The organism is Halobacillus litoralis (assembly GCF_004101865.1).
Lineage (GTDB): Bacteria > Bacillota > Bacilli > Bacillales > Halobacillaceae > Halobacillus > Halobacillus litoralis_A.
Window position 1 is genome coordinate 2,117,747 of sequence record NZ_CP026118.1, and the last position, 922,746, is coordinate 3,040,492.

The window sequence follows — 922,746 nt, forward strand, 5'->3', positions numbered from 1 at the left end:
CATCTCTGGGTTATTTATCTAGTGCTTCACCAGATTTTTTCGCGATACGAACTTTCTTACCGTCCTCGACTTTGTAGCCAACGCGTGTAGGCTCTCCAGTTTTAGGATCGACAGGCATTACGTTAGATACGTGGATCGCTGCTTCTTGTGTCAAGATTCCACCTTGTGGATTCTCTTGAGAAGGTTTGGCGTGTTTTTTCACTTCGTTCACACCTTCAACAAGGACACGATCTTTCTTTGGATAAGCTTCAAGGACGTTACCTTGCTTGCCTTTATCCTTACCAGTAATAACAATTACTTTGTCACCTTTTTTTACGTGCATTCTTCGCGCACCTCCTTAACAAGGCATTTCATTCAGACTTTATAATACTTCTGGAGCTAGAGAAACGATCTTCATGAATTTAGCATCACGAAGTTCACGAGCAACCGGTCCAAAGATACGAGTACCGCGTGGACCTTTATCATCACGTACGATTACTGCTGCGTTTTCATCAAAACGGATGTAAGAACCATCTTTACGACGTACTCCACTTTTAGAACGTACAATAACGGCTTGTACTACTTCACCTTTTTTAACAACGCCCCCTGGTGTTGCCTGCTTCACAGTAGCAGTGATGATATCACCAATGTTAGCTGTTTTACGACCTGATCCACCCAAAACTTTAATGGTTTGGATTTCACGAGCACCAGAGTTATCTGCGACTTTCAGACGCGACTCCTGTTGAATCATACCATGTAACCTCCCTTCGGAATAACTCCGAGCGAACTTTAATTAGATAATAACAGACTCTTCAACAACTTCTAGCAAACGGAAACGTTTAGATGCGGATAGTGGACGAGTTTCCATGATGCGAACGACGTCGCCATTTTTCGCCTGGTTGTTTTCGTCATGTGCTTTGAATTTTTTAGAATACTTTACACGCTTGCCGTAAAGCTTGTGGAACTTATAAGTTTCTACTAGTACTGTAACGGTTTTATCCATTTTGTCAGATACGACACGGCCAGTATAAACTTTACGATTATTACGTTCAGTCATGTGAGGGTGACCTCCTCTCATCTATTAGTTATTTACGCCTAGCTCACGTTCACGAGCAACAGTTTTCATACGAGCGATGGACTTACGAACTTCACGGATACGTGCAGTGTTCTCAAGTTGACCTGTTGCCAATTGGAAGCGTAGGTTGAAAAGTTCTTCTTTAAGAGACTTAACTTTTTGTTCAATTTCGGCAGTGGTTAATTCACGGATCTCATTAGCCTTCATTGATTTCACCACCAATTTCTTCACGTTTTACGAATTTCGTACGGATCGGCAGTTTGTGTGAAGCAAGACGCAACGCTTCGCGTGCAACCTCTTCTGATACACCTGCGATCTCAAACATAATTTTCCCTGGTTTCACAACAGCTACGAAACCTTCTGGAGCACCTTTACCGGAACCCATACGTACTTCAAGGGGTTTAGCAGTATAAGGCTTATCAGGGAAGATTTTAATCCAAACTTTACCGCCACGTTTCATGTAACGAGTCATCGCAATACGCGCTGCCTCAATTTGACGGGCTGTGATCCATGCAGGATCGATTGCTTGCAAACCATATTCACCAAAAGCTACTTCAGTACCGCCTTTTGCACGGCCTTTTAAGCTAGTACGGTGTTGACGACGATATTTAACACGTTTAGGCATTAACATAATGCTTTTCCCCCTTCCTTACTTGTTAGTTTTAGTTGGAAGGACTTCTCCACGATAGATCCACACTTTAACACCTAGTTTACCGTAAGTGGTGCTTGCTTCTGCAGTGCCGTAATCGATATCTGCACGAAGTGTGTGTAGTGGTACTGTTCCTTCACTGTAATATTCTGCACGAGCGATATCCGCGCCACCTAGACGACCAGATACTTGGGTACGAATACCTTTAGCCCCTGCACGCATAGCGCGTTGGAGTGTTTGTTTTTGAGCACGACGGAAAGATACGCGGTTTTCCAATTGACGTGCGATATTATCGGCTACAAGTGTAGCATCAAGATCTGGCTTCTTCACTTCAACGATGTTGATGTGAACGCGTTTACCAGTCAGTTGGTTAAGTGATTTACGAAGTGCTTCCACTTCAGAACCGCCTTTACCGATAACCATTCCTGGCTTAGCTGTGTGCACAGTAATGTTTACACGGTTTGCTGCGCGTTCAATTTCAACTTTTGAAAGAGCAGCATCTTTAAGACGTTTTTCAACATATTCACGAATTTTGATATCTTCATGCAACAAGTCTGCGTAGTCTTTGCCAGCGTACCACTTGGATTCCCAATCGCGGATGACGCCTATACGAAGACCTACAGGATTAATTTTTTGACCCACTGATTATCCCTCCTTTTTTTCTGATAGGACCACTGTGATGTGGCTAGTACGTTTGTTGATTTGGCTTGCACGGCCCATTGCGCGGGGGCGGAATCGTTTAAGAGTAACGCCTTCGTTTACAAACGCTTCGGAAACATATAGGTTTTCCGGGTCCATTTCATAATTGTGTTCTGCGTTAGCGATCGCAGAGTTAAGAAGTTTCTCAACTACTGGAGATGCGCCGCGTTGTTTAAGATTAAGTGTCGCTATCGCTTCACCTACATCTTTTCCTCGAATTAAATCAATTACCAAACGAGCTTTACGAGGAGCGATACGAACGGTTTTAGCAACTGCTTTAGCTTGCATTAGAGTGCCTCCTCTCTATATTAACGTTTTGTTTTCTTATCGTCGCCAGAGTGTCCCTTGAACGTACGGGATGGCGCGAATTCACCAAGTTTATGACCTACCATGTCTTCAGTAACATAAACTGGCACGTGCTTACGACCGTCATAAACGGCGATTGTGTGTCCGACAAAGTTAGGGAAGATAGTAGAACGGCGAGACCATGTCTTCACGACCTGGTGTTTATTATCTTCGTTCAACTTTTCGACTTTTTTCATTAAATGATCATCTACAAAAGGTCCTTTTTTCAGGCTGCGGCCCATGAATAAACCTCCCTTCGTGATTGAGAGACGGGTTTTACTGCCCGCCCGACAATCCCGTTATTTTTTACCACGTCTACGTACGATATATTTATCAGACGGCTTGTTGCGTTTTCTCGTCTTGTATCCAAGAGTCGGTTTACCCCATGGAGATACAGGAGAAGGCATACCGATTGGCGCACGTCCTTCACCACCACCGTGTGGGTGATCACTAGGGTTCATAACAGAACCACGTACTGTAGGGCGTTTACCTTTCCAACGAGAGCGTCCTGCTTTACCTACACTGATAAGTTCGTGTTCCAGGTTACCGACTTGCCCGATTGTCGCACGGCAAGAGCTTAGTACCAGACGAACTTCTCCAGATGTAAGACGGACTAGCGTGTATTTTTCTTCACGACCAAGGATTTGTGCTGAAGCACCTGCAGAGCGTACAAGCTGGCCCCCGCGTCCTGGTTTCAATTCTACGTTGTGTACAATTGTACCAACTGGAATATCTTTAAGTTGAAGAGCATTACCAGGTTTGATATCTGCACCTTCACCTGAAATGATTTCCGTACCAACCTTAACTCCTTTTGGAGCAAGGATGTAACGCTTTTCACCATCAAAGTAATTGATTAGTGCAATGTTAGCGGAGCGGTTCGGATCGTATTCGACTGAAGCAACGCGTCCAGGTATTCCATCTTTGTCACGCTTAAAGTCGATAATACGATACTGACGCTTATGACCTCCGCCCTGATGACGAACTGTCAGCCTACCCTGGTTGTTACGTCCACCCTTCTTGTGAAGTGGAGTGATAAGGGAGCGTTCAGGTTTGTCAGTTGTAATTTCAGCGAAATCTGATACTGACATGTGTCGACGACCGTTTGTAATTGGTCTGAACTTTTTAATCGCCATCTTTATTTCCCTCCTTCTTTAGTCAATTAGTTATTTATACTTCAAAAAATTCTAGTTCTTCACTGTCCTGAGTCAAAGTGATAACTGCTTTCTTACGATCAGAACGATAGCCGCCGTAACGACCCATACGTTTGAATTTACCTTTAAGGTTCATTGTGTTTACAGAAGCAACACTTACACCAAAGATTTCTTGCACTGCGTTTTTAATCTCAGTTTTGTTAGCTTTAGGGCTAACTTCAAACGTATATTTCTTTTCTCCCATAAGATCAGCAGACTGTTCAGTAATGACAGGGCGCTTAATGATATCGCGTGGTTCTTTCATTATGAGAGCACCTCCCCTGCTTTTTCAGCTGCTTCCTTCGTTAGAATCAGCTTGTCATGCGTTAGCAAGTCTAACACACTTACTTCTTCTACAGGAAGACTTTTCACTGTAGGAATGTTATTAGAAGAAAGAGCTACATTCTCATCTTTCTCTGCAGTGACGATCAATGCCTTCTCGTTGACTTTTAGTGCATTAAGAATGCTTGCAACTTCTTTAGTTTTCGGAGCGTCTAGAGAAAGACTCTCAAGAACAATGATATTGTCCTCTTTCACTTTTGAAGAGTAAGCAGACTGAAGCGCTAATCGACGTACTTTTCTAGGCATTGTATAGTTATAGCTGCGTGGTGTAGGACCGAATACAACTCCACCACCTACCCATTGAGGGGAACGGATGGATCCTTGACGCGCACGGCCTGTACCTTTTTGGCGCCATGGTTTACGTCCACCGCCACTAACTTCAGAACGTCCTTTTACTTTGTGTGTGCCTTGACGAAGATTCGCGCGTTGCATCAACACAGTCTCGTGTAATACGTGAGTATTGGGTTCAATACCAAAAACGGATTCGTTCAGTTCAAATTCTCCAACGTTAGAACCGCCTTGGTTTAATAGTGCTACTTTAGGCATGACATATCCTCCCTTCGTTTAATTATTTGCTAGCCTTAATTGCACTTGTAATCTTAACGTAAGATTTTTTCGCGCCTGGTACATTACCTTTGATTAGCAGTAGATTGCGCTCAGCGTCAACTTTTACTACTTCAAGGTTTTGTAGTGTTACTTGTTCGCTACCCATTTGTCCTGGTAGATTTTTTCCTTTGAATACTTTTGATGGGTCAGCACCCTGTCCCATAGAACCTGAAAGACGTTGGAAACGGGAACCGTGAGTTTTCGGCCCAGTAGACTGGTTGTGGCGCTTGATAACACCTTGGAAACCTTTACCCTTAGAAGTTCCTGTAACGTCAATTGCGTCACCTGCTTCAAAAATATCAACTTTAACCTCTTGACCAATTTCATAGTCATCAAGGTTTGTATTACGGAATTCACGAATGTAGCGCTTAGGTGTTGTGTTTGCTTTCTCAGCGTGCCCTTGGGCAGCTTTTTTCAAACGATTAGACTTTTCATCAGCAAAACCTAGTTGAATCGCTTCGTAACCGTCATTTTCAGTTAACTTCTTCTGAAGAACAACGTTTGGTTCAGCTTGAACTACTGTTACTGGGATCAACTCGCCATTTTCTGAGAAAATTTGAGTCATGCCGACTTTGCGTCCTAAGATTCCTTTCGTCATCCGTTACACCTCCTATTATCTATCATTTTTTATTTATAGTTTGATTTCGATATCCACACCAGATGGTAGATCCAAACGCATTAGTGAATCAACAGTCTGTGGTGTTGGATTAACAATATCGATTAGACGTTTGTGTGTACGCATTTCGAACTGCTCACGAGCATCTTTATACTTGTGAGTGGCACGAAGCACCGTATAAATAGAACGCTCTGTAGGAAGCGGAATCGGACCAGATACCTCAGCTCCGGAACGCTTCGCTGTGTCTACGATTTTCTCAGCGGACTGATCAAGCACTCTATGATCATACGCTTTTAAACGAATACGAATTTTCTCTTTTGCCATTATTTTCCCTCCTTCTTCGCCCATTTTTGAAATAGACATTCTCCGCGAAAAAAACTTGACTACCCGCCATGGCAAAGGGGCCGGGTGTGTCAACAACCTTTCGCATCATCGCCTTTTATGACCAACATTATTCATTATATAGAAGAAATGTTGCCATTGCAAGGGTAAATCCATAAATATTTTATCTACGGACACTTAAAACATTATACTAATGACTCCGAATAATTTCAAGGATAAATTCATTCTTCGTGTCAGTAATGCATTGAATTTCTTTTCCTTAGGTCATTTTCTCCAAAAAGCCATCCTACATTAAAACAAACCTTTGATGTTATTTCAACAATGCTGTACCAGACCTCCATACGAGGCATGGGATGCGGACCATTTTTTCATAGAACACAAGATATTCAAAAAAATTTCCCGAGACCATAAAAAAAGCGAGCAATAGCCCTGAAGACTATTACTCGCTTTTCATTTATAACACTGAAATTATTTAGTGATTTCAGATACTACGCCAGAACCTACTGTACGTCCACCTTCACGGATAGAGAAACGAGTTCCGTCCTCGATCGCGATTGGGGAGATAAGTTCTACAGTCATTTCAACGTTATCCCCAGGCATAACCATTTCTACGCCTTCAGGAAGTTGGATGACACCAGTTACGTCCGTAGTACGGAAGTAGAACTGTGGGCGGTAGTTAGAGAAGAATGGAGTATGACGTCCACCTTCGTCTTTAGCCAATACATAAACTTCAGATTTGAAGTTCGTGTGTGGAGTGATAGAACCAGGTTTAGCTAGTACTTGACCACGGTTGATGTCTTCACGGTTAACACCACGAAGAAGCGCACCAATGTTGTCGCCAGCTTCAGCATAGTCAAGAAGCTTACGGAACATTTCAACACCTGTGATTGTAGTCTTACGAGCATCTTCAGCCATACCGATGATTTCGATATCGTCACCGACTTTAACTTGTCCACGCTCAACACGACCAGTTGCTACTGTACCACGACCAGTGATAGAGAATACGTCCTCTACTGGCATCATGAATGGCTTGTCAGTGTCACGGTCTGGAGTTGGAACATACTCATCAACTGCATCCATAAGGTCATAGATAGCTTGCTCATATTTCTCTTCACCTTCAAGAGCTTTAAGAGCAGAACCGCTGATTACAGGTACATCGTCACCATCAAAGTCATATTCAGATAGTAGGTCGCGAACTTCCATTTCTACTAGTTCAAGAAGTTCTTCATCGTCTACCATGTCAACTTTGTTCAAGAATACAACGATTGCTGGTACACCTACGTTTTTAGATAGCAGGATGTGCTCACGAGTTTGTGGCATTGGACCGTCAGCTGCAGATACAACTAGAATCGCGCCATCCATTTGAGCAGCACCAGTGATCATGTTCTTAACGTAGTCAGCGTGACCTGGGCAGTCAACGTGGGCATAGTGGCGGTTCTCAGTTTCATACTCAACGTGTGCAGTTGAGATAGTGATTCCACGTTCGCGCTCTTCTGGTGCACCGTCGATCATGTCATATGCCATTGCTTCACCAGAACCTGATTTCTTGTGAAGTACTGTAGTGATCGCAGCAGTTAGAGTTGTTTTACCATGGTCAACGTGTCCGATAGTACCAATGTTAACGTGGGACTTGGACCGGTCAAATTTTTCTTTACCCATTGTATATTTCCTCCTTTAAATAAATACGAATTTAGTTTGAACATTTATTTGCAAGTCCGGAGTGAACGAGAGCCACTCCTGAACTTACAATACAAGTTATATCTCAACTTGTCTAAAAAATCAATTATTGACCAGAATTTTTCTTGATGATTTCCTCAGAGATACTCTTCGGAACTTCTTCGTAATGGTCAAAGTGCATTGTATAAGTTCCTCTACCTTGTGTGTTGGAACGCAACGCTGTTGCATATCCGAACATTTCAGAAAGTGGAACGAATGCTTTGACTACTTGTGCATTACCACGAGTTTCCATACCTTCAACGCGTCCACGACGGGAAGTTACGTCACCCATGATATCGCCCATGTATTCCTCTGGAATAACAACTTCTACTTTCATCATTGGCTCAAGTAGAACTGGCTTACACTTGTTCTTAGCTTCTTTAAGTGCCATGGAAGCAGCAACTTTAAATGCCATTTCATTGGAGTCGACATCGTGGTAAGAACCATCATACAGAGTCGCCTTGATGTCTACCATAGGGTAGCCAGCTAATACACCATTCTCCAAGGATTCTTTGATTCCTTGTTCTACGGATGGAATATACTCGCGTGGTACAACACCACCGACAATCTTATTGACGAACTCATAACCAGCGCCTTCTTCGTTAGGTTCAAATTCAACCCATACGTGACCGAACTGTCCACGACCACCGGATTGGCGTACGAATTTACCTTCAACTTTTGCACTTGCGCGGAAAGTCTCACGGTACGCTACTTGTGGAGCACCAATATTCGCTTCAACTTTGAACTCACGCTTAAGTCGGTCTACGATGATGTCAAGGTGAAGTTCACCCATACCAGCGATAATCGTTTGACCTGTTTCCACGTTTGTCTCCGTTTGGAATGTTGGATCTTCTTCAGCAAGTTTACCAAGTGCGATAGACATCTTGTCTTGGTCAGCTTTAGACTTAGGTTCGATAGCGACAGAGATAACCGGATCAGGGAATTCCATGGATTCAAGAATAACAAGACTCTTTTCATCACAAATTGTATCACCTGTACCAGTATCTTTAAGACCTACGGCACCTGCAATGTCCCCTGCGTAAACAGTGGAAATCTCTTCACGAGAGTTGGCGTGCATTTGCAGGATACGACCTACACGCTCACGCTTATCTTTCGTAGAGTTCTTCACATAAGAACCGGCACTTAGTGTACCAGAGTAAACACGGAAGAAAGTCAGTTTACCAACATAAGGGTCTGTAGCGACTTTAAAGGCCAATGCAGAGAAAGGCTCTTTGTCGTCTGCCTTACGTACAACACCTTCATCTGTTTGAGGTACATGTCCTTCAATCGGAGGCACATCTAATGGAGATGGCAGATAATCGATAACACCATCAATCAGAAGTTGAACACCTTTGTTTTTGAAGGCTGAACCACAGAATACTGGATAGAAGTCAACGCCTAGAGTAGCTGTACGGATTGCCGTTTTAAGCTGCTCGTTAGTGATTTCTTCTCCCTCAAGGTATTGCATCATCAAGTCTTCATCAAGTTCCGCTACAGATTCTACAAGTTTGCCGCGGTACTCTTCAGCTTGCTCTTTGTACTCCTCAGGAATTTCGCGTGCTTCTGCACGAGTTCCTAAGTCGTCCATATAATAGTAAGCTTCCATTGTTACAAGATCGATGATTCCTTCGAATTCATCTTCTGCACCTATTGGAAGTTGGACAGCTGCTGCGTTTGCTCCAAGGCGGTCTTTCAATGTGCCTAAGGAGTAAATGAAGTCAGCACCAATTTTGTCCATCTTGTTTACAAATACGATACGTGGAACACCATAAGTGGTAGCTTGACGCCACACTGTTTCTGTTTGAGGCTCAACACCTGACTGAGCATCAAGTACAGCCACAGAGCCATCAAGTACACGCAGGGAACGTTCAACCTCAACAGTGAAGTCTACGTGTCCTGGAGTATCGATGATGTTGATACGGTGATCTTTCCACTGAGCAGTCGTAGCGGCGGAAGTGATTGTGATTCCGCGCTCTTGTTCCTGCTCCATCCAGTCCATTTGGGAAGCTCCTTCGTGAGTTTCACCAATTTTGTGGATACGTCCTGTGTAGAAAAGAATACGCTCTGTCGCCGTTGTTTTACCAGCGTCGATGTGAGCCATGATCCCGATATTCCGAGTCTTTTCCAAGGAGAACTCTCTAGCCATGAATCTTTCTCCTTCCTGATTGAACATTTATTTTTTTGGTGATTACCAACGATAGTGAGCGAATGCTTTGTTCGCTTCTGCCATCTTGTGCATTTCTTCACGACGCTTCACTGATGCACCAGTGTTATTAGCTGCATCTAGAATTTCGTTAGCCAAGCGTTCTTCCATTGTTTTCTCTCCGCGTAGACGCGCATAGTTAACAATGAAACGCAAGCCTAGAGCCTGACGACGTTCTGGGCGAACCTCAACAGGTACCTGGTAGTTGGAACCACCTACACGACGAGCACGTACTTCCAATACTGGCATTACATTCTTCATCGCTTGATCAAAAGCTTCCATAGCTTCATTTCCGCTACGCTCTTGAACTAGTTCAAAAGATTTATAAAGGATTTTTTGAGCTTTCCCGCGCTGACCGTTAACCATGATTTGGTTAATCAAGCGAGTGACAAGCTTAGAGTTGTACATCGGATCTGGTAACACATCACGTTTAGCTACTGGACCTTTACGTGGCATATGTTCCCCTCCCTTCCTTAGAGAAATTATTTAAGCGATATCTGCATATCGATTATTTTTTAGCTTTAGGTTTCTTCGTACCGTATTTAGAACGGCCTTGCATACGTCCTTCAACACTTGCTGTGTCAAGAGCGCCACGTACAACGTGGTAACGCACACCTGGCAAGTCTTTGACTTTACCGCCACGGATAAGAACAACACTGTGCTCTTGTAGGTTGTGGCCGATACCAGGGATATAGGCGTTAACCTCAAGCTGGTTGGTTAGACGAACACGTGCATACTTACGTAGGGCAGAGTTCGGTTTCTTAGGTGTCATTGTACCAACACGTGTGCAAACACCACGTTTTTGTGGAGAAGAAAGGTCAGTCATACGCTTCTTATAGCTGTTGTAACCTTTGTTCAAAGCTGGAGAGTTTGACTGTTTCGTTTTGCTCACGCGTCCTTTACGTACCAATTGGTTTATTGTTGGCATGTTTGTATCCTCCCTTCATTTTTAATACCACACATCCAGGTGGTTCATAAAAAGGCAAAAAACAAAGCTTTCGCGCTTTAACGCCAAAACTTTATTGCTTTATCGCCACTGTAGCCGCGCCAACATCAATACCACATGCATTCCCAAGCTCCTCCATTGAAGAAACTCTTGTATGGGGAATATTCAGTTGCTTGGCCAGTTTAGCTACTTTTAGTGTCATCGACTGATCTGCATCGTCTGCCGTTATGACTTCATCCACTTCACCATTCTTCATGGCTCTAAGTGTCTGTTTGGTTCCAATGATTATATCGGACTTAGCCTGTGCTACTTTTTCATAAGACATCTTCATATCCTCCAAAGTAACAAGGATAAATGGAAGCACCTTGATTATAGTATCACTCACCCAAATGCATGTCAACTGCATTTGGGTGAGTTTTTTAGTGCTTCCTTCTTTTTTACCCTTTGTTATCATCTAAGCTTATTTATTTAGGAGTGTGTGACTTCCTCAGTAGTTGATGGAACCTCTTGCTGCTTTGCTTCAGACTGAGCTTGGATTTTCCGGTAACGTGTCATACCGGTACCTGCTGGAACAAGCTTACCGATAATAACATTTTCTTTCAGTCCTAGCAATTCATCGCGCTTACCTTTGATGGCTGCATCTGTCAGGACACGTGTAGTTTCCTGGAAGGATGCTGCGGATAAGAAGCTATCCGTTTCAAGTGACGCTTTGGTGATACCAAGGATAACCGGACGGCCGACTGCTGGTTGTCCACCCTCGATAAGGGCTTTTTGGTTAGCCTCTTTGAATTGGTGGATTTCAAGAAGTGAGCCCGGAAGTACATCCGTATCTCCGGAGTCAAGGACACGTACTTTACGAAGCATTTGACGAACCATTACTTCGACGTGTTTGTCGGAAATTTCTACCCCTTGCATGCGGTAAACTTTCTGTACTTCTTTAAGCAAGTATTCCTGAACACCATCAAGCCCTTTGACGGTCAGCAATTCTTTAGGATCAATTGAACCTTCTGTGAGTGGTTCACCAGCTTTAACCTCATCACCCACAGACACTTTCATACGTGCACCGTATGGAGCTGTATAAGATCTTGACTCAACAGAACCTTGAACGAGGATTTCCTGTTTTTCTTTCACTTCATTAACTTCATGAACAGTTCCGTCGATCTCAGTTATAACAGCCTGACCTTTCGGATTACGCGCTTCTACGATCTCCTGGATACGTGGAAGACCCTGTGTAATATCGTCTCCGGCTACACCGCCTGTGTGGAAGGTACGCATTGTAAGCTGGGTACCTGGTTCACCGATGGATTGTGCAGCAATAATTCCAACTGCCTCACCAACTTCAACTTCATCACCAGTTGCCAAGTTACGGCCATAACACTTCTTACAGACGCCGTGCTTCGTATTACATGTGAATGCAGTACGGATGACAATCTTCTCGATACCTGCTTCAACAATTTGTCGAGCTTTATCTTCGTAAATCACTTCATTCCTTTCAGCAAGTACAGCACCACTTTCAGGATGTGTGACTTTTTGGAAGGATGTACGTCCGATCAAGCGATCGAGCAACGGTTCTATTACCTCTGAACCTTCTTTAAGAGCGGAGACCGGTAATCCTCTGTCCGTTCCACAGTCGTCGTCCCGTACAATGACATCCTGCGCCACGTCTACAAGACGACGTGTCAGGTAACCTGAGTCAGCTGTCTTCAGCGCGGTATCGGCTAGACCTTTACGTGCACCGTGTGTCGAGATGAAGTATTCAAGTACTGTCAGACCTTCACGGAAACTTGATTTGATTGGAAGTTCGATGATCCTACCAGCCGGGTTGGCCATCAGACCACGCATACCTGCAAGCTGCGTAAAGTTAGATGCGTTACCACGTGCTCCTGAATCACTCATCATGAAGATTGGATTTCGCGGATTCAATGAGTTCATCAGACGGTTTTGAATATCATCTTTAGCTCCGGACCAAACTTCAATAACACGATCGTAACGTTCTTCTTCTGTAATCAGACCACGACGGAATTGTTTCAGAACTCTGTCGACTTTTTCTTGAGCTTCATCAAGAATTTTCTGTTTCTCTGGAAGTACGACAACATCGGATACACCTACTGTGATACCCGCCTTAGTGGAGTAAGCGAATCCAAGGTCTTTCATACGGTCGAGCATCTTGGACGTTTCACTAATAGAGAAACGTTTGAAGACTTCAGCGATGATGTCTCCCAAGATACCTTTCTTGAATGGAGAAACCTCTTCGCGTTTAGCAATCTCATCACGAATATTCGTACCGTTTTCCACAAAGTAGTGGTCAGGTGTTTTAATCTCTAAGTTTTCTTTCGTCGGTTCATTGATATAAGGGAAAGAATTCGGCAGCATTTCATTGAAAATCAACTTACCGACCGTAGTCAGAAGAAGCTGCCTGTTCTGTTTCTCTGTGAATGTCTCATTATTCAATGAACTAGCTTGTACAGCCACACGTGTGTGAAGGTGGGCATAGCCATTTTGATACGCCATCAATGCTTCATTCAAGTCTTTGAAGAACATTCCTTCACCAATTGCACCTTCACGCTCCAAGGTCAAGTAATAGTTTCCTAATACCATGTCCTGGGAAGGCGTAACGACTGGTTTTCCATCCTTAGGATTAAGGATGTTCTGAGCAGCCAGCATCAAGATACGAGCTTCAGCTTGAGCTTCTGAAGATAGTGGTACGTGCACGGCCATTTGGTCCCCGTCAAAGTCAGCGTTATATGCTGTACATACAAGCGGGTGCAAACGGATCGCGCGACCTTCGACAAGTGTCGGTTCAAAAGCCTGGATTCCTAAACGGTGCAGTGTCGGTGCACGGTTCAGCAGAACAGGGTGTTCTTTGATGACATCTTCTAAAACATCCCAAACTTCATGATGGACACGCTCAATCTTACGCTTCGCAGATTTGATATTATGGGCTAACCCTCGTGCGACGAGTTCTTTCATTACGAATGGCTTGAACAATTCCAGCGCCATTTCTTTCGGAAGTCCACACTGATACATCTTCAGGGATGGACCGACAACGATAACCGAACGACCGGAATAGTCTACACGCTTACCTAGAAGGTTTTGGCGGAAACGACCTTGTTTACCTTTCAACATGTGAGAAAGGGATTTGAGTGGACGGTTTCCTGGTCCTGTAACAGGACGACCGCGGCGGCCATTGTCGATAAGAGCATCGACAGCTTCTTGAAGCATACGCTTCTCATTCTGCACGATGATCGTCGGCGCACCTAGATCCAACAAACGCTTCAATCGGTTGTTACGGTTGATTACTCGACGGTACAAATCATTCAAGTCAGATGTCGCGAAACGGCCACCGTCAAGTTGAACCATTGGCCGTAATTCTGGCGGGATAACCGGCAGAACTTCCAGGATCATCCATGAAGGTTCGTTTCCTGAGTGACGGAACGATTCAAGCACTTCAAGGCGTTTGATTGCACGTGTACGACGTTGACCTTGAGCTGTCTTGAGTTCCTCTTTCAGTGTATCTACTTCCCCGTCCAAATCAATATCGTAAAGCAGTTTACGGATGGCTTCTGCCCCCATAGCAGCTTGGAAACCTTGACCGAATTTCTCACGGTAGGAACGGTATTCTTTTTCAGATAGCAACTGCTTCTTCTCAAGAGCCGTTTCACCAGGTTCCGTTACAATATAAGCGGCAAAATAAATGACTTCCTCTAGTGCTCGAGGGGACATGTCTAATACAAGACCCATTCGACTAGGGATACCTTTGAAGTACCAAATGTGAGAGACAGGGGCAGCTAATTCTAAGTGCCCCATGCGCTCACGGCGTACTTTCGCTTTAGTTACTTCAACACCACAACGGTCACAAACGACACCTTTATAGCGGACACGCTTGTATTTTCCACAATGGCATTCCCAGTCCTTCTGCGGACCGAAAATACGCTCACAGAATAACCCGTCTTTTTCTGGTTTCAACGTACGATAGTTGATGGTTTCTGGCTTCTTGACCTCACCGTAGGACCAAGAACGAATCTTATCCGGTGAAGCCAGGCCGATTTTCATATACTCAAAGTTATTTACATCTAGCAAGGGGCCTACCTCCCTTTTAGTATCCACGTTCTACCCTAAGCTTAGAACACGAACTACAGCAGTGTTTCTATCTTAATCGTCTAAGTTCAAATTCTCGGATTCTTTGGTCTGTTCTTCTTCGATATCTCGCATTTCGATCTCTTGCTCATCACCAGATAGAATCTTAACGTCCATTCCAAGACTTTGAAGTTCTTTGATCAGAACTTTGAAAGACTCAGGGACTCCCGGCTCTGGAACATTATCACCTTTGACAATCGCTTCGTACGTCTTCACACGTCCAACAACGTCATCCGATTTCACTGTCAAGATTTCTTGAAGTGTATAGGCAGCACCATAAGCCTCTAGTGCCCATACCTCCATCTCACCAAAACGTTGTCCACCGAATTGGGCTTTACCACCAAGTGGCTGTTGCGTAACTAGTGAGTACGGCCCAGTAGAACGTGCGTGAAGTTTGTCATCAACCATGTGTGCAAGTTTAATCATATACATGACACCAACAGATACACGGTTGTCAAACGGCTCTCCTGTACGTCCATCATAAAGGATCGTTTTCGCATCACGAGACATACCAGCTTCCTGCAATGTCTCCCATACGTCTTCCTCTCGCGCACCATCGAAAACCGGTGTAGCGATTCTTTCTCCAAGTAAGCGAGCAGCCATACCCATGTGCAATTCTAGTACCTGACCGATATTCATACGAGATGGAACACCAAGTGGGTTCAACATGACATCAACCGGTGTACCGTCTGGTAGGAAAGGCATATCTTCTTCTGGAAGAATCTTAGAAATAACACCTTTGTTACCGTGACGTCCGGCCATCTTGTCACCTTCAGAGATTTTACGCTTCTGAACGATATAAGCACGAATCAACTGATTGACACCTGGAGGAAGTTCGTCCCCGTCTTCTCTGTTAAAGATCTTGACGTCAAGAACGATTCCGCCTGCTCCGTGTGGCACACGTAGAGAAGTATCGCGAACTTCACGTGCTTTCTCACCGAAGATAGCGTGTAATAGTCGTTCTTCGGCAGATAATTCAGTTACACCCTTAGGGGTTACTTTACCTACAAGAAGATCACCATCACTTACTTCTGCACCGACACGGATAATACCTCGATCATCTAAGTCGCGGAGGGCATCTTCACCGACATTTGGGATGTCACGTGTGATTTCTTCCGGTCCAAGCTTAGTATCACGAGCTTCTGATTCGTATTCTTCTATATGAATAGAAGTATATACGTCATCTTTCACGAGACGCTCACTCATGATGATGGCATCCTCGTAGTTGTAACCATCCCATGTCATGAATGCGACAAGTGGATTTTGACCAAGAGCGAGTTCTCCCATATCCATAGAAGGTCCATCAGCAAGGATTTCCCCTTGCTTGACGCGGTCGCCTTTAGAGACGATCGGACGTTGGTTATAGCAGCTCCCTTGGTTAGAACGGATGAATTTCTGCAAACGGTAGCGGTCTATATCTCCTTCTACCTCTTTGCCATCCACCTCGGCAATACGACGGACGCGAACTTCTTTCGCTTCCACACGTTCGACGACTCCCTCGTGTCTACAAATGACAGCAGCACCAGAGTCTTTACCTGATACATATTCCATGCCCGTCCCTACAAGTGGTGCATCCGGTTTAAGCAACGGTACTGCTTGACGCTGCATGTTTGCACCCATTAGGGAACGGTTGGAGTCATCGTTTTCCAAGAAAGGAATACACGCTGTCGCCGCAGATACAACCTGCTTCGGAGAAACGTCCATGTAATCTAAACGATCACGATTCACGACTGTATTCTCACCGCGGAAACGGGCGATGACTTCTTCATCGGTAAAGGCACCGTCATCTTCAAGCTTCGCGTTTGCCTGCGCCACCACGTAATTATCTTCTTCATCTGCAGTGAGATAATCGATTTGGGCCGTTACCTTATTGGTATCCGGATCGACACGACGATACGGTGTTTCAATGAAACCAAATTCATTTACTTTTGCGTACGATGATAGAGAGTTAATCAAACCGATGTTTGGACCCTCAGGAGTTTCAATCGGACACATACGACCGTAGTGGGAATAGTGTACGTCACGAACTTCAAAGCCTGCACGTTCACGAGTCAAACCACCGGGTCCTAATGCAGAAAGACGGCGCTTATGCGTTAATTCTGCAAGAGGGTTCGTCTGATCCATAAACTGTGAAAGTTGCGAACTACCAAAGAACTCTTTGATGGATGCAATCACAGGACGGATATTAATCAATTGTTGCGGTGTGATTGAGGAAGTGTCTTGGATAGACATACGTTCACGAACCACACGCTCCATACGGGATAAACCAATACGGAATTGATTTTGAAGGAGTTCTCCGACTGAACGAAGACGACGGTTACCTAGATGGTCGATGTCATCTGTTCCACCCACATTGTGCAACAAGTTAAAGAAATAACTGATAGAAGAAAGAATGTCGGCTGGAGTGATATTCTTCACGTCACGGTCAATATTTGCATTGCCGATCACATTGATAGAGCGCTCACCTTCTGGATCTGTGGGGTCGACGATTTTAACGGACTGGACTTGAATTGGTTCTTCAAGAACACCCTCAGCCGGTTCCAATGATTCCTCGCCTAAATTCCCCTCTTCATCATCAAAATGAGGTATCAATTTGTTTAAGAGACGGCGGTCGATTTTATCGCCTTTTTCTGCGATGACTTCGCCGGTTTCTTCATCCACTAACGTTTCCGCCAATGTCTGGTTGAACAAACGATCTTTGATATGAAGCTTTTTGTTCATTTTATAACGTCCGACTCTAGCTAGGTCATAGCGTTTCGGATCAAAGAAACGGGAAACGATTAAGCTTTTCGCGTTTTCTACCGTTGGTGGTTCACCAGGGCGCAGACGCTCATAAATCTCTAATAAAGCTTTTTCTGTGTTTTCCGTATTGTCTTTTTCCAACGTGTTCTTAAGGTATTCGTTATCACCGATCAAATCAATGATTTCCTGATCTGTGCTGAAACCTATTGCACGTAATAGAACGGTGATTGGCAATTTACGCGTACGATCGATACGAACATGAACCACGTCTTTTGCATCAGTTTCAAACTCCAACCATGCTCCGCGGTTAGGGATAACCGTAGCGGTATATCCTCTCTTGCCGTTCTTATCAATCTTTTTGTTGTAGTACACACTTGGAGAACGAACAAGCTGAGAAACAATAACACGTTCAGCACCATTGATTACAAAGGTACCTGTGTCTGTCATCAGTGGGAAATCACCCATGAATACTTCTTGTTCTTTCACTTCGCCCGTCTCATTGTTTAATAGACGTACTTTCACACGAAGTGGTGCGTTATATGTTACATCGCGATCCTTTGACTCATCGACTGGATACTTTGGTTCGCCAAGGCTGTAGTCTACAAACTCCAATGATAAATTGCCTGTGAAGTCTTCGATTGGAGAAATATCCTGGAACATTTCTTTCAAACCTTCTTCCAAGAACCATTGGTAGGAAGCTGTCTGAATTTCAATCAAATTCGGCAACTCTAATACTTCACTGATGCGTGCATAACTTCTGCGCTGGCGGTGTCGTCCATATTGAACTAGTTGACCTGTCAACTGATTCACCCCTCAAATCAAGCATATTAATAACGAAAAAAGGGTTCGGCAAGACATGCCGAACAGGCTTGCGGTTGATCTTGCCACAAGCACTATTTAAACATTCGCCTTAGAGCAAATGGTGATTCTTCATTTCTCTCTAACGTTAGACAAAAAAGAAAAAGGCTTTTCATACATAAAAACCTCATTTACTTTCAGTGTTCGATTTTACCATTCTGGACATCTATCATCTTTTTTATACATGATTGCTAAAAAAAGACTTGACAGCGTTCAGACACATTGGCATTTTTCAATACTAGCACAACTGATAGGGCTAGTCAAACCTTATAGCCTTCAGGATGTAATATCCCTTTTGCTTTTCTACCACATCTACATTACCAAACAACTCTTCTAACTTTTGTTTAGCAGACGGCGCCCCTTGTTTTTTCTGAATGACTACCCAAAGCTCTCCTTGCTCAAGCAAAGCTTCTTTCGCCTCTTCAAACATCATATGGACGACTTTCTTCCCTGCGCGTATAGGAGGATTCGTTATAATAGAAGCAAATCGACGATCCTTTACCCCCTGCAACCGATCACTCTCCTGCACAGTAATATTCGTTATGCCATTTTCAACTGCATTTTTGCGAGCTAAATTCAATGCGCGGTCATTCACATCGACCATCATTACGTGTCGATTGTCAAAATCTTTAGCTATGGCCAGTCCGACCGGGCCATAGCCACAACCTAAATCAAGAAAATCTCCATCTACATCCGGTGCAAGAAAAGCTTCGACCAACAAGCGCGAACCAAAGTCCACTTCCCGCTTAGAGAAAACAGCGTGATCCGTCGTGAATTCAAATTCATGACCCCTTAACTGGAAGGCCCACGTTTTTTCTTCACTATCTGTTGATGTTTTCTTTGAGTAATAATGCTCCGACATAAACCGAACACCTTCTTTTTTTATCGTTAAGAAAAAGAAAGCCCGCCGATAAATCAGCGAGCTTTACTTTAGGAATTCTCTTACTTAAGTTCGACAGTTGCGCCTGCTTCTTCAAGCTGAGATTTGATCTCTTCAGCTTCTTCTTTAGCAATGCCTTCTTTAACTGCACTTGGAGCTCCATCAACAAGCTCTTTCGCGTCTTTAAGACCAAGACCAGTGATTTCGCGTACTGCTTTAACCACTTTGATTTTAGAGCTTCCAGCAGATTCTAGCATTACGTTGAATTCAGTTTGTTCTTCAGCAGCTTCGCCACCTGCAGCAGGCGCGCCAGCAGCAACTGGAGCTGCAGCAGATACACCAAATTCATCTTCAATTGCTTTAACTAGGTCGTTAAGCTCAAGAACTGACATTTCTTTGATCGCTTCGATAATTTGTTCGTTAGACATGAGAAATTTCCTCCTTAGATTTAATGGATATAATTTAAACGAACGCTAACTTACGCGCTTTCTTCTTCTTTTTGATCCGCGATCGCCTGCGTAGCATATGCGAAGTTGCGGATAGGCGCTTGTAGTACGCTTAGGAACATAGATACAAGACCTTCGTAGTTTGGAAGGTTTGCAAGTTCTTTGATTTGTTCAAGAGTTGCAACTTGTCCTTCAACTACTCCACCTTTAATTTCAAGGTTATCGTGATCTTTAGCGAAGTTGTTAAGAATTTTTGCCGGTGCTACTGCATCGTCTTCATGGAATGCCAAGGCTGTCGGGCCTTGAAGCACTTCATTAAGCTCACTAAGTTCAACTTCGTCTACAGCACGGCGCGTCATTGTGTTTTTATACACTTTGAACTCAACGCCCGCTTCACGCAATTGACTTCGAAGTTCTGTAACTTCTGATACATCAAGACCGCGGTAATCTACTAGTACAGCAGATTTACTATTGCGGAACTTGTCAGCCAACTCAGATACAACCTGCTTCTTTTGTTCGATAACACTGCTCATCGTTCCACCTCCTATTGACTTTTCATCATACCGCTTGAAGGTTTTATTAATAAAAAGTACCTCCATGCAGACATGGAGGTACGTATGATAGAACAGGGCAGATCAGCGCTGCTCTATTTATTCACACACCTCGGCAGGAAATTAAGTGGCTTACCACACCTGCTGTCTACGGTACAACGTATTCATTTATACAACGCTACTAATTATATAATGCTGGTAGCGGAAAGTCAACAATAAATTTATTACTTCGTGTAACCAGAAACGTCTACTTTGATTCCAGGTCCCATCGTAGATGAAACAGCAGCGTTACGCATATAAGTCCCCTTAGATGCTTGAGGCTTAGCTTTAACAAGCGTGTCTGTAATAGCTGCGAAGTTTTCAGCCAGTTTTTCCTGATCGAAAGATGCTTTTCCGATCGGAACGTGGATGTTAGCAGCTTTATCAACGCGGTATTCAACTTTACCTGCTTTGATTTCATTTACTGCTTTTTCAACTTCAAAGGTTACAGTGCCTGTTTTAGGGTTTGGCATAAGACCTTTTGGTCCAAGCACACGGCCCAATTTACCAACTTCAGCCATCATATCAGGAGTAGCTACTACGACATCAAAATCGAACCAGCCTTGGTTGATTTTGTTGATCAGGTCTTGTTCACCTACGTAGTCAGCACCTGCTGCTTCTGCCTCTTTAGCTTTTTCACCTTTAGCAAAGACAAGCACACGCTGTGATTTACCTGTACCATGCGGAAGCACCATTGCACCGCGGATTTGTTGGTCCGCTTTCTTAGGGTCTACACCCAAACGGAATGCTGCTTCGACAGTTTCATCAAAGTTTGCTTTAGCTGTTTCTTGAACAAGCTTGATCGCTTCTTGTACATCATAAGCTTTTGTACGCTCAACAAGCTTTTGAAGTTCTTGTTGCTTTTTCGTTTTTTTAGCCATTATTAATTTCCTCCTCGTTGTGGTTTTAACGGATTTTCCTCCCACGAATAAAGGTTGCGAAAGAGTCACAAGCTCCATTTCCGCAACCTTTTCCTATCTCCAAATGACGCTGTGGGATTAGTCTTCGATTGTGATTCCCATGCTGCGCGCAGTACCTTCGACCATACGCATTGCAGCTTCAACGTCAGCAGCGTTCAAATCAGGCATTTTAGTTTCTGCGATTTCGCGAACTTGATCGCGCTTCACAGAAGCTACTTTGTTACGGTTCGGTTCACCAGAACCTGACTCGACTCCAGCCGCTTTCTTGAGAAGAACAGCAGCAGGTGGAGTTTTTGTAACGAATGTAAAGGAACGGTCCTCATAAACCGTGATTTCAACTGGAATAATCGTACCAGCTTCTTCCTGGGTACGAGCGTTAAACTCTTTACAGAAACCCATGATATTAATACCCGCTTGACCTAGTGCCGGTCCTACTGGTGGCGCTGGGTTTGCTTTACCCGCAGGGATTTGAAGCTTTACTACATTAATAACTTTTTTAGCCACGAGACACACCTCCTTAAAGTCCGTGATGTGGTAATAGGGTTCTACCCCTCCCACTCATTGCGCTAAGCAATAGCCCCTCTCGCCGGGGCGCATATAGAACATAAAAATTCTAGCATCTTTATTTCCATTATGCAAGGGGGAATAGAAAAATCATAATTTTTCGATTTGAGTAAAGTCTAACTCTACCGGGGTTTCACGGCCGAACATGTTGACATGAACTTTCACTTTCTGTTTGTCAGTATCGATATACTCGATCGCACCTGTGAAGTTGGCGAACGGCCCCTCGGTCACCTTAACGCTTTCCTTCACCTCAAAGTCTATCTCTGCTTTCGGTTGTTCGTTCATGCCCATACGTTTAAGAACCGTTTCGACTTCTTCTTCCAGGAGAGGGATCGGCTTTGAGCCGGATCCAGTAGATCCTACGAATCCAGTCACACCCGGTGTGTTGCGTACGACATACCAAGAGTCGTCTGTCATGACCATCTCAGCTAACACATAACCAGGAAACACTTTCTTCTTAGCGATTTTCCTTTTTCCATTTTTTATCTCTGCTTCTTCGTCCTCAGGGACAAGGACACGGAAGATCTTATCTTCCATTCCCATAGATTCAACACGCTTCTCAAGGTTCGTTTTCACTTTGTTCTCATAACCTGAATAGGTGTGTACAACATACCATCTTTTTTCCATTATGATAGGACAAGTGCTTGCCCTTCCCTCCCTTATATTTAAAGTTTTTAAAATTATTCCAACATGAAAAAACCCGCTGAACGGGTTTTTGTAAGTCTATCTCCTATTATAGCATAAAAACCACTCTACTATTCTTTAGCGATGAGTTCAAGCACCTGAGAAATCCCGAGATCTACAATAGCAAAGAATACAGCTACGAAAGCCACGGTGAAAAGAACAGTGATCGTGTATCGAGTCAATTCCTGACTCTTAGGCCAACTCACCTTCTTCATCTCTCGAGCTACATTCTTGAAAAACTTAAACATGCTGTAATACCCCCAAATTTGCGCCTGCCGGCTTCCTTCTCTATTTCGTCTCACGATGTAACGTATGCGATCCACATTTCTTACAAAACTTGCGGACCTCAAAACGTTCGGACTGATTGGATTGATTTTTATATGAACTGTAGTTTCGACTTAAACATTCCGTACAGGATAGTATAATTTTTTTTCGCATTCGTTCCGTCCCCTCATTCTTCGAGGTTTACATACTTACTAAATGTAGCACTCTTGCCGGGGGCTGTCAATCTGACATTCATAGAGTGATTTCATTGATTTCCAAATACTTCTCGAGTTTCCGCTTCACACGTTGTAAAGCGTTATCAATAGATTTTACGTGTCTATCCAGTTCTGCCGAAATTTCCTGATAGGATTGCCCGTCCAAGTAAAGGGTGAGGACCTCTTTTTCCAGGTCACTTAACAATTCCGACATCTTCTCTTCCATGTCAGAAAATTTTTCTTTGTTTACAATTAATTCTTGTGGGTCGATTGACTTTGAACCACCTATGACATCAAGCAACGTTCGATCCGACTCTTCATCATAAATAGGCTTGTCCAAAGAAACGTAGGAATTCAAAGGGATGTGTTTCTGTCTAGTGGCGGTTTTAATTGCGGTAATAATTTGACGGGTGACACATAATTCTGCAAAAGCTTTGAAAGAAGAGAGCTTCCCCTCTCTATAATCACGAATGGCTTTATAAAGACCGATCATACCTTCTTGCACAATATCCTCACGATCTGCACCAATAAGAAAGTATGTTCGAGCTTTAGCGCGAACAAAATTTTTGTACTTATTGATTAAATAATCGAGCGCTTGGACCTGACCTTGGTTAATTAGTTCTACGACTGCCTCGTCATCAAGCTGGCTAAGATCCAACTCGCTGGTGCTTTTCTCTGTTTGTAAGATGCTCACACAGGATCCCTCCGACCGTGCTACCTCAATATAGAAATATTATACAGCAAGTTTTTGATAAGCGTCAACAAGTTGTCAGAATTATTTATCTCCTCGGCGCCATTTCTCAAAGAGCTCCCTAACTTCTTTTTTTATCGGTATCTTCGATTGATATTGGATTTGATTATGGCTCTCTACGTCCTTTTCAATCTGGTTTTCTATGTTTTTCACTTCAATATAAAGTTCACGGGCGGATTTACGAAAGGCCCCTTGTCCGAAAATTGTCCTTTGTTCAGCATAGTCCGAGGTTGCCACATATACTTGTGTGCGCACATCATTCAACTCACCTGCCAATTTTTCGATCCGTTCGTCAGCTGTCTCATTTTCTTTTGTGAAAATAACTTCAACTTTATAATTTTTCCGCTTTTTTTCAACTCCCCGGACGTGGTAAGCATCAAAAACTACCATAATCCGATCCCCGGTATATGATTGGTATTCAGCCATCATCTCTATGAGCAGATCACGGGCTTGGCCGAGCTCTGCTTCTTTCAACTTTTGAAGTTCCGGCCATGCACCAATCATGTTATATCCATCGACTATTAAAACATTCATAAGTTATTCACCAACAGGGTTACGCTTCCTGAAGACTTCATACATCAGTAGAGAGGCAGCAACAGAAGCATTCAGGGAGGTAACTTCTCCTGCCATGGGTAAACTCACAGTCCAGTCGCATTTATCCTTCGTCAAGCGGCTCATGCCTCGACCTTCACTTCCAATAACGAGTGCGATCGGCATCTTTCCGTCAAGCTGACGGTAATCCTCAGTCCCAGCTGCATCTGTACCGACCACCCAGACAAAACGTTCTTTCAATTCATCAATCGTTCGAGCTAAATTCGTAACCCTGGCTACAGGGATATATTCAATAGCTCCGGTTGATGTCTTAGCGACAGTAGCTGTCAAAGCAACAGAACGCCGTTTCGGAATGATGACACCATGTGCTCCACTCGCATCCGCTGTCCTTAAAATCGATCCTAAGTTGTGAGGGTCTTCGATTTCGTCACAAATGATGAAGAAAGGAGCCTCTCCCTTTTCCTCCGCTTTTGCAAATAAATCATCCAAATCGCTATAATCGTAAGCTGCTACAGAAGCGATAATTCCCTGGTGGTTCCCATCCACCAATTGGTCTATTTTTTTCTTCGGTACCTTTTGAACAAGTACACCTTGTTCTTTCGCTAGTTGTCCCAGTTTCTTATAAGCTTGGTATTGAAGGTGCTCAGACACCATCACTTTATTAATCGCCCGCCCGGACCGTATGGCTTCCTGGACAGGGTTTTTCCCAATGATCCATTCTGTATTCATTTATACTCCGCTCCTTTCTTCTACATTTTTTATCGCATGGTTGATGAGTGTTTCCAGCCGTTCTGTTTGACCTGATAAATAAAGAAATCCTAACACCGCTTCAAAAGCAGTGGAATAACGATAGGTTTGTACATTCGTATTCTTCGGAACGGAACCTGATTTCGCATTCCTCCCTCGACGGAGCACCCCTTCTTCTTCCTCTGTCAGCAACTTCTCTTCTTGCCAAACCTGAACGACCTTTGCTTGAGAGACAGCCGATACGAATTGAACGGCAGCCTGATGAAGGTGTTGCGGCTTGACTTCTCCGGACTTTAAAAGGTGGTGTCGCACATAAAGCTCGTAGACGGAATCGCCCATATAGGCGAGAGCGAGACTTTTCATCTGTTTGACGTTTGTCATAGCCATATCTTCAGCCCCGCTTCCATCTCGTCCCTTGAGACGTATCCTCTAGAATGATGTTTTTATCTTTCAATTCATCACGGATTTGGTCTGCCCTTTCAAAGTTACGGTCTTTTCGAGCTTGCTTACGTTCTTCGATAAGAGCATCGACTTCTTCATCCAATAATTCATCTTGAACCACAAGTTCAAGTCCAAGAACACGAGTAAGTTCTTCAAATGTTCTCTCAAACGCCTCCAGCACTTTATGGTGTGTTTGCTGCTCCTGCAAGTAGAGGTTGGCATTCTTAGTTAAATCAAATAACACTGAGATAGCATTCGCTGTATTAAAGTCATCATCCATTTCTTTGATGAATTGTTCTTTGAACCCATCAATTTTAGTGATCCAAGCACTTTGCCCGTCGTCCAAGCTTAAACTTGTCTGTTTACGATGTTTGATGTTTTCGTAGGCATTTTTAATACGATCGAAGCTGCTCTTCGCACCTTTTAGCAATTCATCGCTGAAATTGATCGGATGTCGATACTGTACGCTCAACATGAAGAACCGAATGACTTGTGGGTCATGTTTCTTCACAAGGTCATGAGCCAAAATGAAGTTTCCTAAGGATTTAGACATTTTCTCGTTATCGATATTGATGTATCCGTTATGCATCCAGTATTTGGCGAAAGACTGCCCGTTGTGAGCTTCAGATTGGGCGATTTCGTTTTCATGGTGTGGGAAGGTGAGGTCTTGACCTCCTGCATGAATGTCAATCGTTTCCCCTAAATATTTTTTAGCCATAGCCGAGCACTCAATGTGCCAACCAGGACGTCCGCCGCCCCACGGACTATCCCAGGATATTTCTCCATCTTTTGCTTCTTTCCATAAAGTGAAATCCAGAGGGTCCTCTTTTTTATCTCCCACTTCAATTCGTGCTCCTGATTGAAGTTCATCGACGGATTGCTGGGACAGCTTCCCATAATTGTCAAAAGAACGGGTGCGGAAATAGACATCTCCTCCCGCTTCATATGCATAACCTTTCTCTACCAAACCATTGATGAAGCTGATGATCTCATCCATGTTTTCAGTCACTCGAGGGTGATCGACAGCTTCTTTGACCCCGAGGGCCCCGACATCCTCTTTATAAGCTGTGATGAAACGGTTGGCAATATCTGTGACACCTTCCCCCATTTCGTTAGCAGCCTTGATTAATTTGTCATCTACATCTGTGAAGTTGAGCACATAATGGACGTCATAACCACGATACTCAAAATAACGGCGGACTGTATCGAAAACGATGGCGGGGCGGGCATTCCCTATATGAATATAGTTATAAACTGTAGGCCCGCATACATACATTTTCACCTTACCCTCTTCCAGTGGTTGAAACGGCTCTTTTCTGCGAGTCAAAGTGTTATATATATTAATAGCCATTCTGGTTCACTCCTTTTTCTTCTTTTAGTTCTTCACGTAGCTGGCTGATCTCTTTCTCGAGATAGTCCAGGCGGTCATAAACCGGGTCAGGCAATTTGTGGTGATCCAAATCTTTCTTCTGAACTTTCTTTCCATCTTGAATGACGACGTGCCCCGGTATCCCCACAACAGTTGAATTATCGGGAACGTCTTTCAAGACAACAGAGCCTGCGCCCACTTTGGAATGCTCCCCTATGGTGATAGATCCGAGCACTTTCGCCCCTGTAGCTACCAATGAATTATCCAAAAGTGTCGGATGTCTTTTTCCCTTTTCTTTTCCCGTTCCCCCAAGTGTTACTCCTTGGAAGATCGTAACATTGTCACCTATCTCACACGTTTCTCCAATGACGACCCCCATGCCGTGGTCGATAAAAAATCGGCGCCCTATTTTCGCTCCAGGATGAATTTCAATCCCAGTCAGAAATCGGCTTAATTGTGAAATGATCCTTGCTAAAAAGAAAAACTTCCGCTTGTGACAAGCATGAGCCACCCGGTGCGACCAAATGGCGTGTAAACCGGAATATGTCAATATCACTTCAATATAAGAACGAGCAGCAGGATCCTGGTCGAACACCACATCGACATCTTCTTTAAACATTTTTAAAAGCCCCATACTTGCTCCCCTCCTTCATTTGAAACAAAGCGGTTCATCAGATAAAAAACGCGCCCCTGTGCACATTGGCACAGAGACGCGTCAGGCGTGGTTCCACTCTGTTTGGGAAATAATAAGCTCTCTTTCCCCACTTCACCCTTGCTAACGGAAGGTACCCGCTTCAGCATACTACATTCAGCCAAAGACTCCGAGGTGCATTTCAAAGATTTCTCTTAGAATCACTTCCAGCCAAAGGTGATTCTCTCTGGGTAAGAGAGGGATCTTTTACTTCTCCTCATCAACGTTTCGTATAGGTATCTCTACTATATGATATTATCTCCCGTATGTGAACGAATTAAGCTTGTAATTTATTCAATACATCGTTTAAGCGGACGGTTACTGTCTCTAAACCAAGTAAATGAATCGCATTCGGCAGCTCCGGTCCATGAGTCTGTCCAGTGGTAGCTACTCGAACGGGCATGAACAGTTTCTTACCTTTGTGGCCAGTTTCCTTTTGCACTGCTTTTATTTGAGCTTTGATATTTTCTGGTGTGAATTCTTCTAGCTCCTGGAGATTTTCCTTGAAAGTTTCAAGTACTTCTGGCACTTGTTCACCTTCTAATACTTCCATCGCTGCATCATTATATTCAATTTCTTGTTTGAAAAACAAATCCGTGAGTTCTACGATTTCAGCACCATAGCTCAATTGCTCCTGGTAAAGACCAATCAATTCCCTGGCCCATTTGCGGTCCTCTTCTGTCATCCCTTCAGGTAAACGCCCGGCTTCCACTAAATGAGGAAGAGCAAGGTCGACTACTTTTTCAAAATCCGAAGCTTTGATGTATTGATTGTTCATCCACTTCAATTTCGCTGCATCAAACACAGCCGGAGATGTAGACAGACGATCTGCATCAAAGATTTCAACCAATTTTTCCTGTGTGAAGATCTCTTCTTCGCCTACCGGTGACCATCCGAGCAAAGTGATGAAGTTGAACAAAGCTTCTGGCAAGTAACCAAGATTCTTATACTGTTCGATAAATTGCAGAATATGCTCATCACGTTTGCTTAATTTTTTACGGTCTTCATTAAGGATCAGGGTCATGTGGCCAAACTTAGGCGGCTCCCATCCAAAAGCTTCATAAACCATCATTTGCTTAGGAGTGTTAGAGATATGCTCTTCCCCGCGTAGTACATGAGTGATGTCCATCATGTAATCGTCGATCGCTACAGCGAAGTTATAAGTGGGTGTCCCGTTTTGCTTAACGATGACCCAATCTCCAAAGTCACTGGATTCGAAGGTGATATCTTCTCTAACAATATCATTGAAGGTGTAGGTGTGGTTTTCTGGTACACGAATACGGATGCTCGGTTCGCGACCCTCCGCTTCAAACTGGGAAACTTGTTCCTCGGTCAGGTCACGGTGAGCCCCTGAATATTTAGGTGCTTCTCCGCGGGCCATCTGGGCTTCACGTTCAGCTTCCAGTTCTTCAGACGTCATATAACATTTATAAGCAAGCCCGCGTTCGAGCAATTCATCTACGTGTTTTTTGTAAATATCAAGTCGTTCCATTTGGCGGTAAGGTCCATATTCACCACCTAAATCGGCACTTTCATCCCATTCGACCCCTAACCATTTCAGGTAATTGAGCTGACTCTGTTCTCCTCCTACTACATTTCGCTTTTCATCTGTATCTTCAATACGGATCACCATCTTACCACCCGCGTTTTTAGCATACAGATAATTGAACAGGGCAGTTCTCGCATTACCTATGTGGAGGTTCCCTGTTGGACTTGGCGCATAGCGCACACGAACTTCGTTTGACATAATCGTTCCCCTTTCCTGTTTCCGGTCTATATCCTTGACTTATTTTATCATTTTTTGCTTACTATTGCTGTTTATTTTGCAATAGGACGACAGCTTGTGCAGCAATTCCTTCTTTACGGCCAGTGAACCCTAATTTTTCAGTAGTTGTCGCTTTTATATTTACCCGACTTTTTTCTGTGCTTAGCAGACTTGAAACATTTTCTCTGATCTGTTCGATGTAAGGTGCCATCTTCGGTGCTTGAGCAATGACTGTACAATCGATATTTCCTAGTGAGTATCCACGATCTGAAACAAGCTGCCACACATGCTGTAGGAGTTCACCTGAATCAGCATCTTTGAATTCAGGGGCTGTATCCGGAAAATGTTTGCCGATGTCCCCTTCTCCGATGGCTCCTAAACAGGCATCAGCAATAGTATGAAGTAATACATCTGCATCTGAATGGCCTAACAATCCTTTTTCATAAGGAATTTCTATACCGCCGATTATGCACGGGCGCCCCTCTGCCAATTGATGAACATCATAGCCCTGGCCGATACGAAACATAGGGAAATCATCTACCTTTCCATTACGTTGATTATTCAAATACGCTTCCGCCTTATGTAAATCTTCAGGCGTCGTCAATTTTATATTCTCATAACTCCCTTTTACAATAGCGACTTCTTTATTTAAACGCTCAACTAAAGAGGCATCATCTGTGCCATAGTATCCGCGTGTTTTGGCTTGTTGATGCGCCTCATATATCAATGGAAAAGAAAACGACTGAGGAGTCTGCGCGGCCCACAGAGAATTTCGATCCAGGGTTGTTAAACGCTCCCCTGTTCTTTGTTTAATAGTATCTGTAACCGGCACAGCCAAAAGCGCTGCTTCCTTTTCAGACGTCGTTTCAGCTAATTCATGTAAAAGTTCCCTGGAGACAAATGGACGTGCGCCATCATGGATGAAAACAGGAAGCTCGACTCTGTGCACCGCAGATAAACCCGCAAAAACACTATCCTGCCTTTCTGCTCCCCCATCTACTAAACGGATGTCTTTCTTTATCGGGTAGTCGATGAAAAGCTGTTCCATTTCAGAGCGTTCTTTTTCATTCGTTACGAGCACAATTTCTTTACACCAGTCATCCAGATCGAAAATGGACAGAGTATGAATGATCAACGGCTTTTGATCAATCATTAAAAACTGCTTATTACGACCCGCCAGCATCCGCTTCCCTTGGCCAGCCGCCAGTATAATAGCTGTGTAGTTTGTCATAATATCCATCCTAAGCTGATTTCGGCTTATAAATAATAACTTTATAAAACAACAAAAGCGATAACACACTTGTTATCACTTTTGTCATTCTCTATTTGTTTATACCGTTTTTACAAGGCTTTTTCAAGTGATTTCGGTTTCGCAAAAATCATTCGGCCAGCCGAAGTCTGTAAGACACTCGTGACAACGACATCGATTGTCTTTCCGATATAGTCTTTACCTTCTTCAACGACGATCATTGTTCCATCGTCCAGGTAGGCAACCCCTTGATTTTGCTCTTTACCATCCTTAATGACTTGAATCTTCATCTCTTCCCCTGGAAGAACTACTGGTTTAACAGCATTTGCGAGATCATTAATATTCAAGACTTGTACATTTTGAAACTCGCACACCTTGTTCAAATTGAAATCATTTGTAACGACGATACCATTCATAACCTTGGCTAATTTCACAAGTTTACTATCCACTTCCTGGATTTCCTCAAAATCACCTTCGTAAATCTCCACGTTTACAGGGAGGTCTTTCTGCAGACGATTAAGAATGTCCAATCCACGGCGGCCGCGGTTTCTTTTCAACCCATCAGAAGAATCTGCAATATGCTGCAATTCTTCAAGTACAAATTGAGGGATCACAATCGTACCTTCTAGAAAGTGCGTCTCGCAGATGTCCGCAATCCGGCCATCGATAATTACACTTGTGTCAAGAATTTTACGTTTTGGAATTAAAGCAGGATCAAGACTGGAGCTCTCTTGGGAAGATCCTTCCCCTTCGAGACTCTTCTCTTTTTTCGAAACTAAATTCAGGAATTCATCTTTACGCTTGAATCCTACTTGAAAACCGAAGTAACCTAGTAAAAATGTCAAAAAGATCGGTACAACCTGGTTAACTACTTGAATCTGGATATCTTGTACAGGGATATTGATCAAATAAGCAATAATTAGACCGACAATCAGACCTAGACTACCGAATAACAAATCAGCTACCGGTGCCCGGACTAAAGTGTCTTCCACCCATCGTAGAAAGTCCACAATATAATCCACGACCCAAAAAGTTAATAAAAATAATATAAGTGCTCCTAGTACGGCCCCCATAACAGATTGAATCCAATTCTGCCAAGTAAGCCCCATGGTTGTAAACAGCTCTGGAAAATAGAGGTAACCGATCGTCCCACCGGTTATAACAATAAACAACTGTACAATTCGTTTAAGCACTTGTATTCACCTCCTCAATCACAGTATGACCAAACCTAACAACCATTAACCATATAAAAAAGGAATGATGGTTTCTAACTTAGCATAACTTCCAATTTAAGTCAATCGACAAAACAATCATCATATCACAAAGCATTTAAATAAGTCAATTTTCTTAAATATGTCGATCTACGAACAGCTGTTCCTGGATGCGGTCTAAGCCATCCCTGATTTTCATTGCTCTTATTTCTCCCACTCCATCCACTTCTACTAATTTCTTAGGAGATGCTTGGATCAAGTCATCCAATGTGCCGAACTTTTCCACCAAATGAGAGATGATCAAAGGAGGGAGCCGCGGGATTCTACTAAGAATCCTGTAACCACGCGGGTGGATCGCATCAGTCATCTTGACATTTGGTGAGTAGCCTAGCAGTTTCAGGACATGCTCATCTGACAGCAATTCTGTATTTGAAACCTCCTGCATCTTCTTTAAAATATAATACGGCTCATAATCCGGACGCTTACTATAGTCTTTCAGCAAGAGGCTCGCTTCTTCTTCAATATTGGATACGAGTTCAGTTAATTGAAGTTGAATCAGCCTTCCTTCCGTCCCCAATTCATTTACATAGTTCAGAATTTCCGTTTTCGTCCGTAACACCATTTCCACCCTATGGACCACTTGCACCACTTCAGAAAAGGAAACCATATTTTCAAATTCCATGGCCCCAAGATTCGTCACACTTTGATCTAAGACATTTTTATACTTCTCTAATGTTTGAATCGCTTGGTTAGCTTTCGTCAGGATGACCCCAATATCTTTAAGAGAATATCGCAGTGACCCTTTATAAAGCGTTATGACGTTGCGCCGCTGTGAAATGGCAATTACAAGTGCTCCTGTTTGTTTAGCTACCCGTTCAGCAGTCCGGTGACGCATTCCTGTTTCTGTTGATATGATCTCCGGGTCAGGCATCAATTGGGCATTCGCAAAAAGAATCTTCGTGCCTTCATCGTTCAAAATGAGCGCTCCATCCATTTTCGCTAATTCATAGAGGTGAGCAGGGGTGAAATCGGATTGGATATGGAACCCGCCATCAACAAGGTCACGCATGCCATCTCCGTAGCCCAGTACTATCAAGCCACCCGTCTTCGCCCGGAGGACGTTATCAATTCCATCTCGTAACGGCGTCCCGGGTGCCACAAGTTTAAGGATTTCTCCGATTCCGTTTTCTTTCATTTCATGCCATTCCATTTATGCGTCCCCCAATGTGACCTTCATCGCTTCCTGTACAGTACTGACACCAATCACCTCAATATCAGAAGGCGGTGTCCATCCACCTATATTCTTCTTCGGGATGATGACACGCTTGAATCCTAATTTCGCCGCTTCCTGTACCCTTTGTTCAATCCTTGCGACTCTCCGGATTTCACCTGTCAAACCGACTTCGCCGACAACGACATCATCACCGTTTGATGACTGATCACGGAAGCTTGAAGCTATACTGATCGCTACGGCCAAGTCAATGGCAGGCTCATCCAGCTTCACTCCTCCTGCCACTTTCACATAAGCATCCTGGTTCTGTAAAAGAAGTCCAGCTCTTTTCTCCAAAACGGCCATCAGTAAGGGAACACGACTATTATCCAAGCCGGTAGCCATACGTCTGGGATTCCCATAAGCAGTCGGTGAAATAAGTGCTTGGATTTCGACCAGGACAGGGCGTGTACCTTCCATTGAAGCGACCACAATCGATCCAGCCGCACCCTGGGACCGTTCCTCTAAAAAGATTTCAGAAGGGTTCAGGACTTCTTCTAATCCTTTCTCTTTCATTTCGAAAATGCCCATCTCATGGGTACTTCCGAAGCGGTTCTTCACACTTCTTAAGATTCTGAAGGTATGGTGCCTTTCACCTTCAAAATAAAGAACTGCATCCACCATGTGTTCCAGCAGCCTTGGACCCGCGATGGAGCCTTCTTTAGTAACATGCCCAACGATGAAAATTGGAATCCCTTTATTTTTTGCCAGCCTCATCAAGTGGCTTGTACACTCTCTTACTTGAGAAACACTCCCTGGCGCAGACGTGACATCTTCCTTGAAAATCGTCTGGATTGAATCGATGACGACGAATTTCGGATTTATGTTTTCAATTTGATTACTTACATCTTGTAGATTGGTTTCTGATAATACGTACAGGTCATCTGAAGTTATTTTCAACCGTTCTGCCCTCAATTTCGTCTGCCTGGAAGATTCTTCTCCAGATATATATAAGACTGGAAAATCCTTTCTGGCAATCTGTGCAGACACTTGAAGGAGTAAGGTTGATTTCCCGATACCCGGATCACCACCTATCAAAACCAGTGAGCCGGCCACGATCCCACCACCAAGCACGCGGTTAAATTCAGGCATGTCAGTAGGTAAGCGGGGTTCTTTATCAGATTTGATCTCTGTTATTTTTTCTGGTTTCGTAGTTGCGGAAGTGGAGCTTGTCTGGAATACATGACGTGAATTCGCCGCTGGTGCACTCATTTCTTCAACAAGTGTATTCCATTGCTGACACCCTGGGCATTTCCCCATCCATTTCGGTGTCTCATACCCACATTCCTGGCAAACGAATTTTGTTTTTCTTTTTGCCAAGATAAACGCCTCTATTCTTATAAGTTTATACGAAAAAGATTGTGAATAAGTTTCATAGTCATATCATTTGTATTAAATTACTCTTGCTTAAATCATAGCGGAAGAAGAAAAAAATCGGAAGGCAAAACACCTTCCGATTTTCAGATTATCACTTGCAAGTGACGTTTATTCAGTTCGTTGAAGATGACTCTTCTTGCTTGCGAACAACGAAATTCTTTTCATCATCCACATCGATCGTCACTTTTTGCCCTTTAGCGATATTCTCTTTTAAGAGCTCTTCAGATAATAAATCTTCCACATTTTTCTGGATGGATCGACGAAGCGGACGGGCTCCGTATTCAGGGTCGAACCCTGACTCGGCAATATGCTCAATCGCTTCATCTGATAATGTGAAGTCAATTTCTTGTTCAAGCAGACGTTTTCTCAGCTCTTCTGCCATTAACGTCACAATGTCGTTCATGTGTTTTCTTTCTAAGGAATGGAAGACGATTGTTTCATCGATACGGTTCAAGAATTCTGGACGGAATGCTTTCTTAAGTGCATCGGTAACTTTAGATTTCATATCTTTATAATCCTGGTTCTCTTCACCCATAGAGAATCCTAGATATTTATTCTGTTTCAGCTCTTGCGCACCTACGTTGGAAGTCATGATCAATACGGTATTACGAAAATCGACCACGCGTCCTTTAGAATCAGTCAAACGCCCATCTTCAAGTACTTGCAGTAAAATGTTGAAGACTTCTGGGTGGGCTTTTTCAACCTCATCCAAAAGGACGACAGAGTATGGTTTGGTGCGAACTTTCTCTGTCAGCTGTCCGCCTTCTTCATAGCCGACATAGCCTGGAGGTGATCCTACAAGGCGTGATGTGCTGTGTTTTTCCATATATTCAGACATGTCGATCCGGATCATGGCGTCTTCTTCACCAAACATACTCTCCGCCAGTGCACGGGCAAGCTCTGTTTTACCTACACCAGTAGGTCCTAAGAAGATGAAGGAACCGATTGGACGTTTCGGATCTTTCAAGCCAGCGCGGGCGCGTCGAATCGCTTTAGAAATCGCTTTGACTGCTTCATCCTGGCCAATTATACGATTGTGAAGCGTATCTTCCAAATGAAGCAAGCGCTCACTTTCATCTTTGGTCATTTTAGAAACAGGGACACCTGTCCATGTAGATACAACTGAGGCGATATCCTCTACTGTGACTTCAGAGTCTTCCTGCCCTTGCTTTTCTTTCCATTCATCTTTCGTTTTTTCCAATTCATCTCTCAAACGTTGTTCACTATCGCGAAGCGAAGCAGCTTTTTCAAACTCTTGGCTTTGAACGGCTGCATCTTTCTCCTTACGAACCTCTTCAAGCTTTTGCTCAAGCTCTTTCAGGTTCGGCGGAGCCGTGTAGGAGCGTAAGCGGACCTTCGATGCTGCTTCATCAATCAAGTCAATCGCTTTATCCGGAAGGAAACGATCCGTAATATAACGATCGGAGAATCGGACAGCTGAATCGATGGAATCGTCCGTAATTGTTACACGGTGGTGTGCCTCATAACGGTCACGGAGTCCTTGTAAAATTTGTACGGATTCTTCAAGATTCGGCTCATCCACTTGAATCGGTTGGAACCTGCGCTCTAGTGCTGCGTCTTTTTCAATATATTTACGGTATTCATCAAGCGTGGTCGCTCCGATACATTGCAACTCTCCACGTGCTAGAGAAGGTTTTAAGATGTTGGACGCATCGATAGCACCTTCTGCTCCTCCAGCCCCTATCAAAGTATGCAATTCATCAATGAATAAGATGATGTTGCCAGCTTGACGAATCTCCTCCATGACTTTCTTCAATCGATCTTCGAATTCGCCACGGTATTTTGTGCCTGCAACAACTGTTCCCATATCCAACGTCATTACACGTTTGTCACGTAAGATTTCAGGTATCTCATTGTTCATGATTTGCTGAGCAAGCCCTTCTGCAATTGCCGTCTTACCAACACCAGGTTCACCGACAAGAACCGGGTTGTTTTTCGTACGACGGCTCAACACTTGAATAACACGTTCGATTTCTTTGCTTCGGCCGATGACAGGGTCAATGTTACCCTCTTTGGCAATTGCTGTTAAGTCACGCGCCAATGAATCAAGTGTAGGTGTATTCGCATTAGCAGCCTGAGCTCCTGAGCTGCCTCCACGGCGATTTTGTCCACCTGTAGACTCATTGTTGCCAAGTAGCTGCAACACTTGTTGACGTGCTTTATTTAAACTTACACCAAGGTTATTTAATACTCTAGCTGCAACGCCTTCCCCTTCACGAATAAGGCCGAGGAGGATGTGCTCTGTGCCGACATAAGAGTGTCCAAGTTTACGTGCTTCATCCATAGACAGTTCGATGACTTTCTTAGCACGAGGCGTATAATGGATGGTTTGAGAAACTTTCTCCCCTTTTCCAATCAGCTTTTCCACTTCTTGCTGAATCTTTGAAGATTCGAGACCAAGGGCAGTCAATGCTTTGGCCGCAATCCCTTCACCTTCACTTACTAATCCAAGCAAAATGTGCTCTGTACCAATATTGTTATGTCCTAAACGCACCGCTTCTTCTTGAGCTAGCGCCAATACTTTTTGTGCTCTTTCTGTAAATCGCCCAAACATCATGGACATTCCCTCCTAACAATTATTCTTCACTCTCTAATTGAAGTCGTTCTCTGATTAAAGAAGCTCTTCGTATATCCCTTTCCTCAGGGTTTAGCGTAGCTTCAGCATATTGTTGTAAAAACCCAGGCTGAGTCAAAACCATCAATTCATTTAAAATAGTGCGTGGAATATGGTCTATGAAACCTAAATCAATTCCTAAGCGTAAGTCAGATAGACATTTAGCTGCCTCCTTAGACTCTATGATTCGACTATTCTTCAAAACACCATAGGAGCGAAAAATACGGTCTTCCAATTGAATGCCGGATCCCCTCATAAGAGCATCCCTTGCACGTCGCTCCTGGTCAATCAGTTGTTTGACGACACTGTGCAAATCTTCCACGATATCCTCTTCTGATTTACCTAAAGTGATTTGATTCGAAATTTGAAAAATACTCCCGACTGCTTCACTACCTTCTCCATAAATGCCCCTTACCACTAATCCAAGTTGATTGATGGCTGGAGTCATACGATTGATTTGCTGGGTCATGGATAAAGCAGGGAGATGCATCATCACCGACGCTCTCATCCCCGTACCTACATTTGTAGGGCATGAAGTCAAGTAACCGCGCTTTTCATCAAACGCGTAATCAATTTTATCTTCAAGCCAATCATCAAGTTGAGAGGCCTGCTCTAAAGCTTGATCCAACTGAAAGCCTGGGAAATATAACTGTATGCGAATATGGTCTTCTTCATTAATCATTATAGAAACTTGTTCATTTTGAGAAATAAGTGTTGCTGATTTATCCGATTTTTCAGCAAGGTGAGGACTGATCAAATGTTTCTCAACAAGAACTCTTTTTTCAATTGGTTGTAATGCTTTCATTTGGACCATTTCAAAATCTTTATAATCTCTAAAGGATCGCTTCTTGAATTCTTGACTGAAGAAATCTAAAACCTTATCTAACGAATCCTCAGAAGCTATGATCGGGAAAGGATATTGTGAGAAGTTACGAGCAAGACGTATGCGGCTGCTCATGACAATATCGCTATCTGGACCCTCTTGTTTCATCCAAGGACTGATCGCCTCATTCATAAATTGCTGTAAAGACACTACTCATCACCATCCTCCCCTTTATGAAGTTGGCCCTCCAGAAATCTGATCTTATCTCTAACTTTCGCTGCCTCTTCGAATTCTTCCTGCTCAATTAATTGTCGAAGATTTAATTTATATTCTTCCACTTCTTTTCTCAGATGCAGATTGCCGCCTTCACGTTTAGGAATCTTACCATCATGGCTTGTGTTTCCGCTATGAACTCGCCTCAATATCGGATTCAATCGTTCATCAAACGTTTGGTAACATTCCGCACAACCGAATTTACCGATGCGTGCGAATTCTTCATAGGTCAGACCACAATTCGAGCATTTCAATTGTGTTTTTTTCGGGTATGCTTGCGAACTTTTATCTTTCAAGGGGGAAGGCGCTTCAGAATGAAAAAGACCTGAAAGGAGGTCATTCAAAGTAAAGTTCTCTTCTCCATAGTTCATGTACCCATTTTCCTTCGCACACTTTTCACACACATGGACTTCTGACTTTTGACCATTGACCACTTGAGTCAAATGTACTGTCGCTTGACGCTGGTGGCATTCCTGACACTCCATATGAACCTCTCCCTTCCCTCTCAACATTTATATTTAAGGGTGAACAGCATTGCGGTCATAATCCGCGTCCTTACTTCATCCCTTAACGGTAAAGGAAATGCAAGTACATCACGGTCAATGACACTTTCCATAAGCTTACCTTCCCGTGCTGTAATGATTTCATAGTCAACAAGTCTTGCCAAAATATCTATAGCCTTAGTTTGAGAGACACGAGGGTGGATCAACTCCATCACTTCTGAAATCATGTCTGAATCCTTACGATGTTGGACGCGGCTGATGCGGATATACCCGCCTCCTCCACGCTTACTTTCTACTATATAACCTTTTTCCACAGTAAACCGTGTTTTAATCACATAATTGATTTGAGACGGTACACATTGAAACCGCTCTGCAATTTCACTACGTTTGATTTCTACCGCCTGATGATTTTCATCTAAAATACCTTTTAAATAATCTTCTATGATGTCTGATATATTCCGCATTGTCCCTCCCCCTCTTTTGACTTTGACTATCTTTGACTTTAATTTTATTATACTCATTTATTTTTGTCACGCAACTAAATTGTTTATGAAGTTCATATCTTATATGTTTCCCCTTTTCATTATGAAATAAAACAAAAAAACTGCACAGTTTCACTGTGCAGTTAGGAACGATGGCCAAATTGCTGGACACCCTCTATATCGATCAATTGCTCTAAAAGTGCTGTACGATCAAAATCCTGATGTTTATCCAGCTCTATTACAATCTTCTTTTTCTCAGAATCCAATGCGACAATATCAAATTTTCTAACATGCAAACCAAAACGGTCAAATACCGCCAGAACGATATTAATCTGGAGATCTTTATCGATTGTAAAATGGAAAACATTCTTTCGGTTGCCATTGAACTTTTCCTTTTCTACCTTGTTCAGGAATACCAGACTTAATAAAACTAAAATTGTTGTCACAGTTGCTACATCATACATACCGGCTCCTACCACCAAACCGATCCCTGCTACTGTCCATATAGAAGCAGCAGTCGTAAGACCCCGGATTGTCATTCCATTCACGATAATTGTCCCGGCTCCAAGAAAACCGATGCCACTGATAACATAAGAAGGTATACGTGCAGGATCAAAGCGCACTTGATCATATTCATCTATAAATTCCTCAAAGCCGTAAAGAGAGAGCAGCATCATTAAACATGCTCCTACACCTACGAGAATATGCGTTCTAAAACCTGCAGAGTGATTCTTCACTTCTCTTTCAAAACCGATAAGACCTGATAAAATCAATGCAAAAAAAAGCCTGAATATGAATAATAGAATATCTTCATGGAAGAAATAAGTCCAATCCATATGTGCCCCTCCTTTCTTAATATATATGTATAAACGTACAGATATAGAAAAAACCAGAAGGATTAACTTCTGGTTTCTTTCAAATGACGTGGCGGCGTCCTACTCTCACGGGGATCGACCCGACTACCATCGGCGCTGAAGAGCTTAACTGCTGTGTTCGGCATGGGAACAGGTGTGACCTCTTCGCCTTCACCACCACATCAATATAAAGTTTGAGGTGAACCCTCAAAACTGGATAAGGAAACATCATCATCGAACGCACATCGACTTTTCACGAACGAAATATCTATAGATAAGTCATCGATCCATTAGTATCCGTCAGCTCCACGTGTCACCACGCTTCCACCTCGGACCTATCAACCTCATCGTCTCTGAGGGATCTTATTTGCTTAAAGCAAAGGGAAATCTCATCTCAAGGTGGGCTTCATGCTTAGATGCTTTCAGCACTTATCCCGACCACACGTAGCTACCCAGCGATGCTCCTGGCGGAACAACTGGTACACCAGCGGTGTGTCCATCCCGGTCCTCTCGTACTAAGGACAGCTCCTTTCAAATTTCCAACGCCCACGACGGATAGGGACCGAACTGTCTCACGACGTTCTGAACCCAGCTCGCGTACCGCTTTAATGGGCGAACAGCCCAACCCTTGGGACCGACTACAGCCCCAGGATGCGATGAGCCGACATCGAGGTGCCAAACCTCCCCGTCGATGTGGACTCTTGGGGGAGATAAGCCTGTTATCCCCGGGGTAGCTTTTATCCGTTGAGCGACGGCCCTTCCATGCGGTACCGCCGGATCACTAAGCCCGACTTTCGTCCCTGCTCGACTTGTAGGTCTCGCAGTCAAGCTCCCTTGTGCCTTTACACTCTGCGAATGATTTCCAACCATTCTGAGGGAACCTTTGGGCGCCTCCGTTACTCTTTGGGAGGCGACCGCCCCAGTCAAACTGCCCACCTGACACTGTCTCCGGACCGGATCACGGTCCTGGGTTAGAATGTCCGTACAGCCAGGGTAGTATCCCACCAGCGCCTCCACCGAAGCTAGCGCTCCGGCTTCCAAGGCTCCTACCTATCCTGTACAAGCTGTACCAACATTCAATATCAGGCTACAGTAAAGCTCCACGGGGTCTTTCCGTCCTGTCGCGGGTAATGTGCATCTTCACACATAGTATAATTTCACCGGGTCTCTCGTTGAGACAGTGCCCAAGTCGTTGCACCTTTCGTGCGGGTCGGAACTTACCCGACAAGGAATTTCGCTACCTTAGGACCGTTATAGTTACGGCCGCCGTTTACTGGGGCTTCGGTTCAACGCTTCGCATACGCTAACGCATTCCCTTAACCTTCCAGCACCGGGCAGGTGTCAGCCCCTATACTTCGCCTTACGGCTTCGCAGAGACCTGTGTTTTTGGTAAACAGTCGCTTGGGCCTTTTCACTGCGGCTCCTCGGCAGAGGAGCACCCCTTCTCCCGAAGTTACGGGGTCATTTTGCCGAGTTCCTTAACGAGAGTTCTCCCGCTCACCTTAGGATCCTCTCCTCGCCTACCTGTGTCGGTTTGCGGTACGGGCACCTCTTTCCTCACTAGAGGATTTTCTTGGCAGTGTGAACTCAGGAGCTTCGGTACTAAATTTCCCTCCCCATCACAGCTTGACGTTGCCGGACGGATTTGCCTATCCGACCGTCTCACTGCTTGGACGCGCTCATCCAATGGCGCGCTCTCCTTATCCTCCTGCGTCCCCCCGTCGTTCAAACGGAAAGGAGGTGGTACAGGAATATCAACCTGTTGTCCATCGCCTACGCCTTTCGGCCTCGGCTTAGGTCCCGACTAACCCTGAGAGGACGAGCCTTCCTCAGGAAACCTTAGGCATTCGGTGAAAGAGATTCTCACTCTTTTTTCGCTACTCATACCGGCATTCTCACTTCTAAGCGCTCCACCAGTCCTTACGGTCTGACTTCACGGCCCTTAGAACGCTCTCCTACCACTGATCGTAAGATCAATCCGCAGCTTCGGTGGTGTGTTTAGCCCCGGTACATTTTCGGCGCAGAGTCACTCGACCAGTGAGCTATTACGCACTCTTTCAATGATGGCTGCTTCTAAGCCAACATCCTGGTTGTCTAAGCAACTCCACATCCTTTTCCACTTAACACACACTTTGGGACCTTAGCTGGCGGTCTGGGCTGTTTCCCTCTCGACCATGAACCTTATCACCCACGGTCTGACTCCCAGAACAAAGTCGTTGGCATTCGGAGTTTGACTGAATTCGGTAACCCGATAGGGGCCCCTCGTCCAATCAGTGCTCTACCTCCAAGACTTTCTATTCTGAGGCTAGCCCTAAAGCTATTTCGGAGAGAACCAGCTATCTCCGTGTTCGATTGGCATTTCACCCCTACCCACACCTCATCCCCGTAATTTTCAACTTACGTGGGTTCGGGCCTCCAGTCAGTGTTACCTGACCTTCACCCTGGACATGGGTAGATCACACGGTTTCGGGTCTACGACCGCATACTCACTCGCCCTATTCAGACTCGCTTTCGCTGCGGCTCCGCTTCTGCTGCTTAACCTCGCATACGGTCGTAACTCGCCGGTTCATTCTACAAAAGGCACGCCGTCACCCATTAACGGGCTCCGACTACTTGTAGGCACACGGTTTCAGGTTCTCTTTCACTCCCCTTCCGGGGTGCTTTTCACCTTTCCCTCACGGTACTGGTTCACTATCGGTTACTAGGAAGTATTTAGCCTTGGGAGATGGTCCTCCCGGATTCCGACGGAATTTCTCGTGTTCCGCCGTACTCAGGATCCACTCCGGAGGGAGAAAGATTTCGACTACAGGGCTGTTACCTGCTCTGGCTGGCCTTTCCAGGCCGATTCGTCTATCTTCCTCCTTGGTAACTCCGATGGAGTGTCCTACAACCCCAGAAAGCAAGCTTTCTGGTTTGGGCTGATTCCGTTTCGCTCGCCGCTACTCGGGAAATCGCATTTGCTTTCTCTTCCTCCGGGTACTTAGATGTTTCAGTTCCCCGGGTGTGCCTTCCTATACCTATGTATTCAGTATAGGATACTGTTCCATTACGAACAGTGGGTTTCCCCATTCGGAAATCTCCGGGTCAAAGCCTACTTACGGCTCGCCGGAGCATATCGGTGTTAGTCCCGTCCTTCATCGACTCCTAGTACCAAGGCATCCACCGTGCGCCCTTATTCACTTAACTATCTTCGTGAAAAGACGTTGATTACAATTTCGATGTTTGATGTCTTGTCATCACTAGCGTCATCGTTAGATGACCACTATTGATTCCTTATCCAGTTTTCAAGGTTCACAGATTGAAAGATCGTTTGATCTCTCAAAACTGAACAACCAACCAAGTACGCTTCCGTTCTAAATCCTTAGAAAGGAGGTGATCCAGCCGCACCTTCCGATACGGCTACCTTGTTACGACTTCACCCCAATCATTGGCCCCACCTTCGGCGGCTGGCTCCATAAAGGTTACCTCACCGACTTCGGGTGTTGCCAACTCTCGTGGTGTGACGGGCGGTGTGTACAAGGCCCGGGAACGTATTCACCGCGGCATGCTGATCCGCGATTACTAGCGATTCCGGCTTCATGTAGGCGAGTTGCAGCCTACAATCCGAACTGAGAATGGTTTTATGGGATTTGCTACACCTCGCGGCTTCGCTGCCCTTTGTACCATCCATTGTAGCACGTGTGTAGCCCAGGTCATAAGGGGCATGATGATTTGACGTCATCCCCGCCTTCCTCCGGTTTGTCACCGGCAGTCACCTTAGAGTGCCCAACTGAATGCTGGCAACTAAGATTAGGGGTTGCGCTCGTTGCGGGACTTAACCCAACATCTCACGACACGAGCTGACGACAACCATGCACCACCTGTCACTTGGTCCCCGAAGGGAAAACCCTATCTCTAGGGTGGTCCAAGGATGTCAAGACCTGGTAAGGTTCTTCGCGTTGCTTCGAATTAAACCACATGCTCCACCGCTTGTGCGGGCCCCCGTCAATTCCTTTGAGTTTCAGCCTTGCGGCCGTACTCCCCAGGCGGAGTGCTTAATGCGTTAACTTCAGCACTAAGGGGTGGAAGCCCCCTAACACCTAGCACTCATCGTTTACGGCGTGGACTACCAGGGTATCTAATCCTGTTTGCTACCCACGCTTTCGCACCTCAGCGTCAGAAACAGACCAGAGAGTCGCCTTCGCCACTGGTGTTCCTCCACATATCTACGCATTTCACCGCTACACGTGGAATTCCACTCTCCTCTTCTGTCCTCAAGTTCCCCAGTTTCCAATGACCCTCCACGGTTGAGCCGTGGGCTTTCACATCAGACTTAAGGAACCGCCTGCGCGCGCTTTACGCCCAATAATTCCGGACAACGCTTGCCCCCTACGTATTACCGCGGCTGCTGGCACGTAGTTAGCCGGGGCTTCCTCGTTAGGTACCGTCAAGGTGCCGCTCTATTCGCACGGCACTTGTTCTTCCCTAACAACAGAACTTTACGATCCGAAGACCTTCATCGTTCACGCGGCGTTGCTCCGTCAGACTTTCGTCCATTGCGGAAGATTCCCTACTGCTGCCTCCCGTAGGAGTCTGGGCCGTGTCTCAGTCCCAGTGTGGCCGATCACCCTCTCAGGTCGGCTACGCATCGTTGCCTTGGTGAGCCGTTACCTCACCAACTAGCTAATGCGCCGCGGGCCCATCTGTAAGTGATAGCCAGAGGCCATCTTTCAACTTTCCTTCATGCGAAGAAAAGTATTACCCGGCATTAGCCCCGGTTTCCCGGGGTTATTCCGATCTTACAGGTAGGTTGCCCACGTGTTACTCACCCGTCCGCCGCTCGTTCCACGAGCTTCACCCCCGAAGGGGATCCACTCGCTTCCCGCGCTCGACTTGCATGTATTAGGCACGCCGCCAGCGTTCGTCCTGAGCCAGGATCAAACTCTCCATAAAAGTTAGTTTGACTTGCTCATTTGCACACCGAATGTGCTTGTTTCAATTCTCTTCTTTATAAGAAGAAATATCTTGACGTACTGGTTGGTTCGTTCAGTTTTCAAAGATCAATAAATAATGGTGGAGCCTAGCGGGATCGAACCGCTGACCTCCTGCGTGCAAAGCAGGCGCTCTCCCAGCTGAGCTAAGGCCCCATCTGATTGGGAATGGTCGGGAAGACAGGATTCGAACCTGCGACCCCTTGGTCCCAAACCAAGTGCTCTACCAAGCTGAGCTACTTCCCGTTAAAATGGCGCGCCCGAGAGGAGTCGAACCCCTAACCTTCTGATCCGTAGTCAGACGCTCTATCCAATTGAGCTACGGGCGCATATGTGTTTTTTGGTGCCGAGGGCCGGACTCGAACCGGCACGGTGGAAACCCACCGCAGGATTTTAAGTCCTGTGCGTCTGCCAATTCCGCCACCCCGGCTTGACAATTTATGTTCGCAATCTTGTTGTTCGTATAAGTAGCTCTATTAAAATTAATGGAGCGGAAGACGGGATTCGAACCCGCGACCCCCACCTTGGCAAGGTGGTGTTCTACCACTGAACTACTTCCGCTTAAAGTGCGGGTGGAGGGACTTGAACCCCCACGCCGTGAAGCACTAGATCCTAAATCTAGCGTGTCTGCCAATTCCACCACACCCGCAAGACATGGTGAGCCATGAAGGATTCGAACCTTCGACCCTCTGATTAAAAGTCAGATGCTCTACCAACTGAGCTAATGGCTCTTAATGTAATAAGCACTTTAAACTATGATTTTTCATTTTTAAGTTAGCATCAAGCAACTCATGGTGCCGGCCAGAGGACTTGAACCCCCAACCTACTGATTACAAATCAGTTGCTCTGCCAGTTGAGCTAGGCCGGCTAACTTAAAAAGAAATGGTGGAGGATGCAGGGCTCGAACCTGCGACCCCTTGCTTGTAAGGCAAGTGCTCTCCCAGCTGAGCTAATCCTCCGGGTTTTATTAAAAGCTTGGCAGCGTCCTACTCTCACGGGGATCGACCCGACTACCATCGGCGCTGAAGAACTTAACTGCTGTGTTCGGCATGGGAACAGGTGTGACCTCTTCGCCTTCGCCACCAAACCTTTTTTCAAGGACAAGATATATTATATTGTCCTTTCGTGAAAATTTCAAGGGAAAAATAAAAGTTTTTTATAAACCCTCAAAACTGGATAAGGAAACATCATCGTCGAATGCACATCGACTTTTCACGAACGAAATCTCTATAGATAAGTCATCGATCCATTAGTATCCGTCAGCTCCACGTGTCACCACGCTTCCACCTCGGACCTATCAACCTCATCGTCTCTGAGGGATCTTATTTGCTTAAAGCAAAGGGAAATCTCATCTCAAGGTGGGCTTCATGCTTAGATGCTTTCAGCACTTATCCCGACCACACGTAGCTACCCAGCGATGCTCCTGGCGGAACAACTGGTACACCAGCGGTGTGTCCATCCCGGTCCTCTCGTACTAAGGACAGCTCCTTTCAAATTTCCAACGCCCACGACGGATAGGGACCGAACTGTCTCACGACGTTCTGAACCCAGCTCGCGTACCGCTTTAATGGGCGAACAGCCCAACCCTTGGGACCGACTACAGCCCCAGGATGCGATGAGCCGACATCGAGGTGCCAAACCTCCCCGTCGATGTGGACTCTTGGGGGAGATAAGCCTGTTATCCCCGGGGTAGCTTTTATCCGTTGAGCGACGGCCCTTCCATGCGGTACCGCCGGATCACTAAGCCCGACTTTCGTCCCTGCTCGACTTGTAGGTCTCGCAGTCAAGCTCCCTTGTGCCTTTACACTCTGCGAATGATTTCCAACCATTCTGAGGGAACCTTTGGGCGCCTCCGTTACTCTTTGGGAGGCGACCGCCCCAGTCAAACTGCCCACCTGACACTGTCTCCGGACCGGATCACGGTCCTGGGTTAGAATGTCCGTACAGCCAGGGTAGTATCCCACCAGCGCCTCCACCGAAGCTAGCGCTCCGGCTTCCAAGGCTCCTACCTATCCTGTACAAGCTGTACCAACATTCAATATCAGGCTACAGTAAAGCTCCACGGGGTCTTTCCGTCCTGTCGCGGGTAATGTGCATCTTCACACATAGTATAATTTCACCGGGTCTCTCGTTGAGACAGTGCCCAAGTCGTTGCACCTTTCGTGCGGGTCGGAACTTACCCGACAAGGAATTTCGCTACCTTAGGACCGTTATAGTTACGGCCGCCGTTTACTGGGGCTTCGGTTCAACGCTTCGCATACGCTAACGCATTCCCTTAACCTTCCAGCACCGGGCAGGTGTCAGCCCCTATACTTCGCCTTACGGCTTCGCAGAGACCTGTGTTTTTGGTAAACAGTCGCTTGGGCCTTTTCACTGCGGCTCCTCGGCAGAGGAGCACCCCTTCTCCCGAAGTTACGGGGTCATTTTGCCGAGTTCCTTAACGAGAGTTCTCCCGCTCACCTTAGGATCCTCTCCTCGCCTACCTGTGTCGGTTTGCGGTACGGGCACCTCTTTCCTCACTAGAGGATTTTCTTGGCAGTGTGAACTCAGGAGCTTCGGTACTAAATTTCCCTCCCCATCACAGCTTGACGTTGCCGGACGGATTTGCCTATCCGACCGTCTCACTGCTTGGACGCGCTCATCCAATGGCGCGCTCTCCTTATCCTCCTGCGTCCCCCCGTCGTTCAAACGGAAAGGAGGTGGTACAGGAATATCAACCTGTTGTCCATCGCCTACGCCTTTCGGCCTCGGCTTAGGTCCCGACTAACCCTGAGAGGACGAGCCTTCCTCAGGAAACCTTAGGCATTCGGTGAAAGAGATTCTCACTCTTTTTTCGCTACTCATACCGGCATTCTCACTTCTAAGCGCTCCACCAGTCCTTACGGTCTGACTTCACGGCCCTTAGAACGCTCTCCTACCACTGATCGTAAGATCAATCCGCAGCTTCGGTGGTGTGTTTAGCCCCGGTACATTTTCGGCGCAGAGTCACTCGACCAGTGAGCTATTACGCACTCTTTCAATGATGGCTGCTTCTAAGCCAACATCCTGGTTGTCTAAGCAACTCCACATCCTTTTCCACTTAACACACACTTTGGGACCTTAGCTGGCGGTCTGGGCTGTTTCCCTCTCGACCATGAACCTTATCACCCACGGTCTGACTCCCAGAACAAAGTCGTTGGCATTCGGAGTTTGACTGAATTCGGTAACCCGATAGGGGCCCCTCGTCCAATCAGTGCTCTACCTCCAAGACTTTCTATTCTGAGGCTAGCCCTAAAGCTATTTCGGAGAGAACCAGCTATCTCCGTGTTCGATTGGCATTTCACCCCTACCCACACCTCATCCCCGTAATTTTCAACTTACGTGGGTTCGGGCCTCCAGTCAGTGTTACCTGACCTTCACCCTGGACATGGGTAGATCACACGGTTTCGGGTCTACGACCGCATACTCACTCGCCCTATTCAGACTCGCTTTCGCTGCGGCTCCGCTTCTGCTGCTTAACCTCGCATACGGTCGTAACTCGCCGGTTCATTCTACAAAAGGCACGCCGTCACCCATTAACGGGCTCCGACTACTTGTAGGCACACGGTTTCAGGTTCTCTTTCACTCCCCTTCCGGGGTGCTTTTCACCTTTCCCTCACGGTACTGGTTCACTATCGGTTACTAGGAAGTATTTAGCCTTGGGAGATGGTCCTCCCGGATTCCGACGGAATTTCTCGTGTTCCGCCGTACTCAGGATCCACTCCGGAGGGAGAAAGATTTCGACTACAGGGCTGTTACCTGCTCTGGCTGACCTTTCCAGGCCGATTCGTCTATCTTCCTCCTTGGTAACTCCGATGGAGTGTCCTACAACCCCAGAAAGCAAGCTTTCTGGTTTGGGCTGATTCCGTTTCGCTCGCCGCTACTCGGGAAATCGCATTTGCTTTCTCTTCCTCCGGGTACTTAGATGTTTCAGTTCCCCGGGTGTGCCTTCCTATACCTATGTATTCAGTATAGGATACTGTTCCATTACGAACAGTGGGTTTCCCCATTCGGAAATCTCCGGGTCAAAGCCTACTTACGGCTCGCCGGAGCATATCGGTGTTAGTCCCGTCCTTCATCGACTCCTAGTACCAAGGCATCCACCGTGCGCCCTTATTCACTTAACTATCTTCGTGAAAAGACGTTGATTACAATTTCGATGTTTGATGTCTTGTCATCACTAGCGTCATCGTTAGATGACCACTATTGATTCCTTATCCAGTTTTCAAGGTTCACAGATTGAAAGATCGTTTGATCTCTCAAAACTGAACAACCAACCAAGTACGCTTCCGTTCTAAATCCTTAGAAAGGAGGTGATCCAGCCGCACCTTCCGATACGGCTACCTTGTTACGACTTCACCCCAATCATTGGCCCCACCTTCGGCGGCTGGCTCCATAAAGGTTACCTCACCGACTTCGGGTGTTGCCAACTCTCGTGGTGTGACGGGCGGTGTGTACAAGGCCCGGGAACGTATTCACCGCGGCATGCTGATCCGCGATTACTAGCGATTCCGGCTTCATGTAGGCGAGTTGCAGCCTACAATCCGAACTGAGAATGGTTTTATGGGATTTGCTACACCTCGCGGCTTCGCTGCCCTTTGTACCATCCATTGTAGCACGTGTGTAGCCCAGGTCATAAGGGGCATGATGATTTGACGTCATCCCCGCCTTCCTCCGGTTTGTCACCGGCAGTCACCTTAGAGTGCCCAACTGAATGCTGGCAACTAAGATTAGGGGTTGCGCTCGTTGCGGGACTTAACCCAACATCTCACGACACGAGCTGACGACAACCATGCACCACCTGTCACTTGGTCCCCGAAGGGAAAACCCTATCTCTAGGGTGGTCCAAGGATGTCAAGACCTGGTAAGGTTCTTCGCGTTGCTTCGAATTAAACCACATGCTCCACCGCTTGTGCGGGCCCCCGTCAATTCCTTTGAGTTTCAGCCTTGCGGCCGTACTCCCCAGGCGGAGTGCTTAATGCGTTAACTTCAGCACTAAGGGGTGGAAGCCCCCTAACACCTAGCACTCATCGTTTACGGCGTGGACTACCAGGGTATCTAATCCTGTTTGCTACCCACGCTTTCGCACCTCAGCGTCAGAAACAGACCAGAGAGTCGCCTTCGCCACTGGTGTTCCTCCACATATCTACGCATTTCACCGCTACACGTGGAATTCCACTCTCCTCTTCTGTCCTCAAGTTCCCCAGTTTCCAATGACCCTCCACGGTTGAGCCGTGGGCTTTCACATCAGACTTAAGGAACCGCCTGCGCGCGCTTTACGCCCAATAATTCCGGACAACGCTTGCCCCCTACGTATTACCGCGGCTGCTGGCACGTAGTTAGCCGGGGCTTCCTCGTTAGGTACCGTCAAGGTGCCACTCTATTCGCACGGCACTTGTTCTTCCCTAACAACAGAACTTTACGATCCGAAGACCTTCATCGTTCACGCGGCGTTGCTCCGTCAGACTTTCGTCCATTGCGGAAGATTCCCTACTGCTGCCTCCCGTAGGAGTCTGGGCCGTGTCTCAGTCCCAGTGTGGCCGATCACCCTCTCAGGTCGGCTACGCATCGTTGCCTTGGTGAGCCGTTACCTCACCAACTAGCTAATGCGCCGCGGGCCCATCTGTAAGTGATAGCCAGAGGCCATCTTTCAACTTTCCTTCATGCGAAGAAAAGTATTACCCGGCATTAGCCCCGGTTTCCCGGGGTTATTCCGATCTTACAGGTAGGTTGCCCACGTGTTACTCACCCGTCCGCCGCTCGTTCCACGAGCTTCACCCCCGAAGGGAATCCACTCGCTTCCCGCGCTCGACTTGCATGTATTAGGCACGCCGCCAGCGTTCGTCCTGAGCCAGGATCAAACTCTCCATAAAAGTTAGTTTGACTTGCTCATTTGCACACCGAATGTGCTTGTTTCAATTCTCTTCTTTATAAGAAGAAATATCTTGACGTACTGGTTGGTTCGTTCAGTTTTCAAAGATCAAAATGTTGCGCGCCGCTTCAAAACAGCGACTTAACTAATATACCATGTCTAGTCGTTATCGTCAACAACTTTTCATGAATTATTTTGTCAGCCGTTTGCGGCTCGCCGCCTCTCTTAATGCGACAAATAATAATTTACCATGGTTGTGATAGTAAAATCAAGACTATTTTTATTAAAAAATTATTCTGACGATTATCAAGATCACATAATCATGAAACTCACCCAAGCGACCTTTCATAATGTAAAAGAACCCCCGTGAAATTCGGGGGCTCTCTTTATTAATCACGATGCCTCATTTGCGGGAACAGTAACACGTCACGGATAGATGGTGAATTGGTCAGCAGCATCACTAGACGATCTATACCAATGCCCAGCCCCCCTGTAGGTGGCATTCCATATTCTAATGCTTCCAGGAAATCCTCATCCATCATATGAGCTTCATCGTTACCTTCTTCTCTTTCTTTCAACTGAGACTCAAAACGCTCCCTTTGGTCAATCGGATCATTAAGTTCAGAGAATGCGTTCGCATGCTCGCGCCCAACAATGAAGAGTTCAAAACGGTCTGTGAATCGCTCATCTTCAGGATTCTTCTTAGCTAACGGAGAGATTTCAATCGGATGACCATAAATAAAGGTTGGTTGTATAAGCTTTTCTTCAACCCGTTGTTCGAAAAACTCATTAACGATATGACCGAATGTCATTGTTTCTTTAATCTCTATGCTGTGTTCATCAGCCAACTCTTTAGCCTGTTGATCCGTCATCTTCTCCCAGAAGTCTACTCCTGTGTACTCTTTAATAGCGTCTACCATATGCAGGCGCGTCCATTCTGGCTCCAGATCAATTTCTTGATCATTATAGTTCACTTTCGTCATGCCAAGGACTTCTTTAGCGATATGAGCCACCATGTTCTCTGTAAGGTTCATGATGTCATGGTAATCAGCATACGCTTCATAAAGCTCTATCATTGTAAATTCAGGGTTGTGACGTGTAGAAATCCCTTCGTTACGGAAAACTCGGCCAATTTCATACACTTTCTCCAGTCCACCTACAATAAGACGCTTCAAGTGAAGTTCAATCGCGATGCGCATATAAAGCTGCATGTCCAGAGCATTATGATGTGTTATAAACGGACGAGCAGACGCCCCTCCTGGAATTCCGTGCATAAGAGGAGTCTCTACTTCCAAGAAGCCTAACCCATCTAAATAACGGCGCATAGACTGAATTATTTTACTTCGCAGGACAAATGTATCTCTGCTTTCAGGATTTGTAATCAAATCTAAATAACGCTGGCGGTAACGTTGCTCAACATCTTGTAAGCCGTGGAATTTTTCAGGAAGTGGACGAAGTGATTTTGTAAGTAGTTGAAATTCATCCGCTTTAACCGATAGTTCCCCTACTTTTGTTTTGAACATCACTCCGGTAACACCGACAATATCGCCGAGGTCAGCTGAATTAAACAACTCGTATGCTTCTTCACCGATGCGGTCTTTCCGGATGTAAAGCTGGATTTGGCCCGTAAGATCTTGAATGTGAGTGAACCCAGCTTTGCCTTTCCCGCGTTTTGTCATGATGCGACCAGCGATTGTTGCTGGAAACTGCTTTTCTTCGAGTTCTTCTTTTGTATATTGATCATATTTTTCTTTAAGTTCTTCTGCATAGTCAGTACGCTCGAATTTATCACCAAAAGGGTCAACGCCTTGTTCACGATGGGCATTCATCTTATCTCGACGCACCCGCATGTGTTCATTGAGTTCTTCTGTCATTGCTATCACTCCATCCCTGAATTAATTTTAATGCTCAAACCGTCACAATAACAAAAACTGCCAGCATAGCACTGGCAGTATCTAACTATGGTTTAGTATAGAAAAGTCCTTAAGTCGTGTCAACGCTCAAAAGGTGAAGGATCTCACATTCCGACTTCTATCTCATTACGAAGTCTTACGGGATGTTGAGCATCGTCTTTCCAGTTTCTGCTTGGTTGATACGATGAGCGGGTTGGACCTTTTCTTTCAGACATTTCAAGTACGAGGACGCGTGTTTTCACAGTTCCATGATGGCCACTTTTTCATTTTTCAAATGAAGCAAGCGATCCATGTGAAACATATCCACATCTCAAACGCTTCCCCACTCTCTAATGCTTTCTACTTCCGTTGCTGGTAGATGTCCCAGCACTTCTGCAACTGTCTGCTTTATATGAGGAAGGACTACGTCAGCATCCAAGTCCGCCAACGGGACCATTACGAACGCCCTTTCCTGCATATGAGGATGAGGGATCGTAAGACGTTCTGCTTTCATATTTTCATGATTATAGAGCAAAATGTCAAGGTCTATCGTTCTCGGCCCCCATTTAACCACTCTTTTTCTTCCTAACTCTTGCTCAATCCCTTGGCAATAGTCCAGTAAGTGAAGAGGCGGTAAATTTGTCTGTACCTTGATGACCATATTCAAAAAATCGTTTTGTTCTTTATAACCTACAGGTGCCGTTTCATACACAGATGACTTTTTGGTCACCTGGATATCATTATGTTCATCCAACAGGGTAATAGCATCTTTCAGAAATTCTTCTCTTTTTGCTATGTTGGACCCCAGCGCAATATAAGCAGTGTTCATGAAGGCCGACTCCTGTGAATTTCTATAGCGACGGATTTGTAATGACCCGGGATCGGAGGATCAGGCTTGTACACTTTCACTAAGCATGCATCTAACATGAGGAATTGTGCAAATAACTCTTGTGCAATTTGCTCAGCTACTGATTCCACCAAGTGAAAGGCCTTCCCCTCCACAATCTTCTTCGCCACTTCATAAATGGCCCCATAATCAATGGATTTGGTCATATCATCCGTTTGAGCTGCTGGTTCCAAATCCAGCTCCAATTCAAGGTCAACATAAAAACGCTGTCCTAATTTATTCTCTTCCGGAAACAATCCGTGATAACCCCAGAATTCCATTTGGTTTACATAAATTTTATCCATCCGTCTCATCCTTTCCGAGCATAGCATCCATCATTTTCGTCATTCTTACGATCGGTTTCACATCATGAACTCTTACGATTTGCACCCCTTGGGCTACACCGTAACATACAGTTGCTCCTGTCCCCTCCATACGTTTATCCTTAGGCAGGTCCAGAACTGTTCCAATAAAAGACTTCCTGGATGTCCCTAACAGGATCGGATAGCCAAGTTCGTGGAAATCCTTCAGACGGCGCATAACCTCAAGATTATCTTCCTGGCTTTTAGCGAAGCCGATCCCGGGATCTAAAATGATCTTCTCATCATCCACTCCAGCATCTTTAGTAATCTGGATACTTTCCTCCAAGTCCTTTTTCATATCATCAATGAGAGAGGAATAATTTTGGTCTGTTCGATTATGAGTCAAAATGATCGGCACTTTATATCGGGCTGCCACTTTGGCCATTTGCGGTTCTTTCCGCGCCCCCCATACATCATTGATGATTGAAGCCCCGGCTGCCACTGCTTGCTCAGCAACTTCTGCTTTATAGGTATCGATGGAAATCGGAATGCCGACAACACCTTTTATTGCTTCAATAGCAGGTAAAACACGGCTGAGTTCTTCATCCACGGATACCGGGGCATGACCAGGACGTGTGGATTCCCCACCAATATCAAGAATATGAGCTCCTTGCTTTTCCATTTCCACGGCTTGGTTAACTGACTTATCTATATCAAAATAAAGACCTCCGTCAGAGAACGAATCAGGGGTCACATTCAATATTCCCATCACGAGCGTCTCTTTAGTCAGGTCATATGTTTTATTAGTTGTTTGTAGTTGAAAGCCCATCCTTGCTCCCTCGTTTCGTTAATGACTCTTTCACTATTTTACATCATTTTCAGATACTTATCATTAGCGCAAGCACCATGCTAACTCCAACAACTTTTCTAAAGCCTACAGAAGCTTATTTCATAAATTCCTGAACAAACAAAAAACTGCACCCAAAGCGGGTGCAGTTCTCACGATCAAGCGTATTATTCTTCGTCTTCAAATTGATAAAGTGGCGTAGATAGATAACGCTCCCCATTACTAGGGATGACTGCCACAACTTTTTTACCTTTTCCTAACTTTTTCGCCACTTCCTTAGCTACGTGAATAGCAGAACCTGACGAAATTCCACCTAAAATTCCATCTTTCCTCGCTGCTTCTCTTGCAGCTGCAAAAGAATCTTCTTTAGAGACTTTGTACACTTCATCGTAAATCTCTGTGTCTAATATACCAGGTACGAAACCTGCCCCGATTCCTTGAATTTTGTGTGGACCAGGATCTCCTCCAGATAAAACGGCGGACTCTTCTGGTTCAATCGCATAAATTTTTATGTCAGGATACTTTTCCTTTAATACTTTCCCAGCGCCAGTTATCGTTCCGCCTGTGCCGATACCTGATACGAAGGCATCCAATTGATCGCCCATTTGTTCGACGATTTCCGGACCTGTCGTCTTTTCGTGTACTAAAGGATTCGCTTCGTTATTAAACTGCTGAGGCATGAAATACCCTTGATTATCTTGTAATTCAGTCGCTTTTTTAATAGCGCCTTTCATTCCTTCACTACCAGGAGTAAGAACTAATTCTGCTCCATAAGCACGTAGAAGGTTTCGACGTTCCTGACTCATTGTATCCGGCATTACAAGGACCGCTTTATAACCTTTTGCCGCCGCAACCATCGCCAGGCCGATTCCCGTATTTCCACTCGTAGGTTCGACAATCGTATCCCCATCCTTCAGACGACCTTCTTTTTCGGCCTCTTCAATCATTGAAAGAGCAATACGATCTTTGACTGAGCTCCCCGGGTTCATATATTCCAATTTCAAATAAATTTCTGCGCTGTCATCCTCAGCACTACCGTTCAATTTTACCAAAGGTGTTTGACCTACTAATTCAGTGATATTGTTTACGATTCTCATACATCCACTCCTAAAACCAAGTATTTTTATAGGATTTAAACCTAATGTACTTAAAATCAAAGCAATTGTCAAACATTTCAATCTTCTTAACGGAAAAAATCTATTGAATAAGATTCTAATAAATGACGAAACACAAGTCCCGTCATTTATTATTAAAGTCTTAAGTTTATTTTATGAGGTAGAATCTGAATCATTGGATTTTAATCCATTCAAATCAGGCACGTCAAATAGATATTCTTCATTACAAAAATGACACTTGGCTTCTGCCCCCTGATCCTCTTCAATCATTCTTTGGATTTCTTCATCCCCCAGACTTGAAATGGCCACTTCTACGCGTTCACGTGAACAACGGCACTGAAATTTCACTGGCATGGTGTCTAAGATTTGGACATTCTCTTCTCCAAGAACTGTGTGTAAAATTTCTTCTGGAGTGTTTCCATCCCTCACCAATGAGGAAATGGCAGGCATCTCAGTCAATCTTTTTTCAATTTCGCTTGTGGTTTTTTCGTCAGCCCCTGGCATCATCTGAACGATAAAACCTCCGGATGCGAGGATTGAATAATCGGTATCTACAAGGACACCCGCGCCTACAGCTGATGGGACTTGTTCTGAGTTAGCAAAGTAATAAGTGAAATCTTCACTGATCTCACCTGAAACCAGTGGCACCTGTCCGGTGAAGTGATCCTTCATCCCCAAGTCTTTAACGACACTCAGGGTGCCTGATGTGCCTACAGCCCGGGCTACATCCAGTTTCCCTTCAGCATTCAAATCAAAATCGACATGCGGGTTTTTAACGTACCCTCGGACTTCCCCTTTGGAGTTCGCATCTGCGATAATCGCCCCGATTGGTCCATCCCCTTCAATTTTTATCGTTATTTTATCGTCACCTTTAAGCATGGCCCCCATCATGGCACTGATCGTCAACGTTCTTCCGAGAGCGGCTGATGTTGTGGTCCATGCGTCCTGTCTGCGTCTTGCTTCCTCAACAGTTTCTGTAGACTGTACTGCATAAGCTCTGACCTGTCCATCATAGGCCAGTGCGCGAACTAAATAATCTGACATTGTTGATCATTCTCCTTTAAAAACTTTTTTCTCTTTGTTGCGCTGGTATATTTTATGAAGACCTTTAAGGGTTAAGAAAGGATCTACTTGATCAATCGTTCTCGACTGTCCGGCAATTAAATTAGCCAGCCCGCCTGTAGCAATTACGGTAGGGGGTTGATCTGAAGTTTCCTTCATTCGGCGCACCACTTCATCCACTTGGCCGACATATCCGTAAAAAACCCCTGATTGCATAGCCTCCACTGTGCTTTGGCCAATGACGTGTTCCGGGCTTTTGATTTCAATTTTCGGAAGTTTCGCGGCTTTTGCATACAGAGCTTCCATCGAAATGTTTATTCCCGGGGCAATAGCACCACCGACATATTCACCGGCCGGATTAATATAGCAGTAGGTTGTGGCTGTACCAAAATCAATAATGACTAAAGGTAATGGATACTCATCGATAGCTCCCACCGCATTGACAATCCGGTCAGCCCCGATTTCGTCAGGGTGAGGATATTGCATCGGCAAGCCATGATCAACAAGACCTTCCCCAATAATCATGGGCTGCTTTTTAAAATAATAACGAGACATCCGGTCGAGTGCAAACATAATAGGCGGCACAACTGAAGAAATGATGACACCATCAATATCTTCAAATTTAAGGCCCTCATGGTCCAGCAATGATTTTATCAGCATTCCGTATTCATCTTCAGTTTTATGACGATCAGTTTTTATTCTCCATTGGTATTGCAGCGATTCGTTTTCAAATACACCTAAGACAGTATTGGTATTTCCCACATCAAGGACAAAATTCATAAATATAGCCTCCCGTGTCATTTCCTTCGGCTACCATCATATCACAAGCACCCCTCATTTCGCTCTATAGACACATAAAAAGCCACACCACCTTAAGAAAAAGGCTGGTGTGGCTTCCCTATGATTTAAGAACGACGATCTTCTGAATCTGTCGAGTCATTCTCGTCTTGTGATTCTTCATTTTGATGAGTTTCTTCTTCAGAATGCTCACCTGTTTGTTCCTGTTCTTCTTGTCGTTCATCTTCTTTGGATTGAATGTTCACACGTACATCTTCGTCTGTAGAAGATGTATTATTCTTGATTTTCGCATTGTTTTTTCTTGCGATTTCTTCAAGTTCATCATCCGTAGGAAGACGTCCTTTATCGAACAAGGAGCGGATTTGAGTCGCATCTAAAGTTTCGACATCTAACAATGTCTTCGCGGTCAATTCCAGCTTGTCTTTATTTTCAGTCAAAATCGTTTTCGCACGGTTGTAACAATGATCAATGAAGTTCTTCACTTCCTGATCGATTTCATAAGCAATCTGATCACTATAATTCTGTTCATTCTGGATGTCCCGACCTAAGAAGACTTGACCTCCAGAGTTGGAACCGAACTGTAACGGACCTAGTTTTTCACTCATTCCATACTCTGTGACCATCTTACGAGCTATACTGGTTGCACGTTGGAAATCGTTATGAGCACCTGTACTTACTTCACCGAACATAACCTCTTCTGCGACACGACCACCGAGAAGACCTGTGATCTTGTCGAATAGCTCAGGCTTAGTCATGAAGTAACGATCTTCTTTTGGAAGCATGACAGCATATCCGCCAGCTTGTCCTCGCGGAACAATCGTAACTTTATGAACCATATCCGCATCATCTAGCACCATACCTATCACCGTGTGGCCACTCTCGTGGTGAGCAACAATGTTACGCTCTTTCGTAGAAATGACACGGCTCTTCTTAGCTGGTCCCGCAATAACCCGGTCAATGGCTTCATCCACATCATACATATCAATCATCTTCTTATCTCCACGAGCAGCTACAAGAGCAGCTTCGTTCAGTAAGTTTTCTAAATCGGCACCTGAGAAGCCAGGAGTACGAAGAGCGATCGTCTTCAGATCAACATTTTCAGAAAGCGGCTTATCCTTCGTATGAACCGTAAGTACAGCTTCACGACCTTTGACATCCGGGCGGTCCACTGTAATTTGACGGTCGAAACGACCAGGACGCAGAAGCGCCGGGTCTAGGATATCTGGTCGGTTTGTGGCTGCAATGATGATTATTCCTTCATTGACTCCAAAACCATCCATTTCCACAAGCAGCTGGTTCAACGTTTGTTCACGCTCATCGTGTCCTCCACCAAGGCCGGCGCCACGTTGACGACCAACCGCATCTATCTCATCAATAAAGATGATGCCCGGGGCATTCTTTTTCGCGTTTTCGAATAAATCACGGACACGTGAAGCACCGACACCGACGAACATTTCAACGAAGTCAGAACCACTGATAGAGAAGAATGGTACGCCAGCTTCACCAGCAACAGCACGGGCTAATAACGTTTTACCTGTACCAGGCGGTCCAACTAATAGAACACCTTTCGGAATACGGGCACCTACAGCAGTGAATTTACGAGGATCTTTCAAGAAGTCAACGACCTCAACAAGCTCCTGCTTCTCTTCATCTGCTCCTGCTACATCCTTAAAGCGAACTTTCTTCTTCTCTTCTGAATACATCTTCGCCTTACTCTTACCAAAGTTCATCACACGACTTCCGCCACCTTGTGCCTGGTTAAGCAAGAAGAAGAATAAGATGAAAATAATGACGAACGGAATGATTGATGTCAGGAAAGTCACCCATGCACTGGGTTGCTCTTCCTCTTCGACACTTAGCACGCTCTGTTCTTGAGCGGTTTGTGTAATATTTGATATGACTTGATCATTTGCAGGAATTTTCGCTATGAAGGTTTCCCCTTCTTCAGCACCTTCCTCATGACCAGTGACACGAATCACCCCATTGACAGGCTGAATGGTCATTTCCTCAATTTCACCATTGTTTAATTTATTGTAGAACTCATTGACATTATATTCAGTTTGCGCATCACCTTGACCTCGGAATAGACCGACCACGCCGATTACTACGAGGAAGATAAGTAAGTAAAATATAGTGTTACGAAATATCCGGTTCATTGCCTACCTCCTCCCAAACGAGAAAAACTATAGTAAATACTACCATAACAAAAACGGACGACACAACTAATTACCCTTAAAACAAGTGTGTTGAAACCCATGGCTCCAAACCTTTCATTAACCACCATAAACTTCAGGTTTCAATACCCCGACATATGGCAAGTTTCGATATTTTTCCTGATAATCCAACCCATAACCGACTACAAATTCATCAGGGACTTCGAAGCCTACTGTATCCGCTTTAATATCAGCAGTACGGCCTGTCGGTTTATCTAGAAGTGTTACGATTTTAATCGAATTCGCTTTACGATACTTGAACAAGTCGACAAGGTATGCAAGCGTACGTCCACTATCAATGATATCCTCTATGATCAGAATATCTCTTCCTTCTACTTTAGTATCAAGGTCCTTAACAATTTTGACTTCTCCTGAAGATTCCATACCTCCGTGGTAACTGGACACATCCATGAAGTCCATTTCTAAATGGGTCTCCACTCTTTTTAAGAGATCGGACATGAATGGGGTAGCACCTTTCAAGACTCCGATTGCCAATGGGAACCGCCCGTCATATTCTTCGCTCAGCAGAGCTCCCAGTTCCTTGCACTTTTCCTGGATCTCCTCTTCAGAAATCAAGACCTTTTCCATTTCATTATGCATGATTGCTCCTCCTACGTGTCTGCTTTGTTTTTATATTGTAACCGAAGCCATGGACCTGAAGACAGGTCGATAAGAACCCCGCCTTTTTTTAAACCGACCACCCATAAGATTTCTCCTGTTTGATCTGTCACAATCGGCCATGTATCACGCAATCTTGCAGGGACTTTTTGATCGATAAAAATATCTTTCACTTTTTTCGATCCTCTCATCCCTTTTAAGCGCATTCGATCGCCATCTTTTCGTGTGCGAACCACTAGAGGCAGCTTTACGTGATGGGAATCACATAGGTGTACATACCGACCTGCAGATTCGCACTCTTCTGTCCACTCTGCAATTACTAACGAACCATCAGGCAGATTTGCCTCCTCCCCTGGTTGGAAGGTGTATGAGAACGCTTCTGGTTCCTGCGCAGCGTGAAAAGATAATGTGATTTCATCATAGGCTCGTGTCACTTTTAAACCTTGCGGAAAATCCAAGGTTGCGTTCGGTTTTTCATCACTTAAAAGGTTCATGAACATTTCTTCATGCAAATAAGAAATGTCTTCGTTTTGCTTCATATACAGATAGTTCAATATTAGATGAAAGGCTGTCCTTTGTAAAGCAAGCGGGAATGTTTTAAAAGATCGATTTGAAAATTGTACGAATTTCTCAACATTTGAAGAAAAATGAACGGTTTTCAGGACTTCTTGCGCCTGCTCTCTTATGTATACCCTTTCGTCTCTGACCCTTTCACTCCACGCCTGCATATGTTGATGGAATTTAGGATTTTGTTCTTTCATAAAAGGCAAGACATGCCGGCGGAAAGCATTGCGAGTATAATCTGTCTCTTCATTCGTTGGATCAATTCTTGCTTCGATATGGTGAGTTGCAAGGTAGGAGGCGATCTGAGCTTTGGAAACTCCCAACAACGGACGAATGATTTCACCGTTAGCAAACGGTCGCTTTACAGGGATTCCGTGGACCGCTTCCGGGCGGGCACTTCTCACAAGCTGCATCATGATTGTTTCAGCCTGATCATCCCCATGGTGACCCATTGCGAGCTTATCAGCCTGATACGTATTCATCATCTTTTCGAAAAAAAAGTAGCGGAGGGTACGTGCAGCTTCTTGTGTCCCTTTCCCTGATTCTTCTTTATACGAATTCACATCCACTGAAGTTCCGACAAATTCTACATCCCATTTATTACAAATGTTTTCGACAAAATCAAGGTCTTCCATGGATTCCTGCCCCCGTAATCCATGGTCAACGGAAAGCGCGATAATTTTCAGAGGCATTGTCTTTCTTAAAGAACACAAAAAATGAAGAAGGGCGATTGAGTCCGGCCCTCCAGATACAGCAACGAGTACTTTATCATTCGGTTCTAGTAGTTGGTGTTTTGAGATGAACGTATGGATAATCCGATCCATTTGACGTTCCTCCTGTCTGAATCAGTCTATCTCTACTTATCGTATCACTCTTCTAACGTTCTGCAAAAGAATACCTATCAAAACCAAAAACTAAAAATCGAAAAACTGAAAGCTAACCCAGCCACTATCGATAAAGCTGTCAATTCCGCACCTTCTGCTTCCCCGCTGCCGCTCCTTTTCCTAATACGAGATGAGGGAAGCGGTTTCTGCCGCTTCATTAGAATATCAGACAATCCGGTTTTCATCTCTGATGCATTCTTGAACTTTCCTTTCCAGCACTGCTGGATAAAGCGCCGATAAGGTTTGAGCAGGGATGAAGCAGCCAGTTTCGTTTCTAATTTTTTCAAAGGATGGGAACTTTTTTCGAACCTTTGCGGATAAGCCATTTCCAACATGATCATAGTTACAGCGAATAAGTCGTACGAAGGTTCCGCTTTTCTCGAACCCATCCCCCAATATCCTCGATCATAGAACTCTGTATATTCTTTAATGGCTCTTCCGACAGACGTCACCCCTCCTACATCAATCCAACGGACACGGGAGGAGGACATCAACAAATTATCTGTCTTCAAATCCCCGAATACATACCCTTCTTTATGGAGGTTTTCTAGATCCGATAACAGCTGAACTGTACAAATTCCCACCCATTCTTGTGTTTTCCCCTTTAAAAATTGAGGGAGCGGTTTACCGTCGACATATTCCATGATATAGAATGGATAAGTCTTTCCTGTGCCATCCACCCAATCATCTACATCAACAAAATAAGGTCCAAGCTTCACCCCTTGGACCTTGCTGAATTTCTTGAGCATATTTACTTCTAACATCATTCGAGAGCTATCTTCGCCAACCTTAAGGGCATACGTATCCCCTTGATGGGAACGGCACTTAAAAACGGTGCCGCACGCCCCTGAGCCCAGCTTTTTGATTATGGTATATACATGCCCATTCCACTTACCCCTCACAGACATACCAGGTGAAAGGTTAAAAGCCTGTTTCTTCATAAGGATCTTCCTCATCTCGTATGCGCTCAAGCAAAGGCATTCCTGCAAAACTGTATAAAGCTTCTTTCAACGCAGGACCGGTCGGGGTGTACCCGCCACTGTTCAATTTTGAGAATATACCGTGGATTTCACCAAGCTCCGGAGTCCAATCCACCATTTGGCGTATCGTTTTCTTAGGATCAGGAAAAGCATACACACTAAATTGATTTGAACCTGACCTTGCATTCAAACTCAGGGAAAGATCGAATAATGCTTCCTTCACGGTCGGGAGTTTATGATGCATACTGGCGCTCGTATCGACTAGGACAAGCACTTCAAGGTCACACTGCTCCCCTAACTCATCCACAACTTCAACTACTTCCCCTCTTTGTTCAGGTGGAAGTTCTTCGATTGTTTGATTTTTCCCTAAGATCTCTTGTAATTCTTTATTAACGACACCTTGAATCGTTTGGGTCATGGCTTGTCTCGTCACCATTTGTACGGTTTGGGACAAACTTTTCTGATATACAATTTGGCTGACGCCTCCACCTGCCTCGGCAATCGCTTCAACTTCTTCAAGCCCTTGTGGCCTGCCATTTTGCCGATCGTCAAGAACGCCAATCACATTGACCGTTATTCCCTGGTTACGAGCAAGGGCTGCTACCACAACCGGGTCTTCTCCATGGTTCGAGCATCCATCCGTTAACAAAAGAATCTGCTTCAATCGGCCTGGTTTCATATTATTCATCCCTCCTGTTTCGTTGCTTCCATCTTCGCCGAAAAGGAGGAAATCTATACTTTATTCTAGGCCTCTTTTTTCTCTGCAGGAATCGATGTCCACTCCGGCATATACCGATCGATCCGTGCGACAATAATTGTCATATCGTCATCTATTGATCCAGACTGAGTCCTTATTACCTCTTCTAATAAAAGATCAGCCATCATTTGTGGGTCTTTTGTGGAAATTTCCCTGATTTTCCGTTTTAACCACATTTCCACATTTTCAATTTGTTTGGGTCCTTCCAAAATGCCATCACTCATCATAAGAAGGAAGTCTCCTGCCTTGAGTTGCTCACTCGTCATATCAACGTCGACTTCCGGAATGATCCCCATCGGTAAATTACCAGCTTCAACTGTGAATATCTGCTCCCCTCTTTTGATAAAGCTTGGTGTGCTTCCAACCTTAACGAACTTAGATGTAGCTTGATGGAGGTCAATTACGGCTAAATCCAGTGTAGAAAAGATTTCATCATTCGTTCTTAATGAAAGAATCGAATTAATAGACTGAATCGCTACAGACTCCTGAATACCCGATTGCAGGATTTGCTTCAACAGCCGTAATGTTTCCATACTCTCTTCATGTGCGCGTTCACCATTACCCATCCCATCACTGATGGCCAGGGCATATTTGCCCCTTCCTAATTCCATCATTGTAAAGCTGTCCCCTGAAATGAACCCGCCTCCTTTAGCCGCATGGGCGACTCCAGGCTCAATAGAATAATGTTTTGCAGAACCAAACGTCAAATAACACCTACCATGTGGATATGGAGAGATTTCTTCCATTGTAACGACGATCGTCTCTCCTAATATATCCGACAAGACTGGTGCGATGACTTTCGCTCCTTCCCCACGATAGTTGTCAATCTCCACGACCAATTCCAAGTCCATATTTCCTGCATCCAAAGAATAGATTTCCAGTTTTTCTATCACCATCCCCATCCGCTCTAAAGCGTGGTAGATCACTTGCTCTTTATGCTCATGGTGCTCTCGTTCCTTAACAATCTCTTCTGCAAATTTATTCATGACATCTGAAACGCCTTGAAGCTGCTCCGCTACAAATTTACGACTTTCTAAAACCTGGCGCTTCAGTTCTTTATTTGCATGATAAAAAGATAGTTCATGATTCATCGTATCAATCAACTTTTGTGATTTCACACAGTGTTGATCGACGTTCTTTCTGAGCATCCTGCTCGGCTCTCCTTTCTCATCCAGTTCAGACATCAAATCTGTCATCAGATCGTGAGTGTCATCGAATTGCTTGACCCAGCACTTTTCTTTTTTGAAGCAGGACTGGCATGTTTTTTCAGTCACATGGCTTAGAAAATAATCTATTTCTTCTGCTTCTCCACTCTCCTCCTTAGGGGATTCTAAATGGGTGAAACTTTTGGATAATGCATGAAAAACATCAGAAAATTTACCAACTCTGACTGCCGTGACATCACGTACCTTTTGTAAGTATTTTTGTTGTTCCGAATGATGTTCATCTGTACCCGGAATATACCTGGACAACTGTTTGACCCAAGAATTAGGTGTCAGCATAAACAATGCAACCGCCCAGGCGGTAGCCCATAAAGAAGCAGGCAAGTCAGCGCCATTGCTTACATAAAAGCCGATCAGCAGTGTACCGACGATAAGCCCTGCACTGACTCCGGCTTTTTTTCCTTCTTTTAATAACCCTCCTAACAAGCCTGAAAATGCAAGCAGGCTCATTTGATAGATATGATCCATGTTTGATAAGCTCAGCACGAGTCCTGTCACCACCCCTACCGTTGAACCGATAGCTGCTCCCGCTGTAAAGGCAAGCAAAATAACTAAATATCTAGCAAAAACGTCGACCACGGCCACACCCTGGATCTGCCAGCCGATCATGCCTGTTAATACAGAAGCCAATAATATAATCAAACAAACAATTTCTTCATTTTTCAATGAAGGCTGAAATCGTTGTGGTGTTAAAAGAGGAATACTCTGCATAAAGATAAGTACAAGGATAAAACTGAGCACTCCTTCTGCAAACATCAAAGTAAGTTCGTACAGCTGCCAACGATCCAGTAAAGCCAAACTGGCCGTTCTCGGAATTAAACTGGCCAGTAGCGCTAGCGTCGGCAGCCATCTCTGGGGGTGACTTGTTTTGTGCAGCGCCAGGCTTAAGAGCAAAAAAGTCGTGGAAGCCCCCACAACGAAACCCGCATGGCCGTAGCTGTATGTAGAAGCCCCGGCTGCCATTACAATCGTTACGGGTATGACGAGAGGACGCTTCAACCACCAGATCACCGCGAGGAATGCGACTCCAAAAGGGGCCATGGATGATAAAATAATGGCTCGCCCCAACAATAAGGCCAACACCATATGGAACACCCCTTTGTTCGCCATAAAAGAAAATGCACCGAACGAAACCTTTTGTAACCCTTGAACGATTCCTGACCCTCGTACAGCTGCTTGACGACTTCCTCGTTTTGAAACTGTTCCTAACATCATCATCACTCCTTCTTTGTGAACCCTATTAAACCACATGCTGGACAAGCATTTTGTCAAAACAACAGGAGAGCAGAAACAAAAACTTCGATAGTTTTCACAGAAACAAAGGCTCTTTCTACAAATTAAACCCCGGCCACACCCTTATGTCTCCAAAAAACTCCCTCATTCCCTAGCGAAATAGACAGACTAATCTGATATTTTTATTTTTTGTTGACAGTTTTTTTTTCATGGTGTACTATATTCCTTGTGACTTTGAGAAAACATTTTCCAACATGGCGGTGTAGCTCAGCTGGCTAGAGCGTACGGTTCATACCCGTGAGGTCGGGGGTTCGATCCCCTCCGCCGCTACCATTTATTTTTTTCATACATATAGGCCCGTTGGTCAAGTGGTTAAGACACCGCCCTTTCACGGCGGTAACACGGGTTCGAATCCCGTACGGGTCATCGGAAACATTCTTGTCCTAAAAAGTGCCGCATTCTCATAATAGAGAATGCGGCACTTTCTTTATATCCATAAGCATACGAAAAAAACAGCTGCTGTACTTTTTATATAATGGGAATAGCTCCTCCTACTATGAACTATTCAATTAAAGCCCCCCACATCCGGAAGACTCAGTTTCGAGGCTTTTGTATGTGGAGATGGTAGCTGGGAAAACGGATATCGCAAGGGACCGATGGGGTGGAAACATCTCCGGATGCTCTGCTTCAATGACCGAGGGGGCTTGCCAGTTCCCCCGCAGGAAAGCGAGTTATTTCAGAACCATCCCTATACCTTATTAGGTAACGAACCCCCTCACCTCGGAATCGAGTCTTCAACAATCTTGCACCTTTAAGTAATAACAATAGAATTAAAAAAGAACAGATCCAAAATGGATCTGTTCTTTTATATGAAAGACGCGCACCTTTTACTCATTGTCCTAGACAGCAAGCTATCCTCTTTTAGAACCTCGACCTCCACGTTTGGATTCCGTGTGCTTTTTCAATGATGCCAGACGTTCGTCGCTATCCTTAATAAAATTGTTCATCTTTTGTTCGAATGATTCAGCCGGTTTACGAGGTTTAGACGGACGACGGCTTCGGTTGTTTTCTTTTGCTTTTTTTATGGAGAGTCCGATCTTTCCATCATCTCCGACATTGATGACTTTCACTTCCACCTGGTCTCCCTGGCTTAAGTGTTCATTAATGTCTTTAACATAGTTGTCGGCAACTTCACTAATGTGAACCAGCCCCGTCTTACCATCTGGAAGCTCGACGAACGCTCCGAAATTAGTGATTCCCGTTACCTTACCCTGCAGCTTGCTGCCTACTTCAATTGACATAAAAAAATTGCTCCTCCTTAAAATTTCGATAAAAAAAGTATCGTTCCTATATATTATATATAAGCTTTGAAAAGAGTGTCAATATGACGGGTCCTCATTAGGCATTTTAAAGATGATTTCTCCCTCTTTGGAAAAGAAATAATTCGTCCTCGCAATTTGCAATACGTATTCCTCGTCATTCAGAAGTTCAATCTCCTGCTCTAAACCTTTTTCCTCTTCCTTCAAAGCACTCATTTGTTGTTGTAGTTGTTCGTATTGCTCATGTTTTTCAGAGTACAAAGCTTGTTGTTTCATGTGATACATCACCATGGAGCCACTAACAACCGCCACTAACAGGGCAAACATAACAAGACGGCGAATTAAGCGCTTCTTTTTTCTTTGATGTCTGTCCAGATAGGCATCGTAGTGCTTCATGTATGTAGAATCCAGACGTGCTACCGACTCCGACTGTCCCTTTGCCATGTGCGTTTGGCCTCCTTTACTTTTGGATTCGTTTCATCCAGTTCTTCATTGTATTCTTTATTTTATCCAAAAAACCTGCTAAATGCCTTAAGTAAATTTTCATGTTTTTCGGCAAGAACCGCCAAATGACCTGAAAAAACACCCGGATTGGATAAAATATGACAAGAAACAATATAATGATACCCTTTAAAAGTATCTTATAAACGCCAAGAAGTAAAGAAATAATAAGTAAAATGATGGTTTTCGAGGGGAGAAAAAATAAATAATAAATCATCTTTCTTAAAAACCTCAAAATAGTCATACAAAGACGTACCCAAACTTCAAGCGTTCGTAAGTAAAGGTTCTGAAACAACGCACGGTAGGCAGCAAAACCACAGACAATCGCCACAAATACATACACTCTCAATTCCCCATAGTTAGCCAAATACAACAAATAAAAAAGAAAAGCGGCCTGAAAAAGCCAGAATCCCAATTGAAAAACTATTTCAAACCAGCTTCTCTTGTTCCTTTTGCGGAATAGCCTTTCGAACGTATCCAACGCAGCACCGACGAACAAACCTCCACCGAGCATGGATAGAATGGTGATGAACTGAGTGGTCAAAGTCATTTGAAGAGCTTGCTAAATAGTCCTTTAGCTTTCTCCCCTTGATGCTCGTCCAAGTAGGTCATTTCATATATTTTCCCCTTGATTGACACGACACCTGAATCCAAATCCAGATTTTTCATCTGCAAATTATTACCCCGTATCACAAGATAACCCATCGATGTTTGCAGCAAGAACTCCTCACTATCAAAGCTGTCCACTTCTTTCACACCTGAAATTTCTATATTTCTTCTATTCCATATCTTAACATTATGCTCAACCGGTTGCTCACTCCGATTCCCTTGAACCTTCTCGAATCCTTCCATCACATACCAGCCTCCTTCTCTTGTACAAACTATGAAAAAAACAAGAGAATTAGAACACCGAATGCGGAAACGCCTTGGTCACCCCCGACAAGCTTAAGCAAACCTTTGAAGTGACGGTTCTTTGTCACAGCAAAGGGCTTGCTTAAGACCTCGAGGGGGTAGGCGTTGTAGCTGGATGAAACAAATGCGAAAGCGCCTTGAGCAGCCTCGACAAGTTTAAGAACATCCATGTAGTGAAGCGGTCTTCCTTCACAGAATGGATGGACTTAAAACCTCGAGAGGCTAGGCGCTGTAGCTGGATGAGCCAAAAGCGGAAGCGCCATGTCAGCCTCGGCAAGATAAGAACATCCAGGTAGTGAAGCCCGCTTATACAGTCCAATATTTTCACCGTGTGATATGATTTCTTACTTCACAAAAAACCACAGCCCTTTTCAAGCTGTGGTTTCCGTACTATTCAATTCTGGTTGACCGGTTCTTCTTTTTTTATTTCATAAAGCGTTGCCGCTTCATTCTTATTCACGTTTTCTTTCAAGGATTTCACTTCAATCGTCAAAACCTTTTGTCCGAATTGAATTGTCAATTCATCACCGATAGCTACATTACTTGCTGCTTTGCTTTGTGCTCCATTTATACGAATACGACCTTGATCAGCCACTTCTTTTGCCAGGGTGCGTCTCTTGATCAATCTTGAAATTTTCAGAAATTTATCCAAACGCATCATTTATTCCGCTCCTTTATTTTTTGCTTTCGCTTGAACCCACAACTCTTCTAAAGAATCCAACTCGTAATCTTCCAAAGACCGTTCATCTTTAGCTGCTTCCTTTTCCATCGAAGATAGCCGAGTCCTGAATTTTCTATTCGTACGTTGAAGGGCATTTTCACTACTGATCTTATAGTGCCGTGCTAAATTAGCAATGGCAAATAACCAATCACCGAACTCTTTCTCCATTTCTTCCCGGTTTTCAGAATCACGTGCTTCTTGGAATTCCCGCCATTCTTCTTCTACTTTTTCAAGGACGGGGTCGACAGTGTTCCAATCAAATCCGACTTTTGCTGCCTTCTTCTGCAGCTCCTCCGCTTGCAGGAGTGCCGGAAAACTTTCAGGCACTGAACTTAGGATAGAGAGAGGCTGTCCACCTTTTTCTTGTTGTTTGATAGCATCCCAGTTGGTAATGACTTCATCGGCATTTTCCACATTGGTTTCTCCGAATACGTGCGGGTGACGACGGATCATTTTCTCCGTTATCGATATAATTACGTCATCGACTGTAAAATATCCTTCATCTTCCCCAATTTGACTATGCAACATTACCTGAAGCAGAACATCTCCCAATTCCTCAACCATATGATCATCGTCTCTGCGATTAACCGCATCAATGAACTCATACGCTTCTTCAATCATATATTTCCTCAGGGATTCATTGGTTTGTTTCCGATCCCATGGACAGCCTTCGGGGCTTCTTAATATCCGAATGACTTCCCTTAATCGGAAGAATTGGTGGTTGAGTTGATCTTTCTCTACTGGAGGGATATAAACACTTGTCAGGTTGTCTATTTCAACATTCCGATCCAGTTCTTCCAAAGGGATGGTCATGATTTTTTCCTGATCACTGCCTGCTGCTGTGACGATGGTCACAGGATAATCAGGAGTAAGGTCTTCAAGAAGTGTCAATTTCACTTCAGAAGCAATCATCGAATCGTAGACCTGGCATAGTATCGTATGATTTAAATATTGTAACTGCTCACGGCGCATATCTGTCGCATCGATAAACTGAAACCCTTCGACAGGATCAATTTCCAGAGCTGTGAAGGTAGCATCCAAAAAGCTTTGACCACCTTGGATATCGAGCTTTATCATACCGGCCTCTCTTTGTTCGATCAACAATTGGACCGTCCGCTCTGCTAACATCGGGTGGCCAGGGACGGCATAAAGGATATCCGCTTCTTGAGAGGCACGGACCAGCTGATTGACAATTTCCATATATACATCACCAAATTGATGGTGGGCTTCATAAATTTCATCAAAGCTCTCCCATGCCACTCCTTCATTTTGTAACTCTTGAATGACAGGGTGTTTACTTGTCCGAACATAAAGAGGAGCTTCTGTCCTGATCAGCTCTCGATATACACCGAGCGGTAGCTGATCCATGTCGGCCGCTCCAAGACCGAGTACTTTAATGGTATTCATTACTTCATTCCTTTCGGCAATAGTTTTATGAATTGTTCATGAAAAGGTAACATTTCGACTTCATTATTGGAAAAACCCCCGAGACGAAGCAAAAGGATCAAATAAATCATTGCTCCCACACCGGTAAGGATTAAAAGATAAATCAATAAAGTAAAGCGATGGTCAGGGAACCAAAATAATTGCACAAAGGTGCTTAGAATTTGTAACCCGATAACCATCCCCATGGTTGAAAAGACAATCGGCACCAAAGGTAAGGATAACCATTTTCGTATAGAGATTTCTTGTCTTAAGATTACGACATTTCCAACCAAAACAAAAGTAACAGCCATTATAGAAGCTAGCGCAGATCCATATAACCCTAATGAAGGGATCAATATCAGGTTCCCTGCTGTTTTCACTACGAGTCCACCTAATACTACCAGAGCTGTTTGTTTTACATAATCGAGCCCTTGCAGAACAGATGACATCGTAATCGAAATTGAACTGCCTACAATGACAAGCATCAACATTCGCAAAGGACCTGTCCCCTGTGAATCCTGAAAAAAGGCCTCATTTATCAACGGAAATAGAAAAACCAAACCAGCTGTAGCCCCAAACGCAATCATGACTGTGACCTTCACAGCACTTAAAATGGCACTTTCCACTCTCTCAAAGTCGTTGTTCAATCGTTTTCTTGTGACAGAAGGGATCAAAGCTAATGCGATGGAAGAAGCAAGTACCGTACCTAACTGGATCAAAGGCTGTCCGCGATCGAATATTCCTTTCAATAAACGAGCTGAATCGATTCCCACTTCTGTTTTCACAAGACTTGGAACCAATGTGAAAGCGTCCACGAGCTGCAAAGAAAGCAATAACATATAGTTCAGGCAAATAAACACCCCATAGAAGAAGATTGTTTTCATATAGGATGTAGTACCTTTCCAACGGTCCCATGTCCATACCCGTCGACTTTTCCTTAGCCAGCTTCCTAATAATAAAGCCGCTCCGACAGCACCTGATATAGATCCCCAAGCAGCACCGATGCCTATCGAATAAGCATCCTGTCCTCTTGCAACGAGAACGGATGTGGTAATGATGATGGTAACACGAAAGATTTGTTCAACAATTTGGGATACAGCCGTAGGGGCCATATGATTCTTCCCTTGAAACACACCACGAAAAAGAGAGACGAAAGGCACCATTAAAAAAGCAAAAAAGGAAGCTTTGATAGAAGGAACCAGTTTTTCATCTCCCATGATTTCAGCGATTCCCGGCGCTTGTGTATATCCTAAAAGGAAAATCAGCCCGGATGCTCCCATCAACCAGAAGAAAACCGGAAAATAAAAAGAAGGGATAGACAGAGGATTTCTGTTTTCCTCTAGTTCAGAAACCAGTTTTGAAATAGCAGCAGGAAATCCATACAAAGATAAAATTAAAGCCATGCCTAAAATCGGGTAAACTTGCTGGTAAATATAAAATCCCAGATCCCCTGTTAAATTCTGCAACGGGACGCGATACCCTGCGCTTATGATTTTGCTGAGCAAACCAGCAAACGATAATATAAGTGCTCCCTGGAGTACGGAACGATTACGAGATTTGGTCATTTTGGACCCTTTCTAATTATATGTATTCAGAGCATTCATTATATCATATATAAAGGCCAGATCCCTTACCCGCACGGACCTGACCTACGTTATTACTCCATTTGTTTAGCTAAAAAGCTTGCTGCTGTCTGCACAGCTTTTGTTGTACTTTCATCAAGCGGGGGACCTTCTTTATTGAACGCGACGACACATCCTATAGGATCTCCCTGGGCGATAATAGGATAGATAAGGTATGATATGACATCTTCTTCTTGCCCTCGGATAAACTCTACTGGATCCGGGTGCTTTTCGAAGGACATGCTTCTAGCATCCATGACCTCTTCAGCCTTTGCGCCAATGGATCGATTCATATAATCCTTCTTAGCACTGCCGGCCACTGCTATATACTCATCTCTATCGCAAATCAACACAGGAACTTCTAAAGATTCACTAAGGGCTTCTGCATATTCTTTCGCAAAATCACCCAATTCACTTATTGGTGAGTACTTTTTCAAAATCACTTCACCTTCACGGTCTACGAAAATTTCCAGCGGATCTCCTTCTCGTATCCTCAACGTACGGCGAATTTCTTTCGGGATAACCACACGACCTAAATCATCAATACGACGAACAATACCAGTTGCTTTCATTCTCTATGCTGCCTCCTTTTACTGTGATGACTTCCTTCCATTCTCCTGATGAAGCGCAAGCAGAATAAGCGGGTGATTAAGGATAGTATGATTCAGCAGAAAAAACCTATACGTCCTTTGTATGGATTTTTTCATAAAAAATGTAAGATTTTCACGCGAGGTAGCATGATCCTGAAAAAAAACTCGGGATAAAGCACGTAATGGAGGTCTATTTGCATATTTAATAAGGTCATCACCCTCATAAAGATGATGACCTTAGGGTCTGGCTGAAAATAAAGTGGTGCTGGCCACGCCGAAAATCAACATCCGCCGGTAACCTCTTTTCAAAGCAAAACCCCATCCTTATCGGATGGGGTGTTCATTAAGCTGTAGTAGTTTCTCTCATCATTTCAGGGAGCTTACTGATAAATTCCTCCACGATTTCGTAGCGTTTCCATTCACTTTTGCGGTCCCAGGTGATCGTTGCTTTCAACTGGCTGTCTTCTGTCCCGAGTTGAACCATCCTTCCGTATTGATTGGCGAATTCAAACAGTTTGGATCCATCGATTTGCTGACTTTGTTCGGATTCCATCAACATTTCGATTTTCTTTTTCTTCTCTGTGACAGATTCGATACGGGACCTCTTTGCATGTAAACGTATAGATGAAACACGGAACAAATTTTCTACTTCTTCTGGATATTCCCCGAAACGATCGATTAATTCATCTCTAAGGTCGTGGATATCCTCCAGAGATTCAATCGCTTGAAACTGCTTATACATATCTATTTTCTGTTTTTCATCAGCAATATAGTCATCTGGAATATAAGCATCCACCATCATGTCCAGTTCAGGCTGGAAAGGCTGGATCGCTTCAGGTTCCTTGCCTTGACGTTTCGCTTCTATAGCATCTTTCAACATTTGCGAGTACATGTCGAACCCTACAGAATCGATATACCCGTGTTGCTGGGCCCCTAGTAGATTTCCGGCTCCACGAATAGATAAGTCACGCATGGCAATTTTAAATCCAGAACCAAGCTCAGTAAATTCCTTGATTGCCTGGAGTCTTTTTTCCGCTACTTCCGTTAATACTTTATCCTTTTGATATGTGAAGTAAGCATATGCAACCCGATTAGAGCGCCCTACTCTACCTCGCAACTGGTACAACTGGCTAAGGCCCATACGATCCGCATCATAAACGATAAGCGTATTCACATTCGGGATATCAACGCCTGTTTCTATGATGGTCGTACTGACAAGGACATCAAACTCCCCTTCCAGGAAGGAGAACATGACATTTTCCAGTTCGGTTTCGTTCATTTGGCCATGAGCAAAGGCCACTCGGGCTTCAGGCACTAAAGCAGATATCTCTTGGGACATCCGTTCAATATTCTCTACACGGTTGAACAAAAAGAACACCTGTCCGTCTCGAGCCATCTCTCTTTCCACTGCTTCTCTGAGAAAAATCGGGTTGTACTCCAACACATAGGTCTGAATCGGGAAACGGTTAGCAGGCGGTGTTTCTATCACTGACAAATCCCTTACCCCAAGCATCGACATATGCAAAGTCCGGGGAATCGGTGTGGCAGTCAATGTCAGTACATCGACATTATGCTTCAATTGTTTGATTTTTTCTTTGTGTTTCACCCCAAAGCGCTGCTCTTCATCCACGATCAATAAACCTAAGTCCTTGAACTGGACATCCTTGGAAAGAATACGGTGTGTGCCGACTACGACATCCACCAAACCTTTCCGCAAACGATCAGTCGTCTCTTTTTGCTGTTTCTTCGTCCTGAAACGGCTCATCAAGCCTATATTAATACCGAAGCCCTGGAAGCGCTCCTGCAGGGTTTCATAGTGTTGTTGAGCAAGAATGGTCGTCGGCACCAGCAAGGCTACTTGTTTACCTTCCACAATGGCTTTAAAGGCTGCTCGAATCGCAACCTCCGTTTTACCATAACCTACATCACCACAGAGCAATCGATCCATGGGCTGGATACGTTCCATATCGGTTTTGATTTCTTCAATACAGCGGACTTGGTCTTCTGTTTCTTCGTATGGGAAAGCCACTTCAAAATCTCGCTGCATCTCTCCATCCTCCGTGAAAGCATGCCCTCTAGAAGCTTCCCGCTCCGCATAAAGCTGGATTAAGTCGTCCGCAATATCCTCTACCGAAGATTGGACTCGGCTTTTCACTTTTTTCCATTCGCTTCCGCCAAGTTTATATACTTTCGGTTCCTTACCTTCTGATCCTACATATTTTTGAATCAGATCAATTTGATCGATCGGCACATAAAGCTTATCGTTACCTGAGTATTGGACCATAAGAAAGTCTTTATGGTTGCCGCCCATCTTCAAGGTTTCAATCCCTAGATATTTACCGATGCCATGGCTCGCATGAACGATATAATCGCCGACTTTCAATTCTTGATAGTTCTTGATCCGCTCTGCATTCGTAAGTTTTTGCTTCCGTTTCGGTTTGGCAGTCCGTTTCTTGAACAATTCGTTTTCAGTAAGTACAGCAAGCTTATGCATCGGCCATTCAAAGCCGCTGCTGATATTCCCTGTGATAATCGTAGGTTTGACTAAAGGAAGACTAATTTCTTCTTTAGCGATAACTGCTTCCATCTCATAATCCTCAAGAACGCTCTGTATCTTTTCCCTTCTGTTTTCATCAGGCGCAAGTATGATGACTGAATAATCCTGCTTTATCCAGCGGTCCATTTCATTTTTCAATAAGTTCATCTGGCCGTGGAATTGCTGCATTTGACGACTTGATATATTGACGACATTCTGAGGCTGAGTATTGGGAATATGACGCATGAACACAGACAGATATAAACGAGGATGCTCCATTTTTGCCCAGGCGTCCTGCCAATCAAAAGATATATTGAGCTGACGTACTGTTTGATTGACTTCCAGTAAGCTTTGATGCCACTCTGCCTCTTCTTGATCTAAACGGTTGGCTGTTTCCTGAATCCGGCTCATCTCATCCAGCACCATGATACCGCTTCCAGGTAAATAATCTAGTAAACTCACAGGTTCTTCATAGAAATACCCGATATATTTATACATTTCCTGGAACCGGTCCTGTTGCTTCAACCGATCCAAATCATGCTCAATTACTTGGTTCAACGTTTCCTTTGCTTCTGGCTTTGTCAACTTTTTCAGGGAATGACCGAGGGCCTCTTCCAGCCTGTGATACGCACGTGTGAAATCTTCCGCTGTTAAAAGCAACTCTGTAGCAGGACCGATGGTAACTGCCTCCACCTTTTCATGGGAGCGCTGTGTTTCTGAATCGAATGTGCGGATCGAATCTACTTCTGTATCAAACAATTCAATACGGTAAGGGAATTCAGCGGTAAGTGGATAGACATCCATGATTCCTCCACGCACGGAAAATTCCCCTGGTGTAGCTACCATTTCCGTCCTTTCATACCCCATACTTACAAACCGTTCCAGATAAGTATCCAAATTGATTTCTTCTCCAACACGAAAAGGGAGCTGATTATGCTCCCAGTATGCTTTCGGTGGCATCATCCGTTTCAGGGCAGCCACAGGTGCGATTAATATTCCCGATTCTTGATTCAACCATTGACTAAGTGCGTCGATCCGTTGACTTCTAAGCTCCGGACTAGCAACCGCGATTTCCGAGGCAATCAGCTCGTTGACTGGATAAAGGTGAACTTGATCACTGTCGGTCAATTCTTGCATATCTTCATACAATTGTTGGGCTTGGATCAGTTGATGAGTGACTAAAATCACTGGTCTTTTCAAAGACTCTTGCAGCAATGATAGAAGTACACTTCTTGATGCTCCCGATAAACCGGCAACCATCTGTTCTTTCATCCCTGACCGGAAACCTTCGACAACAGAATGAATATCATCCTGTGGATATAGATAATCCTTAATACCTTGCATAACGAACTCCTCCACCATCCCGACCTTCGATAATCCAAAGGCAAAGATTTAATGAATAAAAAAATCTAACTCATGATAATGTGGATGCTCATCCAGAGATTCTTTGCACGAATCGCAAATCGTCCTTATGTCCATGTTACCACTTGTTGTCATATGGACCATTTGCTGTTGGTCTTCATCATTTAAAAGGTCGAATCCCAACTGTGATACATCCACTTTCTTAGCGTCTAATTCACCGACTTGGTTTTGACAATGACGGCAGAAATAACGAATTTTCATATCCATCCTCCTAGAAAAGGTGATGGTATGTAGTTTCTCCGTCATAGTTGACTGTTATACGATGACAAATCTGGTTCACTTTACGTTGTAGTCATTCATGACCTCGTTGAATGAGTACGTTGTCCAGGCTCCACAAGCATTTGTCGCTTGTTGAATACTTTCTCGAACAGCATCTTTTTCTTCTGAAGTAAAGCTGCCTAATACATGGTCAATAACGGATTTCGATCCTTCAGGACGCCCCACGCCTATGCGGAGCCGTTTGAATTCTTTCGTACCTAATTGCGCAATGATACTCCTTATGCCGTTATGGCCGCCGTGACCGCCTTTTTTCCGTAAACGGATCTTTCCCGGCGGCAAATCAAGATCATCATAGATGACCAGTACATCTTCCAGTTCAATATCGAAATAATCCATTAATGGACGCAATGATTCACCAGATAAGTTCATGTAAGTTTGCGGTTTCAATAATATGACCTTTTCACCGTTCACCCGCTCCATCGTGTACATCCCACTGAACTTCTTCTGGTTCAATGACCAGCCATTTTTAGCAGCTAGTTCATCAATCACCATGAAACCGACATTATGCCGGGTCTGTTCATATTTTTTCCCTGGATTACCAAGACCAACAATACACTTCATACATAACTTCCTTTACTGGATTGTTCTATTTCTTTATTATATCAAAGCTATAGCAAAAATATTGTCAAAACACGTTCGATTCTAATAAAGATATGGCTTATGTAGTACATGACATACTCTGGCCGGGTTTTAATAATTTATATTAAGAAAAAGGGCGGGCCTTCTTGGCCACGCCCTTTCCGAATCATTCAATTCGATTTATTACTTATCAGATTTCTCTTCAGAGTCCTCTTCCTCATCGTCTGATTTTTCATTGATGACTTCAGGCTCTGCATCTGCATTATCTGTGTCTGGCTCTTCCGGCATTTCTTCCGGAGGAGTGACGGAAACGATTGTCGTATTGTCATCTTCAGTGATTTCATACTTACGTGCCTCTTTCAAGTCACTAACCATTACACTGTCACCGATATTCAGTTCAGAGATGTCGACAACGATTTCCTCTGGAATGTCTGCAGGTTTCGCACGGACAGCCACTTCATAAAGAGGTTGTTGTACGACACCGCCTTCTTTAGAGCCAGCGGCTTCTCCTTCAAGATGTACAGGGACTTCAACGTCCATCTCTTCTGACATGTCAACGATATAGAAGTCTGCATGAATCAATTCATCCTTCAAAGGATCGACTTGATATTCATGAAGCATAACATCTACTGTATCTTTTCCTTCGATATTTAGGGAGATGATTGCGTTCTTCCCTTCATCACGAACAGTTTTAAGTAGCTCTATGCTGTTAACAGCAACCGTCATCGGTTCTTTATTCTTCCCGTACACGACACTCGGGACTTCGCCCTCTAAGCGTAAATCACGCGTAACGGATTGTTTGAGATTTTGCCTTTGATTTGCTTTCAAATTAATAGCCAAATTAATCAACCTCCAGTAATTTACCAATCATTTTTATCAATTTCCCGTTTTTCACAAGAGTTAAACCTGAAATCTGAAATTTTAGTCGAACAAAATACTAATGGATTGACGTTCATGAACGCGGATGATGGCTTCACTAATTAAACCGGCAACGGATAGTTCAGTGATTTTATCACTTGTTTTCTCTTCTCCAAGAGGAATTGTATTAGTAACGACTAATTCTTTAATCTTAGAATTATCGATCCGCTCAATGGCTGGACCAGAAAGGACCGGGTGTGTACAACAAGCGTACACATCCTTGGCTCCATTTTCAACTAAGGCGTTGGCTGCAAGAGTAATCGTTCCTGCTGTATCAATAATATCATCAATTAGAATAGCTGTCTTGCCTTCGATGTTACCAACGATATTCATCACTTCAGAGACGTTCGGACGCGGGCGACGTTTATCGATTATGGCAATCGGTGCTTTCAAGCGGTCAGCCATCTTACGCGCACGTGTTACACCGCCATGGTCCGGAGAAACGATGACCACATCCTCAAAGTTCTTTTCTTCGAAGTAATCAGAAAGGATCGGAACTCCGACCAGGTGGTCGATAGGCAAGTTGAAAAAGCCTTGTATCTGCGGGGCGTGAAGGTCCAGCATAAGGACACGGGAAGCTCCAGCTGTCTCCAGCAGGTCCGCCACAAGCTTAGCCGTAATGGGTTCGCGAGCGCGCGCTTTACGGTCTTGTCTGGCATAGCCATAATAAGGCATGACGATATTGATCGTTCTCGCAGAAGCCCGCTTCAAAGCGTCAATCATAATCAATAATTCCATGATATGCTGATTGACTGGCTCACAAGTAGATTGGACGACATAAACATCGCAGCCACGGATACTTTCTTCGATATTAATTTGAATCTCACCGTCACTAAAGCTCGTGACTGTACATTCACCAAGGTCTACTCCGATGTTATCAGCTATTTCTTTCGCCAGTTCAGGGTTTGAGTTCAGTGAGAATACTTTCAGTTTTGAATCCTTATAGCCAGTTGCCATGGATGGAACCCTCCGTTAATCTTTTTTAATGGATTTCATTTTACTCGCATAGCCTTCTTTGTTCGTCTGTCTTGAACGAGCTATGGACAACGCTTCTGACGGAACATCCTCGTTAATGGTAGAACCCGCAGCCACATAGGCTCCTTTTCCAACTTTCACTGGCGCAATCAAGTTCGAATTACAGCCGATGAAAGCATCATCTTCTATTGTTGTCAGGTGCTTGTTTTCTCCGTCATAATTCACTGTTATTGTACCACATCCGATGTTCACACCACTTCCGACATCTGCATCACCTATATAACTCAGGTGTGATGCTTTACTGTCTTCACCAAACGATGCTTTCTTCACTTCGACAAAGTTACCTACTTTCACATTATTACCTAATGTGGACTGCGGACGTATGTGGGCAAAAGGTCCGATTTGTACACGTTCCCCAATACGACTATCAGCTGCGACACTTTGTTTAATGGTTGTTCCAGCACCAATGTGGCAATTTGTGATGGTCGTGTTCGGTCCGATCAAGGCATCATTTTCTATCGAAGAAGTACCTTCAATCACACAACCTGGATAGATGACGACATCTTGACCAATCGTAACATCAGGCCCGATATAGGATTGATCAGGATCTACCAATGTAACCCCATTCTTCATATGTTGCTCGTTTATCCGTGATTTCATCAGTTTTTCAGCTTTTGATAGGGCAACACGGTCATTTACACCTAGCGATTCGGAGAACTCAGGTGTTTGATAGGCACTGATGGTTTCTCCCTGGTCTTTCAGGATTTCAATAACATCAGGCAGGTAATACTCTCCTTGCACATTATCGTTTGAAACATTTTTCAATGCATTAAAGAGCGTGGCATTGTCAAAGCAATACGTACCTGTGTTGATTTCTTGAATTGCCCGCTCCTCTTCGGAAGCATCTTTCTGCTCCACAACACGCTCAACTTGCCCGTTTCCTCCACGGATGACACGGCCATATCCATGAGGGTCTTCAGCGTGAGCCGTCAAAATTGTCGCTTTCGCTTTTTCATCGTCATGATGATCCAGCAATTTTTGAAGGGTCTCCCCTGTTAAAAGAGGGGTGTCTCCACAGACGACAACTGTTGTTCCTTCTTTATCTCCAAGGATCTCATCAGCCTGCAGAACGGCGTGTCCTGTTCCCAACTGCTCTTCCTGGACAACATAATGGCTATCTTTACCAAGTTGATCCTGAACTTTCTCTGCTCCAAAACCTACTACAGTAATTAACTCTTTCAGATCTAATGTATTTAATTGGTCGACAACGTGCTGAACCATCGGCTTCCCGCATACAGAATGCAAAACTTTGTATAGTTTTGATTTCATACGAGTGCCTTGGCCAGCTGCTAGCACGACAGCATATCGGTTAGTCATGAACGTACCTCCATCCTAATTATCCACCTTGAATCATATCTTAAACCAATGTCGATTTCAACAATTGAGGAAAAAGGTAAATTACGGATCATTTCCTGTATTTTAACAAAACAAAACCGCAAAGCCATGATTATCCACGGCAAATTTATGGTTGATTTATATACACCCGTGAATCAAAAAAAGAGCCTAACCTGTTAGGATTAGACTCTTGTTGCGCTTAAGTATTAGGAAGCTCCTGCTTCTTCAAATTCAACTTCCGCTTCTTCCTCTTCACCTGCCCGGTGGTAGGCTTCAAGTACAGCATCCTGGATTTTTCCGCGTGTACCGGAATTAATCGGGTGTGCAATGTCTCTGAACTCTCCATCTGGTGTGCGCTTACTCGGCATCGCTACAAACAACCCATTGTTGCCATCAATCACCCGTATGTCATGGACCACAAACTCCTGGTCTAAGGTAATAGAAGCAATTGCTCGCATTCTTCCATCAGTATTAACGCGTCGCAGTCTTACGTCAGTTACTTCCATTAAGATTCACCACCTTTATAACAAAAAGAACTTATGTACACAAATTCCACAAAACGGGAAAAATTCCTGCTAATTTTTCTAAAAATTTTTCTATTTAATAAATTCAGGTGATGAAAAGGGAGAAAAAAGCCCTCATACAAAAGGATGAGGGCTTTACACATATTATAAAAAAATCAGATATTATCCAATAGGTTCCCTGGGCGGACTTCAATGGAAAACTTCCGGTCGTCAGCGTTTACAATTTGTACAACGGAAAGATATTCTTCTACCACACGATCTTCCTCATCATCTTCTGCTTCCGCCAGTACACCGATCCCGGCAAGCTCTGCATCAAATTCCTTCAATAGGTTGCGCATCCCATCGATTGTTCCTCCCGCTTTCATGAAATCATCAATGATACATACACGAGATCCTTGTTCCAGAGATCTCTTCGTCAAGACCATGGTTTGAATCTTTCTAGTTGAGCCTGAAACATAATTAATACTAACCGTAGAACCTTCAGATATTTTAGGATCGCGCCGTGCAATGACGACAGGTACATTCAAGTAGGAAGCCACGGCATAAGCGAGCGGAATCCCTTTAGTCGCTACAGTCATTACTACGTCGATTTCCTTATCGCGAAAAGCAGAAGCGAAGAGACGGCCGATGTTTCGTGTCGTTTCCGGATCTCCTAATAAATCACTCATAAACAAGTAACCACCAGGGAGAAGTCGAGCGGGGTCCTGCAATCGTTCACAAAGTTCACTTACGAATGAATGACTGGACTCCTTTGAAAATTGAGGGATATATTTCACCCCTCCAGCGGCCCCAGCGATTGTTTCTAAATATCCAATACCTTCATGCTGAAACATTTTATTGATGATACCGAGATCTTCACTGATCGATGATTTAGCCGCTTCGTATTTTCCTGAGAAAAAAGGAAGGGAAATTAATTCCCGGGGACGATCAAGAATGAAATGGGTCATCGCGACAAGCCTCTCACTTCTTTTCATAAAAGGGACACCTCAAAATCCGAATATTTTAATTAAATATAACAAATTTGTACGGTTTTTTTCAAGTGTTTTCTCGATATCCAAGCATTCTCACCATATATACTTCCGTGCAAAAGCCCTTCAGGCTGTTATAAATCCTTTGCGCACGGGCATCTTGTTCAACAAGTGAAAAAACAGTCGGTCCGCTGCCACTCATGAGAACCGCATCGGCTCCCGCTTGCTTCATCTGGGTTTTGATTTGCCCCACTTCCTCATGCAAGGCCAAAGTGACTCCTTCCAGTGTATTTCCGACGTTTGCACAAATCCCCTCATAGTCACCATTCTTCAATGCCTCTACCATGGCTGTTGTATTCGGATGTTCCGCTCCATCCAAATCCAGATTCTGATAGATCGATTGGGTCGATACACCGATAGTTGGTTTAGACAGGACCACCCAGCAAGGCGGGGGAGCTTGCATCGACTGGATCTTTTCCCCTCTTCCAGTTGCAAGGGCCGTGCCTCCATAAACACAGAAAGACACATCTGAACCTATTTCCGCTCCAAGTCGAGCCAGTTCATCCATACCAAGCCCAAGCTCCCACATACGATTTACACCGCGCAGCACAGCTGCCGCATCACTGCTGCCTCCTGCAAGCCCAGCGGCGACAGGGATATTTTTTTCAATGAAAATCTTCACCCCTTTCTCCACACCGAAGCGGTCTTTCATTAGTTTAGCCGCTCGATAAGCCAAGTTGCGTTCATCGTTAGGTACAAACCTGCTTTCAGATTCAACACTGATTTCAGAAGGTCGAGGAGTCAATTCGATGCGATCAGCTAAATCCACTGTCGTCATAACCATTTCCACTTCATGAAAACCATCTGATCGTTTATGTAGGACATCCAAAGACAAATTTATCTTCGCAGGAGCTTTTTCAAGTATCTGCATGTAAGCACCTCATCTCCAAGATTATCTTAGAGCATTGTACCATATTTAGAATTACAAGGAACGCCTGGGTGTGAACCAATGATCAATTCCATGGAAAATGAACCTTTATAATTCAAAAGAACCCCTCGATGCAGGAGCACCAAGGGATTCTTTTTTAGTTCTGGCTTTTCACCATTTGTTCTTCTGCCATTTGTATTGCTCGTTTCACCATATTACCTGCATCACGTGTTGTAATGCCGCCCCAGCCATCTTTCTCGACCTTGTCGTAAAACCCAAGTTCTTTCGCGATCTCTTCTTTCAACGAATCGGACATCATACTTCTTTTACGTCCCATCGTATTCAGCTCCTTTCGCTTTCACTTAGTTACGACAAGCTTAGTATGTGACATTTCGTGGATCAGCAACAAGGTAGTTGTATGTAAAGATGGTAAGAGTTACTTGTGTAACTCTTACGGATAAAGCCAAAAATAAAAAAGCAGCAAACGGAAGGTTTACTGCTCAAGTGCCATAGTTTGTAAATCGTCGAAATTCAATTCGACTGTCTCTGTAAGAACATCTGCATAGCTGTACGATACACGTTCAAAAGCATTTTCGTCTTGGTCAAGCTCAACAATGAATACGGCCGGATATGTTTCTGCCAATATACCAGAACGCTCGATCGTTTTACGACGTCCACCGTTCGCTTTTAATGTTAAACGTTTACCAATTTGCCCTTCTAGGGATTGCTTAATTTCTACTAACGTTTTAGCCACTGCACTCCACCTCACTGTATATAAGCTTATCACACCAAATGGACAAAGTCAAATAAAATTATTAATTATACCAATAGAGCAAAAACATTGCAACAGAATGATATAAATAATATTTCTCAGTTAGGTTATCCAGTATTAGGAAAATTATGCGCGCTACATATAACACAAAGAACAAACGCCCTGCACCTTGATAACCATGCGCACCTTCATATTTTTCCCTCGCGGTAAAGGGAGAAAGAAAATCCGGTTGATCACGGCGAAGACCTCCCCATAATTCAGGTCAAGATACCAAAGGGTTAAGTGCTTGAATGAACACATGGATCATGCTGCGCTAAAGATTTACAATCAATTTTATTATGATAAAGAAAACCGTTGCCCATTAAGCGACAACGGTTACGTTTCCTCTTGATCTTTTGTATAGGGAATACCTATCCGCAGCAAGCCCTTTGTTTCTACACCGCCTAAACCATCTTCACCACTGATTGTATTCCTGATGACTTCCCAAATATTGATGTGATCCATGAATGAGGTGTAGGCCACACGGGCAGCCACATACACAGGATCTATAGCATGGATATTGACTCTCGCAGGTGAGCTTGCAAAGTTAGCCCCAGCTCTTATGATTGATTCAAAATGGGACTGACAGGCTCCTGCAAAAATAACCAGCTGATCAAAATTCGGGTAATGTTGTCGGATGTTCCTCACCGCTTCGACAAAGTAACGGGAGTGTCGATACGATTCCAGCTCCCTAGTGGTTCCTTTTGCCTTTGAATACGCGTCATGCCCAGTCAAAACGACAATTTCCGGACGCACCTTTTCAATTAGAGGCAGGACTTGGTCAGGCATTTCTTTTTCATTTAAATATTGACCATGTACTTGCAATCCCAATTGTTCATATAAAGCAATACACTTCTTTAAGAAAAGAGGATCCCCATCAATATGAAGGATTCTTGGAGGGATTTGAAAATAGTTAGCTTCTTTACCAGTGGTGTAGCCACTTCCAGCTTCCGCCTCTCTTTTCTCTTTCAAAAGTCTATAATCTTGCCGAAAAAGACGGTACGAATAAGCTTCCTGTTCATCCACTTTATTTTTTCTGCGGTGAAATTCAGCACCGGTCACTTTTTCCAAATCATCGAGAGGGGCGTCGGCTTCTAGTCGTATATGCTCTCCCATGAGCTTGACGATAGAGGCAGCCTGTGTTTTCACTCGGAAGATTATATCGTGCTGATAAGACTTTCGTGTAACGAGATCTCCACTTGATATCATCATTTCCCCACCTCATTCCAAACACTACTGTAGTGTATGTGAGAAAATGGGCATTGTGTCTGGAGTCTACAGAAAATTACTTATAAAGAACATTCGCAAGTGATGCAAACTCTTCCATTGCCAACGACTCTCCGCGGCGAGATGGATCAATCCCCACCTTTTCAAGACGATCACGGATTTCCTGCTTATCCATTTCTCCTTTGAAATGACGTGCCAAGTTATTCATCAGCGTTTTTCTCCGTTGACCGAACGTCGCTTTAACTACATCAAAGAAGAATTCTTCATCCTCCAGTTGAACAGGGGGCGCCGTCCTCATTTCAAGATGGAGCACCGAAGAATCCACATTTGGCTGCGGCATAAAGACCGTTTTCGGGACATTCAACACCACTTCCGCCTCAGTATAATACTGAACAGCGATGGAAAGGGATCCGTAACTTTTCGTATTAGGGCTTGCCGCCATACGATCCGCCACTTCCTTTTGAATCATGACGGTTATGCTATCGATGGGCAAACGATCCATCAATAACTTCATCAGGATCGGTGTCGTAATATAATATGGCAAATTCGCAACGACACGTACCTGCTGCCCCTGTTCAAAATGCTCTTTAATGACACGCTCTACATCTGCTTTCAAAATATCCTGGTTGATTACGTTGACGTTATTGTGACCCTCTAACGTCTCTTCCAAAATCGGAAGAAGCCTCTGGTCGATTTCAAACGCTACAACACGATCTGCATGCTGGGCGAGCTGTTCTGTCAGCGCACCGATCCCAGGGCCAATTTCAATCGCACCCACGGTTTGATCAATTCCTGCTTCTTCAATAATATTCTTAAGAATATTTACATCGATAAGAAAATTCTGCCCTAAACTCTTTTTAAAAGAGAAACCATATGTCTTTAAGATTTCCTTTGTACGCGTTGGTGTCGCCACTGCTTTACTTTTCATCTCTTTCCTCCTGCATGATCTTCTTCATAGTTTCTTCAAGCTGATTGGAAGTGACATGGAACATATTCAAACGCCGGAGCAGTTGCTTGCCGTTCGTCTTTCCTATTCTCAGTTCAACCCCTAGTCTCCCGCGGAGTTTGGATGAGTTCATACCACCGATGAGCCCGAAATCCACCAAATCCTGTTTGGTTATTTCTCCTTGAGCTGCATCTACCAGCTCATATACGGAGGCTAAGGCTGTACGAATATCAGAAGTACTCGCATGTTCAATACCGATTCCTTTATCCTGCTTCGAGCGTGCCTGATCTTTTGGCAGAAAAGCGTGCTTGCAAGCAGGAACATTCTGGTCAACTATATGCCTGATTCGTTCTCCTGGATAATCAGGATCCGTGAATATTATGACTCCTCTTTTTTGCTGTGCGTGCTTAATCTGTTCAAGAACCACCTGATCAATCGCTGATCCATTCGTTTCAATCGTATCCGCATCGACAGCAGACTTTATTTTAGCTGTATCATCTTTTCCTTCTACAACGATGATCTCTTTGATTTTCAAGTTCTTTTTCCTCCCGTATCGCCTACCATAATCTTTCCATAGCATACCACGAGTTCATACACGGAAAAAAGCAGAGGAATGAATCCTCTGCTGCCTTTGATTAATCCAATATTTTCACTTTTACATTCTTACGCCCGAAACTTTGAGCCTGGCTTTTGGATGAAACAAACAAATCTATGCGCTTTCCATTGATAGCGCCACCTGTGTCTCCTGCGACGGCATAACCATAGCCCTCAACCCATACACGACTTCCTAATGGAATGATGTTCGGATCGACAGCAACCACCTTTTGGTTAGGATTAGCTTTTAAATTGATGCCTGTAGCCGTGATGCCGGAACAGCCGCTGCAATTCGCTGTATATGCAGTTGCGTGCATATATAATGTTTTTGCACCATTTGTATCTCCTCTGGAAACTGTGGTGGATGTCTGGCTGGCAGAACTTGATGATGAACCAGCTGAACTTGATGATGGTGAAGAGCTTGCGGAAGCTGTGGCCGTCGGTGCTTTTTTCTCAACTTTGGTACCAAGAGCGACAACTTCTTTTTGGCTTTCCTTCTCCACATTTTCCTCAATCAGCTCGCGGCTTGTTTCTTCCCCATTTTTAATAATCACTTCATATTCCTTCGTGACCAACCCTTTTTCACCTGTAGCTACGATTTCCTTTTCACCTTTAGGTAAGGAGTCGTCTTTACGCGTTTCAACAGTGTAGTCAACCTCTTCTTCTACGATATCCGTCACTTTTTCCACTCTGGTAATCGTAAGTGGTTGATCTTTGGATAAAGGATCTTTTTTTGTAAGATTCATTTCATCCAGTTCATTTAGGGTGATTTCCTGATTTTGAAGAAATTCCTCGACAGTTGAAGCAGTGGTCCAAACTTTTTGTTCTTCTCCGCCATCCTCAAAGGTGACTTGAATGGCTTGATTAACTTCAATATCCATTCCTTGTTCAATCGGAGCGTCTGCTGAGTGGGAAAGTTCATCCCGCTCTTTGAATTCAAGACCCTCCTCACTGAGGAATTCACCTACCGTTGAGGCTGTTGTGTAATATTCTTCTGTATTGGTACGATCGATGGCTAGATTGATAGACTTAGATGCTATGTAATTGACATCCATTCCATACTCAACCGGATCGGATAGTTTATGTGATAGTTCATCATGTTGTTGTACCGTGACTTCTAGTTCAGATAATAGATCTTCGATAGTATTAGCATGAGTGCGAATTAATTCTGTCTGACCATTTTGAGTCACTTTTACTGAAGCTTTCGTAGCTTCATATGAAACGGTTACTAAAAAGGCGATACATAGGACTGCGATCACAGATGCCCAAATCAGTGTATGACTTATGGCTGATTTCAACATATTCCCTATTTTCATCCTTTAGCCTCCTTTCTTAAGCACGCGTTTTATTGTAGTCATGTGACATTTTGATGTCAAACAATTCTCCTCAAATAAAAAAAGGAGCCAGTTGAATATCACTGACTCCTTCATTATGCTATTATACCTAGTTAATTAACATAACAGGCATGTTACAATTCCCATACAAATCCTTCGCTTTTGTAACATTCCTACCAAAGCCCCCTATGTTACGACTTAATACCGAAAAACTCGAGAGCATTCGACGTTGTCACTTGACTGACCTCTTCATAAGAAACACCTTTCAACTCAGCGATTTGTTCGGCAACCAGTTTGACATAAGCTGGTTCATTTCTTTTTCCACGATTCGGATGCGGGGCAAGAAAAGGACAATCCGTTTCAATGAGTAAATTATTTAAATCCACTGCTTTAGCGACCTCTTTCGGTAATTTCGCATTCTTGAAGGTGACTGGGCCCCCTAAAGAAATCATGAAATTCATATCCAAGCACTCCTTAGCTATATCTACCGGACCGCTATAACAGTGCATGATCCCGCCAACTTCTGAAGCTTCTTCCTCTTTTAATACCTGCACGATGTCCTCTGTCGCTTCCCTGTTGTGGATGATAATCGGCATCTTTACTTTTTTCGCAAGGCGGATTTGCTTTCGAAATACTTCTTTCTGTGTCTCTTCAGGGGATTTGTCCCAGTGATAATCCAGCCCCATCTCCCCGAGCGCTACAACTTTCGGATGGGAGGATAATTCTTCTATCCATTCGAGATCTGCATCCGTCATATCAACCGCATCTACCGGATGCCAACCAACTGCTGCGTAAATACGTTCATTGTTTTCAGCTATTTCTATCGCTTTTGGAATTGTTTTTCGGTCGAATCCTACGACTGTCATGTATTCAACACCAGCATCCTGGGCCCGTTGAATTGTTTCTTCTAAATCTTCTTCAAACTGGTCAGCATTCAAGTGTACGTGTGTATCAAAAAGCATATTTGAACCCGCCTTTCTATTCTTCATGGATTTATTAAGCTTTCGGATCGGTCCCTTGCCATTCAGAAGAATGCTCTTGTTTTAACAATAAGAAAACCTCCATTAATCACATAGTACTTTTTCCGAAATGGATGCATCCATACTTGTATAGAGATCCCTGAACGATGGAAAAGGGAAAGCGCTGTAAGAGCTTTCCCTTTTCCTATCCCTGTTATTTAACTTTCGTGCCATTACTCAATGTCTGATCGACTGAAGCTAACGCCAACTTCCCGTCATCTTCACCAGCCAAAATCATGCCTTCAGACAATTCCCCGCGTAACTTCACTGGTTTAAGGTTAGCTACACATATGACCTTCTGACCGACAAGTTCTTCGGCTGAGTAATGTTCTGCAATACCTGAGACGACTTGGCGTTGTTCAAATCCAAGATCCAGTTGAATCTTCAAAAGTTTATCCGTCTTCTTCACTTTATCCACTTTCAAGACTTCAGCTACACGGAAGTCCAGCTTCATAAAGTCATCAATCGTCACTTCTTCTTTCTGATCTTTCTTTTGCTCTATATTTTCTTCCTTTTGCGGTGCAGGCTTTTTCATCATGTCCTTGATGATTTGAGTTTCTTCCTCTGCATCCAGCCGAGGGAAAATCGGTTGACCCTTTTCAACGTGAGTTCCTGTTGGAATCGCACCGAATTCACTTAAACTGTCCCATGCCTTATTTTGACTATCCTTGATCCCGAGCTGTTGGAAGATACGTTCAGGCGTCTGGGTCAAGAATGGTTGGAGCATGATAGCTGTCTGTCTTAAGGACTCGGCAAGGTGAGCCATCACATTTCCAAGACGCTCTTTTTGATTATCATCTTTGGCAAGTACCCATGGTTGTGTTTCATCAATGTATTTGTTTGTACGGCTGACAAACTTCCATAGATCGGCCAGAGCTACAGAAAACTCCATATTCTCAAGTGAATCTTCCACAGAGAGTCTTGTCTCTTTAGCTAATTGTTCAAGGCTCTGATCATATTCATCTTCCCCAAGCTTAAGTTCAGGTATTTCACCATCAAAGTACTTGCTGATCATAGCTACCGTACGGTTCAAGAGGTTTCCTAAATCGTTGGCAAGGTCATAGTTCGTACGCTCGACGAATGCTTCTGGTGTAAAGACACCATCTGAACCGAACGGCACTTCGCGAAGAAGGTAATAACGCAGCGCATCTAAACCATAACGATCACTTAATTGGACAGGATCGACGACGTTCCCTTTTGATTTGGACATCTTCCCGTCTTTCATTAAAATCCATCCATGTGCGAAAACTTTCTTCGGCAGTGGCAGATCCAAAGCCATCAACATGATCGGCCAGTAAATCGTATGGAACCTGACTATTTCTTTTCCGACAAGCTGAACATCTGCTGGCCAGAATTTTTGATAACGTTGATTGTCATCAGTATCGTAGCCCAATGCTGAGATATAGTTACTCAGTGCATCAATCCATACATAAATGACGTGCTTTTCATTCCCTGGAACCCCAACGCCCCAGTCGAACGTCGTACGAGATACAGCAAGATCTTCTAAGCCAGGCTTTATGAAATTGTTGATCATTTCATTCTTACGGCTTTCCGGTTGAATGAACGTAGGATTCTTTTCATAGAATTCAAGCAGCTGGTCGACATAGTTGCTCATTTTGAAGAAATAAGACTCTTCTTTAACCTTCTCCACTTCACCGCCGCAATCCGGACAATGTCCATCCTCTAATTGCCGTTCTGTAAAGAATGATTCACATGGCGTACAATACCATCCTTCATATTGATCTAAGTAGATGTCGCCTTTCTTCATCAAGTAATCAAAGATTTTTTCGACAACTTTCTTGTGACGATCTTGTGTGGTACGGATGAAATCATCATAGGAAATGTCTAATTTATCCCATAGCTGCTTAATACCGCTCACAATATCGTCGACATATTCTTGTGGAGGCACGCCCTTTTCTTCCGCTTTCCGCTGGATCTTCTGGCCATGTTCATCTGTTCCTGTAAGGTACATGACTTCATATCCTCTTAATCGTTTGTAGCGGGCCATTGCATCCCCCGCTACAGTCGTATAAGCATGTCCAATATGCAAATTACCGCTAGGGTAGTAAATAGGTGTCGTAATATAAAACGTCTTATTTTCCTCTGGCATACTGTTCCCTCCTCAAATCTTTAATCCATTACCAATAAGGTCATGGTATCATTCTATCGATTTATCTTCTTTATTTCCATTCCTAACATTAAAATATACCGAATTTTAAGTAATACTGTCAAAAGAAGTGGATATTTACATTTCACATATGTAAATACTTTGGTAAAATATAATGTATAATACCCAATTGGTTAAACCAACCAATTATGGGACAGATAGAGATAGGAAGTATAGGTATAGGCCTGAAATAAATGCTCATTTCCAGCATTCCACATACCTTACCTGGTATAACTTACTGGAAATCCTTTCCCTACTATTAGGAATTGACACGTCTGGGAATGGTTGGTACTATAATGTCGAGACATATGTCGAATCATGACGATAATACTTTTGATTGAGGGGAGACAAAAAAATGAAATCTACAGGTATCGTACGAAAAGTCGATGAGCTTGGTCGGGTAGTTATCCCGATTGAACTGCGTCGCACATTGGGAATTAATGAGAAAGACGCTTTGGAAATTTATGTCGACGATGATCGCATCGTCCTTAAAAAGTACAAGCCTAACATGACTTGTCATGTTACGGGGGAAGTTTCAGATGAGAATTTGAAACTGGCGAATGGCAACCTGGTGCTAAGTAAAGAGGGCGCCCAAATGTTACTGCACGAACTGCAAGACAACCTAAAATAAATAATTATAGAGATAAATAATTAGACGATTGACTGGTTAATAGAGAAATCAAAAAGACATATGTTCTAAACGAACCCCTTGCTGTCCACAGGCCTGACAGTAAGGGGTTTTTTATTGAAATGCTGTTCAGTTGGATTCCCCATCGACGTGATAAGCTTGATAGACATCCCGTTTCGGAAGCTTACGGTCTAAAGCCGTTTGCTTAATAGCTTGTTTGTTTTTCAACCCTTCTTTTTCCATATAGTGCACGACGTGATCGATCAATGATAAGTGTGCCCACCAGTACTCTTCCTCATGCTCCCCTTCTTCTGCACCTTCTAATAGAACACAAAACTCTCCCCGCAGTTCCCCTTCATTTGCCCATGCTGCCAATTCTTCTAAACTTCCTCGCACATACTCTTCGAAACGTTTCGATAATTCCCGGGCCAATGTCGCCTTGCGTGGACCGAAGTGTTCTTGAAGATGCGCCAGCATGTCCTTCAAGCGGTGAGGAGATTCATAAAAAACTAACGTAGCCTGAATAGACTCAAGCCGCTTTAGAACTAGAGCACGCTCTTTTTTCTTCCGTGGTAAAAAACCACAAAAGTAGAACTCCTCTGTAGACAGACCAGAACCGGCCAATGCAGGTAATGCAGCATTCGCACCAGGCAATACAACCACTGGAATATCTTCCTCGATCGATCTCTGGACAAGATCTGTACCCGGATCAGAAATACCGGGCATCCCTGCATCACTGACAATTGCTATGTCATCTCCATTGAGAAGACGATCGACTAAGTGTGGGCCTTTCGTATGTTTGTTGTGTTCATGATAACTGACGAGCGGCGTGACAATCTCAAAATGGTTGCATAGTTTCTTTGTATTTCTTGTATCCTCTGCACCAATGACATCCGCATCTTTTAATGTCTTGACAGCACGGAAGGTCATATCCTCTAAATTCCCTATAGGGGTAGGGACAACATACAGAGTTCCGGTTTCTGATTGTTCCTTAAAGCTCTTTTGAATTTTCATCTTCCTTAGCCCCTCCTTTCTTGCAATTTAAAATCCACCGTTCTTTTCTTTCTCTTGTCATCTGTTTGAGTCGATACTCTTGCTGTAAAGCTTCTGACTTTGTCGCATAGGTTTGAAAAGCTTCTAAAACCAATGGACCGCGGCCTCTCGTGTACTTGGCACCTTTACCAACGCGGTGTTTCTCCAAACGAGCTTCTAAGTTGTTCGTGTACCCTGTATATAAGCTGCTGTCTTTACACCGTAGCATATACACAACGTGTTTATTCATAAAGAATTTCCCTTAATTCTTTTGTATATTCATCATTTTGTGTCAGGGCATATAGAGGAGGGAGGATTTTAAGACCGGATTTACCATCACGAACCCCTTCAATCAGTAAAATATTCGCCTCTTTTCCCTCCTTCGGGTACACAAGACGCATGCGTTTAGGCTCCAGTTTATATTTTCTGAATAATTCAATGATTTCCACCATCCGCTCAGGTCTATGAACCATTGAAACCTTCCCCCCTGATTTTGTTAACTTACTGCAAGATTGAATCACTTCCTCAAGTGTACAATGAATTTCATGGCGGGCTATCGCTACATGTTCATTCAAGTTTTGTTTATCTGTCTGAGGAGTAGGAAAGTATGGAGGATTGCATGTGACAAGGTCAAATTTCCGATTGCCATAATAAGCAGGCATCTCTTTCAAATCTCCTTGAATCACTTCAAGCTGATCCCCTAAATCATTCAATTCAATGCTTCGCAAGGCCATATCATAGAGACGTTCCTGAATTTCAACTCCGGTAATCGGAACGCTCGATCTCGTTGATAGAAAAAGCGGAATCACTCCATTACCTGTACACAAGTCGAGAATCTTTCCCCGGGTTTTAGGTACATATGTAAAATCTGCTAATAAAACAGCATCCAATGAAAAAGCGAAAACACTAGGGCTTTGGATGATCCTCATATTTTCCTTAGCTAGCAAAAAATCAATTCTTTCATCACCATATAATTGAACCATCTATGTTGTTCCTTTCTATCTATTAGCTATTACTTTATTTTTCATGTGTTAACCATTGGTAAATTAAGTATTGATAACCTTCCCTAAAAGCTCCCTTATGTTGAATACTCAGTTTCGATACATTTGGTTGTGCGAATAGGGGATGGGAAGCTACTCGCTTTCCACGGGGAAGACGGCCTCCGCACTCGTTGACACTCCCTGTGAGGCCTAGCTCCTTCTCTCGCGGGAGTCTCGTCATTCCCCTTCCAATCCACCTGTATCTTGGGTGAACGGACATTTCCATAAAAGAAAGTGTGGCATGTCACCCATCCGAATGCTTTTATATCAGGTTCTATGCGCCAATAGATACTTATATTCCCGCTCCATTAAAGGTGGACATAGCATGTGATTTCGAGAAGAGTATACGGCAAAGGGGCTGGGGGAACGGCGAGACTCCTGCGGGATGAGCGGGATAGGTGAGACCCCGGAAGGCGACAGCCTGAGGAGGCTCAGCACACGCCCGCGGAAAGCGAGTTGTTCCCCGCAGCCCCTAGAGTCTTCACGACAGTCTCGAAATCGAGTCTTTGAAAAATCGTTCTGTCCAGAAGCTTTTTGCCAATAGCACTTAGATATAAAGAGAGCCCTTCCTCGGACGAGCAAGGAAAGGCTTGGACCTGGGATTATTTCTTTTTATTCAAGAAAGACAAGCAAAACAAACAATCTTCATCTCTAGGACTGCCAAAATGCAAATTACAAATATGAAAGCCTTCTTCATAGAGTCTGGCAAGGTTATCGTATCCTTCACCAACCACAGCACCTTTGTCCTGCTTAGAATCTGTATGTGAGGAAGTTTGCGCTTTCTCATTTTCTTTCTCTAATCGTTGTCGCAAATGATGATTTTCAAGCGATAAATGCTGGTTTTCCTCCAACAAATAAGCAAGCTGCTTCTTCAAATCGCCAAGCTGTTCATAGAGCTCTCCGATTTGACTTTCAAAATATGATACTTGTTCAAATATGGCTTTCTTCTTCACGCTTGACTCCACCCTTTTATTCTGAGGCTTCTGTTTGAAGGACTCCTTCGTCGATCAACTCTTGTAAAGAGTATTCAAGGACCCGTTCTTTATCGCGGAATTCAACCTGGACCATACGTTCCAGCATATTAAGACCGACAACCTTTCCTTTACCGAAGGAAGTCGCAATGCTTTCACCTAGGTCAGGAAGCTCTTTTTTCGCACTTTCATAATCATCATTCTCGTACTTGAGACAACACATCAGTCGACCACACAAACCAGAAATTTTCGCTGGATTCAAGGATAAGTTCTGATCTTTGGCCATTTTTATAGAAACAGGTTCGAAATCACCTAAAAAAGTTGAGCAACAAAGCATTCGGCCACATGGACCGATTCCACCCAGCATTTTCGCTTCATCCCGCACTCCGATTTGCCGAAGCTCGATCCGGGTCTTGAATACAGAAGCTAAATCTTTAACAAGGGTACGGAAATCTACCCGGCCATCTGCCGTAAAATAGAATATGACTTTATTACGATCAAACGTATATTCAACATCAACAAGATTCATGTCCAACTTATGTTCGCGAATTTTCTTTTCGCAAACCCGGTAAGCTTCCAGAGCGTTGTCTTTGTTTTCATCCACCGTTACTTTATCTTTATCATCTGCTAATCGGATGACTTTCTTAAGAGGTAAAACAACGTCTTCTTCATCTATGGATTTATTAGCAATGACAACTTTTCCGAATTCGATCCCGCGAACGGTCTCTAAGATGACATAGTCTTCTGTAGTCATTTTCAGTCCGCCTGGATCAAAATAATATATCTTACCTGCCTGTTTAAATCGGACACCTACAACTTCGATCATTCGATCATCACCTCTGTAGTTGAAGGGTAAGTTGTTCCATCACTAAATTAGGATGGGCATTTTGATTTATCTTTCGTTTCGCCTCAAGAATATTGGATAAACAGCGTGCAGCTGATTGACGTGACCATCTCATGGAGGCTTGGCTCAGCTTCTCTCTCTCTGTTGTGAATATGATGTGCTCTTCCCGGTCCAAATAATGATTAATTACATCTTGGAACCAAAGCATCAACACGTCGAGACCACGTTGCAACTGGGTGCGTTCCTTAAAATGAGGCATCCACTGATGATTGATAAACAAAAGTCCTTCATTTGGTTTATTTTGAAGCACTTCAATTAATTGTATCACTAATTTTCGCACATTCGCAAACCACTCATCTTCATTCATGGCAAGTGCGTCTGTCAAATTGTTCGTCAAAGAAGCCAGGAGTTTGGCATTTGATGCCGATACCCCTTCTTCTATTAATTTTTCTTCGACCCGTACTGGGTTCAATGGTTGAAAAGCGAGAAGCTGACAGCGAGAACGGATGGTATCCAATATCGCTGGCCCACTTTCCGTCAATAGCATTGCCGTCGTCTGTTGACTTGGTTCTTCTAAAAATTTCAATAAGCGATTGGAAGCATTGACGGTCATTTTTTCTGCGTCTACGATAATGTAAACTTTTTTATTGGACTCAAGCCCTGTATATGTGAATTCTTTTTGTAAGTGCAGAATTTGATCTTTTTTTATGGATTGTCCATCAGGTTCAATCCAATGAAGATCCGGATGGTTACCCGAATCGATGCGATGGCAGTCACGGCAATTTTGACAAGGACTGCCCCCATCTCTATTTTTGCAAAAGATACTTTTGGCAAAAAGAATGCTCATCTCTCTTTTTCCTGTGCCACGGTTCCCTTGAAATAGATAGGCATGGGAAATCCGGTCTTTCATAAAACTGTTCATCAACATTTGGGCAGCCAGTGGCTGGATTTGTTTCAGTTCTGTCCATGTCTGCATACTCATTCCGTCCTTACGTATATAAATTGATGAGCAGCCCTTTGATTTCTCCTATGAGACCGAGCAAATCCACCGATCGGCTTTCCTGGTCCATGACGGCCTCTGTCAATTCAGCCAATTTTTCATCTACGGATTCGACGATGGTCAATTTTCGTGTTTGCCCATGTTGGTTCCAACTGTGTGAGTGCTTTAGATTCATTCCATATTGCACAGATTCCTTAACAAAATCTCTGATCAACCGTTTATATTTTGCTAAATCACGAAAAGAGCGAAAACGAGCGACTCGTTCTCCTTGTGTAGTAATGCTCTTCATTAATTGGTTCAACTGCGTCTCTTGAAGTTGACGGGTCTGAGATTGAACCATGGCATCAAAGTTCGGCTTCCCTTGCATTTGCCGGGAAGCCTGTTTTTGTGCACCATCTATTTGTGTACGCATTTCCTGACTTATCTTCATAGGTGAATCCTTCCTTAATTAAAACTGAAAAAAGGAATCGACGGGCAGGATGAAGACCGTAGCGCCACCGACTTCCACTTTCACCGGTTTTGGGATGTATGAATCTGCATTTCCACCCATCGGTGATATTGGAGCTACCATTTGTTCTCTCTGACTGCAGTTCTTTTTTATTATATCAAGTGCGTCATCGACCTCATCATCGTCACAACCAATCATGAATGTGGTATTGCCTTCCCTTAGAAAACCACCTGTGGTAGAAAGTTTTGTCGTTTTGAAATCATTTTCCGATAACGCTTCCGTCAAACGGTTGCTATCCTTATCCTGAACGACTGCAATGATCATTTTCATTCGAACATACCCTCCTATTGGGTGTTTTATCCTATTATAACAAAAGGAAGGAACCTATGATGACAAGTAAGTATGCAAAACTTGTAAAGCATCCTTCTTTACGCTTTCAAAAGACTGTCCTGCTTCTATGATACGTATTCGCTCAGAATACTGTGAAGCAAGCTTTTGATAGGCTTCATAAACCTTTTCATGAAATCCTATATGTTCCAGATCCAGGCGATTCTGCTCCCTGCCCTTGTTAGCAGTTATTCTGGCCAATCCATCTTCCGGCTTAATATTGAACAGAAGTGTGAGGTCAGGCATAGAATTCTCAATAGCAAAATCGTTGATTTGATGAACTTCATCTAAACCTAATCCACGGGCCACTCCTTGATAAGCCAGACTGGAATCGATGAAACGATCACATAGCACTATTTTGCCCTCTTCTAACGCTGGAACCACTTTTTCCACCAGATGCTGCCTGCGTGCAGCTGCATAAAGTAAAGCCTCTGTACGTCCATCCATTTCCATATGAGAGGGATTTAAGATGACTTCACGGATTTTTTCAGCAATCCGGATACCTCCAGGCTCTCGTGTCTCCAGCACAGGATATCCTTCTGCTCTCAGTTCTTCCCCTAGCTCACGAAGCATGGTTGATTTACCTGCCCCTTCGCCACCCTCAAACGTTACAAACAAACCCTTCACAAACATTCTCCTTTAAACACTCGTAACCCTTGTTCAATGTTTACATTTTGAAAACGCGCGCCCTGATCTATAAGCGACAAAACATGTTCATAATGTATTTTTGAAATGCGTTCTCCTTTCATAAGCAAAGGGATTCCCGGAGGATACGGAATGATGGCCTCAGCAGCTATGCATCCCACAGCCTGTGACCATCCCATCTGTACATCCTTCATCCTTTGCATATCTGCGTAACCCATTTCTAATGTTTGAATTTCTGGAAACGATATATTAACTTCTCTTATTGTAGCATTGTTTGAAGTGTTTTTTAATCGCGAATCAACGGAATCGAGACGGCGTTCCAACTCTTTACGATCAAAACTCGGTTCCAGCCCAAGGATTAACAGTACCTGATGAGAAGTAGCCAATTCAGGGACAACTTGTACTTCCTCTAAAAAACGCGATAATTCAAACCCAGAAACTTCATCTACTTCCAGCGTCAATTTCAAAGGGTCGTCGTATTTCCCGATAGGAAGCAATCTCCATGTTGAGGTAAAAGAACCGAACGCCTTTCTTACTTCTTCAATAAATGAAAAAAGTGTAAGTCTCTCCGCTTCCCCCCATCCTTCCATAAAAGCTCTTGCCAAGTCGAGACTTGCCATTAAAGGATAGGATGGACTGCTGGATTGGACCACCTGTAAGTAGTGACGGATCAAGTTGATATTGACCCGATCCCCTTTCACATGCAAATAGGAGGCCATTGTCATCGCCGGGGCCATTTTATGAGCAGATTGGACAACAACATCTGCGCCAGCAGCCATAGCGGAGGTGGGAAAGGATCCATCTAAATGAAAGTGGACACCATGTGCCTCATCAATTAACAAGGGCAATTTATGAGCATGAACGAGATCAGCTATTTCATTCAATTCATAGGCACGCCCAAAGTAGTCAGGATAAGTCAACAAAACTCCTTTACTATCAGGGTGTTCCTCTAAAGCTCTTTTCACACTATCCCGAGAGACCTTGCTATATCGCTTAGTTTCCTCTTCATAGAGGGGAGATAGAAATATCGGGCGGGCACCGGCCAATTCTATACCATTCATCACAGATTTATGACAGTTTCTTTGGATGATAATCTTCTCCCCAGGTTTACATACCGATAAAACCATCGCTAAATTCCCAGCGGTTGATCCATTCACAAGGAAAAAAGTTTCATCACTTTCAAAATAGCTACTGGCCAGATCCTGAGACTCTTTGATCACACCTTCTGGCGCATGCAAATCATCTAACCGTCCAATTTCTGTTCCATCTAATTCAAGAATGGAGTGGAAACTTGATTTTGCATTGTTCGAGAATACCTTTCCATATTTATGACCTGGGACGTGGAATGAAATAGGGTCTCCCTTTATATTTTCACTGAGTGCCTCATATAAAGGCGCACGGCTGTAAGTCACTTCAAACACCTTCTTCCACCCTCAAGCGTACATAAAAAGAATGACACAAGCAACACAAGTGGCGGTCTTCACCAGATAATGGATAAGAGAGAATCATCCATTATAGAAAAAACACTTCACCCCAGACCGGGATGAAGTGGCATTCAATCATAGCTGCTACGCTACTTTAAGAAGGAATCATAGATTTGTGAGCTTTGGCCATCCGTTTGACGAAATATTCATACCTTGGGTCATCGGCAGGAGTACCAATCATTTCTGCCTCACAAGCTTCACAAATATAAACTCTTAACAAATAAATGCCCTCTTCCGTTTCTCTGGAACAAATGCTGCACTGATCTTTTCTACTCATTACGATCCCCTCCTTTACTATTACTTTCTAGCGAACTTTACTAGATTTACTAATAGTATCTCCCAATCTATCAACCTTATACATATGAAAAGAAAGTTTATGGAGGAAAATTCAGAGAGTAAGTCATCGACAGTTGAATATCTGCTGGGTTGATGGGCATTCCACACAGAAAACCCCTTCAGGAAATTCCTGAAGGGGTTAATAATGACGTGGCGGCGTCCTACTCTCACGGGGATCGACCCGACTACCATCGGCGCTGAAGAGCTTAACTGCTGTGTTCGGCATGGGAACAGGTGTGACCTCTTCGCCTTCACCACCACATCAATATAAAGTTTGAGGTGAACCCTCAAAACTGGATAAGGAAACATCATCATCGAATGCACATCGACTTTTCACGAACGAAATCTCTATAGATAAGTCATCGATCCATTAGTATCCGTCAGCTCCACGTGTCACCACGCTTCCACCTCGGACCTATCAACCTCATCGTCTCTGAGGGATCTTATTTGCTTAAAGCAAAGGGAAATCTCATCTCAAGGTGGGCTTCATGCTTAGATGCTTTCAGCACTTATCCCGACCACACGTAGCTACCCAGCGATGCTCCTGGCGGAACAACTGGTACACCAGCGGTGTGTCCATCCCGGTCCTCTCGTACTAAGGACAGCTCCTTTCAAATTTCCAACGCCCACGACGGATAGGGACCGAACTGTCTCACGACGTTCTGAACCCAGCTCGCGTACCGCTTTAATGGGCGAACAGCCCAACCCTTGGGACCGACTACAGCCCCAGGATGCGATGAGCCGACATCGAGGTGCCAAACCTCCCCGTCGATGTGGACTCTTGGGGGAGATAAGCCTGTTATCCCCGGGGTAGCTTTTATCCGTTGAGCGACGGCCCTTCCATGCGGTACCGCCGGATCACTAAGCCCGACTTTCGTCCCTGCTCGACTTGTAGGTCTCGCAGTCAAGCTCCCTTGTGCCTTTACACTCTGCGAATGATTTCCAACCATTCTGAGGGAACCTTTGGGCGCCTCCGTTACTCTTTGGGAGGCGACCGCCCCAGTCAAACTGCCCACCTGACACTGTCTCCGGACCGGATCACGGTCCTGGGTTAGAATGTCCGTACAGCCAGGGTAGTATCCCACCAGCGCCTCCACCGAAGCTAGCGCTCCGGCTTCCAAGGCTCCTACCTATCCTGTACAAGCTGTACCAACATTCAATATCAGGCTACAGTAAAGCTCCACGGGGTCTTTCCGTCCTGTCGCGGGTAATGTGCATCTTCACACATAGTATAATTTCACCGGGTCTCTCGTTGAGACAGTGCCCAAGTCGTTGCACCTTTCGTGCGGGTCGGAACTTACCCGACAAGGAATTTCGCTACCTTAGGACCGTTATAGTTACGGCCGCCGTTTACTGGGGCTTCGGTTCAACGCTTCGCATACGCTAACGCATCCCCTTAACCTTCCAGCACCGGGCAGGTGTCAGCCCCTATACTTCGCCTTACGGCTTCGCAGAGACCTGTGTTTTTGGTAAACAGTCGCTTGGGCCTTTTCACTGCGGCTCCTCGGCAGAGGAGCACCCCTTCTCCCGAAGTTACGGGGTCATTTTGCCGAGTTCCTTAACGAGAGTTCTCCCGCTCACCTTAGGATCCTCTCCTCGCCTACCTGTGTCGGTTTGCGGTACGGGCACCTCTTTCCTCACTAGAGGATTTTCTTGGCAGTGTGAACTCAGGAGCTTCGGTACTAAATTTCCCTCCCCATCACAGCTTGACGTTGCCGGACGGATTTGCCTATCCGACCGTCTCACTGCTTGGACGCGCTCATCCAATGGCGCGCTCTCCTTATCCTCCTGCGTCCCCCCGTCGTTCAAACGGAAAGGAGGTGGTACAGGAATATCAACCTGTTGTCCATCGCCTACGCCTTTCGGCCTCGGCTTAGGTCCCGACTAACCCTGAGAGGACGAGCCTTCCTCAGGAAACCTTAGGCATTCGGTGAAAGAGATTCTCACTCTTTTTTCGCTACTCATACCGGCATTCTCACTTCTAAGCGCTCCACCAGTCCTTACGGTCTGACTTCACGGCCCTTAGAACGCTCTCCTACCACTGATCGTAAGATCAATCCGCAGCTTCGGTGGTGTGTTTAGCCCCGGTACATTTTCGGCGCAGAGTCACTCGACCAGTGAGCTATTACGCACTCTTTCAATGATGGCTGCTTCTAAGCCAACATCCTGGTTGTCTAAGCAACTCCACATCCTTTTCCACTTAACACACACTTTGGGACCTTAGCTGGCGGTCTGGGCTGTTTCCCTCTCGACCATGAACCTTATCACCCACGGTCTGACTCCCAGAACAAAGTCGTTGGCATTCGGAGTTTGACTGAATTCGGTAACCCGATAGGGGCCCCTCGTCCAATCAGTGCTCTACCTCCAAGACTTTCTATTCTGAGGCTAGCCCTAAAGCTATTTCGGAGAGAACCAGCTATCTCCGTGTTCGATTGGCATTTCACCCCTACCCACACCTCATCCCCGTAATTTTCAACTTACGTGGGTTCGGGCCTCCAGTCAGTGTTACCTGACCTTCACCCTGGACATGGGTAGATCACACGGTTTCGGGTCTACGACCGCATACTCACTCGCCCTATTCAGACTCGCTTTCGCTGCGGCTCCGCTTCTGCTGCTTAACCTCGCATACGGTCGTAACTCGCCGGTTCATTCTACAAAAGGCACGCCGTCACCCATTAACGGGCTCCGACTACTTGTAGGCACACGGTTTCAGGTTCTCTTTCACTCCCCTTCCGGGGTGCTTTTCACCTTTCCCTCACGGTACTGGTTCACTATCGGTTACTAGGAAGTATTTAGCCTTGGGAGATGGTCCTCCCGGATTCCGACGGAATTTCTCGTGTTCCGCCGTACTCAGGATCCACTCCGGAGGGAGAAAGATTTCGACTACAGGGCTGTTACCTGCTCTGGCTGGCCTTTCCAGGCCGATTCGTCTATCTTCCTCCTTGGTAACTCCGATGGAGTGTCCTACAACCCCAGAAAGCAAGCTTTCTGGTTTGGGCTGATTCCGTTTCGCTCGCCGCTACTCGGGAAATCGCATTTGCTTTCTCTTCCTCCGGGTACTTAGATGTTTCAGTTCCCCGGGTGTGCCTTCCTATACCTATGTATTCAGTATAGGATACTGTTCCATTACGAACAGTGGGTTTCCCCATTCGGAAATCTCCGGGTCAAAGCCTACTTACGGCTCGCCGGAGCATATCGGTGTTAGTCCCGTCCTTCATCGACTCCTAGTACCAAGGCATCCACCGTGCGCCCTTATTCACTTAACTATCTTCGTGAAAAGACGTTGATTACAATTTCGATGTTTGATGTCTTGTCATCACTAGCGTCATCGTTAGATGACTACTATTGATTCCTTATCCAGTTTTCAAGGTTCACAGATTGAAAGATCGTTTGATCTCTCAAAACTGAACAACCAACCAAGTACGCTTCCGTTCTAAATCCTTAGAAAGGAGGTGATCCAGCCGCACCTTCCGATACGGCTACCTTGTTACGACTTCACCCCAATCATTGGCCCCACCTTCGGCGGCTGGCTCCAAAAAGGTTACCTCACCGACTTCGGGTGTTGCCAACTCTCGTGGTGTGACGGGCGGTGTGTACAAGGCCCGGGAACGTATTCACCGCGGCATGCTGATCCGCGATTACTAGCGATTCCGGCTTCATGTAGGCGAGTTGCAGCCTACAATCCGAACTGAGAATGGTTTTATGGGATTTGCTACACCTCGCGGCTTCGCTGCCCTTTGTACCATCCATTGTAGCACGTGTGTAGCCCAGGTCATAAGGGGCATGATGATTTGACGTCATCCCCGCCTTCCTCCGGTTTGTCACCGGCAGTCACCTTAGAGTGCCCAACTGAATGCTGGCAACTAAGATTAGGGGTTGCGCTCGTTGCGGGACTTAACCCAACATCTCACGACACGAGCTGACGACAACCATGCACCACCTGTCACTTGGTCCCCGAAGGGAAAACCCTATCTCTAGGGTGGTCCAAGGATGTCAAGACCTGGTAAGGTTCTTCGCGTTGCTTCGAATTAAACCACATGCTCCACCGCTTGTGCGGGCCCCCGTCAATTCCTTTGAGTTTCAGCCTTGCGGCCGTACTCCCCAGGCGGAGTGCTTAATGCGTTAACTTCAGCACTAAGGGGTGGAAGCCCCCTAACACCTAGCACTCATCGTTTACGGCGTGGACTACCAGGGTATCTAATCCTGTTTGCTACCCACGCTTTCGCACCTCAGCGTCAGAAACAGACCAGAGAGTCGCCTTCGCCACTGGTGTTCCTCCACATATCTACGCATTTCACCGCTACACGTGGAATTCCACTCTCCTCTTCTGTCCTCAAGTTCCCCAGTTTCCAATGACCCTCCACGGTTGAGCCGTGGGCTTTCACATCAGACTTAAGGAACCGCCTGCGCGCGCTTTACGCCCAATAATTCCGGACAACGCTTGCCCCCTACGTATTACCGCGGCTGCTGGCACGTAGTTAGCCGGGGCTTCCTCGTTAGGTACCGTCAAGGTGCCGCTCTATTCGCACGGCACTTGTTCTTCCCTAACAACAGAACTTTACGATCCGAAGACCTTCATCGTTCACGCGGCGTTGCTCCGTCAGACTTTCGTCCATTGCGGAAGATTCCCTACTGCTGCCTCCCGTAGGAGTCTGGGCCGTGTCTCAGTCCCAGTGTGGCCGATCACCCTCTCAGGTCGGCTACGCATCGTTGCCTTGGTGAGCCGTTACCTCACCAACTAGCTAATGCGCCGCGGGCCCATCTGTAAGTGATAGCCAGAGGCCATCTTTCAACTTTCCTTCATGCGAAGAAAAGTATTACCCGGCATTAGCCCCGGTTTCCCGGGGTTATTCCGATCTTACAGGTAGGTTGCCCACGTGTTACTCACCCGTCCGCCGCTCGTTCCACGAGCTTCACCCCCGAAGGGGATCCACTCGCTTCCCGCGCTCGACTTGCATGTATTAGGCACGCCGCCAGCGTTCGTCCTGAGCCAGGATCAAACTCTCCATAAAAGTTAGTTTGACTTGCTCATTTGCACAGCGAATGTGCTTGTTTCAATTCTCTTCTTTATAAGAAGAAATATCTTGACGTACTGGTTGGTTCGTTCAGTTTTCAAAGATCAAAATGTTGCGCGCCGCTTCAAAACAGCGACTTAACTAATATACCATGTCTAGTCGTTATCGTCAACAACTTTTCATGAATTATTTTGTCAGCCGTTTGCGGCTCGCCGCCTCTCTTAATGCGACAAGTAATAATATACCATGGCTATTCATACGTTGCAATACTTTTTTATAAAAAATTGTATTACTAAATAGATTGAAAGATTGTATTCTTTCATCCACTTGTCGCGGAATCCCTTTTACAGCAATGGGGTTGAAAACAAAAGCTGCAAAGGTTTGTATTTTATTATTTCCTGAAAAACTAAAAAGACGAGGCTCAGCCCCGTCTTTTAGATGATCCATAAATGAATCGCTGTGAGTGACAAAACACCCGGTACTCCTAGAACAGCTGAGACAGCTGCAGTGAATCCGTTGATTGGAACATGAAGACCGAATTGTGCACCAAACAGATTAACGAAAAACAATAGAATGACAGCAACAATCACCCGTGTCATCACTTGTCCTACAAACTTGAGTGGTTTGGATGGCAAACCGATGATTAATAAAAATGGTATCGCTAAACCCAGTAAAAGAATGACAAGAACCGGATCCATAAAAAACCCCCTGTCCATGAAAACTGTTTCTAAAAACAGTATATGTCCATGGACAAGGGTTTAACACAAGAGTTAGGATAGTGCATTAATTTCTCTGAATCTTGCTTCTCTTAATAGATAGAAGTATTTCGCTTTCACGAGGGCTAAATCTTTCAAACCTTCTTCACTCGGCTCGATGCTTTGTTCAATAATCGCGTTCAAGGTTTCCCATTCGTACTTCATCTTCTTTATATTCATAAGAAGTTCTTTATCCATCTCTTTCTTGATCCCTTTTTTTCTACCGAGCAATCCAACCACCCTCTTTAAAGTTCTCGGCGGCCTTCCAAAGCTTTGGATAAGGTCACTTCATCTGCGTATTCTAAGTCTCCCCCCACCGGTAAACCATGGGCGATCCTTGTCATACGAATGCCTGAAGGTTTAACAAGGCGTGAAATGTACATTGCAGTCGCTTCCCCTTCAATATTAGGGTTAGTTGCAAGAATCAATTCTTCCACCCCTTCATCCTTCAAACGGTTGATCAGGCTGGAAACATTGATATCCTCAGGACCGATACCATCCATAGGGGAGATCGCTCCATGAAGAACATGGTACTTCCCGCTGAATTCTTTCATCTTTTCCATTGCAATGACGTCTTTTGGATCTTGGACTACACAAATCAGGGTTTGATCTCTAGATTCATCCTGGCAAATAGAACATGGGTCCTGATCAGTGATATGCCCACATGTCGAGCAGTGTGTCAGCTCTCTTTTTGCACTCACTAACGATTTGGCAAAATCAAGTACGTCATCTTCTTCCATTTCTAACACGAAAAAAGCCAGGCGCACAGCCGTCTTTGGACCGATTCCTGGCAGTTTCGTAAAACTGTCAATCAGTTTTGATATTGGTTCCGGGTAATACATGAAAATTCCTCCTAGAACATTCCTCCAGGCATACCTTTCGTGAATTGTCCCATAGTATCATTCGTTTTGTCGTCTACTTGTTTCAATACATCATTGGTTGCTGTAATGATTAGATCCTGCAGCATTTCCACGTCGTCTGGATCTACAACCTCTTCAGAGATAGCAACGTCTGTAATTTCCTTTTTGCCATTGGCTGTCACTTTCACCATTCCGCCACCAGCGGAAGATTCGAAGCTCATTTCATAAAGCTCTTCTTGAGCCTTCATCATTTTCTTTTGCATTTTTTGCATTTGTTTCATCATATTGTTCATGTTTCCTCCACCTTTCATGGAGCATTCCTCCTTTAAAATAAGTAAATTATTCTTGCACTTCTATCAAATCATCTCCGACGAGTTTACGCGCTTCTGAAATCACCGGATCTTCTTCATTGGACTGTTGAGATGAGGAGACCTCTTCCCCATCCTCTTGATTTTCCTCATCCGGGGAAGTCTTTTGTTTGCGCACATATTCTTCTCTGATTTCCTGCCAATTAGGTTCCGGAATCGGAATGATGGTCAATGGTTTCCCTATGAATTCGGTGAGCAAGGGTTCGATCGTCTTTTGATGTTCCAATGCTAAAGAGCAGTGGATATCATAACGGAAAGCCAAAACAAGCGCTTTAGGAGAAGCAGCTCTTGGCTTACTGTTCAACAGGGTAGCATGAGCAGGCGCATTGCTTTGCTTTAATGCCTCCATATAATCAGCCCAACGATTTTGTACATTTTTAATTTCTTCTTTGGAAGCTTCATTCAATACTTGCCTGATTCGTTCATACGGAACATTATACCCTTTTCTTCCGGATTTTGCAGGGGCGCGTTTTTGTTTCGGTTGAGGAGAAGTTTGAGTTTCCTGACCTCTTTCCTTCAGGGCCGTCAACTCCTTCTCCAGTTCATCGATTTTTCTGGATAATTGTTCAACAGCTTCCGATTCAACAGGTTGGCCTTTAGCCGGAAGACCCTGAACCTCTACCATGTTAAGCATAGCAATTTCTATGAAGACTTTCGGGCTGGTCGTCCATTTCATTTCCTGCTGACACCGGTTCAACTCCCGAATGGCCTGTTGAATCCATCCTGGCGACAATTCGGCAGCAAGGGACCGGAATGCTTCGTCCGGAAGGGCCCGTTCCAAATTATGCTCCAGATCCGGTGCACTTTGAAACAGCAGCAAATCTCTTAGGTAATAAATCAAATCAAACACGAACCGCCCTGGATCTTTCCCCTGTTGGATCAACACATCCACCGCTTCTAAAGCGGTCTTTGCCTCTTGTTGAAACAGAGCTTGTACGACGCTGGTCAACTTTGCTTGTGATACTGAGCCGGTTACAGCCAGAACATCGTCAATGGTCACTTCTTCTTCACTATAAGAAATAGCTTGATCCAACAAACTCAATGCATCACGCATTCCGCCTTCAGCTGTCAGCGCAACAATTTCCAGCGCCTCTCTTGAAATCGCAATCCCTTCCACGGAGGTTATTTTCTCCATCCGTTCAATCATTGATTTTTGAGAGATTCTTTTGAAATCAAAACGTTGGCACCTTGAAATAATCGTAAGCGGGATCTTATGAGGTTCTGTGGTAGCTAAGATGAAAATGACATGTTTAGGTGGTTCTTCCAGTGTTTTAAGTAAGGCATTGAAAGCTCCCATTGAAAGCATGTGAACTTCATCAATGATATATACTTTATAAGGTACCGCGCTTGGTGCATATTTCACTTTATCTCGTATCTCACGAATTTGCTCAACACCATTGTTAGAAGCCGCATCAATTTCAATGACATCTGAAATCGAACCATCTTGGATTCCGATACAAGCATCACACTCATTACACGGTTCCTTCGCAGGGGAACGTTCGCAGTTTACGGTTTTAGCAAAAATCTTCGCAGCACTCGTTTTCCCAGTCCCTCGTGGTCCTGAGAATAAGTAAGCATGGGAAAATTTATCCTGTTCAATCGCATTTTGCAGTGTACGTGTAATATGCGTTTGTCCGACGACACCCTCAAAGTTCCTCGGGCGCCAAACACGATATAAAGCTTGATAGCTCATAAAACCGTTCTCCCTTTTTAGTCTCCATTCCATTATACCTGATAAGAGGTTGTGATGTGAACCTTCAGGAATAATAGAAAAGAGCCGTTATGACGTAATCATAACGGCTCCCTCATCAATCTATGTGCCAAACATTCACTTCTTATGTAATGCCGTGCACCCACCGTCGATGGCGTGGCCCCAAGCGTTACTTATGGTTATGGCTCGACCCAGGCACTCCCGCGGCACACGAGAGAGTCAGCTTACTGCTGCTTCCTTCCGGACCTGACAGGGTTCGCTGGTTCCCGTTGCGCAGGACCTGGGTGTCAACACCACTCACATAAGGCAGACCTTGAGGCCGCACCACCTTGGGTGGGAATTCGGCCTCGCTATAGCGGATTGCGAGTGCAGGGCACCGCTACCTCCCCGCTTAGCACGGCATTAACAAGTATAGCGACTTTTTTAGAAAAATGCAATGGTTTCAAGCTGTTAATTATTACTTGAAGGCTTGTTTTTCTTACGAAGGCGCAGTTGGCGGAAAAAATCAGAAAGCATTTCCCCACACGTTTCTTCCATTACTCCAGGAACCACTGTTGATTTATGATTAAAGCGGTCGTCCTCCAATAAGTTCATGAGTGTCCCTGCACACCCTGCTTTCGGATCCTTAGCTCCATAAACGACGCGAGGAATCCTGGATTGCAAAATCGCCCCCGCACACATTGGACAAGGTTCTAAGGTCACGTACAACGTGCAATCTTCAAGTCTCCAACTACCAATTCGCTGATTTGCACGTTCAATTGCTATGAATTCAGCATGAGAGGAAGCCAGTTGGGAGGTTTCTCTTTGGTTATATCCTGAAGCGATCACTTCATCTTCCAATACAATAACAGCTCCAATAGGAACTTCCCCTTCTGCTTGCGCTTTTCCAGCTTCCTCTATAGCAATCTTCATATAGAAATCATCGTTTTTCATATAAGATCCCCTTTATATTTAAATCCTTTACAATATCAGTCTGGAGTTTTTCACAGTTAACTCCCTTATACACTTAGTTCGAGATGTTGGATAAATGGATCAAAACTGAGTCTTCTAAAGACCTGCCCTATGATTGAAGCATTATCTCATGAAAAATAACAACAAAATTTAACATAGGATGATTTTAAGAATAATTATGTTTTCCTGTTTCATACATTGATAAAGATGAGAAAGGAGTGAGGCCCATGCAAATCCATGTCGTTCAACAAGGTGATTCAGTCTACTCTATCGCTAGTCTTTATGAGAGTACCCCAAATGCGATCATTGAAGCAAATGAACTGGAGACCCCCGGAGACCTTGTCGTCGGGCAGGCGATCGTCATCCCGATCGTGGGTCAATTTTATTTTGTTCAACCAGGTGACAGTTTATATACGATTGCTCAACAATTCAATACAACCGCAGACCAGCTCGCTCAAGTGAATGGAATACAGCCTGGTGGAGTATTACCTGTAGGATATCGTTTGTACATTCCGGAACAGCCTCCGACACCAATCTCTACAAACGCCTACATTGAACCTTTCGGAGGAGAAGTCTCAGATATATTGGAAGCTTCCGCTGAAACTCGGGCTCCAAAACTCAGCTACTTGGCACCGTTCAGCTATGAAATCCAAGAAGACGCATCTTTGAAGGCACCACCGTTAAATAATTTCAAAGAAATCGCTCAGCAAAACGACGCTTCCCTTATGATGGTTGTTACGAATTTAGCAGAAGATGGCTTCAATGCTGAGTTGGGCAAAAAAATCCTGACTAATGATACCTTGCAAAATACACTGCTGGACAATATCATCCAGACGACTAAGCAAGTGGGATTTAAAGATGTGCACTTTGACATCGAGTTCTTACCACCGGAAATGAAGGAGAATTATAATCAATTTCTCCGTAAAGCCAAACAGCGTTTATCAGCAGAAGGTTTGCTTATGTCCACTGCACTTGCACCTAAAACAAGTGCCGATCAACAAGGAGCCTGGTATGAAGCTCATGATTATAAAGCTCACGGGGAGATTGCGGACTTTGTCGTGTTGATGACCTATGAATGGGGATACAGTGGTGGTCCGCCTCGAGCCGTTTCTCCGATTGGACCTGTTACGGAAGTTGTCGATTATGCTTTAACCGAAATGCCTGCTGAAAAAATTCTTTTGGGACAGAATTTGTATGGTTATGACTGGACGCTTCCCTATGAGCCTGGAGGAGAATTCGCTAAAGCCGTCAGCCCGCAGAGAGCTATTCAAATTGCACGCGAGAACAATGTCCCTATTTCTTACGATGAAGAAGAACAGGCACCTTATTTCACCTACACAGACGGATCAGGGAATGAACATGAAGTCTGGTTTGAAGATGCACGATCAATTCAACAAAAGTTCAACCTTATCAAGAACCGGGGACTCCTTGGGATCAGTTACTGGAAACTCGGTTTATCTTTTCCTCAAAATTGGCTCTTACTAAGTAGTCAGTTCAGTATCGAGAAGAGCTGATAAGAGGTGCAAATGTTCAAGCGCTTTGGCGCTACCTTCTTTGACAGTGAAAGCCGCTCCAGGAAAACCCTGTAAGCGGCTTGTTCATTGTTGTCGTATGAACCCGATGTGTTTCGAATGCCATTCTGCTTCTTGATAAGCTTCTTCCAGACCTTTCTCTGAAATTTCTTTTTTAGAGACGATCCGATAAGGAATTCTCACTTCAAAGGGTTGTTCAAAAGGAAAAGGGTGGACAGAGACATGTGTTTCATCTTCCCAATGGGCAATCATCCCTGCCGGAGCAAAATCAAAGGACTGTCTGAACCCGTTTTTGAACCATGCAACTTCTTCATCTTTAGGAATGCCAGCATCTTGCATACACACGTATAGAGACAAGTCATCGCAAAACTGCAGCCTGCGAAAATGAAGGTCGAAGATATCGTAAGGGACATCCATTTCCATCAGTTCGAACAATTCCCGCTGGCGATCTTTCTCCTCTGATAAGAAATTAATGACGAGTGGATCCTCACTGTCTTCAGAAAAGAAAGATACATAATGCTTGCTGCAAAGGATTCCAGCATATAACGATTGACTCGCCACTTCACTGATGCCCCGTTGGTACGCTTCCAGTTTTTCTTTCACTGGATAATCAGTAAAAGAATAGGGGCGCTGCTTTTCTTCATTCCACAGAGGGTGATCATCTAAAGGTATCCAGGCCCGATCATGCTGGCGAATCGCCCAGTCAGCTTCTTCTCTTAATTTGGAACGAAGCAAAAAATTTTTCTTCCAATTGAAAACAAGCAACCCTGATATGTAAGCATGTTCGTGCTGTGGAATCATTATGAAATGGTCTTCTTTTTCATTGACGATCATAGCTCTTTCCTCCTCCATCTATCTCTGAAGCTTATATTACATGAATGTTCACCGAGAAATGACTTCCTTCCAATTATAAATCAAATGATCCATCTACTCCACAGGACAGCGAAAAGTTAACTGAAAAAGGCCTCGGTAAGGCTAAAAGAATAGAAAAGGAGCCACGAGGAGAATTCCCCGTGACTCCACCGTCTTTCATTTTTATTTCAATAGCTTTAAAGCTTCGCGGTTAAATGCAGGAATGTCATCAGGTTGACGGCTGGTCACCAATTGGTCCTGACAAACAACGACTTCTTTGTCCTGATAATCGACACCCGCATATTCCATATCTACAGCAATGGATTTGAACCCTGTAGCTTTACGACCTTCAAGAGTTTTAGCAGTAATCAATAGTTGAGGTCCGTGACAGATTGCGAAAACCGGCTTCTTTTCATCCATGAAGTGTTTAACGAATGAAACGAACTTTTCATCACCACGTAAAATATCTGGAGAAAAGCCCCCTGGTATTAACAGTGCATCAAAATCATCTGGTTTAACATCTTCAATGGACGTATCGATTTTGACTGTCGCATCGCCCTGTTTACCTGTGACTTCTTTTCCCGCTTCCCATTCAATATTCGTTACTTCATGTCCTTCATTTTTGAAAGCTTCTGCAGGCTGGGTATATTCCACATCTTCAAACATCGAAGTCATGACACAAGCAATCTTACTCATATCTAAATCATCTCCTTGAAATGTTTGTTATTCTATCGGAACACATAGGATGTCTTCCCCCGTGTAATGATTTTAAACCTGTCCATTTCAAAAAAATGGTTATTGATAATCTTTCATGGAAAATTGCTGGAAGGTCGATTCCTTTTGATTTCGATAGATTTCCTTTCCTGCAATCGTATTGATGATATGCACATTTCTATGGACTGATAACCCTAAGTTGGTGGCTCCAGCTCCATGGGAATGGACAAGGTTCGTCAATGTGAAAAAGTGATGATCCCGTTTGTCGTTGAATACTAATTGATAATCACGGGAGACTTTATACATCAAATCATCTTCCCACTCGATCTCATCTCCAAAGCGATCCATGAACCATGATGGAATGTGGGGTTTATAGCCTGTCGCCAGAACAACTTTATCGCTAGGATACGTATACTCGATTTCTTCCTGCCATTGCCTGCATTGAAGGTGGTAACCATCTTCGCAGGCTTCAATCCCTTTGATTTCCGTCATTGGTTGAATAAGCACCTGGCTATCCTTCATCCCTGCGGTCCGGTGATACAGCTTCGTATACAGCCGCGTCAAGGTATCGGGGTCAATTCCTTTGCGGAGAGGGCCAAGCGTATCCAGGGCTTCGTTCCTTTGCTTGAAATTCAATTGATGAAAATAATCCACAAAATCAGGGGTGAACATTTCTTGTGCGAATTTGGCTGTATCTAACTGGAACAGACCTCCGGATCGCGTCAACAAGCTCAATTTCATATCGTGACGTTCCTGCTCTTCCAACAAATCTAAAAATACTTCCAATGCACTCTGCCCTGAGCCCACAATCGTGACATGCTTCGCCTTCAACAAATGGTCCTTTTCAAAAAGATACCGGCTCGTGTGCAACACATCTTCATTAGGCAGGCTTTCCATACCATCCAACATCAAAGGATCATTTCCTGTACCCATCACCACATGCTTCGCTTGGAAATATTTTTGTTTTCCTGTCGCTTTCTCCTCCACGACTACCTCATAATGCGGCACCTCTGCCTCTTTTTTATCAAGCACATCAACCACCGTATGACCGAAATGCAATCCGCTCAACTGCTTGGCCACCCATTGCATGTAATGATTGTATTCTTCTCTCGGGACTTCAAAATGGCGATGAAAAAAGAACGGGAACATCCGGTCATGCTCGTGTAAATAATTCATGAACGTATAGGGGCTCTTCGGGTCACCGAACGTTACCAGATCAGCCAAAAAAGGAACCTGTAAGTCCATCTTCTCAATCAGCATACCTGGATGCCAGATGAATTCCGGTGTACTTTCAAAAAAAACGGCATCAATTTCATCTGTTTGATCAATCAACGCAGCTAAGCCTAAGTTAAATGGACCGATGCCGATTCCGATCACATCATATATATTCTTTTCCATTAAATCACTTCCTCTACAACATCACTTTTCCCTATGATGACTTGTTTGATTCCTTCCAAACCTGCTCCAAGACGATTACCAATACGGTTCCTACTAATAATCCGTTGCTTAATAAATTCTGAAGAAGACCTGGAACCCCTTGGAAAACTTCAGGTGGTAGGAACATTAATCCGATGCCTAACAGGAAGGAGATTCCTAATATCGTCAAACGCCTTTCATCTAATGGCTCACTTGCAATATTCGATAAACCGAGCCCCATCAATTGCACAAAAGTTGCTAACAACGCCGCATTGGCCACTGGAGCGGGGATTCCTGAAATAAAACCGACCAAAGGTGGAAAGAACGAGAAAACCACCAGCAACAACGAAGCAAATAAAAACGGGGATTTTCCCTTTTGACCCGTCAACTGCATGAAACCTGACGAAGAGGCTAGTGAAACATTGGCTATAGAAGAGAACAATGCTGAGATGCCATGGTTCAACCCTAAAAATCCACTTCCCCGGTTGATTTGGTCATATGTAAAATCGGGTTTCCCAGAGATCGTATGGCTGACGGCAATGACGGAAGCAACAAGATTCGATAAAAGAATAACAGCTGTGATAAAGCCTAAGGGAAGGGCTCCCCAGGTGAAATCAGGCGTCCCCCAAGCAAAAAGTTCAGGCATTGCAAACCCATCGATTTGTGGAGAGGTTGTCTTTCCTCTATCGAGCAGGATGACATACAATAACCACCCCACAACGATACCTATCAACACAGCGAAACTTTTCAACCAGCCTTTCCCGATGATGGACAAGCCAATTACTAGCAAGAGGGTCAAAAAAGCAACAGATGCTTCCATAGGGTCGATCACATCACTGGATTGTTGAATCCCTATCATGCCTTCCAAAAAAGTCCCACTCAACTGAACGGTCAGCAAAAACAAAAAAGCTCCAGTTACAAGAGGAGTGAACACATACAAAACTCGATGAGATAAACGGAAAACTCCAAACATCAATAAAAAAATACCTGTCCAAATCATAGTAGCTTCTAAAACTTGTAATGTCTCTATGTAACTATCACCCGACTGAGCACCCGTATAAGCCATGACAGCAAATATACTGATCCACAAACCTGCCGGACCTTCCATAATCGGAAGACGGTGTCCGAACACCCCTTGTAGAAATGAGGCTGCTCCTACCACAAAGAAGGTGCGCTGCATCAACCCGGCGACTTCATTGAAATCAAGTTCAAAAATTGAACCAATGACAATGGGGAGTGCAACCGCATTGGCTAATAAAAATACAAACCATTGGATCGTTTCGAGTGATCGGTCGAATAAACGAACATCTTTAATTTTCATGATAATCTCCCACCTGAATCCATACTCATACTTTATTCCATCCATAGCTTACCACACAGATCGAAGAGGTGTCCGTATAAATGTTCCTTGTAAGTTTCACGTGAAACATGAAGGTAAATGTAGAAAAGAGCACAGCCCCATGGACTGTGCTCTGATCGATTATTCTTCTAGAGTTGACGTATCGCCTGTCGGTAAACCGAGCTCCCAAGATTTCAATAAACGGCGCATGATCTTACCGCTCCTCGTCTTAGGGATAGTATCTTTGATTTCGATTTCTCTAGGTGCTGCATGAGCACTTAATCCCTTCTTCACAAACTGGCGGATGTCTTCTAAAAGTTCATCCGATTGTTCATAACCATCTCTCAAGGTAACGAAGGCTTTAATTATTTCACCGCGTTCAGGATCTGGTTTACCGATGACACCAGCCTCTGCCACCGCTTCGTGTTCAATCAATTTACTTTCTACCTCGAACGGGCCGACTCGTTCTCCTGATGTATTAATGACATCATCAAGGCGACCCTGGAACCAGAAGTACCCATCCTCGTCTTTATATGCACTGTCACCAGATACATACCATCCGTTCAAGAAATAACTTTCATACTTCCCAGGGTTCTGCCAAACCGCACGCATCATCGATGGCCAGCCTTCTTTTATGGCGAGATTCCCCATTTGGTTCGGTGGAAGTTCATTTCCTTCATTATCGACAATCGCTGCCTCAATTCCCGGAAATGGTTTACCCATAGAGCCTGGGCGCATATCCATTGCCGGATAATTACAGATGAGCATACCACCCGTTTCTGTCATCCACCATGTATCATGAATACGTAAATCGAAAGCAGAAAGCCCCCATGTAACAACTTCAGGGTTCAGTGGTTCCCCGACACTCAGAATATGCCGCAATGAAGAAAGGTCATGTTTCTTCGCTTCTTCTTCACCGGCACTCAACAGTTTTCTGAAAGCTGTCGGAGCGGAATACCATACAGATATGTTCTTCTCTGCAATGGTTCCATACCAATCATCCGGGCTGAAGCGGCCGCCTCGCACAACGTTCGTAACACCGTTCAACCACGGAGCGAAAATTCCGTAGCTGGTTCCTGTCACCCAACCTGGATCAGCAGTGCACCAATAAACATCATCCTCTTTCAAATCAAGAACCCATTTTCCTGTCTGATAATGTTGAATCATTGCATTATGAACATGATATACGCCTTTCGGTTTACCGGTAGAACCTGAAGTATAGTGAAGGAGCATACCATCTTCTAAATCTACCCACTCGATATTAAATTCATCAGAAGCCTGCTCCATTTCCTCATCATACGAAATATAATTACCCGGGGCGTCTCCGCCAACAAGCACAATCTGTTTCAAATCAGGCAATTCATCTGTTGGGACCCGGTCTAAGAGATCCGGTGTCGTAATCAACATCGTCGCTTCACTATCTTCAAGACGGTCTCTTACCGCCTGTTCCATGAAAGCCTCAAATAAAGGACCTGCAATAGCTCCCACTTTCAAGATGCCAAGGAAAGCCGCATAAAACTCAGGACTTCTCGGCATAAAAAGGAAGACACGATCGCCTTTTTCTATATGGTGTTTTTTCAAGACATTTGCGAATTGGTTACTTTTTAATTTCAAGTCTTCAAATGTTAACGTTTCTTCCCTATCAGGTGCGGAGTAAATCAGAGCGGGCTGATTCTTTTTATCAGGGTTTTCGGCATGGCGGTCGACAGCCTCATAAGCGATATTCACTTTTCCTGTCTGATTCCATGTGAAATTCCCCTTTACATCATCCCATTTAAAATTTTCATATGTTTCTTTGTAGTTTTCCATGTTGTGATTGCCTGATCGAGCTGGAATTGGTTGCATGTCCATTAAATCACCTCATAAGAATGTTTTTTGTAAACGTTTTCTGATTGTGGCATAAGAAAGCTCTGATACTTTCAGAGTCATTGAAACGATTTTTTTGAATGTTTTATGAATTAACTCTATTGTAGGGGAATTTTGTTTATTTTTAAAGAGATATGGCCTAACATTTACAGAATTAGGCCATGGGGATGAGAAAAATTGACAGACTTATGCCCCGTTAATATAATGAATGGAGCGTAACAGAGGTTTCTTAGCCCATCCCTCTATAAAAAACTAAGGATGCCGTTTTTCAAAAGCCGCAGCCCTTAGCCGCTGCGGCTTTTTAATGTACACGATATTATTAAAAAGGAGCATACATCATGCCAGGACGAAATGATAATGAATTGGATTTGTCGCTTCTCGGAAATCAGGGGACCGGTTATTCTTTCGAGTACGATCCTGATGTACTGGAAACTTTTGATAATCAGCACCCGAACCGTGATTATTTTGTTAAATTCAACTGCCCAGAATTCACGACCCTGTGTCCTAAGACCAACCAGCCGGATTTCGCAACCATCTACATCAGTTATATTCCGGATGTGAAGATGGTCGAAAGTAAATCGTTGAAGCTTTACCTGTTCAGCTTCCGTAATCATGGGGATTTTCATGAAGACAGTGTGAACACGATCATGAATGACTTAATTGACTTGATGGACCCCCGTTACATTGAAGTATGGGGGAAATTCACACCACGTGGTGGTATTTCTATCGATCCTTATTGTAATTATGGAAAGCCGGGAACGAAATTTGAACAAATGGCCGATCATAGAATGATGAACCACGATTTGTACCCGGAAACAATCGATAACAGATAACCTACCCGCAAGCAGCTTGGAATAACAGAAACAAGCCACGTTCTCAAGGAGATCGTGGCTTGTTTTCATCTCATGAAACTCTATAGGGTGAGAAAAATTAATGCCGTTCAACTAACAGATTGTTATTTTTTATCATTTTTATATTGCATGTAAACCGCTTGGGTCACAAGGAAGTCTTCCATACCGTGCCTGCCGTCTGCTCCGCCAAGACCTGATTTCCTCATACCAGCATGGTAGCCTTGCACCGCTTCAAAATTCTCACGATTGATGAATGTTTCCCCGAACTTCAATTCATTTACGATCCTCATTGCTTCATTCATATCCTCTGTATAAGCGGAAGAGGAGAGACCAAAGTCTGTATCATTTCCCTTTTCAATGGCTTCATCAAGGGTTTTGAAGGTCGTAATGGGAATTACAGGACCAAAAATCTCTTCCTGCATGATTTTCATGTCATGTTCGACATTCGTCAAAATCGTAGGTTTATAGAAATAACCTTTTTCAAGATCTCCCCGCTCACCGCCTATTTCTACAGACGCCCCATTTTCTACAGCCTCTTTTACCATTCCTTCTACTTCTTCCAGACGGTCTTGACTGACAAGTGGTCCTACATCTGCTTCTTTATTTTCACGTGGATCACCAAGAGTCAAAGATTCAAACTGGTGACGTAGCTTGGATATGAGCTCTTCGGCCACACTTTCATGGACATACACCCGTTCAGCATTTGTACATGCCTGTCCATTGTTGGCGAGCCGTGACGTCGTAATACTATCGACAGCCACATCCAAATCAGCATTTGCTGTAACGATTGCAGGGGCTTTCCCTCCAAGCTCAAGGTTAACCTTCGTAATATTCTGTGCCGCCGCTTCCATTACTTTTGTACCCGCAGGGACACTTCCTGTCATGGAAACCATGTGTACATCAGTGTGAGAGGCAAGAGCATTGCCGATCTCTGACCCAGTACCGGTTATGAGATTGTATACCCCCTTGGGGATATCATCCATTTTATGAATGATTTTGGTGAACTCCATTGCTGTATTCGGGGTCTGTTGGCTTGGTTTTAATACTAATGTGCACCCTGTAACCAAAGCTGTTGCAACTTTCCTTGCTAAAATGAAGACCGGGAAATTCCATGGTACAATACCCGCAACGACCCCAATTGGTTTTTTATAAATAAAAATATTTTCATTTGGACGATCACTGGGGAGAACTTCACCTTCAATTCTTCGCGCCCATTCGGACATGTAACGGAAGTAATCGATTGCTAAATCCACTTCACCGCTCGCCAGTTCATAGTCTTTTCCTTGCTCTTCCTGCAGTAAATCAATAAACGTAGCACGGTTTGCTTCGATTTCATCTCCGAGCTTCCTGACGATTTTCCCACGTTCAATATTCGGAGTCAGCTCCCATCCTTTTTGGGCTTCCGCTGCTGCCTGGACAGCACGTTCAACATCCTCCGTCGTCCCTTTTGGAGTTTTAGAAATGATTTCTTCTGTCGCTGGGTTGAGGATGTCAATCCAGTCAGTACCTGTCGAATTTGTATATTCACCGTCAATATATAGTTGATGTTCTTGCAAAATCATGACCTCCTGTAACTGTTTACCAATCCCTTTCCACCTGATAAGTGAAATTAAACAAATGAGTGCGTTAGAATAGATGAGAACAATAAAGAAAAGGATGATTTTATTATGAAAAAAGAGAATCAAATGTTTTGGATATTAACCTTCATCGGCACAGCGAACATTATTGCTGCCCTTGCATTATTTTTTTCTATCCAGGATCCCATGATCTCAGTCATGCTGATTGCTTCAGGCATCCTGTTGGTGATTGGTGGTTATGCAGACCGTAACCATAGGAGAAAACATAAAAAAAAGCCCTGAAATATCAGGACTTTCCTCACCATTCCAATATAAATCCTTTCACCTTCTTATCATTGCCTAGATCATCCTTTTGGTTCGCTTCAAAATAGGGGTCGTCTACATCGAAATGGTAGGTGATTGTTTCAGGATCAAGATAAAGCTTGTATTCCAAATCTGTGACCTTATGTAAGGTAATGTCAGCTACTGTCGTCTGATTCGCCTCTTCATCAATAAGTAAAATATCAATGTGATCATAACCTTGTGTGATTAGTCGTTCATTTAAATCCATGTGTACCTCTCCCTCGTCCATTTATTCTATTTATCCATACCCTGGATCACTCTGGTAAAAACGTTGGATTTTATGTTAAATTTTTGTGAATCTTCAATATTGACCTCCTCCCACATAAGCTCCCTTATCTGGAAGACTCAGTTCCGAGGTATCTGGGAGTGCGAATGGGTCTTGGAAGCTACTCGCTTTCCGCGGGGAAGACGGCAAGCCTCCTCGGGCTAATAACTGAAGTGACCCCCAATAGTTGGACACTTATCCAACGCTAATTTAAGGGGGACCTCCATTGAAACGATTTACGAAGGAAGACAAACTCACAGCTGTTCGTCGATATACCGAAGAGACAATAAGCTATCGTCACCTAGCACATCAGGTTGGCGTAGACCACTCTGCCCTACGGTACTGGGTGAGATTATATGAGTACCATGGTGATCAAGCCTTCTCAATCCCCTATACAAACTATTCTTCAGACTTTAAACTGAAGGTAATTGAATGTATGGACGATGAAGGATACTCCATTCGCGAGGCCTCTGCCCTCTTCCATATCCCGGATTATTCGATGGTCCGAAGGTGGTTGAAAAAATGGCAGAATGGCGGTGTGGAAGCCCTTGCGTCCAAACGAAAGGGGAAGGTTCCAGTGCCACAAAACAAGAATCAAAAAGCCAAGAAGCCATTTAAATCGGTAGAGGAAGAATTGGAATACCTACGAATGGAGAACGCGTATTTAAAAAAGTTGAAAGCCTTAGTCGAAGAAGAGGACCAGAATACCAAAGACAAAAAGCCCGGATCGTCTTCGAACTAAGGCATGATTACCCCGTGAAACAGTTGGTAGGTGTGGCGGGACTATCACGCAGCACGTACTACCATCAAATCGGTCAGATGGAGAAACCGGATCTAGACCTGGACCTGAAAGAAGAAATCCGAAGCATTTTCCACCAAGAAGATGGGACATATGGCTACCGCCGCATTCAAAATGAGCTTGAAAATCGAGGGACACCTGTAAACCATAAGAAAGTGTATCGACTGATGAAAGAGATCGGTCTACGTTGTCTTGTGCGTATGAAGAAATATGTGTCTTATAAAGGCCGTGTCGGAGAGATAGCGGATAATATCTTAAGTCGAAACTTCACGGCAGATAAACCGAATCAAAAGTGGGTCACGGACATTACAGAGTTTAAGCTATTCGGCCAAAAGCTTTATCTCTCCCCGATTCTTGACCTTTATAATGGCGAAATCGTTACGTACACGCTTGGAACACGCCCGACCTATGACCTTGTCAGAGAGATGTTGGAAAAGGGGCTCGAACGCCTAGAGTATTCCGACGAATTACTTATGCATTCCGATCAAGGCTGGCATTATCAGATGGCCCCATATCGCAACCGTCTCAAAGAGGCAGGCATTACCCAAAGTATGTCCCGCAAGGGCAACTGTCACGATAATGCCGTGATGGAGAACTTCTTCGGCCACATGAAATCGGAGTTTCTTTATCACAAAGAATTTGAGAGTGTAGAACACTTCAAGCAAGAGCTGTCACGTTTTATGGATAAATATAACAACCACCGAATTAAGTCTAAACTTAGAATGAGTCCAGTCCAATACCGTGAAAAATATCAAGCAACGGCCTAATTACATAGTGTCCAATTTTAAGGGGTCAGCACAGCAAAGCCTGAGGAGGCTCAGCGCGCCCCCCACGGAAAGCGATCCGTTTCCTGCAGCCCCTAAAAACTCCATAACATCTCGGAATCGAGTCTTACGCAACCCTTCCATTTAATGGAAGGGTTTAGCTAAAAAATAAAATGCATACGATGGACACAGCTGCTTATGTAAAAAGCGGGAACAACTTCCCGCTCGTACTTATTAATACCCGTAACCACGGCCACCTACATAAGATGCACCAATGATGATCAAAAGGATGAACAATACAACCAACAGTGCGAAACCGCCACCGTATCCTCCGCTCATTTAATTCCCTCCTCTCTAACTTACTTTACTACCATATTCAGCTGGAACATGGAGGGAAGGGCAAATGCGGATTTTTGATTTTTTTCTTCTACTTATGCACACATTTAATAATGAAAGACACGCCTTACTGCTAACCAAGCGAAGTACAAAGCTTGAGCAAAAAATAATAGTCCCCATAAAGGTGCAGGTAAAAATTTTGTAGCCCGAGCTAAATTGGCTGCGTCTCCCGCCTGCCCTGGTGAAATAAAGCTGATCCACATGATTTCAAAAGCACTTGTAACCGATTCAACAAGCACGAGAGATGCTAAGAAAAGGAGAACATACTGGACCACCGTCTCATGACCACTCCTAAGCAGCCAAATGAAACCCGCCCCAAACGTAACAATCCAAAACAATCCGTAAACATTCCGAACCCAAAAGAACAAATTGACAGCCAAAAAAGCTAATAGGATATACACCATCCATTTATATTGGCCTCTCCAAATTAAGAAAAAGAAGACAAAAGCAAAGAAAGAAGCAAAAATATAACCGGCCATACTCGTCAACACTTGACTGAGCCACGATGTATGACCAGTCATAGCCGTTCCTGAAGTGTTAGGGAATAGTGATATACGCCTAACCTCTCCCCCTGTTACTAAAGCCATCAGCGAATGCCCACTCTCATGAATCATTGTGTTCAATATAGCAAAATACTTCCCTACGACCGGGAGTTGTGTAAGGATAAGGGCAAGTACAATCGCAATGATGATTTGCAGTTTCATATTTTCACTTCCTTTCTGAAATTATTTCGATTTGTTCATTATTAAAAGTGATTGTACCATCATAGTAAAAATGTAACATTCTAAGGAGAATCATAAATGAAGAAAAATTTTCTCATGCTATATTTTTGTGCCATAACCTTATCGCTTGCCGGCTGCATGAGCAACACGGAGGAAAACGAAATCACAATAGCAGCTGCTTCCAGTCTTACAGATGTTCTCGAGCAAGCCATCCCTCTCTTTGAGAAGGAGTATGACATAGAAGTGAATCTTCTTTTGGGTGGTTCCGGGAAACTAGCCAGACAAATTGAGCAAGGAGCTCCTGTAGATGTGTACCTTTCTGCAGACCGGAGATGGATCGAAGACCTTGAGCAAGCAGGAATGGTCGAGACTGATTCTTACGTGGAATACGCGACCAACCGCTTAGTACTGGTCGGATCCAATACACAGGAAGAATCTCTTGTATTCAGAAAATTGAATTCCCTCTCCAATGATAAGCAACTCGCGATCGGCAATCCAAAAAGCGTCCCTGCAGGTACATATACGAAACAAGCGATGGAAAAGATTCAAGTATGGGAGCAATTAAAAAAACAGGTGATTTTTGCGAGCAATGTTCGCCAGGTCCTTACATATGTAGAAACTGATGAAGTTGATTATGGAATCATATATGCAAGCGATGCAGAAATCTCTGATAATGTGAAGGTTTTGGATGAAGTCGACAATCAACTACACGATTCTATTATTTATCCAGGAATTATCACTTCAAAAAGCCGGTCTAAGGAAAAATCCAAAGCTTTTTTATCTTTTTTAAATAAAAAACAGATACAAGGAATCTTTAAGAGTTATGGGTTTATGAGTGTCGCTAACAGGAGCATGGTCGAATGAGTTACAGCCCTCTTTTTCTCTCACTAAAAGTTGCCGCTACTGCGACAATCATTGTTTTTGTGATTGGCACCCTATCAGCCAGACTCATTACCCGGCGGTTATTTCCCGGGAAAAGTCTTTTGGAATCCTTAATCTTACTTCCTCTTGTCCTCCCGCCCACAGTCATAGGATTTGGATTACTTTTTTTATTCGGGAACAATGGAATTATCGGAAAGTTATTGATGGATTGGTTCGGATGGCAAGTCGTCTTCTCCTGGACAGGAGCTGTGATCGCTTCTGCTGTCGTGTCCTTTCCATTGATGTACCAAAGTGCTGCCGCAGCTTTCTTGAATTACGACCATGACCTTGAAAACAATGCCCTCACCTTAGGAGCATCAAAGCTCAAAATATTTTTCAGTATTTCTTTCCCGCTAGCCTGGCCAGGTCTTTTAGCTGGGCTCGTCATGGTATTCGCTCGTTCGTTAGGAGAGTTTGGAGCTACTCTCATGATAGCGGGCTATATTCCGGGAAAAACAGACACCATTCCGCTTGCTATTTATTTTGCTGTAGAAGCCGGTCGTATGGAGCAGGCTTTCATGTGGGTCATCATCATTATCGCACTTGGCTTCAGCGCGGTTTTATGGTTGAACATGTGGAGTAGGCGAAAAATACGAAAGCCCTATCAATAAGTGTAGAATATTATTTCCTGGTCAATAAAAAAGCTGGAACTCCTATGAGTTCCAGCCAGCGCCCCCGGCAGGATTCGAACCTGCGACACACGGTTTAGGAAATCGTTTTGGTTAGTATTTGGTCGTTTTTCGGTGTCTGTTTTTGCGTTTTTTACTGGGGTGAGCAAAAATAAGACCGTGTTTTATCTGTTGTTGTATTTCTTTATCAACATTAAGTTAGCCGTTTTTCAGTCATAATAGTCATGAGTTCACCTGAATTAATAAAGTTATACTTATTGCTGTTCAAGCGAGGGTGCGGGCTACATATCAATATAAACTTATGGATTTGAATTAATTGTAATAATCTGAGAAAATAATCCTGTTACTAATCTACCAAAACTTGGGAGGAAACTAAATGAAAGATGTAAATGAATTAATTAAAGAATATGATATCCCGATAGTTGAAATCGATGAAAGAGACTACTGGTTGGTGAGAACCCAAGCTGGAGAATTCCATGAAGAGTTCTACTTTGATAACTTCATTGCTATAGGCTGGAATGAATTTAATAATATGAAAGATTTCGAACAGCCCGTTAATGAAGACTATATGAAATCTCTGATTGCCAAACAATACAAAGAATCCAAACAACCCGGCCTCATTTACAACCAAATCAAACGTTTTTTTAATGAATTAAGTGTCGGTGACTTAGTAATGATACCAACCATGAACTCCACTCACATATCCTTTGGAAGAATAACTTCACCACCGTATATTGCTGATGTTAACGAAACGGATATAGATGAAGGTTCTTGCCCTTTCCAAAAAAGAATGGATGTAGAATGGATTAAAACTGTAAAAAGATCGAACCTTGACCCTTACTTATATAAAATGATGCATTCACATCACACTATTAATAAAGCTAATGAGTATGCAGCGTTTATAGATAGAACATTACACTCTTTTTATCTAAAAAATGGTACAGCTCACTTAGTGATAGATATAAAGAAGAAAGACAACTTAAGTGGTTTAGACTTTTTTGAATTCGGAACCAACATAATAAATTTGCTGCCTGAAGTGGAAAAGTTAGGTTTTATTTCTGAAGACTTCAATAAGAGAAGAGATGTAAAGGTGAAATCCAACGTACAATCTCCCGGAATAGTAGAATTTATATCTACTGTGCCAGGCGCTATTCTGGGTATTGGTATCATTTTGACTTTTGTTGTAGGTGGTAAAGTTAACGCCAGCTTCACTAAAGAAGAGACAAAAGCTGGCGCAGAATCAAAAGGACTTTTCGGACTCTTCTTAGAATATAAAAAGCAGAAACAAGATCACGAACTTGAAAAGCTAAAACTAGAGCAAAATAAATCAATGGAACGTGTTAATGCCGAGTTACCAGAAGAACTAAAAAATCTCCCTGCCAATGGTGAGCAGGAAGATCAAGATGAAAACTCTTCTTCATAAGGAGAAGAAATTACAACGAATTTATTAATAATGAGTAATGAAGTTACACTGAAGACTATAAAATTCAATGGAAAAACACCAAATAAAACTTGGTCAAATATAGGGAGTAAGCCAATAGAATAGTTTTGAACAAAATACAAGACCCCATATATCGTCATAAACATTCCGCTTAAAGATAAATAATGCAAAAGCTTGTATTTCACCATTCTGGCACCTCCTTATTTAGAGTATATATAATGGTTGCATATTATACAACAATTATTGTAAAGTATGCAACCATTTATTTATTCGTGAATCAAAATTAAGTTGTAAACCATAATTAAAGTATTTTTACGTTTATTATCACCTCAAATTTTATCAAGGTATGTAGCTTGTCTTTCACTCCGATACACTTTACACCTTTCATTTGCGAATCCAACTTAAGAACTTTGACCTTTATTTTGGATATATCAAACCCGTTGTGATATTGAATTTCGACTGATAGTCCATTTTTCAAAGCACGCTGAAGAGAATATCCAATCTCTTCCCATTGCTGCTCATCTAGAATCGGTTTCTCAATCCGCACATCCTCTTTCCAGACTTGCTTGATCATCTCCACATGCTCCGGCAACATTAGCGATGTCCACTTGAGCGTACCTCGATCACGGTTGCGATTATCCATTGACTACACCCTTCCTCTCTTGGTAAGGATGAATGAAAGAATTCCGTTTTTACTGAACGAACGTACCTGATTCCGGTTATAACAATAAGCGAGGATATGATTTTCACGGACTTCTACAACGCGGATTTTCCGTTGAGTCATGTTTCCTTTCCCATCTACATAGATCATCTCAAAAATCTTCTTAGTATCAGCAGCACGATTCAATATTCCCATCATTTATCGTCACCCCCCTTTTGTACGAACGTTTGTTCTATTAATGTATATAATATCACACGAAAAAAAGAAGTAAACTGGAAAATGGAGGAGTTAACATGCAGACCTTTAAGGATTTGGAGCTGGAGATTTTCCAAAATGATCATGCTCAAAAAATAAAAATGAATGAACTATGGTTGGAAGAACAAATGATGTTACACCCTGTGCTTGATGTGAATGGGGACCCTGTGATTTTATCCATGAACTTTATGGGAATACCTGTGGAATTTAGTGAAGATGTAGAGGGTTTTGAGCTAATGGTTGATACATAAAAAAAGCCCCACCTACGGAGGGGGCGGGGTGAATCCAATTCTGTGTGTACAACCACAAGCTATGCTTGCAATCACAGACATTATATATTTTATTTCCAAATTATCGAAAATAATCCCTATAATAAAAAAATGTTCAGACAACATATGCACTCCCCTTTTGTTTAAATGTTTAGTAAACCATATATTTCAATCCTTCTTTATTGCTATAATTGTGATGGAAGGAGGGGGTAGCAATCTGGTCAATTAAAGTAATTTTGATGCAATTTTTATTGCTCTTTACGCTGGTGTATAGTCCAAATGAAAAACTAGAAAGCATCTCTGTTGTCTATTCAACAGACACTACGATAACAGCGACTAGCCAATTATCTGGACAGCAAGCAATAAAGAACAAATCACCCTCTCTCTTTCCTGTTACTACTGACCCACCAGATCCTTCATTTTATTTAGACACCCCTATTTCCTTAAAAGAAGAAAAGGGAGTCAGTCAAGCAAAAAATATATATGATGGAAATGGTGAAGTCCTTGGCTTTCTAATACCAGTGCAATATCAATCCAACTATACATAACTCCCCCAAAAGTTCGCACAAACTTTATTAAAGAATAAAGGGGAATGAAATTGAAAAATACAAAAGAAGTACTGGAATACGTAATAATAAACCTCGCTATATATATTTGTTTTTTTGGTGGGATTTATTTTTCCGGTGTATTTGCTGGTGTGGAGTGGAGTTCTTACTGGATCGACTTTTCGTGGAACATGTTTAATATAGAAGAGCTAAAACAAATTATCGGATTATAAATTGGATGGTGCCCTTATAATGGGCACTGTCTTCCTTTTAAAAATTAATAAAAATAGAAGGAGAATCATTTTAGGATGTTTTTTGATGCTTTCGGCACAGATGCTTTTTTATTACTCACTGCCTTTTTACTTTTTAGTGGGATATTCGCTGCAAAATTTTCTAATAGGTGGGGCGTTCCTTCACTTATTTTGTTTATCATTGTAGGGATGTTTGTAGGAAGTGACGGGTTAGGCATTGTATACTTCGATAATGCAAGTTTAGCGCAGGTAATAGGGGTTTTTGCTTTAGTGATTATCTTATTTGAAGGTGGACTTCATACAAAGTGGGCAACGGTTCGCTCCGTAGCTCTTCCCTCTGTATCACTAGCTACTCTAGGAGTATTGTTAACCTCCTCGTTAATCGGATTTTCTGCTTATCTAATATTTGATTTAACTCTTTTAGAAGGAATGTTATTAGGGGCTATCGTAGGTTCCACGGATGCAGCCGCCGTATTTGCTACACTAAAAGAAAGAAATATTAAAGCTAAAATGGGAGCTACTCTTGAGGCTGAATCTGGCACCAATGATCCCATGGCTGTGTTTTTAACCTTATCCTTTATAGAGTTGATTACTATACAGGATCAATCGATTTGGATGCTAATTCCTACATTCTTTCTGCAAATGGGACTTGGGTTAATCATGGGAATACTTATTGGTCGGCTAGCTTCCTTCTCAATTAACCGAATTAAACTAGGCTCAAGTGCACTTTATCCTATTTTATCAGTGGCTTTTGCCCTTGTTACTTATGGTGTAACAGCTTTCATTGGAGGAAGTGGCTTCTTAGCAGTATACATTGCAGCATTAGTTATTGGCAATCGAGAATTAACTTACCGTTATTCCATATTCCAATTCAACGAAGGGTTTGCATGGATGGCTCAAATTATTATGTTTATAATTTTGGGGCTCTTAGTGTTTCCGGAGCAACTTTTCTCCTCTAAGGTCATCCTAGATGGATTGATATTATCTGTGTTATTAATCCTAGTAGCTAGACCAATTGCTGTTTTCCTTTCCTTAATAAAAATGAATTACTCATTTAAGGAAAAGCTATTTATTTCCTGGGCGGGTTTACGAGGTGCAGTTCCAATTGTTTTAGCAACGTTCCCTATAGTCGAAGGCCTGGAAAATAGCCAAACGATCTTTAACATTGTATTTTTCATTGTCTTAACTTCAGCATTAGTCCAAGGGTCAACTATTTCTTGGGTTGCGAAAAAACTTAAATTGGTAGGGCCCAAGAAAGATGTACCTCATCACTCTATTGAATTGATATCCATGGGAAAAGTAGCCGCGGAAATGATACAATTTCAAACTAATGAAGAATCAGCAGTAGTAGGAAAAAAACTGCGTGACCTTTCTCTCCCTAATCATTCAAATGTAAATGCTATTATTAGGGATAACCAGATCATCACTCCCTATGGAGAAACAAAAATCCAAGCCGGGGACTTTTTATACATTCTTGTAGAAACAAAATACAAAGAACTGTTAACAAAAGAGCTAGAAAAAAAAGTTAAAATGTCTTCTACCATTTAAATGTAAATACGAAAAATAAAAGCAGCTGATAATCGGTAGACTATCAGTTGCTTTTTGTATCTGAAAAACTTAAGTAGGAGAAATTCCGAGAACCCTGATAATACGCAACTAAATCTATGTTGAAACTTTCCGATATTTAAAATACTACATCAATTTAATGTGTTAAAGCTTCTTAAAAACATGTCGTTATTGGTGAAGTGCTTAATGCATAGTTTGTTTATTTTAGAATAATAGGAGGGTTTCATGTGGAGGAGTACACGTTGCAAGATATTTCTAACTATGTGGAGAAAAGTCCTAATATTGTCGAACAGTGGTTTGAGGAATTAAAAAATAGACTTAACCACAATCCTTATATGGAAAATGACGAACACGTTTATGATGGGGAAGATCTAAAGATTATTCAATATATAGCAGAACAAAGAGAAGAAAGAGTTCCGTACGAGGAAATATTTAATAAGATATATTCAATTTTCGCTATTCGCACAAAAGCGCAAACAACAACGGATACAACTTATATGTTCGAACAGTCAACCCAAGGTTTAGGAAGAGATCCCGAGACCCTTTTTTACGAGATTGCTCAAGATAATGAGGTTATACATATTTTTAAGTACCACTCCCTTCGTGTTATGTTCCTTTCAAGTATGTTAGCCAAAAGAATGGACTGTTATGATGAGGACTTACGTATAGCTTCTATGTTACATGATATCGGTAAAATGGGAATAGCTAAAAACATTCTATTGAAAACAGAGGAACTTAGTGAATTGGAGTTCACTATTATACAAAGTCATTCCCATGTCGGGAATGTGATTGTTCGAAAGCACCTCGGTTTGACAAGGGCAGCAAGGTTTATTAGGGATCATCATGAAAGGTGGGATGGGAATGGTTACCCCAGACGACTATTAGGGGATGAAGCAACTATACAGGAACGTATAATTGCTATATGTGATGCATTTGACACAATGACTATTGATAGACGCAACTATCAGAAAGAAACCCTCAGTTACGAAGATGCTGTAAAAGAGTTACAGAGATGTTCTTGGACTCAATTTGACGGAAATTTAGTAAACGTTTTTATTGGAATGATCGAAGAGGGAATAAAAATTCCTGAATATATGTTACAAGAATTATAAGTGAAGGCTTTCCAGTCAGAAAAAAAGGCTCCAGATTATTCTGGAGCCCTTACCACCTACACCTATTCCGTGCATGTCTCTTACGTTTTTTTCTCTATTTAGATGGTGAAACCATTGTATCATTCATTGTAATTTTATGGTGATTTATTATTTGTTTTTATCAAGATATACTTTAGCATCTTTAAATGCTTTATCATAAGCTCGCACAGCAAAAGCTACTGCCTCAGCACGTGTAACTTTTTGGTCTGGTTTGAACAAATCATTTCCGACACCTACAGTAATTCTTGCTTTCTTAGCCTTTGTTATCTCTTTCTGGAGCATTGAACCTTTTTCTACATCCTTAAATCCTGTTTCCTTCAAATTTTTCTCCATTTGCTTTTCACCCTCCTGCGCAGCAGTATATTTGTCCATAGCTGCGTTTATGTGTTTTTGAGTGTTAGGTCCAAAAATTCCGTCCTCTTTAATCCCTTGCTCCTTCTGGAATGATTTCACGGCGTCCTCGGTAGCTGGACCATAAGATCCATCAAGCTCTCCCTTATAATGGCCCAGCTCTTTCAAGTCGCGTTGAGTCTCCAAAACTTTAGCACCAGTATCGCCACGCTCAAGCCAGTTTTTCTCCGTAACATTGGCACCTTTCCAAGCAACATTAAAGTAATCGCAAATCCCCCGTGCATGTTCGGTGGCAGTTTCTATTTGATACGATTCTTTAATCATCAACAATGCCTCGCGTGGGTCGTCCATAAAACCGTTTTCCGTCAATACGGCAGGAATGTTTGTCTCCCGTAGGACATGAAAGTTATTCTCTTTAAAACCACGCCAGTCTTGTTTTGTCCCCTGTTTAAGATACTTTGCAAGGCTGCGGGCAAGGTCCCCGCTTTTGTATTTCATGTTACCTAAATATACATGGGTGCTAATCCCGTCCGCTGTTGAGTAATCAAATTCAAAGCTCATAGCATTAAAGTGAATAGAAACGTAAATATCGACGTTATGACGATTAGCTGCGTTGGTCCGATTTCTTAATGATGTATCCGCGTCGGTCGGCGCGATAAGCAAAACTCTAAAGCCATGCGCTAAAAGCATTTCAGTTAAGAAAGCTACAACTTTCCGGTTAAATTCATTTTCTCGAATGTATCGGCCGAGCTCCGTAATGTAAGGCGTTCGTTTTCCTGGTGTCCCCATTCCATGACCATCATCCAGAGCCACTGTCTTTCCATTCCATTTACCTTCCGGCTTCAATAACTTAGCCATTTACTTCAGCCCCTTTTTTTGAAGTTCCTTTTTCTGCTTCTTGGCTTTTTTACTTACATAGGTGTTTTTCCAAGCTGCATAAATACCGACTGCCAACATACCTCCAGCCACAAGCGCAGTCACAAACGCACTAATACTCGCTTCCGTAAGCCATTCATACCGTATATTTAGAGTAGCCAAAAAACCCATGATTGCTGTCAAAAAACCTCCAACAAGTGTTGCTACTTCTTTGATTTGCTCTTTCATAATTAGCCTCCTATACTGATGTATTGAGATAAGAAAACAATCACTGAAATTGCCACCGCAATCCAAGCGGGAAGGTTTCGTTGCCAGTTATCTTTCTGTTTGATGATTCGTTCTACATCGTCTCTGTCAGCCTTTTTCTCCATTTTTTTGTCCCATTCTTTAATGTCTTTCTTATTCTGCTTGGAGACTCTATCAGCTTCATTAGCTACTACCTGTGTTTCTTCTACTTTCTTTTTCATATCCAGCACGTTGTCCAACTTTTGATTTTGTTGAGCAAGCGACACTTTTACATCCATGAGTATAGTCATGAATTTCTCCATGTCCTCCACTTCCTTCTGTTCTGACATGTTGACCCCCCTAACATACAAATAATTCTATTAAAAAAGACTCACCATATCGGTGGGCCGGCATTTTACTTCTTTTATTGGATAAGAAAAAGAGACCTTCCTAAATGGAAGATCTCCCTTTTCGTTTTTCTTTTAAGGTTTTTCATCGATATAACGTTCGCCCATTGGTGTAAGTCTTGGGCTGCCTACCAATCCATCTTTAGTAGATTGGAGGCCTGTAATATAACCATCTTCTTGGGTTTCTGATAAAATTTTGACAAATTCCTGTTTACTCAAACTGAACTCTTCGTGAGAAGGCGACTTCCCAGAATCTATAGTTTTTAAAACGGAATTTCTTACCTCTCTTCTTTTACTTCCTTCCATTAAATCACTCCCTTCTGCCATCTAATTCGACAAAAGGGATTATTTTCCTTCATTCCTATACATTCCAATACTTAACTGACCCCATCCATTAGTTATTCAAGCATAAAGGAATTCACCAGTGTTCAAATCTATTAAATCCCCCAGAGAAATGGACGATTTGAATTGTTCTCCATATTCACCATTGCGAGTTTGTTTGTCGTATTTAAATGGAATATTGTAGTATCGACCTGCTTTAGTTTTAGGTACTAGCCCATGCTTAATTAAAAATTGTGCTAAACTTCTAAGGTCCTTTTCTTCATCGGTAGAATACCAGATAATAACCCATGAGCCATCTTTCGAGTTTGGGTTGAGTCCAATTGTATTCAGGTCAGTATGTTTAATTAATGGAGTAATACCTTGTTTGATTGCCTTAAGAATTAATTCTTGCATTTCATTTGAAATGTCACCTTTTCCATAGGTCATAAATTTACCTACATTATCTGTCTCTTTGAATGCAGGACTATGGACAGTGTTTATCCCGTAAAAACACCATCCCCCACGTCTATAACTCACTAATTCATCTTTCATAAATACTCCCCCTCATTTCATCTAGATTAATGGTTCACCCATTCAATTTAATTCGACAAAAGGGAATGTTTTCCTGCATAAAAAATACACCTCAAAGGGTGCTATGAGATTGCGTATTCTTCTCCAGTAATATCCTGATATTGATCCTCTGTAAGCCATTCATATTCTACAAAGTCACCTACATCCGAATTGTCGTATAACCCCATCTGGTAATAAGTCTTAATTGCATTGAAATACATAAGGTCCCTCCTATATTAATTAATTCCATTTCGCGCCAGCTTTAAAAGCAAATCAGAGTTTAGGGCTTTCGAATCCTTTAGTTGCTGGCCTTGTTCTGCCATTGTCTTCAGGTGCATGGCATTCATTTGAAGAACTCCTAAAACGTCTGTCTCCAATTTTTCTTTGTCGGCTTTCAGCTGGTCGAATTCCTTTAACTGGATTGCCGGGCGATCGGGTAAAAACTTTTCCTCGGACCAGGTTTCTGTTTCAGGGTCGTACTTTTTCCACAGGTAATCCTCGTCCATACGGGGAATTTCCACTAAATTAGACGCGTTTATTTCCCGCATAACACTTTTGACACCTGTGCAAATATTCTCAGTGTTTAACTCAGCATAATTTATCATTATTCGCCCTCCTTTAAGGTAATTCTACGACGAACCAATTTACCGTTAGTCCTATGGAAGTCGCGCCTGGTGTATATGTCTCGAAAGTTACTGTCGTGCTGTCAGTAATAATACCCCGTATCAAGTTGTAGTGGGTAGTAGCTGCGCCTGAAACCGAGTCATGTGAAAAGAACAGCATCGCTTTTGCAGGGTCTATACTGCCTATACTAATATCAAACGGGCTGACGTCCGACGACATAGTAAAACTACCCGATTGTACGTTTACTTCGTTTTCAAATTCAATAACTTCGTATGAAATCCGTGCGCCCTCTCCCGACCCGTCACGTATAAATTGAAGACCCGTGTTGCTGTCCGTAATAAAACGAGCTCTTATTAGATGAGTGTCAGGACCCCAATATCCGTCAATAGCGATGCCTGTAATCCTTATGATGGATTTGCTCGTATCAACTGCTGATACACTTGCACCTTGCAGGCTGGTTACTGATGGCATACCTACCATCCCGCGCTGTATGCTCTTGATTGCGCCTGTCGTGATTCCGTTTACGCCGTCCGCCAGTTCCTGGAACGTTGGTACCCCGTTACTATCGGCGTCCGCGACTGATCCCCCTTTGCCAATAACGGCGTCGCGGACCTGTTGCTTCCCGTTACTGACAGATTGCTTTAAATCATCGACGTCGACGTTTTGCGATTCGACTTTCACCCAGGGACCCCAGGTGTTCGCGTCACGATCGCCTAGTCTCTTAAACACAGCGCCTTCGGAAGCATCATACTGATATGCGTACTGATGGGCAGCTGGTGAAGACGGGTACATTCTGTAAGTCACAATGCCTACGAAAGTGCTGCCCATCCCTGTAAAGCCGTTATCCGCGTCATTGGATAGTGCATGAGATATTCCGTGCGGGAAGTCCCCAGGGGGTGTACTTTCGTTTATTACTTTGTACCCCAGGTACTGAACATGAAAGTCCTCTTTCTGTTCGTGCTTATCAACTTTTTCTTGCACGCTTGACCAGGTAGACCAGGAAGCGCCCCCGTCAGCGCTTCTTCTGTGATAGCATACGTTATTTGAACTAGTTATCATCTGCATAATATAAGAAGACGTTGCCCGTACCACGACGTTTATAATGCCGTGTTCCCCGTCGGGCTTATTTGAAGCAGCATTTGTATAAGCATGCCACCCGTTTTCTGTAAGGTTGTTTAGGTCCCCATCGTAATAACCTTTTGCTGCCCCGTCGTCTTGTGTAAGTTTAAAGACCTGGGTTGCGTCAGCTTTCGCCTGGGCGCCTGCGGTTGTCTCGACTCTATCTTTGATCCATACGATGCTTTCCCCTGCTGTAACTGGACTGTTTGTACTAGACATTAACTCAAACCCATTATGGTGTCCTATTTTTACTACATAAGCTTTGACGCCATCCCGTTCAAACGTCCAATCATGAGTACCTTTATCATACTTAGCATTAAAGGATAGGTAAGTGGCATAATCAGAAGTTGTCCCATCTTGCATGTATCTCATAAATCCAAGAGAACCTGGGAGTACATTACTATCATTGAATATACGGTCAAGTTCTCCTAATGCAATCTCTGGAACATCTAACCTTCCCACCATTTTATCCCCTGTTTTCTTAACTCTTTCATCGGCTTTCGCCTGGGCGCCTGTCGTTGTTTCGAACATATGCCATTCAGACCATTCTGCATCTGTGAAGTATCGGGAAGCCATTTCCTCTCTCCTGATTGCCAACTGAAAAATATTTCCTGACCTCTCTTGGACTAACAATACACCATACTCTAAAAAACCCGGTGGGGGATTTAGGGCGTTATCCCCTGCCCCCTTATACCATCCAGGTGTTATTGCTTGATTATAGTCTTTGTCGGGGACATCTTTTGTTTCTTTATTCATAGAAGCGTCAATCGCCGCTTGTTCGGCTTTGTCTGCTTTCCCCTGGGCACCATCCGTTGTTTCGATTTTCTGCCAGTCGTTCCAGGTCCCCGAATAACAATCACGATAGAATAATCCCTTATTTGAAGTGGAAGCGATAAAATAATACTGTACCCTGTAACTGTTATTTACTTGTTGGTGGATAAGATGACCGTTAGCACTTAAAGGCTTGTTTGTAGCATCATTTCCCGCGTAGTAAAAACCTGTTTTAGTAACAGTGTTTAAGTCGTCAGAAAGGGTAACGGCACTTGTACCTAACCCGAAGCTTTTCGCCCAGTCTTGCACAGCGTCCGCCTTATCCTGGGCGCCATCCTTTGTTTCGACGTTCGCAGCTGGCGGGATTGCGTTCAGCTTCGTTTTATCGTTCCCTGACATAAAGCCCGACACTGACGTCGTCGCGGTACTGTGCCCGTGACCCGTAGGAGAAGCCCCGACCTGCGCCGCGGTTACTTCATGTGGATTCTGTTGGTCCTGATTATGAGAATCAAAATCTGCTTTTGATGCTTGCTGAACATTATCTACATTACTTAAACCTACTTGTGATTTGGTAACCTGATGGGGGTTCGTTTGATCACTTTTATGATTATCCAAATCCTGTTGAGAAGCTGCCTGTTCAGATAAGTCTTTCAAAGCAAAGTAAGACGTTGAAAAGAACCAGTTGAAATATTCTGCTGCTGGCTTTTGTGCTTCCTGCCAACCATTGGTCCGTAAACTCTCAGGTGGTTGAACACCAGCTGCTCCCCAATCAGGAAGCGTTGTAGTAATAGGCAATGATATCCCTCCTTAAATCGGTAAATCTTCATTAGATGCTGGAACAAAGGCAGACCCAAGGTACCCTCCTGTATCAGGAGAATCAACACTTGAGAATCCAGCTGTGGCATCGGTTTGTATATCAGTGGATCCAAATTCAAATGTTCCAGAAAGTTCAATGGAATTGACTTTCACACCAGCTGAAACCGTCCGTTGGATGATTCTCGCAAACTGATCGGCAGGTAAGCCAACCTCATTCAACCTTCTTAACGGGACTTGAATAACACTTATCCCTGCGGGTCTTGGGTCAACTTCATCCGCCCAAGTCTCTTGTATGGAAACATCTGATGGTTCTGAATCCAATGCCAGTGAAAGGACTCGGATGATCGTATTAATATCTCCTGTAGACAGATTACGAGCTATCTTCGATTTCAATAAAACTCTGTACACTTCATCTGTTGCTACACCGCGTGGCTGTAAAACGTTTTCCCCAATAAGGTCTAGGGCGATTCCCTCTGCATTGTCGATGAGTCGCCATTCTTTGATGCGCTGATTGGTAAACTTCAAGTCCTCTAGTTGTTCTGAAAAGATCGTGAAGATCTTTCCAATGTTACTGTCCTCTTTCTTGGCTAGTGAATCCGCAAACTTACTGAGTATCGAAGAGACTTTATACATTAAGCGTCACCTCAATGTAATCAACATCTGTTTGAGCCACTTCTTCTGGTCCAACAGCGATATTGCTCTGCACATAGGTAGTATTATCCTTGGACAATTCAAGGGTCAGATCTTCCACACCCTCTACCTGAAAAACTTTCGCTATGAGTCTGGAGTAAATAACATCATCACCCATGTTCAACCCACTATATAGGGCTCCGCTATTATCCTCTCCTCCGATAAATTGAACGATTGTACGGCGTATCCGGTCAGCTCCATCAGACGGAAAAGCAGCTGACTTTGCAATGGTGATTCGTGAATAAATGGGAATCTCAACAGCTCGTGTAAATCCAACCGTGTGAGACTGTCCACTTTCATCCAGAACCTGTCTAGTTGTTTCTCCATAAGGACGTATGCCACCGGCTTTCGTATTAAAAATCGTTTCCGCAATGACTTGATCATCTCCACCTAATACAAAAGCTTGTATGGAATGAGGAGGTTGACCATTCACGATTTCATTTTCATAGTTTTCTATGACAGTCGCCGCTCGAATGTCTGGCATTTCTAATAGTCTTGCTCGAATGGACGGGACCGTCGCTGCTCCCAACCCTTCAATAGAGATATCGCGACGTTGTCGAACCTCCAGGTCTGTTTCCTTCTCTCTGCCTTTCGTGGTCGGTTCCTCATTGATTACTGCCTCTACATTGGCATCAGGATTTACAATGGTATTGATTTCTCCTGCTGCCACATTTCCTACGCGTCCCACTTCCAAAGCTCTTATTCTGGCAATACCTGTCCCCAGATCATCTAAAGTGATATCCTGCACGGTTTCAAAAAACACATCGGAAGGGGTAGATACTTGAAACCCTTGCTCAACTGTATATCCAGCCGTACCCGTCAACGTCACCTCTCCTTCAGCGAACTGTGCCAGGTTCCGGGTAATCCCGGAATAGGGAAGCAGACGATCCAAGTTTACTCCAGTGGCTTGGTTAGGGTGGGCCGAATGGTAAACGTCCTCATTATCCTTCCAAACCAATGACAGAAACCAAGCTATCAGCATAATAAAAAGCCCGACAGGAGAAGTTTTCGAGAGGTTGATTTTCTCTCCGAATAGTTCTCTTGCCCGGCTTTGCATTTCATCTAAGATTTCATCATAGGTCTTGCGCCTATACCCCTTCTCATCAAGCATTGACACTCACCTCACTCTCTATCTGTTCATTCGTTGAAGTTGTCACCTTGAAATGAATATAGACAACCCGTTTCTGTCGATCCTGGTTGATTGCAATATGATCAATGGTTTGCACTCTCGACTCTTGGCTAATGGCTTCAATAACCGCTGCACGGATGCGCGTGTCAGATGGCTTATCCAACAGAGCATTGAAATCAAGCCCCATCTCTGGATCCAGAAACCACTCACCTTTGTTGGTAGATAGTATAAGGGAGAGGGACTGTTTGATTTCTTCAGCTCCATCAATTTCTACCATATCCCCGTTTTCTAAAAGTAGATCGCCGCTTTGATTCAGAGCGAATGTTTTCATGAAATCACTCCTATAACGACCGCGTCTCTTAAACGGAACCACTTTGAAACTTCCGGATAGGTTTCTTTCCCGGAAGAAATGTCATCGATAGCTCTTTGGTTAACAGCTACTTGAACCACTTGCCCTTTGTGTAATACCGGATGATAGGTTTTCTCTACCCCATCGACTTCATATTGATGAAAAAGCACAGGGACACCTTCCAGAACACCAAGAGAGGTAGGTTCCTTTCCCTTTTCCTTTGTCTTAAATAAAGGCTGCAGTTTAGCTTCTCGATTACTCTTATCGTAATCGATCACCCGACAAGGGAGGCAGGTGTTGATCGATAACAAGATATTTCTTTTTAACTCACTATAAAACTTGATATCATTCATAAAATCACTTCCAATTCTGTGACTGAGCTGTCATTGGACCATCGGTGTTTCCCTTTACGGACGTAATAAGTTCCATCAGCTGTACTAGACTCAATCCGGATAACAGATCCAGTCGTAATCCGATGTTGTAACAAACACTCGACAGTATAGCCTTTAACCGTTTCTCCATCTCCCTCTTCTTCAAAATAGGCGGGCGTTCCAATCAAACCTGTTTCTGATGTAAGAAGAAAGGATGCCGGTTGCTTGGACTGAAGAGGACGGATAAAGGACTTTCCCTGATTGATATAAAAAATAGCCCCACAGTCCTTGGCAATGTGAGAAACTTCGGCAGCAATTTCCCCATCCACTTCATAACCTTTGGCATAGGCTTTATCTTTGGGTAGCTCTAACTTAGAGTCCAGTTTCAGCAAAGAAAGCAAATCCCTCAATATTTGAGAAGCTTTGATGTTTTTCTTATAAGATTTATTGACCGTCTTCTCTGCATCAAAAGGAGGCTTATCGAGAATTTTCACCGTCGTTTCCTTATCCACCCCAGGTTTCGTCGTCACTTTTGATATATACCCGGACAGCACCAGGCCAGTATCTCCTTTATAACCGGCATTGATATAAACCCTTTGGTTCTTTTTAATTTCGTTCAGAGTTGAATCTAATAAATTATAGATTGTAATCTGACTTTCATCAGGCTCCGTATCATTATCAAAAGGAACATCAAATGTGATATCAAATTCTTCACTATTGAATATCCTGTTATCGATTCCCACTTCAGCTCTTCTTCCGTAATATTTCATTGGTTCATCACCATCAAATATACGGTTTCGTTCAAATTGTCATAGGTTACTTGATGCTCGAGTCCAGCTTCATCTTTGGGAACGATGGTAGGGGCAGGGAACCGATCATCATAAACATCTTGAAATAAGGGAAGACCATAGACGATTTTCTCTGAAAGAGCTAGGGTTTCTTCCCCTCGATACAAGTCCAATGTGAAAAAGTCATGCGTTTCATTGTACCGGACTTCCAAACCGAATAACTCAATACCTAACTGGATTGAGAACCGATAGGGAATCTTCTCTTTTTCAATGGGGATATATTCAAAATTCACCGGTATCCCTCCTTATCCAACCCTCATTTTCACACCAATAGGAATTACTCTCGCCGGCCATGGATTCCATTTTTCCAATTGCTTCACCGATGTTCCATACTTTCTTGCGCATCCCCAATAGGTGTCCCCTTTACGAACTACATGATATTTCTTTCTTGTATTCGGATTCTTCGTTTGCTTTCTTCCTTCGTTGGTCACAGGCTTGGATGATTTTTGATAAGAAGACTCGGCCAGCTGGATCTTCACCAACTTCATCGAAAAAGCGAACCCATTAGCATTCTTGCTGTCTGTATCTACATCGAAACTTTCAATGACGATATTAGCCATAATGCGCCGGCCTTCATATTGCAATAGAGTCCCAACTTCCTGCCAGGACTCTAGCTTTGAGATTAATGTTTCGACTTCCTCGTTGGTCGGTCTAACCAATATCCCCCGTAAAGAAACGCTTTTAGGGCTGACGGATACATGATCCGTAATGGATTTCCCTTCTCCCTTTTCGACGGGGTGACGGGTTACGGAACCATCATTTGGGTAGCTTTCAGAACTCACATGAAGTTTTTCCCCTTGCAGTATAGCTTTTCCCTGCATGATTCATCACCCTTCCCTATGAAAGCCTAAACGGTTAATCAGGCTTTCAAATTGTTCTTCGGACATTTCTTTAAACAAGCCCTTGAGTTGGGCAATCACTTCTTGATCTACTTTAGCGTTCGTATCAATATTGACTACGAACTGAGGACTGAATACAATTTGCCCTTTTCCACCGCTGGAGTTATGGCTTTCATCAATGGATGGATTATACCCCAGCTCATTATTCGCTTGCCCCAACAGGTTGTTTGCTCTCTTTCTTTTACTCGGCTGAGTAGGGATAACATATTCTTTCCAACCATTTTCAGCTAATTGAGCTGACTGGTGATATCTTGCAACACCGCCGTTGGCATAACCGCGATTCGGTGGAATAGGTACGCCGTTCTTACGCACTTCATAGTGAAGGTGAGGACCTGTGGAACGTCCGGTGCTACCTAATGTACCGAGAACATCACCACGACTTACCATTGACCCGACACGAGCCATCGCTCGCTGCAAGTGAGCATAGAAGTGAGTGTAAATCCCTCGCTGAACTTTAACGAGATTACCAAAACTACCGCCTGGACCGCTATGGATTACTCGACCAGCTGACTGGGAACGAATGGCCGTTCCAACTGCACCACCATAGTCATCACCTGCGTGAAGCTTATATTTTTTAAGAATGGGATGGAATCGCATGCCGAAGCTACTGGTTTTAACAAGGTCTCCAAAACTGACAGGGCCACCTGTTTCTTTCATTTTCTTATCTACAAAATCCACTATTTTATCTTTGATCAGGGTAAAAGCCCCGGTTCCCATCTGGCCAAGAGCTCCGTCCATCGAAGGAAAGGATACTCCTAAACGATTGAGGACTGATGAAACTAACTTGCTTGGATTCTTCATATAATCCCATACATCCAGAGCTATATTCTTCACACTACCTATAGCATCGCCAGCTTTACTTTTAAGCCATGAAGCCCCTTTACTAATAGTGTTCGTGAACACATTCCCTTTCGCATACGCAGGAGCCATTTGATTGGCAGAAAGAATTTTTTGTGTGTCTTTTCCGTTGATGACTTGAGTCCCTTTAGGTAAATTCATCAGAGTATCTGAGGCAGGAGATAAACCAACCTGACCAGCAGGCGTTTTATAAAGCTCCTGCATTCCTCCATCACCTAGTATGGCAGGACCGCCTGGGTGATAAGGGGTTCCTTTGGCATATTCAGGTGGAGTCCATTTAGGAATCTCCCAAGAGATACCGAGTTTTCCCATGATCCATCCAATACCGCCGAGAGCTCCATTTATAATTTTTCCGAAGCCTCTAGCCAAACGATTACCAAAGGCTTTAATACCTTCCCATGCTTTACCAGCCATGTTTTTAATGCCTTGGCCTATTTTACCTGGAAGGGCTTTGGCTCCTTTTACAATGTCATCCCAAGTATTGCTCACTGACTCTTTCAGTTTTTTAAATAATCCTTTAGCTACAGAAAGCATGCGCGTGAAACCCTTGGAAACAAAGTTTTTAGCTGAATTGACTCCTTTGGTAAATAGTTTTTTTATTGTAGTCCATAACGAAGAAATTATAGACCTGAAACCACTAAAGAACGCTTTTCCTGCACCAAGAATCTTCCCGAACATCTGCAATTGAATGAAGTTCCAAATAAAACGTATAGCGCCGGAGAACATCTGCTTGATACCTTCCCACATTTTCGAGAAGTTCCCAGTGAACAATCCGGAAAAGAATTTCACCGCACCCATGATAAAGTCTAATGCTCCAGAGATTACACCTTTGATGTTTCCCCAAACGGACTTGATCAAAGCTGAAATAACAGGCCATATAAACTTCATGGTCGCCCAAACACCTTTGAGTACAGCGCCAATTACCATAGCCACATTCTTAATCGACTGTATAATCATTGCGCCATTTTCATCCCAAAAGCTAGTCACTTTATTAATTATGTTTTTAACGAATCCCCATACTGTATCCAGTCCACTTGCTACGGTGGTTTTGATAGTTTCAAAGGTGCTAATTAAATTCTTTATAGTCTGTGGCCCAAAGCCAAGACGCGCTAAAATACTAACAGCCTTTCCATTGTTCCCATTAAACACGGCTAAGGCGGATTGGCCGACCGACTTTAATGTCGAAAAGCCAGATTTGACTTGATCAATAGTTGACCTGATTGAACTACCAAAGGAAACAATGCCCTTAATTGTGTCCGTATCCATGCCAAGTCTGGACAACATACTTACGCCTTTGCCTTCTTCACCTCTGATAATGGCAAAGAAGCCTTTGATACCTTGCACAACATTATCTACGCGGTTACGGAAACCATCCAGGTGTTTATAAGCTGCAACAAATGCACCTACAAAAATGGCGATTCCTGCAGCCACAGCAAGGACGGTTCCAAGCATAGCCCCTAATCCAGTTACCAAAGGACCAATCACCGGCCACATGGAAGCCATGGCTACCTTCATACCTGCGAAGAGCCCAATACCAACAGCCATAGGCGCAAGTATCAAAGTAAGAACAGGAATTAACATCATGAATCCTTGAATGACCTTAGCAAGCATTGGATAGGCTTCGTTAAATCGAATGACCAGGTCAGCAACCGTATCAATAAACTTATATACTTTGGTCATAACTGCTGAAAACACTTCTACCATTGGTTGGAATGCTTGGCGGACACTTGATGCCATCTCATCAAATGCCGCCGCGTAGGCCGGGATGCTATCACGCGCAGCTTTATGAAGTCCTGAGTAGAACAGAGCTGAAGCTGCTAAGGCTGCAAGAGCCACCATCTGATAGCGCATCATCCCGCGATTAATCAATTGAATACGGTCCTGCAAAGCTTTCATGTTGGCATTAGGTCCTAGTTGTTTCAGAGCCATTGTGGCCGCATTACCTTGCTTAGCGATATTGTTCAATCCACCAGAAACCTTCAGAAAGGGTTTATTTAACTTGAGCATCGCGCTCCCCATATCATCATAGGCTTTGGTGATTTTCTCTGACTGTGTACTTCTAGCTTGGAAAACACCGACCTGCTGAACAATGCTTTTACGTAATGCAATGTTATTGTTAATCATCTTGTCTGTTGCTTTCTTGTGCTCTTTACCAAGGTCTTGAACACTCTTCATAAAGTCTGCATTCGTGCCGGAATAGTTTCCCATCTCACTGGAGAGCTTCCACATGTCATGCTCAACGTTGCGAATTTCTCTGCGATGTCCCACTAGGGCATTGTTATTCTTAATCAAGTCTTTTCGCATGCTTACACTCATGTCAGCCCAATCGTCCGCAAACTGATAGGCTGAAGCTCCCGCAGTCTTTGCTAACTGACGCATTTCCCTGCTCTGCCTTCCAAGAGCGTCATTGGTTGCTTGAGTTTCCTTAATCATTTTCCTTTGCTCTCGTTGATACTGGCTAGAGAAGCTTTGGGTTGCTCTTGAAGCCCCTGCTGTAGTTTTATTAAACTCGTTTAATTCTCTGTTGATTTGTTGCAAGGGGCCGTTATTTACCCCAAAGCTTAAGGTAAGGTCTTTCAATTCCACGTCCTCACCCCCTTCCTACTTTGATATAAATGATTAAGATTCCATCGAACTCTTTGTAGCTTCATCTTTTAAATCAATAGCTGCATTCGCTTCAAGCAGCTGTTCCTTACTCATCTCAATCGCCTCGGAATAAGAAATGATTTTTTGAACAATAGGCCGCCAAAACCATTGTTTCTTTTTCACAAGGTCTCGGTAATATTGATCATCCTTCTCAGAATCACTTTCCAGACCTAAGAAACGTCATGCCTTCTTGGATAACCTCTTCCATCCCGTCATGCTCATCAAAGTATTCGAACGATACTTGAGGCTCAACGATAATATTTTTGAACAGTTCATCAGCGATTTTTTCACTTGATGGAACACCGTTTTCATTTACAGCGCGGTCTTGAATTCTCATTTGTTCACGGCTTCCTGGATGTTGGAATGTGTACTCGACACCTTCAATTGTTACGGTTTTCTTAGTACCTAATTTAGCCATTTTAAAAATCTCTCCCTCATAATGAAATTGAAGAAAGGCAGCCCTATTGGACTGCCTGCTCCCATGATTGATTTTCTTTTTTCTACCCATTCACATCACTCCACAGAGTAATCAAACACTACAATGGTGAATTCACGGTTGGATGCTTCCTTTCCGTAAGAAAGGTTCGCGGGTCTCTGGATGCGTGCTTGTGACCCTCCGGCTTTCTCCTTCGGCTCGTTGTTGTTAATAGCATAGACCGGGACCATGCGTTTCTCTTTCGCAATCCTATTCAAGAATGCAACATATGGACTTGTCTGCTGAAGAACGACTGTAGCTGTGTGAACATCGTTATTCGTCTCAGAAACAACTACATCCTTCGGGTTCGCACCCACGGAGTAACTGAAACTCTCCCCCTCGGCTGGTTCAAAAGAGATGAAGGTATCTGAGGATAAACCTGTTATTTGGACATCATCGACGAGTAACTGAACTTTCTGGGAATCATACGTTCCTACTTGTGGCATCTATAACCCTCCTCTTAATAGCTCACTGAGCCAGTGATTTTTCCTTCATGAATCGCTCCCGCAAGCTGAAATTCAAAATTCCCGCCTGTATAAACGCGGTTTTTACGATCCTCTGCGGTCGATTGTGCGCTGGAACGGAAATTTGTAGAGTAAACCCCATTTCCGTTTCCATCATCCGCAATGATCCCCTGGCTAAATCCTTCTTTCAATACAGATAAGGTACCAGCTTCCAACTGTGCAATACCTGAATCATCATAAGGAATTTTCCCGGCTTGGTTGGTTATCTTCTGTACTCGGTTCTCGATGTTAGCGACCACCCAATCTAAGCCATGCACAACGTCGATATACTCTCCAGAAAGGACCTTGCCTTCGGATGTAACGCTTTGGCCTGCCTTCTTCACGTAAGCATAACCATTCGCATCTTCAATGGCTGTCAATTCATCAGCTGTCAATGCTTGAGGTGTAATCCCTGTGAGCGATTTGCTCTTCCAGGTAATCGATCCAACCGGTTTACTTCCGTTCTCCCCTATATGAGCAGCATCAATATGTTCATCAGCTGGGTGTACGGCGAAGAATGAACGCTCATATTCCGTAACCAGTGTTGTAAGGTCATCAACACTTGCAACTTGTGCTGAATAGAGTTTCGGATAACCTCCCGCCTCAGATCCTTCAATGACATCAGCAATAGCTGTCATTTCTGTCACATCAGTTTCGGTTGTGATGAGGAAGTACCAATCATTCCCTAAGAGTGAGGTAACAAGTGCTGAAGCTGTCGTAGGACCATCCACTGCAGCTGAGTCATAACCAGCTACCGCGAATCGTTCTGGTCGATTCTCTTGATTTAAGAGCGCCTGGGCTTTTTGATAAAGAGGTGAAGTATCTTCTACGCTCTCTGCCAGGGCTTCTAGGGTTAAAAATTCTTGATAAGCTAAACCACCCGTAATCTCGCCGACAATGAGAGGTTTCCCAAAGCCCACAAGACCGAGTGGTTGTTGTAAGTTGATATTCACTTGAAAGTCATTCAGTGGCATCATTTACCCTCCTGTTATAGTGGTATTTTCGATTGAATCAATCGGGTAGGTGGATGCATCAATATAATTGAATCTTACATCCAATCCCTGCCGTCGAACGTAATGATCAACGAGCATCATGCTTCTGTTCTGTATCGGAGAAACCTCTGTCACAGCTACACCCAATTGATTTAGTAAGTCTCTTCCGACTCTTTGAAAGAATTCAGCAATTTTATAGGAAGTCTCAATCGCTTCATCCCTCGAATCGGAATGAGCATTGAAGGAATAGGATGTCCCCACTTGATTCGCATAGGTCTTCATAAAACCTTCATCTGTATCCTCAAAAGTAATGGAGTCATGACCTTTACGGTTATTATCTGTTGTGGTGCTATAAACGACGTAAGGATAATCAGGAATTTCTCCATCGTCATCATCAGGAATAACAGGGATTCCTAAGAATTTATAAAGCTCATTTGTAATGGTATTCCGCGTTTCTACTGTCATCATGGAGACCCACCACCTCCTTTATCAATCCCTTTTATGATGTAAACCGAGAAGTCAGCATAGACCCCGTGATTCTTCACGTCAAAGACACGATAGTCCTGCCCCTCAAAATAAATGTGATCATTCTTTTTTAGTCTCTGAGGGTGTTGAAGGTATAACTTACGATCTTTCTCTGTATAGCGCCCCTGTGTATCGAAACGCATGTCATCATTGGAGAGAGGGACGATAATTCCTTCCAAAGTTTCAGGTGGCAAGTCAGCTCCTGGAACCCATTGCCCTCCATTTGAATGATCTCGATAGCCTTCACTTTTCTTAATAGCTTCAAAAGGAACTTGGAAAGAAGCAAAGACTTCATCGAAATAAAAGATTTGTTGCCCCATCAGCTACTCACCACCTTCCAAGTAATCCGTTGAATGAGCCCTCCACTATCTACTAACGGGCTTGTGGACCCTTTATTTTTCTTCGTTAGAGAAGAGTTCTCCGGGGAGCTAATGGATCTGATCTTTGCTTGAATGTTGGCCGCCACTTCCGCCCCTAATTGCTCATACATTTGCTCAACCGTTATTTCAAAGGCGAAAACCTTATCTATTAACCGTTCCATGAGACTTGTCCAGTCGCCTTCCTTCTCATCAAAGCTAGCCCGAATGAAAGAGCGTTCTGGAATCTTCACCTGTTCTTTAAGAATGAACATGGGTGTCAGCTCTCCATTTTCACTTGTGGCTAGTATTTGTGTGCCTGGTGGTCGGAACAACCCCTCAATTTCTGAGGCACTTCGTCCTTCTGAAGCTGGTAATGGAAGTGTGAGGAACTTCTTCTTCGCTTTGATCGTCATCCCATATTCATGAACATTCGCAATCATGGCATAGAACGAATCAGCCTCAGCAAAAATCCCAACCTCTATACGATAGCGACCAAGCTCCTCTATAACCTTCTGGAATTCAACGATATTGTCTTCATGAACAGTGACCCCTGCGTTATTCATAAACTAAAACACCGTCAATTTCAGAGAAGGGCGGCTGGTGTATTTCTTAATCAGTCGCGCAAACTCTTGGCCGTAAGGGGTTGAATCTAGACCGACACTTTTCACACTGGTCCGATTACTGTCGGAAAACGTTTGGGACATGCCATCGACCTTTTGTGAAGAAACTCTCCGTACATTAAGAGATGCCAAGTGAGCTGCAAGATATCGTTGGAGTCTTTCCTGATATTTTTCAGGAATCTTCTCCTCATCAAGCTCAGCCTTGGCATCCTCAATATATAAATTCAGGTCAGTATCCGATAAGCTCCGCAAGTGTTTGGCAATACTCCGGATTTTTTCAGGAGTCGTATCTTGGGCCATTACTCATCATCCTCGCCGTTTTCACCTTCACCCTTTATTTCTTTCAGTTGCTCCTCGATGGCATCAAGGACTGTTTTACGATCATCGTTCTCTTTCCATTGCTCCAGAAGATCCACAGAGAAGGTGTCCTCAACCATTTCAATCGCTTGAGTGGCATTCATATCCACTGTGCTTTTCACATCATGAGCAACAATTTCATCCTTCTCAATTAAGCTCTTGATGATTTTATGGTTACTGAACTTTTTCCAATCCTGTTCACTGACATCATTACTACCAGGAACAAGCATGACACCTTCTGCATGACGAACGTACTTGCCTTTGTTTTGGACTAACATATTAAATTCCATCTCCTCTCACGATTGCCATTGGATAACGGACGATGATACCGCCTGTTCGTTCTTCCAACGGCACCTTATAGTTCGGGAACTTATATTCTTGCGGGTGACGTTTGATATCCATAGGAATCAACAGTTCAACCACTGTTGGAGAACTATCGAACACTAGGAAGCTATCGGTATCTCCATCTCCGACTTTTTCAAGGTCAGAAGTATAGTCGATTTTAGAGAACCAGCTTTGGCTACGGAGATATTGTAGGACCGTTTGGCCAGTGTACTCGTTATACTCCTTCTCCAGTTCTTCCATAGCACCTGATGTAACAATCAGAGTGTCCGGTGTATGACCCGGAAGCTTATTAACAGCTGCGCGTGCCTTACGTAGATCAGCTACAATTTCACGGCCTGTCTTATCTTTCCACGATGAAGAATTACCGGCTTCATTATTCGCAACAGCCATGGTCTGGATGCCTTCTGCGTTGGTTACACCAAGAATTTTATGCTTTGTGTCACCCTTCCAAGCAATCTTGTTTTCTTTCTCAGAGATAGCGCGGCGTGCCGTGGCAGCTTTCGTCGTCTCGACTGGTTGGCCGGACATTTGAGCTTGTCGAAGCTCCTGGACCGAAAGACGGAACGCTGCGGCAATAGAATAAATTTGTTCTGTGTGACGTTCCATATCTGCATCAACCAACGGAATATCGTCGGCACCTGGAGCTAATACCTTTGCTGCCCCTGAACGCTTGATAACGTCATAGCTGTAAGTCTCTGCCCCTTCTGGCACATCTGATTTCACATTAAAAATCGTTCTTGCTTTCAATTCCTCTTTGTTAATTTCATAGATTGTATTGTCAATTGCGTTTAAATCCTGTGGACGGATCAATGCATCATTACGGATGGTCATGTTACCTTCACTCCTTTATTTTTATGGTAGGTTGATTTCGAGTTGTGCCAGTTCACCGGCAAGAGCTGCCGTTTTAAACGTTGCTGTAGGGAAAGCCACTACGGTGGTTGTCGCTGTACTATCAGGACGGAAGTTACCAGTCGTATTATCAGCCACAGCTTTATCGCCAATGTTGACATCCTCCTCTACTTCGACCCATAGAACCCCTTTACGGACAACTGCGACAGGAATTTGAGCCTTATAAAGCTGATCGTTGGCATTTGGGTTCTGCCAATCACTTGGCTCTTGGGCAAGTGCCAGACCGATAGGGGAGCCTCCCGCAAACACATTAACAGTCTCTCGATCTGTTCCTAGTTGAACAGCAACCCCATAAGGGATATCCTCCGCAGCTGCTTTCGTTTCTGCTGAGTAATCCTGGTAGTTTGCTAGTTTACCTTTGCCTTGAGCCTCTGGCATGTACTTGTTGTATTCTGTAATAGCCATTCTTTCTCACTCCTCATGTGTTTTTATTTTGAATCACGTAAGTTAAGGCGATCTTGACGTTGCTTATCCAAGTTCCCAGCTGAATCATTAGTGCCTTTCATTTGGTTAGGACCAGTACTTTGAAATCCATTGGACTGAAGAACACTTACCGTGCCATCAAACCGAGCATTCACATACTCATCTGATTTATCATCAGCCTTGAAGTTCCCATCCGCCTTCTGAATGACAGCAACTTTAATGTCTTTATCACTCTTGGTTGTATAATCGAAATCTTCCTCAAGGTAATTACGCGCTGAATCAATAAGAGAAAGACGGGCATCAACAGCCTTTTGCATGTCTTCTTGAGAAGGGCCGGATTTCTTAGCGTTCTCAAGTTCTTTTTCCAAGCCGTCCATCTTCGTTTTATTCGCGTCCACGGTTCCTTGCAGTGTGTCACGTTCTTTTGTGACGGAATCTAATTGCTGTTCTTTGCTTTCAAGTGCGTCAATACGAGACTTAACAGCACTATCAACCTCGTAATCTTTATTATCAATCTTGATTGTTGGCATATTGCCACCTCCATTATTTGAGTTGTTATCATCTACTTGCCATGCTGCTGAATCCTTGCGCCATCCAGAGGAATCACCTTTAATAGCAGCTTCTGGTCCTACACGTCCCTGATCAACGATAGCAATATGGTTTACTTCCACATTGGTCTGTCGGAACTGATAATTTTTACTGTTATACGTTCCATCCTCAGCCACAAGGTCAGTCATGAACCCTAAGCTGATTTCTCGCTTTCCATCGAAAATCTTATTGATCAATTCCTCATCCGTAATCGTAAAACCAACCATGACCCCTCCACCTTGAACAGAAGCGTCGGTATGAGACATTCCTTTGCCATAAGCTTTGATGTTCTTCATGTTGACAGGCTCATTAGGGTGGTCGTCAGTGACGGGCTTTGCATTACAAGATTGGACTGTACGATCGGAAAATATGTCTTCAGGATGCTTCAGCTCATGTTGAATGGAGCCATCCTCTCGACCATATGGGTAAACCCCCGGCTTTGTGACGATGGCTCTAACGGTCAAGTAACCTTCATCTGTTTCGTTGTAATCTTTGATAAAGGCCCGGTCAAAACGCTGTTTCTTACTCAATGTGTCACCCCCTTTCAAGCACTAAAAAAGCCCACCATATATGATGAGCTTAAAATTTATTCAATTACTGGGTCAGCCGTACACCGACAATTGTAGTCTGTTCCCGGCCATATCTGGCGACCCTTAACAGTTGCACCATCTTTCCAGGTAAAGACATTGCCATCTAAATCAGCGTGAGTATCCCTGACACGTTCATCGTCGCTGTCTTTCCAAGTAAACCTATGAATGCCCGCTTGCGTGTGCCTGGTCCTTGTCAGATCACCAAGAATGCTTCCAGACTGATCCCGAGCAATGAACTTCGCTCTGGACTTACTGACACCTGATGCCCTCGTGATTTCAGCAGCCATTTCATTGATGGATTTCCCACGCCTCACACCCTGAACAACAATCGTCTGGATTTTATCGTGATACTCTTGATCAATGCTTTTAATCCAACTGACATTTTCACTTACTGCTGATTCCATAAAGGACTCCAACCATGTTTCACGCCCTATTGGGTCAATCCCGAGCACTGTGCCCAATTGGTCGCGGAAGGTATCCCGTTGGAAAGCGTTTATGGATTTCACAAAACGACTTGCCAGCTTATTAATCGATTCCCCTGATAAGATGAATTGGGTTGAGAACTCTCTTGCCTTTTGTAAAAGGTTAGTGATCTTAGCAAGAATGTTTTCTAAATCAACGACAAATAGACCGCTATCCATCTGACGGCGGTATTCGTAAATCAAAGGCTTAATTTCGTTGATGAAAACTTTTCTTACGTTTTTTCTGTTTTGATCAACCAGTTTATTCATCCCTCGATAGTAGCTGACTGAAATCGCCGTAGGAAATGAACTCTGGGGCATCTTAGGTTGATTGGCCATGACTATCCCTCGCGTCTCGAATACTCTTCTCCAATTCAGTCATTTCATCTTCACTGAAATCAAGCTCAGCACTTAAAGAAGCTCCCTTGAAACGCTTTTCTCGCACTTCATCAGGTGTAATGACTTGATTCTTCAGATAAATCGCATCTGTTTCAGCAACCTTCTTACGAATTTCAGCATCCGATTGACTATCCAGCTTCCAAAGTGGATTGAAGCTAAAAGACCAGTCGATATTGTCTGGATCTTTTCCTCCGAACTCCTCTGATTGAAGCAAGAGTCTCAACAAATATTCAATCTTGGGTCGGACAAAGTTTTCCTGGATACCAGCGATTCTTGCATAGTAGTTCAAACTGTCATATTGAGCTCCTGTTAGTGTTCCAGACTGTTGCCCTAGTATATGGCTTTTGGGCATTCTGGCAGACCCAGCAAGTGCTTCCCATACGAATTCAAATAGATGGTTAATTCCAGCTACATTTGTCGATTCTTTTTCGAGCTCTTCTTCGGTGCCAATAATGGCCAGGGCCTCTGTACGGAACATATAATCTAAGATCATTTGAGCTTCTCGTCGTTCCTCTGAACTCATACTTTCAACATCAGTTGATTTATATTTCTTGAAAACAAAATCATAAAGAATCTGTCCAGTGGACCATGCAGCTGTATCAAATAATGTAATGTACTTATACATAGGCTCTAATCGACTTTGCCCCCAGTCCATGTCCTCAAGCTTTTGCGTTTGTAAATGGAGTATTCGGTCCCGATGGACCTCCTGCTCCTCTCGCTGGTCTGAATTCTTAATAGAAAAAGATTTTACATTGCCGAATTCAGGAGAGAAAACGTCATCAACAACATTCATCTTGGAAACCTTCCGAGATGAAAAAGGATGTAGATAGTCAACTGACTTTAGTCGTGCTGATTCTACTGGGTCACTCAACTGGAAATCTTGGCTTTCTGTTAGCCCCAAGGCCGTAAACCCATCCCCGCGGAGTCTCTCGTATCGAACCATGTTTTGAAAAGCTTCCTGTGTATTTAAAGCTCTCAATTTCAATTCCAACTTAGCCTTTAATGCCTGGTCTTCAATGTTCAATGTGATCCATTCACGAGTCGCATCCTCAGCAGGTATATCTATGATGTTTTGAATAATCTGATCGTTAGCATACAGATTGGTGATATCTTCGGGTGACAGGCTTTTACCTTGTTGAGGAGATTGCCTCATCAATACATCCCGTGACCCGCCTTTTTCTCCCGCTTGAAGAAAATCTTTTTTCACTTTTCGTGCTGCTTTAGCTCCACCTATTGTCATCACCTCCCATAAAGTTTTTTATAACGTTCTTTAATAGACAACTTATATTTGCTAACTAAGATTGTATTAACGAAATACCTGTCGCTATCCATGTGGTGGTCATTGGCTTTTACTGGCTTGTCTTCGCCACGATCTGCTGCTTTCTTGTCCCAGATATATGAAGCATACTCCCTGAATGTCTCGGTGCAGGATAAGTCGTACATAATCTCTCCATTAATCAAAGCGTTGGCCACATTTCGAATGCCTTCTAACACATCATTTTTAGCCTCGATAACTTTGAAGCTATTCTTTTTAAGTAAAGCAATGAAAGAGGATGCGCTTGGATCCACAACAACACCTGCTGGTTTAATATCATCGAGAAAATCAATTAAATCCTTGAGGTATTCCTGGTCTGTTTTTTGCTTCTTTTCTTCACGCCCGTCATAGTGATATTCTTTGAGCTTATACCACACATCATGACGGAAACCCCATAACCCAAATGCCGTAGGGTTTTGAGTACCATAGTCAATCGATACATAATACTTTTTAAACTGGGTGTAAGGAACATCGAGAGAGTGTTTATCCTTATCAAACATGTCATAGATAACGCCCTCAGCAAGGACCCAAAGACCAAGGATATAGCGTTGATAGAAAACCCCCGCATATAAACGTTTGAAACGTTCTTTTACTTTTTCAGATAGCGAGAGGTTATCATCCATTGTAAAATGAAGATGAAGTAAGTTCTTTTCTTCGATGGCATCCAGATAATCGGTTTTAAACCAATGATAAGGTCCAGCTGGGTTACAGTTGAACCAGAACTTAGACCCTTCCACCGAGCATCGTGCTGTTGCTTGGCTAACAAAAGATTGAGGCATAAGGGCCACTTCATCAAAGAACATTCCAGCAAGCGTTATCCCCTGGATAAGATCTTGACTGGATTCATCTTTCCCGCCAAACACATAAAAGTAATTGGATACTCCTTTATAAGTGATGGTGAGGTAATTATCAGCTCTATGGTCCTTCACAACGTATCCTCTGGATTTGAGCATACGTTTCAGAGGTGTGATTACATTTCTTCTGAATGAACCTATTGTCTTACCAGCCATCCCCAGGTTTTCATCTTCAAAGGTTTCCATTGCCCACATGACATAAGATAAGGACATGACAACCGTTTTACCTGCACGGACGGACCCATCGCAAATGATTCCATCTCTATCTTTGACTGGTGATTCTTTACGCCACCAGGTCAGAACCTTCATCTGCTTTTTAGAGAAAGGTTTAAATTTAAAAGGTGCCGGCTTCTTTTTCTTAGCTGTTATCTTAATCATCGCCCCACACCTCTGTGGTCTTATCGTCTAATGCATCGATGAATCCATCATCTTCATACTCTTCCTCTTCACCTAACACTTTCGTTTTCTCCAACTCTACTTTATCCCTTTGCAGAGCAAGCTTCTCTTCTTCCAGTTTCCGCTTGTAATGGTCAGGCAACAAATCAAAGTACTTCTCTAATTTTTCTAAAGCCCACTTTTTATCGATGAGCTTAACGCTAACGCCTTCTCTTCCCTGTTTAACCTCTGAAATGATGGTACCGTCTACCTCTTCACTGTTCTTAAAGTACATCTCATTATAAGAATCAACTCTCGGAACAATATCTTTAACCGATCCATCTTCATTCATAAGGACATCCCTTTTACCTGTTTGAACATCCTTCCTGGTGAACGTTACATAATCGGTAATATCAGCGAAGGCTATCTTCACATAATAGTTGAGGACATCCTTTGCGTTAACGAATAACTCTGACTGAAGATCTTCTTTTAATTCACGGATATATGCGGAAACCTTAACATTCTTTAACAGTCTGCTCCCTTGTACGTGAGCTGTATCTTTCCCATATCCCGCCTTAATAGCAGCCATTGTCGCATTAAAGCTTTTAACATAATGCATACAAAAAAGCCTTTGCTTATCAGTGAGTTCATCACTTTGCGAAGGCTCTTCATCAGGTGTAGCATCACGTATTCGATTCGTCTCTTTCTTTTTAGTAACGCTCCTTTTCGGATTAGTAACGTTACCATTCATTTTCTCGTCCCATTTGTCTTGGCTTTTCCACTTTCGAACTTGGGAAGGTGAGCAATCTAATTCATCGGCTATGTCTTTTAATTTACGTTCACCATTGCTTGTCTTCCAAATCTCAAAAGCTTTATCTCGTCGTGGATCTCTTTTCCTTGGCATTACCTCATTCACCCACCTCCACTGCTATTCTTTTTGTTTTGTAAGCATGAAAAAAGCACCCCGTAATGGAGTGCTGTGATTCACCTCGGCATTTCTTGTTTATATTTTGAAGTAAGTATCTCCATTAAAATAAAGTGCAAAGTGACTTCTATAAGATTTTTGAGGTCTGTGACATCCTTATCAACCCATTTTCTTGTGTAATGAGCTTCGTCATTACCAATCCATGAGGCTCTGTTCGCGATATCTTTCAATGAATCATTTTCCACATCCTGATTTAAGCATTGTGATAAAGGCTTTTTTCTTGTTTTTTCTTCATCTTTCTCCAAATGTTTAATTAGATAATCTTTTATCAAAAACTCTAACGATTTTCTATATCCTAAGCCTGCTATTTGATCAAGATTATCTGCTTCTGCCTTTAACGCTTGATTGTATATATTAGTAAATAGAGGTGACAATTCTTCTATATCACTTTCGAATTCTCTCCCCTTGTATTCTTTAGGCCCAATGCCTATCAAATCATTTCCGATAAACTTTCCTATAAAAAAATTATTGCAGTTATTATTTGGACATCTAAATAAAATTTGTGACTCTTGTCCATAACTTAATGAGTAGTGGATCTCTGGAGTTACTGATTTATGGCAAACAGGACAAACATCTGGAACTGTTATTCCCTTACTATTATAGGTTGTAGAATATTTCTGGTGTATAGAGTTTGCAGTATGATGATAAAAATGCATCTTTTCCATCTCATCCCCTCCCTTTGAACTATTTCGACAAAAGGAAGCATTTACCTTTTACATTCCCCATATTTCTGCTGATATATAAAGTGCCATTAACGAAATTCCTATAATAGCAACTATACTGAGAACTACCGAGATATCTTTTAATAACCCTTTCTTCATAGTGGTTAAAACTGTTATACAAATAGTGCCTACTACAATAGCAGTTATCGCCATTATAATAAAAGGACCGGTAACCTCCCACAACTCATTCCAATTAAATAAATCAATTGGTTCCATCTCTGCATTCATATAACGCACCTCCAACTTATTTATCGGAGGATCTTAAATCATTTGTAATATAAAAAAAGCACCCCGCAATGGAGTGCTTTTATTCACCGTCATTTGTAGGTAAGTAAGAAAGCATATAACTATAAACATCATATAGAAAATGAAAATGTTTTTTATAAGACATCGCGCCTGTAACTGAAACATATGCTTCGTGAACCGCTTTACTATACGGGCTGAATAACTCATATTCTTGATATGCTTTACTTATTCTGACCAAATCATTATTTTTATACTCCGTTTTTAACTCTTCACGCAGTTCTTTTGCTACTTCTAGACTTCCTTTTTTATCATACTCGTGAATATCCATGCCTTTTTTCGCCTTAGACATAAAGTATTTCATTTTTTCAACTACTTCTTCATCAGTAACATCTTTATATCCGTCGAACATTGGTTCATTCAACAAAAACACCTCCCCCTACTATCATTCTATCAAAATAGAAGGTGTGGTGCCCTCAGAAATGATCCCCCGCAAGGGGGGTTTACTTAATAATTTATTCATGTTTTCTGGCCAGGGAGTTCCACCTAGCCGACCTCCCTTCCATTTTACACAGCTGACTTTTCAAGATTCAACTCATGCAAGAAGTGGCATTTTTGGCATATTTGGCACAACATAGATTCTTTTAACTCACGAACTTTGTTCCTGTTTAAGCTCAAGTGATCAGCTATGGATCGGTAGCTCATGCCCTCCATCATGCAATCAAGAATAATCATTTGTTTTTCGTTATCCAAATAATCCACCATGATTTCTACAGCTTCTGTTTTGCGGTTAAAAGCTAACCAACGTTTATAAAGCCGCAATTCTCTAGCGTCTAAAGCTTCCACCTCTGCTTTACTCTTGATACTCGTGTTCGGCTTTGGAAGGGTAGCCTCAATACCAAACTGTTGAACTAATCCAGTAGAAGGGGCTTTTGAATATCCTCCCCAAATAATGGTTTCCAGCCGATCAACTTCTTTCTTTCTCCAGTGGTATTCATATATTAAATCCTCAATCTGTTTCTTGTTCATAAGACCCCTCCTATTTTTGTTTTATAGCTCCACCACGCCCTCTTCTGTACGTTGGGCGGTTTATCCCCATAAGTTCTTCAATATCGCGCTGACTGTATGATTCTGACTTTCTCTTGCGCTTTTTCTTAGGTGATGGGGTCTTGATGTTATTTTTGCGCTTATACTTACTAAGTTGATCACGCAATTGCTGGCTCATTGGACCTCTCCTTTTCAAATAAAAAAGAGCACCAACTACAGCTGCATGGTTGCAACTTGTAATCAGTGCCCTGGTTGTTCCAGTAGCATATTAAATTACTGTATCCTCATCTTCTTTGTACCAATGATCGCCGTATTTCTCTTGTCCAACTCTCATAAGATGCCAATAATTCTTCCGGTGCCTATCTGATTCCGTTTTAAGATTTCTTATCCGTCTATTTAAAGCATCTACTAAGTGGGGTTCTTTGCTGCTAAATGCTTTATCTGTTTCTCTGGAAAGTGATCTTATCAATGAGTTTTTCAGTGTTTCTTCGTCTTCTCCCAAATCTTGTTTCTTCGCCCTCTTAACCGAGCACCCATTAACATAAACCCCAATGTGAGAAGGTACCTCTTCCCTGACTTTCTCGAATAATTCTTTAGGCATTACATAATAGTTGTAATGACCGCAGAAGGTCTTTTTGGACTTACTCCTAAAATCAGATACAGATACTTTCACTTCATAGCAACGCCATATTCCATTAGTATCATATGTCATGTAATCAACTCGCTCATTTCCAAACCACCCTATGGTGACTTCAAAACAACCAAATACCCCCTGCTTTTTAGTGGCTCTATATATTTCTTTTTCAAGCTTTTCGGTGAGTTCTGTTTTAGCGATGATCATCACCCTCATTTCTTTGTATAACTAATTTCGTATAGCTGAGGCTTTCCGTTTTGCCAAGTGATGGTCTGTTTGCCGAATCCGTCGCCTGGAGTGTCTACTTTTTCAAGCACTCCATCTACTACCCGGTAAACAGCGTTTTCCATCAAATCTATTTCAGCCGTCGTTTCTAGTTTTCTCGCTGCATCAGCCAATGTATAAGCCCCCTCGATTTATGCTATAATGAGATTGTCAGATTACATTGTAGCCGGGGCTTATGCTCTGGCTTTTTTATTATGTTAAAATAGTGAAATTCTGCTACTCTAAGATTAAGGGTGAAACAAAAGATAGATAACTATTCGACGTAAGGGTGACTACATGCCGACTGCATTAATTATTGATGATTCTACATTCATGCGGAATTGGGTAAGACATATCTTAGAAAATCAATCCTTTACTGTAGTAGCAGAAGCTAATAATGGTATTCTTGGGGTGGTACAATACAAAACCTACTCCCCAGATATCGTGTTAATGGATGTTGTTATGCCTAAAATGAACGGTGTCCGGGCGTTAGAAATGATCATAAACTTTGACCCACAGGCTAAAGTGATCATTTCATCTTCGCTAGGTGACAGCTACTTAGTTGATCAATGTGCTACTATAGGCGCTTATGATTTTATCCAAAAACCTTTTTTTGATAGGCTTCCAAGCATCTTAGACAACATCATATGAGTTTCACCCTAGTGCCAGGACATATCAAATGTTCTGGTATTTTTTGTATAAGCTTTTTACATTTTGTTTATAATCTTTAGTGTGACTCACTTACTTCCATCTCTTCCTAATAAGCACTTGATCGGGTGAGTGAGTCCTCCTCTAATCAACAGCCGGGGCTTTGCTCTGGCTTTTTTTATTTGTCTCTAATTTCAAAAAATTTCTTCCTTGCTTCAAACCAGGAGCAACCTTGCTGCCTCTGGATCATCTTCACGTACTCGGCAAAGAGCCGCTGATCTGCTACGAAAGCCTGTGAGTTCATCTTCTTATTGCATTCCAGTGGTGACTTCACAGATTGAGGCACTTCGATTTCTACGGATTCAAATAATGCCATTTGTTCCATCATCATTCCTCCTTTTCTTACTCCCACATTTACGAGTTTTAAAATCTCCCTGTTTATTATTCGACATGCAGGGTATCCTCTTAGAGCAGTCCAATATTTCCGCGTAATGTGGAAAACCCTAGTACCAGAGCATGCACAGTGCTCTGGTTTTTTTGTATAAATTCCTTTAAGGGTCTTATTAAATTTCTGTTACTCACTGTAATAAGCTCGGATTACTCCCAATTGTTTCTGGATATACTATTTTATATCTCACTAAAGAGCGGTGATAAAAATGGAAAATACATTAGGATGGATCGTGATATTTTTCCTAATTTTAATAATAGGGGTATTATTAGTTTTAGGGATAAGAAGTAAATAACTCTCACCTTTCATATAGACACTTCACTTATTTCGACTTCTACCCTCGGCTTGGAGCTGTACCACTTGCTGATCGTAAACTCGACCACCTGACTGTCATCGTTCCAGATGACTTTATTTAGAGCATCTTTGATTCCCTTGGCATAGTTATCGACGTCAGGCTTAGTCACTGGACGGTATAATCCTGCCTCAGCCTCTGCTGTACGCTTCTTTGAGAAGCTCTTGAGCAATGGTTTATAAACTTTCACTCGGACGTTCAGTGGCCCTTCTAGTAAATCTGAGGGGGCATGTTGAGAAGCGACCAACCCGACATATTGTTTGAAGTCCTTTGATTTCTTAGGATCATAGAGAACCGTTTTGCCTCTGCTTGTCCTACCAGATCTCGGTCTTCCTTGAGCAACCGGTTCTCCTAGTACCGTAAATTGAATCATTTCAGCACCCCTTACAGTTCTTGAAATAGCGATTGTTGGATAAAACCTTTCTCTGCAGCAACCGGATTAATCCATAAGACTTCATTTCTACTAGCTCCTGCCTCAGCTTTTGCAACCATATACTCTTTTCTCCAATCACCTAATAACCCGTTATACAAGTCATTTTCGTAACCTGACAGCAAGCATGGACCAGGATGCTCTTTAAGTGCTTCCAGTAGTTCAACATGATCTTGGTCAGTCATTTCGTGTCTATAACTAGAAGTGGTCCTTGTTGAAAGCAAATACGGTGGGTCCGCATAGATAAGCACGTTTTTCCTTTTGTACCTTTCAATCAGTTGTAATGCTGGCTGACATTCGATTTGAACGCCTTTCAACCTTTCAGCAACCACTGCAATCTTCTCAGGGAACTTCAGCCACTCCCTTCCTGGCATAGGACCATTACTTTCAATCATGCTACGCCATCCTGTTCGATGGGAGGTTTTGCCTCCCCGACCCTGCCATAATCGAACGATCAATCTTCGCGCTCGTTCCAAATTATCTTCCGCTTCGAGGTAACTGTCGTAATATTCCTCTCTACCATGGGGAGTCAGGCTAATAGCTCTAGCCAAATCTTCCGGCTGTGCTCGAAGAGTCTTGAATAAATTGACCACTTCTCCATCAAGGTCGTTTATAGTCTCGAGCTCGCTTCTGTTTTTGGTGAAGAGAACAGCCCCACTTCCGAAGAATGGCTCCAGATATGTTTCATGGTCTGGCATATTACTAATAATCCAATCGGCCATGCTCCATTTGCTTCCTGGATAATGCAAAATCCTTGGTATACTCATGAAATCCACCTCACTAATCTTCCAAATTCACTTCCATTTGACTGGAAAATTTGCACTTTAAATTGATGTGTATCTGCTCCAACTCTGTCAAAGTCATGTCTTCCGTTTGCTTACCGACACGATCTTCTGAATATCCCATCGTCCAAAGCTTGTGTATAAGGTGCTGTCTTCGTTCCTCTACTCCTGCGGTTAATCGGGTTGGTGATAGATTCATAGATAAACCTCCTCAGAACCACTTATTTTGATCACTCGTAACATCCACTTCCATCGCCCTGGCCAATGCCAATTTGCTCACCAATTCTTCATAACTGAGTCCTTCTACATCCTTGAACCCCATACCATGCAGTTGCTCGATTACGTGCTTAGTTTTGATGTCTAACTCGCTGACTTTCACAACTCACACCCCCTAGCTCCCAACGACTCTAAGCTTTGATTTTGACTGCAGAACCTCTTGGGCAGTACATTCGCCATTTTTTATATTTTGAAGATCCAATTCTGTTAAACCGTATCTGGAAAGGGAGCCTTCCGAAATTTGTTGGAGCGAACGATTTAACCGGATACCTAAATTTAAGATTCTTGCATCATCATCCAGGCTCGATTGAGTTTGCGAAGAATTGTTTTGGTCCTGTTTATCAAACCAATCAGGAATGATGTCTTTAGAATTATTGCTGCTAGACGAATGTTTCTGATCCATTTTTCTTTGGAACTCAGCATCGTTAGCTGCAACGTCATCCAGCGTTCGAATTCCTTGGTTATACCAGTTATTTAATATCTTCTCGATGTAAGCCCAGCGTCTTTGATTTTGCTCACATGATTTTGTAATAGCCTCGACCACTAGATCATCACCCAAGTCATCTATAAATGAATTAATTTTCTCGATCACCGCAGGTGGTAATGGACCGATGTTTTTTTGGTAATGGTCAAATGCCTTCACTTTCTGAGACTCTTTATTATTATTAATTCTTTTAATGTCTTTATCTTTAATGTCTTTAATAATGTCTTTAGAGAGCCGTTGCACCTTAGAGAGAGAAGGGATTTGCCCATGTGGAAGTTCTTGTTTTAAGAACTCCGAGGTTCTTATTTTAAGAACTTTTTTTGTTTCAAAGTTCTTATTTTGAGAACTTTTCGCGTCTTCCGAGTTCTTGTTTTGAGAACTTTTTTGTTCTTGTTTTAAGAACTTTTCACTCAAATTCAACCTTAAAATTTCTTTGAACTGTTCCATCTTCCAACCTTTTCTTGGTGTAATAATCCACTTTTCATAATCTTTGTTAAATGTGAATTCATTCGTCGATCGATCCCAGTAAATCACTCTGCAGGTTTCAAGATGTTCAAGTTCAGAAGTCACATTCTGTTTACTTACTCCACACAGGGCGAAATCTTTCAATTTTGGTATAACCGCCGACTTTTTATTACACCCATAGGATAATCTCCATATCATGTGGAGGATTGCGGTCTGTCGCTTTGAGAAGTCTCTACGGATGACTTCATCTATAATTTCATTGGCAATTTTGATATAACCATTCTCTGTTTGCGGATTAGCCACTTAACTGCCCTCCCTCTTGATAATGGCGTTCATTTTCTCAATCCGAACCAAGTCCCACCCTGGGTGAGTGTTTCGGACATAGCCGCCAACATATGTCTTAAACATCCGACCAGGGTCCTTGGATTCTTCAACCATCCATACATAGCAGTAAGGGATAGCGATTTTACGTTTGTTCAGTCTACTCATGGGACGTACACGGGCTTTCCGGTCAATGCTTGTATCTCATCTTTAAATCGTCTCTCGTCGCTATTGTTGTCGCTCAAATGGAGCAACCATATCTCTCTAACTTTCTGTAGATCATTCGCCTCCAGGAACTCTTTAACGTTTTTTAAACTGAAGTGCGAACGTAGTAATCTCTTTTTCATCATCTTTGGAATTCGACCATCTGCAATATTCTTGTTAAGTATGTCTAGGCTGTAATTACACTCACAGAGGATATGTGTGAGGCCTTTGAACTTGTAGCGAATGTAATAGGTATCTGTAGCGAATAGGAGCTTGTCTCCGTCCTCATTCGCAAGCAGAAAGCCTAATGGTTCAGCTACATCATGTTCAACCTCAAAAGGTAAAATGGTCCAGGTTCCAACGGTGAATGATTCTTTTGCGTTGATAGTCTTTACTCGGTGTCCCTCAATACCGATTGCCTCTGCCGTTCCCTTTGACATGTAGCAGTTCTTTCCGTTCTTGAGCATGTCCGGGACTCCAGCGCAATGATCCTTGTGTTCGTGAGTAATCAGGCAAGCTTTTATTTTCGAAGTCTGAAAATCTAATTTCCTCTGTATCTCTTTGAATTTAATTCCTGCTTCAAGGAGCAAGGGGGTTTTGCCATCTGTTATGTGATAGCAGTTCCCCTTACTGGATGAAGCGAGGGCTTTAACTTCAATCATTAGAATGACGGTCCATTCGTCGTTTGAGCTTCTTTCTGTTCAAAGTCCATAGCTGCTTGTTCTAAATCATCGTCTGGTTGATCGGAAGGTTGTTCTGGTTCTTGCTCCGGTTCGGGTTCGTTGTATTCAATATCAATCACGTCCCCATTAGCATTGTTGCTGATTTCTTCTTCTACTTGAGCTTCTTCCGCTGATTCATCCGTTTGATTGAAGTGATCAATGACAAGACTGCCATCATCACTAGAATTAATAAACTTCTTACAAGCACGGTTAATGACGGTTTTCTTTGCCATCTCCTGTTTGAATTCATCATGAGTGCTACCTTTTTTCTCTTCCTTCTGATCTTTGCCCCACATTTGAGACTTGCTCCAAGCCTGCCTGATTTCGTCCATAGTCATTAGTTCGTAATAAACTTGATCATTTGGCAAAACGATTACTGCATAAGCTCCATCAATTTTTTCTTTGTCGATATTTCCAAATTTTTGTTTGTGGGTTAGATTTGTGATTTTTCCATGTTTCATTTCATAATCAACTTCGTCACCCTTATAAATGACATTTGCATCAATGCTCTGAGCCCCTGTTACTCGTTTGGTTACGGCCATGGTCCCAAAGTAAGACCGTTGAAATGTAAGAGAATGACCATAAGCGATAAAATAACCTTGGTTTTTGGCAGGGTTTAATCCTTGGACGACCATGTTGAGTAAGCTATTGGCCACACTATCTTTGCTACACACTTCTAAAACTGGTCGATATCCGTCCTGTTTACCGGTCTTTATTTCTTGCAGCTTAAGCCAAGCACTCTTCATAGCGTTTTCCGGACTATAGTTGGTAGGAAAGTGAAGCTCTCCCTTCTCTTGAAATTGTTTGACTTTACCAGCTACCACATCGACCGTATCTTTCTTAATCATTGCTAGTTCTTGTTTGTTTTTACTCAATTACACCAACTCCATTTCTTCTGCATATTCGACTCTCAAATTCTTATCTGGCTCACTTACCACTAAGCTGATCATCTGGCTGTCTAGGTTAATTAGATCAGTGACAGCTTCCGCATTATCAATGAAGATTGGAACTTGGATTCCGTAATGATCAGACAACGTATTGATGATGTCTAAACCGACATTGATTCTTGCTGCGTTATTTAATCCGGAACTGTAAGGAACGCCATCAAATAATGTTTCACACGTTTCCTCAAGACCACCGTTGATGTTCTCCTTGAATAACTTGAAGTTCGCCTGGTCGAATCTCTCATTGATTTTGCTTGTTAATAGATTCACTTTAGATCGAATGAATTCTTCGGTTAGATATAGCTGCTCTTCTAATTGCTCGTATTCTTCACCAAGCTTCTCCTGTTCAGCCTCCAGTTCTTTTACTCGCTTGTTACTAGATTCAATCTGAACAAATTTCGCTAGGTCTTGATCAATAGCGCTCTTTTCTTGTCGAAGGGCCTCAAGCTCCGACTGAGCGACACTGACCGACTCTTGAACATTGCTTCTTAACTGCTCAATCTCTTGATCAACAGCTTGCTTTTCTTCTAACTTCGCCTTGTACTCTGGAAGCTCCTGATAGTCGGTGGTGTTTGACTCAAGCTTCTGAAGCTCTTGCTTCACTTTCTCCATCTCTTCTTGTTTGGTCTGAAGCTTCGTTTTCAAATCCTCTAAGGTAGAAGAGAGAGTTTTGTTTTCGTCCTCCAAGGATGCGACTTGTTCTTTCTTCTGCCGACCTTCTTTGTTGATGGATTCAAGCTTATTCGCTTTCTTCTTATTGAAATCAGCTTTAGCATTTTCATGAGCTTCTTTGATTTGTTCTTCTGGTAGTGACTGACCACATGTTGGGCAGTTTTCTTCATGTTTAGATTCAAATCCCATAGCATTTTCTGCGGTATATTCATCACGAAGAGCTTCCATTTCATTTTCTAATTTTGTTTTCTGCGCTTGGTTATTCTTCATTTTGTATTGCGTTTGGTCGATCTCTCGCTGAACGTCATCGATCTCTCGGGCAAGAGAATTAAATTCATTTCGTTTACCACTCGTTTTGTTGTGGTTCAGGTCAGCTTGTTTGTTTTTGATTTCAAGCAGCTGGCCTTCAATCTCACGAGACTGTGTTTGCTTTTCACTTACTTGGCTACCATTCTTAATGCGATTGATTTCTTCTTGCTTTTCGTCAATTTGTGATTGGATATAAGTGAGTTCATCGTTTAAATCCTGGCGATTCAGTTCACTTACATCGGGTTTGGAACGGTTTACTTCATCGATTCGAACAGGAATGCGTTCAAGTTCCTGGTTGATTTCTTTTCGTTTAGCTGCAATGACTTTCTTGTGATCTTCAATGCTTCGACCATCTAGAATTTCTAGTAATGTCTCAAGCTTGGGATTGCTTTTAACAACCTCTTTATCACTAACTCTTCCAGCAATCTTTAAGAGGATTTCGCGACGTTTGGTCCAATGCATTTGTTCATTGAAGTAACCTGGATTAGTAAGCAATTTAAATGTTTCCTCTGCCTCTTCTTTCTTCTTAGCGCCGACAATCCCCAACACTCTTGCTTCAAAATCACTCTTTTTAGAGGGAACTTCATCAATGAAATAATCTGTCGTATGTCCGGTGAAATCTTTTCTTGCTGATCCTCGTTTCTTTGTCCACTTCTCGTAATAAACTTTACGAAGTTTCAATTCTTTTCCATTAAGCTGGAAAACAGCTTCAACTTCATGCTCCAGGTTGTGAATCTCCTTACCTTCTTCATCGAGGTTTTTGATAGAGAAGTCTTTCTTGTTCTGACTATCCTTTCCAAACAGTAACCAAGTGAAAGCATCGAACAATGTTGTCTTTCCGGTGGCGTTATCTCCAAAAATTTTCACATCTTCTCCATTAGGATTTACAACAAATTGAGTCACACCCTTGAAGTTTCTAAGCGATAGTAAATTCAGTTTTAGATTTCTCAATACCAACACTTCCTTTCAGGTTTTTATATTCATTTGTTAAGGCGACCAAATCTTCTTTAGTGTCTTCTGGATCATTCGCAATCATCTGACATAAGATTGCGTATCTGACTTCCACAGGAACGTCGTTCCGTCCCGTACGTAACTGCTCAGCATAGAAATTCATAAGGCCCTCCTTGTCGTTTTCTTAGATTTAGGGCATAATAGTTATTAGTTATTTATATTTAAGAGCTTGTTATAGTCATCTGGACGGCCATCCAGGTGGCTATTTTTGTGTTTCAACTTCCATTTCTTGTTCATCTAATCCCTCCTAACCACTCGTACACATGGCGTAATATAGAAATCCAAAAGCAATCACAAACATTATCAAGAAGGCTACATCCAGTTTTGTAAGTGGCCTATTCATGTGCTTTCTTCACAATCGCTACAAGAATGCCTTGATCCTCTAGTTCAATGACAACCTTTTTAAGCTTCTCCTGGTTTAGCTTTCTTTCTCTCAAAAAGCCGAGCTGTTCTAACGAATATGTGATGTTATTTCCTATAAAAAGTGCTTGATCGAAATTCCCCTGAGCAATGGCTTCATCCTGCCTTTTCCTTAAGTCATATAAACAACGCAACTCATTCGCTGCCCTTCCAGCGTCCTTCGGTAGATAGTTGTCCAAGTTATTCATGACATCATGTATCCTTTCGATTGAAGTTTTCGTTCGTGATTCTTCCAAAGCTCCGTCCAGCTCAATCCATATTCCTCACAGAGGGTAGCTACATAAGTGATGGATGCTCCTATGACATCGATATGTTCAAGGGCAGATCGCTCAATGTCCTGTATTTCGAATGACTGAGCAAAGGATGGGTTCCTGGTTAGATGAACCTTTTCCATCGCTTCCAGAGCCTCTCTTAACTCTTCCATCGCTTTCTCTCTTACTGCTGATCGGTGAAGGTCTACGGCTGGGCCGTCCAACTTAGTAACTCCCCACCCTGTGTATTCTTTAGATGCTTCCAATGCCAACCATGGATTGTTATACGTTTTTGTGAAGTGCTGCAGAGTGGAAGGTGGTATTTTGCGTTCACCATTCTCCTGCTTGGCTACATACTCTCTGGATTGAAACATGTCCATGGATAATTGTTGTTGAGTCTTGCCACTCTGGACCCTGCCCTCTTTCAACATTCTTGCAGCTTTACTTTCCTTCAATTTCATCCACTCCTTTTGTACCGAATCAGGTACCATAATTTGGTTTTACAGGTGCTATTCTTAAGTTGAGTTAAACGATAGATAATTTTTTGCTAGACTTAATGTCTTTTGGCGACCAATCTGTATGTTCGTCTAGCCATAAGAGTAATTGGGCCGTATTGATTTTCGGATGACCCATATCCCGAGTAACTGGAAAATTAGCGCTGTTAATCAGTTGTGAAGCTTTTGCGTGACTAATGCCCATCAATTCCTGAAATTCTGTTTTGGTAAGAACAGGTGGTAACTTTTCTTTCAGAGCATGGCGTTCTATCGCTTGATCAACAGCATCATTTATCATTTGTTGAAGTTGATCCGTATCAAGTGTGACTTTCAACATTTAACTCACCTGCCTTGGTAACCAGTTTTCAATATAGTTAATGGCCGATTGGAGGTCCTTCCGTTTTACGTCTTTATAACTGGCAACTCCAAACCGATCTTTAATTTCTCTGTAAGCTTCACGGAATAACCGGCTAGCTTCTCTCTTATCGTTAGTAAACTCATACACTCGTCGCGCAACACCTTTTTGTAAACGACGTTGTTCTCCATAATCAAGAGTGATTTGTTGGTCAACTTTTGTTTCTATTTGATGTAATTTTTCATCCATTTGATCTTGCCTTTCAGAAGTTTTAATCGTTAATTTCATAGATTGAATAATAGATTGTTTTTCATCTAATACGTGAACGTTGTTTTGTACTTTCTCTCTCATCTCATGAAATTCTTTGATGTATTGTTCTTTGAATCTTGTAGCATTCGTTCCGGTGTATCCCATAACCAAAAATGTGAACCCTTGCTCTGACATGAAATACTTTGGATACTCACGTTCTTGACTATTGATGTATGTTGACTCGGCAAAATTGCCGACCCGAAACTCTTCACTGCAATCAAGTTCTCTAATATCCCTCATTACTCGGGCATGTTCTTTTCCGAATGATTCAGCCACGATTAGGCTATCTGTAACTGGTTTGTTGTTTTCTATAAAGACTAATTGATTCATTAGATGACCTCCCGAGATCTATTTTGTTCACCTCTAGTTAACTCGCTATCTAAAAAAATATAATCAGGACTAGATTTGAACACTTTTGCTATCTTTACAGCTAACTCGTAGGTTAGTCGGCGCTTGCCGTTCTCAATCATCCAATAGTATTCCTTGGATATTTTGACTTGATCGGCAACTTGTTGGTAAGTCATTTTTTCATTGGTGCGAATTTCTTTTAATTTCTCAAGCGCCATATGGCTTCCCTCCCTTCGGTTAACTTGAGGTTAACTATAGTGTAATTAACTTGATGTTAACTTTCAAGTGTTTTAGACAAAAAAATTCCTAATTAGTTAACTAGGTTCAAATTAACTATGAGTTAACTTATAATAAAATCATCTACAGGAAGTTATATAAAAAGGGGTAGACCTACTATGGACGGCAACAGGTTAAAAGAATTGAGAAGAGAGAAAAAGTTAACTCAGGCTGAATTAGGAAAAATCATACATGTCTCCAAGGTTTCCATTTCAGGCTACGAAAGCGGTGATAGATCTCCTGATACTGAAAACTTGAGGGAGTTAGCTGATTTTTTCGGGGTAACTACTGACTATCTACTTGGCAGGTCTGAGGACCCGAATAAAACAGAAGAAGAGGAGTTCAATGCTTTTGCGAACAATCCAGATTTACAAAAGTGGTACAAGGAACTGCCGAAATCAAAAGAAGAAGATTTGCAAAAGTTAAGGAAAATGTGGGAAATTATTAAACAAGATAAGAACAACTGATTTAAGGGGTTTTGATATGGGGGATAACAAAGAAAAAGACCTAGATGTTGTATCAAGAGAACTGAGTATAGAGCATGATCAAGTGTATATGTTAGATCATGGAGGGGTAGTTGGGCAGACTTTAAAGAGTGGATGGGTTGCAGCTACAAATACGGGGGTTTTTGTGTACAACCTTAAAGATTCCGATCTTTCCAGTGACTATAAATATGTTGAATTGATAGACTATACCCTCTGGGAAGACATGGTTGAGAGCACCGTTGACTACTATCTACTAAAAGCTCATTTACAATTAAATGAGAAAACTTATGTTATCAATGGAGATGCAAAAGGATTTGCTCGAATGGTTCAAGACAAATCTGGAGTTAGTGTCACTAAAATCGAAAGACCTTTTTCAAGAAAATTTCTTGGCTTTAGGTCGAACAAGCTTTGGAAAAAGGCTACTGTTATATCGACATACATAGTTACAGCTATCCTATTAATTGGTCTATTTTTTGGGCAATCTGAAGACAAGAACGATTCTACACAAAGCGTAGCCAAAAGTTATGGTGATGTTGAATCAACTGAAACTGATAACAAACTTCAAGAAAACAACAATAAAAACACACCCTCAAACACAACTAACGCCTCAGATGATTCCAAAAGTGATTCAACAAATAACATTAAAGAGGAAGCCTCATTCCCTGAGGATAGTGAAGAAGCTACGGTTACACGAATTGTTGATGGGGATACCATTGAAGTGAATATTGATGGAGAGGAACAAGGTGTTCGCTTGCTTCTGGTGGACACCCCGGAAACAAAGCATCCAAACCTACCTGTACAAGACTACGGGCCAGAAGCAAGTAAATTTGCGAAAGATACTTTGAGTGGAGAAGAAGTCCACATAGAATACGATGGTCCTAAAACAGATAAGTACGGAAGACTGCTTGCTTACATTTGGATTGATGGAACTACTTTCAATAAAATGTTACTAGAAGGCGGATATGCTCGATACGCTTATGTTTACGACCCTCCATATACTCACGCAGAAGAATTTCAAGCTGCTGAAGCCTCTGCAAAATCGCAAAACCTTCGTATATGGAGTGAAGAAGGATACGTTACAAAAGATGGATTTCTTCAGAAAAAGAAAGTCCCTCAATCCACAGTCCCTACGGCTGGTGATTTAGAATTCGATCCTAATGGTCCTGATAGAAATTGTGGCGATTTCAGCTCACAAGAATCAGCGCAAGCCTTTTTTGAAGCAGCTGGCGGTCCTGAAAAAGACCCGCATCAATTAGATGGTTCAGACGGGGATGGCTTAGTTTGTGAAAGCTTATAAGTATTGACCCTTTCAAAGGGTCTTTATTTTCACCCGTAAACCGAACATACGTTCTAATAAAACATGAAAGGGTGTTCACATGTATCAATACACACTATTAGAAAGCTATATAAAGGATCTTCTTTTTTCAATGTGCGTTCTTGTTCCAAATCAGCTTACAATGGAGCGATTAGCAAAAAGAGCGAAGATTAAACTCCACTATATTGATGATTCAAGTGTCGTCTCATATTACGATGGACAGGTTCATATATTTATTGATTCAAGGTTGTCTATAGAAAAACAGTGGGTGGATTTTTGCCATGAGTTTTGCCACGCAACAACACACTTTGGAGATCAGATGAGATTACCTAAGTCGTTTGTTGATTACCAAGAAGCGAAAGCTCGTAACTTTGCCATGCACATGGCCGTTCCTACGTTTATGCTTATAAAAATGAAATTACCATTTAATATTGTTGATGCAGCATATATCGTTGCAGAAACGTTTGGGGTCCCACCTAATTTCGCTTTAAGAAGACTTCATCATTTTGAAAATCAAGTACTAAGTGCTGAAAGCTACGATCGATTCCGTAAATCTGTACCAACATATTGCAACCTTATGAATTATGGTACAAGTGAGGAGGTATAACCGATGGCAGACATTTATAAAACCGCCGATGGATACGGTTTTCGGGCAAGCATGGGAAAGGACCCAGTCACTGGGAGGTATATTCAAAAGCGATTCAGTGGATATACCTCTAAAACTCAAGCCAGACAAGAAAAGAAACGGATCGAATTGGAGGTGAAACAAGGGACTTACCTGGTGGATCAGGATATAACGCTAGGAGATTTTTTGAAGGAGTGGCTAAATCATAAAGGCAAACATGTCACAGAAGGGACTATGTCTCATTACCGACCTTATATCAACAAACACCTAATCCCTTATCTTGGTCATGTGGAAATAGGCAAGCTCAAGCCTTCTCACATCCAGCAGCTCTATGATTATTATGTAGAAGAAGAACTCCTTACCAATCAATCTATTAAGCACATGCACCGTGTTTTACACAATGCTTATAACACAGCAATCAAGTGGGAGTACGTAGCCAAAAACCCGTGCTTAGGTGCAACTCCACCTGCCCCTGAAAAACGAATGATGCAAACATGGGATGAGGTAGACATTGAGACTTTTCTAGAAGAAAACAAAGAGCACCGACTCTACACGTTTTATTTATTATCACTTTCTACCGGAATGCGTAAAGGGGAATTGCTGGGGCTGACCTGGAACAATATCGACTTTACGAATAACATGTTGGCCGTAACCCAGGCTATAAGAAAGAAAAAAGGTGGAGGGTATGAGATTGGGAAGGTGAAAACAAAACACGCCGAGCGCACGATCTCACTATTCGATCACGTTAATGAAGCATTGAAAAAACATAAGAGAGAGCAAATGGCATACAAAATGAGCAATCGTCAGAGTTACAAAGATGCGGACTTAGTTTTTGCCACCAGCAATGGCACGCATTTTAATCCACATAACATTCAACGCTATTGGATGAAGTCTCTGGAAGAGTCAGCAGTTAAAACGATTCGCTTTCATGATATGAGACATACTCACGCAACTCTTTTATTGAAGATGGGGGTTCACCCCAAAGTTGTCCAGGAACGTTTAGGCCATTCATCAATCACTGTGACCTTGGACTTATATTCTCATGTTATGCCAAACATCCAGAAGGAAGCAGCCACTGACTTTGGAGAGAAGATATTCGGTCATGCAAAAACGAAAAATGACTCGCTTTAAATGCCATTTAGCCAAATTTCAGCCAAAGCATTCAAAACGAGCCAATCTACTATTGGGGTGTATAGGGTAAATCCCTTGAGCCCCAAAGCTTTTATATAGCGCCCCCGGCAGGATTCGAACCTGCGACACACGGTTTAGGAAACCGATGCTCTATCCCCTGAGCTACGGGGGCAAGAAACGTACGTATAATATTATACAAAACATACCAAGAATTGAAAAGGAAATGCTACTTAAAAATCTTCCTCTCCTGTTACTTCCGAGGAATCTATATGGTAAAATGTTATTTGTCTGTCAAAATGAATCGTATTTTGTTGTATCCGCAGTGACCAAAGATAACGTCACTGATGCTTTCTGATTTGAGTTTGAAGGAGGAAAAGAGATGGGAGATCTACCTTTCATATCCGTTGAAGGGCCCATTGGGGTTGGGAAAACGTCTCTGTCTAAAAAGCTCGCCTCCCAGTTTGGTTTTCATTTACTAAAGGAAATCGTTGAGGAGAATCCGTTTTTAGGCAAATTTTACGATAATATCGGGGAATGGAGCTTCCAGACAGAAATGTTCTTCTTATGTAACCGTGTGAAACAATTAGAAGACATTGACCGAAAATATTTACAGTTTGGGAAACCTGTTGTCGCTGACTATCATATTTCGAAAAACATGATCTTTGCCCGCCGTACTTTGCGGGAGGATCAATTTGATAAGTACTCGCAAATTTTTGATATATTAACACATGATATGCCTAAACCGAATATGGTCGTCTATCTTCATGCGAGTTTAGATACCCTGCTTGAACGTATTCGTATGCGCAACCGTGATGTAGAAGCTAATATCCAGCCTTCTTATCTGGAACAGCTTTCCAGAGACTACGAAGCTTTCATGAGTCATTTCGAAGCGACTCATCCTGATATTCCAGTCATCCGTTTGAATGGAGATCATATTGATTTTGTAAAGCATCAAGACGATCTTAATTATATTGTTGAGCAAGTGGCGCAGCATTTAAATAAAGGAGAAGTTATCAAATGAACGCACGTGAACGCTATGGTATACCACATGACAGTGTCATAACGATCGCAGGGACTGTCGGAGTCGGTAAATCGACGATGACGAACGCTCTCGCAGATGCCCTGAACTTCCGGACGTCCTTCGAAAAAGTGGAGACCAACCCTTACCTCGATAAATTTTATCAAGATTTTGAACGTTGGAGTTTTCACCTGCAAATTTATTTCTTAGCTGAACGTTTCAAGGAACAAAAGAAAATCTTTGAATATGGCGGCGGCTTCATCCAGGACCGGTCGATCTATGAAGATACAGGGATCTTTGCTCGTATGCACTATGAGAAAGGGACAATGTCGGAAACGGATTATGTGACCTACCGCAACCTTTTCGACGCTATGGTGATGACCCCTTATTTCCCCCATCCAGATCTATTGATTTATCTGGAAGGATCGTTCGATGATATCCTAACACGTATTCAGGAACGAGGCCGTCCGATGGAACAAGAAACCCCTGTCGAATATTGGGAGGAAATGTTCAAACGTTACGAAAATTGGATTGATAATTTCAATTCCTGCCCTGTGCTTCGCCTGAATATCGCTGATTATGACGTTTTAAATGACAAATCCAGTATTGAGCCGGTTTTGGAAAAAGTCGGACATTTCATCCAACAATCACGCAAATGGCGTTCTAGTCATTTGCTGACTTAATTGTAAAGGCTGCAGCAGATGCTGCAGCCTTTTATCATGAATGTTTCTGTTGAAACTCTTTCAGCATCTCCCGGTGGCTCCTAATCACCTGTTCCGGGAAATAGTCAGGGTGGATAAACTGAAATTGTAAAGATTCATCAGGGTCCATTTGATAATCACCATGGAACTCTTTCGTATAATAGACAGTAGTGACTACATAAAACTCATCACCGTTAGCTGCCTTTATAAACTGATTTTCCCCTGAGTACACATTCATCAATTGAAGATTTTCTACTTTCAGCCCTGTTTCTTCATAAACCTCACGCTCAGCTACCTCTTCCGTACTTTCCCCTAGCTCCATAAGGCCACCCGGGAGCCCCCATGCTCCATAAGGGGAAGTTCGTTGTTGAAGCAGTACCTTTCCCTCTTCATCGCTGATAATCACCACAGCTCCTACAAATATGAGCGGTCTATGGCCTACAATTGCCCGTAAATCCTCCACATACCCCATATGTACCTCCTGTTAATAGGCTAAGCCCACTGTTTTCTTGATCCTAGACTCATTTTGCAACGATGCGAGGAGAAAGTGTGCGACATCTTTCCTGTTGATCTCTTTTCCACCGTTGGGCAATCCCTCTGACATACGGTATTGTCCCTTAAGATGCCCATCATTCAAGCGCATAGGTCGTGCAATCGTGTATTCCATATTTGCAGCCAAAATCAGATTCACAGCTTTTCTATGGTCTGCTAGCACATTTTTTAAAATACGCTGGGACATCCATCCCAAGACACCAGGGATCTCATTATAAATTCCAGCAGAAGCCACATATAAAATACGTTTCAGTCCGTGTTTTTGCATTCCGCTTAAGATATTATCTGTCATTTCTTCAAACACTGTAGATGGTTTCAAACCTTCAGTTCCTAAGCAGGATACGACTACCTTATGACCTTCAATGGCTGCCACTACTTCATCTTCATGAAGAGCATCTCCCTGAATGACGGCCAGATTATTATGTAAGATCCCGAGCTTCTCGGGTGTTCGTGCAAAAGCGGTAACAGAATGCCCTGATTGTAAAGCTTGTGTTACAAATTCTATTCCTGTTGCTCCCGTTGCTCCGAATACAATGATATTCACACAAATCCCTTCCCTTCTTATGTCATCAATCTCCTCTATTATAACGGCAATTCCGATCCAGTGTCTCCCATTCGAAAAAAGGTGATTTATCTTAATATTAAATGATAAATTTATTCAACAAACGTGCAGGATACTGGAAGACTTGTTTCCAAGATATTGTGTGGAGAAAGGGGCATTGGGGAACGAGTCGCTTTCCGCGGGAGTCTCCCCGTTCCCCAACGCCCCTTGCGATATATGCTTCTTTGTAATCGGTCAAAACTAGTCCTGGCCGGGAAGGTGGAGATAATGCTCAAATACCCATGGTAGAGCCTTTTCCAGTAGTCTTCCTTATGATTTAGAAAGATGGTTTCGTGCCTCTAATCATGGGAATTGGGTCTTGGAAATGGTGAGACTCCTGCGGGAAAGGATAGACTGGCAAGACCCCGCAGAGCTTTAGCTCGAGGAGGCTTGCCGTCTTCCCCGCGGAAACCGAGCCATTTTCCAAGACCCCATTTATCCAAGCAATAGCAACGAAACCGCTCTTACAGATAGGGAGGCGTTTGTGGTATAGAAGACAATAAAAAAAATCGTTACACAATGTAACGATTTTTGTTCTATAAATCTCCAATATTATGCGCTATTGTTGATAATAAAATGGCGGAGGAGGAGGGATTCGAACCCCCGCGGGGCGTAAACCCCCTGGCGGTTTTCAAGACCGCTCCCTTCAGCCAAACTTGGGTACTCCTCCGTGTGACCGACAATAAATATAATATCATGGCCATCTTCTACCGTCAATAAAATTCAATGATTTTTTTGAAAAACTGTCGAATTATGCGATAGGTTCCGGTTTCCTCCGTTATTATACAAAGGCTCCAATCCGAAGTCAATACCACGACTTAGGACAAAACAGGCACCCAGGCAAGCCGCCAAACTTAAGTCCATCCTTAACGTGAAAACATTAAAGAGGGGCTTAAGACCTTGAGAGGCTAGGTATAAAAGCGAAAACAAAGCCGTGTTTGGAAATCAAACACGGCTTTGCTCTATATTATTTGATTATTTCTTTCCCGCCCATATAAGGCTGTAACGCTTTCGGAACGGCTACAGATCCATCTGATTGTTGATAATTTTCGAGAATTGCAGCTACTGTACGGCCAATCGCTAAACCGGAGCCATTCAATGTGTGTACAAATTCCGGCTTTCCTTTATCTTCACGACGGAAACGGACGCCTGCACGACGTGCTTGAAAATCTTCGAAGTTTGAACAAGAACTGATTTCCCTGTAAGTCTCCTGGCTCGGGATCCATACTTCAATATCGTATTTTTTTGCTGCTGTAAAACCTAAATCCCCTGTACACATACTCATGACACGGTATGGAAGTTCTAATTGTTGCAGAACTTTTTCAGCATGCCCCGTCAATTCTTCTAAAACATCATAGGAATCCTCAGGCTTAGCAAATTGGACGAGCTCTACTTTATTGAATTGGTGTTGTCTGATCAGTCCTCTTGTATCACGACCGGCAGAACCTGCCTCAGACCGGAAGTTTGTACTGAAGGCAACAAACTTTTGCGGAAGATCTTCGACAGACAAAATTTCTTCGCGGTAAAAGTTTGTCACGGGAACTTCTGCCGTCGGGACGAGGAAGTATTCCCAGTCCTCAATTTTGAAGGCATCTTCCTCAAATTTAGGAAGCTGCCCCGTACCAGTCATTGCTGTACGATTGACCAACTGAGGAGGTAGCATTTCCTGATAGCCATGCTCATCTGCATGAAGATCCATCATGAAGTTCAACAATGCACGCTCCAAACGGGCACCCAAACCTTTATAGAAAACGAAACGGCTTCCTGTCACTTTTGCCGCTCTTTCAAAGTCTAAAATCCCTAAGTTTGTCGCTAAATCCCAATGTGGTTTCGTCTCAAAGTCAAAAGAAGGGGTATTTCCGACTTTTCTTGCTTCAACGTTATCTTCTTCATCACCACCGACAGGTACACTCTCATGAGGGATATTCGGTATTGATAGCAGCAAGGTTTCTAATTTTTCTTCCACTTCCTTCAGTTCGGTATCCAGCGTTTTGACTCGATCACCGACTTCTCTCATTTCTTTTATTTTTTCGTCCGCATCTTTTTTCGCTTTTTTCAACTGGGAGATTTCTTTAGAAACTTCATTACGGCGAGCTTTTAACTCTTCTGATTCCTGAATCAATTCTCTGCGTTTACTGTCAAGATCTCCAAATGCATCCAGATCAGAAAGATCTTCACCGCGATTTTTCAATTTACCTTTTACTTCATCAAAATTCTGACGTAAGTACTTCATGTCTAACATGGACTTTCCCTCCTAAAATTGAATATAAAAAACTCCCGCCCCTTATGAAAAGGGACGAGAGTTTTTTTATACTTCCCGCGATACCACCCAAGTTGAAGGTACAGATGACCTTCCGGCTTAACTCCTAACGGTGAGCACCGGTCCAACTTACTGTGTTTCAGCTGGACACTCAAGGATGGATTCACACGGCTTTTTCATCAGTTTCCACCAGCCACTGACTCTCTTAAGAAAAAGGGACATGCTACTAATTCCTATCATCGCGTTAAATATTCTTGTTATGTTACATAAGATTAGCGGATTTAAAATTATAATGCAAGTGTTTTTAGAGAGTTCTCCACCATTTTGACAAAATGAGCCGTAATTCGATGGTCATCCGTCAATTCTGGATGGAAAGAACAAGCTAAATACTGATCTTGCTGTGCGGCAACAATATGACCATCATATCTAGCTAAGACTCGGGTATTTTTACCGACACCTTCAATATAAGGAGCACGGATAAATACTGCATTAAAATCTTCTGCTACACCCTCAATGTTCAGTTCAGCCTCAAAGCTTTCACGCTGACGACCGAAGGCATTGCGACGGACAATGATATCCATGACACCGAGGTGTACATCATAGGATCCATCAATCTCAGAAGCAAGTAAAATAAGTCCTGCACAAGTGCCAAATATCGGCTTTCCTTGTTTACCGAACTGACGAATCGGCTCCAGGAAATCATATTTGTCAATGAGACGACGCATGGTTGTGCTCTCGCCTCCAGGGATAATCAGGCCATCAATTTCTCCAAGCTGTTCTTTCCGTTTGACGACGATGCCGGTGGCACCTGCCGCTTCTACTGAACGAACATGCTCACGGAAGGCTCCTTGAAGTCCCAATACACCGATTGTTGTCATGATGCATATCTCCTTTTCTTACTGGCTGCGGTCCTGCATACGTTGTTCAGGAGTAAGAGTGGACATTTCCATCCCTTTCATCGCTGTACCCAGACCTTTGGACAGTTCACCAATCAATTTATAATCATCATAATGGGTGGTAGCTTCAACAATAGCACGGGCGAACTTCTCCGGGTTATTGGATTTGAAAATTCCAGATCCAACGAATACACCATCTGCTCCCAATTGCATCATAAGGGACGCATCAGCAGGTGTAGCAATTCCTCCAGCAGCAAAGTTAACGACAGGCAGACGTCCTTCTTCACGGATTTCCATAAGAAGATCGAATGGCGCACCGTTTTCTTTTGCAAATACCATCACTTCATCTTCTGACAAGCCACGCAGGTGACGAATATGAGATTGGACCTGGCGCATGTGACTGACAGCTTCTACAATATTGCCCGTTCCAGGTTCTCCCTTTGTTCGCAGCATTGAAGCACCTTCACGGATACGGCGTGTCGCCTCTCCCAGGTTACGGCATCCACAGACGAAAGGAACAGTGTAATCGTCTTTTTTGATGTGATATATTTCGTCCGCAGGCGTAAGAACTTCACTTTCATCGATATAATCTACACCCATCGCTTCAAGCACGCGTGCTTCGCTGATGTGGCCGATACGCGCTTTCGCCATGACTGGAATGGAAACAGCATTCATCACTTCTTCTACAATTGTAGGATCTGCCATACGTGCAACTCCACCTGCAGCGCGGATATCCGCTGGTACACGTTCAAGAGCCATTACGGCTACAGCTCCTGCTTCTTCAGCTATTTTTGCTTGTTCTGCATTTACGACGTCCATGATGACGCCACCTTTTTGCATTTCTGCCATCCCACGTTTGACGCGATCCGTACCTGTTTGTGACATGATATATTCCTCCCTAAAAGCTATATATTTTAAGTATTTTTGTGAATCGAATGATAGATTCTTATACTCTATTGTAACGCATTACCCCACTAAATCCTACTAAATATATTTGAGTTTTTGTTAGAACCAGCCTTTAACCATATCTACTGCGCCAGTGAATATATCACTGAAGAACTCACCGATTCCACCTAGCATCAGCATAAACCAATTGGATTTTTCGACAGCTCCTGTAGTTACGATATCTACCGACTGTTTCCCATTCGGTAAAATATTTCCATAGCTCTCTTCACCAGTGTAGACAAGCGTGGCTGTTCCTACTTTCTGCCCCTTTTCTACTGGTGCGACTAATTGTTCTTCGGATAGCGAATAGTCGATTTCATATTGATCTTCTTCTGCTTTTTTCACAAGTGTGCTTAATGCTTCATTTGTCTCAATGGATATTTTGTCTTCTTTTCCTTTAGTGACGGGGAGAGTGGATTGATCTTCGAGTTGTTGCGCTGCAGGGTAAAGTTCCTTATGTTCAAACTGGTTGAATCCATAATCCAAAAGTTTCCTGGTTTGCTGGAAACGTGAAGCCCTTGATTCAGACTTCATCACCACGGAAATGAAACGTTGACCGTCACGTTCAGCTGTTCCTGTAAACGTATTTTGAGCAAGTTCGGTGTAACCTGTTTTCAATCCATCAATCCCTTCATAAGAGAATTGATCAAGATTACTTCCTGGCATGCCTGGAATCATCCAGTTCCAGTTTGTTATAGTTTGACCATCAAATTCAGCAGTAGGCTGACTGGAAAACTCTAAAGCTTCTGGATAGTCATTAATCAGATGATAAGCAAGAAGTGCTGCAGACCGAGCTGAAAGCATGTTCGTAGCATCAGGCTCTGTCCCTTCTGGGTAGTTATCTCCCAAGTGCGAATTATTCAATCCGGTAGCATTGACAAATTCATAGTCCGGCAAACCCATTTCTTCTGCTTTTTCATTCATCATTTTTACAAATTCACTCTCAGAGCCGGCAATTAACTCTGTAAGTGTGATCGTCGTGGCGTTATCTGAATTGATTGCCATCGCTTCATAAAGCTCACGAACGGTATAATCTTTATTCATTTTTAAACCGACACCCGAAAATTCAGGGTTCGCAGATATTTCATAAGCATAAGGACCGATTTCTGTAGTGGTTTCCCAACTGATCGTCCCTTCTTCTATAGCTTCCATAACTAAGTACTCTGTCATCATCTTTGTCATACTTGCAGGAGGTAGAGTCAAATCTGCCTCTTTCTCAAATATAACCTTTCCTGTTTCAGCATCGACGAGAATCGCTGATTTTGCTCCTACTTCAACCGTGCTTGCATATGTATGTCCAGGATTCGTGGATACCGCAAACAAACTTAGGAGCAATGCCAGCGTTATGGCCATTGATGCTTTAAATCTTTGTGTCAACTTTTTCAACCTCCACCCTTATATTATACACCCTCGTTATTTTATCACATGCTTATATAAAAAAATAGACAGGGAAAAGTCCCTGTCTATTCTTTCTTTACCAGGTCAAACGGAGTAGTTTGGTGCTTCTTTTGTGATCTGGACGTCATGGGGATGACTTTCGCGTAAACCAGCACCGGTAATTCTGGTGAACTGGGCATCCGTTCTTAAGGCATCGATGGTCGCTGTTCCACAATACCCCATTCCTGAACGAAGGCCACCGAGTAGCTGGTGGATCGAATCGGAAAGTGGTCCTTTGTATGGCATGCGACCTTCAATTCCTTCTGGAACCAGCTTTTTCGCCTCTTGTTCGCTTTGGAAGTAACGGTCTTTGGAGCCTGATTCCATTGCTCCTACAGAGCCCATACCGCGATACACCTTGAAACGGCGTCCTTGGAATATCTCTGTTTCTCCAGGGCTTTCTGATACTCCTGCCAGAAGACTGCCGAGCATGACTGCATGCCCGCCTGCTGCCAGGGCTTTGACGATATCTCCAGAAAATTTGATCCCGCCATCCGCTATGATCGATTTGTTGTGTTTTTCTGCTTCTCTTGCACAATCATTAACAGCAGTAATTTGCGGCACCCCGACGCCTGCAACAACTCGAGTGGTACAAATCGATCCAGGACCGATGCCGACTTTGACAACATCCGCTCCTGCTTCGATCAACTCACGTGTCGCTTCTGGTGTAGCCACATTTCCCGCAATGATATTTACACCAGGGTGGCGGTCTTTAATGCGTTTCACCTGGTCTATCACTCCTTGGGAATGTCCATGAGCGGTATCGACGACGAGTGCATCCACCCCTGCATCTACCAATTTATCTATCCTTGTCATCGCATCAGCTGTCACACCTACAGCAGCTCCGCACAATAAGCGGCCTTGCTCGTCCTTTGCTGAATATGGAAATTCGATGACTTTTTCAATATCTTTAATGGTGATCAATCCTTTAAGGATTCCTTGATTGTCCACCATCGGCAATTTTTCGATTTTATATTTTTGAAGTATTTTTTCTGCTTCATCAAGTGTTGTGCCAACAGGAGCCGTTACAAGATCTTCACTTGTCATTACATCACTGATAGCCATTGAATAATCTTCGATGAAACGAAGATCGCGGTTTGTAATAATGCCGACGAGCTTCTGATCATCTACATTATTTACAATAGGAACACCTGAAATCCGGAATTTCCCCATCAAATGCTCTGCGTCGAAGACTTGATGCTCGGGTGTCAGAAAGAATGGGTTGGTGATGACACCACTTTCAGAACGTTTCACCCGATCGACATGTTCCGCTTGTTCCTCAATCGACATATTTTTGTGGATGACACCAAGACCACCTTGACGAGCCATCCCGATAGCCATAGCTGCTTCCGTAACAGTGTCCATACCGGCGCTCAAAATCGGCATGTTCAAACGTAATGTCGGTGACAACTCTGTAGCCAAAGACACATCACGAGGGAGAACATCTGATTTCGCAGGCAAAAGCAACACATCGTCAAACGTCAAACCTTCTTTAGTAAACTTGTCTTCACGCATGTTTGACCTCTCCTTTTCTTCGTTCAAATAGTTTGGGTAAAAGTGGGTAAAATAAGTGGTAAATGAACAGACACCATTTCTTATTGTTATTTACAATACGACAATGATTGTGCTTTTTCAACCATAAATAATTGGCATACACTTCCTATCAACACGGAAAGGAGAGAGGAATATTGGCAAGTGATGATACTATATTGACTTATCTTCAAGTTACCGCACACACACGGCCGTTTTTATCCGCTTGTTATGACAAAATCAAGCATTCAAAAGCAGAACATCATGCTTATAACAATGCAGAGCGTTTCGTTTATGGTCTTACCCTGGGTCATGATTACTGGTCCACGGCCCTGCATACACCATTAAGCGTCAAGCCTCTCCTTTTCTACTACGGGCTGAACCACTATTTAAAAAGCTGCCTGCTTACAGTTGATCCCGGGTATCCGGCTACAGCAAAAGTATTGGCTCACGGGTTATCGACGAGGAAAAGAAAAAAGCAGCACTATCGATTTTTAGAAGACGATATCCGCATTCAACCACATGGACTCTTCCCCCATGCGGCTCACCACCTTTTCCAGTTCACATCCACAAAAGATAAAATCTCCATGGATGAGCTGTTACGTCCGTTGGCATCCATGGATAATATCTATCAATTGAAAAAATCCCCCCCTTTGGAAATAGAGGAGGATTGGCCTGAGTTATTGAGTTATTTTGCTGTTTTATACAACTTGAGCATGCTCGTCCGTTATGAAGGAGAGTGGTGGGGCGAGATGGAGCAGATGAAAGACCGTGAAGATTATGTATTCATCGTCCATTTCCTTAATTCTGCTGCTGGACAAATCCCATCTATGGTTTCTGCATGGCTCACTGATCAGTTCTCATCCACCCATTGAATCAATGAGAGAATGCTCAGTCGTACACTTCTTCTATGTGTAAATACAGATGCTCTTTCAAATGAAGGATTTGACCATCTTCCTCTAGGCGGATCATTGGCCGGGTCGGATGGTTGCTTTCCACAAAAATAATTTCCGCAAGACGGCTGTCTGATAAGCGGATGTTTGTCCCTGTCGAGTAATTGGTCATTTCTTTGACGAAAACACGGATGATTTTATGATCATAACGCCCGAACTGTTCCTGGAGGATTTCTTCTAATACTTTATAAGGGGACTGTTTTCGGCGGTACAAACGCTCTGATGTCATGGCATGGTACATATCACTGACGGCGATGATTTGACTGAAATCATGAATTTTTGATTGTCCTAACCCTAATGGATAGCCTGTGCCATTCAACCGTTCATGGTGTTGAAGGATGGCTATTTTGGCTTGCGCGCTCAAGGTAGGAACTTTCTCAACATTACGATAGGAATATGTCGGATGGTTTTTCACCTGTTCAAACTCTGCCTCTGTCAGTGCGCCTTCTTTCCAGGTGATCTTCTCATCTAATTTCGCCATTCCGCTATCACATAAGACTCCTGCTAATCCGACCTGCATCCACTCGCCATAATTGTAGCCCATCTTAGAAGCCAAATATCCTGATATCAAGCCTATCGCCACACTATGGTGGTAAATATAATCATCACTAGAAGTGTAATGATGAAGCGTAAAAACATCCCGTTCGGATTCAATCACTTTCTCTAATAGAGGGACCATTACTTTCCTGACCGCATTCATATCTATAGGAGAACCTCCACTCCAATCGGTGAACCACTTCTTATAAGATTGCACAGCTTCTAAATATTGATCATGGAAAGAGGGAGAGGGTTCTTGGATGTGTGTTTCAGTAGAAGCGGTAGTCTCCTGACTTTCCATTCGTTCCATTGGATTGAAAGCAGTACCATCTGTTTGTTTATTCGAAACGTCGACAGACTCAATTTGAAACTTTTTCAAAACTTCGATATGTATTGCTTGTATGGTCGTATTTTTTGGCACGATCGGCCTGTTGGTGCGTCCCATCACATCTTTAGTAACTAAACACCCGGGCACAAGTTGAGCAGGGCTCACTCTCATGGAATTCTTCCACCTTTCCTATGCTAATCACAGTCTATGGAGGTAAAAAAAGCCGCCTGCCGCTATTAAACCGACAGGCGACTGTTATTCAAATCTTCTTATGATTCATCTGATTCGTCATTTTCTTCAGTGTTGGAGGTATCTGCTTCGATGGTGTCACCAGATTCCTGACTGGATTCCAGTTCTGCCTCTTTCTCCAAAGCCTCTTCTACGATTTCATCTTCTTCTTTTTCAGACTCTACCCGGGCTACGGTAGCAACTTCTTCGCCATCGCCCAGTCGTATCAAACGTACACCTTGAGTGTTACGTCCTGTTTCAGAGATACTTTCCAGCGGCATCCGGATCAAAACACCGCTAGCTGTGATGATCATAACATCCTCTTCACCATTTACAGCTTTCGTTGCGACAACCTGCCCATTTTTATCGGTCAAGTTACACGTAATGATCCCTTTACCACCCCTGTTAGTGATTCTATAATCACTTGCAGGCGTACGCTTCCCATAACCTTTGCTTGTAACGGTCAGTACCTGGAGGGAATCATCAAGTATTTCCATCGAAACGACCTTGTCGTCATTCCTTAGAGAAATACCTTTGACACCGGCAGCTGTTCGTCCCATCGTACGGATTTGATCTTCATTGAACCGTATCAGGTAACCATTTTGAGTACCGATCATGATATCCTTCGCCCCGTCTGTCAAACGCACGGAAATTAATTCATCATCTTCCCGTAAACCGAGAGCAATCAATCCTCCGCGGCGGATGTTGGCAAATTGAGACAGCGTCGTCCGTTTCGTGATTCCATTCCTCGTAGTGAAGACGAGGTACCAATCATCGACGAAGTCCTCTACGGAGATGACGGCATTAATCCACTCATCCCGTTCCACGTTCAACATGTTGATGATAGGAATCCCTTTTGCCGTCCGACTGAATTCAGGGACTTCATACCCTTTTGCTTTGTATACTTTCCCTTTATTCGAGAAGAACAGGAGCGTGTTATGGGTTGAAGTGGATAAGAGATGTTCCACGAAGTCTTCCTCATGTGTCCCCATTCCTTGCACACCACGTCCCCCTCTTCGTTGAGAACGGTACGTATTGGCAGGCAAGCGCTTCACATATCCCTGGTGGGTTACTGTCACGATGACCGTCTCTTCAGGAATCAAGTCTTCGTCTTCGATAAAGTCTGTGCCACCTAGAATAATTTCTGTTCGCCGCTCATCGTTAAAGCGTTCTTTGACATCCACTAGCTCTTCACGGATGATTTCAAGCACCTTTTCGTCATCCGCTAAGATCGCCTTCAATTCAGCAATCAAGTTTGTGATTTCATTGTACTCATCTTCAATCTTCTCCCGTTCAAGCCCTGTCAAACGCTGCAAGCGCATATCAAGAATCGCTTGTGCCTGTTTCTCAGAAAGGCCGAAACGTTCCATCAGACCCGTGCGGGCGATGTCCGTCGTTTGTGATTCGCGAATCAATGAAATGACCTCATCCAAATGATCGAGTGCAATTCGCAGACCAGCTAAAATGTGAGCCCGGGCTTCTGCCTTTCTCAGCTCATACTCTGTCCGTCTTCTAATGACGACTTTCTGGTGATCGAGATAATGCACGAGACACTGCTTCAGGTTCAATACCCTTGGATGTCCATTCACAAGAGCTAACATATTGATGCCGAATGTAGATTGTAAGGCCGTCATTTTATAAAGATTGTTTAAAAGGACGTTCGGGTTGGCATCACGTCGCAGTTCAATCACTACACGCATACCATTACGGTCTGATTCATCACGCAAATCAGTGATCCCGTCGATTTTCTTATCACGGGCCAGGTCCGCGATCTTTTCAACTAGACGGGCTTTGTTGACTTGATACGGTAATTCCGTAACGATCAGGCGGGATTTTCCATTTGCCTGTTCATCAATTTCGACATCAGCCCGGACCGTAATTGATCCTTTTCCTGTTTCATAAGCTTTACGGATTCCGCTCATTCCGAGAATTTTACCAGCTGTCGGGAAGTCCGGTCCGTAAATATGGTTCTCCATCAATTCCTGTATCGTAATATCAGGATCTTTACTTAACGCAAGAACGGCATCGATCACTTCCCCTAATTGATGGGGTGGGATATTGGTTGCCATTCCGACTGCGATTCCGGACCCGCCATTTACGAGCAAGTTCGGGAATTTGGCAGGGAGTACGATTGGTTCTCTTTCCGTACCATCGTAGTTGTCATCATAATCGATGGTATCTTTATTGATATCACGGAGGATTTCCATCGAAATTTTTGACATTCTTGCCTCTGTATAACGCATAGCTGCTGCTGCATCTCCATCGACTGAACCAAAGTTCCCGTGACCATCGACCAGCATATAACGATAGTTGAAGTCCTGAGCCATACGCACCATCGTATCGTACACAGCGGAGTCGCCGTGAGGGTGGTACTTACCAATAACCTCACCTACGATACGGGCAGATTTTTTATAAGCTTTATCTGAATGCATACCAAGGTCATGCATCGCATACAATATTCTTCGGTGTACAGGCTTCAAGCCATCCCTAACGTCTGGGAGGGCACGTGCGACGATGACACTCATCGCGTAATCCAAGAAGGAAGTACGCATTTCTTGGCTGATGTTTATTTCCTGTACGCGCGGGCGTTCGGGTTGATCCACCATTCTTTTTTACCTCCTAATTGCCTTTAAGGAGGAGAAGGACTTGATTCCCTTCTCCAATCTATTCCTTCACGTCAAATGACGTCTATGATGCTTAACATTCGATCGGATCAAACATCAAGGTTTTGTACATATTGAGCATTTTCCTGAATGAAGTTACGTCTTGGTTCGACTTTGTCCCCCATCAGGATATCAAACGTTTCGTCTGCTCCGATCGCATCTTCTAAGCTGACTTGAAGCATCGAACGTGTGTCAGGATCCATCGTAGTTTCCCAAAGTTGTTCAGGGTTCATCTCTCCAAGACCCTTATAACGCTGAACGCTTGGTTTAGGCGACTTCGATAGTTCAGCAAGTTTCGCATCCAGCTGTTTATCACTATACGTATAGTTAATCGCTTTTCCTTGCTGAATCTTGTAAAGCGGTGGCTGGGCAATATAGATGTACCCTTTTTCAATCAATGGCCGCATATAACGATAGAAGAACGTCAACAGTAAAGTCCGGATGTGCGCCCCATCGACATCAGCATCCGTCATAATCACGATTTTATGGTAACGGGCTTTGGAAATATCGAAGTCCTCTCCGATCCCTGTACCTAATGCTGTGATTATCGCACGGACTTCATTGTTCGATAAAATCTTGTCTAACCGCGCTTTCTCTACATTGATGATCTTACCTCTCAAAGGTAGGATAGCTTGGAAATGACGATCCCGCCCTTGTTTGGCTGAACCACCTGCTGAGTCACCCTCAACGATGTAGATTTCAGATATTTTGGCATCTTTTGATGAACAGTCCGCCAATTTACCTGGAAGGTTGGATACTTCTAAAGCACTTTTCCTTCGTGTCAGTTCACGTGCTTTCTTAGCTGCCATACGAGCTCTTGAAGCCATCAGTCCTTTTTCCACGATGGTCTTCGCCATGTTCGGATTTTCGAACAGGAATCTGGAAAATTTCTCTGAAAACAGCGCATCTGTAACCGTACGGGCTTCACTATTTCCAAGTTTCGTTTTCGTCTGCCCTTCGAATTGGGGATCCGGGTGCTTGATGGAAATGATGGCAGTCAAACCTTCACGCACATCATCACCAGTCAAGTTCGGATCGGTCTCTTTGAACATGTTGTTCTTTCGCGCATAGTCATTTATGACACGAGTCAGCCCTGTCTTAAAGCCTGATTCGTGCGTTCCGCCTTCATACGTATGAATGTTGTTTGCGTAAGAATAAAGATTGCTGGCAAATCCATCATTGTACTGCATAGCGATTTCAATCGATATATCCTCTTGTTCGTCTTCTAAGAAAAACGCCTCGTGCAACGCTTGACGCGTGCGGTTCATATGCTCGACGTAGGATAAAATTCCGCCCTCATAGTAATATTCGACTGGATCTTCGTCGGTGCGTTTATCTTCGATCGTGATGGTCAATCCTTTATTCAAGAATGCGAGCTCACGTAATCGATTGGCTAATGTTTCGAAATTATATTCTTGAGTCTCTGAAAAAATTTCAATATCAGGAGTGAATTGAATCTTTGTTCCGGTTTGATCAGTCTCTCCGATCACCTTCAAGTCTTCCTCCGGCACTCCGCGATGGTACGCCTGGTAATGAATCTGGCCATCCCGATGGACAAATACCTCCAGCTTTGAAGATAATGCGTTCACCACAGATGCACCCACACCGTGAAGTCCGCCGGAAACCTTATAACCGCCGCCCCCGAACTTACCCCCTGCGTGAAGCACAGTAAGGATGACTTCTACGGCTGGACGACCGGTCTTTTCTTGAATCCCGACAGGAACTCCTCGGCCATTATCCGTAACAGTAATGCTGTTATCTTTCTCAATGGTGACTTGAATTTGATCGCAAAAACCGGCCATGGCCTCATCGATACTATTATCGACAATTTCCCAAACTAAATGGTGAAGACCCTTCTCGTTCGTTGAGCCGATATACATTCCGGGTCTCTTCCGGACGGCTTCTAAACCTTCCAGTACCTGTATCTGACTTTCATCATAAGCCTGCTGTTCTTCGATAATATCTTCCTTCATGGTACTCACCTACATTTCTCAAATGGTTTTACGTGGATTTTCTTACGCCAAAATCTATCTTTATTTCACCATTCCGTTTCTTCCGAGAAATCTTCCAATTTATTTAAAGTGGTCATCATGTTAGCCCGTTTCTTCAAGGTGAAAACAGAAAGCGGACTAAAATAAATCACATCATTCGTTATGACGATTGCTTTCGCCTCGTGATCTTCCGTTTCAATCACACGTCTATCTTTCCGTTGATTAAAGATCATCTCCTCAATGATTGAAGAGGAGGATATCAAACTATGATCGATAATGGCTACGACATCCTTCGACTGGATCACATGATCATCCCCGATGTGAATGAACAATCTCCCACCTCATTTCTCTATGTCTATCGTTCCTTCACTGACACGGAAGATTTCCGCTTGTTCAAGGGCTTCATGTTCAATTCCGTCAATGCTGGTAGTAGAGACGAAAGTCTGCACTTTCCCTTGAATCGTATGAAGCAAATGTGACTGCCTGTAATCGTCCAATTCACTTAGTACATCATCCAATAGTAATATCGGATATTCACCTACTTCACTATGAATCAATTCAATCTCCGCAAGTTTCAAAGACAGCGCCGTCGTCCGCTGTTGACCTTGCGAGCCATAAGTCTGTACATCTTTTCCGTTCACATAAAAAACAAGGTCATCCCTATGCGGACCAGCTAAAGTGGTCCCACGTTCAACCTCTTTTGATTCTATATCCAGGAATTTATCAGTGTATGTTCTCTTTATTGTTTCCAAATTCATATCCTCTGATACTCTTACACTCGCATCATAGGCGATTTCCAGTTTTTCCAATTGACGACTGATCCCCTTATGGATCGGAGCCGCCCAAGAACGTAGCAGCTGGAGGAACTTGAATCTGCGTTCAACGATTGTCGTCGCATGCTCGATCAGTTGTTCTGTCATGACTCCGAGCATCGTCCGATCAGCCCCTGGTTTCCTTTGCAGGTCTTTCAATAAATGATTTCGCTGCCTCAGAATTTTTTGATACTGTCCTAAGTGATAAATGTAAGTAGGCTGGATCTGACCGATTTCCATGTCAATAAACCGACGACGCACCTGAGGGCTCCCTTTGACAAGATTGAGATCCTCAGGTGCAAACATGACCACATTCAAAGCACCGATATAATCGCTGAGGCGCTTTTGCTCAATATGATTTAACTTCGCTTTTTTCCCTTTCTTGGAAATGATGATTTCCAAAGGAAAACGACGATTCCGTTTATAGATAGTCCCTTTTATTTTACCATACTCTTCATCCCACTGTATCAATTCTTTATCCCTGGGAGTACGGTGGGACCTCGCAAAGGCTAAAACATAGATCGCTTCCATCAAATTGGTCTTACCCTGGGCATTTTCACCAATGATGACATTGATCTTATCGTCGAATGTCAAAGAAAGCTGATCATAATTTCTGAATGATCGCAATGACAATTCATGAATGTGCATAGGCGCTTCTTATAACCTCATCCTTCTTGGACAACTGTGAAGCTGCCGAATTCTTCTATTTCTACTGTATCTCCCAGGTACAGTTTACGACCACGACGATTTTCAAGCTCTCCATTTACAAAAACTTCAAATTCAGCCAGGAAAATTTTAACCATTCCGCCTGATTCGACAATATTCGCTAACTTTAAAAATTGTCCCAATGGAATGTATTCCGTAGTTATCCCAATTTCTTCGCTCATATTTATTCACCCTATTCCATGAATTCACCTATCTTTCATTTTACTAAAGATAGGGCCGTAAAGAAAGTGCAAGTGACTTAAAGTGAAATTTCGTTCATTCTTCACCAAAAGTGAGGGGCCTTGGTTGTTGATTTTTTATTATTTTTATATTTCTGGTCAGAGAGAAAAGAAAGAAGATGCCATTATAGAATCCATAACAGCATCTTCTTAATCTTGTTTATATTCGTCTCATACTTGGCCGATCAATACGTACGTACAGGTAAAATCAATTGCAAAATTTGTTCATCATCTACAGGACGAATCAAAAATGGCCGCATAGCTCCTGTGAATTCAACTTTTACTTGATCATAATCAACTGCTTTCAATGCATCCATCATGTACTTCGCGCTGAAGGAAATTTTCAGATCTTCCCCATCGACATCATTCGCTAATACTTCTTCAACCACATTCCCCACTTCTGGAGAATTCCCTGTGATTTCTAAGTGATTGTTCTCTTTCGTCATCAAACGTACCACATTGTTTCGGTTTTCTTTCGATAGCAGGGAAGCCCGATCGACAGACTGCAACAATTCCTTCGTGTCTATCTTCACAATGGTTTTGCTCTGCTCTGGAATTAAACGGGATGTTTCAGGATAGTTTCCGTCCAGTAAACGGGATAAGAAATATAAATGTTTGGTACGGAAAAGTACTTGATTGTCCGTGACACTGATTTCAATGGTGTCTTCAGAATCATCAAGGATTTTGTTCAATTCCGTTAAACTCTTCCCTGGAATGACCACGGCAGGTAAAGATTTACCTTCAGGTTGTTCCAAAGGAATCTTGCGGGATGCAAGACGGTGACTATCGGTCGCAATAAATTCCAGTTCACCTTCTTCCATACGGATGTGGACACCTGTAAGAATCGGTCGCGTTTCTGAAGTGGATACAGCGAATACCGTTTGTCGGATTAAATTCTTCAAAAGGTCAATTGGTAATTCAAAGCTCTCTTCTGTATGCAGTTGTGGTAACTGCGGATATTCTTCTGGATCCTGCCCATTCAAGTGAAATTCTGCATTTCCTGAGCGAATCGTTATATTCCTTGTGTTATCACTTTCAATTTCCACCGTGTTTTGAGGCAGTTTACGAACGATGTCCGGGAAATATTTTGCTTGGAGCACGATACTGCCAGGTTCGATATTTTCCACATAAACAATACCATCTTCTTCTGTGGGGATAAAAGATTCAATAGAAATATCTGAATCACTACCGGTCAATTTGATACCCTCTTCTGAAGCCTCGATTTTCATTCCCGTCAAGATTGGAATTGTCGTTCTCGAAGATATAGCTTTCATTACGTTTTGGACGCTGGCGATCAGTTGGTCCCTCTGGATTACAAATTTCATTTCAATACACTCCTCCTAATGAGCATATATTTAATTATTTTTTATATAAAATATAGTAATAGTACTAGTATGGCCTGTGGAAATGTGGATAACGGAAGTGAAGACTGTCAGTTCTAGGTTATCCACATGTGCATAAGTTGTTGATGAATGTGTACCCTTTATACACATTATCCACTAGTGAGTTTTCAGTTGTTCTTTGATTTCATCTAGTTCTCTTTGCAGCTGCTGATCATCTGCTACCATTCTTGATATTTTTTCATGAGCATGGATGACTGTCGTATGATCCCGTCCTCCAAACTCTTCCCCGATTTTTGGCAATGAAAAGTCAGTCAGTTCTCTTGAAAGGTACATCGCAATCTGACGAGGGAAGGCGACGGATTTCGTCCTTTTTTTAGCAGGGAAGTCTTCCAATCTCACATTGTACTTCTCTCCTACTATCTCTTGTATACCCTCAATCGTTATTACTTTCGGTTTTGAACTAGGAATGATATCTTTCAACGCTTCAGCAGCTAATGAAGCATTGATATCCCTGTTGATCAGGGAAGAGTAAGCAACCACACGAATAAGCGCCCCTTCAAGTTCACGGATGTTGGTATCGATTTGATTGGCGATGTAAAGCATCACTTCATTAGGGATATCCAGGCCTTCTGCTTTAGCTTTTTTGCGCAGAATCGCAATCCTTGTTTCTAGATCAGGCGGCGTAATATCTGTAATCAGTCCCCATTCAAATCGCGAACGTAACCGGTCTTCCAATGTAGGAATTTCTTTTGGAGGCCGATCACTTGAGATGACGATTTGTTTGCTTTCTTCATGGAGTGTATTGAATGTATGGAAGAACTCTTCCTGTGTTTGTTCTTTTCCAGCTAAGAACTGGATATCATCAATTAAAAGCACATCGACACTGCGGTATTTATTACGGAAGTTCACCGCTTTATTGTCACGGATGGAATTGATGAATTCATTGGTGAATTTTTCTGATGATAAATAAACGACTTTCGCATTAGGGTTGTGATCCAGTACATAGTGGCCGATGGCATGCATGAGGTGGGTTTTACCCAGTCCGACGCCCCCGTAAATGAACAGTGGATTATAAGCTTTGGCAGGTGCTTCAGCCACAGCTAAAGAAGCCGCATGAGCGAACCGGTTCCCCGAGCCAATGACAAATGTGTCGAAGGTGTACTTCGAGTTCAGCATGCTTTGTGGTGATTCCTCATTGCCATTGTTTTTGACATTCGGTACATTTTTCGATGAAAGTTTTACATCTTCCAATGATTCCTCTTTAGATTCCGGTATGATGAACTTCGTATCCAGTTCCGCGCCCGTCACTTCATATAAGGTCTCTGTAATCAAACCTTCATATTGATTTTCAAGCCAATCTCTGGCGAATTCATTCGGAGCAACGATCGTAAGCGTATTTTCATTAAGAGAATCAGCTTTTGTCGCTTTCAACCAGGTCTCAAAACTCGGCTTACTGATTTTCTCTTTAATTTGATCCAACGTATTCGTCCATAATTCATTGATGTTCTCCAAATTTTTTCACCCCTTTCTATTTCAGTGGAAAACAAAAAAACCTTTCGTTCTCTTTTTCGAACGTAGCAAAAGGATCGAAAGGCGTTCGTATAAGGTTTGTATAATATTCTACGATAAAAAACCTCTGATCGGATGTGGATGTCCGAGGGTTGATTTCACTAGAGTTCTAGATAGTTATTTTCAGTATCCACATACTTGTGCATAATCACATAAACAAGCGTGTTAACAACTGTCCACATGTTATCCACACTCTGTGGAAAAGATTTTTAGTCTTCAGAAGTCAGTCACGGTTAAACACAAATATGATACCAAATAAAACGGCTTGTTGCAATGGTTCGCTTTAACTTATCCACAATTATAACAACTTGTAGACAATCTTCATCCACAACAGTAGATTTTGTGATTTTCTTGTCGATAATTGCTGTGGACAGTCGTATCCACAAGAAAAAATTATACACAACATCTGTGAATGTTCGCTAGGGGATGTTTTGTTCGCCTTTTATTATGGAAGATCCGAACCTTTGTTATAGTACAGGGCTGTTATATAACGCTGTGATCCTTATCTATTGGATGTAGAAAATGAATGTTGACAAAAGGGGAGTATTTTGATTATACTAATCGGGACTGCCTTTTAGATTATGTATTATTGGAATTTTTCCCAGGAGGTGTATATATAATGAAACGCACATTTCAACCAAATAACCGTAAGCGCAAAAAAGTACACGGCTTCCGTGCACGTATGAGCAGTAAGAACGGTCGTAAAGTTCTTGCACGCCGTCGCAGCAAAGGAAGAAAAGTTTTATCAGCATAGGCCACTGAAAACAATCAGTGGTCTTTTTTTCAGTATAAGGTGACAGGAGCAGGGGCGGATCTAACGTCCCTCTTTTGTTTTGAGAGCAGCCGAAGGTCTTCAGAAGGCACCGGCGCTTTTCTAATGTCCAGCTCCAACGCCCAGCCCCTCGCGACACAAGTCGATGATCTCCGTGAGGAAAAACCACCTCACTGCGAACCTCGTCTTATGCGTGTCGGGCCTATCAAGGCGTTTGCGCTTTTCTAATGTCCAGCTCCAACGCCTAGTCCCTCGAGACATAAGTCGATGATCTCCGTGAGGAAAAACCACCTCACTGCGAACCTCGTCTTATGCGTGTCGGGTCTATCCAGGCGTTTGCGCTTTTCTATAGTGGAGGGTGTTCGATGAAGAAAGCTTATCGGATTAAAAAAAATGAAGAGTTTCAAAAGGTTTTTCAAGGTGGGCAATCATTCGCTAACAGGCAATTGGTCCTTTATTATATGGAAAAAGAGGACCAGTCCCATTTCCGTATCGGTTTATCTGTGAGTAAAAAAATTGGCCCGGCGGTATTGCGGAATCAGGTGAAGCGATATTTAAGGCAGGCCTTCCATGAACTTGAAGACCATATACAGCCTCGTTATGACCTGGTCATAATAGCAAGGAAACCGACGAATCAAATGGGTTTTCATGAAATAAAACGAAGCTTGCACCATGTTTTATCAAGGTCCAAGCTATTAAATAAAAAAATTAGACTGTAATCATATAGAATTATGCTGGGAACTAATGCTAAACTTATGAATGTCATGTAGTATGTAGTATATTCAAAGGTTAGTTTTTTAGCTTAAGAGCGATTCAGTAAGGAGGAAGGAACGTTGCGTAATAAAATGTTAACCCTGCTTGCGATGGCAGGTTTGCTTACGTTCCTATCCGGGTGTATGGATGTGAACCAGGACATCACCACGGATAGTACAGGATTCTGGAATGAGTACATTGTTTATCCATTGTCGAAAACTTTGTTGTTTTTCGCTGATTTCACAAATGGAAGCTATGGTTTGGCGATCATTATCGTTACCATCATTATCCGCGTGTTACTTTTACCATTGAACGTGAAGCAATTGAAGAGTTCAAAAGCCATGCAGGATATCCAACCAGAACTGAAAGAATTGCGTGAGAAATATTCATCAAAAGATGCTCAATCACAACAAAAACTGCAACAAGAGACGATGCAGCTTTTCCAAAAAAATGGAGTCAATCCATTAGCGGGCTGTTTACCGATTATCGTGCAAATGCCGATTCTGATCGGTTTCTACCATGCAATCATGAGAACTTCGGAAATTCAGACTCATAATTTCTTATGGCTTGAATTGGGACAATCAGATCCATTCTTAGCGATATTGACAGCTGCGACCACATTCCTACAACAGAAATTAATGATGGCTGGCGGAGCGGCGGCACAAAATCCGCAAATGCAAATGATGCTTTATATCATGCCGCTTATGATTGGTACCTTTGCCTTCTTCTTCCCATCAGCGTTGGCGTTGTACTGGATTGTCGGTAACATCGTGATGATTCTTCAAACCATTTTCATTCGTAAACCTATGATGAAAGATTCGACGGGAGGAGCAGGCGAGTGAAGCAAATAACTGCTACGGGAAACACAGTTGAAACGGCCATCCAATCAGCACTAGAGCAATTACAGACATCAGAAGATCAGGTGGATGCCGAGATCATTGATGAAGGTAAAAAAGGATTTCTTGGCTTTGGTACAAAACCAGCCATTGTTAAAGTATCGATTAAGAAAAATCCGGTGCAGGATGCCGAAACATTCATCTATGAAGTAGCAGAACAAATGGGCGCTCCTGTTCAAGTGAACACCGAAATCCACCAAAGAGAGATCTATATGGATTTAGAAGGTGAAAAGATAGCCATGCTTATTGGAAAACGTGGTCAAACGTTGAATTCACTCCAATACTTAGCTCAATTGGTCGTCAATCGTGAATCAGATATTTTTTACACAGTGATGCTGGATGCGGAAGGATATCGCGGTCGCAGGAAAGAGACCCTGGAAAACTTGGCTCAACGTCTTGCTGAAAAAGCGATCCGTACGAATCAAGAAGTCAAGCTCGAGCCGATGCCTTCCTATGAAAGAAAAATTATTCATACAGCCTTACAAGATCATAAAAAAGTGAATACGGATTCTGATGGCAATGACCCCAGGCGGCATGTCGTCATCCGCCCTTCTTAATGGTGTCACCCGAATACTTCTGTCAAAATACATTGGCAGAAGTATTTTTTTTGAGCTGCTATGAAATTATTAACTGCCCTCAAGTATTTCGGATTAAGATTTCAGCGCTCTTTGTCCGAAGACAGGGGCCCGTATCGCTCTATTAAAAATTGGGGAAAATGAAAAGAAAATCAATTATACACATGTGGATAATTGATGAGCGCATTTTTATACCTTATCAGGGTGTTGATATCTTTTCAAAACACGTGGCGGTGTGGTAAGGTAGTATGTTAGTGACAACAATAAAAAATTTAATTGTGGATAACTATAGATACGTAATATTTCAGGAGGTGAGTGCGTGTGGAAACGGATACGATAACTGCGATTTCGACTCCGATGGGTGAAGGTGCGATTGCTATTGTCCGTTTGAGTGGACCAGAAGCGGTTAAGATTGCTGCTGATCTATTTAAAGGGAAAGATTTGAACAATGTCGATTCCCACACAATGCATTACGGAAAAATTATTGATCCAGAGACGGGTGAAATGGCGGAAGAAGTGATGGTATCCGTCATGCGTGCCCCGAGGACATTTACAAGGGAAGATATCGTTGAAATCAATTGCCATGGCGGCTTAGTTTCAGTGAATCGTTTGTTGGAGATTGTACTCGCAAGTGGAGCACGATTGGCTGAGCCGGGCGAGTTCACTAAGCGGGCGTTTCTCAATGGACGGATTGATTTATCTCAAGCTGAAGCGGTCATGGACTTGATTCGGGCAAAAACAGACCGGGCAATGAATGTCGCTCTGAAACAGATGGATGGACGCTTATCGAAGCTTATCCAGGAATTGAGACAGAAGCTGCTTGAAACATTAGCTCATGTAGAAGTGAATATCGATTATCCTGAGTATGATGATGTCGAAGAAATGTCTCATGAGATGATGGAAGAAAAGACGAAAGAGGTCCATGAAGAAGTTTCCCGTTTATTAGAAACAGCAAAACAAGGGAAGATTCTTAGAGAAGGGTTAGGAACGGCGATCATCGGCCGGCCTAATGTCGGAAAATCTTCGTTGATGAATGCTCTGGTTCATGAAAATAAAGCGATTGTGACTGAAATCCCTGGAACGACCCGTGATGTCATTGAAGAATATGTTAATGTCAGAGGTGTGCCACTAAGGTTAGTCGATACAGCGGGCATCAGAGAAACGGAAGACATCGTCGAGCGTATTGGTGTTGAGCGTTCAAGGCAGGTGTTGAAAGAAGCTGACCTCATCCTTCTTGTGTTAAACTATGGGGATGAATTGAATGAAGAAGATGAGAAATTATTTGAAGCGATTAATGATATGAATGTCATTGTCATCGTCAACAAGATGGATTTAGATCATAAATTAGATATCGATCGAGTGAAGCAACTAGCGGGAGAGCATCCTGTCATCACAACTTCATTGATTCATGAAGAAGGGATTGACCAATTAGAGAAAGCTATTGGTGACACATTCTTTGAAGGAGATTTGGACGCTGGTGACATGACGTATGTATCCAATGTCCGGCATGTCCAATTGCTCAAGCAGGCGAAGCAATCACTTGAGGATGCACAAAGCGGAATGGAACTGGGTGTGCCTCTTGATGTCGTCCAGATCGATGTGACGAGAACATGGGAGATCCTTGGTGAAATTGTCGGTGAGACCGTACATGAGAGCTTGATCGATCAGTTGTTTTCACAGTTTTGCTTAGGAAAATAATCAACAAAGGAGAGACATCCAAATGACTTATGATGCAGGGCATTATGATGTAATTGTAATAGGTGCCGGTCATGCTGGAGTAGAAGCAGGACTTGCTGCTGCAAGGCGTGGAGCGAAAACGCTTATGCTATCTTTGAACCTTGACCTTGTTGCTTTTATGCCATGTAACCCGTCAATCGGAGGGCCGGCAAAAGGGATTGTAGTACGAGAAGTGGACGCTTTAGGCGGTGCAATGGGGAAAGTCATTGATAAGACACACATTCAAATGCGTCTTCTCAACACTAGAAAAGGACCAGCAGTAAGGGCATTACGTGCTCAAGCGGATAAGCCCCTTTATATAAAAGAAATGAAGCAGGTCCTTGAAAATCAGGAAAACTTGACCCTTCGTCAAGCTATGGTAGAGAAGGTCTTAGTGGAAGATAATCAAATCAAAGGGGTCGTTACAGAGACAAAGGCTGCTTATTATGCCCCTTCAGTAATCGTAACTACAGGTACGTTCATGCGCGGCAGAGTCATCATCGGAGATTTATCTTATGAGAGTGGGCCGAATAACCAGCGTTCCACCGTTTCCCTTTCAGAACAGTTAGAGGAAATGGGCATCGAAATGGTCCGTTTCAAGACAGGGACGCCGATGCGTGTGAATAGTCATACCATTGACTACTCAAAAACGGAAATCCAGCCAGGGGAAGAGGAGCCTCGTTCCTTTTCTTACGAGACCACAGAATTTATTACAGATCAAATTCCGTGCTGGCTGACATATACGAATGAAGAAACGCACAGAATCATCAATGATAACCTGGGACTTTCAGCGATGTATTCAGGGGCGATCAAAGGAACGGGGCCACGTTATTGTCCTTCGATCGAAGACAAAATCGTACGTTTCAATGATAAGCCACGCCACCAAATTTTCTTAGAACCAGAAGGAAGAGATACCGAGGAAGTCTATGTGCAAGGACTTTCCACTTCTTTACCTGAATTCGTTCAAAATGAAATGATGCGGACAGTTCCAGGTCTTGAGAAAGCAGAAATCATGCGCGCTGGTTATGCGATTGAATATGATTCTGTCGTACCTACACAACTGTGGCCGACGCTCGAGACAAAACAAATCGAGGGGCTATTCACGGCTGGTCAGATCAATGGTACCTCCGGCTATGAGGAAGCAGCTGGCCAGGGACTAATGGCTGGAATCAATGCCGCCGCGAAAGCATTGAATTTAGAACCGTTGATTCTTGATCGTTCTCAAGGTTATATCGGTGTCATGATCGATGACCTTGTGACGAAAGGAACGGGAGAACCATACCGCCTGCTGACCTCCCGTGCTGAGTTCAGATTGATGCTCCGCCATGATAACGCTGACCTTCGATTAACGGAAATCGGCTATCAATTAGGTTTGATTCCTCAAGATCGTTACGAACGCTTCCAGGAGAAGAAACGTTTGATTGAAGAGGAGAAGAAACGCTTGGACAAGGTCATCTTGAAAGAAACGGATGAAGTACAAGCCGTCATCGAAGAAGCGGGCGGATCCAAGCTGAAGGATGCTGTAAGAGCGATCGATCTTCTGAAGCGTCCAGAGATGAAATACAGTCACCTTGAGAAAGTGACACCTAGTGATGTGACACTGCCGGAAGATGTCAAAGAGCAAGTGGAAATCCAGGTGAAATACAGCGGGTATATCAAGAAAGCCCTGGAACAAATCGACCGTATGAAGAAAATGGAGACGAAGAAGATTCCAGATGACATTGATTATGATGCCATCAATGGACTTGCGACAGAAGCGCGCGACCGCTTAAAAGCCGTCCGTCCATTATCGGTCGGTCAAGCGTCCCGTGTCTCAGGTGTCAATCCAGCTGACGTATCGATTCTCCTTGTCTATATCGAACAGGGTAAAATTGCGCGCGTGTCTGGCGAATAATTTGAAAGGATGGACTTATGGATACAAACACCTTTCTGGAAGCTCTGCAAAAACAGGGTATTGTACTGGATGAAAAACAACAAAACCAATTCCACCGTTATTTTGAGATTTTAGTGGAATGGAATGAAAAAATGAATCTCACAGCGATTACCGATCAAGAAGGGGTTTATCTAAAACACTTCTATGATTCTCTGACTGCTGCCTTTTATTATGATTTTAACGATCAACCGATCCGGATTTGTGATGTGGGAGCAGGAGCGGGCTTTCCAAGTCTTCCATTGAAAATCGTCTTTCCCCATTTGAAAGTGACGATTGTCGATTCTTTGAAGAAGCGTATCACATTTTTGAACCACTTAGCCCATGAATTGGAATTGGATGATGTCGCTTTTTATCATGACCGTGCCGAAAATTTTGGTAAAAACGCAGATTTTCGGGAAGGATACGACCTTGTTATGGCCCGTGCTGTGGCGCGAATGTCCGTACTAAGTGAATTGTGCCTTCCACTGACAACAAAAGGCGGTCACTTCATTGCAATGAAAGGGCCTAATTTGAATGAGGAAATGGAAGATGCGCAGGTCGCTATCCAAACCGTTGGCGGGGAAGTAGTGGATGTACACACCTTTGAACTGCCTGAAGAAGGTAGTGAACGGAATATCGCGATTATTGAAAAACGGAGAAAAACACCGAAGAAATATCCGCGAAAAGCGGGCACACCAAACAAAACACCGATTCAATAAGCACCTTAATCCTCTCCATCTTCAGATGGAGAGGATTTTTCATAGCCTCAGTTAAAAGTGACCTATTCCCCAAACTCGCAGGATACTTGAAGACTCGATCCCAAGATACTGTGTGGAGAAGGGGCGTTGAGGAAAGAGTCGCTTTCCACGGGAGTCCGTCGATCCTCCTCGAGTTCTTCGGGTCCTCACCTAGAACTCTTTTCCGCAAGAGTCTCCCCGTTCCCAACGCCCCTTGCAATATAGGTTTCTTTGGAATCGGTCGAAACTATTTTTAGCCTGGAAGGTTGAGATAATGCTCAAACACCCATGATAGAGCCTTTTGTAGTAGGATCCTTTTATGATCTGGAATGTTGGTTTCGTTCCTCCAATCATGGAAATAGGGTCTTGGAAATGGTGAGACTCCTGCGGGAAAGGATAGACTGGCGAGACCCCACAGGGGCGCAGCCCCGAGGAGGCTTGCCGTCTTCCCCGCGGAAAGCGATCCATTTCCAAGACCCTATTTCTCCAAGCGAAAGCAACGAAACCGAGCTTACAGATAAGGGACTTTAAAGAAAAGAGGGAGAATATGAACCTTTTAGTAATATCCGATACGCATATGCCTGAGAAAGCACGACAGTTACCAAGGCGTTTAATAGAGGAGCTGCCTGCTGCTGACATGATTATCCATGCAGGAGATTGGAAGAGTTTAGATATTTACGAACAACTGAAAACCTACGCGCCTGTTGTTGGTGTTTATGGCAATATCGATGAAGAGGATATCCGCGGAGTCTTCCCTTATAAACAGAAAGTGGAATGTGAAGGGTATACAATCGGGATCGTCCATGGGCATGGAGAAAAAAAGACTACAGAAAAACGCGCTCTCGAGGCGTTTGAGGAAGTGCCTGTCGATTTACTCATTTTTGGCCACTCCCACATACCTGTTCTCCGTTACTTTAAAAAAACACTCCTGTTCAACCCTGGTTCTGTAACAGACAAACGCAGGCTGCCTTTCTATTCTTTCGGGAAAATCACCTTAGAGAAAGACTGCTTACACGCAGAACACATCTTTTTCAAAAAATGAAGGAAAAAATTTTCTTTATTCAATTAACCTTATGAAAAGGATTTTCTTTATTGGGGTAAAAGAGTTATAATAGGGTATGAAAGCGCTATTAATAATAGATCGAAAGGGGATTTCAATGAAACAAGGTTTATTTCAATTAGATGGGAAAGTTGCAGCCGTTACAGGAGGGACCCGGGGCATTGGTCGTTCAGTCGCAATCGGATTGGCAGAAGCAGGGGCAGACATCGCTTTGCTGCAGCGCAAGCCCGATCAAACCGATGTGAAAGAGGAAATTGAATCTCTTGGAAGGACATGTCATATCATTGCTTGTGATCTGAATGATGCAGAACAAGTAAAAGGTGCGATTCCTTCAGTTGTTGAGACTTTTGGAAAAATAGATATTCTTTTAAACGCGGCAGGAATCCAAAGGCGTTCAGACGCTGTAGACTTCTCAGAGGAAGACTGGGATGAAGTGATTAACATCAACCTGAAAACCACATGGGTACTCTGTCAGCAGGCAGGAAGGTATATGGTTCCACAGGAAAGTGGCAAAATCATAAACTTCGCGTCATTACTATCCTATCAAGGAGGTATTCGGGTACCTGCCTATGCGGCTTCAAAAGGCGGTGTTTCCCAATTGACGAAAGCCCTGTCGAATGAATGGGCTCCCCATCATGTGAATGTCAACAGCATTGTGCCAGGTTACGTTGCTACAGATATGAATACGGCCCTCATCAATGATGAAAACCGTAACCAACAAATCCTTGACCGTATCCCAGCAGGCGATTGGGGTAAACCGGAAGATTTCATAGGTGCTGCTGTATTTTTAGCATCAGATGCCTCTCAATATATCCATGGTCATCAACTAGCTGTAGATGGTGGCTGGCTGGGCAGATAAAAAAATTCCGTATCACTAATAGTGATACGGAATTTTTTGTAGTGTCACAAGTCCGTTCATTGGCTCATACTCTCCAACCGTCGATCAGCTGGAGGTGAACATACCGCCATTGATATGAATGAACTGGCCTGTCATGTAGGTGGAATCATCAGAGGCAAGCAGGACATAGCTGCCGACATGCTCCACCGGTTGTCCAGGACGTCCCATCGGTGTGTTGGTTCCGAACTGCTCCACTTTTTCATCAGAAAATGTTGATGGGATCAATGGAGTCCAAATTGGTCCTGGGGCAATGCCGTTGACACGAATTCCTTTATCCACGAGCTGTTTAGCCATGGAGCGGGTGAATCCGACCACAGCTCCTTTTGTCGCGGTGTAATCAACCAGTTCCGGGTTACCGACATATGGATTCACGGAAGCGGTGTTTATAATGGAGCTACCTTGTTTCAAATGTGGAATCGCTGCTTTGGTCAAGTGGAACATTGAATAGATATTTGTTTTGAATGTGCTTTCTAACTGCTCGACAGAAATGTTCAATATATCATCGGTCGGGTGCTGTTCGGCAGCATTATTGACGAGTATATCCAACTGTCCCAATTCATCGACCGTCCGATTCACGGCATCAATACAGACAGATTCTTCACCTACATCTCCCGGGATCAAAATCGCACGGCGGCCTTGAGCTTCCACTTGCTTCTTTGTATATTCAGCATCTTCGTGTTCTTCCAGATAAGAAATAGCTACGTCAGCGCCTTCTTTGGCATACCCAATGGCTACAGAGCGGCCAATACCACTGTCGCCACCGGTAATGAGCGCAACTTTACCTGCTAATTTATTTCCACTTTGATAATCATCGTCCGCCTGTAGCGGAGAAGGGTTCATCTTACCTTCCAATCCTGGCTGTTTTTCCTGTTCCTGGCCTGGTTGTCCTTCAGTTTGTCGATTGTAACGAGTCATACCCAAACTCCTCCTCAATTGATGATTTGTAAAGTCTCATTCCACCATTTGGGATTTTTCAAACGCAATCAATGTAAGCCCAAAGCTTAAGAAAATAAGGAAACCCCCCTCATGATGTTGAATGAGGGGGATTTTTGCTGAGTAAAAGTCGTTTGATTACAAGTCCTATTATGATGCCTGGTATGAGAAATAATATCGGCAGCCATACAGGTCCGAGTTGGGTGCCGGCAATTTCAAAAACGGGAGAAAAGATGAGTCCTACTGTTACGGTATAGGCAGAAAATGCAAAAGGTAAATAGGCGTAAGGAGGATGCTGTGCTTCAGCAAAGCGATAAGCATCCCAAACAGCGAACATATACACACATGGATAAAACATGAGCCATTGATAGTCCGTCACTTCAATTGCTTGATTGATTTCCCCGGTAAAGCTGAACATGATGGCCATGTTGAACGAGCTGTTGAGGTTAATGATGACTTCTAAAATGATGAAAGCAATCCCCTTCAGAACATGACCGTTCAAAATTTGACCGAACCCTGGAAAGGCGATGCTCCATAACAAAATCTCTAAACGTTTTTCATTCATATATATTCCTCTTCCGCTAAAGGTTATTGGATGAGTTGCTGCCTGTCTGGTGCTTGAGGCGGTTCTTCAAACCAGCCATTTTTGATCATGATATCCATTCCATCTTTAGCATACATAGCAATATCAACAGATAATCTTTGATAAGTGAAGATGAGGTCATACCGTAAACTTGCTGATGATGCTGTTGCATAATTGCCATGCCCAGCGGAGCTTAATACGCCGATCAAGTAAATCATCAATCTGTCTGAAAACACTGGGTCTGTAGCCATCGTTAGGAAATTAGAAGAAGTCATCGGAGTCTGAATACCGGACTCGTCCAGTACACTTGAGAAAAGTTTGCGGTGTTTAATAGAGAGATTCTTTCCTTCTCTCATATATTTTTTAATGGTTTTATTCTTGCCTGTTTGAGCAAACCCCTGACAGATCACTTCACCGATTGAATTCGTTTTATAGTTTTCAAATAAGTGGGAGATTTCAATGGCATTCAACGAACGTTTATTGAATGGATGTAAATAGCTTTTTCCTTTGACATACTCGATTTGGTCCTGGATTTCCACTTGGGGAGCCCTTACATATAAGCCTTTATTCATTCCTAGCTCGACACATTGGTTATAAAGGGTGCTCTGTCTTTCTATTCGGTTAGTGAAAAAATCCCTTACCTCTTCACTGGCTGAGGTTCCTAAAGATAAACTGGCGGAAGTTAGCCCTACTTTCCCAAGGTGTTCAAGGAAATTGAGGATAAAGGCATCCGTAAATAACTTAGGGGCGTTTGGATTCAAATCTTCTTTTCCGTATCCGTCAGGAACAGGTAAGTGTTCGTCTTTAAAGATCTGCGTACATTGACTGACTCCATTGTTTGCAGTTTGCTTCGCTACTTCGAGAAGGGGATGAATCTCATCATCTTCTAAAGTCTTCTCAAAATAATCAAGTAGGGGAAGTGTCATACTATTTTCCATGTATTGGGTCCACAACACTCCGATTTCATTGGCTGTCAGTATTTTTTGAGACATGGTTCGATTCCTCCTGAGGTGATGATTGCGTATTACGCTGGCTGACTTCCTCTTTGTAAAGCATAAAAAAGGGTAAGCACATTAAATTGACAATGAATGTGTAAATGAAGAGCTTTGCCAGCCAATCAATAACAAAAAAAGCCGCTGTAAACATGGCAATAAGAATGATGAATGGACTGATATAGGCATATAGCATTTTCGTCCTCCTTGTTTCTCTGTCTATCTTTTCCGAACGGGTATAAATTATTACTTGGTGCAGAAAATATAATAGAAATTTCTTTAAGCATTAGATGTCTGACCCTCAAGTAAGGAGTTTGTCATGTGGAAATGGAAACAGAAGCCTAAACAACAGAAGAAGCGGTCAGAGGGGAATTCAGCTAATCAAGAATCCTTGGAGTCTTTCCTTAAGACTCTGGGTGGATCTGATGATTTTGTGCGTTATCAATTATCAGGAGATACTTCTTGCACGATTTCTTATATTAAAACGATGAATGAACCAAAATTCATCAACCAGCAGGTACTGCCTCTCCTTAAAAATACTCATTTACATTCTTTAGAAGAAATGCAACGGAAAATACCGATAGAAAAAGTAGAAGTAACCGATCAATTGGATATTATAAGAGAGAAAGTAATGATCGGCTCTGTAATGATTCAACTAAAGGAATTAGATGAAAAAGTGTTACTGATTCCTGCTACTTCTATAGAAGCAAGGGATGTAGGAATTCCTGAAGTGGAATTCAGTGTTGTCGGTCCTAAAGAGGCTTTTGTTGAATCATTGGATACGAATTTGAATTTAATTCGAAAGCGTCTCCCTCTTCCACAATTGACCATCAGTGAATTGAATATTGGAAAAGTGACAAAAACCCGTGTTTCTGTTGTCTATATTGATGGAATTGTTGATCCTGTCAATGTGGAAACGGTAAAGCAGCGTTTGAATGATATCGAGTATGACCAAATGATTGACAGTTCATTTATTACACAGATGATCGCAGATAATTCCAATTCTCCTTTCCCGCAATTATTAGATACAGAAAGACCAGACCGGGTAGTCGGAACACTTGTGGAAGGCAAGGTCGCCATTCTGGTGGATGGGTCTCCACATGCTTTAACATGCCCGACTACGGTTGTGGAATTTTTCGGGGCAGCGGATGACTATTTCTTACCATGGCATTTAGCCTCTGCTTTTCGCTTGATCCGATTATTTGCCGTCATTTTCTCCGTATTGAGTACACCTTTGTATGTAGCGATATTGACATACCATCATGAAATGATTCCGGGCGAGTTGATGGCGACAATTGTTTCCTCTAGGTCGGACATCCCTTTCCCTCCGATCCTTGAGGTCATCGTTCTTGAGCTTACCATTGAACTGCTGAGAGAGGCGGGAGCACGGCTGCCGACGAAAATCGGTCAAACAATCGGTATCGTAGGTGGTATCGTTATCGGGACAGCTGCCGTTGATGCTGGTCTTACGAGTAACGTCCTATTGATTATTGTGGCTTTAAGTGCCCTGGCATCCTTTACGACGCCTGTCTATCAAATCGGTAATACCATTCGTCTGATCCGTTTTCCTTTTATCATTGGAGCCCAATTGTGGGGCTTGATCGGAATTTCCATGTGTATGGTCTTTTTCATTGGACATCTGATTAAATTGCAATCGATCGGCAGACCCTTCTTTGAACCGATCTATCCACTAAGGATTCTCGATTTGAAAGATGCATTCATCCGTTTACCATTCAGTAAACAGACGGAACGCCCTATCCTGATGCGTACACAGGACTCGGGAAGGATGGATGGCAAACGTGCCAAGGCAAAGAGGGATATCGATGAGTAAACCAAAAGTCGAAAGCGGATTGAATATACCAGAAAACTATTTGGTCACGCCTGCCTATGTATTTTTTCTAATACACGCGATGCAAATTGGTGTCGGAATTCTTGGATTTGAGCAATTTCTTGTCGAGAAAGCAGGATATGACGCGTGGATTGCCTTGCTGGTGGCCGGCGGGATTCTTCACGTAATCCTTTGGATGATCTATCGCCTCTTACAAAATGGAGGGGGCGATATTGTCGAAATTCATAGGAAGGTGTTCGGCAAATACTTGGGAGGATTGTTAAGCATGATTTTTTGCGCTTACTTCCTTCTGTTGACGTTTACAGTCATCGTCACGTTCATAGAAGTCATCCGAGTATGGATGTTCCCAAGTCTCCATGTGTGGGTTTTTGCCTTCATCTTAATTTTACTTGTGTATTACTTAGTGACTGGAGGATTCCGTGTTATTACAGGCGTTTGTTTAATTAGCGTCGCCATCGGTCTTCCACTTCTTTTATTGAAATTCTTCCCGGTGCAGGCAGGGCATACAATGACGATTTATCCAGGAATCAGTCACAGCTTTACAGACATCATGGGAGCGACAAAAGCAAGCGTGCTCAGCTTCCTCGGTCTGGAATTTCTATTGATTTATTATCCATTCATTAAAAATGCTGAAAAATCGAAGAAATGGGCGCACATGGGAGTCTTTTATACAACAATGATTTATTTGATCAGTATGATCGTTACCTCTGTTTATTTCAGTGAGGCACAATTGCGACAGGTCACATGGGGGACGATTTCAGCCTGGAAAATTGTCGAATTCCCATTTATTGAACGTTTTGAATATGTAGGGATTGCCATGTGGTTATACGTGATCTTACCGAACGTCTGTCTCGGGCTGTGGGGGGCTACACGTATTCCAAAACGTGTTTTCAAAATAAAACAGAAGTATGTTTTGCTGGCTTTTTGTTTTGTTCTTTTTTTAGGCTCAGGACTAACTGGGGGCAGAGCGTTCATTAACACACTTAACAATTTTTCTAGTCAAGTGGGAATGTATATATTATTATACGTCCCTGTCCTTCTGGTCTTAAAGACTATCTCAGATAAAGTGAGGAAAAGAAATGAACAATAAGACCCGTTTGCTGCTAAGCATAGTTCTGTGCTATCTGCTGGTAGGGTGTATGCCCAATCAAAGTGTCGAGGAAAATGCCATTATTGAAATTGCCGGCTACGACCGCGGTGAAGAGGAAAAAATCGAAGGAACCGTCTCCATTCCACAATATGGACGTGATGAAAAGAAAACCTCTGCTTCAGAGCTTTATTTGAGTGTGAGGGCAGATTCAGTCAAAGATGTAGAAAAGGAAATACAAAAGCAATCTTCAAAACCAATCACTATTGGAAAATTAGCCGTGACTTTATATAGTGAAGAGCTTGCGGAAGAAGATATTTCTGATATCATCGATGTTCTCAGTCGGGATCCGAGGTTGAGCCGTAACATGTATATCGGCATTGCCGAAGGAGAGGCGAAGTCGTTGATTGAGGGAGGATATACCCAGGACGAAACGACATCAAAATATTTACAAGGTTTGATAGAGAATAATATGCATTTCAATTTTCCCAAAACGAGTTTACACGATTACTTGTATGCCTATTATGCTGAAGGAATGGATGGGTACCTTCCTATTTTATCGAGAAAGAATGATTATGTGGAACTTTCAGGAATTGGTTTTCTCAATAATGGAAAATTAGTAAGGAAAATTCCCGATTCTGATGTGTTTGTTTTTAAAATGATGAAGGAGAATTTCAAAAAAGGGATGCAGGATTTGGATTTCAAAGAAGGTACCATCCTAATGGACAACATCGGCTCACACGTAGAATATCGTTTGAAGGGGACAACGGATCAGCCGGAGTTCGAAATTGATGTAAAGATGAAGGCTGTCGTTAATGAGATGGTAGGTATCCACCAGGATATCAATGAGGGTTTAGCGAAAGAAATGGAAGAAACCTTTAAAGACTACTATCAAAAGAAAGCGAATGAGATGATTCAGATGTTCAAAGAAGAAAAAATCGATCCACTCGGCTTAGGGCATTTTGCTAAATCCCGTAGAGAAAGCTTTGACTTGAAGAAATGGGAGGATGCTTATCCTGAGCTGCCTGTAGATGTGAAAATTTCTGTTGATATTACTGAATATGGGATATTTTCTTAAACAAACTTGAATTCATCCAATAGTCGATGGAGCTGGACAAGTTGTTTTCCCCAACCCTCCTCAGTCCATTACGGTAACGAACCTCTCTTTTCTAAAGTCGACTCTTCCACATAACAAGGTTAGATAACATAAGAAAGAGGCGCTCTTCGTGGCGCCTCTTTCTTATGTGAAGTATTCCAATCTTGCCTCGGGAAAGTATTGATCGATGTATCCGCCGAGGGTTTGTTTCATGTCTTCCTGTTCATCATTTTGGTAGACATACTTACCAATCCCGTATTTCCCCCACTTGTATTTCCGTTTTTCTTCATCCATCTCAAGTTTTGACATGGGATAGTTTTTCTGGATGACTCGTTTCGCCGGCTTTGTGAAACGGTGTTGAATAAGCTCGAAGGTCAAATCTTTCGTAGCATAATCCGGAAGTCGATCGTGTAATTTTTCGAAAAGGATGCGATACCCTTCCTTCCAGTCCTCGTATAAGTAAATAGGTGCAATGATGAAACCTAATGGATAGCCGGCCTTTGCGACTTTTGCTGCCGCTTCAATGCGTTCATTCAAGCGTGAGGTCCCGGGCTCTAGATATTTAATCACATAATCAGCATTCATACTGAAGCGGAACCGTGTCCTACCGTTGTGTTTGGCATCAAGCAAATGATCGACGTGGGCGAATTTTGTCACAAAGCGAAGCCTGCCATTTTCGGATTCGCCGAAGTACTCGATCGCCTGTTTCAAGGAATGAGTGAGGTGGTCGACTCCTACAATATCTGAGGTGCAGGAAGCTTCGAACCTTGTCTCCTCTGGTGCGCGTCCCTGCATATATTTTTCTGCTGCATCAAATATTTCTTCTACATTTACGTAGGTGCGGATATATGGTTTGCTGCCCATCGTTGTTTGTAAGTAACAATAGTGGCAATGCCCCATACAGCCTGTTGCAAGCGGGATAGCATACTCGGCAGAAGGTTTGGACGTATCGAATTTGAGTGTTTTCCGAACACCGACGACAAGGGTTGATTTAGCCGTCCGATATTTTTGGAAGTCGTTTTCACCAGGCAGATTACGAACCTGATTATGTGAAGTTGTTTGACGGATTTCGATGCCCATATCGTCGAATTTTTCTTTCAAATTTTGGCCTAAGGGGTATTCAAGAGCCCTAGGTTCCATGTACACAAGTTCAGGTATAAAAGGTTTTACCACAGCTCACCCTCCGATTCTGCTCCGCCGCCAAAAGCATCATGGTAAGCACGTTCTGCTTCTCCTTCTGAGGCATAGACAGCGATGTTTTCATCGAGAGGAAAATAGGTTTCATATAGAAAAAGAGCCAGTTCACCAGCACTTTCCGGACTGTTGACGACTGCTGCTTCCTGGACATTAGCAACATCATACGTATGTGGATTGCGGTAGATGACATATACGATGTCACCTGCTTTGAAATTTTGTTGAATATCCATTCCATCACCTGCTCTTTTATTTTTGCCAAAAGGTATACGAATGCTTTTGACCATTTGTGCTCATCTTTCCACAAAGTCCGACTTTTATTACATTTTTTCATTTCCAAAAAAGGATCCCCTCATTCGAGCGTAGAAGTAGGTGTGGGATTACATATGAAAAGGAGTAGAAGTCTATGGGAGTCACACTACATACTGAACGTCTGGATTTACAGCCTTTTACCAAGGATTTGGCGCAGCAAGTTACTGAGCTGGCGGGTGATGAAGCAGTGGCAGCAACGACATTCGTCCCCCATCCCTACACACTGGAGGTAGCGGAGGAATGGATTGCCGAGCACGCAAATTGGATTGATAGTAGAACCGCTTTTACTCTGGCGATGATTTTAAGAGAGACGGATGAGCTTGTCGGAACGATGACTTTGCGGGTCGATCAGAAGCATTCGAAAGGGGAGCTTGCTTATTGGGTCGGAAAACCTTTCTGGAATAAAGGGTATGCATCCGAAGCGGCTCGAAAAATAGTTGAATTCGGTTTAAACGACCTCGATCTACACAGAATCTGGTCTGCAGCGATAGCTACGAATCCTGCCTCAACAAAAGTGATGCAAAAAGCCGGGCTTAGTTATGAAGGAACATTGAAACATGACCTCTACCACCGGGGGGAATATAAAGATATCGATGTGTATGGATTAGTGAAACAGGAATAGAAATGATTGTTTCATGTGAAACATGATAAAAAAGCGAGGTCCTTTTTTGGTTGTAAAGGACCTCGCTTTTACTGTTTTTGCTATGAAAAAATGTTGGTGTAAGACTCTAGGGCGGGCTTATGGTCGCTTACTTCTTCGGTTTGATCGGAATCGAAGTTCCTATCAAGGCAATGACAGTACAAGCGATGAACATCTGCGTGAATCCTGTAAAATCCATGCCGCTGACTGTCGTGAAAATGAAAAGCTCGAACAATGAAACGATGGAGAATATTGAAGTATAATAATGTGGAATTTTTTAACATGTACTGTATCATCCTTAAAATTCATCAAACCGTTTATTTCTCCAATGAGTACAGCTTTCCTTCTTTTTGATTGGTTTAGATTTTGTTTGCTTTATGTGAAATAATTCCTCATTTGATTTGAGTAAAGGGAAATCAGCTTGCTTCCCATGCCCCTTTTCAAAGACCTCCTACAGAAAATTCATACGTACCCCTATGAAGAAGCTCCCTGCATTATTCAGATCGGCATGTTTGCACTGGAGTAGTAGAAGTTATAAGCTGATAGTTAAGGAGTTTACGAGAAAATATATCGACTCGATTTGTCATGAATAGTCACGAAAAAAGGTCGTTGAAATCGCGGAATTTTGCCTTTTATGCCCTCGGAATCAGATTTTTTCGACAAAAAGGTCCTATAATTCTTCTTTCTTCACGATACTTTTACTAGAATAAATATGATAAAATGAATAAAGAAATGGAAAACGGCATACGTAGGCGCAGCAGCCAAAAAGCCTGCGGCGCTTTTTATATTTCAATATACAGGATTAAAACGAGTGCAAGCGTATGCTCGATCGTATAAAGGTGGTGTCTGATCGTGTTACATCCTTTTGGTCGTTTATTCGGGCTAGGGGAAAAACCGGATTCGGATAATGACAACAATGAAGAAGAAGGCTACAACCCCGATGAAGTTGTACAAGTTCCAGTAGAACGTGTGCAGCCAAACCGTTACCAGCCTCGAGCGATATTTAACAACGAGAAGATTAGCGAACTCGCCCAGACGATACATACGCATGGGATGATTCAGCCGATCGTTCTCCGTCGGTTAAATGAAGATGAGTTTGAATTGATTGCTGGTGAACGCAGGTGGAGGGCCGTCCAGTCCCTTGGATGGGAAACGATTCCTGCGATCATCCGTGACATGAATGATTCCCAAACAGCCTCAGTCGCTCTCATTGAAAACCTGCAGCGGGAAGAGTTGACGGTAATTGAAGAAGCGATGGCCTATTCGAAGCTGATCGAACTCCATGAGCTTACCCAGGAAGCACTGGCTCAACGCCTCGGAAAGAGTCAGTCGACCATTGCGAATAAGATTCGCCTCTTGAAGCTTCCAGACTCCGTCCAACAGGCGATTATGGATAAAAAGATTACAGAACGCCATGCTCGTGCTTTGATCGGTTTGAAAGATCCACAGCTCCAGGAAACGATCCTGACAGAGATTATTGAAAAACAGCTGAATGTGAAGCAAACGGAAGAACGGATTGCGAAGCTTAGTGATCCTAAACCGAAAAAGAAAAAGCCGACGCTCAAAGGCGTCAACAAGGATATGAGAATTGCTATGAATACGATTCGCCAGTCCTTGAATATGGTGACAGACACAGGTGTTGATTTGGAAACAAACGAAGAAGATCATGAGGACTACTACCAAATCACTATCAAAATACCGAAGAAAAAATCATAGCTTCTTTTCCCCATCTTTGACTGCGTGTGAAGATGGGATTTTTTTAAGTCATTGGGCCTATGTTTTCAATTAAATGGTAAGATGGTAGAAAAGAGAAAGAGTAGGTGACATCATGGGAAAAGTGATTTCAATCGCTAACCAAAAAGGGGGCGTCGGTAAAACGACGACGGCGGTCAATTTGAGTGCTTGTCTCGCTTACTTGGATTATAAAGTTCTTTTAGTGGATATTGATCCCCAGGGAAATGCGACCAGTGGGGTGGGTGTTGATAAAGGTGAGATGGAACAGTGTATTTATAACGTTCTCGTAGATGGTGTGGAGGCCAGACAAGTGAGGACTTCGACCCAAGTGAGTAATTTGGATGCGATTCCTGCCACCATTCAACTCGCTGGTGCTGAGATAGAGCTCGTTCCCACCATTTCCAGAGAAGTACACCTGAAGAAATCCATCGACCAAATCAAGCATGAGTATGATTATGTCATCATCGACTGCCCTCCTTCGTTAGGTTTGCTGACGCTCAATTCCTTGACTGCTTCTGACACCGTGTTAATTCCCGTCCAATGTGAGTATTACGCCCTCGAAGGTCTCAGCCAGCTGCTCAACACGGTCCGCCTCGTACAAAAACATTTGAACAGGCAATTGATGATTGAAGGAGTTCTTCTGACCATGTTGGATGCCCGTACAAATCTTGGGATTCAGGTCATTGAAGAAGTGAAAAAATATTTCCAGGACAAAGTTTATCGCTCGATTATTCCTCGTAATGTACGGTTGAGTGAAGCGCCGAGTCATGGGAGACCGGCGATTCTTTACGATGCGAAGTCCAGAGGAGCGGAAGTCTATCTAGAACTAGCAAAGGAAGTGATCGTGAATGGAGAGAGGGTTAGGTAAAGGTCTTGGTGCTTTTTTCAATAGTTCGGAAACCATTGATGAAGAACAACTCCAGGAAATAGCAGTAAAAGATTGCCGCCCCAACCCTTATCAACCTCGTAAGGAATTCGATAAAGAAGCGTTGAGCGGCCTGAAGCAATCGATTGAAGAACACGGCGTTCTTCAACCTATTATCGTCAGAAAAAGCATTAAAGGCTATGAAATCGTCGTCGGGGAGCGCAGGTACCGGGCAGCTCAATCCGCCCGTCTTGAAACCATTCCCGCTCTCGTCAAGGACTTGACTGACGAACAGATGATGGAGCTTGCTTTGCTTGAAAACCTGCAGCGTGAAGACTTATCCCCTATTGAAGAAGCGCGTTCATATGAATCGTTGATCAATGAATTGAATGTGACCCAGGATATTCTCTCGAAACGTTTAGGGAAAAGCCGTTCCCATATCGCTAACCTGATGCGTTTGTTGTCGTTGCCGCAGGAAGTGACATCTAAGATCGATGATGGAAAATTGACGATGGGCCACGGGCGTGCTCTGCTTGCCTTAAAGGATAAAGAGCAGCAATCCAAACTCGTCGCCCGTATTGAAAGAGAGTCTCTTAACGTCCGTCAAGTTGAACGAATCATCAATGAAATCAATCAAAACAAGAACCCTAAGAAACAACCTGCTCCTAAGGATATTTTTTTAAAAGAGCGGGAAGAAAATTTGAAAGAACGCTTAGGGACAGCTGTGAAGATTCATAAAGGAAAGCGTAAGGGAAAGATCGAAATTGAATTCATGAATGAAGAGGATTTGGAACGGATACTTGAAATGTTCGATGATAAAGAGTAATCGTCAAGCAGCCTGTGGCTGATGCATTCTTGTTTGTAAAACGGATGGAACTGGAGAGAATCATATGGTTTTATTAGGAACATTAGTGAATGGGTTATGTATAGTCGTAGGCACCCTATTAGGGCTGTTTTTTACGAAAATCCCTGAAAAATTCAAAGAAACGGTGATGAGCGGGGTCGGTCTCGCTGTAATGTTGATCGGTCTTCAAATGGCTTTTGAAACAGATAACATCGTCATCGTCCTGCTCAGTTTACTTAGTGGAGCGATCATCGGCGAAGCGATTCATTTGGAAGATAAATTGGAGTACATAGGACGCTGGATCGAACGGAAATTCACGAAACCTGAACAAACATCCAGCATTGCCCAAGGCTTCATTACTGCATCATTGATCTTTGTCATCGGTGCCTTAGCTGTCATCGGCGCCCTCGACAGTGGATTGCGAAATGATCATGAAGTGTTGATTACCAAAGCGATCATCGATGGCTTCGTTTCCCTTGTGCTCACCTCTACACTGGGAATCGGCGTCATTTTTTCCGTGATTCCTGTCGTGCTTTACGAAGGATCGATCGCCCTTTTGGCAACACAAATCAACCGATGGGTCCCACAGGAAATGCTTGATTTATTCATCATTGAAATGACGGCTACAGGTGGTTTGTTAATTGTCGCCATCGGTATGAATTTATTGAAAATCACCAAAATACGTGTCGCGAACCTCCTCCCATCTTTAGCTATGGTGGGGATTGTACTGGCGATCGCCCAATGGTTCTAAGATGCGTTTATTGAATGCTTTTTTTAATGGGATATTTAGAGGTAGTGAAGGTTTGGAAAGGCGATTTTTCCATTTTCACCTGTCGACGTTTGGCCGCTGTCAATTGAATGGCAGCGGCTACTTTTGCGGCCATCTGCATGACCACGTGCAGCCTTGTGTTTTGTAGGACAACATGCTCCATGAAACCACTGACATTGACCATTCCGCTGATATGCAGCTGACCTACTGGCGGAAGGTCTTTTTTTAATGCCGATCCAGGGGTTAGGGAGCCTTTTCCTAAAATAACGGAACCTACAGAAGAGGATTTTCCTAAACAAGCGTCAATAGCCAGAATATATGGATTCGGGTGGTGTTTCCTGATGGTCATCAGCCGCTCCTTCAAGTTCAATGCATGTAAAGGATCCTCCAGCGTCCCATAGATATGGAAGGAATCGATCTGTTGATCGCGAAGCATCGATCCTACCAGTGGGCCGAATGAATCCCCAGTGGACCGGTCTGTGCCGATACAGGCAACGATAATTTCTTTTGAAGGGGGAAGCCATTCCTGTAGATAGCTGCTTAATGTATCGCTCATAGCCGGATCATCGGTGCTGACACGCTTTTCTTCTTTAGAAAACTTGTCCTTGAAATTCATAGCTTCTCCTCCAGACACATAGTAGTAACAGTATATAAGGTTGTCCGTCGTTCTATACGTGACAAATACATAGATGTGGAGGAACGGTCATGGTAAAAGCAGGATTCAAGTGGATGTTCTTGATTATAGGGACGATGATTGGAGCCGGTTACGCATCAGGGAGAGAACTATGGCAATTCTTTGGACAAGATAGCAGTCTCGCGATCCTTTTGTTCTCGCTCATGTTCATTTGTTGTTGTAAAGTGATCATGGATATAAGCTTCAAAAAACAAACGGGACACTACCTGCCTGTTCTGAAGGCAGTAGTCGGTAAGCATTTGACCGGGGTTTATGATTGGATGATCATCATCTATCTCTTTACGACGACCGTGATCATGTTGGCAGGCAGTGGGGCGACATGGCAGGCATTTCACTTCTCCTATCGGTTCGGTGTATTGGCAATGGTTATTCCCCTGGTCCTTCTGTTTGTATGGGATGTGAAAGGGATTGTCGCGGTGAACAGTTTTGTGCTGCCACTATTGATTTCCGGGCTGTTGTTCGTCCTCATTTTATTCATAACCGACCAGGACCTTTCCTTGTTCGGTCATGTGCATGAAATGGGGAATTGGATGGCTGCCTTCCCTTTTACGGCCTTGAATATCCTTCCCCTCATTGCAGTGTTAGGGGCGATCGGGAATCAAGTGCGGCATAAAGGGGAAATATGGATTGCCAGTCTCGGGAGCGGTTTGACTCTTGGAGCTGTATCTTACCTTTATAACAATAGTCTGATTCAAATTTCTGAAGATATCATATTGTATGAGATTCCGCTTTTTGCGATATTGAAACATTACCCATACGAGATGATGATCTTCATGTCAGCCATGCTTTGGATCGCTATTTTCACCACTGCTGCTTCAGGAACACTCGGTCTTGTTACCAGATTCAGAGATTACCTCAAGCAGCCGCTGTGGATTTTAGCGCTGGCTGTCATTGCGATCATGCTGCCTTTTACTTCTTTCGGGTTTTCTACATTGATTGAATACCTGTATCCGTTATATGGATTGCTTAATTTATATGTTTTGACCTCTCTTCTCCTATACCCTATTCTTTCGAGATTCAAAATTCGCTAGAAACCTGTTAAAATGAATGTCATATTCATAGATGTACAGGAGGAGAAGCAGTGGGTGATGCTGAAAAAGTGGTAGAGGATGCCAAGTCGCAGTGGGATGGAATTGTCAATTATGTCACAGGTGCTGATTTATGGATTACTATTAGCCTCGGTGCCATTAAAATCTGTTTGATTCTATTTATATCCTTTTTGGTTATTCGAATCGGCAGAAAGGTCATAGCTCGATTTTTTGCTAATAAAAAACGCGGCCCTTTTCAAATCACTCAGCGGCGTGAAGCGACATTGAACAAACTCGTACTGAACACCATGTCTTATGTCGTCTATTTTGTTGCGTTCATCATGATCCTCGACACCTTCACTCTGGACATAGCAGCACTTCTGGCAGGTGCGGGAGTAGCTGGGTTAGCGATCGGTTTTGGTGCTCAAAACCTTGTCCGGGATGTCATCTCAGGGTTTTTCATTATTTTCGAAGACCAGTTTTCCGTAGGGGACTATATCCAGACATCTGGAGTCGAAGGTTTTGTCGAAGAGGTCGGTTTACGGACTTGTAAAGTGAAAGCATGGACAGGTGAAGTCCATATATTACCAAATGGGAACGTTACACAGGTGACCAACTTCTCGATTCACAATAGTATTTCAGTAGTAGACGTGAGCATCGCTTATGAAGAAGATGTGGAAAAAGCAGAAAAAGTCATCTTAGCTTTAATGGAAGAATTACCTGAACGGTATGAATCCATGCTCAAAGTGCCAGAATTGTTAGGGATTCAAAACCTGGGGGCATCAGATGTCGTCATGCGGATCATTTGTGAAGTGCATCCAATGGAGCACTGGGCGATGGCGCGTGCGATCCGGAAAGAAGTGAAGAACCGTTTAGATGCTGAAGGAATTGAGATTCCATTCCCGCGTATGGTTATGTATTCACGGGAAGAAGAACCAAGCAGTAAGCAAGGTGCTGATGAATAAGGAGGGGACTGCGGATGACTGAAAAAACTTACCATTTAAATGACGTCGTACAAATGAAGAAACCTCACCCATGTGGAGAAAACCGCTGGAAAATCATTCGCATGGGTGCTGACATCCGTATCAAGTGTGTAGGGTGTGGTCATAGCGTTCTAGTACCGCGCCGCAAATTTGAAACGAAGCTGAAGAAAGTGCTGGAAACAAGTGAATGATACCCATCATCCTTCCGCCCTGCGGTAGGATTCTTTTTTTGTTTAATAAAGGAGAGCTGTTTCAGGGGAGCTACTGAAAAACCCTTTACCATCTTGAGGAGCTGTTAACGTTTGTTGTTGCTTCTCACGAATCACTTGTCGGTGGATGCTTGCCGCGGGCCCGGCCTCAGCTAACTTGGTCAAGAAGATCACTTGACCAAGTGGATCTTCGGCTCGCGCTGTTCCCGCAGGCGTCACCACCGACCGCTCATCGTGGAAACAACGTGGCCTATCTAAAAAGAGTGACTTTCATTAATTTATAAAATAAAATCGCTATCATCCCTCTTTTCCAGAAGAAGTGCTGCGCGACTGACCAAAATCTGGACGGTTTAGTGTAGGTGGTTGGAGAAAATAACTTCACTGACTAGAGATGATAAAGAGCGGAAAAAAGGACGAACAAGCAGTTTTCAACAATGAGCGATCGAATTATTTAATTTTTCCCGGCAGAAGCAGGGAGAATCTTCGGGGAGACCTGTCTATTCTTGTTTTTGCATAGGTTGTTATTTTCAAGTACAGTATCTATAATTGAAATGACTGACATACATGTATGTAAATCCTTAAGGAGTGAAAGTCTTATATGGCACTAACAGCAGGAATCGTAGGTTTACCGAACGTAGGGAAATCTACGTTATTTAACGCAATTACACAAGCAGGCGCTTTGTCGGCCAACTATCCTTTCGCTACCATTGATCCGAACGTAGGGATCGTGGAAGTTCCGGATCCCCGGCTCGAGAAGTTGACCGAGCTTGTCAAACCGAAGAAAACCATTCCAACAGCTTTTGAATTCACTGATATCGCCGGCATCGTCAAAGGGGCGAGTAAAGGGGAAGGACTCGGGAACCAGTTCCTATCTCACATCCGTCAAGTCGACGCCATTACTCACGTCGTACGTGCTTTTGAAGATGAGAATATCACACACGTTTCCGGCGAGGTCGATCCGATTACAGATATTGAAACTATCAACCTTGAATTGATATTAGCTGATCTTGAAACAGTCTCCAAGCGCATGGACAGAGTGGCAAAAATGGCTCGTCAAAAGGACAAAGACGCAGTAGCTGAATATGCCGTTCTTGAGAAGATCAAAGATGCTTTGGAGGCAGAAACACCGGCACGTGCTGTTGAGTTCAGCAGTGACCAGCAAAAGATCGTCAAAGGCCTTCATCTACTGACTTCGAAGCCGATCCTCTATGTGGCTAATGTGAGTGAAGATGAAATAGGAGAAGCAGATAACGATAAAGTGAAGCAAATCCGTGAATTTGCTGCAAAAGAAAGCGCAGAAGTCATTGTGGTCTGTGCTAAGATTGAATCTGAAATCGCTGAACTTGATGGCGAAGAGAAGGATGAATTTCTGGAGGACCTCGGTATCGAGGAATCCGGTCTGGACCAGCTTATCAAAGCCACTTATAATTTGCTGGGCTTAGCCACTTACTTTACTGCAGGCGAACAGGAAGTAAGGGCTTGGACATTCAAAGAGGGGATGACCGCCCCACAAGCGGCAGGGATCATTCACACGGACTTTGAACGTGGATTCATCCGTGCAGAGACAGTCTCCTATGAAGACCTCGTAGACGCGAAGTCCATGAGCGTGGCTCGTGACCGTGGTCGTGTCCGTTTAGAAGGTAAAGAGTATTTAGTTCGTGATGGCGACGTTATCCATTTCCGTTTTAACGTATAAGCAGGGATCCTTCCGTTTAAAGGTTGTAATTCTTGGACAACTTTGATACAATACTAAATTGTGAGTAATTAAACGAATTACTCCTTGCTCCTTTCAAAGAAAAGGAGCCGTCAAGTCCATAAGGAGGTGAAAACGGATGAGTAGAAAATACGAAATCATGTATATCATCCGCCCAGATATCGAGGAGGAAGCGAAAACATCTGTCAAAGATCGTTTCAGCACAATCCTGACTGATAACGGAGCGGAGATTGAAGAAGTTAAAGAAGTTGGCAAGCGTCGTCTTGCTTACGAAATTAACGACTACCGTGATGGGATCTATGTAACGATTGATTTCACAGGTACACGTGATGCAATCAATGAATTCGACCGTCAAGCGAAGTTCACGGATGATATTATCCGCCACATCGCAGTGCGTGAAGATGACAAATAAGGAGTGGTTCTGATGTTGAATCGTGTCGTATTAGCCGGCAGATTGACGAAGGATCCTGATTTACGCTATACGCCAAACGGAGTAGCCGTCGCCAACTTTACAATCGCCGTCAACCGCCCATTTTCCAACAACCAGGGAGATCGCGATGCCGATTTCATCAACTGTGTTGTTTGGAGACGAGCGGCTGAAAACTTAGCTAACTTTATGAGTAAAGGCAGTCTTGTCGGAGTCGATGGACGCTTACAGTCCCGAAGCTTCGATAATCAGGAAGGCAAGCGTGTGTTTGTAACAGAAGTAGTTGCAGATAGCGTACAATTCCTAGAATCCAAAGGTTCTTCCCAGGGCGGAGGAAATCGTGGAGGTTCAGGATTCCAATCAAATCAGAATCAACAACCATCAGGAAATAACTTCGGTTCCAATAATAATGATAACAACAATCAACGAAATGAAGACCCATTCGCAGACAATGGGGAACCTATCGATATATCAGATGATGATCTACCATTTTAAAAAGGAAGGGGTGAATGCTACATGGCACGTCGTGGACGCGGAAAACGTAAAAAGGTGTGTTTCTTCACTGCTAACGGAATCACACACATCGACTTTAAGGATGTTGATTTGCTAAGACGTTTCGTTTCTGATCGTGGAAAAATTCTTCCTCGTCGAGTAACAGGAACTTCTGCAAAGTATCAGCGTAAATTGACGAAAGCTATCAAACGCTCTCGTCAGATGGCTCTATTACCATACTCTACTGAATAGTAGCGTAAACAAAAACCGCGAAGTCTTATTTAAGACTTCGCGGTTTTTTTGTTTATACAGAAATTCCAGGTCCTGGTCTCTCTGAGGGTTGGCTTTAGCTGTATAAATGAGTGAACGTCGATTTATTTGCTCTTGCGCCGAGAAATCGAATCAGCTTTCCCCTTGTCAAAGCAAAAAGCCAGCCTTCATCAGGCTGGCTTTTTCGTGTTCCCGGTTGCGTGCTGGTTCTTTCCAGTTTGTGGTCCTATTCACTCCAGCCCCATTAATTCGCGTAATTCTTCTTGATTGGCTAGTAGGTCTTTTAATGTATACCCGTCCAGGACATTCAAAAAAGCACGTAAAGCTTCGTGCAGAGCATGCTTTAGCTTACAGGCTGGTGTGATGACACAATAATTCGTGGCACAGTCGAAGCATTCCAGTAAATGAAAGTCATCTTCCATCGCCCGGACGACACTTCCTACATTGATCTCTTCAGGATTTTTGGCTAACCTTATACCCCCAGAACGGCCACGAATGGTTTCTATCAATCCCAATTTGTTCAACTCATGGATGATTTTCCCCAAATGATTTTCAGATATATGAAAGACTTCAGAAATCTCTTTTTTGGTTGCAAGTTCTCCCTCTCGTTTAGATGCCGTCAAAATCAGTACTCTCAGGGCATAATCTGTATATTTTTTTAAGCGCATCAGCTTTTAACCCTCATTCTTGTTTTTTTTCATCTTATCATAAGAACGGGTTTGTGTCTTAAAAGGGATATGGACTTTAAATTGTCACAAAAGGTGTATTTATAATATTGCTTTTAAGAGTTGAATATTTATATAATAAAGGTGTATTTAAAATACATCTTTAAAGGGGTTTTCATATGTCTGCAAGTGTAAAAAAACCATTAAATGAGACCACGATTAAAACAATCAAAGCAACGGTACCTGTTTTAGCGGAGTATGGGGAAGCGATTACGACCCACTTTTACAAACGCTTGTTTGAAGATCATCCTGAACTGAAAAATATATTCAATCAAACCCATCAACGGGCAGGGGAACAGCCGAGGGCGCTTGCCAATACGGTATATGCTGCGGCTCAACATATCGATCATTTAGAAGTGATTCTCCCGAGAGTGAAACAAATTGCAGAAAAGCATGTGAGCTTGAATGTCCAGCCTGAACACTACCCGATTGTCGGAGAATATTTATTGATCGCGATCAAAGAGGTGCTTGGCGATGCGGCTACCGACGATATTATAGAAGCATGGGGCGAAGCTTATGGCGTTATTGCACAGGCATTCATCAACGTAGAGGAAAATTTATATGAGGAAACTGAAAAACAAGCGGGGGGTTGGACCGGGTTCCGGGATTTTAAAGTGATTGACAAAGTGGAAGAAAGCGAAGAGATTACTTCCTTCTATTTGGAACCTTCTGATGGAGGTGTACTGCCTATATTTAAGCCGGGTCAATATTTGACGATTAAGGCAAAAATCCCCGGGGGCTCCTATGATCATTTGCGTCAGTACAGTTTATCTGATGCACCTGGAAAGAATTACTTCCGCATTAGTGTAAAAAGAGAAAGTGGTACGGGAAATCATCCTGATGGGATTGTTTCTACGTGGCTGCATAATCATGTGAACAAAGGAACATACTTACCTGTCAGTGCTCCTGCGGGTGACTTCTATTTAGACGATCATACTGAGAGGCCACTGGTGCTGATCAGTGGAGGGGTAGGATTGACTCCCCTTATGAGCATGTGGAAATATGTCCAGCAGGCTCAGCCTGAACGTGAGGTCCACTATATTCATGCGGCTAGAAATGGAAATGTCCATGGACTTAAACAAGAGCTGAAGAATACAGAGCACTGTACTTCCCATGTCGTCTATGAGCAGCCGAGTGAAGAAGATGTTCATGAAGGCTTATTTGAAAAAGAAGGATACATTGATTTGGAGTGGTTGAAAAAGATTGCCCCATATGATGCAGATTTTTATTTCTGCGGCCCAGAAGGGTTCATGAAGGCTGTATATCATTCACTAATAGAATGGGAAGTCCCAAACGACCGCATTCATTACGAGTTTTTTGGTCCCCAAGGTGACTTACAAATATAGAACAGTACTATTCTCCTGAATCAGATTTGCTGAACCTATAATAAAAGAGTCGTAGCGCCGTTCCATGGGCGTTACGACTCTTTTAATGTTTGGGTAGGGTAAAGTCGACGGTCGAATTTTTCAATGACGTTCATAAATACATGGATGATAGGGCCGCTCATCAAAGTGATCAACAAGGTACCAATGCCGATTGCTCCTCCGAAGAAGGCAGCGAGGATGACGAGTACTATACTGATAAGGGCTCGTGAAATGGAGACGTTCCACCCTGTCAGTTTTTTTACGACAAGCATCATCCGATCAAATGGATTAGGGGCGAAATCTGCTTGTAAATTCAAGGCGATTCCGAAACCGGCAATCACCATGCCGCTCATGACACAGATGAATTGTGGGAAGAACAGGTCAGGATGGATCGAGTCTTCGATGGTAAACACCCAGAAGTCGATACCGGCGCCTGTTAACAATGAGGTTGCTAAAGCTAACAGTTCCGGACGCCTTCTTTCGGCAACCGCATTGAAGACGATCATGCTGAATCCCACGACGATTTCCCAGCTGCCGATTGTCAACCCGAATGTCCGGTGAAGGCCGACGAGGAGAGCATCAAATGGAGAAGTCCCTAAGCTGGACTGGATGGTCAAGGCGATGCCCAGTGTCATGATCATTATACCGATTGTGTAGTAAAAGGCCCTGTGGTAGATTCGCTTCAAAAGATCTGCCCCCTTTTTTTCCGAGTTTCATACCTTAAGAGACTATACCGCGAAAGAGGGGGGATTTTCAAGGAATAGACTGTAAACATAAGGAAAGGGGCAGGAATCATATCCTGCCCCTCACTAAACCTTCTATTATTCTTCTACATGTGCCCACTTGAATTCGAATTCAGGGCCGGTAGCTGTCGTGAAGACACCTTTGATCGTCGGACGGAATAGTTGTGCTTTCGCGTCTTGGTACATTGGTGCTACGGCAGCATCCTCTTCAAGCAGCATTTTCTCCGCTTCAAGGAATGCTTCAAAACGTTTCTCTGGATCCTGTGCATATTCTCCATTCGCCTTATTGATCAAGGCATCATATTCTTCGTTGGAGTAGTTCATGTTGTTGTTTTGTCCACCAGTCAAGTACATGTTCAAGTATGTGTTCGGGTCGACATAGTCAGGACCCCATGTGGCAGCTTCCATTTCGAATTCAGAAGCATTGTCACGGCGTACACGCTCTTTGAAAGGTACTTCCATCAATTTGATGGTCAGACCTTCAAGGTTTTCTTCCAGTTGGTTCTTGTAATAGGCGAGAACGTTTTTCGAAGTACCTGTATCATCACCTAACAGTTCGATGGTAACAGAATCTGTTCCGAGTGCTTCAAGAGCTTTCTGCCAGTGTTCTTTTGCTTTCTCCACGTTGGATTCGACAAGAGGTCCCTGTGCATCCCGGAAATCCTCATCACTATCAGGCATGGATACGAAGTTCGATGGTACATATCCTTCAGCAGGTACAGAACCATCATTCAGGATGACATCGACTAATCCCTGACGGTCGATAGCATAAGAGATAGCTTTACGGGCATCCACATTCGCCAACGCTTCGTTTGCTTCCTGATTGAATTTGAAGAAGTATAAGTATGGTTTCTCTGCAACATTGAAAGCTTCATTCGTACGGTATTGGTCGACGAATTCGGCATTCAACTCTGTTTGGTCGATTTCACCTGATTCATAGAGGTTGACCCCTGTAGAAACTTCTTTAATGACTTTGGAATTGATCGTTTCAAGTTGAACTGTTTCTGCATCCCAATAAGAGTCGCTCTTTTCAATTGTCCATCCTTCTCCATGGTTCCACTCTGTCATTTCAAATGGTCCGTTAGAGATGGTGTATTCAGCTTCAGTAGCGAACTTTTCACCTTGTTCTTCCACATAGGATTGGTTCAATGGCATGAAAGTGATGAATACAGTCATAGATTTGAAGTATGGAACAGGTTTTTCAAGTTCTACCTTCAATGTTTTATCGTCTACAGCAGTAGCACCGAGATCTTCCAGTTCTGCTTCACCATTACTGATTTCAGCGGCATTTTTAATGATGCCTCCAAGGAAGTAAGGACCATATTCAGAACCTACCTCTGGATCCACCGCTCTTCTCCAGGCATATACGAAGTCGTGTGCCGTTACAGGGTCACCATTTGACCATTCAGCATCACGAAGTTTGAAAGTCCATGTAAGACCATCCTCACTGACCTCAGAGCTTTCAGCCATTCCATCTGTCAATTGGCTGTTCTCATCTAAACGGTAAAGACCTTCATAGGTTTCGCCCGCCCATTGGAAACCGACGGAATCGGTGATCAATGATGGATCCATACTTGGGATCTCACTTTTCGCTGTTACAGTAATCTCCTGTTCGCCGGAAGCACTTCCTTCATCCGACCCCTCAGTAGTGTTTTCTTCCCCTGTCTCTGTTGATGTTTCGCTGTCGCCTCCGCTACATGCGGCAAGAACAAGAACGAACATCAAGGCCATAAATATCCAGAGATGTTTTCTCATAAGTAATTTCCCCCTATTTAAAATTTTCAAAATATAATTACTTTTTGAATTATACAGATAAAAAAGAAAAAAATCAAAGTCCTTTAATAGAGAAAAATATGAAAAAAACGACATAATACGGAATATTCTAATTTAATTGACATCATTTCTTCTTTTGATAGGATTAGAGAATATCATTTCTTTTTCTAATGCACTAAAGAGTTTAAATAGGAAAAAGAGTCATTTATACAGAGGAGGTCTAGTAGAAATGAAGCGTGAATGGGATTTGTTACACACTCCGGGTCCGTCACCTGTTCCACCCAGTGTGGAACGGAGCATGAATCAACCGATGATCGGTCACCGTGGTGGGAAGTGTAAAGAGCTGATGAATGATATCGCTCCGCGGTTAAAGCCCATCTTCGGTACATCCGGAGAAGTGCTAGTGGTAACAGGGAGCGGGACATCTGCTCTGGAAAGTTCTGTCGTCAATATCACTCAACCCGGAGATGAAGTCATCGTCGTAGTGGCTGGAGCCTTTGGAGATCGTTTCGCTCAAATTTGTGAAACTTACGAGCTTGAAGTGAACAGGATCGATGTCCCATGGGGCGAAGCGGTGGAGGTAGACCAAATAGAGGCCGCGCTTCAAGAACGTCCACATACGAAGGCTGTATTTCTGACTCATTGTGAAACTTCCACAGGAGTTATGCACCCGGTGGAAAAAGCAGCCAAGCGCGTGAAAGCGACCAGCTCTGCTCTTGTGGTCGTTGACGGAGTTTCTTCTATCGGAGGAGCTGGAGTCGATATGGATCAGTCTGGAATCGATATCTTAGTTTCTGGTTCGCAGAAAGCCATGATGCTTCCTCCTGGTTTAGCGTTTGTCGCTGTGGGAGATCAGGTATGGAATGTCATTGATGATAATCCCCGCCCTCGTTTCTATTTGGATTTACGATCATACCGTAAACAATTGGAAGGAGGTCAAACGCCATTTACTCCGGCTCTGTCTTTATTGTTTGGCCTGCAGCAAGTGCTGGATTTGTTAGAGGAGGAAGGGTTAGACCACGTTTTTGATCGTCACCAAGTTATGAAAGAAATGACGAGGGAAGCATGTCGTGCCCTTAACTTGCCGCTGCTTGTCACGGATGAAGCTGCCTCTTCAACAGTAACTTCCATTCGTCCAGATACATTCGAAGCAGAGCAATTGAGAAAATTGGCAAACGAAGAATTCGGTCTGATTTTAGCTGGAGGTCAAAAGCATCTGAAAGGTGAAATCTTCCGAATCGGTCATATGGGGTACAGCCGTCCTTCCAATGTACTGCAATATATCGGAATTATTGAAATCATCTTGAAACGCTTAGGCCATGACTTTGAACAAGGAGCGGGGGTCGCCGCTGCGCAGGAAGCCTATTTGAAACGGACGAGGGAGGAATAGCCATGTATCGCGTACTAATTAGTGATCCATTAAGTGAAGATGGAATTAAACCTTTGTTAGAAGCCGCTGATGTAGAAACAATTGTCGATCCTTCTATGTCTCATGAACAATTGCTGGAAGCGGTGGGATCCGTTGATGCAATGATTGTGAGAAGTCAAACACAAGTGACCAGGGAAGTTATTGAACATGCGCCTCACTTGAAGATTATCGGACGCGCAGGTGTAGGTGTGGATAATATCGATGTAGAGGCAGCTACAGAAAATGGGATCGTGGTTGTGAATGCACCCGATGGAAATACGATCTCTACTGCAGAACATACAATGGCGATGCTCATGTCGCTTGCACGAAATATCCCTCAAGCTTATCATCAACTCCAGCAGAAGCGGTGGGAACGTAAGAAGTTCGTAGGGGTAGAATTGAAAGACAAAGTTATTGGCATCGTAGGGTTCGGCCGTATCGGACGTGAGGTCGCCCAGCGTGCCAAAGGCCATCGCATGAAAGTGATAGCATTCGACCCCTTCCTTAATGAAGAGAAGGCGGAAAAAGCGGGTGTGAAGCATGGGACCTTGGAAGAAGTGCTTCAACAGGCTGACTTCCTGACTGTCCATACCCCATTGATAGATAAAACGAAGCATTTGATCAATGAGGAAGCGATTCAAAAGATGAAAACCGGGGCAAGAATCTTGAACTGCGCCCGTGGTGGAATCATTGAAGAGAATGCTCTATATGAAGCAGTTAAATCCGGGAAAATTGCGGGTGCAGCTTTGGATGTGTTTGAAGAAGAACCGGCAACAGATCATCCATTGTTATCCTTACCAGAAGTCATTGCAACTCCGCACTTAGGGGCGAGCACGATAGAAGCCCAAGAAAACGTAGCGACAGATGTCAGCTACGATATTATCGAATTATTGCGGGGGGGAACAGTGAGGAACCCGGTCAATCTTCCTGCTGTCTCTTCGGAAATGATGGAAAAGCTCTCACCGTACTTTAAACTCTCAGAGCAGCTGGGTGTCTTCTTATCACGCGTAGTCGCAGGTACTTTAGAGCGTGTCCAGGTTTATTACAGTGGAGATCTGCTTGATGTCGATACGATGCCATTGACCCGGATCGCGGTCAAAGGGATTCTGAAGCGGCACCTCGGCAGCCGTGTCAATGATGTGAACGCCTTTAAGACAGCAGCGGATAAAGGGATCACCATCAATGAACAAAAATCCACCTCTACCCAAGGATTTACAAACCTGATAACCGTAGAAATAGAGTCAGATCAAGAAACTCGCACTATTGCAGGGACGCTGTTGAACGGTTTAGGGACCAGAATCGTCCAATTCGATCATTATTCCATTGACGTGGTCCCTGAAGGACATCTGATTGTCATTCGTCATACCGACCAGCCCGGAGCAATCGGCCGGGTCGGAAGTTTGCTTGCTGAACATCAAGTGAATATTGCCACGATGCAGGTCGGGCGTACGAATGAAGGCGGAGAAGCTGTGATGGTCCTGAGCGTAGATAAAGAAATCGAAGGGGATTGCCACGAGAAACTAGCCGATATTGCAGACATCAGCCAGGTTCAATGCTTGACGCTGTAAGGTGAAATTAAAATAATAAAAAAAGCTCAGAGTTATTATTTTATAACTCTGAGCTTTTTTCTGTTTTATTGATTTCAGCTACTAATCAAGGATCTCTTCAGTTTGTTTAAAACGACATTTTCCCGTTCGATCCATCCGTTGCGTTCATTGTGCTTAAGAATTTTTTCGTTTTGCGTTATGGCAGCATCAATGGTTAACCAAACAGGGGTGAAATTCTGCTTTGCTTCATACCCATCCAGTTGTTGTTCACTCACTTCGCCAGCCCAATCACAAAGGTAATAATGGGAATTCATTTGGAAGACCGCTTCTTGTTCATGGCGATCGATGTGTCTTTCGGTGACGACTCCGATTTTATCCTGCATGGTACAGCCTGAGCATCCTGTTTCTTCTGCAATTTCACGGACGAGGGCATCTTCGTGCGCTTCTTTTTGTTCTACGCCGCCGCCTGGAAGTTTGTAGTCGCCTTTGTTTGAATGGACCATCAAAAGTTTTCCGTTCTGAATGATGACTCCCCTGACGGCTTCCCTTTGAATGAGTTTACAGGAGTTTATCTCTTTTTCCGTGAGCCCGACAACTTCGTTGAATATCATCGCTCTAACCCCTTCGATTGGGAATTATATTTTTTCCGAGAAACGAAACGTTTAAATCAATCAATCGGGTGAACGGTCGCTTTTCGCCGGGAGAAAACATGAACTTCTTCGTAGCCTGCTGATTTTGCCAGGTCAATGGCCTCCTCATAACGATAGCCAATGTGCTCTGGTTTATGGGCATCTGAACAAAGAACGATTCCAACTCCTTCTTCTTTGCACATTTGGAGAAGGGCAGGGTCTGGGTAGAGTTCTCCGACTGGTTTCCGCAACCCTGCTGTACTGATTTCAATACATGTATTTGTAGAAGCAAGGGCCCTGGCCGCACGACGATACTGTTCATGTAGAAATTCTTCATCATCCGGGCGGTAGCCGAAAACTTTGATTACGTCGATATGTCCGACAAAATCGAAAAGCCCTGATTCAGCAAGAGTGACAACACGGTCGAAATATTGGCGATAGACTTCTTTCAGGTCTCTTTTTTCATATTCTTCACGATAAATAGCTAAATCAATGCCCCATTCATCAATCCAATGGACAGATCCAATCACATAATCAAAAGGGTGTGAAGAAATGAAGGTTTCCATTTCTTTCTCTTTTCCCGGCATATAATCCATTTCGATTCCCATTTTAATAGGAAGACCCTCTTTTTCCGCTGCATCAAACATGTTCTGATAAGTTTGGAAATCAAGGGTCCGCCGATTCTCGACCCATGGGTTAGATAGGATTTCATTTGTTTCCTGAAAAAAGTAGGCATGCTCAGAGATCCCTAACTCGTCAATTCCTTCTTCTTTCGCTTTTCTTATGTAGGTTCTTAGATAGTCGACATTCAAGTCTCCGGTTTCTGCCATATGGACATGATAATCAGTTCTCATGGTCGGCCTCCTCTTTCGAATTTCATTCATCATATCAAACACCGGCAAAAATCACCAAAACATAGCAGGAGGAAACATTTAAGGCGAGATGTTATCGATGTGTGTATGTTAAAATAGGGAGGTTAGCAACAGTGCGATAGAAATAGAGGTGCATTAACGATTATGAATGATACAAGAAGATTGACTGAAGGGGCTTTAATGACCGGCATATATCTGCTATTGTTATTGTTAATTATTTTCATGCCGTTTGTTGGATCCATTGGATTGATGGTTCTGCCAGTCCCCTTCGTCTATTATAGTTACCGCCACGGGTGGAAGGCTGGAGCCCTTATGTTGGTGGCTGCAACCATGTTTACTTTCTTTTTTGCGTCCGTCTTTATAGTTTTCACTTTACTTGCCGGGTTCGGCGGGCTGTTTTTAGGAGGGGCTTTGTATCATAAGCGTTCATCCTATGAAGCTCTCGCAATTGGATCGGTAGGGTTCATCATAGGACTTGTGACGACTTTCCTTATCACGCAATTGCTTCTTGGTGTCGATTTGATGGAAGAATTTAACAATAGCATGAATCAGGCCTTTTCGACATTTGAGCGGTTGTTTTCTGGTATTCTAGAAGGAGAAAGCATGGAAGCGGAGATGGCGGATTTTCGGGAATTGATCGATTTTATCCCGGATATCATTCCAAGCATCCTCGCGATTGCAGGTGTATTGATGGCTTTTGTCAGCCAATGGATCACCTACAAGTTGATCAACCGAATTGAAAATAAGCAGCTGAAATTCGTCAAATTCAAGAACTTCAAGCTGCCGACCTCCGTATTATGGTATTACTTTGTCGCTTTGATTTTGAATTATGTGACGATGGACAGTGATGGACTTTTATACTTAGCTGCCATCAACGTGTTCATACTGACAGGCGCCCTTTTAGTCATCCAGGGCTTCTCTTTCGTTTTCTTTTACGCATCTATGAAGAAATGGTCCAAAGCGATACCGATTCTGATTGTCGTATTTTCCCTCCTTCTCCCTCAGATTCTCATGTATCTTGTAAGAATCTTAGGTATAATTGATATAGGATTTCCATTGAGGGAACGTATAGAAGAGAAAAAAGAGAATTAGCTCGGAGAAGATGGTAGGAGCTGAATGCAATGCCGAATATTTTTAAAAAGCCAACGATGAGTGGACACTTATGGATCATTTATGTGATCTCTTTACTTCTGCTCGGGTTCATTTGGTATTATCAATGGACACTGGGACTGCTGATGACGTTGTTTTTAGCTGCGTCTATTTTCTACAGTGTCCGGACAGAACAGAATATGATCAATGAAACAGAAGAATATATATCGACCCTCTCCTACCGCGTGAAAAAGGTGGGAGAGGAAGCCCTGTTGGAAATGCCCATCGGAATTATTCTGTATAGCGAAGATTATATGGTGGAATGGGCCAACCCCTACATGAACAAATTTACAGAAGAGGATACCATCGTCGGATCTTCTTTGAAGAAATTGTCTGATCAGCTGATTCCTTCCGTTAAAGATGATGAGGATGAAGTCTGGATCAATATTGACGGGTATAAACTCCAGACGATCATCAAAAAGAAGGAACGGTTGCTGTATTTGTTCGACCGGACGAAACAAACGGAAATTCATAACCTGTACAAAAACGAACAAACGGTGTTATCGATTATTTTCCTGGATAATTATGAAGAAATCACTCAAGGGATGGACGATACGGCGAAGAGCCATATCAACTCTCAAGTGACTTCCATATTGAATAAATGGGCCGGAGACTTTGGCATTTATTTAAAACGCACGTCCCAGGAGCGGTTCATAGCTGTCATGAATCAGGAAATCCTTTATACGTTGGAAAAAGCCAAGTTTGAAATTCTTGATGATGTCCGTGAACTGATTACAGATCAGAACGTACCATTGACCTTGAGTTTCGGAATCGGTGTAGGTCCTGTGAGCCTGCCGGAACTGGGTGAATTGGCGCAATCCAGTCTGGACCTTGCCTTAGGGCGTGGCGGTGACCAGGTCGCAATCAAAGATGATTCAGGTAAAGTCCGGTTTTATGGCGGGAAAACGAACCCGATGGAAAAACGCACGCGTGTAAGAGCTCGTGTCATCTCCCATGCCATGAAAGAATTGGTGCAGGAAAGTGAGAAAGTTCTGATCATGGGACATAAATCACCCGACATGGATTCGGTCGGAGCTTCGATCGGGATTTTGAAAATCGCTCAGGCCAACGACAAAAAAGCAGCCATCGTCTTAGATCCTGATGAGATCGATACAGGAGTCCAACGGATGATTGAAGAGATCGAGAAAGATGAAGATTTATGGCATTACTTCATTACACCTGATGATGCCTTAGAAATGGTAACAAATGAGACGCTGCTGGTAATTGTGGATACTCACAAACCTTCCATGGTCATTGAAGAGAAATTACTTTCGAAGACGGAACATGTCGTCGTCATCGACCACCACCGGCGTGCAGAAGAATTCATTTCAGACCCGACACTCGTCTACATGGAGCCATACGCTTCTTCGACGGCAGAGCTGGTGACAGAGCTGCTTGAATATCAACCGAAGAAATTGAAGTTGTCGATGCTGGAATCCACCGCCTTGTTGGCGGGAATCATCGTTGATACAAAGAGCTTCACATTAAGAACTGGTTCTAGAACTTTCGATGCCGCCTCTTATTTACGTTCGAAAGGGGCAGATACTGTCCAGGTTCAAAAGTTCATGAAAGAGGATTTGGATGTGTATGTGCGGAGAAGCAAATTGATTGAGAAGGCGAACATCTACCGCGATGGCATAGCAATCTCTACCGGTGACAGTGGGGAAACTTATGGTCCTGTCATTATCGCGCAAGCAGCAGACACATTACTGACTATGAGCGGAATTGTATCTTCTTTCGTCATCTCGGAACGAAAGGATGGGCGTGTCGGCATCAGTGCCCGGTCGCTCGGGGACATCAATGTTCAAGTCATCATGGAAAAAATGAACGGCGGTGGTCACTTGACAAATGCGGCGACCCAGCTTGAAGACACAACGATTGAAGATGCTCGAGCATTGTTGCAAGATATAATTGACGAGTATTTTGAAGGGGGAGACGAAGAATGAAAGTAATTTTCAACACGGACGTCAAAGGTAAAGGTAAAAAAGGAGAAATCAAAGACGTCAACGACGGTTATGCACGTAACTACCTGCTGAAAAACAACCTGGCAGTTGAAGCCACGAAAGGCAACATTCAAGCGCAAAAAGCGAAGGATGCAAAGCAGGAGCAACGGGCACAGGAAGAAGTGGATGAAGCTGAGAAACTGAAAGAGCAATTAGGCAGCCTTGAAGTGAAACTATCAGCGAAATCCGGTGACAATGGCCGTTTATTCGGTTCCATTACAAGTAAACAAATTGCAGAACAATTGAAGAAATCACATGACATCAAAATCGATAAACGTAAAATCGAGCTTGATGACCCGATTCGTACGTTGGGCTATTCAAATGTACCTGTGAAGCTTCACCCAGAAGTTACAGGGACGATTCGCGTTCACATTGAAGAAAAGTAAGCTCTTTGTATCAACAAGCGCCCAATCCATGCTTTTGGATACATTGGGCGCTTATGTTTTTGTCAATCAGGCCTCGGTAAGCTGTTGTTCTTCACAAGTACGAAACGGGCTATGAAAACCATTCACAAATGGAAAAGATCGTTTGGTACGGGAGCTGAAATTGAGGCGTGTGCGCTTAAGAGTCAGAGGAGGAAAGCTAGTGAGTGAAATGTGGAATGATCGTACCCCGCCTCATAATATAGAAGCAGAACAGGCGGTTCTCGGTGCGGTCTTTTTAGAGCCTGAAGCAATGTCATCAGCCGCGGAGTATTTACTTCCAGAAGATTTTTATCGAGCTAGCCATCAGCGCATATTCGAAGTAATGCTCACCCTTTCAGATAAAGGGGAGCCGATCGATCTGGTTACCGTAACCTCGGCTCTCTCGAACAATAAGGTGTTGGAAGAAGTCGGAGGGGTTTCCTACTTAACGGATATCGCAAACTCTGTTCCTACCGCTGCCAATATTTCCTATTACACAAGTATCGTCAGCGAAAAGTCTACGCTGCGAAGTTTGATCCGCACCGCGACGAACATCGTAACCACCGGTTATGCAGAAGAAGAAGAGTTAGAAGATGTGCTCAACTCTGCAGAGAAGGATATCCTTGAAGTTTCCCAGCGTAAGAATTCGAGTGCCTTTAAAAGCATCAAAGATGTTTTGATCGATGTTTATGATAATATTGAACAATTACACCATAATGACGGAAATACAACGGGAATTCCCACTGGGTACCGGGATCTCGATCATATTACATCAGGGTTCCAGCGCAATGATCTGATTATCATCGCCGCTCGTCCTTCCATGGGTAAGACGGCCTTTGCCCTCAATATTGCTCAGAATGTCGCTGTGCATACCGATGAAAATGTCGCCATCTTCAGCTTGGAGATGGGTGCCGATCAACTGGTATCCCGTATGCTTTGCGCAGAAGGGAATATTGATGCCCAGCGCCTTCGTACCGGGAATTTAGAAACAGAGGACTGGAACAAGCTGACGATGGCAATGGGAAGTCTGTCCAACGCAGGGATTTACATTGATGATACACCAGGAGTCCGGGTCAGTGAGATCCGTTCCAAATGTCGCCGCTTAAAGCAGGAACACGGTCTTGGGATGATTTTGATCGACTATATGCAGTTGATCCAGGGGAATGGAAATTCAAAAGAAAACCGTCAGCAAGAGGTTTCCGAGATTTCCCGTTCCTTAAAAGGATTAGCCCGTGAATTGAATGTTCCGCTAATCGCTCTTTCTCAGCTTTCACGTGGAGTTGAATCAAGGCAGGATAAACGGCCGATGATGTCCGACTTGCGTGAGTCCGGGTCAATTGAGCAGGATGCGGATATCGTCGGTTTCTTGTACAGAGATGACTATTATGATCAGGAATCAGAAAACCAAAATATCATTGAAATCATTATCGCTAAGCAGCGTAATGGTCCAGTGGGTAACGTCGAGCTTGCTTTTGTGAAGGAATACAACAAGTTCGTCGACCTTGATCACAGGTACACAGATGCTGATGTGCCGCCCGCTTAGCATGAAAATGAAGACGCCCGATCAGAAATCTGACCGGGCGTCTTTTTTATGATCAACACTGCCCATCACGCCTCCCGGAGAGTCACGCTGGACAGTGGGTGATCTTAATTCAACCATTGATAGATTTTATAAGCGACTCCGTTTTGATCGTTTGTTCGGGTGATGGAATCACTTGCCTTGAGGACGCTCTCTTTGGCATTCCCCATTGCAGCAGTCTGACCAGCGATGGAAATCATCGACAGGTCATTCGGACTGTCACCGATAGCCGCTGTATTTTCAATCGGGATATCTAAATAGTCGGCCAGCTTTTGTAAGGCTGATCCTTTGGAAGCGGACCTGTGTTCGAGTTCGAAATTATGATCGGCTGAACTGACGATCGTTAAATTTTGCGACGACTGAAATTGTTCCCAGCCTTCCTGCAGTTTTTCCTCATCAAACGAAAAGGCGAGAACATTATAAACAGGGTGGTGTGCTTCGATAATATCTTTGTAGGAATCGATAGAAAAAAAGCCAGTTTGACTGAACTGCTTTTCAAGAGCGACCTCGAGCCTCTCGATATCTGAGTGAGGGTTTGCACTTCGAATGCGATCGAGCTCGATCTGAAGCAGTTCCTGGCCGTTCTGGGGTGTCAGGATGGAGGAGTCACTGAATACCTCGTAGTAAAACTCCTTAGCTTCAAGCCACTTCAAGATTTTTTCCGCGTCTTCTTCCTCGATCGGCACAGCATCAAATAAGGAACCGTCCGGTTGATGGATGGTCGCTCCGTTCGCCCCGATCACCCATGTATCAACAGGTAAATCCGCGAAAATTTGCCTGACATCAAATTCAGCCCGTCCAGTCGCAATGACGATTTCTACGTCTCTCTCTTTAGCATATTGGATAGCTTTTATGTTTTCCTCGCTGATTTGGTTTTTACTATTCAATAAGGTTCCGTCCAAATCGATGGCTATCAAGTCCATAGGTCTGACTCCTCCTCTTCCGTTACAATCAATTCTACATTGAATTTCTCCAACTGCTTTTGAAAATCCTCATTCGGGAGAAGGTCTGTAATGATGATGTCTACATCATTGAGGCTGGCAAATGAAAAGAACTCAGTGATTCCGAGTTTCGTATGGTCTGCCAGAACGATGACTTGCTCTGCCTGCTGCATCATGTTTCGTTTCACCATACCATCCTCTTCGTGACCAATGCTTAGCCCTTGCTCTGAGATGCCTACAACCCCTATGAAAGCTTTGTCGACATGATAGCTTTTCAAGCGTTCAATTACAGAGGAACCATAAAGAAATTGATGCTCCTTCTGGAGATACCCTCCGAGCAGCTGGATGGATACGTCTTCAACGTTTGATAAAATTTCTGCCTGGTGAATCGAGTTTGTGATGACTGTAATATCCATCGGTCTCATACGATTCGCACATGCCTGGACAGTTGTGGATGTGTCTAGTATGATTTTGTCCCCTGTTTGAATTAAAGAAGCAGCTTTACTGCCGATTTGCTGTTTCTCAAACGACACTGTTTTCAACCGATTTGTATAATCCTTGATCGCATTATGAGAAGTAGGCAGAATCGCCCCGCCCCTCGTACGCACAATTGCTTTTCGCTCTTCCAATTTAACTAAGTCTCTTCGTGCTGTATCCCTGGATATGTTGAACATCTCGCACATTTGATCAATGGATATACGACGATTTTCCTTTAGAAACTGGATGACTCCAATCAGCCGCTCTTCTTGGTACATGTGGAGGTCTCCTTCCATATCTCACCTTTTGTAAGTGATTATAAGTCATTATATAATTAAAATCAATTATAACTAAGTTTTCTTAAGTTTTTATAATTGTCATACGATTGTAGTATAATCGAACGATATGTAATCCGATTTATTTATCGTTCGGAAATAGCGTTGACTTTACAAAGGTAAATTGGTAAACTGACGTTGGAAATCATATAAAACAAAAATTTGGCGGAGGTGCCTTATGTCTTCAGTAGTAGTCGTCGGAACCCAATGGGGGGACGAAGGAAAAGGCAAGATTACCGATTTTCTTTCACAAAATGCCGAAGTAGTCGCCCGTTACCAGGGTGGAAATAATGCTGGTCATACAATTAAATTTGATGGAATAACTTATAAACTTCATTTGATTCCTTCTGGGATCTTTTTTGATGATAAAACCTGTGTATTAGGGAATGGGATGGTCATCGATCCGAAAGCCATGCTTGAGGAATTGAAATACCTTCATGATAAAGGCGTATCAACGGACAACCTGCGCATCAGTAACCGGGCTCACGTGATTCTCCCTTATCACTTGAAACTGGATGCTTTGCAGGAAGAAGAAAAAGGCGCCAACAAGATCGGCACAACGAAAAAAGGAATCGGCCCAGCTTATATGGATAAAGCGGCCCGTACTGGAATTCGTATCGCTGACTTGATGGATAAGGAAAGCTTCCGGGAGAAGCTCGAGCAGAACCTGGCTGAGAAAAACCGTCTTTTTGAAAAGGTTTATGAAACAGAGCCTTTCACGATTGATGAAATCTTAGAAGAGTATTACGATTATGGTCAACAAATCGCTCAATATGTATGTGATACATCTGTTGTATTGAATAACAGCCTTGATGAAGGCCGCCGCGTCCTGTTTGAAGGAGCTCAAGGTGTGATGCTGGATATCGATCAAGGAACCTACCCATTTGTCACTTCCTCCAACCCTATTGCAGGTGGAGTGACGATCGGTTCTGGTGTCGGTCCTTCTAAAATCAAGCACGTCGTAGGGGTTTCTAAAGCTTATACGACACGCGTCGGGGATGGCCCATTCCCAACCGAACTGGAAAATGAAACCGGCGATCAAATCCGTGAAGTCGGTAAAGAATACGGAACGACTACTGGCCGACCGCGCCGTGTTGGCTGGTTTGACAGTGTAGTGGTCCGTCACGCACGTCGTGTAAGCGGAATTACCGATCTATCCTTGAATTCCATTGACGTACTAACTGGAATTGAGACACTGAAGATATGTACCGCTTACAAATACCAGGGTGAAATCATGGAAGAGTTCCCTGCGAGTCTGAAGGTTCTTGCTGAATGCGAACCTGTATACGAAGAGATGCCGGGGTGGACGGAAGATATCACAGGGGCAGAATCATTGAGTGACCTTCCGGAAAATGCTCGTCACTATATCGAACGTGTGTCGCAGTTGACCGGCATTCCCTTGTCTATTTTCTCAGTTGGTCCAGACCGATCTCAAACGAACGTAGTACGCAGCGTATATAGCGAATAATAATCAACGCCTGGCTGACATAGTCAGGCGTTTTTTGTCATCAAGGAAATGTGGTATCCATCATATTCTAAAGCAAGAAACAGGAAGGGTGTTTCACGTGAAACGAATTTGCGTTTTTGCCGGATCAAGTCAGGGCAATGATCCAGCCTATTTAGAAAAGACCCAAATGCTCGGCAAGTTGTTTGCCGAGAAAGGGATTGAGCTCGTTTATGGAGGCGCGAAAAGTGGTTTGATGGGTGTGCTGGCTGATGAAGTTCTGAAAGGCGGGGGAAACGTGACCGGTATAATGCCTACCCGTTTATTTGAAAAAGAAATCATTCACCCTGATATCACCAAAATGGTTGAGGTCGAGACGTTACATGAGCGGAAATCGAAGATGAGTGAGCTTGCTGACGGGTACATCGCTTTACCTGGAGGCTTTGGTACATTTGAAGAGCTGTTTGAAACAATCAGCTGGGCCCAGATCGGTATTCATACGAAGCCGGTGGCCCTTTATAATATCAAAGGCTATTATACCCCGTTGGTCAATCTTATTGATCATGCTATTCAAGCGGGGTTTGTTCCGAAAGATAACAGAGACCTAATCATCAATTCTGATCATCCAGAAAAGCTGTTGGAGCTTATGCATCATAAAGGGTAACAGGATTATTATCCGATCTAACCTTACTGGTAATGTTAAAGTTTGTTGTTGCTTCTCACGAATGGCTTGTCGGTGGATGCTTGTCGCGGGCAATGCCTCAGCTAACTTGGTTTAAGAACACTTGACCAAGTGGATCTTCAGCTCGCGCTCTTCCCGCAGGCGTCACCACCGAACGCTCATCGTGGAATCAACAGAAGCCCATCTAAAAAGAGTGATTTCCTTTGATTTATAAAAGAAAATCACTCTGCGTGTACAAGGTCAGGTGGCGATATTCACCGTCAATATCAAAACGAATACTAAAGCTCATGGAGAAGTAAGTGCACGAATGCGCCCTCGAAATTAAAGAAGCCGAGTTGAACGAAAAAAACGTCCCACTCGGTTTTTTTTATTTGATGCATAACTCAAAAAGTTGCAGTTCTTCAGAGGCTTCGTTTAAACACGAGCCTTTATCCTAATGAATTGATAAAACAACTTAATTTTATAAAAATGAAATGAAAATAATCGCAAACAAATTAGCAATAAAATGGGAAATAGCACTTATCCAAGCATTGTTTGTTTTGTGAAATACGATGCCATACAAAATACTATTTATAAAAATGAAAAAACCATCATAACTGACTACTAAAATATTACCGAAAGTAAAATGACCGAGCGTGAATAGGATAGAGGTCAAAATTAATGTTGGAGTTATGGGCAACCATTTGCTCAATTGCTTTTGGAAAAACCCCCGCCACGCAATTTCTTCACCTAAGGCTAAAATGGCAATTTGAAGTGTCAGCAATAAAAGAGTACCTAAAGAGACAGTAAATTCTGTTCTGCCATAAACCCTCTCTATGAATTCAGGTAAGAACATGGCTGCCAATGTAATAGAAATACCATTCATAATCAAAGGTAAAACAATCCAAAGCCAAATTGATTTGTCTTTTAAATTTTTACTAATAGCTATTATATTCAGACCATTATCAGAAGCTGCGTTTTTCTCTAAAACCCTATTGATAAAGAAAAGAGCAATCCCGACAACAACTGAGATTCCAGCAATACCTAATCCAATAAAGCTGGAAAGAGAGAAAATCCCCATAGCCAGCATTGCAATTACACATATCTTTTTATTCCTAGACAAATTCCTCTCCCCACCCTGAAACCCTAAAGTTAGTCTTTTCTTGTTTATATTTAAGATCCTAATTGATTCAATACGAGCTATGTAAATTCCATCTCCAATATTAACATAAAATTACAATTCACCTGTATGATTCTCACTATTTACAAACTAAACCAAATCATAATTCATAGTCATTATGTCAATTAGGCTGCAATTCTTCGCTATTTCATCTGATGATACGCAATAAATGGTGAATAAAAATATAAGAAAAGACCAAACCCCTATACGATTTGGTCTGCAAATTAGTATGCTGTTTTGCAAGAGTCCCATCCAAACGGAACTACTAATTAATGAAAGACAGACTAGACTTTATACGTGAATGGTTTTAACAAATGCAAGACCGAGATAACGGTAGGTCACTTCAATTCTTTCTATAGACGTGTCTTCCGTTATACTAAGACCATAAATTTTCATAGGAGACTGACTTGCTGCTGCAGCCACTTTTTTTGAATCGAGAGGAGAGGTGTCAGGTCCTAAAGAGATCGTTTCATAATCTTGTAATCCTTTTTCTTCGTATAGTGCGTAAGTATCTGTAAGCATAAAACCTTTTTCTGAATCACTGATTTGCAGTTTGATATTGGATGGCGGTTGATTGTCGTTGATGGAAACATTTGTTATTTGAATGCTTCCTACTAGATTCTTGTTGCCCACCGCTACAATAACTGTATGTTTGTCTTCTGTCGTACCGATCGACCCATAAGCCAGAGGGGGGTTGATTTTTAAGTAACCGATGAAAGAGATCAATAAAAGAATGAGAACATAGGATACATAGCGTAATATCCTCTTCAAGTGGACCCTCCTTTCTTTATAAGATATTTATGATAGATAAAAAGCAATGATGTGGCCAAACTGATGATCTATGAAAATTCTATTGCGTCTATGGGGGACATGTGGTACGATAGTTATCGTTGCAGTAAACAAGTAAAGCACACTGGTCCGGTAGTTCAGTTGGTTAGAATGCCTGCCTGTCACGCAGGAGGTCGCGGGTTCGAGTCCCGTCCGGACCGCCATTTTTATTATAACACTCGCTTTGGTCGAAAACACACGTTATGTGGCGGCTGAATAACTTTATTAAAGTCGAAGTTTGAGAGAAAGCTGTTGTAGGGTTTTGTGAGTACTTCACCGAAAATTTCACTGTTATAATGGCTCGGTAGCTCAGTCGGTAGAGCAACGGACTGAAAATCCGTGTGTCGGCGGTTCGATTCCGTCCCGAGCCACTATTGAAAAGCCTGCGGTATAAATCCGCAGGCTTTTTTCGTCGTTCAAAGAATTAGAAAATAGCAGCACTGAGATGAGATTCGTGCTATGGAAAAACTCCTTACTTCGAAGGTTTGCTTAAACCTGTGGCGGCTGATCAGTAAGCTAACGTGTTTTACGTGGTGATGAAGTTATTCATGTTGGAAATTATATCATTTTGAGGAAAAGTTTAAAATGATAACCAAAATCATTGAATAAAGTTTAAATGAATAGCATTCTGTTTTTTTAATTTTTGTTACACTCCTGCAATATAATAATTACTTTTTACACTAAAAGCATAATAAAACCCCTGATTTTTCGTAATTTTGGTAAGTAAATTATATATTTATTACATCGATTGAATTTATGTTTAATCTAGGATTTTGCTATGATAAGTTAAATAAGTGAAACTATAATTATTATAAATATATATATAGATTAACAATTTCAGGAGGATTTGGGGAATGTGGAAAAAAACAGTTATTGTAGCTTTGCTTGTTATCATCCTTAGTGTAGGGACGGTTTATGCGGAAAATTCTCTTCAAACGGTTTACCACGTTTATGTTGATGATAAACCGATAGGAACGGTAGAAAATAAAGAGACGGTGAATTCCTTTTTAAATGATTATAAGAATGAAGCGGAAAAGAATCATGAGAATTGGGAATTGACCATTGATGAGAAGGTAACCTTTGAATCTGAGAAGGTTTTTTCACCTGCAAAAGAAGAAGATAAGGTTATAGAAGCGTTGAGAAAAGAGGTTTCTCTTGCGGTGGAAACGGTTCAATTGAAAGTCAGTGATCAAACGGTTGCCCATCTGCCTAATCAAGAGAAAGCCGATCAAGTCGTGAAAAAATTAAAAGAGACACATGTGAAACCGGAAATTCTTGAAAAGGTCGAAGAACGGAAAATGGAAAATGAGGCGGTAGAGGTTTCTCAAGGGGAAGAGTCTGTAGTGGATGTATGGTTAACATCTCCTCTTTCATTTGAAAAGAATAAGGTAGCCCCAACGCAAGTCAACACTGTGGAAGAAGCTGTATCGAGAATACAAAATGGCGAGAGTTTCTCCAAGGAATTGACGAAAAGCGATTTTATGAAGACTCACTCCACTGCAGATGATCTCCTTGATGCTAACAATGGGCCCCTGACTGATATCATCGTTCAAAAAAAAGAGCGAGAGGTCATAAAACTCGAACATAAAGTAGAAGTTAACAACACGGACAAACTTTATGAAGGTGAAAAGAAAGTGGAGCAAGAGGGGAAAGACGGAGAGAAAGAAATCCATAAACAAATAACCATAAGGAATGGCACCAAGGAAAAAGAAGAAACATTGAAAGAGGAAGTAATCGATGAACCAGTCAAGAAGGTCATTCTGAAAGGCACAAAAGAGATTCCTTCGAGTGGAACAGGCGATTTTGAGTGGCCGGCAGTTGGCGGGTCGATTACGAGTAAGAAAGGTGAGCGATGGGGCAGAGAGCACAAGGGCATTGATATCGCAGGTGTAGAGGACCGCACCATCAAGGCCTCCGATCATGGCGAAGTGAAGGTTGCTGAATTTCAAAGAGGATTCGGCAATAAAGTGGTGATCGACCATAAAAATGGATATGAAACGGTCTATGCCCACCTTTCCAAAATCGATGTGGAGCCTGGTCAGACAGTTACTCGTGGAGAATCCCTCGGGGTGATGGGGACGACAGGTAACTCTACAGGGGTCCATCTTCACTTTGAAATTCATGAAAAAGGAAGCGTCAAGAACCCGTTATCCTATGTATCGAAATGAATATCTCCGCTATGAATTTTTTCATAGCGGTTTTTTTCTTTTTATAGGGAAATGGTAATAGTGGGAAAAGCTTTTAGATGAAGTAAGACATTTGCCATTAAATGAGTTAAAATAAGAGAAAGAATAGAAGACGAGGAAAAGGATGTGACGGAAGATGGCGCAAAAAATCCTAGTGGTAGACGATGAAAAACCGATTGCTGATATATTGAAGTTCAATTTAGAAAAAGAAGGTTATGAAGTTGTCTGTGCCTATGATGGGGACGATGCTGTCGTTAAAACAGACGAAGAAAATCCAGAACTGATTCTATTGGATATCATGTTACCTAATAAAGACGGCAATGAAGTTTGCCGGGAAGTAAGAAAAAGACATAACATGCCGATTATTATGCTGACGGCTAAAGACGCAGAAATCGATAAAGTGCTCGGTTTAGAAATGGGGGCCGATGACTATGTAACGAAGCCTTTCAGCAATCGTGAATTGATTGCAAGGGTGAAGGCGAATTTGCGTCGTCAACAACATGAGCCTGAAGATGGTGCTCAACAAACCAAAGATATCACGATTGGCCGTTTAGCGATTCACCCTGATGCTTACACGGTCACCCGTGACGGAAATTATATTGAATTGACACACCGTGAGTTCGAATTATTACATTACCTTGCACGCCATATCGGACAGGTTATGACACGTGAGCATCTGTTGGAAACGGTGTGGGGATATGATTACTACGGTGATGTTCGTACAGTCGATGTTACAGTAAGACGTCTACGAGAGAAAATCGAGGAGAGTCCGAGCAATCCGATTTGGATCGTTACACGCCGCGGTGTAGGCTATTACTTGAGAAATCCAGAGCAGGATTAGCGTTGATGAAAAAGGTTGGTTTTTTTCAGTCGGTCAGGCTGAAATTGATTGTCGTGTACATTTTACTTCTTTTATTAGGCATCCAAGTGATTGGTGCCTATTTTGTTGATCGGTTGGAAACACAGCTCACCAGCAACTATACAAGCTCGGTGCAGGGTCAACTGAACTCACTTGCCTTCAGTTTACAAAGTGCGTTCAATACAGAGCGTAATGAAGATACAACTACTCTGGCAGCGGATGCCCAGGGACTGATCAATGACTTCGGTAGTGGAAACGAAGATATACGGAAACTTCAGGTCATTGATAGTAATCCTAATATTATTGCTTCCATCAGCCGGGATCAGGACGACCAATCGGTGATCGGGAAGAAAGTGACCGATTTAAGAATTACGAAAGTGTTTTTGTTTGGTGACCCCACAGAACCGAAAGAAATGCTTGATGAGACAAATGAACGGGTTTATGTAGGCTCGAAACCGATTGCGGATGAAACAGGGAATGAAGTTCTCGGGGTTCTCTATTATGAAGTCTATATGTCTGACATTTATAAGCAGCTCCAAGCAATCAATAGTATTTTTACAAAAGGGACGTTCCTCGCTATTGCAGTGACTGCCTTGCTTGGTATTTTGGTGGCAAGAACGATCACGAGACCGTTGACTCAAATGAAGAAACAAGCGCAAATCATGGCGACCGGAGACTTCTCGCAAAAAGTGGATGTCAAAGGAAATGACGAAATCGGACAGCTTGGCATTACCTTCAATGATCTGAACGACAAATTGAAGTTAGCCCAGGCTACAACAGAAGGAGAACGGCGAAAATTAAGTTCTGTTCTGTCGAATATGTCGGATGGGGTCATTGCTACGGATCGTCTGGGTGCCATCATCTTGATGAATGCTCCCGCCTCGAAACTGATTGGTCAATCATTTGAAGAGGTCCAGGGTCAATCGTTGGTGGATGTGCTTGATTTGAATGATCAAATTGAGGACATTGCTGAAGTGGAAGAAGCAGGATCGATGATTATCGACTTGAGCAATGAAGATACCCACTTATTATTGAAAGCGAATTTTTCTGTTGTTCAGGATGAAAATAATGAAATGAACGGTTTCATATCGGTGATCAGTGATGTAACTGAACAACAGCGGGTCGAAAAAGAAAGGCGGGAGTTTGTTTCAAACGTGTCTCATGAACTCCGAACCCCATTGACTACGATGCGCAGTTATATTGAAGCTTTAAATGATGGTGCGTGGCAGGATCCTGAAATTGCCCCAAGGTTCCTGGGTGTCACCCAGAATGAAACCGATCGGATGATCCGTCTGGTGAATGATTTATTACAGCTCACGAAGATGGATCACAAGGAGACGAGTCTTATGAAAGAGCGGGTGGAATTTGTCAGCTTTTTCGATAATATCGTCGATCGGTTTGAAATGAATAAAGATGAAAAGATGAACTTTATCCGCAGTATGTCGAATAAAAGCATGTATGTTTGGATGGATAAAGATAAAATCACGCAAGTGTTAGATAATATTATTTCCAATGCCATCAAGTATTCACCTGAAGGTGGCACCATCCGTTTCGCTGCTCAATCCACGAAAAAGCAGCTGCGGGTCAGTGTCACAGATGAAGGGATCGGCATGCCGGCGGATACGGTAGATAAGATCTTTGACCGCTTCTACCGTGTTGATAAATCCCGTGCAAGAGAAATGGGAGGCACAGGCCTGGGTCTGGCTATTGCCCGGGAAATGATTGAAGCTCACCATGGGAAGATTTGGGCGGAAAGCCAAGAAGGTAAAGGCACAACAGTTCACTTTACTCTCCCGCTCATGAACCAGAAGCGGAGGGGACAGTCATGAATATAGAAACGATGAAGTCTGTCATTTTAGTAATCTTGATTGCTTTCAGTCTGGTTTTGTCGGTCGCGTTGTGGAATTATCAGCCGGAGACTGAAACGGTGGATGATGATGGGCTAATTGAAGATACCCAATTGGATGAAGACATTGGTGGCGAACAAACGATACCCGGTCTCGTCATCCCTGATCAAGTTGTCTTCCACGAAGAAGGGACCTCTTACTCTTTCAAAGATTCAGATGATGAATGGTCCTTTTTTCAACAAATCCAGGAATGGGAATTATCAGCGATGGACTTGAATCCGGATCCTATAAACTTTGAAAATCACGAAAATGCTGTCGAAGTTATTTTTCCTACTACAATCCCGCTGCAGACAGTGGGCGATCTGTTCATGGCAGATCGGGAACTGTTGGGGAATACGACTCAGTCCTTTGATCGGATGTTCTTAGTCCATCATGCAAATGATCAACCTCCGACATCCTATGAACTGTGGTTTGTCGATTCTGAGGGAGATGGGGATATTGCTAAGTTGCAGGCGACCATATCAGCAAGCGCCGGGGAGCGGGCGTTAAGTGTGTTGAGTAATAAAGACGAACTCCAGGAGCAGGTCCGGGTGGCAGATGCCTTTGGTAATGAGGAAACAGAAGGGATGGGGGCTCAACATATTTACCTTCCTAAAGAGGAAGTTTCCATCCCGAGGGTTGTACTCCAACAAACAGAGTCCATCCCGGTTACTCCGTTGCGAAATGACCTTTTCCCATCTCCGGATCTGGTGTCTATTTATAATACGAACAGTGGAGCAAGACGAGCCAAAACTGCTGAACGCCAGCTGGATGCTATTGATGAGCGGCGGATGGAATATGTGGTGATGATTCCTAATAGTGCGAATTCGAGCAATTTGGGGAGTTATGAGTTACTCACGAAAAGTGTTGAAGATGTGAACAGCCATTTAGGCTGGACCAATGATTTTCGGTTGAATGAATTGTTGTCGTACCAGAACTTGAATCAGGTGCAGTATCGTATGTATCATAATGACCTGCCCATCATGGAGAACCAGGATACTACAGGGTTAGCGAATATATTACTCAGTTATGAGCAAGGGGAGATCCAAACTTATAATCGTCCACTGATCAAGTTCGAGTCGGTGAATGAACAAGTTCTGGGGAACATTCCCTCTGGTGAAGAGGTACTGGAAGATCTCCAGCAGTCGGGAAATTATGACCTTGAAGACATTCAAGGTCTTGAAATAAGATACAAATTGGAAGAACAGAATAACAGGTTAGTGTTCAATCTGATACCGAAATGGTATATCCAGACCAGCACAGGCAGTTGGAATGAGTTATATGGTGAAAATCTGACAATGCAGAATGAAGAAGTTTCGTAACTAAGGAGGCAGCAGAGATGCAGTGGGGTCAAATAAAAATATTGTTCATTCTCAGCTTTCTGGTTCTCGATCTTTTTCTCCTGCAGCAATTTTTATCTAAGCAGAGTGAAGATGAATTAGGGCAGATTTCGACTGTCGCTGAAGATATTGAAACAGCTCTGGAAAACAATGACATCACTATAGCGGAGGATGCGATTCCTGAGGTGACCGAGGTGGCTGGGCTGAAATCCAAAGAAGGTGGATTTTCCGAAGACATTTTATCTCAGATCGAGGAAATCGATGACAGCGAGCAACAGGTGGAAGTTGAGAATGACCGTGTACTGAAGGTGACTCTTGATGAGCCTGTCGAGGTGAACGAGGATAACATCATAAACAAAGTGAATTCCATCGTACCCTTTGGAGCTCAATACTCGTATTGGGGCTGGAATGAGGAGGAAGGGACTGCTTTGTTCTTCCAAATCGCTAATGATCGAACCGTGTATTTTAATGAGGGCGGCTATTTACTTGTCAATATTGCCGATGGTGAGATTACAGGTTATGTAGCCACATTACTGAATTTTTCAGATACTGAGGAGGACACGGCGGTTTCGAGTCCTGAGCAGATCATTGCTCCCTTGAGTGCGATTAACACATTGTACACAGCCGGTTATATTGAAGAGGGAGATGAAGTTACATCAATGAGTGTCGGTTATCACAGCAGCTTCAATTTAGTCCCGGGTGAAGAGAATGGTCCGCAGGTATTTGCGCCGACCTGGAAAGTAACCGTCAATGACGAAAAGAATCTGTTCCTCTATGCGATCAGTGGGACATTTATTGAGAGTGATGAAACTGGATTCATCGAAGATTTAATCGGGAAGTATGATGTGATCCAGGGGGAAGTTGAATCAGATACAATAGAGGAGAACGAAACGAGTGAAACAAATTAAATGGAGTGTATTGAATGACCTTGAAGTTTAGTGTGCTGGCTTCGGGCAGTACAGGAAATGCTTTTTATATAGAATCAGGGGAAGAAAAGATTCTGATAGATGCAGGTTTGAGTGGAAAGAAAATTGAAGGATTATTGGAGCAGGTCAATGTAGACCCCCATTCCTTGTCTAGAATTTTAGTGACGCACGAGCATAGTGATCATATCAAAGGACTTGGAATAATGGCTCGTCGTTATCACCTGCCGATTTATGCAAATGAGAAGACGTGGGATGCGATGGAAGGACAATTGGGGAAACTGTCACTTGATCAAAAGTTCCATTTCTCTATGGAAGAAACGCAGACCTTCGGGGGAATCGATGTGGAGTCTTTTGCTGTTTCCCATGATGCAGCAGACCCGATGTTTTTCACGTTCCACCAAGATGGAAAAAAGGTGGCGCTGGTCACTGATTTAGGGTATGTATCAGAACGGATCAAGAAGACGGTTGAAGGTGCGGATGCTTACATCTTTGAATCGAATCACGATGTCAGCATGCTCCGAATGGGGCGTTACCCATGGAATGTGAAACGGCGTATCCTCGGGGACTCAGGACACGTCTCCAATGAAGATTGTGCCCTCGCCTTGACAGATGTGATTACAGATCAGACCAAACGTATCTATTTAGCGCATTTGAGTCTTGATAACAATATGAAGGACCTTGCACATATGTCTGTAAAGAACGTGTTGGAAGAACGCGGTTTCGAACTCGGCACCCGTATTCAATTGCATGACACCGATCCTAAAGAAGCAACGCCGATCTTTGAGGTTTAAATGCTGTTAAAAAGTGAAGAATAAGGAAACAATACCTAAGAAACTATGAGGAACGAAAGAAAGGTAAGGTGAACAGGCGTGGGCTATTATGATGATCATTCACCAGCCACTCGACAAAAGAAGCATCGCCGGCGCTGGGTCATGCCGACAATCGTCGGGGGGATCCTGGGGGCTGTGCTTGTCTTGTTGGCTCTTCCTGCTCTAGTCCAAACAGAATTGTTACCGTATGACATTACGATTCCAGAAGACGAAAGCGGCCTCGTCCAGGACGATCAAAACCTGACAGGGAACACCACCAAAAACGTGGAACTGGATGTTAAGACACAAATCACCGACGTTGTGGAAAAAGTCACCCCTTCAGTTGTGGGTGTCGTCAATATCCAATCTCAGGAGAACTTTTGGCAGCAGAACAATTCGTCTCATCAAGGAGGAGTAGGTTCTGGTGTCATTTACAAAAAGGAAGATGGAACAGCCTATGTTGTGACGAACAATCATGTCATTGAAGGAGCCAGTGAAATTGAAGTCGTCCTTGCTGATGAAACACGGATTAAAGCACAGCTGGTAGGGAGTGACGTCTTCACTGATTTAGCCGTATTGAAAATGCCTAGTGAACAAGTCAAACATGTAGCTGAGCTTGGGAGTTCAGCAAATTTGAAAGTTGGCGAACCGGCGATCGCCATTGGTAATCCACTCGGGTTAAGCTTTGCAGGATCGGTGACCCAGGGGATCATTAGTGGGAAAGAACGCGCGATTCCCCAGGACTTTAATGGAGATGGGTTGGATGATTGGCAAGCAGAAGTCATTCAAACAGATGCGGCTATCAACCCAGGGAATAGTGGGGGAGCCTTAATCAACATTGATGGTCAACTGATTGGAATCAACTCAATGAAAATCGCTCAATCAGCTGTCGAAGGTATCGGTTTTGCGATACCGATCGATGCAGCGGAGCCGATCATTGAAGAGCTTGAAAAGCATGGACAGGTGAATCGTCCATATATCGGTGTAGAAGCCTATGGTCTCAACGAAGTACCTACCTCTGAATGGGACAGTACCCTTAACCTTCCAGAGGACGTAGAGGGAGGCTTATATATCCGTAGCATTCGTCAAATGTCCCCAGCTGCAAAAGCAGGATTGGAGCCCCTTGATGTCATCACAGAGCTCGATGGTGAGCCCGTAGAAAATATCATTGATTTACGTAAATATTTGTACAATGAGAAAGATCCGGGTGATGATTTAGAGATCGCTTATTATCGTGATGGAGAACGTAATACAACTACGATTACCCTCGGTTCCCAGGAATGATGTATGAAAGAAAAGAGTATCCTCTTCAGGGTACTCTTTTTACGTCAAAAATCGACTTTATTCGTGAAATTCCCCCTTCATGTTGTCCACAGGCTGTGAATAGTTTTCTGGATAAGTCACATATATGGTGGCGAACATATTTTCTACCACCATATAGCTTAGAGTGTTGTGTATATGTGGATAGATTTTGTGGATAACCTGTTTATAGCTCGGGGATAGCTGTGAATATCAGAATATTACCAAGTTTTGTGCATAAGTCTGTGGATGATTGTGGGTAACTATTATCGTTAGTAGTTAATTTTCCACATGTGCACAAATTCAAACGCTTTTTTTGAAGGCATATAGGCTGAGAAAGATATTTTTCCAACGCTATATTTTGTCTAATTATAACGTCTTTCGATACTTCGTTGGCTGCGGGTGGGAAGAACCGATGTGCTAGGGTGTTATTCCATTGATAATCCCTGCGTTATTGGTGAATCGTTAGGAATTTCGAGAGGGCTTCCTTTCCATATTCAGCCCTGGTTTCGTACAATAGGGGTAAAGAGGAGGGGGATACATATGATTGATTTGAGAAGTGATACTGTAACAAAGCCGACTATGGCCATGCGGCAGGCCGCGTTGGAAGCAGAGGTCGGGGATGATGTATATGAAGAAGACCCGACCGTGAAGAAATTAGAAGCGAAGGCTGCAGAGATGTTGGGAAAAGATGCGGCTTTATTTGTGACGAGTGGAACACAGGGGAATCAGATTGCCGTTTTGACTCATTGTAATCCTGGCGATGAAGTGCTTCTTGAAGCGAATGCCCACCTTTTTTTATACGAAGGAGCCTCGATGTCGGCTCTTGCAGGCGTCCAACCGCGGACGATAACAGGGCAAAAAGGTGCAATGGATCCTGCAGAGATAAAGACGGCTATTCGGCCGGATGATATCCATTTCCCTGAGACAGGATTGATTTGTTTGGAAAACACTCACAACAAAGCAGGAGGCACAGTGGTTCCGCTAGAAAATATGCAAACCATATACGAAATTGCACGGGAGCACTCGATTCCGGTTCATTTAGACGGAGCCCGTCTGTTTAATGCCTCAATTGCGTCGGGAATTTCCTTGAAGAGCTACGGGGATCAGACCGATACGATTCAAGTCTGTTTATCAAAAGGTCTCGGAGCTCCTGTAGGTTCGGTTATTGCTGGATCCACAGATTTTATCAGGAAAGCGCGTAAATGGCGGAAAAGGCTTGGTGGCGGGTTGCGTCAGGTCGGAATGATCGCAGCCCCTGCTTATGTCGCCCTCACGGAAATGGTCGACCGATTAGCTGATGATCATGAGCATGCGCGACGTTTAGCTTCCGGATTAAGTGAAGTGAAAGGTTTGCAGGTGGAAGAGGTCGAAACAAACATCGTCCTTGCTCATGTGGGAGGTACGGGAAGGACAGCCGCTGAGTTTCTGGAAGAGTTGAAAGTCGATGATATTCTTGCAGTCCCTTTTGGACCTGAAACTGTTCGTTTTGTCACCAATTACGATGTAAATGAAGCAGCTATTGAAACAGTGATTCACCGTATTCAATTACGATACAAAGACGCATAAATCATTGTTCGAAGAATAGAATGATAAAAATAGCCTCCCCTCATGTGAGAAGGATTCCAATGGTTCAGTCGGGGTTATGAGATATGAATAAACCTTTGGAGGTGGCTTCGATAGCGAAGATCCAGGGAAGTCAGCAAGTAAAGAAACGTCCATCCGTTTATGACGAAGGCTTCGCTGAAATGTTTGATAAGGACCGGTTTGTGGATGGTATCCCGCTTGATGAGCTGGGCAGGCACTTGAGAAGAACGAAAAAGTATGGAAAATTGAATCGCAGGCAAAAGTGACAAAACCCCCATGGCCCATGGGGGTTTTGTTCTAATACCGGAAATTAAACCTGTGAATATCATATGCTTCAAAAGCCGACTAAGGTGTTTATACTTTGCTTATCCTAGAGGCTGAGGGACAGGTACTGGTTCATTTGATTGAGCTTCTAATCCAGCTTTGTTAAGAAAATTCCAGGGCTGGTTGAAATGTGGTTGGAAGAAAAAATCTGTATAAGCAAGTTCGTCGATGGTCATTCCTGATTGAATGCAGACGCTCATCGTATTGATGGATTGAGTGACATCTGCTTTAGAAATCACCTGAGCACCAAGGATACAGCGAGTTTGAGGGTCGATGGCCACTTTTAACTTGACGTTTTCAGATGTCGGCATGAAAGCAGGGCGGTGGGTATCTTCAATTGTGATGCTTTTCACATGCATGCCTGTAAGTTTGACTGATGTTTCAGTCAATCCAGTAGATGCCATGTTCAAATCGTAAATGTGAAGTCCGGATGTCCCTTGTGTCCCGACATGCTTCATAGTCGGCTCCATCAAATTGCGAGCGACGAGCGTTCCCATACGAACAGCATTGGTAGCGAGCGGGATATACGCATGCCCACCGGTCGGATTATATTTCACAGCACAGCAGTCCCCCGCAGCATAGATGGATGGATCACTTGTCTGCATATACTCATCTACTTTGATTGCGCCGTTTTCAAGCATGTCGATTTTTCCTCTTAATAAATCGGTATTCGGACGGAAACCAACACACATGATTACGAGGTCTGTCTCATAAGCCCCTTCATTTGTTATGACTTTATTTACATGCCCTTCGCTACCTTCAAAACACTTCACGGTTTCATTCATGCACAAAGTGATGTTGCGTGTCTTTAATTCTTCTTCTACGATATTCGTGAATTCTTCGTCTAAATATTTATTCAGGATACGATCCGCCCCATCTATGAGCGTCACTTCTTTTCCTGCTTTTTCGAAAGCTTCGACAAGTTCAACACCAATATACCCCGCACCGACGACCGTTACTTTTTGGGCATGCTGGGAACGTTCAATGATCGTATTAGCCTGGTGGTAGTTTTTCGCTAGTAAAATATTTTCGAGATCAATGCCTTCAATAGGAGGTGTAACAGGCCAGGATCCTGTCGTGATCACTAATTTATCGTAATGATCGTAGATTTGTTCTCCTGTTATAAGGTTGATGGCTGCAATCGTTTTGCGGACTGGATCAATCTTTTTCACGTCATGCTGCACCTTCATCGTCACACCAAGCTTTTGCAGCTGTTCTGGAGAAGAATAGAACAACCCCTCTGCGTCATTAACGACTCCTCCTACATATAGAGCCAGACCACAAGATAAAAATGATACATTATCGTTCCGTTCGTAAACCGTGATGTCGGCTTCAGGGTATAAGTTAGCCATATTTGTGACCGCAGCTGTACCTGCGTGTGTACTTCCGATAACAGCAATTTTCATGAGTGGTTCCTCCTTGGTTTTTCATGCGGAATATTTTGTGAAACATTTCACATGTTTAATATAGTTTTATTATATAGGCGGAAGAGAAAAGACACAACCCCTTTTGATCAATGTTTCACAAAATAATTCAACCCGGAATGTTTTGGCTATTGGAACTTTATTCCACCTCAGGTCATCCAGATTCTGGATGACCTGAGGTGACAAGAAAAGGTAATTTCTATCCGTGTATGGTAAATTATAAGAATGGTAGTACGTTAGAAGGGGGAATGGAAATGGATGTACGTTTTCAAGTGGGGAAGCAGAGGTTCAACTTCCGGTCTGCGGGGATCCTGATCGAGAATGGTCATGTATTATTACATAAGGAAATCAGTGCTCCTCACTGGGTTCTTCCTGGAGGAGGCATAGAGATGGGCGAGCCTTCGGAAGAGAGTATAGTGAGAGAAATGAAAGAGGAGCTCGGGTACGCTGTGAAAGCCGGACATGTCCCCTGGATCGCTGAGAATTTCTTTGAATATGAAGGCGAAGCGATGCATGAATTAGGATTCTACTATATACTTACCTCTCCTGTTTCACATTTTCAGGAAGGTGTCTTCCATGGTTTAGAAGGAGAACGGTTGATTTATCAATGGCTGCCGATTGATCGTCTGGAAAACTATGAACTTATGCCTCCTTTCCTGACCGGGGCCTTAAAGGACATCCCTGAAGCAACGAAGCACGTGCTCGTCCAGCGTTGAAAACCATCTTTGTTCTAAGCTAAATGACCAGCTCGTACAATAGCATGAGTGCATATATTGCGGAGGTGAAGAAGTGAAGAAAAGGTTCGTCATCTGGACGCTGATTTTGTTCAGCCTTTATGGTCTCTTGCTGGGCCTGTATTTTTTCCAATGGACAGGTGTCGGTGTGCCTCCGGCTTATGAAGGGACGGCGGCCGATCCTGCAACCTTCATGACCGATCGGGAATTGCAGTTAAGTCAGGAATATTCAAGGTATCAGAATTTCCTCTCCTTTCTCGGAGAGCCGCTTGAATGGATCATTTACCTTGGGGTGATGGTGTTTGGAGTATCGCTGGTCTTCAAAAATTTCGGCGAGCGGATTTCACGATTTTCTTTTGTGCAAATTCCGATGTTCGTCCTGCTGCTCTCCACACTGACCTCGATTTTACTTTTTCCACTGGACTATGCCAGGAGGTGGCTGTCGGTCGAATACGGAATCTCCACGCAAAGTTTTTCCAGCTGGATGCGTGATGAGCTGATCGGCTTCTGGGTCGGCTATGTGATCATGGCTCTATTGATTACGGTGTTGTACTTCTTAATGAGGAAGTTCCAGAAGCGCTGGTGGCTGTTCGCGTGGGTACTGATGATTCCGTTTCTGATCTTCATGATGTACCTGCAGCCTGTCGTCATCGATCCTCTTTATAATGATTTCACGGAGCTTCAGGACAAGCAGCTGGAAGAAAAAATCCTCACCCTTGCTGATGAAGCGGAAATTCCGGCTGAGCGTGTCTATGAAGTGAACATGTCTGAGAAAACGAACAGTATGAACGCTTATGTGAACGGAATCGGCTCAAATTTGCGCATTGTACTTTGGGATACGACACTGGAGCGGCTCCAGGACAAGGAAGTTTTATTCATCATGGCCCATGAAATCGGTCACTACGTGATGAACCACTTGTATTGGAATTTGGCTGGTGTCATTGTCGCCACATTCTTCGGTCTTTATTTCACCTATCACTTGATGAAATGGTCTGTGCGGAAATGGGGAGGCAAGTTTGGTTTTTCGAAGATTTCGGACATTGCCACCCTGCCATTGTTTTATTTGATCTTAACGATACTTTCTTTTGTGTCCAGTCCAGTGGAATTGGCGATATCCAGAAACGCCGAAACGGATGCAGACAGGTATGCGATTGAAATGACACAGGATCCTGAAGCTGCCATCGGCTCCTTTCAAGAACTCACTGTCAACGGGTTGAGTGATGTGAACCCGCCGGCACTCGTGAAATATCTCCGGTATGGCCATCCGACGATGATGGAGCGGATCCACATGCTCGAAAGCTATCAGGATGTAGAAATCAAAAAAGAGTGAGTAGTCATATGGTATTTAATTCCACCTCAAGTCATCCAAATAATGGATGACTTGAGGTGACATTTTTTACATGCCTTCCGGTTATCGTCTAGTAAGCGGCGGCGGCTTCTGATAAACTTTGATTAACACTGTAAACGCTATCAGACAATCGGATGTTCAGGAGTGTGAGCCGATGCTTTCTTTATTAGAAGACTATCGTAACAATGTACTGGAAACACTTTTCGGAAATGTTGAGCACTGTATCGTCGTCGTAGATCCAGAAGGAAAGGTTTCATATATGAATGAAAGCTACTGCCGCTTTCTGACCGTAGATCAAGAGGTGATTACGGGACAGCATGTGACGGATGTGATTGAAAACACACGGATGCATATCGTCGTCGAGACAGGAAAAGAAGAAATGGCCGACTTGCAGCAGATCCGGGGCGATTATATGGTCGCTCACCGCATCCCTTTATGGGAAGACGGGGAAGTGATCGGTGCCCTCGGCATGGTTCTGTTCCGCGACACCGATGAATGGAAAATCATGAATTCCCATATTAAAGACCTCCTGCTCGAACTTGAAACGTACCGCAGTCAAATGCAGCAGCAGAACGGAGCCAAATACTCGCTGCATGATATCATTACCAGCTCCCCAGAGGTTCTGCAATTGAAGGAAAAAATCCGTAAAACAGCCCATAGTGATGTTTCCGTCTTATTGCGCGGGGAAAGCGGGACAGGCAAAGAGCTGTTCGCTCACAGCATCCACCATTTGAGTGAACGCAGCACGAAACCTTTCGTAAAAGTGAACTGTGCGGCTATCCCGGAGCACCTGATCGAAGCGGAGCTTTTCGGCTATCAAGAAGGCGCATTTACTGGTGCAAAAAAAGGTGGAAAGCCAGGGAAGTTCCAGCTCGCTCACGGCGGGACGCTTTTCCTGGATGAGATCGGCGATATGCCTCTTCATGCGCAAGTGAAAATATTGCGAGCGCTGCAGGAAGGCGAGGTAGAAGCGGTCGGAGCGGTCCATCCGCAAGAAGTGGATGTCCGGATCGTCGCTGCTACTAATCAGTCACTGGAGTCGATGATCAAGGAACAGCGTTTTCGTGAGGATCTCTTTTACCGCATCAATGTCGTTCAAATCGACATCCCCCCACTCAGAGAACGGAAGAACGATATCAAGATTCTTTCCAAATACCTGCTGCAAAAAGTGGGCGACCGTACAGGGAAACGCGTGCAGGGTTTTTCTCAGGCAGTGGATAATCTTTTTCAAAAGTATCGCTGGCCGGGGAATGTGAGGGAACTTGAAAATGTCATCGAATCGTCCGTCCACATGACCGATAATGAAACCATTGATTTTAGAGACCTCCCTCATCACCTCCATCCGGATGGCCCAGTCACCTCTGAAGGCCAGTCATTGAAAGAAATCGTCGAGCAAACGGAAAAACGAGCTGTCCTTAAAGCATTAGAAGAAACAGATGGCGACAAGAGTGCCGCTGCAAAGCAGCTGGGCATCGGAAAATCGAGCCTTTATGAAAAAGTGAAAAAGTATGATCTCTGACCATTCCAGAATTCAAGAAACCATTCCGAAATTCTGGAATGGTTCTTTTTTATGCATTTATGTAAGGGTTTTCATTTTATCCATCTTCACGATTCCAGAATTCCGGAATACGATTTCACAAATTGTTCACAAACCTTATTACAGCAATACCATTAACTTGGCATGAAACTTGCTTGTATAAAGGTGAAGGGAGTTGAAGACTCATGAAACAAATGTACTCATCATTTCATGAAGCTGTAAAAGACATTAAAGACCATTCAACAATAATGGTAGGAGGATTCGGCCTTGTCGGGATTCCAGAGAACCTGATTCTCGCTCTCGTCGAATCGAACGTCAAGCATTTGACGGTCATCTCCAACAACTGTGGAGTCGACGACTGGGGCCTTGGCCTGCTGTTGAAAAATAAACAGATTGATAAAATGATCGGCTCTTATGTAGGGGAAAACAAAGAATTCGAACGGCAGGTCCTTGCAGGGGAGCTGGAGGTCGAACTGACACCACAAGGGACTCTCGCAGAGAAAATCCGTGCAGGAGGGGCCGGGATTCCAGCCTTCTATACACCAGCAGGCGTCGGAACCCCGCTAGCTGAAGGAAAAGAAGTGCGCAATTTTGACGGGAAAGACTATCTTTTACAAGAAGGTTTAACCGCAGACTTCAGCCTCGTTCGTGCTATGAAAGGCGACCGTCACGGGAACCTCGTCTATAACAAAACAGCAAGAAACTTCAATCCGATGATGGCAGCAGCTGGAGCAGTAACCATTGCTGAAGTCGAAGAACTCGTCGAGCCGGAGGAGTTGGCGGCAGACGGTATCCATACACCGGGCATTTACGTGCAGGGATTGATCGAAGGCAAGCAGGAGAAGCGAATCGAGCGCTATACGGTAAGAACAAACGCATAAACAGGAGGTAGATGGACAATGGCAGTAAAGATGGACAAAGCAGCAATCCGCGAAATGATTGCAAGACGAGCAGAGCAGGAAATTGAAAGCGGTTTCTATGTCAACCTTGGCATCGGCATGCCGACAATGGTCGCGAACTACATTCAGCCGGAGAAAGAAGTCGTCCTCCAATCGGAAAACGGCCTCTTAGGCATCGGACGTTCCCCATATGAGGAAGAAGTCGATCCGGACTTGATCAATGCAGGAAAAGAAACAGTGACAGCAGCACCAGGAGCCGCTTATTGTGACAGTGCCGAATCCTTCGCGATGATTCGCGGCGAGCATATCGACCTTGCAATTTTGGGCGGTATGGAAGTCGCGGAAAACGGCGACCTTGCCAACTGGATGATTCCCGGAAAAATGATCAAAGGCATGGGCGGGGCGATGGACATCGTCCACGGCTCGAAAAAAGTGGTCATCATTATGGATCACGTCAACAAACATGGCGACCCAAAAATTTTGAAGACATGCAAGCTGCCACTGACAGGGAAAAGTGTCGTCGACCGCATCATCACTGATCGAGCGGTCATGGATGTGACCGAAGCGGGTCTCGTGCTTGTAGAAATCGTCGAGGGCTGGTCGGTTGATGAAATCAAAGCCTCGACAGAAGCGGAATTGATCATCAGTGAAGAACTTATGAAAATACACAAATAAGGGGGAAGGCAAATGGTAGAGAATAAGGTCGTGTTCATTACAGGTGCAGCGAGTGGCATCGGCTATGAAATCGGTACAGAATTCGCCCGCAATGGTGCCAAAGTCGTTCTCAGTGATATTCAAGAGGAAAAAGTGAAACAAGCAGCCGCGCGTCTGACTGAAGAAGGATTGGAGGCGATCGGACTCGTTTGTGATGTCACAAAGGAAGACCAGATCCAAAGTGCGATCGACGAAACGGTGGAGAAGTTCGGTCGGCTAGACGTCCTCGTCAACAATGCCGGCTTGCAGCACGTCGCTTCGATTGAGGAATTTCCTACTGAGAAATTCGAACTGATCACGAAAATCATGCTCGTCGCCCCATTCATGGCAACAAAGCATGTGTTTCCGATTATGAAAAAACAAGGCTTCGGCCGTATCATCAACATGGCGTCCATCAACGGACTGATCGGCTTTGCCGGTAAATCAGCCTACAACAGTGCCAAGCACGGCGTGATAGGTCTCACGAAAGTTACCGCACTTGAAGGCGCGGAAGATGGCATTACCGTGAACGCCATTTGCCCGGGATATGTCGATACACCGCTCGTCCGCAATCAGCTCGAAGACCTCGCAGAAAACCGCGGCGTTTCTTTAGAAAAAGTACTCGAAGAAGTCATTTATCCGTTAGTTCCGCAAAAACGGCTGTTGGCCGTCCAAGAGGTCGCTGACTATACGATGTTCCTGGCAAGCAACCAGGCGAAAGGTGTTACTGGCCAGGCAGTAGTCATCGACGGTGGTTACACTTCTCAATAAACGAAAGGGGATGTTTCACATGAAACCAGTGTATATCTTAGAAGGAGCACGCACACCATTCGGTACGTTCGGCGGTGCATTGAAAGACGTGGACCCGACCGAATTAGGAGTGACAGCAAGTAAAGAAGCATTGAAACGAAGCGGTATTTCCGCCGATCACATTGATTTGACTGTGATGGGGAATGTCATCCATTCTTCACAAAACGCACCATACCTCGCGCGCCACATTTCCCTGAAAGCAGGTGTGCCGATGCCGAGCCCGGCACTTGCCGTCAACCGCCTGTGTGGATCTGGCATGCAATCAGTCATCTCGGCCGCTCAGTCAATCCAGCTCGGAGAAGGAGAAACCGCCCTCGCTGGCGGTGTCGACAGCATGAGTCTTGCCCCGTATGCCTTACGCGGCAGCCGTTTTGGTACAAAGCTTGGTGCGCCAAAAGTTGATGACATGCTCTGGGCAGCACTTACGGATGAATATATCGGTGCCGGCATGGGTGTGACAGGAGAAAACCTTGCCGATAAATACGAGATTACTAGAGAACAACAGGATGAGTACGCTACACGCAGTCACCTGCTTGCAAGCGAAGCCCGTAAATCCGGCAGATTCGAAGACGAAATCTCTCCCGTCGAAATTAAGACAAGAAAAGGAACGAAAGTAGTCGATCAGGATGAGCACATTCGCGAAGAGACTAATCCTGAGGGGCTTGCCAAGCTGAAACCAGCTTTCAAAAAAGGTGGTACGGTGACAGGTGGAAATGCGAGTGGCATCAATGATGGCGCAGGCGCCGTCGTTTTAGCAGGTGAAAATTTTGTAAGCGATCATAATGTGAAGCCGGTCGCGAAAATCATCTCCTGGGCTGTCGCAGGTGTCGACCCTAAGTATATGGGCATCGGTCCAGCGCCAGCGATTCGTCAGGCGCTGGAAAAAGCCGGACTAACCCTTGATGACATGGATCTCGTCGAAGTGAACGAAGCATTCGCCTCGCAATATTTAGCAGTCGAAAAAGAACTCGGACTTGACCGTGAGAAAGTGAACGTCAACGGTGGAGCGATTGCGCTCGGTCACCCGGTCGGAGCCAGCGGTACGCGTGTGCTGTACACGATGATCAAAGAATTGAAACGTCGCGAAGGCCGCTATGGTGTCGCATCACTCTGCATTGGCGGCGGTCAAGGCATCGCCATGGTCGTCGAAGCTCAATAAATAATAAGGAGGAAAAACTATGCTCGGAATTTTTCTCGGACTTGCCGTACTGATGATTCTCGCCTACCTGGGCTGGTCTATCATCTGGGTGGCGCCCATCGCAGCTGGTGTTGTCGCCATCACCGGTGGTCTCGACATACTGGAAGCCTATAAAGATACATATATGGGCGGTTTCGTCGCATTCGCGAAAGACTGGTTCCCTGTCTTCATGCTCGGGGCCATCTTCGGAAAATTGATGGAAAACACAGGTATGGCCCGATCTGTCGCTGTCGCTATGACGAAATTGATCGGGACTCAGCGCGCGATTTTGGGAGTACTCGCATCAGCGGCCGTATTAACGTACGGCGGAGTCAGCCTGTTTGTCGTTGTTTTCGCTGTCTATCCACTGGCTCTGTCTTTGTTCCGTGAAGCGAACATCAGCCGTAAGCTGATTCCGGCTACCGTCGCTTTAGGTGCCTTCACATTCACAATGACAGCCCTGCCAGGGTCACCACAGATTCAGAACCTGATCCCGATGGAATACTTCCAGACGTCTGCAACCGCAGCGCCTGTGATGGGAATCATCGCAGCCATCATCATGGCAGGTGGCGGTTACTTTTACCTGAGGTGGCGTGAGAAGAAGCTCGTCACTCAAGGAGAAGTCTTTACAGAACCGAAAGAGAAAAAAGAAATCGACCAACCCGATGAAACACCGAATTTCTTCCTGTCGCTTTTGCCATTATTGACTGTTCTACTAACCTTGAATCTCTTAAACTGGGATATCGTCACAGCACTGATCTCAGGCATTGTACTGATCATGCTGCTTAACATCACGATGTTCAAGAAATTCATCCCATCGATGAACAGCGGCGCGAGCGGTTCCGTCATCGCCATCATCAACACCAGTGCCGCAGTAGGATTCGGGACCGTCGTCCGTGAAGTCCCGGGCTTCGCCAATTTGACCCAACTGCTGATGGGCGTCAAAGGCAACCCGTTGATTTCAGAAGCGATCGCTGTCAACGTGCTCGCAGGTGCCACCGGCTCTGCATCGGGCGGGATGGGCATCGCCCTTGAAGCGCTCGGATCCAAATACTATGAAATCGCACAAAACTCAGGCATCAGCCCGGAATCCTTCCACAGAATCGCCTCGCTATCCTCTGGCGGCTTAGATGCTCTGCCACACAACGGAGCGGTTCTTACGTTATTCGCAATTACAGGTATGACGCACAAAGACAGTTACAAAGACATCTTCGTAGTAGCCGTCCTCATCCCGGTCATCTCAGTCGCTTTCGTTATTTTGCTGAACACGATTGGAATTCTGTAAGAGGGTCACTGTTTATTTGTGAAATTTACTGATATTTTCCACCTCAAGCCATCCAGATTCTGGATGGCTTGAGGTGGTTTATTATGTAAACAGCAATCATTAAACAGATGAGGGCATCTAATTTATGGATGCCCTCATCTGTTTGTTATAAAAAAGCTATCCTTTTAAAAGTCGAACTCCTTTTTAGTGCTATTTATTTTTTCTGTTGAATGTCTTTTCTTTGATTGATTTAAAAGTCTTGGACGAATTGTCCACGGTCTTACCTATCACATCCGACCCTTTCTCGGATACTTTTTTAACGATACTTCCGGAAGAATCCACCGTCTTTCCGACCAAGCCGCCTTCACCTGTAATCGACTTAATGATCTTGCCGGAAGTGTCGACCGTATTATGAATGAAGTCATTGGCTTCTTTGGATATCCCTTTTATAAACCCATCATCTTTCTTGTTTGGCTGCTCATTTTCCTTAGAGTTCTTGTCGAATTCAGTCATGCTGTCATCTCCTCTTTAGGAATTTAATGGTTTACCATCTCAATCTATGAAGGAAATGACGATCTATGATTAGATTCCATTTTATGGATGACTTGAGGTGGATTACATCGCTTTGTGGGAAACCACTTCATGGTACACTAGAGACAAATTAAGTGTAACGGAGGAATATAGCGTGAAGATTACAATAGTCAGTGTCGGGAAATTGAAAGAGAAATATTTGAAGCAGGGCATAGAAGAATACGTCAAACGTCTTGGCCCCTATGCCAAAGTCGATGTCGTCGAAGTCCCGGACGAAAAAGCACCGGAAAATTTGAGTGAAGCGCAAATGGAAGAAGTAAAACAAAAAGAAGGCGAGCGCATCCTTGCGAAGATCTCCCAGGATGCTTATGTCATCACACTGGAAATCGAAGGCAAGCAGCTCACCTCTGAAAAGCTCGCTAAGAAAATGGACGAGCTTGCAACGTATGGAAAGAGTAAAGTCGCGTTTGTGATTGGTGGTTCACTTGGTTTGAGTGATGAGGTGCTGAAGCGTAGTGATTTCGGGTTATCATTTTCGAACATGACCTTTCCTCATCAGTTGATGCGGTTGATGCTTGTTGAGCAGGTGTACCGGGCTTTTAAAATTATTAGAAATGAACCGTACCATAAATAAGTAAAAGTGCCTTTCCTGGTCATTTAGGGTATTGGGGGGAGGCACTTTCTAGTTCGCGTAATGTCCACGACCATAAGAATCCCCTCCTAAAAAAGAGAGAAAAGCCCAAACGGCTCTCCTCTCTTGTGAAAATCTAAGATTAATTCAGTTCAAAAGAAAAGAATTACCTAAGAAACAGAAAAACCTTCCTGTTCCGTCACTCCTCCATGTTCTTCCGTAAACTCATCAAGAAGCGCACGCACTTCATCGGTTGAGTGTGTGCTCATCAGCTGATTCCTCAATTCACTCGCCCCACGGAATCCACGGACGTAAATCTTAAAGAAGCGGCGGAGCGGTTTGAAGATCCGGGGTTCCAGTTCTTCAGAATACTTATCATGAAGATCGATCTGTAGCCTGAGGAGGTCGAGCAGTTCTTCACTGGTATGTTCTTTCTTCTCTGTTTCGAAAGCGAACGGGTTATGGAAAATTCCCCGACCGATCATTACGCCGTCCACGCCGTATTTTTCTACGAGTTCAAGTCCCTTCTGACGGTCAGGAATATCTCCGTTGATCGTCAGAAGCGTCTCAGGGGCTACTTCATCACGAAGTTTCTTGATCTCCGGAATCAGCTCCCAGTGTGCATCAAAATTACTCATTTCCTTTTTCGTACGGAGATGGATGGAAAGGTTGGCAATATCCTGTTCCAGGAGATGTTTCAGCCAGTCGTGCCATTCATCCACTTCCGTATAACCAAGACGGGTTTTCACACTGACGGGTAGACCTCCCGCTTTAGATGCCTGGATGATTTCTGCTGCGACATCCGGTCGACGGATCAGCCCGCACCCTTTTCCATTCGCTGCAACATTCTGCACAGGACATCCCATATTGATATCCACGCCACGAAAGCCCATTTCGGCCATACCAATACTCATTTGGCGGAAGTTTTCAGGCTTATCTCCCCAAATATGGGCGACAATCGGCTGTTCATCTTCCGTGAACGTCAGACGCCCCCGCACGCTGTCTTTTCCTTTGGGGTGGCAGTAGCTTTCCGTATTCGTAAACTCTGTAAAAAAAACGTCAGGTCCTGCTGCTTCACTCACGACATGGCGAAAAACAACATCCGTAACGGCTTCCATAGGTGCCAAAACAAAAAACGGACGCGGCAACTCATGCCAAAAATTATCTTTCATAATATATCTGAACCCTTTCCTTAAGGGAAATCATATTCCCAAAGTTAAAAAGTAAAAATGTCTATTTTATATCCATTACCAGTTAGGCTGGATTTCAACCATTATATACTTTAATAGTATCAAACGAAAAGTGCAAGAGAATGAAACCTGTTTTGAAGGAGGCCTTTATTTAAATGAATTCTGTACCCACCACCAAAAAGAGGACGGGACCCTGCGGCAACTGGAGGAGCAGGTATGGCATTTGACTACAGTTGAGGTTTTATTATGACTTTTGTTAGATGAATTGATTATTATTAAGGTGTCGAGAGGAACCAACAAAACTTCTAGAAAAAAGCTCATTCCTAAAAAATTTAAGTTTGAGAATGAAAAAAGCGTGCACCAATGGAGTGGTCATTGATGCTACGCTTTTCTTTTTTACTCACCTGGTGGAAAAATGGTAGTCATCCCCGCCTCTTCGGTGAAGATTTTGACTGAATAATGTCATTAAGGTGCTTTGAGAGTGGACAGGGGTGTATCTTTTTATGAACCGATTTTTCTATACTCTTCCGCCATCGGCATTTCCTTCACTTGGGTAAAGGTGCTGATGATGACCACGAGGAAGACGTTACATATCAGTCCCAGGATTCCTGGGTTGATGTCCAGAGGCTGACTTTCAGCAACAAGTTGGTAGTAGTAGTTCACTACAGTACCTGCTATGAGGCCTGTGATGACTGCCGGTGCAGTGACACGCTTCGAATATAAAGCGGCATAGACGCCAGGTGCGAATTGAACGATTGATCCGTATGCGCCTAACAAAAGAGCGATGAGACCTTGACCACCGAATACAGTGATGAAGTAGGCAAGACCACCGATAACAAAAACACCGATACGCATGATAAGCAACGTCTTCTTAGATGATAGATCCCTTTTTATATTTCTGACAAACCCGTCTGTAAATTCTAGAGAGGCGCTGTGTGTAATAGCATCGGCGGTACTCATCGCGGCTGCAAGGGCGCCCGCTCCCACGAGACCATAAACCCAACCAGGAAGACTGAGAACGGTCGTAATCAAGAAAGGCAGAATCTCATCAGGCGAACCGATTTGGGAGGAATCGATAACATTTACAGCAGAAAAACCGACAAATAGTAACGGAATCAAGAAAAGGGCGAAAACTGGATAAACCAGTACTGTTTTCTTAATGGTTCGAGCTTTAGTGGCATAAGATTTGGAGAATAAATGGGGCCACATGAGAAATCCGATGGTGGATACCAAAATAGTTGTGGTGTACGCCATAGCTGACATGGTCGATCCTTCTGCTCCGATTTGAAGAAAACCTGGATTCGTTTCTGTTAAGTTGGCAAACATTTTCGGTACGCTTTCATGAAGCTGGTTGACAATAGTAAGGCCGACGGTCCAGGAAATGACGATCATTAGTATCCCTTGGAAAACGTCTGACCAGGCAGCAGCCCGTAACCCTCCTGTTGCTACATAAACAACAACAATTCCATAAGATAATAGGGCACCCAGCCAAAACGGGATTCGACCTTCTGTCATAATGTTGAATATGTAAGCCATCCCTTTCATTTGTGTAGCCAAGTATTGAATGGAAGCAAGTAAAGTGATAATTCCAATCAACATTGCTAATACACGGCTGGTATAGCGTTTTTGAAGGAATCCAGAAACCGTGTAGATGTTATGTTTGCGGCCGATTTTGCCAATCTTCGGCCCGATGATATACCAAGGAAGGATGGCGAAGGCGGTGTATGTGATAATATATAACGCTGGTGCTCCGCGAGAAAACGCCCATCCTGGTGCGCCTAAGAAAGAAAAGGCACTGAATACGGCGCCCCCCATTAAGAACCACATAACGAACAGTCCAAGGTTACCTCCAGCTACGGTGAATTCTTCTAATGATTCTTTATCTTGCTTTCGACCAGCCATAATTCCAATGAAAAGGGCAACAACGAGATACCCGATCATCATGATCATTGCAATTTGCCATTGACTCATTTACTTAACCCCCTCTTCGTCTTTATCTGGATCGATACGATATAAAAATAAAACGATGATGAAAGTGATGATTATCCAGAAAATCACCCAAAAGACAGAGAAAGGAAGACCAATGATGAATGGGGTTTCTTTGTTTCCGATTGAAAACAAAGGGAAGACCATCAGCAAAAACGGCGCAAGCAGCGACAAACAGTAAATTTTAACAAATTTCTCCTTTGTCAATGAACATCCTCCTTTTGTTTTTGATAAGCTATCTCACCATTTAGAATAGTCATATCGACATTTACGTTAAGCAGATCTTCTGGGGGACAGCTTAGAATAGGGCGGTCAAGTATGACAAGATCTGCAAGTTTTCCGATTTCAAGACTTCCTTTTTGGTCTTCTTCAAAACTGGCATAAGCTCCCGCCCAGGTGTAAGCTCTAATCGCCTCTTCAATGGTTATAGATTGGTCCGCTCCTACGGGTTTCCCGCTTTTACTTTTTCGATTAACGGCCGCATAAATGCCTAATAATGGGTGTGCACTTGTAATCGGGCTGTCTGATCCGAGAGCGAAAGGAATTTGAAGCTCTTTGAAGCTTTTCAAAGGGAACATGTTCTTGACTCGATCTCCGTAGTCTTTCAAATACCCGTCCCCGAATTCATAAAGAAATGCTGGGTTAGGAATGGGTATGGATCGGGTGACTTTTACTTTTTGTAAAAGGTCGTTAGGAGTGAATCCGGAATGCTCAAGACGGTGACGATGGTCATCTCTTGGTTGAGAGGCGAGAGATTCTTCAATCGTATGAAGAAGCATTTCGACAGCTTCATCTCCCATTGCGTGGGCAGTGATTTGCCAGCCGGCACGATGGGCAGCACCCAGGCTACCTGTCAGGGCATGTTGATTCATGTATAAAATTCCGGAATCCTCCAGGTTGCTGGTGTATGGTTCTCGCATTTTACAGGTCGGCCCGCTACTACTTCCGTCTATAAAGACTTTGGCAGGACCAACTTTGAAGCGCTCATCGCCAATACCTGTACATATGCCGCTGTTTATTCCTGCCTCGACCATCGCAGGTGACTCATACAACGAGCCGTACAAAGCGTACACCCGCTGTTTGATTTTGTTTTCATCCACCGCTTTTTGAAGATAACGAATATGTTTTGTTCCATAGCCTCCTGCATCATGAACACTAGTAATTCCGTATTTAAGGAAATCATCTGAGGCTATTTCTAATCCTTGCATTACTTCTTCTTCGGAATAATCAGCGAGTTGGAACATTTTCATGTGAGCAGCTTCTAGTAAGAGTCCTGACAATTCTCCATTTATTTTATGGAATGTACCTCCCGGCGGATCAGGAGTTTCGTTAGTCAAGTTCGCCAGTTCAAGCGCTTTACTGTTCACACAAGATATATGACCGCATGTCCTTACGACAATAATGGGGTGGGAAGTGGACACTTTGTCCAAGTCCCATCTCGTCAGGTGTCTTTTCTCCGCCAAATAATTTTGATTATAGCCCCATCCTCTGATCCATTCTCCTTCTGGAGCGTACTCAGCGACGTCTTGTAATTTATCCTGCAATTCTTTGATACTTCCAACCGTTTTGCAATTCACCCCAAGCTGATTGGTTCCATATAATTCGAGGTGTGCGTGGGCGTCAATGAATCCCGGCAATAGGGATCGACCATCTAAATCTATGATCTCTGTGTGTTCGTCGGTTATGTTCATTATCTCCGCATTGCTGTCGATGCGAAGAATAAGGGAATCCTTAATGGCGATTGCTTCAGCCACGCTGCCAAAAGTATCCGAAGTAAAAACTTCGCCGTTCACAAAAGCTTTGGTCGCTTTCATTGTTCTCCCTCCATTTTAATTAAGCAATTATTACTCTATTATGGTAGAGCAATTTTCTACCTTTTTAATTATCTTTCAACTATGTATTGGATCTGGTTAAGGGTGATTCTGCTGCATCAAAGCCGGCGAAAATCATGCCTTTGTGTATTCGAAGGAATATCGATTTTTATCGCAGGTGTGCAATTTCCGACAAGTATACCGGACTTACATAGCAGTGAAAGCCACTATCATAAGGTTCGGATTGGCTATAGGAACCGATCTTTATTCGAGAATGCTAAGTGATAAACTTCTGCATCGCCATTTTCTACTTCAATTAACGTAATGAAATGTTTTGTCTGAATTTACCCCTGATATCTAAAAGGTTATACCTCCTTGTGTTTTCTACACTATATCAAGTGCTTAATTATCTGACAATTAACATAACGTAAAAGGATTTTTGATAATTCTGTTAATTAAACGCCTTTTTGTTTTCTGTTGCGATATGTAATGGAATAAACACGGAATAAAGGAAATACGTGTAGGTCCCCTAAGTAAATCGAACCTCCTAATGATAAAATTATTAAAAAAAAGAACTAAACCAGGTCATTTAACTATTGAAAGACTAGTGAATATGATTAAGATAACAGGAAACGATACACACCAAAGAACCCGGCCGCCTAATGGAGGCGGCCGGGTTCTTTAAAGTGGGCCGGGGGTTCCCGTTAACCCCTCTGTATCCGTGGAGCATGCGAGCTCTTACTAATACTATAAATACTGCCCAGTATAAGAATACCCAGTCTTACCCACTTCAACCGGAGTACCTTCGGCGATGACTTCACCACCGGCTTGACCACCTTCAGGTCCTAAATCAATCACCCAGTCGGACGCTCTGATCAGCTGCGTGTCGTGCTCTACTGTGATGACTGTATTGCCGGCTTCGACAAGTCTGTTCAACAGATTCATCAATTGCTGGACGTCGCTTGGGTGCAGGCCGGTCGTCGGCTCATCCAAGAGGTAGAGGGTGGTTTTGTTCGTTTTTTTGAACAGTTCTTTGGCGAGCTTCAGCCGCTGTCCTTCTCCGCCAGATAATGTTGTTAACGACTGGCCGAGTTTCAAATAGCCTAAACCTACTTCCATCAACAATTCGAGGATCCGTTTGATTTCTTTTTTGTCCTTGAACAGCTCGACGCTTTCCTGGATCGAGTGTTCGAGCACATCATGGATGCTCTGGTCGTTATAAATGACGGATAGTACTTCCTGCTTGAAGCGCCGGCCGTGACAGACAGGGCAGGTGACTTGCAGATCCGGGAAGAACAACATGTTTGTTGCGACATATCCCATGCCTTCACAGTTTTCACAGCGCCCACCTGCTGTATTGAAAGAAAACTGTTTAGCGGTCAGATTTTGTTCTATTGCTGCCGGTGTTTTGGCGAATACGTTCCGGATTGCTGTAAACAGATCGGTGTAAGTGGCTACATTGGAACGTTTCATGCGGCTGAGCGGGGATTGATCGACCGTTACGATTTGGTCGAAGTGCTCTAATCCCGTCACTTGCTCACATCCGCTACGAATGTTGTCATTTCCTTTCGCAAGGGCGCCGAATACGAGTGAAGACTTCCCTGATCCAGATACACCTGTTACCGATATGAGACAGCCGATTGGGAAGGAAACGGTAACATCTTTCAAGTTATGAAGGGTGGCTTGATGGACGATGATTTCTTTCCCGTTCCCTTTTCGGTAGCTTTCCTTCTGTTTCTCGCCTCTCCGTAGGTATTCACCCGTCAGTGAACCTTCTATTCCTTTCAGCTCCTGCAATGTGCCTTCACCGACAACTTCGCCTCCAAAACTTCCTGCACCAGGCCCCATATCGATGATGTAATCCGCCTGCTTCATGACATCGACGTCATGTTCAATGACCAGCACGGTATTGCCGACATCACGCAGTTCCTTTAAAACGTGGACTAGACCGGCTACATCTTTCGGGTGCAAACCGAGTGTTGGCTCGTCCATGACATAAAGGACGCCGGTCAGCGCGGAGTCAAGCAATGCGGAAAGCCGTAAACGCTGTGCTTCTCCTCCGGACAGGGTGATGGACTGCCGGTCCAGAGTCAGGTAACCTAAGCCGGTTTTGGTGATTCTCGTAAGTTTTGTCTTCAAGTCTTCCATAAAGATATCGACGAACTGATAATTCTCCTCGTTATTCGAAGATTTCACTTCTTCGACCCATCGCAGCATCTCCTCAAGTGAATGATTGGCAAGTTCAGGAATTTTAACTCCAGCTACCGATACGTGCCGGCTTTCTTCATTCAAACGATCGCCATGACAGTCTGGGCACGTCTCTGAGTAAAAGTACGCCTTCGCTTCAGCCGATGCCCCCGACTTTTCCGAGAAACGTCTCCACATGCCGGTCAGGACGCCTTCAAACTTTCCGTCTCCTACCGTTTTTGGTGTTTTGATTTCTGGGAAAAGAGCTTTGACTTCATCACTTTCCACACCATAATACAAAATGGCACGCTGACCTTCCGTGTAATCTCGTAAAGGGAGGCGGTCATCGAGCGGTACGTTGTAACGGGCCATCGCTGTTTTCACTACTGGAATTTGATAATCGGCATAGCGGCCTTTCCAAAGATCGACGGCTCCATCTTCTAACGAATGTTCCTGATGAAAGACAGTGCTTTGATCGATGTTGACGACTTCTCCGAGACCTTTACACGTGGTGCATGCTCCTTCCGTTGTATTATAGGAAAAATGAGTGCGGGTCAATTTTTCCATGCGGTGCTTACAGTAAGGGCAGTAAATGAACTCTTTAAAGCTGTTTTCCTCCCGCTCGATATCCTCTTCACGAAAGACGGGCTCGATTTCCGTCTGGCAGGCTGAACATAATCTCATCCCTAATTTCTCATAAATCATTCGCAGGCTTGTATACATGTCGGTTACTGTACCGACGGTTGAGCGGGGATTTTGATTGGTGACATGCTGAGTGATGCTGATGGCCGGGGATAAGCCTTTGATAGAATCGACTTTCGGCTTCTCAATGCCTTGCATCCCCATCGATTCGAGATACTGGCGCTGGCATTCCTTAAATAACGTATCTACGGCCAAGGAAGACTTCCCCGAGCCGGATGGTCCCGTCAATACGACGAGCAGATTTTTCGGAATCGATAAGGAAATGTTCTGCAGATTGTGTTCCTTCGCTCCTTGAATGACAATCGAATGATCCAAAATCATCCCTCCTTTTAGTTTCTGATTTAATCATATAACATTTATGCAAGTGATAAGGTTGGACTTTATTATATATATGATTCTAAGCGATATACTTGAATAACCTTCTCGTGGTGCTTAAGGGTTTTTTTACAATGTTTGCTTCGCCGGACGATTTCGTATACGGTACATACATAACGATAGGGGAGGACAGCCAGATGACTCTTTACCGGCCGATAGATATCGCAAGAGAACTGAAAATCAGTACAAGTGCATTACGCCATTACGAATCCTGGGGACTGGTCCCTGAGCCTGAACGGGGAGATAACGGCTACCGACTGTATACAGAGGTCCACCTCGCCTATTTCCGCTGCCTGCGCGCCTTGTTTTTCGGGTTCGGTTCAGACGTTGCCCGTACAGTGCTTCATCATATTCAGAAGCAAGAAATGGATGCAGCCTTTTGGGTAGTCAATCACCAGCAGTCCCTCCTCTATGAAGAAAAGGTGACGGCCGATCATACGCTTAAGCTGCTAGAGAATATGGAGCTCCCCTCAATCCAGCAAACGAAGCTGAAAAAATATATGAGAATAGGCGAAGTGGCTGATTTCACCGGCGTCAATCCTTCCGCTATCCGTCATTGGGAAAAGGAAGGCTTGTTTACATCTGTCCGGAATCCAGAAAACGGATATCGTCTATTCACCCCTACGCACGTCCGGAAAATACTGCTCATCCACACTTTGCGCAATACCGTCTATTTCCTCGACCATATGAAGGAGTACGTCAATGCAATCGAACAGCAAAGCGTCGGACAGGCTAAACGAGTCACTGAAAACGCCGTTCTGCAAATCAATGAACGGCTCCGCAAGCAGGTTACAGGAATTTATGAATTAGTGGCGCTGTGCCGCCAATTGGAGTTAATGTGAATTTTCCATAGAAGGATTTTAAGAAGGATAAAATGTATCTCGTGGCATCTTAATACATTGGTTTCTTAAACGAGACCATTGATATAACAGGAAAAAATAATCTTTTTATCTGTTTTATCATCTCAATGAGGAAAAAAACGTAAGTTATCATACCCTGGTTGAAGTTGAGAAGCATTTATCATTGTTTTTAATCCAGGTTCTCTTTAGGTTTTTCTTTATGCTTTCTGTCTTTGACCTCCGTAAAGATGTTATCTGCCATACTTGTTTGAGTTTGTGGCGTTATATTCTGAGAATGTGATTGATTTGCTTCAATCAGCGATTTGAGCATCTCAATATCCTCTTTGGTAGCGTATTGCTTGTCAGACTTTAACATATATCCTAACTGACCGTTCGGTTCTATTGTAGCCCATTGTATATCAGCGAAATTTTGAATTTTTTGTTGTCTCATTCGTACTTCAAGCATATCAACCGTTAATCGCAGCTTCTTCAAATTGTTTTCATTCACTTGGCCGTTTTCAACGACTAGAAGTGATTTACCATAAATAAACGTCTCAAGAGCATTGTATTTCAAAGCAATATACTCAATAAAAAGAAGAGTAATGACCATTAAAAATGTGATCACCATTGTAATCCAAATGTTCCTGTCGCCAACCGGTTGAATAATTAATGACCCTACAGCTATCATCATGACAGTCTGAGCAACCGTAAGCTGTGAGATTGATTTTCTTCCAGCTAAACGCAAAATCAGGACGCCTCCTATGACCACTACACTCGCTTTCCATAAGAAGTGAAAGTCCACAAGCAACTCCCTTTCCGAACAATCATTTTTGTTTCGTGCTTTTTTTCTTCTTTTCTATATTTTCTATGGTTTCTCCTGGGGGAGATTATATAACCTGCTCTTAGGGTCATATATTTTCTGAGATGGCCAGAGTCCATGATGTCCTGAGAATAGATAGCTGACTAAACAAGCAATAAAAAAGTACTCTAACCCTTTCCCATCAAACATCTCCATTGCCAGCAGGAAGGCAGCTATAGGGGTGTTCGCACCCCCGCAAAAAACCGCGATTAATCCTAAAGCGGCGAGAAATGACATGGGTAAGTCAATGAACGAGTGTAAGGCATTACCTAATGTTGCCCCGATGAAAAATAAAGGGATGGCTTCTCCGCCAACAAAGCCGCTGCCCAGGGTTACTGCAGTAAATACCAGCTTCGCCAGAAAAGCAAAGGGTGGAACATCTTCACTAAAAGATTGTTGCAGCATATCTAATCCCCGGCCATTATAGTCTTGTGAACCAACAATTATTGTTAATACTACAATGATGATCCCTCCAAAAAAGGCTCTTTTCATATGGTTTTTCTTAAAAAGTTTCTCGGAGAAATTTTGGATTCCGTGTCTCAACTGACAGTATAAAACACTTACAAGACTGAAAATAACAGATATAAGAATAACTTTTAGAACCGTAATAATAGATATATCTGGTATGGTTTGTATTATAAATTCTTCATGTTTATGGTCCCAGGCTGCTGTAGTGATATAGTGGCCGACAAAGCTGGCTGTAAGACAAGGAACAATGGCTTCAAATTTCAGTTTTCCTAAAGCAGCCATTTCTATGCCAAACAGAGCACCAGTTATGGGCGCTCCAAAGGCAGACCCAAAACCAGCACTTATACCGCTCATAATTAAAATTTTCTTGTCGAATTTGTTTACCTTGAAAAATTTGTTGACCGCTGCTGCTACACTCCCTCCCATTTGGACAGCTGCGCCCTCTCTCCCTGTTGAACCGCCAAATAGGACTGTGATGAACGTTCCGAAATAGACGATTGGCCCCATTCTCCGCGGTACCTCTTTTTTTCCATGCACGGAATCGATTACGAGATTATTTAATTCAGCAGTGTCATTCAAAGTATTATTGAAAAACACCTTTCCGTAGTTCATATATATGTATCCGATGATCATTCCTCCAAAGAGAAGAAGGAAGATAAGCCAATCTCTTTTTAATCGTAGATCATCTCCTAGGTAATCGTTTGTCTCTAATAGGAAGGTAGTTGCCGAGCCAACAATGATCCCGATTATGCTTCCAAAGAAAATCCATTGACCAAGGACTGAAAAAAAGCTTTTATACTTTAACGGCACAGAACAACTCACCTCATCTCTAATCCTTTAAGAGTGTCCATTTTATTTTTGCCCATTATATTATAATTATTAAAAGGAGCTTCAATAAGGGGATTAACGACCAGGAGTGGTTTATGAATTAGCCATGCGGCTAGGGCATCTATTTCAAACAATGTACCGGCTGTTGTTGTGGCTTATTGTAGACGATACGCAAACAAAATGCCGGATTGAGTCAACAGCATTCCCATCAAACCAGATACGATAAAGGTGAGTGTGCTGACGTTGATTCCGATAGGTGAGCAGCTTCTGGATGGCGAATGATAAGTTCCAGCATGTGGTTAATGGCGCCGGGGGTCAGGCAAAAAAATAAAGGTCCTTCAAATGCTTATAAATGTTCCTGAAGGTAAAAGGGACCAAGGGTGATTAATTTGTAAGCATGTACGGCTTTCATTATAATTAAACTTAAAGTTAAGAGGAGTAAGGAGTTTTAAAATGAGTAAGCAAGATGAGGTCTCTCAGAAAATTATCGATAAGTCACTGAGGCTTTTTAATACAAATGGAATTCATACGACTTCTATCCAAGATATTATGAATGAGACCGGTTTACCTAAAGGAGCCATTTACAGAAGGTTTAAGAATAAAGATGAAATCGTCTTAGCCTCATATGCAAAAGCAGGATTAATCATAGACTCCTTTATGCGGGAATCAATTGAAAATAAGAACACTGTTACGGAAAAGGTTATGGCAATATCAAATATCTATTTAGATGCAGTGGATAACCCGCCCATTGAAGGAGGATGTCCTATGCTGAACACTGCTATTGAGAGTGACAGCAATTTTCCAGAACTGAAGACGATGATGGCAGAGGCTTTTCAACAAATGATTTTGTTCGTTGAATCTTTACTTCGTGAAGGTATAGAGAATGGAGAATATACGACTGAGATGGAACCACGTTCTTTGGCCTCCCATTTATTGTCATCAATGGAAGGGGCGATCATGACGAGTCGGCTTTCATTAAGCAATGAGTATGTGGAACATACAATAAAATATACAGAAAGGCTGTTAGCTACCTACACGAAGTAGGTGTCAATAAATAGACATATTCATTCAATTGGTTTTTCACAGTGATTAAGTTACAATAAAACCAGACCGGACGGTCCGGTCTGGTCTGGTTTTATCATGAATAATGAGGTGTCCTAATGAATGTTCAAATTATGCTGTTTGAAGGATTTGATTTATTAGATGTCGTAGCTCCTTATGAAGTATTTTCTGCAGCTAATCAGTTTACTGAAGAAGAAATCGACGTTCGTTTTGTAAGTGTAGACGGGGGAGGCGATGTTTTAAGCGGTATAAATGATTTCCCTTTTAAAGTGGAAGGAAAACTGGATGCATCTAAAAAAGGGATTGTGCTTGTACCGGGATCATCAGGGTCAATGGTCGATGGAGAAGCTGATTCCATACCAATGAAGCTTAAAAAAGCATCTGAAACAGAAATGGGAGATTTCATTAGGAATGCCGTTAATGATCCGGAAATGACTGTCACTTCCGTCTGTGGTGGCTCCTTGTTAATAGCAATGACAGGATCTATTGAAGGGCGGAATGTCGTCACACATCATATGGGCATGGATTTACTATCGGCAACAGGAGCAAATGCTGTGAACGCTCGTGTCGTAGACGATGGGGATATTATTTCTGGAGCAGGAGTAACTTCTGGTTTGGATCTTGCTATCTATGTTGTGGAAAGAGAACTTGGTCCTAGGATTGCCTATGAAGTGGAGCAGTTGTTTCAATATGAGAAGAGAGGGATCGTATGGAAGAATGAAGGCGCTTTGCCCATGGGCTATAACTCCTCAAAAAGGAATGACGAAGAACTTACGGTGACTGAAACTCATGAATCCCATCCACTTCAAGAGGAGATTGAAGGGACGTGGGAAGTCACCATTTCGACTCCTATTGGAGAAATAGATGTAACCTATGAATTAGAAATTAAAGATAACAAGCTCATTGGAATCGCAGTTACGGATGGTGATCAATCGGAACTGGAGAAAACAGAAGCCATCGGTAACAGGTTGAAGTGGAAGCAGCAGGTCAAAAAGCCAATGAAAATAAATTTGAATTTTGATGTCTCGATTAATGGAACTACCCTTGAGGGGCAAGCTAAGGCAGGAATGATCTCATCCAAGTTAAAAGGGTCTAAGGTATTTAACAAAGGAGCAGTATGAAAAGAAGAAAGTCTTTAATTGTAATCCTGTCTTTGGTTTCTGTGATGTGGGTTCTGCATACGGCATCAAAAAATTTCATAGTCGATCCTGCATTCACTTCTTTTTTGGACAAAAAAGAGATAGATTTAGCTGACGAAGACCTATGGATCGTGATGATCAGAATCCATATCACACTTGCAATCGTTGCTTTAATGACTGGTCCATTAGGTCTTTCAAAAAGAATTAGAAATAATAATCCTTACTTGCACCGGTGGAATGGCCGTATCTATATCTTGGCGATCCTGTCAAATATGGTACCTGGTTACTATGTTGCCATTTATGCGAATGGCGGTTTGCTGAGTGTGATGGTTTTTGGATATTGAATACATTATGGCTTCTTACAACAGTAAATGGATACCTGAATATAAGGAGAAGAGAAATCGCTCAACATAGAAAGTGGATGTTAAGAAGTTTTTTTCTGACCTATGCAAATTTAACCATCTATATTGTTGTCGCTATTTTTCATAATGGGCTTCACTTTGACTATGGTATTTCTTATATCGTTGCTGTTTGGTCATCATTCACTATCAATTTAGTACTAGCAGAGTTTTTTATTCGAAAATCGAACATCTAATTAAAATGTAAAGAGGTTTAACGATGAGCTATATTTTAGAAAATATCGGTTTGTTTCAGACGATTCATCGCAGCTCTTGGATATTTATTTTCACATTGTTTTTCATAACTTATTTCTTATACGGGTTGAATAAAAGCAAAGCCGCAAACATGACGCAAATGTTCTTGCGATTATTTTTTATAGTGATGTTATTTTCAGGGGTTTCATTAGTGATCGCTTATGATTTTGATCCGTTTTACGTAACCAAAGGATTGATTGCCATAATCATGATGGGGCTTATGGAAAGCAGTAATGTGAGGAGAAAGAAAGGGGGACAGAGCAAATCCGCTTTTATTGGTGGCAGTGTTTTATTAGTGTTGGTTGTATTGATGGGTTTTAGAGTAATAAGCTTCTGAAATTTCTCTGCTTTACCAAAGCGAATGAATCAAGAAAGGAGGCTGATTTCATTTAGAATAGATATTAATAATTCAAATAAAATCTGGGCAAACTCTTCCTAGAGGTGATGATTATGGGTAAGGAGAATTTAAAGCTCACTGCTGCAGAGATAGGGACATTGTGGGGGCAGTATGTGAATGGAACGGCCGTCGATACTGTAAACAAATATATGGTAACGATCATAGAGGACAAAAAGATAAAAACACTTTTCGAAGATGCAATAAAGACGTTTGGGAAACAGAAAAAACAACTGACAACATTTATTGAAAACGAGGGGTTTCCAGTTCCGGTCGGGTTTTCTGATTCAGACCTTAATAATGGCGCGGAGAGGTTGTTTTCAGATATCTTCTGTTTGCACTATTTACATATTATGACGCTGCATGGTTTGTTGGGACACACAACGTCGCTCAGTTCTTCAGTAAGAAAAGATTTACGCCATTTTTACGATTCTTGCGATGATGATGCAAAAAGAATGTATCATCAAACAACTGAATTACTGCTGGAAAAGGGTCACTTTCAACGAGATCCGTCCTTTTACCCGGAAGACAATCCGGAATTCATCCAAGATCAACAATTTCTTGATGGTATGTTTGGTGACAAGCGCCCATTAGCCGCAACTGAAATTATCGCTTTATCTCTTAATATCAAAAAGAAGATATTGGAAAAGTCACTTTCCATTGGATTTAGCCAGGTCACGCAATCAAAAGAGGTAAGAAAATTTTTAAAGAGTGCCCAAAATGCATCTGACCAGCAAATTCAAGCGCTAGGTAAAAAACTGAAAGGTGATAATCTACCTGTTCCAATGTCTTGGGAATCAGAGGTGACTGTCTCTCAGGATGCTCCTTTTTCGGATAAGTTAATGTTGTATCATATGGGGTTCTTATTACAATCTTCTCAATCCTACCATGGAGCAGGTCTTGCATCTGCCATGCGAATAGACCTCGTCGCGACTTATGAGAAGATCATATTGAAAAACATCATGATTACAAAAGAATGGTTCAATGTAATGGCAAAAAATAAGTGGCTGGAGCAAACACCTCTAGCTCCAAATCGTCTGGAAATTGCAAAAGACAAATAAAAGTTTCCTGCTCTCTGATTAACTTTGAGGGCAGGATTTTTTGTGTGCTCACAACATTCCTATATAATATAGAAAGTATACTTCCATCTCACAACTAGAAAGAAGGATCACACGTGCCAAAGGTCTTCACTATTATTTTGCAAATCATAGGATTATACGTAATCTATCTATTCGGAACACTTATTCAAAACACCTTTGACCTGTTCATTCCAGGCAGTGTCATCGGTTTGATCGTCCTGTTTGCACTCCTGTCTCTGAAAATCATCTCGGATCGCTGGCTTAAGCAGGGAGTAGGATTCATGATTACCCACCTTCCGTTTTTCTTTATCCCAGCCACGGTCGGGGTTATGAGCTATGCCTATGTATTCGAAGGGAAAGGTGCAATCCTAATTCTCATCGGCTTGTTGAGTACGGCTTTAGTGATGGGGATTTCAGGATTTGTCGCTCAGTGGATGGCGCGAAGGAGGGAGGCAGCCCATGAATGAAGTTCTGACAGCTGTACTTATGATCGGGCTGACGATCCTCTTCTACCAAGGGGCGTTATTCATTTACCGTAGATTTCGCCGGATCTATACCGCCCCGATCATCTTATCGACACTGGCGATCATCGCTTTGCTGCTTTTATTCCATCTTCCATATGAAACGTACATGACAGGGGGCAAGTGGATCGATCATTTGCTTGGTCCGGCGGTGGTTGCGCTTGCTTATCCGCTTTATCAATACCGTGATGTTTTGAACAGAATGCTCCTGCCGATTTTGACAGGGACGTTGATTGGCGCGTTCGTCGGGGTTACTTCTGGACTTCTGCTCAGCAAGTGGGCCGGGTTCAGTGAGTTGATCATCCATTCCATCGTTCCTAAATCGGTGACGACACCTGTCGCAATGTCGATTGCAGAATCAAGCGGCGGCGTGATGCCCCTCGCAGCTGTGTTTGTTATGATTGCAGGCATTGGCGGGGTGCTGATACATCCTGTGGTGATGCGCTATGCCCGTCTGACCCATCCACTTGGAAAAGGGGTCGGCATGGGAAGTGCCTCGCATGCGATCGGGACAGCGACTTCGATGGAACGGGACCCGCTCGAGGGCTCTGTCAGCACCATTGCGATGGTGTTGAGTGCCGTCATCGTTTCGGTCTTAGCTCCGGGGTTGACGTTGCTTCTTATGTAAAAAAAGTGTCTGCCCTCTTGTGTGAGGGCAGACACTTTTTTCTGTCAATATATGTTTTCCTAGCGAATTCCAATTCTTCTTAAACATAAGATTCTACTGTTCCCTCTATGGTTTTAATCGATCAGATTCAATTAAAGAAAGCTCCCAGCGAATAAACTCTTCAGAGGGAGAAGAATATTCTTGATTCACATCGAATCCTCCTTTACAATTAACATGAGTCAAATCGTAATGACTATGAATTAACTATACTGATATTAACTAGAACATAAGAATCGACGTCATAGAAAGTGTATAGTTCATCTATGTTTGAGTAATAAAATGATTCGTAATCATTACTATTTTGTGAGGGGTATCGAATGAGTAAAAATAAGATAGTAGAAATGAAAAATGTATCTTTTAAATATGATAAAGAATGGGTAGTCGAAGATGTGAACTTCACTATCAGGGAGGGCCAATTCCTTGGATTGGTCGGTCCGAACGGTTCAGGAAAATCTACTTTGATTAAGCTGATTCTTGGACTTAATAAGCCTGCTAAAGGAAGCGTGCACGTATTTGGCCAGCCTATTAAACAATTTAGGAACTGGAAAGAAATCGGGTATGTATCACAAAAATCGAACAGTTTTAACTCCGGTTTTCCTGCAAGTGTTTTGGAAGTAGTGAAATCAGGTCTTGTCTCAAGACTCGGTGCCTTCCGATTTTTCAAACGAGAGCACACACAAAAAGCGCTTGAGGCGTTAAAGGTTGTTGAAATGGAAGATTATGCAAACACCAATATTGGAGAACTTTCGGGGGGCAGCAGCAAAGAATATTCATTGCCCGTGCTCTTGTTAGTGACCCTTCCCTATTAATTCTGGACGAGCCGACAGTCGGAGTCGATGCGAAACATGTCACGGAGTTTTACGATTTGTTGGCAAGGCTGAATCAGGAAAATGGGATCACCCTTCTTTTGATCACGCATGATATAGGTACAATCACCAAACATGCGACCCACGTAGCTTGTATGAATAAGACCATCCATTTCCATGGTGCATCAGAGGAATATGATCAATTCAGTGATCAGGATTTGACGCGGATGTATGGCCACAATGTCCAGCAACTCACTCATAATCATGAGCATGGGGAGGTGTCTTCCTGATGTTTGAGAGCTTTTTCCAATATGAATTTTTGCAAAACGCGGCAATCACAGGTATTTTAATTGGTCTGGTTGCACCCTTGCTTGGAGTGTTTATCGTTGTTCGGAGGCTTTCTTTAATTGCAGATGCTCTTTCCCATATTACATTGACGGGAATAGCGGCCAGTCTGTTATTAGAAAAGAGAGTATCCGGAATAAATGATTGGAATCCCGTTTATATGGGGATGGCCTTTTCAGTTATAGGGGCTGTTTTAATCGAGCGCTTAAGAAAAGTGTACAAGCATTACGAAGAGCTGGCGATTCCGATCATCCTGTCTGGCGGGATTGGTTTAGGAGTGATTTTGATTTCTCTGGCCGACGGTTTCAACACGGACTTATTCAGCTATTTATTCGGAAGTGTAACCGCTGTGAGCCGGTCGAATATGTGGACCGTTTTAATCATTACTTCAATCGTATTGTTGATCGTCCTCTTGTTTTATAAAGAACTGTTTGTCTTATCGTTTGACGAGGAACACGCATCGATTTCAGGTGTCAGTGGACGTTGGGTTCACCTTTTATTTATTTTGATGGTAGCTTTAGTGATTGCTTCCTCTATGCAAGTGGTAGGAATCCTGCTGGTTTCGGCATTGATGACTTTGCCGGTAGCTTCTGCTTTACGCCTTTCTACAAGTTTTAAGCAGACGATCGGATTATCTGTATTATTCGGTGAAACCTCTGTCATTATCGGTTTGTTTTCGGCTTATCACCTCAGCGTACCACCTGGGGGCACGATTGTTATGACAGCGATTCTCATTCTGATTTTGACTATAGCTTACAAAAAAGTGAGTACACAATTCTCGATAAAGGGTGAAGCATTATGAACTTGAATACAGCTATCCAAAAGCTAAAAGAAAAAGGGTATAAGCACACCAGACAGAGAGAACGGATGCTGGAAATTTTTGTTAATCAAGACCAATATATCGCTGCAAAAGAAGTTCTGAAAATGATCCAGGAAGATTTTCCGAGTGTAAGTTTCGATACGGTATATAGAAATTTATACCTTTTGACAGATGAGGATCTACTGGAAGCGACAGAGCTTCACGGGGAGAAACATTTCCGTCTGGCCTGCACTTCCAACGGCCATCATCACCATTTCATCTGTACGTTTTGCGGGAAAACCAAAGCTGTCGAGTTCTGCCCTATGCAAACCATGGATGATAAATTGGAAGGATACCAGATTGAAAATCACAAATTTGAGATTTACGGGGCATGTCCTCAATGTCAGTAAGCCGGTGTAATTTAACCGGCTTTTTTTAGAAGATCAAAAAGTAATCAGTACTATTTACAATTAGTAACCATTACGATATAATCGTTGAGAAATGAAAAGGGGGAGAAGAATGTTTAAAAGAACTTTAGGCATAATCAGTCTAGCTGCTCTCATTTTTGTGTTAGCTGCATGTTCAGATAAAGAGGATAATAGCAGTGAAAACTCAAGTGAAGATTTAAAAATATTTACAACAGTCTATCCTATGCAGTTTTTTGCTGAGCAGATCGCAGGAGACCAGGCTTCCGTAGAATCGATCTTGCCAGCTGGATCAGACCCACATACTTATGAACCGACGAGCAAAAAGATGGTAGAAATTGCAGAGGCTGATGCTTTCATTTATAACGGAGCTGGTTTAGAGTCCTATGCAAAAAAAATCTCAGAATCAATTCAATCCGAAGATGTCAAAATATTAGAAGCTTCAAAAGGGATTGATTTAGAAGAACACGTCCATAACCATGAAGGAGAAGAAGGCAATCATGAGGACGACGCACACGCTCATGAAGATGAGGGCAACCATGAAGAAGAACATGAGGGACATGATCATGGGAATCAAGATCCGCACGTCTGGCTTGACCCTATCCGCTCAATCCAACTAGCTGAGAATGTCAAAGATACCCTTGTGGAGCTTGAACCTGAACAAGAAGAGACATTCAACAAAAACTTTGAAAAGCTTAAAGAAAAGCTAAAAAATTTAGATCAAGAGTACCATGCACAACTGGAAAGTTTACCTAAGAATAAGATCATCGTCTCGCATTCCGCTTATGGATACTGGGAGCAAGCTTATGGAATTGAACAAATCGCCGTTTCTGGCTTGAGCCCCACCAATGAACCATCACAGAAAGAACTGCAAACAATCATAGAGAAAGCTGAACAGCACAATTTGAATCATGTTTTTTTTGAACAGAACGTAACACCTAAAGTTGCCGATGTAGTTAGGAAAGAAATAGGGGCAGAAACCTTACGTATTCATAACTTGTCTGTGTTGACAGAGGAAGATATTAATAATGAAGAGGATTACTTCACGCTTATGGAGTATAATTTAGATCAATTAACAACAGCCTTAGCCGGGTCATCCCCCTAATAGAGATGGTAATGCCCCGCATCAGTAGGTTTAATGCTATGATCACTAAATCCAATATAATTGCGCATGGAAATCAACCAGTCCTGATAGATATTTTAAAAACATCGATCTTGGTAACAAAAGTGTACAAATAGTATAAGGAGAGAAAGCAATTATATTAAAACCTTAATATAATTGCTCTCCTCATGAAAAAAGTGTCTGTACTCCCGCAAGAGAGTCAGACACTTTTTTATCGTCTAGGTAATTATAAACATTAAACTATGAGTAACTTATCATCGTGCCTGGGCGCTTACTCACTTGGTTTCACTTCTTCGGCCAGATGAAGTGGCTGATGGCGATTAAAAAATCGATCCCCAGGACTAGTGTCCAAAGTTTGAGCACGCTTGATAACGCTTCTGTCCGTACAGGGTCATCAATAAGAAAAATCATGCTGGCAAGAAAGGCGGCCCCGATCACATAGGCAACAACATGACGCACCCAGCCTTTAAAGTAGTGCTTGGCATGGGAGATGCCAGAAAGTTTTTCAGGACGCGGGCCCTGTTTTGTTATGTAATACTGAAACCTTACATCTGCCCACTCAATCATGCTCTTTCCGAATGCTACGGAGACTCCGATATATATAGCTGCAATTGCGTGGGCCATTGTGGCTGTCGCCCCGTTCCCCAAGTCTACACTCGTCGTCACTAATAAAATCAGATCAATCACGGGAGTCAATGCTAACAGGAATAGCCCCAGCTTTTTCCGTTTGAAAATATAACGTGTGACGAGTCCTGCAGCAATCACTACCCAAAACCCGATCTCACTTGCGACAATCATCCAGGCAACAAAATCCATCTTTCCACCCCATTCTAAATCAACTATATTCAAGTTTAGATATATGCTGGATTACTTTCAAGATGAATACGTATCAACTTAGTTAACAGTTTCAAAGGTAATGAGAATCAGACTAAGTTTCCTTATGAATTTTTCCTCATGCCGCGCCAAATGAAGGAACTCAGCATGTAAACTTCTAAGTGCGAGGCCTTGCAACCAGCGCGTTCTTTACTATTTCACTAAAATCCGGCGATAATGGAGTATAAACCGAGAAAGGTGATCGCTGATATGAATTTTGCAGACAAATTAAAACAGAACAGAAAAAACAAAGGCTGGTCTCAGGAAGAATTAGCGGAAAAATTATTCGTGAGCCGGCAGTCTGTTTCCAAATGGGAAAACGGGCAAAATTATCCGAGTATTGAAATCATCATTCATTTAAGTGATCTGCTCGGTGTAACCATTGATGAATTATTGAGGAGTGATGAAGAATTGAAGGAAAAGGTGATTAACGACAGCAAGCAGTTGGCCCACCCAAGGCTCAAGGCGTTCTTTGATGTCACTTTTTTAATCGGGGTAGCACTTTTGATCGCAAAAATATCTGTTCTCATTGTGAATAGGACCACGTCGTTAGATATCCCTTTGTTCGGCGGGTCTTTTGTTTGGAACTTTGGACCTTTGGTTCTCATGGTGGCTGCAGGGCTCGGCGCAGAGTTTGTTAAAGATAAGTATATAGAAGACTGACTTTATCCTATACAAATTTGAAGGCAGTATTCGGGACAAGTCACAATTAAAGAGTCTTACCGATATTGCATATTGAGTGAAGCTTTTAGATTTGCCCAAGCTTCTAATAAATCAAGGCCCTTCAGGGGGGCCTTTTCCTATCCTAATGCGACATCCAGTGTCATCATCAAAGCAAATCCGACCATTAAACTTATTGAGGCTATCTGCACATGGCCTTTTTCCTGGGAGCCAGGGATGATTTCTTTGGCTACAACAAAAATCATAGCTCCTGCTGCAAAGCTTAAAGCGTAAGGAAGGAGGGGCTGGATGAAAATCACAGCCAGTGCTCCTGCGACAGCCGCGATGGGCTCTACCGCTCCAGAGGCCTGTCCGTAGAAGAAGCTCTTCTTCTTAGACATTCCATCCCTGCGTAATGGCAGCGAAACTGCGGTACCTTCAGGGAAGTTTTGGATCCCGATCCCGAGGGCCAAAGCGATGGCACCTGAAAGGGATCCTGTGGAAAAATCGACAGCTAAGGCACCGAAAGCGACACCAACTGCAAGACCTTCAGGTACATTGTGGAGGGTGATGGAAAAAATCAGCAGAGATGTTCTCCGTTTGGCCTTTTTATCTTTTATTTCGTGTAAGAAGTTGTCATTCTTCTCTAATACCGGCAATATTTGATCGACCATCATCAAAAACAAGCCGCCTAAAAGAAACCCTATTAAAGCAGGAAGCCATGAGGGCGTCCCGTTTGATTCAGCCATTTCAATTGCAGGGGCAAGCAGGGACCAGAAGCTGGCAGCAATCATAACTCCTCCGGAAAAAGCCAGCATCCCATCCATCGCTTTCTGGTTTTGTTTCTTTCCTATAAAGACGAGAGCTGCTCCGAGAGCTGTCATTCCCCAGGTGAAAAGGGTGGCTGCTAAGGCTTGTAGAACTGGGTTTAAATCAGTGAAAAAATCCATCATAGTGAAGGAACTCCTTTTGCATAAGCGAAATGTTTTTCCTTAGTGCAAAATTATATGCCTGTATCAAATGAATTGTCAATTGTTCTGTTTAAGTACAATTGAGGGAATATCTATTCCGAGTCTCTGTTCTTGTTGAATGAATGAAGGATGAACATAAGGATGAGATAGGCCCATAAGGCAATGACCAGTGCTCCAATGATGTTGAATTCATCGCTCAAGTATGGACTCACTAAAATCACAGCTAAAAGGTACAGGAAGCGAGCGATATCTTTATTTTTAGCTCTGCGTGAAATTCTTTTATCATCACTCAGCTGATTGCAGCCTCTCCTTTTATTCTATACTTCACTATAGTAGTACCTCCGGTGATGAAGGGGCTCAATTATGTATATCAAATAACTGATGGCTTCTTATAATCTATTGATATTGCGGATTTCTCCGGCGGTATAACCTGCCCAGGCACCGATAATCGGAGTAGCATCAAGAGGGAATTCCAATCTTACAGAGTCAAATTCCATGACCAACAACACTACTGTAATACCAATAGTTAAAACACTAATCAGTACAGTTCCCAGGGTTTTCTGTCGCTTCCAGCGCTTTTCCCCCAAATGGTCTTTATCGAAGGAAAGTACACGCTGTGTGGACTTGGTACCGATTGCGTTTCCTGTTATAAGGGTACACCATGAAGTCGCGGTAATGATCCAGAAAACCACGCAGCATAAATTAAAAATGAGGGGGGCCGTTCCGCCGTTCTCTGCATAAAAACCAAACGAAACAACTATCAGCAGCATCACTAAATTGTACAGAATTAAGTGCTTCTTTTTCAGACGCTTTATTTCCTGTATCTCCCATTTTTCTTCATCCATTTTACCCCTCCTTTACTTTTGGCTATAAAATCCCGCTTGGTTATAATTTTCAGATCCTGATAAGGGGAGTCCCTTATCTTAATTAATTAGACTTAGGTAGTGATTTTTAACATCTTGCAGGACGCTATATAGGTCAAAGGATGCTTCAACGGCAATATATAAGGCAATAATACTCGCTGATACCCCTACTATTGTGCCCCCACCTTTAAGTGAGTCTCTGTTCTTCTTATATATGAAAAACGAAATTCCTGCCACAATTAATATGTATGATAACGATATTATTAGTTTTGAAAGGATCACTTTACTATCACTTACAGCCCTCATGAAATTTTGTAATTGTTCTTCATTGTTTCGATTTGCTTCAATAATGGTTAGATCTTCTTTGTAACCAACCTTCCATAAAAATGTATTTTTCTCTTTTGTTATGGTGTACTCATAACCCATCACTTTACCATCACCAATAATGCCTGAATATTCTTGTGTGTCTTCTTCCCCCTTCGTACAAGCTGATAATAGTAAAATGAAACATAACCATACAACCTGGATATATTTTTTTATGATTTCACCTCCTTTTAATGAGGACTTTATACTGATTTACGGATAAAAACCAATGACATTTAATATAGCAGTTCCGACACACGTTACAATAATACCGGTTATAGTCGTCACAACCACGGTTTTGAGGTCTCTTGCCTCCACCCACACCGTAATTCCGATAATTATTGTAAAAAGTATACCGAAAAATAATGAAGCGACTGGATTTGTGGGGGTTATCCAATCAAACCAACTGATCGAACTCATTATTAACGCCTCCATTCAAGTTAGAATTGCTGTCACCTTGAAACAATGTTATGGCGTTCTTCATGATGCTTGATGGGATTGTGATCTATCAGCTTTTTTTATGGAAATTCGATAAGGATCGCTCCTGCCATATCACTTTCCTTTTCCTCTTTCTATCGATAGGATCCGTTCACTCTTCTGGAGTAACTCTTCATTTAATTCCTGAATGCTGGCCCAAACCCTGGATTTGTATGGGTCGTCCTCAGGAAGAGAAACGGGGTGCCAGCTTCTGTACGGCTCCAAACAGACTTTGTGAGGGGACGGATGTTGGTTTTCATCCCCTTCATATGTTGTTACTTTGTATGCCTTCCCTCCATAAAGCTGTATGATATTTCCTATGCGTATTTCACTGCCAGGTTCTTCGTGGAGTTTTGCATTCAATAGTCTTTGTAATAATTTTTTCACTACAATAAAAACCCCTTTCTCATAACGGAAACAAGTGGAAAGTTCAGAGCAGTTTTTTGTTTTTCCTTTCTCTTCCGAAGAAATGGTAAAAACTTATTTCAAACAGAATAAACGCTGCTACCAATGCTCCTATATAGGGAGACGGGGAATCAATCGCTAAGAAGATAGTTAAACACAAAGCAAATGTCAATAATCCGGTGAGTATTGAGTATTTCATATGTTTCTTACCCATCCGAAAACCCCCCTTTGTATTCATTACGTATTGATGTTTATGAAGTTTCAAAAGGATTCCGGGTTTACCGTATCAACTGTTCTCCTTTTTACGGTTAAGGAAGAGAAGGAGCTTTATGATTGAATACCCGACGACCCCACCTGTGATTACGAACACCCATTGATCCCAGTCGAATCCATCGTTGCTTATCACCTCAGCGATTGTAAGACCGACTATGATTCCAACTAATAACATGAGAGACGACCTTAGATTTGCGTTCATGACATCCACCTTATCTTTATCCAGGGCGACAACATAGCCGTCCCAGCCTTTACTATCATCCAACTCTTTGGAAATACGTTCATAGTTATAAAGCGTTGATTGTTCCGTTCGATATTTTCTCTGGACTGGATCCCTTTGTATGTATCTAAACTCCCTTACAGCACACCCTGGAAATTCCCTTGATATGTTCAGCTGATGCTCTTGTAATAGCGATCATCTTTTCATCCCTCTCGTCAATGTCTATTCCAATTATTTCAAACTAACGATGGTCCGGCAATTCTTTTGTTAAGTAAGATTCCGAATGACGCTCTGAATTTATTGCATTGCTTTCCCCATGATAATAGGGCAGACGTAATAAACTTTCCGATAATTCGAGGTTATTCAAAATCATCCGGAAATTATAACATTTCCATGAAGTCGTGAGAGAAAGAGGGCCCCTGGCTGGTTGCTTCAGCGGATATTTTAATTTTGGGATAATAGTGATAAAATGGGTGTTGGATTAAAACGAATTGGAAAGATGTGTAACCAGGTCGAATCCTGTTTTGTGAGTGTACCTCTGCGGGAGCGACTCCATCTTTCCTGCAAAAATAGGGAGTATGAAAAGGGAAATGAGTAAACAACATACGAAAACAGACGTCATTTTAATTGGTGCAGGAATTATGAGTGCAACCTTGGGGTCACTCCTTAAAGAATTAGTGCCGGATTGGAAGATTCGAACTTTTGAAAAGCTTGAATGTGCCGGCGAAGAGAGTTCGAACGTATGGAATAATGCTGGAACAGGGCATGCGGCTCTATGCGAGCTGAACTATACGAACGAACAAGCGGATGGCTCCATCGATATCAGTAAAGCGATCAAAGTGAATGAACAATTTCAGGTATCCCAGCAATTCTGGTCTTATCTTGTGAACAGCCATATGATTCGTAATCCACAGGAATTCATCAGGCCATTGCCCCACATGAGTTTGGTGCATGGCAAACAAAACGTCGAGTTCCTAAGAAAGCGTTTTAATACAATGGCCGAGAATCCACTGTTTCAGGATATGGAATTTTCCGAAGACCCGGAACAGCTGAAGGAATGGATCCCGCTGATTATGAACAACCGTACATTAAATGAGCCGATAGCAGCCACAAAAATCGATTCTGGTACGGATGTCAATTTCGGTGCCTTAACTCGGAAAGTGTTTGACTATCTGGAAGACAATGAGCTTGAGGTCAACTACAAGCACAGCGTCGAGGATATTAAACGGACCAGCGACGGGGCTTGGGAAGTGAAGGTGTACGATAACGAACACGGAAGAATCGAATATCATACAACAGATTTCGTCTTTATCGGCGGTGGAGGCGGCAGTCTGCATTTGCTGCAAAAAACCGGTGTGCCTGAATCGAAGAATTACGGCGGCTTCCCGGTAAGCGGACAATTCATGGTATGTAACAATCCGGACGTCGTAGCCAAGCATTATGCGAAAGTTTACGGAAAAGCCAAAGTGGGTGCTCCGCCAATGTCCGTGCCGCATTTGGACACACGGTTTATCGATGGTAAAAGGTCACTATTGTTCGGGCCATTTGCCGGGTTCTCACCGAAGTTTTTGAAAACCGGTTCTATGCTGGATTTGGTAACATCTGTGAAACCGGATAACCTCGTTACGATGCTCGGTGCAGGTGTTAAAAATGTTTCCCTGACCAAATACCTGATTGAGCAGGTGATCGCTTCTAAAGATAAGCGCATGGAGGATATCCGTGAGTTCATCCCTGATGCCAAAAGCGAAGATTGGGATCTGGTCGTAGCGGGGCAGCGGGTGCAAGTCATCAAAGATACAGAGGATGGTGGCAAAGGGACCCTCCAATTCGGTACTGAAGTTGTCACCGCGGCTGATGGATCGGTCGCTGCCTTGTTAGGGGCTTCACCGGGCGCGTCCACTGCTGTGCACGTCATGCTTGAAGTCATCGAGAAGTGCTTCCCGCAGCATGTGAAAGATTGGGAACCGAAAATAAAGGAAATCATTCCTTCTTACGGTCTGTCTCTATCTGAAAACCCGGAACTGCTTCGGGAAATCAAGAAATCAACAGCTCAGACACTGGGCTTAGTGGATCAAGAAAATGAACGGCATACCACATAATTGAACAAGGGAGTATGTTCGGCTTTAGCAGACGAACATACTCCTTCTTTATTATTTCCGTAGACAGTAAAAGGAGCAAGCTATGGTACAAAGAAAACTATTAACAGCTTTAATCACGTTTATCATATCGGTGGCGTTTTATAGTGTTTATTTAAAGGGACCCGCACCTATTTTATTTGTTGCAATTTTTTGCGGAACACTTTTATCAATCACTGTTGGATATATAGAAAAGAAGATAAAATTTCATAGTTTTCCGCTAGGACTTATTCTACATAGTATTATAGCTTTTCTATTAACGGCTACCTTCCTTAAGGAGCATTATTTCCAAGTAACCTTTTATTTTGCTTTGCCCGTTGCTGTCGGATATTTTTTAATTGATGAAGTATTAAGGGCTAAACTTTCAAGTAAAGCACCTTAGTAGTTCATTCTCTTTTGTCCACTTCTTCATAAGGGGCTTTTCTATGTGATTCTACAGGTGCATGATTGCTATAGTCTCTATTCTTTCCACTATATATATCACTTGTTGGAGTATATTCCTGTCCTTTGGAACCCGAAGTTTTTCCTTTAATTGCGAATTTAATCACACTGATTGAAATTGCACCAATGATGACTCCTAAGATTATCAAGTTCATTAAATACAGCCTTTCTATGCTTATAGTTAATTATTTTCATATTTTAACATACACATCGTGAAACATATTTCAGAGGAAAAGTTAACAAGGGATTGTTGTCCTGGGTGTATAACGGTTATTCCGTTTTTATCATTAAGTAGTATTAACTGAATTATCATTATCGAAGTCAGCATTTTATGTTGGCTTTTTATTATGCTGCAAGGAGTTAAGATTGAAGTGAGTAATTATGGATCAGGAATATGATGCACATGAGAAGTTACGAATGAGTCTGTTTATGATACCCTTTATTTGTTAGTATTTTCCTTTATAGGGTGAGTTAAAAATTGCTATAAAGCTAAGGAGGCACCGAATGCATAAAATATATTTATCGATAATCGTGTTTCTTACTTTAGTTTTAGTTATCGTATTAACCACCTCCAGTGACAATCTAAATAATGTAGAACCAATAGACAACGCAGAGGAAAGAAAGGGAGAAAGGTCAGAACAAACTGGAGTTCCCGCTGAATCAATCAAAGAATATTTCTTAGAAGTTGAACCTAAAAAAGATATTTATAAAGAATGGGATAGTGCGGCAATACAACTGGATAAAGTTCCAGAGGATGAAAGGAAAGAGTCTGCCGCAGGATTACTTTTAGAAGCAAAAAAATCAGTAAATGCAGATGGATATATTGCGGTACCTACGCTGGAAAACTTGAATAACTTCTTTGCTCCAAGTGATCAACAGCTGAAAAAATTAATTAAAGAAAATGATGGTGTACTGCCTATTAGAATTAATAAAACCCATATTCAGTTGAAGCAAGCTGGTGAACTGATAGAAGACGATAGAATAAGTGATCAATTAAACCAAATCAATGAGGAGCTAGTAGATATAGAAATTTATAATAAAGACACTCTTTATGATTTCAGTGTAGCTTTTGATAGATATAAACATTGCATCAAGAACGTTTTGCAAATAACCAGCTCTATTCAATAATACGGGAAAGTTGAAAGTTGACAGAAAATATCAAAATGGGGGGTATAGTGGATATGACGCCAAAACATATCATTGCAGTTTCTGCTAATATTACTAACCAGAACGGAGAAACTCTTTTAGTCAAGACACACTGGCGATCAGATACTTGGGAAACTCCCGGCGGACAGGTGGAAGAAGGGGAGCCTCTTGATAAAGCTGTATCCAGAGAAGTATTGGAGGAAACGGGAATAGTCATCTCACCTGTTGGAATAACAGGAGTGTATTACAATGCTACAAAACATCTATTATCTGTCGTGTTTAAGGCAAAATATATAAGAGGGGACATAAAAATTCAACCAGAAGAAATTAAAGAGGCTGAATTCATTAAACTTACTGAGGAAAATATAGATTATTACATAACTCGTCCCCATATGAAGTCGCGCACCATTGATTGTATGAAAGCCACAAACACCATCCCTTATGAAACGTGGGAGATGAATCCATATAATCTGGTAAGTAGATTATTTTAATTAAGCAAGCGATCTTATTTATCTCTATCGTTTTTTAATGGAAAAGATCCAATATTGTTAGCGGGAAGAAGGAGGTATCCAAGATCATTCTAGTAAACCCCAGCAACATAAGAGGGCATATAAATATGTTGTTCTTATTTTTCTTTTTATATTATTCCAATGATAAATAGCGGGATTTTTATATTAGCAGGTTATTTAAAGGGGAGAAAGTCTATGGAAATAAGAAAAGTCATTTTAAAAACCAAAGATATTAAAAGCATGAAACACTTTTATACCGATACCCTTGAAATGCCATTAACAAAGGACACTGAAGAAAGTTTTCAGGTTGCTGCTGGCTCCAGTCTATTGGAATTCACCTCAAGTAAAGTTGAAGGCGACCCATTTTATCACTTTGCTTTTGATATTCCATCAAATAAGTTCAGAGAAGCAAAAGCCTGGGTGGAAGCTAAAGTGGAGTTAAATGATGAAGATGGAGAAGATGAGGCGGATTTCCCTCATATTCCTGCTCATTCTCTATATTTTTACGATCCTGCTGGAAATATTGTGGAATTCATCTCCCGCCATTCCAGCGCAGATAAGAGTGAGAAACCTTTTTCACGTAGGAGTATTCTACGTATTAGTGAAATGAGTTTAACTGTAGAGGATGCCATAAAGACTGGCCAAAAGCTTATAAATCTGGGGCTCAAAGAGCGTGATAACACCCCAATCAATGATTCATCCCTCAATTTCATGGGCAAAAGTGCAACCGGTTCTTTCCTTTTGCTAATACAGCCCGGGAGAAGGTGGATTTTCTCTGATAAAATATCAGCCGTTTTCCCTGTTGAGATCACGTTAGATACTAACGACCGAATCGTAGTAAAAGATAATAATGAAACCGTCGCTAAATCCACTTGTTGATTTTTTTTTAATACTTCATCCTTTATCCAGTAAGTTTAAAAGACACGAAATAAAGAAATCCTTTGAAGGTTACATTAGGTATCGCACACTAATATATATATAATGATGATTAAAAAAAATAGACTCACGCTAAATATAATTTTACTAGCTATTTTCTTGCCGCTCCATTGCGCTTCGATCCCTCTGATTAAGGACATTAAGAAAAATGTGGTGAGGAGAAAAAACGAAGAATGCGTTACCTCAGTGAATGCTACTAATAAAAGGTAAATAGTCCCTGCTACAATTATTAATACATCAATATTCCGTGTCATATTCAACCTTTTTTCCATAATAACCCTCCATTTTCAACCTGATTCTGAATAATTTTAAAAGCAAAATCAGTGGATTGCAAACTTCTCAATAATTCTTGAGAAGTTGGTGTTGAAACAAATAGTAGTTATCATGCGTATTTATAAACAAGGCGTACCTTGGTTAGAAATAGTGCGAAGGTGAGGGCGGTTGTATGTTGAGATTTGTTAATGATTTAGCTGGAGCGATCTATGATGCATTTAAATTTATTATAAAGTCCATGAGTTATTTATTTGCAGGAGCGATGATTGTAGGTGTTCCAATGTATCTGATCGCATGGTTGTTTGAAATGTATGCATAACATTGTTCAGTATTTAATTAACTGTACCTAAAGCAATATATTGAGATTATCTAAATGAAATTGGATATACTTTGAAGACTTCATCCCAAAAATATGAAATAATGAAAGCGGATCCAAAAGGGGGAGGATGAATATGAAATTTCCTAGTCAAGAAAAGCTTGAGAAATATGCAGACTTAGCCTTGAAAACAGGAGTCAATTTGCAAAAAGGTCAGAAGTTGATGATCAACTCTCCTATCGAAGGTGCTGAATTCACACGGGTGATTGCTCAAAAGGCCTATGAAATGGAGGCGGAAGATGTACATATTAACTGGACAGATGATGCATTGACCAGGATGAAATATGAATATGGTGGGCAGGAAACTCTTTCTGAAGTTCCTGGGTGGCAGCAACAACAGTACACGTATTTTGCTAAAGAAGGTGCTGCGATTCTCTCTGTGATGGCCAACGATCCTGATCTTCTTAAAGGGATGGATGCCGGAAAAGTAGCAGCGGCTAATAAAGCAAGAGCAGAAGCGATGTCGGAGTTCCGTCAACATATAATGAGCGACCGTATTCAATGGTCGATCGTCAGTATTCCGATCCCTGCGTGGGCTCAGAAAATTTTTCCGAACGAGAGCAGTGAAAAGGCAGTGGATAAGCTTTGGGACCAAATTTTCAAGATTGTTCGAGTTGATCAGGAAGATCCTGTTGCTGCCTGGGAAGAGCACAACAAAACGTTGCTTAAGGCAAGACGGTATTTAAATAAGAAACAGTACAGCAAGCTGGTTTATAAAGCCCCAGGGACGAATTTGGAAGTGGAGCTTCCAAAAGACCACATTTGGAAAGGTGGACGCAGGCCCCTCGCTACGGGAAACGAGGATATTCAGTTCAACCCTAATATTCCAACCGAAGAGGTCTTTACCGCTCCTCATAAATACGGAGTATACGGAAAAGTTTCCAGCACCAAACCGTTAAATTACGGTGGGAATCTTATTGAAAACTTCTCCCTTACATTTGAAGGAGGTAAAGTTGTTGACTTCAATGCTGAAGAAGGGGCAGAGACGATGAAACACTTGCTGGAAACCGATGAAGGTTCGCAACGCCTTGGTGAGCTTGCCCTTGTGCCGCACGAATCACCAATTTCTCAATCAGGATTGATTTTTTACAATACACTTTTTGATGAGAACGCTTCTTGTCACTTAGCTTTAGGGAAGGCTTACCCGAATAACGTGAGTGGCGGTTCTGATATGAGTGGGGACGCACTTGATCAAAATGGAATCAACGACAGCTTATCTCACGTAGATTTTATGATGGGTTCAGCCGAACTTGATATTGATGGTGTTTTGGAAGATGGAACACAGGAGCCGGTAATGAGAAATGGGAGCTGGGCCATTTCATTCAACGAATAAGAAAGGGAATGCTGCTAATCATTGATTTAGCAGCATTTTATGTGGCTTTTCAGGCATTAATATGTGTAGGGGTTTTGCGGAAGAGAAAGGGGCAGCACAACTTTCAATTTCAGATGGTGCGCTGCATTTTAGATGTAACATTCTTCTTTACTCGACCCCTCTAAAAGCATCCTTTTTAATATTTCGTTTTGAAATATGCTTTTCCTTTAAATAATTGGTCATGGATTCCACCATGGATTTCGGACCAGAAACAAAGTATTGAGCATTATTGTTATGTGAGGCAATGAATTCATCGATATAGGAGTACATATCATTTCTTGTACTGAGATAGTGTACATCTATTGAAGTATTACGAGCCAATTCATCAAGTTCATCTTTGTAGAGGTGTGCTTCCTGACTATCTACATAGAGAAGTTCACTTGGTTTTCCTCCCCTGTTCCCTTCAGCCTCTAATTGCTTTAGGATAGCCCGGAATGGGGTGATGCCAATACCGCCTGCCATGAATAGTCTCGGGGTCTCGTCCTTCAAGTAAAACGATCAAACAGGACCAATCATTTTGATTCTCATACCCTCTTCAAGTTCTAAGAGGGCTTTTTTAAATTCGCTCGGCTCTTCATCTATCCTTGTTGTAATTCTAACGACACCTTCCGAAGGGGATGATGCCACACTGAAAGGGCGAATAGAGTCCTTCATTTTCTTATGCGTGATGGTGAATAACCCATGCTGTCCCTCATTCCAAGATAAATCCTTACCCTTTTCAAATAGAAAGGTGTAAACACGATCAGATTCTTGATACCTCTTAATAAAGGGGAGTTCTGTTTTAGTGAAGATGGATAATTTATCTTTTAAAAAGCTCATTCTCATATCCCTCCTTTATGTTGTGAATCCATAAAGTGCTTATGATTCTTCTAATACGGTTTTCAGCTGATCCACCATACTTGCCCAGCCATATTTCGCACCCATGAAGGCTTGGTTTTCTTCCTCGAATCCTGTGTGATCAAGATGTAAATAAGTTGTTTCGCCTTCTTGCGTTAATGTCCATGTGACAATAGTGTCGATTGGACCGCCTACCCATGTGTAAGATAGTTTGTGAGGCTTGTCCACCACCAATACTTCACTATCTACAACCAGGTCTATTTCCTCATTTCGGAATTGACATTTATAACCCTCGATCGGCTTGAAGTTATTTTCCATAACCCACTGGGCCAGCGTCTCAGATTGTGTTAAAGCATTCCATACTTTATCAATGGAACTCTTAAACTGAAAATCTAATGATAAATTTGCCATGTTTTATTCCTCCAATATATTTTTGAGTATGCTTGCTCTTTCATTCCAGAACTTCTCATAGAAAGCCAACCAGTCTTTTACTTCCTGTAAGGGTCCTGGGTTCAACTTGAATCTTGTTTCTCTACCTTTTTTACGGTTAACTACTAAATTGGCTTCTTTAAGGACTGTCAAATGCTTAGAAACAGCAGTCCGACCCATCTCAAAATGAGGCGTCAGTTCGTAAAGAGGCAGATCCTCATCTGAATCGGCTAACAGACGTATCAACTTTCGTCTTGTTGGATCTGCAATAGCTACAAAAACGTCACGTTCCTGGTGTGTGCGGTTCAAAACCCTACCTCCTCATCGTTTTATATGACACCAAACAGTGCCTTAATTATATGACACCATAGAGTGTCTAGTCAAGTTTATAGGAAACCGATACTAATCGTGAAAACAAACCATCTGTATTACGTAATATATAAAATTATCCGATAAATCGATTAAATTAAATCCTGGTGCATGGTCTATCGCTATCCTGATTGAGTATGGCTGGGTCAGGCAATTGATAATAATAGTTCCTTTTGCAATAATATGGTAATGAGATGCTCGGTTTTGATGAAGGGGAGAAAGTCTGTGAATCCTGTTAAGAAAGCGTATGGATATGTAGTACGGTATAGGAATGGAAAACCGCAATTGTTAGTCTTCCAACATCCGTTCAAGGAAGCGGGAATTCAAATTCCTAAAGGTACATATGAACACGGTAGTATCAGCGATCTACATATCTGTTTCAATTTTACTATTTACATTAATAGGCATAGCGCAAAGTTTACCAGCTGTTCATTTCAGTTATTCCAATAGTGTCGTTCCATGGTTACCGTGGCTTACACTTGGTTTGGGTATCTATTCAATTGTTGATAATAAAAAAAGATAAGGTTGCTACATAAAGGGTGAAATACTTGTGTGGATCTCGATAAGAGTTGTTTGATGGAGGATTCCGGATGTTTTTATTAGCAGCTACAGGTGGTTTGAATGTTGGAGATATGATAGCCTAGCTATTTTTCTTCGTTATTTTGATTTCTATAGTAGTAGGAATTGTTACATTTGTTGTGATGGTTAAACAGAGAAAGAAACAATTAAATAGGATAGAGGAAAAGTTGGATCAACTCATCCGAAGAGAAAAATAGGTTTTATTGAAAAGGCTGTACATAATGGATTGTTCGTTTGTAAAACACCTTTCAAAGGATACAGCAAACATGGCCGGAGAAAGGAAGGGAAAATTATGAAGAAGTTTGGGTTATTTGTCCTGATCCTTATTGTTACCTCATGTCAATCGGGAGAAAACTCTCAAGATACGCTTTCACCTGAGGATGATCGTTCTGAGGAGGCAGCACCGCTTGAAGAAAAGTACCTAAATGCAGTGTTGAAGGAAACAACTTTTACATTTCAAGGGGAGTCTTATCCGGCAAACTATCATGTGACCTGTTTAAACGAAACGGCATGTGAAGCACCTTCCACAAATAATATTGAGTCATATACAGAGTGGAAAGAAGAAGTGGATCCGGTCAAGATTCCTGCGAATATAGGAGATGAAGTAACCATCGACTTTCCTGAAGATGTGCCTGACCCTGAGCGTCTTAACATTCAAAAACAGCAAGGTGCAACAGGAAGAGATGAATCAATGGAAAATAAAACGATTGAAATCATGGGGAAGGAAGGCACGGATATCATTTACATTGTACGCGCTGAATGGTTTGAAGGGGAAAAGAAGACAGCTGGAGTACAGTTTGCCTTCATTGTTCCGGCTCCGGAAATTTCCTGATCAACCTTAGGAGTTGCTACAGAAAAAGTAAATTGTTAAGATTAACTATAAAGGTTGTTCTATCTAAAAAAAGGAGACATAGCTGATATGGGTCGATCAAAAAAGAAAGACGCAATACTTCAAGTGGCTGAACGATTATTTTATGAGCATGGGTTCCGCGGGGTAGGATTAAAGCAGATTATCAAGGAAGCCAATGTAGCCACCATGACGATCTACAATCATTTTTCATCAAAGGATAATTTGGTGGAAGAAGTACTGAAGCAGAGAGAAGAACGTTATTGGTCTTACTTGGATGCACACGTGGAAATGGATTCTGATTCTCCGTTTATCCTTGCAGTGGAAGCCCATGGTCGCTGGCTGAAAGAGCAATCTTACAGAGGATGTATGTTCTTGAGGGCCATTGAAGACTATGCAGGTACTGATAATGAGATAGAAAACATAGCAAGAGGTCATAAATCCAAATTACTTCAATATTTTCAACTGCTAGCTCAAAGGAAAGGAAAAGACAACGAACGGGATTTAGCACACCAGTTTACATTGCTGCTGGAAGGTACGACATCAATGACTACCTTGGTAGGAGCAGAGAAGGCAACAAATCATTCGATTGCGATGGCGAGGACACTTGTCCAACATACATCGTAATTTTTTTACCTGTATATTAGAAAGGTCGTTCTATATAAAAAGTAAGGCGAGGTGGAGATTATGAAGTTTTCGAAGTTAGTGTTACCTGGAGTTACCATGATTGCGGTCACCTATGGCTTGGCAAGGTTCAGTTTTGGACTGCTTCTCCCTGAGATCAATCGAACACTTGAAATGTCCGAGCTGGTATCAGGGCTGATCTCTTCGCTGTTTTATTTAGCGTATTGTTTCACCATCATCCTATCCACGGTGATCACTACAAAAGAAGGGCCAAGGAGGATGATCCTTTCAGCTGGACTTTCTGCTTTTATCGGACTGCTGTTCATGTGCATAGCTACAAATGTATGGGTCCTTGGGTTAGGAGTGTTATTAGCTGGAGGAAGCACGGGTCTGGTATCTCCTCCCTATGGCGCGGCGATAGCGCTTTGGATTAAAGAGGGTGAGCAAGGCAGAGCAAATACCTGGGTCAATTCAGGCACTAGTTTCGGTATAGCCCTATCTGGATTAGGAGCGATTTTATTAACGCCGCACTGGAGACTGACGTATTTGATTTATGCTATCGTAGCATGCTTGATGTTGGTGTGGAATTTTCAAGTGATTCCTAAAAAGGAAACGGGTTCCTCGAAGTTGATGTTGAAGAAAGGGGACCTCGCTATACGTGGGGTGAAAGGGGCCGTCCCATTAAGTTTAGCTTCTCTTTTGCTGGGAGCTTCCACAGCGGCCTTCTGGACATTTTCCAGATCATTCATTGAAGTGGCTGGGGATTATAGTGATTTACAGCTTTCTGGATTTTGGGTCACTATAGGGATGTTTGGTGTATTAGGTGGGTTTTCCGGTTCTTTAATTGAAAGAAGAGGTTTGTCATTTTCTTATAAGTTAGGAAGTTTGGCGATCGGATCAGCATCGATTATCCTAGCTGTTACGTCTGAGAATTGGTTATTGTCATACTTATCGGCGGGAATTTTTGGTTGTTCCTATATATTTTTAACCGGTGTTCTTATTGTCTGGGGAATCCGTGTGTTTATTAAGAATGCCTCCTTAGGGATCGGTGTGCCGTTTCTGCTTTTAGCGGTGGGACAAGTCCTCGGTTCTATACTTGCTGGCTTGTTTATCGGAACTTGGGGATATGCCATTTCTTTTATGCTTTACGGAATGGTCGGCATTGCAGCTGCCCTTATGGGTCCAAATGAAGAGTCAAAAAGATAGATTTTATGTAGAAGAGGGGATGCCCGGAAGGTTAGCGAGATAATATAAATATTGACTTTTTTCAAAAAAGCGTTGCAAAACGACATTGATGTCGATATAATGAAATCAACAAAAAGACATTGGTGTCGTTTTAATGAGGGGGTCTATCAAATGCAACGTTTAATGAAAAATAAAGGGTATATGACGCTGATGTCCGCACAAGCGATTTCAAGCATCGGCGACTGGCTCAGCATTGTCGCGATCATCACACTGGTCGGCTTGAAATGGGATGCATCTCCACTGGAGGTTTCCTTCGTCTTTCTCTGTCTGGCTGTGCCGATGGCCTTGTTCGGTCCGGTGGCTGGTATCATCGCCGATCGTTTCAGCCGGAAGACATTAATGATTGTTTCCGATGTTGTAAGAGCAGTGTTGATTCTGATTTTGACCATCGCTACATCGCTTTGGATGGTGTACGCAACATTGCTTACAATCGGTATTTTTTCTGCTTTATTTATCCCTGCGAAAAATGGCAAGCTGAAGGAAGTAGTGCCTGAGAAAGACATGAAAGGAGCGATGTCGATCACCTCGATGATCGATTCGTCTACGAAAATCCTCGGTCCGCTCATCAGTGGATTGCTTGTCACTATAGTCGGTGCCCAGCAGGTGTTCATTATCGATTCGGCCACCTTCCTTGTCTCAGCTGTCATCTTGTTGTTCGTGCCGAATGCGGTTAACCTTGAAACTGAAGAAATCGCAACTGAACAGGGCGCATTTAAAAAAGAGTTCGCCCTCGGATTTTCTTTCCTCAAGTCCAACCGTTTTATGATGACGGGTCTGATCCTGGTAGGGCTCAGCCTCTTGATACTTCAGTCAGCTGATTCGCAGTTGATCGTATTGATTAGAGAATTGACGTATGCCTCTCCTGATTTGTTCGGTTATCTTGTGACAGGATCCGGCCTGGGCATGTTCGCAGCTGGTTTTCTACTGGCGAAAAAGACGGACTACAAACCCTATCCCCTCATGCTTCTCGGAGTCTGTGGGATTGGATTAAGCTTTGGGGTTATGGGAGCGCTGACCCATTACGATCTCAGCTATTCGAGCATATGGGGACCAGCTTTAGGTTTTACCGCTGGATTCTCTGCCAGCCTGATTTTCGTACCCTTCCAGGCAACAGTGCAAGTCAACACTCCTGTCCATATGACGGGCCGCGTTTTCGGCGTCATCAACAGTGTCATGACGACAGCTACCATCATTGGACCGCTGCTCGGGGGCTGGATCGCAACGATCATCGGGGTTATTCCGACCTTCACGATTACGGCGAGCCTCCTTGTAGTCGTTTCACTGATAGGATTTTTTACAAAACGAAAAGTAGAGCGAGGGATTACAGATGTCTCCACGAGTAAGCAAGGAACACCTGAAGCAACGACGAGCTGACATTATGGAAGCCGCTACCAGAGTTTTTATTGAACACGGCTATGAGCATACGACGATGAAGCACGTCATGGAAGCAGCAAATGTGAGCCGTGGCGGTCTCTATCAATATTTTTCAAACAAAGAGGACCTGTTTGAAGCACTCCTTGAAGAGGGGCTCACCGACGAAGCTGAAGAAACGGAACTTTCTCTTGAGAAGACGGATTCCTACTGGACATTGCTGATGGAGTTTCTATTTGGAGAGGGTGGGAAACCGAATGCCGGTATGGACCCGCTCGCTCCAAGCAAGCTCGAATTCTTCATCACCGGCCGCAACGATGAACGCCGCCGCGCTTATGGTGAAAAAAGGTATGAACTCGGACTCGGCATTTACAAAGAAATCATCCAGGCGGGGCAGAATTCCGGGGAATTCAGTGATAAATTTGACAGTGAGCTTATCGCCAGGTCGATCATCACCTTTGTCGACGGGCTCGCTCTTGATCATGCGATTTTGCCGCAGGAGAAGATGAAACTTGAAGAGCAGTCTATTTTGTTCGTAGATTATTTGAAAATGGCGTTAGAAGTATCCTCCTCTTGATGAGGGGGATTTTTTGAAGGAATACTTATGATTTCGAGGTTGTTTTTATTAGTACCTGACTCCCGCTATGCTAACGACTTAGCACAAGGGGGGTCAGGCGTGAACAAGGATAGAAATTAAAAATTAAATTCGTCAGGGTCTGGTCCACTTCGAAGGTTTTCATTCAGACCGTTCAATTGCTTCATTTCATCTTCCGGGAGTGAGAAATCATACAGGCTGATATTCTCGCTGATTCTTGAAGGGGTCATAGACTTAGGTATAGTAATGACACCATGTTGGAGATCCCAGCGAAGGATGATTTGTGCCGGTGATTTACCGTGTTTCTCAGCAAGCTCAAGTATCTGTTCGTTGTTTAACAGTTCGGCATTCATGAGAGGAGACCATGCTTCTACTTGAATATTGTGTGTTCGGCAATACTCTCTGACTTCCTCCTGTGTTAATTTAGGGTGAAACTCGATTTGGTTAATTACGGGTGTTACCTCTGCCTTTTGGAGAAGGCTTTCTAAGTGATACACTTGAAAATTACTCACACCGATGGACTTCACCCGTCCTTCCTTGTAAAGGTGCTCAAGCGCTTTCCATGGCTCAAGATATTTGTCCTGCCCTGGCCAATGGATTAAATAAAGGTCCAGATAATTTAGGCCCATTCGTTCAAGGGTTTGTTCATAGGCCGTAATCGTTTCATCATAAGATGAATGCTCATTCCACAATTTGGATGTGATGAATAGCTCTTCTCTTGTCACGATTCCTTGTTCAATGGCTTTACGGATGCCATTTCCCACACTGCTTTCATTCCCATATATAGCGGCGGTGTCAATGCTGCGATAGCCTGAACGTATGGCTGTTACGACAGCATCTTCGAGGGCCTCTCCTTCTTCTACCCGGAAGACACCATAACCGACTTCCGGCATCTCTATACCATTATTTAATTGAATGTACTTAACTCCCATGATGTAAGCTCCTTTTCTTTATACATGAATAAGACCGGTTGGCCAACTCGCGTCTTGTTGAATAATCGTAAATCATAGCATCACGATTGAATAGTAGGCACTTTCATGTTCCATAGGTACTTTTAAGTAACATTCAGTCACTGGCGCTGTTTGGAGGGCCGGCTTCTATTGAAAAAATGACTTATTAATACGCTGTGTTACCTTTTCATAACTGAAAAAACCTTCATGCCATCGCATGAAGGTACAGATTTTCTATATTTGTTGCAGCTCGGTTTCTTCTAATAGAACTTCCGATTTATCAGGGTAAGTGTTCTCAATATGCTGCTCTCCCCAGGCACACAGCATATCCAAAGCAGGCATCAATGACCAGCCATAGTCTGTCAATCTATAAATAACTTTCGGTGGTACTTGATTGAATACAACCCGGTCAAGGACACCGTCTTCTTCTAATTCTCTTAATTGCTGTGTAAGCATTTTTTGAGTGATTCCCGGCATCAAACGTTTTAACTCGCTTGTTCTCCGTTCGTTTTTAATCAGGTGACAGAGGATGACAACTTTCCATTTACCACCTATGACTTCAAGAGCGGCTTCTACTGGGATATTGTATTTTTTCATTAAAATCCCTTCTTTCGTTAGATTACAAACCACAATACTAAACAAACTAACACAGCTATAATCCTTAATCCAATTTTGAGCTTAATACTTATAATAAGGTTTCTACATAGTAAATACAACAGAAGCGCAGGTGCTAGATATAAAAGGGAGCTGCGCTTTCCTGCGTGGCTAAAGGAAGTAGATTCACAAAAAAATGAGCGATGAACGCTTGGTATGACTTAAATGTTACTTTGAGGTGCCTACGTGACTTTAAAGTGCGTACTTCTATTAATTTCCACGCCCTTTTATAATCAGGCTTACAGATAAAGCGAAAGGCGCCTTCGTGAATATCTGAAGTTTGAAAAATAAAAGGAGGCTGCTCTTATGAGTACGCAAACGGCAACAGTGAACAACACAAAGGCCAAAGGGGGCACCGCAGCTCTACTTGCCCTGGCCATCAGTGCCTTCGGAATCGGGACGACAGAGTTCGTTCCGATTGGTTTGCTTTCAACGATTGCTGATGATTTATCTATATCTATTACCCTGGCAGGATTATTAATCTCAGGTTATGCCCTCGGTGTCGCAGTTGGTGCCCCGGTATTAACAGCTTTGACAAATAGGATGAACCGCAAGTCCCTTTTAATGGGGTTAATGGCGCTGTTTATTGTTGGAAACTCCGTGGCTGCTATGTCCACGAGTTTCAGTCTATTATTAGTTGCGAGGTTCATAACCGCATTTTCACATGGTATATTCTTTTCCATCGGCTCAACGATTGCGGCTGATTTAGTGCCGGAGCATAAACGGGCCAGTGCGATTGCTTCTATGTTTACAGGATTGACAGTCGCCACAGTAACAGGCGTCCCTCTGGGAACGTTCATAGGTCAAGCCTTTGGATGGAGAGCCACATTTGCAGGGGTCGCTCTGTTAGGAGTGATCGGAATGATCGCAAGTGCTGTTCTAGTTCCAAAAAATTTGAAAGAAGCACCACCTGCGAAATTCAGTGAGCAAGTGAAGATTCTGACCAATAGCCGCTTGATGCTTGCCTTTCTCATTACAGCCCTTGGCTATGGAGGGACGTTCGTTGCATTTACGTACCTCACACCACTCCTTGAAGATGTTACAGGTTTCAGTTCAAAGTGGGTAAGCTCCATTTTACTTCTGTATGGGGTGGCTGTAGCCATCGGAAATATTATAGGAGGAAAAGCATCCGATAAAAATCCTCTGAAAGCTTTATCAACCATGTTCTTATTACAAGCGATTATCCTATTTATCCTGACTTTCGCGGCTCCCTTTAAGTTCATTGGCCTTGTGATGATTTTTCTCATGGGCTTATTCGCTTTCATGAACGTATCCGGATTGCAGGTTCTTGTAGTGAATCTTGCTGAAAAATATGTACCATCAGCGGTAAATGTGGCATCTGCTTTGAATATCGCCGCTTTTAATATCGGAATTGCGATCGGTTCTTTTGTCGGGGGTCTGATTGTCGATCATTTAGGGCTGATCCACACGCCGTGGATCGGAGCGGTTATGGTAGTTGGTGCTGTCTTCTTAACAGCCTGGCTGCGCGGTCTTGAACGAAAAGCGGTACAAACTATAAAATAAATAAGTTTAAAACAAATGTCCCCCACCGGAGAGCAATGACCTTTCTCTAAAGGGGGATATTCATTTACATATATTAACAAATAAAATTGTAAGAAAAATTAAAACTTTCTATTTTAAAAACGCTTTCACTGTGATAAACTTTCACTAAATCGATTTAGTAGAACGGTTTAGTAAACCGATTTAGCTTAAAGTTGGAAATAGGTAGATGGATCGCTTGTTATCCGATATTTTTTTAATTATTTATGTAAGCGGTTCCTGTGATGATTGAGTTACTTATAAAGAACAGACAAAAAGAAATTTCTATTAAGGAAAGCAGGGGTAGTCATGAATGATGTAATAACCATAGGTGATGCAATGATCACTTTTGACCCTTCCACCACTGGTCCGATGAGACATGTCAGTTCTTTTACAAGGAAAGTTGGAGGCGCTGAATTGAATGTCGCCATTGGCTGTGCACGATTAGGGCTCAAAACTGGATGGATCAGTCGACTTGGGAAGGATGAATTCGGGCGTCACATCTATAACTTCACCAGGGGGGAAGGGATCGATGTTTCTGAAGTAGAGTTGATGGAAGGGTTCCCTACCTCGCTTAACTTCAAAGAAATAGGTGCAGATGGTTCTGGTAAGACATTTTATTACCGTCACCAGTCGCCTACCTCAACACTGACTGCTGAATCATTGAATGAGGATTATTTTCGAAATGCCCGCTTATTACACATTACGGGCGTATTCCCGGCTGTTAGTGACAAAAACATCGAAGTCATCGATGCAGCTATTTCGTTAGCTGAAAAACATGGTGTCAAAATTGCTTTAGACCCGAATATCCGTTTGAAATTATGGAGTGAGGATAAGGCGCGGACAACATTATTGAATTGGATGCCGTATGTGGATTACTTACTTACAGGGTTGGATGAAGCTGAGTTGTTATTTGGGACAAGAGAAATTGGAGAAATTACTGAACATGCCAAAAAGTATGGCCTTTCCCATCTATTCTTGAAGCTGGGTGCAGAAGGTTCTATGGTATGGACCCAGGGAGAACTGATTGAAAAGCCTGCTGAAGAAGTTGAAATGATAGCGGATACAGTAGGGGCGGGAGATGGATTCGATGCAGGAGTCATTTATGGTCTCTTGAATGATTGGAATTCAGAACGTATTCTCACTTTCGCAAATAAGATCGGTTCAATGGTGGTCGGAGTGTACGGAGATAACGAAGGCTTACCTTATATGGATGAAGTATTGGAGAAGCTAGGTGAGAAAACATTGATAGAAAGGTAGATGACTGGCTTCTCACTAAGAGGAGCGATGATTCAACTTAGAAAGGAAGTAGTGGTTATGGCGGATGTAGTCCTCCAGCAAGAAAATCTTAAGTCTTTAGTTGTTGAGAAGTTGATGAGTGCAAAAGTGAGTGAAGCACATGCGGAAGTCGTTGCAGATGTCCTTATCCACGCTGATTTGAGGGGGGTAAGCTCTCATGGAGTCTTAAGAACAGAACATTATGTAAAAAGAATGGCAGAAGGTGGAATGAATCCAGACCCTCAGTTCAATGTGAAACGTAAAGGTTCAGCAGGAGCCATTTTTGATGGCGACAATGGCATGGGCCATGTAATTGCTAAAGAGGCGATGGACGAAGCTGTCAAACTATCGAATGAAAGTGGGATTGGTATTGTCGGAGTAGTAAACAGCAGTCATTGCGGGGCATTATCTTACTATGCGGAACAGGCAGCTAAAGAAAACACGATCAGCATGATTATGACTCACACGGATAGCGCGGTCGTACCCTTTGGAGGGGCAGAACCTTACTTTGGTACAAATCCAATTGCATATGGCTTTCCAGCTAACAAACATAAACCGATCATCCTTGATATGGCAACAAGCAATGTTGCACTTGGCAAGGTATTGCACGCGAGAGAAACAGGCAAGGAGATCCCAGATGATTGGGGGGTTGATGGTAAAGGTGCACCAGTCACCGATCCGAATCTAGTCAAACACTTATTGCCGGCAAGTGGACCTAAGGGGTATGGCTTAGGACTCGCGGTTGACGTCATGACAGGAGTTTTGACTGGCTCAGCTTTCGGTCCGAGCATTTCAGCCATGTATGGTGATTACAACAAATACCGCCAGTTGAGTCATGTCATCGTAACGATTGATGCAGGGTTGTTTATTGATAAAGAGGTGTTTCTCGAAAATATTGACAAGATGGTTGATGAATTACATGCGGTCAAACCTGCGGAAGGCTTTCCTTCAGTGATGGTACCTGGGGAGCCTGAGCAATTGAAAGAAGAGGCTCGCAGGCAAGAGGGGATTCCGGTTCCAAAAAGCATCTATAACTACTTGAAGTCTTAGTGGTGGAAGGTTCACCTTTAAGTATAGATAAAACCCAAGGAGGTATTTTAAATGAAAAAAATGTTGAGCATTATGACAGTTAGTATGTTGGCGATGGTATTAGCAGCTTGCGGCGGAGATGAAAGCGCTTCAGGTTCAGGGGATACGGTCACTTGGAAACTGGGACACTTGTCAAATGAAGATCATCAATGGAATAAAACAGCTGAAAAGTTTGCTGAGCTAGTGGATGAGAAGACAGATGGCAAGCTGCAAATAGAAATCTACCCGAATGAACAGCTAGGGTCTGAAACAGAAGTGTTGAATGGTATTGAAGCTGGGACAGTCGACATGACAATCTCTGGTGAAACGATGCAGAACTGGGCTCCAGAAGCCGCATTAATGGCAGCACCTTACGCGTTCAAAGGAGAAGACCACCTGAAAAGTGTTGTCGAGGGAGATATTGGGGCAGATATTGAAAGTAGTATTAAAGAAAATGTTGGTGTTACACCACTTTATTACCACATGCGGGCACCACGTAACTTGACATCAAACGAGCCAATTGAAACACCGGCTGACTTGGAAGGTTTCAAAATGCGTGTACCAAACGTACCACTATTCATGGATACATGGGAAGCTGCAGGTGCAAGACCTCAAGTCATGGACTTCAGTGAAGTGTTTACTGGTTTGCAGCAAGGAGTTATCGACGGGCAGGAGAACCCGGTTGACTTGATCCAAAGTGCAGGATTTTCTGAAGTACAAGACTATGTCAATAAGACCGAACATGTTTATTCTTGGATTTATGTTGTCGTAGGTAACGAGCAATTTGAATCATTAGATGAAGAAACGCAAAAAGCTGTGCAAGAAGCAGCAGCTGAAGCACAATCCTTCGGTATGGATCTATATAAATCTGAAACTGAAAAGATTACTCAAGAGCTGAAAGATGCAGGCATGGAGTTCGTGGAAGTTGATCAAGCTGCATTTAGTGAAGCTATGAAACCAGCCGTAGAGAAGAGTTTGTCAGAAGAACAGCTTAAGTTGTATGAAAGAATCGTTGAAGCTGGGAAATAATCATGACCTGGCAGCCATTCTTCCATTTAATGGAGGGATGGCTGCCCATTCTAATTAAGAAGGGTGAACAACATGAAAGCTGTTAACGTCCTTAGTCGTTTATTGAAATTATTAACCATTGTAACTTTCATCGCCCTGGTGATTGTGGTGCTTATTCAAATTACAGGGCGTTATTCTCCATTTTCTTTTGTTTGGACGGAAGAACTTTCGCGTTTTCTATTTATTTATGCAATAGCTTTTTCGGCCCCGGTCGCGATGGAGAAGCGGGAATACGTCAGAGTGGATCTACTCTTGAATTTCCTTCCGACACAACTCAAAAAATATTATGACGCTGCCATCTATTTAGTAATAGGTGCATTTTCTGCATTTTTAATTACTCACTCGTATGACTTCGCTTTACTAGGACGAAACCAATCATCTGCTACCTTAATGATTGAGATGTATTATGTCAATCTGAGTATGATGATTACATTTATCCTGTTAGCGTTATATAGCTTCTTGAACATTTATGTAGTATTAAAGGCTAATCAGAAAGAAGGTGTACAGCAATGATGGCGCTCATCTTATTTATCTCATTCTTAATTCTTATCTCTTTAAGTGTCCCGATTGCCTTCAGTCTGGGTATTTCCTCGCTGATTTATATTTTGATTGCAGAAATACCATTGAATATCATCCCCCAAAAAATGTTCGGGGGAATCAATTCATTCACGTTGCTTTGTATTCCTGGGTTTATTCTAGCTGGTAACTTAATGAATGCAGGTGGAATCACCGAACGTATCATCCAATTTACGAACAATCTTGTAGGCCATATAAGAGGTGGTTTGGGTTTGGCGAACGTCGGCTCCTCTATGGGGTTTGCCGGGATATCCGGAACCGCACTTGCAGACACAGCAAGTATCGGGTCTGTCATGATCCCTGCGATGAAGAAAGAAGGGTATGATTCTTCGTTTTCTGTTGCTGTCACATCATCTTCGTCAACGATCGGACCAATTATCCCGCCATCACTTCCTATGATCATTTTAGGAACCTTGGCAACTGTGTCTATCGGTGATTTGTTCTTAGCGGGAACGATCCCTGGAATACTTCTTGGCATCAGCCTTATGATATTGACTTACATCATATCCAAGAAGAAAAATTATCCTAAAGGAGAGCGTCAACCCTTATCTGTCATCGCTAAGTCTTTTTCTGGAGCCTTCTGGGCACTGATGATGACCTTCGTTATTTTGTTCGGTATTCTCAGTGGTTACTTCACACCTACAGAAGCTTCGATTGTTGCTGTGGTATATGCATTAATTGTCGGTCTGTTTGTATATCGTGATCTGAAAATAAAAATGATTCCAAAAATATTCTTGGATTCTATGGTTACTACAGCCGGCATTATGATATTGGTTGGTTTTGCCAATCTCTTCGGGTGGATCCTTGTAAGTGAACAAATTCCTCAGTTAGTGGCAGATACGATTCTAGCTATATCTGAAAATCCTATTGTCGTGATTCTCTTGCTGAATCTATTACTGTTATTTGTCGGTACTTTCATGGAAACGATCGCAGCCTTAGTTATCTTGTTCCCCGTGCTCCTGCCAGTAGCAACCCAGATTGGTATGGACCCTGTTCATTTCGGAGTGTTGATGGTGTTGAATCTTATGATCGGTTTATCTACTCCGCCTGTAGGTGTTTGTCTATTTGTCGCTTCAAGTATTGGTAAAGTATCCATCGGCAAGGCATCCAAAGCGTTATTGCCATTCCTGGGCGTCAGTTTATTAGTGTTATTACTTGTTAGTTTTGTTCCACAATTGACACTGTTTTTGCCTGGATTGTTTGATTAATGAAAAGGAGGGGCTGAATTGAAAGCTATTCAAGTGAAAGAACCTGGTACTTTAAAAATAGTAGAAATGGAAGAACCTCAAATAACTAATCCTTCAGAAGTGAAAATTCGTATGAAGGCTATGGGAATCTGCGGTTCAGACATGCATATTCTTCATGGGGAAAATCCGTTTGCCAGCTATCCAAGGGTGATTGGACATGAAGTAGCTGGAGAGATTGCAGAAGTCGGTGAAGCGGTCACTGAATTGAATGTTGGTGACAAGATAGTGATAGAGCCGATGACATCCTGTGGTGAATGTTACGCTTGCCAGCAAGGACGTCCTAATGTGTGTGAAAAGGTTGAAGTTTACGGTGTCCATCGTGAAGGCGGAGGACGCGAAGTGATGATCATGCCTGAACACTTAGTCCATAAAGTGGATGATTCTCTGGATTGGCCGGAAATCGCCTTGATTGAGCCATTTACCATTGGGGCTCAATCGATCTACCGTGGTCATGTCCAGGAGGGAGACCACGTCTTCATCATCGGCGCAGGGCCGATCGGCTTATGCTGTTTGAAAATGGCCAAGCAGGCGGGTGCAAAAGTAGCTATTTCTGATTTCAATGAAAAACGCCTTGCCTTCGCAGAAAAATGGGGGGCAGACTGCCTCATCAATCCCCATAAGGAAAGCGTAGAAAATCAAATTTCCAAGTGGACAGACGGAATGGGCGCCAATGTAGTGATCGATGCGGTCGGTTTTCCGCAAACAGTGGAGCAAGCCATCGCTGTAACCTCTGTTGCGGCAAGGGTGGTTGTACTTGGATTTGATCAAAAAATTTCAGAAATTGCCCAGGTGGAGATTACGAAAAAAGAACTGACTATATGCGGGTCACGCTTACAAACTCATCGTTTTGCTCCAGTCGTGGACTTGTTCAATTCCCGAGAATTAAATGTGGGAGACCTGGTCAGTCACCAATATGATTTGAATGAAGCGGAAGAAGCTTTCCAGCTGATGGAACAAGCTCATCCAGAAGTGAGAAAAGTCGTCATCAAGCTATAATCACTCAAAAGTAGCTATGAATGATAGAGAAGGAGTGAAGAATTTATGAAAATGACTATGCGTTGGTTCGGGGAAGGAAACGACCGTGTTTCATTAGAAGATATTAAGCAAATCCCAGGTGTCGAGGGTGTCGTCTGGTCCTTGCATGATGTCCCTGCCGGTGAAGAATGGCCGATGGATAAAATCAAAGAAGTTAAAGCGCAGGCGGATAAACATGGTTTTAATATCGACGTTGTAGAAAGTGTCAACGTTCATGAAGATATTAAGCTCGGTCTTCCTACAAGAGACCAATATATAGATAACTATATTAAGACAATAGAAAAGCTTGCAAAGGTTGGTGTGAAGGTTATCTGTTATAACTTCATGCCTGTGTTCGATTGGACGCGGACGAATTTGTTCGAAGAAATGGATGATGGATCGACCGCACTTTTCTTTGAGAAGGAAAAGATTGAAAACATCGATCCTATTGAGCTTGTAAATAGTATATCGGAAAATTCCGCCTATACGATGCCAGGCTGGGAACCTGAACGACTCGAGCATCTGGCTGACTTGTTTGAACAGTATAAGGATGTGACAGAAGAAGATTTATGGGCGAATTTACAATACTTCTTAGAAAGAATCATACCTGTCGCGAAAGAAAACGACATTAAAATGGGGATTCATCCGGATGATCCACCTTTCTCTGTTTTTGGATTGCCAAGAATCATTACGAACAAAGAAAATTTGCAGCGATTCTTGAACCTTGTAGATGATCCATACAATGGCTTGACTCTATGCAGCGGTTCCCTCGGAGCCAATCCGAATAACGATGTACCTGACATGGTGCGTGAATTCGCGGATAGAGTTCACTTTGCCCATATAAGAAATGTGAAAATCTATGAAAACGGGGACTTTATCGAAACCTCCCACAGGACAAAAGATGGATCAGTCGATATTTACGATGTAGTGAGGGCCTATCATGAAAAAGGGTTCAATGGTTATGCACGACCTGATCATGGCCGTCATATTTGGGGAGAGGAGTGTCGTCCAGGGTATGGACTCTATGACAGAGGTTTAGGAGTTATGTATTTGTGGGGCATATGGGACTCCTTGGAAAGAAATGAAGGAAAGGACAATGTCTAATGATACTCAATGAGAATTTGAAAGGTAAAGTAGCTGTCGTAACGGGTGGTAGCGGTGTCCTTTGTGGAGAAATGGCAAGAGAACTGGGCAGACAAGGAGTAAAGGTGGCTGTCTTGAATCGCAGTATCGAATCAGGAAAACAAGTAGAGCAGGACATTAGGTCAGAAGGCGGCACAGCATTGGCATTGTCTTGTGATGTCCTTGATATCGAAAGCGTCCGGCAGGCAGAAGAGAGAATTACGGAGGAGCTTGGAGTTTGCGATATTCTCATTAACGGTGCTGGTGGCAACCATCCTGATGGTACGACAGCGAACGAAACCTTGAAGGAAGAGGATCTCGATAAAGCGGATTTATCCACTTTTTTTGATATGACGACAGAAGGGTTTCAGTTTGTCTTCAACCTCAACCTAGTCGGAACGTTTATACCAACGCAAGTATTTTCGAAAAGAATGATTAACCGCGAAGGGGCGACGATTATCAATATGTCCTCCATGAGTGCTCCCTCTCCAATGACAAAGGTCCCTGCTTACAGTGCAGCGAAAGCAGGTATTGATAATTTCACCCAGTGGCTGGCCGTACATATGGCGGACGTTGGAATCAGAGTGAATGCAATTGCTCCCGGTTTCTTTCTTACTGATCAAAACCGGGCGTTACTGACCAATGAAGATGGTTCATTGCCAGAGCGTGCTCATAAAATCATCAGCCAAACCCCTAAGCAACGATTTGGAAAACCTGAAGACTTGCTTGGAACTTTAATCTGGCTGGCTGATGACGAGATGTCTGGTTTTGTCACAGGTATCACGGTCCCTGTGGATGGTGGATTCCTCGCGTATTCCGGTGTGTAAAAAATAGATTAAAGGAAGGAGGAAGATATCATGAATAGAAATCTTTTCGACCACATGTTATCTTCAGGTATTGTTGCTGTCATCAGAAAAGTGGATCCAGCTAAGGTGAAGCCCCTTGTTCGGGCATTTATCGACGGGGGAGTGACAGGAATAGAGATTACGATGGATTCGGAGGATGCCCTGCGGGTCATTACGGAAGTGAAAGAGGAGTTTGAAGAGAAAGCAGTCATCGGTGCTGGGACGGTAATGAATAAGGAACAGGCAGAAAAGGCGATTTCAGCAGGTGCTGACTTTATATTTGCTCCGATTTTATGTAAAGAGACAGTCGAATACACAAAAGAACAGGGTGTTATTATGATCCCTGGTGTATTTACTCCGACTGAAATGCACCTTGCAGATCAATGGGGAGCGGATATGGTGAAGGTTTTCCCTGCCAATGTGCTTGGGCCGAAGTTCCTGAAGGATGTCAGCGGACCTTTAAGCCACATCCAAATGATGCCAACTGGAGGCGTCAATCTGAATAATCTTCAATCCTTCATGGAGGCTGGTGCGGTGGCTGCGGGAATAGGAGGTTCTCTCGTTAATAAATCGTTGATCGAAAGTGAGAATTGGACAGAACTTCAAGAACTGGCAGAGCAATATGTGGAGAAAGCGGGCTTAGTCAAGGTTTAAGGGGAAATGCCTTATCATCTCTCCAAGTTATAGGGGGCTCATGGCAAGACAGCCGCATCCTCGTTTCTGCCCTTGATAACTGAATAGGGGGAATAAGTGGATGGAGTCGCCCTTCACTTGTATACTCTAATAATAGGTGGGCTAACCGAATTTATTATACGGAATATATTTAAAGATATGGAGAGTTCAAATGAAAACGGTGACTATTTCCGATGTTGCTACACACGCAAAGGTATCAAAGAGCACAGTTTCTCAATATTTAAATAAACGATATGACTATATGGGTGAAAAGACGAAACAGAGAATTGAACTAGCAATTGAAGAATTGGGTTATCAACCTAATATTGTTGCACGAAGCCTTAAACAGAAATCTACAAAGACGATCGGAGTGATTGTAGCAAATATTCTACACAACTTCACAACAGAAGTAACAAGGGCGATTGAGGATGTATGTATCAGTTCTGACTATCACACCATCATATGTAACGCAGATGATGACCCTGAAAAAGAAAAGCATTATATCGAAATGCTACGAGCGAAACAAGTAGATGGGCTGATCATCTTTCCTACAGGTGATAACAGAGGATTATATGAAAAAATGCTCAAGGATCGCTACCCTGTCATCTTTTTAGACCGCAAAGTGGAAGATATTCCTATTTCATCGATCTTATTAGATAATGAGATGGCTTCAGGCCTGGCTGTAGAACACTTCGTTCAAAAAGGTTACAGTCGTATCGGCATGATAACCACTTCTATCATCAATCACATCACGCCGAGGTTAGAACGTATTCAGGGTTATGAAAAAGCCATTCATAAAGAAGGGCTTCCTTTTGTTGAAGAGTATGTGAAAAGTGCGGAGCCTACGAATATTCAGCGGGTGCTTGAAGAGTTATTGGACTTAGAAGAACCTCCTGAAGCAATCCTCGCCGGAAATGACCTTGTATTGATCGAAATATTGAAATACGCAAAACAAAACGGTATGAAAATTCCTGAAGACCTGGCTGTAATTGGTATTGATGATGTTTCTTTTGCCAGCTTCTACACACCAGCGATTACAACGGTGGCCCAACCAACATTTGAAATAGGAAAGATGGGGGCCGAAGCTTTACTGGATAAGATCAGGAATAACAAAGTAGAAGATGAACTTCTAAATTACAGATTCGATCCCCATTTGATGGTCAGAGACTCAGTTTAGAGAAAACATATGAGGTGTTAGGTTGAATTTGCAATAACAGAGATTACGAATTATTTTTGTTTGAAGAGAAATTCCCAGATGACAGTAGCTGGAGGAATTAATCCTCAATACCGCAGGTTTCAGCGTAACCCCACAACGGTCATGGTAGGAATTGTAATCATAAAGCACGAAATCCTGTCCGTCATTGCTTTCAAATGAAAGGAGAGATAGAGTACCTATGAAGCACATCATCCAAACAGTCTCCTGTGAAATTCAAAGTGTTTTAGATAAAGTGGATACAAACAAGGCTGAGGAATTAGCTGAAATGATTTCCACAGCCACTCGTATTTTCGTCTCAGGCGAAGGACGATCTGGTTTGATGGGGAAAGCTTTCGCTATGCGGTTGATGCATAGTGGGTATGAAATTTACGTAACAGGAGAAACGATTACACCAAGTATTGAAAAAGATGATTTATTAATTATTATTTCGGGATCAGGAGCCACCTCATCACTTCTTCAATATGCAATAAAGGCTCGTGAAAGTGGGGCACGTGTCGCTTTGGTGACGACAAATCCTCAAGCAGTTATTGCCGATAATAGTGAAGTAATAGTTGAAATCCCTGCTGCCACTAAAAAACGACTCCCAAATGAACCTGAAACCATTCAGCCTCTTGGAAACCAATTTGACCAATCGGTTCACCTTCTCTTAGATGCCATTATTATTTATATATTAGAAAGATACCAGCAAGATTCTCATGAACAGATGACCGCCCGGCATACGAACTTGGAATAAATACGTTTTGAATATCTTTTCCTGTCTCCTCAGACACTTTCGGATATCGCTGTCTATCTTTCCTGAGGAACCCCCCCCCCACTTTACAAAAGTGAATGAGTGGGAACAGGAAGCTGCAGATGTTCCACGTGAAACAAAAGAAATAATAGAGCGCTAAGTGAATATACTCTTGTGTGGATTTTTTCGGGGTAAAAATCATAGTTCAGAATAATTTGTCACTTTCTGGTTCTTCCTGTATAGTAGAATTTAAAATCAAATACATTGTTTCTTATCCAGAAAGGTGGAGGGACTGGCCCGGTGAAACCTTAGCAGCAGACTTTCGATAGTACTGTGCTAATTCCAGAAGCGATTTGCTTGGAGATAAGAAGAGAAAATGATTCGTATTCCATTCAGCCCCTCTTCTTATATAGAAGAGGGGTTGTTTTTGTTTCATGTGAAATCATAAATCATAAGGAAGGGATGAGTCCATGTCAGTATCAACAGAAAGAAATGTGAAGAGAGCACCATTCAAAGGAGATCATGTCGGCAGCTTTTTACGTCCTGAACGTCTCAAACAAGCACGCGCAAAGCAGGAGAGAGGAGAGATTACAGAACAGGAATTAAGAAATATTGAAGATGAAGAGATTATTAAATTAGTAGAAAAGCAAAAGGAAGCGGGTCTGAAAGCTGTAACGGACGGAGATTTCCGGCGCAGCTGGTGGCACTTCGACTTTCTTGAAGGACTGGATGGGGTCGAAGGGTTTGAGGCTGAGCGCGGATTGAAATTTGATGGGGTGGAAACGAAAGCGCGCGGAATCAAAGTGACAGGGAAAGTGGGTTTCACCGATCATGATATGATAGAACACTTTCGTTTTCTGAAAAAGAACGCCGGGGATGCGGTCGCCAAATTAACGATCCCAAGCCCTAATATGCTTTTATTCCGAGCGGAGAGGGAAGAGGGTATTTATGAAAGTGATGAAGCCCTTGTCGATGACTTGATTGCTGCCTACCAAGGGTTCATACAGAAAATTTATGAGGAAGGATGCCGCTATCTTCAGCTTGATGATACATCATGGACGACTTTCTTTTCTGAAGAAGGACGCACATCCATCGAAGAGAAGGGAAAAAATCCAGAGGAAGTGGCAGAACTGTGTGCACGTGCCATCAATGAGGCGATAGCAAACAGACCAGCGGACATGCTCATCACAATGCATATCTGCCGGGGGAATTTCCGTTCCACCTTTATGACAAGCGGCAGTTATGAGGCGCTTTCTGAAACGATTTTCGGAGGATTGGATGTCGATGGGCTGTTCCTTGAATTTGACGATGAACGCTCTGGAGGTTTCGAACCCCTTCGTCATGTCCGGCGTCCAGACCTTTCGATCGTTCTCGGCTTGATCACCTCCAAATTCGGTGATTTGGAAGACCCGGAACGAGTGAAAGCGCGTATCTTGGAAGCGTCCGATTATGTAGCAATGGACCAATTGTGTTTGAGCCCACAATGTGGGTTTGCATCAACGGAAGAAGGAAATGAAATTACTGAACAACAGCAATGGGGTAAAGTACGTCATGTGGTGAACATTGCCGACGAAGTGTGGAATGAAGGGTGAATGATGTTTTAAAAACCTTTCAGCCGGCTACACATAGAATGTACCGTTAATTGGTAGATGATTTATCTTTCTATAGTTGGTTATGCAACTATAGGTTTTCTCAAAGGAGGAATAGATTCATGAAATCACTAGAGAATGCACTGAAACATAAAGTAGGACTAGGTACCGCACCTTTAGGCAATATGTTCCGGGACGTGCCGGAAGAAGAAGCCCAGAAAACAATCCAAACCGCTTGGGACCAGGGAGTGCGCTATTTTGATACCGCACCTTTTTATGGCGCTGGTTTAGCAGAGATCCGGGTAGGTGAAGTGTTATCGAAATATAATCGTGATGACTATGTGATAAGCACAAAAGTAGGTCGTTACATGACTGAAGAAACAGAAGAGAATGAAGGTCTGTTCGAACATGGCCGTAACAATCAAGTCATCACAGATTACACGGAAGAAGCAACGAAAAGGTCGATCGAACAAAGTCTGGAACGTCTGCAAACCGACCGTTTGGACATGGTCTTCGTTCATGATGTTTCTCCGGATTTCCATGGTGATGCATGGACCGAAAAGTTTGAAGAAGCTAGAAAAGGAGCTTTCCGCGTGTTGTCCCGTCTTCGGGAAGAAGGTGTCATCCGTGCCTGGGGACTAGGTGTCAATACGACAGAACCGATTGAACGTGCGATGGATCTGGAGGAAACAAAACCGGATATCTGTTTATCTGCTACGCAATATACCCTTTTACAACACGAACAAGCATTACAGGGTATGATGGCAAAGGCTGAAGAAAACGATGTGGACATTGTGGTCGGAAGCCCTTATAACTCCGGGGTACTGCTTGGCGGTGATCATTATAACTATGAAAAAGCGGGCGATGACATTATTAATCATGTCAATCAACTGAAGGAAATCGGTGAAAAATACAATGTTCCGTTGAAAGCTGCTGCTCTTCAATTCTCAACAGCTCACCCGGCAGTCAAGTCAGTGATTCCTGGCTCCACACGTCCGGACAGAATTAAAGAAGACCTAGAAATGATCCAAATGGACATTCCGAAAGATTTCTGGAATGAACTTGTGGACAAGGGCTTTGTTTCTGCTGATGCTCCTCTGCCACAATAAGAATTGAATAGTAAAGCAACCGAGTATGAAATCGCTGGGATTTCATACTCGGTTTTTTGTGTGGAGAAGATCGATTTTATTGCTTTCCCTCATAATATTACTGACCCCTTTCAGCAGTATTTATGGATGGGAATTGTTAAACGGTTTGACAGACGTAATGTATTTCTCTATAATTCGAAATATGTCGAATTATAATAATGAAAACTTAAACAAATTCAGCGAAATTTTCAAAGCCCTATCCAATGTTCACCGGCTCAATGTTTTTCTATATTTAGCTGAACACTGTACTCCAGGGGAATCCAGTACCGACAAAGAAATGAGGATGACGGTGGGTGAATTAGGAGAAGGATTAAATATCGCCCCGTCTACTGTTTCCCATCACCTTCGGGAATTAAGGCGTGCTGGGTTGATACGGATGGAACGGAAAGGTAAAAATATTGAGTGCTGGGCAGAACAAAAAACAGTAGATCAGATGGTTATGTTTTTTCAAAACTCTAAAGGGGGGGAATAATTTTTTGAATAACAATTCGATATATTTCGAATTATAGAATTGAGGGGGTTTAGTTAGATGTTTCAATTATTGTTAAGCGGCCTTATCATTGGTGTCGTTTCATCGCCCACGTGCCCAAGTAATGGGGAGGAAATTAAATACGGGACCAAATATGGTTTTTATTCTGCATTGATAGTAGGAGCTGGGGCCGTCGTAGGAGATGCTGTCATCCTTGCGGCGATTCTTCTGTGGCTCATGCCCTTTGCTGACTCGAACTCTATGATTATTACATTTCTTTGGCTCTTTGGCAGTGCTGTACTTTTCTATGTAGCCTGGGGAATCTTTAAAGAAATCAAAACCGTAGAAGGGGTGGACCCAAAGGCAAAAAGCATAGGAGTTAAATACCCTTTCAAGCATTATTTGAAGGCCTTTTGGACAGGCGCAGCCATTACCACATTTAATCCATTTACTGTGTTGTGGTGGATGGGCTTGCTTACTCCTATCATGAATGATGGGGAGAGCATTTCTATGATTTACCCTCTTGCAGTGCTGTCAGGGGCATTATTTTGGTTTGTTTTGTTAGCGGTTCTTTTATATCTTGGTGAAAAATGGTTGAATAAAAGAAGGAGACAGGCGATTCTGCTGATAAGTGGATTAGCTGTACTCGGCTACAGCATTTATTTCTTATATCAATTCATTATCCAGGTCTTTCATGTGTAATGAAAAGGGAAATTATATATTTTACGTTAGTAATCCTCCTGCTAATTAGGGGGATTTCTTGTTGGGTGAGTAGGAAAATTCCATAGCCGAGCCTATCGAAGCCTTAAGATATCCATTTCGCGCCCCATTTATCGAGCTTATCAAGATGCTTGCACTTTTTCTGAATTTAAAAAACTTATCAAAAAATTTGACACTTGAACCCTTGCTATTAAGGCTTTCTTTCAAATCAAATAAAAATAGAGATTCCTCACCCTCTTGTAAAACGCTTTCATGTAGTCTACAATAACACTAAATCGATTTACTAAACCGATTTAGTACAATAGGAATGTGGAGATTAGTTATGAAAACCGTAACGATTGGTGATGTAGCGGCACAGGCAGAAGTGTCGAAAAGTACCGTATCCCAATACTTAAATGAACGATATGACTATATGGGGGAAAAGACGAAACAGCGCATTCAAGATGCGGTTGAAAAGTTGGGATACCAGCCGAATATCGTTGCGCGAAGTCTTAAACAAAAGTCAACAAAGACGATTGGTGTCATTGTCGCCAACATTTTGCACAATTTCACCACAGAGGTGACACGGGCTATCGAGGATGTATGTCACGAATCCGATTTTCACACGATTATCTGTAATGCTGATGACGATCCCTTCAAAGAGAAGCATTATATTGAAATGCTTCGTGCAAAACAGGTGGACGGACTGATTATTTTCCCGACAGGTGATAACCGCGACCTCTACCAAAAAATGTTGGACGGCTCCTACCCAGTTGTTTTTATGGATAGGGAGTTGGAAGGGGTGGAAATTCCTTCTGTTCTGCTTCATAACAGTAAAGCGGTTGCCCTTGCTATAGAGCACTTTGTTGAACAGGGCTACCGACGAATTGGTATGATGACAACCTCCCTAAAGCATCACACCACCCCAAGGATAGAGAGGGTGGAAGGATATAAGAATACTTTGAAAAATAATGAAATCCCCATCCATGACGAGTACATCATCAGCGTAGATTCTCAAAGTCTCCAAACAGAATTAGAAGAACTGCTTCATTTGGAAAAACCACCAGAAGCGATGCTTGCCGGTAACGATTTAGTACTTATTGAAACGCTTAAATATGTGAAACATAAAGGTTTGAGAATACCGGACGACCTTGCTGTCATTGGGATTGACGATGTATCCTTTGCTAGTTTCTACACCCCATCAATTACAACGGTCGCACAGCCGACGTTCAAGATGGGGAAGGCAGGGGCGGAACTGCTTCTGAATAAAATCCAAATGAAAAAAGAGATAAGGAATTCATCCCTAAGGTTTGAACCAACGTTAATGGTCAGGGATTCTGTATAAAGAAAATCGGTGGGCTCACTAGAAGACACTACCGGCCCAGACAAAAGTTAAGGGGGAAGAAGAATGAAGGATATCATAACTATTGGTGATGCGATGATCACCTTTGATCCAACAACAAATGGTCCACTAAGGAATGTTCACTCATTTGAAAGAAAAGCAGGAGGGGCCGAGTTTAATTTTGCCATAGGCTGTGCCCGCCTTGGTCTCGATACTGGTTGGATCAGTCGATTAGGCAAGGATGAATTCGGCAAATTCATTCGGAATTTTGCCAGAGGAGAAGGAATCGATGTTTCCGCTGTCAAGCTAGTGGACGGTTATCCAACCTCTCTTAACTTCAAGGAAATACGCGAAGATGGAAGCGGAAGCACCTTCTATTACCGAGCTGATTCACCAACAAAAACTTTAACTGAACAAACACTGGATGTCGACGCGATAAGGCAAACGAAAATCCTACACATTACTGGTGTTTTCGCAGCCATAGATCCAGAGAAGAACCTAAGGCTGCTGAAACGGGCCGTAACGATTGCCAAAGACCATGGCGCACTCGTATCGTTTGATCCCAATATTCGTTTAAAGCTTTGGGGTAGGGAAAAAGCGAGACAGTCGTTGTCACAGCTCCTCCCATATGTAGACATTATCTTGACCGGAGTAGAGGAAGCAGAACTTCTTTTCGGTGTCAGTCAACCAGATCAGATTGTAGCCGCCTGTGAACGTTATGGTATTTCGACCGTTGCGATCAAGCAGGGAGAGAAGGGAGCCTTTGGCTATATGGGGGGAATATCCATGACGATGCCCCCGCGCCTGCCGAAAAAGGTAGTAGATACAGTTGGTGCGGGAGATGGTTTTGATGCCGGATTTATTTATGGGGTGCTTCAAGGCTGGTCATTAGATAGAACGCTGAATTTTGCAAATACGATTGGATCGATGGTCGTTAGTGTTTATGGAGATAATGAAGGGCTCCCTGAACTGGATGAGGTACATATTCAGCTTGGAGAAAAAGAGTACGTCGAAAGGTAGGGAAGAAGATGAATTTACAGCTTGCTTTAGATCGAATGTCTGAAAAGGATTGCTTCCAAGCTATCGAGGACACGAAGGAATTCATCGACTGGATTGAAGTGGGGACAGGAGTTATTAAGGAGTATGGTATGCAGATTATCAGGGATATAAAGAAAGCGTTCCCACATATGACCCTGGTTGCCGATATGAAAACATGCGATGCAGGAAAACATGAAGCTGCACAAGCATTCGAAGCGGGAGCGGATATCACAACCGTGATGGCATTCTCCGCGGATCAGACGATTAAAGACACGTTAAAAGTGGCTGAAAATTATCAAGGGAGAATCATGGTCGACTTGCTCGGAGTTAAAGAGGAGACTAGGATTCAGGAACTATCCGGCTTAGGAGTTGGTCTTGTCAGCCTTCACTTTGGAAAAGACATGCAGGCATCGGGAGAGATGGCCGAGGAGGATTTGTTTTCACTTGTAAAGAATCATCCCCACTTCGATATTGCCGTTGCCGGAGGGATTAATTTAGACTCTCTTCCTTCCATACTGGATAACCGACCGGACACTTTAATAGTGGGCAGTGGTATTACGAAGAATACAGACCGCCATGGGGCCGCCTCAGAAATGAAAGGAATGATGATGAACCATGAAGCAAACCATTCAAACCGTCAGTGAAGAAATTCAGCACGTGCTTTCCAATGTAAAAGAACACGAAGCAGTAGAACTTGCTAATCAGCTCCTTTCTGCTCAAAGAATATTCGTTTCAGGAGAAGGACGTTCGGGGTTTATGGGCAAGGCATTCGCCATGAGACTCATGCATGCCGGGTTTACCGTTTATGTGACAGGCGAAACCATCACCCCAAGTATTGAAGGAGGAGATTTGCTGGTTGTGGTTTCTGGCTCAGGTTCTACCAAGTCCTTGCACCAATTCGCTTTAAAAGCTAAAGAAGCTGGTGCGGTGGTAGCAGCTGTTACTACCAACCTGCAATCAACAATCGCTGAAGTTAGTGACTGTACACTGGTTATTCCCGCAGCAACAAAAAAGCGGCTGGCAGAGGAACCTGAAACAATTCAGCCGCTTGGCAATCAATTTGATCAATCCGTACACCTGGTACTGGATGCAGTGATTATCCACGCGGTTAATCAACAAGAAGGGAAGACCCATGAACAAATGGCGAATCGTCACGCAAATTTGGAATAGGGGGACAGGGCACGAACCGGCTGGAGAGGCAAATTTAAATGATTTGCCACATTTGGCTAAGGCGTACATGGAGAATTCAGAAGCTATTAACGGGAAGGTTTTCTATTAATTGTAAGCGGATTCAATCAAATTAAAGGAGGAATACATGATGAAAAAGTCTTTATCACTTTTGTTAGTTATGATGTTTGCGGGTGTATTCGCGTTGGCAGGGTGCAGTGGAGATGAAGAAGCAAGTGGAGCGTCTGGAGATGGGAAACTGAAAATCATCGCCGCCCACAATCAGACGTCCCCCGACAACCCTTATCAAATTGGCATGGAAGCATTTAAAGAATCTGCAGAGAAATCTGATGCTAATATTGAAGTTGAAGTGCACGCAGGCACTTTAGGAACAAGTGAGTCTGAACTTGTCGAGAAGTTGAAACTCGGAGCGGCTGATGTTGTGTTAGTATCGCCTGGGTTCATGACCAAAACAGGAATAGATGAAATTGACCTTTTTGCACTTCCTTATGTATTCGATAGCTATGAGCACTGGGAAAGCGTTGTAGATGGAGAAGTGGGAGAAGAGATGGAAAGCATCATTAACGAAAAATCAAATAATGACTTCAAGCTCCTTGGATACTGGTCGGCAGGCGTTCGTCACTATTATGGCAAGAAACCTTTGAATTCTATGGAAGATCTTGAAGGTTTGAAATTCCGTACCCAAACTTCTGGGGCAATCGCTGACTATTGGGAACAGACGGGAGCCGTACCGACTTCTGTTGCCTGGGGAGAATTATACCAGGGACTTCAGCAGGGTGTTGTTGATGCCTCCGAAAACTCTTACCCGTACTTCGTTCAGGAAAACCACCATAAGACAGATAACGGAAAATATGTGACAGAAACAGCACACGACTACACCACTCGTTTCTTACTGATCAATGGCAAGAAATTCGAAAACTATTCAGATGAACAGAAGGATGCGATTATGAAAGCGGCAGAAGCCTCTGTTCAAAAAGAACGCGAAGCAGTGAATAAGCAGGAAGAAAAATACAAGCAACAGGCTATCGATGATGGGGCAGTAGTAAACGAAATAGACCGCCAGCCATTTATTGACCTTGCCAAACCACTTTTAGAGGAACGTGCAAAAGAAATCGGAGCTCAAGATCTATTGAATAAAATTAATGAAATGAAGTAAGAGAAGCGGAGGCTTGGGGCATCTCAATGGTGCCCTTCCCTTTTCACTTCTTGAATAAGGAGGTTTCATCAGTGATTAAATGGCTTGAACGAATTCAGTTAACAATTGGGGTCCTGTTTCTCGTCACTTTTTTCGTCACGATTATTATACAGGTCATGACACGTTTCACAGGTGTTTCAGCTATTTGGACAGAGGAAGTAGCAACTTATTCGTTTATATGGTCTGTTTTCATGGGAGCAGCTGTCATGCTGAACAGAAGGGAACACTTCCAGTTTGACTTCCTATTGAAGAAGTTAAAAGGAAAGGGCAAGAACAGTCTATATCTTATCAATGATGTGATTTTACTAGCCTTCAGTTTCGCCATCTTTTATTACGGAATTCAGGCTGTCCAAAACTTTTGGGCATACGAGTGGGTCTCACTGGAGTTTATGAAGATGGGATATGTATGGATTTCCGTACCGATTATGGGAGCGACCATGTTCATTTACACACTTGCACATATTCTGCGAAACGTTAAAAGCTTCAACACAAGGGAGGTTGCAGAATGATCGGTCCACTATTAGTTTTTCTATTCATTTTATTGATGATCATCGGTATTCCAATTGCTTTTGTCATTGGGATTGTTGCAATGATCGGTATTATCAATGTTCCATATATCCCAGAAGTTACAGTGCCGGTCAAAATGCTGAACGGCCTTGATTCATTTGTTCTGTTAGCTGTGCCTTTATTCATTCTGGCAGCGAATTTGATGAACAGGGGACAAATCTCCCAGAAATTGATCGACTTTTCGTTATCACTCGTCGGTCATATTCGGGGCGGCCTTGCGCATGCTAATATTCTTGTATCGATGCTGTTTGCCGGAGTTTCCGGGGCTTCCCAGGCTGATACAGCAGGTGTCGGAAAAATTTTAATCCCAAATATGAAGAAGCAGGGATATGATACCGGTACAGCTGTCGGAGTTACGGCTGCATCTTCCACCATCGGGGTAATCATTCCGCCGAGTATTCCGATGATCATCTATGCTGGACTGACAAATGTTTCCGTAGGAGCACTTTTCCTTGTTGGAATCATTCCAGGTATTCTTATCGGTTTAAGTATGATGGTAATTGTTTATTTCTTAGCGTTGAAACGCGACTATCCAACCTATCAAAGAGCTTCTATGTCCAACTTCCTGAAACAGTTTTTGAATACGATACCGGCGTTAATGACTCCGGTGATTCTGATTGGCGGGATTATTACAGGAATCTTTACAGCTACAGAAGCGGCTGCGTTTGCTTCTATTTATACAGTCATTATCGGTATGTTTTACTATAAAACGTTGAAGCTGAAGGATTTCCCCAAGGTTTTTGTAGATACATTGACACTAAGTTCTTTATCCTTGTTCGCCTTGGCTGCGGCTAATGCCCTTGGTGAATTGATGAGTTACTACCAATTGTCCCTTTGGGCGGAACAATTCTTTGCTAATAACATTAGCAGCAAATGGGTCTTCTTGTTGATTATCATCGCCTTTTTCCTTTTTGTAGGGACATTCATGGATGCCATCCCTGCTATGATTCTGTTCATTCCGGTCGTCCTGCCTGTTGCGATAACGTTTGACATCAGTCCGATCTTACTTGGAATCATTACCATTATGACGTTGGCAGTGGGACTGGTAACCCCGCCGTATGGACTCTGTTTATTGCTGGCTGCGAAAATTGGGAAGCTTCCCATTGAGAAGTCTTTCAAATCCGTGATGCCGTATATCACGGTGGTTGTAGTCGTCCTTCTTATCGTTGCTTTCATCCCTAGTATCGCGTTCTATATACCAGAAATGATTAATCCTAGTCTGTTTTAAGAGAGAGCTCTTCCTTTAGAGGGAGAGCTCTTTTTTGGATATCTATGGAGTTTTGAACATTGAGAATGGAATGGTCGTTAGAGCAGATTAGGAGGGATTCAGTTGAACTGTGCAGAATGGCTATAAAAGTCCAGTGATATTTTTGAAATAGGTTTGTGTTGTGAGAGGGTTCAATATACAAGTGTTTAGTATATGAAAGGGTGATAGTTATGTTTATTAGATTCTTTTTAATAATGACTCTTGGCATTTTGGTGACAGGATGTGAAAACAAGGAAGATAAGCAGTATGAACTAAAGACTTTCATTGAGAAACAAAAGCCGATAGGAATTATAGATATAAGAGATGATTCCCAGGTTTTCAATGCAAATGAAGAAGCAAAAACCAGTCGTGAAACGAAAGTAAAAGAGTTCATATCAATCGTTGAAAATATTAAATTAAAGAAGATCAAAAAAGATCGGATAAGTGAATGGAAGAAGGAAATGAATAGATATTCCAGTGAAGGAGAATTGCTTGATATTGTTATCCAAAATAAAAACAATAAGTATTCTACTTTATTTCTGCAATTAACTAGTGATGGTAAGGGAATGGCAGTGAATTTTGAAGATGGGGGGTCTACAGATGTAGCATTCAAAGTTGAAAATGGTAAACCTGAGACATATGAAGAAGTTTATGATTTTTATAAATCCATTTACGAAAAAAAGACGATAGAAGCAGGAAGCTGATGTTGACTAAATCTAAGGTATAGCAGTATCCCTCCCTGTATAAAAAGCTCCCCGCATTATTCAATCATTCTTGGGTTTAAGTACTGTGCGTTGAGACGGAACGCGAGCGGTCGTGACAACTTGAGGATGTAAGATATAAATTTTTCCATCAATTTCAAAATGATAATTTCCATTGTATTTTGCTTCTTTTCCTCTCCGATGCAATTCTATCTCAATAGCCTTTACATATTTATCATAATCTTTGTACCATTCATCCAAGTGAAATACGATATTGCCCTTCTGGTACCCCGAAGATTTATAGGCGAAATATCCAATAAGCAAAAATGGAGCAAAGAGAACAATAAACATAAATATCTCCAAATGTGCCCCTCCTTTCACCTGTCATACGAACGAATGAGGTGTAAGGTTTCATTGGAAAGAGCGATCATTCATGTTTATCAGTCAGCCCAGACTCCATTTCTATGCATTGATTCCGTATGTTAACCCCGTTCTTTTCATAAAACCATCGTGAATCTATTAATGGAAGTAGCGTGATTAAATCACAATGATTTATTAATAAAAGGGTAGATTTTAAAATGTTTAGAGTCTACCCTTTTCCTTAGTGTGTTATTAAATAAGCCCCTCCTGTACCTGAAGAATGGCTTCAGAAAAGCAAGCTATTTAACACTCATGTTTAAGTAATTCTTCTTTTCTCCACTTCCCCCAGGCATAACCTCTTAATTCTCCGTTTTTACCAATAACACGATGGCAAGGAATTACAATCGCCAAAGGATTATTGCCAACAGCCTTTGCAACTGCCCTCACAGCATCAGGCTGTCCTATAGCCTTTGCTAAAGCAGAATAATTCATGACCGTCCCGTGAGGTATATCAAACAAACTGTCCAGTACTTTCTTTTGAAATTTACTTAAGTCTAGAGAGAGCTCTAAGGTAAAAGACGTTCTTATTCCCTTGAAATACTCTTTCAGTTGATGAATGCAAGATAAGATATGTTCATTGGGATTATTGCTATCAATTTCATCAACAAACTTTATGCTTATTAAACCGCGATTTGTACTTCTTATCTCCATAGTTCCTAATGGAGAATGGTAATATGCTTTAAAAACCTCCATAATTACACTCCCTTTTCGTTCTTTAATAGTAAGTATAACGAGGGATATGGTCGATGACTTTGGTATTATTGCTATCTAATTTCTTTAATGATAATCAATGAAAACTGTATGATAAACTGATTGAAGAGGTGATTCATTTTGAACGAGGAGTACTGGAATGCTATACAAAACTGTGACGTAAATTTTGATGACGAATTCTATTATGCCGTAAAATCAACCCGTATTTTTTGCAGGCCGTCATGCAAATCGAAACTTCCTAAAAAACAGAACGTAAGGATCTTTCTAAATAAAACCGATCCTATCAAGAACGGGTATCGTCCATGCAAGCGCTGTCGACCTGACCTTCAAAAATTTTTGCCACTTCAAGAAGAAATGGTTGATAAAGCAATAAGTTTTATCAACATTCATTTTAAAGAAGACTTAAATCTAAAAAATATCGCGCAAAGCATTCACGTAAATGAATTTTATTTATTGAGGGTTTTCTCAAGGAAAGTTGGAATATCACCTACGCAATACGTTCGAAAGAAAAGAATAGAGGAAGCGCAACGTCTGATCAAAACCACAGACCATTCTATTACTGCAATTTCCCTGAATGTCGGCTTTAACAGCCCTTCACATTTTTCCGTTGTTTTTAAAAAAGCTGTAGGAAAGCCTCCCTCCCAATTCAGAAATAAAGAAATCTAACTCATTTCCATTCTCCCTGACGAATTACTTAGCAATTTTTTTAAGGTAATATAAATGACTTTCTATGACACTATAAACAAGTCGTTTATAAGGGGAAAGAAAATTGAAATTATATTGCGCTTTGATTGGGCTCAGCTTAATTTTGGGTTCATCTTTTGTCTTTATTGAATATTTAATCAGGTCATATGGTGTCTATGGTGTCTGGATCACCGTTTTCATCAGATGTTTAGCAGGTTCGGTGACTTTGCTTCCGGTATGGTGGCTTAGGAACAGGAAACATGATCAGATCATTCTATGGAAAACTTTAAGAAAGGAAACAGATCTACATAATAATTCAGTATGGTTACTACATTTTCTTGAAACTGCTTTTTGATCGGTAAATGATATAATTGATATAGAATCGTTCATAATAGGAATACATTCAAGGAGGGAAATACATGGGAGTTTTTTCAGAATATTTAGCAGGTATCGATCATCCTGACCATCGCGACCGTGCAGAGGAAATCTTTGCGTGGATTACGGATGAATTCCCGAATTTAGAAACACAAATCAAGTGGAATACGCCAATGTTCACCGATCACGGCACGTTCATTATCGGGATTGACCATGCCAAGCATCATATGAGCTTTGCACCTGAACCGGCAGCTATGACACATTTTGCTGAGGACATTAAGCAAGCTGGCTACAGTTCTACCAAAGGGTTGTTTCGGATTAAGTGGAACGAGCCGGTGAATTACGAGTTGCTTGAGAAAATCATCGCCTTTAATATTCAGGATAAAGCAGACCATACGAGTTTTTGGCGGAAGTAGCAATAAACCTTATGCACTTTCATATAGAGTTCTTAAAGATAGGAATGGGAGGGGGAGGTTGAAAATACATGTTGAATAAGGACAATCAATACATTAAAAGCCTTGATTTGAAATCAGAAAATATAAATTCATATGGGTCTTTCCCTTTCCACTTGCCTGTAATTAGAAATTTCACGGAATTGTTCTTTCATCCTAATGTCACCTATATTGTTGGAGAGAACGGCATGGGAAAATCCACTCTCCTGGAGGGGATTGCTATAAAATACGGGTTCAATCCTGAGGGAGGCACACTCAATTTCAATTTTTCCAATTATGATTCCCATTCGATCTTAGATCAATATTTACGGTTGGCTAAGGGCGTGTATAAACCTGAAGATCATTTTTTCTTCAGGGCTGAGACGTATTATAATCTAGCGACGAACATTGAGGAATTAGATGAAGATGGTTCATCAGGGCCGAAGATCATCGATTCATACGGTGGCCAATCATTACATAAGCAGTCTCATGGCGAATCTTTTTTCGCTGCATTTACGAACCGTTTTCAAGGGAATGGTTTATATATTCTGGATGAGCCGGAAGCAGCCTTATCCCCTTTAAGGCAGATGTCTATGCTTTCCAGGATTCATGAACTGGTTGAGGAAGGTTCCCAGTTCATAATCTCTACTCACTCCCCGATTATCATGGCCTATCCAAGCTCGAAAATCATCCAATTGAGTGAAGAGGGAATGAAGGAGACGAACTTAGAAGATACGGACCATTACAGGACAATGAAGCAGTTCTTTGAGGATAAGGATCGATTGCTCCATCATCTATTCCAATAGGTTATACAACTCAGCGGCTCTCTTTGTCTATAAAAAAAGAAAAGGCTGGGACAAAAGAATTTTTTCTTTATGAATCAATTAATGCATACTTCGCTCCGGCAACATACTACGCTTTCCGTGGGCACGGCCTCAGCCTCCTCAGAAAGCAAAGACCGCTTTCTTCCGGGGTCTTCGCCTCGTGCTGTTCCCGCAGGAGTCTGCGTATGTTGCCTACGCTCCATTTGATTCATTCTACGCTATTGTTCGTCTTTTCCAGTGGCAGTTATCATTTTGTCCCAGTCTCTTTTGCCGAGCTATTCTTCAGCAATAGGAGAGGGCTCCGATTCTTGGCCGCTTTCCCCTACGGTCGTTACATAATATTGAAACTCAGAAGCTTCTGGATCGGCATAGGATTTTCGTTCATGGCGTGAAATACTCGCTACTTTTTCAAATGATTCTCCGTCCTTGCTGCGGTATACACGATAACCAGCCACATAATCTTCGCGGACGGCGTGCCAGGTTATAAACGTGCCTTGGACACTTACGTTTGCGGGCGCATCTATTTCTTCTTTTTCTGGGACGGGTTCTTTCAGCGTAGAGTAAACCACAAGACGATCCTGGTGGCCGCCGCGGTCACGTACGAACTCTCCGGTACAGGTAATCAAATTCAGGCGTTTTTCATCGGTTTTCCCAAAAATCTGTGTGATTGGAGATTCCTCCATCGGATAACTTTCCAACTTTTCTACGACGTAAGTTTTCGCTTCCCCTTCATCGTTCTTCACCGTTATCTCATCGCCTTTTTTCAGCTTCTTCAAATCATAAAAAACAGCAGGTCCTGTACGGCTGTCCACATGGCCGGCGATGACTGCGTTGCCTACATTCCCAGGCTGTGTGCCAGGCTCGAACCACCCGGCTTTTTGAGGGGATTCCGGCACTCCCATCTCACCGTTATCTAAAACGCCGACTGCTCCAAGAGGTGCGTCCACTTCAATCGATGGGATTTTGATATGGGTAGGGACGATCCCTGTATCTGCTTGTTCCTCATTTTTGATGACATCTCCAGATTTTAAAGACTGGCTGTTGTTCAGCACGGTGAATTCGCCATCTAATATCTCTTTTTTATCATCTGAAGAAGCTGATAGTTCAGACGCATATTGTTCTGCATTTTCCACCCGAACAACGTCAGGGTTGGATTCAGAGTCGGACCACAGAGCGAAAGCATTCATTTCATAAGCCACCATGAGTAAGGCAGCTATGCCCAGCACTGTAAAGTATAACTTCCAATCCAGCTTCATCGCTCATCACCTCTTTTGATAGAAAAGAAGAAGAGAGAGTATTCTCTCCTCTTCCGTCTTTAATTTACTGGTTCACTTTTTTACGATAAACCAAACCTGCTGAGGCAGCAGCAAGGATACCAAAGGCGATCCACATCCAAGCTGTTACACCTTGATCACTTGTACCGCCCATACCTGTATCAGGCATAGCTTCCGGCATCATTTCTCCACCGAATTGATCCGGCTTTTGTTTGACGATCGCATCGCCTAATGTTTCTCCAATGCCGAACATGAATCCATATCCTTCACGGAAAGAATCATAAGTTGCTGAATAATCTCCCTCTACATAATGATTGAATGTCTGCAGAACATCTTCTTCATGAGCCCAAATGGCTGCGGTCGCGTCTTCCTCGGAAAGGTTGCCTTCCGTTGCAGTTCCTAGGAAAGCACCGAAATCTTCAGCAAACATTTGCAGGCTCTGTTCAGCCATTTTTCTTGCTTCTTCATCTTCTTCAAGGGTTGCTGTTACAAGATTCGATTGTGCATTAATGTGATCCTGCTGCCAAACTTTCTCAAACTGTTCAGCACCTTCGTCGCCATAAATGGAAGCGATAGCCGTTTTAAAATCACCTGTATGCTGGTTTTCTGCCCATGTCACAAAGTCATAGTCATCTGCCTGGTTGAAGCCTTTCTGCATCTCCAGTGTAGCGAGGGCAAAGTGCTCAGAGGCTAGTGCATTTAGATTGGAGCGCAAATCCGCTGCTTTTGAATCGGCTTTGGTTTGGGCGAATTCATCTGGCATTTGTGTCACAATCGCAGTGGATAGAGCTTTACTAATACCGAACATGCGGTTGAATCCTTCACGGAATGACGTATAAGCTTTTTCGTATTCTTCATTTACATAGTGATCAAAAACGCTTAAGACATCTTGTTCATGGGCAGCTAGAACTTCTTTAGCTGCTTCTTCAGAAAGGTTGCCTTCTGTTGCTGTAGCCAAAAAGCTTCCGAACTCATTTACAAATTCGTCTACTTCCGCTTCAGCCTTCTTACGGGCTTCCGGATCATCACTTTTCGCTGCTTCCACAAAGCCATCAGCGTAGTCGTTATGAACACGGAAAATATCCTCGAATTGCGCAGCCGCTTCTTCGCCGTATACAGAAGCGATGGCCGGGGTCATATCGGCAGCATTCTGGTCAAGCTTATCCCAGACTTCATCTGCATCTGGTGCGTCTTCATACGATTTCATCATATAGGTAGTCGCCAGTACAAAGTGTTCCGATAAGAGCTGATCCAACGATGATCTCAAGTCTGCTGCCGGCGTCTTCACGGTTGCACTGTCGTTTGCCATGGCTAATGATGGGACGAGAAGTACGAGGGCCATGAAGGTTACTAGAATTCTTTTCATTTGTTTCATGTGACACTCTCCTTTGAAAAAATTTTGTTTGTTTACTTTTCCTGTACAGCTATCGAAAAAAAGTGATCATTGGATCACTTTTTTGAGAAATTTATTAAAGTTTCTGTAAAACCTTCAATTGAATCTTTATGTGTTGGTATTAAACGTAGATGGTTTATTTAAAAACGGTACTTTTCACCGAAATTTTCCATGCATCCGTTTACAAGTGTTTATAAATAGTAAAGGAAAGGTATTTTCCTTACATGGACTAAAAGATCAAAGATAAAGGAGAATGTGCGATGGATATTCATAAAAGACAGGTCGGCGGTCAGCCGGAACAGACGCAAGCACGCCAGCCGGGGATAGAATCTGAAATGGATCCTCTTCCCGTACAACCGCTCGATTACAAAGGGAGCGATAAGCTGCTTGATCAAGTTGCTTTGATTACAGGCGGAGACAGCGGAATTGGCCGTGCCGTTGCCATCGCTTATGCGAAGGAAGGCGCGCATGTGGCGATCAACTATGTAGAGGGAGAAGAAAATGATGCAGAACAGACGAGGGAGTGGGTCGAGCAGGAAGGCGTGAAATGTTACTTGATTCCAGGAGATATAACCGAGGAAGAAACTTGTAGGGAGCTGATTGAAAAGACTGTGGATCACTTCGGTCAACTCGATATTTTGGTGAACAATTCAGCGGTTCAATATCCGACTGAGGATCTTCAGGATATTTCCTTTGAACAGTGGGATAAGACGTTTAAAACGAACATCTACTCGATTTTTCATTTAACTAAATTCGCGCTTCCGCATTTAAAGGAAGGGAATTCAATCATCAATACCACTTCCGTCAACCCTTATAAAGGAAATCCCGCACTCATTGACTATACGGCAACAAAAGGAGCGATTGTCGGCTTTACCCGGAGCATGGCAGCCAATCTCGTGGAAAAAGGAATACGTGTTAATATGGTGGCTCCAGGCCCAATTTGGACACCACTTATCCCTTCTACTTTTGATGGAGAGAAGGTGGGCGAATTTGGAACCGACACGCCTATGAACCGTCCGGGACAACCATCAGAGTTAGCCTCCAAAGAAGGTTCTTATATGACTGGCCAGTGTATTCATGTCAATGGCGGTCAGATTATGACATCGTAGACAGGGAGGAGGATTAGTGTGAATATTAATGGATTGGCCGACCGGGATGTCCAGCGTAAAGTCAATGAATACTTTCAAAAGGCAGATGTCATCCTGAGTGATGATGAAATCCAGTCGATCGAGGTGAATGATTTTGGACTCAATCGGTTGGATGAGCTGGGACTTCAGCTATTTGTCTATATCAATACAGATCGCTACTGTGCGAAAGAATGGGTGTTATTCCCGCGTCAGACTTGTCCGGAGCATTATCATCCTCCGGTGACCGACGGAGATCCCGGCAAGGAAGAAACATTTCGAGTGAAATTCGGGACGGTCTACCTGTATGTAGAAGGAGAGACAACGAAACATCCTAAAACGCAGCCGCCGGACCAGGACCGCGATTATTTCACCGCTGCCCATGAAGTTGTCCTTACAGCAGGTGACCAGTACACAATCCCGCCGAATACACGGCACTGGTTCCAGGCCGGAGAAGCGGGGGCTGTCACGGCGGAATATTCATCCCCAAGCACCGATGATCATGACATTTTTACACATGCGGATATATAAGAAAAAGCAGGGCCTTAGAGGTCCTGCTTAATAATTGCCGATGATAGGCATAAAAATCCCGGAGTTGGTTCAACCAACTCCGGGATTTATCTTAATCTCTCAACCTATCAGTTGCGAATCAAGTAATCAAACGCACCAAGTGAAGCATTCGCACCATCACCCATAGAAATAATGATCTGATTGTGCGGGCTGTCTGTCACATCTCCGGCTGCAAACAAGCCAGGGACATTCGTGGAGCCTTTTTTATCGGTTATAATTTCACCGATTTTGTTGGTCTCAACGTCTTCGTCTAACCATTCGGTATTCGGTACAAGCCCGATTTGGACGAAGACACCTTCAAGCCCGATATGCTGCTCCTGCCCTGATGCACGATCGATGTACGTGATGCCATTGACGTTGTCTTCACCGGTGATCTCAGTCGTCTGGGCATTTGTTTTGACTGTCACGTTCGGAAGACTGTTCAGACGTTCTTGCAGCACATCGTCTGCTTTCAATGTGTCAGCAAATTCGAGCACAGTGACATTTTGCACGATTCCAGCAAGATCGATGGCTGCTTCGACGCCGGAGTTCCCGCCACCGATGACAGCGACATCTTTACCTTCGAACAATGGACCGTCACAGTGTGGGCAGTAGGCGACACCTTTGTTCTTGAACTCTTCCTCGCCTGGGACGCCGATTTGACGCCAGCGTGCGCCTGTCGAGATGATTGCACTCTTACTTTTCAGGACGCCGCCATTGTCGAGTTCTACTTCGAACATGCCATCATTCTTTTCTAATCCTTTGACACGCTGGAGGTTCATGATATCGATCTCATAGTCCTTCACGTGCTCTTCAAGGCTTGTTGCGAATTTCGGGCCTTCGGTGTTTTTGACACTGATGAAGTTCTCAATCGTCATCGTATCAAGGACCTGACCGCCGAAACGTTCCGCTACGATTCCGGTACGGATGCCTTTACGTGCGGCATAAATCGCGGCACTCGCACCAGCAGGTCCGCCGCCGACAACGAGGATGTCATAAGGATCACGGTTTGTGAATTCCTCTGGATCCGGTCCGTCACTGATTTTCGCGACGATTTCTTCAAGGGTTGTGCGACCGCCATTGAAGAATTCTCCATTAAGGTAGACAGATGGAACCGCCATGACATTGTTGTTTTCCGCTTCCTCTTTAAAAGCAGCACCGTCAATCATCGTGTGGCTGATGCCAGGGTTCAACACACTCATGATATTCAGAGCCTGGACGACATCCGGGCAGTTATGGCAGCTTAGACTGACATAGGTCTCGAAATGATACTCCCCACTGATGTTTTGGATCTGCTCGATCATCGTTTGATCGACTTTCGGAGCGCGTCCGCTTACCTGCAATAAAGCAAGGACTAGGGAAGTGAATTCATGACCAAGCGGAACACCAGCAAAAGTAATGCCTGTAGTCTCTTGAGGACGGTTCACGCTGAAGCTTGGTGTGCGGTTCAGTTCTTTATTTTGTACAGTGATTTTCGGTGACATGGAGGCAAGCTCATCGGTGAGAGCCAGCATGTCGCGGGAGACGTCATCGTCTCCCGCGCTGACTTTCAACTCGATGTCACCTTCTAAAAGCTTAAGATATTCTTCTAGTTGCGCTTTTATTTGTGCATCGAGAACCATATTTGTTTCACTCCTTAAATTTTACCAACTAAATCAAGGCTTGGCGTAAGTGTTTCTTCGCCTTCTTCCCATTTCGCAGGGCAAACTTCGCCTGGATTGTTGCGTACATATTGTGCGGCTTTGATTTTACCGACAAGGTTATCTGCATCGCGGCCGATTCCGCCTGCGTTGATTTCTACTGTTTGGATGACGCCGTCTGGATCGATGACGAAAGTACCACGATCAGCAAGGCCGTCTTCTTCGTTCAATACGTCGAATTGACGGGATAGCTGCTGGGATGGGTCACCAATCATCGGATATTTGATTTTGTTGATTTTTTCAGAGCTGTCGTGCCAGCCTTTGTGTACGAAGTGCGTATCTGTAGAAACAGAGTAAACTTCAGCACCAAGGTCTTTTAAAGTTTCATAGTTATTTTGAAGGTCTTCAAGCTCAGTCGGGCATACGAAAGAAAAGTCTGCCGGGTAGAAGCAAACAATGCTCCACTGGCCTTTGAAATTTTCTTCTGTTACATCGATGAAATCTTCACCATCTTTGAATGCTTTTGCCTGGAATGGTTGTACTTCTTTTCCGATTAGAGACATAATAAAATTCCTCCTGTAGTGTTTGTTGATCAGCTACGCTCTTTTGCGCAACTGTTTATAATAATTCTAATCCAGTAGCTATTATTATATAAAATCTGATGTTTGTCAACATATACGCAACTTTGTCGAAAATTCACCTGTCGGTCCCTTTTGCGGGTTTTTAAAATTATCGAGTGAGAATTTCTTAAAGCTGGGTCATTATCATTACGCTCATGGGAGTGAGAGAAGCTTTTCTATTTGAGTCCTAAATCCCTCCCAAGTCCCGTTCACGAATAGAAAGGCAGCTAAACCCTTTTTCCGTGTAAAAGAGCTTTATGGGAGGGTGAAGTGATATTTGAAACGCTTATGAATTTTTTCTTCCTATTCCGACCATCCCCTCATAAGATATAACCATGAGCAGGAGAGGAGGAACTTCCATGTCTCGTACAATCTCCCGTGGTAATAACCTGATCTTCCACACAGACCCTGGCGGACAAACCATTCGCGCTGGAAAGTGGGTGGATGTGACAAAATCATACCCGGACGGCATAAATGTGAGTCCTTTTTATACAATCAGGGTATTTGGTGGAAATCGCGTGGTGTCAGAAGGCCCCGTCACCTTTAAGCTGATTATGAAAATCGATCAGGTCAGTTTTTTAATGTTGGATACCATCACCGTTTCTCCTGGTGAACAGTTTACCAAAACATATGACGTTCCCGGAACAGGTCTTGCGATTAAAGCTGAAGCTGATGTTGGAGGCGGCATTGATGCAGTAGATGTAGCGGTATTCGGATATAAGTTTTAACATTTTTGAGACAGGGAGGAGAGGCCCTGTTTTTTGTTGTTATTAAAGTGGTCATCTACAAAAAGTTTTGTAAATGACCTGTTTTTTAGTCCATCAATTCGATCGTATAGGAACCGCGATCTGTGAGCAGGGAAAATTTTTCATTTTGAAATTGGTACTGTGTCGAGTCTTCGAGAGGTATTTCATAATAAGGTGAAGGGAGTGGCTGTGCGTTCTGCGGTTCGGTCGCAAGTCGTCCTCTTCCATGCAGGTACAAAGAATGCATCGGTTCATACTCATCGATTCTTCTTGTGTCAGTGGAGTATGATATTTCTTCTATATTCATGATGATGGTGTCCTCGTCACGAAGTTCATTTTTCGTTACTTTGACAGTTTTACCACTCCATAACTGCAGCAATTGGTTGAATTCTTCGATTGTCAAGATTTGTTGTTCACTCATCTGAATCCCTCCTGTATTTATAATTTCCCGGGCATCATGAATCATACTGTCCCGTGATATAATTTATCCAATGGTAATATATTGGAAAAGACACCATCCCATTTTTTACTCAATAAGGAGAGTTACATATGAAAATCACCAGGCTCTTGATCTGTATTGCTTTCATTTTTATACTGACTGGCTGTGTGCAAGGCGATTACGCGTTGAAAATCAACAAGGACGGCAGTGGGGAGAGTACCATTACTGTCGGGATAGAAGAAGAGGCTTATGAACAAATCGGAGGCCGCGGCGAAGGAATGGTCGACTCTGTCAATAATGAACTCGAGTCCCGGGGATATACCATCGAACCGTATGAAGAGGATGGCCATGTCGGTTTTGTCGCGGAAAAAACTTTTGACGACGTACGAGACATGGAGGTACTCCCTGTCACAGCCGGCCTTAGTGAAATGGGGGCAGCAGCCTCAAGCGGAGGATCGCCTATAGAGATGGAGACTTCCAGTGGTCTCTTTTTTACAACTTATAAAGTAAAGGGAGAAATCGACCTTGAACGGACGGGGTTATTAGGAGGTATGCAGCAGCTGGTGGCCAATCAGATGGACCTCACTTTCACGCTCGATTTGCCGATCTCACCAAAGGATCATAATGCCGATCGGACAGATGGCAAAAAGCTACAGTGGGATATCGATACAGCTGGTGAAACAGAGGCGATGGTGGAAGTAGCCGTCCCGAACGTCCGAAATATCATCGTGGCTGTAGTCTCCGGTCTCCTGGTTTTGACGCTGTTCGGTTTCTTAATTGTCCGAAAGCGTAAGGCTGTCTAATCGCTCGGTAACCTTTTGGTGGTTGTTTTATTAGAAAAGGGAATAGCTTGAGTTGGCCATGGGCGGGAAAGTCTTCATGGGCTTAAGAAGATAAGAGGGGAATTGTCGGATTGTTCATCTTTCCATTATTCGACAGAATCAGTTATATTATAGAAAGAAGAAACAGCCTTGAACGTGGTTCCATTAACTATCAGCGCTTGCGTTCAGAGTCCTGCATCGACCAATCAATATGGAGGGTGAATCATGGAATCACTTATGAAAAAGTTGAATAAACCGCTTGTCCTAATTACTGCCTTTTCCATTGTCGGTGCAGGTTCTTCTTTTACGGTTGCACCTGACCAAGCAGAGGCGAAGAGTTGGAAGTATGAACTTGGTCAAGCGGAAAATCTGAAATATCCAGAGAGGATAGTGGCGGGTGTGTTCAAGACTTTACGAAAAGAGACACGCGGTCCGCTCCCTTTCTCAGAAGCTTTGCTTACAATTGACAAAATGAATAAGGTGGAAGTGATGGACAATTACTTGAATCGCACCGGTAAAAAAGTGAAACCTGAGGAGATCCGTGACATTGTAAGTCAAGTGTACGGTATTGATTTGAATACCATTTCGGAACTTGGAGCAGGTAAACAAACGAGCGCCTATTCAGATCATGTTTTTGAAAAAGTGGAAAAGGGTTTAAAAGCAGATGTGTCCGTGGCCACTCTTATGAGCTTGAGCAAGAAAGAAATCATGGATTTGTATTGGGCTGGTTTCGAAGGGCAAATGGATGGGGCGGACATGCGCCGGATGATCAATGAAGTCTTCGGTATCAACTTGGAGGGCATCGCCAACCTTGAAGGCTCCGGTGTATCGCTTTTTTCTAAAGAACAGTGGATTTCCCAATATGAACGTGATTTGTTTGTCGTCCATACAGGGTTCACCGATGTGGATGTATGGGTGTATCCGACAGAATATTTCAAGGAACAGACAGGGCTTACCGAGCTTCCGCAACAATTGAAAAACAAACTGAGGGACCTCGGATTTTCCTACAATGATGAGGTAGATGGTTATTATTACAGCAACCCGACAGGCGAGTCTGTGCCTGATGATTTCAAAGGGAAAACGCTTGGGGCCATCATCGGAGTTGCGAATGAGGGATATAGTGAATTGAAATGAAGAAAAAACATTAGAAGTGGCAAACGAGACGCCTGCATTTCAAAGTCCAGGCGTCTCTTCTCTATCAATGGGAGTCAAAGGCCTCTTTATAATATTCTCTTAACTCAACTGCGTTGTCTTGCCATTCCACCGGTTGCCCGTTGACAATCTGGCCAAGGGCATCCAAACATCTGTGCCATCCTGCAGCGACATACATCGCCATTTCCTTACCGTCAAAAATGTGTGTGAAGATCATTTGGCATCCTACATCCTCTTCTAGTAGGGAAACTTGCAGCAAATCGTCCATTTCACGGAATTCGAAGGTATGGGGTTTCTTTAATTCCGTTATGACCGCTTCATATGTCGATCCTTCTCCGTCATCCATGGCAATCTTCCCACCTGGTCTCAGGTCCATCTCTCCTGTCGCGAAAGGGTACCATTGAGAGAAGTCACTGGGAGTCGTGATTACACGGAAAACTTCTTCTCGTTGATAAGGAAAGGAACGCTCAAACCTTAAAGCATAGCGGCCGTTTGACTCATGCAGTGTTCCATATTCATTCATGTTTCACCCTCCATGTCTTATATGTTAATTATAAAAGATGCCCCTTCTGATTTATTACACACCTCGATCCTGATCATCTATATAGATCAATAATTTCCTTTGCTCGGTCTGTTACTTTATCAATTAAATCCAATGGAGAAAGAATTCTTACCTGGTTCCCAAAACCGACTATGTAGTTAACAGCTTCTTCTTCGGTGTTGAAGATCAAACCCAGTTCTGTCCATCCATTTTCTGTAGTCATCCCCTCATATTCTGCCTGCACGAAGCGTCCAGTAAACTTAATTCTTTGATGGGCAAAAGGAGAAACGTTCACCTTCACTTGAAACTCTGGCAGACTTTGCATGAATTGTTTTTTTGATTGCTCCCAATGGTCTGATAGTTTGAAATCAGATGGCCTGTTAAAATCTTCATCCATTATTTCACCCTCTATGATTCGGGTGACTTTATAGCTGCGAAATTCATCTTGCTGGTTCAACGCTATCACATACCAATTACTTGATTTGGCCACTAACCCAAGTGGTTTGACTATGGAATCTCTTATTTCTCCATTGGCTTTTTTGTAAGAAATGGTTACTTTTTTATTGTTCATAACCGCTTCTTTCATTACTTTCATTGCAGGATTCATTTCATTAGTGCTGTTCTTCCACGTACCCATATCGACATATATTCTTTCCCAGAGATTCACTGCACTTTGCTTGGCTCCTTCTGGCAAGGACAACATGAGCTTATCCCTGATGTCCTTTGAGGAAATATCCATGTTTAAGTCATTCATGATTTTTTCAGCATGAGGCAAGAATAGCGAAAGCATTTCTTTTTCCTTCAACCAGCTCAGTCTTTGCTTCCAGTTATCGACAAGCTTCCATCCTCCTGCTTTTCCTCTTTCCGCATAAACGGGGATTCCGGCTGCACTTAATGATTCCATGTCTCTATGGACCGTTCTTTCGGAAACCACAAGTTCCTCAGCCATCTCCCGTGTGGATATAATTTCGCCATGTTGCAAAAGAAGCAGAATCTTAATTAATCTTTCAGCTTTCATCAGTTATTCCCCTTATTTTTTAATCATGACAGTATATGTCATATATATAACTTATTATAAGGTTACATAAATAGAAAGGGTGATGAAGATGAAGCTTGAAATGAATCTGGAAAATAAAATAGCAATTGTAGCTGGAGCAACAAGGGGAGCGGGCCGCGCTATGGCAATCAAACTTGGAGAAGCTGGAGCAACTGTCTATGTGACTGGACGTACAACTAGAGAAGGAATCTCCCCCATGCAACGGAAAGAAACCATTGAAGAGACAGCTGAACTGGTCAATGATTCGGGGGGAGAGGGCATCCCTGTAAAAGTGGACCATACAGACGAAGCACAAGTAGAAAAGTTCATTAACAAAGTGAATAGGGAACAAAATGGACGTTTGGATATTCTTGTGAATGATGTGTGGGGAGGAGACCCTCTCACAGAATGGGGAAAAGATGTCGGGGATCATAATCTTCAAAAGGGGTTGCAAATGCAAAGACAAGCTGTTCAAGCTCATTTCATTACTTCTCATTTCGCATTACCTTTAATGAAAAAGAAGAACGCGGGATTGATTGTAGAAATCACTGACGGGGTAGATTCTGAATATAGAGGGAATTTTTATTATAGTTTAGCGAAGGTCTCCAACATCCATATGGCAAAAGCGATGGCAGAAGACTTAAAAGATTACAATATTACTTCAATAGCATTAACTCCAGGATTCCTCCGTTCAGAAGCAATGTTGGAGCTTTTCGGAGTGACAGAAGAAAATTGGAAGGATGGAGTAAAAGTGGAAAAGCATTTTATTGCATCTGAAACCCCTTTTTATATCGGGGAAGCTCTAAAATATCTGGCTTTGGATCCGGATGTGCGTAGATTTAATGGAAAAACATTAAGTACTTGGGAGCTTTCGGATGTTTATGGATTTAAAGATGTGGATGGAACACAACCGCATTGGGGAAACTATTATAAAGAAAATGTTGAGAAATAAAGTAATACATCACTAAGGATGTAGAATAGCACACAATAATTCCTGCATTGTTTTCCCATTGTTGAAATCCAATCATCCGCGGTGTATAAGAATGAACAAGAGACCAAATCGCCTATGATCTGGTCCCTTGTTTTGTTCTCCACCGTCACATTATTATTTCCACCTTAACCACAAGAGCTTTTATCTTTTCATGACCTCAACGAAATGGGCTAAAATTCTCGCTGTCATCCCCCAGATCACTTTATCTTCGTAAATATAGAAGTATTCCTCTAATTGACGTGTCCTCCAATTGTAGTTTTCTCCCCCGGGAATAAGTTCAAAAGGAAAATCTTCTTCCGGGTGTGCTTCAAAGTGTACATAATGAATGCGTGGTTTATTTTCCATGAAAAAGGAGAGGGGGACGGTGAAGACCTCTCTCACTTCATCGGGATTTTTGATGATTTCTTCCTCAGAAACCTCAAGGTAACCAACGAAAGAGTAAACGATCATACCGAAAGGCGAGATGAGATAATCGAGCGGGTGTACTTCACAAAGGTCGTTTCTCTCGATTCCAAGCTCCTCTTCTGTCTCTCGAATCGCGGCTTGCTGGGCAGTGGGGTCGAGAGGATCGATTTTTCCACCTGGGAAGCAAACCTCTCCCGGCTGCCTGCGCATCTGGTGGGAGCGGACTTCGAAAAGGACATGAGGCTCTCCGTCTTTCTGGATCAAGGGTAGCAGGACGGCGAATTTTCTGAACTGCTCATGTCCGAGGACAGATGGTTCATGCTTCTTTACTTTATTGAAAATGGTTTTAGCGTCCATAATTTCACCTCGTTCTTTTACTATATCAGAAGGGGCCAAAGAATAGAAAAGAGGACTTATTAAGATAGATCAACTTAACCCCATTCAATAAAATCTATAAGGTAAATGACTTCTCCTTGGGTACATTTTATAAAAAATGACGAGTACGAAGAGGAGGATTACAAGCAGCGCTACCCCAGAATACACTCCTAAGGACTTCATGAGTTGTAGGCTTTCTGTGTGATCATCCACACTTGCAGGTCCGTTTTGAAAGGGAACATATTGGATGAGGAAACTTAAAAGGTTACTAAAAGAGTGGGCAGCCATCGGGATCCATATACTCTTTGTCTTTAAATAAAGAATGGAAAAGAAAATCGAGGCTAATAGCGCACTGAGAAAACCGGATGGCCCATGAAAAATGGCGAAGGTTAAAGATACTAGTATTACACCAGCGAACGTTCCTAACCGCTTGCACCAGTTATTTAATAAGACACCTCTAAATAAGAGCTCTTCTATAAAAGGGGCGATCATAACAACCAGAACGAAATAAATGGAAATAATTCCTGAACTCTCCTGGTTAGCTGAAGATTGCATGATTTCATCTGTTACCCCACTTAGAAAAGAAGGACTTATCAAGCCTATGACATTCCATAATACCAAGACAGAGGCAAAAGAAGCGGCTTTGATGACAACGACTACACCAAATACTTTAACGAGTTCAGGAATACTGAAGGAAGGTTTGGAGGTGAGGTGGGAGAAGGAGATATTGTATTTCTTGAATTGAATGTACAACCATAATCCGACTCCTGTGTACACATATATATGAAAAGGGTAATTAAGGGGAACCTGAATTAACGCAAAAATAACGCCTCCTACAATGATCCAGTAACAACCAGAGCAATAACTTCCATATTTTAATCTTATGTAATCCGTTATTCGTGTTCAAATTTTATGCCCCCTCATATCCCAGACTCCTCTACACGCTGTGAATATTCTAACATAAAATTCCAAAAAACTGACTTATTCCAAATAAAAAAGCCACCATCATATAAAGTATGATCGCGACTTTTCCATTCTTCTTAAAGGGCTTCTTTAATGATTTTCTTATAATAGAGAACAGACAAAAGTCCGAAAATCGAATATAGGGCTGTGTAGAGACCCATGACGATGAACATCGGCGTCCACAGTTCTGTTCCAAAGAAGAACCAGCCGGAATTGACGGCAAAGTAGCTGTGCAGCAATCCGACCATTAACGGAATTCCGAAGTTGAACAGCTGCTTCCCTTGAATTCCCCGCAAAAGGTCGCCACGGGTGAAGCCGAGTTTTCTTAAAATCGTATAGCTTCCTTTTTCGTCTTCACCTTCGTCCATTTGTTTAAAGTAAAGCACACATCCGGATGTGATCAGGAACGTGAGGCCGAGGAAGCCGACGATGAACATGACAAGACCCATATTCAGTTTTTGCTGTTTAGCCACATTCCATTGTGAGCCATGAGCACGTGTTTCATTCAATCCCATTCTCTCGAAAATTTCAAAAGCTTCTGCTTGTTCTCCTTGTTGATCAAGGTTGATGCCAGTGTAAAGGTTCGGTTTTCCCTGAAGTTCAGGATTGAAGTTATTTTTCACTTGAGAAAACATCTTTTCATCTACGACTGCAATCGGCAGCCCGCCAGCTACGTAATAGGAGGAAAGGACATAGTCTTTCTCAAGACCGAGATAGTCAAGCTCCATCCAGTTATCATTCAGGTGGATACCGGCAGTGCCTGCGCCTTCTAAAGAGATGAAGGACTGCATCAGGTCTGTATAACCAGTGAGCTTCATTTCGCCTTCATCTAAATGGATATCCTCCACTGCGGCTTCACTGATGACGGGGAGGGGCGTCTGTTCTGTATCGAAGTTCAAGTCATCAATCTTGGCATCAAGGATGTCTCTGACGTTGAACTCAACCTCGAACACTTCGATGGTCTTTTCGGAATACCCGATGCCCGCGTCTTCCAAGCGATTCATAAACGTTTGGGCGCTCTCTTCATCTGTGATCGAGAAATCATCCGGGACACTATTTTGGGCCGACTTTTCAGTTGAATAGTAAGAAATGTAGCTGAGCGACAGCAAACTAATCGCCAGAGCGGATACCGTCGTAATTACCGTCAAAAGAAAAGCATTCGATTTCATTCGGAACATGATCGAGGATAAGGACAGCACTTCATTGATGTTCATATAGCCGTTTTTATTTTTACGGATCAAGTTCGTGACGAATCGTACGGAACCTTTATAGAAAAAGTAGGTACCGATGATGACAACAGCCAGGATGAACCCCATCGCCAAAAACAACCCATTGATGGTGACAATGTCTCCTTCGAACAGCTGGGAGGAGACGAAATAGCCTGTGGCGATCATTAAAATTCCGAAAATCCCCATGATGTGTTCCCATATGGACAGCTTCTTCACCTTCCCTTGGGAGCTTGATGTCACACGGAAAAGGGCGAGAATCGACTGCCGTTTGATGAACAAATAATTCGTCAGCATGATCAGGACGTAAATAGCAGCGAAGACAAGCAGGGTTTGCCCTAAAGCTTCAGTGGAGAAGTGAAGGTTTGCCATTTCATCGACTCCGATGACTTGGAAAAAGCTCATCAAAATCAATTTAGAGATGGCGAAACCGACAAAAATCCCAATAACGAGCGATCCGAAATAGATGATGAGATTTTCTGTGCTCAATATCTTGAAAATGCGGTTCTTCGTCATGCCGATCAACTGGAATAAGCCGATCTCCTGGCTTCGTCGTTTAATGAACAATGTGTTGGCATATAACAGAAAAATCGCGACGATAGCGATGAGTAGGACGGATGCCACTCTGACAGCGGCTTCACCTTTAATAGAACCCTCCTGGCTCATCGATGGGTCATACTGGAGGGTAACGAATGAAAAATATAAAGCCACACTGAAAATGAGTGCGAATACATATAAATAGTAGTTTTTCAGGTTCTTTTTCAAGTTGCGGAAAATGAGCTGATTAATGTTCATACTGGACACCGCCCAAGACTCCCTGCGTCTTCATGATATCTTTCAGAAAAGCTTGTCTTGTTTGATCGCCTTTGTTCAACTGTGTATAGATTTGGCCGTCCTTAATGAAGATGACTCGGCTGCTGTAGCTTGCAGCGACTGGATCGTGGGACACCATACCGATCGTCGCTTCCCGCTTCTGGTTCATATCACTCAGTTTGTCGAGTAAATCGGAAGCAGATTTTGAATCGAGCGCTCCCGTCGGTTCATCCGCAAAAATGATACTGGGTTCATGGATGAACGCTCTCGCCGCTGAGGTTCGTTGTTTCTGGCCACCGGATATTTCATTCGGATATTTATCCTTCACATCCTCGATGCCCAGTTCCTCAGCGACCGCATCAAAGCGTTGGATGGCTTCTTTTTTCGATACTTTGGAAATGGATAAAGGCAGCAGAATATTCTCTTTCACAGTCAGGGTATCGAGCAGATTGTACTCCTGAAAAATGAAGCCGAGGTGATGCTTACGGAATTCTGCTAACTGTTTATCCTTTTTTCCGGTAATCTCCTGACCTTCGATTTTAATGGTGCCGTGACTGACCCGATCAATGGAAGAAAGCACGTTCAGCAGTGTCGTTTTCCCTGAACCTGATGCCCCCATGATCGTAACGAACTCACCCTTCTGGATTGACAGATCAATTCCGACCAATACGTGTTGTTTCGTAAATTTATTGCCATAGCTTTTATGAATTTTATTCGCTTCTAATAAACTCATGTAATGACCTCCTTTGTTCTATAGCTTAATTGTAATAGCATCCATCGGGCTTTTCCTTCCATTCACCTAACAAAATGACGGAAGCATGTGACATTTTCGTCACATGCTTCTGATTTTCGTGAATTCGTTCTGTTCTGGAAAAATGAGTGTAAAAGTAGTGCCTGCTCCAAGTTCAGAATCGACCTTAATGTGTATCTTCAAGGCTTTGCGAATACGATCGGTCAAATAGAGTCCCATCCCGGTGGCAGCACTATCCTGATGCTGCGTTGTAGAAGTGAACCCTTTTTCAAAAATACGGGATATGTCACGCGGGTCTATCCCCCGGCCCTGATCCTTCACTTGCAGGCAGCTTCGTCCGTCCTTTGTAAAACTTGTGATAGCAATATCTGTAGCATCACTATATTTAACCGCATTCGTCAGCAGTTGGCGCACGATGAAGGCAAGCCACTTGCTATCACTGAGGACGCTTTCGACTTCCAAATCTATATCAAAGCCGATTCCCTTTTGCATGCACCATGACTTCAGTGATTTGATTTCATTGAAAAGCAGAGCCTCGAGTTCAACTTCCTCTATATAGAGGTCGTTTTCAATGAAGGGAATCCTTTTCTGGTGGAGCTGTTGATCGAGAAGCAGGTGGATCCGCAGCCACTCATAAGTCAGTTGGGACTTCAGCTTATAATCATCGAGCCGGTCGATGATCAGCCGCATCGCTGTCAAAGGCGTCTTCACTTCGTGGATCCAGGAGAGAAGCTCATCTTTTTCCTGCTCCAAATAACCTTGATTGTGAGCAAGCTCCTGCTTCAAATGCTCCATTTGATCACTGACATTCGTCTCGATGATTCTCTCAAATGGACTGTCCGATTCCGGTATTGTCGTCAGATCAAGGTCGTGTTCACGCTGATCGATCGCCACGTAAAACGGAGTTTCTTTCCGGTAACGGACGAATAGGAAAATGATGAAAATGATGATTGATAAAAAGACATAATATAGCATCGAGGTGACAGGGATGGTCGTATCGACGAGGGCAACTAACAAGGCAAGCACCTGCAGCCCTGAGAAAAGTAATATCCAGCTGCTTCTTTCTAATAGATAGGTGCGGATCATGGCTCCATCTGCTCCTTCGCCACATACCCCTGGCCGACCTTCGTTTCAATTGCCTGTTCCAACCCGATGTCTGTAAGTTTTTTGCGGAGACGATTGACATTGACTGTAAGCGTATTATCACTGACAAAGCGTTCGTCCTCCCACAGACGGTTGATCAATTCTTCCCTGCTGACAACCTTGCTTTTCTTTTCAATCAGCTGTTTTAAGATCAAGACTTCATTTTTTGTTAAATCGATAGCTCCTTGGTCATTTGTCACCCGGTTCCGTTCATAATCGATGGTTGCACCGAGCCATGTCTTCAATTCGTTCGTTTCTGTGTTGTAATTATAAACACGGCGGAGGATGGCTTGGATTTTGGCGACGAGCACATCGAAATGGAACGGTTTCTGGATAAAATCGTCAGCCCCTAAATTCATGGACATCACCATATCTGTCGGGTGGTCACGTGAGGAGAGGAAAATGATCGGCACATTGGAGTGCTCGCGAATCATCCGGCACCAGTGGAAACCATCGAACTTCGGGAGCTGGATATCGATGATGACGAGCGCTGGTTCGGTTTTCGTAAAGGTTTCCATCACCCTGTTGAAATCCTCAACTCCATACACCTCATAGGACCATTGGGATAACCGTTCTTCGATTTCCTGGAATAATGTCCGGTCGTCTTCAATCAGTAAGAGCTTGAACAACTTTGACACCACGCTTTCCGTTTTTTACCTGTTCTCAGTATATCAAATCTTTATCTGGTAAGCGTTTTATCCAATTGGTGCGTTACTGCGGAAAAAACTTTTTTGATAATTCGATTAAATACTCTTTAAAATTGGCGCTGACGGGCGTACAATGAATACTAATATCCAAAACGGCCAAGCCGATCATCTTATAGAAAAAAAGGAGTCCTGAATATGCCATTGAATATAGTTGAAAGTACACACAAGAAAGCCAAGCCGGAAAGCGAACAGATTCCTTTTGGCCGAACATTCACAGACCATATGTTTGTCATGGACTATGAAGCAGACAAAGGCTGGCATGAACCGAGAATTGTCCCGTATGAACCATTGACGCTCGATCCAGCTTCTATGATTTTTCATTACGGCCAAACGGTGTTTGAAGGATTGAAAGCTTATCGCGCCGATGACGGACGCGTCCTTTTGTTCCGCCCGGAGAAGAACTTTGAACGTTTGAACCTCTCCAGCGACAGGTTGAGCATACCGCCGATCGATGAACAGGAAGTGATGGGATACCTGGAAGAGCTCGTCCGCTTAGAAAAAGACTGGGTCCCGGCATTTGAAGGTACGTCGTTATACATACGTCCGTTCATTATCGGCACAGAACCGAGCCTCGCTGTAGCTCCATCCAAATCCTATAAATTCATGATCATCCTGTCGCCTGTAGGTCCCTATTTTTCTGGGGGGATCAAACCGGTGACGATCAACGTCGAGGACCAGTTCACACGTGCAGTCAAGGGTGGTACAGGAATGGCGAAAACAGCAGGGAACTATTCCTCTGGTTACCAGGCTCAAGCAAAGGCTGCTCAAGAAGGGAATGCAGATGTGCTTTGGCTTGATGGTGTAGAGAAACGGTACATCGAAGAAGTGGGAAGCATGAACATCTTTTTCAAAATTGATGGAGAAGTTGTAACACCAGCCCTTAGCGGAAGCATTTTGAAGGGCATTACACGTACGTCAATCCTCGAGTTGTTGAAGAAGTGGGAAGTACCCGTGACCGAGCGGAGAATCTCCATTGCTGAACTCTATGAGGCATATGAAGAAGGAAAGGTGGAAGAAGCTTTCGGTACTGGGACAGCAGCTGTCATTTCACCTGTCGGGGAGCTGAATTGGCTTGGGAATAAGATGGTCATCAACGACCATGAGATAGGCGAACTATCACAAAAGCTCTACGATACGATTACGGGCATTCAGCGTGGCAGAAAAGAAGATATCCATGATTGGACGGTAGAAATATAAAGAAGAGTTGAGCCTCAGGTTTTCATGCCTGGGGCTTTTTTTGTGGGTGGTTCAACAGGGAATTCTCTCCCGTATTTAAAATAAGCAGGGATACACAAAGGAAAACAGAATAAATTATAAGAACCCATATCTATTTTTCCATGTCATCCGTTATAGCTGTGAGAGGTTGAAAGGAGTGAGGAAGGTGGATGTAACATCGAGCACGGTCAATCATACGCTTTCTGTTGAAGAGAAGGTGAGGGAGGATTATCTTAAACTATTGCGCTACTGTCTTTTTCTCACCAAAGATGCTTGGGAAGGGAAAGATCTAGCCCAGGAGTCTTTTTCTAAAGCCTTAGAGAAGTATGAATGGAGTGAAATCCAACCAGCTCTTCTTAAAAAAATTTCTTACCACTGCTGGGTCGATCAAAAGCGGAAGCAGGAGAAAGAAACACTTGTTTCAAGTCCACATCTTAGTGGACATACAAAAAAGAGGGGGCGCGACAACTCTGAGATTATCGAGAGGATAGTTGGAAGGTTGTCAGACAAACAACTTGTCTCATTTGTTTTAAAAGAAGCCTTTCAGTATAAGATTTCAGAAATTGCAGAACTTCTGAAGATGACGGATACGGGTGTTAAAGCTTTGTTGAAGCGGGCCCGAACTAACGTAAAAGACATTTCAGAAATAGAAAGACTCCAAGTGCTGCGGACACGACAAGAAGAAGATCTGTTATACCAAACCGTGATTCAAACCCTGACCGTGCAGGACCCGTCTCTTTTAATTGAAAAGCTACCGATCCTGCTTCCACCTTTTCGAAGCACACATCGGCCTTCCTCCCCTTCGAACATCCTCTCTTTAGCAGCTTAAAGGAGGCAGGTTGAAATGAATACCATCCCTTATGTAATTGAACAGACAAGTCGAGGGGAACGATCGTACGATATCTATTCACGTCTTTTGAAAGACCGCATAGTCATGGTGAGCGAAGAAATAAATGATCATATGGCGAACAGCATTGTAGCTCAGCTGCTGTTTTTGGCCGCTGATGATCCGGACAAAGATATTTCACTGTATATCAATAGCCCGGGAGGATCTACTTCCGCTGGGTTCTCCATTCTAGATACGATGCAGTATATCCAGCCTGACGTAAGGACGATTTGTACAGGAATGGCTGCATCATTCGGTGCGATGCTTTTATTGTCCGGGACGAAGGGGAAACGGTTCGCCTTGCCGAACAGTGAGATTATGATCCACCAGCCTCTTGGTGGTGCTCGGGGGCAGGCGGCAGATATAGAGATATCAGCGAAGAGAATCATCAAGCTCCGGCAGCAGATCAATGAAATGATAGCAGAACGGACCGGCCAGCCGTTGAAAAAAGTGGCGGAAGATACCGATCGTGATTATTTTATGAGTGCATCGGAAGCGAAGGAATATGGGATTGTCGATGAGATCATTCAAAAGAAGAAAGAAGCGTAATTTTCCAATAAGAAAAGAGACTGGGACAAAAGAATTTTTCCGCTAGAAAACCCGAACTAATTTCGTTCGGGTTTTCTTTATGAAGCAATAAATGCATACGCCACTCCGGCAACATTTGACCCATTCCACCTTATTGTTCGTCTTTTCCTAGGGCAGTTAGTGTTTTGTCCCAGCCCCTTGTGTTATAGAGCGCTTGCGACTTCTTGCGGTTGCACTTTTCCGATCTCATTCAATACACAAGCTTCTTCTTCCTCTGTCAAAGGTAATAGAGGAAGACGGACACCTCCAACTTTCACGCCTTTTGCGTTCAGCGCCGCTTTGACCGGAGAAGGACTTGGGGCAGAGAAGATGGCATTCATGACTGGTACGAGCTTCTGATGCATTCGTGCAGCAAAGGCGAAGTCTCCTTCACGGAAGCTTTGAACCATCTGCTGCATTTCATTTCCGATGACGTGGGCCGAAACAGATACGATTCCTGTTCCTCCGATCGATACGAAGGGCAATGTGTTGGAATCTTCTCCGCTATAGACAGAAAAGTCATCAGGAGTGTCACGGATGATTTCTGTTGCGTCATCAAGATCGCCACTCGCTTCTTTGACGGAAACGATGTTATTGATAGCAGAAAGGCGAATGATCGTCGCTGGTTCCATGTTTACGACACTTCTGCCGGGAATGTTATAAAGCATGACGGGGAGGGATGTCGCTTTTGCGATTGTTGAGAAGTGTTGGTAAAGTCCCTCTTGGGTTGGTTTATTATAATAAGGAGTGACGAGCATGATCGCATCGACGCCGGCTTCTTCAGCTTTATGAGTCAGACTGATCGAAGCTCGTGTGTTATTGGAGCCTGTGCCGGCAATGACCGGGACTCTCCCATCGACGACTTCGACAACGAATTTGAAGAGGATCAATTTTTCTTCTGTAGTCAATGTCGGTGACTCACCTGTGGTTCCTGCTATGACTAAGGCGTCCGAACCATTTCCGATCAAGTGGTTGACTAACGATCTGGTCGCCTCAAAGTCAATATTCTCCTGGCTGTCGAACGGGGTTACCATTGCTGTTAATACTTGGCCGAAATTCATAACCTCACACCCTTTTGTGAATTTTAATATTTTCGAGGCAGTGAGGGCCATACAGCAGTAAAAAAACAAAAAAGCAGCAACGAGGGATCGCTGCTGCCGTAGAAACTTAGTCCGTTCCTGCGTAAGATAGCCCTCCATATAGTCTCCTATATGACAGTCCTGCACTTATTAAGCATCAGAACCAGCTTCAGGATGATGAGTTTCGAGAAGCTTCGGCAATTTCCCCTTTCCCTATGTGTCACAGGAGCTCATTCTCCTCAACATACGTACTCATGTCATTGCACCTCTATCCTTACTTCAAAATCAATTGAAATAAGAAAATATTTAGTTATAGAGAATAGTATCAAACAATTGTTTTTTACACAAGTGGTTTGACAGGACTCGTGGAATTTTGACAATAGTATATATTACCAAATTTTGAGCTAGCAAGAAGTGGCGAATTCACTCAAACTTCTTAAGGTTTATGCGGGAAAATCCGTCTGGAGGCGGAAGTTGAATCATTCTCAGGGATATCGTCATTGCTTTGGAATTTTTATACACTTTTATTAATCATTTAAAAAAAGGTGTGAGAATCATGGCTGTCAATGATATCGCTATGGAAGAGGCAACAGTTGAACCAAAAAAAATCCCCTCAATATTCAAGAATAGAAATTTTCTATTGTTGTGGGGAGCTGCCCTTTTGTCGAGTTTCGGAATCTCCTTTTTCCTCTTTTCCCAAAGCTGGTATGTCGTCAATGTATTAGGTTTAGAAGCTTCTCTTGGAATCCTTTATATCGCTGTAAGTATCCCGCGTGTCTTATTCATGATCATCAGCGGAACCGTCGCGGACCGGTATAGTAAAACGAAAATCATGTTTCTATCAGACTTCATTCGCGGATTACTTTTAATCGGCCTTGTCGCATGGTTTTTGTTCGGTGGGATCACATTATGGACCTTCGTTACTTTCGCCTTTTTCTTCGGTATTTTAGATGCGTTTTTCTGGGCGGCGGAGAGTGCGGTCATACCGTCTATTGTCCATAAGGAAAACTTGACGCGTGGAAATTCGGTCATTCAAATGACGAACCAGACATCGTTCATACTAGCTCCTATGCTTGCAGGAATAATCATCGCTTTCGGTAATTATGAAATTGTATTTGTAACAACAGCTGTTATGTTGATCATTGCAAGTTCCCTCATTTTCCTTATGCGTGTTCCTAAAGGGAATGATGAAGAAGGGGAGGAAAAGGAATTTTGGGAAACGTTCAAGGAAGGCCTGCTTTACGTCAAACAATCGCGGGTGCTGCTCATCATTGTTCTGACTACTGTTTTCTTGAATTTATTTTTGGTCGGACCGATGACGATGGGGCTTCCTTTGTTCGTCAAAAATATTTTGGATGGAACGTCGGTTGACTTCAGTTTGTTAGAAGCGGGATTAGCTGGTGGAATGCTGGTAGGGTCCGTCGTTATCGGAGTATTGAACTTGAAGAAAAATCGCTGCAAAGTGGCTCTCCTTTCTTTAATATTTACAGGTATCGCTTTTGCCGGCTTAAGCTTCACCACTGAGATATGGATGAGCATACTGGTGCTTGGGATTTTCGGTATTTCTTTATCTGTAACAAATATCCCTTTCATCGCGTTTGTTCAAAGCTTAATAGAAGAAAAAATGCTCGGACGTGTGATGGGACTTATCTCGTTAGCATCAATGGGGCTGATTCCAGTCAGTTATTTATTGACTTCGGGGGTTTTGGCACTTGGTATTTCCATCGATCATATTATGGCCGTCGGTGGTACTCTTGTCTCACTCTACGCTGCCTTTATCTATTTGAAATTCAAAGAACTCAGGGAAATCGATTGATCTATTTGCTATGACAATAAAAAAAGCCCCCGGGCACGAGAGAGAGTTTCAGGCATACCTCTAATTACCGGAAGGGACTTCCATTATTGATTATATATCATGATTGGGATAATCATTTTGACTTCTTGTACCAACCCTTTTCCTTGAATCGGGAGATGGCTTCGATGCGGTTCGTTACTTCTAATTTTTCCAAAATAACAGATATATAATTTCTTACCGTGCCAGGAGTGATGTATAAGGTCTGGGAAATGTCTTTGGTATTCTTGCCATCCGCCATTAGTTGGATAACTTCCTGTTCGCGTTCTGTGAGCGGGTTTTGCTCTGTAAAAGCGAGGTCGACAAGTTCTGGGTCAAAAATCCTTTGGCCATCAATGATCTTCTTAATGGCTGTCGCCAGATCTTCACTAGGGCTGTCTTTCAGCAAATAGCCGCTTACACCAGCTTTCCGGGCACGATCGAAATAGCCGGAACGGGCAAAAGTGGTTAAAATGATGACTTTACAAGGTTGGTCATACAACTCTTCAGCAGCGTCCAGTCCATCTTTGACGGGCATTTCGATATCCATGATGCAGATGTCAGGTTCCAGCTTCCTTACGAGGTCGCAAGCTTCCTGGCCGTTGTGCGCTTTGCCTACAACTTCCATGCCTTCCTCTAAATCGAGCAGGGCTCCAAGTGCTCCTAATAACATCCGCTGGTCTTCAGCAATGACAATCCGAATCATGCCGGACCCTCCTTTTCTTTATTTTTAATTACATTCGGAACATGCAGTCGCAATATTGTTCCATTATCTGATTCAATTTCAAGAGTGCCGTTGACAAACTCCAGGCGTTCACGCATTCCTTGCAGCCCATGACCTTGAAACGGCTCGACCGAGGCTGGGATTCCTTTTCCATCATCTTCAACAATAATTAGGATTTCAGTAGGAAGCGGGTTGATGACGACCCTGCACTTTGTAGCTCCGCTGTGTTTGACGATATTCGTAGCGGCTTCTTTCAGACACATGCTCAGGACATTCTCAACGAGCAGCGGTGTGTTCTTCAGATGAGGATCCCCTTCGTATTCAAACGTCATTTCTGCTGCCTCAATGATCTGCTGTACACGGACAAGCTCGTCTTCTAGCTTCGTCCCTCTCATATTCGATACCATCTCCCGGACTTCCTTCAAAGCCGTGCGGGCTGTTGTACGAATATCATCGACCTCTTGCATGGCTTTCTCCGGTTTAACCGTAATCAGCTTGTTTGCTAAATCACTTTTCAATCCAATCATCGAAAGTTTCTGCCCGAGGGTGTCATGCAGATCACGGGCGATTCGTTCGCGTTCTTCGATGACCATCAGTTGAGAGATTCGTTCATTGGCATCCTCTAATTCGCCTTCAAGCTTATGCTGCTGATTACGATAACGGATGGTGAACGGGAGCAGAATTACTCCGATGACCGCAATGATAATAAAAGGTAAGTTCGGAAAAAGGGAGTCGATTTGATAGATGAACGTTGTCGTGATTGCGATCAAAGTCGTGGCAAGGTGTACAATGTATAAAGATAAAAATCCGCCCAGATGTTTGATATTTCCTATGAAAAAAGCCAAGAACAAGGCGAAATAAATATATCCGAATAAAACGGTCATGACGAGGCTGATCGCCATTTCAATACTTACCCATAAGTATGTGAGACGGCTGTTCGACATGAAGGATAAACGGTAAGCAAGGAAAAAGATAAGTGTCATTAGAAATCCGAACAACATTTCATACATCGAAGAAGATCGGAAAATGAAGAAAAAAGGCAACACACAAAAAATAATCCACACATAAGTGCTGAGACCTGTATTCTTCGGGATGATATGGTACCAGTTCTGCATCGGGAACCTCCTTGTCACATTAATTCAAGCATATACGAAAAATGCCAGTGTTGTCATCTTCTCTTTGAGCAGAGGGAAAAACAGCTTTGGAAGGCCAGAATGAAAGAAAGAAGTCCATTCATCTGAATGGACTTCTCACATTACTGATCGTCTTGTAAGCTTGGCTGTTTATTCAGCATGGAAGATCGTTGTTTTTTCAACAATGGCTTCACTTCTTTAAAGGATATGAACGTTTTATTTGCCTTGTCATAAAGGCGGAATCGGATCGACTGAAGGCTCGTGGCAAGAGTGATCGTTGTTGCATGTTGAAGCGGCGGTGTTTCTTCGTGTGCTTTCTCTAACATATAATTCGGGACGCGCGGACTCAAGTGATGGACGTGGTGGAAACCGATATTACCGGAAACCCACTGTAACACTTTAGGCAGTTTATAATACGAGCTACCATCTACAGCTGCTTTGACAAAGTCCCATTCGGATTCATCTTCAAAATAAGAATCCTCAAATTGGTGCTGGACGTAGAATAACCAGATGCCGAGCATGCCAGAGACATAGAGAACAGGGAGCTGGATGATCAAGAAAGCCTGCCAGCCAATCGCCCAAATAAGCAAACCGTAGATGACGGCGATGGATGTGTTCGTCAAATATGTGTTCATACGTTCTTTTCGTTTTGCGCCTTTACGGTTGAAACGGTTGGATACAAGGAACAAGTAGATTGGTCCAAGGCCGAACATGACAATCGGATTTCTGTAAAAACGATAGGCGAAGCGTTCTTTAAGAGAAGCATTCAAATACTCATCCACAGTCATGACCCATATATCTCCTGTGCCGCGTTTATCCAGGTTCCCACTTGTTGCGTGGTGGATATTGTGGCTTCTCTTCCATTTGTCAAAAGGGAAGAGGGTCAGAATTCCGGCGATTGTTCCTATAATCCTGTTTGCTTTACTGCTTTTCAAAAAGGATTGGTGTGTACAATCGTGGAATATGATGAAAACCCGAATGACGAACCCACCTGCGATTATAGCAATCGGGAGCGCCAGCCAGACAGAAATGGATAAGCTTGCGTAAGCTAAAGTCCATAATAGAACAAAGGGTACGAGTGTATTGATAAGCTGGCGAACGCCTGCGGATGTATCTGGTTTCGCAAAGCTGGATACGCTTTTTTTCAGCTCTTTTTGTTTCTCTTTATTCATAAAAACGACTCCTTCACGTTTGGTCATAACCTTATGATAGGTTAAAAACAATGTTTTTATAAGACACAAACGTCAGTATCTTCGTATGACACTTGTCATGGGTATCTGTCTATTCTTGGGAGGTGAACATGGAAAGGAAGCTTTAAAATTAAAAGGATCCTTTTAATTCAGAGATTAGACTACCGTTAAGAAATCGCTTACATTATGCTATAATAGAAGTAAGAAACAATACTCTATTAATGGAGGGTTTCCCTATGACCAAACGAATTCTCGTTGCGTACGATGGGAGTGACTTGAGTAAAGAAGCGGTATGGGAAGCGAGGAATCAGGCGTGTGAAACTCCAAAAAGGGAGATACACATCGTATCAGTTGTCAAACCGACTGGTCCCATGACAAATGCTGTAGTCTCACGAAGTATCGGGAACGAAATGGCAGAGAAGTTCCGTTCAGAAATGGATGTGTTGAAAGAACAGATGGATTCACCGGAAGTGGATGTCGTCAGTGAAGTACTCGTTAGTAAAGTAGAAGGAAATCCTGGTGTCAGTATCTGTGAATATGCGGATGAGCAAGCAGTGGACTTGATCATCGTCGGGAGCCGCGGCCTTGGTAATGTGAAGAAACTGTTCTTAGGGAGTGTGAGCAATAACGTCGTCCAGAATGCCACCTGCCCTGTTTTAGTCATGAAATAAAGAAAAACGAAAGCCTGAAGGCTAATCCCTTCAGGCTTTCGTTTTTTTATTGGGCGGAGACTTTATTGGTTCTTCCTCAGGTCATCCAAATTCTGGATGACCTGAGGAAGAACCATGTTTTCCCATTAATTCCGTGCTCTAAACGGGGGCTTTAGTCTTTTGTGTTTAAACCCTAAAACTAGGGGGTTATCTTTGTGTTTGGCGCACGTTGTCGAATGGAAGCGCTATCCGTTATAATTTTCTTAACAGTTAAAAAACAAATTTTCCATTCCACCTAAAGCAGACCCACATGGTTATCGATAGGAGAATGATGAAAGGGTGTGGTGATCTTGGAAGCCATCAGTAAGAACTTTTTCTTATACCTTTCTAACAACAAGATGTTAGATCGCTTTGCTAAGCGTTTCGGCAGTAGATTTGGGGCTGACAAGATAGTAGGGGGAGAGACTTTCTCCCAGGCAATTCCGTTAATACAGCAATTGAACCATGAGGGACTTGAAGTAACTGTTGACCATTTAGGTGAATTTGTAGACTCTGAAGCAGAGGCCAGGGATCGTGCGGGAGAATGTATCCGCAGCATCCAGCAGATAGCGAGCAATCAGTTGAAGTCAGAAGTATCACTGAAAATGACTTCTCTTGGATTGGATATCAGTCATGAGCTCGTAATGGAAAATATGGAGCTCATCTTAAAAGAAGCCCAGAAGCACAACATTACAATCACCATTGATATGGAAGACTCCTCAAGGTGCGGGGCCACTCTGGACATTTATAAAGCATTGAAGAAAGATCATCCGAATCTGGGGACGGTCATTCAATCATACCTTTACCGCTCAGATGAAGACTTGGATGAACTGGATCCTTATGATCCATATTTACGCCTCGTCAAAGGGGCCTATAAGGAATCTGGAAAAGTTGCTTTTCCGGAGAAAAACCTTGTCGACGATAACTTGAAACATCTGATTAAGAAGAACTTGTTGAATGGAAATTATACAGCCATCGCAAGTCACGATGATGCCATCGTCGATTATACGAAGCAATTGGTAAAAGAACATGATATTCCGACTGACCGCTTTGAGTTCCAAATGCTCTACGGCATGAGGACTCAAATGCAGCAGGATCTCCTCAATGAAGGATATACCGTCCGCGTTTACTTGCCATATGGCGAGGACTGGTACGGCTATTTCATGAGACGTCTGGCCGAAAGACCAGCGAATATCGCATTTGCAGTCAGAGGAATTTTCAACTAATCAATATTTCCAAAATCAGAAAGGGGAATTTATCATGGTACAGCCTTATAAACATGAACCATTCACAGATTTCACAGTAGAAGAAAATAAGAAAGCTTTCGAAGAAGCATTGAAGCAAGTGAAAGAAGAATTGGGTCAACATCATGACCTTCTGATTAATGGAGAACGCATCCGTACAGATAATCAAATTACTTCTACGAACCCTGCCAATACAAAACAAGTGGTAGGTACGGTTTCCAAAGCGAATCAAGAACTTGCTGAAAAAGCAGTCCAATCCGCTTCTGAAGCGTTCAAAGACTGGAAAAAATGGGATCCACGCGCTCGAGCTGAATTGCTTTTCCGTGCGGCTCATATCATCCGTCGCCGTAAACACGAATTCTCTGCCTATCTTGTTTATGAAGTAGGGAAGCCTTGGAAAGAGGCGGATGCGGATACAGCAGAAGCGATCGATTTCCTTGAATATTATGGTCGTCAAATGATTGAGTTGAAAGATGGCAAACCAGTGGAAAGCCGTCCAGGCGAACAAAACCGTTACATCTATACGTCTACAGGGGTCGCTGTTGTCATCCCGCCTTGGAACCTGGCATTTGCAATCATGGCTGGAACAGCGATTGCTCCATTGGTTACAGGAAGCACTGTAGTTATGAAGCCAGCTAGTAACAGTCCTGTCATAGCTGCTAAATTCGTAGAAGTATTAGAAGAAGCAGGCCTTCCGAAAGGCGTATTGAACTTTGTGCCAGGAAGCGGGGGAGAAGTTGGAGACTATCTCGTCGACCATCCTAAAACAGCGCTCATTTCCTTTACAGGATCCCGCGATGTAGGTACACGCATCATCAAACGTGCTGCAGAAATTCAAGAAGGTCAAAACCACTTGAAGCAAGTCATTGCTGAAATGGGTGGTAAAGATACCGTAGTCGTCGATAAAGAAGCGAACATCGAAACAGCGGTAGATGCCATCGTCGTATCTGCTTTCGGATTCTCAGGACAGAAGTGCTCTTCCGGATCCCGTGCAGTCGTCCACGAGGATGTTTACGATGAAGTGTTGGAAAAAGTGAAAGAGCGTACTGAAAAGCTTACCGTTGGAAACGCTTCTGAAGAGAATGTCTATATGGGACCTGTCGTCGATCAAAGCGCTTATGATAAAATCATGAGCTATATGGAAGTTGGTAAAGAAGAAGGTCGTCTTGTCACAGGCGGAAAAGGTGACGATTCCAAAGGTTATTTCATTGAGCCTACAGTATTTGCGGATCTTGATCCAAATTCCCGTATGCAGCAAGAGGAAATCTTCGGACCAGTTGTCTGCTTCACAAAAGCTAAGAACTTCGATGAAGCTCTCGAAATTGCCAACAACACAGAATATGGTCTAACAGGTGCGGTCATCTCTGATAATCGTGATCATCTGGAACAGGCAAAATATGACTTTCACGTCGGGAACCTGTACTTCAACCGTAACTGTACAGGTGCCATCGTAGGCTACCAGCCGTTCGGCGGGTTCAAGATGTCCGGTACTGACTCCAAAGCGGGTGGACCAGATTACTTGGCCTTGCACATGCAAGCGAAAACAATCTCCGAAATGTTTTAAATCAATGCCTGAGGCTCCCCCAAACTCTTGGGGGAGCTTTTTTAATAGAATCAAAAAGTGGAATCCATATAGGGGGTTGAAGTGTGTGCTACTCCTTTTAAGTAGGTAGCCCTTCGCGACATAAGCAGTCCATTTACGTGGGGGAAGCCCGCCCCACTGCAATGTTCTGCTTATGCGTGTCAGGGCTGTCAACCTCTCGCCACACTTTCAATATATCCAGCTCCAGTGGACAGACACTCGAGGTCTTAAGTCCAATGTCTGCGTGAAGAAAACCGCTTCACTCAGAAATTGTTCTTAAGCTTGTCGTGTCTACCAGTCCACTTCCACTTTTAAAGTAATCCGGTTCTGAGAGGTAGCCCTTCGCGACATAAGCAGTCCATTTACGTGGAGGAAGCCCGCCCCACTGCAATGTTCTGCTTATGTGTGTCAGGGCTGTCAACCTCTCGCCACACTTTCAATATATATTTCTTTTTCTTTCTATGACAAACCGATATAATGGAGGGTAACGAATTATGACATTCAGCCTACTCGGAAAGGTTAGGGTTCCTATGGAAGTAAAAGAATTGATCCTTCAGGCGGAGGACATCCATAAAGCGACAGAGCTGATCAGTTCTAAGCTGAAGAAGCCTGTCATCATAGAGAATAAAAACTTTGAATTGGTATCCTATAGTTCTTCTTTTGATGATTTCGACCAAACTCAGCAAAAGACAATCCTTTCGAAGAAGTGCCCGATTTTCATCATCGATCGGTTGAAGAAAGAAGGGATCGTGCAACGTTTGGAACAGCATCCTGATCCGATTCGTGTCCATCCTATCGAGGATCTCGGGTTTCACCAGCGAGTGGTGATTGCAGCGAAGCATCTCGGTCATACAATGGGGTACGTCTGGGTGCAGGAGTCCGATCATTTGTTGGATGCAGAGGAAATGGAGTTTTTAGAAGAGATTACGCCGCATCTCGGAAAACTGATTTATGATCAGTTCATGAAGGTGAATGCCAAGGAAGGTCGTAAAGAGGAATTACTTTGGCAATTGCTGCATCATGAATATGGCAGTGAGAGCCAATTCCGTCACGATGCTTCACTGGCGAAACTTCAAATTCCTGAGCGTTTTTCAGTCATGGTCTTTTCAGTGACGGCGCCCCAGTATAAATACATGCTCGACTACTTGGAAAACACGGTGAATCGTTTTAGGACAGATAAAAAACTCTATTACTTGAAAACAGAATTCCAACTCATCATGGTCATTGAAGGCAGGGAAAATGAGAGCTTTTCTTCAAGAAATATTGCTAGAGATCTGATCGATGAAGTGAAGTACGAAACGGGAGAAGAAGCGTTTTATCACTTTTTAATTGGTTTAGGGAAAGAGTATAAAAAGCTTTACAACATGAGGAAAAGTTTCCTCGAAGCTTTGGAAGTGATCGAAACCGCCAACTTCATCAGTCCTCGCCCAGAGTCAATGCCCAGGGAATTCGCCAATCTCGGAATATACAGATACTTGGCTGCCCTGTATGAAAAGAACAGTTCGGAAGACTACTATAGTGAAGATCTTCTGACACTGATCAAGAATGACTCGGATAAACAGACAGAGCTTTTACTTACACTGGAAGCCTATTTGGCAAATAACGGGAAGGGGAAGCAGACAGCGAACGAGTTGTTTATCCACCCCAATACGTTGAATTACCGGATCAAACAAATCCAGGAGCTCACGAACATCAATTTCTCTGACTTTAATATGAAAGCTTATTTGTACACAGAGTTGTTGCTGTTGAATAATGTAGAGAACTACTATCAACGATATAAATCAGCCTTACAAAAATAATCTGAAGGAGAGGGGTCTTTTTTAAAGGCGACTCTCCTCTTTTTTAACTGAGGAATTTGACATTCTCCTCTGAAAAGCTTTATTCAATGGGAAAGGAAGTTTAAAAAAGGAGGGAAGACAAATGGATGAACAAAAGTTGATTCAACAGCATCTGGCTAATGAAAGGACGTACCTGGCCTGGATCCGGACTAGCATCGCTCTTGTAGGGGTAGGTTTCCTTGCAACCACCGTCCACATGACAGCATTACCGGATGCAGGGGATGTGGGCAATAAGCTGGCCATTCTCGTCAGTATTGTGTCTTTATTCCTCGGCATCATGACGATTGTCGGGGCAACGATCAATTATTACCAAACACGAAGAAATATCAACGAAAGCCGTTTTGCTTCATCCCATCGCATCATTGCTTATATGACTACAGTCGCTTTATTGTTAGTCGTTTTAGTCTCTGCTTATCTCCTGTTTGTTTAATCCTGCTTATACATAATAAAGACCCTCGTTGAAACGAAACAACGAGGGTCTTACTTTCCTAGGCAGCAGATTCTTCATCAGGACGTGATTGGCCGATGAAGAAGGCCATGATGAAACCTGCGACGGCAATGAAACCTGCCACAAGGAACGAAATATTGACGCCGTGAATGAGCCCGGGCACCCCTTCAGAAGGAATGGTCTGACTCGTCATGACTGAGACAAGCAATGCAGTGCCTACTGCTCCTGATACTTGGCGCATCGTATTGTTCATCGCTGTTCCATGGGGCATAAGGTGTGCTGGCAGCTGGTTCAGTCCAGCTGTCGTTACGGGCATCATCACCATGGAAATTCCGAACATCCGGACACAGTTTACCAAGGCAAGGTACGTGAAAGTAGTCGAAGGATTCAAGTTCGTAAACATGAATGTAGAAATGACAAGCAATGCAAGACCTGTGATAGCGAGCCATTTTGCTCCGAATTTATCAAAGAGTCGACCGGTGATCGGGTTCATGATCCCCATTAAAAGGGCTCCAGGGAGGAGCATGAGTCCCGATTCAAAGGCAGTGAAACCGAGCATGTCCTGCATGAGAATAGGCAGGATGACGGCCCCGCCGATCATGGCAATGAATACAATCATGCCAAGAGCAGTGGTTAAAGTGAACGTCTTGTATTTGAATATCCTGAATTCGAGTATTGGTTTTTCCAGTTTCATTTGTCTTGTTATGAACAGGGTCAATGTAACCGCTCCGACAAGGAGTGAAATCAGCACTTCAGGACTCGTAAAGCTCCCATTCCCCGCCACACTGAATCCGTAAAGTATTCCACCAAATCCGAAGGTGGATAAAATGATTGAAATCGGATCCACTTTAGGGAAAGTCTGTTTGGTTACATTTTTCAAAATGAAATAAGCGACGATGATATCTATTATGGCAATTGGTAAAATGACGAAAAATAAACTTCTCCAAGGAAATTGCTCGACAAGCCAGCCGGAAAGTGTCGGTCCGATCGCTGGTGCGAAGGCAATGACCAACCCGAACATCCCCATGGCAGCCCCTCTTTTCTCTATTGGAAAGACGAGGAAAAGGATCGTTTGCATTAAAGGGAGGATAATGCCGGCGCCGGAAGCTTGTAAAACTCTTCCCGCAAGCAGTACCGAAAAGTTCGGAGCTAACCCGCAGACGAGTGTACCTGCTGCGAATAAGCCGAGAGCTGTCATGAATAATTTTCTGGTGGTAAACCTTTCAATTAAAAATGCTGTAATCGGAATCATGATGCCGTTGACTAACATGAAAATGGACTGCAGCCATTGGGCTGTGTTGGCATCTAGATTCAAATCGGCCATTATATGTGGCAGCGCTGTTGCTAATAGTGTTTGGTTCAAAATCGCAACAAAGGCCCCTGAGATCAGTACGATCATCAAAGGGACCCGATTTATGGATGGTTCTTGCTCTGACATGAATACCCCTTCTTTCTAATACTTAGGTCGCTAATCATTAATATTAACATAAGACTTGTGATCGCATCACCTGTTTTGCTTTCCATATTTTATTAACACTCCATAAAGATTAGCTGGCTAATGAAAAGAGACTACGGAAGCTTCATTCCGTAGTCTCTCTAATTAAATATTTTTTTACCATTAAGCTTTCCTTTTTTCTGTTTTGTTGATGACGGATGTACCGACAAGGTCACCGGTGACGTTAAGTGCTGTAGCTCCCATTCCGACGAATACATCTACTGCGGCCAATAATGCAACAGCTTCCATCGGCAAACCTACTTGGGAGAATACAGTGGCAATCATAATGATGCCTGCTCCTGGAACGCCTGCTGTACCGACTGAGGCAAGTGTGCCGACAATGACTACCTGCAGAATGGCAGCAAAACTCAGCGGATCACCAACGACGTTTGCAGCAAATACAGCAGAAATCGCAATACGGATCGCTGCACCATCCATGTTAATGGTCGCCCCGAGTGGCAAACTGAAACCGTAGAGATTTTTTTTCAAACCGAGGGCTTGTGCTGCGTTTAAAGTTACCGGCAGAGTCCCTGAACTGCTCTGTGTAACAAAAGCAGTAATCATAGGTGTACGGGCTTCTTTGAAAAAGGACAAAGGACGCTGTTTGGTAACTAACAGGACAAGAATGTAAAGAGCGAGCTGTACGAGAAGACCGACATAAAGGACTAAAATGAATGTCCCTAAAGATCCGAGGGTTTCCGCCCCTTGTGTGCCGACAATCTCAGCGACGATGGCTAAGATTCCGATGGGAACATATTGTAAAATCCCTTTCATGACGGTAAGGGTCGCTTCGTTCAATCCTTCAATACCTTTGTAAAGACTATTACCTATATCGTTGTAAGCAGATGAAGAACGTAAATGGGAAATGGCTATCCCGAATACGAGTGCTGTGAAAATAATGCCTAGCAAGTTCATTTCAGTAAAAGCTGTAAGAATATTATCAGGTACAATATTCAACAGGACACTTGTGACTCCAGGGTTTTCAGGTACTTCTACACTTTCATTACCATCTAATGTCATTCCTGTCCCGGGGTTCAATAACGAAGCGACCGTTACGCCTACAATAATGGCAAGAGCCGAGGTACCCAGATAATAAAGGAACACTTTCCCTCCCATACGACCTAAACCACCAACACTCGTCTGGTTGACTCCTACAATTAACGTGAGAAGGATTAACGGAACAATGATGAATTTCAATAGCCGCATCAATAAATCGCCGAACGGTGCAAGTACGGCAGCTCCCTCCCCAAAGATCAAACCGATGAGGACGCCTATGATTAAGGCGACGGTAATTTTTTTGATCAAAGAAGTTTGGAGATACCCCTTCCAAATCTTATTCATATACAGCCTCCTTATTTTTTGTTTTTTGCAATTACAACTAAACCATTAATCCTGATCTATTTACTTATGATTACTGATATAAGATAAAGGAAGGAGACGTTTGATGTCAATGTGAATGCTTGGGATGTGTGATCTGCTCCTCTTACATAGACTTTACTTATCCTTCTCCATTACCCGTTGAATTGAGAAAGTATATGATCGGCCTTTTGAAAGCTTTTTTAAAAGACGATTCATACATGAAAAACGCCTGCCTTTTTATAAAGACAGACGTTTGGTGTCAGATTGAGGAGCCTTTTCCTTTTCCAAAGTAAAAGAGTCCTGAGAGGATTCCTACAGCTGTCATAGCTGCTGCAAGAATCAAGCTCGGCCATGGACCGAATTGGGCGATAAATGGAACGGACAATGCTGTCACAAAACCTCCGCCCAGAAATGGTTCATAGAACAATTGCTTGTATCCGAATGCTTCAAAAGCAGGGGATTCATTATCAGGGTCCACTACCCGCATCAATAGAAGACCAGTGGCTGTGACACCCATGGATTGGCCGAAGTCTCCAATGCCTCGTTCAAACCAGTAGTTCGGGATGAAGCGTGGGGCCAGGACGAGGAAGCCGAATAGGTTCCAGGCGATACCGGCTGCAGCCAGGATTAAGAATGGAACTAGATATTCACCGATCACGTCCAGGGAGACCGTAGCAATAGCGGTTAGAATCAACACATCAAGTGCCAATCCTTGAATCCGATTGATCATGCGTCGGTCAACCAGATTGTATTTGTCCTTTTTGTCAAAAACGATTTGAAGCAGAATACCGCCAAGCATTGCAACAGGGAATAGCGGAATGTATTCCATGAAATCAGAATTGATGGTGATCGCTTCAAGAGCAATCAACCCTTGGAGAATCCCCCAGCCTATTAAAATAGCCAACATGACAATCGCGAGGTGGAAGGATAAAGGTTCGATCGATTCTGGTCGCAGCGTCATTTTTCCAGCCGGTTCACGGTTTTGATATTCCATGACCCCGCGTTTTCTTAAATTAGAAAAGTCATCTACATCTTCAATGACCTTGGTCTTTTTATTTCGTACTCCCCAGTTAATCAGGATGATACCGAAGATCACTCCGGAAAGCACACCTACCGTCGCTAGACCGATCGCTAAATCGAAGGCTTCTGAGAAACCGAGTTCTTCGAAAGTGCTGGCCATACCAGCAGCCGTTCCGTGCCCACCTTCGAATGCAACTTCAATCAAGGCACCGGCCATTGGAGGTAAATCGAAAAAAGGTGTCAGGATTAATAAGACAAGTAAAAGACCGACAACATACTGCCCCCAGCCGATAGCCCAGCCAAAGGCGAGCTGTGGACCTGCATAATTCCATATGTCCTTCAACTTAGGGATGGTGGCTCCCAGGAACAAGCAGGCAAACACTATGTTGATCATCATTCCGGGCAAGGAAGACCAGACTTCCGTAATGTTTTCCGTCATTACTCCGTTTGCTAAGGAGTTATCGTCAGAGAAAAACTTCCCTAATACCTGTGGTCCTAACAATAATGCGATAAAGCCCCCGATGATGGAGGATGGTAAAAATAAATTTTGCAGCAGTGTTGATTTGACACGGATGATTTTCCCGACCAATAAGAATACACCAATATATAATAAGGCAAAGCCGATTTGGTTTGGAGTCATCTTTCCACCTCTTTCATTTATATAAATAGTAAAATTGCAGTATTTAATATCTAAGAACATTTCCTCTAATTGCTGGATTTAAAACCACTTTTTAAATGGAAATTATGGTGGATAATCAAAGAATGGATAAGGGATAGTAAGGCTGAGGTGAGTGGTTATTTGAAGGCTGGTTGTGAAACGATGACCTTTTTCCTGACTGGTTGCAAAAGAGGCTCGGCCATATATTTTCATGCATAATGTTCTGTTGTTTTTTGCAAACTAACTATGTAAGACATTGTCCTACACGAGGTGAAAATGATGAGTAAAAAAGACAAAAAGCCAAATCGTCAATTCAAAGAAACAAAGAACAAAGGCGAGCATAGAAACGGCCGTCTGGCTCAATTTAAAAATCATAGTACAGAATTCGGCGCAGAACCGAATGAGTATATTGATCGCGAGCGTTTATAAAAATCGCCCCGCCTCATAACAAAGTGTCTGTCCTTTATGAAGGGCAGGCACTTTTATTCATTCCTTACCCTTAAGAGTATTTCCTAAAAGTCGATATAAAGGCTAGAGCTAATTATATCTGGAAGATACTTAGGGGGATGAAGCATGGGTTTATTTGCGACAAAGAAAAGAGAAAAAGAAGAAGCGGCACTGGGAGAAGGTTTAGTTGGTAAAATCCAAGTAGAGTCAGGGTCAGATCTTGAAAAACAGTTTGAAATGATTCATTTGACGGCAGATGATTTGGCCATCTTAAAGTCCTTACAGCCCCTCGTCAGTAGTCATATCGATGAAGTAGTGCGTCAGTTTTATGCAAACTTGGAAAGCGAACCATCCTTGGAGCACATCATCAACCACCATAGTTCAGTAGAACGTTTGCAGAAGACGCTGTCCGTACATATCCAGGAAATGTTCAATGGGGTGATTGATGCCTCTTTCATCGAAAAACGAAAGCGGATTGCAAAAGTACACTTGAACATTGGCTTGAAACCGAAATGGTACATGTGTGCATTCCAGGATCTATTGCTTTCTTTCATGAATATTTATCAACAGGAGCTGAGTGAAGCCCACTTCAGCCAAGCGATTCGCGCAACAACGAAGATCCTCAGCATTGAACAACAACTGGTGTTGGATATGTTCGAGGAAGAAGCGGAACAATTAAGGGAAGCGGAAATTGAAAAACGCCGGGAAGCCTACCGCAGGGTCGATCAAATGTCTGAAGAAGTAGCTGCAGTATCTCAACAGGCTAGTGCTTCCACTGAACAATTGACCGAGCAGACAGAGAAGATTGTAGAGGATTCTAAAAATGGGTCCCAGGTTGCTCAACAAGTTGAACAACAATCATTAGAAGGAAAAGAAAGATTGGAAATTCAGCAAAAACAGATGAATGAAATTCAAAAAAATATTAAAGAGATCTCGGATGATATGGAAAAATTGAAACACGTCGCCGAGGAAATCAGTAAAATTGTTACAATCGTTTCGTCCATTGCCGAACAGACAAATCTGCTTTCCTTGAATGCTTCCATCGAGGCAGCAAGAGCCGGGGAACACGGAGCAGGGTTCACAGTGGTGGCCAATGAAGTCCGTAAACTGTCCGAGCAGACGCAGAATTCTGTAGCAGAAGTATCTGATTTAATCACATCGACAAGTGGGCAGATCCATAATGTTTCCAGCAATGTCGGGAGCATTAATGAAATGATTTCAGAAGGAACCGAGAGTATGAATCAAATCAATCACTTCTTTACAGAAATCGTAACCGCTATGGGACAGAACAAGTCATATAACGCCGGGATTGAAGGAGAACTTGAACAATTCGCCCATGTAATCCAGGAAATTAACGGAGCTGTATCCAAAGTGGCTTCTTCTTCTCAACGTTTGACAGAACTGACGGAGTGACCTATAGAAATAGGTCATTCACCTAAGTGAATTCTCACGCAGTTGCTGAAAAATGTAAAGAACAAGCAAATAACATACTGAAATACAGGATTTTCAGGACTATTAATAACAAACAAAACGCTTGGAATAATAGATCCAAGCGTTTTGTTGTTTATTCCTTTGTTATACCAAAGACGCCGTTTGTATTAAGTAACCTTCTTCACCAACTCCCCCTTTTATTCTTCATTCATGTACAGTAATGTTACACATATATAGAAATCACAATAAATATCACAAGTATGAAACACAATTCCCTTATAATGCATGTTGGGGGGATTAATGAATATTGCTTCTATAGATTGGATTGAAGACAGGCTGAAAAGTAAATACTCGTTAGGTGAACTTGCCAATGATATGGGATATTCCCTTTATTATTGTTCATTTATATTTCACCAATTAATAGGTTTGAATATTAGACGGTCTATTCTTCTTAGAAGGTTGTACTTGTCTACAGAAGATTTAGGACGCGGGAGGAGGATCATTGATATTGCTTTTGATTACGTTTAAGAACGTTTTCGGCATAAGCCCTGGAGAATATCAACTCAACTAAAATGCCAGTTCAATCATTTAACAAACTCTCGATAAATAATAAAGGGAATGGTGCGGAATGGGTTTTTCACGAGAAATGAGGGTTAATCAAATACAAAGCGCAACCAGTGATTTTTCTGATGAACATGTACTGAATATTCTGAATGGTCAGGTTTTGTATGATGAGTTTAAGAATAACAAAATCATGGGGGATTCAGATTACGCTCCTTTTAATGAAGCTATGTGTGTAAATGCTACTACCAGGAAGATATTCAATGAGGAATTCATCAAAACAAGAGCTGCAGGGCACCATGTACTAGTTGAAGATTATATCAATAATGTGATCGCACCTTTAAATGACCTCTTTAATAACACATATACGTATATCATTTTGTGGTTCGGCGAAGATATGTTTTGTCAAATGAATCTTCTCACTCTCCTTGGGTACCTTGAACAATCCGAATACAGGGGGAAAGTTTTCTTGAATAGCTTTAGAGAAGATGAATTTAAGGTAACACAAACAGAACTTGAGTTAGGTGATTATTTTACAGTATACGAAGACGTCCTATTAAACCAGCAAAAAACGTCCGTAAAAGTAATTCCCGTTATGTACCAGGCCATAGATCTATACTTAATGATGCTTGAAGATGATAATCCAGTAATGAGGTATATCAAGAAAAATGACAACTTAGCGACATCTGAATTACTTAAAAGGTTATTTGATGTTTTTCCAACATTAGGATATGGAGATGTGCAATATAAAAAACTTATTAGTAAAGTTGAATAAGCACCCTATTTCTCATATGGTATCGGTTTGGTGCTTTGCTTGGAGAAATGGGGGTTTGGAAATAGCTCGCTTTCCGCCGGGAACACGGCAAGCTTCCTCGAGCTAAAAGCGAGGCTATTGAAAAACCCTTTTTAATCTAGAGAAGCTGTTGAAGTTTGTTGTTGCTTCTCACGAATCGCTTGTCGGTGGGTGCTTGCCGCGGGCACGGCCTCAGCTAACTTGGTCAAGAAGATCACTTGACCAAGTGGATCTTCGGCTCGCGCTGTTCCCGCAGGCGTCACCACCGAACGCTCATCGTGGAATCAACAGAGGCCAATCTGAAAAGTGATTTCCTTTGATTATAAAAGAAAATCACTCTCCGTGTACAAGGGGCGGTGGCGATATTCACCGTCAATATCAATACGAATACTAAAGCTCATGGAGAAGGAAGGTCCCTATAAAGAAGCCCGAGTTAAATGATAAAATTGTCCAACTCGACTACTTTATTTGATGCATAACTCAAAAAGTTGAAGTGCTTCAGAGGCCACCTAAAAGCTCTCCTGGATCTCGCCAGTTCCCCGCAGGAAAACAAGTTGTTTCAAAGCCACCCCTATCTCTTATTCGATAACGAACCTCCACTATCCCGGAATCAAGTCTTCTATAATGCGTTCGGTTTTCATTCTTTCTCGAGCCAATCTTTCAATACCACCGCATGGTTGTGGTGCACATCTTTTGCACCGTATAGAAGAATGACCCTCTGGTATTTCACTTTTTCCTTTAGTTCATTTAACAAATATTGGGCTTCAGGAGACTGATTTATTTCCTCCAGATATTTCTCCTTGAAACCTTCAAATTTGTCAGCATCGTGGTTGAACCATTTTCTTAAATCTGAACTCGGGGCGATGATTTTCGTCCATTTATCCAGCTGGGCTTTCTCTTTTGAAATACCTCTAGGCCATACGCGGTCGACAAGGACACGATAACCACCTAATATTTTTTCTTCATCATAAATACGTCTTAATAAGACTGACATTTGTATTATCCTCCTGCACGAAAAAGCGCTGCATATTTTTATATGCAGCGCTTCTTTAACAGATTATTTAGCGCTGGTGGTTTATTTCAGCGACTTTCTCACGAGTTTGATCGGTATTTTCTTCATTTGAAGGTTCAGCTAGCTCATCCTTCGCTTCTTTCGCTTTATCTCCCGCTTCCTGCAAGTCTTCTCCCGCATTTTTGGCTGTCGATACGATTTCTTCGGACTCTTCTTTGATATCTTTTGCCTTTTCGGTAATTTCTTTGCCCTGGTTATTGAAGACTTCCTGAACGGTAGCGACCGCTTCGTTTGCCACAGATACGAAATTGCGGACACGTGTAACCAGGTCATCTTTTTTCGCTGATGGATCTTCCTTCACCTCTGAAGCATATCCAGATACGGCGTCCTTGGTAGAACGGGTACCTTCTTTGATACGCTTTCTTTCACTGGGATCTTTGATGAGAATGAATGCGCCACCGATCAGTGCTCCTGTTAAAATGGCGATCGGTAACTTTTTGTTTCCTCGTTTTTGGTTTTGTGGTGTCGTTTGATTTACATTCTGGTTTTGGTTTTCCATGGTTAAAATCCCCTTTCAGTTTTTGTTTTTCACAGCTTCCGTTTCGAGTTTGTGTTTGGTGGATTGGATATCCTGGTACTGGGTCAACCCGCATTCATAAAATTCTGCTTTCTTTCGGTTGAATTTCATTTTAGTCACAGATGGTTCATAAATCAATGATCTTGCTATCAGGCCACCTACAATGCCTGCAGACAGTCCGATAATCCATTCTGTGTTTTTCATGATGTCGACCTTTCCAGTTGAACTGATTTCAATGCTTTACGTCTTTGGGAAAGGTAATAAGTCAGGGCGAGAGCACCATAGATACCACGCCAACCTTCTTCGTTGATTTTTTGTTCACCTTCGTGCGTGCTTTGCTTAATGGATGCGGTCATGTCGACAAGTGAGGAGGTCAGTTTCCTGGAGGACTCTCCGATATCGCCGACGATATAAAACAGCGGGCTGAGTGCGCGAATCTTCTCGTTGACATCAGCCAGTGTATCATTACTACTGTGCAGTACGCCTGTTGTCTCTTTCATCACAGAGTCCAACTGATCCGGCAGTTGATCCACTGTTTTACGGACACCGCCAAGAACTTTGGCTAGATTATTCAAGGCTTTGATTAAGAAAATAGACACGATAGCAAAAGCGATTCCGATGATAAGGACACCGATTCCTAGATAATCCATGAGTAAAACCCCACTTTCCTAATTTACTTCTTTCTTTTCCATTTCAAATATAATTCAATCGCAGCATCGCCCCAGCGCATGGCTTTCGCGACATTTTCATCCTTCTCGTGGGAAGCGTGGGCGACACTTTCAGACACACCCTGTAACGAATGGTTGACGTTACCGACGGTGGAGCCGACATTTTTCAATGTTTCCATCAATCCATCGAGTGTCTGCGTTTTGGTTTCGATATCTGCTGCTATGTTGTTTGATTTCTTGAGTAAACTTTCTGATTCTGTGGTGATGCCCTGCATCTGGCCTTCTACTTTTTCTAATGTGTTCGATACGCTCGTCATCGTACTTGAGGCAGCTTTCAAGGTTTTGACGACATAGATGCTGATGAAGGCAAAAGCAATTGCGATAATAAGTAAACTTATTCCTGCTAATGACATGAGTGTTCACCTCTTTATTAAGTCGTTCCTAGGCTATACCACTAAATATTTTTCTCGAAACTATTTTCAAGGATTTTAACAGATGAATAGTTTTCCAATTGTAAGAGGAATTGAAGTGAAAAGGATGTCTTCTATTTAAAGAAGGCTCGAAACTTTTTAAGAATGAAGGGGTCTGGGATCAGAGAAAAGAAAAGGATCGTGTGAAATTTTTTCATCTTTTCAGTGAAAGTCCTCGCTTTTTCAGATAGGAATTAGAAAGGAGTGGTTTTTCTATATAAATTACGGGGAACACATATTTATGCAAGCGCTTACTTATAAACATTTATATAACAATAAGTCTAAATAATCAATATGTATAAAAATTCGATAAAATACGACAAAACTTTCAGAAAATTTTTAACAATTTTAATTGTAAAAGCTCTGCCGTGATTTTATGATGAATATAGGCGAAAGAAAACGTTCTTACACTTTATTTGCGCGTGAGTCTTTCAAATTGATCAAATTTAAAGGGAAGAGGAGTGTTGGTGTGGTTCAAAATACAACTTTAGAGCATGATATCTACTTGTTTCATGAAGGGAACCTCCGATATAGTTATCGACTTCTTGGCGCTCATTCTGAAACAAGGGATGGCGTACAAGGCATCCGGTTCGCCGTATGGGCTCCAAACGCTGAGCAGGTAAGCGTAGTGGGCATGTTCAATGAATGGGACGGCAGAGAGAACCCGATGGAGAGAATTAATGAGAATGGGATTTGGATGGCCTTCATTCCAGGGTTGGAGAAAGGGACGATGTACAAGTATGAAATTTTAACTTCCCACGGCCACCTTCGTCTGAAGTCAGATCCTTACGCTTTTTCAAGTGAGCTTCGGCCGGACACCGCATCTGTGGTCTATCCATTAGATGACTATGAGTGGAAAGATGACGAGTGGATGAAGGATAGAAAAGCCAGAAATCCTTATGAATCACCGATGTCCATCTATGAACTTCATTTAGGCTCATGGAAATACATAGAGCCCGAAGTTTATTATAACTATCGCGAATATGCAGAGATGGTCATTCCTTATGTCAAAGACCTGGGCTATACCCATATTGAACTTCTGCCTTTGACGGAGCACCCGTTCGACCGTTCGTGGGGGTATCAGGCAACCGGTTACTATTCCGTTACCTCCCGTTATGGCACTCCTGACGATTTTAAATACTTTGTCGACCAGTGTCACAAACATGGAATCGGTGTCATATTGGATTGGGTGCCAGGCCATTTTTGTAAAGATGAGCACGGTTTGAGACGTTTTGATGGAGAAGCCCTCTATGAATATGAGAATCCCAGTAAAGCGGAAAAAACGCAATGGGGTACACTCACATTCGATTTTGCAAGGGAGGAAGTCCAAAGTTTTCTTATCTCCAATGCCATCTATTGGTTAAATGAATACCATCTGGATGGATTGCGGGTGGACGCAGTCGCCAGCATGCTGTATTTGGACTTCGGCAAAAACGATGGGGAATGGGAATTGAATGAATACGGCGGACGGGAGAATCTTGAAGCTGTTTCATTTATTAAGAAAATGAATGAAGCGGTTTTCGACGAATCCCCAGATGTCCTGATGATGGCAGAAGAGTCGACTTCCTGGCCGCTTGTCAGTTCGCCGACATACATCGGTGGTCTCGGGTTCAATTATAAATGGAATATGGGATGGATGAATGACATGCTCAAATACATGGAAATGGATCCGATCCACCGCAAACACCATCACAATTTAATTACCTTTTCACTTTTTTATGCTTTTTCAGAGAACTTTGTATTACCGATTTCCCATGATGAAGTCGTTCATGGTAAGAAATCGTTATTGAATAAAATGCCGGGAGATTATTGGCAGAAGTTTGCTAACTTACGAGCATTTCTGGCATATATGTATGCCCATCCCGGGAAGAAACTCATGTTCATGGGAGGTGAATTCGGCCAATTCGATGAGTGGAAAGATTTAGAGGATTTGGATTGGGAGCTGATGGATTATGATTCCCACGCCTCCATATTGGATTACACGAAACAATTGCATCAATTGTATAGAGATATGCCGGCTTTATGGGAGCTCGATCATAAGGAAGAAGGATTCATGTGGATCGACCCTCATAACTACGATCAAAGCATTATTTCCTTTGCTCGCAACAGCCGCACTTCAAATGATCAGCTAATAGTCGTTTGTAACTTCACGCCGGAAGTTTACCACGATTACAAAGTAGGAGTCCCGAAACACGGCTCATATAAGGAAATTTTCTCGAGTGATGCGGAACATTTCGGAGGTTCAGGGCAGATGAACGGTTTGCCTTTGGAAGCAGCAGCCTCTCCATGGCAAGGACAAGATCACCACATAACCATGACGATTCCCCCGCTCGGTGTGAGCTTCTTAAAAAGAACTTCAGTATCCAAGGAGGAAAATCATGAAAAATAAAGAATGCGTAGCGATGCTTCTGGCTGGTGGTCAAGGAACCAGACTGAAGTCACTGACCAAACAAATTGCAAAACCAGCTGTTTATTTTGGCGGGAAATACCGGATCATCGATTTTCCGTTAAGTAATTGTACGAATTCAGGCATCGACACGGTCGGTGTACTGACTCAATATGAGCCTCTCATTCTGAATGATTATATCGGAATCGGGGATACATGGGACCTGGATCGTAAGCACGGAGGAGTTTCGGTGTTGCCGCCATTCATGCAGGCAGAAGGGGGAGGCTGGTACTCAGGTACAGCCAATGCCATCCACCGGAATTTGAAATTCCTGAATCAATATGAGCCAGAACACGTGCTTATCTTATCAGGGGACCATATTTACAAAATGGATTACAATGCCATGCTCAATCACCATAAGGAAACAGGGGCAGATGCCACCATCTCTGTCATTGAAGTACCGTGGGAAGATGCGAACCGGTTTGGCATCATGAACACAGATGAAGAAGGTAGAATTACAGAGTTTGACGAGAAACCTGAATATCCGAAGAGTAATCTCGCGTCAATGGGTGTTTACATTTTCCGTTGGGACGTCCTCAAGCAATATTTGATCGAGGACGCGGAAAAAGAAAATTCTTCTCATGATTTCGGGAAAGATATCATCCCTGCTCTTCTTTACGATTATAAAAAGATGATGGCCTATACATTCGAAGGATATTGGAAAGATGTTGGCACGGTCGAGAGTTTGTGGGGAGCGAATATGGATTTGTTGAAGAAAAATCCAGAGCTGAACTTGAATGATCAAAGGTGGCGCATTTATTCGAAAAACCCTAACCAGCCTCCGCAATATATTGCACCTGCGGCGACGGTGAAGAACGCACTGATCAATGAAGGCTGCCGCATATATGGCAAGGTGGACACCTCAATCATCTTTTACGACGTTCATGTTGGTGAATCGTCAGTGGTGAAGGATTCTGTCATTATGCCTGGCGTGAAAATCGGCAAGAACGTGAAGATTCACCGGGCGATCGTCGCTAAAGGAAGTGTGATCGAGGATGGAGCAGTCATTGGTGACCCATCTCCAGATAGTGAGATCACACTTGTAGCGGACGAAGGAAGTGTGCTTGCTACTAGTTTTGCTACCAACTGATAAAGGGAGGATTTTATGGATCGTATAGCTGGAATCATTAATTTGGATCACGAACAAGATATGATGGATGAATTGACTTACTTCCGTTGCGGGGCTGCTGTTCCTTTTGCAGGCCGGTATCGGATGATCGATTTCACCATTTCGAATATGACTAATTCACGAATTGAATCCGTTGCCGTTTTTGCCCGGAGGAAATATCGTTCACTTATGGATCATCTTGAACAGGGCAAGGCATGGGATCTTGATCGTAAACGCGGCGGGTTGTTCATTTTACCACCCGATTGGAATGATCCTACAGACATCTCTAAAGGGGATTTACAACATTTCCACAACAACATAGACTTTATCAACCGCACCCTCGCGGATTACCTCGTGGTGTCGGGGTCTCAAAATATTTGCAATATCAATTTCCAGGATGTACTTCAGGAACACAAAAAAGCTGATGCAGATGTGACGGTCATATATAGTAAAGTGGATGAACTGTATCCAGAGCACCAGCGGGCACATAAGCTGGACATCGACGAAAATAACCGCGTGACTGCCATCCATAATGACCACAGCAGCACGAATGTCTATATGGATATGTATATCATTGAAAAAGACTATATGTACGAATTGATCGAAAAGTGCATTGCACATGGATGCTCCCACTTCTTTTTGGATGGAATCAAAGCAAAATTGCCGGAAATCAATATTCATGCTTATGAATATACCGGTACACACGCATTGATTAATTCGATTGAGAGCTATTACCGGAACAGCTCCAAATTATTGGATGCGACTGAGCATGACAATCTGTTCAAAGATGAAGCACCAGTATTCACCAAAATTAAGAATGAAGCGCCTTCAAACTATACCGAAACATCGAGTGTGAGGAACACGATGGTAGCGAATGGCTGCGTAATAGAAGGGCATGTAGAAGATAGTATCCTCTTCAGGGGCGTCAAAGTAGCTGAAGGAGCAGTCATCAAGAATTCAATCATCATGCAGCGCTGTGAAATAGAAGGGGACGCAGTCCTGGAAAATGTGATCTTGGATAAAGATTGTAACATTTCAAATGGTAAAACGTTGATCGGTGCTCCTGAGAAGCCTTATGTCGTAGCAAAAAGAAGAACAATGTAACACACCAATAAAAGGGACTGTCTAGATTTCAACCCTCTGGCAGTCCCTTTCATGTAATCATCCGTCACAGGATGATGATGGACAATAACTAAGGAGTGGATGGACATGAATGTATTGATGATTGGTTCTGAATGTGCCCCTTTTATTAAAACCGGCGGGCTGGCTGATGTATTAGGTTCTCTTCCCCAAGCATTGAAGAAGCAGGGAAATGATGTACGTGTCATCCTTCCGAAATATGAAAATATGAGTGATGTCTGGAAAGAACAGCTGACCCATGTAGATGAGCTCAACATCACGCTTGGATGGCGTAACCAATATGCGGGTATTGAATATATAGAATACGAAGGTATCCCTGTGTATTTCATAGATAATGAGTATTACTTCAAACGTTCCAACCTATATGGGTATGACGATGAAGCAGAGCGTTTCGTTTTTTTCAACCGGGCCGTGATGGAATGGATCACTTCGATGGAATGGACACCAGACATTCTTCATTGTCACGACTGGCAAACAGGCTTGATTCCGGTGTTTCTACATACCCATTATAAAGAGGTTGAAAAACTTCAAGGTATGAAAACCGTTTTCACCATCCATAATTTGAAGTATCAAGGTGTATTTGCTCAGTCTGTTTTACACGATTTGATGGATTATGATGAAAGCATGATGAGAGACGATGCCTTTGAATTTTTTGGTGACATTAACTTCATGAAAGCCGCCTTGAATTATGCGGATTTTGTCACAACGGTTAGTGAAACCTACGCAAAAGAGATTCAAACTCCTTATTATGGGGAAAACCTAGACGGAGTATTAAGAAAAAGAACAGATGAATTAATCGGAATTGTAAACGGCATTGATGATCAAAACTACAACCCTATGAAAGACGATGCTCTCGCATTCCCATTTCGCAGTTCTTTGATCAAAAAAGCCCAAAATAAAATGTGGCTGCAGGAAGAGGTAGGTTTGCCGGTGAGGAAAGATGTGCCGGTGATTGGCATCGTTTCCAGACTGGTGGAGCAAAAAGGGTTCGATTTGATTGGACGAATTATTGATGAGCTGCTGTACCATGAAGATGTCCAAATCGTCTTGCTTGGTACAGGGGAGTATCAATATGAACAGATGCTCCAATGGGCCCAGGACAGACATCCAGAGAAAATGTCTACGAATATCCGTTTCTCAGAACCTTTTTCCCGACAGATTTATGCGGCTAGTGATTTCTTTCTCATGCCCTCCCGTTTTGAACCATGTGGTATCGGTCAATTGATTGCATTGCGGTATTTGGCTGCACCGATCGTCAGGGAAACAGGGGGACTTGTGGATACGATCCAGCCATATAATACAGAGACGGAAGAAGGGAACGGATTTTCGTTCACCCATTACAACGCCCATGACATGCTGTACACCATTCGTCGAGCTATTGAAACCTATCAGGAACCTGCTACTTGGCAAAAACTGGTGAAAAATATTTGCAAGAGTAAGTTCACATGGGAGAACTCGGCTGATCAGTACATGGATTTATATCAATCTATGTTCCGTTAGCAGAGGTGACAGGAGGAACCTTAATGGTGATGTTCAGTGACAAAGAGGAATTCAAGTCAGAGTTTAAATCGCAGTTAGAAGAAAAGTTGGGGAAAACCGTAACGACAGCGTCTGATTTCGATACGTATCGAGCTTTAGGCGGGTTAATACGGGAGAAAATCAACAAAAATTGGTTGAAAACCGATCAAGGATACCGGGAGAACAAAAATAAGCAAGTGTACTATTTCTCGATGGAATTTTTGATGGGTCGCCTGCTCGGCAATAATCTATTGAACATGAATGTTTTGTCTCTTGTTGAAGATGGCCTCGATGATCTTGGCTTGTCCCTTTCAGAATTAGAAGAGAAAGAGAGTGACCCTGGACTTGGTAATGGTGGGTTAGGCCGATTAGCTGCTTGTTTTCTCGATTCATTGGCTTCCTTGAATTTAGCTGGACATGGTTATGGACTCCGGTATAAATATGGGATGTTCGATCAACATTTCATTGATGGAAAACAGGTGGAGCTTCCTGACTACTGGCTCTCTAAAGAGTTTATCTGGGAAGTCCGCCGTCCGGAGGAGGCGATTGAAGTCCGCTTTGGCGGTCACGTCTCTTCTACGAAAGGTGAAAATGGAAAACTCCACTTCAAATACGAGGATTATGAGCCGATCAACGCTATTCCTTACGATGTCCCTGTGGTAGGTTACCATAATGAGACAGTCAATACGCTTCGGTTATGGTCAGCTGAACCGACGATTGAAAACACGGTAGCTAAAGCGGAAAAGGAAGGGGAGTTTGGACACTTCCTTCAACACAAACGTTCTTTAGAAGCGATCTCAGAGTTTTTATATCCTGATGATTCCACAGCCGAAGGGAAGGAGCTCCGCTTGAAGCAGGAGTATTTCTTAGTATCAGCTGGTGTGCAATCGATTGTGCAATCCTTTGAGACACTGGGCCTGCCCTGGTCATCATTCCCTGAGAAAGCAGCACTTCATATCAATGATACACATCCGGCCCTTGTCATACCTGAATTGATGAGAATTTTAATGGATGAAAAAGGGGTAGGTTGGGAAGAAGCGTGGGAAATCACGCAGAATTCAGTCTCCTACACGAATCATACGACATTGAGTGAAGCATTGGAGTCTTGGCCTGTAGGGCTTGTGCGCTCATTGCTGCCAAGAATTTTCATGATTATCGATGAGATCAATGAACGCTTTTGTCAGGCATTATGGCGCACATATCCAGGAGACTTCGACCGTATCGCAGATCTTGCCATCGTAGCAGATGGACAGGTGAAGATGGCCCACCTCTCAATTGTAGGCAGCCATAGCATCAACGGTGTAGCAAAGCTTCATACAGAAATACTTAAGAAAAGGGAAATGAAACGTTTTTATGATACATTTCCTGACCGGTTCAACAATAAGACGAATGGCATCACTCATCGCCGCTGGTTGATGCATGCGAACCGCCCGTTGACTTCTGCTATTACAGAAGCGATTGGTGAAGATTGGATCAGGCAGCCGGGTCAGTTAACGAAATTGCTTAACCGAAAAGATGACCTGCCTTTCCTTGATCGACTCCATGATATTAAACAAAAGAATAAAATCGATTTATCTAATTGGGTGCAAGAGACACAGGGGATTGCAGTCGATCCTGAATCTATTTTCGACGTCCATATCAAGCGACTGCATGGGTATAAACGCCAGTTGCTTAATGCTCTTCATATTATGCATTTATACAATGAATTGAAATCGGATCCAACACTGGATATCGTGCCGCGGACATTTTTCTTTGGAGCGAAAGCGGCTCCGAGTTATCATTTCGCGAAAAAAGTGATTCAACTGATCAACCGAATCGCGGATGTGGTCAATCATGACCCTGATGTGAATGAATATATAAAAGTAGTGTTCTTACCTAATTACTCCGTATCGATAGCGGAACGCATCATTCCTGCGAGTAATGTAAGTGAACAAATATCAATGGCCACGAAAGAAGCGTCAGGCACCGGGAACATGAAGTTCATGATGAATGGAGCTTTAACTCTCGGCACGATGGATGGAGCCAATGTAGAAATTCACGAGCTGGTAGGGGATGACAACCTCTACATTTTCGGTTTAAGGTCTGACGAGGTGTGGGATTATTACCGAAATGGCTCTTATTCATCCAAAGCAGTCTATGAAAATGATCAACGTGTACGTCATACTCTTGATCAGCTGATTCATTATAGTCCATTCTCTAAAGGGGAGACGGAGTTCCAAGAAATCTATGATGCTTTATTGACGTATAATGATGAGTATTTCGTGTTGAAAGATTTTGCAAGTTACGTGCTAGCTCAAAAGAAAGTAAGCCAGGACTATCAGAGAAAGCGTCAATGGAATCTGAAAAGTTTAGTGAACATTGCCCAATCCGGGGTCTTCTCAAGTGATCGTACCATCCAGGAATATGCCCGCGATATTTGGGACATTCAACGGGTTACTACGTTGAAGTGAGTTTTTTAGGAGGGACGGTTCAGTGAGACAAATGGAAATGTATCACAATAGTTTTGAATCTTCATATCGAGAGCCTTTCGGTGCTGCACCGAGAGGTTCTGCTGTTACGCTTACAATTGATGTACACAATCGTTATCATGTATCACATGTCATCCTCCACTATATATTGGATCGTACGGATGATGAAAAGACGAAAGAGATGGACGTTTGCAGTGAAGAGCATCAACGCACATCTTATGAAACGACGGTCGTAATGCCGGACACCCCGCAGTTGATTTGGTACTTTTTCGAGGTCATTCTCGAAGACCGCACACTGTTTTACGGACGGGAAAAGAGCTTTGAAAGCGGAGAAGGAAAAGTTTATGATCACATCCCTCCTTCATGGCAGATCACGGTATATGATCCCGCCTACCAAACACCTGATTGGTGGAAAAATGCAACCATGTATCAAATTTTCCCTGATCGATTTTATGCGGCAGGCGATATTGAACCAGAGAAAGCCCCTGAGACCAGCCTCATCCATGCCCATTGGGAAAATGAACCTGTGTATATAAGGAATGAGCGTGGTGAAGTCATACGATGGGACTTTTTTGGAGGTAACTTGAAAGGGATCGAAGAAAAACTGGATCACATTGAGTCATTAGGTGTCACCGTCATCTATTTGAACCCGATCTTTGAGGCGGAGAGTAATCATAGATATGATACTGGTGATTATCACAAAATCGATCCCCTTCTCGGAACGAAAGCGGACTTGGAGAGCCTGATTGAGGCGGCACGTAAAAGAGGGATGGAAATCATGCTTGATGGAGTGTTCAGTCACACTGGAAGCAACAGCATTTATTTCAATAGAGAAGGAAAATACGATTCGCTCGGTGCCTATCAATCTAAGAATTCTTCCTATTACAGTTGGTACACATTCCACCAATATCCCGACGATTATGACGCATGGTGGGGCGTTGGTACATTACCGACATTGAAAAAGGAAAACGAAGACTATCAAAACTTTCTGGTCCATGCAGAAGACAGTGTCATCAAAACCTGGCAAAACTCCGGCATGAAACACTGGAGGTTAGATGTAGCCGATGAATTGACAGATGACTTGATCAGCCAGCTATACCGCCAGCTGAAGAGTAAGGATGAGTCCAGCGTCCTGTTAGGCGAAGTTTGGGAGGATGCCTCTAATAAAACAGCCTACGGCAAGCGGCGGGATTACTTTCTAGGCGGTGTGTTGGACTCTGTCATGAACTACCCGATGCGTAGGATTTTGCTGGAGTTCATAAAAGGGGAAATGGATGCTCCAACCGTCCATCGTCGTCTGATGACCCTTGGTGAACATTACCCGAAACAGTACTTTTATGCAGTGATGAACATGCTCTCCAGCCATGATGTGGAAAGGATCAAAACCATGCTGGATGATTTCCTTCCAGATGATTTGGCAGAAGATGAAAAAGAAGATCTTATAATCAGCCAAATCAAAGCCTTGAGTTTGTTGATTTATACCTTCCCGGGAGTCCCCTCCCTCTACTATGGCGATGAAGCAGGATTATCAGGAGGAGCAGACCCTGATAATCGCAAGCCATATCCGTGGGACAAAGAAGATCAAGAACTTTTGAAGTGGTATCGCCAAATCGGCCAATGGCGTAAAGAACACCAGGCCCTTCGAACAGGGAATTGGAAGTCTTTCGCCTACGATGACGACGTGTTCGGGTTTGAACGTTGGATAAGAGATGAAGTCGATCATTTCGGGAGTGAAGCCTCTGATGAACAGTTGATCTATTTATTCAACAGGAATCTCCGTAAAAAGAAAGAAGTCAACCTGCCGATCCAAAAAGGAAAATGGCAGCATTTAGAGAATAAGAGAAGAATATTCAACGCCAAGAACAATGTACTGGCAATAGAATTGGCCCCTTGCGAAGGTATGCTATTACGTTTAATGCAATAGGAGGAATCGAGCATGGGATTTTTAGATGGATTAATGGGAAACGCAAGTGAAGTAGATATTGAAAAGCTAGAAAGAGAATTGGAAGAAGTGTTGATTGAAAATGAACAGATTCAAAGTGGGTATAAAGTATTGAGAGACTCTTTCGTTTTCACAGACAAGCGATTAGTGCTGGTGGATAAACAAGGGATGACAGGTAAAAAGGTCGAATATCATTCCATCCCTTATAAAAGCATCACTCATTTCAGTGTAGAAACAGCAGGCAGTTTTGATATGGATTCAGAATTGAAAATCTGGTTATCAGGATCCAATGAACCTATTGGTAAACTATTCAAAAAAGATAGTCCAATTGAAGAAGTTCAACAGACTCTTGCCACATACGTATTATAAATGTTCCACGTGGAACAAAAAGGTGCCAGCAATATATTGCTGGCACCTTTTTTGAGTTAGGAAACTAGTAAATATTCGGTCAAATGGACACCATCGCTTCAGATATTTTTAAAAAACTTATTTAAGATTCAACACCATGTGGTCTACATCAATATATTTATTCTCCAGTTTTAATACTCTCTCCACTAAGAAATGATATCCCATCGCCGTGACCTCTATAATGTTTTTAAGTCGCCCACCATCCTGCCTGTTTGATGGTAGATGATCCCTGCTTGTGTGAGTATCGTCATAAAAGTGAGGATGGCTTAAGGAAATGGCTAGGATCTCTGGGGCGTTGGAGCTGGACGAGTTGTTTCCTTAGAACCCTATTATCCTTTCCAATCTCAATAGCTCAACTCCATTATTTCCAATGAATTCCTCCGATCGATATTTGAATTTAATCGTTGAATACGGCATCATAGGAATTAGTAAATTCATTTAATTTTATATGAAAGCGTTACCAAATAGAGGTGTGAACATGAAGCTGGAACTGGCAAATAAACAAACAACAGGGTTGGTCATGACGACAGAAATGCGTCAAGCGATTACAATGCTTCAATTTAACGCCACTGAATTGTGGGAGCATGTGCGAAAGGAAATAGAGGAGAATCCAATTTTGAGCATCGAGGCTTCTCCCTCTTATGGCTCTACCTTTCATCAAAAAGAGTTTGCCTATCATGATCCTATTGAGCAAATCGCCCAACAGAGATGCGATTGGAGAGAAGACCTGATTGAGCAAGCGGGTTGGCTTCAAGAAAATGAATCTATGAAACATATTGTTATTTACTTGGTTGGAAACTTAGATGAGAACGGTTTTTTAACCATGGTTGCAGAGGAAATCACGGAGGAACTGGGAATGGAAGTTGAAATGGTTGAAGAAGCACGTCATCTTCTTATCAACTTTGATCCTTACGGAGTCGGTTGTTACAACTTTCAAGAGTATCTTCTGCTGCAAATAGAAAAAAAGTACCCAGACTCAGCCTTCTTGTATGCGTTGGTCAAGGATCATCTGAACCTTTTAGGAGAGCAGGAGTTGCGTCCCATAGCTGAAAAAACAGGAGTAAGTGAAAGGCAAGTAGGAGAAGCCCTCCAATTGATCAAGACTCTTCAGCCACGGCCGGTTATTGAACGGGCGACGTCCGCATCTACACCTTCTCTTCCAGACTTAATACTTGAAAAAGAACCAAGTGGATTCCTACTGAGAGATCCATACTCCATCACAAAGCAGATCCGGTGGGACGAGAAGTTGTTGGGCATGTACCAAAAATCACACGATGCTTATGATTATCTCGATGATTGTTATAAACGGGCACGTTGGCTGATGCAGAGCATTGACCAAAGAAGAGAAACCATCATGCGTGTCGCTGAAGTGATCATAAAACATCAAAAAGCTTTTTTTGAAGGAGGGTCGCTAAAACCCCTCACTTTAAAGAAGGTTGCTGACACATTGGATCTCCATGAATCGACAGTCAGCCGAGCGGTATCGTGTAAAGTGATCAGGACTCCGGATGGAAACCACGAACTGAAAAGCTTCTTTCTTACAGGCTACCAATCAAAGCATGGAGAAGAAGTTTCTTCGCAGCAAGTAAAACAACTCCTTCAACAACTGATCAACGGGGAAGAACCAACCCGCCCCCTCTCTGATCAAAAGCTTGCAAATGAATTAAGCCTCCAGCATGATCTCAGAGTCTCGAGAAGAACTGTGGCCAAATACAGAGAAGCATTGCAGATACCTTCTTCCTCAAAGAGAAAAGTGAGCGTCGGTGCACCTCTTCCTTCCTAGTGTCTATGTGCTGATTCCTTATATCGATAGATTAAACCTCATAAAAAAAGGGGATAGACATGTAGACGAAGGTTGAGGAGGTAATCCAGCGATGAAGAAAATTGTGAGCAGTATCAAAGAGCTGGTCGCAGAATTCCAAAAAGACAATGTACCATTACTTGGCGCTGCGCAGGCTTATTATTATTTGCTATCAATCGTGCCGATGTTGATTTTGCTATTATCCATTCTCCCATATTTGAACATTGATGCTGAGACAGCTATTCAAGCGATGGGCAATGTGATCCCTAGTGATACCGCAGAAGTTTTCCGGGAGAATATCGTCGGAGTAGTTGAACAACCGAATGGCGGATTATTGACCCTGGGTATTTTGGGGACATTATGGTCTGCTTCCAATGGAATCAACGCCTTCATTCAGTCAGCTAATGAAGCTTACAATGTGGAAGAAACACGCTCATTCATCAAAGTGCGTCTGCTTTCCATCGTATTAACCCTTGGGATGATCATCGCCATCGTTGTATCCCTCGTCTTGCCAGTGTTTGGTCAAGTGCTGATCGATATGATCAATTTACCAGAACAGACAGCGATTTTATTTCAAATCCTGCGGTGGGCTATCAGTGTGGCAGTGATCGGTCTCGTCTTAATGGCTCTGTATCACTTTGCCCCTAATAAAAATATACCCTTCAAGCACATCCTGCCCGGAGCAATCATTACAGCCGTGCTTTGGCAGCTGATTTCTTTAGCCTTTTCTTTCTATGTAAGTAACTTCGGTAGTTACTCCGCTACTTACGGAAGTCTTGGTGGTGTCATTATCCTGATGCTATGGTTCTTTTTAACTGGCATTATTCTTATGGTAGGTGCCGAAATCAATGTCATCTATCACCGCCGTCACGCCAACGAAAAAACAAAGGCAGCCTAACCCCTTCTCTCGCGGGCTCGCTCTATCCTGACGACCTTTGTGATATGTGATTCTCTTGTAATCACTTGAGGGAGAACCTGCCCTTTATGAGGTGGATAAACCATACTCTAGCGCTCGGGTAATAGCATTTTCCGCATAAAACCCATATGATGGTTTTGAGCATCACCGCTTACCAAAGCCTCGAAACTGAGTGTTATGGAAAAGGGAGCGGTTATGGGATAAGAAGAGGCTGGGACAAAACACTAACTGCCACTGGAAAAGACGAACATTAGGATAGATGGATCAAATGGAGCGTAGGCAACATACGAAGACTCCTGCGGGAACAGCACGAGGCGAAGACCCCGGAGGAAAGCGGTCTTTGCTTTCTGAGGAGGCTGAGGCCGTCCCCGCGGAAAGCGAAGTATGTTGCCGGAGCGGCAAATGCATGAATGGATTCATAAGGAAAACCCGAACGAATTTCGTTCGGGTTTTCTAGCGAAAAAATTCTATTTGTCCCACCCTCTTTTAAATTCTAATAGTAAAGTAAGGTTTATTAATACTTCGAGAATCCGATCAGGCTTATAAGGAAAGATTATGAGTTTCCAATAAATCTGTCAGTGTCGGACGTTCATGACCATCTCTTCCTATAATAGGCGTGGCTTTGACCAGGGACTCCAGAACGGCCTCTTCAGCAGCTTCTCCGACAGCTCGAAACGCTTGATCCATGTCTTCTTCGTGGATCATTCTTAGTGTTAATGGTGTATCAGACTTTTCATGAGGAATTTCATTGGCGGTCGAAAAGCCGATGACAACTTCCCCACTTCCGTTTCCTATGATGGACCCGGTTCGGGAAAGTCCAGTGACCGAGCGCTTGAGGATACGGTTCAGCTGACGTTCTGAAACGGGGAGGTCAGTGGCTATGATCACCATTACAGACCCACGGTCCTTTTCATCTTCTTTTGATAGGATCTTTTCTTTCAGTTGTTGACCAAACGGATTGCCATCAATCAACAAGTCACTTAACTTCCCGAAGTTCGTAAGGGTAAGGACCCCGACCGTAAATTCTCCGGCAGCTAATTCGACGATACGTGAAGCAGATCCAATTCCGCCTTTCATAGAATAGCAGAGCATACCTGTCCCCGCTCCTACACAGCCCTCCTCAAAATCTACATCAGCATTGTCCAGAGCTTCGGTAATATGCTCTTTTTGTACGGAGCGTTCCCTAATATCATTGAGCCACATATCATTGCATTCACCGATGACAGGATTGACTGTTCCTGTTTCCCTGCCAATTTCAGGGTTATTTTTCAAAGTATAATCAACAACGGCATCAAAGGCTGCTCCTACTCCGAAAGTATTTGTCAAAACAATCGGCGTTTCTAATGTGCCAAGCTCATTCAGTTGAATGGTTCCTGTCGTTTTTCCGAACCCATTGATGATATGGGAGGAGGCGATTAATTTTTCTCTGAAAAGATTCCTCCCATGAGGAAGGATGGCGGTCACACCTGTTTGTTGGCTTCCTTCACTTAATGTGTGATGTCCGACTTTCACTCCTTGTACGTCTGTTAGGGTATTGTTTTTTCCTGGGGGCATGAATCCGATAGTCACACCATGGTCTCTGATCGATTTGTTCATCATATGTTTTTCCTCCTCCTGGTGGATGTATTCTCAACTTGATTGTCAAACTCCTCCTTCCATTAAGAAATGCATGTTCATACAACCCGATCATTTTATATGCAGAAATTTCAAATTAATGGAACAAATGTGGGGGATAATGAAAGAATTGAAAAAAATTTGCTGAATTTCAGAATTTTCATGGTTGCGCTTACATCGTTTGAATGAATGGATTTGTGAGTTCTGATAATTGTTTCATTTCTGTGAAAATTCAATTGTCAGCTGGTATGAAGGCGTGAATCCTGCCATTTTTCATGCTATACTAGTAAGAAAATAAAAAGACAGAATTTTTTAATTTTTGCCTGTAACCTACAAGAATAAGTCCGCTAGGGGGAATGAATATGCAAAAACACGGATATCCTGTTCCGCAAGGTTTATATCATCCGGAGAATGAGCATGAGGCTTGTGGAATCGGAGTGATTGCCAATATTGATGGAACAAAGAGCCATAGTATTGTTGAAAATGCCATCACCATACTCTGTAATTTAGAGCACCGGGGTGGACAATCTGCTGACGTAAATACAGGGGATGGGGCTGGAATATTAACTCAGATCCCTCATAACTTTTTTGAAAACCAATGTGAAAAAGAAGATATATACCTTCCTGAGGCTGGTGGTTATGGCATCGGGATGATTTTCTTACCGGAAGATCATGACACCAGAATGGAATGTAAGAGAATCTTCGAACGTCTTGTTGAAGAGGAAGGGCAGAAATTCCTTGGGTGGCGGACGGTACCTGTCAATGATTCGTTCGTCGGTAAAGATGCGAAAAAGACGAAACCATTTATCCGCCAGGCGTTCGTAGCACCTTCTGAAAATATAAAGAACCAAATGGATTTGGAACGTCGTTTATATATCATACGTAAACGTGCAGAAATCGAGATTGCCGCAATGGATGGATATGATGACTTTTATATCAGTAGTCTTTCAACGAACACGATTGTTTACAAAGGAATGTTGATTCCGGAACAATTGGATTCGTTTTACATTGACCTGAACCATCCGGATTTCAAAACGGCCCTCGCTTTAGTGCATTCCCGTTTTAGTACAAACACCTTCCCGAGTTGGAAACGTTCACACCCGAATCGAATGACAATCCATAATGGGGAATTCAATACGTTGAGAGGTAATGTCAACTGGATGAGAGCCAGACAACAGCTCTGTAACTCCGAGTACTTCAGTGAAGAAGATTTGGAGAAGATTTTGCCGGTCATTGATTCTCAAGGCAGTGACTCCTCCATGTTTGACAACGCGTTTGAGTTCTTATATTTGTCAGGGCGTTCATTAGCACATACAGCGATGATGATGGTCCCTGAACCATGGTCGAACGATGATACGATTCAGGAAGACAAGAAGAGTTTTTACGAATATCACAGCTGCTTAATGGAACCTTGGGATGGTCCGGCTGCGCTTGCTTATACAAATGGAAAACAGATTGGTGCCTGCCTTGACCGTAATGGTCTGCGTCCAGCTCGCTATTATGTGACAAAAGGCGGGATGATTGTCCTCGGTTCAGAAGTGGGAGCCCTGGATATATTCGCTGATGATATTTTGTACAAGGATCGTTTGCATCCGGGCAAAATGCTGCTGGTGGATCTTGAAGAAGGAAAAATCATTCCTGATGAAGAGATCAAACTGCAGACAGCTCGTGAACATCCATATAAGGAATGGATTGAAAAGAATAAATTCGACTTGGAAGACCTTCCGGAGCCGATTTCTGAGCATCCTCCGGTAGAAGGACTCATCCAGCAGCAATTGGCTTTCGGCTACACCACAGAAGAATTGAACAAAATTCTTATGCCTATGGTGACTGATAAAAAGGACCCTGTAGGTTCCATGGGTTACGACTCCCCGTTAGCGGTCTTGTCGAAGAAGCCACAATTGCTTTACAGCTACTTCAAGCAATTGTTCGCCCAAGTGACCAATCCGCCGATCGACGCCATTCGGGAGAAGTTGATTACAATGGTGGAAACGACGATCGGTGCAGAAGGCAATCTTGTCGATCCTCAGCCGGAGAGCTGTCGTCAAATCCGTATCAAGTCTCCTGTACTGACGAATCGTCAGCTTGAACAATTGCGCCAGCAGAATGTGGAAGGTTTCAAAGCGCAGACATTGTCCATATTGTTTGAAGCGAAAGCAAACAAGCTGAAACCTGCTATCGATCGTGTGTTCGAACAAGCCGATCAAGCGATTGAGGATGGGACGACCTTGCTCGTGCTTTCTGACCGTGGAGTCGGTAGAGATTATACGGCTATCCCTTCATTACTTGCCGTATCAGGGCTCCACCATCATTTGATTCGAAAAGGAACACGGACGAAAGTCAGTATTCTTATTGAATCAGGAGAGGCGCGTGAAGTTCATCATTTTGCAACCCTTCTGGGCTATGGAGCAGAGGGAATCAATCCTTATCTCGCTTATGAGTCGTTAAAAGACTTGGATGAGCGTGGACTGATAGAAGTCGATTCTCATGAACAAGCCGTAGAGACCTATGTGAAATCTGCTACAGATGGAATCATCAAAGTGCTGTCAAAAATGGGAATCTCGACGATTCAGAGTTACCGGGGAGCTCAGATTTTCGAAGCCGTCGGTATCCATAAAGATGTCATCGACCTTTATTTCACTCGAACGGCTTCACGTCTCGGTGGTATCGGATTAGATATTATAGAAAAAGAGGCATTGATGCGTCATGAAACTGCGTTCGATGAGCAGCGCGGTTCACAAAATACACTCGAAGCAGGGGACGATTTCCAATATCGTGAAAACGGGGAGGATCACCAATACAACCCGCAGACGATTGCAACATTACAACACGCCTGCCGTGCGAATGACTATGATTTATTCAAGCAGTATTCACAGATGCTGACAGATGAAAAGAATAACCTGCAATCCCTTCGAGGGCTTTTATCATTCAAGAAGCGGCCTTCGATTCCAGTGGAAGAAGTGGAATCGGTGGAAGATATTTGTAAGAGGTTCAAAACAGGAGCCATGTCTTATGGATCTATCAGTGAAGAAGCCCATGAGGCCCTGGCCGTCGCCATGAACAGACTTGGCGGTCGAAGCAACTCCGGGGAAGGCGGGGAGAACCCGAGCCGCTTCACTCCTGAGGAAAACGGTGATATGAAGCGCAGTGCAATTAAACAGGTTGCGTCAGGGCGTTTCGGCGTAAATAGTCATTATTTAGTGAATGCAGACGAAATTCAAATTAAAGTCGCTCAAGGTGCGAAGCCTGGAGAAGGCGGACACTTGCCCGGCAAGAAAGTATATCCATGGATTGCTGAAGTGCGTGGTTCTACTCCTGGTGTTGAATTGATTTCGCCGCCACCACACCACGATATTTATTCAATCGAAGACTTGGCAGAACTTATTTATAACTTGAAAAATGCTAATCCAAAAGCCCGGGTCAGTGTGAAACTCGTTTCAGCTGTCGGTGTTGGAACAATTGCAGCCGGTGTTGCGAAAGGACGTGCAGATCTCGTCCTTATCAGTGGATATGATGGAGGAACTGGAGCTGCACCAAGAACGAGTATCAAACATACCGGTCTGCCATGGGAAATCGGATTGGCAGAAACCCACCAGACGCTCGTCCTCGACCGTTTGCGTGACCGTATCGTTGTAGAAACAGACGGAAAAATGATGACAGGGCGTGACGTCGTGGTTGCATCATTGCTGGGAGCCGAAGAGTATGGCTTTTCCACGGCACCGCTTGTCGTCCTTGGGTGTGTCATGATGCGTGTCTGTCACTTGAACACATGCCCGGTCGGTGTTGCGACTCAGGATCCCGAATTGCGTAAGAAGTTCACTGGGGAAGCCGATCACCTGGAAAATTTCATGCGTTTTATCGCTCAAGAAGCACGTGAATTGATGGCAGAGCTTGGCTTCCGCTCTATCAATGAAATGATTGGACGGACGGATGTATTAGAAACAAACCAAGCCGTCGATCACTGGAAAGCCAAAGGCGTCGACCTATCCGCACTTCTTTACCAGCCGGATGTACCTGATAACTACGGGCGTTTTGCCACAATTAAGCAGGACCATGGTCTGGATAAGACGTTGGATGTAGAAGAATTGATCCCATTGTGCAAGAAAGCTATTGAAAATGGGGAACCGATTGAAAGCACAGGTTCAATCCGTAACATCCACCGGGTGACCGGAACGATTCTCGGCAGTGAAATCACCCGCCGATACGGAGCTGAAGGGCTTCCAGAAGATACAGTGAAACTGACATTTAAAGGTTCAGCTGGTCAAAGTTTCGGTGCTTTCATACCCAAAGGGGTGTCCTTGAGACTTGTGGGAGATGCGAATGATTATGTCGGTAAAGGATTATCAGGTGGTAAAGTCATCGTCCATCCTTCACCTAAGTCAACCTTTGCGCCCGAAGAGAATACCATTATCGGTAACGTTGCTTTCTACGGAGCATCTGACGGAGAAGCTTATATCAATGGCCTGGCTGGTGAACGTTTCTGTGTAAGGAATAGTGGAGCAGAAGTGGTCGTCGAAGGTGTCGGTGATCATGGATGTGAATATATGACAGGTGGTAGAGTAGTCGTTCTTGGTGGAACTGGTCGTAACTTCGCAGCGGGTATGTCCGGAGGCATCGCTTATGTCCTTGACGAGACGGAAAGGCCATTTGAAACGAAATGTAACAAAGAGCTTGTTCATCTTCATCAATTAGAAGATGATCAGGAAATCGAAAAGCTATATAACATGATCAAAAAGCATGTCGCTTATACGAAAAGCGTGCTGGGCGAGCGGATTTTAGCGGACTGGGAGACTTATGTTTCTAAGTTTGTCAAAGTGATCCCTAGAGATTACTTGGCGATGGAGGAACGCATCCAAAGGTTGAAAGATGATGGTTTAGAGAAGTTCGATGCGGAAATGACCGCATTTGATGAACGTAACAAACCGGTAGCAACAGTTAAATAATGAAGAAGGGGGAGATCTGATGGGAAAGTCTACTGGATTCATGGAGTATGAGCGTCAATCTATACCTGAACGCGATCCTGCAACACGAACAAAAGATTGGGAAGATTACACGCTTCCCCTCTCAGAAGAAGAGGTCCAAAAGCAAGGAGCCCGCTGCATGGACTGCGGCGTTCCTACTTGCCATTCAGGAATGGAGGTCAATGGGATGACAACGGGGTGCCCCGTATATCACCTTATTCCTGAATGGAACGATCTCGTTTACAGAGGTCAATGGAAGGAAGCTTTAGAAAAAGAACATGAGATGAATAACTTCCCGGAATTCACAGGTTTCGCCTGCCCTGCACCATGTGAAGGTGCATGTGTATTAGGCATCAATGAACCTCCTGTAGCGATCCGAAGCGTGGAGCGTTCGATTATTGAGAAAGGGTTCGACGAAGGCTGGGTCAAACCGGAACCCCCTGCCTACCGCACAGGAAGAAGCGTGGCTGTCGTAGGGTCTGGACCAGCTGGTCTGGCTGCAGCCGCCCAATTGAACAAAGCCGGTCACTGGGTTACCGTATATGAGCGCAACGACCGTGTTGGGGGTCTGTTGACTTACGGCATACCTGAAATGAAACTTCCTTACAATATCGTGGAGCGACGGGTGAACATTTTGAAAGAAGAAGGCATCCGTTTCCTTACAAATACAGAAGTGGGGAGAGACTACCCTGTTTCTCGATTGAATGAAGAATATGATACGGTAATCCTTTGTGGCGGAGCAACCACGCCTCGTAATCTGGAAGTCCAGGGCCGCAATTTGAAGGGCATCCACTATGCGATGGATTTCCTCCATGCGAATACAAAGAGTCTTCTTGATTCAGGTCATGAAGATGACAACTATATCAGTGCTAAAGATAAGAACGTAATCGTTATCGGTGGTGGAGACACAGGTACAGACTGTATGTCCACATCCATGCGTCACGAATGTAAAAGCCTTGTTCAATTTGATATTTACGATAAAAAAGGGTCGACACGCGACAATGAAACAAACCCATGGCCGCAATACCCGATTATCCATCGGATGGAGTACGGCCAGAAAGAAGCGGAAGCAAGGTTCGGTAAAGACCCTCGTGCCTACGCAGTCATGACGAAAAAGTTCGTCGGTGACGAAAACAACCGTATCAAAGAAGTACACACGATTGATGTCGCACTTTCTTATGATGAAAAAGGCAACAAAGTCCGTACAGAAATCCCGGGTACGGAAAAGGTCTGGGAAGCAGATCTTGTTCTACTTGCAATTGGTTTCAGTGGACCTGAGCAAGACTTAATTGAAAAATTGGGTGTTGAAACGACTGTCCGTTCGAATATAGCTGCACAGTATGGAAAGTACACGACTAATGTCGAGGGCGTATTTGCAGCAGGAGATATGCGCCGCGGCCAAAGCTTGATCGTGTGGGCGATCAACGAAGGCCGTGAAGTTGCACGAGAATGTGATCGTTATATGATGGGCAGTACTCAGCTCCCGTAAACTCAAATTGCTAAAATAGGGTGGAGTTTCAGCGCCTGCCTGATTAATCGAGTGGAAAAATCTTCGCGATTTTCCACTCGGTTTTTTGTTTGGAATAAAAGAATTTATAATTTTGCTTCTGAAGTTCCTCTGCGTCTCTTGTGGAAAGAAATGTTCTGCCATTTTTCACTAAATATCGGGGGACATGGCACTTCCCCTTTTGTCCTTAAATTTTCTTCCGAATCCATCCTCTGAAGAGTTTATTTTGTCGAATGCCTGGGTACATAAATTGTAATGTTTATTTTTTACTTAATATTCTAAAGTTCAGATTCAGAGGAGGAGCTCAATGAGTAATGACAAGTCAAAGAAAGATGAGCAACTGGAGCAGTACCGAGTGGATGATACTGGCAAACATACGACAACGAACCAGGGGTTGAAAGTGTCCGAAGATGAATTTTCCCTGAAAGCAGGGGAAAGAGGTCCGACGTTGATGGAGGACTTTCATTTTCGTGAAAAAATGACCCACTTTGACCATGAACGTATTCCTGAACGAATCGTCCATGCGCGAGGATTTGCAGCCCACGGTGAATTTGAATTGTACAAATCCTTAGAGAAATATACGAAAGCTGACTTTTTAACAGATACATCAAAAAAGACTTCTACTTTTGTAAGGTTTTCGACAGTGGCGGGTTCCAAAGGTTCATCAGAAACGGTGCGTGATGTCCGCGGTTTCTCTACGAAGTTTTATACAGAAGAAGGGAATTATGATCTTGTTGGAAACAACATCCCGGTCTTTTTCATCCAGGATGCCATCAAATTCCCTGATTTAGTGCATGCGCTGAAACCTGAGCCACATAACGGCATGCCGCAAGCAGCTTCTGCCCATGATACTTTCTGGGATTTCATCGCTAATAACCAGGAATCTGCTCATATGGTGATGTGGGCGATGTCCGATCGTGCGATACCTAGAAGCTTCCGTATGATGGAAGGGTTCGGTGTGCATACGTTCCGTCTCGTTAATGCAGAAGGCAAGTCCCATTTCGTAAAATTCCATTGGAAACCTGTGCTTGGCACCCATTCCCTTGTTTGGGATGAAGCTCAGAAGGTCTCTGGTAAGGATGCGGATTTCCACCGCGGAGATTTGTATAATTCGATAGAAGATGGCGACTATCCAGAATATGAACTGGGAATCCAAGTCATTCCGGAAGAAGAAGAGTTCAAATTTGATTTTGACGTGCTCGATCCAACTAAAGTGTGGCCGGAAGAGGACGTCCCAGTAGAAATCGTCGGTAAAATGACCCTGAATAGAAATGTTGATAATGTATTTGCCGAAACGGAACAAGTGGCCTTCCATCCTGGTCATGTAGTTCCAGGTATCGACTTTACAAATGATCCATTATTGCAGGGGCGTTTATTCTCTTATACCGATACACAGCTGATTCGTCTTGGTGGACCGAACTTCCATGAGCTTCCTATTAACCGCCCTGTCTGCCCATTTTTCAATAACCAGCGAGACGGTTATGGCCGTCAGACCATCAACCCTAGTCAAGTGAGTTATCATAAAAACTCACTGGCAGGCAACACACCACAACCTGCCAGTGAAGAAGAAGGCGGATATAAACACTATCAAGAGAAAGTAGAAGGGCACAAAGTCCGTGCCCGCAGTGAAAGCTTCAAAGATCACTTTTCTCAGGCGGCATTGTTCTGGAATAGTATGAGTGATCACGAGAAGGATCACTTGATTCAAGCGTTCAGTTTTGAATTAGGTAAAGTTGAAAGTGTAGCCGTTCGTGAGCAAATCGTCGAGATGTTCTCTAATGTAAGTTTGGAGCTCACTCAAGCCTTTGCCGAAAACATCGGTGTGACACCGCCTCAAAATGGTGGTTCAGATGTAACGAAGTCTTCTCCTGCTCTAAGTCAGGCGAATACCAAACATTCACCGAATACAAGGAAAGTCGGTCTGATTCTGGCTGATGGTTACAATGGAAAAGATGTCCAGGAAAACCTTGATCACTTCGCTTCTCAAGGAATCGCGGTAGAAGTAATCAGTGATAAACAAGGCACAGTGCAAGGGGATGACAACTCCGAAATGCCCGTTGATCATACATTCTTGACGACAGACTCTGTATTGTATGATGCTCTATATGCTGTCGGAGGAAAAGAACAGGACAAAGCTTTCAAGAAGAAGGCTTCTTACTTCCTTAATGAAGCATTCACCCACTTTAAGCCGGTTGGTGCTACGCACGAAGGTGTACATTGGCTTAAGGAAAATGAATTGAGTGGCAATAGTGGTGTCGTTTCTGGTGAAAATGCAGATGACTTTGCTGGAGAGTTTGTGGAAGCAGTTGCTGCACACCGCCACTGGGATCGTAAAATCATGTAAATAACTTCAATAAAAACCGGCCTTGCTCTTGCAAGGCCATTGAAAAACCTTTTTAATCTAGAGGAGCTGTTCAAGTTTGTTGTTGCTTCTCACGAATCGCTTCTCGGTGGATGCTTGCCGCGGGCACGGCCTCAGCTAACTTGGTCAAGAAGATCACTTGACCAAGTGGATCTTCGGCTCGCGCTGTTCCCGCAGGCGTCACCACCGAACGCTCATCGTGGAATCAACAGGGGCCCTTCTAAAAAGAGTGATTTCTTTGATTTATAAGAGAATATCACTCTGCGTGTAAAAGCCCAAATGTCTTATCGAAATTATAAAAGAAGCCGAGTTGAACGATAAAATCGTCCAACTCGGCTTCTTTATTAGATGCATCTTTCAAAAAGTGCCAGTTCTTCAGTGACCTAGCTCTTGCAAGACCGGTTTTTTTGAAGACTTAATTCCAATCTGAAGTGTTGGGGAAGGGGCTCCGGGGAACGATTTGTTTTCCGTGGGCGTGCGCTGGGCGTCCTCAGGCTGGCGTCTTCCGGGGTGTCACTAACCAGCGTGTTCCACAGGAGTCTCACCGTTTCCCTCCGCTCATTGCCATATTAGTTTCTTTGGAATCCGTTAAAATAAATCCTCTCCGAGAAGTTGGAAATAACGCGCGAAGCCCCATGCCCCATTGAGACTCCTAACTTGAAAGTGGAGACGTCTTGGTTGCGGCGTATGGACTGGACAGAGCTGGAGGAGATAAAGGAAACACGAAGAACAAAATGATTCGATGTTTACTTATCGTACAGAAGCGAGGGAAGTCTCATTAGCCGCTAGACGCTGGAACTCTCCCATTTTGTTTTCTAATTCAGCTCTAGGAGGCTTGCCGTCTTCCCCGCGGAAAGCGAGCTATTTCCAAGACCCTATTTCTCTAAGCAATAGCAACGAAACCTACCTCAAAAATGGAACAAAGTATAAGGAATAAGAACGATTTATCGAATAGATTGTTTAAATACACGAAACATAAGGGAAAGGAAGAATAAATCAACTAAACAGAGAGGTGATCCCATGATACGTACAATCTTAATGATCATTGGTTTAATCGTCGTGATCGGATTCATTATTTCATTACTATAACTTAAAGCGATTTAAACAGCTCACCTCGTCCAAGGGTGAGTTTTTTATTGTTGCACTATTTTAAACCTCGTCTTTCAAGACGGTTCTGCTTTTATTTTGTATAATGAATGTAAATCAAGTCGAGGAGGCATAACATGAAAGATGCGATTGCATTACATAAAGATGAATTCCTTGAAGAGCTGAAACAATATTTAAGCATCCCCAGTATCTCCTCACTATCCAAGCATAAAGAGGATGTACAGCATGCCGCTGAGTGGACGGCAAAGGCATTAACAGGCGCCGGGATGGAGAATGTGGATGTTATCCCAACAGAAGGACATCCAATCGTTTACGGTGACTGGCTGCACGCTGAAGGCAAGCCTACCGTCCTTATTTATGGTCATTATGACGTCCAGCCTGAAGATCCCCTGGATTTATGGGAAACACCACCGTTTGAACCTGTAATTCGTGATGGGAAAATTTTCGCCAGAGGGGCGACAGATGATAAAGGGCAATTATATATCCACATCAAGGCTGTCGATTTATTAATGAAGCAAGAGGGAGAATTACCTGTCAACGTGAAGTTTGTCATTGAAGGGGAAGAGGAAATTGCCAGCCCTAACCTCGGCCCTTTTATTAAAGAGAATGAAGAGAAGCTTGCTTGTGACGCTGTCGTTATCAGTGATACCTCTTTCATTGAAAAAGGACAACCTGCTATTTGCACGTCGCTGCGTGGTGCACTTGCTATGGAACTTACGGTGAAAACAGCGAATTCAGATTTACACTCAGGAACATATGGGGGAGGCGTACCGAACTCGATCCACGGACTTGTCCAACTGCTTGATTCGCTGCACATGGAAAATGGGCGTATTGCAGTAGAAGGATTTTACGAGGGCGTGCCGGAGCCGACTGAAGAATTGAGGTCAGAAATGGCAGAAATCCCTTTCAATCAAACGAGAACAAAAAAAGATTTGGAATTGGAAGATTTATTCGGTGAGGAAGGTTTTTCTTTCCAGGAACGTGTCGGCATCCGGCCAACTCTTGAAATCAATGGCATCACAGGCGGTTTTCAAGGGGAAGGATTGAAAACCATTGTTCCGAAAGAAGCGAGTGCGAAAATCAGCTGCCGTTTAGTCGGCAGCCAGAAACCAGAAGCGGTTTATGAAGCAATCGAACGTCATATCGAGGCATACAAACCTGTCGGGTGCAGGGTCAGCCTGCATCAGTTTATCAAAGCAGATCCGGTAGCGATCGACTCTAAGCACCCACTCATTCAAGCTGCTGCATCCGCTTATGAAGAAGTGTATGATGTGCGGCCATTATTCCCGAAAGAAGGCGGCTCGATTCCAATCGTTGAAGTGTTCGGGCGTGTGCTGAAAGCCCCTGTCGTTCTGATGGGTTTTGGATTACCTACAGAGAACTTACATGCACCAAATGAACATTTCCACATTGAAAACTTCACGCAAGGCATTGAAACGGTGTGTCAGTATTTCAAGAAAATATAAGAAAAAGCTGAGATCTTCTTAAAGTGGGTCTCAGCTTTTTTGTGAATACATATCTTCAATCACAGACCTTATGAATGGAGTTTTCTTTTCTGTGTACAGAGAGCGGTCTTCTTGATGGGAATGGGCCAGCTGACGTTTAAGGGCTTCATACTCTTTTGCTTTCTCTGGTTGTGTGCGTAAATAATCACGAAAAGCCAGTTTCTCTGTCCATTCTGTTCCATGGATTTCACAAATATGGAGGTGAAAAGTGCCGTTTCCTTTAGGGCCTTTACGAAAAAATTTACGCTCTTTCCATTCTGGCTTGGGGACATATTCATAACCGATGCTGGATAAAGGCTCCACGCATTCAGTGAATTTCCCTAGCTGCGGAATCCCTACAAGTATATCTATGATTGGTTTAGCTGCAAGGTTCGGAATGGAAGTGCTCCCGATATGTTCAATCCTTTTCTTATCATCCATCAAAACCTGCCGGATTCTTTTATACTCTTCTTTATAAACCAACGGCCATGCGGGGTCGTAATGATGTAATTGGACACGGGATTTACTCATCATCAATCTCCTCCTTCCAATTCTTTAGGTGCTCGTCACAAGAGAAGCAGATCAGCGTGCGGTCCTCATTTATGACACCTTCCAAAAAACCGTTCTTGCAATAAATATCATCTGCGCAATTCGCACATACACCTACCCATTCTTTCATATACGCATCTTCCTTTCACTGAAAAGAGTGTCTTTGATTTTGTCTTTTTTTGTCAAAAATTGAGAAGGAAGTGTTAGAATATTAGGAAGTGGAACAATTTTCTAGGAGGTCAATAAATGGAACGATTACAATCAAGACCAAAATCATTCGGAGAAGTATTGGATACTACGTTCAGTATATCAAAAAAACACTTTGCACCATTATTTCTCATTTTATTAATACTTCTGGGACCGCTCTACATCTTGAATTATTTATTTATGGCATTAAGTGGCGTAAGTATTTTCGGAAGGCAGACAGATGGCGGTTTCACTGAAGGGATCATGGACAATTTGGATACAGCAGCAGCGACACAGGAGATTGTCGGTTCAAACATGGGTCCGGGCGGAGAAATCCTTTATATGTTGCTATCTTCGGTCCTTGCTCTCGTTGTCTACCCGATGGCTCAGGCTTCAATCATTGTTGCGACAAGTAAGGTGCTGAAAGGCGAGGAGTGGGGAAAAAAACAAGCTGTAAAAGGGGCCTTCTCAAGGTTCTGGCCGCTTGTCGGCAGCTCTGCTCTCCTTGGGCTTATTCTGGGCGGCGGCTTCTTCATTGGTTTTTTGATTCTCGGCATTAGTGGCGGCATGAGTTTCGCTACTGCAGGGGCAGGTCCTGGACTCTTTATGTCCATCATTCTTGCGGTCCTGCTTTTAGCTGCTCTGGCTTTCCTGGCGACAAAATGGAGTATGTTCTTCGCATCTGTCGTCTTTCAAAAAGTAGCCCCAGGGCTCTCAAAAAGCTGGCAGCTGACAAAAAGGCGTTTTTGGTCGACACTTGGTCTGTTCGTCGTGTTCTTTATCATCATCATGCTGCTTACATCGATTATTGAAGGTCTATCCGTGTTTTTACTCGGCGGAAGCATTCTTGGAAGAATTGTGACCGATGTGTCTACAGTAATTACGACACTGTTCCTCATGGTAGGATATACGGTCATGTACTTTGACTTGAAAACAAGAAATGAAGCGGATGACTTGGAAGAGATGATTGCTTCTTATAAAGAGTCGTAATCGACCGAAGACTTAGTCCAGATGGTAGGTGAATTCAGTGTATTCTTCCAATGAGGATAAAGAACAGTTGAGAGAAATTCTTGAACAACAAGAATACCAGGCTTATGAACAAGACTCATCCCGTTTCACTGATCGTTTGCTTGATGTCATCGCTGACTGGCTGATGGAAGCATTCAATACCTTTTTTCCGAATTGGGAAGTAACGGAGTCCAATGTCCATGGATTGATTTACTTTATTGGATTCTTCGGTCTCGGGCTGCTTATTTTCTTTCTAGTGAAATTAAGCGGAAATCTCTCTGGTGAAAAGGAGCGGAGAGGGCAAGGTACATTTGCATCTTCCGTCAGCTTAGAGTGGTCTACTGACAAACATTGGCGGGAAGCGGATGAGTTAGCCGCACATGGAAACCTGACCGAAGCGGCGCGTCATGTTTTCTTGGGCATGCTGCTGGCATTTGATGAAAAAGGCTGGGTAGACACAAAAGCTTGGAAGACAAACGGGGATTACCACCGGGAATTAGCAGGCGTCCAACAAGAGATGGGGGACGCGTTTGGAAAGCTCGCGCTGACGTTCGATCAGATCACCTATGGAAATCGGACGATGGATGAAAGCGAGTATGAACAGTTTAGACAGAAAGCATTCACATGGCTTGATGAGGAAGGGGGCTATGACTGATGGATCATTCAAAAAGGACATGGATGTGGGTCGGTTTGTGTCTGACTTTCCTTATCGCTCTCCTGTATTGGCTGTCGAGCGGCCGCCCGGAAGCCTATCCGCCGTATCTTTCCAATTCTCCCTCCCCTTCGGGAGTGAAGGCTTTGTACACTAATATCGATCAGGAGGATGTTATTTCACGTTGGAACCAACCCCCGGAGATTCTGCCGGAATCGGAATCCCCGCAATTGCTGCTGATGATAGAACCATACTCGACGATCAGTCAATCAGAAATGCAGCATTATGAAAGTTGGATGAGAGAAGGGCATACCCTCCTGCTAATGAAAAACAACCCCGTCGGTTATTTCGAGAGTGATGTTGAATATGGGATCGACCCATCGGGAGAAACGCTCGTAAAATCCCAGAACGGGGGAGAGTACAAGGCGGTTGTTGGACAACAGCACCGGTTAATGCCGCGCGATTCAGATGATGTCATTTTGGAAGACTCTGAAGGGGTGCTGGCTTATGAGAGGGCTTATGGGGATGGGAGTCTTATAGTAGGCATGAATCCTGATTGGTTTACGAATGGACAGGTGTTGGAAAACAACCACTATGAATTGGCTGCATATTTACTGGGCCAGAATGAACGAGAACGCTTGTGGGTCGATGAATACATACATGGAAAGGAAACCCTTGCTGCCAACTTTACTATTTATCCGCAGTGGTTGTTGGTGCTGGCTTTACAAATCGGTTTGCTTGCTTTGATGTGGCTGTGGTTGAAGGGAAAACGGTTCGGACCTGTTTTCATGCCAAGGGAAGCGGAAGTACGCTTTGGTATTGAGCGTCTCCAGGCACTTGCATCTTGGTATAGAAAAAGGAAGTTTTACCGGGAGTCTTTGGATATACAAGTCTCCTATGTCCGCCAATTATTACATGAACGATGGGGAATCGCGTTGACCACTTCCTGGGAAGATGTCTGTCACACACTTTCCTATCGTTTGAGCGAGGATCGCTTCCAGGAATGGCAGCGATGGACAAGGGAAATAGAACAATTGGAGAACCTGTCTAAAGTCGATGAAAAAGCGTACCTGGAATGGTCGGAAACTTTAGATGAGATGAGGAGAGGAGTGCAAGATCGATGAATGATAAGATCGCTGAGTTGATCAAAGCGTACGAAAAACAAGTCTTAGGACAAAAAGAGAATGTACGCCTGATGCTTTCTTCTATTTTAGTAGGAGGGCACGTGCTTTTAGAAGGTGTCCCTGGAACCGGTAAAACACAAATGGTACGAACATTGGCAGGTCTTCTCGGAGGAGAATTCAAGAGGATCCAGTTCACTCCGGATCTACTGCCGAGTGATATTACGGGAAGTATGATCTACAACATGAAATCCGGAAGTTTTGAGACGCTGAAAGGACCTGTTTTTACAAATGTACTGCTGGCAGATGAAATCAACCGGACCCCCGCAAAAACCCAAGCCGCATTACTTGAGGCTATGGAAGAAAAGCAACTGACCATCCAGGGAGATACCTATACTCTGCCTGATCCTTTTTTTGTTGTTGCTACTCAAAACCCGGTGGAATTCGAAGGTACCTATCCTTTACCCGAAGCTCAGCAAGACCGTTTTTTGTTCAAGCTTCATATTGATTTTCCGAAATTTGAAGAAGAAGTGGACGTTCTGAAACAAACGCTAGCACGAAAGGAAGAACGAAAGGATTCAAATCCTTCCTTGGATATGGATACATTTTTGCAAATCAGCCGGGAAATCTCTCAAACTACGATTCAAGATGAAGTGTATGAGTACATCATGACGATCGTCCGAAAAACACGTGAAACAGAGGCGGTTCAACATGGAGCCAGCACTAGAGCCGGGATTGCCATGGCGAAAGCTGCGAAAGCCTGGGCTTATTTGGATTCAAGGAATTATGTTACACCAGATGATGTGAAGGCTGTTGCGATGCCAGCTCTTCGTCACCGGATATTATTATCGCCACATATGGAACTGGAGGGAGCGACCCATGACCAAATCATTCAAGAGCTTGTGGGATCAGTTCCTGTTCCGAGATAAAGGGATTGTCCCCACCTTTCGTTTTGTGCTTCTTATCCTCGCCTTATCGCTTGTACTCGTGGTGCTCACCTGGTTTGGGGCTTCATGGGCTTTCATATTGGCGGTGAACACCTCTGTGCTCTTATTGAGCCTGCTCGACTTATCATTTTCTCCGAAAAGGAAGCACCTTTCCATTGAAAGGATCATCGATGAAGAACTGGAAAGAGGAGTACATAATGAAGCAGAGGTTACCATTCACAACCAATCCGCATTTAGGATTACGGTCAAGGTGATCGATCACTTTCCGATGACGTTCGATCGACCTTTTCCTCTGAAATCGAAAGTATCAGGAAAGCAAAAGGTTTCACTGGGTTATTCCTTTGTTGCTCACCAACGCGGGGATTACACCTTGCCTTCCTTGCATGTAAGGTACAAATCGTGGCTCGGGATTTGGGAAAAGCAAATGAAGGTCAAGGTGGAATCACATGTGCGGGTGATCCCTGATTTGACCGAAAGCCGCCAATTTTTAAAAGATGCCCAGCGTTTTCTTCTTTACGAAGGAACCAGACTGAAGAAACGGCGGGCGGGGGCAGGAGAATTCACTCAAATCCGCCCTTATGTCGTCGGGGACGATGTAAGAAAGATCAATTGGCGTCAAACGGCGAAGGTACAAGAGCTGATGACGAATGAATACGAACCTGAACAAGGAAAATTCATGACCATCCTCATTGACTGCGGCCGTATGATGGGGGTGGAATTGGATGAACATAACAGACTGGAACGTGCGTTGGAAGCAGCTATTACAGTGGCGACAGCAGCCTTGAAGCGTGGGGATTATGTGGCAGTGATCGCGTTCTCAAAGGAAGTGCATGTCTATGTACCTCCAGGAAAAGGGATGCCACATTTACAAACAATCCTCAAAGAAATTTACTACATTCAAGTAGAGGGGTATGAATCAAACTATACCGCTGTTTTTCAACACCTCCAAATGGTGCAGAGCCGTCGGAGTCTGCTCCTTTTATTCAGCGATGTAAGTACATTTTTATACGAGGAAGCGGCTTTGCACTATCTGCAGCGTTTACGGAAAGAACACCTGTTTCTCATGATTGGAATTGAGGACCGGGTGGTTGATGATGTGACGAAATCAACGCCGGAAGATTTGATGACGACAATGGTGAAAAGCATGGCACAAAAACACATCCTGGATAAGGTGAGAGAGTTGAAGAGGTGGGAACGACAAGGTCTGCAGATGATTGAGGCACCCGAAGAGCATCTCGCTACCACCGCTGTCTCCCAGTATATCCATATCATGAATCGCGGGCTGCTATAGCAGGTGGTTGATTTGCATATCTTTTACCAACGATGATGTATGCGGCTAAGCCGATGACCGTAATAACAGCAAAGCCATATTTTGCTTCCAGAGAAATATCGGCAGGGGTGATGAAGCCTTCAACAATACCTGCAATAATGAAAAGTGGGAGCGTTCCGAGTAGAAGTAGCACGGATCTGTAAGCATAGGTTTTCAACTGGTAAGCTCGCGTGCGCTCCCCTGGCACCCAGAGCTTATATCCCATCAATAATCCAGCCCCGCCTGCGATGAAAATCGCGGTAAGCTCGATGATGCCATGAGGAACGATATAGGCCCAGAAATCATAAGTCTTGCCATGATGCATGAACAAAGCAGCAATGGATCCTACAATGATGCCATTATAAATTAATAGATAAACAGTGAGGAGTCCGAATGTGATTCCACCAGCGAAGGCTAGAAAAGCGACTTGCATGTTGTTCGTCATGATCTCAGCAGACATGATAGGTGAGTTGACGGCACCATCCTGACTGCCGATACGCTCCGGGTCAATCGATTGAGCCATCGCTTCAGGCAATATGGCATAAATGTTCATCGGGTCTTGCAGGACGGATAAATAGGCGGCAAGCCCACCGCCGCAAAAGAGCAGCATGCTGATGAGCACAAACTTCCATTGTTCACTCAGCAGAAAAATAAAAGTACCGCCAAAGAGCTGTTTGAGCTGTTTCCAATTCGATGAACGTTCCTGGTAAAAAATGTTATGGGCTTTTGCTACAAGATCATTCAAGTAACCCGTCGTCTCTTCTTCTGGAAAGTACGTCTGGCTGTAAGAGAGGTGCTGGGTCACTTTTTGGTAGATTCGTTGAAACTCATCCACATGTTTTGCAGCTAATCGGGTTTGGTTTTTATGTAATAGTTGAATCAATTCTTCTAGACGTTTCCAATCCTTTCGGTGCCGTTGCACAAAAGATCGATAATTCATCGTTTCACCTACAATACGGGAATTTTTTACATTCTAATCCTATTATAAGAAACAGTCGTTAAGATTGGAACCCTTAATGAAAGGCGGGGGCTTATGCAAGAAACGTTGAAAGTGAAAACACCTGAACATGTAACATTGAATTTTAAATTAGCAGGCCTGGGTAGTCGGGGAGCAGCCCAAATCGCCGATACGTTGATCATCTCCCTCATGTATGCAGGAATGATCGCCGCCATCATTTTTTCGGAAACACAATTGGATCGCTTACTTTTTGAAGGTAGAAACATGTTGATCGCACTCTTGCTAGTGATCATCTTCGTCATCAACTGGGGATACTTCTTCTTATTCGAATGGTTCACAGGAGGAAAAACTCCTGGAAAAATGCTGCTCGGGCTCAGGGTAGTCAAAGAGGATGGAGGGAAAGCGACAGCCCTCTCGATATTGATCAGGAGTTTACTGCGAATCATCGATATGCTCCCTTTTTATTATTTGGTAGGGATGTTGATGATCTTCTTTCACCCGAATCATAAACGGTTAGGAGACATCGTAGCAGGAACCATCGTTGTTCATGAAAGAAAGAAAGGCCGTTCCCTGAAAAAAGAAAGCCTTGTCGATAAAGAAATGAAAAGGCGTGGATTAACTGCTGACTATGTTCAGATAGGTGAATGGGAGCGACAGCGGATAACAAAGGATGACTGGCTCCTGCTTAAGACCTTCGTTGAACGGCATCCCACACTCAACTATGAAAAGCAAAGAGAGATGGCGAGAGAAGTGGCGGGTATTCTTTTCCCAAAACTTGGGCTCGATGATGGTACAGGCAATACGCTGGAAATGGAGAATCGGCTTTTCGCAAGTTACCTTATATTACGGGACGATTGGGAATTCGGTTTTCGTTGATGATCAAAGCTCGTTTTCCTTTTATTTTATGGGAAGCGGGCTTTTTTCCTTATTCTACATTGATTTCCAGTCTAGAAAACTGACTGTTTGAAACTAAATTAGATTAATGTCGTATGTGTATTGTAATGAGAATGAGGAGTTGTATGAAATTCTAATAGGGAAGTGCTGACTCGCCTAATGAGCAATGTAAATCAAACGAAGCTGTTAAAGATGCTGTAGCCTGTAAATGAAATATCGAAGAATGAAAGGGAGAAAAAATGAAGAATCTTGCCCATTCCGAATGGAGATTAAGTGTGATGGCTCTAGCGGCACTTATCGGGAATTTTATTGCGATTTTTGTCGTCCTGCGTGAACTGAACCTAACATATGTGATAGGTTGTCTGGTCGTTTTTGCATTAGTGGTGTGTGGAAATGCGATATACGTGCGCTATAAGAGAAAGAAAAACAACGCGGCGGAAAACAAGAATCAAGAGCACGGATAGGGCAGCACCAATCAGAAACAGCGCAAAAACTTGATGGGATTGGTTATTCATATGAATTAGCTTACCGTTATTTTACCTCGGAAATCTGGTCGATTAATAAACTACTGCAAAAATAAACGAACAAAAGGGAGTTTTCATATGCGTATTGCTTTTATTTCAGATATGCACGGCAATGCTGTAGCTTTTGAAGAGGTAGTAAAGGATCTTGAAGATCAATCCCCTGATGCGGTTGTGTGTCTGGGAGATATCGTCATGAAAGGTCCTCAACCAAAGGAATGTATGAATCTTTTAAATTCATTAAAACCTATTTCGGTGATTAGGGGAAACCATGAACATCTGTATACTAGATACCAGAAAGGAAGTAATCCTAATTCATTTAAAGACATTCTTACATCTGAATCGATCAAATACGATCAACAATATTTGTCCATAAAAGAACAGGAGTGGCTCTCTAATCTTCCTGAAAATGAGACCCTTACGTTTTCGGATAGAAAAATTGATATTTTCCATGCATCACCAAAATCATTAAATGAAGTGATCTTTCCTTGGGCGCCTATTGAAGATGTAGACAAATTATATCTAGAATCTACATCAGATTTCAGTTTTTATGGTCATGTTCATCATGCTTTTGTCAGGAATTCGACTTATAGGACGATCGTTAATGCGGGGAGTATTGGATTACCTTTTGATAAGGATAACAGAGCATCCTACGCGATTTTAGATATTGGTACTAAAGGTAGTTCTGTTCAACTAAGAAGAGTTCAGTACAATGTTGAGAAGGCCATTAACATTGCTTATGATCGAAAGATGCCATTTGCGCATATGTTTGAGTATGCATTGCGGAAAGCGGAATATCCCTACATAGAACAATTATTCAGTTCAGCAACTGATCAGTAGAGTTCTCGCTAAGAAAAATTGTCAGCTTTATTGTAGAAGTAATGAGTAACCAAAACACAATTGGCTGATTTGTTGTTGTTACGCTCAAAAGAATCTGAAAGTAAGGGGTAATAAGTGAAAAATATTATTTCGGTAACCTTAATATTGCATATAGTATTCTGGGCAGGAACCATACTTGCGGGATTTATTATCTATAAGGGTATAGGTACTTCGCTTTCTTTTAAATTTATTATTGGATATGTGATTTATCTTCTTCTCTATGTAATGTTCTCCATATATCTAGTGATGATGAAAACAAAAAAGTTAAATTGGATTCAATTTAGAAGAAGGCTTTTTATGTTTATTGCATGGTTTATTTCTTTAAGTGCTGCCCATTATCTTATTGAATATTTTTTCAGTGACTCGGAGATAGTTTTGTGGGATTTCGCTATTCCTTTAGGTTTATCCCTTGGATTGGCTTTTTCTGATTTAATGACTTTACAAAAGAAAGGCTGAAGCATTATGCCTTTTGATCTTCCGCTAACAAGGGTAAGTTAGTGGAAGTCTGCGCAATGTCTATCGTTTATAGTGCAATCGGTCGGTAGAGTTCAATAAAGGAGGTAAGAAAAATAACCCATATTACTTATGATTATCATGCTGAGAAAATTGGTCAAGGTGTGCCTGCAATATTTCTACCTGCTGGTGGTTTCACTGGAAATGAAGGACTTAATATAGCGGAATTCTTAAGCGGTGATTTTGAAACCCATCTGATTGATTTGCCTGGTTTAGGAAATAGCAAAGGTATTGATGGGAAAATCACTTCAGTGCATCTAGCAAACTGGGTAAAAGAGTATATGGAACAAAATCATATAGAAAAGGCTGATTTAATAGGCCATTCCTTAGGTGGGGCTATATTATTATCCTTTGCAGTTCATTACCCTGACAAAGTGAATAAACTGGTTTTGCTAGACCAGGGACACAAACCATTTCCTAGAATCCCGAAGTCAGAATTCGGACCATTCGCTTATATATTTCCGCTAATAAATGTATGTGTAAAGATATTCAGAAAACCTTGTTTGAATAAATTGGCGCCTTTATTTCTTCAGAGTAATGAACAGGAAATAGACTTTGAAGGTGATGTGAAGCGCTTTTGTGAACGTATGGGTATTGAAGAAAATGAATATGTCCGGATGGCAATAAAACACCCAGCTGAATTCTCTGTGGAAGGTTTAAATCTAATGTTTGGGTACTATAATCTTAATCTTCCTAAACTATTAAAATCGATAAAGGTTCCAACTTATTTAATCTATGGAACATTTGAAAATATCAATGAAAAAGAGCACAGACATACTGAGCACTACATACAAAAATTAAAGAGACATAGTCTTCCAATAACATATCATCAAGTAAATGGCGGTCATTATGTCCATTGGAATAAAGAATTTTCATTGTGCGATTTGAAAGAGTTCTTAACAAATACTTCTTAAGATAACAGGTATTGAAAATATTTCGATTTTGAGTCAAGTCTTGGAAGTCTTCAATGGAAATGATATTAAATGCAATGAGCCCTTCATTAACGGTTACTGGTTGTTACTTTCAATCGGCTTTGACTATTTATATATCGTTCCTTACCCAAGATTTTCAGTCATAGACTGAACCTTGGTTGAATCGTTTACTTGGGCAGCTAAAAGGGAAAACTTTTATAGTTATTATAGACCAAGGAGGCCAATCATGGAGACAATGGAAGAACTGAAAAAACGATTACGGAAAATGACTATAAAAGAGATCTTCGACCATTACGAAGGAGAAATACTCGGACTTGACCATCACAAACGTTTCATTAAATACAATAAAATGTTGAAGAACCCATTCCAATTTTTCAGGGGAAGCGCATATCTGTTCTATTACGATGTTTCCAGGATGCCGATTTCCTATCATACACCTGAAGATAAACCGACGTGGATTCAGGGGGACTTGCATTTCGATAATTTCGGAGGTTTACAAAACGAACAAGGCGAGATGGTGTTCGACTCGAACGACTTTGATGAAGGCTATCTAGGTTCTTACCTGTACGATGTGTACCGTATGACAACGTCGATCGGGCTGTACGCGGAGCAGCTCGAATACGGAGAAGAGGACCAGGAAGCTTTTATTGACACTTATTTACGTGCCTATCATCATCAGCTTGAGGAATTCGTAGAGCGCGGCGGGGATCCCTCCACCCTTTTGTTTAAGAAAGACAATACGGGCGGACCGGTGGCAAACACACTGGGAAACCTCGAAAACCGGGAAGTGACAGAAAAGTTGAATCAGATGACTAAGGTAGAGGATGGAGAGCGGCACTTTAAAATAGAAGGGCAGCTCGAGCGGTTATCCGAGGAGGAAAGGCAAGGACTTGAAGAAGCCTGGCCGAAGTATATCCAGTCATTAAACGAAAATAAAGACTCATCAGGAGATTACTTTGCTATTAAGGATGCTGTGAAGCTGGAGGGCGCCGGGACTGGATCCATTGGACTGATGCGTTTCTTCATTCTGGTGGAAGGACCTGGCGAGGGGCATACGGATGATGTGATCCTTGAGGCAAAGGAAGCCCGTTATCCAGCGACAGGGCATTACTTTTCTTATGATGACCTGTTTCAATCCGAAGAGGGTCTGCACCATGGCCGCCGGGTGATTCAGACTCAGAAGGCTATGCACTATCTGCAGGATCCTTATCTTGGCTTCTTTTCGATTGGCGATCATCACTTTTATGTGAGAGAGTCGACTGCTTTTGAAGAAGAGGTGGACCCGGAACAGCTGCTTGATAGAGACAGCATGCTTGCTACCGTGGAAACGATGGGGAAAGTAACAGCGAAAATTCACGCGCGGGCGGATTCCGATGTGGATGCTTCTCTTCCACATGAAAGTGAAGTCGAAATTCTGAAAGCGATCGGCAATCTGGACCGATTCGTGGACGATCTTACCCGGATGGGAATGTTCTATAAGCACCGGGTAGAGGAGGATTTTCAGTTGTTCACTGAATGGCTGGAAGAAGAGTTCCAAAAAAGGGAAGAGTAACAGAAGGAGGACGGTCCACTTCGGGCGGTCCTTTTTTATAAGGTCATCGTACGGCAGACTGGAGACAGAAATCAAAATTACTGTTGATGATATAATAGAAAAACAATTAATTAAAACACCTAACAAAGGAGGGTGTAACATGACCAAACATAGAATCTATACAATGAGTGTCGCAAGTGTCTATCCCCATTATGTTACGAAGGCGGAAAAAAAGGGGCGGACGAAAACAGAAGTCGATGAAATCATCTGTTGGTTGACAGGATATACTCAGGAAGAGATGGAAGCACAATTGGAAAAACAGACAGACTTCGAGACCTTCTTTGCGGAATCTCCCCGAATGAATCCTTCGCGGAACATGATTAAAGGGGTGATCTGCGGTGTCCGGGTGGAAGATATTGAAGAACCAACAATGCAGGAAATTCGCTACTTGGATAAGATGATCGATGAGTTAGCAAAGGGAAAAGCGATGGAGAAGATTTTACGTAAATAATATAATTTTGGACCTGACCCTCGGCTAAGCTGATGCTTTTAGTGCAGCAGGGGTCAGGCCTTATTAAGCTTCATTGTATGATTAAGGTAAACTGAAAAGGTTTAATTAATCTATCTTACCTTAAAGGTGGACGGAAATCCTTTCATTCTTTAGGGATTATTCACCCAACTGCAGCATACCTTTGAAAGTTTTGGCATATTGATCGGTAGCAATAATCGCATCAGCCACTTCTTCAGCAGTTACTGAAAAAGCCTGGTGGATAGTTTCTCCGTCGGCTGTTGCTGTTTCGGCTACTTTGAGAATATCTTCTTTGGAGACATCTTTCAGTTTGATATCTTCCAAGGTGATTGGTAGGTCAAGGCTGGTATATAATGCCATATATTGTTCCATTACTTCTTGAGAATGTTCTTCCATTGTTAATTGAACAAGGGTGCCGAAAGCTACTTTCTCTCCGTGTGTGAGGTGGTGGATGTCGCCTTCCAGCGCGGTGAAACCATTATGAATAGCGTGGGCAGCACCTAGTCCGCCACTTTCAAAGCCTAGACCGCTGAGAAGAGTGTTTGCTTCAATCACATTTTCAAGAGCAGACGTTACTACTCCTCGTTCGTTCGATTGATAAGCGAGTAATGCATAATCGAATAGTACTTCTTCACATTTTTCTGCTATCGCCTGTGCAGCGAGTGTTGTTTGTCCTCCTGCCATCGTATTACCGCTATTGTTCACAACACTTTTCACCTCTACGAATGTAGCGAGTGCATCGGCAATACCGGAAGCTAAGAACCGCGGAGGAGCTTCTGCAATGATTTTGGAATCCAGCAATACAAGATCTGGATTCTTGTCATAGAAACGGTAGGATTCAAAAACGCCTTCATCTGAATAAACAACGGAAAGCGCGCTGGTAGGTGCGTCTGTAGAAGCCGTTGTTGGAATGATTACCGTGTAACCTTGAACTTCATCAGAAACCGCTTTTGCAGTATCCAGCGTTTTTCCTCCCCCAACACCAATGACAATGGAAGCTTCTGTCTCTTTTGCTATATCAGCGATTCGATCCATTTCTGTTGGAGAAGCTTCGCCATTGAATACCACATTCTTCGTAGTGATGTTTGCTTCGTTCAGATAAGATACGACATCATCGCCTGCAATTTTCCATACGGTTTCGTCTGAAATGACAACAGCAGTCTCACCAATACCTTCTAAATGGTGTCCAATCTTACGGACAGCGTTTCTGCCTTGGACATATTTTGCCGGGCTTATATATACACGTTCTTTCATTTTTAATTCATTCCTTTCATGTTCTATTATGGTTGTACTTTTCCCTCGTGTTCAGGAATGTTAAACAAATAGGAACAAAAAAGGGAGATTCCCTGTTTTAAAGCTCTTTCAGATTTTATGATTTTCTTTTTTTCATCGCTTTTAATAGATATCCGCCTTTAAACTTGCGTGGCTCATAAGAAATGATAAAGGCATTAGGATCATATTCTTCAATTATTCTAGTCACCTTCTCTTCCAGATTTCTTTTTGTCAGAATCTGAAGTTGATAACGGGCCCCATCTTTACCCATTCCTTCGAATACAGTTACGCCGTACCCATTGTTACGAAGAGTCCAGACAAGTTCAGTATTATTATTCATTAAGTTGACAGTAAGTGTTGTATATCCAATAGCCAATTTATTTTCAATATAATTCCCTAGAAATATCCCTGCTGCAAACCCTAAGGCATAGACAAGCATCTCTGGAATACTTTGTTCGCCGCTTAGGACGATGGATAAACCGAACACATAAATCAACGCTTCTATAAATCCGAAAATAGCAGCAAATACACTCATGTTTTTAACGACAAAAATGATGCGAAGCGATAAGGTCGGCACTAAAATAATTTGTAATAAGAAAATTAATAGGATATTCGCCATTTGAAACCCTTCTTTCTGGAGTGAGTAGTTCTTTCTATGAATCCCTTATATATTTTGCAAAAATAGAAAACTGATGTATGGGCTCTTTTCTTATAAAGCAGTATGGTTCCAATCCGGCTGTAAATCTGTTTGGAGGTAAAATATTCCCGTACTTTTCCATCAATAAACTGGATGATGGATAGGCTCTCGTGATTAACTTCTTATACATCCGCAATAGCTCAGTGAACATAGTTTGTGATAAATCAAGGGAAAGGGAGGTGCGCAAATGAGTAGCGGTATGTTTGATGAATTTATTAAGATTGCACAAAAACTAAATGATATTGATGTCATTCCGTTGTTAATGGGATCGGTTGGGCTGGAAGTCATTACAGGTGAAAGTTGGAATGCAGAAGACATAGACATCCATGTACCTGGTGATAAGAGAGGCTGGGAAGTACCGCCTGAATTGTCTATACATAACTGGATGGGTATTGTGACACTCATGAATTTTATGGGATATAGGTTAATTGATTTACATGAACATGAGTTTTCAAAAGGAGGGTTATCTGTTGAGTTTGGTATTATTGACACATTACCGACTTTTGCGGGAGTGCAATTGAAAGATTTAGAAATGCAGCAACTGGGCAGTGTTAAGTATTATTTACTGAACCATGAACAATATTTATGTGTATATGAAGCTTCTTCAAAAGATAGTTATCGAGCAGATCAAAACAATCATAAAGATTTAAGAAAGATAGATTTTTTGAAAAAAACAGGAAGTAAGGATTGAATTGCTCCTGTTTTATTTGTACTAACAAGTCACTTGCTCCCGAATTCAATGGGAGTTAAAAAGGAAAAACCAGCTGAGCTAAGTGCTCAGCTGGTTTCTTGGTTTAATTTATGTAGTTGTATTCAAAGAATCATAGATGTATTGCTTTAATCAATAAACTGTGTTAAATTTAGTTATTGACTTCTTTTTATTTAAATTAAAATATAAATACCTCTTTTATGATTATAATACAAATTTACTCTGGAGTCAAACCAAAATTCTTGTCTTTTAAGGAGTGGGTGATCTGAACAAAGAAATGCGGAAAGAGCAAGCATATTTGGATAATGTGATGGAAACCATTGCAAAGCAAATAAACGAGGTTGAAGCAGATACTGAAAAGCGCAAAGAAGATGTTATCAATATCCGCAGGCATTTTTGGGATGATCTGAAAATTAATATGGATACGTTCGATGATTACCTTGAGACGATTATCGGGATGAGACAACAGGCGCAGGATTTGTCAGTAAGCCAGGGCACGCATAGGCATGCTTTTAATAGGCTTTCAAGGCTTAAACGGATTGAGAAGGTCCCATATTTCGGACGGATAGATTTCGCTGAAGAGGGGACCGATGATACGGAGCAGATCCGTATCGGCGTTTCTATGCTTACTGATGAAACAAACGAAAACATTCTTATCTATGATTGGAGAGCTCCCATTTCAAGTGTTTATTATGACTACCCTCCTGGCCCGGCGGAATATTCTACACCTGGTGGAATCGTCCGGGGAGACCTTGAAAAGAAATTGCAGTATAACATCAGCAATGGTTTGATTGAATCAATGTTCGATACTAGTCTTACGATCGGAGACGAGATCCTGCAGGGAGTGCTTGGCAAAGGATCTAATAAATATATGCATAGTATCGTAGCAACCATTCAAAGGGAACAAAATAAAATAATCCGCAACGTTCGTGGAAGTCTTTTAATTGTCCAGGGGGCTGCGGGGAGTGGCAAAACCTCAGCTGCTCTCCAGAGGATCGCTTATATTCTCTATAAGTACCGGGAAACTTTGAAGGCAAATCAAATCATTTTATTTTCACCTAACAACATGTTCAGCAGTTATGTATCACATGTCTTGCCAGAACTTGGTGAAGAGAATATGCAGCAGGAAACCTTTCAAGATTATCTGGAATACAGGCTGGGCAAGTCATTCAATGTGGAGGACCCTTATGACCAGCTGGAATATTTACTGAATGCTGCTGGTGATCCTTTTTATAAAACTAGAAAAGCCAGTATTCAACTTAAAGCCTCGTCCAGCTTCTTTGGAGCGATCAACAGGTATAGAGAATCATTAGAGACTTCTGGCATGATATTTAAAGGTATAAAGTTCCGTGGGCATACGCTCATCTCATCGAAACAAATCACCGAAATTTTTTATAGTAAAGATACATCACTTCGATTTCTTAATAGAATTGAGAAGTTGAAAGAGTGGTTGATCAGGGAGATTGATAAGATTGAAAAAACGGAGCTGAGTAAGTCCTGGGTCCAAGGAGAAATCGAGTTACTCAGCAAAGAAGAGCTTCAGAAGGTTTTTACTCAATTAGAGAAAACAGAAGACTTTAATGAAGATTCCTTTAATTTCTACGAAAAACAGCACAAGGTTCTTGCCCGGATGATCGTACGCAGGAAGTTGAAGCCTCTACGCAAAAGGGTAGAAGCTCTTCAGTTTATAAATATTAAAAGATTATACAAGCAGCTATTTGAAAATTCTATGAGCACCAAGTTATGGAATGAGGGAGAGGTCCCTGACCGATGGGGAGAGGTATGCGTTCTGACAAGGGAAATGCTTGAGGAAGGCAATCTTTTTCAAGAGGATGCTACCCCGTATTTGCTGCTGAAGGAACTTATTCAAGGCTTCCAGTCAAATACTGCTATTAAACATGTACTTGTAGATGAAGCGCAGGACTATTCTGTCTTTCAATTCGAGTTTTTAAAAAGGTTATTTCCTGCTGCCAGGATGACCGTCCTGGGTGACTTTAACCAGGCGATATTCGCTCACGCGGATAATTTTGAGGATTTCCATGCTCTTACCAGCTTATATGGGCAAAGTGAAACGGAAAGTATCGTATTAGACCGCAGTTACAGATCTACCAGGCAGATTATTGATTTTACACGTCAACTTATTCCTGAAGGGGAGCAAATCAAAGCTTTTGACCGGGAGGGAGAGAAACCGGCGCTCACCAAGCTGGCTGACCATGCTGAATTACACGAAGAAATCATAGCTAAAATCGACTACTTGCATAACAGTGGAGACCATACGATCGCTGTGATTTGTAAAACAGCTGCAGAAAGTTCAGCTGCCTATCAAGCTCTTAGTACCGTAAGAGATCTTAAGCTCGTTAAGAAGAACACTGGGGAGTACCAACAAGGGGTTATAGTCATTCCTGCTTATCTGGCAAAAGGGATCGAATTTGATGCTGTCATCCTTTATGATGCCTCAAATCAGGTTTATGGAGAGGAGAATTTGCGCAGATTGTTTTATACGGCGTGTACTAGAGCGATGCATCACTTGCAAATATATAGTGTCGGCGAGCCGAGTTACTTTTTAGATAACGTTGGAACTGGAGAGTTGTTGGAAACTGAGGGTTAAGAATTTCATACAGGGACGGCTGATCATGTGAAAGGTATTTCAGATGATTGGAATATAAAGGAAGCCACAAACCTCGAAAATTTAAGGTTTGTGGCTTTCGCATTTATCCATTTATGTTAAAGTTACGTGGGTCTCTGGTATCAAACCAAGATGATATATCTTAGAGCTTAAAGTGAGAGGATGAGAATTATTATTGGAGCAACGATAAAGGATGCTTTAAATTTTCTAAATGGAAAGTGGTTAAGGGGCATCGGGATAGTGCTTTTATGCTACATAATCAAGCTTGTTCTAGAGACATTGCCTGTACAGGGTTCAATCAGTATCCAGATGGCACCGGTAGCTGTGGCAAGTTCTGAGACACTTATTTCTTTGGTAATCACTTCTGTAGTGAACAGCATTCTTTTTTTCATTATGATCGATTACATAACAAATACACAATACACAATGAGGAAAAGGTTCGTGAAGGCATGTACGTATCCTTTCCGGAATTGGCATCTATTGTATAAGGGATTAGCTGTCTTTTTCATCACTAACCTGCTCCTTTATGTAATAGGGATGATGATGATTTATGCAGGGCTTGGAAGCCTGTTCACATATGCAGCAGGGGTCAGTTTATGGTCAGGTATTTTGTTCGCGGCTTACCTATTGATATTCGCATTCATCATCTGGCTGTTCTTAGGAATCTCGCAGGCGATGTATATCCTTTATGACGACCCTGGTTCTGGTATATTTTCTAGCATGAAAGAAAGTTTTTTATTGATGAAAGGCTACAAATGGCCTCTGCTGGGTCTCTTTGTGTTAACGGGGATCGGTTTAATCCTCGGAGTACTTCTGTTTGTGGTCGGACTAGTGGTGTCTCTTGCTATATATGAAGTGAGCCGGTTGGTTTTCTACAGGGCGCTTATTCAGAAGAGGCGACAAAGAGAGTGGCACGCAAAATTTAATGAGTAACATTCAATGGAAATCGTGGAACGCGAGAATTAAAACTCGTCCTTAGGCTTTGGTCTGTGGGCGAGTTTTTTTAATGTATTGCGATTTTCCCTGGTAGAACAAATTATGATATTCATCATGTGAAATACCTGATGTTCATGACTAAAATACTTACTCCGACCTCAGTAAACTTAAGGTATAAATTTAAATGAGGTGACTTTAAATGAAAAAAAGTTTAATTGTCGGGATGACTATCGGAATTTTGTGCGGTGCAGCAGCCCTGATTACAGAGTATATGATCGGTTGGGTAACTGGCCTCTGGTTCGAGGAATTAAATTTTGTCTCAATTATGCTATCCAGCATTATTGTGAATTTAGCTGGGGCCTTTATTTTTAAAAGGCTGGACCGGAAAACATCGAGAGCCTTTTTGTATTATGGATTGGTTGTTGCTGGCGTCACTGGCCTTCTCACAATAAATGTTATCGTAAACCCACCACAGGAGCAATTCGGCGTCGCAGATCATCCGGTCCATATCGTTGTAGCTCTCCTTTCATTCTTGCTGATTCCGAAATGGATGAGAAAAGAAAAGCCAGTCTTGCAGGAAAATCCACAGGCAAAGGTAAATTAATGGTTAAGGAGTATTTGCAGAATTTTGGGAGGATAAAAGGAGGATATCAAAAATGAAACGCTCAACAACTATGCTGATGGCAGCTCTTATCCTTCCAGGAATCTATTCATTATTCGGTCCCTATAATTGGGCGTGGGCTGGAAGTTTAGGGTTGTTTATCCTATTGGCCGCCTGTTATTGGCTAAGTATCAAGTATCACTCGTCAAGAAAGCTTTTCATTTCCATTCAAGTGGGAATCGCAGCTGTCATCGGTGCCTTGTATTCACCCTGGAATCTTGTGCTTGGATTTTACCCTGCGATGGTGGCAGGGATCTTTCTGTCGCAGAAATCTCTCCGGGTTTTCACAGGACTGGCAAGTGTCAGCTTTGCTGCTTCGGTATTTTTTTATTATGAACTGCAGCAGCAGGAATGGCAGTTTTATTGGGTGCCACTTGTCATCACCGTCCTGTTTCTCCCTTTTGTAGTGAAAATATATCACAGATCAATGATCATGAACCAAGAACTGAAGGTCGCCAACGAAGAGATTACCTACTTGATAAAAAATGAAGAGCGTCAAAGGATTTCAAGGGATCTGCATGATTCTGTCGGTCATACGCTCTCATTGATAACATTGAAAAGTGAACTTATGGAAAGGCTCATACGGGAACATCCCGAAGAAGCGATCGAAGAAGCAAATGCAATTCAGGAGATTTCACGCTCCGTCTTACTTCAAGTCCGGCAGCTCATCAGCGATATGCAGTCAGTAGATATCGAGGAAGAGCTAGAGCATGCAGAAGATGTTTTTAGCTGGGCGGACATCGCTTTTCATCGGAAGATCGATTGTGCGTTTGAAGAGATCCCCCCCATCACGAGAAATATCTTCGGCATGTGCCTGCGGGAATGTATCACAAACGTTTTAAAACACAGTGGAGCAAAAACGTGTACAGTAACTCTTCATGGCAACGGCCGGGAGTATATACTGATAATAGAAGATGATGGAAAAGGGATGTCGCTTCACAACGGAGATCAAAAGGATTTCGGAAGTGGAATTGTGGGCATGAAAGAGCGTCTCCTGTTAATTGGCGGGACGTTGCACATTGATTCCCCAGAAGGGACAGATGTAACGATTACTGTGCCGAAAATGGGATAAGGGAGGGTGGCTAGGTGAGAATCGTCATTGCAGAAGACCAGGGGATGCTGCGTGGAGCGATCAGTCGATTGCTGAGTATGGAGAATGATATTCAAGTAGTCGGTGAAGCTGCTAACGGCGAAGAGGCTGTCGAAATCATTCAGAGACTACAACCTGATATTGCTATACTGGATATTGAAATGCCTCATTTAAGCGGCCTGGAGGTAGCGGAGCACCTTCAAAAAATCAACTCTACCTGCCTGGTCGCGATAGTCACTACATTTGCAAGGAGCGGCTATCTTCAAAAAGCAGTCAAAGCAGGGGCTCGAGGCTATTTATTAAAAGACACCCCTGTCTCACATCTGGCTGAATCATTAAGAAAAATATATAGCGGTCAAAGGGTGTTCAGTCCTCAACTGACTTTTTCATTTATAGAGGAAAAGAATCCTCTGACTAAGCGTGAAATAGAAATATTACAATGCCTCAAAAGAGGAGACTCGGTCAAAGACATGAACCAGTCCCTCTACTTATCCGAAGGGACGATACGTAATTATATATCAGAGATTATTCAAAAGCTTGAGGCAAAAAACCGGATTGAGGCTGTTACAATCGCCAAGGAAAAAGGCTGGTTGTGAACAGATAGATTTTAAAGGGGCTGATGTTATGAAAAACAATAAAAAGAAGGTAAAGCCAGATTGATTCGAACTCTAAATACTTGGTAGGAGATGAGTAGATGAAAGCGTTATTCTTTTTGTACGAAGGGTATGTGGATTGGGAAATCAGTCCTTTATCGTACATGTTAAATATCTCAGGCGTTGAAGTTGAAACGGTGGCATTATGTGAAGAAGTCACTCACAAGGGAAATTTCAGAGTGAAGGCAGATATGGGGATTGAAGCATGTGATCCTGCTGACTACGAAATTCTGATTATACCAGGTGGTGAGCCGGCGCCCTTTGATAAAGAGGAACGATTATTGAATCTTATAAAAAGTTTTGATGAACAAGGTAAAATAATCGCAGCCATTTGCGGAGGACCAACCTTCCTAGCAGCGGCAGATGTTCTTCGTGAAAGAAAATATTCAACATCCATTGACGACGATCCTGAGTATTTCAGCTATTTCAATGAAGATAACATGAGTGAAAGCGATGTAACGGTAAGCGAAAATTTAATTACCGCTGAAGGAAATGCTTATATTGAATTTGCTAATGCTGTTGGAAAAGTGTTGAACATATTTGAAGACAGGGAAGACGAATTAGAAACGGTCCTTTTCTTTAAGAATCAGTTAAGAGGATAATGACAGGGAGCAGGGAAAAAGATTTCTCCACTAGAAAACTCGAACTCGTTCGGGTTTTCTTTATGAAGAAATAAATTCATACGCCGCTCCGGCAACATACTTGAGGCCACTGAAAAACACTTTTCAATCTAGAGGAACTGTTAACGTTTGTTGTTGCTTCTCACGAATCGCTTGCGTATTCATCAACAACGATCGGGGAATTTATATAACTTTCTTCCTTAAATGTACCTAAGAATGTTCTTTGTTCTGCCGTTAATCCTGTGGTGTATTTCTTACCATCCAGAACGCCACTGATGGACAATAAATAAGGGGCACTGGAAATTGCAGCAATGATTTTGTTTTGATCATTCATTTTATGTATGAAGGAGGCAAGGGCATCGTGGTTGATCAGGTGTGCAAAATCATCGACTCCAGGAAGGACAATACTCTCCAATCTGTTTATATCTACCTCATTAATACTTGCTTCAGGTATGCAAGGCAAACCTGACTCGCCCCTAACCACTTGATTGTCTAAACCAATATAAATAGCTTGTTTTCTTCCTTGCTTTAATACGGATAATAGAACCGATATTTCATACTCGCTAAATCTAGGGTAAAGTAATATTCCTGTAAAAGTGATTTTATCCATTCCTTTCCATCTTTATTTCGAATTGCTTTCTTCACGGTCTAGGTAATTATTAAATTCCAGCCTGTAAGTATCTTGTGTTTCGTGAGCCCCATCCGGCTCCTCGCTTACTCCGCGTATCCTTGGCCCCACACGAGACGAGGACGGTCGGAGTTGCAAGTAGCCGAACTTCATCTTCCCCTTTGCTGTGGCAAAGAGCTTCACGACTGGTTTGGGGCGATCAAGGCGCTTCCGATTTTGTTGTAGATAACCACAATGCCAGGGCTATCATTATTCCCCCGGTAATACGATCTAAATTTTGTTTTACTCTCCCGCTTAACCCGATGTTTTTAAGTTTGCCTCCTATTGTTGCATATATAGTCGCACAAATGAATTCAATCAATATATAAACTGCACCTACCACGAGGATTTGCCCCCCGGCAGCCACTGTGTCTGAGGATATGAATTGGGGAAGGAAGACAGTGAACAATAACAAAGCTTTAGGGTTTGCGGCTGCCACCATGAACTCTTGCTTCGCATAATGCCAAGCATTTCTTGACTCCCCCTGTTTCTCACTGCCGCTCATTTGTTCATCTTCGTACTCTTTTTTACTGGATAAGATCGTTTTTATACCGAGCCAGCCTAAATAAAGGACACCTGCCCATTTAATAATAGTAAAGATCAGGGTGGAAGTCTGAAGAATTGCATGAAGTCCTAAAGAGACGGCAATCACCATTAATGCAAAAGCAGTAAATCTCCCTGTGACCGCTATGATAGCTGTTGTTGCTCCTTTTCTTAAACCATTCCTAAGAGAAAGGATCTGATTTGCTCCGGGTACGGAAGCCATGAGAAATGCTGCAGGTATAAGAGAAGCCCACTGAATACCGGAGAGTAGATGGTTAAATTCAAAGGCTGTATTGTTCATACTAACTACAAATAATGTGAACAAAAGTATGAAAACCGGTATATAAATGTATTTTCTTTTCATAAAATCCCTCCTGCTTTTTCTTTAAAGATAACACAGAGGACAGGTTATTGATGGTGCTTCTCCCATATTGAAAATCTTTCACTCTCCTTTTCCGTTGAAATCCACCTTGTATTCATCTCACATCCATTTTTTTGAAGAGGAGGAATCAGGGGTATTTGTAAGGAATTATCGATATTTAAAAGAATTTGCAAAAATATATTTACAACAGTCGAAAATTTGGTATTATATATAAGGATTTACTGATTTTTAAAGAATATAAATGGGAAAGGAGATCAAGCTTATGCTTACATCTCTGTATTTGATGTCTCTGACTGTTTTGCTTACGTTTCTAGTATTATATGCGATTGACAACATCGTCAGCCGTTTCAAAAAGATCAATAACCATACCATTCAGCCAGAGCAAGTCCCTGCCGAAGTTGAATTCAGCCACCATACTTTTAAATAAATCGTAATTGCATCAGAGTGGTCCTGGTCTTCCAGGGCTGCTTTTTTTATGGCTCATCCAATGCTGCAGGAGAGAGTGGTCCATCACCACTTGCTTTGTCGGAGGATGGCCAGGGAGTTGTGCGCGTTTTTTCGTTATAGAAGAATACAAAATTCCAATGCTGTGACTAAGACATTATTCTTGTATGCCGGTTGCTTCAAACTTCCTGGAAACGAAAGAATCAAGCTTAAGTTGGCCAGCATGATTCTGGTGTGCAGTTTTGTTAAGATTCTATCAGAGTGTTGAGCGTTTTGTTAGGGTAGGGAATGTGGTAAAATAGATATGTTTACATACAAGAAGATTATCGCAGTAAAGCGATCCAAATAAAATTTTCAGTGAAAGTATTACATTTTTGAGGGAAAAGGGGATTTTTCATGGAAAACAAAGCGGTTGTTCTAGGGGCGAACTATTATATAGGACTCAGTACGATCAGGTGTTTAGGGATTCATGACGTCCATGTGGCAGCTGTCGATTATGCGTGGGAAGGCTCTTATGGGTTAGAGTCCAAGTATTGTTCGGAAGCCTTGATCGGGCCTCATTATAAAGAAGATCCAGAAGGTTTAGTCACCTTTCTGATCGATTATGCAAAGAAACAAGACAGCCCGCCCGTGCTTATTCCGACGGCAGACCCATATGTGGAATTCGTTGATGATCATTTGCCTGAATTACGGGAACATTTCCTTATTCCTCAAAAAGAGCAAGGACTATATACTAAAATAATGGACAAAGGTACTCTGCATACGCTCGCTTCAGAGCATGGAGTGGCTGTGCCGGAAACCGTAAATGTGGATGATGAAAATTTCATTCAAAAGGTTGAAAGTGAAATTCAATACCCTTGTTTGGTCAAACCGGTCGATTCCCCGGCATTTGTAGCTAAATTCAGAAGCAAGCTCTTCAAAGTTCATACTCAAGAAGAGTTATTGGAAAAAGTGAATCAAGCGAAAGAAGCGGATATAGAGGTCATCGTCCAAAGGATCATTCCTGGTTTTGATGATCATATGTACACCTTTGATGCTTATTTAGATCAAGATTCAAAGGTTACCCACTGGGTCACATGCCAGAAACTCCGCCAATTCCCAGTCAATTATGGAGCTTCTGTGTACACTCAACAAAAATATGTGCCAGAGTTATTTGAACTTGGCGCTAAGTTCCTTGAAGGTATTCAATATAAAGGCTTTGCTGAAATCGAATTTAAAAAAGACGCCGAAACAGGACGCTACTATTTAATCGAAATCAATGTAAGAATTACAAACTTGAATCACTTGCTGCAAAAAACAGGGATCAACATTCCTTATATCACTTACCGTGAACTTACAGGGAATCCGTTAGATCCTAAAGCAGTGAAAGAGGATATGAATCTTGTTTTTTGGTATGCATACGAAGATCTGTTAGCTGTTAGAGAGTATATCAAAACGGGACAACTCTCACCTCAAAAGGTCATCAAATCTTATTTCCGCCCGAAAGCCCATGCGATCTGGGATCCGAAAGACCCGAAACCAGCTGTTGCATTCGGCAAGAAATTGGCAGGCTTAGTAGTAGGGAAAGTCACTGGACGAAGCTGACAGTTTGCAGAGATGAGGACTGGAATGTCTCCATTAGACCGCAGAAAATGCTAACCAATAGACGAAATAGTATGATTGAAGAAGCTAAGGACGGAATAGGGTTAAATCAATTGCAGGGAAGGTAGATGAGAATGGTCAAATTAACAGAATTACTAGCATCCATACATGTATTAGAAGCATGGAACGATAAGGGTCTAGATATCCACGGGCTTGCTTACAACTCACGAAATGTAAGGCAGGGGGATGTGTTCGTATGCATAAAAGGGTTTAAAACAGACGGACATGCTTATATTGCTGAAGCAGTGAAAAATGGAGCTGCAGCAATTGTAGTGGAGGACTACCAGGAAGGTTGGGAGGATCTTCCACAGTATCGCGTTGCAGACAGCCGTCAATCATTGGCAGCTATGAGTGATGCTTACTATAACCATCCGTCCCGATCCCTGAAAACGATCGGGATTACGGCTACTAATGGTAAAACAACTACATCTTTCATGACGGATGCCATTCTAGAAGAACATAACCTGAAAACAGGCTTGATCGGGACGGTTGTGGTCAAGTATGGCAATTATTCAGAGCCTACAAAGTTGACGACACCTGAATCGCTGGACCTGCATCATTATTTCGCCCGGATGAGGGACCAGGACGTCTCTCATGTCACAATGGAAGTTTCCTCTTCAGCTTTAGACTTGAGTCGTGTCGGAAGTGTGGACTTTGATATTGTGACCTTGAACAATATCAGTCGCGAACACATCGACCTTCACGGTTCATTTGAAGAGTATTTCAATAGCAAAGCAAGCCTGATCAGAAATGCCGGGGCTGATAAATGGGCGATTTTGAATTTGGATGATGCCTACTCCGCTTCCTTGATTGAAGAAACGAAAGCCAAGTTACTCACCTTTAGTGTGGAGACAGGAGACGGTGACCTCATTTGTAAAGACTTGGATCTTTCTACAGGACGGGCGAAATTCAAAGTGGAAATTCGCAAACCATTTGAGGTCGGGAACACCGCATATGAGCCTCAGGAATTTACCATTGAACTTTCAACGCCTGGCTACCATTCCGTTTATAATTCAATGGTTGCCATTGCTGCAGGCCTTTTGAATGAGGTGCCGATCCAGACTATTCAAAAAGGGTTGAAGGGATTCGGGGGGTCGAGCGCCGTTTCGAAATGGTCTTTGAAGATGACTTCAAAATCCTTGATGACCACTTTGCCAACTATGGAAATATCAATGTGACATTGAGTACCCTTGAACAAATGGATTATGCTAACCTGAAGCTGGTTTATGCTATCCGCGGCAGTCGTGGAGTCACAGTGAACAGGGAGAACGCCAAGGCAATTGTCGAGTGGGCGCCTAAGCTTGGTCTTACAGAAGTGATTGCAACTGTCAGTCATTCCCATGTATCTGAAAAAGATGCCGTAAAAGAAGAAGAACTGCGGGTTTTCCAGGAAATGATGGGAGAGGCTGGCATTCGTGTCGATCTGTATAAGGAATTAGATGATGCGATCCATCATGCCTTATCTGAAGTGGAAAAAGAGGACGTCGTCTTGTTAGCAGGATGCCAGGGGATGGACCCCGGTGCCCAAATCGCGCTTGAACAGTTGAACAAAACGAGACCGGAAATGGATGAAGAAAAGCTTTTCAAGCCATTGAAAAACAGAGTGGCGGGAATACTATAATACATCTATAGAATAGGTTTCGGGTCTTTTGTAAGGAGGCAGAACATGAATGACAAAATAATCGGCATACTTGGAGGTATGGGACCTGAAGCTACAGCCGAGTGTTACTTGAAAATCATCCGGGCGACAAAAGCGAATAAAGACCAGGAGCATTACCGCGTCATTATTGACAGTAATGCTAAAATCCCTGACCGCACAGAAGCCATTTCAGGTAGAGGGGAAAATCCAGTGCCCCAAATGGTGGATGCAGCTAAAAATCTCGAGAAACTGGACGTGGATGTAGCATGCATCCCATGTATGACAGCTCATTTCTTTATAGATGAAGTCCAAAAAGCAATTTCTTTCCCACTGTTGAATGCTTTTCTGGAACTGAAAAAATTCATATCGGATTATTATCCAGGCGCTACTAAGATTGGAGTTCTAGCCACGACAGGAACGCTTGAAACCGGTTTGTTCCAAAAGTATTTTGACCACTTAGAAGTCATCCATCCCACACCAATCACTCAAAATGAAAAAGTGATGAGAGCGATTTACGGGGAAGATGGGATTAAGAGTGGGAACACGGAAGGTGCACCACTCGAATTGTTGAAAGGAGCCTCTCAGGAGCTGCTAGACAATGGGGCTGAAGTGATTATTTCAGGGTGTACAGAAATCGGCTTAGTATTGAAGTCATCCCACCTTCCTGTACCATTGATCGATCCTATGGAAGTTGTGGCAAACGTCGTTGTGAAAGAATCTGTTTATCAGCAGTCATGAAAAGTGATGGAGCATCCTATATTTTAGAGAAGGATATTCTCTTTGAAGGGGTGCTCACCGAATGACAGAAAATGAATTTGAGCAATTTTTGTCAGAATCATTCCGAGAAGGCGTATATTTCAGGGAGCTCAGGTTATCTGAAAAAGAAGTGCTTAGTTTGAAGGAGCATTACCCGCAGGCTTCTATACAAAAAACAAGTGAAGTAAATGATGCATTCAGTAAGTCCTGGTATGAAATCAATCTGATGCCGATCGGGAAAAAATCTGAAACGCTTGAATCAATCCGTAATGAAAATACACGTTTAAAACGCGAACTGGAATCATTAAGGAAATTAAAGAAGTGAAAAAGTACAGGAAAAACACGAGACAATTCTATGAGAGTTGTCTTATTTTTTATGTTAAAAATAGGTCATAAATCATGGGTATAAAATCCCTGTAGTGTTAGTTGCCATTACGCTTTGTCGAATGGTGTTGTGGCAATGTCACTGATGTGTAAAGGTTTGAAACACAAATGTAATAATAATTTGTCTTTATTTAGCGAATATCTTTGATATAATGAATAGGGTAAATGAAGCATACGACTTAGACTACATATAGTGACAACATAGATTAACAAAATGAGTGTTTAGTAGGAAGTGATATAAATTGTTTGATAGGCATCACCGCAACTTATCATCTTTTGGTATTATGGCTGCCGTCCGAAGAAATATGAAGAAAAAAGATTTGGTACGAGATGTATGGGGTGACCAGTCGTATGAAGCTTAAAACATTTGGTCGCCACGGAAAAGAAGGCCTTAAAAACATGACCAGAAACCGTTGGATGACATTTGCGTCTATATCCGCTGTAACGGTCACGTTGTTATTGGTTGGTGTTTTTGCAACTTTGCTTCTGAATTTAAATGACATCGGTACTCAAATAGAAGAAGATGTCGAAGTGCGTGTCTTCATTGATATCACAGCAGAAGATACATCACGGGCACAATTGAAAGAAGAAATAGAGAAACTATCAGAAGTCGGTAGTGTGGAGTTTCAATCGAAAGAAGAAGGATTGGATCAGCTCATCAACAGCTTAGGCGAAGAGGGCAAAGCATTTGAATCCTTAAAAGATGAAAACCCACTGAATGATGTTTTCATTGTTAAAACAGAACAGCCGGAAGATACCATCCCTGTCGCTAAGAAGATTGAAGACTTTGAAAGTGTAGAAAAAGTCGAATATGCAGAACAAACGGTTGAACGTTTATTCAATGTCATGGATGTAGCCAGGAATGTCGGATTAGCCATTATTGCCGGCCTTTTATTCACGGCTATGTTCCTTATAGCCAACACAATCAGAATTACAATCGTAGCTCGTAAGAAAGAAATTGAAGTGATGAAGATGGTAGGGGCGACCAACTGGTTTATCCGTTGGCCATTCCTCGTGGAAGGAGTTTTAATTGGAATTTTGGGTTCACTTGTTCCGATTGCATTGGTCATCTTTGGATATGACTACCTCCACACGGAAATTACAACACGCTACCCAACATTATTCATTGATATTTTGCCAGTTTATCCATTCGTATTCAAAGTTTCGGCACTCTTGATACTGATGGGGGTTACAATCGGACTTTGGGGAAGCTTCACATCAATTCGCAAGTATCTGAAAGTATAAATCTATGAAACTATTACTTTTACACAGGTAAGGATTCGGGGGAGGAAAAGAGTTTGAACTTGAAAGTGTTAATTGCCGTTCTGACCATTAGCCTTGTTTTAACGGGGTTGCCAACCAGCTTCAATCCGGTATCAGCTGAATCAAATGAAGAAAAATTAGAAGAAAATAAACAGAAACAATCTGAAATAGAGCAGGAAAAGCAGAAAAAACAAAAAGAAATTGAAGAGCTTAGAGAAAGTCAAGAGAAGGTAAATGCTGAAATCGAACGCTTGGACAAGCAAGTAATGGAAGCGATGAACAAAATTGAAACAAAAGAAAATGAAATTGCTCAAACAAAAGAAAACATCGAGCAGCTGAAAAGTGAAATCGCAGAGCTTGAAAAAAGGATTGCTGAGCGGGATGAGCTTTTAAAGGATCGTGTGAAATCAATGTACCAAAATGGAGGGGCCGTTGATTATCTCGACGTCCTTATGGGCGCTGAGAGTTTTGGTAACTTCTTAGAACGAGTCATGAGCCTCAATACAATTGCTGAGAAAGATAAAGAGATCCTTGAACAGCATAAAGCTGATAAAGAGGCTGTTGAAAGCAAGAAAGCAGAAGTTGAGGAAGAACTCGCTTCTCTGGAGGAAAAATTGAACGAACTAGAGTCATTGAAGCAGAAATTAGACAGTAAAAAACAAAAGAAAAGTAGTTTGATGAGCAGTCTGGCAAAGAAAGAGGAGAATGCTCATAATCATGTAATGGAAATTGAAGAGGAGCAGGAAACTTTAGCTGCTCAAGAAGCTGCAATCCAGAAAGAAATTGAACGTCAGCGTAAAGCTGAAGAAGAAGCAAGGAAGAAAGCTGCAGCTGAAAAAGCAGCTAGAGAAAAGGCTGCTGCAGAGAAAGCTTCTGCAAGCAAGTCCTCAAGCTCTTCCAGTTCTAATTCAAGCAGCAGTGCTAGTGCAAGTACTTCTTCTAGTCAGTCATCATCAAACAGTGGCGCATTGTTCAGCTGGCCTGCTAACGCTTCGACGTCCTCTGAGTATAATCCTAACCGGATTCACCCGATCACTGGGAAACGCAGTTTACATTCCGGTATCGACTTATCTGGAGGCGGAACAATTCCGATTCGGGCCGCAGCAGATGGCACAGTCATCCGTGCTAACTATTCTTCCAGTTATGGTAACGTAGTTTTCATTACTCACCAGATTAATGGACAGACATTCACGACGGTGTATGCTCATATGAGAAGTACCCCAGCAGTTTCCGCAGGACAATCCATTTCTGAAGGAGACTTCCTTGGAAACATGGGTAGTACCGGCGCTTCAACTGGTCAGCACTTACATTTTGAAATTCATGAAGGTTCTTGGAATGGCAGTCGTTCAAACTCTGTGAACCCACGTAAATATTTGCCTTGATTTTAAAAGGATTGCACATTTTGAATGTGGAATCCTTTTTTACTTTTAGGATGCTAACTTATAGGAATAGGCACCTCCTTAATTCAGACCTGGTAAAATAAGGACTTTATCCCTCTTTTTTTATTTGATTTATAATTTTAAAAAGACAGATGTTATAATAAGGTAATACATTCCTTTTTAATACAGACTCCAAGAAACAGTTTTCTTAGAATGAATTCTTATTGAGGAGGCAGAAAATGAGTGAAATGAAGCTAATTCCGTACCGGACAGACGCAATAATTGATTCAACAGCAGAAATCCCTAAAGGCGTACAGATGGTAGAAGCTCAAGAGTTATGGCAGGAAACGAATCAAGGGGAGGGGAGTGTCGTTGCAATTATCGATACAGGGTGCCAGTTAGATCACCCCGATTTGGAAGACCGTATCATTGACGGAAAAAATTTCACTAATGATTATCAGGGAGACCGAGAGAATTTTAATGATAATAACGGCCATGGAACCCATGTAGCAGGTACGATAGCTGCTATTGAAAATGGGGAAGGCGTGGTGGGAGTTGCTCCTAAATCCAAAATTTTAGTACTGAAAGTCTTATCTGAAGACGGTTCTGGAGAGTATCGTTGGATTATCGACGCTGTTGATTTCGCTTTACGCTGGCGTGGTCCGAATGGGGAAAAGGTAAGGGTCATTTCGATGTCTCTCGGGGGACCTGATGAATCCCAGGAGCTCCATACTTCCATCAAAGCGGCGATTGACCAGGGAGTATCCGTTGTATGTGCGGCCGGAAATGAAGGGGATGGGCGGGAAAATACTTCGGAATACGCCTATCCAGGAGCTTATAATGAGGTTATCCAGGTTGGCGCAGTGGACGATAAGCGAAGTCTTGCTGATTTTACAAATACAAACGATCAAATTGATTTAGTTGCCCCGGGGGTGAGTGTCCTTTCTACTTATCTGGAAGGAAAGTATGCTAGGTTAACAGGAACTTCAATGGCTACCCCTCACATATCTGGAGGTTTAGCCCTCCTTATTCCCCTTGTGGAAAAACAGTTTCAGAGGTCCATGTCAGAGGCGGAAATATACTCGCAGTTAATCAAACGCACAACCCCATTGGGATATTCGAAGGCAGCTGAAGGCAATGGTTTGATGACTTTAGCGCTAATGAATAAATTGGAGGAGTTATTCAGCACCTATACCAGCCATTAGTGTCGGTAAGTTTAACCCTGGATGTTCATACATTCAGGGTTTTTTGCTGTTTGTAATATCAAATGGGCTTCATAATCATGAATAGAACGATTTCTCTCTTCATACATATGGCGCATGAATCCATTCTTCACAACTTTTTTGGTTCTCTTAGTTCCTCTATCATCTCCTATCCCGACAAACCTTCATCTGCCCAGTTGCTTTGTTATCCTCTTCGGAAGTTTTATTCACTTTGATCTGTACTTGCAGGGAACTAGCTTCTTTTTCTTGTATTCTTGCTATCAACCCCCTAACACACAACTCAGCCCGCAATTTTGAATCCTGACACAATGCTCAGCCCGTGTTTTTGTGTCGAATATAAGGGATTCATATTCCTCAGGGTTATGTACACAAAAATGAACACATGTAAACAAAATGTAACTTTAATGTGTTCAATATAGTATACATGTACACAAAAGTGAACGCATGTTGCTAAATTAGTATGTATGCAGATTTGAATACATGTTTTCAAAACTGTACACTTGCAATCGTTTTTGAACACGTAAAAAGGCGCATTGACTATTTACTGAATGTTTAATAGATTTAAGTTAAGGTGAGGTCAAATCTAGAAAATAAAAAGGAGAGCTGTTCAATGACGAAATCTAGAATTGCAGCTGTTGATGTTGGTAATGATGCGGTGAAAGCGAACTTTGGAAAATTAGAGTCATCTTTATACATCCCAAACGTTGTGGCGAGAGATTTAGAAGATCGCCCAGTAATTGGTATAGAAGATTTGGACGATAAAGATCCACTCGATAATCTACATATTCGAGTGCACTCCCCTGCTTTAAGAGAAAACAATGCCATCTATCGTGTGGGTAATTTAGCAACGAAAACAACAAACTCCACAGAGTTGGATCCCGGAAGCTATAAATCCGAAGAGGATCAAACATTGATCATGTTGTTTGCTGCACTTGCTATGGATGCGGTAGAAGGCAGGGATGCACAATCATTCAAAAACAATGTAGTAGAATCGACTTATACATTAGGTACAGGTTTACCCTTACGTGAAGTGAAGGAAGGCAAAGACGTTGGCTATCGCTCTCAATTATTAGGGTCTGTACACCAGGTGGAATTTTTGGTGACACCTAAGTATCAGGGAATGAAAGTTAATCTGAAATTTGATGAAGTGAAGGTCTATCCAGAAGGGTTTGCTGCGTATGTGAACTTGGTTATGGATAATGATTTGAATATCATCAATAAAGAATTGGTCGATAAACAAATACTGATCCAGGACATTGGCGGACTCTCTACGGATATCGCTGTCATTCGTAATCGCAATGTAGATGACGATAAAGCGCAAGGCTTCAACCTCGGTGTAGCTGAATCCCTCGAGATGATTCGTGAGGAAATTTTGACGAAGCATGGTGTAGAGTTGGACAGCCGTCGCGATGTGGTGGATATCATCACACGTAAAAATGATCGTCACCATATTATGGTTAAAGGTAGTCGTACAAACGTCCACGACATTACTGACCGGATTTTGCTGGAACTTGCTAAAAAACAATACCGTTATTTGAGAAATGTATGGCAGAAGAACTCTCAGTCTGAAATTTGCTACTTTGTCGGTGGCGGGTCCGCAGTACTGAAAGAGTATATTAAAACACTGAACAACAAATTGGATGGTTTTAATATTGAATTCTTTGAGGATGAAGAAGAAAGCATTTGGATGATGGCGAATGCCTATTACAAACTTATTTCTGACTTTATCCGTAAGAATTCCAAAGAACCTGCCAAGGACAATAAAAAAGAAGAACAAAAAGCCGGATCCTCTAAATAAGGTGAGATAATGAGTCAATCCAGGAAAAGTGTGGAGAGGGGACAATCGATTACGTTCCGGGTCCCCTCGGACACACCTGATCATTTATTAAGACAATTATCCGATCTCAAAGAAGCGGAACGAAGGAATTTTTCCAGCAAGATCGCTCAATTTGTCCTTGAGGGTGTAAATGAATCTTTTTCAAAAGATAAGGAAACAGTGACGATTCCTTTACCTAAGCCTTTGACAAAAGAACAAAGAAATTGGATTAAACATGAACATTCAGAAGCCTTGATAGGGAGTATCCTTTATCAACTTATGATGGATCCGATGCGTGCCACAACACTTCTCGCTTCATTGAATAGTAATGCCTATGACATTGAAGATGCTCTTTATTTGCAAGAAGAGTCAGCAGCAAGTGAAGAGGAAGAAAAAAGGGAATCGGTGGAACAAAAACAGTTGTTACCAGAAACTCCTGTCGAAATCCAGGACGATGACCTTGCTGACATGGATTTGGACAGTCTCCAGGAAGACCTTCAAGAGAATAAGAATGCTAATCTTGAAGAAGAAGATGACGAAGATTTACTTGGTGATTTTCTATCAAGCATGAATAAGTGAAGATAAGCCCCTCAAGTATACGGAGAGGGCTTATTTTTTGTATGACTTGCAAATGTACTTACATTTTTTTGAAACTTATCAGGGAGTGGAACGTATAGTTTTAGCAAAAGGGGGTTGGACGGATTGGTTACGGTGTTAGAGGCGATGAATTGCAGTGTGGATATTAGTGGCGAGCGTATATTGTCGGACCTTTCATTTAAAGTGCATAAGGGTGAAATGCTGGCGCTTGTGGGCCACAATGGAGCAGGGAAATCGACATTAATCAAGGCTATGATTGGCACTCGCGAAAAATCTTCGGGAAAATTCACCATTTGTTCGATCGACCAGGATGACCAGTTCAAGGAATATAAAGAAAAATTTGCTTACATACCTGAAGAACCTCTTTTATTAAGTGAACTGACCGTTGCTCACCATTTTAAACTTTATCAGAAAAGCTATCATATCCCTGATGAGCTATTTGAGAAAAGAGTAAAAGTATATACCGAAGCTTTTGAACTTGAGGACAAACTGAATGATTACCCGGAGGCTTTATCGAAAGGGATGAGGCAGAAGGTTCAAACGATCTGTGCCCTTTTGCCTGAGGTTCCTCTATTATTCATCGACGAGCCCTTCATGGGGCTGGACATATATGCTGGGAACTTCCTTGAAAAAGAATTGAGGCAAAGGTGTGAAGAGGGTATAAGCATTGTTCTGACCACCCATCAATTGGACAAAGTCAGAAGCCTGGCAGACAGTTTCATCATGCTTGCAAATGGAGGAATATCTGCATCAGGTTCTGTGGAATCATTCGACACCTTAGAGCGCAGGGATACACAATGAATGATTCGAAGACAGTTTCCATTTACTATTGGATAAGAAAAAAACGTTGGAAAAAGAAGAAACAACTCTACCAAGCATCGTTCCACTTAGTTTTTGACTATGTAGTGTTTTTTTATATGGCTGTATTCTCGATTATCTTTTTAATTATGATCTATGATTGGATTCAACGCTTCCTTCCAACTTTAATAGGATGGGAAGAGCCGATCCTAGAATGGGGAATACTAATTCCTTTTATTTTACTTGTGAAGGCTTGTATGAACACTTTTACAGATCCAGGACTGCGCTTCACCTCTTCCGAATTGCAATTAGGTATCCTTCCACACTCAAGGAAAGCTTTAGTTAAATATTTGGTTTTAGAAAAACAACTCATCCATAGTTTCGTGCTTTTATTAACGGCGCTTACTTTAGGGTTATTGACGCCGCTGTCTTTGGCGGTCGTACTCTTTATCGCATTCTTTTATATTCTATTGCTGCCGTTAGCTATGACTGTGCAATGGAAGTTGTTCTCCCAAAGCATATGGTTCAAGTTTTCGGCCCTTTTATTATCAGGCGGGTTGCTTGCTTTTTTACGATTGAGCGGTCAAGAGTACCTTTGGCTGGGAGCTATATTCATCCTCCTCTTAATCCTGTTCTTATTTAAATCAAGGAAGAAAATCATGGATGTCTCATGGATGAAAATAGTTGAAATAAATGATGCCAGAGTTTGGAATATGATGCTGATCAGTAAAATGACGAATGTTACAATCAAGCCTCCCAAACGGTATGGTTTCTTCCAAAATTATATAAGACACAGGAGAAAATCAGAGCCATCCATAAAAGCGGTCAGGTTATATGAACGAATCTGGATCGGGCATTTGCAGAGCTCATTCAGCTATATATGGAAAACGGTAGTAGTTGGAATTGCGCTTTTACTTGTCCTTCCATGGCAAGTAGAGTGGGTGATTTTAGTGACATTACCCATTGCTGTTTTTGTTTATGTGGAAATGGCTGCAAGTATTTTTGAGGATTTTTTCCATGGGGAGAACATATTCCGAACCATGCCGACCGAGGAGGAGCTGTGTGTTAAAGGCTATTTAAAATGGATGCGTATCGGGCTGATTCCATATTCAATTGCTTTTATCGTATCCGGAGTGCTATTGACCATGACCTGGTGGGTTCTTGTCATTCAACTCATTTGTATCACGATATGGGTTTTGTTTGATTTGCGCACTAAGGTGAATGAAAGAATGAAGTCAGTAAATAAAGAGCCCTTTTTCTATAGTGAATGGAGGCGGATGACAGGATATATACTGGTTTCTTTAGGGTTGTATCATCCAATTTTCATGCTGGGGATACTTGTGCTTATAAGGTGGGAATGGCTTTATGGATTTTCCAAAAGAAATTAAAGCTTTGAGTCCAGCATGGGGGAGGAACTGCTCATTTTCTGAGTGGTGTATATAGCCGGCATCAACAATAAATCGTACAAAAAAGCCCTCTGCGCTATCAGAGGGTTAATTCATACGGTTATGTTCGGCAAAGGCTACGAAGGATCTTTCATCTTCAATCAACCCGCACGCTCCACATTGGACTTTCTTTTCAGGCCCTTTGTAAGCCATATGGAAAGGGTCCATGTTTTCCATCGAATAGCCCGCATCAACTTCTCCGGTCGTCGGATTCATCTTTACTGCTCTAGGTTGCTGTTCAATTACATTAAAACGCGATCGATTCGTTTTACAATTCGGACAAAGATATGGTTGCACATCATTCACCTCCGGTTTTACGTTTCCCGACTTCTCCAAATTTATGAATGGGATATAACCTTAAGACACATATCCGGTGAAAATCAGGGAATGATGCCCTAATATCCATAGGGGCACGGGCGGGATCATTAATACTAGCTTTAAAATGAATGAGGTTATTCATAACACTTTATGGGTGGTCGGACATTTCCATATTACTGTAGGCACACCAGTGGCCATGACCTTTTTCGGACTCACCTTTTGGCTGGTCCCATATTTGACTGGCCGTAAGTTTACAAAGTCACTTCAGAAATTAGCCTTTATTCAAATCATTACCTGGTCAATTGGGATGCTGCTCATGAGTACAGCCCAACATGTTCTCGGTTTATTAGGAGCACCGAGGAGGACGGCCTATACAGGGTATGCCCATGATGATGCACTTGCCTGGTTTGATGGGGTTTTATCCAATCATGTGACGATGGCTGTCGGCGGTTCCATCCTTTTCTTGTCTGCATCTTTGTTGGTTTTCATCGTCATTCAATTATGGTGGCTTGCCCCTGAAGCGGACGAACAGACAATGGAGAGTTTCCCTGTCGCTTATAGTGATGCATCAGCGACTCCGAGGTTCCTCGAAAACTGGAAGTTGTGGATCGGTGTCGCTTTTGTACTCATCGCCATTGCGTACACCATTCCGCTGACCGATATGATTCAACATGCACCCCCAGGATCAGGCCGTTTTCAAACATGGTAAAGGAGGAGATCAGCTATGACTTTTTCATTTGCTTTTACGCTATCATTCATCCTGGTATTAATTGTACTTACTACGATTCTTGTAGAACTCCAAACAGAAGAAGAATAAGAAAACGGCCGGATACAATATTCCGGCCGTTTTCTTATTCTATTTCCGGGGAAATAAAAGAAGGAGAATCCTTCATTTTTGGTACTTACTTTGAGTTTTGTCGAAAAAGTGAGAATCGAGTAATTTTATCTATACTTACAAACAATGTAATACCGGAAGTCTATAAATCTCATTCCATTGCGTCTGAATGGCGACGCCACTATGGGAGAAATGGCTTTCAACTAGGTCTGTAGTTTCATTTTTTTAATGCAACTCATTGATACAAGCGTTAAGAATGTGTCAGAGTTTTCAAAGTATTACTTGAGTGGTACAAAAAGATGTTCAAATAGGGTAGAATAGGGTAATGTAAATTTAACGGAGGTTTTACAATGTTTACAAAGAATAAATATTTTAATAAAAAAACTGGATTAAAACTATTAGTCTATGCCGTTGTCATAGGTATGTTCTGGCTGAAAATGTCTTATATACAAAGTAACATCTTTTCTTTGAATGTAGAAAATGCTAATGAAGCTAGCATTCTGGCATTCAACCCATTGAGCAGTATCTTCCTGATCTTTGGTCTCGGGATTTTGCTCGGTGGGCGCAGAGGAATGTTCGTATCTTATATACTGGGCTCTCTTCTTCTGTATGTAAACATTCTTTTTTACCGCGAGTATAGCGATTTCATTACAATACCTATGTTGAATCAAGTTGCGAACTTAGCAGACTTGGGTGGAAGTATCGGCACAATTCTTAATTATTCCGATATTCTTCTATTCGTCGATGTCCTTATTGCTGCTTTCCTACTGTTTTATTTGAAACCTTCGCGCTTTCAAGCATTCAAACCTAAGCGAAGAGAAGGTATCATTTTAGCGGTTGTGGCGATTCCTCTATTCATCGTCAACTTACAGTGGGCGGAAACAGAACGGACGGATTTATTGGAGCGTACTTTTGACCGTAACATGCTTGTTAAATACATTGGTGTAATCAACTATCATGTATATGATGCAGTACTTCAAGGTAAGACCGAAATGAAAAAGACTCTTGCTGATAGTAACGAACTTGTTCCTGCCATTAACTATTTGAATGAAAATAAAAAGAAAGACAGTAACCATCTAGAAGGGGTGGCAGAAGGGAAGAACGTAATTGCCATTTCTTTGGAGAGTACTCAGACCTTCGTGGTAGATAATACCCTTCATGGCGAAGAATTGACTCCTTATTTCAATGATTTGAAAGAAGAAGGCGCCTATTTCGATAATTTCTATCATCAGGTCAAACAAGGACGTACCTCTGACTCTGAATTTCTACTGGCGAATTCCTTGTATCCATTGAACAGAGGTGCCGTTTTCTTTACACACTCTGGTAATGAATACGAAGCACTGCCAAGTTTGTTAAGTGAAAATGGGTACTTCACAAATGTGATGCATGCCAATGACAAAACATTTTGGAACAGGAATGTTATGTATGATTCCCTTGGATATGATGATTTCATCTCGAAGGAAGATTACGAAGTGACTCAGGAAAAATCTCATGGCTGGGGTTATTTGGATGAGTACTTCTTTGAAGATTCCCTGAATAAGATGAAAGATATGGATAAACCATTTTTCTCAAAAATGATTACATTGACGAATCATTATCCATTTACACTTCCTGAAGAAAAGAAATATATTGAAGAGGGCGAAACAAGCAGTGGTACATTAAACCGCTATTTCCAAACGATTCGCTATCAGGATGAAGCTTTAAAACAATTCGTAGAAAACTTCAAGGACTCTAAACTCTATGATAATACTATTCTTGTGATTTATGGGGACCACTTTGGTATTTCAGAGAATCACAAAGAAGCTATGGGTGAATATTTAGGAAAAGACATCAATGACTTTGAGCAATTCCAATTACAGCGTGTACCATTACTGATTTATGGTAAAGGAATAGAACCACAAGAGAATCACACAGTGGGTGGTCAAATCGACCTCCGCCCGACATTGACGAACTTGTTGGGAATAGAAGATGAAAATCCTATCCAATTCGGTAATGACTTGATGGACAAAGACCGAAGAGAGTTAATGATCACCCGCGATGGTGACTTTGCAAATGAGGAATATGTCGGGATTCAGGGTGCATGTTACGATAGAGAAACAGGGAATCCTGCTGAAGATGGGGCTTGTGAGGAAGGTTTCGACGCCGCACAAGAGGAGTTGGAAATCTCAGACTCCATCATCTATGGTGACTTACTACGTTATTTAGATGAAACAGAAATGGTGAATTCAGAAGAACAACAAGCGTCTTCCGAAGAAAAAGGCAGCGTTCAGCCTTAATATAAGCGAAAGAAGCACTTCAATCAGCAAATGAATTGGAGTGCTTCTTTTATAATTAAAATAGGGTTGGAGCATAAGGGGCATGTAAAGGAAATCTTGTATTTCATTCATGATATACTCACTCTTTTGGTATTAGTGCATCATGGGAGCGTTGGGATAGCGCACGCCTATTCCCACCCGTACAATCTTCCTGAACGGGTAATAATGAAAAAGCGGGAAACCGATAATAGATTCCTTGCTCGTATGGTTTAAAATATATCTGACCACACTTTGATGGTGGTTCCTAAAATGAGAAGAGCCAAAATCATTTGAAGCACTTTCGTATTCACCTTTTTACCAGCGATCGCTCCAAGAGGTGCAGCAATCAGGCTGGCAACAACCATAATGGCTGCTGGGAAGTATTCCACTTGCCCTGTTGTTACCTTTCCTACTGTTGCACCAATCGAAGAAATCAACGTGATTGCTAATGAAGATGCGATTGTCATTCTTGTCGGGATTTTTAAAACAACAAGCATGATAGGGACGAGCAGGAACGCGCCGGCAGCGCCTACGATGCCGGCCCCAACCCCAACGATTAATGCTAAGGAAGCCGCTAACCAGCGGTTGAATTCCACCTTATCCAATGCTTGATCGTCAATTCCTTTTTTCGGGATGAACATCATAACCGTAGCAATCAAGGCCAGAATACCATAAACAATATTAATGCCACCTTCACTCATGAGTCTAGAACCAAAGCCCCCAACAAAGCTGCCGATTAAAATACTAATTCCCATGTAGAGGATAAGGGATTTATTTAAATACCCACCTTTGCGATATGCCCACACCCCTCCGATGGTAGCGAAGAAAACCTGCACGGCACTTATTCCTGATACCTCATGGGCCGTGAAAGCTGTGAAACCTACCATTGATGGGATATAGAGAAGCAAAGGGTACTTAATGATCGAACCCCCGATTCCGAGCATTCCTGAAATGTAAGAACCGATAAAACCAATAAGAAAAATGGTGATAATTAATCCAAGTTCCATAACAATGTCGACCTCCTTAAAAAAGGGAACCTCGAGCGGTCCCCTTTTTTTATAATAATGTTAACTACCTGCCTGCGCCTGAAATTATTCGCCTTTTTGAATCCAGAACTTGAATATGCCGTTATCTTCTTCGTGTTGCAAAAGTTCGTGGCCTCCTGATTTCGCCCATGCCGTCAAGTCACTCTTAGCTCCTTGGTCTGTCGCTTGAATCTCAAGAACCTCGCCGGTTTCGATCTCTTTCATTGCTTTCTTAGTTTTTACAATAGGCATTGGGCAAGCTAATCCTTTTGCATCTAATACTTTAGTTACGTTCATAATTAAATACCTCCAAATAAAGTTTGTTTAGAAGCACCCGTATGAACGGGTGCATTCAGTATTGATTCATCTAACTGCGCAACGGTTCGGCCCGACTTCCATTTCACGTTGTTCCTCGCTATCTGGTGTGAGTTTACCCATGTTCGTTTCGCGGATTTCTTTGTATGCATTCGGTTGTGGTGGCAAGTTTTCTGTCACCATTTTTCTGAATTCATCCTGATCATCAATGTTCAAGCCATGGTTTTTTGCATACACAGAAGCTAACTTCGCAGCAACCGTACCATCTTCATTCAACTCCTCCATGATCATGAAGTGAGCTGGTAGGACGATCAAATCATCTGAGAGTTCTTTATAGCGTGTATAAAGAGTTTCTCTCAAATCCATCACCCAGTCGCCCGCTTTTCCAGCCAGGTCGGGGCGGCCGATAGAATCGATGAACAGGATATCCCCTGTCATCAAGTATTGATTATCCACGACGAATGAAGTGGAGCCTTTTGTGTGTCCTGGGGAATACAATGCTTGAATATCAATGTTGGTATTGCCTACAGTTACTTGGTCGCCATCACGCAATGGTTGATAGTCAAAAATGACTTCACCTGCATCTTCAGGAGGCAGCCAGTAAGCCGCACCTGTCTGCTCGGCAATTTTGATCCCGCCTGAAATATGGTCGGCGTGCAAGTGTGTGTCAAAGACATTTGTAATCTCTACACCCAAGTCTTTGGCGAAATCTATATAGATGTCTGTCATACGGGTGGAATCGATGATAGCAGCTTCCCCGTTGGATACAACCATATAGGATAGACAGCCCTTACCGATACGGACGAATTGATAGAGTGCTCCGCCATCATTCAAGTCGTTGATTTTGATTGGCTCAAGATGTTCACTCCAGGCTTTCATCCCGCCTTCTAGTGAGTACACTGTCAGTCCTTCTTCAATCAACATTTCAGCAACCATTTGAGATGATCCACCTTTAGCACAAACGACGACAACATCTTTGTCTTTTGGCAGTTGGCCCAAGATTTCTTCTACACCGTCAAGAAGATCGAAGTAAGGAACGTTCAAGTAAGAAAAGCTCTCGCTTTCAATCTTCCAGTCTTGATAAGCATCTTCTGTTCGCACATCTAAAACAAACAACTCTTCCTTGTTCAACACTTTATCCGTTATTTCTTTAACCGTCATGTTTTTCACAGTCATTCAATTTACCCCCTAAGGTATTATTTTTCTTAAAAAAATTATTGATTAAGAGAGGTTGTTTCTCCAGACCATCCACTCATGCCTGGAACTACATTATAAACATTTTCAAACCCTTTATCTGAGAGCTTCTGGGCAGCAAGGTCACTACGGCTGCCTGTACGGCATACAACGTAGACGTTCTTTGATCGATCGAGTTCCTCTATTCGTCCATCCAACTCACCAAGAGGGATGGAGTGGGCTTCAGGAATGTGTTCAAACGCATATTCGGCAGCTTCACGCACATCTAACAAAAGCGAGTCCTCCCCTACGCGTAATGACTCTAAATCTTCATTGCTGACCACGTTCGGATGCTTCTTATCTTGTTCATCTTCGTCATCATTTGCTTTACGCACATAGTGTTTAAGAACATCGTTTTCCTCTATCGTGCCCAAGTACTGGTGCCCAGAGCTTTTTGCCCATGCCTGCAGGTCTGCTTTCGATCCCTTATCTGTCGCCTGGATTTCCAGTACTTGACCTGCTTCAAGGTCTTTGATCGTTTTCTTCGTTTTCACGATTGGCATGGGACAAGCTAACCCTTTTGCATCTAACGTAAAATCTGTTTTCAGTTCCATTATTAGATTCCTCCTATAACCCATTAGGGTATAAATTTATTTAAAATTATTCGGTTGCACCTTCCCAACTCATCATGCCGCCTTCCATATTTGTCACATCGAATCCTTTTTCTTCAAGGATTTGTGTGGCACGCCCGCTGCGGCCACCGGATCGGCATATCATGATATAAGGGGTGGCTTGATCTAGTTCACCAGAACGTTCTTCAACAGACCCTAATGGAATATGTTTGGCTCCTGGAATTTTTCCTTCAGTTACTTCATCATCTTCCCGTACATCGATCATGTTCAAAGTTATTCCTTGTGATAGTTGTTTTTCTACGTCTTTAGCTGTCAATGTTTTCATGATTTTCCTCTCCTTTTTTAAATAAACAGATTCACATTGCCGTTTTCAGCATCTGCTAAATAAGCGGCCACACCTGCATATTCGATTTCATCAAGCAGTTCTTCTTTTTGTAAACCTAAAAGGTCCATCGTCATTGTACACGCTACAAGGTTTATTTCTTGTTCCTGCGCCATTTCAATGAGGTCTGGAAGAGGCACTGCATTGTGTTTTTTCATGACATCCTTAATCATTTTAGGACCGAAGCCAGCGAAATTCATTTTTGAGATGCCCATTTTATTTGCACCTCGTGGCATCATTTTCCCGAACATTTTTTCTACAAAATTTTTCTTCACCGTAATGTTTTCATCCTTGCGTAGAGCATTCAGTCCCCAAAAGGTGTGAAAAATAGTTACCTCATGGTCGTAGGCGGCGGCTCCGTTAGCGATGATGTAAGCGGCCATTGCTTTGTCATAATCACCGCTGAATAAAATGATATTTGTCTTTTTTGTTTCTGACATGTTCATCCTCCTTGCGAAATAGTTATACAGGTACGGGTATATTAAATGATAAAAAAATTATCTGCTTTTGACTAGTAATTGAACAGCTTCGTTGATTGAATTCTCCTTATTTTCTTGATCGGCGGATTCGTGGATACACTCCACAAGGTTTGAGCTCACTACATGCCCGATTGTGCGATCAATTGCTGTTCTGGAAGCAGAAAGCTGTGTGATGACATCTTTGCAGTCTTTATTTTCTTCCATCATTTTTAATACGCCCCGCAACTGACCTTCCAGGCGCTTTACTCTGTTTTTCGTGGCGTCATTATATTCCATCGGAAATGAGCCTCCCTTGTGAAATTTTTCTGTCGCTTGTGAACAGTACACCACACATATTATACCCCGGCAGGTATATTGTCAACACCCGTGCACGTATTTTTTCGGATAATGAACGAATCGGCGTGAAAAGCTAAGAGTGAGGTGATTGTACTGTGGATGTATGGATGGATACATTAAAAGTCATTGGGAGGATTGTAACAATCTTGCCATTACTGTTAGGCGTGGGAATTTTTATGGGGAAACGTTCAATAGGAGAATTACCGGTCTTCGATTTCCTTGTAGTCCTTGTTCTGGGCTCTGTAGTGGGTGCGGACATTGCCGACCCTAAAATCAACCATATTCATACCGTTACCGCTATTATTATGATTGCGCTATTGCAGAAGTTCATCATCAGGATCAAATTGAAAAATCCTCATATCGGTAAGATGCTGACTTTTGAGCCCACTGTTGTGGTTTATGAAGGTGAGATGATTGATAAGAATTTAAAACGCATCCACTATTCTATTGATAACATTACCCAAATGTTAAGAGAGAATGAGGTCTTCCATATATCAGATGTTGAACTTGCCATTGTTGAACCCAATGGCCAATTATCCGTTAAGTTAAAAGTGGAGAACGAGGGAGTCACCCGTGGGGACATGGGTATTTTAATTGGGGGCGGGGGTTATGATATTCCGATCATTTTAGATGGAATACTTCAAAAGGACCTGCTTAAGCGTTTGAACCGTAATGAAGAATGGGTGAGCGCTGAGCTTGGCGACCATCAAGTTTCAGATGTTTTTTATGGGGCTGTCACTAATGAAGGTGAATTGTATTTTTCATTAAAAGGAAAAGATGCAGATTCACTGCCGCCTATCGAGCATTAAATAGAGCGCAAACTCTATGATGCCCATGATATGCTTAAGGACATGCGTATAGTAACGAAATTCCTTCACGAAACGGATGAATTTATGGGGCATGGCCCAATCCCGCACTAACAGCCGAACCTATATAAAAGCCGCGAAATCGGAGACCACTGAAGAACTGCAACTTTCTGAGTTATGCATCAAAGAAAGGCCGGCCAGTACGATTTTATCGTTCAACTCGGCTTCTTTATTTCGATAAGACATATATAAATCAAAGAAAATCACTCGTTTCAGATAGGCCTCGTTGCTTCCACGAGGAGCGTTCGGTGGTGACGCCTGCGGGAACAGCGCGAGCCGAAGATCCACTTGGTCAAGTGATCTTCTTGACCAAGTTAACTGTGGCCGTGCCCGCGGCAAGTATCCACCGACAAGCGATTCGTGAGAAGAAACGACAAACGTTAACAGCTCCTCTGGATTGAGAAGGGTTTTTCAGTGGCCACTGAAATCACGGCTTTTATAAATGGTTCATACACTTTGATCCATGCATTGAATCAGTCGTTGCTCAATATCATCCGCCATAGCCTGGATATTGTCATCTTTCACCATTTGCGTCAAAGCTGTAGGTTTAGGCATCCCGATTTTTGTTTTCCCCTCATCTTCGTATACAACCATCTTACAAGGAAGGAAGTACCCGGCCAGTACATTTTCGTTCAATACTCGCTGGGCTTCTTTCGGATTACATACTTCAAGTACTTTGAATTCTTTTTCAAACTCCAAACCTTTTTCATTCAGTTTATCTTTGATGTCGAATGTCCATAAAACACCAAATTGTTTATCTTTCAAACGATTCTCGAGACTTTCTACAGCCTCCTCAAGACTTTTGTTTGTTTCAACTGTGTAATGGAACATGGAATACCTCCTTGAAGTTTGTTTCACAATTATACATACCCTAATAGGTATAAAGTTAATCATCTGAATTAGAATTGGTTTACGAATTTGGAAAAAATATTTTTTACTGATTGGAAGAGTGGGACCCTTAAATCTGATCGGAACGATACATTCAAAGTGATGGAGTCGTTTCCGAGACCATCACACACTTGTTGAAGTACTGTAATTGTTGATTATTCGAACGTGAAATAAAGATGTGAATATCAACTTAAACCAGCTGCATCGTATCTTTTTATCTTCGTCGGATATAATAGCAGTCTTTTGAAGATAGATATATCGGTTTCGTTGTGTAGGGGCTCCCCTTGTATTAGAATGTATAGAGTAGAAGAGAGGGCGTGAAATCAATGACAGAAAATATTAAATTAATTGCTTTGGATCTTGATGGCACTTTAGTTAATCCAGAAGGAATTGTTTCCGAAGCCAATAAAGCAGCAGTAAAAAAAGCGAAAGATCTGGGAATTCATGTAGTGTTGAGTACAGGACGTTCTTTATCCCGTTGTCAGGATATCGCAGAGTCACTAGGCAAATCTTCTTATATTGTGACCATCAACGGTGGGGAAATCTATGATCATGAATTTAACCTTGTAGAACAAAACAAATTAGAGCAACAACATATAGAGCGTCTTTGGGAATTAAAACAGGAACATGGCCTTTATTTCTGGACATCAACCGTGCAAGGCATCTATAACAGCCAGGAGCCTTTCGATCAAGAGTTAGCAGAATATGACTGGTTGAAATTCGGTTTTGACATCGAAGACGATGAAATTCGTCAGGTTATCCTTGATGAATTGAATGCAAATGAAGCGCTTGAAATCACTAATTCCAGCCCGACAAATATTGAAGTGAATCCTGTCGGGGTGAATAAGGCAGCCGCTCTTTTGAAAGTATGTGGTTGGTTAGAATTAAATATGGATGAAGTGATGGCTGTCGGTGATAGTATGAACGATATGGCGATGATCAAGGAAGCAGGTTTAGGTGTCGCCATGGGCAATGCCCAGGATGCTTTAAAAAAGGAAGCTGCTTTTGTGACAGCTTCGAACGCTGAAGACGGTGTCGCATTTGCCATTGAAAAAGTAATTGGATGATTCCATGCCAGTCCTGACACAGGGCTGGTTTTTATTTTATGGTCATTCAGGGGATATATGGATATTGTGAATGTTCCGAGCCAACGAAAACCTCATTCCCCTTTGCCGTTTGATATGATTGTCGAAACACATCAAAAAACAATCTTTTGTAAGCGTTTTCCTAGATGGGGAGGAAATACCCATCTGTAAAGAGAAATAGATGAAGTAGCCGATTAGTCTATTGGGGAGGGCGAACATGAAAGCTGCCTACATAACAAATGAACATGAAATGCTGAGGAAATCATTAAAGAAATTTTTAGATAAGGAAGCTTATCCCTTTTATGAAGATTGGGAAAAACAAGGTGAGATTCCACGTGCTTTTTGGAAAAAGCTTGGTGATCAGGGTTTTTTGTGTCCCTGGTTAGAGGAATCCTACGGAGGGTTTGAAGCGGACTTCGGTTATTCCGTTATCATCAATGAAGAACTTGAGAAGGTAGGGACAGGGCTGATTGGAATCGGATTGCACAACGACATTGTTGTCCCTTACCTGCATGCGTATGGAACAGAAAGGCAGAAGGAGAAATGGCTTCCTAAATGCGTCTCAGGGGAGATTGTCACGGCAATCGCTATGACTGAACCTGGGGCAGGGTCAGATTTGGCGGGGATAAGGACAACCGCTCATAAAAAAGATGGTCGATATATATTGAATGGGGAGAAGACCTTCATTACTAATGGCATTCATGCAGATTTGATCGTGGTCGTTTGCAAAACGAACCAGAATGCTTCACCTCCTCACAAAGGAATCAGTTTAATCATCGTAGAGGGAGGGAGCCCTGGTTTTTCGCGAGGGAGGAAACTAGATAAAATAGGCCTCCACAGCCAGGATACATCTGAATTAATCTTTGAAGACGCGGAAGTTCCTGCTGAGAATTTGTTAGGTGATGAAGGGGATGGATTCTACTATTTGATGAATCAATTACAACAGGAACGTTTGATTGTCGGTATTGGAGCCATTACAGCTTGTGAACGTATGCTTGAGCTTACCATCGCTTATGTCAAACAAAGGACAGCTTTTGGAAAAACGATTGCTTCTTTTCAAAATACACAATTCAAATTAGCAGAACTTTATACAGAAGTGGAAATTGGAAGGACATTTTTGGATCGAACCATTGAAGCCCATATGAAGGGGGAAGATGTGGTGAAAGAAGTGTCGATGTCCAAATGGTGGACGACTGATTTAGTTAAGAAAGTAGCCATGGAATGTTTGCACCTTCATGGAGGCTATGGATATATAGAAGAATATGAAATCGCCAGGCGTTTCCGGGATGCCCCGGTGACGGCGATATATGCTGGTTCCAACGAGATCATGAAAACGATCATAGCCAAAAAGATGGACTTAGTGTAGGAGGAATATCAAATGAATGAAGTGGTCATAGTAGAAGCTGTTCGTACGCCGGTCGGTAAGAGGAATGGAGCATTGAGTCATATCCGACCTGATGTTTTATTTGCGGATGTTCTTAAAGAGTTAGTAGCACGTACCTCTCTTGACCCAAGTGAAGTGGAGGATGTAATTGCTGGATGTGTGAGCCAGGTCGGTGAACAAGCAGGTGATATCGCCCGCCTTGCTGCATTGACAGCAGGATTCCCGATAGAAGTTCCTGGTGTCACCCTCGACCGCCAATGTGGATCAAGTCAGCAAGCGATTCATTTTGGATCACAAGCGATTGCTTGTGGGGATATGGATGTTGTTATCGCAGGCGGTGTGGAAAGTATGTCCCGGGTGCCTATGTTCTCCAATATGAAAGGGACATCTTTTAACGAGAAGCTGACAGACAGATTTGAAATGATTAATCAAGGTCATTCCGCTGAGAGAATTGCTGATAAGTGGGGACTGACTAGAGAAGCATTGGATAGTTATTCATCTGAGAGCCATGATCGTGCTTTAAAAGCAGCAAAAGAGGGACGCTTTGAAAAGGAAATGATGGCGGTCGATGTTGGTGGGGAAATAGGTGCTTTGCGTAAAGATGAAGGACCGAGGCTGGGGACATCATCTGAAACGCTTGCTTCACTCAATCCTGTCTTTCAAGAGGATGGAAAAGTAACGGCAGGGAACGCAAGTCAAATCAGTGATGGGGCTGCGGCTGTTCTGTTAATGTCCCGTCAGAAGGCAGAGGCTTTAGGATTGAAGCCAAGGTTCAGAATCGTCGCCCGTGCGGTCATAGGATCTGATCCTACTTTAATGTTGACCGGGCCTGTACCTGCTACATATAAAGTCCTTCAAAAAGCCGGGATGAGTATAGAAGATGTCGATTTGTTTGAGGTGAATGAAGCATTCGCCTCTGTTCCGTTGTTCTGGATGAAGGAAACGGGTGTCACCCATTCCAAATTAAATGTTAATGGAGGAGCCATTGCTTTAGGACACCCTCTTGGAGCGACAGGCGCCAAACTGATGACCACCTTAGTCCACGAATTGGAAAGGACCGGGGGACGCTTCGGATTACAAGCCATTTGTGAAGGACATGGGATGGCAAATGCTACAATCATTGAACGACTGGAGGGTTAATATGGATGTGAAAAATGTTGTAGCCGTGGTAACCGGGGGAGCATCTGGACTCGGAGAAGCAACAGTACGTCAAATAGTTGGCAAGGGAGGACGTGCCGTCATTGTGGATCGTGATGGCGCGAAAGGTGAGCAGCTTTCTGAAGAGTTAGGAGCTGGCACACTTTTCCTGAAGGCGGATGTGACTTCCGCGAATGAGATTAATCGTATGCTTGATCAAGCAATAGAGGCTTTTGGGCATGTCAATGCTGTGGTCAACTGTGCCGGGATTGTAATCGGCGAGAAAGTTGTAGGAAGAGACGGTCCGCATGAGCTGGATTCTTTTTCAAAGGTGTTAGAGGTCAATGTGATGGGGACTTTCAACGTCATCCGTCTTGCTGCTGAGAGGATGAAGGCTAACGAACCAATGGATACTGGAGAGAAAGGAGTAATCATCAACACAGCTTCGATCGCTGCCTTTGACGGTCAAATCGGCCAGGCGGCTTACAGCGCATCAAAAGGAGGAGTCGTGGCCATGACTTTACCTATTTCACGTGAGCTTGCCCGCCATGGAATACGAGTGATGACCATCGCACCAGGGGTATTTGAAACACCGATGTTCCAACAGTTGCCTGAGGAAGCAAGAGAGGCGTTAGGAAATCAGACCCCTTTTCCTAAGCGGTTAGGGCAGCCGCAGGAATATGCGAAGTTAGCTTTAAGCATTTTAGATAATCCTATGCTTAACGGGGAGGTGATCCGCCTGGACGGAGCCATACGAATGCAGGCGAAGTAAGGGCGTCAGGGAGGAGTCAGCTGTTTTCTTTTTGCAGCAAGGGGAAGTTTGAAGCTTATCGGGTGTAGGTGTGGTCGAGGGTTTTCAAAATCAAACTTTAAAAAGGAGTCGATGAAAGATGGGAGCAACATTACGGGGTATGTTTGAACAGACGGTAGCCAAATATTCGAATAAAGAAGGTTTAGTCGATTTGCGATTAGGGACGAGGTGGACATTCAGCGAGTGGGATGATGAAGTCAATCGCGTGGCTAATGCACTAAGAGCTTCCGGCGTAGAAAAAGGAGATAAAGTTTCCACAATATTGTTCAACACCTCTGAGTTTGCTACGACTCTTTTTGCCTGCATGAAAATCGGTGCCATTTTCAACCCGATCAACTTTCGGCTTACAGAAAAAGAAATTCAATTCATACTCCAGGACGCCGACCCAAAAGTCGTCCTGTTCGAGAAAGCGACTTCGCTCCAGGTGGTTTCAGTAGCGAAAGAGATGACAGGGGTGGAATTCTGGTCCATTGATGAGGAGGACCTTCCATATGCGTTGAATTATAATGAGCGTATCAATGGTGTGACAAGTGAGCGGCCCGTATGTGAGCTGGATGAAAATGATCCTTATGCAATCATGTACACTTCGGGAACAACCGGTTTGCCGAAGGGCGTCATTCATACTCATAGAGATATGATCGATCAAGCCTTGATCATGACGGCATGCTTGAGGCTGGAAGAGAATGATCGTGGGCTTACCGTCGCACCGATTTTCCACTGTGCCGAATTGCATTGTGCCTTTTTTCCTCGTGTCATGATCGGGGCTGCAAATGTGTTGCTGCACCACTTCGATGCGCCTAAAGTGATAGAAACAGTAAAACAGGAACAAATTACCTCTTTCTTTGCTGCTCCGACCATGTGGAATATGATGTTACAGGAAGATTTTTCGAAAGAAGATTTCCAAACGTTAAGACAAGGGCTTTACGGAGGAGCTCCAATGGCCCCAGCGTTAACGATGCAGCTGCATGATGCCTTGGGGGTACAGCTGCTGCAAGCATATGGAATGACCGAAATGGGTCCTGCAATTACAGCATTGACCGAAGAGGAGCAAATCACGAAAGCTGGATCAGCTGGAAGAGCCCTATTGAACCATGAGGTCCGTGTTGTCAGGACAAATGAAAATGGACCAGCGGAGCCTGAAGAGATATGTAAGCCTGACGAACTTGGGGAAATCATAGTCAGAGGACCTAGCATGATGAAGTCTTATTACAACAGGCCGGAAGCGACAGAAGAAGCCCTTTATAAAGGATGGTACCACACTGGTGATATAGGCTCCTTCGATAAAGATGGTTACCTCTGGGTAAGTGATCGCGTAAAAGATATGATTATATCAGGTGGAGAGAACATATATTCAAGAGAAGTGGAAGATGTACTGTTTGACCATCCAAAAGTTATAGATGCTGCTGTCGTGGGAGAACCAGACGAAATGTGGGGAGAGCGGGTGGTCGCCTTTATCGTCAAAAAAGAAGCCGATTTAACAGAGCAGGAATTAGACGAGTTTTGTACTTCGGGGAGTCGATTAGCCCGATACAAACGACCAAGGCGTTATGAATTTGTAGATGAACTGCCTAGAAACGCGAGTGGGAAATTACAGAAATTCAAATTGAGAGAGCGGAGTACGACGCTCTCTGAATAATAGCAAAAGGGTGCCTTCACTCACGAAGGCACCTTTTTTTATCGGGAATATTCATTCTCAGTCATAGTGTTTATTTCCCGGGCAATTTTCGACAAGGTTATTGAATTAATTTTTTAAGTTTTGATACGGGTTGTTTGTCCCTCGCGTTTTCATACTCACGGAAGGGGCACCCTTTTTGGTGGACTCTTTCAATAATCGAATGGATGTTGAACGTTTCAGGTGTCAAACCCTCTTTTACTTCTGACCAGTACAACGGGGCTGCCACAGAAGCACGATCCGTTGCACGTGTAGAGTAGGGAGCGATAATCGTTTTCCCTTCGGCATGTTGGACGTAATCAATATAAAGACGCACCCCTCTATTCTTCTTCAGTCTCTCGGTAGTAAAAAGTTCTGGTTCCTCGTTAACAAGTAAAGCCGCGAGTGCTTCTGTGATTTGCCGTGTTTCTTCGTAACTGAAATCTCCTTCCTTTATCGGTATATGAATCTGCATTCCTTTATTACCAGAGGTTTTGATAAAGCTGACCACTTCTAGTTCATCAAGGACGTGTTTGAGTAACCGGGAAGCTGTGACTGCTAGATGGAAGTGGTCTCGATCGGGCGGGTCCAAATCCAGAACGATTTCATCCGGAGAGGCCGCTCCTGCTTTTTCAAATGGGATATGAAACTCAAGGGCTCCTTGATTCGCCAGCCATACGAGCGAGGAAAGGTTATTACACATCATGAATTTCTCCGCGTTTTCTTTCCATTCCTTCAAAAAACCCGGCGCATGATCGGGGTAGTGTTTTTGAAAAAAAGAGTCTTGATCAATCCCATCAGGATAGCGGATAAGCGTAAGTTTCTTCTTGCTGATGAATGGGAGGATGTAAGGAGCTGCCTTTCTTATATATAGTAAATAATCTTCTTTTGTCACCTCAGGCCAAAGTTTTTTAGAGGTGTGGGTAGGTTCAAAATCGTCTGGAAAAATGGCCAGGTCCCATTCCAGCTTTTCAGATGTACATTCTGCGGGGGAAAGATCGAAACGGAACTGGTGGAAGTAAGGCTCACGTAAGTCCCCACCTTGAGCATTCAGACAGTGAATGTCGACACAGATGCTTGGTTCCAAATGCCACTTCCCCTTTTTCTTATACCCCTTGTCTTTGAAAAAGTTGCGCAGGGTTTTTGATTCCTCTCCAGATAATCCGTGCTTGAAACGTCCCAGTAGTTCCTGTGTCTGATTATTTTCGGTGGCTGCATCATAATAACCGTTCTCAGGATCGTAGCTGATCAAGAAGCCGGAAACGGACCGCCATTGCTTCCACTTCAACCAATGTAGGACTCTTTCACCGGGTCGGTAAGGACTGGAGATTGATTTAGCTGCAATTCCTTCTGCGAGGTGAAGAAGAGCTTTCTCCTGGATCTCCTCAGGGTTTGTGAAAGTTTCAATTTCCCTGATGTGTGGATGGCTGATTTTCTCAAGTACCGTCCTGAGTCGCTGTTTTCTGTTTGAAAGGGGGGACTTCAAATCTTCAAGGATGTCGAAAGCAAGCAGCGTAGCTGGGCGTTCCTCCGCGTGTCTTTGAATTTTCTCTTTGTTCCTCATCCGGCCTCTCATCTGTAAGAGGGGGAAGTTCGCCTGATAGAGTGTATTCAGTATGACGATTTCCCCGTCAATTTTAAGCGGGAGACATGACTGGGGGAATTTCCAATTGGTGATTTCAGGAAAATGAGCACTTAACTCCTTCCCGTTACGACTCCAGAGCTTAATGTCAGATGGAGTAACTTCCAGTATTGCCCGGAATCCATCGTATTTCATTTCATAGATCCATTCTTTTCCTTTGGGAAGTTCGGCAGTAGAGGAGAGTAACATGGGTTTCATAACGTTTTTCCTCCTTAGAACGCGTTTTTTTTTAGTTTGTCCAAGTGAAATGGAACATATTTTATGAGATCCGTGAAAAACTAGAGAAAAAGGAGTGTCCGCTATGCACACCATGTGGAAGGGTACGATCAGTTTCGGCCTTGTCAATATACCAGTGAAGCTACACGCTGCTACCGAAAATAAAGACATTAAGCTCCGTCAGCTTCATCAAGAATGCAACTCCCCTGTGGAGTATAAAAAGCGCTGTCCGGTATGTGATCGGGAAATCGAAAGTGAAGAAATCGTCAAAGCTTATGAATATGCAAAAAATAAGTTTGTTGTGTTAGACGAGGAAGACCTGGAAGAATTGAAGAAAGAACAGGCAGATAAAGCAGTGGAGATCCTCGACTTTGTTAAATTAGAAGAAATCGATCCCATTTACTTTGAACGCAGTTACTATATTTCACCGAGTGAAGGTGGGTCCAAAGCGTATGGGCTGTTACGTCAAGCGTTAGGAGATACAGGGAAAATCGGGGTCGCCAAAATCATCATACGATCAAAGGAACAATTGGCGATTGTCCGTGTCTATGAAAACACTCTTCTGATGGAGACTATCCATTTTCCTGATGAAGTACGCCACGTTCAGGATGTACCGAATGTCCCGGAAGAAGCAGAATTGAGTAAAAAAGAATTGAGCACGGCCGTCACTTTGATCGATCAATTGACAGCAGAGTTCGACCCAGAGAAATATAAAGATGAATACAGAACAGCTTTACTGGATTTGATTGAAGCGAAGAAAAATAATGAGGAAGTTACGACAGCGAAAGATAAGCCAAAGCCAGACAACGTGACAGATCTCATGGATGCGCTTGAGAAATCGTTAGAAAAAACAAAAGGAAACAAAAAGAAGAAAACAACCAAACGGAAAACGACAACTTCCGGCAAAAAGAAATCCTCATAAACCCTTCAATGGTGCGGTTTGTCGAATGAATCAACTGTATTTTCTTTAGTGAATGTAGTATAATAGAAGGTAGAAGCAGATGGTTCGGAGGTATGTGGATGAGTGACCGTACAGAAGAACAAGCCGAACATTTGATGCGTTCAGCAAAAGCGTCAATGGCGATTGAAGGGTTCAGTTTAAACCAAAAACAAGAATCATTAGTGAAGAAATGTCTCACAGGAGCTATTTCACATAAAGAATTCATCAAGCGGGCTCTGGAATTGTCTCGCCATGCCTGAGTCCAGGTATGGGAGTGAATCCTCCCGCTATTGTTATGCCGGAACGAACGTATTGATTAACCACTATGATATTATGGATGACAAACAATTGGCGTCGATGGAGGCTCTCGTTACGACTCGACGTCTTTCAGAACTTCAAGAAAGGCCGCTTGAAGGAGACTTCGATTTACGTCATCTTCAGAGAATCCACGCCTATCTCTTTAAGGATTTATATCCATTTGCTGGAGAGATAAGAACTGAAAACATAGTCAAGGATGGTTTTTCATTTGCTCAAGCCCGGTTTGTCCATTTAGCGTCTAAACCACTTTTCCAGCAGCTGATGATAGAAGACTGGGAACATATGGATCAAAAGATGCTGGCAGGTAAATTGACCTATTATATGGCAGAAATCAATGTCCTGCATCCTTTTCGTGAAGGGAATGGGAGGAGCTTGCGTGAATTCATCCGGTGCATAGCTATAGAAGCTGGGTACATTTTAGACTGGGCGGTTGTACCGAAAGAAAGAGTCTTCGAAGTGAGTATAGAATCAGTCAGGCACTCAGGCGAATTATACAAAGTCATCTACCAATCTTTATCACCGAAAAAGGATTCCTCCAGCTAAATTGAAGCTGGAGTTTTTATTTCGCTCCATAGGAGGTGCATTCAAAGAACGGAGGATGTATTTTATGTATGTATCGGATAGTCAGGGTTTTTACTTTTATTTGCTTTCACATCCTTGTTGATAATTTACAGGAAGAAGAGTAGTCTGTGCCTTATGCAATAAATTGCAGTCAATCAAGGGGGATCATAAATACGATGTGTGGAATCTTCGTTTCACAAGGAGAAATAAGTTCAGAACAAATGGATGAGGTATTACAGTTGCTTCACCACCGTGGACCTGACGAGGGGAAAGCTGTCGTATCAGGGCGGGTACATCTCGGACACCGCCGGCTTTCCATTATTGGGTTGGATGATGGTATCCAGCCCATTCATAATCAAAAAAAGGACCGCTGGATCGTCTGTAATGGTGAAATTTACAACTATGCTGCTATTAAAGAAAAACTGGCAGGAGATGTCTCATTCTTAACGAAATCAGATAGTGAAGTCGCATTGAAATTGGTAGAGCACCAGGGGCCGGAAGCCATCGGTCAATTAGATGGGATGTTCGCCTTTTTCATTGCGGATGAGCAAAATGATAGTTTTGTTGTGGCACGCGACCCATTAGGCATCAAGCCACTATACTATGGAACTGATAAAGAAGGAAACTATGTTTTCTCATCGGAGTTGAAAGCGATCGAAGCGTTTGTAGAAGAAGCGTCCGAATTTCCACACGGTCACTATTTCACGCCAGAGGAAGGGTTTGTCTGCTACCGGAAAATCGAAGCTCCTGCAAAGGAATTTTCGCAAACGCATCTTGAAGAAGTATTTGATTCTATCCAAAGTACGATGATTCATGCTGTCGAAAAGAGGTTGCTCGCAGATGTGGAAGTGGGCGTTTTGCTCAGTGGAGGACTGGACAGTAGTTTGATTGCTGCCATTGCTGCACAGAAACAGCAAGGAGACAAGCCATTAAAATCCTTCTGTGTCGGTGCAGAAGGCAGTGCGGACGTTATGAACGCCAGAATAGTGGCGCAAGCGATCGGAACGGACCATTATGAATACATTTATACCGAAGAAGAATTGATCGAAGCGGTCTCTGATGTCATTTATCATTTGGAATCCTATGAGCCTTCACTTGTGCGAAGTGCAATTCCGAATTATTTTGTCTCTAAATTGGCAGCAGAACATGTGAAGGTCATTTTATCTGGAGAGGGAGCAGATGAATTGTTCGCTGGTTATGCTTACATGGAAAAATTCCAAGAGACAGCAGCCTTGAACAAAGAAATCATTCGTATTCTGAATACCCTTCACCATGTCAATTTGCAACGTGCAGATCGAATGAGTATGGCTCACTCGATAGAGCTCCGTGTACCATTCCTGGATTTGGAAGTCGTGGAAAATGCATTGCAGATTCCAGCTGCTTTGAAGGTTCATCAAAAAGATCGTATGGAAAAATGGTTACTGAGAAAAGCCTTTGATGGCACTTTGCCAGAAGAAGTACTTTGGCGTAAGAAAGCAGAATTCTCCGAAGGTAGCGGAGCGTTGGATTTACTCGACATGCACGCTGAAAACACGATTTCAGATCAAAAGTTCAATCAAGTGAAAGAAGAAGCTCCGGTAGAGATTCGCTCTAAACAAGAGATGTTTTATTACCAGATTTTCCGTAAGCATTTCCCTAAAGAAAAGATGCTGAACAATGTAGGGAAATGGGCAACAGCATAAAGGTAGCAAAACCGATGTCTTCTGGCATCGGTTTTGTTTTTTTCTTTTATTGAAGGTTCTTTTTCAACTATAATGGTATGTAACATTATTGAATTCTGAAGAATCTGAATTATATCTTATGACTTAGAAATAAAGGGGGGAAGGTAAAGTGGAGGACCGACTCGTTCCTTTCAGAGATGTATGGAAAGCGAAAAAACGGATAAAGTCGATCATTGAAACAACGCCACTCGTCTATTCTGAACATCTATCTGCATGTACGGGAGTGAAAGTGTTTCTTAAACTCGAGCAGAATCACCCGACAGGCGCCTTCAAATTACGGGGGGCTGCAAACAAAATTTTATCCTTGTCTGAAGAAGAGAAAAATACAGGAGTGACGACATTCTCAACGGGTAACCACGGCATAGCAGTGGCTTATATTGCCAAAGAACTTGGAATCCCTTGTACGGTTTGTATTTCCAATCGAGTGCCTGGTGTTAAGGTGAACCGTCTGAAGAAATTAGGAGCGACTGTAGAAACCGTCGGAAAGAGTCAAGACGATGCAGAGACCCGATGCATCCAGTTAGAGAAAGAGGAGGGAATGACAGTTATCAAACCGTTTGATGACAAAGACATTATTGCAGGTCAGGGGACCATCGGGCTTGAGATCATGGAACAATGCCCGGAAGTAGAAGAGGTCATCATCCCTTTATCAGGAGGTGGTTTGTTGTCCGGTGTCGGTTTATCAATGAAATCGGTTGACCCCTCCATTCAAATTACTGGGGTAACGATGGAAAAGGGGGCTGTCATGCAAGAAAGTTTAAGAAAGGGTCATCCAGTCAGCCTCGAAGAAGAAGATACACTGGCTGATAGTCTGCTGGGAGGAATCGGCACAGGGAATCTATTCACTTTTCCTATGACTAAAAAATATATGAATAAAGGTGTACTTGTCTCGGAAGCGCAAATAAGAGAAGGATTATTATTTTTACTAGAACATCATAAAATGGTTGTAGAAGGAGCAGCGGCTACGGGGGTTGGTCTTTTACTCAGTGAAGACTATCAACCTGAGAGTCATGTAGTACTTGTAGTTAGTGGTAATAACATCGATCATGAAACAATGACTGGACTTATTACAAGGGTTTAAACAGGGGGAGGGGCTTCTATGGAAGTGACGGTCGATGATGTTTTAGGTCTTCCCGTCTTTAAACAGGCGAAGGTGCAGACGCCATGTCTTAGCAGGCAGGTCGAATGGATTTCTGTGATCGAAACACCTGTAGAAAATTTTGTGCGGAACAATGAATTTGTTTTGAGTACGGGTGTAGGGTGTGCGGGCGATATTCTGGCATTAGAAGAGTATGTCATGGATGTTATAAAGGCTGATGCTTCGGCATTGGCTTTTGCTACAGGGCGATATATTTATAAGATTCCAGACAGGATTATCCAACTGGCTGAAGAGCATTCCCTCGCCCTGATCGAGATCCCCTGGGAAGTCAGGTTCGGAGATATAGTGCAGGAAGTCCTCCACCTCATCAGCAGGGAGAGACAGACAGAACAACAAAAGGCGGAAGAAATACGGCAGGAATTGATTAACTGCGTTTTGAATGGTAAGGGACTTCAGGAGATCACCACCATTTTGTACACGAACACGAATATTCCTACAGCGATAAGTGATCATAATAAGCAAATAAGGGCGAACCAGCACTTTGATCGCTATTTCATCGATGTATTGAACGGCCGCGAAGAAGAGCAAAGTGTATTGGTGACAACGGACGTCGCCAGTGACCACCCCCTCGTCCATTACATTGAGACCTATCGGATCGGTGAACACGATTGTCACCAGTTGACAATTTTATCGAATTATAAGAAACAAGGCTACCTTTTATTCAAACCTGAGGAGGGCCAAAAATTATCGTGGGTCGTTCTGAATATTCTTGAACACGCTTTGACCGCATGTGCTCTTTACTTCGTGAAAGAAAATGCGATAGAAATGACTGAAATCCGCCTGAAAGATAATTTTCTTCTTGAACTGGCCAAGAAAGATGTCCAGATGGATAAAGCGCTCTTATCAAAGGCTCAATTGTTAGGGTATGATTTAGAAAAACCTTTTATATGCCTGGTTGGTCACATCCGTTTCGTGCAGCCTGTAGACGACCATATCGGCTCTCCCACTCACTCGGTTCAATCCTCTTCGATGCATAGCCGGAATTACTATATTCAAAAAGAAGTGACCCACGCAGGTGATGTTTTAGAAAGGTTGACGATGACAACATTTGAGGAAGGCGAGGTCATTGTTTATTTAGAAGCGGACCAGCCCAATTTTGAAGAAACCACCAATCAGTTTCTCGACCTTATTGAACGAAGACTTCACGAGTTGTTAGCAGGGATTACTATCAACTGGGGGATTAGTTGTCATAAAGGGGGATACCGCACGTTTCATCAGAGCTATGAAGAAGCGGTGACGGCTTTGAAGATTGGAAGACAGCAGCATGAAGAAGGGGAGCGGACATTTTTCAGTGACACCAGGATGAATAGACTTCTCATGGCTCTCTCCCATGAAAAGGAAATCGGGAATATTGTGCACGACACATTAAAACAACTGATTGATTATGATCAAAAAAGGCAAACCGAATTGATCCACACCTTTATGATCTACAATAAATACAACAGCAATGTGAGCCAGACGGCGAGGGCGCTGAATTTGCATAGACAGTCGCTGCTTCATCGTCTCCGTAACATTGAGCATTTGACGGGTTTATCCCTGTTGGATGCAGATGACCTCTTTTTGCTGGAATTAAGTGTAAGGTTATGGCTATTGAAAAAGGTGGAGACATAGAGCGCTTCTAATAAAGGAGGCGCTCTATTTTTTGTCCTCGACGATTTCCTTCAGTTTATCATCATTTTCCCCGCGTCTATGGAGTTTGACCGTCCATTTATCAGAATCTACATCGAATGCCAGCATTTCAACTACAAGGATATCCTCGGTGGATTGAATTTCAGACAAGGCTGTTGATAAGGCTTCTGATGCTTTGAGATCGGCTCCTTCCACCTCACTCATTTCGAGCTCTTGAACTTTCTCAGCTTTCGCCTGTTCAGGAAAAGACTCTAAAATTTCTCCGTCTATCCAAACTTCCACTTGTTTTCCTACCCATGAGTCACTGGAAACTCCAGAGACCCACATCGCCCGTCCTTCCTGAGTGGTCTCTTCATTCATTGAGGTGACAACTAAAATTCTGTCCTCCTCTTGTTCCATGACAAATCCACTCATGTCCGGGTCAGGTGCTTCTTTTTCATCTGCTGGGTCATATTCTTGAGAACTGGATTCTTGAGTTCCACAGCTGGCAACGAGAAAGGAGAAACTGACCAGCAAACCAATCATCCACCAATTTTTCATGAAGATCGCTCCTTTACTTTGTTATTACATGGACGTTTCTTTCATAAAAAAGTTTCACATGACAGATAAATCCGAATTTGTTATGATGAATACCAACCAAGCGAATAATTCTATTAAACTACTAGGGGAGCCTGAATTGGCTGAGAGGAAAGCGAAAAAGCTTTCTGACTCTTACGAACCTGATCTGGTTAATACCAGCGGAGGGAAGTAGTCAGGCGATTTATATATCGACTGTCTTCATTCCAAGTCAGGTCCTTCTAGGGATTTGGCTTTTTTGTTTCTCCTCATAAGAAAGGAGGTATACATGCAGCATACACGCTTACTTACTACAATGGCCGTGTTCATAGCCATAGGCACGCTTGGTGCTCAATTCCTATGGTTTCCTGCCGGTGTGGCTAAAGCATATCCTGTCCAGCACGCTGTTAACGTGATGGCTGCGGTGACACTGGGACCTCTCCCTGCTGTCGGCATCGCTTTTTGCATTGGTATTTTAAGGTTTTTGTTAGGTTTAGGCACGATACTGGCTTTTCCGGGCGGTATGGTAGGGGCCCTTTTTGCGGGTCTATTTTACAAAATGTACAGGAAAAAAGCTTCCGCTGTTGTCGGAGAAGTGATAGGAACCGGTGTGATCGGTGCTTTTGTAGCTGTACCAATTGCTCAATTGGTGATGGGCAGCTCAGCGGGTGCCTTTGCTTTTTTACCATCGTTTCTTGTCAGCAGTATCTCTGGGGCAATGATCGGTTGGTTTGTATTGTCTCGGATAGAAGTTGAAAAATATCTCTTACAACCATAATACACGGAAACTACTAGGGGCGCGAGTACTCGCTGAGAAAAGGATAGATTCCTTTGTCCCTCAACACCTGATCTGGGTCATGCCAGCGGAGGAAAGTAGTCCTCAGGATCCTCAAAATCTCCCTCCTGGTAGCTTCCGAATATATCAAGGAGGCTCACTATGTCATTTACTCAACAATTAAAAAATGAAAATCAAGATGTCCTGGAACAAATTTTTGCTCATTCTTTCGTGCAGGGAATAGGGAAAGGCGATGTTCCTCATGATTCTATAGCTCATTATATCAAAGCAGACTATGAATATTTGAATGCTTTCATGCATGTATATGGCCTTGCGGTAGCCAAGTCTGCACAGAGAGAAGATATAGAACTTTTCAACGAGCAAATCGGCTTCATTCTTCATAGCGAAGTTCACCCGCATCACAATTTCTGTAATGTGATCGGCGTCGATTATGAGGCATTGCAGGGGTATGAACTTCCACCTACTGCAGATCATTACATCAAGCACATGCTCTATCATGCCCACACAGGGAGCCTTGGAGAAATATTAGCTGCTTTGCTTCCTTGTCCCTGGACGTACCTGGAAATTGGAAATGAATTGCTCAGGCAGTATCAGCCAAATGATTCTCACCCCTTTTATACATGGATTAACTTCTATGCAGAAGAGGAAGTAGCAGGATTGACAGGTCAGTTATGTGCACGACTGGATAAGTATGCTGAGCAAGCTTCTGAAATGGAGAAACAGCAGATGAAAACAGCCTTCCGGAAAAGCTGTCAATTGGAATTGGCTTTTTGGGAGATGTCTTACACATGTGAACAATGGCCACTAGAGGAGGCGGTGTCCCGATGAAACAGATCCCTTGTGCTTTAACCATTGCTGGAACAGATCCGAGCGGAGGTGCAGGTGTCCAGGCTGATTTGAAAACTTTTCAGGAGCTGAAAGTGTATGGGATGAGTGCGATCACCTCCATTGTTGCCCAAAATACCACGGGGGTGAGGGATGTTCACCATATTCCTGTAGAAATGATTCGGCAGCAATTGCAATCCGTTTCCGAAGATATGCCGATTCATGCTCTGAAAACAGGAATGATCGCCCAAAAAAATATGATGGAAGCCTTCAAAGAGTGGCTAGAGAAGGTGGATGCATTCTATGTGATGGATCCTGTCATGGTCGCCCAAAGCGGGGATCCTTTAATTGAGTCGGAATCACGGGAGTATCTGAAAAAACAGCTCCTTCCTCTGACAACATTAGTGACCCCGAATATCCCGGAAGCAGAACATTTAACTGGAGAAACGATTGAAACGGAAGAAGATATGAAAATGGCTGCAAAACATATCGTGACGGATTTAGGCGCCGGGGCAGCACTTGTGAAAGGTGGTCATTTGAACGGAAAGGCGATTGATTATTTATTCGATGGGAGCCGCATCCAGTCATTTGAGACAGAACGGATCGATTCTGCAAATACACATGGGACGGGTTGTACGTACTCGGCTGCAATTACGGCTAATTTAAGTCGGGGTCATTCACTAGGGAAAGCAGTGGAAGAAGCTAAATATTATGTAACAGAAGCAATCCGCTATTCCTTCGATTTAGGGAAGGGAAATGGGCCGACCAATCATTTTGCTGTACGCGAGGAGGTATTTAATAAATGGCTGTAAATGTAATCCGTCAAGTACGGGAATCGCGTCCACTGATTCACAATATGACGAACGCAGTTGTCATGAATTTCACAGCTAACGGTTTGTTAGCATTCGGAGGAACACCGATCATGTCCCATGCAATGGAAGATGCTCCAGATGTTGCTCGGCAATCCAGTGGATTATTACTCAATATCGGTACATTGACAGAAGATCAGGTCCAGGCGATGATCTCAGCTGGGCAAATAGCCAATGACCAGGGGATACCCGTCGTATTTGATCCAGTAGGTGCAGGTGCGACCCCTTACAGGTCAGAGGTGTGTAAACGCATTTTAAAGCACGTTCGTCCGACAGTCATCAAAGGAAATAGCGGAGAACTTGCTCACCTCGTAGGAATCGATGTAGAAACAAAAGGAGTCGATTTTGTCGGGGAAGCAGATGAAGAAACAATTGTCCGAAAGCTGGAAGAAAAATATCGAACCTCAGTCCTTTGCACTGGAGCAGTAGATGTTCTTTGTATAGAAGGTGAAATTTATAAAAATCATACCGGCCATCCTGTATTGACCCAGGTGACAGGAGCTGGGTGTCTGTTAGGCTCACTTCTGACGGCTGCTCTTACTGTCGAAGCTTCCAGTATGGAAAAGGGGCTGGCTGTTTTAGAGCATTACGGAAAAGCGGCAGAAAGAGCCGCTAATCAGCCTGGTGTCCACGGCCCAGGCACATTCATCCCTCACTTTATTGATGCTCTCTCCTTCGACCCGGAGGAGTTAAGAAAATGAAGTACCCAGAACGTTTGAGAAAATATTTAGTGATGGGCAGTCAAGATTGCCTGCGAGACCCTTCCTTTATATTGGAAGAAGCGATCCGGGGCGGGGTTACAGCTTTCCAATTTCGAGAAAAAGGAAAGGGCTCTTTAACAGGGATCGATAAATATCATCTTGGCAGAAAGCTGAGAGATATCTGCTGGAAGAATGAAGTTTTGTTTTTTGTAAATGATGATTTCGATTTGTTCGGGGATTTAGACGCAGATGGAATCCATTTGGGTCAAGAGGACATGCACGTGGAGGAAGTACGCCGTGCCTTTCCTTCTACACTGATCGGTTTGTCCATATCTGACGAACGAGAATTAGAAAAAGCCCCTGTAACACTTGTCGATTATTTAGGAGTGGGTCCTGTTTTCTCAACCTCTACGAAAGAAGATGCCAACCCAGTTGTGGGAACTGATTTGATAGCACATGTGAAAGCTGTTCATCCTCATCTCCCGCTTGTCGGAATCGGCGGGATTAATGAAGAGAATGCACATGAAGTGCTCAGTGCTGGAGCGGATGGTGTAGCTGTCGTGTCCGCAATCACCCTAGCGGAAAACATCAGGAATGCAGTGAAAAGTTTATAACAGATAAAAACCCCCCTAAGCGGCTGCCCCGCTTAGGGGGATTTTCTGTATCAGTCCTGTTGGCAAGTAGCTGATGGGGCGGTCAACCAGGTCTTTATTTTATTGTAAAAAAACTTTCCCTTTGGAAAAAATGATTTTATCATCCCTTCGACTGCAATTCCTCTCCAGGATTTAATATTGGAATTTCGATATTCACAGTATCAGGGTATTTGATCCCTGCCCCGGTATTTAACACGACAACATGGTCGTCAGCATTGATCCAATTTGTTTCGCGTAATTTCCTGGCTGCCAGAAAGGCTGCTGCTCCTTCAGGACACACAAAGGCTCCTTCTTTTTGAGCGATTCGTTTTTGTTCGTCTAGGAGGGAGGCATCGTCAACTGCAATCGCACAACCCTCTGTTTCATAAAGGGCGTCGAGCACAAGAAAATCTCCAAGAGCTTTTGGAACATTGATACCGAAAGCGATCGTTTCTGAATTTTCCCAGAAGGAAGAGCTTCTGAGACCCTGGTTCCATGCTTCAACAATCGGTGCGCATCCTTCCGATTGGACAGCGACAAGTCTAGGCATCTTGTCCGACTTGATCCATCCAAGGTGCTGCAGCTCTTTCAAGGCTTTATAAATGCCGATAAGCCCTACACCGCCACCAGTCGGATATAAAATCACGTCGGGTACTTCCCAACCTAATTGTTCAGCGATTTCTAATCCCATCGTTTTCTTGCCCTCAATCCGGTAAGGTTCTTTAAGTGTAGAGACATCATAAAGACCGTGTTCTTCAACAGCCTTCCCGACAATCCTCCCCGCATCACTGATCAGCCCGTCTACAAGATAAAGGTTTGCTCCTGAAAGGGCACATTCATTTCGTGTGATTTTGGGAGCATCGACCGGCATAACAATCGTTGATTCCAAAGATGCTCGTGCCGCATAGAGTGACCAGGCAGCCCCGGCATTTCCATTTGTCGGCATCGCAAGTTCTTTTACACCGAGCTCTTTAGCTTTTGAAACACCGACGGCAGCCCCGCGAGCTTTAAAGGAACCAGTAGGAATGATTCCTTCATCTTTCATATGTAATTGCCGGATATCCATATCTTCTTGAAGATTAGGAAGAGGAACGAGCGGGCTCATTCCCTCTCCTAAAGAAGTTTTATAAGCAGGATCCTGGAGGGGCAGAAGTTCGTGGTAGCGCCACAGGTCTGCAGGTCGGTCCCTTAAGTCAGCAGGTGACCATTCCTCAGCCAGGGTTTCAAGGTCATATTCAACTAATAACGGGGAGCCGCATGTACATAAATGTTGAGGTTCAGTGATATTGCATGTCGTTGAACATTTCGGACAAATTAAGTGAGAAACATAACTGTAATTCATTGATTGCATCCTCCTAGTTAAAGTTATTTGTATCATAACATAGAAGTTTTTAGTTGAAGGCGCTGATACTTACAGGTGTTTTTCTACTTTGTATAGAGGACATCTTCAAAACTTCATACACTTTTTACATTACATTAAAAAAAAAGGTTGAATACAATGAAGGTAATAGTTATTAAAATATTCAGACAAAAGATGGAGGGGATGAGATGGTTCTTCCTTTTGACATTTTAGAGTATCATCAACGCCTGCAGGAGACGAAGAAACGAATGGCTGATAAGGGCATAGAAGTACTGTTGATCACAGATCCCGCTAATATGAATTACCTTTCTGGATATGATGCCTGGTCATTTTATGTACACCAAATGCTGGTGATTATCATAGATGAACCTCAACCGCTTTGGATCGGCCGGTACCAGGACGCTAATGGCGCAAGGGTGACCACGTGGATTTATGAGGAGAACGTAATTGCTTACCCTGATTACTATGTCCATTCGAGTGTGTATCACCCGATGGATTTCGTGGCGGATATTCTAAATCAGATTGGTCATGGAGGCAGGAGGATAGGTGTTGAAATGGACCAATACTACTTTACAGCTATGGCACTTGAACGGTTGAAGAAAGGATTGCCGAATGCCTCATTTGAAGATGCTACCTTACTCGTCAATGGAGTCAGAATGGTTAAGTCAGATCAAGAAATCGAATACATGAGGCGTGCTGCTAAAATCGCTGACCTGGCAATGACTAAAGGAGTAGAGAGTGTACTTCCAGGTGTTCGTGAATGTGATACAGCTGCAGAGATTTATTATCACATGGTCAAAGGGACATCAGAATATGGGGGAGAGTATCCAGCCATCGTTCCTTTGCTGCCGACAGGGGACCAAACATCCATTCCACACTTAACATGGACAGATCGCCCATTTGTAGACGGGAATGCCGTCATTATTGAACTAGCCGGGTGTTATAAGCGCTATCATGTCCCTCTCGCTAGAACCGTCTCGATCGGTCAGCCGAATGAAAAAATGAAACAGGTGGCGCCAGTCGTGCTGGAAGGAATTCAAAATGTCCTCGCCTTTGCTAAGCCTGGGGTGACATGTGGGGAATTGGAGGAAGTTTGGAGAAAGAGCATCAAGAAATATGGATTTGAAAAAGAAGCCCGTCTTGGATATTCGGTCGGTCTGAACTACCCTCCGGATTGGGGCGAGCACACGGCAAGCATTCGTAAAGGTGATTCCACAATTCTGCAGCCTAACATGACCTTCCATCTCATCCCGGCCCTGTGGTTTGATACGGACGGTATTGAAATCAGCGAAACTTTCAAGGTGACGGAAACCGGGTGTGAACGGTTCACCACTTACCCGCAAGAATTGGTAATCCGGGATCATCTGGACCTTAGTGGACAAATCAGCTGAAGGAGGTTTTTCAAATCCGATTATTTGATCAAAAAGATATAGATAAAGTCATACGTCTGGATACATCTTTAGTCAGCATAATCGAAGACGCTTTTACCGACCTGGTAACGAAACAAACACAAATGCCTCCGATTATGCGTGTGGATGTGCCTGAACACAATGGAGAACTGGATATTAAATCTGCCTATATTGAGGGTGATGACAGTTTTGCTGTCAAACTCTCCTCGGGTTTTTTCAATAATTCTGAATTAGGGCTGCCGAGTGCAAACGGATTGATGATTTTAATCGACAGCCGGACAGGACGGCCGCTTGCTGTGTTGGCAGATGAGGGATTACTGACTGAGCTTCGTACGGCTGCTGCTGGAGCAGTTGCTGCTAAGTATTGCAGCTCAGAAAACAGTCGGAAAGCTGGGATTATCGGAACTGGAGCTCAAGCTAGGTTACAGCTGAAAGCTCTTGCCTTAGTCCGCCCCATAGAGAGTGTCTTTGTGTATGGACGGAAGACGGATCACGCCCGCAGTTTTAAAGTGGATATGGAAGAGGAGTTAGGAATTGGTGTTAAGATCTGTAATTCAGTTAAAGAAGTGGTCGAACAAAGTGATGTCGTCGTCACGACCACTCCTTCAAAAACTCCGTTGATCTATTCAGATTGGCTGCACCCTGGTCTGCACATTACCGCAATGGGTTCAGATGCGGAGCACAAACAGGAGCTGGACGCCTCTGTGTTAGAAAAAGCAGACCTGGTCGTATGTGATGTGAAAGCCCAATCCATGAGGTTAGGCGAGTTACGATCATGTGGTCAGTCTCCTGTACTGGAGCAGGCGAGGGAACTTGGAGCATTGACGAGCGGCCGTGATGATGGTCGAAAAAGCGAGGATCAAATTACTATATGTGATTTAACGGGGACAGGAGTGCAAGATACCGCCATTGCCCGTCATGTGTATTCATTACTTGTAACTGAGGAGGACGTTATCCATGAAAGAAGCTAAATTTAGCACAAAGTCCATTTGGGCTGGAGAGAAAGAGCAATTGGCCTTTGGAGCTACACAGGTGCCTGTCGTACACAGTGTTTCGTTCGGATATGACGATATGGATGAATGGTACGAAGTGGCGGTCGGAAATAAGCCGGGTCACATTTATGGCCGGAATACTAACCCCACCGTTCAAGCATTTGAGGAGAAAATCCGTATATTAGAAGACGCTGAAGCAGCCACTAGTTTTTCTACGGGGATGGCCGCCATCAGCAATACCCTCAGTACTCTGTTGTTCCCTGGAGATCGCATCGTATCGATCAAGGACACTTACGGAGGGACGAACAAAATTTTCACCGAGTTCCTTCCCAAGCAGCAAGTGGAAGTTGTTTTATGTAATACGGGCGATCATGACGCGATTGAGCGCGAAGTTGCAAAAGGATGTAAAGTTCTTTATTTGGAAAGCCCGACCAATCCGACCGTTAAAATTACAGATATCGAACGGATGGCCGGCGCTGGTAAAACTGTAGGAGCTAAAGTGGTCGTCGACAATACATTCGCGACCCCCGTGAACCAAAACCCGTTGAAACTCGGAGCAGACCTTGTCATTCATAGTGCGACTAAATTTCTCGGAGGACACGCGGATGCTTTAGGAGGGTCTGTCTGCGGGGACAAAGAATTGGTTGAGGCGATTTATCACTACAGGGAAATCAATGGAGCGACCTTAGATCCAATGGCAGCTTATTTGTTATTGCGAGGGATGAAGACCTTAAAACTACGTGTTGAACAACAAAACAAAAACGCAGCTGAAATCGCTGAATATTTAAAGACATTTGATATGGTCGAAAGTGTGTATTACCCGGGGTTACCAGAGCATCCACACCACGATATTGCGAAAAAGCAAATGAGCGGGTTCGGGGGAATGCTGAGTTTTGCCGTGAAAGGCGGGGTAGCCACTGTCCGTGATTTGCTGCCGAAGCTTCAATATGCGAACAGGGCAGCTAACCTAGGCTCCGTAGAGACGGTCGTCGGACCATCTAGGACGACAAGTCATGTCGAATGTACACCTGCAGAACGAGCAGCAATGGGGATACCTGAAGGTCTGATCCGATATTCTGCTGGTATAGAGGATATCGATGATTTGAAACAGGATCTTGCTCAAGCATTTCAATCCATACAAACATATGCGAAGCGGTAATGAAGAAACGGGCAGTGAAAACCAAAAAGGCGGGCTTAGTCACTAGATCTGAAGCTTTACAGAAACAATTGGTGAACTGGAGAAGGGATTTTCACCAATATCCTGAACTTAGTTTTCAAGAAAAGAGAACGAGTGAAAAGGTTCTCTCAGTACTACAGAATCAAAAAGCATACTCCATTGACACAGGGGTAGGCGGTTATGGAATCATTGCGACATTGAAGAATGGGGAGGGGCCGACGATAGGCTTGCGTGCTGACATGGATGCTTTGCCGATAGGGGGACAGTCTTATCGGCCATGGTCTTCTAAAACACCTGGTGTCATGCATGCTTGTGGTCACGATGCCCATACAGCCATCTTAATGGGAGTCAGTCTTCTTCTGGCTGAAGATGCAGCTAAGGATCAATTCAAAGGTACAGTGAAGTTGATTTTTCAACCAGCTGAAGAGAGTTGCGATGAAAACGGAGAGACAGGGGCGCTTAAAATGCTTCATTCAGGAAAACTGGATGATTTAGATGCCGTCCTTGCCCTCCATATGTGTCCATGGCGTCAAACTGGCGAAATTCAGTATCATGATGGTCCGAGTATGGCGAATAATGATGAATTTCACCTGACGATCAAAGGAAGTGGCGGCCATGCCGGTTACCCTCATCATGTTCAGGACCCCATCTGGATGGCTACGTATATCTTACAGGCATTGTATAGTTGCAATGGCCGGAAAGTGGATCCCCTGGAGGTAGGAACAATCAGCGTCGGGCAAATTCATGCGGGTGAAGCGAACAATGTCATTCCACATGAAGTGGAAATCAAAGGGACAATGAGGTCTTATACAGATGAGGTCAGAGAAAAACTTATCACTGAAATCCACCGGATAGCCAATATTGTGACCGCTTTAGGGGGAGGTCATGACCTTCGTATTTTTAAAGGAGAACCCGCCCTTCTCAATGATTCTTCTATTAATGAAATTATCAGAAAATCTGCAGGTTCCATGAAGATTTATAATGAACCATTCGGTATGGGGAGTGAGGATTTCAGTCATTTCACAAGACAGACACCAGGTGCGATGTTTTTCCTTGGCTGTGCATTAGAAAATGAAAGGAAATTGCATCGTCCGGACTTTGACATTGATGAAGCAGCAATGGTTGATGGAGTCCGGATTTTGATGGAGAGTACTTACCGTTTATTGGAGCGAGGAGGAGAAGAATGACAATAAAAGTAGCATTCATCGGATTCGGTGGTGTCGGGCAGGCGTTGGCAGAAATCTTTATCGAAAAGAAAAAAAAACTTATAAATGCTCATGATATGGAGGTTTCGGTTGTAGCTGTTGCTGATTTGATGAAAGGCTCCGTTTATCGCCCTGGTGGTCTTGAGGTGAAAACCGTTTTAGAATGTGTCAGGAATGACGGTTCTGTTGAAACATATCCGGATGATCACCAGACAATAAAAGGATGGAGCAGTATCGAAACAATTGAACGGTGTAATGCAGATGTCATCGTCGAGGTGACATACACGGATGTCCAGACAGGAGAGCCGGCCATCACCCATTGCCATCGAGCATTTGAAAAAGGGAAGAGTGTCATTACGACAAATAAAGGTCCAGTGGCTCTGGCTTATAAAGAGCTTACAGAAAAAGCCGAAGCTAACAACGTCTTTTTTGGGTTCGAAGGTACTGTAATGAGCGGGACACCGGCATTACGCCTTCCGGTAGAGACTTTGGCGGGGAACCATATCAAAGAAATCAAAGGCATATTGAATGGCACCACCAACTTTATTCTTACCGAAATGGAAAAAGGTATGGAATACGATAAGGCATTGGAAAAAGCTCAACAGTTAGGTTATGCCGAAGCGGATCCGACCAGTGACGTAGAAGGCTATGATATCCGCTATAAGACAGCGATTCTTTCCAGCCACGTGCTGGGTATGCCGATTTTGCACACAGATGTTTCCTGTGAAGGCATTACTAACTTGACGATGGCCGATGTGATAGAGGCTCTTGAAGATGGAGAAAGGTGGAAATTGATTGCCCGGATCATAAACGAAGGGGATACTGTCAAAGCAACGGTTAAGCCTGAGCGGATTCCTATCCAGGACTCTCTGGCAGGTATCTCAGGGGCAACGAATGCAATCGTCTTTGAATGCGATCTTTCAGGTCCCATTATGCTTACTGGAGCCGGTGCAGGGCTCAAGGAAACGGGCTTTTCATTACTCATTGATCTGATCCATTATAAAAAGCGACAAACACTTGCCAAAATCTGAGGAGGGCGCATTCTATGCCGACAAAAGTTGAAACGGTAAAGATGTTATTAGGAGGAAACTGGGTGCACAGTGAAGAGACTTTTGAAGTGCGTAACCCTCAAAACGATGAACTGATCGCATATGTCCCTTCGGCTTCCAGACAAGAAATGCTGATGGCTATTGAAAAAGCTGATCGAACCTTCCGTGCTAATGAACTATGGCCCACCCACGAAAGAATCAGAGTGTTACAGGAAGTTGTCGAATATATGGAGGAAAACAGGGAGGAGTTCGCACGAATCATCGCTTTAGAGAGTAGCAAAACCATCAGGGAAGCCCGTGGAGAAGTGAAGCGTGCAACACAGACGATTCAAATCAGTGCAGAGGAAGCGAGAAGGCTGAAAGGCGAAACGATCAACTTTGATCAGAACGAGGGAAGTGAAAACAGAGTTGGATACTTTCAGCGTTTTCCTGTAGGAGTGATAGGTGCGATTACGCCATTCAACGACCCCTTGAATCTTGTCGCACATAAAATAGGTCCGGCAATCGCAGCTGGCAATGCGATTGTACTCAAACCAGCTTCTGTGACGCCTCTCAGTGCATTAAAATTGGCAGAAGCATTCGTAGAAGCGGGTCTTCCGGAAGGTTACTTGTCTGTCGTAACTGGATCCGGAAGGGAGATAGGGGACACGCTTGTGACCCACCCTGCAGTAAAAATGGTATCGTTTACGGGTGGATCAAAGGCAGGAGAATCCATCACACAAAAAGCAGGAACGAAAAAATTAAGTATGGAACTCGGCTCGAATTCGCCGGTGATTGTCATGGAAGATGCGGATATCAAAAATGCTGTCCAATCCAGTGTTTCTGGTGCATTCTCAGCCGTTGGCCAAAACTGCATCGGTGTTCAGCGGATTTATGTGCATAAGTCCATCTATTCACATTTTCTCGATGCTTTTGTTCAGGAAACAGGTTCGTTGAATGTAGGAGATAAAATGGATGAGTGCACAGATGTCGGCCCGCTGATCAATGAAAACGAAGCTATCCGTGTCGAAAACTGGGTGGAAGAAGCAATCTCCCAAGGGGCTCAAGTGGAAATAGGAGGAAAGCGGGACGGGACGTTTTATTATCCCACTGTATTGACACATGTTCCGATCACATCACGCCTTGCGACAGAGGAGATCTTTGGACCTGTCGTCCTAATCGAAACAATCGAAAGTTTGGATGAGGCCATTGATAAAGCCAATGATGTCAATTACGGATTACAGGCCGGCATTTTCACCAATGACTTGAATCAAGCTTTCAAAGCCATCCGGAGAATGGATGTAGGAGGGCTTATGATCAATGATAGTAGTGATTATCGCATTGATGAAATGCCTTTTGGCGGGACGAAGGGTTCAGGCATCGGACGAGAAGGAGTCCGGTATAGTATGGAGGCAATGACTGAACAAAAAGTGGTTTGTTTTAAACTGAATTAACATAAAGTTGAAAAGGGGCGCATTCACGTGTCCCTTTTTTGTTTTGTAAATTGCTTAAGCTTTCGACGGTGAACAGGCGCGCTTGCGCTCATGAAATACATCACTGAAATGGAACTTCTTCTCAGGGATATTGTCTTCATTCATGCAAATAGTATAAGTGAGGAAAAATTCCGAGGAGGATGGAAGATGAGAAAGAGCTTATTGATCATATTGGCAGCGATCATGATGATTTTCGTGTTAGCTGCTTGTAATACATCTGAAGAAGAGGCTCGTAAAAGCCAACGTAATAATTTGAATGAAGTGAGTTTTGGTCCTGAAGATCAAGGTATACAAAGAAAAGGCCAAAATGCCCAAGACCCGGGAGCCAAAGGGCAGAATCGTTTTGATGCCAATATTCCTTATGAAGGCATGAATCCGAATGGAGCCAACGGTTCTATGCAAGGTCCTTACTTCTTTGATCAAGACGGCCGATACAAAGAGGGACAACGCGGCCAAGGCCAAGGTCAAGGTCAAAATCAAGGCCAGGATCAGGGACAAGGTCAAGATCAGGCACAAGCTCCCAAAAAGACAGAAGATAATAAGGGGGACAAGGTCAGTGGTGATTTCCAAAAGAAAGTCATTGAACTGACAAATAACGCCCGTGAGAAGAATGGACTTAACCCCTTGAAAAGCAGTGGAGAAGTAACAGAAGTGGCACAAGAGAAATCAGAGGATATGGCTGAAAACAACTATTTTTCCCATACCTCTCCGACTTATGGAAGTCCTTTTGACATGTTGAAGGAATTCGGTGTGGACTATCGCACAGCAGCTGAAAATATTGCTGCAGGGCAACAGTCACCACAAGAGGTCGTTGATGGCTGGTTGAACAGTCCAGGTCACCGGAAAAATATTATGAACAAGAATTTGACACATATTGGCGTAGGTTTTGCTGAAGATGGCAACCAGTGGGTGCAAATGTTCATTGGAAAAAAATAAAAAATAACATGGCGCGCGGTTGTTCCGGCGTCCTGTTATTACATAACTTTTTAAAGTAGGGGACGAGTAAGGTGAAAAAGATACTCTTAATGGCCATCATCCTGGCACTCATAATATATCCGATACAAGCTTTTGCATACAAAGAAAAACGCCTAGTGGCCATAGGAGATTCCATCCCATATGGCTATAACCTTACGAAGGAAAATATAAGCCCGCCGAAGGAATCCTTCCCCTACTTGATCGGCAATAAGAGAAAGATCGAAGTCACAAATATGAGCATCCCCGGCTTGACCTCAGGAGAGCTTTTGAAGGCAGTCAAAACGAACGATTTATTTCGAGAAGCCTTAAACGATGCAAACTATGTAGTCGTTTATATCGGTGGGAATGACTTATTGAACGTTGTGAAGAAAAATGGCGGGCTTGACGGTATGAAAATGGAGGAAGCAGCACCTGTCATCAGAGACCTGGTTTACAATGTATATTCAACTATTTTGGAAATCGATCAAATGACGGATGGAAAGATCCTTGTGTACAATATTTATAACCCATATCCTGCAGCTGGTGATAAATTGAGCACCCCGTTATCTTATATTAACCAACAGTACTCATCACTTATAAAGTTGTTGAAACATTTCACTTCTGTTCACTTACTCAATGCTTACAAAGCTTACAATGGCCATCCAGAATATATCATTGAAGGAGATGTACACCCAACTAAAGAAGGTCAAGAAGTACTCGCGAAAATCGCTTTGAAGCACATTAAATAAGTGGAGTATATTTAGTGGGTTTTTTAAAAGACTCATGTATAATAGGAACAAATTAGTAAGACAAGGTGGTAAAAATATGCGTTTCGGAATCATTGGTACGAATACGATTACAGAAAAGTTGATCGATGCAGGCAAACAGCATAGCCGTTTTGAATTAAAGGGTGTGTATTCACGAACAAAAGAAAGAGCCGAAGAGTTCGCCAGCCTCCATGATATCCCATATACGTTCACAACAATCGAGGCATTAGCAGACAGTGAACATATTGATGCCGTGTATATTGCAAGTCCGAATGCCTTTCATGCAGAACAAGCTTCGGCATTAATGAGAAAAGGAAAGCATGTACTATGCGAGAAACCCATGGCTTCAAACCAGCGGGAGATTGCAACAATGATTGACGTCGCTAAGAACGAGGGTGTCGTTTTGATGGAGGGAATTAAATCCACTATGATGCCTGGATTCTTCACCGTTCAGGAACATTTACATAAGCTTGGCCACATCAGACGTTATGTAGGAAACTTCTGCAAATATTCATCCCGTTATGATGCCTATAAGGAGGGGGAGGTGCTGAATGCTTTTAAACCATCCCTCTCTAATGGTTCTTTAATGGATCTTGGTATTTATGGGATTTATCCAATGGTTGTGCTGTTCGGCGCACCTAATTCCATCAAAGCAAACGGTGTGTTTTTGAAATCCGGGGTAGATGGGGAAGGCAGTGTGCTGGCAGAGTATGACGATATGGAAGCGGTAATCATGCATTCTAAGATCATTGATTCTCACTCTCCCACAGAAATTCAAGGAGAAAATGGAACGATGATCATTCCGAACATATCAGAACCGAAGGAAATCAAAATCGTTTATCGAGGTGGGACAGAAGAGGATCTGCACCTTAAAGATAACCATCCTGCAATGTTCTATGAGGTCGAAGAATTCATCAAATTGGTGGAGGAAAATAAAGGGCAGTCAAAAATCAATTCTTTTTCACATACGCTTATGACAGCAAGGATCATGGAAGAAGCCCGCCAGCAAATTGGGTTGGAGTATGCAGCAGACCGAAAAAGTAGAGAGTAATCGACGTATAAAGAGGCTTTTTCAATGAGCCTCTTTATATCGGAATTTATTTTTTCTGCTGCTTGTTGTGTCTCCTGGGGAGGTTGAGCATTTCACCGATTGTCATTTTTCACGGTTGATAAGGTCTGCCATTTCACGTTTCGTAGCAGATTGACGCTTATGTTCCATCCCCCAATTGTTCATATTGGTAAGAAATGAGGCCGTTGTTTTGCCATATGGCGTCACCTGATACTCTACCCGAGGGGGGACAGTTTCATAATCAATTCTTGCGACCAGCCCATCATCCACCAGTTTTTTTAACTCTCTTGCCAAAATACGAGAAGAGATATTACCGTCAATAGCACGGCGGAGTTCATTGAATCTCATATGATTTTCATGGAGAAGTTTCCATAATATGAGACCTTTCCACTTCCCGCATACGACTTCAAGGGTGATATCGATTCCTGTTTTCTGTCCGTCCACCCGTTTCACCCCATCTCTGGTTTGTTTTTTTGTTTCTCCATTGCTTTTTCATACCCTTCCATGATGCCTTGTGCATAAACTTTGTTGAGCACCGTCATGGTTTGGGGAATTACTTGTTCTTCTGTAGTATGCGATACTCGATTCAGTAAGTCCACCAATTCGAGCAATTCCTCTGATATGGGGAAAATCGGTTTAATATTATTCAAAAGTAACACCTTCCTGTTTCGTTCGGAAAATACTATCGTTATTATTCTATTGCGTTTTTCAGCTTACCACAAGTACTTACATATTTGTTATTGTCATACATCCTATGGGGACCTGGGTAATAGTGAAATACCAATAACTAAGTCCATACATTTGCAGCAGGAGTCCTGGGCGCGATTTTTCAACTTTTGGAGAAATCTCTTCCCAGGAACTTTTCTTGTATAATAAAAAGGAAGCACAACCGATAGGAGGGGTTTTTATGCTCCGGATACTTACATATACAAAATCCTATAAACGTTCTGCTTTCATCGCATTATTCTTGATGATAATCGAACTTGCTGTAGAACTGACCCAACCGCTGCTTATGGCAAAAATCATCGATGAAGGTGTGTTAGAAGAAGACTTTTCAGTGATTACAATCTGGGGTTGTGTACTCTTAGGACTCTCTTTATTAGCGTTTGCCGCAGGTGTGACGAATTCCTTCTTTGCTGCCGACCTTGGCCAGGGAGTCGGTTTTGACTTGCGCCGGGATTTGTTCAAAAAGGTACAGGATTTTTCAGATAAGCACTTTCAAACCCTCTCCACTCCCAGTCTGGTGACACGCATCACAAATGATGTCATTCAAATTCAGAATCTGCTGTTCATGTTTGTGCGTATTGGTCTGAGGGCACCTTTGTTCATTGTATTTGCTCTCATCATGGCTTTTACCATTAATGTGCAGTTAGCTGTGATCCTGGCGGCAGGTGTACCGTTATTCCTGGTCTTTTTATTCTTCATTTTGACCAAAGGTGTAAAGTGGTTCAATCGGGTTCAAAGTAAACTGGATCAACTGAATACGATCATCCGTGAAAACTTGACAGGGATACGTCTGATCAAAGGATTTAACCGGAAAGATCATGAGGAAGCACGATTCCAACAGGGGAATGAATCTCTGGTGGAAAAGAATAAAAAGGCATTGTGGTTCATGGAGGTCGCCATGCCTGTAGTGATGTTGGGAATGAATGTAGTCATTCTCATCCTTCTCTTTTTTGGTGCCCAGTTTTTAAGTTTCGGCAATGTGCAGGCGGGAGAAGTTGTTGCCATCATCAACTATGCGACACGTATCTTGTTCACATTCTCTGTGTTCACCTTTTTGATCATGGTCATTTCTCGTGGACATGCATCTTCAAATAGAATTAAAGAGGTCTTAGACCAGGATACGCCGTCCCAAAATCGTTTACAGGGAAAAAGCAAAACCCTGAAGGGGGCTGTTCATTTTCATAATGTCTCTTTTGAAAGAAATGGGGAACGAATTCTCAGTGACCTTTCCTTTGAAGTTCTGCCAGGGCAAACCTTAGGCATCTTAGGAGAAACAGGCTCTGGTAAAAGTTCTCTCCTTCACCTCATACCCCGTTTATACCAAAAAGATGCAGGCACACTCTTATTAGACGGGGAAGAAGTGGAAGGATTGGACCTGAAGCAGATTAGAAATCAAATCAGTCTAGTCCCACAGGAAGCCCATCTTTTTTCTGGTAGCGTTGAAGAAAATATCGGCTGGGGAAAAGAGGGGGCCTCGAAAGAAGAGATTATGGAGGCAGCAAAACGATCGCAAATTCATGATTTTATCAATACTTTACCGAAAGGGTACGATACTCAAATCGGTCAAAAGGGCGTCGTTTTTTCAGGAGGACAGAAGCAACGGTTATCTATTGCTCGAGCGCTTGTGAGGAAGCCGAAAATTCTTATCCTGGATGACAGCACAAGTGCCCTGGATGCCCATACCGAAAAGCGGTTGTTACAAACACTCAAAGATCAGCCCTGCACTGTATTTATAGTAGCTCAGAAAATCAGTTCGCTTCAAGGTGCTGACCAAATCCTGCTTCTTCACCAAGGGAGAATCATCGCGCAGGGGACCCATCAAGAATTATTGAAAACGAATACGTATTACCATGATATTTATCAGTCACAACAAGAAGGGGTGATGTCATGAAAGGCCACGGCCGATCGAAAATAAGGCATCATCATGGAATAGGGATGAAGACTCCTGAGGTTCACAATATCGGTTCAACATTAAAGAGAATCTGGGTGTATATGGCAGACGAAAAGGTGAAATTTTCTTTTGTGCTGATCGCTATCGTCAGTAGTTCAGCTTTATCCTTACTCGGACCGTATTTGTTAGGTTTGACTGTGGATCTTGTTATCGCAGAACCTGAGGGCAGTACTCTTCTTACGATGTTGACCTATCTGTTGCTGATTTATGTATTCCATTCTGCTTTTCTCTGGCTGCAAAATTACTGGATGATCGACATCGCCCAAAATGCGGTCAAGAAAATGAGATCCCACCTGTTCTCTCACCTTCAGCTGCTTCCAGTGCTCTTTTTTCAAAAGATGCAGCAGGGCGAACTGATGAGCCGACTGACTAATGATATCGAAAATGTCAGTCGAACGTTGAATACTGCTGTAGTCCAGTTTGTCACCAGCTTGTTGACGATTACAGGAACAGTCATTATTATGCTCTGGCTTAGTCCGTTATTGACGATACTCACATTGACCATTGTGCCTGTCATGTATTTTGGAATGAAGTGGATAACAAAACGCACAGGACCATATTTTAAGAAGCAGCAACGTGATTTAGGTGAAGTGAATGGATACGTGGAAGAAATGTTTTCCGGCCAGCCCATTATTAAGATGTTTTCTAGAGAAGAGCAAGTGATTAATGACTTCGAGGAAAAGAACGAAGCATTAAGGAATTCTGGTTATTATGCGCAAGTCTACACTGGCTTCATCCCTAAACTGATGAACATGCTGAACAATGTCAGCTTTGCCATCATTGTCGGAGCGGGAGGCCTCCTTGCTTTGAATGGATTTGTCTCCATCGGTATTATTGTGACGTTTACCACTTATTCACGGCAGTTCACACGGCCATTGAATGATTTGGCTAACCAATTCAATATGATTTTATCAGCTGTAGCAGGAGCAGATCGAGTGTTCCAGGTCATTGATGAAAAAGAAGAAAAACAAGACGAAGGAGAAGCTGTGGCTGTGAACAGGATGAGGGGCGAGATTGCTTTTAAAAGCGTAGATTTTTCTTATGAAGATGGTCAGAAGACACTATCCAACATCACTTTTCGTGCAGAACCCGGCCAGACAGTGGCGCTTGTCGGTGCGACCGGGGCGGGAAAAACCACCATTATTTCGTTATTGTCACGCTTCTATGAGCCAGAGCGTGGTAATATTTTTATCGATGGACGTGACTCAGAAAAAATCACTCGAGCCAGCCTTAGAAATCAGATGGGCGTTGTGCTCCAGGATGCAACGATGTTTCATACCACGATTCGAGAAAATATTCGGTATGGACGGTTGGAAGCAGAAGATGAAGAGGTCATCGAAGCGGCTAAATCTGCTCATGCCCATGAATTTATCATTAATCTCCCCAAAGGTTACGATACAGTGCTCGATTCAGATGGGAAAGGAGTCAGTCATGGGCAGCGTCAGCTCCTTTCGATTGCCAGGGCTATGATTGCTGCTCCATCCCTTCTTATTCTGGATGAAGCTACCAGTAGTATAGATACAATGACAGAAATGAAAATAAATGCAGCATTATCAAAATTGATGGAAGGTCGGACCAGCTTTGTAATTGCCCACCGCCTTCATACGATTCGTTCGGCGGATCTCATCTTAGTTTTAGAAGAAGGACGTATCATTGAACAAGGGAATCATCATTCACTTATGGAAAAAGGTGGCTATTACGCAGACTTGATTCAAACCCAGGGTTCGGTAAATCGGGTTTCAGATATAACTTAGCCGCAAAAATGTCTACACCCCATAGCTGTATTCTTCATACTCTAGGAATAAAGGGGTGAGACGATGTCTCATAATAAAAATTATCCACTGTGGACAGATTTGCCTTACGCAGGGGAGAATAGACCGCCAAGGATTGATTTGGGTGTTGAACCAGATGCCGGTGAGTGGAAAACTTATTTTATTGCACATAGTCGGAGGCACGGTTTTAAGAAGTTAGACGGTCGGCCGATTCGGTTAGCAATCAAAGACCCGACCGCTGTTGAATGGCAGGAAGAATTGAAGAAAGTCCAGCATACACTTGCTCATTTAACCGAAGACCAAGTGAAGATAGCCAGATATTGGGGAGATGGGCCACCTTCTAAGCAGTGGATACCGATTGTCGATCGCCTTATTGACACATACAGTGTGGAAGCACCTCGTGCAGCGCGTATCTTAGGTGCTGTATTCAGCGGGATGAATGATGCTTTTGTTGTTTGTTGGTCCTTGAAGTATAAATGGCTGGTTCCAAGGCCTAATCAATTGGATTCAAAATTAGCCACGGTCATATGTACACCTAAACATCCTTCCTATCCGTCTGGCCATGCGACTATATCTGGAGCGGCAGAGATGATTCTCAGTTACTTTTTCCCTGCTGAAAAAAGAAAGTTGCGTGAGCTGGCAGAGGAAAATGCTAAATCAAGGCTTTATGCAGGTGTCCATTATCCGGTTGATAATGATGAAGGCCTACGACTCGGAAGGCAGATCGGCCGAATAGTCGTTGAACAGTTGAAGAAAGATCAAATCCAGGGTTCCACCCTTGACCGACCGTTCACAGAGTATAAGAATGCTGATATTTATCCATCTGATTATTTACAAGCGATCCCTTTCCGCTTCAATCAAAAGTGTGATTCATTACTCTTAGGGGATGAGGAATCTTCCTCCTATACCGAATGGTTGGATCCGAAGTTATTTTTCTAATATGAGAGCAACTGAAAGCAGTTGCTCTTTTTGTATTGTCTTTAGTAAACGTTGTGGAGCGTTTAATGTGGTGAATTCTTCAACACAAGGGTAGTTATCTAGAAGACATGATTCCGATACTTTTGTGTGAAAAAGGGGCTTCGGGAAACGGTTCGCTTTCCGTGGAAGCTCACTGCGCTCCCACGGAAAGCGAGTCATTCCCCGTCGACCCCATCCACTTATCAAACTTCTCGAAATCAAGTCTTCCTGAGAGAGCTTTTATTAAATGGGAAAAAAGTAGACAAGTTCTATGGGGCGGGTTGCATATACATAAGCAAACAAGCTTTAGGGGGGATGGATATGAACGCATGGATTCTTTCAGCAAGAAAAGTCGGACTGATCATGGGAGCAATCGTCATCGCATTCGCAGCCTACTTTATTGGCAGTTATTTTTGGAAAGGGGCGATGGCAACTTCAACAGCTCCTACGAATGGTGAGACACGCGTCATCAACTTAGTGACAGGAGAATTTACAGCTGAAACAGCGGACGGTGATAAAATCGAGGCATACCGTTGGGACCCCGGAACGATTTTTGTGGAAAAGGACGAGCCGTTCAAACTGAGTATTTACGGAGTGAATGGCAAAGAACATCCATTTTATATTGAAGGAACAGATGTGAAAGGTGTCGTCCAACAGGGGAAAGAAACGGTTGTGGATTTGCAGTTCAAGGAGGAAGGTATTTACAGGTTGATTTGTACGACTCATGCTGATATTGCTGCTAACGGACCGATGATTGCTTATATTGTCGTAGATTAGCGCTGAAAGGGGGACGAGCGATCGTCTCTTTTTTTTGAATTAAATCGATGGTTTATCGAAATGGTTCAGTCGGTGAAAGTTGAAGTGAAAACAGATTTGCTGCCCGGTGGAATGGAAAGATGCCGGCGACTCCTTTAAAATAAACGATAAGTAGAGTAAAAAGAAGGAGTTTTAGGCATGGCGAAAAAACAACGGAAACTTCCTTTATACGTCCAAGTGAAAAATAAAATCTTTCACCACGTGAGAGAAGGGGAGTGGAAGCCTGGACAACATGTCCCATCAGAAAATCAGTTGATGAAAGAATATAATGTAAGTCGCACGACAATACGTCAGGCGATCAGAGACCTTGCCCAACAAGGGATCTTGGAAACGAGACGGGGGGCGCCGACAAAGGTCAGGGCCGTTCCTGAAACTGAGGCGGGAAGCCCTGGTGTGTTTCATCACGAACAAGGGTCCGATTTGACAGTCCATTTTTTGCGGGAGAATGTCCTTGAAGACCATCCCTTTGCTAATAAACATTTGCAACTCGATGAAGGTGAATCCGTCCTGGTCATTGAAAGGTTACGTTTGGCTGACGGCTTGCCTATCGCTTATCAAAGAATGTATTTTCCAATGAAAATCGGAAACTTGTTACAACATGTTTCTAAAGAGGTTTTTGATCTTTTTCCGATCTTGGGGAAACATAATATCCACTACTCCAATATCAAGGAAACAGTCTCAGCCTCAAATGCGAACCGTTATGAAGGCGATATGCTAGGAGTCGTCCCAGGTGAGGCACTGATTCATATTGAACGGACAACTCTGGGTCCTGACTCTCTTCCCATTGAATATAGTCAGATTAAATATCTGCCTCAAGGCTTTCAGTATCGGGTGGAAATCGGAAAATGATATTTCTTGTTGTGATAAGATGAAACTTATTGTAACATGTACGGAAGGCAAGCATGACAATAAGAGGAGTGATGAACGTAATGGCTAAAATGAGCAGCATTCGACATGCTAAAACTCAAATTGATCTTGTTCGTATGAGGCAGTACCGTCTCAGCAGGGTTCGTGAGCAGTTGAAGCGATTAGGATACGGAGGAATCGTTATTTTTGACCCTGTCAATCTCCGTTATGCGACAGGAAGTAGGAATATGCAAGTGTTCATGCTAAGAAATCCCGGACGTTATGCGTTCATTCCTACCGAAGGTCCTGTCACATTGTTTGACTTTCCAAACTGTGAACATTTATCTGAGGGACTCGAAACGATTGATGAGGTGCGCCCGGCCATCACCTTATCTTACGTAGCATCAGGTGAGAACTTATACGATAATGCGGAGCAGTGGGCTAAGGAAATAGCGGATTTGATGAAGCAGTACTGCGGGGGGAACAAACGTCTGGCTATCGATTATGCTCCATCAGTCGGTGCGATTGAACTTGCTAAATTAGGGGTCGAAGTCGTCGATGGTCAAGAACCGGTTGAACATGCACGCAGTATTAAGAATAAGCAGGAAATTGAAGCGATGAAAATTTCCGTCCGTACGGCTGAAGAAGGAATGATCCGTATGCAGGAAGCTCTAAAACCTGGCATAACGGAAAATGAACTTTGGTCTCATTTACATCAGACGAATATTGCCCAGGGCGGAGACTATGTAGAAACAAGGCTGCTCAGCTCTGGAAGTCGTACAAACCCATGGTTCCAGGAGTGTAGTGACAAAGTCATCAATGAAGGTGAACTTGTTTCCTTTGATACGGATATGAATGGCCCTTTCGGTTACTTCACTGATATCAGCAGGACATTTTACTGTGGAGCAGGCGAACCCACCAACGAGCAAAAAAGGCTGTATCAAACAGCTTATGAACAAATACAGTACAATATCGATTTGTTGAAACCAGGGATGACCTTCCGTGAATACGCAGAAAAAAGCTGGAGGATCCCAGAAGAGTTCTTCCCTAACCGTTACTTTACGGTCGCACACGGAACAGGGCTTAGCGGTGAATATCCATACATTGTTTATCCTCAGGACTTTGAAGAAAAGGGGTATGACGGTGTTATCCAGGAAAACATGGTATTATCCGTTGAAAGCTACATCGGCTCCCCCGGTGGGAAAGAAGGCGTAAAACTGGAGGAACAGCTGCTCGTTACATCAGATGGAGTAGAGAACTTCTCCGACTTTCCATTTGAACAAAAATTGTTGAAATAAAGAGACTGGGATAAAAGAGTTCCCCGCTAAAAACCCGAACAAATCGTTCGGGTTTTTTTATGAAGCAATAAATGCATACGCAGCTCCGGCAAAATACTTGAGGCCACTGAAACACACTTTTCAATCTAGAGGAACTGTTAAAGTTTCACGGATCGCTTGTCGGTGAATGCTTGCAGCGGGCACGGCCTCAGCCTTCTCGGAAAGCAAAGACCGCTTTCTTCCTGGGTCTTCCGCTCGCGCTGTTCCCGAAGGGAGTCTACGTATGTTGCCTCCGCTCCATTTCATCCATTCCACTCTATTGTTCGTCTTTTTCAGTGGCAGTTATCGTTTTGACTCAACTTCTTTATTTAAGGGGAAGGATTTGTGGAAGTTCAAATAGCAGATTTTTTAATAACTGATGCGAACAAGTCTAAGAAAATATGACAGGAGAATACGCCTCCAGGTTTAAACTGAGTCTGTATGGGAAGACCTTTTAGTAGGCTGGCTGCAAAAAGGAGAGGGTCCCTTTGAAACATAGAATTTCACATGATCAGATGGATAAGACACTGAAGCAGTTAGAGGACGATTATATAAAAGCAGTAAAAGATAATAAGAACACCACAATTGAAGGGTTTGTAGAACAGTTTTTGTACGATTCCTGGAATTATAACTATGAGAATCTCGAGTTGATCCAAGCCGTTCTAAGAAAATACGCGCAAGGTGATATTAACAAAACGATTTTCCAGGGAGCCTTCAACGAAATGACCGATCATCTTCAGGAAAAGTTGAGAAAACTGGATCCTGACCAGCATTATCCGTTGGTACATCAACCTATAGGGGCGTCTATCCTCGTCTCCTGTGTAGATGGAATGATCATTCAATATTTCACGAACGTGTATAGTATCGAGGATTTGAATGAAATGACCCCACAAATCAAACGAATGTTATTGAATGCACTTGGAACAAATGAAAGATAACAAATAACTCTCCCTTTATGAATTAGAAGGGGAGGGTGTCTGGGATTTGTTTTTTTTCTTCTCTCTCGAAGACTTGATAAGAAGTGCGATTCCAACGATGCCCGGGATGAGGAGTCCATGGGTAAGAGCATAAGAGAACCAGGTTTCACCTACAAATGATTCAAAGTAAGCGACATCAGGATAAGCGATGATAGATAAGACGATCACCCCCATACCGAGTGGTAAGAGTAAAGGGCGATGGTCATCCATGGTAAGGAACTGGGCTATGCCGACTGTGCTTGAATAAAAGAGAATGGTCAATTTAAAGAAGATGGTAAGCATCCAGATGATTGCAACGAAAATTTCCACCCCTTCCAAAAAACCAGCAATATTTATTTTTTGTGCCACTTTATAGCTTGGATAGGTGTTAAGTGCTGTTAAATCACTTCCTAAGATCAAAATACAGAGCAGAGTGATGAGCGTCAGAATCGCCCCACCGATGAAAGTTCCGAGAAGCCACGCTTTTCGAGTGGTTTTTTCTTCTTTCACATATGGAATGATCATAAGGAAGGTAACCAACTCGAGAAGTGGTGTTCCAATGACTACCATAGAGGTGCTTAACACCGGTGTAATTCCATTCCCGAAGATAGGCTGTAAGTTTTCCATTTTAATTTGAGGAGAGAGAGAAATAGTGAAGAAAATCAGGAGCAAGACAACCCATGGCATGAACATTTCAGCAGATCTTCCTATCGCTTCAATTCCTAAATAAGCCCCCCAAATTACCACCAGCAAAAATAGGATGTGGGTGAATTGAAGAGGAGTCTCGGGAATGATCAGAGTAGTCATGAAATCCCCGATATTTCTCAATACGAGAGAGGCGAGAACGTAAAGGAATGAAAGATAAAAAAACAAAATCACTCGCCCGAACCAATTACCGAAGACGGAGATGGTCGCTTGGACTAAGGTTTGCCCTTTCATCAGCTTGGCAATTTGATTATAAAAAAAGACGAGTAATACCCCTACAGCAACTGAGAGCGATATCGCTATCCAGGCATCATTCTTCGCCCCGGCAGCCAGAGGGGTGGGAACGATGAGAATGGAACTGCCTACTATGAACAAAATGACTAGGAACATGAACTGACGGGGGCTGATCGTTTGGTTATCCACTTCTTACACCTCTATCCATCACTAGAATTTCACTCAAAACATCTTATAGAAACTTTGGATATAATCAAGCGGGTTCGGTAATGAGAACTCACGGCTTTCTAGAACACTGATTATTGTGAAGAATAACAGGATGATGGTAAAAAACCATAAGTCTTTCTTTTTGTTCTGTTTTTTCAATTTGGGGTATTCCAGAAAAAAGATCATTATGGCAACTGCGATGATGGCTAGCATTGACCACACGTTTTTTCACCTAGCTTTCTTTAGATACAGGTTGCGTTGAATTTCCTTTCCTGCGGATTTTCACTTTGACTTGAAAGTCGACCTTAAGATCTTTGAATTGATTGTCCCAGTCCTTCTCTACTGTCTTCCAATAGCGGGGGTCAGTACGATTGATGACATTACCAAATCCAAAAATATCGCTTCCGAATTCATCTTGCGCTGTTTTTACGGAAGTCTCCATCAATCTTTTAATTTCTTTTTCTGCCTGTACATTGATTTTTTGGATGGATTCAGCTTTGCTCAAGTCCAGTGGACAATCTAGTTCCCCAACGTCCCCTTCCACATCCAACTCAACGGAAATGGATGGTTGCCCCCCTTTGAAATTAGCTTTTTTACTGGCTTGAGTCCGGATGATTTCAACATTAGCTACTCCTTCATCTTTACAAGGATGGGTGATGACAGTGCTTTTCACATTGCCGGTGATATAGTTGTACCCTTGACTAGCTTCTTTAGCCAGCCATCCGACTAGTTGGTCTTTTTTGAAAACAGCAAGGTGGTTGATGATTAATTTGGTCGGTGCGTCGATACTTTCAACATTCTCTCTTGTCGCCCCTATTTCTGCATCGCCATCAATAAGCAGTCCTGGTAAAACTGGATGTTGGCCTTTACTCCGGATCTGAGAAATCAACACATCGATAGTTACGGCTTTTGAGCTTCCCAGGTTGGATTCTACAGATTCGAGAGAACGCATTAATTTATTGGCCGGGATTTTCTCATAGGGAGTGAGTACACTTAATAGTTCTTCCGGACTTGTATTTTTAGCAATAGCTACATAAAAAGCGGTGCGAAATTCGTGGTTTCTATAAAAAATATCAAGGGATGGCATCATGCCTTCTTCTGCCAACGTTTTGCCGATCACAAGCAGTCTCAGCTGTGATAAATACATTTTTCGCGGGGACTTTTCTGTCATGTGGCGAAACGCCTCAAATAATGAGTCGCCTCTGGATTTATAAATGGATACTGGTGGACGCGCAGTCGGCGCATCCGTTGCAATTTCTGAGGGGTTAATTACTTGGGTGGTCAGTTCATATTTACCGTCTTCCGACTTATCTACTCCTAACGCAACAACTAGACCAAGCTCGTCCAATTCTTTACTATTCCAACACCCAGTCAGGAGAAGCAGGGAAGTAACGATGATGATGATTTTGGCAGGAGTTGTCATTTTCAAAACCATATTTACCTCTCCTTAGAAGTAGAATCAGTTCTTTTTTGATCTTTTTGGGTCATGGAGCTAGGTCGTGACAGCAATCCCCAATGCGGGAATCGAACCAAAACATCTTTTTGATCTTTAGGGATGAATGGAGCGAACGGTGACATGTAAGATTTTCCGAACGATTTTAAACTGCACAAATGAAACACAAGGGCAATCATTCCTAAAATGATTCCATATAGACCGAATGTAGCGGCAAGAATCATTAAAGGAAAACGCAAGATCCTTACAGAAATCGCCATGTTATATGAAGGAAACACGAAGCTGCTGATAGCTGTGATTGATACAATAATGACCATAGCAGGAGAGACAAGACCTGCCTGCACAGCTGATTGCCCTAACACAAGAGCCCCAACTATGGAAACAGCAGAACCAACTGGCTTCGGGAGTCGAACCCCTGCTTCTCGGAGAATCTCAAAAGTCAATTCCATCATCATAGCCTCCACAAAGGCAGGGAAAGGAACACCCTCCCTCTGGGCAGCTAAACTGATTAGAAGGGGAGCTGGTATCATTTCATGATGGAAAGTCGTAAAAGCGATGTATAGGGAGGGCATGAACAATGCGATGGAAAAGCAGAATAGTCTCAACAGCCTCACGAGTGTACCGATGTCTGCGCGTTGGTAATAGTCTTCGCTGGACTGCATGAAGTTCACAAATAGTGCAGGGACCAGCAAAACGTTTGGTGTTCCATCGATGAGAATGGCCACGCGTCCTTCAAGAATTCCTCCGGCAATAGCGTCCGGCTTTTCCGAATTATAGACCGTGGGAAAAGGGGAGTATTGAGCATCCTGAATGAATTCTTCGATGTAACCACTTTCCAAAACTGCATCTATGTCTATTTGATCCAATCGACGGTTTACATCGTCGATTACTTCCGATTCTGCCAAACCCTCCAAATAAATAACCGCTATATCTGTGTGGGTCTTCTTTCCAATGACCTTGCCCTCGACTCTGAGGTTGGTATCTCTGATTTTTCTTCTTAACAGTGCTGTATTTGTCCGTAATGTTTCTGTGAATGCCTCTTTCGGGCCCCGTATGACGCTTTCGGATGTTGTCTCCTGGACTCCCCTGTCACGCCATCCTTTTGTACTAGCTGATAATGCTTTGGACTGCTTATCGATCAGTAAGATGGTCTCGCCTGCTAGAAGCTTTTCAAATAGTTTTTTATAATCTTCCACTTCAGCCATCTCACCAATTGGGAGGGAAGCTTCTTTAATGGATGAATAAAGGTGGTGGCTGTTTTGTCGTTTGGTAGGCATTTCCAGCATAAGAGCTTCCAAAATGAAATTTTGCACTGTGCTTTTGTCTACCAGACCATCCATAAACAGGACGGCAGCTGAAATTTTGTTGATCGTCAGTGTACGGATGACCAGGTCAGAACTGTTGCCTAATGAAGTGCGAATATGATTCAGACTTTCATCCAATGATAAGTAAAGTGGTTGTGAAGCAGTCTTCGATGATTTGCTATTTGATTTTTGCTTCAACGAAATCCCACCTTCAATGAATGTATTTTTGATTAGCATGCTCAAAGGCTGAGAATTTATGAATACATTGAAACAAATTCATCAGCCTCGTATTTTCATGCGAATCTATTTTTACTGGAGATGGTTCCATTTGGACTTTACATACTTATCGCAGCGAACAAAAAAAGCTGCCCGAAAAAGGGGCAGCTTTTCACTTATCAAAAATCAATACTTTAAATTCAGGAATCAGTCCTGAATAGACTTTCGAAAGATGATCATGTCTATTCCCTTGATTCCATTCTCATAGAAAGGTTCTGGATAAGAAGTGAAAAAATCTTTCTTAATGTCATAAAAACGAAACCCAGCCTTTTGGTAAAAAGCTAAGTTTTCAATGCTGGAATTTGAAGTCCCTGCAATCATATCTCTAAATCTACGTTCTTTGAACACTTGTGCAGCTTTGTTTAGAACTTGCCTGCCAATTCCTTTTCCTCTGAACGCAGGAGAAAGAGCGAGGTTTTTGATCTCGACTGTTTCTATGCTGGGAAAAGTGAAAAGAGAGACACCGATTTCTGTACCTTCGTAGGAAATCGCATACATCTCTCCTTCATGTATGTATTGATTGATGATCGTTTCATCCTCGTCGGCGAGCAGTAAAAAATTAATATAATGATGCCGGTTGTCGACAGGGATCAAATGCAGTGCTTTCATATTCTAACACCTTCCTTTGCAAAGGCTATTATCGTATAGATGTGGTTATGATAACATAGGACTAGTGTATTGATTTCTGAAATTGTAGTTTTTTCAGAAAAAAAGGAGTAGTGGATGATGAAACAACATGAAAAGATATATGACTTGATCGGAGTAGGGGTCGGCCCTTTCAACTTGAGTTTAGCGGCTCTGCTTGATGAGGTAGAAGAAGTGGAGTCATTGTTTTTTGAGCAGAATGAAACCTTTGATTGGCACCCGGGGATGCTGATTGAAGGAACGAAAATGCAAGTTCCCTTCATTGCGGATTTGGTTACGATGGCAGATCCGACAAATAAATATAGTTTTTTGAATTATATCAACAAAAATGAACGCATGTACCAATTTTATTTTCTGCAGCGGCTTGACATCCCAAGACGTGAGTATAATGATTATTGCCAATGGGCCGCAGCTCAATTGAATAGTTGCCAATTCGGTAAACGCGTGACGAACATCCGTCATTATAAAGACAATGAAGAAATGTTTGAAGTGGAAGTGACAGATCTCAAACAGGACGAAGTACATCTCTACCGTTCAAAGAACCTTATCATGGGGACTGGTAGTGTCCCTGTCATGCCTGCATCATTTAGAGATTTACCTTCAGAAGATGTCTTTCACACGGCTGACTTCTTACCTAACCAGGATCGATGTCGCAAGGCTGAATCGATTACAGTTGTGGGATCTGGACAAAGTGCCGCTGAAACCTTCCGGGAATTACTGAAAGAGCAAAGGGACTGCCAATATCGCTTAGATTGGATCACTCGTTCCCCTGGGTTTGAATCTATGGAAGAATCGAAACTGAGCTTGGAGCATTTCTCACCAGACTACGTAGACTATTTTTATCAGCTGCCACAAAAGCGGAAAGATGAAATTTTCGCTACACAAGGTTTATATTATAAAGGCATCAGCAATCATACAATTAACGATATTTACAACCTTTTATACGAATATTCAGTAGGCCGGGAAGAGTTGGACGTCGGTTTACAAGTATTGAGCGAAGTTAGAGATGTCCGGCCAAAACAAGAAGGTGGTTATGAACTGGAATGTTACCATAATCAGAAAAAGGAAACCTTCACACATGACACTGATGTAGTCATTGCGGCTACAGGTTACAAACCCTTGGTACCTGATTTTGTCCATCATCTAGCCGATTTCCTAGAATGGGATGATGAAGGCCGTTATAAGGTGACTGCGGACTATCGCCTGGTCAAAAATGAAAGAACGGATAATGAAATCTATGTCCATAGCGGAATTTCTCATACTCATGGTGTCGGCTCTACAAACCTCGGTTTATCTATCCACCGGAATAAAGTAATTATCAATCACTTAGTCGGTCGGGAAGTTTATCCGATAAGTGAGAAAAATATTTTCCAATCCTTTACGGTCTGACCTTCTTAATCCGTACATGTTGAGTGAAAACTCATATGTACGGATTTTTTTTGAAAAAAGGAACTTTGAGAATCGCAGTTTATCCTGATGCCTTTTTATCACACCTGTTGAAACTGTGTATAAAACTGTGTATATGTGAATAAAACATACACAATTATGCATGTAATGAGGTTATCCACATGTGTATAACCTCATATTCATCCTATTTTTCTCCTTCTAGGATATATCCTATCAAATCAACTTATATCAATCTATGATTTTATAAACAAGTAAAATATCAAAGAAGTTGATACTGACTATTGACATCTGAACCATTAGGGTTAATAATATTGTAAATATACAGTTATTATTATAAATATACATAGAGGTGGTTTTAGTTTGAAAGCAGGTATCGTTGGCGCTACAGGATATGGTGGGATAGAGCTTTTTCGAATACTGAACGTTCATCCACAAATAGATGACATCACCTTATATTCCTCTTCACAAGCAGGGGAGTATTTTGAAGATATTTATCCACAGATGCAGAGGGGTCAATCCCATATACTAGCTGATGTGGAACCAGATAAAATGAAAGAAGATCTTGATGTAGTATTTCTGGCAACGCCTGCTGGAGTATCAATTGACCTCACCCCGCAATTGCAAGGTGGTAAAGCAAAAGTGATCGACCTTTCTGGTGATTTGAGATTGAAGGACCAATCCCTATATAAGCAGTGGTACAAAAAGGAACCTGCAGGAGAAGCGGTATTAGGAGCAGCAGTATATGGACTGCCTGAATGGAATAAGGAAAACATCCAGCAGGCAGATGTGATTGCGAACCCTGGCTGTTTTCCAACAGCCGCATTGCTGGGGGTCGGTCCGATAATCAAAGAAAGACTTGCGAGCCCGTCTTCACTCATCATAGATGCGAAATCCGGGGTTTCAGGTGCAGGGAAAAATCCGAACCTGATTACACACTTTGCTCATGCACAAGAAAACTTTCAAATTTACAAAGTGAATCAACACCAACATATCCCTGAAATTGAACAGCAATTGCAGCAATGGGACGAAGATTCCCAGCCAGTGACGTTTTCCACCCATTTGGTTCCGATGACGAAAGGAATCATGGCGACGATCTATCTCCAATTGAATGAAGAAATGACCGTCGAAAAGCTTCAATCTCTTTACAAGTCCTACTATGAGAAAGAGCCTTTTGTCAGGGTAAGGGAGATGGGAAGCTTTCCATGCACGAAAGATGTCTACGGATCTAACTTCTGTGACATCGGCATAACGCTTGATCCCAGGACAAATAGAGTGACCATTGTAAGCGTGATCGATAACTTGATGAAAGGTGCAGCTAGCCAGGCTGTACAAAATATGAATCTATTGTTTCAGGCAGATGAGAGAGCAGGGCTCTTAACATTGCCTGTTTATCCTTAAAGGAGAGAGGGAGAGGTGCTTTGATACAAGCGAGCAAATCAAGTGAAATCGAGAAAATAGAAAACGGATCGATTTTGACACCAAAGGGCTATCAGGCTGGTGGCATCCATAGTGGTTTAAGATATCGAAAAAAAGACTTCGGATTACTTATGAGTGAGACTCCCGCTTCCGTCGCTGCGGTCTATACTCAAAGTCATTTTCAAGCCCCGCCCCTCAAAGTCACTCAAGATAGTATTGCCGGAAGGGGTAAAATCCAAAGTGTTGTTATAAATAGTGCTGTGGCAAATGCCTGTACCGGTGAAGAAGGTCTCGCAAATGCTTACAAAATGCGTGAAATGATCGCAGAACGATTCAACCTTCCCGCCGATTACGTGGCTGTAGCTTCTACTGGAGTCATCGGCGAGCAACTCCCGATGGAAAAGATTTCCTATGGATGTAACTCTGTTGAGTTGAGTAAAAATGGGGATAAAGACTTTCAGCAATCGATCCTTACGACGGATACTTGCCAAAAGCACGCCTGTTATCAAGTGCAAATTGATGGCGAAACCGTGACCATTGCCGGAGCAGCTAAAGGTTCTGGTATGATTCACCCAAACATGGCCACAATGCTTGGCTTCATTACTACAGATGCGAACATCGACTCAGAAGACCTGCAGCATGCCCTGGGTCAGTCGATTGATAAGTCATTCAATCAAATCACAGTAGATGGAGAAACCTCTACCAATGATATGGTATTGACACTTGCGAATGGCCAAGCTGGGCATTCACCTTTAAACGAAAAACACTCAGATTGGGAAGCATTCCAATCAGCGCTCCAACTTGTCTGTGAAGACTTGGCAAAACAAATTGCTAAAGATGGAGAAGGAGCTACTAAACTCATCGAAGTCAATGTCACAGGAGCCCGTACCAGCGAAGAAGCCCGGATCATCGCAAAAAAAGTCGTTGGTTCCAATCTCGTTAAGACAGCAGTGTATGGTCTTGATGCTAACTGGGGAAGGATTGTCGGTGCAATCGGCCACAGTGAAGCGAAAGTGGATGCAAATGCCTGTGATATTTACTTGGAAGACCAACTCGTTTTCAGCAAAGGGACGGCATGTCCTTTTTCAGAAAAACAGGCTAGTGAAGATTTAGATAATGAAGAAGTCAGAATAGCCATCCATCTCGGAGAAGGAGAAGGTTCAGGTATGGCATGGGGGTGTGACTTGACGTATGACTATGTCAAAATCAATGCCAGCTACCGGTCATAAACCTACCATCGTCATCAAACTTGGCGGGAGTATGATCGATCAGCTTACAGATTCGTTCTACGCGAGTTTCCAGAACATACTTCACCACTACAATTGTATTATTGTCCATGGCGGCGGTCCTGCTATTACTAACCTTTTATCTCGCTTGAACATTGAAGGGGAATTCCATGAAGGGTTACGTAAGACTACACCGGAAACCCTGGAAGTCGTTGAGATGATTCTTGGTGGAAAAGTGGGAGCACAGATTACAAGTGAATTGACAAAACAAGGAATTGATGCGATAAGTCTGAAAGGGTCGGAAGCTTCCCTATTAATGTGCACATACATGGATAAAGAGAATTTAGGACTGGTCGGAAAAGTAGACAAAGTCACTCCGGATATCCTCTTGCATTCTCTTAGATCCGGATATGTACCGGTGGTAGCTCCATTTGGAAAAACAGGCGATCTTCAAACTGTAAATATCAATGCAGATGTAGCGGCATCAGCGATCGCAAAAGCTGTTGGGGCAGAGAAGCTGTTGTATGTCACGGACGTACCAGGCATCCTGGTGAATGATGAGATGGTAAGCATGATTACACCGGAGGAAATCGACGTGATGATTGATGCGGGAACCATTTATGGAGGAATGATTCCTAAAGTAAGGTCAGCCATGGAAACTTTATCTGATCATCTCGAGGAAGTCTGGATTGTCAGTGGTGAGCAAGCTTTGATGGAAGGGGATAAAATCAAAGGGACTTCAATCAGAGCAAAACGAAAGGAGAGGGTCGAATGAGTTTATTTCCCACATACAATCGTTTTCCAATTACAATCGTTTCGGGTGAAGGAACGAATGTTATAGACGATGAAGGAAAACAATACCTGGATTTTGTTTCAGGGATCGCTGTTTGTAACCTCGGGCACCGACCGCCTGAAGTGCAGCAGGCCCTGCAAAAACAAATGGATCAAGTTTGGCATGTATCCAACCTTTATCAAATACCTATTCAGGAAAAAGCAGCTGAATTGCTGACTGGAGCCACAGATCTCGATTATGCGTTTTTCTGTAATAGTGGAGCTGAAGCGAATGAAGCCGCTATAAAATTAGCACGCAAGCATACAGGAAGAGAGAAGATCATTACATTCAAACAATCGTTCCACGGTCGGACTTTTGCTACGATGAGCGCCACAGGGCAAGAGAAAATCCAGGAAGGATTCGGATCGCTGCTTCCGACTTTTGAGTATTTTCCCTATAATGATGTGAAAGCCATAGAGGAAGTCCATGATGGTCATGTAGCTGCTATTATGGTTGAAGTGATCCAGGGAGAAGGGGGAGTCATCCCTGCTTCAGCAGAGTTTTTGAGAACAGTGGAGGAAAAATGCCGTGAACTAGGAGCACTGCTCATTATCGATGAGGTACAAACAGGAATTGGGCGTACTGGTCAAGCTTTCGCCTATCAGCATCATGGCTTAGACCCTGATATTGTCACTTCTGCAAAGGGATTGGGCAGTGGTTTTCCGGTGGGGGCTATGATTGGTAGGTCTGAGCTTGTGGAAGCATTCAGTGCGGGGTCGCACGGGTCGACCTTTGGAGGGAACCCTCTCGCATCCGCAGCTGTAAAAGCAACCCTGGAGGAAGTCTTTACTGTCTCCTTTTTGGAAAAGGTAGAACAAAAAGGGACATATTTCAAGGAGGAATTAGAAGCGAATCTTGCCTCTTTGGAGTACGTCAAGGATATCCGCGGGCAAGGATTGATGCTCGGGATTGAAGTTCAATCTGAAGCCATACAACTTGTCCATTCTTTAAGAGAAAAAGGTTTGTTGGCCGTTATTGCCGGTCCCAATGTTTTGCGGCTGTTACCGCCATTAACGGTAACAGAAGCAGAAATCGACCAAGCTGTTCTGTTGATTACAGAAGTGATCCATCAACAACAGAAGGATCTCCAGAACGTCTGAAAAATAGATAGGCGGTGAAATTCACTATAAGTGATGAACACCGCCTTTTATAGGAATTAAATGTATAAAAATACAACAAGTATAATAAATATTCATTTTGTGGGGTGATGTTATGAAAGCACGTCTTTGTTTGCAAGATGGAAAATCATACGAGGGTTTCACATCAAAAGGTTATAAAAATGCCATACAAGGTGAAATCGTGTTTTTTACTGGGATGACAGGTTATCAAGAAGTGTTGACAGATCCGTCCTACCGGGGCCAGATTGTCGTCTTCACTTATCCTTTAATAGGGAATTACGGCATAAATCTTGAGGATGCGGAAAGTAAGGAGGTCCAAGTGAATGGGGTGGTCATGTTCCATTGCGCGGGTGTAGCCTCCCACTATCAATCAGTGCAATCACTCGGAGATTATTTAGATGAGCGTGGAGTGCCTTTTTTAACAGGTGTCGATACAAGGGAAGTAACCAAAGAAATCCGGACAGGTGGTACACGGCAAGCGATCCTCACCCATAATGATGATTATGAATTTCTGCCGCCTGAATCCAGTCAAATCGACCAGGTGAAGGGAGCAAAGATAGAAACCCACGGGGAGGGTCTTATCCATATCGGACTTATTGATTTTGGGTGGAAAAAGTCGATTTTACAGAAGCTTTTGGATTACGACGTCCGTGTCTCAGTGATTCCATATTCTGAAATAACCCAGGTGGATGATCTTAAACTTGATGCTGTCGTTCTCTCGAATGGTCCAGGGGATCCAAAAGATGTAAGTAGTAAATTACCGGCCATCAAAAAAATGCTGGATGTTTATCCTTCCTTCGGGATTTGTATGGGCCATCAGGTCATAGCTCTCGCTTACGGGGCAGATACGATTAAACTCGCTTTTGGGCACAGGGGAGCCAACCATCCAGTTAAAGATGTAGTGACAGGGAAAGTCTTTTTATCATCTCAAAATCACAATTACGTGGTGGATGAAGCAAGTTTAATTGAAACCCCGTTAGCAAAGAGATTTTATAACGTCAATGATGATTCAATCGAGGGGTTGATGCACGAAACAAAGCGGATCATGAGTGTCCAATTTCATCCAGAGGCGAATCCTGGACCGGAGGATGCGGAATGGCTGTTCGACGACTTTCTGAAACTAGTGAAAAAGAAAGAGGTGAAGGCATATGTCTAATAAAATACTTGTGGTTGGCTCGGGTCCCATCATGATCGGGCAGGCGGCAGAGTTTGATTACTCCGGCACGCAGGGATGCCTCGCCTTGAAGGAAGAAGGGTATGAAGTCGTCCTGGTCAATAACAACCCGGCTACCATTATGACTGATTACGATGTGGCTGATGTAGTTTATTGTGAACCACTGACAGTGAAAAGCTTAGCCGCGATCATTGAGAAAGAAAAGCCGGAATCATTACTTGCTGGATTAGGCGGCCAGACGGCCTTGAATTTAGCTGTTGAGTTAGAGAAGGAGGGTGTACTGGATCAGTTCGGTGTGAAGTTGTTAGGTACAAGTGTCCGCTCTATTCAACAGGGAGAAGACAGAGAGTTATTCCGGGAGCTGATGAATGAACTTGCACAACCAGTTCCAGAAAGTGAAGTTATAACCACTTTTCAACAAGCAAAAGATTTCGTCGAGCGCGTAGGTTACCCGATCATCAGTCGTCCTGCTTATACATTAGGGGGCGTGGAGGCGGTATCGTCCATGAAGAGGAAGAGCTGGAAGAACTGATATCGACAGGTTTGAAATCCAGTCCGATCCACCAGGTCATCGTTGAGAAGAGCATCGCAGGGTTCAAAGAAATTGAATATGAAATCATGCGTGATCATAACGGTACGTGTATTTCTGTATGTAACATGGAGAATTTTGATCCTGTGGGTGTCCACACAGGAGACTCTATCGTCGTCGCACCTTCCCAAACGTTGTCAGATAAAGACTATCAAATGTTACGCACGGCCGCTTTTAAAATTGTTTCAGCATTGGAAGTGATCGGTGGATGTAATGTCCAGTTCGCGCTGGATCCTGCCAGTCGTCAATATTATGTAATTGAGGTGAACCCACGAGTCAGTCGTTCGTCAGCACTCGCATCCAAGGCTACAGGCTATCCAATCGCAAAGATGGCAACTAAAGTCGCCTTAGGACATCCCCTTGATCAATTAGAAAATCCGCTGACAGGTCACACATATGCAAGTTTTGAACCGGCGCTCGATTATGTTGTCGTAAAATTCCCACGCTGGCCGTTTGATAAATTTTCAGAAGCTGACCGTAAATTGGGAACAAAAATGAGGGCGACGGGAGAGGTTATGGCGATCGACCGGACGTTAGAGGGGGCTTTTCAAAAAGCTGTTCATTCATTGGATACCACGATTCCAATCATCACTGATGAATGGTTCCATTTGAAAACACCGACCGATTTACGTTACTTCGCTATCCTCAACCTTTTGCGTAATGACGTAGAACCAAAAGCCATCCATGCAGAGACGTCTATCGATTTGCTTTTCTTACATGTGTTGAAGAATCTTGTAGACATGGAAAAAGTGTTGCATGGAAACTCAGTGGAAAGCTTGACTGAAGAGTTGATGCAGAAAGCAAAATTGTATGGTTTCTCGGATGGGCAAATGGCCGACTTGATGGAGACAGCAGAAAAGGAAATTAAAGAAAAGAGAAAAGAGTTAGAGGTTACTTGTAACTTCAAACTGGTCGATACGTGTGCAGCGGAATTTGAGGCGGCTACGAATTACGTATACAGCACGTATGCAGGCACGAATGAAATCGAACCTTTAGCTGGAGAGAAGAAAGCTTTGATCATAGGTGCAGGTCCTATCCGTATCGGACAGGGAGTGGAATTTGACTATAGCGCAGTCAAAGCCATTGAAAGCTTGCGTAAGTTGGGATGGACTACAATCATGATCAACAATAACCCGGAAACCGTAAGCACAGATTACGAAACAGCTGATCGTTTGTATTTTGAACCGATTCAGACGGAAATCATCTCTGCTATCGTGGACCACGAAAACATAGACTTGGTTTTCACTCAATTTGGTGGGCAAACAGCGATTAATTTAGCTGAAGACTTAGAACGGGAAGGAGTCCCGCTAGCTGGTATTTCTACAAAAGTACTGGATGAACTTGAAGATCGAGACAAGTTTTATGAAGCATTGAAAGATCTTGGAATACCTCATGTCGAAGGTACGACTTGTCATACGAAAATGGAAGCATGGTCCGCAGCGGAACAATACAATTTCCCTCTCCTTTTACGTCCTTCGTATGTCATTGGCGGACAAGGAATGGTCAAAGTGAATGATCAGCAAGAATTGAAACATGCGTTGGATAAAGCGGAGAAACGTCATTATCCAATTGTGCTCGACTCTTTTATGCAAGGAATTGAAATGGAAGTCGACATCGTTGCAGATGGAAAAGGGATTTATCTCCCGGAAGTGATCGAACATATCGAGCCGGCAGGTGTGCATTCAGGCGATAGTATGGCCATCTTTCCATCCACGCTGCCCCTGGAGATTAAAGAAACGATTCGAGGATACAGTGAAATGATTATCCATCACTTCCATTACAAAGGCATCATGAACATTCAGTTCTTATGGGTCGATAACCGAGTGTATGTACTCGAAGTTAATCCGCGGGCTAGTCGTACTGTACCGATTGTGAGCAAAGTTTCGAATGTAGCGATGATTGATTTAGCGATACGCTGCCTGGTTAATGATCCAACATTGCATCTTTCGCAACTGCTTCCACCCTCGATAACGGAAGTTGCAGTTAAATATCCATTGTTTTCTTCATATGCGCTGGCTGAACTGGATCATAAGCTAGGGCCGAATATGAAATCGACAGGGGAAGGGATGTGCTTAGGGCGTACGGTAGAGGAAGCTTTGCGAAAAGTTTTCTTAGAAATGCCAGATGTGCATCAAGAAAAAAATGTCTGCTTTATCGACCAGTCTGGTTATGAAACACTCTCTTCTACAAGTCTTCCTTTTAATGAATGGTTGAAGACGGAAGAGGCTGCATTGTATGTCAATAATCAGGAATCGGAAAAAGACCAGACGCGTAGAATTCAGGCTTTGAAACACGGTATTACAGTCATGAGTGAAAATAAGACGTTTGATGCTTACTTACAATCTCTTGCTTGTTTAAACACCCAACCAATCCCGCTTCCAGGGAGTATTCGTGAAGGAGTGCGTCCGTAATGAATCTAATAGAGCAAATACATTCAACAGGGAATTCTATGCAAGGGAAACATGTCCTTACATGGCTTGATTATACCCAATCTGAAATCTCCCGATTATTAGCGCAAGCACAATATGTGAAAGAGAACCCCTATACGCAATCATTGAAAGGTAAGAACCTGGGGATGATCTTCGAGAAGTCTTCCACACGAACCCGGGTTTCTTTTGAAGTAGGAATGGTGCAGATGGGAGGGCATGCTCTTTATTTGAATTCCAGAGACATTCAGATCGGCCGTGGGGAGACGATTGCTGATACTGCTCAAGTCCTTTCAGGGTATGTGGATGCCCTTATGTTTCGTACCACTTCTCATGAAAAGCTGAAAGAACTTGCTGAACACGCCTCGGTTCCTGTTATCAATGGACTATGCGACATTTATCACCCTTGCCAGGCGCTAGCGGATATTTTTACAATATTGGAATTGAAAGGGCGCCTGGAGGGGCTGAAAATTGTATATATTGGAGATGGAAACAATGTAGCCCACTCCTTGATGATCCTTTCAGCAATGATGGGGATGGAAGTGGTCATCTCCACACCGGAAGGGTACGAACCCGATGGAGAAATTACGGGTAAAGCACAAGCAATAGCGAAGACTTATGGCGGTGCGGTTCTGCTGGAGGCTGATCCGAAAAAAGCCGTTGAGGGGGCCGATGTCATTTATACGGATGTATGGACGAGTATGGGACAAGAATCCGAAACTTCTGTGCGCCTCAAGGCTTTCAATGGATATCAAGTGAATCAATCTCTCCTAAAAGCAGCTGAAGCTGATGCAGTTTTCTTACATTGTCTGCCAGCTCACCGAGGGGAAGAGGTCACAGCAGAAGTGATTGATGGCAAACAATCCGCTGTTTTCCAACAGGCAGAAAATCGTATGCACGTCCAAAAGGCGATTTTGCAGGCCACCATTGGATGGTGATAAATTGAGAGCATATTTTAGGTGAATAAGACATTATGATATAGGAATGGATATCTCCATAGCCAGGGTTATCCTAAAAAGATAGTCGAAAAGCTACGAATAACATCGAACGCTAAATTCTTGAAAGGGAAATATGATTGAATGTGGAAGTAGTTAGGGAGAGTGATCAAAATTTAAAGGAGTGGCCATGTAATGAGTGAGCAAATGACAACGGCTGTGGAGCCGAAAGTCGTGAAGAAGTCCAACTTCAAGGTAGTCGGTGTCTATTGTACAACGATGATGGACGAACGAGATGTAAAAATCCCACGCTTGATGGAACAGTTTCATACAATGAAGTTGCCGAAAGTGAGGAATCGTATACACGCACCTCACTCGATCGGAATGTTTGTCGATCCTCCGAATTGGAATGAAATGACTGATGCTTTTCATTGGATTGCTGGTGTAGAAGTGGATAGTTTTGAAAAAATCCCGCAAGATATGATTACGAAGACCGTTCCTGCTCACACTTATGCTGTACTCGAATATGATCCCTCCCAACATGATTTCAATCCTTATCCCTACCTGCACAAGTGGATTACGGAAAAGGGTTATGAACAGATTGAAGGTTTCGGCTTTGAGGAATACCATCCTTACACAGGGACTGAAACCCGTTATAAACTTTACCTTCCCATTAAGTAAAAAGGATTACTTCAGAATATGGTTTCATTGCAGGCGAAATCTTTAGAAAGCAATATAGATACGGGAAAAGAGCAAGGAGGAATAGAGTTACCCTCCTTGCTCTTTCGGTGTTTAGAATCTTATAAAATACCATCCTTGGACCCTCTGCGCCGCGCGCCTCCAACGTTCGTCCCGCCATTCGATATTTCGGAAACGCACGATGCGGGTTATGAATGCAAAACTTTATAAAAAGAAGGAAAGCCCAAAATAGATGATAGCTGCCACCCCAGCAGCAATCAAAGCGGGCTTCAGCTTGAATTTTGCATACTTGATCGGGTTTAGATTTAAGATTCCCGCTGTCGTATTCGTATCATCACTCAGTGGGGAGGCGAAAGCTCCAAAGGTTCCGCTGGCAAAAACGGCTCCAATCACCATCGGGAGTGAACTTCCTGCTACGGTAGCGATAGAAATACCCACAGGCATAAGGATACCCCAAGTCCCCCATGAAGATCCGATAAAGTAAGACAATCCGCAACCGATGACAAAAATAATGACAGCCACGAACCCAGCTGGAATCCAGCCGAATGAGGAAGAAATTGTATCCGCGAACTCCAAGGCTTCAGATCCACTACTCAGCCCCCAAACCATCGCTAACAATAAGATGACACCCATCATTTCATTTCCACCGTCAATCAAGGTGTTCATCATTTTTCTCAATGGCTCTGATCGAAACTTCAAATAAATGACGAACAGAACAAGAGTCAATACGACGGCCAACACCATAGCATCTAATACATTCGCATTAATCAAGGCACTAAACCCTGTTTGGCCATCTCTTACGCCGACCATATACATGAGCAGGAAAGTGAGTACGATGACGCTGATCAATGGAATAATCAGGTGCCAGGGTTGAGCGGGGAGGTTTTTCGTGACAGCTGGGTGACAGTCTTCCCATTGATCGTCGTCCTCCTTCTTTTCTTGGTCCATGTTTTCGGCATCTGTGGCCGGTTTTTTATTTTTATGGAAAAAGCTTAAATAAAATCCAACTGCGAGCATGGAAAAAGCAAAGAAATTGAAAGGGATGCTGCTGATATATAAGGAATAAGCGTCCCCGTCCGCATTCGCCTGCTGAAGAGAAAGTTCAATGACAGAAGTCATGTAACCTACAAATGCTGTAGCTACAGGAATCAATACCACAAGAGGAGAGGCTGTCGTCTCAATGACAAAACCCAGCTCTTGTTTCGTCATGGGGATGTTTTTACGCATCGCTTTCATGACGGGGCCGATGGTCACAATTCGAAAACTGGGGGCACTGAATGTTCCTAAAGAGGACAACCACGTCAAAATGAATGCACCACGCTTGTGATCGATGCGTTCTGTCGCCTCTTTCACAAACCCCTTAATCCCACCTGACATTTTTACGATACCGATCAAAGCGGAGAAGGCATACAGGAACAGGATGATTTTCAAATTACTCTCATCAGTCAAGCCTTCAATTATGAATCCTAAAGCAGTCATCATTCCCCCGAGCCAATGAGGATCGATGATATATCCTGCTACCACTACCGCAAAAAGCAGGCTTGGAATCACTTGTTTGGTCCAAATGGCAGCAATGATGACGACTATGAAAGGAACTACAGAAATCCATCCCATAAATATGTACCTCGCTTTATTTTTGCTGCTTTTAGCATGTGTGGATTTGGATAAGATATTCTTAGGCTGAGAAAAAGGGAGTTGTACCTGTCGTCACGAATATACATTTTAGAGCAGTGTATAGAGGAGAGGATCGCATGTCTTTTTTGACTAAGACCGTCACGATTAAAAAGCCATTGGGAGAAGTTTTTGAAAAGGCGACTGATTTCACAAACAGTCCTGAGATAATGGACACGGTAACAGATGTCGAAATCTTGACCGAAGGACCAGTAAGAGAAGGTTACAAGTTCAAGGAAACACGTTTGATCAGAGGGAGAAAAGCTTCATCTGTCATTGAAGTGACCAAATTTGAAGAGAATAAAAAGTATGCTGTCCGAAGTGCCCAGCATGGAATTGATCTGCGTTATCATTATTCGTTCATTGAAACGAGCGAAGGAACCCGGGTGGATTTCAAGGGAGAGCTTTACACGGAAGGGTTGCGGAACAAACTGATGAAACCCCTGATTAAGAAAATCATTAAAAAAGAAGACCAGGACCACTTGGAGCACATGAAGAAGTTTATCGAAACTTCGGCTTAATGATGGTATAATGAAAGATAAGCTATGGATCATGTATGAAAGGTCTCTCGTCCATCCAATATGGGAAGAGGCCTATTTTTTTTAGATAAAACAAGAGCAATTTTCAATTAAGAAAGGACCGATACAAACATGAATGACTTTGATCAACCATGGTTCTCTGACCTCATCCCTACCTCTAAACAAGCATGGGAGACCGCTGGTTTCGATACATTGACGAAAGTACAAGAGAAAGCCATCCCCTTTATATTAAATGGCGGGGACGTTCTGGCGGAAGCACCGACGGGGAGCGGAAAGACGCTTGCATATTTACTTCCTCTTCTTCAAACGGTGGACCCGAACCAAAAGCATACACAGGTTTTGATCATGGCCTCCTCTCATGAATTAGTCATGCAGATTCATCAAGAGGTGCTCACCTGGACAAAAGGAAGTGGAATAACAAGCACCACATTGATAGGTGGAGCTAATGTTAAACGTCAGATCGACAAACTGAAGAAAAAGCCGAATATCATCATAGGCACACCCGGGCGCATCTATGAGTTGATAGAGAAAAAGAAATTGAAGTCACATGAAATCAAAAGTGTGGTCATGGATGAAGCGGATCAGCTGCTTGTCCCGGAACATATCAATACCGTGGAAAGTGTGCTGAAAACAACTATGAAGGATACCCAGATCCTTCTGTTTTCTGCAACCCTGCCAGACGAAGTCATTGAGGTTGCTCAGGATTTCATGGATGAAGAAGCGGAAGTCATCCGTGTAACCGAGGAGTTGAAAAAGCCTGATGTCACGCACACGTATATTGTATGTGAAGATCGGGATAAAATAGAGACGCTGCGTAAATTGGCCCGGATGGACGGGTTCGTAGGGCTTGGGTTTATGCAGGATATCGCGAAGTTGAATATTATGGCTGAAAAGTTGACTTATCAAAACCTGGATATCGGTTTGTTACACAGTGATGCAAAGAAAGAGCAGCGTGCAAAAGCGATCAAAGAGTTCAGGAAAGGCGAATACCCTCTGTTATTAGCGACAGACGTAGCTGCCAGGGGACTTGATATTAAGGAAATCAACTGCATCGTCAATTTAGATGTACCGAAGGATATGACATCATATATCCACCGCGCCGGAAGAACAGGACGCATCGGTTCTGCGGAAGGTACGGTCGTTTCCCTGGTAAATCCAGTGGAAGAAAAAAGGTTGAAAAAGTTTGCGCGGGATTTAGAATTGACTTTACACCAGAAGAAGATGTCTAAAGGACGCTTGCAGGACACACATCGCTGAGATGTCATTGCTTGCGTTTGGAAAGGGACCGTGGAATACTGGAGATAAGAAATAACATCCAGCCAGAATGAGGAGAGTACGAGTATGATCAAAAAATTTATTCTCTTTCTAGTGGCGTTGAGTGGCATCATCATCTTAGCGACACCAGTATCTGCCCAGGATTTATGGAAAGAAGGTCCTAAGGCTTCATACGAAAAAGTGACCCAGCACATCCAGGGGTGGGTGGATAATACAGATATACAAAAGGAATTCCAGAATTGGACAACAGATCTCGAATCCTTTTTCGAGTTTGTTGAACAGATTGAATGGAAGTATCCCGATGAACAAATAGAAGAAGAAAAAGAAGCACCAGAGCAAGAGTCAGAGGCTTCAAGCGAGACCCCAAGCGAGGCGCCGGCCTCTGAGGGTTCGCTGGGAGATTATCAACCTGGTGACTTCGAACGTGAAGTAGTTACCTTAGTCAACAAGGAAAGGGCGAAGCATGATTTGGAGCCGCTTCAAATTCATAATCGTCTGAGCGGACTGGCGAATGTGAAGTCTCAAGATATGGCAGACAACAGCTATTTCAGTCATACCTCCCCGACCTATGGTTCTCCGTTTGATATGATGGATGAATTCAATTTCCGCTACCGGACAGCAGGAGAAAATATCGCTGCAGGTCAACGCACTCCAGAACAAGTGGTTGAAGGTTGGATGAATAGTGAGGGGCACCGTGCAAATATCCTTCATGAAGATTTCACTCATATCGGAGTGGGCTATATCGAAGGTGCTGGTCCTTACCATACTTATTGGACACAACTGTTCATGAAACCGAGATAAAAGCAGTCACTGAATAGACTACAGAAGAGCAGGGCACCCATTATAGGGTGCCCTGCTCTTTGTCTTGCCTGAATGGGGGGGTAGTTTTTTAGATTAAGAAGCAATAGACAGGGGCGAGGTTTAGGTCGAAATAATATCGTCTTTCCAGCTCTTCGATTTAGTAATATGCTAGCAAGACTATGACTTAAGTCTATTAATGAAGATCTTGCAGGAGATATTTCCTATAAAACGAAAAAGTTAAGAAAAATAAGAAAATTCACTGCTGAAAATGGAATTTATTGCTAGGATAATGTTATAATTTTGAGGTTACATTCAATATTTTCTAGTGCTTTTATCTCACATAAATAAAAGAAAGAAGTGGCATTGCATGGATGGCATTCAAACCTTAATTAAGAGTCAATCTTTATTAGAAAACATGTTTGTGCACATGAATGATGGTATTGCACTCATTAAACAAAAGAATGAATCATTCACATTCACCTATATGAATCCTAGTATGAGACAGAAATACGGGGAGCTCTTCGGGATGAATATTTCTGACCTCCATGAAAATACAAATCAGTTCTACTTGGTGAAAGCTTTGAAAAGGGCAGGCAGATTTCCTGGGCAGGTGTTGTGGAACTCTGAACGAGCACAATCCCCCTTTCAGGAAAACCACTACATACAATATATTGAAGATCGTACTTATTTACTTTTCATTAAAGATGAACCCATATCTGCTTTAGGCTTGCTGCAGCGAAAAGAGCAAGAGTTGAAGGAAAGCGAAAGTCGTTACCAATCATTAGTGGAGACATCCCCCGACTCTGTCTTTGTCCATGACGAGGAGGATAGAATCATTTATGTGAATAAAGCAGGAATCAAGCTGTTAGGGGCCACAGAGAAGTCCGAGCTTCATGGTCAGGATATAAAGGCTTTTGTTAATGATGAGAGAGCTGATAAGGTGAGGGAAAGGCTAGCGACATTATTTTCAGGAGAAATAGTTAAAGGACCGATAACACGGAAGTTGATCAAATTAGACGGCTCTGTCATCGATGTTGAGATGCACGGGGGACTGGTCAAGTACCACCAGGTCCAGGCTGTGCAGACGATCTGTCGCAACATATCTGAGCGTATAGCACAGCACAACGCGTTAGAGAAGCTGGCCTATTATGATCAATTGACGAAAGTCCCCAATAGGCGCTACTTTTTTGATAAGTTGAAAGATGAATTGGAGAGAGTAGAAAAGACGAATTCTTTCCTCGCTCTTCTTTTCATTGATATGGATAATTTCAAACAAATCAATGATCGATATGGTCACCAAATTGGGGATGAGGTCCTTGTCATTTTTACAAAACGTGTGGAACAAGGGTTGAGAAACTCGGATTTTCTCTCAAGATTGGGGGGCGATGAGTTTGTTATTTTATTATCGGGCCTTACTTCGTTGGCTCAACCACAGCAGGTCGCTGACAGGATGATGGAGCGAATTTCAGAACCTATTCTTTTGCGAGGATATACAATCTCGATCAGTGTTTCGATGGGCATATCCATTTATCCAGAACACGGGACATCCCAGGGGGCCTTAATGAGCAAAGCAGACCATGCCCTTTACGAAGCTAAAGAAAAAGGACGTAATCGTGTCTCTATTTATAAACAAGAGTGACTGATGGGGAAGGAGATGTAGCGTTATGGAGATGAATGAACTGCATCACTTAGATGCTGTCGATCTACTAGAACTGCTGCAAGGAAAAGAATTGAAAGTAGAAGAAATTGTTCAACATTACAGAGCCGTTATGAAACGTAAGAATCCTGACTTGAACGCTGTCGTTCATTTTATCGATGAAGAATCATTCCATACGCAAGGGTTATTTCAAGGTCTGCCTTTTTTAATTAAAGATTTGAATGCAGTAAAAGGGTACCCACTTTCCTACGGGTCGAAGGTTATGGAAGGTTTTGAAGCAACTTGGGATGATGAAATTGTAAAACGTTTCAAACGTGGTGGATTGACTTTTATAGGGAAATCGAACACACCAGAATTCGGGTTTACTCCTGCGACAGAGTCCGTACATTTGGGGTATACGAAAAACCCATGGAACACGGAATTTTCACCAGGAGGATCGAGTGGGGGAGCCGCAGCTGCAGTAGCATCGGGTATGGTGCCATTTGCGCATGCAAGTGATGGAGGCGGGTCTATCAGAATTCCTGCTTCCAATTGCGGCTTGTTCGGATTAAAACCAACCAGAGGTAGAACACCGTTTTCCATGAGGTTGAATAGTTTAGCTGTCAGCCACGGAGTCACGAAATCAGTGAGAGATAGTGCGGCACTGCTGGATGTTCTTGAAGGCCCCCAAATAGGTGATCTCTACGCTACCCCTCCCAGTGGAGCCCCCTATTCCTCAATAAATCATGAGGATCTCTCACCATTGAGAATCGCATACTTAGCTGAGTTTGGTGAAATTATGGAGATTGACCGGGACGTTCAGCAGGCTATTCGTGAAACGGCCCAATTATGCGAATCTCTCGGTCACAATGTTGAAATCGCATACCCTGATTTCGATCTTCATCGGTTCATGGAGGCTTTTGTTGTTGTTTGGGTCGTGGGAGGGGCTTTAGCAGTCAAAGAAGCTGCTGGAATGAATGGCAAGGATCCGACCGTTGAAAACCTGGAAAAGATGTTGTTCACCCTGATTGAAAAAGCATCAAGGTATTCCGCCATGGAATATGAACAAGCGCGTCTGATCCTGGCATCCGAGAGTGTGAAGTTCCATCAATTTTTCGAGAAATACGACGTCCTGCTGCATCCCGTCAACTCTAAGTCAGCTTTACCTCTTGGCTTTTATGATGGAGAAGATAAAACAATCGATGAGATTTTAGCAGTTTCCGCCCAATATGCCCACCTGACCCCTGTAGCAAATGTTACAGGTCAGCCTGCGATGAGTGTTCCTCTTTTCTGGAATGATAACAATCTGCCCATCGGTTCTCATTTTACGGGCAGGTTCGGAGATGAGCGCACATTGCTTAAATTAGCGGCACAGTTGGAAGAAGCGAAACCATGGCGCCAACGATATGATGATTTATTGAAGGAGTAAGGAAACTAGCGATAGTTTCCTCACTCTTTTCTATTGTGCAAAATTTTGATGAAAGACAAATGGGAATGAGCCATTGAACCGCCTTTTCTTCCAACACCTCCATATGATTTTGAAGTAAAGGGTCTGCGCCTCAAATTACTCCCACTATAGATCTTTTTGGCAGCCGCTTCATTCCGTTTTCAGATAAAGGCAGCTACAGTTGTTCTTCCCCTTGTTGAAAGATCCCTCTTCGTGTCAATTCCATCTCTGTTTGCAAAGCGAATTTTCTCCATATAAAGGATTCCAGATAATGATGAATTCCAATTGAGAATTTAAATAGTAACTAATATTACGTTATAGCGTAATATTTATTGATTTTAAACGTAATTAATATTACTATTAAAAGTAATGGGAGGGATTAAATGGAATCTATACATTTGAATGTAGCATTGTTACGAAGACGTGTTCCTAATCTGACCAAGTCTGCACGCACAGTTGGACTGAGACCTGCAACTGTCTCAAATCTGTGCAATGGAAAAATATCATTGGGACGAACCGAAGTGCGGACCCTGGTGGCGTTAGCTTCTTTAGCGGAATGTAGTTTGGATGAACTTATTATAAGAGGGGAGAGGTTTGAAATGATTGAAACAGGGATAAAGGTGATTGACTTATTTGCTCCGTTAGCTAAAGGAGGAACTGCCGGCCTGGTGGCACGACCAGGAATGGGCCAGCTTGTTGTTCTTGCAGAGATCTTCCATCGCCTCAATAAGAAAAAATTTAAAATCGCTTTTCTTCAACCGGAAGGCGACCACCCCGAAATCAGTGATATCACAGAAATTGTAGATTTCAATTGCCTCTCAATCTCTGAGGTTGAGGAAAAAGTTATTCAAATTGGAAAAAACACAGATGTGATTTTTGTTGCTGATCGCTCTCATGTGATAGATGGAACGATTTACAGGCTCCAGGAAAAATGGGCTGATCTCCCATCTGTCACCACGTTTTTAGTTGACCTGAAAGGGGAAGCAATTGATAAAGATTTACCATATGGTCCTTTAGAAACATTGTGGCAGTTCGATATGGAATTATCCGCACGTCATTTGTATCCAGCCATCCACCCTTTGCACTCGACCTCCACTGTGCTGGAAGGAGCGAATCTAGAGCAAAATCACTTTTACACACAACAAAAAGCACAAAAATTATTACGCCGGTATCGAGAATTGAAATCAATAGTAAGAGTGAGCGGGGTGGAAACTTTATCTGAAACAGACACTCAAATCTATCAGCGAGGAGAGAAGCTGGAAAACTATCTCACTCAACCTCTCTTTGTTGCTGAAGCTTTTACAGGAGTGGAAGGTGTACATGTACAACTAGAACAAGTGCTTGTTGATGTACGTAAATTGATCGAAGGGGTTTACGACCATAAAGACAAAGAAGACTTTGCTATGGTGGGGAGAATTTCTGGTTGATGTGGTTTTCTTTTTGAAGGGAATCACTTTGGAAAATACAATAAAAATAACTATATAAAAATATTAATAAAAAACGTTTACACTGGAATATGAAGTTTTATCCTTGAAAGTGTGGGGAACCTCTTGAAAATGTTCGGGAACTTTTTAAGATTCAGGAGGTTTTCCACATGTCTAAGGGAAAAAGTATACATGCATTAATTATTCTTATGTTTACCCAATTCATTTCGGGTGGTGTCACAAATACAAAGGGAATTGTCCTTGACCAGGTGGAGAACGATTTAGGCTTGGATATGGGCCAGTTCGGTCTTGTCGTTTTCATTTTCCAACTTGGATTCACGCTCGCCAGCGTGATCATTGGTTACTATACGGATAAAAAGGGCTTGCGTACGATGACGATCATCGGTTCGATCATTTTGGGGCTTGGGTTTCTAGGTACAGGTCTTGCACCGAATATCATGTTCTTCCTCGGTTTTTATATGATCGTCGGTTTCGGTCTTGGCGCTCTCGGTGTAGCCTCGAATGCCATAGTACCAGCTGCCTATCCACAAAAACAAAATCAAATGTTCAACTTTGCGATGGGGGTGTATGGTTTAGGGATGGTGCTGTTCCCTCAACTCCTGAACTTTATGTTCCAATTCGCTTCTTGGCGTTATTTTTATATAGGAATTGCTGCTACTCTTATTGCAGTCATCATTTATATTACAAGTGTCGCTTTTCCTTCTGGTAAAGCAGAGAAAATCGACCTTAAAGCTTTTATTCCAATGTTGAAAGATGCTCAATTTGTATTCTTACTGGTCTTTTTAGTATTTCAAGTTTCTGCAGAAGTCTCTTTTACGAATTTCTTTCCCACCTACTTGAAGTCCCTTGATTTGGGCGGGATTTCAAAACAAACAAAAGAAGACATGGTTGCAACGATACTTTCGGTCTTTTCCATCTTTTTCATGGTTGGACGTTTAGGTGTCGCTTACTTGACGAATTGGATCAATGAACGGATCATTTTGATCACATTCTCCGCTGGTTCGTTGATTATGGTAGGAGTCAGTTTTCTTGTAGCTGAAAGCTTTCCATATTTATTCGCAGGTGCAGGTTTATTCTTTTCAGCGCTCTTCCCGACAGCGACAGCTTTCGGTACACAGCTATCTAAAACAAGTGGCTCTGCTCTCGGATTAATTTATATTGCAGCAGGTCTAGGAGGCGGTATAGCCGGTTACATTATCGGTGTCGCTTCTGAAATCTTCGGTATGGCCGGTGGTTTCAGTATTGTTCTTATTTTCTTGCTGCTCATGTTGATTACGTCATTCTTCATGAATAGTCAAAAATCTACTCAAGCGAGCAGTTGACCTTAAACTCCGTCGATTAATTCGGCGGAGTTTTTTCATTCAAGGATTTATAAAAAAGTTCCGGTGAAATTAACCCCTCCCGAAGAAAATAAAGTCTGAGCTTTGAGGTTATATAATTCCTTTGAATCCTGTAAAATTTTAGAGGAAGGGAGTATGGGCATGAATAGAATATTAATACTGATAACAGTATCCATTTTATTTATTACAGGATGTGTCAACAAGGAGGGCACTGATGAGCAGAAAGCGGGTAATAAGGCAGCCAGTGAATTGGAAGGATATTGGGAAGGGACGATTGATGTACCGGACCAACCTTTAAATATCAACATAGAATTCAATAAAGAAGAAGAATGGAGTGGAACCATCAGCATTCCTATCCAGAATGTCGATCGTTTTTCCTTATCGGAGATAGATGTGAATGGAGGAAAAGTGAGCTTTCAAATGCCTGTACCTGGTCAGTCCATCCGTTTTGATGGAACGATGGGAGAGGATGAATTAAATGGGACATTCAATCAAGCCGGGCAGAGCTTTCCTTTTTCTTTGAAAAAAAGTGACGAAATAAAGGAAGAGACAGGGAAAGGGGATTTTCTTTCTATTGAAACATCTACAGGAACCCTGTATGGTGAATTGCTTTTGCCAGAAGGGAAGGAGTCTGCACCCGTCGCTCTAATCATCCCGGGCTCTGGCCCCACGGATCGTAATGGGAATTCACAAAGCTCGCCAGGAAAGAACGATAGCCTTAAATTGTTAGCAGAAGGTTTAGCCGCACAAGGGATTGCATCTCTTCGTTATGATAAACGTGGTGCCGGAAAGAATGCTGAGGCCGTTGTAGATGAAAAAGAGATGCGGTTTGATATTTTCATTGATGATGCTAAAAATTGGCTGGAACTGCTGGAAAGTGATAAACGATTCACTGATATTGCGGTTATCGGTCATAGTCAAGGATCGCTTGTAGGTATGATGGCAGCAGGACCAGAGACCACAGAGGCTTTCATATCAATATCTGGAGCTGGAAGACCGATCGATCAAGTTCTTGAAGAACAGTTAGAACAGAGCTTATCGGAAGATCTGCTTAGTGAAAGTCGAGCACTGCTTGAAAACTTGAGAAGTGGGAAAGAGGTTTCAGAAGTAAGTGAGCCCTTGATGGGGTTGTTTGCACCTGACGTCCAGCCATTTCTCCGTTCATGGATGGCCTATGATCCATCAGAACAACTGCAGGAATTGAATGTTCCGACATTACTTATTAATGGGGGCCATGACCTTCAAGTCCCTGTTGAAGATGCAAAGCTGATGAACGAAGCCAGCGCTAATAATTCGGAAACATTAATCATTGAGGACATGAACCATGTATTGAAGCAAGCACCTGAAAATAGAGAAGAAAACTTATCCACCTATACTGATCCTGATTTACCCTTGGCTGAAGGGTTGGTAGAGGGCATCATCGACTTTTTAGCTAAAAACGACTTTAATTAATAAAAAACAGTTTCGGATATTTATCCGAAACTGTTTTCTGTTTGCTCATTCAATTAACGGCGAATCTTTTGTAATAGACGTAGAATTTCAATGTATAGCCATACGAGGGTCACAATCAGACCGAAGGCTCCATACCATTCCATGTGTTTCGGGGCGCCGCGATTCACCCCTTGTTCAATGAAATCGAAGTCCAGGACCAGGTTCAAGGCAGCGATTGCTACGATGAAAATACTAATACCGATTCCGATCGGTCCGCTTGAGTGCAGGTAAGGGACCTGCATACCAAAAAAGTTCATGACGAAGTTGATCAGGTAGACGACGAAAATGCCCAATGTCGCGGAAACGACCATTAATCGGAAGTTTTTAGTCACTTTAATGACTCTTGTTGCATAGAGGAAGAGAAGAACGCCCATTACCGCTAAAGTCAGGCTGACTGCCTGAATAACGATTCCTGAGTAAGATCCTTCCAGAAATGCTGAAATCCCTCCAATGAAAAAGCCTTCCAATGCTGCATAAATGGGGGCTGTAACTGGCGCAGCTTTAGGGAAGAAGGCTGTGATTAGAGCGAAAATCAATCCGCCGATTGCTCCGATCAGCATCATGATTGTGACGTTGACCCCTTGTGAGTACTGATACCAAGTATAGAGTGCTGTCCCTAGAAGGAACAGGAATAATAGCGTTATTTTAGCTACTGTGCCGCCAAGAGTCATGGTTTGATCTTGACCAGAAGAGCGTTGAAATGTGTTATTTTTAAGTACCGGGTTTCCTGATCTCATTATTTCACTCCTAAAAAAAGACCTGTTTCATTTATTACCCTGTAAAGGGATGATTAACACACTTCTCCTCTAGTGAGCATACCACTTGTATAATTTCTTAGGACGGCCGATCTTTTGGTGACTGACCACTTGTTTGACCTTTCCTTCATCAAGGAGATGCATTAAATATCGATATACGGTCGGATATGCAAGACCTATTTCTTTTGATATTACATCAACAGGGTAGGCTTCGCGGTTTTCCTGTAAGAAACTTGCTATGGAATGGAGTGTACCTTTGCTGATTCCTTTTGCTGTGAATATGTCTTCATCTTCCTCTTGCGCATGCTTCATGTTGGCGATTTGCGCATGTAACTTGATACGGGAAATCAAATCAGGTGCTTTTACCGGCTTCAAAGCAAAATCGGTAGCTCCTTCTTCTAAAAATCGATCAGCTACTTCTTGTCTTTCATCAACGGTCAACACTAAGAGCGGGATAACTGAGTTGTGTTTTCGTATTTCCCGTACCGTTTGTAAGCCGTCCATCTCAGGCATATGGTAATCTACGAGAATGACGTCATAGGAACCTTTTAAAAACTTGTCTACACCTTCACGACCATTGGCAGCAGTGTCAGACTCCCACTGTGCATGCTTGCAGAACTCTGTCAGCATGTAACGCAGAGATTCATCATTATCCATGATCAGTATTTTCATCTTTTACTCTCTCCTTCGGTAAATGGATCCAGAATGTCGTTCCAATCCCTTGTTCACTTTCAATGGAAAGCTCGGCTCCATGTTCTTTGACGACATTTTTTACAAATGTCAGGCCCACCCCTGGGTGTGATTTTGTGCTGTATCCAGCGTTCCATATTTTATCGATGTTGTCTTGACTGATACCATGGCCATTATCTTTGACTCCAATCAGAATACCCTCCTGAGCGACTTTTGTAGCGATGGTCACTTTGGCTTCTTTTTTCCCTTCCACAGCATCACTCGCATTATCAATCAAGTTGACGAGCGCTCGCGTCATACGGATTTTGTTGATGAAAATCTCGATATGCTCTGATGCTTCAAGGTCGAAAGCATAAATTGTTGCTGAGTCTGATAGTTTATTGGCACGTACATATTCGATGAACGTTTTCAGTGTACACCAGTTCTTTTTTTCGTGATATAGGATTTCTGATACCATATCGCTCGTTGCTTGGATGGATGACGAAATCTTATTGGTATATTGAAGTATTTCCTGGTCGTTTGTTTTCATCTGAATCAGTGAATTTAACCCTTCCATTAAAGAAAGGGGTGTCTTCAAATCATGGACAAGATGAAGCGCCTCCCTTCCTGATCGTGATTCCACCATGTCCAAACGGGCAATATCGAGATCCTGTCTCATTCGTGTTTTTTGTTCAGAAACGGTCAAATAAATTGCCAAAACCGTAGCATTAATGATGAATACAGCAAAAAAGACAAGGCTGTAAAAACTCAAAGTACTGCCGAAACCTAGCTGGGAGGCAATTGTTTTGACTTCCATTGAAATTTCTCCCCCACCGAAACCGAAGGCAGTTAAGAACAAAACAGTGTCTAACCATTGGAATCCAAACAGTAATTGAGCAAGTATGAACGATTTAAATACAGGGCGGAGCTGTCCTTTTCCTAAGAAATGAAGCACCGCTATGGAAAGTAATAGGAATAAGGCGGGACCGCCAAAATGATAATTGATAGAATTATACCCATTGATGATCGCATAGACAAGGGGGATGACGGTTAAGGGGATAGCAACCTTTAACCATGAATATCCGAGACGGGCCCCGATTTCATCTCCAAGTAGTAGAGCCCCCAAGTAATGGGGGAGTGCCCGGACCGTATTTAACATGATAAGCCCGAAGGCAGCCATCATAAGTGTACTACCTGAAGGGGAAGCTTGTAGTTTTTCTATGATGGAGGCAAGACCTGATCGTTCCACGCTCAACCAAAGGGGCATGGTGATTCCAGTGAGGATGAGAGCTATTTTAATCCAAAAACTCTTAGCGCGTAATATCGTTCTGACCATTGTATCCACCCCCAACGACGTACTTCTTTCTATTTATTCTAATATAAGCGGGCGTTTTTTTCGATGCTTTTTTACATTGAAGCGTTACCATAATAATTTTTCAGTTATCCACCCTATGGCATTCCGGGAAAGGAATAGTATAATGAACATATATTTATTTTAGGATGAAAGGTGTCCACTTTTTATGATCGTAATCATCGATAACTATGATTCATTCACCTACAATTTATTTCAATATTTCAAGCAGATGGATACAGAGGTCATGGTAAAAAGAAATGACGAAGTGACTTCAGCCCAGATCCAAAGTATGAATCCGGATCTGATTGTTTTGTCTCCGGGTCCAGGTGACCCTTCAGAATCCGGGGTTTCAGAGGAAATTCTCCAAAAATTCGGGAAGTGTACACCGGTATTGGGAATATGCTTAGGCCATCAATTGATTGTTAAACATTTTGGCGGGGAGATAGAAAAAGGGGTAAGACCGATGCATGGGAAAGTGACAAGCATGACCCATGATGATCAAGCGATTTTCTGCCATTTGCCCCGACAAGTGAATGTAACTCGCTATCACTCCCTCCAAGTGAACCCGGCTTCAATGCCAGAAGAACTTGAAGTAACCGCTGTATCGGAGGACGGGGTGATCATGGGAGTCCGGCATCGTCATTATCCTATTGAAGGCATTCAGTTTCACCCCGAATCGATTCTTACAGATTATGGGTTTGAAATGCTTTGTAATATGCTGAAACAAGCTATCCGTTTCCGTGAAAGCCAGAAAGAAGGGGTGACTGTATGAAGGAGTCACCGTACCTTATCTATGATTTTGCGGACGATTCAGGAAAACCGAATACAAAAGTGTTTAAAGCTCCTGTTCAGATTCTTTCAACAGATAAAGTGAATGAGGTTCAAGGAGTCTTTGAAGAAGTAGAAAAAGCCCTCGATCAAGGGTATTATGTCGCCGGTTACGTTTCCTATGAAGCAGCACCTGCCTTTGACCGATCATTAGTTGCCCACACTAATTCAAAATGGCCGCTAGTGTGGTTTGGTGTTTTCAATGGTTACGAATCTGCCCCTGCTGTTTCTGGGAACCATCCCTTTGAAGTGTCCTCCTGGAAAATGAGAGGTGACTTTAATGCTTATAAACACGGGATGAAACGGATTAAGCGTGGGATTGAGCTTGGCGATACTTATCAGGTGAATTATACCACGAGAATGGAAGCTGACTTTGCCGGTGATGATTACTCATTCTATAGAAAGCTTGTCAGAAATCAACAATCTTCCTATAGCGCTTATTTGAATATGGGTGAACGGCGAATATTATCGGCTTCTCCTGAATTGTTTTTCCGAATCAATAAAAACAAGATTACGACTAAGCCTATGAAAGGGACAGCTGAACGCGGGCGTTTCTTTCAGGAGGATGTAAACCAGAAGAAACACCTTACTTCTTCAAATAAGGAAAAATCGGAAAATTTAATGATTGTAGATTTATTGCGAAATGATTTGGGTAGAATCGCTGTACCCGGCTCGGTACGTGTTCCGTGCTTGTTTGAAGTGGAGACTTATCCTACCGTCCATCAAATGACTTCTACGGTAGAGGCTGTCCTCCCCGAAAGTTTTGTGATGTTTGAATTGTTCGGAGCATTATTTCCTTGTGGTTCTATTACTGGAGCGCCTAAGGTAAGGACGATGAAGTATATCACAGATCTTGAAGATTCCCCGCGGGAAGTATACTGTGGAGCGATCGGCTATATGACACCAAATCATGAAGCCATCTTTAATGTCCCGATACGCACTGTCATGATAGATGAAACTAAAGGCAAAGCGACTTATGGTACAGGTGGAGGAGTCACATGGGATTCGACATCAGAAGGTGAGTTTGAAGAGTTAAAGACAAAGACGAGACTTTTGACGGAAGACAGGCCTCGTTTTGAACTGTTAGAAACAATGAAGGTTCAAAATGGAGTGATTCCACTTTTGCCCTATCATATAAATCGTTTGATGCAATCTGCTGACTATTTTGAGTTTCCAGTGGAAAGAGACAAGCTTCTGGAAGAGTGTGAAAAAGTGGTTGAAGAAAATCCGGCAGGGCTCCATAAGGTACGTATGTTAGTGGGGGAATCAGGAGATTGTAAAATCGAAACAAAGCCGATTGAATCGCAATCTCCCATTGTTAAGTGTTCCCTCGCAACAACACCGGTGGATGAGCGGAACCCCTTTTTATTCCATAAAACGACACACAGACAAGTCTATAATCAACATAAGCGACGTGGAACAGATGCGACATTGTTGTGGAATTCAAAAGGTCAACTTACTGAATTCACGATAGCCAACCTGGTTGTTAAAGTGAATGATGAGTATTATACGCCCCCTGTCGAATGTGGGTTATTGGCAGGAACCTTCAGGGAAAAGCTGTTAGAAGGCGGAGTGATTGAAGAAAAAGTCATCCATAAAGAAGAACTGAGTCAATGTAAGGAAATTTGGATGATTAATGGAGTCAGGGGTTGGGTGGAAGTCAACTTAACTGAATAATAAAGTTTGAAGAAGGAGTGCTATTATGAAACATATTGTTTTTTACGATGCTCAGTGCCCATTTTGCTTTTATGTGAAAAAAACATTTCGTCAATTTGATTGGTTGAATCAAATAAAATGGGTTTCTGTCCAGGAAGTAGAGAAAAGCGGAAAGTACCCCTATTTAGAAGGTCGAAATACATTGGATGAGATTCATATGCTTACAAAAGAAGGAGAAATCAAGCAAGGATTCCGTACGATTCAAAAGCTGTTGCTCGTCTTGCCTCTTTTTTCTATGTTCGGGGTATTGCTATCGTTACCGGGATTTCATTTAATCGGTTCGCCGCTTTACAGGTGGTTCTCTGACCATCGTCACCAATGGTTCGGTCGTTACGATCTGCCTAGATACGCCTGATAAAGGTCTCCTCGATGAGAAGACTTTATTTTCACTATACTTTAAACGGGGGATGAAGTGGTAAACTATCTTCGTGATTATCTAAAGGTTATTCAGATCTCTCTCACGGATATGCTGATCACTTTTGATGATTTCCAAATCAATCTTCCGCTGCTCTAACTCGATCTCTTTTTCTCTTAATTCAAAGTTCTTTTTCTTTTCGTAACCGTAGTAGATAAGGGAAAAAACGACGATCAAAGTAACATAAAACATAGGTAAACCCTCCATACTGTTGCCGTGATTTACTAGAATTATATCATTAATTACTGGGTTTAGTTACAAAAATTGGCTGTAGAATGAATTTCATTCTACAGCCAATTACTCAGTTGGAGGACGGTTCAGAAACTTTGACTAATTGTTTTCCGATGTTCTTACCTTCAAATAATCCAAAGAATGCATCAGGAATGGTTTCGAATCCTTCCTGAACGGTCTCCTCGTAGGTGAGTTTTCCTTCTTTCAGCCATTTTGATAAGTAGTTAAATCCTTCGTTGAAACGAGTTTGGTAATCTCCGACAGTGAATCCTTTAATAAGAGCACTAGATTTAATCAAGTGCATCTGCATGCGTGGGCCCTGGTCGTTCGGAACGTTGTAAGAAGCAATGGCGCCGCATTGGGCAATTCTCGCGTATTTATTCAATAAAGGGTATACACGGTCTGAAATGTCTCCGCCCACATTATCAAAGTATACATCGACTCCATCAGGGCAGGCATTTGCTAAGGCATCAGCCATGTTTTCTTTCTTGTAATTGATTACTTCATCTACACCGAGCTCATTCATCAAATAAGATGTTTTTTCATCGGATCCAGCAATTCCGACTACGTGACATCCAACAATTTTTCCGATTTGGACGACGGTGGAACCGACTGCTCCTGCTGCACCAGAAACGACTAGTGTTTCGCCTTTTTGAGGCTGACCGATGTCCATCAATCCAAAGTAGGCAGTCAATCCAGGCATACCGAGGATTCCTAAAGAAGTTGTAACAGGGCCGAGGCTTGGGTCAACTTTTCTGACACTGTCTGCCTTTACGAGTGCATATTCTCTCCATGGTAGCATAGCTGTGACAATATCGCCTTGATTGAGTGAATCATCCTTTGATTGGACAACTTCAGCGACGACGCCACCTTCCATCGGTTCATTCAATTGGAAAGGAGCGATATATGATTCAGCATCGCTCATCCGTCCTCGCATATAAGGGTCCACAGAAACATAAAGCAGCTTCACGAGTGCTTCTCCCTGTCGAGGTTCGGGTTGTTCTGTTTCTACAACCTTTAAATGTTCATGAGATGGAGCAGCTTCTGGTCTTTTGATCAATTGTATTTCACGGTTCATACTTTCAACACTCCCTTTCTCTTAATATCGTAACTCGAGAAATGCTCGGATGGAAACTAAAAGAGTCTGCGTTTCCATATTTCGTAAAATGAGATACTATGGAATGAGTAGCTTTATTGCGTGAGAAAAATGAAAAGGTAGGAGGGAAGGTAGTGAAATCGAAAGAAGAATTATTTGAGGCTGTGAAATTCGTGGAAGGTGAGAACTCTGTCACAATCGAGGAAACTCATAATTTAGCTTCAACAGAGTTGGTAAAATTAACAGATAGTGTTATTGAGCATCCCAACTATAAAAATTTGAAGTCCTTGACGATTTTACTGAGTGACTCTTTCCCTGACGAAGTAGAAAGGCATTTATATAACCGTAACTTCAAGTGCCATGATGATCTGCTTTTCGTGAAGAATGACTTTAAAAATCTTGAACAAACATCTCCAGTGTTTACCCTTAAATCGTTAAGGGAGGTTACGTTTGATCATTTCAAGTCAATTTGGGAACGTGCAATGAAAGGATCAATGAATGCACCCTCTTTATTAGATATGGGCGAGCAGATGAGGGGAGTAGAGAAAGAACTTGGGCCAGGTTACATCGATACATGTAACCTGGCATTTGAAGGGGAGCGGGCGATTGGAGTTATTATGCCTCATATAGAACCTGGCACTGAGGCAGAAGGAAGGATTTTTTACTTTGGCCTTGTGCCTGAAGCCCGTGGTAAAAGAAAGGCTGTCCAGTTATATAAACAGGGATTGGACTTATTGAATAAACAGTTTGGGGCTACATATAGTATCGGTGCCACCAGTAAGAATAACAAGCCGATGTTAAGAGTGTTTGAGGAGACAGGATTTGAGATTACTGAAAGGGTGAAAGTGTATAAACGATCCCATAGGAGTTTGAAATCATAAAATTGAATACGGTCGTAAAGGGACGCCAGTTGTGTGGTGTTTCGGCCTTCTTGGAATAGAAAAAGTAAGTGAAGAATGAGACATAACTCTCCATTAATCATTTTAAATCATAAAATTATTTGATAACGAAAAAAAGGACCCTCACAGGTCCTTTTTTTATCTAGATCTTTTCTGATGCTTTAAGTTCCTGATACTCTTCATCTGAAAACGCACGCGATCGAGTCAGGAACCTTTTTCCTTCAACGCCTTCTAGAGAAAACATTCCTCCACGGCCGTCCACCACGTCAATAATCAGTTGAGTATGCTTCCAGTAGTCATACTGTCTTTTGTTGATATAAAAAGGGGTGTCCCCGATTTCACCAAGTAAAACGTCCTGACTACCTATCATGAGGTCGCCCTCTTCGTAACACATCGGTGAACTTCCGTCACAACATCCCCCCGATTGGTGAAACATAAGTGAACCATGTTTTTCTTTTAATTTTTCGATCAAAGCTATCGCGTCCTCTGTCGCTCTTACACGTTCAACCATTTCTTTCAGCTCCTTTCTTGAAACTGACAAGTGAAAGAGGCTGGCAGCAGCGTCAATTAAAAGAATCCTAGTTTCTGAGGGCTATAGCTGACTAACATGTTTTTGGTTTGCTGATAATGACTAAGCATCATCTTGTGGTTCTCTCGACCGACACCGGACATTTTGTATCCTCCAAAGGCAGCATGAGCCGGGTAGGCATGGTAACAGTTTGTCCATACACGACCAGCCTCGATGCCTCTTCCAAAGCGATAGGCTGTGTTCATATCACGTGTCCATACGCCAGCGCCTAAGCCATATAACGTGTCATTAGCAATTTTCATAGCTTCTTCAGAGTCTTTGAATGTTGTAACAGAAAGAACAGGTCCGAAGATTTCTTCCTGGAAGATTCTCATGTCATTGTTCCCTTTGAAAACAGTGGGTTGTACATAATAACCATCTTTGAGGTCGCCATCCATTTGATTGCGCTCTCCTCCGACCAGGCACTCAGCTCCTTCATCTTTTCCAATTTCTAAATAGGATAAGATTTTTTCCAATTGCTCTGAGGAAGCTTGGGCTCCCATCATTACTTCAGGGTCTAGTGGGTTGCCTGTTTTAATTTCCTTGATACGCTTAATAGCACGGTCCATAAATTCATCGCATATGGATTCATGGATAAGCGCACGGGAAGGACAAGTACAAACTTCCCCTTGGTTTAATGCGAACATGACCATGCCTTCTATTGTTTTATCAAGGAAATCATCATCTTCACTCATGACATCTTCAAAGAAAATATTTGGTGATTTACCACCAAGCTCTAATGTCACAGGAATGATGTTTTGAGAGGCATATTGCATGATCATACGCCCAGTCGTGGTTTCACCTGTGAAAGCGACTTTATTGATTCTAGGACTTTGAGCTAGAGGTTTTCCTGCTTCCAAACCAAATCCATTAACGATATTCAATACACCTGGTGGTAACAGATCTTCAATCATTTCAATCAGATATAGGATGGATGCAGGAGTTTGTTCTGCAGGTTTCAAAACGATAGCATTTCCCGCAGCTAGGGCAGGCGCCATTTTCCAAGTCGCCATCAATATCGGGAAATTCCAAGGAATGATTTGTCCAACGACACCTAATGGTTCATGGAAATGGTAGGCGACGGTATCATTATCAATCTCACCGATGCTGCCTTCCTGAGAACGAATGACAGAAGCGAAATAGCGGAAATGATCGATAGCTAATGGGATGTCTGCGTTCAACGTTTCCCTTACAGCTTTGCCATTTTCCCATGTTTCGGCTATTGCTAGTTTTTCCAAGTTTTCTTCCATTCGATCGGCGATGCGGTTCAGGATCAGGGAGCGTTCAGTTACTGATGTTTCCCCCCATGCATCTTTTGCCTGGTGGGCAGCGTCAAGAGCAAGTTCTACATCCTCTTCAGTTGAACGTGCCACCTTGCAAAAATTTTGTCCAGTGACAGGTGTCACATTGTCAAAGTATTGGCCTTTGACAGGTGCTGTCCATTCTCCGCCTATAAAGTTGTCGTATCGTTCCTTGAAATTCACTTCAGAACCTGCTGTGTTCGGGTTAGCATATACCATTAATTCATCCTCCTAATTAATGTTCATTTAAATGCGTAAACGCTTACAAAAACACCTATGTAAGTTCATACGCTTTATTTGAAGTTACCATTTTAACAGAAAATTGTCAATTTACAGAAAAGTGTGGCGGGATTTTTGGTACGATCAATCACCGATCATTGTTATAATAGAGGTATTCATAAGTAAAGGAGCATGAAAAATGACAACAAACAGAGTACTGCTTGTAGATGGCATGGCGCTTTTATTTCGCGCATTCTATGCTACAGCAATGAGCAATTATTATATGATTAATAGTAAAGGGATACCGACAAATGCAGTATATGGGATGGTGAAGCATTTGTTCACAGCCATTGAAACTTATCAGCCAACCCACGTGATTTGCTGCTGGGATATGGGAAGCAAAACATTCCGTAATGATTTGTTTCCTGACTATAAGGCCAATCGAGGCGGTCCGCCGGAAGAATTGATTCCACAATTCGACTTAGCAAAGGAAGTTATTGAATCTTTAGACATACCGAATGTGGGTCAAGTAGGGTATGAAGCTGATGATTGTATGGGGACCTTAAGTCGTATTTATAGTGAACATTCACAGGTCTATCTTTTGACTGGAGATCAGGATCTACTGCAACTCCTTCAACCAAACGTAAATGTCGTATTATTGAAAAAAGGGTATGGGAATTATTCAGAATATCATGAAGGTTCATTTCTGGAAGAGAAAGGGATTACACCTAAACAGATGGTTGATTTAAAGGCATTGATGGGCGATTCCAGTGATAATTACCCTGGAGTCAAGGGAATCGGAGAAAAGACCGCATTGAAACTGTTGATGAAATACGAAACGATTGAAGGGATTCTGGAAAACCTTGAAGAACTGACAAAAGGACAGCGTACGAAAATCGAACAAGATTTAGATATGCTGCATATGTCCCGAAAACTTGCAGCGATTCATTGTGAAGCAGGTGTGGATTGCTCATTAGAAGAAGCACTGTTTTATATCAATGATGAAAAAATGGGAGCTAAGTTTGATGAACTGGAGTTCAAAAACTGGGAAAAGAATATCGTAAGGATGTAAAAAGTCGGAAGCACACGTGCTTCCGACTTTTTTCCAAAACCTATTTGAATTCCAGCTCTGGCAGCCATTTTGCCATATGCTGTTTGATTTCTTTATGGAGGGTCTCTAACTCCGGTATGACATCATTCTCCGCCTTGCTCATCGGTATGACCTTGAAATTCGTCCCCGCTTCATTATTATCCAAAGGATCATAATCTACGACAGTAGGAATGAACACGGGTTTTTCTATATTTACTTCGTCTTTATCATCTTCGAGCACTACTTCAAACTGAAAAATCCCCCCGATTCTCCGGTAGGTATCTTCCTGGGCGGAAATAAAATTACCTAATGAATAGATGACAAGCCCTTCATGACCGTTCTCTCCCTTCAGTTTCTCGATTGGCTGCAGTACGTGAGGATGGTGACCAAGAATAACGTCTGCCCCAACATTGACCATCATTTGGGCCAGCATTTTTTGAGATTGGTTCGGCATTCTTTCATACTCTTTTCCAAAGTGTATGCTTACGACAACAGCATCTGCTTTCCCCTTAGCTTTCTTAATATTTTTCCGAATCATATCAAGGTCGATTATATTCACCAGATAATCTTTCCCCTCGGGTACAGGAATACCATTGGTCCCATATGTATAGCTTAAGAAGGCTACACTGATTCCTGCTTCTGTTTCAATAACCCTGATCGTCTCTTGGTCCTTCTTATTTTCGTATGCACCCATATAGATCATAGAAATTTCTTTCCAGTAGGAGATGGCATTGCGGATTGCTGTTTCCCCACGGTCAAGAGTGTGGTTGTTCGCCAGTGACACGATATCGATACCTATATCTTTTAAAGCATCCCCCATTTCATATGGACTATTGAAAAATGGATAACCGGATAACTTGATTTCTTCCCCGCCGATCATTGTTTCCTGATTGGCGACAGCAATGGTGGTTTCTTCGGTATATTCCTTCACATTCTCAAACATTGAAGTGAAGGAATAGCCCGATTCTGTTTTGGCCTCCTCATAGACAGGCTTGTGAATCAATAAGTCACCGATTGCGGAAATTGTGATGCTTTTTTTGTAAGACGGCTCCGCTTTTTTAATTGTATGCCGTTCAGAATTCCCATGAGTGCGGCCAGTCCGGTCGGTTTCCTGCTGTGAGGTACAACCAGTAATAACTAACAAAGCAACAGTGAGCAATAGGGCTATTTTGATGTTTGGCATAAACCAACTCTATCCCTTCCTATAAAAACTTTGTTGGTAATGATTTTTTTGTAAGCACCCTTTTCTTGAAACCTCAGTACCTAACAAGTGTTTTTTATTGCCATCATCCCCAAAAATGAAAGATTCTACTATAAGTAACGCATTACCTCAATAATACAAAGTTATATATCTTTTTGTTTATTTTGCAGCAAATCATCTTTTTTAATCAGAACCTAGTTAGATTGATCCATTACGATAAAGTAGCGCAAGAAAGTTTTTGTAAGATCGTTGAGACAAAAAAGGAAGGTTATCTTGGTAATTAACGACAATATCAACTCGTACGGGGATACTTCCTATGTCTGCCGACGCAGTTCAAATAATCCAGGAAAACCATTGGATCATATAGTATATGAATTCGTAAAAGAGAAACTGGAAACGATTGAAAGAGGAACGAGAAAGCTTATTTTAGAATGAAAATCCAGAGCTGAAAAATCATTTGCTTTTTTTAACGCATCCAGGGCCATTCGTATCACGCATCTGCTATCATTAATATCACAATGGTTGTTATGGGGAGGTAGAAGTCTGGCAGTGTGGTCCTTTCCAAAAAAGAGTTATTCCATTTCGTTATCTTGATGGAACGTGTCTGCAACTTTGTTGTTATGATGTCAAGAATAAAGCAGTGTATCTTGTTATAGGTATAGTGGAAAATGGCAGCGGTGAAATCCTACAGAAAATCACAATCATTTCTGCAAAAATCTATTCCTTGTAATATTGAACCATTTTGATTAATGACTCGTAAAAAGATTCTAAACACGGCCCAAGGCTTAAGCCTTGGGCCGTGTTTAGAATCTTTTTTGGTTGCTAACTGTATTTATCCATGTTTTTTACGACTTTTTTATAGGAAGTCTTTTTTCTGGGTGTTTCTGTAGTTATTAGCTTCTTTATAATACATGGCAGCTTTTTTATACATTCGTTTATCAAAGTAAAGGTTTCCAAGCATTTCGTTATAGATTTTATACTCTCCATATTCATTGTTTTCTCTTGAATAAGGTACAATTTCTTTTTCAAGCTTATTTATGAACTGTTCATCCTGAAGGGAGTCTTGGATTGTGTGTTTTAATATAAAAAATTTATTCCTGAAAAATTGAATGTCATATTTTTCTGCTTCTTTTTCACCTAGATGGATATGTTCCCATGCTTCATCAATGTTACCTGAATAGAAATAAGTGGAGGCAAACAAATAAATAGTATTTACATAAAAATATTCTTCATCTGTTTTAATACTATAAGCCTTTTTCAGGTATTCAAGTGCTTCTTCATATCTTGCCTGATTAGCATAAATATATCCTAAGTTGTGAAATACCCTCCGTTTTTCCAAGGGTTTCAAATGGTATTTTGATATTTTGAGCAATTTTTGAAAGTATTCTTCAGCTATCGAATAGATTTCTAAAGATCTATAGTTCAGTGCGATTATCATATAAGTATCCACTATTCTGTCGTAATCGAAATCCTTAATATAACCTTCAAGCGCAATATGAGCATAATAATTAGATTCTACAGCAGCTCGGGTTTGAGAATAAGCTAGAGCCAAGTGAAAATAAGTTTCACTATCGTTAAGAGGGAGGGCTTTCAATAACTCCTCAGTTTTATGAAAGTGTTGAAGTGCTTGTTTAAACTGGTGACCTTTTAACAGGTAATGAATGCCCATGGTTTTGTGGTAGAAAAACTTGTATTCTTTGTTTGAATACGGAAATATATTCTCCAGTTCTATTAAATCAGAATCGGAAAGAAGGCCTTCATTCATTTTCATGGTATGACGGGACCTAACAATAGTATATAAATGAGTCAGCTCTGTATTATGATTATCTTTTAATGCTTCTTTACACTGATTGTGATATTCAGTCATCAAAGTTAAGTCACGACGTTGAATAACTTCGTGCCATTCTAAAAGGTCCCTATGAATATTTTCGTCAAAATCCTGATTGATGTCTGTTAACTTTATTTTCAAACGCTCGCCAAGTAGGCGGTAGATTTCATCACTGGCGTTAATCGTATTATGTTCAATTTTACTTAAGTAGGATACGGAACAAATTCCTGATGCAAGATCTTCTAAGGTCATATTCTTAAATTTGCGGTGTTGCTTGATTAATGAGCCTTTCATATTCACTACTCCTTTAAAGCGCCAAGTATACACATTATAGCAAAATCTGAGTGGGGGCAAGATTTTTCTTGATGATGTGGGTATGTGTGGAAATATTTTAATGAAAAAAAGCCCAGCCCTTTATTAAGAAAAGGCTGGGCTGTATTGTAAAAAAGGGGGAAGTTCATTTTGATTTATTGAGGTTGATTTTTGCGTTTATAAAGTTTTTAAAGCTTCTTCAATTTGTGTGTCTCCAGAAATTAATTCAAATGTTTTGTGGTAAGCATTCTGTTCCTGGAGGGCAGCGATCATCGTTTTGGCAACATCTGCGCGAGGGATGGTTCCTCTGTCGACTGTTTCGCCAACTTGAATTTTACTAGTACCTTCCTCGTGAGTAAGTCCACCAGGGCGGACAACTGTATAATCAAGCTCAGTTGTTTTCAGATATTCATCTGCTTCGCCTTTCATTTTCAAGTAATGTCCAAGCTCTTCTGGACCTCTACTAGGGTCTCCTGCTGCGATAGCACTTAGCATGACAAACTTTTTGATGCCAAGGTTTTCTGTGGCTTTTGCAAGGTTGATCGCACCATCACGGTCGACGGCTTCTGTTTGTTCTGGTCCCGTACTGGAGCCGGATCCAGCTGCAAACATTACAGCGTCCATCCCTTTCACAGCATAACCCACGTCTTGCTGGGTGACGTCTGCTAAGATAGGGGTACCACCCAACTCTTCGATTTTAGCTTTTTGTTCTTCTTTTCGTATTAAGCCAAATGGTTCATGACCATCTTCTTTTAAATATTGGATAAGCAAACGACCGGTATGTCCATTCGCTCCTGCGACAAGTACTTTCATCTTTCACCACGACTCCTTCCATGTAATGTCTCTCCATCCTCTATTTAGCCACTTTAGGAAGGATTCAAACATAAGCCTTTTAGTGTTAAGTGGAAAAGCACAATTCCTGGTAGTTGCAACGCGCGCAAACTCTAGGATCTTCCTGCATAGGGAATTGCCCAATCGGAAGCGGCTGGTTTTTACTGGCATCTTCTAAGAATGACCTCATCTGTTCCATACTAATTTGGTAGAGGTGTTGGACATTAATTAAATCCTGTTCAGTCAATTGATGTTCAACATGAGTGCCATCAACCAAATATTCATTTCGGATGATAATGTCCTCAAGAGAATGAATATTGTGTTTCTGTTTTAAATAAAGGGCGTACAAGGCAAGCTGATTTCGGTCCTCATCTGATGACTTACCTGTCTTCCAATCTACAATTACCCATTTGTTACGTTTCAAATCTTTATAAACGAGGTCCATGACGATGAAAATCTTTATCCCGTCCGTTTTCATGAATCGGAAAGTTTCAGACTCTATGAATTTCATATTTTCTTTGTTCAATACATCTGAAAAAGTTTGGCTGGCAAAAAAGTTTTTCACCGTCGTGTCAAGTCGGTCTGTGATTTTGCTGATTTTTCCCTCTGGGAGTGTGTTTGTTTGGCTATAATAGATTTCGTGAAGCATCGTATAATGTTTTGGGCGGTTCTGCCAAAGGTGCTCTTTTTTTGTAGACTCGATAAACCCTCTGTTCAGATGATGGCGTACCTCATCTGTAAACGCTCCTTCATCCAATATCGGCTGGTTTTTCAAAGTGTTTTGGATGGTTTGGTAAATGAGGTCGTGGACAATGCTTCCGAAAAGCATTTCCAAGTTTGTGATCTTTTTTAAGCGGTAAGTCTGCCGGGCTAATGTATCAGCCTGGTTCAACCACCCGTTATGGGAAACATAATAGTCATAAGCGTATTTCCGCAAACATGTCAGCATCGTTTTGTGTCGGGATAATGACCAGGAGAGGTCTGGATATGGTTTAATTTCAAACATTCTCAACACATCCTTCGTTATGTACAGTAAAGATCAGATGAAAGTGTCTTCGTGGTATAGTTCGTCTTTCAACAAGTACTGACCTAACTGGATTTTATAGTTGATAACCGTAATTCCTTCGGCTTGTAGAGATATTTTTTGAATTTCTGCTAGTGATTCATCTTTAATACTAATCTGCCCTTGAGCGTTTAGAACCCTGTGCCAAGGAAGTTTGTGCTTACGACTCATTGTGTGAAGTATTCGAGCTACTTGTCTAGCAGATCTTGGATTGCCTGCCCATTGTGCAACTTGACCATATGTCATGACTTTTCCGGGCGGGATATTTTTTATTATTTGGATGGTTTTCTGGGTGAAAGGCTTCATTAAAGTTATCTCCTTCTTCTTCATTTTAACTTATTCCTGATAGGGGATAATAGCAAACTGTTTATAAATTCTGATACAATTTATTTAGAAAGAATAGAGGGGGTCCATTTATGATGAGCATATCAAAGGTTTTGACGATTGCAGGTTCTGCCTCACAGGGAAGTGCGGGCATTCAAGCTGACTTGAAGACTTTTCAGGAATTCGATGTATATGGAATGAGTGCCATTACAGCTATTGTGGCTAATAATAGCAAGACAGGACAGGGTATTTTCACACAACCGATCGAGTCGATCGAGGCTCAAGTATACGCTTCACTGGAGCATGTGGGTGTAGACGCTTTAAAGACGGGTATGCTTTTCAATAAAGATATCATCGAACGTATAGCCTCTCTTATTCAGGATTCAAAAGTACCTCACGTAGTGGTCGACCCTGTAATGATCGGGAAAATGGGCTCTCAACTGCTCCGTGATGAAGCTATTGAGAGTTTGAAGAGGGACTTGATGCCTCTCGCGACGGTCATCACTCCTAATTTGCATGAAGCAGCCCGCATACTAGACTGCCCCGTGCCTGAAACTCCAGAGGACATGAAAACAGTGGCCAGGGATTTATATCATTTAGGTCCTTCGTATATATTAGTGAAAGGAGGGGGACTGGACGACTACCCTGCTGTCGATATTCTTTACGATGGGAATAGCATGGTTGAATTGGAATCTGAACGTGTCGCTACCATCCATACGAGTGGTGCAGGATGTACTTACTCAGCAGCCATTGTAGCTGAACTAGCAAAAGGAAGCTCTGTGGAGGAAGCGATACGTCGTGCGAAGTCTTTCGTGACGAGTGCAATCCGCTATGCGATATCATTCGATCGCGGGATTGGTTCGACTTATCATGCTGCCCACAGAACACAGGAATAAAGTAATCTCTTAAACATTCTAATCCACAAAGCTGGCATTCTTCAATGAAACCTCCCATATCTTGAATGCTCAGTTTCGATACTTTCGTATAAGGAGATGGTGGCTGGTGAATGGGAAATTCTATTTTTCAGCGCACTAAAGTATGATTTGTCTACCCAATAAAGGGGAGGTTCTCCCTCTAGCGATTTCGAGAAACTAATATGGCTAGAGTTGTAGAGGAAAGGAGAGACTCTCGCGGGAGAAGGAGCTAGGTGAGACCCCGTAGTGAGTGTGTGCTGACCCCATAAAATTGGACACATAGTTTATGATGCTTTTTCATACATTTGCCTTTCTAAGACAGGACTGTTTCCCTTTAACCTGGATTTGACTCTAAGATGGTTGTAGTAATGCATATATGTCTCAAAACGATCTTTGAAATGTTGAATACTATCAAATTCTTCATAGTATAAGAATTCCGATTTAAAGATGCCGAAAAAATTCTCCATCACTGAATTATCATGACAGTTCCCTTTCCTAGACATACTTTGAGTGATGTTGTGATCTTGGAGTTTCTTTCGGAACTGAGCCATTTGGTAATGCCAACCTTGATCCGAATGGATGAGAAGATCTTCGTGTTCCTCCTTCTTTTCCAGTGCTTGGTCAAGCATCTCCTCTACAAGAGAAAAAGTCGGTCTTTCGCCTAAGGTGTAGGAAATGATCTCTCCATTGAATAGGCCAAGGACAGGAGACAAGTAAAATTTCTGGGAGAACACGCGGAATTCCGTAATGTCTGTGACCCATTTCTGATTGGGGCGATCACTCTTGAAATGGCGGTCTAGTACGTTATCGGCGGTTTTCCCAACCTTCCCTTTATAAGAGACGTATTTCTTTTGGTTCACCTGACATGCAATGCCCAGCGCTACCATGATTCGGTAGACTTTCTTGTGGTTAACCTTATAATTTTTTCTCACGAGGATGTCCGTAATTCTACGGTATCCTACACGGCCATTATGAGTGTTATAGATGAAGAGAACCCTCCTTTTCCACTTGCGGTCAGGGTCGGGCTGGCTTAGCTTTTTACTGGCATAATAAAAGGTACTGTGTGCTAGGCCGGCGACCTTAATCAGCACTTGGAGGCGGAATGCGTGCCTTAGTTCTTGGATTACTTGCGCTTTTTCTTTTGTGCCGATTTTTCCTTCTCGTGAACTAAGGCATTCAACTTTTTTAAATAAGCGTTCTCCGCACGTAATTGTTCGTTCTCTCTCTTAACTGACTCAATAGACTCATCGGTGTTGTTTTTCTTTTCCGACACGGCTTTCGACCCCTTTTCATACATCCGAAGGGCATCGTATCCACCTTTTTTCCACTTTTCCTTCCACCTTCGAGCCATAGAAGAGTCAGGAATATGGTAAATCGCCGATGCCTCCCGAATGGAACAACCCGTTCGTTCGATAAATTGAATTAATTCCAGTTTAAAGGCAGGCGAATAGTTTGTATAGGGAAAAACAAAGGCTTGATCACCATGATGTCGAACCAACTTCACCCAATAGCGAATAGATGAATCATCAACACCTGTTTCTGACGCTAAATCCCTATAACTGATGAATCCTTGTAAGTAGCGTTTAGCAATTTGTAATTTCAGTTCTGAACCAAATTTCGTCACTTTAGACACCTCTTTGAAAGTGTCCAACAATAAGGGGTCGCTTCACAATGAACCGAGGAGGCTGCCAGTTCCTCCGCAGGAAAGCGCCCTCCCTCTTCCCCGAAGCCCCTAATTCCCACAAGAATCTCGAAATCAAGTCTGCAAGATAACTGCCATCTTATCGAATAATCCGGCACTGGAAATATCCACCTATACTTAAAATAGCTTTATTATAAGGGAGGGTCGAGTATGGAAAGCAGCACACATTTGTTTTTGTTCGGATCTAGTCCGCCATTTACTCCACGACTCGCCTCAAAATTTGAGAATGCTCTGGAGCAGCCTAAGGTTACAGTACTGTACATAGAAAGGGAAGGATCCGTCGATTATTTGCCTAAATACACCAGTGGAATGAAAGTAGAAGCTGACCATTTCCCGTTAAAATCTCACTATAGTGAGCAGGAACTCAACCGTTTAAGCGGAAGTGGAGGAGTAATTATTGGCGGTGGAGACACGTTGGCTTATCACGATTACATCATCAAAACAGAGTTGACAAATATTTTGCAGGATAAATTTCAGCAGGGACAGCCAATAGCCGGTTTTTCTGCGGGGGCGCTAATTTCACCAGAATATTGTGTGATTTCTCCTGAGGATCATCCAGAGAGGATTCAAGTGGTGAAGACGGGAATAGGGCTTTTAAAGGGTGTGGTTATTTCTGCACATTTTTTAGAATGGAACGAACATAAAAATTTAGAAGCGGCACTCAAGCGAACTGGAGTTCCTAAAGGTTACGGGATAGCTGAAGGGGGAGGCATTTATTTGAAAGATCAACAACTTGTAGGTGTGGAAGGCTTCTTACATATTGAGCATCAAAAATAAGCCCCCTTTCTTATAGAAAGGGGGAAGGTTTATCCATTAACTTTGTCGTATTTATCAATTTGTTTTTTACGCTCGACATCCCAACGGTTCTCAGGATGCTCTTTACATTCTGCTGTACATGCGGCATGGTGTGATTCTTCGCATTCTCTGCAACATACATATTGACGATTGCATACTGGATTGCTGCAGTTGATCATGCGGTCTTCCGATTTGCCACAATGCTCGCATTGAGCAATCACTTTCTCTTCAACCTGGTTGACCGGAACTGCGATACGTTCATCGAATACGTACATTTTACCGTCGAAAAGTTCGCCTTTAACTTCTGGGTCTTTCCCATAAGTTGTGATGCCGCCCTCAAGCTGGTAGACATCTTCGACACCATTTTTCTTCAGAATCCCTGTCAATTTCTCGCAACGGATTCCTCCTGTGCAATAGGTCAGAACCTTTTTGTCTTTCCATTGGTCGGCATTTTCAGCAACCCACTCAGGAAATTCACGTGAATGGTTCACAGCAGGTTGAATAGCATTACGGAAGTGGCCGATCCTATATTCATATTCGTTACGTCCATCAATGACAATCGTGTCATCATCTTTTAACAGTTCATTGAACTCTTTAGGCTTCAAGTGCTTTCCACCGAAGCTTTTCGGATCAATATCATCGTTTTCAATACTCCAGTTTACAAGTTCAGGTTTGACTCGGCAATGCATTTTCTTAAAAGCATGGCCCTCATGTTCGTCAATCTTGAAGTGGATGTCAGCAAAACGCTTATCAGAACGTACATATTCCATATATTCTTCAACTTGCTCAACTGTACCTGAAACCGTTCCGTTAATCCCTTCATGAGAAACGATGATTCTTCCTTTTAAGCCAAGGTTTTTACAGAACTCTAAGTGGTTAGTGCAATATTCTTCATAATCAGGAAGGTCGGTATACTTATAATACAACAGAACTCGGTAATCATTTGAGCTCATAAGTGATTCCTCCTATATTTATATCTATATCAGTTATTTATAACAGAAATGTCCATAGTTCATCATATTTAATTTTACAAGAAAAATCAAATGTCATTTTTTTGAACAACAGCTAGGTGTTTGATCTTTCGTGAGTAAACGAAAAGAGTCGTCCATGATGCAACCATCAAAATAATTAAAATACCGAAGGGAAGCTTGAAATTCACTGCTGTGTAGGGCTGTGAACTTATTTCCAGCAAAATACCGGCAAGCACAGAACCGGTAGCGCTCCCTATAAAGTGGGTTTGTTGTTTTAATCCTATCCCAGCACCGATTTGATTATTCGGCAAGATTTTTGAGATTTCATTTGTAGAACTGGAAGATAGGCTGGAAAAACCAAAACTTGTGAACATATATGCGACCATGATCATATAAGGATTGACTCCGGCTAAGAAGAAAAAAACCAATGCAGAGATCATCAATAAAATCTGGGATAAGAGCAGCACTTTGATATTTCCATATGAATCGATCAACCGTCCGACGTAAATAGCGGCGACAGCAGATAGGATGGCACCTGGGAAAATAATGAAACCAATGGCTGCCGCTCCGTGTCCATATACTTGTTCAAGCATAATCGGCATCAAAAAAAGTACCGCAAAGTGGAGAGTGAAACCGATATAACTCATGAACACTATTCTGCGGTAATGGCTATTCAACACTAGTTCGGGTTGAATGAAAGGTGCTTTTGTTCTGTTTATCCGCCACCATAATAAAGCAGCAGATAACAAGCCCCCGAGCAAGTAAAAATGTGTGAATGTTGAAATATATAAAAGAAACAAAGTAGCACTCGTACCGGATAATATTGCTCCAATGACATCGAAGCGTCCACGTTCTGCTTGTTCTAAAGGCATAAACTTATACAGGACAGGGAGGACGCCGAATACCATGAAGGTCACGATGAATAAAAAGTTCCAATTCAGATAATCTGTAATCAATCCACCCACGACAGGTCCTAGCCCGAATCCCAGAGATGTCGCAGAGGCAATAAGAGCATAAGCACTTCCACGTCTGGTCATAGGAATGTACCTCCCGGCGAAAACCATAGACAGGCCCGGGATCGACGCTGCCCCTGCAGCTTGGCATAAGCGGGAAATGAGCAGCCATAGGTAGCTGTCGGCAAAGAAACCGATAAATGACGATAAGCTGAAAATTGAAATCCCGATGGTTAACAAAGTTCGAATTGGGAGATAATCTGATAATCTAGTAAAAGTGATTGTGAAAATTGCCAAAACAATCGAGTAACCTGACACTATCCAGGCTCCCTCAGAAGGTTGTAAGGAGAATTCACTTAATATATTTGGTAAAGCGATATTGAACATCGTCGTATTCATAACAACAATCAAAATTGATGCGCTCAAGATGAACACCGTTCGAAAGTGTTCATTTGAAGGACGAGACATAGATTTCATATAAGTCCCCCTCCTTATTCAAAGGAATTATTCGTTAGACACCCGAAATACTATACCACAACTTTCCATGATAGAAAAATGGCTGAATAATTTGGCAATGTAAAAGGCCTCCCTTCATTGACTCAATGAAGGGAGGCCTTTGTGGGTTTCTATTAAAGTGATTTTCCTGCATGAATAAACACAACCTATAACACAGTAGCTCCGAGTGAATTCTCAAAGTGAGAAATTGCCCATTCATGACCGGTAGGGTTGAAACTTGCAACTCCATCCCGGTGAATAGTGAGCTTATATCCAAGGTTATAAGCATCCACCGCAGTATGAAGAACACAGATATCTGTGCAGACTCCGGCAATGTGGAGGTCGGTAATCCTTCTTTGTCTGAGCATCAAATCCAAGTCCGTACCTGCAAAAGCGCTGTATCGCGTTTTATCCATGTAAGATAAATTGGACTTCATTTGGTATTCTTCGTAAAGACTCTGCAGGGAACCAAAGAGCTTACGCCCCTCTGTCCCTCTAATGTTGTGGGGAGGGAACAAATCGGTTTCTGGATGGTATGGATCTCCCTCTTGGTGCGCGTCGACACCGAAAACGACAAAATCTTCGCTTTTTAAGAATTGCTCAGTGAGGCTGGTTACATACCCCTCAAGCGCTTGTGCAGGTAGACCACATGTTAATGCACCGTTTTCAGAAACAAAATCATTTGTGTAATCAATAATAATCAAGGCACGTTTCATAAGATTCCTCCAGATGGTCTTTACACATATTTTAACAGAAGAGGGAGGAATTATTCATTAATAGCTGGGAACTTGTTTGGCGGCAGGTTCGTTTTTCTGCATAGTGATCAACATCAATCCTCCGCAAAGAAATAAGAGACCACTGGTGACAAAAAAGACCATAGAAAAGCCATATGCGCCAGCAATCATACCGCCCATCGCAGGGCCGATAATGTTGCCGAGAAAACGAATGCTGGTATTATATCCCAGAACTTCTCCTTGCATAGCAATAGGGGCTTCCTGTCTGATATAAGCAGTCCGTACGGGGATGATTCCTCCAATAGATACTCCAAGTAAAAAGCGTAAGAAGACCAGTTGCCATATATTCGTAACGAAGGCAGCAGGGAAATAAACCAGCCCTGCCATAAAAAGTAAGAAAACTAGAATTTTGATATAGCCTAATTTATCAGCAATTCTCCCCCAGCGTTTTGCCATCATCAAATTACCAAGACCCGCAGCTGAAAAAGCGATTCCAGAGAATAAGGCAAGGTTTTCCGCCCCATGTAACTCTCCTACAAACAAGGATAAAATCGGCTGGATACTGAAGTGAGCGATTTGTACAAATAAGGAAACAATCATCACCATCAGCAGGACTGGGTGTTTGATTATATGTGAGAGAACTTCTTTTGTTTGGTAACTCGCTTTTTCGTCAACATTATCATTTTCAATTCGTTGTTCTTGAATACCATAATAAACGATGATGGCAGATAAACATATAGTGATGGAAACGAATTGAAAAGTGGTCGCATATCCGATCGAATCGGCAATCCAACCTCCCAGCATCGGCCCTAGCAGACTTCCAGTGATGCTCCCTGTTTGTAAAGTCCCCAAAACCTGTCCAGCGATATTTTTCGGCGTTTGGGTAGAGATGAGTGCCTGGGACATGGGAATGAAACCGGTGAAAACTCCCATGAATAACCTGAGCATGAATAATTGCCATACAGTCGTTACGAACCCCATCAGAAGTACAGATAAAGCGAGTCCTACAGCTGAAATGATGAGGATTTTTTTCCTGCCGTACTTATCCCCGATTTTCCCCCATACAGGAGAACAGATGAAGGCAGAAACGAATGTAATTCCGAAAACCCATCCTGACCATGTTTGTACGAACTCATCTGAGAAGTTGCCAAGCTCTTCTATATAAAGAGAAATAAAAGGTAAAACCATAGTAATGCTGCCTGCTATGAAAAAGTTAGCAAACCACATGATCCATAAATTTTTTCTGGATTGTACTTCATTGTCCAGGATAGAAATCCCTTCTTCCTATATATTTCGACACTCTAAATATATATCATAACCTCGTCTGCGCTCAAACCTTTTTGCTTATATTACCGATTTAGTTTTTATCGTTTGTCACTTATAGCGTTTTTAATTGAGAGGGAAGGGAATTCCAACTATATTAACAAAATGATAACGGTTGCAAAACTTGTATATACAGATTATAATCTAAATTAGATCATGTATATACAAGTTGTTGTTTGTGTAAGCGGTTAAGTAGTCCGTGTTTTTGGATTTGGAAATATAGAGCCAGGTCATCTTCACGAATAGTGATGCCTTTGAAATGCAAGCCAGTCGCTGGAGCATCTGTAATTGGTTCAGGTAAAGTCCCGATGATGACTGTGAATAAAACTAAATTACCCAGGGAGGTATGGAAATGAATCACAGAAAGCAAGCCGAGCAAATATTAGAAGCTATCGGTGGAAAGGAAAACTTGTCTGCTGCGACACATTGTGTCACTCGACTTCGATTAGCATTGCACGATGAAGGAATTGTTGATCAGGAAAAGTTGAATAATATTGATGCCGTAAAAGGTGCATTTTCTACTAATGGTCAATTTCAAATCGTCGTAGGTCAAGGTACTGTCGATAAAGTTTATAAGGAACTCGTCGACCTGGCTGGAGTCGGGGAATCGTCAAAAGAGGAAGTGAAAGAAGCATCCAAACAAAAAATGAATCCATTACAACGTGCCATCAAAACATTAGCTGACATCTTTATACCGATTTTACCTGCGATTGTAACGGCTGGTCTCTTATTAGGGATTAATAATATCCTTACAGCGACCGGTATTTTCTGGGATGACCAATCCATCATTGATGTGTATCCGCAATGGTCAGGGATAGCTAATATGATTATCATCATCGCGAACACCGCCTTCGTATTCTTACCTGGTCTCATAGGGTGGTCGGCCGTTAAAAAATTCGGTGGCAGCCCGATACTTGGTATTGTTATTGGTTTAGTTCTTGTTCACCCTGACTTGTTGAATGCATGGTCTTATGGTGAAGCTGTTAAAGAAGGATCCGTACCGACGTGGGATTTATTCGGTATGACAGTTGAGAAGATCGGTTATCAAGGACAAGTGTTACCTGTTCTGGTTGCATCATACTTATTGACGAAAATCGAACTTTTTTTACGTAAGCGTATTCCGGATAGTATTCAACTCTTATTTGTAGGACCAATAGCTTTGCTGTTAACTGGTTTCTTGACCTTCATCATAATCGGTCCTGTCACATTCGCCATTGGTAACTGGATTACAGATGGTCTTGTCGCTACATTCGATATGTTCGCATGGCTAGGTGGTCTGATTTATGGTGGCCTGTATGGTGTGCTGGTTATTACAGGTATGCACCATACTTTCCTCGCTGTAGATATTCAACTGGTCGGTAGTACTGGTACGACCTTCTTATGGCCAATGCTTGCTTTGTCCAACATCGCCCAAGGTTCAGCGGCGTTTGCAATCTGGGCTGCTTCTAAAGATGACAAATTAAAAGGTTTGGGATTGTCCTCTGGTATTTCAGCGTGGTTAGGTATTACAGAGCCGGCCTTGTTCGGTGTAAACCTTCGTTTTAAATATCCGTTTATAATCGCAATCAGTTCGTCAGCCATTGCAGGACTATACATTTCTGCTCAAGGTGTATTGGCTAATTCCATTGGTGTCGGGGGCGTACCCGGGATTTTCTCTATTGTCACGGATTACTGGTTAGATTTCATTATCGGCATGGCCATTGTCATCATCCTGCCATCTGTCGGAACTTACCTTTATGCTAAGCGCAAAAAAGACGTTTAAAAACTTGAAACGGTGGTGCTACTACAATGATTGAACAACCTTGGTGGAAAAAAGCTGTCGTTTATCAGATTTATCCGAAAAGCTTTAATGATACGACCGGAAGTGGAGTCGGTGATATCCAGGGTATCATCGAAAAGCTGGACTATTTGAATGAACTCGGGGTTGATGTTCTATGGCTGACCCCGATGTACAAGTCCCCGCAGAACGACAATGGGTATGATATTAGTGATTACTATGACATTCATGATGAGTATGGCACCATGGAGGACTTTGAACGTTTATTAAAGGAAACTCATGAACGTGGTATGAAATTGATCATGGATATCGTGGTCAATCACACTTCGACAGATCATAAGTGGTTTCAGGAATCTCGGAAATCCAAGGATAACCCCTATCGTAATTATTACATTTGGCGGGACCCTGTCAATGGAGAGGAACCTACGAACTGGAAGTCAAAATTTGGGGGGAGCGCTTGGAAATACGATGATAATACGGGGCAATATTACTTGCACCTATTCGATGTCACCCAAGCAGATTTGAATTGGGAAAATGAACAAGTCCGTGAAGATATTTATGAAATGATGCGCTTCTGGGCGATTAAAGGAGTTGATGGGTTCCGGTTGGACGTCATCAACCTCATTTCTAAAAATCAAAAGTTCCCGAATGACGATGGAAGTGTCGCACCAGGAGACGGACGTAAATTTTACACAGATGGGCCAAGAGTCCACGAGTATATGCAGGAAATGAACCAGGCTGTATTTAAACCTTATGATTTGATGACTGTAGGGGAAATGTCTTCCACGACCATCGATCACTGTGTGAAGTACACAGCTCCTGATCGAAATGAGTTGAGCATGACTTTCAACTTTCATCATTTGAAAGTCGATTACCCAAATGGGAATAAGTGGACTGTCGCTGACTTCGATTTCCATCAATTGAAAGGCATTCTTTCCCAATGGCAGCGGGAAATGAATAAAGGGAACGGATGGAATGCTTTGTTCTGGTGTAATCATGATCAACCGAGAGTTCTTTCCCGGTTTGGCGATGACGTACACTACCCCATAGAATCAGGGAAAATGCTCGCGACTACGATCCATATGATGCAAGGGACTCCTTATATTTATCAGGGGGAAGAAATCGGGATGACGAACCCCAACTTTGAAAGCATCCACCGTTATCGCGATGTAGAATCTTTGAATATGTATAAAGAGTTTAAAGCAGAAGGGGTGAGTGAAGAAGAAATCCTGGAGATACTGAAGCAAAAATCACGGGATAATTCGCGTACCCCTGTCCAATGGAATAAGGGAGAGCACGCAGGCTTCACAAGCGGTACTCCCTGGATCGATGTTGCTGACAACTATAAAGACATCAATGCAGAAGTCGTAAAGAATAATGAGGACTCGGTTTTCAAGCATTACCAAAAGCTGATTGAACTGAGGAAATCACACGAGATCATCACACATGGAGACTACCGATTGTTGACCCCGGATCATGAGAGAGTCTTTGCATACTTACGTGAATGGAATGGTGAACAATTGTTAGTCGTTAATAATTTTTATGGTGAGGATACCTCTTTCAAATGGCCAGCAGACACTATAATGGAAGGGAAAGCAGGAATCTTACTGAGTAATTACAGTGACTCTACAGGGGACTATAAGAATGTGAGTCTGCGTCCATACGAGTCTGTGGTTTATCATATTCAAAGTCACTGATATACTGAGTAAGGTGATGGACGATGAAAAATAAGTATGTCGAAATTTATAACAAACTCGTACAATTGATTCAGCAGGGCGATTTTTCTGCTGGTGACACTCTACCTTCTGAACATGACTTAAGCGCACAATATAGCACATCACGGGAAACAATCCGGAAAGCATTGAGCCTGCTTTCTCAGAATGGTTATATCCAAAAAGTGCGTGGAAAAGGTTCAGTTGTATTAGATCAAAACAAATTTGAATTTCCTGTTTCAGGACTGACAAGTTTCAAAGAGTTGGCCATTAAAATGGGACAGAATTTTCAAACTCACGTGCATGAGCTGACGCTAGTCAAGGGAAAAGGAGAAGTTGCGAAGCAATTGAACTGCAACAAAACCTCTAGGTTGTGGAAAGTAGTGCGGTCGAGAGAAATCAGCGGTGAAAGGATTATTTTGGATAAAGATTATCTCCGAGAAGACCTGATCCCTGATTTGACGAAAGAAATTGCTGAGCAATCGCTGTATGACTATATTGAGAAAGCTCTTGGTTTAGAAATAAGCTTTGCTAAAAAGGAAATTGTCATTGAGCCGATTACCGAAGAAGATTTGGAGTTCTTAGACTTGAATGGTCACTCTCAAGTGGTCGTCATAAGAAGCTACGTCTATCTTTCTGATACGACAGTTTTCCAATTCACTGAATCCAGGCATAGGCCGGATAAATTTCAATTCGTTGATTTCGCCCGGCGTACAAAGGTCTGAAACAAAGGAGAACCGCATTCTGGGTTCTCCTTTGTTTTTTTTTAGTAAAACGTTAAAATAGAAGTAGAATAAAAAGTAATGGGGTGGAAAGAATGTTCGTAATTGGAGCTACTAAAAAGCTGCAAAATGAATTGAGAAAACCTATAGAGGATGTCGAAGAATATAATAATGTCCCTGAAATCCATCAATGGCATGCGAATATTATCACCCTCAACCGTAGAAAATGCTTGCTTTTGATTAATAATGAAACCGGCTTGAACCTTACGTTATTCGGTTTACGGAAGCAACAGTTTGAACATCTGGATAGTGTGATAAAAGGTTCACTTCAGCAACTTTTCCAACTATTGGAAGTTGATCAGGAAATTGCTGATTACATGCTGGGAGCAGCAGATGAAATTGTTTATACAAAAACGAAAAGCCGTAAAACATTAGGGCGAATGAACGAAATCAAATTTATGATTGAGTCGAAAATTGAAGGCTTGAATTATGAAGAAATCGATGCGGTGGAAATTAATGAGTTCTGCAACAATCATCTCATCCTAACTTCGCTTAAAGAAAAAAACCCCTACGATACATTTGCAAAATATTTTGAAGAGAAGTAGTGCGTTTTTTCCAGCGCACTGCTTTTTTATAATCCTTAAAGTTCCAACATTGTATGACTAGAGATTCCTGGTCTGCATATTGAATTTCAGTATTCTGAATTATAGACGCAATATTGAACAGCCCTATTAATATATACTCACTACCACAATGGCAAAACATAAGGAAAAAGGAGTGTGGAGTGATAACATGGAAAAGGATATAGGGCGATTTAAATGTTTTTAATATACGGATGAGGGTATAATACATATAGCAATGATATTGGAGGTATTTGAATGTTTTTTAAGTCTTTTTTTGATGATCATCTAGCACAGATGTCTTATATGGTCGCTTGTCAAAAGACCGGTGATGCAATTGTTATTGACCCTGGAAGAGATCTCAGCCCATATTTGGAAACAGCCGAAAAGGAAGGTCTTACAATAAAGCAGGCGGCCGAAACGCATATTCATGCAGACTTCCTTTCAGGTGCACGTGAATTAGCAAACAAAAAGAATGTGAAACTTTACCTCTCGGATGAGGGAGGGGATGATTGGAAGTACCAGTACTTGGAAGAAGTAGACCATCAGCTTGTTAAAGACGGTGATGACATCCATGTTGGTTTTGTACGTTTGGAGGTCATGCACACTCCTGGACACACCCCTGAAAGTCTCTCATTTTTGCTGACAGATGAAGGTGGAGGTTCAGATGTTCCTATGGGTGTCTTCACGGGAGATTTCGTATTTGTCGGTGATGTTGGGCGCCCTGATCTATTAGAAAAATCTGCAGGTGCAGAAGGAACAGCAAAGGATGGGGCAAAGGAAATGTTCCAGTCCATAAAGAGGTTTAAAAGTCTCCCTGATTTTGTCCAAGTGTGGCCAGGTCACGGAGCAGGCAGTGCTTGTGGTAAATCATTAGGAGCTGTACCATCCTCTACGATCGGTTATGAAAAAGAAAATAATTGGGCCTTACGCCATAATAGTGAAGCTGAGTTCATTGCAGAGTTGTTAGATGGTCAACCGGAACCACCGACATACTTTGCCATGATGAAGAAGTTGAATAAAGAAGGACCGTCATTAAATAAAGAAAGAAGGATAGAAAAAGTACCAGCAGATAAGCTTGAACATTATCGCACGAACGATTTTGTGATTTTGGATACTAGGGATGCGAGCGAATTTGCTAGTGGCCATTTACAAGGGACCATTAATATCCCTTACAACCGTTCATTTACCAACTGGGCAGGGTGGATTGTTGAATATAATCAACACATTATAGTGGTAGCTGACGAAAAAGAGCTTGCAGCCATAAAAGGCTCCTTAGAATCGATTGGCTTAGATGATTTAGTTGGTTATGTCGAGGTTTCTGAGTTGAAAAGTTTTGGAGGCTTGGAAACATATAAAAGTATAACTGCTGAAGAGTTAGAGGAAAGTTATAGGAGTAATCGTGAATATGTCATCATTGATGTCAGGAATCCTGATGAATGGGAAGAAGGCCATATTGAGGGGGCACAGCATATAATGCTTGGAAAGCTGAAGGACAGCTTAGAGAAAATACCTTCTGATCGTACTCCTATAGTCCATTGTCAATCAGGTATGAGATCTGCAATCGGTGCAAGCTTACTTCAAGCTTACGGCTTTAAGAACGTATTGAACTTACAAGGCGGGTATGGTGCTTGGAGTAAAGAAAATAAATAGTAACGGATTGATCAGCAAACACGGCTTTGTAACGAAGCCGTGTTTTTTGTTTGCATTATGTAAAATAATATCCTTACTTATACATATAATTGCAGGAGTCATATGTACTGAATCATCTGCTCAAAAAAAGACCTCTACCATTAGAGGTAGAGGCGAAAGTTTGTATAGGTATAGGATTAGGGGAGGTGCTAATTATATGAAAACTAAATTAACACGTAAATTAAACTTGATCAAAGGATAATGGCTGCGGATATGCATCCTCAGCACTATCCTGGATCCCTGGCGCAAATGCTGCTGTAGCTAGAAACGCTACAATTCCAATAAGGGCAAGAAATTTCTTCATAATAGAATACCTCCTAAGTGAGAATGTTTATTTAACAATTGAATTGCTAACCGTAAGTAGTTTGTTGACTTTTTGTACATCCTTTTTTTCTCGAGTAAATCAGCGAGAACCATTGAATACCGGATGATATAAATATGTTCCTTTTTATCTTGAAAGTAAGGGATTATAACTTCCTCTAAGTGACTAATGACGGTTGGGTCATTTTTAATAATTAATTTATAAAAATTAAAGTGTAGTTCATGGGGTTTGGAGGGGAGCTTTTTTAATTCTTGCTCACCTTCATTTATCCAATCTAAGCAACCATCAAAATCACTTAACCTATAATGTTCCAATATTAAACTGTGTATAGTAGTTAATAGGTAGGATTGTTTATAAGTTGTATCAGAATCATTATAATACAGGCTTTTTTTATAATTTTGTATTGCGGATTCATGATTGCCGATTCTGGATTCCAGTGTACCAATGTTGATATAAACTAAATTCAGCTGATTACGGTTCAGAGTTTGCATGGCAATCTTTCTAGCCATATGAAAGTTCTCTAACGCCTTAGCATAATTTTTCAACTTACTATAGTTGATACCTTGTAAGATATGACAATCTGCACTTTTTTCCAAGTCATACCTTGCTTGATATATTTCTAAGGCTTGGTCAACATAGAATACAGAGGCTGATATATGGTTGGCTTGGCTAGTACTTAAAGCCAAGATGTAATAAAGATCACTGATTTCCCAATCTTCTAGCTCATGTACGATTGAGGAACTGTAGTTCTTTGCCTCCATTAATTGTTGAAAAGATTCGTCATAGTTGCCTCGATAATATTCTAGCAGTCCAGAACTTAAATGAAAGTAGTACTCCATCTCTTCATCAAATGTATCTTCATGTTGACGGATATCTTTCCATGCTACGTAAGCCTTCTCCACCTCGTTTTCTAACAGCAGATGGCGAATGCGGAACAATTCATAAAAAATATACAAATGATGGTTGTTGAGCGTATCTTTCTGTTGAATGAGATCATCCTTCAATTTCCTTGCTTCTTCTTTACGTTTGAAAACAATCGTTTCATACCATTCCTTCAATTTTTCTTTTGAAGGGTGGTTGTAAGAAGAATCATGAAAATCGAGACCAAGACGTTCGTAAAGTAACTCAAGCACCTCGAACGCTGGAACGGTTTGATCATTCTCAATCTTCGATAAGTACGCTGGCGAGATTATTCCATCGGCTAACTGATTTTGAGTTAACCCTTGCTTTACTCGATGGAATCGAAGTACTTTACCATATTCCATTTTCCACACACCTAGTTGATCAACTGTGATTTGTCAGAGTGTTCTCTCTTTCAAATCTAACTTTAGAATACATGTTCGATTAGTAAATTTCAACTATATTCACTAGTTTCCCAAGTCGGGGTGAATTTCTGGCTTAAAGGGGATTTTTACATAATGACTTTCACAGATTTCCATTTAAATGGGAGAATATAAGCATAATTACGCTTGTTTTTTATTGGTTAGGTCGGAAACGTTCTGGAAGATATGAGTAATCCTTCGACATTACGGGTATAAAAGGTATAGGCATAAAATATCGCCATCATGATGGACACAAATCTTATACTTATTGTAAAGGAGGAATCAGTGTGAGTTATAATGTCACACAAAAATTAATTAAAGATCATCTTATAGAAGGTGAGATGACTCCTGGTTCGGAAATCGGTTTGAAAATTGATCAAACACTTACACAAGATGCAACAGGTACAATGGTAATGTTGGAACTAGAAGCGATGGGGATCGATCGTGCTAAAACAGAAGCTTCCGCTCAATATGTGGATCATAACTTAATCCAGGAGGATAGCAAGAATCCTGATGATCACCTTTTCTTGGAGAGTGCTGCTAAAAGATTCGGTTTACATTTCAGTCGCCCGGGAAATGGAGTCAGTCACCCTGTACACATGCAACGGCTTGCCAAGCCCGGTAAAACATTACTAGGGTCTGACAGCCATACATGTGCGAACGGTTGTATGGGAATGCTTGCAATGGGTGCGGGTGGCATTGATGTCGCTATGGCCATTGCAGGTGAGCCCTTCTATGTAAAAATGCCAAAAGTTTGGGGCGTTAAAGTGACAGGGGAACTTCCTGATTGGGTCAGTGCTAAAGATGCCATTTTAGAGATGCTGAAAAGACATGGAGTCAAAGGTGGTGTCAACCATGTATTCGAATATTACGGTCCCGGGTTGAAGAACCTTACCGCTATGGACCGGCATGTCATTGCCAATATGGGGGCAGAACTTGGGGCAACAGGTACCGTTTTTCCTTCAGATGAAGAAACGAAAAGGTTTATGAAGCTTCAAGGGCGTGAAGATGAATGGATTGAATTGAAAGCAGACGATGGTGCTACTTACGATGTCCATGATGAATTGAACCTTTCTGAAATTGGTCCAATGGTAGCTAAGCCTTCAAGCCCAGGAAATGTAGTGCCTGTGGAAGAACTCGAAGGAGAACCGATTTATCAATCATATGTAGGTTCTTCAGCGAACCCTGGGTATCGCGATTTTGCGATTGTGTCAAAAATCGTTGAAGGTCGACACATTGCTGATGGGGTTTCTTTTGATTTGAACCCGACTTCAAGGCAGATGTTGATCGATCTTTCTCAAGAAGGGCATATAGCGAACTTCCTCCAAGCCGGCGCTCGACTTCACCAGGCAGGGTGTAATGGTTGTATCGGTATGGGGCAAGCCCCTGCCACTGGTAGAAACAGCTTGAGGACCACTCCTAGGAACTTCCCTGGCCGTTCAGGAACTAAAGAGGATAGTGTGTTCCTATGCAGTCCTGAAACAGCTGCCGTTTCTGCTTTGACAGGGAAAATCACAGACCCAAGAAAATCAGATTTTGATTTTCCGTCTGTGCAAGAGTTGGACCAACCGACTGTAGATACAAGGCTATTGGATAAGCCGTTGCCTTTTAATGAAGCCAAAGAGGTAGAGCTTGTAAAAGGACCGAACGTAGCTTCTATTCCAGAAATGGATGAATTGCCGAATGATATGGAATTGCCTATATTGCTGAAAATGGGTGATGATATCTCAACTGATGAAATATTAGCGGGAGGTGCGCGTGTTCTTCCATACCGCAGTAACCTTCCTGAAATCAGTAAATTCACCTTTGAAATCGTTGATGAAACCTATCATGATCGAGCGATGAAAATCAAAAGTGAAGGTGGTCATGCGGTAGTAGCAGGAGCGAACTATGGTCAGGGGTCGAGCCGTGAACACGCAGCATTGGCACCAAAATATCTCGGTTTGAAAGTGGCTATTGTAGAAGATTTTGCGCGTATCCACTGGCAGAACCTTGGAAACTTTGGAGTCCTGCCTCTAACCTTCGTTGATCCATCAGATTTGAAGGATTTAGAACAAGGGGATGTGCTCGTTTTCAAAGGCTTGCGTGATAAAATCAAACAATCACCTCAGGTGGAAGTGGAAGTCAAAGGTAAGGATAAGACACTTAAACTTGAACATGCTCTTTCAGATCGTCAAATAGAAATCATGCAAATGGGTGGCCTTATCAACTGGGTGAAAAATCGATTAGAAGAATAAAAAAAAGAGGCTGGACAAAAGAATTTTTCCGCTAAAAAACCCGAACGAATTTTTCGTTCGGGTTTTCATTATGAAGCAATAAATGCATACGCCGCTCTGGCACCATTTGATCCATTCCCCCCAAATGTTCGTCTTTTCCTGTGCCAGTTAGTGTTTTGTCCCAGTCCCTTTTTTTAATTACTATTAATCGTAGAAAGCGGATCCAAGTTTTTTTCGATTTCTTCTCTTTTATGTTCCAAGAATGGAGGAAGTGCAAGACTTTCGCCAAGATGGTCAAGATCTTCGTCAGTCGCGAAACCTGGCCCATCCGTAGCAAGTTCGAAAAGTATATGGTTAGCCTCTCGGAAATAAAGGGACTTAAAGTAATAACGGTCGACAACTCCTGAGTTAGGAAAACCAGACGCTTGTATGATGTCCTGCCATTTCTTTAACTCCTGCTCATTATCCACACGGAACGCCACGTGATGAACACTGCCACGCCCAGGCTTTTCTGGTTGTAACCCCGGTTGTTCCTCAAGGTGTACTTCAGCTCCTGAACCCCCTTCACCGGTTTCATAAACCACCCATTGATCATATGTTCCTTTTTTCCGGAATCCCAGAATGTCTGTCAGAACATTTTCTGTCTTTTCTGCTTCAGATACAGTAAGGTGGACAGGACCTAGGCCAGTAATTCCACTTTCAGTTGGTACGGTGGATTTATCCCATGGTTTCCCGGCTGCAACTCCTCTATTCTGTTCATCGGAAACAATCATCAGACGTTGGCCTTCAGGGTCGCGAAAAGATAAAGTTTTTCTCCCTAATCGCTCTTTGAGGGGATCTTGATCGACACCGTATTCTTCAAGGCGACCTTGCCAATATACAAGTGCTTCATCATTATTTACTCGCAAAGAGGTAGTTGAAATGCTCCTTGGACCTGGATAGGTGTGGCCAGCCCGATTTATTTCAAAAAATGTCAAATCCGTCCCGGGACGACCTTTTTCGTCAGCATAAAACAAATGATACATAGAAGGGGCGTCTTGGTTCACCGTTTTTTTCACTAAACGCATTCCTAAAACATTTGTATAAAAATCATAATTATTTTTTGCATTAGCTGTTATAGCAGATACGTGGTGAATACCTTTTAATTCCATTTACATACCTCCCAGTCAAATTATCTTGAATTCAAGATAATTATACAATGGGATATAGGAGATGTCAAAACTTCCTTCTGCTTATATTCTTGGGGGATTTCCTTATTCAAAATGTGTATGCATTTTTTTATCGAGGGGCAGCACTGTAATTTAATTAATTTTGCTAATTTATGAAGTAAGGTCTGATATAATAATGCAGTCTGATTATTTAAGAAATGGAATCGTTGAATTTAGAGAGGGGGAGAAATATGACATGGGATATATTGAACATTTTAGCTGTGAGTGCGTTTGCGTTCAGTGGGGCTATCGTAGCTCTGAACGAACGGTATGATATATTCGGAACTTTCATACTTGGAATTGCTACCCCATTCGCGGGAGGCATAATCCGGAATATAGCGCTTGATATTCCGGTTGTACATGTGTGGGAACAAGGGTATTTGCTTTACGTAGCCTTAGGAACAATTGCTATTGTCTATTTCTTCCCGAAAAGCTGGGTGATGACATGGGACCGGTGGAATATCTATCCTGATGCAGTCGGCTTATCTGCTTTTGCATTGCAAGGTGCCTCTTTCGCTATCTCAAATGATTTTCCTTTGGGTGGGATTATTTTTGCGGCCATTTTGACAGGAGTCGGTGGAGGGGTGACAAGGGATGTGTTAGCACAGCGCAGGCCGATGGTCCTTCATCAGGAAATTTACGCCGTTTGGGCAATGATGGCAGGTTTGTTAATCGGTCTTGGATTCATCGATGTCGGGAGTGCCTGGCAAACGTACATGTTATTTATTGTAGTCATCCTTTGTCGAGTTTTTTCTTATCACTTAGGCTGGCATTTAAGATTCAGAGATTTATATCGATTATAAAAGGAGCTCGATTAGTAATCGGGCTCCTTTTGTTGAAAAATGAAGTTATTTCACAAAACGTGCAGGATACTGGAAGCCCCGGTAATGAGATGAGGGGGGTTCGTTACTGTATAAGAATAAGGAGTGGTTGGGAAACAACTCGTTTTCCTTTAGTAGCGGAAGAGATCTCCGGATAGATAACGTTCGCCCGTATCAGGAGCGATACATACGATTACATCTCCTGGTTGTTTTGTTTTTGCTACTTGAATAGCAGCCCAGCATGCAGCACCGGCTGAGGTGCCAAGCAGCAAACCTTCCTCTCGGGCAAGACGACGGGTGATATCATAAGCATTTTCATCCGTCACTTGAAAAATTTCATCATAGATCTCTTGGTTAAGGATGCTTGGGATGAAGCCCGGGCTTGTACCGACCAACTTATGTTTTCCTGGTTTCCCACCTGATAGTACAGCAGAACCGGCAGGCTCAGCTACATGGATCGTCATATCATTGAAACGCTTTTTCAACTCCTCGCCTGTCCCGGTGATGGTCCCGCCTGTTCCAGCTGTAGATACGAAGGCTGTTAAAGGTTTGCCTAATTCATCCATAGCTTCACTGATTTCAGCTGCTGTAGTAAAGCGATGGGAGTCAGGATTAGCCATATTTTCAAATTGCATCGGCATAAAACTTCCTTCCATTTGGTCGACGAGCTCCTTTGCCTTGGCGATCGCTCCTGGCATTTTCTCGTCACCTGGGGTAAGGATGATTTCCGCTCCATATGCCTTCAATAGATTAATACGTTCTTGAGTCATTGTATCGGGCATGACAAGAATAGCACGATATCCCTTTGCAGCAGCGTTCATGGCAATACCGATACCGGTGTTGCCGCTGGTTGGCTCAATAATAGTTGAACCCTCTTTTAAATGTCCGTCTTTCTCTGCTTGTTCCATCATATTGAAAGCAGCCCGATCTTTAACGCTGCCACTCGGATTGTACTTCTCTAGCTTCATATATATGTCAGCTCCACCCTTTGGAGCCACCCGATTTAATTTGACTAGCGGGGTATCACCAATTAAATCAGAAATGTTATCGACGACGCGCATTAATGTCACTTCCTTCTCTTGGGACTGATAGTGTGATTTTATCATAAAAAGTGAAGAGCAATCATCCATAAAGCCTATAGGAATGGTGGGATTCTTCGGATTAAAAGTTGTCTTCTACCATTCTTTGCGCGAATTGGAAGGAGTCGCTTGGTACAGAGATTTTAAATGCTAACTGGTTGGCATTCAAGTTGAAGCGATCGACTTTAACATTGAAATTGCTCGCAGTATCCATTTGGGTAACAGCTACATAAATGTTTTCATCGTTGGGGTTGACCTTGACCCATTCAGGTAGGTTGTAATTATCTTTGACGAATTCTAATACTTTCTTGTTAGGAAGTGGGAGTTGCCCCAAAGAAATACGCTCTTGTTCCAGTATAAGGTCCCCATTTTTCTGCACCTTCGGATTTAACTCGAGTTTGACGGGTATAACCTGTTCAAACGCCCGGATGTTACCAACTAAGGTTACATTCCGATCTAATGAAATAGAATAATCGAAGACAGTTTGGGTGGAGAGCTCTCCTAAATATTCATTAGCAAGCTGTTCCATGTTTTCTTTCGTTGATACAATAGTGAATTCAGCTTCCGAGCTCTTCTTTTCCTGATCGACATTTACAATCGTGTAAGAACTAGGAAGAAAAACTAAAGCGACCAACCATAAAATGACGCCCATATTGACGAGCGCCAATAACCAAAACAAAGTTCTCCATTTATTATTAAATAAAAATCTTTTCATATTTCATTCCACCTGTGTTATTGTTCGATGTCTTCTCTTATATATTCTAACACGCGTTCAGCCATTAGTTTATATCCGCGTTCATTTGGATGGAAGTTATCTTCTTCCCAAAGTAATTCTTCTTCAGACCCTTCAAAAAGGTCACGGATGGGAATGAAAGTTGCATTGTCATAATTATTAATCACTTGTTTGCTGATGGCGTTCCAGTCACCCATAATTTGCCCCAGTTCTGGTATATTATTGAAGTATTTATCGAAAGGATTATAAAGACCCAGTAAATAAATAGGGGCGTCCTGATTGAGCGCTCTCACTTTTTGAATGATTAGATGAAGTCTTTCTTCATAGCCTTCTTGCTCTTGCACAAAGTCTTGGTAATTCAAACTTGTGAAATTATTTTCAACGACTTTCATTACATCATTGGCACCAATGGTGAGGAGAACTAAGTCCGCACTTCTTAGTGAGTTGCTGATTTCTTCATTTTCCAATCTTTCAAGAAGTTGATCTGTGCGGTTCCCGCGCTTACCATAATTAGCAATGTTAATGGTTTCCGCTTCTTTATTGCTATTGAACGTTTCTTCTAAAATTCCTACATAGCCGCCATTCTCTGTGGAATCTCCGACACCTTGGGTTAGAGAATCACCTACAGCGACAATTTGGATATCATCTTTAACAAGAAAGTGGCGGGCACTTTCAATAACGCTAGTAAATACATCGCGCAGGCCGTCACTTAATGTATCTGCTGACTCTTCTGTGTCCATTTCTTCTTGAGGGTCTTCCGCTGGCTCATTCTGCTCCTGATCAGTTTGATTCGTTTCAGCTGCTTCTTCAGTAGCTGGGGGGTGGTTTTGATTCTTGTCCTCTTGCTCCGGTGTATATATAAAAGCTGCTATGATAAAGAAAGCGATGATCAAGGAGAGTGAAACGGACGCCACCCATCTCCATTTTCTCAAAGAAATTCCTCCTGATTGTGTCTCTACTATAGTATATGGGGTTTATAGATAAGCGGGAAAAGAAAAGTTTTAACTACAATTATATCACTAACATTATACAATAGACATACGGAAAAGCATGCAGGAAGATGAGGGTTATATGCTGAAATTCGAAATGCGGGAGGTTAATGATGGAAAAACGTGTCACAATATCTGTTCGTGAGCTAGTTTCATATGTATATCGGGGAGGAAGTATTGATGAAAGGTTTCAATCAAACACAGCTTTAGTTGAAGGCACAGCGATACATCAGGAAGTGCAAGGGAAATATAAAGAGGAGGATGAAAAAGAGGTATTTTTGCAATACGAGTTTGACCAAGATGGGATATCCTTGAATATTCAAGGGCGTTGTGATGGGCTCTTACGGACTGATGAAGGGGTTGTGATCGATGAAATAAAATCGACTGCACGAGAACTTGAGGAAATTGATGAACATAGCCATCCCGTATACTGGGCTCAAGCAAAAGGATATGCTTTCATGTACGCCACCCAACAGCAACTTCAACATATCGAGGTTCAGTTGACTTATGTTCAGAAAAGCACGAAAGAGAAAAAAAGGTTTCAACAAAGGTTTACGCATCAAGAACTGGCAATGTTTATGGATGAGACGATTGCTGTGTATTCATCGTATGCAAAGATCCTTCTATATATCCGGGAGCAAAAGGAAAAGACAATACCTGAATTGGGTTTCCCTTTTCCAAATTATCGGGAAGGTCAAAGAAAACTTGCGGGGAGCGTTTACCATACCATCGAAGAAAAAAGAAACTTATTCGCTCAAGCCCCTACAGGGATAGGAAAAACTATCTCTACACTCTTCCCAGCCATTAAGGCATTGCAGTTAGAAGGGACGGAGCGTATATATTATTTGACTGCCAAAACGGTCACACGGGCTACGGCAGAAGAAGCCTTGTCGAAGATGAAAGAACTCGGGTTACAACTCAGGTCTGTTACTTTAACAGCTAAGGATAAGATTTGTTTTCAAGAAGAAACGATTTGTCAGCCTGAATACTGTATGTTTGCAGATGGATATTATGATCGTATAAACGGAGCCATCATCGATATTCTCATTAATGAAACACAAATGACTCGCTCTGTCCTAGAGGAATATGCACGGAAGCATCGTGTATGCCCATTTGAATTTTCTCTTGATTTGACAGATGTGGTTGATGTCGTAATCGGAGATTATAATTATGTTTTTGACCCAAGAGTTTCATTGAAGCGCCTTCTGCCTGAGAAGAAGAAAAAAACTGCCCTCCTGGTCGATGAGGCTCATAATCTGGTTGAAAGAGCCCGTGATATGTATTCAGCTGTCATTCATAAACATTCTTTTCAAGCTATTCTTGACGAATGGGGGAGTGATAATGGGAAGTTGTTAAAAAGTGCAAGCGCGATAGTCAAAGACCTGGAGCGAATTCACTTGAATGGCGGGTCACACAGGAAACTTGATGATATTCCTGGAGAATTGGAAGAGAATATTGAAAGGTTCATTTCAGCAGCAGAAGCTATATTGCAGGAAGAAGCGGTAGGTGAGCAGTCTGAGGCGTTACTCGATGTGTATTTCCAGTCCCAGAACTTTGTTAAGATTCTTGAATTAGTCGATGATCATTATCGTTATATAGGAGAAAGTGTGAATGATGATTTCACCTTAAAGTTATTTTGTCTTGATCCTTCTCATGTATTGCGTCAAACGACAAAGTCTTTTCGTACCAGTGTTTTTTTCTCTGCCACATTATCTCCTTTCGCTTATTACAAAGAGATGCTGGGAGGAACGAAGGATGATTATATATTGCAACTCCCATCACCATATGAAGCCTCTCAAATAGATGTGATGATCACCCCGCTCTCCACTCGGTATAAGTCTAGGGAACAGACAGCTCGCCAATTAGTTGAAAGGCTCCAGCATCAAGCGGTCGAACATCCTGGAAACCATTTATTTTTCTTTCCCTCCTATCACTATATGGAGATGGTCTATCATGAATTTCGTAACACATCAGATTTGGATGCAGTCATGCAGGAAAAAGGGATGAATGAGGACAGGAGAGAAGATTTTCTGGCTCAATTTGTTGAGGGAGGGCGCTTGATCGGTTTTGCTGTTTTAGGCGGTATTTTCTCTGAAGGAGTGGATTTAAGGGGAGATCGTCTGAACGGTGTGGCTGTGGTCGGTATAGGGCTTGCGCCAAGGAGCTTTGAAAAAGAACTGATTAAAGAGTATTTCAATCAAAAAGGCAGAAGCGGTTATGATTATTCGTATGTGTTCCCAGGTATGAATAAAGTACTTCAGGCAGGTGGAAGATTAATACGTTCCGAGGAGGACTCCGGAGCTATACAGCTTGTAGATGACCGTTTTCTATCCCGGAAGTATATGCAACTCCTCCCAGAAGACTGGGGAAATTATCGAATATTAAGGTGAATTGATTTCCTGGGAAATATTATGCCGAATGGTGGGAGATATTTCAGAAAGAATGATTAAATTCTCTCTAAAATATCCTGACAAAACTCTTCCACATGGCTCTGGTTTTCTTTGGAGATGCCGTATATATCATAAATAGCTTCATCAATTGTTCGTTGAAGAGGTCCAGTATTGAAGTGGGGGTTCAGCTTTTTTTCTTTCACAAGAGAACGGGATGCAGCCCTTACTATTTCCTTGTTAATAGAAGAAGGTGCTGCATAAGGGAGCTTTTTTATATACCCTGATGTTATCATGTTAGTACGATTAAGTACCTTTCTGACCATATATGTAACTAGCTTGCTGTTCAATAATCCTAAAAAATAGAATAAATCATCTTCATTTTCTGGAAAGAAGTTAGCATTCACACCAAAAAGACTGTTTTTTGGAAGATAAGCGGCAGAAAAACCAACACCCATGGAAGAGCAGGTAATTCCTTTTCTATAAAAAAATGCCGAATTCCTTATGGTGAAATTGGGGTGTCCTTCTTTAAGGGTTTGCCAATCATTGTGTATGAAGTATTTTGGAGCATAATACCATCCATCATTCACGCCACCGTTTTTGTAAAAAGGAATCCACTCTTTAAAATTATCAATTTGCTCATATTTGCGAAGGAAATGCCTGTCGTTCCCTGTTGATATCCCTGTACCACCTTCTATGACATCACCAAATTTTTGGTAAGGCATCTGAAAGTGTTGAAGTATCTCAAATGGTACATTGATGGCGAAGTTGTAGCCTGGCAGAGATTCAAAGTGTTTCTGATTCAAATATTGCACATTTTTCGCTAACGGCGTCTCATAAAACTGATTATCCAGTCGATCGATCAATTTCATCAGAGATTCGTTCTCGTCTTCTCCTGCTTCCTTCTTTTTCAGGGTGAGGATGGCTGTGCGAACATCCGCTTTCCCTTTATGAAAAAGCCTTCTTGGTGCTAGGGCGATTTCTTTGATTTGGGTTTGGGTCAGCAAATAATGACGGAAGTTTTTGTAAAAGACATTCGTCAAAAAGGAATCTTGTACAATCATAGTAAGGATCCCTCCAGGTTTTAAGGCCTGTATGCCTTTATGAATAAAAAGGGAATATAAATTATGTACACCGATTGAGCCGAATTGTTTCTTAATGAACTTATTGTTTTCGAGGAAATATTCGCTTTGTCTTTTTGATTTGTATGGAGGGTTTCCTATTATTGCGTCAAATTCCTCATACACGTCCGCTTTGAGGAAATCAGTAGTCATAAAGTTGACATCTGAATGTGGTGTAGACACAGTCGGATCTATATCATAGGCATAAAGTAATCCCGGTTCTATGCCTTCTGCTATAAGAGTAAGAGTGAAAATGCCATCACCTGTAGAGGGATCGAGGATTTTCGGTCGTTCGATGGATACTGGTAAATAAGATAATAATGTATGGACCATGTGGTTGACGGTTTCCTGAGGGGTTCCATATTGTCCCATCATACGTTTTTGAGATATCATCATACCCCTCCTTTTGTTCTGAGTATATATTACTATACATTTGTGCATCTGTCACCATTTTTACCAACTAATTACCTATTTAAGGGATTGTTCCCGATTTGAGTTCCTATATGCGGTACCATCCTCCCATAAGCCGTAATGCTAAAAAAAGGACACCCTTTTAAGAGAGGCGACTGAAAAACCCTCCTCCATCCAGAGGAGCTGTTAAAGTTTGTTGTTGCTTCTCACGAATCGCTTGTCGGTGGATGCTTGTCGCGGGCAAGGCCTCAGCTAACTTGGCCAAGAAGATTCCTTGACCAAGTGGATCTTCGGCTCGCTCTGTTCCCTCAGGCGTCACCACCGAACGCTCATTTTGGAAGCAACAGTGGCCCATCTGAAAAGAGTGATTTTGTGGTCCATTAAAAGAAGCCGAGTCGGACGATAAAAGCGTCTAACTCGGCTTCTTTTTTGATGCCTAACTCAAAAAATGCAGTTCTTCAGTAACCTCTTTTAAGAAGGTACCCTTTTGTTAACTTTAATTAATTTTAGTTGACATTTAAGGGCCGGTTCCCGTATCTTAATAGATGAGATATAACGTTGGGAGGAAAATACTTATGAAGCGTTCTCATTTTTCTGCATATGATATTACTTTGGGAGCCCTTTTCGTAGCACTTATGGCAGTTGGAGCGAACATTACTGCTTTTATGCCATTTTTACAGGTCATGGGCGTTCCGGTAACGTTACAAACGTTCTTCGCTATATTGGCAGGGCTTGTGCTGGGAAGCCGATTGGGGTTTTTCTCACTCCTCGTCTACACCACTCTTGGGTTGATCGGTGCTCCTATATTCGCTGGGTTCAAAGGCGGGGTATCCATATTGTTTTCCCCTACATTCGGATTCATTGTATCTTTTATTGTTTTAGCCTATTTAGTAGGGAAGCTTGCTGAATCCAATCGTAAATTACCTATGTATATCGGGGCAGCTTTTGCAGGACTTATTATCAATTATTTCATAGGAGTGAACTGGTTTTATTTCGCTCTGAATTTCTGGATCGGTGGTGAAGGGATAAGTTTCACGTTAGCGTGGTCCAGTATGATACCATTTTTAATTAAAGATACCGTATTAGCAGTTGGTGCTGGTTTCTTTGCTTATCGTTTGGAAAAGTCAGTGTTGCATCGGACACAACTGCGTCAGGCAGCATGATGAAAAACAGATCCGCTGGGTTATAAAAGAAAATTACTCTTCGTGTATAGGGACAGGGGCCGGTGGCGATATTCACCGTCAATATTAAACGAAGCTCATGGAGGAGTAAGAACCTGAATGTCTCATCGAAATAAAGAAGCCGAGTTGAACGATAAAATCGTCCTACTCGGCTTCTTCTTTGATGGAATCTTGCGGCATTGAAATAGGAAGTTGTAAATCTTGGCGGAACATCATCAGTCTCTTTATTCTTTCTTATCTTTTCAATCCTTCTACTATACTTGCTAAAATAAGAGGAAAGAAGGGAGTTGGGGTGAGGAGTGAAATATGCAGGGTATTTACTATTGGTCGTGTTGCTGGTTTCATGTTCAGAGGAGCCTCCGCAGGAAAAGGCGGAATTGAAGGGGGAAAGGTTTCAAACTGTCGAAAGTAACTTAGAAACTCCTTGGAATATCGAACATGACGAGAACGTCTTTTACATTACCGAACGCCCAGGTAACATTGTTTCCTGGAGTAATGGTGATGATCCAGAACGCTTGCCAGTCGAGACGGAAAAAGAAATATTGCAAAACGGAGAAGGCGGGTTGCTTGGTTTTACCCTTAACCCTGAACGGAAGGGAGAGGCGATCATTTATCATACGTATCAGGAAGAGGGAGTCATTAAAAACAGGGTTGTACTTATTGAAAAGGGAGAAAGTCAATGGCGGGAGAAAGGAGTACTTTTGGAGGGAATTCCAGGTGCCCCTTATCATAACGGGGGGCGTATTGAAATTGGTCCTGATGGTAAACTCTATATAACTACTGGTGATGCTTCCGAGGAAAATCTGGGTCAGAAGCGGGAGAGTTTAGCAGGGAAAATTCTCCGGATGAATATAGATGGAACAATACCTGAAGATAATCCGGTACAAGGGTCGTTCCTATACAGCTATGGTCACCGTAATTCCCAGGGGCTTACCTGGAATAGCGAAGGTGAGTTGTTTTCATCAGAGCATGGCCCGAATAATCATGATGAAATCAATAAAATCGAAGCGGGAAAGAATTACGGGTGGCCGACGATTGTTGGTGAAGAAAAGAATGAGGGAATGATGTCGCCACTCTATCAAACGGGAGATCGTACGTGGGCGCCATCAGGTCTCAGCGCTTTTGATGGAGAACTCTATGTAGCAACTTTGAGAGGGGAAGCGTTAAGAAGAATCTCTCAGCAAGGAGAGGACCCTGAAATAATTACTGACCGCTATGGAAGAATAAGAGATGTAGAAGTTATTGAAGGCGAAATTTACTTTATTACGAACAATACGGACGGACGTGGAAACGCTGATGAAAAAGATGACAGACTTATACGGTTTTCACCGGAATAACCAATATCATGAGAGAATGGCGGTTTATAAGGGGCATGGAGGACTTTGCCGTGGCCCTTGTCCATGCTGCCAATATAAGGATTTTTCATGAAGGAGTGAATGGCATTTCACCTGTATATGGAGAAAGAGGTCACAATTTCCTTTCCTATTTTCGTAATTGAAGTAAATAAGGGTTAGAATTCAAAAAAGGGGTGAATATAAAAAGAGCGGGGCTTAGGCCCTGCTCTTTTAGGCATCTTCTGATATGAACTTTCCGTATAGGAAGGTCATGATAGCGAATAACGCAAATGCGACTAACAAAATTGTACCACCGACAATAAAGAAAACGGTATTAAAAGCACTCAAACCATCAATCGGTTGTGTGTAATATAGCCACATGCCCACCGTCAAGCCGAAGACTCCGAAGAAAGATGTCCATACATGAGCCTTAGCCAGTTTGGAATCTTTAGGTATTTTGAAGACTTTATAGTAAATGCCGAAAGCGAAGAGGGAAAGCCAGCCGACAACTAAAATATGTGCGTGGATAGCGCTTAATTGTAAGCCTCCACCCCCAGCCATATGGGATCCCATAAAGGCTCCGATCAATGCATAAATGGCTGCCACTCGGACGAAAAAACGTGTGCGATCCATTATTTAAACCTCCATTCAATCCTCTATCATCTTACGTCATTATATCGAAAGCTTTTACAAATGAAAATCAAAAATGGAAAATGTCTTAAAACGTTCATCATAACTTGGCTTTGTCATACTTTTGTGTCATTTGGATTGCCGAGGATGTTGAGATATGATAAATAATGTACTTACTGAAAGGAGTGTTTTCGATGGAACATAGATTAAATCAATTCGCTGATTATTTAAAGGAAAATAGTGTGGATGCAGCATTTATCAATTCTACGGAAAACTTTTTCTATTTGACAGGATTTCATACAGATCCTCACGAAAGACTGTTAGGGCTGCTTGTTTTCCCGGAGGACGATCCGATTGCTGTTTTACCGGGCATGGAAAAAGGGCAGATCCGGGATACAGGTTGGAAGTATGATGTGCTTGGGTATGCTGACCATGAGAACCCGTGGGATATGATGAAAGAGCTGATGAACCAAAAGGGTTTGACAGATATCCATACGGTTGGAATTGAAAAACAAGTCCTTTCATATGGGAGAAGTGAATCGTTCTTCGGCCTCTTCGAAAACATTGAAATTAAAGATGTCGAAGGTCAGTTAAATGAAATGCGCGTTGTAAAAGATTCTGAAGAAATCAGCATCATGAGAGAAGCGGCTGAACTTGCCGATTTTGGTGTGAAAGTAGGAACAGAAGCCTTGCAGGAAGGCGTCACTGAAATGGAGGTTCTAGCTGCTATAGAATATGAACTTAAGAAGAAAGGCGTTGCTGAAATGTCTTTCTCAACAATGGTCCTCTTTGGAGAAAAATCTGGCCAACCGCACGGAAATCCGGGAGATCGCCAATTGAAAGCCGGGGATTTCGTATTGTTCGATTTAGGTGTGGTGTGGAAAGGTTATACTTCAGATATCACACGAACCTTCGCCTATCGCTCTATCAGTGATGAACAACAAGAGATTTATGAAAAAGTGCGTGAAGCCCTGGAAGCTTCATTAGCTATCAGTAAACCGGGAACACGTATTGGTGATCTAGACCAAACAGCCCGTGATGTCATTACTGAAGCCGGTTATGGAGATAAATTTCCACACAGAATCGGCCACGGTCTAGGGATCAATGTCCATGAATTCCCATCTATGAGTCATTTGAATGACGGCATATTGAAAGAAGGAATGACCTACACAATTGAGCCGGGTATTTATGACCCTGCCGTGGGTGGGGTGCGCCTTGAAGATGATGTGCTCATTACAGAGAATGGGTATGAAACATTAACGAAAACACCAAAAGAGCTTCGAATAATTGAGTAAAAGAAGAGGTCGCCACTGAAAAAAACTTTTCCATGCTAGAAGAGCTGTAAAAGTTTGTTGTTGCTTCTCACGAATCGCTTGTCGGTGGATGCTTGCCGTGGGCACGGCCTCAGCTAACTTGGTCAAGAAGAACACTTGACCAAGTGAATCTTCGGCTCGCGCTGTTCCCGCAGGCGTCACCACCGAACGCTCATAGTGGAATCAACTTTTTATTTTTCTTCATAAGAAGTGATTGCGCAACCGCTCAAAATCGTACGAAAGATGAATTGCATAGTAAATGAAGGTATGAAAGAGAAATACCCATAGAAGCTCATGGAGGAGTAAAAGCCTCAGTGTTTCATCGAAATAATAAAAGAAGCCGAGTTGAACGAAAAAATCGTCCAACTCGGCTTCTTTATTTGATTCATTACCTAAAAAGTTACAGTTCTTCAGTTGCCTCCACTGGGCGGCTTATGGATTTGGATAGCGGAGCTGGAATCTCATAGGGCAACATATTTGGTTCTGTCCCCTCCCTAAGATTCCCGTGCTCTCTATGAGGGTTTAAAAGCTGGCCTGCCAGCTTCTAAGCCTCTGGTCTTAGGTGAAAATATATCTCAGGCTCATTACGACAAAATCTTGTTATCGATATGATAGATATAAGAAAACAGCGAGGAGGGAAAAGATGAAAAAGTTTTTGCTATTCATTGCAGGGCTGGTAGCTCTTGGTATATTGCTCGCGAACCTTGGACCAATGGTTTTACTAGGCGTGAGTGTGTGGTTGCTCTATGTTGTGTTCAAACAATTTATGAAGACAGATTCTACAGCCGGTAAGATCGCTTGGATGATCGCCGGGTTGATCATTCTGAGTGTGGCTGTGTCTAATGTTTTTGCAGTAATTGGATTGGTGGCTGCTTATGGACTTTATCTGATTTATAAAAATTGGACAAGCCAAAAAGAAGCAGCGGTTCCCAAATCAGATGATCCGTTCACGAATTTTGAAAAACAGTGGGCAGAAATGAACAAATAATTTTCTGAAGGAGAGATTTTGAATGACTAATTTATTTACACGTTTGAAAGATTCGATTTCTGCAGATTTGCATGATGCATTGGATCAAAAGGAGCAGAAAAATCCTGTAGCGATGTTGAATCAGTATCTTAGAGAAAGCGAAAGGGAAACGGAAAAAGTGAGAAAGCTGGTAGAACGTCAATATCGTCTGAAGGATGAATTTACACGGGAATACCAAAAAGCTCAGGATATGGCAGACAAGCGTACACGCCAGGCAGAGGTCGCTGAAAAAGCTGGGGAAACGACTATGCATGAATTCGCAATTAAAGAGCAGCAAGAATATGAAGCCCGCGCTGAACGTTTGAAGGAATCAAGGGTTGAAAGTATTGAACAGCTCGAGGCGCTAGAAAGAAAATACGAAGAAATGAAGCATAAATTGAAGGACATGCACTTGAAGCGTATGGAATTGATGGGACGTGAAAATATCGCACGAGCTCATCACCGTATGAATCAGGTGATAGAGGATGCTTCGGACAAGCCATATTCCAGGTTCTCAGAAATCGACAGGTATATTGAAGATTTAGAGTATAAGGTGAACAGTGCCTACTACCACAATACATTCGATAGTAAAATCGCACAATTAGAACATGGTATGAAGAATACAGAAGAAGTACCAGCTAAATAGAAATCGTGATATGATAAAGGCGCAGATTTCTGCGCCTTTTATTATACACAAGAGAGACGGAAAGGAGGATGACCCTTATGCTTAAAAGACTAACAACAGATACGATCAACACGATTTTAATCATCGGGGTGATTCTCCTTGTCGTTGAAATCGTCTTCTTTAATGGCGGCCTTGTTTTCTCGTTGCTATTCTCCGGGATATTGATGTACATTGGCTGGAAAAACTATGCGCCTCTATGGCGTAAAGTTTTGTTTTGGGTAGGTTTAATCAGTTTGGTTTTCACTATATTCAGCATGATTGCAGTCAGATTCCTTCTCGTTGCGATCATTTTTCTGTTCGTTCGTAATTACTTTAAATCCCGGGAAAAGCCAGAGCACATCACTCCTGAAATTCTTGATAAACATCAAGAAATGCCGCATCACGAACCGTTGTTATCTCAAAAAATTTTCGGAGATCAAATGACTCCCGATCATTCTTATGAATGGCAGGATATCAATATCCATGGAGGGTTTGGGGATCGAGTCGTAGATTTAAGTCAAACCGTGCTGCCGCATGATGAAGCAGTTATTTCCATCCGTCATCTTGTTGGGAATCTGACCATCTACATCCCTTATGAGGTAGAGGTGAGCATCCATCACAGTGCGTTGATCGGAAGAGCGTCCATTTTCCAATACAGAAAAAACAAAGTACTCAACCAAGTTCTGTCTTATCAGACACAAGATTACCGCCATGTAAAGCCGAAGGTGAAAATCATTACATCGATGGTTTCTGGAGATCTTGAGGTGAAGCGAGTATGAATGTGTGGCAAAAGCAAGTTTTGTCAGGAGTCCTGACCTTTCTCGTGTTCATGGTTATATTACTTGGTATCACTTTTTTCGCCTTTCCGGTAGGTTCGTGGTCTGATTTATGGAATCGCCGTGTCCTGGACCTGCCGTTTGGTTTTTTAATTCTTGTCTTAGCTGTGACGGCTGGGTTTGTAGTCGGGATTGCGCAAGGTTGGTTTTGGCGCCGTCAGCTCCATGTCATCCAGCATCAGTTAAGCGAATTAGTCAAAGGTAATCCGATGGTGTATGAAGGATCGGATTTGAATGAAATCAAGCAAATTGAAGATAAAATACAACAGGTTGAAGAGAAAATGGCTAAACAAACCGAGCTTGCTCAACGCATGGTTACAGAGAGAGCAGAAGACCGGGAGAAGAGTTTGCAGGAGGTAGTTGTCCAGGAAAGGAACCGGCTTGCTCGAGAGCTTCATGATTCTGTAAGTCAACAATTGTTTGCAGCATCTATGATGATGTCAGCAATAAACGAGACATCTTCTCAAGATTGGCAGGCGACAAAGAAGCAAATGCAGATGGTGGAAAAAATGATTCATCAATCACAGTTGGAAATGAGAGCATTGCTTTTACACTTACGGCCAGTAGCGCTGAAAAATCAGTCATTATCTGAAGGAGTCGAAGAACTTCTATATGAACTTACGCAAAAAGTACCCATGGATATTGATTGGTCGATAGAAGACCTGACGTTGGATAAAGGGATAGAAGACCAACTTTTCAGGATTCTCCAGGAGTCTGTATCCAACACTTTGAGACATGCGAAAGCTACATCTTTAAATGTCATGTTGATTGAACGTGATCATAACATCATTCTCCGTGTAGTAGATGATGGGGTCGGTTTTGATGTGGAAGAAGGAAAGTCCAGCTCCTATGGGTTGCAGAACATGCAGGAGAGATCTTTTGAAGTGGGGGGCACCCTGAAAATCGTCAGTTTGAAAGGTCAAGGCACCCGATTGGAAGTAAAAGTTCCATATCGGAAAAAAGGAGGGGAAGAATCTTGATTACAGTTTTATTTGCGGACGACCACGAGATGGTCAGGATTGGTGTTTCCGCTTACTTATCAGCACAACCAGATATTGAAGTCATTGCAGAGGCTGACGATGGTGAAGCGGCGATTGGGATGGCTCTTGAACACCGCCCTGATATCATCCTTATGGATTTAGTGATGGAGCGGATGGACGGAATTGAAGCCACAAAGCAAATCATAACTCAATGGCCCGAAGCGAAAATCATTATTGTTACCAGTTTCTTAGATGATGAAAAAGTGTATCCTGCCTTAGAAGCAGGAGCGACGAGCTATATGTTGAAAACGTCCAAGGCTGAGGAAATTGCAAAGGCCATTCGTTCTACATATGAGGGTCAGTCGATTTTAGAACCTGAAGTAACAGGTAAAATCATGACAAAAATGCGCTCCCCTCATGTGGAAGACTTACATGATCAATTGACGGGTAGAGAAAAAGAAATTTTATTGTTGATGGCTGAAGGGAAAACAAATCAGGAAATATCCGAACAGCTCTTTATCGCCTTGAAAACAGTGAAGGTCCATGTAAGTAATATTCTTGGTAAATTGGAAGTCTCTGACCGTACTCAAGCGGTCATTTATGCATTCAAACATAATTTAGTGAATTAGGAATTCTCGACGTCTTTTCGTCGAGTTTTTTATTGGACCATCATGACATACACCATAGCAAGGATGAGAATCAGGTAAAAAATAACCAGCTTCCAATAAAGTTTTTTCATACCATCCCCCTCTTTGATTTGAGAACTACATACTCTATTCAATTTATGTGAACAATCATATAAAATGACAAAAAAATCCGCTCTAAAATCTCTGCTTTCATTTGTTCATTTTCTTGATCTCCGGGTGCTTGGATTTCTTTGTTTTCGGGAATACCAAAGAAGAAGAGGTGATGGACGTGAATTGGAAAAATTCTTTAGCTGTTCAGGCGACATGGTCAGGTGAGATTTCAAATCGGAGAGCCAAAGAGAAGGTGGCTGATGAGGTCAGCCGATATGTCAAAAATGGTGATGTGATCGGAGTTGGTTCTGGATCGACCTCATACCTTGCTTTGGAAAAAATTACACAAAGGGTCCGAAATGAAGGGATGAATGTGACCGCTATTCCAACATCCAAGGAAGCGGAAATGAACTGCAGCTATTTTGGTCTGCCTACTTCATCGCTTATTTCGGTTCAGCCGGATTGGGGCTTCGATGGAGCAGACGAGGTCGATGAAAACAACCGATTAATTAAAGGAAGGGGCGGGGCGCTTTTTGCAGAAAAACTCGTGATGGCGAGCTCATCTAAAACGTATATTTTAATAGATGAAAGCAAGCGTGTTCATCAACTGGGAAAGAAATTCACTGTACCTGTAGAAGTGGACCCGCGTGCCATCCATTTGGTGGAGACGAAGTTAACACGATTTCCGGTTGAGCATGTTCGTCTGCGAATGGCTCAATCAAAAGATGGCCCTGTCCTGACTGAAGCAGGCAATGTGATACTGGATGTGGGTTTCAATAACATAGGTGATCGCTTGGAAGACGAGTTAAGTGCTATACCCGGTATCATTGAAACAGGGTTGTTCATTGGGTATTCCGTGGAAATTTTAACGGTTTGACGCCCATTTTACTTATATTTATTGGTACATTGTAATACTTTTTCTATAATAGTAGTAAATCCTTATCCAAAGGGGAATCATTATGGGACTGCCGAAGAGGATTGCTTACCAGGATCAACGTTACCCGTATATTGTACTTGCGCCGATTGGAAAGAAGAATAAGCAGATTCGATCAATCGGACATAAATTTGAACGGGGGTTATTATCCAGGCTGAACGACGCCATCGTGGATCAAATTAAAGACAAAGCTCTTGACGTCTCTGCTATCCGCCCGTATTTGGGGTTATCGGGAAGAGCTGTCCTGCCGGTTTCTTTACAAAAAGAAGAAACCATTCATCCACATTTGTTGCGCCCAGAATTGTTTTTATGGGGGTCCTTGTCTGAAGAACATGGACTGCCTTTGAAAAAAGAATTATTATATGAAACAGATTTTACCCAGCTTTCTTCTGAGCAACTAGGTAAACATGTAGGAGAAGTGCTTGAGGACTATCTGTTTTTATCACATATCAGTGAGCATGAGCGAGAATACTGGCTTCAAAAAATCTCCAAAGCATTTCATGCACATCCGATTGTAAAGCTATTTCATGAAAAAAGGAAAGTGATTGATGCTGTTGAGGGGATGAATCAGTCTTCCCTGATTTCTGTGTTGAATTATCCTGAAGATATCGCTTACTGGCGTCACCGGGTTGAAATCGTCATGAGACCATTCCGCTCCTTACCTGAACAATGGTTGAGAGGGAGAGAAAGTAGCTGTTCCCATCAAAAAATCCTTGAATTCGATTCTGAACACCGCTCCATTTGCTGTTATTGTGAATCTTGTGATTTCTGTCTTTTCTATCATGTGGATGAAGATGAAGTCAGTTTCATGGAAGAGTATGATGTGGAGCGCGCGGAGAAGCGGATGGTGACAATTGAAAAACAATTCAATGAAATTGCCAGAAAGAATCAGCGGCTTTTAGAACAACTTGTCCAGTTGAAGGCATTGAAGAAACAGCTTTCGTCTGCTCGTAAGACACTGGAAGAAAGTCTTGAGGTCATCCATCAGATTGAGCGTTATCAAAGGAAAGAAGAAAACCTCAAATTATATCCGCTGCTCTATATGTATGATAAAATGAGCCGCACCCAAATTCCGGACCAATCCAGTAAATCGGAATTGCTGTGGTTATCGAGAGTGGTCATGGACGATGTGCGAATGTTCAAAGAGCTCCGAGAGTGGAAAAAGGTCGTACCGGAACATGTCTATCCGATCACAAGGCATGTTTTAGAAGAGCTCAAAAGTAAATTAGAAGAAGTCCGGTATGGGGATGATGATATCATCATAACGGTGAAGGGGAGGCCACTCACCTATGCCTATACCCAGCAAATCTTAGATCTGATTTATTATTATGGCTCGGATTACCCTGCTCACACTTTAGTACAAATGCTTGCCGGTAAAGCGACGAACAAACTCCGTACCTTACATTTACATGAAACCCGTTGGTTCGGACTCCTATCCAACTGGCCCGAAAAACACATCCAAAAACTATTCAATCAATTAGAAAAGCAAGGATGGCTTATGAAACAACAAAGGGGTTATTCCATCAGTGACTATGCAGAAGAAGTTATGTGAAATAGAATCAGGGTACTGATCCGTCCACTTCCGGAAAAGTGGTGTAAGCGTTCAGCTCCGTTCTTTCCTTGACGGATTACCCACGCGTGGATATAGACCTGCTGGTCAGGCAGGTCTTATTTTTATCTGCAACCCCTAAAAGGAAAGCGGTTACTTATGCTATAATACCCATACATACTTACATGAATGAGATAGGTTTCTAAATCAAATCATATTCACGAAATAATAAAATATGAACGTAAAATCTAAGTGGAATGTGTTGCTTAATAAGGAGGGGACCAACTATGAAATCGATTTACCACAAAGCATTAGGAGACAATTTTCACCGCCTTCACCCAGAGATGCAAAAAAAGTATGGTCTGACAAGTAAGCAAAACCTGATGATCTTAGGTCAAGGAAGAATGACAGAAATCAGAGGGACTCATCCTCTTTTACGACCTTTATTGCAAATAGGAGCAAGAGATCATCTCGTTTTTGCTGAGCGTGGCAAGGATGTGCCATTCACTTTAGAGAATTATGTGTATACAGATGAAGAGGGACGTGAGACGATCAGCTGGATTCGCCGTTTCTTTTTCCCTTATTCCATCCGTGGCTTCGATGCGGCGATGAGGTTCGACGAAGAAAAGCAGAAGATTGTTGACTGTCTTGGTAAAACAGGAGTCCTCCAAACAGAACTCGATCTGCATGTAACAGCAGCAGGTGGTCTTTATATGGAGTCGAAGGCACTGAATCTAAAAGGTGAACGATTTTTGCCGAGCCCTGTAACCGCGCTATATGAACACTATGATGAAACCGAAGACGCTTATCGTGTCCATGTTCATGTTGAACATCCTTTGTTTGGTACAATACTTATGTACGAAGGAACGGTGCATACCGAATTTCTGCCAATGACATATAACAATATTCCAGAACGTGGCGTATTAGAATAGGGAGTGACTGTATGAGTGATCGATATAACAAAGAAAACGAAAATGTCCATACGGATTTTGCGGAGCGGATGACCTATGGGGAATACTTGAATTTGGATGAGTTGCTGGCAGCGCAAAACCGTCTCTCCTCCCATCATGATGAAATGCTTTTCATCATTATCCACCAAGTGAGTGAACTGTGGATGAAGCTGACTTTGCACGAACTTTATGCAGCCATTGATGCCATACGTCAGAATGAGCTCCAACCAGCATTTAAAATGCTGGCACGGGTCTCTAGCATCCAAAAGCAAATCATTCAAGCTTGGGATGTATTATCGACTCTGACCCCGGCAGAATATATGGAATTCCGTGACCAGTTGGGCCAAGCCTCAGGTTTCCAATCTTATCAATATCGAATGATTGAATTTGCTTTAGGTTATAAGACCCCTCATGTATTGAAGATTTATAAAAAGAATCCTGAGTTACATAAACAATTGTTAGATTCTTTTGAATCTCCGAGCATTTATGATGCTACGATTGAAAAACTCTCTGAAGCAGGTTTTAATATAAACCCTGATCTTATCGGGCGTGATTATACGCAAGCATATGAGTATGATGCCTCTGTTGAAGCTGCGTGGGCTAAGGTTTATAAAAATGTCGATCAGTATTGGGAGTTATACCAGTTGGCGGAAAAGTTAGTAGATATAGAAGATAGTCTGCAACAGTGGCGCTTCAGACATATGAAGACAGTCGAAAGGATCATCGGACACAAAAAAGGGACAGGCGGGTCCTCTGGTGTCGGTTATTTGAAAAAAGTTCTGGACCACCGTTTTTTTCCGGAATTATGGGACGTCCGTACAAATGTTTAATAGACAGAAAAAACTGAATATAACTATTTAGTTAAGTCATTGTTACATTTATGTTACGATAGGTTGTGTGAATTTAAGATAAAGAGGGAAAAAATTTATGAAGCAACCTATTTTATATATGTTACTGTTTACCGTTTTGCTATCAACGGGATGTTCGTTCATAGCAAGTGCTAATAAGGATTCAGAAGAACCTGCATCGTCAGAGTCTCCTGTCTATCAGGTAACGATGGAAACCGACATCGTAGAATATGATGAATTTCATATCACTATACATTATCCCCAGACACCCAACAATCAGATGAACCAAACCATCGTTGACTATGTGAATCAACAAAAAACATACTTTAAACAAGAAAGTTATAACAGTATTCAAGAAGGACAGTCTAATGAGTCGCATGAATTGCATATCGACTTTGAGGTTCTCCACCAAAACCAACGATTTTTCGTAGTGAGATTCAAAGAAACGATGGATATCGGTAAGGACAATCCGATTACTGATCAAACCATTATGAATTTTGACAAAAAGAACGGAAAACGTCTTGAAGTTGGTGAATTGTTCAAGGATGATGTTTACTATGTGGATCGACTGTCTGAACTCACAATAGAAAAACTTGAAAAAGGCGTCGAACAGGGAACAGTAGAGAATTCAGTTGTACAGCCAAAGCCTGAAAACTACAAACATGTCGCTCTCTCTGGAGAAGGATTAGTCATTTATTTTAATAAGGATAAGCGATTACCATCCAGCATTAATCTGGAACTTGAAGAGGTTTCCAGTATGATGCGTTCGGAGTATGCAGAAGCGATAGGGGAACTTTCAAATGCGAAATCAAAATCTTCAACTCCTGAATCTGCATCTTCAACAGTTACCGTTGAGGACTCCATCGATGGGGATTTGGATGGAAATAAGCGGGCAGCTATCACATTTGATGATGGACCTCACCCTAAAGTGACTGCAGAAATCCTTAATCTTTTAGACAAATATGAAGCAAAAGCGACTTTCTTCATGATTGGAAAAAGAGTAAGTTATTATCCAGAGGTGGCACGTGACGTGGCAGACCGCGGTCATGAAATAGGTAACCATACATGGAATCACCCGCGGTTAAACAGATTGACTTCTGAGCAAGTCGACGATCAAATTGAATCGACACAAAAAATAATCAAACAAGTGACTGGCAAAGAGGTAGGGCTGATCAGATTACCGTTTGGTGAAGAACCTCCGCTGGATTATAAAAACCAACTGGATGCGGTTCCTTGGACTATATATTCTGAAGGGTGGAAGGACAAAGAAGCTTTGGAAATCTCTCAGGAGATCCTTTCACAAGTAGAAGATGGTTCTATCATTTTACTTCATGAGTTGAATAATAAAACTCCAGAAACACTTGAGCTGATTTTAAAGAATCTGAAACATGAAGGATATGATTTGGTTCCTGTGAGTAAATTAGAACAAGATAAATAGAAGAGGCAGAGATAAAAGAATTTTTCCACTAGAAAACCCGAACGAAATTTCGTTCGGGTTTTCTATATGAAGCAATAAATGCATACGCCGCTCCGGCAACATACTTCGTTTTCCCAGTGTCAGTTATCGTTTTGTCCCGACATCTTTGTTTAGTCACATTAACCCTCAGAAGCCCTTTGCTGTGGCAAAAGTACCACTCCAAGGTTTGCTTAAGATGGTCGGGGGGGGGCAAGGCGCATGCGCTTTTAATCCCACTTATTTTATTTTTGGAATAGTTTGTTGTGGATCCAATTTCCCCAGCGGTTGAATTCAACAAGAAATCCATCATGCCCATAGTCTGTATCCACATGATGATGCTCAGCTCGAGGCGAGTATTCAGCGAAATGGCTGATTAAGGCACAAGGATAGAGAAGGTCATGTTCAAAGCTGATGGTATATATATCTGCTTCGTATTTTTCTGCTGCTGTCTTCCAGCCTTCCCTCCCTCGGCCGATATCATGATTATTCATAGCTTGAAGGAGATAAAGATAACTGTTGGCATCGAAGTGTTCTTTAATTTTATCCCCTTGGTGATCCAGGTAGGATTGAATGTTATATGAAGTTTCAGCATTGTGAGAGCGTGCAAACCTTTTCTGGAAAAGTGTACTGCTTCTATAGGTGACCATACCTGTCATCCGGGCGATTTCGAAGCCTTGCAGCTGGTCATTCGATTCATAATAGCCTTCTTTGAACTGCGGGTCGGTTTGTATGGCGCGTGCCCCGATATGATTGAAGGCAATGCCATAATCACTTAAATAGGGAGTAGCAGCCAGGATGAACAACTGCTTCATGTAACCAGGATAGAGAAGCCCCCATTCATATGTTTGCATTCCACCAAGAGAACCACCGGCGACGGCCTGGACTTCTTTGACACCTAATTTTTGCAGAGCTTGATATTGGGCGTGAACCATATCACGTATCGTAACGTCAGGGAAGCTCTGGCGGTATTTTCTCCCTGTTTCAGGATTGATACTAGCAGGGCCGGTAGAGCCGTGACAGCCTCCTAATACATTGAATGTAATGACTTGAAAATGTTTGGTGTCTATTGGACAACCATCTCCGATCAATCCTGCCCACCAGCCTGGCTCTTCGTCTGATCCCACTGCAATTTGGTTACCTGTCAAGGCGTGACATACGAGGATGACAGGGGCCCCTTGAGGACCATAACGTTCATAAGCAAGCTCAACATGCTTCAAATGTTCACCAGATTCAAAAGTGAAAGATCCGATGGCTATAGAACTGCTTGTAAGTGGCTGGCTGGTGGGGTTCTTCAATGACATATTTGATGCCTCCTTTCTTTTTATACAGATACCAGAGTAGTTGTAATGTCTTTCCCTGATTGAATAGTGATGATGGCTTCGTATAGATTCAACCCAGAGAAAATATGATCACTTTCGCTTTTATAAGGTTTTTGTGACCAGATGAGGGAAGGGTTTATAGAATCAGCTATTTGAAGGATTTCCTCATCGAGACGGTCCACGTACACAATATCCACTGGTGAAGTTAAATCAATTACATCTTCTACTTGTTGTAATGGAATAACTTTGAAGCCTAACCTTGCTAATTTCTTTTCTTCGTTTCCATGACTTTTGTCAGAAGATTGGATGATAGCAATCACCTTTTGCCGTATTTCTTCATTCGATCTAGACAGAGAAGAGACAAGAATTTTTTCTGCGAGATTTTTTGCAGTACCATAAGGCTGGCTATATCCTGTCGCGTGCTCTATTGCACAATCGAGGTCGTGTATCAAATCTTCCACAGACTCTAGTCCTACAGACAAACGTACAAGCTCCTCTTTTACACCTGATTTTTGTAAGTTTTCTTCACTCAACTGCTGGTGGGTGGTCGATGCTGGATGGATAATCAATGATTTGGCATCGCCGACATTTGCGACATGGGACCAAATGGTAGTATGATCAATTAATTTGCGTCCTGCTTCCCGGTCCCCTTTAATACCGAAAACAACAATCGAACCATATCCATAATTGAAATATTTCTCAGCTAGCTGATGGGTCGGGTGATCGGTCAGGCCAGGATAGTTGACCCATTCAACCCCCTTGTGATTCTTCAAGTACTCTGCGACTTCAAGTGCCTGATCAGCGTGTTTTTTAATACGTAAATGAAGGGTTTCTAAACCTTGTAGCAATAAAAAAGCATTTTGAGGACTGAGGCATGCACCGAGGTCACGTAATAGCTGAACACGAAGTTTGATTGCAAAACCAGCAGGCCCGACATCTATACCGAAACGAATGCCGTTATAACTTTCATCAGGTTCTGTAAAACCAGGGAATTTATCATGGTTCCAATCAAAGCGGCCGCTATCGACAATTACCCCGCCTATTGTAGTACCATGACCCCCAATCCATTTTGTAGCTGAATGAATAACAATATCCGCGCCCCAGGCGATTGGTTTACATACATAAGGAGTTGCAAATGTATTATCGATAATTAATGGGATATGGTGGGTGTGAGCTACATCTGCGACACCTTCGATATCCAACACATCGAGGCTTGGGTTTCCGATCGTTTCAGCAAAAATTGCCTTTGTATTCGGGGTGATTGCTTTATTGAATGCTTCGGAATCGTTCCCATCAACAAAATGGACATTTATACCATAACGAGGGAGTGTATGGACGAATAAGTTGTATGTCCCGCCGTAAAGGTTGGTTGAGGTAACGATATCGTCACCGGCATGAGCCACATTCAAGATGGCCATGGTAATGGCAGACATCCCGGATGCCGTGGCTACTGCTGCTGCTCCGTCTTCCAATAGGGCGATGCGTTGTTCAAATACATCCACTGTGGGATTTCCGATCCTTGTATAGATATTACCTGGTTCCGCTAAAGAGAAAAGGTTCTGGGCATGTGTTGTGTCGTTGAACACGTAAGAGGTGGTCTGATAAATCGGCACTGCCCTTGAACCTGTAGTGGGGTCGGGCTCTTGGCCTCCATGAAGCAATTGAGTTTCAGCACCGTACGTATGGAAAGGTTGTGTCATCGAAAATTCCTCCTTGATTGAAAGTAGTTCTAGGAATCCTCAGGGGTGATGGAAGGAAATAAGAAAAGCCCTCTTCTGTTTAATAAGAAGAGGGCTTTATTTATAATATACCTCCCCTTATCTTTCAGATCATCTGACCTGTAGGATGTAGCACCTTTTCAAGGATTGCCTTGAAGGTTGCCGGGCGTCGTAGGGCCTAGTCCCTCTGCCGCTCTAGATAAGAGTTGTTTCTATTCGATTAGTCTGACTTGTTTGAAATTATAAATGGGCGCCGTGATATTGTCAAACTATTTTTGCAATTACCTTCACGTTTGAATTTCCTCACCAATGGGAAATGTCTATTAAGTCAATAATGAAGGAGTGAAGATTTATGAAACAATATAGTGTTGTACCTAATAAAGATGTAACTGGATGGTTTGTGAAAATTGAGGATGTCGCTCCGACAGATGAATATGATGAGCGCGATACAGCTGTGGAGAAGGCTGAAGCGATTGCTAAGGAGAACAAGCCGAGTAAGCTGTCTATCTTAGATCAAAACCATGAAGTAGAAGAGGAACGAACTTATTAAGTTGAAAACTCCCCGTTGCGGGAGTTTTTTTATTTGGGAAAAAAACAGTAAGCTTATCTCATCATTGTGGACGAAGACCGCTTCACTATTCAGATGTCCTTCGTTAAGATGGTAATAGAAAAAGAATGATTAAGGGTGAGTGCACGGATGGATGATCATTATGATGTAATTATAGTCGGAGCTCGAGTGGCGGGTTCTAGTTTAGCGATATTATTAGGACAAATTGGAAAGAAAGTATTGCTCATAGATAAAGCGGATTTTCCAAGTGATACATTATCAACACACTATATGTCGCATACAGAGTTTTTGAATGAGCTGGGTGTGCTGGATCGTTTAGAGCAATCAGGCTTACGCAAAGTCCGCCGCATGCGCACATATATCGGGGCGAGCTTTGTAGAAGGACCTCGTTCTTCCTATACGATTATTCCAAAACGCGACCAGCTGGATTATGTTTTGATAGAAAAAGCAAAAGAATACCCTAATGTCACTGTCATGCCCAGAAGTCCTGCTCGTGGATTATTGTGGGAAGGGAACAAAGTCACAGGAGTTCGAATTGATAAGGGAAGTAATGTATTCCACGTACATAGTGATTTAGTCGTGGGGGCAGATGGAAAGAATTCAAATATTGCTCACTGGGTCAATGCAGAAAAGTACAAACAAACAGACCCCGTACGTCCCGTTCTTTACGGTTATTATGAAGGAATACAACCTTTGAGTGAACCTACGACCGAAATTTTCTTGCATGAAGGGAGAATCGGATTCCTTTTTCCCATGGAGGAAGGGCGGGATTGTCTAGGATTGGAAATTCACCCGGAAGAATTCAAAAACATGATGAAAGATCCTGAAAAGAAATTTGAAGAAATTTATCAACAGCATTATGGAATGGAGAAGCGTATGGAGTCAGCCCGTTTGCAAGGGAAAATCATAGGGACACCCGGTATGCCAAACTTTTTCAGGGAAGCTTATGGAAAAGGGTGGGCTCTGGTTGGCGATGCCGGTCATAGTAAAGACCCCAGCACGGGTCTCGGTATCAATGATGCCTTCATGCAATCCTTTTACTTAGTTGAAGCTGTCAGACAGGTGGATCACGGACATGATTGGGCTGAAGCGATGGCGTCTTTTGTGAAAAAAAGAGATGAGCAGCTCCTCCCTGGATTTCAATTGACACTTGACTACATTCAATCACTAAGGATGTGGACAACAAATGAAGTGGCTTTATTCCAATCTATCGCCGCTAACCCGATGGCATGGAATAAGCTGGCCCCGAATATAGGAAAACATCTAGCAGAAGATACGAAAGATTTTCCCTTGCTCCATACAGTCGTTGAGATGGAAGCAGAGCAATTCGGCTTTAAAAAGGAATAAAAGGAATCGCTTTCTTTATATCGAATTAATTAAGAGAGAGGTGATAAGGAATGGAATGGTCAAAAGAATCAGCCTATGAGAAACTGCAAGAGATTTATACAGACCGGGTCATGCAGGATGAAAAAAGGAGAATATTCCAACTCGTGTACCGGCATTTAAATGAGCACCTTGAAGATTTGGCAGTCAAATCGGGTTTAAAAGAGAAGGCAGAAAAACAATTGAAATTCTTTAAAGAATATACATTCATGCCTGGCGATAATTTGTTTCAGTCAATGCGTTATGTTTTCCTTGTGGCACGTGGGGAGAATGGAGAAGATCAAGAAGTTACCAGGCAGCACCTGAATCGGATTTATCGCTCTCTTTACCAGCCTGCCGGACTGAAAAATCCTTATATTCCTGATTCTTTTTGGGAAACGCCGCTGGGCGTGGCCTGTTTAGTAGCTGAAGAAGGGGTGGAAGCTGTTTACCCGATACTGGATGAAATCTTAGAAGCTGAAAAAGTATAAAAAGTTCAGCGTAGGAAGTGGTTGGCCTCCTGCCGATAATATTGAATCAGACAATGACGATTGAACGGCTTTCACTCTATGGCGAAAGCCGTTCAATCGTTTTGCCTGCATTTCCTGATTACAATATTTATTTAAAGGATTTCTTTCATCGTAGCGATTCCAGCAATTTAACTCAAAGTTGATAAAAGGAGCGTACTTCAGACACGAAACCTTCATAATGTTTGTTTTTTTCTAGGTTTGTCAGCATCCCTTTCAATATAGCCGTGCGAGGAGACTCACGGTTCATTTCTTCAAGCAGCACAGCAACTGTGTCCTGTACTTCTTGATCGTCATCTGCTCGGATTTCCTGAAGCTTCGATAGGAGAAGATCTTTTCCATGACCTTCTAACGCCTCAGGAATGATTTTTTGTATGAATTCATCATTAATGACTGGTTGGTCACCACTTTGTTCAAAGCCTTCTATAATAAAGTCCGTGCGTCGCAACACCGCTTTGGACAAAACTTCGAAGTTTAAATCGGCACCCTCGATAATGATTAAATCCATATATCCTTTAAAGATTCCCTGCAATAAAAAGCTCACTTCCCAAATTGTCTCCTCGACGTGACTTCCATAGATGTTCAAAAGGTGTTTTTTATAAAATAAGTAAGAATTCAGTCGCATTTGTTTAAGGAAACCATCGATATTTTCGTTGAATGGAATAGCCTGTTCCCTTATTTGCATAATAATGAACTCGCGGTGATCGGCAAGTTCTTCAAATGTCACTTGTAATTGTTTTGTGAATTTAGTGCGAGCATCGACATCAAGGTTTTGAATCTCTTCTATTTTGGTTTGGATGCGATTGTAATAATAATTGAAGATTTCAAATAAAAGGGCGTCTTTAGTTTTGAAGTGAAGATAAAATGCGCCTTTTGATATTCCGCATTCCTTAGCAATCTCTTGAACAGACGTTGAGCTGAAGCCTTTTTTGGCAAACAGTTTGATGGACTGTTCTATGATATATATTGATTTTTGGTCCATAATTTCCGCTCCTTCATTCCTGGAAAGAATCACACATTTAACGATTTCCCCTTGACCTATGACTGGTTGGTCATTTATATTATATTTGGTTGTGACTAATCGGTCAATTGAAGGGGAGAGTATTATGAAAAGAATCATCGACTTTTCGATGAATAATAAATTTGCCATATGGTTAATGACTATTTTAATCACTGCTGCTGGCTTGTATGCAGGATTGAATATGAAACTGGAGACTATACCTGATATAGAGCCACCGATCATTACGGTGACGACGGTCTATCCGGGAGCTACTCCTGAAGAGGTAGCTAATGAATTATCAGAGCCATTAGAGCAGCAAGTGAGTAATTTGAGTGGAGTCAAGACGGTTAGTTCGACTTCATATCAGAACGCTTCTTCACTCCAGCTGGAATACAGCTTTGATAAAAGTTTAGATGAAGCAGAGGATGAATTGCAAGATGCAGTTGAGCAAGTTTCTTTACCGGAGAATGCTCAGGAGCCTTCAGTGTCACGTCTGAACTTCAATGCATTCCCCGTTGTCAGCTTAAGTGCCCTTAACGGAGAGGGGTCACTAGAAGAATTGACGTCGACGGTAGAAGAGCAAATTGTACCGAAATTAGAAGGTTTAGAAGGTGTAGCCGATGTTCAAGTGTCTGGTCAACAGCTTCAAGAAGTCCAAATTGATTTAGATGAAGAAGCGCTGAGTGACCGTGGGTTGGATGCGGAAACGATTACCAGCTTGATTCAAGGCTCGGATGTTTCTTTCCCTCTAGGTTTGTACACCTTTGACGATACCCAAAAGTCTGTCGTTTTAGATGGAAATGTGACGAGTGTAGAGGAATTGAAAGAGCTACAGTTGCCTGCCATACCCAATTCCGGTGGTGCAGGGCAGATGCCTGGACAATCTGGAGCGGAGATACCCTCTCAAGAATCTGCAGGAGGCCAGGGAGAAGCTTCACCACCACAAGGGTCTGAAGGGACATCAGGCCAAACCGGGTCGGACATCCCCCAGTCAATGGTTCAATCAGAAGGGATTCCGACTGTTGCTTTAGGTGACATCGCTGATATTGAGGTAGTAGGAGAAGCAGAATCGATTTCCCGCACAAACGGTGAAGATTCAATTTCCCTCCAAATCGTAAAAACTCAAGAGGCAAATACGGTTGATGTTGTTAATAGTGTCAAAGAAGAAACAGCTTCTTTCCAGGATGAGTTGGACGGAGTGGATTTTGTTTACTCCTTTGACCAGGGAGAGCCGATTGAAGAATCTGTCAGCACGATGCTGAACAAAGCATTGTTTGGTGGAATCTTTGCGGTTATCGTTATTTTACTGTTTTTGCGTAACATCAAAACGACTTTGATTTCAGTTATTTCTATTCCGCTATCCTTGCTGATTGCGATTTTATTCTTGAATCAAATGGATATTACGCTGAATATCATGACATTAGGAGCAATGACGGTTGCTATAGGACGTGTGGTCGATGACTCCATCGTAGTCGTCGAGAATATATACAGGCGGATGTCGTTATCAAGTGAAGAACTGCAAGGGAAACATTTGATTCGTGAATCGACAAGAGAAATGTTCATGCCGATTTTATCTTCCACCCTTGTAACAATTGCGGTATTCCTGCCATTAGGGCTGGTAGAAGGGACGGTAGGGCAGATCTTTTTACCATTTGCACTTACCGTGGTTTTCGCTTTGCTTGCTTCTTTGCTTGTGGCGGTTACCATTGTGCCGATGTTATCGCACCTGCTTTTGAAAAAAGCCAAAATAAAAGAGCAGCCTCATGAAGAAAGCGGAGGAAAAATGGCGGGCTGGTACCGTACAGTATTGACACGTACGCTTGATCATAAAATAATTTCTACTATAGTAGCTGTGCTTGTGCTCGCTGGAAGTATCGCATTGGTTCCTTTAGTCGGAACAAGCTTTCTTCCTGAACAGGAGCAAAAAATGGTAATGGCTACGTATAATCCAGAGCCAGGTCAGACGCTGGACGACGTTGAAGAGATTGCTGAAGAAGCTCAAGAATATTTCCTTGGACGGGAAGGGACGGAAAACGTTCAATATTCCGTTGGCGGGGAGAACCCGATGAGCCCTGGTGCATCCAATCAAGCAATGTTCTACGTGGAATATGCAGATGACACAGAGGAATTCTCTGATGAAACAGAAATTGTAATTGATGGGTTAAATGAACAGACAGAGCGCGGTGAGTGGGCAAATCAAGACTTCTCTGGCGCAGGTTCAAGCAGTGGATTAGAATTGCGTATCTTTGGTGATAGTGTGGACGAGATCAAACCAGTGGTTTCTGAGGTCGAAGCTTTGCTATCTGAAGAAGAAAACTTGAGAAATGTGGATTCGAGTTTATCTGAATCCTATGAGGAATATACGCTTGTCGCTGACCACGAACGTTTGAGTCAACTTGGTCTGACAGCAGCACAAATCGGCATGGAATTGAACCAGAACCGAGAGGAGCCGGTAGTAACGACTGTTGAACAGGACGGGGAAGAACTAGATGTCTATTTAGAAGTAGAAGAGGAAGATATCTCGAGCGTTGAAGACTTGACGAAACGAGAAATCCAATCACCTACGGGGCAATCAGTAGCCATTGATGAAGTTGTCGAAATTGAAGAGGGTACGACAGCTGATACCATCACCAGAAGAGATGGACGTGTTTATGCTAGTGTCAGTGCTGAAATCACAGTCGATGATGTTGGAGCGGTTTCTACCCAGGTGAATGAGATGGTCCAAGATATCGAGACGCCAGCCGGGGTGGAAATCACTCAAGGTGGGGTAGCTGAAGATATTGAAGAGTCATTCTCCCAACTAGGCTTAGCGATGCTTGCTGCGATTGCCATCGTTTATTTGATTCTCGTCGTCTTCTTTGGAGGCGGATTGGCACCATTAGCCATATTGTTCTCCTTGCCATTTACCATCATCGGGGCCGTACTCGGGTTGCTGGTCAGTGGTGAAACACTTAGTATCTCTGCGATGATCGGTGCTTTGATGTTGATCGGAATAGTTGTTACCAATGCAATTGTTCTCATTGACCGAGTCATCCATAAAGAGAAAGAAGGTTTATCGACTAGAGAAGCCTTGTTGGATGCAGGGATGACAAGGTTAAGGCCGATATTGATGACAGCCCTTGCTACAATCGGTGCATTGCTGCCATTAGCATTAGGCTTTGAAGGTGGTTCGATCATCAGTAAAGGTCTTGGTGTGACAGTAATTGGCGGATTGGCAAGCTCAACTCTATTAACCTTGCTTATCGTCCCATTAGCTTATGAAACATTGACGAAATTCCGTAAAAAGAAAAAAGGGCAGCCGAATAAAGCGTGAGCGGTGAAACTTACGCATTTTGTCCCTTTCTTGTAATCGTTTAGATGGTAAAATAAGAACATCCTCACATTCTGAGGGTGTTCTTTTCATATAATCAGGGAAACAAATGAATAAAATGATATGGAGGTGTCGGGATGGAGCATTATGAGATTACGATTATCGGTGCAGGGATGGCTGGCATTACTGCTGCAAGGCGATTAATCAAGCAAGGCAGAACGAACTTCCTTTTGACGGATAAAGGAAAATCTGTCGGCGGCCGTTTAGCCACTAGACGGGTGGCGGATGGAAAAGCGGACCATGGAGCACAGTTCTTTACAGTTCGGACAGAAGAGTTGGAAGAAGAATTAGAAGAGTGGCTGAATCGAGGGTGGATAAAGCAATGGTTTGGCGATCGCTACCCTCGTTATACAGCAATCGATGGAATGAACCAATTAGCTCAGCACCTGGCTTCAGATATCAATACATCTTTACATACAAAAGTAGTGAAACTGTTAGAAATCGATGGGGGCTATCATGTTTATAGTGAAGATGGGTCAGAGTGGAAGACGGATAAAGTATTGTTGACGATGCCCACACCTCAAGTAGTCGAACTGTTGAAAAACAGTAAACTGGATATCGTAACAGCAGAGCTTAAACGCTTGAAAGAGATCATCTTTGAACCCACTTATGTCGGAATCTATCACTTTAATCATACAACGAACCTGCCTGAGAACGGGCACTTGGATCTGGACTTACCTGAAGGAGTAGAGCGTATCGTTGACCATCGTAAAAAAGGAATTTCCCAAGATACAATAGTCAGTGTTTATATGAAGGGGGACTGGTCCAGGAAATATTATGGGGAAGACTATGTTCATTCATTGATTAAAGAAAAAACCGAACTCTATCTTGAGTGGAGTACTCTCGAATCTGAACAATTGAAACGCTGGCGCTATGCACAAGCTAAGAAAACCATAGAACAGTCTTATATTGATTTATCCGGAGATGGCCGTTTAGTTGTTGCAGGAGATGCCTTCTTGCGTTCAAACGATGAAGCTGGACGCACCAGGTTTGAAAGTGCTTATCTATCAGGAAAAGATGCAGCTGCTTATTTAAGCTGGTAAAAAGAAAAACGCGAGGGCCACAGGCTATACCATGGCTCTCGCGTTTTTCAGTACTAACTAGCTTTAGCTTCATATCTCTTCAGGCGCTTCATCCGAGTAACTGTGTAGACAGCCAGCCCTGCCCAAATGAGTGTGAACGAAACGATGTGAACTTCTGTGAAGGGTTCATCGTACAAAAACACACCAATTATGAGCATGATGGTCGGAGCGATATATTGCAAAAAACCTACCATCGATAATGGGATACGTTTAGCCCCGGCTGAAAAGAGCAGTAGGGGGACGGCGGTAACAACCCCGGCACCAAGACGACAAATGCTGTATGGGATAGTATGCTCACTTCTGACCATTGACCGCTTTGCTGTTGAAATAAGAAAATCAAGGCAGCAGGTGTAACGATAAGTGTTTCAATGGTCAATCCGAACATGGCGTTCAAAGGTACAAGCTTCTTAAGCAATCCGTAGGCACCGAAACTGAATGCCAGTAAGATCGCAAGCCAGGGAACAGACCCGAAGTTGATGGTCATATAGAGAACCCCTAGACCTGCTAATAAGAAGGCCAGCCACTGTGCCTTTGAAAAATTTTCTTTTAATACGATCATCCCGAGTAAAATGCTCACAAGTGGGTTGATATAATACCCGAGGCTGGCTTCCACTACATGCTCTGTATTGACTGCCAGGATGTAGGTGACCCAGTTGATACTTATGGCCAATGAAGCAAGTGTAATCCCTAGGATTCTTTTTCTGCTTTTAAAAATATACCGGCATTCTTCTATGAAAGCGGTCCGTTTCCTTGCCAGGATAACTATCAAACTCATAAAGACGAAAGACCACACGATACGGTGGGCAAGAATTTCAAAAGCGGGGATCTGCTGGATGAGCTTCCAATAGATCGGAAGCAAGCCCCATAGAATATATGCGCCGGCTGTATAAAGTACGCCTGATTTTTGATCATTGATCATGCTGAGGATCCTTTCAAAAGGGATATGGATGTTAAATCATACGCTTCATTATATCACCTATTTAAAGGAGAAACAGAAAAAATGCATGACCCATTTTTAGGGTCATGCACTTTAGATGGTGATAGTATCGGATCGCTTAAAAGGATTCTTGATTTTCATCGTAATCATCCCCGGCGTTTTGTATTGGGGCATCATTTTTGTCCTGAATAGCTATTTTCATTAATGGTTGTTCAGCTGGTCCTTCGACCACTGATCCATTAAAAGAGAATCGGGAACCATGACACGGGCAATCCCAAGTATGTTCGGCACTGTTCCACTCGACTTCACACCCCATGTGTGTACAAGTGGTATCAAGTACGTGGAGCTTCCCTTCCTCATCCCTATAGGCGCCGGCTCGTTCTCCCTTCCACTGTACGACCATACCTTCACCTTTCTTTAAGTGTTTAGGACGGTCGCTGACCAATTCTAACTTTCCTTCCACAAGATGAGTGGCGACATCGAAATTTTGTGAAAGAAAATGCTTCATACTCGGATCTGATTTGAATCTTGTCGGCTTGAACAGCTCATGAAAAAGGGAGTCTTCTCCTGTGACATAGTCACAAATCAGCTGGGCAGCTAACGTGCCGTTTGTCATCCCCCATTTCCGAAAGCCGGTGGCAATAAATACACGATCATTATTTCTTGTGATGGGGCCGATATAAGGGACTTTATCTAATGTGGTCAAATCCTGTGCAGACCACTGGAACAGCTTCTTCTTAATACCGAATGTTTCAGCGGCGAACTCTTCTAGAGCGTTATAATGAAAAGAGGTGTCAACCCCCTGGCCGGTTTTGTGGCTTTCCCCTCCAATCAGTAAGAGAGGTGTTCCATTATAGTGCGCAGTCCGGATCGAACGTTTTGGCTCATCTACTGATAAATACATTCCTTCTGGAACTTCTTTTTCCGGCTCGATGGCCAGAAGGTAAGATCTCTCGGCATACATCCTGCTGAAATAAAGACCTTTTCCATCGTAAAAGGGAAAGTGACTGCAAGAAATGACTTTTTCACAAGCCACTGTAAATCCATCTCCTGTCATGACTTCCACTTTATCCTTTTCCTGTACATCTGTCGCTTTCGTATGTTCATAAATTTCTCCCCCTAGTTTAGTGAACTCTTCTACAAGGGCAGATAAATACTTCAGGGGATGGAATCTAGCTTGGTTCTTCATGCTTAAAGAACGAGTGGTTTCAATAGAAAATGGTAGGGTTTCACCAAGTTCCCCCTCAATCCCTAATGTTTGATACGCTTCATACTCTTTCTCTAACTTTTGTGCTCCAATATTTGTTGTAGCAAATAAGTAAGCATCTTCTTTTGTCCAGTCACAATCGATTTCATATTTATTGATCAGCTCTTCTACTTTTTGTAAGGCTGTCATTTGAGCTTGATAGTATAAGGCGGCTTCTTCTTCGCCGAAATGTTTCATTATTTCATGGTAAATAAGACCATGCTGTGCCGTCACTTTGGCAGTTGTATGTCCTGTTGTGCCATTGAGGAGCTGATCCGCTTCCAGGAGTGTGACCTGTTTGCCTTCCTTTGCCAGCAAGTAGGCAGTAGTGATCCCGGTGATACCTCCACCTACAACCACCACTTCTGTTGCTGAATCTTCCTTCAAGGTTTCGAAAGTTGGTAGTGCCATGTCTTCACGCCACAATGGTTCTGGTCGAGTCCATTTCTGATGATGTTCCATACTTTCCCTCCTGTGTGTCTCTTTCCTTTCATTCTTTCCTTTCTCTTACATTTCATGTATAGGGAGCATGGAAAATTAACAACTTTTCACCTTTATAGTATAATTGAGGCATTGATTATGTATGGTGAAAGGGGGCAGCTGAGAATGGAAGTATTTGTGGCACGACAGCCGATCTTGAACGTGAACGATGAGGTTTATGCTTATGAACTTTTGTACCGGAATAGTGAAGAAAACCGGTTTGTTCCAATTGATGCCAATCAAGCGACATCTGAAGTATTGATGAACAGCTTTGTTACGATTGGTTTGGAACGTTTATCCCAGAATAAACCTTGCTTCATCAATTTCACAGAAGATCTGCTGTTTGAAAAAGTTCCCGAATACTTCAATCCGCAACAGTTGGTCGTTGAAATACTGGAGCACGTTTCTTTCAGTCTTGATTTAATCAGGGTGTGCCGGGAGCTGAAAGGGAAGGGGTACCTGATCGCTCTTGATGACGTTATAGATTTGGACAGGGCTTCACTGTATGAACTTCTCCCATATGTAGATATTTTGAAGGTGGACATCAGAGCTGTTACGAAAGAAAACCGCTGGAAAATCATTCGCTTGACTGAGGACTTCAACCTCACGCTTTTAGCTGAAAAAGTGGAGACGAGAGAAGAACATCACCAGTGTAAGGAGGAAGGATTCGAACTTTTCCAGGGTTTTTACTATAGTAAACCGTTGATCGTTAAAGGGTTGGAGATTCCTTTTTATACAGGTACTTATTTTCAGATGATCAAAGAATTATCAGCTACTGAGGAAGAGGTCAACATTGAAAAGGTAACGGAAATTCTAGAACAGGATGTAGCTTTAACCTACAAGTTACTGCGTCTGATCAATTCATCTCAATACCGGGTAAAGGTGCCTGTTCAATCCATCAAACAAGCCGTTATGCTTTTAGGTACTGAGTCTTTGAAAAAATGGTTGTATGTTTTATCAGTAGAACAGACGGCACCCGTCACTTCTTCAAAAACACAATTAATTTTAAAGACCAGTTTACTAAGGGCGAAGATGTGTGAACAAATAGCCATCCGTATTAGGACAAAAGCAAAGGCGGATGGTTTCTTTCTTACGGGATTCATGTCTCTGATCGATGTGATCACTCAAAAGCCCGTGGGTGAAGTCATTAACTTACTGCCCCTTGATACAGCTATAAAAGAAGCCTTGCTAGGAACTGAAAATATTTACCGGCAAATACTTGATATGGTAATTGGGATGGAAAAGGCGGACTTTGAAATACTGGAAAGTCATTTAATCGTCGGAGGAGTGGGCTTTACTGAGATTTTTGAAATTTATGGGCAGGCAATTGCGTGGACAGATCAATTGTATCAAGAGCATTTCACTGAAAGTGCGACATAGTGGACAGGCATCAATAATAGTGGTAATCTAATTCATGTTTGCTTCCTATAAATGAGGGAGCAACTATTTTTATGTATAACGTTACCTAGGTAATGAAAAAGGAGAGCGTAAGATTGACACTATTATTTCATCGTATCCAACAATTATCGAGAGACTTAAACAAATATTTAAATGAATCTTTGGAAGAAGAAGATATCTACATGTCCCACTGGGCTGTTTTATTTCAATTGGAATCCAACGACGGGTGTATGACTCAAGCAGAACTTAAGGAGCGCCTCAATATCGAAGCTCCGCCATTATCAAGAGTCATTCAGAAACTGGTAAAGCTCGGTTACATTGAAAAAAATAAAAGTAAAGATCAGCGCACAAATGACATCACCATCACAAGAAAAGGAGAAGAAAGATATCCTTTTTGGCGGAAAGCTATCGGAGAAGCTGAGGAACGCTTATTAGAAAAGTTGGGGACAACGGGGGAGAAGGCTTTAGAAGAACACGTATTGTCCTTATCTCGTATGGTTTCTGAAGAAAGGAGGGGAAGCTGATGAATGCTGCCGCGAAACAGCCCCTTTGGACTAAGAGCTTTCTCAATGTATGTCTCAGTAATTTTTTCGTGTTCTTGGTTTTTTATCTGATGTTTGTGACCTTACCTATTTATGCTATCGAGGAGGTCGGAGTAGCAGAAGGACAAGCTGGATTGATAATAACCCTCTTTTTGTTAGCTGCTATCATGATACGTCCGCTTACAGGACAATGGGTGGAATCGATTGGGAGGCGACCTGTTGTTATTTTGTCATTGAGCATCTTTCTGATTAGCTCAGGATTGTATTTTTTCTTTGATGCATTCAGCTTTTTGCTTGTTGTTCGTTTCATACAGGGTCTTGGATTCGGAATGGGGACTACTGTCCTTGGAGCGTTAGCAGCAGATGTTATTCCTGAGCAACGTAAAGGGGAAGGAATGGGCTATTTTGCCATGTCAATGAATTTCGCTATGGTCATCGGTCCTTTTTTAGGGTTGACGATTATCCAGTCCGTGAATTTCATGTTCATGTTTCTTGTATGCTTGTTTTTTGCAGCTGTAGCCTTTTTGTCAGGAATTATGATCAAGGTGCCTGAAAAAGGATCCTCTACTAAGAAAAGTGTCATCCCGAATTTAAATGGGCTTCTTGAAAAGCCTGTCATCCCTTTAGCTTTGACAGGAGCTGTATTAGCGCTTACTTATTCCGGTGTTTTGTCCTTTGTATCGGTGTATGCGAACAACCTTGGCCTTGAGGAGGCTGCTAGTTATTTCTTTGTAATATATGCTCTCGTTCTCTTGATTTCCCGACCTTTTACAGGGAAGTGGTTTGATCAGTATGGGGAGAATGTCATTGTCATTCCTTCCATTATTCTATTTGGTGTAGGGATGTTCGTATTGAGCTTTGCGGAAACTTCCCTGCTTCTGCTGGTCGCCGGTGGACTGATCGGCTTAGGGTGGGGAACGCTCGTGCCTAGCCTTCAAACCATTGCTCTGAAAAAAGTTCCGGATCGCGCAGGTGCAGCTACAGCCACCTTTTTCACCATATTTGATATAGGGATGGGAATCGGTTCCTATGTGGTAGGTGCTGTTGCAACAGGAATCGGTTTTTCCTCATTATATTTCAACAGTTCATTCATAATATTCGGAGCGGTTTTCCTATACATTTTGTTACACGGAAGAACGGTCCAGCCGAACTCGAAGCAAGAAATAGAATATAGTAAATAAGAAGGAGGACGTTGGCTCCTTCTTTTGTTAAAATTAAATGAAAACGCTTACAGAAAATGCAAAGGGGAGTAAGACGTGAAAGAAAACATTAAAAGTATGGAAACATCCATGATCCACAGTGAACATAAGGTACGTGATGTCCATGGGAGCTTGACGATGCCGATTTATCAGACATCGACGTTCTCTTTTTCATCAGCTGCAGAGGGTGCACGCAGGTTTGCCGGTGAGGAAGAAGGTTATATATATTCTAGACTTGGAAACCCGACTGTCAAAGCCTTGGAAGAGCGAATAGCTGTTTTGGAAGGTGGCGAAAGAGGGTTGGCCTTCGCCTCAGGAATGGCGGGCGTAAGTGCTGTACTTATCGCTATGACGAAAGCGAATGACCACATCCTATGTTCAAATGGTCTATATGGTTGTACTTATGGGCTCCTTCAAATGCTGGAAGAAAAATATGACATTACACACGACTTCAGTTTTATGGAATCTGAAGAAGAACTAAGAAATAAGATTAATAAGAACACTTCTTGTATTTTTATTGAAACACCGATTAATCCCACGATGAAGGTGGTCGACTTATCTATGGTCGCGCAGGTCGCTAAGGAATACGGCATTCCTGTCGTCGTTGATAATACATTCTGCACACCGTATCTTCAACGCCCATTGGAAAAAGGGTGCGACATCGTCATCCATAGTGCGACGAAGTATATCGGTGGGCATGGGGACGTCATTGCCGGTCTTGTCGTTGGTAAGGGAGAATTCATGAATGCCCTCGCAATGGCTGAGCAAAAGGATATCGGCGGCGTCCTTTCCCCTTTTGACGCCTGGTTGTTGTTAAGAGGTATAAAAACCCTTCATATCAGGATGGATCGCCACAGTTCTAATGCTGCGGAGATCGCTCGAAAACTTAAGGAACATCCAAGAGTCGAAAATGTTTACTACCCTGGGATGGAAAACCACGAGCAAAAATCAATAGTCAAAAAACAAATGAAAACGGGGGGAGGGGTCATCGCATTCGAATTAAAAGGATCGAAGTCCGAAGCCCAAAATTTCATGGATCGATTAGAACTCATTCAAATTGCGGTGAGCCTGGGAGATGCAGAAACATTAATACAGCATCCAGCCACAATGACTCACGCGGTTGTTCCAGAAGAAAAGAGAAAGGAAATGGGAATAGGTGATTCGCTTATCCGTTTATCTGTAGGCCTTGAAGCTGTAGAAGATATTTGGCATGATATGAATCAGGCACTGCAATCTTAAATAACTACTTAAATGTTGGAAGCCGGGGCGTCCCCCGGCTTCTTTTTGTTGAGAAAAATCCGTTAACTGACAGCAAGGGTTTATCCATCTCTACGTAGGGAAAAGTAGTACTACAATGATGATGAACAAAGATGAAATATCAAATAATAAAAGGTGAATTCAAGAAAGGGACGGTGCAGTATGTTAAAGAAACTATTCGGTAAGAAAAGTGTAGAAGAGCAGCTTGTTGCTCCTGTAAGTGGGAAGGTCGTTTCCTTGGATGAAGTGGATGATCCAGTATTTAGTCAACGTATGATGGGAGACGGGGTAGCTGTGGAACCGACAGACGGAAAGGTCGTTGCGCCGGTTTCAGGTGAAATCGTCCAACTGTTTCCTACTAATCATGCTGTCGGTGTTAAGACGAAATCAGGTGTAGAAGTACTAGTTCATATCGGGTTAGAAACAGTATCTATGGAAGGTGAAGGTTTCGAGGGTCATGTGAAAACAGGAGATCATGTCAATGCCGGAGACCGATTGGTGACCTTCGATATGAACTTGGTAAATGAGAAAGCTAAGAGTACGATTACCCCGGTTGTCATCACAAACTATGATGATATTGTTGATAGCTTTGAGCCTTCATACAGTGATGGGGCGGAGGCTGGACAATCCACTATTGCAACACTGCAAACGAAATCATAAAAAAAGACCTAAAGCAGAGAATTCTTTGCTTTAGGTCTTTTTCTAATTAAGTCCATCCCCATATTCCATAAAAGCCCCCCTTTTCCTTAACACTCTGTTTCGAGATGTTTGTATGGAATAAAGGGTCGCTTGGGAAGGATTCCTCCAGTTACATTGCCCAGACACTCGCGACATAAGCAGAACATCAAAGGAATGAAAAAGCACATTCCGTTAATGTTCTGCTTATGCTAGTCGTGTCTCCCAGGGCAATTCCACCTTTGAACACTTTCCTGTGGGGGAACTGGCGAGCTTCCTCGGGCTTAAAAGCCCTGCGGGATCTCGCCTACCCCCTGCTCCCACGGGAGTCTCACCCTTCCCAAACGACCCTTGCCATAAGAAATTCTCAAAACCGACTTATTGTAGAAGGGATTTCTTAGTTGGAAAACGCTATGAAAATAGTATACGCGCAGAGTTCTCTATACTTAGAAAGATGCTTGAATGAATACGATTTCGAGAAAATTATACGGTAAGGGCGGAGGGGAACAAGGAGACTCCTGCGGGACAAGAGTGCAGGATGAGACCCCACAGAGCGTTATTAGCTCGAGGAGGCTCATCGCGCTCCCGCGGAAAGCGAATTGTTCCCCGTAGCCCTATAATCTCAATAAAAGCCTCGAAATCATGTTTTCAAGTATTCTGACCGTTTATGGAATAACCGTTAATATTTCGATTGGAATCCACTTGGCGAAAAACGTATAATGGGAGCAGACTAAGGAGGCGGGTGAAGGGACCTCTTTTCATATTTGCGAAAGGATGATGGAAATGACACAAGGAATCATAACATTAGGAGAAGCATTGATCGACTTCATTCCACTTGATGCCCACAATGTCAATTTTCAAAAAAGCCCTGGTGGGGCACCGGCTAACGTAGCTGTAGGTCTGGCACGCCTCGGTGCAAAGGCGACGTTTTTAGGTAAGGTCGGTGATGATGTTCTCGGTCGGTTTTTAAAGGAAACCCTTACTGGTTACGGAGTACATACACAATATATGCATTTGACCGGAGATGTGAGGACGGGTGTGGTCTTCGTCACATTAGGCGAGGAAGGGGAGCGCAGCTTCGATTTTTATATCAACCCGAGTGCCGACCGCTTCCTTGAGAAACAAGAAGTGGAAGAAAGCCTCTTCCATTCCCATAACCTTTTCCACTTTGGGTCGATTTCTATGATTGATCAACCAGCTCGCTCGGCTACGAAGTTTGCTGTTGAGCGAGCGAAACAGAACGGACTGATCATATCCTACGATCCCAATTTGCGCTTAGGGCTCTGGCCCTCTGAAGAAAAAGCGAAAGAAACGATTCTTTCCATGCTGGTAGAAGCGGACGTTGTGAAAATTTCTGAAGAGGAACTTGAGTTTTTAACTGCGGAAATAGATATCGATGCTGGTGTCAAAGCATTAACAGATTACAATATTCCTGTTTTATATGTTACCAGGGGTGGAGAAGGAAGCCACGTGTTTACGAAAGAAGGCCAAACCCACATCCCCGCGATGAAAGTGGATCCTGTTGATACGACTGGGGCAGGAGATGCTTTTGTTTCTGCCATACTTTATCAAATGAGTGAAAAGGGGCAGCCTGTTACAGAGTTGTCTCTTACTGACTTAGAGGCAATCACGCGTTTTGCCAGTGTATCAGGAGCTTTGGCCGCCTCTACTAAAGGGGCTATGACAGCTTTACCGACGCGGGAAGAAATAGAAGGATATTTGAGATAGGAGGGTGTATTTTGTCTGAACGCGATCTTGAATTACGTAAATTAGCTAATGAAGAAATAGAAAAGTATAAAGATAAGGTAGAAGCGGATCCTTATCGTTTGAATTATCACCATATGGCACCAGTGGGCCTTCTGAATGACCCGAATGGTTTTATCCAATGGAAAGGGACATACCATCTTTTTTATCAATGGATGCCTTTTGATACTGATCATGGAGCCAAGTTCTGGGGACATTATAGTTCGGAGGACTTCGTCCATTGGAAACATGAAGATATCGCCCTTACTCCTTCCGATTGGTTTGATGAAAATGGAGTATACTCAGGAAGTGCAATTGCTCATGATGATCATCTTTATTTGTTTTATACCGGTAATGTTAAAGATGAAAAGGGAGAACGGGAATCATACCAATGCGTGGCAGTTTCTGAAGACGGGGTGAACTTTGAGAAGAAAGGTGTTTCCGTTTATTTGCCTGAAGGTTATACGTCCCACTTCAGGGATCCTAAAGTGTGGAAAGAAGGAGACACATGGTATATGGTCGTAGGTGCTCAAAGTGAAGATTTGCAAGGGAAGGCCGTTCTGTTCAAATCAGAGGACTTTTCAGAGTGGGAACACCTTGGAGTGGTTACAGGAAGCGGTGAAGGAAATCTTGGAGGGTTCGGCTATATGTGGGAATGCCCAGACTTATTTGAACTGGATGGAAAGCATATCCTGGTTGTTTCTCCACAAGGGCTCGAAGCCGAGGGGATGCAATTTGCCAATACGTACCAAAGCGGTTACTTCGCCGGTTCTTTGGATTTCGAAAAAGTTCGTTTGAATCATGGAGATTTTCGTGAATTAGACAGGGGATTTGAATTTTACGCCCCTCAAACAACTCTTGATGAAAAAGGGAGGCGAATCCTGATCGGCTGGATGGGAGTGCCTGACCAATACGAACAGGCCCAGCCCACAATCGAAAACCACTGGATCCATTGTTTAACGATTCCTCGAGAACTGACATGGAACGGGGAGCAGCTTATCCAGACCCCTTTAGATGAGCTGAAAGAAATGAGAGGACCGGTCATACTCCATTCATCTATTACCATAGAGAATGATCAGAAAGCGGTCAGAGGAATTGAGGGAAAGTCCATTGAATTGAACTTAGAATTCGATGAGATAGAAAATCAGTTCGCGATTGAAATGTTCCAATACGCTTCCCTGAGCTATAAAGATGGAATTCTTACGTTATCAAGGCCTCATTTTGAAGAGAATCAAAAAACAGAATTCCGAAGAGTTGAATTGGCAGGAGAATTGAAAAGTCTTCGTCTGTTCATCGATCATTCTTCTTTGGAAGTTTTTGTGAACGAAGGGGAAGAGGTCCTCACCTCAAGAATTTTCCCACAAGCCGAAGATGAACATATTTTGTTCACATCACTAGGTACGAGCACTTTTTCCATTGAACAATGGAAGTTGAAAGGCTTCCAATAAATTTGAGAGTATTTTCCTATCCTCTTATGGAATTCCTGCAGTTTGTGATAAGATATTCTTACGTAAATCGCACGAAGGGGTCATTCAAATGAGTCAATCTTCTAAGAAAATGAAAGCGAACGAACGAAGAGAACATGTTTTATCTTTATTAAAACAAAGAGCAGAGCCGGTTACAGGGAGCTCTTTAGCTGAAGAAATGAAAGTTACAAGGCAAGTCATTGTTGGGGATGTATCCTTGTTGAAGGCAAGAAACGAGCCGATTGTAGCTACAAGTCAGGGCTACATGTACATGACAGATGCCAAAGAAGATTTGGCCTTTCAACGGACGATTGTCTGTCAGCATCCAGGAGAAGAAACGGAAAAGGAATTGAACATCTTGGTCGATCATGGTGTTCATGTTCAGGACGTAGTCGTGGAGCATCCAATATACGGCGATTTAACTGCTCAACTTAGAATTTCCAATCGCCGTGATGTGAAGAAGTTCATCCAACAAGTCCGCTCTACTCAGGCCTCCTTTCTATTAGAGCTGACAGATGGAATCCATACCCATACCATTGCATCTGACAGTAGAGAAGCCTTAGATGAAGCGGAAGCTGCTCTTGAAGAAGCAGGGATTTTGATGGAAAAATAATGGAGGATGGGAAGAGACATGCTTAGATGATTGAAAGCATGTCTCTTTTTTCTTGTGTTCAGGAAATTAGTGGATATCAAATGCAATATAAGCTCCATCCAGCTCCAGCGCCAGCGCCAAGCCCCTCGAGGTCTTAAGCAAACCTTTGCTGGGACAAAATGCCTTTTCGTAAGCAGGCGCTTGCTTGTACTTTTCGTTTCTATTGAAAAGAATTTGTTTAGAATATGATATATTAAAAGAGCGATCTTTTGTTAGAAAAAGGCAGGTGAGCCACATTGAATATACTTCCATATATACTGACTTTCATCTTGGGCTTGAATGTGCTATTAGCCTTGGCAATCATTTTTCTTGAGCGCAGGGATGCCAGCGCCACTTGGGCTTGGTTGATGGTTTTGCTCTTTTTACCAATTGCAGGCTTCCTTCTGTATTTGGTTTTTGGACGGCGATTAAGTAATAAGGAAATTTTCACTTGGGATAAAAAAAGCAGGTTAGGACTATTGACAGCTGTACAGGACCAACTGGCAGCAATCAAGGAAGATAGACTCGCAGTGCACCCAAAAGCCATCATTCCATATGAAGACTTGATCTATATGCATTTGAAAAATAATGATGCATTACTTTCACAAAACAATGAAGTGGAAGTGTACACAGATGGCCAAAAGAAATTTCATGCACTCATCGAAGATATCGAGAAAGCAGAAGACCATATCCATCTGCTTTATTATATTCTTAGGGACGATAATCTGGGGCAGCGCTTAGCTGAAGTACTGATGAGAAAGGCAAGAGAGGGAGTAGAAGTCAAACTTCTCTATGATGATATGGGATCAAGGTTGCTGACTCGTGGATATAAGAGGAAATTGAAAGAGGCAGGGGTGCAAGTCGAATCCTTCTTTCCCTCCTTTATACCTAAAGTGAATTTGAAAATTAATTATCGTAATCACCGAAAACTGGCCATCATTGATGGTGAAATAGGTTATATAGGCGGATTTAATATCGGAGATGAATATTTAGGTTTCAATAAACGATTCGGGTACTGGAGAGATACTCACTTGAGAGTAGAAGGGGAAGCGGTGAACAATATGCAGACCCGCTTTATTCTTGATTGGAATCAGGCGTCGAGACGGGATATCGTTTATGAAAATCGATATTATCAAGCAAAACCCAAAGGTGATGTCGGGATGCAAATCGTTTCCAGTGGACCGGACTCGGAGTGGGAGCAGATTAAACATGGGTACCTTAAAATGATACTCTCAGCTAAAGAGTATGTGTACATCCAAACTCCCTATTTCATCCCGGATGATAGTTTACTTGATGCCTTAAGGGTGGCAGTCTTATCCGGAGTAGATGTAAGGATCATGATTCCGAATAAACCGGATCATCCATTCGTCTATTGGGCGACTTTCTCCAACATTGGCGATATGTTGAAAGCAGGAGCGACTATCTATGTATATCAAAAGGGTTTCTTACATGCGAAGACGCTGGTTGTCGATGGGAATATCGCTTCCGTTGGGACAGCGAATATCGATGTTAGGAGCTTTCGATTGAACTTTGAGGTCAATGCGTTTATCTATAATCCTGATGTATCTCAATTGTTAGCTGATCGTTTTCATGAAGATATTGTTGAATCTACGGAACTTACTTTTAAATTGTATCAATCGCGATCGAAATGGATCAGGTTCAAAGAAGCCATTTCCCGCTTGCTGTCTCCTATCTTATGAAACGTTGAAGCATATCAGGGGTGGGAACGGTAAAAACCCTTGATGGTGAGCACCTTCGGATAGCTGTTTGCCCCGCTAGTTTTCCAGCATACCAGCTGGCTTATTTAAAAAACTTTCCTCATAAAAAATCCCTGCGCTTAAGCGCAGGGATTTTTTGAGAGAGGTTGGTTTGGTATAGTTTGCATTTCTTGCTTTCGGAAAGACCTTAGTGGCTTGAAGGGAACCTGCAGAGTCGGAGGGGGGATTCGTATCTGCTGGATTGAATCAAGCCCACCAAAGTGTTTCCGATTTTCTTACACGTATTCTCCATATTCATATCTGTTCAATTTTTACTGGGAGGTTAGTGTTAGTTCGACTTTCGTTTGTTCTCCGTCTCGGTAGACGGTGAGTTCAGCTGTATCTCCATCTTGCACTTGGTTGTAGAGATATTTTCTTAAACTCATAAGTGAATCGACTTTATTCCCGTCAATAGCGGTGATGACATCGTATTGACGAAGTCCTGCTTCATCGGCCGGAGAACCTTTTTCGACACCTTGGACAATGACACCATGGTCGATGTCGTTAGGTAATCCTAATTCCCTCTGAAGCACAGGGTTAGGGATTTGGTTTACGTCCTGGAGGGAAACTCCCATATATGGACGCTCCACTTCTCCTTTGGTTTCTAAATCTTCGATGACTGGTTTAGCTACATCCATCGGAATTGAGAAACCGATTCCTTCAACTTCTGCTTTTGCGATTTTCATAGAGTTTATCCCTATGACTTCGCCTTGCAAGTTGACCAGCGGCCCACCACTGTTACCAGGGTTGATGGCAGCATCTGTTTGAAGCACTTCGGTTTGCCAGTCTGGCTGTTGGTCTCCATTAATATCTACAGGGATATTTCGGTTAAGACCACTGACAATACCTTTAGTGGCTGATCCAGCGAATTCCATGCCCAGCGGGTTACCTATGGCTATGGCTGTCTGCCCGACCTCTACGTCATTGGCTTTGCCTAATTCAGCAACCTTCTGCACATGTTCGCTATCTATTTGTAAAACGGCCAAGTCTGTCAATGGGTCACTGCCTTTCAGCTCGGCTTCTACTTTAGTTCCATCACTCAAAATCACTTCCAATTCGGAAGATTTTTCAACAACGTGATGGTTGGTGGCAACAAAAGCTTTATCGCCGTCTTCTTTATAAATGACCCCAGAACCTGTACCGGCTTTTTTAGTTCCTTGCGGTGTTTCTTGAACATTGCTGATTCCTACGACAGCTTGTGAAGCTTTGTCGATCGCCTGGGTTACTTCTTCCTGGTTTTTACCAAGCTGTAATTCATTGGCTTGAGCTGTCGGCTTCTCCGTGTTTACGTTGACGGATACACCTTTCCATTGAAAAACTGTAGTAACTATAAATACAGCAATAATCGCACCTAATACACTGAAAGCTAAACCTGTACGCTTGTATTGACGCTTTTCTTTCTTTTTTTCTTCATCAAACATCGAGGAGCGGCAACCCCTTTCCTATATAAATTGATGCGATTTTCCTGTTGTTTCCCTCTGACAATTCTTATTCTACGGTGAAGTTATGGCATGACTTTGGTGTAAATGTGGAAAAAGTGTGTAAAGCAGGAGCAAATCCTGAAAATGTGAGAAAATAGATGTAAGAATAGCTAATGGCAGGAGGGTGAATGATGAATGATACAATTGGTCTCGTTGAAGACGACCCTAATATAAGAGAGATTGTTGAAGCATACTTAACAAAGGAAGGATATGAAGTGAAAGCTGTCGATACAGCAGAAAAAGCCTGGGATGTTTTTGAAACAGGTGCTCCGGACTTGTGGGTTCTGGATATTATGTTACCAGGGATGGATGGCTATGAATTTTGTAAACGCATTAGACAAACATCAGAAGTACCAATCTTAATCATTTCAGCTAAAGACGAAGAAGTGGATAAGATTTTAGGTCTTGAATTAGGCGGGGATGACTATCTGACGAAGCCTTTCAGTCCAAGAGAGCTGGTCGCAAGGGTGAAGCGGCATTTGAAAAAATGGGAAGCTATGAAGCCTCTGCCAGAACAAGGCGAGGAGAAGATTACAGCAGGGGATTTTGTATTGAATCAGCAAGAAAGACGTGTGTATTTCAAGGGTGAAGAAATAGAAGTGACGACAAAAGAGTTTGAAATCCTCAAGATTTTAGGCGCACAGGAAAATCGAGCTTTCTCAAGGGAAGAATTATTGGTGAAGGTTTGGGGTGATGACTATTTCGGAAGCGATCGGGCTGTAGATGATCTTATTAAGCGTTTACGCAAAAAAATGAAGGACCTGCCGATTGAAACGGTGTGGGGACATGGCTACCGACTAAGGGATGGATCCTCATGAAATTGCTTCATCAATTGAATGCAGCCTTTGCAGCATTGATTATCGTCATCATGTCTATCACGGCTTTTTTCATATACTCTCTATTGATGGATATGTTGATCCAGGATGAACAAAGGCAATTGAAAGGGAGAGCTGAACTGTTGATTGATATCATCTCTGAACAGGACCCTGACCGGAGTCCACAACTGTCCCAGCTCATCCAGGATCGTAATTATCCAATATTGCTGTTCGATCGTGCCCAGGATGAAGTATTGTTTAGAACGATGCCTGCTGAAGTCGCTGATTCCTGGATGGAGCGCTACGAAGAGGAGTTAGTGGACCAGGAAGTGTGGGAAAGCGGTGGAGAGAAATATGTTGTTTATGACTTTCCTGTCAACGCCGGGAATAATCAAATACTTGTCATGGCCACACCTCTGAATGACTTGCAAGCCGTACAGTCTGTTTTCGCTCTTCGTATGATCGCTGTATTCTTGATAGGATTATTTCTCGCTCTAATTGTCAGCTCTATTTTGACATGGAGGCTTGTCACTCCATTAACGAAATTGAAACAGGAAGTGAAAAAGATAGAGAAAAGGCAATTTTCCAAGGTGGAAAAAGTCAATGCTTCAGGTGAGATCAAAGAAGTTGAACAGAGTGTCAGGCACATGGCTGATGAACTTGCCCGCTACATTCATTCTCAAAAACAATTTTTCCAGAATGCTTCCCATGAATTGAAGACACCCTTAATGTCGATTCAAGGTTATGCAGAAGGAATTCGTGATGGTGTTTTTGAAGGAGAGGCAGCGGAAAAAGGTTTGAATGTGATGGTCAGTGAAACGGAGCGGTTAAAGAAAATCGTGAATGAAATGATTTTACTAGCCAAACTCGATAGCAGTGAAGATATTTATAAACCTGAACTTACAGATATTTCGGAAATCATCAGTCAGGCTAAAGATCGACTTTTCCCTTTGGCTAATGAAAAAGGAATCGACCTTGAACTTACGCATCTTCCATCCTTTTACTCAGTAGTAGATCGTGAACGTGTTTTGCAGGCATTAATCAATATTTTAAGCAATGCGGTAAGACATGCAAAACAGAAAGTTACCATAACAACTGAAGTGCAAGAGGGACGATTGAAAATCCAAGTGGGAGATGATGGCAATGGCATCTCAGAGGAACTTCTTCCCCAACTGTTCGAGCGTTTTATTAAAGGGAAAGAAGGGGAAACAGGATTAGGTCTTGCTATCTCACGAGCTATAATCGAACGGAGCGGTGGAACAATATACGCATTCAACCGCTCACAAGGAACGGGAGCGATTTTCGAAATAGAATTTAACCGCAAAGAGTGATATCAAACAATCATGGTATAATAAGGGACAGAGAACGATTCCATATGGAAAGAGAGGAAATAGATGATGGATGCTAAACCTTGTATAGATTCTTTAACTGTAAAAAGCTCACATGTGCTCCCACCTGATACGAATAGTCACGGGACACTTTTCGGTGGTAAACTGATGGCACATATTGATGATGTAGCCGCAATTGCCGCTGTCAGACATTGTAGAAAACCTGTCGTAACAGCTTCTATGGATTCTGTAGACTTCCTGCAGCCGGTGTTCGAAGGTGATACGGTGTGTTTAGAAGCCTTTGTAACATGGACACATAACACATCTATGGAAGTTTTCGTAAAAGCGATAACTGAAAATTTATTGACAGGTGAACGAAAGGTTTGTACGACTGCATTTCTTTCGATGGTGGCGGTTGATGAAAACAATGAACCCTCACCTGTCACGGCTGTATTTCCTGAATCAGATGAAGAAAAATGGCTCCATGAAGGTGCAAAAAGACGCCACGAACACCGTAAGAATAGAAGGAAGGAATCGAAAGAGCTTGCGAATAAGTTCGGTACAAGCCTTCCTTGGAAAAGGGGGCTGTAATCAAGCGCGGTTGCTTCCAAGGTAATCCGGAATATGGAAGCATTGATAAAGGTGATGTTTTTAGAGTCGAGTCTTAAATCGAAAAGATTTAGGACTCGGCTTTTTTTCTGTTAAATAAGCATCACCCCTTTGTTAAGTCAACAAAAATAAGGGTGAAATCTGTATTACTCCTCTTCACAAAGAATAATACAGAAGAAAAGCATGCCCAAAAGATTCCCATGTTCGCGCTCGCTGAACGCTCCTCTGGCTAATGTGAAGTGATAACAAGTAAGTCAGTACTTTATTTTTCGTTAGTACAATTAGTGAAAGAGGGCTCTCAATCATTATTTATGGTAAAATTGTCGAGTTGTCGCAATTTATTGTTTGTTATAAGGTGAGAAGGGGAAAGGTTCATCAGTTGTAAATATTTTGATACTATCATAATGAGGTGAAATGCATGCAAGAAGTACTCGGTTTTCTGAACGATTGGATGTGGGGGACCATCCTGGTCGTCACTCTTCTTGGGTTAGGACTTTGGTTCTCGATTAAATTGAACTTTGTTCAGTTCAGGTACATACCAGAAATGATTCGCGTATTGTTCGACAAACGATCCATCTCAGCAGAAGGGAAGAAAGGAACATCTCCATTCCAAGCTTTTGCTATCAGTACAGCTTCCCGTGTCGGTACGGGGAACCTGGCAGGTGTAGCCGCTGCTATTACAGTCGGAGGGCCTGGAGCTGTTTTTTGGATGTGGATTGTAGCTATTCTTGGAGGAGCTTCAAGCTTTATTGAAAGTACGTTGGCACAAGTCTACAAAGTACCAGATAAAGACCAGTACCGGGGCGGCCCTGCTTATTACATTGAAAAAGGGTTGAAGAACCGGACATTAGGAATAATATTCGCGATCACCATCACCTTTACATATGGTCTTGTGTTCAGTTCTGTCCAGTCAAATACGATTCGTTTAGCTTTTGAAAACTCTTTTAACGTCGATAAATGGCTGATGGGTGGTTTACTCACACTAGCTGTTGCTCTGATCATTTTCGGCGGGTTGAAACGAATTGCCCAAGTCACACAATTCATCATACCGATTATGGCGATTTTCTACATCATTTTAGCTGGTTATGTCCTTTTGGCAAATTTAGGACAAGTACCTACAATGTTCGGTCAGATTTTTGCAGGAGCATTCGGTTTCCGTGAGATTGCAGGCGGAACCTTCGGCGGTATGATTCTGATCGGAATCAAACGTGGATTATTCTCGAATGAAGCAGGAATGGGTAGTGCGCCGAATGCGGCTGCAACATCTGAAGTAACTCACCCAGTCAAACAAGGATTAATCCAAACACTTGGCGTTTTTACAGATACATTGCTCATCTGTAGTGCAACAGCTGTCATTATCTTGTTCGCTGGCGATTATGCCGGGACAGATTTAGATGGTATTCAATTGACACAAGAAGCCTTCGAATCTCAGCTGGGTGCGTGGGCGGCCATCTTTATTGCTATTGCAATTCTCTTGTTCGCTTTCAGTTCCATTATAGGAAATTATTATTATGGTGAAACGAATATCGAATTCATTAAAACGAGCAAAGTCAATATTTTCATTTATAGAATCGCGGTTCTTGCAATGGTCATGTTTGGTGCAGTAGCTGAATTCGGTCTCGTTTGGTCACTGGCTGACTTGACGATGGGGATCATGGCTTTAATTAACTTGTATGCTATATTGCGGTTGTCATCAGTCGCTTATGCTGCTTTAAAGGATTACCGGAGGCAGCGTAAGGAAGGGAAAGACCCTGTTTTCTATCAAGACCATCTTCCCGGCGTAGATGGAATGGAATATTGGAGAAGAGATCAGAGCTCTGAAAAAGAAAATTAAATTACAAGTTTGATTAAACACGACAAGTGAATCACCAAAAAGGTAATGGAAGGGAAACCGGGCTTAGGCCCGGTTTCTTTAATTTAATAGGTTACGCGACGCGATGATTAACGTAAGAAAGTGAATGAAGATACAATATGATATGATGAGAAAAGATTCTTTTTAAAGGGATGAGCGGAATGAGCCTATTATCAGTAAACAATTTAAGTAAAAGTTATGGAGATAAAGATCTGTTCGAGGACTTGTCTTTTGCAATATCAAGCAGGCAGCGCATTGGATTGATCGGCGTTAATGGGACGGGGAAATCGACGCTGTTAAAAATACTGGCAGGTTTGGAAACCGGTGATTCAGGAAATTTGGATCATGCCAAAGATTTCACGGTTGAATATTTGCCTCAAGAGCCGGATTTGGAGGAAGATAAGACTGTACTTGAGCAAATCTATTACGGTGATGCTGAAGTTATGGTGGTAATGCGTCAATACGAACATGTCCTGCTGGAGTTGTCCCAGGACCCAGAGAATACAGCTGTGCAAGAACGGATGCTCGAACTCCAACAGAAGATGGAAGAAAAAGATGCCTGGGAAGCGAATACAGCAGCGAAGACGATCCTTTCAAAACTTGGTATTGAATTCTTCGATAAGAAAGTGGGAGAGCTGTCGGGCGGGCAAAAGAAGAGAGTCGCGATTGCTAAAGCGTTGATACAGCCAGCAGACTTATTAATGTTAGACGAGCCGACCAACCACCTCGACAATGAAACAATTGAATGGTTAGAAGAGTTTTTGTCTTCCTACAAAGGAGCGCTAATGGTTGTCACACACGACAGGTATTTCCTCAACCGTGTGACAAACTTGATTTATGAGTTGGATCGTAGCGATCTTTATATATATGAAGGGAACTATGAAACCTTCTTAGAGAAAAAGGCAGATCGGGAAGAGTGGGAACGCCAAGCCCAGCAAAAGCATCAAAATACGCTGCGTCGTGAGCTTGCATGGCTGAAAGCGGGTGTGAAAGCAAGAACAACTAAACAGAAAGCCCGTAAGCAACGGGTGGAAGCGATGAAAGAAGAAAGTTTCGATACAAAGAAAGAGAATGTCGACATGGCGATCGGCTCAAAAAGGCTGGGTAATCAAGTCATAGAATTAGAAGGGATTTCACATTCAATTCAATCGCATTCACTCATTGAAAACTTAGATTACCTCGTGGTGCCAGGGGAACGGTTAGGCATTATCGGCCCGAACGGATCCGGAAAAACGACGTTGCTCAACATCATGGCAGAACGCATCAAACCTGATCAAGGAGAGGTCCGCGTTGGTTCTACGGTACGGATTGGTTACTATACACAGGACCACGAAGAATTGGATGAGAGTTTGAAGGTGATTGAATACATCAAAGAGGTAGCTGAAGTTATTAAGACGGCTAATGGAGATGAAGTCACCGCAGAACAGATGTTGGAACGATTCTTATTCCCGAGACCTCAGCAATGGACTTATATTAAACGATTATCTGGAGGGGAGCGTAGACGCCTCTATTTATTAAGAGTTCTAATGAGCGAGCCCAATTTACTTTTCCTTGATGAGCCGACAAACGATCTGGATACGGAAACATTAAGTGTATTGGAAGAGTACTTGGAGCATTTTCCGGGAGTTGTCATTACGGTTTCTCACGACCGCTATTTCTTGGATCGTGTAGTTGATAAATTGCTTGCTTTTGAAGGAAAGGCAGCCATCCGAAAGTTTTATGGAAACTACAGTGAATATCTGGAAGATAGGAAAAATGAGAAAGAAGCTGTACAGGTTGAGAAAAAAAGTTCTGCTCAAGAAGACACTCGCAGATCCAACCGGAAGCGGAAGTTAACCTATCGTGAAAAGCAGGAGTGGGAAACGATCGAAACGGTAATTTCTAATTTGGAAACCCGTTTAGAGGAACTAAATAAACAGCTCACAGAAGCAGCTGCAAACTATGATAAAGTCCAAGAAATTTCTCTTGAACAGGAGAAAGTAGAAGCCGAATTGGAAGAGAAAATGGAAAGATGGGAAGAGTTGTCCTTGATTGTTGAAGAAATAGACAATCAATGATGGACCAGAGATCCAACGAGAGTTGGGTCTCTATTTTTAATTTTTCTGGAAATTAAAGCGGATGTGCTAGCTTATTTTTGAGGTTCTGAGTGTTTTGTGGAATAATGAATACGGATACAAAGCACTGAATAGGAGGAATGTTCGATGAAAATGCCAAGCAATGACAAATTACAAAAATATGCTGAACTGGCTTTGCGTACAGGAGTCAACTTACAAGACGGCCAGCTGCTCATGATCAATTCCACAATCGATGGAGCTGAATTCACACGCATCGTCGCTCAAAAAGCTTTCGAAATGGGAGCAAAAGATGTACATATCAACTGGGGTGACGATACACTCACTCGTATGAAGTACGAACATGCGGACCAAGAGACCTTATCAAATGTTCCACAGTGGCAGCAACAGAAATTCACTTACTTTGCTGAACAAGGAGCCGCGATTCTATCCATCCGATCCACCGACCCGGATTTGCTGAAAGGTATTGATGCTGGGAAAGTAGCTGCAGCTAACAAGGCAAGAGCAGAAGCTATGGCTACATTCCGGGATTACACAATGAATGACCGCATCCAATGGTCGATTGTAAGCATTCCTATCCCTGCTTGGGCTCAAAAGATATTCCCGGATGAGAATGTAGAAACAGCTGTAGAAAAGCTTTGGGAGCAAATTTTCAGTATCGTACGTGTAGACCAGGAAGATCCCATCGCTGCTTGGGAAGAACATAACCGAACCTTAATCAAGGCTCGCGAATATTTAAACAAAAAACAATATCAAAAATTAATATACAAAGCTCCGGGAACAGACTTAGAAGTTGCGTTACCTAAAGGGCATATCTGGAAAGGCGGTCCTTCCAAGACAGTAGAAGGAGGAGTGCAATTCAACCCCAACATGCCGACAGAAGAAGTGTTCACAGCTCCTCATAAATACGGAGTGGAAGGCACCGTATCAAGCACGAAACCATTGAATTATGGTGGAAATGTAATTGATGACTTTTCTGTTACTTTCAAAGAAGGTAAAGTGGTTGACTACTCAGCAGAAGAAGGTAGTGAAACATTGCAACACCTACTGGATACAGATGAAGGTTCACGTCGCCTTGGTGAATTGGCTCTTGTCCCACACGAATCACCCATTTCTCAGTCAGGACTGATTTTCTATAACACGTTATACGATGAAAATGCTTCTTGTCACTTGGCACTTGGGAAAGCATACCCGAACAATATGACAGGCGGGTCAGATATGAGTGAAGATGAGCTAGACCGAAATGGCGTCAATCATAGTTTGTCCCACGTGGATTTCATGATGGGTTCAGAAGAACTTGATATTGATGGGGTATTGGAAGACGGTACGACAGAACCAGTGATGCGTAATGGCAGCTGGGCTATTTCGTTCGAATAATGAAGCAGAAAAAGGCAGCTTAAGTATCAGCTGCCTTTTTTATTATGCATGTGCTAATGTTTCTTCCGATTCGGCTATTTTAAAGTCATAAGGAGGTGCGCCATCGTTGACGAAGTAAACCTCATACCAGATCAAGAATACATAAACCGTCCAAATGCACCGGTGCCAGTTCCCTTGATTTTCATAATGAGCATCTAAATATCCCAGCAGTTCCTCGGTATGAAAAAAACTGGAAGCTGTTTCGGACAGAAGGACCTCTTTGACATGTTCATAATATCTTTGTTTCCTTAACCAGTCCCGAATCGGAACGGGGAAGCCGACTTTTGCACGATCCGCCCATTCCTCTGGGAGAACAGACTTTGCAGCTTGCCTTAATGCGTATTTTGTATCTTTTGGATGGACTCTCAGGGAGGGAGCAAGTTTGCTGGCTGTTTCCATCACCTGTTTGTCTAAAAAGGGCACCCTTAATTCAAGGGAATGTGCAGAACTCATTTTATCTGCCTTTTGCAATATATCCCCTGGGAGCCAGTGGTGGATATCTGTGTACTGCATTTTGGTGAAATCGTTTGTGTGACGCACTTTTTGATATGTTTTTTTAAGAATCATAGACGCTGTTTTCCCGCTATGATATGGCGGTTTCAATAGAGATACCGCGCCCTCTTCCGAGAAAATTTTCGCTTGCCCGATGAATTTTTCTTCTACTTTCTTACCCCCCATGAGTAAGAAATTGGTGAGCTGATTTTTGGGCAATCGCTCACATATCTTAGAAACGAATTGGCGTAATGGAAATGGAACCTTCTCATAAGCCTGGTGCTTCCTACTAATTTGATACCAGTCATAACCCCCGAATAATTCGTCTGCTCCTTCCCCTGATAAAACGACTGTGACATGCCGGCTGGCAAGTTCCGCTAAAAAATAGAGAGGTATGGAAGATAAGTTTGCATGCGGTTCATCCATGTGGTATTGAATCGCTGGGACCTTCTCAAAAAACTCTTCACCTGAAATCAATTTTCTATGGTTTTGTATTTCAAGTTGTTCAGATAGGTCTTCCGCCAGGTTTGTTTCGTTAAATATCCCATTATAATCCTTGAATCCCACAGAGAATGTCTTTTTAGGTTTCATCAGTGTCGTTACATAGCTGGAATCGATCCCTCCTGAAAGAAATGATCCGACTTTCACTTCACTCATTTGGTGATGGCGGACGGAATCTTCCATGAAATTCTTAATTTCCTCCACTGCTTCTTCCAAGGTTAGTGTCGTTTCGGTATATGTGGTGTCCCAATACTCGTGTACTTGGCAACTTCCTTTTTTATAAATCATATAGTGTCCTGGATTAAGCTTGAAAACGCCTTCAAAAAATGTTTCCACAAGAGCAGAATATTGGAAGGTTAAGTATGGCTTCAATGCTTCCTTATTAAATTCTTTAACAAAAGAGGGACAGGGAAGAAAGGATTTGATTTCAGATCCGAATAGGAAAGATCCATCTTTAGTGTTACTACTATAATAAAGCGGCTTAATGCCGAAGGGATCCCGCGCTAAAAAGAGTTCTTCTTGTTCTTTATCCCATATTGCAAATGCGAACATCCCACGCAGTTTATGAAGAATTTCAACTCCATATTCTTCGTATCCATGAAGCACCACTTCGCTGTCTGTGTGACTTTGGAACTGGTGCCCTCTTTCTATTAGGGGGTCTTTTATGCTGTTAAAATTGTAAATTTCACCATTGAAAGTCAAAAGAAAGCGTTTGTTTTCACAAAACATAGGTTGATTCGCGTTTTCAGTCCTATCGATAATGCTGAGTCTCCGGAACCCTAAGCTTACTTCTCTATCATGATAATAACCACCATTGTCGGGTCCGCGATGATGGATTTTCTTCATCATTTCCTGGATCACTGACGGTTCGAAATATTGATCATTATGTATAAGTCCGACAATTCCACACATTGTAACCATCCTTTTTTTAGTATATTTTGAATGAAAGATAAGCCCGCAACCTCATGGATACGGGACATTATCATTCATCAAATCTGGTCTTTGACTTTATCTTGCCTGATTCACTGTCTGAACCTGGCAGGTTGGCAGTTGATACTTACCAACGTACATCGATGCCTTCGAATTGTAATTTCTCATAATCTGGCACGACCGAGGGATCGACTCTTACGATTGTCAGTGACTCTAGCTTGAGGATGTCTTCAGCGTTACCTTGGAAGGAAGAATTGATTAAGTTCAAATACTGAACATTCTGCATTCCCTCAGCAACACGGCTCAAATCTTTTATAGTTGGCCCGATGAAAGTGACCTGTTCTAAACTTGGAACTTCTTTCAATAATTCACCGGGAATGATGGCCTGGTTCAGTTTTAGTACTCTCAGTGACTTCATTGCTTCGAAATAAGAAGGGTCAGCTTCAACATCAAAAATGCCGTTTAAATGTGAGGCATTAATCGTTAATTCTTCGAGCTCCAATAAGTCGCTTTTCGTAAGCGAGTCAGGTTCTTTATCCAGTGAACGTGCGATAGATCGCAATGTGAGGTCTTTCATGGAAACCGGTTCTTCAGCTCCCACCACCTTTGCGAATTCTCTTTTTAAAGCGTTGCCTGTGAATCTTTCTTCAGTTAAAGATTCCCCATCATCGGACAGGTAAGTGAGTGTAGCTGAAGAAAGCCCGTTGGATTCATCGTTCCATTGAACAGCCAAAAACAAGTCGAGCTCACCATGTTGGAAAGCTTCAAGTGAAGGTGGTTCATGACTTGTAAAGGAAGTATTTTGCATCTCCGAATCAGGTGTGAAAACGAATGACATCAATTCTTCTGCCTCTTCCTTTTCTTGGGCAGATTCTATTTCCGCTCCATTGAGGGATTCAACGGTATCCCTGATTTGATTTTTGCCGGGGCCATTCAGCACCAGATTTTTAATCTCTTTAATTCTAGTATCGAGAGGTGGCTGATTATCTTGCTCTTTTTCAGGGACCGGCCCTTCTTTTACCTGCTCTTCCTCAGGGGAAGCAGGGGATTGGAATGGATTTCCGGACGTGAAAAAGTAAAAAGAACCAGCCAGGAGAAGCAAAGTGGTCATGGCTGTCAACAACTTGGGGAAGCCCTGATTCCACCAAGAGAAACCTTTATTTTGTTTATTGGCGTAAAACCGGCGGCGATCTTCATTCGTGAATAAAGGCTTTTCACTGATTTGGCGATCAATCGCTTTTTTAATTTTATTATTCAAGGGTCAGTTCCCCCTCATTGACTTGTTTTTTTAACATTTGGCGAGCACGCTGCATGCGCGTTTTCACTGTGGACAATGGTGTATCAGTAACGTCCGCAATTTCCTTCTGGGACATATTTTGTTGAAAGGTGAGGATCATTACTTCCCGATATTTGATGGGCAGGCTGAGAATCGCTTTGGCAATTTCATCCCATTGTTCCTTTTGGATGACCGTTTCTTCAAGGTGCTGGGGATCTTTTTTATCTAACCATTGATCTTTGACGATTTTGATTCGATGAAGAGGAGAGCGTAAATAATCTTTACAACGATTAATAGCTATTCTTATCGCCCAAGTCTTTAACTGAGATTGGCCGTGGAATTGATCCCACTTCCGATAAATGAGTATAAGCACTTCTTGAAAAAGGTCATCGGTTGTGTGGTGATTTTTCACATAAGTGAAAATAGTTCGTTTCAGAATCTCACCATAATGGTGCATAATGTATTCGATTGCTTCGTCACGTGTGAAGTCGACTTGTGTATTTCCGGTCACCGGGCTCTCTCTCCTTTCTTCAATTATTAGACGTCCGGAAGTTAGCGAAGGTCCCGATCGAATGGAATTTATTTTGTATGGATGAAAATTTTGATATATGTGGATTGAATGCGTTCTAAAATAAATATGTGTAATGGAAGGGTATTGGGTTGTGAAAAGGAGTTCTATTCTCAAATTATATACAGAATGGAAATACTTCGGATTTAATGATGCTAGTAATTCTTATATTAAAACACAAGTCTTAATAGGTAAACAGTCCTATGCTAAAGGTATAACAGAAAAAGAATTGATACAATTTTGATATTACCCAGGTATAGAAGTGGAATTTTGCAAAGTCGCGAGTTTTTTTCCTTCCTTAGATAGTTGCGGTTCAAATAAAACAATGATTAGTCAGATGTGATTAGGGAATAAGAATGGAAAGAGTTATTTTGATGAAGGAGAGGAATAAATATGATAGGGCCAGAAAATAATATCCCTGGTTTTCAAGCGAATCCTAATAGTTTCAGTGAATGTGGAAGGTGTGGGAAACCACTTGCCACAAAAAGAGAAGAAGAATTAAAATTATGTAAAGAATGCCAGAAACTGCAGGAAAACCATAAAGTTGAAAATGATGAGGAACAGTAAAGGCCACAAATTCGTGGCCTTTTTTTATTTGTATGGGGTGGAGGAAAATGCCCCTTCAAAGGTTTGCTTATGCTTGTCGGGGGTGATCAAGGTGCTTGCGCTTTTGTACCCAAAGCATAAAGTATATGTCTTTACATCATAATAATTAAAGTGGTAAAGTGTTTAATTGTGCGTTTAAACAAGTATGAACAAAAGGAGATAGATATGGATAATAAAGTTTCAGGTCGAATAGATTGGCCGGTGTTTGCGATTAGTGGAGGAATATTGGTCCTCTTTGTAATTATTGCACTTATTGATATTGATTTAATTGAAACAATTGTAAGTGGAAGTTTCGCCTGGTCTGCCAAGTATTTCGGTGCCTTCTGGCAGGTGCTGATGCTGGCTACTTTCTTTGTCGGATTATGGCTCGCCTTTTCTAAATATGGAAAAATTAAAATGGGGAATATGGAGAAACCGGAGTTAGGCCTCTATAAATGGCTGTCCATCATTATGGCGACCCTCCTAGCGGGTGGAGGCGTATTCTGGGCAGCAGCCGAACCAATGTGGCACTTTCTTACAGTTCCACCACACCAATCAGGTATAGAAGCAGGTACAGAAGCGGCAATCGATCCTGCTCTAGCTCAAAGCTTCATGCACTGGGGCTTCCTTGCATGGGCGATTCTTGGTACCATCAGTGCTGTAGTGATGATGTACGGTCACTATCATAAAGGCATGCCGATGAAACCAAGAACGTTGTTATATCCGATTTTTGGAGAAAAGTTGAAAAATAGCTGGCTTGGGACGATAATCGACGCTTTCTCTGTCATTGCTGTTGCCGCTGGAACCATCGGGCCGATTGGTTTCTTAGGCTTGCAAGCGAGTTACGGGCTGCAGGCGATTTTCAGTATTCCGAACGAATTCAGCACTCAGTTCACGATTATTTTTATCGTTGTCATTATATCGACGATATCTGCTGTTTCAGGTCTCTACAAAGGTATTCAAATGTTGAGTAGTTTCAATGTCCGTTTGGCGATTGCTTTGATGGCTTTCATCGTAATCTTCGGTCCAGGAGGATTTATCCTGAATCACTTTATTTCTTCATTCGGTTTTTATGTGGATCAATTCATACCAATGAGTACTTATCGGGGAGATGAAGGATGGCTTTCACTTTGGACAGTCTTCTTCTGGGGTTGGTTCATTGGATATGGCCCGATGATGGCGATTCTAGTGAGTCGTATTTCCCGGGGGCGGACCATTCGGGAAATCATTATTGCTGTTTCTGTCTTTGCGCCAGTGATTTCAACTTTCTGGTTTACCGTTCTAGGGGGCTCTGGGATTTTCTTCGAACTAAGCAACCCGGGTTCTGTATCAGAAGCTTTAAATGAAGCAGGAAATCCAGCAGCAATGTTCGCAATTACAGAACAATTCCCATTGGCATCAATCATCTCACCATTGTTCCTTATTTTGACGATTCTGTTCGTTGTAACGACTAGTGACTCCATGTCCTATACGATTGCAATGGCTGTTACCGGTGAAGGGAACCCGAAAAGTTGGCTCCGCATTTTCTGGGCTGTCCTTATGGGTGCTATTGCGGTTATCTTGCTGATTACAGGTGATAGCGGCATTACCCAGTTACAAAACTTTATCGTGGTTACAGCCGTCCCGGTATCCCTTTTATTGTTACCGATGATTTGGCTCGCACCGAAAGTGGCTAAGAAAATGGCGATTGATCAAAGAATTACAAAAAAATAAACAATCGTTTGAATGTAAGCAGTTCAGTCTTGAGGTACAAAAGCAAATTGTACCCATGGCTGAACTGCTTTTTTTGTTTGATTTGATTTATCAATGGAGGGGCTTCCGCACAGTCATTACTAGTCTTTCGAATCTTTCGCTCCATTCTGGTAGCAGCGCAATTATTCATCAAACAAGAGTCCTTTAATGAAAAAGGAAAAGCATACCCCAAGGAGGGATATGCTCTGCATTTGATGGTGAAAGTACACTTAATCCATGTTTCTGTTAACTTTGCTTCAGTACGGCTCTGACAGGGCTGCCGTCTGCTTCCTCCATTTTCAAAGGAAAAGCCATCAATTCATAAATGTTTGGAGTCACATGAGCAAGCTGCAACCCTTCTAGAATGAGGATGTCATGATTATAAAGAGAATGGTGACCTAGCAATTCTTTGCTTGTCTCTGGATCTACAGATGGTGTATCCACCCCGATGAGGTTAATTCCTTTCTCATGTAAAAATGGCCCCATGTCTTCACTGATGACGGTATATGCTTCCGGGAATTTCGAGCGGTCATTCCAGCTGTTCGTCTTGAAGAGGACTTTATCCACATTGCGGAAATCTACATGTTGTAAGTCCACCGCGGAAATCTTACTTTTACCTTCAATAGAAACGAGCAGCGCTTTGCCTGTGAAACGTTCCAGCGGAATTTCTGCGATTTTCAAACCTTCAGAATCGTAATGATAGGGTGCATCCACGTGCGTTCCGATATGGTTGCTCCCTTTGAACTGGCCGACGTTCACCGAACCTGTTTCTTCCATTGAGAGTGTCAGTTGATACTGAAAAGGCTCATCCCCAGGCCAGGGGGGGATAGCATTATTCAAGGGCATTGTTATATCAATGAGTTTCATGGTCAGCCTCCTTAAGCGATAATTCCCCGTTCGTTTTTGTATTGCTTATGTTTTTTGTTTTCCATGATATCCTTCAATCGTAACATGACATCCAACACGTCTTCATATGAAGTATAAAAGGCGATCGGTGCTAAACGGATGACATTGGGGGCGCGGAAGTCAGGTGTGACACCTTCCTTTTTCAAGGCTTTACAAATGCTTGCTGCTTCATCATGAACAAAACAGACGTGTCCTCCACGACGTTCATCGTCCAGAGGATTGGCAAGTTTGAATCCGTAGCCGGGGAGTTCTTGGTGAGTAAGATCCATCATCAAACGTGTCAACTTCAACGATTTTTCCCTGACAGCTTCAATACCGGCTTCTTGGAATAGTTCAAGGGAGCCTAAAAGGGGAGCAGAACTTAGAATATGCGGTGTACCGATTTGAAAAGCACCGGCCGTTTCCGAAGGGCTCAAATCATGGCTCATATCAAATTGCTTCTCTTTATTTGAACTGAACCATCCCGCAAGTCCGGGTTTTTTTCCAAGATGTTTTTGATTGACGTAAAGTCCACCGACACCGCCAGGTCCGCTATTTAAATACTTATAGGTACACCAAACAGCGAAGTCGACCCCCCATTCGCTCAGATGGTGGGGAGTGGCGCCTATGGAATGTGCTAAGTCGAACCCCGCAATGATGCCTTTTTTATGTGCTGCATGAGTCAGTTTTTCTATATTCAGAAGCTGTCCACTGCGGTAAAGGACTGATGGAAGGAGTAAAAGAGCGACATCCTCATCCATTTCACGAATGATATCCTCCTCCTTAAGTGTATAACCATCTGCACTTGCGACCCGGATCAGATGGTCTTCTGGTTCAAGGCCATGCAACTCGATTTGACTCTTGATTGCATAAATGTCAGAAGGGAAATTCAATTCGTCTGCAAGGATTTTCGTCCTTTTCCCCTCAGGTTTATAAAAAGTAGCCAGCAATTGATGCAGGTTTGTAGTTATGGAGCCAGTATTGATGACTTCAAAAGGCTCCGCCCCAATGAGATGTGCTGTCTTTTCGCCTATTTTCTCCGACATGTAAAACCAAGGTTCACTGGCCTCAGTCCAGCCTTCAATCGCATGACGCTTCCAGTCTTCTAGTGAGGTGGAGAGTGCTTTTTCTGCGCGTTTAGAAAGGAGCCCTAGTGAATTGCCATCCATGTAATAGTGGTCCTTTTTTAAATAAAACTCATTTTTAAAAGCTCCGAACGGGTCTTCATGATCAAGCTTTTGGACTGTGTCCCGTGTGATTACAGGCTTTGTCATAAAATCTCCTCCCAGCATTGTTGTTACATAAGATCGTGTTTGATTAACACAGCTTTAATCATCGAATAAGTGAAGGTTTCAGGCAACGCATCTTTTAAGGGCTTCAGCTTTCGTTCTTCTAGTTGGTCATAAGCTTTCATGACTTGTGATTCCTGTTCTCCATCAAACCATCTATCCCAATTGATATCTGTACCTTCTTTTGCACAACGGAAGAGGTGATTTTCGATCGTCTGGGTACTCATTTCCCGTTCCTTAGCAATTTCTTTAATCGGCCGTTTTTCCTGCCACATATCATAAGTAATGATGTAGCTCGGTCGCTCTTCAAAAGGATCTTTTTTCCTCACAGAAGGTTCAGATGTACGAGTGGGTTTGGGTTTTTGTTCTGCCCTCTCAGCCCATGGACGGGTCACTTCTAAAAATGCCTCTCCATATTTTTCGTATTTTTGCTCTCCCACACCTTTGATTGCCAGCATTTCCTCTTTGTTTTCAGGTAAGTAGATTGTAAATTCTTTTAATGTAGCATCGGAAAAAATTACATAAGGAGGCAACCCAGCTTCATCGGCAAGTGTCTTTCTCAACTGACGAAGCTCTTCAAAATATTCTTCGTTATAATCCAGATCCTGTTTAGCGGTAGTGGTTTCAACAAGCATAACAACTGGTTGTTCCCCTTTGATGACTTCAACTGCTTCTTGAGTCAGCTGCAATGCAGGGTAGCGTCCTTGTCCTGGTGATAGATAACCTTCTGCGGTCAAAAAGTGTATAAGCCGTGTTAATTCCTTCTCTGTATAATTCGGCATAATCCCATAAGTAGAAAGGTTTTGAAAACGGAATTGCTTTACTTTCTGATCAGATGAACCTTTCAACACTTTTGCTGTCAAACCTGCGCCGAAGCGTTCTCCCATCCTTTTGACACATGATAGCACCATCTGTGCTTCCTTCGTCATATCCTGTTCTTCACCATCATGGGTACAGTTCGAGCATTTTCCACATTTTTTTGCAGAAGAAGGGTCATTAAAGTAATCAAGGATATATTGCTGCAGGCACGTATGTGTATGGCAATAATTCACCATCGACTGTAGTTTGGTGTATTCCTCTTTTTTCTTTTCTTCCACAGGTGACTGGTCAATTAAAAACCTTTGCAGATTGATATCCTGACTTGAAAAAAGAAGGACACAATCTCCTGGTTCTCCATCACGACCTGCACGCCCAGCTTCCTGGTAATAGGATTCAATATTCATTGGCATGGAGTAGTGGATGACATACCGGACATTCGATTTATCAATACCCATACCGAAAGCGTTCGTTGCAATCATGGTAGTGATTTCATCCTGAACAAAATCCATCTGAGCTTGCTTCCGTTGGTTTTCAGTCATTCCAGCATGATATTTACCAGCAGCGAAGCCTTTTTTTGTTAAAAGATAATGGAGTTGATCAGCATCTTTTCGAGTTGCCGTGTAGATAATGCCAGACTCATTGGGGATTTGTGTCAGATACTCTCCGACGAATTCTCGTTTGTCACGGCCTTTGATGATTCGGAAGGATAAATTATCTCTTGCAAACCCTGTGTTCACAACGTGTTGATCAGTAACATGTATCAATTGCTTGATATCTTTAATGACTTCCTGGGTGGCAGTGGCGGTAAGAGCCATGATTACAGGCAGATTTGGAATCTTTTGCAATGTTGAAACAATGGAACGATAACTTGGGCGGAAATCGTGCCCCCATTGTGAAATACAATGGGCCTCATCGAAAGCAATCAAGGAGAGCTTCATACCTTTTAATGCGGAAAGGAAAGAAGGGGCGTCGAAACGCTCCGGTGCAACGTAAATGAAGGCATAACTTCCTTGCTGCATATCCCACATCCTTTGGCGCTGTTCTTCCGTGGAAAGTGAGCTATTAATATAAGTCGCTGCGATCCCATAGGAGTTCAGTGCATCTACCTGATCTTTCATTAAAGAAATGAGAGGCGAGATGATGATCGCTGTCCCCTCCAGAGCAAGGCCGGGGATTTGATAACAGAGGGATTTGCCTCCCCCTGTAGGCATGACGGCTAAAGTGTTCTCACCATCGAGGACGTGGCTGATCGCTTCTTTTTGACCAGGTCGGAAGGAAGGATAGCCGTAGTATTGCTGCAATAGTTTTTCGGCCTGTTGAATCATCTGGATCATCCTTTATACGTAGTGTTTCTTCTTCCATCATCTTATCATGTTTCACGTGAAATGAGAGGGGAAAACTATATGAGAGCAGTTATGATCAAAGAGCTACCATATGATTGTCCAAAGGAGTGAATCATATAATGAAAGCTGTAGTTATTGAACAATATGGTAATAAAGAGCAATTGATTGAAAAAGAAATAGAAATGCCGGTGGCTGGATCTAAGCAAGTGGTGGTGGAATTGCATGCCACTTCAATTAACCCGATTGATTGGAAGTTGAGGGAAGGATACCTGAAAGAAATGTTGAATTTTGAGTTTCCGATAATTTTAGGTTGGGATGCTGCAGGAACGATTAAAGAAGTCGGTTCAGAGGTGAACAAATTCGAGGTCGGTGACAGAGTGTTCGCTCGTCCAGCTACGACCCGATTCGGAACTTACGCTGAATACACGGCTATTGATGAAGACCTATTAGCTCATCTTCCAGAGAATGTTTCCTTTGAGGAAGCCGCAGCAGTTCCGTTGGCAGGATTGACCGCATGGCAATGCTTAGTAGACTTTGCGGATATTCAAGAAGGAGACCGGGTTCTCATCCATGCTGGGTCCGGTGGTGTCGGTCATTATGCGATCCAGTTAGCTAAAAAAATGGGTGCCTATGTAGCTACCACAGCTAGTGGGAAAAATAGAGACTGGGTAGAAGAATTGGATGTGGACGAATTTATTAATTATAAAGAAGAGGATTTCTCCGAATTATTAAGTGACTTTGATATCGTCCTTGATACTCTGGGCGGGAGTGTACAGGAGAAAAGCTTCAAAGTATTGAAGGAAGGTGGCAGACTCCCATCCATCGTTCAACCTCCTGAAGAAAAGATAGCGAAAGAACATGATGTGAAAGCTGGCTTTGTTTGGTTGGAGCCATGTGGTGAAAAACTCTCTAAACTGGCGGATATGATGGAAGAAGGAAGTCTAGTGTCAATTGTCGGACAACGCTTCGGTTTCTCTGCTAAAGAAATTAAAAAAGCACATGAGTTGAGTGAGACTCATCATGCCAAAGGCAAAATCGTGGTCAATATCAAGTGAAATGGAATAAAGTGATATGGAAATATAAGACACCTCAAGCCATCCAAATTCTGGATGGCTTGAGGTGTCTTATATTTCCAAAACAAAAGTAGATTTTAAATTTTCTTACAATTTTTGTGTTGCTGGAGTAAACTAAGGGTAAAGAGTATAAAGTATGTGGAATGGAGGAGAGGTCGTGTTAACCAATTACCAAACAGGGATTTTCTTTGATGAGATGATGCAGCATAGTGGTGAGCCTAAAGGCCACTATCAATGGTTTTATCAACTCGTAAATCAATTTTCAGAACGAGAATTGATTAACAAACATGAAACCGCTCAATTGAATTTCCTGCGCCAGGGCATTACATTCACTGTTTATAACCACACCGGAGGAACTGAGAGGACAATGCCATTTGATTTCGTTCCCATCATCATTCCAAGAGCAGATTGGAAGAAGATTGAAGAAGGAATGAAGCAGAGAATGACAGCTTTGAACCATTTCCTTGATGATATCTATCATGAACAGAGAATCGTAGAGGCGGGGATCATTCCAAGAGATCTGATTGAAAACAACCCCAATTACTATCAACGGCAAGTAGCCAACCTCGAAATACCGCTTAAAAACCATATTTTTTTAGCAGGAGTGGACCTGATCAGAGATGAAAATGGAGAGTATCGTGTGCTTGAAGATAATTTAAGGAACCCTTCAGGCATGTCCTACGTCTTCCAGAACCGGTATGTCATGAGACAGGTTTATCCGGAACTATTCTTCCAACATTCTATTGAAACATTGGAACACCAAATATCTGAACTGCATCAGTCTGTGATCAGCCACGCCCCGGATAATGCAGATTCAAGCAAAGCGCCGACAGCTGTCTTACTGACACCGGGCATATATAATTCCGCATATTATGATCATGTATTTTTAGCTCAACAGATGGGTATTGAACTTGTTGAGGGGAGAGACCTGTCTGTTAAAGATGATGTCGTCTACATGAAAACCATCCGGGGATTGAAACGTGTAGATATCATTTACAGAAGAATTGATGATGATTTCCTCGATCCAGATGCATTCCGTCCAGATTCTGCTCTTGGAGTTGCAGGATTGTTAAGAGCTTATAAAAAAGGGAATGTATCCATATTGAATGGGATAGGTAATGGAGTCGCGGATGACAAAGCGATGTATGTCTATGTACCTGATATGATTCGTTTTTATCTTGATGAGGAACCTATCATACCGAATGTCGAAACCTATTTTTTGAGTGACTCTGAGAAACTTGATTACGTTTTGGACAATATTGAAAAGCTTGTCATCAAGAATGTTGGAGCTTCAGGTGGATATGATATGCTGATCGGCCCCCAATCTGAAGAAAGGGAACGTGAAGAGTTCAAAAGAAAAATAATTGAACACCCCCATCAGTACATTGCCCAACCGACAATTAAGCTTTCCCGGGCACCTGCTTATCAGGAAGGGCGTTTCTATCCATGTCACGTAGATTTGCGTGTGTTTGTCATGAATGGTAAGGAGATGAATGTATTGCCTGGCGGGCTGTCCAGGGTTGCCCTCAAAGAAGGTTCTTTAGTCGTTAATTCTTCCCAGGGCGGCGGAGGAAAAGATACGTGGATTTTGACGGAAAGGGGTGATAAGGATGCTTAGTCGTGTAGCTGATTCTCTTTATTGGATGTCACGCAATATTGAAAGGGCGGAGAACAACGCCAGGGTACTCAGTGTTCAACTCATTCACATGCTTGAGGCGACAAACAAAGAATCGGCTGACCGTGATTGGGAAGAGATTTTGGAAGTTTGTGCTTCTTCAGAGGATTACTATGAATTGTATGATCGCTTGGATCGTGAGACGCTCATTCAATATTTGACCATCAGCCCCCTTAATGTGAATTCTTTAATGAATAGTATGATATACGCGCGCGAGAATGCCCGGGCGACAAGGGACATCCTGCCGGAGGAGCTTTGGGAAGTGTTAAATGAATTTCACTTAAGTCAAAAAGATTGGCAGGAACTTCCGAATACAAGGCAACATACGCAGGATTATTTGAAAAAGGTGATAACGACCTCTATGACCTTGCAAGGTGTCATTGAATCCAGCATGACTCGAGGGACACCTTATACTTTTATTAAGGTAGGCAAATGGCTGGAGCGCGCGGAGAAGACTGCCCGCATCTTGAATGTGACATGTGAAAAGAATATAAAAGAGACAAGTGTAGGTACGAACCATTACTATTACTGGCTTACAGCTCTGCAGTTTCTGAATGGCTATGACGCCTATATTAAGGAACATCCACCAACAATGAAATCCAAACATGTGTTGAGCTTTTTGATTAAAGAAGAGACCTTTCCCAGATCGATCCGTTACTGCATGAATCACGTAATGGAGGCTGTTTATAACGTAGAGGGAGGGAAGATCTCTCATTATTCAGAAGACCTTTTCCAAATGCTTGAAGTTATCCGGAATGAAATAGATGAAACCGATATTGAGGAAATGGACATGGAACAGCTGATGAGCTTTCTCGATCATTTCCAGGATCGCTGTATGACAGTCAGTCGCATGTTCTCTGAGACGTATTATCTCATTGAACCTGTGCATGCCAAGTAGGAAGAGACACAGGAGGTAGACCTAGTGAAGTATCAAATAGAGCACACCAATACCTTTTATTATGAAAACTTCGTGGATCAAAGTATGAATCACATACGTTTGAAACCACGATCTGATGAATGTCAACGCTTGCTAGCTTATCGGACAGAAATTACACCAGGATCAATGACGAAGGAACATATCGATTTGTGGGGGAACCATGTAGAAACTTTTTTCATCCCTGAAAAACATGAACATCTTACATTGAAAACAATCTCCACCATCAGTATACAGAAGAGTCCTCTTATAAAGATGATTCATTGTTCAGATGAGATGCGGACGATATTTCATTCAGAATTGTTCCATCATCATTACTTGGCTTACTTGAATGAAACTCCCTATACCTTTTTATATAAAGAGCAAATTGCGGAAATCATTGAGGCGGTTGGGGACGCTCAAGATCCTATCCGCTTTGCGTTGAATCTGATGGAGTACATCCATCAATCCATACGTTATGATACGACAATCACCCAAGTCAATACGAAAGCTTATGAATCGTGGCCGTTTAGAGCGGGTGTGTGTCAGGACTATGCCCATACCATGATCAGTGTATTAAGGTCGCAAGGTATCCCGGCTCGCTATGCTAGTGGTTATTTATACGTAGGAGAGGACTCTGATTTGATTGGGGACGCCGCCACACATGCCTGGGTGGAAATGATGGTCCCTGGCGTTGGCTGGATAGGATTGGACCCGACAAATAACGTAGAAGCATTAGAACAGCATATCCGCATCGGAACGGGAAGGGACTATGCAGACGTCAGTCCGCTTCAAGGCGTGTACCGGGGCGGGGGGCAGAGCTTGGATGTGAAAGTAACTGTAACTTTATTGGATCAATAATGTGTTATAGAGTTATTTCTTAATTTAAATAATATTTTGCAAAATAAATCCCTCTTCATTATTGAAGAGGGATTTTGATAGGTAGACTTCTCTTTAATTTTGATAACTTTCGGAAGTTCTTGTCTGGCCTTTGAAATATTGGAAAAGCATGCCGAGTATACCACCAAGGATGGCAGGAAAGACCCAGCTCAAATTCAATTCATATAGGGGTAATTGGCTAACCAACGGAGTGATGAACGAGACGTCTGTACCAAATGCGACAAGACCATCATAAAGCCCGATGATTGCGGTAAGCAGGATAGCCCCGCGGTAAACATATGGTGAATGATTGAAAAGCCTGCCCATGAATGTGAGGGCCACTAATACGATTGTGATTGGGTAAAAGAATACGAGCACGGGGACAGAATAAGAAATAATTTGATTAAGACCTATATTTGAGATCCCGAAACTGATGAACGTAACAATTAAAATGACAGCCTGATAAGATAAACCTGGGATACGCTTGGAGAAGAATTGCCCACAGGCCACTGTCAGCCCGACACAAGTAGTGAAGCAGGCTAGTCCGACAATCAACCCTAATAGAACCGTACCGACATCACCGTACATGATTTGGGCAGCCCCGGAGAGAATGGCACTCCCGTTGTCATACGTTCCTTCGGTGGCCATCTTAGCTCCAATCCAACCAATGGCAATATACACACTTGCCAAGCCTGCTGCGGTAACAAGGCCAGCCTTTAAGGTGCGGGAAGTGAGTTCTTTAGGATCGGTAACGCCTCGATCACGAAATGAAGAGACAACGATGATACCGAATGCTAAGGAAGCTATCGCGTCCATAGTCAAGTACCCTTCGACGAAACCTGTAAAGAACGGTTGAGCTTCATATTTTTCACCTGCAGGCTGGATTGGTCCGTCTAACATAAAGAAGCTGCCGATGACTAATGCTAAGATAGCTAAGAAAAGTGCCGGGGTTAATATCTGTCCGACGCGATCCACTAATTTAGAAGGATTACGGCTGACCCAATAAACGGAAATAAAGAATACGACTGTGAATAGGAAAAGGGTCAGTGCTTCCCCATTCAAGAACGGGGCGACTCCCGTTTCGAAAGCTACATTAGCAGCACGTGGAATTGCAAAAAAAGGCCCGATGACCAGGTAAACCATCGCAGTAAATAATAAACCGAACGTGGGATGTACCCGCCCGGCTAATTGGACTGCCCCATTGCGAACTAGGGAAATCGCAGCGACAGTGATGATCGGCATCCCCACTCCTGTAATAACAAATCCAATGATTGCAGGTATATAGGAAGTACCGGATTCAATCCCCAAAGAGACCGGGTAAATCAAGTTTCCGGCACCGAAAAACAGAGCAAACAGCGTGAATCCGATAAAAATTGTATCTTTTGCTTTCATGACTTGCTCCTCCTCATAAATGTCTTAATATTTTGCGTAAAAAAAGCGCTCCTATCCAGACGGCGAGCGGCATTTTATCGACTACTTTAAGTTAATATAATGAATTTTCTTTTAGCACCGCCGTAATACTATCAATGTCATAAAATTATGTCAATCCTTTTTTAGAAAATTTAAAAGGTTAAGATTACCAGCAAAGAAAACGTTTCCAATAATATGGAAGTACTTTCTCATATTCGCTTTAGTTTACAGATTGGGGTGCGGGTTATAGAATGATGTCTATATCAATATTGGTCCGTACATAAACCTCACGAAGACAAGGAGATTATTTAATGATTGATTCACTATTGCTTCAGTTCATGTTAATAGGATTTCTTGGTGTCGGTTCACAGTGGGTTGCCTGGCGGTTTCGATTACCGGCAATCGTCATTATGTCCATTACTGGTCTCTTAGCTGGACCTGTGTTCGGATTGATGAATCCTGAGCAAGACTTCGGTGATTTATATAGCCCCATCATCTCTTTAGCTGTGGCAGTAATCTTATTTGAAGGAAGTTTGAACTTAGACTTCAAAGAAGTAAAAGGGCTGGGACGTCCTGTGTTTCGGATTGTGACTTTCGGCGCCTTCCTGAGCTGGATCCTAGGTTCTCTGGCCGCTCATTATGTCGCGGGGTTAGCGTGGCCAGTAGCCTTTACTATCGGAGGGCTATTCATCGTTACAGGTCCTACGGTCATTATGCCATTGTTGAGGCAGGCGAAGCTTAAGCCAAGACCTGCGAAGATTTTAAAATGGGAAGGCATTATTGTAGATCCGATTGGGGCTTTACTGGCGGTCTTCGCTTTTGAAATCATCGTTTTCTTCATGGGCAGTAATGTGGATCCATCTTCATTGCTTTTATTCTTCCTGGCTTCAGCTTTTGCTGTGTTCTTAGGTTGGGTTTGCGGAAAAGGTGTCGGTTGGATGTTCGAAACCGGCTATGTGCCAGAATTTTTGAAGTCACCTGTTGTCTTCGCTGTTGTTATCGCGTGCTTTACAGTAGCAGATGAAATCATGCATGAGACCGGGTTATTGTCCGTTACAGCCATGGGGATGACACTTGCTAATATGCACATTTCATCCATAGCTGATATGAGGCATTTCAAGGAGAATATATCTCTGCTATTGATTTCTACGATTTTCGTCATGTTAACGGCATCCCTGACTGTAGAAACACTTGTAGAGATTTTCAATTTCCAAATAATCGGCTTCGTAGCTTTGATGTTATTTATCGTCAGGCCTTTGTCGATCTTCCTTTCTACAATAGGAACGGATTTATCGAAGGCTGAGAAATTACTGGTTGGTTGGATAGCCCCACGTGGAATCGTAGCTCTGACCGTAGCTAGTTATTTTGCCAGTGTGCTGGCAGCTGAAGGGTTTGAAGATGCTTATATCCTCATTTCTCTTACCTTCGCCCTTGTGTTTACAACCGTTGTTGCACACGGTTTCTCAATAGGATGGCTGGCTAAAAAGTTAGGATTATCGATGGAGGGTCCTCCCGGAGTTTTAATCGCCGGTGGAAGTGCTTTTTCCACAGGCTTAGCGAAAACACTGGAAGAGCTGAAAACCCCTGTACTGCTGACCGATTCTTCGTGGCAGCGCTTATCGCGGGCACGATCTAGAGGGATTGAATCCTATCATGGGGAAATCTTATCCGAACAAACCGAATATTATTTAGATATGACACCTTATGAATATCTGATCGCAGCCACTGAGTTAGATTCCTACAATGCTCTTGTTTGTACGACATTTGTTCCTGAGTTCGGAAGGAACAATTCATTCCAACTGAGCTTGAGTAACAGGGAAGGGGATAATTTAGAGGACCTCGTTCACACCATTGGCGGAAGAGTCTTATTCCAAGAAGGCGCTTCATGGGAAGAGTTGAATGCGAGGGTTGAAAATGGTTATGTATTCCGTAAGACGAACATAACCGAGCAATATACATTCAAGAAATATTTAGAGAATATTGATGAACACTCCCTCTTGCTGTTTGCTAAAAGGTATTCGGGAAAAATTGACTTCTTCACCCCAGAAACAGAGTATAGGGCTGATAGTGGCGATGTCATTGTGTCACTGATGCCACCTAGTAAGGAATTTGAGAAGATTCAGGAGAAACTCGAAGGTCAAAGGAAAGACCAGGAGAACAAGAAGTCTAAATGACAAAAGACAGGGCTGGGTCTATACACTTACTGCCACTGGAAAAGACGAACAATAAGGTAGAATGGATTAAATGTTGCTGAGCGGCGTATGCATATATTGCTTCATAAAGAAAACCCGAACGAAAAAATTCGTTCGGGTTTTTTAGCGAGAAAATTCTTTTGTCACAGCCTCGTCTTTTGTTTTAGGTATTGCAAAGTGATGGCCCGTGGAGTTACTTCTCAGCCTCAGCCAGTTTCTTATTCAATTCTTTCAATTCTTCTTCCATACTAGCTAGTTGTTTTTCAGCGTTTTGTATATTTCCACCTGCTGCTTCCAGTTTATCTAAATCCCCTTGAATGCGAATATAATCGGACTTTAAAAATGCGATTTGATCCTGGATTTCTTTCTTAGTCATGGATAATCCTTCCTTTCACTATTGTTCAACATTGTGCAAAGACGTATAATATAAGAAACTATATTTTGAATTTTAACAAAAAAGCGGTGTTGTGCAAAAAGAAAAGGGGGGATGAAAGGATGACTATGATCTGCGAGAAAGACCCAATCAAGTTCTATGCGCATGTAGAATCACTACTCATGGATCGTGAAGCAGAAAACAATCTACCATTAGGCCTGTTGGAACGAATGAAAGACTCAAGCTTCGATGGTGAGTACTTTCTAGTCCATATGCAGAAATCAGATAATAGTATGTTCATGTCTATGAGAACACCTCCTCATCTGTGGATCCTTCCTTCGTTGATTAACTTGGATCCAGAGCATCTGAGAGAATTTGCACGATATTTACATAAGCATCACTATGAGGTGCCAGGCGTTCTTGGAGAACGGACGGCCGTAAAATGGTTTATTGACGAATGGCATGAACTCACTAAGCAGAAATATGACTTACATATGGAACAAGGGATTTACCGCCTAGATAAGTTGAAACCGATTGCTGAACAGTCAGGTGAATTGGTCAAAGCAGATCAGACTCACAAGGAACTTGCAGAGGAATGGATGCGCCAATTTAGCAGAGAAACGAATGAACCGGATTTGTATGAACGTGCATCTGAATTGGTAAATGAGATGATTGAAACGGGTCGCTTGTATTTATGGAGTATGGAGGGGAAACCTGTCTCCATGGTGAGCAGGGCCAGAACGACAAAGAATGGAGCTACAATCAACAGCGTCTTTACACCGGATGAATACAAAAGAAACGGCTATGCTTCACAAGCGGTATGGCACCTCACAGGTCGATTGCTTACAATGGGTTATAAATTCTGTGCATTGTACACGGACTTAGCTAATCCGACGTCGAATTCCATCTACCAAAAGCTTGGATATAAGAGAGTTGGCGACTCAGTAGTTTACAAATTCCGGAAATGAAATGGATGGAATTGCAATATAAGGAAATAGTAATGGTGAAATTGAAGCAATATGTATCTACGATGAGCAATGTAGATGATAAGGGCATCCCATCATTACATGTACCCCTCACTGTAAAATATAATTAAAATAGACGAAAAATTCTGTTTGAACTTGTTTGAGCGTTTCCGCCTATTTCGGTATGATGTTTAGTAACTGGCCTTTAAAACTACTACCCTATCCATATTAGGAGGATTATATTCTTGAATTTTTTAAAAGTAGTAGACAAAATCATCTTGAAAATAGAAGAATTCATATTAAGTTATGCAGTCATCATCATAGCATTGATGGTGGTAGGTAAGGCTTTAAGTCGTGCGATATTCAGTTATACTCCACCATTTGCTGATGAAGTCAGCCAAATCGCTATTGTAGTGGCTACATTCATGGGAATCAGTTATGCAGCAAGGAAAGGGCGGCACATCAGTATGTCTGCCTTTTACGATCTCGCTCCCTTCAAAGTGAGAAAAGCACTTATGATTTTCATTCCATTCGTAACAGCGGTCGTTCTATTTGTACTTACTTACTATTCCGCATTCTATGTGCTGGATATTTATGAATCAGGAAGAGTTACATCAGCTCTGGAGATGCCGTCATATTTCCTATACATTTTCATCCCGATCGGATTTTTACTTGGAGGAATTCAATTTTTAAGAAATATGTGGATTAATATCAAAGAGCGTGATGCAATCTATCTTGGTACAGACGCTAAAGATTACAATGATGAAAATAATCAAGACATTCAAGAAGGAACACACTTGTAATGAAAATACGGAAGAAGAAAGGATAACGATATGATTGCAACAATGCTCACAATCATGGTGGTCCTTCTATTATTGAATTTTCCAATGATGATTCCACTGATGGTGGCTCCATTGGTTATCATGTTTTTGTATTTCCCAAACTTGGACCCTATGATTTTAATGCAACAATTTTCTACAGGTATTGAACCATACGTACTATTAGCCGTACCTTTATTCATATTTGCTGCCGATATTATGACAACAGGTAAAACATCAAATCGTCTGTTAGATTTCATCGGCTCGTTCATCGGTCATATCCGGGGCGGTTACGCGGTTACAACAGCTGCCGCTTGTACGCTTTTCGGAGCGATTTCTGGTTCTACGCAGGCGACTGTGGTAGCTATCGGTAAACCGATGAGAGAAAGATTACTTAAAATTGGTTATAAAGATCCGACAGCAATGGCATTGATCATCAACTCGAGTGATGTGGCTTTGCTGGTTCCACCGAGTATCGGAATGATTATATACGGACTTGTTTCTGGGACATCTGTAGGGGATTTATTTATTGCCGGAATTATCCCGGGCGTTATTGTATTTTTAAGTTTTTCTATATACAGTATCATTTATGCGAAAATGGCAGATATCCCTCTTGCCAACAAAGCAAGCTGGAGCGAGCGTTTGCACTTGACTAAGAAAGCACTGCTCCCATTAGGGTTTCCGGTCATTATTATCGGAGGTATATATACGGGCCTCTTCAGCCCCACAGAAGCGGCTGGAATGTCTGTTCTTTACGCCTTTGTATTAGAAGTATTGATCTACCGTTCGGTGCATCTGAAAGAATTACCTAAAATCGCACGTTCCACAGGACTGGTTACTTCGGCAGTATTTGTTCTTGTTGCCGGCGGGCAGGCTTTTACATGGGTGATTTCATTCGCTAGGATTCCTCAAATGATTACCGAGACTGTCCTGGGTACAGATCCCAGTGCCATTTATATTCTTCTGATGGTGACGATTTTCTTCTTTATCGGTTGTATGTTCGTGGACCCGATAGTCGTCATTTTGATTTTGACCCCGATCTTTTATCCAGCTGCCATGAGTGCAGGCATCGACCCGGTTCACCTGGGTGTTGTAATTACTTTCCAAGCAGCACTTGGATCAGCTACACCGCCGTTCGGAGTCGATATATTCACAGCCAGTGCGGTGTTTAATAAACCGTACCTTGAAGTAATCAAAGGCACACCACCGTATATCATCATGATGGTTGCCATATCATTTTTACTTATCTTTTTTGAAGAACTTTCACTCCTTTTACTTTGAGGAGTTGAAAGCTGATATAAAAAATATGGGGAGGTCATTGGTATTTTTAAGAAAAAGAGTATTTTTACTTTATTGTCGTTAGTTATGATAAGCATGATTCTTGCAGCTTGTGGCGGAAGTGACGAGGGTGAAGGAAGTGCAGATGGCGGCGAGACATATAATTGGAAATTCGTAACCGAAGAAGTGGATGGTCAAGTCCAGTATGAATATGCGGAAGAGTTTGCAAAACGAATGAATGAAAAATCTGATGGTGCCGTAAATATTGATGTGTATGAATTTGGCGGACTTGGAAGTGAAACAGACCAAGTCGAACAGTTGCAGGGCGGTACGGTGGAAATGGCCGTCATGTCCCCTGGTTTTACAGGGAATATGGTAAAAGAAGGACAAGTTTTTGCATTGCACTTCTTGTTTCCTGATAGTGTAGAGAAAACACAAGAAATATTGAACGATAGTGAAGCTTTAAATACTGATCTGCGAGAACTGTATGAAGAACATAGCATTACTCCACTTTCCTATTGGTCAGAGGGTGCGATGCAGTGGACATCCAGCAAACCGATTTCTGAGCCGGCAGATTTTGAAAATTTCAAAATGCGTACACAGACATCACCTTTGATCCTGAAATCTTATGAAGCATATGGTGCTGAGCCGACTCCGATGAGTTGGTCTGAACTATACACAGCCCTTGATCGTGGTACAGTTGAAGGTCAAGAAAACCCTATTTTCTTCATCGGCGATGCTTCTTTCCATGAAGTACAAGATTACATGACTATTTCAAACCATAATAACTATGTGGCCATGACGACAGTTAATACTGATTGGTATAACGGGTTAGATGATGAGATGAAATCTATGGTCGATGAGACAGTTGAAGAAATGCAGAGCTGGGTCTTCGATGAGCAAAAGAAACAAAACCAAGAATATCTAGAAACGATTAAAAATGATACAGAAAACCCGACAGAGATCATTGAGTTGACAGAAGAGCAGCGTCAAATGTTCAAAGACAAAGCTGAACCTGTCCGTGAATTCTATCGTGAAGAAGTATCTACTGTAGATGGACAAATCCTCGACAAGTTACTTGAAGAGATTGAAGCTGCAGGAGAATAAGTTGAAAAGCTCGCACCCAAATTCCGGGTGCGAGCTTTTTTGTCTTCTCGCTCATTGCGGAGACTGCCACGGTTCGGTTTGCTTTCTGTAATCCAACAAGGTCAATACCATTACAAGGATGAAAAGAAAGCTCGAGAGCTTGAAAAGGGTGGCAGTTGTAACGTATTGATAAATAAACCCAAGAATAAAAGCACTTGAACCAATCCCGAGATCGATCGAAGAATAATACATCCCATTGGCTATTCCGCTTCTTTCTGTCGTTGTTTTTGAAATAACCCATGCTTGAAGTGCAGGCATCATAGAACCGAAGCCGATACCGAATACAGCTCCGGCAAGGACGAGATGTAAATTGGAGCTGGCTAAAGCCAGAATCCACATAGCGATGAATGAAAGCCCAGAACATACAATAATCAACTTCCACGGGCCATGTTTATCAAAATAACGCCCCGTGATAGGACGGGTGACTGTTGCTAACAAGGCGTTGAAAAAATAAAAAAGGAATGTTCCCGACAACCCTTGTTCATTTCCGAAAATGACTATGTATGTAACAACCGACCCATAACCGAACGTATTGAGAATGGTCACTAGAGCAGGGTATGCACTTTTTTTCTCAATCAATGATCCAGTGAAAGAGAAGGGAGGGGGGTTTTTCTGGTTTTCATAAACTTGGTCTGGCGTAACAAAACGAGTGACTGAAAATAAAACAATAGCGACGCCCCCAAGTGCTAAAGCAATCCATACAAGGAGGTTGAAAGAAAAACTCTGATAAAGATAAATACCGAGACTTGGCGCCATGATCATTCCGACTGTTACAGAAAGTCCAAAATACCCCATCCCTTCGCCGACTCTTCTCCTTGGAACAATGTCAACGGCTGCTGTTCCGTTAACCGTCGTCGACCAACCCCAGGCAAGTCCATGGATGAAGCGGATAAGAAGTAGGACAACTACTACCTGAGTCGCTGGGTACAAGGCTGTCATGATCAATAGAGAGATAGCACCTGTAACTACCAAAATTTTTCTCGGTCGGGTCATTAATATATGACCTATGAATGGACGTATGAGGATAGCGGCAAAAGCAAAAGTTGTCGTAATGAGCCCGATTTGTAAACTGCTCCCCCCGATCGACTCGATGTAGGGAGGGAGGTTGGGGAGTAACATTTGAAAACTCATGAATGTGAATAAATTAGCTAATATCAAAAAAATGAAAGGCCATGTCCATAGTTTAGGTTGTTGCATAATTCAGGTCCTCGCTTTCGTGTTGTAAGCATGTTCAAAAGGAAACCCACTATCGTCTAGGACATAGCGGGTTTTAGTACTATGCCTTTGTTCAAAGTCATAGTTGAGTAAACTTAAGTATCATACTGGAACATTCGATTCCAAGATGTTGTGTGGAGGAAGGGGCGTTGGGGAACGAGTCGCTTTCCGCGGGAGTCCGTTGAGCCTCCTCGAGCTAACTGGCGAGACCCCGCAGAGCTTTAGCTCGAGGAGGCTTGCCGTCTTCCCCGTGGAAAGCGAGCCATTTCCAAAACCCCAATTCTCCAAGCAAAAGTAACGAAATCGATCTTACAAATAAGGGGGCTTTAATGGGATATTATCAATGTTATTGATTATTTATGGTCCGTTTCGGCTTTTCTTTCTAACCATTCGTTATAAAAGTGGCTGGTAATGGCTTTGACTACAGCGTAAGCCGGGATGGCAAACAGCAGTCCAAGGAATCCGGCTAAACTTCCAGCCGCCAGGATCAAGGTGATGATCGTCAGGGGATGAATGTTTAAAGCTTTCCCCATGACATTCGGGGATACAAAGTTTCCTTCTAGTTGCTGAGCGATGATGGTGATGACGACGACCCAAACGGCGAGGATTGGATCCTGGAAAAGACCGACGAGAATGGCTGGGACAACAGCTAAGAAAGGACCGACGAATGGGATGACATTCATGACCATTGCAAATAAGGACAAGGTCAAAGCATAGTTGAGATCGATGATCATATAACCTATCAAGAGCAAAAGACCGACTACGATGCTTACAGTCATTTGACCTAGAATAAAAGCATTCAACGTGTAGTCGACAGAGTGGGCAAGTTTTTCAAAACTCTTTGCTGCTCGTTTATTCAGGAATTGTTTCACAAAGGGTACGAGCTTATCGCCATCTTTCAACATGAAAAACAAGAAAAATGGAATGAGTACAAGTGCGAAAATAAAGCCGATCAATTGGCTTATGACGTTGATGATAATCTTGGAAGCGTTTTGCAGGTATGTCTGTAAATTTTGAGTGACACTCTCAATCGTCCCGTTGAACTGGCTTGGGATAATATCCTGATTCTGGTGCCAATAAGTGATCGTTTCACCCAGCATCTCAGCCATTTCCGGAATGTTGTTCACAAGCTTAGTGAATTGCTCCTGAGCAATCGGGGCGATGAATCTTGTAATTAAGAATCCGATAAAGATATAAAACAGAAAGATAATCAAAATAGCTGAAATGCGCGGGATGCGGTACTTTTCTAAAAGCTTGAGAATCGGTCTGGAGATATAAAATAGGATTCCGCCCCCGATTAAAGGAACGGCTACAGCTCCGATATAGGTCAAGATCGGATCGAAGAAGAACTGGATTTTGTGCAGCAATAATATGAGCAACGAGATTAAAATTGCTGCTGCTATAACTTGAAACCAACGTTTATGAATCATTTTTTAGACACACCTTTTATGTAAAATTGCATTCTATCATTAAATTCGGCATCGAGAAGGTAATTCCTTTAATGACTTATTATAAGGGCAGCACAATCCAAATAAACACCATGTATAAATGGAACACTAATCTAAGAATATCAAATATTGGTTGGGAAGCAATACATTTACTTTTTATCGTTGTGCGAATAAACTGATAAAGAAGAACTTTTGAGGAGGAAAGCAATTGAAAAAAGAATTACTCGAACGCTTCACATCATATGTGAAAATAGATACCCAGTCTGATGAAAAAAGTGATAAAACCCCTTCTACGGAAGGCCAATGGGACCTTGCACATCAACTGGTAGAAGAATTAAAAGCTATAGGTATGAGTGATGTTACTGTGGATGAGCATGCTTATGTGATGGCAACACTTCCTTCCAATACAGATAAAGATGTACCTACCATCGGATTTCTTGCTCATATTGATACAGCGCCAGATTTCACAGGAAGTAACGTAAAGCCGCAAGTGGTTGAAAATTATGATGGGGGAGACATATTTCTAAATGAAAACGTTAAGTTGACGCCTGGAGAGTTTCCTGAACTTGTTACATATAAAGGTCAAACCTTGATTACAACAGATGGTACAACTCTTCTTGGGGCTGATAACAAAGCGGGGGTAACTGAAATCATGACGGCTTTGAACCACCTTTTGAAGCACCCGGAAATTAGGCATGGGGAAGTGAGAGTAGCTTTTACGCCAGATGAGGAAATCGGTAGAGGACCCCAAAAGTTCGATGTGGATCGTTTTGGTGCTTCTTATGCTTATACAGTAGATGGCGGGCCCGTGGGTGAATTACAGTTCGAAAGTTTTAATGCAGCTACAGCTCAGGTCACTTTTCATGGGCACAGTGTTCATCCAGGAACGGCCAAAGGAAAAATGGTCAATGCATCCAAGCTGGCCATTGAATTTCAGAATGCTTTGCCCGAAAAAGAAGCACCGGAATATACAGAAGAATATGAAGGTTTTTACCACATGCATTCTTTTGAAGGTGATGTGGAAAAAGCGGAACTGATTTATCTCGTACGCGATCATGATAAAGAAAAGTTCGAAAAAAAGAAAACTACTCTTATAAAGTATGCGGGTCAAATGAAGGAAAAACACGGAGAGGATCGAGTATCCATCGAAATAAATGATCAGTATTACAACATGGGTGATAAAATCCGTCCACAAATACAGATAGTAGATATTGCTCGCAAAGCGATGGAAAAGTTGAGTATAACTCCTTTAGTCAAACCGATTCGCGGAGGGACAGATGGCTCACAATTGTCTTATATGGGGCTGCCTACGCCTAATATCTTTACTGGAGGGGAAAATTTTCATGGCAAATATGAATACATATCCCTGGAAGGTATGGAAAAATCATCTAAAGTGATTGTCGAAATAGCGAGACTTTTTGAAGAAGAAACCGATCTTTGAAGAATTTCGCTTTTTCATCAAACGTTCGTTTAGCACCTGCATAAGGAATTGTGTCTGTCCTCATACTAAAGTTATTCCAGGATGTGGGTAAAGATACCCGTTGACAATAGAAGGTTGCGTGCTATGATAGGTATAGATGTAGCATTCCTAAAGGGGAGTAGCTGGTACAATAAAGTCGTCATTTCGGGAAAAATCCCCGGCTTTATTGGCAACGTACGTTGTTAGCGAGACCTTTACCCACAGTGGTAAAGGTCTATTTATTTGGTCCTTACCATAGCGGTGGGGATCATTTTTTTATGGGAAAAGGAGAGAATATACGTGGATGCACAATTACTGATTGAATACGGCTGGGTATTGATTGTCTTAGTAGGTTTAGAAGGAATACTTGCAGCAGATAACGCACTGGTATTGGCAATCATGGTTAAACACTTACCAGAAGAGAAAAGGAAGAAAGCTTTATTTTATGGTTTAGCTGGTGCTTTTATACTTAGGTTTGGATCTCTATTCATCATCTCATTCCTCGTAGATGTATGGCAGGTACAGGCGCTGGGTGCGGCCTATCTGTTATTCATCTCTGGTAAACACCTTATCGATAAATGGCGGAAGCGCGGGGAGGAAGAAGTAGAGGAAGTAACCGAAGAGGATGCAATGAACCAAAGAGGGAAAGGGTTTTGGGCTACTGTACTCAAGGTAGAACTGGCTGACCTGGCATTTGCTGTCGACTCCATCCTTGCTGCCGTTGCGTTAGCTGTCGCATTGCCTGAGACGGATCTGCCTTCTGTAGGTAGTTTAGATGGTGCTCAGTTTGCTGTTATTCTTACCGGGGGTATGATCGGTATCATCATCATGCGTTTTGCAGCAAACGTGTTCGTGAGATTGCTTAAATCAAGACCTGGTTTGGAAGTAGCCGCCTTCGTTATCGTTGGCTGGGTCGGTGTGAAGCTTGTTGTATCTACCCTTGCTCATCCAAATATCCAAATACTTGATGAGCACTTTGCCCACTCAACAGTGTGGAAGATAATTTTCTACTCTGTGCTTGTTTTGATTGCTGTCCTTGGTTGGTTTTTATCAAGCAAAAAAGAAGTAGAAGAAGCGTAAATAAAACAAGGCTGTGACAAAAGAATTTTTTCCGCTAGAAACCCCGAAATTCGTTCGGGGTTTCTTTATGAAGCAATAAATACATACGCCGCTCCGGCAACATACTTCGCTTTCCGCGGGCACGGCCTCAGCCTCCTCAGAAAGCAAAGACCGCTGTCTTCCGGGGTCTTCGACTCGTGCGTTCCCGCAGTAGTCTACGTATGTTGACTACGCTCCATTTGATCCATTCTACCTTATTGTTCGTCTTTTCAAGTGGCAATTAGTGTTTTGTCCCAGTCCCGTTTTTAGTATATCTGCCATTGCTATTATCGGAATTTGCCGCACAACCTGAGCATTCGTTCGGGTTTTAGTTTGATGATCTTAATCGTTTCATCTTTTTCTGAATGGAGGTATGATGGAGATAACCATACTTTTGAATGAGGAGGGACCAGGATGGGGAAAGCAGCTCAACATCCTTCTGAACAGTTTCATTATATTAAGAATCGTATCCAAATGTTAAACCAAGTCGTCTCCACAATGGAGGCCGAAGATGTGGATATGGAAGATTTCAATCGTGTACTCGACATGATTGAACAATTACAAATGAAGATGACACGCTTCAAAAAAGACTGGGAGCAAGGTTCATGAACGCTCTGCATTTGAGTTTGATGACACAGGATGAAGCCGAAACAATAGCTGCATGGAAGTATCCGCCTCCCTATAACTTTTACGATATGACGGCTGATGAAGAAGACTATGAAGAGTTCATTCATCCAGAAAAAAGAAGCCGGCATACGTACAGTGTTTATGATCGTCACCAACTCATCGGCTTTTTTACTATAAACCCGTTGGGGGAACGAACGGTCGATATCGGGTTGGGTATGCACCCCCAGCTTACGGGAAGAGGAAAGGGGAAGGCATTTTTAGAACAGGGACTTGGTTTTGTTAATCATCAATATCAAGCTGATTCCTTCACTCTTTCTGTCGCTGCCTTCAATCAACGGGCTATTTCAGTCTATGAAAAGGCTGGGTTCTGTAGGAAAGAAACCTTCATTCAAGCGACTAATGGAGGGAAGTTCGAATTCGTTAAAATGGAGAAAAATATTCACGATAAACGTTAGGAGAGAGTTACTTTGGCTTTACATCACTTTCATTTGAAAGCAGACTGGCCAGGAGGCCGTAATGAAGTCGGTTATATAGAGTCCGATAAATTGAAAACTGAAATTTCTATTCCGAAAGAGATGAATGGACCTGACATTGGTACGAACCCTGATGAAATGTTGTTAGGGGCAGCCGCTACTTGTTATATCATCAGTTTAGCCGCAATGATTGAACGAGCAGATCTGCCATTGAAAGAATTGGATATGGAGTCTGAAGGGATTGTCGATGTTACAGAGGGCGTATTCACTTATAAAAAAATCATTCATCGCCCACGTGTTTTATTGAGTTCGGAAGCGGATGAGGTAGACTTGAACAAATTAAATCGATTAATAGAAAAAGCAGAAAAGAGCTGCATGATTTCTAAAGCCATTGAGGGTAACGTTGAGCTTGAAATGGATGCAGAGACGTATATTAGTGAATAATGAAAAAGGCCTCCAGCCATGATTGGCGAGAGGCCTTTTTTGTAATATGGAAAATTATAAAGCGGCCAAGCATGCGGATGTTTTGGGTCTTGGTGCAGGAATTTATTTATCTAACAAATATACTCTGGCTTCGAATGGCTTTAAGGTGAAACTCTTTATCCCCACATGCTGATGAACATTATAATTGGACAAAATCATCTGCTCAGAACTTAAAGTGTAAGAAGACTGGAAACTGCATTCAGATTTCGTTAAGTTCGTAATGACAAGTGCAACCTTATTATCAAGTGTACGAGTGTAGGCATAAATGCAAGCATCATCTTCCAGCAACAAGTCATAGGACCCATATGTGAACAAGGCGTGCTTCTTTTTCAATTTAATCATTTCTTTATAATGACTCAATATGGATTGAGAACTGCTTTGTTGGTCCTCGACGTTGATCACTTTATAATTCGGATTGATTTTCATCCAGGGTGTGCCGGTCGTGAATCCTGCCTGGGGCTTGCTGCTCCATTGCATGGGTGTTCGGCTGTTATCGCGGGATGTGTTCCAGAGAATTTTCATGATGTCCTCATGCTTCATTCCTTGTTCTTTTTTCGCTTTGTATAAATTCTTTGCCGCCACATCATCATAATCTTCGATGGAAGGGAAGGCAACATTCGTCATTCCGATTTCCTGTCCCTGGTAAATGTATGGAGTCCCTTGCATGAAGAAATACATGATCCCGATCGAAGTTGCGCTCTCACGCCAATATGTTTCATCATCACCCCAAGTGGAAACGACCCTCGCTTTGTCGTGGTTCTCAACGAACAGTGCATTCCAACCGTCATCTTCAAGCGCTTTCTGCCAGCGGGTCAATACTTTTTTCAAGCCGATGATATCAAGTTGCTGCTCTGCATCTTGATCCCAAAGATCTAAGTGTTCGAATTGGAAAATCATATCCATTTTTCCGTTGTCCCCGACCCAGAGGTCCGCTTCCTCTGCATTGACTCCGTTCGCTTCACCGACAGTCAGGACATTATAGTTTGAATATGTTCGCTCCTTGAATTCTTGTAAAAATTCATGAATTCCTTTTTGGTTCATGTGCATATCAAAGGAAGAAACATATTTCTTCTTTTGCGGATTCGGCATGTCGGGGAAGCCGGGACGCTTTTTGATGTGGCTGATGGCATCAATTCTGAATCCATCAATTCCTTTATCCAGCCACCAATTGACTGTATCATACAAGGCTTCACGGACTTCAGGGTTTTCCCAGTTCAAATCCGGCTGTTTTGTTGAGAACAAATGGAGATAATATTGATCCGTCTTTTTATCATACTGCCATGCTGAACCATCAAAAATACTCTCCCAATTATTCGGCTCGGCTCCATTCTTCCCATCTCGCCAAATGTACCAGTCACGTTTAGAATTGTCCTTAGACTGGCTGGATTCAATGAACCATGGATGCTCATCACTTGTGTGGTTTAAGACAAGGTCGATGATCAACTTCATGTCACGATTGTGCACTTCTTCCAATAACTGATTGAAATCGTCCATTGTACCGAATTCTTCAAGGATATCCTGGTAGTCAGAGATATCATATCCATTATCATCTTTCGGAGATTTGTACATAGGACAGATCCAAATGAAGTCGATGCCCAATTCTTTCAAGTAATCAAGCCGATTGATCATCCCTTGTAAGTCCCCGATCCCGTCTCCGTTTGAATCTTGAAAACTGCGGGGATATACTTGGTAGCCTACCGCCTCTTTCCACCAAACACGTTCCATAAAGATTCCTCATTTCATAATGATATTTGTCCAAAGACTCCATCTGTTTTTATGCAACCGATTGCATTTTTTAATGGGTAATGGAAGTCTGTTCTTTTCAAATAATTATAGATGAAAGTATGAATGAAATCGCAGTATAATAGTCTGATTTATGCAAACGTTTTCTTAATGTATCCTATGTTATCTGATTTTTTGGGCTTTTACAATAGTTTAAAAAGGAGAAAAAATAATAAAACAGAGTTGAATCATAAGAATTGCACTATCTTTTGTTTTGATTTATATTTACTATATAGGAACATAATAAAATATCGTTAACCTTCGGGGTCGGGTGGAAATCCCAACCGGCGGTAATGAGCATTTGCTCCGAGCCCGCGACGGAGAACCAGTGTCAAGCACGGTTCTCCCTGATTTGGTGAAACTCCAAAGCCGACAGTCAGAGTCTGGATGGGAGAAGGTTTCAGAAGCGTAAAAGGTACAAAATGTAACGAGACGTGTACCCTTTATTAGGTGTACTCGAAAATTTTACGTATAAGACCCTGGGGAAGTATGTCTTCTTCAGGGTCTATTTTTTTCGGAAAAGTGCAGGTGAAAGTAATGGATCGTGATGAGAGATACATGTCTATGGCGATACAAATGGCTGAGGAAACAGTCGGTCAGACGAGTCCTAACCCTTCCGTAGCCGCAATTGTAGTCAAGGACAACCAGGTGGTCGGTGTGGGTGTACATGTCCGAGCAGGGGAGCCCCATGCAGAAGTCCACGCATTGACCATGGCTGGCAGTAAAGCAGAAGGTGCCGAGATTTATGTCACATTAGAACCATGCAGCCACTATGGAAAGACTCCTCCTTGTGCGGAAGCAGTCATTAAAGCTGGGATAAGGCGAGTTGTAGTAGCATCCCATGACCCCAATCCGAAAGTCGCAGGCAGGGGTATACAGATGATGAAAGATAAAGGGCTGGAGGTACGTACAGGTGTATGGAAAGAAGCGGCTGACGAACTGAATCGCTCATTTTTTCATTTCATACAGACGGGAGAACCCTATGTCAGACTGAAATCGGCGATGAGTTTAGATGGGAAGATAGCGACTGCTTCGGGTGAAAGCCAGTGGATTACAGGGGAAGAATCCCGTCGTGATGGCCATTTTTATCGTCATAAATCTGATGCTATTTTGGTCGGGGTCAACACGGTGCTTGCGGATAACCCTGCATTGACAACGAGGATTGAAGGGAATGGCAGCCATCCGATAAGGATCGTAATGGACACCCATTTGAGAACGCCCCTTTCATCTCAGCTTATTTTAAATGATCAGGCCCCTACCTGGATTTTCGTAGGCAGCCAAGTCCCGGATGCACATTTGCAATCTTTTCAAGAGCATCCGCATGTCCGGGTCATACCTCTAGTGGGTGAAAGGGTGTCTGTTGAAGAGGTGCTCCGATACTTAGGTGAGCACAAAGTGACGTCGTTGCTTGTCGAAGGAGGCGCTACAATCGCTGATGCATTCGTCCGTTTAGACAAGGTAGATGAAACGATCACTTATATGGCCCCGAAGCTTATTGGTGGAAAAGAAGCGTTGACCCCTGTAGCAGGAAAGGGGATTCAGCAGCTGAAAAACGTGCAATCTTTTCAAATCGTTTCCACTGAAATACTGGGAGAAGATCTGAAGATTGTTTCAGTGAAAAAGGAGAATGGCGATGTTTACAGGGATAGTTGAAGAAATAGGGACATTGAAATCTGTGAAAAGTAAAACCGAATCATTAGAGATTACTGTGACGGCAGAAGAAATATTAACAGATGCCAAGCTCGGGGATAGCATTTCCATTAACGGTGTCTGCTTGACGGTGACGGATTTCACGGAGCACACAGTTTCTTTTGATGTCATGCCTGAAACCTACCGGGCTACGAATATTCACGAATTGAAACAAGGAAGTCCAGTGAATCTAGAACGGGCCATGGGCGCCGGGGGGCGCTTCGGGGGTCACCTTGTATCCGGTCATATTGATGGTACAGGTACGATCGTTTCCAAAAATCCAGAATCAAACGCAGTTTATTATGAAATTGAATTGCCTGATGAACTCATTCATTATTTTGTATATAAAGGTTCAATCGCTGTTGATGGTACGTCCTTGACTGTTTTCGGCGTAAAGGATAATAAAGTGACGATTTCTTTAATTCCTCATACGATGGAACACACGGTACTAGGTGGGAAAGGTCCTGGGGATCACGTGAACATCGAGTGCGATATGATCGGAAAGTATGTAGCCCACTTCTTGGGCGGTCAAAAAAACGAAGAGCCTAAGTCAGGATTGTCGAAGCAATTCCTCTCTGACAATGGCTTTGCTTAAGAGGGTGAGAGTATGTTTGATAGTATTGAAAAAGCAATAGAAGATTTGAAGCAGGGAAAAATGGTTATTGTTTGTGATGATGAAGATCGTGAAAATGAAGGAGATCTGGTTGGAATTGCGGAATATGCCACACCAGAGATGATCAACTTCATGATCAAACATGGACGCGGGTTGGTGTGTACACCTATTACAGATACATTGGCAGAAGATTTAGAGCTGATGCCGATGGTTGACAAAAACTCTGACCCGAACGGAACAGCTTTCACTGTCAGTATCGATCACAAAGATACCACGACAGGGATTTCGGCGGATGAACGGGCTTTGACAATCAAAGAAATGCTCAATCCTGAAACCACGGCTGCAGACTTTCAAAGACCTGGTCATATTTTTCCGTTGATTGCAAAAGAAGGCGGCGTCCTTCGCCGGGCAGGTCACACAGAAGCTTCTGTGGACTTGGCTCAACTAGCAGGGGCTCGCCCAGCGGGAGTCATTTGTGAGATAATTAAAGATGATGGGACAATGGCCCGTGTTCCTGACTTGAGAAAAATGGCAGATGAATTTGACATCCCAATGATTACTATCGCAGACCTTATCCAATATCGTCATAAGAAAGAAAACCACGTAAAACGTGAAGTGGAAGTGAAGATGCCTACAGAATACGGTGATTTCCGTGCCATTGCTTTTTCCAATGATATCGATTATAAAGACCACATCGCTTTGGTCAAAGGGGAAATCAACCCAGATGAACCTACACTTGTCCGTGTGCACTCAGAATGTCTGACAGGTGATGTATTCGGTTCCTATCGATGTGACTGTGGTCCTCAACTGCACAACGCTTTGAAACAGATTTCTGAAAACGGAAGCGGTGTTTTGCTTTATATGCGTCAGGAAGGCAGGGGCATCGGTCTTTTGAATAAGCTTCAAGCCTATAAACTGCAGGAAGAAGGCTACGATACCGTAGAAGCCAATGAAAAACTTGGCTTTGGTCCGGATCTTAGAGATTATGGTGTCGGTGCTCAAATTTTGAAAGACTTAGGCATTACGAAATTGAAGATTCTTACGAATAACCCCAAAAAGATTTCAGGTCTTGGTGGTTTCGGTCTTGAAGTTGTTGAACGCGTACCGATTCAAACGGAGTCCAGAAAAGAAAACGAAGTGTATCTCAAAACCAAACAGTCCAAAATGGGACATTTATTCCACTACTAGAAGGAGAGTCAAACAAATGGTCAAAACAATAGAAGGCAGCTTAGTCGGAACAGGATTGAAAGTAGGAATCGTTGTAGGACGATTTAATGATTTCATTACAGGGAAATTATACGAAGGTGCTGTCGATGCATTTAAACGTCACGGTGTTGAACTGGATGATGTGGAAGTCGCTTATGTACCTGGCGCGTTTGAGATTCCATTGGTAGCCAGTAAAATGGCTGGCTCCGGTAAATATGATGCTGTTGTTACATTAGGAGCTGTCATCCGCGGGTCTACACCACATTTCGATTACGTATGCAGTGAAGCAGCTAAAGGGGTATCGCAAGCCACACAGCAGAGTGGTGTCCCAGTCATCTTCGGAGTTATCACCACAGACACCATCGAGCAAGCAATTGAACGGGCAGGCACAAAAGCTGGTAATAAAGGCTGGGAAGCAGCGACGGCAGCAATCGAAATGGCTACTTTAATGAAAAACTTTGAATAAAGGACGATGAGCTGACCATGTTTCCTGGTCAGCTTTTTTTATTGTGGAAACCTGACAGGAAGGATTTTTTAAGAGAAAATCGAGCAGAGGAAAATAAAAGATGAAAATTTATAACCATCCATATTCCAAGTGCTCTGCTTATCTTACAGAATCGTGGTTTACACCCGCAAGTTTAAAGGAAGGATAAAGGAGAAGGAGGGGCACGATGACGACACGCGCTGTCTGGTTTCGCAGAGATTTGCGATTAAATGATCACACCGCTTTAGCCAAAGCGTTAGAACATACAAAAAAAGGGGATGAAATCGTTTGTGTATTTCACATAGACCCAGCATTGAATGAAACATTCACCCCTAACCACGATTACTTTTTCCAAACATTAGCTACCCTTGTTGAAGATGCGGAACAAAAGGGTGCGCCTATCCACTTTATCGAGGGTGATATTGAAACCGCATTCCAGAACTTGATTGAACAGTTAGATGTTAATATGGTCTATTTCAATCGTGATGAAACTGGGTATGGGAAGAAGCGTGACCAGCAGCTTCTTCCATTCTTGAATTCCATCAATGTAGAGGTTTACCACTATATTGATCATCATTTACATGGCTCAGGTGAAGTGAGGAAGCAAGATGGAAATCACTATAAGGTCTTCACTCCCTATTTCAGGAAATGGAAACAGCTCCAGAAACCAACTGTACAGAAGGTTGACCACGAACTACTCTCGAAGGTCTCCATCAATGAAAGGGTGTCTTTTTCGCAAGGGATAAAGGCTTTCGATGATTTGGTGAATCATACAGAAAGAGTGTTTGAAGGAGTCGGTGAAAAGGAAGCCCTACAACAGTTGGAGCATTTCCTTGAGGAAGATATTTATGACTATGACGAACGGAGAGACTACCCCGCCGTTGATGGGACGAGTCTTATGTCCCGTTATTTACGTACAGGAGCGATTTCCATTCGTACCATCTATCATCAGATTGAAGATCGAATCGACCACCGCAGAAAGACGACAGGTGTTGATACGTATGTTTCTGAGCTCGCCTGGCGTGATTTTTACAATATGATTTATCATTTCTATCCAAATGCAGGAAATGAAGAAATGGTGCAAAAATACCAGGGTATCCCTTGGAATAATGATGAAGATATATTAAGGAAATGGCAAGAAGGACAGACTGGCTTTCCCCTTATCGATGCAGCTATGCGCCAGCTTAACGAGACGGGGTGGATGCACAACCGCTTGCGGATGGCTGTGGCTTCTTTTTTAACGAAAGATTTACTCATCGATTGGCGTAAAGGGGAACGCTATTTTAAAGACCGATTGATCGATTACGACCCTGCATCTAATATTGGGGGATGGCAGTGGGCTGCATCCACGGGCACAGACCCAGTTCCTTACTTTCGGGTCTTTAATCCGACACGTCAATCGGAGCGATTTGATCCGCACGGCCGGTTCATTAAAGGATGGTTACCTGAGCTTGAGAATGTAAAAAAGAAACACATTCACGATCCCAGCCGGATGTCTATTGAGGATCAAGAAGAGGCCAATTGTATCATAGGCGAGGATTATCCTGCTCCTATGGTGGATCACAAGCGGATGAGAGAACGGGCGATTGAATTATTTAAAGACAAAACATGAATGGCCTCTTTCTGGGAAACCAGTGGGATATATGAAATAATAATAGAAGATTACCAATTGTTGGAGGGTTCTAATATGGATAAGCATCAAAAGCAGTTAGAAAAATATGCAGACTTAGCATTGAAAAAAGGAGTGAATATCCAAAGAGGACAAGGGATAATCATAAACGCTCCGATTGAAGCGGCGGATCTCGTTCGTACGATTTCAGCTAAAGCTTATGGCAAAGGGGCAAAAAACGTCCACGTGGAATGGGGCGATGAAGTACTTAGTTATATGAAAATGAAAAACGCACCTGCGGAAGTCCTGGAAAACTTCCCGAAATGGAAAGCAGAGGGTCTTGAAGAGATGGTTGCAGATGGATATGCATTACTATCTATTTATGGGCCGAATCCGGACCTTTTCAAAGATGTTGATTCGGAGCGAGTGGCAAAAGCAAATAAAGCAAGTGCGGAAGCTTTGAGCGATTACAGAGATTACATTATGAATGATAAGACTACATGGTCGATCATCGCTTATCCTCAACAAGCCTGGGCAGAAAAAGTGTTCCCGGATGTTTCACCTGAAGAGGCCCAAAACAAGCTGTGGGAACAGATTTTTCAAATTACGCGGATCGATCAAGAAGATCCAATCAAAGCTTGGGAAGAGCATAACGAGCGTTTGCGTCAAGCACGTGAGTATCTTAATCAAAAACAATATAAAAAACTGCATTATAAGGCCCCTGGCACCGAGCTTTCGATTGAACTTGTGCAGGATCATATCTGGCACGGCGGCTCTACGGAATCTGACAAAGGCGTAGAATTCAACCCGAATATGCCTACAGAAGAAGTGTTTACAATGCCGCACAAGAACGGGGTCCAAGGGAAAGTGACGAGTACGAAGCCGTTGAACTATGGTGGCAATCTTGTTGAAAATTTCACATTGTCTTTTGAAAATGGCAAAGTGGTCGATTATAAAGCAGAAGCAGGCGAAGAGACCCTTAAACACCTGTTGGGAACAGATGAGGGTGCGAAACGTCTGGGAGAAGTAGCTCTTGTACCGAATGAATCTCCAATTTCGCAGTCAGGACACATTTTCTTCAATACGCTTTATGATGAAAATGCCTCTTGCCACTTAGCTCTAGGGAAGGCCTATCCAACCAACATAAAAGATGGTTCTTCATTCAATAAAGGGCAAATGGATCAACACGGGGTCAACGATAGCCTGGTACATGAAGACTTTATGATGGGTTCTGCAGAACTGGATATAGATGGAGAAACGAAAGAAGGAAACTTTGAACCTATTTTCCGTAAAGGAACATGGGCCATCAGTTTTGATTAATAAGAGCTTTTCAAAAGGGACACCTTGTGGGGGGGTGTCCCTTTATGGTGGGCGTTATCATAGTTTCCTCTTCTTCAAATATGGTTGGGCTAAAGAGAAGTTACATTTATGATTCCATAATGACAATCAGGTTACAGTTCATTTAAATTACAGCAAATTAGTCTTAAAATGCAAAGGAATGTGGTAAATAAAGAGTAGAAGAAAAATATTAAAGGGAAGTTCAATGAAAAAGAAGGGTGAGACAACATGAAGCGAGACGCTTTTTTTGATAATGCGAAGTTGGTTTTAATCTTCCTGGTAGTATTCGGGCACATGATTCAGCCTTTCACAGATGGTTCCAGACCTATGTACACCCTATATACGTGGATCTATACGTTTCACATGCCTGCTTTCATCTTTTTGGCTGGATTCTTTGCCAAAGGATCTGGTGAAAAAGATTATATTATACAATTAGCTAAAAAATTGATTCTGCCCTATCTGATTTTCCAATTGGTTTACACAGGATATTACTTTTTCATTGGAAAAGATTCTGGTTTGACTGGAATATTCTATCCGCACTGGTCGCTCTGGTTTTTATTCAGCCTTTTCTGCTGGCATATTCTCCTGTATTGGTTCAAAAAAATCCCACCACTGCTCGGAGTGGCGATTGCTGTCCAAATTGGTGTTTTAGTCGGATATTTCAGTGACGTAGGACATCATTTCAGCCTGTCACGGACGTTTGTATTTTTCCCGTTCTTTTTGGCGGGGTATTGGTTGACGAAAGACCATGTCCACAAATGGAGGACTCGTCGCATCAAGGAGATCAGTCTCGTTTTAATGGCCGTTGTAGCCGGTATGATTGCTATGTTTCCTGAGTTCAGTTCAGGATGGCTGTTAGGTTCTAAATCCTATGAGGTATTAGGTAGTCCGGAAATGGGCGGACTGATCCGATTAGGTGTTTATCTGCTAGCCGGACTCATGATGATCAATGTGTTCGCCTGGATACCGAACAAAGAATTCCGTTTGACTTACCTGGGTGGAAAAACCCTCTATGTTTACCTGTTGCACGGGTTTTTCATTCAGTTTTTCCGCGAAGCCAACTGGTTTAAAGTCGATCACATATTAGACGTAATAGGATTGGGAATTGTGGCGGCATCCATCGTTTACTTGTTATCCAGCAGTATAATTCGGACGTTGACCCAGCCGATTATTGAAGGTCGTATCCAACTATTGAAAAAGTGGTGGCACCGCACGGACGCTAAAGATTCCAATCTACAATCTTAAGAGGTTTTTCCTCTCCCTTTGCCGAACATTTATTTATAAAGGGAGGCAGAGTATGAAAATCTTATCTATGATGGATTGTTCTTATCATGATGCAGTCACTGCTTGGAACGGCAACTTTCAAGATTATGACGTGAATGTAAAGACAGATATTGATGGTTTAACTAAAATGATGAGCTCGAAAAGATTATCACCTCTGTATTCTTTCATTGCCTATGAAGAAGAGCAGCCAATCGGTATTGTGCTGAATAGTATCCAAGAGGTCGCTGGGAAAAAAGCAGCCTATAACGGGGGGACCGCTGTTCATCCAAAATATCGTAAAGAAGGAGTCGGTTCTGGGTTGGTCCACTCTTCTCTCGATATTTATAAAAAGTCGGGAGTGGATGAAGCGACTCTTGAAGCAATCTCGACGAATAAGGCGGCAATAAGCTTGTATGAAAAGAACGGCTATCATATTAGGGATTGGCTTCATCTCTTGCAGAAACCGCCTTCAAACCGTCTGGCAGATGGTCCGTATTCGCTGTGTCAGCTTAACAAAAGAGAGTGGCTGGAAGAATTCCCCCTTAATAATGAGTATCCTTGGCAGAATCAAGCTGCTTTTCAGGATGCGGGGGAATATTATCAAATCATTAAAGATGACAAAGCATGTGGTCGGTTGGTAATCTCCCGCGAAAAGAAGAATCATATGACGATCTTTCAACTTTCAAGTGAAGAAGATTACGAGGAAGTAATAAATGCACTTTGTACCTATTTCCCTTCTGATCAAATACTAGCGTTTAATATCCCGGAAAGTCACCCATCATTCAAAGCTTTTATACAAGCTGGATTCAAATCAGTCCTGGAACAAGTGTGGATGATAAATGCATTAAGGAATACTTCTGTTTGAAATACACACACTTGTAAATAATAGGGGAGACATGTATAAGGAGGTTAGTTGGCATGGCCAAAAAAATTCTTATGATCGTTACGAACGTCGATCAAATGGATAAGGACAACGCAACGGGATTATGGTTATCGGAGTTTGTTGAACCATCTACAGAATTTCAGCAAGCAGGATATGAAGTTATCGCATCCAGCCCCAAAGGTGGGCGCATTCCTATTGATCCCAACAGCTATAGTAATGAATTGCCTCGTGTATGGGACGGGGTCATGGAACCTATTCATGATACCGTGCCTTTATCCAAAGTTGACCCGACCGATTTTGCTGCCATCTTTTTGTGCGGGGGTCACGGAACGATGTATGATTTTCCTGAAAATGAGCAGCTGCAAGACCTGCTCAGGCACTTTTTAACAGAAGAGAAGATCATCGGTTCGGTTTGTCATGGCCCGGCAGGCTTCGTAGGAGTGGTAGACCATAACAGTCGCCCAATTTTAAACGGAAAGAAAATAACAGGATTCACAAATGAAGAGGAACAACAAACTGGTCTGGAATCAGTCGTACCGTTTATGCTGGAAGACCAATTGAGAGAAGCTGGTGCTGATTTTGACGCCGGGGAAGCTTTTAAGGATCATGTGGTAGTTGACGCTCCGTTTGTGACTGGTCAAAACCCACAGTCCAGTTTAAGCACAGCACAAAAAGTAATCGAGCAGTTAAAAAACCGCTAAGCTTATTGAAGCTTAGCGGTTTTTTTAGCTGGTTCTGCTAATATGACCTTAGAATAAAAAGTGAGCGATGAGTGTGATAATTGGCAAAGTGATGATTGTACGCTGAAGGAAAATGATGAATAAATCAAGAATATTCACTGGAACCTTAGAGCCAAGCAACAGCCCACCGACTTCAGACATATAAATAAGTTGTGTGACAGAAAGAGATGCAATGATGAAGCGGGTCATTTCGCTTTCAATACCTGATCCGATGATGGCTGGCAGGAACATGTCTGCAAAACCTACGAGAATTGTTTCTGAAGCTTCTTGTGCGAACGGAACTTGCATTAATTCAAGTAATGGGATGAAAGGCGTACCGATCCATGCGAAGAACGGGGTGAATTCAGCAATTACAAGTGCAATCGTACCTAAGGCCATTACTATAGGGGCTACTCCCATCCACATGTCCAAGATGTTCTGAGTTCCTTGTTTGAAGAATTGTTGAAGACCACTTGACTTACTACCCTGTTCAACAGCTTTTGTATAGCCGTAAGTGAACAAATTGTGCTGTTCAGGGACATCTTCGTTTTGGTCAGCTGGTTCTTCAGTTACATACGTATCCGCTTTTCGTGAAAGTGGTGGAATTCTTGGCATAATTAGTGCTGCGATGAATCCTGCGAACCCGACCGTCAAGTAAAATGGTATAAACATGTGCCCTAACCCAACTTCTTGGATGACAACGAGACTGAAGGTAATCGATACGACAGAGAATGTCGTTCCGATAACGGCTGCTTCTCGTTTCGTATAATAACCTTCTTCATATTGCTTACTTGTCAGAAGGACACCAATCGTACCATCGCCTAACCACGAGGCAAGTGAATCAATTGAAGAGCGTCCGGGTAAACGGAAAAGCGGGCGCATGATTTTTGTTAATATAACTCCAAATAGTTCAAGTAAACCGTAATTTAAGAGTAACGGTAAGAATAGACCGGCAAATAAGAAGACAGCGAAAAGTACATGCAGTAATGAATCAAGCAGCAATCCCCCTGTATTTTCAGAAATGATCGCTTCCGGTCCGATTTGAAAGTAGACCATTATTGCAAAAATCATACCTAAAATTCGGGTGACGACCCACACGGGCGGGACATTGAATAATGATTGGAAGAATGGATATTTTTCCAAAGAATTCGATCCGGCAATCTTTGTGATAATCGTTCCGACAGCCGTGATTGTTATGATGATTGTCATGATCAGTGATAGATAATCGGCTAATTCCGTTTCAAGCCACCCCGCGAGTATGGCAATAGGAATGGTGATCGCTCCATCTTCACCGGCAATCGGAAACATGAATAAGAAAATCCCGATCAAGGATGGAATGATGAAACGTAAATGCGAAGATGATTTAAAGTCTTTAGCTTTCATCCAAAATCTCTCCTGACGTTTTTCTGTTTTTATTTATGAACATTAAAGAATAAATATACAACATTATATATTCTATTACTTTTCACGACAAAATCCAATAGGGAATTTGTAGAGATAGGTCCATTTATGTTTATTCTACAGGAAACAGAGGAAATCCTGCTTGTACTGGATGATGCGTAAAAAGGGGGATGAGGATGAAACGTTTTGCCGTACCAAAAGTTGTTATCAGTCGGTTCATAGAGTTTGCTGAAGTAAGATGCAACGGAGCAGGAATTCCGAAAAAAATGGTCCAGCGCATGCAACCCTATGTGGAGTTTGTATATAGCTTACCGGAGTCGGAAGTCAGTTCAGGTCTACCAGCTGAGCGATTAGTTCACCTTGGCACAGAGGAAGATGAGACAGACAAAGTGGTGAAGCGGATCTCCCAAACATTAGAAAAGTACTTCCCTTTTGCTGATGGTTTATTATTGAAGAGTTGCACTCAAGAAAACGTGGGGCAAGGTGTGAATGGGTATCGAAGCACTGAGCATTCCGAAGTCTCAGCAGGTATGAGTGGATTTATCACAGAGGTATCGGTACAAAATAAAGGACTGGCAATTGAAGAAATGGGGCGGTTGGAAGAGCTCACTTCAAGGTGCCATTTTTTGACAAAACTGTTCACATTGGCTTCATTTCGTGAAGTGAAAGAAAGTGGGAAGATGAATAGCTTGCGGCAGTTTCATGCAACCAATAAGTATTTATTCATGGCTTACCATCCGGATACGTTAAAAAGGATGGGCCGGGCGGTAGCGAATCATGAACATTACTCCTTGGAAATGGTTTTTGAAAATTATGAGGGGCTTTTGCATGAATTGTTGAGGGAACCGGCTAAACCAAGTGCCCACGTAAATGTTTGTCAGCACATTTACGGCTATTTCAAAAAAGAACTTACTAAAGAGGAAAAGGAAAATTTCCGGTCATTATTGGGACAGTATAAAAGGGGGGAAGTACCACTCAACGCTGTAATCAGGGTTTTGAGTAACTGGGCCTCACATTTTCAAAGCGATTATTTGAAAAGGCAAACTTACTTTGAACCTTACCCCCAGGAGCTTTTAGACATGTCTGATTCAGGAGAAGGGAGTACCTACTCCTGAATCAGATATACCTTTTCAAAATACGGTCGACGCTTTTGCCGTAAGGCTCTCCGAAAATGTTCAAGTGGACAAGCAGATAGAACAGCTGGTAGAGGGGTTTCGTATCTTCATAGTAATCGGGAAGGGGGAAGACCTCTTTGTAATGATCATAAAATGATTGGGAAAACCCACCGAACAATTCTGTGAAAGCTAGTTCAAACGCATGGTCTCCGTATAATACAGAGGGATCGATAAGGAGGGGAGTCCCTGCTGAGTCAGTCATCCAATTTCCTCCCCACAAATCCCCGTGCAGCAAGGAAGCTTTGGGTTTAGAAGGAATCCAAGTATCTAAACGATCAATCAGTTTTTCCAAGTGGATACGGCGTTGTTTCCCTATCGTTCCATTGGCGACACCTACTTCTGTTTGTTGAAGCAGGCGGAAGCGGGCATAATATTCTGTCCAAGAATCGCACCATTCGTTCGGCTGATCCAGTTCACCGACGAAAGTAGGTTCATGGAAACCGAATTTATCAGTGGTTTGTTCGTGCATCTGAGCCACTTGTTGTCCGAGCAGGTCATTGGATGCAGAAGTCCCCGTCTCAATCCATTCCATAGCGAGGGAGGCCTTTTCACTATCTTGTGGTTCGTCGAAATGATAAACATCAGGCACTTCGATAGTTTGGCTGTTTCTGATTATCTCCAGCCCCTTTGCTTCTGCTCGAAAAAAATGGGGAGGGACGTTTTCGTTAATTTTGATGAAGTATGGCTGTGACTCCGTTTTCACATAAAATGTCTGGTTGATGTCGCCTCCGGTTACATGTTTACTTGTAATTATACTGGAGGAGTCCCCCAGTTTATCCAAGGTTTCACGAATAAAAGTTTCCATCATACCCCTCCTGATTTATTAGTGGTAATAATTGGTGGCCGGCTTGGTGGTCTTCTGATAAGCGTGAATCGTGTTGATCGTCCTGAAGCCGAATTGCTTATATAATTCTTCCGCCTGCTGGTTTTGGGTACGGACCGATATTGTGACCACATCCAAGTCCAAAGCGTAAAAAGCATACTGTAGTGCATGATGGATCAATGCTGATCCGATCCCGCTACTTCTGTGGCTTGGAGAGACATTGACAAAGCAAATTTCCCCTTCAAGATCCGGGATGATCGTTTCAAGATAGATGTACCCCGCCAAATCACCATTTTGTAAATAACCCCAGATGTGATTCCCATCCTCCTGAGAGAAATTCAACATTTCATTGGTCGTATAATAAGCGGCAGAAGGGTGCAGTTTATCCAAACTGCCGTAGTCTTCCATATGAATATCAACAATTGATTGATGCTTTTCGTCAGAAGCTTCATATACAGATTTATGAACAGCCAAAGTCCGTTCTATATTATAAAGCTCAAATTCGTGGCGCTCTACAAACGATATAAGAGGTTCATTGGATGCGAAACAGGCAACCTTAACTACATCAAAATGAAGCTGAGCAGTCAAAGAAGCTTTGTCCCATAATCGATCGATGACCTTCTCATGCCCCTTTGAAGCGAACGGGCCGAGAAGACGGCAAAGTTTCTGTTCAAAGAAAGGGAGAATCCCTAAAAAGCCGATGATTTCTTCGCCTTCCCATCCTACATAAGCCAAAGGTTCTTTGAACTGAGTCAACGTCCAAATTTGTTCGAAAATCTCATTAGGATCTGAAGCCATCCAAGCTACATAATGATCATCTTGCTCGTTCATATGAAATAACCAATTCGCAACCGTATGCAGCTCTTTTACTTCCAACTCACGAATCTCCATAACAAAATCCCCTTTCATCATAAACAAATTCTTACATAGGTGATAAGAAAAGTGCAAGCGCCTTGGTCAACCCCGACAAGCTTAAGACGTGGATCGGAGAGAGGTGTCCTTCCCTCTCGCAGATCCACGACTTAAGACCTCGAGGGGTTAGGCGCAGAAACTGGACAAAGAAAAAAGTGCAACCGTTCTGGTAGACACGACAAGCATAAGCGAAACTGTGTCGTGGTGAACTTTGCCACAGAACAGTTATGCTTATGACCTCGAGTGTCTCTAAGCTTCTTCGGATTAATTTAATATTTCATAAACCATAGGTCTTTGATGAACACTATCATAGGAGAAGTGAATCGCTGGGTTTTCCGGGTGGTTTTATGATTGATGAATCAGTAATCAGGGAAAGATAGAGGAAGAAGGTGGAAGGGGGACGGAAAATGGGGCATCGTTTGAAATACATAGCACTTTACAGGATATCCGTTATTGTGTGGATGTCTATAAAATTCCTTTTACAAATATTTTGGTTTCATAAGAGACATCGGATTTGGGACCAGGATACTAAAAGAAAGTGGGAAGAGTTGCTTTCAGGGCAGGCAGAAGAGTATCGCAAAAAAGCGGTAGCCCTGGGGGGGCTGCTGATTAAGTTTGGTCAGTTCCTTAGTTCAAGAGGTGATTTACTTCCACAATCGTTTATTAAAGAGTTAGAAGGCCTCGTCGACCGTGTAGAGCCTGTGCCATTTTACCGTTCACGGCAGACGATTGAAGAAGATTGGAACGCCCCGTTAGAAGAACACTTGTCATCAATCGAAGAGAATGCCACAGCTTCAGCTTCTATTGGAGAAGTTTATAAAGGATATCTGAAAGATGGATCTCCTGTTGCGGTGAAAGTGCAGCGTTATCGAGTCAAAGATATCTTCCGTATGGACTTCAAAGCTTTGAAAATCGTATTTTGGCTGCTCGACCGATTTACGGTTTACGGGACAAAAGCTGATTTACAAGCCCTATATCGAGAAGTTGTACGCGTGATAAGTAATGAACTCGATTTTACAATGGAACTTGAAAATGGAAACCATTTCAAAAAGCGTTTTTCCGACTTTTCATCCGTTTACATCCCTGATTACTATAAAGATTTATCGACAAAACGGGTGATTGTGATGGAGTGGATCGAAGGAACCAAAATCACGGATTTATCTTTTATCAAAAAAAATGGCATTGATCGCGAACAGCTTGCCCGCACACTATTCGATTTATGTGTGGAGCAATTTTTATACGCGGGTACTTTCCATTCAGATCCGCATTCTGGTAATTTAATGCTGAAAGCAGATGGGACAATTGTGGTCATCGACTTTGGCATGGTTGGAGAAATAAAGAAAGAGGATGCGAATTCCATCCGTGCGATGATCCAGGGATTCATCCTTGATGATTATGACCGGGTGATAGAAGCTTTGAAAGAAATGGACTTTTTACTCCCTCATGCTGATACTGAACGAGTGAAAGAGTTGCTGAAACAAACGACCGACATGTATTTAGAGGGGAACTTTGACAAGTTGGATGCGCATATGATGAATGATATGCTGGCGGATTTACAGCAGTTCGTCAAAGAGCAGCCCATTCAATTACCTGCAGACTACGCTTTTTTAGGCCGTGCGACTTCGATAATTGTCGGCGTATTGAGCAGTGTATATCCGCAGATAGATTTAATTAAGTGGGGCCGCCCGGTTATTAAAGAATGGATGTCTGGAGAGGATTCGAGCTTTTCGCTTTATAAGGAAGTGGCAAAGGAAACAGCACGTCCGCTCCTGTCTCTGCCCCGTGCATTGATCGAGTATTTAGAAGACGGTGACAAAGAGAGGGAGTGGAAGAGTTATCATCAAAAAAACAAGCTGTTTCATCAATACTATCTTTTCTACACACTTCTTTCCCTTGTCCTTGCAGTTATGGGGGGCTTTGCTCTTTTTTATACGATGATTGTGCCGGTGCTGCCTAGCTTGTGGATTGGTGGCGTGCTTTCGGGTGTTGGTGTAGTTGGGTTTGTTGTGTTTTCGATCAATCATCTAAGGATGCTCAAACGAATTCATCACAATAGGAGGAATGAAGGATGAGTGATTTACTGAAGAAAGGCTTCCATTTAGGACTTGGTGCTGCACTTAGTGGTAAAGAGATGTTTGAGAAAATGGTTAATGAAATGGTTAAACGGGGAGAAATAAGTCCTTCTCAAGCGAAATCGATGGTGAATAATTGGATCACCAAAGGGGAAACGAAGGATAAAGAGTGGAATCATCAAGCGAAAGCCAAAATGCAGGATCAAATGAAAGAGCTTGGTTTTGTATCCAAAGAAGATTATGAAAAGCTTGAAGCAAGAGTCCAGAAGCTTGAGAGCTTACATGAACGACCATAGATGAAAGCCCGATTCCTCGTAAAGTGAAATGGAATCGGGCTTTTATTGTTAAACGATTTATCGTCATTATTATTGTAATTTAAATTTCTTCAATGATTCATCTAAACGTTCAGACATGGCAGCAAGTTCTTGTGCGTGGTGGGAGACATGCTCCATAGAGCTGTTTGTTTGTTGTGTGGAGGCTGTCGTTTCTTCTACCCCTGCCGCTGATTCTTCTGAACTGGATGCTACACTCTCGATCGAATGATTCATAGATGTGGTGTTTTCTTGAATGTCCTCCAGGTTTGTAGAAATGTAGTCAATTCCTTCGACCATCGCTTTGATAGAATCCTGGATAGCATGGAACGTTTCCCCTGTGCGTTGAATTTGGCTTGTCCCTTGTTCTACTTTTTCATAACCATCCTCAAGAGAGTGGGACACATTTTTGGACTCTTGCTGAATGTTTCCTACCATATGAGTGATTTCCCCGACAGAATCAGAAACTTGTTCAGCGAGTTTACGTACTTCATCCGCGACGACTGCAAATCCCCGGCCGTGTTCACCTGCCCTGGCCGCTTCGATAGCAGCATTTAATGCCAACAAGTTCGTTTGCTCAGCAATGTCTCTGATGACATGCACCAGCTTGGAAATCTCCCCTGATTGTTCATCCAAATGATGTACTTTTTTCACAGAGGTCTCCATCACGTGATGAATGGCACGCATCTGCTCGACAGATAGATCCATCAAAGCTTGACCTTCATTGCTTTGTTCCATCACTTTTTGAGATTGATGAGAAACTTTAATTCCTGTTTCATTGGATTCTTCAATTCTGCGAGCTAGTTGATCCATCATCTCTGTCAATGTCGTAGCATCACCTGCCTGTTGTTCTGAAGCGGACGAGAGTTCTTCCATGGTAGCTGCGACTTGTTCGGAAGCTTCCTGAACTTCAGAGGAGGATTGTTGTAGTTCACGGCTCTGGTTATTTACTTTAGTCGATAGGTCTCTGATCTCCGTAATGAGCTGTTGTAGGTTGTATTGCATCAAGGACATAGATGTCGTCAACTGCCCAACTTCATCCTTGTGGTTATCCGATCTTAGTTCATGGTAAAGCTCACCTTCAGATATTTGATCGGCCGCTTTTACTAGTCCCTCCATTCTCTTCCGAATAGAACGATTGACCATCCACATGATGACCGAACCGATCACGAGAGCGAGCAAGCCTGAGCTGATCAGTATCAGTATTGTTTTTTGCAGGTTACTTTGGGTTTCCGTCATTGATTCTCCCATAGCTGTTTCTGCTTGAGTTTGCAACTCACCTAAAGCGTCCACGAGTTCCGCGCGAAGCGTTTGAGTCTCTCGCCTTAAGTCACTGATTTCAGTAGTGTTACTGACATTACCTACTATTTCATCCAAAAATAAAGTATTGATTTGTTCATCCACATCACTGACTGTCTGCATGGTGCTTTCAAGCTCTGTGCCTTTGAAGGTCTCTGTGTACACTTCTTGTAATTCATTGAAACGTGTTCTTTTTTCTTCAAATGATTCAATATGTTCTCTTCTCGGCTCACTTACATAATCGGCGATTCTAATATCCTTTGTTCGAGCCAATGAAGCCATTTCGGCTGTTTCAATTGCAATTTCGCTTCTATCATCTAATTCTTCAACACTTGTTTCTGCGATCTTAAGCTCGTAGTAAGAAATGGCTATTGTAACTGTAAATAAAATAACAGTGAATATGAATGCTGTTGCGTACTTTGCTCCGACGCTTAAATGATTCCATATTTTCATGTGTTTCTCCCCTTAAACTATTCAATTTTCAAGAATGATTATGTACCATGCCTGATCGCCGACCATTTAAGTGTTATATCGGCGAAAACGTTTGGTTTATTAAGAAATGGATATTATATTATAAATAGGAACGGTTGTTATTTGCGACCGGGACAAAAGAATTTTTTCCGCTAGAAAACCCGAACGAAATTTCGTTCGGGTTTTCTTAATGAAGCCATAAATGCATACGCCGCTCCGGCAACATACTTGAGGCCACTGAAAAACACTTTTCAATCTAGAGGAACTGTTAAAGTTTGTTGTTGCTTCTAACGAATCGCTTGTCGGTGGATGCTTGCCGCGGGCACGGCCTCAGCTAACTTGGTCAAGAAAATCACTTGACCAGGTGGATCTTCGACTCGTGCTTTTCCCGCACGTGTCACCACCGAACGCTCATCGTGGAAGCAACGGGGCCTATCTGAAAAAAGTGATTTTCTTTGATTTATATATGTCTCATCGAAGTAAAGAAGCCGAGTTGAAAGATAAAATCGTCCTGCCCGGCCTTTCTTTGATGCATAACTCAGAAAGTTGCAGTTCTTCAGTAGTCTCAACATACTTCACTTTCAGCGGAGACGACCATCTTCCGGGGGCTTCCGCTCGTGCTGTTCTTGCAGGAGGGAGTCTACGTATGTTGCCTACGCTCCATATGATCCACTCCGCCTGTTGATCGTCTTTTCCTGTGGCTGTTAGTGTTTTGTCCCAGGCCCTGCCTATTTTTCATTATTCATTTTATCGGCGAGCTTATAGACAAGCACCATGACTGCAAAAACAAGAAAAGCAGTAACAGCAAGGTTAATATAATAGAAGAAACCATCTCCCATCCAGTCGAGGGGAGTGCCGGTAACCGGAGGACCTTGCAAATACAAATAGTTGGTGCCTGCTATTGTATTGATCAACCCGATGAAGATGCTGTAAACGATCAAATATAAGAAGGTTTCCAACAAGTCTTTCCATGAAATCTTTACAGAGGTAGATACGACCAAAAAAAGACTTGTCCACGAAATAGCCATATGATGTAAGAAAAATTTCCAAAAGCGGAAATGCTCATAGCCATGAAGGAGGTCAGGCGTAATGAGTGCGATCGCTGCTGGGATCGTGCCGATAAAGTATGTGATTTTTATCAATTTGGGTTGGTAAGTGAGCAAAGCGAATGCTCCGAGTAAAGAGGCGATGCCGCACAAATGAAGGGGGAGGTGTTCGCCTGTCCCCCAGATGCCCTTAGTAATGGCCCATGTTTGATAGCTGATTTCGGAAAAAAGCAGTAGACAAAACAATGTCCAGCGTATGAGGGAATGGGTCGCACGGGATTTTTTCAGCAAGTTTGCTGTGCTGAGAATGAAGACGGAGACAATTACAAATAAGGTGAGCATCGTGATGTGACTCTGACCGAATAAAGTGAAAGATTGGTCGATTTGTAAGCTGAACCATGTTTCCATAAAAGCCTCCTAGTGAGTGGACTTAGGCTGTGCTATGATTTTACCATATCATGTTATAGAAAGAGGGTTGGTATGAAAAAGGTCAATTGTTTTCGGTGTCAGTATTTTCGCACAACCTGGAATGCTAATTTTCCAAGAGCTTGTGAAGCGTATGGCTTTAAAACGAAAGAAATACCGTCCGCATTAGTTTTGAAATCTACGGGTACAGAGTGCATGCAATTTGTTGAAAAATCACGGAAAAAGAAGAATCTAGTATCTGGGAACCCCTCCAATATAGATTTTCGACTGTAAATAATATGAAATTTCAGAATATGTATGGACACTGGCCCATTCTGTGGTATGCTGATGAATATTTAATGAACCGACACAGAGAAAAAACGGTTCAAGAGGTTAATGGAGTGAGAGGAGTTGAGTAAATATGGCAAGAGAAAAATGGGGGACGAAGCTTGGGTTTATGTTAGCCGCTATGGGATCTGCGGTTGGACTAGGTAATATTTGGAGGTTCTCCTTCGTAGCAGGGAATAATGGTGGAGGAGCTTTTTTAATACTGTACCTGGCTTTTGTTCTCTTAATTGGTGTTCCTTTGCTTCTGACTGAAGTAAGTATTGGAAGGAAAGCTGAAAGTGATGTGGTCGGTTCCTTTCAAAAATTAGCGCCGCGCACACCATGGTATTTGACAGGTTTCTTCGGTATTGCGAGTGCGTTCTTAATATTGAGTTTTTATGCGGTCGTAGCCGGATGGGCGATTTTCTATCTTTGGAATTATATTAATGGATCTTTCTTTACATCGCCTGAGGTTGGATATGATGGAGCCTTCGGTCAATTTATCAGCCATTCGTGGCATCCGATTGCATGGACGGCCTTTTTCATGATTTTGACGATCGTCATCGTCTTGAGTGGTGTGAAAAAAGGGATTGAAGGAGCGAACAAAATCTTCATGCCGTTGCTGGCGTTGATTTTAATCGGTTTAGCTTTCTTCAGCCTTTCATTAGATGGTGCAGCAGAAGGGGTAAGGTTTCTATTCCAGCCAAATTGGGCCGCGTTCAGTGAACCGTCTATTTATATTGCTGCTTTAGGTCAGGCATTTTTCTCACTCAGCCTGGGAATGGGTGCGATGCTTACCTATGGCAGTTATTTGAGAAAAGAAAACAAGCTGCCGAGTGCCGCACTTGGAATCGGAATCATGGACACATTCTTTGCTATCATTTCAGGGCTTGTAATTTTTCCTGCCGTCTTTGCATTTGGAATTGACCCGAGTTCAGGCCCGCCGCTTGTATTTATTACATTACCAAGTATATTCGAACAAATGCCCTTCGGTGGAATAATCGGCATGGTTTTCTTCTTTGCACTGGTGCTTGCATCACTTTCATCCTCAGTATCCATCCTGGAAGTACCGACAGCCTTTTTCATGAGAATCTTCGGCTGGTCACGCTTCGCAACAAGTGTACTGATGGGTTCCATCATGTTCGTCATGGGGATCGGCGTCTCATTGGGATTTGGAATCTGGTCGGGTGTTACACCAATCGGCGAAAGAAATATTCTTGACTCCATGGATTACATTGCTTCTAATATCTTATTACCACTGGGAGGCTTGTCCATGGCCTTGCTCATGGGATGGTATCTCAAGAGATCTGTTGCATTGGAAGCCACTGATTTGACACATTCTCCTTTGGGAAGTCTTTGGTATTTCATCGTTAAGTTTGTTGCACCGGTGTTAATCCTATTGATCTTCTTGAATAAGATTGGATTATTCTTGTAAAAGAGCGAACCTCGGCAATCCGCCGGGGTTTTCTTTTCGCGAACATTTTTTGAAACATGGATGAACAAAAGGACAGAGTTCTTCCAGTCATGTTAAACTACGACAGAGTACAATTTTACTGCTAGAATCTATAAATCAGTATAGGTAACAAAGAAAGGGAAAGGGCAGCTGATTTCTTTTTATGGGTTATCAATCATGCTTATCTTCCAACTTTAAAGGAGTAAATAAAATGGCAATTACTAACCACAACGTCTTGAAGAAGATGTCCAATGAAATACAAGAAGCCATGCTTCAACATGGAAATGAACAAAAGGTTCGGGAACATGTCCGATCAGTAAAGTTGCTTGCTGATTTGCTGCTTGATCAAGAATCGAATGGGGAGCAATCAGAATCTTCTGTGCAAGAGCCGACCATTGAAGAAATCCGTAAGATGATGGGGGCAGACAATTCACCATCTGAAAAACGGGAGCCGGAAACGAAGGCCGATCATGAAGAGGCGAATGGTTCTTCTATTTTTGATTTTTAAAGAAAGGGTGAAGTGTAATGAAAATATTTTTGGTTTTAGCTGTTTTAAACGGCTTTCTATCTGTAGCCTTAGGGGCATTCGGAGCACATGGACTTGAAGGCAAAGTTTCACAAAAGGGTCTGGAGCAATGGGGGAAAGCCGTTGATTATCAAATGTTCCATACGATGGCCTTGTTCGTTACAGCTTTATTGATGAGCAAAATCCAGACCGGTTTAATGACAGGTGCAGGCTGGTTTTTCTTGATTGGAATCCTCCTGTTTTCCGGAAGCCTTTATATTTATGCTCCTACAGGGATCAAGACGTTCGCCATGATCACCCCTTTAGGCGGGTTGTCATTTTTGATCGGCTGGATCTTGCTTGGATATGCTGTCATCAAACATATTTAAAAGTAGAGGATTGTCGTAAAAAATAAAATGATGACAGCGCGCAGCAGTTGGATCATTCCATTAACCTTCTGCTGCATTTTTATTTCTAACAATGCTTCAAATGCGAAGCTGGCTGCCAATACATAAAACATGAGCAGGATAATCCATTGATGTTCCAGTTGAAACAGTCCGAAGATGGCTAAAAGGACAGCCAGTAACAGGGTGCCTAACTGAGCTTTTTGGTAGTTCTCATAAGGTGGTCGCATCGGTTCACCCTTTTCTTTTAATAGTGAAAAACTCGCTATCGAAATAGCGAGTTTGTTTCATGATTCTCAAGGGCGGGATTGCGCCCCTCCTGAGTTAGCGCCATTGTACGGATAGCTGTAATTGATCTCCTCATCGAAGGTGATGTAATCAAGATAAACCATTAACAGTAAATAACGTTTTCCAGTTTGCGGATCACTCAAAATGATATGGTCTCTTCCTGCTGCTTCTATAATCCCTTTAAAAACCTTCGCATTCCACTGATCATTATTTTCAAATGTCATATATACAGTGGCAGGCTTACCTGCATTCAATCTCAGGATGTTTTCAATGTACGATTGTTCAGAAGGAAGCATATTCGGCGGATTGACGCTGCCACTGGATTGACCCTGTGTCATTTGTGGAAACTGCATACCGCCTTGTTGGGGCTGACCCTGGTTCGCCATCGGTCCAGTAGGATATTGATACATATACGGATTCTGTTGTCCGTAATACGGGGAAGGCATTTGGCCATACATCGGCTGGCCTTGGCCCTGACCTCCCATTTGAGGTTTCTTCTGTGCCAATTGAATCACTCCTTATATAGGATTTAATAAACACGTGGGTAGTCAGAACGGTTGGGTGAGTTCCTTTACATGCGTACTGGTGAAAATATTCTTTTGTGCAGCCTCAAACCCCCTGAACTATGGTAAACCCGCGTAGTATTGACACCAGTCAGGTCAATACGATACATATCTACGCGGTTCACTCCCTTATTGCCGACCATAAGCATGCCTGGCTTCTCTTCTCCTTCAGTTTTCTTGAGTCCCGTCAAGAGCTTGACATCTGCTTTGGTGTAAGGAATAACAACCTCGCTTGTATAAAAGGCATGATTGCATGTTCTTTAACACTATATGTTTACCTCCCGTACAGTTATGATTAAAAATATATACAAGAGTACATCAGAAAAAGAGCGGTCTCTAGAATGTCTGGTGACCGCTCTTCTGAAAAATGGTTGAGGAAGAGGATTAGATTATTTTAGATATTCCCAGACATAAAAAAACAGCCGCTAAGGGTACTTAGCGGCTGTTTGAGTTTAAACATGTAAAAATTGTTCAATCGCAGATGGCTTAAGGATATTTCCGATGTAGAAAGAACCGAAATCACCATAGCGAGAAGTCACTTCATCAAAGCGCATTTCATAAACGAGCTTTTTGAACTGAAGGACATCATGTGCGAATAAGGTGACTCCCCATTCCCAATCATCAAAACCGATGGAACCTGTGATGATTTGACGAATCTTACCAGCATACTGGCGTCCGGTCATACCATGAGCATACATCAGTTTAGCCCGCTCATCTTTTTCCAGGACGTACCAGTTATCGTTGCCCTGCCGACGCTTGTCCATTGGGTAGAAACAAATATGATTCCACTTCGGAAGTGTCGGTTTTAAGCGTGCCTGAATTTCAGGGTCATCTTCATTCGTGTTGCCCATATAGTTTGAAAGCTCAACGACAGAAACGTAAGAATAAGAAGGAGTTGTAAACTCAGCTAATTTCGTCTTGTTAAATGCTGTTTCAATTTCATTCAATTCTTCCATTGTCGGACGAAGAATCATCATCATGAAGTCAGCCTTTTGACCGACAATAGTATATAAAGCATGACTGCCTTCTTTATTTTGTTCCGTTTCTTCCCATCGTCCAATTAACTGATGGAATTCATTAATGGCTTGTTCGCGGTCTTCGGTCGATGCATATTTCCAAGCCGTCCAATCGATGGTACGGAAATCATGCAAACAATACCAGCCGTCCATTGTAATAACTGCTTCTGGCATGGGATCGATCGCTCCTTTTATATTGAAGTGTTGGATAAGAAAACTTTCTCCCTAAATATAACATAATTGAAGATATGGGGGTAATGAAGTGCGGAAAGGCGCTGGTAGTCCTGAAACGCATAAGCAAGGCATTGGAGTGAAGCGTCCTTACTTCACGAAAATGAATGGCTTATGTCGCGAAGGACTGCGCCTAGGAGCCGGCCAAATGAAGTGCGGAAAGGCGCTGGTAGTCCTGAAACGCATAAGCAGGGCATTGAAGTGAAGCGTCTTTACTTCACGAAAATGAATGGCTCAACTTTCAAGGTAAGTAGTATTAACGTAGGACAAATAGGGTAAAGTGAAAGTGAAATCGCTTCAATCATAAATTTTGATTCGAACTACTTTCATTTAAACACAAAACGTCTTATCATATATAACAGAAATGAAAAATGGAGGGTTGAACATGAGTAACCTATTTGATACTTTGAAATCAAAAATTGATGGAAAAGGCAAAAAAGTCGTATTTCCTGAAGCTTTAGATGAACGTATCCTTACAGCGGTAAGTCAACTTGGTGCAGAGGGTATGCTAACACCTGTACTAGTCGGAAATAAAGAAAAAATAGAACAGAAAGCAGCAGGATTGAAGGTCGACATCTCGGCATCAGAAATCCTTGATCCTGCAGATTATGCTGAATTCGATGATATGGTTGCAAGCTTTGTCGAACGACGTAAAGGAAAAGCAACAGAAGAAAAAGCCCGCGAAATCCTGCAAGAGGGTAACTATTTTGGTACCATGCTTGTTTATATGGGGAAAGCAGATGGACTTGTAAGTGGGGCGGTTCACTCTACAGCGGATACAGTACGTCCAGCACTGCAGATCATCAAAACGAAACCTGGCATCAAGAAAACATCCGGTGTATTCGTCATGGTTCGAGATGAAGAGAAGTATGTATTTGCGGACTGCGCGATCAACATTAATCCGGATAGTCAAGACCTTGCTGAGATTGCTCTTGCCAGTGCAGAAACCGCTCAGCTGTTTGATATCAATCCGAAAGTAGCGATGCTGAGCTTCTCTACAAAAGGCTCTGCTGAATCTCCAGAAACAGAAAAGGTGACGGGTGCTCTAGAAATCGCTAAAGAGCAAAACCCTGATCTGTTGATTGATGGTGAATTCCAATTCGACGCAGCTTTTGTCCCTTCTGTAGCGGAGAAGAAAGCTCCGGATTCTCCATTGATAGGAGAAGCGAACACCTTTGTGTTCCCTAGTCTTGAAGCGGGAAATATAGGCTACAAAATTGCACAACGCCTGGGTAACTTTGATGCGGTAGGTCCGGTCTTGCAGGGGCTGAACCAGCCTGTGAACGATCTGTCCCGCGGGTGTAATGCGGATGATGTATATAAGCTTGCCATCATAACAGCTGCCCAATCTGTATAAGAAAACTGTAATATTTTTACGGATCGATTGTGAAATAGATACATGTAAAAAGCGCTCAGAAACCTCATTCCTCGAGGTTTTCGAGCGCTTTTTCATTTCGTTTTATCATTTGTTCAAATCGTTTGTTGAACCATTCAATTTCTTCTCCTTCAAGGGGCGCCGTCACAATCTGATCAGAAAGCTCATGGATTTTTATTAAAATCCGGTCACGTACTTCAGCGACGGTCAAATGGACCCCCAGCAATTCGTTCAGAGAGGCCATCACAGAAGGATCGATAGCAGGGTAGGTAAAACGTGTATCCTGCTCGCGTTTTCCTATTTCATAGAATCGTTTTAAAAGGGCAGCCCGCTCACGACCACTCCCGCTCACATCCAAGTAAATCTGGACAGCAGAGCCGTTTTTCACCCTTCTTTGAGAAATACCTGCGAATTTACGGCCATCTATACTCAAATCATAAGTGCCAGGGCAATACGACTGGGTGATTTCATATGCCTTTATCTGATCAGTCAAATCTTCAAATAAATATTGGATGAAAGTGACCATCGCATCATATCCATCATGAATGTTCACTTGTTTAGAGTCAGGGAAGATGAAGGATAAGTTCAGGACGCCTTCATCTAACACGACAGCTAAACCTCCTGAGTTCCGTACGATGACTTCATATCCTTGAGACTTCAAAAAATTGATGCCGTCCTGGATATAAGGAAGTCTTGCGTCAGGTATGCCGAGCACAATTGTATTATGGTGCACCCATAATCTAGCGGTTGTCGGGCTCATGCGCTCACCGACAGAAATAGACAAGGCATCATCCATGGCGAAAGACTGCAACGCGGAGAAACCAGGTCCGAGGTTGCTTTGGTCGATGAAGCGATAGGTTTGGGGTTTTAATAAATCGTGAATTGTACTCATAGTTTCCTTTTCTCCTTTTTTACATTCAGCACACTTCATTATATCAAAAGTTGTCTGTTGCATGAATGTCTGATCGTCTGTAAAATCTTCTAGTAGAATAATAATTCGAATAAACACATTTAGAAAAGCTTATAGACAGGCACTAGATGGATGATTTGTCATTTATTGTCTGTCAACATGTTTTTTTGTCACCATTTAAGGTATATAATAGATGAAAATGTCGTGTAGAAAGGACAAACTGATGGCCTATCGTGATGAGAAGTTAAGTGAAGAAAAGGTTTTTAAAGACCCCGTGCATCGTTATGTCCATGTGCGTGAACGGGTGATCTGGGATTTGATTGGCACATCTGAATTTCAGAGATTACGCCGTATTAAACAGCTGGGGACCTCTTATTTGACGTTTCACGGTGCTGAACACAGCCGGTTCAACCACTCACTGGGTGTTTATGAGATTGTCAGAAGAATCATCGAAAATTTCAATGATCGACCAAATTGGGACAATGAAGAACGACTTCTCTGTCTTTGTGCGGCCTTGTTACATGATCTTGGACATGGTCCTTTTTCCCATTCATTTGAAAAAGTATTTAAACTGGATCATGAGGATTTCACCCAGGCGATTTTACTCGGTGACACAGAAGTGAACCACATTTTGAGACAAGTAGAAAAAGGGTTTCCGAAGAAAGTGGCAGATGTGATCAACAAGACGTATGAAAATAAGCTTGTCGTCAGTCTGATCTCAAGTCAGATAGATGCCGACAGAATGGATTATCTTCAACGGGATGCTTATTTCACCGGGGTCAGTTATGGTCATTTCGATATGGAACGGATTCTTCGCGTCATGCGTCCGATGGAAGACCAGGTCGTCGTGAAAGAAAGTGGCATGCACGCAGTTGAAGACTACATCATGAGCCGTTACCAAATGTATTGGCAGGTCTATTTCCACCCTGTCACCCGCAGTGCAGAAGTGATTTTATCGAAGATTCTTCACCGTGCAAAAGAACTTTATGAAAATGGATATGCCTTCAAGTTGAAACCCATCCACTTTTTATCCTTCTTCGCAGGAGAACCAACGTTGAAGGAATATTTGGCTTTAGATGAATCTGTCACTCTTTATTATTTCCAAATGTGGATGGAAGAAGATGACCCGGTATTGAGTGACCTTTGTCACCGGTTTGTGAATAGACGCTTATTCAAATACATCGAATTCAATCCTAACTCCCAGATGAACGAATGGATGGAATTGTACAAACTTTTCCAAAAAGCAGGTTTGAATCCGGACTATTACCTCGTCGTAGATTCCAGTTCGGACCTTCCTTATGATTTTTACCGTCCCGGGGAAGAGGGAGAACGGTTACCGATTCATTTACTTCAACCAAACCAGGAGTTGAAAGAACTTTCAAGGCTTTCGGATATTGTCGAATCCATCTCAGGAAAGAAACGAACAGATCACAAGCTTTATCTCCCACTCGATCGTTTAGAGGAGATGTCAAGCAGAAGTAAGACGAAGAAGCGTATTATGGAAATTTTGTATGGATAAGGAGTGAGCCTCCATGTTGGAAAATCATGCGAAGCTGATGCAGTTTTTCTCAAGCACAGAGGAAGTTGTGGGGCGGAAGAAACTACAGAAGATGATTTACATACTGAAGAAGTGTGAAATCCCTTTTGAAGAACGTTATCAATTTCATTTTTATGGACCCTATTCGGAAGAGTTGACATTGAGGATAGAAGAAATGTGCAATTTGGGATTTATACTTGAAACAAAAGAAGAGAAGAAGAACTATTATCAATATCGTTATCAATTGACGGATAGTGGACGTGAGTTCCTTAAGCACTACGAAATGGACCTCCCGCCGCTGCACAAGCAAATCGATGAGATGAACGGACGCAGCTCTCGTTTCCTTGAATTAGTCTCTACGATATTGTTTTTTGAAGATTTACCGAGAGAAGAAATTTCTGAAAAAGTGTTCACTGTTAAAAGTGCTCAAAATTATACAGACGAAGATATTGAAGATGGATGGAAATTTATTGAAAAATTGCGATCCATTCATTAATATTAGAATGAAGGTGTGCTTAAACTGTACACCTCTTTTTTTGCTTCACAATATCTGATAATTCAAAAAATATCAGGAAGAAAAAGCAGGGGATACGGGGGAGTTGAAAGATGAAGTCTGGGAAGTTCATTGCTTACTATTTACTGGGGTTAGTGGGGATTTTGTTAATCAGTACATCACCTGCCTTATTCAGGCAGGGAGCGTTTATGAATGTTGGGAATTACATACAAGAACTTAGAGGACTATTCAGCATTCTTCTGGAGCCATCAGAGTGGAATTACATATACAAAGGGGATACTGTACCTTTAATTGAACATTTATGGGAGCCTTATCAATATTCCATGACGATTTTCTTCGGTGGGATTCTCCTTGGTTTCCTTCTTGCTTTCTTAGGGGCTTTTGGTACACTATTTCTCCCTAAGTGGGCAAAAGTCATTGTACATCGCGGGTTAGGTGTGTTGGAAGCTATCCCTGATTTATTGCTGGCTTTTTCATTACAGCTTTTTATCGTCTGGTTTTATCGTCAAACCGAAATTCTGTTGATGCCTTTTACGACATTAGGCCAAGAGAAAGTGTATGCATTGCCGATCGTAGCCATAGCTGTTTTACCTATGGTGATGATGTATAAAATCATCCTTATGCTTATGGAAGAAGAGATGACAAAACCCTACGTACAGATGGCGAAAGGGAAAGGGCTTGAGAAAGCGTCCATCTTGTCTGTACACGTGGTGAGAAATATTATCAAGAGTGCCTTTTACCACTCTAAAATCATCATTTGGGGGACTTTGTCCAGTCTGTTGATCATTGAGTATATTTTTAATATGAATGGGATTACAACAGCGTTTATGGATGATTTCCGGCCGATGGTTTCATCTGTCATTTTATTCCTTGTGTTCACTCCGTTTTACATTCTTTATCAGGGGACAGAGTTATTCTTATTCAAAGATCATAAAGCGGTAGAAGAAGCGAATATCCAAATGAATAGTTTCATCGGATCGTTGTCTGTAAAACGCGGTGGCGGAGAGTGGTTGAAGTCGGCGGTAAGAGAATTCGGAGTCCATTTCAGGAACATCAAATTCCTGACCGGTTTCATCATAATAGCTGGGACAGTGATTGTCAGTGTAGTTTACTCGATGACTGCGGATCCCTTGATTGACCAGTATTTTCAAATCTATGATGAGAATGACCGCCTTGTCAGCGCTTCACCTCATACACCGGAATTTGTCTTTTTAGGAACAGATGCTCTAGGGTACAGTGTCTTCGACCAACTTCTTGCGGGGGCGAAATACACGATTCTGTTTGCTTTGATCATTGCTTTTCTTCGTCTGACTGTCGGCTTTGCCCTTGCTATTCCATACACATTCTTCTTACCTGGAAAAGTCCAGCGAGTATTTGAAAAGCTTGTAGATGGGATGCATTTTCTACCTTTGACGATTATTGCTTACTTGTTACTGAGGCCTGTACTTTGGATGCCGCCAGGAGGGTTTACAACAACTGAAACCGAAAGGATACTCTATCAGGGGATCATTTTGACCATTTTGGCCGTTCCGTTAGTCGTAACCTTATTCGGGAATGAAATGAAGCTGATTATGAAAGAAGAGTATGTGACGAGCACGAAGGTCTTAGGAGGAAGTTCCGTTCATCTGCTATGGAAGCACCTCTTGCCACACTTGAGTCCCCGCATGGGGATTGTCTTCGGGCAACAATTTATTCAGACGCTGCTTATTTTCATTCACTTGGGTGTGTTCGAAATTTATTTTGGTGGTACCAAAGTCAGTTATGATCCGTTAATGGGAGATCCGCCTTTGAGTACGACCTACGAATGGTCTGGTTTGATTGGTGCAGCTAAAAATTCACTTATGACAGGGCGTTGGTGGTTGATTATCCCTGCACTTCTCAGCTTTGTTATCATCATTTTATCGATGCAGCTGATCATCCAGGGCATCAAGGAAATACAACAGAAAAGGGTAGGGGTAGTTGTAGAGAAATCGAATGGGCTCAAAAGGTTATTTTCCCGACGTACAGAAGACAAGGCCTCTGCTCGTGATACACGTGAAGATCGTTTTGTATTCCTGCAAAAAGTATCAGGTGATTCATACCGGGAAAGGGATAAGAGATGACTTTTAAGGAGATTGGACAAACGTTTGATCAAGTGTTGGAAGAAACGATAGGTGATTGAGAGAGCTTTCTCTAAAACTTCCCCGGCTTTGTATGTTAAAATGGGACAAAATAATAGGTGGAAAGAAGAGGAGGATCACTTCATTATGAAGGAATTTGATCAGTTCAAAAGCAAAGGTGAAGGAAATGATAAAAAGAAAAACCAATTCACCATCATCAAAGATGACTCTACAGACGGCCATGGCGGCTATGGGGTAGGATCGATCAGTCTTGAAAATATGACCCCTGTCATCGTTGATCCGAATGAGGAGGAAGCCTACGTTGACATGGGTGCATTACATGCCCGTAGTAAAGTAGAGAAGCGGATCAAGTTCATTACAGATCGTGACGTAGTGAAAAATGGGCTCTTGTATTGGATCGTCTGGGTCACCGTCGATTATCAGGAAGGCAGACCTTGTTATCATGGGGTAGCAGCAAGTGAGATTGTGGTTGACCGTTCCATCAAGCGAGGTTACAAGTTGATGCCTGAACATGTAAACCATATGGATAAATCCTTGAAGGGCCATTTCGTATTGGATCACCTTGATGACAAATCCAAAGGGATTCTCGCAGATTATTTACGCGACTTCAAGCCGGATCTATGGGAAAATACAAGACAAGAATTGAAAGATTCTTTAGCTGCAGAATAATGTGAAGAGACTCCCTGGATACGGGTGGACTCTGAAAAAAACTTCCCAACCCAGAGGAGCTGTTAAAGTTTGTTGTCGCTTCTCACGGACCGCTTGTCAGTGAATGTTTGCCGCGGGCACGGCCTCAGCTAACCTGGTCAAGAAGATTGCTTGACCAAGTGGATTTTCGGTTCGCGCTGTTCCCGACAGAGCCCCATCTAAAAAGAGTGATTTTCTTGTCCATTGAAAGAAGCCGAGTTGAACGATAAAATCGTCCAACTCGGCTTCTTTATTTGATGCATAACTCATAACGTTGCAGTTTTTCAGTAGCCTTTGAATAAGGGGGGGGCTCTTTTTTGGTGCGGGAAATTATTAATGACCTGCCTGCGAATATTTATTCCTGTAAATAAGTGATTATTGCCGTAAATAAGTGAAAATAAAAATCGTGAGTTAAATCTGAGTATTATCAACGTTTGAGACATCATTCCTGAAACTCCCAGTTTACGCCCTTCAGTTTTATGGTATTATAAGAACAAACGTTCGTATTACAGGAGGGGCGATATGGATAATCGAAATCGCGATCGGGGAACGATCAAGTGGACATCGCTTATGTTACCGGAACATGTGGAGATGGTGAAACAACTTTGGAAAGAGGACCAGCGCGTAGAAAAAGGGATCATCGATGAACAGAAGGCCGTCGAAATTGATTTTTTAATGCAAAGAGCCTTGAAGGATGACTTGACAGTCAAAATGAGGGTTCACAACGGGTTCGAGTATGAAGATGTGTTAGTGAAACTGGAGCGTGTGAATAAGGTGGATCGAATTGTTTCGGGGGTGAATTGGAAGACGAAAGAAAATATTCGTTTAGCTCTTGATGACATTGCAGATCTTTCCATTTTGTAATGGAATCAACTTTGTTCACAAAATGTTCATGGAAAATTCATGGAATCGGGACGGCGAATCTTGACGAATGAGCAGCCGTGGTAATATATTAAGTAACACATGGGTTATACATGTATTACTAGGACAAAGAAAGCGACCGGTTATGCCGGTCGTTTTCTTTGTCTTTTTTTAATCTACTTCAAATGTTTGCTTATCAGAAGAACCAGTCGACGACATCTTTGAACCATGGATCGTTCTTGAATTCATCTTCCAAGTCCTTGCTCTCGTCTCCGCCACAAACTTCCTCAGGTATAACAGATTTTTCCATATAAACCAAACGCTCTTGCGGACAGTTGGGTCCTGAGAGAGCTCCGGTTTCTGGGTCAATATAGACACCTTTGACCCCTGGGGGTGGAATGAATGCAGCTGTTGGGAGGGACTCGTGAACGGCTTCCATAGTGTCGGCCCAAATGGCTTTCGCATAGCGATGATCATTGAACCCCTCTAATGAGTGGCCACCTTTATCATAGCCCACCCATACTCCAGAGGAATATTGTGGACTGAAACCGATCATCCAGCTATCTGTGTCGGTTGTTCCTGATTTCCCTCCATACATCCGTGTGAGCTTTCCTTTAATTGGTGATCCTGTCACGGAAGCATATTCAGCATCAAGCGACGAATCGAACATTCCAGTCATCATATGGGTGATGGTAAAGGCTCGCTCCGGATCGATCGAGTCATCTTTGTTGTAAACCGGTTGATATTCGTAAAGTACATTATCATGACGGTCAGTAATCTTGCTGATGGTGTGTCCTTCTAATGATTCTGAACCTTTGATCATTTTTCCATAGGCGCTCATCATGTCATAGAGAGAGATGGAAGAGTAGCCTAAGGCAAGGGAAGCACGTGGCTTCAAGTCTTCTTCAATACCGAAAGTCTGAAGGGTGTCTACAAGCTTCTCTGGTCCGATATCCAGGTGTGTGGATACTGCGTAAATGTTATCGGAGACCGCAAGTGCCTGAGCCATGGTCACCGGTTTTTCTGCGTACTGGTCGTTGAAATTAGACGGTTCATATGGCTTTGGTGAGCCTTCAATATCAAATTCAGTCTGTTTACTTTCGATCATCGTCACAGGAGAATAGCCTTCTGCTAATGCCGCATAGTAGAGGAATGGCTTAATGGTCGATCCAATCGCCCTTTTTGCTTGAGTAGCCCTGTTGAAAGGACTTTCCTCGTAATTTTTACCTCCGATCAAGGCTGTGATTGCCCCTGTATGGCTGTTCATGACAGCTGCTGCCACCTGGATTTCATCATCGTCAGGAATGTTTCTTTTTGCTTTATCCTCTAAAATTTGCTGATGTTCTTCCACCAGGGTTGTTTGAATATGGTACCCACCTGTTTCAACACTCTCCCTGTCCACTCCTAAAAGCTCTGCCGCTTCCTCCACTACTTGATCTTGAAAATATGGAGCGGTATCTTTATTGTCCGATTCTTGAGTTGTGGAATAAACAAGACTTGCTTCCACCGCTTCTCTTTTCTCAGAAGAACTGATGTAGCCGTTGCGTTCCATTTCTGCTAGAATCTGCTGCTGTCTCGTTTCAGCATTTTCTTCATTCGTCAAAGGAGAATAGTAGCTGGGGCCTTTGGGTACACCAGCGAGCATAGCCGCTTCTGTCAATGTGAGGTCTCCAGCGTTCTTGTTGAAATAATGACGGCTGGCTGCTTCTATCCCGTAAGCTCCATGACCGTAATAGATGGTGTTCAAATACCCTTCCAAAATCTCATCCTTGTTGTAGAAAATCTCTAAACGTATAGCATATAAAGCTTCATGAATTTTTCGTGTCCACGTTTTGTCGTGAGAAAGGTAAAGGTTTCGTGCATACTGCTGGGTGATCGTGCTTGCGCCCTCGGCCATGCGCATTTGTCGCAAGTCAGTCAGGGCAGCGGATGCGATTCGTTTAAGATCGAAACCGAAGTGTTCATAAAAACGCCGGTCTTCAATGGCTAAAGTAGCTTCTTTAATTGCTTCTGGCATATCTTCAATATCAATCCAATATCGCTCTTCTGCCCCGCGGTCCTCACCGATGATTTCGCCATCTTTACCGTAATAGACGGTATTCTGCTCAGTCATAAGAGAAGGGGGACCTTGTGTGATGGCAAAAATAAGCACAACGACAGCACCTATGAGGGCAGCAATCGCACTGAAAAAAGATAGCTTAATACCAAGCTTCATCCACCTGTATGAAAATCTGAAAAATGATAGCATTCTGTTTATACTCCCCACTGTTATGAATGTGTAAGTATTTGTTCCACTTTTATAAAGACTGCTATTATTATGGGAGAATAAGTAGTAAAATAAACTTCTTGTATGATTTTTATATGAAATGGAAAGATCCATAGATGAAAGGAGAATGTAACATGGGTACATGGTTTACCGAAAAACAAACCGATCATTTCGGGATTACAGCGAAAGTCAATCGTTCGCTCCATAGTGAGAAAACTGATTTTCAAGATTTGGAAATACTTGAAACAGAAGAATGGGGAAATATGCTTGTCTTAGATGACATGGTCATGACAACAGAGAGAGATGAGTTCGTTTATCACGAAATGCTCGCCCATGTTCCGTTATTCACTCATCCAAGTCCCAAGAAAGTATTAGTAGTCGGGGGCGGTGATGGTGGAGTCATCCGGGAAGTATTGAAACACTCCAGCGTCGAGAAAGCGGTACTCGTGGAAATTGATGGGAAAGTCATTGAATACTCAAAGAAATATTTGCCGACCATCGCTGGTGCACTGGATGATGAGCGTGTGGAAGTGAAAGTGACGGATGGATTTATGCACATTGCAAAAAGTGAACGTGAATACGATGTCATCATGGTTGATTCTACGGAACCTGTCGGACCAGCAGTGAGCCTTTTTTCAAGAGGTTTTTATGAGGGGATTTCAAAAGCGTTGAAAGAGGATGGGATCTTTGTAGCGCAAACGGATAACCCGTGGTTCAAAGCGGATTTAATGAAACAGGTCCATGCTGATGTCAAAGAGACCTTCCCCATTACGAAAGTGTACACCGCGAACATCCCGACTTATCCAAGCGGGCTGTGGACGTTCACAATGGGAAGCAACATCTATCACCCACTGCAAGTTTCGGACGAGCGTTTCTTCGAGATCGATACGAAATACTATACAGAAGAGATTCATAAAGCTTGTTTTGCCTTGCCGAAGTTCGTAAAAGATCTGACAAAGGAGTGATGATCCATGCGTTTTGATGAAGCCTATTCTGGAAAAGTGTTCATCATGAGCAGGGCGAGTGAGGAGGCAGCGAAGGCTGTCATTTTCGGCATGCCGATGGATTGGACCGTCAGTTTCCGTCCGGGGTCACGCTTTGGACCGAATCGGATCAGAGAAGCTTCGATCGGATTGGAAGAGTACAGTCCATATTTGGACAGACACCTTGAGGAAGTACGCTATCATGATGCTGGAGACTTGTTGCTCCCTTTTGGGAACCCTGCCCGCAGTTTGGACATCATTGAAGGTTATTTAGAGGAATTATTGGATAAAGGGAAATTCCCTCTCGGATTGGGCGGAGAACACTTAGTCACATGGCCTGTCATCAAGGCGATGTACCGCAAGTATCCCGACCTTGCGCTGATTCATATCGATGCCCATGCCGACTTACGTGAGGAATACGAAGGTGAAGTCCTCTCACATTCCACACCTGTTCGGAAAGCATGCGGTTTGATCGGTCCTGAGAATGTTTACTCTTTCGGAATACGTTCAGGAATGAGAGAAGAGTTCCAATTTGCTGAAATGTCGGGAATGCACATGTCTAAGTTCGAAGTGTTGGAGCCATTGAAAGAAATCTTGCCGGAATTAGCAGGACGGCCGGTCTACGTGACAGTCGATATTGATGTGCTCGACCCTGCTTATGCGCCGGGAACGGGGACGGCAGAAGCGGGAGGCATTTCTTCCAAAGAGCTGCTTGCGAGCATCCATGCCATAGCCGGAAGTGAGTTGGACATTGTAGGAGCAGATCTGGTGGAAGTCGCGCCAGTTTATGACCCTACAGAAAAGACTCCGATTGCAGCGAGCAAATTCGTCCGCGAAATGCTTTTAGGGTTCGTCAAATAAATGATAGAATAGGAAGAACCACTGTGAGGGATCATAGTGGTTCTTTGTATTTGGCTTTATGATAAGGGCGAGAAGTGGATCAGACTCTTTTCCCTTGAAAGGAACTATAATGTTAACAAACACATTTTCATGAAATGACACAAAGGAGCGCTTTGTTTTGGATAAAAAGAAACTTACGATTCTATTGGCTTATGCAATCGTCATGACCGGTCTGCTTTTATTGACCTTCGGGGCTGAATGGAATCCTTCGAACTATAGTTACTCGCTCAACAATGGGATGATGGTGATCGAAAAGGGTCTATCGCAGGAACTCGAAGAAGTGAGTGTTGGAGACCGGATGGATGACGTGCTGCGTTATACCTTAGCAGTATCAGCGGAACAACAACAATGGAGAATAGATGTAACGGTTATCGGGATTCTGCTTCCCTTTCTATTGCTATTATTCATTCCAAACCTCAGACCACTGAAAAAACATCTATCCACCAGGTGGTACGTGACGATAGTTTTGGCTATCCTGGTTGTATATGCTGCTTACAGCATTCCTAACCACATTTCAAATATCAACGAAGTTCATGAACAAGTCAGCCGCTTGCTTGAATGATACATGGTTCGCTTGCGTTTTTCGATTCGAATTCTTATAATGTATTAGTTATATCATGTACGTAAAATTCGGCGAAAGAAAAGGTGGAGTAGAGATGCCAAGTAACGCAAAAGAGGTCCAGGTACAGCTTGTCACGGAAATCCAGGATGAGGATCGGAATGAGACGATGGAGATCCAGGGACCTGGACAATTTTTCTCGCGTGGCGACACCCAAGTGCTCACCTTTACCGAGCACCCGGAAGAAAGCGAACCTGTCAACACAATGGTGACAATCAAGCCGGAACATGTAAGCATTAAGCGCAGCGGCGGCGTGGAAATGCGCCAGGTTTTCCAACAGTCGATGGAAACAGAAAACCTATATCACCATACCTATGGAGATTTTCATATGAAAACATATACAGAAGAAATGGATTTCCAATCGTTGCAGGAATCTACTCAAGGACGCCTTTATTTGAGTTATAAAATGACTTTAAACCACGAAGTGACCCAAGCACACCGCTTGACATTGACGTTTGAGGAGGAGAGCGAATCATGAATATCGTTGAACAAATGGAACAAAAGTTGAAAAACGAAATCGTGCGTTCTGTCATAGCAGCTGAACTCGCAAGTGAAGAAGAAATGCCAGAAGTCGTCTTGGAGCAGCCTAAAGACAAAACCCATGGTGACTATGCAACGAACATGGCCATGCAGCTTGCACGTGTAGCGAAGAAGAATCCGCGAGTCATCGCAACGGAGCTCGTCGAGCAGTTCGACCATACGGAAGCATCGATTGATAAAATTGAAATTGCCGGGCCGGGGTTCATCAACTTTTACATGAATAATCAGTATTTGACTGAATTGGTACCATCCATCTTAGATGCAGATGAAGAATACGGACGCACAAATAGCGGCAAAGGCCATAAAGTCCAGGTCGAGTTTGTGTCTGCGAACCCGACAGGTACGCTCCACTTAGGCCATGCGCGTGGTGCGGCGGTCGGTGATTCACTATGTAACGTTTTAGACGCTGCAGGATATGACGTGTCCCGTGAATATTACATCAATGATGCCGGGAACCAAATGATGAACTTAGCTCTCTCTTTAGAAGCTCGTTATATGCAAGCTCTCGGAAAAGATTGGGAGATGCCTGAGGATGCCTACCACGGCCGGGACATCATCGGGTTAGGTGAACAAATCATTGAAAGTGACGGTGGCAAATGGGCAGATATCGAAAAAGAAGAACGGCTGCAATTCTTCCGGGAGTACGGCTTGAAGTTCCTGCTTGATAAAATCAAAAATGATCTTGAGGAATTCCGTGTCCCATTCGATGAGTGGTTCTCTGAAACATCGCTTTATCAAGGTGAGCAGATCGATGATGCAATGCAAGTGTTGAAAAACCAAGGCTATGTCTTTGAAAAAGATGAGGCAACATGGTTTGAAACTACTCGTTTCGGTGATGATAAAAACCGTGTGTTGATTAAGAATGACGGAACATACACGTATTTGACTCCCGATATCGCTTACCACAAAAACAAACTGGATCGTGGATTTGACACATTGATCAACATCTGGGGTGCGGATCACCATGGCTATATTCCACGAATGAAAGCAGCAATTCAAGCACTTGGGTATGATAAAGATACCCTGGAGGTTGAAATCATCCAGATGGTCAATCTCTTCCAAGACGGTGAAAAAGTGAAAATGAGCAAACGTACCGGAAAAGCCGTTACGCTTCGGGAGCTGATGGAAGAAGTCGGCATCGATGCCATGCGCTATTTCTTCTCTATGCGTTCAAGCGACTCTCACCTGGACTTTGACATGGATCTGGCACGCTCAGAGTCAAACGAGAATCCTGTTTACTACGTCCAATATGCACATGCCCGTATCTGTACGATGCTAAAGCAGGCAGAAGACAAGGGGCTGGGGAGCGATTCTTTTGATGCCAGTCACTTAACCTCTGAAAAAGAGGAAGATCTGCTGAAACGGTTGGGAGAATTCCCGCAAGTCGTTGCAGATGCAGCTGAAAAGCGTACACCACATCGTGTGACTCAATACGCATTCGACCTTGCTTCTAATCTGCATAGTTTCTACAATGCGGTAAAAGTACTCGACGAGGCTCATCCAGATCGTACAGCCGCACGAATCGCTTTGATGAAAGCTGTGCGTACAACATTGAATAATGCCCTGAAATTGATCGGTGTTTCCGCACCAAAACAAATGTAAGCACATATAGTAAGAAAAGGGCGTCTTTGCTGAATGGGCAGGGGCGTTCTTTTTTGTTGAGGGCAGGGGATACAGTCCTTCATGATTCTTGTTCAGAGGAGTTTTGTTCTTTTTGTTAGGTGAGTAATGTATGATTAAATGATGCTTGCGTGAGAAACCGGAGATATATCCATGGCATGTGTATATGTATCTCGAAGCGGAAGTCAAGCTGAAAAAAGACGATTGCATGACAAATCAAAGCATGGGAAAAGATAAAGCCCAGTATTACATATTGAAAGGTAGTGGAAATAATGAAAGAAGTCATTATTGCTTTATTGACAGGATTTATAGTTGGGCTCGTTTTTGCGGGGTTCAAGCTGCCTATCCCAGCCCCGCCAGCTTTTGCTGGGGTTGCTGGAATCATAGGCATATATTTAGGTTTCAAAGTCATGGGATGGGTGGGTCCGATGCTGCCGGAAATTTTCAAATGAACGTTATAAAAAAGGTCGCAGGAATACTGCGATCTTTTCATTTATCCGCGTACTCAAAGCGCGCCTCTTAAGCCAGTGGTCATCAAACGGGACGGCATCGGCTACATCTTCAAAGTAAGCCCTTCGCAAGTCACTGATAAATACTTCATCATAAACATACGTATTCACTTCCTTGTTCAAGAAAAAACTACGCCGGTCGAAATTGGCCGTACCGATATCCGCGAATTTCCCATCGATCATGATCACTTTAGAATGGTAAAACCCATCATCATAAAAGTGAACGTGAGCACCGTGATGATATAATTCCTCCAAATAAGGGATGCCAGCTTCTTTAACAAAAGGGTGATCAGCTTTCATGGGAATTAAAATGTGAAGTTCTACCCCATTCTCAATCGCTTGTTTCAGAGCTTTTTGTAACTGATCGGTAGGGACGAAGTAAGGTGATCCAATCAAAATCTCATTTTTTGCGGATTGAACCATACTGGTGAATTCATTTTCCAGCTCGACACCATCCGTGGCGAACACTTTCAATTTGTGCTTTCCTTTTTCAGTAGTCGTATGTTTTTCAATCCTTTCACCAGTAGCTAAATACCAATCATCCAGTAAAATTTCATGAATAGCACCTACCACTGGACCAGTCACCCGTAAGTGATAATCACGCCAGTCCCCGAACTTCGCAGAACCTCCAATATAATTACTGCCGATATTAAAACCGCCGATATAACCGATTTTTCCGTCGATTACGGTGATTTTCCTGTGATTCCTCCGGTTTATCCGATAAAAGAAATAAGGGAAGCCGGGCGTCTCAGAAAAGGCGAATTGTACACCTGATCTTTTCAAATCCTGCCTTATTTTTTTATTCAATTTATATCCTCCGATACGGTCGGTACATAAGCGGACTGGAATTCCTTCGATCGCTTTATTTTTTAACACTTGCAGGAAATTCTGGCTGATATAGTCGTTGTCCACTAAAAAAAAATAAACATCGACCTGTGATTCGGCATTCGCGATATCCTGGAATAAATCTTCATAAAGGGCAGAGCCATTTTTATATAGCTGGTAATCCCCTGTAGTTTCCTGTTTAGGGAGGGTTCGGGGGTTTTGATTATGGTTATATTTCCCTATTTTAAAATCAATGATAAGTAATAAAATGAAAAGGATAGCTACTAGAACAAGAGTGATGAGCATGGCAGATCCATCTCCTTAACCGTTTCTTCCTCCTAGTCTCCCCGTTTCTTGAGGTTTCAATAGGAAAAAGGCGAAAACATGTTGACTGAATGCTCATTCATAATTTATAGTAAAGCTATAAGATTCAGAAAATTTTAAGTTTCTGGGCCGAGAAAAGGGGAATCGCGCATTTTGCGATAACAACAAAGAGGGGGAGAACATATGAATCCGTTGTTAGTAGCAAACTGGATTTTGTTCCTTGGGGTAACGGTATACGGTTTGTACTTATTTGTTCGTGTCGTACAAACCCGTGTCGCTTATATTAAGATGGGGAAGAAATTCGAGTATGATAAACAACTGAAAAGACGTTTACAGAAAATTTGGATTTACGTTTTCGGACAGAAAAAATTATTGAAGGATAAAAAATCAGGCATTATCCATGTTATGATGTTCTATGGTTTTATCCTTGTCCAGTTCGGGGCGCTGGATTTCATTTGGAAAGGACTGGCACCTGACTCCCACTTACCATTAGGGCCTTTCTATCCTGGCTTCACGTTCTTCCAGGAAATTGTGACATTAACAATTCTTGTTGCTGTCATTTGGGCGTTTTACCGTCGCTATATAGAAAAATTGGTTCGCCTGAAGCGTGGGTTTAAAGCAGGGCTCGTACTTATTTTCATTGGCACATTGATGGTGACGGTTTTAGTAGGGAACGGCATGGGGATTATCTGGCATGGCCATGAAGGCGCATGGACAGAGCCTATTGCGTCCACAATTGCAAGCGCTTTCGCATGGCTGCCTCCTGTAGCAGCAGCCACCGTGTTCTTTGTGATGTGGTGGATTCACCTGTTGATTTTACTGACTTTCCTGGTTTATGTACCACAATCCAAGCACGCTCACTTACTCGCTGCTCCTGTTAATGTTTTTCTTAGTCGAGAAGATCCTCCAGGGAAGCTTAAACCGATAGATTTTGATATCGACGAAGATGCCGATGAAGATGAGGTCTCTTTCGGCGTCGGAAAAATCGAGGAGTTCGATCAATTACAAATGATCGATTTTTATGCCTGTGTGGAATGTGGTCGTTGTACAAATGTCTGTCCAGCATCAGGATCGGGGAAAATGCTCTCTCCAATGGATTTGATTATTAAATTGAGAGACCATCTGACTGAAAAAGGTGCGGCTGTCACAGGGCAGTCTCCCTGGGTACCATCTTATGCCTTTTCAGGAACGGAAGGGAACACATTAGCTCAAATGGCCCGCTCCCAGGGGACTGAGGAAGCAGCGTCTACACTTGACGCTGTAAACGAAAAGAGCTTGATCGGTGATGTCATTACAGAAGAAGAACTATGGGCATGTACGACATGCCGAAACTGTGAAGATGCTTGCCCAGTCATGAACGAACACGTCGATAAAATCATCGACCTTCGTCGGTATCTTGTAATGACGGAAGGGAAAATGGATCCAGATGGACAACGTGCGTTGATGAATATCGAACGCCAGGGAAATCCGTGGGGGTTATCGAAGAAAGAACGTGAGGACTGGAGAGATTTGGATGAAGAGGTTCAAATTCCGACTGTGAAAGAATTGAAGAAATCAGGCGAAGAGTTTGAATATCTCTTCTGGGTCAGCTCAATGGGATCCTACGATAACCGCAGCCAAAAAATCGCAATGGCTTTCGCCAAGCTTATGAATGCTGCAGGAATCAAGTTTGCGATTCTCGGTAATAAAGAGCAGAACTCAGGGGATACAGCCCGTCGGATGGGAAATGAATTCCTCTTCCAGGAACTTGCTGAAAAGAATATGAAGGAATTTGAAAAACATAATGTGAATAAAATCATTACCATTGACCCGCATGCTTACAACATTTTCAAAAACGAGTATCCGGATTTCGGCCTTGAGGCAGAGGTTTACCACCATACTGAAATGTTGGCTGAATGGTTGAAGGATGGCCGCTTGAAGCCTGAGGGTGTAGTCAATGAAAAAATCACCTATCATGACAGTTGTTATCTTGGGCGCTATAACGAAGTCTACCAGCCACCGCGTGAAGTGCTTGAGATGATCCCTGGTGTGGAAGTGGTTGAAATGAAACGAAACCGCTCCAACGGAATGTGCTGTGGTGCTGGCGGCGGCATGATGTGGATGGAAGAGAAGTCTGGAAACCGCGTAAATGTTGCCCGTACAGAACAGGCTCTTGAAGTGGAACCGACTATGATTTCCAGCGGATGTCCATTCTGTCTGACGATGCTTTCTGATGGTACGAAAGCAAAAGAAGTAGAGGAAGAAGTTAGTACAATGGACATTGCGGAAATATTAGCGAAGTCCATGTTTGAAAAAACAGAAGAGAAAACAGCTTAATCAAACGTTTGACCAATAAGGGAAACGAGTCGAATGTATGAAAAATGAGGATTAATATTGTGAAAATTGTGGAAAGTGTACAGCATTTTATGTACACTTTCCTTATGAGACGAAATTGAGCGAGCGTTCAATCGTCATTTTTTGAAAGCGTTATCAAAAATAAGGAGGAAAACACATGCGTAAAACTGTGATAGTAGCTGGGGCCCGTACACCTTTCGGGAAATTCGGAGGTTCTTTAGCGCCATTGACGGCTGTTCAACTTGGAGGTATAGCCATCAAAGGAGCGTTAGAAAGAGCGAAAGTTAAACCAGAAGATGTGAATGAAGTAATCATGGGAACCGTACTGCAAGGCGGTCAGGGTCAACTTCCATCCCGTCAAGCTTCACGTGAGGCTGGCATTCCGTGGGAGGTCAAAACAGAAACAGTCAATAAAGTCTGCGCCTCAGGTATGCGAAGTGTCACCATGGCAGATCAGTTCATCCGTTTAGGGGAAGAAGAGGTAATTGTCGCCGGAGGTATGGAAAGCATGAGCAATGCTCCTTACTTCATGCCGAAAGCACGGTGGGGATTACGCATGGGGGATGCTCCTGTCAAAGATATGATGGTTCATGATGGATTGACCTGTTCTTTTGAGAATGTCCACATGGGCAACTATGGAAACCGGACAGCAGAAGAGTTTGAATTGACACGTGAAGCTCAAGACGAATGGGCCTATCAAAGCCATCAAAGAGCAGTAAAAGCGATTGAAGATGGAAAATTAGGGGAAGAAATCACGTCTGTCGAAGTTCCACAACGAAAAGGTGACCCGACAGTTGTTGACACAGATGAAGCACCGCGGAAGTCTACGACAGTGGAAGCTCTGGCCAAGTTACGTCCTGTCTTCGATAAAACAGGGACGATTACAGCAGGGAACGCTCCGGGTGTGAACGATGGTGCTTGTGCGATGCTTTTAATGTCGGATGAAAAAGCTGAAAAAATCGGGGCTGATTCATTAGCGACTATTTTAGCCCACGATGAAATTGCGGTCGAGGCTCAGCATTTTCCGCAAACACCAGGGCTGGTCATCAATAAACTTCTCGAAAAGGCAGGAAAATCAATTGAAGATATAGATTTATTCGAAGTCAACGAGGCTTTTGCAGCCGTATCTTTAGCTAGTGGCAAAATTGCAGGGTTGGACCATGAAAAAGTCAATGTCAATGGTGGTGCTGTAGCTTTGGGTCACCCGATAGGTGCGAGCGGTGCACGTATTTTGCTGACACTTGCCTATGAATTGAAACGCCGTGGCGGTGGGTTAGGTATCGCAGCGATCTGTTCAGGCGGTGGCCAAGGGGACGCCGTATTGATCGAAGTACCGAAACAATAAGGAGGAATAAAGGATGACAATCAATCAGGTAATGGTCATAGGAGCAGGGCAAATGGGAGCAGGAATTGCTCAAGTGTTCGCTCAATCCGGCCTGAAAGTAAAGCTTAATGATATGAGTCAAGATGCATTGGATCAAGGTTTGGCAGGCATTGAGAAGCGATTGGGCCGTGCTGTGGAGAAAGGGAGAATGACGGCGGAGCAGCAGCAGGAGGCAGTCCAGCGGTTGAGCGGGACGACTGATTTGAAAGATGCTTCAGATTGCGACCTTGTAATCGAAGCAGTCATTGAAAAAATGGATGTGAAGGTAAGTGTTTTTCAACAGCTTGATGAAATTACACCTGCTCACGCCATTTTAGCTACAAATACCTCGTCTCTACCGATAACAGAAATTGCGGCAGCAACAGAGCGCCCTTCCCAAGTGATTGGAATGCACTTCATGAACCCGGTTCCTGTGATGAAATTGGTCGAAGTCATCCGTGCGCTCCAAACCAGTGATGAAACTTATCAAGCGATTGAGGATATGACGAAAAAGTTGGAAAAAACCCCGGTGGAAGTCGAGGACTTTCCGGGTTTCGTTTCTAACCGAATCCTGATGCCGATGATTAACGAAGCGATTTATACCGTTCATGAAGGCGTGGCTTCTGCAGAGGATGTGGATGCCGTAATGAAACTTGGTATGAACCACCCGATGGGGCCATTGACCTTAGCGGACTTCATTGGACTTGATACATGTCTATATATTATGGAAGTGCTTCATGATGGATTTGGAGACAGCAAGTATCGTCCATGCCCGCTCCTCCGTAAATACGTCAAGGCAGGCTGGCTTGGTAAGAAGTCAGGGCGCGGTTTTTACATCTACGATTAACGTGTGAAGGGGAGAGCGAGAATGGACTTACAATTTACTGATGAACAGAAGATGATGAGAAAAATGGTACGTGACTTTGCAGAGAATGAAGTAGCTCCAGCAGTTGAACGAATGGAAAGGGAAGACCGCTTTCCATCAGAACTGATTCCGAAAATGGGGGAACTGGGTCTCATGGGTGTTCCCATTCCTGAAAAATATGGTGGAGCTGAGATGGACTATACTTCGTATATCATCGCCATTCATGAATTGTCAAAAGTCAGTGCAACACTTGGTGTCATCTTATCTGTCCATACATCTGTGGGCACAAATCCGATTTTATACTTCGGAAACGAAGATCAGAAAAACAAATATATTCCGAAGCTTGCTTCGGGGGAGTACCTCGGAGCGTTTGCTCTGACAGAACCAGGTGCTGGATCTGATGCGGGCAGTTTGAAAACGAGAGCGGAGAAACGAGGCGACCATTATGTCTTGAATGGATCGAAAGTGTTCATTACGAATGGTGGAAAGGCTGATACATTCATCGTGTTCGCCCGTACAAATCCTGATGTGAAGACAGGTAAAGGCTTGAGTGCGTTTATCGTGGAGCGGGAGACTCCCGGTTTTTCAATCGGAAAAGCAGAGAAGAAGATGGGGCTCCACGGGTCAAGTACAGTGTCGTTGAATTTCGATCAATGCGAAGTGCCAGCTTCTCAACTACTTGGAAATGAGGGAGAAGGGTATAAAATCGCGCTTGCAAACTTGAACGTCGGGCGGATCGGAATTGCGGCTCAATCGCTCGGAATTGCGGAAGCGGCTTTAGAGCATGCGGTTGGATATGCCAAGGAACGTGAACAGTTTGGCAGACCGATCGCTCACTTGCAGGGCGTCGCTTTCAAGATAGCAGATATGGCGACAGAGGTGGAGGCATCAAAACTGCTTGTCTATAATGCAGCTTCCCTTCAAGCGGAAGGGAAAAAATGCGTAAAGGAAGTTTCCATTGCGAAATTGATGGCTTCAAAAACGGCAGTCCGTACAGCAATTGAAGCGGTTCAAATTCATGGTGGATACGGGTATACGGAGGATTATGCTGTTGAAAGGTTTTTCAGGGATGCCAAGGTTTGTGAAATCTATGAAGGTACAAGTGAAATCCAGCGTGTGGTAATCGGAAATCATTTGCTTAGAGATTGAGGAGGATTCGAGAATGAATTTTACATTAACAGAAGAGCAGGAAATGCTTAGAAAAATGGTTCGTGATTTTGCAAAGAATGAAGTAGAACCAACCGCAGCAGAACGTGATGAAGAAGAACGTTTTGACCGTGAGATATTCGATAAGATGGCAGAACTCGGCTTGACAGGGATTCCTTGGCCTGAAGAGTATGGGGGCATCGGATCGGACTTCGTCAGTTATGTGATCGCAGTCGAAGAGCTGTCCCGTGTTTGTGCATCAACTGGCGTAACATTATCAGCCCATATTTCACTAGCAAGCTGGCCGATCTATAAATTCGGATCAGAAGACCAGAAGAAAAAATACCTCACCCAGTTAGCCTCTGGTGAAAAGCTTGGTGCTTATGCATTGTCAGAACCTGGAGCTGGTAGTGATGTTTCCTCGATGCGGACACAAGCGAAACCGAATGGGGATCATTATGTGTTGAATGGCAGTAAAGTATGGATCACAAACGGCGGTGTCGCAGATATTTACATTATTTTTGCCAAAACAGATCCTGAGCAGGGAAGTCGTGGCATCAGTGCCTTTATTGTCGAGAAAGACACACCGGGCTTCTCAACAGGCAAGAAAGAGAAGAAGTTAGGGATACGTTCTTCTCCTACAACAGAGCTTATTTTCGAAGATTGTAAGATACCGAAAGAGAACTTGTTAGGGGAAGAAGGGCAAGGTTTCAAAGTAGCAATGATGACGCTGGATGGGGGCCGAAATGGAATTGCTGCTCAAGCGGTGGGAATCGCTCAAGGTGCGCTGGATGAATCCATCTCTTATTCGAAAGAGCGGGAGCAGTTCGGGAAGCCGATTGCCAATCTCCAGGGTATTTCATTTAAAATCGCTGATATGGCAACAGAAATTGAAGCTTCAAGACTGCTTACCTATCAAGCGGCTTACTTAGAATCAGAGGGGCTGCCGTACTCCAAATCATCTGCGATGGCAAAATTGTTCGCCGGGGATACAGCGATGAAAGTGACCACAGAAGCCGTCCAAGTCCATGGGGGCTATGGATATACGAAAGATTATCCAGTTGAACGATATATGCGTGATGCGAAAATCACTCAGATCTATGAAGGTACACAGGAAATTCAAAGGCTTGTTATCGGCCGTATGATGACGAAATAGAAAGGTGAATGAATTATGCATCCACTCGCGGAACGGATTCAAAAACAGGATATGCGTGCATTGGCACGGGCGATCACATTGATTGAAAACGACGATGATCAGAAGCTCTCTTTGATGAGCGATATTTTTTCCATCCAAAAGCAAGCCCACTATATAGGGATCACTGGTTCTCCAGGGGCAGGAAAAAGTTCACTGATCAATCGGCTGCTCACTTTTTTGAGACAGCAGAATCTTACAGTCGCTGTCATCGCTGTCGATCCTACGAGCCCGTTCAGCGGAGGTGCTTTGCTTGGTGATCGCACGCGCATGAACCAACATTTCCTCGACCCTGGTATTTTCATCCGCAGCATGGCCACAAGAGGAAGTCTTGGAGGGCTCGCCCGTGCCACGAAGGACAGCATCCGCGTTTGTGATGCTTATGGGTTTGATATCGTGCTGGTTGAAACTGTAGGTGTCGGCCAATCAGAGCTCGACATTATGAAAGTGGTGGACACGACAGGGCTTGTACTCACTCCGAACAGTGGGGATGTGCTGCAAATCTTCAAAGCGGGGATCATGGAAATTGCTGATTTGTTCATCATTAATAAAGCTGACTTACCTGGTGTAGGGAAATTGAAGTCTACCCTTGAAGAATACATGATGATTGTTCAGCCCAAAGGGTGGCAGCCCCCCATTGTGCAAACAATTTCCACTGAATCAGAAGGTATGGACGAATTGTGGAAGAATATGAATGACCATCATTCCTATTTATATCGTACGGATTCAGGAACAGAACGGAGAAAGCAACAGCTGAAATTAGAAGTCTATGATTTAATTCGAGAAGAGATTTGGCGGGATGTCAAAACAGAAATTGAACGGGATGAGCAGAAATTGGAGGTCTTTCAAAATCCTGATGCTGATCCTTATCAGCTGGCCCGTTCTTGGGTTAAAGAATGGGGGAGGAAGGGTGAGTGACATTGGCTGAAAAACAAGTACCCTCTACCATAAAAGATGAAGCACTCGTCACCAAACGGAGAAATCAGATGATCAGAGGTGCCGTAACACTTTTTATAGAAAAAGGATTTCACAAAACGACAACCCGGGAAATTGCAAAAGCCTCAGGTTTCAGCATCGGCACGCTCTATGAGTATATCCGGAAGAAAGAAGATGTCTTGTTTCTCGTCTGTGACTCGATCTATAAACGAGTGAAAGAGAGGATGGAAGCCTCTATCGACCCGAATCAGACTAGTGTACAAAGTTTGGTTCACGCCATACGCTCTTACTTCCAATTGATGGACGACATGCAGGACGAAGTACTTGTCATGTACCAAGAGGTGAAATCATTATCACGCGATGCTCAGGATTATGTCTTGCAGAAAGAAAGAGACATGGTGAGTATGCTGGAACAAGTCATCTTTAACAGCCTTCCCGGTCAAAGGTCAGAAACACAAGTGAAACTGATTGCGAACAATATATTTGTCCAGGGGCAGATGTGGGGTTTCCGCAGGTGGATTCTCCAACGGACATTTACGATTGAAACATACACAGAAATTCAAATTCAATTGTTATTGGAAGGTCTCAATAGCAAAGTAGAGGAATCATCTTAAAAGAAAGGGAGATGGGATATGGAACAACCGACGGTATATAAGCCGAAGAACCCCGTTCGTTTTGTAACCGCTTCCAGTTTGTTCGATGGTCATGATGCGTCCATTAATATCATGAGGCGTATTCTGCAATCGACAGGTGCGGAAGTTATTCATTTAGGACATAATCGCTCAGTAGAAGATGTGGTGAATGCAGCGATTCAGGAAGATGCTCAAGGAATTGCGATTTCCTCTTATCAGGGGGGGCACGTCGAGTACTTTAAATATATGGTAGACCTTCTGAATCAAAAAGGTGCCGGCCATATCCGCGTTTATGGTGGCGGCGGTGGTGTCATCATTCCTAGAGAAATCAAAGAGCTTCACGAATATGGCGTCGCCCGCGTTTTTTCTCCGGAAGATGGGCGGTCCTACGGCCTTCAAGGTATGATCAATAACATGATCGAGGAATGTGATTTCATCCCTCCTTTAGACGTCGAGCAGGGAGTGAAAGATTTATCTGAAGGAAACCATCAAGCGATGGCACGGTTCATTACTTATGTCGAAAACACCCCGAAAGAAGAACGTGAAGCGGTCGCCGCTTTTAAAACAGCTGTGGAAAAAGTTCAGGAAAAGACCATCCCAGTCCTTGGAATTACAGGGACAGGTGGAGCTGGGAAAAGTTCACTTACGGATGAATTGATTCGCCGGTTCGTCAATGAAGTACCTGATAAGAAAATAGCGATTTTATCTGTCGACCCGACGAAGAAGAAAACAGGTGGAGCTTTGCTTGGAGATCGTATCCGGATGAATGCGATTTTCAATCCGAGAGTTTATATGCGCTCCCTGGCGACAAGGGAGGCTCGCTCTGAACTTTCAACAGCAGTCGAAGAAGCGATCCAGGTCGTCAAAGCTGCAGGTGTAGATTTTATCATTATTGAAACGAGCGGGATCGGGCAGGGGGATGCGGCCATAACGGATGTGACTGATTTGTCCATGTATGTCATGACGGCTGAGTTCGGCGCCCCTTCCCAGTTAGAGAAAATCGACATGATCGATTTCGCAGACTTTATCGTGATCAATAAGTTTGAACAAAAAGGTTCTGAGGATGCTATGAACCAAGTGAAAAAGCAGTACCAGCGCAGTCACATGCTTTTCCATGAAGATGACAGCAAGTTTCCGGTATATGGAACTATTGCAAGTCAATTCAATGACCCCGGCACCAACACTTTATTCGCAGCCTTGATCGATCAATTGAATGAGAAATATGCTTGGGAGGATGACACTTCTTTTACTGGTGTAGATAAAGTAGAAAAGCAAAACGTCATCATTCCTAATGAGCGGAAGCAATATTTAAGAGATATTTCCTTAGCCGTCCGTAATTACCATACAGAAACAGAAGATCAAGCTGACAAAGCCCGTAAGCTTTACCAGCTCAAAGGTACATTGGAGTTGCTGGGTAATGAAGAGGTCGATGAGAGCATAACACGTCTTGTCGACGATTATGAGCGTTCATTGAATCGTGAAACGATAGATAAGCTGGAAGACTGGGATGACCTTCATGAAAGGTACAGTGGTGATACGTACACATTCAAAGTGCGTGATAAAGAGATTACCATGGATTTGAACACCGAAAGTTTAAGTGGAACAAAAGTACCTAAAGTCGCACTGCCGAAATACTCTGACTGGGGCGATCGATTGTCATGGCTGCTTCGTGAAAATGTTCCTGGTGCCTTTCCATTCACGGCAGGAGTATTTCCTTTCAAACGCAAGGGGGAAGATCCGAAACGTCAATTTGCTGGCGAAGGGACACCGGAACGTACAAATAGACGTTTTCATTACTTATCAGAGGGTGATGACGCCAAACGTTTAAGTACAGCGTTCGACTCTGTCACCTTATATGGAGAAGACCCTGACGAACGCCCGGATATTTACGGGAAAGTCGGAGAGAGTGGAGTGAACATTTGCACACTCGATGATATGAAGAAGCTGTATGATGGTTTCGATCTTGTCGATCCTTCAACTTCTGTATCGATGACGATCAATGGTCCGGCACCGATTATTCTTGCGATGTTTTTCAACACGGCCATCGATAAGCAATTGGAGAAATTCAAAGAAGAGAATGGCCGTGCACCGAGCGATGAAGAAGCGGCGAAAATCAAAGCGGAAACGATTCATGTCGTTCGCGGTACCGTCCAGGCAGATATCCTGAAAGAAGATCAAGGCCAGAACACATGTATCTTTTCCACAGAATTTGCATTGAGAATGATGGGGGATATTCAGCAATACTTCATCGATCATGAAGTGCGCAACTATTATTCCGTTTCTATTTCGGGCTACCATATTGCTGAGGCAGGAGCGAATCCGATTACACAGCTTGCGTTCACACTCGCAAACGGATTCACCTATGTCGAGTACTATTTGAGCAGAGGCATGGATATCAATAAATTCGCGCCGAACTTATCGTTCTTTTTCTCAAATGGGTTGGATCCGGAATACACTGTCCTCGGACGCGTCGCACGTCGTATATGGGCGATCGTCATGCGGGATAAATACGGAGCAAATGAACGAAGTCAGAAGTTGAAATATCATATCCAGACGTCAGGACGCTCCCTGCATGCCCAGGAAATCGACTTCAACGATATTCGCACGACTTTACAAGCGTTAATCGCGATTCAAGATAACTGTAACTCCTTGCATACAAACTCTTATGATGAAGCGATCACAACACCGACAGAAGAATCTGTTCGACGCGCAATGGCGATTCAGATGATCATCAGCAAAGAGTTTGGATTGACGAAGAATGAAAACTCTTTACAAGGCTCCTACATTATCCGCGAACTGACAGATCTAGTTGAGGAAGCGGTCCTGCAGGAATTTGAACGCATCAATGATCGCGGCGGCGTACTGGGTGCAATGGAACGCCAATATCAGCGTGGTAAAATCCAAGAAGAGTCTTTATATTATGAAGGGAAAAAGCATTCAGGAGAGTTGCCGATCATTGGTGTCAACACGTACCTGAATCCGAACCCGCCTTCTGAAGAAGAAATCGACTCTATGGAACTTGCCAGAGCTGGTAAGGATGAAAAAGAGCACCAAATCCGTGAGTTACGTAATTTCCAAAACGAGAATGAATCGGAAGCAGATCAAGCGCTTAATCGTTTGCAGGAAGTCGCTGCAAGCGGAGGGAATATTTTCGCAGAACTCATGGAAACCGTAAAAGTAGCAAGCCTCGGCCAAATCACCAACGCCCTCTACCAAGTAGGCGGACAGTACAGAAGGAATATGTGATAGTAAGTGTGGAGAGGGACGTGTAGACCTGACCCGCATAAGCAGACCATCGTAGTGAAGGGAATTTTTCACGCAGGTGGACTGCTTATGTCGTGAAGGTCTGTCCCTTGCAACCGGATAAGTAAGTGTGGAGAGGGACATGGAGACCTGACCCGCATAAGCAGAACAACGTAGTGAAGGGTTTTTTCACGCAGATGGACTGCTTATGAAGCGAAGGTCTGTCCCTCGCAACCGGATAAGTAAGTGTGGAGAGGGACGCTTTCTAAGGAGGCTGAGGGCATTTCCGCTGAAAGCGATGCGGAGCGGTTATGCATATATTGCTTCATAAATAAAACCCGAACGATTCGTTCGGGTTTTCTAGTGGAAAAATCCTTTTGTTCCAGCCTCACTTCTATTAGTGACCTCCACCAACTTGATCTTTGTCATGAGCCTGGTTCACATCAGTTACATAAGGTTTTTTCATGCCGTACCATTCGTAAGTGATATTATAGGTCTCACCAGTTTCAAGCAGCATCCAGGTGCTTGTGTCCTTTACATGGACCTTTTTATCTTCCACGATGATGAAGTAATCTTCCTCATCATGTGTCTTTTCGGTAATCACAGCTTCTTCCATATGTTTTGAATGAATCATGCCAAAGCTTGTAAATAGCCATATTCCAATTGCCAGCACTGCGATTAAAGTTGCAATCCAATTAAAAGGATGGGATTTCATTACGTATTTCTCCTTACTTTAAGTATTTTTTTGTTGTACAAGGTGCTTCTGCATTTAAGATAGGATTGCCGTCATTTCCCAGCCAACCAACTTCATCATGGGGAACGGACTTTTTTCTCCACGAACCTGAACATTTGTGAAGAAATGCTGGTAGTCATTTTTAAGATACAAAAACAATAATGACAGTGAATATAACCTATTTTAAAGTAAAATGGCATGAACACCAAGATTATTGTCTAATCAATATTTTAAATGAAAAGTTTAGTTTCATGTTACTTTGGCTACAAAAGATAATAAAGTGAAAGGCGTTCCCTATTTGATTTTTGTAAAGTCAACTCATATAATGGGTGGTATGATTATATGTGATTAGTATGCCTATGAAGTCATTAATTCTATTTTGTCTATATAAAGGAGTGCTGGACCGTGAGCTTAAAAGAATTTAGCCAAGCCCAAATTAATGAAATCTCCATGATTGAACTGGCTACCATTATATTGGAAGAGGAAAGAGAAGCCATCGATTTTAATGAGATTTTCCGCCGTATTGCGACGATGAAGAAATTCAATGCCAAACAAAAACAAGAGTACATCGCCCAATTTTACACAGACATGAATATCGATGGGCAGTTCATGACGATCGGTACGAACCGCTGGGGGCTTAAACGCTGGTACCCTGTAGAGCAGATGGAAGAGGAAATTGCCAGCCTCCCACAAAAACGTAAAAAGAAAAAGAAAAAGAGGAAAAAGAAACCTTCCAAGTTGCTTGAAGAGGAATTGGGCGTTTCTGAGTATGACGATACAGAAGAAGATGGTCTTGAAGATGATGTGGAATTAACGGATGAAGACCTTGACCTTGATGATAATGATGATTTCGAAGGTGACTATGATGAGGATGATCTCGATGAAGAAGAGGAAGAAATAGTCGAGGATGATATCAGCTTCATTGGTGACGATGATGATGAAGAAGAAAAATAATGTGGTTGACTTTTAAAAGTCATATCAGTAGAATCTTATTTGGGCTCTTTAATTTCTTAATCGAAATTCCAAACGCTCCCCGAACCGGGGGAGCGTTTTTTGTTTTTTATAGGAAATTGTAAACAAATCGGTCGACGGAGTATTTTTATTTTTTATAATGAAATTCAGCTTCAACGCCCACATCAAATAATAAATCAAGCCTTACTATGGGTGTGAATACTGCCATTTCAAGAGTTTGCTTTACTTTTTAACGTTGTGGGTGCAGGTGCTTTTGTTTTTTTACCCCTTATCAAAAATATTTAATAGTAAATAACTAAATAAGACAAAGAGAGAAAGAGGGATTCAACGTGGCAACAAAGTATATTTTCGTAACTGGCGGTGTCGTTTCTTCCTTAGGTAAAGGCATAACGGCTGCATCATTGGGCCGACTATTAAAAAACAGAGGATTGAAAGTAACCATCCAAAAATTCGATCCGTACATCAATGTGGACCCGGGGACGATGAGTCCATATCAACACGGAGAAGTCTTCGTTACTGACGATGGCGCAGAAACGGATTTGGATCTGGGTCATTATGAGCGTTTCATCGATATCAACCTGAATAAGTTCAGTAATGTGACAACAGGGAAAGTCTATTCTAACGTTATTAAAAAAGAACGTCGCGGTGATTATTTGGGAGGTACAGTCCAAGTAATTCCACATATCACGAACGAAATCAAAGAACGTGTATTCCGCGCAGGACATGAAACGAACGCGGATGTTGTCATAACTGAAATCGGTGGTACGGTCGGAGATATCGAATCTCTTCCATTCCTTGAAGCTATCCGGCAGATCAAAAGTGATATCGGCCGCGAACATGTCATGTACCTGCATTGTACACTTGTGCCTTACTTGAAGGCAGCTGGTGAAATGAAGACAAAACCTACCCAGCATAGTGTGAAAGAACTGCGCTCTCTCGGTATTCAGCCAGATGTCATAGTGTTACGTACGGAGATGCCTATCTCTGAAGACATGAAAGAGAAGATCGCTCTCTTCTGTGACATTAATAAGAACGCTGTAATCGAAGCAAGTGATGCGGATACGCTTTATAAAATCCCGATTACACTCCAGGACCAAAAGTTGGATGAACTTACATGTGAACACTTTGGTTTGAACTGCCCACCTGCAGATATGACAGAGTGGAACAAACTGATTGACCGGGTGAAAAGTTTGCAGCATAAAACAACAATCGCTCTTGTCGGTAAGTACGTGGAGCTCCCGGATGCCTACATCTCTGTCGTCGAAGCCTTGAAGCACGCGGGTTACAGTTACGACTCTGATGTAGATGTGAAATGGGTGAATTCTGAGAACGTGAATGCGGATAATGTTGCCGAACAATTGCAAGATGTAGACGGAATCCTTGTGCCAGGTGGTTTCGGTGATCGTGGTATTGAAGGGAAGATTGATGCCATTCGTTTCGCCCGTGAAGAACGCATTCCTTTCTTGGGAATCTGTCTTGGAATGCAACTGGCGACTGTTGAATTCGCTCGTAATGTACTGGGGCTGAAAGGTGCGCACTCTGCAGAAATCAATCCATCCACCGAATACCCGATTATCGACTTGCTCCCTGAACAGAAAGATGTGTCCGATCTCGGGGGACCTTGCGTCTGGGTATTTACCCTTCCCGTCTTCAAGAAGGGACAAAAGCGATGGAAGCTTATGGCGAAGAAGTCATTTATGAGCGTCACCGCCATCGTTTTGAGTTCAATAATCATTACCGAGAGCAAATGGAATCCGCTGGTTTTAAATTCTCAGGAACAAGCCCGGATGGCCGCTTGATAGAAATTATCGAAGTGGAAGACCATCCTTGGTTTGTGGCCAGCCAATTCCACCCGGAATTCAAGTCTCGTCCGACTCGTCCGCAAGAACTCTTTTACGGCTTCGTCGGAGCAGCGATGAAAACAAATCAATAAAAGGAGAAAGTGCTATGTCCTACGGGCGTAGCACTTTTTTCGTGGGATTTCGGGGTGTATTTTGGAGTATTTCTGTTTATTTTGTCATATGAACTAACAGAAATTTTGACATACCGAACATATATGCGCAGGAAATGAGAGAGAAGTCCTCGAATGTAAATAACAGGGATAAAAGAGGGATTAGTTTAACCAGCTATAAAATTGCAGGAGAAAGGAAGGGGAAAAATCATGTCGAATAAAATCCTTATCGTAGATGACCAACCAGGAATACGACTTCTTTTAGTGGAAATTTTGAAAACAGAGGGATATGTTACGGTATGCGCGAAAACGGGTAAGGAAGCTTGTGACCTGGTTGAAGAACACAACCCGGATCTCATCATCATGGATTATAATCTGCCGGTCATGCATGGCAGAGAAGTTCTTCAGTATCTAGAAAAAACAGACTTTGATGCCCCTGTGATCATAATCACTGGCTCATCTAAAGACTCATTGGAAAAAGACGTTGATTTTCCTTTTGTTACAGATATCATAGCAAAGCCATTCGACATCCATAATTTGAAAAAAATGGTCGAAAATACCCTTGTTCATAGTCGGTCATGACTTTTTTTACAATGTAAGCGTTATATAATTCTCCTGCTGTTGCACCATGGAAAGGGTATTGGTATTCTAATACTGTAACCAAACTTACATGGTGTGTTTTCTTATGGAAACAGGCTTGTAAATAGGCGTAGTACGTAACTAAAGGAGGATTCTTTCATGCCACTAGTATCTATGAAAGAAATGCTAGAAAAAGCGAAGGAAGAACGCTACGGTGTAGGTCAGTTCAACCTGAATAATTTAGAATATGCTCAAGCCATTCTTCAGGCTGCTGAAGAAGAGCAGTCCCCGGTTATCCTGGGAGTATCAGAAGGTGCTGGACGTTACATGGGTGGTTTCAACGTGGTCGTCGATATGGTGAAAGCACTTATGAAATCATATGGTACGACAGTCCCTGTTGCGATTCACTTGGATCACGGTTCAAGCTTTGAGAAATGTGCAGAAGCGATCCATGCTGGTTTTACTTCTGTCATGATCGACGCTTCCCATGACCCATTGGAAGAGAACATTGCAGTAACTCGTAAAGTTGTTGAACTTGCTCACATCCACGGCGTATCTGTAGAAGCAGAACTTGGCCGCGTAGGTGGACAAGAGGATGACATCATCGTAGACGACGCTGAAGCTGCGTATGCGATTCCTTCTGAATGTAAGCAATTGGTCGACGAAACGAATGTTGATGTATTTGCACCAGCACTAGGTTCTGTCCACGGACCTTATAAAGGCGAGCCGAACCTTGGCTTTGATCGCATGGAAGAAATCATGGGCCTTGTAGACAAGCCGCTTGTTCTTCACGGTGGTACAGGAATCCCGACAGAAGATGTTAAAAAAGCAATTTCTTTCGGTACAGCAAAAATCAATGTAAATACAGAGAGTCAGATGGCTCAAGGCAAGGCTGTGCGTCAAGTACTAGCTGACCAGCCTGAACAATATGATCCTCGTAAATATCTGGGACCTGGACGCGACGCTATCAAAGAAACCGTCATCGGTAAAATGCGCGAGTTCGGTTCTTCTCAACAAGCGTAAAAATATTAAAAGGAAAACCGCTACCATGTAGCGGTTTCCTTTTAATGAGCTATGAAAACGCCATCATTCGACAATTTTCACGATTGCCAAAAATAGAGGGAAGAGGAGTGGGGATATGAAATTTTTCATCGATACAGCGAACATTGAAGATATACGCGAGGCGAACGCTTTAGGAATATTAGCAGGGGTGACGACAAACCCGAGTCTTGTAGCTAAAGAAGGTGTCTCTTTTCATGAACGTTTGAGAGAGATTACAGATGAAGTGGATGGTTCTGTAAGCGCAGAAGTAATCTCGGAAGATGCAGAAGGCATGATTCAAGAAGGAAAAGAGCTCGCTGCAATCGCCCCGAACATTACTGTTAAAGTTCCGATGACTTTAGAAGGTTTGAAAGCAGTGAAAGCATTCAGCGACTTGAATATCAAAACGAATGTGACCCTTGTTTTCTCTGCGAACCAGGCTTTACTAGCTGCCCGCGCAGGTGCTTCCTTTGTTTCTCCATTCTTGGGACGCCTGGATGATATCGGCCATAATGGTGTAGAGCTGATCGCACAAATCTCTGAGATTTTCGATCGTCATGCGATAGACACGGAGATTATTGCAGCGTCTGTCCGCCACCCGGTCCATGTGACAGAAGCAGCTTATCATGGGGCGCATATTGCGACAGTACCTTTTAAAGTATTCAGCCAAATTGTGCAGCACCCATTAACCGATCAAGGCATTGAAAAGTTTTTAAATGACTGGAATAAACAAAAATAATTGGTGTGTAATGGAAAATATTGCACATACTAAGGTTATAATCTTTACCTTAAAGCGAGGAGTTATCCATGCATAAACTATTAGTAGAAGGCGGAACCCTTCTTCGTGGTCAAGTACGGGTCAGTGGAGCGAAAAATAGCGCTGTAGCCTTGTTACCTGCAGCTATTCTAGCAGAATCGCCCGTGACGATCGAAGGACTTCCTGACATATCTGACGTTGGAATTTTGTCTGACCTGTTAGAAGAAATTGGCGGAACAGTCCGCAAAGAAGATAGTACTGTTCATATCGATCCTTCTGAAATGGTGGACATGCCACTGCCGAATGGAAAAGTTAAAAAATTGAGAGCTTCCTATTACTTCATGGGAGCAATGCTCGGTCGTTTCAATAAGGCTGTCATCGGTCTTCCCGGCGGGTGTCATCTTGGGCCGCGCCCGATCGATCAGCACATCAAAGGTTTTGAAGCTTTAGGCGCTGAAGTGACAAATGAACAAGGGGCGATCTACCTCAGGGCCAAGGAGCTCCGTGGGGCAAGGATCTACCTTGATGTCGTCAGTGTCGGTGCTACCATCAACATTATGCTGGCTGCTGTAAGGGCTAAGGGGAAAACTGTCATTGAAAATGCAGCTAAGGAACCTGAGATCATTGATGTAGCCACATTACTTACAAGTATGGGAGCAAAGATCAAAGGTGCAGGGACAGATGTGATTCGTATCGAAGGTGTCGATAGCCTCCAGGGATGTCTGCATACGATTATTCCAGACAGGATCGAAGCAGGGACCTACACGATCATGGCTGCTGCTCAAGGAGAGGAAATGATTATTGATAACGTCATCCCTCAGCACTTGGAGTCGCTTTTGGCAAAACTGAGAGAAATGGGTGTCACGATTGAGGAAAACGATGAACAACTGTATGTTCGTCCAGGGAAAAACATGCGTAGTGTTGACATTAAGACACTTGTATACCCCGGTTTTCCAACGGATTTACAACAGCCGTTCACTTCTCTCCTCACGCAGACTCATGGAACAGGTGTAGTGACAGATACGATCTATCAAGCACGTTTTAAACATGTAGATGAACTGAGGAGAATGAATGCTTCGATCAAGGTCGAAGGCGGTTCAGCCATAGTGACTGGACCATCTAAGCTGCAAGGGGCAAAAGTGAAAGCGACGGACTTACGTGCTGGCGCAGCCCTTGTCATAGCTGGTCTGATGGCAGAAGGTACAACAGAGATTACTGGTGTTGATCATATAGAACGCGGGTATGACAACATTACGACTAAGCTGAACAACTTAGGCGCAAAGGTCTGGTTCGAGGAAATGTCTGAAGAAGAAATTGAGCAATTCCAAAATTCTTAAGCGCCATATCGTTCCATGAGAAATGAGGACAAACCTTTTCTGAATGGAGAGAAATTCTGGCATCCATTTCATATGGATAAGGTAGCGACAACGACCCGAACGGTGACCAGGCAATCTCCGTTTACAGACGGATATCAAAGCCTGATGAAAAACGAATCTGGTTATTAAACCACGATTCAAATCTTTATTCTTCATCATAAGAGGAAGTCGTATTGCGCGGCTTCCTCTTATCCTATAATAACCCCCTCCAAAAAGTTTTCGTAAATTAGGATTGAAACTGTGTAAGGACAGGAGTACAATAAAGGTTGTTTGATAGCGATAGAAGATAATGGCGACCATAGACCTCCGAAAGCTTCTATAAATATTACTTCACATAACTTCTCCTGGATCTTCTATTCGGGCATTCATACTTAGAGAAGTCATTACTTTCCAAATGAAAAGCTTTTCGGGATTTATTTATTATCATAAGACAAAGCAGTGATGAGAATGACAACCAGCTCCAGAGTTTTCAGGGAAAACGACAGGAGGCATCAAACTCAAAGGAGGAAGATACCTTCATTGAGAAAGTTTGCTTTAGCGTGACGGGGCTCCAAAGCTTCGCGCTTTTGGCTTACGAACTTGACAGATATAAAGAAATATAAAAAAAGTGGTGATTACGTGGCAGATATAACTATCTCCAATTTAGAAACAATGACACTGAAAGGTCTTTATGCAAAGGCTAGACAGTATAAAGTATCTTACTATGCGAAACTTACGAAAAGAGAATTGATTTTTGCAATCTTGAAGGCTCAAGCTGAAAAAGATGGCTTTTTATTTATGGACGGGATTTTGGAGATTATTCCTTCTGAAGGGTTTGGCTTCCTGCGTCCGATCAACTATTCTCCGAGTGCGGAAGACATTTACATCTCAGCCTCTCAAATTCGTCGCTTTGACCTGAGGAATGGGGATAAAGTTTCCGGAAAAGTCCGTCCTCCGAAAGAAAATGAGCGTTATTACGGGTTGCTCCACGTAGATGCAGTGAATGGGGAGGACCCGGACTCTGCCAAGGAAAGAGTACACTTCCCGGCACTTACTCCTCTTTATCCGGACCGTCCCATAAAACTTGAGACCGAGACAAAAAAACTGTCTACTCGAATCATGGATCTCATGGCTCCTGTAGGGTACGGACAACGTGGACTCATTGTTGCTCCTCCAAAAGCAGGGAAAACGATGTTGTTAAAGCAGATGGCCAACAGCATATCCACCAATCAGCCTGATGCGAAATTGATTATTTTACTTGTGGATGAGCGTCCGGAAGAAGTGACGGACATTGAACGTTCTGTCGCCCCTGATGTTGATGTAGTCAGCTCGACTTTTGATGAAGTGCCGGAAAATCATATTAAAGTTTCAGAACTTGTGTTGGAGCGAGCCATGCGTTTAGTTGAACACAAGCGTGATGTCATCATATTGATGGATAGCATTACAAGACTAGCAAGAGCTTACAACCTGGTCATCCCTCCGAGTGGACGTACACTTTCAGGAGGGATTGACCCAGCGGCTTTCCACCGTCCGAAACGTTTCTTCGGTGCAGCTCGGAATATCGAAGAAGGGGGAAGCTTGACGATTTTAGCTACTGCCCTTGTAGATACAGGCTCACGTATGGATGACGTCATCTATGAAGAATTTAAGGGAACTGGAAATATGGAACTGCATCTGGACCGCAGTTTGGCCGAACGCCGGATTTTTCCTGCCATCGATATATTGCGTTCAGGTACACGGAAAGAAGAGCTGCTGCTGTCCCAGGCTCACCTTGATAAAGTTTGGGCGATCCGTAAAACGATGTCAGATGCCCATGATTTCTCAGATCGCTTCCTACGCCGTTTGAGATCGTCAAAAAATAATGAAGAATTTTTCGATTTAATGGACAAGGATATGAAAGGGAAAGCGACTCCTGCACGGCGTTCGTAAATGTTAAGGAACTCTTAGCAGTCCTTTTTTAATTATCAAGTTCATCTTGCATTGGGGTTGTCCCCCTGTTATAATCATTCTATGTGAGTTTCAGTACAAGGTGTTATCACGAACCTTCGACGGCTCTTACAATAACTCTGTTTCTTAAGGACTCAGGGCAAAAAGGAGTGGAAGAACATGAAAGCAGGAATTCATCCAGAATACCGTAAAGTCGTATTCCTAGACACAAGTTCTAATTTCAAGTTTCTAACAGGTTCTACTCAGAATTCTGAAGAAACAATCGAGTGGGAAGATGGAAACACATACCCACTGATCCGTGTAGAGATTAGTTCTGCGTCTCACCCGTTCTACACAGGTAAGCAAAAAGCTGATAAAGCTGGCGGCCGTGTGGATCGCTTCAAGAAGAAATATAACCTTTCATAATAATGATACACCTTCTTTTGAAGGAAATTTCATCATTTTGAACAAAAACAGGCAAATTGTCTCAAAGGTTTGCCTGTTTTTTTGTCAAAAAAAGGGGTGTGAGGAGATTTCCTAGGAAGTCTTTTACCCTTTAAATAGTTTTCAATAAATGAGGGGAGCTGTCCTTGGCGATTTATAGCCGCTGATTCATAGGGGTTGATCAAGGTAGCTCTTTTTTGATGATAAGGTCGTTCGAAAGTGTAAGGCTCTTAAGTTTTTCTTGCACTATTGGATCTTGATCGAGTGAGAAGGGAGCGACAGTGGACGTGTATGTAATGAAACAAAGCGGATGGGTAGAGCTTATTTGTGGAAGTATGTTCAGTGGTAAATCAGAAGAACTGATACGCCGCGTGAGAAGAGCGACATTTGGCAATTTGACCGTCCGTGTATACAAACCTGCGATAGATAAGCGGTATAAAGATGATGCCGTTGTCTCACATAATGGTACATCAGTGATGGCCCGGCCTGTGGAAAGCTCTTTGGACATCCTCCAGCATGTGTCGGACGAGGTGGATGTAGTCGGAATTGATGAAATGCAGTTTTTTGATGAACATATTGTAGAAGTAGTTGAATGTTTGGCGGACAGAGGCATACGCGTCATCGTCGCAGGTCTAGATACAGACTTTAGAGGAGAGCCTTTCGGAAAAATGCCTGAAATGATGGCTTTGAGCGAAAGTGTAACTAAATTGAACGCGATTTGCCCGATTTGCGGATCGCCGGCTAGTCGTACACAACGTTTGATTGACGGAGCTCCCGCATCGTATGATGATCCGATCATCTTAGTCGGAGCTTCCGAATCCTATGAGCCTAGATGCCGTCATCACCATGAAGTTCCCAATAAACCCAGGCAACAAGAAGTGAAAGCAGCTTATGCTGAAAAAACGATGAATAAATAGGTCTCCCCGGCAGCTGAAATCTCAGCTGCCTTTTTTTGTATATCAACAAAGCTCCCTTATCTTGAATACTCAGTTTCGAGACTTCAGTGGAAGTTTAGGGGCTGCGGGAAAAGGTTCGCTTTCCATGGGGCGGGCGCTGAGCCTCCTCGGACTGTCCTGTGGGGTCTCAGCTGTCCCGCACATCCCAGTTCTTAAACCATTGGAGGCTGAATTTTGGTAGGAGATCTTAAACCTTACAAGTGCTATCCAGCTCCAGTACCTAGCGGCTAGTGAGACTTCCCTCGCTTCTGTACGATAAGTCAACATCGAATCGCTATGCTCTTCGTGTTTCCTTTATCTCCTCCAGCTCAGTCCAGTCCATACGCCCCTGATCAAGGCACTTCCGCTTTAAAGTTAGGAGTCTCACCGTTTCCCTCCGCCCCTATACCCTACAGATTCTCGAAACCGCTTTTGGAATAAGCATCTATGGGTTATAGGGAAGTAGAGGGTCGATGAATTCCAAGCCAGTAATTCTGATCATGAAAGCTTGATACATAGCGTTTGATGCCTATACACAGCGATAGTGGAAGACTCTCCTTATGGGGTAAGGGGGTCGTTTTCACATGCATCGAATGGGGTGGTGGGGAAGCTGCGAGACTCCCGTGGGAGAAGGAGATAGGCGAGATCCCGCAGGGCGGTAGCCCGAGGAAGCTTGCCAGGTCCCCCACAGGAAAGCGAGCTGCTTCCCCACCACCCCTAACACTCAACATGATGACTAGCCCCGGTTATCTAGGAAAACGAGTCTTACGCAATCCTGCTATAATATTGAATAACCTTTGTTGATTTAACGAGACGTTTCGTTTAAATAGTAAAAAGTTGTGGAACTTTAATGAGCAGATACTTAAAAATGACGGAGGTCAATTATGGATAAGCAATCTGTACAATCAGAAATGTCCAGTTATGTAGGTAAACTATTGCGCGATCATTTCGGGAAAGGACCATCATCAGTCTTCGTCTCCCTGGAAGCACCCTACCTCACCATTTATTTAAAAGATTTTTTAGCACCGATGGAACGTGTTTTGGTCGGACAAAAAAATCATAATAAAGTGGAGGAAACACGAGATTTGATGATGAGAGAACTGATTCCGGATATTAAGGCTACTTTTCGTGCGAGTGTAGGAATTGAAGTTGAATCGATCTATTATGACTGGTCCTTCCCCAATAAATCAGGAATATTAATCGGAATCGTGAAAAGCGACCAGCAGAGCCCTAACCTTAAATCATATGACCCTGGCTCTACTTTATATGAAGAAGTAGAAAAGGTAAGCGAACAAGCTGAGAAAGCACCGGAGTCGATAAATTCCTATTTATTGAATGACCGGACGCTCCTTATTGTAAGGTCAGGTATTTTGGTAGCCATTGAAAAAGAACTGATTGATTCCGGTTATGAAGAGCCTCTGAAGATTTCGAAACGGCGTCTGGAGAAGCGTTTACTCAGCAGGGCTTCTTTTGAGAAAATTCTTGGAAAACCAATCGAGGATACCTTTGTGGACTGGGATTTCCAAAATGATCGAAGTTATATCGTCTTTCTCTTACGTCTATAAAAAATTTGCAGGATATCACACCTGCTCAATAGTGAAAAATTCTCGAAACATCCAACAAAAGCCGAGGGAGGAGCCCCTTTTCACCAGGGGGTTTTCATTAAATAATTTTTCTACTATAATGATAAGTGGGATGAAACGAAGAGCCGTTTGGTCCTTACGTGTATAAACCATTTATTAAAAAAAGGTAATCAATATTATCGGCAAAATTGAGCTGGACAATAGAGCTAGACAAAAATCCGAGAAGTACTCCATCCTGTGGGGACTTTTCGGATTTTTTATTTTCCTTTTATTGTAAAAAGCACGTAGTAGAAAGGGGTATCTATGGTATATCGTATTGTCGGAGTCGACGACCAGCATATAGTAATTGAATTCAGAAGAAATGATGAAGAAGTGACGTTCGAGTCTTATGAAGAGGCTGAAGAGTATTTGCAACACATAAAGAGTGAGGGAGTCATCCCGTCCAAATATACGCTAGAAATCCAAACCTAAAATGCATCAGGTCAGCACATGACCTGGTGCATTTTAAGTTTTAATTATAATACCAATTAATGTTATGTGAACCTTAATGATGTTGGTTCGTTTCTTCTTTCCCTCATTGCTAATCCTGTAACTGAACCTGAGTGGAATAACTGACCTAACAAAGGTGGAGTTTACAGGGGATGCTTTTTACATAATCAAGGTGGTTCGGGAAATAATAATGAGCAAAAGAGAAGAGGTGAGGAAGATGTTTCGATTTATTCTAATGCTGGCAGTGTCCCTTATGCTTATGACAGCGTGCGGACTGCAAATGGAAAATTATCAGGGTCAAACCAGTCGTGATGATGTGGAGAATATGGGTATGAATAATGAGGCGACTGAGGAAACGGAAAATCCCCGATCAATAAGTAAAGTCGGTGATACATGGGGGATGAAACAGGATCGCGAGTTGATTAAAGAGTCGGCCCAAGAGCTTCCTGGCGTTGAGGTTAAACGGGTCATATTAGAAGCGAATAAAGTGTGGGTGACGGTAGATATCGCCGGTGAAGATGAGATGTCTGAGAAAGAGAAGGAAGAATGGAAGGCACAAGTGGAAGAAGCGATTTATCAAGCAGTGCCAAGCTATGATATTCAAGTGAAAATCAAGTGATCAAGTGATTTAGTCAGCCCGGAGCTATCCGACTATGGAGGTTCAGGGCTGTTTTTTATGCAGTAAGGAAGGTGTGCGGTTGTATCCGTGATCTCTCTATAATATAATTAGAATGTTATGGAGAAAGAGGTGCATACCATTGATTGAACGTTTACAAACATTAGAAGATCGTTATGAAAAATTGAATGAATTATTAAGTGATCCTGAAGTGATATCTGATACAAATAAACTCCGTGAGTATTCAAAAGAGCAATCCGGCTTGCAAGATACAGTGACCGCTTATCGCGATTACAAAGAGGTTACTGAACAGTTGGATGATGCTAAAGCAATGCTTGATGATCAGCTCGATGATGATATGACCGAAATGGTCAAAGAGGAAATAAGTGAACTGTCCAAAAGGAAGCAAGAGCTGGAAGAAAGTTTGAAGGTCCTTATGCTTCCGAAAGACCCGAATGATGATAAAAACGTCATCATGGAAATCCGCGGGGCAGCAGGTGGCGATGAAGCATCCTTATTTGCTGGGGATTTATATCGGATGTACGCTCGTTATGCTGAAATGCAGGGGTGGAAAACAGAAGTCATTGAGGCGAACGCCAATGACGTAGGTGGCTATAAAGAAATCATCTTCATGCTTAATGGACATATGGCTTTCTCGAAAATGAAATTTGAGAACGGTGCCCATCGTGTCCAGCGCGTGCCCGAAACAGAATCAGGTGGGCGAATCCATACGTCAACCGCTACTGTTGTCGTTATGCCGGAAGCCGAAGAAGTCGAAGTCGAAGTCCATGACAAGGACATTCGTGTCGATACGTTCGCTTCCAGTGGTCCAGGGGGGCAAAGTGTGAATACGACGATGTCTGCCGTGAGACTCACTCACGTACCTACCGGGATTGTGGTTTCTTGTCAGGATGAAAAGTCCCAAATCAAAAATAAAGAAAAAGCGATGAAGGTCCTTCGTGCCCGGATCTATGATAAGTTCGAGCGGGAGGCACAAGCAGAATATGATGAAAGCAGGAAGTCTGCCGTGGGAACCGGAGACCGTTCGGAGAGGATCCGTACCTACAATTTCCCACAGACGCGTGTAACTGATCACCGTATTGGCTTGACTTTGCAGAAGCTTGATCAAATTTTGCAGGGAAACATGAATGAAATCATTGAAGCTTTATTGATAGAAGAACAAACCAATAAACTTGAACAGCTTGGTGAATGATATGCAGCCTACTTTTACGACGATCCGGGAAGCCCGCCGCTGGGCTTCTCTTTTTTTACAAAAGCACGGGAGAGAAGCGCGTGTGGGGGACCTTTTGATTGAAAACCTTTTAGGGTGGTCACAAGCAAAAATACTAGCTTATGAAATTGAGGAATTCCCGTTAAGCCAAAGAGAGGATTTTGTGAATCAAATCCATACACATGCCGAAACGGGTGTTCCAGTCCAACACATAACCGGCTTCGCACACTTTTACGGGCGTGAATTCAAGGTCAGTCCCCATGTACTTATTCCTCGGCCTGAAACAGAAGAGCTTTTGCTTGGAGTGATTGAATTTATCCGCTCTCATAACATTGATCGTCCCAAAATCGCTGATATCGGGACAGGAAGTGGAGTCCTCTCGATTTCGGCTGCTTTGGAAATACCTGATAGCGAAGTCATAGCTGTGGACATTTCTGAAGATGCGCTCGCTGTAGCTGCGCGTAATGCGGAGGCAATGCAAGCTGACATTCAGTTTTATCAAGGAGACTTCCTCGACCCGTTGAAAAATCATTCGATCGATATTGTTATATCCAACCCTCCCTACATCTCTCATCAGGAAAAGAGCGGGATGGATGATACTGTCGTCAACTTCGATCCTGAACTGGCACTTTTTGCTGATGAGGATGGTTTAGCGGCTTATCGGATTATGCTTGAACAATTATCCACGTTTGAAAAGAAACCTTTGTGTATCGCTTTTGAAATTGGTCACCAACAAGGAGCAGCTGTGGAGGGCATGATCAGAAAACTTTTACCTGAGTACGAAACGGAAATCCGTAAAGATATGAATGGCAAGGATCGGATGGTTTTTGGCTTCCATAAAGAATTAAGAGTTTCATAGAATTTTGATTAAAGTTCTTTTCCTCTGACCATACTAGCGACTAGTACAGGGACAGGGAGGAAAACAATATGAAAAACAGCTTACTTTTATTAATGGGATTGACAGTCATTCTTACAGTCCTCCCTTGGGGACAGCGTATGGAAGCGGAATATGGACAAAACTTTCAAGTGATTCCAGATGAAGCCATTCGTCTGCGGATATTAGCGGATAGTAACGATGAAGAAGATCAACAGGTCAAACGAGAAGTAAGAGACCAAGTGAATGCGGAAATCACTGAGTGGGTGGAAGACTTGACATCAGTCGAAGCCGCCCGTCAATTGATCGGGGACCGTTTACCTGAACTTGAAAAGATCGTAGCTGAGACACTGGAAGCCAAAGGTGTCGACCAAACTTATACAGTGGATTATGATTCCAGTGTTACCTTTCCGACAAAATTGTACGGCTCATATATTTATCCTGCAGGAGAATACGAAGCGATATTGATTACATTAGGCAGGGGAGAAGGGGATAACTGGTGGTGTGTATTATTCCCGCCTCTATGCTTCCTGGATTTCTCCAACGGGACGAGTGTTGCTGAAGCAGAAGAAATCCCTGCAGAAGAAGCACCAGTAGAAACAGAAGAAAAGGAAGAGAAAGAAGTGAAGTTCTTCGTCGTGAAAATATGGGAAAGTATATTTTCCTAGCATATCATCCACACCCCTTTTCATAGAGTAGGAGAAAAGGGGTGTGGATTCTGTTATGTATATTGAAAAAGTGGAAGAAGAGCTCTATCAATTGAAAAAGAAAGATCAAACGATCGGGACTTTCAAACTCATTGAATTTGCGGGTGACATAGGAAAACTGGAGCAATTGCAGGTCGCTGATCACATCTCTCCGGGGCGGGTGCTTGAAGTCTTTGAAGTTATTCAATCCTTTGTGGAGGAGGAAGGTTTTGCTGAATTGCATGTGGAAAGTCACTCGCAAACGCTCGATTTTCTTTTACAACATCAACAGTTCAAATTAGATGATGTCGAAAAAAGTTTGTGGATATTCACAGTTAACCACAAGTAACTGTTAATAAGTGAGTTACTTATACACAAAAAACCTATTTTTTGTGTATAAGCTGTGAATAGATATTTTTAGATGCGTAAAATTACTAACGGAAATTTTGGATATGTGGGTATCTTTGTGGATAACTCGACTCATCATGAGGACATCCTGTGAATAATGTCTGAATTTGCGATATTTTGTAGAATTATTCATAATAATATTTAGAGAAAAAACAACGGTAGAGAGCCATCCACAAATACATCTTTTATCATTTCTTAGATAAGCAGAAGGAGTACGTATGATGAGCATGGAAACAAAGGTTTGGAATGAAGCTATTGAATTTGATTCTTCAATAAAAGAGGCGGCACAATTCCTCCTGAACAAGCAAGTCGTCGCCTTTCCAACAGAGACCGTTTATGGCCTTGGTGCCGATGCTACGCAGGAAGCTGCCGTGCAACGGATTTTCGAAGCGAAAGGGAGGCCGTCTGATAATCCATTGATCGTCCACGTAGCGGATAAAGACCAAGTCGAAAAATTGGTGCACGTTATACCTCCTATCGCTCGACAGCTCATGGATGAGTTTTGGCCCGGTCCGCTGACGATTATTATGGAGAGTAACGGGTCTGCCGCTGAAAATGTCACAGCCGGCTTATCCACAATCGCCATCCGTATGCCTGACCATCCACTGGCGCTCGCTTTATTACGTACTACGGATCGACCACTAGCCGCCCCGAGTGCAAACCGTTCCGGCAGGCCCAGCCCGACCACGGCTGAGCATGTTTTTCAAGACTTGAATGGACGGATCGCCGGCATCCTTGATGGTGGACCCACTGGGGTCGGTGTGGAGTCTACTGTTGTTGACTGTACCACCGAAATCCCTGTCATTCTTCGTCCAGGAGGCGTAACTAAAGAAGATTTGGAACAAGTGCTTCCAGAAGTCATCATTGATCCAGCGCTTGCTAATGAAGAGCAATCTCCAAAATCTCCGGGGATGAAATATACTCATTATGCCCCTGAAGCGCCACTATGGTTAGTGGATGGGGAAGAAGATTTCTTCCATGACCAGATGGAAGAGTTATCGAAGCAAGGTTACCGAGTCGGTGTAATTGCAAGTGATCAGTTGGCTGCTCAATTGGAGCACGCTTCACTGATTACATGTGGATCAAGAGATGATTTAGCGCAAATAGCTGAACGGCTCTATGGAGCATTAAGAGAATTCAAGAAGGCAGACATCGATATCATCTTATGTGAAACATTCCCGGAAACCGGGGTCGGTGCTGCCATTATGAACCGATTGACAAAGGCAGCTGTGAAAAAAATCAAGCAGTACTAACATAGAGTCCCCCTTCCGCGCATACGATGATATAGCATGTCCGAGGAGGGGGATTTTCAGTTGGAGCAGCTGACTTCATTGATTTTGTTATCCATTGCCTTAGGTTTAGATGCTTTTTCCGTGTCCTTAGGGATGGGCTTACAAGCGGTACGTTTAAAACATGCTTTTGTCGCAGGGATCGTCATAGGTGTTTTTCATATTTTCATGCCGGGATTAGGAATCCTGCTAGGAAAATGGCTCTCGGTTAGTGCAAGCGAATGGGCGACATTAGCTGGTGGGGTCATGCTGTTCGGTTTAGGTGCCTATGCTGTATTCGCTTCCTTTACAGAGAAGCACTCCTTCTCGTATCGGATGACAGGTGTAGGTATATGGTTATTTGCCTTGAGTGTGAGCATTGATAGTTTCCCGGTCGGTTTCAGTATAGGCTTGAGGGAAGCAGAAGTTTGGATATATGTTCTGTCTTTTGGAGTATTCAGTATGGTGCTTACATGGGCTGGGTTCATCATTGGACGCAGAGCTGGTAGTCTTCTCGGCACCTACAGTGAATTGCTTGGCGGAAGTATTCTGTGTGCTTTAGGTTTAAATGCCATATTCTGACAAATTTTTAGTCGAGCATCTTCCTGTGATATTATAGAGAAAATGGACTATGGGTTAGGAGAAGAATGGTTATGAATATTTTATTTGTCTGTACTGGAAATACCTGCCGAAGTCCGATGGCGGAGGCAATATTGAAATCAAAACTTGCGGATGGACAAGTTCGATCTGCAGGGATTTTTGCAGGCAAAGGGGAAACGCTTGCGAAAAATTCCGAAATCGTCCTTGGTGAAATTGATTTAACCCTGGACCATCAAACAAATCCTGTGGATAAGGATTCCTTAGCCTGGGCGGACCTGGTCCTTACTATGACAGATCGCCATAAACAAACATTGGCTTTGCAATACCCTGAACACGAGGACAAATATTATACGCTCAAGGAGTATGTGTTGGTGGACGAGGTCCAATGGGATAAATTGAAAGATTTATACAGCAGCTTTGAAGACAAGCGTTCAGCGATTCTAAGTGAATATCAGTCTTCTTTGGATGATTATGAACTGGAGAAGAAGCTGCTGGAAGAGTTGGGAAAGGAAATTGAAGAAATTGAACAATTGGAAAATGACCTGCCTGACTTGAATATAACCGATCCTTTTGGCGGAAATGTTAGCATCTACCGAAATACTCGGGATGAACTGGAAGAGCATATTGAGCTTCTAATAAAAATGTTGGAAAGAAATGATAGTTAAAGTTTCCTTTAAGGTGAGCCTGAAGTGTAGAGAAACCGATTCAGTTTACGTTTGAAACCATTCCTTTATTAGTAAGGAATTGGTTCTCATTACATATTCATTTCATGCTTTATCCAATAACTGGACTGCATTCGCCGGCCGGGAAAGAGGGAAAGGTCAGGCGAGAAGAAAATCACTTATTACATAATAAGAGGGCCTATTGAAGCAAATCCACCGCTACTGATTGACAGTTGAGAGGGAAACTGTCACGATGAGATTGATTATAGTAGACGGGAGTGTCAGAAGATGAAAGTAATCCTTGCTTCAGATCATGGCGGCATCAATTTACGTAAAGAAGTGGCGGATGTTTTGGAAGAACTTCAAATAAAATTTGAAGATATCGGATGTGAATGCGAAAGTTCTGTCGATTATCCTGATTACGCTATTCCGGCAGCAGAACGTGTTGCTGACGGTGAATTTGATAAAGCGATCTTGATTTGCGGGACAGGCATCGGTATGTCCATTTCTGCAAACAAAGTAAAAGGCATACGCGCTGCCTTAGTCCACGATCTCTTCACTGCTAAAGTGACAAGGGAGCATAATGACTCCAATGTACTTTGTATGGGTGAGCGTGTGATCGGTCCTGGTCTGGCGAAAGAAATTGCTAAAACTTGGGTTTCTACAGATTTTGAGGCGGGCCGTCACGAAAGACGTGTCAGTAAGATTGCCGAATACGAAAATAAGTAATACAATGGAATATAGAAAAGCGGATGCATATGTATGCGGAAGCTGACAATTGAAGGAGGAGCCGATTGCTTCTCCTTTTTTCATATCCCCTTGGAGGAGGTGGAGTAAAATGATGGATTTAGAACAGAATCAAGCGGATGTCAACAATGTAGTCAACCAGTTGATAGAGGATGGTTCTACTAGACACGGCTTATTTGTCATCGGATGTTCGACGAGTGAGATTGCAGGTAAACGAATAGGTACTTCGGGAAGTGAAGCGATTGCTGAAGTCGTATTTAGTGAACTGAAGAAACTGGAAGATCGAACAGGTGTACAATTAGCTTTCCAGTGCTGTGAGCATTTGAACCGTTCGCTGGTCATAGAACGATCAGTTCTTGAACAGCAACGCTTAACAGAAGTTGCAGCAATCCCAGTCCCTCAAGCCGGGGGCTCGATGGCTTCGTATGTTTTTAAACAAATGAAGGATCCAGTTCTCGTGGAACGGATTGAAGCTGAAGGTGGTCTTGATATAGGAGATACCTTGATCGGGATGCACTTGAGGCGAGTCGCTGTTCCGCTTCGGATTGAGCAAACGTCCATCGGCCATGCTCATGTAACGGCTGCTAAAACTCGACCCCCTCTCATTGGCGGGGAAAGAGCTGTCTATGTAAATCGTTCAGAAGAAGGGTCATGTGATCATTAGGAATGGAAAGGGGAACGTTTGACCATGAATCATGTTAAATCAACAGACGCAGAAATTTTTGCAGCAATCAAGGATGAGAAGGATCGCCAACAGGATAATATTGAACTGATTGCCTCAGAGAACTTTGTATCAGAGGCTGTAATGGAAACGATGGGGACTGTGTTGACGAACAAATATGCAGAAGGCTATCCTGGCCGCCGTTATTATGGTGGATGCGAACACGTGGATGTGGTTGAGAATCTAGCTCGTGACCGCGCGAAACAGCTGTTCGGAGCAGATCACGCGAATGTCCAGCCGCATTCTGGGGCCCAAGCGAATATGGCCGTTTATTTCACAGTTCTGGATCATGGTGATACGGTATTAGGAATGAATTTGAATCATGGTGGTCACTTGACTCATGGCAGTCCGGTCAACTTCAGTGGAAAGCTTTATAACTTTGAAGAGTATGGTGTAAATGATCAAGTTGAAACCATTGATTATGATGCTGTATTAGCGAAGGCTAAAGAAGTAAAACCGAAACTTATCGTCGCCGGTGCCAGTGCCTATCCAAGAAAGATCGACTTTGCTAAATTCCGTGAAATCGCGGATGAAGTTGGCGCCTACCTGATGGTAGACATGGCCCATGTGGCAGGGTTGGTAGCTACTGGACTGCACCCGAACCCAGTGCCGCATGCTCATTTCGTTACGACCACCACTCACAAAACATTGCGCGGACCTCGTGGTGGTATGATTCTTTGTGAAGAATCCTTTGCTAAAAAAATCGACAAAAACGTTTTCCCTGGCATGCAAGGAGGACCGCTTATGCATATCATCGCTGCAAAGGCTGTATCCTTCAAAGAGGCATTAGAACCTGAATTCAAAGAGTACTCACACCAACTTGTCGCAAATGCCAAACAGCTGGCTCAGTCTCTTTTAGATAAAGGAGTCGACCTCGTTTCTGGTGGTACGGATAATCACCTTCTCCTATTGGACTTGCGTAACAAAGGACTGACAGGAAAAGTGATTGAGAAAGCTTTAGATGAAATAGGAATTACGACGAATAAAAATGCGATTCCGTTTGACCCTGAAAGTCCATTCGTCACAAGTGGAATCCGTATTGGTACAGCAGCGGTGACAAGCCGAGGCTTCAAGGAAGCTGAAATGGAAGAAATCGCTGACCTGATTGCATATACTCTTGAGCATCATGAAGATGAAGCGAAAATGAAAGAAGCAGAAGAGCGTGTGCGTCAGTTGACTGGCCGTTTCCCTATGTATCAAACACTGAATTATTCTTCCCTTTAATAGACCGAAGAGCCACTAGTAACTGCTAGTGGCTCTTTTTCGAAAATCGCAGTCGCCTATTACCGTGACAGCGGGGTTCGTTACCATATAAGAGTTAGGGGTGGCTTTGAAACAACTCGCATTCCTGCGGGGGAACTGGCAAGCCTCCTCGTTCATTGTGTGCTGACCCCATAAAATTGGACACATAGTTTATGCTGCTTTTTCATACATTTGCCTTTCTAAGACAGGACTGTTTCCCTTTAACCTGGATTTGACTCTAAGATGGTTGTAGTAATGCATATATGTCTCAAAACGATCTTTGAAATGTTGAATACTATCAAATTCTTCATAGTATAAGAATTCCGATTTAAAGATGCCGAAAAAATTCTCCATCACTGAATTATCATGACAGTTCCCTTTCCTAGACATACTTTGAGTGATGTTGTGATCTTGGAGTTTCTTTCGGAACTGAGCCATTTGGTAATGCCAACCTTGATCCGAATGGATGAGAAGATCTTCGTGTTCCTCCTTCTTTTCCAGTGCTTGGTCAAGCATCTCCTCTACAAGAGAAAAAGTCGGTCTTTCGCCTAAGGTGTAGGAAATGATCTCTCCATTGAATAGGCCAAGGACAGGAGACAAGTAAAATTTCTGGGAGAACACGCGGAATTCCGTAATGTCTGTGACCCATTTCTGATTGGGGCGATCACTCTTGAAATGGCGGTCTAGTACGTTATCGGCGGTTTTCCCAACCTTCCCTTTATAAGAGACGTATTTCTTTTGGTTCACCTGACATGCAATGCCCAGCGCTACCATGATTCGGTAGACTTTCTTGTGGTTAACCTTATAATTTTTTCTCACGAGGATGTCCGTAATTCTACGGTATCCTACACGGCCATTATGAGTGTTATAGATGAAGAGAACCCTCCTTTTCCACTTGCGGTCAGGGTCGGGCTGGCTTAGCTTTTTACTGGCATAATAAAAGGTACTGTGTGCTAGGCCGGCGACCTTAATCAGCACTTGGAGGCGGAATGCGTGCCTTAGTTCTTGGATTACTTGCGCTTTTTCTTTTGTGCCGATTTTTCCTTCTCGTGAACTAAGGCATTCAACTTTTTTAAATAAGCGTTCTCCGCACGTAATTGTTCGTTCTCTCTCTTAACTGACTCAATAGACTCATCGGTGTTGTTTTTCTTTTCCGACACGGCTTTCGACCCCTTTTCATACATCCGAAGGGCATCGTATCCACCTTTTTTCCACTTTTCCTTCCACCTTCGAGCCATAGAAGAGTCAGGAATATGGTAAATCGCCGATGCCTCCCGAATGGAACAACCCGTTCGTTCGATAAATTGAATTAATTCCAGTTTAAAGGCAGGCGAATAGTTTGTATAGGGAAAAACAAAGGCTTGATCACCATGATGTCGAACCAACTTCACCCAATAGCGAATAGATGAATCATCAACACCTGTTTCTGACGCTAAATCCCTATAACTGATGAATCCTTGTAAGTAGCGTTTAGCAATTTGTAATTTCAGTTCTGAACCAAATTTCGTCACTTTAGACACCTCTTTGAAAGTGTCCAACAATAAGGGGTCGCTTCATTGATACTCACTGCGGGGTCTCGACTAGCTCCTTCTCCCGCGGGAGTCTCGTCATTTCAAAGCCACCCCTTCCAACATAGGATGAACGAACCTTGGATGGGTATATTTGTACTCCAATACGGTTCTCTTTCATAGGGAGCGCTCTTCACTAGAAGCACCGAAGTTGAGGTTTCCGTTCTCCACATAAAAGAAGGAAGGTACGGGAAATTGCGAGACTCCTATGGGATGACAGGCATGTGGTGAGATCCTGCATGAGTTTCCCCGTTTCCCACGCCCCTCACGATATGAGTTTCTCGAAATCGTTGTGTACTCTTTAATGGGTGATGAATAAGTCATGCTTAAGTGCTGGGATGATAGCACCTTTTATTCGCAAAAGCTCTTTACAAATAAAGATTGTTTCGAGTACCTTACAATTGTAAGGTGGCTGGGAAAACGGTGAGACTCCTCATTTGAAAGCGGAGGCGTCTTGATCAGCGGCGTATGGACTGGACTGAGCTGGAGGAGATAAAGGAAACACGAAGAACAAAGTGATTCGGTGTTGAGTTATCGTACAGAAGCGAGGGAAGTCTCACTAGCCGCTAGACGCTGGAGCTGGATAGCGCATGTATGGCTAACCTACTATTTAGAGATTCTGCTAAATCCCATATAATAAACGGGATGAACATGATCGGTGAGATCCCGGAAGGCGAAGCCTGAGGAAGCTCACCACATGCCCACGGAAAGCGATCCGTTTTCCCAGCCACCATTTCCTTATACAAAAGTCTCGAAACTAAATTTTCCTGATACGGAGCTTTTATTGGAGGAGAATGGTTGGGGGTCATTGTTGTGGGTTGCAGTAGTGTCTCTTTTTCAGTACAATTTAAAGGATGTAAACTTTGAGAAGGAGTGATTGGCAATGGCAAACGTTTATGTACTGGATCATCCCTTGATTCAACACAAATTGACGTACATACGTAAAAAAGAAACAGGAACGAAAGATTTCCGTGAGTTAGTGGACGAAGTAGCTGCATTGATGGCTTTTGAAATTACACGTGACCTTCCTCTAGAAGAAGTCGAAATCGACACACCTGTGGTAGAAAATGCGAAAGCGAAAGTGCTGACAGGTAAAAAAATCGGACTCGTTCCTATCTTACGTGCTGGTCTTGGTATGGTAGACGGAATCATTCAGTTGATTCCTGCTGCAAAAATCGGGCACGTTGGCCTTTATCGTGATCCAGAGACGTTAAAGCCGGTAGAGTATTATGTCAAACTTCCTAGTGATATTGAAGAGCGTGAACTGATCGTTATCGACCCGATGCTGGCGACAGGGGGATCAGCGAATGAAGCCATCGAATCCTTGAAGAAACGTGGTGCTCGCCAAATCCGTTTAATGTGCCTTGTTGCTGCTCCAGAAGGTGTCGATGCTGTACAAGCAGAGCATCCGGACGTTGATATCTACTTAGCCGCTCTTGATGAAAAATTGAATGAAAAAGGATACATTGTACCTGGTTTAGGCGATGCGGGTGATCGCTTATATGGAACGAAGTAAAAAAATAGACTAGAACTTCCTCATTAAAGGAGGAGAATACATGAGTAATCGTATTAAAGTAATGACGATTTTCGGTACAAGACCAGAAGCGATAAAAATGGCGCCGCTTGTATTGGAATTGAAAAAAAGGTCTGAGCAATTCGAGCCGATTGTTGCCGTTACAGCCCAGCATAGAGAAATGCTCGATCAAGTGTTATCTATTTTCGATATTGAACCAGATTATGATTTGAATATCATGAAAGCTCGTCAGTCTTTAGCACAAGTGACGACTCGTGCGTTAGAGGGTCTGGACGAAGTGATGAAAGAGACGGAACCTGATATCGTTCTCGTCCACGGTGACACAACAACAACATTTGCGGCTTCATTGGCAGCATACTATAACCAGATTCCTGTCGGTCATGTTGAAGCTGGTTTGCGTACGTGGAATAAATATTCGCCTTACCCGGAAGAGATGAACCGTCAGTTGACGGGGGTCATGGCTGATCTGCATTTCGCACCTACCAACAAGTCACGTGACAACTTAGTTGCTGAAAATAAATCGGAAGACCATATCTTCGTAACTGGAAATACAGCAATCGATGCTCTGCAAACGACGGTGGATGACAGCTACACTTCCGACGTTTTGGCAGAAGTCGATGGAAAACGACTAGTTTTGATGACTGCTCACCGGCGGGAAAACCTTGGTAATAACATGCAGCAGATGTTCCGTGCAATCAAACGTCTTGTGGAAGAACATGAAGAGATACAGGTCGTTTATCCTGTTCATTTGAATCCTGTGGTCAAAGAAACAGCAGATGAGATTCTTGGGAATGATGAACGTATTAAATTGATCGACCCACTTGACGTCATCGATTTTCATAACTTTGCTGCAAGAGCACACTTGATATTGACGGATTCTGGCGGGGTACAAGAGGAGGCTCCTTCTCTCGGAGTGCCTGTCCTTGTCCTTCGCGATACAACAGAGCGTCCGGAAGGTATCGAGGCAGGAACATTGAAGCTTGCGGGAACGGAAGAAGACCATATTTTCCATTTAGCACATGAGTTGCTATCAGATGAAAGTAAGCATGAAGCTATGGCAAAAGCTTCGAATCCTTATGGAGATGGTCAAGCTTCCGCACGTATCGCTGAAGCCATCCGCTATTTCTTTGGACATCGGGAAGACAAACCTGCGCCATTTGAAATTGAATGAATGAGTAAAGACTGGGCTCTTGGAGCTCAGTCTTTTTTTGAATGAATTCATAAAAGCCGACGGTGAGTATGGAGCCTTCCAACATTTCTCCCACTTCTTCTTTTACCCTCCTTTCCTTTTTTGAGTAATCCTATCAGCAAATATTTTTCACCTTTAGTATAAACACATTACACTGACAGAAGATAAAAGAAAAAGGAGCGCTGTTTGATGAGGTTTTATATTTCTATCTTCTTAACTTTTGTCATACTTTCAGGATTTAGTGCTCCTCCAACACCTGCAGCACCGGAAGAAGAAGTAACGATCATCGTAGAGCTGAAAGAAGATACTGCCCCGTTTATTTCAGAGTTGAAAAGAAGGTTACCTCGTCTTGAAGTAGTGGCTGAATACGATACGATTTTTAATGGAATTGCCATACGCGGTACAGCCGAGGAACTGGAAAAATTAGTGCGAATGGATAACGTCGTCAATCAGTACCCTGTTCAAACATACAGATCACTCGGTGAAAAGCCTCTGAGTTTCACAACGGAAGATATTCGTAATCGAATTCAGTCTCCTTATACAGGAGAAGGGATAAAGGTCGGAATCATTGATACAGGTATTGATTATACACATCCAGATTTAGAAGCCAATTATAGCGGTGGATTTGATACGGTCGATTTTGACGAAAATCCAATGGAGACAGAAGGGGAAGGAAAAACTGTACACGGAACCCATGTAGCTGGAGTTATCGGAGCGAATGGGGAAATGGAGGGAATTGCTCCTGAGGCAGAACTATTTGCCTATCGAGCTCTTGGACCCGGCGGCGTAGGTTCCTCTGTGCAAGTGATAGCGGCTTTAGAAGAAGCGGTGAAACAAGGAATGGACGTGATCAATCTATCCCTCGGTAATGACGTGAACGGACCGGATTGGCCTACCACTCATGCCGTAAACAAAGCTGTAGAGTTAGGGGTGGTTGTGGTTGTGGCAGCAGGAAACTCTGGCCCTGATTCCTGGACTGTCGGTTCCCCGGCTACATCATCAGATGCTATCACTGTAGGAGCTTCAGCTTTATCAATGAAAGCACCTATATTAAAAGTACCAGGAGAAAGAAGTAAGGTCGCTGTCCAAGTGTTATCTGGTTCACAGAAGTGGAAACTGGATAAAAAGTATCCTATTGAATATGTGGGCACAGGAGAAAAGGATCTCGAAAATGTTTCAGGCAAAATTGCTTTGTTTGAAAGAGGAGGGATTCCTTTCAGTCAAAAAGCTTTGCGAGCCTATAAAGCAGGAGCGAAAGGTGTGCTCATTGCTAACAATGAAAAAGGGATGTTTTATGGAGGATTGGATGGTCTGAACCTGCCGATTCCCGTTGGTGCGATTTCGCAAGAAGCTGGAAAGTGGTTGGTGGAGAAAGCGGTCCAGCAAAATCAATGGATAGAGACAGTGCAAGAATCCTTAGGTGATCAAGTGGCGCCTTTCAGCTCACGCGGTCCTGTGACCACCAGTTGGGAAATCAAACCTGACCTCCTTGCACCTGGGGTGGATATCATGAGTACTGTGCCGGGGGGATACCAGGCACTTCAAGGGACAAGCATGGCGGCTCCCCACGTGGCGGGAGTTGCGGCACTGATGAAAGAAGCGCACCCTGATTGGAATGCGGAACAAGTGAAAAACGCACTAACAACATCGGCACAACTGATTTATAATAAGGAAACCCCTTTTCCTCCAACCCAGCAGGGGGCTGGCTTTATCGATGTCAATAAAGCTCTTGACCCTGAGATTGTAATTAGTGCAGCTCCACTTTCTTTCGGGAAAGCAGACGATACTTTCTTCAGAAAGAAGCTCTCATTTAAAGTAGAAAACCTATCAGATGAACCTGTCCAATTGCAGATGGAAAGACCGAAATCCGAAAACGGGGAATCATGGACAGTACCGATGACGATGGAAATTCCACCAGGGAAGTCTGAAGAGGCAGACGTGGAGTTGCGTTTGAATAATGCGTTTTTAGAAGAGGGAATCCACGAAGGATACTTGACTCTTAAAGGGGATACTGATTATCAACTGCCATATGTCTATGTAAAAGAGCGTTCTGACTATAATAAGGTCTCAGGCTTTGAGCTGACTCAAAATTGGAATGATGAAAAGGGGGGCATGTATCGTTTTCACCTTGCTGAACAGGTGGAAAAAGTGACGATTGACTTATATCGCTCTGGGACATTGTTGAATATTGGGACGATTGCAGAAATTGATCAACCTCGACCTGGAATGATAGAAGGGGGAGCCGGGTTGAAAAATCTTGACCTGAAGGGGGCTTACCTGGCAGTTGTTACTGTTAATTCCAATGAGGGATCTGATAGCTATTCTTTCCCAGTTTATATAGAAGGAGAATAAATAGAAATGAAAGCATCGCTCTTGGTTAAAAGGCGGTGCTGTTTTTATTTGTAGCTCTATTAAGTGCTTTTTTTAATAAGTTTTTCGCCAAATCAGACAGAAGAACTTTTCAGCGGCACAAAAAGTTAAATAATGGAACACAACCCATTATTTTGAATGAAGAAAGGCTGGATTTTTCTAGTGAAATACATGTTTTATGTGAAAGGTAAAATTGTGACAAAAATGTGATCGAATTTTGTCATCCATTTGTACTTTTGCTCACAAACTCATTGACATCAAACCACCCCTAATGTATTCTTACATAGTGTGGAATGATAAGGTTTTCATCAGTGACAGCAAAGGTTTCAACCCTTTTTTATTTGTCAAGAAAGGTCAAGTCATGAAACGAACCAAACCACCTTTTCAAGCAATGGCTTTAACGAGCAGCATCGCTTCCCAACTTGCTGGCGGACCACTTGCCGGCGCATTTCTGGGGAAATGGATTGATGGTCATTATTCCACCGGACCCACATTCTTAATCATTGGAATTTTCCTCGGGTTAGGTGCAGGTACATATGGAACTATTCATTTAGTACGGACGTACACGGGAGACGATTAACATGGAGACATATCAGCATATGATGGCCCGTCAACGAAAATGGATGTTCTATCTTCTGGCTTTATTAGTACTTGGTTGGGGCATCACCCCTTGGCAGCCAATTTTCCTCGGACTTCTGCTAGGAAGTGCATTAAGCTTTTACAACCTCTGGCTTATGCAACGGAAAATCCGCAAGCTTGGAGAAGCTTCTGCAGAGAGCCGCTCTGTAAGAGGAATTGGTACTTTTACGCGATTGGCTTCCGGTGCTTTAGCCGTAGTCATTGCCCTTCAGTTTGAAGAATATTTCCATTTAATTTCAGTAGTATTGGGCTTAATGGCAGCCTATTTTGTCATTTTAATAGATTATCTGTTCAATAAATCAACAGTTTAGCATGATGGAAGGTAGGTGAACAGTTTGAATCACGAAGCACCGATGTGGGAGGATGCGTTTGGAATCTTTTGGTTGGATTTCAACTTATCGAACGTTCTTATGATGTTTGTTGCATCATTGGTCGTATTCATCCTCGGAGTAGCGGCGACACGAAACATGCAGCGGTATCCAACAGGTTTTCAAAACTTCATGGAATGGCTGATTGATTTCATCAAAGGCATCATCGGATCGAACATGGATTGGAGAACAGGCAGACTCTTTTTGCCCCTTGGGCTAACATTATTCGCCTACATATTCGTAGCAAATATGTTAGGGGTCGTCACAAATGGTGTAGTTGGACACACCCTATGGTGGAAATCTCCGACAGCCGATCCGGGAATTACCTTGACTCTTGCGACATTGGTCGTAGTGTTGTCCCATTATTATGGGGTGAAGTTGAAAGGTGGCAAGGAATATTCAAAAGGGTTTGTACGTCCTTTACCGTTCTTATTGCCATTCAAAATCATTGAAGAGTTCTCGAATACGTTAACACTTGGTTTACGTCTTTACGGGAACATTTATGCAGGTGAAATCCTGCTGAGCTTGCTCGTTGGATTAGCAGCGACAGGCGTGGGTGGATTTATCGGAGCAACACTTCCGATGATAGCATGGATGGGCTTTAGTACTTTCATTGGTTTCATCCAAGCGTTTATTTTCGTTATGTTAACGATGGTTTACTTGTCTCACAAGGTGAGCGACGACCATTAATATAAAGCATTAAAATTATTTTTTTAAAAATATTGAGGAGGATTTTCATTATGGGTCTTTTAGCAGCTGCAATTGCAGTAGGTTTAGCAGCACTAGGTGCTGGTATTGGTAACGGTCTGATTGTAAGTCGTACAGTAGAAGGAATCGCGCGTCAACCAGAATTGCGCAGTGCACTTCAAACAACAATGTTCATCGGTGTTGCCCTAGTAGAGGCGATCCCTATCATCGGCGTTGTTATTGCATTCATCGTAATGGGTCAATAACAAGGAAGAGCGAATACGCTTATGGCGAAGTTCAACTCCATCGATCTTCGCCTTTCCTTTACCTTACGAAAACTTTATACCCGTGAGTCATGGTAAGAAAACTTCGACGGAAGCTGTTTTTACAGCGGAAGCCGGGTTTTTCGCTTGTCTAGCTGTATTGTTTATCGCGAATAGACGCTCTATATAAGTGAAAGCCTGTTATGAGATGGTGTGGAGAGGAGTGAAAACTGTGCAAGGATTTACAGAGAGTATGGTCCTCGGAGCTGGAGGACTTAACATAGGTGACATGATCATTCAACTCGTTTTTTTCCTTGGTCTACTGGCCCTTTTAGGTAAGTTTGCTTGGGGACCATTGATGAATATGATGAAAGAACGTGAAGATTACGTAGCTAATGAAATCAACACGGCTGAGAAAAGTCGCGAAGAAGCTCAACGTATGCAACGCGAAGCCTCTGAGGAATTGAAATCAACACGTCAAGATGCACAGAATATCATCGAGGATGCCCGTAAAACGGCAGGCCAGCAAGAAAGGGATATTCTGGAAAATGCTAAAGCAGAATCAGAACGTATCAAAGAGTCTGCTCGTCAGGAAATTGAACAGGAGAAAGAAAAAGCAGTACAAGCCCTTAAAGACCAAGTGGCATCCATGTCTGTCATGATTGCTTCGAAAGTGATTGAAAAAGAACTTTCTCAAAAAGATCAAGAGGCATTGATCAATCAGTATATCGATAAGGCAGGCGAAGATCGATGAGCCAGTCTATCATTGCCAAACGCTATGCTGATGCCCTTTTCCAACTGGGAAAAGAAAGATCGAAATTAGATCAATTTGAAACTGAACTACTAACTTTACGTGAAGTTTATCGTGATAACAACAAAATCGTCTCTTTCCTGAAGCACCCTCGTGTATCTGTAGATCAGAAGAAGAAAGTCATGACGGATTCTTTTCAGTCATTCTCTGAAGAGATCGTAAATACACTGAAACTCCTGGTCGAGAGACACCGTGAAGATATTATCGCAGATATGATCCAGCATTATATCGGGATGATGAATGATGCAAAAGGAATTGCAGATGCGGATGTTTACTCCGTCCGCGAACTTTCGGAAGCAGAGAAACAACGTCTTTCAGAAACATTCGCACCTAAGGTCGGTAAACAATCCTTGAACCTGACGAATATCGTAGATTCTTCCATCCTCGGCGGCATTCGATTGAGGGTGGGTAACCGTATATTTGATGGTTCTGTCAGTGGAAAGCTTCGCCGCATAGAGCGCGAGCTAGTTTCTACGAACAAAAGATGATAGGGGTGAAATGACATGAGCATCAAAGCTGAAGAAATCAGTGCGCTGATTAAACAGCAAATTGAAAACTATGAATCAGATATAGAAGTCAATGATGTGGGTACCGTAATCGAAGTCGGTGACGGGATTGCCCGTGCTCATGGCCTTGATAACGTCATGGCTGGTGAGCTAGTTGAATTCTCGAATGGTGTCATGGGAATGGCACAAAACTTGGAAGAAAGTAACGTTGGTCTTGTCATTCTTGGACCATATACTGATATTAAAGAAGGCGACGAAGTTCGTCGTACTGGAAGAATCATGCAAGTGCCCGTCGGGGAAGAAATGCTTGGCCGTGTCGTGAATCCACTTGGACAGCCTGTAGATGGCCGTGGACCAATTGAAACGACGAAAACTCGCCCGATTGAATCGCCGGCTCCTGGTGTTATGGATCGTAAATCCGTTGATGAGCCACTCCAAACAGGTATCAAGGCCATTGATGCTCTAGTACCTATTGGTCGTGGTCAGCGTGAGTTGATCATTGGTGACCGTCAAACAGGTAAAACATCCGTTGCAATTGATGCGATACTAAACCAACATGATCAGGATATGGTTTGTATTTACGTTGCCATCGGGCAAAAAGAATCTACCGTGCGTGGTACTGTAGAAACTCTACGACGTCATGGTGCACTTGATTACACGATCGTAGTTACAGCGAGTGCTTCTCAACCAGCACCGCTCTTATACTTGGCTCCATATGCAGGTGTATCACTTGGTGAGGACTTCATGTACAACGGTAAGCATGTGCTTGTCGTATATGATGATCTTTCTAAGCAGGCGGCTGCATACCGTGAACTTTCTCTACTATTGCGTCGTCCTCCAGGTCGTGAAGCTTTCCCCGGAGACGTATTCTACCTACACTCTCGTTTGCTGGAACGTGCGGCTAAGCTCAGTGACGCTAAAGGTGGCGGCTCATTGACTGCTCTTCCTTTCGTTGAGACACAGGCTGGAGACATTTCTGCATACATTCCAACAAACGTGATTTCCATTACAGACGGTCAAATATTCTTACAATCTGATTTGTTCTTCTCAGGGGTACGTCCAGCGATCAACGCAGGTCTCTCTGTATCGCGTGTAGGTGGCTCGGCTCAAATCAAAGCTATGAAAAAAGTAGCTGGAACACTAAGACTTGACCTTGCATCCTACCGTGAACTTGAAGCCTTTGCACAGTTTGGTTCTGATTTGGATAAATCCACACAGGCAAAACTGAATCGCGGAGCTCGTACAGTGGAAGTACTGAAACAGGGTCTTCACCAACCATTAGCTGTAGAAAAACAGGTCATGATCATTTATGCACTTACAAAAGGTTTCCTGGATGAAATTCCAGTAGATGATGTCACTCGTTTCGAGTCTGAGTTCCATAACTGGTTGGATAACAATCGTAAAGAGCTTCTTTCTCAAATCCGTGAGACAGGCAAACTGGCTGACGATGAAGACATGAGTGGCGCTGTGAAAGAATTCAAGAAAACATTTGTTGTTTCTGAATAAATGAATCATAGCTGGAAAGGGTGGTGAAACAGCGTGGCATCCCTTAGAGATATTAAAGGTCGGATCACATCTACGAAGAAGACGAAACAAATCACAAAGGCGATGGAGATGGTATCCGCTTCAAAGCTGAATCGCGCCGAGCAGAATGCTAAAAGATTCGTTCCCTACAGTGAAAAAATCCAAGAAGTGGTCGCGAGTATCGCCCAAGGTGGCGGTGATGCAAGCCATCCAATGCTAGAATCGCGCGAAGTCAAGAGGACAGGATATCTTGTCATCACTTCTGATCGCGGACTTGCAGGGGCATTCAATAGCAGCGTTCTCCGGAAGGTTTACCAACAGATCCGAGATCATCACACCTCTGCTGAAGAATATACCCTGATTACGATGGGTCGTATCGGTCGTGACTTCTTCCGCAAACGTAATATGCCAGTAGATATGGATATTACAGGTGTGGCTGATCAGCCGGATTTCGCTGATATCAAGGATATTGCTTCAGATACGGTTCAACTATATACCGATGAAAAAATCGATCAGCTTTACATTTATTACAATCATTATGTCAGCGCTATAACTCAAGAAGTTACGGAAAAGAAAGTGCTGCCATTGACTGATTTGAATAAAGAAGGCAAAGCGAGTCAAAGTTCATATGAGTATGAGCCTAATCAAGAAGAGATTCTTGAGGTCTTGCTTCCGCAGTATGCTGAAAGCTTGATTTATGGTGCTTTGCTCGATAGTAAAGCAAGTGAGCACGCGGCTCGAATGACAGCGATGAAGAGTGCTACAGATAACGCTGATGATTTAATCGGCGATCTTACGCTTTCTTATAACCGCGCACGTCAAGCTGCTATTACCCAGGAGATTACTGAAATTGTCGGCGGTGCAGCTGCCCTCGAATAGGAACTCCCGTATTTTTTCAACAGTAAGTTAGGAGGGAAATCGATGAGTAAAGGACGCGTGACTCAGATTATGGGACCGGTTGTTGACGTAACCTTCGATGACGGCCAACTCCCAGATCTTAACAACGCATTGCACGTCCAATATGACGCGCAATCTGAAAATGAATCAAACGTAGACCTTACATTGGAAGTCGCCCTTCACTTGGGTGACAACACTGTCCGTACAGTAGCCATGTCATCAACAGAAGGTGTCATGCGTGGCACACCGGTTACAGATAAAGGAAGCCCTATTTCTGTCCCTGTAGGAGATGTGACGCTTGGTCGGGTATTCAATGTACTTGGTGAAAATATTGACTTGGATGAACCACTTGGGAAAGAGGTTCGTCGTGACCCGATCCACCGTACTGCTCCGGTATTCGAAAACCTGGCGACAGAGACTGAAATCCTTGAAACAGGGATTAAAGTCGTTGACCTTCTTGCCCCTTATGTAAAAGGTGGTAAGATCGGATTGTTCGGTGGTGCCGGTGTAGGTAAAACCGTTTTGATCCAGGAATTGATCAATAATATCGCTCAAGAACATGGTGGTATTTCCGTGTTTGCTGGTGTAGGAGAGCGTACACGTGAAGGTAATGACCTTTACTACGAGATGACGGATTCAGGTGTAATTAAGAAAACAGCTATGGTATTCGGTCAAATGAACGAGCCGCCTGGAGCGCGTATGCGTGTTGCTCTATCCGGTCTGACTATGGCTGAATACTTCCGTGATGAACAAGGGCAGGATGTACTCTTCTTCATCGATAATATTTTCCGCTTTACCCAAGGTGGTCTGGAAGTATCTGCCCTTCTCGGTCGTATGCCTTCAGCTGTTGGTTATCAGCCGACCCTGGCAACAGAGATGGGTCAGCTTCAAGAGCGAATCACTTCTACAGACAAGGGATCTGTTACATCGATCCAGGCGATTTACGTACCTGCCGATGACTATACAGACCCTGCGCCAGCTACGACTTTCGCACACTTGGACGCAACCACAAACCTTGAACGTAAACTTTCAGAGCAAGGAATCTATCCAGCCGTAGATCCACTGGCTTCTACGTCTCGTGCCTTGGACCCTGAGATTGTTGGAGACGAGCACTATGATGTAGCTCGTGAAGTTCAACGTACGCTTCAGCGTTATAAAGAACTTCAAGATATTATCGCTATCCTCGGGATGGATGAGTTATCTGATGAGGATAAGTTGACGGTATCTCGTGCACGTCGTGTACAATTCTTCCTTTCTCAGAACTTCCACGTAGCTGAACAGTTCACAGGACAATCTGGTTCTTACGTGCCTGTTTCAGAAACAGTCAAAGGCTTCAAGGAAATTCTTGACGGCAAATATGACGATGTCCCTGAAGATGCATTCCGACTTGTCGGCCGTATCGAAGACGTCGTAGAAAAATCAAAACAAATGCAATAAACAGTTCAATGACTGAGAGGGAAGACTTTACTTGTTGGTGAGCTTCCCTTCTCTTCATGATCAGCCAAGGAGGAATACGAATGAGCACACTGACGGTGAGTGTAGTCACTCCTGATGGCCCGGTGTTGGAAGATGCATTTGAAATGGTTAGTTGTAAGGCGGAAAGTGGAGAACTCGGGGTTCTACCTGGACATATCCCTATGGTAGCTCCGCTAACCATCAGCGCTGTTCGCTTGAAAGGGGAAGGTAAGTCCGATCGTATCGCAGTCAGCGGTGGGTTTTTAGAGGTTCGTCCTGATAAAGTGACAATCCTGGCTCAATCAGCTGAAAAACCTTCGGATATTGATATCGACCGTGCCCGGATGGCAAAGGAACGTGCCGAGCGTCGCCTGCAAGATAAACAAGCCGATATTGATTTCCAACGGGCTGAAATGGCACTCAAGCGAGCCATTAATCGTTTGCATGTTTATGAAAATAACTTCTAAACTGCTTTCATCTTGAGAGCAGTTTTTTTGTGAAAATTATGACATGATAAGAGTTTGGTTAATCAACGAACTTTATCATCCTCGAATCGTCAGCAAACGCTGGGTTTAAAAGTCAAAATGAAGGGAATCCATCTTTATTGCTCGGGAAATGAAGCGGAATATTCCTTCTTTTGTCGTCTGTTGGTTCCTTCTGCGAACAAAGTTTGACGTAAAGAAGGACATGTCGACAAACAGTAGAAAGGAGTGATCGTTTTGGAACAATACTTTGCTGAAGAAGCTTTGCTTAGTATGACATCACATTTGATTTTCATTGTCATAACATGGAGGGTTTTGCAATCGGTCAACTTTGATGCTTTTTTCAAAAAAGATCGGGTATTTGAGGCCAGGGCTTTAATTATTATGATTACCATCGCATTAGGTACAGCGGTCAGTAACTTCTTTTTAGAGTTCATATCATGGTCGAACAGTCTTGTCTATTTGTTTTAGCACCATACATGTGTGAAATTGTCTAATGTTGTTAGGAATTGTATCGTATGATTGTTGTCTTCTCAGGCCAAACTTATAGTAAGTCAATGCTTGGGGAGGCATTTAAAGATGAAAAGTATGTTTGCTGGAATTATCGCTTTACTTATTATAGGAACAGGTGCTTATCCACAGGAAATGACAGAAATTCAAGAAGTCATTATGGAGTTTTCGTCATTTGCTGCGGATAAGCAGCTAGATGTGAATGAGTGGACGATCACAATGAAAGAAAAAACGACACCAGAAGAAGCAGAAAGAATCAAAGCAGATATGACGATGCTTTTTGAACGACCAATTATTCAAAAAGAAATAATGACAAACGCGACAAAATATACAATTACGGACAGTCAAAAAAACAAAAATTTCGTCGAAACTTATATATTGATCTATCCTACAAATAAGAAGAGCAGTACAGAAATGGTTTACACCGTGCAAGGTCAGGGAAAACCTTCATTAAGTAAACATGATACAAAAATTGTAAATGAAGTGAAAAGTCGATTTTTCTCGAAAAATGTCACTATTTTCTCTTGTCTTAAGGCGACATATAGTGGTATTATGAATGATGTTTTAGTCTATGAAAAATTCGAACAAGCATTCAATATTACAACAATAAATGAAATCGACGACGAAAACGGTTGGACTAGCAGATCCGGCTATACAAATCAATGGGGTAATACCTTGCCAGTAGGGGATCAAACTGTGAATGTTCAGTTTGCTACAAGAACTTTGGGCGGGGAGACAACCATCACTATTGGCACACCCATTATTACTGCTGAATATTAATAATAGTGAATATGGACGCGGAGGAGAATGAACCTTGGAAAAAATCATCGTCCGTGGTGGGAGGCAGCTGACCGGCACCGTGAAAGCTGAAGGTGCTAAGAATGCCGTACTGCCTGTCATCGCAGCAAGTATAATTGCAAGTGAAGGAAAAAGCGTACTACACGAAGTACCTGCTTTAGCTGATGTATATACAATTAATCAAGTCATTCGACATATGAATGCAGATGTAAATATGGTAGGAAATACAGTGACTGTGGATGCTTCAGGTCAATTGTCTACTGAAGCACCAATTGAATACGTTAGGAAAATGCGTGCTTCTGTTCTTGTATTGGGACCACTTTTGGCCCGGTATGGCCGTGCTAAAGTTGCATTGCCAGGTGGGTGCGCGATTGGATCACGCCCACTCGATCAGCATTTGAAAGGCTTTGAAGCTATGGGAGCTGAAGTAACCGTAGGAAACGGGTATATCGAAGCTGAAGTGAAAGGTCGTTTGCAAGGCGCTAAGATTTACTTTGATGTACCAAGTGTTGGTGCAACAGAGAACGTAATGATGGCTGCCGCTTTGGCAGATGGAAAGACAATCTTGGAAAATTGCGCAAAGGAACCAGAAATCGTCGACTTGGCCAACTACCTGAATAAGATGGGTGCACATGTCGTCGGTGCAGGAACAGAGACCATTCGAATCGAAGGTGTAGAGAAACTTGTTGGTGCTACCCATACGATTATCCCTGACCGTATTGAAGCAGGAACGTTCATGGTTGCTGCTGCCATAACAGGCGGGAATGTCCTTATAAAAGGTGCGATGCATGAGCACTTGCGTTCACTCGTTTCTAAAATGGAAGAAATGGGCGTCATCATCCAAGAGGAAGATGATGGACTGCGAGTCATCGGTCCTGACATCTTGAAAGCTACAGACCTTAAAACGATGCCTCATCCAGGTTTCCCGACTGATATGCAGTCACAAATGATGGCTCTTATGTTAAGTGCCACGGGAACAAGCGTCATTACTGAAACGGTATTTGAAAATCGTTTCATGCATGTGGAAGAGTTCCGCCGCATGAATGCTAACCTGAAAATTGAAGGCCGCAGTGTAATCGTTGAAGGACCGTCTTCTCTGCAAGGGGCAGAGGTTGCAGCAACAGATTTGCGAGCTGGGGCAGCCCTGATTTTGGCTGGGTTAGTCGCTGATGGTTACACAAGAGTAACTGAGTTGAAGCACTTGGATCGCGGTTATGTGGAATTCACTGAGAAATTAGCACAAATCGGCGCTGACATTGAACGAGTCAAAGAAGAAGAAGTGTATATGGAAGAAGCTGAACCAAGCGAATCTGTATCGACATTATAATATATACATCATGATTGCTTGCCTGTTTCAATATTTTTGAAATAGGCGAGCATTTTTAGTTCTATCATCTTTCAATTCTGGATACATTTTAGTAGAGGGATCTACTTTGTGACCAGGAGGATGCGGATGAAAAAAAATAATGGAATCGGACTGATTGCTTTATGCAGCTTATTTGCAACTATGCTTATTATACCTACACTGATCGTCGTCCCCTTTACAAATTCCGGTAATACCGAGAAAGTGGAAGAAACACCACCTACTGAGCAAGTGGCAGAGGTTGAAGACTCCGCCTTCTCTGTAAGTGTGTGGAGAAGTGAGTCGGAAAAGGTGGAGGAAGTTCCTCTGGAAACCTATGTCTCTCGCGTTGTGGCTTCTGAAATGCCGGTTAATTTTGAGATGGAGGCATTGAAGGCGCAGGCATTGGCGGCGAGGACATATATCACACGTCACTTAGTCGAAGGAGAAAAGGTTTCTTCCGAAGCAGATGTGACAGATACGGTTTCTCATCAAGTGTATAAGGATGATAAAGAACTGAGAACTTTGTGGCAGGACAGTTATGCTGATAATATGGAAAAAATCAACCAGGCCGTGAAAGCGACAGCAGGCGAAATCATAACATATGAGCGGGAACCGATCGAAGCTTCTTTCTTTTCGACGAGTAATGGTTTTACAGAAAATGCGGGAGATTACTGGGAGCATGACATTCCTTATTTAAAAAGTGTAGAAAGCCCCTGGGATCAAGGGTCACCTAAATTCACGGACCAAAAAATCATTACGGTCGCTCAGCTCGAACAAACACTGGGAGTCAGCGTAGGTGCGGGTATCCAACAATCTACGATGACCAAAACAGAAGGAAATCGTGTAGATGAAGTACACTTAGGTTCTCAAACATTTTCCGGGAGAGAAATCCGTGAAAAGTTCGAGCTGCCTTCCAGTGATTTTTCTATTCAACAAAAAGGTGAACACGTTATTTTTACAACCAAAGGTTACGGCCATGGCGTAGGGATGAGCCAATATGGAGCTAATGGCATGGCAAAAACGGGGAAAGATTATAAAGAGATCATCCACCACTATTATCAAGACATAGAAATTTCCCCATTGAGTACACAGACGGCTTCTCTTAACGGGGAAAAACCAGTCAATTGAGCGAGCTGCAGAGGCAGCTCTTTTTTTATGATATGAGAAAAGGGGTGGGGTGACTCAACATTTTTCCTTATGTTTCATTACTGAATAATCATTTTAAAAAGGGGCATGAGAAGATCTTCTACAGAGTAATTCATATAAAATTTTCCTCTGAATGTATATAATCCCTCATAAGTGTTCAGAATGGTTTTTGAGGTGATGAACATGAAAGAGGAAGGTAAAAAAAGCGTGACAAAATTAAAGTTTAAACGCTTGATGCGCAAGAAATGGTTGTATCCAGCTTTGTATTTGTCCGTAGCCGCATTAGTTCTAGTAGGAGTGTTCTGGTATCAGCAGGGAGCGAGTGATTTGGAAGACCAAATCGCTGAGCAGCCACAGTCTGAAGTACAAGATGAATATCTGACAAATGATAACGGTCAGGATTCTGTGCCAGTCATGGACAATCAGGAAAACTTGGAAATGCCGGTAGCAGATGAGCAAACAGCTTCGATTGTCACAAAATTCTATGACTATGACGCGTCCGAGGAAGATCAAGAAAGTGCACTGGTCCTATACAACAATAAGTACTACCAAAGTGAAGGCGTAGATATTACTAGAGAAGATGGAGAAGCATTTGAAGTAACAGCTGCTCTATCAGGAACAGTCACAGAAGTGAAAGAAGACCCGCTTTATGGGAATGTCGTCGAAGTCAAACATGATAACAATTTGGTAACGGTCTATGCTAGTTTAGAAGAGGTTGAAGTTTTGGCCGGTTCTGATGTTTCTCAAGGGGATGCACTCGGAGCAGCAGGTCGTAATTCCTTTGGACAAGCAAGCGGTGTCCACGTCCACTTCGAAGTTCGTAGTGATGGCCAACCGGTAAACCCGGAAGATTTCTTCGGTCAACCAATGAGCCAAATTGCGGATGAGGCTGGAAAAGCGACAGAGGAAGCGCCGACAGATGAAGCTTCAGAAGAAGAAGAAGCACCATCTGAAGAGCCTACTGAAGATAAAGAACAGCCGACAGAAGACACAGAACAACCAACAGAAGATAAAGAACAACCAACAGATGAAGAAACAAATAGCGATGAAGGTACTACTCCTGGATCAGAAGAAGAAGAGCAAACACCAGATGAAGATAGTGCATCTTCCATCTCTAATACTCAAGCTTAAAAAATGAGGGTTATGCCCTCATTTTTTTTTGGCCAAAAACTCTATTCCACTATATTTCCATCCTCTTGCAACGGTAAGAAGCCCCAAGAATAAACTTCCGTAATTATAAATCCACTATATCTATCTTCAATTCTCAAAAAGTTCTGTTCTTGCTATTCATGGTGAAGGTCACCATCGCTGCTTAAAGCTATCATTATTCATATAAAAATATTCGCCGGGAATTTAATGGATTTCTGTTTTATGTTACTGTAAGCAAAAAAAGTTTCTTTTTTTCATTTGCAAGTGATGGTAAGAAAATCTGGAGTGAGGAGTGAGAAAATATGGTGGAAATCCTATTGGCTGGAATTTTACTCGTTTTAGTTATTATCGCTCGTAATTTAAAACTGATCGGTGAGAAATTACCTGGTACCCCGGACAGAAAGAGCAACTCAAAGAAGGAGGGTGAAGGTCCCCCTTTATAAACAACAGCTTTTTGTCCTGATGATGCTTTTGTGAAATAAATGAAGAACTTCGCCGACTGCTAAAAAACAGCTTATGAAAACACAACAACAGCTGAATTGGTCTAATTCATCAGTCCTTGCATCCTGTGGCATATCTGGGAACTTTTATTAATACAATGAGGATAACCGAGCACTCGGTAACATCCAGGGTGATACATCATGAAAAGACATCTAGAGTAAACCACCCCTATAACCTAATAAAAGCGCTTTTCTAGTAGCCCCTCCCCTGGATAGTCAATCACAGGAGGCGAGTGGAGTGCATGATTACATCAAAGAGAGGACCATCAAGATTGGGGAACACATTATTGAAACGAAAAAAACGGTGAGAGTGATCGCCAAGGAATTTGGCGTTTCAAAGAGTACGGTCCATAAAGACTTGACAGAAAGACTTCCTGAAGTGAATCCTGAGTTAGCTAAGGAAGTAAAGAAAATTCTCGATCACCATAAAGAAATACGTCATTTGCGCGGTGGAGAAGCGACACGCAGAAAGTACAAGTCACAATTCCTGGATGATCAACCAGTCCAGCCCCTTTTATAAGCAAGACACCTCCCTTTGTCAAAATTCCTCGATACTTGGTAACTTTTTTCATTTCCCATAAGACGAATGTCGTAATTTTGTGATAGAATATAGAATTAGATGTGCAATATTTAATTGAAAATATACTTTCAACAATTGGGAAACATAAGTTATCGAAGTTTCGATTTCATTGCCCGCATAGCAGCTCCTAAAGACCTGCTATGTTTCAAGGGGCGATTATGCTTTTTTACAATAGGGAGGATCTACAGGACATGTTTGCGAGAGATATAGGAATTGACCTTGGTACAGCCAATGTGCTCATCCATGTGAAAGGTAAAGGAATAGTATTGAATGAACCATCAGTGGTGGCTATGGACCGTAATACAGGTAAAGTACTTGAGGTGGGGGAAGAGGCTCGTCGAATGGTGGGACGTACGCCAGGAAACATTGAAGCTATCCGCCCGCTGAAGGATGGTGTCATTGCTGATTTTGATGTGACAGAAGCGATGCTTAAGCATTTCATTCAAAAAACTAATGTGCGGGGCTTTTTATCCAAACCGCGCATGTTGATCTGCTGCCCGACGAATATCACCAAAGTGGAGCAGAAAGCTATCAAAGAAGCGGCAGAAAAATCAGGCGGTAAAAAAGTATATCTAGAAGAGGAGCCCAAGGTGGCAGCGATCGGCGCCGGAATGGATATCTTCCAACCGAGTGGAAATATGGTTGTAGATATCGGTGGTGGCACGACAGATGTCGCTGTACTATCCATGGGTGATATTGTCACGGCTTCTTCTATCAAAATGGCCGGAGATAAGTTTGATCATGAAATTCTTCAATACATTAAGAAAGAATACAAGCTTCTCATAGGGGAACGTACGGCAGAAGATATTAAAATAAGTGTAGCAACTGTATTTCCAGGTTCGAGGAATGAGGAAATCGAAATCCGCGGGCGTGACATGGTGTCAGGATTGCCACGTACGATTTCCGTTAATTCTAATGAAATAGAAAAATCACTGCGTGAATCTGTTCAAGTGATCATTCAAGCTGCTAAACAAGTGCTGGAGCGCACTCCACCTGAATTATCTGCAGACATCATCGACCGTGGAGTGATTATGACAGGCGGCGGTGCACTTCTCCATGGCATCGACCAGCTGCTTGCAGAAGAATTGAAGGTTCCTGTCCTTGTTGCAGAAGCGCCGATGGACTGCGTAGCTACAGGTACAGGCATCATGCTTGAAAATATCGATAAGCGTATTTCTACGAAGTTCTAATTCACACGGACCACTACGGAAGGAGCGATCACCTTGTTAAGAGGATTTTACACAGCTGCCTCAGGTATGATGGCGAATCAACGCATGCAGGAAACATTGTCGAACAACATGTCGAATGCCAATACTCCAGGATATAAAGCGGATCAAGGAACGATGAGAGCATTTCCAGAGCTTTTGATTGAGCAAATGGGAAGCGAATCGATTCCTGTGTCACGAGGGTTGAATGTACCTGTACGCGGCCATGTAGGGTCCCTTAACACAGGTGTATATATGCAAGAAGCCATTCCCTCCTTTGCCCAGGGAGACATAAGGGAAACAGGGGTTGGCACAGATTTCGCCCTTATCCAGGGAACAGTTCCTGATGAATCAGGCTCAATCTTTTTTAATGTACAAAACGAAGCGGGAGAAGAAAGATATACTCGAAATGGAAACTTCACTGTGGATGGAGAAGGGTTCTTAACAACGAATCAAGGATATTATGTGCTTGATGATACAGGGAATCCGATCAACACTGGCGGTATGGAGTTCGATCTTTCTTCAAATGGTACCTTGGAGGTTGATGGACAGGAAATCCCCCTTGGACTTTCTTACAGCCCGGAGGCCGGGAGTATGGTGAAAGAAGGAAATGACTTGTTCCAAGCGGCAGAAAATGGGGAACCGGTCGAGAATGCAAGAGAAAATGAAGCTGTAGAATTCAATGTACGGCAAAATTTCCTTGAGCAGTCGAATGTGGATGCTAATAGAACGATGACGGAAATGATGAATACATATCGCTCGTTCGAAATGAATCAACGGGTGTTAAAAGCGTATGACCAGAGCATGCAGAAAACAGTGACAGAAATCGGTAGAATACGTTAAGGGAGTGTCAGCATTGATTAATCGTTCGATGATCCAATCAGCAGTCACAATGGGGCAGCTGCAAAGCAAGTTGGATTTGATAGGGAATAACTTGTCTAATAGTGAGACCACGGGCTATAAAAGTCGAAGCGCTGACTTTTCTTCGTTACTTTTTCAACAAATCGATAATCAATCACATGAGCATGCTCAGGTTGGACGTACAACCCCTGAAGGTGTCAGAATAGGGGCAGGTGCTAGACTTGGACATACGAACCTCGATTATAGACAAGGGAGCCTGCAAAATACAGGGAGAGACCTGGATGTTGCCCTTTTAGGGGATAATCATTTATTTCAGCTCCGTGTTGAGACAGAAACCGGGCCAGAGACACAATTTACGAGAGCTGGTAACTTTTATTTGAATCCGATCGACAACGGACAAGTCCTGCTCACAAACTCTAATGGACATCCGGTAATCGGAGAAGATGGAGAGAATATTGTCTTAGAAGAAGGGTTCCAAGGGATTTCTATCGATCAAGATGGTTCCATTCTAGTGAAACGCGGAGATGGACAGGCGGTAGAAGGGGAACTTAGCGTGACAGAAGCAGTCCGTCCTCGTATGCTTGAAGCGATAGGAGATAACCGCTTCCGTATTCCGGATGGTATAAACCCGGATGGAATCATGGAAGACCTGCCCCGTGGTGATATTGAAATGAAAAACAAGACACTCGAGGCATCCAATGTGGATGTATCGAAACAAATGACAGATATGTTGATGGCACAGCGAGCTTACCAATTCAATGCGAAATCCATATCGACAGGTGATCAGATGATGGGGCTTGTTAATCAACTGAGATCATAAACGTAAGGAGTATGACGACCATGGCAACAAATCCTAATTCAAAAGGGAAAAAGCTTAATAAAGAGCAGGAAAGAGAAAAAAAGCGTAAAGCCCTAGATGAAGCAACGAAACAGAATACAGCGAAGAAAGAATCGTCCAAGAAGCAAAAATCTGTGAAGGAAGAAAAAGCTTCAAAGAAAGGACGCCGCCGCGTTCTGCCTATTTGGCTGCGTATCATCCTTGTCCTGCTCTTCAGTGCAGTCGCTTTAGTGTTAGGATTGATGGTCGGTTACGGTGTGATCGGTGAAGGAAACCCAACGGATGCGCTGGAAATGGATACGTGGAAACATATTTGGAATTTTGTAACGAAAACGGAATAGAGAAGAAGGCAGCTTGTCCTACATTATATGTGCAAACAGCCTTTCTATGCGAACACGAGCCAACCTGGCTCGTGTTTTTTCTTTATATGAGAAAAGAAACTCCCTCTCTCACTCCACGAAAGTCCCCTTTATCTGGGTGACTCAGCTATTAAGACACTTTGGGTCCGCTGCGTTATGGGGAGGTGGGCTGACTGGGGTGCATAAATCACTTCACAGAAGGATTTTGCTCCAAAAACAAGTGGCCGTCTTTCAATGGACTCTACATTAGGCGGCTGAGCAATTCACTGCCATTCCAATAATAGATAGCACACTGAACGGCGCCGAGGTACGTTATATGGCAGGGGGCGGAGGGAAACGATGAGACTCCTGTGGGACACGCGGGTTAGATGAGACCCCGGAAGGCGTAGCCTGAGGAGGCTCAGCGCACGCCCACGGAAAGCGAATCGTTTCCCGCAGCCCCCTTATTCACACTATAGTCTCGAAATCCAGTCTTATCTAACATATTCAACCCCTACACAGATGTTTTCAACTTATGATTTAGGGAATGAAAAACATACAACGAGTTGACGCAGAAGGGAGGGTCCAGGCTTGAAAACAGAGGTATTCATTGCTGGTGGAGGAGTAGGAGGTCTGACGCTGGCGGTGAAATTAGCGAGACGGGGTGTCCACGTCGTCATTGCAGAACAGTTATCTAAGGAATCCAACGCTTATAAAGGAGAGCTTATTCAACCGAAAACATTAGCCATCCTTGAGCGTCTGGGAGTGTTAGACCATATTGAAGAAAACGGACATCCTATCGATCAATTGAGGTTCCAGGAGGTGCATCGCAATCATGGAGAACTGCCTCAGGAAATCAATCTTACTGAACTGAATTATAGCAGGGTCGCAAGTAATTACGATCATGCGTTGATGGTGCCCCATGAGAAGACTAAAGAGATCCTCAGGAATAAAGGAAAGTCATATGAAGAGTATTTTCATTATCTACCCGGAACGAGATTTTTAGGATTTGAAAATGGCATGGCAAAAGTGAAGCGGAAAAAGGAAACATTCCATATCCAGGCTCAGGTGTACATAGGGGCGGAAGGACGAAGTTCGCCTACACGTGATGCCATGAATGTCCAAGTGGAACGGAAAGATTATAACCACCATTTTCTGACCGTGACGATACCCAGACCAGAAGATTTTACAAAAGGTAAAATCATTACGACTACCAGTTGTTTTCTCGGCTTATTCCCTTTACCTGATAATGAAGTGAGGACTGTTTTCCTCATTAAGGCAGGAGAGTACAAGACGATCAAGGAGAAGGGCTTGGAGTATCTTTATCAAGCCTATAGTGAACTGGAACCGGAACTGTCCGCAGGGGTGAGAAGTATTAAGGACTGGAAAAAAGTCCAGTTGATGATTCCTTACACTTATCATGTAGATCGTTATTATACAGGCAGTTTGGCTATTATCGGAGATGCGGCTCACACTGTTCATCCGATGGCTGGTGAGGGGATGAACTTGGCGATCCAGGATGCAGATGTGCTTGGAGAACTATTGGCATGGTGCAAGGAAGAAAATAAGCGCTATATCGACCATCTTCATTATTATGAAGATGTCAGAAGACCTCGTGTCTCCTTTTTACTGACCTTGAGTCACTTGTCCGCTCTTGTATATTCCTTTCAATATGAATGGTGGCGCAAGTTCAGAATGCTTGCAGTGCAGCGAATTTATGACGATGATCAGCTTCATGTCAAACAAATGCTGAATATATCCGGACTTGGGAGATGGGATTTCAATTTGCTGGATCGAGCGATACAGGGAAGTATGCTTCCGGCGAGAAAGAAAAAGGTATCGGATCGTAAACAGCAACAATACCTATTCTCAGAAGCTGAAGATTATCCCTGGAAAAGGAATGAGAAAGGAATGATTACATGAATGAGTGGATAAACGTCATGCAGGCTAGAAAGTGGATGAAAAAAAATGAGTCATTTCTTCCGAGTTGGCATGCGTATGTCGGGTCAGAATTAGGGTTATTTGATGAATTCGAAAGTGCGCGGACGGTAGAAGCCATCAGTGAGAAAACAGGATACCCTCATGATTTGTTGGCTTCCTGGGTGAAAGTCGGGGTAGCTGTTAAACATTTGAAAAAAAGACCGAATGACCGCTACCGCACGTCTAAAAGAAGATGTGCCAGCCTGATGGGAAATGATGCTTCTCCTGGTGTGAAAGCATTACTGAAAGAGATGATGGAACTGCATTTTCCGACGATGCTGCAATACCCTGTTATCATGAAATCGCAGGAACGTGCGGAGTTCAATCATGACCTTCACGGGGAAGTCGTGGCTGAGACATCAGCTTTGCTGGAACACTTCGCCATTAAAAAAATCAAGAAAATGATTCGGGATAAAAAGGTAGAAACCATCGTCGATCTTGGATGTGGACATGGGGGATACCTGAGGAAGCTGGCTGCGGAGTTTCCACATGTCCAGATGACCGGTGTCGATATCAACCAAAAAGTAATCGACCGTGCGCGAGAGCTATCAGAAGAATTTCCGAACGTTCAATTTGAAGTCGGGGATATCAATGAATGGAAGCCTGCGAATGATGAAAAGGTGGATGTTGTCTTATTGCATAATATTTTTCATTATATTCATCCCTCGTCAAGGAGAGGGTTATTGAATCATCTTCATCACTATGTGAGGGGTCAGGGGCTGCTTTCTGTCATCACTCCTATCAATGAAACAGAACATGGGGAAGCCTTTTCCTCTGCTTTCAACAGTTTTTTTGTAGCTCATTCCAATCTTTTCTCATTACCGAACAAAAACGAACTTAAAGAAATATCTGAGCACTGCAGCTATGACCTTTTTGATTTGGACCCGGTCATAAAAGAAGGATCATGGTACACATGCTGGATGAGTCCTTCCAGCCCGGTCAAAGAAATGAAGCACACGCGAATGGCCGGCAGTTCAGAACAGACTTTGGCAACAAGTTCATTCGACCAGTCTGAGCTTACTCGAAGCTCCTGAAAAATTAATAATACAAGGAAAAACCGCTGAGACCATTAAGTCTCAGCGGTTTTTTTCCGTTCAAAGGTTTACTTTGCTTAAACATGTCGGATTGATTATAGAATTCACGCTTTTATCCCTATAATCCTCCCCGTCCTTGTACAAGACGTACAATAAGAACGATAAGAGCAATGACCAGCAGCAGGTGAATCAGATTACCTGCGATACCGCCGATTACACCGAGCAGCCAAAGTACAAGGAGCACTATCAAGATGGTCCAAAGCATAAGGAGTCCCTCCTTTTCTAATGTTGTAAAATGTGAACTTAAAGATATAATTTCCCATTTCTCATTATCTAAAACAGAAACCCCGAAAAAACTTTGTCCCATAGTGGTTGTACCCTTATAATAAAGTAATGAAAGAAGAAAGGAGCCAGATGATGTTAGACATACAAGCAATCAAAGAAATTATCCCCCACCGTTATCCTTTTCTGTTAATTGATCAAGTCGAAGAACTCGTAGAAGGAGAGCGTGCGGTCGGGTACAAAAATGTAACCGTAAATGAGCCCTTTTTCCAAGGTCACTTCCCGGATTATCCGGTAATGCCTGGAGTGCTGATTACAGAAGCCTTAGCGCAAATGGGTGCAGTAGCCATGTTGAAAAAAGAAGAAAATCAGGGGAAACTCGCTTTCTTTACAGGCATTGATAAGTGTCGCTTCAAACGCCAAGTGAAACCGGGGGACCGTTTGAAACTGGAAGTGGAAATCGTCCGGATCAAAGGCCCGATGGGGAAAGGTAAAGCTACAGCTTCTGTTGATGGAGAAGTTGCTTGTGAAGCGGAAATCATGTTTGCCTTGAAATAAGCACAAAAAATCCGCTGTCAATCTAAATAGTTTAAATAACAGAACAATAGTAAGTAAAAACAAGGCTGGTACAAAAGAATTTTTCTGCTAGAAAACCCGAATTCGTTCGGGTTTTCTTTATGAAGCAATAAATGCATACGCTCCGATTGATCCATTCTCCTTTATTATTCGTCTATACAAGCGGCAGTCATCGTTTTGTCCCAGTCTCGTCCTGTTTTATATTCCCTTTTACACTGAAGACGTTTATTATTGATATAACCAAATATCATATACTCCTCTTATAAATAAAATCAAGTCACCAATGGTACCGACACAAAAGAAAATGAAATAATAGCTTGAAATAGTAACCTCCTTATTAAACAACTCTTTAAATGCTTGGATGTACATTCAATTGATTTAAACCAGCTTAATATCCCAGACGGAAACTGACGATCATCATTTATGATCACCTTCTTTACCAATCACTCTTTTCTTCCTGACGAAAAAGCTTCTGCCATGTTGCTTTCAGTACAACTTCCTTACGATATCTTCCTTCACTTTAACATCAATCCCGTTTTCCTATCGCTTTATCAACTAACCATAGTAAATGACGCTTTTAATTGAATGATGATTTCTTAAGCTGAATCATAACATTGCCGGACTTCTATATTCAGGCAGGAGGCTATAGTTTTTTTATATAATTTTTGATTTTATGGATGAATTTTCCCATATGGGACATACTAGATTTCGTAATCATTAAAAAGGAGGAATCACCAATGAAAGCATTGCTATTAAAACTTTCGGTTGCGATTTTGGCCATCTCTTTGCTTGGTGCTTGTGCTTCGGAGGAAGAACCGCAGGATGAGGGCACTGAGGAAAACGTGGAAGAAGGAAATAACAACGAAAATGGAGATATGGAAGACCAGGGCACTGAAGAAAACGACATGAACAAGAATGATGATAAGAAAGAAGACCAGGGTGATATGACTGATGGTGAAAACGGAAATGGTGAAGATGGCGCCACTAACGAAGACACCATGGAAGACGAAAACAATAATGAGTAAACTTACTTAGCCGCTGTTTTTAGCGGCTTTTTTTTTATTTGTGAAAGAGGGTGTCCTCCCTCACATAAATGCGAAAACTCCCCATCCTTTTTAACGATACACTTCATCGCTCTCCCGGCACCCTCTGCCACACAAAAAATTCGGATGTATTTTTTTAATATCCTGCTTTATTCGATCACATCTCACGTCTAATGGAGAGGATTGTGGCAATTGCCATTATACATATACCGCCAATGGTGAGCAGTGGGACGAGGAAGTGGAAGGGTGTCATGAAGTTAATTAGAAAAATCCCGATCCCCGCCATAAACATAATGAATCCAGTCCAAGCTAATTTCTTTGCCATCAATGACAGCTCCTTCATGATAGATAGAAAGACAGCGGCTCTCAACCACTGCCTTCCTTATGCTCATCCTTTTACATCAATACGGTTACCAAGGTCAGGATGAGGAACGGATTGTTCAAGCATCTCCACCATTTGATTCCCTTTCTCTTCTGCATCACCCTTAACTTTGTCCATCATTGCCAAGCTGGATTGCTGTTTTAACTGGGTGGTGCTCATCGCCATTGATAAGGCTGCAATGTCCATTAAATCCCTCCTTCCTTTCTACTATCGGTTAATCAGAAATGTCCTCAAGCAAAATCCCGGACTCGTTTTTCTCAGTGCGGATATTTGATTTTCTTTGGAATATAACTGTTTATTATGTAAAATAGAATTAGAGATAGTTATAGAATCTTTTCTTTTAGGGGTTTCCCGGTTTCAATTGTGTGGAATAAGCGAATAGAGGTGATTATTGATGAAATACAGAACGGCGAACGACTTGAAAGATTTATTGTTAGAAGATCACGAAAAAGTGGTGAATCGAATACCGCTTGAAAAACTGGATGTGTATCTTTACCTCCATACCATCTATCAAGATACGTACGTCCCGGACGACACATTGTATCAATTCATCTTCCGTCACTTTTTCCGATTGGACAATCCGAGTTTGACGAAAGAGTTTGAAAACTATTACTTCAAGCTGATGGAAGAACAAAGGGGTTATGAGCGACCGAACATCGTTCAAATTACAAAGAGTTTATACGAAGTGAAGAACCACAAAGGGAATCCTACCATGCAGTTTCCTTTAGCAGCCTCAATGCTGCACACCCTCAACCCTAGTTTTCCGACTTATGATAGTGACATTGTCAAAGCTTTTGACTATTCATCAACATATCACTTGTCAGGGTTCGATAAGAAGATGAAACGGTACATCCGCCAATATCAGCATACGTTCAAAACTTACGAAGAATTACTGGAAGATGAAGCTCTAGAGCCGCTCTTTTCCCATTTTGATGAGCGTTTTCCTGAATATGATCTGCCGAAAGTCAAAAAACTGGATTTGATTGTAGCTCAGATCGGGAACAACCTACAATGAATTCTTTGCCGAACCTATAAGGGTTCGGCTTTTTTTCTGTCCTCTGCTTTCCATCGGTTACAGTCCTTAAAATAGGAATGGGGATATGCTGGGCAGCTATTCATATCATTCCACAGTGAAAATGAACAGTAACAGGACTGAATCAGACACAATTTTGTCAATTTCGATTCCATACTACAAGTTGCATTACAATTCGCAGTTTAGTAACATTAATCGTAATTATGACTACTTGGTCAGTGTGGAGATAGTCTTAAAATATCGGGATTTTAAGCTTGTTTGCAGGGGAGTATATACTTAAGTCGGAAAAGTGCGAGAATAACATAGATGTTTGTTATTGAAAGTTTTAATGAGAGGGAGTATTGAATGAAACGGTTGTCCATTTTGATAGTGCTGCTCATCTTTGTAACCGCTTGTACACAGGAGGATGCAAGTGAAGATGTCGAGGAACGAATCACTCCTGTAGAGGTAGAGAACATTAAGAAAGAGGACTTTGTTGTCGATCGCAAAATAGTCGGACGTGCTACATCAGCTGATTCGTCACCTGTGACAGCGCGGACCCCAGGTGAACTGGTAACACTGAACGTTTCTAAAGGTGACCGGGTAGAAGAAGGGGAAACGATCGGTGTCGTGGACCCTGGGACAGGGGAGAGCCAGGTGGAACTTCAACAGTTGGCTGTTCAACAAGCAGAAAAACAGTTGGAAAATGCTCGAATTTCTGAACGACAGGCAGAACGGGGAGTTGAGAATGCAAAGGAGCAAGTAGATCTTGCTGAACAAGCTTCCCAGTCAGAAGCAAGTCAATCTGCTCAAGCGGCTCAGGCTGCTCAACAACAATACGAGCAAGCCCAGCAGCTTGCAGATGAAACAAAGAAGTTGGTGGAGGAAGGGACCGTCCCTGAAGCCCTTTATGAACAGGCACAAAATAGAGCAGATCAAGCAAAAGCTCAGTACCAGCAATTGCAAGGGCAAAAAGGCCAATCCTCATCAGCTGCAGGACAAGCTGAGGCACAGGTTGATCAGGCTGAACAGCAGTTGGAGCAGGCACGTGTAGCTGTTGACCAAGCAGAACTGCAGGTCGAACAAGCGAACGTCCAACTAAGCCAGGCACAGGACCAGGCTTCCAATGAGGCTGTTACAGCACCTGCCACAGGAGAAGTCTCTACTATGAACGCTGGCGAAGGAGACTTTGTTACGAACCAGCAGCCTTTTGCCACAGTCGTCAGTTTGAACCCGATGACAGTCACAGCATCTGTCACGGCTGAACAACTGCCTTTGTTTGAAAAAGGAGAAGAAATAGAGGTAGAGATTTCTTCTTTAGATCAGAAAGTGACAGCAAAGGTAGCCTATGTATCGTCCGTGCCGGATGATACTGGTCTGTATCCGGTAGAAGCTACTGTCGGTAATGATAAAGAAAAAATTAAGCCAGGTATGATGGCAACATTCCTGCTGCCGGAAAATGTGGTTGAAGATACGTTGATAGTGCCGACTGACAGCGTTGTAGAGGAAAATGACGACACTTATGTGTACCACGTGGTGGATGAAAAGGTGGTACGTGTGGATGTCGAAGTTTTGGAAGGGCAATCAGATTTCACTGCTATTTCAGCTGATCTCCCGGAAAATGCTGAAGTGATTACGACGGGCCAGTTGACTCTTTCTGATGGAGATAAGGTGAGCATCATGAAGGAGGAAGACTCTGATGAAGCTCGTTAATCTTTCTGTCAAAAGACCAGTCGGGGTCATTATGGTTGTTGCGGCTATTCTTGCTCTTGGTTTCGTATCACTGAGGAGTTTGACCATCGATCTTTATCCTGAAATCGATTTGCCGATTGCTGTCGTTTCTACATCTTACGAGGGGGCAGCCCCTCAAGAGGTGGAAAAGCTCGTCAGCCGACCTGTGGAATCATCGGTAAGCAGTATTGAAGGGCTTGAAGTGCTTCAGTCGCAATCTCAGGCTGGAGCTTCACTCGTTTTATTACAATTTAACACAGGTGTGGATTTAGATAGTACCTTGCTCCAAGTCCGTGAAAATGTCGATCAGGTTACAGATCTTCTTCCGGAAGGAGCTACAGATCCAAGCGTACTGCGATTCGATCCCCAGCAACTGCCGATCATGACTGTCGGATTATCGGGAGACACACCAGCAGAACTTCAGGAAATTGCTGAAAATCGCCTCGTACCTTTTCTGGAAAGGCAGGAAGGTGTCGCTTCTGTAAGTGTTGAGGGTGGTAAAGTCAGTGAAGCTCAGGTCCTTGTTGATAGAGCCCAGATGGCTCAGTACGGCCTTGATTCTCAAACGGTGATTCAAGCGCTGAATGCGAGTAACCAGTCCGCTTCAGCAGGGAGTATCGAAAAAGGACAAAAAGATCTGCAAATTCGTATAGATGGGGAATTCGGTTCCATTGACGATGTGAAAAGTACTATTATTCAATCGCCGACAGGAGCTCAAGTCACGCTTGATCAAATAGCCGAGGTCAAAGAAACATTGACCAATTCGAATACAATCAGCAAAGTGAACGGATCTTCCTCAGTAGTATTGTCCATCCTGAAAAAAACGGATGCGAATACAGTGGAGACATCCGATAACGTACGCGCGGCTATGGGTGAGTTGGAAGGCGATCTTCCAGAAGGTGTCGGAACAGATATCGTGCTCGACACATCCGAATTCATAAAAATATCCATCAATAGTGTCGTTTTGAACATCATCCTTGGTGGGATTTTCTCGGTACTCGTGCTCTTGCTTTTCCTTAAAAGCATACGAGCAACCCTTGTCATCGGGCTATCGATTCCGATTGCCATCATTTCCACCTTCACCTTAATGTACTTCACTGGAGAAACATTGAATGTGTTGACAATGGGAGGCCTTGCTCTCGGAATCGGGATGATGGTGGACAGCTCGATCGTCATTTTAGAGAACATCGTCAGTTATCGGCAGAGGGGTTACTCGATGGTGGAGGCGGCCAAAGAAGGAGCATCAGAGCTTGCTCCTGCAGTTGTAGCTTCTGCAACCACTACACTAGTGGTTTTTCTTCCGATTATTTTTGTTGAAGGTATCGCTTCAGAACTGTTCACACCGCTGGCGCTGACGATCATGTTCGCTTTAATCGCATCACTCGCTGTTTCTGTAACGTTGATTCCGATGCTTTCGTCAAAATTGCTTACCAAATCATTAAAAGAAAACGGGCGCCGCTATTGGTTCGATCGGTTTCTTGAGAAAGTCAATGATGGATACCGATCGATATTACGCTGGGTGCTGAAATTCAGGAAAACCACACTCGCGATCACCGCTGCACTCATCGCAGGCAGTGTCGCTTTAATTCCGCTGATAGGGACAGAGTTCATTCCGCCTTCTGATCAAGGACAGGTCGAAGTCCGGGTCAACATGCCAGAAGGTACGTCAATGGAAGAAACAGAGGTGCTCACTGAGGAAGTGGATTCCCGTATCGAGGATTTCCAGGAGATCATTGATGTCAGTTATCTGTCGATCGGCGGTGGCGGCATGGGGAGTGTAGGCAATGGGTCTTCTGATTTTGCCTCCTATACGATCCAGCTTGTCGAACCAGGAGAACGGGAGAAAACGACACAGCAAGTGATGGAAGAAATAGATGAATCTCTATCAAGTATCCCAGGAGCTGAAATTCAGGTAAGTGAGATGGATGCAGGTCTAGGCACTGGTGCACCATTGCAAGTTCAATTGAATGGTGCGGAATATGAAGTGTTGGACCAGCTGGCCGGCCAAGTTGCTTATATGATGAATGAAATTGATGGTGTCAATAATGCCACCTCTTCGACTGAAGAGGGCCGTCCTGAAATGCAAATTGATGTCAATCAAGAGAAAGCGGCACAGTATGGTTTGACAGATCAACAAGTGATTGGACAAGTCCAACTGGGTTTCAATGGGCAAATTGCGACACGATATCGAGATGGAGCGGATGAAATCGATGTCCGATTCATTTTACCGGAAGAAGAGAGGCAGACCATTGCAGATCTAGAGGGGATGCTTGTGCAAACACCGAATGGAGCCCTGATTCCACTAGCGACGATAGCTGAGCTGAAGCAAGTTCAAGGCCCTGTATCACTTCTCCGCCAAAACCAGCAGCCTCAAGTGAATGTGGAAGCGGAAATCGGAGATGTCGATTTAGGTACAGCAACAGAAGAAGTTAGAGCTGAATTGGAGAGATTGAATTTTCCTGATGGTTATTCCTATAGCATCGGGGGAGAAGCTCAGGATATGCAGGATGCCTTTGGTGACTTATCACTAGCCCTGATTTTTTCAATCTTTCTTGTTTATGCTGTAATGGCGATTCAGTTTGAAAACTTCCTGTTCCCTTTTATCATCATGTTTTCACTTCCTGCTACTGTCATTGGAATTTCAGGCGGGCTGTTTATGACAGGACTGCCATTCAGTCTGCCTGCCTTTGTCGGGATCATTATGCTGGCAGGTATTGTGGTCAACAATGCGATCGTCTTAGTAGATTACATTAATATTCTAAGACGGAAATCCTACGATCGTTATGAAGCAATTCTGGAAGCAGGTCCTAACCGGATGCGACCGATTTTAATGACGACATTGACGACAATCTTAGGAATGGTCCCACTGGCTATCGGGATTGGCAGAGGGGCAGAAGCTCAGCAGCCATTAGCAGTCACGATCATTTTCGGGTTGACCGTTTCAAGTTTCTTTACACTTGTGCTTATCCCGGTCGTCTATACGTATTTCGATGATTTATCAACGAAAGTGACAGGATTCTTCCGTCGCAGAGCAGCAAAGGAATAAATGGAATATCAAGGGACCTCAGGTCATCCAATATTTGGATGACCTGAGGTCCCTAAAAAAACCAAATAAAAGAGCCTCCATTATGGAGACTGTGATTCCAACAGTGGATTTGTGACCTCATCAAGTGAATCTCCCAGTTGTTGGATGATGTTTTTCAAACGGTCCGGAAATCCGAATACATGGACGCCACATGTCATGTTTTGGTCTTCCGATTTCAACCAAATGACTCTGCCTTCTGCTGTGAATGTCTCATTTTCATAGATGAACGAAAGATATATTTCGTCTTTCGTGGACAAGCCGGGTTCGGGAGCGGCAGAAAAACGTAAGCCGTTCATACTTATATCATTAATGCTTATAGGACCGGATATATGTCTGTTGGTTTTTTTGTTATAAAACCCCGGGAGTGGTACGTGGAAGGGGTAACGGAAAGGCTCATGTCTGCGTTCGTGCAAAATCGAACATTCCCTTCTCCAAATAGTTGTTGCTTCCATCATATACCTAAACAGCCGGGCGTTCAATCATGTTCCTTATGATTCAGATGAACAATTCATTCATCGTCTTCCTGACGGTCGACTTTAATCAAATCCCATGTTGTGACAATACCCATCGGCAAGTCATCAGGACTTCCTGACTCCGTTAAAATGACAGCTTTTAGCTTCCGATCCTCATCCAAGCTTTTTTCGAAACGTTCTTCAAGCTCGAAAACGGTCGCATTTGCTCCTAAAAATTCTACATTAGTATTTTTTTCGTGATGTAACACTTCTTTTGGGGTGATGTCTTCTAATCGTGCATGGCCGTCTACCATCGTTTGAGAGAGCCAGCGAACGATGCCATCATTTGTGAGCAGCCCGAGAAAATTCCGTTCCTTAGTATAAATAGGAAATTGCGAAATTCCGTGCTGATCAAAAGCTTCTATGATATGTGTAATAGCTGTATCTTCTTTAAAGAAAAGGACGGGACGGGTCGCAAAATCAAGGGCTTCAGGCGGTTGATCAAGCGTTTGTTTAATTTTCTTCAAATGCTCGACAACATCTTTATGAGGTGTTGCAATAAAGTAATCTCCACTGATCCGCTCGTGCACGATTGCATTCCTCAACTTCGCATACTGCTTCAGTTGATCGAAGTGAACACGGATCACACTGTGCTTCAATTTTGATCGTTGTAGGAGTTCAGCGAAATTATCATTTTTCGGGAAGCCGTTCAATTCCTTCAAATGCTGATGGATTTGATTGAATGTGACTTCGAACTGTTCCACAATTTCATTCATCTTGCTCACCTTTTTCCTCGTTTCCCTATAGTATATCTTTTCTGGACACATCTCACTCATATTGGGTAAAAAGAACAAAATATGCCCAGGACTTAAATAATCATTAAGAAGAGACGATAATAAAAGGTGAGGAATACGGAGTATACATTTGTAACTTGATTGAACAAATCTAGGACTCCCTCAGGATTTTTGTGCTTTAAATAGAACGGACCTTTAAAATATGCTATACTCAAATTACTAAGAAAGAAGGTGAGATTATGATCGGTGAACGCATTAAGAAAATACGTAAAGACCGACATATGTCGCTATCTGAATTAGCTGAAAGAGCGGGTGTCGCCAAATCTTATCTAAGTTCGATCGAACGGAATATCCAAACGAATCCGTCTGTTCAATTTCTGACTAAAATATCCCAGGAATTAGATGTTTCTATAAATTTCTTGTTACATGGGGAAGCAGAACCAAAAGACGAAACACTTGATGAAGATTGGACGCACCTCGTGCAAGAAGCTATGAACTCAGGTATATCAAAAGAGCAATTCCGCGAGTATCTGGAATTCAATAAATGGAAAATCCATCAGAATAAATAAATCAGCCTGTCTCATTACAAAGAGTCAGGCTATCTTTATAAAAGAAGGTCGTGATTTTCACGACCTTCTTTTATTTCTGCTCTGTTAAATTTCAGTGTTGATTAAGCTCCCGATTGTTTAAGACTCAGTTTCGAGACTTTAGTGGGAGTTTAGGGGCTGCGGGAAAAGGTTCGCGTTCCATGGGGCGGGCGCTGAGCCTCCTCGGACTTTAAAGTCCTGTGGGGTCTCAGCTGTCCCGCACATCCCATAGGAGTCTCACCGTTTCCCTCCGCCCCTTACAATATGAGGTTCTCGAAACTACTTCTGGAATAGGCATCTATGAGCTTAAGGGAAGTAGAGGAAGGTATTCTGATCATGAGAGCTTGATATAAAGCCTTTTACGACTATAACACAAGGATAGTGAAGACAATCCTCCTGAGTAAGGGGGTTCGTTTCTCCCATACATTGGATGGGTTGGTGGGGAAGCTACGAGACTCCCGTGGGAGAAGGAGATAGGCGAGATCCCGCAGGGCTTTAGCCCGAGGAAGCTCGCCAGGTCCCCCACAGGAAAGTGTTCAAATGCAGAATCGTCCTGGTAGACACGACTGGCATAAGCAGAATAGCAACGGAATGTGTCTTTTCATTCCATTGCTATTCTGCTTATGACGCGAGTGTCTGGACGATGGAGCTAGACGAGTTGCTTCACAACCAGCCCTGAAGCTCAACACGGCAACGAACCCTTATTATCTCAATCGCGTCTTCAAGAATCCTGCCATATAAGTGAATAACTCTCATATGAAAATCGACCTCAACCTTTAACAAAGGCTTTATTTCTGTAAATGGGGAAACTTTTCCTTCAGGTAATTCATGCTGATCTCAAGACTCTCAAGAGGGCTTGTGCGACTTTCATCCTGCTCGACAATCCACCACTTGACCCCAACCTTTTCGCCCAAAACAAAAATGGTATCTAAATCAACACCACCTGTCCCTAACTCAGCAAAAAATTGCTCTTCATCAAGTGTCATGTCTTTCAAATGTATAAGGGGAGCCCTTCCCTGGTAGCGATCGATCCATTCAGAAGGCTGCTCGCCTGCTTTTTGCAGCCAGTATATATCAAACTCGGCTTTTACTCTATCTTCATCCGTCTCTTGAAAAATCAAATCCAATGGTTTGCGGCCATCTGTAAAGGGTTCCAATTCGAAATCATGATTATGATAGCAAAGAGTAATGCCCTCTTTTTGACAGGCTTCGCCGATGTCATTAAGATCCCTGATTAAAGTACGGTAATCCTCTTCCTGACGTTTTTCAATGAAAGGACATACCACATAGGTGCTCCCGATCGTTTTTTGATCCTCTAATACTTGAGGTAAATGGTTCTTCAATTCCTCTAGAGGGACATGACTGGCTGCAGCTTTTAAATTCAACTTGTCCAAAAGGTTTTTGACTTCCCTGGCTGTCATTTCTCCAAAACCAGCAAATTCTACAGCTTCAAACCCTAAATCAGCGACTTTGCGCAGTGTACCGGCAAAGTCTTCTGCTGTTTCTTTACGTAATGTGTAGAGTTGAACGGCGAATGGTATCGTACTCATCTAATCTCCCCTTTTAACACTAATTTAAAAAATCCATCAAACGTATTTTTGGTCCATCCAGCTCCAGCGCCCAGCCTCTCGAGGTCTTAAGTCCAATCGTATAGTGAAGAAGATCGCTTCACTTTACGTTTGTTCTTAAGCTTGTCGAGGCTGACCAAGGCGCTTGCGCTTTTGAATACTGGTTTATTACAAAGTTAGTTATTGAGCGCCAATTCTCCTCCTGAAACGGCAAAATTTCCTATAGAAAAATCATAAACTTCTTATCTCTGGGTGGATGTTTCTGATATTCGGCTGTTCGTCTGGTTTGAAAAATTCCTTTAAACTAGTGATTAAGAAAGGGGGAGGGGACAGATGAGTTCTATTGAAGAGAAACTGAAGGAAATGAGAAACATCAGCTCAGTTTGTTGGAAGTGTAAAATCGAATTGAGAGGTGAGGATATGATTTCAGTGACAGACCGGCACAGCATAACCATTGTTCTGTGTCACGACTGCTACGAATTTTATCAGGAAGTGAGAAGTACATGGTCTTCAGAGGGTTAGGCACATTACTCCGTTTAAAGAATAGGATATCACAACAAAAGGTGAGGTGAACTTGAATGCCCGTATCCGTAGTGTTCAATCAGATTGCAGTGAATTCACTCAATGATAATGCGAGTATCTCAACTGGTCAAAATAATCAACCGGACTGGTCCTGGCAAGGAAAAAATAATAATGCAGCAGGTCTTACCGTCGGTTTTTTCATAGCGACTAATAATGTAAATACGATTTTTGACAATGATTTAGCAGATACACCTTTCTATAACCCTACGATAAATAACCCTCAGCCGAACATCCAATATTAGGGGGCGAGGACATCAATATACAGTTTGATTCCATATATGTGAATGTACTCAAGAACAACTCTGGTATTTTTGTCGGTCCCAATACCCAAAACCAGTGGGATACACATGAAAAGCATAATGCTGCGTTAGGAACCGTTGTGGGAGAAGCTAACATCTTGGCCTATAATATCAATGTCATCCATGATGAGGATATGGTAGATATGCCGATAAGGAAAGAAAACGGCGTCTCTAAACAAAAAAAGGAAAATGGAGGAGGTCATTCTTCTGATTGACCCTCGTTTTCCATTTTCCTTTTTATCATGGATTCTACCCAATCAGGGATGTCATGCTCTTTGTCTGTCATCATCATATCCAGGATAGCTGAATCACTCAGGATTGACCGCAACCCTTCAAGCGTATTCCCATCACCATGGACCGTACCGAATCCTTGATTTAACTTTTGGTGACTTTCAAATCCGTTCGGCACATTATTTCCCATATTCAAACAAGAAGCATTTTCGATCGTGCCGATTCGGATATTACCTATGAAGAAATTCGGAGATAATAAGGGCATATTAGTCCTCCTTTGATTTGAAGGTGAACTTGAACCCATCCTTCGTATTTTTTAACTCAGGAGGGGATGATGCTTTAGGTTTGACATGGACACCGAAGTTGTTCCCCATATTCAGTGCACCACTGAGTTCTTCAATATCCAGGTGATCTAATTGGAAAGTGAGCTGTTCAAGGGTGGGCTCATGGATATCCACTTGATCAAAGTGGAAATGATACTCAATGTTTTTCTCGTTTCCACTCATTTCTTGAATGGTTTTTTTAAGCTTTGTGATTTCTTTGTATAATTCATCAACGTTCACGGAAGGTTTCGGGCGTTTTTTGAAGAAGAACATACCGGTTATTCTCCCTGTGAATCCGGCTTCTTGATCACTAAGTGTCTATTTGCCTGGAGGGTATTTCGATCGCCGACAACTCTTCCATTCCCTTCAAATTTTGTTTGTTCAGCTTTGAATTTGGACTGGGCGTTAGTGCCTGAAAAGATACCTGATGAATTGGATACTCGATCGACGGATAAGTTCTCAAAGATGATTCGGCACATGATGTCACCTCCTATCACTAATGTATGAAAGGAAAAGGTAAGCATGAAAGACTTTATGAATTGGTTCAACCCATTAGGAAATAAAGGGGAGCAAGGAGAGGCGCCTTGGGGAAATACATTTTCTGACCCGATGGCTGATATGAAAAAGATGAATGATTTTGTGCAGAAGTCGATGGAAGAGGCTTTTTCGCCTTCACAAAAAGGAAATATTCCCTTTCAAATGGGGAAGAAAGAAACATCTGAACATAAAGTGATTGAATTAATGAATGAAGTGATTGTCAAAATACAAGTCCCTTTAGAAATAGATATCGAATCCATACGTCTTGCTGTCGGGAATGGAAAGTTATTTGCTGATGGGATATCTCAGGAAAGGGTAGCCATCGCTCTGCCGGTTCAAACAAGCCGTAGAAATATCCATGCTCAATATAATGATGGAGTAATCGAAGTCAGGCTTCCGAAAAAACATTCGGACGAAAAAGAAATTTTCATTCATTATTAGGGTCTAGTTGAACGATGATTTCATTGTTTTTATGCTGTTTATATATTGTGACGACAAGTAAGCCTTCATTGTATGAGGTAATGACATCTTCAAAGGAAAAGTGAAAAGGAATCGGTATGATCCGTTTGAACTTGCCGATCAACCTTTCATTGTGAAGTAATTTTTCCTGGGGTACCGGATATGGGTAGAGGATTTCGCCCTGAACAATGATTTGAGTGCCTTCCTGTGTCAAATGGAGGGGATGGTCCTTAGTGAGGCCGGGCAGTTCAATGACAATCACGGCCTGTTCTTCGGTTTCGAAAAAGTCATAAGAAGGACCTCTCTTTGGGATGACATGGTGCATGTCGTTCCAAAAATCTTCTCCTAATACCTTTTCGACATTCTCAGAGAAAGCCTCCCAGTCCAACTTAGCGCTTTTCTTTTTCATGATTTCTCACCTCATGATTTAAAAGTATGTGAGAAACCCTTTGTTCATGCATAGGGCGAGTTCGGCATGTGTTGAAAGCGCTATCTATTTATAGAATTATTTGAAAATGATGTTGTATTTGTCATATCTGCGTGTTATGATTTATTCAACTTCACTGATCAATGAATTTTATGCAAACGTATTCACTTGTAATTTATAGCTATTTTCCAACTCATTTATGTACAAGCTAATGAGTTTTTAAAATGTCAGTTGTGCAAACGTATGCGCATATATTTGCACAGGCGTATTAGAAACTCATTTTTTTAAAAGGTGGTATGTAAGCGGATTCATTGATTAATAAATTTATAGGAGTGGATGAGATGAAAAGAAACAAATTTTACTCGGGTATTGCGACAGCTTTGTTAGCTTCAACTGTTGCTCTTGCGGGATGTTCTTTCGGTTCTGATGAAAGCAGCGGTGATTCAGACACAGGTGGATCTTCAGGAGAAAGTGTAACAGTTGATGTTTTCCAATTCAAAGTCGAATTCAAAGAGCAATTTGAAGAATTGGTATCCAAGTATGAAGAAGAGAACCCTGATGTCAACATCAATGTGAAAACTGTCGGGGGAGGTAACGATTATGGTGCTTCCTTGAAGACATCCTTTTCATCCGGAGAAGAGCCGGACATCTTTAACGTTGGCGGACCGACAGACGTAGATGAATACGAAAGTTACTTAGCAGATTTATCAGATACAGCAGCTGCAGATGCCGCTTTGGAAGGTACACTGACAGGTGTTTCTCGTGACGACAAAGTTCTGGGACTTCCATTCAACCAGGAAGGATATGGATTGCTTTACAACAAGCAGGTTTTTGAAGAAGCAGGTATCAATCCTGATGAAATCACAACTTTTGAAGCGTTGGAAGAAGCTGTTCAAACATTGGATTCCCAAAAAGATGAACTGGGAATTGACGCACCATTCGCTTTCCCTGCCAAAGAAAAATGGGTAATGGGTAACCACCTGGCTAACGCTTATTTAGCAGATGAGTTCAACCATAGTGTGATGGAAGCATATGAAGCGGATACAGTAGAATTCGCTATGGGCGACCAGATGAAACGCTTCACAGATCTCCAAAATAAGTATTCTGTACAACCGACGTTGAGCCTTGACTATTCACAACAAGTTGAGGAGAATTTCTCTCTAGGTAAAGTCGCGTTGATTCAACAAGGAAACTGGGTGTATAACACGATCGAATCCATGGATCCTGAATTTGCTCAAAACAATGTAGGGCTTCTTCCTATTCCAGTTGAAGGTTATGAAGGAAGTATCCCTGTAGGCGTACCGAACTACTGGGTAGTAAACAAAGAATCTGGCGATGAAGTTGTACAAGCAAGTAAAGATTTCCTTGATTGGATGTACACTTCTGACACCGGTAAAAAATTCGTAACGGAAGAGTTCAAGTTCATTCCAGCTTACGAAGGTTATGAAGATCTTGAAATCGCAGATCCGATTTCCCAAGAGATTTATAACTATGCGAAAGAAGGAAATACACTTGGCTGGGTATTCTTAGGTGCTCCTACTGGATGGACGGAAGGTGCTCTGGGTGTAGCCATGCAAGAATACATCGCAGGTGACATCACTTGGGATGAGGTAGAACAAAAAGCTACACAAGCTTGGGAAGAGTCCCGTCAATAAATATAAGTTGGTACAGCAGCCAAGAGACCTGCAAGGGTTTCTTGGCGGGACTGGCCAAGACGCGATTGGTTTGGAAATTACAAAATATCTCCTCTATTAAGATATTTACATAGTCAGGTATGTTAATGGATGAGATGTTTTGTTTTAACCAGGTATGAAATCGATATCACACACTCACGGACTAAGTTCCGTATACAGTATTGGAGGAGTTGGACATGCAGAATCGCAGCTTAGCATTTTGGTTGTTTTTGACCCCTGTTATTCTCGGCTTGGGAATTGTTGTCGTCATCCCATTCTTTTATGGTCTTTTCTATTCATTCACCGATTGGAACGGGATAACGGCTGACGAATTTTTAGGTTTCGAAAATTACATCAACCTGTTCCAGGAAGATGAATTTATGAGTTCCATTTGGTTTACCGTGAAATTCGCTATCGTTACGGTCATTTTATTAAATATCATGGGGCTTGGTTTAGCTCTGTTAGTAACACGCAATATTAAGTCCAGCAACTTGCTGCGTACCGTATTTTTTATGCCGAACTTGATTGGTGGTCTGATTCTGGGCTTTATCTGGCAGTTCATTTTCATCAGTGTATTCGGGGATATTGCGGGTTTGACAGGTATTGAAGGCCTGAATGGCTGGTTGTCCACCACGAATACCGGTTTCTGGGGACTTGTCATTTTGACAGCTTGGCAAATGGCCGGTTACATTATGATCATTTACATTGCATACTTGGAAAACATTCCTAAAGAGTTGATTGAAGCAGCCAAAATTGATGGAGCAAGCAGTTTCCAACGTTTTAAAAACATTACGTTTCCTCTAGTGGCACCAGCATTCACTGTAAGTATGTTTTTGACGCTGTCTATGGCTTTCAAGATATATGATCAAAACTTATCGCTGACAAATGGTGGTCCGTTCAACTCCACACAGATGGTGGCAATGGAAATTGTGCGAACGGCATTCTCTGATAACCAAATGGCGTATGCCCAGGCGAAAGCCGTCATTTTCTTCCTGATTGTGGCTGTAATTGCAATGACCCAAGTGTATTACAACAAGAAGCGGGAGGTTGAGATGTAATGAAAAAGAACAATGAAAAGAGAAATCTGATTTCTATTGAAATTCTCGGCCTTCTGCTTGGCCTGATCTGGCTGGCTCCCTTTTACTTAATGATTGTGAATGCTTTCAAAACGAAACGCGACATTTTCAGCGGGGTGCTTGGGTTTCCAGAAGAACCTGTTTTCGCAAACTTTGTCGAAGCTTTCATCGATCTCGCGTTTCTGAAGTCTTTGTTCAACTCTGTGTTGATCACAGGTCTCAGCATCGCCATCATCATCCTGTTTTCTTCGATGGCTGGCTATGCACTGGCCAGGAACAAAAGTAAAATGAGCGGCATCATGTTTTTCATATTTGTCGCAGCAATGTTAATTCCGTTCCAATCTGTCATGATTCCGCTTGTTTCGATCTTCGGCCAAGCGAATATGTTGAATGCAGGTGGGCTGATCTTCATGTACTTAGGTTTTGGATGTAGTTTGTCGATCTTCCTTTATCACGGGGCGATGACAGGTGTATCCAAGTCAATGGATGAAGCGGCGATTATTGATGGAGCAAACCGCTTCCAGTTGTTCTGGTTTATTATTTTTCCATTGTTAAAGCCTATTTCTGTGACTGTCGGCATTTTGAATGTCATCTGGATTTGGAATGATTATTTACTTCCTTCCCTTGTACTGAGTGAATCGAATGCTACAATTCCATTGAAGATGTTTTACTTCTTCGGCCAATACACGAAGCAGTGGCATTTAGCACTGGCAGGCTTGACCATCGCCATTCTTCCGGTTATCATCGGATACTTCTTTGCACAGAAACAAATTATCAATGGCGTATCAGAAGGAGCTGTTAAATAAGTACGGAGGGAGTAGATCAACGTGTCTGTAACGATTAAAGACGTTGCCAAGAAGGCGGACGTCGCTCCATCTACGGTCTCTCGTGTCATTTCGGACAGCCCGCGGATCAGCGAAAAGACGAAACGGAAAGTTAGGAAAGTGATGGATGAACTCGGCTACCACCTTAACTACAATGGGCGGGTGCTGGTGAGCCAATCCACGCAGACGATTGGTATCGTCACAAAAGTTTCATCCGTGCATTCTTTTGAAAATCCGTTTTTTTCAGAATTGTTGAGGGGAATCAGTGATGCTTGTCATGAAAGTGATTACAGCATCTATTTGACGACTGGGAATACAGAGGAAGCCATTTACCAGGAAGTTGTAAAGATGGTTCAAGGCAAGAGGGTTGATGGAGTCATCGTCCTCTATTCCCGGCAAGATGACAAAGTCGTCCCTTATTTGCGGGAATGTGAATTTCCTTTTGTCATGGTCGGCAAACCAGTTGATCGTGCCAGTGAAACGATGTTCGTCGACAACGACAATATTCAAGCCAGTAAAGATGTGACGGAGTATATGATTGCACTTGGCCATGAAAAAATCGGGTTCATTGGTGGAGATTCACATTATGAAGTGGCACGGGACCGCTTAGAAGGATTCAGACTAGCCTTATCAAACCATAATCTCAAAGTGAATGAAGAATTACGGAAAAACATACATCCCGGAAAAGTAGATGCAGATGAAGTGGTGAAGGAATTGATGGACTTACCTGATCCACCGACAGGGTTAGTGATTACAGATGATTACAATGCCTTGCTTGTCATGCGTGCTTTGGCAGCAAGAGGTGTGAAGCTGCCCGAGGACATGAGCATCGTCGGTTTCAACAATACGATGATCGCACAACTGTCCAACCCTCCGCTGACTACTGTTGATACACAGTCCATTCAACTTGGGCATGAGTCCGCTCGGAATTTGATCGATTTACTTAATCGGCCGGATATGATCAAGAAAAGCGTCATTATCCCGACAGTGATCGTCGAAAGAGAATCCTGCAAAGAACGGTGGATTTACCGACAAGAGTAGTGTTTTTTTAGATTAGGCTCTGTTAAATTCCAGTGGTTGATTTTTTGATATAAGCTCCCTATCGTTTAAGACTCAGTTTCGAGATATCTGGAAGTGCGAATGGGGGATGGGAAGCTACTCGCTTTCCGCGGGGAAGGCGGCAAGCCTCCTCGGGAAACCCTGTGGGGTCTCGCCAGCCTATCCTTTCCCGCAGGAGTCTCGCAGCTTCCCATCCCCCATTACCTCAATGAGTAAGTCGAAACTGCCGGATAGCATACAATTCGATTTCGAGATGCTTAATATGGCTAAGGGGCGGAGGGAAACGGTGAGACTCCTAACTTGAAAGCGGAAGTGCCTTGATCAGCGGCGTATGGACTGGACTGAGCTGGAGGAGATAAAGGAAACACGAAGAGCATAGCGATTCGATGTTGACTTATCGTACAGAAGCGAGGGAAGTCTCACTAGCCGCTAGACACTGGAGCTGGATAGCACTTGTGCGGTTTAAGATCTCCAACCAAAATTCAGCCTCCAATGGTTTAAGAACTGGGATTAGCGTGACAGGTGAGACCCCGCAAGGCGAAGCCTGAGGAGGCTCAGCGCGCGCCCCACGGAAAGCGATCCGTTTCCTGCAGCCCCTAAAAGCTCCATAACATCTCGGAATCGAGTCTTACGCAATCCTGCCATATAACTGAATAACTCTCATATGAAAGATCAGCAACAACCTTTAACAAAGCCTTAGAATCAAAGGAAAGTAATTTAAAAAAGGAAAGAGGAATGAACATGAATGTACTCGTATGGAATGAAAACCGTCATGAAAAAGAAAACCAGGTCGTTGGAGATATTTATCCTGAAGGGATCCACGGGGCTATTGCTGAATTCTTAGGAGAAGATCACGGAAATGTCAAAACAGCGACATTAGATGAAAAAGAACATGGTCTCACAGACGAAGTGCTTGCTGACACGGATGTCCTCGTATGGTGGGGACATAAGGCACATGACGAAGTGGAAGATGATATCGCTGAAAAGGTGAAGCAGCGTGTCCTTGACGGAATGGGACTTGTGGTCCTTCACTCGGCGCATTTCTCAAAACCGTTCAAAAAGCTGATGGGTACCTCCTGTGATTTGAAGTGGCGTGAAGCAGACGAGAAAGAACGGATTTGGGTCGTCGAACCGACACACCCGATAACAGAAGGAATCGGCGAATTTATTGAAATTGAAAAAGAAGAAATGTATGGCGAGCACTTCGATATCCCGACACCGGATGAATTGATTTTCCTCAGCTGGTTTGAGGGGGGGGAAGTTTTCCGGAGTGGTGCTACCTTCCGACGCGGGAGAGGGAAAGTCTTTTATTTCCGCCCTGGACATGAAACATATCCGACTTATTACAACAAGGAAGTGCAAACAGTCATTAGAAATGGTGTGAAATGGGTGAACAACACCGAAACACCTACACCTGTCTATGGGAATGCTCAACCTTTAGAAGAAATTTCAAATAAATCGTAAAGGAGCTTTTCAAAATGACAAAACTTAAAATTGCTGTAATCGGTTGTGGAAGCATTGCTCAAAATCGTCACTTGTTAGAATATGAGGCTAGTGATCATGTGGAAATCACAGCCGTTTGCGATATCGTGGAAGAACGCGCACGAGAAATTGCTCAAAAATACGAAGCAAAATCCTACACAAGCTATGAAGAACTTTTAGATCAAGAGACTATAGATGCTGTGAGTGTTTGTTTGCCGAACTATTTGCACGCACCTGTGTCGATTGCTGCTCTGAACGCTGGATGCCATGTCCTTTGTGAAAAGCCGATGGCCACTTCTAAAGAGGAAGCGGAAGAAATGATCCAGGCAGCTGAAAAGAATGGCCGGAAATTGATGATTGCCCACAATCAGCGGTTCGTACCGTCTCATGTAAAAGCAAAAGAACTGATTGAAACCGGTTCTCTCGGAAAAGTGTACAGTTTCCGTACGGCATTCGGCCATGGGGGTCCGGAAGGTTGGAGTGCTGAAGGAGAAGATAGCTGGTTTTTCAAAAAAGATCAGGCATTCATCGGTGCCATGGGGGATCTCGGAGTACATAAAGCAGATTTGCTTCGTTACATCCTCGGTGAAGAATTCGTCGATGTTGCAGGTTTTATTGAAAACAATGCGAAAGATAAGATCACGGTTGATGATAACGCGGTTTGTATTCTCCGTTCAGAGTCCGGAGTTGTAGGTACGATGGCGGCAAGCTGGGCATATAACCCGCAAGAAGACAACTCGACCGTCATTTATGGAGAGAAAGGAACATTGCGTTTAGAAGATGATCCAGTTTACTCTCTTGTCGCTCAATATACGAATGGAGACACGGTCAATTATCAATTAGGAAAGATCCAGTCGAATGAAGATGGCGGGCAGAGTGACTCCGGTGTCATCGATCATTTTGTTGACAGCATTCTTAATGACAAAGAACCATTGATTACAGGACAGGAAGGATTGAAGTCCTTAGAAGTCATTCTTGGCGCGCTTCGTTCTGGTGAAACGAGACAGATCAGCAGCCTGGAGAGGGTTTCTAAATGAGTCGGTTAAGAATGGGAATGATCGGAGTAGGGGGAATTGCCCAGGGGAGGCATATTCCCTCTTTCCTTGAATTAAAAGATAAAGTCGTTTTGAGTGCAGTGCAGGATGTGAACGAAGAGCGGGCGAAAGAAGTGGCTGAGAAATATAACATCCCACAAGTATTCAGTGAGTACGAAGAAATGTTCAAAGAAGTGGATGCAGTCACTATCTGTACTCCGAATAAGTTTCACGCAGAAATCTCGATCGCTGCGCTCGAGGCAGGTGTCCATGTTTTATGCGAAAAACCGATGGCGATTACAACAGCGGAGTGTGAAGCCATGATGGAAGCGGCCAGGAGAAATAACCGCCTGCTTTCAATTGCTTATCACTACCGTTACACACCAGAAGCTCAGCTTGCGAAAAAGGCGGTGCTGAATAATGAAATCGGTGATCCGTTAGTAACGAGAGTGCAAGCGATGCGGAGGCGGAAGGTCCCTGGCTGGGGTGTTTTCACTAATAAAGACTTGCAAGGTGGTGGCAGCTTGATCGATTTCGGTTGTCATTTACTTGATTTAGCGTTATGGCTGCTGGATGATCCGAAACCTGTAGAAGTGATGGGGAAAACATACGACCGGTTGAGTAAAACGCCAGGACAAGTCAATGATTGGGGGCCCTTCGATCACGAAACCTTCAATGTGGATGATCACGTAACGAGTTACATTACCTTTGAAAACGGGGAGTCCATGCAGTTCGAATGTTCATGGGCGGCCAATATCAAAGAAGATCATACCTCATTGACCATATCTGGTGTGGACGGTGGAGTCAGTGTCTATCCCTTTGAACTCTATCAAGCGAAATATGGAGCGCTTCTTGATAGTACGGCAAAAATCAGAGAAGGTGAGCCAAGTCCTGGGCTTATCCAGGCGGGCAACTTCGTGGATAGTTGTTTAGGAGAAGACGAACTGATCGTTAAACCAGAGCAGGCGCTCAAAGTGACGAAGTTGATGGAAGCCATTTATGAAAGCAGTCAAAAAGGTTCAAGTGTGAAATTTAACTAAAAAAGAGCGGAGGAATTCAAATGAAATTAGGCGTATTTACCGTTTTGTTCTCTGATCAGTCTTTTGAAGAAATGCTGGACCATGCTAAAGCATCCGGATTGAAAGCTGTAGAAATCGGCACAGGGGGCTATCCGGGGAATGCTCACTGTAATGTAGACGAATTGTTGGAAAGTGAAGCGAAGCGTGAGGAATATTTGGGGAAAGTTCAGGAACGCGGCTTGACTATCAGTGCTTTCAGCTGTCACGGGAACCCGATTTCCCCTGATCAAACGTTCGCTCAAGAATCTCATGATGCATTCGTCAAATCCGTAAAGCTGGCCAATTTGATGGGTGTTCCAGTCGTAAATACATTCTCTGGCACCCCTGGTGGTCATGAAAACGACACAGCACCAAACTGGCCGGTGACTCCATGGCCGCCGGAATATTCGGATGTGTTAGAATGGCAATGGAATGAGAAATTGATTCCATATTGGAAAGAACAAGGGGAATTTGCTGAAGAATATGGTGTTAAAATCGGCCTTGAATTGCATGCAGGCTTCCTTGTACATACACCATACACGATGCTGAAACTGCGCGAAGCTACGAGTGACAGCATTGGTGCAAACTTAGACCCGAGTCATCTATGGTGGCAGGGAATCGAGCCTGTGGCAGCTATCAAGATTTTGGGTAAAGAAAATGCCATCCACCATTTCCACGCGAAAGACACGTATATCGACCAGGATAATGTGAATATGTACGGACTTACAGATATGCAGAACTATGCAAATGTCCAAACACGGGCATGGAGTTTCCGCTCAGTCGGGTATGGACACGGAATACAGGAATGGTCGAATATCATCAGTGCACTAAGGACCTACGGCTATGATCATGTCGTAAGTATCGAGCACGAAGACCCGATCATGTCTATTAATGAAGGATTCAACCAGGCGGTCAAAAACCTGAAAGCCGTATTGATTGAAGAGCCAGCGGCAGAAATGTGGTGGGCTTAAGCAGCCAGTTGAGAGAACCCCTTTGCAACTTGGAAAGGGGTTCTCTTCAAAGAGGAAGGGGAAAACTATGAATCAAACATCAGGAATCAAAGGTGGTCTTTATGCTGTAAGTGAATGGATCATGAGATTTTCGCTCACAAATCTGCAATGGGCATTGTTCAATTTGCCGGTTGCACTTCTATTGTTGAGCTTATTGAACATCAGCAGGACGAGCGATCTCTGGTACTTGCTTCCACCACTAGCTATCCTCACCCCTTTCATCTTCTTTCCTGCTACCACGGCGATGTTTGCGAAAGCACGTGAATGGGTGAGAAAAGATCACAAGGAAACACCTGACCAATCTTTTTTCAGTTACTACAAAGAGAATTATGCAGGAAGCCTCAAAGGTGGGCTTGTATTGACAGTGTTGTGGGGGATTTTAATCGCTGATATCTCCTATTTCTCAACAAGCAGTCCACTGCTCATGAACATCTTCTTCGTTCTGGGGATTCTTTTGTTCGTATTCACCATCAATTTCTTCTCAGTGAAGGTCCACTTTGCTATGAGTGTGAGGGATGTGCTGAAGCAGGCTTTTTTGATTACTTTTGTCAGCCCGATCCTATTTCTGACTGTGAGCATCAGTTGTGGATTCATCCTGATGATCAGCCTTTATATTTTTCCTTTGATCATCCCGATCTTCTCTGGCAGCATCATCGCCTTTCTGTCTTTTTCAGCGTTCTACCGCTTATATCTAAAAATGAATGATAAGGAAAAAAATGGATGACCTGAGGAAGAGGTCATCCATTTTTTTCTTATAGGATCAGCAGGAATGAACCTGCGATGATGAAAGTGACGCCGATCACTTTCTTGAACGTGATGATTTCTTGCAGAAAGAAATACGATAACAACAATGTCCACACATATGTGATAGATGTAAGAGGGAAAACGATGGTGTAAGGGAGATAATTGAGTGTAATGATATTCAATATCGCCCCTGCACCATAGAAACTTCCGCCTATGAACAAATGTTTAATGAAAAAGCCGTTGAGGGCAAATCCATGAGTCGTAGCCTTCTTGAAAAAATACCCGCCGATGGCACCGAATAAAGTGAAGAGAGCGACAACCAGAATCCATTTAATTGTCACCACCTCCGATCAATGCAGCTCCTACGATAATGAGAAAGGTTCCTATCAGATTACTCTCCGTAATCGTTTCCTGCAGGATGATGCTTCCGAAGAAAAGTGCGAAAACATAACCGATACTCAGGAGTGGATGGAGCACGGATAGGCTTCCGAATCGGAAAGAAACAATCATCAGAACAGCGCCAAGTGAATAAAGGAAGAAGCCGAGCAGGAGATAAAAGTTGATCTCTCCGCCGGACATTTTCCAAAACATTTGCCCAAGAGCGGTTTGCAAAGCAGCCAGTACCATTAGAGAGATGCCTAAACCGTTGTCTTTGATCGACCGGGTGAATTTATTCATGTTGGACCTTCTTCTTATTAGAGTCAAATTTAATGAACATGACACCGACCATTATAAACGCTACTAAGACGTTTGCGAATTGGTAGCGGAAATCCTGCGCAGGTGTAGCCAGCAGCATGGTACCTGTATTAAGCAGTACAGGTAAAATGATGAGTAAAGCTTTCGCTCCGTTCCTTATTGTTAGTACAGTGCCGGCAAGAAGGATAATGGCTGTATAGAAAGCCGGGCGTAATAATGGTTCCAATAAATACGTTTTAATTTTTTCTAAATAACTATTAACAACCTTGTACACACCTGAATGCAGAGGATCTGTTTTCAGGTCGTAATCATTGTACAAATAAACATTGCGGGCATAGGTACTTGTGTAACCATCTTCAGGTTGATTGATCTGCCATATGATTGACGTCTGGTCTAAATATGCTTCTACGGCTAGACCGAAGTTATTAGAAACGACTGAGGCCCATGTTTTCAGATAATATCCAAAGTCATCAAAGATAACATCCTTATCATATTTTCCGGAAAATTTTATCGGATTTGTTATATAAGGATCATAATTTTCTTCCCATAATTCCAAAGGGAAAATATCGTCCAGATAAGCCCTTTGCTCCTGGGTGAGATCCCCATCTTCTGAAATGATATGAGCGAACTGCTGAGTAGGAATACTCAATGCCTCATTCGGATCTGTACCGCGTACTTCCATATAATTGAATAAAGGCCCTGTAATGAGGAAGTAGCAGGTGACGACGAATAATACTGTAACAAAAAGTCTCAAAAGATAAGCTCGATAAACAATTAATAATAAGACGGCCATGACTGCGAATATCGGTAGTCCATTACTCCGCATTAAGGCTATCGCCAATGCATTGATCGCTAATATCATCAAGTGCCAAGGAGAGTGCAGCCATCGGCCATTGGTAGATACGATATTATAAATCAATATTGTGAAAAGGAAGATGAAGCCACTGAAGAATATGTCCTTCCATATCGCGATTGGGAAAATCCCGTTCAAAGGGTAAGCGGAAAATAGCAAAACACCGATCCATACCCATGTAGTGGACAGACCACTTTTTTCTAAGCGATAAGCCCCGTATCCCCCAAATAAAGCTAAAATGACGATCTGAGACAAAGCTACAATCGCAGGAGTCTTCCATATGGAAGTGAGAAGCATGATGTACCACGTGTACACTACAGGATGCCAATTACTGAAATCATAGGTATGAATCTGCTCCCAATGCAGAAGTGAATCTGGTGTCATTGTACCTGGATAGTAAGCGATTAAGTAGATAAGCCAGCCAAGAATAGGGGGGATAGCATATACGAGGACCTTCCATTTCGAAACCTCATGCTCTCCCCCTGCTGCTGACATGTTGGATAAAAAGAAAATCAGCCATGAAACACAGAGGAACAATACAAGGAATGACCCTGCTAAAGTAAAGAGACCAAACAGAAAAGGAGGCTCTATAATAGGAGTAGAGGAATCCCTTAAGCTGATCAGCAGAACGAATGAAAAAACTGCTGAAAAGCTGGATATTGATTTTCTTTTAATAAAACGGGTGAAATCCGCCTGGTTTTTGTTGATGGAAAATAACATAAAGAGACCCACAACGAAAAAAAATACGAAAGTGAAAGTGATGATGATCGGTGATGTTTCACTTATGCTTTGATAAAGGGAAATGAGTGCAACCGTACTCCACAAACTGAAACCGAGACTGGAAAGTAAAAAAATCATAGTTCGGTTCATTTAAAATCGTCCTTCATATCTTGTTTGATTTTATTCAATTCCCATTCAAACTGTTTCTTGAAGTTTGCAGCTACGGTATCTAGAATCAATCCACAGCCGAAAGATAACACGGATAGAATAACGAGCCCTACGGCAAGAATCGCTGAAGGAACTTTTGTAATAAATCCAGTGTTTGCGAATTCCACAAGGACAGGGATTCCTGCTGCTAATCCCAATACCAATAGAATGATCGACCAGAAAGAGAAGAATAACATCGGTTTATATTCTTTGAATAAAGTGAAGATTTTGTTCAACACTTTATAACCATCACTGAAGGTGTTGAGCTTGGATTCGCTTCCTTCAGGGCGGTCTTGATAGTCGATCGGAATTTCCTTGATAGAAAATCTTTTATCAAGCGTGTGGATCGTCATTTCTGTTTCAATCTCAAACCCTGGGCTCATCACTGGCATGGATTTGACGAACAGCCGGTCAAATGCACGGTAGCCGGTCATGATGTCTTTTAAATCACTTTTATAAAGGAAGTTGATGAGTCCGCGGACGAGGTTATTCCCAAGGTTATGGAATTTTCTCTTATTCTCTTCTACATACGTCCCGTTGGATAACCGGTCCCCGATGACGATGTTCGCTTCCTGGCGTCTCAATGGCTCTAACAATTGATGGACAAATTTGGCCGGGTAAGTACGGTCGCCATCAGCCATGACATAGTAATCCGCATCAATATCTCTGAACATTGAGCGTACAACGTGTCCTTTTCCCTGGCGCATTTCTTTTTTCACAATCGCCCCATGCTCGGCAGCGACTTCTGATGTACGATCTTTTGAATTATTGTCATAAACATAAATGTCTGCTTCTGGTAATTCTTTTCTGAAATCTTCTATAACTTCACCAATGGTTTGTTCCTCATTATAACAAGGTAAAAGAACAGCTATCCTCACATGAAGACTCTCCTTTAAATATAAGTTAAAAAAATACTACAACTTAAACAATATAGCAAATTTTGCTATAAAATTCTACATTTGCCTTCCTTATTATTAAAATATATCGCCTCTCTATTCAGAAAAGGAATTGCAGTCTTTAAGGAAAGCGGTTACAATTTAGTTAGTGAATAGTGATTAGCTGGACGGAAATGTGGTGGAACAATGACGCAAACGGTTAAAATCGGAAAACTTGCTATGCTTTTGGCATCACTCTCAGAAGAAGAGTTGCTTCCATTTGCTTCCTCCCTGGAAAAAGTGGAATATTGCCAGGGCAAAGCAGGTTCTATGGAAATACAGAAAGTGATCGCTGCCGTAGAAACAGCAGCAAAGCGGAATGAACTTATTTCAGAAGATGTCTACAGAGAAACCCACGCCTTATATCATGCGATTTTAGAATCCTTAGAGGGTGTGATGAGGGGGCAGTTAGGCGTTGGCGATATGATGAGGACGGTCGGACTCCGGTTCGCTGTCGTCCGCGGGGAACCTTATGATCGCCCTGGAGAAGGCGAGTGGATTGCCGTCGCTTTTTACGGGACGATCGGTGCACCGGTGAAAGGTTTGGAACACGAGACATTTGGACTTGGTATTAATCATATATAAAGTATAGGTGGCCTATAGTCATGAGTTATGAGGAGGCGACAATGGTATTTCCCATGCCATTGTCGTCTCTTTTTTTAGAATATCCACCATGATCTTTTCATAAGAAAGGGGGATGTGGATGATTGAATTGACGGGAAGTGACCTTACCATTGAGCAGATGAAAGCTATTTGTTTTGAACAGGAACCTGTCACATTGTCCGAACAGAGTCTTATTGACGTAAGGGCAAGCAGAGAGACAGTTGAAGAGATCGTGCAAAAAGGGCATACAGTTTATGGCATTAACACAGGATTCGGCAAGTTGAGTGATGTAAGGGTAAGAAGTGAGGATGTCAATGACTTGCAGCATCATTTAATCCGTTCTCACGCCTGTGGAGTCGGCGAACCTTTTCCTGAAATCGTCAGCAGGGCGATGGTTGTTCTGCGCTTGAATGCTCTTATGAAGGGTCTTTCAGGGGTGCGGGAAGTGGTTGTGAAACGCCTGAAGGATTTGATCAACCTGGGGATCCATCCGAGAATCCCATCACAGGGTTCATTGGGAGCATCGGGCGATTTGGCGCCATTGGCTCATTTAGCTCTTGTGTTGATGGGTGAGGGCAAGGTTTTTTACAAAGGGGATACTTACGAGACGAAAGAGGTGTATGAACAGCTTTCGATACCACCACTGCCTTTGAAAGCTAAAGAAGGGTTAGCGTTGATCAACGGGACTCAGGCGATGACGGCTGTAGGTGTGATCAATATGATCGAAGCAAAACAACTCGCATTGCAGTGTGATTGGATTTCCGCGATGACCCTTGAAGCGTTGGAAGGAATACGCGACGCTTTTCATCCGAGTATCCATGAAGCCCGGGGATATCCCGAACAAATGGAAGTGGCAGCACGCATCCGCCGCTTGATCCATGGAAGTCAGCTCGTTACGTATCAAGGGGAAAAAAGGGTGCAGGATGCCTATTCCCTCCGCTGTATTCCACAAGTACACGGAGCGACATGGCAGACACTCCACTATGTCAGGGAAAAGTTGACGATTGAAATGAATGCAGCTACAGATAACCCACTTATTTTAGAAGATGGAAAAGTGGTCGTGTCTGGCGGCAACTTCCACGGTCAGCCGATTGCCCTGGCTATGGATTTTTTGAAAATAGCGATGAGTGAATTAGCCAATATTTCAGAACGGAGGGTCGAACGGCTCGTCAATCCGCAGCTGAACGATTTCCCGGCTTTTCTAAGTGTGAATCCAGGGCTGCAATCCGGCTTGATGATCGTCCAATATGTCGCGGCTTCACTCGTTTCTGAAAATAAAACGCTCGCCCACCCGGCAAGCGTCGATTCGATTCCATCATCAGCCAACCAGGAAGATCATGTAAGTATGGGGACGATTGGAGCGAGGCATGCTTCCAGCGTCATTGGAAACAGCTATAAGGTTTTGGCGATTGAACTGATTTGCAGCATGCAGGCATTAGAATTCCGAGGTGTGGAACGTGCTTCCCCATTGGCGAGGCAATTATGGGAAGCCGCCAGGACCGTGGTGCCTGAAATCACCGAAGATCGGGTTTTTTCAACAGATATAGAAAATTTGGCCGCATGGTTGAAAGGTGATTTTTTTGATTGGAAGAAATGGAGTTCTGTTCACGAAGGAGGAAGTTCATATGTCGACAACGCGTAATGTGAAAGCGAAAACTGGGATGGAGCTTGAATGCAAAGGATGGGAACAGGAAGCTGTTCTGCGCATGCTTTGCAACAACCTGGATCCATCCGTAGCGGAAAAACCTGAAGATCTGGTCGTTTATGGAGGAATTGGAAAAGCAGCTCGCAGCTGGGAGGCTTTTGATGCGCTTGTTTCAACATTGAAGCGGTTGGAAAAAGACGAAACAATGCTTGTCCAATCGGGAAAGCCTGTCGGTGTTTTCAAGACGCATGAGGCAGCGCCACGTGTGCTTTTATCCAATTCTGTCTTAGTTCCGAAGTGGGCGAACTGGCAGCATTTCCACGAACTGGACCGCAAAGGCTTGATGATGTATGGCCAGATGACTGCTGGAAGTTGGATTTATATCGGCTCCCAAGGGATTTTACAAGGAACGTATGAAACTTTTGCATCTCTTGCTGACAAACATTTCGGTGGTTCGTTGCGAAGTACCATCACATTGACAGCTGGACTCGGCGGCATGGGTGGTGCTCAACCATTAGCGATCACTATGAACGGAGGAGTCGCACTTGCCGCGGAAGTTGATAAGGAGAAAATCAAGAAACGCATCGATTCCGGCTATTGTGACCGGATGACCACCTCGATTGATGAAGCGTTATTATGGGCGACAGAAGCGAAGAACAAAGGAGAAGCGTTATCCATCGGTTTACTGGGGAATGCGGCTGAAATTCACGAGCAATTATTGCAAAGAGGAATAGACATCGATATTGTCACAGACCAAACTTCCGCGCATGACCCATTGAACGGATATATTCCAACAGGATACTCATTGGAAGAAGCGGAAAAGTTGAGAGTAGAGAACCCTGACCGCTATGTTGAAATCGCATCACAGTCGATGGCTGCCCACGTAGAATCCATGCTCGGCTTTCAAAAGAATGGGGCGGTTGTTTTTGATTATGGGAACAACATCCGTCAAGTCGCTTATGACGAAGGTGTGAAGCATGCCTTTGATTTTCCCGGATTCGTTCCTGCCTATATAAGACCGCTTTTTTGTGAAGGAAAAGGACCTTTCCGCTGGGTCGCCTTGTCAGGAGATGCGGAAGATATCTATCGGACGGATGAATTGATCAAAGAACTTTTTCCAGACAACGACAAGCTCTTGCGCTGGATTGATATGGCACAGGATAAGGTGCAATTCCAAGGGCTTCCATCGAGGATTTGCTGGCTCGGTTATGGGGAGCGGGTGAAGATGGGGCATGCGATCAATGAGCTTGTGAGAAAAGGAGAGTTGAGCGCACCCGTCGTCATCGGCCGGGATCATTTGGATTGTGGATCTGTCGCCTCCCCGAACAGGGAAACAGAAGCGATGAAGGATGGAAGTGATGCGGTAGGGGATTGGGCTGTGCTGAATGCTTTGATTAACACGGCTGCCGGTGGCTCCTGGATTTCTTTCCATCACGGAGGCGGTGTCGGTATGGGGTATTCTCTGCATGCCGGTATGGTTGCGGTTGCTGATGGTACCAAGCTTGCCGAAGAACGGTTGGAACGCGTATTGACCACGGACCCTGGGATGGGGATTTTACGCCACGCGGACGCCGGCTATGAAAAGGCTGAAGAACAAGCAGAGCTGCACAATATCGATATCCCGATGGGAAGGAGGCATCCATAATGAGCTATGATACGCTTTTATACAATATTGGCGAGTTGATTTTACCTGCTCCCGGACCGTTGAAGGGGGAAGGTATGAAGCAGTTGAAAATCAAAGAGAATGCTGCCGTCGCAGTCAAGGACGGAAAAGTCGCCTGGATCGGTTCTCATGAAGAAAGCATACAGCAGCAAGCAGAAACAAAGGTCGATGCTGGAGGCAAAGTCGTGTCCCCAGGCTTGGTCGACCCGCACACACATCTTGTTTTTGGCGGTTCGCGTGAGAATGAGCTCGCATTGAAGCAAGCAGGTGTGCCTTACTTAGAAATTTTGAAAAAAGGAGGAGGCATCCTTTCGACTGTTCAGGCTACAAGGGAAGAGTCGGAAGATGAACTTTTTGAAAAAGCCGGCCGGACACTGCAACGGATGGCTGCGTATGGGGTGACGACACTTGAAGCAAAAAGCGGATATGGCTTAGACCGCGAAAATGAGCTTAAACAGCTGAGAGTCGTCCAGCGTTTGCGTGATCAAGGGTCTCTCGATATTGTTTCGACGTTCCTCGGACCACACGCCATCCCGCCAGAATATAAACAGGATCCGGATGGTTTCCTTGACGAGATGGTGAAGCTGCTCGCTGAAATCCGTTCAGAAAATCTTGCTGAATATACCGATATCTTTTGTGAAACAGGTGTATTCACGGTTGAACAATCGCGGCGGTTCATGAAAGCATCACAGGAGCTGGGATTCCGAACGAAAATCCATGCTGATGAGATCGATTCGCTTGGGGGAACCGAACTTGCGGTAGACATGGGGGCAGCTTCTGCTGATCATTTGGTCGCTGCTTCTGACGAAGGGATCTCCAAGCTGGCAGAAGGACAGACGGTTGCGGTGCTGCTGCCGGGGACCACCTTTTACTTAGGGAAAAATGAATATGCGAAAGCAAGGAAAATGATTGATCAGGGAGCGGCGGTCACGTTGGCTACCGACTTCAACCCGGGCAGCTGTGTCACAGACAATCTGCAAATGATCATGTCTCTAGCTGCCTTGAAAATGAAAATGACACCTGAGGAGATATGGAACGCGGTGACGGTGAATGCCGCCCATGCAATCGGAAAAAGCGACAAGGCAGGAACACTTGAAATCGGGTCCGCAGCCGATCTCGTCCTGTGGGATGTACCGAACTATCAATACATTCCGTATCATTACGGCGTCAATCATGCACTAGCAGTGTGGAAGCATGGCCGGAAAATTTGGGGAAGGAGGGACGCTGATGTCTTTTCGGTACCTCAACCCGAAAGAGAATACTAAATTCAAAGACCGGCACACAATCAAAGTGGAGGACCGAAAGCAATGGTACGAAAAAGGAAAGAAAGCCGATGTGGGTATCATCGGTCTCCCTTTTTCCAAAACATCGATTTCCTATTCGACCGCTTCTGAAGCCCCTTCGACTATTCGCAATGCCCTTGGATCATACACGACCTATTCAGGGGAGAAGGATGAAGATTACAGTAATGTAACGATGTTGGATTATGGAGATGTGCCCATCCATCCGACGGATACAGAGGAAACACTGAAACGGCTCCAGGTCAGTGTGATGGAAATGCTTGAAACAGAAGCCTGCGAAAAGTCGATCATCCTGGGTGGTGATCATGGCATCAGCTTCCCTTCCATTTCCGCGTTTCAACAAAAGTATGGCCGAGTTGGTGTCATACAGTGGGATGCCCATCATGATTTGAGGAATTTGGAAGATGGGGGCAGAACGAATGGGACCCCTTTCCGCAGCTTGCTTGAGGCGGGTGTGATAAAAGGAGAGAATTTAGTCCAGGTGGGCATCAGGGACTTCTCAAATGCCAAAGCCTATGCCGAATATGCCAAAGAGCATGGGGTTCATGTCCACACGATGCAGGATGTAGAGGAGAAAGGGATTCGATCGATAGTATCTGAAGAGATAGCGAGATTGAAAGAATCAGTAGATATGATTTATCTTTCTGTTGATATGGACGCCGTCGACCAAGCTTTCGCCCCCGGCTGTCCAGCGATCGGGCCAGGAGGGTTAACTGCTGGAGAATTGCTGACGAGCGTTGCGCTTGCGGCAAAAGAACCCCTTGTCAAAGCGATGGATATCGTTGAAGTGGATCCAGGCAAAGACGTCAGGGATATGACCAGCCGCCTCGCCGCCCACGTCATGCTCAGGTTTATGTATACGTAATATGGAAATTAAACCCACCTCAGGTCATCCAAATATTGGATGACCTGAGGTGGGTGTTTTTGGAAATAGATAGGCAGGGATGAGGGAATATGGTAAAGTGTTTTTAAGTAATGTTCGTTTAGCTTGTAAGATAGGAGATTGAGTAAATAAGCGATGAAAGAAATTATTATATTATTAGCTGATGTAGTTAACGTTTGGCATGATGTCATCCAGAAGTTCTCCCGGATGATGGGGTGGGACTTTTCTGATAAGGATCTGCATTTTTGGGTGATTGGGATCCTGGGATTCGGCGGTCTTATTTTCGTGGATATTTTATTTCATGCCTTAGCGAGAATGAGCATTACAGCCATATCGTTCCTGTTCACATTTGCCATGGTGCTCGTTTTTGTGTTTGCGGTGGAAATTCAGCAAAAAATCACCGGCAGCGGCAACATGGAATTCGGAGATGCCCTCGCGAGTATACTCGGGTTTTTCTTATTTTGCGGCATTTACTTTGTTTTCCGGCTTATCGGTAAAGGCATTAAATTATATAGACAGAAAAATGAAGATGAAACCGCCGCTTAAGTGGCGGTTTTGTTGTGTGAAAAACGATTTGATCAAACGTCCGTTTAAATTAGGCTTTGTTAAGGTTGTTGATTTTTCATATGAGAGTTATTCATTTATGTGGCAGGATTGCGTAAGACTCGATTCCGAGATGTTATGGAGTTTTTAGGGGCTGCAGGAAACGGATCGCTTTCCGTGGGGCGCGCGCTGAGCCTCCTCAGGCTTCGCCTTTCGGGGTCTCACCTGTCACGCTAATCCCACAGGAGTCTCACCGTTTCCCTCCGCCCCTTAGCCATATCAAGCATCTCGAAATCGAATTGTATGCTATCCGACTGTTTAATGAAAAAAGAGGTGAGAAAACCTTCTGTAGAGTCTTTTCATTATAGATCCCTGTGCTGTTCTTCCGGCAGTTTCGACATACTTATTGATGTAATGGGGGATGGGAAGCGAGTAGCTTGAAAAAGTAGGGTGTTTCCCTTTATTTAGGAGTTTTTTTCAGTGACCTCAAGTATGTTAATGAAAATCACTCTTTTTAGATATGCCTCGTTGCTTCCACGAGGAGCGTTCGGTGGTGACGCCTGCGGGAACAGCGCGAGCCGAAGATCCACTTGGTCAAGTGATCTTCTTGACCAAGTTAGCTGAGGCCGTGCCCGCGGCAAGCATCCACCGACAAGCGATGCGTGAGAAGCAACAACAAACTGTTAACAGTTCTTCTAGATGGAAAAGGGTTTTTCAGTGGCCTCAGTAGCTTCCAAGACCCCATTCGCACTTCCAGATATTTCGAAACTGAGTCATATTCAAAAGGGAGCTTATATCAAAAAATCCACACTGAAAAGCCCTTCTCTTTTTTAGAGAAGGACTGAAAACAGTTATTCAGATCCGAAATCAACGATCATATCGTGAGTGTTTTGTACTTCTTCCTCGGACATGAAAATCAAGTACATGCCGTTCACCATTCTTCCATCACCTTCCATTTGATAGGTGGAAGAGTTTTTGCGGGCACTGCTGTAATTCGTGGCAAGTCTTCTCATGTCTCCGAATTGCATGTTCGTACTCACGTTGTCTCCGAGCACGTCCATGACATCACCGACTTTGTTGACAACATCGAGCCGTGCACCTTTATCGATGATTCCCTGAATGACCTGACGTTGGCGTTCATTACGTCCGATGTCTCCTTGTGGGTCATTCTTTCTCATGCGAACGAAGGCCAGCGCTTCACGGCCATCCAGTTCAATTTCACCTTTTTCAAAATCAAAACTGCCGGAGCTGAATGCGCGATCGTTTTGAACCGTCACACCATCGACAGCGTCAACGACTTGTGAAAGACCTTCCATGTTGACGCGTATATAATAATCCAGGTTAATATCCAGGAAGTTTTCCACTGTATCGACCGCCATATCACTTCCACCATAGGCATAAGCGTGGTTGATGCGGGTCGTGCGTCCGTCCCCGGCGATTTCTACACGTGTATCTCGTGGAATACTGACCATTTGCATTTGGTCATTGTTAGGATCCAGGGTCATGACGATCATCGTGTCTGAACGACCGACATCGTTTTCCCGCTCGTCCACCCCGAGCAATAGAATATTGATCGGTTCTTTTTGATCGACCTTTTCTTTCGTTTCATCTGTATCGATAGAGGAGACGTCCTCATGCAGGTCCTGATTGACGGTTGTACGCACATCATTAATGATCGTAAATAAATAAATGCCTCCGATTAATAACACTAAACCTATGACGACAAGGAGGATTTTCCAACCTCTTCTTTTGCGCCGCTTTTTCTTCTTTACTTCTCTTCGACCCATTCCCCCACCTCTTTTATAAAAAGTTCCTTCTTTATTATACGTTTTTTGTAGATTTATGTAAAAACAGTTGACTGACATTTCCTCGTTTTTATAAAAAGAGTTACAATAAATGAAAACCATTCATAAAGGAGTGTTACACATGGGGATTCAAATCGGTGTGGATCTTGGCGGGACGAATGTACGTGTGGCAACGGTTGATGGACAAGGAACCATCGAGCAAATGCTGCAGGAAAAAACGGAAGTGGAAAAAGGATACGAATATACAATTGAAAAAATCATCCGCATGATCGAAAAGATTTCGGAGGGAAAAGAAATCGATCGCATTGGAATCGGAGCACCAGGTCCCTTGGATCCTCGTAAAGGGGTCATTTTGAGTCCACCTAATCTTCCTGGCTGGGAGGAGGTCTCTATTGTCAAAGAATTGGAAGGGTATTTTTCCGTACGGGTGCAGCTCGAAAACGACGCAAATGTTGCCGCATTGGCTGAAGCGAAGTTCGGAGCTGGAAAAGGTAAAGAGAGTGTCTTTTACATAACAGTGAGCACCGGGGTCGGCGGAGGCTTTGTTTTCAATGGAACAGTCTTCAGCGGGGCGCATGGTTATGCTGGGGAAATCGGGAATATGATCATTAACCCGAATGGCTATCAGTACAGCAACCTGAATAAAGGGTCTTTAGAAAGTTATGCAAGCGGGACGGCGATCGGGAAAAGAGCAATGGAATTATACGGCATTGAAGGAGGGTCAGAGCGGGTATTCGAACTTGTCAGTGCAGGAGACGAGCAGGCTTTGCGCATTGTCAATGAAGCGATTGATTATTTGGCGATGGGGATTGCCAACCTTGCCCACGTCCTTAACCCGGAAGTGTTTGTGATCGGCGGTGGAGTCATGAATGCCGGAGAGCTGATATGGGTGCCGTTACAAGAAAGAGTGAGTGATTACTTGTTTCCAGGACTAGCGCCGCATCTGCAAATGAGACCAGCTGAACTGAAAGGCGATGCAGGAGTCATCGGTGCAGCGCTCTTGGGGTGATTAAGTTAGTTAGTATGCCACCTCAGGTCATCCAGAATTTGGGTGACCTGAGGTGGTTGTTTTTTCCACTAAATGAGTTCAAAGCCTGGTGATATTTATGCAGACCTTCACGTATAGTGGTATAAGCTATACTTATGGAGGAATGTAATTGTGAGAAAGTGGATTGGGCTTTTGGTGGTCGTGGGTTTGCTGACAGGATGCACGGATAGTTCTACACAACGAACCATTCAACAGTTTACAACCTCCATGGAAAATGAGCTTCACTTTGTTTATTTTTATGATGATGCCCCACCAGAAGAAAAGGTGCAGTCACAACTGAAAGGGATGAAGGTTTTCTTAGCAAGAAAGAACATCCAGGCTAAGATTACTTATCAGGAAATCTATGGAGAGCGAAATTTTGAAGAACGGTTAGGAGTGGAAGATAAGCAAATTCTTGTCTTCGACTATAAAGGGATCCGCTTTAACGCGAAGAATATCCATGTCTTAGAAGGAATGATACTGCAAATACCATAATGCTTTGATTTGGGAATAACTGCCACCTCAAGTCATCCAGATTCTGGATGACTTGAGGTGGCAGTTATTTACTTTTCTTGAGCGACTATATGCGGGAGTAGATTGACAGTCCAGTAGCATTTGAGAGATAGTTAGAGTGCAGGACATACAACTGCATAGGCTTTATGGTGGCTTCTTAAGGAAGCTGAAAAGGGAAGTCTGGTGAAAATCCGACACGGTCCCGCCACTGTAATGAGGAGGTCCTAATCAGAATCCACTGCTTTAGATAGCGGGAAGGAATAGGGCTGATGAATCTGAGTCAGGAGACCTGCCATAAAGAAGAACATGAAGTCCTACGGGAGATAGGAGGGTGTTACGTGTATAAAAACCAGGAAGATGAACTGGTTTCATGAGTCATGCTCATAAATGTGCACACCTTCATTATAAGAAGGTGTTTTTTTGTGCAATTAGATTTTAGAAGTACGAATCTAAAGGAGGAAAACTCATGAAATCACCGTTACCGGTCAGTTATTCAAAGATGAAACAGACAAGGCTTGTCCTACCACCGGATACGAACCATCTAGACACGATATTCGGGGGGAAAGTGCTTGCTTATATTGATGAAATTGCAGCTCTGACAGCTATGAAACATTCAAGCTGTGTTGTGGTTACAGCTTCGATAGATTCAGTGGATTTTATGTCTTCGGCCAAAGTAGGGGATGCCCTAACGCTCGAGGCAAGTGTTACGTGGACAGGAAGAACTTCAATGGAAGTATTTGTCCAAGTATCTGCTGATGATTTATTAGCTGGGCAAAAGGTGATGACGACGGAATCATTTTTAACCATGGTAGCTGTCGACCAGAATGGGAAACCCACAGAAGTTCCACGGTTGATCCCTGAAACAGAAGAGGAAATACGTTTGTATGAAACAGCTCCAGCGCGAAAAGAACATAGAAAAAGCCGCTCTACCTTACGTTGATGAATGGTATTTATTCCCACCTCAGGTCATCCATATTCTGGATGACCTGAGGTGGGGTTATTTTACAATAATAAGATCGCTATGGTGGCTGAGATGATTAAGCCTGCCATGACAGGGATGAAATTCTTCCTCACAAGGTCCATCACCGATACGCCGCAGAAACCAGCAATGGCAATCAAGGAAGACCAGGCGATGAGAGTCCCGCCACCCGTCCAAATCGTCCCCATTTGCCCGATTGCAGCAAGGGTTGAGGCATCAATGCTTCCGTTCGCAAGGGAAGCAGAAAGAGCTCCTGTCAAAGGGAGACCGGAAAACCCTGACCCATCAAGTCCTGTGATGATTCCGATCAAAAGTATACTGAAAGCGGTCAGGAAAGCATTTTGCGGCAAGAAATCCTGACTGGATTGAACCAGGTCAAATAATAGGGATGGCGTTTCTTCAGTGGGAAGGACCAAAATGTCTTCAGCAAATTCTGCGCTGCCCAGAAAGAAAAATCCGGCTATAGGGATGACAGGTCCCATCGCTTTGAATGCGAAAACGAACCCTTCTGTAATATGGTCACTTACATAATCAAGGGCTCGGTGTTTTCCGAAAGCGATCGTCGATAGGAGCAGGAGAATGACAGCCACTCCTCCTATGAAGGCGGCACCGTTCCCCCCTTCAAAACCACCCATACGTCCCGAAGTCAGCTTAGTAGAAATCATGAAAACCATGACAGCTAACATCGCTAACGGAACTAGGATGGCAAAGGTTTTGCTCCACATATGAATATTACGGCTGGATGGAACCTGGTTTTTTTCTGTAACTCCCTGCATCGTGTTTATTTCTTTTTCATTCATAGGATCGTTCTTCGATCGAAAATTTTTCCGGTTGAAAAAATAAGCCATCGTGATAGCGACGCCCCCGGTGATGAGAGACAAAATCAAAGCTTGATCCATGACAGCTGTTGTTTCGATACCGGCAGCTTTTGCGGACAGCCCTGGGGCGACCTGGATGATGTAGTCGGAGGATAGCGCCATTCCTTGGCCGGCGAGTGCGACAGCTATTGCAGCGACCATCGCGGGCAAACCGGAACGGATAGCTGCAGGAACTAAAAGCGCACAAATGAGAGGGACGGCGGGGGTCGGCCAGAAGAAAAGCGAGATGACGTAAGTGACGATAACAAGTACAAAAAAAGATACGTGACTGTTGATCATGATTTTCTGAACAGGCTGAATCATCCTGGTATCTGCACCTAGGTCTTTGAGGGAACGGAGCAGGGCGACCATGAATGTAATAATCAGAAAGATATTGAACAATTCTCTGGCAGCGACCAAATTGGCATTGAATACGCCGACAAAACCACTGATGATATCTCCATTGAACATCCAGGCGACGACAAACGTTCCGAGCAAGGTAGGCAGAACGACACCTTTCCGGAAAATCATCGTTAAAATAATGATGAAAGTGAATAAACCATATATCCAATGAGACATAGTAAGCTCCATGGGAAGGCCCCCTTGATGTTTTCTTCATATAATGAAAAAAGCGATTGTATAACCTGATAGGCGGTGTGAACACTATAGGCTATTCAATTAGAGGGGGAGGAGTGAAAAGTGGCCGCTGGTAACTTACCAAAAACAGGCACCTCAAGTCATCCAGATTTTGGATGACTTGAGGTGCCTGTTTTTTTCCATATTCCAACCAACTTTTTCCCGCTTTCACATCATCTGACGTACATAAAAAAAACGCCACGTTCAGGCACGTGGCGTTAAACTGTATTTATTTTGTCTGATTGTCCGGAGGTTCGCACCCGTTATCGGTACAGGTGGCTCCATCATTACCTGACAAATCTTCAAAAGCTGGCTGTTTCTCTTCTTCAGCGAAAGCTTTCTCCATTCCTTGCACAAACATCTCTGTCGGCTGTGCTCCTGAGACTGCATATTTTCTGTTGATTACAAAGAAAGGTGCGCCCTGGACACCGATTTGCTGGGCTTCTGCTTCTTCTGCCCGAACATCCTCGGTGTAATCCGTTCCATTCAATATATTGATGACTTCCTGGCGATCCAGTCCAGCCTCTGCTGCTAAATCAGCGATGGTCTCCGTATCTCCAAGGTCTTTGGAGTCCGTCAAAACCGCCTTGAAGAATCGTTCAGCGACTTTTTTTCCAAGGCCCTGTTCTGTGGCGAACTGAGCAACGCGGTGGGCATCAAAAGTATTGGTAGGAATCATGCTGTCAAAGTGAAAATCAAGACCGGACATTTTCGCTTGTTCCGTCATGTTCCTCGTCATTTCTCTAGCTTCATCGAGTGACCGGCCGTATTTAGCCGCCAATTTTTCATGCATGTTTTGGCCTGTGTTGCGCTCTGCCTGAGGATCTAATTCGAAACTCTTATAGACAACCTCCACATTTTTCCCTGGGAATTGTCCGAGTGCTTCTTCTAATCTTCTTTTTCCGATATAACAAAAAGGACAGACGAAATCTGACCACACTTCTATTCTCATTAGTGATTCACCTCTCTATTAGAGTACAAGTACAATTTTACGTTGTCTTTCTAAGGAATGCCATCATTCTGTTCGGCCATCTCGCTGGATAATCCTTCTTTTATCCAAGTGTCCATCAAATTTTGCGGTTGGCCTCCTGCATTTACCGTTCATAGCCTTTTTTCATACAAAGATGTACAAGCTTCACCCGCCATGTTTCTGACACCCGGAACACTCCCCGTTTCGATTATAGAAATAAGGAGGAATGTTGATGATCGATATTTTAAAGGAACGCAGTTTGAGAAAAATGGGACAGGTACAGGAAGATGTCAGGGGGAAAGCTCTCAAGTTAATTGAAAAGGCGTTTGCAGAAGGAATTTACGTCCAAATCTCGTCAGGATATCGTTCGTTCACAGAACAAGCACGTTTATATGGTCAAGGTCGGCCGGATTATCACTGGAATGGAAAAAGATTCGGCAGCAGGGGAAATATCGTCACATATGCTGAACCGGGCCAAAGCAATCATCATGACGGCCGAGCGATTGACTTTTTCCTAGTCTCCTCAGATGGGGGTAAAGCGCTCTGGAGCGTTAATGACCAGTGGCGGAGAGTAGCGGAAATCGCTAAGTCCATGGGGTTTACATGGGGCGGGGATTGGAAAGATTTCAAAGACTATGCCCATCTCGAACTCCATGCACCGAAGAACGGTGACAACAAAGTAAAACGAATCCAAACAATGCTCGCTCAGCTCGGTTATTCTTTAGGTCCCCACAAGGTGGATGGACGTTATGGACCAGATACGATAACGGCGGTGAAGAAGTTTCAGAGAAAGGAACACCTTAAGGAAGATGGGGTGGCGGGGCCGATCACCATCGCAATGTTACAAAAACGTACGTACCCCGGTAATTCCATCCGAATCGGCATGAAAGGCGTTCTGATTAAACAAGTGCAAAAGGTGGTTGGTGTACAAGTTGATGGCCTGTTTGGGAAAAAGACGGAAGCATCCGTCCGCGTTTATCAGGAGCACCACGGCCTGTCGGTAGATGGCATCGTCGGGCCGGTGACCTGGAGGGCTATGTTCGGCATATGAAGGAGAAGACCGCATCCGATTCGTAGTGGATGCGGTCTTTGCGTGTGAATTTCTCCTGACCAGAAATATTTGAATGGTAAAAAAACGCTCCCCAAGCCTTAACCTGCCAACTCCAATTCACTAGTAATTTTTATAAGGTTGACAAATTGTGATAATTTTATAATAATATCAGTTGTAATATTCAGTTAATTCTAACTATTCTTAAAAATTTTTAAAGGCTGATGTTAACGCTTTCAAAAAAGGAGGTCGAATCATGCTTATACCTATCATTCTTGTCGTCATTACCGTACTTTCTGTCGTATTGGCCTTGAAGAAGAAGCGTCCGATTTTTTTCGCTCTGCCGATCATAGCGCTTTTTGCGGTCACGCTTACGAAAATCATTATGGTCCCCATGCCATTTTGGGAAACCGTCCAGTTCATCTTTGATTTGAGAGGATAACTTGAAAGGAGGTGAAACATTTTGAGAAAAATGGATCCTGAAAAGGCGCAGGCATACTTTCGTTTACGTACAACTCTGATTTTTATTTATTTGGGGATAGGTGTCCTCGTCTCCTATATGGTCGTTCTTTTTGCCGAAAGTCTTTCATCCTTTAGTGTGATGGGCATTCCGTTGCCATATTACATGGGCAGTCAAGGGGCGGTTATAACATTCATTGTACTATTGTTTTTCAATGCAGCGATCAGTGATGTCATCGACAGGAAGTTCGGTTTAATTCCTAAAGATAAGAATACGGATAGAGATAATAATGCAGTAAATCAATAAGATAGGGGGAGAAGAATGGACGCACAGTTTATGGTCTCCCTTGCTTTGATTGTCGCTACTTTTGGATTGTACATAGGTATCGCCATTTACAATAAAGCAAGGGCTACATCAGATTTTTACGTTGCAAGTCGCGGGGTACCTCCTGTGTTCAATGGAATGGCGATCGGCGCGGATTGGATGAGTGCAGCTTCATTCATAGGAATGGCCGGGACGATCATGGTTCTGGGATACGATGGATTAGCCTATATTATGGGGTGGACAGGCGGTTATCTGCTGCTGACTTTCCTTTTGGCTCCTCAATTAAGAAAATACGGCCGGTACACAGTGCCGGAATTCATTGGTGACCGATACCGGAGCAATACAGCCAGGCTGATTGCAGCAGTTGCGACGATCATCATCAGCTTCACTTATTCGGTCGGACAATTATCTGGTTCAGGTGTCGTCATCGGTCGTTTACTGGAAGTGAACACGGTGATCGGAACCTTGATCGGTGTAGTATTGATTGCTTTCTATTCAGCACTTGGCGGAATGAAGGGAATCACATGGACACAAGTGGCTCAATATTTAGTTCTCATCATCGCTTATTTGATTCCTGTTATCTTCATGTCTCTGCAGCTTACCCAAAACCCGATGCCATGGCTTTCCTATGGGGATGTCATTTCTGAAATGAGGGTATTGGATCAAGAACTCGGAATATCTGAATATGTTGTTCCTTTTACAGAAAATACGAAATGGCAATTCATCGCCTTGATGTTCACTCTGATGGCCGGAACTGCCGGTTTGCCACACGTCATCGTCCGTTTCTACACGGTCGCGACTATGAAAGCGGCACGCTGGAGCGGAGCATGGGCATTATTATTTATTGGTCTGCTTTATCTATCTGCTCCTGCATATGCCGCATTTTCCCGCTTTATCTTGATGACGGAAGTCGCAGGTTCATCGTTGAATAACCTTCCGGCGTGGACACAGGCATGGGTCGATACAGGAAGGCTATCATTGGCAGATAGTAACAGTGATGGGGTATTACAATGGACAGAACTCGTCATCAGTAATGATATCGTCGTCATGGCGACACCGGAAATCGCCGGCCTGGGGATTTTCGTTATCGGTTTGATGGCTGCAGGTGCAATGGCAGCCGCGCTTTCGACAGCAGGTGGCCTTATGATCGCGATATCTGCAGCATTGTCCCATGATATCTACTTCCGATCCATCAATCCGCAGGCATCAGAAGAGAAACGTTTATTTGTCGGACGCTTGTCGATCGTATTAGCTACGATTGCCGCAGGACTGATCGCCTTGAACCCGCCTGGAGCGATTACGCAAATTGTCGCCTGGGCATTCGCCCTTGCATCGGGATCATTCTTCCCGGCGTTACTCTTAGGGGTATGGTGGAAACGTGCGAATGGACCGGGTGTCATCGCTGGGATGATCACTGGTTTATCTGTTACGCTCGGTTATATTTTTGCAGCCAAATATGGTGGATTCACCATCTTAGGAATCATCGATACAGGGGCTGGAGTATTCGGAGCGACTGCAGCCATCCTGGCCAATATCATTGTTTCCTTAATGACGTCACCACCATCCCAGCAAACACAAGATGAAGTCACAGACCTCCGTTACCCAGAACAAATCGAATACAAAGACGGAGAGTATTGGCTGAAAGAAGATGCCAAGTGATGGATAACAAAATAAGGGACCTCAAGTCATCCATATTATGGATGACTTGAGGTCCCTTGAAATTTTCGGATCATAACCGGTGAAGTTGTTCGAAGTCTGTCTGCAGTTTGTGTGAGACGGATTGATAGACGTCGAATAGCTGGCGGTATTTTTGGTGATTTTCTTCATTTGGAACATAATGCTGATTCATAGGAATGGACTCCTTGATGTCTTCCAAGCGGTCAACATGGCCTAAGCTGTAAAGCGCGACCCATGCAGCGCCCCAAGCAGAGCTTTGGTGGCTGACAGGGATATCGATACGCTTGTTGAACAAGTCGGCAAGCATCTGTACCCAGACCGGAGAGCGGGCGAACCCGCCGCTAGCAAAGATTTTTTCATGCTTATTTCCAAGTCTTTCGAGCGCACTGGCGATATGTAATATCGAAAACAGTACACCTTCCATCGCTGCGCGGGTCATGTGTTCTTTACGGTGGGAAGGAGTCAGACCGATGAACGATCCCTTGGCTTCGGCTTTCCAGAACGGAGCACGTTCCCCGTTCAAATACGGGAGGAAAAGCAGATTTTCCGAGCCAGCCTCTACTTCAGCGGCCAGTTCTGACAATTTCTCCAACGGCAGTGATTCGCTCTCTGTTTCAAAAAGTTGCTGCACCCACTTCAATACGAGCCCGCCATTATTGGAAGGGCCGCCTGTGATCCACAAGTCATCTGTGAAGCTGTATGAAAAAATTTCCTGACGATCATCCAGCAATGGCTCACTGGAAAATTGACGGATCGCCCCGCTGGTGCCGATGGTAATCGCTGTTTCTCCTGGTCGTATGGCTCCGATGCCAAGGTTTGCAAGGGGGCCGTCACTGCCTCCGATTACGAAAGGAGTCGAGCGTTTCAAACCAGCTTTTTCAGCAAAATGTTCACGCATGTTTTCCATTGCATACGTCGGGGGCACTGGTGCGAACAGCTGTCCTTCACTGATCCCGGCCAGGTGCAATGTTTCCTCATCCCATTTATGGGTGTGGATATTGAATAATCCCGTCGCGGCTGCAATCGAGTAATCCACCACTTTTTCACCGAACCAGCGATACAGTAAAAACTCTTTGACGGAAACAAAGTAATCCGCCTGCTCCCAAGGTTCATAACGATATTTTTTCATCCATAGGAGCTTGGATAGTGGTGACATCGGGTGGAGAGGTGTTCCTGTACGCATATATACATCAGGAGATTCTTTTTTCAATAATGCTGCTTCCTCAGCGCTGCGAGCGTCTGCCCAGATGATGGAAGGTGATAATGGAACACCATTTTCATCCATACAAATCATCGAATGCATGGCTGCGGAAATTCCGACCCCGACGATGTTTTCTGACTCGACAAGGCGCGTACTCAAATTCAATGCTTCTAAAGCAGCCGTTTCCATTTGTAATGGATCCTGTTCGGCATAGCCTACTTGTGGATGGTTGAGTGGGTAATCGACTTCATGTTCGGCAACCACATGACCGTTCTCCTGGAAGACGACCGATTTGGCACTTGTCGTTCCAAGATCTAAACCAATGACATAGTTCATTTAAGACTTCCTTTCTATACACGTTTCCTTGAAATGGCGCCACGCATTTTTTGGGTGGCTTCCTGTGTTTTCTCTTTATTCTTCATGCTGTAGATGACAAAAAGGGAATCGATCAGCGAAAGCCCGGCAATTCTTGATGCGAGCGCTTCTGAACGAAATTCGGTTTCCTGTGCGACTGTATATAAGCAAAGATCGACAAGCTTCGTCAATGGAGACTTGGCGAAGTTGGTGATGGCGATCGTCTTTGCCCCGCTTTGTTTTGCGACTTCAACGATATCAAGTAAATCTTTATTGGATCCCGTGTGGGAGATTACCACAGCCACATCTGTTTCTCTCAATTGAGAGGCAGACATCAGCTGCAGGTGGGTGTCTGCATAGGCGTGTGCTTCCATACCTGTCCGGATGAATTTATGTTGAGCGTCTAAAGCAAGTATGTTCGATCCGCCACTTCCAAAGAAGAAGACTCGCTCTGCTTCGACTAAACTATCCATCGCTTTAGATAGGGATTCCGGATTTTGGACATCTCGTGAAGATTCCAATGCTCTTATATTCGCCTGGAAGACTTTTTCAGTAATTTCAAAGTCCGTATCCGCTTCAGAAATCGTTTCATGAATATCCTTAATCGGGTTGACGATTTCCGAGGCTAAAGCAATTTTCATCGCTTGATAACCTTTGAAACCTAATCGTTTACAAAACCTGAAAACGGTTGCATCAGCGACCATAAGATCATCGGCTACCTGGTTGATGGTAGAGTGGACGATTTCATCTCTATTCTCTAAAATGTAATCGGCGATCAGCTTTTCTTTTTCACTAAATTGGCTGTAAGACGAACGGATTCGATTGATAACGTGCTTGGTTGGTGCTTCAATCATAAGGGCTCCTCCTCAGTGTTCTTTTCAACTTCTTCCATTGTAAACGAAATTTTTTTCGAATAAAAGTTAAAGTGATTGAAATTTTTTTCGAGAAAAGCATTGAACTAAAAAAGATTTATTGTATAATCGTAATTGTAGAAAAAATTTTTCAGATGAACGTTCGATACTAGAGAGGGGTCAGATTATGCAAGTTGGTTTAGTCGGCCTTGGAAAAATGGGATACAACTTAGCGTTGAACCTTATGGACCATGGTCACAAAGTCGTTGCGAACGACGTAAACCCAGAATCAGTTGACAAATTATCAAATGAAGGTGCTTCACCAGCGAAAGATTTGAAAGCGCTTATAAGTCAACTGGAAAGCCCGCGCACGATATGGGTGATGGTTCCGGCGGGAGACGTTACAGAGTCCGTTATTCAGGAGCTAGCCAAATCACTTGAGCCAGGCGACCGCATCATTGATGGAGGAAACTCCAACTATAAAGATAGTCTGCGCCGCGCCGAGGAATTAAATGAGAAAAATATTTTCTTCTTCGATGTCGGAACAAGTGGTGGTACAGACGGGGCTCGACACGGAGCATGTTACATGATCGGTGGAGATGCCAAGCAGTTTGCTGAAATTGAGTCGCTCTTTTCTGACACAGCTGTTGAAAGCGGTTACCACTACTCGGGACGTGCCGGAAGCGGACACTTTCTGAAAATGGTCCACAACGGCATTGAGTATGGAATGATGCAGGCGATTGCAGAAGGTTATGAGATTTTGGACAAGAGTCCATTCGATTATGATTATGAAGCGGTATCCAAAGTTTGGAACAATGGTTCCGTCATCCGCTCATGGCTGATCGAACTGATGGAGAACGCCTTTTCGAAAGATGCGAACTTGGATGAGATTCGCGGCGTAATGAATTCGTCAGGTGAAGGGAAATGGACGGTTGAAACCGCATTGGAGTTGGAGATGGCGGCACCAGTCATCACAATGTCACAAATGATGCGTTACCGTTCACAAGAAAGTGATACGTTCTCCGGAAAAGTCGTAGCAGCTTTGCGTAACGAATTCGGTGGACATGCTGTAGTGAAAAAATAAATTATATATAAAAAGGAGAGAGGTTTTATTATGAAAAAATTATTCGGTCTTATGTGTGCAGTTCTTTTGATCACTGTCCTGGCAGCTTGCGGGAATGGTGAATCGGATTCATCTAATGGGGATAGTAGTGAAAGCGCTTCAGAGGGAAGCGGAGACGCAAAAGTCATTAAAGCAGGAATCGGACTTAACGACGATCACCCTCAATACAAAGGTTTGTTGAAGTTTAAAGAAATCGTTGAAAAAGAAACAGACGGCGCGATCAAAGTAGAAACATATCATAGTGGTCAGCTAGGTGATGACCGTTCAATGACAGAAGCATTGCAGCTAGGTACACAAGAAGTAACGATTCCTTCTACAGCACCACTTGCAAACTTCGTTCCTGAATTCAGCGTATTTGATATCCCGTTCCTTTTCCCAAATGAAGAAGTAGCGGATAAAGTTCTTGATGGAGAAGTTGGCCAGGAATTGCTAGGCAAGCTTGAAGAGCAGAACCTTGTAGGTCTTGCTTATTGGGAAAATGGTTTCCGTGATTTGACGAACAGCGAACGTGCAGTAGCGTCAGTTGAAGACTTTGAGGGTCTGAAAATCCGTACAATGGAAAACGACCTACACTTGGATGCTTTCAAAGCACTAGGTGCAAACCCGACACCAATGGCGTTCACAGAATTGTTCACAGCAATGCAGCAAGGTACAGTTGATGGTCAGGAAAACCCTTATGCAACAATCTATCTGCAAAAATTCTATGAAGTACAAAAACACGTTTCCAACACGCACCACATTTACAGCCCGTTCGTATTCCTTATGAGTAAATCTTTCTATGACGGTTTGAGTGAAGATCAGCAGAAAATCGTTAAAGATGCAGCAGTAGAAGCAGGTAAGTACGAACGTAAACTGAACCGTGAAGCGAACGAAAAATATCTTGAACAGTTGCAAGAAGAAGGTATGGAATACACAGAAATCACTGATGAAGCACGCCAGGAAATGAAAGACGCTGTAGCGCCGGTTATTGAAGAATATAAGAGCAAAATCGGTGAAGAAACAGTAGATAAAGTTTACAAAGCGATCGAAGAAGCTAAATAATAATCCAAGATTACGAGGAGGTACGTTGCAGAAGATCTGCGGCGTACTCTTCTCCATTTACAGTAAAAATGAGGGTCAGTTGAGGTGAAAAAATGAACATCATTCGAGCGATCGACCGCAAATTAGAAGAAGTCTTGCTCGTCATTTTCTCGACCATCATGGTCAGTGTCATTTTCCTGCAAGTCGCCATGCGAGTTTCAGGAAACTCACTATCCTGGTCAGAGGAACTTGCACGGTACTGCTTCATTTGGTTAGTGTATATCGGTATAAGTTATGGAGTGAAGAAACAGCGTCACATCAAGGTGGATGTCATGCTGCTCTTGCTTAAAGGCAAAGGGAAATTGGTATTGGCCATTGCTGCTAATCTACTATTCTTATTTTTCAGCATTTATGTAGTATTCAGTGGTTATGATATCGCTGCCCAGCTCTTGTCATTCGGCCAGCAGTCTCCAGCTTTGGGCATTCCTATGGGAGCCGTGTACATGGCTACTCCAATCGGGTTCGGCTTGGCAGCCATCCGTTTGATTCAAAATCTTATTGTACAAATAAAAATGCTGTTCGGTAAAAAGGAACTCGAGATCGCAGATGAGCGTGATCGTTTGCAAAAGCAGGAAGGAGAGGATGAGTCATGACTACAATTGTATTATTCGGGACATTCGCTCTCTTCCTGCTTCTTAGTGTACCGATTGGAATCGCTCTCGGACTATCTACACTTGCGACGATTTTCTATACAGGCGCCATTCCTGTTCAATTCTTAATGAAGGAACTTGTCACCTCTATCGATTCATTTCCATTGATGGCCGTTCCATTCTTCATTTTAGCCGGTGAGATTATGGGGAAAGGCGGGATTTCAGAACGCTTGTTCAATTTCGCCAACGCACTTGTCGGAAATAAGACAGGTGGATTCGCGATGGCAACCATCGTTACCTGTATGTTCTTCGCTGCTATTTCCGGCTCTGGTCCAGCGACCGTAGCCGCAATCGGTGGAATCATGATCCCTGCCATGGTCAGACATGGGTATGATAAAAAATTCGCAACAGCGACCGTAGCTGCAGCAGGTTCGATTGGTGTCATCATTCCACCAAGTATTCCGATGGTCATCTACGGTGTTGTCGGAAGTGCTTCCATCGGTGACATGTTCATCGCCGGAATCATCCCAGGTTTCATCGTTGGATTTGCCCTTCTTGCATGGGCTTACATTTACTCTAAGAAGCAAGGGTACAGCGGTCTGGATGAACCGACCTCCCTGAAAAAAATCGGGAAAACGTTTTGGGATGCAAAATGGGCCCTGGTTATCCCTGTCATCATTCTTGGTGGAATCTACGGCGGAATCTTCACCCCTACAGAAGCAGCTGTAATCGCCGTCGTATACGGAATCATTGCAGGTCTCTTCTTATACCGTGAATTAAGCATCAAAGATATGCCGAAAATATTCGCTGATTCAGCCCTGACGACAGCGACTGTCTTGATCATCGTCGGATCAGCAACAGCATTCGGACGTTTACTGACAATTGAACAGATCCCATCACAAGTAGCGAACTTCATGCTTTCCATATCAGAAAATGAGATCATTCTCATTCTCTTGATTACAGTGCTGTTGCTTCTTGTCGGTTGTTTCATGGATACATTGGCAGCTATCATCATTTTGACACCGATCTTATTGCCGATCGCTACCGATTTAGGTTACGATCCGATACATTTCGGTATCATCATGGTCGTCAACTTGGCAATCGGATTCATAACACCGCCATTAGGTGTAAACCTATTTGTCGCTTCCGGAATATCGGGACTATCCATCGAGGAACTCTCGAAAGCGATCATCCCTTATTTCTTTGCCATGCTATTCTCGCTCTTAATGATCACGTTCATCCCTGAATTATCTCTATGGTTGATCAGTTTCGGTGATTAACTGATTGCGGAACCTTTTTGAAAGCAATCCGCAAGTATATTCAGCGCCTTGAAGTGGTAGTTTGCCACAGTAAGGGGAAGAGTGAAGTTGGGCGTCGCAATATCCTATTGCAACGCCGAACGACCCGCATCGTGTGGAATCAAGATCAGCTACAAACAGAAACATTGAAAATTCTCAGCCAGTAAAAGGACTGACCCTCCTTGAAGAAACCCCGAAAATCCCTTGCTCCCACGCAAGGGGTTTTTGGTTATATCAAAAGTGCAGCCCCCCTGGTAGCCCCGACAAGCTTAAGCAGAACCTTGAAGCGGTGCTGTTTGCCGCAACAAGGGGGGAAGCGGAAGTTCGGCTAAGTGCGCAACGTCCTGTTGCAACGCCGAACGACCCCACATCGTGTGGGGCGAAGTTAAATCAATATAGAATTTCAGGAAGAAGGGATCATAGATATGGAATCCTTGGATGTTGTTACATTAGGAGAAACAATGGTGTTGTTCGGCAGCTCTGACCATGCGTCATTAGAATATGCCAATACGATGCAAAAACAAATCGGTGGTGCAGAATCGAATGTAGCCATCGGCTTAGCTAGGCTTGGCCATTCTTCAGGATGGATCAGCAAGCTTGGTGATGATCCATTCGGAAAATATGTTCATAAGTTCATTCGTGGAGAAGGTGTAGATACTCGTGGAGTCACTTACACCAAACAAGCACCGACAGGAATCTTTTTCAAAGAGAAGTTGTCGGCCGACCATGTGAATGTTTACTACTATCGTCATCAGTCTGCGGCTAGTTTAATGGAACCTGTGGATTTACCGGATTCATATATTTCTTCTGCGAAAATATTGCACATCACAGGCATCACCCCAGCCTTGAGTGAAAGCTGTCAGGATGCTATTTTCCATGCGATTCATTTGGCGAAGGAAGCAGGACGTACAGTTGTTTTCGATCCTAATATTCGTTACAAGCTGTGGGGAAATAAGGAAGAAGCGAAACAAGTTTTGAACCAGATTGCTGAACTTGCAGACATCATCCTTCCTGGGGTAGACGAAGCTGCTTTCCTCACAGGGGAAACGGATTATGAAAAGGCAGCGGAAGCCCTCAAAACCCACAAAGGACAGACAGTTGTCGTGAAATTGGGGGAAGAGGGAGCTTATTATACATCTGCCGAATCATCAGGAATCGTTCCCGGAATTCCAGTGAAAAATGTCGTCGATCCAGTTGGCGCCGGTGATGGATTCGCTGCTGGTGTCATCAGCGGTGTCCTCGATGAAGTTTCTCTTGAGGAAGCAGTTGAACGCGGCAATGCGGTCGGTGCTTTTGTGGTGCAAATGAACGGCGATGTCGAAGGAGTACCGACCCGGGTGCAACTACAATCATTCATAGATTCTGGCGAGCGACTGAGCGATGTCGAACGCTGAAGGAGGAAACAGATAATGAAAAAAATTGATATTTTACAAAAGTTGGAGAGTTCCGGAATCGTTGCGGTCATCCGTCGTCCCAATAGGGAGGAAGTTCTTCCTTTAGCCAAAGCGCTTGTGGAAGGTGGAGTGACAACCCTTGAAGTGACTGTTGATACACCAGATGTGTATGGAATCATCCAGGAACTGAAACAGGAGCTGGGTGAACATGCGCTTGTCGGCGCAGGGACTGTTCTGGATGCAGAAACAGCCAAGGCAGCTATCGATGCTGGAGCACAGTTCATTTTTTCACCGAATTACAACAAACCATTGATTGAAATGGCGAACCGTTACGGTGTAGTTTCAATCCCAGGTGTGATGACGCCTTCAGAGATGGTTGATGCATACCAAGCTGGGGCAGATGTCGTCAAGGTATTCCCGGCAAGGGCGATGGGTCCTTCCTACATCAAAGACGTACAAGGTCCTCTTGGTCATATTCCGATGATTCCTACAGGAGGGATCAATAAGGATAATGCCGGCGAGTACATTGAAAATGGCGCGATAGCAGTAGGGGCTGGTGGATCTTTGATAGACAAGAATCTGTTGGCTGATAAAGATTACCAGGGTCTGACAGAGCGTGCGCGTCAGTTTACCGAGCGTGTGCAGTCAGCAAGAGAAGGAGGAAATAACAGATGAAAATCGTCAATATGGAAACATTCGTCGTCCCGCCACGCTGGTTGTTTTTGAAAATAACCACAGATGAGGGGATTGTCGGCTGGGGAGAGCCAGTCATCGAAGGTCGAGCGGAAACGGTGGAAACCGCTGTCCATGAATTGAAGGATTATTTGCTGGGTAAAGACCCGCTTCCGATTGAAGATCATTGGAACGTCATGTACCGCTCAGGTTTTTACCGTGGCGGACCTATTCATATGAGCGCTATTGCTGGAATCGACCAGGCGTTATGGGATATTAAAGGGAAATATTACAATGCTCCTGTTTCTGAATTGATGGGCGGCGCGTGCCGTGAATCCATCGATGTGTACTCCTGGATCGGTGGTGACCGTCCATCTGACGTAGGCGGTGCTGCCAAAGAAGCGGTCGATCGCGGCTTCCGTGCTATCAAAATGAATGGTACAGAAGAACTGCAGTACATCGACACACACCGGAAAATAGACGAAACGCTCGAAAGGGTAGCGGCAGTAAGAGAAGCGGTCGGCAAAGATGTCGGGATCGGCATCGATTTTCACGGTCGTGTCCACAAGCCGATGGCCAAAATTTTAGCGAAAGAATTGGAAACTTATCGTCCGATGTTCATTGAAGAACCTGTGTTACCTGAAAATAATGAAGCATTGAAAGAAATCGCTGCCCATACATCGATTCCGATTGCGACAGGGGAACGGATGTATTCACGCTGGGACTTCAAAGAGCTGCTGGCGAGCGGTCATGTAGATGTCATCCAGCCTGACTTATCTCATGCAGGGGGCATAACCGAATGTAAAAAAATCGCCACGATGGCTGAAGCTTACGATGTCGCGTTGGCTCCTCACTGTCCATTAGGGCCGATCGCGCTTGCTTCATGCCTGCAGGTCGATGCCACCTGTCACAACGCCTTCATACAGGAGCAAAGCCTTGGCATCCACTATAACAAGGGCAGTGATCTGCTTGATTATATTGAAGATGCCTCTGTGTTCACGTATGAAGACGGCCAAGTGGAAATGTTGAAAGGGCCAGGCCTTGGGATTGAGATCAATGAAGATAAGGTACGACAAATGGCAGAGGAAGGACATCGCTGGCGCAACCCGGTGTGGAGACACCGTGACGGCAGCGTAGCCGAGTGGTAATTTTGTTATGACAGTATTCATTCAAGTCGTGTTTCCTGTCCTGTTGATATTCGGGGCAGGTTACTTGATTCAAAAACTAGCAAATCTGGATATCAAATCAGTATCAACCATCGCTTTGTACATCATGCTGCCATGCTTAGTCTTCCAAACCTTTTATGAAGCTGACTTGAATGGTGAATATTTAATGATGCTCGTGTTCTCAGTGCTCCTGCTGTTCAGTATTCTCATCATCAATAAAATCGTCAGTAAAGTCAGGAACTATGATCAAAAAATGGAAAGTGGCCTGATTCTATCGACTGCTTTCATGAACTCCGGAAACTACGGTGCTCCGATCATTCTTTTTGCCTTCGGGGAAGAAGGATTCGTCTACTCGGTATCTTTTCTAGTCCTGCAGGCGATCATCATGAACTTCTTCGGGGTCTATTATGCAGCGAAAGGAACAGCCGGCTTGAAGATGGCGGTCGTTTCCGTTTTGAAAATGCCTCCGACTTATGCTGTCCTTGTTGCACTTGTCATGAACTTAGGCGGCATTCCGATGCCGGAAAACTTGATGTCGAGTGTCGATCTATTAGCGGCCGCTACGATTCCGATGGTCATGGTTGTTCTAGGGATGCAGCTGGCAGGGATTCCTGTGAAAAACCTGGAGTGGTCAAAAGTTTCTTATGCTTCATCCGTCCGGTTGATTGCTTCACCTTTGATCGCGTTCGCTTTGACGCTCGTTTTGCCGATGAGTGATTTGATGGCGAGTGTGCTGGTTGTTTCAGCTGCGATGCCATCTGCCGCTACAACGACGATATATGCGGTCCAGTTCAATTCCAAACCCGAGCTGGTGTCGAGCATCACATTGATGACGACAGTGTTCAGTGTTGTGACCATTCCGGTTTTATTGATGATGTTTATGTAAGGTCATTAAAAGGAAACCCTAATGAAAGTTGCTTATTTAGTGAATTCCTATCGAAAGGGGGGAAATAGATGAGTGAAAAAGTGTCGAAAATAGTAGCTGTCCATATGAAGGAAACACAGACCATCATGGAGTTATCACAGATCATCCAGAGCTACGATTCGGAGATCTTGTTGAAGAAAAACGTACAGGGAAGCGTAATTGAAGCCAACCTCAAGAGTATACTCGGCTTGATCAACTTACGCCTGCAAGAAGGCGATGAAGTCGAAGTCACTTGCGTCGGCACAGACGCAGAACAAGCACTGGCAGAAGTTGAAAACTTCCTCCAGCCATAACATCCTTTTATTTCCACCTCAGGTCATCCATTATTTGGATGACCTGAGGTGGATTTATTTGCCAATTGGACGAAGGATTCATACTGCTTTACATCTTTGAAATAAGATAGTACGGTTTTCGTTGTTATCAAATCCGAGTAAAAGGGTGTAGGAGATAGATAGTGGGGGTAACTGCTCCATTTGTAGGCTTCTGGTTCAAGGGTCAATAGGGCACGGCATGGATTCAAGTGGATATAGCGACTGACTTGGAGGATGGCATTGACATCGCCTTGCAGGTGGGCTTTGTAGGGACCTTGGAAGAGGTGGCCGACATACCCATATTTTTTGTTGAAAGCGCGGGCATATTGGGAATGGATTTCTTTCATGAACGAACCGGGAGGCGTATCGATTGTTTCAATCAGAAGATGGACGTGGTTGGACATGAGGCAATAAGCGTGAAGGTGGAAGGGGTAGGTGTGTTTCGCTTCCCGAAGTAATTGCAAATACTTGAAGCGGTCGTGTTCATCATAAAAAATGTCTGTCTTACGATTGCCACGTGCGGTAATATGATACCAGGCGTTCGGAAACCAGACTCTCCGAGGATTGGGCATGTCATCATTCCTTTACTATATAGTCAAATCATTATGGCACTCGTTCTTATTCGCCATTACTCATCAGAAATCCTGCTGAAAATACCAATAACTGTTTCCTCAGGTCATCCAAATTCTGGATGACCTGAGGAAAAACAATGGTAAAATATGGATGACCTGAGGAAATACTTAAAAAAATACTTCAATGCACGGGAGGGGAAAATATGGCGATCTTTTTTCAAGTGGTGCTTCCTGTGGTGCTCGTTTTTGTCGCAGGGTACGCTTTACAAAAAATCCTCCGCCTGGAAATCAAATCAATTTCAACCGTAACTCTTTATATCATGCTGCCCTGTCTTGTCTTCAAGACATTTTACAATGCAACATTTGATCAGGATTACCTCATGATGGTTATCTTTTCGGTATTATTGTTATTCAGCATTCTTTTCATCAATAAAATAGCTGCCAAGGTTCTGAAGTATGGAACAGCGACTGAAAGTGGACTCATCCTTTCAACGGCGTTTATGAATGCCGGGAACTACGGGGCACCGATCGTGCTTTTTGCTTTTGGTGAGCAAGGCTTTGTCTATTCCGTGTCTTTCATGGTACTACAGCAAATCGTGATGAACTTCTTCGGGGTTTATTATGCAGCCAAAGGAGCGGCCGGCATCGGTATGGCCATCAGGACAGTACTGAAGATGCCTCCGACGCACGCTGTATGGATTGCCCTTGTTTTCAAATACACACCCATGTCGATCTCAGATAACGTCATGTCGAGCATTGAACTGGTCGGTAACGCAACGATTCCCACTGTGATGATCCTGCTTGGGATGCAGCTGGCGAACATTACGGTGAAAAATCTGGCCTGGGACAAGATTTCTTATGCAGCCACACTGAGACTCCTCGGCTCTCCATTAATTGCCTGGCTGCTGACGATCCTGCTGCCGATGAGTGATATGATGGCGAATGTGATGATAATATCAGCGGCAATGCCGTCTGCTGCGACGACAACGATGTATGCGGTCCAATTCGATTCAAAACCGGACCTCGTCTCAAGCATAACGCTGATCACCACGTTGTTGAGCGTCATCACGATTCCGATCGCCTTGAATATTCTCACATAAAGAAAAGCCCGCCAGAATGTATGGCGGGCTTTCTGCTATGCTCAACTATCTTTTTGCTTCTTCTTTTCTTTCCAAAACATATAAATGTTCGTCAAAATAAAGACAATACAAAGGACGGCGCTGACAGATGTCATTTCGATCGTGGTGGTAAACCATCCGAGAATTAAATAGCCGACGAAAAATGCGGCGAACACTAGATAAAACATGATCTCTTCCTTTCCATAAAACGTCCTGTTCATTATAACATTCCAGGGGAGAAGGGAAAAAATCATGCGGGAGGATACATGTGAAAACGATAAATGGTGAATTCATTGCCGACTTCAATGTTGTAGGATTCAATCGGAATGGAAGAGAACGTCATTCCATCTGCTTGTTCGATGGAAATGTTGAGGATGAATTCTTTGGTCTCCATGATGGGAATGGGGTAGGGATTAACAATTTCGATCATCCATTCATAGTCAAGGCGTTCCAGGAAGGCGTGCGTGAACGATGTAGGTGTTTCATCCAACCAGATGTTGACAAGAGGAAAAAGAGATCGAGAGGTTTGTTCCAAGGCGATTCCTCCGTTATTTTAGGATGTTTGATATTTTCCCTTTTTTGATCAAAGGTAAACTAAACCTTCTTAATCGCCACTTCCAGCTTCTGTTTCAGTCTTTTCCGGGCACGCTTGATCGTCGAAACACTTCTCTCTGTCAAAACAGCTGTTTCCCGGACGGTGAAACCGCTATAGGTGAAATGGAAAATCGAAGACTCAAGTGGGGTAAGTGCTGAGTAGTGAAGGATGTCGACGAGAATGAGAGGCTCAAGCAGAGGATCAGACCATTTCAGAGGGGTGTTGTGGGAGAGTTGAGCAGTGGCTTCGCGCTCACGTTGTTCCTTTCTCAGGTGGGACTGGAAGTGGCGGTAGAGAATGTGGGTGAAGTAAGTGGAGAACTTGCTTTTGAGGGAAGAATCATACTTTTCAAGGCTTTTTCTGAAAATCAGATAACCTTCTTGGAAGTAGTCATCATGCGGCTCAGGAATGTTCAAACGACGTAAGGTGAAATATATGAGCCCCTCACATTCGTGGAAAATAGGAATATTAGTTTTCATGGTATGCTCCTTTCTGCTTACTATTATCCTTCATTTTCCATATAAAAGAAAGCAGAAAATTCAATTTTTCATCACTTTTTTACTTAAAAAATAAAAATTTCATCATTTTTTGACACCAAAACCCCTTTTTCTAACGATTATAGTTATGAAAGTAAAAAAACAGAGGGTTGGTGCAAAAGATGGTCGTAGATGAAAAGTTTGAGAGAATTGTAGAAGAAAGCGAGCGGTTGATCCACTATCATATACGGAAATTGAACATCATCGATCGCAATGGAGACTTTTTTGCAGAAGGACTTTATGCACTTTGGAATGCTTATCTTACCCATAATCCTGAAAAAGGGGAATTCTCGAAATATATCAGTTGGAAAATACATAATGCACTCATTGACCAGATACGGAAGGATTCCCGGAAACAGGAAAAAGAAGAAATCTATCAGGAGCATATGAAGCAGGAAGAACTGTACTTGTGTGAGGATACAATTTCAGATATCTATTGGTGGGAGCATGTGCGTTCGCTTCTCACGAACAACCAGTGGAAATGGGTTTATCACTTCATCATCATGGATCGCTCCATCACACAAACCGCCCGTTTGGAACAAGTATCGGTGGATGCGGTGAAAAACTGGGGCCGTCATGCAAGAAAGAGGCTGCAAGGTTTGAATTTAGAGCAATGAAAAGTCCTGGAGAAAAAGATCCCCAGGACGACGCTTATCTATCGATGGTTATATTGACTTTATTCAACCCTAAAGCACGAGCGGCTTTGATCATTTTGGCAGCTTCCTGCTCGGCATCATGGATGTGGACATCGCTTCTGGAAATGCTCAATGCTGTCCCGCCAGACAACATCTTCGGCGTTTCCGTAGTTTCTTCAGTTATGGATAGGACAGGCTGCTGTTCTTCTATGTTCAATTCTTCCTGACGCATACGGTTGACGCGCCCGCGGATTTTACGACCATGATAGACGACGCTCGCGTATGGGCAGCCTGTTTCAGCAGCGATTTCACGGTAGTTTTTATCTGTCTCACCGATCAATCGCTTGACCTCACTGAGATCATACTCGTACTGTTTACTCTTCTTCGCCAATTTCAAATCCCCCTTTTCTTATCTAATATTATTGTATACAAATTTTATCGTCATTAATAGTATAAGTTATTAATTGTTTAAATTTTTTATAGATACTGAATTTTAGTGTAAAATATTCGTAAGCGAAGATACCTAGTCAAATAGAAAGTGTGAAAAAGATGTATAAAAAAGTTATCTATGCTTTATTACCGATATGTGTGATGGGGTTGATTTTCATCGCATCCTCGCAACCCTATGAGCAGCAAGACCTACGTCCTGCTATGAATCTCTATTTACCTTTAGATTTTCTGAAGCCTGTATTAGAACCGATTTCTGTTACATACAAAGGAGAGCTGATCAGCGTAGCTACCCGTGGTGTCGATGGTATGATCGAGTTTTTCATCAGGAAGGCAGCCCATGTGACGGTGTTTTTCTTGTTGATGGTGACCACTTACCTCGCTTTTGAAAAAAATACGAGCTGGAGATTCCAGGTCAAGCTGTTTGTCTCGTTCCTGATCACGGTTATTTACGCCGGGTTTGATGAATACCACCAGTCTTTGACGCCGAATCGGACGCCTTACATAGGAGATGTGGTGTTGGATAGTATAGGGGGACTTCTCGGGTGTTCACTCATTGTCTTTCTCTATTGTAAAGGCTCTGTTAAATTCCCCTGAAAAACACTTTTCAATCTAGTGGAATTGTTAAAGTTTGTTGTTACTTCTCACGAATCGCATGTCGTTGGATGCTTGCCGCGGGCACGGCCTCAGCTAACTTGGTCAAGAACCCCCCTTGACCAAGTGGATCTTCGGCTCGTGCTGTTCCCGCAGGCGTCACCACCGAACGCTCCTCGTGGAAGCAATGAGTCCTATCTAAAAAGAGTGATTTTCTTTGATTAAGAAATCACACGGAAGATCGTCCCGAGTCTGAATGGGACTATATGGCACCGAGACCACTGAGAAGCCGTTTCTAATCCAGAGGGGCTATTATCGTTTGTTGTTGCTTCTCACGAATCGCATGTCGGCGGATGCTTGCCGCGGGCACGGCCTCAGCTAACTTGGTCAAGAAAACCACTTGACGAAGTGGATCTTCGGCTCGCGCTGTTCCCGCAGGCGTCACCACCGAACGCTCCTCGTAGAAGCAACGAGTCCTATCTAAAAGAGTGATTTTCTTTGATTTATAAATGTCTTATCGAAATAAAGAAGATGAGTTGAAAACTATAAAATCGTCCTGGCTGGTCTTTCTTTGATGCATAACTCAGAAAGTTGCAGTTTTTCAGTAGCTTCCTCGAGCTAATGCTCTGTGGGTCTTGCCAGCCAACCATACGATTAGGAAGATTCTCGAAACTACATCTCAAGGGAAGCATTCATGGAGGAAACCCTGTAATTAAGCGTAAGATGTTTGATTCTCACTCACATATGTCAGTATTTTTCTGAACGAATTTCGAGAAAAACATATAGCAAGGGGGCGGCGGGGAAAGCGAAGCATCCCCCATTACCTCAATGAGTAAGTTGAAACTGCCGGATAGCATACAGTTCGATTTCGAGATGCTTGATATGGCTAAGGGGCGGAGGGAAACGGTGAGACTCCCTCCGGAAAAGTTGATACATCAAGGGTTATAAGGTGTTTTTATTAATTGAAAATTTTTTTATGATCCATAGACACAATAGGATATTCCTTTTATTCAAAATAAAGGCATTTATGGTTACGCGTAGCGTTTCCTAATTGGCTTAGGGTTTGGTTTTTGTATAAAGCGATGCACCCTGGATCTCTGCTTTCTTATGAGGACGTACCCTCCCATGACTCTTGGCGTCGTGCGCCCACATTCCTTCGTTCGGTCTCATCATAAGACAGAGGCCGGCCTATTTCTCCTGTATGGACTCGTAGTCTCCCGTCTCGCCTGGCGCCAGCTTCTCCATGTCATCTTATGAATTCGATAAATGGTGGTTCACGCAGCCTGTTTGAGGCAGTGGAGATCCTGTTTCATGCGGTCCTCATTGAAATAAACCTGGTGATTCGATAAACCAAAAAAGATTTTTAAGAGTTTCCCACAAAGGACAACCATAGCTTCCTTTTTCTTCAAAGGATTATTGGAGCGAGTAATATAGTATTGATACAATTCCTGAAATGCGCCGTTATTCTGAATCAAAGGCAAAATAGCACGATATAGAAGGCTTCTGAGACGTTTCCTCCCACGTTTGGAAATTCCCTTCGCTCCTTCGTGCTTTCCGGAAGAGTTCTCACGCAGTGTTAACCCCGCTAATTTAATCAGTTGGCGTGGGTGTTTGTACTGCTTGAGAGACCCGGTTTCCGCCAGTAAATCACTGACCGTGTTCTTCCCAATACCCGGAATGGAAATAAGGTGTTCGTATTCCTCAAGCTGAGAAGCCAGTTCATTCAATCGTGTATCGATCTCTTCTAAGCGACGTTCGATAAGAAGAAATTGGTCGACAAGAGTGGCGATTTCAAAGTGTGCCATCTCTGCCCCTTTCGTAAGTCCAATGGATTTTTCAGCTACATGCTTCATGTCTCGTATAGTTTTCTTCGCTGGGGAATTTACGCCTGCCTTTTCTTTATAGATCAGGGCCAGTTCTTCTACTTCTTGATGGATAAGTTCTTGCGGCAGTGGGGTGTGCTTCAATATCGCACAGGCCAATTGTCCAAAGCCTTTAATAACCGCTTTAAATTCCGGGAAATACTGGTCTAACCATCCCGTCATCTGGTTTTTCAAACGTGCGTGTTCCTCTTTGAGTTTCCATCTCATGCACGAACCGTTTCTCAGTTCAGCTTCCACCCCATCTGGAATCCTGGGGTAGCTGAAATGGCCATTACCCATGAGCTTCCCAATGACACGCGCATCTTTTTGATCATTTTTCGTTTGAAGGTTATCATCAAACTCTTTCGTTCTCTTTACATGCATGGGATTGACGACCACGAAGGGAATATCCGACTCCATCAGGAAGGAAGCGAAATTCATCCAGTAATGACCGGTGGGTTCAAACCCAACCAGTACGCTGCTCTTCTTGTGTCGTTGGAGCCATTCATCCACGTTTTCGCGAAAGCTTTCAAACCCTTCCAAGCTTTGATTAAAGCCAAGGGGACGTTGGAGTTCGCGTCCGCGATCGTCCAAAGCGCATGCATAGTGCTTCTTCTTAGCGATATCAATACCGATCACAAGGGAGTCTTCGGTGATTTGATTAATTTTGTTATTCCTATTATGATTCAAGAGGAGTCCTCCTTTTGATGTTTGTATTTGGTTGTACAAATGCATCATAACGGAGGGCTTTTTTTTATACAAGAACCTCTTTACTAAATCCCACAGGAATCTCCTGTGGGATTAGCGTGACAGGTGAGACCCCGCAAGGCAAAGCCTGAGGAGGCTCAGCGCGCGCCCCACGGAAAGCGATCCGTTTCCTGTAGCTCCTAAAAGCTCCATAACATCTCGAAATCGAGTCTTACGCAATCCTGCCATATAACTGAATAACTCTCATATGAAAAATCAACTACCTTTAACAAAGCCATTGGAAAATAGAAAAAGGATCAGCGGAAGATTGATCTTCCGCTGATCCTTTTTTCTTTTATATTTCAAACCTTAATATCAGCACATTTTCTTCTGAAAAGTCTCCGCCCCGGTAAGGTGCACCTGCAATGGTTCGACTAGATAAGAGGGAAGCACACCTTTCAGTCTACTTTCTTTTGCTGCTGACCATTCATCGAAAACAGCGACCATCGTCGGTCCTGCTCCACTGATGTAGTGACCAAGCGAGCCTTCGTATTCAAGTGCTTCCGTAACATCTGAAAAACCAGGGATCAAAGCTTGGCGGTAGGGCTGATGCCATCGGTCGCTTTTCATCATCTTACCAGCGAGCACCCAATCTTTCGTGGCAAGGGCAGCGATCAAAACATTGGCACTGCCGCTGTTGTTGACGGCTTGTTTATAATCGATTTCTGTGGGCAGAAGACCACGGGCCTTTTCTGTTTCTAAATGATAGCTCGGCACAATCGCAAGCCAAGTCAACCCATCTAATCCTTCGGTGAAGTGGACGTAATCCAAGTGGTCTCCATCATAGTTGGAGACCATGATGCCACCGTAAATGGCAGGTCCGACATTATCCGGATGACCTTCGATTTCACAGGCGATTTTGAATTTGTCATATTTCGTAAGCTTTAAATTCAATAATTGATCCGCCAGTTCTATCCCACCGACAACAGCGGTAGATGAGCTTCCAAGCCCGCGGGCGATCGGCACATCATTGGTCAGCTCCACATGAGTGGGAGGCAGGGTCTCATAACCGAATGCCTCCGCTGTCTGAAGCGCCGTTTTATAGATCAGATTACTTTTCCCTGAAGGAATGTAGGGCTGGTCCTCCACAGGAACGGAAAAAAACCAATCCTCACCAGGCTGGCAGTCGAGGGTGACGAATTTTGAAAGGGCGATGCCGACAGAATCAAATCCAGGACCTAAGTTTGCTGAGGTCGCAGGCACCCGGATTTGAAAGCCGCTCATGATTGAACTCCTGTTACCAGGGAAGCGAACTTGTCATAATCATTTTCAATTTTCGTCGGTTTGACAGGACTCTGTTCCATGGCTGTTGTCGGATCTTTTAATCCGTTTCCGGTGAGGACGTGGACGATTTTAGAACCTTGCGGGATCGTGCCATCCTTCACTTTTTTGATCATACCAGCAATGGAAGCGCAGGAAGCGGGTTCTGCGAATACTCCTTCCTTTTCAGCTAGCAGCTGGTAAGCCTGGACGATTTCTTCATCTGTTACTTCATCGATCAGCCCCTGTGACTCCTGCTTCACGACAAGTGCTTGATCCCAGCTCGCCGGGTTACCGATGCGGATTGCTGTCGCCAGTGTTTCGGGATCTTCAAACACCCGGTTGTGGACGATGGCCGCTGCACCGCTTGATTCAAAGCCCATCATTTTAGGCAGGCCATAGCCATGGCGCTCATGATATTCTTTGAAGCCTTTCCAGTAAGCTGAAATGTTTCCGGCGTTGCCGACAGGGATACTGAGTATGTCAGGAGCTTCTCCTAGTTCATCACAAACTTCGAAAGCAGCTGTCTTTTGTCCTTCGATCCGGTAAGGATTCACAGAATTCACTAATGTGACCGGTTCACTTTCCGCAATTTTACGTACCATTCTCAAGGCGTCATCGAAGTTTCCTTTGATGGCGTAAATTTCAGCACCATACATGACGGCTTGCGCAAGTTTGCCTTCTGCAATTTTTCCATGTGGTATAACGACGATGCAGCGCAACCCTGCGCGGGCAGCGAAGGCAGCAGCCGAAGCGGAAGTGTTGCCGGTCGACGCACAAATGACAGCTTCCGAACCTTCTTCAATCGCTTTAGCCATCGCCATCACCATACCGCGGTCTTTGAACGATCCCGTTGGATTGGCCCCTTCGATTTTCACATATCCTTCGATACCGAGGTCTTGGGAGATCGTCGGAATCGGCAGGAGAGGGGTGTTTCCTTCATGTAATGTCAGACGTGGTGTTTTTTCATTAACCGGTAAAAACTCACCATAATGGTGAATCAGCCCTTTCCACATCTCATTCGCCTCCTTCTACTCGGAATATGCTGTCGATACTGCGTACGGATGTTAGTGACTCAAGGTCCTGACGTGCTTTTTCAAAATCTTCCTCACTCACTCGATGTGTGACCAACATCAATTCGCGTTCACCTTCCTGCTCGGTGGGCCGCTGGATGAACTGATCGAAGGAAATATCATACTCTGCAAAAATGTTCGTCAAATCATTTAACATGCCTGCTTGATCATCAACATGGAGACGGATATATTTCTTTGTCAGCTGTTCTTTTTTGGTTTTGACCTGTTTAGGGAACTGTGGTTGGACATAAGCTGTCCCTGTCGTTCCTAAACGAATGTTCTTCAGTACGGCGATAAGATCGGCAACAATCGCTGTCGCTGTCGGCAGCTTTCCTGCCCCAGGACCGTAAAACATCGTTTCCCCGACGGCGTCTCCATGGACATAGACCGCGTTGTATTCATCATTGACTGAAGAAAGCGGGTGCTGGATCGGCAGCAACGTCGGTTCTACGCTGACAGACACACCGTTGTGATCGTTCTCAGCAATGCCGATCAGTTTGATGCGGTAACCCAATTCTTCCGCATAAGTGATGTCATCGGAAGAGATTCCCCGAATGCCTTTAATATCGACATCCTCTAAACTGTAAGGCATGGAAAAACCGAGGATCGAAAGGATCGTCATTTTTCTGGCCGCGTCCAGACCGTCGACATCTGCTGTCGGATCTGCCTCAGCAAAACCTAAGTCCTGAGCTTCTTTTAAAACACTGTCAAAATCGACGCCATCCTGGGCCATCTTCGTCATGATATAGTTTGTCGTACCATTGACGATCCCCATCATCTTACGGATCCGATCAGACGAAAGCCCATCCATGATGGAACGGATGATCGGAATGCCTCCGGCGACACTTGCTTCATAATAGAGATCGCATTTGTGTTTTTGACAAGCTTCGAAAAGCTGTTCACCATGCTGGGCGACTAAATCCTTGTTGGCTGTGACAATATGTTTTCCATGTTCAATCGCTTCTAATAATATGGTTAATGTGTGATCGATCCCACCCATTACCTCTACGATGACGTCAATCTCTGGATCTCTCGTAATATCTTCAGAGCGATCCGTCAACTGGGTATCAGCCGGGAGTTCGCGCGGTTTCGACAAATCATTGACAAGCACTGATTTAATCGTGACGTCGCACCCTGTTTTATGTTCAATGCGTTCCTTATGATCGCGAAGGATTTCAATGACTCCGCTTCCGACCGTTCCTAATCCTAGTAGTCCTACGGTAATGGTATTTTTCATCGTTCACACTCCTGTCCACTTGAAATATACATGCTTCTTTATATAAAGGACATTGTAACGGAAAGGGGATCATTGTACAAGAGTGAATTATCCGACTATTCCAATTAAATATAATATTCCGTGAAGAAATGAGCATCCTTGAAAAATATTAAGGAAGTGAATTTGCCTTTTAGAATGAACAAAGTGCAAAAACTTTAGATTCAGAACTTGAAATAAAGGAAAATAGATGGTTTGTCAGGAATTCGACATAAAATTCTAATAAATTCTCTTTTTTAATAAAAAAAGGATAACTTGACGAATAATGGAAGATAGATTATAAATAATTTGTGACAAAAGAACCATAATATGTAAATGAGGAGGTCGAGGAGGATGAAAATTGGTATAGGTCCACTGCCAGGTCCACTTCGTAAATATGAACCGATGATTAAGGAAGTAATCTGGGATTTGGGTGTGACGGGGAAAACGGATGAGTTTGTCCGGGAGGGGAAAGTGGCTATTTATAACATTGAAAATGAATTATATTCAAAAATGAATGAAGCAGCTAAAGATACATTTGTTTACAGGAGCATCAAAAACCATCTTCTAAAATTCATCGTCGTTCAAGTGTAGTAATAGTAATCATAGGGTTGATAAGCTCCCTGGGGACTTTTGTTTCTGGGGTTTTACATCTTTTGATATCTTCAATTTCCCCCCCGATTACCATTCCATCATTTACCTTCTACTGTTTTAATCTCTGGACAAAACCCTATATTTTCACTACGATATGGTGTGAAAAGGATTCCATGGAGGATGAAAGCAATGACAACAATCAATGATATTGCCGAACTTGCAGGTGTCTCACGCACCACTGTTTCAAGAGCTTTGAACAATAGTGGGTATGTAAGTGAAGAAGCGAGAGACCGAATCATGAAGATCGTCGATGAAACAGGTTATATGCCGAGCCAATCTGCAAAATCACTGCGTACGAAACGCTCGGGCGTCATCGGCGTCATACTGCCTCGGCTCAGTACAGAAACATCAACTAGGGTAGTGAATGGCATCAATGAAACATTAGCCAAAGAAGGCTTTCAGATTCTGTTGACAGATACAGAGCTTGATAAGAAAAAAGAAATCGAATACATCCGACTGCTGAAAAGCCGCCATGTTGATGGCATCATCCTGCTTGCGACGAATGTGAATGATGAGCTGATCGATACCATCCATCATACCGGCATCCCATTTTTAGCGATAGGACAAGACCTTCCCGGGGTCACTTCGCTCGTATATGAGGATTACCATGCCGCCAGTGATTTGACGAACATGCTGATTCACAAAGGTCATGAAAAGGTGGCATTCATCGGTGTGGATCCTGCAGATCCATCCGTCGGTCAGCAGCGGGAGCAAGCTTACCGTGACATGATGACAAGGAAAAACCTTACCATTAGGGAAGAGTGGGTCGATGAAGGGGACTTCAGCATCGAGTCAGGATACGAATCGATGAAACGCATCTTGAAAAACAGCAGAGATGACAAACCGACGGCTGTTTTTGCTGTTACCGACCGCATGGCGATCGGGGCGATGGAATATTTGAAGGAGCAAGGGTATGCGATTCCAGCAGATATGGCTGTAGTCGGCATCGGGGCTTCAAATATGTCTAAGTATATCAGCCCATCACTTACAACCGTAGATTATTATAATAAAGATGCCGGCCGCAAAGCCGCTAAAATGCTATTGAGACAAATAAAGAAAGAAAATTCAGACGAAAAATTCGATCTTACCTATAGACTCATAATAAGGGATAGTGTATAGTGCTAGTTGAAAGCGCAATCATGTAATCGTTCACACATGGTTCATACAGACATAGCGAACCATTTTATTACAGCACTTATATTTACAAGATATACACTATCTTCTTTTTTTTTGTGAAATGTGTAATCGATTACATGTGCATGATAAATTTAAGAAAGGAGAATGGATGATATGGCTGATAACTCACAAATTGCCAAACAGGTCATCGAAGCCGCTGGTGGACAGGAGAACATTTCTTCCGTGGCTCACTGTGCCACCCGCTTAAGGATCATGCTGCATGATAAAGAGAAGGCGGATATTTCTGCGATTGAGGAGATCGATAAGGTCAAAGGTGCTTTTTATAACTCTGGACAATTGCAAGTGATCTTCGGAACAGGTACGGTCAACCGCATCTATGAAGAAGTGACAAAGCAGGAGGTGCAAGGGGCTTCCAAGGCAGAAGTGAAGGAAGAAACGAAAAAACAAGGGAACGCCTTCCAACGCTGGATCAGGACATTCGGGGATGTTTTCGTGCCGATCATCCCAGCCCTTGTAGCGACAGGACTGTTCATGGGGCTGCGCGGCCTCGTTACACAGCCTGAAATTTTAGCTTTGTTCGGATTGACTCCGGAAAGCATTCCGGAGAACTTCATTTTGTTTACACAAGTATTGACGGATACAGCATTCATCTTCCTGCCGGCCCTTGTCGCCTGGTCCACATTCAAAGTGTTCGGGGGAAGCCCGATTCTTGGTATAGTCATCGGTCTCATGCTTGTTTCACCAGCTTTGCCGAACGCATGGGACATCGCAGGTGGAAGTGCAGAACCATTGACTTTCTTCGGATTCATCCCAGTTATCGGTTATCAGGGCTCTGTACTTCCGGCCTTTATTACGGGGATCGTCGGAGCTAAGTTAGAGAAAGGATTGAGGAAAAAGGTGCCTGAAGCCCTTGATCTGATTTTGACGCCATTCTTAGTCCTTTTGATTATGATTACTTTAGCATTATTCGTCATTGGACCGGTTTTCCATATCGTTGAAAACGGAATCTTTGCAGGTACACGTGCTGTGCTTGAATTGCCACTAGGCTTGAGTGGACTGATCATCGGTGGGCTGCACCAGGTGATCGTAATCACAGGGGTGCATCACATCTTCAACCTCCTTGAAATCCAGTTGCTTGAGCGTGTGGGAGAAAATGCTTTCAACCCACTGATTACAGCTGCGATCGCTGCCCAGGGTGGTGCGGCACTGGCTGTCGGTATGAAGTCAAAAGCTAAGAAAATGAAAGCATTGGCTTTACCTTCCGCATTATCTGCATTTCTGGGGATTACTGAGCCGGCGATTTTCGGTGTCAACTTGCGTTATATGCGTCCGTTCATCATGGGATTGATCGGTGGAGCTGCCGGCGGTTTCTTCGCCTCCCTGACGAATATCGCGGCATCAGGTATGGCGATTACTGTCCTGCCAGGCTTCCTTCTCTATATCGGTGAGATGAGTTCATTCGTCCTCTACTTAGTGACGAACCTGATCGCTATCGGAGTCGCCTTCGCTCTCACCTGGGCGTTCGGTTACACAGACAAAATGCTTGAAGACAAATAAGTTCTTCCTCAGGTATAACATTATTTGCCATCTCAGGTATAACATTATTTTCCAATAAAGAGCTGACAAACTATAAAATTATAGATGGCCAGGTCAACCAGATATTTCCATCTGTGGCCTGGTCTTATTTTTTCGCTTCTTCAGGGCGGTGATGTGATACAATGATTGTAAAATTACTGGTAGAGAGGTGACTTCATGTACAACGAACCGATTTTCCTGCAGCCAGAATTCAAAGAACGCCTCTGGGGCGGGACACAGTTGAAAGAGATATTTGACTATGCGATTCCTTTTGAGCAAACAGGAGAAGCCTGGTGCATTTCCGGGCACCATAATGGTCCGAATAAAATCAAAAATGGCCCTTTGGAAGGGAAGACATTAGCGGAAGCGTGGAACGACCACCGTGAGCTTTTTGCGAATGAAGAAGGGGAAGAATTTCCTCTATTAGTGAAGATTTTAGATTCCAAAAAAGATTTATCCGTCCAGGTCCACCCTGATGATACATATGCCCGCGATGTCGAGGGAGAGAATTACGGGAAAACCGAGTGCTGGTATGTCATTGATAGCGAAGATGACGCAGAAATTATTTTTGGCCATCATGCCGCGAATAAACAGGATTTAGAGGGTATGGTGGCGAATGGAGAATGGGAGAACTTATTACGTAAAATAAAAGTGAATGCGGGCGACTTTTTCTATGTGCCGAGTGGAACGATTCATGCCATCGGTGCGGGGATTCAAATTCTTGAAACCCAGCAAAGTTCAGACATCACTTACCGTGTCTATGATTATGATCGTGTCGGACAAGACGGTCAAAAACGCGAGCTGCATTTAGAGAAATCATTGGAAGTCACCAATGTTCCTCATCATGACCCGAGTCTTGAGCGAACCCAGTTGTACCATGAGGATCTCAGAAACGAAAAATTGGTCGAGGAGAAATATTTCTCTGTGTATCATTGGGACCTGGAGGGCGAATGCAAAGGCTTGCTCACTGACCCCTATTTACTATTGAGTGTCATTGAGGGACAAGGGGAGGTCGTCATTGAAGGCCGCTCCTATCCTTTCAAAAAAGGGGACCACTTGATTATTCCTGCTACAGTCGACTCATTCGATTTGAAAGGGAACGCATCCTTGATCGTTTCCACCTCCAATAAAGACAAATAAACCTAAGGAGTGTTGTGCATGTGGAAAAATAGTTACAACCGCTGGAAAGAATTTATGGATCTCGATGCAGATCTTTCAACAAAACTAGAAGAATTGACGTCTGATGAGCAATCATTAGAAGATGCTTTTTACAAAAACTTAGAATTCGGTACTGGCGGGATGCGAGGGAAGCTCGGTCCAGGGACGAACCGGATGAACATTTATACCGTCCGGAAAGCTGCCGAAGGATTAGCCACATACGTAAACGATCAGGGTCTATCGAATCGTGGTGTAGCGATTGCTTACGACTCACGCTATATGTCAAAAGAATTCGCTGTTGAAACAGCAAGGGTCCTTGGTCATCACGGCATTCCTTCTTATGTATTCACTTCATTAAGACCGACGCCGGAACTATCATTTGCGGTCCGTCACTTGAATGCAGCGGCCGGTGTTGTCGTCACAGCCAGTCATAACCCTCCTGAATATAACGGCTTCAAGGCCTATAATGAAGATGGAGGTCAGCTCCCCCCTGAACAGGCAGAAATCATGATCGATTTTGTCAATAAAGTGGAGAATGAACTGAATGTAGAAGTCGCTGATCAGAAACAGCTGGAAGAAGACGGATTGCTTCGCTGGGTAGACGAAGATGTGGATGCCGCTTATCTGGAAGCAATGAAGACAGTGACCGTCCAGCCGGACATTCCGAAGGACCTTTCACTCGTTTTCACACCCCTTCATGGCACGGCCCGTCATCTTGTTGAAAAAGGGTTGGAACAAAGCGGCTTCACCTCCATTCACATTGTCGAAGAACAAGCGCAGCCTGACCCGGAATTTTCAACAGTCGCCTCGCCGAATCCAGAAGAACACCAGGCCTTTGAAATGGCCATTGAACAAGGAAAAGCGATTGGAGCGGACTTGCTGATGGCGACAGACCCTGACGCAGACCGCCTCGGAGTAGCTGTTCCGGACAGCAATGGTGAATATAAAGTGCTTACAGGAAACCAAACAGGTGCGTTGATGCTTGATTACATCCTTGGTCAATCAAAAAGCTTGCCGAAAAACGGACAATTGATTAAAACGATCGTTACTTCCGAATTCGGTCGCGTCATTGCTGATTCCTATGGCATCAGTACGCTTGATACACTGACAGGCTTCAAATTCATCGGTGAGAAAATCCGTGAATATGAGCGTACAGGTGACCACAAGTTCATGTTCGGTTATGAAGAAAGCTATGGTTACCTCGTCAAAGACTTCGCCCGTGATAAAGATGCGGTGCAGTCAGCCGTTTTAATTGCAGAAGTCGGAGCCCACTGGAAGAACCAGGGCAAGACTCTGCTTGATGCTCTTGATGACTTATATGAGAAGCACGGCTATTTCCTTGAAGACCTTCAATCCATGAAGCTTGAAGGGAAATCAGGAGCAGATACGATTCAGACGATCATGAACGACTTCCGTGAGGCAGATATCACAGAAGCCGGCGGCAAGAAAGTCCTCACCGTCGAAGATTACGCAACGACTGTCCGTCACTACGTGCAGGAAGATAAACAGGAAGTAATCGATTTGCCATCTTCTAACGTCTTGAAATTCATTCTTGAAGATGACTGCTGGTTCTGCCTCCGCCCTTCAGGTACAGAGCCGAAAATCAAATTTTATTATGGTGTGAAATCCGGAGCGAAGAAAGAAAGCGAAGAATTGCTGGCAGCTGTCAAAGCCACTGTCAACGAACGCTTACATGCTCTGATTTAATGATGAAGTCCAGCTTCCCTCGTCGGAAGCTGGACTTTTTTCTAGGCTTTTCGAAGCGCGAATGGGGAAATGACGAGATGGGCAGTCATCAGGTCACTTTCCTTCTGAATCAGGTCGCAACAGCGGAGCGTTCAGTCACCTGGGCATAATTCCTGGAATTCAGGCTACTGCCCAGATGAAGTATCAAACATCCAAAGAATAAAGAGAAAGGGCTTTCATTTTATTGACAAATAAGCGATAATAGAATAAAATACTGAAAATTCAGATATAATTTTAAAAGGGGTGGGCCTCGTGTTGAACATAAAAATGTTGAAACCATATTATGTTAAGGAAGACAAACGCTTCATTCGAGTGGTGCTCGCCTACCAGTACTTTTCGATGTTCATCGATAACGAGCTATATCAGTTCATTCCTATGGAGTCCAGAGAAATCATTATCGACCGCAATCGTAAACGGGTGCATAACGTCTTTGATATTTTCGTCTTTCAACGAGGCAAAAATATGGTCTATGTCTCAGTTGCCGATTTGTTACAGCTCCCGGAATTTTTGACGCACCTCCACACGATTGTGTCGCCGTATTACGAAGAGGGGATTGAAATTAGTCAGCAATCATCAGAAGAAGTGAAAGAAATCATCCGCGAATTAGAAAGAAACAACCTTCGTCGCCTCATTGATAAGGCGATCGATCAAAAAGATGAAGACACCTTCCGTCTTCTTACACAAAAGTGGAATAAAATGTACTCATGAAAGAACCAGGTATGAACGCATACCTGGTTCTTTTGTGTCCTGTGGAAAAATAATAAAAGTGAAAACGATAAGGCATAGATGTTGAACATGATGGCGAATTTTTAAGCATTTTGTCCTAATACTACATTCTACAAAATCTTACAACATTATTATAAAGAAAATTGAAAATTATCTGAAAAAAGTACTAGAATAGTGAATTTAGTTAAAATCTTTTCTGTATCTGTCCATTATAATAGAAATAGATTTACAGGTATAGGAAATTATCGGGCTCTGTGACAGATAAAAAACACGAAGCATGGAGCTATACGCAACGATTTGATAATTAGGGAGGTTGACCGAATGAAAACACTGCCTAGAAATCGTAAATTAGATGATGAGTGGGTTTCATTGTTGAAGGAAGCTAAGGATCTCGGTCTGAGTGCAGAAGAGGTCAAAAATTATTTGAGAAATGGTTCAAAAAACAAAAAGACCGTTTAGCACTCCTTCTCTTGAAGGGGTGTTCTTTGTTTAATGGCATAAAAAGGGATGGATATAGAGAAAGAACAAAAAATATATCCCCTTTCCAATAACTGCCATACACCTTCCCTTTCAACCTGGTGAGCATGTATAATGAGTATAAAGATTCATAGAGGATGAGGGGGAATTATGATGGTGACTAATTATGAATTGATCAACCTGCTTAAAGATTGTTCGATTTCGCTTCAAACCCCGGTCCTTTTGATCAACCATAAAAATAAACTGATTTATTACTTTCCTGACAGCTTTCAAAAACCGCCTAAAGTATTGCGGGATTTACATAAGCAGTATATAGAAGAAAGCCGTAAACTCCCCTATACATTGCAAACATTTGCAGATCCTTATGACCAGCAATTGTTTCTTTATCCACTCAAAAACCAAAAGGGTCAGGAGTTAGTCATAGGCATCGGGCCATTTTTGCAGCACGAAATCGGCAGGAAGCAGGTGAAAATGCACCTGGTTGTGAATAAATTGAATCTCTCTTATGAAGGACAGTTCATCCAATATTTCGAACAACTTCCCATCATGAATCAAGTTCAAATAAGCTCCATTGAACGTTTGCTGCATATGTTACTGCCTAAGAAAAATCACGAGAAAGAGGCTTCAGTAAGAGAAGAACCTGAGATGCGTAAACGGTACCAGGCATATACGCAGACACAACCTTCATATTCTGAAGCGGTTGCTTCTAAACAAGCCTTCCTGCAATTGTTCAAAAAAGGGGACGACCATGCGATTGATGCCTATCAATCTTATAAAAAACATTCCATTTCCATAAATGAAGACGTAAGAGCATCTAAGAATCAGTTGATCCGTCTTGTCACAGAGTTGAGCTGGGTATGTGAGGAACTGGGAGCGCAAGTAGATGAGGTTCAATCGCTCAGTGATTTTTATGTCAACTTTCTGGAAACGAAAGAAAAGATCGATGAATTACAGGCATTGGAAATCAACATTCTCCGGTCCTTTTTGGAAAGAGCAAGGAAGCTGGAAGATTTGCCTCAACACTCTCCACTTGTCGGAAGGGCGCAGCGTTACATCTTTCAAAACCTCACCAATGATTTGACGCTGAAAGATATCGCAGACTCCCTCAATGTCAATCCTAATTATTTATCAGGTGTATTTACGAGGGAAACCGGGATTTCGCTTACTCATTTCATCAATCAACAGCGTATCAAAGAAGCGAAAGAACTCCTCTGTATTTCCCACCATTCGCTGATGGAAATCAGTATCCTGCTTGGCTATAATAGCCAGAGTTATTTTACAAGGGTCTTCAAGAGTGTCGAGGGGATAGGGCCGAAGGAATTCAGGCAAAAATATCGTGCAAGTGAATAGTAACCAGCCGGGCAGCGGAGGCCGGCTGGTTTTTTTCTTCCCATGAAAGCTCTGGAAACCTTTTTAATCTAGAGGAGTTGTGAACGTTTGTTGTTGCTTCTCACGAATCGCTTGTCGGTGGATGCTTGCCGCGGGCACGGTCTCAGCTAACTTGGTCAAGAAAATCATTTGACCAAGTGGATCTTCGGCTCGCGCTGTTCCCGCAGGCGTCACCACCGACCGCTCATCGTGGAAGCAACGAGATCCATCTAAAAAGAGTGATTTCCTTTGATTAATAAAAGAAAATCACTCTGCGGGTACAAAGGACGATGGCTCGCTTTCAAATGAATACTAAAGCACACGGGGGAGCAAGAGCCCAAATGTTTCAGCAAAATGAAGAAGCCGAGTTGAACGATAAAATCGTCCTACTCGTTTTTTTCTTTGGTGGATAACTCAGAAAGTTGCAGACCTTTCTGTAGACTTACTGCGCCCTGTGGGCTCAGCGCACGCCCCACGGAAAGCGACCCGTTTTCCGTAGCCCCTATCTCTCCAAAACATTTCTGAATCGGGTCTTCATGAATACTTCTATATAATTGTGCCGATTTTAAGAAATGCCGCATCTAGTTTTACCACATTAAAATAAGTTTTTGTACTTAAAAAAAGAATAAAAATAAAGGAATAATTAGAGATATAAAGGAAATTAACGACAATTTGTTCTTAATAAAGAAATTCAGGTGTTTATTTTAAAGAACGATAAGTTTATAATATTCTTAATAGAGAACAAAATAATATGAACGTGAATAAAGTCAGGCAGCTGACTAGAGAAGGTGAGGTAGGTGCTATTGTCGCCCATCGGAGAGAAAATACGAGTGTTACGCATGGAAAAAGGGTTATCAGTTAATGAATTTGCTCGAAAATCCGGCGTGTCAAAGTCCTATATCAGCAATATAGAAAGAGGTGTCCAAAAAAACCCATCGTTGATTGTTATGGGGAAATTGGCGAAGACATTGGATGTCCCTTTAGAAGAGTTATTGACTCACAAGTATGCGAATAATAATAAATAGAGAGCGGAAGTGATACGACTGAAAGGGGTTAGGTTATAGTGCGACAGGATCTTCAGGAATACGATGAAGAATGGGTTTTATTGATAAAAGAAGCGAAAAGGTTGGGACTCAGCTTGGAAGAAGTCCGAGTCTTCCTGGAGGAAGGGAGAGTCCCGGATCTCATGAAAAATAAACGATAAGGAGGATGGTGGTGTTGAGGAATAAAACGGTATTTACAAGGGAAGCCGCACGGAAGAATATCACTGCGAAGAGTCCTCCAGCTTATATGAAAGGCTCTTGTTTTGTCAGTGAACTGAGTTCGATCGTGGATCAGTATTCACAACTCCGTCTCAGAGCTGGCTGGAAGATTTTCAGCCGTGATGGGGAAGTTTATGGGGAAGCGGAGGGAAAGGCGGTCCCCGAGGCAGAAATCATGGAAGGAATCATGGGAGATGAATCTCCGCTTTCCTATCTGCAAGCAGCAGTCTGTTATCATCATCTGATGGAATATAGCAATCGGAAAACAGATGTCATATCGACAGCTATTCTCGATGATTCATACATCTGCCAGCTCGATTTATTCGGACATTGGGGGTTCGGGAAATTAGAGCGCAGCTTCAACCCTATCTTCTTTTACGATTCGTTGTTGCATCCCGCCGTCATTTTCTTCACATATCATCAAGAGGGATTGGAAGTGATCCAGAAGCACGTCCATCGCTTCGCCTATGCCAGTTACACGTTAAAAACTTTACAAAGGACATGGGCGACCGTCTCATAGCTATTCGTAAAAAGCCTGGCTCTGGAAGTACAAGAGCCAGGCTTTTTCATGTGCGTGCTTTACAAAAGGAGGTTGCCACCTGGACTGCATCGTTCCCGCTGTTATGGCATAAGTTTGTCGGCGGGCGAACAGGGCATGTGCGCATTTATTCTTGTTTGTATCACAATGCCTCCTAAGATTCATATATTGATAGCAAAATAAAAATTTTCTTTCCTTCTATCGAGAAATAGTATAGGATGAATGAAGATAAATGAAACATTTTGGCATATTTCCCCGGAAATAATGAAAATATGAAACTTTTCCTTGTACGAACCGTCTAATGGATTAGATACATAGGATGCCGTCAGAAAAAGTCGTTTAGAAACGAAGATTTAAGTAAATAGAAGAGTAATAGATTTTTTCCAAGAAAAGGTGGGTAGCATGGATAATTTAAAAGAAATTTTGCAAAATATCATTCAGAAAACAGAAGACTCGGAATTGCTATCATCAAAAGAAGTCATTGATCAGTTGATTGAACAGTTGCAGCGTTAATATATAAAGGGAAATAAGGCGCGCACCGGTTAGGTGGGCGTCGATTTTTTGAGAGAAGTGCCGTCGACTTCCTTCAAATATGAAAAAAAGATCAGCCGGTGTCAGAAAAAAATCAAGACAACGTTTGACAATTTTCTTGCACGCGTGTGATATAATGAAACCGCCACAAAGATGTAAACCTAATAAGTAAGTGAGGATTTTTATGAACATATACTTAGATATAACCATTGCCATTCTTCTTTCTATGGCTGTCAGCTATCTGCTCGTTTTTCCAGTAATGAGTCTGGCGGTGAAATGGAAGATGATGGACTATCCAGAATTGAGAAAGATCCACAAAGAGATAACTCCGCGGATGGGAGGTCTTGCAATCTTCGGTGGAGCTGTTGCAGGAATGCTCTATATCCGCCCGGACCTTCCATATATCATCCCTATTTGTATCGGCGCTTTCCTTATCGTTCTGACAGGACTGCTTGATGACCGTTATCAAATCCGCCCGATTTTCAAGCTTTCAGGACAAGTAGCCGCTGCTGCAGTCTTGATTCTTTCCGGTTTGAAAATTGATGTGATGAGTATCCCGTTCATCGGAATGGTTTCTTTAGGTGAGCCGTTCAGCATCATTTTTACGTTCCTATGGATAATCGGGATAACGAATGCGATCAACTTGATCGATGGACTTGATGGGTTAGCTGCAGGTGTTTCGACGATCTCCCTGATCAGTATTGCGGTGATGGCGCTGGCCATTGAACCTCAAATTGCTATCGTATATTTATGTGTTGTACTTATCGGCAGTAACATCGGATTCCTGTTCCATAATTTCTATCCGGCGCGCATTTATATGGGCGATACAGGGTCCCTTTTCTTAGGTTACTCGATGGCGGTAATTTCCATGGTCGGCTTGTTTAAGAACGTTACATTATTCAGTTTCGTCATCCCGATCATCGTGCTGGCTATTCCGGTTTTCGACACATTGTTTTCGATTTTAAGAAGGCTGATCAACAAACAGAAAATCATGATGCCTGATAACAAGCATATCCACTATCAGATTTTAGCGGCAGGCTTCAGTCACCGGACGACTGTGTTGATTATCTATGCCTTCAGTGCTGTTTTCGGGTTGTTAGCTTTGCTGTTTTCACTGACTTCATTCGGAATATCATTGATCATTACATTCGTTATCCTTCTGCTCCTTCATTTGTTTGCAGAAATGACTGGGGTCGTTTACAGGGGGAAACGTCCACTGATTGGACTTTTCACCAGGGAAGAAAAGAAGAAACAAAAAGAAAAATCATAAAAACAAGGAGCATGCTGACTTCATTCATCAGCATGCTCCTTGTTTATTTTCTGGGAATTTATAGAAGATTTAATTGGATCAAAAGCGCAAGCGCCTTGGTCACTTTATTTCGTTTAAAATGAATCGACATCTCCAGGAGTGATGAACCACTTCTCAGCATCATTCAATTCTGCAGCATGGCCTGCTATCTCTTTACCGACAAGAGGCATCGGACTGTCTTTATGGACAAAGCCTTTTGCTTTTAAAGCTTTTGCCGCCGTAGTATGGGGCAATGCCCATGTTTGTATGACGTCCGTCTGGTGCAATTCGTTCATGGCATGGTGAAGGAGGTGCGGCCATATAGCTTCTTCAATGGCTAGCCAGTCAATGATCAGGCCATTATGAAAGGCCCCCTGGGCTTGATGGGTGACGACATAACCTTGCAGCTCGTCTTCGCGGTATAAGCCTTGCATGACGTAATCTTTGGCAGGGTGGTCGAAAAAACGCCAATTCAAATACTGGGAATCGCGCACGATCATGGCATGGCTTTGATGTTTGGCCAGCTCGGCCAGCTGATCGAAAGTCTCGTCACATTGATGGATGGTGCGGATTTCATAGTCACTTTCCACCTGTTTTGATTGGCGGATCCTAGTGTAGAGCTGGTCTAAAGGCTGCAGTAATTTCAACGGTTTGAACTTTGATGCCAAAAGCGACAGGGGCTTTTGGACATACATCCAGCGAGGCATGTCTGTCATATGTGTACCACCAGTGTATCTTAGAAACAACTCCTTGGCTTTCGGGGCCGGGAATCCATAGAGAAAATCGATGCCTGCCTGGTCTGCTTCCTCGATTAGTGAAGTGTTGAGTTTTTTATAAATCCCTTTACCACGCGCATCCGGGTCCACCATTGTGTCTACACGTAAACCGATTTTCTTTTTTTCCCCATTGATAAAGGCCTCCGTCACCCATAAGCTGATATGTCCAAGGATGTGACCATTTTCTTCATAAACAAGGATGAAAGGCTGCTTTTGTTTAGGGTTATCGATGAACTTCCATTTCCACGTTGAAAAAGTCATTTCCTGATCGAATGTTTTTTTGAACAAGGACTGGATGAGAGTTTCATCCCCGCTCCGGTAATGTCTGACTGTCATGGGAGATCTCTTTCCTTTCTTTTGTAACTATATAATCCAAAGAAAGGAGAGACCCTCTATAGTGGTACTCTCCTTTCTTACGTTCATTTATGCAGATGTTTTGGAATCGCGGATTTCTTTGTTCAAGTTAAGCATGTTGGTAAGAAGCAGCACCATGCTGATCGCCAAATAAAAGCTTACTGCTGGTGCGTATAAGACGTGGCCAGCCAAGAAGGCGATCCCTGTTCCGAACCCGATTGATAGCATGATCAGTATGTTTTGAGGATGCAGCACCCTGCCAGGGGCCTGGAAGAGTAACTTGATAACCAGACCGGCGATCAATAAGAACGGCAGCAGAATCAAAGCTATTCCTAAAATCCCGAATGAAAAGAACAAATCAAAGAAGTCCATTTCAATTAATTTGCGGATTTCTTCGTAGTTTCCGGCATAACCCATGCCGAATGTTTTCTGAATCACATCAGCTTCCTCGTACATCCCGAATATATGGGTGAAATAGATATTCCGTGAGCTTAAGATAATCTTCAAGATCGGCGATTGGATCAAATTCTGCTCTCCAAGCGCTGCAGCAGCATCGTCACCGCCGACTGTTCCGCCGTTTTCTCCTGAATCAGTTTCTCCGTTTTCACTTCCGAAACCACCTTCGCCGCCTTGTTCAGCTTCTTCCCGTTGCTCGTTGATCTGTCCGACATCTCCGGAAACGTTGGAGAAAGTAGGAGAGAATGGAGTAGCAATCAGGAAAATAGCCAAGAACAGAAGCGAGGCGATCAATCTCAATTGCAGGTGAGGCTCTTTTGTTTTTTTCTTGATCAGATAGATGATCCAATAGATCAGGTAACTGGCAAATACAATGATCGCAGCACCTAAGACGGCAAAGAAGCCGACTTTTGTACCAAGTAGAATAGAGACAGAGGCAAGCATCAACATTGGAATGAAGTAATACCATTTACGCAGGTGGTCGACTTTATTCAATGTGTATATATAGACGAGTGGAAAAGCGATCGCTACAATCGATCCAAGTTCATTTCCTGAATTGAACCAGCCTTTGAAGCCGAATTTGTTCCACTCATAAGTATCTGAAGAAGTTCCTGTGATAATAGCCAGGAATAAAGATAAAGATACAATAAGCATGGCAAACGAAATAGCCTTCAGGATTTGTGAACGCATGAATGATACCTGGCTCATTGTGGTAAACATTAAGAGGTAGGCACTCAGCATCACTGGGAAATAGACTGTTTTAGCTAAGAATTGAAGCTCTAAGAATGGGTCGAAGATCGGCTTTGCGAAATAGTTGTAAACAAGGCCGATGGTCAAGACAGCAGCTAGAGCAACTAAATATCCGATGACATATTTTTTCAGCTTACTCGAATTACCGAAAAAGATGAACCACAAGGACACTCCCATGAAAAGCACGCGGACAATGATGCCGATAGTCAAGCTCAAGTCCGTCGCCTTCAGTGAAAAGTATGTGAGGACATCTAAGATTGGTTGAAGAACGATAAAAAGCAATAACAGCTTTTTAAAGAGATCTTTGTTAATCAGTTTGGACATATAGAAACACCCCAATAAATTGATCCTAAGTAATGGTAGAAGCCACATTGAAGTATAAACTATTAACAAGACACTGTCTATCCATAATCCAGCCTGTGTAAAGATAATTAGTTAAGGAAGTTTTTATTGAATCGAAGAGGGAAAAGGAAGTATAATTGAGTTATGTGAATCAGTGATCATAATAGAAAAATGTAGGAAAATAAGATACAATTGATTTTTGAGTATATCTTACATTCTGATTGGATTATTATCCACTGTCAGCTTAAGAATATTATTGCTCAAACGTCATAAAGATGAAAAGATATCGAACAATATGATGGAGTGTTTCGTCAGCTATCACTTTTATAGGAAACGTCAGGGATTTTCAACTGCATAGGTTCAAACTGCCGTCACGGGTCAGGTAGAACGGCAGGATAACTATGTACTTAAATATATAGATCAACAGCTAAGAATGCCTGGAATGAGAAAGGGAGTATATGGAATGAAGAAGTCACTTTGCGTCGTAGGGCTTGGTTATATCGGCCTTCCGACTTCTGTCATGTTTGCAATTCATGGCCACCAAGTTCACGGGGTGGATGTTAACCATAAAGCTGTAGAAATGATTAATAACAAGCAGCTTCATATTGAAGAGAACGGTTTACAGGAACGTCTGGAGGAAGCTGTGGATGCTGGAAACTTCAAAGCAGCGCTTGAGCCAGTGGAAGCGGACGTATTTGTGATTGCCGTCCCTTCACCTATTCGTGAAGATAAGACAGCCAACCTTGATTATGTAAGAAAAGCCACGGAAGCTATTGTTCCATTTGTGAAAGAAGGTAACCTTGTCATCCTGGAATCGACGGTGCCTCCAAGAACTGTGGAAGACGTCATGGTCCCAGTCTTGAAGGAGACAGGCTTGGATATCGGAAAAGAGCTGTTCATTTCCCATTCTCCAGAACGCGTGATCCCGGGGAAAGTTTTCCAAGAGCTGGTAGACAATGATCGCATCGTGGGCGGCATCAACGAAACGTCCTCAACGATGACAAAAGAGCTTTATGAATCTTTTGTCAAAGGGAATATCCATCTGACGGATGCGACGACAGCGGAAATGGCTAAAGTCATTGAAAATACTTATCGTGATGTCAATATTGCATTTGCTAATGAGCTCGCACTGATCAGTGATAAGATCGGTGTGAATTCATGGGAAGCAATCAAACTGGCGAATTATCACCCGCGTGTGAATATCCATACCCCAGGACCGGGAGTGGGCGGTCACTGTATCGCAGTCGATCCTTGGTTCCTGGCTGAGATCGAGCCGGACCTTTCCAAAATCATTCAGCTATCGCGCAACACGAACGACCATATGCCGGTTTATGCGGCAGAACAAATCCAAAAAATCGCCAAAGAACAATTCATCCATGACCCGAAGGTGGCTTTGTTCGGCCTTTCTTTCAAGGCGAATATCGACGACCAAAGAGAGAGTCCGTCTCTGAAGGTGATTATGGAGTTAGTTGAAAAAGGTATCAGCTTCAAGACCTATGACCCGCATATCAAAGAAAATGTCGCATCGAATCAGACACAGAGTATGGATGAGGCATTGGAAGGTGCAGATATCCTTGTCATCCTGACTGACCATGATGAATTCAAACAACTTGACCCTGCAAATATTAAAGGTAAAATGAAGAATAGACTTGTCTTTGATACGAAAAATGCGTTATCGTTAGATGAATGGAAAAATGCTGGCTTCATAGCGAAACGCTTAGGAGATTCAAAAAACGGATAAGGGTCTAGGTGAAAACATGAAGGAAAAGTTTTTAGGGGTTGACGTAAGTAATTTCACATACGATCAGCTTAAAGAAAATATAATAACGGATATAGATGAGAACCGGAAGTCCTTTATTGTGGCCATCAACCCTGAAAAGATTCTGCAGGCGCAAAGGGATGAAAGTTTGCTGTATCTCCTGAATCAAGCCACTTATCAAATACCGGATGGAGTAGGCATACTTATTGCTTCCAGACTCAACGGCGGGACGATCAGAGAAAGAGTCACTGGTATTGATATGCTGCTTGCCCTTTGTGAGCAAGCTTCCCTCCATGATAAATCCGTTTTCTTATATGGTGCGAAGCCAGGCGTGGCAGATGAAGCGAAAGATCGTCTCAGAGAAATGTACCCAGAATTAAGAATCGCAGGAGTTCTTGACGGGTATGTGAAAGACTATGAATACATCAAGGAAACAATTAATGAAGCAAAACCTGATATTATTTTTGTTGCTCTCGGTAGTCCCAGACAGGAGCATTGGATCGTCGATCATATGGATGAATTGGATGTGAAGGTCTTCCAGGGTGTAGGCGGATCGTTTGATGTCCTTTCAGGAAAAGTGAAGCGCGCCCCTGGTGCTTTTCAAAAAGTCGGCCTTGAATGGTTGTATCGTTTGATCAAGGAACCGTGGAGAATCAAAAGACAAATAAAGCTTCCTACTTTCTTAGTGAAAGTTTGGAAATCAAGAAAATAGAGAGCATGCCGTCAAGGGGACGGCATGCTCTCTATTTTTTATGTCTTCTGAAACAGGCGAGCGCTTCCTTGGGTGCCTGAGTGGCTTCTGAGCGGAGCGGACGCACCCTGGCGCTCAATTTCTCTTTATAGAATTCCAGACTGGCACAAAGGCGGTCGATTTCCTCGATCAGCGATTGTGGGGACCAAGAATCATCGTCGACGTGAGCGGTGACAGGGTAGTCCAGCTGCTCAGCCAAAGCGTCTATTTTTGGATCATAGGAAAGGGCTGCAAATGGAACGTTGCATATACCTGCGAAGATGAGCGCATGGAGCCTCATTCCGATCAGCAGATGGGATTGGGAGATGATCGATAACTTCACATCGATGGACAGATCCCCGGAATGGACGACAGTTTCCTCGCTGAGGGAGGCGGCCACCTTTGCAGAAAACGCCTCATCGGACGTGCCATGCATCGGAACGAAATGGATCACAAAACCGTTTTTACTGTAATGGTCGAGGATTGATGTCAGCTTATCGCGATATTTCTCTCCGCCCTTCCACTCACGAATACTGACGGCGAGCACCGGTTTTTCCGCGGGCTTTCCAATGCTTTGCGGATGGAAGTCATAACCGAAAACAGGATCCGGGAAAAGGTGGACCGGAGGGGAGACTTTGATTTCTTCTAATAATTGTCGTGAATGTCGATCCCGGACGGATAACCCGTCGACTCGATTCAAAGCCAACCTCACTAAACGGCGGCTCGATTTCTTATAGAAAGGGCCCATTCCTTGGGCATAGACATAGACGGGTTTCTTCAGCCATTTGGCGAGGTGGATGATCCCTGTATAATAAAGCACGGACCTTGGACCGGTCGCGTCTTGCAGTAAGCTTCCCCCGCCGCTGATCAACCCATCAGACTCCTTCAAAACCTTAGCGATTTCCTTGAATCGCCAACGGTTTACGGCATCGACCCCATACGTTTCCATCGTATGGGCGGGGTTTTGGGAAAGTACTGTAATGTGGATGGTCGGTTCGATAGCTTTCAACTGCTGGATCATTGCCTTTAGGATCGCTTCATCTCCAGTATTGTGAAAGCCGTAATAACCGGATAGGACGATTTTCATTTTCCGGCTCCCTTCCTTGTGGTATTAACGTTTCCATTTAGATAAGAATGGGACCTGTTGTAACATGCGCTGATCGATGGCTTTCCATTGCAACAAGCTGAACCCGTACAGGATCATATAGGTGGATGAAGCGAGCACAACGAAAAGAAGTGCCCCGCCACGTGACCATTCAGATGGTTCTATGAACAGGTAAGTGAGTGCTGTGATTCCCCCTAGCACGGTAGCTGTCCCTATGACTTTCGCTAAGCTTCCATGGTCGGGATTCAGTTGGATGCGCTGCTGGATCATCCGGCTATTGATGATGACGACGAGCATATAAGTAACCAGCGATCCGAGTGCTGCTCCTTCAATACCAAACACAGGGACAAAAAGGAAGTTGCTGATCCCTTTGACAGCGGCACCACCAAGGATGATGATGGCAGCGATTCGGGTAGCGTTCATTCCCTGGAGAATCGCTGTACCGACGAGCGTCAAGGAAATGAAGGCAGAACTTAAGCTTACTATACTGATCATCAGGCTTCCTTCTGTATCAGTGAAGAGGGCGATGTTGATCGGAACCGTCAGGACGATCAGTAAGATGGCGACAGGCCATGATAGGACATGAGTCAGCCCGCGGGTGGTTTCGATCAGATCCCCGGCCTCCTTCAGCTCTCCGTCGTTGACGTGCTTCGTTAATGAAGGAATCAAGGGGAGTATGACTGATGTAGCAAAAACTGTCGCGATCTGAACAAGGGCGAGGCCTCGTCCATAGATTCCATAAAGGAAGGTGACCTGGTCATCTCCTCCGTGGTGGACTTGCAGATTATAAGGAACTGTGACAGAGTCGACGACGTTAAAAAGAGCCATAGTCAGGGTGCCTATGGCAATCGGAAGCGATACGGAAAGAATCTTCTTCCCCCACTTTTTAAAAATGGAAAAACTGTATCCTTGCACAACCTGGACTTGAATCGTGGACTTCTGCAAACGGTTTTTTAAATAAATCAATGAGGCGGTTGCCCCGATAAATGAGCCGATCATAATACCGGCAGCGATCGTCGTGTCATTATAATCCATCGCCGTTAACGCATAGGCTGCGGCTAAGATGATGAGCACCCTGATAAATTGTTCGATCACTTGAGAGATGGCTGTTGGACGCATGTCTTCAAAGCCTTGGAAATAGCCACGGTCGACAGCCATATAAGGAGCGACCAGCAAGGTGAAGGATACAACAATCAACGAAGGCTCGGTCGCGCTTCCACCGATCATTTGCGAAATCGGATGTGAGAACACCAAAAGAAAGCCCATACTACTTATACCAAGCAATAGGGCCAAAATGCGTGCAGTCTTTTGAATGTGGTGAATGTCAGCTTCTGTTCCAGATGAACGTGCCTCAGCAATCAGCTTGGAAATGGCGATCGGAATGCCTGCAACTGACAGGATAAGGGCCACCATATAAACTGGATAAACAAGGCTGAAAATCCCTAACACTTCATCTCCGGCGATGTTTTGCAGCGGTACGCGGAAAAGGCTTCCTAAAAGCTTGGAAGTCAACGTCGCAATGGTCAGAATGAGCGTACTCTTAAGAAACAGGGAAGGCTTCATGGCTGTTTCCCGGCCTTTTGACGAAGGACTTTGTAAGTGAAGCGGGGGAGAGCATGCATTCTTCTCCAGCGGCTCGGCTGTTTCATAAGTCTGTACAGCCATTCTAAATTCATGTTCTGCCACCTCATCGGTGCCCTCTTCACATCTCCAGAAACGACATCGATACTTCCACCGACACAAATGAAGACGCCTTGATTGAATTTATTATAGTTCTCAGCAATCCATCTTTCCTGCTTAGGGACACCTAATGCGACAAAGACGATATCCGGCTGGGCTTGGTGAATATCCTCAGCAACTGTATGGTCGTCCCACTCGAAGTAGCCATTCCGTGAACCGACTACTTCTATATGAGGGTAATGGGCATTGATGTTGCGGACGGCTCTTTGCAATATATCTTCATGTGCGCCCAGTAAAAAGACGCGGTACTTTTTTTGTTCGGCTATTTGGAGGAATTCCATCATAATATCATAACCGGTCACCCGTTCAGGCAAGGGATCTTTCAGGAGCTTAGAAGCTTTCACGATGCCGATCCCATCAGCAGTTATGTACGAAGCGGCTTGTAAGCAATCCATATAATAGGAATCATCGTGGGCACGCATAACAATCTCGGGGTTAGCGGTGACGACGAAAGATTTTTCCCTTTGCTCGATATGTTGTTGTAGTTGTTGGACTAGAGTGACGTGGTCCATATTTGTGAAAGGTATTCCTAATATATTTACCTGCTTCATTTTATGATGTGACTCCTTTAATTAACACATTCCTGCTCTCCATAATATAACATAAAAAAGGAGCAACAATATAGTTGTTGCTCCTTCATTTTATAAACATGGTTATTTTGCGACAGGCAGCTTTTTGAAGCTGGTTCCGTAGGAGGAGAAACCATCACTGTAGGCGAATGTTTTTTCATATGAATCTCCGCCGATATTCTTAGGTGCAATTTCATACCAAGTGCCGTTCGCTTCGATTTCATCGAGGATTTGAACTGTCGTTCCCACTCTTGGCAGTTGGTACAGCTTATTGTCGCCAACCTCCGGATTCGCCCGGACATTTACGTAAGAAGCAACGGTTTGAGCAAGTTCATAGGCTTCCCCTTCTGGTCTGGTTTCATATTGGCTGCTCAAGTACTGATCTGCTCGATACATATGACCGGCAATTTTTTGACCCCAGTAAGCATCAGAAGCGTATTTCACGTTCATTCCGCTGCTCTTGTTGCCGAGGTGCGCGCCATTATAAATGGAAGTGCTTGAATCGAAGTAACGGGGTACGATGAACTCTTCTGCAGCTTCCAGAATACCTTCTTCGTAACTTTCATATTCCCAAGCATCTTCGTAAGGGTTTCCGTCATTTGCTCCGATTCCGAACAGGTTGTTTTTGTCTTTCGCGATTTTACTTTGGCCCCAGCTGCTTTCGTGGATCGCGTGGGCAAGAAGATAAAGGGCGTTTGTGCCATGCTCTTTTTCCGCTTTCTTGAAAGCATCACCAGTACCGATCAATGGACTGTCAGGAACCATGTGTGCTACATACTCATCAAGCTGTTCGCCTGTATACTCTGTTTCTGTATAAAGGGGCATTCTGTTGAAGTATTGGTAAGCTTCGCCTGCCAAAGTCCCTGATTGATTGTAGAATGTATTTCCGTTTTCACTATAGTATCTCGCATTTTCTTTCATGAAGTCTGGTGCAGCACCGTACATATACGAGGCTGTGCGGTCTGTAATGGCATTGTATAAGCGGTGATAGAGGTTACCATCGCTTACATAGTAATAGGATTCATCTTTGACCATATTCTCTGGCGTCAAGTTGACTTTTTTCGGATCGACATAGCCAACTGTATCAGCAAGGCGGATTTTAACCCAGTCTTCACTGATTTCGAGGACTTCTACATCTACTCCACTCGTTGTATAGGTCGTGTTAGATGTCATAGATTCAGAAGTATATAGAATCGTAAAGGCGTTGGTTGTTCCTTTTCCTTCATCGATCCAGACAATGTTACTCCCTTTCAGGACGACCTGGTCTCCGTCTGCATGAGCAACAGCCTCTTCGTATGTTTCATAGTCTCCGTGAATCGTAGGATCGTCATCTTGAGATAGAGTAGCTACCCGGTAATCCAACTCTTCAGGTGGCTCGAGCACATTCAACAGGCGGTTGATGACAGCCGCTGTTTCTCCACGGGAAGTCTTGTCAAAAGGTGCGAAATAAATTTTTCCATCTCTTTCTTTCCCGTTGATGATACCAAGGTCCGTCAATCGTTTGACAGCATCCTTCGCGTAAGATTTGATTTCATCCGTATCTTCAAACTCAAGGTCCTCTGCTTCACTAATGACACCTTTCAGTTCGGCGGCACTAACCATAATCATTGCCATATCCTGGCGTGTTATGTAATCGGTCGGTCCGAAGTTTCCATTCGGATACCCTTTGATCAGACCTTCGTCACTCGCAGCGATGATATATGGATAATACCATTTCTGCGGATCGACATCCCCGTAATTATAATCTTCAGAAGCGGCTACATCAGCAACCGTATCTTCTCCGAGTTGAATGTCGAGCGCTCTTACGATGAATGTCGTAAATTGGGCGCGTGTCACCTTGTCTTTTGGTCCGTATGTACCGTCTCCGTACCCTTTCATGATGCCCGCTTCTACGAGGGCCCTCATTTCTTCTTCAAATAGGGTGCCTGTAATATCGTCTTCTGCCGAGGCAGTTGCTGGAGTCGTTATTCCGACAAAAAGGACGACTGTCAGACACATTAGAAGTATTTTCTTCATATAATTGTTTCCTCCTTGTCATGTTTTGTAATCATCTCTTAATCTAACAAAAATTCTGAAATCTGAATAGCGCTCGATTTACCTATTTTTACTAAAATACCAGCCTTTGAGAAAAATATCTTTCTTACCCAGATTTATCGCCAAAAAAACTTAAGTTTTAAGATTTTATGACAAAAATATTAAAATAGGAAATTCGTCGGATAAAAAAACTGTCGTATTTTCCGATATAATAAGCGACTAGATGATGGTTACAATGACAATTATTGTAATTCGGAAAGGTGGTACGAGGAGAACTCTAGGAAATTCATTTTTCTGCTGTTTCTGCTTACGGGGATAAAACACATAAAGGAGTACGACTATAAATGGTAAAGAAAATGTCTGGTTTGCTTGTAGGTCTTCTTTTACTGAGTTTGGTTTTAGGTCAATATGATAAAGTTTCAGCATCGTCAATAGAGGGGATTCCATCTGCTTATGAAAATGAAATAACTTATCTGACCGGGAAATCGATCATCAAGGGTATGCCTGATGGTGCTTTCCATGGTTCTGATGAAGTGACAAGAGAACAAGCGGCTACAATGGTCGGACGTGCTTTGGATCTTGACGGGGAGCAAAGAAGTACTTCCTTTCCTGATGTGAACGAAGGTTCATTTGCTTCTGGGTACATACAGTCTGCCGTTGAAGAGGGAGTCATCAAGGGTTATCCGGATGGTACCTACAAACCGAAAGAAATTATGACACGTGGTGAAATGGCTTATTTGATTTCTAATGCTTTCAACTTGAAAGAGACGAGTGATGTTTCCTATAAAGATGTCAGCAATAAGAACAATGTTTATCACTCGGTCAACCTGCTTACAACAGCTGGAATCTCTGAAGGTGTGCCGGGCGGGTATTTCAAGCCGGAAAAAACAATCACACGTACAGAATTCGCTTTGTTCGTAGCTAGAGGGATGAACCCGGACTTCAAGGTTTCCCAAGAAGAGGAAGAGCCTTTAGAGGTGATTGATGAAAAAGTCGTCGACGCGGATTTCCTGAATGTCCGCCAAGGCCCTGGTGTCAACCACGAAAAAGTCGGTAAATTGGATCCGGGTGAGGTAGTTTCTGTTTACAAAAGAGAAGGAGATTGGGTTTACATCTCCTCTGGAAACACGAAAGGGTATGTCAATTCCTACTATTTAATTGACAAACCGACGAAGAATTGGAAAATAGCTTTGGATCCAGGGCATGGCGGCAGTGACCCTGGCGCAAGTGCGAATGGATTGATTGAGAAAAATGTCGTTCTTGATGTTGGTCTGAAAACAAGAGAAATTGTAGAAAATGCAGGAATTGATGTCGTCATGACACGTCAGTCTGACTGGTATCCATCACTGGACGGCCGTGTGGCGATCGCTACGAGAAACGATGCCGATGCATTCGTCAGCATCCACGCCAATGCTTTCATTAGCAGTGCAACTGGAGTGGAGACTTTCTATTATGCTGCAGGCTTGTCCGACCGCGAATATGCGAGTGTGAAGCTTGCTTCATTCATCAACAATCGTCTGTACAAAGAAATGGATATGTCGAACCGTGGTGTGAAGAACGTCGGCTACCGTGTCGTCAAAGCGAATCCACTACCAGCTGTTCTGACTGAAATCGGATTCTTGACCAATGATGAAGATTCTTCTAAACTTAAAACGCAGAAGTATCGTGAAGCAGCATCCAGAGCTGTTGCTCTTGGAATCGTTGACTATTATAATTGGAAAGAATAAGGAATAGAAGCGAACATATTGTTCGCTTCTATTTATTTTAGGATCCGAGAGGGGAAATGTTCATGAAACACGCACACAAGATTTGGCTTGGTTTTTTCATCATCCTGCTAGTCTCATCATTAGGGACTACGGCCTCAGCTGAAGGTTTACCGTCATCTGAGCGAATGATGATCGGATTTGAAGACTCTATCGATGAAAGACTGCTAGAAGAGATTTCCGCCGAGGTCCATCATACATATGAAAAAATGAATGTTGTTTCAGCATCCCTCGAAAAGGATAAAATCAAAGAGTTACGTTCACATCCAGAGGTGAAATGGCTCGAAGAAGATCAGAAAGTGAAAACGAGCGCTCAAAAGCAGACATGGGGCTATGAAACTACGAAAATCGGACAATCCAGAGAATGGGGCCTCGCAGGTGAAGGGGTCAAAGTCGCTATTGTTGATACAGGAGTAGATAGCAGTCACCCCGACTTGAATATTAAAAAAGGTGTCAGTGTTTTGGATGAAACAGACAGCTGGCAGGATGACAATGGCCACGGCACCCATGTGGCAGGAGTGATCGGCGCCCAGGATAATGATGTAGGGATAGTCGGTGTCGCACCACAGTCAGAAATATATGCCGTCAAAGCCCTTGATGAAGAAGGGGATGGCTGGGAAAGTGAAATCGTCGCAGGTGTCGAGTGGGCGATCGAGCAGAAGGTTGACATCATCAACTTGAGCTTGACTTCCTGTAAACCATCGACTGGAATGAAACAGACACTCGAGCGCGCAGAAAATGCTGGAATCACGGTTGTCGCAGCTTCAGGAAACGGAATCCTCTGCGGCGGGGAATATTTGAATGATGTCATGTATCCAGCACGCTACGAGAGTGTCATCAGTGTCGGCGCTGTCGATCAGAAGGATGCACGCGCGTTATTTTCCTATGGCGGTGAATCTTTGGACTTTGTAGCTCCCGGGACAAGCATTTACAGTTCTTACATCACGACAGATAAATACCCGGATGGCTATAGGAGTATGAATGGTACATCGATGGCAGCTCCTTATGTGAGCGGGGTTTTGGCTTTGACGCTAGAGGCTTATCCTCATGCAACAGAGGAAGAAGTGAAAAACCTTCTTGTTGACAGGGGCATCGATCTTGGTGAAGCTGGAAAAGATTTCGACTATGGGTACGGGCTGGTTCAATCGCTCGATCGTCCGTTTGCAGATGTCCGTCCTGGTGATTGGCATTATCCATACATCCGCAGTTTATATAAAGAGGAAATCGTCAAAGGTGTGGCAGACGGAAGGTATGCACCACTCGGTGAAATTTCCCGCGAAGAAGTCGTGACGATGATCGGTCGTGCGATCGGTCTTGACGGAACAAAACGGGCCTCCCATTTTCCTGATGTGGATGCTTCCACCTTTGGCTCTGGTTATATCGCATCGGCGGTCGAGGAAGGGTTCATCAAAGGTCTTCCTGATGGTACATTTGCACCGAAACAGAAGATTTCCCGAGGTGAAGTCGCCGTCATCATCGACAGGGTATTTGACCTTGCTCCAGACACAACGGTCTCGTTCCCGGATGTTTCTGAAGACTGCTACTGCTATGAAGCGGTAACAGCGGTAGCTTCTGCAGGAATCGTCAATGGTTTTCCTGACGGCACATTCGGTTCTGATGAAAACATCACGCGTTCTGAACTTGCTGCCGTTTTAGATCGGGCACTTCAATAAATACACAAAAAACGTCCTCTCCGGTAATTACGGGGAGGACGTTTTTATATAAATGAGCGCCTTGGCTAAGTGCACCATGCCGTTTTAGTCCTGGGACTCTGGAGGCTGGTTGAATTCGTAAATCGCTCCAGCACTTGAAGGGTCATTATACATCACCATGACGATGTCGAAATCGTGGTTCTTAATATACTCCATTAAGGAGCGGTCTTTATTGTGACGAGGGTCATAATACGTTGTTTCCTGAAATTGCTGAGCCATGAGGAATGATAACGCATTGACGTAAGAATCCTTGATAATCAGCACTTTTTCACCTTCAGGTCGAGCAGGGTTGGTGATTTTCAATTCCCTGAAATCTGTCGTATGGAGGGTACTATAGTAAACTTTTTCCTCGGTATCATGGAAGGCGCGGCCGTAGATGTTCTGGTTATCGACACGCTCTCCTTCATTCTCTACTACAAAATCATCATAGGCATCGTCTTTAGGGAAAAACGCACATTTTCTTTCTTCGGTATCGACAGATAAATACAGCTGGCGGTTGAAGCTGCCCACGAATTCCTTCTCAGAAAGACAGGAACGTTCATAGGCATCATGTGTAAGCTTTTCAGTAACCGGTGAAAACTCCTGGTTCTGCTCAGCCAGCCATTCAATGATTTTTCGGTACCCTTCAAAGGCGCCGTAGCTGTTCCAATGGTGATCCGTTTTGAAAAATAACTGCTTCATCTCTGAATCACTATAGTCTTCATTGAACTGTTCGATCATGTCCATTTTTTCCACTGAACGATCCAAAGAGTTCAAAAAGTAGTGCCGGACTTGATCGTATGCGCCCCGTTCAATGTAATCAGGTAGCAGGAACTGCATGTTCGTCACTTTATGAGGCGTATTGATATAGTAGAAATCCATTCCTTTATTTTGTAATTCCTCGTTGAGGGCATTGACGTGCTCGGCTCCTTCTGCCAATTGACCTTCAGGGAAGGAATGGTCCGGTTCTGTCGTAATCCACGCATCCTCAGATACATAGTATCCCAATAAAAAGGTCTTATCGAGAGTTGACTGGATGTTTAAATATGTCTTCAACCAAACATCCCTGCCCGGGAACTGATCGGTGAAAAATTGCTCGAACCGTTTCATGAATTCCCCGTTCACAATTTGATTTCCTTCTATAGGGGGAGCTGTAGCGAGCGAGCGGTTTTCGATATAGGATGTTTCTCTGACTGGACTGAAAATCATATAAAGACCGATTGTGAAAAGCACGATTACAAATCCGATGGAAGTAAGGGCATTCCTCAATTTTTTCATCTCGTTCCCCCTTAGAATCTGAAGTAAATGAATGGGTTATAAGTCGAATTCACCAATTGGAGCATAGAAGCAATCATCAATAGCATATAGAAAGCGGTCGACATCCATGGAAAAGTGACTTGGAAAGGCTTTTTCTTCTGGATGGAACTGGTCTTCTTTTTCAAATAGGGCAGAACCGGCATGCTGAATAGAATCCCTAAGGCGAAGATATACCAGTAATCGTTCAAATAGATGTAGCTTTGGCTGTCCATCAACCCGTTGATCCCCATCCCGAACATCCGCTCGAGATAGGAGAGGGAATAGGTGAAATCATCGGCACGGAAGAAAACCCATCCGATCATGACAATCAATAGAAGGTAAAGATGCTGGAAGGGACGCCATAATCTCGAGAGAAGGTTTGCTCCCCCGAGCCGTTCCATAGTGATCAGTACCCCATAATAGAAACCCCATGCCATGAAGGTCCAGCTGGCTCCGTGCCAGAAGCCGGTGATCGTCCAGACGATCAACAAATTGCGGATCGTTTTAGCCTCGCCTTTCCGGTTCCCACCCAAAGGAATATATACATAATCCCGGAACCAGGCTCCTAATGAAATGTGCCAGCGTTTCCAGAATTCCGTGACATTCAATGAGATATAAGGAAAGTTGAAGTTCTCGAGAAAGTCGAAGCCGAACATTTTACCGAGACCGATCGCCATATCACTATACCCGGAGAAATCGAAATAGATTTGCAGGGTGTAAGCGAGAATACCGATCCACGCCGTAGCTAAACTCAAATCATCTGTCGAACTCGTGAAGACTCCATCAGCGACTTCACCGAAGGCATTCGCAAGCAGGACTTTTTTTGCTAAGCCGATGATGAACCGTCTGACCCCTTCAGAGAATTTATCCAACGTGACCTTACGCTTCATCAGTTGTTCATTGATGGTGTTATACCTGACAATCGGGCCGGCGACCAATTGCGGGAAAAAGGATATGTAAAGAGCTAAAGAAATCAGGTTCTTTTGCGGTTCTACCTGCTTGCGATAAACATCAATGACATAGCTCATCGCTTGGAAAGTGAAAAAGGAAATCCCGATCGGAAGCGGAAGCTCTGTCAATTCCAATGACGTGTTGAATAAGCGATTCACATTTGTAATGAAGAAATCGGCATATTTGAAGTAACCGAGAATCGCCACATTTCCGATGATCGCTAAAGCTAAGTAAGCCTTCTTCCTTGCTGTATTCTTGCCGATCATCCTGCCGAGAAAGTAATTCATATGGATGGAGAAGAGCATGAGAAAAATATAGACTGGCTCTCCCCAGGCATAAAAGAACAGACTGGCGATCAATAGGATGATATTTTTAATAGCTTTTGGCGAGATGAAGTATGCCAGTAGAATGATAGGCAAGAAACAGAACAGAAAGACTAAGTTACTGAATACCATGTTGTGTCCACCTTTTATGTAGGCTTTGTTCGAAACACTGGTTCCGTTGATTTAAAAAACGGAAAGGGCTCAGGGAAACGACTTCGCTTTCCGTGGGAGTACGCTGAGCCTCCTCGAGCTTTTCGCGAAGCCCCTGGATAACGCTTTTCAATCTAGAGGAGCTGTTAGCGTTGGTTGTTGCTTCTCACGAATCGCTTGTCGGTGGATGCTTGCCGCGGGCACGGCCTCAGCTAACTTGGTCAAGAAGATCATTTGACCAAGTGGATCTTCGGCTCGCACTGTTCCCGCAGGCGTCACCACCGAACGCTCATCGTGGAATCAACAGTGCTTCCGCTTTCAAGTTAGGAGTCTCGCACATTTCACCCCGCCAACGCCAGGTTTTCTTTCCTATACAAGACTTCCGTTGCTGGAAAAAGAAAAAGCAGTGCCTCGCTTCACCGTTTCCCACCGTCCTTTGCCATGAAGGAAAACGGAACCTATAAAATATCTGAACAAGGTTGAAGAACTCTATTACATAGAGGAAAACCTGATTAATTATTAGATAGGAAAGTTGAGAGACTCCAGCGAGCAGAACATCGAGACTTGAAGTTAGGTTAACTTGTTCCCTTCCTCATACTTTTCGAGTTACCTCGTTTTTAATAGACGGGGTGTATGGGAGTGGGGCGGAAGTCTGTTGAATATATTATATACTGTCATTATGTGTGGAAATAGGACAAAAATTCCCAATCTATATTTTATCACTTTTTGTCAAAGAGTGAAGGTTTGAAAGAAAAGATTTGAAGAGTGGGGACTAGAGACCTGTGCTGATAGACTCTTAATAATTGCTTAATATTCTGAACTGTTACGTGCTGGTTTCGAAAATAAATTTATAAAAATGTTTAGGTTTTTGTTAAAAAGTTAATAAAAACACCGATATAACTAGTGGTTAAGAGAAATGTAATGTCGATATTTCAGTGTTTTTCGAAAAATATGAGCGAAACTATTGAAATAAAATTGAAATCTTGTATCATTAACAAGTGAGGAATTTTAACCCACCACAAACAAAATAAACCAATTTGTTGAACATATATGCTTATATGACACCTGAGAAACCTACATAAATATGGTGGTATGGGTTTAATGACTTAGCGAAATCTACTAATCTTCCTCATCCTTCTAAAAAAGAGGGTGAATAGGATTAGTTGAAAATATCTTTTAGGAGGAAACAAATTTTATGTCTTACCAACCTAAATCAAATCGTAAATTCTACGCAACAGCCCTTACTACAGCGGTGGTAGCTTCTGCAGTAGCACCAGTTGCTGTATCCGCGGATCACGTCTTCCCTGATGTTGAAGATGGCGAATATTATTCTGATGCTGTTCAGTATCTTGCTGACAATGCAGTCCTGCAAGGAAATGAAGAAGGCAACTTCAATCCAGAAGGAAACATCATCCGTGCTTCAGCTGCTGAAGTATTGATGAAAGCACAAAGCATCGTTCCTGGTGGAACTGAAGATTTCTCTGATGTAGATGAAGATGACTGGTTCTACAATGCAGTCCGCGCTACTTCTCCTGCAATCTTCGAAGGTAACGGCGATGGCATGTTCGTGCCAGATCGTGAACTTACTCGTCAGGAAGCAGCAGCGATCATCGTTCGTGCTTATGACTTGAGTGGTGGAGAAGATCACCCGTTCTCTGATGTTGAAAAAGGCAGCTGGGCTGAAGATGATATCGCAGTCGCATACGAAAATGGCATCATCAAAGGTAACGGCGAAGGTGAATTCATGCCTGAAGATAATGTAACTCGTAAAGACTTTGCAGTAATGGTTTACCGTGCAATGGGCGAGCCAACTTTAGATGTGACTGTAGAAAGCACAACTGTCATTGATGCTAATACTCTAGAAGTTACTTGGAGCAATGATGAGACTACAGAAGTAAGCCTTGAAGAAGCACTAGTTAACGGTGAAAACGAAGTAACTTTCGAAGTTGACGGAGAAGAGTACACTGTAACTGTTAATTACGATGCAGTAACTCCAGCTGTTGAAGCGGCTGAAACAGCAATTGCCGAGCTTCCAGAAGAATTGACTCTCGAAGACGCTGAAACAGTAGAAGCAGCTCGTGCACTTGTAGAAACTGTTTATGAACTAGACGAAGATGCTGAAATCGAAGGTCTTGAAACTCTAGTAACAGCAGAAGAAACGATCGCAGCACTTGAAGCAGAAGCTGCAGCAGTAGCAGAAGCTACGGAAGCAGTTGAAACTGCTGAAGAAACTCTTCTAGAAGAAGATCTTGCTGACGCTCAAGAGCTTGTTGCTGAGCTTTCTGACTCTGACGATAAAGTTCTATTGAACGCTCGTCTTGTAAATGTACAAGATCAATTGGATAGCATCATTGAAGCAGTAAATACAGCAGAAGGTGAGCTAGAAACTTTCCGCGCTCTTGATGTGAAACCATTTGAAAATGTTAACGAAGATTACATCACTGATTATGTAACAGCCCTTGATGACTATGTAACAGCTAATGGTGAATTCGAAACTGCTGCTGATATCCAAGGTGTAATCGATGCTGTAAACAAAACTAACCTTGATGCAGAGCTTAAATCTGATGTAGACGCTGCTAATGATGCTGTCGATAGTGTGGAAGCAGTTGACTTTACTGCTGACAACTTCGATCAAGATGCCTTCGATGTGTTAGTAAACGAAGCTCAAGCTGCTATCGATGAGCTGCCATCTGATTATAAAGTAGAGGAAGACGATGATGCTCCATTAGCTGAAACTCTACAAAATGATTTGGATGAAGCAGTAGAGCTTGCTTCTAACTACCAGAACGTTGTTGAACCAGTAGTAGATGCTGGTAATCAGGTTGATCTATACAATGCTCTTGTAGAGAACTTTGACAATGTTGTTGAAGAGAACATCGGTGAATATGATTTCACAGATTTCACAACTGTTGAAGAAGTGCAGTATGAGATTAACTTCGTGAATGCTTCCGAAACAATTGATGCATTTGAAGTTGACGCTGACACTACACAAGAAGACATTGATGCTCTAAAAGCATTAGTACCTATGACTGGTGAAGAAGATGATGATGGAAATGCAACTCCTACAGATGCAGAACAAGAACTTCTTAATGCAGTTGATGCTTATCAGACAGAATTTGATAACCTTACAAAAGCTACTGAAGACCTTACAAAAGCAGTAACGGCTGCTGAAGCTGCACTTGATGCTTATCTTGCAGCTGGTGGTGACGAAGAAGATACAGTTTATACTGATGTAGAAGCTGAACTTGAAGATGCTGAAAATGTAGACTTCGATAGCGAAACATCTCTAACAACAGCAACTGGTGAACTTACTACTGCAACTGGAGCGCTTGAAACTGCTACAGATAACATGGCGTCTCTTAATGAAGCTGTAACAGCAGCTGAATCTGCTCAGGAAGCATATCTAGCAGCTGGCGGTGAAGAAGAAGACGGTCTTTATCAAGCTGTAACTGATGCACTTGATGCTGATCCACAAGTTGAAGCTGACATTGAATCAGCAACAACTGATCTTGAAGTTGCAACTGCAGAGCTTGAGCTTGTAAGTTCTATCAACGATGCTGAAACAGCTGAAGAGCTTGCGACAGCACTTGTAAACCTTGAAAATGATAATTTCAACAACCTTACTAGCACACAGCGTCTAGAAGTGGCTGAGTGGTTCATGACTACTGTAGAAGATCAAGACCCAGCTTACTCTGACTCAACTGTAATTTCTACTGACCTTTCAGATGAAATTTCTAACGTTGACGGAGATGGTTACCTAGACCTACTTGCTGGTGTTAACGGAGCAACTTCTATTACTACTGCAGATGAAGCTCTAGAAGCTCTTAATATTGAAGAGTACGAAGCACTTTCTGCTGCTGAGCAACTTGATGCAGCTGAAAACGTATGGAATAACCAACCTGAAGGTGGATACACTTCCATTTCTTCAATCGTTGCAAACTTCTAATCTAGACTTTATATTTAAGAAGCCAACCTTAATTGGTTGGCTTCTTTACTTACATACAATGGAGGAGCTGATCGGATGACTGCCAATACAACGAAGACTGGAACCATAGCTTCAGTCCATACTCAACCCATCGATCGAAATTTGAAAAACATAACTGTTACGTCTACCCCATACTCCAATCCACAGAGTCTGTATTCAACTATGGGTGAGTGCTATAAAAAGCTCTACAATCAAGAAAACATCACCACTGAAGAAATCAATGAATTCCGTTCAATGGTTGAACGGCTAGCCGCGGATTCGGATAAGTATGCAGAAGGCCAATTCAAACTGCGGAAGCTGAAGAAAAAAGTAAAAGCGCTTCAAAATCATAAGGTAGATCAGAAGCCGGAGACGCTCCAGGATTTTTTGATCAATCAAAAGATCGAGAGTTTTATCAATATCGGTTCATTTGGCCGCAAATGGGTAGTGGAGCGGCTTGTCGAGGAAGAGATCAAGTCAGCGCCTGAACATGAAATCGAAAGCCAGTTGAATGAGAAAATCCTGTTATTGAAAGAGCATCTCTCTTTAATGAAGGAACACGACAAAGCAGAAGGTTTTATGGGGCGTCTTTCAGAATTGGATATTACATTCGAGAGTGACCTGCTAGCTGGTAAAGTGGCGGAAAAGTTACTCCTCAAGGATCTTTCTGATGTAAATACTTTATCCGATCTTCATCGGATCATTGATGCTGTCAGGAATGAGATTGAAGAGACGGGGATCGTTGACAGCACATTTGAAGAAAGGACGTTTGAACAGTTTCATCAGCAAGCGGACGATATAGAAAAATAATGAGACAGATAGCAGTTCAGTTAATGGGTGCAAAAAATGTAAGTTCACCCTATTTACTGGGCTGTTTTTTGTGAATATATAACTAAGCCTATTTATTCAGTTCACTCTAATACTCTACGAATATATGAATAGTATGGCATTGTTTCCTTAATTTGTAGTACAATGGAATTGGCAAAAAATTGTAAGGAGGAATGTGTACGTATGAAGAAACTGTTGACTTTGGCATTATCACTGTCGTTTATTTTCTCACTTTCCATTACAAGTGTAAGCGCTGCCGATTCTTTCCCGGACCTGGATAAAGCAAGCTGGGCAAAGGATGAAATAACTTATTTGAATGAAGAAGGAATTGTTAACGGATTGCCGGATGGTACGTTCGGTCCGATGAAAGATGTGACACGCGCACAGGTGGCTATCATGATAGTCCGTGACATGTATCCAAACCAGACCCATGAAGGGGACGTACCCTTCGACGATGTATCAGAAGGTGCGTATTATTATGATGAAGTATCTGTCGCCTATGAACAAGGCATCCTCAAAGGTGACGGTGAAAACATGAGACCTGAAGATCCAATCAGCCGTGCAGAAGCAGTTGTTATGGTTGATCGGGCCTATGACATTGAAAGAGATGGAGAGGTCGATGGTTTCCCTGACTCTGATGATATTCCTTGGGCAACTGAAAGCATCCTTGATTTGACTTCCCAGCATATTATCAACGGTAAACCTGATGGAACATTCGCTCCTTTTGAAGATATTACGCGTGCGTCATTCGCAAAAGTACTGGCTGCAACGATTGAGCCTTCCTTCCGATCTGATCAATTGAGTGAGAATGAAATCGCTCAAAAAACGGAAGCTTTGCAGGAGAAAGTTTTCAATACTCTATACGGTGATTTGAAGGAACACGGTGCGGACAGTGAAGACCGTGATTATCAAAGAATTGAAGATGAAATGGCTGAGTATGTAACAAGTGACTTCAACGAAGAAGTCGAAGGAACTTATTATGAAGCATGCTTAAGCTGTGATACCTTGTACTATGACAATAACTTCGCATGGGATATTCTTATGGATGTGACTGAGAATAACAGCAATAAGGTCGTCGTTGAAACCGCCCAGCTCCAAGCTTTCACATACCTGGGTTCATTTGAAACGGTTACTCTGATCAAAGAGGACGGCAAATGGAAGCTGGATGGAATTGACGGTGAAGTCTTTGACGCTGATCGTCACTTGGATCTGACTGTAGAACAGGCAGAGCAGAGAATTTATGATCAGTTTGATGTTAACGATGTCAATTTCGTGCGCACGTACGAAAAAGAAGTACAGGACATGGATGGAGAATCTTACAATACCGATATCCACGTGTTCAAGAATGAAGACGATGGTGCGGTATTTGAAGTGGACGCATCCACTGGCGGTACTGACGTCTAAAAAAATCCCCTATAACTTAAGGTGGGATCCGTGAATGCGGATCCCATTTTTTTTTATGTGCAAATCTATCATTTTACCTATCTTTTGGGAGCGCTTTAAGTAAACTCCTTGTAAAATTATGAGAAACATGTAGGAATTAAATGAAGATTCTTGTAATATAAGAGTTACAGGTTCATAGTTTCTGAACGACTTGAGGGGCAATCCACATACATAGGTTTTCTCTCCGTATGAAGGGACGTTGAGCTTTTTCTAAACTATTCAAGGAGGAATCATCACAATGAAGAACTTGAAAAAACATAAGGGTAAACTGTATTTATCATCTGCGAGTGCCGCATTATTGGCAGCTGCTGTAACACCTGCTGTAAGCGTTTCCGCAGACCACATCTTCCCGGACGTATCGGATGATCACATGTACCATGACGTCATCAATGACCTATATGAGGCTGGAGTAGTCAATGGGTATGATGATGGAACGTTCAGTTCCGCAGACCCGGTCACAAGGGCCCAGGCTGCGATGATGATGGCGAGCATGCTTGATTTAGACACAAGTGAGACGGAATCATCCTTCTCTGATGTCCATGAAGGTGCCTGGTATGCAGGGGCGGTTAATGCTTTGCATGAAGCAGGATACATCGATGGTGTCGGCAAAGGTATGTTCGCTCCTAAGAAAGAGATGTCCCGTGCGGAGTTTGCTGAATTGATCGTAGATGCTTATGATATGGAAAGAAAAGAAATCGAACATCCTTTTGAAGATTTGGAAAAAGGCTCCTGGTATGAGTCAGCTGTTGAAACGCTTTACGCGAATGGACTGATTTCCGGTCTTTCTGAAACGGAATTCGGACCAGACCATAAGATCAAGCGTGGAGATTTCGCCTGGTTACTGGCAACAACGGATTACAAATTCGGGGACAAGCTTCCTAAGCCGGAAGAAGAAAACTTCGAGCTTTCCATCATGCACACGAACGATACCCATGGCCACCTCGATGATATCGCCAAACGTGTGACAGCTGTAGAAGAAGTAAGGGAAGAGAAACCTGAAGCTCTTCTTCTTGATGCTGGTGATGTCTTCTCAGGTACACTATATTTCAACGAGTTCAAAGGACAAGCAGATTTGGAATTCATGAACATGATGGATTACGATATGATGACCTTCGGAAACCATGAGTTCGATCTCGGTTCAAGCCCTGAAGGACACCAGGCGCTGGCGGATTTCGTAACAAAAGCAGAATTCCCGTTCGTCAGTTCAAATGTGAATTTCAAAGATGATGAGAATATGAACGGCTTATATAAGAAGTATGTAAGTAAACTTCCTTCTGATGGGATGGCTTATAACAGCATAATCAAAAAAGTGGATGGAGAAGAAGTCGGTTTCTTCGGATTGACGACAGAAGAAACAGCGGATATTTCAAGTCCTGAAGCGATCACCTTTGACGATTATATTGAATCAGCTGAAGATCGTGTGGAAGCATTGGAACAGTTAGGAGTCGACAAAATCGTCGCCCTTACTCATATCGGCTATGATGATAATCCAGCCTATGATAATGATAAGCTCCTCGCGGAAGTTGACGGAATTGATGTCATCGTCGGCGGCCACAGTCATACAGCGTTAGGTGAACCTACAGAAGTGACGACAAATGAAAACGGCGACCCGAAAGACCCGACGGTTATTGTCCAGGCAGGGCAGTATGGTGGCGATTTAGGAACACTTGACGTCGAGTTTGACGAAGATGGTGTCGTTGTCGGCTATGCTGGTGAGTTGATTGACGTCTCTGAAAAAGAAGCAGATCCGGAAGCGGCTGAGATCCTTGAAGGTTATTCTTCTCAAGTTGATGAAATCAGAGAAGAAGAAAGTGGCGGAGTTGCTGCGGAAGCCTTCCCGAATCCACGTACAGGGGATGGCGGCACTGTCAGTGTCAGAAACAGTGAAACAGCACTTGGTAACTTGATCTCAGATGGTATGCTGGATAAAGCGAAAGAATTCAATCCGGATACGATCGCTGCTTTTCAAAACTCCGGCGGGATCCGTACATCCATTGATGAAGGTCCGATTACGATCGGTGAAATTCTGACAGTCATGCCTTTCGGTAATACGTTGGCAACGATGGAATTGACAGGAGCGGAAGTGAAAGAAGCATTGGAGCATAGTGTCAGCAATGCTCCAGAAGAAAGCGGCGGATTCCTGCAAGTATCCGGCCTGAACTATACGTACGACAGTTCTCTTGATGCAGGTGAGCGTGTCCAGAGCGTTACCGTGAATAAAGACGGCGAATGGGTCACTCTCGCTGATGATGAGACATACGTGATTGCAACAAATGCATTCACTGCTAAAGGTGGAGATGGATATGACGTCTTTGCGGATGCTTATGATGAAGGTCGTGTCACAGACCTTGGTCAATCCGACTGGGAAGTTTTCCGTGACTATGTAGCAGAACAGGGAACAGTCACACCTGTTACCGAAGAACGTATTGTCGATGAAGCAGAGGAATAAGGATAGAAAATGAAAAAAGCGAGGGCTCTGTTATAGAGCGCCTCGCTTTTTCCATACATTCGGACGTTCGGGCAGTTTCCCAAAGAAAAGCCCCGGCCATGGAAAGAAGCGATGGCAGGTCCAGATGATGATAAAGCAAAACAGAATCGTACCTGAAAATCTGAATAGGATGGTCAAATGAAACCATCCCCCCGGATAAATCGGAATGAAATTCCTCACCCCGTTCAATACAACCGGATGCAACAAGTAAAAGCCGAAAGAATAAATCGCGATGTTGCGGATAGAAGCAATGAATGGTGGGGATTTTTTCGCTACCCATTCACTGAGCTGGAATAGCAGGTAGCTGCCACTGATCAAATAAAGCATGTTGCCGATCAAGTAAGTCCCTCTCGATAGCAAGTGAATATCGTAGGTGTAAATGTAATAGCTTGTATAGAGAAAGATGAATCCTGACACGCAGGTTGCTGCTGTTAACCAAAGATTCCTGGTGAGGCTCAACTTTTCTTTCAGCGTTACATAATGCAGACCGATCCACCCGCCCAGGAAATAAGTACCCAGATGACCGACGAACAGTTCTGGAGGGAGCAGTGAAAAACGTTCACTGATGATATGGAATCCCGCCTCGACTACTAGTCCGATGAGCCAGAGATATTTCCGCACCAAGAAGGACTGCTGGATGACGTACAAAAGAAGCGGGAAAACCATGTATAATTGTACAATTTGAAAAATGAAGTGAAGCTGATAGTAGGATTTTCCCTGTACGATCCTTGAGAGAATCGCAATCCAATCAAAGTTCCTCGTTCCTGCCCAAATCGAATAACCCTCATAAAACAGCGCCCAAATGAGATAAGGTAATACGATGTACAGAGCTCTCTTCTTGTAATAGGTGATCAGCTCGGCGCGATCCATGGGCTGATCCTTGTATTTGTAGAAAAATACAAGTGCGGTCAGCATGATGAAAACCCCAGCTTCGACCCGGATCGACCAATTCACGAAATGGTAAAACTGATAGATCGAGCTCCCTTCAGGCAATGCGCTGAGATAGGTGGCTGTGACATGGACGAGCACGACCATCATCATGGCCATCGTCCTTAATAAAAATATCGAATCTATTCTTTGTTTCGACACCCTGGTTCCTCCTGGATCATGAACATGGAAAAAGCCCCAAAACGTTTGGGGCCTCTTCTATGTTTCTATTATTGGATGCGGTACTCGTCAGCGATGGAACGTGTCATGAAGACAGCGAATTGATCGCGCGTCACAATCTCAGAAGGGGCGAAAGTCGATGGACTTCCATACCCGTTAGTGATGCCCGCATGATATAAGCGATTCACTTCTTCTGTATACCATGAATCAGGTACATCTGTAAATGGGTTCCCGGCATCTGTGGCTGGAAATTCATACAAGCGCTGAAGGACAACAGCCATTTCCGCACGTGTCAAGGTAGCGCCAGGCTTGAATTTACCATCACCCGTACCTTCAAATAAACCTTCATCTACGGCAGCCGCGATTTCTTCATAGTAGGTGTAATCTTGTGGCACATCACTGAAGCCAGGGTCAGGACTGTCACCGAGTTCTGTATAATTCGCTCTTGTAATCAGCAATACGGCTTGCCAGCGTGTCAAAGGATCTCCGATTCCGAATTTACCGCCAGGAATTCCGTTGATGATGTTGCGGTTGTATAAATAATTGATTTCCTCACTTGCATAGTAACCATCACTCACATCACTGAATGAGAATTTTATATATTTGGATGTCATGAAGCCGGTTTTTCCTTCACTCGTCTCGACAGGATACCAGACAAAATGGTTTTTCCGATCTCCATTATATTCATAGACGAATGGGCCGGTAATCTCGACTTTTTCACCCTGTGCTATTTCTGTGATTTCCTGACTATCACTCGTCGGAAGCTCTCTCACCTTTGTACCGGTGACCGCTTCTGCCTGGTAGCGGTCTTCAAGGAGGTGTCTCGATTTATTCAAAGGCAGGTTGAATTCGTATTTCATCGTATTGAAGGTGATGTTATCGCTGCTGCTGCGCTCGTAATCAAAATCATCTTTTTCAAAAGGGAGCGGGACAGGCGAGACGCTGCCGAACGTGTTCATATTACTGAACACTCGCTCCTGGTAGGCATCAGCGTTGTAATTTCCATCACGGTCAATTGGACTGTTCACTGGTTTGATGCCATTGTAAGCCATCACTGCGAAATACCAATGTTCAATAACATCTCTTTCTCCGCCATTGATGGTCGGCAGGTCGGTACGGTTGAACATCTCATTCAAGATTTGGACGCCCGCTTCAATGTTATAGGGCAGGTCATACTTCAGGCGTTTTTCATCTAACAATGGTTTATTGGTCACCTGCATAAGACCGATTCCACCGTCATCAGTAACAATCGGTTCGCCTTCATCGTTGAAGTGCTGCCAATCTCCACTTTCCTCTTCAGCAACAGCTTTGACGATTTCCGGTGGGATGTCGTATTTCAAAGCGGCTTCTGTTAATAAGCAATTCGTAACCTGAAGGTCAGGGTTTTCTTCCGGTAAGTTTTCAAGTCCGCACTTTTCTGCAATCGTACTCTCCGCATTTACTTGCCCGGAAAAGAGAAAGAAAACTCCTGTAATGGCTAGTAAACTGGTAATGATTCGTTTCATATGTAACTCCCCTCTCAATCTATAAACTCTCTAGTCCTAGAGTACCATATTATGGATGGATGAGGAACGAATATCCATGGAATACTAGCAAATAAATGGAAAACTAAGTATAATAGAAAAGGTGCATAAATGATCATGATGAATATTTCCAAGATTTGATTTACACCTTAGACTTTTGTAGGAGGATCTATTTAATGAAGAAACAGGTCAGTGTTCGATTGGACGAACGTTTGAACAATGAATTAGAACAGAGGGTTAAAGAGTTGGGAATCAGTAAGAGTGCCTTCCTGTCATTTTCTGCGCAATTCTTCCTTCATCAATTAAACCACGCAGAAAGCTCTTCCGCTTCCAAGCAGGTCAACATGTATGAAATGATAAAGACTAATCTTGAAAACCAATATAAGAATGACTGATGATATGAAGTCCTTTCTCTAAGCATTGGGTGGCTGTTCCGTCACATAGTAAGAGAAGAGGGCGGTCGGGAAAATAACTCGCTTTCCGTGGGCATGTGGTGAGCTTCCTCGGGCATAGCCCTGCGGGATCTCACCGACCATGTTCATCCCACAGGAGATTCCTGTGGGATTTAGTAAAGAGGTTCTTGTATAAAAAAAAGCCCTCCGTTATGATGCATTTGTACAACCAAATACAAACATCAAAAGGAGGACTCCTCTTGAATCATAATAGGAATAACAAAATTAATCAAATCACCGAAGACTCCCTTGTGATCGGTATTGATATCGCTAAGAAGAAGCACTATGCATGCGCTTTGGACGATCGCGGACGCGAACTCCAACGTCCCCTTGGCTTTAATCAAAGCTTGGAAGGGTTTGAAAGCTTTCGCGAAAACGTGGATGAATGGCTCCAACGACACAAGAAGAGCAGCGTACTGGTTGGGTTTGAACCCACCGGTCATTACTGGATGAATTTCGCTTCCTTCCTGATGGAGTCGGATATTCCCTTCGTGGTCGTCAATCCCATGCATGTAAAGAGAACGAAAGAGTTTGATGATAACCTTCAAACGAAAAATGATCAAAAAGATGCGCGTGTCATTGGGAAGCTCATGGGTAATGGCCATTTCAGCTACCCCAGGATTCCAGATGGGGTGGAAGCTGAACTGAGAAACGGTTCGTGCATGAGATGGAAACTCAAAGAGGAACACGCACGTTTGAAAAACCAGATGACGGGATGGTTAGACCAGTATTTCCCGGAATTTAAAGCGGTTATTAAAGGCTTTGGACAATTGGCCTGTGCGATATTGAAGCACACCCCACTGCCGCAAGAACTTATCCATCAAGAAGTAGAAGAACTGGCCCTGATCTATAAAGAAAAGGCAGGCGTAAATTCCCCAGCGAAGAAAACTATACGAGACATGAAGCATGTAGCTGAAAAATCCATTGGACTTACGAAAGGGGCAGAGATGGCACACTTTGAAATCGCCACTCTTGTCGACCAATTTCTTCTTATCGAACGTCGCTTAGAAGAGATCGATACACGATTGAATGAACTGGCTTCTCAGCTTGAGGAATACGAACACCTTATTTCCATTCCGGGTATTGGGAAGAACACGGTCAGTGATTTACTGGCGGAAACCGGGTCTCTCAAGCAGTACAAACACCCACGCCAACTGATTAAATTAGCGGGGTTAACACTGCGTGAGAACTCTTCCGGAAAGCACGAAGGAGCGAAGGGAATTTCCAAACGTGGGAGGAAACGTCTCAGAAGCCTTCTATATCGTGCTATTTTGCCTTTGATTCAGAATAACGGCGCATTTCAGGAATTGTATCAATACTATATTACTCGCTCCAATAATCCTTTGAAGAAAAAGGAAGCTATGGTTGTCCTTTGTGGGAAACTCTTAAAAATCTTTTTTGGTTTATCGAATCACCAGGTTTATTTCAATGAGGACCGCATGAAACAGGATCTCCACTGCCTCAAACAGGCTGCGTGAACCACCATTTATCGAATTCATAAGATGACATGGAGAAGCTGGCGCCAGGCGAGACGGGAGACTACGAGTCCATACAGGAGAAATAGGCCGGCCTCTGTCTTATGATGAGACCGAACGAAGGAATGTGGGCGCACGACGCCAAGAGTCATGGGAGGGTACGTCCTCATAAGAAAGCAGAGATCCAGGGTGCATCGCTTTATACAAAAACCAAACCCTAAGCCAATTAGGAAACGCTACGCGTAACCATAAATGCCTTTATTTTGAATAAAAGGAATATCCTATTGTGTCTATGGATCATAAAAAAATTTTCAATTAATAAAAACACCTTATAACCCTTGATGTATCAACTTTTCCGGAGGGAGTCTCGTCATTTTCCCGACCACCTCCCTAAGAATATGGATGACGGAACCGGGATAAATTGGCGATCAATGTATCGCTTAATCATCACCACCGCTGGATTTCAAGTTTGTTTTTCACTGACCAATGGTCCGTTAAATCTAATCAAGCAGATAGGGCAGGGAAAATAGGGAGACTCCTGCGGGAACAGCGATTTAGATGAGGCCCCACAGGGCGTAAGCCCGAGGAGACTCATCAAGCGCCCGCGGAAAGCGAGCTGTTTTCCCTGCCCTCACACACTCCATACGGCAAACGGACCTACACAAAAAAGAAGCACGCTGACTCCCTCACGGGGAAATTGGCGTGCTTCTTTTTGTATTACTTTTGCAGTGGGTAGGCTTTCCATTTCGATAAATCCAATTCATCTTTCTTGATGGACTTAGGCGGGAAGATAAAGGTCCATGGCTTACTTGTGTTTGCTTTCACTTCTAAGTCTTTCAGCTTGAACCCGCCTTCTGCGGCGACTTCTCCAAAAGCATCTTCGACCCGTAGGGAGAGATGCTTCATGGCCAGGTCCCGGTCGCTTCCGTTACGAAGCAGCAGTGTTACGTGGAGGTCGCCGGTGTCGACTTGTCTTGCTTCCAGGCTGAGAAAATTCATTTCGCCCGGTTTAGGCGGTGTGATGGAATCGACAAAGCGGTCGAGCTTCTCGACTTCTTCACTTTCTAACGTTTCGCTCCAGCTTTCTTCTAAATCAAGCTTATGCTTGGCTGGTTTCTTCTTCAATTCTATGGCTAGGCGCCAGCCGTGGACAGGGATTTCGCCCTCCTTGTTGATGATGCTAGAAGGGGGGAACAGGAATGACCATGGTCGGCTTGATCTCCCCGGGATGGTCCCGACGGCATTCAGATCAAAGGTTTTTCGGGCCACTGTTTCGCTTTGCTTGTCGAGGACGAGGATCGCAGCGGGCTTCAGCTGGATGCCTTTAGCCAGCGAATTCCGGACGAACGATTCGACGACGAGCCCGCCATCTTTCGGTTTGATTTCAACCCCGTGCACACTTACCTGGTTTGGCCGGAGAGGGGGGAGGTCATTGTTCAGGAAGCGGTACACGTAGACCTCTTCTTCTGGCAGCTGCCATTCAGGATGAATCGAAAGATCTGTGAAGACTTCTTCGTCCATATTCTCAGAAAGGCGCTTTTTATCGACGAGATCTCCGGCGTCGATACCACTTTCATCGTATTGGACGTGATCCTCAGTTTCTTTTTTCTTCAAAAAATTAAACATCAGCTTTCCCCTCCTTTGCGCTCTTCTTGTTGGCTGCGTGCAGCATTCCGGCCATCAGAACGACAAGCTCTTTTCTGATTTCATAGAAATTATGCTGGAAGATGTCGAAACCATCTTTTTGGTAAAGACGCAGCGGATCTTCTTGCTGGTACTGGCGGATACCGATTCCTTCTTTAAGACGGTTCATCATCTCAAGGTGACGGACCCAAAGTTTATCGAGAATGATGACAGCTCCCTGCTTCCAGCGGCTTTGAAGAGCTGTTGAAGCTATGGTTTCATTCAGATGCTCATGATAACGCTCTAAAACCGGCTGGAGGTCTGTTTTTAAATCTTCTACATTTTCATAGGTCCGTTCAGATATATCGATATCTGTCATGAACGGAATGCCGCGTTGTAATTCAGCCTGTAAATGTTCAAGCGGCCAGTCTTCCGGGACCACGGTCTCCGGACAGAATTTGTCGATGGTATGGTGGACGTAATCTTCCACCATTGGCGTAAGCAGTTTGATGATATCTTCATCTACTAAAATTCGATCACGAAGGTCATAAATCACTTTGCGCTGATCATTGATGACGTCATCAAGCTTCAGCGTATATTCTCTGATATTATAATTGCTGCCTTCACTGATTTTCTGAACGGTATCTATGAATTTATGAAGATCCTTGTTCATCGCTTTGCCATTGGCATTGGTTTTCAGTGTTTTCATTTTACGGTCACGTTCGACTTGGGCGAAGCGTTCGATCATGTCATCTTCAAGGGAAATGATGAACTGAGAAGAGCCGGGGTCTCCTTGACGCCCCGATCTTCCTTTCAACTGGTTATCGATCCGGCGGGATTCATGACGTTCTGTTCCGATGACGTGCAGTCCGCCAAGCTCGGTCACTCCCTCACCAAGAACGATGTCAGTCCCACGGCCGGCCATGTTCGTGGCAATAGTAATCGTACCCTGCTGACCGGCAAGGGAGATCAACCGGACTTCCTGTTCGACGCTTTTCGCGTTCAACAACTCGTAGCCAATGCCTGCTTCATCCAAATATCCGGCGACTTTGTCTGACTGGAGAATGGAAGTCGTACCGATCAAAATCGGCTGGCCGGTTTGATGGATATCTCTCACTTCCCGGACGAGTTCTTGATATTTCTGCTCTTTTGTCAGGAAAACTTTATCTGTTCGATCCTCGCGTAACGCGGGTTTATTCGTCGGTACTTGAATGACGTCCATTCCGTACACCGTCTGGAATTCTTTCTCCTCTGTTTTGGCAGTCCCTGTCATCCCTGAGAGTGTTGGGTACATGCGGAAGTAGTTTTGAATCGTGATGGATGCCTGTGGTTTGTTCTCCTCACTGATTTCCAAACCTTCTTTCGCTTCCAGCGCTTGATGCAGACCGTCCGACATCGTCCGGCCTTCCATTAAGCGTCCTGTGAACATATCGACAAGCTTCAATTCGTTATCCTCGATGATATAATCGACATCGCGCTCAAACATGACGCGAGCCCGGAGTGCCTGGACCATGTAGTGATTGAGAGTCTGGTGTTCGATATCGAATAAATTGTCGATTCCGAAAGCGCGCTCGATTTTTGTCATGCCTTCTTCCGTCAAGGTGACACTTTTCGTTTCCGGATCAAATTGGAAGTCAACCTCTGCTTTGAATGAACGAGCGAGTTTTGCACCGACTTTATGCAGATTAGCGCTAGACTCCATTTTTCCCGCAATGATGAGCGGCGTTTTCGCTTCATCGATCAGGACGCTGTCGATTTCATCAATGATCGCGAAATGGTAAGGGCGTTGAACCTTCTCGTTGATATCCTTGACCATATGATCGCGTAGGAAATCGAAGCCGAATTCTGTCCCGATCCCGTAAGTGATATCAGCCTTGTAGGAAGCTTTCTTTTCTGCTTGGGAGATTTGCGGAACATTCAAGCCGACCTTCAGTCCGAGGAATTCATGGATAGGACCCATTGTTTCAAAATCGCGCCGTGCCAAGTATTCGTTGACGGTAATGACATGGACACCTTTTCCTTCGAGTGCCTTCAAATAGCTGGGAAGGGTGGCGACGAGGGTTTTTCCTTCTCCTGTCGCCATTTCTGATATGTCGCCATCTGTAAGAACAAGACCGCCGATGAGCTGTACATCGAAGTGGCGCAGACCCAGTACACGTCTGGCAGCTTCTCTAACGACGGCAAACGCTTCCTCTCTGATTTCGTCAATCGTTGTTCCATTATGTAGAGCAGTGCGGAATTCTGTTGTCTTCGCTTTTAATTGCTCGTCAGTCAATGCTTTCATGTCATCTTCATGGTTGTTGATCGACTGGATAGATTGGTAATATTTCTTCAGTTGGCGGTCGCTCTTGGCTGGTAAAATCTTTTTCATCGATTCGATCATCTATTAGACGCTCCTTGATATAGTAGTCATTATCTTACAGTCTACCATGTTAGAAGTCCTCTTTTCTACAATGCCCCTATCTAATATACTTCGATTCTCTAAATATATTGTCGAATGGATTGATTTGTGTGAATAATTTGAATATAATTAGGAATGTAAAATAAAGAAAGGAGTGTAATTTTAAGTAAAAAGATAAAAAAAGATAAAATTTACGAGGAGGATGTCATTTGAACGTGAAAAAGAGTTTAGTATTGTTCTTCATCTTTCTTCTAGCCTTTTCGAATTCCGCTTTTGCCGCATCGGGGCTCCCGAATAAGAGTTTAGGAGAATCGTCGCCGGCTAAGAAAGTGACCGAAAATGTCCTGAAGGCTGATGGAGAAGATGAGAAGTATGATGCGAATGAAGAGGTCCGTATCATCGTCGAATTGGAAGATGAGCCAACGATTTATTCTGCACAGAGTTTAGGTAAGAGCTTTAGTGAACTATCAGATTCCAACAAGGATAAGTTGAGAAAAGCAGCTTTGGATGCCCAGGATCAAGTAAAATCATCCATTCAAAGCCAATCCATTCCGATGGATTACAAACAAAGCTTTACAACCGTCGTCAATGGATTCAGTGGCACGGTTTCCTACAAATCCGTTGATGTGATAGAAAGCTTACCGAACGTCGGCAAAGTACATATCACAAACGAATACGAGCGTCCGACGGAAGAGCCGGAGATGCTTTATAGTAAAGAACTTGTCAATGCACAGAAAACTTGGCAGGACTACGGCTATAAAGGGGAAGGCATGACGGTAGGTGTCATCGATACGGGAATCGATCCAGAACATAGAGATATGGTCTTGAGCGATGAAACAGATCCTGAGATCAGTAAAGATGATGTCGATGCGTTGAAATCATCAGGAGAACTGAAAGGGAAATACTTTACGGAGAAAGTCCCTTATGGTTACAACTATGCGGATGAAAATGATACCGTATTGGACCTTGGGCCGGAAGCCAGCATGCACGGGATGCACGTATCTGGAACAGTCGGTGCCAATGGGGATGAAGAAAATGGTGGAATCAAAGGGGTAGCACCAGAAGCACAAATCCTCGGGTTGAAAGTGTTCGGTAATGACCCTGAAATGCCATCAACCTATGGTGATATTTATGTGAAGGCGATTGACGATGCCATCCTTCTTGGAGCAGACGTCATCAATATGAGCCTTGGATCGACAGCTAGTTTCGTAGATTCTGAAGATCCGGAACAGAAGGCGATTGCAAGAGCGGTTGATAATGGAGTGATGATGGCAATCTCTGCAGGTAACTCTGCGAAATTCGGAGAAGGCTTCGGCAATCCATTAGCGTCCAACCCTGACATCGGTCTTGTCGGTGCTCCTGGACTATCAACAGATTCACTGCAAGTCGCTTCTTTCGAGAACGAATATTTGATGCTTGATGCATTCAACACGAAGGTCGATGGAGAAGAAGGTCTTCCTGTACCTTTCTTATCGGCGAGTGAAGTATCACCGAATTCATTGGAAGAGGGTTACCATGAAGTGGTGTATGCCGGCTTAGGCAGAACGCCGGAGGATTCTGATGTAAACCCTGATGCCAATGACTTTGAAGATGTGGATGTAGAAGGCAAAATCGCATTGATCCAACGTGGGGAATCTACATTCGTAAGTAAGACATTGAACGCTCAGGAACGCGGGGCGAAAGGTGTCATCATTTTCAACAATGTAGCAGGCTATATCAGCATGGCCTCTAGTGGAGAAATTAACATTCCTCAACTTTCTACTTTGAAAGTCCAAGGGGAAGAGCTGCGTGATCAATTGCAAGCAGGAAAAACGGTGGAAATTTCCTTTACAGGGGAAGAGGTCAAATCGATCAACCCTGAATTCGGAAACCTATCATCCTTCACTTCCTGGGGTGTGACACCGAACCTTGATTTCAAACCGGAAATCACAGCGCCAGGTGGAAACATCCTATCAACTCTTCAAGACGATGAGTATGGCTTGATGAGTGGTACATCAATGGCTGCACCACACGTTGCAGGTGGTTCTGCACTTGTTATGCAACGCATTGAAGAGGATTTCGATCTTGCTGGTGAGGATCGTGTCGAAATGACGAAGAACATTTTGATGAACACGTCCGTACCACAGCTCGATACTGGATTATATAACGATTTCTACCAATCTGGTTTAGCTTTCTCACCAAGAAGGCAGGGTGCTGGATTGATGGACTTGCATGCAGCCATGAGTACACCGGTTGTAGCAACAGAGAAAGAATCTGGCCTTGGTAAAGTGGCACTGAAAGAAATGGATGGAAAAGAATCATTCACATTAACGGTAGATAACTTCAGTGATGAAAACACTGCCTATAATGTCAAAGGGACTGTCCAAACAGATTTAGTCGCTGATGGTCAGAACCAAGGAGAAACACAAGGAATTTACAAAGAAGGTACCATCAGTGAAGAAGAACCATATGCTGGTGAATTCCCGATTGAAATCACTTCAGCTAACGGAAGCCAAGTCAATGATGACTACCAGGTCATTGTCCCAGCTAACTCTTCTATTGAAATCGATGTTACCGTCGATTTAGAAGGTGGAATTGACTGGTTCGGAAATCAGCCACTTGATGAAATCTTTGAAAATGGCTATTTCGTAGAAGGCTTCATTACGCTGGAAGACCCGAATGATACGAACCCGGAAATCAACGTTCCATATGTCGGTTTTGATGGCGAATGGGATCAAGCTCCAATCGTTGATGACACGATTTATGAAGTCGATGGCGAATCCTTCTATGGACAAACAGGTTTGTTAACACCATTAGGAGCAGAACTTCATTATCTGGGGGTCGATCCATTACTTGGTGAAGAAGAAGTTCTGACTGGTTCAGAATTGAATGTCGGCTTCTCACCTAATGAAGATGGATTGGCAGACACGGTTTTACCTGTTGTCTCCTTCCTTAGAAACGCCAAAGAAGTCGAGTTCAACATTTTGAATGAAGATAAGGAAAAATTACGTACCCTCCGTACACAGGATGAAGTGAGAAAACACTATTATGACGGCGGAGCGTCCCCGAGCTACACGGTATTTGACCAAAGCTCCTGGGATGGAAAAGTGAAAGGTGAAGTCGTGGAAGATGGACTTTACTATTATGAAATCAAATCTGTCGTAGACTATCCAGACGCTGAATGGCAGTCGAAAGTGATTCCAGTCAGAGTCGACACAGAAACACCTTCTCTTGAGGTGGACTATGATGCTTCCAGCAAGGAATTGTCATGGCAGGCAGCTGACCAGGGTGCCGGACTTTCCCACTATGATGTCCTTGTCAATGGTGAGAGTGTCCTGGAACAACCGTTAGCAGCTGATGAAAAATCTTATACACTAGAAACAGAAGAAATCGAAAGTGTTAAAGTCATTGCCCATGACTATGCGGGTAACGTGACCACAGACAGTGCGATGGAAAGTGAAGATGACACAATACCATCTGTCATCGCATTGACACCAGAAGCTCTTGAGGTTTATAACGATAAAAAAGTACAAGTCGTTGGTCATGTCACGGATGACTCTAAAGTCGAATCCCTCACAATCAATGGCGAAGATGTGAAATTGGCTTGGGATTCTGAGACTAAACGTTATAACTTCAATAAAGAAATCAGCTTTAAGACAGACGGATTCAAAGAGCTTGAGTTTGCAGCTGTCGATGACAGTGGCAATGACATCTCCTTCACTCGTCGTTTCATGATTGACTCTACAAGCGCTGAGCTGACAGTAGAAGGTCCTCATGTAACATCTGAAAGTGAAGTAGACTTAAATCTTCATGTGAAAGATAATTTTGATGCTTTACGTTTGAATGTCGATGGCAGTGAAGTATTTGCCAAAGAATTCAAAGAGCCATTTAAAATGAGAGCATTGGATAAAGAGTATCAGCACACTGTTCAATTGGAAGAAGGCAAAAATACGTTTGAAGTAGAAGCTGTCGACTATGGCGGTAATGTGACTGAACAAACGGTTACAATTTACCACTCTGATGAGGAGCCAGTGGACTTCAATGATATTTCTGACGGTTACTGGGGTAAAGAAGCGATTCAGAAATTGAATGTAGCTGGAGTCATCAACGGTTATCCGAACGGTGATTTCGGAATCAACGATCCAATCAACCGTCGTCAAGCGGCGCAGATGATCGTCCGCGCATTCGATCTTGATACTTCAAACCCAGAGAATCCAGGATTGTCTGATGTGAATCCAGGAGACCGGGCGTATGAAGAAATCGCAGCCATTGCTAATGCCGGCATTATGGTAGGATCTGATAAAGGTGAATTCATGCCTGATAAGACCCTTACTCGTGCGGAAATGGCGAAAATCGTTGTAGAAGCTTATGACCTTGAGGGAAGTACTTCTGAACGATTCAAAGATGTAGCTGTTGATAGCTGGGCGGCGCCTTACATCAACACGCTTTCAGCTAACAAGATTACGACTGGTTACACAGACGGTACGTTCAAGCCGAGAAACGAAACGAGACGTTCTGAGTTTGCTATGTTCTTAGCAAGAGCGGAAGATGATCGTTTCAAGCAATAAGTGAATAAACGAGTGGCCCATTCTACTGAATGGGCCACTTTTTTTGATTTGAAATTCCGATATCTAGATGGAGGAAGGGGTTCAATCTAGAGGAGCTGTTAAAGTTTGTTGTTGCTTCTCACGAATCGCTTGTCGGTGGATGCTTGTCGCGGGCACGGCCTCAGCTAACTTGGTCAAGAAAATCACTTGACCAAGTGGATCTTCGGCTCGCGCTGTTCCCGCAGGCGTCACCCCCGAACACTCATCGTGGAAGCAACAGAGGTCCATCTTAAAAGAATCCCTTTGCATTATGAGGGAATCGGAACCTTCATTCAAAGTGGATTTCTGGTTACCATTCACTCATTGCCACACGGAGGGGAACGAAATCTCTTTCAGGTGTTTAAGGCTTATATACTTCAGTATAGAGAAGGGCGTTGGGAGGTGAGTTGTTTCCCACCATACTTTCTCTTTAACTAGATTTAGAAGAGGGGATATTGAAGGAAAAGATGGAAAAATATCGAAATGAGTCTATTTATCCCCTTTTATAGCGGATGAAAAATAGTATAATAGATATGTATATACATAGGTTCGCAAAATAAAGGAGGAGTGTAGTCGAACATGTCAAAAAAATGGTTATATGGATTTTTTGGTATTTTACTTTTTGTAGTAGGGGTGCTTATTCCGCAGGGGAAGGCATTGGCGTTTCATGATGTCCCTAGTAAATATGAGACAGAAATCAGGTATTTGATTGACCGGGGAATTGTCAAAGGGGTACCAGGGGGCGACTTTGCACCGGACCAGATCGTAACAAGGGAACAAGCGGCTACGATGGTCGGAAGAGCACTAGGTTTGGATGGAGATCGCAGGAATACCGTGTTTTATGGGGTAGACTCGAACTCCTATGCATCAGGATACATACAGTCAGCATATGAAAAAGGAATTATTACAGGCTACACAGATGGTACATTTCGTCCGAAGAAACAGATGACAAGAGGGGAAATGGCGTATCTGATTTCTAAAGCTTTCTCCCTCAGTGATCAAAGCCCTGTTCATTATGATGATCTGCAAAGCAGCGGCTCTCAATATGAAGCGATCAATAAAGTGACAACAGCTGGAATCTCCAATGGGTATAGTGATGGTACATATAAACCGACCCATTCGATTACAAGGACAGAGTTTTCTTTATTAGTAGCAAGAGGATTGAATGCTAATTTCAGAGTTTCGCAGGACAATAATCCTCTTGAGGAAAGAGTAGTGACGGCTGGTATCTTGAATGCGCGTTCTGGCCCGAGTACTTCTCATAGTATCATTGGCAAGCTTTCAAGAGGAACAACCATTGAAGTGTACAGTGAACAAGGTGATTGGTTGAAGTTCTCTTATGGAAGTTTAGAAGGATATGTGCATAAAGACTATACAGCACCTAAAACTTCAGGGTCCCGCACCATTGCAATCGATGCCGGGCATGGAGATGGTGACGGCGGAGCACAGGGGAATGGCGTGTTAGAAAAAGAAATCAATTTGAAGGTTGCTAAGCGAGTCCAGGATTATCTGGAAAACAGCGGCATCGATGTTGTGATGACAAGATCGGATGATACGTTCGTAGAATTGGGAGACCGGGTCACTTATGCGGTCAATCACAATGCAGATACGTTTGTAAGCATCCATTCGAATTCCTTCTCTAATCCTAACGTTTCCGGAGTGGAAACATTCTACTCATCCTCTGCGTTGAGTCAAAGGGCATCAGATAGTAAGCGATTAGCTACATTCATTCAGAACCGACTGGTCAAGGCGATGCAGTCGAATGACCGCGGAGTGAAAGATGTTCCATACAAGGTCATTGATGACACTCCACTTCCATCTGCACTAGTGGAACTAGGGTTTGTCACAAATGATTCAGATGCCTCTAAGCTTGGCTCAAGTTACTGGCGAGACCGGGCAGCAAAGGCGATTTATCAAGGAATCATCGACTATTACAATTGGAAAGGTTAATCACAGTGAAAAGCGGGCATAGGTTGCCCGCTTTTTTGTGTGAAAAATCATAGGGTATGCTAGCGTTCTTGTACCAATGCTCTATCTTCCTTCATGGACAAATGGAGAGAGGGGGAGGTCATGTGTTCATATAGGAGAAGATCATGGATAAGAACGGCAGCTTGCTTCTATCAGCCATATATAGGTCATTCCCATAAGGATAAAGCTATAAACCTGAATTGGTTCATAGCTTTATCCTTATCCGTGCTGCGGATTATTATAGATTTAGAGCCCCGAGTATAAATGCATGCATTTGTTCCTGTTGCCAGTAAGCTTTCGACACTGTTAAAGAAGAAAACAACAGTCCCTAATCGAGTAATTATTCAGCTCTCTAAAAAAATTATCTTTTTCTTGTAACCTATATAAAACTGGTTCGTCTAATTATATAGAAAGAAAAAGGTAGAAAATTCCCTTGATGATTTCCCTAGCTGTGTGAAAGTCTCTTTTTAATCCTTATAGAACAGCTATATTAAAAAAACTTCCAATAATAGCAGAAGTATGTGTTTAAGTATGGATCAAACCTGGGAATAGGTTAAAAAAGACCCTCCATGATAGGAGAGTCTTTAGTGGAAAACTATTTGATTGCGCGATATAGGAATACAGTGAACTCACTTCTAGTTGCTTCAGATGTCGGTTTGAAGCTGTTATCAGGATATCCAGTAGTGATGGATGATGCTGCCATGCTTTGGATTTGATCGTAAGCCCAGTGATTTTCATCTACATCTGTAAAGTTTCCAGCAGAACCGTTCAAATCGAATGTCTTATGGAAAAGAGAAGCGATTTCTTCACGAGTAATGTTAGCGTCTGGTTTGAATGTTCCATTTTCGTAACCTTTGATCAGGCCTTTTTCTGCAAGAGCATTGATATGACCGGATGCCCAGTGAGAAGAAGATACGTCAGAGAATTGCTTGTCGGAAGATGGTGAGATACCAAGTGCTTCTGTAAGCATTTTAGCTACAGCGCCACGAGTGACGTTATCTGTCGGCATGAATTGACCTTTGTAACCTTCAACGATTCCTTTGTTGCTCATGTAATCGATTTGATCTGCTGCCCAGTAGCCAAGTTGGACGTCATTGAACTGATCTAGTGTTTCCGGCTGTGTTTCAGCGACTTCGACAGGTTCGTCGTCGATTACGCGGCGAGCTCCTGAGTAATTGCGTCCCCAGTAACCTGAAAGAGAAGCGACTGTAACATCATCAGAAGGATTCTCAGCAGAAATCATTTTGTTGTTTCCTATGTATATCCCTACGTGCCAGATTGGGCTGCCGAAGAAGACCAAGTCACCAGGTTTCAAATCAGAACGACTTACGTAATCACCGACTGTCGCTTGTTGACGAGAAGTCCTTGGTAAGCTGATGCCCGCTTTACCGAATACATACTGTGCATAACCAGAGCAATCGAATCCGCTTGGTGATGTTCCACCGTACGAATATGGTGCATATGAATATTTGTGTGCTAAATCTACTACTTGGTTCCGAGTCTTTTGATCTGCAAAAGAGCTGGGTGTAAATAGTAGAAAAACCGTGGCAAAAGCGACTAGTGACGTAAGTAATTTTCTCATTCTAGTAATACTCCCCTTGTGTGTTTTATGTCTCTCCGTTTAATCCTTTTCAAGCTTAACACAACATCTTTCGTCACAATTTTACATTTGTGTAACAATTAAGTTTCATAGGTTTTACTGCCTGATAGAATGGGAACAAATCAACGTTTTTCATCCATAAAAAAGAGGCCTGCGACATAAATACGCAGGCCTTTCGTTGTTGTTTTTGCTCTTTAATTATGAAACTTTGAGCTTATCTGGTTCTGGAGAAATAGATTTAGGTACCTTGAACTTTCCGACAATAAATGCGCCGAAGGGCACCTTGTTGAGCAGATAGGATACGAGTAAAGGTCCACCTGTGCCGATTCCGAATAACAGCAGGATATGTACGCCTAGATTCGTATAGAAGGGCGCGTTTTGCAAAAGGTCTTTGACATTATATTGGAACAATGGATGCAGTAAATAGATACTATAGGAGCTGCTGCTGATCCACATGACAAACGCCGGGTTCTTCTTGATTTTTTGGGCTATTAAATAGAGCAAACAAAAAATACACAATGTATAGAGGACAATGTCGAATCGTTTGGAAGAAACGATCGAATAGATTTTATTATACCTCATCAACAATGGCACAAGGCCAGTAAGCAAGACTCCGCCAATAATTACATATTTGTACTTTTTCAATAGATTAAGAAACGTGTCGATATTCTTCCCTGCGTAATAAGCAATGGTGAAGTAAAAGATCCAGCCGAGGAATGGCAGTTTGTAATAATCGAGCATGACAGCGATCCACGGGATTTGTTGAAACCATTGGAAGTTGAACATCGCCAAATAGAATAGATTGATAGCGAGCGACAACCCGATCATCAGGGCAGGGTGGAAACGATCGAACACTCTCTTCAATAGAAAGTGAAGCGCATAAAATTGAAAAATGATCAGAACGAAATACCCGTGCCACTTTCCTAACAGGGTCTTTGCGATGAAGGTATCAAAGAAAACACCCCAGTTGAACCTGGCATCTATGATCAGCGGATAGGCTGAATAGATGAAGGCGACTATAATATAAGGAATCAGGATATACATGATCCGCTTTTTCCAAAAGGACTTTGGCAAACGATCCTCATAGGAATAGGATAAGAGAAATTCAGAGATCATTACGAAAACAGGTGTCGCGAACATCAAGGTCATTTTGAACATATAGAAGCTTTCAACAGTGAAGTCAGGCAATGTGTAATGGTGCTGCGTGACTGTGATTGAATGGATGAATACAACAGTTAAACAGGCGATAAATCGAATGAAGAAGATTTCGTCAATCATTGTCCGTTTCATGATAAGCCCCTTTCTATCGACTTCATTCTATCCTTTAGGGGCGGGAAAAGATAGTTGAAATTTCCCCCAATCGTCATCATGTGGCAAAAACGTTACGGAGAGATTACGGAAGTTTGTCGTTTATGGTAAAATGCTCCGATATGATTTATAGTGGTAACTATCGGAAATCGCAATCACAGCATAGCATTGAAAGAGGTATATACATTGAAATCAAGACTAGGACTTGCCAGTATTTTATTCATTGGAGCGACATTGCTCCTCAAAGTTTCTGGGTTGATCCGGGACATGGTCATCGCATATTACTTCGGTGACAGTTACGTGGCGGATGCTTATTTGGCCGCCTTCATCATTCCGAATATGCTGATTTTATTCATGACGAACGGTATGAAAAATGCACTCGTCCCAAGCTACATCGAATCGGTCGAGGAAAATAACGGGAAGAGGTATTTAGGACAGGTGTTCAAAGGCACCTTCGTCTTAGCCTTCATCCTGTCAATCATAGGGATGCTTCTTGCTCCATATCTCATCCCGCTATTCTATCCGGATTTCAGTCCGGAGGCGACAGAGATCGCTACATGGGTGACGGTCATTTTCTTCGCCTGTATTTCCTTCGTGGGGATGAATTCGGTGTTAGAAGCGTTCTTTGATGCGGAGAGTAAGTTTTCGCTATCGATCGTTTCACAGATTATCGTCATTCTAAGCTCGATTTTCGCTGCTTTCTTATTCGCCAATCAAATCGGTGCTTATTCATTGGCGCTCGGTTATTTGGCGGGTACGGTTTTGTCACTGATTTTCAAACTGTTCCTCGTCATACCACGGAAGGTTATGGATGTGAAACAGAAGATCGACTGGCCAGAGGTGAAGCAGTTCTACTGGATCTTCCTGCCTGTCGGTCTGACGGTCGCGGTCGGCCAGGTCAACTTGATGGTCGGGACGATCTTCGCCAGTTACCAGGGGGAGGGTGCCGTCACCTACATCAATTACGCGAAGAACCTTGTGCACATGCCGCAAGCGATTTTCGGGGTGACGATTGCGACGATCATCTTCCCGTTGCTCTCAAAAGCAGTGACGGCTGATGATACACCACAGTTCAAGAAGGGAATTGAAAAAGGGCTGACGACGATGTATCTGGTGCTCTTGCCATCAGTGCTCGGCATGATGCTCTTGATGCCGAATTTGATCGAGCTCTTCTATGAACGGGGAGCCTTCAGCAATCAAGCGACAACAGCAACGACTCAGGTCGCCTATCTGTACTTCGGTTCTGTCGTATTCTTCAGCCTGAATAATGTCATCAACAAAGGCTTCTATACAATGAAAAAAGGCCACTTGATCCTGATGATCAGCATTGGCTCGATCCTTTTGAATGTGGTATTCAATTTCGTCTTTTCCAAATGGCTCGGCTATTTAGGCATTCCACTTGCCGCCTCGTTGATGGCTTTATTCTATACAGCGGCCTGTTTAGTCGTATTCGTGAAGCTCGTCGGCGGGCTCGATTTCAAATACCTTGCCATCGATTATGGAAAAATCACCGCAGCGGCTATCGTCATGAGTGGCGCCGTCCTCGGTGTCCAGCAGCTGATCGGAGGCTGGCCGAACATCGTCGAAATCATCATCGTAGCGGTGGTGGGAGCTATCGCCTTCGCAGCCGTCGCGTTTCTATTGAAGACACATGCATTTTTATTCCTATTAAACAACGTCAGAAAGCGTAATAAAAAGGGGTAGAGATTATATGAATAAAAAAGAACTTGTCATGAATATTGTCAAACCGGTCAATTATCCAGTGACGAAAGCTTTATTGACGAACCATTACCAGGGTGAGCGGACACCGGCATCTCTAGAAAATGAAAAAAAGGTGCTCGTCCTCGCTCCCCATATGGACGATGAAACGATCGGACCAGGCGGAACACTTCGTCAACACGCCGATCATGGAGCGGAAATCCATTGTCTGTTCATGACGGATGGTGGCAGCAGTGTCAGTGATTTGAGTGTGGAAGAGTTGAAGCAGCAGCGCAAAGAGGAAATCGACCAGGTCACAGGAATTCTTGGATTGACAGATGTTTCGTATATGAACATTCCCGATGGACACGTCAGCAGCAGTGCGGCCAACATCAATTACGTCAAAGAGAAAATCGAGACGATCAATCCTGATGTCATTTACTGCACGCCTTACATCGACGCGCACCCTGATCACACAGCGACAGCGCAATTGCTTGCCGATACATTGAATGAGATGGACCGCAAGCAGGTAGTCAGACTTTATGAAATCAACTGTGCCTTCCCGCCGGATGTGATCAACTTTGTCGTGGATACTTCCAAGCAGCACGATCAGAAGGTGGAAGCGACACATGTATTCGCATCACAGGCGATCGCATTTGACGGCTTTTTAGAGCTCAACAAAATCAAAGGCCATCTCACCTCCCCTAAGGTGAAGGCAGCGGAAGGATTCATCGAATGGAAAACAGAAGGGTTCATCCGTCACTGTGTAGCACATGAATCCATGTCGAGAAAGTTCCCGAAGCGATTCAAACAAGTGAACAGAACGGATACATTGCTGTGGGCGATCTTCAAAAACTATGGTCTGAAAAAGGATTTATACCGCCAGACCATTTAGTATACTCCGGGTAGGGAACGTTCTCCGTTACCCTGCCCCAGAGTTTCCACGCCTTTAAGTGGCGCACAACGTACCTTGAACCACCAGTAACCGGGCCTTACTACATAAAAAAAGGATTTTGTTCAGGAAGGAGTTTGTTATGGGGAAACGTGTGTTAGTCATCAGCAATATGTACCCGAGTAATCGAACACCGACGTATGGCATTTTCGTCAAAAACCAGGTACAGGCACTACGTGAAAAGGGCGTTCAGATCGATACAGCTGTCAACAAGGATAACCGCGGAGGGAAAATCAACCTGCTACGCAAATACCTCCTTTGGCTGGTGAAGATTCTCATCCGGTTGATTACGAACGGACGGAAATACGATGTCGTGCACGCCCATTACATCTTTCCGAGCGGACTGCCAGCGCTGTTATTCAAGAAACTGTTCAAAAGCAAACTGATCGTCACCTCTCACGGCGGTGACCTCGACCAAATGGCGAAAAAGAACAAGTTGATCTTCCGGATGACCAAGTACATCCTGAAAGAAGCCGACCACGTCATCGTAGTCGGTGAAGCATTGAAACAGGAAGTGACAGAGGAATTCGGGGTAGACAAAAACCAGGTGTCTCTGATCAACATGGGTGTGAACCGCACCGTCTTTGCTCCAACCGATTCAGAAAAAGTGAAGAAAGAATTGAATCTTTCTCAAGAAAGTTTCCACATCCTTTTCGTAGGCAACCTGATCAAAGCGAAAGGGCTGAAGGAATTGATTACAGCATTCCAACGCCTCCCTGATAAAAATGCGGAGCTTCATATCATCGGCAGCATGAAGGATGAAGGCTTTTTGCAAGAGCTTAAAACGGATGTAGCAAGCGAATATAAGGATGCTGTTCATTTCCATGGCACGAAGGATCAACAGACGCTCGGCCGCTGGATGGCAGCAGCTGATCTCTTCGTTCTCCCTTCCCATATTGAAGGCTTCGGGCTAGTCGCATTAGAAGCGATGTCCTGCCATACACCTGTGGTCGGGACGGATGTCGGCGGCCTGCATTATTTGCTCAGCGATGGTGCTGGTATCCTCGTGGAACCAAAAGACGCTTCATCAATTCAACAAGGCATCGAACAAGCGATGGCTTCTCGTGAGTTAAGAGAGGAAATGATCCGTAAGGGCGAAGCGATTGCGGAGGAAAATGATGAAAAGACGCTCTTGAACCGAATTATTGACCTTTATAACAATTAAAACGAGCAGCCTCCCGAAGGCATGCTCTTTTTTTCTGTTAGTTGAATTTTAAGTGTTCGTTTCCGTTACTAAGGGTGGAGCTATGAAGGACCGGGGAATCGCTCGCTTTCCGTGGGCGTGCGCTGAGCCTCTTCAGGCTTCGCCTTCCGGGGTCTCATCTAACCCGCGTATCCCACAGGAGTCTCGCAATTTCCTGGTCCTTCTTGCGTTTGTTAAGAGAACGGAAACATCAGATTCGCTGCTACAAGTGAAAAAGTTCTTAGGAGCGAGAGCCTCGCTGGAGTGCATGTACCTCTACAAAGCTTAGGACATATTCACCCCCCTATGCTGGTGTTTTCTTTCCCCCGCGGGAGTCTCTAGCCAGCCCATTTCTTCTTTGGTGAACGGACCCCTTTCGTTTCGAGATGAGTCTCTAATGTTCAGAGCAAGCATGTACGATGATGTTGCATCTAATTGTCCTTTCACTTTACTCTCACAAAAACGGAACTTTTGCCCTAATATTCTAAGAGGTTCTTCAGCAATGTTTCGACAGCAGGAATTTTAGCGCTTCTCTTTCAATGGACAAGAAAATCACTCTTTTTAGATGAACCACTGTTGATTCCACGATGAGCGTTCGGTGGTGACGCCTGTGGGAACAGCGCGAGGCGAAGATCCACTTGGTCAAGTGATCTTCTTGACCAAGTTAGCTGAGGCCGTGCCCGCGGCAAGCACCCACCGATAAGCGATTCGTGAGAAGCAACAACACCACATGTTCACACCAAATGCCTCGGAAGCGAGTTGTTTCTCAACCACCCTCAGGTATATATAGTAACGAACCCAATAATCACTAAGAAATGATTGCTAATAATTACCTACTAAACAAATGCGGGAATTGACCGATGTTGTATAATGGGGCATCGTTATCATAGTTTAAATGAACAGGTATACCTAAATTCAAAGAAAATTGTTACCAAGTACTTAAACTATGAAAGTAGTATGCTATAATATTTCTATCTATAATTCGACAAAATATTGGAGGTTCATTCATGGAAGAAACCATCTCCTTGAAAGAAATTTTCGAGGTTTTAAAGAAGAGAATCTGGTTGATCCTCGGCTTAGCAGCAGGAGCAGCCATCATCAGTGCAGCCATTACGCTTTTTGTTTTAACACCGACGTATGAAGCATCAACACAGTTCATCGTCAATCAATCTCAGGAACAATCGGAGAATTCTCCCTATGATATCAATGATATAAAGACAAATGTGGAACTCATTAATACTTATAATGTGATTATCCAAAGTCCGAGAATCCTGGACGCGGTAGTGGAAGAATTGGAATTGAATATGACATCTAGCGAACTATCTGAAAAGTTGCAGGTAGCCAATGCCGAGCAATCGCAGGTCGTGAATGTCACAGTGACAGATCCTGACCCACAACGAGCGGCTGAGATTGCCAATACGACCGTTAATGTATTCAAAGAAGAAATTCCACAGTTGATGAGTGTGGATAATGTCAATGTCTTATCAAGCGCTAATGTCGGATCGAACCCATCACCTGTAAGTCCGAATACGGTGTTGAACATCGCGATTGCGCTTGTCGTCGGGTTGATGGTCGGAGTAGGAATCGCTTTCTTACTGGAATACCTTGATAACACGATCAAGTCGGAAACAGATATTGAAGAATCCTTAGGCATGCCGGTCCTTGGTGTTGTATCTACCATTACAGAAAACGACATTCCAACCCGGACGGCTCGTACAAGAAAAAAGCCGGAAGTAACCGAAATGAGGGGTGAATCAGTTGGCACGTAAAAAGAATATAGCCCTTAATACGAGAGCAAGAAGGTTGATTGCGGATGAGAATCCGAAATCACCGATTGCTGAACAGTTCCGAACGATCCGCACAAACTTACAATTTACGACCGTCGATCATGACCTAGAAACAATGCTCGTCACATCTGCGAGTCCATCTGAAGGAAAATCGATTACGACAGCGAATACGGCCGTGGTCTTTGCCCAGCAGGGGAAGAAAGTCCTGCTTGTCGATGCCGACCTGCGTAAACCGACCATCCATTACACATTCCGGATTGGAAATACAAAAGGATTGAGCAATTACTTAGTCAGTGAACAAGCGGTTACCGACTTGGCGACGAATAGCGAAGTTAAAAACTTGGATTTACTGCCATGTGGTCCAATCCCGCCGAACCCGTCTGAGCTTCTCGGTTCGCAAAAGATGAAGGCATTCATCGAAGAAGCGAAGAAAACGTATGATATGATCATTTTTGATACCCCCCCAGTACTTGCCGTGACTGATTCTCAAGTCTTATCAAGCTTTGTCGACGGTGTACTGCTCGTCGTCAGAAGTAAACAGACAGAGAAAGAAGCAGCTGTGAAAGCGAAAGAACACTTGCAACAATCTAATGCGAATCTACTAGGTGCGGTCTTGAACGATCAAGACTTGAAATCAAGCAACTATTATTACTATTATGGGCAATAAGCGAAGAGAGAATGGGTAGTTAGACTCCATTCTCTCTTTTTTGTATACCTAAAGACCTATAAATAATTAAAAATTTGTAGAAAAAATAAATATAAAGTCGAATGATAAATAAGCGAATAACCTTTATTTACTAATTGCATGTTGGTATAATCAAATATAGTATTATAAAAAGAGAAAAGTATAGGATTATGAAACGGAAGGGGAGTAGGTCTTTTGATAGATATTCATAGCCACATCCTCCCTGGGGTCGATGATGGAGCCCAGACAATGGATGAAAGTATAAAAATGGCGGAAGCAGCCGTGAAGGACGGAATTGATAAAATTGTCGCTACACCACACCATAAGAATGGTTCGTATGACAATTTCAAACATAATGTACTGATTCAAGTTGGGGAACTGAACCGTACATTCGAAGAACGGAATATTCCGCTCGAAGTACTGCCAGGTCAAGAGACAAGAATTTATGGTGAGATGATCGATGGGATAGAAAAGAATGAAATCCTGACCATCAATGAAGATACAAAATACGTATTTGTCGAGTTTCCATCGAACGCTGTTCCGCGCTATGCGTCACAGCTGTTTTTTGATTTACAAGTGGCAGGCTATCAGCCGATTATCGTGCATCCCGAGCGCAACAAGCAGCTTATCGAAGATCCCGATCTGTTGTATTCCTTCGTCAAACGGGGAGCTTTCACACAGCTGACGGCTGGAAGTGTTTGCGGTCATTTCGGGAAGAAAATCAAAAAGTTCTCTGAGCAATTGATCGAGGCGAACTTGGCCCATGTAATCGCAACTGACGCCCATAATGATTCAACAAGAGGCTTCTGTCTGAAAGATGCTTACAGTGAAGTGAGGAAAAATTTCGGGCTTGATATGGTCTATATGTTGTCAGAAAATGCTGAGGACATCATCGCTGGAGACGTTCTTGCCGCAGAACCTCCCGCCCATGTAAAAAAAAGCAAGATTCTAGGGATTTTCAATCGATAGATCTCTTAGGATGAAAAACTAGAGTAACTTTTAGTATGAAGTTATATGCTAGAGTTACTCTTTTTTTCGTTGAATTTTAACAATGTAAGCGGATTATCAATAATTTATTACATTTTATATGAAAATATTGCAAATAACTACAATTCCACCCTTCAATGCGACAACGCAAACTGCTATAATGAATTTATTACAATAAAGTGACGGAAATGGAAAAATAGCAATCAAGCATTTTGGAGACAAGGGAGAAGGTACGTTTTGATAGATATTCACAGCCACATTTTGCCAGGTATCGATGATGGAGCTCAGACAATAGAAGACAGCATAGTGATGGCAAGGGCAGCGGTGGAAGATGGTATCCATACCATAATAGCGACCCCACACCATCAAAATGGCCGGTACATAAATGGGAAACAAGAGATTCTTCCACTAGTCGAAGACCTCAACAACCATCTAGAAAACCACAACATCCCGCTGACTGTGCTGCCAGGCCAGGAATCACGGATTCATGGCGAAATGATTGAAGGTTTACACGAAAATGAAGTCCTAACATTGAACGCTAATGAAAACGGCTATGTTTTTGTTGAATTTCCATCCAATCATGTCCCACGTTATGCAAAACAAATGCTTTTCGACATCCAGGTCGACGGTTATCAACCAATCATCGTCCACCCAGAACGGAACACCCAGCTCATCCAGGAGTCAAATCTTTTGTTGGAAATGGTTGAAAAAGGTACCTACACCCAAGTGACCGCCGCAAGTGTCACCGGTCGATTTGGTAAAAAGATAAAGAAATTCACCCACCAGTTAATCGAATCCAATCTGACTCATCTCATCGCTTCCGATGCTCATAATACGACGTCGAGAGGCTTTTGTTTGAGCGAAGCTTTTGAGGAAGTGGACAAAGAGTTTGGACCTGAGATTGTCGATTTGTTTTTGGAAAACAGTGAAGCGGTCGTTTCAGGTGCAGCCCTGATTAGTGACCAGCCGCAACCTATTAAAAGAAAGAAATTGCTTGGTATTTTCGGATGAATGAAAGACTAACAAGAACCCTACACAAGGAAGGAGAGGATAGTTTATGACAACAGCTTATCGAAGACGTTTATTCCTGCTGATTGCCATTGATTCAATCATCGTTTCCTTTTCCATCTACATGTCGCACTTCTTCTTGAATCCATATGTCGCTGTTTTCGACCAGATCATGCTTGTATCATCTCTTGCTCTATTAATCTCACATCATTTATTTTCAAGCATGCTCGGTATGTATAAGAAGAAATGGCGTTATGCGAGTACAGAAGAACTGCTCGGCATCTTTACTGTCGTCACTCTATCTATTATATCGACAGCAATCATTCAAGTTTTAGCTTTTGGGATGATTTATGAACGGGCGCTCACAATCACATGGATGTTACATATCTTGTTGATCGGTGGAGTGAGGTTCGCATGGCAGTATTATAAAACCTATGGAATTACGTTGAATCCGAAACTGAGAAAAGCGAAAATCCTCAGTCAAAACCCTAACCGCCAAAAGACATTGATTGTCGGAGCAGGAGCAGCCGGGCGCATGCTGGCAAGACAGATGAACAGCTCGAAGGAATTCAATGGGGAAGTCACCGGCTTTGTGGACGATGACTTCACGATGCATCATCTGACGATCAGTGGCTTGCCGGTCTTTGGTAATACAGAAAAAATAGAACAGATTGTAGAAAAATATCAGGTCAATCATATTGTGATTGCTATGCCTTCTGTAGAGAGAGAGCGGATTAAAGAAATCATCCAAACCGCAAAAAGTGTTGTAAAAAACGTGCAGACACTGCCGATGATTGAAGATATCGCGCTTGGTAATGTTTCCGTCAATCAAATCCGCGACGTAGAGATTGAGGATTTGTTAGGACGTGACCCTGTCGAACTTGATATCGACTCGATTGAGTCCGAAGTAAAAGGGAGAACGGTTATGGTTACGGGCGCCGGCGGCAGTATCGGCTCAGAAATATGCCGACAGCTGGTGAAGTTTGGACCAGAGCGTCTCATTTTACTCGGTCATGGAGAAAACAGCATTTATACGATCCATATGGAGTTAAAGCAATATGAAATCGATACAGAACTGGTGACCGTTATCGCCGATGTTCAGGATCGAGAGCGAATCTTCCAAGTCGTGGGAGATTATGCCCCTTCCTATATCTACCATGCAGCTGCCCATAAACATGTGCCATTGATGGAAGCGAATCCGAAAGAAGCGGTGAAGAATAACGTGATTGGGACGAAAAATGTCGCCGAAGCAGCTGATCATGCCGGTGTGAAAACATTCGTCCTTGTTTCGACCGACAAAGCGGTCAACCCACCGAACGTGATGGGCTCGACGAAGCGGATTGCGGAAATGGTGATCCAGAACCTGAGTAAAAGAAGCAGGACTAATTTTGTCGCTGTACGCTTTGGGAATGTTCTCGGAAGCCGGGGCAGCGTAATTCCATTGTTCAAGAAACAGATTGCGGCAGGCGGCCCCGTTACAGTCACTCATCCAGACATGACACGGTACTTCATGACAATACCAGAAGCTTCAAGGTTAGTGCTTCAGGCTGGAGCATTAGCTAGAGGCGGCGAGGTATTTGTTCTTGATATGGGCGAACCGGTTAAGATCGTCGATCTAGCGAGAAATTTAATTCATCTATCAGGGTTTACAGAGGATGAGGTTCCGATTGATTTTAATGGGATAAGACCTGGTGAGAAGATGTATGAGGAGCTTCTTAGTGAAAAAGAAGTGAATAAGAAACCAGTATTTCCTAAGATTTTCATTGGGAAGACGGTGGAGTTTGACTATCGATTAGTGCAATATCTATTGGATCATCATTTGGAAAGCAGTGTGGATGATTTGAAAGAATATGCGATTGACTTGGCTAATAACCAAATTCCCAATCATAAGATTGAGAACGTTTATGCTCTTAGAACTTAATGTGCAATCACTATTTTTTTGTTTAAAACCACTTATTGAAATGAAATTACAAAGCAGTTTTTTAAAGGAGAAGGTTATGAAGAAAATTTCAGTTACAGGTGCAGCAGGCTTCATTGGTTTTAATTTATCAAAAAGATTACTTTCAGAAGGGTTTCAAGTGGTGGGGTTGGATAACATAAACGATTATTACGACCCTAATTTAAAACACTCACGCTTGGATATTCTGAAAGAAGAGAAGAACTTTAAGTTGTATAAAATTAATTTGGAAGAGAAGGAAAGAATGAATGACTTTTTTGAAAAAGAGAGGCCTGAAATTGTCATTCACTTAGCAGCACAAGCTGGTGTTCGATATAGTCTTGAAAACCCTCAAGCCTATATAGAATCAAACGTTGTAGGTTTCACAAATATACTAGAAGGGTGCAGACATTACAAAGTAGAACAATTAATATATGCTTCTTCAAGTTCTGTTTATGGCGCAAACACTAGTTTACCGTTTTCTGTCCACGATAATGTTGATCATCCTATCAGTTTATATGCCGCAACTAAGAAGTCTAATGAACTTATGGCACATACTTACAGTCATCTATATAAACTACCTACTACAGGTTTGAGATTCTTCACAGTTTATGGTCCATGGGGAAGGCCAGACATGGCTTTATTCTTATTTACTCAAGCCATTTTGAACGGTGAACCCATTAAAGTTTTTAATAATGGAGAAATGATGAGAGATTTCACTTACATTGATGATATTGTAGAAAGTATTTATCGTTTAACTAAGACTACTCCTAAACCGAATACTCTATGGAGTAGCAACAACCCTGATCCTGGCACAAGCTATGCACCATACAAAGTATATAATATAGGAAATAACAATCCTGTGAGGCTTATGGATTTCATTAGTGCTATAGAAAAAAAGTTAGGGATAGAAGCAAAAAAAGATTTTCTTCCTTTACAACCTGGCGATGTGCCTGAAACATACGCAGATGTAGAAGATCTTTTTAGAGAAGTTGATTTCCGACCACAGACTTCAATTAAAGATGGAATTAGTAATTTTATTGATTGGTACCTAGAATACTACCAAATCGACAATAAATAGTTTTATGGGGGATTTAAATTATGAATAGAAAAATAGCAGTAGTGGGGTTAGGATACGTAGGTTTACCGGTGGCTGTAGCGTTTGGTAAGACACATAAAGTGGTTGGCTTTGATGTTAGTGGACATAGAATACATACTTTACGTGAGGGTATTGATTTTACGGATGAGGTAGAAACAGTAGATTTAAAAGAGGCTAATATTGACTTTACTAACGATCCAAATTCACTAAATGATGTGGATTTTATTATTGTAGCTGTACCGACACCAATTAATGAAAATAAACAACCGGAATTAACCCCAATGATTAAAGCATCTGAAATGATTGCTAAACATATGCAAAAAGGAACAATTATAGTATATGAATCTACTGTTTATCCAGGCGTTACTGAAGAAATATGTGTTCCGTCTTTAGAAGAGCATTCAGGATTAAAGCAAGGTGAGGACTTTTTTGTTGGCTATTCACCTGAACGTATAAATCCTGGTGATAGAGAGCATACCTTCACGAAGATTACTAAAGTGATAGCTGGTGAAAGTGAAGGGATAACTAATATTATTGAAGAGGTTTATGGCTCAGTAGTAGAAGCAGGGGTACATCGGGCTAGCTCGATTAAAGTTGCAGAAGCAGCTAAAGTAATAGAAAATACCCAAAGAGATTTAAATATTGCATTAATGAATGAATTGGCTATAATTTTTGATAAATTAGATATCGATACTAATGAAGTTTTAAAAGCAGCAGGCACTAAATGGAATTTTCTACCTTTTTCACCAGGTTTAGTTGGGGGGCATTGTATAGGTGTCGATCCTTATTATCTAACATATAAAGCAAATGCTGTAGGATATCATCCAGAAGTTATTTTGGCTGGTAGAAGAATCAATGATGACATGGGGAGATTTATCGCCACATCATTGATAAAAAGAATGATTAAGAAAAATATGCCAATCCAAGGTTCGAGAGTAACTATCCTCGGTTTAACATTCAAAGAAAACGTTCCAGACCTAAGAAATTCAAAAGTGATTGATGTAATACACGAATTGAAGGATTTTGGAATTGATGTACAGGTAACCGATGCAGAGGCTGAATACGAAGAAGCTTTGAAGGAATATGGAATAGAACTTGTTCCCTATGAAGAAATAAAACCTGCTGATGCAGTAGTTTTTGCTGTTCCACATAATAGCTATATTGACAGAGGATGGTCACAATTCGAAATGTTACTAAAGCATGGAAAAGGAATTGTAGTAGATATTAAAAGTAGTTTACCTCAGGATGAAACACCAGCAAACATAGATCTTTGGAGGTTATAATAATTGATGAGTAAGAGTGATTTTAAAATTTATATCGTCAACTATAATTGACGATTTTAATGGAAGTGTTCTACTGTGTTGAAATTTTATTTGAATATTTTTTTGCTATCTATATTTGGAGTACTTGTATTCATAGATGTCCACTATTATATTTTTATGCCAATATTAATAGCTTTATTTTTTGTTAATTTTCCAAAATTAAACTATGATAATTTGTTGCTTTTTTCTATTTATACCTCATTTTTTGGGATATATCTATCTTTAGAGAACTTCCCAGAAATACAAATTTATAGATTATTAATTTTACCTATAGGATTTTATATTCTCTTAAAGGGTTTATTAAAAAAACAAAAAATTTACCTTTATTTTTTGATGATATTTTTGTACATTTGGATTCATCCATTCTTAGTTTCGTGGAAAGGATCGCTAGAAAACCTTACATTTACCATGACATTATTAAGTACCTACTTTGTGATTTTAGTAACTTATGAAATATGCAAAAGAGGTCAAATAAATAAGCTTTTAACTTCATTTTTACTTTTTATTGTATGTAATATAATAGTTAGTGTGTCAGAAGTAATTACTTCCGAGCACTTAATATATTCAAACATAGTAAATTATACACAAACCAATTTATTTCTCCCAACAGGGTTTTTCTTTAATCAAAATGATCTAGGTATTACATTACTATGTTGCCTTATAGTAATAAATATTATGGATAATAAAATAAAGTACAATGTATTATTGAATTTTTCAATCACAATATTGATTTTTATTATTAGTTCTCGTACATTAATAGTTTGTACAGTAGCCTTTTATTTAATATTATTTTTTAAGAATTTTAAATTCAGGAATATATTCAAAGTTATATTTATTGGTATTCCTTTTGTTTTAGTTATTTTAATGATAGGAACTAACTACTATGATACTATAGGCAGTTACTCAGTAGAAAAACTATCAAACATAATTAACATCTTTGATAGCAGAAATGAAGTTTATGCATATCATATAAAATTGATTTATGAATATCCATTTGGTCTTACAGAAAATATGTATAATAATTTAGTCTTTAATAAAGGAATGACCAATTCTCATAGTTTAGTAATTGAGTTAACTCAAAGGTTTGGCCTTATCTTTATTTTTGCTTTAATAGCTACCTTGATTCTTTTTTTTATAAAGAACGTAAAAGGAAACAAGTTATATATAGGCACAATATTAATTATTTTTTTTCTTATGTCCAATGTAAGTTCTAGTTTGTTAACGGGGAGTAACATAGTCTGGAGTCTAACTGTTCTTGCTATATTAATGATCGTTGATGAAAGTAGGTTAAAGAGTAAGTATGCTACTCAAGAATGTAATTATTAGAAAATTTCTATCCTTTTCGGTCGGTAGTTGGGTTAGTTTGCTTATTGCCATAGTAACTACACCTATAATAACTAGAATTCTTACACCAGAAGATTATGGGATTTATTCTCTTTTTTTAGTTAGTACAAATCTATTCTTATTACTAGCATTGTTAGGAACAGATCAGATGTACTTTAGGTTTTATCCCGAGTTAAAAAGGGATAATCATGAATTATTAAGGAAAGTTATTGTAATAAATATAATTAGTTTCATTGCTATAACCATTTTATTACTAGTTTTTAGAGAGCAGTTATCCGAATTGCTTTTTGGTGTAAGGATTAATAATCTAATTATATTGCTAATATTATATATAGCGGGTAGGTTGGTAATAAGGATATGCTTGTCAATATTAAGAATGGAGGAAGAAGGAGTTAAATATTCCTTCATTCAAGCCGCTATTAAACTTTTTGACTTAATAATAATAATATTGCTTATTTTTATTATTAGTAGCGATTCTTATACTTTTTATATTCCTGTATTGTCTTTAGTAATTTCAAACTTTATTGTGGTTTTTATTTCTATATATTATACTCTTAAAACTTGGAAAATGGTTTTATTTGATAGAAATACTAAAATATTTATTAGCTATAAGGAACTTATAAAATATGGCTTTCCCTTTTCTTTGACACTTCTAATCACTTGGTTATTTCAATATACAGATAGGCTATTGTTAAAAGAAATGAACGGTATGGAGGATGTGGGTATATATTCGGCTGCTTTTAAAATTGTTTCAATCTTACTTATTTTACATACTAGTTTTAATTCGTATTGGATACCACTAAGTTATAAAAAATTTGAAGAAAAAAACAATGATACAATCAATTTCTTTGTTCAGTCGTTTAACATAGTTTCTTTAATAACATTTAGTTTAGGGATTATATTGATTTTATGTAAGAGCTTATTGAAAATATTATTAGGACAATCATTTTATGATTCTATAAATATTTTTCCGATACTAGTAATTATCCCTGTTATGTTAATTCTTTCAGAGGTTACTATGGTAGGTATAAACTTTTATAAAAAATCCTATTTACACATATATATTTCTATAACTATTACATTGATTAACGTGGTTGGGAGTTACTTATTGATTCAATGGATAGGAATTATGGGGGCGGCGATATCTACCTCTCTTTCTTATCTAATATACTTCTTCCTTAGAACTTGGGCTGGAAATTATTTTTATAAAATAAAGATAAATTATCTGAGTTTTACAAGTAATTTACTTTTGTTTATTCTCTTAGCTCTTCTAAACAGTTTCTTTGATCCACTTAACCATATTATTTTAATAATTAATTCTATATTAGTTGGGACTTTCTTAGTGATAAATATTAGCCGGTTTTATGAAATCTTTTCTAAATTGCGTGGAGGTATAAAATAAATGGTAAACAAAAGAGTGTTACATGTTTTTGCAACTTTAGATAAAGGTGGAGCTGAATCCAGAATATTAGATGTCTATAGAAATCTGAATGAAAAAGTGCAATTCGATTTCTTAGTGCTTGATAATAAAGACCATTATTATGATGCGGAAGTTAAATCGTTAGGTGGAAAAAAATATACCATTAATCATCCCAAAAATGTTGGAGTTCTTCGACATTTTTTAGAATTATACACCCTTATAAAAAATGAAGGTCCATATCAAGCAGTTCATTCTCACACGTCTTACCATCAAGGGATTGTAGCATTAGCTGCTAAAGCAGCAAGAGTTCCAAATATTATTTGTCACTCGAGAACTACTTCCAGTCTCAAAGACCGTGGTTTAAAATTCCAAATTGCTCTTTTTTTAGGAAGAAAGCTAATTAACCTAGCAGCGACAAAAAAATTAGCCATTAGTAAAGAGGCTGGAGAATTTCTTTTTAATACAGGGGAGTTCACAGTTGTTCCAAACGCTATAGATATTGAGAGGTTTTTCATTTCGGATAAGACACAAAAAGAAAAGATGGATTTTTTTAATATTGATGAAGCGGATATTATTATGGGCCACGTTGGAAGGTTTGCGAAGATGAAAAACCAAAAGTTTTTAGTGGATATTTGTAATAAAATGATTGATAACGGCATTAATGCTCACCTTGTCCTCGTAGGCGAAGGGCAACTGAGAAAAGATGTTACGAAATTAGCAATAAACCAGGGAATTATTAATAATGTTCATTTTTTAGGCCTAAGAGAGGATGTTCCGGAAATACTTAAATCGATTGATGTATTCGTTATGCCTTCTCTTTATGAAGGGTTGGGCGGTGGAGCTATAGAAGCTCAGGCTGCAGGAGTTCCTTGTGTAACTTCTGACAAATTACCTGAGGAAATTAATATGGGTCTGGGTTTGTTGAAAAAAATAAGTCTTGAAGACAGCATAGAACAGTGGATAAAAATAATTACTAATCAAATTAATATTGATAGACCCACTAATAAGAGTATTAAAAGGAATTTTGAAAAGAAAAAATTTACTATTGATGAAGAAGTAACACAATTATGTAAAGCTTATAATATTATTTTGAAATAGGGGTAAAAACTTATGAAAAGGAAAAAAGTGTTGCATATTATTCCTAACACAACTTTTGGTGGAACATCCAAATTAATATTAGATATTTATAAAAAAGTAGATAAAAGCCTAATACATTTTGATTTTGTTTCATTTAATAAAGGAGAGTTACATTCTGAATTTACTCGTTATGGATCTAATGTAGAGTATATCCCTTATATAAAAGAAACCGGTATTATTAAACATATAAAGCTAATAATGTCGATAATAAAGAAGAATGGTCCATATGATGCTATTCATGTTCATAATGGGTATAAAGCTAGTCCTGCCTTATTTGCTGCAAAAATATCAGGGATTAACAACAGAATAACTCATATCCACCAAAACAAAGTTAGTAGTAGATGGATAAAAGGCTTGTTTCCAATACTTAAGTATTTTCTTAATTTACTTTCAACAAAAAAGGTAGCTTGTAGTAAAAGTGCTGGGGAGTTAGTCTATAGTAACAGTTTTCAAGTTATTAATAATAGTATAGATTTGGAAAAGTATGATTGGAGCAGTTTAACTTCAAAGGCTGATTTTAAAAAAGAGTTTGATATTCCAAACAATACTTTGGTATTAGGACATGTTGGTAGGTTTTCAAATGTAAAAAACCATGAATTCTTAATAAATATCTCAGAGTATTTAAAGAGTGAGAAAGTCCCTCATAAATTACTTTTGATAGGTAAGGGGCCTTTAGAAAAAAGTATTAGAGAATTAGTGAAAAAAAAAGGGCTAGAAAATAATGTTAATTTTTTAGGTAATAGATTCGATGTTCCTGATTTAGTGAAAAATTTAGATGTATTTTTGTTGCCATCTTACTTCGAAGGTTTTTCAATAGCAACTTTAGAAGCACAGGTATTAGGGGTGAAAAGTATAATATCTAATAATGTACCAAAGGAAGTCGACTTAAATGCAAATATTATAAAATATAAAAAATTAAGTGATGGAGCTGAGAGCTGGGGTAGAGAAGTGTTAGGGATGATTAAAGAGTCTCCTTTAGATGAATGGGAAATAAAGCATTCCCTTAAAGTAAAAGGCCTAGATCTGGAGACAACTGTGAAAGAATTTGAAAATTTGTATTTTAGAACTCCTTAATGGAGTAAAGTATATTTATTCTTATTTGAAATTTACGGTTAACTAAATATTGGTGAAATTTTGATAGGGGGAAATTATGAAAATAGTTCAAATTAGTGCAATTGATTCGACTATGAATGGCTTATTAAGAGAACTCAATACTACAATTTTAAATGAAGGACATACCTTAATTTGTGTATGTTCTGATGGTAATAAAGTTAAAAAAATGAAAGATGAAGGTTTTGATATAAGAACGATTAATATAGATCGAAAAATTTCGCCTATTAAAAACGTAAAGTCTATTATCAATATGGTTAAATTATTTCGGAAAGAAAAACCGGATGTAGTTCATGTTCATACACCTGTTGCTTCGGTTTTAGGAAGAATAGCGGCAAAGTTGGCAAAAGTTCCTACAATTATATATACTGCGCATGGATTCTATTTTCATGAAAATATGACACCAATGAAGTATAAAATATTTTATTTGATAGAAAAGTGGTGTGCAAAATTGTGCACGAATTACATTTTTACACAGAGTGAAGAGGATGGTAACTTAGCAATTGAGAACAATTTTTTACCAAATGATCGTATTACTGTAATTAGTAATGGAGTTGATGTTAATAAAAGTTTTAACCCCACAAATATAAATGAAAATAGGATCAGGGAATTAAAAGAAGAGTTTAGTTTTCGGGAAAATGATGTTATTGTTACTTTTATCGGAAGACTGGTTAAAGAGAAAGGAATTCTTGACTTATTAGAAGCTTTCAATATTATTGAAAAGGAAAATATTAAGTTACTTGTAATTGGTGAAACTAGTGCTACGGAAAGAGACCAAGAAACTAAGGTACAATTAGAAATTCATAGAAGTAATCCAAACATAATTTTTACAGGCTATAGAAATGATATTCCCGATCTATTAGCTTTAACAGATATATATTGCCTTCCTTCTTATCGTGAAGGAATGCCAAGGTCTATTATTGAAGCTATGGCTATGGAATGTGCAATTATTGCTACAAATATTCGAGGGTCACGAGAGGAAGTAGATAATAGCCTTAATGGTTATTTAGTTAATTTAAAGTCTCCTGATGAAATTGCTTCTTCTATAATTAATTTATCAACTTCTAACAAAACACTAAATTCTTTTAAAGTAAAAGCGAGAGAAAAAGCTGTCAAATATTATGATGAAAAAAAAGTTGTGAAAAGGCAATTAGATGTATTTAATAAAACTACTTAGGAGATAGATCAGTTATGAAAAGATTGGTTGACTTAATTATTTCCGTTTTTGCGTTTATATTTTTTATACCGTTATTATTTATAGTGGGAATCTTGATAAAAATTGAAGATAGAGGTCCAGTTATTTTTAAACAAAATCGTGGTGGAATCTATCAAAAACACTTTGAAATATACAAATTTCGAACAATGGTTCAAAATGCTGAGAATATTGGACTTAAGTACAAAACAGAAGAAAATGACACTAGAATTACTAAAGTTGGAATGTTCTTAAGGAAATATAGTATTGATGAGTTGCCACAACTTATTAATATTATCAAGGGAGATATGTCTGTAGTTGGACCAAGACCTGCACTACCAGTGCACACTGATAATTACAATAAATATCAACTTAAACGTTTGCAAGTTAAACCGGGAGTAACTGGGTTGGCTCAAATTAAGGGAAGAAATAATTTAAGTTGGGATGAAAAAATAAATTGGGATATTAAATATGTAGAGAAACATTCCATATGGTTAGATATTAAAATAATATTAAAAACAGTGAAGATAGTATTCAATAAAAAAAATATATATCAAAAATGAGAGGGATAACATGTTAGTTAACAATAGTATAAGGATTAGACCAATTATGTTGGAAGATATTACTATTCTTAATAAATGGAAAAATGATCATAGTGTTTTTAGAAACCTTGGTGGAGGTTTTAAACCTGTATCAATTGATCAACAAAGAAACTGGATGGATAATATGATTGATATGAATGGGAATAATAAAAGGTTTATTATTGAAATAAAGAATGGAGTACCTATAGGTATGGTTGGGCTTTACAACATTAACCATATTAATAGAAACTGTGAATTTGGCATTTACATAGGTGAAAAGGAACATAATGGAAAGGGATATGGTACTAGTGCTACTGAATTAATGTTGGATTTTGCATTTAACAATCTAAATTTAAATAAAATTAAATTGTTAGTAAATGAAGGCAACCCAGCTATTAATTTATATAAGCGTTTGAAATTCAATCAAGTAGGTAAGATGAGTCAAGAAAGGTTTATAGATGGGGAATATGTTGATGTAATAATAATGGAAAAATTAAAGGATGAGTGTGATATATAGTGAATGTTTTAGTATGTAGTGCAGGAAGAAGAGTGAAAGTTGTTCAGTACTTGAGACAAAATATAAATAAAAGTGGCGGAAAAGTAATCACAGTAGATTGTAACGTGAACGCACCCGCATTGTATTTTGGAGATGAATTTGACATCATACCTCAAATTGACAATGAAGAATACTTGGCATCAATTATAGCTGTATGTAAAAAATACAAAATAAAGGGTATTCTCTCACTAATCGATCCAGAATTAGAAATGTTAGCTAAAAATAAGAAGATATTTGATGAAATAGGTGTAACATTAGTACTTTCTCCATTAGATGTAATTCAATATTGTTATGATAAGCAGGAAACTTATAATTACTTGACTACATTAGGAATACCAGCAATACCCACTTTTAGCAGTTTAAAGACTGTGACTTCCTTAATTGAAAGAAAAGAATTATCATTCCCACTTGTAGTTAAACCTGGTAAAGGAAGCGCAAGCATTGGTATTAACATTGTTAATAATAAAATTGCCCTGAAGAATGCTTTTTCTGAAGGGGATGACCTAATTATTCAGCCCTTTTACAAAGATCTTGAGTTTGGTATTGACGTATACGTTGATTTAATTTCAGGAGATTTGGTGGATATGTTTATTAAAGAAAAAGTTAAAATGAGATCAGGTGAAACGGATAAAGCGATTTCAGTACATAACATTGAAATCGAAACTTTAGTTAAAAAGTTTATTTCTAGAACAGGTTTTGTGGGTCCCATCGATATTGATTGCTTTAAATACAAAGGGAATTATTACATTTCAGAAATAAACCCACGTTTTGGAGGAGGTTATCCCCACGCTCAAGAGATGGGGTGTGATTTTATGGATTACATTAATAATAACTTAATAGGTAAAGAAAACAAGCCATATACTAATTATAGATATGAAGAGGATTTTGTAATGATGAAGTATGATGATGTTTTTTTATATAAAAAGTAGGTTAGTTGGAGGGAATACAAGATGAATGATCAGAAACGAATTTTCCTCTCGACTCCCCATATGAGCGGAAAAGAACAGAAATACGTACAGGAAGCGTTTGATTTAAACTGGATTGCCCCATTAGGTAGTAATGTTGACGCTTTTGAACTAGAACTTGCAAAGTATAATTCTATGAGAGATGCAGCTGTGGTGAATTCTGGAACCGCCGCTATACATTTAGCTTTAAGATTACTAAACGTTGGTCAGAAAGATATTGTTTTTTGTTCTTCCTTAACTTTTGTAGCTAGTGCCAATCCTATATTATACCAAGGTGCCACGCCAGTATTTATTGACTCAGAGCCTGAAACCTGGAACATGTCGCCTCAGGCTTTAAAAAAAGCATTTGAGGACGCTAAAAAAGAAGGAAAGTTTCCAAAAGCCGTAATTGTTGTTAATTTATATGGTCAAAGTGCCAAAATGGATGAAATTTTAGCTTTATGTAATAGTTATGGAGTACCTGTGATAGAAGATGCTGCAGAATCACTGGGAAGTACGTATAAAGGACAAATGAGTGGTACATTTGGAAAATTTGGAGTTTTCTCATTTAATGGAAACAAAATAATCACCACTTCTGGTGGTGGTGCGCTTGTCTCTAATGACGAATCTTCATTAAAGGATGCTAGATATTTAGCTACCCAGGCTAGGGATCAAGCTGTTCATTACCAACACTCAGAGATTGGATTTAATTATAGGATGAGTAATGTAATTGCAGGAATTGGAAGAGGTCAGCTGGAAGTGTTGGACGAGAGGGTTGCTCAACGGCGGACAGTATTTGAGCGTTATTATAACTCATTTAAGAATATAGCTGGTATAAAATTTCAGCCTGAATTGGAGGAGTCCAAGTCAAATAGGTGGTTAACTGCATTAACAATTGATCCACAAATTACGGGTGTTTCCTGTCATGAAATTATTGAAATGCTTAATAAAGAGAATATTGAAGCACGTCCAGTGTGGAAACCAATGCACCTTCAACCTCTTTTTGAAGGTGTGAAATATTTTCCTCATGATAAAAATAATAGTGTATCTGATTGTTTATTTGAATATGGTTTGTGCCTACCTAGTGGTTCTAATATGTGCGTAGAGGATCAGGAAAGAATAATTGCACATATTATGGATTTTCTAAAGTGAAGCTCGGGAGAAGTTATTTCCGAAAAGATGTGGGAGTGTTTGGATGCATCTTCTTTCTGGTACTTATTTATAGTGTATCTTGCCAAACCTTGCAGTGGCAATAGATAAAAGTACCGATACTAAAAACACTGTTGTAGAGCGATAAAGGGTAACGCTCTCTCTATGATAAAAATGATATGGAGAGGGTGTTTTTTTAGGTTGTATATGTAAGTATGTTCATGTATTATATCGGGAAAGCTAGAGAGGACGTCCCTAAGCTTGAAAAGTGTTCTCCTAAATAACGTCCATCATGTTTTAGATAGCTTTTAATTTTGGTGCCTGCTCCCCCACTGCGTTAGAGAATTAAAGGTAAGCGTAACACCAGGAGGTTTGACTATTGGTGTTACGCATTTTTGACGATTCAACATTAGTATATGCTCATATTAGCATGTAATGGTAAGACTATAATTGAAGATTGTCTTCTTCAATTATAGTCAAGATTTTTTGAATCGTTTCATTTTTGGAATAACCTTCTGCTTTATATGTGATTTTTTTAAATGTGGTTAAAGCCATAAAATGATTTGAGCCGAGGAGTTCAATAAATAACGATGAGGTATTTGTAGGAAGGAAGAGGTATTCTTTCTTTGAGGGATCAGTCATCTGACTTCTCCCCCTCCCATTGCCTATCAATTTCCGGCAGGAGTGATTGAGGCGAAACTTTTAAAGCAATTGCTATTTGGTAGATGGATGTCACTGTAGGGTTCTTCTTCCCTCTTTCAATTCCACTAATGTATGTAGGATCCATACCTGCCCTGAAGGCTAGTTCTTCTTGCGATAAACTAAATTCATGTCGAACGCTTTTTAAATGTTTACCGAATGATTTTTTAATGAGTTCTTTCGTTAACTTTTCCATATGAAAATCATCATATGGATGGAAGATATCGACCACAGACTATGAGTCAAGTTTTGGTTATTATTAACATTTTAGGTGCTGTAATTTATTGAGATGAAATGATTGCTCTCGTTTTAACCATGATGTACTTCCTATGAAGGGTTTCAGTTGAAATTGGAGATTTTCGATCCGACGGATGATATTGAAACATAGGAAGGGATGAAGGACTCGACGCTGTAGGGTTCTTTTTTTAATGGTACAGCTATGCCTCGGTGTCTGACGCTGGAACAAATGTTTGATGAGGGAGGCACTTTTTGCGACAGTTTTATATTAGTGTATGCTCATGTTAGCATGTATAAATAAGAAATATTTATTTGAAAGAAGCGCGAGGACCGTCCCTGCGCTTCATTAATAAAACGTTTAACTTTCGAAATAATAAGAGCGAAGGGAGGGATGTCAACAACGGTTTGAAATTCCCTGTTTTCAACGGAATCAAATTCCCTATTATCAGCGAATATTGGCTGGCTGGATGCCGGCCTTTTTCTTTTCCCTCAGACGATAAGAGTCTCCTTTAATATTAAAGGTCGTGGAATGGTGGATTAGACGATCCAAGATGGCCGTTGCTAAAACTTCATCTCCAAAGATCTTTCCCCATTCAACGTACGATTTATTTGAAGTAATAATCATTGCTCCATGTTCGTATCTTCTTGATATGATTTGGAAAAGTGTGTGTGCGCTGAGTTCATCGAAACTAAAGTAACCTAGTTCATCAATAATTAGTAATTCTGGGCGGCTATACCTTTTAATAATCCGTTGGATTAACCCTTGTTTTTCTGCCTTTTGGCATTCAGCGATAAAATCATTGGCTGTAATAAAAAGTGCTTGGTGTCCGTTCGTGATAGCTTCAAAAGCCATGGAAATGGCTAAATGTGTCTTTCCTACTCCTGGTGGTCCAAGGAGTAGGATATTATCTCCATTATGGATATATCGACCCGATAACACTTCTTTAACTCTTCGTTCATCTATACTCGGTTGAAAACTAAAGTCGAAGTCATGAATACTTTTAATGTAGGGAAGCTTTGCTTTTTTAAGACGCTTATCTAAAGCTGCCTTTTCCTTCTGTTCGATTTCTTGTGATAATAGCGTGATTAAGAAGTCCGAATATGGTACATTATTTTTAGATGCGTCTTCAAGCAGGCCATCTATTTGATCGGCGGTGTGATGCCAACCGATTTCTTCTAAGCGTTCAACTAAAAGGTTTGTGGTCATGATTGATCACCTCCTTCTAGTTGCTCATAAATTTGAAGGGAACGTTGTTCTACTTCAATATCAGGGGACTGTAAACGGCTGTGGGTCGGCAAACCATCAGTAGTCGTTTGCAGTCCTTTATAATGTTTAAGGTTTATATGGTCTCTTACCTTACCAGTCATAATAGGATGTTTAGCCACACATTCATAATGGTCATAAATTTCTAAATGATGATCTAATGTTTCTTTTATCTTCAACTCTTGTCCAACGTACCGAAAAGGTACGGAATACCTTTTACCGAGATAGGAAACAAAGCAATCCTTACTCACTTTCCTAATTTCCCAATGATGAATAGGAAACAATGGTTTCGTATTTGACGTCATCAAATGCTTCTGTTCATGCTGGAAACGATTATGAGGTGATTCGAGCGTTGTCTGATGAACCTTACGGTTTGCTACTTGATCTAACCACACTCTTACATCTTCATTTAAAGCTTTTAACGTAGGTTCATGCTTGCGCTGCAAAAAGTTCTTCTTTAAATATCCAACAACATTTTCTACTTTTCCCTTTGTTTGTGGTCGGTGTGGTTTACATGCCTTTGGAACAATTCCATAGTAAGCTAAAAATTCTTCGAACTTCCGATTGAATCTTATTTCGACTGGGCTATGCCTGATAACAGCAGTTTTCATATTGTCATACAAAATTTGCTCAGGCACTCCATTGAAATAAGCAAAAGCATTCATATGGCACTTCATTAACGTTTCTAAATCCATGCTGTCCGTAAACTCTACATATTTAAGCCTCGAATAACTCAGTAAAATCACAAAAGCATAAATATCCTTTATTTCACCATCAACTGCGAATTTACCAATGTGTCCCCAATCCATTTGAGCTTGTTTTCCAGGAGGAGTCTCGTATCTTATGGTAGCTTGCTTTTTTGGTCGCACCCGATATGGTCGAATGAAATCCCGGAGGATTGTCATTTTGCCCTCGTACCCCATAGATATAATTTCATCTAATAATACGGTGCAGTTCGTGGTACCTTCCTTCATGCGTTTCTCTAAGTAATCTTTGAAGGGATCTAGCTTACTACCTTTACTTGGTACTTTCTTCATCCTTGGTAACTCTTCAGATTTTATGTACTTCCTAATAGTTTTAGGGTCAAAGCCAGTCTCTTTAGAGATAGCTGTGATTGACCACCCTTTTTGAAATAGTTCTCTAATCATAATGAATTCCCCAATCTTGATCATCATTTCTACACTCCAAATCTTTATCTAGTATAGAAATGATTATCTGTTATTATTGGGGAATTTGAAACCGTTGTTATTAGGGATTTTAGCACCGTTGTTCACAAGGGATAATCATGGCGCAAGGAAACAAAAAACTTTCGAATAAAAACGCACAACAGCATGACCGTAAAGAAGAGAAACAGCCGAGAACAAAACGATAATTGATGGTGTGCCTGCCCCCCACTGCGTTATCGAGCTAAAGGATAGTGTAATACCAAGGGTTTTTCCCTTTGGTGTTACGCTTTTTTAGTGTTTATATATTAGTGTGGGTTCATATAGACACTTAATGGTAAGGCTATGTGCTGCTGCTGATGGTGCTACTCAGAACCCGAAGAATGAGGATTTTATATTTTTTCAATGAAGTCCTTGCCAAAAATGGCGTTATTGTTTGAGGAAAAAGGGAATTTAGATTCGTTTATCAGCAGTTTTCTCATTTTTCATGATTCGTTAAATGGAGGAAGCTTCTATATACTAAAGCCAGTCAATTAGTAAGGAGGCGGATGGTGTGTCGAGAAAAACCAAGCCAATGGTATAAGGGAGCGCGTTTTAACTTGTATTCTAATAATTAGCCGAATTTCTTAGAAAAAAGGACGGTAATGGAAGCAACCTTTTCCGAGGTGCTCTAATAAAAATAACCGTCCGTATTTCAGAAGAAAAACGGACGATTACTTATTACTTTCAAGTCTATTTAATTGAATGTGCTGCTAAAATCATTAGTCTCCTTGCAATGCCCGTTCAGCAGCCTGCTTCACTTGAGCGAGGCTTTTACCCATTCCAGATTCGACAGCTGCTACATAGGCACCTTCTAATAAGGGAGCATTCGCGATTTCAATATCATCGAAATCACTCATTTCCACGGCTATTTCCGCGTTCATCATGGCGCTGCCTAAATCGTAAATGAGAAGAACGCCGCCTTCTGTATGAGCATGGTCGATGGCCGTTTGGATCTTTTCAACGCTTGTCCCGATACGGTCATCGTCCGTACCGCCGGCAAGTTCGATAGGAACGTTTTTTTCCACTTGGTGAATGATTTCTTTAATGCCTTCTGCGACTTTTGCGCTGTGTGAAATGAGTACGATACCTGCTGATTCCATGGATCATCCACCTCCTTCGATCGTTTCAGCTAAAGCTTCAAATACATAAAAAGAAGAGACAGAACCTGGGTCGAGATGGCCGATGGAACGGTCCCCCAGGTAAGAAGCGCGGCCTTTGGTGGCCTTGATATCTTTTGTTTTTTCCAGAGCACTTTCTGCCGTATCTTTCAGTAGAGCCGCATCGAAGTCTTCCTGTTCTTTCATTTTTTCGATGACAGGAGCCCAGACATCAATGAGGGTTTTTTCACCTTCTTGTGACTTGCCGCGCTGCTTCAGTCCCGCTAGCGATTCTTCTAAACCGTTTAAGAAATGAGTATATTCCGCGCTCTTATCCTTAAGCGAAGTAGACAGTTTCAAGAACGCTGTCCCATAAAGCGGACCAGCTGCGCCGCCTACTTTGCTCATCAATGTCATAGCTGTATCTTTAAGGGCATCGGATGCATTCTCGTAACTGTTATCGTCGAGTTTCGCAACGACTTCTTTAAAACCGCGGGCCATATTGATCCCGTGGTCCCCGTCTCCGACTGCCTGATCCAGAGAGGTCAAATATTCCTTGTTGTTTTGGATTTTTTCATTGGTTTTATTCACCCAAGTAATGATGTCATTGGCTGTAAGTTCCATAATGATTCTCCTCTCCTATCAGATATTGTAAGCAGGTGCACTTGATTCAGCATCAAGCAAAGATTTCATTTCCTCGTCCAGTTTCAGGAGTGTCACAGAACAACCCGACATTTCAAGGGCAGTCATGTAATTCCCTACTAAGGTTTTATAAATATTCAAACCGCGTTCCACTAATATTTCATTCACTTTTTTATTTAAAATATACAGTTCCATTTCAGGAGTCGCACCCATCCCATTGACGATAAGGGCTACATCATCACCATGGTTGAATTCAATGTCTTCAAGGACATTGTTCGTAAGTTCTTCAGCGATTTCGTTTGCAGAAGTCACTTCTTTCTTCTCGATTCCTGATTCCCCGTGGATTCCTATGCCGATTTCCATTTCGTCTTCATTTAAGGAAAAGCTTGGTTCACCGGCAGCAGGCACAGTGCACGGAGTAAGGGCCATGCCCATGGAGCGTACATTACCTGTAACCTTTTCTGCAATGTCTTTGACTTCTTGCAATGACCCGCCGGCGGCTGCTTTAGCTCCAGCAATTTTATGAACAAAAATGGTACCAGCTATACCGCGGCGTCCGGTTGTGGAAGCACTGTCTTCAACGGCGACATCATCATTGACTACGACTTTCTCGACATCAATGCCTTCTGCTTCCGCCATTTCAGCAGCCATGTCGAAATTCATGACATCTCCCGTGTAATTTTTGATGATCAGGAACACCCCTGCGCCACCATCGGCCGCTTTAATGCCCTCAAGTACCTGGTCCGGCGTCGGCGAAGTGAATACTTCCCCGCAAACCGCTGCATCGAGCATTCCATCCCCGATATATCCGGCGTGAGCAGGCTCATGTCCACTTCCTCCGCCACTGACAATTCCTACTTTATTGTCTATGGGAGCATCTTTTCTCGCGACGACTGTCGTTTCGGGGATTTGTTTAAGAGTGTCAGGGTGAGCAGCTATCAACCCTTCGAGCATATCCCGTACAACATATTCTGGATCGTTGACGATCTTTTTCATTTGAACCTCTCCTTTAGTGTTTTTGGCTTGGCTCATTTTCTGAATTAAGTGTACGCCCTCATTTTATTACAAACCATGAGGAATTACGAACCGATTCGAGTTATGGTGACTGATTGTAGTAGTAGAAGCACTTCTGGCAAGTGGATGGAACATTCGAAGTTCAGGATGAGGGGCGACAGAGCAAAGTGACTTCATTTGTAATTTAAGGTCTAGGCCTCCTTCATTTGGGCAAGCCTTTTTAAGGAAGGGGGATGAATATGGAACTGGATTATGGACTGATTTTAGGTATGGATAAGCAGAGGCACTTTTTCAGTCATGCAATGATGGCAGTATTTTCAGGGATAGTCATTATCATTTTTTCTAATGAACAGTCTTTCAAAAGAAGGATAAAATTTGCATGGGTGGTATTGGTTTTCATCGGTATCCTTGAAGAGTATAGACAATATATGGTGCCTGATAGGAGTGCTGAGTTTTTAGATGCTGTTGCTAATTTGCTTGGTATAACAATAGGATTACTGATCCCCGTATTTATAATTGCAATCATCAGTAAAAATAAATATAAATCTGTCTCTAACAGTTTTGCGATTTACAATATTGCTTTAATCCCCTTATTTTTTGGATTGCTACTTATAAATGAACGACCATTTGTGACCTTTGATGGGTCGTTTGAAGAAGAAGTGAAATTTTGGTTACTTTTTATTGGTTTCTGATCGAATATATCCAAAGATATTAGAACTGGAATACTATTAGTAACTAAGATTGTAATAGATGAGGTCGCCGAAATGATGGAATCCTATGAAGGGCAGGGCTTCAGTTAAAGATAAAAAATTTCGATTAGACGGATGATATTGAATCATAAAATGAGGACTCGACACTGTCGGGTTCTTTTTTTGTGCCATAAATTTTTTGGGTCTGCGATATTCGTAAAGAGAAAAAATTCCTTGCTTTTTTGATTTCTATAAATTTTTTTGTAGAAATTTCAATTTCTTTGACACCAAAACCCTCCAAACTTTCGATTATTGATATGAAGGAGTGTTTTTTAATGCTCTTAATTTTCAAGGAGGCGTTTTGAGATGAATTATTTAAAAGAGATCAATGCATTTCATGATGAGGTAGAACTGAATTCACTTTCGGCTTCTGCTTCGCTGCTTTGGTATGTGCTCATGCAGTTCAACAATAAGACAGGATGGAAGAAAGAATTTACGGTCCCGACAGCTGCGATTTTAGTGAAGTCAGGTTTGAGTGAGAGCTCGTTTCTTCGGGCACGGAAAGAATTAGAGGAGAAAGGGTACATCCTTTTTCAATCGGGGAGCCGCCATCAGACACCTACTTATCAGATGATTTCGCAAGTGAAAGACAAAGAGATCGGACAAGTGGAGGATATCGTGAAGGAACGTGTGACGGATGAGACGGAGGATAGCGTGACGGACTCTTTTAAAAGAAAAGAAAGGAAGAGAAAAGAAGGTGAAGGGGGCGGGAGGAATCCGTTTGCGTTTTACGAACAAAACTTCGGGGTGCTCACACCGTTCATGGCCGAAAAGCTCACCGATTGGTGCCGCCGGATTTCCGATGAGCTGGTGATGGAAGCGATGAAGATCGCCACTCAGCACAACAAGCTGTTTTTCAACTATTGTGAAGGGATTTTGAAACGCTGGGAGAACCAACAGGTGCGGACGCTTGCCGATGTCGAACGAGTGGAATCGAAGACACCGCACAAGAAGCGGAAGAAGGAAGAAAGGGCGTCTGAACTGAAGCGGATGGTCAATGAGTATCGGAAGGAGCGACATGCATGAAGTATGAAGAAGCGGTAGATGTGCTGGAGACGATGGAGGAACTGTTTGAAGGGAAGTTTACGATTACGAAGCGGAAACTCACGGTGTTTGTGCCCGAACTTGAAAAGATGGAATACTCGCCTGTGATGGACAAGCTCTATCATTATGCCTCTCAATATCCCTATCCCCCGACGCTTGCGGATATTGCGGTTTACCCACCGAAAGAAAACGACTATTTGGAGAAGATGCGGCGCTGGGATGAAGAAGCCGCCAAGGTGCCGGAAGAGACGAAGCAGCGATTCCTGGAGAAGTTTGAAGAGCTGATCAGGAGTAAGGGCGAATGATTTATAACCAGGAAGCCGAGCAGTCCGTCATTGGAACATTGCTGTTGGAAGGAGAATTGGCAAAGGATGTGACATTAAGGGTAGAGCATTTCTTTGACAAGCGCCACCGGTTGATCTATCAGGCGGTCCGGAAGATTGAACGGGCCGGTGAGCCGGTCAACCTTGTGACCGTAACAACAGAGTTGAATAAGGACATTCAAACAGTGGGAGGTGTGAGTTATTTAACTGATCTTGCGGGTTCGATCCCCACCAGAGCCAACCTCAAGCATCATCAACGCCTCGTTTTCGATGCCTACCGAAACCGCAAGACGAAGGAAGAAGCGACCCGTTACGTCCAAAACCCTAATGAAGAAACCCTCGATCAACTGATGGCTCAGCTGGAAGACTATCGTGGCGAAGGAACAATCACAGAAGAGACCACCACCTACGAAACGTTAATCGAAATTACCCGCGAACTGAAAAATCCTCCCACCGATGGAATGACAGGCTTTGCCACAGGTTACAAGGAAATCGATGACATGACAGGTGGCACCCAGGGCGGCGATCTGATCATCCTCGCCGGCCGTCCATCGATGGGGAAAACGGCTTTCGCCTTGAACCTCGCCGCACACCATTGCAAGAACAACGGTAGTGTTCACTTGTTCAGCCTGGAGATGGGACGTAAATCACTGTTCAAACGGATGCTTTCCTGTGAAGCAGGCATCGATGGCCAAAAGTGGCGCACGCTGAATTTTTCCCGGGAAGATTATGAGAACTGCTTCATCGCTGTAGGGGAAATCGCCGACTGGAACCTCCACGTCCACGAGAACGCCCGGACGATCGCTGACATTCGTGCCCAAGTCCGGCAGTCGATCCGCAAAGACGGTGAACAGAAGCCGATGATCATCATCGACTACTTGCAGCTACTAGCTTCAAGCAGCCGCTATGAACGGCGCGACCTTGAAGTCGGTGCGATGACAAGGGAATTGAAACTGTTAGCCCGAGAACTTGGAGTACCAATCATCCTGCTTTCTCAGCTTTCCCGAGGGGTCGAACAGCGCAAAGACAAGCGCCCGATGATGGCCGATTTGAGAGAATCCGGCAACATCGAACAAGACGCTGATGTGATCGGTTTCTTATACCGTGAGGATTACTACAAGCGCGATGGAGGCGAGAGCGATGAGGTGGAGCTGATCATCAGCAAGCAGCGGAATGGTCCGGTGGGAAGTGTGAAACTTGAGTTCGTGAAGGAGTACGGGAAGTTTATCAGTGGAGCGCATTTATAGGATTTTATCATTTATTCTCCCATGGTCAATATGCGCAAGGAGGCTGGGGAGTGTGCTTTTTATACTATTGGTCGGTATTCGAAATCAAGCTTAATTTTTAAGAGGCAGCCACTCCAAATCACACCGATTACAATGCATGAATTCATCGGCTTCATTCATACTACCTGTAGAGGTGATCAGCGATGAAGTTCATGTTTTTACCCTTTCTGTTATTGTTTATCATGCCACAGGAAGATATGTCCGATACTTTTGAGCTTAAGCATGAAGGGCAAGTCATTGAGCAGATCGATAAAGAAGATTTTATTATTCCCTATCTTGATGAAAGGATGGTGGATCAACAGAAGTTTGATGCCTTCCTTGATGAATTAGACGATAAAATGGCTAGAGCACCAAAAAATGCAATGATTGATGAAAATGGAAGCATAGTGAAAGGGGAAAATGGCACCAGGGTAGACCGTGCGAAATTGAAAGAGCAATTTTATCAATATATTTATACACACCGCTTAAGAAGCACCAACATACCTATGACTCCGGTTTATCCTCAGGTAGATGCGGAACTTCTGACAGACATAAGAACACAGCAAATCGGCAATTATCTGACATATTATAAAAAGACTAACAAAGGAAGAACGAATAATATCTCTCTAGCGACTGAAGCGATTAATAACCATGTGGTTTTCCCGGGAGAAGTATTTTCTTTTAATAAGGTGGTTGGAAAACGAACAGAAGAAAAAGGGTACGTCCGTGCGCCTGTGATTGTCAGGGGGGAATTGGCGGAAGACATCGGGGGAGGGATTTGCCAAGTATCCTCTACTTTATATAATGCCGTCGATCACGCAGGTCTTAAAATTGTGGAACGCTACTCCCATAGCAAGAAAGTCCCTTATGTGCCGCCAGGAAGGGATGCGACGGTCAGTTGGTACGGGCCTGATTTTACCTTCAAAAATGAATTCAACCAGCCTGTCTTAATCCAGGCTAAGTCAGTAAATGGAATGGTGCTTGTACACATTTATTCATCGGATCGCCTTGGGAATAACGCTGATTGAAGAGGGAGATGTCACTTGAGAAGTCAAGGGTTGGGAGATGGATAGCTTGATTGATGCAGCTGTTGGCACCTCTTCCAATACATAAGCTATGGTGACTGACCCACCGCGTCAGCGAATTAAAGAAAAGCGTAGGATTAACATGTAACGGTTAATCCTACGCTTTTTTATATCGGGAAGATTACTGCAAAGCTGGTACGAGGCTACGACAACAGGGTGGATCTGATTATCTGTAAGCAGGAGAATGTTCCGGCGGGAAGTGTGGAGTTTGAGTTCGTGAAGGAGTACGGGCAATTATCAATGGGAGGGATTTTCTTATGACCTCGTGAAGCTCTATATTTCGACACGAAAGTCTTTTATAATGGAATACAACTATGGAGACGTTGGCTTCTTGAGGGGGAATCACGATGAATTTACAAGACAGAGCCCATAAATATGAATATAAGTTGAACGATACGGATGATCAAGTCATAGCCTTTATGCTCGAACATAAACAGCAGGTGATCGGCATGTCGATCCAGATGCTGGCGGAGCAGTTATTCACCGTTCCGAACACGATTACGAGACTCTCGAAGAAGCTTGGTTATGATGGATTTTCACAGCTGAAGAACAGTTTGAAAGAGGAAGTACAGGAAGAGAACGAACCGAAGGATTTCTCCGTTGCTTATCATATGAAGCGCACATTGGAGTTAGTGGATGAGGAACGCTTGAACAAAGTGGCCGAGCAATTACATAAAGCGAGACGTATCTATACTTTTGGTGTGGGGGATACGCTGCCTTTTTGCGAAATCCTGACGACTCACTTGAAGGTTGGCGGTAAGCCAGCGGAGTACTTCTTGCATCGTCATGATGCCATTTACGCCATCAATCACGCGAAAAGTCATGATGTTTTGATTTTACTCAGTATGTCGGGGGAAACGGAACAGATTCTCGAGATGGCCAGGTTAGCGAAGGAAAAGGGCGTTCTTGTCATTTCTCTCACCCACTTCACTCGAAATAAACTCCAACAGCTGGCGGACATCCGTTTATTCTTTTATTCTCCGAAGAAAAAGCTTGAGAACTATAACGTCTCGGATAAAACACCGATGATGCTCCTTCTCCAGGTACTTTCCAATGCGTTTTGGGAGCGAGCCTGAATGTGTATAAATACACATGATAACGCTTACTTCCAGAACCTTCGTGTAATTTTTTCAAGATAAGCAAGCGCTTACCTGGCGTGTGCTAGGATGAATTCAAGTTAATCATCCTGATTGAGGAAAGGAGAATATCATGCAGCTTCAACACCTGACTTCACCTGAACTTATTCATACGCATGTATCTTTTGCATCCAAAGATGAAGCCATCCGATATTTAGTCAAAGAGTTAGACGATGAAGGAAAACTTCATTCGAAGGAAGATTTTTATCAGTCGGTCATCGACCGGGAATCGTTATCAGCGACTGGATTTGAAGGCGGACTTGCGATTCCGCACGGCAAATCATCAGCCGTGAAAGAAGCGTCTTTCGCTGTCGCCACTCTTACCGAGCCTTTAGACGATTGGGAAAGCATTGATGAAAACAACCGTGTCCAGCTTGTTATCTTGTTGGCCATTCCTGAAGCCGAGGCTGGGTCGACGCATTTATCGCTTTTATCAGAGCTGATGACACGAATGGCTGACCCATCCTATAAGGATCGGCTGCTTGCGGCTCCATCAAGTGAAGCGTTGTATCAATCTCTTGACCATCAGGAAGAAGAACAAGAAAAGGCTGCTGCTCATTCAGGCAAAACCGTTCTTGCCATCACCGCCTGCCCAGCAGGGATCGCCCATACGTATATGGCCGCCGAAGCCCTTGTGCGTGCAGGAAAGGAACTCGGTGTCGAGGTGCTTGTGGAGAAACAGGGAGCGAACGGAATCGAGGATCGTATTTCCAAGTCACAGGCAGCAAAAGCGGATGCCGTCATTTTCGCCGCTGATGTAGCCGTGAAGGATAAAGGGCGATTTTCCTCATTGCCGAAAGTGACGACAACGGTTGCAGCTCCACTGAAGAATGCACATGGCTTGCTTGAGGAAGTGCTGGACAAAGCAGCAAAGGCTCCCGCTCAACAAGAAGTGGATCCGGAAGAAGTGGAAGAAGAGGATAGCGATCATAAGCCTTTCAAACTGGAAATCAAAGACTCGGTCATGACGGGGATTTCTTACATCATCCCGATCATTGTCGCCGGAGGAATGACGCTCGCTTTCGCTGTTCTTTTATCTCAGGCTTTCGGCTTACAGGAAGTGTACGAGACGGAAGGATCATGGCTCTGGCTGCTCCGTCAGCTGGGTGGAACGATGCTTGGCACATTGATGGTTCCTGTATTAGCGGCCTATATGGCCTACGCCATCGGCGATAAGCCTGCCTTAGGACCAGGTTTTGCGGCAGGTATTTGTGCCAACTTGATTGGAAGCGGATTCTTAGGCGGTATGCTTGGTGGTTTGCTTGCTGGTTATATCATTAAATTCATGAAGCAGCGACTGCAGACAACGGGAACGTTCTCAGGTTTTGTCAGTTTCTGGTTATATCCTGTCTTAGGAACCCTTTCTGTCGGAAGTATCATGCTGTTCGTTGTCGGGGAACCTCTGGCTGCTATCAATAATGGACTGATCGGCTGGCTGGAAGGAATGTCCGGCGGGAATGCCATTTTGCTTGGTATGATTCTCGGAGCGATGGTTTCCTTTGACCTTGGAGGTCCCGTCAATAAAGCCGCTTACACTTTCTGTATCGGGGCGATGGCCAGTGGGAATATCATGCCATATGCAGCTTTTGCCTCTGTGAAAATGGTTTCCGCTTTCAGTGTGACGGGCGCAACCATCATCGGGAAGAAGTACTTTACGAAACCGGAACAGGAAATCGGAAAACAGACGTGGCTGTTGGGATTGGCCGGAATTACAGAAGGAGCCATTCCGTTCATGATCAAAGATCCATTGCGGGTCATTCCATCTTTGATTGCAGGTTCCGCTGTAACTGGTGGTATTGTCGCCTACTTTGATATCGGGCTTGGTGTTCCGGGGGCCGGGATTTTCTCCCTAGCTTTAGTTGAAGGGCCTTCGATTTTCTTAGCGGCGAGTGTCTGGCTGGGTGCCGCCTTGATCGGCGCGTTCATCTCAATGGTTCTTCTCATTTTGACACGGAAAAATAAATTGAAGAAACAACCACGGCAGACGAAAGAGAAGGAGTCGTCCGTTCAAATGAAAACAGCTGTGAATTAAAGAGAGAGGAAGGGATGCGGGATGAAACAAGGACCTACGATTCAAGATGTTCAGAATGAAAAGATGAAAACAAGTACAAAGCAGGTTCATGTGGTCCCACATATGCACTGGGACCGGGAGTGGTATTTTTCTACAGAGGAATCACGGATTCTCCTCGTCAATAACATGGAAGAAATCATGGACCGATTAGAAAACGATCCGGATTATCCTTACTATGTGCTCGATGGACAAACCTCTATTCTGGAAGATTATTTCGATGTGAAACCGGAAGCGGAAGAGCGTGTAATAAAGCTTGTCCAACAAGGGAAGCTCATCATCGGGCCCTGGTACACCCAGACAGATGAAATGGTCGTCGGCGGGGAATCGATCGTCCGCAATCTCTTATATGGGATCAAAGACAGCGAGAAGTTCGGCGACCCGATGATGATCGGCTACTTGCCGGATTCCTTCGGTCAAAGCTCGCAAATGCCTCATATTTTGAACGGCTTCGATATTAAATACTCAATTTTCTGGCGAGGCACTTCAGAACGGCACGGCACAGACAAGACGGAGTTTTACTGGGAAGCGGATGACGGTTCAAAAGTACTCGTCCAGTTGCTTCCATTAGGATATGCCATCGGTAAATATCTTCCGGAAGAAGAAGAGGCCTTAAAGCAGCGAATGGAGAAATACTTTCCGGTGCTTGACCGTGGAACAACGTCCGGCCACCTTCTGCTTCCGAATGGGCACGATCAAATGCCGATCCAGAAAGACATTTTCCCTGTGATGGAAAAATTGAATCAGCTGTATCCGGAGCGTGAATTTTTCCTTAGTAAATATGAGCATGTTTTTGCAGAAGTGGAAAAGCAGACGGACCTTGCCACATTGAGCGGGGAGTTCTTAGATGGCAAATACATGCGGGTCCACCGCAGCATTTTCTCGACACGCATGGATATCAAAGCAGCCAATACGCGAGTGGAAAACAAGCTGACCAATATTCTGGAACCACTGGCTTCGATGGCTTATGATCTTGGCTTTGAATACCACCATGGATTGATTGAATTGATTTGGAAAGAAATCATGAAGAACCATGCCCATGATAGCATCGGTTGCTGTTGTTCCGATAAAGTCCATCAGGAAATTGCGAATCGCTTGTTCCTTGCTGAAGAAAAAACAGATCGGCTGATCGATTTTTATAAACGGAGAATCGTTGACGCGATGGAGACTGACAACGATCATGACCGGTTGACTTTGTTCAACTTCCTGCCATATGAGCGCGAAGAAGTGGTCACAACGGAGATCATTACGAAATACAAAGCATTCAAGATTGTGGATGAACATGGCAATGAAGCTGACTTTGAAATGATCGATACAGAAGAAATCGATCCAGGACTCATCGACAGACAAATCGTCCACTACGGCAACTATGATCCATTCATGAAGTATACCATTCAATGGAAAGAAACGGTTCCACCTATGGGTTACCGCACCTTCTTTGTTGAAGAGACGGAAGAATCTGCGGAAATGAAGAAGACCCAGGTGAATGAAATCGATACCGATTATTATGTGATCAAGGTAAATGAAAATGGAACCTTGAATGTGTGGGATAAACGATTGAAGAAATCTTTCGATCAAGTGCTACTTCTGGAAGATACGGGTGATGACGGAGATGAGTATGATTATTCCCCGCTGGAAAATGACCAGCCGATTCTGAGTAAGGATGTAGAATCAGAGGTATCACTCACACAAAATGCTGTAACAGGTGTCATCGATATTCGCTACTCATTGACTGTTCCGGAAACTTTGGGAGATCGAAAGCAAAACAAGAAAAACAGCCACATAGATGTTCATTGGGAAGTTCGGATACCGAATCACAAACCAGTGATCGAGATCAGCTGTGAACTTGATAACTTTGCGAATGATCACCGATTGCGAGCTTTTATTCCTACAGGGATCGCTTCATCTTTCTCAGTCGCTGACAATCAGTTCGGAGCAATCAAAAGGGATGTCTATGACTCGGCGATGGACGTCTGGAAAGAAGAGAAATGGAGTGAGCGACCTGATTCCATCTATCCGATGCTCAGCTTTGTCGGTTTATCCGATGAAGAACACGGGCTTAGTGTGCTGACAAATAGTACAAGAGAATACCAAATCGTCGGTGAAAACGATGATACAATCGCTGTCACATTATTCCGCAGTGTCGGCCACTTAGGGAAAGAAGAATTAATTCGCAGACCCGGACGTCCTTCTGGGATCAAACTGCCGACGCCCGATTCGCAAATGCAGGGGAAACTTCAACTTGAGTTCGCCTTGTATATTCATGAAGGCGGCACATTAGAAGCAGGTGCAGGACGAGCGGCGAAAGAGTATTTGACCCCGGTCCAGACGTATAACAAAATCCCTCATAACGCGATGAAGTTGAACGACACCGACTTCGTGACTCCAACGGTTTATCAATTACTGGAAGAAGATCAACCAGGAGTGGTATTTAGCACATTGAAGAAAGCGGAGAAAGAAGAAGCACTGGTTATGCGGGCCTACAACCCGACAGAACAGAATGTCTCATCAGCCTTCCGCTTGAGTGAGGATTATAAGAAGGGTTATCAAGTGAACATGAATGAAGATAAGCAGTCGTCTGTTGGGTTGAATGAGGGGTGTGTGCAAGCCAGTTTTTCCCCTAATCAATCGAAGACTCTTTTGTTTAAGCGTGATAGCTGAATATTGTGATCTGATTAATTTTTAAATATAAATGTGAAACTTTATTTGGAGGCTACTGAAGAACTGCAAATTTCTGAGTTATGCATCAAATGAAAAAGCCGAGTTGGACGATTTTACCGTCCAACTCGGTTTCTTTATATTCGATGAGATATTTGGGCGGTTGCCTCTCACGAATCGCTTGTCGGTGGATGCTTGCCGCGGGCACGGCCTCAGCTAACTTGGTCAAGAAGATCAATTGACCAAGTGGATCTTCGGCTCGCGCTGTTCCCGCAGGCGTCACCACCGAACGCTCATCGTGGAAGCAAGCCCATCTGAAAAAAAGTGATTTCCTTTTATAAATCAAAGAAATTCACTCTGTGTGTGCAAGGGCCGGTGGCGATATTCACCATCAATATCAAACGAGCCTAAAGCTCATGGAGTTAGACAACAAACTTTAACACGGTGTTCCGCACACTTTCCAACTGAGTGAATATTGGATGAGATAAGAAAAACGGATTTGTGATAGAGGAGGGGCTTAAAGCCTTAAGAAAACACACTACTTATAGGTATTATTTCTTCTATAGGCAAGGTAGTTTAACAGCATTTTTCCTATATACACCATGGGGAGAGGGACGTAGAATGATGTATATATTGTCGAATAGTGGACAATTCTATTTTCACCTTGACTCTCGCAATATTATGGATATAAAAAAATAGATAGCTATACTGGCAAAAAACGGTCAAGGAACCGATCTCATATATCATACCATTGCTATTAAGGAGGATTTTATGCTTGTAAACCATGTCAAAGTCGGGATTCACCGGACAGTTCAATTATCTGTTTCATTCATTGTTATGTTTATTTTTTTGTCGACATCCAATATCGTCTTTGCTCATGAGAAGGAAATCTATCGTGTGGATGTCCCCTCTCTGAATGTCCGAAGTGAGCCAGCTCTCCAGGCGCGTATAGTCGGTTCTCTTTCGGCACAAACGGTCGTTGAAGTGCAAGAAAAGAAACATGGATGGGCCTATGTGAATTACTCAGGAGGAAAGGGCTGGGTGGCTTCCCAATACCTTTATCAAACGGATGAGGAACATTCCTCTTCTTCAAAAGAAGTCCATGTCAATGCAGAAAGCGTCTACATACGGTCTGGTCCAAGTGTAAACCGTGAAATTATTGCAGGAAGTTATTACGGGGATTCTTTAGAGAAGATAGAGGAAGAAGGCGAATGGATAAAAGTCCAGCTTGAAAATGGGCAAGTGGGATGGATTGCTGGTTGGTTAGTATCAGCTGGTGATACAACTTCTTCTTCAGAACTTCCATTACAAGGGGTTAATATTGTTTTAGATGCTGGACACGGAGGCTATGATCCCGGGGCTGTTGCCGTGAACGGTCTGTTGGAAAAACGATCAACCATAGAAGCGGTGGATCATATTGCCCGGAAGCTGCGTTTGTCAGGGGCTACTGTGATACTCACGCGTGAAAATGATCGATACGTTTCATTACAAAATCGCGTTCGAATCACACGTTCTTCCGACCCGGACGCTTTTGTCAGTGTCCATTTTAATTCTGCAAGCAGCCCTTATGCAGAAGGAATAAGTACATATTTCTATCATGATTCAGGCAAAGGTCTTGCCAGGAATATTCAACATAAGCTATCGCAAGAAGTTTCCCTGCAAAATGATGGTGCTCAATTCGGGAATTTCCATGTGCTAAGAGAAAATATAGAGAATTCCATCCTTGTAGAATTGGGTTTTCTTTCAACCTCTTCTGACTTAGCTGTCATAGAAAGGGATGGATATCCGGATAAAGTAGCCAGAGCCATTACAGATGGACTGATTAAGGAATTTTCACCTTAAGTATAAGGACTGGCCCTGATGAAATGAATTCAGATCAACTCAATGAATAGAGGCTCCTTTCTCATGAGAAAGGAGCCTCTATTTCTTTAGGAAAATAAAAGCTCACCAAACAAGAGGTACCCGGAACATTATCTGACTAAAGGGATGGCGCAACACTAAGTTTTTTTCAGTGGCTGTGGGTACAGGGTCTGGGGCTTACTACAAGCGGGATGGAGGCGAAAACCATTCACAGCATTTGTTAAATGAATTCCTGTTGTCCCTTAAAGTTATTAGAAGATTTAGAATAATGATTTGATATTATTATTGGTTCTTGCTACAATTATAAAAACTACAGAGTAATTGTTGAAAACTGTCTATTCTAATCGACTTTACTGGCCCAAGGTGGAGCGAACCATTAGAAAGTAACCAGTTTTATGCCCAGAGATAAGTATGTTTAATACTATCCCATGCATAATGCTGGTTTTTTTATTCAACTTGACTTTGTTTGAAATGCTCTCACCATAAGGACCTAATGATGAGAAGCCAAGTTTCTTTAAAACAACCAGCACTATTCCCGGATGATTACTAGAATGATAGCAGGAAGTTTATGTTCGAACACCGGGGGAGAGGTGTGATCAATAACAGAACAGGGGGAGCCGCTTTGGACAATCTGATTGAACTCGACAAAAAACATTTTCTGCATCCGACTACATCTATTCAACAGCAGCAGGAGCAAGGCGTAAAGCTGTTAGCTGAAAGCGGACAAGGGATCTATTTGAAAGATAGGGATGGCAAGACATATATCGATGCCATGTCTTCTCTATGGAACGTACATATTGGCCATGGCCGCGAAGAGTTGGCTGACACGGCTGCTGCTCAAATGAAAAAATTGGCGTTCAGTTCAGCCTTTTCCTCATTCAGCCATGAGCCGGGGATACGGCTGGCTGAAAAAATAGCCAAACTCGCACCGGAGGATTTGAACGCCGTTTTCTTCACATCTGGGGGTTCTGAATCCAATGACTCGGCGATTAAACTGGTACGCCATTATTGGAAAATCCAAGGAAAGCCAAACCGGAGGAAAATCGTGGCGTTGAAGCGTGGTTATCATGGAGTAGCATCAGCATCGACCAGTGCTACCGGCATCCCGGAGTTCTGGGAGATGGCCGGCCATATGAAGGACGATTTTTTTCATGCTGCCACTCCTTACCGAAGCACGACTCAAGAGGCGATTGCCTGCCTCCGTGAAAAATTCGAGTCAGAAGGTCCTGATACGATCGCTGCATTTATGGCAGAGCCCATTCAGGGTGCGGGAGGAGTTTTGATTCCGCAGGATGATTACTTTACAGAAGTGCGAAAGCTATGTGATGAATATGGCATATTATTTATCGCAGATGAAGTGATCACTGGTTTTGGCCGGACGGGCACTATGTTCGGGCTGCAGAACTGGGAGGTTGTGCCGGATGTAATCACGTTCGCAAAAGGGGTGACAAGTGGGTATATTCCTCTTGGCGGTGTGGTCGTTTCAGATGCGATCCACAATGTCTTGAAGCAAAAATCCAAAGGGACGTTATTCCATGGTTTCACCTACAGTGGTCATCCAACGGCAGCTGCTGTGGGATTGAAGAATATAGAATTGATAGAAAAAGAGGGACTAGTTGAGAATTCAAGGAAAATGGGCGGGAAACTGTTAGAAGGCTTCAAACGGATCAAAGATGATTTGGAAATAGTAGGGGAAGTGAGGGCAAAGGGGTTACTCGGTGCTGTTGAATTGATGAAAAACCCGGAGACGAATGAAAGTTTTTCCAAAGAGCAGAAGGTTGCGCCAAGAGTGATAGAAGAATTGCATCAGCGCGGCGTCATTTGCCGGTCGGTCACGTATGAATCTACCGATATTATTTGCTTTGCACCCCCATTGATCATTAATGAGAGACAAGTCGAAGAAATCATAGACCACTTGTATCAGTCTATTTCTGCCGTACAAGAACAACTGAAAGCACTTTAAGGGGAGGAGTCATTGTGAACGATGCAGATCTGATATTTATCAACGGCCATGTACTCACGATGGAAGATGACACACCTCCAAAACAAGCGGTAGCTGTAAAAGGTGGAAAAGTAGTCTTTGCCGGAGATTCTGAAGAAGCGCTTTTGCTGAAAAATGAACAGACGGAGATCGTCGATTTAAAAGGAAAGACTCTCATGCCGAGTTTCATTGAGAGTCATATCCACCCGTCTATTTATGGTGTAACACTACTGGAAGTCGATTGTAAGCCGGAAGCCACCCCTTCTATTCCTGCTATTAAGGAAAAAATCAGCAGGGTAGCAGAAAGCACGGCAGAAGGGGAGTGGATTCTGGGCTGGGGCTGGGACGATAGCAAAATGGAGGACAAGCGTAATCCTACACGCTGGGACCTCGATGAAGCAGCACCCGACCATCCCGTTGTTTTAAAAAGGGCTTGTGCCCATATGGCGGTTGCGAACACGAAGGCCCTTAGTTTAAGTGGTATTACTGACGAAACGCCGGATCCTGCAGGAGGAAATATCGAGCGGGATGAGCAGGGGAGATTGACCGGTCTTCTTCAGGAGAAAGCACAAGGATTACTGAAAGCCCCTGAGTACACTCATGACGATATGGTCAAAGGATTGAAGTTAGCCCAGGATAAGTTTGCCTCATGGGGAGTCACGACTGTCCATTGCATGTCAACACAAACAGCCGATCTGCAATTATATCAATCTCTTTTAGATCAAAAAGAACTGAACGTCCGGGTACGGCCATGGCTGTGGGCGATCGACCAGAATGGTTTCGACGGGGCGATGGATGAAGTGCTGAAAGTCGGCTTAAGAAGCGGTTTTGGAAACGACATGGTAAAAATCCAGGGGCTCAAATTCATGCTTGATGGCAGTGTTGGTGGAAAAACAGCGGCTGTCTCCGAACCTTATCTCGGCACTCAGGAATCAGGGATCCTCTATAACACAGTGGAGGAAATCGCTCCATTGCTCAATAAATCAATAGATGCCGGCCTAAGAACAGCGATCCATGCCATCGGCGATCGAGCCATTGACGTAGCCATCAATTCCTATGCCGACATCAATCAATCCACCTCGATCACACACATGCGTAATCGCATTGAACACTGCATTTTTCCTACCTTTCAACAAATCAGACAAATGAAAGACTTAGAACTGGTGGCAGGCTCATCCGTGGGATTCCTTTACCACATTGGTGACAATTATATGAACAAATTAGGAGAAGAACGTATGGAGCATGCTTTCCCGCATCGTTCTTTCAAGGAAGCTGGAGTAACAGCGCCGGGTAATTCAGATTTGCCCGTCACCGATGGCAACCCCTGGACGGGGATTTATGGAGCAGTCACGAGAAAAACTTCGAACGGCCAAGTCATAGGAGAAGAGGAAAGCATCCGTGTATATGATGCTCTGAAAGCGTTTACTGTTGATGCCGCTTACAGTTCTTTTGAAGAAGAGACACTTGGTGTCATCAAGCCGGGAGCGAAGGCGGATTTAATGATCATTTCCGATAATCCGCTGGAAATCAACGTGGAAAAGCTGCTCGAAATAGAAACCGTGAGTACCTATCTGGAAGGCAGAAGAATCTATCACAATCAAACAAACAGGAAGGGTGAATCTATTGTTCAGTAACCAGGAAGAGATCATATTGATTACGATCATAGCCATTTACTTCGTATTTTTATTCGGATTATCTTTATTTGTAAATCGAAATGTCAAAACCTATGAAGATTACAATGTAGCCGGCCGCTCCACGAAACTGATGCCGCTCGTCCTGACATTTGTCGGAACAGCCATAGGCGGCTCGATCCTGCTCGGGTATATGACGAAAGGTTACCAATTCGGGATGGGTCAGCAGTGGCTGGCTATCGGATTTACACTTACCTCCATTGTTATCGCAGCATTTTTATTAAAGAAAATTCGTCTTCTTGGTCAAAAATATAACATGGTCACAATGGGAGATTTCACTGCGCTCCGGTTCGGTGAAGGGGCCAGGGTGCCGACAGTCCTCAGTATCCTTTGTGCATATTCTGCTATCACCGGGATGCAGTTCGTTGCTATTGCCACCATCTTGAAACTGACCATTGGACTGAGCATGACGGCAGGTATCCTTATCAGCTGGGTCCTACTAACATTGAAGACCTACTTTGGCGGGCTGAAGTCTGTCATGCTGCAGGATGCCATTCATGGAACGATCCAGACTGTCGGTATTTTCTTTCTGCTGATCGTCATCATGTTCATGGTCGGGGATTGGGGTGCACTTGCTGATCAGGCAAGAAATGCTGATAACGGGAATATGTTAAGCATCTTCAATATCAGCCCTTCAGAATTCCTCGTCTATATGTTTACCATTGGTGCCTATCAGTTTGTCAGACAGGACTTATGGCAGCGGTTTTGGGCAGCCAAAGATGATAATGTCGCAAAGACCGGTTTCTGGATAGCGATCGTTCTTGGCTTTCTGACTGCCGCAGTAACGATCGTCATTGGCTTTCTCGGAAAATTCGGCTTGAATATCACAGGTGGAGATCCTGCCTTAATCTATTATGAAATCATAGGTCAAATCTTACCATTCTCGCTTGTGATCGTGATGCTGATCGCTTTATTGGCCACAGTCATTTCCTGTGCGGACTCGTTCTTCCTGGCCGCATCATCTTCTGTAGTCAATGATATCGTCAAACCTCGGCTTGGAGATGTGAACGATAAAAAAATGCTGCTTTACAGTAGATTTTCTGTAGTGGCCGTCTCTGTCATTTCTCTTCTCCTGGCCCTATATATACCTCAGCTCGTCACACTATGGATCACTGGTACGGCCATGCTCGTATCAGGCATGCTGGCCCCGGTTTTATTCGGTTTATTCTGGCGGAGGACTACGAAAACGGCAGGTCTTGCTGGAATGTGGACAGGCCTCATCATCGCGGTCGGCTGGCAAATTGCCGGTCATCCATTCGGACTCCACCCTGTTTTCATAGGGCTGCCTATATCGATTATTACTGTGGTGACGATTACGCTAGCTTCCAATCAAGAAAAAGAGCATGAGATGTATTCGGAATTGAAGAAACCAGTTTGAACGTGAGGATTACTGCAAGGTATAGGTGGAGTTAAAACAGGCGGGAATTGATCTTATAAAGACGAAAAATAATGAGGTGAAAGAGTTTGGGTTTTCCTGTGGCTACTGAAAAAACTTTTTAAACCATAGTAACTGTTAAAGTTGGTTGCTGCTCTCACGAAACGCTTGTCGGTGGATGCTTGCCCCGGGCACGGCGGCAGCTCACTTGGTCAAGTGGATCTTCGGCTCGTGCTCTTCCCACAGGCGTCACCAACGAACGCTCTTCGTGGAATCAACAGAGGCTCGTCTAAAAAGAGCCCGAATGTTATATCGAAATTATTATAGAAGCCGGGTTGAACGATAAAATTGTTCAACTCGGCTTCTATATTTGATGCATAACACAAAAAGTTGCAGTTCTCCAGCACCCCCGTTTTCCCAGGCTCTTTTATCAATTATTGGTTTGTTGGTAGATTACGAGGATTTGTGAAAGGTTTCGTCTTTGATAATTCCAGAAAGGCATGAATTCAGCTCCATGTATGAATGTGAAAACAGCTCGAATCTCGCTTCAAATGATAGAGATACATGTGAATGTTAAAAGCCAGAAGCAAATATTGACAATTTTCTGTAAATATAATAGTTTTATATTGTGCAAACGTTTTCCTTATTCTTCAAGAATAGGTTTCTAAGAAAAGAGAAGGGAGAGTATGAAGTAAATTTTAAACGATTACATATCCGGATCGCGGGGTTAGCCATGAAAAAGTGAAAGAAACGAGTAAGTCGAGGGTTCATGCACTTCTTTTTATCAATTACATAGTCAGAGGAGAGAGTTTTTATGAAGAAGGTAAAGTTTCTTTCAAGTGTAGGTACAGTTTTGATAGCATCAGTTATAGCCTTGACAGGGTGTTCATTTTCATCGGGCTCCAGTGAAGAGAGTTCTTCTGAAGATCAGATAACAATTGATGTTTTCCAACAAAAAGTAGAGTTTAAAGATCAGTTTGAAGAATTAGTCAGTGTCTATGAAGAAGAAAATCCTGCAGTCAATATAAATGTTCAAACCGTAGGGGGTGGAAACGATTATGCAGCAGCATTGAAATCTACCTTCTCATCTGGTGAAGAACCAGACATATTCAATGCTCAAGGGCCGACAGACATTAAGGAGTATGAAAAGTATTTAGCAGATATGTCAGATACGAAGGCCGTCGATGCAGCACTGGAAGGTACACTTTCTGCTGTGAAAAGAGATGAAAAAGTTCTCGGATTACCATTTAATCAAGAGGGATATGGACTTCTTTATAATAAGCAAGTGTTTGAAGAGGCAGGCATTAATCCTGATGACATCCAAACATACGAAGACTTGGAAGCAGCTGTAGAAACGCTGGAAAGTCAAAAAGAAGAATTGGGAATTGAAGCCCCATTCGCACTCGCAGCCAAAGAAAAATGGGTGATAGGCAGCCACTTGGCGAACACCTTTTTAGCAGACGAATTCAATCATGATGTGATGGAAGCATATGAAGCAGATTCTGTTGAATTTACCATGGGTGAGCAAATGAAACGTTTTCTGGATTTGCAGAATGAGTATTCCATCCAGCCAACTCTAAACTTAGATTATTCCCAACAAGTGGAAGAGCATTTTTCCCTGGGAAATGTAGCGATGATTCAACAAGGGAACTGGGTATATAACACAATTGAACAGATGGACCCGGAATTCGCTGAAAATAACGTAGGAATTCTGCCAATTCCTGTGGAAGGGTATGAGGGGAGCATTCCTGTCGGCGTACCGAACCACTGGGTTGTTAATAAAGAGTCAGGGGAAGAGGTAATTCAGGCGAGTAAGGACTTCTTGGATTGGATGTATACTTCTGAGAAAGGGAAAGAGTTTGTCACCGAGAAATTCAAGTTCATTCCTGCTTATGAAGGATATGAAGAGAGTGAAATCGCTGATCCTATTTCTCAGGAAATTTATAATCATGCCAGCGAGGGAAATACAATCGGATGGATTTTCCTTGGTGCGCCGACTTCTTGGACAGAAGATGTTATGGCTGCTGCCATGCAGGAATATATAGCCGGTGACATTACGTGGGAAGAAGTTGAAGAGAAAGCATCATCTGCTTGGGAAGAAGCCCGACAATAATTTGTAGCGTTTGGGATATCGTCACAGAAGGTGAAAAATTCCAACCTGGTTGTTGACAGAAAATTTAAATAGTTATAAGATGGTGTCAGAAAGCAACCCTATAGAAAGGCTGTACCCTTTCAATACCCGGTTGCAATGGAAGCGATTTTAAAGTGAATCATTTAACTGTAAAACTGTTCAATCTCTGCAAACCAGAGGTTCATCCGCAGTTTAAAGCCAGTTTTCCCTTCAGAAGGGGAAGACTGGCTTTTTTTAATCTTATGGGCCCATAAGAAACGAATCGCACTAAAAATTAATGGAGGGTACCAATTATGTGTGCAATGGAAATAAAAAAAGAAAGTTTGCCGACATTTACCGGTGAAGGTTATCGTATTCAGGCTCATTCCGATCATGAACATCTTTACAATATTGAGTTAGAGGAGCATGTCATTGATCGGTTTTTAGAAGAAGTGCAGGACATTACAGATGAAAAATTGGAATATATTCCATACCAGCGTTTGATGGTTGCCCATACGCTTCTTGAATTGTTGGATGAAAATTTCGGGAAAACGATTCGCCACATTTTGAATGATCGCGCTTCTGGTGGTTTTACGATCGGGCTACGCAATCGTACGACAGATGCTCAGGATTATGTGAAGTTTTCTACGGCTTTGAGTCATCTAGCAGGGATTCCGAACTTTGACGCCATGTCGAAAAAATACTATGCACGTTTTTCCGTCAAACATACCGACGATAGTGACTCGTATCTCCGTCAAGCTTATCGAAGGTTCACCCTTCACACGGATGGAACGTATGTTGACGAACCGACCGATTGGCTTTTGATGATGAAAATGGAAGAAGAGAATGCGGTTGGCGGAAGCTCCCGACTCCTTCACCTCGATGAATGGGAAGACTTCGATTATTACTATAATCATCCACTGGCATCATACCCGTTCACTTATAAAGCGCCTGCCAGTAAAAATGTTTCAGAGGATGTCCAGCGCAAAACGTTTTATGAGTGGAACAATAAGCCTTGTATCTGTTTCATCGATCAGTTCGTCTATCCTGAAACCATCAAACAGGCGCAATATTTGAAAGAATTGTCCCATTCGATGGAAGAATCGTCAGGGCTTATCGAGTTGGAACTGCCTATAGGCGACTTAGTGATGTTGAACAACCGGTTCTGGCTCCATGGAAGAGATGGTTTTGAAAAGAATCCTGATTTACACAGAGAGCTTTTGCGCCAAAGAGGAAGGTTCGTCCAGTAGTAGGAGGTCGTAGGAATGTATGATTACGTAATTATCGGAGGCGGAATTGTCGGTTTATCGACAGCATATGCCCTTATGCAGAAATATCCGCATGCCAAAATGGTCATCGTGGAAAAAGAACAGCAAATCTCTACTCACCAAACCGGCAGGAATAGTGGTGTGATTCACTCTGGAGTCTACTATAAACCAGGCAGTTTAAAAGCGAGGATGGCGATCCAGGGACGGAACACGATGGTCAAGTTCTGCCAGGATCATGATATTCCTCATGAGGTTTGCGGGAAAGTGCTGGTCGCTACCGAACAGGAAGAGCTTCCGAGAATGGAAGCATTGTATGAGCGGGTCCAGCAAAACCGGCTGAACGTAACGAAAATCAATCAAGAAGAGCTTCATGAAATCGAGCCGCACGTCAATGGCATAGCTGGGTTAAAAGTACCTAGCACAGGAATCGTTGATTACAGTAAAGTAAGTGAAAAACTTAAGGAACTGTTAGAAAAGGCAGGGGCAGAGTTCATGCTTGGATCAGCGGTTATGGATATTTCGGAACGGGAAAATGAAGTGGTGGTCGATACCCCGGAGAAAAGCCTCCATTCCCGTTTCATGATCAACTGTGCCGGTTTATACAGCGATCGTCTCGTGAAAATGGCAGGGATTCATACCGATTTAAGAATCGTCCCCTTCCGTGGAGAGTATTTCGAGTTGACGGAAGAGAAAAGTCATCTTGTCAAAGGGCTCATCTATCCGGTTCCAAACCCGGACTTCCCGTTTTTAGGTGTCCACCTTACGAAGATGATCGATGGCGGCATCCATGCCGGTCCGAATGCAGTATTGAGCTTTAAACGTGAAGGCTATCGAAAAACGGATTTCCATTTGAAAGACACACTTGATGTCTTGTCCTTTCCTGGTTTCTGGAGAATGGCACGAGCGAATGTGAAAGAAGGCATGAAAGAGATGGTCCGTTCCGTTCATAAACAAAGCTTTGTTAAAAGTCTTCAACGACTTGTTCCGGAAATACAGACGGATGACGTGATTCCGACAGATGCAGGGGTAAGAGCGCAGGCGATGTTGAAAGACGGTCAGCTCGTCGATGATTTTCACTTGATTACAGGTAAACGCTCAGTCCATGTTTGTAATGCCCCATCACCGGCAGCGACAGCCTCTTTAGAGATCGGCAAAGAGATCGCAAGGAAATTACCACAATTAGAATACACGAGGGTAGGATAAAAGAAAGGGCCGGAAATACTCTGGCCCTTTTTTCGATTTTGGAAGACTCAGTTTCGAGGCTTTTGTAAGCGGTGATGATGGCTTGGAAAACGGATCGCTTTCCGCGGGCATGTGGTGAGCTTCCTCAGGCTTCGCCTTGCGGGATCTCACCGATCATGTTCATCCCGCAGCCCTATAACCTCAATAAAAGTCTCGAAATCTAGTCTTACAAATAACATCATCGCTTTATTGGTGGAGTTGATATTGTTTGTAGGAATCCTTCAAGGCGGCTTCCAGAGCATTCCCGGCTTTACCTAAGTAACCTTCTTTCAAGACCTCTAAAGGTTCATCAATCCCATCCTTTAAACTGTAGCCCTTTAATAAAGACTTGATGAACCCCCGCCCGTGCTCGGTTGCTAACGTACAAGAGGCATCCAAAATGACACCGTATTTTTTATCGATTTCTAACGTGAGCGTCAAGGATTCTGAGATGTGATTGGCAGCAATCCCTGTAGGTAACTTCGAATGTCCGGCAACAAAAAGAGTTTTCATTTTTCTTCCTCCTCTATCTTTATTCGTATTGTTCCTGTAATTCATAGAGCTTTTCTATCAAACGGTTTCCTACGATGTGTTCCGCTTCTTCATAGACAGGCTGAAACGTCTGTTTCCATAATTCTTTCTGTTCGCTTGTCAAGTAGTGGACTTCTATCGAATCTTCCCGCTTCATCTGACGAAGGTAGGCGTCATTCATTTCGATGGAATGACGCCGGACCCAGTTGGTCGTTTCACTCATTGCATTAAGGACGATCGTTTGATGTTCTTCAGAAAGATCCTTCCAGAAGGCTTGATTCATGAGGACGACATACCCTAAGTAGCCATGGTTGCTGATCGTCATATGCTTTTGTTTTTCGAAAAGCTTCTTGGAGTAGACGTTCGATGGTGTGTTTTCCTGACCGTCAATGAAATCGACCTCGAGGTTGGTGTAAGTTTTGTTGAAAGGGAGCTTGCTCGTACTGGCACCAAGCGCCTGAAATTGAGATTCTATCACCGGGCTCGGCATGATTCTGAAGTGTGTCCGGTTGAAATCGGCTGGAACAGTGAGCGGCTGCTTATTACTTGTCACTTGTTTATAACCGTTGTACCAAAAAGTCATTCCTTTCACATCGTCCTCTTCCAAGTCGTTTAACAGCGTTGTGCCGATTTCTCCCTCGTATGCTTGTCTGACAGCTTCATATGTAGGAAAAGCGTAAGGAAGATCAAGAACCTGCCATTTGGGAAAACGTTCGGGCAGTTTGGAAGTGGCGGGAGCGATCATTTGGATATGACCGTTCTTTAATGCGGTGTATTCGTTTTGGTCATTGTAAAGGGTGCCGTTGGAATAGACTTCAACTTTGATCTCGCCGTTCGACCGCTCTTGGACGAGGGAGGCGAACTTCCTGGCTGCTTTCCCTTTCGGTGTGTTTTCGGCTACGACGTGACTGAATTTGATGACGACCTCATCTTCTAATCCCTCTTGTTCATCGTCATATTCCAGTGGTTCAGCAGCTTCGCTTAAATCGAACCCGAAAAAAAGAGCGGTGAAAATTCCAGTGAAAATGAATAGACTGATAGCTGCGAAAGTTTTCAAAGGAACAACCCCTTGGAATCGTTTACATCAGTGTACCATAGCTAGACTTTTAAGTGATACACTAGAAATACTAGAGGATGTTCAAAAGTCCGGTAAAAAAAGACACTTCGAATTTCTTCTTTGGCTTGCTTTTCCGCTCCTCATGTACCTGTTTACGTACACTCCGGTGCTCAAAGCTGCGTCGCCTTGAACTTCCCGGTCTTTTTTATGCTCCTTTTTAAACGCACTCTATATTAGAGGAGGAAGGAAGAATGGTTATGTCACTGAAACGGATGCCCATCCGCTGGAAAATTACAATTCTATCATTCGGAATTGTTCTTTTTGCTATTCTGATCGGTGGCATCATCATTATTGGAAATACAATAGAAACGAAGGAAGAGTCACTCGGAGAGCGTGCCCTTGTGACAGGAAGAACGGTAGCAAATCTTTCTGCATTGAAAGAGGGGCTGACAGAATCAGAGGGGTGGAAACGAATCAATCCGATGGTGGAGAGGATCAGGACGATCAACAGTGCAGACTATATCGTCGTCCTGAATATGAACCGCATCCGATATTCCCACCCTGTGGATGAAAAGCTTGGTACCTTATCTTCAGGAAAAGATGAAGGACCTGCTTTTGCTGAGCATAGCTATACCTCAAAAGCGAAGGGAGAATCTGGGATAGCTGTAAGAGGATTTGTACCTGTGATGAATAACGAGCATGAGCAAATCGGTGTCGTCATTGTCGGCAATCTCCTGCCATCTGTACAAGAGATCCTTTTAAAGATGAAAAATGAAATCCTCTTTGTTCTCTTCTTGACTTCCTTGTTCGGGATTGCAGGATCATGGCTTCTTGCAAGGCACTTGAAAGAGCAAACCTATCGTTTAGAACCTCATGAAATCGTTCAGCTGCTAGTCGAACGGACGGCGACTTTTCAAGCGATGAACGAAGGCGTCGTGGCAATTGATAAGCAAGGGAAGATTACCATCATGAACGAGAAAGCGAAGACGATTCTTGGTCTTCACGGAGATTACACTCATCAATGGATCAAAAACGTCATTCCAGACATTAAATTAGCGGAGGTCCTTTCTTCAGGAGAAGTTGCCTTCAATGAAGAAATCCGTCTGGGGAGCACGTTGATCATGAGTAATCGAATTCCCATCCGTGTCGACAATGACACGATCGGAGCGGTGGCCATTTTTCAGGATCGTACTGAAGTGACCAAACTCGCTGAAGAATTGACAGGGGTAAAAGCGTTTGTGGATGCATTAAGAGTCCAGAACCATGAGCATATGAATAAACTACATACCATCGCAGGCTTGATTCAACTGGATCAAAAGGAAGAGGCCTTGAACTTTGTCTTTGAAACTTCAGAGAAACAGGAAAAATTATCGAAATTTTTGGTGAACAATATTAAAGATTACAGTTTATCCGGCTTGCTCTTGAGCAAAGTGAGCCGCGGCAAGGAGCTGGGGATTGAAGTAGCGATTGATGAACAGAGCAGCTTGAATGAATACCCGCCTTTATTGGATGAACATGACTTCGTTCTTATCCTGGGCAACTTGATCGAGAATGCTTTCCACTCTTTTGACGATGTCGAACGAGACCAAAGGTGGATCGATATTTCGATTACCCAGAACAGTCAGATCTGCACGCTCGCTGTCGAGGATAATGGGGAAGGGATTCCTGAAGATGAACACACAAAGGTCTTTGACAAAGGTTTCTCGACTAAAGGAAGCAAGGGCTCAGGAATAGGCTTGTATCTAGTGAACAATATCGTAGAGAAAGGTTTAGGAGAGATAGAAGTCATCTCCAAACAAGGGGAAGGGACAAGCATCGTCATCCATATCCCTATGGCATATGAGGAGGGCGTATATGAGCAAACAACAACAGGTTATTGAAGTATTGTTGATTGAAGATGACCCGATGGTCCAGGAAGTGAATAGGCAATTCATCGAGAGAGTCTCTCCATTCAAAGTGATTGATATAGCTTCTGATGGAAAAGAAGGCGTGCGTCTCGCTGAAAAGTTATCTCCACATCTGATTATCCTTGATATCTACATGCCGGGTTTGGACGGAATGGAGACATTAAAAGAGATCCGGAATTATGCCTTTGATGTCGACGTCATTGTAATCACTGCTGCCAATGATAAAGAAGTGATCCGTTCAATGTTCCAGAATGGGGTGGTTGATTATATCATCAAGCCGTTCAAATTCGAAAGGCTTCAGCAATCGCTGCTCAATTACAAAACCTTTCATTCCCAAGTAAGCGGCGAAGGGGCCCTGCAGCAAGCACAGGTGGATGGATTGATTGGCAGTTATGTCCAGGAAGGAATAAAGGAGTTACCTAAAGGGCTGAATCAGCAAACGCTGGAACAGGTTAAACAATTCCTTCAACAAAGTGTCCGTGCCTTATCTGCAGAGCAAGTGGCGGATGGGATCGGAATGGCTCGAGTGACAGCACGCCGCTATTTAGAATATCTTCAAAAAATAGGCGAAGTAGAGATTGAAATCCAGTACGGGGAAGTTGGCCGTCCTGTGAATCGTTATCAAATGAAAGTGTGAGGGGGCTGGGATAAAAGAATTTCTCCACTAGAAAACCCGAACGAATCGTTCGGGTTTTCTTTATGAAGCAATACATACGCCGCTCCGGCAACATACTTCGCTTTCCGCGGGCACGGCCTCAGCCTCCTCTGAAAGCAAAGACCGCTTTCTTCCGGGGTCTTCGCCTCGTGCTGTTCCCGCAGGAGTCTACGTATGTTGCCTACGCTTCATTTGATCCATTCTACTTTATTGTCCATCTTTTCCAGTGGCAGTCAACGTTTTGTCCCAGCCACTCTTTTTTGCCTATCGATGACCAAAAAGACCAAAATGTCCAATATGTTCATAATATTCTAAAAGTATAGTGTAAGCGTTATCATTATTTTTAGAATATTAAGAATTGGGGGATGGGAAAATGTTAAAACGATTATTATTTGTATTAGCCCTGGCGCTTACAACGATTTTAGCTGCTTGTGGAGGTGATGGCGGTTCTGAAGAAGCTTCAGGTTCAGGGGACTCTGGATCAGAATCGATTGTTTTCGGAACAGGGGGGACATCAGGGACTTACTATCCTATCGGTGGTGCGTTGAAGCCGGTATTTGAAGAAAGTGACAGCATCGATAATGTCACGGTCGAGTCGACGGGAGCCTCTGTTGCGAATATCCAGAATATCAAGGACAGTCTGAACCAGATGGCGATCATCATGAGTGATGTCGGCTATGATGCGATTGAGGGCAACGGTCAGTTCGAAGGGAACGCTGTCGAGGTGCAAGCGATGGCGGGAATGTATCAGAACGTTGTCCAAATTGTCGCACTTAAAGATAGTGGGATAACTTCCATCGAGGATTTAAAAGGGAAGAAAGTAGGAGTCGGAAAAGTAGGTTCAGGTGTAGAACAAAGTGCTAAAAAGGTCCTTGAAGCGGTAGGCCTTACTTATGATGATCTATCAAAAGTGACCCACACCGGTTATGCGGACAGTGTCCAGGAAATGAAGAATGGCAACCTTGATGCTGCTTTCTTTACGTCTGGCGTACCGAACAGTAATATCACCGACCTGCTGCAGCAAACGGATATCAATTTTGTTGAAATCAAAGGAGATACGGCAAATGCTTTGATGGAAAAGTATCCTTTCTATAAAGCGAATACGATCGAGGCTGGCGATGAAGCAAGGTATAACTTGGAAGAACCAGTCGAAACCGTCGGAATCCAGAATATGATCATCGTGTCCCCTGACTTGAGTGAAGATGTCGTCTATGACATGACAAAACGCTACTATGAGTACCTTGGAACTGAAGGAGTGTCTGTCGGAGCATTGAAACAATTGGGCCGGGATGAGATTGCCAAAGGCTTGATTGCACCACTCCACCCTGGGGCCAAGAAATTCTATGAAGAACAAGGCATTCTGGAGTAAAGGGAACAGGGCATCGATCTGGTGCCCTTTTTTATTCGATGAAATGGAAGCATATGATATTGTTCGCAGCTGTCATGGGGACGGTTATCGCTTTACTTATGATTGTTAAAGTTCCAGCGCTGACCATTACATCACAAGGTACGGTGCAAAAATTTCACCTTTATGAAGAAGAAGCGGAATTCAAAGTAAGGTGGAAGCATTCAGTTGAGAAGGAAGAATGGGAAGAAATGTTCGTTTTGCAGGACGGAATGATTGAACTGACAGGTACCCGTTTTAAAACGTTCGGGGCAGGGGTGCCGAGTGATACCGGGGATCGCACCTATATCAAGGATGGCTGGGTTTACATGACTGGCATCGACCAGACGATAGGGAAAAATCTCTCACTAAGGACAGGCGAATCCACTGATCACCGTTTCATCTATGGAAAGGATGCCAACTTTAATCTTGATAAAAACAAAGCTTATCAAATCAATGTCGGTCAACATTCTTTACTGAACACAGTCAGGTACTACATTTTAGTGAAATTAAAGAGGTGAATAGGGATGAGTAAGCAGGAAAGCGGGACAGCTGAAAAGTACGACCGTGAAAGTACGACAAGGGTGAATATTGCTAAACCGGTCGCCTTGACGATATCGATCTTAGCCATTGCGTTATCATTGTTTCATTTATACACCTCATATGCAGGTTCACTGGTGGATATCAAACAACGAAGTATTCACCTCTATACATTGATGACGCTTGGTTTTCTTATGTATCCCTTTATAAGGAAAAAAGGGAGTAAGGGTGTTCCTTTGTATGATTACATCACGGCAGGTTTGTCCTTATTTGTAGCCATCTATATGCTGGCGACGGCTGAACGGATCATTCAATCCGGCGGGCAAATCAACGATATGGATTTTTATGTCGGGATCCTTATCATCCTTTTATTGTTTGATATTACCCGGAGAGTGACGGGCTGGGGCCTTGCTCTGCTTGGACTTGGATTTCTGATTTATGGATTCTACGTGAAATTATCCGTCTACCCGGAATTGACGATGCCTGTGCTGACCAATGTATCCAAACAGATCATCGCTCAATTGGTGTTCATCACAGAAGGGGTGCTCGGTACCGCGATTGGCGTATCAGCCAGTTATATCATTTTGTTCATTTTATTCGGGGCTTTTCTGGGAAGGTCTGGGATGGGGAAACTATTCAATGATTTGGCCCTAGCAGTAGCAGGCCATACCAAGGGTGGACCTGCCAAAGTGGCCGTCATCGCCAGTGGTTTCCTCGGGTCGATCAATGGCTCTGCCATCGCGAACGTCGTCACGACAGGAACCTTCACCATTCCGTTGATGAAAAAAATCGGCTACAAGAAAAACTTCGCCGGAGCCGTCGAATCTGCTGCCAGCGTAGGCGGCCAAATCCTCCCGCCGATCATGGGGGCAGCAGCTTTTATCATGGCGGAAAACCTCAATATGGCCTATACGAAAATCATTATGGCTGGAATCATACCGGCGCTCTTATTTTATGTCGGGATCTTATTGCAAGTTCATTTTCGGGCAGCTAAGCGTGGATTGAAAGGTTTGCCGAAAAGTGAGCTCCCTTCCTTGAAGGAAGTTATAGCTGAACGCGGACATTTGATTGTGCCGATGCTGACATTACTTTATTTGCTTTTCTCTGGGAAAACTCCCTTCTATGCCGCATTTTGGTCGATTATCGCAACCATCGTCATTGCAGGTTCAAAGAGAATGTTGCCTGTCATCGTAGCCATTTCTCTATTTTTGATTTTCCAACCGCAATTATCTGCTTTGATTACAGGAAGAAGCATGCCGAATGTCCGTAGTGATTGGTGGGAGCTGCTCCTTATCCTGGTAATCCCATTAGCTATTAATATAGGAAGAAAGCTGATGAATATTACCGGCGATGAAGTAGGAATTACCGACTGTCTGCGGGCTCTTGAGGACGGGGCGAAAACAACCGTCCCTGTAGCGATCGCGTGTGGTGCTGTTGGGATTGTCGTAGGAATCGCTTCCCTAACAGGGGTAGCACTGGAAATCGCGAACAGCATTGTCAGTATCGGCAGTGCCGTCGACAGTCCGCTTATCCAGTTGCTCATCACACTCGTACTTACGATGATCACTTCGATCATATTAGGGATGGGCTTACCGAGTATCCCGACCTATATCATCACAAGTACGATGGCAGCACCGATCTTGTTGCAGCTTCCTTTATACAGGGAATTGGCAGGTTCGACGGAGACAGCTACCTTTGTTGCACACATGTT

888 protein-coding genes, 15 tRNA genes, 9 rRNA genes, 1 other RNA gene, 8 pseudogenes, 7 riboswitches and 3 other annotated features (1 of these 931 running past the window's edge) are annotated in these 922,746 nt (G+C 43.0%); of the genes and pseudogenes, 503 read left to right on the forward strand and 418 right to left on the reverse strand.

What is annotated here, in order from left to right; genetic code table 11:
* Positions 1-10 precede the first annotated feature (10 nt).
* From rplX to rplJ, 23 genes and pseudogenes are all read right to left on the reverse strand, one after another.
* The gene (gene rplX / locus HLI_RS10650; protein WP_128524953.1) at positions 11-322 is read right to left on the reverse strand and encodes a 50S ribosomal protein L24; all 312 of its coding nucleotides are present in this window, start codon (positions 320-322) and stop codon (positions 11-13) included.
* A 39-nt stretch (positions 323-361) separates the two neighbouring features.
* Positions 362-730, reverse strand: a complete 369-nt coding sequence (gene rplN, locus HLI_RS10655) for a 50S ribosomal protein L14 (RefSeq protein ID WP_128524954.1) — start codon at positions 728-730, stop codon at positions 362-364.
* A gap of 42 nt (positions 731-772) precedes the next feature.
* On the reverse strand, positions 773-1,036 hold the full coding sequence (rpsQ, locus tag HLI_RS10660) for a 30S ribosomal protein S17 (protein WP_128524955.1): 264 nt from the start codon (positions 1,034-1,036) through the stop codon (positions 773-775).
* Between the two features lie 24 nt (positions 1,037-1,060).
* On the reverse strand, positions 1,061-1,261 hold the full coding sequence (gene rpmC, locus HLI_RS10665; protein WP_008636054.1) for a 50S ribosomal protein L29: 201 nt from the start codon (positions 1,259-1,261) through the stop codon (positions 1,061-1,063).
* Positions 1,251-1,685 carry a 50S ribosomal protein L16 gene (gene rplP, locus HLI_RS10670; RefSeq protein WP_027953416.1) on the reverse strand — a complete coding sequence of 145 codons (435 nt, stop codon included), beginning with the start codon at positions 1,683-1,685 and terminating at the stop codon, positions 1,251-1,253. The genes rpmC and rplP overlap by 11 nt, the downstream gene beginning before the upstream one ends.
* Positions 1,679-2,345, reverse strand: a pseudogene (gene rpsC, locus HLI_RS10675) (30S ribosomal protein S3). The gene rplP and the pseudogene rpsC overlap by 7 nt, the downstream one beginning before the upstream one ends.
* Before the next feature lie 3 nt (positions 2,346-2,348).
* Positions 2,349-2,690 (reverse strand): 50S ribosomal protein L22, encoded by a 342-nt coding sequence (gene rplV / locus HLI_RS10680; RefSeq protein ID WP_128524957.1) that lies wholly within the window; start codon positions 2,688-2,690, stop codon positions 2,349-2,351.
* A 20-nt stretch (positions 2,691-2,710) separates the two neighbouring features.
* On the reverse strand, positions 2,711-2,989 hold the full coding sequence (gene rpsS / locus HLI_RS10685) for a 30S ribosomal protein S19 (protein ID WP_079477347.1): 279 nt from the start codon (positions 2,987-2,989) through the stop codon (positions 2,711-2,713).
* Between the two features lie 57 nt (positions 2,990-3,046).
* Entirely contained in the window at positions 3,047-3,880 is an 834-nt protein-coding gene (rplB, locus tag HLI_RS10690) for a 50S ribosomal protein L2 (protein WP_128524958.1), read from the reverse strand.
* 34 nt (positions 3,881-3,914) lie between these two features.
* The gene (gene rplW / locus HLI_RS10695) at positions 3,915-4,202 is read right to left on the reverse strand and encodes a 50S ribosomal protein L23 (protein WP_128524959.1); all 288 of its coding nucleotides are present in this window, start codon (positions 4,200-4,202) and stop codon (positions 3,915-3,917) included.
* Positions 4,202-4,825 carry a 50S ribosomal protein L4 gene (rplD, locus tag HLI_RS10700; protein WP_128524960.1) on the reverse strand — a complete coding sequence of 208 codons (624 nt, stop codon included), beginning with the start codon at positions 4,823-4,825 and terminating at the stop codon, positions 4,202-4,204. The genes rplW and rplD overlap by 1 nt, the downstream gene beginning before the upstream one ends.
* A 22-nt stretch (positions 4,826-4,847) precedes the next feature.
* Positions 4,848-5,483 (reverse strand): 50S ribosomal protein L3, encoded by a 636-nt coding sequence (gene rplC / locus HLI_RS10705; RefSeq protein ID WP_128524961.1) that lies wholly within the window; start codon positions 5,481-5,483, stop codon positions 4,848-4,850.
* Positions 5,484-5,516: 33 nt separating this feature from the next.
* Positions 5,517-5,825 (reverse strand): 30S ribosomal protein S10, encoded by a 309-nt coding sequence (gene rpsJ / locus HLI_RS10710; protein WP_128524962.1) that lies wholly within the window; start codon positions 5,823-5,825, stop codon positions 5,517-5,519.
* Between the two features lie 486 nt (positions 5,826-6,311).
* Entirely contained in the window at positions 6,312-7,502 is a 1,191-nt protein-coding gene (gene tuf / locus HLI_RS10720; RefSeq protein ID WP_128524963.1) for an elongation factor Tu, read from the reverse strand.
* 124 nt (positions 7,503-7,626) lie between these two features.
* Positions 7,627-9,705, reverse strand: a complete 2,079-nt coding sequence (gene fusA / locus HLI_RS10725) for an elongation factor G (RefSeq protein ID WP_128524964.1) — start codon at positions 9,703-9,705, stop codon at positions 7,627-7,629.
* Positions 9,706-9,747: 42 nt separating this feature from the next.
* On the reverse strand, positions 9,748-10,218 hold the full coding sequence (gene rpsG / locus HLI_RS10730) for a 30S ribosomal protein S7 (RefSeq protein ID WP_128524965.1): 471 nt from the start codon (positions 10,216-10,218) through the stop codon (positions 9,748-9,750).
* 52 nt (positions 10,219-10,270) lie between these two features.
* A complete protein-coding gene (rpsL, locus tag HLI_RS10735; protein ID WP_128524966.1) occupies positions 10,271-10,690 on the reverse strand; it encodes a 30S ribosomal protein S12 in 420 nt (139 codons plus the stop codon).
* 91 nt (positions 10,691-10,781) lie between these two features.
* Positions 10,782-11,033, reverse strand: coding sequence for a 50S ribosomal protein L7ae-like protein (locus HLI_RS10740; RefSeq protein ID WP_128524967.1), 252 nt, complete (start codon positions 11,031-11,033; stop codon positions 10,782-10,784).
* A gap of 143 nt (positions 11,034-11,176) precedes the next feature.
* A complete protein-coding gene (gene rpoC, locus HLI_RS10745) occupies positions 11,177-14,788 on the reverse strand; it encodes a DNA-directed RNA polymerase subunit beta' (RefSeq protein ID WP_128524968.1) in 3,612 nt (1,203 codons plus the stop codon).
* A 72-nt stretch (positions 14,789-14,860) separates the two neighbouring features.
* Positions 14,861-18,388: a DNA-directed RNA polymerase subunit beta gene (gene rpoB, locus HLI_RS10750; RefSeq protein WP_128524969.1), complete on the reverse strand. Its 3,528-nt coding sequence runs from the start codon at positions 18,386-18,388 to the stop codon at positions 14,861-14,863.
* Positions 18,389-18,701: 313 nt separating this feature from the next.
* Entirely contained in the window at positions 18,702-19,307 is a 606-nt protein-coding gene (locus HLI_RS10755; RefSeq protein ID WP_128524970.1) for a class I SAM-dependent methyltransferase, read from the reverse strand.
* 80 nt (positions 19,308-19,387) lie between these two features.
* Positions 19,388-19,753, reverse strand: a complete 366-nt coding sequence (gene rplL, locus HLI_RS10760) for a 50S ribosomal protein L7/L12 (protein ID WP_128524971.1) — start codon at positions 19,751-19,753, stop codon at positions 19,388-19,390.
* A 50-nt stretch (positions 19,754-19,803) separates the two neighbouring features.
* On the reverse strand, positions 19,804-20,304 hold the full coding sequence (gene rplJ, locus HLI_RS10765) for a 50S ribosomal protein L10 (protein ID WP_128524972.1): 501 nt from the start codon (positions 20,302-20,304) through the stop codon (positions 19,804-19,806).
* A 41-nt stretch (positions 20,305-20,345) separates the two neighbouring features.
* Positions 20,346-20,494, reverse strand: a sequence feature (ribosomal protein L10 leader region).
* Here rplJ and HLI_RS21625 point away from each other — a divergent pair.
* Entirely contained in the window at positions 20,389-20,541 is a 153-nt protein-coding gene (locus HLI_RS21625; protein ID WP_164908538.1) for a hypothetical protein, read from the forward strand. It overlaps the preceding feature by 106 nt.
* Before the next feature lie 5 nt (positions 20,542-20,546).
* Here HLI_RS21625 and rplA read toward each other — a convergent pair whose 3' ends face one another.
* The 49 genes from rplA to spoIIE all read right to left on the reverse strand — a co-directional run bounded on the left by rplA (position 20,547) and on the right by spoIIE (position 66,214).
* The gene (gene rplA, locus HLI_RS10770; RefSeq protein WP_128524973.1) at positions 20,547-21,242 is read right to left on the reverse strand and encodes a 50S ribosomal protein L1; all 696 of its coding nucleotides are present in this window, start codon (positions 21,240-21,242) and stop codon (positions 20,547-20,549) included.
* Positions 21,243-21,359: 117 nt separating this feature from the next.
* Positions 21,360-21,785 (reverse strand): 50S ribosomal protein L11, encoded by a 426-nt coding sequence (gene rplK, locus HLI_RS10775; RefSeq protein WP_128524974.1) that lies wholly within the window; start codon positions 21,783-21,785, stop codon positions 21,360-21,362.
* Positions 21,786-21,935: 150 nt separating this feature from the next.
* A complete protein-coding gene (nusG, locus tag HLI_RS10780; RefSeq protein ID WP_128524975.1) occupies positions 21,936-22,472 on the reverse strand; it encodes a transcription termination/antitermination protein NusG in 537 nt (178 codons plus the stop codon).
* A 128-nt stretch (positions 22,473-22,600) separates the two neighbouring features.
* On the reverse strand, positions 22,601-22,777 hold the full coding sequence (gene secE, locus HLI_RS10785; RefSeq protein WP_128524976.1) for a preprotein translocase subunit SecE: 177 nt from the start codon (positions 22,775-22,777) through the stop codon (positions 22,601-22,603).
* 40 nt (positions 22,778-22,817) lie between these two features.
* The gene (gene rpmG / locus HLI_RS10790; RefSeq protein ID WP_128524977.1) at positions 22,818-22,967 is read right to left on the reverse strand and encodes a 50S ribosomal protein L33; all 150 of its coding nucleotides are present in this window, start codon (positions 22,965-22,967) and stop codon (positions 22,818-22,820) included.
* A 78-nt stretch (positions 22,968-23,045) separates the two neighbouring features.
* Complete coding sequence (gene sigH / locus HLI_RS10795; protein WP_128524978.1) at positions 23,046-23,702, reverse strand: RNA polymerase sporulation sigma factor SigH; 657 nt, start codon at positions 23,700-23,702, stop codon at positions 23,046-23,048.
* 81 nt (positions 23,703-23,783) lie between these two features.
* Positions 23,784-24,293, reverse strand: coding sequence for an NYN domain-containing protein (locus tag HLI_RS10800; protein WP_128524979.1), 510 nt, complete (start codon positions 24,291-24,293; stop codon positions 23,784-23,786).
* A gap of 3 nt (positions 24,294-24,296) precedes the next feature.
* Positions 24,297-25,040 carry a 23S rRNA (guanosine(2251)-2'-O)-methyltransferase RlmB gene (gene rlmB / locus HLI_RS10805; protein ID WP_128524980.1) on the reverse strand — a complete coding sequence of 248 codons (744 nt, stop codon included), beginning with the start codon at positions 25,038-25,040 and terminating at the stop codon, positions 24,297-24,299.
* Positions 25,041-25,445, reverse strand: a complete 405-nt coding sequence (locus HLI_RS10810) for a Mini-ribonuclease 3 (protein ID WP_128524981.1) — start codon at positions 25,443-25,445, stop codon at positions 25,041-25,043.
* Between the two features lie 4 nt (positions 25,446-25,449).
* On the reverse strand, positions 25,450-26,850 hold the full coding sequence (cysS, locus tag HLI_RS10815; RefSeq protein WP_128524982.1) for a cysteine--tRNA ligase: 1,401 nt from the start codon (positions 26,848-26,850) through the stop codon (positions 25,450-25,452).
* Complete coding sequence (cysE, locus tag HLI_RS10820; RefSeq protein ID WP_128524983.1) at positions 26,840-27,502, reverse strand: serine O-acetyltransferase; 663 nt, start codon at positions 27,500-27,502, stop codon at positions 26,840-26,842. The genes cysS and cysE overlap by 11 nt, the downstream gene beginning before the upstream one ends.
* Positions 27,503-27,571: 69 nt before the next feature.
* Positions 27,572-27,792, reverse strand: a binding site (T-box leader).
* 44 nt (positions 27,793-27,836) lie between these two features.
* Positions 27,837-29,306 (reverse strand): glutamate--tRNA ligase, encoded by a 1,470-nt coding sequence (gene gltX / locus HLI_RS10825; RefSeq protein ID WP_128524984.1) that lies wholly within the window; start codon positions 29,304-29,306, stop codon positions 27,837-27,839.
* Between the two features lie 61 nt (positions 29,307-29,367).
* The gene (locus HLI_RS10830; protein ID WP_347232244.1) at positions 29,368-30,564 is read right to left on the reverse strand and encodes a bifunctional 2-C-methyl-D-erythritol 4-phosphate cytidylyltransferase/2-C-methyl-D-erythritol 2,4-cyclodiphosphate synthase; all 1,197 of its coding nucleotides are present in this window, start codon (positions 30,562-30,564) and stop codon (positions 29,368-29,370) included.
* Between the two features lie 101 nt (positions 30,565-30,665).
* The gene (locus tag HLI_RS10835) at positions 30,666-31,766 is read right to left on the reverse strand and encodes a PIN/TRAM domain-containing protein (RefSeq protein WP_128524986.1); all 1,101 of its coding nucleotides are present in this window, start codon (positions 31,764-31,766) and stop codon (positions 30,666-30,668) included.
* Positions 31,767-31,920: 154 nt separating this feature from the next.
* Entirely contained in the window at positions 31,921-32,994 is a 1,074-nt protein-coding gene (disA, locus tag HLI_RS10840) for a DNA integrity scanning diadenylate cyclase DisA (protein WP_128524987.1), read from the reverse strand.
* Positions 32,995-34,374 carry a DNA repair protein RadA gene (radA, locus tag HLI_RS10845; RefSeq protein WP_128524988.1) on the reverse strand — a complete coding sequence of 460 codons (1,380 nt, stop codon included), beginning with the start codon at positions 34,372-34,374 and terminating at the stop codon, positions 32,995-32,997. It lies immediately after the preceding gene.
* A gap of 169 nt (positions 34,375-34,543) precedes the next feature.
* Positions 34,544-37,009: an ATP-dependent protease ATP-binding subunit ClpC gene (gene clpC / locus HLI_RS10850; protein ID WP_128524989.1), complete on the reverse strand. Its 2,466-nt coding sequence runs from the start codon at positions 37,007-37,009 to the stop codon at positions 34,544-34,546.
* Between the two features lie 19 nt (positions 37,010-37,028).
* Positions 37,029-38,099 (reverse strand): protein-arginine kinase McsB, encoded by a 1,071-nt coding sequence (locus HLI_RS10855; protein WP_128524990.1) that lies wholly within the window; start codon positions 38,097-38,099, stop codon positions 37,029-37,031.
* A complete protein-coding gene (locus HLI_RS10860) occupies positions 38,099-38,647 on the reverse strand; it encodes a protein-arginine kinase activator protein McsA (RefSeq protein ID WP_128524991.1) in 549 nt (182 codons plus the stop codon). Before HLI_RS10860 ends, HLI_RS10855 begins: the two co-directional genes overlap by 1 nt.
* 20 nt (positions 38,648-38,667) lie before the next feature.
* Positions 38,668-39,129 (reverse strand): CtsR family transcriptional regulator, encoded by a 462-nt coding sequence (locus HLI_RS10865; protein WP_128524992.1) that lies wholly within the window; start codon positions 39,127-39,129, stop codon positions 38,668-38,670.
* A 161-nt stretch (positions 39,130-39,290) separates the two neighbouring features.
* Complete coding sequence (locus HLI_RS10870; protein ID WP_128524993.1) at positions 39,291-39,983, reverse strand: MgtC/SapB family protein; 693 nt, start codon at positions 39,981-39,983, stop codon at positions 39,291-39,293.
* 86 nt (positions 39,984-40,069) lie between these two features.
* A 5S ribosomal RNA gene (gene rrf / locus HLI_RS10875) occupies positions 40,070-40,183 on the reverse strand.
* An 88-nt stretch (positions 40,184-40,271) separates the two neighbouring features.
* A 23S ribosomal RNA gene (locus HLI_RS10880) occupies positions 40,272-43,187 on the reverse strand.
* Between the two features lie 179 nt (positions 43,188-43,366).
* Positions 43,367-44,933, reverse strand: a 16S ribosomal RNA gene (locus tag HLI_RS10885).
* Between the two features lie 118 nt (positions 44,934-45,051).
* Positions 45,052-45,127, reverse strand: a tRNA-Ala gene (locus tag HLI_RS10890).
* Positions 45,128-45,140: 13 nt separating this feature from the next.
* Positions 45,141-45,217 (reverse strand) — tRNA-Pro (locus HLI_RS10895).
* Positions 45,218-45,223: 6 nt separating this feature from the next.
* Positions 45,224-45,300, reverse strand: a tRNA-Arg gene (locus HLI_RS10900).
* 12 nt (positions 45,301-45,312) lie between these two features.
* Positions 45,313-45,401, reverse strand: a tRNA-Leu gene (locus tag HLI_RS10905).
* Between the two features lie 56 nt (positions 45,402-45,457).
* Positions 45,458-45,532 (reverse strand) — tRNA-Gly (locus HLI_RS10910).
* A gap of 6 nt (positions 45,533-45,538) precedes the next feature.
* A tRNA-Leu gene (locus tag HLI_RS10915) sits at positions 45,539-45,620 on the reverse strand.
* Positions 45,621-45,626: 6 nt separating this feature from the next.
* A tRNA-Lys gene (locus tag HLI_RS10920) sits at positions 45,627-45,702 on the reverse strand.
* A 61-nt stretch (positions 45,703-45,763) separates the two neighbouring features.
* Positions 45,764-45,839 (reverse strand) — tRNA-Thr (locus tag HLI_RS10925).
* 15 nt (positions 45,840-45,854) lie between these two features.
* A tRNA-Val gene (locus HLI_RS10930) sits at positions 45,855-45,930 on the reverse strand.
* Positions 45,931-45,944: 14 nt separating this feature from the next.
* Positions 45,945-46,058, reverse strand: a 5S ribosomal RNA gene (gene rrf / locus HLI_RS10935).
* 142 nt (positions 46,059-46,200) lie between these two features.
* Positions 46,201-49,116: ribosomal RNA gene (locus tag HLI_RS10940) — 23S ribosomal RNA — on the reverse strand.
* A 179-nt stretch (positions 49,117-49,295) separates the two neighbouring features.
* Positions 49,296-50,862: ribosomal RNA gene (locus HLI_RS10945) — 16S ribosomal RNA — on the reverse strand.
* The 16S, 23S and 5S rRNA genes sit together here with 9 tRNA genes alongside, the layout of an rRNA operon.
* Before the next feature lie 388 nt (positions 50,863-51,250).
* Positions 51,251-52,735 carry a lysine--tRNA ligase gene (gene lysS, locus HLI_RS10950; protein WP_128524994.1) on the reverse strand — a complete coding sequence of 495 codons (1,485 nt, stop codon included), beginning with the start codon at positions 52,733-52,735 and terminating at the stop codon, positions 51,251-51,253.
* Between the two features lie 349 nt (positions 52,736-53,084).
* Positions 53,085-53,582 carry a 2-amino-4-hydroxy-6-hydroxymethyldihydropteridine diphosphokinase gene (gene folK / locus HLI_RS10955; RefSeq protein WP_128524995.1) on the reverse strand — a complete coding sequence of 166 codons (498 nt, stop codon included), beginning with the start codon at positions 53,580-53,582 and terminating at the stop codon, positions 53,085-53,087.
* Positions 53,579-53,944: a dihydroneopterin aldolase gene (gene folB / locus HLI_RS10960; RefSeq protein WP_128524996.1), complete on the reverse strand. Its 366-nt coding sequence runs from the start codon at positions 53,942-53,944 to the stop codon at positions 53,579-53,581. The genes folK and folB overlap by 4 nt, the downstream gene beginning before the upstream one ends.
* Complete coding sequence (folP, locus tag HLI_RS10965; RefSeq protein WP_128524997.1) at positions 53,937-54,770, reverse strand: dihydropteroate synthase; 834 nt, start codon at positions 54,768-54,770, stop codon at positions 53,937-53,939. Before folP ends, folB begins: the two co-directional genes overlap by 8 nt.
* 185 nt (positions 54,771-54,955) lie before the next feature.
* On the reverse strand, positions 54,956-55,885 hold the full coding sequence (gene cysK, locus HLI_RS10970; protein WP_128524998.1) for a cysteine synthase A: 930 nt from the start codon (positions 55,883-55,885) through the stop codon (positions 54,956-54,958).
* A gap of 171 nt (positions 55,886-56,056) precedes the next feature.
* Positions 56,057-56,947, reverse strand: a complete 891-nt coding sequence (hslO, locus tag HLI_RS10975; RefSeq protein WP_128524999.1) for an Hsp33 family molecular chaperone HslO — start codon at positions 56,945-56,947, stop codon at positions 56,057-56,059.
* A gap of 6 nt (positions 56,948-56,953) precedes the next feature.
* The gene (locus tag HLI_RS10980) at positions 56,954-57,745 is read right to left on the reverse strand and encodes a type III pantothenate kinase (protein ID WP_128525000.1); all 792 of its coding nucleotides are present in this window, start codon (positions 57,743-57,745) and stop codon (positions 56,954-56,956) included.
* A 125-nt stretch (positions 57,746-57,870) separates the two neighbouring features.
* Positions 57,871-59,919: an ATP-dependent zinc metalloprotease FtsH gene (gene ftsH / locus HLI_RS10985; RefSeq protein ID WP_128525001.1), complete on the reverse strand. Its 2,049-nt coding sequence runs from the start codon at positions 59,917-59,919 to the stop codon at positions 57,871-57,873.
* Positions 59,920-60,036: 117 nt separating this feature from the next.
* Complete coding sequence (gene hpt, locus HLI_RS10990) at positions 60,037-60,576, reverse strand: hypoxanthine phosphoribosyltransferase (RefSeq protein WP_128525002.1); 540 nt, start codon at positions 60,574-60,576, stop codon at positions 60,037-60,039.
* Positions 60,577-60,587: 11 nt separating this feature from the next.
* On the reverse strand, positions 60,588-61,982 hold the full coding sequence (gene tilS, locus HLI_RS10995; RefSeq protein WP_128525003.1) for a tRNA lysidine(34) synthetase TilS: 1,395 nt from the start codon (positions 61,980-61,982) through the stop codon (positions 60,588-60,590).
* 77 nt (positions 61,983-62,059) lie between these two features.
* The gene (locus HLI_RS11000; RefSeq protein WP_128525004.1) at positions 62,060-62,983 is read right to left on the reverse strand and encodes a protein kinase domain-containing protein; all 924 of its coding nucleotides are present in this window, start codon (positions 62,981-62,983) and stop codon (positions 62,060-62,062) included.
* Entirely contained in the window at positions 62,964-63,701 is a 738-nt protein-coding gene (locus HLI_RS11005) for a VWA domain-containing protein (protein ID WP_128525005.1), read from the reverse strand. The genes HLI_RS11000 and HLI_RS11005 overlap by 20 nt, the downstream gene beginning before the upstream one ends.
* Before the next feature lie 65 nt (positions 63,702-63,766).
* A complete protein-coding gene (gene spoIIE, locus HLI_RS11010; RefSeq protein WP_128525006.1) occupies positions 63,767-66,214 on the reverse strand; it encodes a stage II sporulation protein E in 2,448 nt (815 codons plus the stop codon).
* Positions 66,215-66,491: 277 nt separating this feature from the next.
* Between spoIIE and HLI_RS11015 the strand changes: the two genes are divergently transcribed.
* Both HLI_RS11015 and HLI_RS11020 read left to right on the forward strand, forming a co-directional pair.
* Positions 66,492-66,568 (forward strand) — tRNA-Met (locus tag HLI_RS11015).
* Between the two features lie 21 nt (positions 66,569-66,589).
* A tRNA-Glu gene (locus tag HLI_RS11020) sits at positions 66,590-66,661 on the forward strand.
* A gap of 485 nt (positions 66,662-67,146) precedes the next feature.
* On the opposite strand, the gene HLI_RS11025 is transcribed toward HLI_RS11020, so the two are convergent.
* From HLI_RS11025 to metG, 25 genes are all read right to left on the reverse strand, one after another.
* Positions 67,147-67,536 (reverse strand): S1 domain-containing RNA-binding protein, encoded by a 390-nt coding sequence (locus tag HLI_RS11025; protein ID WP_128525007.1) that lies wholly within the window; start codon positions 67,534-67,536, stop codon positions 67,147-67,149.
* Positions 67,537-67,614: 78 nt separating this feature from the next.
* Positions 67,615-67,998, reverse strand: a complete 384-nt coding sequence (locus HLI_RS11030) for an FtsB family cell division protein (protein ID WP_128525008.1) — start codon at positions 67,996-67,998, stop codon at positions 67,615-67,617.
* A 16-nt stretch (positions 67,999-68,014) separates the two neighbouring features.
* The gene (gene yabQ / locus HLI_RS11035; protein WP_128525009.1) at positions 68,015-68,605 is read right to left on the reverse strand and encodes a spore cortex biosynthesis protein YabQ; all 591 of its coding nucleotides are present in this window, start codon (positions 68,603-68,605) and stop codon (positions 68,015-68,017) included.
* Complete coding sequence (yabP, locus tag HLI_RS11040) at positions 68,602-68,907, reverse strand: sporulation protein YabP (protein WP_128526864.1); 306 nt, start codon at positions 68,905-68,907, stop codon at positions 68,602-68,604. Before yabP ends, yabQ begins: the two co-directional genes overlap by 4 nt.
* Before the next feature lie 454 nt (positions 68,908-69,361).
* Positions 69,362-69,625 (reverse strand): RNA-binding S4 domain-containing protein, encoded by a 264-nt coding sequence (locus HLI_RS11045; protein WP_128526865.1) that lies wholly within the window; start codon positions 69,623-69,625, stop codon positions 69,362-69,364.
* 3 nt (positions 69,626-69,628) lie between these two features.
* Complete coding sequence (gene mazG / locus HLI_RS11050; RefSeq protein ID WP_128525010.1) at positions 69,629-71,095, reverse strand: bifunctional methyltransferase/pyrophosphohydrolase YabN; 1,467 nt, start codon at positions 71,093-71,095, stop codon at positions 69,629-69,631.
* Positions 71,095-72,678: a putative polysaccharide biosynthesis protein gene (locus HLI_RS11055; protein ID WP_128525011.1), complete on the reverse strand. Its 1,584-nt coding sequence runs from the start codon at positions 72,676-72,678 to the stop codon at positions 71,095-71,097. The genes mazG and HLI_RS11055 overlap by 1 nt, the downstream gene beginning before the upstream one ends.
* Before the next feature lie 92 nt (positions 72,679-72,770).
* Positions 72,771-73,307 (reverse strand): stage V sporulation protein T, encoded by a 537-nt coding sequence (gene spoVT / locus HLI_RS11060; protein WP_128525012.1) that lies wholly within the window; start codon positions 73,305-73,307, stop codon positions 72,771-72,773.
* 361 nt (positions 73,308-73,668) lie between these two features.
* The gene (gene mfd, locus HLI_RS11065; protein ID WP_128525013.1) at positions 73,669-77,205 is read right to left on the reverse strand and encodes a transcription-repair coupling factor; all 3,537 of its coding nucleotides are present in this window, start codon (positions 77,203-77,205) and stop codon (positions 73,669-73,671) included.
* A gap of 48 nt (positions 77,206-77,253) precedes the next feature.
* Positions 77,254-77,484, reverse strand: a complete 231-nt coding sequence (locus HLI_RS11070; protein WP_128525014.1) for an anti-sigma-F factor Fin — start codon at positions 77,482-77,484, stop codon at positions 77,254-77,256.
* Between the two features lie 75 nt (positions 77,485-77,559).
* Positions 77,560-78,123: an aminoacyl-tRNA hydrolase gene (gene pth / locus HLI_RS11075; RefSeq protein WP_128525015.1), complete on the reverse strand. Its 564-nt coding sequence runs from the start codon at positions 78,121-78,123 to the stop codon at positions 77,560-77,562.
* A 201-nt stretch (positions 78,124-78,324) separates the two neighbouring features.
* Positions 78,325-78,981: a 50S ribosomal protein L25/general stress protein Ctc gene (locus HLI_RS11080; protein ID WP_128525016.1), complete on the reverse strand. Its 657-nt coding sequence runs from the start codon at positions 78,979-78,981 to the stop codon at positions 78,325-78,327.
* An 81-nt stretch (positions 78,982-79,062) separates the two neighbouring features.
* Positions 79,063-80,016: a ribose-phosphate diphosphokinase gene (locus HLI_RS11085; RefSeq protein ID WP_128525017.1), complete on the reverse strand. Its 954-nt coding sequence runs from the start codon at positions 80,014-80,016 to the stop codon at positions 79,063-79,065.
* Between the two features lie 15 nt (positions 80,017-80,031).
* The gene (gene glmU / locus HLI_RS11090; protein WP_128525018.1) at positions 80,032-81,411 is read right to left on the reverse strand and encodes a bifunctional UDP-N-acetylglucosamine diphosphorylase/glucosamine-1-phosphate N-acetyltransferase GlmU; all 1,380 of its coding nucleotides are present in this window, start codon (positions 81,409-81,411) and stop codon (positions 80,032-80,034) included.
* 224 nt (positions 81,412-81,635) lie between these two features.
* On the reverse strand, positions 81,636-81,935 hold the full coding sequence (spoVG, locus tag HLI_RS11095) for a septation regulator SpoVG (protein ID WP_128525019.1): 300 nt from the start codon (positions 81,933-81,935) through the stop codon (positions 81,636-81,638).
* Positions 81,936-82,108: 173 nt separating this feature from the next.
* Positions 82,109-82,927: a pur operon repressor gene (gene purR / locus HLI_RS11100; protein ID WP_128525020.1), complete on the reverse strand. Its 819-nt coding sequence runs from the start codon at positions 82,925-82,927 to the stop codon at positions 82,109-82,111.
* A 61-nt stretch (positions 82,928-82,988) separates the two neighbouring features.
* Positions 82,989-83,852, reverse strand: coding sequence for a 4-(cytidine 5'-diphospho)-2-C-methyl-D-erythritol kinase (gene ispE / locus HLI_RS11105; RefSeq protein ID WP_128525021.1), 864 nt, complete (start codon positions 83,850-83,852; stop codon positions 82,989-82,991).
* Positions 83,853-84,006: 154 nt separating this feature from the next.
* Positions 84,007-84,186, reverse strand: a complete 180-nt coding sequence (locus tag HLI_RS11110) for a small, acid-soluble spore protein, alpha/beta type (protein ID WP_128525022.1) — start codon at positions 84,184-84,186, stop codon at positions 84,007-84,009.
* 156 nt (positions 84,187-84,342) lie between these two features.
* Positions 84,343-84,603 (reverse strand): biofilm formation stimulator Veg, encoded by a 261-nt coding sequence (gene veg, locus HLI_RS11115; protein WP_008633471.1) that lies wholly within the window; start codon positions 84,601-84,603, stop codon positions 84,343-84,345.
* A gap of 393 nt (positions 84,604-84,996) precedes the next feature.
* The gene (gene yabG / locus HLI_RS11120) at positions 84,997-85,872 is read right to left on the reverse strand and encodes a sporulation peptidase YabG (RefSeq protein ID WP_128525023.1); all 876 of its coding nucleotides are present in this window, start codon (positions 85,870-85,872) and stop codon (positions 84,997-84,999) included.
* 73 nt (positions 85,873-85,945) lie between these two features.
* Complete coding sequence (gene rsmA / locus HLI_RS11125) at positions 85,946-86,815, reverse strand: 16S rRNA (adenine(1518)-N(6)/adenine(1519)-N(6))-dimethyltransferase RsmA (RefSeq protein ID WP_128525024.1); 870 nt, start codon at positions 86,813-86,815, stop codon at positions 85,946-85,948.
* Positions 86,805-87,368, reverse strand: a complete 564-nt coding sequence (gene rnmV, locus HLI_RS11130; RefSeq protein WP_128525025.1) for a ribonuclease M5 — start codon at positions 87,366-87,368, stop codon at positions 86,805-86,807. Before rnmV ends, rsmA begins: the two co-directional genes overlap by 11 nt.
* 100 nt (positions 87,369-87,468) lie before the next feature.
* Complete coding sequence (locus HLI_RS11135) at positions 87,469-88,743, reverse strand: G5 and 3D domain-containing protein (RefSeq protein ID WP_241655831.1); 1,275 nt, start codon at positions 88,741-88,743, stop codon at positions 87,469-87,471.
* Positions 88,744-88,952: 209 nt separating this feature from the next.
* The gene (locus HLI_RS11140; protein WP_128525026.1) at positions 88,953-89,723 is read right to left on the reverse strand and encodes a TatD family hydrolase; all 771 of its coding nucleotides are present in this window, start codon (positions 89,721-89,723) and stop codon (positions 88,953-88,955) included.
* A gap of 211 nt (positions 89,724-89,934) precedes the next feature.
* Positions 89,935-91,890, reverse strand: a complete 1,956-nt coding sequence (gene metG / locus HLI_RS11145; RefSeq protein ID WP_128525027.1) for a methionine--tRNA ligase — start codon at positions 91,888-91,890, stop codon at positions 89,935-89,937.
* A 412-nt stretch (positions 91,891-92,302) separates the two neighbouring features.
* Between metG and HLI_RS11150 the strand changes: the two genes are divergently transcribed.
* Complete coding sequence (locus tag HLI_RS11150) at positions 92,303-92,578, forward strand: transition state genes transcriptional regulator AbrB (protein WP_128525028.1); 276 nt, start codon at positions 92,303-92,305, stop codon at positions 92,576-92,578.
* 126 nt (positions 92,579-92,704) lie between these two features.
* On the opposite strand, the gene rsmI is transcribed toward HLI_RS11150, so the two are convergent.
* The 22 genes from rsmI to tadA all read right to left on the reverse strand — a co-directional run bounded on the left by rsmI (position 92,705) and on the right by tadA (position 110,404).
* Positions 92,705-93,589, reverse strand: a complete 885-nt coding sequence (gene rsmI / locus HLI_RS11155) for a 16S rRNA (cytidine(1402)-2'-O)-methyltransferase (RefSeq protein ID WP_128525029.1) — start codon at positions 93,587-93,589, stop codon at positions 92,705-92,707.
* Entirely contained in the window at positions 93,567-93,857 is a 291-nt protein-coding gene (locus HLI_RS11160) for a GIY-YIG nuclease family protein (RefSeq protein ID WP_128525030.1), read from the reverse strand. Before HLI_RS11160 ends, rsmI begins: the two co-directional genes overlap by 23 nt.
* Positions 93,850-94,590, reverse strand: coding sequence for a tRNA1(Val) (adenine(37)-N6)-methyltransferase (locus tag HLI_RS11165; RefSeq protein ID WP_128525031.1), 741 nt, complete (start codon positions 94,588-94,590; stop codon positions 93,850-93,852). Before HLI_RS11165 ends, HLI_RS11160 begins: the two co-directional genes overlap by 8 nt.
* Positions 94,591-95,249: 659 nt before the next feature.
* Positions 95,250-95,600 (reverse strand): DNA replication initiation control protein YabA, encoded by a 351-nt coding sequence (gene yabA, locus HLI_RS11170; RefSeq protein ID WP_128525032.1) that lies wholly within the window; start codon positions 95,598-95,600, stop codon positions 95,250-95,252.
* Between the two features lie 16 nt (positions 95,601-95,616).
* A complete protein-coding gene (locus HLI_RS11175) occupies positions 95,617-96,444 on the reverse strand; it encodes a PSP1 domain-containing protein (RefSeq protein ID WP_128525033.1) in 828 nt (275 codons plus the stop codon).
* 7 nt (positions 96,445-96,451) lie between these two features.
* Positions 96,452-97,438 (reverse strand): DNA polymerase III subunit delta', encoded by a 987-nt coding sequence (holB, locus tag HLI_RS11180; RefSeq protein ID WP_128525034.1) that lies wholly within the window; start codon positions 97,436-97,438, stop codon positions 96,452-96,454.
* A 13-nt stretch (positions 97,439-97,451) separates the two neighbouring features.
* Positions 97,452-97,892 (reverse strand): YaaR family protein, encoded by a 441-nt coding sequence (locus HLI_RS11185; protein WP_128525035.1) that lies wholly within the window; start codon positions 97,890-97,892, stop codon positions 97,452-97,454.
* Positions 97,893-97,910: 18 nt separating this feature from the next.
* Entirely contained in the window at positions 97,911-98,240 is a 330-nt protein-coding gene (locus HLI_RS11190; RefSeq protein ID WP_128525036.1) for a cyclic-di-AMP receptor, read from the reverse strand.
* A gap of 54 nt (positions 98,241-98,294) precedes the next feature.
* Complete coding sequence (gene tmk, locus HLI_RS11195; protein ID WP_128525037.1) at positions 98,295-98,924, reverse strand: dTMP kinase; 630 nt, start codon at positions 98,922-98,924, stop codon at positions 98,295-98,297.
* Entirely contained in the window at positions 98,921-100,363 is a 1,443-nt protein-coding gene (locus tag HLI_RS11200) for an aminotransferase class I/II-fold pyridoxal phosphate-dependent enzyme (RefSeq protein ID WP_241655832.1), read from the reverse strand. The genes tmk and HLI_RS11200 overlap by 4 nt, the downstream gene beginning before the upstream one ends.
* A gap of 157 nt (positions 100,364-100,520) precedes the next feature.
* On the reverse strand, positions 100,521-100,703 hold the full coding sequence (locus HLI_RS11205) for a sigma factor G inhibitor Gin (protein WP_128525038.1): 183 nt from the start codon (positions 100,701-100,703) through the stop codon (positions 100,521-100,523).
* 207 nt (positions 100,704-100,910) lie between these two features.
* Positions 100,911-101,024 (reverse strand): 5S ribosomal RNA (rrf, locus tag HLI_RS11210).
* A gap of 88 nt (positions 101,025-101,112) precedes the next feature.
* A 23S ribosomal RNA gene (locus HLI_RS11215) occupies positions 101,113-104,028 on the reverse strand.
* Positions 104,029-104,207: 179 nt separating this feature from the next.
* Positions 104,208-105,774: ribosomal RNA gene (locus HLI_RS11220) — 16S ribosomal RNA — on the reverse strand.
* Between the two features lie 189 nt (positions 105,775-105,963).
* A complete protein-coding gene (locus HLI_RS11225) occupies positions 105,964-106,224 on the reverse strand; it encodes a hypothetical protein (RefSeq protein WP_128525039.1) in 261 nt (86 codons plus the stop codon).
* Positions 106,212-106,475: a pro-sigmaK processing inhibitor BofA family protein gene (locus tag HLI_RS11230; protein WP_128525040.1), complete on the reverse strand. Its 264-nt coding sequence runs from the start codon at positions 106,473-106,475 to the stop codon at positions 106,212-106,214. The genes HLI_RS11225 and HLI_RS11230 overlap by 13 nt, the downstream gene beginning before the upstream one ends.
* Positions 106,476-106,547: 72 nt before the next feature.
* Positions 106,548-106,763, reverse strand: coding sequence for a YaaL family protein (locus HLI_RS11235; RefSeq protein ID WP_128525041.1), 216 nt, complete (start codon positions 106,761-106,763; stop codon positions 106,548-106,550).
* A 14-nt stretch (positions 106,764-106,777) separates the two neighbouring features.
* Complete coding sequence (gene recR / locus HLI_RS11240) at positions 106,778-107,374, reverse strand: recombination mediator RecR (protein ID WP_128525042.1); 597 nt, start codon at positions 107,372-107,374, stop codon at positions 106,778-106,780.
* 11 nt (positions 107,375-107,385) lie between these two features.
* The gene (locus tag HLI_RS11245; RefSeq protein WP_128525043.1) at positions 107,386-107,703 is read right to left on the reverse strand and encodes a YbaB/EbfC family nucleoid-associated protein; all 318 of its coding nucleotides are present in this window, start codon (positions 107,701-107,703) and stop codon (positions 107,386-107,388) included.
* Positions 107,704-107,731: 28 nt separating this feature from the next.
* Positions 107,732-109,453: a DNA polymerase III subunit gamma/tau gene (gene dnaX, locus HLI_RS11250; RefSeq protein WP_128525044.1), complete on the reverse strand. Its 1,722-nt coding sequence runs from the start codon at positions 109,451-109,453 to the stop codon at positions 107,732-107,734.
* A 152-nt stretch (positions 109,454-109,605) separates the two neighbouring features.
* Positions 109,606-109,871: signal recognition particle sRNA large type (gene ffs / locus HLI_RS11255), an RNA gene on the reverse strand.
* 50 nt (positions 109,872-109,921) lie between these two features.
* Positions 109,922-110,404 carry a tRNA adenosine(34) deaminase TadA gene (tadA, locus tag HLI_RS11260; RefSeq protein WP_128525045.1) on the reverse strand — a complete coding sequence of 161 codons (483 nt, stop codon included), beginning with the start codon at positions 110,402-110,404 and terminating at the stop codon, positions 109,922-109,924.
* A gap of 245 nt (positions 110,405-110,649) precedes the next feature.
* Between tadA and HLI_RS11265 the strand changes: the two genes are divergently transcribed.
* On the forward strand, positions 110,650-111,936 hold the full coding sequence (locus tag HLI_RS11265) for a glycoside hydrolase family 18 protein (protein WP_128525046.1): 1,287 nt from the start codon (positions 110,650-110,652) through the stop codon (positions 111,934-111,936).
* Positions 111,937-112,020: 84 nt separating this feature from the next.
* Here the strand turns inward: HLI_RS11265 and HLI_RS11270 are convergent, their stop codons facing one another.
* The 5 genes from HLI_RS11270 to acsA all read right to left on the reverse strand — a co-directional run bounded on the left by HLI_RS11270 (position 112,021) and on the right by acsA (position 118,126).
* On the reverse strand, positions 112,021-112,788 hold the full coding sequence (locus HLI_RS11270; RefSeq protein WP_128525047.1) for a DUF3891 family protein: 768 nt from the start codon (positions 112,786-112,788) through the stop codon (positions 112,021-112,023).
* Between the two features lie 201 nt (positions 112,789-112,989).
* Entirely contained in the window at positions 112,990-113,502 is a 513-nt protein-coding gene (locus HLI_RS11275; RefSeq protein WP_128525048.1) for a type 1 glutamine amidotransferase domain-containing protein, read from the reverse strand.
* A 99-nt stretch (positions 113,503-113,601) separates the two neighbouring features.
* Positions 113,602-114,918, reverse strand: a complete 1,317-nt coding sequence (locus HLI_RS11280; RefSeq protein ID WP_128525049.1) for a lysine N(6)-hydroxylase/L-ornithine N(5)-oxygenase family protein — start codon at positions 114,916-114,918, stop codon at positions 113,602-113,604.
* A 31-nt stretch (positions 114,919-114,949) separates the two neighbouring features.
* Positions 114,950-116,257: a purine/pyrimidine permease gene (locus tag HLI_RS11285; protein ID WP_128525050.1), complete on the reverse strand. Its 1,308-nt coding sequence runs from the start codon at positions 116,255-116,257 to the stop codon at positions 114,950-114,952.
* 159 nt (positions 116,258-116,416) lie between these two features.
* Complete coding sequence (gene acsA, locus HLI_RS11290) at positions 116,417-118,126, reverse strand: acetate--CoA ligase (RefSeq protein WP_128525051.1); 1,710 nt, start codon at positions 118,124-118,126, stop codon at positions 116,417-116,419.
* Between the two features lie 353 nt (positions 118,127-118,479).
* On the opposite strand from acsA, the gene queF reads away from it, so the two are divergent.
* Positions 118,480-118,974 (forward strand): preQ(1) synthase, encoded by a 495-nt coding sequence (queF, locus tag HLI_RS11295; RefSeq protein WP_128525052.1) that lies wholly within the window; start codon positions 118,480-118,482, stop codon positions 118,972-118,974.
* Positions 118,975-119,096: 122 nt separating this feature from the next.
* Here the strand turns inward: queF and aldA are convergent, their stop codons facing one another.
* Positions 119,097-120,548 carry an aldehyde dehydrogenase gene (gene aldA, locus HLI_RS11300; protein ID WP_128525053.1) on the reverse strand — a complete coding sequence of 484 codons (1,452 nt, stop codon included), beginning with the start codon at positions 120,546-120,548 and terminating at the stop codon, positions 119,097-119,099.
* Positions 120,549-120,659: 111 nt separating this feature from the next.
* On the opposite strand from aldA, the gene HLI_RS11305 reads away from it, so the two are divergent.
* Positions 120,660-120,851, forward strand: a complete 192-nt coding sequence (locus tag HLI_RS11305; protein WP_128525054.1) for a hypothetical protein — start codon at positions 120,660-120,662, stop codon at positions 120,849-120,851.
* A gap of 16 nt (positions 120,852-120,867) precedes the next feature.
* Here HLI_RS11305 and HLI_RS11310 read toward each other — a convergent pair whose 3' ends face one another.
* The gene (locus HLI_RS11310) at positions 120,868-121,119 is read right to left on the reverse strand and encodes a hypothetical protein (RefSeq protein WP_128525055.1); all 252 of its coding nucleotides are present in this window, start codon (positions 121,117-121,119) and stop codon (positions 120,868-120,870) included.
* Positions 121,120-121,402: 283 nt separating this feature from the next.
* Between HLI_RS11310 and HLI_RS11315 the strand changes: the two genes are divergently transcribed.
* A protein-coding gene (locus HLI_RS11315; protein WP_128523132.1) for an IS3 family transposase occupies positions 121,403-122,742 on the forward strand; the annotation gives its coding sequence in 2 pieces (ribosomal slippage) (positions 121,403-121,889 and positions 121,889-122,742; 1,341 coding nt in all).
* A 231-nt stretch (positions 122,743-122,973) separates the two neighbouring features.
* Here the strand turns inward: HLI_RS11315 and HLI_RS11320 are convergent.
* Both HLI_RS11320 and HLI_RS11325 read right to left on the reverse strand, forming a co-directional pair.
* Entirely contained in the window at positions 122,974-123,078 is a 105-nt protein-coding gene (locus tag HLI_RS11320) for a YjcZ family sporulation protein (protein ID WP_089754201.1), read from the reverse strand.
* A gap of 104 nt (positions 123,079-123,182) precedes the next feature.
* Entirely contained in the window at positions 123,183-123,839 is a 657-nt protein-coding gene (locus HLI_RS11325; protein ID WP_128525056.1) for a M50 family metallopeptidase, read from the reverse strand.
* A 96-nt stretch (positions 123,840-123,935) separates the two neighbouring features.
* Between HLI_RS11325 and modA the strand changes: the two genes are divergently transcribed.
* From modA to HLI_RS11340, 3 genes are all read left to right on the forward strand, one after another.
* Positions 123,936-124,721 (forward strand): molybdate ABC transporter substrate-binding protein, encoded by a 786-nt coding sequence (modA, locus tag HLI_RS11330; RefSeq protein WP_128525057.1) that lies wholly within the window; start codon positions 123,936-123,938, stop codon positions 124,719-124,721.
* Positions 124,718-125,389, forward strand: coding sequence for a molybdate ABC transporter permease subunit (gene modB / locus HLI_RS11335; protein WP_128525058.1), 672 nt, complete (start codon positions 124,718-124,720; stop codon positions 125,387-125,389). Before modA ends, modB begins: the two co-directional genes overlap by 4 nt.
* Before the next feature lie 394 nt (positions 125,390-125,783).
* Positions 125,784-126,830 carry a hypothetical protein gene (locus tag HLI_RS11340; protein WP_128525059.1) on the forward strand — a complete coding sequence of 349 codons (1,047 nt, stop codon included), beginning with the start codon at positions 125,784-125,786 and terminating at the stop codon, positions 126,828-126,830.
* On the opposite strand, the gene HLI_RS11345 is transcribed toward HLI_RS11340, so the two are convergent.
* The 3 genes from HLI_RS11345 to HLI_RS11355 form a co-directional block, all read right to left on the reverse strand.
* On the reverse strand, positions 126,806-127,036 hold the full coding sequence (locus HLI_RS11345; RefSeq protein WP_128525060.1) for a hypothetical protein: 231 nt from the start codon (positions 127,034-127,036) through the stop codon (positions 126,806-126,808). The genes HLI_RS11340 and HLI_RS11345 overlap by 25 nt on opposite strands.
* A 113-nt stretch (positions 127,037-127,149) precedes the next feature.
* On the reverse strand, positions 127,150-127,491 hold the full coding sequence (locus HLI_RS11350) for a YolD-like family protein (RefSeq protein ID WP_128525061.1): 342 nt from the start codon (positions 127,489-127,491) through the stop codon (positions 127,150-127,152).
* Between the two features lie 3 nt (positions 127,492-127,494).
* Complete coding sequence (locus HLI_RS11355) at positions 127,495-127,707, reverse strand: hypothetical protein (protein WP_128525062.1); 213 nt, start codon at positions 127,705-127,707, stop codon at positions 127,495-127,497.
* A gap of 95 nt (positions 127,708-127,802) precedes the next feature.
* Here HLI_RS11355 and HLI_RS11360 point away from each other — a divergent pair, with 95 nt between their 5' ends.
* From HLI_RS11360 to HLI_RS11380, 5 genes are all read left to right on the forward strand, one after another.
* On the forward strand, positions 127,803-128,015 hold the full coding sequence (locus tag HLI_RS11360) for a hypothetical protein (RefSeq protein WP_128525063.1): 213 nt from the start codon (positions 127,803-127,805) through the stop codon (positions 128,013-128,015).
* 257 nt (positions 128,016-128,272) lie between these two features.
* Positions 128,273-128,581 carry a hypothetical protein gene (locus tag HLI_RS11365; protein WP_128525064.1) on the forward strand — a complete coding sequence of 103 codons (309 nt, stop codon included), beginning with the start codon at positions 128,273-128,275 and terminating at the stop codon, positions 128,579-128,581.
* A gap of 50 nt (positions 128,582-128,631) precedes the next feature.
* Positions 128,632-128,811: a hypothetical protein gene (locus HLI_RS11370; protein ID WP_431357366.1), complete on the forward strand. Its 180-nt coding sequence runs from the start codon at positions 128,632-128,634 to the stop codon at positions 128,809-128,811.
* Positions 128,812-128,886: 75 nt separating this feature from the next.
* Entirely contained in the window at positions 128,887-130,377 is a 1,491-nt protein-coding gene (locus HLI_RS11375; RefSeq protein WP_128525066.1) for a potassium/proton antiporter, read from the forward strand.
* Positions 130,378-130,622: 245 nt separating this feature from the next.
* Positions 130,623-131,507, forward strand: a complete 885-nt coding sequence (locus tag HLI_RS11380) for an HD-GYP domain-containing protein (RefSeq protein ID WP_241655833.1) — start codon at positions 130,623-130,625, stop codon at positions 131,505-131,507.
* A gap of 147 nt (positions 131,508-131,654) precedes the next feature.
* On the opposite strand, the gene HLI_RS11385 is transcribed toward HLI_RS11380, so the two are convergent.
* The 39 genes from HLI_RS11385 to HLI_RS11570 form a co-directional block, all read right to left on the reverse strand.
* Entirely contained in the window at positions 131,655-132,755 is a 1,101-nt protein-coding gene (locus HLI_RS11385) for an N-acetylmuramoyl-L-alanine amidase (RefSeq protein ID WP_128525067.1), read from the reverse strand.
* Positions 132,756-133,001: a phage holin gene (locus HLI_RS11390; RefSeq protein ID WP_128525068.1), complete on the reverse strand. Its 246-nt coding sequence runs from the start codon at positions 132,999-133,001 to the stop codon at positions 132,756-132,758.
* Positions 133,002-133,003: 2 nt separating this feature from the next.
* On the reverse strand, positions 133,004-133,348 hold the full coding sequence (locus HLI_RS11395; protein ID WP_128525069.1) for a hypothetical protein: 345 nt from the start codon (positions 133,346-133,348) through the stop codon (positions 133,004-133,006).
* A gap of 132 nt (positions 133,349-133,480) precedes the next feature.
* Positions 133,481-133,711 (reverse strand): YjcQ family protein, encoded by a 231-nt coding sequence (locus tag HLI_RS11400; RefSeq protein ID WP_128525070.1) that lies wholly within the window; start codon positions 133,709-133,711, stop codon positions 133,481-133,483.
* Between the two features lie 96 nt (positions 133,712-133,807).
* Positions 133,808-134,278 carry a hypothetical protein gene (locus HLI_RS11405; RefSeq protein ID WP_128525071.1) on the reverse strand — a complete coding sequence of 157 codons (471 nt, stop codon included), beginning with the start codon at positions 134,276-134,278 and terminating at the stop codon, positions 133,808-133,810.
* Between the two features lie 101 nt (positions 134,279-134,379).
* Entirely contained in the window at positions 134,380-134,517 is a 138-nt protein-coding gene (locus HLI_RS11410; RefSeq protein WP_128525072.1) for an XkdX family protein, read from the reverse strand.
* 15 nt (positions 134,518-134,532) lie between these two features.
* Positions 134,533-134,901, reverse strand: a complete 369-nt coding sequence (locus HLI_RS11415; RefSeq protein WP_128525073.1) for a hypothetical protein — start codon at positions 134,899-134,901, stop codon at positions 134,533-134,535.
* Positions 134,902-134,914: 13 nt separating this feature from the next.
* Entirely contained in the window at positions 134,915-137,605 is a 2,691-nt protein-coding gene (locus HLI_RS11420) for a pyocin knob domain-containing protein (protein WP_128525074.1), read from the reverse strand.
* A gap of 12 nt (positions 137,606-137,617) precedes the next feature.
* Complete coding sequence (locus HLI_RS11425; protein ID WP_128525075.1) at positions 137,618-138,259, reverse strand: hypothetical protein; 642 nt, start codon at positions 138,257-138,259, stop codon at positions 137,618-137,620.
* Positions 138,252-139,427 carry a baseplate J/gp47 family protein gene (locus HLI_RS11430; RefSeq protein ID WP_128525076.1) on the reverse strand — a complete coding sequence of 392 codons (1,176 nt, stop codon included), beginning with the start codon at positions 139,425-139,427 and terminating at the stop codon, positions 138,252-138,254. The genes HLI_RS11425 and HLI_RS11430 overlap by 8 nt, the downstream gene beginning before the upstream one ends.
* The gene (locus HLI_RS11435; RefSeq protein WP_128525077.1) at positions 139,420-139,776 is read right to left on the reverse strand and encodes a contractile injection system sheath initiator; all 357 of its coding nucleotides are present in this window, start codon (positions 139,774-139,776) and stop codon (positions 139,420-139,422) included. The genes HLI_RS11430 and HLI_RS11435 overlap by 8 nt, the downstream gene beginning before the upstream one ends.
* Complete coding sequence (locus HLI_RS11440; RefSeq protein WP_128525078.1) at positions 139,773-140,147, reverse strand: Gp138 family membrane-puncturing spike protein; 375 nt, start codon at positions 140,145-140,147, stop codon at positions 139,773-139,775. Before HLI_RS11440 ends, HLI_RS11435 begins: the two co-directional genes overlap by 4 nt.
* Positions 140,144-140,935 carry a phage protein gene (locus HLI_RS11445; RefSeq protein WP_128525079.1) on the reverse strand — a complete coding sequence of 264 codons (792 nt, stop codon included), beginning with the start codon at positions 140,933-140,935 and terminating at the stop codon, positions 140,144-140,146. The genes HLI_RS11440 and HLI_RS11445 overlap by 4 nt, the downstream gene beginning before the upstream one ends.
* Positions 140,932-141,246: a phage baseplate plug family protein gene (locus tag HLI_RS11450; RefSeq protein ID WP_128525080.1), complete on the reverse strand. Its 315-nt coding sequence runs from the start codon at positions 141,244-141,246 to the stop codon at positions 140,932-140,934. Before HLI_RS11450 ends, HLI_RS11445 begins: the two co-directional genes overlap by 4 nt.
* 12 nt (positions 141,247-141,258) lie before the next feature.
* Positions 141,259-141,834 carry a muramidase family protein gene (locus tag HLI_RS11455; protein WP_128525081.1) on the reverse strand — a complete coding sequence of 192 codons (576 nt, stop codon included), beginning with the start codon at positions 141,832-141,834 and terminating at the stop codon, positions 141,259-141,261.
* 6 nt (positions 141,835-141,840) lie between these two features.
* Positions 141,841-145,356 carry a peptidoglycan DD-metalloendopeptidase family protein gene (locus HLI_RS11460; protein WP_128525082.1) on the reverse strand — a complete coding sequence of 1,172 codons (3,516 nt, stop codon included), beginning with the start codon at positions 145,354-145,356 and terminating at the stop codon, positions 141,841-141,843.
* Positions 145,357-145,389: 33 nt separating this feature from the next.
* Complete coding sequence (locus HLI_RS21630; RefSeq protein ID WP_164908539.1) at positions 145,390-145,539, reverse strand: hypothetical protein; 150 nt, start codon at positions 145,537-145,539, stop codon at positions 145,390-145,392.
* A gap of 34 nt (positions 145,540-145,573) precedes the next feature.
* A complete protein-coding gene (locus HLI_RS11465) occupies positions 145,574-145,924 on the reverse strand; it encodes a hypothetical protein (protein ID WP_241655834.1) in 351 nt (116 codons plus the stop codon).
* A gap of 5 nt (positions 145,925-145,929) precedes the next feature.
* On the reverse strand, positions 145,930-146,337 hold the full coding sequence (locus HLI_RS11470; protein WP_128525083.1) for a phage structural protein: 408 nt from the start codon (positions 146,335-146,337) through the stop codon (positions 145,930-145,932).
* 14 nt (positions 146,338-146,351) lie between these two features.
* Positions 146,352-147,368, reverse strand: a complete 1,017-nt coding sequence (locus HLI_RS11475; protein ID WP_164908540.1) for a DUF3383 family protein — start codon at positions 147,366-147,368, stop codon at positions 146,352-146,354.
* 3 nt (positions 147,369-147,371) lie between these two features.
* Positions 147,372-147,854, reverse strand: a complete 483-nt coding sequence (locus HLI_RS11480; RefSeq protein ID WP_128525085.1) for a phage neck terminator protein — start codon at positions 147,852-147,854, stop codon at positions 147,372-147,374.
* A complete protein-coding gene (locus HLI_RS11485) occupies positions 147,851-148,231 on the reverse strand; it encodes a hypothetical protein (RefSeq protein ID WP_128525086.1) in 381 nt (126 codons plus the stop codon). The genes HLI_RS11480 and HLI_RS11485 overlap by 4 nt, the downstream gene beginning before the upstream one ends.
* Entirely contained in the window at positions 148,231-148,833 is a 603-nt protein-coding gene (locus HLI_RS11490) for a hypothetical protein (protein ID WP_128525087.1), read from the reverse strand. The genes HLI_RS11485 and HLI_RS11490 overlap by 1 nt, the downstream gene beginning before the upstream one ends.
* A 3-nt stretch (positions 148,834-148,836) precedes the next feature.
* On the reverse strand, positions 148,837-149,190 hold the full coding sequence (locus HLI_RS11495; protein WP_128525088.1) for a DUF4054 domain-containing protein: 354 nt from the start codon (positions 149,188-149,190) through the stop codon (positions 148,837-148,839).
* A complete protein-coding gene (locus HLI_RS11500; protein WP_128525089.1) occupies positions 149,190-149,525 on the reverse strand; it encodes a hypothetical protein in 336 nt (111 codons plus the stop codon). The genes HLI_RS11495 and HLI_RS11500 overlap by 1 nt, the downstream gene beginning before the upstream one ends.
* 1 nt (position 149,526) lies before the next feature.
* The gene (locus HLI_RS11505; RefSeq protein ID WP_128525090.1) at positions 149,527-150,423 is read right to left on the reverse strand and encodes a DUF2184 domain-containing protein; all 897 of its coding nucleotides are present in this window, start codon (positions 150,421-150,423) and stop codon (positions 149,527-149,529) included.
* Between the two features lie 21 nt (positions 150,424-150,444).
* A complete protein-coding gene (locus HLI_RS11510) occupies positions 150,445-150,906 on the reverse strand; it encodes a structural cement protein Gp24 (RefSeq protein ID WP_128525091.1) in 462 nt (153 codons plus the stop codon).
* Positions 150,907-150,929: 23 nt separating this feature from the next.
* On the reverse strand, positions 150,930-152,042 hold the full coding sequence (locus tag HLI_RS11515; protein WP_164908541.1) for a DUF2213 domain-containing protein: 1,113 nt from the start codon (positions 152,040-152,042) through the stop codon (positions 150,930-150,932).
* Between the two features lie 56 nt (positions 152,043-152,098).
* Positions 152,099-152,902, reverse strand: a complete 804-nt coding sequence (locus HLI_RS11520; RefSeq protein WP_128525093.1) for a phage head morphogenesis protein — start codon at positions 152,900-152,902, stop codon at positions 152,099-152,101.
* A complete protein-coding gene (locus HLI_RS11525; RefSeq protein ID WP_128525094.1) occupies positions 152,886-154,202 on the reverse strand; it encodes an anti-CBASS protein Acb1 family protein in 1,317 nt (438 codons plus the stop codon). The genes HLI_RS11520 and HLI_RS11525 overlap by 17 nt, the downstream gene beginning before the upstream one ends.
* A complete protein-coding gene (locus tag HLI_RS11530) occupies positions 154,202-155,509 on the reverse strand; it encodes a PBSX family phage terminase large subunit (RefSeq protein WP_128525095.1) in 1,308 nt (435 codons plus the stop codon). The genes HLI_RS11525 and HLI_RS11530 overlap by 1 nt, the downstream gene beginning before the upstream one ends.
* Positions 155,502-156,410, reverse strand: coding sequence for a terminase small subunit (locus tag HLI_RS11535; RefSeq protein ID WP_128525096.1), 909 nt, complete (start codon positions 156,408-156,410; stop codon positions 155,502-155,504). Before HLI_RS11535 ends, HLI_RS11530 begins: the two co-directional genes overlap by 8 nt.
* Positions 156,411-156,490: 80 nt before the next feature.
* Positions 156,491-157,156, reverse strand: coding sequence for a DUF4145 domain-containing protein (locus HLI_RS11540; RefSeq protein ID WP_128525097.1), 666 nt, complete (start codon positions 157,154-157,156; stop codon positions 156,491-156,493).
* 48 nt (positions 157,157-157,204) lie between these two features.
* A complete protein-coding gene (locus HLI_RS11545) occupies positions 157,205-157,441 on the reverse strand; it encodes a hypothetical protein (protein ID WP_128525098.1) in 237 nt (78 codons plus the stop codon).
* 79 nt (positions 157,442-157,520) lie between these two features.
* On the reverse strand, positions 157,521-157,880 hold the full coding sequence (locus HLI_RS11550) for a hypothetical protein (RefSeq protein ID WP_128525099.1): 360 nt from the start codon (positions 157,878-157,880) through the stop codon (positions 157,521-157,523).
* 143 nt (positions 157,881-158,023) lie between these two features.
* The gene (locus HLI_RS11555) at positions 158,024-158,485 is read right to left on the reverse strand and encodes a sigma-70 family RNA polymerase sigma factor (RefSeq protein WP_128525100.1); all 462 of its coding nucleotides are present in this window, start codon (positions 158,483-158,485) and stop codon (positions 158,024-158,026) included.
* 10 nt (positions 158,486-158,495) lie between these two features.
* Complete coding sequence (locus HLI_RS11560; RefSeq protein WP_128525101.1) at positions 158,496-158,681, reverse strand: hypothetical protein; 186 nt, start codon at positions 158,679-158,681, stop codon at positions 158,496-158,498.
* A gap of 90 nt (positions 158,682-158,771) precedes the next feature.
* On the reverse strand, positions 158,772-159,344 hold the full coding sequence (locus HLI_RS11565; RefSeq protein ID WP_241655835.1) for a hypothetical protein: 573 nt from the start codon (positions 159,342-159,344) through the stop codon (positions 158,772-158,774).
* Between the two features lie 5 nt (positions 159,345-159,349).
* Positions 159,350-159,535 (reverse strand): DUF3954 domain-containing protein, encoded by a 186-nt coding sequence (locus HLI_RS11570; RefSeq protein WP_241655836.1) that lies wholly within the window; start codon positions 159,533-159,535, stop codon positions 159,350-159,352.
* Positions 159,536-159,698: 163 nt separating this feature from the next.
* Here HLI_RS11570 and HLI_RS11575 point away from each other — a divergent pair, with 163 nt between their 5' ends.
* Positions 159,699-160,052, forward strand: coding sequence for a response regulator (locus HLI_RS11575; RefSeq protein WP_128525103.1), 354 nt, complete (start codon positions 159,699-159,701; stop codon positions 160,050-160,052).
* 175 nt (positions 160,053-160,227) lie between these two features.
* On the opposite strand, the gene HLI_RS11580 is transcribed toward HLI_RS11575, so the two are convergent.
* The 15 genes from HLI_RS11580 to HLI_RS11650 form a co-directional block, all read right to left on the reverse strand.
* On the reverse strand, positions 160,228-160,434 hold the full coding sequence (locus tag HLI_RS11580; RefSeq protein ID WP_128525104.1) for a hypothetical protein: 207 nt from the start codon (positions 160,432-160,434) through the stop codon (positions 160,228-160,230).
* Positions 160,435-160,802: 368 nt separating this feature from the next.
* Positions 160,803-161,222, reverse strand: coding sequence for a RusA family crossover junction endodeoxyribonuclease (locus HLI_RS11585; protein WP_128525105.1), 420 nt, complete (start codon positions 161,220-161,222; stop codon positions 160,803-160,805).
* 11 nt (positions 161,223-161,233) lie between these two features.
* Positions 161,234-162,046, reverse strand: a complete 813-nt coding sequence (locus tag HLI_RS11590) for a DNA adenine methylase (RefSeq protein WP_128525106.1) — start codon at positions 162,044-162,046, stop codon at positions 161,234-161,236.
* 13 nt (positions 162,047-162,059) lie between these two features.
* The gene (locus HLI_RS11595; RefSeq protein ID WP_128525107.1) at positions 162,060-162,260 is read right to left on the reverse strand and encodes a hypothetical protein; all 201 of its coding nucleotides are present in this window, start codon (positions 162,258-162,260) and stop codon (positions 162,060-162,062) included.
* Positions 162,261-162,272: 12 nt separating this feature from the next.
* The gene (locus HLI_RS21635) at positions 162,273-162,440 is read right to left on the reverse strand and encodes a hypothetical protein (RefSeq protein WP_164908542.1); all 168 of its coding nucleotides are present in this window, start codon (positions 162,438-162,440) and stop codon (positions 162,273-162,275) included.
* A 12-nt stretch (positions 162,441-162,452) separates the two neighbouring features.
* Positions 162,453-163,589, reverse strand: a complete 1,137-nt coding sequence (locus HLI_RS11600) for a replication protein (protein WP_128525108.1) — start codon at positions 163,587-163,589, stop codon at positions 162,453-162,455.
* Positions 163,590-163,771: 182 nt separating this feature from the next.
* Positions 163,772-164,473, reverse strand: a complete 702-nt coding sequence (locus HLI_RS11610; RefSeq protein ID WP_128525110.1) for an MBL fold metallo-hydrolase — start codon at positions 164,471-164,473, stop codon at positions 163,772-163,774.
* Complete coding sequence (locus HLI_RS11615) at positions 164,473-165,408, reverse strand: recombinase RecT (RefSeq protein WP_431357367.1); 936 nt, start codon at positions 165,406-165,408, stop codon at positions 164,473-164,475. Before HLI_RS11615 ends, HLI_RS11610 begins: the two co-directional genes overlap by 1 nt.
* The gene (locus HLI_RS11620) at positions 165,409-167,409 is read right to left on the reverse strand and encodes an AAA family ATPase (protein WP_128525111.1); all 2,001 of its coding nucleotides are present in this window, start codon (positions 167,407-167,409) and stop codon (positions 165,409-165,411) included.
* Positions 167,375-167,572 carry a hypothetical protein gene (locus tag HLI_RS11625; protein ID WP_128525112.1) on the reverse strand — a complete coding sequence of 66 codons (198 nt, stop codon included), beginning with the start codon at positions 167,570-167,572 and terminating at the stop codon, positions 167,375-167,377. Before HLI_RS11625 ends, HLI_RS11620 begins: the two co-directional genes overlap by 35 nt.
* Before the next feature lie 232 nt (positions 167,573-167,804).
* Complete coding sequence (locus tag HLI_RS11630; RefSeq protein WP_128525113.1) at positions 167,805-168,077, reverse strand: hypothetical protein; 273 nt, start codon at positions 168,075-168,077, stop codon at positions 167,805-167,807.
* Positions 168,074-168,595, reverse strand: a complete 522-nt coding sequence (locus tag HLI_RS11635) for a helix-turn-helix domain-containing protein (RefSeq protein WP_128525114.1) — start codon at positions 168,593-168,595, stop codon at positions 168,074-168,076. Before HLI_RS11635 ends, HLI_RS11630 begins: the two co-directional genes overlap by 4 nt.
* Before the next feature lie 70 nt (positions 168,596-168,665).
* Positions 168,666-168,971: a DNA-binding protein gene (locus HLI_RS11640; RefSeq protein ID WP_128525115.1), complete on the reverse strand. Its 306-nt coding sequence runs from the start codon at positions 168,969-168,971 to the stop codon at positions 168,666-168,668.
* Positions 168,972-169,628, reverse strand: coding sequence for a Rha family transcriptional regulator (locus HLI_RS11645; RefSeq protein WP_128525116.1), 657 nt, complete (start codon positions 169,626-169,628; stop codon positions 168,972-168,974).
* Positions 169,628-169,864 carry a helix-turn-helix transcriptional regulator gene (locus HLI_RS11650; protein ID WP_128525117.1) on the reverse strand — a complete coding sequence of 79 codons (237 nt, stop codon included), beginning with the start codon at positions 169,862-169,864 and terminating at the stop codon, positions 169,628-169,630. The genes HLI_RS11645 and HLI_RS11650 overlap by 1 nt, the downstream gene beginning before the upstream one ends.
* A 177-nt stretch (positions 169,865-170,041) precedes the next feature.
* Here HLI_RS11650 and HLI_RS11655 point away from each other — a divergent pair, with 177 nt between their 5' ends.
* The 4 genes from HLI_RS11655 (at position 170,042) to HLI_RS11670 (ending at position 173,478) form a co-directional block, all read left to right on the forward strand.
* On the forward strand, positions 170,042-170,389 hold the full coding sequence (locus tag HLI_RS11655) for a helix-turn-helix domain-containing protein (protein ID WP_128525118.1): 348 nt from the start codon (positions 170,042-170,044) through the stop codon (positions 170,387-170,389).
* Positions 170,390-170,405: 16 nt separating this feature from the next.
* Positions 170,406-171,704 (forward strand): thermonuclease family protein, encoded by a 1,299-nt coding sequence (locus HLI_RS11660; protein WP_241655837.1) that lies wholly within the window; start codon positions 170,406-170,408, stop codon positions 171,702-171,704.
* A 79-nt stretch (positions 171,705-171,783) separates the two neighbouring features.
* A complete protein-coding gene (locus tag HLI_RS11665) occupies positions 171,784-172,329 on the forward strand; it encodes an ImmA/IrrE family metallo-endopeptidase (RefSeq protein WP_128525119.1) in 546 nt (181 codons plus the stop codon).
* Positions 172,330-172,332: 3 nt separating this feature from the next.
* Positions 172,333-173,478 (forward strand): tyrosine-type recombinase/integrase, encoded by a 1,146-nt coding sequence (locus HLI_RS11670; RefSeq protein ID WP_128525120.1) that lies wholly within the window; start codon positions 172,333-172,335, stop codon positions 173,476-173,478.
* Positions 173,479-173,577: 99 nt separating this feature from the next.
* Here the strand turns inward: HLI_RS11670 and HLI_RS11675 are convergent.
* Positions 173,578-173,650: transfer RNA gene (locus HLI_RS11675), tRNA-Arg, on the reverse strand.
* Positions 173,651-173,857: 207 nt separating this feature from the next.
* On the opposite strand from HLI_RS11675, the gene HLI_RS11680 reads away from it, so the two are divergent.
* Together HLI_RS11680 and HLI_RS11685 are read left to right on the forward strand one after the other, a co-directional pair.
* Positions 173,858-174,499 (forward strand): deoxynucleoside kinase, encoded by a 642-nt coding sequence (locus tag HLI_RS11680; protein ID WP_128525121.1) that lies wholly within the window; start codon positions 173,858-173,860, stop codon positions 174,497-174,499.
* The gene (locus HLI_RS11685; RefSeq protein ID WP_128525122.1) at positions 174,496-175,179 is read left to right on the forward strand and encodes a deoxynucleoside kinase; all 684 of its coding nucleotides are present in this window, start codon (positions 174,496-174,498) and stop codon (positions 175,177-175,179) included. The genes HLI_RS11680 and HLI_RS11685 overlap by 4 nt, the downstream gene beginning before the upstream one ends.
* Positions 175,180-175,213: 34 nt before the next feature.
* Here the strand turns inward: HLI_RS11685 and HLI_RS11690 are convergent, their stop codons facing one another.
* The 8 genes from HLI_RS11690 to guaB all read right to left on the reverse strand — a co-directional run bounded on the left by HLI_RS11690 (position 175,214) and on the right by guaB (position 183,403).
* Complete coding sequence (locus HLI_RS11690; protein ID WP_128525123.1) at positions 175,214-175,669, reverse strand: NUDIX hydrolase; 456 nt, start codon at positions 175,667-175,669, stop codon at positions 175,214-175,216.
* Between the two features lie 12 nt (positions 175,670-175,681).
* Entirely contained in the window at positions 175,682-176,293 is a 612-nt protein-coding gene (locus tag HLI_RS11695) for an NAD(P)-dependent oxidoreductase (protein ID WP_128525124.1), read from the reverse strand.
* Between the two features lie 634 nt (positions 176,294-176,927).
* Positions 176,928-177,020 (reverse strand) — tRNA-Ser (locus HLI_RS11700).
* A 297-nt stretch (positions 177,021-177,317) separates the two neighbouring features.
* Positions 177,318-178,592: a serine--tRNA ligase gene (gene serS, locus HLI_RS11705; protein ID WP_128525125.1), complete on the reverse strand. Its 1,275-nt coding sequence runs from the start codon at positions 178,590-178,592 to the stop codon at positions 177,318-177,320.
* A 47-nt stretch (positions 178,593-178,639) separates the two neighbouring features.
* Positions 178,640-178,859, reverse strand: a binding site (T-box leader).
* A gap of 38 nt (positions 178,860-178,897) precedes the next feature.
* A complete protein-coding gene (pdxT, locus tag HLI_RS11710) occupies positions 178,898-179,488 on the reverse strand; it encodes a pyridoxal 5'-phosphate synthase glutaminase subunit PdxT (protein ID WP_128525126.1) in 591 nt (196 codons plus the stop codon).
* Between the two features lie 18 nt (positions 179,489-179,506).
* Positions 179,507-180,391, reverse strand: a complete 885-nt coding sequence (gene pdxS / locus HLI_RS11715) for a pyridoxal 5'-phosphate synthase lyase subunit PdxS (protein ID WP_128525127.1) — start codon at positions 180,389-180,391, stop codon at positions 179,507-179,509.
* 120 nt (positions 180,392-180,511) lie between these two features.
* Positions 180,512-181,828, reverse strand: coding sequence for a serine hydrolase (locus HLI_RS11720; protein ID WP_241655838.1), 1,317 nt, complete (start codon positions 181,826-181,828; stop codon positions 180,512-180,514).
* A gap of 105 nt (positions 181,829-181,933) precedes the next feature.
* Positions 181,934-183,403 (reverse strand): IMP dehydrogenase, encoded by a 1,470-nt coding sequence (gene guaB / locus HLI_RS11725; RefSeq protein ID WP_128525128.1) that lies wholly within the window; start codon positions 183,401-183,403, stop codon positions 181,934-181,936.
* A gap of 173 nt (positions 183,404-183,576) precedes the next feature.
* Between guaB and HLI_RS11730 the strand changes: the two genes are divergently transcribed.
* Entirely contained in the window at positions 183,577-184,293 is a 717-nt protein-coding gene (locus HLI_RS11730) for a YaaC family protein (protein ID WP_128525129.1), read from the forward strand.
* Positions 184,294-184,309: 16 nt separating this feature from the next.
* Here HLI_RS11730 and HLI_RS11735 read toward each other — a convergent pair whose 3' ends face one another.
* From HLI_RS11735 to dnaA, 8 genes are all read right to left on the reverse strand, one after another.
* On the reverse strand, positions 184,310-185,407 hold the full coding sequence (locus tag HLI_RS11735) for an HD-GYP domain-containing protein (RefSeq protein ID WP_128525130.1): 1,098 nt from the start codon (positions 185,405-185,407) through the stop codon (positions 184,310-184,312).
* 98 nt (positions 185,408-185,505) lie between these two features.
* Complete coding sequence (gene gyrA, locus HLI_RS11740) at positions 185,506-188,070, reverse strand: DNA gyrase subunit A (RefSeq protein ID WP_128525131.1); 2,565 nt, start codon at positions 188,068-188,070, stop codon at positions 185,506-185,508.
* 107 nt (positions 188,071-188,177) lie between these two features.
* Positions 188,178-190,100 (reverse strand): DNA topoisomerase (ATP-hydrolyzing) subunit B, encoded by a 1,923-nt coding sequence (gene gyrB / locus HLI_RS11745; RefSeq protein ID WP_128525132.1) that lies wholly within the window; start codon positions 190,098-190,100, stop codon positions 188,178-188,180.
* A gap of 65 nt (positions 190,101-190,165) precedes the next feature.
* Positions 190,166-190,450, reverse strand: a complete 285-nt coding sequence (gene remB / locus HLI_RS11750) for an extracellular matrix regulator RemB (protein ID WP_128525133.1) — start codon at positions 190,448-190,450, stop codon at positions 190,166-190,168.
* A 9-nt stretch (positions 190,451-190,459) separates the two neighbouring features.
* Positions 190,460-191,578 (reverse strand): DNA replication/repair protein RecF, encoded by a 1,119-nt coding sequence (gene recF, locus HLI_RS11755; protein ID WP_128525134.1) that lies wholly within the window; start codon positions 191,576-191,578, stop codon positions 190,460-190,462.
* Positions 191,579-191,595: 17 nt separating this feature from the next.
* Positions 191,596-191,817 (reverse strand): S4 domain-containing protein YaaA, encoded by a 222-nt coding sequence (yaaA, locus tag HLI_RS11760; protein ID WP_128525135.1) that lies wholly within the window; start codon positions 191,815-191,817, stop codon positions 191,596-191,598.
* 242 nt (positions 191,818-192,059) lie between these two features.
* The gene (gene dnaN / locus HLI_RS11765; protein WP_128525136.1) at positions 192,060-193,199 is read right to left on the reverse strand and encodes a DNA polymerase III subunit beta; all 1,140 of its coding nucleotides are present in this window, start codon (positions 193,197-193,199) and stop codon (positions 192,060-192,062) included.
* Positions 193,200-193,373: 174 nt separating this feature from the next.
* Complete coding sequence (dnaA, locus tag HLI_RS11770; protein WP_128525137.1) at positions 193,374-194,729, reverse strand: chromosomal replication initiator protein DnaA; 1,356 nt, start codon at positions 194,727-194,729, stop codon at positions 193,374-193,376.
* 676 nt (positions 194,730-195,405) lie between these two features.
* Here dnaA and rpmH point away from each other — a divergent pair.
* The 9 genes from rpmH to HLI_RS11820 all read left to right on the forward strand — a co-directional run bounded on the left by rpmH (position 195,406) and on the right by HLI_RS11820 (position 204,066).
* Entirely contained in the window at positions 195,406-195,540 is a 135-nt protein-coding gene (gene rpmH / locus HLI_RS11775; RefSeq protein WP_035545113.1) for a 50S ribosomal protein L34, read from the forward strand.
* 383 nt (positions 195,541-195,923) lie between these two features.
* On the forward strand, positions 195,924-196,277 hold the full coding sequence (gene rnpA / locus HLI_RS11785) for a ribonuclease P protein component (RefSeq protein ID WP_128525139.1): 354 nt from the start codon (positions 195,924-195,926) through the stop codon (positions 196,275-196,277).
* A 114-nt stretch (positions 196,278-196,391) separates the two neighbouring features.
* Complete coding sequence (gene spoIIIJ, locus HLI_RS11790; protein WP_128525140.1) at positions 196,392-197,153, forward strand: YidC family membrane integrase SpoIIIJ; 762 nt, start codon at positions 196,392-196,394, stop codon at positions 197,151-197,153.
* Positions 197,150-197,764, forward strand: a complete 615-nt coding sequence (gene jag / locus HLI_RS11795; RefSeq protein ID WP_128525141.1) for an RNA-binding cell elongation regulator Jag/EloR — start codon at positions 197,150-197,152, stop codon at positions 197,762-197,764. Before spoIIIJ ends, jag begins: the two co-directional genes overlap by 4 nt.
* 339 nt (positions 197,765-198,103) lie before the next feature.
* Positions 198,104-199,480: a tRNA uridine-5-carboxymethylaminomethyl(34) synthesis GTPase MnmE gene (gene mnmE, locus HLI_RS11800; protein ID WP_128525142.1), complete on the forward strand. Its 1,377-nt coding sequence runs from the start codon at positions 198,104-198,106 to the stop codon at positions 199,478-199,480.
* 22 nt (positions 199,481-199,502) lie between these two features.
* Positions 199,503-201,392 (forward strand): tRNA uridine-5-carboxymethylaminomethyl(34) synthesis enzyme MnmG, encoded by a 1,890-nt coding sequence (gene mnmG, locus HLI_RS11805; protein ID WP_128525143.1) that lies wholly within the window; start codon positions 199,503-199,505, stop codon positions 201,390-201,392.
* A 17-nt stretch (positions 201,393-201,409) separates the two neighbouring features.
* Complete coding sequence (rsmG, locus tag HLI_RS11810; RefSeq protein ID WP_128525144.1) at positions 201,410-202,129, forward strand: 16S rRNA (guanine(527)-N(7))-methyltransferase RsmG; 720 nt, start codon at positions 201,410-201,412, stop codon at positions 202,127-202,129.
* A 565-nt stretch (positions 202,130-202,694) separates the two neighbouring features.
* Positions 202,695-203,189 carry a metallophosphoesterase family protein gene (locus HLI_RS11815; RefSeq protein ID WP_128525145.1) on the forward strand — a complete coding sequence of 165 codons (495 nt, stop codon included), beginning with the start codon at positions 202,695-202,697 and terminating at the stop codon, positions 203,187-203,189.
* A 115-nt stretch (positions 203,190-203,304) separates the two neighbouring features.
* On the forward strand, positions 203,305-204,066 hold the full coding sequence (locus HLI_RS11820) for an SDR family oxidoreductase (RefSeq protein ID WP_128525146.1): 762 nt from the start codon (positions 203,305-203,307) through the stop codon (positions 204,064-204,066).
* An 84-nt stretch (positions 204,067-204,150) separates the two neighbouring features.
* Here HLI_RS11820 and HLI_RS11825 read toward each other — a convergent pair whose 3' ends face one another.
* The 4 genes from HLI_RS11825 to HLI_RS11840 all read right to left on the reverse strand — a co-directional run bounded on the left by HLI_RS11825 (position 204,151) and on the right by HLI_RS11840 (position 206,809).
* A complete protein-coding gene (locus tag HLI_RS11825) occupies positions 204,151-205,020 on the reverse strand; it encodes an SDR family oxidoreductase (RefSeq protein ID WP_128525147.1) in 870 nt (289 codons plus the stop codon).
* A gap of 109 nt (positions 205,021-205,129) precedes the next feature.
* Positions 205,130-205,603, reverse strand: a complete 474-nt coding sequence (locus tag HLI_RS11830; protein WP_128525148.1) for a hypothetical protein — start codon at positions 205,601-205,603, stop codon at positions 205,130-205,132.
* A gap of 23 nt (positions 205,604-205,626) precedes the next feature.
* Positions 205,627-206,613, reverse strand: a complete 987-nt coding sequence (locus HLI_RS11835; RefSeq protein ID WP_128525149.1) for a DUF3231 family protein — start codon at positions 206,611-206,613, stop codon at positions 205,627-205,629.
* Positions 206,585-206,809, reverse strand: coding sequence for a hypothetical protein (locus tag HLI_RS11840; protein WP_128525150.1), 225 nt, complete (start codon positions 206,807-206,809; stop codon positions 206,585-206,587). The genes HLI_RS11835 and HLI_RS11840 overlap by 29 nt, the downstream gene beginning before the upstream one ends.
* 123 nt (positions 206,810-206,932) lie before the next feature.
* Here HLI_RS11840 and HLI_RS11845 point away from each other — a divergent pair, with 123 nt between their 5' ends.
* From HLI_RS11845 to HLI_RS11855, 3 genes are read left to right on the forward strand one after another with little or no spacing between them, the layout of a single operon-like run.
* Positions 206,933-208,444: a spore germination protein gene (locus HLI_RS11845; protein WP_128525151.1), complete on the forward strand. Its 1,512-nt coding sequence runs from the start codon at positions 206,933-206,935 to the stop codon at positions 208,442-208,444.
* The gene (locus HLI_RS11850; RefSeq protein WP_164908543.1) at positions 208,437-209,552 is read left to right on the forward strand and encodes a GerAB/ArcD/ProY family transporter; all 1,116 of its coding nucleotides are present in this window, start codon (positions 208,437-208,439) and stop codon (positions 209,550-209,552) included. The genes HLI_RS11845 and HLI_RS11850 overlap by 8 nt, the downstream gene beginning before the upstream one ends.
* Positions 209,542-210,627: a Ger(x)C family spore germination protein gene (locus HLI_RS11855; RefSeq protein ID WP_128525153.1), complete on the forward strand. Its 1,086-nt coding sequence runs from the start codon at positions 209,542-209,544 to the stop codon at positions 210,625-210,627. The genes HLI_RS11850 and HLI_RS11855 overlap by 11 nt, the downstream gene beginning before the upstream one ends.
* A 162-nt stretch (positions 210,628-210,789) precedes the next feature.
* Here the strand turns inward: HLI_RS11855 and splB are convergent, their stop codons facing one another.
* Positions 210,790-211,818 carry a spore photoproduct lyase gene (gene splB, locus HLI_RS11860; RefSeq protein WP_128525154.1) on the reverse strand — a complete coding sequence of 343 codons (1,029 nt, stop codon included), beginning with the start codon at positions 211,816-211,818 and terminating at the stop codon, positions 210,790-210,792.
* A complete protein-coding gene (locus tag HLI_RS11865; protein ID WP_128525155.1) occupies positions 211,812-212,072 on the reverse strand; it encodes a transcriptional regulator SplA domain-containing protein in 261 nt (86 codons plus the stop codon). The genes splB and HLI_RS11865 overlap by 7 nt, the downstream gene beginning before the upstream one ends.
* A 173-nt stretch (positions 212,073-212,245) precedes the next feature.
* Between HLI_RS11865 and HLI_RS11870 the strand changes: the two genes are divergently transcribed.
* The 6 genes from HLI_RS11870 to HLI_RS11890 all read left to right on the forward strand — a co-directional run bounded on the left by HLI_RS11870 (position 212,246) and on the right by HLI_RS11890 (position 216,985).
* Entirely contained in the window at positions 212,246-212,773 is a 528-nt protein-coding gene (locus HLI_RS11870) for a GNAT family N-acetyltransferase (protein ID WP_128525156.1), read from the forward strand.
* A gap of 119 nt (positions 212,774-212,892) precedes the next feature.
* The gene (locus tag HLI_RS21640) at positions 212,893-213,054 is read left to right on the forward strand and encodes a hypothetical protein (RefSeq protein ID WP_164908544.1); all 162 of its coding nucleotides are present in this window, start codon (positions 212,893-212,895) and stop codon (positions 213,052-213,054) included.
* A gap of 589 nt (positions 213,055-213,643) precedes the next feature.
* Entirely contained in the window at positions 213,644-214,507 is an 864-nt protein-coding gene (gene noc / locus HLI_RS11875; RefSeq protein ID WP_128525157.1) for a nucleoid occlusion protein, read from the forward strand.
* A gap of 112 nt (positions 214,508-214,619) precedes the next feature.
* Positions 214,620-215,393 carry a ParA family protein gene (locus HLI_RS11880; RefSeq protein WP_128525158.1) on the forward strand — a complete coding sequence of 258 codons (774 nt, stop codon included), beginning with the start codon at positions 214,620-214,622 and terminating at the stop codon, positions 215,391-215,393.
* A complete protein-coding gene (locus tag HLI_RS11885; RefSeq protein WP_128525159.1) occupies positions 215,374-216,216 on the forward strand; it encodes a ParB/RepB/Spo0J family partition protein in 843 nt (280 codons plus the stop codon). Before HLI_RS11880 ends, HLI_RS11885 begins: the two co-directional genes overlap by 20 nt.
* A 64-nt stretch (positions 216,217-216,280) precedes the next feature.
* A complete protein-coding gene (locus HLI_RS11890; protein WP_128525160.1) occupies positions 216,281-216,985 on the forward strand; it encodes a DUF554 domain-containing protein in 705 nt (234 codons plus the stop codon).
* A 7-nt stretch (positions 216,986-216,992) separates the two neighbouring features.
* Here HLI_RS11890 and yyaC read toward each other — a convergent pair whose 3' ends face one another.
* Positions 216,993-217,619, reverse strand: a complete 627-nt coding sequence (gene yyaC, locus HLI_RS11895; RefSeq protein WP_128525161.1) for a spore protease YyaC — start codon at positions 217,617-217,619, stop codon at positions 216,993-216,995.
* An 89-nt stretch (positions 217,620-217,708) separates the two neighbouring features.
* Between yyaC and HLI_RS11900 the strand changes: the two genes are divergently transcribed.
* From HLI_RS11900 to HLI_RS11910, 3 genes are all read left to right on the forward strand, one after another.
* Entirely contained in the window at positions 217,709-218,728 is a 1,020-nt protein-coding gene (locus HLI_RS11900; RefSeq protein ID WP_128525162.1) for a YkvI family membrane protein, read from the forward strand.
* Between the two features lie 68 nt (positions 218,729-218,796).
* A complete protein-coding gene (locus HLI_RS11905; RefSeq protein WP_206659664.1) occupies positions 218,797-219,690 on the forward strand; it encodes a mechanosensitive ion channel family protein in 894 nt (297 codons plus the stop codon).
* A gap of 14 nt (positions 219,691-219,704) precedes the next feature.
* Positions 219,705-219,899, forward strand: a complete 195-nt coding sequence (locus tag HLI_RS11910; RefSeq protein WP_128525163.1) for a DUF951 domain-containing protein — start codon at positions 219,705-219,707, stop codon at positions 219,897-219,899.
* 42 nt (positions 219,900-219,941) lie between these two features.
* Here the strand turns inward: HLI_RS11910 and HLI_RS11915 are convergent, their stop codons facing one another.
* Positions 219,942-220,139 (reverse strand): hypothetical protein, encoded by a 198-nt coding sequence (locus HLI_RS11915; protein WP_128525164.1) that lies wholly within the window; start codon positions 220,137-220,139, stop codon positions 219,942-219,944.
* Positions 220,140-220,515: 376 nt separating this feature from the next.
* On the opposite strand from HLI_RS11915, the gene ychF reads away from it, so the two are divergent.
* The 4 genes from ychF (at position 220,516) to rpsR (ending at position 222,802) form a co-directional block, all read left to right on the forward strand.
* Positions 220,516-221,613: a redox-regulated ATPase YchF gene (ychF, locus tag HLI_RS11920; protein WP_128525165.1), complete on the forward strand. Its 1,098-nt coding sequence runs from the start codon at positions 220,516-220,518 to the stop codon at positions 221,611-221,613.
* Positions 221,614-221,749: 136 nt separating this feature from the next.
* Positions 221,750-222,043: a 30S ribosomal protein S6 gene (rpsF, locus tag HLI_RS11925; protein ID WP_128525166.1), complete on the forward strand. Its 294-nt coding sequence runs from the start codon at positions 221,750-221,752 to the stop codon at positions 222,041-222,043.
* Between the two features lie 12 nt (positions 222,044-222,055).
* Positions 222,056-222,553: a single-stranded DNA-binding protein gene (gene ssb, locus HLI_RS11930; protein WP_128525167.1), complete on the forward strand. Its 498-nt coding sequence runs from the start codon at positions 222,056-222,058 to the stop codon at positions 222,551-222,553.
* 21 nt (positions 222,554-222,574) lie between these two features.
* Positions 222,575-222,802, forward strand: coding sequence for a 30S ribosomal protein S18 (gene rpsR / locus HLI_RS11935; protein WP_128525168.1), 228 nt, complete (start codon positions 222,575-222,577; stop codon positions 222,800-222,802).
* 248 nt (positions 222,803-223,050) lie between these two features.
* Here rpsR and HLI_RS11940 read toward each other — a convergent pair whose 3' ends face one another.
* The gene (locus HLI_RS11940) at positions 223,051-223,488 is read right to left on the reverse strand and encodes an Rrf2 family transcriptional regulator (protein ID WP_128525169.1); all 438 of its coding nucleotides are present in this window, start codon (positions 223,486-223,488) and stop codon (positions 223,051-223,053) included.
* Between the two features lie 176 nt (positions 223,489-223,664).
* Between HLI_RS11940 and hmpA the strand changes: the two genes are divergently transcribed.
* Positions 223,665-224,891, forward strand: coding sequence for an NO-inducible flavohemoprotein (gene hmpA / locus HLI_RS11945; protein WP_128525170.1), 1,227 nt, complete (start codon positions 223,665-223,667; stop codon positions 224,889-224,891).
* 71 nt (positions 224,892-224,962) lie between these two features.
* Here hmpA and HLI_RS11950 read toward each other — a convergent pair whose 3' ends face one another.
* Both HLI_RS11950 and HLI_RS11955 read right to left on the reverse strand, forming a co-directional pair.
* Positions 224,963-225,595: a YczE/YyaS/YitT family protein gene (locus tag HLI_RS11950; protein ID WP_206659610.1), complete on the reverse strand. Its 633-nt coding sequence runs from the start codon at positions 225,593-225,595 to the stop codon at positions 224,963-224,965.
* Positions 225,596-225,730: 135 nt separating this feature from the next.
* Complete coding sequence (locus HLI_RS11955) at positions 225,731-227,407, reverse strand: peptide ABC transporter substrate-binding protein (protein ID WP_128525171.1); 1,677 nt, start codon at positions 227,405-227,407, stop codon at positions 225,731-225,733.
* 247 nt (positions 227,408-227,654) lie between these two features.
* Here HLI_RS11955 and HLI_RS11960 point away from each other — a divergent pair, with 247 nt between their 5' ends.
* Positions 227,655-228,815: a pyridoxal-phosphate-dependent aminotransferase family protein gene (locus HLI_RS11960; RefSeq protein ID WP_128525172.1), complete on the forward strand. Its 1,161-nt coding sequence runs from the start codon at positions 227,655-227,657 to the stop codon at positions 228,813-228,815.
* A gap of 2 nt (positions 228,816-228,817) precedes the next feature.
* On the forward strand, positions 228,818-230,401 hold the full coding sequence (serA, locus tag HLI_RS11965; protein ID WP_128525173.1) for a phosphoglycerate dehydrogenase: 1,584 nt from the start codon (positions 228,818-228,820) through the stop codon (positions 230,399-230,401).
* A gap of 74 nt (positions 230,402-230,475) precedes the next feature.
* Here the strand turns inward: serA and HLI_RS11970 are convergent, their stop codons facing one another.
* Together HLI_RS11970 and HLI_RS11975 are read right to left on the reverse strand one after the other, a co-directional pair.
* Positions 230,476-230,991, reverse strand: a complete 516-nt coding sequence (locus tag HLI_RS11970; RefSeq protein WP_128525174.1) for an NUDIX hydrolase — start codon at positions 230,989-230,991, stop codon at positions 230,476-230,478.
* Between the two features lie 56 nt (positions 230,992-231,047).
* Positions 231,048-231,863, reverse strand: coding sequence for a histidinol-phosphatase HisJ family protein (locus tag HLI_RS11975; RefSeq protein ID WP_128525175.1), 816 nt, complete (start codon positions 231,861-231,863; stop codon positions 231,048-231,050).
* A 162-nt stretch (positions 231,864-232,025) separates the two neighbouring features.
* Here HLI_RS11975 and HLI_RS11980 point away from each other — a divergent pair, with 162 nt between their 5' ends.
* The 4 genes from HLI_RS11980 to dnaB (HLI_RS11995) all read left to right on the forward strand — a co-directional run bounded on the left by HLI_RS11980 (position 232,026) and on the right by dnaB (HLI_RS11995) (position 236,980).
* On the forward strand, positions 232,026-232,973 hold the full coding sequence (locus tag HLI_RS11980; RefSeq protein WP_128525176.1) for a YybS family protein: 948 nt from the start codon (positions 232,026-232,028) through the stop codon (positions 232,971-232,973).
* Positions 232,974-233,002: 29 nt separating this feature from the next.
* On the forward strand, positions 233,003-234,976 hold the full coding sequence (locus HLI_RS11985) for a DHH family phosphoesterase (RefSeq protein WP_128525177.1): 1,974 nt from the start codon (positions 233,003-233,005) through the stop codon (positions 234,974-234,976).
* Entirely contained in the window at positions 234,973-235,419 is a 447-nt protein-coding gene (gene rplI / locus HLI_RS11990) for a 50S ribosomal protein L9 (RefSeq protein WP_128525178.1), read from the forward strand. Before HLI_RS11985 ends, rplI begins: the two co-directional genes overlap by 4 nt.
* A 199-nt stretch (positions 235,420-235,618) precedes the next feature.
* Positions 235,619-236,980 (forward strand): replicative DNA helicase, encoded by a 1,362-nt coding sequence (gene dnaB / locus HLI_RS11995; protein WP_128525179.1) that lies wholly within the window; start codon positions 235,619-235,621, stop codon positions 236,978-236,980.
* A gap of 104 nt (positions 236,981-237,084) precedes the next feature.
* Here dnaB (HLI_RS11995) and HLI_RS12000 read toward each other — a convergent pair whose 3' ends face one another.
* Positions 237,085-237,939: a Cof-type HAD-IIB family hydrolase gene (locus HLI_RS12000; protein WP_128525180.1), complete on the reverse strand. Its 855-nt coding sequence runs from the start codon at positions 237,937-237,939 to the stop codon at positions 237,085-237,087.
* Positions 237,930-238,712: a DeoR/GlpR family DNA-binding transcription regulator gene (locus HLI_RS12005; RefSeq protein ID WP_128525181.1), complete on the reverse strand. Its 783-nt coding sequence runs from the start codon at positions 238,710-238,712 to the stop codon at positions 237,930-237,932. The genes HLI_RS12000 and HLI_RS12005 overlap by 10 nt, the downstream gene beginning before the upstream one ends.
* Before the next feature lie 235 nt (positions 238,713-238,947).
* On the opposite strand from HLI_RS12005, the gene HLI_RS12010 reads away from it, so the two are divergent.
* Positions 238,948-240,237: an adenylosuccinate synthase gene (locus HLI_RS12010; RefSeq protein WP_128525182.1), complete on the forward strand. Its 1,290-nt coding sequence runs from the start codon at positions 238,948-238,950 to the stop codon at positions 240,235-240,237.
* Between the two features lie 97 nt (positions 240,238-240,334).
* Positions 240,335-240,877, forward strand: a complete 543-nt coding sequence (locus HLI_RS12015) for an LOG family protein (protein ID WP_128525183.1) — start codon at positions 240,335-240,337, stop codon at positions 240,875-240,877.
* A 478-nt stretch (positions 240,878-241,355) separates the two neighbouring features.
* Here the strand turns inward: HLI_RS12015 and HLI_RS12020 are convergent, their stop codons facing one another.
* On the reverse strand, positions 241,356-241,997 hold the full coding sequence (locus tag HLI_RS12020) for a CPBP family intramembrane glutamic endopeptidase (RefSeq protein WP_128525184.1): 642 nt from the start codon (positions 241,995-241,997) through the stop codon (positions 241,356-241,358).
* Positions 241,998-242,345: 348 nt separating this feature from the next.
* Positions 242,346-242,825, reverse strand: a complete 480-nt coding sequence (locus HLI_RS12025) for a hypothetical protein (protein WP_128525185.1) — start codon at positions 242,823-242,825, stop codon at positions 242,346-242,348.
* Positions 242,826-242,969: 144 nt separating this feature from the next.
* On the opposite strand from HLI_RS12025, the gene HLI_RS12030 reads away from it, so the two are divergent.
* The 11 genes from HLI_RS12030 to HLI_RS12080 all read left to right on the forward strand — a co-directional run bounded on the left by HLI_RS12030 (position 242,970) and on the right by HLI_RS12080 (position 254,040).
* Positions 242,970-243,046, forward strand: a tRNA-Asp gene (locus HLI_RS12030).
* 134 nt (positions 243,047-243,180) lie between these two features.
* Positions 243,181-243,253, forward strand: a tRNA-Phe gene (locus tag HLI_RS12035).
* Between the two features lie 483 nt (positions 243,254-243,736).
* Positions 243,737-245,050 (forward strand): peptidoglycan DD-metalloendopeptidase family protein, encoded by a 1,314-nt coding sequence (locus HLI_RS12040; protein WP_128525186.1) that lies wholly within the window; start codon positions 243,737-243,739, stop codon positions 245,048-245,050.
* Positions 245,051-245,204: 154 nt separating this feature from the next.
* The gene (gene yycF, locus HLI_RS12045) at positions 245,205-245,909 is read left to right on the forward strand and encodes a response regulator YycF (protein ID WP_128525187.1); all 705 of its coding nucleotides are present in this window, start codon (positions 245,205-245,207) and stop codon (positions 245,907-245,909) included.
* Positions 245,910-245,914: 5 nt separating this feature from the next.
* The gene (gene walK, locus HLI_RS12050; protein WP_128525188.1) at positions 245,915-247,756 is read left to right on the forward strand and encodes a cell wall metabolism sensor histidine kinase WalK; all 1,842 of its coding nucleotides are present in this window, start codon (positions 245,915-245,917) and stop codon (positions 247,754-247,756) included.
* The gene (locus tag HLI_RS12055; protein ID WP_128525189.1) at positions 247,753-249,135 is read left to right on the forward strand and encodes a YycH family regulatory protein; all 1,383 of its coding nucleotides are present in this window, start codon (positions 247,753-247,755) and stop codon (positions 249,133-249,135) included. Before walK ends, HLI_RS12055 begins: the two co-directional genes overlap by 4 nt.
* A gap of 17 nt (positions 249,136-249,152) precedes the next feature.
* Positions 249,153-250,061: a two-component system regulatory protein YycI gene (locus tag HLI_RS12060; protein ID WP_128525190.1), complete on the forward strand. Its 909-nt coding sequence runs from the start codon at positions 249,153-249,155 to the stop codon at positions 250,059-250,061.
* A 14-nt stretch (positions 250,062-250,075) separates the two neighbouring features.
* A complete protein-coding gene (locus HLI_RS12065) occupies positions 250,076-250,870 on the forward strand; it encodes an MBL fold metallo-hydrolase (RefSeq protein WP_128525191.1) in 795 nt (264 codons plus the stop codon).
* A 78-nt stretch (positions 250,871-250,948) separates the two neighbouring features.
* A complete protein-coding gene (locus HLI_RS12070; protein WP_128525192.1) occupies positions 250,949-252,172 on the forward strand; it encodes a S1C family serine protease in 1,224 nt (407 codons plus the stop codon).
* A 558-nt stretch (positions 252,173-252,730) separates the two neighbouring features.
* Positions 252,731-253,756 carry a low-specificity L-threonine aldolase gene (gene ltaE, locus HLI_RS12075; RefSeq protein WP_128525193.1) on the forward strand — a complete coding sequence of 342 codons (1,026 nt, stop codon included), beginning with the start codon at positions 252,731-252,733 and terminating at the stop codon, positions 253,754-253,756.
* Positions 253,757-253,839: 83 nt separating this feature from the next.
* Positions 253,840-254,040 carry a hypothetical protein gene (locus HLI_RS12080; protein WP_128525194.1) on the forward strand — a complete coding sequence of 67 codons (201 nt, stop codon included), beginning with the start codon at positions 253,840-253,842 and terminating at the stop codon, positions 254,038-254,040.
* A 99-nt stretch (positions 254,041-254,139) separates the two neighbouring features.
* Here HLI_RS12080 and HLI_RS12085 read toward each other — a convergent pair whose 3' ends face one another.
* On the reverse strand, positions 254,140-255,504 hold the full coding sequence (locus tag HLI_RS12085) for an FAD-dependent oxidoreductase (RefSeq protein WP_128525195.1): 1,365 nt from the start codon (positions 255,502-255,504) through the stop codon (positions 254,140-254,142).
* 272 nt (positions 255,505-255,776) lie between these two features.
* On the opposite strand from HLI_RS12085, the gene HLI_RS12090 reads away from it, so the two are divergent.
* The 8 genes from HLI_RS12090 to HLI_RS12125 all read left to right on the forward strand — a co-directional run bounded on the left by HLI_RS12090 (position 255,777) and on the right by HLI_RS12125 (position 264,005).
* Positions 255,777-256,238, forward strand: a complete 462-nt coding sequence (locus tag HLI_RS12090) for an NUDIX hydrolase (RefSeq protein WP_241655839.1) — start codon at positions 255,777-255,779, stop codon at positions 256,236-256,238.
* 73 nt (positions 256,239-256,311) lie between these two features.
* Positions 256,312-257,586, forward strand: coding sequence for a M48 family metallopeptidase (locus tag HLI_RS12095; RefSeq protein ID WP_128525196.1), 1,275 nt, complete (start codon positions 256,312-256,314; stop codon positions 257,584-257,586).
* Positions 257,587-257,758: 172 nt separating this feature from the next.
* A complete protein-coding gene (locus tag HLI_RS12100) occupies positions 257,759-259,123 on the forward strand; it encodes a sigma-54 interaction domain-containing protein (RefSeq protein ID WP_128525197.1) in 1,365 nt (454 codons plus the stop codon).
* Positions 259,124-259,326: 203 nt separating this feature from the next.
* A complete protein-coding gene (locus HLI_RS12105; protein WP_128525198.1) occupies positions 259,327-260,022 on the forward strand; it encodes a CoA transferase subunit A in 696 nt (231 codons plus the stop codon).
* An 18-nt stretch (positions 260,023-260,040) separates the two neighbouring features.
* On the forward strand, positions 260,041-260,715 hold the full coding sequence (locus tag HLI_RS12110) for a 3-oxoacid CoA-transferase subunit B (RefSeq protein ID WP_128525199.1): 675 nt from the start codon (positions 260,041-260,043) through the stop codon (positions 260,713-260,715).
* Positions 260,716-260,727: 12 nt separating this feature from the next.
* Positions 260,728-261,504 carry a 3-hydroxybutyrate dehydrogenase gene (locus HLI_RS12115; protein WP_128525200.1) on the forward strand — a complete coding sequence of 259 codons (777 nt, stop codon included), beginning with the start codon at positions 260,728-260,730 and terminating at the stop codon, positions 261,502-261,504.
* Positions 261,505-261,523: 19 nt separating this feature from the next.
* Entirely contained in the window at positions 261,524-262,702 is a 1,179-nt protein-coding gene (locus tag HLI_RS12120; RefSeq protein ID WP_128525201.1) for a thiolase family protein, read from the forward strand.
* A 19-nt stretch (positions 262,703-262,721) separates the two neighbouring features.
* Positions 262,722-264,005: a GntP family permease gene (locus HLI_RS12125; protein ID WP_128525202.1), complete on the forward strand. Its 1,284-nt coding sequence runs from the start codon at positions 262,722-262,724 to the stop codon at positions 264,003-264,005.
* A 189-nt stretch (positions 264,006-264,194) separates the two neighbouring features.
* Here HLI_RS12125 and HLI_RS12130 read toward each other — a convergent pair whose 3' ends face one another.
* Positions 264,195-264,497 carry a hypothetical protein gene (locus tag HLI_RS12130; protein ID WP_128525203.1) on the reverse strand — a complete coding sequence of 101 codons (303 nt, stop codon included), beginning with the start codon at positions 264,495-264,497 and terminating at the stop codon, positions 264,195-264,197.
* A gap of 172 nt (positions 264,498-264,669) precedes the next feature.
* On the opposite strand from HLI_RS12130, the gene rlmH reads away from it, so the two are divergent.
* Positions 264,670-265,149, forward strand: coding sequence for a 23S rRNA (pseudouridine(1915)-N(3))-methyltransferase RlmH (rlmH, locus tag HLI_RS12135; protein ID WP_128525204.1), 480 nt, complete (start codon positions 264,670-264,672; stop codon positions 265,147-265,149).
* A gap of 167 nt (positions 265,150-265,316) precedes the next feature.
* Here rlmH and HLI_RS12140 read toward each other — a convergent pair whose 3' ends face one another.
* The 5 genes from HLI_RS12140 to uvrA form a co-directional block, all read right to left on the reverse strand.
* Complete coding sequence (locus HLI_RS12140; protein WP_128525205.1) at positions 265,317-266,318, reverse strand: tRNA dihydrouridine synthase; 1,002 nt, start codon at positions 266,316-266,318, stop codon at positions 265,317-265,319.
* A gap of 519 nt (positions 266,319-266,837) precedes the next feature.
* Entirely contained in the window at positions 266,838-268,307 is a 1,470-nt protein-coding gene (locus tag HLI_RS12145; protein WP_128525206.1) for a sodium:solute symporter family protein, read from the reverse strand.
* A complete protein-coding gene (locus HLI_RS12150; RefSeq protein ID WP_128525207.1) occupies positions 268,308-268,529 on the reverse strand; it encodes a DUF3311 domain-containing protein in 222 nt (73 codons plus the stop codon). It abuts the gene before it with no gap.
* Entirely contained in the window at positions 268,526-270,136 is a 1,611-nt protein-coding gene (locus HLI_RS12155) for an amidohydrolase (protein ID WP_128525208.1), read from the reverse strand. The genes HLI_RS12150 and HLI_RS12155 overlap by 4 nt, the downstream gene beginning before the upstream one ends.
* A 744-nt stretch (positions 270,137-270,880) precedes the next feature.
* Positions 270,881-273,337: an excinuclease ABC subunit UvrA gene (gene uvrA, locus HLI_RS12160; RefSeq protein WP_128525209.1), complete on the reverse strand. Its 2,457-nt coding sequence runs from the start codon at positions 273,335-273,337 to the stop codon at positions 270,881-270,883.
* Positions 273,338-273,534: 197 nt separating this feature from the next.
* Between uvrA and HLI_RS12165 the strand changes: the two genes are divergently transcribed.
* The gene (locus HLI_RS12165; RefSeq protein WP_128525210.1) at positions 273,535-274,239 is read left to right on the forward strand and encodes a MerR family DNA-binding transcriptional regulator; all 705 of its coding nucleotides are present in this window, start codon (positions 273,535-273,537) and stop codon (positions 274,237-274,239) included.
* Positions 274,240-274,426: 187 nt separating this feature from the next.
* On the opposite strand, the gene HLI_RS12170 is transcribed toward HLI_RS12165, so the two are convergent.
* Positions 274,427-275,038 (reverse strand): DUF421 domain-containing protein, encoded by a 612-nt coding sequence (locus HLI_RS12170; RefSeq protein WP_164908545.1) that lies wholly within the window; start codon positions 275,036-275,038, stop codon positions 274,427-274,429.
* A 63-nt stretch (positions 275,039-275,101) separates the two neighbouring features.
* On the reverse strand, positions 275,102-276,373 hold the full coding sequence (locus tag HLI_RS12175; RefSeq protein WP_241655840.1) for a chloride channel protein: 1,272 nt from the start codon (positions 276,371-276,373) through the stop codon (positions 275,102-275,104).
* A gap of 471 nt (positions 276,374-276,844) precedes the next feature.
* Between HLI_RS12175 and HLI_RS12180 the strand changes: the two genes are divergently transcribed.
* The 11 genes and pseudogenes from HLI_RS12180 (at position 276,845) to HLI_RS12230 (ending at position 285,386) form a co-directional block, all read left to right on the forward strand.
* Positions 276,845-277,435: a TetR/AcrR family transcriptional regulator gene (locus HLI_RS12180; protein ID WP_128525211.1), complete on the forward strand. Its 591-nt coding sequence runs from the start codon at positions 276,845-276,847 to the stop codon at positions 277,433-277,435.
* Positions 277,436-277,551: 116 nt separating this feature from the next.
* The gene (locus HLI_RS12185) at positions 277,552-278,574 is read left to right on the forward strand and encodes a DJ-1/PfpI family protein (RefSeq protein ID WP_128525212.1); all 1,023 of its coding nucleotides are present in this window, start codon (positions 277,552-277,554) and stop codon (positions 278,572-278,574) included.
* A gap of 191 nt (positions 278,575-278,765) precedes the next feature.
* A pseudogene (locus HLI_RS12190) lies at positions 278,766-279,187 on the forward strand (DUF2306 domain-containing protein).
* Between the two features lie 23 nt (positions 279,188-279,210).
* Positions 279,211-279,582, forward strand: coding sequence for a DUF1516 family protein (locus tag HLI_RS12195; protein WP_128525213.1), 372 nt, complete (start codon positions 279,211-279,213; stop codon positions 279,580-279,582).
* Between the two features lie 113 nt (positions 279,583-279,695).
* Positions 279,696-280,700 carry a DUF3231 family protein gene (locus tag HLI_RS12200; RefSeq protein WP_206659611.1) on the forward strand — a complete coding sequence of 335 codons (1,005 nt, stop codon included), beginning with the start codon at positions 279,696-279,698 and terminating at the stop codon, positions 280,698-280,700.
* Positions 280,701-280,813: 113 nt separating this feature from the next.
* Positions 280,814-281,185, forward strand: coding sequence for a CidA/LrgA family protein (locus HLI_RS12205; protein ID WP_128525214.1), 372 nt, complete (start codon positions 280,814-280,816; stop codon positions 281,183-281,185).
* Positions 281,178-281,867, forward strand: a complete 690-nt coding sequence (locus HLI_RS12210; RefSeq protein WP_128525215.1) for an LrgB family protein — start codon at positions 281,178-281,180, stop codon at positions 281,865-281,867. Before HLI_RS12205 ends, HLI_RS12210 begins: the two co-directional genes overlap by 8 nt.
* A 356-nt stretch (positions 281,868-282,223) precedes the next feature.
* A pseudogene (locus tag HLI_RS12215) lies at positions 282,224-283,002 on the forward strand (metal ABC transporter ATP-binding protein).
* The gene (locus tag HLI_RS12220; RefSeq protein ID WP_128525216.1) at positions 283,002-283,859 is read left to right on the forward strand and encodes a metal ABC transporter permease; all 858 of its coding nucleotides are present in this window, start codon (positions 283,002-283,004) and stop codon (positions 283,857-283,859) included. Before HLI_RS12215 ends, HLI_RS12220 begins: the two are co-directional and overlap by 1 nt.
* The gene (locus HLI_RS12225; protein WP_128525217.1) at positions 283,856-284,266 is read left to right on the forward strand and encodes a Fur family transcriptional regulator; all 411 of its coding nucleotides are present in this window, start codon (positions 283,856-283,858) and stop codon (positions 284,264-284,266) included. The genes HLI_RS12220 and HLI_RS12225 overlap by 4 nt, the downstream gene beginning before the upstream one ends.
* 109 nt (positions 284,267-284,375) lie before the next feature.
* Positions 284,376-285,386: a metal ABC transporter solute-binding protein, Zn/Mn family gene (locus HLI_RS12230; RefSeq protein WP_128525218.1), complete on the forward strand. Its 1,011-nt coding sequence runs from the start codon at positions 284,376-284,378 to the stop codon at positions 285,384-285,386.
* Here HLI_RS12230 and HLI_RS22135 read toward each other — a convergent pair.
* Positions 285,383-285,454, reverse strand: coding sequence for a ZinT/AdcA family metal-binding protein (locus tag HLI_RS22135; RefSeq protein WP_431357402.1), 72 nt, complete (start codon positions 285,452-285,454; stop codon positions 285,383-285,385). The two genes, HLI_RS12230 and HLI_RS22135, sit on opposite strands and share 4 nt — an antisense overlap.
* Positions 285,455-285,689: 235 nt before the next feature.
* Entirely contained in the window at positions 285,690-286,220 is a 531-nt protein-coding gene (locus tag HLI_RS12240) for a hypothetical protein (protein WP_128525219.1), read from the reverse strand.
* A 267-nt stretch (positions 286,221-286,487) separates the two neighbouring features.
* On the opposite strand from HLI_RS12240, the gene HLI_RS12245 reads away from it, so the two are divergent.
* Positions 286,488-286,940, forward strand: a complete 453-nt coding sequence (locus tag HLI_RS12245) for a helix-turn-helix domain-containing protein (RefSeq protein ID WP_128525220.1) — start codon at positions 286,488-286,490, stop codon at positions 286,938-286,940.
* A 137-nt stretch (positions 286,941-287,077) separates the two neighbouring features.
* Here the strand turns inward: HLI_RS12245 and HLI_RS12250 are convergent, their stop codons facing one another.
* The 7 genes from HLI_RS12250 to HLI_RS12280 form a co-directional block, all read right to left on the reverse strand.
* Positions 287,078-287,890 carry a ZIP family metal transporter gene (locus HLI_RS12250; RefSeq protein ID WP_128525221.1) on the reverse strand — a complete coding sequence of 271 codons (813 nt, stop codon included), beginning with the start codon at positions 287,888-287,890 and terminating at the stop codon, positions 287,078-287,080.
* Positions 287,891-288,297: 407 nt separating this feature from the next.
* A complete protein-coding gene (locus HLI_RS12255) occupies positions 288,298-288,753 on the reverse strand; it encodes a hypothetical protein (RefSeq protein WP_128525222.1) in 456 nt (151 codons plus the stop codon).
* Positions 288,754-288,831: 78 nt separating this feature from the next.
* A complete protein-coding gene (locus HLI_RS12260; RefSeq protein WP_128525223.1) occupies positions 288,832-289,200 on the reverse strand; it encodes a hypothetical protein in 369 nt (122 codons plus the stop codon).
* A 147-nt stretch (positions 289,201-289,347) separates the two neighbouring features.
* A complete protein-coding gene (locus tag HLI_RS12265; RefSeq protein WP_128525224.1) occupies positions 289,348-289,554 on the reverse strand; it encodes a hypothetical protein in 207 nt (68 codons plus the stop codon).
* A gap of 132 nt (positions 289,555-289,686) precedes the next feature.
* The gene (locus tag HLI_RS12270) at positions 289,687-289,998 is read right to left on the reverse strand and encodes a hypothetical protein (RefSeq protein WP_128525225.1); all 312 of its coding nucleotides are present in this window, start codon (positions 289,996-289,998) and stop codon (positions 289,687-289,689) included.
* A 43-nt stretch (positions 289,999-290,041) separates the two neighbouring features.
* Positions 290,042-290,230 (reverse strand): hypothetical protein, encoded by a 189-nt coding sequence (locus HLI_RS12275; protein ID WP_128525226.1) that lies wholly within the window; start codon positions 290,228-290,230, stop codon positions 290,042-290,044.
* A 72-nt stretch (positions 290,231-290,302) separates the two neighbouring features.
* Entirely contained in the window at positions 290,303-290,491 is a 189-nt protein-coding gene (locus tag HLI_RS12280; protein ID WP_128525227.1) for a hypothetical protein, read from the reverse strand.
* A 608-nt stretch (positions 290,492-291,099) separates the two neighbouring features.
* Here HLI_RS12280 and HLI_RS12285 point away from each other — a divergent pair.
* Positions 291,100-292,608: a malate:quinone oxidoreductase gene (locus HLI_RS12285; protein ID WP_241655841.1), complete on the forward strand. Its 1,509-nt coding sequence runs from the start codon at positions 291,100-291,102 to the stop codon at positions 292,606-292,608.
* Positions 292,609-292,690: 82 nt separating this feature from the next.
* Positions 292,691-293,026 carry a hypothetical protein gene (locus HLI_RS12290; protein ID WP_128525229.1) on the forward strand — a complete coding sequence of 112 codons (336 nt, stop codon included), beginning with the start codon at positions 292,691-292,693 and terminating at the stop codon, positions 293,024-293,026.
* A gap of 4 nt (positions 293,027-293,030) precedes the next feature.
* Here the strand turns inward: HLI_RS12290 and HLI_RS12295 are convergent, their stop codons facing one another.
* Positions 293,031-293,240, reverse strand: coding sequence for a hypothetical protein (locus HLI_RS12295; protein WP_128525230.1), 210 nt, complete (start codon positions 293,238-293,240; stop codon positions 293,031-293,033).
* A 349-nt stretch (positions 293,241-293,589) separates the two neighbouring features.
* Between HLI_RS12295 and HLI_RS12300 the strand changes: the two genes are divergently transcribed.
* From HLI_RS12300 to HLI_RS12315, 5 genes are all read left to right on the forward strand, one after another.
* Positions 293,590-294,213, forward strand: coding sequence for a hypothetical protein (locus HLI_RS12300; RefSeq protein ID WP_128525231.1), 624 nt, complete (start codon positions 293,590-293,592; stop codon positions 294,211-294,213).
* A 35-nt stretch (positions 294,214-294,248) separates the two neighbouring features.
* The gene (locus HLI_RS12305; RefSeq protein WP_128526879.1) at positions 294,249-294,722 is read left to right on the forward strand and encodes an NUDIX hydrolase; all 474 of its coding nucleotides are present in this window, start codon (positions 294,249-294,251) and stop codon (positions 294,720-294,722) included.
* Between the two features lie 213 nt (positions 294,723-294,935).
* Positions 294,936-295,619 carry a VOC family protein gene (locus HLI_RS12310; protein ID WP_128525232.1) on the forward strand — a complete coding sequence of 228 codons (684 nt, stop codon included), beginning with the start codon at positions 294,936-294,938 and terminating at the stop codon, positions 295,617-295,619.
* A gap of 502 nt (positions 295,620-296,121) precedes the next feature.
* Entirely contained in the window at positions 296,122-296,268 is a 147-nt protein-coding gene (locus HLI_RS21645) for a hypothetical protein (protein WP_164908546.1), read from the forward strand.
* A 133-nt stretch (positions 296,269-296,401) separates the two neighbouring features.
* Positions 296,402-297,658, forward strand: coding sequence for an aminopeptidase (locus tag HLI_RS12315; RefSeq protein WP_128525233.1), 1,257 nt, complete (start codon positions 296,402-296,404; stop codon positions 297,656-297,658).
* Positions 297,659-297,805: 147 nt separating this feature from the next.
* Here the strand turns inward: HLI_RS12315 and HLI_RS22220 are convergent, their stop codons facing one another.
* Genes HLI_RS22220 through HLI_RS21905 form a run of 4 tightly spaced genes read right to left on the reverse strand, consistent with a single transcriptional unit; the run spans position 297,806 to position 299,272 of the window.
* Positions 297,806-298,159, reverse strand: a complete 354-nt coding sequence (locus tag HLI_RS22220; protein ID WP_347232245.1) for a ferredoxin reductase domain-containing protein — start codon at positions 298,157-298,159, stop codon at positions 297,806-297,808.
* Positions 298,160-298,195: 36 nt separating this feature from the next.
* A complete protein-coding gene (locus HLI_RS22225; protein ID WP_347232246.1) occupies positions 298,196-298,516 on the reverse strand; it encodes a ferredoxin reductase domain-containing protein in 321 nt (106 codons plus the stop codon).
* A 39-nt stretch (positions 298,517-298,555) separates the two neighbouring features.
* Positions 298,556-298,945, reverse strand: a complete 390-nt coding sequence (locus HLI_RS21900; protein ID WP_128525234.1) for an SRPBCC family protein — start codon at positions 298,943-298,945, stop codon at positions 298,556-298,558.
* 3 nt (positions 298,946-298,948) lie between these two features.
* Complete coding sequence (locus HLI_RS21905) at positions 298,949-299,272, reverse strand: ArsR/SmtB family transcription factor (protein WP_128525235.1); 324 nt, start codon at positions 299,270-299,272, stop codon at positions 298,949-298,951.
* A gap of 931 nt (positions 299,273-300,203) precedes the next feature.
* Between HLI_RS21905 and HLI_RS12340 the strand changes: the two genes are divergently transcribed.
* From HLI_RS12340 to HLI_RS12360, 5 genes are all read left to right on the forward strand, one after another.
* Positions 300,204-300,743, forward strand: a complete 540-nt coding sequence (locus tag HLI_RS12340; RefSeq protein WP_128525236.1) for a hypothetical protein — start codon at positions 300,204-300,206, stop codon at positions 300,741-300,743.
* Positions 300,744-300,830: 87 nt separating this feature from the next.
* Entirely contained in the window at positions 300,831-301,385 is a 555-nt protein-coding gene (locus HLI_RS12345; RefSeq protein WP_128525237.1) for a TetR/AcrR family transcriptional regulator, read from the forward strand.
* 60 nt (positions 301,386-301,445) lie between these two features.
* The gene (locus HLI_RS12350; RefSeq protein WP_128525238.1) at positions 301,446-302,588 is read left to right on the forward strand and encodes an MFS transporter; all 1,143 of its coding nucleotides are present in this window, start codon (positions 301,446-301,448) and stop codon (positions 302,586-302,588) included.
* 150 nt (positions 302,589-302,738) lie between these two features.
* Positions 302,739-304,001: an MFS transporter gene (locus HLI_RS12355; RefSeq protein ID WP_241655842.1), complete on the forward strand. Its 1,263-nt coding sequence runs from the start codon at positions 302,739-302,741 to the stop codon at positions 303,999-304,001.
* Positions 303,955-304,575, forward strand: coding sequence for a TetR/AcrR family transcriptional regulator (locus HLI_RS12360; protein WP_128525239.1), 621 nt, complete (start codon positions 303,955-303,957; stop codon positions 304,573-304,575). Before HLI_RS12355 ends, HLI_RS12360 begins: the two co-directional genes overlap by 47 nt.
* Positions 304,576-304,691: 116 nt before the next feature.
* Here HLI_RS12360 and HLI_RS12365 read toward each other — a convergent pair whose 3' ends face one another.
* Entirely contained in the window at positions 304,692-305,525 is an 834-nt protein-coding gene (locus HLI_RS12365; RefSeq protein ID WP_128525240.1) for an aldo/keto reductase, read from the reverse strand.
* Between the two features lie 252 nt (positions 305,526-305,777).
* Entirely contained in the window at positions 305,778-306,140 is a 363-nt protein-coding gene (locus HLI_RS12370; protein WP_128525241.1) for a winged helix-turn-helix transcriptional regulator, read from the reverse strand.
* Positions 306,141-306,503: 363 nt separating this feature from the next.
* Here HLI_RS12370 and HLI_RS12375 point away from each other — a divergent pair, with 363 nt between their 5' ends.
* From HLI_RS12375 to HLI_RS12490, 24 genes are all read left to right on the forward strand, one after another.
* Positions 306,504-307,721: an MFS transporter gene (locus HLI_RS12375; RefSeq protein WP_128525242.1), complete on the forward strand. Its 1,218-nt coding sequence runs from the start codon at positions 306,504-306,506 to the stop codon at positions 307,719-307,721.
* Positions 307,722-308,045: 324 nt separating this feature from the next.
* On the forward strand, positions 308,046-308,996 hold the full coding sequence (locus HLI_RS12380; protein WP_128525243.1) for a sugar kinase: 951 nt from the start codon (positions 308,046-308,048) through the stop codon (positions 308,994-308,996).
* A gap of 57 nt (positions 308,997-309,053) precedes the next feature.
* Entirely contained in the window at positions 309,054-310,064 is a 1,011-nt protein-coding gene (allD, locus tag HLI_RS12385; RefSeq protein WP_128525244.1) for an ureidoglycolate dehydrogenase, read from the forward strand.
* A 51-nt stretch (positions 310,065-310,115) separates the two neighbouring features.
* Positions 310,116-311,111, forward strand: coding sequence for a TRAP transporter substrate-binding protein (locus tag HLI_RS12390; RefSeq protein WP_128525245.1), 996 nt, complete (start codon positions 310,116-310,118; stop codon positions 311,109-311,111).
* Between the two features lie 72 nt (positions 311,112-311,183).
* Positions 311,184-311,663 (forward strand): TRAP transporter small permease, encoded by a 480-nt coding sequence (locus HLI_RS12395; RefSeq protein WP_128525246.1) that lies wholly within the window; start codon positions 311,184-311,186, stop codon positions 311,661-311,663.
* On the forward strand, positions 311,660-312,934 hold the full coding sequence (locus HLI_RS12400; RefSeq protein ID WP_128525247.1) for a TRAP transporter large permease: 1,275 nt from the start codon (positions 311,660-311,662) through the stop codon (positions 312,932-312,934). Before HLI_RS12395 ends, HLI_RS12400 begins: the two co-directional genes overlap by 4 nt.
* Positions 312,935-312,952: 18 nt before the next feature.
* Complete coding sequence (locus HLI_RS12405) at positions 312,953-313,969, forward strand: zinc-binding alcohol dehydrogenase family protein (RefSeq protein WP_128525248.1); 1,017 nt, start codon at positions 312,953-312,955, stop codon at positions 313,967-313,969.
* A gap of 45 nt (positions 313,970-314,014) precedes the next feature.
* A complete protein-coding gene (gene uxuA, locus HLI_RS12410; RefSeq protein WP_128525249.1) occupies positions 314,015-315,091 on the forward strand; it encodes a mannonate dehydratase in 1,077 nt (358 codons plus the stop codon).
* Complete coding sequence (locus HLI_RS12415; protein WP_128525250.1) at positions 315,091-315,936, forward strand: SDR family oxidoreductase; 846 nt, start codon at positions 315,091-315,093, stop codon at positions 315,934-315,936. The genes uxuA and HLI_RS12415 overlap by 1 nt, the downstream gene beginning before the upstream one ends.
* A gap of 30 nt (positions 315,937-315,966) precedes the next feature.
* The gene (locus HLI_RS12420; protein WP_128525251.1) at positions 315,967-316,608 is read left to right on the forward strand and encodes a bifunctional 4-hydroxy-2-oxoglutarate aldolase/2-dehydro-3-deoxy-phosphogluconate aldolase; all 642 of its coding nucleotides are present in this window, start codon (positions 315,967-315,969) and stop codon (positions 316,606-316,608) included.
* Positions 316,609-316,798: 190 nt separating this feature from the next.
* Complete coding sequence (locus HLI_RS12425; protein ID WP_128525252.1) at positions 316,799-317,803, forward strand: LacI family DNA-binding transcriptional regulator; 1,005 nt, start codon at positions 316,799-316,801, stop codon at positions 317,801-317,803.
* A gap of 217 nt (positions 317,804-318,020) precedes the next feature.
* Complete coding sequence (hxlB, locus tag HLI_RS12430) at positions 318,021-318,575, forward strand: 6-phospho-3-hexuloisomerase (protein WP_128525253.1); 555 nt, start codon at positions 318,021-318,023, stop codon at positions 318,573-318,575.
* A 265-nt stretch (positions 318,576-318,840) separates the two neighbouring features.
* Positions 318,841-318,942: riboswitch (SAM riboswitch) on the forward strand.
* 100 nt (positions 318,943-319,042) lie between these two features.
* A complete protein-coding gene (locus HLI_RS12435) occupies positions 319,043-320,164 on the forward strand; it encodes a 5-methyltetrahydropteroyltriglutamate--homocysteine S-methyltransferase (protein WP_128525254.1) in 1,122 nt (373 codons plus the stop codon).
* A 119-nt stretch (positions 320,165-320,283) separates the two neighbouring features.
* A complete protein-coding gene (locus tag HLI_RS12440; protein ID WP_128525255.1) occupies positions 320,284-321,270 on the forward strand; it encodes an aldo/keto reductase in 987 nt (328 codons plus the stop codon).
* Positions 321,271-321,451: 181 nt separating this feature from the next.
* Entirely contained in the window at positions 321,452-321,781 is a 330-nt protein-coding gene (locus HLI_RS12445) for an ArsR/SmtB family transcription factor (RefSeq protein ID WP_241656002.1), read from the forward strand.
* A 57-nt stretch (positions 321,782-321,838) separates the two neighbouring features.
* Positions 321,839-322,480 (forward strand): LysE family transporter, encoded by a 642-nt coding sequence (locus HLI_RS12450; protein WP_128525257.1) that lies wholly within the window; start codon positions 321,839-321,841, stop codon positions 322,478-322,480.
* A 340-nt stretch (positions 322,481-322,820) separates the two neighbouring features.
* Positions 322,821-323,822 carry a substrate-binding domain-containing protein gene (locus HLI_RS12455; protein WP_128525258.1) on the forward strand — a complete coding sequence of 334 codons (1,002 nt, stop codon included), beginning with the start codon at positions 322,821-322,823 and terminating at the stop codon, positions 323,820-323,822.
* A 63-nt stretch (positions 323,823-323,885) separates the two neighbouring features.
* Positions 323,886-324,839: a sugar kinase gene (locus HLI_RS12460; RefSeq protein WP_128525259.1), complete on the forward strand. Its 954-nt coding sequence runs from the start codon at positions 323,886-323,888 to the stop codon at positions 324,837-324,839.
* A gap of 8 nt (positions 324,840-324,847) precedes the next feature.
* Positions 324,848-325,501: a 3-hexulose-6-phosphate synthase gene (gene hxlA / locus HLI_RS12465; RefSeq protein WP_128525260.1), complete on the forward strand. Its 654-nt coding sequence runs from the start codon at positions 324,848-324,850 to the stop codon at positions 325,499-325,501.
* Complete coding sequence (gene hxlB, locus HLI_RS12470; protein WP_128525261.1) at positions 325,473-326,027, forward strand: 6-phospho-3-hexuloisomerase; 555 nt, start codon at positions 325,473-325,475, stop codon at positions 326,025-326,027. Before hxlA ends, hxlB (HLI_RS12470) begins: the two co-directional genes overlap by 29 nt.
* A gap of 148 nt (positions 326,028-326,175) precedes the next feature.
* Positions 326,176-327,201: a TRAP transporter substrate-binding protein gene (locus tag HLI_RS12475; protein WP_128525262.1), complete on the forward strand. Its 1,026-nt coding sequence runs from the start codon at positions 326,176-326,178 to the stop codon at positions 327,199-327,201.
* Between the two features lie 71 nt (positions 327,202-327,272).
* Complete coding sequence (locus HLI_RS12480) at positions 327,273-327,749, forward strand: TRAP transporter small permease (protein ID WP_128525263.1); 477 nt, start codon at positions 327,273-327,275, stop codon at positions 327,747-327,749.
* Positions 327,746-329,035 (forward strand): TRAP transporter large permease, encoded by a 1,290-nt coding sequence (locus HLI_RS12485; protein ID WP_206659613.1) that lies wholly within the window; start codon positions 327,746-327,748, stop codon positions 329,033-329,035. The genes HLI_RS12480 and HLI_RS12485 overlap by 4 nt, the downstream gene beginning before the upstream one ends.
* Positions 329,036-329,244: 209 nt before the next feature.
* Complete coding sequence (locus HLI_RS12490) at positions 329,245-329,757, forward strand: hypothetical protein (protein ID WP_128525264.1); 513 nt, start codon at positions 329,245-329,247, stop codon at positions 329,755-329,757.
* A 60-nt stretch (positions 329,758-329,817) separates the two neighbouring features.
* Here the strand turns inward: HLI_RS12490 and HLI_RS12495 are convergent, their stop codons facing one another.
* A complete protein-coding gene (locus HLI_RS12495; protein WP_128525265.1) occupies positions 329,818-330,117 on the reverse strand; it encodes a hypothetical protein in 300 nt (99 codons plus the stop codon).
* Between the two features lie 300 nt (positions 330,118-330,417).
* Entirely contained in the window at positions 330,418-330,867 is a 450-nt protein-coding gene (locus HLI_RS12500; protein WP_128525266.1) for a methylated-DNA--[protein]-cysteine S-methyltransferase, read from the reverse strand.
* A 138-nt stretch (positions 330,868-331,005) separates the two neighbouring features.
* Between HLI_RS12500 and HLI_RS12505 the strand changes: the two genes are divergently transcribed.
* The 3 genes from HLI_RS12505 (at position 331,006) to HLI_RS12515 (ending at position 333,181) form a co-directional block, all read left to right on the forward strand.
* A complete protein-coding gene (locus HLI_RS12505) occupies positions 331,006-331,551 on the forward strand; it encodes a bifunctional transcriptional activator/DNA repair enzyme AdaA (RefSeq protein ID WP_128525267.1) in 546 nt (181 codons plus the stop codon).
* Between the two features lie 437 nt (positions 331,552-331,988).
* Positions 331,989-332,360, forward strand: a complete 372-nt coding sequence (locus HLI_RS12510) for an iron chaperone (protein ID WP_128525268.1) — start codon at positions 331,989-331,991, stop codon at positions 332,358-332,360.
* Between the two features lie 68 nt (positions 332,361-332,428).
* Positions 332,429-333,181, forward strand: a complete 753-nt coding sequence (locus HLI_RS12515) for an AAA family ATPase (protein ID WP_128525269.1) — start codon at positions 332,429-332,431, stop codon at positions 333,179-333,181.
* A 293-nt stretch (positions 333,182-333,474) separates the two neighbouring features.
* On the opposite strand, the gene HLI_RS12520 is transcribed toward HLI_RS12515, so the two are convergent.
* Positions 333,475-334,455: a class F sortase gene (locus HLI_RS12520; RefSeq protein ID WP_128525270.1), complete on the reverse strand. Its 981-nt coding sequence runs from the start codon at positions 334,453-334,455 to the stop codon at positions 333,475-333,477.
* Positions 334,456-334,519: 64 nt separating this feature from the next.
* Positions 334,520-335,848: a copper amine oxidase gene (locus tag HLI_RS12525; RefSeq protein ID WP_128525271.1), complete on the reverse strand. Its 1,329-nt coding sequence runs from the start codon at positions 335,846-335,848 to the stop codon at positions 334,520-334,522.
* A 278-nt stretch (positions 335,849-336,126) separates the two neighbouring features.
* Here HLI_RS12525 and HLI_RS12530 point away from each other — a divergent pair, with 278 nt between their 5' ends.
* Both HLI_RS12530 and HLI_RS12535 read left to right on the forward strand, forming a co-directional pair.
* Positions 336,127-336,975, forward strand: coding sequence for an SDR family oxidoreductase (locus tag HLI_RS12530; protein ID WP_128525272.1), 849 nt, complete (start codon positions 336,127-336,129; stop codon positions 336,973-336,975).
* A 24-nt stretch (positions 336,976-336,999) separates the two neighbouring features.
* Positions 337,000-337,521, forward strand: coding sequence for a D-lyxose/D-mannose family sugar isomerase (locus HLI_RS12535; protein WP_241656003.1), 522 nt, complete (start codon positions 337,000-337,002; stop codon positions 337,519-337,521).
* Between the two features lie 107 nt (positions 337,522-337,628).
* Here the strand turns inward: HLI_RS12535 and ahpF are convergent, their stop codons facing one another.
* A complete protein-coding gene (gene ahpF, locus HLI_RS12540) occupies positions 337,629-339,161 on the reverse strand; it encodes an alkyl hydroperoxide reductase subunit F (RefSeq protein ID WP_128525273.1) in 1,533 nt (510 codons plus the stop codon).
* A gap of 14 nt (positions 339,162-339,175) precedes the next feature.
* On the reverse strand, positions 339,176-339,742 hold the full coding sequence (gene ahpC, locus HLI_RS12545) for an alkyl hydroperoxide reductase subunit C (protein ID WP_128525274.1): 567 nt from the start codon (positions 339,740-339,742) through the stop codon (positions 339,176-339,178).
* A 416-nt stretch (positions 339,743-340,158) separates the two neighbouring features.
* Between ahpC and HLI_RS12550 the strand changes: the two genes are divergently transcribed.
* Positions 340,159-340,527 carry a hypothetical protein gene (locus HLI_RS12550; RefSeq protein WP_128525275.1) on the forward strand — a complete coding sequence of 123 codons (369 nt, stop codon included), beginning with the start codon at positions 340,159-340,161 and terminating at the stop codon, positions 340,525-340,527.
* An 85-nt stretch (positions 340,528-340,612) separates the two neighbouring features.
* On the opposite strand, the gene HLI_RS12555 is transcribed toward HLI_RS12550, so the two are convergent.
* Positions 340,613-340,966 (reverse strand): protein YmzB, encoded by a 354-nt coding sequence (locus HLI_RS12555; protein ID WP_128525276.1) that lies wholly within the window; start codon positions 340,964-340,966, stop codon positions 340,613-340,615.
* 128 nt (positions 340,967-341,094) lie between these two features.
* Here HLI_RS12555 and HLI_RS12560 point away from each other — a divergent pair, with 128 nt between their 5' ends.
* Complete coding sequence (locus HLI_RS12560) at positions 341,095-341,787, forward strand: LppM family (lipo)protein (RefSeq protein ID WP_128525277.1); 693 nt, start codon at positions 341,095-341,097, stop codon at positions 341,785-341,787.
* Between the two features lie 243 nt (positions 341,788-342,030).
* Entirely contained in the window at positions 342,031-342,939 is a 909-nt protein-coding gene (locus HLI_RS12565) for a hypothetical protein (RefSeq protein ID WP_128525278.1), read from the forward strand.
* 64 nt (positions 342,940-343,003) lie between these two features.
* On the opposite strand, the gene HLI_RS12570 is transcribed toward HLI_RS12565, so the two are convergent.
* Both HLI_RS12570 and HLI_RS12575 read right to left on the reverse strand, forming a co-directional pair.
* The gene (locus tag HLI_RS12570) at positions 343,004-343,480 is read right to left on the reverse strand and encodes an SRPBCC family protein (protein WP_128525279.1); all 477 of its coding nucleotides are present in this window, start codon (positions 343,478-343,480) and stop codon (positions 343,004-343,006) included.
* A 73-nt stretch (positions 343,481-343,553) separates the two neighbouring features.
* A complete protein-coding gene (locus tag HLI_RS12575; RefSeq protein WP_128525280.1) occupies positions 343,554-344,516 on the reverse strand; it encodes a helix-turn-helix transcriptional regulator in 963 nt (320 codons plus the stop codon).
* A gap of 88 nt (positions 344,517-344,604) precedes the next feature.
* On the opposite strand from HLI_RS12575, the gene HLI_RS12580 reads away from it, so the two are divergent.
* Positions 344,605-345,486: an SDR family oxidoreductase gene (locus HLI_RS12580; RefSeq protein WP_241655843.1), complete on the forward strand. Its 882-nt coding sequence runs from the start codon at positions 344,605-344,607 to the stop codon at positions 345,484-345,486.
* 180 nt (positions 345,487-345,666) lie between these two features.
* Here the strand turns inward: HLI_RS12580 and HLI_RS12585 are convergent, their stop codons facing one another.
* The 6 genes from HLI_RS12585 to HLI_RS12610 all read right to left on the reverse strand — a co-directional run bounded on the left by HLI_RS12585 (position 345,667) and on the right by HLI_RS12610 (position 351,830).
* Positions 345,667-346,287 carry an NUDIX hydrolase gene (locus HLI_RS12585; RefSeq protein WP_128525281.1) on the reverse strand — a complete coding sequence of 207 codons (621 nt, stop codon included), beginning with the start codon at positions 346,285-346,287 and terminating at the stop codon, positions 345,667-345,669.
* 84 nt (positions 346,288-346,371) lie between these two features.
* The gene (locus HLI_RS12590; RefSeq protein WP_128525282.1) at positions 346,372-347,058 is read right to left on the reverse strand and encodes a CPBP family intramembrane glutamic endopeptidase; all 687 of its coding nucleotides are present in this window, start codon (positions 347,056-347,058) and stop codon (positions 346,372-346,374) included.
* A gap of 287 nt (positions 347,059-347,345) precedes the next feature.
* Complete coding sequence (locus HLI_RS12595; RefSeq protein WP_128525283.1) at positions 347,346-349,289, reverse strand: ABC transporter permease; 1,944 nt, start codon at positions 349,287-349,289, stop codon at positions 347,346-347,348.
* Entirely contained in the window at positions 349,279-350,040 is a 762-nt protein-coding gene (locus tag HLI_RS12600) for an ABC transporter ATP-binding protein (RefSeq protein WP_128525284.1), read from the reverse strand. Before HLI_RS12600 ends, HLI_RS12595 begins: the two co-directional genes overlap by 11 nt.
* A 99-nt stretch (positions 350,041-350,139) precedes the next feature.
* On the reverse strand, positions 350,140-351,144 hold the full coding sequence (locus tag HLI_RS12605; protein ID WP_128525285.1) for a sensor histidine kinase: 1,005 nt from the start codon (positions 351,142-351,144) through the stop codon (positions 350,140-350,142).
* Complete coding sequence (locus HLI_RS12610; protein ID WP_128526884.1) at positions 351,141-351,830, reverse strand: response regulator transcription factor; 690 nt, start codon at positions 351,828-351,830, stop codon at positions 351,141-351,143. Before HLI_RS12610 ends, HLI_RS12605 begins: the two co-directional genes overlap by 4 nt.
* 213 nt (positions 351,831-352,043) lie before the next feature.
* On the opposite strand from HLI_RS12610, the gene HLI_RS12615 reads away from it, so the two are divergent.
* The 3 genes from HLI_RS12615 (at position 352,044) to clpP (ending at position 354,558) form a co-directional block, all read left to right on the forward strand.
* Entirely contained in the window at positions 352,044-353,105 is a 1,062-nt protein-coding gene (locus HLI_RS12615; protein ID WP_128525286.1) for a branched-chain amino acid aminotransferase, read from the forward strand.
* Positions 353,106-353,289: 184 nt separating this feature from the next.
* Positions 353,290-353,952 carry a sigma factor-like helix-turn-helix DNA-binding protein gene (locus tag HLI_RS12620; RefSeq protein WP_164908548.1) on the forward strand — a complete coding sequence of 221 codons (663 nt, stop codon included), beginning with the start codon at positions 353,290-353,292 and terminating at the stop codon, positions 353,950-353,952.
* A 15-nt stretch (positions 353,953-353,967) separates the two neighbouring features.
* Complete coding sequence (gene clpP / locus HLI_RS12625; protein ID WP_128525288.1) at positions 353,968-354,558, forward strand: ATP-dependent Clp endopeptidase proteolytic subunit ClpP; 591 nt, start codon at positions 353,968-353,970, stop codon at positions 354,556-354,558.
* 182 nt (positions 354,559-354,740) lie between these two features.
* Here clpP and dapA read toward each other — a convergent pair whose 3' ends face one another.
* The gene (gene dapA / locus HLI_RS12630; RefSeq protein ID WP_128525289.1) at positions 354,741-355,637 is read right to left on the reverse strand and encodes a 4-hydroxy-tetrahydrodipicolinate synthase; all 897 of its coding nucleotides are present in this window, start codon (positions 355,635-355,637) and stop codon (positions 354,741-354,743) included.
* Between the two features lie 119 nt (positions 355,638-355,756).
* Positions 355,757-355,934: riboswitch (Lysine riboswitch) on the reverse strand.
* A gap of 277 nt (positions 355,935-356,211) precedes the next feature.
* On the opposite strand from dapA, the gene HLI_RS12635 reads away from it, so the two are divergent.
* A complete protein-coding gene (locus tag HLI_RS12635; protein WP_241655844.1) occupies positions 356,212-357,471 on the forward strand; it encodes an MFS transporter in 1,260 nt (419 codons plus the stop codon).
* Positions 357,472-357,583: 112 nt separating this feature from the next.
* Here the strand turns inward: HLI_RS12635 and HLI_RS12640 are convergent, their stop codons facing one another.
* The 3 genes from HLI_RS12640 to HLI_RS12650 form a co-directional block, all read right to left on the reverse strand.
* On the reverse strand, positions 357,584-358,192 hold the full coding sequence (locus HLI_RS12640; protein ID WP_128525290.1) for a response regulator transcription factor: 609 nt from the start codon (positions 358,190-358,192) through the stop codon (positions 357,584-357,586).
* Positions 358,189-359,325, reverse strand: a complete 1,137-nt coding sequence (locus HLI_RS12645) for a sensor histidine kinase (RefSeq protein ID WP_128525291.1) — start codon at positions 359,323-359,325, stop codon at positions 358,189-358,191. The genes HLI_RS12640 and HLI_RS12645 overlap by 4 nt, the downstream gene beginning before the upstream one ends.
* A gap of 140 nt (positions 359,326-359,465) precedes the next feature.
* Complete coding sequence (locus tag HLI_RS12650) at positions 359,466-360,515, reverse strand: Delta(5) desaturase DesA (protein ID WP_128525292.1); 1,050 nt, start codon at positions 360,513-360,515, stop codon at positions 359,466-359,468.
* Positions 360,516-360,769: 254 nt separating this feature from the next.
* Between HLI_RS12650 and HLI_RS12655 the strand changes: the two genes are divergently transcribed.
* The 5 genes from HLI_RS12655 to HLI_RS12675 all read left to right on the forward strand — a co-directional run bounded on the left by HLI_RS12655 (position 360,770) and on the right by HLI_RS12675 (position 366,316).
* Positions 360,770-361,204 (forward strand): universal stress protein, encoded by a 435-nt coding sequence (locus HLI_RS12655; RefSeq protein ID WP_128525293.1) that lies wholly within the window; start codon positions 360,770-360,772, stop codon positions 361,202-361,204.
* Positions 361,205-361,533: 329 nt separating this feature from the next.
* Entirely contained in the window at positions 361,534-362,448 is a 915-nt protein-coding gene (locus HLI_RS12660; protein ID WP_128526886.1) for a proline dehydrogenase family protein, read from the forward strand.
* A 34-nt stretch (positions 362,449-362,482) separates the two neighbouring features.
* Positions 362,483-364,030 carry an L-glutamate gamma-semialdehyde dehydrogenase gene (gene pruA / locus HLI_RS12665; RefSeq protein WP_128525294.1) on the forward strand — a complete coding sequence of 516 codons (1,548 nt, stop codon included), beginning with the start codon at positions 362,483-362,485 and terminating at the stop codon, positions 364,028-364,030.
* Positions 364,031-364,542: 512 nt separating this feature from the next.
* Entirely contained in the window at positions 364,543-365,847 is a 1,305-nt protein-coding gene (locus HLI_RS12670; protein WP_128525295.1) for a PucR family transcriptional regulator, read from the forward strand.
* Between the two features lie 121 nt (positions 365,848-365,968).
* Entirely contained in the window at positions 365,969-366,316 is a 348-nt protein-coding gene (locus tag HLI_RS12675; RefSeq protein ID WP_128525296.1) for a YidH family protein, read from the forward strand.
* A gap of 58 nt (positions 366,317-366,374) precedes the next feature.
* Here HLI_RS12675 and HLI_RS12680 read toward each other — a convergent pair whose 3' ends face one another.
* The 3 genes from HLI_RS12680 to HLI_RS12690 form a co-directional block, all read right to left on the reverse strand.
* Positions 366,375-367,772, reverse strand: coding sequence for an MDR family MFS transporter (locus tag HLI_RS12680; protein ID WP_128525297.1), 1,398 nt, complete (start codon positions 367,770-367,772; stop codon positions 366,375-366,377).
* Positions 367,773-367,952: 180 nt separating this feature from the next.
* The gene (locus HLI_RS12685; protein ID WP_128525298.1) at positions 367,953-369,170 is read right to left on the reverse strand and encodes a dicarboxylate/amino acid:cation symporter; all 1,218 of its coding nucleotides are present in this window, start codon (positions 369,168-369,170) and stop codon (positions 367,953-367,955) included.
* A 277-nt stretch (positions 369,171-369,447) separates the two neighbouring features.
* The gene (locus tag HLI_RS12690; RefSeq protein ID WP_128525299.1) at positions 369,448-370,848 is read right to left on the reverse strand and encodes a sodium/glutamate symporter; all 1,401 of its coding nucleotides are present in this window, start codon (positions 370,846-370,848) and stop codon (positions 369,448-369,450) included.
* Positions 370,849-371,145: 297 nt separating this feature from the next.
* On the opposite strand from HLI_RS12690, the gene HLI_RS21655 reads away from it, so the two are divergent.
* The 3 genes and pseudogenes from HLI_RS21655 (at position 371,146) to HLI_RS12700 (ending at position 374,080) form a co-directional block, all read left to right on the forward strand.
* The gene (locus HLI_RS21655) at positions 371,146-371,295 is read left to right on the forward strand and encodes a hypothetical protein (protein ID WP_164908549.1); all 150 of its coding nucleotides are present in this window, start codon (positions 371,146-371,148) and stop codon (positions 371,293-371,295) included.
* A gap of 144 nt (positions 371,296-371,439) precedes the next feature.
* Positions 371,440-372,726, forward strand: a complete 1,287-nt coding sequence (locus HLI_RS12695) for a globin-coupled sensor protein (RefSeq protein ID WP_128525300.1) — start codon at positions 371,440-371,442, stop codon at positions 372,724-372,726.
* A 318-nt stretch (positions 372,727-373,044) separates the two neighbouring features.
* Positions 373,045-374,080, forward strand: a pseudogene (locus HLI_RS12700) (helix-turn-helix domain-containing protein).
* Between the two features lie 131 nt (positions 374,081-374,211).
* On the opposite strand, the gene HLI_RS21660 reads toward HLI_RS12700, so the two are convergent.
* The 6 genes from HLI_RS21660 to HLI_RS12720 form a co-directional block, all read right to left on the reverse strand.
* Positions 374,212-374,364 (reverse strand): hypothetical protein, encoded by a 153-nt coding sequence (locus tag HLI_RS21660; protein WP_164908550.1) that lies wholly within the window; start codon positions 374,362-374,364, stop codon positions 374,212-374,214.
* Positions 374,365-374,735: 371 nt separating this feature from the next.
* On the reverse strand, positions 374,736-375,092 hold the full coding sequence (locus HLI_RS12705; protein WP_128525301.1) for a DUF488 domain-containing protein: 357 nt from the start codon (positions 375,090-375,092) through the stop codon (positions 374,736-374,738).
* A gap of 67 nt (positions 375,093-375,159) precedes the next feature.
* The gene (locus HLI_RS12710) at positions 375,160-375,669 is read right to left on the reverse strand and encodes a hypothetical protein (RefSeq protein WP_241655845.1); all 510 of its coding nucleotides are present in this window, start codon (positions 375,667-375,669) and stop codon (positions 375,160-375,162) included.
* 15 nt (positions 375,670-375,684) lie between these two features.
* Positions 375,685-375,891, reverse strand: a complete 207-nt coding sequence (locus HLI_RS22005; RefSeq protein WP_241655846.1) for a hypothetical protein — start codon at positions 375,889-375,891, stop codon at positions 375,685-375,687.
* The gene (locus tag HLI_RS12715; RefSeq protein ID WP_128525302.1) at positions 375,888-376,337 is read right to left on the reverse strand and encodes a DUF948 domain-containing protein; all 450 of its coding nucleotides are present in this window, start codon (positions 376,335-376,337) and stop codon (positions 375,888-375,890) included. The genes HLI_RS22005 and HLI_RS12715 overlap by 4 nt, the downstream gene beginning before the upstream one ends.
* Positions 376,338-376,360: 23 nt before the next feature.
* A complete protein-coding gene (locus tag HLI_RS12720; protein ID WP_128525303.1) occupies positions 376,361-376,768 on the reverse strand; it encodes a DUF948 domain-containing protein in 408 nt (135 codons plus the stop codon).
* 526 nt (positions 376,769-377,294) lie between these two features.
* Between HLI_RS12720 and glgB the strand changes: the two genes are divergently transcribed.
* The 9 genes from glgB (at position 377,295) to HLI_RS12765 (ending at position 390,554) form a co-directional block, all read left to right on the forward strand.
* Positions 377,295-379,214, forward strand: a complete 1,920-nt coding sequence (gene glgB, locus HLI_RS12725; RefSeq protein WP_241655847.1) for a 1,4-alpha-glucan branching protein GlgB — start codon at positions 377,295-377,297, stop codon at positions 379,212-379,214.
* Entirely contained in the window at positions 379,204-380,361 is a 1,158-nt protein-coding gene (locus HLI_RS12730) for a glucose-1-phosphate adenylyltransferase (protein WP_277750287.1), read from the forward strand. Before glgB ends, HLI_RS12730 begins: the two co-directional genes overlap by 11 nt.
* Before the next feature lie 15 nt (positions 380,362-380,376).
* The gene (glgD, locus tag HLI_RS12735) at positions 380,377-381,483 is read left to right on the forward strand and encodes a glucose-1-phosphate adenylyltransferase subunit GlgD (RefSeq protein WP_128525306.1); all 1,107 of its coding nucleotides are present in this window, start codon (positions 380,377-380,379) and stop codon (positions 381,481-381,483) included.
* 105 nt (positions 381,484-381,588) lie between these two features.
* Positions 381,589-383,019 (forward strand): glycogen synthase GlgA, encoded by a 1,431-nt coding sequence (gene glgA, locus HLI_RS12740; RefSeq protein WP_128525307.1) that lies wholly within the window; start codon positions 381,589-381,591, stop codon positions 383,017-383,019.
* Between the two features lie 29 nt (positions 383,020-383,048).
* Entirely contained in the window at positions 383,049-385,487 is a 2,439-nt protein-coding gene (locus HLI_RS12745; protein ID WP_128526887.1) for a glycogen/starch/alpha-glucan phosphorylase, read from the forward strand.
* A 31-nt stretch (positions 385,488-385,518) separates the two neighbouring features.
* Positions 385,519-387,429, forward strand: a complete 1,911-nt coding sequence (locus HLI_RS12750; protein ID WP_241656004.1) for a glycoside hydrolase family 13 protein — start codon at positions 385,519-385,521, stop codon at positions 387,427-387,429.
* A 12-nt stretch (positions 387,430-387,441) separates the two neighbouring features.
* Complete coding sequence (locus tag HLI_RS12755; RefSeq protein ID WP_128525309.1) at positions 387,442-387,816, forward strand: PH domain-containing protein; 375 nt, start codon at positions 387,442-387,444, stop codon at positions 387,814-387,816.
* A 517-nt stretch (positions 387,817-388,333) separates the two neighbouring features.
* Positions 388,334-389,638, forward strand: coding sequence for an RNA polymerase factor sigma-54 (gene rpoN / locus HLI_RS12760; protein WP_164908551.1), 1,305 nt, complete (start codon positions 388,334-388,336; stop codon positions 389,636-389,638).
* A gap of 91 nt (positions 389,639-389,729) precedes the next feature.
* Positions 389,730-390,554, forward strand: coding sequence for a YihY/virulence factor BrkB family protein (locus HLI_RS12765; protein ID WP_128525311.1), 825 nt, complete (start codon positions 389,730-389,732; stop codon positions 390,552-390,554).
* Positions 390,555-391,112: 558 nt separating this feature from the next.
* On the opposite strand, the gene HLI_RS12770 is transcribed toward HLI_RS12765, so the two are convergent.
* On the reverse strand, positions 391,113-392,168 hold the full coding sequence (locus HLI_RS12770) for a DmpA family aminopeptidase (RefSeq protein ID WP_431357403.1): 1,056 nt from the start codon (positions 392,166-392,168) through the stop codon (positions 391,113-391,115).
* 380 nt (positions 392,169-392,548) lie between these two features.
* Here HLI_RS12770 and gltB point away from each other — a divergent pair, with 380 nt between their 5' ends.
* From gltB to HLI_RS12785, 3 genes are all read left to right on the forward strand, one after another.
* Positions 392,549-397,129, forward strand: a complete 4,581-nt coding sequence (gene gltB / locus HLI_RS12775) for a glutamate synthase large subunit (protein WP_128525313.1) — start codon at positions 392,549-392,551, stop codon at positions 397,127-397,129.
* 19 nt (positions 397,130-397,148) lie between these two features.
* Positions 397,149-398,636: a glutamate synthase subunit beta gene (locus HLI_RS12780; protein WP_128525314.1), complete on the forward strand. Its 1,488-nt coding sequence runs from the start codon at positions 397,149-397,151 to the stop codon at positions 398,634-398,636.
* Positions 398,637-398,961: 325 nt separating this feature from the next.
* The gene (locus HLI_RS12785) at positions 398,962-400,998 is read left to right on the forward strand and encodes a catalase (protein WP_128525315.1); all 2,037 of its coding nucleotides are present in this window, start codon (positions 398,962-398,964) and stop codon (positions 400,996-400,998) included.
* 70 nt (positions 400,999-401,068) lie between these two features.
* Here the strand turns inward: HLI_RS12785 and HLI_RS22140 are convergent, their stop codons facing one another.
* Positions 401,069-401,203 (reverse strand): hypothetical protein, encoded by a 135-nt coding sequence (locus HLI_RS22140; RefSeq protein ID WP_277750288.1) that lies wholly within the window; start codon positions 401,201-401,203, stop codon positions 401,069-401,071.
* Between the two features lie 1,036 nt (positions 401,204-402,239).
* On the opposite strand from HLI_RS22140, the gene HLI_RS12790 reads away from it, so the two are divergent.
* Complete coding sequence (locus HLI_RS12790; protein WP_128525316.1) at positions 402,240-403,589, forward strand: dipeptidase; 1,350 nt, start codon at positions 402,240-402,242, stop codon at positions 403,587-403,589.
* A gap of 30 nt (positions 403,590-403,619) precedes the next feature.
* On the opposite strand, the gene HLI_RS12795 is transcribed toward HLI_RS12790, so the two are convergent.
* On the reverse strand, positions 403,620-404,138 hold the full coding sequence (locus HLI_RS12795; protein WP_128525317.1) for a GrpB family protein: 519 nt from the start codon (positions 404,136-404,138) through the stop codon (positions 403,620-403,622).
* Complete coding sequence (locus tag HLI_RS21665) at positions 404,131-404,286, reverse strand: hypothetical protein (protein WP_164908552.1); 156 nt, start codon at positions 404,284-404,286, stop codon at positions 404,131-404,133. The genes HLI_RS12795 and HLI_RS21665 overlap by 8 nt, the downstream gene beginning before the upstream one ends.
* 116 nt (positions 404,287-404,402) lie before the next feature.
* Here HLI_RS21665 and HLI_RS12800 point away from each other — a divergent pair, with 116 nt between their 5' ends.
* From HLI_RS12800 to HLI_RS12820, 5 genes are read left to right on the forward strand one after another with little or no spacing between them, the layout of a single operon-like run.
* Positions 404,403-405,332 (forward strand): DUF7847 domain-containing protein, encoded by a 930-nt coding sequence (locus tag HLI_RS12800; protein WP_128525318.1) that lies wholly within the window; start codon positions 404,403-404,405, stop codon positions 405,330-405,332.
* 37 nt (positions 405,333-405,369) lie between these two features.
* Positions 405,370-406,005: a DUF4129 domain-containing protein gene (locus HLI_RS12805; protein WP_128525319.1), complete on the forward strand. Its 636-nt coding sequence runs from the start codon at positions 405,370-405,372 to the stop codon at positions 406,003-406,005.
* Positions 406,005-407,126 (forward strand): DUF4350 domain-containing protein, encoded by a 1,122-nt coding sequence (locus tag HLI_RS12810; protein ID WP_128525320.1) that lies wholly within the window; start codon positions 406,005-406,007, stop codon positions 407,124-407,126. The genes HLI_RS12805 and HLI_RS12810 overlap by 1 nt, the downstream gene beginning before the upstream one ends.
* Complete coding sequence (locus HLI_RS12815) at positions 407,123-408,052, forward strand: AAA family ATPase (RefSeq protein WP_128525321.1); 930 nt, start codon at positions 407,123-407,125, stop codon at positions 408,050-408,052. The genes HLI_RS12810 and HLI_RS12815 overlap by 4 nt, the downstream gene beginning before the upstream one ends.
* Positions 408,003-409,361 carry a DUF58 domain-containing protein gene (locus HLI_RS12820; protein ID WP_128525322.1) on the forward strand — a complete coding sequence of 453 codons (1,359 nt, stop codon included), beginning with the start codon at positions 408,003-408,005 and terminating at the stop codon, positions 409,359-409,361. Before HLI_RS12815 ends, HLI_RS12820 begins: the two co-directional genes overlap by 50 nt.
* Here HLI_RS12820 and HLI_RS12825 read toward each other — a convergent pair.
* A complete protein-coding gene (locus HLI_RS12825) occupies positions 409,339-410,319 on the reverse strand; it encodes a stage II sporulation protein M (protein ID WP_128525323.1) in 981 nt (326 codons plus the stop codon). The genes HLI_RS12820 and HLI_RS12825 overlap by 23 nt on opposite strands.
* A gap of 93 nt (positions 410,320-410,412) precedes the next feature.
* Between HLI_RS12825 and HLI_RS12830 the strand changes: the two genes are divergently transcribed.
* From HLI_RS12830 to HLI_RS12860, 7 genes are all read left to right on the forward strand, one after another.
* On the forward strand, positions 410,413-411,213 hold the full coding sequence (locus HLI_RS12830) for an RDD family protein (RefSeq protein WP_128525324.1): 801 nt from the start codon (positions 410,413-410,415) through the stop codon (positions 411,211-411,213).
* Between the two features lie 257 nt (positions 411,214-411,470).
* Positions 411,471-411,695, forward strand: coding sequence for a hypothetical protein (locus HLI_RS12835; protein WP_128525325.1), 225 nt, complete (start codon positions 411,471-411,473; stop codon positions 411,693-411,695).
* A gap of 138 nt (positions 411,696-411,833) precedes the next feature.
* The gene (locus tag HLI_RS12840; protein WP_128525326.1) at positions 411,834-412,592 is read left to right on the forward strand and encodes a metallophosphoesterase family protein; all 759 of its coding nucleotides are present in this window, start codon (positions 411,834-411,836) and stop codon (positions 412,590-412,592) included.
* Between the two features lie 114 nt (positions 412,593-412,706).
* Entirely contained in the window at positions 412,707-413,087 is a 381-nt protein-coding gene (locus HLI_RS12845) for a hypothetical protein (protein WP_128525327.1), read from the forward strand.
* Positions 413,088-413,248: 161 nt separating this feature from the next.
* Entirely contained in the window at positions 413,249-414,058 is an 810-nt protein-coding gene (locus HLI_RS12850) for an alpha/beta hydrolase (protein WP_241655848.1), read from the forward strand.
* A 244-nt stretch (positions 414,059-414,302) separates the two neighbouring features.
* Complete coding sequence (locus tag HLI_RS12855; protein ID WP_128525329.1) at positions 414,303-415,628, forward strand: DUF2252 domain-containing protein; 1,326 nt, start codon at positions 414,303-414,305, stop codon at positions 415,626-415,628.
* A gap of 139 nt (positions 415,629-415,767) precedes the next feature.
* The gene (locus HLI_RS12860; RefSeq protein ID WP_128525330.1) at positions 415,768-416,118 is read left to right on the forward strand and encodes a DUF2200 domain-containing protein; all 351 of its coding nucleotides are present in this window, start codon (positions 415,768-415,770) and stop codon (positions 416,116-416,118) included.
* Between the two features lie 156 nt (positions 416,119-416,274).
* Here HLI_RS12860 and HLI_RS12865 read toward each other — a convergent pair whose 3' ends face one another.
* Both HLI_RS12865 and HLI_RS12870 read right to left on the reverse strand, forming a co-directional pair.
* A complete protein-coding gene (locus HLI_RS12865) occupies positions 416,275-417,390 on the reverse strand; it encodes a glycerol dehydrogenase (RefSeq protein WP_128525331.1) in 1,116 nt (371 codons plus the stop codon).
* Between the two features lie 115 nt (positions 417,391-417,505).
* Positions 417,506-418,027 carry a DUF2179 domain-containing protein gene (locus HLI_RS12870; RefSeq protein WP_128525332.1) on the reverse strand — a complete coding sequence of 174 codons (522 nt, stop codon included), beginning with the start codon at positions 418,025-418,027 and terminating at the stop codon, positions 417,506-417,508.
* A gap of 265 nt (positions 418,028-418,292) precedes the next feature.
* Here HLI_RS12870 and HLI_RS12875 point away from each other — a divergent pair, with 265 nt between their 5' ends.
* The 7 genes from HLI_RS12875 to HLI_RS12905 all read left to right on the forward strand — a co-directional run bounded on the left by HLI_RS12875 (position 418,293) and on the right by HLI_RS12905 (position 425,382).
* Positions 418,293-418,796 carry a phosphoribosylanthranilate isomerase gene (locus HLI_RS12875; protein ID WP_128525333.1) on the forward strand — a complete coding sequence of 168 codons (504 nt, stop codon included), beginning with the start codon at positions 418,293-418,295 and terminating at the stop codon, positions 418,794-418,796.
* A gap of 283 nt (positions 418,797-419,079) precedes the next feature.
* Complete coding sequence (gene helD, locus HLI_RS12880; protein ID WP_128526888.1) at positions 419,080-421,422, forward strand: RNA polymerase recycling motor HelD; 2,343 nt, start codon at positions 419,080-419,082, stop codon at positions 421,420-421,422.
* A gap of 258 nt (positions 421,423-421,680) precedes the next feature.
* Positions 421,681-422,373 (forward strand): DUF975 family protein, encoded by a 693-nt coding sequence (locus tag HLI_RS12885; protein WP_164908553.1) that lies wholly within the window; start codon positions 421,681-421,683, stop codon positions 422,371-422,373.
* 202 nt (positions 422,374-422,575) lie between these two features.
* Positions 422,576-422,980, forward strand: coding sequence for a hypothetical protein (locus HLI_RS12890; RefSeq protein ID WP_128525335.1), 405 nt, complete (start codon positions 422,576-422,578; stop codon positions 422,978-422,980).
* A 52-nt stretch (positions 422,981-423,032) separates the two neighbouring features.
* Positions 423,033-424,109 (forward strand): sensor histidine kinase, encoded by a 1,077-nt coding sequence (locus HLI_RS12895; RefSeq protein ID WP_128525336.1) that lies wholly within the window; start codon positions 423,033-423,035, stop codon positions 424,107-424,109.
* Positions 424,110-424,153: 44 nt separating this feature from the next.
* The gene (locus HLI_RS12900; protein ID WP_241656005.1) at positions 424,154-424,723 is read left to right on the forward strand and encodes a response regulator; all 570 of its coding nucleotides are present in this window, start codon (positions 424,154-424,156) and stop codon (positions 424,721-424,723) included.
* A gap of 98 nt (positions 424,724-424,821) precedes the next feature.
* Positions 424,822-425,382: a DJ-1/PfpI family protein gene (locus HLI_RS12905; RefSeq protein WP_128525338.1), complete on the forward strand. Its 561-nt coding sequence runs from the start codon at positions 424,822-424,824 to the stop codon at positions 425,380-425,382.
* Between the two features lie 160 nt (positions 425,383-425,542).
* Here the strand turns inward: HLI_RS12905 and HLI_RS12910 are convergent, their stop codons facing one another.
* Together HLI_RS12910 and HLI_RS12915 are read right to left on the reverse strand one after the other, a co-directional pair.
* Positions 425,543-426,010 carry a DJ-1/PfpI family protein gene (locus tag HLI_RS12910; protein WP_128525339.1) on the reverse strand — a complete coding sequence of 156 codons (468 nt, stop codon included), beginning with the start codon at positions 426,008-426,010 and terminating at the stop codon, positions 425,543-425,545.
* Positions 426,011-426,227: 217 nt separating this feature from the next.
* Positions 426,228-426,974 carry a LysE family translocator gene (locus tag HLI_RS12915; RefSeq protein ID WP_128525340.1) on the reverse strand — a complete coding sequence of 249 codons (747 nt, stop codon included), beginning with the start codon at positions 426,972-426,974 and terminating at the stop codon, positions 426,228-426,230.
* A gap of 280 nt (positions 426,975-427,254) precedes the next feature.
* Between HLI_RS12915 and HLI_RS21670 the strand changes: the two genes are divergently transcribed.
* From HLI_RS21670 to HLI_RS12970, 13 genes are all read left to right on the forward strand, one after another.
* Positions 427,255-427,419: a hypothetical protein gene (locus HLI_RS21670; protein WP_164908554.1), complete on the forward strand. Its 165-nt coding sequence runs from the start codon at positions 427,255-427,257 to the stop codon at positions 427,417-427,419.
* 413 nt (positions 427,420-427,832) lie between these two features.
* The gene (locus HLI_RS12920) at positions 427,833-429,020 is read left to right on the forward strand and encodes a carboxylate--amine ligase (RefSeq protein WP_128525341.1); all 1,188 of its coding nucleotides are present in this window, start codon (positions 427,833-427,835) and stop codon (positions 429,018-429,020) included.
* A 131-nt stretch (positions 429,021-429,151) separates the two neighbouring features.
* Entirely contained in the window at positions 429,152-430,255 is a 1,104-nt protein-coding gene (locus tag HLI_RS12925; protein WP_241655849.1) for a Mur ligase family protein, read from the forward strand.
* Positions 430,189-430,698 (forward strand): glutamate ligase domain-containing protein, encoded by a 510-nt coding sequence (locus HLI_RS22010; protein ID WP_431357368.1) that lies wholly within the window; start codon positions 430,189-430,191, stop codon positions 430,696-430,698. Before HLI_RS12925 ends, HLI_RS22010 begins: the two co-directional genes overlap by 67 nt.
* 45 nt (positions 430,699-430,743) lie before the next feature.
* The gene (locus HLI_RS12930) at positions 430,744-431,454 is read left to right on the forward strand and encodes a cysteate racemase (protein WP_128525342.1); all 711 of its coding nucleotides are present in this window, start codon (positions 430,744-430,746) and stop codon (positions 431,452-431,454) included.
* Between the two features lie 61 nt (positions 431,455-431,515).
* A complete protein-coding gene (locus tag HLI_RS12935; RefSeq protein WP_128525343.1) occupies positions 431,516-431,797 on the forward strand; it encodes a hypothetical protein in 282 nt (93 codons plus the stop codon).
* A gap of 410 nt (positions 431,798-432,207) precedes the next feature.
* Positions 432,208-433,101 carry a permease-like cell division protein FtsX gene (gene ftsX / locus HLI_RS12940; RefSeq protein WP_128525344.1) on the forward strand — a complete coding sequence of 298 codons (894 nt, stop codon included), beginning with the start codon at positions 432,208-432,210 and terminating at the stop codon, positions 433,099-433,101.
* A gap of 53 nt (positions 433,102-433,154) precedes the next feature.
* Positions 433,155-434,501 carry a murein hydrolase activator EnvC family protein gene (locus tag HLI_RS12945; protein WP_241655851.1) on the forward strand — a complete coding sequence of 449 codons (1,347 nt, stop codon included), beginning with the start codon at positions 433,155-433,157 and terminating at the stop codon, positions 434,499-434,501.
* A 236-nt stretch (positions 434,502-434,737) separates the two neighbouring features.
* A complete protein-coding gene (locus HLI_RS12950) occupies positions 434,738-435,703 on the forward strand; it encodes a S8 family peptidase (protein WP_128525345.1) in 966 nt (321 codons plus the stop codon).
* A 628-nt stretch (positions 435,704-436,331) separates the two neighbouring features.
* Positions 436,332-437,519 carry a ParM/StbA family protein gene (locus tag HLI_RS12955; protein ID WP_128525346.1) on the forward strand — a complete coding sequence of 396 codons (1,188 nt, stop codon included), beginning with the start codon at positions 436,332-436,334 and terminating at the stop codon, positions 437,517-437,519.
* Positions 437,520-437,528: 9 nt separating this feature from the next.
* The gene (locus tag HLI_RS12960) at positions 437,529-438,116 is read left to right on the forward strand and encodes a hypothetical protein (protein ID WP_128525347.1); all 588 of its coding nucleotides are present in this window, start codon (positions 437,529-437,531) and stop codon (positions 438,114-438,116) included.
* A 132-nt stretch (positions 438,117-438,248) separates the two neighbouring features.
* Entirely contained in the window at positions 438,249-438,935 is a 687-nt protein-coding gene (locus HLI_RS12965; RefSeq protein WP_241656006.1) for an ABC transporter ATP-binding protein, read from the forward strand.
* A complete protein-coding gene (locus tag HLI_RS12970) occupies positions 438,932-440,320 on the forward strand; it encodes a hypothetical protein (RefSeq protein ID WP_128525348.1) in 1,389 nt (462 codons plus the stop codon). Before HLI_RS12965 ends, HLI_RS12970 begins: the two co-directional genes overlap by 4 nt.
* A 105-nt stretch (positions 440,321-440,425) precedes the next feature.
* Here HLI_RS12970 and HLI_RS12975 read toward each other — a convergent pair whose 3' ends face one another.
* Positions 440,426-440,674, reverse strand: coding sequence for a DNA alkylation repair protein (locus HLI_RS12975; protein ID WP_128525349.1), 249 nt, complete (start codon positions 440,672-440,674; stop codon positions 440,426-440,428).
* A 112-nt stretch (positions 440,675-440,786) separates the two neighbouring features.
* Between HLI_RS12975 and HLI_RS12980 the strand changes: the two are divergent.
* Together HLI_RS12980 and HLI_RS12985 are read left to right on the forward strand one after the other, a co-directional pair.
* Positions 440,787-441,404: pseudogene (locus tag HLI_RS12980) on the forward strand (cbb3-type cytochrome c oxidase subunit I); the annotation flags it as partial.
* 476 nt (positions 441,405-441,880) lie between these two features.
* Positions 441,881-443,806 carry an LTA synthase family protein gene (locus HLI_RS12985; RefSeq protein ID WP_128525350.1) on the forward strand — a complete coding sequence of 642 codons (1,926 nt, stop codon included), beginning with the start codon at positions 441,881-441,883 and terminating at the stop codon, positions 443,804-443,806.
* Between the two features lie 248 nt (positions 443,807-444,054).
* Here HLI_RS12985 and HLI_RS12990 read toward each other — a convergent pair whose 3' ends face one another.
* The 7 genes from HLI_RS12990 to HLI_RS13020 form a co-directional block, all read right to left on the reverse strand.
* Positions 444,055-444,831, reverse strand: coding sequence for a sulfite exporter TauE/SafE family protein (locus tag HLI_RS12990; protein ID WP_128525351.1), 777 nt, complete (start codon positions 444,829-444,831; stop codon positions 444,055-444,057).
* An 84-nt stretch (positions 444,832-444,915) separates the two neighbouring features.
* Positions 444,916-445,146 carry a sulfurtransferase TusA family protein gene (locus tag HLI_RS12995; protein ID WP_128525352.1) on the reverse strand — a complete coding sequence of 77 codons (231 nt, stop codon included), beginning with the start codon at positions 445,144-445,146 and terminating at the stop codon, positions 444,916-444,918.
* Positions 445,147-445,212: 66 nt separating this feature from the next.
* Positions 445,213-446,340: an MBL fold metallo-hydrolase gene (locus HLI_RS13000; protein WP_128525353.1), complete on the reverse strand. Its 1,128-nt coding sequence runs from the start codon at positions 446,338-446,340 to the stop codon at positions 445,213-445,215.
* Positions 446,341-446,378: 38 nt separating this feature from the next.
* The gene (locus HLI_RS13005; RefSeq protein WP_128526891.1) at positions 446,379-446,954 is read right to left on the reverse strand and encodes a sulfurtransferase TusA family protein; all 576 of its coding nucleotides are present in this window, start codon (positions 446,952-446,954) and stop codon (positions 446,379-446,381) included.
* Between the two features lie 43 nt (positions 446,955-446,997).
* Positions 446,998-447,294, reverse strand: coding sequence for a rhodanese-like domain-containing protein (locus tag HLI_RS13010; RefSeq protein ID WP_128525354.1), 297 nt, complete (start codon positions 447,292-447,294; stop codon positions 446,998-447,000).
* Between the two features lie 17 nt (positions 447,295-447,311).
* The gene (locus tag HLI_RS13015) at positions 447,312-447,791 is read right to left on the reverse strand and encodes a DsrE/DsrF/DrsH-like family protein (RefSeq protein ID WP_128525355.1); all 480 of its coding nucleotides are present in this window, start codon (positions 447,789-447,791) and stop codon (positions 447,312-447,314) included.
* 57 nt (positions 447,792-447,848) lie between these two features.
* Positions 447,849-448,106, reverse strand: a complete 258-nt coding sequence (locus HLI_RS13020) for a metal-sensitive transcriptional regulator (RefSeq protein ID WP_128525356.1) — start codon at positions 448,104-448,106, stop codon at positions 447,849-447,851.
* A 155-nt stretch (positions 448,107-448,261) separates the two neighbouring features.
* Between HLI_RS13020 and HLI_RS13025 the strand changes: the two genes are divergently transcribed.
* Together HLI_RS13025 and HLI_RS21675 are read left to right on the forward strand one after the other, a co-directional pair.
* On the forward strand, positions 448,262-448,975 hold the full coding sequence (locus HLI_RS13025; RefSeq protein WP_241655852.1) for a DUF421 domain-containing protein: 714 nt from the start codon (positions 448,262-448,264) through the stop codon (positions 448,973-448,975).
* Positions 448,976-449,280: 305 nt separating this feature from the next.
* Entirely contained in the window at positions 449,281-449,433 is a 153-nt protein-coding gene (locus HLI_RS21675) for a hypothetical protein (protein WP_164908555.1), read from the forward strand.
* 46 nt (positions 449,434-449,479) lie between these two features.
* Here HLI_RS21675 and HLI_RS13030 read toward each other — a convergent pair whose 3' ends face one another.
* Positions 449,480-449,863 carry a DUF302 domain-containing protein gene (locus HLI_RS13030; RefSeq protein ID WP_128525357.1) on the reverse strand — a complete coding sequence of 128 codons (384 nt, stop codon included), beginning with the start codon at positions 449,861-449,863 and terminating at the stop codon, positions 449,480-449,482.
* 383 nt (positions 449,864-450,246) lie between these two features.
* Here HLI_RS13030 and HLI_RS13035 point away from each other — a divergent pair, with 383 nt between their 5' ends.
* The 5 genes from HLI_RS13035 to HLI_RS13055 all read left to right on the forward strand — a co-directional run bounded on the left by HLI_RS13035 (position 450,247) and on the right by HLI_RS13055 (position 455,973).
* A complete protein-coding gene (locus tag HLI_RS13035) occupies positions 450,247-450,987 on the forward strand; it encodes a Cof-type HAD-IIB family hydrolase (RefSeq protein ID WP_128525358.1) in 741 nt (246 codons plus the stop codon).
* Positions 450,988-451,222: 235 nt separating this feature from the next.
* Positions 451,223-452,371, forward strand: coding sequence for an acyl-CoA dehydrogenase family protein (locus tag HLI_RS13040; protein WP_128525359.1), 1,149 nt, complete (start codon positions 451,223-451,225; stop codon positions 452,369-452,371).
* 12 nt (positions 452,372-452,383) lie between these two features.
* Positions 452,384-453,529 carry a thiolase family protein gene (locus HLI_RS13045; RefSeq protein ID WP_128525360.1) on the forward strand — a complete coding sequence of 382 codons (1,146 nt, stop codon included), beginning with the start codon at positions 452,384-452,386 and terminating at the stop codon, positions 453,527-453,529.
* A gap of 1 nt (position 453,530) precedes the next feature.
* Positions 453,531-454,298 (forward strand): 3-hydroxyacyl-CoA dehydrogenase, encoded by a 768-nt coding sequence (locus HLI_RS13050; protein WP_128525361.1) that lies wholly within the window; start codon positions 453,531-453,533, stop codon positions 454,296-454,298.
* 118 nt (positions 454,299-454,416) lie between these two features.
* Positions 454,417-455,973 (forward strand): fatty acid--CoA ligase, encoded by a 1,557-nt coding sequence (locus HLI_RS13055; RefSeq protein WP_128525362.1) that lies wholly within the window; start codon positions 454,417-454,419, stop codon positions 455,971-455,973.
* Positions 455,974-456,070: 97 nt separating this feature from the next.
* Here HLI_RS13055 and ligD read toward each other — a convergent pair whose 3' ends face one another.
* The gene (gene ligD / locus HLI_RS13060) at positions 456,071-457,828 is read right to left on the reverse strand and encodes a DNA ligase D (protein ID WP_164908556.1); all 1,758 of its coding nucleotides are present in this window, start codon (positions 457,826-457,828) and stop codon (positions 456,071-456,073) included.
* Positions 457,829-457,931: 103 nt separating this feature from the next.
* On the opposite strand from ligD, the gene HLI_RS13065 reads away from it, so the two are divergent.
* The 6 genes from HLI_RS13065 to HLI_RS13090 all read left to right on the forward strand — a co-directional run bounded on the left by HLI_RS13065 (position 457,932) and on the right by HLI_RS13090 (position 464,156).
* Positions 457,932-458,768 carry a non-homologous end joining protein Ku gene (locus tag HLI_RS13065; protein ID WP_128525364.1) on the forward strand — a complete coding sequence of 279 codons (837 nt, stop codon included), beginning with the start codon at positions 457,932-457,934 and terminating at the stop codon, positions 458,766-458,768.
* 98 nt (positions 458,769-458,866) lie between these two features.
* A complete protein-coding gene (locus HLI_RS13070) occupies positions 458,867-459,046 on the forward strand; it encodes a hypothetical protein (protein ID WP_128525365.1) in 180 nt (59 codons plus the stop codon).
* On the forward strand, positions 459,039-459,647 hold the full coding sequence (locus HLI_RS13075) for a Fic/DOC family protein (RefSeq protein ID WP_128525366.1): 609 nt from the start codon (positions 459,039-459,041) through the stop codon (positions 459,645-459,647). Before HLI_RS13070 ends, HLI_RS13075 begins: the two co-directional genes overlap by 8 nt.
* A 194-nt stretch (positions 459,648-459,841) precedes the next feature.
* A complete protein-coding gene (gene asnB / locus HLI_RS13080) occupies positions 459,842-461,347 on the forward strand; it encodes an asparagine synthase B (RefSeq protein ID WP_128525367.1) in 1,506 nt (501 codons plus the stop codon).
* Between the two features lie 148 nt (positions 461,348-461,495).
* Positions 461,496-462,467 carry a hydroxyectoine utilization dehydratase EutB gene (eutB, locus tag HLI_RS13085; RefSeq protein WP_128525368.1) on the forward strand — a complete coding sequence of 324 codons (972 nt, stop codon included), beginning with the start codon at positions 461,496-461,498 and terminating at the stop codon, positions 462,465-462,467.
* A gap of 18 nt (positions 462,468-462,485) precedes the next feature.
* Positions 462,486-464,156 carry a PucR family transcriptional regulator gene (locus HLI_RS13090; RefSeq protein WP_128525369.1) on the forward strand — a complete coding sequence of 557 codons (1,671 nt, stop codon included), beginning with the start codon at positions 462,486-462,488 and terminating at the stop codon, positions 464,154-464,156.
* Positions 464,157-464,180: 24 nt separating this feature from the next.
* Here HLI_RS13090 and HLI_RS13095 read toward each other — a convergent pair whose 3' ends face one another.
* Positions 464,181-464,714, reverse strand: coding sequence for a DUF3221 domain-containing protein (locus tag HLI_RS13095; RefSeq protein ID WP_128525370.1), 534 nt, complete (start codon positions 464,712-464,714; stop codon positions 464,181-464,183).
* A 113-nt stretch (positions 464,715-464,827) separates the two neighbouring features.
* A riboswitch (TPP riboswitch) is annotated at positions 464,828-464,937 on the forward strand.
* Between the two features lie 81 nt (positions 464,938-465,018).
* Between HLI_RS13095 and thiW the strand changes: the two genes are divergently transcribed.
* The 5 genes from thiW (at position 465,019) to thiE (ending at position 468,534) form a co-directional block, all read left to right on the forward strand.
* Positions 465,019-465,507 (forward strand): energy coupling factor transporter S component ThiW, encoded by a 489-nt coding sequence (thiW, locus tag HLI_RS13100; RefSeq protein WP_128525371.1) that lies wholly within the window; start codon positions 465,019-465,021, stop codon positions 465,505-465,507.
* 5 nt (positions 465,508-465,512) lie between these two features.
* Positions 465,513-465,618: riboswitch (TPP riboswitch) on the forward strand.
* 48 nt (positions 465,619-465,666) lie between these two features.
* Positions 465,667-466,353: a thiaminase II gene (tenA, locus tag HLI_RS13105; RefSeq protein WP_128525372.1), complete on the forward strand. Its 687-nt coding sequence runs from the start codon at positions 465,667-465,669 to the stop codon at positions 466,351-466,353.
* Entirely contained in the window at positions 466,350-467,162 is an 813-nt protein-coding gene (thiD, locus tag HLI_RS13110) for a bifunctional hydroxymethylpyrimidine kinase/phosphomethylpyrimidine kinase (protein WP_128525373.1), read from the forward strand. The genes tenA and thiD (HLI_RS13110) overlap by 4 nt, the downstream gene beginning before the upstream one ends.
* Positions 467,153-467,920: a hydroxyethylthiazole kinase gene (gene thiM, locus HLI_RS13115; protein WP_128525374.1), complete on the forward strand. Its 768-nt coding sequence runs from the start codon at positions 467,153-467,155 to the stop codon at positions 467,918-467,920. Before thiD (HLI_RS13110) ends, thiM begins: the two co-directional genes overlap by 10 nt.
* On the forward strand, positions 467,917-468,534 hold the full coding sequence (gene thiE / locus HLI_RS13120; protein WP_128525375.1) for a thiamine phosphate synthase: 618 nt from the start codon (positions 467,917-467,919) through the stop codon (positions 468,532-468,534). Before thiM ends, thiE begins: the two co-directional genes overlap by 4 nt.
* Before the next feature lie 139 nt (positions 468,535-468,673).
* Here the strand turns inward: thiE and HLI_RS13125 are convergent, their stop codons facing one another.
* Positions 468,674-469,894: a threonine synthase gene (locus HLI_RS13125; RefSeq protein ID WP_128525376.1), complete on the reverse strand. Its 1,221-nt coding sequence runs from the start codon at positions 469,892-469,894 to the stop codon at positions 468,674-468,676.
* A gap of 206 nt (positions 469,895-470,100) precedes the next feature.
* Here HLI_RS13125 and HLI_RS13130 point away from each other — a divergent pair, with 206 nt between their 5' ends.
* The 9 genes from HLI_RS13130 to HLI_RS13170 all read left to right on the forward strand — a co-directional run bounded on the left by HLI_RS13130 (position 470,101) and on the right by HLI_RS13170 (position 479,988).
* Positions 470,101-471,303 (forward strand): M24 family metallopeptidase, encoded by a 1,203-nt coding sequence (locus HLI_RS13130; RefSeq protein WP_128525377.1) that lies wholly within the window; start codon positions 470,101-470,103, stop codon positions 471,301-471,303.
* A 14-nt stretch (positions 471,304-471,317) separates the two neighbouring features.
* Positions 471,318-472,292: a cyclodeaminase gene (locus HLI_RS13135; protein WP_128525378.1), complete on the forward strand. Its 975-nt coding sequence runs from the start codon at positions 471,318-471,320 to the stop codon at positions 472,290-472,292.
* Entirely contained in the window at positions 472,279-473,472 is a 1,194-nt protein-coding gene (locus HLI_RS13140; protein ID WP_128525379.1) for a cystathionine gamma-synthase family protein, read from the forward strand. The genes HLI_RS13135 and HLI_RS13140 overlap by 14 nt, the downstream gene beginning before the upstream one ends.
* A 14-nt stretch (positions 473,473-473,486) precedes the next feature.
* Entirely contained in the window at positions 473,487-474,677 is a 1,191-nt protein-coding gene (locus HLI_RS13145; RefSeq protein ID WP_128525380.1) for a M20 metallopeptidase family protein, read from the forward strand.
* Positions 474,674-475,726 (forward strand): homoserine dehydrogenase, encoded by a 1,053-nt coding sequence (locus HLI_RS13150; RefSeq protein WP_128525381.1) that lies wholly within the window; start codon positions 474,674-474,676, stop codon positions 475,724-475,726. Before HLI_RS13145 ends, HLI_RS13150 begins: the two co-directional genes overlap by 4 nt.
* Positions 475,727-475,740: 14 nt before the next feature.
* Positions 475,741-477,177 carry an aldehyde dehydrogenase family protein gene (locus tag HLI_RS13155; RefSeq protein WP_128525382.1) on the forward strand — a complete coding sequence of 479 codons (1,437 nt, stop codon included), beginning with the start codon at positions 475,741-475,743 and terminating at the stop codon, positions 477,175-477,177.
* Positions 477,178-477,363: 186 nt separating this feature from the next.
* The gene (locus HLI_RS13160; RefSeq protein ID WP_128525383.1) at positions 477,364-478,152 is read left to right on the forward strand and encodes a CAP domain-containing protein; all 789 of its coding nucleotides are present in this window, start codon (positions 477,364-477,366) and stop codon (positions 478,150-478,152) included.
* A gap of 71 nt (positions 478,153-478,223) precedes the next feature.
* Positions 478,224-478,919: an SGNH/GDSL hydrolase family protein gene (locus HLI_RS13165; protein ID WP_128525384.1), complete on the forward strand. Its 696-nt coding sequence runs from the start codon at positions 478,224-478,226 to the stop codon at positions 478,917-478,919.
* A gap of 76 nt (positions 478,920-478,995) precedes the next feature.
* Complete coding sequence (locus HLI_RS13170) at positions 478,996-479,988, forward strand: Gfo/Idh/MocA family protein (protein ID WP_128525385.1); 993 nt, start codon at positions 478,996-478,998, stop codon at positions 479,986-479,988.
* A gap of 102 nt (positions 479,989-480,090) precedes the next feature.
* Here HLI_RS13170 and HLI_RS13175 read toward each other — a convergent pair whose 3' ends face one another.
* Positions 480,091-480,450: a winged helix-turn-helix transcriptional regulator gene (locus HLI_RS13175; RefSeq protein ID WP_128525386.1), complete on the reverse strand. Its 360-nt coding sequence runs from the start codon at positions 480,448-480,450 to the stop codon at positions 480,091-480,093.
* A gap of 5 nt (positions 480,451-480,455) precedes the next feature.
* Entirely contained in the window at positions 480,456-480,656 is a 201-nt protein-coding gene (locus tag HLI_RS13180) for a hypothetical protein (protein ID WP_128525387.1), read from the reverse strand.
* A 257-nt stretch (positions 480,657-480,913) separates the two neighbouring features.
* Between HLI_RS13180 and HLI_RS13185 the strand changes: the two genes are divergently transcribed.
* The 6 genes from HLI_RS13185 (at position 480,914) to HLI_RS13210 (ending at position 488,372) form a co-directional block, all read left to right on the forward strand.
* Positions 480,914-482,623: an ABC transporter ATP-binding protein gene (locus HLI_RS13185; RefSeq protein ID WP_128525388.1), complete on the forward strand. Its 1,710-nt coding sequence runs from the start codon at positions 480,914-480,916 to the stop codon at positions 482,621-482,623.
* Positions 482,620-484,437, forward strand: coding sequence for an ABC transporter ATP-binding protein (locus tag HLI_RS13190; RefSeq protein WP_128525389.1), 1,818 nt, complete (start codon positions 482,620-482,622; stop codon positions 484,435-484,437). Before HLI_RS13185 ends, HLI_RS13190 begins: the two co-directional genes overlap by 4 nt.
* Positions 484,438-484,500: 63 nt before the next feature.
* Positions 484,501-485,394, forward strand: a complete 894-nt coding sequence (locus HLI_RS13195; RefSeq protein ID WP_128525390.1) for a vanadium-dependent haloperoxidase — start codon at positions 484,501-484,503, stop codon at positions 485,392-485,394.
* Positions 485,395-485,727: 333 nt separating this feature from the next.
* Positions 485,728-486,189 carry a cupredoxin domain-containing protein gene (locus tag HLI_RS13200; protein WP_128525391.1) on the forward strand — a complete coding sequence of 154 codons (462 nt, stop codon included), beginning with the start codon at positions 485,728-485,730 and terminating at the stop codon, positions 486,187-486,189.
* Between the two features lie 177 nt (positions 486,190-486,366).
* A complete protein-coding gene (locus HLI_RS13205) occupies positions 486,367-487,077 on the forward strand; it encodes a GntR family transcriptional regulator (RefSeq protein WP_128525392.1) in 711 nt (236 codons plus the stop codon).
* Between the two features lie 80 nt (positions 487,078-487,157).
* Complete coding sequence (locus tag HLI_RS13210; RefSeq protein ID WP_241655854.1) at positions 487,158-488,372, forward strand: M24 family metallopeptidase; 1,215 nt, start codon at positions 487,158-487,160, stop codon at positions 488,370-488,372.
* A gap of 120 nt (positions 488,373-488,492) precedes the next feature.
* On the opposite strand, the gene HLI_RS21680 is transcribed toward HLI_RS13210, so the two are convergent.
* Positions 488,493-488,657: a hypothetical protein gene (locus HLI_RS21680; protein ID WP_164908557.1), complete on the reverse strand. Its 165-nt coding sequence runs from the start codon at positions 488,655-488,657 to the stop codon at positions 488,493-488,495.
* 221 nt (positions 488,658-488,878) lie between these two features.
* On the opposite strand from HLI_RS21680, the gene HLI_RS13215 reads away from it, so the two are divergent.
* Entirely contained in the window at positions 488,879-489,328 is a 450-nt protein-coding gene (locus HLI_RS13215; RefSeq protein WP_241655855.1) for a hypothetical protein, read from the forward strand.
* 15 nt (positions 489,329-489,343) lie between these two features.
* Here HLI_RS13215 and HLI_RS13220 read toward each other — a convergent pair whose 3' ends face one another.
* The 5 genes from HLI_RS13220 to HLI_RS13240 form a co-directional block, all read right to left on the reverse strand.
* On the reverse strand, positions 489,344-490,474 hold the full coding sequence (locus HLI_RS13220; protein WP_128525393.1) for a GerAB/ArcD/ProY family transporter: 1,131 nt from the start codon (positions 490,472-490,474) through the stop codon (positions 489,344-489,346).
* A gap of 33 nt (positions 490,475-490,507) precedes the next feature.
* Positions 490,508-490,714, reverse strand: coding sequence for a hypothetical protein (locus tag HLI_RS13225; protein WP_128525394.1), 207 nt, complete (start codon positions 490,712-490,714; stop codon positions 490,508-490,510).
* Between the two features lie 10 nt (positions 490,715-490,724).
* Positions 490,725-491,927, reverse strand: a complete 1,203-nt coding sequence (locus HLI_RS13230; protein ID WP_128525395.1) for a Ger(x)C family spore germination protein — start codon at positions 491,925-491,927, stop codon at positions 490,725-490,727.
* 2 nt (positions 491,928-491,929) lie between these two features.
* Positions 491,930-493,486, reverse strand: coding sequence for a spore germination protein (locus HLI_RS13235; protein WP_128525396.1), 1,557 nt, complete (start codon positions 493,484-493,486; stop codon positions 491,930-491,932).
* Positions 493,487-493,672: 186 nt separating this feature from the next.
* Positions 493,673-494,134 carry a GNAT family N-acetyltransferase gene (locus HLI_RS13240; RefSeq protein ID WP_128525397.1) on the reverse strand — a complete coding sequence of 154 codons (462 nt, stop codon included), beginning with the start codon at positions 494,132-494,134 and terminating at the stop codon, positions 493,673-493,675.
* 117 nt (positions 494,135-494,251) lie between these two features.
* Here HLI_RS13240 and HLI_RS13245 point away from each other — a divergent pair, with 117 nt between their 5' ends.
* The 9 genes and pseudogenes from HLI_RS13245 (at position 494,252) to HLI_RS13285 (ending at position 505,974) form a co-directional block, all read left to right on the forward strand.
* Positions 494,252-495,559: a lysine N(6)-hydroxylase/L-ornithine N(5)-oxygenase family protein gene (locus HLI_RS13245; protein ID WP_164908558.1), complete on the forward strand. Its 1,308-nt coding sequence runs from the start codon at positions 494,252-494,254 to the stop codon at positions 495,557-495,559.
* Between the two features lie 378 nt (positions 495,560-495,937).
* A complete protein-coding gene (gene argC, locus HLI_RS13250) occupies positions 495,938-496,975 on the forward strand; it encodes an N-acetyl-gamma-glutamyl-phosphate reductase (RefSeq protein WP_128525399.1) in 1,038 nt (345 codons plus the stop codon).
* A 20-nt stretch (positions 496,976-496,995) separates the two neighbouring features.
* Positions 496,996-498,222, forward strand: a complete 1,227-nt coding sequence (gene argJ / locus HLI_RS13255) for a bifunctional ornithine acetyltransferase/N-acetylglutamate synthase (protein WP_128525400.1) — start codon at positions 496,996-496,998, stop codon at positions 498,220-498,222.
* Positions 498,185-498,994, forward strand: a complete 810-nt coding sequence (gene argB / locus HLI_RS13260; RefSeq protein ID WP_128525401.1) for an acetylglutamate kinase — start codon at positions 498,185-498,187, stop codon at positions 498,992-498,994. The genes argJ and argB overlap by 38 nt, the downstream gene beginning before the upstream one ends.
* Positions 498,991-500,151, forward strand: a complete 1,161-nt coding sequence (locus HLI_RS13265) for an acetylornithine transaminase (protein WP_128525402.1) — start codon at positions 498,991-498,993, stop codon at positions 500,149-500,151. Before argB ends, HLI_RS13265 begins: the two co-directional genes overlap by 4 nt.
* A gap of 112 nt (positions 500,152-500,263) precedes the next feature.
* Positions 500,264-501,325, forward strand: coding sequence for a carbamoyl phosphate synthase small subunit (locus HLI_RS13270; protein ID WP_128525403.1), 1,062 nt, complete (start codon positions 500,264-500,266; stop codon positions 501,323-501,325).
* Positions 501,318-504,343 (forward strand): annotated as a pseudogene (locus HLI_RS13275) (carbamoyl phosphate synthase large subunit). The gene HLI_RS13270 and the pseudogene HLI_RS13275 overlap by 8 nt, the downstream one beginning before the upstream one ends.
* Positions 504,343-505,296: an ornithine carbamoyltransferase gene (gene argF / locus HLI_RS13280; protein WP_128525404.1), complete on the forward strand. Its 954-nt coding sequence runs from the start codon at positions 504,343-504,345 to the stop codon at positions 505,294-505,296. Before HLI_RS13275 ends, argF begins: the two are co-directional and overlap by 1 nt.
* A 192-nt stretch (positions 505,297-505,488) precedes the next feature.
* On the forward strand, positions 505,489-505,974 hold the full coding sequence (locus HLI_RS13285; RefSeq protein ID WP_128525405.1) for a GyrI-like domain-containing protein: 486 nt from the start codon (positions 505,489-505,491) through the stop codon (positions 505,972-505,974).
* A gap of 222 nt (positions 505,975-506,196) precedes the next feature.
* On the opposite strand, the gene HLI_RS13290 is transcribed toward HLI_RS13285, so the two are convergent.
* Positions 506,197-507,606: a Na+/H+ antiporter NhaC family protein gene (locus tag HLI_RS13290; RefSeq protein ID WP_128525406.1), complete on the reverse strand. Its 1,410-nt coding sequence runs from the start codon at positions 507,604-507,606 to the stop codon at positions 506,197-506,199.
* A gap of 137 nt (positions 507,607-507,743) precedes the next feature.
* Here HLI_RS13290 and HLI_RS13295 point away from each other — a divergent pair, with 137 nt between their 5' ends.
* The 8 genes from HLI_RS13295 (at position 507,744) to HLI_RS13330 (ending at position 517,598) form a co-directional block, all read left to right on the forward strand.
* Positions 507,744-508,184 (forward strand): SRPBCC family protein, encoded by a 441-nt coding sequence (locus HLI_RS13295; protein ID WP_128525407.1) that lies wholly within the window; start codon positions 507,744-507,746, stop codon positions 508,182-508,184.
* Between the two features lie 129 nt (positions 508,185-508,313).
* Positions 508,314-509,459 (forward strand): DEAD/DEAH box helicase, encoded by a 1,146-nt coding sequence (locus tag HLI_RS13300; RefSeq protein ID WP_128525408.1) that lies wholly within the window; start codon positions 508,314-508,316, stop codon positions 509,457-509,459.
* Positions 509,460-509,543: 84 nt separating this feature from the next.
* Complete coding sequence (locus tag HLI_RS13305) at positions 509,544-510,278, forward strand: CAP domain-containing protein (RefSeq protein ID WP_128525409.1); 735 nt, start codon at positions 509,544-509,546, stop codon at positions 510,276-510,278.
* A 367-nt stretch (positions 510,279-510,645) separates the two neighbouring features.
* Entirely contained in the window at positions 510,646-511,917 is a 1,272-nt protein-coding gene (locus HLI_RS13310) for a sensor domain-containing diguanylate cyclase (protein WP_128525410.1), read from the forward strand.
* Positions 511,918-511,942: 25 nt separating this feature from the next.
* On the forward strand, positions 511,943-513,343 hold the full coding sequence (locus tag HLI_RS13315) for an amidase (protein WP_128525411.1): 1,401 nt from the start codon (positions 511,943-511,945) through the stop codon (positions 513,341-513,343).
* A 401-nt stretch (positions 513,344-513,744) separates the two neighbouring features.
* Complete coding sequence (locus tag HLI_RS13320; protein WP_128525412.1) at positions 513,745-514,788, forward strand: ATP synthase beta subunit C-terminal domain-containing protein; 1,044 nt, start codon at positions 513,745-513,747, stop codon at positions 514,786-514,788.
* 167 nt (positions 514,789-514,955) lie between these two features.
* A complete protein-coding gene (locus tag HLI_RS13325) occupies positions 514,956-516,128 on the forward strand; it encodes an MFS transporter (RefSeq protein WP_128525413.1) in 1,173 nt (390 codons plus the stop codon).
* 159 nt (positions 516,129-516,287) lie between these two features.
* The gene (locus HLI_RS13330; RefSeq protein WP_164908559.1) at positions 516,288-517,598 is read left to right on the forward strand and encodes an alpha/beta hydrolase; all 1,311 of its coding nucleotides are present in this window, start codon (positions 516,288-516,290) and stop codon (positions 517,596-517,598) included.
* A gap of 53 nt (positions 517,599-517,651) precedes the next feature.
* Here the strand turns inward: HLI_RS13330 and HLI_RS13335 are convergent, their stop codons facing one another.
* From HLI_RS13335 to HLI_RS13345, 3 genes are all read right to left on the reverse strand, one after another.
* Positions 517,652-518,374 carry a Bax inhibitor-1/YccA family protein gene (locus HLI_RS13335; RefSeq protein WP_128525415.1) on the reverse strand — a complete coding sequence of 241 codons (723 nt, stop codon included), beginning with the start codon at positions 518,372-518,374 and terminating at the stop codon, positions 517,652-517,654.
* Positions 518,375-518,443: 69 nt separating this feature from the next.
* Positions 518,444-519,064: a response regulator gene (locus HLI_RS13340; RefSeq protein ID WP_128525416.1), complete on the reverse strand. Its 621-nt coding sequence runs from the start codon at positions 519,062-519,064 to the stop codon at positions 518,444-518,446.
* Positions 519,042-520,397, reverse strand: coding sequence for a sensor histidine kinase (locus HLI_RS13345; RefSeq protein ID WP_128525417.1), 1,356 nt, complete (start codon positions 520,395-520,397; stop codon positions 519,042-519,044). The genes HLI_RS13340 and HLI_RS13345 overlap by 23 nt, the downstream gene beginning before the upstream one ends.
* 184 nt (positions 520,398-520,581) lie before the next feature.
* On the opposite strand from HLI_RS13345, the gene HLI_RS13350 reads away from it, so the two are divergent.
* From HLI_RS13350 to HLI_RS13360, 3 genes are read left to right on the forward strand one after another with little or no spacing between them, the layout of a single operon-like run.
* Complete coding sequence (locus HLI_RS13350; RefSeq protein ID WP_128525418.1) at positions 520,582-521,187, forward strand: anthranilate synthase component II; 606 nt, start codon at positions 520,582-520,584, stop codon at positions 521,185-521,187.
* Positions 521,184-522,920: an aminodeoxychorismate synthase component I gene (pabB, locus tag HLI_RS13355; RefSeq protein ID WP_128525419.1), complete on the forward strand. Its 1,737-nt coding sequence runs from the start codon at positions 521,184-521,186 to the stop codon at positions 522,918-522,920. The genes HLI_RS13350 and pabB overlap by 4 nt, the downstream gene beginning before the upstream one ends.
* Positions 522,921-522,945: 25 nt before the next feature.
* Complete coding sequence (locus HLI_RS13360) at positions 522,946-523,314, forward strand: thiol-disulfide oxidoreductase DCC family protein (protein ID WP_128525420.1); 369 nt, start codon at positions 522,946-522,948, stop codon at positions 523,312-523,314.
* Positions 523,315-523,395: 81 nt separating this feature from the next.
* Here HLI_RS13360 and HLI_RS21685 read toward each other — a convergent pair whose 3' ends face one another.
* Both HLI_RS21685 and HLI_RS13365 read right to left on the reverse strand, forming a co-directional pair.
* Positions 523,396-523,566, reverse strand: coding sequence for a hypothetical protein (locus HLI_RS21685; RefSeq protein ID WP_164908560.1), 171 nt, complete (start codon positions 523,564-523,566; stop codon positions 523,396-523,398).
* Between the two features lie 109 nt (positions 523,567-523,675).
* The gene (locus HLI_RS13365; protein WP_128525421.1) at positions 523,676-524,683 is read right to left on the reverse strand and encodes an NADP-dependent oxidoreductase; all 1,008 of its coding nucleotides are present in this window, start codon (positions 524,681-524,683) and stop codon (positions 523,676-523,678) included.
* 152 nt (positions 524,684-524,835) lie between these two features.
* Here HLI_RS13365 and HLI_RS13370 point away from each other — a divergent pair, with 152 nt between their 5' ends.
* Positions 524,836-525,582, forward strand: coding sequence for a GNAT family N-acetyltransferase (locus HLI_RS13370; RefSeq protein WP_128525422.1), 747 nt, complete (start codon positions 524,836-524,838; stop codon positions 525,580-525,582).
* A 160-nt stretch (positions 525,583-525,742) separates the two neighbouring features.
* Here HLI_RS13370 and HLI_RS13375 read toward each other — a convergent pair whose 3' ends face one another.
* Positions 525,743-526,111, reverse strand: coding sequence for a DUF779 domain-containing protein (locus HLI_RS13375; RefSeq protein WP_128525423.1), 369 nt, complete (start codon positions 526,109-526,111; stop codon positions 525,743-525,745).
* A 56-nt stretch (positions 526,112-526,167) separates the two neighbouring features.
* The gene (gene exaC / locus HLI_RS13380) at positions 526,168-527,688 is read right to left on the reverse strand and encodes an acetaldehyde dehydrogenase ExaC (protein ID WP_128525424.1); all 1,521 of its coding nucleotides are present in this window, start codon (positions 527,686-527,688) and stop codon (positions 526,168-526,170) included.
* 199 nt (positions 527,689-527,887) lie between these two features.
* Here exaC and HLI_RS13385 point away from each other — a divergent pair, with 199 nt between their 5' ends.
* On the forward strand, positions 527,888-528,760 hold the full coding sequence (locus HLI_RS13385; RefSeq protein WP_128525425.1) for a 5'-3' exonuclease: 873 nt from the start codon (positions 527,888-527,890) through the stop codon (positions 528,758-528,760).
* 40 nt (positions 528,761-528,800) lie between these two features.
* On the opposite strand, the gene HLI_RS13390 is transcribed toward HLI_RS13385, so the two are convergent.
* The gene (locus HLI_RS13390; RefSeq protein ID WP_128525426.1) at positions 528,801-529,961 is read right to left on the reverse strand and encodes a CapA family protein; all 1,161 of its coding nucleotides are present in this window, start codon (positions 529,959-529,961) and stop codon (positions 528,801-528,803) included.
* A 291-nt stretch (positions 529,962-530,252) separates the two neighbouring features.
* Between HLI_RS13390 and HLI_RS21690 the strand changes: the two genes are divergently transcribed.
* Positions 530,253-530,414, forward strand: a complete 162-nt coding sequence (locus HLI_RS21690) for a hypothetical protein (protein ID WP_164908561.1) — start codon at positions 530,253-530,255, stop codon at positions 530,412-530,414.
* A gap of 421 nt (positions 530,415-530,835) precedes the next feature.
* On the opposite strand, the gene HLI_RS13395 is transcribed toward HLI_RS21690, so the two are convergent.
* The 4 genes from HLI_RS13395 to HLI_RS13410 all read right to left on the reverse strand — a co-directional run bounded on the left by HLI_RS13395 (position 530,836) and on the right by HLI_RS13410 (position 534,319).
* The gene (locus HLI_RS13395; RefSeq protein WP_128525427.1) at positions 530,836-532,101 is read right to left on the reverse strand and encodes a helix-turn-helix domain-containing protein; all 1,266 of its coding nucleotides are present in this window, start codon (positions 532,099-532,101) and stop codon (positions 530,836-530,838) included.
* 195 nt (positions 532,102-532,296) lie between these two features.
* The gene (locus tag HLI_RS13400; RefSeq protein WP_128525428.1) at positions 532,297-532,932 is read right to left on the reverse strand and encodes an SDR family oxidoreductase; all 636 of its coding nucleotides are present in this window, start codon (positions 532,930-532,932) and stop codon (positions 532,297-532,299) included.
* Positions 532,933-533,017: 85 nt separating this feature from the next.
* Positions 533,018-533,956 carry a PD-(D/E)XK nuclease family protein gene (locus HLI_RS13405; RefSeq protein ID WP_128525429.1) on the reverse strand — a complete coding sequence of 313 codons (939 nt, stop codon included), beginning with the start codon at positions 533,954-533,956 and terminating at the stop codon, positions 533,018-533,020.
* 33 nt (positions 533,957-533,989) lie between these two features.
* Positions 533,990-534,319: an MGMT family protein gene (locus tag HLI_RS13410; RefSeq protein WP_128525430.1), complete on the reverse strand. Its 330-nt coding sequence runs from the start codon at positions 534,317-534,319 to the stop codon at positions 533,990-533,992.
* A 113-nt stretch (positions 534,320-534,432) separates the two neighbouring features.
* On the opposite strand from HLI_RS13410, the gene thiD (HLI_RS13415) reads away from it, so the two are divergent.
* Positions 534,433-535,233: a bifunctional hydroxymethylpyrimidine kinase/phosphomethylpyrimidine kinase gene (gene thiD, locus HLI_RS13415; protein WP_128526895.1), complete on the forward strand. Its 801-nt coding sequence runs from the start codon at positions 534,433-534,435 to the stop codon at positions 535,231-535,233.
* A gap of 302 nt (positions 535,234-535,535) precedes the next feature.
* On the opposite strand, the gene HLI_RS13420 is transcribed toward thiD (HLI_RS13415), so the two are convergent.
* Positions 535,536-536,875 (reverse strand): IS3 family transposase gene (locus tag HLI_RS13420; RefSeq protein ID WP_128525431.1). Its coding sequence is split into 2 segments (ribosomal slippage): positions 535,536-536,425 and positions 536,425-536,875, totalling 1,341 coding nucleotides; the frame shifts between segments, so codons are not numbered across the junction.
* 228 nt (positions 536,876-537,103) lie between these two features.
* On the opposite strand from HLI_RS13420, the gene HLI_RS13425 reads away from it, so the two are divergent.
* On the forward strand, positions 537,104-537,730 hold the full coding sequence (locus tag HLI_RS13425) for a Type 1 glutamine amidotransferase-like domain-containing protein (RefSeq protein ID WP_128525432.1): 627 nt from the start codon (positions 537,104-537,106) through the stop codon (positions 537,728-537,730).
* Positions 537,731-537,759: 29 nt separating this feature from the next.
* On the opposite strand, the gene HLI_RS13430 is transcribed toward HLI_RS13425, so the two are convergent.
* From HLI_RS13430 to HLI_RS21695, 5 genes are all read right to left on the reverse strand, one after another.
* Complete coding sequence (locus HLI_RS13430) at positions 537,760-538,701, reverse strand: oxygen-dependent tRNA uridine(34) hydroxylase TrhO (RefSeq protein ID WP_128525433.1); 942 nt, start codon at positions 538,699-538,701, stop codon at positions 537,760-537,762.
* Positions 538,702-538,787: 86 nt separating this feature from the next.
* Positions 538,788-540,149, reverse strand: a complete 1,362-nt coding sequence (locus tag HLI_RS13435; protein ID WP_128525434.1) for an MFS transporter — start codon at positions 540,147-540,149, stop codon at positions 538,788-538,790.
* A gap of 185 nt (positions 540,150-540,334) precedes the next feature.
* Positions 540,335-540,883 (reverse strand): cysteine hydrolase family protein, encoded by a 549-nt coding sequence (locus HLI_RS13440; RefSeq protein ID WP_128525435.1) that lies wholly within the window; start codon positions 540,881-540,883, stop codon positions 540,335-540,337.
* A 57-nt stretch (positions 540,884-540,940) separates the two neighbouring features.
* On the reverse strand, positions 540,941-542,128 hold the full coding sequence (locus tag HLI_RS13445; protein ID WP_128525436.1) for an MFS transporter: 1,188 nt from the start codon (positions 542,126-542,128) through the stop codon (positions 540,941-540,943).
* Positions 542,129-542,378: 250 nt separating this feature from the next.
* Positions 542,379-542,585 carry a hypothetical protein gene (locus HLI_RS21695; protein WP_164908562.1) on the reverse strand — a complete coding sequence of 69 codons (207 nt, stop codon included), beginning with the start codon at positions 542,583-542,585 and terminating at the stop codon, positions 542,379-542,381.
* Here HLI_RS21695 and treP point away from each other — a divergent pair.
* The 5 genes from treP to HLI_RS13470 all read left to right on the forward strand — a co-directional run bounded on the left by treP (position 542,577) and on the right by HLI_RS13470 (position 548,708).
* On the forward strand, positions 542,577-543,986 hold the full coding sequence (treP, locus tag HLI_RS13450; protein ID WP_128525437.1) for a PTS system trehalose-specific EIIBC component: 1,410 nt from the start codon (positions 542,577-542,579) through the stop codon (positions 543,984-543,986). The two genes, HLI_RS21695 and treP, sit on opposite strands and share 9 nt — an antisense overlap.
* 26 nt (positions 543,987-544,012) lie before the next feature.
* A complete protein-coding gene (gene treC, locus HLI_RS13455; RefSeq protein WP_277750289.1) occupies positions 544,013-545,698 on the forward strand; it encodes an alpha,alpha-phosphotrehalase in 1,686 nt (561 codons plus the stop codon).
* A 23-nt stretch (positions 545,699-545,721) separates the two neighbouring features.
* A complete protein-coding gene (gene treR / locus HLI_RS13460) occupies positions 545,722-546,438 on the forward strand; it encodes a trehalose operon repressor (RefSeq protein ID WP_128525438.1) in 717 nt (238 codons plus the stop codon).
* Positions 546,439-546,530: 92 nt separating this feature from the next.
* Complete coding sequence (locus tag HLI_RS13465; RefSeq protein ID WP_128525439.1) at positions 546,531-547,040, forward strand: DUF6933 domain-containing protein; 510 nt, start codon at positions 546,531-546,533, stop codon at positions 547,038-547,040.
* Between the two features lie 273 nt (positions 547,041-547,313).
* The gene (locus tag HLI_RS13470) at positions 547,314-548,708 is read left to right on the forward strand and encodes an MBL fold metallo-hydrolase (protein ID WP_128525440.1); all 1,395 of its coding nucleotides are present in this window, start codon (positions 547,314-547,316) and stop codon (positions 548,706-548,708) included.
* Positions 548,709-548,928: 220 nt separating this feature from the next.
* Here HLI_RS13470 and HLI_RS22145 read toward each other — a convergent pair whose 3' ends face one another.
* Both HLI_RS22145 and HLI_RS13475 read right to left on the reverse strand, forming a co-directional pair.
* Complete coding sequence (locus HLI_RS22145) at positions 548,929-549,051, reverse strand: hypothetical protein (RefSeq protein WP_277750290.1); 123 nt, start codon at positions 549,049-549,051, stop codon at positions 548,929-548,931.
* Positions 549,048-550,334: a helix-turn-helix transcriptional regulator gene (locus HLI_RS13475; protein ID WP_128525441.1), complete on the reverse strand. Its 1,287-nt coding sequence runs from the start codon at positions 550,332-550,334 to the stop codon at positions 549,048-549,050. The genes HLI_RS22145 and HLI_RS13475 overlap by 4 nt, the downstream gene beginning before the upstream one ends.
* 344 nt (positions 550,335-550,678) lie before the next feature.
* Here HLI_RS13475 and HLI_RS13480 point away from each other — a divergent pair, with 344 nt between their 5' ends.
* On the forward strand, positions 550,679-552,628 hold the full coding sequence (locus HLI_RS13480; protein ID WP_128525442.1) for an aconitate hydratase: 1,950 nt from the start codon (positions 550,679-550,681) through the stop codon (positions 552,626-552,628).
* A 173-nt stretch (positions 552,629-552,801) separates the two neighbouring features.
* On the opposite strand, the gene HLI_RS13485 is transcribed toward HLI_RS13480, so the two are convergent.
* A complete protein-coding gene (locus tag HLI_RS13485) occupies positions 552,802-553,758 on the reverse strand; it encodes a ring-cleaving dioxygenase (RefSeq protein WP_128525443.1) in 957 nt (318 codons plus the stop codon).
* 248 nt (positions 553,759-554,006) lie between these two features.
* Between HLI_RS13485 and HLI_RS13490 the strand changes: the two genes are divergently transcribed.
* Positions 554,007-554,618 (forward strand): trimeric intracellular cation channel family protein, encoded by a 612-nt coding sequence (locus tag HLI_RS13490; protein WP_128525444.1) that lies wholly within the window; start codon positions 554,007-554,009, stop codon positions 554,616-554,618.
* 149 nt (positions 554,619-554,767) lie between these two features.
* Here the strand turns inward: HLI_RS13490 and cysK (HLI_RS13495) are convergent, their stop codons facing one another.
* The 3 genes from cysK (HLI_RS13495) to HLI_RS13505 form a co-directional block, all read right to left on the reverse strand.
* Positions 554,768-555,697: a cysteine synthase A gene (gene cysK, locus HLI_RS13495; protein ID WP_128525445.1), complete on the reverse strand. Its 930-nt coding sequence runs from the start codon at positions 555,695-555,697 to the stop codon at positions 554,768-554,770.
* 100 nt (positions 555,698-555,797) lie between these two features.
* Complete coding sequence (locus tag HLI_RS13500; RefSeq protein ID WP_128525446.1) at positions 555,798-556,430, reverse strand: YpmS family protein; 633 nt, start codon at positions 556,428-556,430, stop codon at positions 555,798-555,800.
* 17 nt (positions 556,431-556,447) lie between these two features.
* On the reverse strand, positions 556,448-557,380 hold the full coding sequence (locus HLI_RS13505; protein ID WP_128525447.1) for an SGNH/GDSL hydrolase family protein: 933 nt from the start codon (positions 557,378-557,380) through the stop codon (positions 556,448-556,450).
* A 170-nt stretch (positions 557,381-557,550) separates the two neighbouring features.
* On the opposite strand from HLI_RS13505, the gene HLI_RS13510 reads away from it, so the two are divergent.
* Positions 557,551-559,827, forward strand: coding sequence for an ATP-dependent DNA helicase (locus HLI_RS13510; protein ID WP_128525448.1), 2,277 nt, complete (start codon positions 557,551-557,553; stop codon positions 559,825-559,827).
* A gap of 56 nt (positions 559,828-559,883) precedes the next feature.
* Here the strand turns inward: HLI_RS13510 and HLI_RS13515 are convergent, their stop codons facing one another.
* Both HLI_RS13515 and HLI_RS13520 read right to left on the reverse strand, forming a co-directional pair.
* Positions 559,884-561,338 (reverse strand): Eco57I restriction-modification methylase domain-containing protein, encoded by a 1,455-nt coding sequence (locus HLI_RS13515; protein WP_128525449.1) that lies wholly within the window; start codon positions 561,336-561,338, stop codon positions 559,884-559,886.
* Positions 561,339-561,498: 160 nt separating this feature from the next.
* Positions 561,499-561,678 carry a hypothetical protein gene (locus HLI_RS13520; protein ID WP_128525450.1) on the reverse strand — a complete coding sequence of 60 codons (180 nt, stop codon included), beginning with the start codon at positions 561,676-561,678 and terminating at the stop codon, positions 561,499-561,501.
* A gap of 253 nt (positions 561,679-561,931) precedes the next feature.
* Between HLI_RS13520 and HLI_RS13525 the strand changes: the two genes are divergently transcribed.
* Together HLI_RS13525 and HLI_RS13530 are read left to right on the forward strand one after the other, a co-directional pair.
* On the forward strand, positions 561,932-562,519 hold the full coding sequence (locus HLI_RS13525) for a biotin transporter BioY (RefSeq protein ID WP_128525451.1): 588 nt from the start codon (positions 561,932-561,934) through the stop codon (positions 562,517-562,519).
* A gap of 317 nt (positions 562,520-562,836) precedes the next feature.
* Positions 562,837-563,874, forward strand: a complete 1,038-nt coding sequence (locus HLI_RS13530; RefSeq protein ID WP_128525452.1) for a PQQ-dependent sugar dehydrogenase — start codon at positions 562,837-562,839, stop codon at positions 563,872-563,874.
* Between the two features lie 228 nt (positions 563,875-564,102).
* Here the strand turns inward: HLI_RS13530 and HLI_RS13535 are convergent, their stop codons facing one another.
* Positions 564,103-564,504: a hypothetical protein gene (locus tag HLI_RS13535; protein ID WP_128525453.1), complete on the reverse strand. Its 402-nt coding sequence runs from the start codon at positions 564,502-564,504 to the stop codon at positions 564,103-564,105.
* Positions 564,505-564,695: 191 nt separating this feature from the next.
* Between HLI_RS13535 and HLI_RS13540 the strand changes: the two genes are divergently transcribed.
* Positions 564,696-565,796 carry a M24 family metallopeptidase gene (locus tag HLI_RS13540; RefSeq protein ID WP_128525454.1) on the forward strand — a complete coding sequence of 367 codons (1,101 nt, stop codon included), beginning with the start codon at positions 564,696-564,698 and terminating at the stop codon, positions 565,794-565,796.
* Here HLI_RS13540 and HLI_RS13545 read toward each other — a convergent pair.
* The gene (locus tag HLI_RS13545; RefSeq protein WP_128525455.1) at positions 565,758-565,979 is read right to left on the reverse strand and encodes a hypothetical protein; all 222 of its coding nucleotides are present in this window, start codon (positions 565,977-565,979) and stop codon (positions 565,758-565,760) included. The two genes, HLI_RS13540 and HLI_RS13545, sit on opposite strands and share 39 nt — an antisense overlap.
* 478 nt (positions 565,980-566,457) lie before the next feature.
* Between HLI_RS13545 and HLI_RS13550 the strand changes: the two genes are divergently transcribed.
* The 10 genes from HLI_RS13550 to HLI_RS13595 all read left to right on the forward strand — a co-directional run bounded on the left by HLI_RS13550 (position 566,458) and on the right by HLI_RS13595 (position 575,756).
* Complete coding sequence (locus HLI_RS13550; RefSeq protein ID WP_128525456.1) at positions 566,458-566,802, forward strand: lmo0954 family membrane protein; 345 nt, start codon at positions 566,458-566,460, stop codon at positions 566,800-566,802.
* A 22-nt stretch (positions 566,803-566,824) separates the two neighbouring features.
* Entirely contained in the window at positions 566,825-567,466 is a 642-nt protein-coding gene (locus HLI_RS13555) for a PspA/IM30 family protein (protein WP_128525457.1), read from the forward strand.
* Between the two features lie 77 nt (positions 567,467-567,543).
* Positions 567,544-568,263 carry a cell wall-active antibiotics response protein LiaF gene (gene liaF, locus HLI_RS13560; RefSeq protein WP_128525458.1) on the forward strand — a complete coding sequence of 240 codons (720 nt, stop codon included), beginning with the start codon at positions 567,544-567,546 and terminating at the stop codon, positions 568,261-568,263.
* On the forward strand, positions 568,260-569,300 hold the full coding sequence (locus tag HLI_RS13565) for a sensor histidine kinase (protein ID WP_128525459.1): 1,041 nt from the start codon (positions 568,260-568,262) through the stop codon (positions 569,298-569,300). Before liaF ends, HLI_RS13565 begins: the two co-directional genes overlap by 4 nt.
* Positions 569,297-569,929 (forward strand): response regulator transcription factor, encoded by a 633-nt coding sequence (locus HLI_RS13570; RefSeq protein WP_128525460.1) that lies wholly within the window; start codon positions 569,297-569,299, stop codon positions 569,927-569,929. Before HLI_RS13565 ends, HLI_RS13570 begins: the two co-directional genes overlap by 4 nt.
* Positions 569,930-570,209: 280 nt before the next feature.
* Positions 570,210-570,914: a ribose 5-phosphate isomerase A gene (rpiA, locus tag HLI_RS13575; RefSeq protein ID WP_128525461.1), complete on the forward strand. Its 705-nt coding sequence runs from the start codon at positions 570,210-570,212 to the stop codon at positions 570,912-570,914.
* A gap of 82 nt (positions 570,915-570,996) precedes the next feature.
* The gene (locus HLI_RS13580) at positions 570,997-572,523 is read left to right on the forward strand and encodes an RQC-minor-2 family DNA-binding protein (RefSeq protein WP_128525462.1); all 1,527 of its coding nucleotides are present in this window, start codon (positions 570,997-570,999) and stop codon (positions 572,521-572,523) included.
* A gap of 284 nt (positions 572,524-572,807) precedes the next feature.
* Positions 572,808-573,452, forward strand: a complete 645-nt coding sequence (locus HLI_RS13585) for a DUF4166 domain-containing protein (protein ID WP_128525463.1) — start codon at positions 572,808-572,810, stop codon at positions 573,450-573,452.
* A gap of 11 nt (positions 573,453-573,463) precedes the next feature.
* Positions 573,464-574,300, forward strand: coding sequence for a tryptophan 2,3-dioxygenase (gene kynA / locus HLI_RS13590; protein ID WP_128525464.1), 837 nt, complete (start codon positions 573,464-573,466; stop codon positions 574,298-574,300).
* A gap of 97 nt (positions 574,301-574,397) precedes the next feature.
* Complete coding sequence (locus HLI_RS13595) at positions 574,398-575,756, forward strand: polysaccharide deacetylase family protein (protein ID WP_128525465.1); 1,359 nt, start codon at positions 574,398-574,400, stop codon at positions 575,754-575,756.
* A 260-nt stretch (positions 575,757-576,016) separates the two neighbouring features.
* On the opposite strand, the gene metX is transcribed toward HLI_RS13595, so the two are convergent.
* Positions 576,017-577,075: a homoserine O-acetyltransferase MetX gene (gene metX / locus HLI_RS13600; protein WP_128525466.1), complete on the reverse strand. Its 1,059-nt coding sequence runs from the start codon at positions 577,073-577,075 to the stop codon at positions 576,017-576,019.
* 20 nt (positions 577,076-577,095) lie between these two features.
* A complete protein-coding gene (locus HLI_RS13605) occupies positions 577,096-578,793 on the reverse strand; it encodes a PLP-dependent aspartate aminotransferase family protein (RefSeq protein ID WP_128525467.1) in 1,698 nt (565 codons plus the stop codon).
* 114 nt (positions 578,794-578,907) lie between these two features.
* A riboswitch (SAM riboswitch) is annotated at positions 578,908-579,017 on the reverse strand.
* Positions 579,018-579,163: 146 nt separating this feature from the next.
* Between HLI_RS13605 and HLI_RS13610 the strand changes: the two genes are divergently transcribed.
* The 3 genes from HLI_RS13610 to HLI_RS13620 all read left to right on the forward strand — a co-directional run bounded on the left by HLI_RS13610 (position 579,164) and on the right by HLI_RS13620 (position 581,232).
* On the forward strand, positions 579,164-579,361 hold the full coding sequence (locus HLI_RS13610; protein WP_128525468.1) for a DUF2188 domain-containing protein: 198 nt from the start codon (positions 579,164-579,166) through the stop codon (positions 579,359-579,361).
* 147 nt (positions 579,362-579,508) lie between these two features.
* The gene (locus HLI_RS13615; protein WP_128525469.1) at positions 579,509-580,726 is read left to right on the forward strand and encodes an NAD(P)/FAD-dependent oxidoreductase; all 1,218 of its coding nucleotides are present in this window, start codon (positions 579,509-579,511) and stop codon (positions 580,724-580,726) included.
* Positions 580,727-580,776: 50 nt separating this feature from the next.
* A complete protein-coding gene (locus HLI_RS13620; RefSeq protein WP_128525470.1) occupies positions 580,777-581,232 on the forward strand; it encodes a hypothetical protein in 456 nt (151 codons plus the stop codon).
* 172 nt (positions 581,233-581,404) lie between these two features.
* Here HLI_RS13620 and HLI_RS13625 read toward each other — a convergent pair whose 3' ends face one another.
* A complete protein-coding gene (locus HLI_RS13625; RefSeq protein ID WP_128525471.1) occupies positions 581,405-582,250 on the reverse strand; it encodes a TetR/AcrR family transcriptional regulator in 846 nt (281 codons plus the stop codon).
* A gap of 124 nt (positions 582,251-582,374) precedes the next feature.
* On the opposite strand from HLI_RS13625, the gene HLI_RS13630 reads away from it, so the two are divergent.
* Positions 582,375-585,581, forward strand: a complete 3,207-nt coding sequence (locus HLI_RS13630) for an efflux RND transporter permease subunit (protein WP_128525472.1) — start codon at positions 582,375-582,377, stop codon at positions 585,579-585,581.
* Positions 585,582-585,715: 134 nt separating this feature from the next.
* Positions 585,716-586,681: an NAD(P)/FAD-dependent oxidoreductase gene (locus tag HLI_RS13635; protein ID WP_128525473.1), complete on the forward strand. Its 966-nt coding sequence runs from the start codon at positions 585,716-585,718 to the stop codon at positions 586,679-586,681.
* Positions 586,682-586,734: 53 nt separating this feature from the next.
* Here HLI_RS13635 and rarD read toward each other — a convergent pair.
* Together rarD and HLI_RS13645 are read right to left on the reverse strand one after the other, a co-directional pair.
* Positions 586,735-587,648, reverse strand: a pseudogene (rarD, locus tag HLI_RS13640) (EamA family transporter RarD).
* A gap of 127 nt (positions 587,649-587,775) precedes the next feature.
* Entirely contained in the window at positions 587,776-589,365 is a 1,590-nt protein-coding gene (locus tag HLI_RS13645; RefSeq protein ID WP_128525474.1) for an FAD-dependent oxidoreductase, read from the reverse strand.
* Between the two features lie 144 nt (positions 589,366-589,509).
* On the opposite strand from HLI_RS13645, the gene HLI_RS13650 reads away from it, so the two are divergent.
* The 9 genes from HLI_RS13650 to cls (HLI_RS13690) all read left to right on the forward strand — a co-directional run bounded on the left by HLI_RS13650 (position 589,510) and on the right by cls (HLI_RS13690) (position 599,994).
* Positions 589,510-590,763 carry an EAL and HDOD domain-containing protein gene (locus tag HLI_RS13650; protein ID WP_128525475.1) on the forward strand — a complete coding sequence of 418 codons (1,254 nt, stop codon included), beginning with the start codon at positions 589,510-589,512 and terminating at the stop codon, positions 590,761-590,763.
* A gap of 113 nt (positions 590,764-590,876) precedes the next feature.
* Entirely contained in the window at positions 590,877-591,305 is a 429-nt protein-coding gene (locus HLI_RS13655) for a MarR family winged helix-turn-helix transcriptional regulator (RefSeq protein WP_164908563.1), read from the forward strand.
* The gene (locus tag HLI_RS13660) at positions 591,305-592,504 is read left to right on the forward strand and encodes an MFS transporter (RefSeq protein ID WP_128525477.1); all 1,200 of its coding nucleotides are present in this window, start codon (positions 591,305-591,307) and stop codon (positions 592,502-592,504) included. Before HLI_RS13655 ends, HLI_RS13660 begins: the two co-directional genes overlap by 1 nt.
* 75 nt (positions 592,505-592,579) lie before the next feature.
* Positions 592,580-593,761, forward strand: coding sequence for a methionine gamma-lyase (megL, locus tag HLI_RS13665; protein ID WP_431357369.1), 1,182 nt, complete (start codon positions 592,580-592,582; stop codon positions 593,759-593,761).
* Positions 593,762-593,941: 180 nt separating this feature from the next.
* The gene (locus tag HLI_RS13670) at positions 593,942-594,439 is read left to right on the forward strand and encodes a PTS sugar transporter subunit IIA (protein WP_128525478.1); all 498 of its coding nucleotides are present in this window, start codon (positions 593,942-593,944) and stop codon (positions 594,437-594,439) included.
* A 798-nt stretch (positions 594,440-595,237) separates the two neighbouring features.
* Positions 595,238-596,182 (forward strand): carbohydrate kinase family protein, encoded by a 945-nt coding sequence (locus tag HLI_RS13675; protein WP_206659615.1) that lies wholly within the window; start codon positions 595,238-595,240, stop codon positions 596,180-596,182.
* An 8-nt stretch (positions 596,183-596,190) separates the two neighbouring features.
* Complete coding sequence (locus HLI_RS13680) at positions 596,191-597,645, forward strand: glycoside hydrolase family 32 protein (RefSeq protein WP_128525480.1); 1,455 nt, start codon at positions 596,191-596,193, stop codon at positions 597,643-597,645.
* An 88-nt stretch (positions 597,646-597,733) separates the two neighbouring features.
* On the forward strand, positions 597,734-598,276 hold the full coding sequence (locus HLI_RS13685) for a transcription repressor NadR (RefSeq protein ID WP_128525481.1): 543 nt from the start codon (positions 597,734-597,736) through the stop codon (positions 598,274-598,276).
* Positions 598,277-598,551: 275 nt separating this feature from the next.
* Positions 598,552-599,994 (forward strand): cardiolipin synthase, encoded by a 1,443-nt coding sequence (cls, locus tag HLI_RS13690; protein ID WP_128525482.1) that lies wholly within the window; start codon positions 598,552-598,554, stop codon positions 599,992-599,994.
* A 329-nt stretch (positions 599,995-600,323) separates the two neighbouring features.
* On the opposite strand, the gene HLI_RS13695 is transcribed toward cls (HLI_RS13690), so the two are convergent.
* Entirely contained in the window at positions 600,324-601,472 is a 1,149-nt protein-coding gene (locus HLI_RS13695) for a S1C family serine protease (RefSeq protein WP_128525483.1), read from the reverse strand.
* Between the two features lie 191 nt (positions 601,473-601,663).
* Between HLI_RS13695 and HLI_RS13700 the strand changes: the two genes are divergently transcribed.
* The 6 genes from HLI_RS13700 to HLI_RS13725 all read left to right on the forward strand — a co-directional run bounded on the left by HLI_RS13700 (position 601,664) and on the right by HLI_RS13725 (position 609,585).
* The gene (locus tag HLI_RS13700) at positions 601,664-602,350 is read left to right on the forward strand and encodes a response regulator transcription factor (RefSeq protein ID WP_128525484.1); all 687 of its coding nucleotides are present in this window, start codon (positions 601,664-601,666) and stop codon (positions 602,348-602,350) included.
* Positions 602,347-603,678 (forward strand): sensor histidine kinase, encoded by a 1,332-nt coding sequence (locus tag HLI_RS13705; protein WP_128525485.1) that lies wholly within the window; start codon positions 602,347-602,349, stop codon positions 603,676-603,678. Before HLI_RS13700 ends, HLI_RS13705 begins: the two co-directional genes overlap by 4 nt.
* Positions 603,679-603,744: 66 nt before the next feature.
* Positions 603,745-604,266, forward strand: coding sequence for an acyl-CoA thioesterase (locus HLI_RS13710; protein WP_206659667.1), 522 nt, complete (start codon positions 603,745-603,747; stop codon positions 604,264-604,266).
* Positions 604,267-604,702: 436 nt separating this feature from the next.
* On the forward strand, positions 604,703-606,118 hold the full coding sequence (locus HLI_RS13715; protein ID WP_206659616.1) for an alanine/glycine:cation symporter family protein: 1,416 nt from the start codon (positions 604,703-604,705) through the stop codon (positions 606,116-606,118).
* A gap of 179 nt (positions 606,119-606,297) precedes the next feature.
* Complete coding sequence (locus HLI_RS13720) at positions 606,298-608,193, forward strand: ABC-F family ATP-binding cassette domain-containing protein (RefSeq protein WP_128525488.1); 1,896 nt, start codon at positions 606,298-606,300, stop codon at positions 608,191-608,193.
* A 144-nt stretch (positions 608,194-608,337) separates the two neighbouring features.
* A complete protein-coding gene (locus tag HLI_RS13725) occupies positions 608,338-609,585 on the forward strand; it encodes an aminopeptidase (RefSeq protein ID WP_128525489.1) in 1,248 nt (415 codons plus the stop codon).
* Positions 609,586-609,627: 42 nt separating this feature from the next.
* On the opposite strand, the gene asnB (HLI_RS13730) is transcribed toward HLI_RS13725, so the two are convergent.
* From asnB (HLI_RS13730) to HLI_RS13740, 3 genes are all read right to left on the reverse strand, one after another.
* Entirely contained in the window at positions 609,628-611,529 is a 1,902-nt protein-coding gene (gene asnB / locus HLI_RS13730) for an asparagine synthase (glutamine-hydrolyzing) (RefSeq protein WP_128525490.1), read from the reverse strand.
* A 145-nt stretch (positions 611,530-611,674) separates the two neighbouring features.
* The gene (locus HLI_RS13735; protein WP_128525491.1) at positions 611,675-612,805 is read right to left on the reverse strand and encodes a hypothetical protein; all 1,131 of its coding nucleotides are present in this window, start codon (positions 612,803-612,805) and stop codon (positions 611,675-611,677) included.
* The gene (locus HLI_RS13740) at positions 612,798-613,334 is read right to left on the reverse strand and encodes a sigma-70 family RNA polymerase sigma factor (RefSeq protein WP_241655857.1); all 537 of its coding nucleotides are present in this window, start codon (positions 613,332-613,334) and stop codon (positions 612,798-612,800) included. Before HLI_RS13740 ends, HLI_RS13735 begins: the two co-directional genes overlap by 8 nt.
* 450 nt (positions 613,335-613,784) lie before the next feature.
* On the opposite strand from HLI_RS13740, the gene HLI_RS21700 reads away from it, so the two are divergent.
* Together HLI_RS21700 and HLI_RS13745 are read left to right on the forward strand one after the other, a co-directional pair.
* Positions 613,785-613,958, forward strand: a complete 174-nt coding sequence (locus HLI_RS21700) for a hypothetical protein (protein WP_164908564.1) — start codon at positions 613,785-613,787, stop codon at positions 613,956-613,958.
* 204 nt (positions 613,959-614,162) lie between these two features.
* Positions 614,163-615,689 carry a BCCT family transporter gene (locus HLI_RS13745; RefSeq protein WP_128525492.1) on the forward strand — a complete coding sequence of 509 codons (1,527 nt, stop codon included), beginning with the start codon at positions 614,163-614,165 and terminating at the stop codon, positions 615,687-615,689.
* 264 nt (positions 615,690-615,953) lie between these two features.
* Here HLI_RS13745 and kynB read toward each other — a convergent pair whose 3' ends face one another.
* The 3 genes from kynB to recQ are packed head-to-tail and all read right to left on the reverse strand — an operon-like array spanning position 615,954 to position 620,025.
* On the reverse strand, positions 615,954-616,574 hold the full coding sequence (gene kynB, locus HLI_RS13750; RefSeq protein WP_128525493.1) for an arylformamidase: 621 nt from the start codon (positions 616,572-616,574) through the stop codon (positions 615,954-615,956).
* Between the two features lie 11 nt (positions 616,575-616,585).
* On the reverse strand, positions 616,586-617,866 hold the full coding sequence (gene kynU, locus HLI_RS13755) for a kynureninase (protein ID WP_128525494.1): 1,281 nt from the start codon (positions 617,864-617,866) through the stop codon (positions 616,586-616,588).
* A gap of 23 nt (positions 617,867-617,889) precedes the next feature.
* The gene (recQ, locus tag HLI_RS13760; protein WP_128525495.1) at positions 617,890-620,025 is read right to left on the reverse strand and encodes a DNA helicase RecQ; all 2,136 of its coding nucleotides are present in this window, start codon (positions 620,023-620,025) and stop codon (positions 617,890-617,892) included.
* 137 nt (positions 620,026-620,162) lie between these two features.
* Here recQ and HLI_RS13765 point away from each other — a divergent pair, with 137 nt between their 5' ends.
* The 4 genes from HLI_RS13765 (at position 620,163) to HLI_RS13780 (ending at position 624,565) form a co-directional block, all read left to right on the forward strand.
* The gene (locus HLI_RS13765; RefSeq protein ID WP_128525496.1) at positions 620,163-621,098 is read left to right on the forward strand and encodes an NADP-dependent oxidoreductase; all 936 of its coding nucleotides are present in this window, start codon (positions 620,163-620,165) and stop codon (positions 621,096-621,098) included.
* 175 nt (positions 621,099-621,273) lie between these two features.
* Positions 621,274-622,734, forward strand: a complete 1,461-nt coding sequence (locus tag HLI_RS13770) for a circularly permuted type 2 ATP-grasp protein (protein ID WP_128525497.1) — start codon at positions 621,274-621,276, stop codon at positions 622,732-622,734.
* Positions 622,727-623,689, forward strand: a complete 963-nt coding sequence (locus HLI_RS13775) for an alpha-E domain-containing protein (RefSeq protein WP_128525498.1) — start codon at positions 622,727-622,729, stop codon at positions 623,687-623,689. Before HLI_RS13770 ends, HLI_RS13775 begins: the two co-directional genes overlap by 8 nt.
* A gap of 24 nt (positions 623,690-623,713) precedes the next feature.
* Positions 623,714-624,565 carry a transglutaminase family protein gene (locus tag HLI_RS13780; RefSeq protein WP_128525499.1) on the forward strand — a complete coding sequence of 284 codons (852 nt, stop codon included), beginning with the start codon at positions 623,714-623,716 and terminating at the stop codon, positions 624,563-624,565.
* A 93-nt stretch (positions 624,566-624,658) separates the two neighbouring features.
* Here HLI_RS13780 and brnQ read toward each other — a convergent pair whose 3' ends face one another.
* The gene (gene brnQ / locus HLI_RS13785) at positions 624,659-625,975 is read right to left on the reverse strand and encodes a branched-chain amino acid transport system II carrier protein (RefSeq protein WP_128525500.1); all 1,317 of its coding nucleotides are present in this window, start codon (positions 625,973-625,975) and stop codon (positions 624,659-624,661) included.
* Between the two features lie 329 nt (positions 625,976-626,304).
* On the opposite strand from brnQ, the gene HLI_RS13790 reads away from it, so the two are divergent.
* A complete protein-coding gene (locus HLI_RS13790; RefSeq protein ID WP_128525501.1) occupies positions 626,305-628,167 on the forward strand; it encodes a cation:proton antiporter in 1,863 nt (620 codons plus the stop codon).
* A 211-nt stretch (positions 628,168-628,378) separates the two neighbouring features.
* On the opposite strand, the gene HLI_RS13795 is transcribed toward HLI_RS13790, so the two are convergent.
* Positions 628,379-628,561: an SE1832 family protein gene (locus HLI_RS13795; RefSeq protein ID WP_128525502.1), complete on the reverse strand. Its 183-nt coding sequence runs from the start codon at positions 628,559-628,561 to the stop codon at positions 628,379-628,381.
* A 119-nt stretch (positions 628,562-628,680) separates the two neighbouring features.
* Between HLI_RS13795 and HLI_RS13800 the strand changes: the two genes are divergently transcribed.
* From HLI_RS13800 to HLI_RS13815, 4 genes are all read left to right on the forward strand, one after another.
* Positions 628,681-629,526 (forward strand): GNAT family N-acetyltransferase, encoded by an 846-nt coding sequence (locus tag HLI_RS13800; protein ID WP_128525503.1) that lies wholly within the window; start codon positions 628,681-628,683, stop codon positions 629,524-629,526.
* A gap of 242 nt (positions 629,527-629,768) precedes the next feature.
* On the forward strand, positions 629,769-630,326 hold the full coding sequence (locus tag HLI_RS13805; protein ID WP_128525504.1) for a TRAP transporter small permease: 558 nt from the start codon (positions 629,769-629,771) through the stop codon (positions 630,324-630,326).
* Positions 630,327-630,356: 30 nt separating this feature from the next.
* Positions 630,357-631,622: a TRAP transporter large permease gene (locus HLI_RS13810; RefSeq protein WP_128525505.1), complete on the forward strand. Its 1,266-nt coding sequence runs from the start codon at positions 630,357-630,359 to the stop codon at positions 631,620-631,622.
* 84 nt (positions 631,623-631,706) lie between these two features.
* The gene (locus HLI_RS13815; RefSeq protein ID WP_128526899.1) at positions 631,707-632,726 is read left to right on the forward strand and encodes a DctP family TRAP transporter solute-binding subunit; all 1,020 of its coding nucleotides are present in this window, start codon (positions 631,707-631,709) and stop codon (positions 632,724-632,726) included.
* Between the two features lie 51 nt (positions 632,727-632,777).
* On the opposite strand, the gene HLI_RS13820 is transcribed toward HLI_RS13815, so the two are convergent.
* Together HLI_RS13820 and HLI_RS13825 are read right to left on the reverse strand one after the other, a co-directional pair.
* On the reverse strand, positions 632,778-633,962 hold the full coding sequence (locus HLI_RS13820; protein ID WP_128525506.1) for an MFS transporter: 1,185 nt from the start codon (positions 633,960-633,962) through the stop codon (positions 632,778-632,780).
* A gap of 371 nt (positions 633,963-634,333) precedes the next feature.
* A complete protein-coding gene (locus HLI_RS13825; protein ID WP_128525507.1) occupies positions 634,334-635,410 on the reverse strand; it encodes an AI-2E family transporter in 1,077 nt (358 codons plus the stop codon).
* A 226-nt stretch (positions 635,411-635,636) separates the two neighbouring features.
* Here HLI_RS13825 and pepT point away from each other — a divergent pair, with 226 nt between their 5' ends.
* The 5 genes from pepT (at position 635,637) to HLI_RS13850 (ending at position 639,529) form a co-directional block, all read left to right on the forward strand.
* A complete protein-coding gene (gene pepT, locus HLI_RS13830; RefSeq protein WP_128525508.1) occupies positions 635,637-636,869 on the forward strand; it encodes a peptidase T in 1,233 nt (410 codons plus the stop codon).
* A 318-nt stretch (positions 636,870-637,187) separates the two neighbouring features.
* A complete protein-coding gene (locus tag HLI_RS13835) occupies positions 637,188-637,967 on the forward strand; it encodes a TerC family protein (protein WP_128525509.1) in 780 nt (259 codons plus the stop codon).
* 432 nt (positions 637,968-638,399) lie between these two features.
* Positions 638,400-638,594 (forward strand): SE1561 family protein, encoded by a 195-nt coding sequence (locus tag HLI_RS13840; protein WP_128525510.1) that lies wholly within the window; start codon positions 638,400-638,402, stop codon positions 638,592-638,594.
* Positions 638,591-639,067: a GNAT family N-acetyltransferase gene (locus tag HLI_RS13845; RefSeq protein ID WP_128525511.1), complete on the forward strand. Its 477-nt coding sequence runs from the start codon at positions 638,591-638,593 to the stop codon at positions 639,065-639,067. Before HLI_RS13840 ends, HLI_RS13845 begins: the two co-directional genes overlap by 4 nt.
* A 12-nt stretch (positions 639,068-639,079) precedes the next feature.
* On the forward strand, positions 639,080-639,529 hold the full coding sequence (locus HLI_RS13850; RefSeq protein ID WP_128525512.1) for an OsmC family protein: 450 nt from the start codon (positions 639,080-639,082) through the stop codon (positions 639,527-639,529).
* Positions 639,530-639,631: 102 nt separating this feature from the next.
* On the opposite strand, the gene HLI_RS13855 is transcribed toward HLI_RS13850, so the two are convergent.
* Positions 639,632-641,293 (reverse strand): glycoside hydrolase family 13 protein, encoded by a 1,662-nt coding sequence (locus HLI_RS13855; RefSeq protein ID WP_128525513.1) that lies wholly within the window; start codon positions 641,291-641,293, stop codon positions 639,632-639,634.
* 310 nt (positions 641,294-641,603) lie between these two features.
* Positions 641,604-641,753: riboswitch (FMN riboswitch) on the forward strand.
* A 134-nt stretch (positions 641,754-641,887) separates the two neighbouring features.
* On the opposite strand from HLI_RS13855, the gene ribD reads away from it, so the two are divergent.
* The 9 genes from ribD to HLI_RS13900 all read left to right on the forward strand — a co-directional run bounded on the left by ribD (position 641,888) and on the right by HLI_RS13900 (position 651,136).
* On the forward strand, positions 641,888-643,003 hold the full coding sequence (gene ribD, locus HLI_RS13860; RefSeq protein WP_128525514.1) for a bifunctional diaminohydroxyphosphoribosylaminopyrimidine deaminase/5-amino-6-(5-phosphoribosylamino)uracil reductase RibD: 1,116 nt from the start codon (positions 641,888-641,890) through the stop codon (positions 643,001-643,003).
* Positions 642,984-643,634: a riboflavin synthase gene (ribE, locus tag HLI_RS13865; RefSeq protein WP_128525515.1), complete on the forward strand. Its 651-nt coding sequence runs from the start codon at positions 642,984-642,986 to the stop codon at positions 643,632-643,634. The genes ribD and ribE overlap by 20 nt, the downstream gene beginning before the upstream one ends.
* Positions 643,635-643,646: 12 nt before the next feature.
* Positions 643,647-644,840, forward strand: a complete 1,194-nt coding sequence (locus HLI_RS13870; RefSeq protein WP_128525516.1) for a bifunctional 3,4-dihydroxy-2-butanone-4-phosphate synthase/GTP cyclohydrolase II — start codon at positions 643,647-643,649, stop codon at positions 644,838-644,840.
* A 16-nt stretch (positions 644,841-644,856) separates the two neighbouring features.
* The gene (gene ribH, locus HLI_RS13875) at positions 644,857-645,324 is read left to right on the forward strand and encodes a 6,7-dimethyl-8-ribityllumazine synthase (RefSeq protein WP_128525517.1); all 468 of its coding nucleotides are present in this window, start codon (positions 644,857-644,859) and stop codon (positions 645,322-645,324) included.
* Between the two features lie 205 nt (positions 645,325-645,529).
* Positions 645,530-646,954: a cryptochrome/photolyase family protein gene (locus HLI_RS13880; protein WP_128525518.1), complete on the forward strand. Its 1,425-nt coding sequence runs from the start codon at positions 645,530-645,532 to the stop codon at positions 646,952-646,954.
* Positions 646,955-647,029: 75 nt separating this feature from the next.
* Positions 647,030-648,271: an aminopeptidase gene (locus HLI_RS13885; protein ID WP_128525519.1), complete on the forward strand. Its 1,242-nt coding sequence runs from the start codon at positions 647,030-647,032 to the stop codon at positions 648,269-648,271.
* Between the two features lie 246 nt (positions 648,272-648,517).
* Complete coding sequence (locus HLI_RS13890) at positions 648,518-649,534, forward strand: acyltransferase family protein (RefSeq protein ID WP_128525520.1); 1,017 nt, start codon at positions 648,518-648,520, stop codon at positions 649,532-649,534.
* Between the two features lie 52 nt (positions 649,535-649,586).
* Entirely contained in the window at positions 649,587-650,417 is an 831-nt protein-coding gene (locus tag HLI_RS13895; protein WP_128525521.1) for a GNAT family N-acetyltransferase, read from the forward strand.
* 53 nt (positions 650,418-650,470) lie between these two features.
* A complete protein-coding gene (locus HLI_RS13900; RefSeq protein WP_128525522.1) occupies positions 650,471-651,136 on the forward strand; it encodes a type 1 glutamine amidotransferase domain-containing protein in 666 nt (221 codons plus the stop codon).
* A 48-nt stretch (positions 651,137-651,184) separates the two neighbouring features.
* On the opposite strand, the gene HLI_RS13905 is transcribed toward HLI_RS13900, so the two are convergent.
* Positions 651,185-652,537: a YjiH family protein gene (locus HLI_RS13905; protein WP_128525523.1), complete on the reverse strand. Its 1,353-nt coding sequence runs from the start codon at positions 652,535-652,537 to the stop codon at positions 651,185-651,187.
* A 194-nt stretch (positions 652,538-652,731) separates the two neighbouring features.
* On the opposite strand from HLI_RS13905, the gene HLI_RS13910 reads away from it, so the two are divergent.
* Positions 652,732-653,670, forward strand: a complete 939-nt coding sequence (locus tag HLI_RS13910; RefSeq protein WP_128525524.1) for a YbgA family protein — start codon at positions 652,732-652,734, stop codon at positions 653,668-653,670.
* A gap of 1 nt (position 653,671) precedes the next feature.
* Here HLI_RS13910 and HLI_RS13915 read toward each other — a convergent pair whose 3' ends face one another.
* Together HLI_RS13915 and HLI_RS13920 are read right to left on the reverse strand one after the other, a co-directional pair.
* Complete coding sequence (locus HLI_RS13915) at positions 653,672-654,535, reverse strand: fructosamine kinase family protein (RefSeq protein WP_128525525.1); 864 nt, start codon at positions 654,533-654,535, stop codon at positions 653,672-653,674.
* A gap of 18 nt (positions 654,536-654,553) precedes the next feature.
* On the reverse strand, positions 654,554-655,444 hold the full coding sequence (locus HLI_RS13920) for a GNAT family N-acetyltransferase (RefSeq protein ID WP_128525526.1): 891 nt from the start codon (positions 655,442-655,444) through the stop codon (positions 654,554-654,556).
* A 428-nt stretch (positions 655,445-655,872) separates the two neighbouring features.
* Between HLI_RS13920 and HLI_RS13925 the strand changes: the two genes are divergently transcribed.
* Positions 655,873-657,537, forward strand: a complete 1,665-nt coding sequence (locus HLI_RS13925) for an ABC1 kinase family protein (protein WP_128525527.1) — start codon at positions 655,873-655,875, stop codon at positions 657,535-657,537.
* Positions 657,534-657,833: a phasin family protein gene (locus HLI_RS13930; protein WP_128525528.1), complete on the forward strand. Its 300-nt coding sequence runs from the start codon at positions 657,534-657,536 to the stop codon at positions 657,831-657,833. Before HLI_RS13925 ends, HLI_RS13930 begins: the two co-directional genes overlap by 4 nt.
* 69 nt (positions 657,834-657,902) lie before the next feature.
* On the opposite strand, the gene HLI_RS13935 is transcribed toward HLI_RS13930, so the two are convergent.
* Both HLI_RS13935 and HLI_RS13940 read right to left on the reverse strand, forming a co-directional pair.
* A complete protein-coding gene (locus HLI_RS13935) occupies positions 657,903-659,600 on the reverse strand; it encodes a methyl-accepting chemotaxis protein (RefSeq protein ID WP_128525529.1) in 1,698 nt (565 codons plus the stop codon).
* A 746-nt stretch (positions 659,601-660,346) separates the two neighbouring features.
* Positions 660,347-661,072 (reverse strand): YwaF family protein, encoded by a 726-nt coding sequence (locus HLI_RS13940; protein ID WP_128525530.1) that lies wholly within the window; start codon positions 661,070-661,072, stop codon positions 660,347-660,349.
* Positions 661,073-661,490: 418 nt separating this feature from the next.
* Here HLI_RS13940 and HLI_RS13950 point away from each other — a divergent pair, with 418 nt between their 5' ends.
* The 3 genes from HLI_RS13950 to HLI_RS13960 all read left to right on the forward strand — a co-directional run bounded on the left by HLI_RS13950 (position 661,491) and on the right by HLI_RS13960 (position 663,743).
* Complete coding sequence (locus HLI_RS13950; protein ID WP_128525532.1) at positions 661,491-662,831, forward strand: sodium-dependent transporter; 1,341 nt, start codon at positions 661,491-661,493, stop codon at positions 662,829-662,831.
* A gap of 229 nt (positions 662,832-663,060) precedes the next feature.
* Positions 663,061-663,357 (forward strand): YwdI family protein, encoded by a 297-nt coding sequence (locus HLI_RS13955; RefSeq protein ID WP_128525533.1) that lies wholly within the window; start codon positions 663,061-663,063, stop codon positions 663,355-663,357.
* Between the two features lie 17 nt (positions 663,358-663,374).
* On the forward strand, positions 663,375-663,743 hold the full coding sequence (locus tag HLI_RS13960; protein WP_128525534.1) for a DUF423 domain-containing protein: 369 nt from the start codon (positions 663,375-663,377) through the stop codon (positions 663,741-663,743).
* On the opposite strand, the gene HLI_RS13965 is transcribed toward HLI_RS13960, so the two are convergent.
* From HLI_RS13965 to hemQ, 3 genes are all read right to left on the reverse strand, one after another.
* Positions 663,740-663,988: a hypothetical protein gene (locus HLI_RS13965; RefSeq protein WP_128525535.1), complete on the reverse strand. Its 249-nt coding sequence runs from the start codon at positions 663,986-663,988 to the stop codon at positions 663,740-663,742. The two genes, HLI_RS13960 and HLI_RS13965, sit on opposite strands and share 4 nt — an antisense overlap.
* Before the next feature lie 66 nt (positions 663,989-664,054).
* Positions 664,055-664,552: a spore coat protein GerQ gene (gene gerQ, locus HLI_RS13970; RefSeq protein ID WP_241655858.1), complete on the reverse strand. Its 498-nt coding sequence runs from the start codon at positions 664,550-664,552 to the stop codon at positions 664,055-664,057.
* Between the two features lie 509 nt (positions 664,553-665,061).
* Positions 665,062-665,799 (reverse strand): hydrogen peroxide-dependent heme synthase, encoded by a 738-nt coding sequence (hemQ, locus tag HLI_RS13975; protein WP_128525536.1) that lies wholly within the window; start codon positions 665,797-665,799, stop codon positions 665,062-665,064.
* Between the two features lie 442 nt (positions 665,800-666,241).
* Between hemQ and pta the strand changes: the two genes are divergently transcribed.
* A complete protein-coding gene (pta, locus tag HLI_RS13980) occupies positions 666,242-667,213 on the forward strand; it encodes a phosphate acetyltransferase (RefSeq protein WP_128525537.1) in 972 nt (323 codons plus the stop codon).
* Between the two features lie 64 nt (positions 667,214-667,277).
* On the opposite strand, the gene HLI_RS13985 is transcribed toward pta, so the two are convergent.
* Positions 667,278-668,123 carry an octanoyl-[GcvH]:protein N-octanoyltransferase gene (locus tag HLI_RS13985; protein ID WP_128525538.1) on the reverse strand — a complete coding sequence of 282 codons (846 nt, stop codon included), beginning with the start codon at positions 668,121-668,123 and terminating at the stop codon, positions 667,278-667,280.
* A 241-nt stretch (positions 668,124-668,364) separates the two neighbouring features.
* Here HLI_RS13985 and HLI_RS13990 point away from each other — a divergent pair, with 241 nt between their 5' ends.
* The 4 genes from HLI_RS13990 to HLI_RS14005 all read left to right on the forward strand — a co-directional run bounded on the left by HLI_RS13990 (position 668,365) and on the right by HLI_RS14005 (position 672,981).
* Positions 668,365-669,660 (forward strand): HD domain-containing protein, encoded by a 1,296-nt coding sequence (locus HLI_RS13990; protein WP_128526901.1) that lies wholly within the window; start codon positions 668,365-668,367, stop codon positions 669,658-669,660.
* A gap of 13 nt (positions 669,661-669,673) precedes the next feature.
* A complete protein-coding gene (locus tag HLI_RS13995) occupies positions 669,674-670,174 on the forward strand; it encodes a YwgA family protein (protein WP_128525539.1) in 501 nt (166 codons plus the stop codon).
* Between the two features lie 110 nt (positions 670,175-670,284).
* Positions 670,285-672,294 (forward strand): ABC transporter permease subunit, encoded by a 2,010-nt coding sequence (locus HLI_RS14000; protein ID WP_128525540.1) that lies wholly within the window; start codon positions 670,285-670,287, stop codon positions 672,292-672,294.
* A 144-nt stretch (positions 672,295-672,438) separates the two neighbouring features.
* Positions 672,439-672,981 (forward strand): YwhD family protein, encoded by a 543-nt coding sequence (locus tag HLI_RS14005; RefSeq protein ID WP_128525541.1) that lies wholly within the window; start codon positions 672,439-672,441, stop codon positions 672,979-672,981.
* A 96-nt stretch (positions 672,982-673,077) separates the two neighbouring features.
* Here HLI_RS14005 and HLI_RS14010 read toward each other — a convergent pair whose 3' ends face one another.
* Complete coding sequence (locus HLI_RS14010) at positions 673,078-673,269, reverse strand: hypothetical protein (protein WP_128525542.1); 192 nt, start codon at positions 673,267-673,269, stop codon at positions 673,078-673,080.
* Between the two features lie 252 nt (positions 673,270-673,521).
* Between HLI_RS14010 and HLI_RS14015 the strand changes: the two genes are divergently transcribed.
* The gene (locus HLI_RS14015) at positions 673,522-673,863 is read left to right on the forward strand and encodes a YolD-like family protein (protein ID WP_128525543.1); all 342 of its coding nucleotides are present in this window, start codon (positions 673,522-673,524) and stop codon (positions 673,861-673,863) included.
* A 193-nt stretch (positions 673,864-674,056) separates the two neighbouring features.
* Here the strand turns inward: HLI_RS14015 and HLI_RS14020 are convergent, their stop codons facing one another.
* Positions 674,057-676,075 (reverse strand): transglycosylase domain-containing protein, encoded by a 2,019-nt coding sequence (locus HLI_RS14020; protein WP_241655859.1) that lies wholly within the window; start codon positions 676,073-676,075, stop codon positions 674,057-674,059.
* Between the two features lie 185 nt (positions 676,076-676,260).
* Between HLI_RS14020 and speE the strand changes: the two genes are divergently transcribed.
* The 6 genes from speE (at position 676,261) to HLI_RS14050 (ending at position 681,240) form a co-directional block, all read left to right on the forward strand.
* On the forward strand, positions 676,261-677,091 hold the full coding sequence (gene speE, locus HLI_RS14025; protein WP_128525545.1) for a spermidine synthase: 831 nt from the start codon (positions 676,261-676,263) through the stop codon (positions 677,089-677,091).
* Between the two features lie 6 nt (positions 677,092-677,097).
* Positions 677,098-677,970, forward strand: coding sequence for an agmatinase (speB, locus tag HLI_RS14030; RefSeq protein WP_128525546.1), 873 nt, complete (start codon positions 677,098-677,100; stop codon positions 677,968-677,970).
* A 157-nt stretch (positions 677,971-678,127) separates the two neighbouring features.
* Positions 678,128-678,571, forward strand: a complete 444-nt coding sequence (locus tag HLI_RS14035) for a hypothetical protein (protein WP_128525547.1) — start codon at positions 678,128-678,130, stop codon at positions 678,569-678,571.
* Between the two features lie 94 nt (positions 678,572-678,665).
* Entirely contained in the window at positions 678,666-679,106 is a 441-nt protein-coding gene (locus tag HLI_RS14040) for a YwiB family protein (RefSeq protein ID WP_128525548.1), read from the forward strand.
* Positions 679,103-680,770 (forward strand): arginine--tRNA ligase, encoded by a 1,668-nt coding sequence (gene argS, locus HLI_RS14045; RefSeq protein ID WP_128525549.1) that lies wholly within the window; start codon positions 679,103-679,105, stop codon positions 680,768-680,770. The genes HLI_RS14040 and argS overlap by 4 nt, the downstream gene beginning before the upstream one ends.
* A gap of 290 nt (positions 680,771-681,060) precedes the next feature.
* A complete protein-coding gene (locus tag HLI_RS14050) occupies positions 681,061-681,240 on the forward strand; it encodes a XapX domain-containing protein (RefSeq protein ID WP_128525550.1) in 180 nt (59 codons plus the stop codon).
* 3 nt (positions 681,241-681,243) lie between these two features.
* On the opposite strand, the gene cls (HLI_RS14055) is transcribed toward HLI_RS14050, so the two are convergent.
* Entirely contained in the window at positions 681,244-682,428 is a 1,185-nt protein-coding gene (gene cls / locus HLI_RS14055) for a cardiolipin synthase (RefSeq protein ID WP_128525551.1), read from the reverse strand.
* A 201-nt stretch (positions 682,429-682,629) separates the two neighbouring features.
* Between cls (HLI_RS14055) and HLI_RS14060 the strand changes: the two genes are divergently transcribed.
* The 8 genes from HLI_RS14060 (at position 682,630) to icmF (ending at position 694,160) form a co-directional block, all read left to right on the forward strand.
* On the forward strand, positions 682,630-684,762 hold the full coding sequence (locus HLI_RS14060) for a heterodisulfide reductase-related iron-sulfur binding cluster (protein ID WP_128525552.1): 2,133 nt from the start codon (positions 682,630-682,632) through the stop codon (positions 684,760-684,762).
* 175 nt (positions 684,763-684,937) lie between these two features.
* Positions 684,938-686,125, forward strand: coding sequence for an acetyl-CoA C-acetyltransferase (locus tag HLI_RS14065; protein WP_128525553.1), 1,188 nt, complete (start codon positions 684,938-684,940; stop codon positions 686,123-686,125).
* Positions 686,126-686,138: 13 nt separating this feature from the next.
* On the forward strand, positions 686,139-686,990 hold the full coding sequence (locus HLI_RS14070; RefSeq protein WP_128525554.1) for a 3-hydroxybutyryl-CoA dehydrogenase: 852 nt from the start codon (positions 686,139-686,141) through the stop codon (positions 686,988-686,990).
* 21 nt (positions 686,991-687,011) lie between these two features.
* A complete protein-coding gene (locus tag HLI_RS14075) occupies positions 687,012-688,157 on the forward strand; it encodes an acyl-CoA dehydrogenase (protein ID WP_128525555.1) in 1,146 nt (381 codons plus the stop codon).
* A gap of 13 nt (positions 688,158-688,170) precedes the next feature.
* Entirely contained in the window at positions 688,171-689,310 is a 1,140-nt protein-coding gene (locus tag HLI_RS14080) for an acyl-CoA dehydrogenase (protein ID WP_128525556.1), read from the forward strand.
* A 15-nt stretch (positions 689,311-689,325) separates the two neighbouring features.
* The gene (gene meaB / locus HLI_RS14085) at positions 689,326-690,264 is read left to right on the forward strand and encodes a methylmalonyl Co-A mutase-associated GTPase MeaB (protein WP_128525557.1); all 939 of its coding nucleotides are present in this window, start codon (positions 689,326-689,328) and stop codon (positions 690,262-690,264) included.
* Positions 690,265-690,266: 2 nt separating this feature from the next.
* Complete coding sequence (locus HLI_RS14090) at positions 690,267-690,896, forward strand: TetR/AcrR family transcriptional regulator (protein WP_128526902.1); 630 nt, start codon at positions 690,267-690,269, stop codon at positions 690,894-690,896.
* A gap of 18 nt (positions 690,897-690,914) precedes the next feature.
* Positions 690,915-694,160 carry a fused isobutyryl-CoA mutase/GTPase IcmF gene (gene icmF / locus HLI_RS14095; RefSeq protein WP_128525558.1) on the forward strand — a complete coding sequence of 1,082 codons (3,246 nt, stop codon included), beginning with the start codon at positions 690,915-690,917 and terminating at the stop codon, positions 694,158-694,160.
* A gap of 394 nt (positions 694,161-694,554) precedes the next feature.
* On the opposite strand, the gene HLI_RS14100 is transcribed toward icmF, so the two are convergent.
* Positions 694,555-694,872, reverse strand: a complete 318-nt coding sequence (locus HLI_RS14100) for a hypothetical protein (RefSeq protein WP_128525559.1) — start codon at positions 694,870-694,872, stop codon at positions 694,555-694,557.
* Positions 694,873-695,295: 423 nt separating this feature from the next.
* Between HLI_RS14100 and rpoE the strand changes: the two genes are divergently transcribed.
* The 22 genes and pseudogenes from rpoE (at position 695,296) to glyA (ending at position 715,959) form a co-directional block, all read left to right on the forward strand.
* Positions 695,296-695,844 carry a DNA-directed RNA polymerase subunit delta gene (gene rpoE, locus HLI_RS14105; protein ID WP_128525560.1) on the forward strand — a complete coding sequence of 183 codons (549 nt, stop codon included), beginning with the start codon at positions 695,296-695,298 and terminating at the stop codon, positions 695,842-695,844.
* Positions 695,845-696,191: 347 nt separating this feature from the next.
* A pseudogene (locus HLI_RS14110) lies at positions 696,192-697,795 on the forward strand (CTP synthase).
* Positions 697,796-698,023: 228 nt separating this feature from the next.
* A complete protein-coding gene (locus tag HLI_RS14115; RefSeq protein ID WP_128525561.1) occupies positions 698,024-698,395 on the forward strand; it encodes a response regulator in 372 nt (123 codons plus the stop codon).
* A 156-nt stretch (positions 698,396-698,551) separates the two neighbouring features.
* The gene (gene fba / locus HLI_RS14120) at positions 698,552-699,415 is read left to right on the forward strand and encodes a class II fructose-1,6-bisphosphate aldolase (RefSeq protein ID WP_128525562.1); all 864 of its coding nucleotides are present in this window, start codon (positions 698,552-698,554) and stop codon (positions 699,413-699,415) included.
* 115 nt (positions 699,416-699,530) lie between these two features.
* Positions 699,531-700,172: a fructose-6-phosphate aldolase gene (gene fsa, locus HLI_RS14125; protein ID WP_128525563.1), complete on the forward strand. Its 642-nt coding sequence runs from the start codon at positions 699,531-699,533 to the stop codon at positions 700,170-700,172.
* A gap of 68 nt (positions 700,173-700,240) precedes the next feature.
* Positions 700,241-701,527, forward strand: a complete 1,287-nt coding sequence (locus tag HLI_RS14130; RefSeq protein ID WP_128525564.1) for a UDP-N-acetylglucosamine 1-carboxyvinyltransferase — start codon at positions 700,241-700,243, stop codon at positions 701,525-701,527.
* 657 nt (positions 701,528-702,184) lie between these two features.
* Positions 702,185-703,474 carry a transcription termination factor Rho gene (gene rho, locus HLI_RS14135; protein WP_128525565.1) on the forward strand — a complete coding sequence of 430 codons (1,290 nt, stop codon included), beginning with the start codon at positions 702,185-702,187 and terminating at the stop codon, positions 703,472-703,474.
* 177 nt (positions 703,475-703,651) lie between these two features.
* Complete coding sequence (locus HLI_RS14140; RefSeq protein ID WP_128525566.1) at positions 703,652-703,897, forward strand: type B 50S ribosomal protein L31; 246 nt, start codon at positions 703,652-703,654, stop codon at positions 703,895-703,897.
* A gap of 305 nt (positions 703,898-704,202) precedes the next feature.
* Positions 704,203-704,832 (forward strand): thymidine kinase, encoded by a 630-nt coding sequence (locus HLI_RS14145; RefSeq protein WP_128526903.1) that lies wholly within the window; start codon positions 704,203-704,205, stop codon positions 704,830-704,832.
* Positions 704,833-705,734: 902 nt separating this feature from the next.
* Complete coding sequence (locus HLI_RS14155) at positions 705,735-706,415, forward strand: Na-translocating system protein MpsC family protein (protein WP_128525568.1); 681 nt, start codon at positions 705,735-705,737, stop codon at positions 706,413-706,415.
* 321 nt (positions 706,416-706,736) lie between these two features.
* Positions 706,737-706,904 carry a hypothetical protein gene (locus tag HLI_RS21705; RefSeq protein WP_164908565.1) on the forward strand — a complete coding sequence of 56 codons (168 nt, stop codon included), beginning with the start codon at positions 706,737-706,739 and terminating at the stop codon, positions 706,902-706,904.
* Between the two features lie 235 nt (positions 706,905-707,139).
* Entirely contained in the window at positions 707,140-707,541 is a 402-nt protein-coding gene (locus HLI_RS14160) for a hypothetical protein (protein ID WP_128525569.1), read from the forward strand.
* A 139-nt stretch (positions 707,542-707,680) separates the two neighbouring features.
* On the forward strand, positions 707,681-708,751 hold the full coding sequence (gene prfA / locus HLI_RS14165; protein ID WP_128525570.1) for a peptide chain release factor 1: 1,071 nt from the start codon (positions 707,681-707,683) through the stop codon (positions 708,749-708,751).
* Position 708,752: 1 nt separating this feature from the next.
* On the forward strand, positions 708,753-709,628 hold the full coding sequence (prmC, locus tag HLI_RS14170) for a peptide chain release factor N(5)-glutamine methyltransferase (RefSeq protein ID WP_128525571.1): 876 nt from the start codon (positions 708,753-708,755) through the stop codon (positions 709,626-709,628).
* Between the two features lie 68 nt (positions 709,629-709,696).
* Entirely contained in the window at positions 709,697-710,311 is a 615-nt protein-coding gene (gene spoIIR / locus HLI_RS14175; protein WP_128525572.1) for a stage II sporulation protein R, read from the forward strand.
* Between the two features lie 43 nt (positions 710,312-710,354).
* Positions 710,355-710,678 (forward strand): hypothetical protein, encoded by a 324-nt coding sequence (locus tag HLI_RS14180; RefSeq protein WP_128525573.1) that lies wholly within the window; start codon positions 710,355-710,357, stop codon positions 710,676-710,678.
* Between the two features lie 286 nt (positions 710,679-710,964).
* A complete protein-coding gene (locus HLI_RS14185) occupies positions 710,965-711,990 on the forward strand; it encodes an L-threonylcarbamoyladenylate synthase (RefSeq protein WP_128526904.1) in 1,026 nt (341 codons plus the stop codon).
* A 60-nt stretch (positions 711,991-712,050) separates the two neighbouring features.
* Positions 712,051-712,587 (forward strand): manganese efflux pump MntP, encoded by a 537-nt coding sequence (locus HLI_RS14190; protein ID WP_128525574.1) that lies wholly within the window; start codon positions 712,051-712,053, stop codon positions 712,585-712,587.
* A 71-nt stretch (positions 712,588-712,658) separates the two neighbouring features.
* Entirely contained in the window at positions 712,659-713,270 is a 612-nt protein-coding gene (locus HLI_RS14195; RefSeq protein WP_128525575.1) for a low molecular weight protein arginine phosphatase, read from the forward strand.
* A gap of 285 nt (positions 713,271-713,555) precedes the next feature.
* Positions 713,556-713,996, forward strand: a complete 441-nt coding sequence (gene rpiB / locus HLI_RS14200) for a ribose 5-phosphate isomerase B (protein ID WP_128525576.1) — start codon at positions 713,556-713,558, stop codon at positions 713,994-713,996.
* A gap of 109 nt (positions 713,997-714,105) precedes the next feature.
* The gene (locus HLI_RS14205; protein WP_128525577.1) at positions 714,106-714,678 is read left to right on the forward strand and encodes a TIGR01440 family protein; all 573 of its coding nucleotides are present in this window, start codon (positions 714,106-714,108) and stop codon (positions 714,676-714,678) included.
* Between the two features lie 24 nt (positions 714,679-714,702).
* Positions 714,703-715,959, forward strand: coding sequence for a serine hydroxymethyltransferase (gene glyA / locus HLI_RS14210; RefSeq protein ID WP_128525578.1), 1,257 nt, complete (start codon positions 714,703-714,705; stop codon positions 715,957-715,959).
* A gap of 189 nt (positions 715,960-716,148) precedes the next feature.
* Here glyA and HLI_RS14215 read toward each other — a convergent pair.
* Positions 716,149-717,488, reverse strand: a protein-coding gene (locus tag HLI_RS14215) for an IS3 family transposase (protein WP_128525579.1) whose coding sequence is annotated in 2 segments (ribosomal slippage) — positions 716,149-717,038 and positions 717,038-717,488 — 1,341 coding nt in all. Because the reading frame shifts where the segments join, the coding sequence is not laid out codon by codon here.
* A 940-nt stretch (positions 717,489-718,428) separates the two neighbouring features.
* Between HLI_RS14215 and upp the strand changes: the two genes are divergently transcribed.
* The 26 genes from upp to HLI_RS14340 all read left to right on the forward strand — a co-directional run bounded on the left by upp (position 718,429) and on the right by HLI_RS14340 (position 742,554).
* On the forward strand, positions 718,429-719,061 hold the full coding sequence (gene upp, locus HLI_RS14220) for a uracil phosphoribosyltransferase (RefSeq protein WP_128525580.1): 633 nt from the start codon (positions 718,429-718,431) through the stop codon (positions 719,059-719,061).
* Between the two features lie 40 nt (positions 719,062-719,101).
* Positions 719,102-720,250 carry a non-hydrolyzing UDP-N-acetylglucosamine 2-epimerase gene (gene wecB / locus HLI_RS14225; protein ID WP_128525581.1) on the forward strand — a complete coding sequence of 383 codons (1,149 nt, stop codon included), beginning with the start codon at positions 719,102-719,104 and terminating at the stop codon, positions 720,248-720,250.
* A 207-nt stretch (positions 720,251-720,457) separates the two neighbouring features.
* Complete coding sequence (locus HLI_RS14230; RefSeq protein WP_128525582.1) at positions 720,458-722,620, forward strand: S8 family serine peptidase; 2,163 nt, start codon at positions 720,458-720,460, stop codon at positions 722,618-722,620.
* 379 nt (positions 722,621-722,999) lie between these two features.
* Complete coding sequence (locus HLI_RS14235; RefSeq protein ID WP_128525583.1) at positions 723,000-723,218, forward strand: AtpZ/AtpI family protein; 219 nt, start codon at positions 723,000-723,002, stop codon at positions 723,216-723,218.
* 1 nt (position 723,219) lies between these two features.
* Entirely contained in the window at positions 723,220-723,588 is a 369-nt protein-coding gene (locus tag HLI_RS14240; RefSeq protein ID WP_128525584.1) for an ATP synthase subunit I, read from the forward strand.
* Between the two features lie 24 nt (positions 723,589-723,612).
* Complete coding sequence (atpB, locus tag HLI_RS14245; RefSeq protein ID WP_128525585.1) at positions 723,613-724,335, forward strand: F0F1 ATP synthase subunit A; 723 nt, start codon at positions 723,613-723,615, stop codon at positions 724,333-724,335.
* Positions 724,336-724,385: 50 nt separating this feature from the next.
* Positions 724,386-724,598: a F0F1 ATP synthase subunit C gene (atpE, locus tag HLI_RS14250; protein ID WP_014644824.1), complete on the forward strand. Its 213-nt coding sequence runs from the start codon at positions 724,386-724,388 to the stop codon at positions 724,596-724,598.
* 229 nt (positions 724,599-724,827) lie between these two features.
* The gene (gene atpF, locus HLI_RS14255; protein ID WP_128525586.1) at positions 724,828-725,349 is read left to right on the forward strand and encodes a F0F1 ATP synthase subunit B; all 522 of its coding nucleotides are present in this window, start codon (positions 724,828-724,830) and stop codon (positions 725,347-725,349) included.
* Positions 725,346-725,894: a F0F1 ATP synthase subunit delta gene (locus tag HLI_RS14260; RefSeq protein WP_128525587.1), complete on the forward strand. Its 549-nt coding sequence runs from the start codon at positions 725,346-725,348 to the stop codon at positions 725,892-725,894. Before atpF ends, HLI_RS14260 begins: the two co-directional genes overlap by 4 nt.
* A gap of 15 nt (positions 725,895-725,909) precedes the next feature.
* Entirely contained in the window at positions 725,910-727,418 is a 1,509-nt protein-coding gene (atpA, locus tag HLI_RS14265; RefSeq protein ID WP_128525588.1) for a F0F1 ATP synthase subunit alpha, read from the forward strand.
* 33 nt (positions 727,419-727,451) lie between these two features.
* Positions 727,452-728,315, forward strand: coding sequence for a F0F1 ATP synthase subunit gamma (locus tag HLI_RS14270; RefSeq protein ID WP_128525589.1), 864 nt, complete (start codon positions 727,452-727,454; stop codon positions 728,313-728,315).
* A gap of 42 nt (positions 728,316-728,357) precedes the next feature.
* Positions 728,358-729,770: a F0F1 ATP synthase subunit beta gene (atpD, locus tag HLI_RS14275; RefSeq protein WP_128525590.1), complete on the forward strand. Its 1,413-nt coding sequence runs from the start codon at positions 728,358-728,360 to the stop codon at positions 729,768-729,770.
* 80 nt (positions 729,771-729,850) lie between these two features.
* Positions 729,851-730,255 (forward strand): F0F1 ATP synthase subunit epsilon, encoded by a 405-nt coding sequence (locus HLI_RS14280; protein WP_128525591.1) that lies wholly within the window; start codon positions 729,851-729,853, stop codon positions 730,253-730,255.
* 252 nt (positions 730,256-730,507) lie between these two features.
* Positions 730,508-730,741, forward strand: coding sequence for a DUF1146 family protein (locus HLI_RS14285; protein ID WP_128525592.1), 234 nt, complete (start codon positions 730,508-730,510; stop codon positions 730,739-730,741).
* A gap of 108 nt (positions 730,742-730,849) precedes the next feature.
* Complete coding sequence (locus HLI_RS14290; RefSeq protein ID WP_128525593.1) at positions 730,850-731,560, forward strand: YwmB family TATA-box binding protein; 711 nt, start codon at positions 730,850-730,852, stop codon at positions 731,558-731,560.
* Between the two features lie 34 nt (positions 731,561-731,594).
* A complete protein-coding gene (gene murA, locus HLI_RS14295) occupies positions 731,595-732,905 on the forward strand; it encodes a UDP-N-acetylglucosamine 1-carboxyvinyltransferase (RefSeq protein ID WP_128525594.1) in 1,311 nt (436 codons plus the stop codon).
* Positions 732,906-733,031: 126 nt separating this feature from the next.
* Entirely contained in the window at positions 733,032-734,051 is a 1,020-nt protein-coding gene (spoIID, locus tag HLI_RS14300) for a stage II sporulation protein D (protein ID WP_128525595.1), read from the forward strand.
* A 225-nt stretch (positions 734,052-734,276) separates the two neighbouring features.
* The gene (locus HLI_RS14305) at positions 734,277-735,200 is read left to right on the forward strand and encodes a stage II sporulation protein SpoIIQ (protein WP_241655860.1); all 924 of its coding nucleotides are present in this window, start codon (positions 734,277-734,279) and stop codon (positions 735,198-735,200) included.
* A 320-nt stretch (positions 735,201-735,520) separates the two neighbouring features.
* Positions 735,521-735,661, forward strand: a complete 141-nt coding sequence (locus HLI_RS21710; RefSeq protein WP_164908566.1) for a hypothetical protein — start codon at positions 735,521-735,523, stop codon at positions 735,659-735,661.
* Positions 735,662-735,956: 295 nt separating this feature from the next.
* Complete coding sequence (gene spoIIID / locus HLI_RS14310) at positions 735,957-736,238, forward strand: sporulation transcriptional regulator SpoIIID (RefSeq protein ID WP_128525597.1); 282 nt, start codon at positions 735,957-735,959, stop codon at positions 736,236-736,238.
* A 251-nt stretch (positions 736,239-736,489) separates the two neighbouring features.
* Positions 736,490-737,488: a rod shape-determining protein gene (locus HLI_RS14315; protein WP_128525598.1), complete on the forward strand. Its 999-nt coding sequence runs from the start codon at positions 736,490-736,492 to the stop codon at positions 737,486-737,488.
* A 33-nt stretch (positions 737,489-737,521) separates the two neighbouring features.
* A complete protein-coding gene (locus tag HLI_RS14320; protein ID WP_128525599.1) occupies positions 737,522-738,346 on the forward strand; it encodes a flagellar hook-basal body protein in 825 nt (274 codons plus the stop codon).
* 16 nt (positions 738,347-738,362) lie between these two features.
* A complete protein-coding gene (locus tag HLI_RS14325) occupies positions 738,363-739,184 on the forward strand; it encodes a flagellar hook-basal body protein (RefSeq protein ID WP_128526905.1) in 822 nt (273 codons plus the stop codon).
* 20 nt (positions 739,185-739,204) lie between these two features.
* Positions 739,205-739,543 (forward strand): DNA-directed RNA polymerase subunit beta, encoded by a 339-nt coding sequence (locus tag HLI_RS14330; RefSeq protein WP_128525600.1) that lies wholly within the window; start codon positions 739,205-739,207, stop codon positions 739,541-739,543.
* A gap of 588 nt (positions 739,544-740,131) precedes the next feature.
* Positions 740,132-741,463 (forward strand): FAD-dependent oxidoreductase, encoded by a 1,332-nt coding sequence (locus HLI_RS14335; protein ID WP_128525601.1) that lies wholly within the window; start codon positions 740,132-740,134, stop codon positions 741,461-741,463.
* The gene (locus HLI_RS14340; protein WP_128525602.1) at positions 741,460-742,554 is read left to right on the forward strand and encodes a class I SAM-dependent methyltransferase; all 1,095 of its coding nucleotides are present in this window, start codon (positions 741,460-741,462) and stop codon (positions 742,552-742,554) included. The genes HLI_RS14335 and HLI_RS14340 overlap by 4 nt, the downstream gene beginning before the upstream one ends.
* A 118-nt stretch (positions 742,555-742,672) precedes the next feature.
* On the opposite strand, the gene HLI_RS14345 is transcribed toward HLI_RS14340, so the two are convergent.
* Positions 742,673-742,819 (reverse strand): lmo0937 family membrane protein, encoded by a 147-nt coding sequence (locus HLI_RS14345; RefSeq protein WP_128525603.1) that lies wholly within the window; start codon positions 742,817-742,819, stop codon positions 742,673-742,675.
* A gap of 152 nt (positions 742,820-742,971) precedes the next feature.
* Here HLI_RS14345 and fabZ point away from each other — a divergent pair, with 152 nt between their 5' ends.
* Together fabZ and HLI_RS14355 are read left to right on the forward strand one after the other, a co-directional pair.
* Positions 742,972-743,394: a 3-hydroxyacyl-ACP dehydratase FabZ gene (gene fabZ, locus HLI_RS14350; RefSeq protein WP_128525604.1), complete on the forward strand. Its 423-nt coding sequence runs from the start codon at positions 742,972-742,974 to the stop codon at positions 743,392-743,394.
* A gap of 755 nt (positions 743,395-744,149) precedes the next feature.
* Positions 744,150-744,437, forward strand: coding sequence for a hypothetical protein (locus HLI_RS14355; RefSeq protein ID WP_128525605.1), 288 nt, complete (start codon positions 744,150-744,152; stop codon positions 744,435-744,437).
* 175 nt (positions 744,438-744,612) lie between these two features.
* On the opposite strand, the gene HLI_RS21715 is transcribed toward HLI_RS14355, so the two are convergent.
* Together HLI_RS21715 and HLI_RS14360 are read right to left on the reverse strand one after the other, a co-directional pair.
* Entirely contained in the window at positions 744,613-744,780 is a 168-nt protein-coding gene (locus tag HLI_RS21715) for a hypothetical protein (RefSeq protein ID WP_164908567.1), read from the reverse strand.
* Positions 744,781-744,843: 63 nt separating this feature from the next.
* On the reverse strand, positions 744,844-745,023 hold the full coding sequence (locus HLI_RS14360) for a YjfB family protein (RefSeq protein ID WP_128525606.1): 180 nt from the start codon (positions 745,021-745,023) through the stop codon (positions 744,844-744,846).
* Positions 745,024-745,231: 208 nt separating this feature from the next.
* Between HLI_RS14360 and HLI_RS14365 the strand changes: the two genes are divergently transcribed.
* From HLI_RS14365 to HLI_RS14375, 3 genes are all read left to right on the forward strand, one after another.
* On the forward strand, positions 745,232-745,852 hold the full coding sequence (locus HLI_RS14365; protein ID WP_128525607.1) for a hypothetical protein: 621 nt from the start codon (positions 745,232-745,234) through the stop codon (positions 745,850-745,852).
* A 363-nt stretch (positions 745,853-746,215) separates the two neighbouring features.
* The gene (locus HLI_RS14370; RefSeq protein ID WP_128525608.1) at positions 746,216-747,562 is read left to right on the forward strand and encodes an efflux RND transporter periplasmic adaptor subunit; all 1,347 of its coding nucleotides are present in this window, start codon (positions 746,216-746,218) and stop codon (positions 747,560-747,562) included.
* Positions 747,549-750,626, forward strand: a complete 3,078-nt coding sequence (locus tag HLI_RS14375) for an efflux RND transporter permease subunit (protein ID WP_128525609.1) — start codon at positions 747,549-747,551, stop codon at positions 750,624-750,626. The genes HLI_RS14370 and HLI_RS14375 overlap by 14 nt, the downstream gene beginning before the upstream one ends.
* A gap of 80 nt (positions 750,627-750,706) precedes the next feature.
* On the opposite strand, the gene HLI_RS14380 is transcribed toward HLI_RS14375, so the two are convergent.
* Together HLI_RS14380 and HLI_RS14385 are read right to left on the reverse strand one after the other, a co-directional pair.
* On the reverse strand, positions 750,707-751,120 hold the full coding sequence (locus HLI_RS14380) for a PilZ domain-containing protein (RefSeq protein WP_347232247.1): 414 nt from the start codon (positions 751,118-751,120) through the stop codon (positions 750,707-750,709).
* A 53-nt stretch (positions 751,121-751,173) separates the two neighbouring features.
* Positions 751,174-751,893: a CBS domain-containing protein gene (locus tag HLI_RS14385; protein WP_128525611.1), complete on the reverse strand. Its 720-nt coding sequence runs from the start codon at positions 751,891-751,893 to the stop codon at positions 751,174-751,176.
* Positions 751,894-752,150: 257 nt separating this feature from the next.
* On the opposite strand from HLI_RS14385, the gene HLI_RS14390 reads away from it, so the two are divergent.
* Positions 752,151-752,480 carry a helix-turn-helix domain-containing protein gene (locus HLI_RS14390; protein ID WP_128525612.1) on the forward strand — a complete coding sequence of 110 codons (330 nt, stop codon included), beginning with the start codon at positions 752,151-752,153 and terminating at the stop codon, positions 752,478-752,480.
* An 806-nt stretch (positions 752,481-753,286) separates the two neighbouring features.
* Here HLI_RS14390 and HLI_RS14395 read toward each other — a convergent pair.
* Positions 753,287-754,048, reverse strand: coding sequence for a sugar phosphate isomerase/epimerase family protein (locus tag HLI_RS14395; RefSeq protein WP_128525613.1), 762 nt, complete (start codon positions 754,046-754,048; stop codon positions 753,287-753,289).
* Between the two features lie 351 nt (positions 754,049-754,399).
* On the opposite strand from HLI_RS14395, the gene HLI_RS14400 reads away from it, so the two are divergent.
* Genes HLI_RS14400 through HLI_RS14410 form a run of 3 tightly spaced genes read left to right on the forward strand, consistent with a single transcriptional unit; the run spans position 754,400 to position 755,162 of the window.
* Positions 754,400-754,588 carry a hypothetical protein gene (locus HLI_RS14400; RefSeq protein ID WP_128525614.1) on the forward strand — a complete coding sequence of 63 codons (189 nt, stop codon included), beginning with the start codon at positions 754,400-754,402 and terminating at the stop codon, positions 754,586-754,588.
* 56 nt (positions 754,589-754,644) lie between these two features.
* Positions 754,645-754,890 (forward strand): hypothetical protein, encoded by a 246-nt coding sequence (locus tag HLI_RS14405; RefSeq protein ID WP_128525615.1) that lies wholly within the window; start codon positions 754,645-754,647, stop codon positions 754,888-754,890.
* A 38-nt stretch (positions 754,891-754,928) separates the two neighbouring features.
* On the forward strand, positions 754,929-755,162 hold the full coding sequence (locus HLI_RS14410; RefSeq protein ID WP_128525616.1) for a hypothetical protein: 234 nt from the start codon (positions 754,929-754,931) through the stop codon (positions 755,160-755,162).
* Here the strand turns inward: HLI_RS14410 and HLI_RS14415 are convergent.
* From HLI_RS14415 to HLI_RS14425, 3 genes are read right to left on the reverse strand one after another with little or no spacing between them, the layout of a single operon-like run.
* Complete coding sequence (locus tag HLI_RS14415; protein ID WP_128525617.1) at positions 755,147-755,443, reverse strand: hypothetical protein; 297 nt, start codon at positions 755,441-755,443, stop codon at positions 755,147-755,149. The two genes, HLI_RS14410 and HLI_RS14415, sit on opposite strands and share 16 nt — an antisense overlap.
* A gap of 1 nt (position 755,444) precedes the next feature.
* Positions 755,445-755,774, reverse strand: a complete 330-nt coding sequence (locus HLI_RS14420; RefSeq protein ID WP_128525618.1) for a hypothetical protein — start codon at positions 755,772-755,774, stop codon at positions 755,445-755,447.
* 5 nt (positions 755,775-755,779) lie between these two features.
* Positions 755,780-755,980: a hypothetical protein gene (locus HLI_RS14425; protein WP_128525619.1), complete on the reverse strand. Its 201-nt coding sequence runs from the start codon at positions 755,978-755,980 to the stop codon at positions 755,780-755,782.
* Positions 755,981-756,023: 43 nt separating this feature from the next.
* Between HLI_RS14425 and HLI_RS14430 the strand changes: the two genes are divergently transcribed.
* Positions 756,024-756,479, forward strand: a complete 456-nt coding sequence (locus tag HLI_RS14430; RefSeq protein ID WP_128525620.1) for an Hsp20/alpha crystallin family protein — start codon at positions 756,024-756,026, stop codon at positions 756,477-756,479.
* Here HLI_RS14430 and HLI_RS14435 read toward each other — a convergent pair.
* Positions 756,466-756,906, reverse strand: coding sequence for an Hsp20/alpha crystallin family protein (locus HLI_RS14435; RefSeq protein WP_128525621.1), 441 nt, complete (start codon positions 756,904-756,906; stop codon positions 756,466-756,468). The genes HLI_RS14430 and HLI_RS14435 overlap by 14 nt on opposite strands.
* Before the next feature lie 359 nt (positions 756,907-757,265).
* On the opposite strand from HLI_RS14435, the gene HLI_RS14440 reads away from it, so the two are divergent.
* The 9 genes from HLI_RS14440 to HLI_RS14480 all read left to right on the forward strand — a co-directional run bounded on the left by HLI_RS14440 (position 757,266) and on the right by HLI_RS14480 (position 766,864).
* The gene (locus tag HLI_RS14440; RefSeq protein ID WP_128525622.1) at positions 757,266-758,579 is read left to right on the forward strand and encodes an ABC transporter substrate-binding protein; all 1,314 of its coding nucleotides are present in this window, start codon (positions 757,266-757,268) and stop codon (positions 758,577-758,579) included.
* A 215-nt stretch (positions 758,580-758,794) separates the two neighbouring features.
* Complete coding sequence (locus tag HLI_RS14445) at positions 758,795-759,655, forward strand: carbohydrate ABC transporter permease (RefSeq protein ID WP_128525623.1); 861 nt, start codon at positions 758,795-758,797, stop codon at positions 759,653-759,655.
* On the forward strand, positions 759,655-760,479 hold the full coding sequence (locus tag HLI_RS14450; RefSeq protein WP_128525624.1) for a carbohydrate ABC transporter permease: 825 nt from the start codon (positions 759,655-759,657) through the stop codon (positions 760,477-760,479). The genes HLI_RS14445 and HLI_RS14450 overlap by 1 nt, the downstream gene beginning before the upstream one ends.
* A gap of 21 nt (positions 760,480-760,500) precedes the next feature.
* Positions 760,501-761,538 (forward strand): LacI family DNA-binding transcriptional regulator, encoded by a 1,038-nt coding sequence (locus HLI_RS14455; RefSeq protein ID WP_128525625.1) that lies wholly within the window; start codon positions 760,501-760,503, stop codon positions 761,536-761,538.
* Between the two features lie 759 nt (positions 761,539-762,297).
* Positions 762,298-763,020: a ThuA domain-containing protein gene (locus HLI_RS14460; RefSeq protein WP_128525626.1), complete on the forward strand. Its 723-nt coding sequence runs from the start codon at positions 762,298-762,300 to the stop codon at positions 763,018-763,020.
* A gap of 14 nt (positions 763,021-763,034) precedes the next feature.
* Positions 763,035-764,075: a Gfo/Idh/MocA family protein gene (locus tag HLI_RS14465; RefSeq protein WP_128525627.1), complete on the forward strand. Its 1,041-nt coding sequence runs from the start codon at positions 763,035-763,037 to the stop codon at positions 764,073-764,075.
* The gene (locus HLI_RS14470) at positions 764,072-765,112 is read left to right on the forward strand and encodes a Gfo/Idh/MocA family protein (protein ID WP_128525628.1); all 1,041 of its coding nucleotides are present in this window, start codon (positions 764,072-764,074) and stop codon (positions 765,110-765,112) included. Before HLI_RS14465 ends, HLI_RS14470 begins: the two co-directional genes overlap by 4 nt.
* A gap of 20 nt (positions 765,113-765,132) precedes the next feature.
* Positions 765,133-766,101, forward strand: coding sequence for a sugar phosphate isomerase/epimerase family protein (locus HLI_RS14475; RefSeq protein WP_128525629.1), 969 nt, complete (start codon positions 765,133-765,135; stop codon positions 766,099-766,101).
* Between the two features lie 67 nt (positions 766,102-766,168).
* Positions 766,169-766,864 carry a YesL family protein gene (locus HLI_RS14480; RefSeq protein ID WP_128525630.1) on the forward strand — a complete coding sequence of 232 codons (696 nt, stop codon included), beginning with the start codon at positions 766,169-766,171 and terminating at the stop codon, positions 766,862-766,864.
* Positions 766,865-766,892: 28 nt separating this feature from the next.
* On the opposite strand, the gene HLI_RS14485 is transcribed toward HLI_RS14480, so the two are convergent.
* Genes HLI_RS14485 through HLI_RS14500 form a run of 4 tightly spaced genes read right to left on the reverse strand, consistent with a single transcriptional unit; the run spans position 766,893 to position 770,238 of the window.
* Positions 766,893-767,228 (reverse strand): EamA family transporter, encoded by a 336-nt coding sequence (locus tag HLI_RS14485; RefSeq protein WP_347232248.1) that lies wholly within the window; start codon positions 767,226-767,228, stop codon positions 766,893-766,895.
* Positions 767,215-767,562 (reverse strand): EamA family transporter, encoded by a 348-nt coding sequence (locus HLI_RS14490; RefSeq protein ID WP_128525631.1) that lies wholly within the window; start codon positions 767,560-767,562, stop codon positions 767,215-767,217. Before HLI_RS14490 ends, HLI_RS14485 begins: the two co-directional genes overlap by 14 nt.
* Positions 767,555-769,303, reverse strand: a complete 1,749-nt coding sequence (locus HLI_RS14495) for a DUF6020 family protein (RefSeq protein ID WP_128525632.1) — start codon at positions 769,301-769,303, stop codon at positions 767,555-767,557. Before HLI_RS14495 ends, HLI_RS14490 begins: the two co-directional genes overlap by 8 nt.
* Positions 769,300-770,238, reverse strand: a complete 939-nt coding sequence (locus HLI_RS14500; protein WP_128525633.1) for a glycosyltransferase family 2 protein — start codon at positions 770,236-770,238, stop codon at positions 769,300-769,302. The genes HLI_RS14495 and HLI_RS14500 overlap by 4 nt, the downstream gene beginning before the upstream one ends.
* A gap of 204 nt (positions 770,239-770,442) precedes the next feature.
* Between HLI_RS14500 and hutP the strand changes: the two genes are divergently transcribed.
* The 7 genes from hutP to HLI_RS14535 all read left to right on the forward strand — a co-directional run bounded on the left by hutP (position 770,443) and on the right by HLI_RS14535 (position 777,663).
* Positions 770,443-770,880 (forward strand): histidine utilization transcription antiterminator HutP, encoded by a 438-nt coding sequence (gene hutP / locus HLI_RS14505; protein WP_128525634.1) that lies wholly within the window; start codon positions 770,443-770,445, stop codon positions 770,878-770,880.
* A 118-nt stretch (positions 770,881-770,998) separates the two neighbouring features.
* Complete coding sequence (hutH, locus tag HLI_RS14510) at positions 770,999-772,540, forward strand: histidine ammonia-lyase (protein ID WP_128525635.1); 1,542 nt, start codon at positions 770,999-771,001, stop codon at positions 772,538-772,540.
* Complete coding sequence (gene hutU / locus HLI_RS14515; protein WP_128525636.1) at positions 772,524-774,188, forward strand: urocanate hydratase; 1,665 nt, start codon at positions 772,524-772,526, stop codon at positions 774,186-774,188. The genes hutH and hutU overlap by 17 nt, the downstream gene beginning before the upstream one ends.
* Complete coding sequence (gene hutI / locus HLI_RS14520; protein ID WP_128525637.1) at positions 774,188-775,471, forward strand: imidazolonepropionase; 1,284 nt, start codon at positions 774,188-774,190, stop codon at positions 775,469-775,471. Before hutU ends, hutI begins: the two co-directional genes overlap by 1 nt.
* Positions 775,434-776,372 (forward strand): formimidoylglutamase, encoded by a 939-nt coding sequence (gene hutG, locus HLI_RS14525; RefSeq protein WP_128525638.1) that lies wholly within the window; start codon positions 775,434-775,436, stop codon positions 776,370-776,372. The genes hutI and hutG overlap by 38 nt, the downstream gene beginning before the upstream one ends.
* A gap of 153 nt (positions 776,373-776,525) precedes the next feature.
* Positions 776,526-776,936, forward strand: coding sequence for a hypothetical protein (locus HLI_RS14530; protein ID WP_128525639.1), 411 nt, complete (start codon positions 776,526-776,528; stop codon positions 776,934-776,936).
* A gap of 547 nt (positions 776,937-777,483) precedes the next feature.
* Positions 777,484-777,663 carry a hypothetical protein gene (locus HLI_RS14535; protein WP_128525640.1) on the forward strand — a complete coding sequence of 60 codons (180 nt, stop codon included), beginning with the start codon at positions 777,484-777,486 and terminating at the stop codon, positions 777,661-777,663.
* Between the two features lie 121 nt (positions 777,664-777,784).
* On the opposite strand, the gene HLI_RS14540 is transcribed toward HLI_RS14535, so the two are convergent.
* The gene (locus HLI_RS14540; protein ID WP_128525641.1) at positions 777,785-778,720 is read right to left on the reverse strand and encodes an LCP family glycopolymer transferase; all 936 of its coding nucleotides are present in this window, start codon (positions 778,718-778,720) and stop codon (positions 777,785-777,787) included.
* 139 nt (positions 778,721-778,859) lie between these two features.
* On the opposite strand from HLI_RS14540, the gene HLI_RS14545 reads away from it, so the two are divergent.
* From HLI_RS14545 to HLI_RS14555, 3 genes are all read left to right on the forward strand, one after another.
* The gene (locus HLI_RS14545; protein WP_128526907.1) at positions 778,860-779,747 is read left to right on the forward strand and encodes an ROK family protein; all 888 of its coding nucleotides are present in this window, start codon (positions 778,860-778,862) and stop codon (positions 779,745-779,747) included.
* Positions 779,748-779,897: 150 nt separating this feature from the next.
* A complete protein-coding gene (locus HLI_RS14550; protein WP_128525642.1) occupies positions 779,898-780,260 on the forward strand; it encodes a hypothetical protein in 363 nt (120 codons plus the stop codon).
* A 148-nt stretch (positions 780,261-780,408) separates the two neighbouring features.
* Positions 780,409-780,589, forward strand: a riboswitch (cobalamin riboswitch).
* Positions 780,590-780,744: 155 nt separating this feature from the next.
* Positions 780,745-781,218, forward strand: a complete 474-nt coding sequence (locus HLI_RS14555; RefSeq protein ID WP_128525643.1) for an acyl-CoA thioesterase — start codon at positions 780,745-780,747, stop codon at positions 781,216-781,218.
* Positions 781,219-781,280: 62 nt separating this feature from the next.
* Here HLI_RS14555 and HLI_RS14560 read toward each other — a convergent pair whose 3' ends face one another.
* Both HLI_RS14560 and HLI_RS14565 read right to left on the reverse strand, forming a co-directional pair.
* Positions 781,281-782,705 (reverse strand): hypothetical protein, encoded by a 1,425-nt coding sequence (locus tag HLI_RS14560; protein ID WP_128525644.1) that lies wholly within the window; start codon positions 782,703-782,705, stop codon positions 781,281-781,283.
* A gap of 274 nt (positions 782,706-782,979) precedes the next feature.
* Positions 782,980-783,702, reverse strand: coding sequence for a DsbA family oxidoreductase (locus HLI_RS14565; RefSeq protein WP_128525645.1), 723 nt, complete (start codon positions 783,700-783,702; stop codon positions 782,980-782,982).
* 250 nt (positions 783,703-783,952) lie between these two features.
* Here HLI_RS14565 and HLI_RS14570 point away from each other — a divergent pair, with 250 nt between their 5' ends.
* From HLI_RS14570 to HLI_RS14585, 4 genes are all read left to right on the forward strand, one after another.
* A complete protein-coding gene (locus tag HLI_RS14570) occupies positions 783,953-784,771 on the forward strand; it encodes a peptidoglycan-binding protein (RefSeq protein ID WP_164908568.1) in 819 nt (272 codons plus the stop codon).
* 253 nt (positions 784,772-785,024) lie between these two features.
* Positions 785,025-785,210: a hypothetical protein gene (locus HLI_RS14575; protein WP_128525647.1), complete on the forward strand. Its 186-nt coding sequence runs from the start codon at positions 785,025-785,027 to the stop codon at positions 785,208-785,210.
* 30 nt (positions 785,211-785,240) lie between these two features.
* Complete coding sequence (locus tag HLI_RS14580) at positions 785,241-785,534, forward strand: DUF4212 domain-containing protein (protein ID WP_347232276.1); 294 nt, start codon at positions 785,241-785,243, stop codon at positions 785,532-785,534.
* Positions 785,535-785,549: 15 nt separating this feature from the next.
* Complete coding sequence (locus HLI_RS14585; protein WP_128525649.1) at positions 785,550-787,211, forward strand: sodium:solute symporter family protein; 1,662 nt, start codon at positions 785,550-785,552, stop codon at positions 787,209-787,211.
* A gap of 70 nt (positions 787,212-787,281) precedes the next feature.
* Here the strand turns inward: HLI_RS14585 and HLI_RS14590 are convergent, their stop codons facing one another.
* A complete protein-coding gene (locus HLI_RS14590; RefSeq protein ID WP_128525650.1) occupies positions 787,282-788,766 on the reverse strand; it encodes a gluconokinase in 1,485 nt (494 codons plus the stop codon).
* Positions 788,767-788,780: 14 nt separating this feature from the next.
* Positions 788,781-789,638, reverse strand: coding sequence for a MurR/RpiR family transcriptional regulator (locus tag HLI_RS14595; protein ID WP_128525651.1), 858 nt, complete (start codon positions 789,636-789,638; stop codon positions 788,781-788,783).
* 184 nt (positions 789,639-789,822) lie between these two features.
* Here HLI_RS14595 and gnd point away from each other — a divergent pair, with 184 nt between their 5' ends.
* From gnd to HLI_RS14640, 9 genes are all read left to right on the forward strand, one after another.
* On the forward strand, positions 789,823-790,719 hold the full coding sequence (gnd, locus tag HLI_RS14600; protein WP_128525652.1) for a phosphogluconate dehydrogenase (NAD(+)-dependent, decarboxylating): 897 nt from the start codon (positions 789,823-789,825) through the stop codon (positions 790,717-790,719).
* A 30-nt stretch (positions 790,720-790,749) separates the two neighbouring features.
* Positions 790,750-791,799, forward strand: a complete 1,050-nt coding sequence (locus HLI_RS14605; RefSeq protein ID WP_128525653.1) for a TRAP transporter substrate-binding protein — start codon at positions 790,750-790,752, stop codon at positions 791,797-791,799.
* Between the two features lie 92 nt (positions 791,800-791,891).
* Positions 791,892-792,431 carry a TRAP transporter small permease gene (locus HLI_RS14610; protein ID WP_128525654.1) on the forward strand — a complete coding sequence of 180 codons (540 nt, stop codon included), beginning with the start codon at positions 791,892-791,894 and terminating at the stop codon, positions 792,429-792,431.
* Complete coding sequence (locus tag HLI_RS14615; protein WP_128525655.1) at positions 792,428-793,708, forward strand: TRAP transporter large permease; 1,281 nt, start codon at positions 792,428-792,430, stop codon at positions 793,706-793,708. The genes HLI_RS14610 and HLI_RS14615 overlap by 4 nt, the downstream gene beginning before the upstream one ends.
* 443 nt (positions 793,709-794,151) lie before the next feature.
* Positions 794,152-795,120 (forward strand): sugar kinase, encoded by a 969-nt coding sequence (locus HLI_RS14620; RefSeq protein WP_128525656.1) that lies wholly within the window; start codon positions 794,152-794,154, stop codon positions 795,118-795,120.
* A gap of 15 nt (positions 795,121-795,135) precedes the next feature.
* Positions 795,136-795,795, forward strand: a complete 660-nt coding sequence (locus HLI_RS14625; protein WP_128525657.1) for a bifunctional 4-hydroxy-2-oxoglutarate aldolase/2-dehydro-3-deoxy-phosphogluconate aldolase — start codon at positions 795,136-795,138, stop codon at positions 795,793-795,795.
* Positions 795,792-796,940, forward strand: a complete 1,149-nt coding sequence (gene dgoD, locus HLI_RS14630; RefSeq protein WP_128525658.1) for a galactonate dehydratase — start codon at positions 795,792-795,794, stop codon at positions 796,938-796,940. Before HLI_RS14625 ends, dgoD begins: the two co-directional genes overlap by 4 nt.
* Before the next feature lie 7 nt (positions 796,941-796,947).
* Positions 796,948-797,844, forward strand: a complete 897-nt coding sequence (locus HLI_RS14635; protein WP_128525659.1) for an AEC family transporter — start codon at positions 796,948-796,950, stop codon at positions 797,842-797,844.
* Between the two features lie 68 nt (positions 797,845-797,912).
* The gene (locus tag HLI_RS14640) at positions 797,913-798,176 is read left to right on the forward strand and encodes an HPr family phosphocarrier protein (protein ID WP_128525660.1); all 264 of its coding nucleotides are present in this window, start codon (positions 797,913-797,915) and stop codon (positions 798,174-798,176) included.
* A gap of 23 nt (positions 798,177-798,199) precedes the next feature.
* On the opposite strand, the gene HLI_RS14645 is transcribed toward HLI_RS14640, so the two are convergent.
* On the reverse strand, positions 798,200-798,766 hold the full coding sequence (locus tag HLI_RS14645; protein ID WP_128525661.1) for a transposase: 567 nt from the start codon (positions 798,764-798,766) through the stop codon (positions 798,200-798,202).
* Positions 798,767-798,969: 203 nt separating this feature from the next.
* Here HLI_RS14645 and HLI_RS14650 point away from each other — a divergent pair, with 203 nt between their 5' ends.
* Positions 798,970-799,866: an AEC family transporter gene (locus HLI_RS14650; protein WP_128525662.1), complete on the forward strand. Its 897-nt coding sequence runs from the start codon at positions 798,970-798,972 to the stop codon at positions 799,864-799,866.
* Positions 799,867-799,907: 41 nt separating this feature from the next.
* On the opposite strand, the gene HLI_RS14655 is transcribed toward HLI_RS14650, so the two are convergent.
* The 3 genes from HLI_RS14655 to HLI_RS14665 all read right to left on the reverse strand — a co-directional run bounded on the left by HLI_RS14655 (position 799,908) and on the right by HLI_RS14665 (position 800,958).
* Positions 799,908-800,072 (reverse strand): hypothetical protein, encoded by a 165-nt coding sequence (locus tag HLI_RS14655; protein ID WP_241655861.1) that lies wholly within the window; start codon positions 800,070-800,072, stop codon positions 799,908-799,910.
* Positions 800,073-800,134: 62 nt separating this feature from the next.
* Positions 800,135-800,419 (reverse strand): hypothetical protein, encoded by a 285-nt coding sequence (locus HLI_RS14660; protein ID WP_128525664.1) that lies wholly within the window; start codon positions 800,417-800,419, stop codon positions 800,135-800,137.
* Between the two features lie 59 nt (positions 800,420-800,478).
* A complete protein-coding gene (locus HLI_RS14665; protein WP_128525665.1) occupies positions 800,479-800,958 on the reverse strand; it encodes an RNA polymerase sigma factor in 480 nt (159 codons plus the stop codon).
* Positions 800,959-801,137: 179 nt separating this feature from the next.
* On the opposite strand from HLI_RS14665, the gene HLI_RS14670 reads away from it, so the two are divergent.
* Positions 801,138-801,632, forward strand: coding sequence for a sigma factor (locus HLI_RS14670; RefSeq protein WP_128525666.1), 495 nt, complete (start codon positions 801,138-801,140; stop codon positions 801,630-801,632).
* A gap of 34 nt (positions 801,633-801,666) precedes the next feature.
* On the opposite strand, the gene HLI_RS14675 is transcribed toward HLI_RS14670, so the two are convergent.
* Positions 801,667-802,041: a hypothetical protein gene (locus tag HLI_RS14675; protein ID WP_128525667.1), complete on the reverse strand. Its 375-nt coding sequence runs from the start codon at positions 802,039-802,041 to the stop codon at positions 801,667-801,669.
* 158 nt (positions 802,042-802,199) lie between these two features.
* Here HLI_RS14675 and HLI_RS14680 point away from each other — a divergent pair, with 158 nt between their 5' ends.
* Positions 802,200-802,694, forward strand: a complete 495-nt coding sequence (locus HLI_RS14680) for a VanZ family protein (RefSeq protein WP_128525668.1) — start codon at positions 802,200-802,202, stop codon at positions 802,692-802,694.
* Between the two features lie 40 nt (positions 802,695-802,734).
* On the opposite strand, the gene HLI_RS22150 is transcribed toward HLI_RS14680, so the two are convergent.
* The 6 genes from HLI_RS22150 to HLI_RS14700 all read right to left on the reverse strand — a co-directional run bounded on the left by HLI_RS22150 (position 802,735) and on the right by HLI_RS14700 (position 808,870).
* Positions 802,735-802,857, reverse strand: a complete 123-nt coding sequence (locus HLI_RS22150) for a hypothetical protein (RefSeq protein WP_277750291.1) — start codon at positions 802,855-802,857, stop codon at positions 802,735-802,737.
* A gap of 129 nt (positions 802,858-802,986) precedes the next feature.
* Complete coding sequence (locus HLI_RS21720; protein ID WP_164908569.1) at positions 802,987-803,139, reverse strand: hypothetical protein; 153 nt, start codon at positions 803,137-803,139, stop codon at positions 802,987-802,989.
* 826 nt (positions 803,140-803,965) lie between these two features.
* Entirely contained in the window at positions 803,966-805,243 is a 1,278-nt protein-coding gene (locus HLI_RS14685; protein ID WP_128525669.1) for an IS110 family RNA-guided transposase, read from the reverse strand.
* Positions 805,244-805,615: 372 nt separating this feature from the next.
* Positions 805,616-806,524 carry a homoserine kinase gene (thrB, locus tag HLI_RS14690; RefSeq protein WP_128525670.1) on the reverse strand — a complete coding sequence of 303 codons (909 nt, stop codon included), beginning with the start codon at positions 806,522-806,524 and terminating at the stop codon, positions 805,616-805,618.
* Positions 806,521-807,576 (reverse strand): threonine synthase, encoded by a 1,056-nt coding sequence (gene thrC / locus HLI_RS14695; protein WP_128525671.1) that lies wholly within the window; start codon positions 807,574-807,576, stop codon positions 806,521-806,523. The genes thrB and thrC overlap by 4 nt, the downstream gene beginning before the upstream one ends.
* A gap of 1 nt (position 807,577) precedes the next feature.
* Entirely contained in the window at positions 807,578-808,870 is a 1,293-nt protein-coding gene (locus HLI_RS14700; protein ID WP_128525672.1) for a homoserine dehydrogenase, read from the reverse strand.
* Positions 808,871-809,239: 369 nt separating this feature from the next.
* On the opposite strand from HLI_RS14700, the gene HLI_RS14705 reads away from it, so the two are divergent.
* The 8 genes from HLI_RS14705 to HLI_RS14740 all read left to right on the forward strand — a co-directional run bounded on the left by HLI_RS14705 (position 809,240) and on the right by HLI_RS14740 (position 817,708).
* Entirely contained in the window at positions 809,240-809,479 is a 240-nt protein-coding gene (locus HLI_RS14705; protein WP_128525673.1) for a hypothetical protein, read from the forward strand.
* A 189-nt stretch (positions 809,480-809,668) separates the two neighbouring features.
* Positions 809,669-810,658 (forward strand): LacI family DNA-binding transcriptional regulator, encoded by a 990-nt coding sequence (locus HLI_RS14710; RefSeq protein ID WP_128525674.1) that lies wholly within the window; start codon positions 809,669-809,671, stop codon positions 810,656-810,658.
* A gap of 171 nt (positions 810,659-810,829) precedes the next feature.
* Positions 810,830-812,233 carry a sucrose-specific PTS transporter subunit IIBC gene (locus HLI_RS14715; RefSeq protein ID WP_128525675.1) on the forward strand — a complete coding sequence of 468 codons (1,404 nt, stop codon included), beginning with the start codon at positions 810,830-810,832 and terminating at the stop codon, positions 812,231-812,233.
* Between the two features lie 195 nt (positions 812,234-812,428).
* A complete protein-coding gene (manA, locus tag HLI_RS14720) occupies positions 812,429-813,391 on the forward strand; it encodes a mannose-6-phosphate isomerase, class I (RefSeq protein WP_128525676.1) in 963 nt (320 codons plus the stop codon).
* Positions 813,392-813,409: 18 nt separating this feature from the next.
* Complete coding sequence (locus HLI_RS14725) at positions 813,410-815,116, forward strand: phospho-sugar mutase (RefSeq protein WP_128525677.1); 1,707 nt, start codon at positions 813,410-813,412, stop codon at positions 815,114-815,116.
* Between the two features lie 291 nt (positions 815,117-815,407).
* Positions 815,408-815,863, forward strand: a complete 456-nt coding sequence (locus HLI_RS14730; protein ID WP_128525678.1) for an IDEAL domain-containing protein — start codon at positions 815,408-815,410, stop codon at positions 815,861-815,863.
* Between the two features lie 339 nt (positions 815,864-816,202).
* A complete protein-coding gene (locus HLI_RS14735; protein WP_128525679.1) occupies positions 816,203-816,340 on the forward strand; it encodes an anti-repressor SinI family protein in 138 nt (45 codons plus the stop codon).
* Positions 816,341-816,511: 171 nt separating this feature from the next.
* Positions 816,512-817,708 carry an AraC family transcriptional regulator gene (locus tag HLI_RS14740; RefSeq protein ID WP_164908570.1) on the forward strand — a complete coding sequence of 399 codons (1,197 nt, stop codon included), beginning with the start codon at positions 816,512-816,514 and terminating at the stop codon, positions 817,706-817,708.
* Positions 817,709-817,771: 63 nt separating this feature from the next.
* Here the strand turns inward: HLI_RS14740 and HLI_RS21725 are convergent, their stop codons facing one another.
* A complete protein-coding gene (locus HLI_RS21725; protein ID WP_164908571.1) occupies positions 817,772-817,924 on the reverse strand; it encodes a hypothetical protein in 153 nt (50 codons plus the stop codon).
* A gap of 92 nt (positions 817,925-818,016) precedes the next feature.
* On the opposite strand from HLI_RS21725, the gene HLI_RS22155 reads away from it, so the two are divergent.
* From HLI_RS22155 to HLI_RS14760, 5 genes are all read left to right on the forward strand, one after another.
* Positions 818,017-818,139: a hypothetical protein gene (locus HLI_RS22155; RefSeq protein WP_277750292.1), complete on the forward strand. Its 123-nt coding sequence runs from the start codon at positions 818,017-818,019 to the stop codon at positions 818,137-818,139.
* A 390-nt stretch (positions 818,140-818,529) separates the two neighbouring features.
* Positions 818,530-818,751, forward strand: coding sequence for a helix-turn-helix domain-containing protein (locus HLI_RS14745; protein WP_128525681.1), 222 nt, complete (start codon positions 818,530-818,532; stop codon positions 818,749-818,751).
* A 38-nt stretch (positions 818,752-818,789) separates the two neighbouring features.
* A complete protein-coding gene (locus tag HLI_RS14750; RefSeq protein ID WP_128525682.1) occupies positions 818,790-818,930 on the forward strand; it encodes an anti-repressor SinI family protein in 141 nt (46 codons plus the stop codon).
* Between the two features lie 11 nt (positions 818,931-818,941).
* Positions 818,942-819,508 carry a hypothetical protein gene (locus HLI_RS14755; RefSeq protein ID WP_128525683.1) on the forward strand — a complete coding sequence of 189 codons (567 nt, stop codon included), beginning with the start codon at positions 818,942-818,944 and terminating at the stop codon, positions 819,506-819,508.
* Positions 819,509-820,241: 733 nt separating this feature from the next.
* Complete coding sequence (locus tag HLI_RS14760; RefSeq protein ID WP_128525684.1) at positions 820,242-821,327, forward strand: glycosyltransferase family 4 protein; 1,086 nt, start codon at positions 820,242-820,244, stop codon at positions 821,325-821,327.
* Positions 821,328-821,440: 113 nt separating this feature from the next.
* Here HLI_RS14760 and HLI_RS14765 read toward each other — a convergent pair whose 3' ends face one another.
* Entirely contained in the window at positions 821,441-822,457 is a 1,017-nt protein-coding gene (locus tag HLI_RS14765) for a GNAT family N-acetyltransferase (protein ID WP_128525685.1), read from the reverse strand.
* An 87-nt stretch (positions 822,458-822,544) separates the two neighbouring features.
* The gene (locus HLI_RS14770) at positions 822,545-824,005 is read right to left on the reverse strand and encodes an O-antigen ligase family protein (RefSeq protein WP_164908572.1); all 1,461 of its coding nucleotides are present in this window, start codon (positions 824,003-824,005) and stop codon (positions 822,545-822,547) included.
* Positions 824,006-824,486: 481 nt separating this feature from the next.
* Here HLI_RS14770 and HLI_RS14775 point away from each other — a divergent pair, with 481 nt between their 5' ends.
* Positions 824,487-825,764 (forward strand): nucleotide sugar dehydrogenase, encoded by a 1,278-nt coding sequence (locus HLI_RS14775; protein ID WP_128525687.1) that lies wholly within the window; start codon positions 824,487-824,489, stop codon positions 825,762-825,764.
* Positions 825,765-825,780: 16 nt separating this feature from the next.
* On the forward strand, positions 825,781-826,494 hold the full coding sequence (locus tag HLI_RS14780) for a WecB/TagA/CpsF family glycosyltransferase (protein WP_128525688.1): 714 nt from the start codon (positions 825,781-825,783) through the stop codon (positions 826,492-826,494).
* Between the two features lie 31 nt (positions 826,495-826,525).
* Here the strand turns inward: HLI_RS14780 and csaB are convergent, their stop codons facing one another.
* The 4 genes from csaB to HLI_RS14800 all read right to left on the reverse strand — a co-directional run bounded on the left by csaB (position 826,526) and on the right by HLI_RS14800 (position 831,942).
* Positions 826,526-827,599, reverse strand: a complete 1,074-nt coding sequence (gene csaB, locus HLI_RS14785; protein ID WP_128525689.1) for a polysaccharide pyruvyl transferase CsaB — start codon at positions 827,597-827,599, stop codon at positions 826,526-826,528.
* Positions 827,600-827,623: 24 nt separating this feature from the next.
* A complete protein-coding gene (locus HLI_RS14790; RefSeq protein ID WP_241656011.1) occupies positions 827,624-829,282 on the reverse strand; it encodes a putative polysaccharide biosynthesis protein in 1,659 nt (552 codons plus the stop codon).
* Positions 829,177-829,908 (reverse strand): WecB/TagA/CpsF family glycosyltransferase, encoded by a 732-nt coding sequence (locus tag HLI_RS14795; protein ID WP_128525691.1) that lies wholly within the window; start codon positions 829,906-829,908, stop codon positions 829,177-829,179. The genes HLI_RS14790 and HLI_RS14795 overlap by 106 nt, the downstream gene beginning before the upstream one ends.
* Before the next feature lie 102 nt (positions 829,909-830,010).
* Complete coding sequence (locus tag HLI_RS14800; protein ID WP_128525692.1) at positions 830,011-831,942, reverse strand: S-layer homology domain-containing protein; 1,932 nt, start codon at positions 831,940-831,942, stop codon at positions 830,011-830,013.
* Positions 831,943-832,304: 362 nt separating this feature from the next.
* Here HLI_RS14800 and HLI_RS14805 point away from each other — a divergent pair, with 362 nt between their 5' ends.
* Both HLI_RS14805 and HLI_RS14810 read left to right on the forward strand, forming a co-directional pair.
* A complete protein-coding gene (locus tag HLI_RS14805; RefSeq protein ID WP_128525693.1) occupies positions 832,305-833,687 on the forward strand; it encodes an N-acetylmuramoyl-L-alanine amidase in 1,383 nt (460 codons plus the stop codon).
* A gap of 62 nt (positions 833,688-833,749) precedes the next feature.
* Complete coding sequence (locus HLI_RS14810) at positions 833,750-835,396, forward strand: S8 family serine peptidase (protein WP_164908573.1); 1,647 nt, start codon at positions 833,750-833,752, stop codon at positions 835,394-835,396.
* An 84-nt stretch (positions 835,397-835,480) separates the two neighbouring features.
* Here HLI_RS14810 and HLI_RS14815 read toward each other — a convergent pair whose 3' ends face one another.
* From HLI_RS14815 to HLI_RS21730, 3 genes are all read right to left on the reverse strand, one after another.
* Complete coding sequence (locus HLI_RS14815) at positions 835,481-836,692, reverse strand: DHHW family protein (RefSeq protein WP_128525695.1); 1,212 nt, start codon at positions 836,690-836,692, stop codon at positions 835,481-835,483.
* Between the two features lie 11 nt (positions 836,693-836,703).
* Positions 836,704-838,116, reverse strand: coding sequence for an MBOAT family O-acyltransferase (locus HLI_RS14820; RefSeq protein WP_128525696.1), 1,413 nt, complete (start codon positions 838,114-838,116; stop codon positions 836,704-836,706).
* A 147-nt stretch (positions 838,117-838,263) separates the two neighbouring features.
* Complete coding sequence (locus HLI_RS21730) at positions 838,264-838,416, reverse strand: hypothetical protein (RefSeq protein ID WP_164908574.1); 153 nt, start codon at positions 838,414-838,416, stop codon at positions 838,264-838,266.
* Positions 838,417-839,329: 913 nt separating this feature from the next.
* On the opposite strand from HLI_RS21730, the gene HLI_RS14825 reads away from it, so the two are divergent.
* The 4 genes from HLI_RS14825 (at position 839,330) to HLI_RS14840 (ending at position 846,818) form a co-directional block, all read left to right on the forward strand.
* Positions 839,330-842,080: an S-layer homology domain-containing protein gene (locus HLI_RS14825; protein ID WP_128525697.1), complete on the forward strand. Its 2,751-nt coding sequence runs from the start codon at positions 839,330-839,332 to the stop codon at positions 842,078-842,080.
* 75 nt (positions 842,081-842,155) lie between these two features.
* Entirely contained in the window at positions 842,156-842,908 is a 753-nt protein-coding gene (locus HLI_RS14830) for a hypothetical protein (protein ID WP_128525698.1), read from the forward strand.
* Positions 842,909-843,109: 201 nt separating this feature from the next.
* Positions 843,110-844,330: an S-layer homology domain-containing protein gene (locus HLI_RS14835; RefSeq protein WP_164908575.1), complete on the forward strand. Its 1,221-nt coding sequence runs from the start codon at positions 843,110-843,112 to the stop codon at positions 844,328-844,330.
* Between the two features lie 277 nt (positions 844,331-844,607).
* Complete coding sequence (locus tag HLI_RS14840; RefSeq protein WP_128525700.1) at positions 844,608-846,818, forward strand: 5'-nucleotidase C-terminal domain-containing protein; 2,211 nt, start codon at positions 844,608-844,610, stop codon at positions 846,816-846,818.
* 30 nt (positions 846,819-846,848) lie between these two features.
* On the opposite strand, the gene HLI_RS14845 is transcribed toward HLI_RS14840, so the two are convergent.
* Both HLI_RS14845 and HLI_RS14850 read right to left on the reverse strand, forming a co-directional pair.
* Positions 846,849-847,946, reverse strand: a complete 1,098-nt coding sequence (locus HLI_RS14845) for an acyltransferase (RefSeq protein WP_128525701.1) — start codon at positions 847,944-847,946, stop codon at positions 846,849-846,851.
* Positions 847,947-848,014: 68 nt separating this feature from the next.
* A complete protein-coding gene (locus HLI_RS14850) occupies positions 848,015-849,469 on the reverse strand; it encodes an S-layer homology domain-containing protein (protein WP_128525702.1) in 1,455 nt (484 codons plus the stop codon).
* Between the two features lie 194 nt (positions 849,470-849,663).
* On the opposite strand from HLI_RS14850, the gene HLI_RS14855 reads away from it, so the two are divergent.
* Entirely contained in the window at positions 849,664-849,882 is a 219-nt protein-coding gene (locus HLI_RS14855) for a hypothetical protein (RefSeq protein ID WP_128525703.1), read from the forward strand.
* Between the two features lie 257 nt (positions 849,883-850,139).
* On the forward strand, positions 850,140-851,417 hold the full coding sequence (locus HLI_RS14860; RefSeq protein ID WP_128525669.1) for an IS110 family RNA-guided transposase: 1,278 nt from the start codon (positions 850,140-850,142) through the stop codon (positions 851,415-851,417).
* 714 nt (positions 851,418-852,131) lie between these two features.
* Here HLI_RS14860 and HLI_RS14865 read toward each other — a convergent pair.
* Entirely contained in the window at positions 852,132-853,040 is a 909-nt protein-coding gene (locus tag HLI_RS14865; RefSeq protein ID WP_128525704.1) for an accessory Sec system S-layer assembly protein, read from the reverse strand.
* A complete protein-coding gene (secA2, locus tag HLI_RS14870; RefSeq protein ID WP_128525705.1) occupies positions 853,033-855,420 on the reverse strand; it encodes an accessory Sec system translocase SecA2 in 2,388 nt (795 codons plus the stop codon). Before secA2 ends, HLI_RS14865 begins: the two co-directional genes overlap by 8 nt.
* Positions 855,421-855,653: 233 nt before the next feature.
* Between secA2 and HLI_RS14875 the strand changes: the two genes are divergently transcribed.
* Positions 855,654-859,985 carry a S8 family serine peptidase gene (locus tag HLI_RS14875; RefSeq protein WP_241656012.1) on the forward strand — a complete coding sequence of 1,444 codons (4,332 nt, stop codon included), beginning with the start codon at positions 855,654-855,656 and terminating at the stop codon, positions 859,983-859,985.
* A gap of 81 nt (positions 859,986-860,066) precedes the next feature.
* On the opposite strand, the gene HLI_RS21735 is transcribed toward HLI_RS14875, so the two are convergent.
* On the reverse strand, positions 860,067-860,216 hold the full coding sequence (locus HLI_RS21735; protein WP_164908576.1) for a hypothetical protein: 150 nt from the start codon (positions 860,214-860,216) through the stop codon (positions 860,067-860,069).
* Positions 860,217-860,582: 366 nt separating this feature from the next.
* Between HLI_RS21735 and HLI_RS14880 the strand changes: the two genes are divergently transcribed.
* Positions 860,583-861,953, forward strand: a complete 1,371-nt coding sequence (locus HLI_RS14880; RefSeq protein ID WP_128525707.1) for an N-acetylmuramoyl-L-alanine amidase — start codon at positions 860,583-860,585, stop codon at positions 861,951-861,953.
* Between the two features lie 613 nt (positions 861,954-862,566).
* On the opposite strand, the gene HLI_RS14885 is transcribed toward HLI_RS14880, so the two are convergent.
* Both HLI_RS14885 and HLI_RS14890 read right to left on the reverse strand, forming a co-directional pair.
* Positions 862,567-863,553 (reverse strand): C40 family peptidase, encoded by a 987-nt coding sequence (locus HLI_RS14885; protein ID WP_128525708.1) that lies wholly within the window; start codon positions 863,551-863,553, stop codon positions 862,567-862,569.
* A gap of 216 nt (positions 863,554-863,769) precedes the next feature.
* Entirely contained in the window at positions 863,770-864,861 is a 1,092-nt protein-coding gene (locus HLI_RS14890; RefSeq protein ID WP_128525709.1) for an acyltransferase family protein, read from the reverse strand.
* Positions 864,862-865,065: 204 nt separating this feature from the next.
* Here HLI_RS14890 and murJ point away from each other — a divergent pair, with 204 nt between their 5' ends.
* The 19 genes from murJ to HLI_RS14985 all read left to right on the forward strand — a co-directional run bounded on the left by murJ (position 865,066) and on the right by HLI_RS14985 (position 886,972).
* Positions 865,066-866,583: a murein biosynthesis integral membrane protein MurJ gene (gene murJ, locus HLI_RS14895; RefSeq protein WP_128525710.1), complete on the forward strand. Its 1,518-nt coding sequence runs from the start codon at positions 865,066-865,068 to the stop codon at positions 866,581-866,583.
* A gap of 7 nt (positions 866,584-866,590) precedes the next feature.
* Positions 866,591-867,472, forward strand: coding sequence for a PIG-L deacetylase family protein (locus HLI_RS14900; RefSeq protein ID WP_128525711.1), 882 nt, complete (start codon positions 866,591-866,593; stop codon positions 867,470-867,472).
* Positions 867,473-867,611: 139 nt separating this feature from the next.
* Positions 867,612-868,694 (forward strand): glycosyltransferase, encoded by a 1,083-nt coding sequence (locus HLI_RS14905; RefSeq protein ID WP_128525712.1) that lies wholly within the window; start codon positions 867,612-867,614, stop codon positions 868,692-868,694.
* A 1,025-nt stretch (positions 868,695-869,719) separates the two neighbouring features.
* Entirely contained in the window at positions 869,720-870,481 is a 762-nt protein-coding gene (locus HLI_RS14910) for a YveK family protein (protein ID WP_128525713.1), read from the forward strand.
* Positions 870,471-871,166 carry a CpsD/CapB family tyrosine-protein kinase gene (locus tag HLI_RS14915; protein ID WP_128525714.1) on the forward strand — a complete coding sequence of 232 codons (696 nt, stop codon included), beginning with the start codon at positions 870,471-870,473 and terminating at the stop codon, positions 871,164-871,166. Before HLI_RS14910 ends, HLI_RS14915 begins: the two co-directional genes overlap by 11 nt.
* 213 nt (positions 871,167-871,379) lie before the next feature.
* Positions 871,380-872,153 (forward strand): tyrosine-protein phosphatase, encoded by a 774-nt coding sequence (locus HLI_RS14920; RefSeq protein ID WP_128525715.1) that lies wholly within the window; start codon positions 871,380-871,382, stop codon positions 872,151-872,153.
* Positions 872,154-872,408: 255 nt separating this feature from the next.
* A complete protein-coding gene (locus HLI_RS14925; protein ID WP_128525716.1) occupies positions 872,409-873,182 on the forward strand; it encodes a tyrosine-protein phosphatase in 774 nt (257 codons plus the stop codon).
* A gap of 46 nt (positions 873,183-873,228) precedes the next feature.
* Positions 873,229-875,100, forward strand: coding sequence for a polysaccharide biosynthesis protein (locus HLI_RS14930; protein ID WP_128525717.1), 1,872 nt, complete (start codon positions 873,229-873,231; stop codon positions 875,098-875,100).
* Positions 875,101-875,176: 76 nt separating this feature from the next.
* Positions 875,177-876,196 carry an NAD-dependent epimerase gene (locus HLI_RS14935; RefSeq protein ID WP_128525718.1) on the forward strand — a complete coding sequence of 340 codons (1,020 nt, stop codon included), beginning with the start codon at positions 875,177-875,179 and terminating at the stop codon, positions 876,194-876,196.
* 20 nt (positions 876,197-876,216) lie between these two features.
* Complete coding sequence (locus HLI_RS14940) at positions 876,217-877,497, forward strand: nucleotide sugar dehydrogenase (RefSeq protein ID WP_128525719.1); 1,281 nt, start codon at positions 876,217-876,219, stop codon at positions 877,495-877,497.
* Between the two features lie 75 nt (positions 877,498-877,572).
* Positions 877,573-878,862, forward strand: coding sequence for an O-antigen polymerase (locus tag HLI_RS14945; RefSeq protein ID WP_128525720.1), 1,290 nt, complete (start codon positions 877,573-877,575; stop codon positions 878,860-878,862).
* 37 nt (positions 878,863-878,899) lie between these two features.
* Positions 878,900-880,282 (forward strand): lipopolysaccharide biosynthesis protein, encoded by a 1,383-nt coding sequence (locus HLI_RS14950; RefSeq protein WP_164908577.1) that lies wholly within the window; start codon positions 878,900-878,902, stop codon positions 880,280-880,282.
* Positions 880,283-881,398 carry a glycosyltransferase family 1 protein gene (locus HLI_RS14955; RefSeq protein ID WP_128525722.1) on the forward strand — a complete coding sequence of 372 codons (1,116 nt, stop codon included), beginning with the start codon at positions 880,283-880,285 and terminating at the stop codon, positions 881,396-881,398. It abuts the gene before it with no gap.
* Positions 881,399-881,410: 12 nt separating this feature from the next.
* Positions 881,411-882,511 (forward strand): glycosyltransferase, encoded by a 1,101-nt coding sequence (locus HLI_RS14960; RefSeq protein WP_128525723.1) that lies wholly within the window; start codon positions 881,411-881,413, stop codon positions 882,509-882,511.
* Between the two features lie 76 nt (positions 882,512-882,587).
* Positions 882,588-883,724, forward strand: coding sequence for a glycosyltransferase family 4 protein (locus HLI_RS14965; RefSeq protein ID WP_128525724.1), 1,137 nt, complete (start codon positions 882,588-882,590; stop codon positions 883,722-883,724).
* Positions 883,725-883,738: 14 nt separating this feature from the next.
* Positions 883,739-884,302 carry a sugar transferase gene (locus HLI_RS14970; RefSeq protein WP_128525725.1) on the forward strand — a complete coding sequence of 188 codons (564 nt, stop codon included), beginning with the start codon at positions 883,739-883,741 and terminating at the stop codon, positions 884,300-884,302.
* A gap of 10 nt (positions 884,303-884,312) precedes the next feature.
* Complete coding sequence (locus HLI_RS14975; RefSeq protein ID WP_128525726.1) at positions 884,313-884,837, forward strand: GNAT family N-acetyltransferase; 525 nt, start codon at positions 884,313-884,315, stop codon at positions 884,835-884,837.
* Positions 884,837-885,805, forward strand: coding sequence for an ATP-grasp domain-containing protein (locus HLI_RS14980; RefSeq protein ID WP_164908579.1), 969 nt, complete (start codon positions 884,837-884,839; stop codon positions 885,803-885,805). The genes HLI_RS14975 and HLI_RS14980 overlap by 1 nt, the downstream gene beginning before the upstream one ends.
* A gap of 21 nt (positions 885,806-885,826) precedes the next feature.
* Positions 885,827-886,972, forward strand: coding sequence for a DegT/DnrJ/EryC1/StrS family aminotransferase (locus HLI_RS14985; RefSeq protein WP_128525728.1), 1,146 nt, complete (start codon positions 885,827-885,829; stop codon positions 886,970-886,972).
* Between the two features lie 441 nt (positions 886,973-887,413).
* Here the strand turns inward: HLI_RS14985 and HLI_RS14990 are convergent, their stop codons facing one another.
* The 7 genes from HLI_RS14990 to dhaK all read right to left on the reverse strand — a co-directional run bounded on the left by HLI_RS14990 (position 887,414) and on the right by dhaK (position 893,109).
* Positions 887,414-887,611 (reverse strand): hypothetical protein, encoded by a 198-nt coding sequence (locus HLI_RS14990; protein ID WP_128525729.1) that lies wholly within the window; start codon positions 887,609-887,611, stop codon positions 887,414-887,416.
* On the reverse strand, positions 887,604-887,864 hold the full coding sequence (locus HLI_RS14995) for a helix-turn-helix domain-containing protein (protein WP_128525730.1): 261 nt from the start codon (positions 887,862-887,864) through the stop codon (positions 887,604-887,606). The genes HLI_RS14990 and HLI_RS14995 overlap by 8 nt, the downstream gene beginning before the upstream one ends.
* A 486-nt stretch (positions 887,865-888,350) precedes the next feature.
* Positions 888,351-889,112: an IS21-like element helper ATPase IstB gene (istB, locus tag HLI_RS15000; protein ID WP_128524611.1), complete on the reverse strand. Its 762-nt coding sequence runs from the start codon at positions 889,110-889,112 to the stop codon at positions 888,351-888,353.
* Entirely contained in the window at positions 889,109-890,341 is a 1,233-nt protein-coding gene (istA, locus tag HLI_RS15005) for an IS21 family transposase (RefSeq protein ID WP_128526851.1), read from the reverse strand. Before istA ends, istB begins: the two co-directional genes overlap by 4 nt.
* Before the next feature lie 752 nt (positions 890,342-891,093).
* The gene (gene dhaM / locus HLI_RS15010; protein WP_128525731.1) at positions 891,094-891,474 is read right to left on the reverse strand and encodes a dihydroxyacetone kinase phosphoryl donor subunit DhaM; all 381 of its coding nucleotides are present in this window, start codon (positions 891,472-891,474) and stop codon (positions 891,094-891,096) included.
* Between the two features lie 3 nt (positions 891,475-891,477).
* Entirely contained in the window at positions 891,478-892,095 is a 618-nt protein-coding gene (gene dhaL, locus HLI_RS15015; RefSeq protein WP_128525732.1) for a dihydroxyacetone kinase subunit DhaL, read from the reverse strand.
* A gap of 18 nt (positions 892,096-892,113) precedes the next feature.
* Positions 892,114-893,109 (reverse strand): dihydroxyacetone kinase subunit DhaK, encoded by a 996-nt coding sequence (dhaK, locus tag HLI_RS15020; protein ID WP_128525733.1) that lies wholly within the window; start codon positions 893,107-893,109, stop codon positions 892,114-892,116.
* Positions 893,110-893,366: 257 nt separating this feature from the next.
* Here dhaK and HLI_RS15025 point away from each other — a divergent pair, with 257 nt between their 5' ends.
* The 8 genes from HLI_RS15025 to mngB all read left to right on the forward strand — a co-directional run bounded on the left by HLI_RS15025 (position 893,367) and on the right by mngB (position 903,458).
* On the forward strand, positions 893,367-893,819 hold the full coding sequence (locus HLI_RS15025; RefSeq protein ID WP_164908580.1) for a VanZ family protein: 453 nt from the start codon (positions 893,367-893,369) through the stop codon (positions 893,817-893,819).
* A 363-nt stretch (positions 893,820-894,182) separates the two neighbouring features.
* Positions 894,183-894,902 (forward strand): DnaD domain protein, encoded by a 720-nt coding sequence (locus tag HLI_RS15030; RefSeq protein WP_128525735.1) that lies wholly within the window; start codon positions 894,183-894,185, stop codon positions 894,900-894,902.
* Positions 894,899-895,225 carry a replicative helicase loader/inhibitor gene (locus HLI_RS15035; RefSeq protein WP_128525736.1) on the forward strand — a complete coding sequence of 109 codons (327 nt, stop codon included), beginning with the start codon at positions 894,899-894,901 and terminating at the stop codon, positions 895,223-895,225. The genes HLI_RS15030 and HLI_RS15035 overlap by 4 nt, the downstream gene beginning before the upstream one ends.
* Positions 895,222-896,490 (forward strand): replicative DNA helicase, encoded by a 1,269-nt coding sequence (dnaB, locus tag HLI_RS15040; RefSeq protein ID WP_128525737.1) that lies wholly within the window; start codon positions 895,222-895,224, stop codon positions 896,488-896,490. The genes HLI_RS15035 and dnaB (HLI_RS15040) overlap by 4 nt, the downstream gene beginning before the upstream one ends.
* Positions 896,491-896,672: 182 nt before the next feature.
* On the forward strand, positions 896,673-897,536 hold the full coding sequence (locus HLI_RS15045) for a VanW family protein (protein WP_128525738.1): 864 nt from the start codon (positions 896,673-896,675) through the stop codon (positions 897,534-897,536).
* 404 nt (positions 897,537-897,940) lie between these two features.
* Positions 897,941-898,669 (forward strand): MurR/RpiR family transcriptional regulator, encoded by a 729-nt coding sequence (locus tag HLI_RS15050; protein ID WP_128525739.1) that lies wholly within the window; start codon positions 897,941-897,943, stop codon positions 898,667-898,669.
* Positions 898,670-898,802: 133 nt separating this feature from the next.
* Positions 898,803-900,761 (forward strand): PTS 2-O-a-mannosyl-D-glycerate transporter subunit IIABC, encoded by a 1,959-nt coding sequence (mngA, locus tag HLI_RS15055; RefSeq protein WP_128525740.1) that lies wholly within the window; start codon positions 898,803-898,805, stop codon positions 900,759-900,761.
* Between the two features lie 21 nt (positions 900,762-900,782).
* Positions 900,783-903,458, forward strand: coding sequence for a mannosylglycerate hydrolase (gene mngB / locus HLI_RS15060; protein WP_241655862.1), 2,676 nt, complete (start codon positions 900,783-900,785; stop codon positions 903,456-903,458).
* Between the two features lie 85 nt (positions 903,459-903,543).
* On the opposite strand, the gene HLI_RS15065 is transcribed toward mngB, so the two are convergent.
* Positions 903,544-903,741 (reverse strand): hypothetical protein, encoded by a 198-nt coding sequence (locus tag HLI_RS15065; RefSeq protein ID WP_128525741.1) that lies wholly within the window; start codon positions 903,739-903,741, stop codon positions 903,544-903,546.
* A gap of 485 nt (positions 903,742-904,226) precedes the next feature.
* On the opposite strand from HLI_RS15065, the gene HLI_RS15070 reads away from it, so the two are divergent.
* The 7 genes from HLI_RS15070 (at position 904,227) to lhgO (ending at position 914,943) form a co-directional block, all read left to right on the forward strand.
* Positions 904,227-905,297, forward strand: coding sequence for an N-acetylmuramoyl-L-alanine amidase family protein (locus HLI_RS15070; protein WP_128525742.1), 1,071 nt, complete (start codon positions 904,227-904,229; stop codon positions 905,295-905,297).
* A gap of 586 nt (positions 905,298-905,883) precedes the next feature.
* Positions 905,884-907,278: an aminotransferase family protein gene (locus HLI_RS15075; RefSeq protein WP_128525743.1), complete on the forward strand. Its 1,395-nt coding sequence runs from the start codon at positions 905,884-905,886 to the stop codon at positions 907,276-907,278.
* Positions 907,279-907,292: 14 nt separating this feature from the next.
* Entirely contained in the window at positions 907,293-908,930 is a 1,638-nt protein-coding gene (locus tag HLI_RS15080) for an amidohydrolase (RefSeq protein ID WP_128525744.1), read from the forward strand.
* Positions 908,920-910,365 (forward strand): sodium:solute symporter family protein, encoded by a 1,446-nt coding sequence (locus HLI_RS15085; RefSeq protein WP_128525745.1) that lies wholly within the window; start codon positions 908,920-908,922, stop codon positions 910,363-910,365. Before HLI_RS15080 ends, HLI_RS15085 begins: the two co-directional genes overlap by 11 nt.
* An 811-nt stretch (positions 910,366-911,176) precedes the next feature.
* Positions 911,177-912,475: an ABC transporter substrate-binding protein gene (locus HLI_RS15090; RefSeq protein ID WP_128525746.1), complete on the forward strand. Its 1,299-nt coding sequence runs from the start codon at positions 911,177-911,179 to the stop codon at positions 912,473-912,475.
* 311 nt (positions 912,476-912,786) lie between these two features.
* Positions 912,787-913,722: a glutarate dioxygenase GlaH gene (glaH, locus tag HLI_RS15095; protein WP_128525747.1), complete on the forward strand. Its 936-nt coding sequence runs from the start codon at positions 912,787-912,789 to the stop codon at positions 913,720-913,722.
* A 15-nt stretch (positions 913,723-913,737) separates the two neighbouring features.
* Positions 913,738-914,943 (forward strand): L-2-hydroxyglutarate oxidase, encoded by a 1,206-nt coding sequence (gene lhgO / locus HLI_RS15100; RefSeq protein WP_128525748.1) that lies wholly within the window; start codon positions 913,738-913,740, stop codon positions 914,941-914,943.
* Between the two features lie 225 nt (positions 914,944-915,168).
* Here the strand turns inward: lhgO and HLI_RS15105 are convergent, their stop codons facing one another.
* Both HLI_RS15105 and HLI_RS15110 read right to left on the reverse strand, forming a co-directional pair.
* Positions 915,169-915,474, reverse strand: coding sequence for a DUF3870 domain-containing protein (locus HLI_RS15105; protein WP_128525749.1), 306 nt, complete (start codon positions 915,472-915,474; stop codon positions 915,169-915,171).
* Positions 915,475-915,493: 19 nt separating this feature from the next.
* Positions 915,494-916,549: a DctP family TRAP transporter solute-binding subunit gene (locus HLI_RS15110; RefSeq protein WP_128525750.1), complete on the reverse strand. Its 1,056-nt coding sequence runs from the start codon at positions 916,547-916,549 to the stop codon at positions 915,494-915,496.
* A 257-nt stretch (positions 916,550-916,806) separates the two neighbouring features.
* Here HLI_RS15110 and HLI_RS15115 point away from each other — a divergent pair, with 257 nt between their 5' ends.
* The 5 genes from HLI_RS15115 to HLI_RS15135 all read left to right on the forward strand — a co-directional run.
* Positions 916,807-918,429, forward strand: a complete 1,623-nt coding sequence (locus tag HLI_RS15115) for an ATP-binding protein (protein WP_206659668.1) — start codon at positions 916,807-916,809, stop codon at positions 918,427-918,429.
* Positions 918,404-919,093: a response regulator gene (locus HLI_RS15120; RefSeq protein ID WP_128525751.1), complete on the forward strand. Its 690-nt coding sequence runs from the start codon at positions 918,404-918,406 to the stop codon at positions 919,091-919,093. Before HLI_RS15115 ends, HLI_RS15120 begins: the two co-directional genes overlap by 26 nt.
* 391 nt (positions 919,094-919,484) lie before the next feature.
* Entirely contained in the window at positions 919,485-920,480 is a 996-nt protein-coding gene (locus HLI_RS15125; protein ID WP_128525752.1) for a TAXI family TRAP transporter solute-binding subunit, read from the forward strand.
* A gap of 38 nt (positions 920,481-920,518) precedes the next feature.
* Positions 920,519-921,016, forward strand: coding sequence for a DUF1850 domain-containing protein (locus tag HLI_RS15130; RefSeq protein WP_206659618.1), 498 nt, complete (start codon positions 920,519-920,521; stop codon positions 921,014-921,016).
* A gap of 6 nt (positions 921,017-921,022) precedes the next feature.
* Positions 921,023-922,746, forward strand: partial view of a TRAP transporter permease gene (locus tag HLI_RS15135; RefSeq protein ID WP_128525753.1) — the 5' portion only. The gene runs 433 nt beyond the window's last position; only the first 1,724 of its 2,157 coding nucleotides appear in the window; the start codon lies at positions 921,023-921,025; the stop codon falls past the right edge of the window.

Excerpts from the sequence above, each read along its gene's own strand:
- rplX (WP_128524953.1), bottom strand. The coding sequence starts at position 322 with ATGCACGTAAAAAAAGGTGACAAAGTAATTGTTATTACTGGTAAGGAT.
- rplN (WP_128524954.1), bottom strand. The coding sequence starts at position 730 with ATGATTCAACAGGAGTCGCGTCTGAAAGTCGCAGATAACTCTGGTGCT.
- rpsQ (WP_128524955.1), bottom strand. The coding sequence starts at position 1,036 with ATGACTGAACGTAATAATCGTAAAGTTTATACTGGCCGTGTCGTATCT.
- rpmC (WP_008636054.1), bottom strand. The coding sequence starts at position 1,261 with ATGAAGGCTAATGAGATCCGTGAATTAACCACTGCCGAAATTGAACAA.
- rplP (WP_027953416.1), bottom strand. The coding sequence starts at position 1,685 with ATGTTAATGCCTAAACGTGTTAAATATCGTCGTCAACACCGTACTAGC.
- rplV (WP_128524957.1), bottom strand. The coding sequence starts at position 2,690 with ATGCAAGCTAAAGCAGTTGCTAAAACCGTTCGTATCGCTCCTCGTAAA.
- rpsS (WP_079477347.1), bottom strand. The coding sequence starts at position 2,989 with ATGGGCCGCAGCCTGAAAAAAGGACCTTTTGTAGATGATCATTTAATG.
- rplB (WP_128524958.1), bottom strand. The coding sequence starts at position 3,880 with ATGGCGATTAAAAAGTTCAGACCAATTACAAACGGTCGTCGACACATG.
- rplW (WP_128524959.1), bottom strand. The coding sequence starts at position 4,202 with ATGAAAGAACCACGCGATATCATTAAGCGCCCTGTCATTACTGAACAG.
- rplD (WP_128524960.1), bottom strand. The coding sequence starts at position 4,825 with ATGCCTAAAGTAGCACTATTAAACCAAGGCGGTTCTAACGTTGGAGAA.
- rplC (WP_128524961.1), bottom strand. The coding sequence starts at position 5,483 with ATGACGAAAGGAATCTTAGGACGCAAAGTCGGCATGACTCAAATTTTC.
- rpsJ (WP_128524962.1), bottom strand. The coding sequence starts at position 5,825 with ATGGCAAAAGAGAAAATTCGTATTCGTTTAAAAGCGTATGATCATAGA.
- tuf (WP_128524963.1), bottom strand. The coding sequence starts at position 7,502 with ATGGGTAAAGAAAAATTTGACCGGTCCAAGTCCCACGTTAACATTGGT.
- fusA (WP_128524964.1), bottom strand. The coding sequence starts at position 9,705 with ATGGCTAGAGAGTTCTCCTTGGAAAAGACTCGGAATATCGGGATCATG.
- rpsG (WP_128524965.1), bottom strand. The coding sequence starts at position 10,218 with ATGCCACGTAAAGGTCCAGTAGCTAAACGTGATGTGTTACCAGATCCG.
- rpsL (WP_128524966.1), bottom strand. The coding sequence starts at position 10,690 with ATGCCAACAATAAACCAATTGGTACGTAAAGGACGCGTGAGCAAAACG.
- HLI_RS10740 (WP_128524967.1), bottom strand. The coding sequence starts at position 11,033 with ATGTCTTATGAAAAAGTAGCACAGGCTAAGTCCGATATAATCATTGGA.
- HLI_RS10755 (WP_128524970.1), bottom strand. The coding sequence starts at position 19,307 with ATGTCGGAGCATTATTACTCAAAGAAAACATCAACAGATAGTGAAGAA.
- rplL (WP_128524971.1), bottom strand. The coding sequence starts at position 19,753 with ATGTCTAACGAACAAATTATCGAAGCGATCAAAGAAATGTCAGTTCTT.
- rplJ (WP_128524972.1), bottom strand. The coding sequence starts at position 20,304 with ATGAGCAGTGTTATCGAACAAAAGAAGCAGGTTGTATCTGAGTTGGCT.
- HLI_RS21625 (WP_164908538.1), top strand. The coding sequence starts at position 20,389 with ATGATAGAACAGGGCAGATCAGCGCTGCTCTATTTATTCACACACCTC.
- rplA (WP_128524973.1), bottom strand. The coding sequence starts at position 21,242 with ATGGCTAAAAAAACGAAAAAGCAACAAGAACTTCAAAAGCTTGTTGAG.
- nusG (WP_128524975.1), bottom strand. The coding sequence starts at position 22,472 with ATGGAAAAAAGATGGTATGTTGTACACACCTATTCAGGTTATGAGAAC.
- secE (WP_128524976.1), bottom strand. The coding sequence starts at position 22,777 with ATGTTTAAGTTTTTCAAGAATGTAGCTCGAGAGATGAAGAAGGTGAGT.
- rpmG (WP_128524977.1), bottom strand. The coding sequence starts at position 22,967 with ATGCGAAAAAAAATTATACTATCCTGTACGGAATGTTTAAGTCGAAAC.
- HLI_RS10800 (WP_128524979.1), bottom strand. The coding sequence starts at position 24,293 with ATGAATGTTTTAATAGTCGATGGATATAACATGATTGGTGCATGGCCG.
- rlmB (WP_128524980.1), bottom strand. The coding sequence starts at position 25,040 with ATGAATACAGAATGGATCATTGGGAAAAACCCTGTCCAGGAAGCCATA.
- HLI_RS10810 (WP_128524981.1), bottom strand. The coding sequence starts at position 25,445 with ATGGCTATGACAAACGTCAAACAGATGAAAAGTCTCGCTCTCGCCTAT.
- cysS (WP_128524982.1), bottom strand. The coding sequence starts at position 26,850 with ATGGCTATTAATATATATAACACTTTGACTCGCAGAAAAGAGCCGTTT.
- cysE (WP_128524983.1), bottom strand. The coding sequence starts at position 27,502 with ATGGGGCTTTTAAAAATGTTTAAAGAAGATGTCGATGTGGTGTTCGAC.
- gltX (WP_128524984.1), bottom strand. The coding sequence starts at position 29,306 with ATGTCAAACGAAGTTCGTGTGCGCTATGCGCCAAGTCCAACAGGGAAC.
- HLI_RS10830 (WP_347232244.1), bottom strand. The coding sequence starts at position 30,564 with ATGGATATTATGACAAACTACACAGCTATTATACTGGCGGCTGGCCAA.
- disA (WP_128524987.1), bottom strand. The coding sequence starts at position 32,994 with ATGGAATGGCATGAAATGAAAGAAAACGGAATCGGAGAAATCCTTAAA.
- clpC (WP_128524989.1), bottom strand. The coding sequence starts at position 37,009 with ATGATGTTTGGGCGATTTACAGAAAGAGCACAAAAAGTATTGGCGCTA.
- HLI_RS10860 (WP_128524991.1), bottom strand. The coding sequence starts at position 38,647 with ATGGAGTGTCAGGAATGCCACCAGCGTCAAGCGACAGTACATTTGACT.
- HLI_RS10865 (WP_128524992.1), bottom strand. The coding sequence starts at position 39,129 with ATGCGGAATATATCAGACATCATAGAAGATTATTTAAAAGGTATTTTA.
- HLI_RS10870 (WP_128524993.1), bottom strand. The coding sequence starts at position 39,983 with ATGGATTGGACTTATTTCTTCCATGAAGATATTCTATTATTCATATTC.
- lysS (WP_128524994.1), bottom strand. The coding sequence starts at position 52,735 with ATGACAGAAGAACTCAATGAACACATGCGGGTGCGTCGAGATAAGATG.
- folK (WP_128524995.1), bottom strand. The coding sequence starts at position 53,582 with ATGAACACTGCTTATATTGCGCTGGGGTCCAACATAGCAAAAAGAGAA.
- folB (WP_128524996.1), bottom strand. The coding sequence starts at position 53,944 with ATGGATAAAATTTATGTAAACCAAATGGAATTCTGGGGTTATCACGGA.
- folP (WP_128524997.1), bottom strand. The coding sequence starts at position 54,770 with ATGGGCTTTCAACTACAAACAACTAATAAAACATATGACCTGACTAAA.
- cysK (WP_128524998.1), bottom strand. The coding sequence starts at position 55,885 with ATGAGAATCGTAAACAATATCACTGAATTAGTAGGTCAAACACCTTTG.
- hslO (WP_128524999.1), bottom strand. The coding sequence starts at position 56,947 with ATGTCAGATTATTTAGTTCGCGCACTGGCCTATGATGGACAGGTCAGA.
- HLI_RS10980 (WP_128525000.1), bottom strand. The coding sequence starts at position 57,745 with ATGAATTTTGTCCTTGATGTGGGAAATACCAATACTGTCTTAGGTGTA.
- ftsH (WP_128525001.1), bottom strand. The coding sequence starts at position 59,919 with ATGAACCGGATATTTCGTAACACTATATTTTACTTACTTATCTTCCTC.
- hpt (WP_128525002.1), bottom strand. The coding sequence starts at position 60,576 with ATGCATAATGAAATGGAAAAGGTCTTGATTTCTGAAGAGGAGATCCAG.
- tilS (WP_128525003.1), bottom strand. The coding sequence starts at position 61,982 with ATGGATCGGATTATCCATACGTTCATCTCAAAACACCAACTACTAGAA.
- HLI_RS11000 (WP_128525004.1), bottom strand. The coding sequence starts at position 62,983 with ATGAAGAAACAGGCTTTTAACCTTTCACCTGGTATGTCTGTGAGGGGT.
- HLI_RS11005 (WP_128525005.1), bottom strand. The coding sequence starts at position 63,701 with ATGAAACCAGGCCGATTGAAGCAGATTCTTTTGTTAACGGATGGATGC.
- spoIIE (WP_128525006.1), bottom strand. The coding sequence starts at position 66,214 with ATGTTAGGAACAGTTTCAAAACGAGGAAGTCGTCAAGCAGCTGTACGA.
- HLI_RS11025 (WP_128525007.1), bottom strand. The coding sequence starts at position 67,536 with ATGTCAATTGAAGTAGGCAGCAAGCTGCAGGGTAAGGTAACGGGAATC.
- HLI_RS11030 (WP_128525008.1), bottom strand. The coding sequence starts at position 67,998 with ATGGCAAAGGGACAGTCGGAGTCGGTAGCACGTCTGGATTCTACATAC.
- yabQ (WP_128525009.1), bottom strand. The coding sequence starts at position 68,605 with ATGACTTTGACCACTCAGTTCATCACCATTCTATCCATGCTCGGTGGA.
- yabP (WP_128526864.1), bottom strand. The coding sequence starts at position 68,907 with ATGGAAGGATTCGAGAAGGTTCAAGGGAATCGGAGTGAGCAACCGGTT.
- HLI_RS11045 (WP_128526865.1), bottom strand. The coding sequence starts at position 69,625 with ATGCGTTTGGATAAATTTCTGAAAATTTCAAGATTGATCAAGAGACGC.
- mazG (WP_128525010.1), bottom strand. The coding sequence starts at position 71,095 with ATGAATACCATTAAAGTACTCGGTCTTGGAGCGGCCGACATGGATCAG.
- HLI_RS11055 (WP_128525011.1), bottom strand. The coding sequence starts at position 72,678 with ATGACCAAATCTCGTAATCGTTCCGTACTCCAGGGAGCACTTATATTA.
- spoVT (WP_128525012.1), bottom strand. The coding sequence starts at position 73,307 with ATGAAAGCAACTGGTATTGTTCGTCGTATTGATGATTTAGGTCGTGTG.
- mfd (WP_128525013.1), bottom strand. The coding sequence starts at position 77,205 with ATGCAAGGTATTAAGGATTATCTATATCCACAGGATGATATTCATTCT.
- HLI_RS11070 (WP_128525014.1), bottom strand. The coding sequence starts at position 77,484 with ATGAAAATTCGTTATTTCTGCCGTCATTGTCAAAACCAAGTCGGTGAA.
- pth (WP_128525015.1), bottom strand. The coding sequence starts at position 78,123 with ATGAAGTGTATTGTTGGTCTTGGTAATCCAGGGAAAAAATATGAACAG.
- HLI_RS11085 (WP_128525017.1), bottom strand. The coding sequence starts at position 80,016 with ATGGCAACTGGCTATAAGGATTCAAAACTGAAAGTATTCTCACTGAAC.
- glmU (WP_128525018.1), bottom strand. The coding sequence starts at position 81,411 with ATGACTAACCGATATGCTGTCGTGCTAGCAGCTGGCCAAGGCACTCGT.
- spoVG (WP_128525019.1), bottom strand. The coding sequence starts at position 81,935 with ATGGAAGTAACTGACGTAAGACTGCGACGCGTTAATACTGATGGAAGA.
- purR (WP_128525020.1), bottom strand. The coding sequence starts at position 82,927 with ATGAAAAGAAGTGAGAGGCTTGTCGCGATGACCCATTTCATTCTTGAT.
- ispE (WP_128525021.1), bottom strand. The coding sequence starts at position 83,852 with ATGCAGATACTTGAAAAAGCTCCTGCGAAGATAAATTTGTCTTTGGAT.
- HLI_RS11110 (WP_128525022.1), bottom strand. The coding sequence starts at position 84,186 with ATGGGACGTAAAAGAAGTATGATGTCCGATTCGTTGAAAGAAGAGATC.
- yabG (WP_128525023.1), bottom strand. The coding sequence starts at position 85,872 with ATGATGATATCAAGTGGAGATCTCGTTACACGAAAGTCTTATCAGCAC.
- rsmA (WP_128525024.1), bottom strand. The coding sequence starts at position 86,815 with ATGAAAAGTAAAGCAGTGGCGACACCAACGCGTACAAAGGAAATCTTA.
- HLI_RS11135 (WP_241655831.1), bottom strand. The coding sequence starts at position 88,743 with ATGAAAATAGGGAATATGTTGAAATCAGCCATAAGTCATACACTGATT.
- HLI_RS11140 (WP_128525026.1), bottom strand. The coding sequence starts at position 89,723 with ATGCTTTTTGATACACACGTACACTTGAATGCTGACCAGTTTGAAGAA.
- metG (WP_128525027.1), bottom strand. The coding sequence starts at position 91,890 with ATGCCAGAGGAAAATAAGACGTTTTATATTACGACACCTATTTACTAC.
- HLI_RS11150 (WP_128525028.1), top strand. The coding sequence starts at position 92,303 with ATGAAATCTACAGGTATCGTACGAAAAGTCGATGAGCTTGGTCGGGTA.
- rsmI (WP_128525029.1), bottom strand. The coding sequence starts at position 93,589 with ATGAAAATTCAAAAGAGCTTTAAGGAACAATCAGAAACCGGAACTCTG.
- HLI_RS11160 (WP_128525030.1), bottom strand. The coding sequence starts at position 93,857 with ATGAATAAACACGTTGTGTATATGCTACGGTGTAAAGACAGCAGCTTA.
- HLI_RS11165 (WP_128525031.1), bottom strand. The coding sequence starts at position 94,590 with ATGGTTCAATTATATGGTGATGAAAGAATTGATTTTTTGCTAGCTAAG.
- HLI_RS11175 (WP_128525033.1), bottom strand. The coding sequence starts at position 96,444 with ATGATCGAAGTTGTAGGTGTCCGATTTAAACAGGCAGGTAAGATATAT.
- holB (WP_128525034.1), bottom strand. The coding sequence starts at position 97,438 with ATGCAGACATGGACAGAACTGAAACAAATCCAGCCACTGGCTGCCCAA.
- HLI_RS11185 (WP_128525035.1), bottom strand. The coding sequence starts at position 97,892 with ATGAAGATAAGTCAGGAAATGCGTACACAAATAGATGGTGCACAAAAA.
- HLI_RS11190 (WP_128525036.1), bottom strand. The coding sequence starts at position 98,240 with ATGAAAATGATCATTGCAGTCGTTCAGGATAAGGATAGCAACCGTTTG.
- HLI_RS11205 (WP_128525038.1), bottom strand. The coding sequence starts at position 100,703 with ATGAGTAGAAAAGATCAGTGCAGCATTTGTTCCAGAGAAACGGAAGAG.
- HLI_RS11225 (WP_128525039.1), bottom strand. The coding sequence starts at position 106,224 with ATGGATCATCTAAAAGACGGGGCTGAGCCTCGTCTTTTTAGTTTTTCA.
- HLI_RS11230 (WP_128525040.1), bottom strand. The coding sequence starts at position 106,475 with ATGGATCCGGTTCTTGTCATTCTTTTACTGGGTTTAGCGATACCATTT.
- recR (WP_128525042.1), bottom strand. The coding sequence starts at position 107,374 with ATGTATTACCCGGAACCAATATCAAAACTGATTGACAGTTTTACGAAA.
- HLI_RS11245 (WP_128525043.1), bottom strand. The coding sequence starts at position 107,703 with ATGAAAGGTGGAGGAAACATGAACAATATGATGAAACAAATGCAAAAA.
- dnaX (WP_128525044.1), bottom strand. The coding sequence starts at position 109,453 with ATGAGCTATCAAGCTTTATATCGTGTTTGGCGCCCGAGGAACTTTGAG.
- tadA (WP_128525045.1), bottom strand. The coding sequence starts at position 110,404 with ATGAAAAACGATGATTTCTATATGAAGATTGCTATAGAGGAAGCTGGA.
- HLI_RS11265 (WP_128525046.1), top strand. The coding sequence starts at position 110,650 with ATGCAAATCCATGTCGTTCAACAAGGTGATTCAGTCTACTCTATCGCT.
- HLI_RS11270 (WP_128525047.1), bottom strand. The coding sequence starts at position 112,788 with ATGATCGTCAATGAAAAAGAAGACCATTTCATAATGATTCCACAGCAC.
- HLI_RS11275 (WP_128525048.1), bottom strand. The coding sequence starts at position 113,502 with ATGAGTAAGATTGCTTGTGTCATGACTTCGATGTTTGAAGATGTGGAA.
- HLI_RS11280 (WP_128525049.1), bottom strand. The coding sequence starts at position 114,918 with ATGGAAAAGAATATATATGATGTGATCGGAATCGGCATCGGTCCATTT.
- HLI_RS11285 (WP_128525050.1), bottom strand. The coding sequence starts at position 116,257 with ATGAAAATTAAAGATGTTCGTTTATTCGACCGATCACTCGAAACGATC.
- acsA (WP_128525051.1), bottom strand. The coding sequence starts at position 118,126 with ATGGACATGCAACCAATTCCAGCTCGATCAGGCAATCACAACATGGAA.
- queF (WP_128525052.1), top strand. The coding sequence starts at position 118,480 with ATGCCAGGACGAAATGATAATGAATTGGATTTGTCGCTTCTCGGAAAT.
- HLI_RS11305 (WP_128525054.1), top strand. The coding sequence starts at position 120,660 with ATGAAAAAAGAGAATCAAATGTTTTGGATATTAACCTTCATCGGCACA.
- HLI_RS11310 (WP_128525055.1), bottom strand. The coding sequence starts at position 121,119 with ATGGATTTAAATGAACGACTAATCACACAAGGTTATGATCACATTGAT.
- HLI_RS11320 (WP_089754201.1), bottom strand. The coding sequence starts at position 123,078 with ATGAGCGGAGGATACGGTGGCGGTTTCGCACTGTTGGTTGTATTGTTC.
- HLI_RS11325 (WP_128525056.1), bottom strand. The coding sequence starts at position 123,839 with ATGAAACTGCAAATCATCATTGCGATTGTACTTGCCCTTATCCTTACA.
- modA (WP_128525057.1), top strand. The coding sequence starts at position 123,936 with ATGAAGAAAAATTTTCTCATGCTATATTTTTGTGCCATAACCTTATCG.
- modB (WP_128525058.1), top strand. The coding sequence starts at position 124,718 with ATGAGTTACAGCCCTCTTTTTCTCTCACTAAAAGTTGCCGCTACTGCG.
- HLI_RS11340 (WP_128525059.1), top strand. The coding sequence starts at position 125,784 with ATGAAAGATGTAAATGAATTAATTAAAGAATATGATATCCCGATAGTT.
- HLI_RS11345 (WP_128525060.1), bottom strand. The coding sequence starts at position 127,036 with ATGGTGAAATACAAGCTTTTGCATTATTTATCTTTAAGCGGAATGTTT.
- HLI_RS11350 (WP_128525061.1), bottom strand. The coding sequence starts at position 127,491 with ATGGATAATCGCAACCGTGATCGAGGTACGCTCAAGTGGACATCGCTA.
- HLI_RS11355 (WP_128525062.1), bottom strand. The coding sequence starts at position 127,707 with ATGATGGGAATATTGAATCGTGCTGCTGATACTAAGAAGATTTTTGAG.
- HLI_RS11360 (WP_128525063.1), top strand. The coding sequence starts at position 127,803 with ATGCAGACCTTTAAGGATTTGGAGCTGGAGATTTTCCAAAATGATCAT.
- HLI_RS11365 (WP_128525064.1), top strand. The coding sequence starts at position 128,273 with ATGCAATTTTTATTGCTCTTTACGCTGGTGTATAGTCCAAATGAAAAA.
- HLI_RS11375 (WP_128525066.1), top strand. The coding sequence starts at position 128,887 with ATGTTTTTTGATGCTTTCGGCACAGATGCTTTTTTATTACTCACTGCC.
- HLI_RS11385 (WP_128525067.1), bottom strand. The coding sequence starts at position 132,755 with ATGGCTAAGTTATTGAAGCCGGAAGGTAAATGGAATGGAAAGACAGTG.
- HLI_RS11390 (WP_128525068.1), bottom strand. The coding sequence starts at position 133,001 with ATGAAAGAGCAAATCAAAGAAGTAGCAACACTTGTTGGAGGTTTTTTG.
- HLI_RS11395 (WP_128525069.1), bottom strand. The coding sequence starts at position 133,348 with ATGTCAGAACAGAAGGAAGTGGAGGACATGGAGAAATTCATGACTATA.
- HLI_RS11400 (WP_128525070.1), bottom strand. The coding sequence starts at position 133,711 with ATGGAAGGAAGTAAAAGAAGAGAGGTAAGAAATTCCGTTTTAAAAACT.
- HLI_RS11405 (WP_128525071.1), bottom strand. The coding sequence starts at position 134,278 with ATGAAAGATGAATTAGTGAGTTATAGACGTGGGGGATGGTGTTTTTAC.
- HLI_RS11410 (WP_128525072.1), bottom strand. The coding sequence starts at position 134,517 with ATGTATTTCAATGCAATTAAGACTTATTACCAGATGGGGTTATACGAC.
- HLI_RS11415 (WP_128525073.1), bottom strand. The coding sequence starts at position 134,901 with ATGATAAATTATGCTGAGTTAAACACTGAGAATATTTGCACAGGTGTC.
- HLI_RS11425 (WP_128525075.1), bottom strand. The coding sequence starts at position 138,259 with ATGTATAAAGTCTCTTCGATACTCAGTAAGTTTGCGGATTCACTAGCC.
- HLI_RS11430 (WP_128525076.1), bottom strand. The coding sequence starts at position 139,427 with ATGCTTGATGAGAAGGGGTATAGGCGCAAGACCTATGATGAAATCTTA.
- HLI_RS11435 (WP_128525077.1), bottom strand. The coding sequence starts at position 139,776 with ATGAAAACATTCGCTCTGAATCAAAGCGGCGATCTACTTTTAGAAAAC.
- HLI_RS11440 (WP_128525078.1), bottom strand. The coding sequence starts at position 140,147 with ATGAATGATATCAAGTTTTATAGTGAGTTAAAAAGAAATATCTTGTTA.
- HLI_RS11445 (WP_128525079.1), bottom strand. The coding sequence starts at position 140,935 with ATGAAATATTACGGAAGAAGAGCTGAAGTGGGAATCGATAACAGGATA.
- HLI_RS11455 (WP_128525081.1), bottom strand. The coding sequence starts at position 141,834 with ATGCAGGGAAAAGCTATACTGCAAGGGGAAAAACTTCATGTGAGTTCT.
- HLI_RS11465 (WP_241655834.1), bottom strand. The coding sequence starts at position 145,924 with ATGGGTAGAAAAAAGAAAATCAATCATGGGAGCAGGCAGTCCAATAGG.
- HLI_RS11470 (WP_128525083.1), bottom strand. The coding sequence starts at position 146,337 with ATGCCACAAGTAGGAACGTATGATTCCCAGAAAGTTCAGTTACTCGTC.
- HLI_RS11475 (WP_164908540.1), bottom strand. The coding sequence starts at position 147,368 with ATGCCACTGAATGACTTTCAAGTGAATATCAACTTACAACAACCACTC.
- HLI_RS11480 (WP_128525085.1), bottom strand. The coding sequence starts at position 147,854 with ATGATGACAGTAGAAACGCGGAATACCATTACAAATGAGCTTTATAAA.
- HLI_RS11485 (WP_128525086.1), bottom strand. The coding sequence starts at position 148,231 with ATGGGGCAACAAATCTTTTATTTCGATGAAGTCTTTGCTTCTTTCCAA.
- HLI_RS11490 (WP_128525087.1), bottom strand. The coding sequence starts at position 148,833 with ATGAATAACGCAGGGGTCACTGTTCATGAAGACAATATCGTTGAATTC.
- HLI_RS11495 (WP_128525088.1), bottom strand. The coding sequence starts at position 149,190 with ATGGCCCAAGATACGACTCCTGAAAAAATCCGGAGTATTGCCAAACAC.
- HLI_RS11500 (WP_128525089.1), bottom strand. The coding sequence starts at position 149,525 with ATGTTAGTCCAAAACAAAGGCAAGTACGTTCGTCATGCAGAAGGTGTC.
- HLI_RS11505 (WP_128525090.1), bottom strand. The coding sequence starts at position 150,423 with ATGACCATCCGTAATGATGCATTGATCCGTCCACAGGATTTAAACGCA.
- HLI_RS11510 (WP_128525091.1), bottom strand. The coding sequence starts at position 150,906 with ATGGCTATTACAGAATACAACAAGTACATGCCAGAGGCTCAAGGCAAA.
- HLI_RS11520 (WP_128525093.1), bottom strand. The coding sequence starts at position 152,902 with ATGGCCAATCAACCTAAGATGCCCCAGAGTTCATTTCCTACGGCGATT.
- HLI_RS11525 (WP_128525094.1), bottom strand. The coding sequence starts at position 154,202 with ATGACAATAGGTGGAGCTAAAGCAGCACGAAAAGTGAAAAAAGATTTT.
- HLI_RS11530 (WP_128525095.1), bottom strand. The coding sequence starts at position 155,509 with ATGATTAAGATAACAGCTAAGAAAAAGAAGCCGGCACCTTTTAAATTT.
- HLI_RS11535 (WP_128525096.1), bottom strand. The coding sequence starts at position 156,410 with ATGCCAAGGAAAAGAGATCCACGACGAGATAAAGCTTTTGAGATTTGG.
- HLI_RS11540 (WP_128525097.1), bottom strand. The coding sequence starts at position 157,156 with ATGGAAAAGATGCATTTTTATCATCATACTGCAAACTCTATACACCAG.
- HLI_RS11545 (WP_128525098.1), bottom strand. The coding sequence starts at position 157,441 with ATGAATGCAGAGATGGAACCAATTGATTTATTTAATTGGAATGAGTTG.
- HLI_RS11555 (WP_128525100.1), bottom strand. The coding sequence starts at position 158,485 with ATGAACAAGAAACAGATTGAGGATTTAATATATGAATACCACTGGAGA.
- HLI_RS11560 (WP_128525101.1), bottom strand. The coding sequence starts at position 158,681 with ATGAGCCAGCAATTGCGTGATCAACTTAGTAAGTATAAGCGCAAAAAT.
- HLI_RS11565 (WP_241655835.1), bottom strand. The coding sequence starts at position 159,344 with ATGATCATCGCTAAAACAGAACTCACCGAAAAGCTTGAAAAAGAAATA.
- HLI_RS11575 (WP_128525103.1), top strand. The coding sequence starts at position 159,699 with ATGCCGACTGCATTAATTATTGATGATTCTACATTCATGCGGAATTGG.
- HLI_RS11580 (WP_128525104.1), bottom strand. The coding sequence starts at position 160,434 with ATGGAACAAATGGCATTATTTGAATCCGTAGAAATCGAAGTGCCTCAA.
- HLI_RS11585 (WP_128525105.1), bottom strand. The coding sequence starts at position 161,222 with ATGATTCAATTTACGGTACTAGGAGAACCGGTTGCTCAAGGAAGACCG.
- HLI_RS11590 (WP_128525106.1), bottom strand. The coding sequence starts at position 162,046 with ATGAGTATACCAAGGATTTTGCATTATCCAGGAAGCAAATGGAGCATG.
- HLI_RS11595 (WP_128525107.1), bottom strand. The coding sequence starts at position 162,260 with ATGAATCTATCACCAACCCGATTAACCGCAGGAGTAGAGGAACGAAGA.
- HLI_RS11610 (WP_128525110.1), bottom strand. The coding sequence starts at position 164,473 with ATGATTGAAGTTAAAGCCCTCGCTTCATCCAGTAAGGGGAACTGCTAT.
- HLI_RS11625 (WP_128525112.1), bottom strand. The coding sequence starts at position 167,572 with ATGAATTTCTATGCTGAGCAGTTACGTACGGGACGGAACGACGTTCCT.
- HLI_RS11630 (WP_128525113.1), bottom strand. The coding sequence starts at position 168,077 with ATGAATAACTTGGACAACTATCTACCGAAGGACGCTGGAAGGGCAGCG.
- HLI_RS11640 (WP_128525115.1), bottom strand. The coding sequence starts at position 168,971 with ATGTTGAAAGTCACACTTGATACGGATCAACTTCAACAAATGATAAAT.
- HLI_RS11645 (WP_128525116.1), bottom strand. The coding sequence starts at position 169,628 with ATGAATCAATTAGTCTTTATAGAAAACAACAAACCAGTTACAGATAGC.
- HLI_RS11650 (WP_128525117.1), bottom strand. The coding sequence starts at position 169,864 with ATGGCGCTTGAGAAATTAAAAGAAATTCGCACCAATGAAAAAATGACT.
- HLI_RS11655 (WP_128525118.1), top strand. The coding sequence starts at position 170,042 with ATGGACGGCAACAGGTTAAAAGAATTGAGAAGAGAGAAAAAGTTAACT.
- HLI_RS11660 (WP_241655837.1), top strand. The coding sequence starts at position 170,406 with ATGGGGGATAACAAAGAAAAAGACCTAGATGTTGTATCAAGAGAACTG.
- HLI_RS11665 (WP_128525119.1), top strand. The coding sequence starts at position 171,784 with ATGTATCAATACACACTATTAGAAAGCTATATAAAGGATCTTCTTTTT.
- HLI_RS11670 (WP_128525120.1), top strand. The coding sequence starts at position 172,333 with ATGGCAGACATTTATAAAACCGCCGATGGATACGGTTTTCGGGCAAGC.
- HLI_RS11680 (WP_128525121.1), top strand. The coding sequence starts at position 173,858 with ATGGGAGATCTACCTTTCATATCCGTTGAAGGGCCCATTGGGGTTGGG.
- HLI_RS11685 (WP_128525122.1), top strand. The coding sequence starts at position 174,496 with ATGAACGCACGTGAACGCTATGGTATACCACATGACAGTGTCATAACG.
- HLI_RS11690 (WP_128525123.1), bottom strand. The coding sequence starts at position 175,669 with ATGGGGTATGTGGAGGATTTACGGGCAATTGTAGGCCATAGACCGCTC.
- serS (WP_128525125.1), bottom strand. The coding sequence starts at position 178,592 with ATGTTAGACATGAAGTACTTACGTCAGAATTTTGATGAAGTAAAAGGT.
- pdxT (WP_128525126.1), bottom strand. The coding sequence starts at position 179,488 with ATGACAACAATCGGTGTATTGGGACTTCAAGGAGCCTTCCGTGAGCAT.
- pdxS (WP_128525127.1), bottom strand. The coding sequence starts at position 180,391 with ATGTCACAAACAGGTACGGATCGCGTCAAACGTGGGATGGCAGAAATG.
- guaB (WP_128525128.1), bottom strand. The coding sequence starts at position 183,403 with ATGCGTGAAGACAAGTTTACTAAAGAAGGTTTGACGTTTGACGATGTG.
- HLI_RS11735 (WP_128525130.1), bottom strand. The coding sequence starts at position 185,407 with ATGAGAGTGAGCCCTGCTCAACTTGTGCCCGGGTGTTTAGTTACTAAA.
- gyrA (WP_128525131.1), bottom strand. The coding sequence starts at position 188,070 with ATGGTGGATCAACCCGAACGCCCGCGCGTACAGGAAATAAACATCAGC.
- gyrB (WP_128525132.1), bottom strand. The coding sequence starts at position 190,100 with ATGAAGGAAGATATTATCGAAGAACAGCAGGCTTATGATGAAAGTCAG.
- recF (WP_128525134.1), bottom strand. The coding sequence starts at position 191,578 with ATGCACATTCATGAATTGTCATTGCGATCATTCAGAAATTATGATCAG.
- yaaA (WP_128525135.1), bottom strand. The coding sequence starts at position 191,817 with ATGAGCGAAGAAATTGGGATAACTACGGAATACATTCCATTGGGACAA.
- dnaN (WP_128525136.1), bottom strand. The coding sequence starts at position 193,199 with ATGAAATTTGTAATCCAGAGGGACCAACTGATCGCCAGCGTCCAAAAC.
- rpmH (WP_035545113.1), top strand. The coding sequence starts at position 195,406 with ATGAAACGCACATTTCAACCAAATAACCGTAAGCGCAAAAAAGTACAC.
- rnpA (WP_128525139.1), top strand. The coding sequence starts at position 195,924 with ATGAAGAAAGCTTATCGGATTAAAAAAAATGAAGAGTTTCAAAAGGTT.
- mnmG (WP_128525143.1), top strand. The coding sequence starts at position 199,503 with ATGACTTATGATGCAGGGCATTATGATGTAATTGTAATAGGTGCCGGT.
- rsmG (WP_128525144.1), top strand. The coding sequence starts at position 201,410 with ATGGATACAAACACCTTTCTGGAAGCTCTGCAAAAACAGGGTATTGTA.
- HLI_RS11815 (WP_128525145.1), top strand. The coding sequence starts at position 202,695 with ATGAACCTTTTAGTAATATCCGATACGCATATGCCTGAGAAAGCACGA.
- HLI_RS11820 (WP_128525146.1), top strand. The coding sequence starts at position 203,305 with ATGAAACAAGGTTTATTTCAATTAGATGGGAAAGTTGCAGCCGTTACA.
- HLI_RS11825 (WP_128525147.1), bottom strand. The coding sequence starts at position 205,020 with ATGACTCGTTACAATCGACAAACTGAAGGACAACCAGGCCAGGAACAG.
- HLI_RS11830 (WP_128525148.1), bottom strand. The coding sequence starts at position 205,603 with ATGAATGAAAAACGTTTAGAGATTTTGTTATGGAGCATCGCCTTTCCA.
- HLI_RS11835 (WP_128525149.1), bottom strand. The coding sequence starts at position 206,613 with ATGTCTCAAAAAATACTGACAGCCAATGAAATCGGAGTGTTGTGGACC.
- HLI_RS11840 (WP_128525150.1), bottom strand. The coding sequence starts at position 206,809 with ATGCTATATGCCTATATCAGTCCATTCATCATTCTTATTGCCATGTTT.
- HLI_RS11845 (WP_128525151.1), top strand. The coding sequence starts at position 206,933 with ATGTGGAAATGGAAACAGAAGCCTAAACAACAGAAGAAGCGGTCAGAG.
- HLI_RS11850 (WP_164908543.1), top strand. The coding sequence starts at position 208,437 with ATGAGTAAACCAAAAGTCGAAAGCGGATTGAATATACCAGAAAACTAT.
- HLI_RS11855 (WP_128525153.1), top strand. The coding sequence starts at position 209,542 with ATGAACAATAAGACCCGTTTGCTGCTAAGCATAGTTCTGTGCTATCTG.
- HLI_RS11865 (WP_128525155.1), bottom strand. The coding sequence starts at position 212,072 with ATGGATATTCAACAAAATTTCAAAGCAGGTGACATCGTATATGTCATC.
- HLI_RS11870 (WP_128525156.1), top strand. The coding sequence starts at position 212,246 with ATGGGAGTCACACTACATACTGAACGTCTGGATTTACAGCCTTTTACC.
- HLI_RS21640 (WP_164908544.1), top strand. The coding sequence starts at position 212,893 with ATGGTCGCTTACTTCTTCGGTTTGATCGGAATCGAAGTTCCTATCAAG.
- HLI_RS11880 (WP_128525158.1), top strand. The coding sequence starts at position 214,620 with ATGGGAAAAGTGATTTCAATCGCTAACCAAAAAGGGGGCGTCGGTAAA.
- HLI_RS11885 (WP_128525159.1), top strand. The coding sequence starts at position 215,374 with ATGGAGAGAGGGTTAGGTAAAGGTCTTGGTGCTTTTTTCAATAGTTCG.
- HLI_RS11890 (WP_128525160.1), top strand. The coding sequence starts at position 216,281 with ATGGTTTTATTAGGAACATTAGTGAATGGGTTATGTATAGTCGTAGGC.
- yyaC (WP_128525161.1), bottom strand. The coding sequence starts at position 217,619 with ATGAATTTCAAGGACAAGTTTTCTAAAGAAGAAAAGCGTGTCAGCACC.
- HLI_RS11900 (WP_128525162.1), top strand. The coding sequence starts at position 217,709 with ATGGTAAAAGCAGGATTCAAGTGGATGTTCTTGATTATAGGGACGATG.
- HLI_RS11910 (WP_128525163.1), top strand. The coding sequence starts at position 219,705 with ATGACTGAAAAAACTTACCATTTAAATGACGTCGTACAAATGAAGAAA.
- ychF (WP_128525165.1), top strand. The coding sequence starts at position 220,516 with ATGGCACTAACAGCAGGAATCGTAGGTTTACCGAACGTAGGGAAATCT.
- rpsF (WP_128525166.1), top strand. The coding sequence starts at position 221,750 with ATGAGTAGAAAATACGAAATCATGTATATCATCCGCCCAGATATCGAG.
- ssb (WP_128525167.1), top strand. The coding sequence starts at position 222,056 with ATGTTGAATCGTGTCGTATTAGCCGGCAGATTGACGAAGGATCCTGAT.
- rpsR (WP_128525168.1), top strand. The coding sequence starts at position 222,575 with ATGGCACGTCGTGGACGCGGAAAACGTAAAAAGGTGTGTTTCTTCACT.
- HLI_RS11940 (WP_128525169.1), bottom strand. The coding sequence starts at position 223,488 with ATGCGCTTAAAAAAATATACAGATTATGCCCTGAGAGTACTGATTTTG.
- hmpA (WP_128525170.1), top strand. The coding sequence starts at position 223,665 with ATGTCTGCAAGTGTAAAAAAACCATTAAATGAGACCACGATTAAAACA.
- HLI_RS11955 (WP_128525171.1), bottom strand. The coding sequence starts at position 227,407 with ATGAGAAAACATCTCTGGATATTTATGGCCTTGATGTTCGTTCTTGTT.
- HLI_RS11960 (WP_128525172.1), top strand. The coding sequence starts at position 227,655 with ATGAAGCGTGAATGGGATTTGTTACACACTCCGGGTCCGTCACCTGTT.
- serA (WP_128525173.1), top strand. The coding sequence starts at position 228,818 with ATGTATCGCGTACTAATTAGTGATCCATTAAGTGAAGATGGAATTAAA.
- HLI_RS11970 (WP_128525174.1), bottom strand. The coding sequence starts at position 230,991 with ATGATATTCAACGAAGTTGTCGGGCTCACGGAAAAAGAGATAAACTCC.
- HLI_RS11975 (WP_128525175.1), bottom strand. The coding sequence starts at position 231,863 with ATGAGAACTGATTATCATGTCCATATGGCAGAAACCGGAGACTTGAAT.
- HLI_RS11980 (WP_128525176.1), top strand. The coding sequence starts at position 232,026 with ATGAATGATACAAGAAGATTGACTGAAGGGGCTTTAATGACCGGCATA.
- HLI_RS11985 (WP_128525177.1), top strand. The coding sequence starts at position 233,003 with ATGCCGAATATTTTTAAAAAGCCAACGATGAGTGGACACTTATGGATC.
- rplI (WP_128525178.1), top strand. The coding sequence starts at position 234,973 with ATGAAAGTAATTTTCAACACGGACGTCAAAGGTAAAGGTAAAAAAGGA.
- HLI_RS12000 (WP_128525180.1), bottom strand. The coding sequence starts at position 237,939 with ATGGACTTGATAGCCATCGATTTGGACGGAACCTTATTGAATAGTAAA.
- HLI_RS12005 (WP_128525181.1), bottom strand. The coding sequence starts at position 238,712 with ATGTACCAAGAAGAGCGGCTGATTGGAGTCATCCAGTTTCTAAAGGAA.
- HLI_RS12010 (WP_128525182.1), top strand. The coding sequence starts at position 238,948 with ATGTCTTCAGTAGTAGTCGTCGGAACCCAATGGGGGGACGAAGGAAAA.
- HLI_RS12040 (WP_128525186.1), top strand. The coding sequence starts at position 243,737 with ATGTGGAAAAAAACAGTTATTGTAGCTTTGCTTGTTATCATCCTTAGT.
- yycF (WP_128525187.1), top strand. The coding sequence starts at position 245,205 with ATGGCGCAAAAAATCCTAGTGGTAGACGATGAAAAACCGATTGCTGAT.
- walK (WP_128525188.1), top strand. The coding sequence starts at position 245,915 with ATGAAAAAGGTTGGTTTTTTTCAGTCGGTCAGGCTGAAATTGATTGTC.
- HLI_RS12055 (WP_128525189.1), top strand. The coding sequence starts at position 247,753 with ATGAATATAGAAACGATGAAGTCTGTCATTTTAGTAATCTTGATTGCT.
- HLI_RS12060 (WP_128525190.1), top strand. The coding sequence starts at position 249,153 with ATGCAGTGGGGTCAAATAAAAATATTGTTCATTCTCAGCTTTCTGGTT.
- HLI_RS12065 (WP_128525191.1), top strand. The coding sequence starts at position 250,076 with ATGACCTTGAAGTTTAGTGTGCTGGCTTCGGGCAGTACAGGAAATGCT.
- ltaE (WP_128525193.1), top strand. The coding sequence starts at position 252,731 with ATGATTGATTTGAGAAGTGATACTGTAACAAAGCCGACTATGGCCATG.
- HLI_RS12080 (WP_128525194.1), top strand. The coding sequence starts at position 253,840 with ATGAATAAACCTTTGGAGGTGGCTTCGATAGCGAAGATCCAGGGAAGT.
- HLI_RS12085 (WP_128525195.1), bottom strand. The coding sequence starts at position 255,504 with ATGAAAATTGCTGTTATCGGAAGTACACACGCAGGTACAGCTGCGGTC.
- HLI_RS12090 (WP_241655839.1), top strand. The coding sequence starts at position 255,777 with ATGGATGTACGTTTTCAAGTGGGGAAGCAGAGGTTCAACTTCCGGTCT.
- HLI_RS12100 (WP_128525197.1), top strand. The coding sequence starts at position 257,759 with ATGCTTTCTTTATTAGAAGACTATCGTAACAATGTACTGGAAACACTT.
- HLI_RS12105 (WP_128525198.1), top strand. The coding sequence starts at position 259,327 with ATGAAACAAATGTACTCATCATTTCATGAAGCTGTAAAAGACATTAAA.
- HLI_RS12110 (WP_128525199.1), top strand. The coding sequence starts at position 260,041 with ATGGCAGTAAAGATGGACAAAGCAGCAATCCGCGAAATGATTGCAAGA.
- HLI_RS12115 (WP_128525200.1), top strand. The coding sequence starts at position 260,728 with ATGGTAGAGAATAAGGTCGTGTTCATTACAGGTGCAGCGAGTGGCATC.
- HLI_RS12120 (WP_128525201.1), top strand. The coding sequence starts at position 261,524 with ATGAAACCAGTGTATATCTTAGAAGGAGCACGCACACCATTCGGTACG.
- HLI_RS12125 (WP_128525202.1), top strand. The coding sequence starts at position 262,722 with ATGCTCGGAATTTTTCTCGGACTTGCCGTACTGATGATTCTCGCCTAC.
- HLI_RS12130 (WP_128525203.1), bottom strand. The coding sequence starts at position 264,497 with ATGACTGAATTCGACAAGAACTCTAAGGAAAATGAGCAGCCAAACAAG.
- HLI_RS12140 (WP_128525205.1), bottom strand. The coding sequence starts at position 266,318 with ATGAAAGATAATTTTTGGCATGAGTTGCCGCGTCCGTTTTTTGTTTTG.
- HLI_RS12145 (WP_128525206.1), bottom strand. The coding sequence starts at position 268,307 with ATGAGTCAATGGCAAATTGCAATGATCATGATGATCGGGTATCTCGTT.
- HLI_RS12155 (WP_128525208.1), bottom strand. The coding sequence starts at position 270,136 with ATGAAAGCGACCAAAGCTTTTGTGAACGGCGAAGTTTTTACTTCGGAT.
- HLI_RS12165 (WP_128525210.1), top strand. The coding sequence starts at position 273,535 with ATGACTCTTTACCGGCCGATAGATATCGCAAGAGAACTGAAAATCAGT.
- HLI_RS12180 (WP_128525211.1), top strand. The coding sequence starts at position 276,845 with ATGAGTAAGCAAGATGAGGTCTCTCAGAAAATTATCGATAAGTCACTG.
- HLI_RS12185 (WP_128525212.1), top strand. The coding sequence starts at position 277,552 with ATGAATGTTCAAATTATGCTGTTTGAAGGATTTGATTTATTAGATGTC.
- HLI_RS12195 (WP_128525213.1), top strand. The coding sequence starts at position 279,211 with ATGAGCTATATTTTAGAAAATATCGGTTTGTTTCAGACGATTCATCGC.
- HLI_RS12200 (WP_206659611.1), top strand. The coding sequence starts at position 279,696 with ATGGGTAAGGAGAATTTAAAGCTCACTGCTGCAGAGATAGGGACATTG.
- HLI_RS12210 (WP_128525215.1), top strand. The coding sequence starts at position 281,178 with ATGAATGAAGTTCTGACAGCTGTACTTATGATCGGGCTGACGATCCTC.
- HLI_RS12220 (WP_128525216.1), top strand. The coding sequence starts at position 283,002 with ATGTTTGAGAGCTTTTTCCAATATGAATTTTTGCAAAACGCGGCAATC.
- HLI_RS12225 (WP_128525217.1), top strand. The coding sequence starts at position 283,856 with ATGAACTTGAATACAGCTATCCAAAAGCTAAAAGAAAAAGGGTATAAG.
- HLI_RS12230 (WP_128525218.1), top strand. The coding sequence starts at position 284,376 with ATGTTTAAAAGAACTTTAGGCATAATCAGTCTAGCTGCTCTCATTTTT.
- HLI_RS12240 (WP_128525219.1), bottom strand. The coding sequence starts at position 286,220 with ATGGATTTTGTTGCCTGGATGATTGTCGCAAGTGAGATCGGGTTTTGG.
- HLI_RS12245 (WP_128525220.1), top strand. The coding sequence starts at position 286,488 with ATGAATTTTGCAGACAAATTAAAACAGAACAGAAAAAACAAAGGCTGG.
- HLI_RS12250 (WP_128525221.1), bottom strand. The coding sequence starts at position 287,890 with ATGATGGATTTTTTCACTGATTTAAACCCAGTTCTACAAGCCTTAGCA.
- HLI_RS12255 (WP_128525222.1), bottom strand. The coding sequence starts at position 288,753 with ATGGATGAAGAAAAATGGGAGATACAGGAAATAAAGCGTCTGAAAAAG.
- HLI_RS12265 (WP_128525224.1), bottom strand. The coding sequence starts at position 289,554 with ATGAGTTCGATCAGTTGGTTTGATTGGATAACCCCCACAAATCCAGTC.
- HLI_RS12275 (WP_128525226.1), bottom strand. The coding sequence starts at position 290,230 with ATGGGTAAGAAACATATGAAATACTCAATACTCACCGGATTATTGACA.
- HLI_RS12280 (WP_128525227.1), bottom strand. The coding sequence starts at position 290,491 with ATGAACGCAAATCTAAGGTCGTCTCTCATGTTATTAGTTGGAATCATA.
- HLI_RS12285 (WP_241655841.1), top strand. The coding sequence starts at position 291,100 with ATGAGTAAACAACATACGAAAACAGACGTCATTTTAATTGGTGCAGGA.
- HLI_RS12290 (WP_128525229.1), top strand. The coding sequence starts at position 292,691 with ATGGTACAAAGAAAACTATTAACAGCTTTAATCACGTTTATCATATCG.
- HLI_RS12295 (WP_128525230.1), bottom strand. The coding sequence starts at position 293,240 with ATGAACTTGATAATCTTAGGAGTCATCATTGGTGCAATTTCAATCAGT.
- HLI_RS12300 (WP_128525231.1), top strand. The coding sequence starts at position 293,590 with ATGCATAAAATATATTTATCGATAATCGTGTTTCTTACTTTAGTTTTA.
- HLI_RS12305 (WP_128526879.1), top strand. The coding sequence starts at position 294,249 with ATGGGGGGTATAGTGGATATGACGCCAAAACATATCATTGCAGTTTCT.
- HLI_RS12310 (WP_128525232.1), top strand. The coding sequence starts at position 294,936 with ATGGAAATAAGAAAAGTCATTTTAAAAACCAAAGATATTAAAAGCATG.
- HLI_RS21645 (WP_164908546.1), top strand. The coding sequence starts at position 296,122 with ATGTTGAGATTTGTTAATGATTTAGCTGGAGCGATCTATGATGCATTT.
- HLI_RS12315 (WP_128525233.1), top strand. The coding sequence starts at position 296,402 with ATGAAATTTCCTAGTCAAGAAAAGCTTGAGAAATATGCAGACTTAGCC.
- HLI_RS22220 (WP_347232245.1), bottom strand. The coding sequence starts at position 298,159 with ATGGCAGGCGGTATTGGCATCACCCCATTCCGGGCTATCCTAAAGCAA.
- HLI_RS22225 (WP_347232246.1), bottom strand. The coding sequence starts at position 298,516 with ATGAGCTTTTTAAAAGATAAATTATCCATCTTCACTAAAACAGAACTC.
- HLI_RS21900 (WP_128525234.1), bottom strand. The coding sequence starts at position 298,945 with ATGGCAAATTTATCATTAGATTTTCAGTTTAAGAGTTCCATTGATAAA.
- HLI_RS12340 (WP_128525236.1), top strand. The coding sequence starts at position 300,204 with ATGAAGAAGTTTGGGTTATTTGTCCTGATCCTTATTGTTACCTCATGT.
- HLI_RS12345 (WP_128525237.1), top strand. The coding sequence starts at position 300,831 with ATGGGTCGATCAAAAAAGAAAGACGCAATACTTCAAGTGGCTGAACGA.
- HLI_RS12350 (WP_128525238.1), top strand. The coding sequence starts at position 301,446 with ATGAAGTTTTCGAAGTTAGTGTTACCTGGAGTTACCATGATTGCGGTC.
- HLI_RS12355 (WP_241655842.1), top strand. The coding sequence starts at position 302,739 with ATGCAACGTTTAATGAAAAATAAAGGGTATATGACGCTGATGTCCGCA.
- HLI_RS12360 (WP_128525239.1), top strand. The coding sequence starts at position 303,955 with ATGTCTCCACGAGTAAGCAAGGAACACCTGAAGCAACGACGAGCTGAC.
- HLI_RS12365 (WP_128525240.1), bottom strand. The coding sequence starts at position 305,525 with ATGGGAGTTAAGTACATTCAATTAAATAATGGTATAGAGATGCCGGAA.
- HLI_RS12370 (WP_128525241.1), bottom strand. The coding sequence starts at position 306,140 with ATGAAAAAATACAATATCCCAGTAGAAGCCGCTCTTGAAGTCATAGGT.
- HLI_RS12375 (WP_128525242.1), top strand. The coding sequence starts at position 306,504 with ATGAGTACGCAAACGGCAACAGTGAACAACACAAAGGCCAAAGGGGGC.
- HLI_RS12380 (WP_128525243.1), top strand. The coding sequence starts at position 308,046 with ATGAATGATGTAATAACCATAGGTGATGCAATGATCACTTTTGACCCT.
- allD (WP_128525244.1), top strand. The coding sequence starts at position 309,054 with ATGGCGGATGTAGTCCTCCAGCAAGAAAATCTTAAGTCTTTAGTTGTT.
- HLI_RS12390 (WP_128525245.1), top strand. The coding sequence starts at position 310,116 with ATGAAAAAAATGTTGAGCATTATGACAGTTAGTATGTTGGCGATGGTA.
- HLI_RS12395 (WP_128525246.1), top strand. The coding sequence starts at position 311,184 with ATGAAAGCTGTTAACGTCCTTAGTCGTTTATTGAAATTATTAACCATT.
- HLI_RS12400 (WP_128525247.1), top strand. The coding sequence starts at position 311,660 with ATGATGGCGCTCATCTTATTTATCTCATTCTTAATTCTTATCTCTTTA.
- uxuA (WP_128525249.1), top strand. The coding sequence starts at position 314,015 with ATGAAAATGACTATGCGTTGGTTCGGGGAAGGAAACGACCGTGTTTCA.
- HLI_RS12415 (WP_128525250.1), top strand. The coding sequence starts at position 315,091 with ATGATACTCAATGAGAATTTGAAAGGTAAAGTAGCTGTCGTAACGGGT.
- HLI_RS12420 (WP_128525251.1), top strand. The coding sequence starts at position 315,967 with ATGAATAGAAATCTTTTCGACCACATGTTATCTTCAGGTATTGTTGCT.
- HLI_RS12425 (WP_128525252.1), top strand. The coding sequence starts at position 316,799 with ATGAAAACGGTGACTATTTCCGATGTTGCTACACACGCAAAGGTATCA.
- hxlB (WP_128525253.1), top strand. The coding sequence starts at position 318,021 with ATGAAGCACATCATCCAAACAGTCTCCTGTGAAATTCAAAGTGTTTTA.
- HLI_RS12435 (WP_128525254.1), top strand. The coding sequence starts at position 319,043 with ATGTCAGTATCAACAGAAAGAAATGTGAAGAGAGCACCATTCAAAGGA.
- HLI_RS12440 (WP_128525255.1), top strand. The coding sequence starts at position 320,284 with ATGAAATCACTAGAGAATGCACTGAAACATAAAGTAGGACTAGGTACC.
- HLI_RS12445 (WP_241656002.1), top strand. The coding sequence starts at position 321,452 with ATGTCGAATTATAATAATGAAAACTTAAACAAATTCAGCGAAATTTTC.
- HLI_RS12450 (WP_128525257.1), top strand. The coding sequence starts at position 321,839 with ATGTTTCAATTATTGTTAAGCGGCCTTATCATTGGTGTCGTTTCATCG.
- HLI_RS12455 (WP_128525258.1), top strand. The coding sequence starts at position 322,821 with ATGAAAACCGTAACGATTGGTGATGTAGCGGCACAGGCAGAAGTGTCG.
- HLI_RS12460 (WP_128525259.1), top strand. The coding sequence starts at position 323,886 with ATGAAGGATATCATAACTATTGGTGATGCGATGATCACCTTTGATCCA.
- hxlA (WP_128525260.1), top strand. The coding sequence starts at position 324,848 with ATGAATTTACAGCTTGCTTTAGATCGAATGTCTGAAAAGGATTGCTTC.
- hxlB (WP_128525261.1), top strand. The coding sequence starts at position 325,473 with ATGAAGCAAACCATTCAAACCGTCAGTGAAGAAATTCAGCACGTGCTT.
- HLI_RS12475 (WP_128525262.1), top strand. The coding sequence starts at position 326,176 with ATGAAAAAGTCTTTATCACTTTTGTTAGTTATGATGTTTGCGGGTGTA.
- HLI_RS12485 (WP_206659613.1), top strand. The coding sequence starts at position 327,746 with ATGATCGGTCCACTATTAGTTTTTCTATTCATTTTATTGATGATCATC.
- HLI_RS12490 (WP_128525264.1), top strand. The coding sequence starts at position 329,245 with ATGTTTATTAGATTCTTTTTAATAATGACTCTTGGCATTTTGGTGACA.
- HLI_RS12500 (WP_128525266.1), bottom strand. The coding sequence starts at position 330,867 with ATGGAGGTTTTTAAAGCATATTACCATTCTCCATTAGGAACTATGGAG.
- HLI_RS12510 (WP_128525268.1), top strand. The coding sequence starts at position 331,989 with ATGGGAGTTTTTTCAGAATATTTAGCAGGTATCGATCATCCTGACCAT.
- HLI_RS12515 (WP_128525269.1), top strand. The coding sequence starts at position 332,429 with ATGTTGAATAAGGACAATCAATACATTAAAAGCCTTGATTTGAAATCA.
- HLI_RS12520 (WP_128525270.1), bottom strand. The coding sequence starts at position 334,455 with ATGAAGCTGGATTGGAAGTTATACTTTACAGTGCTGGGCATAGCTGCC.
- HLI_RS12525 (WP_128525271.1), bottom strand. The coding sequence starts at position 335,848 with ATGAAACAAATGAAAAGAATTCTAGTAACCTTCATGGCCCTCGTACTT.
- HLI_RS12530 (WP_128525272.1), top strand. The coding sequence starts at position 336,127 with ATGGATATTCATAAAAGACAGGTCGGCGGTCAGCCGGAACAGACGCAA.
- ahpF (WP_128525273.1), bottom strand. The coding sequence starts at position 339,161 with ATGGTTCTCGATGCACAAATAAAAGCGCAACTAGAAGAATATCTTAAG.
- ahpC (WP_128525274.1), bottom strand. The coding sequence starts at position 339,742 with ATGTCTCTAATCGGAAAAGAAGTACAACCATTCCAGGCAAAAGCATTC.
- HLI_RS12550 (WP_128525275.1), top strand. The coding sequence starts at position 340,159 with ATGTCTCGTACAATCTCCCGTGGTAATAACCTGATCTTCCACACAGAC.
- HLI_RS12555 (WP_128525276.1), bottom strand. The coding sequence starts at position 340,966 with ATGAGTGAACAACAAATCTTGACAATCGAAGAATTCAACCAATTGCTG.
- HLI_RS12560 (WP_128525277.1), top strand. The coding sequence starts at position 341,095 with ATGAAAATCACCAGGCTCTTGATCTGTATTGCTTTCATTTTTATACTG.
- HLI_RS12565 (WP_128525278.1), top strand. The coding sequence starts at position 342,031 with ATGGAATCACTTATGAAAAAGTTGAATAAACCGCTTGTCCTAATTACT.
- HLI_RS12570 (WP_128525279.1), bottom strand. The coding sequence starts at position 343,480 with ATGAATGAATATGGAACACTGCATGAGTCAAACGGCCGCTATGCTTTA.
- HLI_RS12575 (WP_128525280.1), bottom strand. The coding sequence starts at position 344,516 with ATGAAAGCTGAAAGATTAATTAAGATTCTGCTTCTTTTGCAACATGGC.
- HLI_RS12580 (WP_241655843.1), top strand. The coding sequence starts at position 344,605 with ATGAAGCTTGAAATGAATCTGGAAAATAAAATAGCAATTGTAGCTGGA.
- HLI_RS12585 (WP_128525281.1), bottom strand. The coding sequence starts at position 346,287 with ATGGACGCTAAAACCATTTTCAATAAAGTAAAGAAGCATGAACCATCT.
- HLI_RS12595 (WP_128525283.1), bottom strand. The coding sequence starts at position 349,289 with ATGAACATTAATCAGCTCATTTTCCGCAACTTGAAAAAGAACCTGAAA.
- HLI_RS12600 (WP_128525284.1), bottom strand. The coding sequence starts at position 350,040 with ATGAGTTTATTAGAAGCGAATAAAATTCATAAAAGCTATGGCAATAAA.
- HLI_RS12605 (WP_128525285.1), bottom strand. The coding sequence starts at position 351,144 with ATGATCCGCACCTATCTATTAGAAAGAAGCAGCTGGATATTACTTTTC.
- HLI_RS12615 (WP_128525286.1), top strand. The coding sequence starts at position 352,044 with ATGCCATTGAATATAGTTGAAAGTACACACAAGAAAGCCAAGCCGGAA.
- clpP (WP_128525288.1), top strand. The coding sequence starts at position 353,968 with ATGAATACCATCCCTTATGTAATTGAACAGACAAGTCGAGGGGAACGA.
- dapA (WP_128525289.1), bottom strand. The coding sequence starts at position 355,637 with ATGAATTTCGGCCAAGTATTAACAGCAATGGTAACCCCGTTCGACAGC.
- HLI_RS12635 (WP_241655844.1), top strand. The coding sequence starts at position 356,212 with ATGGCTGTCAATGATATCGCTATGGAAGAGGCAACAGTTGAACCAAAA.
- HLI_RS12640 (WP_128525290.1), bottom strand. The coding sequence starts at position 358,192 with ATGATTCGGATTGTCATTGCTGAAGACCAGCGGATGTTATTAGGAGCA.
- HLI_RS12645 (WP_128525291.1), bottom strand. The coding sequence starts at position 359,325 with ATGCAGAACTGGTACCATATCATCCCGAAGAATACAGGTCTCAGCACT.
- HLI_RS12650 (WP_128525292.1), bottom strand. The coding sequence starts at position 360,515 with ATGAATAAAGAGAAACAAAAAGAGCTGAAAAAAAGCGTATCCAGCTTT.
- HLI_RS12655 (WP_128525293.1), top strand. The coding sequence starts at position 360,770 with ATGACCAAACGAATTCTCGTTGCGTACGATGGGAGTGACTTGAGTAAA.
- pruA (WP_128525294.1), top strand. The coding sequence starts at position 362,483 with ATGGTACAGCCTTATAAACATGAACCATTCACAGATTTCACAGTAGAA.
- HLI_RS12670 (WP_128525295.1), top strand. The coding sequence starts at position 364,543 with ATGACATTCAGCCTACTCGGAAAGGTTAGGGTTCCTATGGAAGTAAAA.
- HLI_RS12675 (WP_128525296.1), top strand. The coding sequence starts at position 365,969 with ATGGATGAACAAAAGTTGATTCAACAGCATCTGGCTAATGAAAGGACG.
- HLI_RS12680 (WP_128525297.1), bottom strand. The coding sequence starts at position 367,772 with ATGTCAGAGCAAGAACCATCCATAAATCGGGTCCCTTTGATGATCGTA.
- HLI_RS12685 (WP_128525298.1), bottom strand. The coding sequence starts at position 369,170 with ATGAATAAGATTTGGAAGGGGTATCTCCAAACTTCTTTGATCAAAAAA.
- HLI_RS12690 (WP_128525299.1), bottom strand. The coding sequence starts at position 370,848 with ATGACTCCAAACCAAATCGGCTTTGCCTTATTATATATTGGTGTATTC.
- HLI_RS21655 (WP_164908549.1), top strand. The coding sequence starts at position 371,146 with ATGAGTAAAAAAGACAAAAAGCCAAATCGTCAATTCAAAGAAACAAAG.
- HLI_RS12695 (WP_128525300.1), top strand. The coding sequence starts at position 371,440 with ATGGGTTTATTTGCGACAAAGAAAAGAGAAAAAGAAGAAGCGGCACTG.
- HLI_RS12705 (WP_128525301.1), bottom strand. The coding sequence starts at position 375,092 with ATGTCAGTCTTATTAAGACGTATTTATGATGAAGAAAAAATATTAGGT.
- HLI_RS12710 (WP_241655845.1), bottom strand. The coding sequence starts at position 375,669 with ATGGAAAACCAAAACCAGAATGTAAATCAAACGACACCACAAAACCAA.
- HLI_RS22005 (WP_241655846.1), bottom strand. The coding sequence starts at position 375,891 with ATGAAAAACACAGAATGGATTATCGGACTGTCTGCAGGCATTGTAGGT.
- HLI_RS12715 (WP_128525302.1), bottom strand. The coding sequence starts at position 376,337 with ATGGATTATCTAGGAATCGGTGTCCTTATCATCGGAATCGCTTTTGCT.
- HLI_RS12720 (WP_128525303.1), bottom strand. The coding sequence starts at position 376,768 with ATGTCATTAGCAGGAATAAGTTTACTTATTATCGCAATTGCTTTTGCC.
- HLI_RS12730 (WP_277750287.1), top strand. The coding sequence starts at position 379,204 with ATGAAAAATAAAGAATGCGTAGCGATGCTTCTGGCTGGTGGTCAAGGA.
- glgD (WP_128525306.1), top strand. The coding sequence starts at position 380,377 with ATGGATCGTATAGCTGGAATCATTAATTTGGATCACGAACAAGATATG.
- glgA (WP_128525307.1), top strand. The coding sequence starts at position 381,589 with ATGAATGTATTGATGATTGGTTCTGAATGTGCCCCTTTTATTAAAACC.
- HLI_RS12745 (WP_128526887.1), top strand. The coding sequence starts at position 383,049 with ATGTTCAGTGACAAAGAGGAATTCAAGTCAGAGTTTAAATCGCAGTTA.
- HLI_RS12750 (WP_241656004.1), top strand. The coding sequence starts at position 385,519 with ATGGAAATGTATCACAATAGTTTTGAATCTTCATATCGAGAGCCTTTC.
- HLI_RS12755 (WP_128525309.1), top strand. The coding sequence starts at position 387,442 with ATGGGATTTTTAGATGGATTAATGGGAAACGCAAGTGAAGTAGATATT.
- rpoN (WP_164908551.1), top strand. The coding sequence starts at position 388,334 with ATGAAGCTGGAACTGGCAAATAAACAAACAACAGGGTTGGTCATGACG.
- HLI_RS12765 (WP_128525311.1), top strand. The coding sequence starts at position 389,730 with ATGAAGAAAATTGTGAGCAGTATCAAAGAGCTGGTCGCAGAATTCCAA.
- HLI_RS12770 (WP_431357403.1), bottom strand. The coding sequence starts at position 392,168 with ATGAACAAATCGATCAGAGACCATGGTGTGACTATCGGATTCATGCCC.
- gltB (WP_128525313.1), top strand. The coding sequence starts at position 392,549 with ATGCAAAAACACGGATATCCTGTTCCGCAAGGTTTATATCATCCGGAG.
- HLI_RS12780 (WP_128525314.1), top strand. The coding sequence starts at position 397,149 with ATGGGAAAGTCTACTGGATTCATGGAGTATGAGCGTCAATCTATACCT.
- HLI_RS12785 (WP_128525315.1), top strand. The coding sequence starts at position 398,962 with ATGAGTAATGACAAGTCAAAGAAAGATGAGCAACTGGAGCAGTACCGA.
- HLI_RS12790 (WP_128525316.1), top strand. The coding sequence starts at position 402,240 with ATGAAAGATGCGATTGCATTACATAAAGATGAATTCCTTGAAGAGCTG.
- HLI_RS12795 (WP_128525317.1), bottom strand. The coding sequence starts at position 404,138 with ATGAGTAAATCCCGTGTCCAATTACATCATTACGACCCCGCATGGCCG.
- HLI_RS21665 (WP_164908552.1), bottom strand. The coding sequence starts at position 404,286 with ATGAAAGAATGGGTAGGTGTATGTGCGAATTGCGCAGATGATATTTAT.
- HLI_RS12800 (WP_128525318.1), top strand. The coding sequence starts at position 404,403 with ATGGAACGATTACAATCAAGACCAAAATCATTCGGAGAAGTATTGGAT.
- HLI_RS12810 (WP_128525320.1), top strand. The coding sequence starts at position 406,005 with ATGGATCATTCAAAAAGGACATGGATGTGGGTCGGTTTGTGTCTGACT.
- HLI_RS12815 (WP_128525321.1), top strand. The coding sequence starts at position 407,123 with ATGAATGATAAGATCGCTGAGTTGATCAAAGCGTACGAAAAACAAGTC.
- HLI_RS12820 (WP_128525322.1), top strand. The coding sequence starts at position 408,003 with ATGACCAAATCATTCAAGAGCTTGTGGGATCAGTTCCTGTTCCGAGAT.
- HLI_RS12825 (WP_128525323.1), bottom strand. The coding sequence starts at position 410,319 with ATGAATTATCGATCTTTTGTGCAACGGCACCGAAAGGATTGGAAACGT.
- HLI_RS12830 (WP_128525324.1), top strand. The coding sequence starts at position 410,413 with ATGCAAGAAACGTTGAAAGTGAAAACACCTGAACATGTAACATTGAAT.
- HLI_RS12835 (WP_128525325.1), top strand. The coding sequence starts at position 411,471 with ATGAAGAATCTTGCCCATTCCGAATGGAGATTAAGTGTGATGGCTCTA.
- HLI_RS12840 (WP_128525326.1), top strand. The coding sequence starts at position 411,834 with ATGCGTATTGCTTTTATTTCAGATATGCACGGCAATGCTGTAGCTTTT.
- HLI_RS12855 (WP_128525329.1), top strand. The coding sequence starts at position 414,303 with ATGGAGACAATGGAAGAACTGAAAAAACGATTACGGAAAATGACTATA.
- HLI_RS12860 (WP_128525330.1), top strand. The coding sequence starts at position 415,768 with ATGACCAAACATAGAATCTATACAATGAGTGTCGCAAGTGTCTATCCC.
- HLI_RS12865 (WP_128525331.1), bottom strand. The coding sequence starts at position 417,390 with ATGAAAGAACGTGTATATATAAGCCCGGCAAAATATGTCCAAGGCAGA.
- HLI_RS12870 (WP_128525332.1), bottom strand. The coding sequence starts at position 418,027 with ATGGCGAATATCCTATTAATTTTCTTATTACAAATTATTTTAGTGCCG.
- HLI_RS12875 (WP_128525333.1), top strand. The coding sequence starts at position 418,293 with ATGAGTAGCGGTATGTTTGATGAATTTATTAAGATTGCACAAAAACTA.
- HLI_RS12890 (WP_128525335.1), top strand. The coding sequence starts at position 422,576 with ATGAAAAAAAGTTTAATTGTCGGGATGACTATCGGAATTTTGTGCGGT.
- HLI_RS12895 (WP_128525336.1), top strand. The coding sequence starts at position 423,033 with ATGAAACGCTCAACAACTATGCTGATGGCAGCTCTTATCCTTCCAGGA.
- HLI_RS12900 (WP_241656005.1), top strand. The coding sequence starts at position 424,154 with ATGCTGCGTGGAGCGATCAGTCGATTGCTGAGTATGGAGAATGATATT.
- HLI_RS12905 (WP_128525338.1), top strand. The coding sequence starts at position 424,822 with ATGAAAGCGTTATTCTTTTTGTACGAAGGGTATGTGGATTGGGAAATC.
- HLI_RS12910 (WP_128525339.1), bottom strand. The coding sequence starts at position 426,010 with ATGGATAAAATCACTTTTACAGGAATATTACTTTACCCTAGATTTAGC.
- HLI_RS12915 (WP_128525340.1), bottom strand. The coding sequence starts at position 426,974 with ATGAAAAGAAAATACATTTATATACCGGTTTTCATACTTTTGTTCACA.
- HLI_RS21670 (WP_164908554.1), top strand. The coding sequence starts at position 427,255 with ATGCTTACATCTCTGTATTTGATGTCTCTGACTGTTTTGCTTACGTTT.
- HLI_RS12920 (WP_128525341.1), top strand. The coding sequence starts at position 427,833 with ATGGAAAACAAAGCGGTTGTTCTAGGGGCGAACTATTATATAGGACTC.
- HLI_RS12925 (WP_241655849.1), top strand. The coding sequence starts at position 429,152 with ATGGTCAAATTAACAGAATTACTAGCATCCATACATGTATTAGAAGCA.
- HLI_RS22010 (WP_431357368.1), top strand. The coding sequence starts at position 430,189 with ATGGTCTTTGAAGATGACTTCAAAATCCTTGATGACCACTTTGCCAAC.
- HLI_RS12930 (WP_128525342.1), top strand. The coding sequence starts at position 430,744 with ATGAATGACAAAATAATCGGCATACTTGGAGGTATGGGACCTGAAGCT.
- HLI_RS12935 (WP_128525343.1), top strand. The coding sequence starts at position 431,516 with ATGACAGAAAATGAATTTGAGCAATTTTTGTCAGAATCATTCCGAGAA.
- ftsX (WP_128525344.1), top strand. The coding sequence starts at position 432,208 with ATGAAGCTTAAAACATTTGGTCGCCACGGAAAAGAAGGCCTTAAAAAC.
- HLI_RS12950 (WP_128525345.1), top strand. The coding sequence starts at position 434,738 with ATGAGTGAAATGAAGCTAATTCCGTACCGGACAGACGCAATAATTGAT.
- HLI_RS12955 (WP_128525346.1), top strand. The coding sequence starts at position 436,332 with ATGACGAAATCTAGAATTGCAGCTGTTGATGTTGGTAATGATGCGGTG.
- HLI_RS12960 (WP_128525347.1), top strand. The coding sequence starts at position 437,529 with ATGAGTCAATCCAGGAAAAGTGTGGAGAGGGGACAATCGATTACGTTC.
- HLI_RS12970 (WP_128525348.1), top strand. The coding sequence starts at position 438,932 with ATGAATGATTCGAAGACAGTTTCCATTTACTATTGGATAAGAAAAAAA.
- HLI_RS12985 (WP_128525350.1), top strand. The coding sequence starts at position 441,881 with ATGTTTACAAAGAATAAATATTTTAATAAAAAAACTGGATTAAAACTA.
- HLI_RS12990 (WP_128525351.1), bottom strand. The coding sequence starts at position 444,831 with ATGGAACTTGGATTAATTATCACCATTTTTCTTATTGGTTTTATCGGT.
- HLI_RS12995 (WP_128525352.1), bottom strand. The coding sequence starts at position 445,146 with ATGAACGTAACTAAAGTATTAGATGCAAAAGGATTAGCTTGCCCAATG.
- HLI_RS13000 (WP_128525353.1), bottom strand. The coding sequence starts at position 446,340 with ATGACTGTGAAAAACATGACGGTTAAAGAAATAACGGATAAAGTGTTG.
- HLI_RS13010 (WP_128525354.1), bottom strand. The coding sequence starts at position 447,294 with ATGAAAACATTGACAGCTAAAGACGTAGAAAAACAACTATCACAAGGA.
- HLI_RS13015 (WP_128525355.1), bottom strand. The coding sequence starts at position 447,791 with ATGTCAGAAACAAAAAAGACAAATATCATTTTATTCAGCGGTGATTAT.
- HLI_RS13020 (WP_128525356.1), bottom strand. The coding sequence starts at position 448,106 with ATGGAATATAATGACGCCACGAAAAACAGAGTAAAGCGCCTGGAAGGT.
- HLI_RS13030 (WP_128525357.1), bottom strand. The coding sequence starts at position 449,863 with ATGTTCCATTACACAGTTGAAACAAACAAAAGTCTTGAGGAGGCTGTA.
- HLI_RS13035 (WP_128525358.1), top strand. The coding sequence starts at position 450,247 with ATGACAGAAAATATTAAATTAATTGCTTTGGATCTTGATGGCACTTTA.
- HLI_RS13040 (WP_128525359.1), top strand. The coding sequence starts at position 451,223 with ATGAAAGCTGCCTACATAACAAATGAACATGAAATGCTGAGGAAATCA.
- HLI_RS13045 (WP_128525360.1), top strand. The coding sequence starts at position 452,384 with ATGAATGAAGTGGTCATAGTAGAAGCTGTTCGTACGCCGGTCGGTAAG.
- HLI_RS13050 (WP_128525361.1), top strand. The coding sequence starts at position 453,531 with ATGGATGTGAAAAATGTTGTAGCCGTGGTAACCGGGGGAGCATCTGGA.
- HLI_RS13055 (WP_128525362.1), top strand. The coding sequence starts at position 454,417 with ATGGGAGCAACATTACGGGGTATGTTTGAACAGACGGTAGCCAAATAT.
- ligD (WP_164908556.1), bottom strand. The coding sequence starts at position 457,828 with ATGAAACCCATGTTACTCTCCTCTACTGCCGAACTTCCCAAAGGAAAA.
- HLI_RS13065 (WP_128525364.1), top strand. The coding sequence starts at position 457,932 with ATGCACACCATGTGGAAGGGTACGATCAGTTTCGGCCTTGTCAATATA.
- HLI_RS13070 (WP_128525365.1), top strand. The coding sequence starts at position 458,867 with ATGAGTGACCGTACAGAAGAACAAGCCGAACATTTGATGCGTTCAGCA.
- HLI_RS13075 (WP_128525366.1), top strand. The coding sequence starts at position 459,039 with ATGCCTGAGTCCAGGTATGGGAGTGAATCCTCCCGCTATTGTTATGCC.
- asnB (WP_128525367.1), top strand. The coding sequence starts at position 459,842 with ATGTGTGGAATCTTCGTTTCACAAGGAGAAATAAGTTCAGAACAAATG.
- HLI_RS13090 (WP_128525369.1), top strand. The coding sequence starts at position 462,486 with ATGGAAGTGACGGTCGATGATGTTTTAGGTCTTCCCGTCTTTAAACAG.
- HLI_RS13095 (WP_128525370.1), bottom strand. The coding sequence starts at position 464,714 with ATGAAAAATTGGTGGATGATTGGTTTGCTGGTCAGTTTCTCCTTTCTC.
- thiW (WP_128525371.1), top strand. The coding sequence starts at position 465,019 with ATGCAGCATACACGCTTACTTACTACAATGGCCGTGTTCATAGCCATA.
- tenA (WP_128525372.1), top strand. The coding sequence starts at position 465,667 with ATGTCATTTACTCAACAATTAAAAAATGAAAATCAAGATGTCCTGGAA.
- thiD (WP_128525373.1), top strand. The coding sequence starts at position 466,350 with ATGAAACAGATCCCTTGTGCTTTAACCATTGCTGGAACAGATCCGAGC.
- thiM (WP_128525374.1), top strand. The coding sequence starts at position 467,153 with ATGGCTGTAAATGTAATCCGTCAAGTACGGGAATCGCGTCCACTGATT.
- thiE (WP_128525375.1), top strand. The coding sequence starts at position 467,917 with ATGAAGTACCCAGAACGTTTGAGAAAATATTTAGTGATGGGCAGTCAA.
- HLI_RS13125 (WP_128525376.1), bottom strand. The coding sequence starts at position 469,894 with ATGAATTACAGTTATGTTTCTCACTTAATTTGTCCGAAATGTTCAACG.
- HLI_RS13130 (WP_128525377.1), top strand. The coding sequence starts at position 470,101 with ATGGTTCTTCCTTTTGACATTTTAGAGTATCATCAACGCCTGCAGGAG.
- HLI_RS13140 (WP_128525379.1), top strand. The coding sequence starts at position 472,279 with ATGAAAGAAGCTAAATTTAGCACAAAGTCCATTTGGGCTGGAGAGAAA.
- HLI_RS13150 (WP_128525381.1), top strand. The coding sequence starts at position 474,674 with ATGACAATAAAAGTAGCATTCATCGGATTCGGTGGTGTCGGGCAGGCG.
- HLI_RS13155 (WP_128525382.1), top strand. The coding sequence starts at position 475,741 with ATGCCGACAAAAGTTGAAACGGTAAAGATGTTATTAGGAGGAAACTGG.
- HLI_RS13160 (WP_128525383.1), top strand. The coding sequence starts at position 477,364 with ATGAGAAAGAGCTTATTGATCATATTGGCAGCGATCATGATGATTTTC.
- HLI_RS13170 (WP_128525385.1), top strand. The coding sequence starts at position 478,996 with ATGCGTTTCGGAATCATTGGTACGAATACGATTACAGAAAAGTTGATC.
- HLI_RS13185 (WP_128525388.1), top strand. The coding sequence starts at position 480,914 with ATGCTCCGGATACTTACATATACAAAATCCTATAAACGTTCTGCTTTC.
- HLI_RS13190 (WP_128525389.1), top strand. The coding sequence starts at position 482,620 with ATGAAAGGCCACGGCCGATCGAAAATAAGGCATCATCATGGAATAGGG.
- HLI_RS13195 (WP_128525390.1), top strand. The coding sequence starts at position 484,501 with ATGTCTCATAATAAAAATTATCCACTGTGGACAGATTTGCCTTACGCA.
- HLI_RS13200 (WP_128525391.1), top strand. The coding sequence starts at position 485,728 with ATGGATATGAACGCATGGATTCTTTCAGCAAGAAAAGTCGGACTGATC.
- HLI_RS13205 (WP_128525392.1), top strand. The coding sequence starts at position 486,367 with ATGGCGAAAAAACAACGGAAACTTCCTTTATACGTCCAAGTGAAAAAT.
- HLI_RS13210 (WP_241655854.1), top strand. The coding sequence starts at position 487,158 with ATGGCTAAAATGAGCAGCATTCGACATGCTAAAACTCAAATTGATCTT.
- HLI_RS21680 (WP_164908557.1), bottom strand. The coding sequence starts at position 488,657 with ATGAAATGGAGCGGAGGCAACATACGTAGACTCCCTTCGGGAACAGCG.
- HLI_RS13230 (WP_128525395.1), bottom strand. The coding sequence starts at position 491,927 with ATGGTTTTGAAAATGACAACTCCTGCCAAAATCATCATCATCGTTACT.
- HLI_RS13235 (WP_128525396.1), bottom strand. The coding sequence starts at position 493,486 with ATGCTAATCAAAAATACATTCATTGAAGGTGGGATTTCGTTGAAGCAA.
- HLI_RS13240 (WP_128525397.1), bottom strand. The coding sequence starts at position 494,134 with ATGAAAGCACTGCATTTGATCCCTGTCGACAACCGGCATCATTATATT.
- HLI_RS13245 (WP_164908558.1), top strand. The coding sequence starts at position 494,252 with ATGAAACAACATGAAAAGATATATGACTTGATCGGAGTAGGGGTCGGC.
- argB (WP_128525401.1), top strand. The coding sequence starts at position 498,185 with ATGACTATGTCAAAATCAATGCCAGCTACCGGTCATAAACCTACCATC.
- HLI_RS13265 (WP_128525402.1), top strand. The coding sequence starts at position 498,991 with ATGAGTTTATTTCCCACATACAATCGTTTTCCAATTACAATCGTTTCG.
- HLI_RS13270 (WP_128525403.1), top strand. The coding sequence starts at position 500,264 with ATGAAAGCACGTCTTTGTTTGCAAGATGGAAAATCATACGAGGGTTTC.
- argF (WP_128525404.1), top strand. The coding sequence starts at position 504,343 with ATGAATCTAATAGAGCAAATACATTCAACAGGGAATTCTATGCAAGGG.
- HLI_RS13285 (WP_128525405.1), top strand. The coding sequence starts at position 505,489 with ATGAGTGAGCAAATGACAACGGCTGTGGAGCCGAAAGTCGTGAAGAAG.
- HLI_RS13290 (WP_128525406.1), bottom strand. The coding sequence starts at position 507,606 with ATGGGATGGATTTCTGTAGTTCCTTTCATAGTCGTCATCATTGCTGCC.
- HLI_RS13295 (WP_128525407.1), top strand. The coding sequence starts at position 507,744 with ATGTCTTTTTTGACTAAGACCGTCACGATTAAAAAGCCATTGGGAGAA.
- HLI_RS13300 (WP_128525408.1), top strand. The coding sequence starts at position 508,314 with ATGAATGACTTTGATCAACCATGGTTCTCTGACCTCATCCCTACCTCT.
- HLI_RS13305 (WP_128525409.1), top strand. The coding sequence starts at position 509,544 with ATGATCAAAAAATTTATTCTCTTTCTAGTGGCGTTGAGTGGCATCATC.
- HLI_RS13310 (WP_128525410.1), top strand. The coding sequence starts at position 510,646 with ATGGATGGCATTCAAACCTTAATTAAGAGTCAATCTTTATTAGAAAAC.
- HLI_RS13315 (WP_128525411.1), top strand. The coding sequence starts at position 511,943 with ATGGAGATGAATGAACTGCATCACTTAGATGCTGTCGATCTACTAGAA.
- HLI_RS13320 (WP_128525412.1), top strand. The coding sequence starts at position 513,745 with ATGGAATCTATACATTTGAATGTAGCATTGTTACGAAGACGTGTTCCT.
- HLI_RS13325 (WP_128525413.1), top strand. The coding sequence starts at position 514,956 with ATGTCTAAGGGAAAAAGTATACATGCATTAATTATTCTTATGTTTACC.
- HLI_RS13330 (WP_164908559.1), top strand. The coding sequence starts at position 516,288 with ATGAATAGAATATTAATACTGATAACAGTATCCATTTTATTTATTACA.
- HLI_RS13335 (WP_128525415.1), bottom strand. The coding sequence starts at position 518,374 with ATGAGATCAGGAAACCCGGTACTTAAAAATAACACATTTCAACGCTCT.
- HLI_RS13340 (WP_128525416.1), bottom strand. The coding sequence starts at position 519,064 with ATGAAAATACTGATCATGGATAATGATGAATCTCTGCGTTACATGCTG.
- HLI_RS13345 (WP_128525417.1), bottom strand. The coding sequence starts at position 520,397 with ATGGTCAGAACGATATTACGCGCTAAGAGTTTTTGGATTAAAATAGCT.
- HLI_RS13350 (WP_128525418.1), top strand. The coding sequence starts at position 520,582 with ATGATCGTAATCATCGATAACTATGATTCATTCACCTACAATTTATTT.
- pabB (WP_128525419.1), top strand. The coding sequence starts at position 521,184 with ATGAAGGAGTCACCGTACCTTATCTATGATTTTGCGGACGATTCAGGA.
- HLI_RS13360 (WP_128525420.1), top strand. The coding sequence starts at position 522,946 with ATGAAACATATTGTTTTTTACGATGCTCAGTGCCCATTTTGCTTTTAT.
- HLI_RS21685 (WP_164908560.1), bottom strand. The coding sequence starts at position 523,566 with ATGTTTTATGTTACTTTGATCGTCGTTTTTTCCCTTATCTACTACGGT.
- HLI_RS13365 (WP_128525421.1), bottom strand. The coding sequence starts at position 524,683 with ATGAACCGTGAAATACAATTGATCAAAAGACCAGAAGCTGCTCCATCT.
- HLI_RS13375 (WP_128525423.1), bottom strand. The coding sequence starts at position 526,111 with ATGGTTGAACGTGTAAGAGCGACAGAGGACGCGATAGCTTTGATCGAA.
- exaC (WP_128525424.1), bottom strand. The coding sequence starts at position 527,688 with ATGGTATATGCTAACCCGAACACAGCAGGTTCTGAAGTGAATTTCAAG.
- HLI_RS13385 (WP_128525425.1), top strand. The coding sequence starts at position 527,888 with ATGACAACAAACAGAGTACTGCTTGTAGATGGCATGGCGCTTTTATTT.
- HLI_RS13390 (WP_128525426.1), bottom strand. The coding sequence starts at position 529,961 with ATGCCAAACATCAAAATAGCCCTATTGCTCACTGTTGCTTTGTTAGTT.
- HLI_RS13395 (WP_128525427.1), bottom strand. The coding sequence starts at position 532,101 with ATGAAAGGCTCATTAATCAAGCAACACCGCAAATTTAAGAATATGACC.
- HLI_RS13400 (WP_128525428.1), bottom strand. The coding sequence starts at position 532,932 with ATGAAAGTACTTGTCGCAGGAGCGAATGGACATACCGGTCGTTTGCTT.
- HLI_RS13405 (WP_128525429.1), bottom strand. The coding sequence starts at position 533,956 with ATGTTTGAAATTAAACCATATCCAGACCTCTCCTGGTCATTATCCCGA.
- HLI_RS13410 (WP_128525430.1), bottom strand. The coding sequence starts at position 534,319 with ATGAAGCCTTTCACCCAGAAAACCATCCAAATAATAAAAAATATCCCG.
- thiD (WP_128526895.1), top strand. The coding sequence starts at position 534,433 with ATGAGCATATCAAAGGTTTTGACGATTGCAGGTTCTGCCTCACAGGGA.
- HLI_RS13425 (WP_128525432.1), top strand. The coding sequence starts at position 537,104 with ATGGAAAGCAGCACACATTTGTTTTTGTTCGGATCTAGTCCGCCATTT.
- HLI_RS13430 (WP_128525433.1), bottom strand. The coding sequence starts at position 538,701 with ATGAGCTCAAATGATTACCGAGTTCTGTTGTATTATAAGTATACCGAC.
- HLI_RS13435 (WP_128525434.1), bottom strand. The coding sequence starts at position 540,149 with ATGAAATCTATGTCTCGTCCTTCAAATGAACACTTTCGAACGGTGTTC.
- HLI_RS13440 (WP_128525435.1), bottom strand. The coding sequence starts at position 540,883 with ATGAAACGTGCCTTGATTATTATTGATTACACAAATGATTTTGTTTCT.
- HLI_RS13445 (WP_128525436.1), bottom strand. The coding sequence starts at position 542,128 with ATGTGGTTTGCTAACTTTTTCATAGCAGGCAGCATTACTATGGTTTTA.
- treP (WP_128525437.1), top strand. The coding sequence starts at position 542,577 with ATGAATCACAGAAAGCAAGCCGAGCAAATATTAGAAGCTATCGGTGGA.
- treC (WP_277750289.1), top strand. The coding sequence starts at position 544,013 with ATGATTGAACAACCTTGGTGGAAAAAAGCTGTCGTTTATCAGATTTAT.
- treR (WP_128525438.1), top strand. The coding sequence starts at position 545,722 with ATGAAAAATAAGTATGTCGAAATTTATAACAAACTCGTACAATTGATT.
- HLI_RS13465 (WP_128525439.1), top strand. The coding sequence starts at position 546,531 with ATGTTCGTAATTGGAGCTACTAAAAAGCTGCAAAATGAATTGAGAAAA.
- HLI_RS13470 (WP_128525440.1), top strand. The coding sequence starts at position 547,314 with ATGTTTTTTAAGTCTTTTTTTGATGATCATCTAGCACAGATGTCTTAT.
- HLI_RS22145 (WP_277750290.1), bottom strand. The coding sequence starts at position 549,051 with ATGAAGAAATTTCTTGCCCTTATTGGAATTGTAGCGTTTCTAGCTACA.
- HLI_RS13475 (WP_128525441.1), bottom strand. The coding sequence starts at position 550,334 with ATGGAATATGGTAAAGTACTTCGATTCCATCGAGTAAAGCAAGGGTTA.
- HLI_RS13485 (WP_128525443.1), bottom strand. The coding sequence starts at position 553,758 with ATGGAATTAAAAGGTATTCACCACGTATCTGCTATAACAGCTAATGCA.
- HLI_RS13490 (WP_128525444.1), top strand. The coding sequence starts at position 554,007 with ATGACATGGGATATATTGAACATTTTAGCTGTGAGTGCGTTTGCGTTC.
- cysK (WP_128525445.1), bottom strand. The coding sequence starts at position 555,697 with ATGCGCGTCGTCGATAACATTTCTGATTTAATTGGTGATACCCCGCTA.
- HLI_RS13500 (WP_128525446.1), bottom strand. The coding sequence starts at position 556,430 with ATGAAAAGATTTTTATTTAATAATAAATGGAGAACTTTGTTTTGGTTA.
- HLI_RS13510 (WP_128525448.1), top strand. The coding sequence starts at position 557,551 with ATGGAAAAACGTGTCACAATATCTGTTCGTGAGCTAGTTTCATATGTA.
- HLI_RS13515 (WP_128525449.1), bottom strand. The coding sequence starts at position 561,338 with ATGATATCTCAAAAACGTATGATGGGACAATATGGAACCCCTCAGGAA.
- HLI_RS13525 (WP_128525451.1), top strand. The coding sequence starts at position 561,932 with ATGAAGCGTTCTCATTTTTCTGCATATGATATTACTTTGGGAGCCCTT.
- HLI_RS13535 (WP_128525453.1), bottom strand. The coding sequence starts at position 564,504 with ATGGATCGCACACGTTTTTTCGTCCGAGTGGCAGCCATTTATGCATTG.
- HLI_RS13540 (WP_128525454.1), top strand. The coding sequence starts at position 564,696 with ATGGAACATAGATTAAATCAATTCGCTGATTATTTAAAGGAAAATAGT.
- HLI_RS13550 (WP_128525456.1), top strand. The coding sequence starts at position 566,458 with ATGAAAAAGTTTTTGCTATTCATTGCAGGGCTGGTAGCTCTTGGTATA.
- HLI_RS13555 (WP_128525457.1), top strand. The coding sequence starts at position 566,825 with ATGACTAATTTATTTACACGTTTGAAAGATTCGATTTCTGCAGATTTG.
- liaF (WP_128525458.1), top strand. The coding sequence starts at position 567,544 with ATGCTTAAAAGACTAACAACAGATACGATCAACACGATTTTAATCATC.
- HLI_RS13565 (WP_128525459.1), top strand. The coding sequence starts at position 568,260 with ATGAATGTGTGGCAAAAGCAAGTTTTGTCAGGAGTCCTGACCTTTCTC.
- rpiA (WP_128525461.1), top strand. The coding sequence starts at position 570,210 with ATGGACGTGAATTGGAAAAATTCTTTAGCTGTTCAGGCGACATGGTCA.
- HLI_RS13580 (WP_128525462.1), top strand. The coding sequence starts at position 570,997 with ATGGGACTGCCGAAGAGGATTGCTTACCAGGATCAACGTTACCCGTAT.
- HLI_RS13585 (WP_128525463.1), top strand. The coding sequence starts at position 572,808 with ATGAAATCGATTTACCACAAAGCATTAGGAGACAATTTTCACCGCCTT.
- kynA (WP_128525464.1), top strand. The coding sequence starts at position 573,464 with ATGAGTGATCGATATAACAAAGAAAACGAAAATGTCCATACGGATTTT.
- HLI_RS13595 (WP_128525465.1), top strand. The coding sequence starts at position 574,398 with ATGAAGCAACCTATTTTATATATGTTACTGTTTACCGTTTTGCTATCA.
- metX (WP_128525466.1), bottom strand. The coding sequence starts at position 577,075 with ATGTCATTGAAGAACCCCACCAGCCAGCCACTTACAAGCAGTTCTATA.
- HLI_RS13605 (WP_128525467.1), bottom strand. The coding sequence starts at position 578,793 with ATGACACAACCTTTCCATACGTACGGTGCTGAAACTCAATTGCTTCAT.
- HLI_RS13610 (WP_128525468.1), top strand. The coding sequence starts at position 579,164 with ATGAAACAATATAGTGTTGTACCTAATAAAGATGTAACTGGATGGTTT.
- HLI_RS13615 (WP_128525469.1), top strand. The coding sequence starts at position 579,509 with ATGGATGATCATTATGATGTAATTATAGTCGGAGCTCGAGTGGCGGGT.
- HLI_RS13620 (WP_128525470.1), top strand. The coding sequence starts at position 580,777 with ATGGAATGGTCAAAAGAATCAGCCTATGAGAAACTGCAAGAGATTTAT.
- HLI_RS13625 (WP_128525471.1), bottom strand. The coding sequence starts at position 582,250 with ATGGACCAAAAATCAATATATATCATAGAACAGTCCATCAAACTGTTT.
- HLI_RS13630 (WP_128525472.1), top strand. The coding sequence starts at position 582,375 with ATGAAAAGAATCATCGACTTTTCGATGAATAATAAATTTGCCATATGG.
- HLI_RS13635 (WP_128525473.1), top strand. The coding sequence starts at position 585,716 with ATGGAGCATTATGAGATTACGATTATCGGTGCAGGGATGGCTGGCATT.
- HLI_RS13645 (WP_128525474.1), bottom strand. The coding sequence starts at position 589,365 with ATGGAACATCATCAGAAATGGACTCGACCAGAACCATTGTGGCGTGAA.
- HLI_RS13650 (WP_128525475.1), top strand. The coding sequence starts at position 589,510 with ATGGAAGTATTTGTGGCACGACAGCCGATCTTGAACGTGAACGATGAG.
- HLI_RS13660 (WP_128525477.1), top strand. The coding sequence starts at position 591,305 with ATGAATGCTGCCGCGAAACAGCCCCTTTGGACTAAGAGCTTTCTCAAT.
- HLI_RS13670 (WP_128525478.1), top strand. The coding sequence starts at position 593,942 with ATGTTAAAGAAACTATTCGGTAAGAAAAGTGTAGAAGAGCAGCTTGTT.
- HLI_RS13675 (WP_206659615.1), top strand. The coding sequence starts at position 595,238 with ATGACACAAGGAATCATAACATTAGGAGAAGCATTGATCGACTTCATT.
- HLI_RS13685 (WP_128525481.1), top strand. The coding sequence starts at position 597,734 with ATGAGTCAATCTTCTAAGAAAATGAAAGCGAACGAACGAAGAGAACAT.
- HLI_RS13695 (WP_128525483.1), bottom strand. The coding sequence starts at position 601,472 with ATGTTTGATGAAGAAAAAAAGAAAGAAAAGCGTCAATACAAGCGTACA.
- HLI_RS13700 (WP_128525484.1), top strand. The coding sequence starts at position 601,664 with ATGAATGATACAATTGGTCTCGTTGAAGACGACCCTAATATAAGAGAG.
- HLI_RS13705 (WP_128525485.1), top strand. The coding sequence starts at position 602,347 with ATGAAATTGCTTCATCAATTGAATGCAGCCTTTGCAGCATTGATTATC.
- HLI_RS13710 (WP_206659667.1), top strand. The coding sequence starts at position 603,745 with ATGGATGCTAAACCTTGTATAGATTCTTTAACTGTAAAAAGCTCACAT.
- HLI_RS13715 (WP_206659616.1), top strand. The coding sequence starts at position 604,703 with ATGCAAGAAGTACTCGGTTTTCTGAACGATTGGATGTGGGGGACCATC.
- HLI_RS13720 (WP_128525488.1), top strand. The coding sequence starts at position 606,298 with ATGAGCCTATTATCAGTAAACAATTTAAGTAAAAGTTATGGAGATAAA.
- HLI_RS13725 (WP_128525489.1), top strand. The coding sequence starts at position 608,338 with ATGAAAATGCCAAGCAATGACAAATTACAAAAATATGCTGAACTGGCT.
- asnB (WP_128525490.1), bottom strand. The coding sequence starts at position 611,529 with ATGTGTGGAATTGTCGGACTTATACATAATGATCAATATTTCGAACCG.
- HLI_RS21700 (WP_164908564.1), top strand. The coding sequence starts at position 613,785 with ATGATAGGGCCAGAAAATAATATCCCTGGTTTTCAAGCGAATCCTAAT.
- HLI_RS13745 (WP_128525492.1), top strand. The coding sequence starts at position 614,163 with ATGGATAATAAAGTTTCAGGTCGAATAGATTGGCCGGTGTTTGCGATT.
- kynB (WP_128525493.1), bottom strand. The coding sequence starts at position 616,574 with ATGAAACTCATTGATATAACAATGCCCTTGAATAATGCTATCCCCCCC.
- kynU (WP_128525494.1), bottom strand. The coding sequence starts at position 617,866 with ATGACAAAGCCTGTAATCACACGGGACACAGTCCAAAAGCTTGATCAT.
- recQ (WP_128525495.1), bottom strand. The coding sequence starts at position 620,025 with ATGATTCAACAGGCCGAAAAACTATTGCAGCAATACTACGGCTATCCT.
- HLI_RS13765 (WP_128525496.1), top strand. The coding sequence starts at position 620,163 with ATGAAAGCTGTAGTTATTGAACAATATGGTAATAAAGAGCAATTGATT.
- HLI_RS13775 (WP_128525498.1), top strand. The coding sequence starts at position 622,727 with ATGCTTAGTCGTGTAGCTGATTCTCTTTATTGGATGTCACGCAATATT.
- brnQ (WP_128525500.1), bottom strand. The coding sequence starts at position 625,975 with ATGAAAGCAAAAGATACAATTTTTATCGGATTCACGCTGTTTGCTCTG.
- HLI_RS13790 (WP_128525501.1), top strand. The coding sequence starts at position 626,305 with ATGATTGATTCACTATTGCTTCAGTTCATGTTAATAGGATTTCTTGGT.
- HLI_RS13795 (WP_128525502.1), bottom strand. The coding sequence starts at position 628,561 with ATGACTAAGAAAGAAATCCAGGATCAAATCGCATTTTTAAAGTCCGAT.
- HLI_RS13800 (WP_128525503.1), top strand. The coding sequence starts at position 628,681 with ATGACTATGATCTGCGAGAAAGACCCAATCAAGTTCTATGCGCATGTA.
- HLI_RS13810 (WP_128525505.1), top strand. The coding sequence starts at position 630,357 with ATGATTGCAACAATGCTCACAATCATGGTGGTCCTTCTATTATTGAAT.
- HLI_RS13815 (WP_128526899.1), top strand. The coding sequence starts at position 631,707 with ATGATAAGCATGATTCTTGCAGCTTGTGGCGGAAGTGACGAGGGTGAA.
- HLI_RS13820 (WP_128525506.1), bottom strand. The coding sequence starts at position 633,962 with ATGCAACAACCTAAACTATGGACATGGCCTTTCATTTTTTTGATATTA.
- HLI_RS13825 (WP_128525507.1), bottom strand. The coding sequence starts at position 635,410 with ATGATTCATAAACGTTGGTTTCAAGTTATAGCAGCAGCAATTTTAATC.
- HLI_RS13840 (WP_128525510.1), top strand. The coding sequence starts at position 638,400 with ATGGGGAAAGCAGCTCAACATCCTTCTGAACAGTTTCATTATATTAAG.
- HLI_RS13845 (WP_128525511.1), top strand. The coding sequence starts at position 638,591 with ATGAACGCTCTGCATTTGAGTTTGATGACACAGGATGAAGCCGAAACA.
- HLI_RS13855 (WP_128525513.1), bottom strand. The coding sequence starts at position 641,293 with ATGGAACGTGTTTGGTGGAAAGAGGCGGTAGGCTACCAAGTATATCCC.
- ribD (WP_128525514.1), top strand. The coding sequence starts at position 641,888 with ATGGATCGTGATGAGAGATACATGTCTATGGCGATACAAATGGCTGAG.
- ribE (WP_128525515.1), top strand. The coding sequence starts at position 642,984 with ATGTTTACAGGGATAGTTGAAGAAATAGGGACATTGAAATCTGTGAAA.
- HLI_RS13870 (WP_128525516.1), top strand. The coding sequence starts at position 643,647 with ATGTTTGATAGTATTGAAAAAGCAATAGAAGATTTGAAGCAGGGAAAA.
- ribH (WP_128525517.1), top strand. The coding sequence starts at position 644,857 with ATGGTCAAAACAATAGAAGGCAGCTTAGTCGGAACAGGATTGAAAGTA.
- HLI_RS13880 (WP_128525518.1), top strand. The coding sequence starts at position 645,530 with ATGACGACACGCGCTGTCTGGTTTCGCAGAGATTTGCGATTAAATGAT.
- HLI_RS13885 (WP_128525519.1), top strand. The coding sequence starts at position 647,030 with ATGGATAAGCATCAAAAGCAGTTAGAAAAATATGCAGACTTAGCATTG.
- HLI_RS13890 (WP_128525520.1), top strand. The coding sequence starts at position 648,518 with ATGAAGCGAGACGCTTTTTTTGATAATGCGAAGTTGGTTTTAATCTTC.
- HLI_RS13895 (WP_128525521.1), top strand. The coding sequence starts at position 649,587 with ATGAAAATCTTATCTATGATGGATTGTTCTTATCATGATGCAGTCACT.
- HLI_RS13900 (WP_128525522.1), top strand. The coding sequence starts at position 650,471 with ATGGCCAAAAAAATTCTTATGATCGTTACGAACGTCGATCAAATGGAT.
- HLI_RS13905 (WP_128525523.1), bottom strand. The coding sequence starts at position 652,537 with ATGAAAGCTAAAGACTTTAAATCATCTTCGCATTTACGTTTCATCATT.
- HLI_RS13910 (WP_128525524.1), top strand. The coding sequence starts at position 652,732 with ATGAAACGTTTTGCCGTACCAAAAGTTGTTATCAGTCGGTTCATAGAG.
- HLI_RS13915 (WP_128525525.1), bottom strand. The coding sequence starts at position 654,535 with ATGGAAACTTTTATTCGTGAAACCTTGGATAAACTGGGGGACTCCTCC.
- HLI_RS13920 (WP_128525526.1), bottom strand. The coding sequence starts at position 655,444 with ATGGAGATTCGTGAGTTGGAAGTAAAAGAGCTGCATACGGTTGCGAAT.
- HLI_RS13925 (WP_128525527.1), top strand. The coding sequence starts at position 655,873 with ATGGGGCATCGTTTGAAATACATAGCACTTTACAGGATATCCGTTATT.
- HLI_RS13930 (WP_128525528.1), top strand. The coding sequence starts at position 657,534 with ATGAGTGATTTACTGAAGAAAGGCTTCCATTTAGGACTTGGTGCTGCA.
- HLI_RS13935 (WP_128525529.1), bottom strand. The coding sequence starts at position 659,600 with ATGAAAATATGGAATCATTTAAGCGTCGGAGCAAAGTACGCAACAGCA.
- HLI_RS13940 (WP_128525530.1), bottom strand. The coding sequence starts at position 661,072 with ATGGAAACATGGTTCAGCTTACAAATCGACCAATCTTTCACTTTATTC.
- HLI_RS13950 (WP_128525532.1), top strand. The coding sequence starts at position 661,491 with ATGGCAAGAGAAAAATGGGGGACGAAGCTTGGGTTTATGTTAGCCGCT.
- HLI_RS13955 (WP_128525533.1), top strand. The coding sequence starts at position 663,061 with ATGGCAATTACTAACCACAACGTCTTGAAGAAGATGTCCAATGAAATA.
- HLI_RS13960 (WP_128525534.1), top strand. The coding sequence starts at position 663,375 with ATGAAAATATTTTTGGTTTTAGCTGTTTTAAACGGCTTTCTATCTGTA.
- HLI_RS13965 (WP_128525535.1), bottom strand. The coding sequence starts at position 663,988 with ATGCGACCACCTTATGAGAACTACCAAAAAGCTCAGTTAGGCACCCTG.
- hemQ (WP_128525536.1), bottom strand. The coding sequence starts at position 665,799 with ATGCCAGAAGCAGTTATTACAATGGACGGCTGGTATTGTTTGCATGAT.
- pta (WP_128525537.1), top strand. The coding sequence starts at position 666,242 with ATGAGTAACCTATTTGATACTTTGAAATCAAAAATTGATGGAAAAGGC.
- HLI_RS13985 (WP_128525538.1), bottom strand. The coding sequence starts at position 668,123 with ATGAGTACAATTCACGATTTATTAAAACCCCAAACCTATCGCTTCATC.
- HLI_RS13990 (WP_128526901.1), top strand. The coding sequence starts at position 668,365 with ATGGCCTATCGTGATGAGAAGTTAAGTGAAGAAAAGGTTTTTAAAGAC.
- HLI_RS13995 (WP_128525539.1), top strand. The coding sequence starts at position 669,674 with ATGTTGGAAAATCATGCGAAGCTGATGCAGTTTTTCTCAAGCACAGAG.
- HLI_RS14000 (WP_128525540.1), top strand. The coding sequence starts at position 670,285 with ATGAAGTCTGGGAAGTTCATTGCTTACTATTTACTGGGGTTAGTGGGG.
- HLI_RS14005 (WP_128525541.1), top strand. The coding sequence starts at position 672,439 with ATGAAGGAATTTGATCAGTTCAAAAGCAAAGGTGAAGGAAATGATAAA.
- HLI_RS14010 (WP_128525542.1), bottom strand. The coding sequence starts at position 673,269 with ATGAGTTATGCATCAAATAAAGAAGCCGAGTTGGACGATTTTATCGTT.
- HLI_RS14015 (WP_128525543.1), top strand. The coding sequence starts at position 673,522 with ATGGATAATCGAAATCGCGATCGGGGAACGATCAAGTGGACATCGCTT.
- HLI_RS14020 (WP_241655859.1), bottom strand. The coding sequence starts at position 676,075 with ATGAAGCTTGGTATTAAGCTATCTTTTTTCAGTGCGATTGCTGCCCTC.
- speE (WP_128525545.1), top strand. The coding sequence starts at position 676,261 with ATGGGTACATGGTTTACCGAAAAACAAACCGATCATTTCGGGATTACA.
- speB (WP_128525546.1), top strand. The coding sequence starts at position 677,098 with ATGCGTTTTGATGAAGCCTATTCTGGAAAAGTGTTCATCATGAGCAGG.
- HLI_RS14040 (WP_128525548.1), top strand. The coding sequence starts at position 678,666 with ATGCCAAGTAACGCAAAAGAGGTCCAGGTACAGCTTGTCACGGAAATC.
- argS (WP_128525549.1), top strand. The coding sequence starts at position 679,103 with ATGAATATCGTTGAACAAATGGAACAAAAGTTGAAAAACGAAATCGTG.
- HLI_RS14050 (WP_128525550.1), top strand. The coding sequence starts at position 681,061 with ATGAAAGAAGTCATTATTGCTTTATTGACAGGATTTATAGTTGGGCTC.
- cls (WP_128525551.1), bottom strand. The coding sequence starts at position 682,428 with ATGCTCATCACTCTTGTTCTAGTAGCTATCCTTTTCATTTTATTACTT.
- HLI_RS14060 (WP_128525552.1), top strand. The coding sequence starts at position 682,630 with ATGAATCCGTTGTTAGTAGCAAACTGGATTTTGTTCCTTGGGGTAACG.
- HLI_RS14065 (WP_128525553.1), top strand. The coding sequence starts at position 684,938 with ATGCGTAAAACTGTGATAGTAGCTGGGGCCCGTACACCTTTCGGGAAA.
- HLI_RS14070 (WP_128525554.1), top strand. The coding sequence starts at position 686,139 with ATGACAATCAATCAGGTAATGGTCATAGGAGCAGGGCAAATGGGAGCA.
- HLI_RS14075 (WP_128525555.1), top strand. The coding sequence starts at position 687,012 with ATGGACTTACAATTTACTGATGAACAGAAGATGATGAGAAAAATGGTA.
- HLI_RS14080 (WP_128525556.1), top strand. The coding sequence starts at position 688,171 with ATGAATTTTACATTAACAGAAGAGCAGGAAATGCTTAGAAAAATGGTT.
- meaB (WP_128525557.1), top strand. The coding sequence starts at position 689,326 with ATGCATCCACTCGCGGAACGGATTCAAAAACAGGATATGCGTGCATTG.
- icmF (WP_128525558.1), top strand. The coding sequence starts at position 690,915 with ATGGAACAACCGACGGTATATAAGCCGAAGAACCCCGTTCGTTTTGTA.
- HLI_RS14100 (WP_128525559.1), bottom strand. The coding sequence starts at position 694,872 with ATGAAATCCCATCCTTTTAATTGGATTGCAACTTTAATCGCAGTGCTG.
- HLI_RS14115 (WP_128525561.1), top strand. The coding sequence starts at position 698,024 with ATGTCGAATAAAATCCTTATCGTAGATGACCAACCAGGAATACGACTT.
- fba (WP_128525562.1), top strand. The coding sequence starts at position 698,552 with ATGCCACTAGTATCTATGAAAGAAATGCTAGAAAAAGCGAAGGAAGAA.
- fsa (WP_128525563.1), top strand. The coding sequence starts at position 699,531 with ATGAAATTTTTCATCGATACAGCGAACATTGAAGATATACGCGAGGCG.
- HLI_RS14130 (WP_128525564.1), top strand. The coding sequence starts at position 700,241 with ATGCATAAACTATTAGTAGAAGGCGGAACCCTTCTTCGTGGTCAAGTA.
- HLI_RS14140 (WP_128525566.1), top strand. The coding sequence starts at position 703,652 with ATGAAAGCAGGAATTCATCCAGAATACCGTAAAGTCGTATTCCTAGAC.
- HLI_RS14155 (WP_128525568.1), top strand. The coding sequence starts at position 705,735 with ATGGATAAGCAATCTGTACAATCAGAAATGTCCAGTTATGTAGGTAAA.
- HLI_RS21705 (WP_164908565.1), top strand. The coding sequence starts at position 706,737 with ATGGTATATCGTATTGTCGGAGTCGACGACCAGCATATAGTAATTGAA.
- HLI_RS14160 (WP_128525569.1), top strand. The coding sequence starts at position 707,140 with ATGTTTCGATTTATTCTAATGCTGGCAGTGTCCCTTATGCTTATGACA.
- prmC (WP_128525571.1), top strand. The coding sequence starts at position 708,753 with ATGCAGCCTACTTTTACGACGATCCGGGAAGCCCGCCGCTGGGCTTCT.
- spoIIR (WP_128525572.1), top strand. The coding sequence starts at position 709,697 with ATGAAAAACAGCTTACTTTTATTAATGGGATTGACAGTCATTCTTACA.
- HLI_RS14185 (WP_128526904.1), top strand. The coding sequence starts at position 710,965 with ATGGAAACAAAGGTTTGGAATGAAGCTATTGAATTTGATTCTTCAATA.
- HLI_RS14195 (WP_128525575.1), top strand. The coding sequence starts at position 712,659 with ATGAATATTTTATTTGTCTGTACTGGAAATACCTGCCGAAGTCCGATG.
- rpiB (WP_128525576.1), top strand. The coding sequence starts at position 713,556 with ATGAAAGTAATCCTTGCTTCAGATCATGGCGGCATCAATTTACGTAAA.
- HLI_RS14205 (WP_128525577.1), top strand. The coding sequence starts at position 714,106 with ATGATGGATTTAGAACAGAATCAAGCGGATGTCAACAATGTAGTCAAC.
- glyA (WP_128525578.1), top strand. The coding sequence starts at position 714,703 with ATGAATCATGTTAAATCAACAGACGCAGAAATTTTTGCAGCAATCAAG.
- upp (WP_128525580.1), top strand. The coding sequence starts at position 718,429 with ATGGCAAACGTTTATGTACTGGATCATCCCTTGATTCAACACAAATTG.
- wecB (WP_128525581.1), top strand. The coding sequence starts at position 719,102 with ATGAGTAATCGTATTAAAGTAATGACGATTTTCGGTACAAGACCAGAA.
- HLI_RS14230 (WP_128525582.1), top strand. The coding sequence starts at position 720,458 with ATGAGGTTTTATATTTCTATCTTCTTAACTTTTGTCATACTTTCAGGA.
- HLI_RS14235 (WP_128525583.1), top strand. The coding sequence starts at position 723,000 with ATGAAACGAACCAAACCACCTTTTCAAGCAATGGCTTTAACGAGCAGC.
- HLI_RS14240 (WP_128525584.1), top strand. The coding sequence starts at position 723,220 with ATGGAGACATATCAGCATATGATGGCCCGTCAACGAAAATGGATGTTC.
- atpE (WP_014644824.1), top strand. The coding sequence starts at position 724,386 with ATGGGTCTTTTAGCAGCTGCAATTGCAGTAGGTTTAGCAGCACTAGGT.
- HLI_RS14260 (WP_128525587.1), top strand. The coding sequence starts at position 725,346 with ATGAGCCAGTCTATCATTGCCAAACGCTATGCTGATGCCCTTTTCCAA.
- atpA (WP_128525588.1), top strand. The coding sequence starts at position 725,910 with ATGAGCATCAAAGCTGAAGAAATCAGTGCGCTGATTAAACAGCAAATT.
- atpD (WP_128525590.1), top strand. The coding sequence starts at position 728,358 with ATGAGTAAAGGACGCGTGACTCAGATTATGGGACCGGTTGTTGACGTA.
- HLI_RS14280 (WP_128525591.1), top strand. The coding sequence starts at position 729,851 with ATGAGCACACTGACGGTGAGTGTAGTCACTCCTGATGGCCCGGTGTTG.
- HLI_RS14290 (WP_128525593.1), top strand. The coding sequence starts at position 730,850 with ATGAAAAGTATGTTTGCTGGAATTATCGCTTTACTTATTATAGGAACA.
- spoIID (WP_128525595.1), top strand. The coding sequence starts at position 733,032 with ATGAAAAAAAATAATGGAATCGGACTGATTGCTTTATGCAGCTTATTT.
- HLI_RS21710 (WP_164908566.1), top strand. The coding sequence starts at position 735,521 with ATGGTGGAAATCCTATTGGCTGGAATTTTACTCGTTTTAGTTATTATC.
- HLI_RS14315 (WP_128525598.1), top strand. The coding sequence starts at position 736,490 with ATGTTTGCGAGAGATATAGGAATTGACCTTGGTACAGCCAATGTGCTC.
- HLI_RS14330 (WP_128525600.1), top strand. The coding sequence starts at position 739,205 with ATGGCAACAAATCCTAATTCAAAAGGGAAAAAGCTTAATAAAGAGCAG.
- HLI_RS14340 (WP_128525602.1), top strand. The coding sequence starts at position 741,460 with ATGAATGAGTGGATAAACGTCATGCAGGCTAGAAAGTGGATGAAAAAA.
- HLI_RS14345 (WP_128525603.1), bottom strand. The coding sequence starts at position 742,819 with ATGCTTTGGACCATCTTGATAGTGCTCCTTGTACTTTGGCTGCTCGGT.
- fabZ (WP_128525604.1), top strand. The coding sequence starts at position 742,972 with ATGTTAGACATACAAGCAATCAAAGAAATTATCCCCCACCGTTATCCT.
- HLI_RS14355 (WP_128525605.1), top strand. The coding sequence starts at position 744,150 with ATGAAAGCATTGCTATTAAAACTTTCGGTTGCGATTTTGGCCATCTCT.
- HLI_RS21715 (WP_164908567.1), bottom strand. The coding sequence starts at position 744,780 with ATGGCAAAGAAATTAGCTTGGACTGGATTCATTATGTTTATGGCGGGG.
- HLI_RS14360 (WP_128525606.1), bottom strand. The coding sequence starts at position 745,023 with ATGGACATTGCAGCCTTATCAATGGCGATGAGCACCACCCAGTTAAAA.
- HLI_RS14365 (WP_128525607.1), top strand. The coding sequence starts at position 745,232 with ATGAAATACAGAACGGCGAACGACTTGAAAGATTTATTGTTAGAAGAT.
- HLI_RS14370 (WP_128525608.1), top strand. The coding sequence starts at position 746,216 with ATGAAACGGTTGTCCATTTTGATAGTGCTGCTCATCTTTGTAACCGCT.
- HLI_RS14375 (WP_128525609.1), top strand. The coding sequence starts at position 747,549 with ATGAAGCTCGTTAATCTTTCTGTCAAAAGACCAGTCGGGGTCATTATG.
- HLI_RS14380 (WP_347232247.1), bottom strand. The coding sequence starts at position 751,120 with ATGATGGAAGCAACAACTATTTGGAGAAGGGAATGTTCGATTTTGCAC.
- HLI_RS14385 (WP_128525611.1), bottom strand. The coding sequence starts at position 751,893 with ATGAATGAAATTGTGGAACAGTTCGAAGTCACATTCAATCAAATCCAT.
- HLI_RS14390 (WP_128525612.1), top strand. The coding sequence starts at position 752,151 with ATGATCGGTGAACGCATTAAGAAAATACGTAAAGACCGACATATGTCG.
- HLI_RS14395 (WP_128525613.1), bottom strand. The coding sequence starts at position 754,048 with ATGAGTACGATACCATTCGCCGTTCAACTCTACACATTACGTAAAGAA.
- HLI_RS14400 (WP_128525614.1), top strand. The coding sequence starts at position 754,400 with ATGAGTTCTATTGAAGAGAAACTGAAGGAAATGAGAAACATCAGCTCA.
- HLI_RS14405 (WP_128525615.1), top strand. The coding sequence starts at position 754,645 with ATGCCCGTATCCGTAGTGTTCAATCAGATTGCAGTGAATTCACTCAAT.
- HLI_RS14415 (WP_128525617.1), bottom strand. The coding sequence starts at position 755,443 with ATGCCCTTATTATCTCCGAATTTCTTCATAGGTAATATCCGAATCGGC.
- HLI_RS14420 (WP_128525618.1), bottom strand. The coding sequence starts at position 755,774 with ATGTTCTTCTTCAAAAAACGCCCGAAACCTTCCGTGAACGTTGATGAA.
- HLI_RS14425 (WP_128525619.1), bottom strand. The coding sequence starts at position 755,980 with ATGTGCCGAATCATCTTTGAGAACTTATCCGTCGATCGAGTATCCAAT.
- HLI_RS14430 (WP_128525620.1), top strand. The coding sequence starts at position 756,024 with ATGAAAGACTTTATGAATTGGTTCAACCCATTAGGAAATAAAGGGGAG.
- HLI_RS14435 (WP_128525621.1), bottom strand. The coding sequence starts at position 756,906 with ATGAAAAAGAAAAGCGCTAAGTTGGACTGGGAGGCTTTCTCTGAGAAT.
- HLI_RS14440 (WP_128525622.1), top strand. The coding sequence starts at position 757,266 with ATGAAAAGAAACAAATTTTACTCGGGTATTGCGACAGCTTTGTTAGCT.
- HLI_RS14445 (WP_128525623.1), top strand. The coding sequence starts at position 758,795 with ATGCAGAATCGCAGCTTAGCATTTTGGTTGTTTTTGACCCCTGTTATT.
- HLI_RS14450 (WP_128525624.1), top strand. The coding sequence starts at position 759,655 with ATGAAAAAGAACAATGAAAAGAGAAATCTGATTTCTATTGAAATTCTC.
- HLI_RS14460 (WP_128525626.1), top strand. The coding sequence starts at position 762,298 with ATGAATGTACTCGTATGGAATGAAAACCGTCATGAAAAAGAAAACCAG.
- HLI_RS14465 (WP_128525627.1), top strand. The coding sequence starts at position 763,035 with ATGACAAAACTTAAAATTGCTGTAATCGGTTGTGGAAGCATTGCTCAA.
- HLI_RS14470 (WP_128525628.1), top strand. The coding sequence starts at position 764,072 with ATGAGTCGGTTAAGAATGGGAATGATCGGAGTAGGGGGAATTGCCCAG.
- HLI_RS14475 (WP_128525629.1), top strand. The coding sequence starts at position 765,133 with ATGAAATTAGGCGTATTTACCGTTTTGTTCTCTGATCAGTCTTTTGAA.
- HLI_RS14480 (WP_128525630.1), top strand. The coding sequence starts at position 766,169 with ATGAATCAAACATCAGGAATCAAAGGTGGTCTTTATGCTGTAAGTGAA.
- HLI_RS14490 (WP_128525631.1), bottom strand. The coding sequence starts at position 767,562 with ATGAATAAATTCACCCGGTCGATCAAAGACAACGGTTTAGGCATCTCT.
- HLI_RS14495 (WP_128525632.1), bottom strand. The coding sequence starts at position 769,303 with ATGAACCGAACTATGATTTTTTTACTTTCCAGTCTCGGTTTCAGTTTG.
- hutP (WP_128525634.1), top strand. The coding sequence starts at position 770,443 with ATGACGCAAACGGTTAAAATCGGAAAACTTGCTATGCTTTTGGCATCA.
- hutH (WP_128525635.1), top strand. The coding sequence starts at position 770,999 with ATGATTGAATTGACGGGAAGTGACCTTACCATTGAGCAGATGAAAGCT.
- hutU (WP_128525636.1), top strand. The coding sequence starts at position 772,524 with ATGTCGACAACGCGTAATGTGAAAGCGAAAACTGGGATGGAGCTTGAA.
- hutI (WP_128525637.1), top strand. The coding sequence starts at position 774,188 with ATGAGCTATGATACGCTTTTATACAATATTGGCGAGTTGATTTTACCT.
- hutG (WP_128525638.1), top strand. The coding sequence starts at position 775,434 with ATGTCTTTTCGGTACCTCAACCCGAAAGAGAATACTAAATTCAAAGAC.
- HLI_RS14530 (WP_128525639.1), top strand. The coding sequence starts at position 776,526 with ATGAAAGAAATTATTATATTATTAGCTGATGTAGTTAACGTTTGGCAT.
- HLI_RS14540 (WP_128525641.1), bottom strand. The coding sequence starts at position 778,720 with ATGGGTCGAAGAGAAGTAAAGAAGAAAAAGCGGCGCAAAAGAAGAGGT.
- HLI_RS14545 (WP_128526907.1), top strand. The coding sequence starts at position 778,860 with ATGGGGATTCAAATCGGTGTGGATCTTGGCGGGACGAATGTACGTGTG.
- HLI_RS14555 (WP_128525643.1), top strand. The coding sequence starts at position 780,745 with ATGAAATCACCGTTACCGGTCAGTTATTCAAAGATGAAACAGACAAGG.
- HLI_RS14560 (WP_128525644.1), bottom strand. The coding sequence starts at position 782,705 with ATGGAGCTTACTATGTCTCATTGGATATATGGTTTATTCACTTTCATC.
- HLI_RS14565 (WP_128525645.1), bottom strand. The coding sequence starts at position 783,702 with ATGAGAATAGAAGTGTGGTCAGATTTCGTCTGTCCTTTTTGTTATATC.
- HLI_RS14570 (WP_164908568.1), top strand. The coding sequence starts at position 783,953 with ATGATCGATATTTTAAAGGAACGCAGTTTGAGAAAAATGGGACAGGTA.
- HLI_RS14575 (WP_128525647.1), top strand. The coding sequence starts at position 785,025 with ATGCTTATACCTATCATTCTTGTCGTCATTACCGTACTTTCTGTCGTA.
- HLI_RS14580 (WP_347232276.1), top strand. The coding sequence starts at position 785,241 with ATGGATCCTGAAAAGGCGCAGGCATACTTTCGTTTACGTACAACTCTG.
- HLI_RS14585 (WP_128525649.1), top strand. The coding sequence starts at position 785,550 with ATGGACGCACAGTTTATGGTCTCCCTTGCTTTGATTGTCGCTACTTTT.
- HLI_RS14590 (WP_128525650.1), bottom strand. The coding sequence starts at position 788,766 with ATGAACTATGTCATTGGTTTAGATCTTGGAACGACAAGTGCCAAATCG.
- HLI_RS14595 (WP_128525651.1), bottom strand. The coding sequence starts at position 789,638 with ATGATTGAAGCACCAACCAAGCACGTTATCAATCGAATCCGTTCGTCT.
- gnd (WP_128525652.1), top strand. The coding sequence starts at position 789,823 with ATGCAAGTTGGTTTAGTCGGCCTTGGAAAAATGGGATACAACTTAGCG.
- HLI_RS14605 (WP_128525653.1), top strand. The coding sequence starts at position 790,750 with ATGAAAAAATTATTCGGTCTTATGTGTGCAGTTCTTTTGATCACTGTC.
- HLI_RS14610 (WP_128525654.1), top strand. The coding sequence starts at position 791,892 with ATGAACATCATTCGAGCGATCGACCGCAAATTAGAAGAAGTCTTGCTC.
- HLI_RS14615 (WP_128525655.1), top strand. The coding sequence starts at position 792,428 with ATGACTACAATTGTATTATTCGGGACATTCGCTCTCTTCCTGCTTCTT.
- HLI_RS14620 (WP_128525656.1), top strand. The coding sequence starts at position 794,152 with ATGGAATCCTTGGATGTTGTTACATTAGGAGAAACAATGGTGTTGTTC.
- HLI_RS14625 (WP_128525657.1), top strand. The coding sequence starts at position 795,136 with ATGAAAAAAATTGATATTTTACAAAAGTTGGAGAGTTCCGGAATCGTT.
- dgoD (WP_128525658.1), top strand. The coding sequence starts at position 795,792 with ATGAAAATCGTCAATATGGAAACATTCGTCGTCCCGCCACGCTGGTTG.
- HLI_RS14635 (WP_128525659.1), top strand. The coding sequence starts at position 796,948 with ATGACAGTATTCATTCAAGTCGTGTTTCCTGTCCTGTTGATATTCGGG.
- HLI_RS14640 (WP_128525660.1), top strand. The coding sequence starts at position 797,913 with ATGAGTGAAAAAGTGTCGAAAATAGTAGCTGTCCATATGAAGGAAACA.
- HLI_RS14645 (WP_128525661.1), bottom strand. The coding sequence starts at position 798,766 with ATGCCCAATCCTCGGAGAGTCTGGTTTCCGAACGCCTGGTATCATATT.
- HLI_RS14650 (WP_128525662.1), top strand. The coding sequence starts at position 798,970 with ATGGCGATCTTTTTTCAAGTGGTGCTTCCTGTGGTGCTCGTTTTTGTC.
- HLI_RS14655 (WP_241655861.1), bottom strand. The coding sequence starts at position 800,072 with ATGTTTTATCTAGTGTTCGCCGCATTTTTCGTCGGCTATTTAATTCTC.
- HLI_RS14665 (WP_128525665.1), bottom strand. The coding sequence starts at position 800,958 with ATGAAAACTAATATTCCTATTTTCCACGAATGTGAGGGGCTCATATAT.
- HLI_RS14670 (WP_128525666.1), top strand. The coding sequence starts at position 801,138 with ATGGTCGTAGATGAAAAGTTTGAGAGAATTGTAGAAGAAAGCGAGCGG.
- HLI_RS14680 (WP_128525668.1), top strand. The coding sequence starts at position 802,200 with ATGTATAAAAAAGTTATCTATGCTTTATTACCGATATGTGTGATGGGG.
- thrB (WP_128525670.1), bottom strand. The coding sequence starts at position 806,524 with ATGAGCGGCTTTCAAATCCGGGTGCCTGCGACCTCAGCAAACTTAGGT.
- thrC (WP_128525671.1), bottom strand. The coding sequence starts at position 807,576 with ATGTGGAAAGGGCTGATTCACCATTATGGTGAGTTTTTACCGGTTAAT.
- HLI_RS14700 (WP_128525672.1), bottom strand. The coding sequence starts at position 808,870 with ATGAAAAATACCATTACCGTAGGACTACTAGGATTAGGAACGGTCGGA.
- HLI_RS14705 (WP_128525673.1), top strand. The coding sequence starts at position 809,240 with ATGAAAATTGGTATAGGTCCACTGCCAGGTCCACTTCGTAAATATGAA.
- HLI_RS14710 (WP_128525674.1), top strand. The coding sequence starts at position 809,669 with ATGACAACAATCAATGATATTGCCGAACTTGCAGGTGTCTCACGCACC.
- HLI_RS14715 (WP_128525675.1), top strand. The coding sequence starts at position 810,830 with ATGGCTGATAACTCACAAATTGCCAAACAGGTCATCGAAGCCGCTGGT.
- manA (WP_128525676.1), top strand. The coding sequence starts at position 812,429 with ATGTACAACGAACCGATTTTCCTGCAGCCAGAATTCAAAGAACGCCTC.
- HLI_RS14725 (WP_128525677.1), top strand. The coding sequence starts at position 813,410 with ATGTGGAAAAATAGTTACAACCGCTGGAAAGAATTTATGGATCTCGAT.
- HLI_RS14735 (WP_128525679.1), top strand. The coding sequence starts at position 816,203 with ATGAAAACACTGCCTAGAAATCGTAAATTAGATGATGAGTGGGTTTCA.
- HLI_RS14740 (WP_164908570.1), top strand. The coding sequence starts at position 816,512 with ATGGTGACTAATTATGAATTGATCAACCTGCTTAAAGATTGTTCGATT.
- HLI_RS22155 (WP_277750292.1), top strand. The coding sequence starts at position 818,017 with ATGGCTCGCTTTCAAATGAATACTAAAGCACACGGGGGAGCAAGAGCC.
- HLI_RS14760 (WP_128525684.1), top strand. The coding sequence starts at position 820,242 with ATGAACATATACTTAGATATAACCATTGCCATTCTTCTTTCTATGGCT.
- HLI_RS14765 (WP_128525685.1), bottom strand. The coding sequence starts at position 822,457 with ATGACAGTCAGACATTACCGGAGCGGGGATGAAACTCTCATCCAGTCC.
- HLI_RS14770 (WP_164908572.1), bottom strand. The coding sequence starts at position 824,005 with ATGTCCAAACTGATTAACAAAGATCTCTTTAAAAAGCTGTTATTGCTT.
- HLI_RS14775 (WP_128525687.1), top strand. The coding sequence starts at position 824,487 with ATGAAGAAGTCACTTTGCGTCGTAGGGCTTGGTTATATCGGCCTTCCG.
- HLI_RS14780 (WP_128525688.1), top strand. The coding sequence starts at position 825,781 with ATGAAGGAAAAGTTTTTAGGGGTTGACGTAAGTAATTTCACATACGAT.
- csaB (WP_128525689.1), bottom strand. The coding sequence starts at position 827,599 with ATGAAAATCGTCCTATCCGGTTATTACGGCTTTCACAATACTGGAGAT.
- HLI_RS14790 (WP_241656011.1), bottom strand. The coding sequence starts at position 829,282 with ATGGCTGTACAGACTTATGAAACAGCCGAGCCGCTGGAGAAGAATGCA.
- HLI_RS14795 (WP_128525691.1), bottom strand. The coding sequence starts at position 829,908 with ATGAAGCAGGTAAATATATTAGGAATACCTTTCACAAATATGGACCAC.
- HLI_RS14800 (WP_128525692.1), bottom strand. The coding sequence starts at position 831,942 with ATGAAGAAAATACTTCTAATGTGTCTGACAGTCGTCCTTTTTGTCGGA.
- HLI_RS14805 (WP_128525693.1), top strand. The coding sequence starts at position 832,305 with ATGGTAAAGAAAATGTCTGGTTTGCTTGTAGGTCTTCTTTTACTGAGT.
- HLI_RS14810 (WP_164908573.1), top strand. The coding sequence starts at position 833,750 with ATGAAACACGCACACAAGATTTGGCTTGGTTTTTTCATCATCCTGCTA.
- HLI_RS14815 (WP_128525695.1), bottom strand. The coding sequence starts at position 836,692 with ATGAAAAAATTGAGGAATGCCCTTACTTCCATCGGATTTGTAATCGTG.
- HLI_RS14820 (WP_128525696.1), bottom strand. The coding sequence starts at position 838,116 with ATGGTATTCAGTAACTTAGTCTTTCTGTTCTGTTTCTTGCCTATCATT.
- HLI_RS14825 (WP_128525697.1), top strand. The coding sequence starts at position 839,330 with ATGTCTTACCAACCTAAATCAAATCGTAAATTCTACGCAACAGCCCTT.
- HLI_RS14830 (WP_128525698.1), top strand. The coding sequence starts at position 842,156 with ATGACTGCCAATACAACGAAGACTGGAACCATAGCTTCAGTCCATACT.
- HLI_RS14835 (WP_164908575.1), top strand. The coding sequence starts at position 843,110 with ATGAAGAAACTGTTGACTTTGGCATTATCACTGTCGTTTATTTTCTCA.
- HLI_RS14840 (WP_128525700.1), top strand. The coding sequence starts at position 844,608 with ATGAAGAACTTGAAAAAACATAAGGGTAAACTGTATTTATCATCTGCG.
- HLI_RS14850 (WP_128525702.1), bottom strand. The coding sequence starts at position 849,469 with ATGAAACGAATCATTACCAGTTTACTAGCCATTACAGGAGTTTTCTTT.
- HLI_RS14855 (WP_128525703.1), top strand. The coding sequence starts at position 849,664 with ATGAAGAAACAGGTCAGTGTTCGATTGGACGAACGTTTGAACAATGAA.
- HLI_RS14865 (WP_128525704.1), bottom strand. The coding sequence starts at position 853,040 with ATGTTTAATTTTTTGAAGAAAAAAGAAACTGAGGATCACGTCCAATAC.
- secA2 (WP_128525705.1), bottom strand. The coding sequence starts at position 855,420 with ATGATCGAATCGATGAAAAAGATTTTACCAGCCAAGAGCGACCGCCAA.
- HLI_RS14880 (WP_128525707.1), top strand. The coding sequence starts at position 860,583 with ATGTCAAAAAAATGGTTATATGGATTTTTTGGTATTTTACTTTTTGTA.
- HLI_RS14885 (WP_128525708.1), bottom strand. The coding sequence starts at position 863,553 with ATGAGAAAATTACTTACGTCACTAGTCGCTTTTGCCACGGTTTTTCTA.
- HLI_RS14890 (WP_128525709.1), bottom strand. The coding sequence starts at position 864,861 with ATGAAACGGACAATGATTGACGAAATCTTCTTCATTCGATTTATCGCC.
- HLI_RS14900 (WP_128525711.1), top strand. The coding sequence starts at position 866,591 with ATGAATAAAAAAGAACTTGTCATGAATATTGTCAAACCGGTCAATTAT.
- HLI_RS14905 (WP_128525712.1), top strand. The coding sequence starts at position 867,612 with ATGGGGAAACGTGTGTTAGTCATCAGCAATATGTACCCGAGTAATCGA.
- HLI_RS14910 (WP_128525713.1), top strand. The coding sequence starts at position 869,720 with ATGGAAGAAACCATCTCCTTGAAAGAAATTTTCGAGGTTTTAAAGAAG.
- HLI_RS14930 (WP_128525717.1), top strand. The coding sequence starts at position 873,229 with ATGACAACAGCTTATCGAAGACGTTTATTCCTGCTGATTGCCATTGAT.
- HLI_RS14935 (WP_128525718.1), top strand. The coding sequence starts at position 875,177 with ATGAAGAAAATTTCAGTTACAGGTGCAGCAGGCTTCATTGGTTTTAAT.
- HLI_RS14940 (WP_128525719.1), top strand. The coding sequence starts at position 876,217 with ATGAATAGAAAAATAGCAGTAGTGGGGTTAGGATACGTAGGTTTACCG.
- HLI_RS14955 (WP_128525722.1), top strand. The coding sequence starts at position 880,283 with ATGGTAAACAAAAGAGTGTTACATGTTTTTGCAACTTTAGATAAAGGT.
- HLI_RS14960 (WP_128525723.1), top strand. The coding sequence starts at position 881,411 with ATGAAAAGGAAAAAAGTGTTGCATATTATTCCTAACACAACTTTTGGT.
- HLI_RS14965 (WP_128525724.1), top strand. The coding sequence starts at position 882,588 with ATGAAAATAGTTCAAATTAGTGCAATTGATTCGACTATGAATGGCTTA.
- HLI_RS14970 (WP_128525725.1), top strand. The coding sequence starts at position 883,739 with ATGAAAAGATTGGTTGACTTAATTATTTCCGTTTTTGCGTTTATATTT.
- HLI_RS14975 (WP_128525726.1), top strand. The coding sequence starts at position 884,313 with ATGTTAGTTAACAATAGTATAAGGATTAGACCAATTATGTTGGAAGAT.
- HLI_RS14985 (WP_128525728.1), top strand. The coding sequence starts at position 885,827 with ATGAATGATCAGAAACGAATTTTCCTCTCGACTCCCCATATGAGCGGA.
- HLI_RS14990 (WP_128525729.1), bottom strand. The coding sequence starts at position 887,611 with ATGACTGATCCCTCAAAGAAAGAATACCTCTTCCTTCCTACAAATACC.
- HLI_RS14995 (WP_128525730.1), bottom strand. The coding sequence starts at position 887,864 with ATGGAAAAGTTAACGAAAGAACTCATTAAAAAATCATTCGGTAAACAT.
- istB (WP_128524611.1), bottom strand. The coding sequence starts at position 889,112 with ATGACCACAAACCTTTTAGTTGAACGCTTAGAAGAAATCGGTTGGCAT.
- istA (WP_128526851.1), bottom strand. The coding sequence starts at position 890,341 with ATGATCAAGATTGGGGAATTCATTATGATTAGAGAACTATTTCAAAAA.
- dhaM (WP_128525731.1), bottom strand. The coding sequence starts at position 891,474 with ATGGAATCAGCAGGTATCGTACTCATTTCACACAGCGCAAAAGTCGCA.
- dhaL (WP_128525732.1), bottom strand. The coding sequence starts at position 892,095 with ATGGAACTTACAGCCAATGACATCATTACTTGGGTGAATAAAACCAAT.
- dhaK (WP_128525733.1), bottom strand. The coding sequence starts at position 893,109 with ATGAAAAAGATCGTCAACGATCCAGAATATGTTGTACGGGATATGCTC.
- HLI_RS15025 (WP_164908580.1), top strand. The coding sequence starts at position 893,367 with ATGGAACTGGATTATGGACTGATTTTAGGTATGGATAAGCAGAGGCAC.
- HLI_RS15030 (WP_128525735.1), top strand. The coding sequence starts at position 894,183 with ATGAATTATTTAAAAGAGATCAATGCATTTCATGATGAGGTAGAACTG.
- HLI_RS15035 (WP_128525736.1), top strand. The coding sequence starts at position 894,899 with ATGAAGTATGAAGAAGCGGTAGATGTGCTGGAGACGATGGAGGAACTG.
- dnaB (WP_128525737.1), top strand. The coding sequence starts at position 895,222 with ATGATTTATAACCAGGAAGCCGAGCAGTCCGTCATTGGAACATTGCTG.
- HLI_RS15045 (WP_128525738.1), top strand. The coding sequence starts at position 896,673 with ATGAAGTTCATGTTTTTACCCTTTCTGTTATTGTTTATCATGCCACAG.
- HLI_RS15050 (WP_128525739.1), top strand. The coding sequence starts at position 897,941 with ATGAATTTACAAGACAGAGCCCATAAATATGAATATAAGTTGAACGAT.
- mngA (WP_128525740.1), top strand. The coding sequence starts at position 898,803 with ATGCAGCTTCAACACCTGACTTCACCTGAACTTATTCATACGCATGTA.
- mngB (WP_241655862.1), top strand. The coding sequence starts at position 900,783 with ATGAAACAAGGACCTACGATTCAAGATGTTCAGAATGAAAAGATGAAA.
- HLI_RS15070 (WP_128525742.1), top strand. The coding sequence starts at position 904,227 with ATGCTTGTAAACCATGTCAAAGTCGGGATTCACCGGACAGTTCAATTA.
- HLI_RS15075 (WP_128525743.1), top strand. The coding sequence starts at position 905,884 with ATGTTCGAACACCGGGGGAGAGGTGTGATCAATAACAGAACAGGGGGA.
- HLI_RS15090 (WP_128525746.1), top strand. The coding sequence starts at position 911,177 with ATGAAGAAGGTAAAGTTTCTTTCAAGTGTAGGTACAGTTTTGATAGCA.
- glaH (WP_128525747.1), top strand. The coding sequence starts at position 912,787 with ATGTGTGCAATGGAAATAAAAAAAGAAAGTTTGCCGACATTTACCGGT.
- lhgO (WP_128525748.1), top strand. The coding sequence starts at position 913,738 with ATGTATGATTACGTAATTATCGGAGGCGGAATTGTCGGTTTATCGACA.
- HLI_RS15105 (WP_128525749.1), bottom strand. The coding sequence starts at position 915,474 with ATGAAAACTCTTTTTGTTGCCGGACATTCGAAGTTACCTACAGGGATT.
- HLI_RS15115 (WP_206659668.1), top strand. The coding sequence starts at position 916,807 with ATGTCACTGAAACGGATGCCCATCCGCTGGAAAATTACAATTCTATCA.
- HLI_RS15120 (WP_128525751.1), top strand. The coding sequence starts at position 918,404 with ATGAGCAAACAACAACAGGTTATTGAAGTATTGTTGATTGAAGATGAC.
- HLI_RS15125 (WP_128525752.1), top strand. The coding sequence starts at position 919,485 with ATGTTAAAACGATTATTATTTGTATTAGCCCTGGCGCTTACAACGATT.
- HLI_RS15130 (WP_206659618.1), top strand. The coding sequence starts at position 920,519 with ATGAAATGGAAGCATATGATATTGTTCGCAGCTGTCATGGGGACGGTT.